Origin of the sequence: Variovorax xiamenensis, from assembly GCF_050916385.1 — a bacterium.
Lineage (GTDB): Bacteria > Pseudomonadota > Gammaproteobacteria > Burkholderiales > Burkholderiaceae_C > Variovorax.
On record NZ_CP139038.1, the window covers coordinates 3,102,663 to 3,996,000 of the forward strand.

Below are 893,338 nucleotides of genomic sequence, written 5' to 3' on the forward strand. Positions count from 1 at the left end.
ATCAAGGGCGAGGGCGATGCCCAGGCTGCCTCCGCCTACAGCGAAGCCTTCGGCCGCGACCCGCAGTTCGCGCAGTTCTACCGCAGCCTCGAGGCCTACAAGCAGAGCTTCAACAAGAAGAGCGACGTGATGGTGCTCGATCCGTCGTCGGACTTCTTCCGTGCCATGCACGGCTCGGGCTCGACCACCAACGCACCTCGCCGTTGATTGCTTTCGGCTGCAGCCGTCTTCAGGAGCCGTGAGCGCCGACACTTTCTGGAGCGCGCTCGCGCTCGTCCTGGTGATCGAAGGCATCCTGCCTTTCGTATCACCGGGAGGGTGGCGGCGCGGCTTCGGGCAGCTGATGCAGCTGCGCGACGGCCAGCTCCGTTTCTTCGGGCTTTGTAGCATCCTGCTGGGCCTGGTTCTGCTCTGGATCCTGGGCTAGGCCGGCCCGTCAATTGACGCCAGCGCGGGACCCGGCGTCCGCAGCCGGTAGAATCCCGTTTTAACCACGCCCCCGATCCCCATGTCCGCCTGGGTCCTCCCGGATCACATTGCCGATGTGCTGCCCTCCGAGGCGCGCCACATCGAAGAACTTCGACGTCAGCTGCTCGATACCGCCCGTGGCTACGGCTACGAGCTGGTGATGCCGCCGCTGCTCGAGCATCTCGAGTCGCTGCTCTCCGGCACCGGCGAGGCGCTCGACCTCCAGACTTTCAAGCTCGTCGACCAGCTTTCCGGCCGCAGCATGGGCCTTCGTGCCGACACCACCCCCCAGGTGGCGCGCATCGATGCCCACCTGCTGAACCGCGACGGCGTGGCCCGCCTGTGCTACTGCGGCCCGGTGCTCCACACCCGGCCCGACCGCCCGCATGCGACCCGCGAGCCCCTGCAGTTCGGCGCCGAGATCTACGGCCATGCCGGCCTCGAGGCCGACACCGAAACCCTCCTGCTGGCGCTCGACTGCCTCGATGCCGCCGGCCTGCGCGAGGGCGTGATCGTCGACCTGGCCGATGCCCGCATCGTGCGCGCCCTGTTCGCCGGCGTGCCGGTCGATGGCGCCACCCTGGCCCAGGTGCACGCCGCGCTGGCCGCCAAGGACGCGAGCGAGCTCGAATCGCTCACCAAGAACTTCCCCGCTGCCTCGCGCGACGGCCTGCGCGCACTGATCCAGCTCTACGGCGACGAGGCGGTGCTCGACGAAGCCGCCAAGGCCCTGAAGGGCACGCCGGCGGTCGGCGCTGCGCTGGCCGACCTGAAGCAGCTTGCCGCCGGCCTGAAGGGCGTGGCCGGCCGCCAGATCAGCTTCGACCTGGCCGACCTGCGCGGCTACGCCTACTACAGCGGCATGCGCTTCGGCATCTACGTGCCCGGCGCGGCCGACTCGCTGGTGCGCGGCGGCCGCTACGACGAAGTGGGCGCCGTGTTCGGCCGCAACCGTCCGGCCGTCGGCTTCAGCCTCGACGTGCGCGAACTGGTCGGCGTGCTGCCGGCCCGCCCGCTGCGCGCCGCCATCCGCGCGCCCTGGAGCGACGCGGCCGGCCTGCGTCAGGCCATTGCCCAATTGCGCAAGTCCGGTGAAACGGTAGTCTGCGTGCTGCCGGGCCATGGCAGCGAAATCGATGAATTCCACTGCGACCGCGAGCTTGTAGAGCAGGCCGGCCAGTGGAGTGTCCGAGCGATCTGATTTTTTGAAGTAATGGAACGAGCATGAGCGTAACCACCGGAAGAAACGTGGTCGTCGTCGGCACCCAGTGGGGCGACGAGGGCAAAGGCAAGCTGGTCGACTGGCTGACGGAAAGCGCCCAGGGCGTTGTCCGCTTCCAGGGCGGCCACAACGCGGGCCACACGCTGGTCATCAACGGTGTGAAAACCGCGTTGCACCTGATCCCGAGCGGCATCATGCGCCCCGGCGTCAAGTGCTACATCGGCAACGGCGTGGTGCTGTCGGCCGCCAAGCTGTTCGAGGAAATCGAAGGGCTTGAAAAGGCTGGCGTCGAGGTGCGTTCGCGCCTGCGCATCAGCGAGGCCTGCCCGCTGATCCTGCCGTTCCACGCCGCGCTGGACATCGCGCGCGAGGCCTACCGCGAAAAGGGCGGCATCGAGAAGATCGGCACCACCGGTCGCGGCATCGGCCCGGCCTACGAAGACAAGATCGCGCGCCGAGCGCTGCGCGTGCAGGACCTGAAGCACCCCGAGCGTTTCGCCGCCAAGCTGCGCGTGCTGCTCGAGCTGCACAACCACGTGCTGACCCAGGTGCTGGGCGCGCCGGCCATCGACTTCGACGAAGTCTTCAACGAGGCGATGAAGCACGCCGAGCTGCTCAAGCCCATGATGGCCGACGTCTCGCGCGAGCTGAACGACGCCAACCGCGACGGCGCCAACCTGCTGTTCGAAGGCGCCCAGGGCACGCTGCTCGACGTCGACCACGGCACCTATCCGTACGTCACCTCCAGCAACTGCGTGGCCGGCAACGCCGCCGCGGGTTCGGGCGTTGGCCCGGGCATGCTGCACTACATCCTGGGCATCACCAAGGCCTACTGCACGCGCGTCGGCGGCGGACCCTTCCCCACCGAACTCGACTGGGCCACTCCCGGCACCCCCGGCTACCACATGAGCACCGTGGGCGCCGAAAAGGGCGTGACCACCGGCCGCAGCCGCCGTTGCGGCTGGTTCGACGCCGCGCTGCTCAAGCGCTCGGCGCAGGTCAACGGCCTGTCGGGCCTGTGCATCACCAAGCTCGACGTGCTCGACGGCCTCGAGAAGCTGGAGCTGTGCACCGGCTACGAACTCGACGGCGAAACCACCGACATCCTGCCCATGGGCGCGGACGAGATCGAGCGCTGCACGCCGATCTATGAAACCCTCGAAGGCTGGAGCGAAAGCACCGTGGGCGTCACCCAGTACGACAAGCTGCCGATCAACGCGCGCCTCTACCTGCAGCGCATCGAGCAGGTCACCGGCGTGCCGATCCATATGGTGTCGACGAGCCCCGACCGCGACCACACCATCATGATGCGTCACCCCTACCTGGCCGACTGAACAAAGAGAGAGGAAAAGAAAACCCCATGTTGACCGAAGACGGCAAGCATCTCTACGTCAGCTACGACGAGTACCACAACCTGATCGAGAAGCTCGCGATCAAGGTGCACCAGTCGGGCTGGCAGTTCGACACCATCCTGTGCCTGGCGCGCGGCGGCATGCGCCCCGGCGACGTGCTCTCGCGCATCTTCGACAAGCCGCTGGCGATCATGTCGACCAGCTCGTACCGCGCCGACGCCGGCACGGTGCAGGGCCACCTCGACATCGCCCGCTACATCACCACGCCCAAGGGCGAGATCGCAGGCAAGGTGCTGCTGGTGGACGACCTGGCGGACTCGGGCCACACGCTGCACGCGGTGATGGACATGCTGCGCAACAACTACAAGCCGATCACCGAGCTGCGCAGCGCCGTGATCTGGACCAAGGCGCTGTCGACCTTCACGCCCGACTATTCGGTCGAGTACCTGGCGACCAACCCCTGGATTCACCAGCCCTTCGAGGGCTACGACTCGCTCGGCGCCGAGAAGCTGATCGAGAAGTGGTCGGTCTGACCTGACCCCGCCGGCGCCGGCCTATGCGGCGTCGGTGAACATCGCGGTGTAGCGCCGCTGCATTTCTTCCGGCGTCAGCTTCTCGATGCTGTGCCCCACGTTCCAGCGATGGCCGAAGGGGTCATGGAAGACGCCGGAGCGTTCCCCATAGAACTGGTCCTGCGGTGCCATGTCGAGCGTGGCGCCTGCAGCGATCGCGCGCGCCACCACCGCGTCGGCATCGTCCACGTGCAGGTGAAGCGAGACGGCGGTATTGCCCAGCGTCTTCGCGCTGAGGATGCCGAACTCGGCGAATTCCTCCGAGATCATCAGGATCGCTCCGTTGTGGAAGTCCAGCTCGGCATGGCCGATGCGGCCGCTCGGCTCGGTCAGCCGGAAGATCTCCTTCACCTCGAAGACCTTGCAATAGAACTCGATGGCTGCCTTGGCGTCGTGGACGCAGAGGTACGGAAACAGTTCGTGGATGGCCATGGCCTTGTTGTCCCTTCAGGTTGAGATGGGCGCAATTCTGGAACTCGCGACGCTTCGGGTCTTGAACGAATTTGACCTTGCCGGCGCGCAGCCCGGTCAGACCTCCACATGCCGTGAAGATGCAGGTGCCGCGCGCCGGTAGGCCTGCGGCGACATGCCGGCGATCGAGAGGAACTCTCGGTTGAAGTGGGCCTGGTCGCTGTAGCCGGCTTCCAGTGCCAGATCGACCCAGGTCCGTGTCGGATCCATCACGAACTGCCCCAGCACGCGATCGAAACGCAGCATGCGCGCGTACTGCTTGGGCGCGATGCCGGTCATGCCGCGGAACAGCTCGATGAAGCGGCGGTGGCTGTAGCCGCTTTGCTTCACCAGTTCGCGGATGGCAATGGCCTGCCCGTCGTCATCGGCGCTGTACAGGCTCGCCAGTGCCTGCGCGACCGCGGGGTGAAGGCCGTGCGCGACGCGGGCGGCCAGGCGTGCGCTCAGCAGGGCTTCGAGGATCGCCAACTGGTGCGCGAGCGAGTGCGCGCCGTGGATCTGTTCGAGCGCGAATCCCGCGTCCGGCCCCCAGAGCGCGTCGAGCGGCGTGTGGCATTCGGCCAATGCATCCTCGGGGGCTCCGAGCAGTGCCTGCGCCGCGCCCGGCAGCAGCATCGCGCCGACCGAACGCGTCTGGACCGACACGTCGCGCACAAAGAAAACGGAGCGGGCACCGCCCACCATCGCGTGGCCGACGGTGAAGCCATCCGCATCGGCTCCGCTCCTGAAAAGGCGCAGCGCAGGCCCGCCGAGCCGGAACACGAGGTGCATGCCGCCCGTCGGCAGCACATGCTCGCGTGCACCCGGGCGTTCGGCGGGCTTGCCCGCAGGCGCGGAAGCCCACATCAGCCGCACGAAAGGCCGCAGACGGGGGGAGGGGAGGCGTGTCAGCTGCATGCCGGGTCGGGCCGCGGGTTGTCGACTGCTGCGCTATCGGCCCGGTAGCCGTTCGAAGATGGCGGCGTGCTCGGGCAGGAGATGAAAGCCGTGCTTCTCCTGCGCCCAGAACACCATGTCCGGACCCTCGAAGACGGCTGGGTCGTCCAGCGTTCCCACCTTCACGATCAGGCCGCCTGGCGCCTTGGGCGAACGCGAGGCGACATGCACGCCGCATTCGGCGCAGAACTCTCGCTCCGGCGCATCGGCTGTTTCCGCACGGCTGAACCTGCGCGGCTCGCCGCGGGTGTAGCGGAAGGCATCCGCCTCCAGGCCGATGAACAGGTTGCCAGCGCCGCCCGAGACCTTCTGGCAGGTCCGGCAAAGGCAGAGCCCGCGCATCCGCATCGGCCCGTCGATCTCGAATCTCAATGCGCCGCAGAAGCAGCCGCCTGTCAGGATCATTCGCAGGTTCCAGGTTGGTTGCCGGATTCTGGCAAGGGCCCGGAGCATGCGCAAATCCGGGCCCGCAGGGCGATGTCCGCGTCGTTCGAAGAACCCGCCCGGGGCGGGCCCTGGATTCGATCCACTAGCATCTGCACATGAGCAAGCCTTCCACGACCCTGATCCACCATCCCTACGTTCCGCCCGCAACCTTCGCCGCGCCGCAGCCCGGCGTGTTCAAGGCGTCGACCGTGTTCTTCGCCGACGTGGCCGCCATGCGCGCGCGCGACTGGCGCACCAAGGCTGGCTACACCTACGGCCTGCACGGCACGCCCACCACATTCACGCTGGAGGAGCGCCTGGCCACGCTGGAAGGCGGCACCGAATGCCTGCTGGTGCCCAGCGGGCTGGCGGCCATCTCGCTGGTCTCGTTCGCCTTCCTGAAGACCGGCGACGAGGTGCTGATCCCCGACAACGCCTATGGCCCGAACAAGGCGCTGGCCACCGGCGAGCTGGCGAACTTCGGCATCACCCATCGCCTGTACGACGCGATGAACCCGGCCGACCTCGCGGCCAAGCTGTCGGATCGCACGCGGCTGGTGTGGGTGGAGGCGGCAGGCTCGGTGACCATGGAGTTCCCCGATCTGCCCGCGCTGGTCAACGTCTGCCGTGCGCGCGGCGTGATGACCGCGCTCGACAATACCTGGGGCGCGGGCCTGGCCTTCGCTCCCTTCGATTTCAACGGCAGCGGCCAGGGCGTCGACATCTCGGTGCACGCGCTCACCAAGTACCCCAGCGGCGGCGGCGACGTGCTCATGGGCAGCGTGACCACGCGCGACGAGCGCCTGCACCGCGCGCTCAAGCTCACGCACATGCGCATGGGCTTCGGCATCGGCGTGGGCGACGTCGAGACGCTGCTGCGCTCGCTGCCCAGCATCGCGCTGCGCTATGCGGCGCACGACCGCGCCGCGCGCGAGCTGGCCGGCTGGCTCAACGGCTGCGAGGAAATCGCACAGGTGCTGCACCCCGCACTCGAGGATTCGCCGGGCCACACCCACTGGCGTGCGCTGTGCGGAGAAACCAACCTTGCCGCCGGCCTGTTCTCGGTGGTCTTCGACGAGCGCTACAGCACCGAGCAGGTAGACCGCTTCTGCGACAGCCTGCAGCTGTTCCGCCTTGGTTATTCATGGGGCGGCCCGATCAGCCTCGTGGTGCCCTACGACATCGGCCTGATGCGCGACGCCAGCGTGGCGCGCTGGCCTTACAAGGGCACGCTCGTGCGTTTTTCCATCGGCCTCGAAGACGTGGAAGACCTGCGCGCCGACCTGCAGCAGGCGCTGGCGCGGATGTAAGAAATCGCATCCTGTCGCCTGCATTTGCCGCCTTGCGCGCGTCATGGGGTACCTCCTTGAGACTGCACCTTTATCGCTTACAGTAGGCCACGGCAGTCAGCCCGACTGCCAGGCTCAAGGAGAAGCAGTGGCAACACCCAACTACGGCTACGAAAAGCGACAGAAGGAGCTGGCCAAGAAGAAGAAGAGGGAAGACAAGCTCCGCGAAAAGGCGAACCGCAAGCTCAATCCAAGCAGCGACGGGTTGGCGCCTGGAGATCCCGAAACCGACGTGGCCTCGCTCGAACACGATCCGCCCACGGTGCCGGAGTTGCCCACCAAGAACGGCTGATCCGCTTCAGGTTCGCCGATCCATCAAGAAAGCCGCCGCGGGCCCGTGCCCGCGGCGGCTTTTTTCATTGCTTGGGCAGGAGCTTGCGCAGTTCGGCCCAGACGTTGTCGAGCAACTGCGGCTGCGCGGCCGCCGTCGGGTGGATGCGGTCGGCCTGGAAGAGCGAGAGCGCGTCGGGCGCGTCCGCCACGCCCTTGAGCAGGAAGGGCACGAGCGCCGACTTGGTCGCGCTAGCCACCTTGGAGAACACCGCCTCGAAGCGCCTCGTGTAGTCGCCGCCGTAGTTGGGCGGCACCTGGATGCCGACGATCAGCACCTTCGCGCCCGCGGCCTGGGCGGCCCTGGTGATCTGCATCAGGTTGCTTTCGGTGTCCGACAGGGGCAGCCCGCGCAGCGCATCGTTGGCGCCGAGTTCGAGCACCACCAGGCTGGGCTTGTGCTGCGCGAGCAGCGGCGCGAAGCGTGCGCGTCCGCCGGAGCTGGTGTCGCCGCTGATGCTGGCGTTGATCACGGTGGCCGCGACCTTCTGCTGCGCAAGCCTTTTCTCGAGCAAGGGTACCCAGCCTTCGCCGCGCTTGAGGCCGTACTCTGCGCTCAGCGAATCGCCGAGCACCAGGATCACCGGCTTGCCGGAAGCGGCGGAAGACGCCGCCTGGGCCTGCGCCGCGGTCGTCCACATAGCCGATATCCCCGCGCTGCCGAGCGCGGTGGTGGTCAAGATAAAGTCACGTCGATTCAAAACCAGAGCCTTTCCATGTCCCAACCCCCGTCTGATGCCATTGTCGCCGTCGAGCATGTCTTCAAGTCCGTCACCGATTCGACCGGCACGCTGGACATTCTGCAGGACATCGATTTCACCCTCGGCGCGCGGGAAACCGCCGCCATCGTCGGCGCCTCGGGTTCCGGCAAGAGCACGCTGCTGTCGATCATCGCGGGGCTGGATACGCCCACGCGCGGCACGGTGAAGCTCGCAGGGCAGGACATCTTCGCCATCGACGAGGACGAGCGCGCCGCCGTTCGCGCGCAGCGCGTGGGCTTCGTGTTCCAGAGCTTCCAGCTGCTTGGCAACCTGAGCGCGCTGGAGAACGTGATGCTCCCGCTGGAGCTGGCCAACCGCAAGGACGCGCGCAAGGCCGCCACCGAGATGCTCGGCCGCGTCGGCCTCGGCCAGCGGCTGGGCCATTACCCGAAGGTGCTCTCGGGCGGCGAGCAGCAGCGCGTGGCACTGGCCCGCGCCTTCGTCGTGCAGCCTGCGCTGCTGCTGGCCGACGAGCCCACCGGCAGCCTCGACTTCGCCACCGGCGAGCAGGTGATGCAGCTCATGTTCGACCTCAACCGCGAGCTGGGCACCACGCTCGTGCTCGTCACCCATGACCGTGGCATCGCGGCGCGTTGCGAACGACGTATCACCATCGAGGCCGGACGCGTCGCTCTTAATGAAAAAGTGGCTCTGGCGCCTGCCTGACAAGAGCAATAAGCTATTAAATGAATAGCAAGCCACATTCAAGGAGATGTTCATGGAGGAACTTCCGCCCGACGCTGTCCTGGCGCTGCAGCGGGGCCGGATGATCGAGGCCATCAAGATCGTGCGCGACCGCACGGGCATGGACCTCAAGTCGGCCAAGGAAGCCGTCGATCGTTTCGCCGATCGGCAGGAGGCGGGAGACGACGACAACAGCCACGGCACGGGCGGGCGCTGCGTGCCGGCGGCGGCAAGACAGGACCGCGGTTTCGCATCGATGCCTTCCACCGCCCTCGAGGCGCTGGCGCAGGGCAACAAGATCGAGGCCATACGCCTCACGCGCGAGGCCACCGGCTTGAGCCTGGCGGCGGCCAAGCGGCTGGTCGACAACCATGACGACCCGACCCTGGGCGGCTTCGGCCCCCTCACGCAGCACATGCCCCGCCGCCCGATGGATGCGCCGGGCCGCGTGCACAGCGCCGGCTACAAGTGGCTGCCGGCGCTGATCATCCTGCTGGCGGCGGTCATGGTCTGGCTGCTGTTCGGACAAAAGGTATAAGACAAACCGATGATCGTTCCCCAGTTCTGGGCCGAAGGCCGCATCCAGGAGCGCGTGGCCGGCAAGCAGGTCACCGTGCGCCGCTACGGATGGTCCGACGAGAGCCCCGTGGCCGCGCAGGCGCACGCCGACCAGCGCACCCGCGACGCCTTCGAGCGCATTGCCCACAAGGGCGAAAATCTCGAGCGCCGCGAGCGCAAGATGGCCTACAACGGCGCCGAGGGCGTGCCGATCCGCGAGGAAATCGTCGAGCGGCACGGCGACACCGTCGTCACGCGCAACACCTACGGCGCGCGCTGCCTCAACACGCCCGACGTGCTGTTCGTCGACATCGACTTCGAGGAGCCCCTGCGCGGCAGCGTATTCGGCTTTGCGCTGGTGCCGGCGCTGATCGCGGGCGTGGTCGGCGGCTGGGCCGCCAAGACCTGGCTGGGCGGGCTGATCGCGGGCATCGTGGTTTTCGTCGTGGCCTGGGTCATCGGCCAGCGCAAGAAGCGCGGCGAGCACAGCGGCAACCCAGCGCCCGAGAAGCGGGCCGCGGAGCGCATCGCGCGCTTCATGCAGCAGCATCCCGACTGGAACCTGCGCATCTACCGCACGCCGGCGGGTTTCCGGCTGCTGGCGATGCATGACGTGTTCAACCCCTCCGACACTGCCGTGGCCGACTGCTTCCATGCGCTGGGTGTGGACAAGGTCTACGCGCGGATGTGCCGCAACCAGAACTGCTTTCGCGCCCGCGTGAGCGCCAAGCCCTGGCGCGTCGGTATCGGCGACCACATGCGGCCCCGGCCGGGTGTGTGGCCGGTGTCGCCCGACAAGCTGCCCGCGCGCGACGCCTGGATCGCCCGCTACGAAAAGGCTGCGGAGGGCCACGCCGCCTGCCAGTACCTTGAGAGCGTGGGCAACGGCGCGAAGGTGCATCCGAGCGCGCTGGCGGTGCAGGAACTGCACGACGAGCGCACCCGAGCGCTCAGCGGCCTGCCGCTCGCCTGAGCACGCGTTCGGGGGGCGGCCGCGAGGGGGCAGGAGGGGCAGGGATAATCCACGGATGTCTTCCCCCAAAGTGATCTTCGGCTTCCATGCCGTGGGCGTGCGCCTCAAGACCGCGCCGAAATCGGTGCTCGAAGTCCTGTTCGATGCCAGCCGGCGCGATGCGCGCATGAAACAGTTCCTCGCGCGAGCACAGGAAACCGGTGTGCGCCTGATCGAGGCCGACGGTGCGCGGCTTTCCAAGCTCAGCGGCAGCCATGGCCACCAGGGCGTGGTGGCGCGGGTCGAGCCCGTGGCCCAGGTCCGCTCCCTCGACGAACTGCTCGAAGGCCTCGAAGAGGCCGGCACCGTGCCCCTGCTGCTGGTGCTCGACGGCGTGACCGATCCGCACAACCTCGGCGCCTGCCTGCGTGTGGCCGACGGTGCTGGCGCGCACGCGGTCATCGCCCCCAAGGACCATGCGGCCGGCATCAACGCCACCGTCGCCAAGGTGGCGAGCGGCGCGGCGGAGACGGTGCCGTACTTCATGGTCACCAACCTCGCGCGCACGCTGAACGAGCTCAAGGAGCGCAACATCTGGTGCGTGGGCACCAGCGACGACGCGCCGGGCACCATCTACCAGAGCGACTTCAAGCGGCCGCTGGCGCTGGTGCTGGGCGCGGAGGGCGAGGGCATGCGGCAGCTCACGCGCAAGACCTGCGACGAGCTGGTGAGCATCCCGATGGCCGGCGCGGTCGAGAGCCTCAACGTTTCTGTGGCCAGCGGCGTGTGCCTCTACGAGGCGATGCGGCAGCGCGGCGCCTAGCCCTTCGGCAGCGTTCCACCCTTGCGGTGGAAGTAGACGAGTTCCGCCACGCGCCGCATCTGGGGCGTGCCCAGCAGGCGGTTGAACATCCAGTCGTTCTGGAAGTGGTCGAAGGCCCAGCGCAGCGCGCGCTTGAGCCTGAAGCCAGGGTAGCCGCGAACGAACCACGTGGCCGGGTCTCCGGCCTCGCCGCGGATGAAGCGCGCGACTGCCTCTCCGGCACGCTCGCCATGCAGCAAGGCCGTGTGGATGCCGCCCGCCGTCACCGGCGACACCATGCCCGCCGCGTCGCCCACCAGCAGGGCCCGCTCGCGCGCCACCACCGGCAGAACGCCGCCGCAGGGGATCATTCCCGCGCGCACCGCGACCGGCGGTGCATCGCCGGGCGTGACCGCCGGCGCGATCTTGCGCAGCAGCGGATCCAGCTTCAGCGCGCCCGCGTCGCTGTGTCCCACGCGGCGCGCCAGCCCGATCTGGCTCACGCCCACGCCTTCGAGCGCCCATCCGATATAACCGGGCGCCAGCTTGCGGTCGATGAAGCAGTGCAGCAGATCGGGCTCCATCTTTGCGCCCTGATATTCGTGCTCCACACCGTAGAGGAAGCGCGTGTTGCGCGACAGACCCAGTGCCTTGGCGACGCGCGAGTGCGGGCCGTCGGCGCCGACGAGGTAGGTGGCCGTGATGCAGGGGCCTTGAGTCAGCGGCACTTCCCAGCGGCCATCAAGCCACAACGCCTGCTCGAACAGCGTACCCAGCCGCACGTCGACGCCGCAGGCGCGGGCCGAATCCACCATCCAGTCGAGCAGGGCAGGCGCGTCGGTGGCCCAGAACCAGTAGCCGGGCGCATGCAGGTCGACGTGGTGCATGTCGGGTGCATAGAGCCTCACGCCCTCGATGCGGCGCACCAGCGCGGGCGGCACCTCGGCCAGCCAGGGCACGCTGTCCACGGCGTCCTTGACGATGATGCCGGTGGTGTGCAGCTTGGCCCCGGCGGCGGTCTTCTTTTCCAGCACCATCACGCTGAGTCCCGCGAGCGCTGCGGCCCGGGCGCAGGCGAGTCCCGCGAAGCTCGCGCCGACGACGAGCAGGTCGACCTTGATATTGCCGATGCCGCTGCCGGCCGAGGAGGCCGGTGCGGGCGCCGCCGAAGAGGCGGAGGGAAGAAGCGGGGAAAAGAAGCTTGGAGATGTATGCATGGGGCCGCCGACTTGAAGCAATGCGCACCGCCTCTTGCGGTGCGCGCTGCGAAGTTAGCGACCCTCTGTGCGGCCGGCGTGAAGCCGGCGTGAACTCAGGACGGGTCCTTGCCGCGCGTGCGGCCCACCGCGCTGAAGATGCCGATGCCCAGCAGGATCACCGCGCCGATACCGATGTAGAGCGTGGGCACGCCGGCCACCGAGGCGCCCCAGGCGACGCCCGCCAGGAAAATCAGGAAACCGATCATGTAGAGCGCGAAAGACATCGTCGTTCCTCCGAAAGTCTGGATGCCTTGCAGTATTCCGGGCCCTGCCGGCCGCAGCACCGGTGCGCGCCGGATGTGCATGTGGGAGCTTGCCTACCCATCGGGTACGACGTTTTCGCGCTAGTTAGCTACTCTGGGCTCGCCACCAGCAGGTAGCGGCAGGCGCTACGGCCCAGCGCCTTGAAGACCAGCGGCCGGTCGACGCCGAAGTCGAGGCAGTCGCCCGGGGCGAGCTCGAAGCGCTCGTCGCCGTAATCCACCCGCAATTCGCCTTCGAGCATCCAGAGGCATTGCCGATACGGCTTGCCGCTCCAGCGCGGATAGTCGACCTGCGCCGAGCGCGGCAGCTCGATCTCGACCATCTCGACGCCACTGCCCGCCTGGCGCTCGGCGACCTGGCGCCTCAGGTAGCCGGCCTGCGGGTCGCGCCAGACCTCCTGTTCGGCGTGCGTGCGCAGCCGTTTCGGCTGTGCTTTCTCTTCCGTCAGTAACTGCGCCAGCGGCACCCCCAGCCCGGCCGCCAGCTTTCCCAGCAGCACGGCCGTGGGGCTGCTCTGGGCGCGCTCCACCTTGGAGATCATGGCCTTGCTCACGCCCGAGCGCTCGGCCAGGTCCGCGAGGCTCAGCCCCTGCGCCTGCCGCAGGGCCAGCAGCCGGGTGGCGATGAGCATGTCGATGTTCTGGCCCAAAGCGTCGGCAGGGGATGAATCGTTTCTCATATGAGATTATTATTCTCCTATATTGAACGAAATTCCAACGAGGCCCGAACGAGGAACCACACCATGCGTCTCATCTCCTGCACCGAAGAAGCCCACTCCGCCGCAATCCTGGCGATCCTCAACGAGGCCATCGTCACCTCCACGGCGCTCTACGACTACAAGCCGCGCACGCCCGAGAACATGGTCACGTGGTTCGCAACCAAGCGCGCCAACGGCTTCCCGGTGATCGGAGCCGAGGACGAAAGCGGCAAGCTGCTGGGCTTCGCGAGCTACGGCACCTTCCGCGCCTTTCCGGCCTACAAGTACACGGTGGAGCACTCGGTCTACGTGGACAGCGCGCATCGCGGCGCCGGGCTGGGCCGCACGCTGATGGAGGCGATCATCGAGGAGGCGGTGAAGCGCGACGTGCATGTGATGGTCGGCGCCATCGACGCCGCCAACGCCGGCAGCATCGCCCTGCACGAGCGACTGGGCTTCGAGCACTCGGGCACCGTGCGACAGGCCGGCTTCAAGTTCGGCCGCTGGCTCGACGTGGCCTTCTACCAGCGCATCCTTTCGACGCCGCTGAATCCGGTCGACGGCTAGTTCAGCGCGAAGAAGCGCATCACCACCTCGGCCGGGTGGCGCACGCCAGCCCCGGTGAACATGCGCTCGTTGATCCACTTCAAGGAGGCCGACGCGGTCTCGAAGCGCGGGCTGCAGCGGAAGTACACCTGCGAGGGATCGACCGGCTCGCCGCGCAGCAGCTTGCCCATCACCTCGGGCGAGGCGCTGCGCATGGCGCTGTTGTGCACGTAGATCAGGTCGCCCGCGTCGGTCTCCAGGCCGTAGCGTGCGTCGAGTTCCGAGAGCGTGTCGCTCACGATCAGCTGGAAGTCGCTGCCGCCCGGCAGCACGCGCGCCCGCCAGCCGTGGCCTATGGCCTCGCCGCCGACGATCGGCACCACGCGGCGCAGCCCTCGCGGGCCGTTGCCCAGCACCTGCGGCACGCCCACCTCGATGCGCAGGTCGGCGAAGTGCTCCAGCGTGGGCGCGGCGATGGAGTCGAACACGCTCATCAGGCTGCGGGCTTCGCGGTTTCGGCGCTGGCGCGGTCGAGCATCTCGATGGTGCCCGCGTCGAGCTTGAGCTGCGTCGCGACCACGAGCTCCTCGAGCTGCGCGATGGAAGTCGCGCTGGCAATGGGCGCCGTCACACCCGGGCGCGCGATCTGCCACGCGATGGCGACCTGGCCCGGCTTGGCGTTGTACTGCTGGGCCACCTTGTCGAGCGCGTCGAGGATGCGCAGGCCGCGCTCGTTGAGGTACTTCTTGGTGGTGTTGGCGCCGCGCGGGCTCTTGGCCGCATCGGCCTCGGTGCGGTACTTGCCCGTGAGGAAGCCGGCGGCCAGCGCGTAGAAGTTGATCACGCCCACCTCGCGCTTGACGCACAGCGGCTCCAGGGCGTCCTCGAACACGGCGCGGTCGTACAGGTTGTACAGCGGCTGCAGGCTCTCGTAGCGGGCGATGCCCAGGCGCTCCGACACGTCCAGCGCCTCGGCCAGGCGCGGCGCGGTGTAGTTCGATGCGCCGATGGCGCGCACCTTGCCTTCCTTGATCAGCTTGTCGAAGGCACCGAGCGATTCTTCCAGCGGGGTGTTGGCGTCGTCGTCATGCGACTGGTAGAGATCGATGTAGTCCGTCTGCAGGCGCTTGAGCGAGGCCTCGACGGCTTCGCGGATGTACTTGGGCGCAAGGCCCACCTTGCCTTCGCCCATCGGCTTGCCGACCTTGGTGGCCAGCACCACGCGGTTGCGCTTGCCACTCTGCTTGAGCCACTTGCCGATGATGGTCTCCGACTCGCCGCCGGTGTGACCCGGCACCCATGCCGAGTAGACGTCCGCGGTGTCGACGAAGTTGAAGCCCGCGTCCAGCCAAGCATCGAGCAGCTTGAACGAGGCCGCCTCGTCGACGGTCCAGCCGAACACGTTGCCGCCGAAGGCGAGCGGGGAAACCTGGAGGCCGGAGCGGCCGAGCGGGCGAAATTGCGACATGTCGATGTGTTCCTGGTTGATGGAATGAGAGGGATCAGACGAAGCCCGTGGCGCCCAGCACCGCGCCGGCCCCGAGCAGCCAGAGCAGGTGGATGCGAGTGCGCCAGACGATAAGCGCGGCGGCGCCGGTCAGCAGCCACAGGTGCCAGGCGGGCGCATTGCCGGCATGGTTTCCCGCCGCCAGCACCCAGCCGGTGGCGATCAGCAGGCCCACCACCACGGGCGCCATGCCCTGCTTGAAGGCGCGCACCTCGCGGCGCGTGCGGTTGCGGTGGCCCCAGCGGGTGGCGAAGTAGGTGAGGGTGGTGCTCGGCAGCATGATGCCCAGCATCGTGACCATCAGGCCGAAGAGGCCGAGCAGCCAGGCATGAGGCCCCGCGCCGATGCCGCCGCCGGCGTTGAGTCCCACGTTCCAGCCCATCAGCGCCACGAACAGCACGTTGGGCCCGGGCGCCGCCTGCGCGATGGCGACCGAGGAGCTGAACTGCGCATCGGTGAGCCACCCGTGCTGCGAGACGAGGTAGCGGTGCATGTCGGGCACCGTGGTGATGGCGCCGCTGATCGACAGCAGCGACAGCAGCATGTATTGCCCGAAGAGAGCCAGCCAGTCGTGCCACTGCATGGCGATGGTCATGGTGCGATCCTCTTCCAGGTCCAGATGCCGGCCACGCCGCCGACCACCAGCAGCACCCAGCCCAGCGGGATCTTCAGCACCGCGATGGCCACGAAGACCAGCGCCATGAAGACCAGGCAGGTCGTGAAGCCCAGCGGATGCTTGCGCAATTGCGGCACCAGCTTGATGCCCGTGGCGGCGATGAGCCCGCCCGACACCGCCCCCATGCCCCGCAACGCGGCCGCCACCTGAGGGTTGCCGGCATAGTGCGCGTAGAGCACGGCCAGCGCGAGGATCACCACCAGCGGAATGGTCAGCATGCCCGCCACCGCAGCGAGCGCGCCACGCAGCCCGAAGTAGCGGTCGCCGATCATCAGCGCGAGGTTGATCACGTTGGGCCCCGGCATCACTTGCGCCACGGCCCAGTCCTCGAGGAACTGCTCAGGCGTGAGCCACTTCTTCTTCTCGACCATCTCGCGCTGAACGATGGCGAGGACTCCGCCGAAGCCCTGCAGCGCGAGCCAGGTGAACGAAACAAAAAGGTCGCGAGGCGACTGCGGGTGGGCTGCGGGGGGAGACGGTTGCATGTCGAGCGATTATCGTAGGCATGCTTTCAAATCGCCGGGCGCCGCAGCGACAGCGCGGTACCGGGCCAACTCACGGGTTCACGGAGGACATTCCAGCATGGTCACCCAACTGCGCGCGCTTTTCGATCTCTGCCGCCGGGCCTTCAATTCGTGGTCGAACGACTATGCCCCGAGCATGGGCGCCGCACTGGCCTACTACACGGTGTTCTCGATCGCGCCGCTGCTGCTGATCGTCATCGCTGTGGCGGGCCTGGTCTTCGGGCAGGAGGCCGCGCGCGGCGAGATCTTCGCCCAGCTCTCGGGGCTGATGGGAGAGCAGGGCGCCGCGGCGGTGCAGGGCATGCTGAAGGCGGTCAACAAGCCGGCCGAGGGCATCGTCGCCACGGTGGTCGGCATCGGGCTGCTGGTGGTGGGCGCCACCACCGTCTTCGGCGAACTGCAGGACGCGCTCGACCGCATCTGGCGCGCGCCGGCCCGCACCAAGAACAAGGGCCTCTTCAACATGCTGCGCGTGCGGCTGCTGTCGTTCAGCATGATCATGGGCATCGGCTTCCTGCTCATGGTGTCGCTGGTGGCGAGCGCGGCGCTCGCGGCCCTGGGCAAGTGGTGGTCGCCGATGTTCGGCGCCTGGGAGACGACCGCGCAGGTCGTCAACTTCGTCTTCAGCTTCGCGATGGTGACGGTGATCTTCGCGATGATCTACAAGATCATGCCGCGCGCCAGGGTGCAGTGGCGCGACGTGTGGGTGGGCGCGGCGGTGACGGCGCTGCTCTTCACCGTGGGCAAGCACCTGATCGGCCTGTACATCGGCAAGAGCAGCGTGGCCTCGGGCTACGGGGCGGCGGGCTCGCTGGTGGTAGTGCTGGTGTGGGTGTACTACTCGGCGCAGATCTTCCTGCTGGGCGCGGAGTTCACCTGGGTCTACGCGCGCACCTACGGCTCGATGAAGGACACGAAGGGCATTGCAGAGCTGAACCCTTCGCCCACGCGCGAGGTGCCGCTGCCGCACAACGACGAGTGAGCGTCGCTGTCTTTCTGCTCAGCCGGCGAAGCCGCCTTCGTCCAGGAACTTCTGTTCTTCCCCCGTGCTGGTGCGCCCGAGCATCCTGTTGCGGTGCGGAAAGCGGCCGAAGCGCGCAACGATGTCGCGGTGCAGCACCGCATAGCGCTGGGTGTTGTCGTCGAGCACGGCGTTGAGTTCCACCGAGCGCTGCTGCTCGGCCAGCACCTCGGAGTGCATGAAGGGCAGGTAGAAGAAACGTTGCAGCACGGGCTCGCACTGCCGGTCGAAGCCCGCCTCGACTGCCTGCTTCGCCACGGCCAGTGCCTTGCCGTCGGTGGCCAGCATGTGCGGATTGCCGCGCCAGGCGTTGCGCGGGAACTGGTCGAGCAGCACCAGCAGGGCGAGCGCGCCCTGGGCATCGGCCATCCAGTGATCGAGTTCGCCACGGGCCGCGGCCTGGTGGGCGTCGGAGAAGCGGGCGATGAACTCGGCGTCGAAGGCATCGTTCTTGGCGAACCAGCGCTCGGGGCCGGCTTCGCTCCAGAAATCGACCACTTCGCGGGCCGCGGGGAGTGCGTCGGCAGGGGCTGTAGAGGCAGGAGAAGTCATCGACACATTCTCTTTCAGGTTGTGCGGGCTGGGCCAAGTCGGGGCGATGGCCGACAGGAAAGGGCCTGCGGAGCTGCCTATGCTGTGTTCGCCTTCATAACCAGGAGATAAAGCTCATGACCAAATATGGCGCTCTTTTGCGCGCGGCCCTTGTCGCCGGCGTTGCCGGTGCCGCTCTGGCAGGCTGCGGAATGATGTCGAAGTCGAACGTCGCGAGCTTCAGCGGCGCGATGAACGCGGCGAGCGAAGTCCCGCCGAACATGACGCGCGGCAGCGGCATGGCCGAGGCCTGGCTCGACCGCGACACCAACGTGCTCAAGTACAAGATCACCTACAGCGGCCTGAGCGGCCCGGCCACCATGGCGCACTTCCACGGCCCGGCTGCGGCTGGCGCCAATGCGGGCGTGGTGCTGCCCTTCGCCAACCCGGCGAGCCCGATCGAGGGCCAGGCCACGCTCACGCCGGCGCAGGCCGCGGACCTGTCGGCGGGCAAGTGGTACGCCAACATCCACACGGCCGCCAACCCTGGCGGCGAGATTCGCGGGCAGATGTTGCCGAAGATGTGACTTCGTTCCAGGGGCGCTGCCCCTGGATAAGTCCCTCGTCAGGTTGGCGTCTCGGGGCTGGTGTCAAATGAACGCATGACGACGACACCACCGAAGAAGAAAACCCGAACCCGTGCCGCCTCCACCGCTTCCAGCGCATCCAGGAAGCCCCTCGACCCCTTCGCCTCGCGCCGCGAGGACATGCGCACCGCCCGCAAGGCGCTGGTGCTGCAAGGCGGGGGCGCGCTCGGCGCCTATCAGGCCGGCGTGTACGCGGCGCTCAGCGAAACCGAGCTGCAGCCGCACTGGATCGCGGGCGTTTCCATCGGCGCCATCAATGCCGCGCTGATCGCGGGCAATGCGCAGGAGAACCGCGTCGACCGGCTGCGCGAGTTCTGGCACCTGGTGTCTTCCGGCCCCTCGCAGCGCCTGCCTTCGTGGCTGGGCGACCGGGCCACGCAGAACCAGTACAGCGCCACCATGGCCTCGCTGGTCGGCATCCCGGGCTTCTTCGAGCCGCGCTATTCGCCGGCTTTCCTGATGGGCGGCGCGGCGCCGCTTCTGAGCTACTACGACACCTCGCCGCTGAAGTCCACGCTGGAGCGCCTCGTCGACTTCGACCGCATCAACGCCTGCGAAGCGCGCTTCAGCGTGGGAGCGGTGAATGTGCGCACCGGCAATTCGGTGTACTTCGACAACACGCGCCAGCGCATCGGTCCCGAGCACATCATGGCCAGTGGCGCACTGCCGCCGGGCTTCGCGCCGGTGAGCATCGACGGCGACGACTACTGGGACGGCGGCATCGTGTCGAACACCCCGCTGCAGTACGTGCTCGACACGCACCCGCGCAACGAGCCGCTGGTGGTGCTGCAGGTCGACCTGTTCAATGCGCGCGGCGAGATGCCGCGCACCATGGCAGGCGTGATGGAGCGGCAGAAGGACATCACCTACTCGAGCCGCACGCGCATGAACACCGACGCGCTGGCCGCCAACATGAACCTGCAGCAGGCGATTGCCGACCTGATCTCCAAGCTGCCGGCCAGCCTGCGCAACGACCCGAGCGTGCACGAGGTGCAGTCGCAGCTCACGCACGAGCCCATCGACATCTTCCACCTGATCTACCGCGACAAGCCCTACGAACTGGAGTCGAAGGACTACGAGTTCTCGCGCGCCGCGGTGGAAGAGCACTGGGAGGCCGGTGCGCGCGACATGCGCGTGACGCTGGCCCACCCCGAGACGCTGCGCGCCGACGCGACGGTCAACGGCGTGACCACCTTCGACCTCGGCGAGCACGGTTCGGGGCGCGTCAAGCGGCCGGGGCTTTCGCGATGAGTTGCTGGGACCAAGGGCGATTCAGCCCCGGCTAAGAAACCAGCGCGAGACTGGGCCGTCACTTCACCGTTTCAGCTTCACCAGGAGGAAATGTTTGCATCATGAACATTGAAGACGTGCGACGAACGGCATTCGCGATGCCGCTGACCAGCCCCGCCTTTCCGCCAGGGCCTTACCGCTTCATCAGGCGCGAATTTCTCATCATCACGTACCGCACCGACATCGAGGCCCTGCGCGCCGTGGTGCCCGAGCCGCTCGAGGTTGTCGAGCCGCTGGTCAAGTACGAGTTCATCCGCATGCCCGATTCGACCGGCTTCGGCGACTACACCGAGTCGGGCCAGGTCATTCCGGTGCAGCTGCGCACCGACAAGGGCGTGGAGAAGGGCTCGTACGTGCATGCGATGTACCTGAACGACCATCCGCCCATAGCGGGCGGGCGCGAGCTCTGGGGCTTTCCGAAGAAGCTAGCCTCGCCGGTGCTCGACTACGAGACCGACGTGGTGGTCGGCACGCTCGACTACGGCAAGGTGCGCGTGGCCAAGGCCACGATGGGCTTCAAGCACCGCACGCTCGACCCGGCGCCCATTCTTGCGGGCATTGCGCAGCCGAACTTCCTGCTCAAGATCATTCCGCACGTCGACGGCACGGCGCGCATCTGCGAGCTGGTGCGCTATCACATGGTCGACGTGACGCTGCACGGCGCGTGGGGCGGGCCCGGCTCGCTCGAACTGCATCCGCACGCGCTGGCGCCGGTGGCCGACCTGCCCGTTCGCAAGGTCGAATCGGCGGTGCACTACATCGCGGACATGACGCTCGCGCTAGGCACCGTCGAGCACGACTATCTCGCCTGATTCTTGCTGGCGGCTTCGGGTCGCCGGCTTTCCAACCCCAACCCTCAAGGAACATCACTATGCAACTCAAGGACAAGGTCGCCTACATCACCGGCTCGGCCAGCGGCATCGGCAAGGAGATCGCCATCCTCTTCGCCCAGGAAGGCGCGAAGATCATCATTGCCGACCTCAACAAGGAAGCGGCTGACGCCACCGCGGCGGAACTCAAGGCCACGGGCGCGCAGGCCATCGGCGTGGGCGTCGACGTGACGAACGAAGACCAGGTCAACGCCTCTGTGGAAGAGGGCGCCGCTGCCTTCGGCGGCATCGACATCCTCATCAGCAACGCCGGCATCCAGATCGTGCACCCGGTCGAAGAATTCAGCTTCGCCGACTGGAAGAAGATGCTGGCCATCCACCTCGACGGCGCCTTCCTCACCACCAAGGCCTGCCTGAAGCACATGTACGCGCAGGGCCGTGGCGGCAGCGTGATCTACATGGGCTCGGTGCACTCCAAGGAAGCCTCGCTGCTGAAGGCGCCCTACGTGACGGCGAAGCACGGCCTCATCGGCCTTGCCAAGACGGTCGCTAAGGAAGGGGCCAAGCACGGCGTGCGCGCCAACGTGATCTGCCCGGGCTTCGTGCGCACGCCGCTCGTCGAGAAGCAGATTCCCGAGCAAGCGAAGACGCTGGGCATCACCGAGCAGGAAGTCATCAAGAACGTGATGCTGAAGGAGACGGTCGACGGTGAGTTCACCACCACGGAAGACGTGGCGCGCGTGGCGCTGCTGTTCGCGGGCTTCCCGACGAATGCGCTCACCGGCCAGTCGCTGGTGGTGAGCCACGGCTGGTTCATGCAATAACTGTTGCTCGCCCCCAGGCTGCGCGCACTTCGTGTCGCTTCGCCAACCCCCTACCGGGGGCAACACCTGCGGCCCGGCCAAGCCGGTTCCGCGGTGTTCCTTGCATTAGAGCTTCAGTTCCCAGGTCTCGCCCACGAGCGGGGTGCCGTAGCCCTCGTGCGGCTCGGAACCTGTGAGCTGGAAGCCGCGGCTGGCGTAGATGCCGCGCGCGGCCGTCAGGCAGCTGTTGGTCCACAGCACCATCTTCCGGTAGCCCTTCAGGCGCGCGAAGGCGATGCATTCGTCCACCAGCTTGCCGCCCAGCCCCAGCCCGCGTGCGGCGGGCGTGAGGATCAGCAGGCGCAGTTGCGCCACCGTGGCCGACTTGCGCACCACGAAGATCGAGCCCACCCGCTCGCCGTTGAGCTCGGCGATCCAGCAGCGCTCCCACTCGGGCTGGAACTTGAGCAGGAACTCGCCCGCGATGCCGGCCACCAGTGCCTCGAAGGTGCTGTTCCAGCCGTATTCGCGTGCGTAGATCTCGCCGTGCTGCTGCACGACCCAGCCGATGTCGCCGGGGCCGGGCTCCCGCAGGATGGCGGCCTGCGGCCTTGCCGGCGGCGCCTGGGGATCGAGTAGCGACTGCACCGTGCCCATGGCGTGCACCAGCTGCTGGCGCTGCGCCGGCGCGAGCGAGGCGAGCAGGGCGGCCGCCTCTTCGCGCGACTTCTGTTGCAACGGCGCGAATGCGGCATGGCCTGCCTCAGTCAGGCGCAGCACGCTCTGGCGCGCGTCGCGCGGATGGGGCTCGCGGACCAGCCAGCCCTCGTTCTCGAAACGGCGAAGGATGCGGCTCAGGTAGCCCGCGTCGAATCCGAGGTCGCGCCCGATCTCGCTGGCGACGGCCATCTCGCGGTGCGCCAGCTCGTACAGGACCCGCACGTCGGTCAGCGACATGGCGCTGCCCAAGTAGGGGTCGAGGGCGCCGATTCGGCGCGTGTAGAAGCGGTTGAACTGCCGGATCGCCTTGACGGCGGCGGTGTCGATGGGTGGCGAAGTCGTGGACATGGTTGCCATTGTCATTCAATTGTTTGACTTTGGCAATCAAATTGGCCGGTCATGAGTCCATGGGGAAAGTCCGGTCACAGCTCACGCAAGGCGACAGGCATGGTGGAAAACCCTAAAATCGAGGGTTGCCCACAACGGCGCTCCCACGGCGCTGTCAACTCCCACCGATGAACGCTCCCGTCGACGTCTCCTTTTTCGCGCGTGCCGCCAAGCCGCTGACCAGCTACCGCAAGTACTGGGCGGCCCGTTTCGGCACGGCGAAATTCCTGCCGACTACGCGCAAGGAGATGGAAGTGCTCGGCTGGGACAGCTGCGACATCATCGTCGTCACGGGCGACGCCTATGTCGACCATCCCAGCTTCGGCATGTCGGTCATCGGCCGCATGCTGGAGGCGCAGGGCTTCCGCGTGGGCATCATCGCGCAGCCCGACTGGCAGAGCGCCGAGCCCTTCATGGCGCTGGGCAAGCCGAACCTGTTCTTCGGCGTCACCGCCGGCAACATGGATTCGATGATCAACCGCTACACGGCCGACCGGAAGATCCGCAGCGACGATGCCTACACCCCCGGCGACGTCGGCGGCTCGCGCCCCGACCGCGCGGCCATCGTGTATTCGCAGCGCTGCAAGGAAGCCTGGAACGACGTGCCGATCATCCTCGGCGGCATCGAAGGCAGCCTGCGCCGCATCGCCCACTACGACTACTGGTCGGACAAGGTGCGCCGCTCCATCGTGGTCGACTCCAAGTGCGACCTGCTGCTGTACGGCAATGCCGAGCGCGCCATCGTCGAGATCGCGCACCGCCTGGCCGCCAAGGAGCCGGTGCAGCAGATCACCGACGTGCGCGGCACCGCCTTCGTGCGCCGCGAGACGCCGGAAGGCTGGTTCGAGATCGACTCCACCAGCGTCGACGAGCCCGGCCGCGTCGAGGCGCATGTCAATCCGTACCTGATGGTGTCCGACCAGGCCAAGGCCAACGGCGCCACCTGCGCGAAGGAAGACGAGGCCGAAGCCGTTGCCAAGGCTGCAGAAGCCGCTGGATCGGCCGCGGGCTCGGTGGTCAACCCCGCCATCAAGCCGCTGAACTTCCTGCCCAACCCCGCGCTGCATGGCAGGGGCAAGACCAAGGTGCCACCGCGCGAGCGTTCGGTGATCCGCCTGCCGGCCTACGAGCAGGTGCGCAGCGACCCGGTGCTCTATGCGCACGCCAACCGCGTGCTGCACCTGGAAACCAATCCCGGCAACGCCCGCGCGCTGGTGCAGGCGCACGGCGAGGGCACCACGGCGCGCGACGTGTGGATCAACCCGCCGCCCATTCCGCTCACCACGGCCGAGATGGACCACGTGTTCGACCTGCCGTACGCGCGCAGCCCGCATCCGCGCTACGCCGACGAGAACGGCAGCCACGACGGCGCGACCAAGATCCCCGCGTGGGAAATGATCCGCTTCAGCGTGAACATCATGCGCGGCTGCTTCGGCGGCTGCACCTTCTGCTCGATCACCGAGCACGAGGGCCGCATCATCCAGAGCCGCTCGGAAGATTCGATCATCAAGGAGGTCGAGGCCATCCGCGACTCGGTGAAGGGCTTCACCGGCACCATCTCCGACCTCGGCGGCCCCACGGCCAACATGTACCGCATCGGCTGCAAGTCGCCCGAGATCGAGGCCGCCTGCCGCAAGCCCAGCTGCGTGTACCCGGGCATCTGCCAGAACCTCAACACCAACCACGACCCGCTGATCAAGATCTACCGCCGGGCGCGTGCGTTGAAGGGCATCAAGAAGATCCTGATCGGCTCCGGCCTGCGCTACGACCTGGCGGTGCAGTCGCCCGAGTACGTGAAGGAACTGGTGCAGCACCACGTCGGCGGCTATCTCAAGATCGCGCCCGAGCACACCGAGCAGGGCCCGCTCACGAAGATGATGAAGCCCGGCATCGGCAGCTACGACAAGTTCAAACAGATGTTCGAGAAGTACTCGGCCGAGGCGGGCAAGAAGCAATACCTCATTCCGTACTTCATTGCAGCGCATCCGGGCACCAGCGACGAGGACATGATGAACCTCGCGATCTGGCTCAAGAAGAACGGCTTTCGCGCCGACCAGGTGCAGACTTTCTATCCGAGCCCGATGGCCACGGCCACGGCGATGTACCACTCCAACCGCAACCCGCTGCGCAAGATCACGCGCGAGAGCGAGACGGTGGACATCGTGCGCGGCGACAAGCGCCGCCGCCTGCACAAGGCCTTCCTGCGCTACCACGACGCCAACAACTGGCCGCTGCTGCGCGAGGCGCTCAAGAGCATGGGCCGCGCCGACCTGATCGGCAACGGCAAGCACCATCTCATTCCGACGTGGCAGCCGCTGACCGACGGCGGCTACACCAGTGCACGGCGCAAGAACTCGACGAGCGCGCCGGCCGTCGCCAAGTCGGCTCCGGTCAAGCTGGCGGCGGTGAAGCCCTCGAAGGGCCGCATCCTCACGCAGCACACCGGCCTGCCGCCGCGCGACAACGGCTCGGGCACAGGCTCGGCCGCGCGCAAGCCCGCCGGCCCCGTGCGCGGCAACATCCGCAAGCCGCGCTGAGCCAGCCGGCTCAAAGGGCCGGCAGTAGCTTGCCGACCCAGGCGCCCATGGCTGCCATGTGCGCCAGCACCGTGGCCCAGTAAGCCGCCATGAAGCTCGTCTTGCTCAGCTTGTGGCGAAAGAGCCGCTGCGCGAACCAGGCGCCCGGCCAGCCCCCGACCAGCGAGAGCAGGTGCAGCGTGTTTTCCGGCGTGCGCCGCCGGTCCGTTCCGGCCGCGTTCTTGTCGAAGCCGTAGATGAAGAAGGTCAGCAGGCTCAGCAGCAGCAACGCGCCGAGCGCGATCAGGGGAAGGCGCGCGGTCCACACGCCGTAGCCCAGCAATGCGGCGTATGCCGTGAGCAGGAGCGCCATCGGCAGCGAGGATGAGGAAGATCGTGCAGGTCCGCGGGTCGAACGACCGGACCGCCCGCGAGGCCGTGCCGCCTCGCGCGACGGCTGCGATTGCCGCCCGGCACCAGCCGCTTGCACCGACATCGCGCGAGGCCCTTTGCCTCCCACGTGGATCTCCTCGAAGCTCAGCTTCATGCCGACCTGCGGCGTCGTGCCCCGGTCGGCGAAGTCGCGCAGGTGCACGAACACGTCGGCGGAGATTTCGGGGCAGCGGATGAAGCCGAAGCCACGGTCCTTTTCCCATCGAACGAGCGTGCCCTGGCGTTTCATCGGCGGGATTCTCGCCGCTACGCGTACTGCATCTCCCCGTTGCCGAAGGACCAGTTTTCCTTCGCCACCTCGACGAGGTTGATGAACACGTCCTCGCGCCGGATGCCCAGCTGGCCGTGCAGGTCGTCGGCCACGCGCCTGTAGAAGGCCTTCTTCATCTCGGTCGTGCGCCCCTGGTTTAGGGTGATCTGGATCAGCACGAAGCCTGGCGAGTACTCGACGCCGAGGTAGCTTGCCGGATGCACCAGCTCGTGCGGGGCGTGCCGCGTGATGACCTGGAACTTGTCGTGTTCCGGCACGTTGATGGTGTCCCGCATGGCCTGGTAGACGAGATCGCCGATGGCGGGGCCCAGGGCTTCGGGGCTGTCGCTGGAAAGCTCGATCCGCACGAGTGGCATGTGCTGTTCCTCGAAAAAGTGTGGGGGCCTAAGATACGCCACATGGCCCATCGTCGTTCTCCTCCCTCCGTGACCCGCAGCTGACGCGCGCTTTTCGCGCCGCGCTCAGACCCGCAAGTGGTCGCCGCCGTTCGTGCCTCATTGGCCGGCCGGGGGCTCGGATGGTCACGCCTGCCCCTCGTTGCCGATCGTGGATCGACCGGCCATGGCGGGCGTCATGGAGAACTTTCAACAATGAACGCAAGAACGTCTGCCGCCCTGGCCTGGGGCGGCGTGCTGCTGGCTGGCGCCCTGTGGGGCGGCGGTGCGCTGGTCGCGCAATTCCTGATCGATGGCGGCATCGCGCCGCAGAGCCTGTCGCTGGCGCGCTTCGCGCTCGGGCTGCCGCTGCTGTGGTGGCTGCACTGGCGGGCGCCCGCCATGCCCGGTGCGGGCTGGGTGGATCTCACGCGCCGGGAGCGGCTGCAGATGCTGGCCACGGGTGCGGCGATGGCGCTCAACGTGAGCTGCTGGTTCGCCGGCATCGTGCACCTGGGCGCGGCGCTGCCGACCGTCATTTCGATCTGCTGCGCGCCGGTGATCGTCGCGCTGGTGTCGGTGCTGCGCGGCTACGAGCGCCTCGGCCCAAGGCTTGTCGCGGGCCTGCTGCTCGCCCTGGCGGGCGTCCTGCTGCTGGTGATGCCCGCCGGCGGCTGGGGCCCGCTGGCGCCCGGGCATGCGGCCGGCGTGGCCTGGTCGCTGGGCTCGGCCTTCTGCTACGCGATGGTGGTGCTGGGCAACGCGCGCATGCCGGCGCGGGTGCCGGCGGTCACGGCCTCGGCCTGGGGCATGACGGTGGCGGCGCTGTGCATGCTCGCGGTCGCGTGGCCTTCGGGCATCACCTGGCCGGCCGGAGGCGCGCAATGGCTGGGCGTGGGCTACACGGGCGTTGTGACGACCTCGGTGGCCTACCTGGCCTTCGCCTGGGGCGCACGGCGCCTGTCGCCGACGGCGGCGGTGGTCGGCACGCTGATCGAGCCGCTGGTGGCCGCATTGCTGGCCGCGGCGCTGTTCTCGCAGCCGATGACGCCGCGCCAGTGGGCCGGGGCCTTGCTGCTGGCCGGCGCGATGCTGCTTCTGGTGCGGCGCAGCAAGCCCGCGCAGTCCGACTGAAGCCCGGGGTGGGGCGCTCCGTTGTATGGTGTGGCCCCATGAGCAGTTCGCCCCACTCGCCGGCTTCGTGGTTGCGTATCCTGGCGGCAGCGCTGTCGCTTGCGGTTTCTTCGACGCAGGCGCTCGCGGCCGCGCCTGGAGAGAACTCTCCCGCGCAGGCGCTGCGCGCAGTTCACCAGCGCATGAGCGACAAGCTCGAGCGCAGCGGCTTCGGGCGGCCCGTGCAGCTCGATTCCATGGAAACGGCGGATGGCCTGCAGGGCGACGTCTACGCCGTGGTCGAGCATCCGTTGTCCGAGATCGGCTCCGCGCTCAAGGGCTCAGCCCATTGGTGCGAGGTGCTGACCCTGCATGTCAACAACCGTCGCTGCCGCACCGCCAGTGGCCCCCAGGGGCGCGAGATGCTCACGCTCTACGTGGTGCGCCGCTACGACAAGCCGATCGACCAGGCCTTCGAACTGCCTTTCGTCTACCGAGTCGCCAGCAGTTCGCCCGAGCACCTGCTGGTGGAGCTTTCCGCCGAGAGCGGCCCGCTGGGCACCAGCAACTACCGCGTGACGCTCGAGGCCGTGGCGCTCGACGAGCGCAAGAGCTTCCTGCACTTCAGCTACAGCTACGACCACAACACGATGGTGCGCCTGGGCACCATGGCGTACCTGGCGACATTCGGCAGCGACAAGGTGGGCTTCACAGTCATCGGCAAGACGCCCGAGGGCCAGCCCGACTACATCCGCGGCCTGCGCGGGCTGGTGGAGCGCAACGCGATGCGCTACTTCCTGACGCTCGACGCCTACCTAGCGGCCCCGGGGCCGGACCAGGCCGAGCGGCGCCAGCGGCGCTGGTTTGCGGCCGCCGAGCAGTACCCGCGCCAGCTGCACGAGATCGATCTCGACACCTACCTCGCGCTCAAGCGCGAAGACCGGCAGCGCGACGGCCCCGGCCGCTGAGCCGGATCAGTCGGCCAGCGTGAGCAGCGGCACGTCGCGCTCGCTGGCCATGGCTTCGAGTTCGGCGCGCGTGCGCGTCGCGATCCATGCGGCGAGTGCTTCGCGCGTGGCCGGTGCCAGCATGTCGCGCGAGGCGATCTGCGCCGCCGCGCAGAGCCGGTCCGCGAAATGCGGCTCCAGCGCGGCCACGGCCACCCGGCCGTCGGCGCAGGGGTAGACGCGATAGCCGGCATGCGCGCCGCCGACCGTGCCCGAAGGCTGCGTCAGGCCCCAGGTGCGCGGCAGCGCGAGCCAGTCGGCCGAGGCGTTCAGCGCCACTTCCAGGTACACGCCGCCCGCCTTGCGCGAGCGCAGCAGCATGGCCTTCAGCACCGCCTCGCTCGCGAGCAGGGCGCCGCCCATGTCGGCGTAGAGCGTGGGCGGCAACTCGGTGCCGGTGACGAGGCCGCTTTCGGCGAGGTAGGTCAGGTCGTGGCCCGGCTCCTCGGCGCGCTCGCCCGGCGCGCCGACGATGGCCACCTGCGACAGCGACGGATGGCGCGCCTGCAGCGTGGCCCAGTCGAGCTTGAGCTTGGCGAGCGCCGAGGGGCGGAACGATGTGAGGAGCACGTCGGTGGACGCAAGCTCGGCATGCAGCTGCTGCTGGCCGGCTTCGGACTTGAGATCGACGGTGCGGATCTCGATGCCCTCGTGCAGCGCGGCGTAGGCGGGGCGGTTGTAGAGCCCCATCGGATCGCCGGCCGGCGGCTCCAGCTTGAGGCAGGCGGCGCCCATGCGCCGGCAGCGCAGCAGCGCGGCGGGGCCGGGCAGGTTCAGCGCGAGGCTGAGGACGCGAACGCCCTCCAGCGGTGCGAAGGCATGGTCGTCGGCGGGGCTTGCTGCTGGGCTCGGCATCGGTGCTTGTCTCCGGAGAAATCGTTTCGCGCATTCTCGCCCGAGGGGCGGAGCCACTTCCCGCAAGCCGCGAAAGCGCCGCGCGCGTAGCATGCGCCGGTGGCGGCTGTTCCCTTTTCCTTCCTGCTGCCCCCTCATCCTCATCGACCAAGGAGACGAACCATGTTTGAAGCTTCCCTCATGAGCGGCCAGCGCATCCTGGTGACCGGCGGGGGCACCGGCCTCGGCCGCGCGATGGCCGAGCGCTTCCTTAGCCTCGGCGCCGACGTCGCCATCTGCGGCCGGCGCCAGTCGGTCTGCGAGGAAACGGCCGCCGAATGGCGCAAGCAGTTCCCGCAGCGGCGCATCGACACCTTCGGCGTGGACATCCGCATCGCCCAGCAGGTCGACGAGATGGTCGAGAGCCTTTTTCAGAGCGGCGGCCTCACCGGGCTGGTGAACAACGCCGCGGGCAACTTCGTCTCGCCCACGGAGGCCCTCTCGCCGCGCGCCTTCGACGCCATCGCCAACATCGTGTTCCATGGCAGCTTCTACGTGACGCAGGCGGTGGGCAAGCGCTGGGTGGCGCAGTCGAAGTCGGGCGAGTGGAAGCAGGGCGACGCCTTCCGCAGCGTGATGAGCATCATCGTCACCTGGGTCGACAACGGCAGCCCCTACGTCGTGCCCTCGGCCATGAGCAAGGCCGGCATCGAGGTCATGACCAAGTCGCTCGCGGTCGAGTGGGCACGCCACGGCATCCGCCTGAACGCCGTCGGCCCCGGCGAGATCCCGACCGAAGGCATGAGCAAGCGCCTGAACCCCGGCGAGGAGCCCGGCGCGCGCAGCAAGCAGAACAACCCGATGGCGCGCACCGGCCGCATGAGCGAGCTGCAGAACCTGGCTTCCTTCCTGATGGCGCCGGGCCAATGCGACTGGCTCACCGGCCAGAGCATCATGATGGACGGTGGCAACGCACTGGCCACCGGAGGCAACTTCTATGAGCTGCGCCAATGGAGCGACGCCGACTGGCTGGCTGCGCGCGAGCGCATCGAGGCGCAGAACCAGAAGGACAAGGCCCAGCGCTGAAGCTTCCCGGGCTGCCTACTTCTTCGGCGGCCTGGCCGCGTGAACGGTGACCAGCTTGTTCACCGGGCTCGACAGCACCAGCGAGGTCGTCACCGAGCCATCGACCGCCAGCGCGTCCACCACGCGCTCCAGGTCGGCCGGCTCGGCTATCGCGCAGCGCACGAAGAAGCAGTCTTCGCCGGTCACGCGGTCGGCGCTGAGCACCTCGGGCATGGACTCGAACAGTTTCAGGTACCTCGCGATGCCCGCATGCGTGGTGTCGATGCGGATGATGGCCTGCAGCCCCACGCCCAGCGCGCGCAGGTTGACGCGCGCGCCGTAGCCTTCAATGACGCCGGCTTCCTCGAGCTTGCGCACGCGCTCGCTCATGGCCGGCTGCGACAGGCCGATGCGCTTGCCGATGGCGGCCAGGCTCTGGCGCGCGTCGGTCTGCAGTGCTTCGATGATCAGGCGGTCTTTCTTGTCGATGTTCATGGGCGAAGGAAGTGGGGAGGGCGCGCGGCCGCCGATGGTTGATCGGTTTGCGGCCCCGATTTTCGATGGATTGCCATTCAGCGCCCGCGCCGGCGTCGGTAACGTGGGTGCCCGTCATCCAGTTCCAGGAGAACCCATCCAATGCAACTCGTCGGCATGCTCGACTCGCCCTACGTGCGGCGCACCGCCATCTCGCTGCGCCTGCTCGGCCTTTGCTTCGAGCACCGCTCGATCTCCGTCTTCAGCACCTTCGAGCAGTTCAGCGCCATCAACCCGGTGGTGAAGGCGCCCACGCTGGTCTGCGACGACGGTTCGGTGCTGATGGATTCGACGCTCATCATCGATCACGCACAGGCCTTGAGCGGGCGCAGCCTGGTGCCTGCGGACCCGGCGCGGCGGCTGCGCGACCTGCGCCTCACGGGGCTCGCGCTCGCGGCCTGCGAGAAGACCGTGCAGATCGTCTACGAGCGCAAGCTGCGCCCGGCCGAGAAGCTGCACCAGCCATGGATGGACCGCGTGCAAGGTCAGCTCGCCGCCGCGTACTCGGCGCTCGAGCGCGAACTGGCAGCCGAAGCTTTGCCGGCGAGCGAAGAAACGATGACGCAGGCCGGCGTCTCGACAGCCGTGGCCTGGGCCTTCACCCAGCTCCTGACGCCCCATGCGATTGCGCCGGGCGACTTCCCGGCGCTGGCCGCGTACTCCGCGCAGGCCGAGAGCCTGCCCGTGTTCGCCGGCGCGCCGATGGTCTGAGCGGAATCAGTCGACGATCTTCGCGCCGCGCTCGGCCAGCAGGCTGCGCAGCACCGAGCGGTGGCAGCGCGACTCCTCCTCGCAGTAGCAGCCCACCGAGAGCGATGCGCCGTGCGAGAGCGCGGCCAGCAGATCGAGGCTGCGGCTCGCATCGGGCTCGGCCATCTCGGCCTTGAACTTGCGCACGAAGGCATTCCACTGCGCGGGCGATTCCTCTTTCTGTGCTTCCTGCGCCTGCTTCATCGTCTCGACGGACGGCGCCAGGTTCGGGTACCAGACGTCGTACCAGTCCTGCGAGGCGAACTCGGTCTTCGGAACGCCGCGAGGCGGACGGCGCACGGTGCCGACGCGCAGGCCCTCGTCGGGGGCGCGCGGTGTGCCGAGGCGGACGATGCGGATGCTCATGGTGGGTTTCCCTTTTTCCCTGCTTGTTGTCTCAGGTGCCGACGATACCGCCGTCGCGCCGGCGTATCGCCAGCGTCGCGGAGCGCGGCCGGGCACTGCCCGGCTCGGAGCCGTCGGGCCAGGCGCTGTTGTGCTTCGTGTCGCCGTCGTCGCGCGCCTCGCCCGGATGCTGGATGTTGACGAAGAGCGTACGCCGGTCGGGCGTGACCACGCAGCCGGTGATCTCGCAGCCGTTGGGGCCGGTCAGGAAGCGCTTGATGCGGCCCGAGGCCGGGTCGGCGCACAGCATCTGGTTGTTGCCCAGCGAGGTGTAGGGCGGCTTGCCGATCACCTGGCCGCTCAGGTCGGTCTGGATCCAGAGCAGGCCACCGCGGTCGAAGTGAAGGCCGTCGGGGGCGCCGAACATGTCGGCACCGGCCGTGGGGTAGCGCGCGCCGCTGCCGGGCTGCGCCGGGTCGCCCGCGAGCGCGAAGTGGTCCCACGAGAAGCCAGTGGAGGCGGCGTCGCCCGCGTCCTCGCGCCAGCGCAGGATGCCGCCGAAGAGGTTGGCGGCGCGCGGGTTGGCCGCGTCGGGGCCGGGCTTGCCCGAGTCACCGCGCTGGCTGTTGTTGGTGAGCGTGACGTAGACCTCGCCGCTTTGCGGGTGGATGGCGATCCACTCGGGGCGATCCATCTTCGTGGCGCCGACGACGTCGCCCGCCAGTCGGGCGTGGATCAGCACCTCGGCCTGGTCAGCGAAGCCGTGCGCTGCGTCGAGGCCGTCGCGGCCGTGGGTGAGTTCGAGCCACTTTCCGCGTCCGCCTGCGTCGTAGCGCGCGGCGTAGAGGGTGCCTTCGTCGAGCAGATGCCGGTTGGCGGCGCGCGCGGCGGCGTCGTTGCCGGGGCGCACCCTGTCGCGGCTGACGAACTTGTAGATGTATTCGAAGCGCGAGTCGTCGCCCATGTAGACCACGAGGCGGCCGTCCTTCGCGACGGTGCAGGTGGCGCTTTCCTGGCGCTTGCGGCCCAGCGCGGTGCGCTTGACCGGCGTGGCCGTGGGGTCGAACGGGTCGATCTCGACCACCCAGCCGAAGCGGTGCGGCTCGTTCGGGTGGCGGCTGAGGTCGAAGCGCTCTTCGAAGCGCCAGTACTCGACCCACTGCGATCCGGCCACCGTGCCGTAGCGGCGCTGGGCCGGCGTGGCGTTGCGGGCCGCTTCCTTCGGGCCGCCGAAGTAGCCGTGGAAGTTCTCCTCGCAGGTGAGGTAGGTGCCCCACGGCGTGACGCCCATCGCGCAATTGGCGAAGGTGCCGAAGACCGCGTCGCCGGCCGGATTGGCAGCGGTGCGCATCAGCTGCGTGCCGGCGGCGGGGCCGGCGATGCGCATCGGCGTGTTGCCGTGCACGCGGCGCGCGAAGGGCGAGGGCAGCACCTGCTGCCAGCCCTTGTCGCCGCGCCGGATCTCGATCACCGAGACGCCCATGGCGTGCAGCGACTTGCGCACCTTCGCGGCGGTCCATTCCTTCACGCCGTCGGTGTGCAGCAACTGCTCGTCGGTGTATTCGTGGTTCATCACGAGCAGGCCGCGATCGCCGGCGGTATCGAGTGCGAAGAAGTGCATGCCGTCGTGATGCATGCCGGCCTGTGCGGCCTGGTCTTCGGCGCTGTTGCCGGCATCGGGCGCGAAGGACGGCATCCGGCCCGCGATGCCGGTGGGGGCGCCCCAGGGGTAGAGCAGCTGCCACTCGTACTCGGGCGGCACGACGACGCCATCGCGCAAAGAGGCCGGTACGCCGGTGAAGCCCAGTGCCTCGCCGGGTCGCGTGGGCGAGGGTGCCAGCGTCGAGGCACAGCCCTGTCCGAACAGCGCAACCACGGCGGCGGCTGAACCCGATTGAAGAAGAAAGTGACGGCGGTCCAGGGACATGACGGCGATGGCGGCGGTGTTGTGTTGGCGACAGCCGCCATCATCGCCTGTGGCCGTGCCCGGCGATACTGGCGCGGCAACCGCCCAGGAGACATCGAATGACCGACCGCATCGAATGGACCCGCCACGCCGACGGCGTCGTGGAACTGCAGCTCGCCCGCGCCGACAAGATGAACGCGCTCGACCCGGCGATGTTCGATGCGCTGATCGAGGCCGGCGAGGCGCTGCGCGACGACAAGGCAGCGCGCGCGGTGGTGATCTCGGGCCGCGGCAAGGCGTTCTGCGCGGGGCTCGACATGGCCTCGTTCGAGCGCATGCAGCAGCAGGGCGCGGGTTCCGGCATTCTGGGCGAGGGGGCAGCCGGGGCGGACCTGGTGGTGCGCACCCATGGCATCTCGAATGCCGCTCAGCAGGTGGCGATGGTCTGGCGCGAGGTGCCGGTGCCGGTCATTGCCGCGGTGCACGGCGTGGCCTTCGGCGGCGGCCTGCAGGTGGCGCTGGGGGCGGACGTCCGCATCGTCGCGCCCGACACGAAGCTGTCGGTGATGGAAATCAAGTGGGGCCTGGTGCCAGACATGGCCGGCATGGTGCTGATGCGCGAACTCGCTCGCAGCGACGTGGTGCGCGAGCTCACATTCACCGGGCGCATCTTCTCGGGCGAAGAGGCGCTGCGCATCGGCTTCGCCACCCGCGTCTCGGCCGATCCGCTCGCCGATGCGCTGCGGATGGCGCGCGAGATCGCACTCAAGAGCCCCGACGCGATCCGTGCCGGCAAGCGTCTGCTGAACGCGTCGCTCTCGCAGAGCGCTGCCGAACTGCTGCTGGCCGAGTCGGTGGAGCAGAAGGCGCTGATCGGCAGTCCGAACCAGGTCGAGGCCGTGAAGGCCAACATCGAGCGGCGCGCGCCGCGTTTCAGCACGCCCGCCTGATATCGATCCGCCGGGCTGCCGGTGCTGCAGCCCACCTCAAGCGCCCCATCGTTGCCGGGTGAACACGCGGCCGGGTAATCCCCCGGGCCGCCGGCGCTGTTCTTCGCGCACCCTGACAGCCCTGCGTCTTACGCGGGCCCGGTTACGCCTGCATCTGTCGTTCGGCAGCCCTTCAATCCGGGCTCGAACGGCCGAAAACAACACCAAACCCCATTTGGTGTATCTTTATGTAAGAATAAAGTGGTTGTTTTAGGGCGGGAGTCGTCGAGGATGGAGGCAATTTGTGTGCAGAAGGTCACGTCTCCCTCGCCGATAGCTCCGACGGAGGATGGCTCCAGACAGCGCACTCATTAACAATTGAAAGCTTTGCTTAGCGACGGCGATCCTGCATGTCGACGACCACGTTTTTTTGTAACCTCAGCGTGCCCATCCTGGTGGGCGAGGATCGCTACAAGTACATCCCCATAGTGGGAGTCTTCCGCAGCATTCCATTCGATCAAGTCGACGAATGGGTGATGCACCCCGACGGCCGGCCGCGCAGCGACCGCGAGCTGGCGGCCGAAGTTCTTGTCGAGATCCGCAAGCCACTCGGTTCGAGTGGACGCACCGCGCCGCACGCCTTCGACGTCGCGGACATCCTGCAGCTCGACCGGGCCGCGGCGATCGTCGTGTCCACCTTCCTGGCGGCGCTTCCGCGCGTCTGACGGCGTCGCGTCAACCGCTGCCGCCGTCTCGATCCTTCAGTCGCACCTGAAGAGCACGCCGCTGCCCGGCGTGGTCGGTGCATCGGCCTGCGTCAGGAACCGGATCGGGTTCCCGTCCTTGCGGCAATAGGCCTCCGCTTCCTGCTGGCTCGCCGCCCTGAAGACGCCGTCGTTGAGGCGCAGCACGCCGGTCTGTGGCGTCGCGCAACCGGCGATGACGAGAGCAAGAAGGGCGGGCAGCAATCGGCGCATGAGAAAGAAACGGGTCCGTTGGAGGACCCGTGACTTTAAGCGCTCCCCACCGCCCAGTAGAAAGTCGGCCTCGCCCCGTTGAGCAGGTGGTTGCCGACCACGCGCCCCTTGTAGATGGTCGGGTTATGCGATGCGAGCGTGCGCGCGTTGCGCCAGTGCCGGTCGAGCCGGCGGTCTTCCTGCAGCGCCGAGGCGCCGCCGACGTCGAAAAGCCGCGTGCCCGCCTGCAGCACCGCGTCGACGATGCCGGCCTGCGCCTTGGCGGTGTTCAGTTCCACTTCGAACAGCAGGCTCTCGGGCACGGCCTCGCCGCGTTGGCGGAAGCGATCGACTTCGCCCAGGCCGCGTGCCACCGCCTGCACGGTGGAAGCCGCGATGAAGGCCGTGCTCGCGAGCTGGCCGACGACCTGCTGCACCAGCGGGTCTTCGCGCGGCGTGTCGCCGCTGCCGTGGCTGTAGATGCGCTTGCGCGGCTGCACGAAGGCCACCGCGTCGCGCACGATGGCGCGCGCGATGCCCGCGAGCGTGGCCAGGTGCGTGAGCTGGAAGTGCGCGGTCAGCGGCGTGGGCTGGTCGCGCACGTACAGCAGCACGTTCTCGGGCTTCACGCGCACGTTGCGAAAGCGCGTGGTGCCCGACGCGCTCAGCCGCTGGCCGAAGCCGCGCCAGTCGTCCACGCGCTCCACGCCCTGCGCCTCGACCGGCACGAGGGCGATCACGCGGTCGCTGCTGCCGTCGTCGTTCAGGCGCTGGGCCGAGACCGAGATCCAGTCGGCGTACAGCGTGCCGGTGCTGTAGAACTTGTCGCCGTCGAGCCGCCATGCATCGCCGTCGCGCTTCAGCGTGGTCTGCAGCGTCTTGAGCGAGCCGTCGCCGAGCTCGGTGGTGGCATTGCCGAAGATCACACCCTCGGCCGCGAGACGCATCCACGGGCCGTGCAGGGCGGGGTCGATTTCCGCCAGCAGCCGTTCGATGAAGCCGAAGTGCGCGCGCAGGATCTGCGGCAGGTTGGAGTCGGCCTCGCCGAGTTCGATGAGCAGGTCGTAGAGCTGTTCCACCGAGCCGCCGAGGCCGCCATGCTCGACAGGCACGCGCAGGGCGCCGAAGCGCTCGGCGTTGAGCCAGGCCACGGGTTCGTAGGCGAGTTCGCGATCGTTCTCGCGCCGAGCCGCGTGTTCGGCGATGCGCTGGAAGACGGGCCTGAAGCGTGCGGCGAGTTGCTGCGCGGATGGCGCAATGAGGGGCGCCGCGGGGCGCGTCGGTGCTTGGATGGATTCCATGGAGGCGGGGCGGCCTCGAAGGGCGCCTGGAAAGAAGAAACAGCGTCCGACTGTCCCCCGCGGCGCGGCGCTTGTGAAATACGCTTTTCGAGTTTTCTTATGCCGCCAGCCAGCCTTCGGTGGCTGACGCCGCTAGCGCCTGCCGCGAGCGTCCACCGGCCAGATCGCGACCAGCGTGCCGCCTTCGACCACGTGGTACGCGTCGTGCAGGTTGACCGTCGGATCGCAGTGCGGAGTGACGAACTCCACCCGTGCGCCCAGCGTCGGCCTCGGTGCCGACGAACCCTGTGGCGGCATCAGCTTGCCGTGTTCGTCACCGAAGAAGGCATAGCGGCTCGCGGCATCCGCGCCCTTCGCCACCAGCGGCACGCCGCTGTCGGTGGAGAAGCACTTGGTGCCGCCGTCCACCGTCACCCAGTCGGCCGCATTCGTGCTGACCACCGCCGTCTGCACGAAGAGCGAAGTCTCGAAGGGCGAGGGTCGGTCGCCGTCGGCGAGCACACGTGAGTACTCGGCGTCCATGAAAACGTACGAGCCGGCCTGCAGCTCGGTGAAGGCGTTCTCCTGCGAATCGAGGTCGTGCGTGCCGGTGCCCGCGCCCGTGACGATGTCGAAGTTCAGGCCCTGGCGCCGCGCCGCCGCGACGATGCCCGCCACGGTCTCGCGCAGGCCGGCGGCCGCGGCGCTGCGCTCCTCGCGCGCCACGATGTGCTGCAGGTTGCCCGCGTACGACTGCAGGCCGCGCAGCCGCAGGCGCGGCTCGGCGGCAGCCAGCGCGGCCAGTTCGAGCACCTTGGCCTGCGTGGCGCAGCCGGTGCGGTTGTAGCCCGCGCCGTAGTCCACCAGCACGTCGAGCGGATGCGTGAGCTCGCTTGCGGCGCGCGCCAGGTCGGCAAGGTTCTGCGGGTTGTCGACCACCACCATCACGTCGCCCGGACGCGCCCGCTGCGCCAGCTTGACGAGCCGCGCGATCTTGCTCGGCGTGACCGCGGGCGAGGTGACGAGCACGCCCGGAATGCCGCCCTGGACCATCACCTCCGCCTCGCCCAGCGTGACGCAGCTCACACCGATGGCGCCCGCCGCCACCTGGCGGCGCGCGATCTCGACCGACTTGTGCGTCTTCACGTGCGGTCGCAGGTTCACGCCGCGCGCCTTGGCGAAGGCGGCCATGCGCTCGATGTTGCGCGTCAGCGCGGGCAGGTCGACCAGCAGGGCGGGCGTGTCGAGCAGATGGCGGCCGCCGGGAACGCCGATCAGCGGCGCGTTGACTTGCTGGTCCTGGAACATCGAAAGGAGCCTTTGCTGGATTGGTTGCGGGGTGATTGCGCGAGGGCGTGCCTGCTGCACGGGCAATGCACGGATGCTTGTGCTGTGAAATGATCGCATCGAAATGTTCGACCGATCCATCGTAGTTTCCCAAATGGCCGGCCCCCGATGAAAGCGCTCGACATCGAGGCCGTGCAGGCTTTCGTACACGTTGCCGACCTCAAGAGCTTCACCCGCGCGGCCGAGGCCATGGACAGTTCCCAGTCGGCCGTCAGCCTCAAGGTGAAGCGGCTCGAAGAGGCTCTGGCACGCCGGCTGCTCGAGCGCACGCCGCGCCTGGTGCGGCTGTCCGCCGAGGGCATGGCCTTCCTGCCGTCCGCGCGGCTGCTGCTTGCCGCGCACCATGGCGCGCTCGAATCCTTCGGCACGCAGCAGCGCCGGCTGGTGGTCGGCATCAGCCATCACATCGTCGGCGCAGAGCTGCCGCTGCTGTTGCGGCAGGTGAAGGACGCGGAGCCGAGGGTGGTGATGGAGGTGCGTGTCTCCACCTCGCGGGAGCTGCTCGATGCCTTCGACCGCGGCGCGATCGATGCGGTGGTCATTCTGCGGCACGACAGCCGCCGCCTCGATGGCGAGGTGCTGCTGCAGGAGCAGTTCGGCTGGATGGCCGCCCCCGATTTCACGCATCGCTCCGGCGAGCCGCTGCGCCTGGCCACGCAGGCCGAACCCTGCAGCGTGCGCAGCATGGCCGTGGCCGCGTTGGCCGAAGGCGGCGTGCCCTGGACCGAGGTGTTCGTGGGCGGCGGCGTGCTGACGGTGGGCGCGGCCGTTTCGGCGGGGCTGGCGGTGGCCGCGCTGGGGCGTCGCGTGGCGCCGCTCGGCACAGTCGACGTGGGGGCTGCGCTGGGCCTGCCTCCGCTGCCCTCGCGCGACGTGGTGATGCACGCCAGCGCGACCGATGCGCAGGCGCGCAGTGCGCTGCGCACGCTGGCCGCGGCGATCCGTTCGACCGCGGCGTAAGCGGCGGCATCTACCGGCTGGCAAGGCTGTGCATCACGGCGGCTGCGAGTGCCGCCGCTGCGCAGAGCAGGGCGCCGGTTACGCATACACCGGCGAGATGGGCCAGCCACATCTCCGAACGTTCCGAACGGCGAGGCGGCTTCACGCCAGAGCCCCGATTCCCGGCCTGGCGAGATGCAGCACCTCGTAGAGCGTGCTTCCATCCGTTGTCCCGGGTTCGTGTGCCGACAGGGTGAAGCGAACCAGCCGCCAGGCATCGAGGTCGAGTGCCGTCCAGACCGCGACGATGCCTGCTCCGGCGGCGCGTTGCCGGTTGGCCTCGACTTCCGCCGCGTGGAGCGCTGCGCGGTCGGCGCCGGCATCCAGCGCACGTTCTTCCCGCAGCAGCCACGTTGCCTTCCGCGCGTGGTCGGTGCCGGCGCGCGCATCCAGCGGCAGCCATGTTTCCACGCGTGGCCGGCCGAAGGAGTCGATCACGGCCTGGAAGCGATCTCCCATGAGAAAGCGTGTTGCCGCCGAAGCGTCGAGCCACAGGTACACCGACGCGTAGACATGCCCCGCAGCCCCGTGCCGGCCGCGTTCCCGCGAGACGAAGGCCTTGAAGGCCAGGCCCTCGGTGTCGTCCCACAGCGGCCCGCGCCGGGCGGCCCGCTCGCGGATGATCTGCATGTCGTAGTCGGCCGGAAGCCTGTGCGAGTACTGCATCGCGAACATCGGATAGCTCCTTGTGAATCCAGTTGAAAGAATGGGCTGGAAGGAGCTTGCGCGCGCGGCGGCCCGACTGGAAGGGGGCGTGCGATATAGCTGTGATGCGCCGGCGCAATGGTTCGGCGCCGCGCCGGATGCCGATGCCACGGAGGGCTGTGTCAGACGGGGTGCGACGGCCCGTGCTGCCCCGGCCGGCGCAGCGCCAGCCACCACAGCAGCGCGACATTGACCGACCAGCTCGCGGCGAGCATGAGCAGTGCGGTGTCGGCCACGCCGGGCGACAGGCCCAGCGTCAGCAGGCTCAGCGACCAGGGCAGCCCGCCGGCGATGGCGATGAGCAGGCTCACGTCGCTGTCGGGCGCGACCGCGCAGGCCAGGATGCAGACGACGCCGGTGACCGTGTAGGCCAGCGCGGCGACGCGCCATCCGGAGCGCGCGGGAGGACGTGAATTTGCAATCGGCATGTGCTGAGCATCGCCGATCCCGCGTTGTCGCGTGAAGGCCTTTTGGACGAAGGGATGTAGTGTTTTCGAGCAGTCGCGCACGAAGCCGAACGTTCATGTCCGCTTCTTGGGCCTGTCATTTGGGCGCGCCACCATGCGCGGCATGGCTGGTCAACTTATCTCCATCGCCCTGACCGTCGACCAACACGACGAGGGCGAATATTTCTGGGTGCTGCTGGAGTCGTTCGACAACTCGATGGAGTTCGAACCGCTGATGGAGGCGGCCAAGGGCTTCCACACCTATGCCGAAGCACTGCAGGCGGGCTATGTCGTGCTGAAGGGGCTCTCGGAAGACCTGAATGTCGGACCTCGGGAGGAGGCCGACGACACGATCGTCACAGAAGAAGAAAACGCCTTCGGCAACCTCCGCTGAACGGCTTCGGCGCGCCCGCCGAATGCCCGGCGGCTGTCAGCGGTGAGCGATTCCGGCTGACACGCGCCGGATATGGCTCCGACGAAATTGCGGCGAGCGGTCATCGATGTTGCGTGGCCAGCCCGTGAGAGGCGCCGCAACTCCCTCGACCGAACGACGACAAACGAGTCAGGGAGTTGGCATGGTCGAGTATTTCCGCGTGGGTCTTCCGTACATCCGAATGCGCTTCAAGGTGCCCGCCCGGCGCGGCGGCAGGGTCGAGCTCCAGGGAAGGTTCGGCGCCATCACGGGCGCCAGCGGCGAGTACCTGCTGGTCCGCTTCGATGGCGAGCCGGTGGCGTCCATCGTTCATCCGATCGAGTTGAACTATGTGGAGGCGGGGGAGGCTGTGGAGCCTCCTCGTGGACCGCACGACGACCCGAGGCCCGCTACCGGAGAGTAGGGGGCGCACTGTCTGCGTGGACGGTGCAGGGCGGTGGTATCGAGGGTAAATCCTCGCGATTTTTGTCTTCGGCAGGTCTATCTTGAATTTGTGACCAACTGCTGGAGACGATCATGTTGATGGTTACAAAAGTGGTGGCGGTCAGCGTGACTGCCCTCGTCGTCGGCGGCACTCCGTCGCCGGGCAGCGATCCTGCCGATCTTTCCCTCCTCGCAACCCCCATCGCAGCCGCACAGCCGAGCCCGAGCCCGGTGAGCCCTGCCTGCCCGAACGGGTGCAACGTCTGGCGGATGATCTACGACCGCCGCTGAGTCGATCGGCAATGCCGGCCCGCGATGGGCTGGTTAACAGTGGCCAAAGACTGTATATTCATCCAGTCTTTGGCTACGAGCCCGGATCGGTGCGTACCTGCGCGCCGGGGCGATGAACCATGAACCAGTTCGAGCTTTTCTTCCCGCGGGGCGCTGCTGCAGCAGCGGCAGCCGCCTTGCCCATTGCCTTGTCCCGCCAGCATGTTCCGGCGCCGTTGCCGCAGCCGTCCTTCCCGCGGGCGGAGCCTGACGAGCCATTCCGCTTCGAAGACGTCGAAGTCGAAGAGCGGGTGGCCTACACCGTCAGGCTTGCGGACTATTCGCACCCGGTGGCCGATGCCGTGAAGGTGGCGGAGCAGCGCTTCCGGCGCGAGATCGACCGGCAGCTCGGCGCCGACGTGATCGAGGCACTGCGGGCCTTCCAGAACGCGAGCGAGTCGAGCGAGAGCGACCTGTCTAAAGCAGAAATCGCGATGGCCAAGCGCTGGGCCAAGGCCTACGACGCGGCGCGCACCGCAGGCTTTCGCGACCTGGGCGACACGGACGAGGCGTTCTTCGACGTACGTCCGGTCTGAGCCGGGCGGCCGCTTCCCGGGCGGTAGCTGACGGCCGCGCCGGGTTGCTGCAGATCCGGTCGCAGATGTGTCAAAGTCGGCGAGGCGCTTCAGACCTCAATGCCTCGAAAGCAGATCTTGTTTCGTCGACCTTCCATCACCTTCCGGACCACGGCCTTCGTGGCCGTCGTCTGCCTCGCCCTCGTGGCGCTCGACTGCTGGAACAGCTGGCAGTCGCGAGCGGTCCAGCTCAAGCAGATGAGCGTTGCCACGTCAAACCTGGCGCGAGCGATGGCGCAGCAGGCGGACGACACGATCAAGGAGGCCGACACCGCGCTCATCGGCGTCGTCGAGCGTGTCGAGTACGACGGCACGGGGCCCGCTGCCGTCGAGCGGCTTCACAAGGTGCTCGCGATGCGGGTGGCCGAACTCCCGCAGCTCGACGCGATTCACGTCTACGACAAGGACGGCAACTGGGTCGTGAATTCGCGGCAGGTGCGGCCGCAGAACCTGAACAACGCCGAGCGCGAGTACTTCATCTTCCATCGCGAGCACGAAGACCGGGGGCCGCACATCGGCATACCGGTGAAGAGCCGCACCAACGGCAAGCTGCTCGTGCCCGTCTCGCGGCGCATCGACAACGCCGACGGCAGCTTCGGTGGCGTGGCGCTCGCGACCATCGACGTCGAGTTCTTCACCAGGTTCTACGACAGCCTCGACATCGGCCAGGCCGGTGCCGTTGCCCTCATCCTCGACACCGGAACGATGATGACGCGCCGGCCGTTCAGCGCCGAGATGGTCGGGCGGAACATGCTGGACACCGCGCTCTACCGCGCCTACAGGACCATGGGGCCGGTCGGGACGGCCGAGATCAAGTCGTCGCAGGACGGCATCACGCGCCTGAACAGCTTCCGGCGCCTTTCCAACTATCCGCTCTTCGTCGGAGCGGCGCTCTCCAAGGACGAGATCCTGGCCGAGTGGTGGAACGAGACGCTCTGGCACACCGGCGGCGTCATCCTGCTGGTCTCGATCGTCGGCTTCGTGGGCTGGCGGCTGGTCAGGCAGATGGAGCTGCAGAACAAGACCGAGGCCGAGCTGCGGCGCGCGCGCGACGCGCTGGAAAAGCTCAACAAGACCCTGAACACCCTCGCCATGGAAGATGGCCTCACGGGCCTGGCGAACCGCCGGCAGTTCGACGTGACGCTCGACAGCGAATTCAGTCGCGCCATGCGCGACGCCAGCACGCTGGCGCTGATACTGCTCGATGTCGACTGCTTCAAGCAGTACAACGACATCTACGGCCACACGGCCGGAGACGAGTGCCTGCAGACCATCGGCCGCACGATCTCCGAGCTCGCGGCCCGGCGCCCGGGTGACCTGGCCGCCCGCTACGGCGGAGAGGAGCTGGCCGTGCTGCTGCCCAACACCGACGTGGCGGCAGCTGCCGTTCTCGCGGAAAAGATCCGCAGCGCGGTGCGCGACCTGGAGATCGTGCACGCCGGCGCCCCCGACGGCTTCGTGACCCTGAGCGCAGGCGTGGAGGCCCTGAGCCCCGCCGACACCCGGCAACCGCCGAAGGAGCTGATCCAGGCCGCCGACAGGGCCCTCTACGCGGCCAAGATGGCCGGCCGCAACCGCGTCTGCACGGCCACGGACCGGACGACCGAGTGAACGGCAGCCGATACGCGCAAAGCGCATAAGCAAGCGCGATAAGCGGATTTCCCTGCGGACCGCATCCCGGGCAAGACTCGAAGGCCACCACAACACAGCCTTCTTTTCCGGATGCCCGGCATTCCCCACAAACCACCGCGCCCACCGCGCTCACTTCGCCTCGGCTTCTTCAGCCGCCTGCTCGACGACGCACCCGCTGCGGAGCGCTACCGCCTCGTCGCCGCCCAGATCGCCCACGCCGAGGCCTTCGGCTTCGATTCGGCCTGGGTGGCGCAGCACCACTTCCACGAGCACGAGGGCGGACTGCCTTCGCCCTTCGTCTTCCTGGCCTACGTGGCCTCGCGCACGCGGCGCATTCGCCTGGGCACCGGCATCGTCACGCTGCCGCTCGAAAACGCCGTGCGCGTGGCCGAGGACGCGATCGTGCTGGACCTGCTCTCGGGCGGCCGGCTCGAAGTGGGCGTTGGAACGGGCGGCACGCCCGAGTCCTTCGCGGCCTTCGGGCTGGACGGCAACGATCGTTCGGCACTTTTCGCGAAGCAGCTCGCCGCTGTGCGCTCGGCCTGGGCCGGGCGGCCGCTGGCGGGCGGCGACACGCTGTACCCCTCGGGCGAGCAACTGCTGGGCCGCATCTGGCAGGCGACGTTTTCGGTGAGCGGCGGCACGCGCGCAGGGGAGGCCGGCGACGGCCTGATGCTCTCGCGCACACAGCCGCGTCCGGAGCACGCACCGCATGCATCGCTCGCCGAGATCCAGAACCCGATCGTCGATGCCTACCTGGCCGCGCTGCCTCCGGGCCGCACGCCGCGCATCGTGGGTTCGCGCAGCGTGTTCGTGGCGGACACGCGCAAGGAAGCGCTGCGACTGGCCGACATCGGCCTGCGCCGCTCGGCGGCACGCTTCGCGGCCTCGGGGCAGGCCGGCCTGGCCGATCGCGCCGGACCCGATGCGCCGCTCGAAGAGCTGATCGCCGCCTACGACGTGCACGTCGGCTCGCCCGACGACGTGATCGCCTCGCTGCGCGCCGACAGCACGCTCGCGCGCGTGACCGACCTGGTCTGCCAGGTGCACTCCGTCGATCCGCCGCACGAGGCGATCCTGCGCTCCATCGAGCTGACCGCCACCGTGGTCGCGCCGGCCCTGGGCTGGACGAGCGGGGCGGGCGCGTCGGACCTTCGATCCCTTGCGCTTCTCTAGCCGCGCTCCTTCTTCCTTTCCTCTCTCTCCTTTCATGAACGCCATCGTCTCTTCTCCCACCGCACGCGCAGTGCCGGACGTCATCGACCGACTCGCCGGCATCGAGCCCGGCAGCCATCTCGATCGCATCCGTGCGCATCGCGAGCAGGCGCGAACCCATGCGCAGCAGAGCTACCTCGCGCTGTTCGCGCCGGCGCCGCCCGTGTTCGGCCATTTCGAAATTGCCGACCGGCTCGCTGTCGCGGCCTTCGTTGCGGGGCTGCACGGGCAGGTCGACGTGGCGCGCTTCTATGCCGATGCGCTCGCGGAGCAGGGCGCCCGCGCGGGCGTGAGCGAAGCCGTAGCCGCCGAGACGAAGCTCGGCGCGGCGCAGGGCCCCTACGGCCGCTATCCCGCCGGGCCGCTCAGCGCGGAGGATGCGAGCGGTCCTTCATACGCGGTGAGCGCTGCAGGGCGCGAGGTGCTTGGCGAACGGCTCTCGGCCGCGCTCGAGCATGCGCACCTGCTCGTCTTCCATCCGCGCGATTCGAGCGCCGCCGCGCTGCGGTTGCTGCTGGATGCAGGCTGGTCCAGCACCGAGATCGTGACGCTGTCGCAGCTCGTGGCCTTTCTCGCGTTCCAGATCCGCGTCGTCGCCGGCCTGCGGGCGCTGGCGCAGCGGCCCGTCACCCTTGTCGATTGAGCGAGCAGAGCGAGAAACATACATGAGCGCCGAATCCGTGCTGAACCACTCCGAGAACATTCATCCGAACGCCTTCACGCAGGCACAGCTCGAATGGCTGCCCTGGCTGGAGCCGCTGCCCGAGGCCGAGCTGACCGAGCGGCATTTCGAAGGCCTGGTGGACGCGTCGCGCGCGAAGTCGCCGTACTTCCGCCTGCTGGCGCGCGACCCCGACATCCTGGGCGCGCGCACGCGCACCGACAAAGACATCTTCTACAACCCCGAAGCCGGCCTGCCGCGCGCCGAGCGCGAACTCTCGGCCGCCGCGGCGTCGCGTTACAACGGCTGCATCTACTGCGCGTCGGTGCACGCGCGCTTCGCTTCGCATTTCTCGCAGCGCACGGACGACGTGCAGCGGCTGCTCGACGAGGGCGTGAAGGCCGACCTGGGCGAGCGCTGGAATGCGATCGTCGCGGCTTCGGTCGCGCTGTCGGCCACGCCGCCCACCTTCGGGCCCGAGCACGTGGCGCAACTGCGCACGCAGGGGCTCGACGATCTCGCCATAGCCGACGTCATCCATGGCGCGGCATTCTTCAACTGGGCGAACCGGCTGATGCTGTCGCTGGGAGAGCCGCAGGGGCCCGCGGCAGGCTGATCGCCGTCGTCTTCACGATAGCAGGTTCAGCAGCCAGCCGAGGAAGTGGCCGATGGCGATCAGTGCGGCCCACAGGGCGCGGAGTGCGTCGAGCAAATTCGGTGTCCTGCCGGCGGAACTGCTTTCGGGCTAGCGGGGGCCGAAGCCCGGCCCCGGCCCTCCATGGCCGCCGTGACCGAAGAGTGCACCCAGGAAGGCCGCGGCGATGATCCCGGTGGCGACGGCCACAAGAACGTACTGGCCATCGACATAGCGCCAGCCGTAGCCCTGCGGCGGCTCGTAGAGGCCCCGGGATTGCCAGTCGCTCACGACGTAGGCCTCGCCCTGGTAGCCGGGCGGCAGCGGCGAGCCGGGGGCCAGCGTCACGCGGGCGGCGGCCGGCGGCGGAGCGACCACGCAGCCGCCGAGTGCGGACGACACGGCAACGATGGCGGCCGTGGCGGCGGTGGTGAGTTTGCGGGTGGTGTATCGCATGCAGGTCTGGTTCCTTCCGATATTGAGGAAGCCCAGCCTATGGCGCCACTTGGGGAGAAATTGGGAGAGGGGGAAAGGACCGGCGGCGACGGGTTCATCGCCACCGGCTTCCTCGCTCAGCGCAGCACGGGGCCGGTCAGGACGCCCGGGCCGTCAGCCACTTGTCGGACGTCAGGGGTACGCCGACGATGCGGATCTCGCCGATGCTTCCCAGGAAGCCCGTCGACATGTTGCCGGCCCACTGCCCGCAGCCGATGGCGAGCTGCTGCGTCGGAGCCACGAACTGGATGCCCTGCATGTTCGTGTTGTTGCGCAGGACGGGCGCGCCCTCCACGTACATGGTGGTCGCATACGAGGCGGCAGGATCGTTGACTATGGCGACGTGCAGCCATTGGCCCGCCGAGACACCGCCCGACCAGCAGGTGAGGTTGGTCGCCTGGTTCACGGGAGCGACTTCCCACTGGAACTCCATCAGGTTCGAGAAGGCGAACATCAGCGCGCAGTCGCCATCGTCCGACGCGAAGCCGGGCAGGTTCGATCGCGCGCCCAGGCGGTACAGGATGCCCATCCAGCCGTTCCTGGTCGCGTCGAAGCCCGCGTCGATGTACACGAAGGCCTCGATGGTGTAGCCCTTGGGGAAGGTCTCCACGTTCAGCGCCGAAGCCTGGTCGGTCGTGAAGTAGGAGAACCTCGTCTTCGTGGCGTTCAGGAAGCGCAGGCTTCCGGGCGCGGCCGACAGCGGGTGATGGCTTTTCGACCAGACGAGGTCGCCGGATTGCCCTGCCCATGTGTTCACCGAGATCGGGTTCTTGCCTCCCGCGGAGATGTCCTGGATCTGCTGTCCCGGCTGATAGGGAAAGAGATCTCCCTCGGCCGCCGTGGCACTGAAGAAGCGCCAGTGGGCGAGCGTGTTGTCGACCTTCGGGTAGTCGTCTGGGCCCGACGGAAGGGCGGCCGCCTTCTGCGGAGGCTGGCTGTAGTTCGTCAGGATGAGCTTCTTTGCCGCGTCGGTCAGACTGCTGTCCGTCGTCCCGGCGGGCACGGAGAAGCCGGGACTGAAGGAGGAAAACCGCTGCACGAAGTCCATGTTCAGCGAAAACGACTGGTTCGAATCCGACAGCCAGGCGGCGTCGAACTCGTTGAGCGTCGCGGCGGGCTTCAGGGGCACCCACGGCGAGAACGAGCTGGCGACGATCTTCCTGTTGGTCAGGTCGAACTCGAACATGCGCATGAGGCCGTTGCCGCCCATGTAGGCCATCTGGTAGTCCACCACCATCAGGTGCACGTCGTTGCCGCGCGAGTTCTTCTTCGTGCTGATGCACGAGCCGTGGTAGTGGCCGCTGACCGCCATGAAGATCTGGTCGTTGTCCTTGATCAGCTTGTCCCACATGTAGTTCGAGTAGGCGGTGTCCGCCGCGGTCTTCCCGTCGCTGCCGATGCCGACCAGCTGGTGATTGACGAGGATGACGGGGACCGTCTTGTTGGCCTGGATGACCTGGTTGGCCCAGCTGATCGCGTCGTCCGAAGCCCGCCACGACATCGACAGCACGAGAAACCTGTTTCCCACGGCTTCGAAGACGTGGTACTCGTGAAAGCCCGACGAGTGCCTGCCTCCGAAGGTGGCCTGCTGCTTCGCACGGTCGGCGGGAAACACCTGCAGGTAGGGCTCGAACAGGCCCACGCGATGGCTGCCGCCGTCCTGGTAGCCGTCGTTGTTGGCGAAGCCCGTGACGCCTACGCCCCAGTCGGGGCCCCATTGCATGTCGGAGCCGATGGCGCCCACGTCATGGTTGCCCGCGCAGATGGAGTAGGGGCACTTGGCCGTCTCGAGCACCTGCATCGCCTGGCTCGCGAGCTCCCATTCCTTAGTGACCTTGCCGTTGCCGAGCTGGCCGTTGCCCACGAGGTCGGTGGAAGTGCTCCAGGGCGACGAACCCTCCGACGTGTAGTACCACGACTGGTCGACGATATCGCCCAGATGGATGGTGAACGGCATCTTCAGCTGCCCGGCATGCTGGGCAATCCATTGCGTCTGGCTCTTGAATGGGTTGTCGTATTTCGGGTCTATGCCCGAGTACAGCTTCTGGTAGAGCTCGCCCATCTTTTCAGATGCATAGCGCGGATAGAACTGGGTGTCCGGAAGCACCGAGATCGTGAAGCTCGAAGTCTTTTGGGACGCAGTGCCGGGACTTGCCGGCGGCGATGCATTGGCTGGCGATCCGCCTGACGCCGATCCATCCGTCGATGAGCCGCCCGTTCCCGCCAGCGGAAACGTGCCTGCACCGGAGCCGCCACCGCCGCACCCGGGCAGTGCGACTGCCATCCCGGTGACGGAGCCGGCCAGCATCAGCTTCAGCAACTCCCGGCGCCTGTTTTCCGGAACTGAAGCCAATTGATTCAGGCTGATATTTTCTTCGTTGAAGGAAGTCTGCTTTTTCATGGTATTTGAATTCAGGGTGCATCAAATTCTTTTTCCGGAATTGCGTGCAACTCCGGAAGGCGCAGACTTTATGGTCTGAATATGATGTTCTCGTGAATTTATTGCCGCGAAAAATGCAGGTATCGGGGGGCGATTGATTCGATAAATCAGGCAATCAATACTGAGATCGCCTGAAATTTCCGGGAGCGAATTAATTCTGACTCGGCACTGACCGGCGGGCTGCAATTATCGGTGCGGCGGCGCCGAAAGCTGCGTGGCCGCCGCAGCCGGCTTGGCTCGCCTGGCGATGTGGCAGGCAACCGCCGGGGCTGCCGTTGTCCCGTTTTGCTTTCAAAATTCTTTCAACCCGTATTGCTAATGCTCTTCTAATTCTGAAGTCAGCTTGCGGTCAGGTTGATTTGAATTGAAAAAAGAATGGATCGGATTTTGAGCGATTGACGGCCGATCGGGCGCTATTGACACACAAATGTCACCGGCTATTTCTACATTCCTCCTCGATCCGAGCTTTCGTAATGAGAAAGCAGCACGACCGGGTTTTTCTCGCAGGTTGCCCAAAACCATCAATAACTCACTGCCCCAAGATATATGACCATTTTCGACAGGAAAATTCTGCTCTCGTCCTTGACGACGGTCGCGGCCTGCGTGCTCGCCGCCTGCGGTGGCGGCGGAGGCGGAAGCAGCGGCTTCTTCCCCGTCACCACTCCGCCGACGAGCACGACGGGCGCTACGCCCACGACCTTCAGCGGCGTGGTCGCGGCCAGCGGCTACGTGCCGGGCAGCAGCACCGGCAATCCGACGCTGAAGGCCGGCTACTACCAGAAGGCAACCGTCTTCGTCGATGCCAACGGCAACGGCGTGCTCGACAGCGGCGAAGACTCGGCCGTGACCGACGCCAGCGGCAAGTTCACGCTGACCACCACCCAGGCCGGGCAACTGGTGGCCGACATCGGCACCTCGGCCATCAACACCGCGACCGGCGCGGCCGTGGCGAGCCATCTGGTCCTGCGCGCCTCGGCCGCCCAGATCGCCGACCAGGGCGCGGGCAAGATCGTCATCAGCCCGCTGTCGAGCGAAGCGCAGCGCCTGGTCGAAGCCAACGGCAGCAGCTACGCGGCCGAGAAGGCCAACCTCGTCGCCCGCCTCAACGGGCCGGCCTTCAACCTCGGCACGGCCGCGTTCACCGATCCGCTGGCAGACGTCAACGCCCTGAGCGGCGCCACCCAGTACGCGGCGCTCTTCGAAGACAACCAGCTGACCAACCGCTACACCTACGCGACGACCAAGCTCGACCGCAAGGACCTGTTCCCCGACAACCTGGCCGTTGCCGGCGGCGATCCGCGACTCGTCGGCCTGTCGGGCGTCACGATCACCAACAAGGACGGCACGGCCGTCACCCCCTCGGCGCCGACGCAGAAGCAGGCGCCCATCACCTTCGCGCAGGCGCAGCAGGCGGCCTTCAACGTGGAAGGCGTGCCGGCCTACGACAACATCTTCGTGGTCATCGAGGAGAACAAGTCGACCGACGTGATCGTGGGCAACTCGCGGGCCGTGAACATCAACTACATCCTGAACAAGTACAACCAGCTCAGCACGTATTACTCGACCGGCAACCCGTCCGAGCCGAACTACACCGCGCTGGGCGGCGGCGACGACTTCGGCATCACCGACGACAACTGGTTCGGCTGCGGCGCCGTCGCCGGCACGCCCTACGCCGTGACCGACGTCGCCTTCGCTGGCGGCACGGCCTCCGACGGCCAGCCGCTGCCTTCCCAGGGCAATCTGCCGCCGGCCGGCAGCGCCACTCGCGCCGGCTACAGCGCGGCCAGCACGACCTGCGGCGACGCCCCGACCGGCGGCACCGTGCACAACATCCCCGGCGCCAACCTGTTCTCGCTGATGTCGAAGACGGGCCGCACCATCCGCACCTACAGCGAGTCGATGAACCCGGGCCAGGACGTGCGCGCCGACAGTATCGCCGACACGGCCGTGACCGCCACCTACGACGCCGGCAGTCGCCTGAACGGCTTCACCAATCTCGACGGCTCCACGCCCAACCTCACCGGCACAGCCAACTTCGCGGTGGTGGGTGGCCTGTACAAGGTCAAGCACGGCCCGTCGATCGCCTACCAGGACGCGCGCAACCTGCCCGAGTTCGTGGCCACCAACCGCACCATCTTCGGCACGCAGTACCAGGAAGCGGACTGGCTCAAGTCCAAGGCCTATCCGGTGCCCAGCGGCTGGGTCTACGACCAGTTCAGCAAGGACCTGGCCACGGGCGACGTGGGCAACATCAACTTCATCGTTCCCGACCAGTGCGACGACATGCACGGCGTCGGCAGCGACACGAGCTGCGTGAGCAACAACAACGGCCAGGCCAACGGCGTCATGCGCGCCGACATCTACCTGGGCATGGTGGTCAAGAAGATCCAGAGCTCGGCGCTGTGGAACAACCCGCAAAAGCGCGTCGCGATCGTCGTGATGTACGACGAAGGCGAGGGCGGCAGCAACGGCTCGTGCTGCGGCTGGAACGCGGGCGGCAAGAACTCCGGCGCCGCGCCGGTGACCGTGGACGCGAGCGGCAAGGCCACGGCCACCACGCCGCCGGCCAACTACTCTTCCGGCAACTTCGGCCACGGCAACTCGATCTTCGGGATCATCAGCAACCAGCAGGACGTGGGCACGGCGAAGAAGCAGGTCGTGGACAGCGACTCCTACAGCCACTTCTCGTTCCTGCGCACGCTGCAGGACATGTTCCAGGTGGCCGACCCCGCCGTCGATGCGTCGTACCTGAACCGCGCCAAGTACACGGAGGCGTTCATCACGGCCAACATCACGGCGCTGCCGGAGTTCGCGGGCAGCGCGGACACGCACTTCGACTCGGTGCGACCGATCAACCACGCCTACGTGATCCCGGCCAACTACACGCAGAAGCTGTACGCGGCCGACATCGTCGGGCAGGTCGACACCCTCACGGGCAAGCTCGAAGGCCAGATCACGCCGCAGGTGGGGCCTGATGCGACCCAGAGCAGCGTCTGGGCGGTCAAGCAGTAGCAAGGCAAGTCGCGAGCCGGGGGCGGCGGAAAGCGATTTCCGCCGTCCTGCCGGCTCGCATTCCCATCCCGGTTTCAGGACGGGATAGAGCCGGGCGTTGTCCCGGCTTCCTCGATCCCGCAGGGCGAACCGGCAAGTCTGCGTGACACGGCCGCTCGCTCCCGCGGGTGCAACGGTGAATGATGAATCTGGCAATGGAAAAAGCGGTCCCGCTCGCCATGGCGCTCTCGGCAGTGCTCTGGTGTCTGGTGGCCTGTGAAGACAAGGGCGCTGCGACGACAGCAGGCAGCACTCCGCGCGCGCCGGCCCTGAGCCCGGCCGCCCAGGTCGGGCAACTGGCGTTCTTCGACAAGAACCTCTCGGGCGGCCGGAACATGTCGTGCGCGAGCTGCCATGACCCGCAATACGCCTACGGCCCGCCCAACAGCATCTCGGTGCAGCTGGGCTCCGACATCACGCAGGCCGGCGCGCGCGCCGTGCCTTCGCTGCGCTATCGCGAATCGACGCCCGCCTACGACGACAACGCGCCGAACCCCGACGGCGTGACTTCCAACTCGCCCGGCGGCGGCCTGATGTGGGATGGCCGCGCGTCGACCCTGGCGGCACAGGCCGCGATGCCGCTGCTGAACCCGGTCGAGATGAACAACAGCTCGAAGGAAGCGGTCGTGAACGCCGTGCGCAACGGCACCTATGCCGACTTGTTCAGGAAGGCCTTCGGCGCCGGTGTGTTCGACGACACCGACACCGCGTTCAGCGCCCTCGGCACGGCGATCCAGGCGCTGGAGACCGAGGACCTGAGCTTCCACCCGTACAGCAGCAAGTACGACCTCTACGTCTCCAACAAGGTAGGTGGTGCGCTGACGCCGGCCGAACGGCGCGGCGAAGTCCTGTTCCACAGCAGCGCCGTCGCCAACTGCTCGGGCTGCCACTACACCGGCGCCAACTTCAACGGCAACACCGGCCTGATGACCGACTTCACCTACCAGGCCCTCGGCGCGCCGCGCAACGACAGGTCGATTCCGAACAACCCCGACCCCATTCCGGCCAACGACGACCCGAAGTATTTCGACATGGGCCTGTGCGGCCCCTTCCGCACCGACCACATGCCCGCCACGCCGGACACGGCGAACCCGTACTGCGGCATGTTCAAGGTTCCGGTGCTGCGCAACGTGGCGTCGCGCGGCGTCTTCTTCCACAACGGCGTGTTCCATTCGCTGGAGCAGGTCGTCAACTTCTACAACACGCGTGACACCAACCCGGAGTACTGGTACCCCGCCAGGAGCGACGGCACCGGCACGCCGCAGGCGAACCCGCCCTGGGCGCTGCAGCCCACACACGTGTCCGGTGCGACCGTCGACAAGTACAACGACCTGCCGCAATCGCAGCAAGGCAGCCTCGACGAAGAGGTGCCGCTTGGCACGGGCGAGGGCGGCGACAAGACCCTGGCCAGCGGCACACGGCCGCGCGCGCCGGGCTCCCCGCCGGCCATGACGCCGCAGCAGATCGCCGACCTGGTCTGCTTCCTTGGCACGTTGAGCGACGGCTACCAGCCTTCCGCCAAGCCATCGACCTCTGACAGGTGCGCGAAGTGAAGAGCGATCGACGATCGATGCTCAGCGTCGGCGGCACCGTGGCGCTCGTGCTGATGCTGTTGGTCTCACTGACCGGTTGCGACAACGAGGAAGCCCGCTTCCCGAACCGCGACAACTTCACCGCGACGACCAACGACTACCTCGCGCAGCGCGGCCACGTATGCCTGGCCAAGTACGCCTGGCCGATCACGGTCGCGGCCGGATCGCACGAGCCCGATGCGCAGCAGATGCCGGTGCTGGAGAAGCTCGGGTTGGTGATCGGCAAGGATGTCGTCGCCGCACAGCCTCCGGCCCGCGAATACGCACTGACCGAGGCGGGGCGCAAGTACTACCTGCAGGTGCCCGTGGTGATACGCACGACGACGCAGACGATCACGCACCCGGCCGACTTCTGCGCGGCCACCCTGAGCCTGGATCGCCTGATCGGCTGGGACCCGCCTCAGACACGCGATGGCCGCACCGCGACCTCGCTGCTGTTCACATATCGCGTCGCGCCCGAGCCCTGGGCCGCGGCGCCCGAAGTGCTGCAAGCCTTCCCGCTGCTGGCACGCGCCATCCAGCGCGAGGGAACGATGCAGGTGCGCCTTGGCGTTCACCTGACGCGGCACGGCTGGGTTGCGGACGAGCTCGACGAGCACTGAGTCCGCGATCCGCAATGCCTGTCATCCAAGAAGACCAATCAGAACCCTCATGAATCTCCGTTTTGTCCGCCCGAGCCGGCGCACCCTGAATTCGCTCAAGACCCTGGCGGGCGTCGCCGCGATCTGCGCGCTCGCCGCCTGCAGCGCCGGTCGCGATACCGATGCCCCCACCGCCGAGAACCTCGCTACCCCGCTGGATGAATATCTGGCCCAGCGCGGCGACATCTGCCTGGCCATGTTCGACTGGCCGATCGATCTGACCGAAGCCGAGGCAGGCTCCGGCGCGCGCCATGCGATCCAGTTCCCGGTGATGGAGCAACTGGGCCTGATACAGAGCACCATCGTCGCCGCGCCGAAGAGCAGCGAGAACCCGGACGGCGCGGTCAAGCGGTTCGAGCTGACCGAGGCCGGCCGCAAGTTCTACAAGCCGCATCCGCACGCGAGCCACGGCACCGAGCACGCCAACGACTTCTGCGTGGCGCATCTCAAGCGCGAGAAGATCGTCGACGTGAAGGTCGACACCTCCGACGCGCGCCGGCCGCTGGCGGTGGTGAGCTACACCTACCAGGTCGAATCGGCGCCGTGGATGCAGAACGCCGACGCGCAGCGCGTGTTTCCGATGATCACGCGCATCATGAACGGCGCGGGCGGCCCGCTGCAGCTGCGACAGGGCTTCACGCGTGGCGACAAGGGCTGGGTCGCCCAGATGGGGCCGGTCTGATGCGCGGTGCACCACGTCGAATCCGCAGCAAGCGCGCATGAGCACCGTCGTCCGCTTCTCGCCCGACCTGGGCCGCTGGCTCACGCACAACCTCGACACCGGCCAGTTGCCGCAGGCGCTGGTGGCCACGATGCTGAGGCAGGGAATGAACGAGCGCACTGCGCATGCCATCGTCGCGGCGTTCGTCGATGCGCGGCAGCGGGGCGGATCGATGCCGGACGGCGTCGTCGAACTGCGGGACGAGGCTCCTTCAAGGCCGGTGGCGAGGCTCGCGCCGGGCACCCGAATCCTGGCGGCGGACCGCGAAATCGTCGTGCACTCGCGCAGCGAAGACCCGGTCTTCGCCGCGCTCGGCAATGTGGTCGACGCCGAGGAATGCAAGGCCATCATCGAGATAGCCCGGCCGCGCCTGAAGCCTTCCACCCTTGTCGACCCGATGAGCGGCCGCGACGTGGTGAGCGACAAGCGCGCAAGCTGGGGCATGTTCTTCCGCCTCGGCGAGAACGACCTCGTCGCCCGACTCGATCGGCGCCTCTCGGCGTTGATGAATCTGCCGCTGGAAAACGGCGAGGGACTGCAGGTGCTGCACTATCCGACAGGCGCGGGCAGCGAGCCTCACCATGACTACCTTGCACCTGCCAATGCGGCCAACCGCGAATCCATCGTGCGAAGCGGGCAGCGCGTGAGCACGCTGGTGACTTATCTCAACGATGTGCCTGAAGGCGGGCAGACTGTCTTTCCTCAGCTCGGCCTTGCGGTTTCGCCGATTCGCGGGAACGCCTGCTATTTCGAATATTGCGACGGGCGCGGTCGTGTCGATGCGCGATCGCTGCATGCGAGTGCGGCCGTGACCCGGGGGGAGAAGTGGGTCATGACGAAATGGATGCGGGAGCGGAGGTTCGTGGCGGCTGGTGAGGTCGCTTGATGGCGCTGCTGAATTGAGGTCGCCGGAGAACCGGGACTGGCCGAAAGAGAGCAGGCTACAGGCGGCCTGCGCGACGGCGCTTCCATATCAGCCCGTCCGCCAGATAGTGATGAAAGTTCAGGGTGAAGTGCGCAATGAGGATCGTCGGCAGCCCGAGCCACAGAAGACTTTCTCCAACGCGGCTGGCGGCCGTGTAGAGGAGCGCGCCGCATATCGCACATGCGATGAAGAAGGTCGCTGGTGGCCTTAGTTTCTCGACCAGCGATTTGCTGCCTGCCGCGGCGGCGCCCGATGCTTCGCCGCTTGTGATGCCTGTCGCGACGCCGGGTTGGCGCTGGCGATAGACGAACACCAGGTACTGGATGTTGTGCCAGACGTTGACCACCAGCCAACCCACGGTGATGTCGCTGATCAAGACGTAGCCGATCAGCGAGACCACCAGATGCGAAAGCACGAAGCTGTCGAAGGACGTATCCGCCTGCTGCGCTCGCCTGGTGTAGCCCAGGCACGCCAGCCAGCACAGTGAGCCGGCGATGGCTGTGATGCCAGCAGCGAAGGCCAGCTCCTGGGGCACGGGTGGCAGCCAGATGGGATAGCCCAGGAAGCTGCCGGGCGCCTGCGCGCCGCGGTGAAGGTATCCCCATGCGGGGAGCAGGTAGATCAGCAAGTAGGGCAGGTTGCGAAATGGCACCTGGGGCCTACGGTCGTGGCGCCTCGCGATGCCGTAGCTCTGGCGGGTGACATGGAAGGTCTGAAGCGCGAAATACAGCCCGAACAGCCCCGCCGCTTCATATGCGAGCGCAACGACCGTCAATCCCGCCAGGACCGCGACGGGCGCGACGACGATCAGGGCCCAGCGCAGGAGAGTGCGCGACGACATCGAGCCTATGCGCGTGTAGGTCGCGACGATATGGGGATTGGCCAGCAGCCAGATGTCGACGTAGAGCACGGCCAGCATCATGGGCGTGGACCACGAGGCGAGGGCCCCGGCCGCGAGCGCCGCGAACAGGTTGCCGAAGATGAGCCAATGCTCCTGGCGCACCGTAGCCATCGCGATGTTCCCTGGCAGAGGCTGCGCGTGAGCTGTCATGTCACGACAGGCGGAGTGGGCGCAGGCGGAGGTGATCCCAAGGGGGCTGGTTTGGGCGGAATCGAGAACACGGAGCGGGGCCGCAGATGGCGCTCGAGTTCGGTCCGCATGCTGTCGTATGCCGCATTCCGCGCGGCCGTGAACCTCGATTCGAGAGTCGCTCGGCTCAGGACCCCGGACAAGCCCGCCGGAGGAAGCGGTTGGTACGGGTTGTAGTTCTCCGTGAGCTCGCAGGGGTGGCAGTGCCCGTCGGCGTCGTACTGGTTGTGCAGCCTGATCTGGTAGACCACGCCGCCTTCCTTGGCCGGATCCACAGGAAAGCTGAAGGTCAGCGCGAGTTCGGGCGCTTTCGAAGTGACATCGTCCTCAACGGGTACGAAGCCGGCATTCCGATAGGCGCGAACGATGCTCTCCCTGAGGGCGGGCAAGCTGATGCCGACGAACGAATTGCCGAACAGGTTCTGTTCGCCTTCCCACTGCCGCTTGTAGTTGAAGCTGAACGACGGATCGAGATGCTCGCGCCCGGCGGACTCGATCGTGGCGTAGGCCTTGTCGATTGCCGGGACGAGTCGCGCGCTCATGTCGTACTGAGCCATCCATGGCAGCGCCTTGATCTCCTGCGCGTTCCTGACTTCGGCAAACCTCAGGAAACAGGGACTGCACTTTTTCCGGCCATCGAGCAGTTCGTCTGTGGACACGAGAACCACTGCGGCCGGCCGCGTCTTCGCATCGGCATCGAGCCTGAATTCGAAGACCGTCGACTTGCCTTTCTGCTCGTTTACGGCGACGAATGCGAAGCCCGACTTCTGGAAGGCCTGGCGCACCATCGACCTGAACTCCGAAGCGCTGATGTCCCGGTAGGCAGCGGCGGGGAAAGTGGGCCTTCCGACCTTGTAGCTCAGGTCCAGAACGCCGAGTGGCGGTTGAGCTCGCAGCCGGGGCTGCGGTGGCGCTTGGAGCTGCGTTTGAGGCTGGGGCAGTGGCTGAGCGAAAGCGGACAGGACCGCCAGCAGCAGGCATCCGCCAGCCCAGGCTCTGCGAATGCCGGAAGTAATCATCATGCGTGCTCCCTGTCAAAGCGTTGGTTTGCGTGTGTTCTTGAGTCACCGCAGCCAGCCGTTGGTTGCGATCTCCGGAGGGTGTGAATGCGTCATCGGCATCCATTCGACCGCCGGAGGTGGTGATGCGGTACCGGCGGAATGTAGCCGAAGGATGGCCGCGCCCGAACGCTTTCGCGAGGCGAGCCCTTTACCGAAGACCGGGGAGCAATCTCCAGGGAACACGATGTGCGTGGTCCGCAGAACCAGAAAATTCGGCCTGCAAATGCCTGCCTCAGGAGGGGGCGTCAGCGCGTTTGGAGCTAGGGGCTCGGCGCGTCGTTGGAGGGTTCGATGGATCGCCATCGTTTCCATGCTTCGACGATGTCCGACACGACCTGTGCTGTCGGACGGGTCGAATCGACCGTCATGTCGTAGCGGCAGAAATCATGCGTTCGCAGATGGAAACGCGCTTCGCCGGTTTGCCTGTCCTTGCGCATCCGCTCGCGACGTTCGAGTTCGTCGAGTGGGGCATGCACGCCCACCCAGAAGACCCGGTGAGAAGCAAGCAATCGCGACAAGGCATCGCTCCAATCGCGGGACTCGACGATGTGCTCGACAAGAAGCGGATTGCCTGCCTCCGCAAACGCTGCGATCGAGCGATGAAATCCGTCGAAAAAGCGCTCGCGCTCCACGTTATCGGGTACGAGGGAGCGAAAACCGGCGTCGGCCAATTGGTCGGAGGCGTAGTACCAGAAGCTCGGGAGTGCGGTACGCAGTGCGCGTGCGATGGTCGTCTTGCCAGCGCTTGATGTGCCGTTGAGAACGATGATGTCGGTCACAAGTGGCTCCTTGGATGGGTTGCACCCGCATTTGCCGGTGCTCTCGCATGCAAGCCAGTGAAAAGGAGAGCGGCAAGCTTCGCCTTTTCTTGTCTGGAACTGCTTGAGATGGGTGCTGGCCCCCGGAGGGGATTGAAGGCTAGGCTGCAGGCCGCGCCAGCGTTCGATTCTCTTTGCTGGCATGAGAAATGTTCCCCCGTTTGTTCCCCCGCTTTGAGTGTAATTGGTGCGAATGCATTTTCAGACGCGTGGCCGTTCTGAATGTGAGCGTCGGGGCCAAAGTGATCTACCGGCCATGCTCCAAGGCAGAGCCTCGATGCCTTCACCCGCATCTGTTGCAGTTGCTCGGCGGCACGGGTGAGGTTGGCCATTCAGAAGGTCGGCAGGTCTCGAAGTGTCTTGTTGGGGAGCTCGAAGGGCAGCGTTTCGATGCCTTCATCCCCGTTGGGCGCTACCACCACTCGCAGTCCTGGTCCAGGAAGAGCGCCCGGGAAGCTCAGAACCACGGTGTCGCCGCGTCGAAGACGATCGACAGCGTCAATCACAGGACGTTCAACCGGCTCGGCCTTGAAGACCGTCCCGCTTTTCACCACCTCCCCCATCAGCACATGCGTGATGTTGTCGTCGGCCCATCGAACCGCGGTCACGGCAAACGTCGTCATGTCGAGTTCCTGAAGTGAAAGGTCGTATTTTGAACCTCCTCGACACGTCGCCCGACCGCATGCTCGAATGAGATTCAGACGGTGCAAATACACCCCCAGCAGTCGGTCGACTATGCGCGCCAGCGCAACCTGGTAGTAGCCGTCACGCTCTCGAATCCCAGCAGCCGCCGGCGATGGGCAACTACCTGCCTGTCATTAATATCCGGGAGGCTCGCAATTGCAGCCGACAGCAAGATCGAATGGACCGAGGTGTCGCGATGACGCTAGTTGCCCAGATTCCAACGCTGCATGAAAAACCGAACAGCTTCGGAAATTTCGGCTTGGTAATTTGCTCCATTCCCGAACGTAAGCATCGTCCAGTTGCATCCACCTTCTTCGCTGCCCGGTGGGCGTCTGGTGGGCATCGGAACAGTGATCGTCTCACCGTCATCTACAACGCGTCTTGTGGCGTGCAGGCGTTCCGACACGCCATCTCTAATCTCTTCGGCTGTTTTCAATTGGCGGAGCATTTTCACCTCTTTGTTTGTATGGGCTGAAGTATGCCTACTCCGGCTTCAGCGCCTCCTTCGTTGCGGTGGCACCGGCCCGGGCCACCCGCTGCTCATCTTGCTCGGCTAATGATGGGAAAGTACGTCGGAAGACTGACTTTTCAAGCGCGCTTAAGAGCACCAGAATGCCCGGCTCGATAGGACATCGATGGGATCTGTCTTGCCTCGCACAACAATCCGATGGACAGCTGACGAAGTTTCCTTGCTGGAGGATATGCACGGGCGTGTCTGCGTGGAAGACATTGGATATCTACTGGAGCGCACGAGGGCATCAGTGGGGTGCAAGCGATACTCCCTTGGTCTTCGTGGTTCCCGTGGTGCTACGCGCAGCTGGACAGACGAAGAAGAGGCCTTCCTGGCGAAGAATCACCGAATCGTTGCCAATCAGCAGATTGCAGATCAACTCGGCAAGTCGAGAGAGGCCGTTCGGTACAAGATTAAGGATCTTCGTCTCTCTGGGCAGTCGGGCTCATTCCGGAAGTGGACTGAAGCTGAGGAGATGTATTTGCTGTGGGCTTGGCAGACGGACACACTGAGAGAAATTGCGGCAGCGCTGGGACGTACCGTTCCGGCAATCAGGGTTCGAGCGAGGTCTGAGTTGAGCGTGCAGCGGCCGCTGAGCTATTACGCCAGTCTTGGTCAGGACTATCGACTTCTTCCCGCCGAGGTGCGCGAACTACTCACCCTAAACCGCCAATTGAAGACAAGGCTTCGTGATGAAGAACATCGCCGATCTGCGCGCAGCGCTGTTCGCTGAGTTGGACACCTTGAATGGTGCGCCCTCGGACGCCGACATAGACCGCATACGCCTGAAATGCGCGCTGACCGATCGCATCATTGACTCCCTGCGCGTCGAGGTGCAACTGGCCGCGGTTATGCGCGGGGCGCTCGATGTGCCGTTCATCGAAAGCCAGTCCGGCGAGAGACGAAGCGACGGCAGTCCCTCGCAGCACGCGACAGACCTTGCGAGCATTCCAACGCTTTCGGCGATGGAGCGAGCGGCCCAGGTGCTTGGAGGTGGTCCATCGCCGGGCCACCCCTGGCGGCGGCGTATCCGTCATGATCAGGACTGATGGCATCAGACACTTCAATGGCTGCATCGATCTAACGCAGGCCTAAGGGGGGCAGAGCAATACGTCGTTAGGGTAAATCGTTACTTATTTCATTACAAAAAGTCTGCATTGCGCGGACTTTTTTCATTACAGTAAGTCCCATGACGAAAACCGAACGTGAAGCGCTGGCCAAGATGGGCCGCCCCCCGCTGCCAGAGGACGAACGCAAGGTGAATGGCTCGGTGCGCCTGACGCCTGAGCGGTGGGCCAAACTGCGCCGGCTCGGCAACGCTTGGCTATCGAAGGCGATCGACCGCGCGAAAGAGCCAACGCTGAAGGAATGACCGCCGCGGCTCAGGGCGGGGCCAACGGAGGTTCTCGTTGGCCGATCTGAGGCAAAAAAGCGAACGGCCAGGGTGGTGGAACACCCCAGCCGCTCTAACCGCAACGTGCAACCATTTGAAGGAACAGCACATCATGGCTACGAAGATTATCGGGCAAGGCACCGCCACGCCCAACAACCCGCCGTCGCGCCCTGCGGCACAGGTTCACGAACATGCGCTCGAGGTCTTAAATGAGCTTCGAGATGAGCAGGACAAGGCCTTCAGCATCGCGTTTGCAGGTACTCAATGCTGTGCAAAGGATGACGAAATCCTGCCGAGGAACATTTTCTCAGTGATTGAGGGCATGCTCGCCGATGGAAGGCTGATCGGTTCGCTGCGCGGTCTCATCAACGAACTCGCAGTGGCGGCCGGCAGCGACTACCTGGAGGGCCGGAGCAATGCCTAAGCGGACATCGACAAAGATCCAAGCGCCTTTCGCAGTCGGCAGTGCTGTCACGAACCGCGACGGATCGCCATGCCTTCTTGCCCGCAGTCTCCGAGAGCCATTCTGGGTCTGCGTTGACGGTGTGGTGGTTGCAGACTACGGTGACGACGAACGAGCGGCTGAGGCGCACTACGCGCCGTTGCGGCTCGCGTTCCGAAGACGCAAGGGCGGTCAACTGAGTCGATTCAGATAGACCTGTGAGCTTGCCGCGCCGGGTGGCACTGGCGTGACCCGTGCCGCGCCTGAGGGCGTGGCAGTAACTGAGGAGCTAAGGCTTAGCACAAGGCACATATGACTGACGATGACTTCCTCGCTCCGGCACCGGCCGCGAGTTCTCATGTTTACGTTTCCGAACCCGACTATGGTGGATGGGACTACCTGCGGCTACCCGACTGTGGTCGAGATCACTACAACCTCGAGGATGCGGCGCTGTTGGGAGCGCTCGATTCGTGGTCGTCTGATCGGATCCCAGAGTTTCCTTTGGGCGACTTCGGTTTTCAGGATGCTGATGAACCCGCCGTTCGGAAAGGGATCGCCCCCACGCAAGAGAGAGTTCTTGCAATGTTGCTTCGATCAATCGAGGGGGGACACCTACCGGCAGAGGTATTTGGGCGAGATATGGCCACTTCGCGGCCCCTGCCTGATCGCACCTTTGTCGATATCAAGGACCTGATCGAATGCCTGGAAAGCCACGGTCAACCTCCTGGCGACTACCTGAATCGAGTGTTGGAAGATTCTGCCGAAGCTCGCCAGTTTGATTCAGATAACAGGGCCGAAAGAAGAGCCCAATTTCGCCACGCTACGTACTCGTCAAGCGTAGCCTCTGCGCTCGATGACGTCACGGTGTTGCGAGCCGAGTTGCGCGCCAAGGACCTACACATTGCCCATCTGCAGAGTCAAATCTCCAGCGGCCGACCCGTTACCTCTAGTAGACCTCTTGGCAACAAGGAGCGAAACACCCTTCTCGCGATCATCGCTGTGCTGTGCAATGAAGCCAAGTTGGACTTCGCAAAGTCTTCGAAGACGGCAAATCTCATACAGGCTGCTGCTGCGCAGATAGGGGTCAGTCTTGGAGAAACAACGATCGAGAATAAGCTGAAAGAGATTCCTGATGCGCTGGCAACCCGCATGAAATAAGGAATCTTCGGGCATCTGCCTATTTCGATAGGCAATTGACCCCGAAATCGCCCTGTACTTTTTATCGTTCGCTCCTGCCGCGCCCTGCGGCGATACGGAGTGAACAGATGCATCAGTCGACATCCCAGAAGCTGCGCCCGAGCGTCGCCAGCAGCTTGTGCGGCGTCAGCAAGGCGACATTGCTTCGCTGGGAAAAAGAGCGGCCCGGCTTTCCAAAGCCGAGTCGACCGACCCCGCGCGTGACGCTCTACGACCGAGACAGGTTGCTTGCCTTCGTAGACACACTCGGGGGCACGACGGCAACAGGCCAGGAGGTGCCGCGGTGACCGCCGCTACATCCAAGCCGCGTGTCCCGGCGGCCCAGTCCATCGCGGCAGCGCAGATCCCGGATGCGCTCCTTCGTATCGAGGTTGTCAAGACCATTACCGGCCTGGGCGAGTCGACGATCCGAAGGAAGATGGCCACGGCCAACTTCCCCCAGCCAATCAAGGACGGCACCCGCTGCACGCGCTGGCGCGCGGGAGATGTGACGAGTTGGCTGCGCGAAAGGGCAGGTGCGGCATGAGCGCATCCTTCCAATGCACCGAGCTTCCGCTTGGGGTGAGCAGAAGCGAGTTCGACCGCTCTCTGGTTAACCAGCAGAGGGCGGAGATGGTGGCCGCATTCGCGCAAGCACGCGGTCAAGCTCTGCTGTCGCCTCGGGAGTGCTGCTGTTCCGAATGCCGGACGCGATGTGTCTCAACGGTATCGCTCCCAAAGGATCGGGAAACACTTCTGCAGTGGCTTCGAAGGAACTTGCGAGCTCTTCTTTCGTGGCGATCCCTTTCGCGTCGAGCACGTTGCATAGATGCACGACAGCAGCTTGGGTGCCCGAGATGAGCGAGACGATCGTGCGGAGCTGTTCTTCGGTCATGTCCGCCCTTTCCGGCGATGGTGGTGTAGGAGCTCCCATCGTATTGCGGAAACGGGCGGGCATTCCTGATGAGCAGCGTCTTGCCTCTGGCTCGAGCCTCTTGGAGGGCGCTCGCTGATGGCGCGTATCCGCACCACGAAGCCGGAGTTCTACACCTCGGAGCAGGTGATGAACTTGAGCATCTCCGCGCGCTTCGCATTCCAGGGGCTTTGGATCTTCTGCGATGACGGTGGCAACCACCCGGCCTCCGCGAAGACGCTGAAGGCAGAGGTCTTTCCGTCTGACGACCTGACCTCGACACAGGTACAGGCACTGGTGGACGAGATGCTCGAGCAGGGCCTGCTCGTGATCTACGAAGCCGGCGGCAAGCAGTACTGGCACGTCACCGGCTGGCAACGCCACCAGCGTATCGACAAGCCCAACTACAAGCATCCGAAATTCGGAGAGGCTTCACCATTGGCTACTGGACCGGTCTCGGAGGCCTCACCGAGTGCGCCGGCACCAGTCACTGACCTCTCGCCAAACTCTCCGGAACCTTTCGAAGAGTGTTCGTCGAATGCTCCCGGAACGTTCCACCCCGGAGTGGAAGGTATTGGAGTCGAAGGTATTGGAGTGGAAGGGAGTCGAGTCGAAGGTGCCGGAGACGATGCTTTCCGCCTCAGTGCTGACGCACCTCCGGCGGCACGCCCTGCAAAGCCTTCGAAGCCGAAAGCTGCTGAGCAGGAAAAACCCAAAACCGCCGACGTCTGGGAGGCCTACAGCTCGGCGTACGCAGCGCGCTATGGCGTCGGGCCGCTGCGCAACGCCAAGGTCAATGCCTTGCTCTCGCAGTTCCTGAGCAAGCTGCCGGTCGACGAGGCCCCTGCGGTCGCGGCGTTCTACGTCCGAAGCAACAACCAGTTCTACGTCGCAAAGGGGCACTCGGTCGGGATGCTTCTCGCCGACGCCGAGAAGTTGCGCACCGAGTGGGTGACGGGGCGCCAGACGACGGCTACCCAGGCGCGGCTGGCCGACCGCGCGCAGTCGAACTTCAACGCCTTCGCACCGCTGATTGCGGAAGCCAAGGCGAAGGAAGGCCGCCACCACGGCTTCGCTCACCGCAACTACGAAGGAGCGCCCGATGGCTCAATCCCCGAGTGATGCGCTGCGCCCGGACGAAGTGTGCCCTGAGCATGGGACCTACGACTATCGGGCCAACTGGATGCGGCGATGCGCACAGTGCGAGACTGCCGGCGATGCGTATCGAGCACGTGTGAAGCGCGAGGAATACCGCGACGAGTGCTTGCGGCATAGCGGCCTGTTCGGTTGGCCACTACGCGCCACGTTCGACAACTTCACCGCATCGCTGCCCGCCCAACTTGAAGCGGTGGCGGCTTGCCGCGCGCTGGTGGAGAAGAGCGAGGAGCGCGGCGACGTGCCCTGGTTGCTTGGGCCACCGGGAACCGGTAAGACGCATCTGGCCAGTGCGATGGTGAACTACGTCATCCGCGAGCGCGGCCTCTCGGCGGCCATCTACAGCGCCCGCGAGATCGTGAAGATGCTGCGCGCCAGTTGGGGCAACAAGCAAGCCGAGCAGACCGAGGAAGAGGTGCTCGATAGTCTCGCGTCCTTGGCCTTGCTCGTGATCGACGAGGTGGGCGTGGGCTTCGGCTCGGAGAGCGAGACGGTCCAGCTCTTCGATGTGATCGATCTGCGCTACCGGCTGGAGCGCCCGACAGCTCTCGTGTCGAACCTCACCTGGCTGGAGATCAAGGCCACGCTGGGCGAGCGGAGTTTTGACCGACTTCGCCAAGGTGCGCGCGTCGTGCCAATGACCTGGCCCAGCCACCGCGGGAGCCGTGCATGAGCGCGTGGTTCAGATCAGCTGTAGGGGATCACGATCTCGATCAGCTTGCCGTCGACACCTGGGCAGCTCAGGGTCACCCGTGTCGGCGGCGCGCCCCAGTCGTCGGTCAGCAGCTCGTGGATCAGGGCCTTGCCCTTCAAGCCCTCGTGCACCAGTCGGTCGTGTTTCGCCAGGATGGTCAGCGGCACGGTCCATTCCACGTAGCTGCCGTCAACCAGATTGGCCTCGACCTTCACGAGGCGTGTTTCGCTGTTCATGCAGTGACTGTAGCGCCGCGCATGACCCCGCGTCCGGACATCACCTCTTCTCGTCAAGCGCCAGTCGGCGCGCGCCATTCCGGCATGCCGGCACAACCAGGAAATCCAAATGGACACCGAAAAGACCATCCCCCTGCGCAAGCCCGTCACCCTGGGCGACATCGTCTACGACAAGCTGGAACTGCGGGAGCCCGTGGCCGGCGAGATCGAGAAAGCCTCGTCGACTGCCACATCGAGCATCGGCTCGGTCATCAACCTGATCTCCATCGTCGGCAAGGTGCCGCGCCGCGTGGCGGAAGGCTTGTGCCAGCGCGACTTCCAGGAGGCGGGCGATTTTTTGGACAGCTTCAGCAAGGCCGTCCCGACAACTGGCGAGACGTCGTTGCTGAGCTGACCAGGTTCTACGGCTGGGGCCCGCGCGACGCGTGGGGCCTGACGTGGAGCGAACTGCACTGGTGGAACAGCCAAGCCCAACGAATGATGAAGGAGGCCACACGTGGCTGACACTACGTTCAACATCCGGATCACTGCGGTCGACAAGGCCACGCAGGTGATCAACCGGGTCAATGACAGGATCGGCAAGGCCTTCCGACCCTACGAGCAGGCCAAGCGCTCGGCCGGCGCATTCTTCGATGCGCTAGGGAAGAACGATCTCGTCGCGAAGCCGCTGTGGGCGCTTCAGAAGATCGGCGCCGGCGTCACCAACCTCGGCGCGTCCTTCGGGATCGCAGAGAGCTCTGTGCTCGGCGGCACCGCGCGCATCGCCTCTTCGCTGGGGATGGTCGGGGGGCCGTTCGGCGCCTTTGCCGCGGGCACCGTAGTCGCCGGCGGTGCCGCGGCTGCGGTGGGCGTGAAGATGGGGCAGCTCGGCTTCGACATCGAACGCACGGCGCGAAGCCTGGGCATGTCGACAGAGCGCCTGCAGGAGTACCGCGGCGCGGCCAAGTTGGCAGGCCTGTCGACCGAAGCCATGGATTCGAGCTTGGGCTCGCTGGCCGCGACGCTGACGGATGCAGCGGCGGGCCGCAATCCGCAAGCCCAGGCGCTGCTCGACCAGTTCGGCATCAGCGTGAAGAAGACCAAGGACGGGGCCGTCGATGTCGATGACGCGCTGCGCCGCATCGCGAATAGTGTGGGGCGGTTGAAGGATCCGAACATGCAGCGCAAGGCCGTGGACATCCTCGGCCTGCAGGACACCCTCACCTTGCTGCGGGAGGGCGAGGGGGCCATGGTCTCGCTGATGGGCAAGGCGCGCCAACTCGGCTACGTCATGGGCGATGAGCTGGTCAAGCAGAACAAGAAGCAGGCCGACAGCTGGAACGAGACCAAGACCGCGGTCGACAGCATCGGCATCTCGCTGGGAAACATCATCGCGAAGTACGTCCAGCTCGATCGCGTCGCAGAGCAAGCGGACAAGTGGGCCCAGTCCGTTGCGAAGTCGGACGAGAAGAAGAAGGTCGAGAACGCCAAGATCGAGCAGGAGGCGAAGATCTTGCCCGGAGCGCGTCCGACGAATGCGGTGGGCGGCGTCCTCTACGACTGGTTCACTACCTTCTGGGGCGCGCCCACGCGGACGGCGAGCGCCCGGATAGCAACCGGCAAGATCACCGAGCCCGGCAGCGCGCCCGCTGCGGCGCCTTCGGCGGGCGGCAGTGGTGCTGGCACGGAAAGTCCTGCAGGTGCTGGGCGTGGCTTCATCCAACCCCGCGGCATCCGCAACAACAACCCTGGCAACCTGAACTACGCTGGCCAGGTCGGTGCCACGAAGGAGGGCGGCCCCGGTGGGCGTTTTGCGACCTTCGAGACACCCGAGCTCGGCATCACGGCGATGGCGAAGAACCTGATGGCGTACCAGGACAAGTACGCGATCAACACGGTGTCGAAGATCGTGAGCCGCTGGGCGCCTTCGAGCGATGGCAACAACGTGCCCGCCTACGTCGCCGCCGTGTCCAAGCAGACCGGTTTCAAGCCGGACGAGGCGCTCGATCTCAAGGACCCGAAGGTGCTGGCGCCGCTGATCTCGGCCATCACGAAGCACGAGAACGGCCAGAACCCGTACAGCCCTGAAATGATCGCGAAGGCCATTGCAGACGCCCTGAGCACCACCCGCAGCGGCAGCGACGGCAACTCGAAAGAGCCTATCCGGCTGGTGTTCGAAGGTCTGCCACGCGGCATGACGGTCAAGGCCGTACGGGGCCTGGGCCAATCGCCTGTCGGCATGAGCATGATGCCCGGAGGCCAGTCGTGAGCGCACCGGACGACCTCACCATCAAGCTCGACGGTATGGAGCTTTCGGGTTGGCAGGAGATTCGCGTGACCCGCGGTGTTGAGCGCCTTGTCAGCGACTTCGAGTTGGCGATGACCGAGCGCTTTCCCGGAACCGTGGATGTTGTCGCAAAACCTGGCCAGCCATGCGAGATCCTGCTGGGCGATGACCTGGTGCTGACCGGCTACGTGGACCGCTACATCCCGGAGTTCACCCCGACTGAGCACACGGTCCGGCTTGTCGGGCGGAGCAAGTGCCAGGACGTGGTGGACTGCGCAGCAGTGTGGCCCGGCTCGCAGTTGATGAACGGAACCGTGCTGACCATCGCGAAGACGCTGTGCGAGCCGTTCGGAATCTCGGTCAACGCGCTCGATGATGTGGGCGCTGTCATCCCGCAGACGAACCTGAATGTCGGCGACACGCCGTTCGACGTGCTTGAGCCGATGGCGCGCCTGCGCGGTTTGCTGATGTACGACGACCCACAAGGAAACATGGTGTTGTCGGGTGTCGGAAAGACCAAGGCTGCCAGCGGATTCGCCGAAGGCGAGAACGTCGAAGCAGCTGGCATTGCCTACACGATGGATCAACGCTTCTCCGACTACGGTGCTTTCCGCGTGAAGATGCTTGCGTTCGGCGACTCCGGCAACGAGGCGAACCTCATCACCGATGTTCAGGATCCGGGCGTGCCGCGGTATCGGCCCAAGTTTCTTGTCGCCGACACCAATGACGGTGGTTTCGATATCGCCATTCGACGCGCGAAGTGGGAGATGGTGCGTCGTGTCGGTCGGTCTGCCGCTGTGCACGTGATCGCGGACAGCTGGCGCGACTCCGAAGGAAAGCTCTGGACGCCCAACACCTTGGCAACGGTTGCGCTTCCGCGTCTGAAGTTGGAGCCAGTGACCTGGCTTCTCAGCGAGGTCTCCTTCATTCGCAACCCCGGTGGCACGCACGCGCACATCGTGCTGATGCACCCCGACTCGTTCATCCCACAGCCCTTCAACTACCAGCCGTTCCCGAACGATCTGGCCAAGGCGATCGAGGAGTCAAAGCGATGAACACACCGCAAACCACGGCGCTCGAGAAGATCTGGCGCCGGCTGCAGATGGCTCTCGGCGTTGGCCGCATCACCACGGGCAACGACAGTGGCCTCGTGCAGATGCACCAGGTGAAGCTGACCGGCAACGATGTGCGCGACAACACTGCGCGTGTCGTCGAGTACGGCTTCACGTCGATGCCGAAGCCGGGTTGCCAGGCATTGCTGATCTTCGTGGCGGGCGACCGCTCCAACGGCGTGATCGTCGGCACCAACGACGAGTCAGCGCGCCTCAAGAACCTGAAGCCGGGTGAGGTCGCGATCTATGACGACCAGGGGCAATCGATCTGGCTGAAGCGGACGGGCATCGAGGTCGACGGCGCCGGTCTACCCATCCTCTTCCACAACACGCCTTCGGTGACCATCCGGGCGGACAACTTCATCCGTTTCGAGACACCGCGCGTCGAGGCGACGCAGCTGCTGCAGTCGATGCAGATGACGATCGGTGGCGTGACCGGCGGCATCGGCCTGCCGATCGCCACGATGAACAACGGCACGATCAACTTCAACACCGTGACGTCCAACTACCAGAGCTGCACGACCACCTACACCGGCAGCACGATTACTTCGGACGGACATCGCATCGACCACACAGAGACGCACTCGGGTGTGCAGACGGGTCCGAACAACTCTGGGCCCTCTGTCTAAACCTCACCATCACCTAGAAGGGAATCTCCATGAAACAAGACTTCGCCAGATCTCCGTACGCGGTCACCTCCGATTTGCAGAAGGCGAGCACTGCGGTCTCGGAAGCCGCTGCCCTGTGCAAACGGCTCGACAACCAGCTCAGCCTCACTGCCTCGCAAATCAAAGTTCTCGAAACTGAAGTGGAGCAGCTCACTTCGGAGCGGGCGACTGCGGAAGCAGCCTTGGCGCTTGCCGACGGCGACGAAGTGAAGGCGCTGGACAAGGCGGCTCTTCGCTTGGATACCGACCTCGGTGCCAAGGAGCGCGAACTCCGTCGCTTGCGCGCGCGCATCGCTGCTCTCGAGGTGGAAGGACCGAAGCTCCACGAAGCCGTGCGCCTCCGCGCGCAGGAGTTGGATGTCGAACTGGGCCTGTGGAGCAACGCCGCGGCAGAAGCCCTCACACCTGAAGTTGAGGCGGCTGCAAAGCAACTGGCTGTGACCATCGAAAAGGCGCACGCCATTGGCGGGCCGACGATGCGCGACTTCACCGATGCGGCCTATGTTCCCCGTCCGAGCGGATTCATGCGCCAGCGGGTGAACGGCGGTTGGTACAACGCAGGCGCGAATCTTCTCGAGCCATCGCAAGGCTTGGGGCCCGAGGCCACGGAGATCCAGTCTCTGATCGCTCCCATCCGCCAAGCCGCTGTGAACGGGAAGGTCTACCCCGAATACGTGCCGTTGGCACGCAGGCCGGGCCCGTACGTTCGCAAGGGCGTCGAAGTACGTCAGGGCGGCACGCACGCACCCGCGGCAGATCCCGCACAGCAATGAAAAGCATGGAACGTCAGTCGTTGAGAAAAGGCGGCGGCCGAGGTTCCTGCTCGGGTCCCAGCCGGCGGTGGACGCCATGCAACACCGGCAGTCAACGTCGACCGCATTTGTTTCTCACCGGTGGTCGGTCGAGCGTTGGCCGCGTACTCCCCTGCGAGATGGGGAGACCCCTTGAATCCAATCTACGCACGAAGGAGTGCACATGACCGAATCCAGTAACCCCGGTGCAGGTGATTCGCCTGCAGAGGCCAAGACCGGCGCCTCTACCAATGCCGGTTCCGAGACTTCCGCATCGCTCCATCTCGCGCGCGTCGGATCTTTGCGCGTCGGCGAGCCGCTGGCATCGCCGGCGCCTGAAGTCGCGGCCCCGACCTCCGAAGAAACGAACTGAATAGAAGGGAGCTCGCATGTTCGCAATCGATGATCCCACCGCGGTAGCGGTCTTGCCGACCCCCGAGGCCGCCGGCACTCCTGGCTTCTTCACCGAAGGGAATCCGGCGCTTGGCCTGGCGGCCACCTATGTTCGTGCATCTTGGCTCAACGCGCTGCAGCAGGAGCTGCTGAACATCTGCGCCGCGGCCGGCATCACGCCCAGCAAGACCGCCTACAACCAGATCTTGCTTGCCATGCGGTCCAACGGGTTGATCTATGCGATCGACACCGGCACCGCGAACACCATGGCGGTGACGTTCACGCCGGCCGTGGCCGCTTTGACCGACGGCATGGTGTTGTGGGTCAAGGCGAAGTTCGCCAACACAGGCGCTACCACGCTGAACGTCAACGGGCTGGGCGCTACTCCTGTGGTGGGCGCTGCCCATTCCGCGCTGCAAGGTGGCGAGATCGTTGCCAACGGCCGGTGCATGGTGGTCTACAACAGCACGCTGTCCGCGTTCGTCCTCCTCGAGTGCACAGGTGCAGCGCTGCAGGTGGGGCCGGCCACGATGAGCCAGCACGCCATCCAGTTCGGCCAGGCAACCGGGCGCTGGATCAATCGGCAGATCATCACATCGAACGGCACCTATTCGGCTACGGCGGGAACCAATTTCCTCGATGTCACGGTTATCGCTGGTGGTGGGGGTGGTGGCGGAAATGCGCCAACGGGCGCCGGGCAAATGTCGGCGGGGGCCGGAGGCGGTGGAGGTGGGTGGGCGCGTCGGCGCCTCACCATTGCACAAGCCACTGGTCAGACCATGACTGTCGGGGCAGCAGGTGCTGGCGGCATTCTGGGTTCCGGGGCCGGTGGCAGTGGCGGCTCATCTTCGTTTGGCGCCCTGCTGTCGGCAACAGGCGGTGCTGGTGGATCGTTCGGTGTAGCGATCACGGCCAGCAATGTGACGTTCCAAGGCTCAGGCGGTGGCGGCATCGGTTCGACTGGCGACATCAATGGTGTCGGCGGCCTCGGGCGCTTCGCAACCTATTCGGCCGGTGGTGGCATCGGCGGAGATGGCGGCCTTTCCTATCTTGGCGCCGGCGCACCGTGGACATCTGGCACTAGCGGCGGGAACACCTCCAACACCAGGGGCTGCGGCGGCAGTGGTGGTGTTGTTCAAGGCAGCAATGCCACGGGCGCGCAGGGCGGCGCTGGCGGAGCCGGCCTCATCATCATCGACGAGTACGCATAAGGAGCGCACAACATGACAGATTACGCAAGGATTCAGACTGGCCTCGTGATGGAGGTGATTGCCGCCTACTTCACCACCGAGGCTGATCGGCCCAAGGCGCCCGAGCTCGAAGAGGGCGCCGAGCTCACCGAGGCGCAGATCGAGCAGCAGCGCCTTCACGAAGAGTTCAAGCCGGGTGAGGTCCCCATCGAGCGGCGCTTCACGCCAGAGATCCTCGCCACCTTGGTCGCGATCCCGGCGGGGGCAACGGTTGCGCAAGGCGACAGTTACGACGGGTCGGACTTCGGGCCGCCACCTCAACCGCCCGCACCTCCGCCGCCCACCGCCGCAGAGGTGCTCGCACAGCGCGACGCCTTGCTTTCCATCGCAGCGCTGCGCATCGCGCCTCTGCAGGACGCGACGGATCTCGATGACGCCACAGACGCCGAGAAGGCGGCCCTCACTGCCTGGAAACAGTATCGGGTGAAGCTCAATCGCATCGAGCAGCAGACCGGGTTCCCTGGCACCGTGCAGTGGCCCCAGGTGCCGGTCTGAGCGTTATCAGCACCTCGACCAGATCGGAATCCTGCAAGAGAAGGAGATTGTCAAAGTGAAATTCATCGCACTCAATTCGGCGCTGACCGCCGGACCCGGCAACATCGCAGCACACGTGGATGCTCCAGTCGACAGCGAGGTCTTCAGTCGCATGAAGTCGCTCGCAGCATCGCGTGGCTTCCCCGTATGGCTGGGCACCGCCGTCAACGGCTTGGTGACCGTCGAGCACTCGGATCGCCACGAAGGTGTCGTGACCAACGACATCCTGCTTCAGCTCGAGATGCTGTACGACGAAGCTGGCGAGCTCGTGGCCGCCGAATCCAAGGCTCGTGAGGACAAGCACGCCGCCCTGGTTCAGCGCGCCTCGGAAGCGAGCGGGCTGCCCGTCGACACGGTGGCGGCATAACCGTGGCGGCACCAAACAGAGGGCTGACCATGAAAAAACCGGCTTTCAGCTTCAAGGCCGCACTCAGCGCCGCAGCGCGCCGGCGCGGATCGACTGCGGACAAGGTGCTGTCGAGCTTTCGCTGGGCGCACCTGTTCGGCTTCGGCAAGAAGCCTGCTGCACCGCTGGCGTCGCCGGAACGCGCAGCAGCGCCCGCTCGGCCGCCTGCAGTGACGAAGGCGACATCCACCTCTCCCGTGTCTGCTGCGCGTCGGCCCGCCGATGAAGACGAGGAGATGCATGGATCGGGTGCAATGGCGGCCGCCCGCGATCGGGAACGTGCACGATGCGAAGCCATCGTCAATTGCGCCGCTGGGCTGAGAAGCCCAGCGCTGGCCAAGAGCATCGCGTTCACCAGCAGGATGACACGCAAGGAAGGGATTGCGCTGCTGGAGAACACGCCCGCCGCGGCAACCGTGGACAGTCGCAACCAGGCGCGTGCCGATCGCAACCCGCGCATTGGCGCCCACCCGGCCGCTCCACTGGTGGGCCAGACAGGCGCAACGCGGATGCATGGAGCGCTGGCAGCAGAGGCGGCACGGACACAGGGGCAAGTTCCTGCGCAGCCGCCCACCGCCGCAAAGTGAGGCTTCATGCGGGCTGCCGGCCGATGGCGTGCCATCTGCCCACCACCAGGGCACGCCCGCCGTCCGTGTGCCGCGTCGCGGCAAGGGGTGTCACTTTGGTCACCCCCTTGCGACTATCTTTGAGCGAGTCCCAAATCCACTCCCCCGACGAAATCGGGTTGGTTGCCAAGGTGCCCCCGCTCCGGGGGCGGCCTCGGAGGGCATTGGCGCCGGCGACCCTGCCCAGGGCATCAACGGGTCCTTCGGCCGGCCTAAGGAAATGCGGGCATTGCGCGCCGCGTTTCTCGACCGGCTCTGAGGTTCAAAAGAAGGTAACAGGTAACAAGGTAACGCCGCAGTCGGCGCTCAGGTAACAAGACGAGGTAACACATGACGAAGGAACTGATCACGCAGGCCGAGCACGCGCGGCGGTGCGGCGTGTCGCGCAAGTCCGTGACGATCTGGAAGGACCGCGGGCAGCTGGTCCTGGTCGGCAACCTGATCGACTTCGAAGCGTCGTACAAGGGCGAACGTTGGCACGCGTCGACGAAGAAGGTGTTCGCAGACGACGCCGAACAGGAAGCCGCTCGAGCATCGGTCGAGATTCCGGCCAATGTGCGCCGGCGCCAGGCCGACCCGGGTGCACCGGTCACACTGTCGCGTGGCGAGGTGGTGCGCCGCTTGCGGGCGTTGGACTGGACCCAGGTTTTCGATTGGTCGCATGATGCCCAGCGTGCGCGAGCGCTGGCCGCAGCGGCGGCTGTCGGGTTGCAGGCGGTCGAGTCGTCTGCCGACGACGATGGCCACTGGGGCGGTTTCCAGCTGCGCAACGTCGCCCTCATGGAGCGACACGGCGGTCTCTGCTTCGATGCGATCGCGGCCGGCTACGGCTTCGAACTGGAGGAAGGTGACGTGCTGGTCGAGAGCCGACACCGCTTAGACCATCCCGACGACGGTCCCGATGACATGGCTGACTCCATCACGATTCGCCTCGATCAGCTGCCACTGCTGGCCTATCCATTCGGCCCGACCCACCAGAAGCCGGCCAACTAGGTCGCGTAGTCCGCCGTCCTGGGCCTCCATCTGCAGGCGCTGCAGCTGCTCCGCGCGTACGCGGTCGGGGGAGGTGTCGAGGAGGTTCATACTGCCGCCTTCGAAAAGTGAGGATTGGGAAAATGAACGGATGGAAAACGCTGGTCTTGTGGTCTCTCAGCGCTGCGTTCATCGCGCTTGTGGCTGGCTGGTCGGCCGTCGTCAAATGGACGAGCGAGAACAGTGGACTGGCGTCCTGGGTACAGGCGGTGTTCTCGGTGCTGGCGATCTTGGCCAGCGCTGGGGTGGTGCTTTTGCAGCACCGACTCGAACTGAAGCGAGCTGACCAAGAGGCAGAGAAGCAGACGCGCCGCGCTGCCGTTGGGATCGTTGCGATGCTTCAATACATCGCAGCCCAGTTGGCCCGCACAAATTTGTTCGCGAACTTCCAGCTCGACCACGAAAAGAATCCAGTTTTTTACTGGGACCTTGCCCGCGAGTTTCAGACCTTGGCGGGAACTCTGGATAAGCTGCCCTTCGCCGATGTGGCCTTGCACGGCCAACTGGATACCTACTTGTGCCTGCGGCGCGCAGCGGACGAGTTGGCGCAGCTGTACTCGGTCGCTCCACAGCAAGGTGATGGCTTCTACCGGTTGAATCGGACCCGGCTTGAGGACCTTCGAAGAATCTGCTCCGACTTTCAGCTCAGCCTGGCCAAGGCAATTCAGACGCTGGACCCAGCCATGTACGAACAGCGCAAGGAAGAAATGTTGAGGCTGTAGCGTGGTCACGGCCGAGGCCGCGCCGCAGGAAAACTGGCAGACGATGCGTTCAGACACGTCGGGTCCTCCGAGCTACCATCCCCACATAACGAGGAGATGGACAATGCCTACAGTGGCCCCTGACTACTGCATTTTTTGGATACACCGTTGGTGGCCGTGGGCCGATCCGTGGTGGGCATGTATGCAGAAAGGTGAATGGTCCGCATGGGTTCAAGCCATCTTTTCTGTGGCTGCGATATTGGCCGCTATCGGCATTGCGCTTTGGCAGCGGAGAACGGAACAGGTTGCGGCACGTGCGACTGCTCGCGCGACAGTGATGGTCGTGGGAGCGGCCATAGATTCCAAGCTGCACATGTTGATCGCAACAGTCATGGCAGTAATTGATGAGCACTCCCATCCGAGTCGTCCCACGGCCGTCGAAAGGGGAGTGTTTGTGCAAACGCTCTTCGCTAAAGCCGAATTGCCGACAGAGGATCAGATGCTCTTGTTGGCAAGTGCAGTGCCCGCCGCGGCTGCAACAATGGCAAATGGGGTGGCTGCAATAAAGCGAGTTCTTGTCGGGCTTGATTTCGTTGTGTCGGCACCAACACTGACGACTCTTTCGGATACAGAGATCCTTGCGCACTACTTGGGTACTAAGAACAACCTGCACTCTGCACTGAATTATTTGAAAGCAGCGCGCGCAGAGATGCAGAAGTACGCGACGGCAGCCTAGATGACAAAGCCCACCCGCACCGCCAAGCAGTTGCAGCAGCTGCTGATAGAGCGCATCGAGGCGATCCCCGATCTGCGCGGCCAGTTTACCGACGTGCACCGCGGCGGCGTGGTGTGGGACGAACCGTGGGAGGCCGGCGAGCCGAACTGGACGGTTCGCGTCATGACCGACCGCGGCACGCACCGCGCCGACATCGCGAGGATCATCCGCACGCTGCAGGAGCAGTTCGACCTAGAGGATTGAGGGGAGTGATACTGTGCCGCTCAACTGCAGGAGAGCGTCTTGGAAACTGCGATCACCAACTTTCGATGGGAGAACAGCCAGCGCGCGCGAGGCGTCGTGTTTGATGCGACGAACGAGCATGGAACCGGCGAATTCCTTGTCGGCACTGAGTCCCTTGCGGACCTCGTGAAAGGTCACCAAATGAAGGAGAGCGACTATCTTGATGCATTCGAGTCGAACGCGCATGAAATCTCCGAAGCCGCAGGTCGCTACCTCGCCGCCCGTGCTGTTCCGCGGGGGCAGCTGACGGTGATTCAAATGGAAGACTTGCCATCCTTGCGCTAGCATCACGCGCTCTCCGAGAACAGGCTGAGCTGGAGCGGTGGCGCGGCAACCGTGTGCGGAGTGGCGAGCGCTCATCGTCGAAGGGGCGTATGGACAAGGACCATTGCAGTACCGACGTCAGACACGAGATCCTTCTTCGGCTGGCGCGCATCGAGACCACCCTCGTGCAGATCGTGCGCGTGCGTGGCCTGCGTCTCACACGCGCCGAGATGTGCGAGCGCCTGGGTGTCACGAGCCACACGATCACCTACCGCGTGCGCCGCGGTGAGATTCCGAGGCCCGGCGTCGACGGCAAGTGGCTGCTGTCCGAGGTTATTGAGTGAGAGGCGCGCGGCGATTGAGGGCTACGGCGAAGTTTATTCCGGCTACCTCAAAATCGTCTACGACACCGCGACATCAAGTCGCTTCCCCAGCGCGCTCAGCGCCTCCTGGATGCTGTCCACCTTGGTGGTGTGCTTCAGGTTCACGAGACGGTTCACCTCCTGCGCGCTGGTGCCCAACATCCGCGCGAGATCGGCTGGCCGAACCTTCTGCTGCACCATCTCGTTGAGCAGCAGCACCTTGGCCCAGAGGCTGGCCGGGAGCTCGACGAACTCCTCTCCCTTCTTCGGCTTGCGGGGCAGGGGAACTGCCCGCTTGTCGTCGAAGTAGAAGTCCAGCGCCGTGATCAGCGCGTCCTTGGCCATCTCCAGCGCTTCCTCGCGCGAGTCTCCCCCGGTCAGGGCCTCGGGGATCTCGGGGAACGAGGCCATGAAGCCTTTGCCGTCCGGCTCGATCTTCACTACGTATCGCATAGCTACCTCTCCATGGATGGACGGTTACCTGCCGCGCGCAGGTCCGAAAAAGCTCAAGTTAGCTTGCTTCTTCGGTTGTTCCGGTGTTGTGCCAGGAGGGGCGCCAAGCACTCTTTCGAATTCGCTCCGAGCCAATAGTATTCCGCCATCAGGTCGCCTGGCCGAGCGCATGCCGAGGCTCTTCAAGAACTTCTGTCGAGCACTTGCTTGCGTAAGCGGTGCGCAGATCACCGCTATCTCCTCATCGGTCACATAGATTGGCGGGAAGTTCATCTTGTCCTAGCCCTTACCCCGGCGGCCGTAGCCACTGTTCTCGGGCGGCAGGATGTCAGATTCGGGTCGCTCACGGGCCCAAATCTCAAGATCTTCAACCAGCCATGCCGTGCGCCCAGCACTGAGCTTGCGAGGTCTGGGAAGATCTCCGCGTGCCCTCAAGGCGTCGAGTGTGCTCTCAGAAATGGAGAGGAACGCTGCTGCGTCGGATCGTGCAAGAAATATTGGTCTGATGGAAACGATTGGTGAGCGTTCTTTGCGCATGGTCGCTCGAGTATCAGGGAGACTTGATGTAAAGCCGAGCGTCTGGTGGCGCAACGGTCGAACTGACATCATCACGGCACCATGCAATGCCCAGCCTGCAGCAGTGCCGAACAACGCGTCTTGCACACGCGCACCAGCGACTCCAAGATCACGCGCCTTCGCAACTGCGATGCCTGCGCCTACCGGTGGACGACTGTTGAGATCGATGCGCAGAAACTGAGCAGCCTGGAAAAGGCTGCTGCTGCGCTACGCGCTTTCGCTGCGGCTTGTAGAGATTTCGATGACTCCGCCTTCATACTTCAGAGAGAAGGGGACTTCGAATGCCGAAAGCCAAAGACACGGTCGTAGATCTGTTCGCAGCCGCTCTGCTGCGGACATTTGAGGAAATGAGCCGCGGCGAGCGTGAGTCAACGGCGGCGCGCAATCGAAAGGTGCCCGATTTGGTATTGCGCAGCACGAACGAGTCACGGTACCGGTGGGTGAGGTTGAGCAAGCACTGCGAGACCACCGGCGACACCCCCAACGCCGTGCACGCCCGCCGCCGTAAGCGGCTCTGGACCGACGGCGTGCAGTGCCGCAAGGGCCCGGACGGCAATCTCTACATCAATCCCGAGGAGTACAACAAGTGGATTGAAGCCGCTGGTCCAGGTGCAAAGGTTGGTCAGTCATGACGCTGCCCATGTTCCTCACGGACGCTGAGATCGTGGAGATCTGTGAGCCCTTGAAGTCTTCTGCAGCTCAGAAGCGCTTTCTCAGGTCACTGGGCGTTGTGGTCAACGAGAAGCCAAACGGGAAACCTCTCGTCGTGCGGTCCCATATTGAATGGGTGCTAAGCGGGCGCATCGGGCCGGCTGTCACCTTGCCTGGATTCGACCCGCGCAGTCAGCCGAACGTTGAGGGGTTGCTTGAGCATCTGAGCAAGCGAAAGCTCACTCGAAAGAAGAAGCAGGATTGAAGAGCCGCAGGCCGATGGGCTCACTTTTGAGCCCATCACGTCAAGACAGCTACGCCGCCTTGAACGCTAGGATCTTTGCGCCTTGGCGCAGCTCGTCGAGGTGGTTGGCCCACAGCTGCATCATCTTGCGGCGCTTCACCACGAACTCCGCTCGGTCATACGCGGCACCCAGCGGCCCGCTCTTGCCGTGTGCGAGCTGCGCTTCGATCACGTCGGGCTCGACGTCCATCTGCTCGACCATGATCGTGCGCGCCATCGCGCGGAAGCCGTGCGCTGTCATCTCGGTGTTGTCGAAGCCCATGCGGCGCAGCGCAGTGTTCACGGTGTTGTTGCTCATTGGCCGTTCGCCGGTTAGGAGACTGGGGAACGCGTACTGGCCGTGTCCCGTGAGCGGCTTCAGGTCTTCGAGGATCTGTACGGCCTGCGTGGGCAATGGCACCAGGTGCGGCCGGCCGTTGACTTTGGCCGCCTTCGTTCGCTTCATGTCAGCCGCTGGGATCGTCCACAGAGCCCTCTCGAGATCGACGTTCTCCCAGCGCATCTGGCGAATATTGCCGGGTCGCTGGAAGAGAAGGGCGGAGAGATTGAGCGCCGCGCGCGTGGCAGGCTGGCCTGCGTAGGCGGCGATAGCGCGCATGAGTTCGCCGGCCTTCACAGGCTCCAGCACGGCGGCCATGTGCTTCACCTGCACGGGCACGAGCGCCCCCTGCAGGTCGGGCGCCGGGTTGATGGTGCACCGGCCGGTGGCGATGCCATGGCGAAAGACCTGGCCGCACCACTGGCGCAGTGTGTGCGCTGTCTCGTGCGCGCCGCGGGCCTCAACGCGGCGCAGTACCTGGAGCAGCATCGGAGCCGTGATGATGGAGAGGGGCAGGCTGCCGAGCCAGGGGAAGGCGTCCTTCTCCATGATCGAGATCCACCGGTCGGCGTAGCGCGGACTCCAGGCCGAGCGCTTGGTCTTGTGATATTCGCGCGCCACAGCCTCAAAGCTGGCGTCTGTATCGACCTTGCGCTCGAGCTTCTCCAGTTGTCGGCGCTGTGCCGGGTCGATGCCTTGCTGCTGGATCTTGCGGGCATCGTCTCGACCGGTGCGCGCGGCTTTGAGCGTCACCTCGGGGTAGCTGCCTAGTGCCAGGCGCTTTTCCTTCCCGTCGAAGCGGTACTTCCAGAACCAACGCCTCGAGCCGCTTGGTTCGATCTGCAAGTAGAGGCCGCCGGAGTCGGCGAGGCGCAGTCGCAGCTTGTCGGTGGGGCAGATGGTCTTTTTGCAGGCGGTGTCGGTGAGCATGGGGGAACAAATTCGACGACAGAGGCCGAAACTGTACCCGTTCCCCCGTTTGTTCCCCCAAAATTGATGAATCTCACCGGTTCATCGTGAATGCTCGTGGAGCGAAAAGAGGGGCTTCTACAGGGGGAAAGTGGGTGCTCGTGGTGCCTTGTGGGGCTTCGTGGAGGACTGGATTGGCCTGCCCGGAGGGGATCGAACCCCCGACAACCTGCTTAGAAGGCAGGTGCTCTATCCAACTGAGCTACGGGCAGATTCCGGGCCGAAGAGAAGCCAGGAAAATCAATGACTTGAGCGCGATTGCTCTCAAGCGGCAGCGGCGGATTCTACCGAGTTCCGCGTCCTGATTCGCGGTGCGGGGCAGTTCCATGGCGAGCGTCGAGGCGCCAAACGAAAAAAGCACACAGCCGGTGGACGACTGTGTGCTCTTCGATTTTTGTGGTCGGGGCGAAAGGATTCGAACCTTCGACCCTCTGGTCCCAAACCAGATGCGCTACCAGGCTGCGCTACACCCCGACAAGCCTTCTATTCTAGCCCGGATAAAGGGGCCTTCAGCGTTTCTCGTATTGAGTCTTGCCAAAAAGGATCTCCCGCTCCTTGTCGCCGGTGATCGGCTGGCGCAGATCGGCCAGCACTTTCACGCCGCGCTGCACGGCCGGGCGTGCGGCGATGCCGTCGAACCAGTCCTTCAGACGGGGGAAGTCGGTGAGGGTGATGCCCTGGTTTTCCCAGCTGCGCAGCCACGGGAAGATGGCGATGTCGGCAATCGAGTAGCTCTTGCCGGCGATGAACTTGTTCTTCGACAGCTGCTTGTCGATCACGCCGTAGAGGCGCTTGGCTTCGTTGCTGTAGCGATCGATGGCATAGGCGATCTTCTCGGGGGCGTAGATGCGGAAATGATGCGCCTGGCCGAGCATGGGGCCGACGCCGCCCATCTGGAACATCAGCCACTGCAGCACGTCGTAGCGCTCACGGTCGCCGGTGGGCAGGAACTTGCCGGTCTTGCCCGCGAGGTAGACGAGGATGGCACCCGATTCGAAGAGCGAGATCGGCTTGCCGTCCGGACCGTCGGGGTCGGTGATGGCGGGGATCTTGTTGTTGGGGCTGATCTGCAGGAAATCGGGCGCGAACTGGTCGCCCTTGCCGATGTTCACGGGGTGCGCGTGATACGGCAGTCCGCACTCCTCCAGCATGATGTGAATCTTGTGGCCGTTCGGCGTGGGCCACGAATAGACCTCGATGGGCGATGCGGGCATGTTGTCTGGCACTCCGGTGATGAGATGTTTATGCGCGTTCGATGGGAGCCCGGCAGCATATACGTGCAAATTCAAGCGCGTGCCGGCGCGGGAATTCGCAATCTGGCTGGCGGAATTCCAGGAAATCTCAGCCGACTTGCTTCTCGTGCAGGTTGCACCACATCCAGCTTTCGCCGGGTTCGAGCGACCGGATGACGGGGTGGCCTTCGGCGTGCGAATGCCGCGTGGCGTGACGATTCTTAGACGAATCGCAGCAGCCGATGTGTCCGCAGTGCACGCACAGGCGCAGGTGGACCCAGGTGTCGCCGGTCTTCAAGCAGTCTTCGCAGCCACGCTGTTGCTGTGCGTGGGGCTGCGCGATATCGGTGGGAACGTGGTCGCAGGGTTTGATGGGCAAACTGGAGCTCCTTCTGGTTTGTGGTGGTTGGGCCGATGCGCGCTTCAGGCCACGGCCGAGGCCTGCGACAGGTGCTGGTGAATCAGCGCGACCGCCGCCGCGCCTTCGCCAATGGCGCCGCCCACGCGCTTGACCGAGCCGGAGCGCACATCGCCCACTGCGAACACGCCCGGCACGCTCGATTCGAGCGCAGCGGATGGCCGGGCCGGAAAGCCGCGGCTGGCGGCGTCCCCGGTCAACACGAAGCCGTGTTTGTCAACGGCCACGCCGCAGCCTTCGAGCCATGAGGTCTCCGGCTCCGCGCCCACGAAGAGAAAGATGTTGCGCGCCGCGCAGTCATGCTCGTTGCCAGAGGTATGACAGCGCCATGTCGCGCCCGTGAGACCTTCGTCGGAGCCGCCATGCAGCCGGACGAGCTCGGTGTGCGGCTGCAGTGAGATGTTCGGCGTCGCCTCGATCCGATCGATCAGATAGCGCGACATGCTCGCGGCAAGCGACGGCCCGCGCACCAGCACGTTGACCTTGGCCGCGTGGCGCGACAGGAAGACCGCAGCCTGGCCGGCCGAGTTGCCGCCGCCGACCAGCGCCACTTCCTGCTGCGCGCAGATCTTCGCCTCGATCGCCGATGCCCAGTACCAGACGCCGCGGCCCTCGAATTCGGCAAGGCGCGGGACCTCGGGGCGGCGATAGCGCGCACCGCTGGCGATGACCACCGTGCGCGCATGGATCGTGCGGCCGTCGGCCAGCGATATGGCGAGGCTTTCGAGCGAGTTCTCGCGCGAGCAGTCGAGCGAGACGACCTTGGCCGGAATGAGCATCTCGACGCCGAATTTCTGGGCCTGCACGAATGCGCGGCCCGCCAGCGCCTGCCCGGATATGCCGGTGGGAAAACCCAGGTAGTTCTCGATGCGCGCGCTGGCGCCGGCCTGGCCGCCGAATGCGCGGCAGTCGAGCACGATCACGCGCAGGCCTTCGGAGGCCGCGTACACCGCGGTCGCCAGGCCAGCGGGCCCGGCACCGACGACGGCCACGTCGTAGAGCTCGTTGCGCTCGGCCGTGTCGACCATGCCGAGGCAGCGCGCCAGCGCATCGTCGCTCGGGTTGACCAGTACCGAGCCGTCAGGGCATACCGCCAGCAGCTTACAGGCGCCGTACTGGTGGAGCAGCGCGGCGGCGTCAGGGTCCTGGGCTGCGTCGACCAGGTGATATGGATAGCCGTTGCGGCGCAGGAAGTTCTCGAGCCGCGCCATGTCGGGCGAATGCGGCTGGCCGATCAGGACCGGCCCGCTGGCGCCAGATTCGATCAGCGCCACGCGCCGCAGGATCAACGCGCGGGTGATGCGCTCGCCGAGGTCGGCTTCGGCCACCAGCAAGGCGCGAAGCTGCGCGGGCGATACCAGCAATGCTTCCACGTCTTCGTCGGCGTGGCCGTCGACGAGGGCAGGGCGGCCGCTCAACTGGCCGACTTCGGCAAGGAATTCGCCGGGCCCTTGCCGCACGATCGGCACTACATGACCCAGCCCGTCGCGTTGCGTGACAGCTACAACGCCTTTCAGCAGCACGAACATGCCGGGGCCGGTTTCGCCTGCGGTGAAGAGCCGGGTGCCGCGCGCGAACTGCTGCACGGTGCCAAAGCGCGCAATGCGCGCAATCTCCGTGTCACTGAGGACCGGGAAGGTCTGGTGGAGGCGGCTGGTGTCGGTGCCGTTGGCGGCGGTTGTGGCCATGAGTGGAACTCCATTTCGCGAATCCACCGCATTAGACGACGAAGCCGGCTCCAGCGGTTTGCAGGCGTTTCACGGGTGGCTTTGGGCTGTAACGGCGTCACGCGCCTGCAATGTTCCTGACATGCCCGCTTCATCGCATGTGCGGAGACTCCCTCGGCAGAAAGGGTTTCCCCATGAAAGAACTGCCCAACCCGACGTTTCCGCTTTCGCAGATCGGGCTCCGCGCGGCCTTGTGGCCCGCTCCTGCAACCAACGCTTCCCCGGTTGCCGCTCGTACGTCGGTGCCCCAGGCCCCCGCAGTCATCCTGCCGCAGGCCGTCGAGTCCAAGCAAGGCATCACCGTCGGCTGGGCCCGCCACGTCGACGACGTACGCGCTGCCCAGCGTCTTCGCTACGACGTGTTTGTTGGTGAAATGGGCGCCCGGGTTTCCTCGCCGCTGGCCGGCCACGACATCGACCTTTTCGACGACTTCTGCGAGCACCTTCTGGTGCGCGACGAGCTGACCCAGCAAGTCATCGGCACCTACCGCGTGCTCACGCCGGCTCAGGCCCGCCGGGTCGGCAGCACTTACAGCGATACTGAATTCGACCTCACCCGCCTGCGCGACCTGCGCGAGCGCATGGTGGAGCTCGGCCGCAGCTGCGTGCACCCCGATCACCGCCAGGGCGGCGTGATCCTTGCGCTCTGGGGGGCCCTGGCAGGGTTCATGCACCGCAACAAGCTGGACACGATGATCGGCTGCGCGAGCATTCCGATGTCACATAACGGTGTCACGAACGGCGACGCCGCCGCCAGCATCTGGCGCCAGGTTTCGGCCAAGCACATGGCGCCTATCCAGTATCAGGTGCAGCCCCGCCTGCCGCTGCCGGTCGAGCGCCTCGACAGCACGCTCGACGTGGAGCCCCCGGCGCTCATCAAGGGCTACCTGCGCCTGGGCGCAAAGGTGCTCGGTGCGCCCGCCTGGGACCCGGATTTCAACGCAGCCGACCTGCCGATGCTGATGCGCATCGACGACCTGCCGGCGCGTTACCGCAAGCACTTCCTGGGCGCATGAAGCCGGCGGCCGACCGGCCCGAAACCGGGCCGCTCGCTCCCTCATCTGGTGCCCTCGGCCAGCAATCCGCTGGATCCGAGGCGTCACCGAATAGTCATGGAACTGTCACAAGAGGGGCTGACACTGTCATATTTCAGCCTGTGTTTCCTCCTGTGTCGCCTGCTTCAGAATCAGTGTCCATGTCACCCGCCTCCGCAGACCCGTCCGTCGACATTGCGGCACCCGAGTTCACGTTGCTGGACCGCGATCACAGCATTCTTTCGTTCAACGAACGCGTGCTCGATTGGGCGCATCGCAAAGAAGTGCCCCTGATCGAGCGATTGCGTTACCTGTGCATCGTTTCGTCGAATCTCGACGAGTTCTTCGAGGTTCGCGCCGCGCCCCATCTGATCGCGGGCAGCGCCGGTGACCACAAGGGCACCTACACGGTCGAATCGTTCGAGCGCCTGGCGGAGGCTGCCCACAAGCTGGTGGCGCGCCAGTACGAGCTGTACAACGATGAGCTGATGCCGACTTTTGCGATGCACGGCATCCGCATCATTTCGCACGGCGAACGCAACCCGGCGCAGCGCAAATGGGTCAGCGAGTATTTCGAGCGCGAGGTGCGCCCGCTGCTGATTCCGGTCGGTCTCGATCCGGCGCATCCGTTTCCCCAGGTGGCCAACAAGTCGCTCAACTTCATCGTGAGGCTGGGGGGCAAAGATGCTTTCGGGCGTGAAAACCCGATCCAGATCGTCAAGCTGCCGCGTGTGTTGCCGCGCCTGATCAAGATGCCGGCCAAGGTTTCGGAGGGCAAGACGCTGTTCGTGGCGCTCTCCAGCGTGGTGCGTGCGCATCTGGGCAGCATGTTCCCTGGGCGAGAGGTCGGCGATTTCTCTCAGTTCCGCGTCACCCGGCATTCCGATCTTGCGGTGGACGAGGAAGACGTCAAAAACCTGCGCACTGCGCTGCGCCAGGGCCTGCAGCACCGCCACTATGGCCAGGCTGTGCGTCTCGAAGTTTCGGCGAGCTGTGCCGAATCGCTCGCGAGCTTCCTGCTGGCGCAGTTCAACCTGCCGCCCGAGGCGCTGTATCGCGTGCATGGCCCCGTCAACCTGGCCCGGCTCACGCAGTTGGCCGACCTGCTCGACGAGCCGCAGCTGCGTTTTCCGCCGTATCGCGCGTCCTATCCCGTCACCTTGTCGTCCAGCCAGTCGTTCTTCGAGCAACTGCAGCGAGGCGATGTGCTGATCCACCAGCCATTCGAGAGCTTCGAAGGCGTGCTGGCCTTTCTGCGCGAAGCGGTGCAAGACCCACAGGTGCTGGCGATCAAGCAGACCATCTACCGCACGGGCGCCGACTCGGAAATGATGGACCTGCTGCGCGAAGCCGTTCGCCGCGGCAAGGAAGTCACGGTGGTGGTGGAGCTGAAGGCTCGCTTCGACGAAGAAGCGAACATCAACTGGGCCGAGATGCTCGAGTCGATCGGCGCACAGGTGGTGTATGGCGTGGTGGGCCTCAAGACGCACGCGAAGATGCTGCTGGTAACGCGCCGCGAGGGCAAGCAGCTGCGCCGCTACGGCCATCTTTCCACGGGCAACTACAACCCGCGCACCGCCAGGCTCTACACCGACATCAGCCACCTCACGGCCGATCCGCTGCTGACAGCCGACATGGAAGCTGTCTTCGTGCACCTTGCGAGCCAGAGCCGCCTGCCGAAGCTCAATCGCATGTGGCTGGCACCTTTCGACCTGCACAAGAACGTCATCGCCCAGATCGATGCCTTGGGTCTGGCCGCCGCGGCCGGCCAGCCGACGCGCATTGTCGCCAAGATGAATGCACTGACCGACGACGAAATCATCGCCTCGCTGGTTCGCGCCGGGCAGAAGGGCGTGAAGATCGACCTGATCGTGCGCGGTGCGTGCACGCTGCCCGCGCAGGTGCCGGGCGTGACCGACAACATCCGGGTGCGCTCGGTGATCGGCCGCTTCCTGGAGCATTCGCGAGTCTTCTACTTCCGCAACGGCGAGGATGAGTCGCTGTACCTGTCGAGCGCCGACTGGATGAACCGCAACATGATGCGGCGTGTCGAACTCGCATGGCCGGTGACGGACCCCGGACTGCGCCAACGGCTGATCGACGAATGCCTGGTGGCCTATCTGCACGATGGCCGCGACGCCTGGGACCTGGGCGCGGACGGCACGTACATGCGGGTCAATCACGATACGCATTCGGGCGAAGCGGGTGCGTCGCCCGTCGTCGAGGCCCATGGTGCGCAGGCGGCGCTCATGAACCGCTATGCATCACGAGGGCATCTCAGAGATGCATCAAGCAACTGACGATCGAAAGACGATGACCATGGACTTGATCTTCTGGCGTCATGCCGAAGCCGAGGACTGGACCGAGGGGTGCGACGACATGCAGCGCTCGCTCACCGCACGTGGCGAGAAGCAGGCGAAGCGGATGGCCGCCTGGCTCGATCGCCAGTTGCCGGATGGCACGCGCATCATCTGCAGTCCGGCGCGGCGCTGCGAACAGACGGCGCTGGCGCTGGGCCGTAAATACAAGCTGCGTTCGGAGCTGGCCCCCGACACCACCGCCGAGGCGCTGCTCGGCGCGGCCGGCTGGCCCAATGGCAAGTCGGTGGTGCTGATGATCGGCCATCAGCCATCTGTAGGGCAGGCGATCTCGCTGCTGCTGGGCCTGAAGCAGGACAGCTGCCCGGTGCGCAAGGGGGCGTTGTGGTGGATTCGCACGCGCGAGCGCGATGGCGACGTGCAGACCGTCGTGGTGACGGTGCAGTCGCCGGAGCTGCTCTGACTGGATAACTAAGAAGGAAGGAGCGGCTGAGGCGGCCGCTCAGCAGCCGCTGAGCTCCACCCGCCAGTTGCTGGTCTTCTGCCAGGCCAGCACTTCTTCGCGCAGCAGATGCGCCGATTGCGGATATGCCTCGGCCCAGTCCGGCGCGCAGGCGATGGTGAAGGCCCGTGCACCCAGCGCCGCGAGGTGAAGCGCCTGCGGATCGGGGTCGCGCCGTGCGTGGCACAGGATCACTGCGAGCCGCAGCGACAGCAACTGCATCACGAAGGTTTCATCGTCCAGCGATGCCTCGAGCTTGCGAAGCTTGCCGCGCTGGCCGAGCACCAGTTGGCCCAACGCATGCAGTTCGTTGACTGCAAAGCCCGGCGCATCGGTGTTGTCGAGGATGTAGGCGCCGTGCTTGTGATAGTCGCTGTGCGATACCTGCGTGCCGATCTCATGGAGTTGCGCGGCCCACCCGAGCTTGCGCAGCGCGCGGCCGGCCCGGTTGGTGGTGCTGCCACCGCGTGCGGCGGGTGACAGCTGCACGAAAAGGGCAGCAGCGGTATCGCCCACACGCCGAGCCTGCTCCGGATCGACCGCGAATCGGTTGGCCAGCCGCCCCACGGTGGTGGTGCGCATGTCGGCAACACTCTCGTCGCGCTCCAGCAGCTCGTAGAGCACCCCGTGGCGCAGGGCCCCCTGGGCGACCTTCATCTCGTCGATGGAGAGCAGGTCGAACACCGCCCGCAGCACGCTCAGGCCGCCGCCGATCACGGCCTTGCGGTCTTCCCGCATGCCATCGATGCGCAGTTTGTCGGCGCTGCCGGCCTTGAGCAGCCGATCGAGCAGCCAGTCGAGCCCCTCGCGCGTGACGAGTCCGGGCTCGCCGCCGGCCGCGGCCAGCACATCGCCGACCGCGCCGATGGTGCCCGAGGCGCCGTAGGCTACGTCCCACTGGTCGCGCGTGTAGCTGCCGAGCGCATCGTCGAGCACGGCCTTGGCCGCGACTTCGGCGGCACGGAAGGCGGTCTGGGTGAAAAGGCCCTCTCCGAAGTGCTTCATCGACCAAGCGACGCTGCCGACGCGGTACGACTCCATGCGGTCGGCTTCCAGGGCGTGGCCGATGATCATTTCGGTGGAGCGCCCGCCGATGTCGACCACCAGCCGGCGTTCGCGGTCGGATGCGTCGTTGTGCGGCAGCATGTGCGCCACACCCTGGTAAATAAGACGGGCTTCTTCGCGCCCCGGGATCACGTCGATGCCGAACCCCAGAATGGTGCGTGCGCGCAACAGGAATTCTTCCCGGTTGCGTGCTTCGCGCAGGGTTTGCGTGGCCACGGCCCGCACCTGCGAGCGCTTGAAGCCTGCCAGGCGCTCTCCGAAGCGTGCGAGGGCGTCCCAACCGCGCTGCATCGCTTCGGTGGTGAGATTGCGCGCGCTGTCCAGGCCGTTGCCTTGGCGCACCGTCTCCTTGAGGTATTCGGTGCGGTGGATCTGGCCATGGTCGACCTGTCCGATTTCGAGCCGGAAACTGTTCGACCCCAGGTCGACTGCTGCGAGGCGGGTGCCGTTTTGCATGTGTTCTGAAAGAGAGGGCGGGGATTCTTTGTGTTTGATCGTAGCGCCGTGACAGGGCGCGCCGCCTCCCGAATCGCGCAGCGGCGAGGTTCGGAAGGCTAGGGGTGCCGAATGACGGTTGTGTGACAGCGTCACACGAAACACCGATGAAATAAAGGCATTTTCCCTCGATAGAGGGGTGTCACATCGATGTCACACAAGCTTTCTAGAGTCCGTCCCAAGCCCGAAAAGGGACTACTTCTTACTTCTAAAAGGAAGCTTCATGAAAACGACGTTCAAATTTGCAACAGCCGGTCTCGTGGCCGCGATGTTCTCCATTCCTGCCTTCGCACAAGATGTGACTGGCGCCGGCGCCAGCTTCCCGGCTCCGCTGTATGCCAAGTGGGCTTCCGACTTCAACAAGGCCACCGGCGTCAAGATCAACTACCAGTCGGTCGGCTCGGGCGCCGGCATCAAGCAGATCGAAGCCAAGACCGTCGACTTCGGCGCTTCGGATGCTCCCCTGAAGGACGACGAACTCCAGGCCAAGGGCCTGATGCAGTTCCCCACCGTCATCGGCGGCGTGATCCCCGTGGTCAACATCCAGGGCGTGAAGCCCGGCGAACTGAAGCTCAACGGCCAGGTTCTGGGCGACATCTACCTGGGCAAGATCACCAAGTGGAACGACCCCGCCATCAAGGCCCTGAACGGTTCGCTGAACCTGCCCGACGCTGCCATCGCACCGGTTCGCCGCGCCGACGGTTCGGGCACCAGCTTCCTGTTCACCAACTACCTGAGCAAGGTCAATGCCGAGTGGAAGTCCAAGGTCGGCGAAGGTACGGCCGTGAACTGGCCCACCGGCGCGGGTGGCAAGGGCAATGAAGGCGTTGCCGCCTTCGTGAACCGCCTGCCGAACTCCATCGGCTACGTCGAATACGCCTACGTCAAGCAGAACAAGATGACGTACGCCCAGATGCAGAACGCCGCCGGCACCTACGTGTCGCCCGACGACTCGGCATTCAAGGCCGCCGCCGCCGGCGCCGAGTGGAACAAGAGCTTCTACCAGGTGCTGACCAACCAGGCTGGCAAGGATGCATGGCCGATCACCGGCGCCACCTTCATCCTGATGCACAAGGTGCAGGACAAGCCCGCCAACGCGACCACCGTGCTCAAGTTCTTCGACTGGGCCTACAAGAGCGGTGACAAGACGGCCGACGAGCTCGACTACGTGCCGATGCCCGACGCCGTGAAGGCCACCATCGCGAAGGCATGGGGTGAGGTGAAGGACTCGTCGGGCAAGGCCGTCGCGTTCAAGTAAACCTACCCATCAGTCCAGGACGGCGCGCCCATGAGCAATTCTTCGCTCGAGGACGCGCCGCTTTCGTCTTTGCCGGAGCGACCAGTGTCATCCACCTTTCCTGCCGCCACCACCTCCCTCGACCTCGCGGCCGAGCGTGGTCGTGCCACCGCACCTCCGCCGCCTGTGAAGGCACCGCGCTCCGGCCCCATGGCCGACCGGCTGTTCGGCTGGGCCGCCAAGGGCGCCGCCTTGCTGACGCTCGCGATGCTTATCGGCATCCTGCTGTCGCTGGTTGCCGGCGCCTGGCCCGCCATCTCGAAATACGGCCTCGGCTTCCTCACGAGCAGCGTGTGGGACCCGGTCAAGGACGAGTACGGCGGCCTGGTGATGATCTACGGCACGCTGGCCACCTCGTTCATCGCACTGGTGATCGCGGTGCCGGTGAGCTTCGGCATTGCACTCTTCCTCACCGAACTTTCGCCCAGCTGGCTCAAGCGCCCGCTGGGTACGGCCATTGAACTGCTGGCGGCCGTGCCTTCCATCGTCTACGGCATGTGGGGCCTGCTGGTGTTCGGGCCGATCCTGTCGACCTGGGTGCAGCAGCCGCTGCAGAAGCTGCTTTCCGGCGTGCCGTACCTCGGCGCACTGGTGTCCGGTCCGCCCGTTGGCATCGGCATCCTGTCGGCCGGCATCATCCTCGCGATCATGATCATCCCGTTCATCGCCTCGGTGATGCGCGACGTGTTCGAGGTGACACCGCCGCTGCTGAAGGAGTCGGCGTACGGCCTCGGGTCCACCACCTGGGAAGTCGTCTCCAAGGTGGTGCTGCCCTACACCAAGGCTGGTGTGATCGGCGGCATCATGCTCGGCCTCGGCCGGGCGCTGGGTGAAACGATGGCGGTCACGTTCGTGATCGGCAACATGAACCAGCTCAACTCCCTTTCCGTGTTCGAGGCCGCGAACAGCATCACCTCGGCACTCGCCAACGAATTCGCCGAAGCCGGCGCGGGCCTGCACCAGGCCGCGCTGATGTACCTCGGCCTCGTGCTGTTCTTCATCACCTTCGTCGTGCTGTCGCTCTCCAAGATGCTGCTGGCCAAGATGAAGAAGAGCGAAGGAACCAAGTCGTGAGCACCGCTCAGAATCTTCTCGTGGCCAAGGCATTGGCCGAAACGCGCCAGGCCAAGTTCGCCGCGCGCAACCGCGTCAACAAGATCGCGCTCACGCTGTCGCTCGCCGCAATGGCCTTCGGCGTGTTCTGGCTGATCTGGATCCTCTGGGAAACCTTGCGCCAGGGCGTGGGTGGCCTCGCCATCGCCACGTTCACCCAGATGACGCCGCCGCCGAACGAGGCGGGCGGCATCGCGAACGCGATCTTCGGCTCGTTCGTGATGGTCATGCTGGCCACCTTCGTGGGCACGCCCATCGGCATCATGGCCGGCATCTACCTGGCCGAGTACAACCCCAAGGGCTGGCTCTCCTCCGTCACGCGCTTCGTCAACGACATCCTGCTGTCGGCGCCGTCGATCGTGATCGGCCTGTTCGTCTATGCCGTGGTGGTGGCCTACTTCAAGACCTTCTCCGGTCTGGCTGGTGCCATTGCACTCGCGCTGATCGTGATTCCGGTGGTGATCCGCACCACCGAGAACATGCTGCAGCTGGTGCCGCCGGGCCTGCGCGAAGCCGCCTATGCGCTGGGCACGCCGAAGTGGCGCGTCATCACCAACATCACGCTGCGCGCTGCCCGTGCCGGTGTGGTCACCGGTGTGCTGCTGGCCGTGGCGCGTATTGCCGGCGAGACCGCGCCGCTGCTCTTCACCGCGCTGAACAACCAGTTCTGGACCGCCGACGTGAGCCAGCCGATGGCCAGCCTGCCGGTCACGATCTTCAAGTTCGCAATGAGCCCGTACGAGAACTGGCAACAGCTGGCATGGGCCGGTGTGTTCCTGATCACGATTGCCGTGCTTGCCCTCAACATCCTGGCGCGGGTACTGACGCGCAACAAACATTGAACCCGGAAGAAGAAAACAACATGCCAAATACCGTCGCACAACCGTCGCGCTCGAAGATCTCGGTCAAGGACCTGAACTTCTACTACGGCAAGTTCCACGCGCTCAAGGGCATCAACCTCGAAATTCCCGAGAACAAGGTCACGGCCTTCATCGGCCCGTCGGGCTGCGGCAAGTCGACCCTGCTGCGTACCTTCAACCGCATGTTCGAGCTCTATCCGGAGCAGCGCGCCGAGGGCACCATCGCCCTCGACGGCGAGAACCTGCTCACCTCGAAGCAGGACGTGGCTCTCATCCGCGCCAAGGTCGGCATGGTGTTCCAGAAGCCCACGCCGTTCCCGATGTCGATCTACGACAACATCGCCTTCGGCGTGAAGCTGTTCGAGAACCTCTCGTCCAGCGAAATGGACGACCGTGTCGAGTGGGCCCTGAAGAAGGCCGCGCTGTGGACCGAAGTGCGCGACAAGCTGCAGCAAAGCGGCTCCGGCCTCTCCGGCGGCCAGCAGCAGCGTCTTTGCATCGCACGCGGCATCGCTATCAAGCCCGAAGTGCTGCTGCTCGACGAGCCCTGCTCGGCGCTGGACCCGATCTCGACCGCGAAGATCGAGGAGCTGATCGCCGAGCTCAAGAACGAATACACGGTGGTCATCGTCACGCACAACATGCAGCAGGCCGCCCGCTGCAGCGACTACACCGCCTACATGTATCTCGGCGACCTGATCGAGTTCGGCGCCACCGAACAGATGTTCTTCAAGCCGCAGCGCAAGGAGACCGAGGACTACATCACCGGCCGTTTCGGTTGAAGTCAAAGGAGACAACATGACCGAGAAACATCTCTCCAGCCAGTTCGACAGCGAGCTCAACGGCGTTTCGTCGCGCGTGATGGAGCTTGGCGGCATGGTCGAATCGCAGATCAACCAGGCCGTGTACGCGCTGCTGCAGTTCGATCCCGAAGCGGCCAACCGCGTGATGGAAACCGAGCACCGCGTCAACGCGATGGAAATCGACATCGACCGCGAGCTGTCGTCGATCATCGCGCGCCGCCAGCCGACCGCACGCGACCTGCGCCTGCTGATCGCCATCAGCAAGACCACCGCCAACCTCGAGCGCGTGGGCGACGAGGCCAACAAGATCGCGCGCATGGTCAAGTCGATCATCGAAAGCGGGGCGGCCCGGCAACTGCCGACCACCGAGCTGCGCATCGCAGCCGACCTGGCGGCAGGCCTGCTGCGCAAGGCGCTCGATGCCTTCGCCCGGCTCGATACCGCCGCGGCGCTGTCGATCCTGAAGGACGACGACCTGATCGACAAGGAATTCGACGGTTTCGTGCGCAAGCTGGTCACCTACATGATGGAAGACCCGCGCACGATCTCGGCCAGCCTGGATCTGCTGTTCCTGGCCAAGGCCATCGAACGTATCGGCGATCACGCGAAGAACATCGCCGAATTCATCATCTACATCGTCAAGGGTGCCGATGTGCGGCACACTTCGATGCAGGAAATCGAGTCCGCGCTGCAGTAACAACCGCGGCAAGACTCCAAAGAAAGCATGAAGAAACCCCGAGTCCTGATCGTCGAAGACGAGTCCTCGATCGCCGAGCTGATCGCCGTCAACCTGCGCCATAACGGCTTTGAGCCGATCTGGTCGGAAGATGGCGCCGCAGCCCAGCGTGAGATCGACGCCTTCCTGCCGGATCTGATCCTGCTCGACTGGATGTTGCCCGGCCAGAGCGGCCTGCAGCTCGCGCGCCAGTGGCGCAAGGACCCGCGCACCAAGGCCATCCCGATCCTGATGCTGACCGCGCGCGGCGACGAACCCGACAAGGTCGCCGGCCTCGATGCCGGCGCCGACGACTACATCACCAAGCCATTCTCGACCCAGGAAATGCTGGCCCGCATCCGCGCGGTGCTGCGCCGCCGGGCACCGGAAGTGGTCACGGAGCGTGTCGAAATCGGTGAGCTTGCCCTCGATACCTCCACGCATCGCGTGACCTGGCAGGGCGGTGCACTGAAGGTCGGGCCGACCGAATTCAAGCTTCTGGCCTACCTGATGCAGCATGCCGAGCGCGTGCACAGCCGTGCGCAGCTGCTCGACAAGGTGTGGGGTGACCACGTCTACATCGAGGAGCGCACGGTCGACGTGCACGTCAAGCGCCTGCGCGAATCGCTGGGTGCGGCGGCGCCGATGGTCGAAACCGTCCGCGGAGCGGGCTACCGCCTGACCGCTCAAGTCACGGTTTGACCGCTGTGGGCCCCATCGGCCGCGGGCGCGGATAATCGCCCGCCATGCCTTTTCGAATTGCTACCTTTTTAATAGCGTCCCTCGTCGTAGGAGTGGGCGCTATCGGCATTTTTGGCTGGAAATTCGGCTGGCTCGGTGCCTGGCTTGGCGCGGTGCTCTGGCTGGGATTGGACGCGTGGCGTGCCGACCGCCTGATGCGGGTGCTGCGCAACGATGCCGCTGGGCTGCCGTCGCGCGGGCCGGGCGTCTGGGGCGAGTTGTCGGAGCGCATCCGCAAGCTTCTGCGCGACCGCGAGCAGCAGACGCGGCAGGCCGAAGACCGCCTGCAGGAGTTCCTTGCGGCAATCCAGGCCTCGCCCAATGGCGTGGTGCTGCTCGACGAGCAGGGCCGCATCGAGTGGTGCAACCAGACGGCGGCCAGCCAGTTCGGCATCGATGCCGAGCGTGACCTGGCACAGCATCTTGCGAACCTCGTACGCGACCCCGCCTTCGTGGCGTACCTCGCATCCTGGAACTACAGCCGCGACGTGGTCATCGATGCCTCCGGGCTCGCCCATGGCCATCAGCGCAGCCATCCGGTGCGGTTGTCGGTGCAGGTGCATCCCTATGCCGGCAATCGCCGCATGCTGCTCACCCGTGACATCACCGCGCTCGAGCAGGCCGAGGCGATGCGACGCGATTTCGTGGCGAACGTATCGCACGAGATCCGCACGCCGCTCACGGTGCTGGCGGGCTTCGTCGAGACCCTGCAGAACCTGCCGCTCGATGCGGATGAGCGCACGCGATACCTGTCGCTGATGGGGCAGCAGTCGCACCGCATGGAAACGCTGGTGAACGACCTGCTGACCTTGTCGCGGCTTGAAGGCAGCGCGCCGCCTTCCGGCAGCCAGTGGATTCGCATTCGCGCGCTGTTTGCGCAGTGCGAAGACGAAGGGCGCGGCCTTTCAGGGCGCCTGACGCCTCAGGGGCACCGGCTGTCGTTCACCGTCGATGCCGAGTCGGAGGTTTCGGGCGCGCCTACCGAGTTGCAGAGCGCGATGTCGAACCTGCTGAGCAACGCCATCCGCTACACGCCCGGTGGTGGCGAGGTGGCCGTGAGCTGGCGGGTGCTGCCGGACGGGCGCGGCGAGTACGCCGTGAAAGATACCGGCCCGGGCATCGCCGCCGAGCACATTCCTCGGCTGACCGAGCGCTTCTATCGCATCGACCGCAGCCGCTCCCGAGAAACCGGGGGCACCGGGCTGGGGCTGGCGATCGTCAAGCACATCGCCCAGCGGCATGGTGCGGAACTGCGTATCGAGAGCACGGTGGGCAAGGGCTCCCGCTTCGCGCTGGTGTTTCCGGCGGCGCGCGTGCGCGAGGCACGTGTGATGGCCAAGCAGTAGGCCAACGGGGCCTTCGCCTTCGTTCGCTCTATCTTGCGCGCCGGCGCATCGTCCAGCGCAGCAGCGCGCCAAACAGCAGGGCCGTCAGGGCGAGTGCGGCGGCGCTCATGATCCAGAACGCCAGCGGCGATTGCATGGCGGCCCAGGGGCCGAGGCCACGGTAGGCGAGCAGATAGCTGCCACCCAGGCCCAGCCCCCACAGCATCGCGCAGTAGATCACCAGCGGTGCCAGCGTGACCCGATAACAGCGCAACACGAACACACAGAAGGTCTGCACGGCATCGGCGAAGTGATACAGCGCCACGGCAAGCAGCAGCGAGCCGGCCATCGCAATGACGGCCGGGTTGTCGGAGTACACGTTGGCCAGCTCGTTGCGCAGCACGGCCATGACCGCTGCATAGAAAAGCGCGCACAGGGCGGTCAGCTCGAAGCCCAGGCGGCAGGCATGACGCGCCCTGGCGGCATCGCCGGCGCCGAGCCAGAAACTCACACGGGCGCTGGTGGCAATGGCCAGCGACAGCGGCGTCATGTAAGCCACCGCCAGCAGGTTCGACGCGATCTGGTGCGCCGCTGCGGCGGCCGTGCCGAGCCGGGCGATGAACAGGGCCATCAGCGTGAACGAAGTGACTTCGACCAGCACCGCAAGGCCGCCCGGCACCCCGAGGCGCGCGAACTTGCGGATCTGCTGCCAGTCGGGAGCCTCGATACGTTTCCAGAGCCCGTAGTCGGCATAGAACGGCCGGTTGCGCAGCAGCCAGACGGCGCAGCCGAGCATGGTCCAGTTCACGCAAAGCGTGGCCCAGCCACAGCCCACGAGGCCCATGGCCGGCAGGCCCGCGCCACCAAAAGTGAACCAGATGGACAGCGGCAGCTTCACGACCAGCGAGCCCAACTGAAGCCACGTCACGAGCTGGGGCCTGCCCAGGCTCTGGTTGAGCGTGCTGAACAGGCGAAAGAGCAGGGCGGGCGCCAGCGCGAAGGCCAGCACGGCAAGGTAGGACTCGACTTCGCCGCGCATCTGCTCCGGCACCTGGGTCCATTGCAGGACAGACCCCGGCAGCAGAAGGATCGTCATGCCAACCACGATGGCGATGGCCGCGAGGTACAGCGATTGCCGCACCGAACGGCCCACCTCGTCACCGCGCCCGCCGCCGTGCAGTTCGGCCCAGATGGGCAGCAGCGCCTGCAGAACGCCCATCAGCGAGACGTAGACGCTGACGAAGACCGCGGCGCCAACCGACAGCGCTGCCAATGCCTGCTCGGAGTAGCGGCCGGCGATGATGGTGTCGGTCACGCCGAAGGCCATCACGGCCAGTTGGCCGACGAGCACCGTGCCCGCATGCCGCGCGATCAGAGCCCGTTCGCCCCTCACTGCGGCGTGATCTTCTCGTAGAGCAGGAGGTCGTCGGCTGGGCTGCTCGGGCGGCGCAGAGTGCCGGCGAAGCGCCACTGGTCGAAAGGAATGATGGTGTGCAGGCGCTCGATCGTGTCGGGGCTCACCAGCAGCCAAGGGCAGTCGGTACCCAGCAGCAGCGGCTGCACGTTAAAGTTGCCGTGATGGCGCAGCGCCGCGATGTGCGGACGGCTCAGCGCAAGCTCCGCAACGCAGCGCGGCTGGCCCACGCGCTCGGCCACGGCGCGGATCTGCGGCACGTAGCTGCGCGCGTAGTCGATGGGCGGCAGCCACAGGGTCATCAGCAGCATCCAGCACAGGGCCGTGCCGCCGGCCGGCAGTACCAGCGTCTTCCAGAGCGCGGCGCGGTGCCGTCCCGTGCGCCAGCGCACCAGCCAGCACCAGGCGATGGTCGCGGCCACGGCGAGCACCACCGCAATCGGCGAGAACTCGGGGACGAAGCCAGGCACCAGCCGCGCGACACTTGCCGCTGGCTTGGGCGGCACGCCGGTCTGCATGGCGATCCAGTAGATCCAGCCCAGCACGGCGAGGCCGCTGAAGAACAGCACGTTGAACCAGTCGATCAGCGCCGCGGCGCTGCGCCGAAAGGTGGGGAGGGCGAATGCTGCGAGCGTGGCGAAAGCGGGCAGCGCCAGCAGCAGCGAACGGTCGGAGTAGTCGGTGGTCCAGGTGGCGGCCAGTGGCACCAGCGCGAACCAGAAGGGCAGTGCGACATGGCGCGCCGTGAGCTGCCGCCGCCAGCGCCAGAGCGTCCAGATGGCGAGGGGCCAGACAGGCCAGGTGAACCAGACCAGCAGCTTGGCCTGGCTGCGCAAGTCACCCATCAGGGTGCTGCCGGCCACGGTGATCTTCCAGGTCGGCAGCTTCAGGCTGAACACGAGCACCGCCGCCAGGGCGGTGATGCCGATCATCGTGAGCAGCGCGCCGCGCGTGTAACCGGGCCCGTTGCTCTCGTCGTCGGCGAAATCCTCGCTGGCGGACTGCGCGGCGAGCCGGCGTTCGTAGGCGATGTAGAGAGCACCGCCGACGGCCAGCGCAAGCCCGACGGTGGGGGCGCCGCTCAGCGTGATGCCGATGGTGCCCACGGCCAGCGCGATCACGGGTCCGGCGCGGCGGTAGGGCAGCGCGGCCACACCATAGAAAAGATGCGAGGCGAAGAAGAGCTGGGCCAGCGCGGGCGTGGTCTCGTGGCCAAGTTGGGCAAGGCCGAGGCAGGCAATCAGCGCCAGCAGGCCTCCGTCCGCGATGGCTCGCGCGTAGTCGGTGGGCCGGGCTTCACCGCCGAAGGCAAAGGCCACGGGCTGGGCGCGCGCGGTGCGGGCCAGGTAGTACACGGCGTACCAGGTGGCCGTGAATGTGCCCCAGAGCAGGAATGCGAAAGCGACGCGAACGGCCAGGTCCGGGTTGATCCAGGAGGGGGCGATCTTGATGGCCAGGGCGCCGATCCAGTAGGGGACCAGGGCCGGGGTTTCGGGGCGCAGGCCCAGCAGCATCGGATCGAACCAGCGCGCGATGCCTTCGGTGCTGCGGGCCAGTTCGGCCATGTAGCCGAAGGCAGTGATGTCGGCACTCTTCCAGGGGCCCCGCCCGACCAGCCCCGGCAGCAGATAAGCTGCGCAGAGCAGGAGCAATGCGATGCGCGGCAGCCGGCGCACGGCGCTCTGGGCAACGATCGCGGGGGTGGGCTGGTTCAAGTGGTGGGAAGAGGCAGGATTCGGAAAGAAAAAGGGCAGCGCGGTAAACCGGGCTGCCCTCGACGCAAAAGCGCGTACCTTACTTCGAGGCGGCGCCGGTGGTCTTGCCGAAGCGGTTGCGGAACTTCTCGACGCGACCGCCCATGTTGTCGACCGACTTCTGCGTGCCGGTGTAGAACGGGTGCGATTCGCTCGTGGTGTCGAGCTTGAACAGCGGCAGTTCGCGGCCGTCGTCGGTCTTGCCCATTTCCTTGGTGTTCGCGCACGAACGGGTCACGAACTTGAAGCCGTTCGACATGTCGACGAACAGGACTTCGCGGTAATTCGGGTGGATGCCTTCTTTTGCCATGATGTTTCCTTTTGCGCTTTTGGAATCAATGCGCGGTCGATGCGAGAGCCACCAGCGTGCCAGCAATCTGACGCGCCACCCGGACTTGGAGAAGTCCTGGGAGCCGGACCAAGCTGTCCGGCCGCACTTTTCGCGGAGCCTGCGATTATCGCATACTGCCCCATTTGCGAGCAAACCAAGGCCCTCCCATGACCTCCAAACCCTTGCGCGCAGGCCTCGTCGGCTATGGTTTTGCCGGCCAGACCTTCCATGCGCCCGTGCTTTCGGCCGTTCCGGGGCTGGAACTGGCAGCGGTGGCGAGTTCGCAGCCGCACAAGGTCCACGCCGACTGGCCTGGTGTGGCCGTGGTGCCGGACCTGTCCGCGCTCTTGGCGCGCTCGGACATCGACCTGATCGTGGTTGCCACGCCCAACGCCCAGCACCACCCGGTCGCCAAGGCCGCGCTGGAAGCCGGCAAGCACGTCGTCGTGGACAAGCCGTTCACGCTCGATGTGACTGAGGCGAGGGAGCTCGAATTGTTGTCTGGGCGCAACAATCGTGTCCTGGCGGTCTACCAGAACCGGCGCTTCGATTCCGATTTCCTGACTCTCAAGGACGTTCTCGCTTCCGGCGAGTTGGGCCGCCCTGTGTACCTGGAGTCGCATTTCGACCGTTTCCGCCCCGAAGTGAAGGAGCGCTGGCGCGAGCAGGCCGTGCCCGGCTCGGGCCTCTGGGTGGACCTGGGCTCCCACCTGGTCGATCAGTCGGTACAGCTTTTCGGCCGACCCGACACGATCCAGCTCGACACCGCAGTCCTGCGTGACGGCGCCGTGGTCGAGGACTACTTCCATGCCGTGCTGCGCTACGAGGCCGGGCCGCATGCACCGCTGCGCGTGGTGCTGCATTCGACGACCCTGGCGGCCCATGCTGCGCCTCGCTACATCGTGCACGGCACGCGCGGAAGCTACGTGAAGCACGGCGTCGATACGCAGGAAGATGCGCTGCGCGCCGGGCAGCGGCCGCCCACCGAAGGGTGGGGCACCGATCCGCTGGACGGAGAACTCTTGCTGGCAGGGCCCGGCGGGATTTTCGTCAAGCGAAGCATCCCGACGCGAGCCGGCAACTACGTCGACTACTACGCCGCGGTTCGCGACGCCATCCTCGGCCATGGTCCCAATCCAGTGCCGCCCGAACAGGCTGTTGCGCTGATGGAGTTGCTCGACCTCGGTCGCCAGAGCGCTCTCGAGGGCCGTGCGATTCGCACATGAAAAATGCCCGCACGAGGCGGGCATTCATTCGTGGGGTGCCACAGATCCGGCTTCGCCGGTCAGTGGGCACCGCCCCCGGTAGGGGGGTGGCATAGCGACACGAAGTGCGCGCAGCCTGGGGGCGAGTAACAGTTACCCGCCGCGACGCATCATGTCGAAGAACTCGACATTGGTCTTCGTCGCCTTCATGTTCTTGAGCATCAGCTCCATTGACTCGATCTCGTCCATGTTGTACATGAGCTGACGCAGGATGCGGGTCTTCTGAAGGATCTCGGGTGCCAGCAGCAGCTCTTCGCGGCGGGTACCGCTGCGGTTGAGCTGGATCGAGGGGAACACGCGCTTTTCGTACAGGCGGCGGTCGAGGTGGATTTCGGAGTTGCCGGTGCCCTTGAACTCTTCGAAGATCACTTCGTCCATACGGCTGCCGGTGTCGATCAGCGCGGTGCCGATGATGGTCAGCGAGCCGCCTTCTTCTACGTTGCGCGCGGCGCCCAGGAAGCGCTTGGGACGCTGCAGCGCGTTGGAGTCGACACCGCCGGTCAGCACCTTGCCCGACGAGGGCACGACGTTGTTGTAGGCGCGGGCGAGGCGGGTGATCGAATCGAGCAGGATCACCACATCCTTCTTGAGCTCGACCAGGCGCTTGGCGCGCTCGATGACCATCTCGGCCACGTGCACGTGGCGCGCAGCGGGCTCGTCGAAGGTCGAGGCAATGACCTCGCCCTTCACCGTGCGCTGCATTTCGGTCACTTCTTCAGGGCGCTCGTCGACGAGCAGCACCATCATGTGGACGTCGGGATAGTTGGCGCTGATGGCGTGGGCGATGTGCTGCATCATCACCGTCTTGCCGCTCTTGGGCGGTGCCACGAGCAGGGCACGCTGGCCTTTGCCGATGGGCGCGATGATGTCGATGATGCGGCCCGTGATGTTCTCATCGCCCTTGATGCCGTCGCGCTCGAGCTTCATCTGCTCCTTGGGGAACAGCGGCGTCAGGTTCTCGAACATCACCTTGTGCTTGTTCTGCTCCGGCGGACCGTTGTTGACCTTGTCGAGCTTGGTCAGCGCGAAGTAACGTTCGCCGTCCTTGGGCGTGCGCACTTCGCCTTCGATCATGTCGCCGGTGTGCAGGTTGAAGCGGCGCACCTGGCTGGGCGAGATGTAGATGTCGTCCGTGCTGGCCGTGAAGCTGGTGTCGGGGCTGCGCAGGAAGCCGAAGCCGTCGGGCAGTATTTCGAGCACGCCGTCGGCGAAGACCTGTTCGCCGGCCTTCGCGCGCTTCTTGATGATCGCGAACATCAGCTCCTGCTTGCGCATGCGGCCGACGTTTTCGATCTCAAGCGCTTCAGCCTGCTTGAGGACTTCAGACACGTGGAGTGCCTTGAGTTCGTTTAAGTGCATGGAATGACCCCTCGCGGGGCAATCGAACTGGAAACGGGGGGAGGTTGAACGTGAAGCGAGAACTGCCTCACCAACCGGGGAACTCGAACCGGTTGCCTCTGGGTGAAAGGACCGGTGATCTGGAGGAGATTATGACAGGAAAAACGCGCCGGCCAACGCATTGCGCGCTGGCCGGTTGAAATGTCGCTTAGGCGAGTTGCTGGTCGATGAAGGCCGTGAGCTGGGCCTTGCTCATCGCGCCGACCTTGGTGGCGGCCAGCTGGCCGTCCTTGAACAGCATCAGCGTGGGGATACCGCGAATGCCGAACTTGGCGGGGATATCGCGGTTCTCGTCGACGTTGAGCTTGGCGATCTGCAGCTTGCCTTCGTATGCGGCCGACACTTCGTCCAGGATGGGGGCGATCATCTTGCAGGGGCCGCACCATTCGGCCCAGTAGTCGACCAGCACGGGCTGGCTGGACTTGAGCACGTCGGCCTCGAAGGAGGAATCGGAGATGTGTTTGATGAGTTCGCTGGCCATGTGTGAATCCTTGTGCGCAGAGAGTTTCGGTGCAGCTAAAGTGCTGGTCATTGTGACAGAAACCAAGGGGTGGCGTTCCGTGCGGAGACGCTATGGCGGCGATAGCCAAAGCCCTTGCGCGAAGCGCTCTCAACCCCCTCGATAGAACGAAATGAACGAAGGCCACCCCGTGCAGGCCCTGTGGTGCGATCCAGCCGACGGCGTCGTCGCGCGGATCGTCCGCGCGCTCGCCGAGCGCCAGCTGCATGCCGCCCGCACCGTGGTGCTGGTGCCGTACGCGCAGCTGATGGGCGTGGCGCGCGCCATGTGGGCGCGCTGCGGCAGCCCGGGCTTCGTGCCGCGCTTCGAAACCACCCACAACTGGGCTCGCAGTGCGGGAGGCTTCGTGCCGACGGGCTACGACATCGCCCACGACATGGCGCGCGATCTGGTCACGGCGCAGGCCCTGCTGTCGCAGGCGGGCTTCCATGCCGAGCGTTTTGCCCTGGCCGGCCGCGTCGTCGAACTGGCCTATCAGCTCGCGCCCCTGGCGGCCGCGGCAACGCCTGAAGCGCGGGGCGGCGAATGGGCCGAGCGCGCGGCGAGCGTGGCCGATGCGAGCAGCGAGTCGGAATGGTTTCGCATCGAAAGCGCGCTGATCCGCATCGCGGTGGCGTGGACCTCGACCTCGGGCTATGCCACCGACGTGCTGCAGCGCGAATCCACGCGTGCCCAGGTCGATGCGCTGATCGTGCTCGAGGGCTTCCAGGCCGATCCGCTCACCCAGTCGCTGTGCAAGCTGTGGGGCGAGCATGCCCTTCATGTTTCGCTCGTGCCTTCGGGGCCTCCCGCGCAGACCTGTGCCTCGCACGTCGCCCTGGACCCCGAGGACGAGGCCGAGCTGGCCGCCGCCTGCGTGCTGCGCCATCTCGCCGAAGGCCGTGCCCCCGTCGCCTTGGTGGCGACCGATCGCGCGCTCACCCGCCGCATCAGCGCCCAGCTGAGCGCACAGGGCGTCGTCACGCACGACGAAACAGGCTGGAAGCTCTCGACCACGCGCGCCGCCGCAACGCTGATGAGCGCGCTGCGCGCCTGCGCCCACGACGCCACCAGCGACCAGGTGCTCGAATGGCTCAAGAGCGGCGCCGACGGCGATTCGCCCATCGTCCAGTCGCTCGAAGCCCGCCTGCGTCAGGAGGCCATGCGCGACTGGTCGACCTGGTGCGCGCTGATGACCCGCAGCGAGAAGTCCAAGGACACCGCGTTGCTCGTCTTCACCGAAGCCATCGAGGCGCGCCGCGCCCCGATGGCCCGCTCGCGCCCCTTGGCCGAGTGGCTGCGCGCCCTGCGAGAACTGCTGGAGGCCAGCGGCCAGTGGACCCTGCTCGACGAAGACCTGGCCGGCGGCAAGGTGATCGGTGCGCTGTGGCTCGATGCTGGCGCCCATGGCGACGACGAGGACGAGTTCCCCGGCGGTCGCCACACCCTGGCCGAATTCACCGCCTGGGTCCGCGACGTGCTGGAAGACGCGAGCTTCGTGCCCCCCGCGGGCGACCAGGCCCCGCGCGTCGTCGTGCTGCCGCTCTACCAGCTGCTGGGCCGGTCCTTCGGCGCCGTGGTCGTCCCGGGCTGCGACGACCGTCGCCTGCCCGCGTCGCCCGAGCCGCCCGGCAACTGGAGCGCCGCGCAGCGCCTCGAACTGGGCCTGCCGTCGCGCGAAGCGCTCGAAGCGGCCCAGCGCGCAGCCTGGGCCGCAGCCTTGCACAACCCGTCGTGCGAACTGGTCTGGCGCCATTCCGACGCCAGCGGCGAGCCGGTGCGGCCGAGCCCGCTCGTTCAGGCGCTGCAGCTCGACCACGCGCTTCAGCCCTCGGCCGACCCGCGCACGCCGCGCGAGGTGGCCGTGAAGCCGACCGGATACCCGACGCCCTCGGGTGCGCTCCTGCCGCTGCAGAACATCTCCACCAGCGTCTACGAAGACCTGCGCCGCTGTCCCTACCGCTTCTTCGCATTGCGCCAACTGGGCCTGCGCAGCGCCGACGAACTCGATGCCGAGGTCGACAAGCGCGACTTCGGCAACTGGCTGCATGCCGTGCTCGGCCACTTCCACGAGGCGCTGGCCGAGGCCCCGACGCCGGACGCGCAGGAGCGCATCGCCCTCATCGAGGAGGCTGCCCGGCGCTCGACGCAGGAGCTGGGGCTGTCCGACGCCGAATTCCTGCCTTTCGCCGCCGCATGGCCCGCGGTGCGGGACGGCTATCTGGCCTGGCTGAGGGGGCACGAGGCTGCCGGCGCCGTCTTCGCCGAGTCCGAACCGTGGAAGGAGCAGTCGCTGGGCGATCTGCGCCTCATCGGCCGGCTCGACCGCATCGACCGCATGCCCGACGGCCAGGCTTTCGTGATCGACTACAAGACCGAGTCCGCCACCGTCAGCAAGGAGCGCGTGAAGGACCCCACCGAAGACACGCAGCTGGCTTTCTACGCCGCGCTTGTGGCCGACGACACCTTGCGCGCCGCCTACGTGAACGTGGGCGAGAAGGCCGCCGGCACGCAGACCGTCGAGCAGCCCGCCGTGGTCGAGGCGCGCGACGCGCTGGTGACCGGCATCATCGACGACTTCAGGCGCATCTCGCAGGGCGCGGCGCTGCCGCCGCTGGGCGAAGGCGCCGTCTGCGACTACTGCGCCGCGCGCGGCCTGTGCCGCAAGGACTTCTGGGACGAGGCGTCGCCGCCCCCGGGTGTCGAAGCCACCGGAGGCGATACACAATGAACGGCGCAGCCTACGAACACAACGGCCGGCACGTCATGCGCGAGGCCTTCTACATCGTGGCCTGCGATCCGCGCCGCTCGGTCGCGGTCGAGGCCTGCGCCGGCGCGGGCAAGACCTGGATGCTGGTCTCGCGCATCCTGCGAGCGCTGCTCGAGGAGGGCGATAGCGCCTGCGAGCCGCACGAGATCCTGGCCATCACCTTCACGAAGAAGGCCGCCGGCGAAATGCGCGAGCGGCTCGACCAGTGGCTGGAAGACTTCGCGCAGCGCCCGCCGGAAGAACTGGTCGCCCAGCTCGTGATGCGCGGCATGGAGCCCGCGGATGCATCCGTCGCTGTGCCACGGCTCAAGGGCCTCTACCGGCGCCTGCTCGAAGGGGGCAGGCCGGTGCAGTTCCGCACCTTCCACGCATGGTTCGCGGGCCTGCTGCGCAATGCGCCGCTCGCGGTGCTGCGCGAGCTGGGCCTGCCTTCGAACTACGAACTGCTCGAAGACGACGCCGAGGCGCGCGGCCACACGTGGCGGCCGTTCTTCGAGGCCGTCACTGCCAACAAGGAGGCGCTGGCCGACTACTACGCCGTCGTTGCCACGTACGGCCGCTCGCAGACGGCCAAGGCCCTGAGCGAGGCGCTGTCCAAGCGCGTCGAGTTCTCGCTGGCCGACGCCGAGAACGCGGTGCAGCATTTCAGCGCGCTCTACCCGGCGCTCGAAGGACTGGACGAGCCGACCGAGGCCCTGCGCGGCGAGCAGGTCCGCCGCCGCTGGCTCGACCGCGCCGCCGCGCTCGGCCGCGAGAGCAACAAGACGCCGCAGAAGGCGGCCGAAGCCATCATCGACGTGTTCGGCACGGGTGAGCCGGCCAGCGATGCGCTGGCTGCCGGGCTTGCCCACCTGCGCAAGAACTTCTTCGTCGCTACCGAAGATCGCCTCAACAAGAACCTGCAGAAGTTTCCCGCCGCGCAGGAGGCCGAAGCCGAGCTGCAGGTGCTGTGCGCCGCGCAGGCCCAGCATGCCGCGTGGCTCTACCAGCAGCGCATGACCCGTCTGACGCGCCTGCTGATCGCCGCCTTCGCCGACGTGAAGCGCGCCCACGGCTGGGTCGACATGAACGACGTGGAGCAGGCGGCCCAACTGCTGCTCGGCCAGTCGGCGCTTTCTGGCTGGGTGCAGGAGCGGCTCGACGCGCGTATCGCGCACCTGCTGATCGACGAATTCCAGGACACGAATCCGCTGCAGTGGCAGGCGCTGTACGGCTGGCTCAGCGCCTACACCGGCGCTCAGGGCCGCGCGCCCCGAGTCTTCATCGTGGGCGACCCGAAGCAGAGCATCTACCGCTTCCGCCGCGCGGAGCCGCAGGTGTTCATCGCCGCGAAGAAGTTCGTGCGCGAAGGCCTCGACGGCGAGCTGCTGAACTGCGACCACACGCACCGCAACGCACAGTCGGTGGTCGGGCTGGTCAACGCGGCGATGCTGGCTGCGCAGGAAGCCGGCGAATTCGACGGCTACCGCGCCCACACTACCGAGCGCCGCGACGATGGCGAGCTGCTCAGCCTGCCGGCCATCGACCGCGACGCGGTCGGCACCGACGCGGCTGAAGCCGCACCCGCCGACGACGGCATGCTGCACTGGCGCGACAGCCTCATCACGCCGCGGGTGCTGCCCGAGGAGCAACTGCTGCAGAAGGAATGCGAGCAGGCCGCGCGATGGGTGGCACAGCGCATCGCCGACGGCACGCAGCCCAGCCGCATCATGGTGCTGGCGCGCAGGCGCAGCCGGCTCTCGGCCATGCAGGACGCGCTGCGCCAGCGCCACATTCCCGTGCAGCAGCCCGAGAAGAACGATCTGCACGACGCGCCGGAGGTGCAGGACGTGGTCGCGCTGATCGACGCGCTGGTGTCGCCCGCGCACGATCTTTCGCTGGCCAGGGCGCTGAAGTCGCCGGTGTTCGGCATCGACGACGAGGCGCTGGTGCAACTCGCGCTGCGCCAGCGCGAGCGCGGCCCGGTGAGCTGGTTCGCGCTGATCCAGAAGGACGAGAGCCTGCCGCCGGTGCTGGTCGAGGCGGGCGTGCGGCTCAAGCGGTGGCAGCGCTGGCTGATGACGCTGCCGCCTCATGACGCGCTCGACGCGATCTTCCACGACGGCGACCTGCTTGCGAAGTTCGGCGCCGCAGTGCCGGCCGCCATGCGGCAGAGTGCGCTGGCCAACCTGCGCGGCGTGCTGTCGGCATCGCTCGACATCGACGGCGCGCGTTTCGCCACGCCATACGCACTGGTGCGCGCACTGCGCGCGGGCGGCGTGCGGGCTCCGACCGTGGCCGCGCCCGAGGCGGTGCAGCTGCTGACCGTGCACGGCGCCAAGGGGCTGGAGGCCGATACGGTGCTCATGCTTGATTGCGACGCCCCGCCGCCGCGCGCCCAGACCATGGGCGTGCTGGTCGAATGGAAGGGCAGCGACAGCGCGCCGACGCGCTTCGTGTTCCTCGCGAGCGAGAAGACGCCGCCGGCCTGTGCCGCCGCGCTTCTCGAGGAAGAACAGCGCGCGCGCCATCGCGAGGAACTCAATGGCCTGTACGTCGCCGTCACGCGGGCACGCGAGCGGCTGGTGCTGTCGTCGGTGAAGCCGGCGCGTGCCAACGAAGGCAGCTGGTGGTCGCGCCTGCAGCCGCTGTGCGAGCCGACCGAGGCCGACGAGCCGCTGGTCGCGCTGGCCACCGAAACCGGCGCCGCCAGCTTCGCGATGAAGCACATGCCGCAGGCGCCCGTGCCTGTCGAAGTGCCGTCTTCAAAGAAGGCGGCAGGCACCACCGTCGACGCGCGCGCAGCCGCCTTCGGGCAGGCCATGCACCGGTTGCTCGAATGGGCGGTGCCGGGCGAGCCGCTGTCCGCGGCGCATGTGCGCGCCGCCGCCCGCGAATTCCTGCTCGATGCGCAGCAGGCACGCGGTGCCGCCGCGCTGGCCCAGCGCATCCGCGCGGGGCAGGGCGCCTGGGTGTGGGACGATCGCAGGGTCGACTGGCATGGCAATGAAGTCACGCTGGTGCACGAAGGCGAGACCCTGCGCATCGACCGGCTGGTGCGCGAGCGCGACAGCGGTGTCTGGTGGGTGCTCGACTACAAATCCGCGGCGCGCCCCGAACGGGACGCCGCCCTGATCGCACAGATGCAGCGCTATCGCGCGGCAGTGCAACATGCCTATCCCGGTGCCGGCGTGCGTGTCGCGTTCCTCACCGGGCAGGGCGAACTGGTGAATCTCGAATGACTGTTTCCCCGACCGTCGCCGTCATCGGCGGCGGCCCCGCCGGCCTGATGGCGGCTGAAGTATTGAGCGCTTCCGGCGCGCAAGTGCATGTCTACGACGCGATGCCCTCGGTGGGCCGCAAGTTCCTGCTCGCCGGACGCGGCGGACTGAACCTCACGCACTCCGAGCCCTTCGACGCATTCATGAGCCGCTTCGGCGAACGCCGCGCGCAACTCGAGCCGATGCTCGCGCAGTTCGGGCCGCAACAGGTGCGCGAATGGGCGAGCGGGCTGGGCATCGAGACCTTCGTGGGGACTTCGGGGCGCGTGTTTCCGACCGACATGAAGGCCGCGCCGCTGCTGCGGGCCTGGTTGCACCGGCTGCGCGCGGCGGGCGTGCAGTTCCACATGCGGCATCGCTGGGTGGGCGGCGAGGCTTTCGATCCGGCGTCGTTGCGATTCGCTACGCCGGCTGGCGAAATCACGGCCAGTGCCGATGCCGTCGTGCTGGCGCTGGGTGGCGCAAGCTGGGCGCGGCTTGGTTCCGACGGTGCCTGGGCTCCCTGGCTGCAGGCGCGGCGCATCGACGTTGCACCATTGCAGCCTGCCAACTGCGGCTTCGACGGAGCAGGTTGGAGCGAGCATTTCTCCAGCCGCTTTGCGGGCCAGCCCTTCAAGTCGGTCGCGATCTCGTTCACAGACAGCCACGGACGGCAGTTCGCGCGCAAGGGCGAGTTCGTCGCGACCGCGACCGGCATCGAGGGCAGCCTGATCTACGCCGCGTCGGCCTTGTTGCGCGACGAGATCGCCGAAAAGGGAAGCGCGACGCTGCTGCTCGACCTGCTGCCCGACCGCAGCGCCGAGCAGGTGCTGGCTGCCGTCAAGCACCCGCGCGGCGCGCGTTCGCTCAGCAGCCACCTCAAGAGCAGGCTCGGCCTGGAGGGCATCAAGGCCGGCGTGCTGCACGAGGCACTGAGCCGCGAAGCGATGCACGACCCGGTGCAGCTGGCGGCGACGATCAAGGCCGTACCCCTGAAGCTCGTCGCGGCCCGGCCGATCGACGAGGCCATCAGCACGGCAGGCGGCGTGCGCTTCGAGGCGCTGGACGCACAGCTCATGTCGAAGGCGCTCTCTGGCGTGTTCGTGGCGGGGGAGATGCTCGATTGGGAGGCGCCGACTGGCGGCTACCTGCTGACGGCTTCGATGGCGAGCGGTGCGGCGGCAGCGCGCGGCGCGATCCGGCTGCTGGGCCCTTGAAGGCCTGACTTCGCGCCGGAGATTTTTTCGCTGGAGATTTGTTTTTGCGGGCCCCGTTTCATTTCGCATGGAATGAAACGAAACCGCTGAAGAGGTTGACGAGCCTTACCCCTGGCACTGACTACGCAGTTAGGGCTGCTTGGTTCCCCACCTGACCCGGTTGGCCACTTCACCATGCAGGGAGGCCCGTCAAAGCGCATTGTAACCCCTTGGGGAAGCCCGCACTCCCATGCGTGAGGTTCGCGGGACAGTGTCGCGCCTCCTTTTAGAATGCCCGCAATGTCTTATCTCGTGCTCGCCCGCAAGTTCCGCCCGAAAACCTTCGGTGAGATGGTCGGCCAGGGGCATGTGGTCCAGGCGCTCGAGAACGCGTTGACGACGCAGCGCCTGCACCATGCATACCTCTTCACCGGCACCCGGGGTGTCGGCAAGACCACGGTCTCGCGCATTCTTGCGAAGTCGCTCAATTGCCAGGGGCCGGACGGGCAGGGCGGCATCACGGCCACGCCGTGCGGTGTCTGCCAGGCCTGCCGCGACATCGACGCGGGCCGCTTCGTCGACTACACCGAGCTCGACGCGGCCTCCAACCGTGGCGTGGACGAAGTTCAGTCGCTGCTCGAGCAGGCGGTCTACAAGCCGGTTCAGGGGCGCTTCAAGGTCTTCATGATCGACGAAGTGCACATGCTGACCAACACCGCGTTCAACGCGATGCTGAAGACGCTCGAGGAGCCGCCCGAATACCTCAAGTTCGTGCTGGCCACGACCGACCCGCAGAAGGTGCCGGTCACGGTGCTGTCGCGCTGCCTGCAGTTCAACCTGCGGCCGATGGCGCCCGAGACGGTGCTCGAACACCTCACCGCCGTGCTCCAGACCGAGAGCGTGCCGGCCGAGCCGCAGGCACTGCGCCTGCTGGCGCGCGCTGCGCGCGGCTCGATGCGCGACGCGCTCTCGCTCACCGACCAGGCCATTGCATTCGGCAACGGCGAGCTGGTGGAAGCCGGCGTGCGCCAGATGCTCGGCAGCGTCGATCGTGGCCATGTGTTCCGCTTGATCGAGGCGCTGGCGCAAGGCGACGGCAAGACGGTGGTCGAGACGTCGGAGGCGCTGCGCGTCGATGGCATGTCCGCCGCTTCCACGCTGGAGGAAATGACGGCCGTGCTGCAGGCCATGGCGGTCTTGCAGGCAGTGCCTTCGCGTGCGGAAGCGGCTGATGCCGCCACCGACCCCGACGCCGCCGATACCGCGCGCCTCGCCGCGCTGATGCCGGCCGACGAAACCCAGTTGCTCTACAGCCTGTGCCTTCATGGGCGTGGCGAGCTGGGACTGGCACCCGACGAGTACGCCGCGCTGACCATGGTGCTGTTGCGGTTGCTGGCCTTCAAGCCTTCCAGCGCAGCCGCTTCGACGGTCTCCCCGGAAAAAAAAACTCTGAATGAAGCTGCGGCTGCGGCGCCGCAGGCTCCGGTGCACGCGGTTCCGCCTGCTCCGGCTCCCGCGCCAGTCGTTCGGCCGCCGGTCGAAGCGCCCGCTGCGGCTGTACGGGCTCCGGCTCCGGCACCTGTGGTTCAAGCCGCCGCGCCGGTTCCTGCAGGCCACCGCCTTGCCGTGGTCGACGAACCCCGGCAGGCCGAGCCTCGTCCCGACGGCGCCGGCGATGCCCCCGCCAAGGTCGTCGGCGTGCCGATCCGCGTGCAGCCGCCGCCGAGCGCGCGCGATACCCCGCGCCCTGACGAGCCCCGCAGCACCTTCACGCCGATTCCGACCAGCGAGGACGGCGACTTCTGGTACGCCACGGTCACGCAGCTGGTTGCTGCCGAGGCCATTACTGCACTGGCGCGCGAGCTCGCCCTGCAGTCGCAGCTGGTGGGCCGCGACACCGACCAGTGGCTGCTGCGCATCGAACGCGAGACGCTCAACCAGCCGTCCGCCCGCGAGAAGCTCACCGTCGCGCTCAACGGCGCGGGCCACAACGTCAAGCTCGCCATCGAGGTCGGCGGCGTGGTCGATAGCCCCGCGCGCCGCAACAAGCAGGCGGCCGACGAGCGCCAGCGCCTGGCCGAGGAAGCCATCATGAGCGACCCCGAGGTACAGGCGCTGATGCGCGATTTCGACGCGAAGATCGTCCCCGGCACGCTCAAGCCGGCCTGAGTTCGCGTCTCCCGTATCCTTCACCCACTTTCCAACCAGACAGATCAGGACCAACGATGTTCAACAAAGGACAACTGGCCGGCCTCATGAAGCAGGCACAGGCAATGCAGGACAACCTCAAGAAGGCCCAGGAAGAACTGGCCACCATCGAGGTCGAAGGCGAATCCGGCGCCGGCCTCGTCAAGGTCGTCATGACCTGCAAGCACGACGTCAAGCGCATCACCATCGACCCCAGCCTGCTGGCGGACGACAAGGACATGCTCGAAGACCTCGTGGCCGCGGCCTTCAACGCCGCCGTGCGCAAGGCAGAGGAAACCAGCGAGCAGAAGATGGGCAAGCTCACGGCCGGCATGCCCGGCCTGCCGCCCGGCATGAAGCTGCCGTTCTGAACGGGCGGCCCGGATAGATGGCAGACGCCAGTTCGCTCGACGCATTGGTCGATGCGCTTCGCCGCCTGCCCGGCGTCGGCGTCAAGTCGGCCTCGCGCATGGCGTTCCATCTGCTGCAGCACGACCGTGAGGGCGCGCAGCTGCTCGCGAGAGCCCTGCAACAGGCGGCCGGCCAGGTGCGGCATTGCGAGCGTTGCAACACCTTCACCGAGGCGCCGGTCTGCCACGTCTGCCTCGATGTGCGACGCGATCCGACCAAGCTCTGCGTGGTCGAGACGCCGGCCGACCAGGCCGCGCTCGAGCGCACCGGCGCGTTCCGCGGCTACTACTTCGTGCTGATGGGCAAGCTCAGTCCGCTCGACGGCATCGGGCCGAAGGACATCGGCCTGCAGAAGCTCTTCGACCGCGCGCGCGACGGCACGGTGAGCGAGGTCATCCTCGCCACCAACTTCACGGCCGAAGGCGAGGCCACCGCGCACGTGATCGGCGAGGCGCTGAAGCAGCGCGGCCTTACCGTGACGCGACTCGCGCGCGGCGTGCCGGCGGGCAGCGAGCTCGAATACGTCGATCTCGGCACCATCGCGCACGCCCTTGTGGATCGCAGATAGAAACCATGACTCTCTCGCTGCTCACGGTCGCCTACTGGTGCGTGCTGATCGCCTGCGTACTGCCGTATCTCGCGGCGTGGATCGCCAAGGCCGGCAGCTTCGGTCCGCGCGACAACCAGCATCCGCGCGAATGGGCCGCCAAACAAAGCGGCTGGCGCGCACGCGCCAACAGCGCGCAGGCCAACAGCTTCGAAGGCCTGCCGTTCTTCATCGGCGCGGTGATCATCGCGCACCAGCTCGGCGCGGCGCAGGCGCGTCTCGACATGCTCGCGGTGGCCTACGTGGTGCTGCGCGCGATCTATCTCGCGCTCTACATCAGGGGCATCGGAAGCGCGCGCAGCGCTGTCTGGGCACTCGCGTTTCTGGTCAATATCGCGATACTTTTTCTGGCTCGCTGAAGCCTTGGCGAAGGCTTCTCGGCGAGGCCTTCATGCTTACGTGAAAACCCGCACGGGATGACCCCGATGCAGTTGCCTGTTACGGCCCCTAAGCTCGATTCAGTTTCTTACGAATCACAGAGCCCATACGCAACAGTACGGGCAATAGTTCGGGCAATAGCTTCAGGCAAGTTTTCATGCTTCATCGCCGCACTCTCATTTCTGCTTCCGCCATCGCCGCCGCAACCATCGCGTTGCCGCGTGTCTTTGCGCAGCAGGCGAAGCTGGAGAAGACGAAGATCTCCATCGCGGTCGGCGGCAAGGCAGCGTTCTACTACCTGCCGCTCACCATCTCCGAGCAGCTCGGCTACTTCAAGGCCGAAGGGCTCGACGTGGAAATCTCCGACTTCGCCGGCGGCGCGCGTGCATTGCAAGCGGTGGTCGGCGGCTCGGCCGACGTGTGCTCGGGCGCCTATGAGCACACCATCAACCTGCAGGCCAAGAACCAGTTCTTCCAGGCCTTCGTGCTGCAGGGCCGCGCACCGCAGATCGCGGTGGGCGTGTCGACCAAGAACATGGCCGGCTACACCGGCATCCAGGATCTCAAGGGGAAGAAGATCGGCGTCTCGGCACCGGGTTCGTCGACCAACATGGTGGCCAACCTCGTGCTGTCGCGCGGCGGGCTCAAGGCCAGCGATGTGAGTTACATCGGCGTCGGCGTGGCTGCTGGTGCTCTCACCGCGCTGCGTTCGGGCCAGATCGACGCCATCAGCAACACCGACCCGGTGATGACGATGCTCGAGCAGAAGGGCGACGTGAAGATCATCAGCGACACGCGCACGCTCAAGGGCACGCAGCAGGTGTTCGGCGGCACGATGCCGGCGGCCTGCCTCTATGCGTCGTCCGATTTCGTCCAGAAGAATCCCAACACCTGTCAGGCGCTGGCGAATGCCATCGTGCACGGGCTGAAGTGGCTGCAGACCGCGGGGCCGGGTGACATCATCAAGACGGTGCCAGAGACCTACCTGCTCGGCGACCGCGCGCTGTACCTCGCTTCGTTCGACAAGGTGCGCGAGTCGATCGCCACCGACGGCCTCGTGCCCACCGACGGCCCCAAGACCGCGCTCAATGCGATCGCGAGCTTCGACACCACCGTGAAGGCCGACAAGATCGACCTCGCGAAAACCTACACCAACGATTTTGCAAGGCGCGCCAAGGACAGGTTCAAAGCCTGACCCCGCACGTCCCGCGACCCGGCTCAGGCCGGGTTTTTTCTGCCATGTCCGACCACGCACTCGAACTCCTCTCCATCAGCTGCACCTTTCTCTCGAAGGACGACCCCGGCCAGCGCTACACGGCGGTGGCCGACACCACGCTGCGGGTGAGGGCGGGGGAGTTCGTCTCGGTGGTCGGTCCCACGGGCTGCGGCAAGTCGACGCTGCTGAACGTGGGCGCGGGCCTGCTGGAGCCTTCCTCGGGCACGGTGAAGGTCTTCGGCCAGACGCTCTCGGGCATCAACGCGCGCGCCGGCTACATGTTCCAGTCGGAGGCGCTGATGCCGTGGCGCAGCGCCATCGACAACGTGATGGTGGGCCTGCAGTACCGTGGCGTGCCCGAGGCGCAGGCCCGCGAGCAGGCCGAGGCATGGCTCTCGCGAGTGGGCCTTTCTGGCTTCGGCGATCGCTATCCGCACCAGCTCTCGGGCGGCATGCGCAAGCGCGTGGCGCTGGCGCAGACGCTGGTGCTCGACCCCGACATCATCCTCATGGACGAGCCCTTCAGCGCACTCGACATCCAGACGCGCCAACTGATGGAGAACGAGGTGCTCGAGCTCTGGAGCGCCAAGAAGAAGGCAGTGCTCTTCATTACGCACGACCTCGACGAGGCGATCGCCATGAGCGACCGCGTGGTGGTGCTGTCGGCCGGACCGGCAACGCACCCTATCGGCGAGTTCGTCATCGACCTGCCGCGCCCGCGCGACGTGGCCGAGGTGCGCACGCAGCCGCGCTTCGTCGAGCTGCACACCCAGATCTGGGAGGTGCTGCGCGACGAGGTGCTCAAGGGTTACGCGCAACAACTCAGGAAGGCCGCGTGATGGCACGGCTCGGCCTGAACGAACGCAACGCGCGCTTCTGGCAACTGGCGCTGCTGGCGGTGATCCTGGTGGCGTGGCATGTCGCCTCGCGCAACCAGCAGATCGCCTTCTTCCTCGGCGAGCCGATCCAGGTGGCGGGCCGCATCTGGAGCTGGTTCCTGCCGTTCGAGATTCCGGCGAACACGCTCTTTCCCGAGGGGCTGAAGGGCAACGCCGACATCTACCAGCACCTGGGCACCACGCTGCTCGAGACGGTGCTGGCTTTCGGCATCGGCACCGTGCTGGGGCTGGCCTGCGGGCTCTGGCTGGCGCTCGCGCCCACGGCGAGCCTGATCCTCGACCCGTACATCAAGGCCGCCAACTCAATGCCGCGCGTGATCCTCGCGCCCATCTTCGCGCTGTGGTTCGGCCTGGGCATCTGGAGCAAGGTGGCGCTGGCTGTGACGCTGGTGTTCTTCATCGTGTTCTTCAACGTCTACCAGGGCGTGCGCGAGGTGAGCCCGGTGGTGCTGGCCAACGCGAAGATGCTGGGCGCCAACCAGCGGCAGCTGCTGCGCACGGTGTACCTGCCGAGCGCGACGAGCTGGGTGTTCTCCAGCCTGCACACGTCGGTGGGGCTGGCCTTCGTGGGCGCGGTGGTGGGCGAGTACCTGGGCTCGGCGCGCGGCGTGGGCTACCTGATCCTGCAGGCCGAGGGCACCTTCGACGTCAACACGGTGTTCGCGGGAATCGTGGTGCTCACGGCCTTCGCGCTGGCGCTGGACGGGATCGTCGGCGTCATCGAAAGGCGCCTGATGAAGTGGCAACCCAAGACCGGAGAGACCGAAAAGCTCTAGCGTTGCCCGTGCGATGATCGCGCGCGGCGCCGCAGGGCGCCGCAACGATTCATGGGGGTAAACGAACAATGAGCCACGACAACAACCACAAGCGGGCCACGACCCTGCGCTCGCGCAGCGAGGCGGCACGGGTCTCGAACGAAGAGCTTTTCTTCGACCTGGTCTACGCGTTCTCCGTCACGCAGCTTTCCCACTACCTGCTCGACCACCTCACGCTCCTCGGGGCGCTGCAGACGCTGGTGATGTGGTTCGCCGTCTGGCTGGGCTGGCAGTACACGGCCTGGACCACCAACTGGTTCAATCCCGGCACGCTGCGCATCCGCGGCGTGCTGTTCGCGATCATGCTGCTGGCGATGGTGATGGCCTCGGCGCTGCCCGGTGCCTTCGCCGAGCGCGGGCTTGTGTTCGCCCTGTGCTTCGTGGGCATACAGGCGGGGCGCACGCTGTGCATGCTGATCGCCATCGGCCCGAACGACCCGCTCACGCCCAACTTCCGCCGCCTGCTGGCGTGGAACTGCGTGGCCGGCGTGTTCTGGATCGCCGGCGGCCTGGCCGAGGGGCAGACGCGCCTCGCGCTGTGGTTCGGCGGCGTGCTGTGCGAGTACATCGCACCGATGATCGGCCTGCGCTTTCCGGGCCTGGGCCGCTCACTGACCAGCGACTGGACCATCGACGGCGGCCATCTGGCCGAGCGCTGCCAGCTCTTCGTGATCGTCGCGCTGGGCGAGTCGGTGCTGGCCACCGGCATCGCCTTCGGGCATCACGTCGAGTGGCACGGCATCGACCTGTTCGCGCTGCTCGTGGGCTTCGCGGGCAGCCTAGCGATGTGGTGGATGTACTTCGACACCAGCGCCAAGGAGGCGACGCACGTCATCGAGCATGCGAAGGACCCGGGCGGCATCGGCGCGAAGTTTCACTACACGCACGTGATCCTGGTGGCGGGCATCATCGTCTGCGCCGTGGCGGACGAACTGACGATCGGCGAGGGCTCGCACCATGCCGAGCTGAAGTACCTTGGGGCGCTGATCGGCGGACCGGCGATCTACCTGGCCGGCAACGCGCTCTTCAAGCGCGTGGTGCGCGGCTTCCTGCCGCAGTCTCATCTCTTCGGGCTGGGCTTTCTGGCCGTGCTCGCGATCTTCGCGTCGCACATGACGGTGCTGGTGGTGGGAACGCTCACCACCGTCATCATGATCGGCGTGGCCACGATGGAGGCCATCGTGCGCAGGAGGGCCCAGCACGCCGCGAAGGCTCACTGAGCCTTCGTTGGTTTGCGGTTTTTCAGCGCTTCAGCGCTTCTTCTTGGAGGGCGTGCCGCCGCGCTTCTCGCGCACGACCTGCTGCTTGCTGCTGGCAGGTACCTTGACGACACTGCCGGCGCCGCGCGGAGCTGCTGCCTTCGAAGGCGTGCCACCACGGCGAGCCGGGGCCGCTGCTGCATGCGAGGTTGCGCGGACGCCGCTGCCCGCGCGGGCAGCGACTGTCGCGCGCACGGGCAGGTACACCACCACGCTGTAGCCGCGCTTGAACGCGTGGTTCGGCTTCACGTCGTTCCACTCGGCCACGTTGGCGGGCTTGAGGTTGTAGCGGCGCGCGATGCTCGCCACGCTGTCGGCGCGGCCTGCCTTCACGGTCGTGCGGCGCGTGACGATTTCGGGCTGGAAGCTCAGGTGGCCGCCGTCGGCCACCACGGCAGCCACGTCTTCCTTCACGCGGGCGCCGCGCGGCACGATCAGCGTCGAGCCGGTCTTGATGAGCATCCGCGGCGGGATGTTGTTGATGGAGCGCAGGTCGTTCTCGCTCATGCCCGAGCGCTGGGCGGCGTCGGCCACCGTCATGGTGTTGGGCACGACCCAGGCGGTCCAGCTGGCGTACTGGCCCTGCGAGTAGGCGTCGAAGTTGCGCTGGAAGACGGCGGCGTTGTCCCACGGCAGCAGGATCTGCGGCGTGCCGGCGGCGATCAGCACCGGCTTGTGCGCGGCCGGGTTCAGCGCGCGGAAGTCCTCGAGGCGCACGTCGGCCAGCTTGGCTGCAAGCTCCACGTCGAGGTCGCGCGTGAGCGTGACGGTCTGGAAGTACGGGTGATTGGCGATCAGCGGCAGCTCGGTGTTGAAGGCCTGCGGATTCGCCACGATGTTCTTCACCGCCTGCAGCTTGGGCACGTACATGCGCGTCTCGGCGGGCATGGTGAGGTCGCTGTAGGTGGTGGGCAGGCCCAGGCGCTGGTTCTTGGCGATGGCGCGGCTCACGCTGCCTTCCCCCCAGTTGTAGGCGGCCAGCGCGAGCTGCCAGTCGCCGAACATGCCGTAGAGCTTCTGAAGGTAGTCGAGTGCTGCGCGGGTGGAGGCCACCACGTCGCGGCGGTCGTCGCGGAAGATGTTCTGCTTCAGGTCGAAGTCCGTGCCGGTGGCCGGCATGAACTGCCACATGCCCGCCGCGCGCGCGCTGGAAATGGCCTGCGGGTTGAACGCGCTCTCGATGTAGGGCAGCAGCGCCAGCTCGGTCGGCATGTTGCGCCGCTCGAGCTCCTCGACGATGTGGAAGATGTACTTGTTCGAGCGCTCCGTCATGCGCTGGATGTAGTCGGGCCTGCTGGCATACCACTGCTCGCGGTCGCGCACCAGGTCGTTGTCCAGGTTCTGCATCTTGAAGCCGCGGCGGATGCGGTCCCACATGTCGACCGGCGGGGCGAGCGTGACGACGCTCTGCGAATGGGCCTGGCCGCTGGCCAGCGGGGAGAGTGCGTCGCGCGGATAGACGGGGGCCGCGCTGCCGGCGACCCTGGAGCCGGTGCCGCCGGCCTGCGACGACGAGGAGGGGGAAGAAGAGGAGGAAGAAGCGCTGTTGTTGTTCGTGCCCGCGCAGCCCGCGAGCACCAGTGAACCTGCAAGGCAGGTGGCAGCAATCAGTTTCATCGGAAGTCGTTTTTCCATTGGCGCAGTGCGGCGAACACGTCGGCCTCGGCTGCATCGGCAGCCAGCTCGGCGTGGGCACGCACCGCTCGAAGGACAGTGGCTTCGCGGCTGCGAAGAAAGGGGTTGACCTGGCGTTCGATGGCCAGTTGCGACGGCAGCGTGGGCTGCCCCTTCGCGCGCAGGCTTTCGCAGCGCGCGTTGTAGTGAGTCAGCTCGGCGTTGGCCGGTTCCACCGCCTGCGCGAAACGCAGGTTAGAAAGTGTGTATTCGTGGGCGCAGCACACGCGCGTGTCGCCGGGCAATGCGGCGAGTGCGTCGAGCGAGGCCAGCATCTGCGCGGGCGTGCCCTCGAAGAGACGCCCGCAGCCGCCGGAGAAGAGCGTGTCGCCGCAAAAGAGCAGGGGAGCGTCTTCGCGCGAGGTTTGGGCGGCCGGCAGGAAGTACGCGATATGCCCGGCGGTATGGCCAGGCACGTCGATGACCTCGAAGCGCAGTCCGAGGGCCTCGGCGATGTCGCCTTGCGCCAGCGGCGTGAAGGGCTCGGGAATGCGCTCGCGCGCCGGGCCCCATACCTTGGCTCCGGTTGCCGCGTGCAGCGCGGCCACGCCTCCCGTGTGATCGGGGTGATGGTGCGTGACTAGAATCGCGGCCAGCTGCAGCTTGGCACGTGCCAGTGCGTCGAACACCGGCTGGGCATCGCCCGGATCCACCACGATGGCGTGGGACCCGTCGTGCAGCATCCAGATGTAGTTGTCAGCGAAGGCAGGCAGCGGAACAAGGGTCATGAGCGGTCAAATTATAGGTTTGCAGGATTGGTTCGCGACCCCCCCGGGGCGGTACCTGCTGGCTTGGGAGCAGGCCCAGTTCGATCAGGCGGTGGCCGATGTATTCGGCTATCACGCGCTGCAGCTGGGCGCCGCCGAGGTCGACGGCCTGCGCGCCAACCGCATGCCGCACCGCTGGCTGGCGCTGGACGACCCGGCCCGCGGGGGCAAGGCGACGCTGCTCACGGACTTTGCCGCCCTGCCGTTCGCGGCCAACAGCCTCGACCTGGTGGTGCTGCCGCACGCGCTCGAACTGAGCCCAGACCCTCACGCGACCCTGCGCGAGGTCGAGCGGGTGCTGGTGCCCGAGGGCCGGGTGGTGATCTGCGGGCTCAACCCGACCAGCCTCTGGGGCATGCGGCAACGCCGCGCGCACGTCTACCGCCGGCTCGGCATCGGCGATCTTTACCTGCCCGAAGGCGGGGAGTTCATCGGCTACTGGCGCATGCGCGACTGGCTGCGCCTGCTGAGCTTCGAGGTGGAGTCGGGCCGTTTCGGCATCTACCGGCCGGCCGTGCGCAGCGAGGCCTGGCTGGAGCGCCTGCGCTGGATGGACACTGTGGGCGAGCGCTGGTGGCCGATCTTCGGCGCGGCCTACTTCCTGGTCGCGGTGAAGCGGGTGCGCGGCATGCGCATGCTCAGTGCCGACTGGCGCCGTGCCGGTGCCCGCGCAACGGCGCCAGTGCCCATTGCAGGCAAGGTGCATCGCGACGGGGCTGGCAAGAATTGGAAAAAATGAAAGATCGGAATCGAATGAAGAAGAAGGAAATGTCAGCTTGAACGAAGTCGTGATCTACACCGATGGCGCATGCAAGGGTAATCCCGGCCCCGGTGGCTGGGGCGCGTGGCTCAAGTCGGGCGCCAGCGAGAAGGACCTGTTCGGCGGCGAACTCAACACCACCAACAACCGCATGGAGCTGACCGCCGTCATCGAAGGACTGGCCGCGCTCAAGCGGCCCTGCAAGGTGCTGCTGTACCTCGACAGCCAGTACGTGCGCAAGGGCATCACCGAATGGATCCGCGGCTGGAAGGCCAAGGGCTGGGTCACCGCCAGCAAGGAGCCGGTGAAGAACGTCGAGCTCTGGAAGCGGCTCGACAAGCTGGTCAACGAGGGCGGCCACCAGATCGAATGGCGCTGGGTCAAGGGCCACTCTGGCGACCCGGGCAATGAGCGCGCCGACATGCTCGCCAACAAGGGCGTGGACAAGGCCCTGGGCCGCATCTGATCGGTTGAGTCCTTCAAGGACACCGAGGAACCGGCTCCGCCGGGCCTCAGGTGTCGCCCCCGGCGAGGGGGTGGCGAAGCGACACGAAGTGCGCGAAGCCTGGGGGAGTGCTAAGTGTTCCCGTCGAACATCATCACGTCGACCTCTTCGCCGGGCGCGACGCTGCCCTGGTCATGGTGCAGCACCACGAGCCCGTTGGCTTCCAGCATCGAGCTCAGCACGCCCGAGCCCTGGTTGGCCGCCACGCAAACCTCCGGCAGCGCGCCGGGCACGTTCTTCACGAAACCGCGTTGATATTCGGTGCGGCCCGGCTTCTTGCGGATCGGGCCCGTGCTGCGCGCGCGCAGCATCGGCGGTGGCGCGGCGGCAGCCTCGTGGCAGCCCATCATGCGCAGCAGGGCCGGCCGCACGAAGGCCAGGAAGGTCACCATCACCGCCACCGGATTGCCCGGCAGGCCGAACAGCACGGCCGGTGGGTTCGACGAGGGCTCCTCGCGCGGGATCAGCCCGACCGCCAGCGGGCGGCCCGGCCGCATGGCCACGCGCCAGAAGGCCATGTCGCCCAGTTGCTGCATCACGGCGCGCGTGTGGTCGGCCGCACCCGCGCTCACGCCACCGCTGGTGACGATGGCATCGGCCTCGCGCGCCGCGCGTCGCAGCGTGGCGGCGAGCGTGGCCGGGTCGTCGCGCACGAGTCCGAGGTCGAGCACCTCGCAGCCCAGCCGCGTGAGCAGGCCGATCACGGTATAGCGGTTGCTGTCGTACACGGCGCCTTCGCGTGGCGCATCGCCCAGGCTCAGGATCTCGTCGCCGGTCGAGAAGCAGGCCACCCGCAGCCGCCGCAGCGCGGGCACGCCCGGCAGGCCGAGGCTCGCGACCATGCCGAGCGCCGCGGGCGAGAGGCGCTCGCCCTTGCGCAGCGCCGGCTGGCCCTTCATGAGGTCCTCGCCGGCGAAGCGGCGGTTGTCGCCGCGGCGCAGCACCCTCGCGGGGAAGCACACGCGATCGCCGTCGACCTTGCAGAACTCCTGCGGGATGACGGTGTCCAGGCCCGCCGGCATCATCGCGCCGGTCATGATGCGCACCGCATCGCCCGGCCCGAGCGCGCCGCGCCATGCGGATCCGGCCAGCGCCGTGCCCGCCACGCGCAGCGTGACGGAGGCGTCGATGGGTGCGTTGGCGGGCAGCACGGCGCCGTCGAAGGCGTAGCCGTCCATGGCGGAGTTGTCGTGCGGCGGCACGCTGATGGGCGAGACGATGTCCTCGGCCAGCACACGGCCGAGCGCTTCGGACAGCGAGACGCTCTCGCGCCGGGTGACGACGGCCGTGGCCGTCAGCTGCGAAAGAAAGGCGTGGACGGCCTCGACGCTCAGGTCGGCGTCGTCATGGCCCGCGAGGGCGGAAGCGAGTTCTGCGATGCGGCTCATCTCATCGGTTTTCGAGGGCGTGCAGTTCGGCCAGCGTGTTGGCGTTGAAGAACGCGTCGGGCGCGTCGCCGGGGCGGTCGAAGGGCACCTGCACCGCGCGGTGCTGCGCGATCCACGTGTGGACCTTGCGGCCGCCGGCCGTGGTGTAGCGAAGCAGGCTGTCGCGCAGGCCGGCGCGCAGCAGGCAGAAGACGGGCTGGGGGCGCAGCGCCGTGCCGCCGTCTTCGGAGGGCTCGGGCGCGACGGCCATGGCGATATCGGCCTGGCCGGCCACCGCGGCTTCGGCGAGGCGGGCGGCGAGATCGGGCGGGAAGAGGGGCGTGTCGCAGGGCACGGTCAGCAGCCAGGGCGTGGCGCAGTACTCCAGCCCGGTCAGGAAGCCCGCCAGCGGGCCGGGGTAGTCCGCGAGGCTGTCGGGCCACACTGGCGCGCCGAAGGCTTCGTATTCGGCGAGGTTGCGGTTGGCATTGACCATGAGCGTGCCGACCTGCGGCGCAAGCCGCCGCATCGCATGCAGCGCCAGCGGCGCGCCGTTGAACGGTTGCAGGCCCTTGTCGACGCCGCCCATGCGCGAACCGCGACCGCCGGCCAGCACAAGCCCCGTGATGTCGGCGGACGCGATGCTGGCGTGCGCGGGCATGGCGGGCGCCTGCCTCATCCGCCGATGTAGCTCATCTCGACGCGGCGCTGGCCCTTGGAGCCCGCGTCGCCGCTGCTGCTGTCGCCGTCGGGGCCGCGCAGGGAGCGCAGCTCGGAGTAGCGGTCGGCGCGGCCCTGCCAGATATGGCCGATGGCCGAGGCGATGTCTTCGTCGCTGGCGTTGCCGCGCAGCAGCGGGCGCAGGTCGTGGCCCGCGCTCGCGAAAAGGCACAGGTACAGCTTGCCCTCGGTGGACAGCCGCGCGCGGCTGCAGTCGTGGCAGAAGGCCTGGGTGACGCTGCTGATGACGCCGATCTCGCCGCCGCCGTCGGCGTACGCCCAGCGCCGGGCGGTTTCGCCGGGCGAGGTGGCTCCCAGCGGCACCAGCGGGAATTCGGCGTGGATGCGCGCGATGACCTCCGCCGACGGCAGCACTTCGTCCATGCGCCAGCCGTTGGTGGCGCCCACGTCCATGTATTCGATGAAGCGCAGCACCACCTTGCCGCCGTGGTGGGTGCGGAAGTAGCGCGCCATCGGCAGGATCTCCTGCTCGTTGGTGCCGCGCTTGACCACCATGTTGACCTTGACGGGCCCCAGGCCCGCGGCCAGCGCCGCGTCGATGCCGGCGAGCACGTCGGCCACCGGGAAGTCGACGTCGTTCATGTGGCGGAACACGGTGTCGTCGAGGCTGTCCAGGCTCACCGTCACGCGCTGCAGGCCGGCGGCGTGCAGCCGGGCGGCCTTGCGCGCGAGCAGCGAGCCGTTGGTGGTCAGCGTCAGCGCCAGCGGTTCGCCCGTGGGCGTGCGGATTTCGGCGAGCTGCTCGATCAGGCCCTCGATGTTCTTGCGCAGCAGCGGCTCGCCGCCGGTCAGCCGGATCTTGCGCACGCCGTGCGCGGCGAACAGCCGGGCCAGCCGCGTCATTTCCTCGAAGCTCAGCAGCGCGCTGTGCGGCAGGTACTTGTAGTCCTTGTCGAACACGTCCTTGGGCATGCAGTAGCTGCAGCGGAAGTTGCAGCGATCGGTCACGCTGATGCGCAGGTCGGTCAGGGGCCGGCCCAGCCGGTCGAGCAGCATGCCCGTGGCGGGCACGGCGACCTCTGGCACGGCCACGACGGGGCGTGCGCGGCCGATGCTGGAGATCGGAATGACGGTGCTGCTGCTGTTCTTCATGGCTTCGTGAGGCGGGGCCCGATTTTGCGCCAGGCCCCAAGGGCCTGCGGAACACAGGCTACTTGATCACCGCCGCATAAATCATGTCCCGGGTCAATGTTCTGCAATGTCGTGGCCTGAATTGCGTCGATTGGAGCACCGGCACCGCGAACATCCCGCCCTCATGGTTTCGTCTCCTGGCGCTATCCGCGGCAGAGCTTCAGGTTCGTGCGCGTGGCGCGGACCACCGGCAGGAAGATCTCGGCGTCGGCCGGCGGGTAGTTTTCCTTGATGCCGTCGTCGGTGCGGGCGGCGTCCTCGGCCAGCGGCTGCAGCGTCTTGAGGCAGGCGGCGCGGTCGTTGAGCTTGTACTGCGTGAGCGCGAGGTCGTTGCGCAGCCAGGCCTTGGTGATCCAGTCGAGCGTCCTGTCGCAGTCCGAGAGCACGGGCGAGAGGGTGGTCTGGGCGGCCGCGTAGTCCTTCGCGTCGTACTGGCGCTTGAAGGTCTTGCGCGAGCCGGCCACGGCCTTGTCGGTGCAGGAGGGGGCGGGGCGGATGTAGGCGCCCTCGAAATCGGCGCGCATGCCGCAGTAGCCGCGGCATTGGTCCGAGCCGTTGGTCGTGATCTGCACCTTGTCGGCATTGGCCGCGAAGTTCACCACGCACCCGGTGTCGTCGAGCTTGGCCTTGCCGCGCACGATGCTGCCGTCGAGGGCGCAGGTGTGGGCGTTGGCGCCGATGGTGGTGATATCGAAGTGCCCGTTCGGCTTGATGCGCAGCGAGCCGCTGCCGCCTTCGTAGATGTAGTCGCCGGCCGGCGGCGTGGCGGTCTCCGCGACGGCGAGGCCGGCGCCAAGGAGCAGTGCGAAGGGAAGAAGGATGGATCGTGCGAGCTTCATCGTTGGAGATCTCCCGGAAAACATGCTGCAGGGCAGTGTATCGATCGTTGCCGGAAGCTTCCGCGAATGGCCGATTTCCGCCATTCGAATCGACTATGTCTTGACGTAGACAATGAGAATTCCTATCATTTGAACGCCTGAATACGCAGCACGTCGACGACGCAAAGGGCTCTTCCAATCAAGGAGCTTCCCGACCGTGCCGCACACCCTCCCAGCCTTGCCCTATGCCTTCGATGCGCTCGAACCCCACATCGACGCGCAGACGATGGAAATCCACCATGGCAAGCACCACCAGACCTATGTGAACAACCTCAATGCGGCGCTGAAAGACACGCCGCACGAGGGAACGCCGGTCGAAGAGCTGATCGCCAGCCTCGAGCAACTGCCCGAGGCGCTGCGCGCGCCGGTGCGCAACAACGGCGGCGGCCATGCGAACCACACCCTGTTCTGGACCGTGATGGCCCCCGTCGGCCAGGGTGGCGGCGGGGTGCCCGCTGGTGCGCTGGCCAAGGCCATCGACGCCGACCTGGGTGGCTTCGATGCCTTCAAGGAGGCTTTCACCAAGGCCGCCCTCACGCGCTTCGGCAGCGGCTGGGCATGGCTGTCGGTGGGCCCCGGCGGCAAGCTCACGGTGGAGAGCAGCGGCAACCAGGACAGCCCGCTGATGCGCGGCATCGGCTCGGGCAACACGCCGATCCTCGGGCTCGACGTGTGGGAGCACGCCTACTACCTCAAGTACCAGAACCGCCGCCCCGAATACATCGCGGCTTTCTACAACGTCGTGAACTGGGCCGAAGTGGCCCGGCGCCACGCTGCCGCGACCGGCGGCTGAGGAGCAATCCATGAACGAGCCGCAGCAGGTGACGACGGCCGGCCGGCAGTCGAAACCGGCCCGCCCGATGCGCGAACGGGTCGGCTTCGCCATCGTCGCGGCAGGCGTGCTGGTGGGCACCCTGCAGTTCTGGCAGTTCGTGCGATCCGACCCGCTGGTGTGGAACGCCTTGCTCGGCGGTTCGGTCGCCGCGCTGGCTACCGCGCTCGGCACGCTGCCCGTGCTGTTCTCGCAGAAGCTTCCCGATCGGCTGCAGGACACGCTGTTCGGCTTCGGCGCGGGCGTGATGCTCGCGGCCAGCGCCTTCTCGCTGATCATTCCGGGCCTGGAAGCCGCGAAGAACGCCGGCACCTTCGGCGGCGGAAGCTGGGCCGCGGGTGGGGTGATCGGCTCCGCCATCCTGCTCGGCGGCATTGCCTTGATGGTGATGGACCGTGTGCTGCCGCACGAGCACTTCATCAAGGGCCGCGAAGGCAACGTTGCCAAGCAACTGCGCCGCACCTGGCTCTTCGTGTTCGCGATCGCGCTGCACAACGTGCCTGAGGGCCTGGCCATCGGCGTGGGCTACGCGGCCAACAACGGCCTGCGCGCCGACGCGCTGGCCACCGGCATCGCGATCCAGGACGTGCCCGAGGGGCTGGTGGTTGCGGTGGCGCTGCTGGCCGCCGGCTACAGCCGCGTGTTCGCGGTGCTGATCGGCATGCTCTCGGGGCTTGTGGAGCCGCTGGGCGCCGTGCTGGGCGCAGCCGTCGTCGGCCACTCGGCGATGCTGCTGCCCTGGGGGCTGGGCTTCGCGGCGGGCGCAATGCTCTTCGTGATCAGCCACGAGATCATTCCCGAGTCGCACCGCAAGGGGCACGAAGCTTTCGCCACCAGCGGGCTGATGATCGGCTTCGTGTTGATGATGCTGCTGGACACCGCGCTAGGCTGACGCGCCCCGCGCGGCATATCGGCATCAGCCGTGCTTGACGGCGACGGTTTTCAGTGTGGTGAAACCGTACAGGGCCTCGAAGCCCTTCTCCCGGCCATAGCCTGAAGACTTCACGCCGCCGAAGGGCAGCTCGACGCCGCCGCCGGCGCCGTAGTTGTTGATGAACACCTGTCCGCTCTTCACGCGCTTGGCCATGCGGAACTGGCGCGCGCCGTCTGCCGTCCACACGCCGGCCACCAGGCCAAAGTGCGTTGCGTTGGCCAGCGCCACGGCTTCGTCTTCATCGGCGAACTGCATCGCGGCCAGCACCGGGCCGAACACTTCTTCCTGCGCGAGGCGGTGGTCCACCGGAACGTCGCGCAGCAGGGTGGGGGCCTGGTAGAAGCCGGTCTCGGGCGCTTCCTCGACCACGATGCCCTGCGCCACCATCGGGATGCCGGCGTGCTGCGCGTCGCTCAGGAAGTCCCAAACGCGCTGCTGCTGCGTCTGGCGGATCAGCGGACCCACGTCGAGGTCCATGGCTGCGGGGCCCACGCGCAGGGCCTCGAAGGCATGGCCCAGGCGTTCGAGCAGCGGTTCGTAGATGTCGCGCTGGATCAGCACCCGCGAACCGGCCGAACAGGTCTGGCCGGCGTTCTGCACGATGGCGTTGATCACCACTGGAATGGCCGCGTCCAGGTCGGCATCCGCGAAGATGATCTGCGGGCTCTTGCCGCCCAGCTCCAGCGTGACGGGGCAATGCCGCTCGGCCGCCACCTGCTGGATCAGCGTGCCGATCTTCGGGCTGCCGGTGAAGCTGATGTGGTCGATGCCGGCATGCCGGGCGAGTGCGTCGCCCACCTCGTGGCCGTAGCCGGTCACGATGTTCAGCGCGCCGGCGGGAAAGCCGACCTCGGCCGCCAGCTGCGCCACGCGGATCAGCGAAAGGCAGGCGTCTTCCGCCGGCTTCACCACGCACACATTGCCCGCCGCCAGGGCGCCGCCCACGCTGCGCCCGAAGATCTGCATCGGGTAGTTCCAGGGAATGATGTGGCCGGTCACGCCGTGCGGCTCGCGCCAGGTGAAGACGCTGTAGCCGTCCTGGTATGGAATGGTCTCGCCGTGCAGCTTGTCGCAGGCGCCGGCGTAGAACTCGAAGTAGCGCACCAGCGCCACGGCGTCGGCGCGGGCCTGCTTGACGGGCTTGCCGCAGTCGCGCTGCTCGATCAGCGCGAGCTCGTCGACATGCTCGGCGATCTTCTGCGAGAGCTTGAAAAGCAGGCGGCCGCGGTCGGCGGCGCTGACCTTGTGCCAGACACCCTCGAAGCAGTCGCGCGCGGCGCGCACGGCGGAGTCGATGTCGGCGGCGTTGCTGCGCTGGATTTCGTCGAAGGGCTGGCCGTCGGAGGGGTCGATGACCGGCAGGGTGCGGCCGGAGGAGGACGGAACGTCCGCGTTGGCGATGTAGTTGAGCTGCATGGGGCTGGATTTTGCGCGATGCATGCGAAACCCGTGGTCAAGCGGCGGATGGCAACTCGATGCGCTGTCGTGAATATGGATACATCAGAAATGAATCCCTAAGTGTTAATTCTTTTGGAGGATTGAAAGGAATCGGGAAACTTGTGCAAAAAGTTCTTGTTTGCGTGTCTTGGCCGCCGCAAAGGAGTCGATACAACCGGATACGATAGCCGCCGGCCAAGCGCTTGGCCTCTCAAATCTTTGACAAAAACCGGATTGCTGGCCAGCCGCATCAGGAGTAGAGGGCGATGTGGCGAGGACTGGCTCCACTGAAAGGAAAACACTGTGGCGATACTCAATGGCACCGCCGGAAACGACACCTTGGTCGGTACGGACACGAGTGACATCATTCATGGAGGCGCTGGAAACGATTTCATCGACGGCGGTGCGGGTAACGACATTCTTTTCAGTGATGAAGGTGACGACGTCATCTGGGGCGGTCCTGGCAATGACATGATCACCGGCAACAACACCGGCGTCGTCATTGCAAGCTACAGCCTGGATCCCAAAGGCGTAACCGTGAATCTGCGTACGGGCATCGCAACCGACGGTTGGGGTGACCAGGACATGCTGTCGCAGATCTACGCGGTTGCTGGTTCGAACTTCAACGACACGCTTACGGCCGCCGGCGCCACGAGTTCGGTATTGCTGTCTGGCCTGGGCGGAGACGACAAGATTACTGGCGGCTGGGGCAACGATCTGCTGATGGGCGATGACGGCAACGACACGATCGATGGTGGCGACGGCATCTCCGGGTTCGGCAATTTCATTCACGGCAGCGTTTATCGCCTTTATCAGGCAGCGTTTGCACGTGAACCCGACGTTGGTGGGCTGCAAGGCTGGGTCGGCTCAATCAAGAGCGGAGCAAGCCTCAAGACGGTTGCCGCAGCTTTCGCTCAGTCCTCTGAGTTCCAGAATACTTATGCCGGACTGGACAACACTCAGTTCGTCACGCGCATGTACCAGAACGTCCTGGGGCGTGCCCCGGACGCTGGCGGACTCGCTTCCTGGCTCCGGTCACTCAACGCGGGTGCTGCACGCTCCGAGGTCTTGCTCGGGTTCTCCGAGTCGGGTGAGTTCAAGAACAACACTTCCCTTGATGTTGATGCGTTCATGACGTCGCGTTTCAGCGCCGACCATCAGGGCGAGGTCTATCGCCTCTACAAGGCAATCCTGAACCGCGAGCCAGATAGCGGTGGATTTGTCGGGTGGGTCAATTTGCTGGACACCGAAGCGACCAATATCCAGACGGTGGCGGACGGATTCATGAAGTCTTCGGAGTTCCAGAAGGTCTACGGCTCGCTGGACAACACCCAGTTCGCAACATTGCTCTACCGGAATGTGCTGGGCCGTGAGCCTGACCAAGGTGGCCTCGCAGGTTGGGTCGACGCCCTTAATCGCGGTGCGAACCGTGCGGACGTGGTGGTGGGTTTCTCGAGGTCGAACGAATTCATCACGAACACGGCGCCCGCTCACGCGAGCTACATGGCGAACAGGTTCGGAAGCTGGAGCGATGAACTGCAAGGCGGCACGGGGAACAATACCCTGATCGGGGGACGCGGCGCGGACACCTTCACGTTCGATTTTCGTAAACCTGGCAACGATCAGATCTACGGTCTCGAGAACGTCGATATCTTGCGATTCTCCGGATTCAGCTATGGCAGTACGGCAGACGTGCTGAGTCATATGACGCAGAACGGCCAGAACGTGATCTTTTCGGATGGCAGCCAGAGCATCACGTTCCATCACGCCACGCTGGCGCAGCTTTCGCAGACCACCATCCAGTTGACTGCATGACGGATAGCGCGCGGTTCTTCCGGCATTCATACCGAAAGACCGCGCTCGTATTGAAAAAAGAGTTTGGACGGTCTTGCAGCAAGAGGCAAACGGAAAAGAACGAACGAGCCGATTGCAGGTCTCGGGGGAGTTGATCGGTCCGGATTCGCCGGCTCACGCTGAGTCGGCGTCTTTTCCCGCGCGCCAAGGCTTCTCTGCCTTGCAGCCTGTGATTGCGTTCTTCTCCCTCGAGATGAGCATTCAGGCGTTGGGCCAGGCCATGGGGTGGCGGCCCGACAGCCCCATCCGGCTCGAGGATCTTCAGCGTGCGGCGCACCACCTGGGGCTGCGCTCGAAGAAGCTGGAGGTCGACATGCATCGGCCTCGCAAGTGGCTACTCCAAAGATCCCCGAGTGGTGCGGATGCGTTGGAAATCCCTTGTCTGATCGTCGGTCCCGACGGAGGTGTAGTCACCGTTGTGGCTCGTCGCGAAGTACGCCCTGCCGCGCCAACTCCTGGAGGGCAGTCCGGCGGACTGAAATCGCCGCAAGCCGTGCAGGAGCTGCTCCTGTGGATGCCTGAAAGCTCGGCGTTCAAATGGGTCTCGGCTGAAGTTCTGCTGCAGCAGCACGGCAGCAACGGAGTGCTTTCGACACTCCGGTTCCACCAGCCGTTGCGCCTCGGGCAGGCCGATGGAGGCCCGAAGAGGCGTTTCGGGTTGGGCTGGTTTGTCCCCATTCTCTGGCGCTACCGCAAGTCGCTGGGACAGGTGCTGCTCGGCGCATTTCTGCTGCAGCTGGTCGCGTTGGCCACTCCGCTCTTCAGCCAGGTCATCATCGACAAGGTGCTGATGCACAAGAGCCTTTCCACCCTGCATGTGCTCGGTATCGGGATGGCCGGACTGATCGTGTTCGAGGCAGTCACCAATACGCTGCGCGGCTACATGCTGGCGCATACGTCGGCGCGCCTGGATGCGGGGTTGTCGAGCGACCTTTTCCGGCATCTGATGAGCCTGCCTATCCATTACTTCGAGCAACGGCAGGCTGGCGACACGCTCGCGCGGACGCGCGAATTGGAAAACATTCGCGGATTCTTCACGGGCGGTGCTCTGACGACACTCGTCGACGGCTTGTTCATCTTCATTTTCATCGCGGTGATGCTGCTGTACAGCATCAAGCTCACGATCGTGACGCTCGTGGGCTTGCCGATCCTGGCCTTGGTTACCTTGGTAGCACAGCCGATTTTTGCGCGTGCGCTGCAGACCAAATTTGATCGCAGCGCCGAGGCCGGAAGCTTCATGGTCGAAAGCATCCACGGCATTCACACGCTGAAGAGCCTGGCGCTGGCGCCGATGTGGCAACGGAAGTGGGAGTTGCTTGCTGCCCGGCAGGTCGCCGCAGGATTCGATGTCAGCAAGCTGGGAAATGCTGCACAGAGCATTTCGCAGGCGGTGCAGCGCATGTTGACGCTGGCCGTGCTTTGGGTGGGCACGACCCTGGTGATGGACAACGCGCTCACCGTCGGCGCGTTGATCGCGTTCCAGATGCTTGCGGGACAGGTGCTGCAGCCCGTGTCGCGCCTCGTTGGTCTTTGGCAGAATTTTCAGCAGGTCAAGCTCTCGGTCGACCGCATGGGCGACCTCATGAATGCACAAGCGGAGCCCAGCAGTTCCAGTGCGCAGGCAATGCCATTGCTGAAGGGGCGAGTGGAGTTGCAGACGGTCTGCTTTCGTTACCAGGCAGAGGCCCCTCTTGTTCTGCGCGACGTCAGCATGATTCTCGAGCCAGGGGACGTAGTGGGCATCGTAGGGCGTTCGGGGTGCGGGAAGTCGACGCTGACCAAGCTCATCCAGCGGCTGTATGGCATGGAGGCTGGGCGGATACTGATCGATGGGCATGACATCGCACACGCCGATCCCCAGCAGCTCCGTCGCCAGATCGGTGTGGTTCTGCAGGACAGCTTCCTGTTCAGCGGCACGATTGCCGAGAACATCGCCGTGGCTCACCCGGGGTTGTCCTTCGATCGCATCGTTGTTGCGGCCCAGCAGGCTGGGGCGCATGAATTCATCAGCGCGTTGCCACAGGGTTACCAGACGCCGGTTGGCGAACGTGGCGCTCTTCTTTCGGGAGGTCAGCGCCAGCGCATCGCCATTGCGCGCGCTTTGACCGGTGACCCGCGGATCCTGATCCTCGACGAGGCGACCAGCGCACTGGATGTCGAAAGCGAGCAAGCCATCCAGGCCAATATGGCCCAGATCTGCAGGGGCCGCACGGTGATCATGATTGCCCATCGCCTTTCGACCTTGCGACACTGCAACCGCATCGTCGTGCTGGACGCCGGACGGGTGGTGGAGCAGGGACCGCTGCAAGAACTGGTAGCGCAGCAGGGCGAGTTCTCACGGCTTTGGGCAATGCAGCAACAGGAACCCGTACCCACGGCGCGAAGGACCCAGCCCTCCGCCTGGTCGGAGCGGCATGGAAGCTCAACGGAGGCCTCGCTGTGAGCAGCACGCTGACTTCCAGGGAGAAGGCCTTCCACAGCCCGACGCTCAGCATCGAGGAGACGCCGCCGGCCCCCTTTGCAAGTGGCCTGATGTGGGCCCTGGCTGCATTGCTGTTCGGTGCCATCGCCTGGGCCTGTATCGGTGAAATCGAGATAGTCGCTACGGCGCCCGGTCGCCTGATTCCCGACGGCCGGGTAAAGGTACTGCAGACGATCGAGCCGGCGCTCGTGCGTGCAATCCATGTCCGAGAGGGACAACGGGTGAAAGAGGGCGACCTCCTGATCGAGCTCGATCCCACCTTGTCCCAGGCAGATCTGTCCAGTAGCCAGCAGCGGTTGCAGCAGAACCAGCAGCAGTTGGCCCGGCTCATGGTGGAAATGAAGGGGCTGCATTTGCCCATGCCGCCGCCCGTCGCCGGCGGGGCCGGGCGAACGACGCCGTCGCTGACGTCCGATCAGTTCACGATCATTCAGGCTCGCGAGGCAGCTTTCGAAGCGAAGCTGGCGGAAGCCAGGGCATCGGTCGATGAGAAGACGAAGGCCCTCAAGGCAGCGGAGTCCACTCATACGAAGCTGCGCCTGAACCACGGTCTTGCCATGAAGCGCTATCAACAAAGCCTGGCGCTGGTCAAGGAGGGGTTCTTCAGCGAGGGCGAGCGGCTCAAGCAGGAGCAGGAAGTCGTGGGCCTGGAGCATGACCTGGCCGCCCAGAGCCAGACGCTGGCACAACTCGCGGCCGGGCTTCAGGAGGCGCGTTTTCGACAAGCCTCCGTCGAACAGGAGCGCAAGGTACAGGTTCTCGCCGAAGTGGAGCAGGCCAGCAGGGAGCGTGCGAGCCTTCAGGCTGAATTCGAGAAAGCCCAGCAGCTCAATGGCCTGAAGACCTTGCGCGCGCCGGTTTCCGGAGTGGTCCAGAGCATCGGGGTTGCCACGCTCGGTAGCGCGGTTGCGGCCAACCAGCCGCTTCTGACGATCGTTCCCGAAGATACCCCGCTGATCGCGGAGGTCCTGCTCAGCAACAACGACATTGGTTATGTGAGGCTCGGCCAAGCTGTGGAGGTAAAGCTCGACAGCTTTCCGTTCACTCAATACGGTTCAGTCGCGGGAACCGTCAAGTGGATCAGTGCGGATGCCGAATTCCAGAATCCCCAGGCGCTCGACAAACAGGTGGGCGCAAGCCCGCCTGGCTCGAGCAATCGCAACTTCGATGGTGGCAATTCGGAGCAACGAACGAACGGCCTTGCCTATCGCGTGCAGATTGCGCTCGCCGATCCCGACGCGAGTATCCGGATCAAGGGCCGTCCGCAAACGCTGCAGTCCGGCATGAGCTTGCAAGCCGATATCCAGACCGACAGGCGGCGCTTGATCCAACTGGTGTTGAACCCGCTCGAGAAGGGCTGGAACGAGGGCGTGCGCGTTCGATAGTGCAAGCAGTGAAAGTCCGCGCCGGTTGATCGGCGGTGAGCGGCAAGTCGCTATTTGGTTGCGGCCTTCGGCAACGCCTTCACCGCATTCAGCATCCGCTCCACATGCTTGTCCGGATTCAGGTTCTGGTAGTAGTACGCAACCTTGCCGTCCGGCGCGATCACGTACGACAGGCGATTGGCGAAGTCGGGCCGCGTTTGCATCAGGGCGTCGAAGCCCTGGATCACGGTCTTGCCCTCGTCGGACGCCACCGGGAAGCGGCTCTGGCAGGACTTGACCGAGAACTTCGACAGGGTACCTATGTCGTCCGCCGAAACGCCGATCACGCTGGCGCCCAGCGCGGCGAACTGGTCGATGGCTTCGGCGAAGGCGTGGGCCTCGATGGAGCAGTCGTTGGAGTCGGCCGCCGGGAAGAAATACACGACCACCGGGCCTTTGGCGAGCGCCTCGGCCAGCGAGTAGCGGAAGGTCTTGCCGCCGAGCGCGGCGTTGGCGGTGAACTTGGGGACCGGGTCGCCGATGTCGAGGGCGGCCCAGGCTGTATTCGTAAGAGCCGCAAAAAAGGCGAGGCAGGCGATGCGGTGGGGGAGCGAACGGGCCATGATGTAACTCCGCAGCGAAGTGAACCGAATTCTAGGCCGGAGCCCTCCCGAAAAGTGGAACCGAAGGGTTCTGAAACCGGCGCGGACCGGCCGGCGTACTGCAGGAACACAAGGGTAGAAAACCACAAGAAAACGACCTCATGGAAACATCATCATGAACGCCTGGCTCCAGTCATTTATGCGCATCGCGCTCGCGGGTGCCCTGATGGCGATGCTCGGCGCCTGCGGCTCGCTGCCGCCGGCGCGGGAGCGGCCCGCCGAATTCGCGGCCGCCGCCGATCCCGCCACCACGCTCGCCAGGATCGCCGCCGCTTCCACGCCGCCCGACGAGCATTCCGGATTCAGGCTGATGCCGCTGGGCGTGTATTCGCTCGACGCGCGCATCCAGCTCGCCCAGAGGGCGCAGCGCTCGCTGGTGGTGCAGTATTACCAGCTCGAGAACGACCCGGTCGGCCGGCTGCTGCTGCGCACGCTGCGCGAGGCGGCGATGCGCGGCGTGAAAGTGCGGGTGCTGGTGGACGACCTGTACACGGTCAAGAGCCAGCAGCTGCTGCTGGCGCTGTCGGAAACGCCCAATGTCGACGTGCGCCTGTTCAACCCGTTCTGCTGCGGGCGCAACGGCTTCCTGTCGCGCTTCGCGGCCTCGCCGTGGGAGATTCCGCGGCTCAACCACCGAATGCACAACAAGCTCTTCATCGCCGACGGCGTGATGGCGGTGGTTGGAGGACGCAACATCGCCGAGGAGTATTTCGTGTTGAGCGAAGCGCAGAACTTCATCGACATGGACGCGCTGGTGGTCGGCAAGGTGGTGCCGCAGCTCGAGTCGATCTTCGACGCCTACTGGAACAGCGAGCAGGTCTGGCCCATCGCCGACATCGTGACGGGCGAGGGCGGCCGCAAGCCGACCGGCGCCGATTTCGACAGCTGGGTGGGCATGGCCGCACCGGCGCCGAAGGTCGTGTTGCCTCCCTCGGACATCCTCGGCTACGGTCCGATCGCCGAGGAACTCGACGCCGGCCGCATGGGCCTGCTGTGGGGCGAGGCCCGCGCGATCGCCGATCCGCCGACCAAGCCCACGACCATGACGGCCGACGAGGCCATCGCCACCAGCGTCACGATGAAGGTCTGGGCGCTGTTCATGGATGCGAAGAGCGAGGTCGACCTGACCTCTCCCTACCTGGTGCCGGGCGAGCGCGGCATGGAGGCCTTCCAGGACCTCACGCGGCGCAAGGTGAAGCTCACGCTGCTGACAAACTCGCTGGCGGCCAACGACGAGCCGCTGGTGCACACCGGCTATGCGCGCTATCGCGAGCGGCTGCTGCAAAGCGGTGCCGACCTGTACGAGCTGAGTCCGCAGCGCACCAGCGCGGGCGAGCGCTTCGGCATGTTCGGCAAGTCGCTCGGGCGGCTGCATGCGAAGACGGCGGCCATCGACAAGACGCGCATCTTCATCGGCTCGATGAACCTCGATCCGCGCTCGGCCAGCCAGAACACCGAGATGGGGCTGGTGGTCGACAGCCCGCAGCTGGCGCGCGAGATGCTGCGCGTGATCAACATCAGCAAGCTGCAGAACTCCTACCGGCTGCGGCTGGCCAAGGACACCGGCACGCTGCAATGGCTGACCAACGACGGCGAGAAGGAGATGATCCTGACCTCGGAGCCGGAGTCGGGCTTCTTCCAGCGCTTCTACAACATGCTGATCGCGCCGATCGTCCCCGAGATGCTGTTGTAGCCTCGGGGGATGGCGCAGACCTTCACCTCGTTGTCCGCCCCGCAGGTCATGCTGTGGGGCCTGCTTTTCTTCGGCGGGATCTATCTTTGCTTCGGCGCCGCCACCTGGCTGTTGACGAAGCGCGTGCTGCCGGCGCTGGGCGTCGGGCGGGTGCTCGACCCGCGGCCGCTGCAGCCCGGGCAGCTTCGGCGCGAGCTCACGCAATCGGGCGTGTCGGTGCTGATCTTCGGGCTGGGCATGGTGTTTCCGTGGGGGCTGCTGCAGCTGGGCTGGGCGCGGCTCGATCCCGATGCGGGCTGGCGGCAGATCGTGGTGGAAATCATCGTGCTCGCGATCTGGAACGACGTGCATTTCTGGATCAACCACCGGCTGCTGCACACGCGCTGGCTGCGACGCTTCCACGGGCCGCACCACCGCTCGTTCGTGACCACGCCGTGGTCGACCTACAGCTTCCACCCGATCGAGGCGCTGATGCTTGGCAACGTGATCCTGCTGCCGATGGTGGTGCACGATTTCAGCTTCTGGTCGCTGGCGGCGGTGCCGGTGTTCAGCCTGTTCTTCAATTGCATCGGGCACTCGAACTACGACTTCTTCACCGGCGTGTCGTACAGCCACTGGTTCGCGGCGAGCCGCCGGCACCATCTGCATCACGCGGTGCACAACGGCAACTACGGCTTCCAGTTCACCTTCATGGACCGGCTGTTCGGTACGCGCGTGGCGGCTGACGCGGCCGACCCGGTTCTCCAGGCTTTCCGAAAGAAGCATGGCGCCACGGCCTGACACGGGCCGCCGCCTGCCTTTGCTGCGCCATTGGCGCGACTGGCAGAGCCTCGCCTACCTCGCCGCCTTGCCGGCGCTGGCGACGTGGCAGTGGTTCCATGGCTTCGACGTGCTGCTCTACGGGCTGATGCTGTTCCTGACGCTGGGCGTCGGCGTGATCCACCACAACCACGTGCACCTGCGAATGTGGCGCAGCCGGCGCCTGAACAGGCTCACCGATTTCTGGATCACGCTGCTGCAGGGCCACCCGACCTTCGTGTTCTGGCCCGCGCACGTGGCCAACCATCACCGACACCGGCACGGACCAAAGGACGTGGCGCGTACCTATCGCTTCGGTGGCGATACCAACCACCTCTGGGGATACCTGCTGCACCCGTTCCAGGCCGTGTGGGTGCTGATGCCGCTTTTCTTCGCATGGCTCGGGCGGCAGCGACGGCATCGCCGCGGGGCCTGGCGCTACTGCATGGCGCAGTACGCGGTGTGGCTGGCGAGCTGGACGGTGCTGCTGGCGATCGACTGGCGCAAGGCGCTGCTGTTCGTGATCGTGCCGCAGCTGCATGGCCTGCACTGGCTGCTGGCGACCAACTACCTGCAGCACGCGCATGCCGACGGCCGAAGGGCGCCTCGGGGGGCATCGCGCGATACCGCGGGTAGCCGTTTGAACTACGCCCGCAATTTCGAAGGGCTGGTGAACCCGTTGCTGTTCAACATCGGCCTGCACACCGCACACCACGAGAACCCGCATGCCCACTGGTCCGAGCTCACCCGCCTGCATCGCGCGCACTACCGCGCGCAGGTGGACCCCGTGCTCAACGAGGGCGGGCTGGTGCCGTACATGGTGCGCGTCTTCGTGCTGGGGGCCGTGTGGCCGCGTTTTCGCAGCCGCCCGCTGATGCCCCGCGATTCATCAACTCACTGAACCATGCCTGTCTCATTCCAACGCGTGTACCTAGAAAGCGCCGGCTACTTCATGCCGGGCGAGCCGATTCCCAACGACCGCATGGACGCGTACATCGCGCCGCTGAACCGCATGTCGGAGCGCATCAAGCGGCGCATCCTGGCGGAGAACGGCATCCTCACGCGGCACTACGCGATCGACGCCGAAGGCGTGACGCGGCACACCAATGCGCAACTGGCCGCGGGTGCGATCCGCGATTGCCTGCAGCGCGGCGGCGCGGAGCTGTCGCGGGTGTCGCTGCTGGCCAGCGGCTCGTCGGGTGGCGACACGCTGATGCCGGGCTTCGCCAACATGATCCAGGGCGAGCTGGCGGCGCAGCCCATGGAAACGCATTCGGTGCATGGCATCTGCGCCGCGGGCGTGTCGGCGATCCAGACGGCCGCGCAGGGCATCGAGCTGGGCGCGCATCGCTCGGCGATGGCGGTGGCCAGCGAGATGCCGTCGCGCCTCTTCAAGCGCTCGCGCTTCGCGGCGCGCGGCTACGAGACGGATTTCGACTCGCACTTCCTGCGCTGGATGCTGTCCGATGGCGCGGGGGCCTTGCTGCTGTCCGATGGCGCATCGGCCCTGGCGGGCTCGCCCGGCTTGCGCCTGAAGCTGAAATGGGTGCACCAGCGTGCCTTCTCGGGCGACTACCCGGTGTGCATGCAGCTGGGGCTCACCGAAGACCGCGCGCGCGGCCATCTCGACTTCGGCTCATGGGCCGAGGCCGAGGCTGCGGGTGCGCTGTCGCTGCGGCAGGACATCCGGCTGCTGCCGCACCTGTTCGACATCGGCATCCACGAATACGCGGGGCTGGTGCGCGACGGCTGGGTCGATCCGAAGCGGGTCGACCATTTCCTGTGCCACTACTCGTCGGAAAAATTCATCCCGGTGGTCGAGGACCTGATGGCCAAGGCCGATCTGTCGATCCCGCGCGAGCGCTGGTGGAGCAACCTGGCCTGGCGGGGCAACACCGGGGCGGCATCGATCCTCGTGATGCTGGCCGAGTTCCTGCACACCAAGGCGTTGAAGCCGGGTGAGCAGATCTTCTGCTACGTGCCGGAATCGGGGCGCTTCATGGCGGCGTACATGCTGCTCGAGGTGGAGGCGGCCGATGCGGCGCCCGTCGTGGCGGCGCCGCGCGCGGCGGCGGTTCCCGATGACGACCTCGTGATCGCGCCCCCGCACGACCCCGACGCCGCGCCCGAGGGCCTGGGCGCACTGCTGACCGAGCTGGCCGCCATCTGGCACGACTACCGTTCGCGCGTGTGGCGCACGCCGCTGATCCGACAGATCCGCGAGCGCCGCTTCGCCGTGCCCGACTACCTGAACTGGATGGAGCAATGGGTGCCGCAGGTGCGCGAGGGCAGCAAGTGGATGCGCGAAGGCGCTGCCTCGCTGAGCGAGCCGTACCAGATGCTGGCTTCGCTGATCGGCGTGCACGCGGGCGAGGAGCAGAACGACTTCAACATCCTCTTCAGCGACTACCGAAAGGCCGGCGGCACGGTGGAGAACATCGAGGAGCTGCGCCGAAACCCTGGCGGCGAGGCGCTCAATGCCTACCTGCACGGCCTGGCCGCTACGCGCGATCCGATCGGCCTGCTGGGGGCGATCTACATCATCGAGGGCACGGGGCAGCGCATCGTGCCGGCGCTGCTGCCGTTGCTCAAGGCCAGCCTGAAGCTGCCGCCGGATGCCTTCCGCTTCCTCGAATACCACGGCCACAACGACGAGAACCACCTGAGCCGCTGGCTCACCGCGGTCGAGATGGTTATGGCCGTGGAAGGGCAGGCGCGCGCCGCCGGCCAGATCGTCGAGACAGCGCGACACACGGCCGCGCTATACCTGATGCAGTTCCAACACATCACGCAGCGAATGCCCCATGGATCGAACGCCTGAATTCCTGAAGCAAGCCCACGACGAACGCGACCCCAGCCCATGGCTGGCGCTCTACCTCGACCAGAGCACGCCGCTGCCCGATGACGTCAAGGCCGCGTGGCTGGCCGATTCGAGCTCGGGCTCGCGGCAGTACCTGCTGCCGTTCCTGCGGCCGATCGCGCGGCTGACGATCATCCTGATCCAGATCGCCAAGGTTTTCGTGCCGCGCAACTGGTCGCATTCGATCCTGCTGCACCGGCTGCTGGCCTGGGGGCTGAAGCGCTTCGTGTCGCCGGAGGCGAACTGGCTGATCCTGCGGCACTTTCACCTGGGCTCGCAGATCCTGGGCTTCATCGGGCGGAATTCGCCGGCGCCGGTGGCAACCAACCCGCTGGAGCCGGCCGACATCGACGCGCTGAAGGACGAGATGTTCCTCAAGCACGACCTGAACCTCTTCAACTTCGTGATCCGGCTCAACACCGCGCTGCGCGACAAGGGGCTGGCACTGTGCAAGGCGGAGAAGGTCGATTTCTCGATGATCCGGGAGCCGGGGCTGCGGCTGGAGGACATGCCGCAGGGCAGGCTGAACTTCCTGGACCTGCAAAGCGCCATCGAGCTCTTCACGCCGCTCTACCAGCTGATGCTCACGGACAACGATTTCTGGCGCGCGGCCAACTCCCTGCAGCTGGACGAGACCATCGGCATCTACGCGGCGACGATCCTGAACGCGCCGGAGCACCTGATCCTGGTCAACAACAAGCACCCGCTGGTGCCGCTGTCGACCCTGCGGGCGGGGCACCGGCTGGTGATCCACGGGCTGTCCACCGAAATGCTTCACAGCCTGCTGCAGCGGATGCAGGCGGCGCAGCAAAAGGCCCGGAAAGCAGAAATGACCGGCCAACCGGAGGCAACCCTGTACGAGCAGCCACTTGCATAGGCGTATGCTGCCCCCAGATGGTGACCATGAACAGGACCGATAATCCGTCTCCCAAGGCCGATCTGGCGGTGACCCACGTGCTGGCGCAACTGCTGGAAAAGCTCGAGCACAGCGCCGTACCCGTGGGTGCAGCGCAGTACCGCTCCGTGGTCGAACACCTCGTGCACGAGTTCGAGGACGTCGGGCAGGGCGCCGAACTCGGTCGCCTGCTCGATGCCTATCCGGCCGCGGCCGAGGTGTACGAGAACCTCAACTACCAGCACGCCGGGCTTTGCCGCTCGGCGTTGGACGCTTCCCTGGCGGCCGAAATCAGCGCCCGGGAAGCCATTGCACGCGCGATGCGCCGTGCCGAACCGAACAGCAAGGACAAAACGCATGGCGAAGGGTGAAGTGAAGACGGCAGTGGTGGCGGACGGCCTGCGCTACAAGTCGAAGGCGCCGGGTTCGCCGTTCCGCGCCTCGGCCTCCTTCAGCGGCGCGACCATGTCGTGCTTCATGTGCGGCAAGCACCGCGTGCGCTCGCAGCTGCGCACCCGCCAGGTGCTGGGCAAGTCGCAGACCGTCTGCGCGCCTTCCTGCAAGGCGCTCGACGAAGCCCTCGAATAAGGGCTTTCTGCCTCTGGTACGGCCAAGTCCCGCTACCACATCACGGAGGCATTTAGGCGACATTTCCTCGTGCATAAGTCACGGAATGGCCTTCCACATTCCTGGTAATCGCTATACAGTTGGACACAAATGATGCATGTAATTGCATGTAATCAAAAGTTCTACTAGTAGCTGATTTCCAATGAATTGCTGCCACCCTGTCCACACCCCACGCGGGACACGGAATTCAACTTTCGCAAAGGGGTCCTGCCATGGCTAAGTCGCGCCACGTGGTCATGCAGGTGGTCAAGCGCTCCTCCGGCAGCGCTACGCACCACGTTGAATTCCTGATGGACGACAACTTCGCCGAGCGCCTGCGCCAGTTGCGCTCGCTGGTGCCGCCGCTGGGCAGCCTCAACAAGCAGCGCGACCTCGTCATCGACAAGGTGCGCGTGCGCCTGCCCAACGCCATCTGGCGCTCGGGCAACGAGATCGAGATGGACGGCGTGGACGGCTCCTGCATCGTCATCGCCGCCGAGGGCTCGTTCAACTGCGGCGGCAAGGACCGCAAGACGCGCGAGAAGCTCGTGACGTACAACTTCTCGATCGCGCGCCTGATCGAGCTGCATGCCGAGCGCCCGGAAGGCGAAACCCTCTACATCCGCGATGGCGTGTTCGCCAACGACGAACCGGCCGAATCGCCGGCCGGCCGCTGGGTCGCGTCGATGCACGAGCTGGAAGTGGTGATGCGGGTGCCGGATGCTCCGTCCGACTTCGACACCCTGCACGATCTGCAGATGCGCCCCGAGCACCAGCAGGCCGGTGGCAACACGACCACCCGCGCCACCTTCTTCTGAGCGATTGAGCGCGGTCCGACGCCGTCAGCGCGCGGCCGCCGCCTCGGGTGCCACGCCCACCGGCGTGTACTGCGCGCGGTTGTCCGCGAGCCAGCGTTCCGAGAGGCTGCTGTCCTGCTGCATCGGATGGAAGTCGGGGCGCAGGTAGCTGCGCCAGCCGGCCATGTTGCCGCGCAGCAGGCCCTTGCGGCTCAAGAGGATGCGCGCGGCGCTCTTCCAGGTCGACCATTTCCACAGTTGCTTCTCGTGGCGCAGGTTGTCGATGGTCTGGCGCATCAGGTCGCCCAGAAACATCATCGTGACGCGGCGGAACCAGCGGGTGCGCCATTCGTCGGAGCCGCCCGCGGCCTTGTAGATGTCGAAGGCCACGCTCTTGTGTTCGAGCTCTTCGGCGCTGTGCCACAGCCACATCGTGCGCAGCCGGGGCTCGGCGCCGTCGAGGATGCCGGGGTGGGCCAGCAGCCACTCGGCGAACATGGCCGTGAAATGCTCGGTGGCAGCCGTCACCGCCAGTGCGTGGCGCGGATCGGCGCCTTCCATCAGTTCCATGCGCTTGCTGGCGCGGGTCGTCCAGCGGTCGACCAGCCCCTGGTTCTCGAGATGGTTGTTGAAGAGCGAATGAATGCGCCGGTGCGTGGCTTCCTGTCCGATGAAGCCGCGCACGTCGGCCCGGTGCTGCTCCTGGACCTCGGGCGGCAGCGTGGCGACGGCGTCGCGTACCGCGTCGATGAAGAACTGTTCGCCGAAGGGAAAGCTCATCGACAGGGCGTTGAAGAAAGCGGTCGAGAATGCGTCGCCGCCGCACCAGTTGCGGGCAAAGGGCGGTTGCAGGTCGATCAGCAGGCGGCGTACAACGAGATCGGTCATGAAAACAAGCCTCGGAAAAAGCACTGATTGCGTGGAGCGGGATTGCTGGTACATCTTCGTACCGCGTGCCGCCATGTTGCAATTGTGAATTGGTACTGTCAAGTACCCGGGCGTAGGAAAATGTGTCGTCCATGAGCGAAACCATCGAAAAAGCAGCTCCGTCGTCCAAGTCTGCCGACGGCCCCGGAAGCGAGCACTACGCGCGCCTGTTGCAGGGCATGGCGCATGCCGTGGCGGCCAAGGGCTATGCGGAAACCACCATTGCCGACATCGTGCGCGAGGCCGCCGTGTCGCGCCGTACCTTCTACGAGCACTTCAGCACCAAGACCGAATGCCTGATCGCGCTCTATGAAACCGCCAGCCGGCTCGCGCTGCAGGCGGTGAGCGAGGCCTTCGACCCGGCACAGCCCTGGCACGCGCAGGTCGAGCAGGCCATGACGGCGTACTTCGACTACCTCGCCCAGGACCCGGTGCTGCTGCGCACGCTCTTCGTCGAGATCCTCGGCCTCGGCATGCCCGGCCTCGTGGTGCGCCGCAGGGTGAACGACGAGATCGCCAACTTCATCCAGGTCGCCATCAACAGCAGCGGCAACGGCGGCACGGAAGGCCCCGCGGTGCACCTCACGAGCGAGATGGCGATGACGGTGGTGGGCGGCATCAACGAACTCGTGCTGCAAGCCATCGAACAGAACCGCGCGGGCGACCTGCGCGAGCTGGTGGAGCCCGCCACGCGGCTGGTGCGCGCCGTGGCCGCCGAGAGCCGGGAGAGCCGGCGCTAGGCCTGCCTCGTCGGCGGCGTCGTGGCCACGAGCCGGAGCGTCAGCAGCCCCGCCAGCGTCAGCGACAGCAGCACGCCCAGATAGGGCAGCACGTCATGCAGCGGCGCGCCCATCTGGTTGAGCCGCAGCGAGGCCTGGATGCCTGCGGTGCTCGGAAAGAGCCAGCGCAGCGCCTGCAGGGGCTCGGGTAGCGCCTCGACAGGCCATGAGAAGCCCGATAGAAAAGCCATCGGCAGCGCCGTGAACAGCAGCACCTGCAAGGCGCGTTCTCGGTCGCGGAACCAGCAGCCCAGCAGCAGGCCCACCGTGCAGATCGCCGGCACATAGAACGCGAGCAGCACCAGAGCTCCCCACGGATTGCCGCCGCGCGGATAGTCCTGCAGGAAGAACACCCAGCCGAAGTAGAAAACGCCGCTGAGGAAGCCGAAGCCTGAAAGCGCCCCCAGCCGCCCCAGCCAGGCGCCCATCGAGGCCCGCAGCCGCCCGGCCTCGGCCCAGGTGCCGGCCAGCATCGCCACGCCCATCAGCAGCGTCTGCTGCAGGATCAGCAGGGCCACCGCCGGCACCACGTAGCTGCCGTAGCCCTCGGTCGGATTGAACAGCGCGACGAGCTGCGTGTTGAGCGGACTGCGGCTGCGCGCCGCCTGGATCGCGCTCTGGCCGCCGGCCTGCAGCTTGCGGATCTCCACGCCCGCCGACACCGTGCCCACGGCCTCCGAGAAGCCGTACAGCACGGCCTTGTTGAGCAGCGCATAGGCTCCGTTGCCCTCGATGGTGACCACCGCCGAAGTGCCGCGCAGCACGTTGCGCTTCAGGTCGGCCGGCAGCAGCGCATAGCCCTCGATCTCGCCGCGCCACAGCGCCTGCTGCGCCTCGCCCACGTCGCCCGTGACCATGCGCACGTCCAGCCGCGGATTGGCCAGCGCGAAGCGCGCGATCTGCCGCGACAGCGCGGTGTGATCCTGGTCGACCACTGCCACCGGCACGCGCGTCACGGCCTGCGTGCGGTAGGGCCACGGATAGAAAAAGCCGTAGATGATCGGGGCGAGCAGCATGATCAGCAGCACGCCCTTGTCGCGCAGCACGGCGAGCGCCGTCTCGCGCCATGCACTGCCGAAGCGAAGCGGCTCGGTATCGCTCATCGTCCACCCCAGCTCTCGGGCGCCCCGGCGGCACGCACCAGCGCCGCAGCGGTGACGGCGAGCAGCACGCCAGTGCCCAGCACCATCCACAGCGGCGTCGCCACCGAATAGACCACCGGCGCGCCCATCTGCAGCTGCTCCATCTGCACCCGGATGTAGTGCGTGTAGGGCAGCAGGTTGGCCCAGACCTGCGCCAGTAGCGGCATCGCGACCAGCGGAAAGCCCACGCCGCCGAACGCGAAGGCCGGCGCGGTGATGAAGCCCGTGGCCGAGAGGGCGGTACGCAGCGAGCGCGTAAGCCCCGCCACGAAGGCCCCCAGCGCGATCGACAGCGCCAGGAAGACCACCAGCGCGAACAGCGTCCACCCCAGCGACCCGACCGGGTGCCACCCACGTCCCGCCGTGATCCACAACATTGCCGCCAGAGCGACGGCCGAAAGGCTCGCGAACGGCAGCACCAGCTTGCCCGCCAGCGCGGCCAGCGCTTCGTGCCACCGCGGCGAGGCGCCCAGCCATCCGCCGATGCTGCGGTCGCGCAGTTCGCGGCCCACGGCCCATGCACCGGCCGTCATCGCGAGGATGTGCAGCAGCGCGGGAATCAGCGCGGCGCCCAGGAACTGCTCGTAGTCGGTCGATGTGTTGAAAAGCGCCACCATGCTGGCCTTGATCGGCTCCATGCTCACGCGCGCGGCCGTCATCGACTCGCCGCGCTTGTTGCGCACCGTGAGCTCGACCCCGCCCGAGACGGTGGCCACGGCGGTGCGCACGTCGCGCTGGATCAGGCTCGAATGCGTGCCGAGCTGTGCGTTGTGCAGCAGCACGACCTGGCCGACGCGGCCCTGCTTCACGTCGCGGCTCAGCTCGCGCGGCAGCTGTACCGCCGCGTCAACCGCGCCGCTGGTCAGTGCGCGCGCCATCTCGCCTTCGTCGCTGTAGCGCTGCGTCACGCGCAGGCCGGGCGTGGCGTCCAGGAAGCGCACCACCTGCCGCGAGAGCGAGGAGTGGTCCTGGTCGAGCACGCCGATCGGCAGCCGCTCGGGCAGGCCGGCCGAGAAGATCCACCAGATCAGGAACACCGCGAGCAGCGGCACCCACGAGATCATCGCGAGGTCCCACGGTCGCGTGCGCAGCAGCGCGAGCTCGCGCCTTGCGCTGGCGGTGGAGAAGCCGCGGAGGCTCATCGCGAACGGACTCAGTCCACCAGCACGCTCATGCCGGGCCGGGCGCCCTCGATGGGCTTCAGTGGCCGTGCGCGAACCTCGAAGGTGCGCACGTCGAAGCCGGTGCCGCCGCGCGTGGCGCGCCATGTCGCGAAGTCGGGCAGCACGGCGCTGTAGTAGACCTTGAAGCGGGCAGTGCGCTTGCCCTCGGGCAGCGCGGGCAGGTGCGCGTCGAACTCGTCGCCCAGCGCGAAGCGGGAGAGTCGGTCTTCTCGCACGTTCAGCACCACCCACTGGTCGCTCAGGTCGACCACCGTGACCACCGCCACGCCCTGCGGCGACAGCTCGCCGACCTTGGCCAGCACCTTGGCCACTTCGCCGCCGACCGGGCTGCGCAGCTCGGTCTCGGCCTTGGCGGCTTCGGCCTCGGCCACCACGCCGGCAACCTGACGTGCCTGCGCGCTGGCGGCGGCCTTGTCCTCGGGGCGGGCGCCGGTGCGCGCCATGTCGTACTGCGCCTTGGCCGCGATGGCGGCGTCGCGCGAAGCCTTCCAGTTGGCTTCGGCCTCGTCGCGCTTCTGGTCGGCCACCAGACCCTCGCGCGCCAGTCCGTCGACGCGGCGGAAAGAGGTCTGCGCGAGTTGCGCCGCGGTTTCCGCGCGCTGCCATTGCATGCGAGCCATCTCGACTTCCTGCGGGCGAGCTCCGTTCTGCGCCTTCTCGGCGACGGCCTGCGCGGCCTGCTCGGCGGCGGTGGCCTGCGCGAGCTTGGCGCGCACCTCGGGGCTGTCCATGCGCACCAGCACCGCGCCGGCCTGGATGCGGTCGCCTTCCTTCACCGGCACTTCGGCGATGCGCGCAGTCACCTTGCCGGCAACATCCGTCTCGCGTGCTTCCATCTGGCCCTGGAACACCTCGGGCGCAGGCCGCGATGCGCGCCAGAAACCCCAGACGAGCACCGCCAGCACGAGCAAAGCGGCGAGTATCGCGATCAGTTTTCGGGTCTTGGCACTCATCATCAATTCACCTTCACGTCGGCACGCGCGATGTAGTCGGAAAACCTGTCTGAAAGCCCCGCGCTCTCGAGCAGTTGCGCGAGCGCCTGCACGTAGTCGTTGGCGGCTTGCGCGCGTTCGGTCAGCACCTTGGCCTGGTTGGTTTCGGCGTCGATCAGGTCGAGCGTGGTGCTCGTGCCTTCGCGCAGCCCGGAGGTGCGCAGCTTCACGACCTCCTGCGCGAGTTCGACCGAAGCCTTCATTTCCAGATATTGGCGGCGCGCGTTCTCCAGCGCGCGCCAGTTGCGCTCCACCAGCAGCGAGATGTCGCTGCGCGCCTGCGCATCGGTGCGCTCGGCCTGCTCGACCTGCTTGAGCGACGCTGCCGAGAGCATGTCGCGGTCGACCGAGTCGTACAGCGTCCAGCGCACGCCGACGCCGGCCACCCAGTCGGCATTGCCGCTCTTGAGTTCGCGCGTGCCGAAGGCGATCACCTGCGGGCGGCGCAGCGCCTCTTCGCCTTCGTGCAACTGCTCGGCCTGCGACTTCTTGGCTGCGACCTTGCCCAGGCCGGGGTGGCGCGTGAGCGCGGAGTCGATGAAATAGCCCAGCGGCTCGATCGGCGTGCTGATGAGAAAGAGCGGCGTCTGTGGTGCCACGCTGCCGTCGGCACGCACGGTGCGGGCCAGGGCGACGGATGCAAGCGCCGCGTCGTTCTCGGCCTTGCGCGCGTTGCGGCGTGCCTCTTCGTACGCGGCGCTGGCCTGCAGCCGCTCGACGCGCGAGATCACGCCGGCCGCGAGCATCTTCTGCGCCGCCGAATCGTGCTGCGCGATGGTGCGCTCGGCCTGCAGGCGCAGGGCCGCCGCACGGCGTGCGAGCTGCGCGCCGAAGTAGCGCTGCACGAGCAGGGTGTCGACCTCGTGTCCGGCCTGCTCGGCGTCGGCCTGCGCCTCGCGCGTCTGGGCCGAGACGAAGCCGCGCACCGCATCGGTCGCGCCGCCGACGTAGAGCGGCCACACGGCCGAGATCGACGCGTTGGCGCCGGTGTCGTGGCGGTTGAGGGTGTAGCTGTTGGGCAACTGCGGAATCGGCACTCGCGCGATCACGCTCTGGATGGACGTCGGCAGAGACGAGCCCAGTTGCCCGAGCCGCTGGTTGAGCGGATCGAGGTCGAGGTTCAGGTTCGCGTTGTAGGCATAGGCCAGCCCCGAGACGCTGACCGACGGGCCGCCGAGCCTCTTGAGACCCTGGCTCTGCAGTTCCTTCGCATCGACGGCCGCGCGGGCGGCGGCCAGCTTGTCGGAGCGGTCGATCATGCGGGCGCGCGCCGCGTCGAAGCTCAGGGAGAGGGTGTCGTCGCTGGCGGCTTGCCCCTGGGCCTGCGCGAAAGCCGGGCCGCACAGCACGAGCAGCGCCGGCAGCAGGCGCGGCAGGAGGGGGCTTCTGGTGTGGCGGATTGGTGTCATCTTTTCAGGTGGCCTTGCGATGCAGCAAGGCATCCAGTTCCTGCTGGAGGATCACGGGGAACGCGGCCTGCACCGCGCCGGTGGCGAGGCCTCGGGCCTGCTCGAGCAACTGGGCGGTGCGCCCGGCGTCGATGGCGTCGCCGCTCAGCAGGCTTTCGGCCAGCGTGCGCAGCCAGTGGCGCGCCACGGTGCGCAGCGTGCGGACCATGGTTTCCTGCATGCCGATCGCTTCCTCCAGCGGCAGGCCGAGCGCGGCGAGCTGCTCGGCGATCTGGCCGAGCGCGGGGCTGAGCATCTGCACCTGGCCGTCCGGCAGCTCGCGCATGAGGCCGGCCTTGGTGGCGCGGGCGAGCAGGGCGGGCGTCATCTGGCCCTTCCACTTGGCGGCGAGCGCATCGGCCGAGACCACCACCGGCTCTTCTTCGGCGAAGAGGCTGCCCGAGACGGAGCGCGCCACCGCCACCAAGTCGCGCCATGCCGAGGCGGGCGCGCGGCCGAAGATGCGACGGATGGCTTCGATGCCGAAACCCTGGTCGCGCAGCTCGCGGATCAGCGCCAGCCGCTGAGCATGCTCGTCGCCGTACAGGCCGAGGCGGCCGCGCAGCCTCGGCGGCGGCAGCAGCCCGGCGGTGGTGTAGGCGCGGATGTTGCGCACCGTCACGCCGGTGCGCGCGGCCAGTTCCTCGACGGAGAGTTCCTGGGGGGCGTCGGTGACGGCTGGCGTATTCATGTGACGGATTGAATGTTACATCATCAATGTCACATGGAAGATTCAGACCTGGATCGTCGGCTTGTAGTCCGCCGGCGGCACTTCGTTCCATTTGCCGAAGAGAGCCATCAGCCCGACGGCCACCGCGCCCGAGAGCAGCACGGCCCCGCAGGCATGCGCCCAGCCGTTGTCGAAGGCGCCGAACATCACGGCGCGGAAGGCCTGCACCACCCAGCTGAAGGGCAGCCAGCCGTGCACGTCGCGGAAGAAGCCGGCCGAGAGCTCCACCGGCAGCACGCCGCCGCCGGCGGAAAGCTGCAGCGTCAGCAGCAGCACGGTGAGGATGCGGCCGAAGTCGCCGAACACGTGCAGGATCGCGAACAGCACTACCAGGAACACCAGCGAGGCCAGCACCATCGTCACCGCCAGCGCCGGCACGTCCGGCGCCTGCACTCGCAGCACGCCCACCAGCGTGGCCAGCACCAGTACCACCTGCAGCAGCACGATCAGCGCCGGCATGGTGATCTTGCCCAGCGTCTTCGCTAGCTTCGGATAGTGGCTGTGGTCCGACAGCACGATGCGGATGTTGAACAGGTAGCCGGCCATCACCGCGCCGATCCACAGCGCCACCGACACCATGTTGGGCACGAAGGCGCTGCCGTTGTTGGCCACCGGCGCCACCACCTCCACCTTGGGCTCGACCGAGTCCGCCAGCCCCGAGGCGCTGCCCTGGATGCGGGTGATCGAGGCGGGCAGGGCGGCCTCGATGGTGCGCACGCCGGTCGACAGGCGCTCCGCGCCCTGGGCGAGCTGCGCGCCGCCCTGCACGAACTCGTCCAGCTTCCGGTCCGAAGGCAGCTTGCCGGACATGGCGTGGATGCCGGCGCCGAGTGCCGTCATGCCGTCGGTGAGCTTGCCCACGCCACCGTCGAGGGCTGTCGCCCCGGTCGCCAGCTTGTGGTTGCCGTCCTGGGCCTTGGCCATGGCGGCCTGGGCCTGCTCGAGGCCGCCGCGCAGCTTGTCGGCGCCGCTTGCGAGTTCGCCCGCGCCCTTGGAGATGCGGTCGCCCACGAAGGGGATGTCGGCCGTGTCCTTCTGCATCCTGCGCGCGCCGTCGCCAAGCTGGCTGGCTCCGCCTTCGAGCTGGTCGAGCCCGTCGCCGATCTGGGCGAGCCCGCTGCCGAGTTCGCGCTGGCCCGCGGCAAGCTGCTGCGAACCGGCCTTGAGCGCGCGCAGGTCGGCATCGGCGGGCAGCTTCGACTCGATGGTGCGGATGCCGCCGTTGACCTGCTTGAACCCGCTGCCCACCTGCTGCGCGGCCGCGCTGTACTGGGCGGCACCGCTAGCCAGCGTCTGGCTGCCGTCGCGCAGCTCCAGCAGGGCCTGCTTGAGCTTGTCGAGACGCGCCTGCGAGCCGGAGGCCGCGTTCAGCACCAGGCCCCAGCGCTGCTCGTTGAGCATCTCGTTGACCTGGTGGCCCAGCTCGCCCGCGAAGCGCCGCGCCAGGCCGGCCGAGCTGTAGTTGTTGCCCTCGGAGGTGTAGACCACGATCTGCCCCGCGCCGCGCTGCGCGCCGGGCACTGCGTTGGCACTGAAGTCGGGCGGGATCAACAGTGCGAAGGCCAGCGTGCCGCGTCGCACCTCGGCGCGCGCGGCCTCGGTGTCGGTCATCGTGCGGAAGCCGAAGGCGCGCTTGTCGAGCAGGGTGTGCGTGAGCTCGTTACCGACGTTGACCGTGCGCGACATGTAGGTCACGCCCTGGTCCTGGTTGACGATGGCGGCGGGCAGGTCGGCCGTGTGGCCGGCCGGGTCCCACACGCTGGAGAGATAGATCAGCGCATAGATCGCCGGCACCACGCCGACCGCCACCACGGCCAGCAGGATGCGCGGAAAGCGCCGGACGATCGCCAGCTCGGCCCGGGCGATGGCCCAGGTGCCGGTGAACAGTGCGTGGAGGTATCGCATGGGGCCAGGAGTCTGCAGAAGCGCCATGACGGTGGAAACGCGCGGAGGAGCCTTCGATCAGCCCGGCTTTCGTTGCGCGGGGTCGTAGAAGAACTGCTCTTCGGCGATGCGGTCGCCTTCCCAGCGCTGCCAGGCGATTTCCTCCATGCGCATCCTGCCGCCACCCTTGAACGTGAACTCGAAGATCCAGTGGATCGCCACGTGGTCGCCGTTCACCAGCACCGGCCGCACGCAGGTGGAAACCACCGATTCGGTGCGGTCGAGCACGGCGGTCTCCTGCGCCACCAGCGTGCTGCGGCCGCGCCGCGGCTCGGCCTGGTTCTCGCGCATGGTGGCATCTTCGGTGTAGTAGTCCTCGATGGCCTTGGCATGCGCGCCGCCTTCGACGGCGGCGATGAATGATTCGAGTCGTTCGGGTGTGGGCATCTTTCAGTGATCCATGGCGCAACGCGCCTTCTGCGGCATACGAGGCTCAAGCGGATCGTGCGCGAGACACCGCGGAACCGGCTCTGCCGGGCCGCAGGTGTCGCCCCCGGCGAGGGGGGTGGCGAAGCGACACGAAGTGCGCGAAGCCTGGGGGAGTGTCATGTCAGGACTTTACTTTGACTTCGACGCGACGTGCCTCCGAGGGCGGGCCGTCGGCCTGGGACTGTTCGGGCTTCGCGAGCTCGATCTTGTCCTCGGGCGCGCCAGCAGCCTTGAGCGCATCGCTCACGGCCATCGCGCGCTGCTTGGCGAGCTCGGCGTTCTTCGCCGGGTCGCCGCTGGCGTCGTGGTAGCCGCTCACGAGCACGGTGCTGCCGCTCTGCACGGCCTTGATGACGTCGGCCAGCGCCTCCTTGGCGTTGGGCGCCACCTCAGCGCTGGCGCTCGCGAAGTAGAACTTCACGACGCCGTTCTCGACCTTCACTGCGGCGGCCTCGGCTGCCGATACCGCGCCAGAGGCGACTACCGCCGCAGGCGTCGAGGGTGCCATTGCAGCGGGGGCTGCGGGCGCGGTGGACGCCGGCGGCGTCTCGACCTTCGTCGGCACTGCCGCAGCCGCATCGCCCGCATGGAACTTCACCACCAGCGGCACGATGAGCAGCGCCACGATGTTGATGATCTTGATCAGCGGGTTCACGGCGGGGCCGGCTGTGTCCTTGTACGGGTCGCCCACGGTGTCGCCGGTGACGGCGGCCTTGTGCGTCTCGCTGCCCTTGCCGCCGAAGTGGCCGTCCTCGATGTACTTCTTGGCGTTGTCCCAGGCACCGCCGCCCGTGCACATGCTGATGGCGACGAAGAGACCCGTGACGATGGTGCCCATCAGCAGCCCGCCCAGCGCCTTCGGCCCAAGCACCAGGCCGACGATGATCGGCACCAGCACCGGCAGCAGCGAGGGGATCATCATTTCCTTGATGGCCGCGCCGGTCAGCATGCCCACGGCCTTGCCGTACTCGGGCTTGCCGGTGCCTTCCATGATGCCGGGGATGTCGCGGAACTGGCGGCGCACTTCCTCCACCACCGCACCGGCCGCGCGGCCCACGGCTTCCATGGCCATCGCGCCGAACAGGTAGGGAATCAGGCCGCCGATGAAGAGGCCGACGATCACCATCGGATCGCTCAGGTTGAAGCTGATCGCCTGGCCGAAGCTCTCCAGCTTGTGGGTGTAGTCGGCGAAGAGCACCAGCGAGGCCAGGCCCGCGGAGCCGATGGCGTAGCCCTTGGTCACGGCCTTGGTGGTGTTGCCGACTGCGTCCAGCGGGTCGGTCACGGCGCGCACGCTGTCGGGCAGCTCGCTCATCTCCGCGATGCCGCCGGCGTTGTCGGTGATGGGGCCGTAGGCGTCGAGCGCCACCACGATGCCGGCCATGCTCAGCATCGACGTGGCCGCCACCGCGATGCCGTAGAGGCCCGCCAGCGAATACGCGGCCAGGATCGCGATGCACACGAAGATCACCGGCCAGGCCGTCGAGCGCATCGACACGCCCAGGCCCGCGATGATGTTGGTGCCGTGGCCGGTGGTCGAAGCCTGCGCGATGTGCTGCACGGGCTTGTACTGCGTGCCGGTGTAGAACTCGGTGATCCACACCAGTGCAGCCGTGAGCGCCAGACCGACGAAGCAGGCGCCGAACAGCTTGAGCTGGCTGCCGCTGGCGGCGATGGCGTTGTCGGGAATCAGCCAGCTGGTGACGAACCAGAAGGCGATCAGCGACAGGATGCCCGACACAGCCAGCCCCTTGTAGAGCGCCGGCATCACGTTGACCATGCCCGGCGAGGCCTTCACGAAGAAGCAGCCGATGATCGACGCGATGATCGACACGCCGCCCAGCGCCAGCGGGTAGAGCACCGCGTTGGTCGGCGCCGCAGCCACCATCAGCGCGCCCAGCACCATGGTGGCGATGAGCGTCACCGCGTAGGTCTCGAACAGGTCGGCCGCCATGCCGGCGCAGTCGCCGACGTTGTCGCCCACGTTGTCGGCGATCACGGCGGGGTTGCGCGGGTCGTCCTCGGGGATGCCGGCCTCGACCTTGCCCACCAGGTCGGCGCCGACGTCGGCGCCCTTGGTGAAGATGCCGCCGCCCAGCCGCGCGAAGATCGAGATCAGCGAGGAGCCGAAGGCGAAGCCGATCAGCGGGTTCAGCGCGGCCGAGAGGCTGTGCCCCGCGGCCGGCGTGCCGCTGCCGATCAGCACCCAGTAGAAGGCCGACACGCCCAGCAGGCCCAGCCCCACCACCAGCATGCCGGTGATGGCGCCGCCACGGAACGCGACGTCGAGCGCCGGGCCGATGCCGTGCGTGGCCGCCTGTGCGGTGCGCACGTTGGCGCGCACCGAGACGTTCATGCCGATGAAGCCGCAGGCGCCCGAGAGCACCGCGCCCACGATGAAGCCGACGGCCGTGGTCAGGTCGAGGAACACGGCGATGAGGATGGCGAGCACGATGCCGACGATGGCGATGGTGCTGTACTGCTTGGCGAGGTAGGCGGAGGCACCGGCCTGGATGGCCGCCGCGATCTCCTGCATGCGGGCATTGCCTGCGTCCTTCGCGAGAATCCAACTTCGGGCCCAGAAACCGTAGGCCACGGCCACGAGACCGCAGACGATGGCCAGTATCAGGGGGGTGTTGCCGATCATGCTTTGCTTCTCCATTCGTTCGTTGTGACTAGTGGAGACGGACAGCACGGGCCCTTGCGTGCAACGCGTACGGGACCATGTTTTCCGCCGCGTTGCTTCCTCGAAGCTCACTGCACCGGAGGTGCGGAGCCGATTGGCCAACGGTTGCAATTTACAGGCAAAAACAGATGCGTGTGCGACCGGCCGGTGACACGGAAAGTAAACTCCGGGTTTGTCCCCATTCGTCTCATACTTTTCAACTACTCGAAAAACGTCATGTCCTTCGACAAAGTTTCCCCCGGCAAGAACCTGCCTGACGCCTTCAACGTCGTGATCGAAATCCCGATGAACGCCGATCCGATCAAGTACGAAGTGGACAAGGAATCGGGCGCGATCTTCGTGGACCGCTTCATGACGACGGCCATGTACTACCCCGCCAACTACGGCTACGTGCCGCAGACCCTGTCGGGCGACGGCGACCCGGTCGACGTGCTGGTGATCGCGCCGTACCCGCTGCTGCCGGGCGTGGTGGTGCCGTGCCGCCCCCTGGGCATCCTGATGATGGAAGACGAAGCCGGCGTCGACGGCAAGGTGCTCGCCGTGCCCACCGACAAGGTGCTGCCCATCTACAGCCACTGGAAGTCGGTGGACGACGTGAACCCGATGCGCCTGAAGGCCATCAGCCACTTCTTCGAGCACTACAAGGATCTCGAAGCAGGCAAGTGGGTCAAGGTGCTGGGCTGGGAGGGCATCGACTCGGCCAGGAAGGAAATCCTGGACGGCGTGGCCAACTACAAGAAGTAAGAAGCTCGGCTATTCGTTTTCAAAGGGCGAGCGGCGCGGGTCGCGCGCGAAGCTGCCGGTCAGCGACGGCGCGCAGCCCGGCCCGTCCGATACGTTGACGCGGTCGGCCTCGAACTGGAGCGTGCGGGTGCAGCCCCCGGCCTCTCGCACCACGAGGCGCCGCTGCCCGTCGAACACGTTCTTGCCCTGCAGCAGCATGTTGCCGCGCGGATCGGGGCAGACGTAGAGCTGGATTTCCAGCATGCCGCCCAACTCGGGCGTCACATCGAGGAAGCGGCCGTCCTTCGGGCACCGGCCCTCCACATAGCGCCCGATCCAGTTCAGCAGCGGGTGGCTCAGGTAGGTGATGCGCCGTTCGTAGTCCTGCTTGAGGCACTCGGTGTTGCCCTTGCATTCGCGGTTGCGCACCACGATCCAGTCGCGCTGGTCGCGCTTCAGCAGGGTGGGCCACTGGCCCGTGCCGGGCATCTCGACCTGCCGCTTGTAGAGCGCGGCCATGGCCTCGTCCTGCCGTGAGAGGCCGGGGTCGGCGCAGATCGCCTTCTCGGTGGCGTTTCCGGCCTTGGCGCAGTCGAAGCTGGCGGCCATGGCCCACGGGCCGGCGGTGACGAAGCAGAGCGCCGCGACGGCCCGGCGTGTGAGTGTCTGCATGCTGGGTTCTCCTCGAAGCCGATGCTAGGAGAGGCCCGGCGCGCCGTCGATGTGCCGAACGGTCAGGGGCGCTATGCCCTTGGACAGAGAGAAAGCCTGGGGCAGAGCAGGGATGTCAGCCGCGAACCGCTTCGCTGGCCAGCTGCATCCATTCGCGATTGACCGAGCGTGCGTGCGAATTCCAGTGGCGCGCTGCCTGCTGGAGCTCGTCCCACTGGCGCTGTGCGCCGGCAGTGTCGCCTTGCCGGGCGAGCCATGCGATGTAGCGGGCGCGTGCCTCGACGGTGTTGTAGCGGCTCAGTGCGTCCTCGAAGGCTGCGCGCGCTTCGGGCTGGCGGCCGTCGGCGGCGAGGGCGCGTGCGGTGAGAACGGCAACTTCGTCCTTGCGGTAGTCGTCGCGCGTGGAACGCAGTGTCTGCAGCGCCTGCAGGGCGTCGCGGCCGGATGTCGCTCCGCCTGCTGCGAGCAGGGCGCTGGCCAGGCCGAATTGCAGTTCCGGATCGGAGGCCAGCGGGCCCTTCAGCGCGTCGCGGTAGTGGCCGACGGCATCGGCGGCCTGGCCCTTGTCGAGCGCCGCCTTGGCGAGGCGCAGCTTGTTCTGCGCAGTGGGTGCGAGGTCGTAGGCCTCGGTGGCCGCGCGGTATTCGCGCTCGGGGTCGATGAAGCCGATGGCCGCGTTCGCCACCTTGCCGGCGGTGCGCTGCATGCGCGAGGCGGGCAGGTACTCGACCACGAAGTACACGATGCTGCCGAGCAGCGGGAAGCTGAAGAGGATGAGCAGCCAGTACATCTGCTTGCCGTGGCGCATGGCATGCACGGCGAAGAACAGCGCGATGAGGACGTGCAGGCCCAGTCCCAGGAATGGCATCGATTTCTCTCTGAGTTGTTGTGGATGTCGGGCGCTTTTATAGCAGTCCCGAATGGCACTCAGACTGACTTGAAGGGGCTGCGCTCGCCGAGGTGATCCATGTAGTTCTCGATGCCCGCGCCCTCGCGTTCGAGAAAGCGCTCGACCGCATCGGCGAACGACGGATGCGCCAGCCAGTGGGCGCTGGTGGTCTTCACCGGCATCAGCGCGCGCGCCATCTTGTGCTCGCCCTGTGCGCCGCCCTCGAAGCGCTGCGCGCCGTGCTCGATGCACCACGCCAGCGGCTGGTAGTAGCAGGCCTCGAAGTGCAGGCAATCGACACGCTCCAGCGCGCCCCAGTAGCGGCCGTAGGCCACCAGGGGCCTGTCGGGCTGCGTCGAGAGCGCGATCAGGCTGCTGGCCATGGGCTTGCCGTCGCGTTCGGCGATGAACAGCAGCCAGGCCTCGGGCATCGTGTCGGCCATGCGCCGGAAGAAGTCGCGCGTGAGGTAGGGTGGGTTGCCGTGCTCGCGGTAGGTGCGCTCGTAGCAGCGGTAGAAGAAGTCCCAGTCGGCCTTGCTGATGTCCGCCCCGCGCGACCAGCGAAAGCGCACACCGGCATCGGCCACCTTGCGGCGCTCCTGGCGGATCTTCTTGCGCTTGTCGTGGGAGAGGCTGGCGAGGAAGGCGTCGAAGTCGGCGTATTGCGCGTTCGTCCAATGGAACTGCACCGTGTTGCGCAGCATCAGGCCCGCTTCGGTGCAGGCGGCGATGTCCGCCTCGGCGCCGAACAGCAGGTGCAGCGACGACAGCTCCAGCTGCTTGCACAGCGCGACGAGCCCTTGCACCAGCAAAGTGCGGCTTTCGGCATCGCGCGCCAGCAGCCTTGCCCCGGGCACGGGCGTGAACGGCACCGCCACCACGGCCTTGGGGTAGTAGGCCAGCCCGTGCTGCTCGTAGGCATTGGCCCAGGCCCAGTCGAAGACGTATTCGCCATAGGAGTGGTCCTTGACGTACAGCGGGCACGCGGCCTGCAACTGCTCGCCATGCCAGAGCGTGACGAACTGCGGCATCCAGCCGTTGTCCGGCGTGGCGCTTCGGCTGTCGTTCAGGGCCGTGAGGTATTCGTGGCGCATGAAAGGCGACGGCTCGGCCTCGGCGGCCAGCAGCGCGTTCCATGCTTCCGGGCTCACGTCCGACGGAGACGGCAGAACCCGAATGACATAATCGTTCAAGCCTTTTTCTTCCTTCTGTATGACGCTCAAGCTCGCCATCGCGCAACTCAATTTTGTGGTGGGCGACCTCGCAGGCAACGCGAAAAAGATCGTCGATGCCGCGCGCGATGCCCATGCCCAGGGTGCGCGCCTCTTGCTGACGCCCGAACTCTCGATTGCCGGCTACGCGGCGGAGGACCTGTTCCTGCGCCCGGCGTTCACCGAAGCCTGTGATGATGCCGTGAAAGGCATCGCCGCCGCTCTGGCCGACCTCAAAGACATGATCGTGGTGGTGGGGCATCCGACCGGCGGCAGCCTGCGCAGCCGCTCGGTTGCGGTGCAGATGCGGCACAACGCGGCCAGCGTCATCAAGGAAGGCCGCATCCTCAAGACCTACGCCAAGCGCGAACTGCCCAACTACCAGGTGTTCGACGAGCGCCGCTACTTCACGCCGGGGCAGGGCACCTGCGTGTTCGAGGTGGAGGGCGTCTCGGTCGGCCTGCTGATCTGCGAGGACGCCTGGTTCGACCAGCCGGCCGAACTGGCGCGCGAGAGCGGTGCCGAGGTGCTGGCGGTGATCAATGCATCGCCGTATCACGTGGGCAAGGAAGGCGAGCGCGTCGCGCGCATGGCCGATCGGGCGCGTGCCGTGGGGCTGCCGCTGGTCTACGCGCATCTGGTGGGCGGCCAGGACGAGGTGGTGTTCGACGGTGCTTCGTTCGCGCTGCAGGCCGATGGGACCACTGCCATGCAGGCCGAGAGCTTCCGGGAGAAGCTGGTTTTCGCGGAGCTGGAGCGCAAGCCGCAGGGTGGCGTGGGTTTCGTGGCCGAGCCTGGTGCCATCGCTTCCCCGCGAGACGCCGAGGCCCAACTCTGGGACGCCCTCGTGCTCGGCGTGCGCGACTACATCGGCAAGAACGGCTTTCCAGGCGCCATCCTGGGGCTTTCGGGCGGCATCGATTCCGCGCTGGTGCTCGCCATCGCGGTCGATGCACTTGGCAAGGACAAGGTCCGCGCGGTGATGATGCCTTCGCCTTACACCGCCGACATCAGCTGGATCGACGCGTGCGACATGGCCGGCCGCCTGGGCGTGCGCTACGACGAGATTTCCATCAAGCACACCTTCGAGTCCTTCAAGGGCGCGCTGGTCGAGGAGTTCAAGGGCCGGCCCGAGGACACGGCCGAGGAAAACATCCAGGCCCGCATCCGCGGCACGCTGCTGATGGGGCTGTCGAACAAGTTCGGCTCCATCGTGCTCACCACCGGCAACAAGAGCGAAATGGCGACCGGCTACTGCACGCTGTACGGCGACATGGCTGGCGGCTTCGCGGTCATCAAGGATCTGCTCAAGACCACGGTGTTCGCGCTGGCGCGCTGGCGCAATGCCCACGATCCGTACGGCACGGGCACCGAGCCGATCCCCGAGCGGATCATCACGCGGCCTCCCAGCGCCGAACTGCGGCCCGACCAGACCGACCAGGACAGCCTCCCGCCCTACGACATCCTCGATGGAATCCTGGCACGCTACATGCAGGACGACGAGGGCATCGACGAGATCATTTCGGCCGGCTACGAGCCCGCGGTGGTCGAGCGGGTCGCGCGGCTGATCAAGATCAACGAATACAAGCGGCGCCAGGCGCCTGTAGGCATCCGGGTCACCCATCGAAGCTTCGGCAAGGATTGGCGTTACCCTATCACCAGCAAATTCAACGAAACCGCCGGAGCGCAAAAACCATGAAGCAGATCACCGCCATCGTCAAACCCTTCAAGCTCGAGGACGTGCGCGAGGCCTTGGCCGAAGTGGGCGTCACCGGCCTGACCGTGACCGAAGTCAAGGGCTTCGGCCGCCAGAAGGGGCATACCGAGCTTTACCGCGGCGCCGAGTACGTGGTCGACTTCCTGCCCAAGATGAAGGTCGAAGTGGTCGTCAACGAGGCAGACGTGGAGCGCTGCATCGAGGCCATCGTCAATTCGGCGCGCACCGGGAAGATCGGCGACGGGAAGATCTTCGTTACCGGCGTGGAGCGCATCGTGCGCATCCGTACCGGCGAAGAGAACGAGAACGCGGTTTAACTGGCTCGCCCCCAGGCTACGCGCACTTCGTGTCGCTTCGCCAACTTCCTTCCGGGGGCAACACCTGAGGGCCAGCAGAGCCGGTTCCTCGGTGTTTCTGGAATGACTTTCGGGCGTTGCCTGAGGGTCAGAGGTTTTCCGAGAGCCTGTCTTCGCGCGGATGAAGCGGCACTTCGGCGCGCAGCGCGGTGAGCAGTTCGGGCACTTCGGTGCCGGTGCGGATCAGGCTCATCTGCCAATCGCCCATGAAGCCCTCGCGCACGCTGTGCGCCAGGAAGGCGAGCAGGCCGTCGTAGTAGCCGGCGGTGTTGAGGATGCCGGTGGGCTTGTCGTGATAGCCGAGCTGGCGCCAGGTCCAGATCTCGAACAGTTCCTCGAAGGTGCCGATGCCGCCTGCCAGGGCGATGAAGGCATCGGCGCGCTCGCCCATCATGGCCTTGCGCTCGTGCATGGTGTCGACCACGTGCAGTTCGTCGCACAGGGGATTGGCCAGTTCCTTGTCGACCAGGGCCTTGGGGATGATGCCGACGACGCGGCCGCCGGCCTGACGGGTGGCCTCGGCCACCGTGCCCATCAGGCCGGTGCGGCCGCCACCGTAGACCAGCTGGCCGCGATGCTGGCCGATCCATCGGCCGACCGCCTGCGCGGCTTCAGTGAATTCAGGACGCTCGCCGGGGCGCGAGCCGCAATACACACAGATCGAAAATTCAGGAGTCATCCCGCCATCATGCCGCAGGCGGTGGGCCTTCTCATGACATGAAGCGCTGCCACAGCGCCGCTACCCAGATGCCGCCGCACAGCGTGAGCGAGAGCAGCACTGCGGCGCTGCCCATGTCCTTGGCGCGCTTGGAGAGGTCGTGCCACTCGGGGCCGATGCGGTCGATGGCTGCTTCCACGGCGGTGTTGAGCAACTCCACGATCATCACCAGGATGGCGCTGCCCGCGAGCAGCGCGACCTCGACCCAGCTGCGCCCAAGCCAGAAGGAGGCCGGGATCATGACGATCGACAGGATTGCTTCCTGGCGGAAGGCAGGCTCGCTCCAGCCGGCGCGCAGGCCGTGCAGCGAAATCAGCGTGGCATGCCAGACGCGCTCGAAGCCCTTACGGGCCTTCTGAGGGTTGACGGCGGGATCGGGAAGCTTCGGCACGGCACTCATCGGCGGCTCATCGGTTTGGAGGTGATGAGCCGTGTACCGGCCCAGGCGTCGTGCCAGAACTGGCGGTCGGGGTGAAAGCGAGCGAGCAGGGCCCAGATGGCGACCCAGCCGAAGATCAGCACGGTCGATTCGCCGCCTGAAAGCTTGAAGGGCGAGATGGCGGCCAGCGGCGGCAGGAACCAGACCCAGCTCAGCAGGTAGCGAGCGAGCGCCCGGCGCTGGCTGATGGGCTGGCCGTGCACGTCGACGATGCGGATGTTCCAGGTTTTCATGGCGAGGGTCTGGCCCTTGGTCCAGAACCAGACGAAGTACACGCCGAATACCACGAAAAGAAAAGCCTGGAAAAGGTGGCGCCGCGAATCCATCGCGTCGCGCATCTGGCCGAGCGTGCTGAAGAGCCAGCCCGAGACGAACACGACTGCGAACAGCAGCATGCCCTCGTAGAGCCAGCAGGCCATGCGGCGCCAGAGGCCGGGCACTATCGAAACGGGAGCGCTGGTTGCAGATGGGGTGGGCGAGGCGGGCTGGTCGGAGCCCGAGGCTTCGGGAGAGCTGGAAACCATCGAAGCCTTGCGGTCAGGGGGCAGAGGAGGACGGCTGCTCGGCTGCCGACGACGGTGCCGGCACCTGGGCTTCGGCGGGGACCGGAGGGGTCGTCGCGGCACTGGATGGGGCGGGCGCGGCCGGAACGACGGAAACCGTCGGTGTCGTCGCGACAGCGGCGCCTGCAGGAGCGCGCTCCGGCGGCGAGGCCACCAGCACGGTCGTGGCCGGCGCGGCACCGGGCGCGGATGGCGGAGCCAAGAGGATGCGAGGTGTGTGTTGCCCGCCAGGAGTGATGGCGGGCACGGGCACGAGCTTCTGCGACGAAACCGGGCGCACGGGAATCGCGGCGCCGCGCGGCTTCGGCGGAGCGCGTTCGGCGAGCTTGCGCTTTTCTTCCTCGCTCAGGGCTTGATACTGCTCCCACTTGACCTTGCGTTCATCGGCCGGAATGCGCTTGACCTCGGCGAAATTCAGGCGGGCCTGGGCGCGCTGCTGGTTGCTCAGGGCGGCCCATTCGATCATGCGGCTGTGCAGGGTGGACTGGTCGTCCGCCGACATGCTCTCGAAATTGCGCGAAAGCGCCAGCCACTTCTTCTTTTGCCCGACGTTCAGCGTGTTCCAGTGGACGTTCAGCGGCTTCAGCGCCTGCTGCTGCTCGGCCGTGAGCTCGCTCCAGAGCGGCTTGGTCGTGGAGACTGCCTTGGGGCTGGTGGCCGGCGCGGAACTGGTCGAGGCGGGACTTCCGGTCGCCTTCGAGGCTGCCTCGCCGTGAGGCTGGGCACAGGCAAGCGTCAGGCTGAAGGCCGTGACGGCAAACGCTCCCACCCAAATGACTGCGCCCGCCGGAAGCGGGCGCAACGGGCGGGGGCTGTTCGCGCTGGAAGTGGAACGGCGTCGCATTCGATCGATGAAGGTTCAGTCGGAGGCGTTTTCGGCCTTGAGGAATTGGGCAAAACCGGGGTCGGTATAGGCGGCGGGAGGGAGGTCGCCCGTCAGCAGCGCGGAATCCACTTCGGCCAGTTCGCTGGCGCGATCATCGTCCTGCATCACGCTGATGGTGATCAAGCCCGCAACGAGCGCGATCAGCGGCACCACGGATCCGATGCGGGTCCACCAGCCGCCACCCAGCGTGAGCGTATGGCCCGACTGCACCACCACGGGCGCGGTCCTCAATTGCGGAGCCTGCTTGCGCGCCGCCACGGCTTGTGCGCGCGCCACACGCAGCCGCTCGCTGATGTCGTGCGGCAACTCCCGGTTGCCGGCCGAAAGGCGGGCAGCCAGACGCTGGCCGAACTGGTCTTCGGCAACGGAGTTGATTGAGGTTGGAACCTTAGTGTTCATAGCGATATTCCCTTGGCCTTGAGCGCCTTGCTCAGAGCGTGGACGGCTCGCGAGCAATGGGTTTTGACGCTGCCCTCGGAGCAGCCCATCGCAGCGGCCGTCTCTGCGACGTCCATTTCCTCCCAGTAACGCATAAGGAAAGCCTCGCGTTGACGGCCCGGCAATGCTGCGATCTGCTCTTCGATCTCCTGGAAGATCTGGGCACGGCGGGTCGTGTCCTCGGCGCTCTCCGACTCCCTGGAGTCGGCCGGCGAGACGAAGTTCTCAAGCAGATCGAAATCTCCGTCCTCGTCGACGGATTCGAAATCGCTGAGGTTGGAGAACAGGGCGCGCCTGGTTTTCTGGCGGCGGAACCAGTCGAGCGTGCAGTTCGACAGGATGCGCTGGAACAGCATGGGCAGCTCGGCCGCGGGCTTGTCGCCATAGTGCTGGGCCAGCTTCATCATGCTGTCCTGCACGATATCGAGGGCCGCTTCTTCATCCCGCACGTGATAGACCGAGCGCTTGAAAGCGCGTCGTTCGACGCTTTTCAGGAAGTCGGAGAGTTCTTGTTCAGTGGCCAAGCGAGAGGGGGGCGCGCAGGGCGCGCCGCGTGGGAATGGGGTCTAGCGATCGCGTACGTTTACCGCCGCGGATTATGCCTTTGTAGCTTTACAAGGCGGCTGAAGCGAATCTGAACGCCCGGAAATGTCATAATCCGCCCTGCAAGTCAAAAGGCAAACGGGTCACGGTCCGGCGGAACATCAGTCCGCCCATGGCTTTGGCCTCAAGTCCTGGCGCGACCTCACAAGGGTTGGCAAGGGGCACCCAAGGTATTTCGTTCCCGAAATAAACAAAGGTTGATCATGGAAATCTCCAAGGCGGAAATCGTCTCCGCAGCCGCTGCGTCCGCTGGCGCAGGCAATTCGACTCAAGAACTCATGGGCGCCGAGGTGCTGGTCAAGGCACTGCAGGCCGAAGGCGTCCAGTACGTCTGGGGCTACCCGGGCGGCGCGGTTCTCTATATCTACGACGCGTTCTACAAGCAGGACACCATCCAGCACGTGCTGGTGCGCCACGAGCAGGCCGCCGTCCACGCAGCCGATGGATATGCGCGCGCAACCGGCGAAGTCGGCGTGGCGCTGGTCACTTCCGGTCCCGGCCTGACCAATGCGGTTACCGGCATCGCGACGGCGTACATGGACTCGATCCCGATGGTGATCATTTCGGGCCAGGTGCCGACGGCTGCCATCGGCCTCGATGCCTTCCAGGAGTGCGACACGGTCGGCATCACCCGTCCCATCGTCAAGCACAACTTCCTCGTCAAGGATCCGAAGGATCTGGCCATGACGATGAAGAAGGCCTTCCACATCGCACGCAGCGGCCGTCCGGGCCCCGTGGTGGTGGACGTGCCCAAGGACGTCTCGTTCAAGAAAATCCCGTACGCAGGCTATCCCGACAAGGTCGAGATGCGCTCGTACAACCCGGTGCGCAAGGGTCATGGCGGCCAGATCCGCAAGGCGCTGCAGCTCCTGCTGGCCGCCAAGCGTCCCTATATCTACACCGGCGGCGGCGTGCTGCTGGGCAACGCCTGCAATGAGCTGCGCACACTGGTCGACATGCTCGGCTATCCGGTCACCAACACGCTGATGGGCCTGGGCGCCTACCCGGCGAGCGACCGCAAGTTCCTGGGCATGCTGGGCATGCACGGCACCATCGAAGCCAACAACGCGATGCAGAACTGCGACGTGCTGCTGGCCGTGGGCGCGCGCTTCGACGACCGCGTGATCGGCAATCCCAAGCATTTCGCGCAGAACGAACGCAAGATCATCCACGTCGACATCGACCCGTCGAGCATTTCCAAGCGCGTGAAGGTCGACATCCCGATCGTCGGCGACGTGAAGGACGTGCTCACCGAACTGATCTCGATGATCCGCGAGAGCACCGCCAAGCCCGACGCCGGCGCGCTGGCCGACTGGTGGAAGACCATCGAATCCTGGCGCTCGCGCGACTGCCTGAAGTACGACCGCGGCAACAAGGACGTGATCAAGCCGCAGTACGTGGTCGAGACCCTCTGGAACATGACCAAGGACACCGACACGTACATCACGTCGGACGTCGGCCAGCACCAGATGTGGGCGGCCCAGTACTACCGCTTCGACGAGCCGCGCCGCTGGATCAACTCCGGTGGCCTGGGTACCATGGGCGTGGGCATTCCCTACGCCATGGGCATCAAGCTCGCGAAGCCCGATTCGGAAGTGTTCACCATCACCGGCGAAGGTTCGGTGCAGATGTGCATCCAGGAACTCTCCACCTGCCTGCAGTACAACACGCCGATCAAGATCTGTTCGCTCAACAATCGCTACCTGGGCATGGTTCGCCAGTGGCAGGAGATCGAATACTCCGGCCGCTACAGCCACAGCTACATGGATGCGCTGCCCAATTTCGTGAAGCTCGCCGAGGCCTACGGCCACGTCGGCATGCTGATCGAGCGTCCACAAGACGTGGAGCCGGCGCTGCGCGAGGCGCGCAAGCTCAAGGACCGCACGGTGTTCATGGACTTCCGTACCGATCCGACCGAAAACGTGTTCCCGATGGTGAAGGCCGGCATGGGCATCACCGAGATGCTGCTGGGTTCCGAAGATCTCTGACCGGATCGACGGAACGAACATTCGCTCAACTCTTTACTGACGAATCTATTGCCCGCCAAGCCCGCGCATTACCGTGCACGGGGGAGGGCCGCGAAAAGAGGAGTCACGCAAACATGAAACACATCATTGCAGTGCTGCTGGAAAACGAGCCGGGTGCTCTTTCCCGCGTGGTGGGCCTGTTCTCGGCCCGCGGCTACAACATCGAATCGCTCACGGTGGCGCCCACGGAGGACGCGAGCCTCTCGCGCATGACCATCGTCACGACCGGTTCGGACGACGTGATCGAGCAGATCACCAAGCACCTGAACCGGTTGATCGAAGTGGTGAAGGTCGTCGATCTCACTGAAGGCGCCTACACCGAGCGCGAGCTCATGATGGTGAAGGTGCGCGCGGTCGGCAAGGAACGCGAGGAGATGATGCGCATGGCGGAAATCTTCCGCGGCCGCATCATCGACGTGACCGACAAGAGCTACACCATCGAACTCACCGGCGACCACGGCAAGAACGACGCTTTCCTGGAAGCGATCGAACGTAGCGCTATCCTCGAGACTGTCCGCACCGGTGCCAGCGGCATCGGGCGCGGCGAGCGCATCCTGCGCGTTTAGGAGGGTGAAGGCGCCCTCAGTTCATACGTTCATCCACACATGAGGCAAGAGTGATGCGAGGTCTGCTCGGTTTCGACAGGATGGTGACTCCGGCGATCGTCCGGGTACTCTATTTTCTCGGCCTGCTGGGCGTGGTCGTGCTGGCGGTGGCCGCGCTGTACCAGCGGCAGTACCTGCCGGCCTTCACGGTCCTGATCTTCGGCACCATCGGCGTTCGCATCTACAGCGAGTTGCTCATCGTGCTGTTTCGCATCCACGACAGCCTCGTGTCCATCAACCAGCAGATGAAGGACCGGAATTCCTCCGGCCTTTGAGTGAAATGCATCCCGTACGGATGCTCGAGATTTTTTAGGAGAGATTCAAATGAAGGTTTACTACGACAAGGACGCTGACCTGAGCCTCATCAAGGGCAAGACGGTTGCAATCATCGGCTACGGCTCGCAAGGCCATGCGCACGCGCAGAACCTGAACGACAGCGGCGTGAAGGTCGTGGTCGGCCTGCGCAAGGGCGGTGCTTCCTGGCCCAAGGTCGAGAAGGCTGGCCTGAAGGTCGCCGAAGTGGCAGATGCCGTGAAGGCCGCCGACGTCGTGATGATCCTGCTGCCCGACGAGCAGATTGCCAACGTCTACAAGAACGACGTGGCTCCGAACATCAAGGAAGGCGCTTCGCTGGTCTTCGCGCACGGCTTCAACGTGCACTACGGCTTCGTTCAGCCGCGCGCCGACCTCGACGTGTGGATGGTCGCTCCCAAGGCCCCGGGCCACACCGTGCGCAGCACGTACACCCAGGGCGGCGGCGTGCCCCACCTCGTGGCCGTGCACCAGGACAAGACCGGCAAGGCGCGTGACCTCGCGCTGAGCTACGCCACCGCCAACGGCGGCGGCAAGGCCGGCATCATCGAGACCAACTTCCGCGAAGAAACCGAGACCGACCTGTTCGGCGAACAAGCGGTTCTGTGCGGCGGTACGGTCGAGCTGATCAAGGCTGGTTTCGAAACGCTGGTGGAAGCCGGCTACGCGCCCGAAATGGCGTACTTCGAATGCCTGCACGAGCTGAAGCTGATCGTCGACCTGATCTATGAAGGCGGCATCGCCAACATGAACTACTCGATCTCGAACAACGCCGAATACGGCGAGTACGTCACCGGCCCGCGCGTCGTGACCGAAGAGACCAAGAAGGTCATGAAGCAGGTGCTGAAGGACATCCAGACCGGCGAATACGCCAAGAGCTTCGTGCTGGAAAACGCCGCTGGCGCTCCCACGCTGATCAGCCGCCGCCGCCTGAATGCAGAGCACCAGATCGAAGTCGTCGGCGAAAAGCTGCGCGCGATGATGCCCTGGATCAAGAAGAACAAGCTGGTCGACCAGACCCGCAACTGATCTGCGATCCAGGAGGGCGCTTCGGCGCCCGTTTCCCGAGGGCCACCCGTTGCGGTGGCCCTTTTGTTTGAAAGAGGGCGACGCGGCCCCCTGAACTACACTGCGAACCATGCGATTCACAGATCAAGATGCTATCGAATGGATAGCTACCCATGCAGCAAGCACGAGGGATGGAGGCAAATTCGATGCATGACGATACGCTTCCCGACGATGTGCCGCCGCGCAAGCGCCGCAAGGGCATCTACATCCTGCCGAACCTGTTCACGCTGGCGGCGCTCTTCGGCGGCTTCTATTCGGTCGTGATGGCCATGAACGCGCGCTTCGACCTCGCGGCGCTCGGCGTGTTCGCCGCGATGATTCTCGACAGCCTCGATGGCCGCGTTGCGCGCATGACCAACACGCAGAGCGCGTTCGGCGAGCAGATGGATTCGCTGTCCGACATGGTGTCGTTCGGCGCGGCGCCGGCGCTCATCGCCTACGAATGGTCGCTCAAGGGATTGGGCCGCTGGGGCTGGATCGCTGCCTTCGTGTACTGCGCCTGCGCTGCGCTGCGGCTCGCGCGCTTTAATGTCAACACCGGTGTGGTCGATAAACGCTGGTTCCAGGGACTGCCGTCGCCCGCGGCCGCGGCGCTCGTGGCGGGCTTCATCTGGCTGGTGAACGAGTGGGGCAAGCGTGGCGGCGAGGTGCTGTACCTCTCGTGGACGCAGATCACCTGGGTGACCTTCGCCTTCACGCTCTACGCGGGGCTCACGATGGTCACCAATGCGCCGTTCTACAGCTTCAAGGACATCCAGATGAAGAAGAGCGTGCCTTTTGCGGTGATCGTTTTGATCGCGCTGGGCATCGCCGTCATCAACATCCATCCGCCGACGGTGCTGTTCGGTCTGTTCGTCATCTACGGTCTTAGCGGCTACGTGGTCTACGCCTGGCGTAAGGCCAAGGGCCAGCAGGCCAGCGTGATCAGCACCTCGACTGAGGAGCCCGACGAACGGGGCTTGCATAACTGACCGTGGCTTGTGCTACATTCGTCAGCCTCATGAACAAGATTTCGCTGCTGGCCCTACTAGCCCTCCCTCACGGGCGGAGACGGTAGCGCACGCGCAAATCCCTCATCACGGCCCGTTAGCACCAGCAACGGGCCGTTTGTTTTTGGGGTTGCTGGTCGATTGACAACCATCCACAGAGAAATCGACATGCTCAAGCAACCTCAAAGCAAATACCGCGCATTCGCCCCGATCGGCCTCAAGGACCGTACCTGGCCCGATGCCGTGCTGACCAAGGCGCCGATCTGGCTGTCGACCGACCTGCGCGATGGCAACCAGGCCCTGGTCGAACCCATGGACATCGCGCGCAAGATGCGCATGTTCGAGACCCTCGTGGCCATCGGCTTCAAGGAAATCGAAGTCGGCTTCCCTTCGGCATCGCAGATCGAATTCGATTTCGTGCGCAAGCTCATCGAGGAAGACCGCATTCCCGACGACGTGACTATCCAGGTGCTGACGCAGGCCCGCGACCATCTCATCGCTCGCACCTTCGAATCGCTGCAGGGCGCTCCGCGCGCCATCGTGCACCTCTACAACGCGGTGGCTCCCGTCATGCGCCGCGTGGTGCTCGGCATGGACGAGGACCAGATCGTCGAGCTCGCCAGCAGCCACGCCCGCATGTTCAACGAGTTCGCCGCCAAGCAGCCGAACACGCAGTGGACTTTCCAGTACTCGCCCGAGATGTTCTCCGGCACCGACGTCCACTTCTCGAAGCGCGTGGTCGATGCCGTGACCGAAGTCTGGGCGCCGACGCCCGAGCGCAAGTGCATCGTCAACCTGCCCACGACGGTCGAGCATTCCACGCCGAACATCTTCGCCGACATGATCGAGTGGATGCACCGCAACCTCGCGCGCCGCGACTCCATCGTGCTTTGTGTGCACCCGCACAATGACCGCGGCACCGGCACGGCGGCAGGCGAACTGGCCCTGATGGCCGGCGCCGAGCGCATCGAAGGCTGCCTCTTCGGCAACGGCGAGCGCACCGGTAACCTCGACCTCGTGAACGTCGCGCTCAACCTCTACACCCAGGGCGTCTCGCCGGAGCTCGACTTCTCGAACATCGACGAGATCCGCGCCACGGTCGAGCACTGCAACCAGATCCCGGTGCATCCGCGTCACCCGTACGTAGGCGACCTTGTCTACACGTCGTTCTCGGGCTCGCACCAGGATGCGATCAAGAAGGCTTTCGCCGCTCGCAAGGACGGCGACATCTGGGAGATTCCGTACCTCCCCATCGATCCGAAGGACGTCGGCCGCAGCTACGAGGCCGTGATCCGCGTGAACAGCCAATCTGGCAAGGGCGGCATGGCCTACCTGCTCGAGAGCGAGTACGGCATCGAGATGCCCCGCCGCCTGCAGATGGAGTTCATGCAGTCGGTACAGCGCGTGATGGACGTGGCCGGCAAGGAGCTCACGGCCGCCGACCTCTGGCAGCTGTTCGTGCGCGAATACGGGATCGACACTGTGCAATCGCTGCAGCAGCGCGTGATCAAGGAGGAAGGCGAGGGTGCCGACGCCTCCGTGGTCCTGCGTGGAGACCTGGCCTGGGACGGCGAAATCCGTGCCATCGAAGGCCGCGGAAACGGTCCCATCGACGCCTTCACCCAGGCGCTGAGCAAGGCCACCGGCCACACCGTGCGCGTGATGGACTATCACCAGCACGCCATCGGCGCGGGCGCCGACGCGAAGGCGGTGGCCTACCTGGAGCTGCGCGTGGACGAGAGCCAGACGCTTTTCGGCGTGGGCATGGACGCGAACGTGGTCACGGCTTCGCTGAAGGCGATCGTCTCGGGCGTGCAACGCGCGGGTGGCCGGGGCGCGCACAGCGCACAATCGGTGGTTGAAGTCGCCTGACGCTGAAGCGCTGGTCCGGTCCGGACGCGCAGGAAGGGCGCGTACGAAGGAGAACCACGATGACCGACCAGCTGATCATTTTCGACACCACCCTGCGCGACGGCGAGCAATCGCCGGGCGCCTCGATGACGCGCGACGAGAAGATGCGCATCGCCAAGCTGCTGGAGCGGCTGAAGGTCGACGTCATCGAGGCCGGTTTTCCAGCCAGCTCGAATGGCGATTTCGAGGCGGTGAAAGCGATTGCCAACGCGATCAAGGATTCGACGGTGTGCGGCCTTTCGCGTGCCAATGACCGCGACATCGGGCGCGCGGCCGAGGCCCTCAAGGGCGCGGCCCGCGGGCGGATCCACACCTTCATCGCCACTTCGCCGCTTCACATGGAAAAGAAGCTGCGCATGTCGCCCGACGAAGTCCATGAGCAGGCCAAGCTGGCCGTGCGCTTCGCCCGCAACCAGATTGGCGACGTGGAGTTCAGCCCCGAAGACGGCTACCGCAGCGACCCCGATTTTCTCTGCCGCGTGCTCGAAACCGTGATCAACGAGGGCGCCACCACCATCAACGTGCCCGACACCGTCGGCTATGCCATTCCCGAGCTCTACGGCAACTTCATCAAGATGCTGCGCGAGCGCATTCCCAACAGCGACAAGGCGATCTGGTCGGTGCATTGCCATAACGACCTGGGCATGGCCGTGGCCAACTCGCTGGCCGGCGTGAAGATCGGCGGCGCGCGCCAGGTGGAGTGCACCATCAACGGGCTGGGCGAGCGCGCGGGCAACTGCTCGCTCGAGGAAGTGGTCATGGCCGTGAAGACCCGAAAGGACTACTTCGGGCTCGACCTGCGCATCGATACCCAGCACATCGTGGCCGCAAGCCGCATGGTCAGCCAGACCACCGGCTTCGTGGTGCAGCCCAACAAGGCCGTGGTGGGCGCCAATGCTTTCGCGCATGCCTCGGGCATCCACCAGGACGGCGTGCTCAAGGCACGCGACACCTACGAGATCATGCGCGCGGAAGACGTGGGCTGGACCGCCAACAAGATCGTGCTGGGCAAGCTCAGCGGCCGCAATGCCTTCAAGCAGCGCCTGCAGGAGCTGGGCGTGGCCATGGAGAGCGAAGGCGAGATCAACGCCGCCTTCCTGCGCTTCAAGGAACTGGCCGACCGGAAGTCCGAGATTTTCGACGAGGACATCCTCGCGCTGGTCAGCGCGGAGGAGGTCTCGAACGTTGGTGAGCAGTTTGCTTTCGTCTCTCTCTCCCAGCACAGCGAAACCGGTGAGCGCCCCCAGGCGAAAATCGTATTCACCGTCCAGGGCAAGGAAGTCACCGGCGAATCCGACGGGAATGGCCCGGTGGATGCTTCCCTGAAGGCCATCGAGTCGCACGTCAAGAGCGGCGCCGAGATGGTTCTTTACTCTGTAAATGCCATCAGCGGCTCGACGGAAAGCCAGGGAGAAGTTACAGTCCGGTTACAAAATGCAGGGCGGGTGGTCAACGGTGTGGGCGCGGATCCCGACATCGTTGTCGCTTCGGCTAAGGCTTATTTGAGTGCGCTCAACAAGTTACAGAGCCAAGCTGAGAGAGTTGCGGCACAAGGTTAGGTTTTCGGGCGATCCTTGCTATTCGAATGAAGAAGAGGATGCAAGTAACTGATATTGCGTGTCTTTTTTGATTTCGATACACTGCGGTCCTCGTTTCTGCCGCTGGAGATTTATTAATGCCTGAAGCCCGCCTACGCCGAGTTTCCAGCCAGCGGTTCCTGCCCGCTTTCAAAGCCATCGCCGTTGCGCTCTGCGCCACGGCGTTTTTGCTGCCTGGCGCCCAGGCGGCGAAGAAGGAAAAGCCCGCAGCCGCCAAGACCACCGTCGCCTCCAAGAAGGCGAAGGGGCCTGTGCCGGTTGAAGTCAAGCGCAACGCCGCATCCTCCAAGACCGCCGTCGTCGCCAAGCGCGGTGGCCGTGCCGAAAAGGCCGAACGCGCCGAGAAGGTGGTTCGCGGCGGTCGCAACGTCGTGGCCACCATCCACAAGAAGAACGGCAAGACCGTGGTGGCCGTGCAGCGTCGCTCGGTGGTCCGCGTCGTCGAGGCGCCCCCGCGCCAGTCCTTCGGCCAGATGGCCGGCCTGCATGGAACCGAAGACGCTCTCGACCTGAAGTCGAGCGTCGCGCTGGTCATCGACCAGGATACCCACGAAGTCCTGTTCAGCAAGAACGACCACGCCGTGCTGCCGATCGCGTCGCTCACCAAGCTCATGACCGGCCTGCTCATCAGCGAAGCACATCTGCCGAACGACGAGCTCATCACCATCACCCAGGACGACGTTGATACCGAAAAGCGCAGCAGCTCGCGCCTGACGGTCGGCACCACGCTCTCGCGCGGCGAACTGCTGCACCTGGCGCTGATGTCGAGCGAGAACCGCGCCGCTCACGCGCTGGGCCGCACCTATCCGGGTGGCCTGACGACCTTCGTGAGCATCATGAACGCCAAGGCCAAGATGCTCGGCATGAAGGACACGCGCTACGTTGAGCCCACCGGCCTGTCGAGCCGCAACCAGTCGAGCGCGCAAGACCTGGCGCTGCTGGTCAATGCCGCCTACGCCGATGCCACGGTCCGCTCGCTGTCCACTTCGCCTGAATACCAGGTCGAAGTCGGCAACCGCGTGCTGCAGTTCAACACCACCAACCGCCTCGTGAAGAGCCCCGATTGGGAAATTGGCGTGCAGAAGACCGGCTACATCTCCGAAGCCGGCCAGTGCCTCGTGATGCAGGCGCGTGTGGCAGGCCGCAAGCTGATCATGGTGTTCCTGGATTCGGCCGGCAAGTTCAGCCGTATCGCCGATGCAGAGCGCGTTCGCCGCTGGGTGGAAGCCACCCATTCGGTCGGCTCGCCGGCAGCTTCGTCGCGCAACGCTGCTTACCAGGTGGCGGGCTGATCGACCGATCCGGCGTCCAGCTCCCCAACGAAAACAGGCCCTCATCGGGCCTGTTTTGTTTTGGGAAGCTGCTCCGGTTCAGACGCCAGCCGAAGGCGCAGAGCCACCTGAAGGCGAAGACGGCATGGCCGACATGCCTTCCTTGAACCCCAGCGCGCCCGAGATTTCGTTGGCCGTGGCCTGCAGCTTGGGCAGCCAGCCCTCGTCGAGCCGATCGGCTGGCGCGGAGATCGACAGGCCTGCCACCAGCTTGCCCTGGTCGTCGTAGATGCCGGCGGCCATGCAACGCACGCCCAGTTCCAGCTCTTCGTTGTCGCGGGCGATGCCGTACTGGCGGGCCTTCGACAGTTCACGCTCCAGCGCCGGCAGTTGCGTGATGCTGTTGCGCGTATGGCCTGCCAGGCCGGTGCGGGTGGCGTAGCTGCGCACGCGCTGCGGATCGTCCGCCGCCAGGAACAGCTTGCCGGTCGAGGTGAGGTGCAGGGCGGCGCGGCCGCCGATGGCGCGCACCACCTGCATGCCCGAGCGCTCGCTGTAGGAGCGCTCGATGTACACGATTTCGTCGCCCTGGCGCATGCTGAGGTTGACGGGTTGCTGCGTCAGCTTGTGCAGCTCGCGCATGGGGCCCAGGGCGGCATCGCGCACGTTGAGGCGGCCCTTGACCAGGTTGCCCAGTTCCAGCAGGCGCATGCCGAGCCGGTAGCTGCCGGCCTCGGGGCGGTCGACGAAACGGCCGACCGCCAGGTCGTTGAGGATGCGGTGCGTCGTCGACGGGTGGAGCCCCGTTTTTTCGCTGATCTCCTTCAGCGAAATGGCGTCCTCGCGCGATGCCAGGACGTCGATCAGCGCAAACATGCGCTCGATCACCTGGATCACGGGAACGGCGGGAATGTCGGATTGGTTTTTTCTCATGGCGCTCTGCGGTGATGACCGAGCGCCATTTTACCTTGTGAAATCGCCCGGCGCCTGCCAGCGGCCATCCAACAACACTTCATGAGGGGAAAAGCGCGCCTTGTAGTTCATCTTCGGGCTGTGTTCGATCCAGTACCCGAGGTAGACGTGCGGCAGCCCCAGCTTGCGGGCCTGCTCGATCTGCCAGAGCACGCTGTAGGTGCCGTAGCCGGCGCTCGAGTCGGGCTCGTAGAAGGTGTAGACGGCGGAAATGCCGTCGTTCAGCACGTCGAGGATCGACACCATCCTGAGCGCGCCCGCACTGCCGTCGGGCATCGTTTCACGAAACTCCACCAGGCGCGAGTTGACCCGGCTCTGCAGCAGGAACTGGGTGTACTGGTCGATGCTGTCGTGGTCCATGCCGCCGCCTGCGTGGCGGCCGTTCTGGTAGCGCAGGTAGAGCTGGTAGTGCTCCGGCATGAAGCAAAGCTTGAGCACGCGCGCCTGGAGCCCGGCATGTTGCTTGAGCGCGCGGCGCTGGCTGCGGGTGGGGCGGAAGGAGTTCGCCAGCACGCGCAGCGGGATGCAGGCCCGGCACCCGTCGCAGTACGGCCGGTAGGTGAACATGCCGCTGCGCCGGAAGCCGCTGAGCACCAGGTCGGAGTACGCGTCGTTATGGATCAGGTGGCTGGGCGTGGCCACTTGCGAGCGGGCTTGCCGGTCCGGCAGGTAGCTGCAGGGGTAGGGTGCAGTCGCGTAGAACTGCAGCGTGTGAAGCGGGAGGTCCTTGAGGTGCGTCACGTCGGTGAAGGAAGTCGCGCGGAAAGGAGTTCGGACCAGTATACGGGGTCGAATCGCCACCGTGGGCCCTCTTGCTGCCGTGCCCCTGCCACGTGCGCAACGAAGCGCTTGCGGGCCATTTCGCGGGCACCGAGGCTCGCGAGGTGGGCGGTGTTCTGCTGGCAGTCGATCATCCGCACGCCGAAGTGGCGGCACAGCGACACCAGCGCGGCCAGCGCGATCTTCGATGCGTCCGGCCGGCGGGTGAACATCGACTCGCCGAACACCGCGCGGCCCAGCGAAACGCAGTACAGGCCGCCCGCCAGTTCGCCGTCTATCCAGGTCTCGACGCTGTGGGCGTGGCCGGCAAGGTGCAAATCCGTATAGGCCTTCACCATGTCCGGCACGATCCAGGTGCCCGACTGGCCCTCCCGCGGCGAACTCGAGCAGGCCTTGATGACTGTCGCGAAATCATGGTCGATGCGCACTTCGCAACCAGGCGTCTCCACGAAGCGCGACAGTGTCTTGCGCAGCGAGCGGTGCAGCTTGAAGTCGGCCACCTGAAGCACCATGCGCGGGTCGGGGCTCCACCACAGGATCGGCTGGTCCTCGCTGAACCACGGGAAGACGCAGTTGCCATAGGCCTGCATCAGAGTATCGACGTCGAGGGCGCCACCGGCGGCCAGCAGGCCGGGCACCGGATCGGCCATGCCCCAGGCCGAGGCGGGGTCGGGCAGGGCATCTCCGGGTTCGAGCCAAGGCAGTTGTCGCATGGGCATAGGTATACACGGCTTCGCAAACACCAATCCAGTGGGCGAAAATCGCATGTCGCCGACATCGCCACCAGCGTTCGGCTCACACGCCACGGCACCACAAGACCCGCCGGAAACCCTATAGTGCACAGCTTGCATCCGCAGCACCCACGACCAGATCAGGCAGGCCCGAGCGCGCGCCGGGGATAAGTACAAGAGGACAACGTTGACCACTGAACCCAATCCCACCCGCTTCGGCAGCGGCCAGGCAGTGCGCCGCCTGGAAGACGAAAGCCTGCTGGCAGGCGCCGGACGCTACACCGACGACATCACGCTCCCCGAGCAGGCGCACCTCGTCTTCCTCCGATCCTCCTATCCGCACGCGCGCATCGTCTCCATCGACACCAGCGCCGCCGCCGCCATGCCCGGCGTGCTGCGCGTGATCACCGGTGCCGAAATGGTCGAGGCCGGCGTCAAGCCCCTGCCGGGCGCCGCGGGCTTCAAGCGCGCCGACGGCAGCGACAGCGCCAGCCCGCCGCGCCGCGCCATCGCCCACGAGCGCACCCGCTTCGTCGGCGAAGTGGTGGCCGCCGTGGTGGCCGACACGGTTCAGCAGGCGCGCGATGCCGCCGAAGCCATCATGGTCGACTACGAAGACCTGCCCATGGTGGTCGACCTCGCCAGTGCCACCTCCGACGGCGCGCCGCTGTTGTGCGAGGAAGCCACCGGCAACGTCTCCGCCGAGATGCGCCACGGCAACAGCGAAGCCGCCACGGCCGCCTTCGCCAAGGCCAGCCACGTGGTCGCGCTCGACGTGAACAACCAGCGCGTGGTCGCCCTGACCATCGAGCCGCGTTCCGTGCTTGCCGCGCGCGACGCCGAAACCGGCCGCCTCACGATCCGCATGAGCACGCAGATGCCCTCCGGCGTTCGCGACTCCATCTGCGCAGCCATCGGCCTGCCCAAGGAAAAAGTGCGCGTGGTGGTGGGCGACGTCGGCGGCGGTTTCGGCATGAAGACCGGCGCCTATCCCGAGGACATCGCTGTCGCCTTCGCTGCGCTGCAGGTGAACCGGCCTGTGAAGTGGGTGGCCGACCGCAGCGAAGAATTCCTATCGAGCGCGCACGGCCGCGACATCGAGGCGCGTGCCGAGATGGCGCTCGACGCCGACGGCAAGATCCTGGCCCTGCGCATCAAGACCCTGGCCAACGTCGGCGCCTATGCCACCGGCACCGGCGTCGCGATCCAGCTGCTGATCGGCCCCTGGGTGCAGACCAGCGTCTACGACATCCAGACCATCGACTTCCATTTCAAGGCGGTGCTCACCAACACCGCCCCAACCGGCGCCTACCGCGGCGCGGGGCGCCCCGAAGCCATCTTCACCATCGAGCGGCTCATGGACGAGGCCGCGCGCCAGACCGGCATCGATCGCATTGCGCTGCGCCGCCGCAACTTCATCCGCCCCGAGCAGATGCCGTACAAGAACCCGATGGCGCAGACCTACGACACCGGCAACTTCGAGTCGGTGATGGACCAGGCGCTCACGCTCGCCGACTGGCAGGGCTTCGAGACCCGCGCGGCCGAGTCGGCCGGCCGCGGCAAGCACCGTGGCCTGGGCATCGCCACCTTCCTCGAATGGACCGGCGGCAATGTGTTCGAGGAGCGCGTCACCGTCTCGGTGCAGGCCGACGGCGTGATCGAAGTGTTCTCGGCCGTCAATGCCATGGGGCAGGGCATCGCCACCTCGCTGGCCCAGCTTGCGGTGGATGCCTTCGGCGTGCCCATCGAGAAGGTGCGCGTCGTGCTCGGCGACACCGACCGCGGCGACGGCTTCGGCAGCGCCGGTTCGCGCTCGCTCTTCACCGGCGGCTCGGCCGTGCGCATCGGTGCCGAACGCACCATCGACAAGGCGCGCGAACTGGCCGCGCAGGAGTTCGAGGCCTCGCTCGACGACATCGTCTACAGCCGCGGCGTCTTCAACGTGGCCGGCACCGACCTCGAGCTCGATCTCTTCACCCTGGCGGCCAAGCAGCCGGGGCGCGAGATCTTCGTCGACTCCACCAGCACCGTTGCGGGCCCCACCTGGCCCAACGGCTGCCATATCTGCGAGATCGAGATCGATCCGCCTACCGGCGAAATCAGCGTGGTGGCCTACAGCTCGGTCAACGACGTGGGCCGCGTCATCAACCCGATGATCGTGCGCGGCCAGCTCGAAGGCGGCGCGGTTCAGGGCATCGGCCAGGCGCTGTACGAGCAGGTGGTGTATGACCACGAGACAGGCCAGCCCGTCACCGGCAGCCTGATGGACTACGCAGCCCCGCGCGCCGACATAGTCGACACCATGTTCAACATGGAGATGGACGAGTCGACGCCCTGCAAGAACAACCCGCTGGGCGTGAAGGGCGTGGGCGAGCTGGGCACCATCGGCGCCACGCCGGCCATCGTGAATGCGGTGGCCGATGCCTTCGCGCGCAACGGCCTCGCCACGCGCGCCCCCCGCCTGCACATGCCGCTGAGCCCTGCGCGTGTCTGGCAGGCGATGCAAACCGTCGATTGAGCAATCGTTTTCGTGGGGCAGAAAGGCGTCGGCCATGCTTGTCACCAACGAAGTTCAGACCGACGCGATCCGCATCGCGAGCTACCGCTGCGACGCGGGGCCCGACGCGCAACCCTTCACCGAACTGCACGAAGGCTACTCGGTCTCGTACGTGCGCAAGGGTAGCTTCGGCTACCGCACGCGCGGCAATGCCTATGAACTGGTCGCCGGCTCGGTGCTGGTCGGCTGCCCGGGCGACGAGTACATCTGCACGCACGACCACCATGTCTGCGGCGACGAGTGCCTGGCCTTCCATCTCTCGCCGGGCTTCGTCGACCTGATCGGCGGCGACAGCAAGACTTGGCGCACGGGCGGCGTGCCGCCGCTGGCCGAACTGGTGGTCATCGGCGAACTGGCCCAGGCCGCGGCCGACGGGCAGAGCGACGTCGGGCTGGACGAACTGGGCATGTGGTTCGCGAGCCGCTTCGTGGACGTCGTTTCCGGCAGGGCGAAGCCCAAGGTGCCTTCGTCGGCCATCTCGCGCGACCGTCGCCGCGCGGTCGATGCCGCGATGTGGATCGACGCCAATTCGCAGCACGACATCGGCCTGGACGGCGCCGCGGCCGAAGCCGGCCTGAGCTCCTTTCACTTCCTGCGACTCTTCTCGCAGGTGCTGGGCGTCACGCCGCACCAGTACCTCGTGCGCTCGCGGCTGCGCCATGCCGCGCGCCTGCTGGCCGACGACGACAGCCGGCCCGTGACCGATGTGGCGCTGGACGTGGGCTTTGCCGATCTCAGCAACTTCGTGCGCACCTTCCATCGCGCGGCGGGCGTGTCGCCGGGGGGCTTTCGCAAGGCGGCGAAGGGCGACCGCAAGATTCTCCAAGAACGCATCGCGGCGCTCTTCGATGATGGACTCCTGATCAACGCATCGAGCAGGAAGCCATCATGTACGACCACATCGGACTGAAAGTCAAAGACCTCGCCGCGAGCCGCCGCTTCTACGAAGCCGCGCTCGCACCGCTCGGCCATGTGCCGGGCCCGCACGACGACAGCTATGCCGGCATCGGCCCGGCCGGCGAACCGGCGCTGTGGCTCTATGCCGCCAAGGGCGCGAAAGGCCCGGGCACCCACATCGCATTCCGGGCGCCGAACCACGAGGCCGTGGCCGCCTTCCACAAGGCCGGGCTGAAAGCGGGCGGAACCGACAACGGCGGCGCGGGCCCGAGGCCGGACTACAGCCCGACCTACTACGCCGCCTTCCTCATCGACCCCGACGGCAACAACGTCGAGGCGGTCTGTCCCTGAAGCGAGGTTCGACGCCATGGCCACCGTCTACAAGGAATTCATCGTCGAAGCGGATGCGGCCCAAGTCTGGGACGCGCTGCGCGACTTCAACGCGGTGCACACGCGGCTCGCGCCGGGCTTTCTCACGGCCTGCACGATCGATGCCGAAGGCGCGCGCATCCTGACCTTCGCCAACGGCCTTGTCGCGCGCGAGGTGCTGGTCGGCATCGACGATGCCCATCGCCGGCTGGCCTACACCGTCACCGGCGGGCAAGCGAAGCATCACCACGCGACGGCGCAGGTGTTCGAGGAGGGCGAAGGTCGCTCGCGCTTCGTCTGGATCACCGACGTGCTGCCGGATGCGATGGCGGCCTACATCGGGCCGATGATGGAGCAGGGCGGGGCGGCCATGAAGGCCGCGCTCGAAGGTCGCCCTGTTCCGGCCGCGGCCTAGAAGTCTTCGAGCGGCAGCCCGACGTAGTTCTCCGCCAGCGCGGTGGAGGCTGCGGTCGAGTGCACGAGGTAGTCGAGCTCGGCTTCCTGGATCTTCTGGCCGAAGGCGCCCGTCTCCGGAAAGCGGTGCATCAGCGAGGTGAACCACCACGAGAAGCGCTCGGCCTTCCAGACGCGGCGCAGGCACAAGTCGGAATAGCGGTCGAGCGCCGAGGCCGACTTCTCGCCGTAGTAGATCTCGAATGCGCGCGAGAGATACCCCACGTCCGCGGTGGCGAGGTTCAGTCCCTTGGCCCCCGTCGGCGGCACGATGTGCGCCGCGTCGCCCGCCAGGAACAGCGAGCCGAAGCGCATCGGCTCGGCGACGAAGCTGCGCAGCGGCGCGATGCTTTTCTCCAGCGAAGGCCCGGTCACCAGCCGCTCGCGCGCCTCGGGGTCGAGGCGGGCGCGAAGCTCGTTCCAGAAGGCCTCGTCGCTCCAGTTCTCCACGCGCTCCTCGGTCGGCACCTGCACGTAATAGCGGCTGCGCGTGGCGCTGCGCATGCTGCACAGCGCGAAGCCGCGCTCGGTGTTGGCGTAGATCAGTTCATGCGACACCGGCGGCACGTCTGCCAGCACGCCGAGCCAGCCGAAGGGGTAGATCTTCTCGTAGGTCTGGATCGCGTCGGCCGGCACGCTTGCGCGGCTCACGCCGTGGTAGCCGTCGCAGCCGGCGATGAAGTCGCATTCGATCTCGTGCGTCTGGCCGTCCTTCTCGTAGCGCACGCGCGGCTTGCCCGACTGGAAGTCGTGCAGGCTCACGTTCGCCGCGCTGTAGATGGTGGCGAGGCCCTCGGCCGCGCGGGCTTCCATCAGGTCGCGCGTCACTTCGGTCTGGCCGTACACCGTCACCTGCTTGCCGCCCGTGAGGCCGTGCATGTCGATGCGGTGGCGCGCGCCCTTGAAGAGCAGCTCGATGCCTTCGTGCGGCAGGCCCTCGGCCTTGGCGCGGGCGTCGACGCCGGCACGCGCCAGCAGGTCCATCGTGACCTGCTCCAGCACGCCGGCGCGGATGCGGCCGAGCACGTAGTCGCCGCTCTGGCGTTCGACGATGACGTTGTCGATGCCTGCCTTGTACAGAAGCTGCCCGAGCAGCAGGCCGGCGGGGCCGGCTCCGATGATGGCGACCTGGGTGCGCATGTTCGTGTCTCCGAGATGGTTTCGTGGAGCGTAGGGCGCACGGGGTCTTCCGTGGAGGCCGCTCGCGCGGCTGTGTGCGATCATGCGAATGCGTGCGCGATCATCGCGCAACACTTCCACGGACGACGAACCACACCGCCGAATGAGCATCGCCAAGGCCGACTTCATCGAGGGCATCGCCAAGGGAATGGCGGTGCTCGAAAGCTTCGACACCGAGCGCCAGCGCCTGAACGCCACGCTGGCCGCCGAGCGCGCCGGTCTCACGCGCGCCGCGGCCCGCCGGCACCTGCTGACGCTGGCCCACCTGGGCTACCTGGAGACCGACGGCAGCTACTTCTGGATGGCGCCGAAGGTGCTGCGCTTCTCGGGCAGCTATCTCGCGTCCTCGCGCCTGCCGCGCGCGCTGCAGCCCACGCTTAACAGGCTGGCGGCGCAGACCGGCGAATCGTTCTCGGCCGTGGTGCTCGACGGGGAAGAGGTGGTCATCGTCGCGCGCAGCGGCAGCTACGGCACGCCGACGCGCGTACTGGCCTACGGCCTGCACCTGGGCGCACGGTTGCCGGCGCATGCAACTTCCACCGGCCGCGTGCTGCTGGCCGCGATGGCGCCGACGCAGTTCACGCAATGGCTCAAGGGCCGGCATCTGGCACGGCTCACGCCCCGCACAGTGACGCAGGCGCGTGGCCTGCGGCAGCTGATCGCCCGCGCGCGCAAGGACGACTACTGCTTTGCGAGCGAAGAACACGAGCTGGGCGTGCAGGCCCTGGCCGTGCCGCTGCGCGACATGCAGGGCCACACTGTGGCCGCGCTCAACGTGGTGCTCTCGGGCACGCGCTACCAGGAAGAGGCCCTGCAGCGCGAGATGCTGCCGCTGCTCTTTGAAGCTGCACGAGAAGTCCGATCGCTTCTCTGATCTGAACTTTGGCCGCGGCCCGCGCCTCGAATCCCCGAAACGGACACAACCATGCGACTCCTCCTCCTCGAAGACGACGTGATGATCGGCGAAGCGGTGCTCGACCTGCTGCGCGCCGAGCAGTACGCGGTGGACTGGGTGAAAGACGGCGAGGCCGCCGAATCGGCCCTGCGCACCCAGCAATACGACCTGGTGATGCTCGACCTCGGCGTGCCCCGGCGCGACGGGCTCGAGGTGTTGCGCAACCTGCGCGCCCGCAAGCAGCGCATGCCGGTGCTGATCGCCACCGCGCGCGACTCGGTGCAGCAGCGCATCGAGGGCCTCGACGCCGGCGCCGACGACTACGTGCTCAAGCCCTATGACCTCGACGAGCTGCTGGCCCGCATCCGCGCCTTGCTGCGCCGTGCGGCGGGGCGCGCCGAGCCGGTGTACGAGCACATGGGCGTGAGCATCAACCCGGCCACGCGCGAGGTTACGGTGGCCGGCCAGCCGGTGGTGCTGTCGGCGCGCGAATGGGCCGTGCTGGAGCCCTTGCTGGCGCGGCCGGGCATGGTGCTGTCGCGCGCACAGCTCGAGGAGAAGCTCTACAGCTGGAAGGACGAGATCAGCAGCAACGCGGTCGAGGTGTACGTGCACGGGCTGCGCAAGAAGCTCGGCGCGGAACTGATCCGCAACGTTCGCGGTGTCGGCTACATGGTGCCGAAGATATGAGGAGGCTGACCGGCTCCCTGCGCGCGCGCCTGCTGTGGTTCCTGCTGGCCGCCATCGTGCTGGCCGCGGGCGCGCAGGCGCTGGTGGCCTACCGCACGGTGCTCGCGGAGGCCGACGACATCTTCGACTACCACATGCAGCAGATGGCGCTGTCGCTGCGCGCGGGCCTGCCGCCGAGCGCAGCGGTGGGCGGGCTGGGCGCGGCCGAGCAGAACTTCGATTTCGTCGTGCAGGTGTGGACGGCAGACGGCGTACGCATCTTCGAATCCGCCGAGCAGGCCGCGCTGCCGCAGCTCGCGGTGCTGGGCTTTGCCGACGTGAACGCGCGCGGCACCACTTACCGCGTGTTCTCGATGCAGACGCGCGGTCTGGTGATCCAGGTGGCGCAGGACATGGCGGCGCGGCGCCACATGGCCGGCACGCTGGCCTTGCGCACCATCGCGCCGGTCGCGTTGATGGCGCCATTGCTGATGCTGGTCGTGTGGTGGGTCGTGAGCCAGTCGCTCGCGCCGGTGGCTCGGGTGCGCAGGCAGGTGGCGTCGCGCCAGGCGGACGACCTTTCACCGGTGAGCGAGGAGAACCTGCCCGAGGAGGTGCGCCCGCTGGTGCAGGAGCTCAACCTGCTCTTCGACCGCGTGCGCCATGCCTTCGATGCGCAGAAGCACTTCGTCGCCGATGCCGCGCACGAGCTGCGTTCGCCGCTGGCTGCCCTGAAGCTGCAGGTGCAAGGCCTGCAGCGCGCGCCCGACGATGCTTCGCGCGAACTTGCCGTGAGCCGGCTGGTGGCGGGCATCGACCGCGCGACGCGGCTGGTCGAGCAGATGCTGGCGCTGGCCCGGCACGAGGCCAGCCTGGCGGCCGGCGCCAAGCCGGAGCCGGTCGACCTGGCCGAGGTGGCGCGGCTCGCGGTGTCCGACGCCGTGGCGGCCGCGCAGGCGAGGGGCATCGACATCGGCATCGCTCACGCCGACGAGGCCGTGGTCAACGGCCAGTCTGAAGCATTGCGCATGCTGCTGCGCAACCTGCTGGAGAACGCGATCAAGTACACGCCCGTCGAGGGCCGCGTCGACATCGGCATCTCCCGCCAGGGCGACGCCGCCGAACTCACAGTGGACGACAGCGGACCGGGCCTGCCGCCCGACGAGCGCGAGCGGGTGCTCGACCGCTTCTACCGCTCGGGCGAATCGCAGGCGCCGGGCAGCGGCCTGGGCCTGGCCATCGTCAAGTCGATCGCCGACCTGCATGGTGCGACCGTGGCGCTCGACCAGTCGCCCAGCCTCGGCGGCCTGCGCGTGCTGGTGCGCTTTCCGGCGCGCGCCTGAGCCTGTTCCGGCAGCGCCGCGCCGTTTAAGCGGCGCTTAAGTCAGACCCGCGACATTCCTTTCATCGTTTTGCGTCCATACGCCCAGAAAGGAACCGACAAATGAACACACGTCTGACTTCGCCCCGTGCCCTGGCCATCGCCCTGGCAAGCGCGGGCGTGATCGGTGCCGTCGGCGCCGGCGCCTACACCAGCGCCCGCGCCGTGGGCGCGCCGACCACCAATGCCGTCGCCACCGCGCCCGCGGCCATGGTCACGCTGCCCGACTTCTCGACCATCACCTCGCGCGACGGCCCGGCCGTGGTCAACATCAGCGTGACCGGCACGATGAAGGCCTCCGACGACGAAGCAGCCGCCGAGATCCAGGGCATCGATCCCGACGATCCGATGTTCCAGTTCTTCCGCCGCTTCCAGGGCCAGATGAACCCGCGCGGCCAGCAACAGCAGCAGCGCGAGGTGCCGGTGCGCGCGCAGGGCTCGGGCTTCATCGTCGACCCCAGCGGCGTCATCATCACCAACGCCCACGTCGTGAAGGACGCGAAGGAAGTCACCGTCAAGCTCACCGACCGCCGCGAGTACCGCGCGAAGGTGCTGGGCGCCGACGCCAAGACCGACATTGCGGTGCTCAAGATCGACGCGAAGAACCTGCCCGTGCTCGCGCTGGGCAACACCAAGGACCTGAAGGTCGGCGAATGGGTACTGGCCATCGGCTCGCCCTTCGGCTTCGAGAACACCGTGACGGCCGGCGTGGTGAGCGCCAAGGGCCGCTCGCTGCCCGACGACAGCTACGTGCCCTTCATCCAGACCGACGTGGCGGTGAACCCCGGCAACTCCGGCGGCCCGCTGCTCAACACGCGCGGCGAAGTGGTCGGCATCAACTCGCAGATCTACAGCCGCAGCGGCGGCTACCAGGGCGTGTCGTTCGCGATCCCGATCGACGTGGCGATCCAGGTGAAGGACCAGATCGTCGCGACCGGCAAGGCGCAACATGCACGCCTGGGCATCGCGGTGCAGGAAGTGAACCAGGCCTTTGCCGATTCGTTCAAGCTCGACAAGCCTGAAGGCGCGCTGGTCTCGAACATCGAGAAGGGCGGCCCCGGCGACAAGGCCGGCCTGAAGGCGGGCGACGTGATCCGCAAGGTCGATGGCCAGCCCATCGTGTCCTCGGGCGACCTGCCCGCGGTGATCGGCCAGCAGATGCCCGGCAAGAAGGTCACGCTCGAGGTGTGGCGCCAGGGCGAACGCCAGGAGCTGCAGGCCAAGCTCGGCGACGCGAGCGACAAGCCGGCCAAGGTCGCGAAGGCCGATGCCGACGTGGGCCAGGGCAAGCTGGGGCTGGCGCTGCGCCCGCTGCAGCCACAGGAAAAGCGCGAGGCCTCCGTCGACAACGGACTGCTGATCGAAGACGCGGCCGGCCCCTCGGCCCAAGCCGGCGTGCAGGCGGGCGACGTGCTGCTGGCCATCAACGGCACGCCTGCGCAGAGCGTGGAGCAGGTGCGCGAAGTGGTGGCGAAGGCCAGCAACAAGTCGGTGGCTCTGCTGATCCAGCGTGGCGAAGACAAGATCTTCGTGCCGGTCCGCATCGGCTGATCCCGCCTTCAGACAGGCATGACGTCGCCAGCCCAGGGCCTCTCGGCGCACATTCTGCCCACGTCGGCCACCATGATCGGCGTGTGCATGACGGTGATGTCCATCGGGCACCTCGGGCCGCGCGACGACATGCGGCTCTTGATCGACCGCCTGCTCGCAGTGGATGCGCTGGTCTTCCTGGCCAGCGCGCTGCTGTCTTTCATCTCGATGCGCTCGCGCAGGTCGGGCGCGCGGTTGGAGGCCTGGGGCGAGATGGTCTTCATCGCAGGCCTGGGCCTGCTGGCGCTGGGAGCCGTGACGCTGGCTTTCGCCTTGCGCTGAACGGGCCGTGCTTCAGGCCGGCGCGCAGGGCCAGTCGAGCTGCATGCGCGTGCCGCCGGCCGTCGCGTTCACTGTCTCGATCTGCAGCCGCGCGCCGATGGACTGGGCGCGTGCGCGCATGTTGGCGATGCCGTGCCCCGTGCGTCCGCCGTTCGCGGGCGCCGAAGGCAGGCCACGCCCGTTGTCGGTGAGCATGATGCGCACCAGCGTGGGCGTTTCTTCCCCGTGCCAGCTCGCGTGCATCACGATGCGCGTGGCGCCCGCGTGCTTCAGCACGTTGGTGAAGGCTTCTAGCAGGATGCGCTGCAGCTGCAGGGCCGCCTGCGCGGCGAAGGGCTCCAGCTGCGGAATTACTTCCACGTCCCACACCAGCTCGATGCCGGCCGCGTCGAGCCGCGGCTGCAGCCGGTAGCGCAGCGTGGCCAGCACGGTGGCCAGGTCGTCGTGCGTGGGCTGCAGCGAGTCGACAGCCATGCGCATCTCGTCGAGCGCGAGCTTCACGTGCTCCTCGATCACCGTGCGGTCGGGCCTGGCCTGCGTCACCACGTTGAGCAGGCCCACAAGCTGCGATCCCACGCCGTCGTGGATCTCCCGCATGATGCGCTGGCGCTCCAGCAGCACGGCCTGTTCCTGCTGCTGCTGGCGCACGGTCTCGAAGGCGCCGCGCAGCTGGTCCTCGCGCTCGGCCACGCGGGCGGCGAGGTTGGCGTTGAGCGCGCGGTAGTCGGCCACGGTACGGCTGTAGCGCTCGACCACTAGGCCCGCCAGGATCATCACGAAGAAGAACATCGCGTGCGCCGTCAGCGTGTAGTAGGCGCCGCCGAAGAGGCCCATGCGCACCAGCAGCAGGTCGTGCGCGCCGGCCAGGATGGCCAGCGTGCCCGCGGCCATCAGCACGCCCGCGATGCGCCGCCGGTCCACCAGCGCCCCGTACACCACGTAGGGCAGGCAGATGATGCTGATGCACTGCAGGATGACGAGGCCGCCGGTCCACAGCAGCGGCTGCGCGAAGGCGAAGGAGGCGCAGGCCAGCGTGACCGACAGCGCGAGCGCGGCATAGATCGAGCGCACCAGCCACGGCGGATTGCGCTCCAGCACCAGCAGCACGAAGCGCGCGATCAGCCCGATGTGGCAGGCATAGCAGACCGCCACGATGGCGCCCCACAGTGGCCAGGGAACCGCCACGTCGGGCCACACGCGGTCGAGGTTGCGCGCCACGCCCGACAGCGCGGCGAGCGCGAAGCAGCCATAGAGCGCGTCGCGCTGGCGCAGCCAGAGCCCGCCGGCGATGCCGCCCATCAGCAGCAGGCTCACGGCGTAGACGATGGCCGAGGTGTTGCGCCAGTTCTGCCGCGCACGGTAGACCGCCGCCAGCGAGGCCTCCGGGCCGTAGTGGATGCTGGCCAGCCCCGCGCCGCGCTGTCGCTGGATGGTGGTGCGCACGACCAGCGATTGCGGCTGGCCGTGCTGGTGCAGCACGGCCGGCACCGGCACCAGCAGGTTGCTCTTGGAGGCGTCGTAGTTCGGCACGCCCAGGGTGCCGTAGCTGGCCACCAGGGCGTCGTTGAACGAGATCGCCACCTGGTTGCCCGCGCCCGAGAGCAGCAGGGCCGCGGGCTTGCCGGCCGGCACCGCGCTGGCCGGCAGCTCGATGCGGTAGGTCGCCTTGCCGCCGCGGCCGGGGAACTCGTGATCCCAGCGGAAGGGGAGCTCCACCCGGCGCGTCTGCATCGGCAGGCCGTCGGGTTCGAGCACTGCTTCGGCCGAGGGAACGTCGAAGGCGTCGGGTGCTTCCGCGGCGTCGGCGCGAGGGGCCGCCGACGCCAGGACGAGCCACAGGCACAGGGCGGCGAGCAGCAGGCGGCAGAGGCCGCCGGCGGTCACGCTAGGGAAGCCAGCCGAGGTTGCGGGCCTCGAACACAGCTTCCGATTTGTTGTGCACATCCAGCTTGCCGTAGATATTGCGGATATGGGTTTGGACAGTCGAGGCCGAGACTCCCATCTGCACTCCGACTTCGACATAGGTGAAACCACGAGAGACCAGGTCGAGCACCTCGAACTCGCGAGGCGACAGGCGCTCGGGCACGACCGTCGCGGCGCCGGCCGCCTTGGCCGCGGACTGCTCCTTGGGCGCGCCGCCCGAATGCGCCTGCCAGCGGCGCAGCAGCTTGCGCGCGATCACCGGCGACATCGGCGAGCCGCCGGCGCGCAAGTGGCGGATGTGGGTGGCGAGGTCGGCCTCGGTGCCGTCCTTCAGCAGGTAGCCGCTGGCGCCGGCCTCGAAGGCCTGGACCATGTTGGCCTCGTCTCCGAAGATCGACAGCACCATCACCGCGCAGGCCGGCTGCATGTTGCGGCACTGGCTGATCACCTGGAGGCCGGGGCGGTCGGGCAGGCCGAGATCGACAAGCAGCACGTCGACCGGGTTGTCGACCAGCCAGCGCAGGATGTCGCTGGCGTTGGAGGCGCTGTAGGCCAGGCTCAGGGAGGGGTCTGCATCGACCACGCGCGAGATGCGTTCGCGCATGCCGGTGTCGTCTTCGACGAGGGCGACCTGTGTTTCCGCGGTCATGCGTGGACCGGGCCCGGAAAGAAGCTGCATGCGCTCATGCATGACGTGGTGACGAGGCGCATGGGGAGAAAGGCCTGGGTTGCTGATGTCGCAGAGGGTAGGGGGAGGCCCGTTTGCTGCCTATCCTATATACGGGGGAGGCGGCCTACCGCTTTCGGTGGCCTATCGGGTATGCACGGGATGCGTACGGGATGCGGCCTTGCCGAGCCGCCCAGCCACGAGCGAGAGATGTTCCACCAATTCCGGCGGCGACTCGACCTCGAAGTCGTGCGGCAGGCAGCCGAGCCACACGGCCAGCGCGTCGAGCGAATTGGCCGCGGTGGCGATGCGCGTGGCGCCGTCGCCAACGGCCTGCGGCGTGCCGCCGACCCAGCCGAGGTAGGGCTCCAGGGCCTTGACGGGCGCATGCACCACGATCTGCGCATGGTGCAGGTAGGGCGACACCTTCAGCGCATGCTCCATGTAGGCCGCCACGTCACCGTGCGGCAGGCGGCGCGGCGTGAAGCGCTCGCCGGTGGGCATGGGCTCGACGATGCGGTCGAGGCGGAACGTGCGCCAGTCCTCGCGCGCCACGTCCCACGCCAGCAGGTACCAGCGCCGGCCCGTCTGCACCACGCGATGTGGTTGCGCCGTGCGCTCTGTGACGGCGTCGTGGTGATCGCGGTAGCCGAAGCGCAGCTCGAGCCGGTCGGTGCAGGCTTCGGCGAGGAAGGACACGGCCTTCAGGCGCACGGGCGACTTGTCGTGCATCACCGGCACCACCGAGGAGCGGACGCTGTCGAGCCGGCGGCGCAGGCGGGGCGGCATCAGCTGCTCGAGCTTGGCCAGCGCGCGCATGGAGGCGTTCTCGATGTCGCCCGAGGCGCCGACGGGGTTGCCGAGGCCGAGCGCGACGGCGATGGCTTCCTCGTCTTCCAGCAGCAGTGGAGGCAGGGCCGTGCCCGCGCCCAGCCGGTAGCCGCCGGCCACGCCCGAGGTGGAGTCGACCGTGTAGCCCAGGCTGCGCAGGCGGTCGACGTCGCGGCGCAGGGTGCGCTCGGTGATCTCGAGCCGGCCGGCTAGGTCGGCACCCGTCCAGGAGCGTTGTGCCTGGAACAGGGAAAGAAGCCGGATCAGGCGTGCGGAAGCGGACAGCATGGGCGCATCATGCCTGCAATCGAGGACAGGATCTGTCCGCAATGGGGCGTAATCTCGAGGCTTCTCTCAACCACCTCCGCACCGCGGAACACAGGACACCGACCCATGAAGAAGACGTACAACGGCAGCTGCCATTGCGGCAAGGTCCGCTTCCAGGCCCTCATCGACCTCGCCGAGGGCACGGGCAAGTGCAATTGCTCGATCTGCACCAAGACCCGCGCGTGGGGCGCGATCGTGAAGCCGGAGGCGTTCACGCTGCTGTCGGGGGATGAGGATCTGTCGCTGTACCAGTTCAACTCGCACAGCACCGAATGGCTTTTCTGCAGGAGTTGCGGCGTGCGCTCGTTCGGGCGCGGCAACGTGCCGGAGATCGGTGGCGCCTACGTGAGCGTCGCGGTGAACTGCCTGGACGACGTGACGCTGGAGGAACTGTCGACGGCACCCGTCCGGTACATGGACGGGCGCAACAACAACTGGTTCGAGGCGCCGGCCGAGACGCGCTACCTCTGAGCGAGGCGGGTCGGGCCGCGCGCCTGTTGCCGGCCTTACTTGCGGCGGCGGGTTGCGGGCGCCGCGCCGGGCGCCGAGGTCTGCGAGGGAGCGGCGCCGCCGTCCACGCCGAGACGGCCGCCGCCGCCGAGGCCCTGGCCGCGAACCGTCTGCGCCTTGTAGTTGCGCAGCGAGCGGACCATCTGGTTGAAGGCGTCCATGAAGGCCGCGGCAATCACCTTGCCCTGCGGCGTGCGGGTGTAGCCACCGATGCCGCCGGCGGCGGAGAGGCCGCCAAGGCCGGCGAAGCCCGCGAAGTCGGTCTTGGAGGCGCTGCCTTCGGCGGCCGCGACCTGCACGCCCGAGCGGTTGTCGATCAGGGTCAGGAGCGCGCTGGCTTCCTTGGTCTGCAGGCTCGCGCCGAGGTTGGCGATGGCGCGGCCGCGGCCGCCACCCACCAGGCCGCCGAGTGCACCGCCGATGCCGCCGGCGTCGCTGTTGCTGAAGACGATCTCGGGCGACAGGCCGTAGTCGGAGGCCACCATCTGGCCGCGGCCGAAGTTGCTGCCGCCGCGCATTTCGCCCGACTGCATCAGCGCGCGTTCACGCGTCATCGCGTTCATGCCGGCGGCGCTGCGCTCGACCACCACGAAGCAGTTCGACTGCTGCACCAGCAGGCGCAGCAGGTTGGCCGTGGGAGGCAGCTTGTATTCGCCGGTGAGGATGGTGTACCAGCCGGCGTTCACGTTCTCGATCAGCGAGACCGTGCCCAGCGGCGAATCGCAGCGCTCGAGCTGGCTGCTTTCGCCGGAGGTCGCGGCGCCGGCGGCACTGCCGGTGGCCACGGTCTTGGCCGACTGGCTGCCCATTTGCATGTCCATGGTCTGGCAGCCCGAAAGGGCCAGCAGGCCGGCGAGTGCGCTTGCGAGAGAGAGTTTAGAAAAAGCCATGTCCCGATCTGTCAAGTGAAAAGAATGCGGCGCCCGTTGCGGACGTCACTTGTCAAGATCGAAGATGGATCTGCCTTGGCCTGTACGACCTCCCGATTCGACGCGCCGCCGGCGACCGCGCGACGATACGACCCGAGAATCCGGCACACCAGTGCCGAAAGTCATGTGCATTCACGCGTGGCCCGGTCGTTCGTTTTTCACCGCGCGGGGTGGTGTCTCGACCGGAGTCCGAAGTGGGGGAGGTGCGGGCCGCGGCAGGCCGTGTCCTCGATCGCCCCGGCCGCGACGTCGGGCAGGCGCGCTGCGCTTGGGGACGGGCGGGAGGAGCGGGGCGATTCTATTACTCTGGATACTTTTCGGAACATGCCGAAACAACCGCCGTGTCCGTGCGGCAGGCGCCGGAGGGAAAAGGCCGCGGGAGCGCTGTCCCGAAAGTTACAGTCGGGCCTTCACTTCGAGGAGTTTCAGATGGCAACCAAGAAGAACATCGTTGGAGAAGCAGCCGCGGAACTGACCCGCCAGCAGGTGCAGCAGGCCCTGGCGATTGCAGGCGCTTCGAACTTCAGCGGTGCGGCCGACCCGGCTTTCGTCGGGTCTATCCTGGTGGCCCTGGCGGTCAACACGAGCTCCGTGAGCGCGACCATCGACAGCGCCAAGGACCGCACCAACGCGGTGATCAAGCACTGAGCGACATGCTCGCTCGACGTCAGCGCGTGTAGTCGCCGCTGGCCTCGGGCTGAAAGAGCACCGCCACCACGCGCGCCGAGCGCTCGACGCCGTTGGGCATCCGCCAGCGGGCGAGCGCACCGGTCTTCACGCCCAGCAGGCCGATGCCGACCGGCGACAGCACCGAGACGAAGCCGGCGCCCGGCTGCGAGTCGCCGGGGTAGCAGAGGGTGATCTGCTGTCGTTCGTTCGTCACCGGGTCTTCGATCTCGACCTGGGAGTTCATCGTCACGAGGTCGGAAGGGATCTCGCGCGACGGCAGCACGTCCGCCGCGTCGAGCAGCTCGGCCAGCGCGGGCGGGGGCTGGTGGTCCGCCAGTTTTTCCAGGCGGACGAAGTCGAGTTCGGTGAGCGTGCGCTCCCCGTGAATGGTTGCGAGCATGAATGAAGCACTCCAGTTGAATGCGGCGCCGTTTCCTTCCTTGAATGAATGAGGGAAGGAACGAAGAACAGCGTCGCGGCCGCGCGGCGGGTGCCCGGCGGTCAATGGTTCGCGCATCAAGAAGAAGGGTAGCGGACCGCCGGGCTCAGGAAAGTGCGGAGGTGCGTCGGTAGGCCGCCATGGTCGCCGCCGTGGTCGCGACATCGCCGGCACGCGCTGCGTCGAGCGCAGCGTGTTTGCGGGAGTGGAACGAACGGGCCATGGGCGCGAGTGTAGGGATGCACCATGGGACCATCAAGCAAAGGCCTCACGTGCCCTGCCGGTAAGCGCGACGCGGACAGCACAATCCACCAATGCGGACCTTTCTTCTCTACGTCGCGACGGCGCTCGCGGAAATCGTCGGTTGCTACCTGCCGTATCTCTGGCTCAAGCAGGATCGCTCCGCATGGCTGCTGGTGCCCGCGGCAATCAGCCTCGCCCTGTTCGCGTGGCTGCTCACGCTGCACGAGACGGCTGCGGGGCGCGTCTATGCCGCGTACGGCGGCGTGTACATCGGCGTCGCGATCGCGTGGCTCTGGGCGGTGGACGGCATCAGGCCGACGGCGTGGGACGTGGCGGGTGTTGCGGTGTGCCTCGCTGGCATGGGGCTCATCGCGTTCCAGCCGCGCTAGCCTTGCTCATGACGCGCTCGTGCGTCGGATGGGAATCAGCAGATCGGTGCGCAGCTCGGCCTGCGAGACCTGCCTCGGCGAATTCAGATAGTGCTCCAGCGTGGGCCGGTCGTCCGGCTCGTAGCCACTTGCGGGCAGCCATCGGATGTAGAGGGCGCGCACGGCAGCGTTGATCTGCGAGTAGGGGCCGGCCAGGCGATGCGCTGCGTAGCAGCCGCCGGGGAGGTCGATCATCTCGACCTCGGCGATGTCCGGCCAGGGATCGGGGGAGTCGACCGCGGCGTAGTACCGGAAGCCGACGCTGCCCTCGGGCTCGCCGAAGGAGGCGCCCCAACGGTCCGAGATGCGGGCCGTGCCTGCATGCTGGCGCAGCCGCCGATGGGTGTGCGGAATGGTCGAGAACGGCCCCTGGTGTCGCAAGGCGCGCAGCCTTCGCGTCGGGTACTCGACGATCCGCACGGCCGGTGCGGCGATGCTCTCATCGGGTTGCGGCGGCGCATCGACATCGAGGATCGCCCGAACCATCTTCTGCTGGAAGGCGCGCGGCGACTGCCCGGTGAACTGGCCGAAGGCGCGAGTGAAGGCTTGCGGGCTTTCGTAGCCCACCGCCAGCGCGACCTGCGTGATGCTCTGGTCGCCGGCTTCAAGCAATCGGGTGGCGAGTGCCAGACGCACACGGCGGACCGTGGCGGCCACCGTTTCCCCGGCCACGCTCGCGTAGACACGGTGGAAGTGGAAGGGCGAGAAGTGCGCGAGCCGGGCGAGGTCTTCGAGTCGGTGCTCGGCCATCGGGTCGGCAACGATCGCCGCGACGGCGCGCGCCACGCGGGCGCGGTAGTCCTGCTCGATGCGTCGGCTGCTTTCCATGCGCGCGAGTGTGCGCCTTTCATGCGAAGGGCACTTAGCCGACTTTGCTCACATCGCCTGACAGCCGACCAAAGAAAAAGCCCGCTGTCCGGAAAGACAGCGGGCTCTTCAGAGGCCTTGCGGCTTGATGGTGGCTCCTCGACCTGGGCTCGAACCAGGGACCTACGGATTAACAGTCCGGCGCTCTACCGACTGAGCTATCGAGGAACAAGCCTTAAATTATATGCAATGGATTTGCCGTTCCTGGCCGTTCGACTGCATTTTTTGCATCGATGCGACGATTGATCGCAACAAACCCCGAACGCCACCGCAAATGAAATGCCCCGCTACTTTGCGAGTAGCGGGGCATCCAGAGGCCTTGCGGCTTTTTAGTGGCTCCTCGACCTGGGCTCGAACCAGGGACCTACGGATTAACAGTCCGGCGCTCTACCGACTGAGCTATCGAGGAACAAGCCTTAGATTATAGCGTTATTTTTCGCCACTTCCCGACTGCACATTCAAAGTGCGACGGTCAGGCCAAGGCGCAGCGTGCGCGGCGCACCGGGGAGCAGGTAGACATGCCCGAACTGATAGGGCGATTCCTTCCAGTAGCGGCGGTCGAACAGGTTGTCGACCGACAGCGTCCAGCTCGCGTTCGCACCGCGCAGCTTCGTGTCGTAGCGCAGCACCGCATCCACGCGCGTCCATGAAGGCAGTGTGATCGAGCCATCGGGCAGCACGTTGCGGCGGCCCTCGTACGAGAGCTGGCCCGCCACCTCGAGGCCCGGCACCGACGCGAAGCGATAGGCCGTCTGCGCGCGCAGCACCTGCTTCGGCACATTGGTGGGCGACTGTCCATTGAGCGCCGGATTCGCCGTGCTGCCGCGCCGCTTGGCATCGATCAGCGTCACGCCGCCGCCGATGCGCCACGGACCCTGGCTCCATTGCGCGCCGGCCTCGAGGCCGCGATGCACCGCCTTGCCGTCGTTGCGCACCTCGCACAAGCCGCTGCACAGGTCCATGTTGGTCAGCGGCCGCGAGATGTCGAACCACGCGAGCTGCCAGTTGAAGGCGTCGTTGCCGCCCTTGATGCCGAGCTCCCATTGTCGCGAGCGCAGTGCGGGCAATGCCTGTCCGGCGTTGCTGTATTGCGAGATCCTGTTCGGCACCACCTGAGACTCGACACCACGGCCCCAGCTCGCGTAGGCCAGAAGCCCCGGCTGGATGGCGTAGCTGGCCGCGATCCAGGGCGTGGTCACGCTCTGCTTGTAGCCCGTCGGATTCGAGCCGTCGTTGCCGATGCTGCTGCGGTCCAGTCGCGTGTGGCGCGCGCCGAGCCAGGTGGTGAAGCGGTCGTTCCAGCGGATCGCGTCCTGCACCGAGAACTCGGTCGAGCGTTCGTCCCGGTTGGTCTGCGGTGTGGTGGCGTCGGGGGCCGGTGGCACGATGGCCGTGCCCCAGATGTTGCCGGTGCCCGCGTAGTTGTAGGCCTGGTTGTCGAAGCGATTGCGCACGCGGCTCTGCAGCAGGCCGAAGCCGAGCTCGTGCCGAACGCTGCCCGTCGTCACGTTGCCCTTGAGGTTGATGCTGCCCGCCGTCTGCGTGCGGCGCTCGTTCTCGCTGCGGAAGTCGTAGACGTCGAAGGTGCCGTCGGAGCAGTAGCGGTCGTAGTTGCCCTCGGCGCCGCAGCCGAAGGCGTAGGCCAGGCGGTCGTCGGTCTTCAGGCGCTGCTGGCCGATCTGCGCGCTCCAGCGCCAGTCGGCGTTCAGCGCCTGGCTGAAGCGCACCGTGCCCGTCAGCGCCTTGAACACCGAAGGCTGCGACCACGGCTGGTTGTTGAGGTTCATGCGCGGATCGACCGGCGCTGGCAACACGCTGCCCAGCAGGCTGTAGCCGTTCTGGCTCGGCTGCGTCTTGCGGCTCTGCTCGATCTCGAACTCCAGCACCGAGTCGCGCGTGATGCGCCAGTCGGCCGCGAGCGAGAACAGGTTGCGGTTGCCGTCGAGGTTGTGCGTCAGCGGCTTGAGGTTTTCGCTCGCCACGTTGAGCCGGTAGCCGAACTGGCGGTTCTCGCCGAAGCGCCCGCCAAGGTCGACGGCGCCGAGCACGCTGCCGCGGCTCGTGGTCTCGATGCGCACCGTGCGCAGGTCCTGCTCGGTGGGCCGCTTCACGACATAGTTGACCAGCCCGCCCGGCGCGCTGGTTCCGGCCTGTATGCCGCTGGTGCCGCGCAGGATCTCGACGCGTTCCTTGTTGTCGAGCGGAATCGAGGTCTCCGCACTGATCGGCAGGCCTTCGCGCCGGTAGTTGAAGCGGTTGTCGAGCACGAAGCCGCGCACCGTGAGGTAGTCCCAGTAGCCTGCCGAGTTGTACGCGTCGGTCACCGATGAGTCGAACTGCGTGAGGTCGGCTAGCCGGCGCGCGCCGCTGGCCTGCAGCTGCTGGCTGTCGATTACCGTGGCTGAGATCGGCAGCTCGCGCAGCGGCACGTCGCCGAAGCCGCTCACGTCGGCCTGCGGTGCGGCCGTGCCCTCGCTGACGGTGATTTCCGGCAGCGCGGATTGCTGTTGCGCATGCGCGGCACACGTCGCGCCGAAGAGAACAACGGCCAGGGCACGCGAGACGGGCGAGAGCCGATGCCGGCTGGAGGAGAGGGAAGGGAACTCGGTCTTTTTCATTCTGTTCATTTGCCGGCGACGGCGCCATCGATGGCAGTGATCCATTGCGCGGCCGTGGCCTCGGGGTCATCGGCCGCGACCAGCGCGCGCACCACGGCGACGGAGCCCACGCCCGTGGCCAGCACCTCCGGCAGCCGCACCGCGTCGATGCCGCCGATGCCGACCTGCGGATAGCCGCGCAGCAGCCGCGCATAGGCGCCGAGCCGCGCTACGCCCTGCGGCGCTGTCGCCATCTTCTTGAGCGTGGTCGGGTACACGGCGCCCATGGCGATGTAGCTCGGGCTCACCTTGTCGGCGCGAACCATCTCCGCATAGCCGTGCGTGCTGACGCCCAGGCGCAGGCCGGAGGCGCGCAGTTGCGCCAGTTCATCCGGCGAGAGCGCGTCGAGGTCTTCCTGGCCGAGATGGATGCCATAGGCGCCGGCCGCGATGGCGACCCGCCAGTGATCGTTGATGAAGAGCAGCGCGCCGGTACCTTGCACCGCCTCGACGGCCGCCTGCACCTCGCGCTCGACGGCCGCGCTGTCGTCCGACTTGAAGCGCAGCTGCACCGTCGGCACGCCCGCGCGCGCCATGCGGCCTACCCATTGCGCATCGGGCAGCACGGCATAGAGGCCCAACCGTTCGCGGCAAGGCGGAAACGCGTCGTCGCGAGCGGCAGGAGGAAAGGGGCGCATGCCGAAGTCTTCGGGCGCGTCGGGCCACAGGGCGGCATCGAAGCTGCTCAGGCGTTGCGTCTGGGCGCGCCAGGCATGCGCCAGGCATTCGGCGTCGATCTCGATGAAGCCGAGCGCGGAGCAGGCTCGCTTGGCGCCGCGGTACACGGGGTCGTCCGAGGAAAAGCTCGGTGCGCTCACGGGCGCGGACGTGATGGCACCGAAGCGCAATCCGTGCGCCGCGACGATGGCCTGCGCGACGGCGCTGGAATCGAGTGCCGTGCTCATGATTCGTGATGCCAGAAAGGCGTGCCCAGCACCGGCGTGCTGGGCTGCGCTGCCTCTTGCGCGGCCATGGCGCCGGCGCGGTGTGCGCTGCGCCCGGCCTGAACCGCGTCGGCAAAGGCGCCGGCCATCGCGACCGGGTCCTGCGCCAGCGCGACGGCCGTGTTCAGCAGCACGCCGTCGTATCCCCACTCCATCACCTGGCAGGCATGCGAGGGCAGGCCCAGGCCCGCGTCCACCAGCATCGGCACCTTCAGCCGGTCGCGCAGCACCTGCAGCGCGTATGGGTTGACCGGCCCGCGGCCGGTACCGATGGGCGCGGCCCAAGGCATCACCGCCTGGCAACCGACATCGACCAGCCGCTGGCACAGCACCAGGTCCTCGGTGCAGTAGGGCAGCACCTTGAAGCCTTCGCGGATCAGCTGCGACGCCGCATCGACCAGGTTCAGCGTGTCGGGCTGCAGCGTGTAGTCGTCGCCGATCAGCTCCAGCTTGATCCACGGCGTGTCGAACAGCTCGCGCGCCATCTGCGCGGTGGCGACCACCTCCTGCACGCTGTGGCAGCCGGCGGTGTTGGGCAGCACCGGCACGGCGAGCTTGCGCAGGAGCTCCCAGAAGCCGTTGCCGAGCTCGCTGTTGCCCGAACCCTGACTGGCCGTCTGCCGGCGCAGCGAGGCGGTCAGCATCGCGGGCTTCGCACGCTTGACGGCGGCTTCCAGCAGGTCGGGCGAGGGATAGCGCGCGGTGCCCAGCAGCAGCCGGCTGTGGAAGGTCTCGCCGTAGAGCACCAATGGGTCGTTCGTGGTCGTCATTTCTCTTGTCTCCTTCGTTCAGCCGCCCGTCACGGGGCGGATCACCTCGACGCGGTCTTCGGGTTGCAGCGTGCGCGCGGCGTACGCCGAGCGCGGCACGAATTCGCGGTTCACGGCCACCGCGAAGGGCGGCGTGGCTTCCAGCGCGGCCAGCGCGTCGGTCAGCGTCGCCTGGTCGGGCAGGGTGAAGGGCTTGTCGTTGATCAGGATGTTCATCGTCATGTGTCGGAGATCTCCATGCCGAAGCTCTCTGCAAGCGGCGAGTGGCCCTGCGAGAGCAGCTCCATCGCGGCGTCGAGCATCGCGGGCGCGATCATGAAACCGTGCCGGTAGAGCCCGTTGATCTGCAGCACGCGCGGCTGCGGCAGGCGCAGGGCAGGGAGGTTGTCGGGCAGCGTGGGCCGGCACTGCGTCGCGATCTCGACGATGCGCGCCTCGGCGAAGCCGCTGTGCACGGCATACGCGGCGCTCAGCAGTTCGAGCGTGGAGCGCACGCTGGCCGGCGACATGTCGTCCGACTCGATCTCGGTCGCGCCGATCACGAACAGGTTGCCGGGCTTGGGGGCGATGTAGAGCGGGTAGCGCGGATGCACGAGGCGGGTGGGGCGCTGCAGCGTGACTTCGGGCGCATGCACGCGGATCACCTCGCCGCGCACGCCGCGCAGTGCATTCCACTGGGGACGGGCACCGAGGCCGCGGCAGTCGATCACCCAGTCGGGCTGGCCGTTCGTGCCGGGCGAGAAGTCCGCAGGCGCACGCGGCGATTGCCAGTGAAGCGTGACGCGAGGGCTGGCCTCGAGCGTGGCGAGCAGCGATGCCAGCAGCGCGCGGTTGTCGAGCTGACCTTCGCCCGGAAGGAAAAGGCCTTGCGCGAAGCGCTGTCCCAAAGAGGGCTCCAGCGTGGCGATCGCACGCGCGTCGATGGATTGCATCGGCTCCAACTCGGGCACCTGCTGGCCCGTGTTCGCGAGCACGCGCGCGAGCCGCGCCGCCTCCGCGGCGTCCTGTCGATGCCAGAGCACCAGCGTGCCTTCGCGCTGGAAGAACACGGGCTGCGCCAGCGGCGCGAGCAGGCTCGGCCAGCGCGACAGCGCATGCTGCCCCATGCGCACCACCGACACCGGTGCCACTGCCGATTCGGCCAGCGGCGCGAGCATGGCGGCGGCCACGCGCGCCGCCGCGCCTTCGGCCTCGCGGCTGCCAGCCTCGAACAGGTCGACCTTGCAGCCAGCCCGCGCCAGCGTGACGGCAAGCAGCCGTCCCATGAGACCGGCACCGAGGATCGCGACAGAGTCGAAAGGAAGGCTCATGCAGAGGCTCCTTCGCGTCGCCGATAATTTTCGGCATGACCCAAGGCATCACCCAAGAGCCCACCCAGCGCTACGCACGCGTGCTTTCCATCGCCGGTTCCGACAGCGGCGGCGGCGCCGGCATCCAGGCCGATCTCAAGACCTTCGCCGCCCTGGGCTGCTACGGCATGACGGCCATCACCGCGCTCACCGCACAGAACACGCTGGGCGTCTCGGGCATCCACGGGGTGCCGTCCGACTTCCTCAAGGCGCAGATCCAGGCCGTGGTCGAAGACATCGGCGTCGACGCCGTCAAGCTCGGCATGCTGCATGCGCCCGAGGTGGTCGAGGTGGTGGCCTGGGCCATCGACCGCTACCAGCTGAAGAACGTGGTGCTCGACCCCGTGATGGTCGCCACCAGCGGCGACCGCCTGATCGCGGCCGAGACGGTGCAGGTGCTGGTGCGAGAGCTGTTCCCGCGTGCCGTGGTCGTCACGCCCAATCTCGACGAAGCGGCCTTGCTGGTCGGCCATGCCATCGAAGGCATCGATGCGCTCGACGGCGCTGCCGACGAACTGCTTGCGCTCGGCGCGAAGGCCGTGCTGCTCAAGGGCGGCCACCTGCCGGGCAACGAAGTGGTCGATGTGCTGCTGCAGGCCAGTGGCGAGCGCACGCGGCTGGCTTCCGCCCGCATAGAGAGCCGCAACCTGCACGGCACGGGCTGCACGCTGTCGTCCGCCATTGCCGCGCACCTCGCATTGGGCGCGACGCTGCCCGAAGCGGTCGAACGGGCGCGCGCCTACATCCTCGGCGCGATGGCCGCGGGTGCGAACGTGAAGATCGGCGCGGGTCATGGCCCCCTCAACCACGGCTTTGCGCCAGTGCCGACGCACCGCGTTGCGCTGAAGGCCGGCTGAGCCAGGCGAGCACGAAGGTCGCGGCCAGCGTCGGCAGCGCGGAGCCGAATTGCGGCGCCCACTTCGCGAGCGCGTGGTAGGCCGCGATGCCCGCGACCCAGATCAGCGCCGCGCCGAAGTCGATCTTGCGCCGCGCGCCTTGCGGCGACACCGCCTCGCCGCTGCCGAGCCGGCCGATGATCACGCCGTACAGTGGCACGAACACCGAACTCAACAGCAGCAGGAAGGGCTCCAGCGTGTGCATCGGCAGCACCAGAGCCAGTGCGATGCACAGCGCCGCAAGCAACAGCCCCCAACGCTTCACGCTCCAGCGCGGCAGCAGGCTGTGCGTGGAGACCGAGCCCGAGTAGACGTCGCCATACGCGTTGTCGAGCTCGTCGATCAGGATCAGTCCCAGCGCCACGAGGCCGCCCTGTGCCAGCAGCAGCGCGGTGACGAGGCCCGTGCCCGGCTCGGCCACGCTCACCACCATCACGCCCAGCGCGTAGCACCAGACGTTCGCCACCGCATAGCCGATCCATGTACCGCCGAACGCGCCGCCGAGCCCGCCAGTGCTGCGCTTGCCGTGCCGAGCGTAATCGGCGACCAGCGGCAGCCACGACACCGGCATCGCGATCACCAGGTCGAGCGCGCTGAACATGCCCATCGTGCCGTCGCCCGGGCGTGCCCAGAAGGCATCCAGCCCCTTGGCCTGCAACTGCGTCGCGAACTGCCACGTGAGCCAGAGCAGCGAAAGCACCACCAGCGGGAGGCCGAAACGGCTCACGAAGCGCCGCACCAGCTTCACCATCGAGCCCGCGAGCAGTGCCAGCAGCACCGCGCCCCACAGCAGCGTGGTCAGCACGCCGCCCCAGAAGTCGCCCAGTGCCGGGCCCACGATCGTCTGGCCGATGGCCTGGGTGCCTTCGCGCATCACGACGAGCTCGAAAGTGGTCCAGCCCACCAGCTGCACGATGTTGAGCAGCACCGGCAGCCGCGCGAAGGCGCTGCCGTAGGTGGCATGCATCAGGCCTGCGCTCGCCAGGCCGCTCTGGCAGCCCAACCGTGCCGTCCAGGCCAGCAGGCCCGTGCCGATGCATGAGCCGAGCACGATCGCAATCGCCGCGTCGCGCGTGCCCACCGCCGGCACGAGATAGGCTCCGATCTGCATCACCAGCAGGCCCACGCCGAGGCTGAACCAGAGCGAGGCGTGGTCGTGCCAGCCAAATACTCGCTGCGAGGCGGAAAGCGGCGTCAGCGCTTCGTTGGAGACGGCTGCGCTGCCGGCGCTGTCGTTGTTGTCATGTGCCATCCGTTTGCTCCAGTGCAAAAGGTTTGGCAGGTGGGCGAGGCCCCAGTGGCGCGGCTTTCACGCGAGAAGGCGTGAGAGGCCACCGGACCAGCTTCCCTGCGCGAGGATTACCTCAATCAGGTTCAAAGGGACTTTCTCAGCGAAGCCGTGAAACCGGCTCAGCACCCCTAGCGAGCGGAAATTTTACGCTTTCTGCGGCCAGAGCCCATTAGCGAGAACTTTTTGAGCCCGGACGTGTGGTTCGCGCCTCATCTTCTTCTTGAGTGTTGCAGTGCAGCACTGCACTCCGAAGAAGAACCGCGGGAACCCACGCGGATGTGTTGCGAATGTTCCCGTATTGACAGGAAAGTACGCGTTTAGGAAGTCCATCATGCAGAATACGCGGCACCAACGATGGGCGGCATGATCGCTTTGGCGCATGAAGAGTCACCGTCGACAAGAATTTTCACAATGAATGTGAGGGGTGCGGAATGGGAGAGCCTATCTGGAGGGTGAGCCTGGCGTTGCTGACGGCTGCGTTGGTCTCTTGTGGGGGCAGCGGAGGAGGTTCCGCCGACTTGACTGGTGGCTCGTCGCTGTCCTCGCCGCCGACCAGTGCTCTTGCCACGAATCAGGGCACAAATTCGAAGGCGGACCCTCAGTCCGAAGGACTGGGGATTGCTCAAGCAGACTCGCAGGGGGGAATTGCCGCCCTGCAAACGCGAGGCGCAGACGTCGCCGCGGTGTTCGAGCAGACGATGCGTGGCGGTGATGCGCGGCCCTACGCAACGTTGGACACCAGTGGCTTCGGTATTCCCAGAACCATGGTGTACGACGCAGTCCATGGCGATATCTACGCCTCATACTCAAGCACTTTTTGGGCAGTCGGACTGAGCGCCATTGTTCGGTTTCGCTCGGATGGCGTCTCCTGGTCGAGTTCCTCGCTTTCGATTCCCGGCTTGCGTGACATTGCATTGGCACCGGATTCAAGCGTTCTGGCCGCAACCGATGCCAGCAATCACGTTCATCTGATTGACCTGGCCACTTTCAGCGTGAAGAGCAGCCACTTGTCTACCTTTGGTGTCGGGGACGAAGGTAACGTCACGGAAGGGAGCCTTGCCATCACCAAAGATGGCAAGCTATGGATGCCAACGGGCGGTACGACATGGCATGGCCTGGGATTCTTCGACCTGAAGACTCTCAAGTTCTCGGAGCCACTGCCCAGTTGTTGCCACGGGGGGCCCTTCCTGGCAGTGTCTCGTGACGGTGCACGACTGATGGTGGCCCCGTCGGCCTCCATCTCGCCCGCACCAGCCATGCTCTACATGGATGCGGAAGATGGGATCTTCCGGACAAACCCGATCGGACTGACCTTCTTCTATTACCTGACGAGTGTGAGCGACAACGGAAATCGCTTCCTCATGGGGGGTGACGCGGTCTACGACAAGGCATTCGGAACAGTGGGCAGGTTGCCTCAGCCCTCGACCGGTATCAGGGCCGCTCAGTTGTCTGCGGACGGGCGTCGCGCGTACGTTCTGGAATATGCCGTTGAACCTGGCTCTTCGGCATTGCCCATTGTTCGAGCCTTCGATACAAGCATGAAGGCTGGCACACAACTCACGCTGCCGGAGATCGGAAGCTTCACCTTGCCTGAAGTGCCTGGCTGCCAGAGCGCCAGTTATCCCGACTACGAGTGCTATCGCCCGCGAACGCGTGTGACTCCCGATGGCAAGAATCTGCTGATCCTCGGTAGCAAGAAGCTGGTCGTGGCCCCCATTCCCCTCGCACTACGCTCCTTCAGGCCGGCGCCTGCAATGTGATCATCGCGTGCTTGGTTGTCGAAGGCAATCTTCGACAACGAAAGTGCGGTTGCCATTGCCCGTGAGGTCTTGACCGGCATTGCTGATGCGGTCGCCGGCAGCGGGCAAGAATCGCTGTCGCGATAGCGCATCTGGCAGCGCTACGAGGGATTCAAGAATGAAAGAATATTTCCGGCGTACGGGTCGGATGGATGTGTCGTCCGAGCCTCCGCAGCACACCCGCCTGCGGCGCTTCAGGGTCGACGTAGGCACCATCATCTGCGCCGTCGCGCTGGTGCAATCGCTGCTGCTCGTGGCTTTCGGCTACTGGGCGGCCGAGAAGCTGGTGTCGAAGGTGGGCACGGGCGCGCACAAGATCAACCACGACCGCGTGGAGGACAACGTGCTCGCCTTCCTTGCCAAGACGGAAGGCGTCATCCGCTCCATAGCGGATTCGCCCAGCGTCCATGTCTGCGGCGAGGACGGCGAGCAGACCGCCGAGATGCTCTGGACCATGCTGGAGCAGACCCCCGAGCTCGACAGCATCAACGTGGCCACCGACCATGGCCATGTGCTGATGGCGGTGCGCTACCCGGTGCCAGCCATTCGGCAGGTACTGCGCGGGCCCGAGTTCAGTACCGAGACCTGGCACTACAAGGATTCGCCCGATCTGGAGGGCGGCGATGCGAAGCAGCGCTTCGCGACGACCTCGATCTCGGCCTACCGCAGCGACTTCGATCCCGAGAAGCGCACCTGGTATGTGGAGGCCATGAAGGCGAAGGGCCCCGTGTGGACCCAGCCCTTCCTGATGAGTGATGCGCAGGAACTCGCCATCGGCCATGCACGGCCGGCCGGGCGCGTCGACGACGAAGGCCACAAGCGCGGGCTCGTGGTCGACGCCAACGTGTCGCTGGGCCATCTGTCGAGGCTGATGCGCGTCTCCGGCGCGCTGGGCAGCGGCGAGAGCGCGCTGCTCAGTTCCGACCACCACGTGATCGCGCGCAGCGACCACCCTGAGCCGGCGCGCAAGCTGGAGTCGCCCGAAAGCGGCGTGCTCGGCGCCATCCACGCGCACATGCTCGCGGCCAGCACTGCTGGCGGCGCCGACGACATGGCCTTCTCCATCGAGCACGAGGGGCGCCGCTACCTCGTGCAGACCTCGCACCTGCCGCACACCCGCTGGCAGCTCGTGAGCTGGGAGCCCGAGGACCTGCTGCTCGGCGGCCTGCAGCGCTCGGTGCTCTGGTCGCTGCTGCTGACGGTGAGCTTTCTCGGGCTGGCGCTGTTCATTTCGCTGCGACTGTCGAAGCTGGTGACCGGGCCCATCGAGAACCTCTCGCGCGTCGCGCGCCGCATCGGGCGGCTGGAGCTCGACAACCTGCCGATCGAACCCAGTCGGGTGCTGGAGATTCAGCACCTCAACCAGGCGCTGGACGAGTCGGCGCGCAGCCTCAAGGCCTTCAGCAAGTTCGTGCCGGTGGACATCATCCGGCAGCTCGTGGCCGAAGGGCACGCGCTGGGGCCCAGCGGCTCGCCGCGCCGCATCACCGCGATGTTCACCGACGTCGAAGGCTTCACCAGCATCTCGGAGTCGATGCCGGCCGATGTGCTCGTGAGGCAATTGACCGAGTACTTCAACCTCGCCGCCGGCATCTTCGCGCGGCATGGCGGCGTGATCGACAAGTTCATGGGTGACGGCATCATGGTGCTGTGGGGCGCACCCACGGAGCTCGAAGACGCGGAGTACCGCGCGTGCTTGGCGGCGCTCGAGCTGCATGCCGAGATGAACGCGCTCAACGACAAATGGCGCGCCGAGGGCCTACAGGAATTCCGTACGCGCGTGGGCATCCACACCGGCCACGTGATCGCGGGCGTGCTCGGCTCGAGCGACCGCCTGTCGTACACCGCCATCGGCGACGCGATCAACGCGGCGAGCCGCATCGAGGGCGCCAACAAGGAACTGGGCACGCGCACGCTGATTTCCGAGTCCACCTTCGAAGGGCTGGGCGGCCGGCTCGCCACGCGCCGCATCGAGGAGTTGGCCGAGCTGCGCGGCCGGCAGACGCGCATGGTGCTGTACGAGCTGCTACAGGTCGAGCACCAGCCGGGCTGAGCGGGCCCGCGAGCAGCAGGGCAGGAACTGGTCGTTGGCGGCCTGTTCCTCGGGCGTGAGGTAGAGGTCGCGATGCTCGACTTCACCCTCGAGCAGGCGCGTGAGGCAGGTGCCGCACACGCCCTGCGCGCAAGACACCGGGATGTCGATGCCTTCGGCCGCCAGCGCGTCCACGACGCTCAGCGAGGCCGGCACGCGCACCACGCGGCCGGAGCTGCGCAGTTCGACTTCGAACTCGTCCTGCGGGCCGGTCGTCAGCGCGACGCCGGAGAAGTACTCGAAGTGCACCTGTGCATCCGGCCATTGCAGTTCGCGCGCGGTGGCTCGCACTGCGTCCAGAAAGCCTTGCGGACCGCACACATAGATGTGCCTGCCGGGCGCCGGAGGTCCGATGGTCGCGGCCAGGTCGAGCCGTTGGGCCGGCGGGCCATCGTCGTGGTGGAAGAACACCTTGTCCGCGAACGCACTTGCCTCCAGCCGCCGCCGGTACGGCGCCCGTGCAGCGGTGCGGCTGCAGCAATGCAGCGCGAAGCCTGCGCCCAGCGTCGCCAGCCGCGTGGCCATCGACAGCAGCGGCGTCACGCCGATGCCGCCGGCCAGCAGCAGGCTGTGCGCTGCGCCTTCGTCTAGCGGAAAGTGATTGCGCGGCGGGCTGATGTTCAGCACCGCGCCCTCGTGCACCGCGTCGTGCATCGCAAGGGAACCGCCGCGCGAGGCGGCGTCGCGCAGCACGCCGATCTCGTAGTGCCCGTCCTGCGCCGGAAGGTTGCACAGCGAATACTGGCGCACCAGTCCGCCGGGCAGCGCCACGTCGATGTGCGCGCCGGGCGCGAAGGCCGGCAGCGGGGCGCCGTCGGCCGAAACCAGCCTGAAGCCGGCCACGCCTTCGGCCTCGACCGTCTTGCGCTCCACCCGCACGGCGATGGTCCGGCCCCCGCCCGCCGCGACTGCGCTCATTCGCGCACGAGGAAGTTGCCGGCGTCGAAATGCACGGGCGGCGTCGCGGGGTCGAAGCTCACGCCGGCCGGGTCGCGGCCTTCGCGCACCGCGTCGAGCTGGCGCTGCAGCAGCCGGCGCAGCATGACGATGCCGCGGTCCGAGCTGGCCAGGTGCTCTTCCGAATGCGCGGTGATCGCACCCTGGCTCACCTGTGCCTCGTAGTCGCCCGGGAAGGCGCGGTGCTCGGCCTCGGTCAGTTCTTCCCACAGCTTGCCGTTCAGCCGCGAGCGCACGCGGGCTAGGTCGCCGGGCGTCTTCACGCGGCCCACGGTGTAGATGCGGAAGCTGTGGTCGTCGATGGGAAGCACCCAGCCGATGGATTCCACTCGGCCATAGGCTGCCACGCGGGGGTTCGGCACCACGCGCAGCGTGGGCAGCACCGGGCCGGCCACGCGGCGGAAGGTGCTGCCGTCCTCTGTCTTGCGGATCGAGATGATCTTCACGCCGGTCTCGGTGCTCTCGAAGGTCACGTCGGGCATCTGGCCCATCAGCGCGACGAACTGCGTGCCGCTGAAGCTGCCGTGCAGCACGGGCACGTGGAAGGGGTCGGCCACGTTCTCGTAGTGCTGAAGCCAGTTGCACGGAATGACCTGCGGACCGCCGCCGCCGATGCTGTTGCCGTCGGCCTCGAGCGTTTCGCCTTCGTCCAGCGTCTCCAGGCAGTCGTAGCGCGGCAGCACGGGCTTCTTCTCTGCCGGGCCGAGGTAGGCCCAGATCAGGCCGTACTGCTCCTGCACCGGATACCAGGGCTGGCGCACGCGGCCGCGGCTGCGCGCGCCGCCATCGGGCTCGCAGGGCTGGTCGACGCAGTGGCCCTGCACGTCGAACATCCAGCCGTGGTAGCAGCAGCGGATGCCTTCATCCTCGACGCGCCCGTAGTAGAGCGAGGCGCCCCGGTGCGCGCAGCGCCAGTGCACCAGGCCCGGACGGCCCTTCTTGTCGCGGAAGAGGATCAGGTCTTCGCCCAGCACGCGCACCTGGCGCGGTGTGTCGGCGGCATCGGCGGCCAGGCCGATGGGGTGCCAGTAGCGGCGCAGCAGTTCGCCCATGGGCGTGCCGGCGCCGACCTCGGTCAGCTCTGGCTTGTGGCTCGGCGGCTTGCGGCCGTAGGCGGTGCCGGTATCGAAGGCGATCGGCTGCCATTCGGTGGGGGATGCGGATGCGACGGTGCTCATTCGGGAGTGACTCCTGCGGCCTTGATCAGGTCCGCGACACGGGGAAAGTCGGCCTTGTAGCTGGCCCTGAACTCGGCGGGCGTGCTGCCCAGCGGCTCGAATCCGAAGCCGGCCAGGCGCTCCTGGATGTCGGGCATCTTCGTGATCTCGCGCAGCGCGCTCGACCATTCGTCGAGCACGGGCTGAGGTGTCTTTGCCGGCGCGTACACGCCGATCCAGCTGTCGAGGTCGAAGCCCGCGAAGCCCTGCTCGGTGAAGGTGGGCACGTTGGGCATCGAGCGCACGCGCTGGCGGCCGGTGATGCCCAGCACCTTGATGCGGCCGGCCTGCGCGAGGCCGCGCGCGGTCGACGGGTTGGCCCAGGCCACGCCCAGCGCCTCGCCGAACATGTCGTTGTGCGCGGCGGCCTCGGCCTTGTAGGGCACGTGGACCAGGTCCAGGCCGTTCTGCCTCGCCAGCAGCTCGCCGAACAGGTGCGCGTTGGAGCCGTTGCCCCAGGTTCCGTACGAGATGCCGGGGTGCGCCTTGGCATAGGCCACGAATTCGCGCACGTTCGAGAACGGCGCCGAGGCGCGCGCGATCAGCATCGGGCCGCCGGTGGCCAGCTGCGAAAGCGGCTCGAAGTCCTTCACCGGGTCGTAGGGCAGCTTCGGCTGCAGCACCACGTTGTTGATGTGCGTGAGCGGCAGCGTGAGCAGCACGGTGTAGCCGTCGGGCGCTGCCTTGGCGACGGTGTCTGCGGCAATGGTGCCGCTCGCGCCGGGCCTGGCCTCGACGATCACCGGCTGGTTCCAGCGGGCCTTGAGCTTCTCGGCGTAGACGCGGGCGATGGTGTCCATCGGGCCGCCGCCGGAGCCGAACGGGATGATGCGCACCACGCGGTTGGGAAAGTGCGGGGCCTGCGCGAAGGCGGGCAGGGCGAGTGCCGCGAGGCCGGCGCCGAGTGTGCCGAGCGCGCGGCGGCGGGTGGTCCCGCCCGGCGGCGAGGGTCTGAACCGATTCATCGTGTGTCTCCAGTCGTGATGTACTTGTGCGCTCGACGATACGGACAGCCCGCCCCATGGGCAATTCGAAGCTTTGAATATGAGATATGGCCCAACGTGATATCCGCAGCCTCGACGTCGGCATGCTGCGGACCTTCGATGCGCTGATGCGCGAGCGCAGCGTGTCGCGCGCGGCGACCCGCCTTTTCCTGAGCCAGCCCGCGGTGAGCGCCTCGCTCAATCGCCTTCGCGACACCTTCGGCGACCCGCTCTTCACCCGCACCGCTCACGGCGTGGAGCCCACGGCGCGCGCGCAGGCGCTGGCGGGGCAGGTGGAGCGCGTGCTGGCCGACCTGTCGGCGATGCTGGAGCCCGGCGAGGGTTTCGACCCGGCGGCCTCGCAGCGCATCTTCCGCATCTCGGGCGGCGACTACGCCAGCCACCTGCTGCTGCCGAGGCTGGCCAACGAGCTGGTGGCGAACGGCTCGCGCATCCGCATCTACTGGGAGACCAGCTCCTTCCTCACGCTGACCGAGCGCCTGCGCAAGGGCGACTTCGACATCGCCGTGCTGCCGCGGCTGCAGCCGCCGAGCGACTGCGAATCGGAACTGCTGTACGAAGACCGCTACGTGGTCGCGGTGCGGCTGGGCCACCCGACGATGACGCAGCAGGCCACGCTCGATGCCTTCTGCGAGGCTCCGCACGTGTTCCTGGGCTACGGCAGCTCGGCGCTGGACGATCTCATCGACCAGGTGCTGGCGCGGCTGGGGCGCACGCGCACCATGAGCGTGGCGATGACCAGCTTCGGGCAGATCGTCGATCTGCTGGCGCAGACCGATCACGTTGCCGTGATGCCGCTGCGCGTGGCGGAGCGCTTTCGCCACCTGCTGGCGGTGCACCCGCTGCCTTTCGAGCTGCAGGGCTACCGCTCGGTGGTGTGCTGGAACCGGCGCTCCAACTCCGACGCCGGCGTGCTGTGGCTGAAGGACGCGCTGCTGCGCATCGGGCGCGACGCGCCGGCCGAAGGCGCCGCTACCGGGCCCTGACCCGGCGCGCGAAGGCTTCGAGCCCGTCGATGGTGATCTGGATGTGCCGCTCGAAGCTGCTGTCCAGCGGCACCGTCGTGCCGTTGTCCCAGCGCAGGATGAAGGCCTTGTTGGCCAGTTGCGTCAGGTTGCGCGTGAGCACCGGATGGTCGAGCGGGCGGATCGTGTGCACGCGCTCGCGCAGCTCCTCGGCCCAGGCCTGGGTGTTGTCGGCGGGCAAGGGCGAGAACTCCATCGTCAGGAAGCCCAGCATCGCTGCCACCACGCAGTTGTAGGCCTCCAGCAGCGGCTCTCCCTCGAAGCCGGCTTCGGTGAGCGCGGCCAGCACGCCTTCGACCAGCTCCATCGGCAGGCTGCCGTTCGATACCAGCTGCGCGCCCAGCAGCTGCGCCACGTTCGGATGTCGCCGCACGGCGGCCCGGCAGCGCCGGAACAGCTCGGCGATCCAGTCCTTCCAGATGAGCTTGCCAGGCGGCGGCGCAACCTCGGCCATGACGAGCGCGGCCACCTCGGCCAGCAGCGCCTCGCGCGTGCTCACGTGCCAGTGCACCGTGGCCGGGTAGACGTCGAGCCGCGCCGCGACCTCGCGCATGCTGAAGGCGCCGAGGCCGAATTCGTCGATCTGCGCCAATGCTTCCTCGGCGATGCGCTGCTTCGTCAGGCCTGCGCCGCCGGCAGGGCGGCCGGCCGTGCGCGGCTTCTGGGGTTTGGAGGGCGAGGGCTTCGTCATGGTTGCAGCCATTGTGCGGCAGTCGGGTTGACTGTATAAATAAAATAAATTGAGCATCGATCAATAAATCGCGCTGCAAGAGACGGGCGCATCACCTCCGAAGGACATCGCCATGGCCCGCACAGACATCGATCAAGCCCTCGCAGCAGCGCACCGGCGCTTCACCGAAAGCAACCCCGCCAGCTTCCGCCAGTTCGAGGAACAGGCGCGCTACATGCCCGGTGCCAACAGCCGCTCGGTGCTGTTCTACGCGCCGTTCCCGCTGACCATCGCACGAGGCGAGGGCGCCACGCTGTGGGACGCCGACGGCCATCGCTATACCGACTTCATCGCGGAGTACACGGCCGGCGTCTACGGCCACTCGGCACCGGAGATCCGCGAAGCCGTCGCCGAGGCGATGAAGGGCGGCATCAACCTCACGGGCCACAACCTGCTCGAAGGACGGCTGGCAAGACTCATCTGCGAGCGCTTCCCGCAGATCGAGCAGCTTCGCTTCACCAACTCGGGCACCGAGGCGAACCTGATGGCTCTCACCGCGGCGCTGCACTTCACTGGCCGCCGCAAGATCGTCGTGTTCTCGGGCGGCTATCACGGCGGCGTGCTGGGCTTCGGCGCCAAGCCGTCGCCGACGACGGTGCCCTTCGACTTCCTCGTGCTGCCCTACAACGACACGCAGACGGCACGCGAGCAGATCGAGCGGCACGGCCCCGAGATCGCCGCCATCCTGCTGGAGCCGATGCAGGGCGCCAGCGGCTGCATTCCGGGTCGCCTGGAGTTCCTGCAGGCGCTGCGCGAATCGGCCACGCGGGTCGGTGCGCTGCTGATCTTCGACGAGGTGATGACTTCGCGCCTGGCGCCGAACGGGCTGGCGAACAAGCTGGGCGTCCGTTCCGACCTGACCACGCTGGGCAAGTACATCGGCGGCGGCATGTCCTTTGGCGCCTTCGGCGGCCGAGCCGACGTGATGGCGCTGTTCGACCCGCGCACCGGGCCGCTGGCCCATTCGGGCACCTTCAACAACAACGTGCTGACGATGGCGGCCGGGCACGCCGGGCTCACGAAGCTGTTCACGCCGGAGGCGGCTGGTGCACTGGCCGACAGGGGCGATGCGATGCGGAAGCGGCTCAACGCGCTATGCGCCGGTGAGGGCGTCGCGATGCAGTTCACCGGCATCGGCTCGTTGATGAACGCGCATTTCGTGGGCGGCGAGGTGCGCAGCACCGACGACCTGGCATCGGTCGATGCCCGCCTGCGCCAGTTGCTCTTCTTCCATCTGCTGAGCGAGGGCATCTACACCTCGCCGCGCGGCTTCGTGGTGCTGTCGCTGCCGCTGACCGATGCGGACATAGACCGCTACGTGGCCGCCATCGGCAGCTTCATCGGCGAATACAGGGAGCTGCTGCCCCACGCCCAAGGCTAGCTGGTCAGCGGGAGCCGGCCACGCCCAGCAGCTCGTGCAGGCGGGTGCTGGTGGTCGTGTACTGCAGTGGCACGGCCTTGCCGGGGAACACGATGGCCGTGGCACCCCAGGCGGCCAGCGTGGCCTCGTGGAAGCCGCAGACGATGAGCTTCTTCTTGCCCGGGTAGGTGTTGATGTCGCCCACCGCGAACACGCCGCGTTCGCGGGTTTCGTACTTCTCGGTGTCGACCGGCACCTGCTTGCGCTCCAGCTCCAGGCCCCAGTCGGCGATGGGGCCGAGGCGCGGCGAGATGCCCAGGCAGGCGACCAGCGCGTCCAGCGGCAGGTCGACGGTGGTCGCGTCAGGCGTGGCGATCAGCAGTTGCTTCCCATCGAAGGCCGTGGGCTGGCCGACCTTGAAGGCCAGCTTGCCGGCGGCCACGAGGGCGCGCATGGCCGTGACGCTCGCTTCCTCGGCCTGGAAGCCGTCGCGCCGGTGCACCAGCGTGACCTGCTTCGCGATGGCCGTGAGCGCAATGGCGGTTTCGAGCGCGATGTCGTCGCCACCATTGACCACGACCGCCTGCCCGGCAAAGCGGTCCAGCGAATCGGGGTGATAGAAGAGCGAGCTGCCCTCGAACTGCGCGATGCCCTCGATGGCAATGCGCTTGGGCACGAAGGCACCGACGCCGGCCGCGATGAACACGGTCTTTGCGAGGAATGCCTTGCCTGCCGACGTGGTCAGCAGCAGCCGCCCATCGGCCTCGCGAGCCAGGGTGGAAACCTGCTCGCCGAAGTGGAATTGCGGCTTGAACGGCGCCACCTGCTGCAGCAGCGACTGCGCCAGGTCGCGCCCGCTGGTCACGGGCGTGCCGGGAATGTCGTAGATGGGCTTGTCGCCATACAGCGCCACGCACTGGCCGCCTGCGGCGGGCAGTGCATCGACGATGTGGCAGGAGATTTCGAGCAGGCCCAGCTGGAAGGCCTGGAACAGCCCCACGGGGCCGGCGCCGACGATCAGGGCGTCGGTCTCGATCGGAAGCGCGGCGGGGGCGGCGGGCTGGTTCAGCGCACCAGCTCCCCGATCTTGTCCGTCTTGTCCTTCCACTCCTCGGCGTCGGGCAGGGCGGGCTTGCGCTTGGTGATGCTCTTCCAGCCGTCGGCCTGGGCCAGCTCGGCGTTGATCTTGATGAAGGCGATCTGGTTGGCCGGCAGGTCTTCCTCGGCGTAGATCGCGTTGACCGGGCACTCGGGGATGCAGACCGCGCAGTCGATGCATTCGTCCGGGTCGATCACCAGCATGTTGGGACCTTCGCGGAAGCAGTCGACGGGGCAAACGTCCACGCAGTCGGTGTATTTGCAACGGATGCAGGCTTCGGAGACGACGTGGGTCATTTGTCTTTTAACGTCAGGGTGATGTCGGGGGAAACCCGGGATTTTAGGCCTTTGCGGCGGAGGGCTGCACGAGCACGGCAGCGGCGGTCTTGTGGGAGGCCGTATCGACCAGCACCAGCGAGCCCAGCGCACGCGATTGCGTGAAGGGCAGCACGGCCAGCGGCTGCTGCAGCGCGAGCACCACGTCGCCGATGGCGTTGGCCTCGATCTGCATTGCCGGCTCCGATTCGAGCGTCGTGATGTTCACGCGATCGACGATGCGCGCCACCTTGGCCTTCACCCAGCGGTGGCCCTGCAGCGCCCAGTACACGCGGCCCGCGACCAGCGGCTCGTCGTCGAGCCAGGCCACGGTGGCGGTGATCTCGCGCACCGGCTCGAAGGCGCTGGGCGCCAGCAGCCAGTCGCCACGCGACACGTCGACCTCGCGGTCCAGCACGATGCCGGCGCTGTGGCCGGCATGCACCGCCTTGGGCTGGCGCGTGTGGCTCAGCACCTGGGCGACCGTGGCGGTCTGGTTGCTCGGCAGCACGGTCACGCGCTGGCCCGGCTCCACGTGGCCCGAGGCGACGCGGCCCCAGAACACGCGGCGGCCCTGCGAGGTGTCGGCCGACGACGAGAACTTCTCGACCCACTGCACCGGGAAGGCGAAGGGCACGGCCTCGTCCTGCGCCGTCACGGGCAGGTCTTCGAGCAGCTCGAGCAGGCTGGGGCCTTCGTAGCCGACCCAGTCGGCATGGCGCGTGGCCACGTTCCAGCCCTTGAGCGCGGAGATCGGCACGATGGCCGCCACCTGCACGCCCGCCGCCTCGGCAAAGGCGTTCAGCGCGGTCGAGATGCGCTCGAAGGCCAGGCCGGCATCGGCGATGGCGTCGAGCTTGTTCACCGCGAACACGATCGACTGCACGCGCAGCAGGTGCGTGAGCAGCGTGTGGCGGCGCGTCTGCGGCAGCAGCTCGCGCTTGACCACGGTGCCGTCTTCCACCTCGGCGGCCCAGGCCAGCTTGGTCGCGTCGACCAGCACCACGGCGGCGTCGGCGGCCGAGGCGGCCGTGACCATGTTGCGCGTGTACTGCTCATGGCCCGGCGCATCGCCGATGATGAACTTGCGCTTGGCGGTCGAGAAGTAGCGGTAGGCCACGTCGATGGTGATGCCCTGTTCGCGCTCGGCCGAGAGACCGTCGGTCAGCAGGGCCAGGTCGGTCTCTCCGCCGCGCTGCACGCCGGCCAGCTGGTCCTGCAGCACCGTCTTGCTGTCGACCAGCAGGCGGCCGATGAGCGTGCTCTTGCCGTCGTCGACCGAGCCGCAGGTGATGAAGCGCAGGGCGGTGCCGGTGTCGCCGTGGACGTCGTTGGTCACAGGGGTAGCAATCGTCGCGCTCATCAGAAATAACCGTCTTTCTTTCGTTTTTCCATGGATGCTTCGGACGTCATGTCGTCCATCCGCGTGGCACCGCGCTCGCTCACGTCGACCGACAGCGTCTCGAGCACCACGTCGCTCGCGTCTGCCGCCAGGCTTTCCACCGGGCAGGTGGTGGTGATGTCGCCCACGGTGCGGAAGCGCACGTCGCGCACCTGCACCGTCTCGCCGTCGCGCGGCGGGGTGAGATCGGTCACCGGCACCAGCAGGCCGCGGCGCTCCACCACTTCGCGCTTGTGCGTGTAGTAGATCGAGGGCAGGCCGACTTCCTCGCGGGCGATGTACTGCCACACGTCGAGCTCGGTCCAGTTCGAGATCGGGAACACGCGGAAATGCTCGCCGGGGGCCAGGCGGGTGTTGAACAGCGTCCACAGCTCGGGGCGCTGGTCCTTGGGCTGCCACTGGCCGAAGCTGTCGCGGTGCGAAAAGATGCGTTCCTTGGCGCGCGCCTTTTCCTCGTCGCGGCGGGCGCCGCCGATCAGCGCGTCGAAGCGGAATTCCTCGATCGCCTCCAGCAGCGTCACCGACTGGTGCGCGTTGCGCGACTCGCCCGGGTGGGCCAGGCGCACGGTGCCGCGCTTCATCGAGTCTTCCACGCTGCGCACGATGAGTTCGGCGCCCAGTTCCTTCGCGCGCTGGTCGCGGTAGGCCGTCACTTCGGGGAAGTTGTGGCCGGTGTCGATCATCAGCAGCGGGTAGGGAATGCGGCCGACGCCGAACGCCTTTTCCGCGCACTTCAGCAGCACCAGCGAGTCCTTGCCGCCCGAGAACAGCAGGGTGGGGCGCTCGAAGGCGGCCGCCACTTCGCGCAGGATGAAGATGGTTTCTTCCTCCAGCGCATCGAGGTGCGTGTTGGACAGGTGCGCGGGCGGCAGCAGCAGATCGGTTTCGGTACGGGCGTTCATCGGAGGATGGGGTGCTGGATGCGGTTGGTCGAGGCGATGCAGGCGCTCAGTGCGCGAGATGCAGTCCGCACTCGCGGTTGTCTTCGCCCTTGGTCGGGTCGACGTAGTCGAAGTTGTTGGGCAGGCCGTGCTTCACGCAGTACTCGTGCAGATCCTTGGACGACCAGTGCAGCAGCGGCGCGACCTTGATCAGGCCGTCGGGATTCACGCTGACCGGGTCCATCTGCGCACGCACGGCCGTGTCGGTAGCCCGCAGCGCGGTGAACCAGACCTTGGGCGCCGTCTCGCGCAGCGCGCGGGCGAACGGCTCCAGCTTCACTTCTTCGGTGAAGGCCGCATGGCGCGGATCGTCGAGCGCCGGCGTCGGGCCTTCCACGGCTTCACGGTGCGCGCGCGAGCGGCGCGGGAGGTAGATGTGCAGGTCCAGGCCCAGCTGCTTCGTCACCTCGTCGGCGAAGCGGTAGGTGGCTTCGGTGTTGTAGCCGTTGTCCATCCAGATCACCGGCACGTCGCGCTTCACGCGCGTGACCATGTGCAGGATCACGGCCTCGAAGGGCCGGAAGTTCGTGGTGACGATAGCGGGCTGGCCCAGGCCGAGAGCCCAGTCCACCAGGCCTTCCGAATTGCGGCCGAGTTCTGCGTTGATGCGTTCGAGGTCGATGCTCATCTCTGGTGCTTCCACGCGTCTCAGTTGCCGGCCGCGAAGTGCGGCGCGGTCTTCACCGCATCGCCCTGGTAGAAGGCGGCGAAGCGGTCGAACTGGCGCTGCGCGTCGGAGGCGTCCACGCCTTCCTTGAGCACGGCGCTCGAGAAGCCGGTGCGTTCCATTTGCACGAGCTGGTCGATCAGCACGTCGCCGGTGGCGCGGATGTCGCCCTTGAAGCCCAGGCGGCGGCGCAGCAGGAAGGCCTGGCTGTAGGCGCGGCCGTCGGTGAACTTCGGAAAGTTCAGGTCGATGCGCTCGATGTCTTCCAGGCACACCTCGATGGCAAGCGGGTCGGCGTCGTTGGCCAGCTGCAGCACCTTCGGGTCGCCGTCGTCGATGTGTTCTTCGGCGGAAAGAATGTTCAAAGTCTTGTTCATGCTGCTTCCTCCACCTTGAAACGCGCACCGTTGGCGGCGGCCTTGAACGGGTCGTGGCCCACGCGGCGCAGCGTGTCGATGAAGTTCTCGCCGGTTTCGCGGGTGTCGCGGTAGGTGGTCAGCACGGCCTCGATCACGCCGGGCACTTCTGCCGCCGAGAACGAGGGGCCGACCACCTTGCCGGCCTGCGGCGCGCCGCTGAGCGCGGAGCCGTCGGAGCCGCCGAGGGTCACCTGGTACCACTCCTTGCCGTCCTTGTCGACGCCGAGGATGCCGATGTGGCCGCTGTGGTGGTGGCCGCACGAGTTGATGCAGCCGCTGATGTGCAGGTCGATCTCGCCGATGTCGTCGAGCTCGTCCAGGTCCTGGTAGCGCTCGGTGATGGCTTCGGCGACGGGAATGGAGCGTGCGTTGGCCAGCGCGCAGAAGTCGCCGCCGGGGCAGGCAATCATGTCCGTCAGCAGGTGCACGTTGGCGCTGGCGAAGCCGGCGGCGCGGGCGGCGAGCCACAGCGCGTGCAGGTCTTCGGCATGCACCCAGGGCAGCACCACGTTCTGGTCGTGCGTTACGCGCGCTTCGCCGGCCGAGAAGCGGTCGGCCAGTTCGGCGAGCGTGTCGAGCTGGTCGGCCGATGCGTCGCCAGGCGCCTGCTTCAGGCGCTTGAACGAGAGCGTCACGGCGCGCAGCGCCGGGTTCTTGTGCGGCGCCACGTTGCGCGCCAGCCAGCGGGCGAACTGCACGTCGTCGGCGGCGTGGTGGCGCAGTTCGGCGTCGGTCTTCTCGGCGCTCTGCAGCACGCGGGTGGCCAGCGTGGGCGGCACGAAGGAGGCGGCCACGCGGTCGTACTCTTCCTGCGAGATGGTGTGCGGCGCGCCGTCGTGCTCGAGGATCTGCTTGTACTCGGCCTCGACGTCGTCGATGTAGCGCTGGCCCTCGGCCTTCACCAGGATCTTGATGCGCGCCTTGTAGATGTTGTCGCGGCGGCCGTAGCGGTTGTAGACGCGGATCACGGCCTCGAGGTAGTTCATGATCTGCTGCCACGGCAGGAACTCGCGCAGCACGGTGCCCACGATGGGGGTGCGGCCCATGCCGCCGCCCACCTGCACGCGGAAGCCGGTCTGGCCGGCTTCGTTCTTCACGATGTGCAGGCCCACGTCGTGCCAGCCGGTGGCGGCGCGGTCTTCGGTGGCGCCGGTGATGGCGATCTTGAACTTGCGCGGCAGGAACGCGAACTCGGGATGCAGCGTGCTCCACTGGCGCATGATTTCTGCGTAGGGGCGCGGATCGGCGATCTCGTCGACGGCGATGCCGGCACGCTCGTCGCTCGTGATGTTGCGAATGCAGTTGCCGCTGGTCTGGATGCCGTGCATGTCGACCGAAGCCAGCAGGTCCATCACGTCGGCCGACTTGGCCAGCGGAATCCAGTTGTACTGGACGTTCTGGCGGGTCGAGAAATGGGCGTAGTGGGTGGGCAGCTTGTGGCTGCCGAGCAGGCCTTGCGTCTCGATGGCCTTCTTGTAGACCTCGGCCTCGGGCTCGTCGTATTCACGCGCGATGCGCGCCAGCACGCGCAGCTGGCGGCTCGACAGTTCGCCGTAGGGCACGGCCACGCGCAGCATCGGCGCGTAGCGCTGCACATACCAGCCGTTTTGCAGGCGCAGGGGGCGGAACTCGTCTTCGGCGAGCTTGCCCTTCTGCCAGCGTTCGAGCTGGTCGCGGAACTGGGCAGCCCGTTGGTGGACGAACTGGCGGTCGAATTCTGTGTATTGGTACATCGTGCGTGTGTCTTGAGGAAGTGCGGTGCCGCGCGCGTAGCGGGGCACCCCAGCAAGAAGGCGCGATTGTCCAAGCGCTCCTTATGGAACCAAACTATTTTTTGGTTCGCGCTTTATGCGGATAAGCTTATTCGCCAGTATCCATGCGGGTTTCCGGACGGTTTGATGCTTATTCCGGATAAGGACGGGCAGGGCGGAAGCGCAGCGCCCGGCCATGCCGGCGCACGCGGGCCGGCTGGATTTTCATGAAGGCCCGGCCTGCGGGCGGCGCGCCTCAGCGCAGCATCGTCGACATCGCCGAGCAGCAGTTCAGCATGCGCACGGCCGCTTCCACCGTCGGGGCGGTGAATCGCAGGGTGACGCCGTCGACGCGCTCGAAGTCCGGCCACTGGCAGAACAGGTCGGCCAGGGCGGAGGTCTGGGCGCGCAGCGTCACCGTCTGCGGGCCTTCGAAGACCAGCGGCTTCGCGCCCGCGCGCGCCGCCAGTGCTTCTTCCACGCCGGCGCGGATCGCCCGGCGCGACTGCTCCGGCGACAGCGAGATGCCGCTGGTGCAGCCCGTGGCCTTCTTGGTCTCGACGAAGGTCGCGTGCGGGAAGAGCGGGCGGTTCTCGGCGATGAATACGTCGTCGCCGCTGGCCATCACCACGGGCGCGCCGTATTCGCCGGCCAGGGCGCCGTAGAGCCCGGCCTCGCCCAGTTCCTGCCCGCCGAGCGAGATGCCGGCGAAGGCAAAGCTGTTGATCGTGTGCGCCAGGATGCCGCGCCCCTGTGCGCGCGAGTGGTAGCCCACCATGCAGACGGCGTCCACGCCTTGTTCCACGCCCGCCACCATGCTCAGGTAGCGCGGCTTGCCCTGCACCACGAGGGCGCGTGCGTCGAGCACGTCGGGCAGCATGTTGCGAAAACCACCGTGCGAGTCGTTCACCAGCACCTCGGTGGCGCCCGCGTCGAAGGCGCCGGCGATGGCCGCGTTGGCCTCTTGCGTCATCAGCAGCCGCGCGCGCTCGTACTCGGGGTTGCCCGCGCGCACCTGCTCGGATTGATAGACGCCGGCGACGCCTTCGATGTCGGTGGAGATCAGGACTTTCATTGGAGGCTCGCGTTCAGGCGTGGGTTGAGAAGAGGGCGGAGGCGGGCAGCACGTCGGCCAGCGCGGCGCGGTGGTTGCCATCGCGTCCGGTGACTGGCGTTGCGCGCCACAGCGCGTGGATGATCGCCTGCTCGGTGCTGTCGGCCGCGGCCTGGAAGAGGCCGTCGAGCAGGCCGTCGTGCAGCATGGCCACGGTGGGCATCGGCCGCTCGACGCTGTCGGGCACGGTGTAGGCGGTGGAAAAGGCCAGCACGATGTCGCCGCTGCCGTGCCCGAAGACCGAGCCCGTGCGGGCCAGCCCGGCACCGGCGCGCAGCGCGAGGCGGCGCAACTGGCGCGCGTCGAGCGGCGCGTCGGTTGCCACCACGATGATGATCGAGCCCTTCTCGGCCTCGTTCACCGCCGGAAGGCTGCGTTCGGCCTGCAGCGCGGCGAGCCGGTCGCCCACCGCATGGCCGGCCAGCAGCAGCTGCGGCTGGCGTCCGTAGTTCGCCAGCACCAGCGTGCCCACCGTGTGGCACAGGCCTTCGCGCGCCGACACGCGCCGCGAGGCACTGCCGATGCCGCCCTTGAGCTGGAAGCTCGACATGCCGCGCCCCGCGCCGACTGAGCCCTGCTCGAAATCGGCTCCGGCATCGGCCAGCGCGTGCAGGTAGTCGGCCTCGCTCACGGCCATGCGCTGGATGTCGTTGAGAAAGCCGTCGTTGCACTCGAACACCAGCGGGTTCACCGTGGGCAGCGTCCGTCCGGTCTCGGGGTTGTCGGCCACGCAGCGCCGGATCTGCGCCGTGGCCACAGTGCCGACCGAGAAGGTGTTGGTCAGCGCGATGGGCGTTTCGAGCACGCCGAGCTCCTCCACCTGCACCAGCCCCACGCTCTTGCCGAAGCCGTTGAGCACCACGGCGGCCGCCGGCACCTTGTCGCGGAACGGGTCTCCCGCGTGGGGGCGCACCACGGTCACGCCCGTCTGCACGGGACCGTCATTGAGCGTGCGATGGCCCACGGTGACGCCCGCGACGTCGGTGATGGCGTTGCGTTCGCCCTGGAGCAGGTTGCCGATGAAGGGAAGAGGGGCTTGCTGCTTGCTGGAAGACATGAAGGAGGAGAACCGGGATTACTGGCGGTCGATTTTCGGATCGAGCGCGTCGCGCAGTGCATCGCCCAGCAGGTTGAAGGCGAGCACGGTGAAGAAGATGGCCAGGCTGGGGAACAGCGCCACGTGCGGCGAGGTCACCATGTCGGCGCGGGCCTCGCTGAGCATCGCGCCCCATTCGGGCGTCGGCGGCTGCGCGCCCATGCCCAGGAACGAGAGGCTGGCGGCCGTGATGATCGAGGTGCCCACGCGCATCGAGAAATACACCACGATCGACGAGATGGTGCCCGGCAGGATGTGCCGCACGATGATGGTCCAGTCGGAGGCGCCGATGCTGCGCTCGGCCTCGATGTATGTCTGCTGCTTGAGCACCAGCGTGTTGCCGCGCACGAGCCGCGCGAAGGCCGGCACGCTGAACACCGACACAGCCACCACCACATTGGTCATGCTGCTGCCCAGGATGGCCACCACGCCCAGCGCCAGCAGGATGCCGGGGAAGGCGAAGAGCACGTCCGAGATGCGCATCACGATGCGGTCCCACCAGCCTTCGTAGTAGCCCGCCAGCAGGCCGAAGGCCGTGCCGATGATGCCGCCCAGCACCACCGACAGGAAGCCCGCCATCAGCGAGATGCGCGCGCCCATCAGGATGCGGCTGAAGATGTCGCGCCCCAGCGGATCGACGCCGAACCAGTGCGTGGCCGAGGGGCCGGTGTTCAGCATGTCGTAGTCGAAGAAGTTCTCCGGATCGAAAGGCACGATCCACGGCGCGAACACCGCGACGAACACCAGCAGCAGCACGAAGGCCGCGGCGGCGATGCCCACCGGCTGCTTCTTGAAGCGGCGCCAGCACTCGCCCCAGGGCGTGCGGACCTTGCCGGCGGTTTGAACGGCCACGACCGGTGGCGTGGCGGTAGCGATGGATTCGGCAGGCACGCCGGAAGCTTGTTGCGTCATGGCTGCTTGCTCACTTGTATCGGATGGTCGGGTTGATGTAGCCGTACAGCACATCGACCACCAGGTTGATCAGGATGAATTCGAGCGAGAACAGCAGCACCAGCGTCTGGATGACGGGGTAGTCGCGCATCTGCACGGCATCGACCAGCAGGCGGCCGAGGCCGGGCCAGTTGAACACCGCCTCCACCAGGATCGAGCCGCCCAGCAGGAAGCCGAACTGCAGGCCCATCATCGTCACCACCGGAATGAGCGCGTTGCGCAGGCAGTGCTTGATGATCACGGCGCGCTCGCGCACGCCCTTGGCGCGCGCGGTGCGCACGAAGTCTTCCTGGATCACCTCGACGAAGGAGGCCCGCGTGAAGCGCGCCATCACGGCCGCCACGGCCGCGCCCAGCGTGATCGAGGGCAGGATGTAGTGCTTCCAGCTGCTGGCGCCCACCGTGGGCAGCCATCCGAGCTGGACCGAGAAGATCTGCATCAGCAGCATGCCGAGTGCGAATGCGGGAAACGAGATGCCCGACACGGCGAGCGTCATGCCCAGCCGGTCCGGCCATTTGTTGCGGTACACGGCGGAAACGATGCCGATGCCCATGCCGAAGATCACCGCCCACACCATGCTGGTGATGGTCAGCATCACCGTCGGGAAGAAGCGCTCGCCGATCTCGGTCGCCACCGGCCGCCGCGTGCGGATGGAGGTGCCGAAGTCGCCCTGCAGCATGTGGGTGAAGAAGTTCACGAACTGCTGCGGCAGCGGCTTGTCGAGCCCGAGCTCCGCGCGGACCATGGCCACGGTCTGCTCGTCGGCATCCTGGCCGGCGGCAAGTCGCGCCGGATCGCCGGGCAGCATGTGGACGAACAGGAACACCAGCACCGCCACGATGAGCAGCGTGGGGATCAGGCCCAACAGTCGTTTGAGGAAGTAATTCAGCATGGGGTGCGGTTGCCGCGGGCGGGCGATGGCGGCATGCCACCGCCCGCCGGGCAGTCAGTCAGGAAACGAAAGGCCGGGATCAGTTCGACACTGCAATGGCGTCGATGTTGATGTTGCCGTCAGGCATCACGAACACGCCCGAGAGACGCTTGGCGTGCGCCGACAGGTTCTGCTCGGTGATCATCGGCACGCGCGGCAGGTCCTTGCGGATCTCTTCCTGCGCGGTCTTGTACAGCGCCGCGCGTTCCTTCTCATCCGTGGTCACCAGCGCCTTGGCCAGCGAGCTGTCGACCACCTCGCTCTTGTAGAACGACATGTTGTTCAGCTTGGGCGCCCAGGCTTCCGAGGCGAACAGCGGGCGCAGGCCCCAGTCGGCTTCGCCGGTCGACGACGACCAGCCGGTGTAGTACATGCGGACCTTGGCCGTCTTCGGATCGGGCCATGCATCCACCTGCTCGGTGCGCTGGCCCACTTCGAGCGCCTGCACCTGCAGCTTGATGCCGATCTGCGCGAGCTGCTGCTGCACGAACTGGATCGTCTTCTGCGAGGTCGTGTTGTTGTAGGCGCTCCACAGCACCGACTCGAAGCCGTCGGGGTAGCCGGCTTCCTTCATCAGCTCCTTGGCCTTCTTCACGTCGTAGGGAATCGGCGCCATCTTCTCGGCGTACTTCACGCCCTGGGGCAGCACGCCCTGCGCGGGGAAGGCATAGCCGCCGAAGGCGACCTTGGCCAGCGCTTCCTTGTTGATGGCGTAGCCGATGGCTTCGCGCACCTTCGGGTTGTCGTAGGGCTTCTGCAGCATGTTGAACGCCAGGAAGCGCGTGATGATCGACGGAGTCGCCACCACTTCGAGCTTGTCGCTCTTCTTCAGCAGGTCGGCCTGCTCATAGGGAATGGGGAAGGCGAAATCGGCCTCGCCGGTCTGCAGCATCGCGGCGCGCGTGTTGTTCTCGAGCACCGGCTTCCACGAGACGTTGTCGACCTTCGGGAAGCCCTTCTTCCAGTAGCCGTCGAACTTCTTGGCCTTGACCGCTTCGGTCTGCTTCCACTCGACGAACTCGAAGGGGCCCGTGCCCACGGGGTGGAAGGCGATGTCCTTGTTGCCCCACTTCTTCAGCGCGGTGGGCGAGATCATGGCGGCCGATGCGTGGGCCAGCGAGTTGATGAAGGGGCCGAAGGGCTCCTTCAGCGTGATGCGCACGGTGCTGGGGTTCACCACGTCGACCTTGCTCACGCGGTTGAACTGGTTGTAGCGCAGCAGCTTGTTGTCCTGGTTCAGCACGCGGTCGAGCGTGAACTTCACGGCCTCGGCGTTGAAGTCGGTGCCGTCGTGGAACTTCACGCCGGTGCGCAGCTTGATGGTGTAGACCAGGCCGTCCTTCGACACCTCGTAGCCCTCGGCCAGCACGTTCTGCACCTTCAGGTCCTTGTCGAACTGGAACAGGCCTTCATAGAAGGTCTTGGTCACGGCCGTGGTGATGGTGGTGTTGGTGTTGTACGGGTCCAGCGTCTCCGGCTGGTAGCCGATCGACAGCACCACGTCTTTCGCGGCCAGTGCCGTGCCCGAGGCGGCCAGCGCGGCCAGGCCCAGCAGTGCGGATGCCCATCGCAGGGAGGAAGAAGCTTGTTGCGTCATGGAAGAACTCCAGTCGGTTCGTGGAAAAAGCAGGAGGGCCTGCGGGTTGAGAAAAACGGAAAACCTGTTCGATGAATCAGAACGCGCCGCCGATGGCGTGCCGCGCGACGAAGTGGCCCGGCGCGACCTGCACCAGCGGCGGCACCACGGGCTCGTCGCCAACGGCGCGGATCGGGCTCGGGATCTCGCCTTCGAGCAGCGCGCGCGGCTTGTGGCGGCGCGACGGGTCGGCCACCGGCACCGCGGCCATCAGCTTGCGGGTGTAGGGATGCTGCGGCGCCTCGAACACCGCGCGGCGCGGGCCGATCTCGACGATCTGGCCCAGGTACATCACGGCCACGCGGTGGCTGATGCGCTCCACCACCGCCATGTCGTGCGAGATGAAGAGGAAGGCCACGCCCAGCTCGCGCTGCAGGTCGAGCATCAGGTTGACGATCTGCGCCTGGATCGACACGTCCAGCGCCGACACCGATTCGTCGGCCACCACCACCTTGGGGTTGAGCGCGAGCGCGCGCGCGATGGCGATGCGCTGGCGCTGGCCGCCGGAGAACTCGTGCGGATAGCGCTGTGCCGCCTCGGGCGGCAGGCCCACCTTCTGCAGCAGCCAGTCGACGCGCTGCTGCGCCTCGGCGCCACTGGCCATCTTGTGGATCAGGAGCGGCTCCATGATCGAGAAGCCCACCGTCACGCGCGGATCGAGCGAGGCGAACGGGTCCTGGAAGATGAACTGGATGTTGCGGCGCAGCGCCTGCAGCTCGCGCGTGGGCAGCTCGCGGATGTTCTTGCCGCCGAACTCGATGGCGCCGCTCTGGCTCTCGACCAGGCGCAGCAGCGAGCGGCCGGTGGTCGACTTGCCGCAGCCCGATTCGCCCACCAGCGCCAGCGTCTCGCCGGGGTGCAGGTCGAAGCTGATCTTTTCCACCGCATGCACGCGGCGCTTGACACGGCCGAAGAGGCCGCTGCGCACGTCGAAGCGGGTGACGAGGTCGCGCACGCGCAGGATGGGGCCCGCGTCGGCGCGCACCGTGTCCTGCGGCGTCACGTGGTCGCATGGCGCCATCTCGGCGCTGGCCTCGGTGCGCAGCAGTTCGAACTTGGCCGGCAGGTCGGTACCCTGCATGGCGCCCAGCTTGGGCACGGCCGACAGCAGCGCGCGGGTGTAGGGGTGCTGCGGCGACGCGAAGACGTTGTCGGAGACGCCTTCTTCCACCTTGTCGCCGCGATACATCACCAGCACGCGGTCGGCGATCTCGGCCACCACGCCCATGTCGTGCGTGATGAAGAGCACGCCCATGCGCATCTCCTTCTGCAGCTCGCGGATGAGCTGGAGGATCTGCGCCTGGATGGTCACGTCGAGCGCGGTGGTCGGTTCGTCGGCGATCAGCAGCTGCGGCTTGCACGACAGCGCCATCGCGATCATCACGCGCTGGCGCATGCCGCCCGACAGCTGGTGCGGGAAGCGGTCGAGCACGTTGCGCGCTTCGGGAATGCGCACAAGCTCCAGCATGCGCAGCGCCTCGGCGCGCGCGGCCGCGTCGCTCTTGCCCTGGTGGATGCGGATGGCCTCGGCGATCTGGTCGCCGGCGGTGAACACCGGGTTCAGCGACGTCATCGGCTCCTGGAAGATCATCGCGATGTCCGCGCCGCGGATGTTGCGCATGGCGGCGTCGCGCGCCTGTGCGAGGTCGAGCACCTCGCCGTTGCGGCGGCGAAACGCCATGCTCCCGCCGAGGATGCGGCCGCCGCCGTGCTCCACGAGGCGCATCAGCGCCAGCGAGGTCACCGACTTGCCCGAACCCGATTCGCCCACCACCGCGAGCGTTTCGCCGTGGTCGACGTGAAAGGACAGCTTCTTCACGGCATCGACCGTGCGCTCGGAAGTCGAGAAGCGAACGGTGAGGTCGTCGACGGCGAGAACGCGGCCGTCCGGCAGGGCGAGGGCAGGGGTGGACATGGGAGTGCGAGAAAAAGAGGGTGCGAGCGAGCGTGTGTGCCGTCTCAGGCGAAGATGGCCGTGAGGGGCGCTTCGTTGCCGCGCGCGTGGCCGCGGTACATGCCTTCGGAGTTGAAGGCCAGGCTCAGGTTGCCGTGGCGGTCCACGGCGATCAGCCCGCCGGAGCCGCCGATGGCCGGCAGCGACTGCTGCACCACCGCGTGCGTGGCGGCTTCGAGCGTCGCGCCGCCGTAGGCCATGCGCGCGCACACGTCGTAGGCGGCGGCGACGCGGATGAACATCTCGCCGCTGCCGGTGCAAGACACGGCGGCCGTGCGGTCGTCGGCATAGGTGCCGGCGCCGATGAGCGGCGAATCGCCGATGCGGCCGACGCGCTTGTTGGTCATGCCGCCGGTGGAGGTGGCCGCGGCCAGGTGGCCGTGCATGTCGAGCGCGACCGCGCCGACGGTGCCGAACTTCTTGTCCTCGTCGAGCGGGGACGAACCTGTCGCCGCCATCGTCGCGCCCTCGTGATCGGTCACGACACGGCCGGTGCCGCGCACGCGGTAGAGCTGCTGGCGACGAGCCTCGGTGGAGAAGAACGAAGGCTCGACCATCTCCAGCCCGCGTTCGCGCGCGAACACCTCGGCACCGGCACCGGCCAGCAGCACGTGGGCGCCATCTTCGAGCACCGCACGCGCGGCGCGCACCGGGCGGCGGATGTGGCACACGCCTGCAACCGCGCCGGCGGCGAGCGTGGCGCCGTCCATCACGGCGGCATCGAGCTCATGGGTTTCGTCGTGCGTGAACACCGCGCCGTGGCCGGCGTTGAAGAGCGGGCAGTCCTCGAGCATCTCGACCGCGAGGCAGGCGGCGTCGAGCGCGGATGCGCCCTTGAGCAGCATCGCCTGCGCGGCGGCCACGATGCTCTTCAACGCGTCGTGATAGGCCTGCGCCTGTTCCGCGCTCGTCGTCGCGGCGCTGATGGTGCCGGCGCCGCCGTGGATGGCGATCACGGGCACGTGGGTCTGGGTCATCGGGAGGCTTTCTTCTTTCTCTTGCCGGCGCCGTTCGCGGCGGAGGCATCTGTCGTCTTGTCTTGCTGGCGGGCGCTCGTGTCGAGCCCGTTGATGCGGGGCAGCCCGTTGGCACCGTGCAGCCATGGCCGCACCGCATGCAGGATGCGGCCGGCCGACTGCACCGGGTCGGGCGCGCGCAGCGACACCGCGCTGGTCAGCGCCTCGATCAGCGCGAGCACGCTGGTCTCGCAGTTCGGGCGGTAGCTGGTCTCGGTCTGGCAGAAGAGCGCCACGTCGGCCAGCGGCGCCAGCGGCGAACTGGGCCGGTCGGTGAGGGCGATCACCGCGCAACCCTGGCTGCGCGCGATCTGCGCGAGCGCGATGGTGTCCGTGAGGTAGCGCGGAAAGGTCAGGCCGATGAACACGTCCTGCGGCCCCGCGTGCATCAGCGTGCGCGCGGCGTGCGTGACGCCGCTGACGCCTGCCAGCAGCCGCACGTCGCTGCAGCTGCCGTCCAGCCCGTGCTGCAGCAGGCCCGCGAGCCACGCGCTCGCGCCGAAGCCGCCGATGTAGACCGAGCGCGCCTTGCCGATGCGCTCCACCGCGGCTTCGCAGGCGGCGTAGTCCAGCGTCTGGCGCGTGGCGTCGATGTTGCGGCGGCTCTCGTCGAGCGCGGTTGCGAACACCTCGGCCACAGTGGTCGGCCGCTCCAGGTTGCCGCGCAGGCGCTCCACCGGCGCCACCAGCGGCTCGAAGCCGCGCACGAGCTCGGCGCGGAAGGTGGCGTAGCCGTCGAAGTCCAGCGCACGCGCGAAGCGGTTGGCCGTGGCCACCGACACGCCCACCACCGCAGCCAGTTCGTCGATGGGCAGCGTGGCGACCTGCAACGGGTGCTCCAGCACGTAGTCGGCCACCTGCCGATGCGATCGCGACAGCCGCGGCAATGCCTGCGCGATGCGCTGGGCCACGGTGGTGCCTGGGGAGTCGAAAGTGGTGCTCATGGAGGGTGCGATGCGCCCGAAAGTGTGCGTTTTTTGAAAACCAGTTTACAAATATAAGTCAGACAAGAAAATTTTCTGTCATTTTTGATCATGATCGCAAGTAGCGGGCCAGGGAGAAAGGGGCTTTGAAGATGGCGGGCGTGCGCCGTTTCACTCGCGGAAGGCCTGTGCTGGCGCTTCGCGGAGGAGCTTCTAGGGATTTCCCCTAATGTCGCGGGATTGCGCCTGCAGAAGCGCGGGCCGACGGATGACCGGCGCCTTGCGCCGTCGCGCTACGAGAGGAAATATTCGAGTACTTCGTCGCCCGCGGCGTCGACAGCGCCGGTGGGCTTCCAGCCCAGATGCCGGTAGAACCCGTACGACCGGACCTCGGGGTCGGATGAGCAGCCGAGAAAGAGCCTGCTGAATCCCAGGGCCCTGAACTCGTCGACCATCAGATCCAGCAGGCGCTTGCCGAGGCCCATTCCCTCGAAGGCGGGCAAGAGCGCCAGCACCACGATTTCGCCTGTATCGCGGTCGCCGAAGCAATAGCCGGCGAGCTTGCCGTCCACGGTGCCGACATGACCCGGCAGTGAACCGTCGGCGATGCCAGCACTCCAGCTTTCGAGCGTGATTCCGAGGGCTGCAAGCTGATCGGCCGTGAAGGCGTTCTCCCTGGTTCTGCCTCGCAAGTCGATGCAGTCCGGCGTATCCGCGGGCACTGCCTTGCGAAAGACGATGTTCACGCCGCCGTCTTCTGCATGAACACGCTCAGCGGGTCATCCGGGTAGCTCCCGAACGGCCCGCGCCGCGCGTAGCCTGCGCGTTTGTAGAACGACAGCGCTTCCGGCTGGCTCACGCCCGTTTCCAGCCTGAACATCGCGCAGCCACGCGCCATCGCTTCGCCTTCAAGAAAGCCCAGCACTTTCGCCGCGACACCTTGCCCGCGGTTCTCGGGCCGCACATACATGCGCTTGAGCTCGCCGAACTCCGGCTCCATCACGATGGCGCCGCAGCCGACGGCCGTGCCTTCGCCGTCGCGGGCCACCGCGAACAGCACGTTCGCGGCGGACAGCGCGGCGATGTCGATGCCGTAGTGGCACTCGGGCGGATACAGCGGCTTCTGATAGGCATCGAGGTCGTCGATGAGCTGGATGACGTCGGGCTGGGCGGGGCTTTCGAGGGAGATTCGCATCGGGCGATGTTATCCAGCCGAGGGGCGGTTGATCGGGAGAGCGGGTCGAAAGAAAACCCGCCGAAGCGGGTTGGGTGCAAGGGTCAGCGGCTGGTTTGCAGTGTCTTCAGGCGACGTTCCGCTTCACCAGGCGGAATTTTTCCTTCCGCCTCGAGTTTTTTGAGCCGTCGCTCATCGGCTCGGTATAGCGCATCCTTCAGGGACTTCATCTTGCGCTCCCTGCAAGGGTCGCATTCGTAGAAGCCCGCGGGACTTGCCGTAATTTTCATTCCGGCGTCGTACTCCGCAGTGGTGATTCGCCCGGTGGGCTCAATGCCCATGGCCAGGATCCTTCCGTTCTTGAACGTGACAAGAGCGCTTCCCTTGCATCCGGTGGTGTCCGTGTTTTCAGGGGCGTAGGCATTCCATGAAACCTTGCGCATGTGCCGCAAGGCGTAGCGGACGTCTTCCTCCGTCAGTACGACGTCGTCGCAAGCCAGGAAATCCTTGTCTTCCCAGGCAGTGCTGCCTGAAGGGTTCGTGACTTCCACTTTCTGCACATAGGCAATGGGATATCGCCTGTCGGCGGCACGCGCCGGGACGGTTGCAGTTGCTGTTACCAACGCCATCGAAAAGATGCCGGCCCAGTTCATGGCGCGAGAGCAGGGGCGTGTCGCGTTCAATGGCCGGCTCGCAATGCTCTTAGCCGGCGCTCGGCCTCGCCGGGGGGAATCTTTCCCTCGGCCTCTGCTTTCCTGAGCCGTCGTTCATCGGCTCGATCCAGTGCATCCTTCAGAAGATCCATTTTGCGGTCCTTGCAGGGCGCACATTCGTAGAAGCTGCCCGGTGTCGAGGTGGGCTCAAGTCTGGCGTCCGCTTCAAAGGTATTGATCCGCCCCGTAGGTTCGATCCCGATGACGATGATCTTTCCGTTCTTGAAGGTGACCGATGCGCCGCCGGCGCACCCCGTTCTTTCCGTGTTCTCGCTGAAGTAGGACTTCCGCGAAACTCTGCGCATGTGCTGCAGCGCATAGCGCACGTCTTCCTCGGTGAGGATGACGTCGGAGCAGTCCAGGAAGCTCTTGTCTTCCCAAGCAGATCCGCTGGATGGTTCGATGATTTCGATCTTCCGTACGGAGTTGAGTGGGTATCGCTTGTCGGCGGCGTGCACCTGTCCGGTTGCCATTGCGGCCGCCAGCGACATCAAGAGGATGTTGACTTTGTTCATGGTGTGCGAACAGGAAGCGTCCAGTTCGCACCTTCTGCCTCTGTCTTGTTCTTGCTGCTGACTACAGGGTGGCGAAAGACTTCACTCGTCGCGATCTGCATTGAATTCTCAAGTACGAGAACGAGCCACGAGAGTGACTGGTTCTGTGCCGCCGTTGGCGTGGGGAAGACGGCTATCTCTCCTCGTAGTTCCTCCGGGGTCAATTCCAGCTGCCGAGTCGTTGGCCTGAACCCTTCCGGCATCTTTGCTCTGCCAACCATCTCGATTCCGATGGCTTGCATGTTGCCTGGATAGCGCTCATGGGGTGCTTTGCGCATTTCAATGCGATGAATCGTCGTGGCTCCAGCCTTTGCCGGAAAGTCGCGCGGAGCGCATTTGCCTGTTATCAGGCATCTCGCCTTCAACGGCCCCACATGATTCGTCCTCTGATAAATCGCAGCCGTCTGATAAATCGTCCCATCCTTGTCGATGAGAAAGTGCGCTCCGTTCGCCTTGGGGTTCCTGTAGCTGTTCAATGAAGATGTCAGCGTATCGGCATCTGTCTGATGCACGACGATGCCTGTGATAGCCCCGACCCGTTTGCCTCGTTCGATCTGCGGACTGCGCGCATGCCTGACGCGCGCGTGACTGATCATTCCGTGTTTGTCGATTTCGACAAGCATGGGTTTTCCTCCCTGAAGAATTTATTGGTTGTCTGCTCTCTGAAAGGCCTGGTCTTGCGCATCGAACTCGCCGCAAGACCACGACCTCGCGGCGCATGCTACGGAGCTAAAAAGAGAGTTCTGTGGCGGCTTTGTCAACCATCGTTGCCTGCCCCGCAAAGCCCATCCGCAGGCAAGGTTCAACGCTCCGCCCAACAATGGCCGCGCGGCTCGTCCGCTTCCTTTTTCTTTTCCGAATTCCTCAAGCACCAAGGAGTACAACTTTGGAATACCGTCATCTGGGCAAATCCGGCCTCAAGGTCCCCGTGTTGAGTTTTGGCACCGGCACCTTCGGCGGCAAGGGCGAGTTCTTCAGCGCGTGGGGCAGCACCGACGTGGCCGAGGCGCGCAAGCTCATCGACATCTGTCTCGAGGCCGGCGTGAACATGTTCGACAGCGCCGACATCTACTCGGACGGCGCGGCCGAGTCGGTGCTCGGCGAGGCCATCAAGGGGCGGCCGCGCGAAAAGCTGCTGATCTCCACCAAGGCCACCTTCCGCAGCGGCGAGGGGCCGAACGAGGTGGGCTCGTCGCGCCACCACCTCGTTCAGGCCGTCGACGGCGCGCTCAAGCGCCTGGGCACCGACTACATCGACCTGTTTCAGTTGCACGGCTTCGATGCCAGCACGCCGGTGGAAGAAACGCTGGGCACGCTCGACGACCTGGTGCGCGCCGGCAAGCTGCGCTACATCGGTGTGTCGAACTTCTCGGGCTGGCACCTGATGAAGTCGCTGGCCGTGTCGGAGCGCCACGGGCTCGCGCGCTACGTCGCGAACCAGGCCTACTACTCGCTGGTCGGCCGCGACTACGAATGGGAGCTGATGCCGCTGGGCATCGACCAGGGCGTGGGCGCCGTGGTGTGGAGCCCGCTGGGCTGGGGCCGGCTCACGGGCAAGATCCGCCGCGGCCAGCCGCTGCCCGCCAACAGCCGCCTGCACGCGACGGCCGACATGGGCCCGCCGGTGCCCGACGAGCTGCTGTACCGCGTGGTCGATGCGCTCGAAAAGGTCGGCGCCGAAGTCGGCAAGACGGTGCCGCAGGTGGCGCTCAACTGGCTGCTGCAGCGCCCCACGGTGTCCAGCGTGGTGATCGGTGCGCGCGACGAGGCGCAACTGAGGCAGAACCTCGGCGCGGTGGGCTGGAACCTCACGCCCGCGCAGGTCGCCGAGCTCGACGCGGCCAGCGCGACGACGCGGGCGTACCCCTACTGGCACCAGCAGGGCTTCCTCGAGCGCAACCCGAATCCGGTCTAGGTTTCTTTGTTCTTTTCCTAGGCCGGCGTCAGCCCGAGCACCCAGCGCTTGAAGTCTTCCAGCGCCCCGGAGGCCGGCCGGCCTTCGGGGTACGCGAAGTAGTAGCCCTGGCGCACGTCGAGGTGCCGGTCCACCGGAATCACGAGCTCGCCGGTGCGCAGCTCGTGCTCGATCAGGATGCGTGGCGCCAGGCCCACGCCCATGCCGGCCGCAGTGGCCGCCACCACCATGGTGAAGAGCTCGTAGCGCGGTCCGCGCGATGCGTGCACGGTGTACTCCCAGCCTTGCTGCGCGTACCAGTCGCGCCACGCATGGGCGCGCGTGCTCAGGTGCACATGGCGGCACTGCTCGAAGCCGGCTTCGTCCCACGGCCCGTGCGCGTCGCGAAAAGCGGGGCTGCAGATGGGCACCATCTCGCCTTCGGAAAAGATCAGCCCGCCGCGCGTGTTCGGCCAGAACTGGTCGCCGAAGTAGATGGCCGCGTCGTAGGCGTTCTCCTGGAATGAAAACGGCTGCGAGCGCGCGGACAGGTTCACCGTGATGTTCGGATGCAGCCGGCTGAACTCCGGCAGCCGCGGTATGAGCCACTGGGTGGCGAAGGTGGGCACCACGGCCAGCTCCAGCACGAAGCCCATCTCGTGGCCGGCGCTGATCTCCAGCGTGTCGCGGCGGATCTGGTCGAGGTGGCGGCGGATGCGCGCCGCGTACTCCCGGCCCGTGTCTGTGAGCGTGAGGCGGCGGCGCACGCGCGAGAACAGCGGCACGCCGAGGCGCTGCTCCAGCATGGCCACCTGTCGGCCGACGGCGCTCTGGGTGAGCGCCAGTTCGCTCGCCGCGCGGGTGAAGCTGCCCAGCCGCGCAGAAGCCTCGAAGGCCTGCAGCGCGCCGAGGTTGGGAATGTCTTTTCTCATCGATCGATAGCCAGCAGTTGTCTCGTTGCCGGTGCCGAAGCACCTGTCGTGCCTGGGGCGGTGTCCTTCCCTGCATGCACAACGTTGTGAGTTTTTAGCGTTTGTTCCGTGTCCGCCCGCGACTCTATTCTGCGTGCCGACCCCTGCCAACGATACGAGGAGACTTCCGATGATTGTTTCGCGCACCCGTCGCAATGCCATGGGCATCGCACTGGCTTCCGTCCTGGGGCTGCCCGCCGCCGCGTTCGCGCAGGCGGCGGAGCAGACCGTCACCATCGGCCACGCGGGCCCGCTCACAGGCGGCGCGGCCCACTGGGGCAAGGACAACGACAACGGCGCGAGGCTCGCGGTCGAAGACCTGAACAGGCAGGGCCTGGTCATCGGTGGCAGGAAGATCAGGTTCGTGCTGCAGTCCGAGGACGACCAGGCCGACCCCAAGCAGGCCATGGTGGTCGCCAACAAGCTCACCGACATGGGCGTGAAGGGCATCCTGGGCCACTTCAACTCGGGCGCGGCCATCCCGGCCTCGGCCGTCTACAGCCGGGCCGGCGTGCCCGACGTGTCCACCGCCACCAACCCGAGCTTCACGAAGCAGGGCTACGACAACGTGTTCCGCATCCTCGCGAGCGACGAAGACGTGGGCATGGCCATCGCCAGCTACACGGTGAAGGACCTGAAGGCGAAGAACATCGCGGTGATCGACGACCGCACCGCCTACGGCCAGGGCGCCGCCGAGGTGTTCACGCGCGGGGTGAAGGCGCTGGGCGGCAACATCGTGGCGCAGGAGTACGGCAGCGACAAGGCCACCGACTTCATGGCCATCCTCACCACCATCAAGAGCAGGCAGCCCGACGTGGTGTTCTACGGTGGCATGGATGCGCAGGGTGGCCTCATCGCGCGGCAGATGAAGCAGCTCGGCATCACGGCCAAGCTGCTGGGCACCGACGGCCTTTGCACCGACGAGGTCGCGAAGATCAGCGGCGGCGCGGTCGACGGGCTGCTGTACTGCACGCGCGGCGGCAAGGAAGTCGAGAAGACCTCGAAGGGCGCCGAGTTCGAGCAGCGCTACAAGGCCCGCTACGGCACCGAAGTGCTGACCTACGCACCGTACCTCTACGACGCGATGATGGCGCTGGCCGCCGGCATGCGCGCGGCCAACTCGGTCGAGCCGCAGGCCTACCTGCCCGCGATGCGCAAGGTGAAGTTCGACGGCGTCACCGGCACCATCAGCTTCGACGGCAAGGGCAACCTGCAGAAGCCCGACTTCACCGTCTTCACCTACAAGGACGGCAAGCGCGTGCGCGTGGCGGGCTCCTGAGAGGGCCGCCCGCATGCGGACACTCGATGCCGCTCAGACCGCCGCTGCGCTGCCTTACGGCGCGCTGGTCGAGGCGCTGCTGCAAATGTTCGAGCGTGAACGGCGAGGCGAAGCGCATGCCTCGCCCCGCACCAGCGTGCCGCTCGCCGAAGGCGGCGTCATGCTGCTGATGCCGGCTGCCGACCTGCGCTACGCCGCGCTGAAGACGGTGACGGTGCACGCCGCCAATGCACAGCGCGGCCTGCCGGTGGTGCAGGGGGACGTCACGCTGATGGATGCGGCCACCGGCACGCGGCTGCTTGCGATGGACGGCAACGTGCTCACCGCGCGGCGCACCGCGGCACTGTCGCTGGCCGGGGCGGCAAGGGCAGGGCGCACGGGCGCGCAGCGCATGTTGCTCATCGGAGCCGGCGTGCAGGCTCGCGCGCATGCCGAGGCCTTCGCGCAGGTGTGGGGCGTGCGGCACATGAAGATCCATGCGCGAACGCTGGAGCATGCCGAGGCGCTGGCGCAACACATGCGCTCGCAGGGTGTCGATGCCGAAGCGGTTGCCGATCCCGCTGCCGAGGCGGAAGAAGCCGACCTGATCGTCGCCGCGACCAACTCGCAGGAGCCCGTGGTCCCGTCGCGACCGAGGCCGGACGCCATCATCGTCGCCGTGGGCGCCTATCGCGCCGACATGGCCGAAGTGCCGCCCGAGCTGGTGCGCCGCTGCGCGGTGTTTGTGGATACGCTGGAGGGCGCGCGCGGCGAGGCGGGCGACCTGATCCGCGCGGGGGTCGATTGGGCCGCCGTGCAGGCGTTTCGCGATGCATCGCCGGCGCCGCCGGGCCGGCCGGTGCTGGTCAAGACGGTGGGGCATGCGCTCTGGGATCTCGCGGCGGCGCAACTGGCCCATGAAGGGCAAGAATGAAGGCTGACAGCAGCAGCAACGACAAGGAAGGCATTTCATGCGCCGTGTGGTGATCATCGGCGGCGGGGCCATCGGTTCCGCCATCGGCTATTTCCTGACCAACGATCCCGGCGGAGAGCGGTTCGATGTCACGGTGGTCGAGCGCGACTTCTCTTACCGGCAGGCGTCCTCGGCGCTGTCGGCCAGCTCGATCCGCCAGCAGTTCTCCACCGCCATCAACATCCGGATGTCGCTCTACGGCATCGACTTCTTCCGCAACCTCGGCCAGACGCTGCGCGTGGGCGACGACGTGCCCGACATCGGCCTCGTCGAGCCCGGCTACCTCTACCTGGCCTCGCAGGCCGGCGTCGATGTGCTGCGCGAGAACCACGCGATGCAGAAGGCGCACGCGGTGGACGTGACGCTGCTCACGCCCGAAGAGCTGAAGGCGCGCTTCCCCTGGATGTCGACGCAGGGTATCGAGCTTGCCTCGCTGGGCCTCTCGGGCGAAGGCTGGTACGACGGCTATAGCCTGCTGCAGGCCTTCCGAAAGAAGGCGGTTTCTCAGGGCGTGCGCTACGTGCAGGCGCATGCCACTGGCCTGCGTCGAAACGGGCGCATGGTGACGGGCGTGCAGCTCGACAGCGGCGAGACGCTGGAGGCCGACGTGGTCGCCAACGCCGCGGGTGCATGGGCCGCGAAGGTGGCGCAATGGGCCGGCATCGACCTGCCGGTGCGCGGGCGCCGCCGCAGCGTGTTCAGCTTCTCGTGTCCCGAGGCGTTGCCCGGCTGCCCGCTGGTGATCGACACCTCCGGCATCTGGCTGCGCCCGGAAGGCCGCCAGTTCATCTGCGGCTTCGCGCCGCCGGAAGAGCAGGACCACGACGACGCGCCGCTCGAAGTCGAGTACGAGGCCTTCGACAGCTTCATCTGGCCCTCGCTGGCCGAGCGCGTGCCCGCCTTCGAGGCCATCCGCATGACCGGCGCATGGGCCGGCTACTACGAGATGAACGTGTTCGACCACAACGCCATCCTCGGCCTGCACCCGGACTGCGACAACCTCCACTTCGCCAACGGCTTCTCGGGCCACGGGCTGCAGCAATGCCCGGCGGCGGGGCGCGGCTTGGCGGAGCTGATCCGCTTCGGCGAATACCGCAGCCTCGACCTCTCGCCGGTGTCGTTCGCGCGAATCCTCGAGAACAGGCCGCTGCTCGAGAAGAACGTGATCTAGCTGGACCTGGCCCGGCTCTCGCGTCAGGGCGTCGCCAGCGCCGTGAACGGCCCCTGCTGGCCCAGCGCCGACTGGCCCTCGTTGAGCACCGCGACCAGCCTGCCGTAGAAGAACGGAAGGCCGAAGTCGATGGCGCTGCTGCCGGAGCTTGCAACGGCGATGTTGTCGACGGCCACGACGCCCGGATTGCTCGTGAAAAGCGACTGGGCGCTCGCGATGGCGAAGCTCTGGCTCAGCGCCGCTCCCGTTGCGGCGGTGAAGCTGGCGCTCAGGTCCAGCGTGCTCGATGGGCAGTAGAAGCCCGCAAAATTGCCGCTCTTCGGGCACTGGGCGATCGTGGAATCGTTGAGAAAGAGGAAGTTCGATCCGCTGTCCAGAAAGCTGTCGGGGAAGCTCGAGTTCTTGTAGGTGACCGCAAGGCGGAGCGTGCGCGCATCGGTCTTCAGCACGGTGGCCCCGCTCATCGCGTTGTTGGCCTGCGTGGCGACGCCGAAATAGAGTGTGCCGACGGTCACTCCTTGTCCCGCCGAGGAAATCGCCGGCAGGCCGAGCACGACGCCGTTGTTGTCCTGCGCGAAGTTCGCCACGACGTTCTGCGCCTGCATCGGAACCGGCACCGCCGTGCCCTGGCACTGTCCGCCCGAGGGGCAGGCGTAGTAGGTGGCCGCGACGGCCTTCTGCGCGCAGGCGGTGCCGCAGTCCTGCAGGAAGGAGGCGACGCCGATGATGCCGTTCGTTCCGAGGTCGGCGGGCGTGTTCTCCGCATCGAGCGTGCCGTTGTCCGAGCATGCGCCGGGCACGATGCCGGAGGACGGGTCTCCGATGATCTGCAGCGGCTGCGAGGTCGCGGACTTCGGCCCCAGCGTGATGTCGGCGAGCCGCATCGTTCCCCATGTGTAGCCGTCGAGGAACTGCTCGCATGCATTCAGCGGCACGCTGTTCACCGTCTCCTGCGGCAGGGCCGCCAGCATCGACGAATTCAGCGCCGCGGCGGCGATGCGCACGCCCGTGGAGCCGGTGTCGACCAGCACGTTGTCGATGATCTGGCAGGTGCCGGTTGCCGGGGCGCAAAGCTTCACGCTGACCTGGGGAAGATTGACGCCGCTCGAATCCGTGCCGCGCGACACCGTGAGCGACATCGAGTTCGGCGAGCTTGCGGCGGGCGCCGCCGTCGTGTCCGGCGTGGAGGTCGAGGCCGGCGCCGCGCTGGTCGTGGCGGGCAGCAGCCCGATCGGCAGGGCGCCGCCGCCCCCGCCGCCCCCGCCGCCACCACAGGCTGCGAGGCCCAGAAGGCCTGCGGCGCACACCGCCGCGCGAATCAGGTTCATGGCGCCGGCTGCACGCCGGTTGCCTGCTTGTCGTGGTTCCATGGGCACGTTGGGTACTGCAAGAGGAATTGGGGGCGAGGCGGTCAGGAGCCTTGCGGGATGGTCAGCGTGTCCGGATCGACCCCGGCGGGCAGCAGCCCCGGCAGCCAGGCAACGCCCGTCGACGAGCGCTGGTGCGAGGAGGCGTGGACCGCGAAGGTCTCGTCCGCCTGGGTGGTCGTGGCGTGGGAGCCCCTGCCCATCTGCCGCTGCGCGCGTGCATTGCTGGACATCTGCCGTGCGTAATTCGTGCCCAGCAGGACCGACAGTTCGGGCCGATGGGAGCCGCGCCAGGCCACCGCGAACACGGCGCCGTCGGCCGTCAGGTATTCGCGCTGGATCAGCCCGTCGGGCAGCGTGACTTCCCGAGTGCTCCAGTTGGGAGCGGATTCCGCGGTGGCAGTGCCGGTCGCCTGATTGGCGGCCTTGCGCGACCCGATGGAGATGCGTTGACTGGCTGCCAGCGTGGGCGCGCCGCCCAGCTCCGCAAATGCGGAAGGCGCCGCGAACACGGTCGCCGCAAGCGCCAGGCCCGCCAGCACTGCAGGCCTTCCGCCGCCGCGCGCATCGCACTCTCGTGACCTACGTTCCATTCAGGTTTCCTTTCCATCCCGACCGCGCGCAGATTACTGCCGGCTCGCGTCGGCCAGATAAAGACCCGGCGCGCCACATTGGCTGGCACGCCAAGTCGGCCAGCGATCAGGTTGGCGGTGTTAACGAGTGAACGGGGAGGGCGTACGATGCCCGCCAGAGAGGTGCCCGGCATGACTGAACAAACACTGATCGACACCGCCCGCGCGCTCGTCGCCGGCGACAAGGGCCTGCTCGCGATGGACGAGAGCAACGCCACCTGCAACAAGCGCTTCGTCGCGCTCGGCATTCCGCAGACGGAGGCCGCGCGGCGCGACTGGCGCGAGCTGATCGTTACCGCGCCGGGGTTGGCCGACAGCATCGGCGGCGCGATCCTGTTCGACGAGACGATCCGGCAGAAGACGAATGCGGGCCAGCCCTTTGCGAAGGCGCTGGTCGACGTCGGGATCATCCCCGGCATCAAGGTCGACACGGGCGCCAAGCCGCTGGCCGGCCATCCCGGCGAGACCGTCACCGAAGGGCTCGACGGCCTGCGCGAGCGCCTGGCCGAATACGCAGCGATGGGCGCGCGCTTCGCCAAGTGGCGCGGCGTGATCGCCATCGGCGATGGCCTGCCGACGCGCGCATGCATCCGCGTCAACGCACATGCCCTCGCACGCTACGCGGCGCTGTGCCAGGAAGCCGGGCTGGTGCCCATCGTCGAGCCAGAGGTGCTGATGGATGGCGATCATTCGCTCGCGCGCTGCGCCGAGGTCACCGAGGAAGTGCTGCACCGGACCTTCGCCGAGCTTCGCGCGCAGGGCGTGCTGCTCGAAGGCATGCTGCTGAAGCCGAACATGGTGCTGCCGGGGCTGAAGGCTCCCGTGCAGGACTCCGTCGAGGCGGTGGCCGAGGCCACGATGCGGTGCCTGCTGCGCACCGTGCCGGCTGCGGTGCCCGGCGTGGCCTTTCTCTCGGGCGGGCAGCCGGCGCGGCTGGCTTCGGCCCGCCTAAACGAGATGAACGCCCGCTTCAGGTCGAGCCTGCCATGGGCACTGACCTTCTCGTTCTCCCGCGCGGTGCAACAGCCCGCGCTCGATGCATGGAACGGCGAGGCGGCCAACGTGGCCGTCGCGCAGAAGGCGCTGGTGCAGCGGACCCGGGCCAACCGCGCCGCGCGCCGCGGCGAATACAAGGAAGAGGCATAGAACCGAGCATGACGACTCCCCAGGACCTGTACCGCCAGAAGCTGGCGTCTCCCGCCGATGCCGTGCGCCAGGTGCGCGACGGCGACATGATCATCGTGCCCACCGGCGTGGGCGAGCCGCCGACGCTGCTCACGGCGCTGTCGGAGCAGCGGCGCGATTTCCGCGACGTGAAGGTCGCGCAGATCCTCGCGATGCGCAAGTACGCCTACATCGACCCGGAAACCATCGAGCATGTGCGCCACGTCGCGCTGTTCTTCGGCGGCGCAACCCGCGCGGGTGGGCAGGAGGGCTGGATCGACTTCCTGCCGAACTACTTCTCCGAGATCCCGGCGCAGATCGAGCGCGGACAGATCCCGGCCGAGGTGGTCTTCAGCATGGCCTCGCCGATGGATGCGCACGGCTACTTCTCGCTGAGCCTAGGCGCCGACTACACCATGGCCGCCGTCGCGAAGGCCCGTGCCGTGGTGCTGGAGGTGAACCCGAACGTGCCCTTCGCGTACGGGGCCTGCCACGTGCACGTTTCGCAGGTGGCCACGCTGGTGGAGAACGAGGCACCGGTGATGGAGGTCGGCCTGCCGAAGATCGGCGTGGTGCAGGAAGCCATCGGCAAGTACGTGGCCGACCTGATCGACGACGGCTCGACCCTGCAGATCGGCTACGGCGGCATTCCCGATGCGGTGGTGATGCAGCTCACGCACAAGCGGGACCTTGGCATCCACACCGAGATGATCGGCGACGGCATTCTCAAGCTGGTGGAGAGCGGCGCGGTCACCAACCGCCGCAAGAACTACCTGCCGGGCAAGTCGGTCGCGACCTTCGCGCTCGGATCGGAGAAGCTCTACCGCTTCATGGACCGCAACCCGGCGCTCGAGATGCACCCGGTGAACTTCACCAACGACCCGGCGCTGGCGGGGCTGAACGACAACCTCGTCGCCATCAACGCGACCATGCAGATCGACCTGCTGGGGCAGTGCGGCTCGGAGAGCCTGGGGCATGCACCGTACTCGGGCACGGGCGGGCAGTCGGACTTCGTGCGCGCCGCCAACCGCTCGCGCGGCGGCAAGGCCTTCATCGTGCTGCCCTCGACGGCCAAGGGCGACACCATCTCGCGCATCGTGCCCTCGCTGTCGCGGGGCACGCACGTGAGCACGAGCAAGAACGACATCAACTACGTGGTCACCGAGTACGGCGTGGCGCAGCTGCGCGGCAAGTCGGCGAAGCAGCGGGCGCGCGAACTCATCGGCATCGCGCACCCGGCCTTCAGGGCGGAGCTGACCGAGCAGGCGAAGCGGCTGAAGCTGCTCTGAACCGCGTTCAGCCCGACTTGGCCGCCTTCACCAGCGAGGGCGTGGCCTTGTAGCTTTCGGGGAAGAGCTTCTTCAGGTCGTCGATCTTCGGCATGTCGTTGATCGCGATGTAGGGCTGGCTCGGATGCAGCGTCAGGTAGTCCTGGTGATAGTCCTCGGCCGCGTAGAAGGGCTTGGACATCTCGACCGTGGTGGCCAGCGGCTTGCCGAAGGTCTTCGCTTGGTTGAGCTGCGCGATGTACGCGTTGGCGATGCGGGCCTGCTCGGCGTTCTCGGCGAATACGGTGGAGCGGTACTGCGTGCCGGTGTCCGGGCCCTGGCGGTTGAGCTCGGTGGGGTCGTGCGCCACCGAGAAGTAGATCTGCAGCAGCTTGCCGTAGCTGACCTGCTGCGGGTCGTAGGTGATGCGCACCGACTCGGCATGGCCCGTTCGACCCGAGCCGACTTCGTCGTAGCGCGCGGTCTTCGCCTCGCCGCCTGCATAGCCCGAGACGGCGTTGCTCACGCCTTTGACGCGCTGGAACACGCCCTGCACGCCCCAGAAACAGCCGCCGGCGAAGACGGCGGTTTCGGTCTTCGCGGTGGGCGGCGCCACCAGGTCGGCGGTCGGCGCGGGCACGCGGCGCGCGGTTTCGGCGAACGACGGCACCGCGTGCCAGACCAGTGCGGCGGCAGCCAGCGTGCCTGCGGTGAGTGCGAGGGATTTCATGGGGATTCCTTGGGGAAACGGGATTGGCGGCGGCCGGCTGATCGGCCAACGCGACATTGACGCCGAATCTTCCGGACGTCAATGGCGCTTGCGAGGTGCCTTGGCTGCTTACTTCTTCATCTCGTCCTTGCCCATGGCGTCCTTCTTCATGGCGTCCTTGGACATGGAGTCTTTCGCCATCGAGTCCTTCTTCATGCCGTCCTTCGACATGGAATCCTTGGCCATCGAGTCCTTCTTCATCCCGTCCTTGGACATCGAGTCCTTGGCCATGCCGTCCTTCGCCATTTCGTCCGCGGCGAAAGCCGAGGCGCCGGCGAAAGCCATGCAGGTGGCGAGCACGGTTGCGGTGAGCTTGTTCATTTGAAGTTTTCCTGAGTGAGTTGAGGTTGAGTTTTCAATGTCGGCTCGGTCCCCGGGGAACTCCGCCTTTCGCTTTCTTCGGCAGTCGAGCGGCTTGGGCGGCCCCTCAGCTCCCTCCGAACCAGTTGTAGCCCTGGTCTTCCCAGTAGCCACCGGAATAGGTATTGGTGACGAACATCGCCTTGATGTGCTTCGGGTTCTTGTAGCCAAGCTTGGTCGGCATGCGCAGCTTCATCGGAAAGCCGTACTTCGGCGGCAGCGGCTGGCCGTCGTAGGTCAGCGTCAGCAGCGTCTGCGGGTGCAGAGCGGTGGGCATGTCGATGCTGGTGTAGTAGTCGTCGGCGCACTTGAAGCCGACGTACTTGGCCGTGAGGTCGGCGCCGATGTGGCGCAGGAAGTCGGCAAAGCGCACGCCGCCCCACTTGCCGATGGCGCTCCAGCCTTCCACGCAGATGTGGCGCGTGATCTGGTCCTGCTGCGGCATGGCGCGCAGCTCGGCCAGCGTCCAGGCGTGCTTGTCGGCCACCATGCCGGTCACTTCCAGCTTGTAGCTGGCTTCGTCCACCTCGCGGACCTCGTCCTCGCCGTAGTAGGCGTTGAACGGAAAGGGGCGCGTGATCTCCGCCTCGGTGTAGGTCGGAGCGAGCTGCGTCGGGCTGAAGATCAGGCCCTGCACCTTGTCGTTGAGGCGCGAGATCTTCGTGAGCGCGGCTTCCACCTGCGCGTTGTCGCTGATGCTGCAGCCGGTGAGCAGCGAAAGGCCGCCGAGGGTGAGCGAGCGCCGCAGGAACACGCGGCGCGAGGGCTCGTCGAGCTTCTTCGAGATCAGGCCGCGGGCTTCGTGCAGCACGGCCTCGCCGTCGATGCCGTTCAGGGTGGGGGCTTTGAAGATTTTCATCAGGCTTTGGGCGTGCCGCCGCGGATCATGGTGAGGAGCGTGCGGGGCACCAGGGCCACCATCACGAGGTGCACGACGACGAAGGCGACGATGGCGGCCATGCCGAAGAAGTGCACGCGGCGGGCCGACTCGTAGCCGCCCATCAGCTCGCGCAGCACCGGGAACTGCACCGACTTCCACAGCACCAGGCCCGAAAGCACGATCACGATCAGGTCGAGCATCACGAACAGGTAGGCCAGCTTCTGCACGCTGTTGTAGTGGCGCGGGTCGGCGTGCGAGAGCCTGCCCTTGAGCGCGGCCAGCGCGTCGCGCAGGACGCCGGCGGGCGTGAGCGGAAAGAACTTCGCGACCAGCCTGCCGGTGGCGACGTTCATGAACAGGTAGAAGAGGCCGTTGAACACCAGCAGCCACATCGCCGCGAAGTGCCACTGCAGCGCGCCGCCGAGCCAGCCGCCGAGCGTGACCACGGTCGGGATGCTGAACGGGAAGAAGGGCGATGCGTCGTAGATGCGCCAGCCGCTCGTCACCAGGATCACCACGGCCAGCGCGTTGAGCCAGTGCGAGATGCGCATCCACAGCGGGTGTACCGGGCCGGCATCGGCCGGTGCGGTGAGGGGAGCGATGGCTGTCGTGCTGTTCATGGGGCGGATTGTTGGGCGCACCCCATGGCCGATTCATCACGCAAAGTTCAATTAATCGTGATAACTCGGCCGGCCGGATCGCGGGACAATGTCGCCACCATGGACACTGCCAAGCGCGTGCTGATCGTCGAGGATGACGCCCATATTGCCGAACTGCTGCGCATGCACCTGCGCGACGAGGGCTATGCCATCGAGCACGCCGCCGACGGCCACGCGGGCCTTCGCGAGCTGGAGCGCGGCAACTGGGACGCGCTGGTGCTCGACCTGATGCTGCCCGGCATCGACGGCCTCGAAATCTGCCGCCGCGCCCGCGCGATGGCGCGCTACACGCCGATCATCATCATCAGCGCGCGCTCCAGCGAGGTGCACCGCATCCTCGGGCTGGAGCTCGGCGCCGACGACTACCTGGCCAAGCCCTTCTCGGTGCTGGAGCTGGTGGCGCGCGTGAAGGCTCTTTTGCGGCGCACCGACGCGATGGCGCGCAACGCGCGCATGGAGTCGGGCAGCCTCACGCTGGGCAACCTCGACATCGAGCCGCTGGCGCGCGAGGTGCGGGTCGACGGCAAGCCGGTGGAGCTCACGCCGCGCGAATTCGACCTGCTGTATTTCTTCGCTCGCAATCCCGGCAAGGTGTTCTCGCGGCTCGACCTGCTCAACCAGGTCTGGGGCTACCAGCACGACGGCTACGAGCACACCGTCAACACGCACATCAACCGGCTGCGCACCAAGGTGGAGGCCGATCCGACACAGCCCCGGCGCATCCTCACGGTGTGGGGGCGCGGCTACAAGCTCTCGGCCACCGGCAGCGCGGAGGAGGCCGCATGACGATGGCCTGGGCCACGCTCTCGCGGCGGCTGTCGGCCGTGTTCGCGGTGCTGCTGCTGGTGTGCTGCGGCGCCTCGGTGTGGCTGCAGGTGCGCTCCAACGGCATGCACGAGCAGGAGGTCATCCAGCGCCTTTCGAGCGGGCTGGCGGCGCACATCGCCGGAAACTCCGAACTCATGAAGCCCGGCGGGCTCGACCAGGCCGCGGTGAAAGACCTGTTCGACAAGCTGATGGCCGTCAACCCGAGCGTAGAGGTCTACCTGCTCGGGCTGGACGGCCGCATCGAGGCGCAGGCCGCGCCGCCGGGGCACCTGAAGCGCGACAGGGTCGACCTGGGGCCGATCCGCAAGCTGCTGTCGGGCGCGCCGCTGCCCATCGCGGGGGACGATCCGCGCAGTCCGAGCGGCTCCAAGGTGTTCAGCGTCGCGCCGCTGCAGATGGGCGGGCGCGACGCCGGCTATGTCTACGTGGTGCTGCAGGGCGAAGACCACGACGCACTGGTCGCCAACGTGGCGGCCGACAACGTGCTGCGCACCACGCTGTGGACGATGGGCCTGGTGTCGCTGCTCGGGCTGCTGGCGGGGCTGGCGGCATTCCGGCTCATCACGCGGCCGCTGCGCGAGCTCACAGCGGCGGTGAAGCGCTTCGAGAGCGAAGGCATCGCATCGCTCGAAGGCGAGGCGCCCACGCTGGAGCGGCTTTCCCGCGGCAGCGACGAGATAGCGCAACTGGGCCAGGCCTTCGCGCAGATGACGCGCCGCATCGCCGAGCAATGGCGCGAGCTCACGCTGCAGGACCAGCAGCGCCGCGAGCTCTTCGCGAACATCTCGCACGACCTGCGCACGCCGCTGACCTCGCTGCACGGCTATCTCGAGACGCTGCTGCTCAAGGCCGGCACGCTCAGCGATGAAGAGCGCCGGCGCTATCTCGAGATTGCCCTCGGCCAGAGCCGCAAGGTCGGCCGCCTCGCGCAGGAGGTGTTCGAGCTGGCGCGGCTCGAATACGGCGTGGTCAAGCCCGAGAAGGAAAACTTCGCGCTGGCCGACCTGGTGCAGGACGTGTTCCAGAAGTTCGAGCTGGCCGCCGAGGCAAGGCACCAGCGCCTGAAGCCCGACATCGCGCCCGGCCTGCCGGTGGTGTCGGCCGACCTCGGCATGATCGAGCGCGTGCTGACCAACCTGCTGGACAACGCCATCCGCCATACGCCCGAGGGCGGCGAGATCGTGGTGCAGTTGCGCGCCGAGAACGCCGGCGTGACGGTGCAGGTGAGCGACACGGGGCCGGGCATTCCGGGCGAGCTGCAGAAGGCGCTCTTCATGCGCCCCGTGTTCATGAGCGGTTCGCGCGCGGACGGCGCGGCAAGCAGCGGCGGGCTGGGCCTGGTGATCGTCAAGCGCATCCTGCAACTGCACGGCAGTGACATCAGGCTGGTGCAGCAGGCGGACAAGGGGGCGGTGTTCCGCTTCCAGCTGGGCGGCGCCGCGGGGATCTGAGGGAGCGCGTCAGAACGGCGGCCCCACGTGCCGCTCCAGCCGTTGCGTCAGGCCCCGCAGATCGAAGCCTTGGGAGGCGATCGACTTCGGCACGATGTGATAGAGCCGAGGCATCGGGTAGATCAGCACGAAGCGGTCGTTCTGGCGCCACTTGAGCACGTTCTCCCACACCACCGTGCCATCGCCGTGCGGCGACGCGAGGCGCAGGCCGGTCTCCAGCAGTTCCGCCTGGAATTCCGCCTGCATCGCCTTGTACTTGCGGTAGTGCCGGCGCGCCATGGCGGGCGTGAGCAGGCGCGTGGCCAGCAGCACGATGGCCATGCCGACCATGCCTCCCACCGCGGCCGGCCAGAGCGCCGGGCCGCCGATCAGGGCGCCGAGCAGGAGCAGCACGCCGATGGCCGCCAGCAACGCCCAGCGCAGCGGCGTTGGCCGGGCGAACAGCTTCATCGCGTCGGCGTAGTCGTCTTCGGAGATTCTGAATGTCGCGATCATGGAAGGAGCCGGAGGTTTGCCTGCAGGTGAGCGTGGATGCTACAAGAGCAACGCGACCCAACTCCAGGAGACAAAAGACCATGCCCGCCTTCGAAACCGTGCTGATCGACAAGGACCCGCAGCATCCGCGCATCGCGCGCCTCGTGCTCAACCGGCCCGGGAAACTCAATGCCATCGGCGAGACCACGCCCGCCGAGATACGCCGCGCTGTGGAATGGGCCGAGGCCGACGACGAGGTGCACGTGATCGTTGTCGAAGGCGCGGGCCGCGCGTTCTGCGCCGGCTACGACCTCGGGGACTACGCCGAGGGGCACGGACATGAAGGGCAGGGCGACCACCCCTGCCGCCAGGAGAAGACACCCTGGGACCCGATGCTCGACTACGCCGCCATGAAGCGCAACACCGACGACTTCATGGCCCTGTGGCGCAGCCGCAAGCCCACCATCGCCAAGGTGCACGGCTACGCGGTGGCCGGCGGCAGCGACATCGCTCTGTGCTGCGACCTGCTGACCATGGCCGACGATGCGCGCATCGGCTACATGCCCACTCGCGTGTGGGGCTGCCCGACCACCGCGATGTGGACCTACCGCCTCGGCGCCATGCGCGCCAAGCAGCTCATGTTCACCGGCGACACCATTCCCGGCACGCAGGCGGCCGAATGGGGCCTCGCGAGCTTCTCGGTGCCGGCCGACCAGCTCGACGGGGCCACGACGAAGCTTGCGCTGCGTATCGCCGGCGTGCCGAGCTCGCATCTCATGATGCACAAGCTCGTCGTCAACCAGGTCTGGCATTCGATGGGCCTGGAGCAAAGCCAGATGTTCGCCACCGTGTTCGACGGCATCACGCGCCACAACCCCGAGGGCATGTGGTTCAGGCGACAGGCGGAGGCCGAAGGCTTCAAGAGCGCGGTGCAGTGGCGCGACAGCGGCCGGCCTATTCCCGAGGGCGACGAGGCCCGCGCGCTCATTGCCGAACTCGAAGCGAAGCTGGCCGCGCGCGGCTGAGCGGCGCGGCATGTGTGGCCGGTCGCATGTCACGCGACCGACACGTCCTCCTCCGATGATCCGGCGCGCCCGTTGCCAGGCGACCAAAACACGAAGAAGCCGGCGACGGATGCATTCGCATCGACAGACAAGAGGGAGGAATCTCAATGCAATCGTTCATCTTTTCCAGGACGACGCTGGCGGCTTGCGCCTGCGCGTTCATCGCCGCCTGTGGCGGCGGCAGCGGTGGCGGCACGCCGCTGCTGCCCATCGCGCCGGTGTCACCGCCGCCGGCACCGGCTCCCGCGCCGGCTCCTGCACCGGCGCCCGCTGCCGTGGAACCCGCACCGGTTCTCGTCATCGGCCATCGCGGCGCCTCGGCTGCGCGCCCCGAGCACACGCTGGCCGCGTACCAGCAGGCCATCGACGACGGCGCCGACTTCATCGAGCCCGACCTGGTGCCCACCAAGGACGGCGAACTCGTCGCCCGCCACGAGAACGCCATCGCCGTCGTGGACGCCTCGGGCAACGTGATCGAGGCCACCACCAACGTGGCCGACGTGCCGAAGTTCGCCAGCCGCAAGACCACCAAGATCGTCGACGGTACTTCGATCACCGGCTGGTTCACCGAGGATTTCACGCTGGCCGAGCTCAAGGAGCTGAAGGCCCGCGAGCGCATTCCGAAGCTGCGCCCGGCCAACGTCTCGTACAACGACCAGTTCCAGGTGCCCACGCTCGACGAGGTGATCCAGCTCGCCAAGTCGCAATCGGTGGCCAAGGGCCGCGTGATCGGCGTCTATCCCGAGACCAAGCACCCGACCTACTTCCGCTCCATCGGCCTGCCGCTGGAGAAGAAGCTGATCGACACGCTGCAGAAGCACGACATGAACAAGGCCGACGCGCCCGTGTTCGTGCAGTCCTTCGAGACCGGCAACCTGAAGGACATCCGCCTGAAGAGCCCGGTGAGGATCATCCAGCTCGTCTACTCGGCGGGTGCGCCCTACGACCTCCAGGTTCTGGGCGACAAGCGGACCTATGCCGACCTCAAGAAGCCCGAAGGCCTGGCCGAGATCGCGACCTACGCGCAGGGCATCGGCGCGGACAAGGCGAGCGTGATCCCGGTGGCCGACGGCAAGCTCGGTGCGCCCACCACGCTGGTGAAGGACGCGCACGACAAGAAGCTGCAGGTCCACGTCTGGACCTTCCGGCCCGAGAACAACTTCCTGCCCGACAGCCTCAGGAAGGACCCGAAGACCGATCTCGTCGCGTACGGCGACACGGCGGGCGAGATCAAGGCCTTCCTCGATGCGGGCATCGACGGCCTCTTCGCCGACAGCCCGGCGACGGCGGTGCCGGCGGTCAAGGCATACCGCGCGGCTCGCACGCGGTAGAAGGTGCCGGAACGCGCCGCTCAGCCCTCGCGGCGCGTGACGACCACCGTGGCCTCGAGGCCTTCGTAGGCCTCGGCGTCGCCGAACCAACTGCCCGAGATCGGCGCCGCCAGCGAAGGGTCGCGCGCGACGCCGACTCGGATCAGCTGGCCGCTGCCCATGAGGTTGTTGGTGGGGTCGAAGGCCAGCCAGCCCACGCCCGGCAGGTAGGCCTGCAGCCAGGCATGGGTGGTGCCGGCGCCGGTCATCGAACCCGGTTCGCCCTGGGCCTGCGCGGCGGCGTCCAGCGCCGCGTCGTAGAGATAGCCCGAGACGAAGCGGGTCGCGATGCCCAGCCTGCGCGTGGCTTCCATCATCAGCAGCGCGTAGTCCCGGCAGCTGCCGCTGCCCAGCGCCAGCGTCTCCAGCGGCGTCTGCGTGCCTTCCTCGTCGCGCGCCTTGTACTCGAAGCTCTGGCCGATGTGCGCGTTCATGCGCGTGAGCACGTCGCGCGTGCTGTTGGGCTGGTCGGTGTGAAGGAACTGGTGGGCCCAGCGGATAAGCGTGCCCTGTTCGTCGTCGTTGTGATGCGGGCGCAGGTAGTGCTCGAGGTCGAGGCGCTCCTGCACCGAGTAGGCGAAGGGCAGGAACTCGGCGGACGGGTCGAGCGTGAACAGGTCGCGCTGCGAGGGCGGCACGTGCTCGATGGTGAAGGAGCACACGATGCGCAGCTCGGTGGCTTCGCCCAGCGGCTGCACCAGCGCGACGGAGTTGGAATACGGGTCCTGGATGAGCCGCGTGTTCGCCTCCGGGCTCACCTGCAGGTCGGTGGCCAGCACGCGCAGGTCGTGGCTGTCGCGCGGGCGGAACATCACCCGGTGCAGCCCGAAGCTGACCGGCTTGTTGTAGCGGTAGACGGTGGTGTGCCTGATGTCGTACTGGGTGGCCATGCGCCGCATTCTCGTGCTTCCGCGCGGCAAAAGTGTGGAACGCGGCCGTGCTCTTGCCGCAGAATCGGCGCCCGCCCCGTCATCCAGGAGATCCGGCCCGCCATGTACTCCGCCACCTTCATCTTCGCCAGCAAGCAGTTCGACGACGAGTTCCACCGCCTCGACCAGACCATCGCCGCGGCCGCCAAGTCGCTGCCCGGCTACCTGGGCGAGGAAACGTGGGAAAACCCCGGCAATGGGCTCGTGTCGAACGTCTACTACTGGGACTCGCTCGACAGCCTGCAGGCGCTGATCCGCCACCCCGTGCACCAGCAGGCCAAGGCGGCGCAGTCGAACTGGCTCGACGGCTACAAGGTCGTGATCTCCGAGGTGCTACGCACCTACGGTGACAGCCGCATCGACCACATGCTGGCGCCCGCGGTGCAGAGCGCCGGATAGGCAGGTAGCCCATGCCCGAAGCCTTCGGCCTCGTCCAGGTGCTCGGCGGGCTGGCGATCGGCGTCTTCTCGGGCGCCGTGGGTGGCCTGCTCGGCGTGAGCCCCGGCGGCGCGCTGGTGCCGGCGCTGGCGCTGATGCCCGGGCTGGGGCAGCACGAGGCGCAGGCCGTCTCGCTCGCGGCGCAACTGGTGCCGACCAGCCTTGCGGGCTTTCTGCGCTACCGGGTGTCGGGGCATGGTGCGTCTTGGCGCACGGTTGCCTGGATCTCGCTCGGTTTCCTGGCCGGAGCCTGGCTCGGCGCCCGAGGCGCCAGCCACGTGGCCGACGCGACGCTGCGCTGGATGTTCGTCGGCTACCTGCTGGTGCTGGCGACGCTGGTCGTGCTGAAGTCGCCCGCGAAGGCCGATGGCGCCGCGGAGTTGGCGCTGGAGCCGCGCGGCACGGCCGTGGCTCCGGCGGTGGTGGGCGTGGTGGCCGGCGCATCGTCGGGCCTGCTGGGCATCGGCGGCGGGCTGGCCATCACCGCGCTGCTGACGGTGGCGCTTCACTACTCGCAGCATCGCGCGCAGGCAGTGAGCCTTGCGGTGAACGCATTGCCGCTCGCGCTGCCGGCGGTGCTCGTCTATGCGAGCGTGGCGAACGGGCTGCCGTGGGTGTTGCTGGGCTTCGTCGTGCTGGGGCTGTGGATCGGCACCGCAGCGGGCGCGCGGCTCGCGACGCGGCTGGACGAGCGCGCTCTGCGCAAATACTTCTTCGTGCTGGTGATCTGCATGGCGCTGCTGATGGCGTATCGCGCCGCGGGCTCGGCAGGCTGATCAGAGCCGCTGCGTGCCGAGTGCCTTGGCCAGCGCGGCCGGCAGGGGCAACGGCTCGGCGTGCCATTGCGCGGCCAGCAGTTCGGCGCACAGGGCAGCGAAGCTCAGGCCCCGCGAGCCCAGCGCGGTGCAGGCCCAGAGGCCGGGGGCCTCGGGGGCTACAGGGCCGACGAGCGGACGCCGGTCGCCGGATGCGCACCGGACGCCGACCCAGGCCTGGCTCTCGCCGCGCTCGAAGACAGCGGCCAGCACTTCGGCTGCCGCAGGATGCAGGCGCATGAGGCGCTCGCGGTTCGCCGTGCTGTCCGCCTCTGTGGGATCGAGACTGGTGCTGTCGCGGTCGAAGGTGGCGCCGGCCAGCCAGATCGGAGCTTCGCCGCGTTCGCCCGGCACGTGGGCGACCAGATGGCCGTCGCCGTTGATGGGCGTGGAGGGCAGGGCGTCGCTGTCGTCGTGGGGCATGGGACCCCAGGCGACTTGTCCGCGCACGGGCTGCAAGGGGAGCGCGGGCGCGAAGCGGCCCGACTCGAAGCCGGCGCAGACGACGACGCGGTCCGCTTCGGCCAGCAGCCCGCCCGCCGGATCGAACAGCTGCCAGCCGCCTTCCGCGCGCCGTTCGAGCCGCGCCACCTGGCAACCGCCACGGAACTCGATGCCGGGCTGGCGCAGCCATGCTGCAACCAGCCGATGCGGCTTTACCCAGGTCGCACGCGCGTGCCAGATCGCGGGGGAGTCGACGGGCAGGCCGGCAGCCGCCAGCCGATCGGCGCCGGCCGGCCACGATTCGTTGGGCCCCTGGTCGCTCCAGCCGGCGGGCACGCGGACATCGCCATCGGGCCGGCGCTCCAGCACGCCGCTGGCGCGCCAGTCGCGTCCTTCTTCCAGCAGCCGCGCAAGTTCGGTCCAGGTGGCGCGGATGCCGGCGCGCGTGAGCCGCGAGAGCAGGGCGTCGTCGGGCGACACATGCGGCGCCAGCATGCCCACCGGAAGCCCCGAGGCGCCGGAGGCGGGCCAGTCGGCCGCGTCGAGCACCGTCACCTGCCAGCCGCGCCGAGCGAGGCTGGCGGCCACGGCGGCACCCGCGAGGCCCGCGCCCACGACGGCGCAGCGGCCGGGCGTTTCGATGCGTTCCGGCGCGGGTTCGCGGCGGCGTACCGTCCAGGCGGGTGCGAAGGTGCCGCGCAGGCAGTCGCGCTTCGGCGGCAGGCCCGGGCTCTTCTCGACGGCGAAGCCCTGCCGGGCCAGCGCATCGCGGATCGCCCGCGCGATCGTCCATGTGGCGATGCGCGTGCCCTGGCGTGCAAAGCGCGAGACGGCCTTGAGCGTGTCGTCCGACCACATGGCCGGGTTCTGCTGCGGGCTGAAGCCGTCGAGGAAGATACTGTCGGCCTCGAAGCGCTGGGCGCGCAGCATGGGCTGCACGTCGCCCACGCACAGGGTGAGCAGCACTCGGCCCTCGTCGAAGGCCAGCCGGTGGAAGCCCGGCAGCAGGCCGTTCCATTGCGCGGCCAGTTCGCGTGCGAGCGAGGCCAGTTCGGGGTAGGCCTCGGCGCCGCGAATGACGTCGTCGGCCGAGACGGGGTGCGCCTCGATCGAGACGAAGTGCAGCATCCGCGGCCGCGCCGGATCGGCGCGCCAGGCCTGCCAGGTTGTCAGGAAATTGAGGCCGAGGCCGAATCCGGTTTCGAGAATCCGCCATTGCGGCTGCCCGGCCCAGCCTTCCGGCAGGCCGCAGCCGCCCAGGAACACATGGCGCGACTGCGCCAGTGCCCCGGTTTCGGTGTGATAGATGTCGTCGAAGCGCTCGCTTCGCGGAACGCCGTCGGCGCGCCAGGCGACGGGCTCGGCGGCCAAGACGGGCTCAGTTCGTGGGGGGAACGTAGCCCTGGGCCACGTCGGCGCCTTCGCCGAAGAAGTGCTTTTCCATCTGCCGCGCCAGGTACTGGCGGGCGCGCAGATCGGCCAGGTTCAGCCGGTTTTCGTTGACCAGCATGGTCTGCTGCTTGAGCCAGGCGGCCCAGGCTTCCTTGCTGACGTTTTCCCAGAGGCGCTTGCCCAGTTCGCCTGGATAGGGCGGGAAGTCGAGACCTTCGGCCTCTTTGCCGAGCTTGATGCACTGAACCATGCGTGCCATTTCGATTGCCTTTTGTACGGGAAAAGTGGGGGAGACGGGGCGGAAGCGGCTGCTTAGTTGATTTGGCTATTTAGAACTGAAAACTTGGTCGTTCCAGTTTCTATATGTCGTATTGAGAATACGCAGCTTCATCGATATGCCTTTTCAGAGCAAGACACCATGAGCCTTCGCCGCGACTTTATCAAGCTTTCCCTGGGTGCCGGCGTGGCCGGTGCCATGGCCCTTTCGGCGTTGCCGACGTTCGCCCAGGGCGGCGCGGCCGCCAAGGGCCCCGTGACGCTGCTGAACGTGTCCTACGACCCGACGCGCGAGCTCTACGTGGACTACAACCAGGCCTTCGCCAAGTACTGGAAGGGCAAGACCGGGCAGGACGTGACGATCAAGCAGTCGCACGGCGGCTCGGGCAAGCAGGCCCGCTCGATCATCGACGGCATCGATGCCGACGTGGCCACTCTGGCGCTGGGCGGCGACGTCGATGCGCTGGTCACGCACGGCGGCCTCGTCAAGGCCGACTGGCAGAAGCGCCTGCCGCACAACTCCGCTCCCTACACCTCGACCATCGTGTTCCTGGTGAAAAAGGGCAACCCCAAGGGCCTGAAGGACTGGGACGACCTGGTCAAGCCCGGCGTGCAGGTGATCACGCCCAACCCCAAGACCTCGGGCGGCGCCCGCTGGAACTACCTGGCCGCGTGGGAATTCGCCAAGCGCAAGTACGGCGGCGATGCGAAGGCCAAGGAATACATCGGCAACCTGTTCAAGAACGTGCCCGTGCTCGACACCGGCGCGCGCGGCGCGACCATCACCTTCGTGCAGCGCGGCGTGGGCGACGTGCTGCTGGCCTGGGAGAACGAAGCCTTCCTGGCGCTGAAGGAATTCGGCCCCGAGAAGTTCGAGATCGTGGTGCCGTCGATTTCCATCTTGGCCGAGCCCAGCGTGTCGGTGGTCGACAAGGTCGTCGACAAGAAGGGCACGCGCGAGGTGGCCGAGGAGTACCTGAAGTACCTGTACTCCGACGAAGGCCAGGACATCGCGGGCCGCAACTTCTACCGCCCGACCTCGGAGAAGGCCAAGGCCAAGTACGACAAGCAGTTTCCCAAGCTGACGCTGGTGACCATCGACCAGGCCTTCGGCGGCTGGGCGAAGGCAGACAAGGAGCACTTCGCCGACGGCGGCTCCTTCGACCAGATCTATACGGCCAAGCAGAAGTAAGCCAGTCCGCTGTCGAGCCGGCAGTGCAGGGTGCCCGCATCGCGGGCGCCGTGGCCCGGCTCGTCCTGAATTCCTGAAGAAAACAGAAAGCCTCCCCGTGTCCGTTCTCCTGATTGCCGGCAGCCCCACGGCCCCGTCCCGCTCTACCGCCTTGCTCGACGCGGTGGGCGAGAGGCTGGCCCAGCGCCATGCGCGGATCGAGCGGCTCGCCGTTCGCGAACTGCCGGCACAGGCGCTGCTGCTGGCCGAGTGGAACCATCCGGCCATCGAGCGCGCCATCGCCCAGGTGGCAGCGGCGCGCGTGATCGTGGTGGCCACGCCGGTCTACAAGGCGGCCTACAGCGGCCTGCTCAAGGTCTTTCTCGATCTGCTCTCGCAGAACGCGCTCAAGGGCAAGACGGTGCTGCCGCTGGCCACTGGCGGCAGCCCGCACCACATGCTCGCGCTCGACTACGCGCTGCGGCCCGTGCTGCAGTCGCTTTCGGCGCGCCACATCCTTCCTGGCGTGTACGCCAGCGAATCGCAGATCGCGCTGACGCCCGAGAACGCCTACCAGGTGCACAACGACCTGGCCGAACGACTCAACGAGGCCGTCGAGGTGCTGGCCACCGAGGGCCTGAAGCTGCCTGCCACGCACGGCTTCGAGCCGGTGCCTTTCTCCCGCGTGCGATGTAGCGTCTGACGAGCGGGTTCTTCAACGAACCCGGCTCCCTCCAGACCCATCCCCGTCCTCTTTTTCGAAACCGCCTGTGTGCGGCGAGGGGATGGCTTTGCCTGAAGTTTTTGCAGACCAAGGAATCCACGCATGAACCCCGTCGCAACCGAAGACTCCGTGCTCGAGGTGCCACCGCGCTCCTTCTGGCGCGGCCTGCGCGATCTGCTGATCAGCGCCGTCGTGGTCAGCGCCATCGCGCTGATCGTCAGTTTCATCTCCGCCGCCTCGGCCCACGCCCAGGGCAACCGAGGCAAGGGCGAATTGCGCATCGGCTACCAGAAGTCGGCCAGCCTGTTCGTCCTGCAGAAGGCGCAAGGCACCCTTGAGAAAAAGCTCGCGCCACTCGGCTTCGGCGTGAAGTGGGTCGAGTTTCCGGCCGGCCCGCAGCTGCTCGAAGGCCTGAACGTCGGCGCGGTCGACGTCGGCTATGTCGGCGAGGCGCCGCCCATCTTCGCGCAGGCCGCGGGCGCGAAGTTCGTCTACTTCGGCTACGACCCTGCCGCGCCGCGCGCCGAGGCCATCCTGGTCACGAAGGATTCGCCCATCAAGTCGGTTGCCGACCTGAAGGGCAGGAAGGTCGCGCTCAACAAGGGCAGCAACGTGCACTACCTGCTCGTGAAGCAGCTCGAGAAGAACGGCCTGAAGCTCTCCGACATCCAGCCCGTCTACCTCGCGCCCGCCGACGGCCGTGCCGCCTTCGAGAGCAGGAACGTCGATGCATGGGTGATCTGGGATCCGTTCCAGGCCGCGGCCGAGAAGGCAACCGGCGCGCGCGTGCTGGCCGACGGCACGCCTGAGGTGGTGAACAACTACCAGTACTACCTGGGCGAGCGCGGCTTCGTGAAGAACAACCCGAAGGTCATCGACGCGCTGTTCGCCGATTCGGTGGAGCAGGGCATCTGGCTCAAGAAGAACCTGCGACAGGCCGCCGAGCTCATCGCTCCGCTGCAGGGCCTGCCGGTCGACGTGGTCGAGCTGGCGCTGCGCCGCTACGAGTTCAACGTGAAGCCGATCACCCCGGCCGTCGCGGCCGACCAGCAAAAGATCGCCGACACCTTCTTCGCACTGAAGCTCATTCCCAAGCCCATCAAGGTCAGCGACGCCGTTGTCACGGCGCAGCCCTGAGGCTTTCAACGAATCGGATCGTTCCGCACAACCATGACACGCATCTCCATTCCCCGCCGCCGCCTGATCCAGGGCGCGGCCGCGGCCATCGCGCTGCCGGCCTCGTTCGCCGGACTTGCGCAGGTGCCCGCACGCCAGTTCCGCATCGGCCACCAGAAGGGCTACCTCACGCTGCTCAAGGGCCGCGGCACGCTCGAGAAGCGCCTGGCGCCGCTGGGCGTGAGCGTGAAGTGGACCGAGTTCACCGCCGGCCCCGTGCAGCTCGAGGCGCTGAACGTCGGCTCCATCGACTTCGGCGACGTGGGCGAGGCTCCGCCCATCTTCGCGCAGGCCGCCGGCGCGCCGCTGGCCTATGTGGGCGCGACCGTGCCGCGTCCGCAGTCCGAGGCGGTGCTGGTGCCCAAGGGCTCCGCCATCAAGACGGTGGCAGAGCTCAAGGGCAAGAAGATCGCGCTCAACAAGGGCTCGAACGTCCACTACTTCATCGTCAAGCTGTTCGAGAAGCACGGCCTCGCGTTCGCCGACCTGAACCTGGTCTACCTGCCGCCCGCCGATGCGCGCGCCGCCTTCGAGAAGGGCTCGGTCGATGCATGGGTGATCTGGGACCCCTTCCTTGCCGCGGCCGAAAAATCGCTCGATGCGCGCGTGCTGGCCGACGCCACGGGCGTGGTCGGCAACCGCGCCTACTACTTCTCCTCGCTCGACTACGTGGCGAAGAACTCCGACGTGCTTGCCATCGCGATCGAGGAGCTCAACAAGGTCGACGTCTGGGGCTCCGCCAACGAGGGCGACCTGGCCGGCGAGCTGGCCACGCTCTGGGGCCTGCCCAAGCCCGTGGCTGAGCTGTCGGTGAATCGCTCGGCCTACGGCACGGCGCCGATCACCAAGGCCATCCTGGCCGAGCAGCAGAAGATCGCGGACACCTTCTTCGAGCTCAAGCTGATCCCGAAGAAGATCAACGTGCTCGAAGCCGCCGGCGCCGGAGTTGCCTGATGCAGATCTTCTGGTTCCTCCCCACGCACGGCGACGCCCGCTACCTCGGCACCAGCGAGGGCGCGCGCCCCATCGACCTGGCATACCTGCAGCAGATCGCGGGCGCGGCCGACAACCTCGGCTACGAAGGCGTGCTGATTCCGACGGGCCGCTCGTGCGAAGACCCCTGGGTGATCGCTTCGAGCCTGATCGGCGCGACGAAGAAGCTCAAGTTCCTGGTGGCGGTTCGCCCCGGGCTGCACCAGCCCAGCCTGGCCGCGCGCATGGCTGCGACATTCGACCGGCTCTCGGGCGGGCGCCTGCTCGTGAACCTGGTGACGGGCGGCGACCAGGCCGAGCTCGAGGGCGACGGCGTGTACCTCGACCATGCTGCGCGCTACGAGCAGTCGGCCGAATTCATCCGCATCTGGCGCGAGATCATCGCGCGCAGCCATGACGGGCAGGCCTTCGACTACGAGGGCAAGCACCTGAGCGTGAAGGGCGCGAAGCTGCTGTACCCGCCGGTGCAGAAGCCGTATCCGCCCGTGTGGTTCGGCGGCTCTTCGGCCGCCGCGCACGATCTCGCTGCCGAGCAGGTCGACGCGTACCTCACCTGGGGCGAACCGCCCGCGGAAGTCGCGAAGAAGATCGCAGACGTGCGGGCGCGCGCGGAACGCAATGGCCGCAAGGTCGAGTTCGGCATTCGCCTGCACGTGATCGTGCGCGAGACCGAAGACGCTGCGTGGAAGGCCGCAGAGGAACTCATCAGCCGCGTGGACGACGAAACCGTGATCCGCGCGCAGGCCGCCTTCGCGCGCATGGACTCCGAAGGACAGCGTCGCATGGCCGCGCTGCATGCGGGCGGTGCCAAGCGCTCGCGCGCCGAACTCGAGATCGCGCCGAACCTCTGGGCCGGCGTGGGCCTGGTGCGCGGCGGTGCGGGCACGGCGCTGGTCGGCGACCCGAAGACGGTCGCGGCGCGCATCGAGGAATACGCGGCGCTCGGGCTCGACAAGTTCATTCTCTCGGGCTACCCGCATCTGGAGGAGGCCTACCGCTTCGCCGAGCTGGTGTTCCCGCTGCTCTCGCGCAAGGCGAAGACGCAGCTGGCCGGCGGCTCGCTGAGCGGCCCTTTCGGCGAGGTCGTCGCCAATCTCGACGCGCCTTCGCGCCTCGTTTCCCAAAGCTGAAGGATCGCCATGACTGAACAGGTTCAGGAACTGCCGGCGGTCGTGCCGGCCGAGGAGGCGGGCAACAGCGCGTTCAAGGCCTTCGCCATCAACGTGGCGAAGCGGCTGGTGCCGTGGCTGGTGCCGGTGGGGCTCATCGTCTTCTGGCAGATCGCGTCGTCGCTGGGCTGGCTCAGCACGCGTGTGCTGCCCGCGCCCATCGACGTGGTCAAGGCTGCATGGAATCTCACCGTGTCCGGCGAGCTGTGGACGCACGTGAAGGTCAGCGCGGGCCGTGCGCTCGCGGGGCTGGCCATCGGCGGCGGGGCGGGGCTGGTGCTGGGCCTGCTCACGGGCTCGGTGAAGTTCTTCGAGACGCTGCTCGACTCCACCATCCAGATGGTGCGCAACATTCCGGCGCTGGCGCTGATTCCGCTGGTGATTCTGTGGTTCGGCATCGACGAGTCGGCCAAGCTGTTTCTGATCTCGGTGTCGGTGTTCTTTCCGATCTACCTGAACACCTTCCACGGCATCCGCAACGTCGATCCGCAGCTCATCGAGATGGGCCGCACCTACGGCCTCTCGCGCTGGCAGCTGTACCGCGAGGTGATCCTGCCGGGGGCCCTGTCGTCGATCCTGGTGGGGCTGCGCTTCTCGCTGGGCCTGATGTGGGTGATCCTGATCGTGGCCGAGACCATCTCGGCGCAGGCCGGCATCGGCTATCTCACGATGAATGCCCGCGAGTTCCTGCAGACCGACATCGTGCTGGTGGGCATCCTGCTGTATGCGCTGCTCGGCAAGCTGGCCGACCTGTTCGCACGCGGGCTGGAGCAATGGTGGCTGCGCTGGCACCCCGGCTACCAGAAGAAGGCGAAGTGAGGGCAGGGGAATGACGCACTCTTCGTCTACATCGATCTCCCGCCGCACCGCCATCGCGACGCTCGCCGCGCTCGGCTCGGGCGCCGTGCTCGCGCAGGGCGTGGCCAGCCGGCCCGCCACCGTGCGCCTCGGCTACCAGAAGTCGTCGACGCTCATCGCGGTGCTGAAGGCACAGGGCGCGCTCGAGAAGCAGCTCGCGCCGCTGAACGTCGCGCTCAGCTGGCACGAGTTCACCAGCGGCCTGCCGCTGCTGGAGGCGCTGAACCTCGACAACCTCGACATCAGCGCCGACGTGGCCGACACGGTGCCCGTGTTCGCGCAGGCGGCCGGTGCCGACCTGACCTTTCTCGCCCAGGAGGCGCCTTCACCCTCGGCGCAGGCCATCGTGGTGCGCGAGGACTCGCCTATCAAGTCCGTGGTCGATCTCAAGGGAAAGAAGGTCGGCTTCGCGAAGGCGGCCGGCGCGCATTACCTGCTGATCGCCGCGCTCGACAAGGCCGGCCTGTCGTTCAAGGACATCGAGCCCGCGTACCTCACGCCGGCCGACGGCCGTGCCGCATTCGAGAAGGGGGCCATCGACGCCTGGGTGGTGTGGGACCCGTTCCTCGCCGCCGCCCAGCGCCAGTCGAAGGTGCGCGTGCTGGCCGACGGCGCGGGCATCGCGTCGTACCAGCGCTACTACCTCGCGAGCAGCAAGTTCGCGAAGGCGCGGCCCGACGTGCTGCGTGTGGTCTACGCCGAACTGGAGAAGACCGGCAAGTGGGTCAAGCAGAACCCGAAGGAGGCGGCCACGCTGCTGTCGCCTGTGTGGGGGCTGGACGCCGCGACCATCGAGCAGGCCAACGCCCGCCGCAGCTACGCGGTGCGGCCGGTGGTGCCGGATGGGCTGGGCGAGCAGCAGCGCATCGCCGACGCCTTCCTCGCCGAGAAGCTGCTGCCAAGAAAAATCGATGCGCTGAACGTGGCGCTGTTCAAGCCGGGAGCCTGAAGAAAATCATGAGTGCCGTACTGAAAGACATCCAGCCCCAGGCCCAGCCGCAAGCCATTGCCGGCGGCGTACGCCTCGAGGCGCGCAACCTGCACAAGCGCTACGGCGCGCGAGAGGTGCTGCGCAACACCCGCCTGACCATCGAGCCGGGCCAGTTCATCGCCATCGTCGGGCGAAGCGGCTGCGGCAAGAGCACGCTGCTGCGGCTCATCGCGGGCCTCGAGGAGCCGAGCTCCGGCGGTCTCTACACCGACGGCAAGGCCGTGAACGGCCTGCACGACGATACCCGCATCATGTTCCAGGAGGCGCGCCTCTTGCCATGGCGGCGCGTGCTCGACAACGTGACGCTGGGCCTGCCGAGCGACGCCAAGGCGCGCGGCAAGGAAGTGCTGGCGCAGGTCGGCCTGGCCGACCGCGAGAACGAATGGCCGGCGCGCCTGTCGGGCGGCCAGCGCCAGCGCGTGGCATTGGCGCGCGCGCTGGTGCACCACCCGCGCCTGCTGCTGCTCGACGAGCCGCTGGGCGCCCTCGACGCGCTCACGCGCATCGAGATGCATCGCCTCATCGAGAACCTGTGGCAGCGCCATCGCTTCACCGCACTGCTGGTGACGCACGACGTGCAGGAAGCCGTGGCGCTCGCCGACCGCGTGATCCTGATCGAGGACGGCCGTATCGCCCTCGACGAGAACATCGCGCTGGCCCGCCCGCGCTCGCAGGGCGACCCGGCGTTCGCCGCGATTGAAAAACGAATCCTCGACAGGGTGCTGCAGAAGTCCGGAGAGACCGAAGCGGAGAGCACCGACGCCAGCTGGCTCGCAACCCCGGCGCATGCATTGCGCTGGGCGATCTGACGAGCCTCTTCATCCATCAGCCCATTTGAAAGGCAGTCGCATGTCGCAGAACTGGAAATTCGAAACACTGTCGGTGCACGCCGGCTATTCGCCCGACCCGACCACCCGCGCCGTGGCGCCGCCGATCTACCAGACGGTCGCCTATGCCTTCGACAGCGCCCAGCACGGCGCCGACCTGTTCGACCTGAAGGTGCCGGGCAACATCTACACCCGCATCAACAACCCGACGCAGGACGTGCTGGAGCAGCGCGTGGCCGCGCTCGAAGGCGGCATCGCGGCGCTGGCGCTGGCTTCGGGCCAGGCGGCCGTGACCTACGCGATCCAGACCATCGCCGAGGCCGGCGACAACATCGTCAGCAGCACTGCGCTCTACGGCGGCACCTACAACCTGTTCGCCCACACGCTGCCGCAGTTCGGCATCACCACCCGCTTCGCGGACCACCGCGATCCGTCCAGCTTCGAGAAGCTGTTCGACGAGCGGACCAAGGCGGTGTTCGTCGAGTCGCTTGGCAACCCGGCCGGCAACGTGACCGACATCGCGGCCATCGCCGAGATCGCGCACCGCAACGGCGTGCCACTGATCGTCGACAACACCGTGCCTTCGCCCTACCTGAGCCGGCCCATCGAGCACGGTGCCGACATCGTGGTGCACTCGCTCACCAAGTACCTGGGCGGCCACGGCACCAGCATCGGCGGCGCGATCGTCGATTCGGGCAAGTTCCCCTGGGCGGAGCACAAGCAGCGCTTCAAGCGCCTGAACGAGCCCGACGTGAGCTACCACGGCGTGGTCTACACCGACGCGCTGGGCCCGGCCGCCTACATCGGCCGTGCGCGCGTGGTGCCTCTGCGCAACACGGGCGCGGCCATCTCGCCGTTCAACGCCTTCCTGATCCTGCAGGGCATCGAGACCCTCGCGCTGCGCGTGGACCGCATCAGCGACAACGCGCTGCGCGTGGCCCAGCACCTGAAGACGCACAAGGCGGTGAAGTGGGTCAACTACGCGGCGCTCGAAGACCACCCCGACCACGCGCTCGCGAAGAAGTACCTGGGCGGCAAGGCCAGCGGCGTGCTGACCTTCGGCATCGGCTCGGGTCGAGAGGGCGGGGCGAAGTTCCTCGATGCGCTCAAGCTCTTCACCCGCCTCGTGAACATCGGCGACGTGCGCTCGCTGGCCACGCACCCGGCATCGACCACGCACCGGCAGCTGTCGCCCGAGGAACTGGCCCGCGCCGGCGTCACCGAGGACACGGTGCGCCTGTCGGTCGGCATCGAGCACATCGACGACCTGATCGCCGACCTCGACCAGGCGCTCGCCACTGCGTCGAACTGAAGAGAGGCTTTTGCAAGAACCATGACCACACTGCAAGCCATTCCCGAAGCCGCACTGGACCAGCTGTTCCGCAAGGCCCGCACCGTGCACGCCTTCAAGCCTGTGCCCGTGACCGACGAGGTCATCCACAAGCTCTATGACCTCCTGAAGTGGGGCCCGACCGCCTACAACGCCCAGCCGGCGCGCTACGTGTTCGTGCGCAGCGAGGAGGCCAAGGCGAAGCTGAAGCCGGCCGTGTCCGCGGGCAACACCGCGCAGACGCTGGCTGCCGGAGTCACTGTGATCGTGGCTCACGACACGCGCTTCTACGAGCACCTGCCGAGCCTGTTCCCGGCCTACGACGCCAAGCCCTTCTTCGAGAAGAGCGCCGAAGCCGCGCAGGCCACGGCCTTTCGCAACAGCAGCCTGCAGGGCGCCTACCTGATCCTCGCGGCGCGGGCACTCGGCCTCGACGCCGGCCCGCAGTCGGGTTTCAACGCGGACCTGGTCGACAAGGCCTTCTTCCCCGACGGACGCTACCGCGCGAACTTCCTCGTCAACCTCGGCGTGGCCGACCACGCCGGCACCTTCGAGCGGGGCCCGAGGCTCGCGTTCGACGACGTCGCAGAGATCGTCTGATCGGCGTCTGCTGTGCTTTTTCTCAACGAATTCCCTCAACCTGAAAGAGAACCCATCATGTCCATCCAAGCCATCAACGTGCGCAACCAGTTCAAGGGCAAGGTCCGCGAAATCATCCGCGGCGACGTCGTCTCCGAAGTCGACGTCGAAACCGCCTGGGGCATCGTCACCTCGGTCATCACCACGCGCTCTGTCGACGAGCTGCAACTGAAGGTGGGCTCCGACGTGGTCGCGCTTGTGAAGTCGACCGAGGTTTCGATCGCGAAGCTCTGACGGACCCTCGGGCATCTGCGACGACCCGGCGCCGTGATGGCGTCGGGTTTTTTCTTTTCTGGCGCCCGTGTTTTCAGTGGTTTACAGGGCACGAATTCATCGACTGTGCTTAATTTTGGAAATCGATCGAATCTTTTAAAGACTTGAATCTCCTTTGAAGTCGTCGCCATAGCATGCGCCGCGAAGTCGTGTTCCGCACATCGATGCGGGTCACGAATTCGCGAATGCATTCAATCAAACACTTCAGGGAGGAACCGCATGCTCGTTGAAATTGACGAACATGGAATGATCAGCCACGCGCGGGTGAGACATGCCCGCAGTCTGCAGATCGAGCGAGGGAAGAGGGCTGGAGCGATTACCGGCATCGTGGTGCACCAGACAGATGCCGATACTTCGGCGTCTTCATTGAACAGCTACAGGCGGCCGAAGGCGAACGGGGCGCACTTTCTCATCGACAAGGATGGGACGATCTATCAGACGGCGGCGATTTATCAGAGGACGAATCATGTGGGGCCGTTGCAGGCGAGGTGTCTGGTAATGAAAACGTGCAAACCAAAGGATTTCGGGAAAGTGGGAGTGGAAGGAATACATCGGATTGAAATGCAAAAATCACCCGGTGACCGCTACCCAGGAAACATGGAGGCAATCGGGATCGAGATGGTCGGCAGGGCCAGGTTGCCGGTGGGATTCAAGCCGCCTGAACGAGATGCAAAGTTGTCCCTCGAGAAATTACGCGGCAGGCATGGCATATACGACGCCCCGACCGCGGCACAGAATCAATCACTGTCGTGGCTTGTTCGTGTGCTTCAAGGCTCGACGAAGTTGGCCGCGAGTGAAGTATTTCGTCATCCTGTCGTCAGCTACAAAAACCTGACGGAGGCCCAGGGCGCGAACTGGAATTTGCAGGTCCCGATGCCATGAAGAGAGTCTCCATCTATCAAGCCACTGCAGCAGTGTTCGCTGCGATAACTGCGATTTCGGCTCAGGCCGCGGACAGGCGATATCCCGTTGCCTATGTAAAGAAGATTGAGATCAACGAGCCTTCAGGTCGAACGGTGTGGGAGAACAAGGACTTCTTGGACTGTGACGATGTTGTCCTGACAGAGGAGGACGTCCGCTATGCATTGCTGCATATGCGCAGGGTTTCGTGGAATGCCTATGACCCAGAGAAAACCGAGACAACGGGATGTGAGGGCGGAGCGCTGATCACGTTCAAGAACGAAAGAATCCTCGCCATCGGCATTGAACCCAATGGACGAACTCTCGCTCTTGAGTACGATGCAAAGATGAAGCTCACGGGTAGTCCGACGAGCTTCTACGAATGCAGCCCTTGTCGGGATCGCAAGATGGCCTTTCTGAAAGACGCGCTCTACCGCGCGGATGAGCGAAGGCTCAAGAAGCTGGTCGCGGAAGGGCAACTCTCCGCCAGCGAAGCGGAGCTCCGGTTGAAGAGGGCACGAGACGAGCGCGACAAGCCCTGACAGGCCAACCTGACCCGAGAACCCGCTACGGCGGGTTTTCTTTTGTCAGTTTCCCGTGGGAGGTCTGCTTAATCGGCCCACGCATTAGAAACTGCAAACACCTTCCTTCCACCCCCAACAGGCGCCTCGCAGAATCTTCCGGACCCCCTAAAAAAGGACCTCCGATGAGCGCCATTCTTTCTTCCGCAGCTCCCGCGCAGGACGCGCAGGGCCATGAACTCGACATCGTCCGCCAGGCCGGCCACATCGGCGCGGAGGTGCGTGGCGTGCGCCTCTCCGGCGCGCTGCAGCCCGAAGTATTCGGCGCCATCAAGGCTGCGCTGCTCAAGCACAAGGTGCTCTTCTTCCGCGGCCAGCAGCACCTCGACGATGCCCAGCAGGAAGCCTTCGGTCGCCTGTGGGGCGAACTGGTGCCGCACCCGACCGTGCCTTCGAAGGACGGCACGCGGCTGCTGGAGCTCGACTCGCGCCATGGCGGCCGCGCCAATTCATGGCACACCGACGTGACCTTCGAGGTGGCCTATCCGCAGGTGTCGATCCTGCGCGCGGTGGTGATCCCGGCCTATGGCGGTGACACGGTCTGGGCCAACACGGTGGCGGCCTACGAGGGCCTGCCGGACGACCTCAAGGCGCTGGCCGATCGGCTGCGCGCCATCCATGGAAACGACTACGACTATGCGGCCTCGCGCTCGCCCTCCGATCTCGACGAGGAGGGCACCAGGCGCTACAGGAGCGTTTTCACACGCCGCCTGCTGGAGGCCGAGCATCCGGTGGTGCGCGTGCACCCCGAGACCGGCGAGCGCAGCCTGGTGCTGGGCCACTTCGTGAAGCGGCTGGCGGGCCATTCGACGCAGGACTCAGGCCATCTGTTGAGCGTGCTGCAAAGCCATGTGCACCGCCTCGAGAACACGGTGCGCTGGCGCTGGACGCAGGGCGACGTGGCAATCTGGGACAACCGGGCCACGCAGCACTACGCGATCAACGACTACGGCGACCAGCACCGCTTGGTGCGCCGCGTGACCATCGCCGGCGACGTGCCGTATGGCGTGGACGGCACCAGGAGTGTAGACCTGACCGCCCCGGCCGTGCGCGCCGCGGAGGCCGCCGCAGAGGCTGCCTGAGCCCGTCTTCTATAGATCGGATGGTTGTTAGGAATCGACTTTTCAGTTGTTTGAGCTTCGGCACCAGACTCCTACAGTGATGGTTATCGCCACCAAGGCGTATCCAACGCACAACAGGAGCCTCACAGCATGTCAGTGGAAGTTGAAGAAGAAGTCATCGCCTTGCCCGAAGCACTCGAACAGGCGCGCGCCAAGGCCGCCGAGAGCAATCTGCCCTACGCCGGCGGCGTTGCGCCCGAGGCCGCATGGGCGCTGGTGCAGGGCGGCCACGCCGTTCTGGTCGACGTGCGTTCCGGCGAAGAGCGCAAGTTCGTGGGCCATGTGCCTGGCAGCCAGCACGTGGCCTGGGCCACTGGCACAGCGCTCACGCGCAATCCGCGCTTCGTGCGCGAACTCGAGGCAAAGCTGGCGAAGGACGGCGGCAAGGAAGCCGTCGTGCTCCTGCTGTGCCGCAGCGGCAAGCGCTCAGCGCTCGCGGCCGAGGCGGCCGCCAAGGCCGGCTTCACGAGTGTCTTCAACGTGCTCGAAGGCTTCGAAGGCGAGATCGATGCGCAGCAGCATCGCGGCGGCTCCGACGGCTGGCGCTTCCACGGGCTGCCCTGGGTGCAGGACTGACTTCCCGCTCCGCGCACGCACACATACACACACAACATTTCTCAGGCAGGAACCAACATGGCCCATTTCGAGGTGAGCGACATCGTGCGCGCGCTGCACGGCGTGCGCGACGAATGGCGCGATTCGCAGCGTCGTTCGCGAGAGCCCGGTGCGCGCGAATTTCCTTCGCGCGACGCGCTCGCGCAGATCGTCGAGTCGCTCAAGGGCGCGCTCTTTCCGATGCGGCTCGGGCCGCCCGACCTGCGCCACGAGAGCGAAGACTTCTACGTAGGCCACACGCTCGATTCGGCTCTGCAGGCGCTGCTGGTGCAGGCCCGGCTGGAGCTGAACTTCAACGCGCGCCATGAGCCGCGCTCCGCGAGCGAAATCGACGACACCGCCACTGAAGCCGTTCGCCGCTTCGCGAATGCGTTGCCTGGCCTTCGCCGCCTGCTCGACAGCGACGTGCTCGCGGCCTACCAGGGCGACCCGGCCGCGCGCAGCGTCGACGAGGTGCTGCTGTGCTATCCGGGCGTGCTCGCGATGATCCACCACCGCCTCGCGCACGAGCTCTACGGGCTCGGGCTGCCGCTGCTGGCGCGCATCGTGGCCGAGCTCGCGCATGCGCAGACGGGCATCGACATTCACCCGGGCGCGAAGATCGACGCGGGCTTCTTCATCGACCATGGCACGGGCGTCGTGATCGGCGAGACGGCCGTCATCGGCAAGCGCGTGCGGCTCTACCAGGCGGTCACGCTGGGGGCAAAGCGCTTTCCGACGGATACAGAAGGCAACCTGCAGAAGGGCCTGCCGCGCCATCCGGTGGTGGAGGACGACGTGGTCATCTATGCCGGCGCGACCATCCTCGGGCGCGTCACGCTCGGCAGGGGCGCCGTCATCGGCGGCAACGTGTGGATCATCGACGACGTGCCTCCGGGCGCGAGCGTCACGCAGGCCAGCCTGCAGAACGCACCGAAGGCAGGTGGCGTATGAAGGCGTTCGTCGAAGACTTCGGCGTGACCATCCGCCAGCTGCGGGAAGACAAGGGCTGGTCGCAGGAAGAACTGGCCGAGCGTTCCGATCTCAACCGCTCCTACGTGGGCGAGATCGAGCGCGGCCGGGTCATCCCGTCGATCGTCACAGCGCAGAAGCTGGCCACCGCGCTGGGCATCAACATGGTCGGCCTGCTCATGCGTTGCGAGCAGCTGGAGCAATCGCGTCTTGCGCGACGGATCAACTTGGCGGCTATAGCCTGTTGAGGGAAAACCCGTGGCCGCCGGACACTGGCGGCCACTTTTTTCTCAACCATGGAGCCCTGATTCATGAGCGCAACAGTTGGTGGTACCACCGCCCTTGGCGACAACGCCGCAAGACAGCTGGCCAATGCCACCAAGACAGTCCCCCAACTCGAGACCATCAGCCCGCGCTGGCTGACGCACCTGCTGCAATGGGTGCCGGTGGAGGCGGGCATCTACCGCGTCAACAAGGTCAGGAATCCGGAAGCGATCAAGGTCACCTGCACCTCGCGCGAAGAAGAAAACCAGCTGCCGCGCACCTTCGTCGACTACGAAGAGAACCCGCGCGAGCACTACCTCAATGCCGTGAGCACCGTGCTCGATGTGCACACCCGCATCTCCGACCTCTACAGCAGCCCGCACGACCAGATCAAGGAGCAGCTGCGCCTGACGATCGAGACGATCAAGGAGAACCAGGAGAGCGAGCTCATCAACAACCCCGACTACGGCCTGCTGGCGCAGGTGAGCGAGGAGCAGCGCATCTTCCCGCTGACCGGCGCGCCCACGCCCGACGACCTCGACGAGCTGCTGACCAAGGTGTGGAAGGAGCCCGCCTTCTTCCTCACGCACCCACTGGCCATTGCTGCCTTCGGCCGGGAGGCCACGCGCCGCGGCACGCCGCCGCCGACGGTGAGCCTCTTCGGCTCGCAGTTCATCACATGGCGCGGCATTCCGCTGATTCCGTCGAACAAGGTGCCGGTGGCCGACGGCAAGAGCAAGATCCTGCTGCTGCGCGTGGGCGACAAGCGCCAGGGCGTTGTGGGCCTCTTTCAGCCCGGCCTGTCGGGTGAGCAGGGCCCGGGGCTGTCGGTGCGCTTCATGGGCATCAACAACCATGCAATCGCGTCTTACCTGATCTCGCTGTACTGCTCGCTCGCGGTGCTGACCACCGACGCGCTGGCGGTGCTCGACGACGTCGAGATCGGCAAGTACCACGACTATCCCGACACCTACAAGTAAGCCGCTGTGAGCAGCAGTACTCCATCGATTCCGGGCGACGCGCCGTTCGATCCGGCGGTTCTCGCGCGCATGGCCAGCGCCATATTCTCCGCACTGCCGGGCACGCCGCCCGATTCGGTGCCCGGCGTGGCGAACGGGCTGGTGCCGGGCGCGCAGTTTCCGGCCAATGTCGCGCCCGCGGGCTCGCCGCTCGCGAGCCCGGCCGGCTTCGGGCCCAGCGTGCCGGGTACGCCGTTTCCGCAGGGGCAGGTCCCGGGCGCCAACCTGGTGCCGGCATCGCCCACGCAGGTGCCTTCGCTCGCGAACCGCGCGCCGGCATTGGTGCCGCATGCGGTGGCAGGCAACGGTGTGCCCGACAGCGTGCTCTCCGTCGCGCCGGCCTTCGAGCCGCGCTCCGGCGGCACGGTGCAGGGCGTGCCGCAGCCGAATGCGGCCGTCGTGCCTCAGGCAGTGGCCTCGTCGTTCTACTTCCTGGACAACGGCTACGGCCATCCGTCGGCCGGTGCGACCGAGGGCATCGCGATCCACGATCCGTTCGCGGGCCTCGCGCTGCCGCCGGTGGCTGCGCCCGTTCCGTCGCAAGGCGCACCGACGCCCCCCGCCGGGCGCGACGCGCAGTTCTACTTCGTCGACGCGGTGCGGCTGCCCAATGGCTTCGTCACGCCGGCAAAGCCCGATCCGCGCGGCCCCGGCGCCGTGCCGCTGGCCGGCAGCGGCCAGCATCCGCCGTTCGACATCCAGGCCGTGCGGCGCGACTTCCCGATCCTCCAGGAGCGCGTGAACGGCAGGCAACTGGTGTGGTTCGACAACGCCGCGACCACGCACAAGCCGCATTCGGTCATCGACCGCATCTCGTATTTCTACGAGCACGAGAACTCGAACATCCACCGCGCGGCGCATGAACTTGCCGCGCGCGCGACCGACGCCTACGAAGGCGCCCGCGAGCGCGTGCGCAGGTTCATCAATGCGCCGGAAGTCGAAGAAGTGATCTTCGTGCGCGGCACCACGGAGGCCATCAATCTCGTGGCCAAGAGCTGGGGTGGCCAGCACGTGGGCGAGGGCGACGAGATCGTCGTGTCGAACCTCGAGCATCACGCCAACATCGTGCCCTGGCAGCAGCTCGCCGCCGCCAAGGGCGCGAAGCTGCGCGTGATCCCGGTGGACGACTCGGGCCAGGTGCTGCTCGACGAATACCGCAAGCTGCTGAACGACCGCACGAAGATCGTCGCCGTCACGCAGGTCTCGAACGCGCTGGGCACGGTGGTGCCGGTGAAGGAGATCGTCGAGCTGGCGCACCGCGCGGGCGCGAAGGCTTTGGTCGACGGCGCGCAGTCGGTCTCGCACATGCGGGTGGACGTGCAGGACATCGGCGCCGACTTCTTCGTCTTCTCCGGCCACAAGGTGTTCGGCCCGACCGGCATCGGCGTGGTGTGGGGCAAGCGTGAAGTGCTGGAAGACATGCCCCCGTGGCAGGGCGGCGGCAACATGATTGCCGACGTGACCTTCGAGAAGACGGTGTTCCAGCCGATCCCGAACAAGTTCGAGGCGGGCACCGGCAACATCGCCGACGCAGTGGGGCTGGGTGCCGCCATCGACTACGTCAACAAGGTCGGCATCGAGAACATCGCTCGCTACGAGCACGACCTGCTCGTGTACGGCATGGCGCAGCTCGGCGCGATCCCGGGTGTGCGGCTGATCGGCACGGCGGCCGACAAGGCCAGCGTGATGTCCTTCGTGCTCGACGGCTACACCACCGAGGAGGTGGGGCAGGCGCTGAACGAGGAGGGCATTGCGGTGCGCACGGGTCACCATTGCGCGCAGCCGATCCTGCGCCGCTTCGGTGTCGAGACCACGGTGCGGCCCTCGCTGGCGTTCTACAACACCTTCGACGAAGTCGACCGGCTGGTGGCTGTGGTGCGTCGGCTGGCGTCGCAGCGCCGCGCGGGCTGAAACCGGGCTGGTGCAGTCAGTGCTTCGGCGCGAGGTGGCGGTCGAAGAAGGCCGTCACCTCGGCGTTGAATGCCTTGTGAAAGGCCGCGCGGTCGAAGCCGGGCGCGTCGCGGCAGATCTCTACATTGGCGTCGAGTTGCACCTGCGAGCACGGCGCGAGAAAGCCGAAGTGCCCGGCTTTCTCCGCCACATGCCATTCGGGCGCCGCGGGCAGGTTGCGGCGGACCGCGGCCACGCTTTCCGGCGTGACGCCGTCGCCGCCGTAGGCGGAAGCCCAGAGCTCGATCGGAATCGTCACGTTCTTCAGGCCTTGCGCGTCGAAAAGCATGCTGAGCGGGTCGGCGATTACCGCCGCCTTGATGCGGGCGTCGTGCACGAGCGGAGTGGCAAGCAGTTCCTGGAATCTCTGCTTCATCCATCCGCACTCCGCGCTTTCCGGCGCCTTTGCGCAAGGGGACGAGGGCAGCGGCGGCAGCCGTTCGAAGTCCGGTCGCGCGCCGGCGAGCACCAGGCCCGTGTAGCCGCCTCGCGAGAAACCGTAGAAGCCGATCTGGTCGGCCGCGATGCGGTCGTGCGCGGGCCACTGCTGGAGCATGTGGTCGATCAGCCGCTTGATGTCGGCGGTGCGCGTCGCGAGCGCCGAGATCCTGTCGTTCGGTCCGCCGCGAATCTGGAAGTTGTCCTCCGTATGGCTGATGGCCGCGACGATGAAGCCCGCGTCGGCGAGCGCCTGCGCGGTGTCGTAGTGGCCGAGGAAGGAGCCGCCGTAGCCATGCGAGATCACGATCAGCGGCAGATGGGCGCCTCCTGGCGGGAGCGGGCAGTCCCGCACTCCCTGGATCGTGGTGCGGCCGAGCTTGATCTCGCCTGCGGGTGCGGCGCAGGGCGTCCACACGGCACCCTGCATCGCCGGGCCTTCGCGGTCGGCAGGTATCTCCATGTTGCTGAAGCCGGCGGCATGGGCGAACGTCGCCGAGAGGCAAGCGGCGGCGAGGCAGAAGGAGTTCAGAAGATGGAAGAGGCGCATTCGCCCAGTGTGCGGCTCCAGCCCGTGGGCCGCTTAGCAGACTTTGCGGTCTTCGCAGGCCGCCGCGCTATGCTTGCGATTGTTAACACTGTTGCCTGTCTTCGCATGTCCCTGTCCCAAGCTTCTTCTTCCGTGTCCCAGGGGGCCGACGAGTCCTGCGACGTGCTGGTCGTCGGCGGCGGTCCCGCCGGGTCGACCATCGCCGCGCTACTGGCACGGCAGGGCCGCAAGGTGGTGCTGCTGGAGAAGGCGCATCACCCGCGCTTTCACATCGGCGAATCGCTGCTGCCCGCGAATGTGGAGCTGTTCGAGAAGCTCGGCGTGCGCGACCAGGTCGAGAAGATCGGCATGCCGAAGTTCGGCATCGAATTCGTCTCGCCCGAGCACGAGCACCGCAGCTATGTGGAATTCGGCGAGGGGCTGGACAAGTCGCTCGACTCCGCCTGGCAGGTGCGCCGCTCGGAGCTCGACGAGCTTCTGTTCCGCAACGCGGCCACCACCGGTGCGCAGGCCATCGAAGGCTGCAAGGTGCGCGACGTGGACTTCGACGCCGAAGGCGCCACGGTCAAGGCCGAGATGGACGACGGCGCGCGCCGCAGTTGGCGCGCCCGCTTCGTGGTCGATGCCACCGGCCGCGACACGCTGCTGGCCAACAAATTCCGCTGCAAGGAAAAGAACCCCGACCACAACAGCACCGCGCTCTTCGGCCACTTCACCAATGCAGAGCGACTGGAGGGCAAGAAGGAAGGCAACATCAGCATCTGCTGGTTTCCGCACGGCTGGTTCTGGTTCATTCCGCTGGCCGACGGCACCACCAGCGTGGGCGCCGTGTGCTGGCCGTACTACCTGAAGACGCGCGACAAGCCGCTCAAGGAGTTCTTCTACGACACCATCGCGACCTGCCCCGTGCTGGTGGACCGCCTGAAGAACGCCACGCTGGTCGACGACGCGGTGCACGCCACCGGCAATTTCTCGTACTCCAGCACGCACGCCACGGGCGACCGCTACCTGATGCTGGGCGACGCCTTCACCTTCATCGACCCGATGTTCTCCTCGGGCGTGTACCTCGCCATGCACAGCGCCTTCGACGGTGCTGAACTGGTGGCGATGGCGCTCGACAAGCCGGCCGGACTGGCCGCGGCGCGCAAGGGCTTCGAGGCCATGATGCGCAAGGGACCGCGCGAATACTCGTGGTTCATCTACCGCGTGACCAACCCGACCATCCGCGACATGTTCATGCATCCGGGCAACCCGTTCCGCGTGAAGGAAGGGCTGATGACGCTGCTGGCCGGCGACATCTACCGCGGCACGCCGATGCGCGGGCCCGTCGGCATGTTCAAGGTGCTGTACTACCTCATCTCCATCGGCAACATGCGTCGCACCTGGGAAGGCTGGAAGCGGCACCGCTTCAACATCCGCGACATGGGGATGCTGAAGGGCGAGACCATCCTCAAGTCGGACTGAGCGCCGATTGGGCCAGCGCCACCGCGTGCGCGGTGCCCGGCTCGGGGCTGCTGAGCACGTCGATGCCGATGCCTGCGAGTGCCTTGGCCACGGGGGCCATCGAGGCCTGGGCCAGCACGATGACGTCCGCCTCGCCCGCCGCCGCGCGGATCGAGGAGGCCACCGTCTCGATGTAGCGCGGGATGTCTCCGGCCTCGAAATGCGGCCATGCTTCCTCGACGAGCAGCGTGGCCGGCTGCACCTCGACACCGGCGCCTTGCGCTGCGGAAAGGATCAGAGCGTGCGTCGGCGCCAGCGTGCTTTCGAGCGCCGCGACGATCAGCACGCGCGGCCCGGTGCGCACCGCGCGGTCGGCCATGGCCCGGTCTATGCGCAGTGCGTTGAACGCATCGCCCGTGGGCGTGCGTTCGGCAATGGCGCCGATGGTCGAGCAGGTGCACACCACCACAGGCGTGCCGCCCGAGGCGGCTTCGCGCATGGCCGCGTGAACGCGGGCGACGAGCCCGGCGTCTTCGACGCCGATGACGCGTGCATCGGCCAGCAACTCTTCGCGCACCACATGCCGCACGCGCAGCGCGGGTGCGATCTCGCGCACCAGCCGCTCGAAGGTCGGCACATGCGCCTGTGCCGTGTGCAGGAAGGCCAGCTCCTCCTTCATGGCTGCGTCAGGCCGCGGCGGCAGCTTCGCTGGCGCGGCGTGCCTCGTAGGCCTTGAGGTGGACGTAGGCGGTACGCAGCACCGTGGGCACGGCCGCGCTGCCCGGGGCGGCGCGGCCCAGCAGGTCGCCGACGATGTGATCGGCTTCCACGGCCGCGCCGCGCGCCATGTCCTTGTACATCGACGCGGTCATCGGCGAGCCGGCGGCCGTGATGATGGCGCGGCCGCGCTGCACGGCGGCAGGACGCGGGGCGAAGCCGTTGTGGGTGGCGATGGCGCAGCACTCGTCGAAGATGGAGAGCGCCACGTCCTGTCCGCCGGCGGCCACGATGTCGCCGATGGAGGCGTGCATCAGGCTCGTGAGGCCGGCCGCCGAGGCGATGAAGACCCATTTTTCCCACATGTCCTGCGCGATGTTCTCGCTGGCGGTGGCGTCGAACTTCGCACCGGCGAACTGCGCCGCGATGGCATCGACGCGCGCCGAGCGGCCGCCCGCGCGTTCGCCGAAGCTCAGGCCGTGCATGTCGTTGAGGTGCAGCACGCGGCCTTCGTCGTCGAGGGTGGCGGAGATCATGCAAAGACCGCCCAGCACGCGTTCGCTGCCGAAGCGTTCGGCGAGTCGGTCGATGTGGCTCATGCCGTTGAGCAGGGGGAGGATCACGGTGTCGGGGCCGACGGCCGGCGCGAACGAGTCCATCGTCGAGTCGAGGTCGTAGGCCTTGCTGCCGACCACGATCACGTCATAGGGGCCGTCGATGTCGTCCGCGAGAACGTGCCGGGGCGAGGGGAGTTGCAGGTTGCCGAAGGGGCTCTGCACCACCAGCCCGGTCTTCGCGAGCTGTGCCGCGCGGCGCGGGCGAAGCAGGAAGGTGACGTCGCGTCCCGCCTCCAGCAGACGGCCGCCGAAATAACCACCGAGTGCGCCGGCACCCACCACCAGAAATCTCATCGCGCTTCGCTCCTGTATCCGACAGTGAAAAAAGATCGGCAGCGATGATGCCCGGGATCGACGGCGCGTGCTTCAGGCCTGTGCCTTCTCCAGCAGCCGCCGGCGGGCAAAGGGCGAGAGGTCGAGCGCGCTCTCGCGGCCCAGCACATGATCCGCGATGGCGTCGCCCAGCCCGGCCGAGTGCTTGAAGCCGTGGCCCGAACAGGCCGAGACGACGAGCAGGTTGGGCATGCCGTCGAGCGCGTCGATCACGAAGCGGCGATCGGGCGTCACGGTGTACATGCAGGCGCGGGCCTTCACGGCGCGGCCGTCGATCTGCGGGAAGCGGCCGGCCACGCGTTCGCGGTACATGGCGGCGCTTTCTTCCGCGCTCACGCTGCGGTCGATGGTGTCGGGCGTGGTGGCGGCGACGTACTGTTCTGTCGCGACCTTGAGCGCGGGCTGCGACGCATCGGAGGCCGGGAAGCCGTACATGTAGTCTTCCGGCCCGTCGCCGAACATCCAGATGAAGATGGGGAAGCGCCCGGGCGCGAAGTCGGCGGTGGCGCTGCCGGTGTCGAACCAGTGCATCACTTGGCGGTGCACGGAGAAATCGGCCTGCCAGTCGGCCCGGGCCTGCGCGCCCAGGAAGGCCGGCAGCCACGCGCCGGCCGCGACCACGACGCGATCGGCCGTGAAGCTCGCGGTGGCGGTGCGCACGCGCAGCGTGTCGCCGTTGCCCACGGGCTCGACGGCCTCCACGCGCTCGCCGGTGCGCGTCTGCGCGCCCGAGGCGTGTGCCACGGCGAGCTGCGCGCCAATGGCGTCCTCGGGCCGCACGAAGCCGGCCTCGTGCTCGAAGTAGCCGATCTCGTCGCCCTGCAGCTTGAACTGCGGAAAGCGCGCGCGGATGCCGGCCGCGTCGAGCACTTCGTGCGCGATGCCGAAGCGCTCGGCGCAGGCGATGGTGCGGCGCACGAAGTCGGACTTGCCGTGGTGCTCGGCGACGCGGTCGCGCGGCGCGAGGATCAGGCCGCCGGTGGTGGTCATGAGCGGCTTGCCGGTGCGCGCCTCGAGCTCGCGCCAGATGGCGTGCGAGCGTTGTACGAAGGGCACGTATTCGTCGCCTTCGCCGACGGCCAGGCGTGTGATGCGGGAGTCGCCGTGCGAGGAGCCCTGGTCGTGCGGCGGCGAGAACTGGTCGATGCCCAGCACGCGCGCGCCGCGCTGCGAGAGCTGGTAGAGCGTGGCGGCGCCGAGCGCGCCGAGGCCGACGACGATGACGTCGTAGTGGGAGGATGGCTGAATCACTGATGCGTCCTGCGCTTCGATGAGGTTGGAGGAGCACAACATCTTGCCGCCGTTCGCCCGGGGCCGCATGAACTTTTCCAGAAAAGGTCTTGGGCGCTTCGCATAATCGCGTTCGTCATTTCCGACCCCTCATCAAAGGAGCTTCACCCATGGCCCAGACCCGCATCGCCGTCATCGTCGGCAGCCTGCGCAAGGATTCCTACAACCACAAGCTGGCCCTCGCGCTGGCGCACCTCGCGCCCTCGGACTTCACTTTCGAAACCCTGCGCATCGACGACCTGCCGCTGTACAACCAGGACGACGACGGCAACCAGGCTGCTTCCGTGAAGCGCCTGAAGACCGAGATCGCGGCGGCCGACGGCCTGCTGTTCGTTACGCCCGAATACAACCGTTCGATTCCCGGCGTGCTGAAGAACGCCATCGACCATGCCTCGCGCCCCTATGGCCAGAGCGCCTGGGCCGGCAAGCCGGCCGGCGTGGTCGGCATCTCGGTCGGCGCCATCGGCACCGCGCTGGCGCAGCAGCACCTGCGCAACATCCTGGCGTATCTCGACGTGCCGACGATGGGCGCGCCCGAAGTGTTCCTGCAGGCCAAGGACGACCTGTTCGACGACAAGGGCCACGTCGGTAACGAAGGCTCGAAGAAGTTCCTGCAGGGCTGGATGGACAAGTACGTGGCCTGGGTGAAGAGCCACTCGGCCTGATCGAACCCGGTTCGACCCGGACGTAAAAAAGCCGCCCGAGGGCGGCTTTTTTGTTTGCGCTGGAGCGCGTTCAGGCTGCGATCGCTGCGTCGCGCTGGTTCGCGGCTTCGGCCGTCGCCACCAGGATGTCGGCGCGGGCCGATGCCAGGGCGCTGTTGCGGGCTTCGTCGCCCATCGCCACGCCCTCGGCGCGCACGATGCGCACGTCGGTGATGCCGAAGAAGCCGAAGACTGCCTTGAGGTAGCTCTCCTGGTGTTCCATGGCCTGGCCGCCTTCGCTGGTCGAATAGACGCCGCCGCGGCTGGAGGCCACGATGATGGTCTTGCCGCCGGCCAGGCCCACGGGGCCCTTGTCGGTGTACTTGAAGGTGCGGCCGACCTGGCCGAGGCGGTCGATCCAGGCCTTCAGCTGGGTCGGGATCGAGAAGTTGTAGAACGGCGTGCCGATCACGACCACGTCCGAGGCCAGGAACTGGCTCACGAGCTTTTCGGACAGGGCGTTCTCGCGCACCTGGGCTTCGGTCGGCTGGGCCTGCACGCCGATCTTGATGCCCAGTGCGTCGGCACCGAAGTGCGAGGGGGCGTCCACGGCCAGGTCGAGGTATTCGACGGCGGTGTCGGGATGGGCGGCGCGCCAGGCGGTCACGACTTCGGCCGAGAGCAGGCGCGAGGTCGAGTTGGTGCCGAGGATGCTGGAGTCGATGTGGAGCAGCTTCATTTCAATCAATCACTTTCTGTGTTGGCTGTCGGCGCTCAATGTGGCCGGCGGATGTGAGAATTCTATTTTTCGACCGAGTGGATGATAAGTAGCCAAAATTTGCCTACATCGTTCCATTTGCAGGACAATAAGTGCCATGCAAGACCTCAACGACATGGTTTTCTTCGCCGAAGTGGCCGAGCGCGGCGGCTTCGCGGCTGCCAGCCGGGCAATGGGCATTCCCAAGTCGCGCCTCTCCCGCCGCGTGGCGGAACTGGAAGAGCGCCTGGGCGTGCAGCTCATGCAGCGCAGCACCCGGCGGCTGTCGCTCACGCCGGCCGGCGAGATCTACCTCCGGCACGCCTCTGCCATGCGCGACGCGGCGCAGGCGGCGGCCGAGGCGGTGGCCCAGGTGCAGACCGAGCCCAGCGGGCTGGTGCGGCTGAGCTGCCCCGTCACCATCGCGCACAGCGGGCTGGCGCAACTCATGCCGGTGTTCATGGAGCGCTACCCGGCGGTGCGCATCGACATGAAGGTGATCAACCGGCCGGTCGACCTGATCGAGGAGGGCATCGACATCGCCCTGCGGGTGCGTCCCGCCATCGAGGACAGCACGGTGCTGGTGGCCAAGACCTTCGGCTACAGCCGCGGCGTGCTGGTGGCGAGCCCGGCGCTGGTGGCGCGGCATGGCCCGGTGCAGACGGTGGCCGACCTGGCGAAGCTGCCCACGGCGGCCATGTCGGTCAATGGTGAAGGGCGCAGCGACTGGCGGCTGGAAGGCCCGAATGGCGAGAGCCTCGTCCACTCGCACACGCCCTTGTACGTGGCGGACGACCTCGCCACGCTGCAGTTCGGCGCGCTGGGCGGCATCGGCGCGACCATGCTGCCCGACTACATGTGCCGCGCCGACGTGGAGGCCGGCCGTCTGGTGCGGCTGCTGCCGGGCTGGGGGCCGCCGCCGGTGGTGGCCCACATGGTGTTTCCGGCGCGGCGGGCGCTGGTGCCGGCGGTGCGCAAGCTGATCGACTTCCTGATGGAGCACCTGCAGAGCGCGGACATGCGGATGTTCTAGGCGCGAAAGGGCGCCAAATCGGGGTCAGGTCGGCTCGTTATGCGGAAAACGTCATATCCAAACAAGCAGATATTCGTTTGGCATTGAAGCAAGGGTTCGCACAATCCGGGACTCCCATCCAATCCAGGAGCGACCATGGCTACTCTGCGTCTCGGCGACACCGCCCCCAATTTCACCCAGGATTCGAGCGAAGGCCCCATCGACTTCTACCAGTGGGCCGGCGATTCGTGGGTCGTGTTCTTCTCGCACCCCGCCGACTTCACGCCCGTGTGCACCACCGAACTCGGCAAGACCGCGGCGCTGTCGGGCGAATTCGCCAAGCGCGGCGTGAAGCCTATCGCGCTGAGCGTCGACCCGGCCACCAAGCACAAGGAATGGATCGGCGACATCAACGACACGCAGAACACCACGGTCAACTTCCCCATCATCGCGGACGCCGACCGCAAGGTGGCCGACCTGTACGACCTGATCCACCCGAACGCCTCGGCCACGGCCACTGTCCGCAGCGTGTTCATCATCGACCCGAAGAAGGTGGTCCGCACCACCATCACCTACCCGGCGTCCACCGGCCGCAACTTCGACGAGATCCTGCGCGTCATCGACTCGCTGCAGCTCACCGACAGCCACAAGGTCGCCACGCCCGTGAACTGGAAGGACGGCGACGACGTGGTCATCATCCCGGCCATCCAGGACCCGGCCGAACTGGCGGAGCGCTTCCCCAAGGGCTTCAAGGCCGTGCGCCCGTACCTGCGCATCACGCCGCAGCCGAACAAGTAAGCGGGCAGGGCGGCTTGGTCATGCAGACGCGTGTTGTCATCGTGCCGGGTTGGCGCGACTCCGGGCCCGGCCACTGGCAGAGCCTGTGGGAGGAGCGCATTCCGGGCGCGGCGCGCGTGGTGCAGGACGACTGGGCCTCGCCCAAGCGCGAAGCCTGGGTCTCGACGCTGGCCAAGCTGGTGCTGGAGGGCGACAGCCCGGTGGTGATCGCGGCGCACAGCCTGGGCTGCATCGCCACGGCGCACCTGCCGCCCGAGGCCGCGGCCCGCATCCAGGGCGCGCTGCTGGTGGCTCCGGCCGACCCCGAGCGCCGTGCCGTGCTCTCCGACTTCGCGCCCGTGCCGTACGCCGCGCTGCCTTACCGCAGCATCGTGGTGGCCAGCAGCAACGATCCGTACTGCCCGATCCGTCTTGCCGGCGCGTATTCGCGTGCCTGGGGCAGCGAGTTCGTGCGGATGCAGAATGCGGGCCACATCAATATCGATTCGGGGCACGGGGACTGGCCGCTGGGCCTTGCCTTGCTCCAGTCGCTGACCGACGAGCCCGCCGCATGGTCGGCGGGCCGTGAATTTTCAGAAAACCTGGCAACCACATGACTTCCAGAATCAAGACCTTCGTCGCCGTGCTCGCGCTGGCGTCCTCCGCACTCGCCGGCAGCACCGCCTTCGCCCAGGGCACCGGGCTGCTGAACGCCTCCTACGACGTGGCCCGCGAGTTCTACAAGGACTACAACGCGGCCTTCGTAGCGCACTACAAGAAGGCCACCGGCAAGGACGTGAAGATCGACCAGTCGCACGGCGGCTCCAGCGCGCAGGCCCGCGCGGTGGCGGACGGCCTCGACGCCGACGTGGTCACGATGAACACCTCCACCGATATCGATTTCCTCGCCAATGCCGGCGTGGTCGCGAAGGACTGGAACAAGAAATTCCCCGAGAACGCATCGCCGACCACGTCGACCATGCTGTTCCTCGTGCGCAACGGCAACCCCAAGGGCATCAAGGACTGGGACGACCTGGTCAAGCCCGGCGTGCAGGTCGTGATCGTCAACCCCAAGACCGGCGGCAACGGCCGCTACGCCTATCTGGCCGCCTGGGGCTACATCAAGAAGAAGGGCGGCACCGACGCCCAGGCCGCCGAGTTCGTCGGCAAGCTGTTCAAGAACGTGCCCGTGCTGGCACGCGGCGGCCGCGATGCGACCACCGCCTTCCTGCAGCGCAACATCGGCGACGCGCTGATCACCTTCGAATCGGAAGTGGTCTCCATCGACCGCGAATTCGGCACCGGCAAGGTCGACTCGGTCTACCCGTCGATCAGCATCGTTGCCGAGAACCCGGTGGCCGTGGTCGAGCGCACCGTCGCCAAGAAGGGCACCGGCGAACTCGCCAAGGCGTATCTCGACTGGCTGTATTCCGAAGAGGCCCAGGAGATCGCCGCCAAGCACGCGCTGCGTCCGCGTTCGCAGACGGTGCTCAAGAAGTACGCCTCGACCTTCAAGCCGCTGCAGCTCTTCACGGTCCAGGAGCTGTTCGGCAGCCTCGGCGAAGCGCAGAAGGTGCACTTCAACGACGGCGGCCAGTTCGACAAGTTGTACACGCCCGGCGGCAAGTGAAGCACACCCCCAGTCTTCGCGCACTTCGTGTCGCTTCGCCAACCCCCTTGCAGGGGGCAACACCTGCGGCCCGGCAAAGCCGGTTCCGCGGTGTTCCACGAAGTGACCAGCGCTTTAACAACGGACCGTTCTCATCATGAGTGGTGTGACTTCTTCGGCGCTCCCGTCCGCGGGAGCGCCTTTTTCGCGTGCCAACCGGGCAGGGGGCGCCAAGCGCGTGCTGCCGGGTTTCCACATCACGCTGGGCTTCTCGATCCTGTATCTGAGCCTGATCGTGCTGATCCCTCTGTCGGCGCTGGTCTTCAAGACCTTCACGCTGAGCTGGGAGCAGTTCTGGGTGGCCGTGACCGCGCCGCGCGTGATGGCCTCGTACCGGCTGACCTTCGGCGCCTCGCTGATCGCTGCCATCGTGAACGCGGTGTTCGGCCTGCTGGTGGCCTGGGTGCTGGTGCGCTACAAGTTTCCGGGCAAGCGCATCGTCGACGCGCTGGTCGACCTGCCGTTCGCGCTGCCCACGGCCGTGGCCGGCATTTCGCTGACCGCGCTGCTCGCGGGCAATGGCTGGATCGGCCAACTGCTGGAGCCGCACGGCATCAAGCTGGCCTTCACGCCGGCGGGCGTGGTGATCGCGCTGATCTTCATCGGGCTGCCCTTCGTGGTGCGCACGGTGCAGCCAGTGCTGGAAGATGCCGAGAAGGAACTGGAAGAAGCCGCGACCTCGCTGGGCGCGACGCGGCTGCAGACCTTCACCAAGGTGATCTTCCCGTCCATCGCGCCAGCGCTGCTGACCGGTTTTGCCATGGCCTTCGCACGCGCCATCGGCGAGTACGGCTCGGTGATCTTCATCGCCGGCAACATGCCCATGATCTCGGAGATCACGCCGCTCATCATCATCGGCAAGCTGGAGCAGTACGACTACGCGGGCGCCACGGCGGTCGCGCTGGTGATGCTGGTCATTTCCTTCTTGCTGCTGCTGGTCATCAACGGCCTGCAGGCATGGCAACGTCGCCGTTCGGGAAGCTGACATGAGTGCCCCTTCCAAAGTCGTTCGCCGCGCGCAGGCCGGCACCACCGAAGCCGCCTGGGTGCGCTGGCTGCTGATCGGCCTCGCGCTCGGCTTCATGTTCCTGTTCCTCGTGCTGCCGCTGGCCGCCGTGGCGACCGAGGCGCTGCGCAAGGGCGTCACCGCGTACATCGATGCGCTGAAGGAGCCTGACGCATGGAGCGCGATCCGCCTCACGCTGATCACGGCCGCCATCGCCGTGCCGATGAACCTGGTGTTCGGCGTGGCCGGCGCCTGGGCCATCGCCAAGTTCGAGTTCCGCGGCAAGGCGCTGCTCACCACGCTGGTCGACCTGCCGTTCGCGGTGTCGCCGGTGGTGGCGGGCCTGATCTACGTGCTGGTGTTCGGCGCGCAGGGCTGGCTGGGGCCGTGGCTTTCGGAGCACGACATCAAGATCATCTTCGCCGTGCCCGGCATCGTGCTGGCGACCGTGTTCGTGACTTTCCCGTTCATCGCGCGCGAGCTCGTGCCGCTGATGCAGGCGCAGGGCACCGACGAGGAGCAGGCCGCCATCGTGCTCGGCGCGACGGGTTGGCAGACCTTCTGGCGCGTGACGCTGCCCAACATCAAGTGGGGCCTGCTGTACGGCGTGATCCTGTGCAATGCGCGCGCCATGGGAGAGTTCGGTGCGGTATCGGTGGTGTCGGGCCACATCCGCGGCCAGACCAACACCATGCCGCTGCACGTGGAAGTGCTCTACAACGAATACCAGTCAGTGGCCGCCTTCGCGGTGGCTTCGCTGCTGGCGATCCTGGCGCTGGTCACGCTGGTGATCAAGTCGGTCATCGAGTGGCGCCATGAGCGCGAGATGAAAGCCATTGCCGAGCTGCCCCCGGAACGGCCTCCTGAAACCACGGCGGCCTGAGCCTGAGAGAGAAGAAATCATGAGCATCGAAATCCGCAACATCAGCAAGCAGTTCGGCGACTTCCGCGCGCTGCGCGACGTGAACCTCGACGTCGATTCGGGCGAACTGGTCGCGCTGCTCGGCCCCTCGGGCTGCGGCAAGACCACGCTGCTGCGCATCATCGCGGGGCTGGAGACGGCCGACACCGGCAGCATCCTGTTCTCGGGCGAGGACACCACCGACGTGCACGTGCGCGAGCGGCAGGTGGGCTTCGTGTTCCAGCACTACGCGCTGTTCCGTCACATGACGGTGTTCGAGAACGTGGCCTTCGGCCTGCGCGTGAAGCCGCGCAAGGAGCGCCCGAGCGACGCGCAGATCAGGCAGAAGGTGACCGACCTGCTCAAGCTGGTGCAGCTCGACTGGCTGGCCGACCGCTATCCGTCGCAGCTCTCGGGCGGGCAGCGCCAGCGGATCGCGCTGGCCCGCGCGCTGGCGGTGGAGCCCAAGGTGTTGCTGCTCGACGAACCTTTCGGCGCGCTCGACGCCAAGGTGCGCAAGGAACTGCGACGCTGGCTGCGCCGGCTGCACGACGAGCTGCACGTCACCTCCATCTTCGTCACGCACGACCAGGAAGAGGCACTCGAGGTGGCCGACCGTGTGGTGGTCATCAACAAGGGGCAGATCGAGCAGGTCGGCTCGCCGCAGGAAGTGTGGGACCAGCCCGCGAGCCCGTTCGTCTACGGCTTCCTGGGCGACGTGAACCTGTTCCACGGCCGTGCCGACAACGGCGCGGTGCAGCTGGACGGCATGCGCCTCGAATCTCCCGAACACAGCGGCGCGCGCGATGCCAAGGCCCGTGCCTACGTGCGCCCGCATGACATCGACGTGACACGCTACGTGAACGGTGCCTCGGGCATCGTCGCCACGCTGTCGCGAGCGATCGTCGTCGGACCCATCGCGCGGCTGGAACTTGAGCCCACGGAATCGAATCCAGATAATCCGGGCTCCGGAACCATCATCGAAGCGCAACTCCCTGCGCAACAGTTCCGCGATCTGGGCTTGAAGGAGGGCGACACCGTCGTCGCCAATCCGCGCAAGGCCAGAGTGTTCGTAGAAGAAGATTGGGTATCTCCTTGATCGATTGGTACTTCGGCGCGCCGCGCCGCGCGTTTGGGCTGATCTGCCTTGCCTGCGTTCTGATGCTGGCTTTCGGGCTCTACCTGCAGCACGTGGTCGGGCTCGAACCCTGTCCGATGTGCATCGTGCAGCGCTATGCGCTGGTGCTGGTGGCGATCTTCACCGGGCTGGCCGGAGCGTTCCGCAACGTGGGGCTGCGGGTCGTGGGCGGCGTGCTGGCGCTGCTGGCCGCGCTGGGTGGCGCCTATACGGCGGCCTCGCAGAGCTGGCTGCAGTGGTATCCGCCCGAAGTCGTTTCCTGCGGGCGCGATCTCTACGGAATGATCGAGACCTTCCCGCTGAAGCGAGCTCTGCCGATGATCTTCCGCGGCGGCGGCGACTGCTCGAAGATCGACTGGTCGCTATTCGGCCTGACGTTGGCGAACTGGTCGTTCATCGCGTTCGTCGTTCTCTCGCTGCTGCTGATCACGCTTCTCGTGCGCTCGCGCCGCGCACGCTGAAACGGCGGCACAAAAGAAAACGCCGCCCGTCCGGGCGGCGTGTCGAGGAAGCCGGATCTTCCTCAGTTGAACCAGCCCTGGCCGGAGAAGCCGCAAGCCATTTCTTCCAGCAGGCTGCGCCAGTACCAGCGGCTCGAGCAGCTGTTGACCATGGCGGTGTTCACGGGCTGAGCCATTTCGGGCTTGGCGGCCGGCGCAACGAGGCTCAGCAGGTCTTGCTGGGCCGAGACTTCTTCCATCCTGGTCTTCGAAGCGGGCGTGCCGACGCTGGCGACGATGCCCGTCGGCTGCAGCATGTCGCTGTCCTGCGGCGTGTGGGCCGCGCTCGCTGCGCCGCTGAAAGCCAGCAGCGTCGCAATTGCACCGGCCAGGGCCGCATTGCGCAGCAGCGTGTTCGACTGTTTGAATTTCATGGTCGTTTCCCCTTAATTGAATGCGTCGAAAAAGAGATGCCCCGGCCGCGAAAAAGATATTCGCGGGCCATTGGCATCTGCTGTCGTGGGCGGCTTGCAATGCGCTGCCCAATTGCGAATGTAGGAGTGCAATTGGCCTGTACACAGTGCCTAAAGTCACGATCTGGCCGGGGCGTGAATCGTGGCGCATCTCCTTGTAAGAGGATGGTGTCAATACTCGGTGCGGGTCTTTAAAAGTCCTTCAGCAAACGCAGCTAGGATTGTGTGAAACCCTGCGGAACTTCTTTTCCGGTGCTGAATTCTTCGAGGGAAACAACCCGCCTTCAGCCTCCCTTCATTTTTTTCCCTTTGCATGCCCAATAACCCACCCCGGCGATCGCGCAAATACCTGATCGGCATTGCCGTTTTCATCGTGCTGGCCGTCATTGCTTCTTCGCTGCTGAGCCCGGCGAAGAAGAGCGAATACCTCACCGCCACGGTGCAGCGCACCGACCTGGAAAACGCCGTGCTCGCCACCGGCGTGCTGCAGGCGCTCAAGCAGGTCGAGGTGGGCGCGCAGGTGAGCGGCCAGCTCAAGTCGCTGAAGGTGGTGCTCGGGCAGACGGTGAAGAAGGGCGACTGGCTCGCCGAGATCGACCCCGTCATCTCGCAGAACACCTTCGCGCAGGAGCAGGCCAAGCTCGACAACCTGCAGGCGCAGAAGCTCGCGAAGGAAGTGCGCGTCAAGCAGGCGCAGCTCACCTGGGCGCGGCAGCAGGAGATGCTCGCGCAGGACGCTGCCGCCAGACAGGACATGGAAAGCGCCGACGCCGAATTGCGCGCGCTGCGCGCCGACGCGGTGTCGCTCGAAGCGCAGATCCGCCAGCAGAAGCTGGCCGTGGCCTCGGCGCAGCAGAACCTCTCGTACACGCGCATCGTCGCGCCCATCGACGGCGACGTGGTTTCCATCAGCACGCTCGAAGGCCAGACCGTGGTCGCCGCCTTCCAGGTGCCCACGCTGATGAAGCTGGCCGACCTGTCGACCATGACCGTCAAGGCGCAGGTGTCCGAGGCCGACGTGGTGCGCGTGAAGCCCGGCCAGCCGGTGTACTTCACCATCCTCGGCGACCCCGACAAGCGCTACCACGGCACGCTGCGCGCGGTGCAGCCTTCGCCCGAGAAGATCAACAACGCCGTGTTCTTCAACGCGCTCTTCGACGTGCCCAACCCCGACCGCACGCTGCGCGTGGACATGACGGCGCAGGTCGCCATCCTGCTGGGCGAGGCGAAGCAGGCGCTGACCGTGCCGCTGACCGCGCTGGGCGCACGCGACAAGGACGGCCGCCAGGAGGTGCGCGTGCTCAAGGCCGACCAGACCGTGGAAACGCGCAAGGTGCGCGTCGGCATCTCCAACAACTTCCAGGCCCAGGTGCTCGAAGGGCTGAAAGAGGGCGACAACGTCATCACGGGCGACGCCTCGGCGGTGACCGAGCGCGGCGAAGGTGGCGACAACAACGGCAACGGCGGCGGACGGGGCAAGCGCTGATGACGCAGGAGCCCAAGACGCCACTGCTGACCTTGCGCGGCATCGGCCGCAGCTTTCCTTCGGGCGAGCAGGAAGTGCAGGTGCTGAAGGACGTCAACCTCGACATCGGCAACGGTGAGATGCTGGCCATCGTCGGCGCCTCGGGTTCCGGCAAGTCGACGCTGATGAACATCCTCGGCTGCCTCGACAGGCCGAGCACCGGCACCTACACCGTCTCGGGCCAGGACGTGGGCGCGCTCGACAGCGACGCGCTCGCCGAGCTCCGGCGCGAGCACTTCGGCTTCATCTTCCAGCGCTACCACCTGATGCAGCACCTGACGGCCGCCGGCAACGTCGAGGTGCCTGCCGTATATGCCGGCACCGACGGCCAGGCCCGCGACTCGCGCGCGCGCCAACTGCTCGCGCGGCTGGGGCTGGGCGACCGTACCGAGCACCGGCCCAGCCAGCTCTCGGGCGGCCAGCAGCAACGCGTGAGCATCGCACGCGCGCTGATGAACGGCGGGCAGGTGATCCTGGCCGATGAACCCACCGGCGCGCTCGACAGCCGCAGCGGCCAGGAGGTGATCGGCATCCTGCGCGAGCTCCACGCGCAGGGGCACACGATCATCATCGTGACGCACGACATGCAGGTGGCGAGCTGCACCGAGCGCATCATCGAGATCGCCGACGGCGTGATCGTGGGCGACAGGCCCAACGTGCCGACCGTGGCAGCGCCAGCGCAGGCGGCTGCGCAAGCAGACACCGCGGCCCCCACGGCGATGACGAAGCCCAGGCTGGGCATCGCGCGCTTCAGCACCGGCTGGGCCCGCTTCGCCGAAGCCTTCCGCATGGCCTGGCGCTCGATGATGGCGCATCGCATGCGCACGGCGCTCACCATGCTGGGCATCGTCATCGGCATCACTTCGGTGGTGTCGATCGCGGCCATCGGGGAGGGCGCCAAGCGCTACGTGCTGTCGGACATCCGCGCCATCGGCACCAACACGCTCGACGTGTATCCGGGCCGCGACTTCGGCGACGACAAGGCCACGAGCATCCGCACGCTCATACCTTCGGACCTCGACGCCATCGCGGTGCAGCCCTACGTGCACAGCGTGACGCCCACCACTTCGCGCAGCCTGCGCCTGCGCTATCGCAGCGTGGACATCAACGGCACGGTGAACGGCGTGAGCGACAGCTTCTTCCGAGTGCGCGACATGCAGATGGCCAGCGGCGCGGCCTTCACCGCCTCCGACGTGCGCCACCAGTCGCAGGTGGTGGTGATCGACCAGAACACGAAGCGCAAGCTGTTTCCCGACGGCACCGAGCCGGTGGGCAAGATCATCCTGGTGGGCAGCCTGCCGTGCACGGTGATCGGCGTGGCACAGGAGAAGAAGACGGTGTTCGGCGACGGCAACAAGTCGCTCAACATCTGGCTGCCCTACAGCACCGGCGCGAGCCGTCTCTTCGGGCAGCAGCACTTCGACAACATCACGGTGCGCATCCGCGACGACCAGCCGACCAAGGCGGCGGAAGACAGCATCGTCAAGCTGCTCACGCTGCGCCACGGCACCAAGGATTTCTTCACCTTCAACATGGACAGCATCGTCAAGACGGCGGAGCGCACCAGCCAGTCGCTCACGCTGCTGCTGTCGCTCATCGCGGTGATCTCGCTGGTGGTGGGCGGCATCGGCGTGATGAACATCATGCTGGTGTCGGTGACCGAGCGCACGCGCGAGATCGGCATCCGCATGGCGGTGGGCGCGCGCCAGAGCGACGTGCTGCAGCAGTTCCTGACCGAGGCGGTGCTGGTGTGCCTGGTGGGCGGCCTGATCGGCGTGACACTCTCTTACGGCATCAGCTTCCTGTTTTCGCTTCTCGTCAAGCAATGGCAAATGATCTTTTCAATCGGCGCCGTTATCTCGGCGTTTCTCTGCGCGTCGCTGATCGGCGTGCTGTTCGGCTACCTGCCGGCGCGCAATGCCGCGCGGCTGGACCCCATCGAGGCGCTGGCTCGTGAGTAAGGCGCGTCTTCTTCCGTCGGCCATGGCGGCGGCCGTGTTGTTGATGCTCGGCGGGTGCACCCTTTTCAAGCCGGAGCAGCGTGCGCAGCGCCCGCTGGAGATTCCGCAGGGCTGGCAGCAGTCGGCCGACCCGGGCAGCGCGGCCGAGATGCTGTCCTCCGGCTGGTGGAAGGCTTTCAACGATCCGCAGCTCGACCAGTTGATCGACAACGCGCTGCGCACCAACAACAACCTCGCCGTGGCCGGCATCCGCGTGCAGCGCGCGCAGCTGCAGGCCGGCCTCGCGAACACGAACCTCACGCCGAGCGTGGTCGGCCAGGCCAACACCAGCCGCAGCTACGACCTGAAGCACGGCGGCGTGGCCGGCTCCGCGTCGAGCTCGCTGGTGACGCTGAGCTACGAGCTCGACCTGTGGGGCCGGCTCTCCGCAGTGCGAAGCGCCGCCGACTGGGAGCTGAAGGCCACCGAGTCCGACCGCCAGGCGGCCGCGCTGGCCTTGATCGGCACCACGGCCGGCGCCTACTGGCAGACCGGCTACCTGAACCAGCGCATCGCGCTGAGCGAGGCGGGCATGGAAGACGGCCGACGCATCCTCGCGCTGGCACGTGTGAAGTACGCAGCGGGGGCGGTGTCGGGGCTGGATGTGGCGCAGGCCGGCCAGAACCTCGCGACACAGGAGGCCGCGCACACGCAACTGCTGCAGCAGCGCGTGGAGGCGCGCAACGCGCTGGCGATCATCTTCGACCAGCCGCCGGAGCAGATGGCGGCCGAGCCGACGCAGTTGCCGGACGGCGCCTTGCCCGTCATCGATGCCGGCGTGCCTGCGAGCCTGCTGGGCCGCCGCCCCGACCTGCGCGCCGCCGAGCAGCGGCTGCGCAGCGCACTGGCCAACGTCGACGCCACGCGCACCGGCTTCTATCCGGCGCTGAGCCTGACCGGCACGCTGGGCACGACGAGCACCGCGCTCGGCGAGCTGCTGAAGAACCCCGTGGCCACACTGGGCGCGGGGCTGACGCTGCCGTTCCTGCAATGGAACACCGCGCGCCTGACCGTGGCGGTGTCGCAGACGCAGTACGAAGAGGCGGTTGTGGGCTTCAGGCAGTCGCTCTACACGGCGCTGTCCGAGGTCGAGAACGCGTTGTCGTCGCGCACGCAACTGCGCGCCGAGAGCGAAAGCCTGGCGCTGGCGCTTCAGGAGGCACAGCGGGCCGAGCGGCTGTCGGAAGTGCGCTACCGCGCCGGGGCGACCGCGCTGCAGCCGGTGCTCGATGCGAAGGACCGGCGCCGTACGGCGGAGGTGTCACTGGCGCAGAACCGGCTGAACCAGCTCAACGCGACGATGACGCTCTACAAGGCGCTGGGCGGCGCGGCCGTCCCGCTCTAGCTGTGCAGCTTGCCGGCCAGGTCAGTCCTGGAACGGCGGCTTCTTCGCCAGCTTGCGCAGCAGCAGCAGCGGCAGGCGCAGCACGAACTCGACCATCAGCCGCGCATGCATCCAGGTGAGCAGCACGTTGTCGCGGCCGTAGCGGAAGTGCGAAACGCCGCCTTCCTCGGCCGTCAGGTATTTCACCGGCGCGTCGATGTTCACCGGCTTGACCCCGCGCCATGCCAGCCGCACGACGGCCTCGGTGTCGAAGTCGAAGCGGCGCATCCAGGGCTGGCGCGCCATCACCTCGATCAGGTCGGCGACCGGATACACGCGAAAGCCGTAGAGCGAATCGCCGACGCCCGCGAACAGGGTCTCGAGCTGCGTCCAGCCGTTCGACACGCGCCGTCCGCGCACGCGCAGCAGCGGCGCGCTGGCGTCGAACACCGGGCGGCCGAGCACCATGGTTTCGGGGCGCCGCAGCGAGGAGTTCATGAAGGCGGGGATCAGGTCCGCCGGATGCTGGCCGTCGGAGTCCATCGTCAGCGCGTGGGTGAAGCCGGCTTCCTTCGCGGCGCGCAGGCCGTGCAGCACGGCCGAGCCCTTGCCCTGATTCTGCGGCAGCACCCACACGCGCAGGCCCGGATCGCCCTCGGCCATCTGCTGCAGTCGCTCGCCGGTGCCGTCGTCGCTGCCGTCGATCACCACCCATACCGGGTTCCACTGCGCGCGCGCGGCGGTGACCGTGGAGAACAGGCGCTCGCCGGTGTTGTAGCTCGGGATCAGGACAAGGTGTGTGCGCGAGGCGTCTGGCATTCGGGGGACGCGTCGGTGGCGCGCTGCTCCATGTTTTGTCGGAAGTATTGTTCGAGTTCGGCCTGCAGCACGTCGCTGTCCTGCGTGGGCGCGAAGCGCTTGCCCAGCCGCAGCCTGAAGACGATGGGCAGCGGCGGCACGCGCCACAGCGGCCAGCCCTTGGCGAGGTAGGGCGAGTCGGTGTCGATGAAAACCGTTTGAATGGGCGCCTGTGCCAGCTTGGCGATCAGCGTGGTGCCGGGACGGAAGGGGTTGAGCGGCGGCGTCACCGTGCGCGTGCCCTCGGGGAAGATCACCAGTTGGCCGCCGTTGCGCAGGTCGTTCACCGCCAGGCGCACCATGGTGCGGGCCGACTTGTTGCTGATGTAGCGCGCCAGCCGGGCACCCGCGCCCAGGAAGATGTTGCCCATGAGGTCGGCCTTCATGATGCAGGCGCTGCGCGGCAGCCGGGCCACCAGCAGCAGCGCGTCGAGCATGGTCGGGTGGTTGGCCACGAAGATCACGCCGGGCTCGTTGCGCATCGGGTCGAGGCAGGTGGCGTCGATGCGCATCATGCCGGTCACCGAGGCCAGCCACCAGAACATGCGGTAGGCGAAGGCGATGGTCATGCGGCCCAGTGCGCGTGCGGGTGCCGCCGGCATCACCGGGTGGATGAGCATGGCGAAGACGTTCCAGACCAGGGAGATCAGGCCGAGGAACAGCAGCAGCGCGTAGAGCATCAGCGCGAGCGGAATCGACGTGAGAAATCTCAGCACGCGAGTCATTGAATCGGTCAATCGCAAGGGAGGACGGGACGGCCGGGCGAGCGCCGGTCAGGCCCGCAACTGCCCCGCGGCGACGGCATGGGCCTCGATTTCGACCAGCAGGTCGCTGCGGCAGATGTCAGCCTCGAGGTACACGGCGTGGCGGGCCATCGGCGCGTCGGCGCCGAGCGCGCTCTCGATGATGGCGCGCACGGTGTCGGTGTCCGACGGGTGCCGCACGTAGACCACGCAGTCGAGCCCCGCCAGCGAGAACTTCGCGCTCCAGCGTTCGTTGGCGGCGGCAATCACCGCCTCCAGGTTGCGCAGGGTCTCGCGGGTCTGTTCCTGCACGTCGCCGTGGTGCACGGTCTCGTGGCCGACGATGCTCGCGGTGCCGGAGATGAAGAGGGCGGTGTTGCCGTCGCCGATGTCCGCCAGCGCGGCGCGGGAGAAGGTCGGCGAGCGCGGCCCGTAGGTTTCGGGATAGCGGTAGGCCGAGACCTGCCGCGGGTTCTCGACCGGCACCGGGGCCTGCTGCCCGGCCAGGAAGCGGATCGACAGCGCGCCCTGGTGGATGCCCAGCGCGCACGCTGCCGGCGCGCCTTCGAAGGCGGCGCGTCCGGCTTCGAGGAAGGCTTCCTGACGGCCCAGGTTGAACTGGCGGTAGCGCTCCAGGCCGCCGCCGTCGGCGTTGATCTGCGGCAGGTAGTTCCAGATGCGCTGCAGGTGCGGCGTGCCGGCCTGGTCGAGCGTCTTGAAGAGGTCGCGGTAGGCGCGGTGCGCCAGTTCGGCCAGCCCCTGCTTTTCGGCGGATTCGTCGAGATCGATGGCGCCGAGCAGCCAGTGTCCGTCGGTGCGCCAGCGCGCGATGCCGGTGGTGCCCGACTTGATGCGGGCACCATCCACGTGCCACACGTCGGCCATCGCGCCGCTGGAAGAGAGCACGCGCGCGTTGACGGTCGGCATCCAGGCCACGCCGTGCGGCGTGCCGTAGCCGAGCGCCGCGAAGGGCGCCTTGCCGTCGGCGGCCAGCGCCAGGCTGGCCGGCATCGAAAGGCGCTCGACGCGCAGATGGGAAGTAGAGGTTTCGTCCTGAGCTCGCACTGTCAGCTGGCCTCGACGGTGTGTTCTGGTTTGATGGCGGTGTAGGAGGAGAAAACGCCGAGGCTCGCATGCCGGCGGACGTCGCGGAAGCCCGCGTCGGCCAGCGCCTGCATCACCCTTTCGGGAGGAATGCAGGCCTCGATCGTGTCCCAGTAGTAGCGCCACAGTTCGGAGGTGTTGCGCTGGCGGCCGACCACGCGGGCGATCAGCGGCACCACGGCGCGCATGTAGCCCTTGAGCAGCGCGGTAGCGGCGCGGCCCTCGGGCTTGGTGATTTCTAGTACTGCCACGCGCCCGCCGGGGCGCAGCACGCGGTGGAATTCGCTGAAGGCGGCCGCCACGTCGCTGATGTGGCGCATGGCGTAGCCCATGCTCACGAAGTCGCTGCTGGCGTCGGGCCGGGGCAGGGCCTCGGCCACGCCGCGCACCAGCTGGACGCCGGGCAGCCTGACCTGGCTCATCATGCCCGGGCTCGGGTCGACGCCCACGAGCTGGCCCATCGAGCCGATGAGCTTCAGCGCCTCGCGTGCGACCAGCCCGGTGCCGATGCCCACGTCCAGCACCCGCATGCCCGCGCTGAGCCCGGCCTGCTGCAGTGCGGCACGGCGATACGAAGGGCCGGTGCCCAGGGCAAGCACGCTCTCGATGCGGTTGTAGTCCGCGGCCGTGCTGTCGAAGATGCGCAGCAGGAACGCCTGATGCTCCGCCTCGGTGCTGTAGTACAGCGGCAAAGGTGCGTGCGGCGGCAGGGTGTCGGGATTCCCGGGCCCGACGGAAGGCGATGGCGTCATCGAACAATTATCACCAAAAGCATTGGACCGAATTCCGGGCCCCCGCCACCGGCGTTGTGCGCGCCGGACAGTAAACTCGGGGCCTGCTCGGATTGACACAGAAACACAGGACTGCGAGATAGAAAGCCATGGCCGGACATAGCAAGTGGGCGAATATTCAGCACCGGAAGGGCCGCCAGGACGAAAAGCGGGGCAAGCTCTGGACCCGCGCCATCAGAGAAATCACGGTGGCCGCCCGCGCAGGCGGCGCCGACCTGGGTGCCAACCCCCGGCTGCGGCTGGCGGTTGAGAAGGCCAAGGCGGTCAACCTGCCCATCGACACCATCAAGCGCAACATCGACAAGGCCACGGGCAACCTCGAAGGCGTCAATTACGAAGAAATTCGTTACGAAGGGTACGGCATCGGCGGCGCGGCGATCATCGTCGACACCATGACCGACAACCGCGTGCGCACCGTGGCCGAAGTGCGCCACGCCTTTTCCAAGCACGGCGGCAACATGGGCACCGAAGGCTCGGTGGCCTTCCAGTTCAAGCACTGCGGCCAGATCATCTTTGCGCCGGGCACGAGTGAAGACAAGGTGATGGAAGTGGCCCTCGAGGCTGGCGCGGAAGACGTCGTCACCGACGACGACGGCGCCATCGAGGTGATCACCGCCGTGACCGACTTCGAGGCCGTGAAGAACGCGCTCGAGGCCGCCGGCCTGAAGCCCGACGCGGCCGAAGTCACCATGCGTGCCGAAAACACCGTGGACGTGACCGGCGAGGACGCCGCAAGAATGCAGAAGCTGCTCGACGTGCTCGAGGACCTGGACGACGTGCAAGACGTGTATCACAACGCTTCGCTGTCCGAGTGAGCAGCCGCGCCGAATGAATGTTTGTTGAATCACAGCGAGAAATGAAGGCCCGCGAATGAAGGTACTGGTAATTGGGGGAGGGGGCCGCGAACACGCTCTGGCATGGCGCCTGGCGCAGGCCGCACGGGTGAGCCGCGTGTACGTGGCGCCGGGCAACGGCGGCACGGCGAGCGACGAGCGCTACGACTGCATCGACATCACCGAGCCCGCCGCGCTGCGCGAGTGGGCCATCAAGGAAAAGATTGCGCTGACCGTGGTCGGCCCCGAGGCGCCGCTGGCGGCCGGCGTGGTCGACGAGTTCCGCGCGCACGGCCTGCGCATCTTCGGCCCCACGCAGGCGGCCGCGCAGCTCGAGAGCTCGAAGGCCTTCTCCAAGGCCTTCATGAAGCGTCACAAGATCCCGACGGCCGAGTACGAGGCGTTCACCGACGCCGCGGCCGCGCACGCCTACATCGACGCCAAGGGCGCTCCGATCGTCGTCAAGGCAGACGGCCTTGCGGCGGGCAAGGGCGTGGTGGTGGCCATGACCGCGCAGGAAGCGCACGAGGCTGTCGACTTCATGCTGGTCGACAACAAGTTCGGCGTGTCGCACAACGAGGGCGGCGCGCGCGTCGTCATCGAGGAGTTCCTGCAGGGCGAGGAAGCCAGCTTCATCGTGCTGTGCGACGGCAAGAACGTGACCGCGCTGGCCACCAGCCAGGATCACAAGCGCCTGCTCGACAACGACGAAGGCCCCAACACCGGCGGCATGGGCGCGTATTCGCCCGCGCCCGTGGTCACGGCCGAGGTGCACGCGCGCGCCATGCGCGAGATCATCCTGCCGACCATCCGCGGCATGGAAAAGGACGGCATCCCGTACACCGGCTTCCTGTACGCCGGGCTCATGATCGACGCGGCCGGCCATCCGAAGACGCTCGAGTTCAACTGCCGCATGGGCGACCCAGAGACGCAGCCGATCATGATGCGTCTCAAGTCCGACCTGTTCGAGGTGTTCTGGCACGCCACCGACGGCACGCTCGACCAGGTCGAGCTGCAGTGGGACCGCCGCGTGGCGATGGGCGTGGTCATGGCCGCGCACGGCTATCCGCTTTCGCCGCGCAAGGGCGACCGCATCACCGGCATTCCGGCCGAAGCGCCCGACGCGGTGGTGTTCCACGCCGGCACCACGCTCGACAACGGCGAGCTCAAGACCAGCGGCGGCCGCGTGCTGTGCGTGACGGTGCTGGCCGACAGCGTGAAGCAGGCGCAGCAGCGGGCCTACGAGGTCGCGGCGCGCGTCAGCTTCGATGGCGCGCAATACCGCAAGGACATCGGCTTCCGCGCGGTGCACGCGCGCAACCCTCACGGCTCCTGATGCAGCAGACCAATCCGGCGGCCGTCGGCGAATACCTGCGCGGGCTGCAGCATTCGATCATCGCGGCGGTCGAGAAGGCCGATGGCGGCACCTGCGTGCGCGATGCCTGGCAGAAGGCGCCCGGCGAGCCGCTGCAGGGCAATGGCCTGACCTGCATCCTCGAAGGCGGTGAACTCTTCGAGCGCGCGGGCTGCGGCTTCTCGCAGGTGCGCGGTCCGAAGCTGCCGCCCTCGGCCACGCAGAACCGCCCCGAGCTCGCGGGCGCGCCGTTCGAGGCGATGGGCGTGTCACTGGTGTTCCACCCGCGCAATCCGTACGTACCCATCGTGCACATGAACGTGCGCATGCTGGCCGCGCTTCCCGAAGGCGGCGAGCCGGTCTGCTGGTTCGGCGGCGGCATGGACCTCACGCCGTGCTATGGCTTCGAGGAGGACGCGGTGCACTTCCACACCGTGTGCCGCGATTCGCTCGCCGCTTTCGGCGACGACAAGTACCCGCGCTTCAAGACATGGTGCGACGAGTATTTCTTCCTGAAGCACCGCAACGAGCAGCGCGGCATCGGCGGCATCTTCTTCGACGATTTCTCCGAAGGCGGCTTCGAGAACGGCTTCGCGATGATCCGTTCCGTGGGCGACGGCTTCCTGCCGGCCTACCTGCCGATCGTCGAGCGCCGCCGCGCCACGCCTTACACCGAGCGCGAACGCAACTTCCAGCTCTACCGGCGCGGCCGGTACGTGGAGTTCAACCTCGTGTGGGACCGCGGCACGCACTTCGGCCTGCAGTCGGGCGGACGCACGGAGTCGATCCTGCTGTCGATGCCGCCACTGGCAGGCTGGGCCTACCAGCAGCAGCCCGAGCCCGGCAGCCCCGAAGCCGCGCTGTACAGCGACTTCATCGTCCGACGCGACTGGCTGTGAACCCTTCTTCCGGCAAGGCACCGCGCCGCATCGGCGTTTTCGGCGGCGCGTTCGATCCGCCGCACAACGCCCATGTGGCACTTGCCCAGGCCGCGATGGCGCAACTCGACCTGGACGAGTTGCACGTGATTCCCACCGGCCAGGCCTGGCACAAGAGCAGGGCGCTCACGCCGAAGGAAGACCGGCTCGCCATGGCCCGGCTGGCCTTTGGCGACCTGAAGGGCACCGTCGTCGTCGACAGCCGCGAAGTGCTGCGCGACGGCCCGACCTACACGCTCGACACCCTGCACGAACTGCAGCGCGAGCAGCCCGGCGCGCAGCTGGTGCTGATCATGGGCGCTGACCAGGCCAGCGCGCTGCCGACCTGGCACGGCTGGCAGGATATACTCGGCATTGCTATTGTTTCTGTAGCGTATCGCGCACTATCGACGGGTGACACTGCCCGTTTTGATCCGAAAACGCTTCCCGGCCTCCCGGCTGGCGCGCATTTCGAGGCGCTCGAATTGCCTCCCATGGACATCAGTGCCACCGAGATCCGGCGGCGCGCAGTGCTCGGCGTGGACATTTCCTCGCTGGTTCCGCCCACGGTTGCACGCTATATTGACCAACACCACCTCTACCGCCCTGCCTGATGACCACTGAAGCCGCCGCAAAGAAAGACACCCAGAAACTCCAGCGAGCCATCATCGATGGCCTCGAAGACGTCAAGGCGCAGGACATCCAGGTATTCGACACGGAGCATCTCTCGCCGCTGTTCGAGCGCGTGATCGTCGCCTCCGGCACATCCAACCGCCAGACGAAGGCGCTGGCCGCCAGCGTGCGCGACGCGGTGCGCGAAGCCGGCTTCGCCAAGCCGCGCGTGGAGGGTGAGGACAACGGCGAGTGGATCATCGTGGACTGCGGCTCGGCCGTGGCGCACATCATGCAGCCCGCCATCCGCCAGTACTACCACCTCGAAGAGATCTGGGGCGACAAGCCCGTGCGCGCCAAGCTCGGCGGCACCAAGCCCGCGGTGGCCACTGCCTCGAAGGTCGGCGCCGAGGAGAAGAAGGCTGCCGCCAAGGCGCCGACGCTGCGCCGCTCGAGCGCCGCCAAGACCGCGATCCGCGCGGCCGAGCAGGAAGCCAAGGCTGCTAAGGCCCCCGCCAAGAAGACAGCAGCGAAGACGGCTGCGAAGAAGGCTCCCGCCAAGAAGGCCGCAACCACCACCGCGCGCGTGCCGGTCAAGGTCGTGGGCAAGCCCGCCGCCAAGAAGCCCGCGGCGAAGAAGACGACGGCCGCCAGGAAGGCGCCAGCCCGCCGCGCATGAAGCTGCTGGTGGTCGCCGTCGGGCAGCGCATGCCCGATTGGGCACAGACTGCCTGGGACGATTACGCCAAGCGCTTCCCGCCCGAGCTCAAGCTCGAGTTGCGCGCCGTCAAGACCGAGCCGCGCGGTTCCAAGACGCTGGAAACCCTCTACGCCGCCGAGCGCGAGCGCATCGAAGGCGCCATTGCGCGCGGCATGCGCATCGTCGTGCTCGACGAGCGCGGCACGGCGCTGACCACCAAGGCGCTCGCCGCCCGTCTGCAGACCTGGCAGGGCGAGGGCGATGACGTCGCCCTGGTCATCGGCGGGCCCGATGGGCTCGACCCGGCCTTCAAGGCCGCGGCCCACGAACGCATCCGGCTGTCCGACCTGACGCTGCCGCACGCGATGGCGCGCGTGCTGCTGGTCGAGCAGCTGTACCGGGCGTGGTCGGTCAACGCAGGCCATCCCTACCACCGCGAATGACAGGCACCGACGGGCAGGTGGCGTTGCTCGAGCAAAGGGGCCATGCGCTGGTGCCGGCGCTGCTGCCGCCTGGGCTGCTCGATGCGACCGCGCAGTCGCTCGACCATTGGCTGGGGCAGGCTGCAGGCAGCCGCAATCTCCTGGCCCACCAGCCGTGCGGCGACATGGCCATCCATCTGAAGGCGCGGCTGTCCGGCATGGGCCTGCTCGATGCGACGTCGGTGGCCGTGCAATGCACGCTCTTCGACAAGACCGCCGACAAGAACTGGCTGGTCGCGCTCCATCAGGACACATCGATCCCCGCCTCGGGTGCCGGCATGCCCTCCGTCATCAAGGAAGGCGAGCCGTATGTGCAGCCTCCGATCGACGTGCTGCAGTCGCTGCTCGCGGTGCGGGTGCATCTGGACGGCTGTGGTGCCGATGCGGGACCGCTGCGCGTCGTGCCGGGCAGCCACCGTGCCGGCCGACTGGACGGCGACGAGGCCCAGGCCTTGCGCGAAGCCCATGGCGAAACGGTCTGCACGGCAGTGCGCGGCGACGCCTTGCTGATGCGCCCCTTGCTGCTGCACGCCTCGTCGCGCGCGAAGTCGCCGGCGCGCCGGCGCGTTCTTCACTTTCTGTTCGGACCGCCGAGCCTGCCGCACGGACTGGTCTGGAACCACACGGTGGCTGGCGCATAGATGGCGCCATGCCCACAGGAGCTTCGAACCTTGCCGGATTTCATCTACCTCGCCTCGCAGAGCCCGCGCCGCGCCCAGTTGCTCGGCCAGCTCGGCGTTCGCCATGAACTGTTGCTGGCCGATGCCGACGAAGACGCCGAATCACTGGAAGCCGTGCTGCCCAACGAAGCGCCGGCCACCTACGTGCAGCGCGTCACGGGCCTGAAGCTCGACGCTGCCGTGGCCCGGATGCGCAAACGCGGCCTGGCGGATGCGCCCGTGCTCTGCGCCGACACCACGGTCGCGCTCGGCCGCACCATCCTCGGCAAGCCGGAAGACGAAAAAGACGCGGCGCGCATGCTGCGCGTGCTTTCGGGCACCACGCACCGCGTTCTGACCGCCGTGGCGCTGCATCACCGTGGACGCAGCCACGCCGCGCTCAGCGTGTCGCGGGTTCGCTTCGCCGACATCACCAAGTCGCAGATCGCCCGCTATGCCGAAAGCGGCGAGCCGCTGGGCAAGGCCGGCGCCTATGCCATCCAGGGTGCGGCGGCGGCGTTCGTCGAGCACATCAGCGGGTCCTATTCGGGCATCATGGGACTCCCCATGTTCGAGACGGCAGGGCTGCTTCGAACCGCCGGTTTCAAAACCTGAGAATTCCATGCAAGACATCCTGATCAACTGGTCTCCGCAGGAGACCCGCGTGGCGCTGATCGAGCACGGTGCGGTGCAGGAACTGCACGTCGAACGCACGCTGGAGCGCGGGCTGGTCGGCAACATCTACCTGGGCAAGGTGTCGCGCGTGCTGCCCGGCATGCAGTCGGCCTTCATCGACATCGGCCTGGAGCGCACGGCGTTCCTGCACGTGGCCGACATCGTCGCGCCGTTCACGCCGGGCTCGCGGCCCAGCGCGCCTGCACCCGAGCGCGACCACCGCAACGGCGGACCGATGGTGCCCATCGAGAAGCAGGTGTTCGAGGGGCAGTCGCTGCTGGTGCAGGTCATCAAGGACCCCATCGGCACCAAGGGCGCGCGGCTTTCGACGCAGATCAGCATCGCCGGTCGGCTGCTGGTGTTCCTGCCGCAGGACAACCACATCGGCGTGTCGCAGAAGATCCCGTCGGACCAGCGGGAGTCGCTGCGCAACCGGATGCTCGCGCTCATCGAGGCTGCCGCGGCTGCCGACAGTGGCGGCGTGGTGCCGGCCAATACGGGCGGCTTCATCCTGCGCACCAACGGCGAAGACTCCAGTGACGCCGAGCTCGCCGAAGACATCGCCTACCTGCGCAAGACCTGGTCGCGCATCCGCGAGGCCTCGATGCGCATGCCGCAGATGTCGCTGCTGCACCAGGACCTGAGCCTGCTTCAGCGCGTGCTGCGCGACATGACCGGCGAGGAGACCCAGACCATCCGCATCGACTCGCGCGAGCAGTTTGAGCTGCTGCTGAAGTTCGGCCTCGAATTCATGCCCAAGGCCGCAGGCAAGCTGCAGCACTACAAGGGCGAGCGGCCGATCTTCGACCTGTATTCGGTCGATGAGGAAATCGCGAAGGCGCTGGGCCGGCGCGTCGATCTCAAGTCGGGCGGCTATCTCGTGGTCGACCAGACCGAGGCGCTGACCACCGTGGACGTGAACACCGGCGGCTTCGTGGGTGCGCGCAACTTCGACGACACCATCTTCAAGACCAACCTGGAGGCGGCGCAAGCCATTGCTCGCCAGCTGCGGTTGCGCAACCTGGGCGGAATCATCATCGTCGACTTCATCGACATGGGCCGCGACGACCACCGCGAGCAGGTGCTGGCCGAATTCCGCAAGCAACTCGCGCGCGATCGCGTGAAGACCATGGCGGGCGGCTTCTCGCAACTCGGGCTGGTGGAAATGACGCGCAAGCGCACGCGCGAATCGCTGGCGCACATGCTGTGCGAGCCCTGCATCGCCTGTGGCGGGCAGGGCATCGTGAAGACCGCGCGCAGCGTGGCCTACGACGTGATGCGCGAGATTCTTCGCGAGGCGCGGCAGTTCACGCCGCGCGAGTTCCGCATCGTGTCGTCGCCTCAGGTGATCGAGCTGTTCCTCGACGAGGAAAGCCAGCATCTGGCGGGCCTGAGCGATTTCATCGGCAAGCCGATCTCGCTGCAAGCCGAACCGGCGATCGGGCAGGGGCAGTACGACATCGTGCTGCTCTGAGGCAGCACCGGTCGGTCAAAGCGTCGGATCCTGTCCCGGCGGGGCGCTGCGCACTGCCAGCGTCTGCAGCCGCGCGTAGAGACCGTCGAGCGCCATGAGCTGCTCGTGGCTGCCTTGTTCGGCGATGCGGCCTTGCTCCATCACGATGATGCGGTCGGCGTGCTGGATGGTCGAGAGGCGGTGCGCCACGATGAGCGTGGTGCGGTTCTGCATCAGGCGCTGAAGCGCATCCTGCACCAGCCGTTCCGATTCGGTGTCGAGGGCCGACGTGGCCTCGTCGAGCAGCAGCACGGGCGCGTTCTTGTAGAGCGCACGGGCAATGGCGAGGCGCTGGCGCTGGCCGCCCGAGAGCTGCGTGGCGTTGTGGCCCAGCACGGTGTCGATGCCCTGGGGCAGGTTCTCGACGTGCGAGCTCAGGTTGGCTGCCGCTATGCACTCCAGCACGCGCTCGCGGTCGATCTCGGAGCCCAGCGCCACATTGGCGGCCAGCGTCTCGTTGAGCATGACCACGTCCTGGCTCACCATCGCGAACTGGGCGCGCAGGCTCTGGAGCTGCCATTCGCTGGTGTCGTGCCCGTCGAGCAGCACCTGGCCGCCGCTGGGTTGCACGAAGCGGGGCAGCAGGTTGACCAGCGTGGTCTTGCCCGAACCCGAGGGGCCGACGAAGGCCACCACCTGGCCGGGCTCGATGGTCAGGCTCACGCCGTCGAGCGCGCGCTGCTCGTCGTCACCGCGGTAGCTGACCCGCACGTTGCGCAGCTCGATGCGGCCCTGGGCATGTTCGAGGCTGAAGCTGCCTTGCGATTCGGGCGCCACTTCGTCGATGAGGATCAGCCCGCGTTCCAGTGCGGCGAGGCCGCGCGTGATCGGGCCGGCCACCTCGGCGAGGCGGCGAATGGGGGCGATCAGCATCAGCATGGCCGTGATGTAGGCAACGAAGCCGCCCACGGTGAAGCCCTGCTTGCCGCTTTGCCAGAGCGCGATCATCACCACCACCGAGAGCGCCAGCGAAGCCATCATCTGCGTGAGCGGCGTGGTGGCCGCCTGCGCGATGGTCGACTTCACGGCCAGCCGGTTCAGGCGCTGGCTCAGCTGTTCGAAGCGGCGGCCCTGCGCGCCTTCAGCGCCGTGCAGCCGCACCACGCGGTGGGCGAGCACGTTTTCCTCGACCACGTAGGCCAGCTCGTCGGTGGCCTGCTGGCCTTGCTGGGTCAGGCGGTAGAGCCGCTTGGAGAACACCTTCATGATCCAGGAGATGCTGGGCACCAGGAAGGCGACGATCAGGGTGAGCTTCCAGTTCAGGTAGACCAGATAGCCCAGCAGCGCGACCAGCGTGAAGCCGTCGCGCGAAAGTCCGAGCAGCGCCTGCACCAGGAGCATCGCGCCGGTCTGCACTTCATAGACGACCGTGTTCGAAAGAGCGCTGGCCGACTGTCGGGCGAACAGTGCGAGTTCGGCGCCGAGCAGCCGTTCGAACAGCACGCGCCGCAGTTTCTGCATGCCTTCGTTGGCGATGCGCGAGAGTGCGTACTGGGAAATGAACTGGGCGATGCCGCGCACCGCGAAGAGCAGCAGCACGGCGGCGGGCACGAACCACAGCGGCATCTGGCCACGGGTGAAGCCACGGTCGAGCAGGGGCTTGAGCAGCGCGGCCATCAGCGGCTCGGTGATGGCTGCCAGCAGCGCTCCGCTCAGTCCGAGAGCCCACCACTGGCGGGAGCCGCCAAACCAGGTCATGAGTCGCGCCAGGCGGCGCATCAGGGGAGGGCGCGCGTTCTCGGCGCCGGGGGATGGTTGCATGGCCGCGGATTTTACGGGTGGGCCTGTGCAGGCTTGCTGCCGGGGCGTCTGTAGGACCATGCCGATGGATAAACGTTTTGTGACGGCAGCCTCTGGCCAGTGTGTAACATGTGGCCCGTTGAAGCCGGGGAGAACTTTTTCACCCCGAAACCTCTCCGAACCGCATGAACAAGCCGTTGCCAGCTCCAATTCCAACTCCTTCTTCATCGCTATTTGCACGCCGCACCGTCATTGCGGCCCTTGCTGCCACTCCCATGATTCCTGCTCTGGCCCAGTTCCGGGTCGAGGTTTCCGGCGTGGGGCTCACGCAGTTGCCGATCGCGCTCGTTCCATTCAAGGGGCAGGAATCCTCCCCGCAGAAGATCTCCGACATCGTGCAGGCCGACCTGGAGCGCAGCGGCCAGTTCCGCGGCGTCGATGCCTCGGGACAGGCGCTCGACGAGGCATCGCGCCCCGATCTTTCCCTGTGGCGCCAGCGCACCGCCGATTCGCTCGTGGCGGGCAGCGTCACTCGGCTGGCCGACGGCCGCTTCGACGTGCGCTTCCGCCTGTGGGACGTCGTGAAGGGCCAGGACCTGGGCGGCCAGAGCTACACCGTGCCCCAGGGCGACCTGCGCCTTGCATCGCACCGCATCGCCGACTACGTGTACGAGAAGCTGACCGGTGAAAAGGGCATCTTCTCGACCCGCATCGCCTACGTCACCAAGGCGGGCAGCCGCTACTCGCTGTGGGTGGCCGACGCCGACGGCGAGAACGCCCAGGCCGCGCTCGCCAGCCCCGAACCCATCATCTCGCCGTGCTGGTCGTCCAACGGACAGCAGCTCGCGTACGTGTCCTTCGAGTCGCGCAAGCCGGTCGTGTACGTGCACAACGTGGCCACCGGCCAGCGTCGCCTGCTCGCCAACTTCAAGGGCTCCAACAGCGCCCCGGCGTGGGCGCCCGACGGCAACTCGCTGGCCGTCACGCTCAGCCGCGATGGCGGCTCGCAGCTCTTCTCCATTCCGGCCAGCGGCGGCGAACCGCGCCGCCTGACCCAGAGCTCCAGCATCGACACCGAACCGGTGTACTCGGCCGACGGCGGCACGATCTACTTCGTGAGCGACCGCGGCGGCGCGCCCCAGATCTACAAGATGAGCGCCGGCGGCGGCAGCCCGACGCGGGTGACCTTCAGCGGCACCTACAACATCTCTCCGTCTGTCAGCGGCGATGGCCGGTGGTTGGCCTACATCTCGCGAGTGGGCGGCGCCTTCAAACTCCATGTGATGGAGTTGGCAACCGGCAACGTCAGCGCGATCACCGACACCTCCGCGGACGAAAGTCCGAGTTTTGCTCCGAATAGCAAGCTGATCGTCTATGCAACGCAGCTGCAGGGCCGCGAAGCCCTGATGACGACCACGCTCGATGGAAAAATAAAGGCACGACTGGCGGGGCAGGCGGGAGACATCAGGGAACCGGACTGGGGTCCGTTCCAGAAGCAATGACCAAGGTTTATTTGAGGAGTTTGAAAAAATGTTGAAACGTACGCTCTATTCGCTGGCCATCGTGGCTCTCATCGCCGGTTGCTCGTCGGGCACCAAGCTCAACGAAACGCCGGTGACCGACCGTTCCGGCACGGCTGGCGGCCAGCAGGGCGCCAGCACCGTGGCACCTGTCACCATCGATCCGACCGCGGGCACCGCGCAAGGTCCGGTGGGCGTCGAGCGCATCGTCTATTTCGACTACGACAGCTACACGGTCAAGCCCGAGTTCCAGTCGCTGATCGACGGCCATGCCAGGTTCCTCAAGGCCAACCCGCAACGCCGCATCTCGATCGAAGGCCACACCGACGAGCGCGGCGGCCGCGAGTACAACCTGGCCCTCGGCCAGAAGCGTTCCGAAGCCGTGCGTCGCGCGCTGACCCTGCTGGGCGTGAACGACAACCAGATCGAGGCCGTGAGCTTCGGCAAGGAAAAGCCTGCTGCCACGGGCTCCGGTGAAGAAGTCTGGGCGCAGAACCGCCGCGCCGAAATCCGCTACACCCGGTGATGCCACGCGTCATGCTGAGAGGCGCGGCGCTGGCCGCCGCCTTGCTTTGCGTCTCGGCGGCGTCGCAGGCCGCGCTCTTCGAGGATGACGAGGCTCGCCGCGCCATCCTCGACCTGCGCCAGCGCGTCGAGGCCATGCGCCAGCAGACCGACCAGCGGCTCACCGACGAGAACGGCCAGTTGCGCCGCAGCCTGCTCGACCTGCAGAACCAGATCGAGCAGATGCGCGGTGACCTGGCGCGCATGACCGGCCAGAACGAGCAGCTCACGCGCACGCTGAGCGAAATGCAGTCGCGCCAGACCACCATCGACGACAAGCTCAAGCAGAGCGAGCCCTCGAAGGTGTCGGTGGACGGCCGCGAGTTCAATGCCGATCCCAAGGAAAAGGCCGACTTCGAAGCCGCCCTCGGCGTGTTCCGCTCGGGCCAGTTCGCGCAGGCGCAGACCGCGTTCGCCGAATTCGTCAAGCGCTACCCGCAAAGCGGCTACAACGCCTCGGCGCTGTTCTGGCTGGGCAATGCGCAGTACGCCACGCGCAACTACAACGAGGCCATCGCGAACTTCCGCTCCATGCTCTCGCTCGCGCCCGACCATGCCAAGGCCCCCGAGGCCGTGCTGTCGATCGCGAACTGCCAGATCGAGCTGAAGGACACGCGCGCCGCGCGCCGTACGCTGGAAGACCTGACCAAGGCCTACCCGCAGTCCGAAGCCGCACAGGCCGGCCGCGAACGTCTCTCGCGGCTGCGCTGATGCGGGCGGAGCATTCCGCTTGAGCACCATCATCGCCAACGCGTCCATCACCACTCCTCCTCCAGCCGCCGCGGATGTCGTCACCGACACCGCGGCGCCTGACTTTGCGCGCCGCTTCGGCGGCCTCGAGCGCCTGTACGGCGTGGCCGGCGCCGCGCGCATCCGCAACGCGCATGTGCTGGTCGTCGGCATCGGCGGCGTGGGCTCTTGGGCCGTCGAGGCGCTGGCGCGCAGCGGAGTGGGGCGGCTGACCATGATCGACCTCGACCATGTGTCGGAGTCGAACATCAACCGCCAGATCCACGCGCTCGACGCGACCGTGGGGCAGGCCAAGGTCGAGGCCATGCGCGATCGCATCGCGCAGATCAACCCTGAGTGCAAGGTGCAGGCCATCGACGACTTCGTCGAGCCCGGCAACTGGCTTTCGCTGCTCGAGGCTGCGCAGGCCGCGAACGGACCGGCAACCGCCGTCGTCGACGCCTGCGACCAGGTGAAAGCCAAGGTGGCCATGGCGGCTTGGGCGCGCGCGTCGCGCGCTTCGTTCGTCACGGTGGGCGCGGCTGGCGGCAAGCGGCAGGCGCACAAGGTCGACATCGAGGACCTGTCGCTCGTCACGCACGATCCGCTGCTGGCCCAGCTGCGCCAGCGCCTGCGAAAGGAGCATGGCGCCCCGCGCGAGGGCCGCAAGATCGGTGTCTCCTGCGTCTTCAGCCGCGAGAGCGTGGCCCCGCCGGATGCCTCCTGTGCCATTGAAAGCGGCGACGGAACGCTCAACTGCCACGGCTACGGATCGGTGGTCAGCGTGACCGCGACTTTCGGTCAATGTGCGGCGGGTTGGGTTCTGGACAGAATCGCGTCCAACGTCGCGCTATAATCTTTGGCTTTGCCGGATATCACTTCCGGTAAAAAGCAAAAAATGGTTCCGGGACGTTAGCTCAGTTGGTAGAGCAGCGGACTTTTAATCCGTTGGTCACTGGTTCGAATCCAGTACGTCCTACCAGACCCTCTTCAAGATCCTCATTTGCTTCAGCCAATTGAGGATTTTTTATTGGCTGAAGGAAAAGGCGAGTTGCTTGACTTGCTATCCATCAGCCGCAACATGTGCTCACGGCCGCTGTTGAGGACACCCCAACCTGAACTGCCTGTCCCGCGTTCGATGCCGCTCCGCGCGCTGCCAATCCTGCGTGTACATGCCTTGCGGCTGCCTCCCCAGCGCATCGAGCCACTTGATGCGCTCCGCAAGCTCGCTGCACTCGGCATCCATTCCTCGATCGACGTTCTGCGCCACCTGCCGTTCGTATTCCTGCTGTTGCGCGGCGACGACCGCGTTGTTCCGTCGCGATGCCTCTCGCTCCTGCAGGCTCATTCCATCGGCGATGTTCACGTCGCGCCGCAGCCTGACCGTGGTGGCGCGCGAACCTTCGGGGCATGGCCCGTCGGAGTACGCGGCCTTGCCGGAAGGCATGAGGCACTTTGTCACCTCGAAGGTGTCCGGCGCGGTGGCGTTTGGCTGGGAAGCCGGGGGAGAGGGCGGCACCGAAGGTGCAGGGCGGATGCTTGCCGACGGTGGCGCAGTGGGTGACGGCATCGTCGCAGGGCGACCGGTGCGCTGGGTCAGAAGCCACTCTGCAGCCAGATAGAACACGAACACCACGAGCACGGCCACCACCAGCCACAAGGCCAGCCGCCGCTCCGGCCTGGGCTGTCGCAAGCTCTGCTCCCAGGCTGCCATCGCCTCCCGGCGTTCGCGCATCGGGTCATGTTCGTCGTCGGTGCTCATGGACGCGTAGTATCTGCGGCGACCGCCATGGCCATGCTGGCTTCAGTAGCCGCAATAACCCTGACGAGAGAAAAAGCCCGCCATGGATTCATGACGGGCTTTTTCTTTCGTGCGATCCCTCCGGTTCTGGCGCCTACGCAATCAGCCTCTCAGTCTCCACATCGAAGAAAACCACCTTCGCCAGATCGACAGAAAACCGGGCCCGAGCACCAGCCGACAGCGCCACATCCGGCGGCAGCCGCGCCGTGAAGTCATGCCCGTCGATGTCCAGCAGCACCAGCGTGTCAGCCCCAGTCGGCTCGACCACCTGTACGCGCGCTTCCAGGTGGCACTGCGAGGGCCCAGGCGCCGAGTCCGGCGCGGCGAGGTTCACTGCCTCGGCACGCAGCCCGACGATGACATCCCGCCCGGTGCAGACCTCCTTCGGCACGACAGACATCACCTCCGCCGGCAGGTCGATCGCCGTCGCACCGACACCGCCATCCGCCGCAACGAGCCGCAGCTCCCCATGCCGCTCGTTCGCCATCCGCATCTTCAGCAGATTCATCCGCGGCGAGCCCATGAAGCTCGCCACGAAGGTATTCGCCGGCCGGTTGTAGACCTCGTGCGGCGTGCCCAGTTGCTGCAGCACGCCGCCCTTCATCACCGCAATGCGCGTGGCCAGCGTCATGGCCTCGATCTGGTCGTGCGTGACGTAGACGATGGTGGCGCTGAGCCGCTGGTGCAGCTTCTTGATCTCGGTGCGCATGTCCAGCCTGAGCTGCGCGTCGAGGTTCGACAGCGGCTCGTCGAACAGGTAGAGCTGCGGCTCGCGCGCCAGCGCACGCCCGATGGCCACGCGCTGGCGCTGGCCGCCCGAGAGCTGGCGCGGCTTGCGGTCCATCAGGTGGCCGATCTGCAGCAGCTCTCCTACCTTCTTCACGCGTTCGGCGCGCGTGGCCTTGTCGACCTTGCGCATCTCCAGCGGAAACTCGATGTTCTTCGCCACCGTCATGTTCGGGTAGAGCGCGTACGACTGGAACACCATCGAGATGTTGCGCTCGGCCGGTGCTGCGTGCGTGATGTCGCCGCCATTGAGCTGCAGCCGGCCTTCGGTGGGCTCTTCCAGCCCCGCGATGATGTTCATCAGCGTGCTCTTGCCGCAGCCCGAGGGGCCGACGAGCACGAGGAATTCACCGTCTTCGAGCGCGATGGAGATGTCGTGCAGGATGTGTACAGGGCCGAAGCTCTTGCGGATGCCAATCAAGTCCAGGGATGCCATTCACTACCTAACAAATAAGCTAACTGACTAGCCTTTGACCGAGCCGGCCATGAGGCCGCGCACGAAGTACTTGCCGGAAACCAGATACACGATGAGCGTCGGCAGCGCCGCGATGAAGGCGCCCGCGAAATGCACGTTGTATTCCTTCACACCTGTGGAGCTGTTGACGAGGTTGTTGAGCGCCACGGTGATCGGGAACGAGCTGTAGTCGCTGAACGAAGCCCCGAACAGGAACTCGTTCCAGATGTTGGTGAATTGCCAGATCACCGTCACCACGATGATCGGCGTGCTGTTGGGCAGCAGGATGCGCCACAGCACGCCGAAGAAGCCCGCGCCGTCCATGCGCGCCGAGCGCACCAGCTCCTGCGGAAACGCGGCGTAGTAGTTGCGGAAGAAGAGGGTGGTGAAGCCGATGCCGTACACCGTGTTGACGAACACCAGCCCCGTCACCGTGCCAGCGATGCCCAGCAGGCCCAGCGTCTTGGCCATCGGGATCAGCACGATCTGGAACGGGATGAACACCGAGAACAGCATCGCCGCGAACAGCAGGTGCGCGCCGCGCACCCTGAACTGCGTGAGGATGTAGCCGTTCACCGCGCCGATCAGCGTCGACAGCACCACGCCCGGCACCACCAGCAGGAACGAGTTGATGAAGTAGGGCTTGAGCCCCGTGGGCTGCACGCCGATCTGCGCGGTGCTCCAGGCGGCGCGCCAGGGCGCGAGGGTCCAGTCGACCGGCAGTGTCATCAGGTTGCCGTTGCGGATCTCCTCCAGCGGCTTCAGCGAGTTGACGACCATCACGTACACCGGCATCAGGAACACCAGCGCCATCACGGCCAGCAGCGCGTAGAGCGCAAGGCGCAGGCTTCGCTCAGCCATTGTTCTTCGCTCCCCGCATCTCGCGCAGCAGGTAGGGCACCACCACGACGCTGATCGCCAGCAGCATCAGCACCGAGCTCGCCGCGCCCACGGCCATCTCGTTGCGCGCGAAGGTGTACTGGTACATGAAGACCGAGGGCAGCCAGGTCGAGCGGCCCGGGCCGCCGTTGGTCAGCGCAATGACCAGGTCGTAGGACTTGATCGCCATGTGCGCCAGGATCACGAAGGCCGAGACGAACACCGGCCCCAGCTGCGGGATCACGATGCGCACGTAGATCTGCCAGGTGCGCGCGCCGTCGACGCGCGCGGCGCTGATCTGCTCGCTGTCCACGCCGCGCAGGCCGGCCAGGAACATCGCCATCACGAAGCCGGAGGTCTGCCACACGGCGGCGATGACCACGCAGTAGATGGCCATGTCGCCGTCCTTGATCCAGCCGAAGGAGAAGCTGCTCCAGCCAAGGCTCTGCAGCGTGTGCTCCAGGCCCACGCCAGGGTCGAGCAGCCATTTCCAGGCCGTGCCGGTGACGATCAGCGAGAGCGCCATCGGGTACAGGAAGACGGAGCGCAGCACGCCCTCGGCGCGGATCTTCTGGTCGATCAGGATCGCCAGCGCCAGCCCCAGCACCATCGCGATGACGATGTAGAGGCCGGCGAACACCGCGAGGTTGTGCAGCGACACCTCCCAGTTCTCCAGTCCGAGCAGCCGTTCGTAGTTCGCCGTGCCCGCCCACTCGGCGGTGGGCAGCATGGTCGACGCCGTGAACGACAGGTACACCGTGAACATGATGTACCCGTACACGCAGACCAGCACGAGCAGGGCGCTGGGGCTCAGCAGGAGCCGGGGGAGCAGGTTGTTGCGAGCTTTCAAGAGCGGAAAGGATCAGTTCTTTGCCGCCGATGCCAGCGCCGCAACAGCCTTCTTGTCGTCGAGCTGCCCGTTGAAGTGCCGCGTGATCACGTCGTAGAACGCGTTCTTGATCGAAGCCGGCACAGCGTGCCCGTGCGCCATCGAACCCACCAGCGTGTTGCCCTGGCTGGCCTCGGCCACGTCCTTGATGGCCTTCTTGCCGCAGGCGTCGAAGGCTGTGTCGGGCACGTCGGTGCGCGCGGGCGCGGAGCCCTTCACCACGTTGAAGGCCGACTGGAAGCCCGGCTCCATGATCGCGGCGGCCAGCTTCTGCTGCGCGGCTTCCTTGTCGGCGTCCTTCATCTTGAACATCACGAACTGGTCGGTGTTGAAGGTGACCACGCCCTGCGTGCCGGGAAAGCGGAAGCAGGCGAAGTCCTTGCCCGGCATTTGCTTGGCGTTGACGAACTCGCCCTTGGCCCAGTCGCCCATCACCTGGAAGCCGGCCTTGCCGCCGATCACCATGCCCGAGGCCACGTTCCAGTCGCGGCCCGAGAAGTCCTTGTCGACCAGCTTGCGCAGCTGGCTCATGCGCTGGAACACCTTCTCCGTGGTGGGCGAGGCGATGGTCTTGCCGTCGAGCTCGATGAAGACCTTGCGGTAGTAGTCGATGCCGCCGGTCGAGAGCGCCACGCTCTCGAACAGCGTCGCGTCCTGCCACGGCTGGCCGCCGTGCGCGATGGCGATGAAGCCAGCCTTCTGCACCTTCTCCGCGGCGGCGATGAACTCGTCCCAGGTCTTCGGCTCGGCCGTCACGCCGGCCTTGGCCAGCACTGCCTGGTTGGCCCACACCCAGTTGGTCGAATGGATGTTGACGGGTGCGGCGATCCACTTGCCGTTGAACTTCGAGAACTTCTGCAGCGCGGGCGGCACCACCTTGTCCCAGCCGCCTTTCTGGGCGAGCGCGTTGAGGTCGGCCACCACGCCCTGCTTGCCCCAGTCGAGGATGTCGAAGCCCAGCATCTGCGAGGCGGTGGGCGGGTTGCCCGAGGTCACGCGCGCCCGAAGCGCCGTCATGGCGGCTTCGCCGCTGCCGCCGGCCACGGGCATGTCGTTCCACTTGACGCCTTGCTTCTCGAGATTGCCCTTGAGCACGTTGAGCGCGCCGGCTTCGCCGCCGGAAGTCCACCAGTGCAGGACTTCGACGCTTTGCTGTTGTTGGGCCACGGCGGCGCCGCTTCCCATGGCGAGGCAGAGGGCGGCTACGGTGAATCGGGTCGAGGTTTTCATGTGCTTGTCTCTTCTGGCCGTTGCGGCCGATATGTTCGATGCCGGAGCCGGCGGCAGTTTAGGCAGCCCCTTCGGGGCCGCGCGCTGTGATTTCCCGGACGAAACACAGCGTTGCGAGCGCAACAAGAACGCCGCCAGGAGTGCGTGAGGGATCGCCATTTGCCCCGTCACTCCCACCAGGCTTCCATCTGGATGCCGAAGACGGTGGCGCTGCGTCGGCCGTTGGCGCCGAAGGTGCCTGCGTTGGCGTCGGCCGCGGCCTTGTTCCAGCTCGCGCGCGTGGCGTAGATGCGGAATTCGGGCCGCGTCCAGAAGTCGGTGTTGGGCGAGAAGGCCACGGCGATCGTGCCCTTGTTGAGCGTCTGCTTCGGCTGGCCGTCGGTGCTGCGGCGCGTCGTGCCCAGTTCGGCCAGCAGCTTGGTGTACTTGGCGATGCCGTACGACACGCGCCCGCCCAGCGTGAAGTCGCGCGTCTCGGGGCCGTCGTCGGGGCGCGTGGTCTGGTAGCCGATCAGCGTCTGACCGCCGAAGCGGCCGATCTGGAAGTCCATCGAATCGAGGATGCGCCGCTGCTTCGCGCCGGCCTGCGGTGTGATCACCGTGCGCTCCACCAGCGGCGCGAAGAAGAAGCTGTCCGACTGTCCGATGCCCGCCGGCAGCAGGAAGCCGGTGGTCGTCGTGCTGTTGTCCAGGTTGTAGAACTTGCCGCTGAGCGACGAATGCCCGTTGGAGGCCTGCGCGATGAAGATGTTGTTCAGCCCCGGCGTCAGGAAGTTCTTCTGCACGTGCATCAGCCCCAGCGCGCCGCCGTCCTTGCCCTTGGCGAAATTGCCCGAGATCAGTCCGCCCGTGATGGTGAGCTTGCCGTCGGGGTTGGTCGGGATGTCGCGCCACTGCACGTTGATGCGCTTGGCGTTGTTGGGGTTGCCGCTCTTGTTGTCGACCGAGTCGGTGGTGTGCACCGCCACGTTCAGCCGCCCGAGGCCGCCCAGCGGAATGTCGTCGATGCCGGCGCCGTAGTTGTCGCCGTCTTCCACCACCCACTTGTCGACGATGTGCACGTCCTGCACGCGGTGGTAGCGCTGGCCGGCCCACAGCGTGGCGCTGTTGCCGAAGATGCCGCTCAGCGAGAAGTACGCCTGTGCCGTGCCGCTCTTGCCGTTGTAGATCGTGGGCATGTAGAACACGCCCCACTTGATGCCGTCGCCGAGGTCGAAGCGCTTGCCGATGCCGAACTCGAGGTAGTTGTCGCCCTCGTTGCCCAGGCGGTACTTCTGCAGGTCGCCGCCGAGCGAATAGCCGCCCTTGGGCTTGCCGTTGCCGGCGCTGTAGAAGCCACCGCGGCCGTAGCCCCAGAACTCCAGGCCGGTCGCGTCGTTGACCTTCTTGACGAAGTCCTTGGTCGGGTCGGACTTCACCTCGGCCTCGGGTGGTGCATCCGTCGGCATGTCCGCCGACTGGGCATGCGCCAGTCCGTGCAGGCCTGCGAGCAGCACGACGGCCGCGGCGGTGATTCGGTTCAGCTTGGGTTTCACGGGGAGTCTCCTTGGTCAGGGTGGTTGTTGTGAAGGCGTGAAGGCGTGAAAGAGGAGGAAGAAAAAGCCGTCCGCCCGCTCCAGGCAAAAGCGGTCCCGCACCGGTCGAAGCCGGTGATGTCGCGTTCGCACGCGTTCGGACGGAAGGGGGGAGAAAGGGGCGCGGGGCGCGCTATCGCTTCATCGGGCGACAGGCAGGGCGTGCGCAGAGCACGCGGTGTTCGTGATGAAAGAAGGGACGCACAGCGACATGGCGAGAAAGCCCGCGTTCAGGCATTCGCCGGTCGTGCATGCAGGTCGCTGCCATGTGCTGTGTCTCCTCTTGTTGTGCTGCGTGAACCGTGTCTCTCGTTGTCGGAAGGCCGGCCTCCCGAGGGGGCCCGACGTGTGACGGCACGCAGTGTAGGAGCGGGGTTTCGCGCGGCGATCTTGTGATTTCCCGGACGAAACACAGCGTTGGCAGCGCAAAAAACGCCGGGGTGAAGGGCCTCGGCGCAGCGGGGGAGAGAGCCTCAGCCGCTCGTGCTGGCCCGCACGATCAGCTCGACGGGCAGGGTGTTGAGCCGGGGCATCGAGGTGCCCTGCAGAACGAGTTCGACACCGAAGCGGCCGAGCTCCTGCCGGTCCACGCGCAAGGTCGTGATCGGCGGATCGGCCTGTGCAGCGGCAAGGGTGTCGTCGAAGCCGACGATGGCGATGTCGCCCGGCACCGAGAGGCCCGCCTGCCTGCAGGTCCGAAGCGCGGCGAGGGCCGCCGCGTCGTTGTACGCGAACACCGCGTCGGGAGGACGGCGCAGCCGCAGCAGCTGCTGCATCGCGGCCGACGCGCCCAGGTCGTGCAGCTGCCCGGTGGGCGCCACCACCTCCAGCTCGGGGTCGGCGAGGATGCCGGCCTCGAACAGCGCGCGGCGGTAGCCCTGCGCGCGCTCCAGGATGCTCACGTGCGCCAGCGAGCCCGCGATGTACGCGACGCGCTTGCGGCCGATGTCCAGCAGGTGGCGCGTGGCCATGTAGCCGCCCACCGCGTTGTCGGGGTTCACGGAAGGAAGGTCGCCCTGCGAGAAGTCGATGAGCGCGATCGGCAGGTCGAGGCCCGACACCATGTCGAGCACTTCGCTCTCGAAGTAGCCGGCCGCGAGGATCATGTCGGGCTCGTGCATGCGAAGCTGCTCGCGGATGGGGTCTGTGGGCCCGCAGGTCAGCAGCGTGGGCACGATGCCGAACCTGCGGCACGCCTCCTCGACGCCATGCAGCACGTCGGAGAAGAAGGGGTTGGTCGAGAAGTGGCTGTGCTGCCTGTGCACCATGAAGGCCAGCTGCTTGGCCTTGGCGCCGCGCAGGCGCGCGGCGTTGTAGCCGATGTCGCGGGCCACCTGGCGGATCATGCGGCGCGTCTCGTCGGAGAGGCCGCGCTGGTTCTTCAATGCGCGCGATACGGTGCTGATGGAGACGCCGGAGGCCTCGGCCACATCGCGGATGGTTACGGGCATGTAGCTCCTTGGGGATGAACTGTCTCGGTGAGGAAGGGCGCCATTTTGAGGTTGTCGCCGCGGCGTTGTCGAGGCACTGCTGCACGCGCGAGGCTCCAGCCCGAAAGGGGAAGCGCGCTGATTTGTTTCCCTGCCAACGCCGTGTTTCGTTCGGGAAATCACAAGACCGCCGCGGCGCAGGCCGTACCTACACTGCGGCCGTCCGGCGCTCCGACCGTGAGCGATGTATAGACAACCAGGGAGACAGACAACATGGAAAAGAAGCTCTCATGCGGCGCGAGCCTGGCCGCGAGTTTGATCGGTGCGTCGCTGCTTTGGGGCTGCGGCGGTGGTGGCTCGGGCGGCTTCTCGATGCCGCTGCCCACGGCGACAGGCGGGGCGGCCACGACCCCTGCGGCCGCGAGCGGTTCCGACCCCGGCACCGTCGCCTCGGGCACGAACCCGGCTCCCGATGCTGGCACCTCGACGCAGCCCGTGCCGGTGCAGGAAAAACGCGTCGACATCCCGCTCACGCAGTACGTCAACCTGTTCGTCGGAACGAAGATCTCCGACACCGGCAGCGGCCACTCCGGCAATGTCAATCCCGGTGCGCAGACACCCTTCGGCATGGTGAGCTTCGGGCCCGACACGCGCGGCAGCGGCTCGCCCTGGGGCTACGGCTCGGGCGGCTACTACGACACCGACAACGCCATCCGCTACTTCAGCATGACCCACCTCAACGGTCCGGGCTGCAGGGGGCAGGGCGCGGTGGCGATCCTGCCGAACAGCGTCAAGGGCGGCATTCCTTCCGGCGGTGTTTCCTATGCCAAGGCGAACCAGTCCGCGAAGCCCGGCTACTACAAGGTGAAGTTCGACAACGGCATCACCAGCGAACTCACAGCGACCACGCGGACGGGCATGGCCCGGATCGGCTACGCGGACAAGGACAAGGCCTTTCTCGTCATCGACTCGGCGCGTAACAACCCCAACCAGAACGGCGTGCCCTATAGCGGCCTGACCGACATTGCGCTGGCTGCCGACCTCAAGTCGGTGTCGGGAACCTCGGTCGCCAACGAGTTCTGCGGCGGCACGTGGAAGCAGCCCGTGTACTACTACGCGACCTTCGACAAGCCGCTGAAGGCCGGCTCGGCCATCTCGGGCAAGGCAGCGCAGCTGCAGTTCGACCTGAAGGACAACGATCTCTCGGTGCAGCTCAGGGTCGGCATCTCCTCGGTGAGCGTCGCGAACGCGAAGGCGAACCTCGAGGCCGAGAACCTCGATGCCTCCTTCGACACCGTCAAGGTCACGGCCGACAGCAACTGGAACAGCCGGCTCAACGTCGTGCAGCTCGATCTCGCGAAGCCGGGAGAAGTCGACAAGCTCGACGCGGGCAAGAAGGACGACGCGACCACCCAGCTCACGAAGTTCTACACCGCGCTCTACCGCGTCTACAGCGGCCCGACTGTCTACAGCGACGTCAACGGCGACTACCGCAGCATGAAGCAGGCGGACCTCTCGCAATCGAACAACGTGCTGCCGACCCGGGCGACCGAGAACGTCGCGAGCTACAAGTTCAAGCTCGACGGCAAGGACGCCGGCTACAAGACGCACTACAGCGGCTTCTCGATGTGGGACACCTACCGCAGCCAGGCCCAGCTGCTGGCCATGATCGCGCCCGACGAGGCCAGCGACATGATGCAGTCGCTGGTGGCCGACGCGCAGCAGTGCGGCGCTTTCCCGCACTGGGTGGACGGCAGCGAGGACACCACGCCGATGAACGGCGACCACGCGCCCACCGTCGTCGCCGGCTCCTACATCTTCGGCGCGCGCAAGTTCGACCTCGACACCGCGCGCAAGTACATGCTGCAGGCCGTCACCAACCCCAAGGGCCAATGCAACGACAAGTTCTCCATCGGCAAGCCCGGCGACAGCCTGGCCGACTACATGAGCCTCGGCTGGATTCCCTCCGACAGGGGCTACGACAACCCCTCGTCGACCACGCTGGAGGCCATCACCACCGACCGCTCCGTCGGCGCCTTCCTCGATGCGCTGCCCGCCACCAGGGCCACGGACAAGAGCGTGATCGACACGGTATTCAAGCGCGCGGGCAACTGGCAGAACATCTTCGACGACAGCAGCAAGACGCTGAAGTCGAAGACCGCCGCGGGCGACTGGACCGATGGCGTCTTCCATGAATCGACCGAGGCCAACTACCTGTGGACCTTCGCGTACGACTGGACCCTTCTTGCGCAGAAGCTCGGAGGCCGGAAGGGCACGCTCGAGCGGCTCGCCAGCCTGTTCTCGCTCGACGCGGTCGACCCGCTCAACGGCACCGAGCCCAGCGGCCAGGACCTGAACGGCGGCGAGAGCTCCGACGGCTACTACATCGGCAACGAGCCCGCGTTCCAGACACCGTGGGCCTACAACTGGATCGGCTCGGCCAAGTACGCGCAGTACATCATCCCGGTCATCCTGCGAAAGAACTTCAGCCTCGGCTCGGGCGGCTTGCCGGGCAACGACGACATGGGCGCGACCTCGGGCTGGTTCGTGTGGGCATCGATGGGCCTGTACCCCGTGATCCCGTCGGCGCCGGGGCTGGCCGTGTCCACGCCGCAGTTCTCGGGCATGACCCTCTGGCTGGGCAACGGAAAGAAGCTGCGCATCGAGGCCGACCGGCAGGCGCTGGTCGATAACGTGCGCTACATCGGCGAGATGAAGCTCAACGGCACGACCTACGCGGGCTCATGGCTGCCGCTCGACAGAATCAAGGACGGCGGAACGCTTTCCTTCAAGCTGTCGACGACGCCCACCGACTGGGCTTCCGATCCGTCGCTCACGCCGCCCTCGGGCCCCGCCGCGGACTACAGCAAGACAACCGCCGCGGGTGCGATGTGAGCGGCCCGGCAAGGTGCGCGGGCAGGGCTGCCCAGGCTGCCGCATGGCTCGTCGCGGCTGCCTTGTGGGGCTGTGGCGGTGGCTCCGGCGGGGGCTTCTCGATGCCGCTGCCTCAGGGCGGTGGAGCGCCGGCCGGCCAGCAGCCGGTCGCGGACGGCGGCACGGGAGCGCCGCCTGTCGGCGACACCACCGGCAACACCGGCACCACCGGTGGCGCCACGGGCACAGTTGCCGAAGCCCGTGCGAAGCAAGACCTCGCGAACTACGTCAACACCTTGCGTGGCTCGCACTCCAACGCCTACATCTACGACGGCTACTCGCGCGGCAACACCTTTCCGGCCACGGCGATGCCCTTCGGCTTCACCATGTGGTCGCCCGTCAATCGCATCGACCCCGATGACCAGAGCTCCGGCTGGAGCAATACCAAGCCCTACGACGGCTACATGGGCAACGACTTCTTCTACACCTTCTTCGAGGACGAGAACGACACCAAGCCGCTGGACCGCATCTTCGCCTTCGCGGCCGTCCACGAGGCCAGCCCGTGGATGGGCAACCGGCAGTCGGTGCAGTTCATGCCGGTCACCAGGACCGATGGCGCGGGCAAGCCGATGCTGGACAAAGCATCGCGCGGTGAGAAGTTCAGCCACCGCAACGAGGTTGCCCACGCGCACTACTACAGCGTGACCTTCGACAGCGGCACCCGCACCGAGATCACGCCCACCGACCACGCCGCGTACTTCCGCTTCACCGCCGGTGCGAACCAGCCTTCGCTGGCCGTGGTGTTCGACGTCTTCAAGGGTGTGTCGGGCTCTCTTGGCGTCGATGCGGCCAACGGCGTGGTGTCGGGCTACACCGACCAGGGCTCGCCGCGCATGTACTTCTACGCGGTGGCCGATGCGCCGGTGAAGGCCTCGGGCGCGGCTTCGTTTCCGACATGGCTGAGCTTCGACACCGCCTCCGCAGGCAGGCAGGCGGTGGGCCTGAAGGTCGGAACCTCCTTCATCAGCGTGGAGCAGGCCAAGGCCAACCTCGCGCAGGAGATCGGCTCCAAGTCCTTCGACGACGTGCTGGCCGCGGTCAAGGACGCCTGGAACGAGAAGCTCAACACCATCCAGGTCGAGGGCGCGACGGAGAACCAGAAGACCATCCTGTACTCCAACATGTACCGGGCCTTCCTGTACCCCAACTCGGCATGGGAGAACGTGAACGGCACGCCCTCGTACCTGAACCCGTACGTGAGCCCGATGACGGTGCGCGCGGGCAAGCTGTGGGTCAACAACGGCTTCTGGGACACCTACCGCACCACCTGGCCGCTGTACACGCTGCTGCTGCCGCAGCAGACCGGCGAGATGCTCGACGGTTTCGTCAACGGCTACAAGGACGGCGGCTGGACCACGCGCTGGGCCAGCCCGGGCTACGCCGACATGATGGTGGGCACCAATTCCGACATCATCCTTGCCGACGCCTACCTGAAGGGCGTGCGCAACTTCGACTTCAACGCCGCCTACGACTCGATGCTGAAGAACGCGTCCGTCTACAGCGCCAGCAGCGACCGCGGCCGCAAGGGCATGGAGAAGACGCCGTTCTACGGCTACTCCACGGTCTACGACGAGTCGGTGTCGTGGTCGCTCGAGGGCTACCTGAACGACTTCGGCGTGAGCCAGATGGCGAAAGCGCTGGGCAAGGCCGACGACGCCGCGTACTTCGCCAACAGCGCGACCGGCTACGCCAACATCTTCGACGGCACCTCGACAGGAGCCTGGGCCGGCGGCTGGTTCCGCCAGAAGAGCACCGGCGGTGCCTTCGGCGGCGGCGCGCCGAACCCCATGGCCTGGTACTACGGCTACACCGAGGGCAACGCCTGGACCTACGCCTTCGCGACGCCGCAGGACGGCCGCGGCCTGGCCAACCTCTACGGAGGGCGCGCCGCACTCAAGGCCAAGCTCGACGCCTTCTTTACGACGAAGCCCGGCCTCGGCTACGACGGCACCGACCCGAACGGATCGCACACCGGCATCAAGCCCGAGATCAAGTCGGCCTACGACGTCGATGCGCTCGCGGGCGTCGGCCAGTACCAGCACTCCAACCAGCCGGTGCACCACACCATCTACATGTACAGCCACGCGGGAAGCCCGTCCTCGGGCCAGAAGTACCTGCGCGACGTGATGGACAAGCTCTACTTCTCCGGCTTCGACAAGGACGGCAACCCGACCGGCGACGGCTACATGGGCGACGAGGACAACGGGGAGATGTCGGCCTGGTATGTGCTCAGTGCCATGGGCTTCTATCCGGCTTCCACCGGGCGGCCCGAGTACACGATCGGCGCGCCTTACTTCCCGAAGATGAGCGTGCTGGTGCGCAACGCGAAGGGCGAAGCACGGGCCATCACCATCACCGCGCCCGGCGTGAGCAGCACCAACCGCTACGTGCAGGGCCTGAAGCTCAACGGCGCGAGCATCACGCGCACCTACCTGGCGCACGCCGAGCTGGTGGAGGGCGTGACGCTGGAGTTCCAGATGGGGCCGAACCCGTCGTCATGGGGCACGGGCGAGGACGACGCGCCTTCGTCGGTCACGCAGGGCACGGGCAAGCCGTCGCCGCTGCAGTCGCTGCTGCCGACTTCCGCCTTCACCACGACTGCAAGCAACGCCACGGGGCTGAAGGACCTGAACGACAGGACTTCGCTCACGGAATGGAGCAGCGGCACTTCAGGCACCGCATGGATCCAGGGCAGCACCGCGACAACGGCGCGCACGGTGGCGATCTACACGCTCACCTCCAGCAACAAGACCGGGCAGGACCCGGCCGGCTGGACTCTGAAGGGGTCGAACGACGGTATCAACTGGACCACGCTCGACAGTCGCCAGGGCGAAGTTTTCGCCTGGCGCCGCCAGGTGCGGCCCTTCGTCGTGAAGACGCCGGGAGCCTATTCGAGCTACCGGCTGGAGATCGCGGGGAGCGGGGCGGTCAGCCTCTCGGAATTCGAGCTGCTGGCCGCGCCGCTGAACTGAAGACCCGGGCCGCTCAGGCCTCGGGTGCCACGCTGCCCGGAAGCGCCGCAGGCTTGGAGGCATCGGTTGCGTCTGTGCCTTCCTCCTTCTGGTGCCGCGCCGCGATGAACAGATACATCGCCGGCACCACGAAGAGCGTGAACAGCGTGCCGATGGACAGTCCGCTGAAGATCACGATGCCCATCGCCTTGCGGCCCGCTGCGCCGGCGCCCGAGGCGATCACCAGCGGCAGCACGCCGAAGACCATGGCGGCGGTCGTCATCAGGATCGGGCGCAGACGCGTGCCGGCGGCTTCCACGATGGCGTCGAGCTTGCTCAGGCCCTGCTTCTGCAGACGGTTGGCCACCTCGACGATCAGGATGCCGTGCTTGCTGATCAGGCCCATCAGCGTCACCAGGCCCACCTGCGTGTAGATGTTCATCGAGGCGAAGCCCCAGAAGATGAAGATCATCGCGCCGAAGAGGGCCAGCGGCACCGACACCAGGATCACCACCGGGTCGCGGAAGCTCTCGAACTGCGCCGCCAGCGCCAGGAAGACGATGATCAGCGCGAAGACGAAGGTGATGGCGAAGTTGCCCGACTCCTGCACGAACTGGCGCGACTGGCCCGAGTAGTCGACCGTGTAGCCACTGGGCGCCAGCTGCTGCACCACGCCGCGCAGGTACTCCAGCGTCTCGCCCTGCGTGCCGCTGGGCACGCCCTGGATGGTCACGGAGTTGAGCTGCTGGAAGTGGTTCACCGTCTCGGGCTGCACGCTGTACTTCAGGCTCGCGACCGTGCTCGCCGGCACCACGCCGTTGGGCGTCTTGATGTAGAAGTTCAGCACGTCCGACGGGTTCAGCCGGTCGACCTGCTGCACCTGCGGGATCACCTTGTAGGAGCGGCCCGAGATGGAGAAGTAGTTGACGTACGCGCCGCCCAGCGCCGCGCCCATCGCGTTGCCCACGTCCTGCTGCGTGATGCCCAGGGTGGCGATCTTGTCGCGGTCGACCACCACGGAGGCCTGCGGCAGGTCGATCTTCAGGTCGGCGTCGATGTAGTAGAACTTCCCGTCGGCGCGCGCCTTGTCCATGATCTGCTGGGCGAGGGCGTTCAGGTTCTCGAAGGGCTCGGTCGTCTTGATGACGAACTGCACCGGCAGGCCCGAGGCACCCGGCAGCGCCGGGAACTGGAAGGCCACCACCTTCGCGCCGGCAATGCCGTTCCAGCGCTTCTGCAGGTCGGTCTGGATGTCGTGCGCGCTGCGCGTGCGCTGGTCCCAGGGCTTGAGCAGCACGCCCGCGATGCCCGCGTTGGTGCTGGGCACGCCGGTCAGCTGGAAGAGCTGCGCGTATTCGGGCGTGTCGTGCGCGATCTTGAAGATCTGGTCTGCATACGTCTGCATCTGGTTGATGGTGGCCGTGGGCGCGCCCACCACCTGCGACAGCACGATGCCCTGGTCTTCCTCGGGGGCGAGCTCCGACTTCGACATCTTGAACATCACGAACAAGAGCGCCACCAGGATCGCGCCCATGACGATCATCACCGGCCAGGTCTTCAGCACGCCGCGCAATATCAGCTGGTAGCGGTGGTGCACGCGCTCGAAGACGTGCTCGATCTTCATCGCGAACTTGCCGCTGTCCTGCTCTGGCTTGAAGAAGCGCGAGCACATCATCGGCGACAGCGTGAGCGCCACGATGCCCGAGACCACCACCGAGCCCGCGAGCGTGAAGGCGAACTCGGTGAAGAGCGAGCCGGTGAGGCCGCCCTGGAAGCCGATGGGCACGTACACCGCCACCAGCACCACCGTCATCGCCAGGATGGGCCCGCCCAGCTCGCGCGCCGCAAGCAGCGAGGCCTGCATGGGCGACTTGCCCTCGCGCATGTGCCGGTCGACGTTCTCCACCACGATGATCGCGTCGTCAACCACGAGGCCGATGGCAAGCACCAGCGCCAGCAGCGTGAGCAGGTTGATCGAGTAGCCCAGCGCCAGCATGATGAAGAAGGTACCGATCAGCGACAGCGGCATTGCGATCACCGGCACCACCACCGCGCGCAGGCTGCCCAGGAAGAGGTAGATCACCACCGTCACGATGACCAGCGCTTCCACCAGCGTCTTGATCACTTCGCTGATCGAGGTGTTGATGAAGTCCGTCGAGTCGTAGACGATCTTTCCGGTCAGGCCCGTGGGCAGTTGCGCCTGGATGTCCGGGAACACGGTGCGCACCTGCTTGGCCACGTCGAGGATGTTGGCCTCGGGCGCGACCTTGATGCCGATGAACACCGAGCGCACGCCGTTGAAGGCGACGTTGAAGTCGTAGTTCTCCGAGCCCAGCGTCACGTTGGCCACGTCCTGCAGCCGCACGATGGCGCCGTTGCTGCTCTTGACCGAAAGCTGCTTGAACTCGTCCACGCTGTGCAGCGAGGTGCCGGCCGTGAGCGGCACGCTCACCATCTGGCCCTTGCTCTGGCCCACGGCCGCGAGGTAGTTGTTGGCCGCCAGCGCCGCGCTCACGTCGGTGGCGGTCACGCCGTAGGCGGCCATCTTCTGCGCGTCGAGCCAGGCCCGCAGCGCGAAGGTGCGCGCGCCGAGGATTTCAGCGGTCTGCACGCCCGGAATGGCGTTGAGCTTGGGCTGCACCACGCGCACCAGGAAGTCGGTCACGTTGTTGTTGGGCAGCGTGTCGCTGTAGAAGCCGATGTACATCGCGTCGGTGGTCTGGCCCGTGGCCACCGTCAGCACCGGTTGCTGCGCCTGCGGCGGCAGCTGGTTGCGCACCGAGTTCACCTGCGTGTTGATCTCGGTCAGCGCGCGGTTGGAGTCGTAGTTCAGCCGCAGCGTGGCGGTGATGGTCGACACGCCCAGGCTGCTGGACGACGACAGGTAGTCGATGCCCTGTGCCTGCGACACGGCGGCCTCCAGCGGCTGCGTGATGAAGCCCGCGACCGTGGCCGCGTCCGCGCCGTAGTAGGCGGTGGTGATGGTGACCACGCCGTTCTCGGTCTTGGGGTACTGGTTGACCGGCAGGCCGGCCAGCGCGCGCAGCCCGAGCACCACGATCAGCAGGCTCACCACCATCGCCAGCACCGGCCGGCGGATGAAGATGTCTGTGAAGTTCATGCGGGCGACCTCACTTTTCCTGCGGCGTCGGCGCCGGGTTGTTGGCGGGCTGGACGCTGTTGTCCACCACCACCGGCGTGCCGTTCTTCAGCTTGTTCTGTCCGCTGCTCACCACCACCTGGCCGGCCGTGAGGCCCTTGACGATGGCGATCTGGTCGCCGCGCGTGGCACCGGTCTCCACGAAGACCTGCTGCGCGACGAGCTGCCTGGTACCCGAGGGATTGGCCGGCTGGGCGGGAGCACCTGCACCCGCTGCACCTTCCTTCGGCGGCTCGGCTTCCTTCACCACGTACACGGTCGAGCCGTACGGGTTGTAGGTGACGGCGGTGGAGGGCAGCGTGAGCTGTTCCTGCACGCCGCCCACGTCGATCTTCACGTTGGCGAACATGCCGGGCAGCAGGATCTGCTTCGGGTTCGAGATGGTGGCCTCGACCTGCACGTTGCGCGTGGCGGCGTCCACCTTCGGGCTGATCGCGTTGATCTTGCCGCTGAAGGCCTGGCCCGGGAAGGTGTCGACCGACAGGTTCACCACCTGGCCCACCGCCAGACCCGCGAGCTGCTGCTGCGGCAGCGCGAAGTCGACGTAGATCGGGTCCAGCGTCTGCAGCGTGACCAGCTTGTCGCCGGCGTTCACGTACTGGCCCGGGTTGAGCGTGGTGATGCCCAGGCGGCCGGAGAAGGGCGCGCGGATCGACTTCTTGGCCACCACGGCGGCCTGCTGCTCGACCTGCGCGCGCTTGGCCTTCAGGTCGTTGGTGTCGGCGTCGATCTGCGCCTGGCTCACGGCCTGCACCGCGAGCTGCGCCTGGTCGCGCTTGAGCACGATGGCGGCCTGCGCGGCGGCGGCCTCGGCCGAGTGCAGCAGGGCGATGTCGGAGTCGGCATTGAGCTCGACCAGCAGCGTGCCGGCCTTCACGTCCTGCCCCGACTTGAAGTGCACCGAGCGCACCAGTCCGGCCACTTCGGTGCTGAGGTCGGCGCCGCGCACCGGGTTCAGCGTGCCGACGGCGGTGAACTGCGACTGCCACTGCAGCTTCTGCACCTCGGCCGTCGACACCGTCTGCGGCGAGGGCTTGGGCACGGCCGCGATCAGCGCGCGGATCTGCATGAACTTGCCGAACGCGAGCACGGCGACCAGCAGCAGTACGCAGCCGATCATGATGATCATTCTTCGGGTCATAAATTGGCTTTTCTTGGAGTTATGAAGTGTTCGGGGCCGCTCAGTTCTGCGGTGCTGCGGCCTGTTGTGCTGGTTGCTGCGCCGGCTGTCCCGGCGCGATGGCCGCGTCGGCCAATGCGCCGCGGTTCCACCAGCCGCCGCCCAGCGCCTGGAAGAGGGCGGCCGTGTCGGCATAGCGCGCGGCCTGTGCCTGCGCCAGCGCGGTGTGCGTCTGCAGCCAGGCCTGTTGCGCGGTGAGCAGCGTCACGTAGCTCACCGCGCCGGCGCGGAACTGCGCGGTCGACAGGTCGAGCGACTGCCTCGCGAGCGACTCGGCCGTGGCCTGGGCCTGCAGCGTCGCGGCGTCGAGTTCGAGCGCGCGCAGCGCGTCGGCCACGTTCTGGAATGCGCCCAGCACGGTGTTGCGGTACTGCGCCGCCGCCGAGTCGTAGGCCGCGACCGCCGCGCGCTGCTGCGCACGCAGCGCGCCGCCGTTGAAGATCGGCTGCGTGAGCCCGGCGCCGATGTTCCACAGCGTGGTCGGTCCGGTGAACAGGTCTCGCGCGCGCAGGGAGGTGTTGCCGTAGCTGGCGCTCAGCTGGACCTGCGGATAGAGATTCGCCGTGGCCACGCCGACCGCCGCGCTGGCCTGGTGCAGCTGGGCTTCACTGGCGCGCACGTCGGGCCGCTGGCGCGCGAGCTCGGAGGGCAGCGACAGCGGCAGCTCCTGCGGCAGAGAGAGGCTGGCGAGGTCGAATTCGGGCAGGCCTTCTTCCGAGGGCAGCCGGCCCGCGAACACCGCGAGCTGGTGGCGCGTCTGCGCGAGCGACTTCTCGAGAGGCGGTATTGCTGCCTGCGTCTGCGCGACCTGCGTGCGCTGCTGCAGCACGATCGACTTCGGGATCGCGCCGGTGTCGAACTGCTTTTCGATCACGCCCAACTGCTCGCGCTGCGCCTGCAGCACCTCGCGCGTGGCCTGCAGTTGCCCGCGCAGCGCGGCTTCGCGGATGGCGGTCGTGACGAGGTTCGATGTGAGCGTGAGGTAGGTCGCTTCGACCTGGTAGCGCTGCGCTTCCACGGCGGCCTGCGCGCCTTCGATCTGCCGGCGCGATCCGCCGAACACGTCGAGGTTGTAGCTGACGTTGACCGATGCGTTGTACAGCGTGAGCAACTGGCCGCCCGGCACCTGCGTGCTGACCTCCGAGGCCCGCTCGCGCTGCGCGCCCAACTGAGCCGTGACCTGCGGCCACAGCAGGTTGCCCGACTTGGCGTCGTAGGTGGCCTCGGCCTGCCGCAGCGCGGCCTGTGCTGACGCCAGCGTGGGGCTTTGGGCGAGCGAGGCGCGGATCAGGCGGTCGAGCGGTTCGGAGCGGAACACCTCCCACCACTGGGCGGGGATGTCGCGGCCGGGCAGCAACTCCTGGGACTGGCCGGCGGCCACCTCGGCCTTCACGGTGCGCGCCGGCATCGGCGCGGGCGTGTAGTCGGCACTGTTGGCAGCGGCCGGCAGGTCGGGCGTCTTGAAGTCCGGTCCGACCGCGCAGCCGCTCAACAGCAGCAGTACGGCGCCGAGCACGGCGCCCTGAACGGGCCACCCCGGCCGCGGGCGCGCAGGCGCAGCGCGCGACGACGAACCGGGGTGATCCTCCAACGCATTGTTTTCTTGATTTGGCATGGGGCAGCGGTTGTACACCCGGAACGCCCGGGCTGCCTGACTTTCCTGAAGTCTCGTGGCCGCCGCCCCACGCGGCGAGGCGGTTGCGACGAAATTGGTATTACACGGCGCGAAACGCATGAACGGGGTGCGAAATGCGCAGGCCTGCGGCACGTCGTCTTTTCTTTCGCCACCGCCGAATCTGTTCCATGAGGGCTCCCGTACTGAGGACAGCCGCCGCCATTTCGCAGCGGTCGTTCATTCAACCAGGAGCATCCACATGCAACGCAAACTTCATCGCATCGCCGCCGTTTCCCTCGCCATCGCACTGTCCGCCGGAGCGGTCTCGGCCCTTGCGGCTTCGGTTATGGTGGGCGGTGCGCCGATGCTGCCGACCAAGGACATCATCGACAACGCAGTCAATTCGAAGGACCACACCACGCTCGTTGCAGCAGTCAAGGCAGCGGGCCTCGTCGACACCCTCAAGGGCCCGGGTCCGTTCACCGTGTTCGCTCCGACCAACGAAGCCTTCGCCGCATTGCCGGCCGGCACCGTCGACACCCTGCTCAAGCCCGAGAGCAAGGACGCCCTGACCGGCGTGCTGACCTACCACGTGGTGGCGGGCAAGCTCGATGCGGCCGCGCTGAAGAAGGAAATCAAGGCCGGCAAGGGCTCGGCCGAACTGAAGACCGTTGCCGGCGGCGTGCTCGTGGCCAAGGAGAAGGGCGGGAAGATCACCGTCACCGACGAAAAGGGCGGCACGGCCACGGTGACGATTCCCAACGTCTACCAGTCGAACGGCGTGATCCACGTGGTCAACAAGGTGCTGCTGCCCAAGTAAGCCGTCAGGGGCGGTGCCCCTTTTAGAAATACCGTGGAACCGGCTTTGCCGGGCCACCGGTATTGCCCCGGGGCGGCGAAGTGGCACGGAGTGCGCGAAGCCTGCGGGGCGAGGCGAGCAACAGGCAAAAAAAAGCCCGCACAAGGCGGGCTTGAAGGTGACCTGCTGGAGGAGGGAGGATCAGAGGATGCAGGCCACAGGGAGAGCCATGAATATCGCCTCTGAACCTGCACGCAACCTGACCTCGCTGAAATCCTGTTCCAGGCTAATTCCTGGCTCATTTTTCTTCTTCCGGCCTTTGCCGATCAATCAAACGTTTGATCGATGAATCGACCAGCCGGTTGGTCGGTCGATCGATCAGGCAATCAATCAGTCTTCGTCTTCCCACTTGCCGACGACGGTGCCCAGCACGGTGAACGGTGTGCGCACCGGCTCGTGATTCGGGTTCAACGGCAGCAGCCAGCGGCGGCCGTCGTCCTGCTTGAACACCTTGAAGGTGACCTCGTCGCTGTCGTCGAGCTTCGCGATGATGCGTTCGCCGTCGTCGGGCTTGCGCAGCGCGGTGTCGACGAACACGATGCAGCCGGGCGGGTAGCTCTTCAGCAGGCCGCTGGCCGAGGTCATGCTGTCTCCGCGCACGCGCAGCGCGTAGCTCTGCAGGCTGTGGTGGGCGATGCAGGGAATCCAGCGCTCGGCGTGCGGCTGCTGCGAGATCTCGTGGCTGTCCCAGTTGGCGGCGTCCGCCCAGGAAATGAGCGGCACGGTGCCGGGCGTGCGCGGGTTGAAGCTGGGAATCGACGGCGGCGTGTGCATCACCCGGTAGGGGCCCGGCGGCTCGTTGGCCCGGTCGCGGGCCTGGCGGATCTGGTCTTCGTCCCAGGGAGCGGGGCCGTCGCCGGTATCGAGCCAGTTCGGATCGGCGCGGTAGGCACGCGCCAGGGCCAGCACGCTCATGGAGCGGGTGACGTCTCCACGTTCGATCTTGGAAATGCTGGATTGCTTGACGCCCGAGACCGCTTCGGCCTGCTTCTGCGTCATCTTGGCGAATTTGCGCGCGGCCAGGGCGCGTTTGGCAATGCTGTCCATCGGATGGGGATTTAAGCCCAAACGAATATTCAACCCAAACTCTAGAATAGTTAAAAAAGGGAGGAAAGCATGAAGCCACGGGAGTTGGTCATGGCGCTGCGGGCCATGGGCCTCACGCAGAAGCAGATCGAACAGAGAACGGGCATTCCGCAGCCGACAGTCAGCAAGATCGGCCTCGGGCGGGTGGCCGATGTGATGTCGCGGCACTACGTCGCGCTGGTCGCAGCTTACGAGCAACGCGTGAAGGAAGAAGCCCTGAAGCCCGGACCGGAGGCCTTTCGCCAGCCGGCAAGAAAACGATGAGCGCGCGGTGCGCCGACCATTGCCGCCGGGCATCCGGCTCGACCGCGCGCTGTGCGTGCTGCTGGCGCTGCTGTCCCTCGCGGGGCTGGTCTTCGGGCTGACTCGGGCGCATCCGGCCATCGCGGGCGGCGGCTGCTTCGGGCTGGTGTGCGCGGCGTGGGCGGCGCAGGTGCTGTTCGACCGCGAGGCGCTCAGGCGCTCGCGTGCGGTTCGGGCGGCGCGAGAGCGAGGGTGGTACTGACGCGCACGCAGTCCTTGATGTGCTGCTCGCCCAGGGCGCGCAGCGCCGCGTAGCCGAGCGCGGCCGACACCATCTGGCCGGCGATGGGCACGTACTTGGTCGCCTGCTTGGCGGTGAGGCGCACGCCGGCGTGCTTCGCGAGCCGGATCAGCAGGTCGCGCGTGACCAGCTTTCCGACCAGCAGCGCACCCACCGTGGTCGCGGCCTTCTGGATGCGCTCGCGCTGGTGCGGCGCGAGCTTCTCGACTTGCGTGACCGAGAGGCCGAATTCCGCGCTGATCTGCGGCACCAGCCGGGAGAGCAGCGCGGCGTCGGCCATCCAGTCGAGGCCGGGCAGGGGAACCGCGCTGGCCGCCGCGGCCATCAGCGCCTTGCGGCTGATGAGGCGGCGGCTGCGGTGAATGGCGGCGATGAGCTTTTCGTCACCCCGGGCCAGTTCGATGGTTGACGGCATCCGGTGACTCCCCTTTTGCTTGGCGTTGCAGTTCAGGCCGCCAGGGCTTCCAGCTGGTCCGAGAGGGCCAGCCAGCGCTCCTCGAGGCGGCCGATTTCGTCGCTGAGCGCCTTCAGCCGCTTGCCGGCCTCGGCGATCTCGGCCGGCGGCAGCGGCTGGGCAAGGCGCGCCTCCAGCTCGGTGCGCTCGGTGCCGGCCTTGGCCAGGCGTTCGTCGATCTGGGCGATCTCGCGCTTGATCGGCTTGGCCTGGTCGCTGCGCTGCTGGCGTTCCTGGGCGTCCTGCTTGCGTTGCTGCGGGGCGGCTGCGGGAGCGGCCGCCGGAGCCGCGGCGGCCTCGGCTTCGCGCACCGCCACCTTGGCCTCCTCGCGCAGGCGCTTGGATTCGTCTAGCAGGTAGCGCTGGTAGTCGTCGAGGTCGCCGTCGAAGTCGCCGACCACGCCGCGGCCCACCAGCCAGAATTCGTCGCACACCGAGCGCAGCAGCGCGCGGTCGTGGCTCACGAGCATCAGCGTGCCTTCGAACTCGTTGAGCGCCACGGCCAGCGCCTCGCGGGTGGCGAGGTCGAGGTGGTTGGTCGGCTCGTCGAGCAGCAGCAGGTTGGGGCGCTGCCACACCATCATCGCGAGCACGAGGCGGGCCTTCTCGCCGCCGCTCATGGTGCCCACGGGCTGCTTGACCATGTCGCCGCTGAAGTTGAAGCTGCCCAGGTAGCCGCGCAGGGCCTGCTCGCCGCTGGGCTCCTTGGCGTTGCCGCCGAGCTCGCGTGCCAGCCGCACCATGTGCTCCAGCGGATTGCTCTCGGGGTGCAGCACGTCGAGTTCCTGCTGCGCGAAGTAGCCGATGTTCAGGCCCTTGCCCTCGGTGACCTGGCCCGCCAGCGCGCCCATCTCGCGCGCGATGGTCTTCACCAGCGTCGACTTGCCCTGGCCATTGGCGCCCAGGATGCCGATGCGCTGCCCCGCCAGCACCGAGCGGTTGACGCCGCGCAGGATGGTCTTGGGCTCATCGTCTTCGACGACGTAGCCGAAGCTCGCGTTGCTGATCGACAGCATCGGGTTCGGGATGTTGCCCGGCTCCTTGAACTCGAAGCTGAAATCAGCCTCGGCCAGCAGCGGCGCCACGCGCTCCATGCGCTCCAGCGCCTTGACCCGGCTCTGCGCCTGCTTGGCCTTGCTGGCCTTGGCCTTGAAGCGGTCGATGAACTTCTGCAGGTGGGCGATCTTGTCCTGCTGCTTGGCGAAGGCCTGCTGCTGCTGCTCCATCTGCAGCGCGCGCATGTCCTCGAACTTGCTGTAGTTGCCGCCGTAGCGCGTGAGCTGGGCGTTGGCGATGTGCAGGGTGACGTCGGTCACGGCATCGAGGAACTCGCGGTCGTGGCTGATGACGATCATGGTGCCCGGGTACTTCTGCAGCCAGGCTTCGAGCCACACCAGCGCGTCCAGGTCCAGGTGGTTGGTGGGTTCGTCGAGCAGCAGCAGGTCGCTCGGGCACATCAGCGCGCGGGCCAGCTGCAGGCGCATGCGCCAGCCGCCCGAGAAGCTGTTGACGGGCGCGTCGAGCTCGTGCGTCTTGAAGCCCAGGCCGAGGATGAGGGCCTGGGCGCGCGGCACGGCGTCGTGCTCGCCGGCGTCGGCCAGGTCGGTGTAGGCGTGGGCCAGCTCCATGCCGATGTCGGCGTCGTCCGGGTTCTCGGCGTAGGCGGCCTCGATGGCGGCCAGCTTCTCGCGCAGCTCGGTCAGGCGGGTGTCGCCGCCCACCACGAAGTCGGTGGCCGAATCCTCGGTTTCGGGCATGTTCTGCGCCACCTGGGCCATGCGCCACTGCTTCGGAATGGAGAAATCGCCGCCGTCTTCGTGCAGCGAGCCGTTGAGCAGGGCGAACAGGGTCGACTTGCCGGCGCCGTTGCGGCCCACCAGCCCGACCTTCTCGCCGGGGTTGAGGGTGACGGTGGCGCCGTCGAGCAGGACCTTGGCGCTGCGGCGAAGAATGACGTTCTTGAGAGTGATCATGAAAGAGGAACCGTAGGGGAGATTATCCCGCCCGGCCCTTCGGGCCCCGGAAAAAGGGGCAAAGGCGCGGGGAATTGCGCAGGAAGGCGCGGGAAATGGCCCGGTGAATGGGGTTTCGCAGCCAATGGCTGCGGGAAAGCGGCTGAAGGGGCTGGGGCGGGCGCAGCTAACGCGCGCCGGCGCCGGCCACCAGGGCGTCGCGCGTCACCAGCAGGACCTGGTCCTCGCCCGCCGAGGTTTCGAGCCAGAAGACTTCGAGCTGCGGGAAGGCCGCCTCGAAGTATTCGCGCTCGTTGCCGATCTCCAGCACCAGCACCGCACGCTCGCTCATTCGCGAGGGCGCATCGGCGAACAGCTGGCGCACGAAATCCATGCCGTCGGTGCCGCCGGCCAGCGCAAGCTCGGGCTCGGCGCGGTATTCGGCGGGCAGGGCGGCCATGCTGGCGCTGTTCACGTAGGGCGGGTTGCACAGCACGAGGTCGTACGGACCGGGCAGGTTCTTCAGCCCATCGGACTCGACCAGCCTGACGCGCGCATCCAGCTCGTGGCGGGTGACGTTGATGGCCGCGACCTCCAGGGCCTCGACCGACAGGTCGGCCGCGTCCACCGTCACTTCCGGGTAGGTGAGCGCCGCCAGCACCGCGAGGCTGCCGTTGCCGGTGCACAGGTCGAGCACGCGCTGCGTGTGTTCGCCCAGCCAGTAGTCGATGGTCCCGTCGGCGATCAGCTCGGCGATGAAGCTGCGCGGCACGATGGCGCGTTCGTCCACGTAGAAGGGCACGCCCTGCAGCCAGGCTTCCTTCGTGAGGTAGGCGGCGGGCTTGCGCGTCGAGATACGTTCGTCGATGAGCGCGGCCACCTTGCCGGCGTCCGCAGGCGAGACGGGCTTGTCGGCCACGCCGTCGAGGTCGTCCAGTGGCAGCTTCAGGCGCCACAAGACCAGCCAGGCGGCCTCGTCGAAGGCGTTGGCGGTGCCATGGCCGAAGGCCACGCCGGCTTCTTCCAGCCGCTTCGCGCCCGACTCGATGAGTTCGATGACGGTGCTCATCCGGCGAGCGCGACGTCCAGCCGCCTGATGGTGCGCAGGTAGAGGTTCTTCAGCGTCTCGATCTCGGCCACGTCGATGTGCTCGTCGATCTTGTGGATGCTGGCGTTCACCGGGCCCAGCTCGACCACCTGCCTGCAGATCTTGGCGATGAAGCGCGCGTCGCTGGTGCCGCCGCTGGTCGACAGCTCGGTCTCGATGCCGGTCTCTTCGCGGATCGCGTCCTGCACGGCAGTGACCAGTTCGCCCGGCGTGGTCAAAAAGGGCAGGCCGCCGATGGTCCAGGCGAGCGTGTAGTCGACCTTGTGCGCGTCGAGCACGGCGTGCACGCGCTGCTGCAGCGACTCGGGCGTGGATTCGGTCGAGAAGCGGAAGTTGAAGTCGATCACCGCGCTGCCCGGAATAACGTTGCTCGCGCCGGTGCCCGAATGGAAATTGCTGATCTGCCAGCTGGTCGGCTGGAAGTACGGGTTGCTCGCCCCGTCCCAGCCGCCGGCGGCGTTGATGGCAACCAGCTCGGCCAGCGCGGGCGCCACCGCGTGCACCGGGTTCTTCGCCAGGTGCGGATAGGCGATGTGGCCCTGCACGCCCTTGACCGTGAGCTTGCCGCTCATGGTGCCGCGGCGGCCGTTCTTGATCATGTCGCCGCAGCGCTCCACCGCGGTGGGCTCGCCGACGATGCAGTAGTCGATGGTTTCGCCGCGCGCGGCCAGCGCATTGCAGACGACCACGGTGCCATCGACGCCGGGGCCCTCCTCATCGCTCGTGAGCAGCAGGGCCAGAGTGAGCTTCGGATCGGGCTGCTCCTGCAGGAAGTCTTCGATGGAGGTGACGAAGGCCGCGACCGAGGTCTTCATGTCGCAGGCGCCGCGGCCGTAGAGCTTGCCGTCGCGGTGCGTGGGCGTGAAAGGGTGGCTGGTCCACTGCTCGACGGGGCCGGTGGGCACCACGTCCGTGTGGCCGGCGAACACCAGCGTCTTCGTGGCGGCCTTGGCGTCCGCGGGACGGCGCACTGCCCACAGGTTGGTCACCCGGAAGTCGGCCGGGCCGCTCTCGATGGTCTCCAGCGTGAAGCCCAGTTTCGCCAGCCGCTCGCCGAGGATCTGCTGGCAGCCCGCGTCGTCGGGGGTGACGGAAGGGCGCGAGATGAGTTGTTCGGCGAGCTGGAGCGTACGGGACATCGGGAAAAGGCTGGGTTCAGAACTTCACGTCTAGCGTGATGTCGGTGAAAGTGGGTTCGTCGACCTGGTCGGTCAGGTTGCGGTCGTCGACCTGCTGCTTGGGCGCCGCGCGGTTCTGCAGGCGCCACATGAGGTTGGTGGGGGAGTCGGCCTGCGACAGGCCTTCTTCGCGGGTCACGCGCTCCTCGGTGATGAGGCGGGCGATGTCTTCCTCGAAGGTCTGCGAGCCTTCGGCCATCGACTTTTCCATGGCCTCCTTCACACCGGAGAAGTCGCCCTTCTCGATCAGTTCGGCCACCAGCGCGGTGTTGAGCATGACCTCGAGCGCCGGCACGCGGGCGCCGGTCGGCGTGCGCAGCAGGCGCTGCGAAACGATGGCGCGCAGCGCGCCGCCCAGGTCGCCCAGCAGGGTGGGGCGCACCTCGACGGGGTAGAAGCTCAGGATGCGGTTCAGCGCGCGGTAGCTGTTGTTGGCGTGCAGCGTGGCCACGCACAGGTGGCCCGACTGCGCATAGGCGATGGCGGCGGACATGGTGTCGCGGTCGCGGATTTCGCCGATCTGGATCACGTCGGGTGCCTGGCGCAGCGCGTTCTTCAGCGCCGTCTGCAGCGAGGTGGTGTCGCTGCCCACGTCGCGCTGGTTCACCACCGACTTCTTGTTGGTGTAGGTGAACTCGATCGGCTCCTCGACCGTGAGAATGTGGCCGCTGGCGTGCTCGTTGCGGTAGTCGAGCATCGAGGCCAGCGTGGTGGTCTTGCCCGCGCCGGTGGCGCCGACCATCAGGATCAGCCCGCGGCGTTCCATGATGAGCGTCTTCAGGATGTCGGGCAGGTTCAGCTCGGCGAAGCTCGGAATGGTGGAGGCGATGTGCCGCACCACCACCGCGTAGGTGCCGCGCTGGCGCATGGCGCTCACGCGGTAGTTGCCGGTGTCTTCGAGGTGCACGGCCATGTTGAGCTCGCCCGTGCTTTCCAGCTCCTGGATGCGCGCGGCGGGCACCACCTCGGACAGCAGCGCCAGCGGCGCCGTGGGCGGCAGCACCTGCGCGTTGACGGGCAGGCAGATGCCGTTGATGCGGATCAGCACCGGCGAGTGGGCCGAGAGATAGATGTCGGATGCCTTGCGCTCGGCCATCAGACGAAGAAGCCGTTCCATCATGTTCATCGGTCTCTCTCCTCGGGTGCTGTTGTTTTCTCTGGGACTCTGAAGAAAACCGGCCCCGGAAGAGGGGCCGGCGGGGAGTTATCAGTCGCGCAGGAGGTCGTTCAGACTGGTCTTCGAGCGAGTCTGCGCGTCGACCGTCTTCACGATGATCGCGGCGTAGGTGCTGTAGTCCTGGCCCGACTTGGTCTTCTTGGGCAGGTTGCCGCTGATGACCACGCTGCCGCTCGGAACGCGGCCGTAGGAGATCTCGCCGGTGTCGCGGTTGAAGATCGGGGTGCTCTGGCCGATGTACACGCCCATGCCGAGCACGGAGTTCTCTTCGACGATCACGCCTTCCACGACTTCGGAGCGCGCGCCGATGAAGCAGTTGTCCTCGATGATGGTCGGGTTGGCCTGCAGGGGCTCGAGCACGCCGCCCAGGCCCACGCCGCCCGACAGGTGCACGTTGGCACCGACCTGCGCGCACGAACCCACGGTGGCCCAGGTGTCGACCATGGAGCCTTCGCCCACGTAGGCGCCGATGTTCACGTACGAGGGCATCAGGATCGCGCCCTTGGCGATGAAGCTGCCGCGGCGGGCCACGGCCGGCGGCACGATGCGCACGCCCGAGTCCTTCAACTCGTTGGCCGACAGGTGCGAGAACTTGGTGGGCACCTTGTCGTAGAAGCCGAGCGAGCCGGCCTGCATCTGCTCGTTGTCCTTGAGGCGGAACGACAGAAGCACGGCCTTCTTGATCCACTGGTGCACGGTCCACTTGCCCACGCCTTCGCGGGTGGCCACGCGCAGCTTGCCGTTGTTGAGTTCGGTGATGACGTGCTCGACGGCGTCGCGCACTTCGGCCGGCGAGGCGGCGACCGAGATGTTGGCGCGGTCTTCCCACGCGGCGTCGATGATTTGTTGCAGTTGCTGGGTCATGGAGAGTCTCGGGTGAAAAATGGGAGCAGGAAAGCGAAGCGGATCAGCGGCGGGCGTCCTTGCAGAAGCGCACGATGCGCTGTGCGGCCTCCACGCATTCGGCCGTTTCGGCCACAAGCGCCATGCGGATGCGGCCCCGGCCGGGATTCGTGCTGTGCGCGCCGTAAGTCGTCTCGCGCGCCAGATAGCTCCCCGGCAGAACCGTCACATTGTATTGAGCGTAAAGGGCACGGGCGAAGGCTTCGTCGTCGCCAGCCCACACTTCGGGCACGCCGGCCCACAGGTAGAAACTGGCGTCAGGCAGTCGCACGTCGAGCACCGGCTCCAGCAGCGGCGTGACAGCCGCGAACTTGGCGCGGTACTGGGCGCGGTTGTCGACCACGTGCGACTCGTCGCCCCAGGCGGCGATGCTGGCCGCGGCCACGGCGCCGCTCATGGCGCTGCCGTGGTAGGTGCGATAGAGCAGGAATTTCCTGATGATGGCCGCGTCGCCCGCCACGAAGCCGCTGCGCAGGCCGGGCACATTGCTGCGCTTGGACAGCGATGTCAGCGCGATCAGGTTGCGGAAGTCGGGCCGGCCGAGCTTCACCGAGGCTTCGAGGCCGCTGAGCGGGGGCTCGTCGCGGAAGTAGATCTCGCTGTAGCACTCGTCGGCGGCGATCACGAAGCCGTGGCGGTCGGAAAGCGCGAAGAGCTTCTTCCACTCGTCCAGCGCCATCACCGCGCCGGTCGGGTTGCCCGGCGAGCACACGAAAACCAGCTGCGTGCGGGCCCAGACATCATCGGGCACGCTGTCCCAGTCGACCGCGAAGTTGCGCGAGGGCACGCTGGGCACGTAGTACGGCTCGGCACCGGCGAGCAGGGCCGCGCCTTCGTAGATCTGATAGAACGGATTGGGCGACAGCACCACCGGCTGCGGCGAGGCGGTCGGGTCGACCACCGTCTGGGCCAGCGAGAACAGCGCCTCGCGCGAGCCGTTGACGGGCAGCACCTGCGTGGCAGGGTCGAGGGCGAGGCTGTAGCGGGTCTTGAGCCAGTCGGTGAAGGCGGTGCGCAGCTTCAGCTCGCCGGCGGTGGCGGGGTAGGCGGCCAGCGCGCCGAGGCTGGCGCTCAGCGCGTCCTTGATGAAACCCGGCGTGGCGTGCTTGGGTTCGCCGATGCCCAGGCTGATAGCCGGGAACTCGGGGTTGGGCGTGACGCCCGCGAACAGCTGCTTCAGCCGTTCGAAGGGGTAGGGTTGCAACCGGGAAAGCAGGGGATTCATGGCCGGGATTATCGGTGACAGGCGTTACCGCTCCCGGCGAAGCGGCTACTCGCGGCGGCCGGCTGCAGGGGGGCGGAACAGGGGACCGTCAGGCCGCGCTGCGGCGATAGAAGGCCAGCGAGCCGGCCAGCGCCAGCAGCATGCCGCCGCAGGCGCGGTCGATCCAGCGCGTGGCAGAGATGGTCAAGAGCCGGATCGCACGGGCGCCGACGAAGGCGTAGGCCAGCATCACGGCCATGTCCAAGCCCGCGAAGATCAGCGCGATGACGATGTACTGGGGCGCCTGCGCGGCAGCCGGGTCGATGAACTGCGGCAGCAGCGCCGAGCAGAAGATGTAGCCCTTGGGGTTGGTCACGGCCACGAGGAAGGACTTGAAGAAGATCCGCCGGCTCTCGCCAGCCGTGGCCGACGGCGCCGCGTCGGCGGCCGGCAGGTGGAAGCCGCCCTTGGAGCGCAGCATGCGCAGGCCCAGCCAGGCCAGATAGATGGCGCCCACCCATTTCAGCATCGAGAACCAGAACTCCGACGCCGCCAGCAGCGCGCCCAGGCCGAGCGCCACCGCGCCGACCAGCACGAAATCCGACAGCACGGCACCCAGCATGCCCGGCAGCGCGCGGCGCACGCCATGGCGCGAGCCGTTGCTGAGCGCCAGCAGCACAGTCGGCCCGGGCGTGGCGATGGCGGCGAAGGCTACGATGGCGAAAAGCAGGGCGGTTGCGAGCGTCATCGGGGCAGTCTCCTAGGTGTGTGATTTCCGGGGCCGGGACTAGATCTTCTTGACCAGCACCTGGCTCTTGCGGTCCCAGTTGTACTTGCGCTTGCGCGCCTCGGGCAGCCACTCGGGGTTGACCTGCTGGAAGCCGCGCTTGAGGAACCAGTGCATGGTGCGCGTGGTGAGCACGAAGATGCTGTCCAGGCCGATGGCCTTGGCGCGGTGCTCGATGTGCTTGAGGATGCGCTCGCCGTCGCCCTGCGACTGCGATTGCGGCGACACCGTGAGCGCGGCCATCTCGGCGGTGCGCGCCTCGGGGTAGGGGTAGAGCGCCGCGCAGCCGAAAATCACGCCGTCGTGCTCGACCACCGTGTACTGGTGGATATCGCGCTCGATCTCGGTGCGGTCGCGCTTGACCAGCGTGCCGTCGCGCTCGAAGGGCTCGATCAGCTGCAGGATGCCGCCGATGTCGTCCACGGAGGCCTCGCGCAGGCTTTCGAGCTTCTCGTCGATCACCATCGTGCCGACGCCGTCGTGCACGTAGATTTCGAGCAGCAGCGAGCCGTCGAGGGCAAAGGGCAGGATGTGGTTGCGCTCCACGCCTGCCTTGCAGGCCTTCACGCAGTGCTGCAGGTAGAAGGCGGTGTCGGTCGGTTTCTGCGGCGGCGGCAGAGAGGCCAGGAGCTTCTCTGCGGCGTCCAGCGGCAGCTCGGTGTCGATGGGGTTGTCTTCGCTCTCGGGCAGTTCGCTGTCGATGCGGATGCCGGGAGTCTCGGTCAGGAAGATCAGCTTGTCGGCCTGCAGCGAGATTGCGACGCTGGTGGCGACTTCTTCCATCGTCAGGTTGAAGGCCTCGCCCGTGGGCGAGAAGCCGAAGGGCGACATCAGCACCATGGCGCCGAAGTCCAGCGTACGGCGGATGCCGGCCGCGTCCACCTTGCGAACCAGGCCCGAATGCTTGAAGTCCACCCCGTCGACCACGCCGACCGGGCGCGCGGTGATGAAGTTGCCCGAGATCACTCGCACCGTGGAGCCCGCCATGGGGGTGTTCGGCAGGCCCTGGCTGAAGGCGGCCTCGATCTCGTAGCGCAGCTGGCCGGCGGCTTCCTGGGCGGAGTCGAGCGCCACCTCGTCGGTGATGCGGATGCCGTGCGAATACTTCGCCTCGTGCCCCTTGGCCGCGAGCTGCTCGTTGACCTGCGGGCGGAAGCCGTGCACCAGCACGATCTTCACGCCCATGCTCTGGATCAGCGCCAGGTCCTGCGCGATGTTCTGCAGCTTGCCCGCCGCGATCGCCTCGCCGGCGAGCCCGACCACGAAAGTCTTACCGCGGTGCGTGTGGATGTAGGGCGCGACCGAGCGGAACCAGGGCACGAAAGTGAAATTGAAGACGGTGGACATGGGGCGTGATTGTGCATTCATGAAGGGGCATTTGCCTGACTCGGCCCGACTCGCCCGAGCCGGGCCGGATCAGGCGATCGCGCGCAGCACGCGGGCCGCGCTCGCGGGAACGGAGCCGCCGCCGCTGGAGGGCGGCGGTGGCAGCGGCAGCCCCGCATGATTCGCGCGGAAGCCCGCCAGCAGCGCCGCATAGGCGTCGGTGGCCGCGCTGGCGGCACCCGAGGCCGGATCGGGCAGCCCGAGCATCGCGGCCAGCTCGGCCGGCGCGATGGAGCCATCGCGCAGCAGCGCGTCGACCACCGTCATCAGCGCCGGCGTGTGGGCCTCGAGCAGCGCCAGCGCGCGCTCGTGCTCCTGCGCCAGCAGTGCCTCGATCTCGGGGTTGGTCGCGTCGACATCGGTGTTGACGTTGTCGTTCGGGTCGTTCGCCACGTCGGTGCGGCTCAGGCGCGTGCCGAAGGCGAAGTGGCGCACGTACTGCGCGGCGTAGGCCGTCGCCTGCATGAAGTCCTGCGTGGCGCCAGAGGTGCAGGCCTGCTCGCCGAACACCAGCTGCTCGGCGGCGCGGCCCGCGAGGCTCACGCAGATGCGGTCGCGCAGGTTCTCCTTCGACCAGGCCTTGCGCTGCTCGTAGCTGTTGTAGCCGCCCTCGAACGAGGCCACGTTGATCTTGATCTCCTGCGGCGCGCGGCCGAAAAGCAGGCCGTAGGCCACGCCGTGTCCGGCCTCGTGCACGGCGAGCAGGGCGCGGAAGTCCTCGCTCGAGCGCTGCTTGAGGCGGTTCAGCTCCAGTGCCACCGGAAACTGGCGGCGCGCCTTGCGGTACTTCGCCGTGATGGCCGACACGCCCGCGTCCAGCGAGAGCCACACGGGCTCGCTGCCGTTGGCGCCTTGCTCCAGCGCCCACAGCGCGGCGTTGACCAGCGTTGCGCTCAGGATCGCGTGGATCGACGAGAACAGCGGGCGCGTGCCCTGCGCCGGGAATACGGCGTTGGCGTAGATCTGCTCGTACACGCTCGCGTCGAGCACGAAGCGCACGCCGGAGCTTTCCTGGATCTCGGCCACGTAGCGGTCGCAGATCGACAGGATCAGGCGCACATAGGTCGCGCGGTTGAACGAGGGGTAGATCACGTGGTTGTTGCCAAGGCGTGCGATCTGCTCGGGGCGAAAGCGCTCGGCCAGAGCCTTCTTCACGTCGATGACGGAGAGCTTCTTCGTCAGCGCGTGGAAGATGTCGGCGTCGGTATCGCAGTCCTCTACGCGCTGCGCCGTCTCGGCGTACATCTCGTCGAGGTTGCCCGAGACGAACACAAGCAGCTTGCTGTAGTCGGTTTCCCAGCTCTGCTGGGTGTCGCGGAAGGCGCGCAGGCGCGCGTGCACCTCGGCGGGCTTCCACGCCATGATCTGCAGCAGGGTCTCGGAGAGCTTCAGGCAGCGCTTCACCTCGCGCGCCTCCCAGGGCGACAGGTGCAGCTTGCGCTTCTTTTCTTCCTTCTTGTTCTTGTCGTTGCCGTCGCGGTCCTGCGTGTATTCGGCGTACGCGAGCGAGGACTCGATCTCGCCGAGCATCGAGAGCGCGGGCGGCAGGCGACCGTCGGACAGCAGAGCCCACACGTCCTGGTAGCGCTCGACCTTGGCGTCGCTGCCGTTGCCCTCCACGGTGCGGAAACGCTGGAACTCGTCCAGCACCAGGATGCCGGGCATGCCCTCGGCGATGCCCGACTCGGCCAGCATGGCCGAGATGGAGCCGCGGCTGTGATAGCCCGAGCCATGGCTGAAGCCGTCCATCTGCACTTCGATGAAGCGGTCGTAGAAGCCCAGGTGCTGCGCGAGCCTGCGCACCAGCTGCGTCTTGCCGGTGCCGGTGAGGCCCCAGAGGCACACGATGACGGGGCGGCTGATGAGCTGCGGCAGCACATACCAGGCGCGAAGCGAATCGATCACGCGATCGATGATGTCGTCGATGCCGAAGAGCTCGGTCTTCAGCGCTTCGGCGACGGTTTGCAGATGGCGAGTGCGTTCGGCGAGCTCGGCATGCAGTTGGGAACGGATGTCTTTGGACATGATCTGGTTTTTCTTTTTCTTCGGCTCCTGGAGCCGTTCATACAGGTACACAGGTACGAAAAGGCCGCCGCTCCTTCGGCATGAAGGAGTCGGCAGTCGGGACGCTGTGGGTGTCGGTTGCGGCGCTTCTGTCTTCGAAGCGCGCGAACAATGCGCGAAGCTTCGGTCAGGCAGGACGAGGCAACTTGACCCGCCCGTGCGCACTGGGCGCACGGCTTGCGCAGCGACGGCGCAAGGTGACGGGGGCAAGGCGATAGGACATGGACGCGATCGTAGTGGCGGTTTGCAATTGAGTAAAGACTATTTACGGATCGTGTTGCAACCAAACCGCGCGATGTGGATGCCGTGCAACAGGCGCGGTGCGCGCCGATAATCGGCGGTTTGCCTGCCGCGCCGGCCCGACGACTGCTTTCCCTTGACGACCACGACACCGCTCCGCATCGAATTCCCCGAATCGCTTCCTGTATCGAGCAGGCGCGACGAGATCATGGCCGCCATCTCGGCGCACCAGGTCGTGATCGTCTGCGGCGAGACGGGCTCGGGCAAGACCACGCAACTGCCGAAGATCGCCCTCGCGCTGGGCCGCGGCAAGCTCAATGCCGAGCCGGGCAAGGGCCGGCTCATCGGCCACACGCAGCCGCGCCGCATCGCCGCTAGCTCGGTGGCCAAGCGCATCGCGGAAGAGCTGAAGACGCCGCTGGGCGACGTGGTCGGCTTCAAGGTCCGCTTCCAGGACCGCCTCTCGCGCGACGCCTCCGTCAAGCTGATGACCGACGGCATCCTGCTGGCCGAGACGCAGACCGATCCGCTGCTGAAGGCCTACGACACGCTCATCATCGACGAGGCCCACGAGCGCTCGCTGAACATCGACTTCCTGCTGGGCTACCTGCGCGAGATCCTGCCGCGGCGGCCCGACCTGAAGGTGATCGTCACCTCGGCCACCATCGATGCCGACCGCTTCGCGCAGCACTTCGCCTCGGCGAAAGGGCCGGCACCCACCATCTTCGTCTCGGGCCGCACCTACCCGGTCGAGCAGCGCTATCGCCCCTTCGAGGAATCGCGCGAGCACGACCTGAACGACGCCATCGCCGACGCTGTAGACGAGCTCTGGCGCGATCCGCACAACGCGGGCGACATCCTCGTCTTCCTGCCCGGCGAGCGCGAGATCCGAGAGGCGGCCGACCATCTGCGCCGCCACCTGAGCCACCAGCCGCTGCTGCGCAGCGCCGAAGTGCTGCCGCTTTTCGCACGGCTCTCGGGCCCCGAGCAGGACCGTATCTTCGACGGCCACTCGGGCCGCCGCATCGTGCTGGCAACCAACGTGGCCGAGACCTCGCTCACGGTGCCGGGCATCCGCTACGTGATCGATACCGGCACGGCCCGTGTCAAGCGCTACAGCTTCCGCAGCAAGGTCGAGCAGTTGCTGGTCGAGCCGATCAGCCAGGCGGCCGCCAACCAGCGCGCGGGCCGCTGCGGGCGCGTGGCGAACGGCATCTGCATCCGGCTCTACGACGAGAAGGATTTCGAGGGGCGCCCGCGCTTCACCGACCCTGAAATCCTTCGCTCCTCGCTGGCGGGCGTGATCCTGCGCATGAAGTCGCTGCGCCTGGGCGATGTGGCACGCTTCCCGTTCCTGGAGGCACCGTCGCCGCGCGCCATCGCCGACGGCTACCAGCTGCTCAACGAGCTGGGCGCGGTCGACGACGCCAACGAGCTCACGCACACCGGCGCCGAGTTGTCGAAGCTGCCACTGGACCCGCGCGTGGGCCGAATGATTCTCGAAGCCCGCTCGCGCAGCGCGCTCGAAGAAGTGCTCATCATCGCCTCGGCCCTCAGCGTGCAGGACGTGCGCGACCGCCCGATGGACGCGCAGCAGCAGGCCGACCAGGCGCACTCGAAGTTCGACGACGAGAAGAGCGAGTTCAGCGGCTACCTGCGGCTGTGGAAGTGGATCGCCGACGCGCGCGGCGGCCACGGAGACACCCACAAGCTCAGCAACCGGCAGTACGAGCAACTGCTGCGGCAGAACTTCATCAACATCCGCCGCGTGCGCGAATGGCGCGACATCCATTCGCAGCTGCTCACCGTGGTCACCGAGCACAAGTGGCGCATCAACGCGGAGCCCGCGGGCTACGAGGCGCTGCACATGTCGATGCTGTCCGGACTGCTGGGCAACATCGGCTGGAAGCTGGAGGACGACGAGGCCTACCTCGGTGCCCGCGGCATCAAGTTCTACCGGCACCCCGGCGCCCACCTGAAGAAGAAGCCCGGGCGCTGGATCGTCGCGGCCGAGCTGGTCGAGACCACGCGGCTCTTCGGGCGCGGCATCGCCAACATCGAGCCGCAGTGGCTCGAACAGGTGGCGGGGCACCTGCTGAAGAAGCAGCTGCTCGATCCGCATTGGGAGAAGAAGGGCGCGCAGGTTTCGGCGCTGGAGCGCGCGACGCTTTATGGGCTCGTGGTGTACAGCGGCCGGCGCGTGGACTTCACGCGTGTCGACCCCGTTGCCGCGCGCGAGATCTTCATCCGCGAGGCGCTGGTCGGTGGCCAGTGGGAATGCCGGTTCCCGTTCCTTCAGGCCAACCGCAAGCTGGTGCGCGAGGTCGAGGGCCTGGAGCACAAGTCGCGCCGGCAGGACGTGCTGGTCGACGACGAGCTGATCTTCGCCTTCTACGACGCGCAGTTGCCCGCGGACGTGGCCAGCGGCACCAGCTTCGAGAACTGGTACCGCCAGGCCTCGAAGGAACAGCCGCGGCTGCTGTTCCTGACGCGCGACGAGCTCATGCGCCACCAGGCGGCAGGCATCACCACGCAGTCGTTCCCGCCGACGCTGCGGCTGGGCGGCGTCGATTGCGCCGCGAGCTACCTGCATGAGCCCGGCGACGCGAAGGACGGCCTCACCGTCAGCGTGCCGCTCTTCGTGCTCAACCAGGTGAGCGAGGAACGCTGCGAGTGGCTGGTGACCGGCATGCTCAAGGACAAGATCCAGGCGCTGCTCAAGAGCCTGCCGCAGCGCCCGCGTTCGCGGCTGGTGCCGCTGCCCGAGTCGGCCTCGAAGCTGGCGGAAGAGCTGTCGGTGCCCGAACTCTTCGGCACCGGCTCGCTGACCGACGTGCTGCTCAAGCGCGTGCGCGACATGACCAGCATCGACGTCAAGCGCGCGGACTTCAAGCTCGACATGCTGGCGCCGCACCTGTTCATGAACCTGCGCGTGGTCGACGAGCATGGCCGGCAGCTGGGCATGGGGCGCAACCTCGGTGCACTGAAGGCCGAACTAGGGGCCCAGGCGCGCGGAGCCTTCCAGGCGCTGGCCGGCTTGAACGTCAAGGCCTCGCCCGAGAAGAAGGCGGCCACCGCATCGGACGATCGCTCGAAGGAGTCCTCAGCGAAGGCACCGGAAGCCCCCGCGGCCGCCGCGCTGCCGGCCGGCCAGCGTTACACGGCGTGGACCTTCGGCGAACTGCCCGAACTGATGGAAGTGCGTCGCGGTTCGCAGTCGCTGATCGGCTTTCCGGCGCTGCGCGACGAAGGCGACGCCGTGACCATCGAGGTGTTCGACGAGCCCGCCGTGGCCGCCGCGAAGCATCGCGCCGGCCTGCGCCGCCTGTTCGCGCTGCAGCTCAAGGACGCGCTCAAGTACCTCGAGAAGAACATTCCCGACCTGCAGAAGATGTCGGTGGCCTACATGCCGCTGGGCACTTCGGAAGAGCTGCGCACGCAGATCATCGACGTGGCGATCGACCGGGCCTTCCTGCAGGAGCCGCTGCCGACCGACGAGTTCGCATTCAAGCGCAGGCTGGAGGAAGGCCGCGGCCGCCTTACGCTGATCGCCAACGAAGTGGCGCGGCTCGCATCGACCATCCTTGTCGAGTACGCGGCTGCCGCGCGCAAGATCAAGGACACCAAGATCCAGCCCGATGCCGTGCAGGATGCTGCCCAGCAGCTGCAGCGCCTCGTCGGCAAGCGCTTCATCGCCGATGCGCCGTGGACGCAGCTGCAGCATTTCGCGCGCTACCTGAAGGCGATCGTGCTGCGGCTCGACAAGCTGCGCGCCGACGCCGCGCGCGACGCGAGCAAGCTCGCCGAGCTGAAACCCCAGGATCAGCGCTACTGGCGACTGGTGGCCGAGCGCAAGGGCGTGGTGGACGAGCGCATGCTCGAATTCCGCTGGCTGCTGGAGGAACTGCGCGTGAGCTTCTTCGCACAGGAACTGCGCACGCCGCAGCCGGTGAGCGTGAAGCGGCTGGACAAGGCCTGGGCTCAGCTGCAGGCCTGATTGCGGGTTGCCGGACGGCAGGACGAAGAAAAGCCCGCTCGCGCGGGCTTCTCCTTTTTCATATTCGGGGCACCGTGGCCGCAAGGCTTATATGCGCCCCATGAGCACGAGGATCACCACGATCAGCACGACCAGGCCAAGCCCGCCGCTGGGCCCGTAGCCCCAGGCGCGGCTGTAGCCCCAGCTTGGCAATGCGCCGATCAGCAGCAGGATCAGGACGATCAGCAGAATGAACGAGAGCGACATGTTTGTCTCCAGGGCGTTGTTGCGATGAGCTTTCATGCTCGCCCCGTCGAGTCGCGCGAGGGGCCGGAGGGTAGCCCCTCCGGTGGTCAGGCAACGTCCTACCGGGGGCGTCGGCGCTTTGCCGGTGCGCTCGCAGGCACGAAGAGCAGCCCCGCCGTCACCAGCAGGAAAACCAGGCCCAGCCCGCCGGTGATGACTGCGCCGCCCCACAGCGAGAAGAAGCCGTCGAGCCGGGCGTCCTGCGGGTTCCGCGGATCGAAGAAGACGTTCACCGTTTCGCCGACTTCATAGGCCGGCGGGCTGCTGCTACTCGACGGCGCGAACTCGATGATCTCGCCCGAAGGCGCCTTGAAGCGCACCAGCGGCTTCCAGGTGCCAGATTCGTGGCGCTCGGAACTCTCGACATACAGCAGCCGCATCACCTCGCCCTGCGTGCGGCTGGCCGATGCGATGAAGGAGGTCGTGTTGTGGTGCAGCAGCCATGCGACGCCGCACAGAACCACGGCCACCGCACCGAAAACGAGCCTCAGGATCGCGATGGGGCTGGTGTTCTTCATTCGGGTAATGGCTTTCCCAGCAGCGCCGCGGTGACGATGGCGCAGAGGCCGGACAGCATGGTGCACGCGACGAGGAAGGCGATGGCGCCCAGGGATGCGAGGAGCGCCTTGGCGAAGGGGCGGGTGCGCAAGAAGTAGATCGGGACGCCCAGCAGCGGAAAGAGGCCGGCCACCAGCGCCGAGCGCCCCGGCGGCAGCACGCCGCGTTCCAGTCCGTCGGCCCGGCACCACGTGTAGCAGAGGGCGCCGATCAGCAGGGCGTGGGCCACGTCGACCGCCGAGTAAGACTTGCCCGCCGCCTGCGGCACGATCGGCGAGAGCACGCCCGCCACGACGAACGAGAGCGCCAGTGCCAGAAGCACCCGGCGCGGCCTGTTCATCGTGATGGCCATCCGGTTGCGCAGCGTGCGGCTCTCAGAGCCGCGCGAGGCGGTCCAGCGCGGCCAGCAGCGTCTCGTCCTTCTTGGCGAAGCAGAAGCGCACCACGCGCTGGTCGAAGCCGTTGCCGTAGAAGGCCGACAGCGGAATGGCGGCCACGCCGATCTCGCGCGTGAGCCACAGGCAGAACTCTGCTTCCGAGAGATCGCTCACCGCAGAGATGTCGACGCACTGGAAGTAGCTGCCTTCGCTGCGCAGCAGCCTGAAACGGGTCTTCTCGGCCAGGCCCGCGGCGAACAGGTCGCGCTTGCGCTGGTAGAAGGCCGGCAATTCGAGGTAGGGCTTCGGCTCGGCCATGTACTGCGCCAGCGCGTGCTGCATCGGCGTGTTCACGGTGAACACGTTGAACTGATGCACCTTGCGGAACTCGGCCATCAGCGGTGCCGGCGCGGCCACGTAGCCGACCTTCCAGCCGGTGACGTGATAGGTCTTGCCGAAGCTGCTGACGATGAAGCTGCGAGCGGCCAGCCCCGGAAAGCGCGCCACGCTCTCGTGGCGGGCGCCGTCGAACACCATGTGCTCGTAGACCTCGTCGCTGATCACGAACACGTCGGTGGGCGTGAGCAACTCTTCCAGCTGACGTATCTCGGCTTCGGTCCAGACCGTGGCGCTCGGGTTATGCGGCGTGTTGATGATGATGGCGCGCGTGCGCGGCGTGAGCGCGGCGGCGATCTTGCCGAAGTCGGGACGGAAGGTGCCGGGCACGAGCGGCACGCGCACCACGCTGCCGCCGGCCAGTTCGATGTTGGGCACGTAGCTGTCGTAGCAGGGCTCCAGCACGATCACCTCGTCGCCCGGACGCACCACGGCGAGGATGGCCGTGATGATCGCCTGCGTGGCGCCCGCGGTGACGGTGATTTCCGTGGCCGAGCTGTAGCTGTGGCCGTACTGCGCCGAGATCTTGGCCGCGATGGCTTCGCGCAGCGCCGGGATGCCGGGCATCGGCGGGTACTGGTTGTGGCCCGCGGCCATGGCGGCCGTCACGTCCTCGAGCAGCTTCGGGTCGCAGTTGAAGTCCGGGAAGCCCTGGCCCAGGTTGACCGCGTTCTTCTCGGCCGCGAGGGTCGACATGACCGTGAAGATGGTTGTGCCGACGGAAGGCAGCTTGGTGCCGACTTCGGGTGTACGTGGGGACGTGCTCATAGCTCGTAATCTTGTTGGTGGCCGCTGAGGGCCTTGGCGATCAGGTTGCGGTCGAGGCGGTCGGAGAGCAGCTCGGCAAACTTGAACACGAAGTTGCGCAGGTAGGCGCTGCGCTTGAAGGCGACGCGGGCGATATTCTGGCCGAACACATGGCCCATCGGGCGCACCACGAGGTCGGCGTTCGACTCGTCGCGCACCGCCATCTCGGCCACGATGCCCACGCCCAGCCCGAGGCGTACGTAGGTCTTGATCACGTCGGAGTCGATGGCCTCGAGCGCGATGCGCGGCGTGAGCTTCTTCTGCGCGAAGGCGTGGTCGATGCGCGTGCGACCGGTGAACGACGGGTGGTAGGTGATGATCGGCTCGCTCGCCAGGTCTTCCAGCGAAATGCGCTCCTTGGAGGCCAGCGGGTGGTCCTTGGGCAGCACCAGCACGTGCTGCCATTCGTAGCAGGGCAGGGTCACCAGTTCGGCGTAGCCGTCGAGCGACTCGGTGGCGATGCCGATCTCGGCGATCTCGTCGATCACCATGCGCGCCACCTGGTCGGGCGAGCCCTGGTGCAGGCTCACGTTGACCTTGGGGTAGGCCTCGCGCAGGTTGGCCACGGGCACCGGCAGCACATAGCGCGCCTGGGTGTGGGTGGTGGCGATGGAGAGGGTGCCGCTGTCCTGCGCGCTGAACTGCTCGCCGATGCGCTTGAGGTTGCCCACCTCGCGCATGATCAGCTCGATGCTGGCGATGACGTGCTGGCCCGGTTCGGTGACGCGCTTCAGCCGCTTGCCATGGCGCGCGAAGATCTCGACGCCCAGTTCTTCCTCGAGTTCGATGATGGCCTTGGAAACCCCGGGCTGGGAGGTGTGTAGCGCCTTGGCCGCCTCGGTGAGGTTCAGGTTGCGCCGCACGGCTTCCTGAACAAACTTGAACTGATGCAGATTCATATCAAATTCCGTCTTATTGCGGAATTCATTATGCCTTCGGAATCTATCGAAATTGCCGAATGTTCAAGATTTGACCGCAATCCTGGCCAGGAGATCGACCAGTTCGGGCTCTTCGCCCACGATCCGGGCCAGCGAGAAGCCGATGGCGGGCCAACGCTGGCGCAGCGTCTCGACCTGATTCGGCAGGTCTTCGCGGGCGTGCTTGCCCATGCCGAGGAAGAGCGGAACGATGCGAATGGCGGTGGCGCCGCCGGCAATGAGCGCCTCGGCGGCCGTGGGCAGGTCGGGCGCGGCCAGCTCCATGTAGGCGCAGGTCACGCGGGCATCGGGATCGTTGCCACGCACCTGTTCGGCGACGGCCTCGATGGGCTGGCGCCAGCGCTCGTCGCGCGAGCCGTGCGCCAGCAGGACGATGCCCTGCGCGGTCATCGTCGCAGCACCAGCCAGCTGAAGGCCGTGAGCGACATCACCGAGTAGATCAGCCCCGGCGCTGCCGCAGTGAGCCATGGAGACCAGTTGCTGAGGTTGCCGAGATAGCCGAACACGTTGTTCAGCAGGAAGAAGCTGATGCCGATCATCACGCCGCCGAACACGTAGGTGGTGATGCCCGACTGGCGGAAATGCAGGTACGCGAAGGGCAGGGCGAGCACCACCATCACCAGGCACGACAGCGGATAGAACACCTTGCGCCAGAACTCGATCTCGTAGCGCTGCGCGGTCTGGCCGTTGGCGTCCAGGTGGCGGATGTAGTCGAACAGGTCGATCGTGCTCATCCGGTCGGGGCGCAGCAGCGCGACCGACACCATCTCGCCGGTCAGCGAGGTCGGCCAGTTCAGCTGCGGGATCTTGGTGGTGACGATGTGCGCCTGCTCGGACGAGCTGCGCGTGTCGTACTTCTGCTCCTCGACGCCGGTGAGCATCCAGTGGCCATCGTTGCCGATGGTGGCCGAGGCCGCGACGATCTGGGTCTTGATGTAGCCGCTCTCGTCGAACTCGAAGATGCGCGGGCTCTTCAGCGCGCCCTTGCGGTCGATGGCCAGCACGTTCACCGCGTAGGAGACGTTGTCGCGCTTCTCCTTGAGCCATGCGCCCGTGTTGCCGGCCAGCGAGTAGGTGCCCTGGTACCTGGCCTTGAGCAACTGGCCTGTGCGTTCGGAGACAGGGGCGATGTAGTCGCCGATGGCGAAGGTCAGCACGACGAAGCCGATGCCCATGAGCAGCAGCGTGCGCAGCGCACGCCAGGGGCCCAGCCCGCTGGTGCGCAGGATGGTGTACTCGGAGCTCTGCGCCAGCCGGGCCATCACGAAGATCGAGCCGATCAGCACCGTGATCGGCAGCAGCTCGTACAGGTGGCTCGGCACCAGCAGGGTCACGTAGAGCAGTGCCTGGGCGGGCCCGTAGTTCAGGCTGTCGGGCTTGCCGATGGACTGCAGCTCGTCGACGAAGTCGAAGAAGAAGAAGAGGCTCAGGAAGCCGAGCGTCACGAATGCGACGGCCTTCAGTACCTCGACGTAGATCAGGCGTCTTATCGTTTTCACGTGGGTTCGATCCTGGCAGCGGAAGGCGCGACGATGGCGGCGGAGGACTGGTTCTGCCCGATCCGTCGGCCCCAGTTGTTCTGGCGGGCGCCGAGCCACGCCAGGTTGATCAGCAGCACGCCGCCGTGCAGCAGAAGCATGAAGCCGCCCATGCCGTACTTGCCCGAGCTGATCCAGCTCTGCCCCAGGTTGAGCATGTTGTAGTAGACGACGAAGGCGAAGAGCGCGAGCAGCAGGTTGCCGCTGCGGCCCACGCGGGGATTGCCGCTGGACACGTTCAGCGCCAGCAGCACGAAGTTGACGGCCGCCAGCAGCATGCCGATGCGCCAGGCCAGCTCGCCCCGGCTCGGCGCGGTGGCATCAGTCAGCAGCGACAGGGTGGTGCGGGCACGCGGGGGCGTCGCGTCACCCGTCAGGCCGGAGCTCCCGCCGGCACGGGTGCCGTAGGTCTTGAATTCGCTGATCTTCAGGCCGGTGTTGGCCATCGGCTGCTCCAGCCGCTGGCCGTTGTTGAGCAGCAGGTAGCGCGAATCGCCGATGTTCTCGATGCTGCCGCTGCGCGCCGAGGTGGTGATCTGCATGTTGCGCTCGACCGACCAGATGAAGACGTTGGTGGCCTTGGAGTTGTCGGGCGTCTCCTTGTCGATGAAGAACACGCGCACCCGGCCGGCGGATTCGCGGAACTCGCCCGGCGCCACGCGCTCGATGTCGCTGCGCTGTTCGTACTGCTTGCGCATGCCGATGGTCTGCGAGTTGGCCCACGGCCAGCCCACCAGCGCCATCACGGCGATCAGGATCAGCACCGGCCAGGCGAAGCGGAACAGCGGCTTGACGAAGTCGGCCATGCCGCGGCCGCTGGAGAACCAGATGACCATTTCGCTGTCGCGGTACATGCGCGACAGGGTGCCGACGATGGCGATGAACAGGCTCAGACTCAGGATGGTCGGCATGTAGCCGAGCACCGTGTAGGTCATGACCAGGAACACCTCCTGCGGATTCACACTGCCCTTGGACGCGAGCCCGAGGGTGCGGATGAGCATCATGGTCATCACGATGGTGACCAGTACCACGAGGGTCGCTCCGAAGCTGCGGGACAGCTCCTTGCGTAGGGAAGAATGGAATAACATCGTTCGAGGAAAAAAAGGATTATGGACTTTCAACTCAAGACCCTCACCGTCGCCCAGGCCGCAGCCGAGAAATCCGATGTCCTGATCGTGCTCGTCGGCAGCGCTCCCATCACCTCCAAAGACCCGCTTTCCGTGCTCGCCGCCAGTGCCCGCAAGGCTGGCGACCTGCCCGACAAGGCCGGCAAGCTGCTCGGCCTCTACCGTCCGGAAGACGTCGTGGCGGGCCGCGTGGTGCTCGCCGCCATCGGCGACGGCAAGCCGGCCGCGGCGCGCAGCGGGGTCGTGGCGGCGGTCAATTCCGCCAAGGTCCAGGCGCCCGCGCCCAAGCGGGTGACCGTGGTGTTCGCGCAGCCCGCGGACGCAGCGGCGGTGGCCGCAGCCGTCACCGCGGCGGCCGACGCCAGCTACGTCTACACCACCACCAAGTCGAAGGCCGAACCCCGCAGCATCCGGCAACTGACCGTCGGCGTGGCCGATGCCGGGGCGGTTTCCGCGGCGTTCGACGAGGCCCGCGCCACCGTCCGGGGCATCGAGCTGGCCAAGGAATGGGGCAACCGGCCGGCCAACCACGCCACGCCCACGCTGCTGGGCGAGGCCGCCAAGGAACTGGCGAAGCTGCCGAACATCAAGTGCGAGGTGCTGGGGCCGAAGGAGGTCGAGAAGCTCGGCATGGGCTCTTTCGCCGCTGTGGCGCAGGGCTCGGCGGAGCCGCTGCGCTTCATCGTGCTGCGCTACCACGGCGCGCCCAAGAGCCAGGCGCCCGTGGTGCTGGTCGGCAAGGGAATCACCTTCGATACCGGCGGCGTCTCGCTCAAGCCGGCTGCCGAGATGGACGAGATGAAGTTCGACATGTGCGGCGCGGCCAGCGTGCTGGGCACCTTCCGCGCGCTGGGCGACATCCAGCCCGCCATCAACGTCGTCGGCCTCATCCCCTCGTGCGAGAACATGAACGACGGCCGCGCCGTGAAGCCGGGCGACGTGGTGACCAGCATGAGCGGCCAGACCATCGAGGTGCTCAACACCGACGCCGAAGGCCGGCTCATCCTGTGCGACGCGCTGACCTATGCCAAGCGCTTCGAACCCGCCGCCGTGATCGACATCGCCACGCTGACGGGCGCCTGCGTGATCGCCCTGGGCGGCGTGCGCAGCGGCCTGTTCGCCAGCGACGACACGCTGGCCGCGGCGCTCGAAGCCGCCGGAGAAGCCTCGCAGGACCGCTGCTGGCGCATGCCGCTGGACGACGACTACGCCGAAGGCCTGAAGAGCAACTTCGCCGACGTGGCCAACATCGCCGGCCGCGCGGGCGGCGCCATCACCGCTGCCAAGTTCCTGCAGCGCTTCACCAGCGAGTTCGCCTGGGCGCACCTGGACATCGCCGGCACCGCCTGGAAGAGCGGGGCGGCCAAGGGCTCGACCGGCCGGCCGGTGGGCCTGCTGGTCTCCTACCTGACGAACCGCGCGGGCAGCGTCGACGGCGCCAAGGCGAAGTCCGGCAAGAAGGCCAAGGCAGCAGCAGCCCCGGCTGGAAAGGCCCGGACCGAGAAGTGACGGAAATCGGCTTTCACTACAACGCGCGCGACAAGCTGAACTACGCCTGCCGGCTGGTTCGCAAGGCCGTGAACACGCGCGGCCTGCGCGTGGTGGTGGTGGGCGATGTGCGCTCGCTCGACGCGGTGGATGCCGCGCTCTGGCAGCTGTCGCCGGTGGACTTCGTCGCGCATTGCCGCGACGACGCCCCGGCCCACGTGGTCGCTCGCTCGCCCGTGGTGCTGTCGGCGCAAGGGGCCGATGCAGCCTCGCTGCCGCACCGCGAGATGCTGGTGAACCTGGGCCTCGAAGTGCCCGCGGGCTTCGAGCGCTACGAACGCATGATCGACATCGTGAGCGACGAGGCCAACGACCGGCAGGTCGGTCGTGCCCGCTGGCGCCACTATGCCGATCGTGGCTACACCATCCAGCCGCACGACTTCGCAAAGAGTTCCTGACATGGCCAGCACGCTGCGTACTCCACCCCGGTTCGTTCCCACGCTGACCACGGTGCTCGACGTTCCGGCGGAGCCCGCGAGCCCCGAGCCGCAGGCCGCGCCGGTGCCTCAGCCCGACCCGGTGAACTCGATGGCGTTGCCGCCCGCTGCGCAGCTTTCGCAGGCGGAAATCGTCAGTCTCGAAGAGCAGTTGCTGCACCGCGTCCTGCAGCGCGTCGACCTCTCGCTGGAAGAGCGTTTGAGCGACACCGTGTCAGCTGCCGTTCAGCATCAGCTCGATGCGATGGTGCCCCGTTTGCGCAATGAAATAGAGGCCGTTTTGCGCGCGCTCGTGATCGAGGCGATGGCCGCGGAACTCAGCGAAAACACCGGGTCTACGCCAGCTTCCGGACCCTGAATACTGGGCTAAACTGCGCCGCAGGTCGGAAGGGCGTGAGGGTGCCGCTGGTCTGCGGCGCGAAACTTGCGAGGTCTGCGCGCCCGGATCACACGACCGGTTTGTTTATTCTTTTCATCCAAGTTCTGGAGGTTCCCATGCAATTGAAATGGACTGCGGTCGCACTGGCTGCAATCACGCTCGTGGCTTGCGGCAAGAAGGAAGAAGCTGCTGCTCCCGCTGCAGCGCCCGCGCCAACGGCCGCGGCCCCGGCTGCTGCACCTGCACCCGCACCTGCCGGAGACACCCTGGTCGTCAAGATCGGCCACGTGGCACCTACCAGCGGCCCCATCGCCCACCTCGGCAAGGACAACGAGTTCGGCGCCAAGATGGCCATCGAGGACCTGAATGCAAAGGGCATCAAGATCGGTGACAAGGTCGCCAAGTTCGAGCTGGTTCCCGAAGACGACGCAGGCGACCCGAAGCAGGGCACGGCCGTCGCACAGAAGCTCGTGGACGAAAAGGTCAATGGCGTGGTCGGTCACCTGAACTCGGGCACCACCATCCCCGCCTCCAAGCTGTACAGCGACGCAGGCATTCCGCAGATCTCGCCTTCGGCCACCAACCCGAAGTACACCCGCCAGGGCTTCAAGACCACCTTCCGCGTCGTGGCTGACGACACGCAGCTCGGCGGCACGCTGGGCAAGTACGCAGTCGAAACGCTCAAGGGCAAGAACATCGCCGTGATCGACGACCGCACCGCCTACGGCCAGGGCGTCGCCGAGGAATTCGAGAAGTCGGCCAAGGCTGCCGGCGCCACCATCGTGGGCCACGAATTCACCACCGACAAGTCGACCGACTTCAACGCCATCCTGACCAAGCTGAAGGCCGCCAAGCCCGACGTGCTGTTCTTTGGCGGCATGGACGCCGTGGGCGGCCCGATGCTCAAGCAGGTCAAGCAACTCGGCCTGAACGTCAAGTTCATGGGCGGCGACGGCCTGTGCACCGGCGAACTGCCGAAGCTGGCTGGCGATGCCATCGGCGAAGACATGGTGGTGTGCGCTGAAGCCGGCGGCGTGGACGGCGACTTCAAGCAGCCGCTGGAAGACTTCAAGGCCAAGTTCAAGACCAAGAACGGCGTGGACGTGCAGATCTATGCACCGTACGTGTACGACGCGGTCAACGTGCTGGCCGAAGCCATGGTGAAGGCCGGTTCGTCCGACCCCGCCAAGTACCTGCCCGAAGTCGGCAAGGTGCAGTACAAGGGCGTGACCGGCCCGATCGCCTTCGACGAGAAGGGCGACATCAAGAACGGTGCCCTGACGCTGTACACCTACAAGGGTGGTGCGCGTACGCAGATCGCCGTGGTGCGCTGATTCGCTTCAGCCGAAAACAAAAAAGGGCCTTCGGGCCCTTTTTTCATTGGCGCTCAGATCGATAGATCAGAGCGGCGCCAGGCCCGATGGCCGGTTCGCGTTGCAGTATTCGATGAAGGCGTCGAGGTCGCGCGACTTGTCGAACACCGCATCGGCGCCAAGGGCAGTGCAGCGCGCCCGGATGTCGGCCGTCACGTAGTTACTGAGCACCACCACCCGCTGGCTGGGCTTGCGCTCCCTGGCGCCGCCGAGCACGCCGAGGCCGGAGCCTTCCTTCAGGAACAGGTCGACGATGAGAAGCTGCCAGTCGTCGGGATGCGCGGCGAGCCAGGCAAGGGCTTCCGTCTCGGTTTCGGCGTAGCCGACCACACGGCCGTTGACCAAATCCTCAAGGGCCGGGACCAGGTTGTCCCTGATGGTCTTGTTGTCCTCGACGAGGAACGTGATGAGGGCCATGCCGTGGTTTCGCTTTGAGAACGAATAGCGTAGCGTGCCTGGCGCTGCCTCCGCGTAGGAGAAGGGATACGGACGTGGTGCGCAGCGCGGTCAGTCCGAGCTCTCGGATCGGATCTTCGCCTTGAGCTTCTTGGCCAAGGCCTGGCTCTCGTCGCGTTCGGCCGTCACCTCGAGCCGCTTCTCGATTTCCTCGCTCAGAGCGGCATTCACCTCGGCGAGCTTCTCGGCGGACTTGGCCAGCTTTTCCTCCAGCTGGCTGGTGTGCTCGATCGCCTGTGCCACTTCGCCGACCTGCACATCGTCGGGCAGTTCCTGCTCGAGCACCGTGTTGACCACGGCGAGGTTGTCCGATGCCCGCTGCACATCGGCAGCCACCTGCTCGCTCTTTTCGAGGGTGTGATCCAGCGTTGTCGTGCCACGCGGTGGGCTTTTCGGTTTTCCGGCCATCGGGATTCCTTTGAGGGCTTGGAAGATATAGAACCTTTGGATCGTAGCGCCAGACGCGAGGGCCCGGGCGGCCGTGTTCGGTTGTTGCAAAGCAACGCATTGCCTTTCAAGTCGAAGGCGACCCGGACGGGCAGCGGAAACAGAAAAGCCCAGGTGCTTGTGGCAACCTGGGCTTCTTGTTTCTCTGGCGGAGCAGGCGGGATTCGAACCCGCGGAGGGCTATTAACCCTCACACGCTTTCCAGGCGTGCGACTTAAACCGCTCATCCACCGCTCCGAAGCCCACGATTGTAGCAGTCAGTTCAGCCCTGATTTGCCTGACCTTGCACCGAAGATTTGCCGGCCTGCACCATCCGCATCGCCGACGCGATGAGCGTGGCGGTTTCGGTCATGTTGCTGGGCACGATCAGCGTGGTCTTGGAGTCGGCCGCGACCTTGCCGTAGGCGTCGACGGCGCGCTCGGCCACCTTGAGCTGCACGGCCTGCTCGCCGCCGGGCTGGCGGATGGCTGCTGCCACGCGCTCGATGGCGTCCGCCGTCGCCGTGGCCACTGCCGTGATGGCTGCGGCCTCGCCCTGGGCGTTGTTGATCTGCGCCTGCTTCTCGCCCTCGGAACGGGCAATGAAGGCCTCGCGCTCGCCGGTGGCGATGTTGATCTGCTCCTGGCGGCGGCCTTCGGAGGCCGCGATCAGCGCGCGCTTCTCGCGTTCGGCGGTGATCTGGCGCTGCATCGCCTGCAGGATTTCCTTCGGCGGGGTCAGGTCCTTGATTTCATAGCGCAGCACCTTCACGCCCCAGTTCAGCGCCGCCTCGTCGATCGCCGCCACCACCTGGGCATTGATCACGTCGCGCTCCTCGAAGGTCTTGTCGAGCTCCAGCTTGCCGATCACGCTGCGCAGGGAGGTCTGCGCGAGCTGCGTCACGGCCACGATGTAGTTCGACGAGCCGTAGCTGGCGCGCATCGGGTCGGTCACCTGGAAGTACAGGATGCCGTCGACCTGCAGCTGCGTGTTGTCGCGCGTGATGCAGATCTGGCTCGGCACGTCGAGCGGGATTTCCTTCAGGCTGTGCTTGTAGGCCACCCGGTCGATGAACGGGATCAGGAAGTTGGGGCCGGGCGTCATCGTGCCGTGGTACTTGCCCAGCCGCTCGCGGATCCAGGCGTTCTGCTGCGGCACGAACTTGACCGACTGGCTGATGAAGATGATCGCGATGACCAGGATGATGAGGGGTACCGAGAATTCCATGGTGCGCTTCCTTTTCCGAGTTCTACGTACAGACTGACTAAACCTTGTCGACCACCAGCCGGCTGCCGACCACCTCGACCACGCGGTGCTCGCCGGTGGAGGGCGTGCGGCCGGCGCGCTGGACCACCGTCCATTGCGCGCCCCGGTAGCGCACGGTTGCCGTGCCATCGGCGTTCCATGCGTCGACCTGGACGCTTTCGCCGATGTCGAGATTCACGTCGCGGTTGGCTTCGGTGGGCGGGGCAGGGGGGCGCCTGCGCTGGATCGAGTACCAGACCAGCACGGCCCCCACGCCGATGACCGCTGCCACGATCAGCTGGGTGACGGTGCCGAAGCCCAGGTGGGCCGAGATCGCCGCGGCCGCGAAGCCGGCCGCCAGCAGCAGGAGATAGACGGTGCCCGAGAGCAGCTCTACCACGATGGCCGCCCCCGCGATCAGCCACCAGACAGTGGAATTTGCCATGTCGACTCCTCTTTTTGCTTGTTCGATGCGCGCCATTCTGCGGCATCCGCTCCAAGCGCTTGCCCAACGTAGGGATACTGGGCCGGGAAGGGCAAAAGCAACCTTGTCCGACAGCACCGGATGGCTTGCGCGAAGCTGACCGGATTCGTCATCCGAATTCCGTACACTTCGCGCCTCGCCACATTGCCTGTGTGTTTCTCCCAGTCAGCCTGTCCGGAGCCCCGCTCATGAAATTCCGCTTTCCCATCGTCATCATCGACGAGGACTTCCGCTCCGAAAACACTTCGGGCCTCGGCATCCGCGCGCTCGCGCAGGCCATCGAGACGGAGGGCTTCGAGGTGCTGGGCGTCACCAGCTACGGCGACCTGAGCCAGTTCGCCCAGCAGCAAAGCCGCGCCAGCGCCTTCATCCTGTCGATCGACGACGAGGAGTTCACCATCGGCCCCGACCTCGATCCGGCCGTGCTGAACCTGCGCAACTTCATCGGCGAAGTCCGGCGCAAGAACGCCGACGTGCCGATCTACATCTACGGCGAGACCAAGACCTCGCGCCACCTGCCGAACGACATCCTGCGCGAGCTGCACGGCTTCATCCACATGTTCGAGGACACCCCCGAATTCGTGGCGCGCCACATCATCCGCGAGGCCAAGAGCTACCTCGAGAGTGTGCAGCCGCCGTTCTTCAAGGCGCTGATCGACTACGCAGAAGACGGCTCCTATTCGTGGCACTGCCCGGGTCACTCGGGCGGCGTGGCGTTCCTCAAGAGCCCCGTGGGCCAGATGTTCCACCAGTTCTTCGGCGAGAACATGCTGCGCGCCGACGTCTGCAACGCGGTGGAAGAACTGGGCCAGCTGCTCGACCACACCGGCCCGGTGGCGGCCAGCGAGCGCAACGCGGCGCGAATCTTCAACGCCGACCACTGCTTCTTCGTGACCAACGGCACCAGCACCAGCAACAAGATGGTGTGGCACCACACGGTGGCCCCGGGTGACGTCGTGGTGGTCGACCGCAACTGCCACAAGTCGATCCTGCACGCGATCATCATGACCGGCGCCATTCCGGTGTTCATGAAGCCCACGCGCAACCACTTCGGCATCATCGGCCCCATTCCGAAGAGCGAGTTCGAGCAGAGCGCCATCAAGGCCAAGATCAAGGCCAACCCGCTGCTGGCTGACGTGGATGCCGACAAGGTCAAGCCGCGCGTGATGACGCTCACGCAGTCGACCTACGACGGTGTGATCTACAACACCGAGACCATCAAGAACATGCTCGACGGCTACGTCGACACGCTGCACTTCGACGAGGCATGGCTGCCGCACGCGGCCTTCCACCCGTTCTACGGCGCCTACCACGCGATGGGCAAGCGCCGCGTGCGGCCGAAGGAATCGCTGGTGTTCGCCACGCAATCCACGCACAAGCTGCTGGCCGGCATCAGCCAGGCCAGCCACGTGCTGGTGCAGGATTCGCAGAACCGCCAGCTCGACCGCGACCTCTTCAACGAGGCCTACCTGATGCACTCGTCGACCAGCCCGCAGTACGCGATCATCGCGAGCTGCGACGTGGCCGCCGCCATGATGGAGCCGCCCGGCGGCACCGCGCTGGTGGAGGAGAGCATCCTCGAGGCGCTGGACTTCCGCCGTGCCATGCGCAAGGTCGAGGAGGAGTTCGGCAAGGACGAGTGGTGGTTCAAGGTCTGGGGTCCCGAGAAGCTCGTCGAAGAGGGCATCGGCCGTGCCGAAGACTGGATCATGCATGGCGAGAAGAATGGCCAGCCGAAGACCGGAAAGGGCAAGAACTCGCAGCGCAACTGGCACGGCTTCGGCGAACTGGCCGACGGCTTCAACATGCTCGACCCGATCAAGTCGACCATCGTCACGCCGGGCCTCGACCTCGAGGGCAACTTCGCCGAGACCGGCATCCCGGCCAGCGTGGTGACCAAGTTCCTCGCCGAGCATGGCGTGATCGTGGAGAAGACGGGCCTCTACAGCTTCTTCATCATGTTCACCATCGGCATCACCAAGGGCCGCTGGAACACGCTGCTGACGGCGCTGCAGCAGTTCAAGGACGACTACGCGCGCAACCAGCCGATGTGGCGCATCCTGCCCGAGTTCTGCCAGCAGCACCCCGGCTACGAGCGCCTGGGCCTGCGCGACCTGTGCCACCACATCCACCAGCTGTACGCGCGCTACGACGTGGCCCGCCTCACGACCGAGATGTACCTGAGCGACCTGACGCCGGCCATGAAGCCCAGCGACGCCTTCGCACACATCGCGCACCGCAAGACCGAGCGCGTGGAAATCGACGACCTCGAAGGCCGCATCACCACCAGCCTGATCACGCCGTACCCGCCGGGTATTCCGCTGCTGATCCCGGGCGAGGTGTTCAACAAGAAGATCGTCGACTACCTCAAGTTCTCGCGCGAGTTCAACACGCAGTGCCCGGGCTTCGAGACCGACATCCACGGCCTCGTGGCGCGCGTCGACGAAACGGGCCGCAAGCGCTACTACGCGGACTGCGTCAAGGAAGCGAAGTAACGGGCAGCAGAAGCGGGCTGGGGGCCGGACCACCGGCCGGCCACTCAGCCCTCGCGCACCCGCATGAAGCGCGCGAAGCGGGGCAGGCCCTTGGCCGTGGTGCCGTTGTATCGGTAGGTCACCCAACTGCCGATGGCGGGCGGGTTCTCCCGCTGCGCATCGGTGAAGCCCGTACCCAGCCTGAAGCGCTTGCCGTCGGGCGTCTCGACCACCAGCGCGCCGAGCCTGGCGCTGTGCCTGCCCTTGCCGGGCACGTGCTCGATCACCCGGGCTTCGGCGTCCTCGTAGGGCTTGACCTTCAGCAGGTCGTTGCTGCGCTCGCCCTTGTAGAGCGAAGCGCCGCGGTGGAGCATCAGGCCTTCGCCACCCATCTTCACCGTCTTGTCGAGCAATGCCTGCAGCGCCTCGTGCGTGGTCGCGCGCTCCTGCGGCACCGGCACCACCCACGGCGCATCGGTGATGGGCAGCAGTTTGCGCAGGGCTGCGAGCCGCGTCGTGAAGTCGCCGGGCTGGGCGGGCAGGTCGAACGCCATGAAGCGCATCTCGTGCCACGCGATGTCGTTGGGCGTCTGGTTGCGCGCCGTCGACACCGCGTGCGAGAACCGGCCCCGGCCGGCCCAGAGTTCGCCGTCGAGCGGCTGCTTCGGCAGCGCGGCGGTGAACCACGCCGGGGCGACGATCCGTTCGCCGCCGCGCGTCCATAGTTGCCGGCCGTCCCAGTAGGCGCGCACGCCGTCGTACTTCTCGCTGACCCAGTAGTCCGCCAGCGACATGCCGCGGCGGTACGTCTCGGCCAGCATCAGCGACGGCGCGGGCTCGCGCGCGAGTGCCGCCGGCGCGATGGCCAGGCCGAAAACGGCGAGCAGCAGGGAACGGCGGTTCAGCACGTTGCTATGAAATGAATAGCGAAAAAAGGCCGCTTGAGCGGCCCTGTCGTCATGGGGGCCGGCGGGTTACTCGGCCATTCCGCCGACCACGTTGCTGAAGCCGCCGTCCACGTAGGTGATCTCGGCGGTCACGCCGCTGGCCAGGTCGCTCAGCAGGAAGGCGGCCACGTTGCCGACTTCCTCGATGGTCACGTTGCGGCGGATCGGCGACGCGTCGGCCACGGCCGCCAGCATCTTGCCGAAGCCCTTGATGCCGCTGGCAGCCAGCGTCTTGATCGGGCCGGCGCTGATGCCGTTGACGCGCATGCCCTTCGGGCCGAGCGAGGCGGCCGTGTAGCGCACAGAGGCTTCGAGCGAGGCCTTCGCCAGGCCCATGGTGTTGTAGTTGGGCAGGGCGCGTTCGGCGCCCAGGTAGGTCAGCGTGAGCAGGGCCGACTTGTCGTTGAGGTAGGGCAGGGCCGCCTTGGCCATGGCCGGGAAGCTGTATGCACTGATGTCGTGCGCGACCTTGAAGCCCTCGCGCGAGAGCCCGTCCAGGAAGTCGCCCGCGATGGCCTCGCGCGGCGCGAAGCCGATGCTGTGCACGAAGCCGTCGAACCTGGGCCAGGCCTGGGCGAGGTCGGCGAAGAGCTTGTCGATCTGCGCATCGTCGCTCACGTCGCAATCGAAAATCAGCTTCGAGCCGAAGTCTGCGGCATATTCGGTGATACGGTCCTTGAATCGCTCGCCGACATAGCTGAAGGCGAGCTCCGCGCCCTGGTCGTGACAGGCCTTGGCAATGCCATAAGCAATGGAGCGATTGCTCAGTACACCGGTGATCAGCAGTTTCTTGCCCGAAAGAAAGCCCATGAGGTTGCCTTGTGAAAATCTTGGGCAGAATTCTCGCATGCGGTTTCTCCGGGTCTGGTGGTTGTTGGTGTGTGCGGCTCCCGCTTGGGCTGTGCATGGTTACGCGCTCTGGGATGATCTCAAGTACCCCCCCGGCTTCAAGGCGTTCGACTACGTCGATCCGGCCGCGCCCAAGGGGGGCGAGCTGAGGTTGGTGAGCAGCCTGCGTGTATCCACCTTCGACAAGTACAACCCCTTCACCATCAAAGGCACTGCGCCGGCCTACCTCGACAACCTGATGTTCGACACGCTGCTGGCCGGCGCGATGGACGAGACAGGATCGGGCTACGGCCTGCTGGCCGAAGACGTGACCGTGGCCCCCGATCGCCGCAGCGTCACTTTCCGGCTGCGGCCCGAGGCGAAGTTCCACAACGGCATGCCGGTCGAGGCGGCCGACGTGAAGTACACCTACGAAACGCTCATCGGTCCCTATACCTCGCCGAGCTACAAGACGCTTTTGCAGGAAGTGGACGGTGCGGACGTGGTCGATGCACGCACCATCCGCTTCCGCTTCAAGACCATCAATCGCGAGCTGCCGCTGATCGTCGGCGCTCTGCCTGTCTTCAGCCGTGCCTGGGGCGTAGAGAACGGGAAGGCCAAGCCCTTCGACCAGGTCGTGATGGACATTCCAATCGGCAGCGGCGCCTACAAGATCGGGCCGGTGCGCTTCGGCAAGGACATCACCTACGTGCGCGATCCCAACTACTGGGGACGCGACCTGCCAGTCAACCGCGGCTCGCACAATTTCGACCGGATCACCGTCAAGATCTACAAGGACAACGCCGCCCGTCTCGAAGCCCTGAAGGCCGGTGAGTTCGACATGATGAGCTTCTATTCGGCGGGAGACTGGGCGCGCCGGGTCTATGGCAGGCGCTTCAGCAGCGGCGAGCTGGTCAAGCGGGAGTTTCCGCACAAGAAGCCAGCGGGCTTTCAGAGTTACGTGCTCAACACCCGGCGGGACAAGCTCAGCGACCCGCGCGTGCGCGAGGCGCTCGGGCTGGCCCTCGACTACGAGTGGATGAACCGGCAGATGTTCTACAACGGCTATCCACGCGTGAAGGATCTGTTCGGTAACACCGACTGCGAGGCACAGGGGTTGCCGTCGCCCCAAGAAAAGGCGTTGCTGGAGCCTTGGCGCGGCAAGATTCCCGATGCCAGCTTCGGTCCGATGTACACGCCGCCTGTCACCGAGGGCGAAGGCCATTCGCTGCGAAACAACCTCCGTCACGCACGAGACCTGCTGAAGCAGGCCGGGTGGGAGTATCGCGACGGTGCGCTGCGCAATGCCAAAGGCGAGGCGATGGCGCTCGAATACCTGGACAGCAAGGAAGGTGGCGTGCGCACCGTATCGCCGTGGGTTCGCAACCTCGAGAAGCTGGGCATCAAGCTCAACTTCGTCACTGCCGACTTCGCGCTCTACCAGGAACGGCTCGACCGCTTCGACTTCGACATCACGACCATCAATTTCCAGGGCACCAACAACCCGGGCCAGCAGCTGCTCGAGATCTTCGGGAGCAAGGCGGCCAAGACGGAGAGCTCGGGCAACTTCATGGGCGTGTCGACGCCAGCCGTCGACGCGCTGCTCAAGGACATCGTCGACGCCGATACCAAGGCCGAACTGATCCCGGCCTGCAAGGCGCTCGACCGGGTGATCATGCACAGCCACTACCTGATTCCCCAGTGGACGTTGACTTCGCACCGCATCGTCTACAACGACTGGCGGCTGGTGTTCAAGTCGCCCATGCCGCCCTACGCGGGTGGCGAGGATTGGGTCATGAGTACTTGGTGGGCCAGGATGCCTCCGCGCAAGCCCTAGAAGCATCAGAGAAAAAGCGAAAAGAAGGAAACGGCCGTGCTCTCCTATGTCCTCAAGCGCCTGCTGCTGTTCGTACCGACGCTGCTCGGCGTGCTGCTGGTGACCTTCCTCGTGATCCAGTTCGTGCCCGGCGGGCCGGTCGAGCAATACCTTGCCGAGGCCAAGACCGCTGGGCGTGGCGGCGGGGGCTTCGAATCGGGTGGCGGCAGCTACCGCGGCAACCAGGGCGTGGATCCGAAGCGGCTGGAGCAGATCAAGGCGCTCTATGGCTTCGACAAGCCACCGCACGAGCGGCTCTTCCTCATGCTCGGGCAGTTCGCGCGCTTCGACCTGGGCAAGAGCTTCTTCCAGAACAAGGACGTCTGGACCCTGATCCTGGAGAAGCTGCCCGTATCGATCAGCCTGGGCTTGTGGACTTTTCTCATCAGCTACGGCGTGGCGGTGCCATTGGGAGTTGCGAAGGCGGTCAGGGCTGGTACGCGCTTCGATCTGATCAGCACCCTAATCGTGCTCATCGGCTATGCCATTCCGGGCTTCGTGCTCGGGGTGGCGCTGCTGGTAGTGTTTGGCGGACACCTGCAGTGGTTTCCGCTGCGGGGGCTGACCTCGGCCGACTGGGACGAGCTCGGCTGGGGCGCCCGGATCGTCGACTATCTCTGGCATATCACCTTGCCGGTGACCGCCATGGTGCTCGGCAGCTTCGCGGTGACGGCCATGCTCACGAAGAACGCGTTCCTGGAAGAGATCCGCAAGCAATACGTGCTTACCGCGCGTGCCAAGGGGTTGGGCGAGAAGCAGGTGCTCTGGAAGCACGTGTTCCGCAACGCGCTGATCCCGATCATCACGGGCCTGCCTTCGGCGTTCATCGGCGCGTTCTTTGCGGGCTCGCTGCTGATCGAGACGCTGTTCTCCCTCGATGGCCTGGGCCTGCTGGGCTATGAAAGCGTGATCCGCCGGGACTACCCCGTCGTGCTCGGCACGTTGTTCCTCTTTACGCTGATCGGCTTGTTCGCCAAGCTGATTTCCGATCTCTGTTACGTCCTGGTGGATCCGCGTGTCAAGTTCGACTGATGGCGCCATTGTTGGCGCTGGCGAGGCGCCCAGGGCTGAGATTGCAGCCAAGCCTACCCATACCTCGCCGGGACAGCGCGCCTGGCTGCGCTTCAAGCGCAATCGGCTCGGCTTCTGGAGTCTGGTGATCTTCGCCACGATGGTGGTTCTGAGCCTCTTTGCGGAAGTTCTATCGACCGACAAGCCGCTGGTCCTGCGTTATGAGGGCCGCACCTATTTCCCGGTGCTGCGCGACTATTCCGAGAAGACCTTCGGGGGCGACTTCGAAACGCCGGCCGACTACCTCGACCCGTTCATCAAGGATCGCATCACCCAGGGCGACAACTGGGCGATCTACGCGCTCAATCCGTACGGCCCCAAGACGCTGAACTACTTCGCGAAATCGCCCAGCCCCGCCGCGCCGAGTTGGGACAACCTGCTGGGCACGGACGATCGGGGCCGCGATCTGCTGGCCCAGCTGATCTACGGGTTTCGCGTAAGCGTACTTTTCGGCTTGGCGCTCACTGCCATCGGTACGGTGCTGGGCGTTGCTGCGGGGGCAGTGCAGGGCTATTTCGCGGGCAGGATCGACCTCGCATTCCAGCGCTTCATCGAAATATGGGGGTCGATGCCGGAGCTCTACCTGCTGATCATCTTCAGTGCCATCTTTGCGCCCAGTGTTGCGCTGCTGCTCATCCTGCTGAGCCTGTTCGGCTGGATGGGCCTGGCCGACTACGTGCGCGCCGAGTTCCTGCGCAACCGACAGATGGACTACGTGCGCGCAGCCCGCGCCCTGGGCGTAGGCAATCTGCAGATCATGTGGCGCCACATCCTGCCCAACAGCATGGTGCCTGTCGTCACCTTCCTGCCGTTCCGGATGAGCGCGGCCATCCTGGCGCTGACTTCGCTCGATTTCCTGGGGCTGGGCGTGCCGCCGGGTACGCCATCGCTCGGCGAGTTGCTCGGCCAGGGCAAGGCCAACATCGACGCCTGGTGGATCTCGATCTCCACTTTCGGCGTGCTGGTCGTCACGCTCATGCTGCTGACCTTCATGGGCGACGCCCTGCGCGACGCGCTCGATCCGCGGAAGGCCGACAAGTGATGAGCACCGTACCCAGTCAATCCTTGCTCGACGTGAAGAACCTGCGCGTCGCTTTCGGCGGCAAGGAGGTCGTGCACGGCATCGACTTCCAGATGGCCGCCGGCGAAAAGCTCGCGCTCGTCGGCGAATCGGGCTCGGGCAAGACCGTCACCGCGCTGTCGCTGCTGCGGCTGGTGCAGAACGCCGATCTTTCCGGTGCGGCCCGGCTTTTCGGCAACGGCCAGAGCGGGCAGAAGCAGCAGGGGCCGCGCGACCTGCTGTCGATTCCCGAGCGCGAGCTGCGCGGCATCCGGGGCAAGGAGATCGCGATGATCTTCCAGGAGCCGATGACTGCGCTGAACGCGCTCTACACCGTCGGTGACCAGATCGCCGAGGTGCTCGAACTGCACGAGGGGCTGTCGAAGCGCTCTGCGCAGGCGGCTGCCGTTCAGCTGCTGGCCGACACCGGCATTCCAGAGCCGGCACGGCGGGCGAGGGCGTTTCCGCACCAGCTCTCGGGCGGGCAGCGCCAGCGGGCGATGATCGCCATGGCGCTCGCCTGCAAGCCGCGCCTGCTGCTGGCCGATGAGCCGACCACCGCGCTCGACGTGACCGTGCGCGCGCAGATCCTCGACCTGCTGGCCGACCTGCAGCACAAGCACGGCATGGCGGTGCTGCTCATCACGCACGACCTGAACCTGGTCCGGCGCTTCGCCGACCGCGTGGTGGTCATGGAAAGCGGCCACATCGTCGAGCACGGCGCGGTGGCGTCGGTGTTCGAGGCGCCGCAGCATCCCTACACGCGCAAGCTGATCGACAGCCATCCGGAGCGCGATGTCGCGGCGGTGGCGGCGGGTTCCGGCGCGGCGCCGTTGATAGAGGCCAAGGCCTTGCGCGTGAGCTATCCGGTGCCCAAGCCGGGCTTTGCAGGCTGGTTCGGCAAGGGCGAGTTCGTGGCGGTGCAGGGGGCCGATTTCCGCATCGCGCCCGGCGAGACATTGGGCGTGGTCGGCGAGTCGGGCTCGGGCAAGTCGACGCTCGCGTTGGCGGCGCTCGGGCTGCTGAAGCACCAGGGTGCGCTGAAGGTGGCGGGCAAGGGCTGGGCGGTCGATCGCGCCTCCGATCTGGGCCTGCGTCGGGTGATGCAGGTGGTGTTCCAGGACCCGTTCTCGTCGCTCTCGCCGCGCATGACGGTGGAGCAGATCGTGGGCGAGGGGCTGCGCGTGCATGCGCCGGAGCTCGGCGTGGAGGCACGGCGGACGCGCGCGCTGGCCGCTCTGGCCGACGTGGGGTTGACGGAGACGCAGTTTCCGTCGCTGCTCGAGCGCTATCCGCACGAGTTCTCGGGCGGGCAGCGGCAGCGGCTGGCGATCGCCCGGGCGCTGATCGTCGATCCGCAGCTGCTGGTGCTCGACGAGCCCACCAGCGCGCTCGACGTCACGATCCAGAAGCAGGTGCTGGGACTGCTGCAGCGGCTGCAGCGCGAGCGAGGCCTGGGCTACCTGCTGATCACGCACGACGTGGAGGTGATCCGCGCGATGGCGCACAACGTCATCGTGATGAAGGACGGGGCCATCCTCGAGACCGGGCCGGTCGAGCGTGTGCTCGATGCGCCCGAGCACCCCTATACGAAGAAGCTGGTGGCTGCGGCGCTGCTGGAATAAGACGGAGACTGCAAGAAAGATGTCGGAAATCGGACGCGACCGGCGCGGCGCCTGGCGCGCGGCGCTGGCCTGCATGGTCACCCTCGCGGTGGCGATGGGCCTGGGGCGCTTTGCCTTCACGCCGATGCTGCCCATCATGCTGCATGAGGGAAAGCTGGAGTTGGCGGCGGGCGGATTGCTGGCTTCGCTCAACTACCTGGGCTACTTCCTCGGGGCGGTGAGTTGCGCGGCGATCGGAATCAAGGCGTCGAGCATGGTGCGGGGCGGGCTGCTGGCCACGGCGGCGCTGCTGGTCGGCATGGGGCTGCTGCACAGCTTCACGAGCTGGGGCGTGCTGCGCACGGCGGCGGGCGTGATGAGCGCCTGGGTCTTCGTCTTCGCCTCGGGCTGGGGGCTGCGCCGGCTGGCAGAGACGAACGCGCCGGCGCTGGCCGGGGTGATCTACACCGGGCCGGGAATCGGTATCGCCATGACGGGGCTGCTGGGCGGCGCTTTGGGGCGGTGGGGCTCGGAGGCTGGCTGGATCGGCCTGGGCGTTCTCGCGCTGGTGCTGATCGCGGTGATATGGAAGGTGTTCGACGATGGCGAACTGGCGAAGGCCGGCGGTACCGCGGCTCCGGCGCCTGCTGCCGCGGCGCGCGTCGCTGGACCGGACGACCGCAGCGATGCGATCTGGCTTGTCGCGCTCTACGGGCTGGCGGGATTCGGCTACATCATCACCGCCACGTTCCTGCCGGTGATCGCCCGGCAGGCGCTTCCGGGGTCGTCCTGGCCGGATTTCTTCTGGCCGCTGTTCGGGGTGGCCATCATTCCCGGTGCGTTGATCGGAGCCCGCGCTCCGACGCATTGGGACAACCGGCTGCTGCTGGCGGTCGCCTACGCTTTGCAGGCGCTGGGCGTCGTGCTGTCGGTGGCGTGGCCGAGCATTGCCGGATTCGCTCTCGGCAGCCTGCTGCTGGGCATGCCATTCACCGCCATCACTCTTTTCGCGATGCGGGATGCGCGTCGGCTCAGGGGCAATGCTGCAGCGGGGCTGATTGGCTATGCGACGGCTTCCTACGGGGTGGGGCAGATCGTCGGGCCGCTGTTTGCTGCTCCGTTGGCCCAGCGGACCGGGTCTTTCCAATTGCCGCTGCTGGTTGCGGCAGCGGCATTGGCGCTCGGGGCAGTGCTTTTTGCGTTCGTCTGGTTCAAATCGCGCCGCGCGGCCGTGCCGGCGCCGCAATAGCGCGTTCCGGCACCCAAAGGCCCTTCATTAATTGCACAAATAGCATATAATTCGAGGCTCACGACCAAACGGGCGGGTACCAACCGCCCGTTTTTTTTGGTCCATCCATTCCAGGCATTCATTCATGGCTATCTGGCATCCGTGGCGGGCGGATGGCAGGGCCGGGCATTTAAAAGGCGCTTTCGAACACGTGGCATTGCAGCAAATAGTGGAACAAACCGTGGCCGGCCTCGGCTACGACCTGGTCGAGATCGAGCGTTCGGCCGGGGGACTGCTGCGCGTGACGATTGATTTGCCCTGGGAAGCCCCCACCTCCGAAGCTGCGGCCGCTGGCCTGCCGGAACCTTTCGTCACGGTCGAGGACTGCGAAAAGGTGACGCGCCAGCTGCAATTCGCGCTCGAGGTCGACGGCGTCGATTACAAGCGGCTCGAGGTGTCCTCGCCGGGTATTGACCGCCCGCTGCGCAATGAGCAGGATTTCGAACGTTTCGCGGGCGAGGTGATCGACATCACGCTCAAGGCGCCAATGGGCGCCGCGGCGGCTGGCCAGGTGGCGGCCAACCGCAAGAAATTTCGCGGCACGCTGGAGCGGGCCGCACAGGTAGAGGGCGCCGGCGCCCCGGGCTGGCAGATCGTCTGGAGTGATGCGCCGGAGCCCAAGCCGGGTCAAAAAGTGAGCAAGAAGCGCGCGCCAGCCACGCTGCAGGCGCTCGGCTTCGTGCTGGACGAGCTGCGCGAGGCGCGGCTCGCGCCAATTGTGGATTTCAAGGGCCGCAAGGCCAAAACCCAGCCGGGTTTTTCGGATATTGACGACGGAACGCAGGTTCCGGACTGACCAGAGGAGTGGTGGCATGAATCGCGAAATGTTGATGTTGGTGGATGCGATCTCGCGCGAGAAGAACGTCGAGCGCGACGTGGTCTTCGGCGCGGTCGAGTCCGCGCTGGCGCAGGCCACCAAGAAGCTCCATCAGGGCGATGTGGACATCCGCGTCTCGGTCGATCGCGACAGCGGCGATTACGAAACCTTCCGCCGCTGGCACGTCGTGCCTGACGAGGCCGGCCTGCAGCTGCCCGACCAGGAAATCCTGCTCTTCGAAGCCAAGGAAGAAATGCCCGACATCGAGGTCGGCGAGTACATCGAGGAAGCTGTCGACTCCGTGCCCATCGGCCGCATCGGCGCCATGGCCGCGAAGCAGGTCATCCTGCAGAAGATCCGCGACGCAGAACGCGAGATGCTGCTCAACGACTTCATGTCGCGCGGCGACAAGATCTTCGTGGGCACCGTCAAGCGCCTGGACAAGGGCGACATCATCGTCGAGGCCGGTCGCGTCGAAGGCCGCCTGCGCCGCAGCGAGATGATCGCCAAGGAAAACCTGCGCAACGGCGACCGCGTGCGCGCCATGATCATGGAAGTCGACCTGACGCTGCGCGGCGCGCCGATCATCCTGTCGCGCTCGGCTCCCGAGTTCATGATCGAGCTGTTCCGCCAGGAAGTGCCCGAGATCGAGCAGGGCCTGCTCGAAATCAAGAGCTGCGCCCGCGACCCCGGTTCGCGCGCCAAGATCGCAGTGCTCTCGCACGACAAACGTGTCGACCCGATCGGCACCTGCGTCGGCGTGCGCGGCACGCGCGTCAACGCCGTGACGAACGAGCTCGCCGGCGAGCGCGTGGACATCGTCCTATGGAGCGAAGACCCCGCCCAGTTCGTGATCGGTGCGCTGGCTCCGGCCAACGTGTCGTCGATCGTGGTCGACGAGGAAAAGCACGCCATGGACGTGGTGGTCGACGAGGAAAACCTCGCCATCGCCATCGGCCGCGGCGGCCAGAACGTGCGCCTGGCTTCCGACCTCACCGGCTGGAAGATCAACATCATGGACGCCAACGAGTCGGCCCAGAAGCAGGCGAGCGAAACCGACGCCAGCCGCAAGCTGTTCATGGAGAAGCTCGACGTCGACGAGGAAATCGCCGATATCCTCATTTCGGAAGGCTTCAACAGCCTCGAGGAAGTGGCCTATGTGCCGATCTCCGAAATGCTGGAGATCGAGGCCTTCGACGAAGACACCATCAACGAGCTGCGCGCCCGTGCCAAGGATGCGCTGCTGACCATGGAAATCGCCAAGGAAGAAGGCGTCGAGACGCAGTCCGCGGTGTCGCAGGACCTGCGCGACCTCGAGGGCCTGGACCCCGAGCTGATTCCCAAGCTGCACGAAGCGGGCGTGAATACCCGTGACGACCTTGCCGACCTCGCGGTCGATGAACTCACCGAGATCACCGGCCAGAGCGCCGATGACGCCAAAGCCCTCATCTTGAAGGCCCGCGAACACTGGTTCGCCGGCCAAGAGTGATGGTCATGGAGGCACGAAACCAATATGTCCAGTACCACTGTCGCCGAGTTCGCGAACGAGCTCAAGAAGACTCCCGAAACCTTGCTTGACCAGCTCAAGAGCGCAGGCGTGCCCAAGGCGGCCGTCACCGATGCACTCACCGAGGCAGACAAGCAGCGCCTGCTCGGCCACCTGAAGGCCAGCCACGGCACTGTCGAGCCCGAGCGCAAGAAGATCACGCTGACCAAGAAGTCGACCAGCGAGATCAAGCAGGCCGACTCCACCGGTCGCGCCCGCACCATCCAGGTCGAGGTGCGCAAGAAGCGCACCTTCATCCAGCGCGATGACGGCCACCTGGCCGCGGCCTCCGAGCCGGCGCAAGCCGCTGTCGAGGCGCCCGCCGCGGCTCCGGCTGCACCCCGGATCGACGAGGCCGAACTGGCCCGCCGCGAGGAAGAAGCGCGCCGCCAGGCCGAGCTGATCCGTCGCCAGGAAGAAGAGCTGGCCGAAAAGCGCCGCCAGCGCGAGGAAGCTGAAGCCCGCGAGCGCGAGCAGGCCGAGAAGGCTGAAAAGGCCGAGCAGGAAGCCGCGCGCGCCGCCGCCGAGGCAGCGGAGAAGAAGGCTGCCGCCGCGGCAGCCGCTGCCGCCGCCGCAAAGCCGGCTGCTGCTCCCGCGCCCGCCGTGGCCGCGGCAGCTGCCGAGCAGAAGGAAAAAGAGAAGGCGGAAGCCGACAGCAGCAAGCTCGCCGCACAAGCCGCCGCTGCCCAGGCCAAGGAAGACGCGAAGGCCAAGGCCGCAGCCGAATCGAAGGCCCGCGCCGACGAGGAAGCCGCGCGCGCCCGCGATCTGGACGAACGCCGCCGCAAGGCCCTGGCGGAAGCCGAGGCCATCCGCGCCATGATGAACGCACCGGCCCGCGTGCTGGTGCCGCACAAGGCGCCCGAGAAGCCGCAAGCCGAGAAGGCCGGCGTCAAGGGCACGCTGCACAAGCCTACCGCTCCGGCGGCACGCGCGGGCGCACCTGCGGCTCCTGGTGCCGCAGCAGCACCCGCTGCGCCCGGCGCCGGCAAGGAAGTCAAGTCCGCGAAGCTCTCGTCGAGCTGGGCTGGCGATCCTGCCAAGAAGAAGGAAATCAAGACCCGCGGCGACGCCAGCGGTGGCGTCGGCCGGGGCAACTGGCGCGGTGGTCCGCGCGGCCGCCGTGGCAACGACCGTGGAGGCCATGAAGAGCAGCACGTGCCGGCCGCACCGGTCGAGGCACGCGTTCTCGAAGTGCATGTGCCCGAAACCATCACGGTGGCCGAACTGGCCCACAAGATGGCCGTCAAGGCGCAGGAAGTCATCAAGCAGCTGATGAAGCTGGGCCAGATGGCGACCATCAACCAGTCGCTCGACCAGGACACCGCGATGATCCTGGTGGAGGAAATGGGCCACAACGCGGTGGTTGCCGCGCTGGACGATCCCGAAGCCTTCACCGACGAGGACGTGTCGGCGCAGATCGCCGAGGCGCTGCCGCGCGCTCCGGTCGTGACCGTCATGGGTCACGTCGACCACGGCAAGACCTCGCTGCTGGACTACATCCGCCGCGCCAAGGTCGCCGCGGGCGAAGCCGGCGGCATCACGCAGCACATCGGTGCCTACCATGTGGAAACCGAGCGCGGCATGGTGTCGTTCCTCGATACCCCGGGTCACGAGGCCTTCACGGCCATGCGTGCCCGCGGTGCGCAGGCTACCGACATCGTGATCCTGGTGGTGGCGGCCGACGACGGCGTCATGCCCCAGACCAAGGAAGCAATCAAGCACGCGAAGGCGGCTGGTGTGCCGATCGTGGTTGCGATCAACAAGATCGACAAGCCCGATGCCAACCTGGACCGCGTGAAGCAGGAACTGGTGGCGGAAGAGGTCGTGCCCGAAGAGTACGGCGGCGACGTTCCGTTCGTCGGCGTGTCAGCCAAGACCGGCCAGGGCATCGACGACCTGCTCGAGCAGGTGCTGCTGCAGGCCGAAGTGCTGGAACTCAAGGCGCCAGTGGATGCCGCCGCCAAGGGCCTGGTCATCGAAGCCCAGCTCGACAAGGGCCGCGGCCCGGTCGCGACCGTGCTGGTGCAGTCCGGCACGCTCAAGACCGGCGACGTGGTGCTGGCCGGCTCGACCTATGGCCGCGTTCGCGCCATGCTGGACGAAGACGGCCGCGCGACCAAGTCCGCGGGTCCGTCGATTCCGGTCGAGATCCAGGGCCTGACCGAAGTGCCGCAGGCCGGCGACGAGTTCATGGTGATGGGCGACGAGCGCCGTGCGCGCGAAATCGCCACCTACCGTGCCGGCAAGTTCCGCAACACCAAGCTGGCGAAGGCCCAGGCCGCGAACCTGCAGAACATGTTCACCGACCTGTCGGCGGGCGAAGTTCAGACGCTGCGCATCATCATCAAGGCCGACGTGCAGGGCTCGCAGGAAGCGCTGGCCCAGTCGCTGCTCAAGCTGGCGACGGACGAGGTCAAGGTGCAGGTGGTCTACGCCGGCGTGGGCGGCATCAGCGAAAGCGACGTCAACCTCGCCATCGCCTCGAAGGCGGTCGTGATCGGCTTCAACGTGCGTGCCGATGCCGGTGCGCGCAAGCTGGCCGAGAACAACGGCGTGCAGCTGAACTACTACAGCATCATTTACGACGCCGTGGACGAGATCAAGGTCGCGATGTCGGGCATGCTGGCGCCGGAGCGCCGCGAGGAAATCATCGGCTCGGCCGAGATCCGCACGGTGTTCGTGGCCTCGAAGATCGGTACGGTCGCGGGTTCGTACATCACCTCGGGTTCGGTCAACCGCAGCGCGCATTTCCGCCTGCTGCGCGACAACGTGGTGATCTACACCGGCGAGATCGACTCGCTCAAGCGTCTGAAGGACGATGTGCGCGAAGTCCGCGAAGGTTTCGAGTGCGGTATCAAGCTCAAGAACTTCAACGACATCAAAGAGGGCGACCAGCTCGAGTTCTTCGAAATCAAGGAGATCGCGCGTACGCTGTAAGAAGCGTACGGAGCACCGCTGTCCATGCCCAAGAAGAAAGCAGCCACGCCCAACCGCGCCTTCAAGGTCGCCGACCAGATCCAGCGTGATCTGACGGAGTTGATCGCGCGCGAGTTGAAGGACCCGCGCGTGGGCATGGTCACGCTCCAGGCCGTCGAGGTCACGCCCGACTATGCGCATGCGAAGGTCTTCTTCAGCCTGCTGACGGGCGACGTGGCCGAGACGACCGAGGCGCTGAACCAGGCCGCGGGTTTCCTGCGCAACGGCCTGTTCAAGCGCCTGCACATCCACACCGTGCCCACGTTGCACTTCGTGTTCGACCGCACCACCGAGCGTGCGGCCGACATGAACGCGCTCATCGCACAAGCCGTCGCTTCGCGCTCGAAAGACGACTAGCCATGAACGCGCCACGCACAAGGGTGCAGCGGCGCCCTGTGCATGGGGTGTTGTTGCTCGACAAGCCGCTGGGGTTCTCCAGCAACCAGGCCTTGCAGAAGGCCAAGTGGTTGCTGCGCGCCGAAAAGGCGGGCCACACCGGCACGCTCGATCCGCTGGCCACCGGCGTCCTGCCGCTTTGCTTCGGCGCCGCCACCAAGTTCAGCCAGCTCCACCTGGATGCCGACAAGACCTACGAGGCCACGGCCCGCCTGGGCGTGAAGACGGCCACCGGCGATGCCGAGGGCGAGGTGATTTCCGAGCGACCTGTGCAAGTCACGCCTGAAGACCTGGCGCGCGTCGAGGCGCAGTTCACCGGCCCGATCCGCCAGATCCCTCCGATGCACAGCGCGCTCAAGAAGGACGGCAAGGCCCTGTACGAGTACGCGCGGGAAGGCGTGGAGGTCGAACGGGCTCCGCGCGACGTGGTGATCCACAAGCTCGAAGTCCGCGCGATCGGCGAAGACACCATCCGCATCCTTGCCTCCGTGAGCAAGGGCACCTACATCCGCACCCTCGGCGAGGACATCGGCGAGGCGCTCGGCTGCGGCGCGCACCTGACCTCGCTGCGTCGCATCGCCACCGGCGGCTTCGTCGAGGCGCAGTGCGTCACGATCGAGGCTCTGGAGGCCATGGACGAGGAAGCGCGCCTGGCGCGGCTGCTGCCGGCCGAGGCGCTCGTGGGCGGCCACAGCCGCGTCACGCTGGGCACGGAAGATGCGGCACGCTTTCTTTCGGGCCTGCGCCGCCGCGGTGCCTGGGCCGATGCCGACGAGGTGGCCGTGTTCGGCACCGAGCCGCAGGCGTTCCTGGGCACGGCCCATGTGACTGCCGGCGAACTGATTCCGGGGCGCTTGCTGAACCCCATCGAAATCCAGCAAATTCTTTTGAACGCACAACAGACCGAAGCGACACCATGAGTACCAAGCAAATCCGCAATATCGCCATCATTGCCCACGTTGACCATGGCAAGACCACGATGGTCGACCAGTTGCTGCGCCAGTCGGGCACCTTCGCCGAGCACGAGAAGGTGGTCGACACCGTGATGGACAACAACGCCATCGAAAAGGAACGCGGCATCACCATCCTGGCCAAGAACTGCGCCGTGAGCTGGAAGGGCACCCACATCAACATCGTCGACACCCCCGGCCACGCGGACTTCGGCGGCGAGGTGGAGCGCGCGCTCTCGATGGTCGACGGCGTGCTGCTGCTCATCGACGCCCAGGAAGGCCCGATGCCGCAGACCCGCTTCGTGACCAAGAAGGCGCTGGCGCTGGGCCTGAAGCCCATCGTCGTGGTGAACAAGGTCGACAAGCCGGGCGCCAACCCCGACAAGGTCGTCAACGCCGCCTTCGACCTGTTCGACAAGCTCGGCGCGACCGACGAACAGCTCGACTTCCCGGTGGTGTACGCCTCGGGCATCAACGGCTGGTCCTCGATGGAAGAGGGCGCGCAGGGCGAGCAGTGGGGCCCCGACATGTCGGCCCTGTTCGACACCATCCTGAAGCACGTGCCCTCGCAGAAGGGTGACCCGGCCGCGCCGCTGCAGCTGCAGATTTCGGCGCTCGACTTCTCGACCTTCGTCGGCCGCATCGGCGTGGGCCGCATCAGCCAGGGCACGCTCAAGCCCATGATGGACGTGCTGGTCATGGAAGGTCCGGACGGCAAGACCATCAAGGGCCGCGTGAACCAGGTGCTGACCTTCCAGGGCCTGGACCGCGTGCAGGCCACGGAAGCCGGCCCGGGCGAGATCGTGCTGATCAACGGCATTGCCGACGTCGGCATCGGCGTCACCATCACCGACCCGGCCAACCCGGCACCGCTGCCGATGCTGAAGGTCGACGAGCCGACGCTGACGATGAACTTCTGCGTCAACACCAGCCCGCTGGCCGGCCGCGAAGGCAAGTTCGTCACCAGCCGCCAGATCTGGGACCGCCTGCAGAAGGAACTGCAGCACAACGTCGCGCTGCGCGTGAACGAGACCAGCGAGGAAGGCGTGTTCGAAGTGATGGGCCGTGGTGAACTGCACCTGACCATCCTGCTGGAGAACATGCGCCGCGAAGGCTACGAAATGGCCGTGTCGAAGCCGCGCGTGGTGTTCCGCGAAATCAATGGCGAGCGCCACGAGCCCATCGAGCTCGTGACGGCCGACATCGAGGAAGGCCACCAGGGCGGCGTGATGCAGGCTCTGGGCGAGCGCAAGGGCGAGCTCGTCAACATGGAACCGGACGGTCGTGGCCGCGTGCGCCTCGAATACCGCATTCCGGCGCGCGGCCTGATCGGCTTCACGAACGAATTCCTGAACCTGACGCGCGGCTCGGGCCTCATCAGCAACATCTTCGACAGCTACGAGCCGCACAAGGGCGACATCGGCGGCCGCAAGAACGGCGTGCTGATCTCCATGGACGACGGTGAAATCTTCACCTACGCCCTGGGCAAGCTGGACGACCGCGGCCGCATGTTCGTGAAGGCGAACGATCCGGTGTACGAGGGCATGATCGTCGGCATCCACAGCCGCGACAACGACCTGGTGGTGAACGCCACGCGTACCAAGCAGCTCACGAACTTCCGCGTGTCGGGCAAGGAAGACGCGATCAAGATCACGCCTCCGATCGAACTCACGCTCGAATACGGCGTGGAATTCATCGAGGACGACGAGCTGGTCGAGATCACGCCCAAGAGCGTGCGCCTGCGCAAGCGCTTCCTGAAGGAGCACGAGCGCAAGCGCGCCAGCCGCGACCTGATGCAGAGCTGATCGACCGACTGCTCGCACACACGGCAGCAGCGTTCCTTCTTCTCTCTCATGCGCCTGACGCACGGCGGCGCCGTCTGGCTGATGGTCGTCGTGACCCTGATGTGGGGCACGGCGGGCGTCGTCACGCGGCACCTGGCGCAGGCGCACAGCTTCGAGATCACCTTCTGGCGCAGCCTCTTCACGACGCTGGCGCTGCTGGTGATCTTGCCGCTTTGGCGCGGGCGCGCCGTGTTCTCCCAGCTGCGCCGCGGCGGGCGTGAACTCTGGATCTCGGGCGTCTGCTGGGCCGTGATGTTCACGGCCTTCATGGTCGCGCTCACGCTGGCCTCGACGGCCAGCGTGCTCGTCACCATGTCGCTCGGGCCGCTGTTCACCGCGCTGGCGGCGCGCTTCTTCATCGGGCACAGGTTGCCCGCGCGCACCTGGCTGGCCATCGTGGTCGCCGGAGCGGGCATCGGCTGGATGTATGGCACCCAGTTGATGGACGGGGGCGGGGGTTCGATGGCCGGCACGCTGCTCGCGCTTTGCGTGCCGCTGGCCGGCGCCGCGAACTGGACCGTGGTCCAGCACGCCCAGGCCAAGGGGCACCGCATCGACCTGGTGCCGGCGGTGCTCATCGGCGCGGTGATCACGGCGCTCTTCACGCTGCCCTTTGCTTGGCCGTTCCAGGCCGGCGCGCACGATCTGGGGCTGCTGGCTTTCCTGGGTGTCTTCCAGCTCGCCATTCCGTGCGTGCTCTCGGTGCTGTGCGCCCAGGTGCTGAAGGCGCCCGAAGTCGCGCTGCTGGCCTTGCTGGAGGTGATCTTCGGCATCGCGCTGGCCTGGATCGGCGCAGGCGAACGACCCGCGCCAAGCGTACTGGCCGGTGGCACGCTGGTGATCGGCGCCCTTGTCTTCAACGAGCTCCTGGCGTTACGCGGACGGCGCACCACGGTCGCCGACACCGCGGTGCCGGGCGCGCACTGATTTTTTCCGCTACTGCTGCAGGCTTGGGCTGGGCACGCCGATGCCGGCCATGCGCGCTTCGAGCACCTTGCGCATGAAGGTCTGCGCGAAGTCGTCGCCCACGCGCCAACTACCGTTGTCGTTTTCCACGAAGGTGAATTCGCCCCGGACCGGCAGCGAGCTGTCGCCGCCCGAAAGAGCACCCATGAGGCTGTCGTTGTATTCGACGACCAGCGGGCAGGCGTGGCCCGTGCCATCTTCCAGCTTGCGGCAGGGGCCGGTGGGTTCGATCTCCGCGATCTCGCGCGAGCGGTTCGGGTCCTTGCGCACCAGGCCGGAATCGGTGCGCGGGCGCATGCGTGCGGCCGAGGCCATCCGCGCTGAGCCGAGCGGCGCCGCGCCTTCGCGAAAGGCCTTTTCCATCGCCTCGCGACCGATGGGCTCGGCGTTGTAGAGCGGCCTGCCGTCGGCGTCGAGGTTGCCGAAGCGGGCCTCGACGATGGCGACGTCCGCGCCGCGCACCACCATGTCGTCGCCCTTCGGTTCCGTCGGGCCGATGGTGTAGGCCATCGGTTCCTTGCTGTCGCCCTGCGTCATGACCGCCATGCAGCCGCGCACGCGTTCCGGCCTGAGGTAGCCGACCTCGCGCAAGCTGCCGACGGTGGGCGTCTCGATCACGGCGCCCCCGTTGGGGTCGAGGTGGCGCATGCGCACGTCCATGCTCACGCGGCGCATCAGGCTGTCGAGCGTCTTGCGCGTGGAGGCGGCATCGCAGGCAGGCACGCTGGCCGGGGCGAAGGCATACCAGCCGAGCCCGCCGCCTATGACTGCCACGGCAACCGCGAACTTCAGCGCGCCGATGCGGCTGCTGCGTTTCGTGCGTGCCTGCCACGCCTTGACGGCCTGCTCGTCGGCCTCGATGAGCGCCTGCGCCCCGGCCACGATGCGCGCGCGTTCGATGGCCGTGGCAAAGGCCGGCTCGGCCGCGACCTGGGCGCGCAGGGCGTCGAAGCGCTCCTTTTCGAGCGGGCCCTCGGTGGCCAGCCATGCCAGCGCGGCGACGGGCGCGGCGGGTACGGTACCGACAACGGGCGTTTCCACGAGCGCCATGTCGCGCGTCTCGGCGTCGATCAGGGCGTCCTTGTAGAGCGATCCGATGGCTTCGTGCGTGATGCCCTGTTCCCCCAGCTCGAAGAGGTCGTCGGCGTCGATGGAGGTGTCCGTGGCGTCGTCCCAGTGCGGGGCATCTTCATCGATTCGGTCGACCGCGGCGTGCTGCTCCTCCTCGGTGATGAGGCCGCGCACGCGCATCCATGCCAGCGCGTGGGCCGGGCCCGGCAGCGGGGGAAGGGCGGCGGCCTCGGGGTGGGCGAGCACGGCGTCGTGCTGCGCATCGCTGATCAGGCCCTGGCTCAGCAGGGCCCGGAACGCATCCGGATTGGCGTCAGGAGTCATGCGGGGATTCTGCCGTGGGTGGCGCCTGCCCCGCACCGGGGAAACCGGCAAGAAAAAAACGCCGGCGAGGGCCGGCGTTTTCGAATCGGATCCGCGGGAGGGGATCAGGGACGGGCGATCTTCCAGGAGCCGTTCGCGAAGCCGTCGCCGGTCTTGTCGCCGGGCTTGGCGTCCTTGGCCCAGTAGTACAGCGGCCAGCCCTTGTAGGCCCACTGGCGCTTGCCGTCTTCACGAATGATGATGGTGTAGCCGCCGATGGGCTTGGCGGTCTCGGCCACGGCCAGCGGGGGCCAGTTGGTGGCGCATTGGCCGTTGCAGGCGGAGGTGCCGGCACCGGCGGTGTCCTTGGTGAAGGTGTACAGCGTCATTCCGTTCGGCCCGACCAGCACGCCATCGGCGGTGCGGGTGGGCGTGTCGGGTGCGCTTGCGGTCTTGTTGGACATGCTGCCGCAGCCGGCAAGCAGGGCCGCCGCGAGGATCGAGGCGCTGAGCAATTTCATGCAGTTTCTCCTTCGGTTGAAAAATCGCGAAAACAAGCCGGCGACCGGGCGCCGGACAGGACGAGTGCGCGAGCCGGCAGTTTATGCGGTCGTTAAGACAAATCGCGGTAGGCGAGCGTCGCGAGTTTGAGCAAAAGGTCGCGCGGAAGCTTGCCGGCGATGGCATAGCCGAAGCCCTGGTCCACCCAGTAGAAGCTCGGCACGGGGCCTTCGGTGGCGAAGCGGAAGGCGGTTTCGTTGGCGGAAGGGGCCGTCGGCTGGGCACCGGCTGTGCGTGCGTCGAGGGTGCCGACATAGAGGGTCACCCGCTCGCCGGCGGCGTCCTCGAACATGAACTGGGCCCGTGCGCCGGTCTCGCCGGGCAGCAGGCGGCCGCCGACCAGCGTGTAGCCCTGGCTGGAGAGATCGGGCACCTTCAGGGGCCGGTCCAGGCGCCTGGAGAGCCACTGGACCAGGTGCTGCTGCTCGGATGCGGCCACTTCGACAGGGTGCCTCTTCTCGGGTGCATAGACGGCGTGCGCCACCGAGGCGTCGTGCACGAATTCGCGCACCGCCGGTGCCCGGGCCAGCTGCGCTCCGGCGCGCGGAGCGGACCACTGGGCCCATTGCGCATTCCCGAGCCAGCCGGCGGCAAAGGCGACCAGCAGACCTGCGGCCAATCCGCCCCAGCGCATCCAGGAGCCCCCTTGCTGCCGCGCTCGCCGGGTCTGATGGCGATCGAGCGCGCCCATCAGCGGCGAGGGGATCGGGGCGTCGAGCAAGTCGCCGTGCAGCCGGCGCAGGGCATCGCGCTGTGCATGCCAGGCCGCGACCTTGGCGGCTACGGCCGGGTCGCGCGCGATCGCGTCCTCGACTGCATCGTGGCGATCGGGGGCCAGTTGGCCGTCGACCCAGGCGTGAAGCTCGTCGTCGGTAGGGGGCGGGGCGGGGCGGTTCATGATCGTGCGGCGGCGGGTTTCTTCACTTGAGGCGGCGCAGGCCGGGGCGTGCCGGGGCCGATGCGCCGTCCATCAGCTCCTGCAGCCGGGCGCGGGCGCGCGACAGGCGCGACATCACGGTGCCGGCGGGAATATCGAGCACCTTGGCCACTTCGGCGTACGACAGGTCCTCGAGCGTCACCAGCAGCAGGACGGCGCGCTGCTCCTCGGGCAACTGCATCAGGCAGCGCTGCAGGTCGAGTCCCGTGCCTTGGTCGCGACCGGGATCGGCCAGGCCCTGCACCTCGTGCGCAACGTCGTCGAGCGGCACCACGGCATGGGGCGGCGGCGTACGGCGCACCTGGCTCGCGAAGATGTTGTGCATGACGGTGAAGAGCCAGGCGCGCAGGTCGCTGCCCACTACCCACAGGCGCCACTTGCCGCAGGCGCGCTCCAGCGTGTCCTGCACCAGGTCGTCGGCCGCCCAGGCATTGCCCGTGAGCGCCCGCGCATAGCGGCGCAGGCTCGGGATGTGCTCGACCAGCAGGCGGGCGTCCATGGGCTGTGGGCTATGTGGGGGCTGCCGGCCGCTCAGGGCTTGGCGGTCTTCCAGGTTCCGTTGACGCCGTCGCCGGTCTTGTCGCCGGGCTTGGCGTCCTTGACCCAGTAGTACAGCGGCCAGCCCTTGGCGGCCCATTGCTTCTTGCCGTCGTCGCGGGTGACGATGGTGAAGTCGCCGCTGGGCTTGTCGCCATCGGCGGCCATGAAGGGCGGCCAGTTGGTGGCGCAGTTGCCGTTGCAGACCGACTTGCCGTTGCCGGCCGTGTCCTTGTCGAAGGTGTAGAGCGTCATGCCGTTCGGGCCGACGAGCGCGCCGTCGGCGGGCTTGGGCTGGGCGAAGGCGGGGAGCGCGAGGACGGTGCTCAGGAGAACGGCGGAAACTGTGCGAAACGATGTGCGAAAAGGCGACATGGAAAAACTCCTTGTGTTTGGCGACACCGGTGTTCCGGTGACAACCGCACAAACGCCCGTGGACGGCCTTTTATTCCGTCGCCCCGCAAAAAAAGTTCAGCGGTTGCGGCTCTTCATTGCGCGCTCGACCTCGCGCTTGCCTTCGCGGTCCTTGATGGTGTCGCGCTTGTCGTGCTCGGCCTTGCCCTTGGCGAGCGCGATTTCGCACTTCACCTTGCCGGCCTTCCAGTGCAGGTTGAGCGGCACCAGCGTGTAGCCTTTTTGCTCGACCTTGCCAATCAGGCGGCGGATCTCGTCTTTCTTCAGCAGCAGCTTCTTGGTGCGGATCGAATCGGGGTTGACGTGGGTGGAAGCGCTCTTGAGCGGGTTGATCTGGCAGCCCAGCACGAAGAGCTCGCCGTTGCGGATCACGACGTAGCCGTCGGTGAGCTGCACCTTGCCTTCGCGCAGGGATTTGACTTCCCAGCCTTCCAGGACCATGCCGGCCTCGAAGCGCTCTTCGAAGAAATAGTTGTACGCAGCCTTCTTGTTGTCGGCGATGCGGGAGGAGGTATCTTGTTTTTTGGTGGCCATGACTCGGAAATATGGGGGCTGCATGGCTTCAATACAATCCGTCGCGCACGCTGTGCCGATTCTATGAAAACAGTCAACAAGTCCGTCCTCATCTGGTACAGCGCCGAAGAGATGTATGCGCTCGTCACCGACGTGGCCAAGTATCCGCAGTTTCTTCCGTGGTGCGATAAGTCGCGCGTCATCGAGGAGGACGAGGCCGGCATGACGGCCGAAGTCGGCCTGGCGTTCGCCGGCCTGCACCAGAGTTTCACCACCCGCAACACCCATGTCGCGGGGCGCGAGGTGCAGCTGAAGCTGGTCGACGGCCCGTTCTCCAACCTCGACGGCAAGTGGAAATTCACGCCCGTGGGAGAAGAGGGCGAACGCGCCTGCCGCGTCGAGCTGCACCTGAGCTACGGCTTCAACAACTTCGCCCTGCAGGCGCTCGTGGGCCCCGTGTTCGACACCATCGCATCCAGCCTGGTCGAAGCCTTCGTCAAGCGCGCCGAGCAGGTCTACGGCTCGCCCTGATTCCGTCGATGCCCATCGAGGTCACGCTGAGTTGCTCGCCCGCGCCGCGCGAGGTGTTCGAGCAGGTGCTGCGCCTGCCGCCCGATTCCACGCTGGCCGATGCGGTGCGGGGCAGCGATCTTTCGCAGCGATTTCCGGATCTGGATTGGCGCCACGCCATGACGCCGGGCATCTGGGGCAAGGCTGTCGAGTGGGATCAGGCCTTGAAGGACGGCGACCGCATCGAACTGTGTCGCCCCCTGGCAGTGGACCCCAAGGTGGCGCGCCGGGAGCGCTTCCAGCGCCAGGGCTCGAAGGGAACCGGCCTGTTCGCAAACCGCCGCAAAGGCGGCAAGGCCGGCTACTGACGACCGCTACTTGCAGTCGCTGTTGATCACGTCCTGAATGCGCTTCTGCTCGGCGGCGCGGGCGGCGTCGTCCATGATCTCGCGCTCGCCCTTGGCATTGACCTTCGCGAGGCGGATGCCGCTGTCGACCGTGGCCTTGCTCTGGCGGGCGAGGGCGCAGTTGTCGGCCTTGGCCTTTGCCACCTTGGCTTCTTCGGCAGCCTGCTTGGCCTTCTGCTCGGCTTCGGCCTTCTTGGTCTTTTCCTCGAGTTCCTTGTCTACGCCCGTGGGCTTGGGCGCGGCCGCGGCCTTCGGCGCAGCGGCAGGGGCGTCGGCGGCGCCTTCCGCCGGGGGCGGCGCGTCGACGTTCGGGTTCGCGGTGGACCGCGCCGCCGGCGGCGGGCCTACGCGGCGCAGGATGTTCTTCTCGGGCACGTCGGGCGGCGGAGCCTGGTCGCTGTAGACCTTCTTGCCGTTCTTGTCGAGCCATTGCCATTGAGCGCTCGCCGACAGCGGCAGCGCAACGACACATCCCAGTACCAGCCAGTGCACGAATTTCATCCCCGAAGTTTAGCCGGGCCTTACTTTTTGCAACATCCGGGTTGGGTGGTTTTGCAACGATCGCCAATTGCCCGCGCCGGCAAACCCATTGGCGGCCTCGTTACAATCCGTCTTTTGGAGCTTCACCCATGCGCCTTCTCGGCAAAGCGCTCACCTTCGACGACGTGTTGTTGGTGCCAGCGTTCTCCCAGGTCCTGCCCAAGGACACCTCCCTCGCCACCAAGTTCTCCCGCAACATCACGCTGAACCTGCCGCTCGTCTCTGCGGCCATGGACACCGTGACCGAAGCCCGCCTCGCGATCGCCATCGCGCAGGAAGGCGGCATCGGGATCGTGCACAAGAACCTCACCGCGCAGCAGCAGGCCGCAGAAGTGGCCCGGGTGAAGCGCTACGAATCGGGCGTGCTGCGCGATCCGGTGGTGATCACGCCTACGCACTCGGTGCGCCAGGTGATGGCGCTGTCGGACCAGCTCGGCATCTCGGGCTTCCCGGTGGTCGACGCCGGCAAGGTGGTCGGCATCGTCACCGGCCGCGACCTTCGCTTCGAGAACCGCTACGACGTGCCCGTCAGCGAGATCATGACGCGCCGCGAGAAGCTCATCACCGTGCCCGACGGCACCACGCTGGCCGAGGCCAAGGCGCTGCTGAACAAGCACAAGCTCGAGCGCCTGCTCGTCATCAACGGCGACTGGGAGCTCAAGGGCCTCATCACCGTCAAGGACATCACCAAGCAGACCAGCTTCCCCAACGCCGCACGCGACGCCAACGGCCGCCTGCGCGTGGGCGCGGCTGTCGGCGTGGGCGACGGCACCGAGGAGCGCGTCGAGGCGCTCGTGAAGGCCGGCGTCGACGCCATCGTGGTCGACACCGCCCACGGCCACAGCGCCGGCGTGATCGAGCGCGTGCGCTGGGTCAAGAAGAACTACCCGCAGGTCGACGTGATCGGCGGCAACATCGCCACCGGCGACGCAGCGCGCGCGCTGGCCGACGCCGGCGCCGACGCGGTCAAGGTCGGCATCGGCCCCGGCTCCATCTGCACCACCCGCATCGTGGCCGGCGTGGGCGTGCCGCAGATCATGGCGGTCGACAGCGTCGCCACCGCGCTGCAGGGCACGGGCATTCCGCTGATCTCCGACGGCGGCGTGCGCTACTCGGGCGACATCGCCAAGGCCATCGCGGCCGGCGCCAGCACCGTCATGATGGGCAGCATGTTCGCCGGCACCGAAGAGGCGCCGGGCGAAATCGTGCTGTACCAGGGCCGCAGCTACAAGAGCTACCGCGGCATGGGCTCCATCGGCGCGATGCAGCAGGGCAGCGCCGACCGGTACTTCCAGGAGTCGACCACCGGCAACCCCAACACCGACAAGCTCGTGCCCGAAGGCATCGAAGGCCGCGTGCCCTACAAGGGCTCGATCGTCTCCATCGTCTACCAGATGGCCGGCGGCGTGCGCGCCAGCATGGGCTACTGCGGCTGCGCGACCATCGAGGACATGCAGAACAAGGCCGAGTTCGTCGAGATCACCACGGCCGGCATCCGTGAGAGCCACGTCCACGACGTGCAGATCACGAAGGAAGCGCCGAACTACCGCGCTGAATAAGCCCAATCTGGCCAGACCTTGAAAATCGGGCCAGACTGGGTTTAAAATTTGGGCCAGATTCAAATTTTCTGGCCCAAATGCAATCCATCGGCATCGCCGAAGCCAAGAACAACTTCTCCGCCCTGATCGACTCGGTCGAAAAGGGCGAGGAGGTTCGCATCACCCGCCACGGCAAGGAAGTCGTGCGCATGCTGCCGGTGCGCCGCAAGCCGGTCATCACCGACGAGCAGATCGAGCGCGAACTGGGCCAGATCGACGCGCTCCACGCCGCCATCCAGCCCGGCCCGCAGCCGCGCGCCCTGCTTGACGAGGGGCGCCAACAATGACCGCCTTCGTCATGGATGCCTCGGTCACGGCCGCCTGGCTGCTTCCAGACATGGCCAGCGAGCACACCCGCAGGCTCTACGCCGCCATACGCCGCGACGAGGTCGAGCCGCAAGCGCCCAACGCCTGGCAATGGGAGTGCGCCAACATCCTCGCCAACGGCGTGCGCAGCGGCCGCATTCCATCGTCCGCCGTCGAAGGGCTGTGGAGCGTGCTCGATGCCATCCGCCATCGCGTCGAGCTGCACGAGCTCGCGCCGGCGCAGCACAAGGCCGTGCTCGCCGTTGCCATCGACGCCGGCGTATCTCTCTACGACGCGGGCTATCTCTGGCTCGCCAAGTCGCTCAATCTCCCGCTCGCCACCTTCGACGAGCAACTCATCCGGGCTGCACCCCAGGCGGGAGTGAAGCTGCTCGACATTTCAACGCTCTGAGTCCTTTCGCCATGCAACACGACAAGATCCTCATCCTCGATTTCGGCTCGCAGGTCACGCAGCTCATCGCACGCCGCGTGCGCGAAGCTCATGTGCTGAGCGAAGTGCATCCCTGCGACGTCACCGACGAATGGGTGCGCGAGTACGCGGCCGACGGCCACCTGAAGGGCGTGATCCTCTCCGGCAGCCACGCCAGCGTGTACGAAGAGACCACGGACAAGGCCCCGCAGGCCGTGTTCGACCTCGGCGTGCCGGTGCTCGGCATCTGCTACGGCATGCAGACCATGGCCCACCAGCTCGGCGGCAAGGTCGAGGGCGGTCACAAGCGCGAATTCGGTTTCGCGGCCGTTCGCGCCCACGGCCACACCGCGCTGCTGAAGGACATCGCCGACTTCACCACCCCCGAAGGCCACGGCATGCTCAACGTGTGGATGAGCCACGGCGACAAGGTCACTGAACTGCCGCCGGGCTTCAAGCTCATGGCCAGCACCGACAGCTGCCCCATCGCCGGCATGGCCGACGAGGCGCGCCGCTACTACGCGGTGCAGTTCCACCCCGAAGTCACGCACACGACGCAGGGCAAGGCGATCCTCGAACGCTTCGTGCTCGGCATCTGCGGCGCGAAGCCCGACTGGGTCATGCGCGACCACATCGCCGAAGCCGTCGAGAAGATCCGCGAGCAGGTGGGCGATGAAGAAGTCATCCTGGGCCTTTCGGGCGGCGTCGATTCGAGCGTGGCCGCCGCGCTCATCCACCGCGCCATCGGCGACCAGCTGACCTGCGTGTTCGTCGACCACGGCCTGCTGCGCCTGAATGAAGGCGACATGGTCATGGAAATGTTCGAAGGCAAGCTGCACGCGAAGGTGATCCGCGTCGACGCCAGCGACCTGTTCCTCGGCAAGCTCGCCGGCGTGAGCGACCCCGAAGCCAAGCGCAAGATCATCGGCGGCGAGTTCGTCACCGTGTTCAAGCAGGAGGCCGCCAAGCTCAAGGCGGGCGGGGGAGGCCACAAGGGCGCGACCTTTCTGGCGCAGGGCACCATCTATCCCGACGTCATCGAGTCGGGCGGCGCCAAGAGCAAGAAGGCCGTCACCATCAAGAGTCACCACAACGTGGGTGGCCTGCCCGAGCAGCTGGGCCTCAAGCTGCTGGAGCCGCTGCGCGACCTGTTCAAGGACGAAGTGCGCGAACTGGGCGTGGCGCTCGGCCTGCCACCCGAGATGGTGTATCGCCACCCGTTCCCCGGCCCGGGCCTGGGCGTGCGCATCCTCGGCGAAGTGAAGAAGGAATACGCCGACCTGCTGCGCCGCGCCGACGCGATCTTCATCGAGGAGCTGCGCAACTTCACCGACGAGGCCACCGGCAAGACCTGGTACGACCTCACGAGCCAGGCCTTCACCGTGTTCCTGCCGGTGAAGAGCGTGGGCGTGATGGGCGACGGCCGCACCTACGACTACGTGGTGGCGCTGCGCGCCGTGCAGACCAGCGACTTCATGACCGCCGACTGGGCCGAGCTGCCGTATGCGCTGCTGAAGAAGGTGTCGGGCCGCATCATCAACGAAGTGCGCGGCATCAACCGCGTGACCTACGACGTTTCGAGCAAGCCGCCGGCGACGATCGAGTGGGAGTGACGCACCAGGCAACGCGGCCCCGCTGATGCGAGGCCGCGTCGATGAGTTCTCAGAAGGAAGAGGCGGCGCTCAGAAGTTCGCCTTCAAACCCACGGTCACCATCCCACCCTTCGCCTGCTTCGACAGTTTGCCGAAGTAGTCGTAGTCCGCGGTGACCGACAGGTTCTGCGTCACGCGGTACTCGGCGCCGAAGCCGGCCATCATGCCGGTCGAGCTGCCCGAGATGCGCTGGCTGGGCAGTGCCCAGTTGTTGTCGCCGGAGACGCGTCCGCGCGCGATGCCGAGGCGGCCGTTGAGCGCGAAGGATTCGCCCAGCGGCAGGCGGGCGGTGGCGGCCGCGTAGAAGACCTGGCCGGTGCCCGACTGCAGGCGCGAGTAGGCGCCGTTCGAACTCCACTGGCTCACGCGGCCGAGGCGCGCATAGCCGGCTTCCACCCCGAAGGTCTCGGTGAAGCGATAACCGCCGTACAGCTTGTAGGCCGTGCCGCTCTTGCTGCTCTTCTCGCCGCCCCACGGCACGGGCACGCGGTTGGAGGACGAGAGGCTGTAGCTCGAGCGGCCGATGGCGCCGCCCACGTAGATTCCGGAGTCCTGGTTCGCTCCGGCGGCGCTCGCTGCCATGGAGGCGGTGCCGAGCAGAAGGGCTGCTGCGAGGACGGTGCAGGCTTGCGTTTTCGTCAAGATGAAATTCCTGGTTGGATGGTTGATTGAATCGATCCGACAGGTGGCTGCCGCGCGTTGATTGCTGCGGTGCCACCGGCGTGCGACGATTCTCGAAACGCAGCCTGAAGGAGTGCTTGGCGCTTGCTGAAGAGCAGATGAAGAGCCCATGCCATGGGCGATGATCGAGGCATGTCAGATCAGCTTCTTCTTCCAGGCATCGAGCCTCCACCCAAACCCTTGCCGCGCCCTCGCAGCAAGGTGCGTCCCAAGGCTCCGCCCCCCGAACACTCTCTCTTCTTCGCCATTCTTCCGGGGCCGCAGGATGCCGCCTCCATCGCCGCGCTGGGCGAGCGCATGAACTCGCAACACGCACTGAAAGGAACACTGGTCGCGGCGCATCGCCTGCACGTCACGCTCTTCGATCTGGGTGACTACGCCGAGGTGCCGGCTGACAAGGTCGCGCTGGCCTCGAAGGCCGCCGCGTCGGTACCGGCCCCGGCATTCGACATCGTCTTCGAGAAGGCGATGAGCTATGCCAAGGGCGCGCTCGCGCTGTGCTCCGACGATGACGAAGGCGTCTCCGCACTCAAGGCCTTCAGGCAGCGCTTGGGCGAGGCATTGGCCGATGCGGGTCTGAAGCCCGCGCGATCCTTCACGCCGCACATGACGCTGGCCTACGCACGGCGCAAGCTGGAAAGGCACGGGCTCGAAGAAGCCGTCCGATGGTCCGCAGGCTCGCTGGTACTCATCGACAGCCACGTGGGCGAGGGCGTGCACGAAGTGCTGGGCCGCTGGCCCGAGGCAGCCTGACGTGGCCTGAAATGGCGTCGTGCGCTCTGTTCTGCCTCGCATCGGCGCCTTCTGTATCTGTTTCACCGCGCAGGCGCTGACGACAATGACACTCCCTTTCACGGAAACGACATGACAGCAGAAAAGACCCGGGACCAGATCGCCGACCAGATTGCCGCCGAACTGGGCCACAGCTTCGACGGCGAGATCATTGCCGGAGGCCACTACGTGCCGCTGGTGCGCGATGGCCGCACGGTCTACCTCAGCGGCCAGGTGCCGCGCGTGGGGACCACGGTGGTGGTCACCGGTCGCGTGGGCGATGCGGTGTCGCTCGACAAGGCACGCGAGGGCGCGCAGATCTGCGCATTGCGCAGCCTCGCGCTGTTGCGGCGCGCGCTTGGCTCGCTCGACGCGGTGGAGAAGGTGCTGCGCGTCGGCGTGTTCGTGCAGTGCACGGCCGATTTCACGCAGCAGAGCGAAGTGGCCGATGCCGCCTCCGATCTGCTGCACCGCGTCTTCGGCGAGGCCGGCGTGCATGTGCGCACGGCGGTCGGCGTCTATGCGCTGCCGAAGAACGCGACCGTCGAAGTCGAGATGACGGTCGCCGCGAAGCAGAACATCGGCTAGCGCGGCGCGAGGCTCAGAATGTCCCGCGCCAGCTGCGCGATCGTCAGCGGCGCGCAGCCTTCGGCGTTGTTGCTCACGGTAACGAAGGCGTTCTGGCCCGCGCGGGTGGTGCCGGCAATCACCTTGGCGAGCGCGGCGCGCGTCTCCGGATCGGGGTCGACGATCTTGTCGAAGGGGCCGTAGAGCTTTTCCGCGTCTTCGTAGCCGAAACGGCCGTGGCGCCGGTGCAGGTTCCATCGGCACACCAGCGGCCCGGGCCACATGGCGCGCAGCATCGGCAGCTGGTCTTCGATCGGCGGCATCTTGGCGTGCAGGCCCATGCAGAAGGTGGCGCCCACGCTGCGCAGCATTTCGGCAAAGGCGGGGTTCAGCAGCTGCGGGTCGCGCACCTCGACGGCGATCACCGCGTCGGGTGCCGTCGACCTGATGTCGGGCAGCGATTCGAGCATCGCCGCGATGCGCGCGAGTAGGGCGGGCTGGTCGGCCAGGATGTGCCCCGGGATCGGGCTCAGCTGGAACACCAGCACGCCGATGCGATGACCCAGCCCTTCGAGCGCGGGCAGCACGAATTCCTGCCGTGCGATCTCGCTGCTGAGGAACACGGGGTTGGCCTGCATGCCGCGGCCGCTTTCATCGCGCACCGTCGCGTCGGTCACTAGGCTCGGCGCCTTCACCATGAAGCGGAAGTCGTCGGGCACCATGCTCGCGTAGCGGGCGTACTGGCTGGCGGTGAGGGCGCGGTAGAAGTTGCGGTCCACGCTCACCGTGCGGAAGAGCGGATGCTTCGCGAGCGCGGAGAGGCCGTTCTTCGAGAGCACGGTCTCGGCGTACTCGCCGTCCCAGACCAGGTTCGCCCAGCCAGGGTAGCTCCATGACGAGGTGCCGAGCCGCAGGCTGGGCGGCAATGCAGCCGCCAGTTCGACCAGCTCCGGGGCGGTGGGCGCGGGCTCGACCGTGGCGGTGCGCGGCTTCTTCTTCGAGGCGGGCTCGGCGGGCGGCGGCGCTGCTGCCGGTGCGCCCTCGGGGCGCGGAAGATCGGGAAAGAGGGAGTCCTGTACGTCGGCCATGGCTGGTGCCGCATTTTCGGCCAAGCGGAAGGCCGCTTCGCCGTGCCGGGCACAATCCGCGCCATGAAACAGTGGTTGCGCGCGCAAGGTGGATGGTGGCTGGCATGGCTGGCGCTCACCGCCGTGGGCGCCGTGTGGATCGCGCGCGCCGAGCTGGCGCAGATGCAGCAGGACTTCGAGACCGACGTGCGCATCGCCCACCGTCTCATGAGCCAGCAGATGGTGCAGTACGACGCCGTGCTGGCCACCCTCGCGCTGCTGGAGCCCAGCACGGGCGCGGACCATCCCGAGCAGCGCCTGCCTTCCGTGTACTCGTCGATCCTGCGCGTGCAGCGGCGCGATCGCGACCAGTCCTGGCCCGACAGCGCGCGCGCCGGCGCACTCGACGCCGCCGAAGCACGCTCGCGCAGCCTGCAGCGCGCCGAGCTGGCAACGCTCGACCTGACCCATGGCCGCTACACGCTGGTGATCGGCGCCACGCCTTTCAGCTATGCGCTCGACATCGACCTCGCCGGCTCCGTGCCGTGGCGCGACTGGCCGATGAACCCGCAGCGCAGCCCGGTGCGGCTGAGCCTGCAGCGCGACGGCCAGCAGCTGGTGCTGCAACCCGGTGCCCTGTCCGCGAGCCCGGAGAGCGGATGGCGCTTCGCCCTGAGCAAGGCGCTGGCATCGCCGAGCCAGCCTTTCGATCTCGTGGCCGAGCGGCAGGTGGGCTGGGGCGAGCTGCCGTGGCGCGCCGTCGCCGGCTGGGCGCTGGCCATGGCCGTGCTGCTGGCGGGCCTGTGGGCCGCGCAGCGCCAGCGCGTGGCGCGGCGGCGGGCCGAGGAGCTGTTGCGGCTCGGGCAGGTCGCGCGGCTCAATGCGCTGGGCGAACTGTCGGCCGGCCTCGCGCACGAACTCAACCAGCCGCTGACGGCGGTGCTGGCCAACGCCCAGGCCGCTCGCCGCCTGCTCGACGACGAGCCGCCCGACCTGGCCACCGCACGCGACGCGATGGGGCAGGCGGTCGAGCAGGCACGCCGCGCGGCCGGCGTGGTGGGGCGCCTGCGCCGCGTGATCGAGCGGCCCGAAGCCGGCGGCGATACCCGGCCGCTGGTGCTGCAGGAAGTCGTGCGCAGCGCCATGCACCTGCTGGCGCCCGAGTTCGCGAAGCACGACGTCGCCGCGCAGTTCGACGCCACGGCGCAGGCCCCGGTGCGCGTGCAGGCCGAGGCGGTGGCGCTGGAGCAGATCGTGCACAACCTGCTGATGAACGCGCTGCAGGCCCTGGAACTCGTGCCGGCGGCCGAGCGGCGCCTCGTCGTGTCCGTCGGCCGCAACGGGCAGGAAGGCGTGCTGACCGTGACCGACAACGGACGCGGCATTGCCCCCGAAGCCCTGCCGCGCCTCTTCGAACCTTTCTTCAGCACGCGCGAGGGCGGGCTGGGCCTCGGCCTGAGCCTCAGCGAGACGCTGGCCGGCGGCATGGGCGGCAGCCTGAGCGCGGCCAACGCCTCGCCGCGCGGCGCGCGCTTCACCTTGCTGCTGCCCCTCGTCGCACCTTCGCCGTGAACACCCCGAACACCCGTCCGCATCCGCCGCAGTCCCCGCTGGTCCACCTGATCGACGACGACCAGGCGGTGCGCGACGGCCTCTCGCTGCTGATCGGCACGGTCGGGCTGCGCGTGCAGGCGTGGGCCGATCCGCAGGCCTTCATCGACGGCTTCGACCGTGCGAGTGTCGGCGCCATCGTGCTGGACGTGCGCATGCCCGGTATCAGCGGGCTCACGGTGCTCGACCGGCTGGTGGCGCAGGGCGTCGACCAGCCGGTGATCATGCTGACAGGCCACGGCACCGTCGAGATGTGCCGCCGCGCCTTCAAGGCCGGCGCGGCCGAGTTCCTCGAGAAGCCGGTGGACGACGAGCAACTGCTCGAGGCGCTTCAGCAGGCGGTGCGCCAGCATGTGCGATCGCGCGAACGCTCGCAGGCCGACAACGCGGCGCGCGAGCGGGTGGCGCAGCTGTCGGAGCGCGAGCGCGAGGTGCTGGCCTTCATCGTGCAGGGGCTCACCAACAAGGAGATCGCGCGCACGCTCGCGCTGTCGCCGCGCACGGTCGAGACGCACCGCGCCAACCTGTTCGCCAAGCTCGACTGCGATTCGCTCGCGCAGCTGATCCGGCGCTATGCGGTGCTGGTGGACGGGAAGGGCGCTCCGTAGAACTACGGAGCGCCGGGCGTAGCCGTACGAATGGCCCGCGAGGCCGGCGTTTTCTACAGTGGCGCAGCCGTCGGCGAGGGCCGGCGCAACAACCCGCATCCACTGGAGATCACGAACAATGCAATCCATCATTCGCCTCGGCGGCGTCGCCGTCCTGCTCGCAGCCTCCTTCGCCCAGGCCCAGGCCCAGACGCCCGCACCGGCCGTGCGCACCGAAAAGAACATCTCGCTCGCGCTGGCCAACCAGATCGCCGCAGAAGCAGTGGCCGCCTGCGCCGCCAACGGCTACAACGTGGCCGCCACCGTGGTCGACCGCGCCGGCACCGTGCGTGCCGTGCAGCGCGCCGACAACGCCGGCCCGCACACGCTGGCATCGAGCGAGCGCAAGGCATGGACCTCGGCTTCGGCCAAGAGCCCCACGCAGGCCATGATGGAAGGCGCGCAGAAGAACCCTGGCGCCGCCAACCTGGTCTACCTGCCGGGCTTCCTGCTGCTGGGCGGCGGCGTGCCGGTCAAGTCGGGCAATGAAGTGATCGGCGCGGTCGGCGTGGGCGGTGCGCCCGGCGGCCACCTCGACGAGCAGTGCGCCAACGCGGCGCTCGAGAAGGTCAAGGGCCAGCTCTGATGACCGGGCGCGGTATCTGGTCGGGCCTGCTGGCGGTCGCGCTCGGGCTGGGCGTGCCGGCCGGTGCGCTTGCCCAGGTGCCGCCGCTGGCGGCCGAGGTGCTGGCCTTCGAAGGGCTGCACCAGGCCGCCTGGCATGGCGACCTGCAGAAGCTGAAGGCGCTGGTCGCTTCCGGCGCGAATCTCGATGCGCGCGATGCGCGCGGACGCACGCCGCTGCACGTCGCCACCTTCGCGCGGCAGCGCGAGGCGATCAGGCTGCTGGCCAAGGCCGGCGCCGACCTCGACCTGCTGGAGGACGACCGCTACGACGCCGTCACCATCGCATCGGTGGCCGACGACGCGGCCACGCTCTCCGTGCTGCTGTCGCTCGGGGCCAAGCCGGGGCAGATCACGAGCCGCTACGACGGCACGGCGCTCATCGCCGCCGCGCACCTCGGGCACGACGAAGTGGTGCGCAGGCTGATCGCCGCGGGTGCCCCGCTGGACCACGTCAACAACCTGCACTGGACGGCGGTGATCGAGTCCATCGTGCTCGGCGACGGCGGCCCGCGCCACCAGCGCACGCTGGCCGCACTGGTCGATGCCGGCGCCAACCTCAAGCTGACCGACCGACAGGGCAACACGCCGCTGCAACTGGCGAAGGCGCGCGGATACACCGCGATGGCGAAGCTGTTGGAGGCGCCGCGGGCTACAGCAAAGTAGGCAGCTCGGGGAGAATGGGGCCTCGCCGCGAGGCGCCACGAGGAAATCGCCCCATGTACATGCCCCCGCAGTTCAATGCCAAGGACCCGGCCATCGCGCTGGAGCTGATGCGCTCGCATCCCTTCGCGAGCCTGATCTCGAACGACGACGACGGACTGCCGTACGTCACGCACCTGCCGTTGGTCGCCGAGCAGCGCGCGGGCGACGAACTGGTGCTGTGGGGGCACTGCGCCAAGCCGAATCCGCACTGGCGCTACCTGCAGGCCAGGCCGCGGGCAGTGGTCACCTTTCTGGGGCCGCATTCGTACCTGTCGCCCTCCGTCTATCCCGACCTGGCCCGCGTGCCCACGTGGAACTACCTGGCCGTGCACTGCACCGTCGAGGCGCGGCTGATCGAGGAGCCGGCGGACAAGGACGCGCTGCTCAAGAAGCTGATCCACGACCACGAGCCCACCTATGCGCAGCAATGGCGCGACCTGGGCGAGGAGTTCCAGCTCAAGATGCTGGCCGGCATCACCGGCTTCGAGCTGCGCGTGACGGCACTGCAATGCAAGATCAAGCTCAACCAGCATCGCCGTGAATCGCATGCCGCGATGCACGCCGTGTACAGCGCGGGCACGCCCGACGAACAGGCGCTCGCCGTGTGGATGGGCCGCCTGGGCATGAATGCCGGGGCTCCCGTGGCGGAGGGCAGCTGAGATGCGCGGATTGGGCCTTATCGGCCTCGTGCTGGTGCTCGTGATCGTCGGGCTGGTCGCGAAGAAGCAATTGGCCGGCGTGGCCGCTTCCACGCAACCGGCAGTGCCCGGTGTCGCGTCGCCGGCTGCCGGCGACGCGCGCATGAATCCGCAGCAGGTGCAGCAGCAGGTCAAGGAGGCGCTGGACGCCGCCGCGAAGACACGCCAGATGCCCGATGACAACTGAGCCGACCCCGTCGCCTTCACCCGCCGCGAACGACGACGCCCACTGGATGGCGCTCGCGCTCGCCGAAGCCCGGCTTGCCGCGGAGGCCGGCGAGGTGCCGGTGGGCGCGGTGCTGGTGAAGGATGGGCAGCTGATCGCGACGGGGCGCAACACGCCCGTTGCGCACCACGATCCCAGCGCGCATGCCGAGATCAATGCGCTGCGTGCGGGAGCGCTGGCGCTAGGCAACTATCGGCTCGACGGCTGCGAGCTGTTCGTCACGCTGGAGCCGTGCGCGATGTGCTCTGGGGCAATGCTGCATTCGCGCCTCGCGCGCGTGGTGTATGGCGCGGCCGATCCGAAGACCGGCGCGGCCGGCTCGGTGCTCGACCTTTTTGCCGAGCCCCGGCTGAACCATCGCACGCTGGTCGAGGGCGGGGTACTGGCGCAAGAGTGCGCCGCGGTGCTGCAGGCCTTCTTCCAGCAGCGCCGGAATGCGGCGCGCGCGCAAGCCGAGCCGTTGCGCGACGACGCGCTGCGCACACCGACCGAGCGCTTCGAAGCACTGGCCGACTACGACTTCGACCCGCACTACGTTCAAGACCTGCCCGGCCTGCATGGCTGGCGCATGCACTACATCGACGAAGGTGCCGGCGATGCAGCCTGCTGCCTCTGCCTGCACGGGCCCGGCGAATGGGGCTACTTCTTCAGGCATCTCGCGGGCCAGCCCGGACTGCACACGCTCGTGCCCGACCTGATCGGCTTCGGCAAGAGCGACAAGCCGAAGCGCGAGGCGGTGCATCGTCTCGAGTGGCATCGCGATGTGCTGCTCGAATGGCTGGCTCGCGTGCGGCCTGACTCGGTGCCGATGGCGCTCGTGCACAGCGAGGCAGCTTCCGGGCTTGCCGCGTTGCTCCAGGCGGCCGCGCCCGGTCGCTTCGCGGTGGCTTTCGTTGCGCCGGAAGGCAACGAGCACATCGGGAGTGCGTGGCGGGCGCCTTATCCCGACCGGGGCTTCGAAGCTGCGCTGCGTGCACTCGGCCCTGTCGCCACGTCCTCGGGACCGACGCCGCAGCAGGCACGAACGCTCGTGCCGCAAGTGAGAAACGCAATGGGATACTCGAACGCGTGACCAAACACATCTACATCTATTCCCCCTCCAGCGCGGTCCGCGACAAGGCCGCTTTCCGGCGCGGCGTGAAGCGGCTCAAGGCGCTGGGCCATGAAGTCGAAGTCGACGATGCGGCACTCTCGGTGCACCAGCGTTTCGCGGGCGACGACGCCACGCGGCTCGCGGCGATCTCGCGCGCTGCGGCCAGCGGCGCGGACGTGGCACTCATCGCGCGCGGCGGCTACGGGCTCACGCGCATCCTCGATGCCGTTCCGTACAAGGCGCTGGCCAAGGCGATCGAGAAGGGCACGGAGTTCGTCGGCTGCAGCGATTTCACCGCGCTGCAGAACGCGCTGCTGGTCAAGACCGGCGCGGTGACCTGGTCGGGCCCCGCCGTCGGCGAAGACTTCGGCGCCGAGGGCGGCCCCGACGACATCATGGAAGCCTGCTTCGACGACCTGCTGACGGGGCAGGGCGAAGGCACCGGCTGGCGCATGCCGGCGCGCGATGTCGACCTGAAGTTCAAGCCCGTGCAGGACGCCGTTCTGTGGGGCGGCAATCTCTGCGTGCTCACCAGCCTGCTCGGCACGCCGTACTTCCCTGCCGTGGAGAAGGGCGTGCTTTTCATCGAAGACGTCAACGAACACCCGTACCGCATCGAACGCATGCTCGACCAGCTGAAGATGGCCGGCGTGCTGGCGCGTCAGCGGGCCATCGTCTTCGGGCAGTTCACAGGCATCCGCAAGGTGCCGGGCTACGACCGCGGATTCGGCCTGAGCACCGTGATCGACCGGTTGCGCGTCTCGCTCAAGGTGCCGGTGCTTGCGGGCCTGCCATTCGGCCATGTGCAAACAAAGGTGTTATTGCCCGTGGGGGCGAAGGTGTCGATGGCCGCTGAAGGGCGTGATATTTTTCTCGTTTGGGGTCACCGACACGCACACGCGCATGACGACCATCATGGACATGACCATCATCACGCCCATTGATTCGGACACAAAGAGAATAAAACGTTAAAAATGAAAACGGCCCCGAGGGGCCGTCGCAGTTTCAGGTGTTCTTGGTAAAGCGTTGATGCGCGCGAGGCCCCATCGAGCCAGGCAATCCGCCTTTGAACATGCTGTTGATGGTTTTCATCTGCCGGCGCGCCGCGGTTTCACCGTCGATGGCGCTCAGCGCGATCATCACGTCCTGCCGCAGGTACCAGAGTGCCTCGACATCGGCCGCAAAACGCACCCGTTGGCTGACGCGCTGGACCGAGTGACCGCCATGGCCCTGGAGCACCGACAGCATCGCGGTACGGATGCGCCCCAGCTGGTTCTCCGTCGCTTGACGGGATCCGGTGCCGGGTACGTTCAGCAGACGAAGAAGACGGCGAAGGAACATGAGACGGGCAATAGGTTGCCGGAAGCGGGAACGGCCGCTACCTTAAGCCTGAGTTAACCATTCCACAAGATGTGAAACGTTGTTTCTTGTTTGTAAACAACACGCTTTACTTATCGTTTTCACCAGTAATTGAATTTTGTTTTCCAAAGTACTACAAGCTGATGAATGACTCTGTTTGCATCTGCCTTGTCACCAGTGGCGCATACCCGAGAGATCAACAAGAAGGGCATGCAAGCTGCATATTCCATGCGTGAACGGGTGCATATATGCAGCACCGGCGGCACGGGAATACAGAGAACCCTGGGCATTTACAACCATCGGTAGAAATCGAGAAGAGCAAAACAGTATGGGTGTCAATTCCACAGTCGTATTCGCGGACTTGACGGGGAGCACGAGGGTCTTCGAGGCCATGGGGAACGCACGGGCCACGGAGACCGTGACCCGGCTGACGCAGTGGATCGGCGGCGTGTGCCAGGCGCACGGCGGTCGCGTGGTGAAGTCGCTCGGAGACGGCGTCTTCGCCATCTTCACGAGCGGCGCGGCGGCCACGCATGCGGTCGTCGAATTGCAGCGCTATCACCAGAAGCGGCTGCTTGCATGGCCTGCGCCTTTGCGCATGGCGTTGCAGATCGGCGTGGCCAGCGGCGAGGTGGTCGAGGTCGAGGGCGACTGCTATGGCGACGCCGTCAACCTCGCATCACGATTGAGCGACCTGGCCGGCCCTGGCCAGATCTGGGTGACCGCCGCGGTCATCTCCCAATTGCGCGAAGGGGCGGTGCAGCATCGCGACCTCGGTCTCATCAACATCCGTGGGCGCAGCGAGATGTCGGTCGTGCACCGCATCGACTGGCAGGAAGACGTGACGTCGTTCCTCACCGTGCCCGCCGCGCTCGCACCCTTGCGCATGCCCGATTCCTCGTTCGGGCAGATCGAGCTGGCGTGGCTCGACGTGCGCTCGATGTTCCGCACTGAAGAGCTGCCGATCCACCTGGGCCGCGTCGACGACGCGCAGTTCGTGGTCAACGACCCTCGCGTCTCGCGGCTGCACGCGCGCATCGAACTGCGGCAGGGCAGTTGCGTGCTGATCGACGTCAGCACCTATGGCACCTGGGTGCGCTTCCATGGCAACGACGGGCCCAGCACCGAGATAGCCCTGCGGCGCGAAGAGTGCGTGCTGCATGGCCGCGGCGAAATCGGCCTGGGCGCGCCGCTCAGCGATTTCAGCGCGCCGACCATCGCCTTCAACACGAGCAGTGGCGACGTGATGCTGTCGCGACGCGAAATCGCGCGCTGAGCACCACACGGCACTGCCCGTGGCGGTGACGTTTGGCTACCATGCTTGCATGCAATCGGGTGCACCGCGGTCACGCGTGGGGCGTTGCGTATCCACTCGGGCGTTGTCCGCCCCAGGCCTGGAGCGACTGTGAACTTCAAACCTCAATCTTCTGTTTTCAAGCTGGCGGCCATCGGTGCCGTCATGGCCGGCGCGCTGCTGGCGGCGGGAGCCGCGAACGCGCGCGGAAGCTGGTCGGTGCAGATCGGCACCCCCGGCTACGTGGTCGGCGGCTATCCGGCGCCGTACTACGCGCCGCCACCGGTCTACAGCTATCCGGCACCCATCTATTACGAACCGCCGCCGCCGGTCTACTACCGGCCGCCGCCCCCGGTGTACTACCGCCCGGCGCCCATCTACACCCCGCCGCCCGGTCGCATCTACTACGGTCCCGGCTATCCCTATCGCCCGCCGAACGGCTGGGATGACGAGCGCGATTGACACTGTCACCTGAATGTTTTCTGAAGCATTGGCATGCCCTCTGGCATGCCAATTTTGTTTCAAGGAGTGACTAAAAAGTCACATTGGCACACATTTTTGTGGTGACCTGACCCATCTTGGACACTTGCCCTGCCGTTTTTTACAGGGCATGCCGCTTGCCTTGATCGCTCCAACAGGCGTCGATACGCCGCAGGAGCGAGGATCATGCTGGAACAGTTGGAGGCCGGGCGCGCAAGACCGGCCGACGAGTTGGCGTACGTCGCGGAGACAGCGGCCGTCGAAGACAAGGCGATGCCGGATGGCTCGCGTCCCCTGAAGGCCGCAGCCGTGTTTTCCATCGCGGCGGCACTGGCCGCGTGCGGTGGTGGCGGCGGAGGCGGGGGCGGTGCAGGGGGCTTCGGCTTTCCCGTCGGCGGCAACCCTCCCGGCGCCAACCCGGGCGTGACGCCAGACACCGGCCCTTATCACTACCCTCAGGCGCAGAACGACGCGGAAGCCGCGCGCTTCCTGCTGCAGGCCCAGTTCTCCGCCTCCGACGACGAAATCGCCGCCGTGCGCGCCAAGGGCTACCTGCCGTGGCTCAGCGAGCAGCTCGGCGCGGCGCGCCAGCCCTCCGCCTGGGAGTGGGTCAACAGCAAGCCTTACGAGACAGTCAACGCCGATGCCATGATCTGGCGCCAGCTGATGACGGCCGCCGACCCGGTGCGCAAGCGCATGGCACTGGCGCTCAGCGAGATCTTCGTGGTCTCCGGCACCGAGATCGGATCGAGCTGGCCCACGGCCATGATGTCCCAGTACTGGGACATGCTCGCCAACGGCGTCACGAGCAACTTCCGCCAGCTGCTGGAAGACGTGACGCTGAACCCCGCGATGGGCTTCTATCTCAACACCCGCGACAACCGAAAGGAAGACGCCTCCGGCCGCCAGCCCGACGAGAACTACGCGCGCGAGGTCATGCAGCTCATGACCATCGGCCTGTACCAGCTCGAGAGCGACGGTACGGTGAAGACCGGCGCCGACGGCCAGCCCATCGAGACCTACGTGCAGAACGACGTGACCAATCTCGCGCGCGTCTTCACCGGCTACGACCTCGACATCCGTTCGGCGGAACGCAATGCCTTCACTCCGCCCGGAGCCGGCTACACGATCGAGACCAACGCCTGGACCACGCGTCCCATGGCCTACAAGGCTTCCAACCACTCTATGCTGGAGGCGCGCTTCCTCGGCGCCAGCGTGCCCGCCGGCACGCCCGGCCCGGCGGCGCTGAAGATCGCGCTGGACACGCTCTTCAACCATCCGAACGTCGCTCCCTTCATCGGCCGGCAGCTGATCCAGCGGCTGGTCACCAGCAACCCCAGCCCCGCCTACGTGAAGCGCGTGGCCGGCATCTTCGCCAACAACGGCGCTGGCGTGCGCGGCGACATGAAGAGCGTGTTCGCCGCCGTGCTGCTCGACGACGAGGCACGCGGCCCCGCCGGTCTTTCCGACCCGAACTTCGGCCACCTGCGCGAGCCGATGCTGCGGCTCGTGCAATGGGGCCGCACCTTCGGCATCGGCTCGGCGTCGGACAAATGGGATATCGGCAACACCTCCGATCCGAGCCAGTACCTGGGCCAGTGCCCGCTGCGCTCGCCCTCGGTGTTCAACTTCTTCCGGCCCGGCTATGTGCCGCCCTCGACCGCCATCGCCAGCAACAAGCTGGTGGCGCCCGAGTTCCAGCTGGTCAACGAGACCAGCGTGGGCGGCTATCTCAACTTCATGCAGGGCATCCTGCAGAACGGCTTCAGCAGCAAGGACGTGATCGCCACTTACACGGCCGAGAAGGCGTTGGTGAACGACCCCGCCGCACTGGTGCGCCGACTCAACCTGCTGCTCACCGGCAACCAGCTCTCGGCCGCCACGGTCGCGCTGATCACCGACGCGCTGAGCAAGGCCCCGCTGGTGAACCCCACGACCGACGCTCGCAGGCTCGACCTCATTTGCGCCGGCGTGCTGCTGGTGATGGGCTCGCCCGAGTACCTCGTGCAGAAATGAAGAAGAAAGAAGCCGGAGCGACCCGAACATGTACCTGATCGATCCTGCCCGCCACACGCGCCGCGCCTTCCTGCGCCGCTCGGGCCAACTCGCGCTGGCCGGCACCGCGATGCCGTTCGCGCTCAATCTCGCCGCCATGGGCGAGGCCGCGGCCCAAGCCGCGCCGAGTGACGACTACAAGGCGCTGGTTTGCGTCTTCCTCTTCGGCGGCAACGACTACGCCAACACGCTCGTCAACTACGACACCGGCAGCTACACCAAGTACAGCACCATCCGCGGCGCCATCTCGCTGCCGTACGACGCTGCGCTTGCGGCCACCGAGCTCAAGCCCGCCGTCTCGCTCGCCAACGGCCGCAAGTACGCGCTGAACCCGGCGATGACCAAGCTCACCACGCTGTTCGACGAAGGCAAGATGGCCGTGCAGCTCAACGTGGGCCCGCTCATCAAGCCGCTCACGCGCGCGCAGTTCAACGGCACGAACCGCAAAGACTTCCCGATCCCGCCCAAGCTGTTCTCGCACAACGACCAGCAGTCGATCTGGCAGTCGTCCTCGCCCGAAGGTTCCACCATCGGCTGGGGCGGCAACCTAGGCGACCTGATGCTCAGCGGGCAGCGCAATGCGTCGCTCTTCACCTGCATCTCGGTGGCGGGCAACGCGGTGTTTCTTTCAGGCGACGAGGCGCTGCAGTACCAGGTCGGCACGCGCGGCGCGGTGCGCATCAATAGCGTGAGTTCGGCCACAGGCAACGTCTACGGTTCCTCGGCGGTCAAGGCTGCCATGCAGCAGTTGGCGCAGCAAGGGCGCAGCCATACGCTAGAGAACGAATACAACAAGGTCACGCTGCGCGCGGTAGAGGCGGAAGGCAAGATCACCACTGCCATCCTGCCCGACGACCTGAGCGGCAACTTTCCCACCAACAACAATCTGGCCGACCAGCTCAAGATGGTGGCGCGCCTGATCCGCGGCCGCACCTCGCTGGGGGTGAAGCGGCAGGTGTTCTTCGTTTCTATGGGCGGCTACGACCTGCACGACGATCTCGACACCAAGCAGGGGCCTTTGATGCAGCGCCTGTCCGACGCCATGAGCGCGTTCCAGCGACAGATGGAAACCCTTGGCGTTTCCGACAAGGTCACGGCCTTCACCGCCTCCGACTTCGGCCGCACGCTGTCGAGCAACGGCAACGGTTCCGACCACGGCTGGGGCAGCCATCACTTCGTAGTGGGTGGCGCGGTCAAGGGCAACGCTCTCTACGGTACGCCGCCGCCCGTGAGCGTGGGCAACACCTCGGCCGACGACGACCAGTGGCACGTGGGCCAGGGCCGCCTGCTGCCCACCACCTCGGTCGACCAGTACGCGGCGACGCTGGCCAAGTGGTTCGGCGTGCCCGATTCGGACCTCAACGGCATCCTGCCGAACCTGAAGAACTTCAACAACATCACAGCGCCGAGCGGCATCAGCTACCCGCGCGACATGGGGTTCATGAAATGAATGCAATGACCAGCATGAGCAGCATGGCCGGCATGAGCGCCATCGGCGGCCTCAACGGCATGGAGGGCGGGGCCAGCGTGAACTTCAGCGCCGAACCGCCCGCGGAGATGCACGCTCCCGAGCGCAGCAGCGGCAGCAAGGGCGTGACGCACGTGCGCCCCTTCACCAGCGTGGAGGCGGCCATCGCGGCCGTGGAGTCGCTGGACCGCGACCTCAAGAAGTTCGAACTCGCGGTGGCCGACAGCCTGCAGGACTACCTCGGCGTGCAGATGGCGCAGATCACCGACTGCGCGCTGGCCCGTGGCTGGGAGCCGGTCAGCTTCATGCAGCGGGACGGCTTCCGCGTCTACCGCTACGAGGCCATGCCCGCCTACAAGGGGCGCCGCAAGAAGCGCTGAGCCCGCTGCAAAGCCCCGGAGCGCTCCCGTTCAGGGCTGCGCGAGGATGCGCTCCAGCTTCTCGATGTCGACCGGCTTCTGCAGGTGATGGTCGAAGAGCCCCTCGGCCGAGCGGCCGCCCGCGTCCTGTGCCGAGAAGCCCGAGATCGCGACCAGCAGCTTCGGCGTGCCTGCGGCTGTGCTCTCGCGCAGCCGCCGCGCCACCTCGCTGCCGGGAAGATCGGGCAGGCTGAGGTCGATCAATGCGGCGTCGAAGCTCCCGGCGGCGGCCGCGTCCAGCGCCTGCTGCGCCGTGTAGGTGCACTGCGCGGTGTGGTCGTGCAGGCTCAGCAGCTCCTGCAGCAGGTCGGCCGAGGCCTTGTTGTCGTCGACGATCAGCACGTTCACTGGGGGGTCTTCTTTCCGTCAGGTTGGGCGTCGGTTGAATCGGGAAGTATGGCGGGGGCCTGCAGCGGCAGTTCGACCACGAAACGCGACCCTTCGCCCGGTGCGCTTTCCACGCCGATGCGCCCGCCGTGCAGGTCCACGATCTTGCGGGTGATGAAGAGCCCGAGGCCCAGTCCGGCCGCGTGCTTGCGGCTGTCGTCGGTGCGCTCGAACTGCTCGAAGATGCGGGCCTGGTCCTCGGGCGCGATGCCGATGCCCTGGTCGCGCACGGCCACCTGGGCCGATTTTCCGAGCTGCTGCACCACCATCTCGACCGGCTTGCCGCCACCGTAGCGCAGCGCGTTGGTCAGCAGGTTGGTCAGCACCTGTTCGATGCGGAACTCGTCCCAGGCACCGTGCAATTCGGCCGGCGCGGCCAGCGTGATGACCGTGCCCGCGGCCTCGGCCTGCTGGCGCAGGTTTTCCACCACCGCGTGCGCGAGCGCCGAGAGATCGGTCGGCTGGGGCTTGATGGAGAGCGCGTCGCGCCGCATGCGCGTCACGTCGAGCATGTCGTCGATCAGCCGCACCATGGCGCGGATCTGCCGCTGGTCGCGCTCGATCATCGCGGGCAGGCGCTCGGGCGAGAAGCTGTCGAGCTTGCCCTTGGAAAGATGCAGCTGCCGCAGCTGCGCCTCGAGGTAGAGCGTGTTGAGCGGCGTGCGCAGCTCGTGAGACACCATCGACATGAAGTCGTCGCGCATGCGCACTGCGTGCTCAAGTTCGTGCTGCGTCTGCTGCAGCTGCTGCACCAGTTCTTCCTGCTTCTTGTGCGCGGCGGCGAGCGAATCCATCTCATGGCGCAGCGCCTTGCGGTGCTGGTAGAGGTCGACGAACACGTTCACCTTGCTGACCACCGCGTGCGGATCGAGCGGCTTGTGCAGGAAGTCGACCGCGCCGCTCTCGTAGCCCTGGAAGGCGTAGTTCAGCTCGCGGCCCGCGGCGCTCACGAAGATGATCGGGATGTGCCGCGTGCGCTCTGTGCCGCGCATCAGCTCGGCCAGCTCGAAGCCGTTCATGCCGGGCATCTGCACGTCGACGATGGCGAGCGCGAATTCGTGCTCCAGCAGCAGTGCCAGCGCGGCATCGGCCGAGCCCGCGCGGTACGCGGTGCGGCCCGGCGCACGGATCAGCGCCTCCAGCGCGAGCAGGTTTTCCGGCAGGTCGTCCACGAGCAGCAGCTTGCTTTCGATGTCAATGTTCATGGACGGCCTCCAGTTGGAGCAGCAGGTTGCGCAGTTCGCGCAGGGGGAGCACGTAGTCGGGCATATGACGCGCGATGGCGGCCTGGGGCATGGTGGGAATCTGGGCTTCCTTCGGTTCCTGGACGGCGGTGAGCCCGCCGGCCAGATGGATGCGTTGCAGGCCTTGCGCGCCGTCGTCGTTCGCGCCGGTCAGCAGAAAGCCGGCGAGGGCGGGGCCGTAGGCGTCGGCGGCGGAGCCCATCAGCACGTCGATGGACGGGCGCGAGAACAGCACGGGCGGCTCGCAGCTCAGCGAGAAGACGCGCTCGCGCTCGATCGACAGGTGATAGCCCGGCGGCGCGAAGTACAGGCAGCCGGCCGAAAGCGGCATCTTGTCGTTGGCCTCCTGCACGGGGATCGGCAGGCGCTGCGCGAAGATCTCGGCGAGGTGGCTCTCGTGCTCCTCGGGCAGGTGCAGCACCACCGCCATCGGGATGTGCCAACCGGCGGGCAGGTCCTGCAGAAGAATGGACAGCGCGTCGATGCCGCCGGCCGAGGCACCCAGCACCACGGCGTCCACGCGCTTGCGGACAGGGGAACGCAGGTGGCGTTTCGTCTGGCCCGTCATGTGGCTTTCTTGCGGTAGATGCGCTCGGCTCGTGCGTGCGCTTCGAAGCGGTCCGCGTAGCCCGAGAAGTCGATGCTCTCCTTCGAACCCAGCCCGAGAAAGCCGCGATGCGACAGCGACTCGTGGAACAGGCCCAGCGCGCGGTCCTGCAGCTCGCGGTTGAAGTAGATCAGCACGTTGCGGCACGACACGAACTGCGTCTCCGCGAACACGCTGTCGGTTGCGAGGCTGTGGTCGGCGAAGATCACGTCGGCGCACAGCGAGGGGTCGAAGCGCGCGGCCTCGTAAGCCGCGGTGTAGTAGTCGGAAAACTCGCTGCGCCCGCCCGCGCGCTGGTAGTTGGTGGTGTAGCCGCGAATGGCCTCCAGCGGGAAGATGCCCTGCCTGGCCTTCTCGAGCGAGGCAGGGTTGATGTCGGTGGCGTAGATCTGCGTGCGCGCGAGCAGGCCTTCCTCGCGCAGCAGGATGGCCAGCGAGAACACTTCCTCGCCGGTGCTGCAGCCCGCCACCCAGACCTTGACCGAAGGGTAGGTGTGCAGGATAGGCACCACGTGCTGCCGCAAGGCCAGGAAGTACGACGGGTCGCGGAACATCTCGCTCACCGGGATCGTCAGGAACTGCAGCAGCCGCCCGAAGAGGGCCGGGTCGCGCAGCACGCGCTCCTGCAGCGCCGAGATGTTCGGCAGCCCGAGCTGGTCGAGCGCGTGCAGCACGCGGCGCTTCTGCGAGGCCACGGTGTAGTTGCGGAAGTCGTAGCTGTACTTGAGGTAGATCGCCTCCATCAGCAGGCGCAGCTCGATCTCGGTGTCGCTCAGCGGATGCAGCGGCGCCACGCCGGAGCCGCCCTTGGAAGAAGAGCCTTGGCGCGTGGTCACAGCCGCTCCATCTTCGGCATCCACACGCGCAGCAGAGAGAACAGGCGCTCCAGGTCCACCGGCTTGGCGAGGTAGTCGTTGGCGCCGGCGGCCAGGCATTGCTCGCGGTCGTCCTTGGTGGCCTTGGCGGTGATGGCGATCACCGGCATGTCCGCGAAGCGCGGGTCGCCGCGCAGGCGTCGCGTGGCTTCCAGGCCGTCCATCTCCGGCATCATCACGTCCATCAGCACGAGATCGATCTCGCTGACCTGGTCGAGCCGCTCCAGCGCCTCACGGCCGTTGCGGCCGATCTCGACGATGGCGCCGCGCTGCTCCAGCGCGCTGGTCAGCGCGAAGATGTTGCGCACGTCGTCGTCCACCAGCAGGATGGTGCGGCCCTCGAAGATCCGGTCGCGCCCGCGCGCCGTCTTCAGCATGCCCTGGCGCTCGCTCGAAAGCTCGGCCTCCACCTTGTGCAGGAACAGCGTCACCTCGTCGAGCAGGCGCTCCGGCGAGCGGGCGCCCTTGATGATGATCGAGCGCGAGTAGCGCTGCAGCTCCGTCTCCTCGTCGCGCGTGAGGTTGCGCCCGGTGTAGACGATGACCGGCGGGAACGACACGATCTCCTCCGCGGCCATGGCCTTCAGCAGCTCGCTGCCCTGCATGTCGGGCAGCTTCAGGTCGGTGATCATGCAGTCGAAAACGCGGGTGCGCAGCAGCTCCAGCGCCTCTTCGCCGGAACCGACGGCGACGATCTCGATGTCGTCGTCGCCGATCAGCTTGATGACGCTCTCGCGCTGCAGCTCGTCGTCTTCCACCAGCAGCACGACCTTGACCTTCTGCGTGAGCTTTTCCTCCAGGCGGCCGAACACCTTCATCAGCTCGTCGCGGGTGGCGGGCTTCAGCGCATAGCCGACGGCGCCCATCTGCAGCGCCGCGCCCTGCGCACTCTCGGCGGCCGACACCACGTGGATCGGAATGTGCCGCGTGTGCGGCGAATCCTTCAGCCGCTGCAGCAGGTCGAGACCGGTGCTGTCGGGCAGGCGCATGTCCAGCAGGATCGCGTCGGGCAGGAACTGCGTGGCCAGTTCGAAGCCGTCGGCTGCGCCGTGCGCGACCAGGCAGCGGTAGCCCAGTTCGTGCGCCAGGTCGTAGAGGATGTGCGCGAACTGCGGCTCGTCCTCGATCACCAGCACGCGGCGCACCTGGTCGCGCGGAAGGCTGCGGTCGTCGGCGAACTGCGGCGCGGGCACCGGGGCAGGGGGCCTGGGGGCCAGGGCGGGCTGTGCATGGGCCGGCGAGTGAGCGGCCCGGGGCGTGTAGACGGCCGGCGGCTTCTGCTGCTGCTGATGGTCCGGCGAAGCCTGCGGCGCCTGCGCCGGCAGCTGCAGCGTGAAGGTACTGCCCTGGCCCGGCGTGCTGTCGACGGTGAGCGTGCCGCCCAGCAGCTGCGTGAGGTCGCGCGAGATCGACAAACCAAGCCCGGTGCCGCCGTAGCGTCGGCTGGTGGTGCCGTCGGCCTGCCGGAAGGCTTCGAAGATCAGCTCGTGTTGCTGCGGATCAATGCCGATGCCAGAGTCGGACACCGCAAAGGCCGCGCCGCCATCGGCCGCGGGCGATATGACCAGCGTCACCTCGCCGCTGTCGGTGAACTTGATCGCGTTCGACAGCAGGTTCTTCAGGATCTGCTCCACCCGCTGCCGGTCGGTGAGCAGCGATGCCGGTGCGTCGGGCCGCACCTCGAGCCTGAAGCCCAGGTTCTTCTGCATGGCCAGCGGGCCGAAGGTGCTTTCCAGGCTGTGGGCCAGCTTGACCAGAGGCACGTCTTCCGGCACCACTTCGAGCTTGCCGGCCTCGACCTTCGCGATGTCGAGGATGTCGTTGATCAGCACCAGCAGGTCGTTGCCCGATGAATAGATCGACTCGGCGAACTTCACCTGCTCGCCCGTCAGGTTGCCCTGCGGGTTGTCGCCCAGCAGCTTGGCGAGGATGAGCGCGCTGTTGAGCGGCGTGCGCAGCTCGTGCGACATGTTGGCGAGGAATTCCGACTTGTAGCGGCTGGCGCGCTGCAGCTCGTCGGCGCGGTCTTCCAGGTCGCGCTGCACGCGGCGCAGCGCGGTGTTGCGCTGGTCGAGCGCCTCGGTGCGCTCGGAAAGCTGGCTGTTGGTCTGCTCCAGCTCGGCCTGCTGGTTCTCCAGCATGGCCTGCGAGGCGCGCAGCGCGCGCGACTGTTCTTCCAGTTCCTCGTTGGCGGTGCGCAGCTCTTCCTGCTGCACCTGCAGTTCCTCGTTGAGCTGCTGTGTCTCGGCCAGCACGTCCTGCAGCTGCTCGCGGTAGCGCGCCGCCGCCAGCGAGGTGCCGATGTCGTCGGACACCATTTCGACGAGCTGGCTGCCGCGCTCGTCCAGCGCACCGGGCAGGCCGAGCTCGACCACGCCATTGACCATGCCGCTGCTCGCCACCGGCACCAGCAGCACCGCCTTCGGCGCCATCTCGCCCAGGCCGGAGTTGACCTTCAGGTAGTCGGCGTCGATGGGGTCGATCAGCATGCGCCGGTTCTCGGCGGCCGCCTGGCCCACCAGGCTTTCGGTGGGCGAGAAGACCTGCGGCGTGGCTTCCGAGGCGCTGGAGAAGCCGTAGCTCGCCGCGCGGCGCAGCGGGCCGTGGCGCTCACGCACGTAGATGGCGCCGACCGACGTGCCGAGGTGGCGGGAGAAGAACGAGAGGATCTTGCGGCCCATGTCCGGCGCGCTGAGTTCGCCGACCAGATCGCCCACCAGCTCGGTCTGCGCGCCGCGCAGCCAGGCCTCGTGCGCCAGCCGGTCTGCGTGGGCGGCCTGCTCCTGGAGCACGACGTCGTAGCTCTCGGACAGCCGCACCAGTTGCCGGCGCCCGAAGTAGGCCACCAGCCCCGTGAAGCTCAGGGTGAACAGCAGGAACAGCCCGACCACCCACCACGCGGTGCGGTTGGCCTCGTTGTTGCGCTGGAAGCGCAGCGCCTGCTCGGTTTCCATGAAGGCGGTGAACTCGGCGCGCATGCTGTCGGTCAGCCGCTTGCCCCGGCCCAGGCGCACCACCATCTGGGCGTCCTCTCCCTTGCGGTGCGTCGCGATCAGCTCGGCGGCGTAGTCGTTCCAGCTGGTCTGGATGGAGGCGATGCGGTCGAGGCGCTCGACCTGCTGGCGGTTGTCCGACACCAGTTCGCGCAGCGCGGCCGTGTCGGCTTTGACGCGGGGCAGGGCGCTCTGGTAGGGCTCCAGGAAGCTCTCGTCACCGGTGATCAGGAAGCCGCGCATGCCGGTTTCCATGTCGATGCTCTGGCGCTGCAGTTCGCTGGCGGCACGCGTGACGCGGTCGGTGTGCTCGACCCAGCCGATGGTCGACAGCAGGAACAGGATCAGCCCGACGAACACCACGGCCCCGAACAGACCGCCGATCAGGGGAAGCTTGATGTTGCGGCTCAGCAGCCGCTCGAAGTCGTCGGGGTCGATCGCGGTGGGGGTTTTCGTCATCGGTGCTATTTGTAAGCAAAACTTGTGAAGTCTGGCCGATAAATGCGCATGACCCTGTCGGAAAACATCCCGACAGGCGTCATGGCAGGGGTGGAGGGGCGGGGTGCCTCGTTATACTGTAATTTCATACAGTAAACGCCAGATGGGCTCCGAACCCTTCATTCCGCAAGACACGGCTCCCGTCGTTGCCAGGCACGTAGTGTCCGTCAAGGCCCTGTGCGCCTTCGGCGCGAAGGCGGGCGACCTCGACCTGCGCTTCGTGCCCGCGCCCAGCGCGCTCGAAGGCATGGCCGGGCACGCGCTGGTGCAGCACCGGCGCGGGGGCGACTACGAATGCGAAGTCGGCCTCGAAGCCACCAGCGGCGCCGTGCATGTGCGCGGCCGTGCCGACGGCTATGAATTCCACCGGGCCCGGGTGGAGGAAATCAAGACCTTCCGGGGCGACTTCGACGCCATCCGCGGCAACCACCGCGCGCTGCACTGGGCGCAGGCCCGCACCTACGGCTGGATGCTGTGCGAGCGCGACGGCCACGACGAGATGGTCGTCGCGCTGGTCTATCTCGATCTCGCCACCGGCGACGAGACCGTGCTCGAGGAGCATCACACCCGCGAGGCCCTGCGCGAACACTTCGAACTGCTGTGCGGCCGCTACGCCACCTGGGCTGCGAGCGAAGCCGGGCACCGCGCCGCGCTCGACGGCACGCTGGCCGCGCTCGCGTTTCCGTACGGCAGCTTCCGCGCCGGCCAGCGCGAACTGGCGGAGTCGGTCTATCGCGCAGGGGCCGGCGGGCGCTGCCTCATGGCGCAGGCGCCCACCGGCATCGGCAAGACGCTGGCCACCATCTTCCCGCTGCTGAAGGCGCGTGCGGCCCGCAAGATCGACAAGCTGTTCTTCCTCACCGCCAAAACCTCGGGCCGGCCCGTGGCGCTCGATGCGCTGCGCGTGCTCGACAAGGGACGCGGCCAGGGCAGGTTGCGCGTGCTCGAACTCGCGGCCCGCGAGAAAGTCTGCGAATACCCCGACCGTGCCTGCCACGGCGACGCATGCCCACTTGCGAGGGGCTTCTACGACCGCCTGCCCGCGGCGCGCGAGCAGGCGGCGCAGGTGGCCTGGCTCGACCGCGAGGCGCTGCGCGACATCGGTCTCGCGCACGAGGTCTGCCCCTATTTCCTTGCGCAGGAAATGGCGCACTGGGCCGATGCCGTCGTCGGCGACTACAACTACTACTTCGACAGCAGCGCCTTTCTCTACGCCACCATGCGCGAGTCCGACTGGCGCGCCGGCGTGCTGGTCGACGAGGCCCACAACCTGCTCGAACGCGCGCGCGGCATGTACACGGCCGAACTCGACGGCGGCGCGCTCGAGGAAGCCCACCGCATGGCGCCCGCGGTGCTGCGCGGCCCGCTCGCGCGGGTGTTCCGCGAATGGGACACGGTGCAGCAGTCGCAGCAGGCCGACTACGAAACCGCCGACGAGATCCCCGAGCGCTTCCTGCGCACGCTGCAGGCGGCCAACACAGCCATGGCCGAGCATTTCGCCGCCACGCCCGATGCCTCGCAGGGACCGCTGCAGCGCTTCTTCTTCGACGCGTTGCACTTCGCGCGGCTGGCCGAAGCCTTCGGCGACCACTCGGTGTTCGAGCGCACGCTGGGTGCCACGCAGCAGGCGCGCCGCCTGGCCATCCGCAACCTCGTGCCGGCGCCGTTCCTGCAGAGCCGCTTCGCGGAGGCGGCGTCGGTCACCTGCTTCTCGGGCACGCTGTCGCCCTTCGAGTTCTACCGCGACGCCCTCGGCCTGCCTGAGGACGCTGCGCTGCTCGACGTGGCCTCGCCGTTTCACAGCGCACAACTGCGCGTCGAAGTGGCCATGGACGTGTCGACCCGATTTCGCGACCGCGCGGGCTCGCTGCGCGAGGTGACGGACATCATCGGCGCTCAGTTCGAGCGCCTGCCCGGCAACTACCTGGCTTTCTTCAGCAGCTTCGACTACCTCGAGAAGGCCTGCGCCGCCTTTGCCCTGCGGCACCCCGGCGTGCCCGTGTGGACGCAGACGCGCGGCATGCGCGAGGCCGACCGCCAGGGCTTCGTCGCGCGCTTCGAGGAGGGCGGGCAGGGCATCGGCTTCGCGGTGCTGGGCGGCGCCTTCGGCGAGGGCATCGACCTGCCGGGCAGCCGGCTGATCGGCGCCTTCGTGGCCAGCCTGGGCCTGCCGCAGTACAACGAACTCAACGAGATCACGCGCGAGCGCATGCAGGCGCGTTTCGGCAAGGGCTACGAGTACACGTATCTCTACCCGGGCCTGCAGAAGGTGGTGCAGGCAGCCGGCCGCGTGATTCGCACCGAGGAAGACCGGGGCGTGCTGCACCTGCTCGACGACCGGTTCGCGCGCGCGGAGATCCGTGAGCTGCTGCCGCGCTGGTGGCAGGTGCGGCTGGCGAGGGGTGAAGGCGATGCGCTTCGGTAGGCCGAATTCAGCGCGAATGGAGCGCAATTGCAAACAATTGAGTGTTCGCGCACCGCTTGCGGAAATTCATTCGAGAGGGAATCCGGATTTAAATGACGAATTGAATTGTTATCTTTTTGAGCGATTTTGGGCCCAATTAAGATTGGAAAGGAAATTCACGCAAGGGAGGAAAATTTCCATGAAACCAGATCGCTCGATTGAACAAGCAGTGGCCAAGGAGAAATCGCGCAGGCAATTCCTGCAAACGGGAGCACAAACGGCAACGGCGCTATTGGGAGCTTCAGTAGTTGCGGGATGCGGAGGGGGAGGTTCAGGCAGCCACGTCAATAGCGCGAATTTTCTGCCTGCCGCGACAAATCCGGCCACGGAAAATTCGCCTGCAGCCGCGACGGCGCCACAGGCATCTCCGCCGTCCTTGGCAAAGAACCCCGTCATTCATTCCTTTTCTCCGGCCCTCGCAATACGAGGAAACGTAATTGTCATCACGGGCGCCGAATTCGATTCGAATGCCTCCGTCAGCTTCGGCGGGGTGCCTGCGACGAAGCTCAGCGTCGACTCCGCGAGCCAGATTTCAGCAACCGTGCCCGCGTCGGCCAGGACCGGCGAGATCTCCGTCCGGACGGCGGGAGGAACGGCGCGATCCGGCACGCAGTTGGTGGTGTCGCATGCCCCCAAGTCGGCGGACGGCTACAAGCTCGCATGGCACGACGAGTTCGAAGGCAGTACCGTCGATCGCGCCAAGTGGAGCTTGAGCACCAATGTGCGCGACGACGCATTCCAGACGGTCGAGGCCGTGAAGGTCGAAAACAGCGTCCTGAAGATCTCGACCTACACGGACCCCTCGACCGGCAGGCACCACACGGGGTGGCTGGTCACGAGAGGGCTCTTCGAATTCTGCTTCGGGTACATCGAAGCCAGCGTGCGTTTCGCCACCAGGCCGGGACAGTGGGGAGCTGTCTGGTTGATGTCCCAGGCCAACAAGGCTGCAGAGCCTCCGAACCCGGCCGCGGGCGTGGAGGTGGACATCATCGAGCACCGGGCAGTTTCGAAGGACAACGCAGCGGACATCAGCAACGGGTTCTCGAGCGCGGTGCACTGGAACGGCTACGAAGACGGAAAGACGATCTCCCGGGGCAGCGGCCCGCAGCGGCTGCCGGAAAAGCAGTCGTTCTCGAGCTGGCACACGGTGGGGGTGCTCTGGACGTCGGAGGGATACCAGTTCTACCTCGACGGCGCGGAGACGCCGTACGCGACCATCAAGGAAGGCATTTCCCTCAGCGACGAATACATCAAGCTCACCTGCGAGATCAAGAACGGCGGCTGGGCGGGCCTCATTCCGCCCGGCGGCTACGGCCCGCTGGGCGCCGACGCCAATGCGACCATGGAAGTCGACTGGGTTCGCGTGTGGCGACCGTAGCGGCCTGACAGCGAAAAGACAGACCAGATGACGCGCGCCACCCGACGTCTCGAACATGCAGGCCAACCCGATCTGTTCGGCGAGGCGCCGGTGGCCGCGATCGAGGGACTGCGCTATGAAAGCGGGTTCCTGTCGCGGGAGGAAGAGGCCGGGCTGCTGCGCATCGTGCAGGCCCTGCCGCTCAAGGAGATGCGCTACAAGGAATACACGGCGCGCCGCCGCGGCACCAGCTTCGGCGGCAGCTACGACTTCGACATCAACCGCCTGAAGCCCGGTGCGCCGCTGCCCGAGACGCTGCATCCGCTGCGGGCAAAGGCGGCCGAGTGGGCCGGCATTGCGCCCGAAGACCTCACGCACATGCTGGTCGCCGAGTACCGGCCCGGCACGCCGCTGGGTTGGCACCGCGACGTGCCCGACTTCGAGGACATCATCGGCGTCTCGCTGAACAACGACGCGGTGATGCAGTTCAGGCCCTACGTGCCGGGCGCGCCGGCTTCGGGGCCGGCCACGCTCGAGTTCCTGATCGAGCCGCGCTCGGTGTACCTGCTGCGCGGGCCGGCGCGGTGGGCCTGGCAGCATGCGATTGCGCCCACCGAGGCGCTGCGTTACTCCATCACCCTGCGTACGCGGGCTCGGCGTGCCCGATCTGTCTTCTCCGGGGCACGAACGGCGGCGCGGCCGCCGACAGATCGCTGATCCAGGCTTCCCACGCCGCTTGGCGCTGTTATGGATCGCCGCACAACAGCGCGGAAGCATGGAAATTCACCCGCCGTTCAGGCCGCCGCAGCCATGCTCCTGCATTCGGTCTCGCACTGCCGGCAGGCTTCGGCGCAGCGCTGGCAGTGGTCCACGTCGTGCTTGCCGCATTCGGCGGCGCAGCGCTGGCAGATTTCGGCGCACATGCCGCAAGCGACCACGATGTTCTCGCCGCCGCGCGCCATCACGGCGGCGGTGAAGGCACAGGCCGCGGCGCAGTCCGTGTCGAGCGCGATGCAGCGCGCCATGCCGCCCCGGCCTTCGGCAAGGCAGGCGGCTGCGCAGCGGTTGCATGCCAGCGCACAGGCGTTGCACGCTGCGATGCAGCGGTCCATCGCCTCGCTGGTGTTGAGCGCGGCGGTCATCGCGAGCCACCGCCGCGGCGGGCCTGCAGCTGGTTGCTTCCGCCGACATGGCTTTCGCGGTCGCTGCGGCTTTCCGGCGTACGGCGCGGCTCGTTCCTGGGAGTGGCTGGCTGATTGCCGGCCTTGTTGTGCTGCGTGGGCAGGCTGTCGTGCTCGTCGGTGGTGACGGCGTCGGGGTTCTGATGCGGGGTCTGCTTCGGGGATGTCATGGGGCGGGACTCCTTCGGTGAGCTGAAGAACGGGTCGGACGGGTCGGACAGGTGCGACCTCCAGTTCTTTCTCCGGCGTCCCTTGCGGCATGCATGTGGGAATGGACCGACCCCGCGCGTCGTCCATGGGGCAGGCAGGGGAGAGGGCTCCCCTGGCTCCTCAGGTGCCTTGGTTGGCTTAGTTGCCCTTCGCGGCGCTCACCGACACGCCCCACATCCGCGGCTTGCCTTCCCACACCGCGAAGCCGCTCACGCGCTTGCGCACGGCCCATGCGTCGAGGCCGTTGAAGAGCATCACCATCGGCACCTGCTGGATCATGAGCGCGTGGATCTGGTCGAACAGCGCCTGGCGCTTCTTCGGGTCGGACTCGGCAAAGCTCTCGTCGATCAGCTTCAGCGCCTGCGGGTCTTCCCACACCTTGCGCGCCTGCTTGTCCTTCGGGCCCGAGAACTGCTCGTAGCTCAGGGCCGGGTCGAGGCGCGAGGAATAGCTGAACGAGCTCATCTGGTAGTTGCCGCTGTTGTAGCGGTCGAGCTGCGTGGCCCATTCGAGCACCTCGATCTGCGCGTTGATGCCCACCGACTGCATCATGGCCTGCGCCAGCACCGCCACCGTGTAGCTGGGCACGTGGGCGCGCTTGTTGGTCTGGATGGTGATCTTCTCGCCCTTGTAGCCGGCCTCGCGCAGCAGCTTCGCGGCCTGCGCCGGGTCGTAGTGCCAGCCTTTCTTCTGCGCGGCGCTGTAGAAGGCCGAGCCCTTGTGGATGGCCGAGTTGTTGGGCGAGCCCAGGCCTTCGGAAGCGGCCGCCACGATCTGCTCGATGTCCAGCGAGGCCGCGATGGCCTGGCGCAGCTTCTGGTTCTTCAGCAGCGGGTCGCGCGTCTGGATCAGCAGCACGTTCTTGATCGCCTCGGGCGGAGCCTGCACCGCGAGGTTGCGGTCGTTCTTCATTTCCTGCGCGTCGCTCGACGTGATCTGGCCCGCGTCGATGGCGCCCGACTTCAGGCCCGCCGCCGCCGTGGCCGCGTCGGGCACGACGAGGAACTTCACCGAGTCCACCAGCGGCGCCTTCAGTCCCACGTAGCCGTCCGATTTCGTCGCACCCGGCGTGGAGGTGTAGCCCTTGAAGGCCGTCACCGTCACGTACTCGCCGCGCTTCCATTCGCCGAACTTGAAGGGGCCGGTGCCCACCGGCTTGTCCCAGCTGCCGTCGGCCTTCACCGAGCTCTTGTGCAGGATGGCGGTCATGCCGCAGTCGGTGCGCGCGAGCGTGTCGAGGAACACGGCCGAGGGCTTGTTGATCTTCATCACGAAGGTGCTGTCGTCGGGCGTTGCCGTCTCGACCACCTTCAGGCCGTTGCGGCCGTCGTACTCGCTGGTGCAGCGCCAGTCGGTCTTCGGGTCCATGTAGCGCTTCCAGTTCCAGGCCACATCTGCCGAGGTCAGCGGGGCGTCGTTGTGGAACTTCACGCCCTTGCGCAGCTTGAAGGTGTAGGTCAGGCCGTCCTTCGAAACGTCGACCGACTGCGCCAGCAGCGGGCCCACGCTGCCGTCCATGCGGTAGCCGACCAGCCCCTCGACCATGTTGAGTACCACGCCGTCGGTGGTGTTGTCGCGGTTCACGCCGGGGTTGGTGGAGCGGATGTCGGCGGGCTGCGCCACGGTGATGCTGGTCTGCGCGAAGGCGCCCGATCCTGCGGCGAGGCAGGCGGCGGCGATGGCGGCGTGGCGAAAGTTGAAGAAGCGGGACATGAGGAACTCCTGCGGTGCAATCAAGAAAGGAAATCAGGCGAAGGCCGGCGTCTCGGCCCCGAAGCGCCAGCGCAGCCGCACGCCGCCGCCGGCGGTCGGCTCCAGCGCCGGAATGGCCGACAGCAGCTTGCGCGTGTAGTCCTGCTGCGGCGCGTCGAACACCGCATCGCGCGGGCCCTGCTCGACGATGCGGCCATCCTGCATCACGATCACGCGGTCGGCCACCTGTTCGACCACGCCGAGGTCATGGCTGATGAAGAGGCAAGAGAAGCCGTGGCGCTTCTGCAGCTCGGCGAACAGCTTCAGCACCTGCGCGCGCACCGTCACGTCGAGCGCCGACACCGGCTCGTCGGCGATGACGAAGCTCGGCCGCCGCACGATGGCGCGCGCGATGGCCACGCGCTGACGCTGTCCGCCCGAGAGTTCGTGCGCGTAGCGCTGCGCGAAGCCCGTGCCCAGGCCCACTTCGTCGAGCACCTCCTGCACGCGGCGGGCCTTGTCGGACGCCGACATGCCCTTGACCAGCCGCAGCCCTTCGCCCACGAGCTGGCCGATGGTCATGCGCGGATCGAGCGAGGCGTACGGGTCCTGGAACACCATCTGGCACTGCAGCCGGTAGTCGGACCAGCCGGCGTCGGAGCGCAGGATGGGCCGGCCGTTGAAGAGGATCTCGCCGCCGCTGGGCTTGAGCAGCCCGGCGATGGTGCGCCCCAGCGTGGTCTTGCCCGAACCCGAGCCGCCGACCACCGCGACCACCTCGCGCGGCCGCACCACCAGGTCGATGCCGTGCAGCGCGCGCTTCGGCGTCGCCTTGGCGAACAGGCGGCGATGCCCGGCGTAGTCGACGACGAGGTTGCGCACCTCGACCACCGGCGCCTCCTGCGTCGCCTCGCGTGCGGGCAGTCGGCGCGGCATGGCCTGCAGCAGTTCGCGGGTGTACTCGTGCTTGGGCCGTTCGAGCATCTCGTCGGTGCGGCCGGTTTCCTTCACTTCGCCGTGGCGCATCACGACCATGCGCTGGGTGAAGCGGGCCACCATCGGCAGGTCGTGGCTGATCATCAGCACGGCGGTGTTGTGTTCGCGCGTAAGGCCGACCATCAGCTCCAGCACGTCGCGCTGCACCACGGCGTCGAGCGCGGTGGTGGGCTCGTCGGCGATGAGCAGCGCGGGCTCCAGCAGCATCACCGACGCGAGCATCATCCGCTGGCGCATGCCGCCCGAGAACTCGTGCGGCCACGCGTCGAGCGCGCCCTTGGGGTCGCGGATGCCGACGCGCGCCAGCATGTCGGGAATGCGCTCCTGCCGCGCGGCCGGAGACAGGTTGCGCCGGTGCAGCGCGAGCGCTTCGCCGAGCTGCCTGCCGATGGTCATCGACGGGTTCAGCGAGGTCATGGGCTCCTGGAACACCATGCCCACGCGCGCGCCGCGCAGTTCGCGAAGCCGCGCCGGCTTCGCCAGCGCCAGGTCTTCGCCCTCGAACAGGATGCGCCCGGCGGTGCGCACCAGCGGCGGCGGCGTGAGGCCCATGATGGCGCGCGCGGCCTGCGTCTTGCCACTGCCCGATTCGCCGACGATGCCGACCATCTCGCCCGGCGCGATGTCGAAGGACACGTTGCGCACGATCTCGCGACCGCCGATGCCGACGGCCAGCGTCAGACCTTCCACGCTGACCAGTGGTGTTGCCTGGGAACTCATTGGACGCCCTTCATGCGCGGATCGAGCCAGTCGCGCACAGCGTCGCCCAGCAGGTTGATGCCCAGCAGCGTCAGCGCGATGCACAGGCCCGGAAGAATCGAGAGATAGCTGGCCTGCGCCATGAACGGGCGGGCCGACGCCAGCATGTTGCCCCAGGTGGGCGCCGGCGGCGGCACGCCCAGCCCGAGGAAGGACAGCGCGCTCTCGGCCAGGATCACCCAGCCGAACATCGACGTGGCGAGCACCGTGAGCGGTGCGGTGCAGTTGGGCAGCACGTGGCGCACCATGGTGTAGAGCTCGGAGTTGCCCAGCACGCGCGAGGATTCGATGAACTCCTTCTCGCGCAGCGACAGCACCGTGCCGCGCACGATGCGCGTCACCGAGGGCGTGTAGGCCAGCCCCAGCGCCAGCACGATGCCGTACTGGTTCGCGCCCACCACAGCGAGCAGGCCCAGCGCCAGCAGCAGGCCCGGGAAGGCCAGCAGCGCATTGTTGAAAGCCATCACGATGCGGTCGGTCCAGCCGCGCAGGAAGCCCGTCAGCACGCCGACGATGCTACCCACGACGATGGCGAAGCCCACCGTCAGCACGCCGATCCACACGCTGGTGGCGGCGCCGGCCATCAGGCGCGAGAGCTCGTCGCGGCCGAACTCGTCGGTGCCCAGCAGGTAGGCGCCGCCGGGCAGCTTCAGGCGCGAGCCGAAGTTGATGCGCAGCGGATCGTGCGGCGTCCACACGAGGCTCAGGAGCGCCGCCGCCACGATCAGGCCGACGACGGCGATGCCCACCAGGGCATTCAGGGGAATGCGCTTCTTGCGCTTCATCGTTGTCATTCGACGGCAACTCTCGGGTCGAAGAAGGGGTAGCAAAGGTCGATCACGAGGTTCACCACCACGTAGATCACCGCCACGAAGAGCAGGCAGCCCTGGATCACCGGGTAGTCGCGCGCGAAGATCGCGTCGACCAGCAGCCGGCCCAGGCCGGGAATGGTGAACACCGTTTCCACCACCGCGATGCCGCCGAGCAGGTTGCCCAGCACCAGCCCGATGAGCGTCCAGGTCGGGCCGAAGGCGTTGCGGAAGGCATGGCGCATCAGCACCGCGCGCTCCGACAGGCCCTTGGCGCGCGCATGGGTGATGTAGTCCAGCCGCAGCACCTCGAGCGTGCTGGCGCGCGCCATGCGCATCAGCACGCCGATCTCGTGCAGGAACAGCGTGAGGATCGGCAGCACCAGGTAGAGCAGGCCGTTCTTCCAGTCTTCGGAAATGCCGACGTAGCCCACCACCGGCAGCCAGCCCAGCTTCAAACCGAACAGCAGGAGCAGCAGCAGGCCGAGCCAGAAGGTCGGAATGGACACCAGCAGCGTCGCCGCGCCCACCAGCAGCAGGTCGGGCGCGCGGTTCTGCTTCCAGGCGGCGATCATGCCCGCGGGTACCGCCACCATCGCGGCCAGCAGCACGGCCACCAGCACGATGCGGCCGCTGATGAGAAAGCGGTCGGTCACGAGCGAGAGCACGTCCTGCCCGGTGTTGATGGACGTGCCCAGGTCGCCCTGCAGCACGTGGCCGAACCAGATGCCGAACTGCGCCGGCACGGAGCGGTCGAGGCCGAGGCGCTCGCGCAGCTCGGCCAGGCTGGCGGGGGTGGCGAGGTCGCCCAGCAGCAGCTGCGCGGGGTCGCCGGGAATCAACCGTATCAGCACGAACACCGACACCGCCACGATGAGCAGCGTGGGGATCGCCATCGCGATGCGGGAGGCTGCGAAGCGGAACATGAAGCCGTCTTCCTTTCGGCGCTCGGCGTCAGGCCGCCTGCGGCACCGCCGCCGGCTCGCGCAGCGCGTGGAGGGCGTCGGCCAGGAAGTCCTGCACGCAGTCGACGCAGGCCAGGCCGTTGTGGGGCACGTTGTCGAGCAGGTCGAAGCGGACCTTCACGCCGGCCGCCTCGAAGGAGCGGCGCAGCGTGTCCAGCCGCTCGGGCCGGGTGCGGCCGGCGTCGTTGGCGCCGGGCATGTAGTGCTTGCCGCCTTCGCGGTGCGTGATCTCCCAGGTCTCGATGTCGGCCTTGCCGGCGACCATGTGCACGGGCAGGGCGCGCAGCGCTTCGAGGTTCATCGGCTTGCCGAAGCGTGCCTCGAAGTCGGCGGTGCCGACCCACCAGCCGTGCGTGGGGTCGATCTGCGTCACCGAGCCCGGCGCGCCGATGGACACGGCCCACAGCCGATCGGGATGCAGCATCGCGAAGCGGTTGGCGAACTGGCCGCCGCCCGAATAGCCGAAGAGCGCGAAGCGCTCGAAGTCGCAGCCGAACTTCTCGCCCACCTCGGCCACCATGTCGAGCAGCACGCGGTCGTAGTGGATGTCGGCTTCCACCAGGTGCTTGAAGCCGTCGCGGTTGCCGTCGCCGCGCACGCCGGCCGGGAACAGCGGGCACAGCACGATGCAGTCGTTCCACCGGGCGAAGCCGGCGAAGGCCTCGCGATAGTTGACGAAGGCGCGGCCGGTGCCGTGCATCACCACCACCAGCTGCATCGGCCGGGTGCCGGGCCTGCCGATGTGCTCGGGCACGTAGGTGCAGTACGAAAAGCGCGGGTCGCTGCGCGAGGCGTAGATGGTGCCGTGGCCCAGGTCGTAGATGGCGCGGGCGCGCTGGTCGGCAAAGGCGGTGGGGGCTTCGGGGGGCGTGTTGCGAGTCATGGGTGCGGGTCGCTCAGAGCGTGTATTCCTGGAAATTGCGGGCTTCGTAGGGCTTGCGCGCCACCCACATCACGCGGTTGGCCGCGTCCATGAGCGTGGTGGCGACAGTGGCCGAGATGCTGCTGAAGTCGGCCGGCTTCGGAGTGCGCAGCACACCGTCGGGCTTGCCGAACTCGTCGGCCAGCGCGGCCTTGACGTGGCTCCAGTCGATGCGGTCTCCGGCGCGGCGCAGGGCGTTTTCCACGCGGTGCTGGCGGTAGATGCTGTCGGGCCGCTGCGGCAGGCCGGGGTCGCGCAGCTTGACGATGGCCGCGGGCGACATCCAGTGGTTGGCGTGCACCAGCAGGTCGTTCTCGGGCAGGGTCCAGAAGATCTCGCCGGGCGAGGTCTCCAGGCTGATGCCCGAGCCGTCGTTGCCGGTGGACTGGGCCAGGATCATGTTGTTGGCGCAGTAGCGCTTGGAGGCCCAGATGGTCTTCATCGCCTGCGCGAGGTTTGCGGCCTCCAGCACGCGGCGGCGCAGCAGCACGAGCGGCACGCCGGCGCCTTTCTGGAAGTCTTCGTTGCAGGTCAGCGAATTGCCGGTGAGCGACACGCCGTTGCTGTTGAAGCCGTGACGCGCCAGCGCGCCGGCTTCGGTGAAGGTGAGCATGTCGGGGCCGCCGGCGTTGCGGATGCGCAGCACGATGCCCGTGTCCACGCATTCCTGGCGCCAGTCCCAGTTGTGGGCGTGCATCAGCCGGCCGGTGGCCGAGCGCGCGGGCAGCACGACGAGGCCGGTGCAGTCGCCGTCTTCCGACGAGGCTGCGTCCGCCGCGGGCTCGGGGGAGCGCTTCATGTCGGCATAGCCGAAGAGCATCTCGGTGCGGCAGTTGATCATCACGATGTCTTCGAGCGGCACGCCCGCGCCTTCGGCGATGCCGCGCATCTCCTCCAGGTAGCTCGCGTCGTAGCCCTCGATCAGCGGGAGCATCGACTGCGCCAGCTGGCGGATGGTGGCGTCGTCCAAGCCGCGGCGACCGAGTTGTGCGCGGTAGAGCGCGATACCGCCGGCCACGCGTTCGGGCACCGCGCGGCCGTGCTGCAGGCCGCGCTCGTGCGGCGTGCCGGAAACATCGACGAGGGGAAAGTATTGAGGGGCTGTCATGGAGTGCTTGTTTCTGGGGTGAGCCTGTCATCCGCCTGCCGTCTGAAGGCGCTAAGGCGGTGACTTCGGCACGCATTGTTTTGCAAGCACAGGAAAAAATAAATTTAAAAAATATTTAGAATTAATAAAGAAATACTTTCTCTTTCGTCCGTGCACACCCTGGCATGAGCAGCATCCGATTCCTCCGCACCTTCGTCGCCGCTGCCCGTGGCGGCTCTTTCGCTGCAGCGGCCGACCAGGTCGCGCTCACCCAGGCAGCCGTGGGCCAGCAGATGCGCGCGCTCGAGGCGGAGCTGAAGAAGACACTGTTCGACAAGACAGGCCGCACCATGGTGCTGAGCCCCGCGGGGCACCTGCTGCTGCCGCGCGCAGAGGAACTGCTCGCGCAGTACGAGTCCATGCGCCGCGACCTGCAGGATCAGCGGCAGATCGCGGGCACCATCAAGCTCGGCTCGCTGATCACCGCCATGGGCTTGCTGTCGAGCACGCTGGCGCAGCTCAAGTCGCTGCATCCGAACCTCGAAGTCGAGCTGCGCGTGCGCGAGCAGACGCAGCTGATGCAGGACGTGGTGAGCGGAGAGCTCGACGCGGCCGTGGTCGTCGAGCGCCAATGGCCCGAAGCGCCGGGCCTGCTCTGGACGCCGTGCTACGACGAAACACTCACCGTGCTCGCCAACTCCAGCATCGCCTCGCCCGACGCGAGCATCGCGACCCTGTTCGCGACACAGCCCTTCATCCGCTTCGACCGTCGCACGCCCACCGGTGCGCGCATCGACCGCATCCTGCGGCGGCTGCAACTGGTGCCCAAGGAGTTTCTGGAACTCAACTCGCTGCTGGCCATTGCCGAGCTGGTGCGCAAGAACGTCGGCTTCAGCATGGTGCCGTTGCTGAAGAACTTCGACTGGGAAAGCGATCCGGCGCTGAGCGTGTTGCAACTGCCCGGCAGGCCGGTGGCGCGGCGCGTGGGCATGCTGGAGAACGGGCGGCGCAGCCACATCACCGGCGTGGTCCGCGAAGAGATGCTGGCGCACCTGCGGCGCATGAAGCCGGGCTCCTGACACGCAGTTGACAGCGCGACGACGGAAAACACTGACGCACGTCGCGCGCCTCTTCTTACCCACGGCGCACATGCCGCGCCCAGCATGAAAGCTCCTCAATCAACACTGCAGGAGCACCACATGCCAAGAGGCGACAAGTCGTCCTACACGGACAAGCAGAAGCGACAGGCCGAGCACATCGAGAAAGGCTACGAGCATCGCGGCGTGGGCAAGGGTGAGGCGGAGCGCCGCGCCTGGGCCACGGTGAACGCCGAGACCGGCGGCGGCAAGAAGAGCGGTGGTGGTCGCGGCAAGGCCGAGAACCACGGACCTTCGCGCAAGGGCGGAAGGCTGGGCGGTGCTGCTGCGGCACACCGCACGGCCGCCGAGCGGTCGGCCTCCGCGAAGAAGGCCGCTGCCACGCGCAAGCGCAATGCCGAGAAGCGCGGCTGAACGCAACGGAGGCACACGATGCACATCATTCTGGGAGCGACCGGCCACGTCGGCTCGGCGCTGGCGCAAGCCTTGCTCGAACGCAGCGAGCCGGTCACGGTGGTCACGCGCGATGCGCGCAAGGCCGAGGCACTTCGTACCAAGGGCGCGCACGTCGCACAGGTCGACGTGTTCGACACGCACGCGCTGCACCGCGTGTTCATGGGTGGAAAGCGCGTCTTCGTGCTGAATCCGCCTGCGCCGCCGTCTTCGGACACGGTGGCCGAGGAGCACAGGAGCGTGCGCGCCATCGTTTCGGCGCTCGAAGGCTGCAAGCTCGAGAAGATCGTCGCCGAATCGGCCTACGGCGCGCAGCCCGGCGAAGGCATCGGCGACCTCAGCGTGCTGTACGACCTGGAACAGGCGCTCGCCGCCGGCCCGGTACCGTTCAGCGCTTTGCGCGCCGCCTACTACATGAGCAACTGGGACGCCTCGCTGGAAAGCGCGCGCAAGGAGGGCAAGCTCTACAGCATGTTCCCCGCCGACTTCGTGCTGCCGATGGTGGCGCCGCACGACCTTGGCCAGTACGCCGCCAAGCTGATGCTCGGCCCGGCCGAATCCTCGGGGCCGCACCATGTCGAAGGACCCGAGCGCTATTCGCCGGGCGATGTGGCGCAGGCTTTCTCGGAAGCGCTCGGAAAGCCGGTCGAAGTCGTCGCGACGCCGCGCGAGCAACTCGAGCAGGTTTACGGAAGGTTGGGCTTCTCCGATGCCGCCGCGAAGTCGTACGCCACGATGACGCGAGCCACGATGGACCAGCACTACGAGCCGGCCGAAAAGCCGGTGCGAGGGGCGATCTCGCTGCGCGAGTACATCGGCGGGCTGGTCAACAAGAGCTCGGGTTGAAGCCACAGCCCACGAGGGCTGCTGAAACCCGCCACGATGCATGTCCGAAATTCGCGCGCTGCGCCGCTTGCCCCCGAAAACCGGACATTCGTGACCTGTTTCTGGCGCCAGCCGGACAACTTGCGTTTTCCCGCCACGCGTCCGAGAAGACGAGAAGCCGGCTTGTTCCGCGACGTTGCTCCCAATGCGGGCGCTACGCCGTGGAACGTCGCTGAACACTCCGTCATTTCACACGCCGAAGGGCCGTTTGCCGCCCCCTGAACGCGTCGATACGATCCCGCGCCTTGCCCTCACGAAAGGACTGCGCGGGTGCCTGCTACGACTGCTTTTTCCTCATCTTCCAACGCCGATCTGCAGCAGCGCAGCCGGCGCCACGTCTGGCATCCGTGCACGCAGAGCATCCGGCTCGAAGCGGTGCCGCCGCTGCCCATCGCGCGCGGCGAGGGCGTGTGGCTCTTCGACCAGGAAGGCCGGCGCTACATGGACGCCACCAGCTCGTGGTGGGTCAATCTCTTCGGGCATGCGCATCCGGCGATCAACGACGCACTGAAACAGCAGCTAGACACGCTGTCGCACGTGATGCTGGCCGGCTGCACGCACGCGCCCGCGGTGGAACTGGCCGAGCGGCTGTCCGCGCTCACGGGGCATGCGCTCGGGCATTGCTTCTACGCCTCGGACGGCGCCTCGGCGGTGGAGATCGCGCTGAAGATGAGCTTTCATTTCTGGCGTAACGCGGGCCGCGGCGACAAGCGGCGCTTCGTGGCGCTGAAACAGGGCTACCACGGCGAAACGCTGGGCGCGCTGCATGTGACCGACGTGCCGGTGTTCCGCGACGCCTATGCGCCGTTGCTCGTCAACGCGCACCTCGTTGCCTCGCCCGATGCGCGCAATGCGCTGCCCGGTGAGGACGCTGCCGACGTCGCACGCCGCGCCGCCGCTGAGCTCGAAGCGCTGCTGGCCGAACAGCACGACACCATCGCCGCCGTGATCGTCGAGCCGCTGGTGCAGTGCGCCACCGGCATGGCGATGCACGACCCCGAGTACCTGCGGCTTGCGCGTGCTCTCTGCGACCGCTACGAAGTCCACCTCATCGCCGACGAGATCGCGGTGGGCTGCGGGCGCACCGGCAGCTTCTTCGCCTGCGAGCAGGCAGGCATCTGGCCCGACTTCCTTTGCCTGTCGAAGGGCATCAGCGGCGGCTACCTGCCGCTGGCGCTGGTGATGGCGCGCGACGCCATCCACGACGCCTTCATCGACGACGATGCGGCGCGCAGCTTCCTGCATTCGCATTCGTACACCGGCAATGCGCTGGCCTGCCGCGCGGCGCTCGCGACGCTGGAGCTGTTCGAAGCCGAAGACGCCTTGCAGCGCAACCGGGGCAGGGCGGAGCGCCTGCTGCGTCGCCTGAGTGAAGGCCTCGAAGGCCGCGCAGTCGGGCACCTGCGGCAGCGCGGAATGATCACCGCCTTCGACGTGCGCGAACCCGGTGCCCGCTTCGCCGAGCGTTTCCATCTCGCCGCACGCGCGCAGGGGCTGTTGATGCGGCCCATCGGCAACACCGTGTACCTGATGCCGCCCTACGCGATAGGCGACGACGAGATCGACCTGCTGGTCGACGGCACGCTGGCCACGCTGGACGCCGTCATGGCCATGAACCCGAAGAAGGAAGGAGCCCGCGATGTCGCGCTTGCTTGACCGCCTGCAGGAAGAGATCGACGCGCTCGATGCCATGTCGCTGCGTCGCAGGAGGCAGATCGCCGAAACCGCCTGCGCACCGCGGCAGACGCTGACGCTGGCCGGCGGCAGCACGCCGCGCAACATGCTCTGCTTCAGCAGTAACGACTACCTCGGCCTCGCGGCCCATCCCGCGCTGGCGAAGGCGTGGGCCGAAGGCGCCGCGCTGTACGGCACGGGCAGCGGCGGCTCGCACCTGATCCTCGGGCATTCGCGAGCGCATGCGGCACTCGAAGAGCAGCTTGCCGACTGGATGTCTCCGTTCATTCCGGAGGCGCGCAGCCTCTTCTTCTGCACCGGCTACATGGCCAACCTCGCGGTGCTGTCGGCGCTCGGCGGGGCGGACGCAGTCATCTTCTCGGAAGAGCTCAACCATGCTTCTCTCATCGATGGCGCAAGGCTGGCCAAGGCGCGCGTCGAGCGCTATCCGCATTGCGACGTGGCGGCGCTCGACGCGCAGCTCGCCGCATGCGACGCGCCGGTGAAGCTCATCGTGAGCGACGCAGTGTTCAGCATGGACGGCAACATCGCTCCGGTGGCAGCGCTGCTCGCGCTGGCGGAAAAGCGCGATGCCTGGCTGGTGATCGACGATGCGCACGGCTTCGGCGTACTGGGCGAGACCGGGCGAGGCGTGCCCGAAGCACTCGGGCTGAATTCGCAGCGGCTGGTGCTGGTCGGCACGCTGGGCAAGGCGGCTGGCGTGTCGGGTGCCTTCGTGGCAGCGCATCGAACCGTCATCGACTACCTGGTGCAGCGCGCGCGGCCCTACATCTTCACCACGGCCGCGCCGCCGGCAGTGGCGCATGCGCTGCTTGCGAGCCTGGCGCTGATCGGGGGCGAGGAGGGCGCGCTACGCCGTGCACGGCTGCAGGAGCGCATCGTGCAACTGCGCCGGGACTTGACGGCGGTGCTGCCAGCCGATGGCAGCGCCTGGCTGCCGGAGTCGCCCACCGCGATCCAGCCGCTGATCCTGGGCGACAACGTGCGCGCGATGCAGGCCATGGCGAAGCTCGATGCGCACGGCCTGCGCGTCGGCGCGATCCGTCCGCCCACCGTGCCCGCCGGAACGGCGCGGCTGCGCATCGCGCTGTCGGCCAGCCATACCGAGGCCGATGTCGCACGCCTCACGGAAGCACTGGGAGAGGCCCTTGCCGGCCAGCCGCTGATGGAGGCCGCATGACGCAGCCGCCGCGCCGCTGGTTCGTGACCGGCACCGACACCGGCATCGGAAAGACGCTGGTCAGCAGCGCCATGCTGAGCCTGCTGGCCGGCTCGGGCCTGCGCGCGGTAGGCATGAAGCCGGTGGCGGCGGGGCTGGAAGAAATCGACGGCGAATGGCGCAACGAGGACGTGGAACAGCTGCGCGCCGCCGGCAACGTCGATGCCCCGCTGGCGCTGCGTTGCCAGTACCTGCTGCGCGCGCCGATGTCGCCGCACCTCGCGGCGCGGCAGGAAGACGTGCGCATCGAGCTGCAGCCGATGCTCTCGGCGTTCGACGAGCTTTCGGCGCGTGCCGATGCCGTGGTGGTGGAAGGCGTGGGCGGCTTCTGCGTGCCGTTTGGCGACGACCTCGACAGTGCCGACCTGGCAGTTGCGCTGGGCCTGCCGGTGATCCTGGTGGTCGGCCTGCGGCTGGGCTGCCTCAACCATGCGCTGCTGAGCGCCGAGGCCATTCGCGCACGAGGCCTGGTGCTGGCGGGCTGGGTGGCGAGCATGGTCGATCCGTCGATGCTCGCGCCGCAGGCCAACCTGCAGACGCTGCGCGCGCGGCTCGGCGCGCCCCTGCTCGGCATAGTGCCGCACCTGGAGCGGCCCGATGCGGCCGGCGCGGCCCGCCACATCGACCTGCGCGCGCTGCGGGCGACGGCGGCGCATGCCGCGCGTCGCCCAATGCCGGAGACACCGGAGACGCCGGAGACACCGGAGATGAGGGCCTCAGCCGCGGCGGCCTGACTCTTCCAGCCGCTTGCCGCGCACGCCGCCCTGGCGCTCGAGCATCCAGCCGGGGTACTCGGCCGGCAGCGCGCTCACCTTGTCCAGCGTGGCGAGCTCGTCGGCCGTGAGCTTGATGGCGGTGGCGGCGATGTTGTCGTCCAGCTGCTCGGTGCGCTTGGCGCCGATGATCACGCTGGTCACCACCTGCTGGTGCAGCAGCCATGCCAGCGCGATCTGCGCGACCGACACGCCGCGCGCTTCCGCCAGGCCGCGCATCACGTCGATGCAGTCGTAGGCGCGCTCGACGTTCACCGGCGGAAAGTCGAAGCTGGTGCGGCGGCTGCCTTTCTCCGCTTCGGTGTTGCGGCCGTACTTGCCGCTCAGCAGGCCGCCCGCCAGCGGGCTCCACACCATCAGGCCGACGCTCTCGCTGCGCAGCAGCGGCACCAGCTCGCGCTCCAGGTCGCGCCCGGCGATGGTGTAGTAGGCCTGCAGCGACTCGAAGCGCGCCAGCTTGTCGCGCTCGGCGATGCCCAGCGCCTTGGCGATCTGCCATGCCGCCCAGTTCGAAACGCCGACGTAACGCACGTGGCCCTGGCGCACCAGGTTGTCGAGCGCGTGCACGGTTTCCTCGATGGGCGTGACCGGGTCGAAACCGTGGATCTGGTACAGGTCGATGTGGTCCAGCTGCAGGCGCTGCAGGCTGGCCTTCACGCCGTCCATGATGTGAAAACGCGAGGCGCCGGCGGAGTTGACGCCCTTGCTGCCGGTTTCGCCCAGCACCTTGGTGGCCAGCACGAAGCTGTCGCGCGGCACCTTGAGGTTCTTCAGCGCCTGGCCGGTGATGACTTCGGACTGGCCTTCGGAATACACGTCCGCCGTGTCGATGAAGTTGATGCCGGCGTCCAGCGAGCGGCCGATCAGCCCTTCGGCCTCGGATTGCTGCAGGTTGCCGATCTGGCCCCAGATGCCGGAGGAGCCGCCGAAAGTCATGGTGCCGAGGCACAGTTCGGAAACGAAAAGGCCTGTGCGGCCGAATTTGCGGTACTGCATGGAGAAGTGTTCCTTTGCGATGGAGGCGTCCGTGCCCGGTCCGGCAGATGCCGAAGGAGCGCGGAAGGCCTGAAAAAGTATCCCGCCGCGGCCCGGCCGCCGACGCGCGCGTTCCTGCAAAGGTCTTGCCTATTTCTCCAGACCTCCCCCGCGGCGCGTGCGAAGCGGGGAGAGCGGCGCTAAGCTCCGATCCGCTCATTCCTCCAGGGGGCAATCCGCCCCTGCCTGCCGGTTCCTGCCGGCCCCATCGTGACAAGGTGCCCGAACATGTCCGACGAAACACCCGAAATCGCAGCCGCCATCGCCCAGCCGATGCCGCTGGAACCCGAACTCGACGACGCCCGCAAGGAACTGGTGGCGCTCATCGAGCACATCACCCGAGGCCAGGAGGGCACGGTGGTCACGGCCGTGCCCGGCCTGCAGGTGTTCTGCATCCGCAAGCCCGAAGGGCCCAAGCACGGCTTCGCGTCCCCGGCGCTGGGGCTCATCGCGCAGGGCTCCAAGCGCATCATCGTGGGCGACGACATCTACGTGTACGACCCGATGCACTACCTCGTGACCTCGGTCGACCTGCCGGTGTGCGGCCAGGTCTGCGTGACGAGCGAGAGCGAGCCCTACCTGGGCGTTCGGCTGGAGCTGGCCCTCGACGAGATCGGCGACCTCATCGGCGACGAGAAGCTGCCCGCCAAGGCCAACGCGCCGGCTTCGCGCGGCATGTACGTCAACCGCATCGCCATGCCCGTGCTGGAGCCGGTGCTGCGCCTGCTGCGGCTGCTCGACACGCCGGAGGACGTGCCCATCGTGGCGCCGCTCATCAAGCGCGAGATCATGTACCGGCTGCTGGTCAACGGCGAGGGCGCGCGGCTGCGGCAGATCGCGCTGCAGGACAGCCACACGCAGCGCATCACCAAGGCCATCAGCGCGCTGCGCATGAACTACGCCCAGTCGCTGCGGGTGGAAGACATGGCGCGCGCGGTGCACATGAGCGTGTCGTCGTTCCACCATCACTTCAAGGCCGTCACCGCGATGAGCCCGCTGCAGTACCAGAAGCAACTGCGGCTGCAGGAGGCGCGGCGGCAGATGCTGATCGCCGGCGCCGACGTGGCGAGCGCGGCGCACAGCGTGGGCTACGAAAGCACTTCGCAGTTCGCGCGCGAGTACGGCCGCATGTTCGGCGCGCCGCCGCTGCGCGACAAGCGCCGCTGGCTGGGCGAGGCCGGCAACGACGCGATGGGCGCGGCATCGATGGAAGCAGCCTGAAAGGCAGGTACTGCAACTCGGCCCCTTCTAGCACTTGCCGCGATTTCTTGCGCTGACGTGCCCATGCACGTTCCACGGAACTTCGTTATTGTTTTGCCCGCTGCAGCGACTCACCCGTCCGGACGGGAGAACTCAACAACACGGAGAAATGCATGCTTTGGGAAAAGAAGCTGGCGCAGTGGAGCGCCGCGGTCCGCGAACGCGCCAACCTGCCGGCGCGGCTCACGCTGTGGGATGGTCAGTCGTTCGACTTCGGTACCTTCAGCGGGCCCGCAGTCACGCTGCACGTGAAGTCGCCGGCCGCGCTGTCGCTGATGCTGCAGCCCACGCTCGACAACCTGGGTGAGGCCTACGTCAAGAGCAAGATCGACATCGAGGGCAAGCTCAGCGACGTGATCGACATCGCCTACGGCCTGGCCAGGACCTCGATCGACAAGCCGGGCAGCGCGCTGCAGAACATGGCGCGCTACTTCACTCACACGAAATCGTCGGACAAGAAGTCCGTCCAGTACCACTACGACGTCTCGAACGAGTTCTACCGGCTCTGGCTCGATCCGAACATGGTGTATTCGTGCGCCTATTTCGAGAACGGCGACGAAGACCTCGCCACCGCGCAACTGAAGAAGATAGACCACATCCTCACCAAGATCGAACTCAAGCCTGGCCAGACCTTGCTGGACATCGGCTGCGGCTGGGGCGCGCTGGTGATCCGCGCGGCGCAGAAGTTCGGCGCGCGCTGCGTGGGCGTGACGCTTTCGCAGAACCAGTTCGACCTCGCGACCGAGCGCGTGAAGGCCGCCGGCCTGGAAGACCGCATCGAGATCCGCCTGCAGGACTACCGCGACGTGAGCGGCCAGTTCGACCGCATCACCAGCGTCGGCATGTTCGAGCACGTGGGCCGCAAGAACCTGCCCGAGTACTTCAAGCGCGTGCAGCAACTGCTGGCCGATGACGGCGTGGTAATGAACCACGGCATCACCTCGTCCGACCCCGAGGGCGGCGGCGTGTCGTACGGCGGCGGCGACTTCATCGACCGCTACGTGTTCCCCAATGGCGAGCTGCCGCACATCAGCCTCGCGCTGCAGGCCATGCAGCAGGGCGGTCTCGAAGCCTTCGACGTGGAGAACCTGCGGCGCCACTACGCGCAGACGCTGCGCTGCTGGAGCGACGCCTACGAGGCCAACAGCGAGAAGGCGCGCGCGCTCGTCGACGAAGAGAAGTTCCGCATCTGGCGCGTGTACCTCGCGGGCTGCGCCTATGCCTTCGAGAACGACGACGTGGCCATCTACCAGATCGTCGGGCGCAAGGCGGGCAGGGCGGCGAAGACGCTGCCCTGGTCGCGCCGCTACATCTACGACGGTACCTCGGCGCTGGCCTGAGCTTCAGGCGACGACGCCGGCCTCGATCAGGCTGCGCGCGCAGTCGACCACCGTGGCCTTCGCGGGGCGCGGCGCCCAGCCGAGCACCCGCTGCGCCTTCGCCGAGCTGAAGCTCAGCTTGCGGCCCAGCAGCGGCGTGACGTTGTGCAGCGCCTTGTCGAACACCGCGGCAAGGCGCAGCACGAAGTCGGGCAAGGTACGCGTCGGCACCTTGCGCGCCTTTTCGCCGAGCTGGCTGCGCAGTTCGCCCGCGATGTCGGCCATCCACATGAAATCGCGGATCGCAACGAAGCGCTGGCCCGCGGCCTCGGGCGCCGTCATGGCGCGGATGTGCAGGTCGGCCAGGTCGCGCACGTCGACGATGCTGAAGCCGATGCGCGGGTTGCCCGGCAGCTTGCCGCCGAGGATGCGACCGATCACCAGCACCGAACCGAGGTTCTGCGAGCCCATCACCGGACCGAACACCGCGCCGGGCAGCACGGTGGAGAGCGTCGTTCTGCCGCTGTGGTCCTTCATGAAGTCCCAGGCCGCGCGCTCGGCGATGGCCTTGGACATCCGGTAGGCGTTGGTCTTGCCGGTGTCGTTCAGGTCGGTCCAGACGTTCTCGTCGGCCACGGCTCCTTCGTTGCTGCGCGAGGGCGTGGCGGCGGCGAGCGACGAGGTCATCACCACGCGTTTCACGCCGGCATGGGTCGCGGCGCGCAGCACGCGCAAGGTGCCGTCACGTGCTGGTGCCAGCAGCGCGTCGGCGCCGGAAGGCGAGTCGTTGCCCAGCGGAGAGGCCACGTGCAGTACGTAGTCGCAGCCGGCGACGGCCGTGTCCCAGCCGCTGTCGCTGGTGAGATCAGCAACATGGAAGCTCAGGCGGTCGTCGGTGCCGGCAACGACGGACGAGACGCTGGCGCGCACGCCGGCCTCCTTCGAAAGGCTGCGAACGGTGGTGCGCACGGTGTAGCCGCGCCGCAGGAGCTCGGCGATGCACCAGCCAGCAACGAAGCCGGTGCCGCCGGTGACGAGAACGGTGGATGAATGAGGCAGGGGCAATGGATTCATTGGTCGTGTTCTTCCTTGGCCCTGACTCTAGGTTTCCGGAATCAAACGATGAATGCGCTCCAGTGCGCTTTTTTTGCGCGATAGTCCGGAAATGAGCGCAGACCCCTTCTCCGAAATCATCCGGCTGACGAAGGCGCAGACCGTCGTCTCGGCCGTGTTCTCGATGGGCGGTCCGTGGTCCGTCCGCTTTCCGGCCTTCGACTACATCAAGTTCTTCGCAGTGGTGAAGGGCGTGTGCTGGTTCACGCCCGAGGGCGAACAGGAGCCCCTGCGGGTGGAGGCCGGCGACGTGGTGCTGTTCTCGCAGTGCAGGCCATTCGTGATTGCGAGCGATCCGGCGCTGCAGCCCGTGGCGGCGGCGAGCCTGCTGACCGGCGGCTTCAGCGGCATCGCGCGCTTCGGTGAAGGCGAGGACCACGTCCAGATCGGCGGAAAGATCAGGCTCGACCCGCACGCCGGTGCGCTGCTGGCGGACATGCTGCCGCCGTGGATTCACGCGCGGGCCTCGTCGCCGCAGGCTCCAGTGCTGCAATGGCTGCTCGACCAGATCGTGCGCGAGCGCGAAGGCGAGCTGCCCGGTGCCGGCGTCGCCTCGGCCCAGCTCGCGCAACTGATGTTCGTGCAGCTGCTGCGCGCGCACATGGCGCAATCGCAACCCGAGACGCTGCCCGCCGGCTGGCTGCGCGCGCTCGGCGATTCGCGCATCGCACCTGCGCTGAGGCTGATGCACGGCGAGCCGGCCAGGGCCTGGCAGCTCGAAGAACTGGCACATGCGGTCGCCATGTCGCGCACCACCTTCGCCACGCGCTTCAAGGCCGCGGCCGGCGTGCCGCCGCTGACCTACCTGCACAACTGGCGCATGCGCCTGGCCGAGCAGGGCCTGCGCGAAGGCACAACGCCGCTGCTCGCGCTGGGCCTGTCGTTGGGCTACGCCTCGGAGAGCGCGTTCAGCAATGCCTTCAAGCGCAGCATCGGCGTGTCGCCCAAGCGCTATCGCGATGCCGCAAGGGCCGAATCGAAGGGCCTGCCGGAGGCCAGTCTCAGCCCGGCCTGAGGAACGAGCCTCGCCCGAGAGCCCGAGCGGGGGACAGGGGCTCATGCCGTCTATAGCATGCACGGCTCATGACCTCCACGACCCAAAGAACAACAAGCCGCCCACTGGTCATCGCCTCGATCATGGCCTCCATGGCGATGGTGGCGATAGAAGCCACCATCGTTTCCACCGTGATGCCGCAGATCGCCTCCGAGCTGGGCGGGCTGCATCTCTACAGCTGGGTGTTCGCCTCCTTCCTGCTGGCGCAGACCGCGATGACGGTGGTGTTCGGCAAGCTCTCCGACCTGTACGGCCGCAAGCCCATCATGTTCGTGGGCATCGCGGTCTTCGTCATCGGCTCTGTGCTTGCGGGCTTCTCGTGGTCGATGCCGGCCATGATCTGCTTCCGGCTCATCCAGGGCATCGGCGCGGGCGCGATCCAGCCGGTGTCGCTCACCATCGTGGGCGATCTCTATCCGGTGCGCGAGCGCGGCAAGGTTCAGGGCTGGCTCGCGAGCGTGTGGGCGGTGTCGGCGGTGGTCGGGCCGATGATCGGCGCGCTCATCGTGCAGAAGCTCTCGTGGGCGTGGATCTTCTGGGTCAACGTGCCCATCGGGCTGGCCGCGGCGGCGGGCTTCTGGCTCTTCCTGCACGAAGCGCCCACGGTGCGGCGCTCGTCCATCGACATGGTGGGCGCGGTGCTCTTCACCATCGGCATCGCGGCACTGATGATCTCGCTCACCGAATTCGGCGTGGGCAACTCGGGCGTGGCGCTGGCGTGGGCCGGGCTCTTCGTGGTCACGCTGGTGCTTTTCATCGCGCAGGAGCGCCGCGCGGCCGACCCGATGGTGTCGCTGCGCCTGTGGGGCGCGCGCATGATCGCCACCGTCAACGGCGCGGCCATGCTCGCCGGCATGGTGCTGATCGGCATCACCACCTTCCTGCCGATGTACGTGCAGGTGGTGCTGGAGCGCTCCTCGGTCACGGCCGGCCTCACGCTCACGATGGTGATGCTGGGCTGGCCCATCGGCGCGACGCTGACTTCGCGCACCTTCCATCGCATCGGCCTGTGGCGCATGGTGGTGACCGGCGCGACGCTGATCCCGGTGGGCACTTCGACCTTCGTGCTGCTGGGAACGGGCAGTTCGCCCGTGCTGCCCGCCGTGGGCTCTTTCATCATCGGACTGGGCATGGGCGTGATGAGCCTGAGTTCGCTCATCCTGATCCAGGAGGGCGTCGATCTCGCGCAGCGTGGCGTCGCCACGGCCTCGAACGTGTTCTCGCGCAACCTCGGCAGCGCGTTGGGCGCAGCCTTCTTCGGCGCTGTGTTCAATTTCGGGCTCACGCACGGCGACGGCCGGCCGATGTTCAGCGACGAGCAGCTGCGCATGCTGCTGCAGGGCGTGCACGGCTCGGTCGCGGGCGACGCTGGCATCCGGCTTGCTCTGGGTGGCTCGCTGCATCTCACCTTCGTGATGATGCTGGTCGTGAGCCTGGGCGTGATCGCGCTGGCGCTGCTGCTGCCCAGGGAAGGGCTGGTGGAGAACCGTGCCGTGGCTGCCGGAGAAGCCGCCCCGAAGTAGCCCGCTTCAGGAGGCTTGCAGCGGCTTCTTCATGAGCGCCAGGTAGAAGCCGGGCGCGTAGTCGTCGATGCGGGCGAATTCCTCGTAGCCATGCTTCAGGTAGAAGCCGGGGGCCTGCCATTCGAAGGTGTCGAGCTTCGCATTCGTCGCGCCCAGCGCGATGGCCTGCCGCTCGGCTTCGGCAAGAAGGCGGCTGCCGAGGCCCGCGCCCCGTGCGTCTTCTTCCACGAAAAGCACCTCGATGTTGAGCCAGTACAGGAAGACGAAGCCTCGCAGCCCGCCCAGCAGGCGGCCGTTTGCGTCCCTTGCATCGAGCCGGATGTATTCCTGCTTCGGGTACTCGCCGACGAACCCGTAGTTGTAGTGCCTCAGCTTGAGGCCCAGTTCGCCGGAGCGCAGCTGTTCTTCGGTAGGGGGCGTGAGGGTGATGTCGTTCATGGTCGGTCCTGCCTCTGTTCGGGAGAGGCGGCATTCTGCCCGCGCACGCACAAGCCGCATATCGATGCGCGCTTTCCTTCTTTGTGCGCAGCGGCAGCCGTTGATACGGTCTCGCTCTTTGCATTGCGAGGCAATCGACCATGGGCGCGAGAGATTTCGAGCGGCATCTTCTTTCAGGAGCAGACGGCTCCGCCAGGCACGAGGCCGACGTTCTGGTGATCGGCGGCGGCCCGGCCGGCGCATGGGCCGCCGTGAGCGCCGCCGCGCAGGGCGCGCGTGTGCTGCTCGCCGACAAGGGCTTCTGCGGCACCTCGGGCGCGACCGCGCCTTCGGGCACCGGCCTGTGGCACGTGTCGCCCGAGGGCAAGGCGCGCGAAGAGGCCAAGGCCAGCCGGTTCGCGATGGGCGGCCACCTCGCCGAGCACGCCTGGATGGACCGCGTGCTCGAGCAGACCTGGGCCAATGTCGAACGGCTCAAGGACTGGGGCTACCCCTTTCCCGCCGACGACCAGGGCGCGCTGCGCTGCACCTCGCTGCAGGGCCCCGAATACATGCGCCTGATGCGCAAGCGGGTGAAGGAATCGGGCGCGCGCATCCTCGACCACAGCCCCGCGCTCGAGCTGCTGGTGGACGAGCATGGCACCGTCTGCGGCGCCACCGGCGTGAACCGCCAGACGGGCGAGAGCTGGGTGGCGCGCACCGGCGCGGTGGTGATCGCCACCGGCGGCTGCGCCTTCTTGAGCCGCGCGCTGGGCTGCAACGTGCTCACGGGCGACGGCCAGCTGATGGCGGCCGAAGTGGGCGCGGCGCTCTCGGGCATGGAGTTCTCGAACGCCTACGGGCTCGGGCCCGCGTTCTCTTCGGTCACCAAGTCGCTGTTCTACAACTGGGCGACCTTCTACACGGCCGACGGCGTGGCGATCGAGGGCGCGGGTTCCTCGAAAGGGCGCGGCGTGATCGCGCAGACGCTGCAGTCGCAGCCGGTGTTCGCATGCCTCGACCGCGCCGATGCGCAGATCCGCGCGTGGATGCGCACCGCGCAGCCCAACTTCTTCGTGTCGTTCGACCGGCAGGGCATCGACCCGTTCACGCAGCACTTCCCGGTGACCCTGCGGCTCGAAGGCACGGTGCGCGGCACCGGTGGGCTGCATCTTGTGGACGACAGTTGCGCGACCTCAGTGCCCGGGCTCTATGCAGCGGGCGACGCCGCGACGCGCGAGCTGATCTGCGGCGGCTTCACGGGCGGCGGCAGCCACAACGCGGCCTGGGCGCTGTCCTCGGGTTTCTGGGCCGGCGCGGGCGCGGCGGCCTTCGGGCGCGATGCGCGTGCCCGGTCATCGCAGCGCACCGTCTTGCGTGCAGGGGGCGTGGCGCTCTCGTCGCGCGGGGCCACGGCTTTCGACAGCCAGGAAGTGGTCCGCGCCGTGCAGGCAGAAGTCTTCCCCTACGAGCGCAACTGGTTCCGCGAAGGCGACGCGCTGCGCGATTCGCTCTCGCGGCTCGATGCCCTCTGGGAACGCCTGCGCACAAGCGCGCCGGCGGCCACAGCGACGGAAGCCGTGCGCGCGCGCGAGGCCGCAGCCATGCTCGCCACCTCGCGCTGGATGTACCGCAGCGCCTTGCAGCGTACCGAGACGCGCGGCATGCACCGCCGGCGCGAGCACGGCAAGCTCGATCCGTCGCAGCGCCACCGGCTGCTCAGCGGCGGGCTCGACGAGGTCTGGGTGCAGCGGCATGCGGTAAGGGAAGAGGTGAGCGCGTGATCGAAGTCATCAGCGCCGAACGCTGCACCGCCTGCAACATCTGCGTGAACGCCTGCCCGACCAACGTGTTCGAGGCGGTGGAGGGCGGCCCGCCTCGCATCGCGCGGCAGGACGACTGCCAGACCTGCTTCATGTGCGAGCTGTACTGCCCCGAGGACGCGCTCTACGTCGCGCCCATCGCCGACCGCAGCGCCACGTCCGAGGAGCGCGATGCAGCCGCCGCGGCCCTGATGGGCAGCTACCGCAGCGCCGTCGGCTGGGGCCGCGGCCGGCAATCGACCGCATCGGCCGACGCGAGCTTCGAGCTGCTGCGGCGCGCGCACTGAATCTGTTTTTCTTCTCCAGAGTTTTTCGATGTCCGATCTTCCGAGCCGCCGCCGTCTGTTGCGCGGAGCCGTTGCAGCCGCTGCCGCAAGCAGCTTGCCAGTCTTTTCATTTGCGCAGGGCAGCGGCCAGGTGCTGCGCTTGGGCTACATCGGCCCCGGCAAGAAGCCCGCCAACGCCACCGGCTGGGCGCTGCGGCAGGGCCATCTGCTGCGCGAGCTGGCGCCGCTCGGCTTCAAGGAAGTGACGACGCGCAATTTCCCGAACGGGCCCGACCTCAACGAGGCCTTTCTCTCGGGTGCGCTCGACGTCGGCATCTACGGCGACACGCCCGCCGTGGTCGCGCGTTCGCGCGGGCTCGACGGGCAGCTCATCGGCTTCGACGCGGTGGGCATGAACGTGTGGCTGCTCACGCCGCGCAACGGCGTGCGCAGCGTGAAGGAGCTCGAAGGCAAGTCGATCGGCGTTGCGCGCGGCTCCTACATGCACCGCTACGTGCTGGGGCTGCTGCGCGAAAACGGGCTGCAGAAGTCCGTGAAGGTGATCCACATGTTCCCGCGCGACGGCGAGGCGGCGCTCGACCAGGGCTCGATCGCGGCCTTCGCGGCGCAGATCGACGTGGGGCCGCTGCTGGCCTCGCGCGGCTATCCGGTGATCGACGAGGCCGAGAAGCATCCGACGCTGCGCGGCACATCGGTGATCGTCGCGTCGGGCAAGGTGCTGGCTGCAGCACCCGGGCTGCCCGCGGCGTGGACGCGCGCCCGGCGCGCCGCGCTGCAGGAGATCCATCGCAACAGCGCCGACTACTACGCCTTCCACTCGGAGGTGAGCGGCTTTCCGCTGGAGATCGTGAAGGTCTCGCATCCGCTGTCGCACTTTCCCGAGGCTGCGTATCCCGCCGAAGGGCTGGCGCTGCTCGACGAGGTGAAGAAGTTCCTGCTCGCCGAGAACCTCGTGAGCCGCGATTTCGCGCTGGCCGAATGGCGCGCCTCGCAGGCCTGAGGCGCTCCCTCGTTGCTCAGGTTGCTCAGGAGTGGCAGACGAAGCCGTCCTTGAGCAGCGTGATCTCGAACTGCAGGTTGCCCGCGCGCGCGCCGCGCGCCTGTGCCAGCGTGCCGTCGGCGCGCCACTGGCGCAGCGCGGCGGCCAGGTAGTCGCGCGAAGCTGCGTCGCCCTGCGGCAGGCGGATGGCCGCGTCGGCCGGCGGGCGCAGGCCGCTCGCCAGCGGCTTGTAGAAGCGCCACTCCTCGTTCTTCAACAGCCGCTCCAGCACTTCCGCATCTTCCGCCAGCGCGGTGCATTCGCCCGCCATGAAGGCCGACACTGCGTGCACGGAAGATGGGTAGCTGTGCGGCTGCGCGCCGTAGCGCAGGGAGACCGCGCCGGCATAGCCCGAGCCTTCGCCCACGCAGACCGATGCGCCGCGCAGCGCTTCGGCATCCTGCACGCGGCCCTTGCGCAGTGCGACCACCAGGCCGCTGCCGGTGTCGTAGCTGCCGGGGGCTGAGTCGATGCCCTTTGGCGCCGGAGTTGCGGGCACGCCCGCGACCAGCAGGTCGACGCGGCCCTCGCGCAATGCGGTCTCCTGCGCTGCGGCATCCAGCCCCACGAGTTCGAGCTTGAGATTCAGCGAGCGGGCCAGCTCGCGCGCCAGCGTGGCGTCGAAGCCATCGGGCTCCGGCGGCGTGGGCGCCTCGGGAGGCGCCGGGCGCGGGTAGCGCCGCACACCGACGACCAGCGTGCCGCGCTCGATGGCCCTGGCCAGCACCGGCCCCTTGGGGAGTTCGCCGAGACGGCTGCCCGAAGAAGCCCACGACGCGCCCAGCCCGGCGAGCGCGGCCGCCGCGACCAGGGATGCACCTGCAAGAGCGAGCCGGCGATGACGCGAAGCAGGGGAGACGGGTTCACTCATCGAGGCTCAGCCCCCGCCGCCAGCGCAGCAGCCGCCGCTCCAGCAGCGCAAGAAGGTAGTTGAGCAGCAGCCCCAGCGTCGCCAGCAGCAGGATGCCCGCGTACATGGTCGGTATCTGGAAGGTCTCCTGCGAGTTCAGCGTGAGAAAGCCCAGCCCCGAGTGCGCGCCGATCATCTCGGCCGCCACCAGCGCCGTGATGCTGTAGGCGCCCGCCAGCCGCACGCCCGTGAAGATCGAGGGAAGCGAAGCCGGCAGCACCACCTTGAAGAAGACGAAGCGGCGCGACGCGCCCATCGACAGCGCCGAGTTCACCAGCAGCCGGTCGACCTGCTTCACGCCGCCCACCGTGCTCAGCAGCACCGGCCAGAACGAGGCCCAGAAGATGATCGCCACCTTCGACAGCTCGCCGATGCCCAGGAACAGGATGAACACTGGGAACAGCGCGAAGGCCGATGTCTGGCGAAACAGCTGCAGCACAGGATCGATGATGGCCGCGAGCCGGCTGAATCCGCCCACGAGCAGGCCGAGCGCCACACCGGCCACGCTCGCGAGCACCAGCCCCCAGAGCGAGCGCTGCAGGCTGGCGGCGACGTGCTTCCAGAGCTGGCCGTTGTCCAGCAACTGCACGATGCTCGCGAGCACGGCCGAAGGCGGGCTCAGGTAGGCGTCGCTCACGATGCCCAGGCGAGGCAGGGCCTCCCACAGCGCCAGGAACAGCACGATGCCGATGCCGCGCTCGGCCAGCCGAGCGAGGCCGCGCACGAACCTGAAGAACCGGCCCGGGGAGCGAACCACGGGCGCGTCGAGCACCGCGCTCATGACACCACTCCTTCGAGCGAGCGGGGCCGCAGGCCGATCTGCACTTCGTCCTTCAGCACTTCCCACGCACGCTGGCGCAGCGCGGCGAACTCGGCCGAATGGCGCAATTCCGCAGAGCGGGGACGTGCGAGCGGGATGTCGATGATGTCCTTGATGCGGCCGGGCCGCTGCGTCATCACCGCCACGCGGTCCGACAGGTACACGGCCTCTTCCAGGCTGTGCGTGATGAACACGATGGTCTTGCGGTGCTGCTCCCAGATGCGCAGCAGCTCGCCCTGCAGCACCTCGCGCGTCTGCGCGTCGAGGGCGGCGAAGGGTTCGTCCATCAGCAGCACGTCGGGCTCGTAGGCCAGGGAGCGGGCGATGGCCACGCGCTGCTTCATGCCGCCAGAAATCTCGTGCGGATAGCGCTCGCCGAAGCCCTGCAGGCCCACGAGCTCCAGGTATTCCTGCGCGGTGCGGCGACGCGCGGACCTGGCCACGCCCCGGATGTCCAGGCCCACCGCGATGTTGTCGAGCACCGTGAGCCACGGAAAGAGCGCATAGCCCTGGAACACCACGCCCTGGTTGCGGTTGATGCCCGAAAGCGTCCGGCCGTCGATGGCGATGCGCCCGCCGGTGCGCTCGGTGAGCCCGGCCAGGATGCCGAGGAAGGTCGATTTGCCGCAACCCGAGGGGCCGAGCACCGAGAGGAACTCGCCTTCGCGCACGTCGAGGTCGAAGCCCTCGAGCACGCGCACCCGGTCGCTCGCGCCACGCGCCGCGTAGTCCATCCGCACGTCGCGGGCGGAGATCTTGATGCTCATCGCCGTCTCGCCCCGTTCAGGTCTTCGTGGCGAACGGGTTGAACTCGTTCGTGTACACGTCCTTCACCGACACCTTGCCGGCGGCCAGCTTGCCCTCGGACTGCAGGATGTCGATGTAGTACTGGATCGGCGGCTCCGTCACCACCAGGTCGTCGACATAGGCATAGCGGTCGACGTTCTTCAGCTCCATGTTGATGCGCTTGGCCACCAGCTTGCGGGCTTCCTCGGTGTTGGCGTTGACCCAGTTGCCGGCCTTGGCCAGCGCCGCGACCACGTCGCGCACGGCTTCGGGGTGCTGGCGGATGAACTGGCCATGCGCGCTGTAGGGCGCCATGCCGCCCAGGCCGCCGTCGAGGTCGTAGTCGCTCCACAGGCGCACCAGCGAGTCGGCGTTGTCGGCGCGGCCGGAGAAGGGCGCGTGGATGATCGCCAGGTCGGTGTTGCGCGTCACCAGCGTCTGCTCGGCCTGCTCGTCGGGAATGACGACGAAGTTGATCTTGTTCACGTCCACGCCATGCTGGCGCAGGTACTTCTTGGTGACGAACTCGGCGCAGGCGCCGAAGCTGTTGAAGCCGATGGTCTTGCCTTCGAGGTCCTTCGGCTCGCGGATGCCCGAGTCCTTGCGAACGAAGTACTTCATGTGCGGCGCTTCCTGCAGCGTCTTGCCGCCCGCGGCCACCACCTTCAGGTCGGCGCCCGAGGCGATGGCGGAGATCACCAGCGGCACCATGCGGCTGCCGAAGTCGATCTCGCCCGTGCCCACCAGCGGAATGATCTGCGGCGCGGCGATCTTGCCGACGTAGTCGGGCCGGGTGTTCGTGCCCTCGAAGTAGCCGAGCTCGTCGGCCAGGTAGATGAGGTCGAAGGAGGGGTTGTTCGGGTACTTGAACGCGACCTTCTCGCCCGTCTTCTTCACCACGGCCGGCGCACCGCCGGCGGACGCGGTCTTGCCCTCGTCGCGCGAGCAGCCAGCAAGCAGCAGGCCGCCGAAGCTGCCTGCGGCGCCCAGCGAAGCGAAGGTCTTGAGCGCACGGCGGCGCGAGGGCAGGGGAAGGGAAGAGGGCTCGTTGGACATGAGGCGCGGCCCCGGCGGGGCGGTCGGAAAGTTGGCCAGCCGCCGATGCTAGGAATCGGCGCGTGCCCGGCCAACGAAGAAAACCGCGCATGCATATGCGGCGACGGATAAGTGCGACAGCCGCATGGAAATGCTTGCCGCGCGCCGCATGCGGGGGCATCCTCGAAGGCTCTTTCCTCTCCCGTTTCCCTTCATCCACCGTCAGGACAAGACATACAAATGACCTACCACGCCGACTCCAGGCGCTACGACGCCATTCCCTACCGCCGCGTCGGCCGCAGCGGGCTCGTGCTGCCCGCCATCTCGCTGGGGCTCTGGCACAACTTCGGGGACACCACATCCATCGCCACGCAGCGCCAGCTGTTGCGCACGGCCTTCGACCTGGGCATCAACCACTTCGACCTCGCCAACAACTACGGCCCGCCGTACGGCAGCGCAGAGACCAACTTCGGCCGGCTGCTGCGCGAAGACTTCAAGCCCTACCGCGACGAGCTCATCATCTCCAGCAAGGCCGGCTGGGACATGTGGCCGGGGCCGTACGGCAAGGGCGGCGGCTCGCGCAAATACGTGCTCGCGAGCCTCGACCAGAGCCTGCAGCGCCTGGGCCTGGACTACGTCGACATCTTCTATTCGCACCGCTTCGACCCCGAGACGCCGCTGGAGGAAACCGCTTCCGCGCTGGCCCAGGCCGTGCAGCAGGGCAAGGCGCTGTACATCGGCATTTCTTCCTACTCCGCTGGCAAGACGCGCGAGATCGCCGCGCTGCTGCGCGAGTGGAAGGTGCCGCTGCTCATTCACCAGCCGGCCTACAACCTGTTCAACCGCTGGATCGAGAAGGACCTGCTGAACGCCACCGACGAGCTCGGCGCGGGCGTCATCGCCTTCACGCCGCTGGCGCAAGGTCTCCTGACCGACAAGTACCTCAGCGGCATCCCGGCCGATGCGCGCATCAACCGGCCCGGCGGCAGCTCGCTGAAGCAGGAGCACCTGTCGGACGCCAACATCGAGCGCGCCCGCGAGCTCAACAAGATCGCGCGCCGCCGCGGCCAGTCGCTGGCCCAGCTCGCGCTCACGTGGACGCTGCGCGATCCGCGCGTCAGCTCGGCGCTGATCGGCGCGAGCCGGCCCGAGCAGATCGTCGACAACGTGGCGGCGCTGTCGCATGCGCCGCTGAGCGCCGAAGAGCTGGCCGAGATCGACAAGTACGCGGTGGAGGGCGGCGTGAACCTCTGGGAGAAGCCCTCGACGGACTTCGCCTGAGCCCCTGCGCAGGTCATCCGCTCATCACGGATCGCATCAGGTAACTTGGAATCCGTCTTTGGCAAAGACGGATGCGCTTTGCAGAATCGGCGCGAGCATTCATCCGATTCATTGCCATGCAACTGCGCACCCACTATGTTTCCCCGGCCGCCCAGGCGCGGCATGTCCTGGCCCTCACGGCGAAAGCCTGGCGCATTCCGCCGGCTTCGCCGCATGCGCTGGCTCGCCGCGCGCCATACGGCTATGTGCCGGTGCGGGCGCTGCGGCGGCTGCATGCGGCCGCGATGTTGAGCCTGCTGCCGCATTCGTGGTGAACTCGGCGCCAGGACATTGAACCTGGAGATGGCCGAGCATGCTGATCGTTCTGGGTGGCCTGCCGGGCAGCGGCAAGACCACCATCGCGCGGGAGATCGCCGCGCTCCTGCCTTGCGCGTACCTGCGCATCGACACCATCGAGCAGGCGCTGCGCTCGGCCGGCGTCCCCGCCGGTGAGATCGGGCCGGCAGGCTACATCGTGGCCTACGGGCTGGCCCGTTCCAATCTTTCGCTCGGGCAGGCGGTGCTGGCCGACTGCGTGAATCCCTTGGCCGTTACGCGCGAGGCCTGGCGGGCCGTTGCGGCAGAGGCCTCTTCATCCATCGTCGAAGTCGAGATCGTGTGCTCCGACGCCGCCGAGCACAGGCGCCGCGTGGAGCAGCGAAGCATCGACATACCCGGGCTCGTGCCGCCCACATGGGAAGCCGTACAGCGGCACGACTACGAGCCATGGAGCGGACCGCACCTTGTCGTCGACACGGCGGTGCTGAGCGCGTCCGAGGCCGCGCAGGCCATTCTTTCCCACACGCACGACTGAGCATTCAGCAGATATCGATATAGGAATTCAGCGCAAGCGGCGCGCGCAATGCCCAAGAGAATTCGCAGCAATTCTTTCTTCAAGGGCGTCATCCGCCGCACACCGTGTCCTATTCGCTGTCCCTGCTCGACAAGAGCCTGATCCCGGAAGGCGCCGACGCCGCACAGGCGTTCCAGCACACCATCGCACTTGCACAGGCAGCGGAGCGGCTGGGCTACCGGCGCTACTGGCTCGCGGAGCATCACGGCAACAGGAACTACGCAGGGTCCGCGCCCGAGGTGCTTGCCGCGCACGTGCTTGCCAAGACGTCACGCATCCGCGTGGGCACCGGTGGCGTCATGCTCCAGCACTACAGTCCTTTCAAGGTGGCCGAGACTTTCCGCGTGCTGGCCTCGCTGGCGCCGGGGCGCGTGGACATCGGCATCGGCAAGGCGCCCGGTGGCCTGCCGCTGACGAGCAAGGCGCTGCAGTGGCTGCACGATCCGGCGAAGAGCAGGAGCGAGGACTTCGGCGTGCGGCTCTCCGAACTCGACGCCTTCCTGCAGGACGGCATCGCCTCCGGACACGCGTTGGCCGGTGCGGTGGCCACGCCCAATCCGCCGCAGTTGCCGCAGCGCGTGCTGCTCGGCGGCAGTCCTGAGAGCGCGGTGCTTGCGGCTCGCCTGGGCTGGCAGTTCGCCTATGCGGGGCACTTCAACGGCGATCCGGTGAATCTCGCGCAGTCCGTCGAGGCCTATCGCGCGGAGACCGGGCGCGCGCCGCTGCTCGCGCTCTTCGCCTTCGCGGCCGAGACGAGCGAAAAAGCCGCGGAGCTTGTCGGCGCGCTGCGCAGCTTCCGCGTGCATCTGCCCACCGGCCAGAGCGTGAACCTGCCCAGCCTCGAAGCCGCCGCCGAGTTCGCGCGGCAGGCCGGCGTGAGCGACTACCGGACCGAGGAACGCCGCCCCCACGTGATCGCCGGCACCGGCGAGGAGGTCCGCGATGCGCTCGACGCGCTGAGCGAGCGCCATGGCATCGAGGAGTTCGTCATCGACATCCCGGTAGCCGCCTTCGCGGAGCGCCGCGCGTCGGTCGAGCTGCTGGCCGCGGCGCGCGAAGCGGCATCCGTCGCGGCCTGAGCCTTCTTTTCTTTCCTTCCTTTCCGAATACCAGCAGAGAGCGATCGTCATGAGCAAGAACAATGACAACAACAGCATCAGGTTCGGCGTCATGCTGCAAGGCGCCGGCAGCCACATGAACTCCTGGAAGCACCCGGGCGGGCCGGCCGATGCCAGCGTCAACCTCGGCTTCTTCGTTCGCACCGCGCAGAAGGCCGAAGCCGCGGGCATCGCTTTCGCGTTCGTGGCGGACGGGCTCTACATCAACGAGAAGTCGATCCCGCACTTCCTCAACCGCTTCGAGCCGATCTCGATCCTGTCGGCGCTCGCCACCGTGACCTCGAAGATCGGCCTTGCCGGTACCGTCTCCAGCTCGTACAGCGATCCGTTCACCGTGGCCCGCCAGTTCGCTTCGCTCGATCTCATCAGCGGCGGCCGGGCCGGCTGGAACGTGGTGACGACGCCGCTGGAAGGCAGTGCCAAGAACTACAGCCGCGCGCACCCCGAGCACGCCTTGCGCTACGAAATCGCCGACGAGTACCTTGCGGTGACGCAGGGCCTGTGGGACAGCTGGGACGACGACGCCTTCGTGCGCGATCGCGAGAGCGGCCGCTTCTTCGACCGAGACAAGCTGCACACGCTCGACCACAAGGGACGCTTCTTCGAGGTGTCGGGTCCGCTGAACATCCAGCGCTCGCCCCAGGGCCAGCCGGTGATCTTCCAGGCCGGCTCTTCGGATGCGGGCATCGGGCTCGCGGGCAAGTACGCCGACGCGGTGTTCACGCACTCGCCTTCGCTCGAGGACACGCGCGGCTTCCTGCGGCAGGTGAAGGCCAGCGCAGTCGCGCAAGGCCGGCAGGCCGACGACGTGAAGATCTTTCCCGGCATCGGCCCCGTGGTCGCCGCCACCGAGGAAGAGGCCGAAGCCAAGTACCGTGCCATTCGAGAGTTGCTGACGGTGGAGGAGGCGCTGGCCTATCTCGGCCGCTTCTTCGACCACCACGACTTCAGCCAGTATCCGCTGGACGCGCCGTTTCCCGAGCTGGGCGAGCTCGGCCGCAACAGCTTCCGCTCGACCACCGACCGCATCAAGGCCAACGCGAAGGCCAAGGGCCAGACGCTGCGCGAGGTGGCGCTCGAAGTGGCCACGCCGCGCACGCAGTTCGTGGGCACCGGCGAGCGCATCGCCGACGAGATCATCCGCTGGGTGGACGAGGGCGCGGCCGACGGCTTCATCCTCGGATTCCCGGTGCTGGGCCAAGGCCTGGACGACTTCATCGAGTTCGTGATTCCGGCGCTGGAGGCGCGCGGGCGCTACCAGCGCGAGCTGCCCGGGCAGACGCTGCGCGACCACCTGGGCCTGCCGCGCAAGGCGAGCCGCCATGCGGCGCAGGAGGCCCTGGAGGCCGCACTCGCACCGCGGAAGGCCGCCTGATGGGCGCCGCTCTGCCGCGCCCGGCAGTCAAGGACATCCATCGCGTCGAATCCGCCATCGCCGGCTACGGCGACGAATTCATCGCGCTTCGGAGGGACATCCACAGGCACCCCGAGCTGTCGTTCAGGGAGCACCGTACCTCGGCCCTGGTGGCCGAGCGGCTCGCGCAGTGGGGCTACGAGGTCACGACCGGCATCGCCGGTACCGGCGTGGTGGGCACGCTGCGGCGCGGCCCCGGCAGGAGCCTGGGCATTCGCGCCGACATGGACGCGTTGCCCATCCAGGAGAAGACGGGCCTTGCCTACGCCAGCACCAACACCGGCGTGATGCATGCCTGCGGCCATGACGGCCACACGGCGATCCTGCTCGCGGCGGCGCGCTTCCTGGCGGAGTCGGGCGAGTTCCGCGGCACGCTGCACCTGATCTTCCAGCCCGCCGAGGAGCTGGGCGCGGGCGCGAAGCGGATGATCGACGAGGGCCTGTTCGTGCGCTTCCCGTGTGATGCGGTCTTCGGCCTGCACAACTGGCCCTGCGTGGGCGAGGGGCACGTCGGCTGCGTCTCGGGGCCGGCGATGGCGGCCATCGACCAGGCGATCATCACCGTGCGCGGCAAGGGCGGCCATGGCGCGCAGCCGCAGGAGACGGTCGATCCGGTGGTGGCCAGCGCGCACCTGATCACCGCGCTGCAGACGGTGGTGGCGCGCAACGTCGATCCTCTCGACATGGGCGTGGTGACCGTGGGCTCCATCCACGGCGGCGAGGCATCCAACGTGATTCCGGGCAGCGTGGAGCTCAAGCTCACGGCGCGCTCCTTCAAACCCGAGGTGCGGGCACTTCTCGCACGGCGCATTCCCGCGCTGGCCAAGGCACAGGCAGAAAGCTTCGGCGCGCAGGCCGAGGTGGACTACCGGCCCGGCTTCCCGCCCGTCATCAACCACGAAGCCGAGACGGCCTTCGCCCGCGAGGTGGCGCTTGACACCTTCGGGCCCGGCCTGGTCGACGCTGCCTTCCGCCCACGCACGGCCAGCGAGGACTTCGCCTTCATGCTGCAGGCGCGCCCCGGCAGCTACGTGTTCTTCGGCAACGGCGACAGCGCCTCGCTGCACAGCCCGCTCTACGACTTCAACGACGCGATCCTCGCGCCCGCGGCCATTTACTGGGTGCGGCTGGCGGAGCGCTTCCTTTCCGGCAATGGCAACGCAGCCGCCGCACAAGAACAACGCAAGGAGCCCACCCGATGAGCGAACAGTTCCTCTACACCACGCCGCTCGATCCGCGCGCGAAGCCGCTGATCGAGGGGCTGACCTTCGAGTACGACAGCCGCTATGGCGACGTGATGCGAGAGCCGGGCCAGCCGCGCGAGATCGACCGCTATCCGGCCGAGGTGTTCGCGCCGGCGCAGGGCGGCAACTTCGTGCTGCTGCTGCGCGACGGCGTGGCCATCGGCGGTGGCGCGTTCATGCGCCACGACGAGCGCACGGCCGAACTCAAGCGGGTGTGGACGCATGCGAGCCTGCGGCGGCAAGGGCTGGCCAGCAAGGTGCTCGCCGAACTGGAGGCGCAGGTGCTGCGCCAGGGCTACGAGCGCATCTACCTGACGACCGGATTCCGCCAGCCCGAGGCCGTGGGCCTGTACCTGGGCCACGGCTACACGGCGCTCTTCGATCCGCCCATCGACCCCGAGACGCCGCGCAAGCTGCCTTTCGAGAAGCATCTGGGCACCGCCGGGTGCCATCAGGGCCGCGCAGCCGGGCAGCACCTTGCCGGAGCGGCGCTGCAATGAACACGACCGTTCTCGACGCCGGCGCCGAGCCGCGAAGCCCCGCGCCGGTGCGCGTGCCGCAGCCGCAGCGCTCCCCGGTGCCCGCGGCGGCACCGGCCAACGGCGACTACTCGCATTTCCGCATCGTGCCGGCCCGGTACCCGGCACGCACGGCCGGCACCATCTTCGCGGTGCTGGTCATCGGCATCGTGCTTCATTCGACGCTCACCAACCCGCGCTGGGGCTGGGGCGTGTTCGCCCAGTGGTTCTTCGCCGAGCCGGTGCTGCAGGGGCTGGGCCGCACGCTGCTGCTGACGGCGCTGGGCGCGCTGCTCGGCTTCTTCTTCGGCACCGCGCTCGCGCTGGCGCGGGTATCGCGCTCGCCGCTGCTGGCGCGGCTGGCATGGGTGTTCACCTGGCTCTTCCGCTCGGTGCCGGTGATCGTTCTGCTGCTGATCATCAACAACCTCGGCTACCTCTACGAGACGGTGACGCTGGGCATACCGGGCACCGACGTCACTTTCTTCTCGTACCCGACCACGCAGCTCATCAGCCCCTTCGTGGCGGCGCTGCTGGGCCTCACATTGAACCAGGCGGCCTTCGCCTCTGAGATCGTGCGCGGCGGCATTCTTTCGGTGGAGCAGGGGCAGCTGGAGGCGGCCGCGGCGCTGGGCCTGTCCCGCGGGCGGCAGTCGTTTCGCATCGTGCTGCCGCAGGCGATGCGGACCATCCTGCCGACGGCCTTCAACGACATCATCGGGCTCGCGAAGGGCACGTCGAACCTCTACATCCTGGCGCTGCCGGAGCTGTTCTACACGATCCAGATCATCTACAGGCGCAACCTGGAAGTGATTCCGCTGCTGATGGTGGCCACCGTGTGGTACCTCATCATCCTCACGGTGCTGTCGGTGGTGCAGCACTACGTGGAGCGGCATTTCTCGCGCGGTGCGCTGCGCAATCCGCCGAGCTCGTGGCTGGGCGGCGTGGTGCGCGGGCTGTGGCGCACGAAGCCGGTGCAGGTGCAGGTGCCCGCGACCGAGCCCGCCGCCGTCGTATCCGCGCAGGTGCCGCGCTGGACCGATCCGCTCACGCAGGGCGGCGAGGTCAGGATCCACGGCGTCTCGAAGAGCTTCGGCGCGCTCAAGGTGCTCGACGACGTGACGCTGACCGTCGGACGGGGCAGCGTGACGGTGATCCTCGGCCAGTCGGGTTCGGGCAAGTCGACGCTGCTGCGCGCCATCAACCACCTGGAGCGCGTGGACGACGGGTTCATTTCCATCGACGGCGAGCTCATCGGCTACCGGCGCGACGAGGACACCCTCTACGAGCTGCGCGAGCGGGAAATCCTGAAGCGCCGCGTCGACGTGGGCATGGTGTTCCAGAACTTCAACCTGTTCCCGCACCTCACGGTGCTGGAGAACATCGTCGAGGCGCCGATCTCGGTGCGCGGCATTTCCCGGCCCAAGGCCGAGGCGCTGGCTTCCGAACTGCTGGTGCGCGTGGGCCTGGGCGACAAGACGCACGCCTACCCCAGGCAGCTCTCCGGCGGCCAGCAGCAGCGCGTGGCCATCGCCCGTGCGCTGGCGCTCAAGCCGAAGGTGCTGCTGTTCGACGAGCCCACGTCGGCGCTCGACCCCGAGCTGGTGGGCGAGGTGCTGGCCGTCATCAAGGAGCTGGCGCGCTCGGGCACCACGCTGCTGATCGTCACGCACGAGATCGGCTTCGCGCGCGAGGTGGCCGACAACATCGTCTTCATGGAGCGCGGCCGCATCCTGGAGACAGGCTCGCCCGACAAGGTCTTCAACGCGCCGGAGCATCCGCGCACTGCCGAGTTCCTGGCCAAGGTTCTCTGACTTTTTCTTCCTTCACTGCATCGATCTTCATGACCCATCGACGAAACATCCTGTCCGTTGTCCTTGCCGCGCTGCTGGCGCCGCTGGCCGCATCGGCCCAGCTCGCTCCCGACCTGAGCCCCGAGCAGCCCGGCCGCCCGCGCGCGCAGAAGATCGACGAGGCCGTCCGGCTCGCGAAGGACTTCAAGTTCCAGAAGGAAGGCGTGCTCGTCGTCGGCACCACCACCGGCCGCCTGCCGTTCGCCGCCTATGCGACCGACACGAAAACGCCGGTGGGCAACGCTCCCGACATCGCACAGCTGGTGGCCGACAGCCTCGGGCGCAAGCTGGAGCTGGTCTCAACCGCCTGGGCCGACTGGCCGCTGGGCCTGCAGTCGGGCAAGTTCGACCTGGTGGTATCGAACGTGACCGTGACCGAGGAACGCAAGGAGAAGTTCGACTTCTCGACCTACCGCAACGACCAGCTCGGCATCTACGTGAAGTCCGACAGCAAGCTGGGCGCGATCGAGGAGCCGAAGGACATCGCCGGCCTGAAGGTGATCGTTTCTGCCAGCACCAACCAGGAGCAGATTCTCCTGCGCTGGAACAAGCAGAACGTGGTCGCGGGGCTGAAGCCGGTGGAGATTCAGTACTACGACGACGATGTGGTGCAGCGCCTGGCGCTGCAGTCGGGCCGCGCCGATGCGTACCTGGGCCCGAACGCCATCGCAGCCTACGAGGCGCGCGACGGCAAGACCAGGCTCGCGGGTCTGTTCTCGGGCGGCTGGCCGCTGAACGCCGAGATCGCCGTCACCTCGCGCAAGGGCTCGGGCATTGCCGAAGCCGTGACGCTGGCGCTCAACACGCAGATCAGGAACGGCAACTACGCCAAGGCGCTGTCGCGCTGGAACCTGGAGTCGGAGGCCATCGCGGCCTCGCGCACCAACCCGCCGGGCCTGCCGAAGAACTGATGGCCATGAACTTCTTCAAGCACACGTCCATGGCCCGAGGCCTCGTCGTCGCATTCGCGCTCGTGGCGGGGGCGGCGGGCGCGGCCCATGCCGCCGACAAGTTCGACTTCAGCCCCGAGCAGAAGGGCCGCCTGCGCGGCCAGAAAGACGCCGAGGCGGTCAACGCGATTCCGCCGAGCTTCAAGTTCGTGAAGGAAGGCGTGCTGACCATCGGCATCGCGCCGTTCGCGCCGCCGATCTCGACCTATGCAACCGACGCGAAGACGGTCGTCGGCTTCGACCCCGACTTCGCGCTGCTCGTCGCCGACGCGCTGGGCCTGAAGCTGGAGCTGCAGCCCATCGCCTGGGCCGACTGGCCGCTGGGCCTGAGCTCGGGCAAGTACGACGCCGTGATCTCCAACGTGGGCGTGACCGAGCAGCGCAAGGAGAAGTTCGACTTCTCCACCTATCGCCTCGGGCTGCACGGCTTCTACGTGAAGACGGACAGCGCCATCAAGTCGATCAGGGAGCCGAAGGACGTCGCGGGCCTGAAGCTGACTACGGGCGCCGGCACCAACCAGGAACGCATCCTGCTCGAGTGGAACCGGCAGAACGTCGCGGCGGGCCTGAAGCCTGTCGAGATCCAGTACTACGACGACGATGTGACGCGCACGCTGGCGGTGGTCACCAGGCGGGTCGATGCCAACTTCAATCCCAACGCGCCGCAGGCCTACGAGGCGGCGAAGAACGGGCAGATCAGGCTGGTGGGCACCGTCAACGCGGGCTGGCCGCTGAAGTCGGATGTGGCCATTGCCACGCGCAAGGGCAGCGGGCTCGCGGTGGCGCTGACCACCGCGACCAACAACCTCATTCGCAACGGCACTTACGGCCGCGCGCTCGCGCGCTGGAGCCTGGCGGAAGAAGCGCTGCAGAAGTCGGAAACGAACCCGCCCGGCCTGCCGAAGTTCGCGCCGTGAGCAGCAGCATCCGCCATCTCGCGTTCCTGACGCCGGGCAACTACGCCGAGGCCGATCCGCTCGCCGGCCTCGAAGCCGCGCTGAAGCTCTTCGAGTTCGGCGAGAAGCACGGCTTCGACAGCGCCTGGGTGCGGCAACGTCACCTGGAGCGCGGTGTGTCGTCGGCCGCGACCTTCCTTGCCGCCGCGACGCAGCGCACGCGCCGCATCGAGCTGGGTGCGGCGGTGATCCAGATGGGTTACGAGAACCCGTTCCGCCTTGCCGAAGACCTGGCCACGGTCGACGTGCTGTCGCGCGGCAGGCTGCAGGTGGGCCTGAGCGCCGGCGCGCCGCTGCACGGCGCCTTGCTGGGCAACCGTTTCCACGACGCGGCGCCGAACACCGTCGACTACAGCCACAAGCGCGTGGGGCGGCTCAAGGCCAATCTCGAAGACACGCTGCTCGGCGACGAGGAGACTTTCGTCGAGTCGGCCGGCGGTCGCGTGCGGCCGCGCGTGCAGCCGTATGCGCCGGGCCTCATCGGCCGGCTCTGGTACGGCGGCGGCTCGCTGCGTTCGGTCGAGTGGGCGGGCCGCAACGGATTCAACCTGCTGCTGGGCAACGTTCTCTCGGGCGAGACCACCGACGACTTCCTGCAAGCGCAGCTGGGTCTCGTCGAGCGCTACAAGGCCAGCGAAACCGATGCGCATAGGGGCAGGGTAGCGCTTGGCCGCGTGATCGTGCCGCTCGATGGCGCGGATGCCGCCACCCGCAAGCGCTATCGCGAATTCGCGGCAGGCCGCGTCGAACGAACGCTGGCGCCGCAAGGCGAGCGGCGCACCCTGTTCGCGAGCGACCTCGTCGGCACCTCCGACGAGATCCTGGAGCGCCTGCGCCGTGACCCGGTGCTGCCGCTGGTGAGCGAGCTGCGGGTGGAGCTGCCCTACAACTTCGGCAGCGAGGACTACGAACAGATATTGACCGACCTGTCCCGCCGCATCGCGCCGGAACTCGGTTGGCGCGCGCTTTGAACGGCAGGAGGAAAAGAGGAGAGAGAAAGAGCAGGAGTTGAGTTCGAGGTGAGTCGGAGTCGGGTTGCGTTTTCCGCAGTTCGACGGACGACTTTGGGCGGGCCTTCGGGCCCGCTTTTTTTTCTTCAGCTCCGCGTCGTCGATGCGCCCAGGAGGAAGTCGGTGACCTCGTCCGAGAACACATAGCGCCGCCCGCCGATGAGCACGCTGTCCGGGCTTTCGGGGTCCGGCTGCGCGCCAGGCATGCCATGCGCCACCAGCGCTTCGGCGCAGCCCAGCCAGTCGCCTTCCCCGTCGGGCTCATTGCACGAAGCCCAGGAAAGGCCGCCGCACGCGTTGTCGCCGAAGCCGTGTCGCTCCTGCCAGCTTGCGCCGTGCTCGAGCAGGAAGCGCACGAGCGCGGCGTCGCCCCGGAACACGGCCTTGTTGAGCGCCGAGGCGTCCCAGTCGCCGCCGCGGGTTGCGATGGGCCAGCCCAGTTCGACCATCAGCTTCACCGCGTCGGCGCATCCTTGCGCGGCGAGTTCGGGCAGCAGGCGCAACTGCGCTTCGGAAAGCGATCCCACGATGCCGGGATGTGCCGACTGGATGCTACGGGCAATGGCTTCATCGCCCCGTGCGCAGGCGGCGATGAAGGCCTCGTCCACCGGAAGAGGTGCGTCGCCCGCGGCCTGTTGCAGGAGGCCGGCGACCTCGGGCAGGCCAAAGCGCAGGGCGGCGATGTATGCGCTCGTGCCCTCGGCCGTGGTGGCCGAGGGATCGGCACCCGCTTCCAGCAACGCCTGGATGTGCGCGGGCGACTTGCGGCGGCGGATGGCCCACAGCAGCAGGGAGCCCCAGTCGCTCGTGGGCGGGCCCATGGGCGGCTCGTTGGCATTGCCGCCGTGCGCGAGCAGCAGGCGCAGCGCCTCGACGTCGTCGAGGTCGAGCACGCGGTAGAGCGCGTTCGTGCCCGCGACGCGCGCGCCGGCCTCGAGCAGCAGCCTCGTGCAGGCGGGGTTCTCCAGCGAGTGGTAGAGCGATTCGCCGTCGTTGGGGTCGGCGCCGGCGTCCAGCAGCAACCTGGTGAGTACTGGATCGCGGTTCTGCCCGGCGGCGCCGTAGAGCGCGGACAGCCGTTCGTCTTCGGCGGGCGCATCGAGCGATGCCGGCGGCCAGCGGTTGCCCACCGATTGATCGGGGTCCGCGCCTGCATCGAGCAGCAGCTTCGCGCAGTCGCGCAGGCGTTGCTGGTAGTCAGGCAACTGCAGCAGTCCCGAATGAGTCACCGCGACGAGCGGCGGGAGTGCGAGCGGGCCTCCAGCGCGATTCACCCAGCCCGGATCGCGCTCGATGGCCTGACGGATCGGCGCTTCGTTGCCCATCGCGCAGGCGAGGACGGGGTCGTCGCCCGGCAGGTCGGGGCTTTCCTCGAGCAGGCGCAGGGCCAGTGCAGGCCGCGCGCGGTTCGTGCCTCCGGCGATGTCGCCCGCATAGACGAGGCGCAGCCATTGCAGGACGGCCCTTGCCGGGTCGTCCGTCTGCGAGCGGCGCGCGAGAACGAAGCCCTGCAGGTCGGCCCACGACTGGAATCCGTACTCGCGCGCGATGCACGACTGGGCATCGTGCAGGCGCAGGCCCATGGCCGCGATCGCGGCGTCGCTCTTGCCGGCGGCGGCCGGCAGGGCCTCGCGGAAGCGCGTGGTGGCGGTGGGATCGTTGCTTCGGTAGAGAGCAAGCAGCTCCTTGGCTTGCTTCTTCAGGTGGCCCAGGTCGGGCCGGGCGGGCATGCGCTTCATGTGTACCTCCGTGCATCGGGCGCCGTCGGCCCGCAAATCCGGCTGCACAAAAGGCGTATGGATCGGCAAATGAAGGCAAGTGGGTTCAACCCTTCCCGCGGGCCCGGGCGCGGCTTGCACCGCGGCGGCGATGTTAGGGCACCAGCCGCGCGAAGGTCAATGAATGGAGCGGATAGAGGCGAAGCGGCTAAAGTGGCACGCTGCTGCCTGCCAGCGTCTCGCACATCCACCCTCCGGACGGACACCCGACACCATGCTGCCCAGATTCCTCAAGCGGCTCGCCGCGCGCCTTGCCAGCCCGGCGCCCACACCCGAACCGCCCGCGAAGGGCGGACCGGCATCGACATTGAAGAAGGGCGACGTGCTGGCATACCGCGACGGGAACGCATGGCGGGCCGTCTGGGTTCTCGAAGTCGACCCGTGGCCCGATGGCACATCGGTTGCCCACTGCCTGAGCTACCAGCCGCTGGCCGAGCGGCCCACGGTCGAATCGCTGCGGCAGGCGGAGGTGCTGATATGGCACGCGCCCATCGACGCGGACGGCGTGAGCAGGGGCAGCGAGCTCATCGGCAACCGGCAGCCCACTGAAGAAGACCTGATCGGCTTTGCCGAGTACCTGAAGCTCACCGACTTTCCGAGATACCTGGACGCGATGGGCAAGGACGGCCACGAGATCGTTCGCCAGGCCAACGCGCACTACCTGCGCGGAAACGAGCTCTGCGAACAGGGCCGGAAGGAAGAAGGCATTGCCGAGTACGACGCGGCCGTGGAGCTCTTTCCGCTCTTCTTCGAGGCCATCGACAACCGGGCCTTCACCCGCATGGAGCTCGGCAACTTCCGCGAGGCGCTGGACGACTTCGAGCAGTCGCTGCAGGTGAACCCCGAGGGAGAAGCCGCCTTCTTCTCGAAGGGCGAATGCCTCATGCGGCTGGGCGAGCTCGCGGCGGCGGAGGCCATCTTCACCGAGGGCAAGGAGCGCTTTCCGGCGAAGAAGGCGCTCTTCGGCGAGTTCCTGGGGCGCGTGCGGGCTCAGCAGCGCTCCGGGAACAACAGGTAGGTCGATCAGCGCGGCGCCGTCGCGGCCTCGGGGCGCAGCTGCTCCCTGAGGATGCGCCGGATCTCCAGGATCGCCAGCGGGTTCTCCTGCACGCTGTGCGCCGACGGAATCACGAGTTCCGACGCCGCGCCGTCGAGGTGTGCGCTGGCGTAGGGCACGATGCCGTCGCTCGACAGCGCCTGCGCCACGCCGGGCGTGTCGTTGCCGATGATCGAGTGGAAGCGCACGCGCGGATTCATCGGCAGGCCCGACGACAGCCGCACGAACGGGTCGCGGTCGCTGAGGTTGTCGATGCTGTTCGGAATGCGCAGCGTGCCCTGGTCCTGCCGCGCGGGCGCGATGCGGATCAGCTCTCGCGAGATGTCGCTCAGCTGCCCGAGCATGGCCACCGGCAGCGTGATGAGGTTGGCCACCCAGCGCGAGACGCGGTTGTTGGCGAAGTCGGTGCCACGGTGCGGCGAGGCGATGAAGATCGCGTCGCTCACCTGCGGCAGCGGCTCGAAGCGCAGGTAGGGCGCGAGCTTTTCCTCCATGCGCCGCTGTTGCGCGCCCTGCATGGGGTAGCTGGCGAGCAGCGCGTCCCAGAGCTTGTCTTCCGATGACGACACCATCAGCCGCGACAGCACGCCGCCCATGCTGTGGCCGATCAGCGTGATGTTGTTCGAGGCCACCGCCTTGCCCGAGGGATCGAAATGCGCGAGCGTCTGCGTCACGGCTTCGCGTATCGCGAAGTTGTTGATCGGCAGCGGTGCGTTGGTGGGGTAGTAGACCTGCCAGATCTGGTAGCGGCGGCGCAGCGTCTCGTCGCCCAGCACCTCGTTGGCCACGTTGATCCATGCCTCGGGGCTGCTTGCCAGCCCGTGCAGCATGATGACCGTGCGCCGGTTCGGGTCGTAGGGCTGCATCAGGTAGATGCGCGGCTGCGTGAGTCCCTCGCGGCCGCCGAAGAGGCTGCGCAGCGCCTGCAGCGCGAAGTCGGAGCGCGCGAGCCAGAGGCCATAGCCGGAGGTGAAGTTGGCGGCCAGCGGCACTTCCTGCCCGGCGAGCTGCACGTTGGCGGTGCGGTACGGGTCGTAGGCCGCGATGCGCAGCGTGCGGGTGCCCAGCACTTCGCCGAGGCTGGCGCCGTCGAAGAGCAGCAGCGCGGTGACTGCGGGGAAGGGCATCTCGCGGTACGGCGGGCGAGGCTGCTGCTTGCCGGCCGGGTCGGCCTGTTGTCGTGGCGGTTCGTCGTCCGTGCGCTTGTTGCTCGCAGCTACCAACTCGGCGCCGAAGCCGTCGCGCCGGTAGGTGTTGCGCAGGCCGGAGAAGGTCAGGGACGCGGCGGGAATCAGCTCGTCGGGCAAGGGCGTGTCGGAGGGCAGGCGCAGGCCCGACACGTCGGTCTCGATGCGCCAGTTGCCTACCTTCGGCATCTCGGGCTGGAGGCCGCCGCGCGAGCCGTTGCGCTGGATGTCCTGGTACAGGCCGGTAATGGCCTGCTGCACCGCGTAGTTGTAGTAGTCGCGCACCTGCGTCTGCCGGTCCTCGAAGGCGCGATCGCGCGGCTTGCGGGCGGTGAAGAACAGGTAGGCGTAGGCATGGCGCGCGGTTTCGAACCAGGCCTCGATGGCGGCGGCGTCGCTTGCGGCTCCGCCTTTCTCCGCCGCGAGCGCCACTTGCAGCCAGACCTCCGACAGCGCGGAAAGGCGCTGTTCGTCGCTCAGGCCCGAGGAGTCGGCCAGTGCGTTGCGGCAGGCCTGACCGTCCTTGCGGCACAAGTCGGCATCGGAGCCGATCACGCGGAGCACTTCCTGCGCGGAGGTGCTGAGCCTGCCGGTGGTGAGCACGTCGCCACGGCGCTGGGCAAGGTACTCGGACGGGGAGATCGAGCCGACCGTCACGCCGGCGCAGCCGGCCAGCAGCGCGGCGGCGCAGGCGAGCGCGGGCAGGGAAGCGAGAAGGCGCAGCGCGCGTTTCATTTCGTCGCTCCGGCGGAGGGCGCAACGCCCGGCAGGCCCTGACGGATCGCCTGCGAGAAGTCGGCGGCGGGTGTCTTGTCGGCGGCGATGGCGCGATCGGTGATGCGCCCGGCCGCGCGCAGCGCTTCCATGCTGTAGCCGGGCGCGAGGCCGCCCACGTCGAAGAGGTAGTCGGGCAGGTAGCCCGAGGCGAGTAGCCGCCAGTCCATCGGCAGGCCGGGCACGATGCGCTTGGCCAGGGCGTACACGATGGTGGTGCAGTTGGCGGTGAGCGTGTTGTAGAAGCTGGGCTCGCGCACCAGCGCGGCGCCTTCGCCGAGGTACGCGAGGAACAGCGAGCGCATCTCGGGTTTAGGCAGGCTCACCCGGTACATGTGGACGTCCTCGCCGCGCACGTTGGTGCGCACGCGCAGGATGTCGTGCTCGTCGGCTGCGATCAGGCTGTTCTCGAACTGCCTGAAGAAGCCGCCGATGGACGAGAAAGTCTCGCCGCGCTCCTTGCGGATCTCGATGGAGAAGGTGACGAACTGGCCGTCGTCGAAGCCGAAGGACACCAGCGTATGAGCGATGGCGGGGCCCATCCAGTAGGAGAGCGACACGTCGACCGTGCGCAGGCGGCCGAGGTCGTACTGCCGCGTTTCCCAGCGCTGGGTGTAGTCGGTGTCGCTGCGCCATTCGAAGTTGCGCACGTTGTCCAGCGTCACCACGCTGCCGTCGATGTGCGAGTGCAGCTGGCGCGAAACGTCGTCGGCCCACACGCGGTTCTGCGAAGGCAGGATGGTGCTCCACCAGCCCAGCAGCAATGCGAAGCCGATGGCGTAGGAGAGCAGGGCGCGCGCGGCCCGCCCGCGCCACAGCAGCGCGATGGCCACCAGGCCGAACACGGCCCACAGCACGCCCGCGCCGATCTTCACGGCGGCCGGCCCGGGAAACTGGTACCAGAGCGCGAGGCAGGCCCACAGCGAGCTCAGCAGCATTGCCAGCGTCAGCGCGAAGCGGCCCAGGAAGCGCAGGATCGTGCGGATCATTTGCAGCGCGCCGCTTCTAGCCGTAGACGCTCAGCGAGGCCAGGATGCGCGTGAAGTACGCGTCCGCGAGGCTGGTCGCGGCCTTGGCGTCGCGCGCTTCGAGCGCGTCGACGATGGCCGTGAGTTCGCGCAGCGTCTGCTCGCGCACCACGGCGCCGACGGGGCCGTTGAGATTCGAGCGGCCGTCGTACTGCACCGCGCGGCGGTCGGCCACGACCGCGTCGAACACCTGCATCAGGAAGCGGTTGCGCGTGGCACGGAAGATCGCCTGGTGCACGCCGTAGATGCCTTCCTTGAACTGCAGCCACTGGTCGGCGTCGCGCACCACGGCGAGGTGATGGCGCATGAGGGCGAAGTCCTCGGCGTCGGCGCGCTGGGCCGAGAGCGCCATCATGGCCGGCTCGAAGAGCAGCCGGCCCTCTAGGATCTCGGTGTAGGTCGGCACGTCGCGATGATGCGCCGCCACGGGCAGGTCGGACTCGCTCAGCAGCTGCATCAGGCCTTCGGCGAGGAAGGTGCCGCTGCCGACCTTGCGCTCCAGCAGGCCCTGCGCGCTCATCATGGCCAGCGCATGGCGCACCGTGCTGCGCGATGTCTTGAACTGCTCCGACAGGTCACGCTCGTTGGGCAGCTTGTCGCCCGGCTTGAGCACGCCGTCGCGGATCGACTGGAGGATGGCCCGGTAGACCTTCGAGGCGGTCGCCTTGTCCTGCGCGGCGATGCGGCCCGACAGATCCGTGACCTCGATCAGCGGCTGGAGCGGCTGCGGCACGGGCTTTGCATTCATGGTTGGATAGTTCGCCAAAATGGTTGACCAATCGCAATTAACAATCTTAGAATGAATTCATTACGCAGTCACATAAGGCTGCGCTGCATGGCTCAGGATTGGTTGACCAATCCTTCCGAATCCGTTGATTTTCGTCGAAAGGATGACCGGGTGCTGCCCTCCAGCGGCGCCGCGGTGATGTGTTCTCAATGACCCTGGATTCCAACACGGCGCCGGTGGCCACCGGCCAAGGCGCCGCGCGCAGCCCCGAGGAGCGTCTTGCCGCCCTCGGCCTGAAGCTCCCGCCGCCTCCGGCACCCGTTGCCAACTTCGTCGCATGGCGCCGCAGCGGGCATCTGCTTTATCTCTCGGGCCAGGGCCCGCTCGAAGCCGACGGCCACCTGCACGTGGGCCGCGTCGGCGAGGAGGTGAGCATCGAGGCTGCCTACGAACATGCCCGCCTGACCGGCCTGAACCTGCTGGCCGTCGCCAAGGCCGCGCTCGGCGAGCTCGGGCGCGTGCGCAGCGTGGTGAAGCTGCTGGCCTTCGTGAACGCGGCGCCTGGCTTCGCCTTCCACCCGAAGGTCATCAACGGCTGCTCCGACCTGTTCGTCGAGGTGTTCGGCGACGAAGTGGGGCGCGGCGCGCGCTCGGCCATCGGCGCGGGCTCGCTGCCGGGGCACCAGACCGTCGAGGTCGAGGCCATCCTGGAAGTGGACTGACGATGGCCTACCAGTTCCAGTTCGAGGCGCTCGCGCCCTATGCCGGGCAACTGGCCGAAGGCCTGCTGCACACGCTGGGCTATGCCGCGTCGAGCATCGTGCTGGGCATGGCGATCGGCGTGGCGGGCTCGCTGGCGCTGGTCTATGGCAACAAGCCATTGCGCGGCGCGACGCGGGTGTACGTGGAGTTCTTCCGCAACACGCCGGCGCTGGTGCAGCTCTTTCTCATCTACTTCGGCCTGCCCAACCTGGGCATCCGGCTGGAGGCACCCGTTGCCGGCGTGATCTCGCTCGCGCTTTATTGCGGCGCCTACATGGTCGAGGTGTTCCGCTCGGGGCTGATGTCGGTGCCGCGCGGTCTTTCGGAAGCCGGCGCCGCGCTCGGGCTGAGGCCGCGCCAGGTGCTGGTGCACGTGCTGTTCGTGCCTGCGCTGCGCAACGTGTTCCCGTCGCTGGCCAGCCAGATGGTGCTCACGCTGATCGGCACCAGCCTCATTTCGCAGATCGGCGTGGAAGACATCTTCCACGCGGGCAGCTTCATCGACTCGCGCACCTTCCGCAGCTTCGAGGTGTACGTGGTGATCTGCGCGATGTACTTCGTCACTGTGCAGGCGCTGCGCGTGCTGCTGGGCTTCGTGCAGCGCAGGCTGTTCGGCAAGGAGGGCCGCTGAGATGCGCGGACTTTCCATTGCCGATCTCTGGCTGATCCTCGGCGCCATCCGCTGGACCGCCGCGCTCGCCGTCACGGCCTTCGCCATCGGCGCCGTCATCGGCCTCGGCGTGGCGGTGGCGCGAACCTCGCGTCTGACGTGGCTGCGCGTGCTGGCGCGCGTCTACGTCGAGCTGGTGCAGGGCACGCCGCTGCTGGGTGTTCTCTTTCTCCTGTACTTCGGCGTGCCGATGCTGCTGGGCATCGAGATCAATGCCTTCACGGCCGCGGCCGCCGCGTTCTCGCTGTCGGCGGGCGCCTTCCTCGGCGACATCTGGCGCGGGGCCATCGAGTCGGTGCCCAAGGGCCAGTGGGAGGCCGCTTCCTGCGTGGGCCTGCGCCGCTGGCATGTCATGCGGCACGTGGTGTGGCCGCAGGCCTTTCGCGTGGCGCTGGGGCCCACGGTGAGCTACCTGGTGCAGCTCATCAAGAACACCTCGCTCGCGGCGCTCGTCGGGCTGGTCGAACTCACGCGTTCGGGCCAGATCGTGGCGGGCTCGACGCTGGCGCACCTGCCTGTCTTCTGCGGCGTGGCCCTGTGCTACTTCGCCATCTGCTATCCGCTGGCTCGCCTGGCACTCTCTCTGGAAGGACGCATGAATGCCGCTCGTGCTCATTGATTCGGTCGAAAAGCACTTTGGCGACAACCATGTGCTGCGGGGCGTGTCCACCGAGGTCGCCAAGGGCGACATCGTGGCGCTCGTCGGGCGCAGCGGCTCGGGCAAGAGCACGCTGCTGCGCTGCGTGAACGGGCTGGAGACCATCAGCGCGGGCCGCATCGTGGTCGACGGCGTCGACGTGCAGTCGCCCGACACCGATCTGGCCTTGCTGCGCCGCCGCGTGGGCATGGTGTTCCAGAGCTTCAACCTGTTTCCGCACCTGTCGGCCGCGGCCAACGTGACGCTGGCGCCCGTGCTCACGAAGAAGATCGACAAGGGCCAGGCCCGCGACCTTGCCCAGCGCATGCTGGAGCGCGTGGGCCTGGGCCACAAGCTCGACGCCATGCCCTCGCAGCTCTCGGGCGGCCAGCAGCAGCGCGTGGCCATCGCGCGGGCGCTGGCGATGTCGCCGCAGCTCATGCTGTTCGACGAGGCCACCTCCGCGCTCGACCCCGAGCTGGTCGGCGAGGTGCTGCGCGTGATGGAAGACCTCGCCCGCGACGGCATGACCATGATGGTCGTCACGCACGAGATGGCCTTCGCGCGCCGCGTGGCCTCCGAGGTGCTCTTCATGAACCAGGGGCGCATCTGGGAGCGGGGCACGCCCGAGCGCATGTTCGGCAGCCCGCAGACCCCCGAGTTCCAGCAGTTCGTGCAGTCCGTCGTCTGATTCTTCATTTCTCTCCCTTCGTCGTCCCTTCGTCTCAAGGAGCTTCCATGTTCAAACTCAAAACCCTGTTCGCCGCCGCGCTGGTCTGCGCAGCACCTCTGCTCGCGCACGCCGACAAGCTCGCCGACATCAAGGCCAAGGGCGCGATCCGCATCGCCACCACCATCGACGCCGCGCCCTGGGGCTTCACCGACTCGGCAGGCAAGCCCACCGGCCTCGACGTGGAGCTCGCCGAGAACGTGGCCAAGGCCATGGGCGTGAAGCTCGAGCTGCAGCAGGTGACCGGCGCCAACCGCATTCCGTACCTGCTGTCGAACAAGGTCGACGTGGTGATCGCCGCGCTGGGCAGCTCGCCCGAGCGCGCCAAGCAGGTCGCCTTCTCGAAGCCGTATGCGGCCGTGTACCTCGGCGTGTACGGCGGCAAGGGCACGCCGAAGTTCGCCAAGGTGGCCGACCTCGCGGGCCAGACCGTGGCGGTGCCCAAGGGCTCCACGCCCGACCTGTCGCTGAGCGAGCTCGCGCCCGGCGCCAAGCTGATCCGCCTGGAAGACACGGCTTCCACCATCTCGGCCTTCCTGTCGGGCCAGGCGCCGCTGTTCGCCGAGAACAACTTCATCGCCCAGAAGGTGGCCGACGAGAACCCGGCCAAGGGCATCGAGATGAAGTCGCTGATCCGCATCAGCCCCGCCTACATGGCCGTGCAGCCGGGCGAGACCGCGCTGCTGGCCGAGATGAACAAAATCATCGACGCCAAGGCCGCCGACGGCAGCCTCGCCGCCCTGCGCCTGAAGTGGTTCAAGGACGAGCAGAAAGAAGTGAAGTGAGCCAGCCGCGTCCCTCCACCGTTTTCACGGACATCGACTGGGCGAAGCCCGGCAAGCAGGTCGGCCACGCGTGGCTGCCGTATTCGGGGCATGACGACGCCTGGGGCGCGGTGGCGCTGCCCCTGGCGGTCATCGGCAACGGCGACGGCCCGACGGTGCTGGTCACCGGTGCGATCCACGGCGACGAGTACGAAGGCCCGATCGTCATCAACGAGCTGATCCGCACGCTCGAGCCGGCGCAGGTGAAGGGCTGCCTGATCCTGATGCCCGCGGCCAACGCCCCGGCGATGCGCGCGGCATCGCGCGTGAGCCCGCTCGACGGCAAGAACCTGGCGCGCGTGTTCCCGGGCAACCCCTTCGGCACGCCGACGGAGCAGATCGCCGCCTTCATCCACGACGTGCTGTTCCCGAAGTGCGACGCGTACGTCGACCTTCACGCGGGCGGCAGCTCGCTCTTCATCGAGGAGAGCGCGCAGGTCGTCGTCACGCCGACGCTGGCGCCCGAAGTGCGCGAGCGCGCGGAAGACATGGCGCGCTGGTTCGGCGCGAAGTTCACCGTCATCACCGACAACATGGGCGATCCGCGCACCAGCTGCGGCGCGGCCGCGCACCTGGGCCTGGCCGCCATTGCGGCGGAGATGGGCGAGAACGGCAGCGTTTCGCCCAAAGGCGTGAAGCGCACGCGCGAATGCCTGTCGCGCGTGCTGGCACGGCTGGGCGTGGTGCCGGGCACGCTGCCCGATGCGCCGCCAGCCAGCCGCCGAGTGCGCATCGTGCCGAACGGCGGCAACCTGCTGTCGCCGGGCGACGGCTACTTCGAGCCGCTGCACGAGCTGGGCGATACGGTGAAGGCCGGCGAACTGGCCGGCTATCTGCACCTGCTGCACGAGCCGGCACAGGTGCCGCGCGAGGTGCGCTTCTCCAAGGGCGGAACGGTGTATTCGCAGCGCACCTTCGGCGTCGTGAAGCAGGGCAACAACCTCTGCGTGCTGGTCGAGGACGAGGCATGAGCGGACAAGACGCGATGCAACCCATCGGCCTCGACGACTACCGCGCGGCGCATGAGCGCGTGAAGCCCTACATCCGCCGCACGCCGCTGGTCGAAGCCCATCCCTGGGTACCCGGCGGCGCGGCGCAGGTGCGCTTCAAGGCCGAGTGCCAGCAGGTCACAGGCTCCTTCAAGGCGCGAGGCGCCTTCAATCGCGTGCTGAACCTGCCCGAGGAAGTGCGGCGCCAGGGGCTGGCCACCGCTTCGGGCGGCAATTTCGGCGCGGCGGTGGCCTACGTCGGCAAGACGCTGGGCCTGCCGGCCAATGTGTTCGTGATGAACACCAGCACGCCGATCACCCGCGCCCGCATCGAAAGCCACGGCGCCAAGCTCACGGTGCACGGCGATTTCTGGGACCAGAGCTGGGACGCCGCGGGCGCCAACGTGGCCGAGCACGGCGGCGCGCTGCTGCATCCGTACGCCGACCGCGACGTGGTGATCGGGCAGGGCACGACCGCGCTGGAGATCATCGACGAGTGGCCCGAGGTCGAGACGCTGGTGGTTTCCATCGGCGGCGGCGGCCTGCTCGCGGGCATCGCGCAGGCGGCCAAGCTGCTCAAGCCGTCGATCCGCGTGATCGGCGTCGAGGCCGCGGGTTGCCCCACGCTGTACACCTGCCGCAAGGAAGGCCGCATCGTGAAGCTGGAGAACGTGAAGACGCGCGTGCCCATCCTGGCCGCGCGCTCGACCGAACCCTTGAACTTCGAGCTGATCGAGAAGTACGTCGACGAGATCGTGCTGGTCGACGAGGCGGTCATCGAGGACTCGGCGCGCTCGGCCTGGCAGCACGCCGGCCTGGCCATCGAGCTCGGCGCGGCCACCGCGCTGGCGGCGGTGAGCCACCGCTGCTTCGAGCGGCGCGACGACGAGAAGATCGCCGTGGTGCTGTGCGGCAGCGGCAGCGACGGGATGCCGAAGGCCTGAGGACGCTGGGGCAGGGCGCTCAGAGCATGTAGGTCACGAGCTTGAAGTCCGGGTCTTCCGGGAAGGACTTCACCGTGAACCCAAGCCGGCGCACCAGCTTCAGCATGTCGGGGTTGTTGGCCAGCACCAGCCCGTCCATCTCGGCGAGGCCCTTGTCGCGGGCCACGTCGATGATGCTTTCCATCAGCCGCGAGCCGATGCCCTTGCCGCTGAACTCGTCGGCAACCACGAGCGAGAACTCGCAACTGGTCTGGTCGGGGTTGGTGACGTAGCGCGACACGCCCACGATGCGCTCGCTCTCGAGCACGGTGCCTTCGGGCGACACGCTGCGCTCCATCACCACCGCCACCAGCGCCATCTCGCGGTCGTAGTCGATCAGCGTGAAGCGCGAGAGCATCGACGGCGGCAGCTCGTGGAAGCGCGAGACGAAGCGGAACCAGCGGCTCTCGGGCGACAGGCCCTGCACCAGCGCCTGCAGCATCTGCGCGTCGTTGGGGTGCACCGGCCGCACGATGTAGGTTCCTCCACCGGGCAGCGGCCACTCGCGCCGGTAGCGCGCGGGGTACGGCATGATGGCCAGGTGCTGGTAGCCGTTGACCGCGTTGCCCACATGGGCCGCCACCGCCTGCGTGCTGCTGCCGACCACGATGCGCGCATCGACCGAGATGGCGCCGTTCTCGTCCACGATGATGGGGTTGATGTCCATCTCGCGCAGCTCGGGCAGCTCGCACACCATTTCCGACACGCGCAGCAGCAGGTCTTCCAGCGCCTCCATGTCCACCGCGTTCGCGCCGCGCCATTCGCCTAGCGTCTCGGCCACGCGCGAGCGCTCGATGAGCCGGTGCGCCAGGAACTGGTTGAGCGGCGGCAGCTCCATGGCGCGGTCGTTCATCAGCTCGATCATGGTGCCGCCCGCGCCGAACACGATGACGGGGCCGAAGGGCTCGTCGGTGACCATGCCCACGTAGATCTCGCGGCCGCGCCGTGCACGCACCATCTTCTGCACGGTCACGCCGTTGATGCGCGCCTCGGGCGCGAGGCGGGCGACGCGCTCCATCATCTCGACGTAGGTGTCGCGCGCGGCGGTGCCGTTGAGCACGTTGAGCGCCACGCCTTCCACGTCGGACTTGTGCGGGATGTCGGGCGAGTCGATCTTCAGCGCCACCGGAAAGCCCAGCTGCGTCGCGATCATCATCGCCTCGCTGGCACTGCGCGCGAGCAGCGTGCGCGTGATCGGGATGTGGAAGGACGACAGCAGCGACTTCGACTCCATCTCCGTCAGCACATGGCGCCGCTCGGCCAGCACGCTTTCGATGAGGAGGCGCGCGCCCTCGATGTCGGGCTTGGCCAGCGCCGACAGCGGCGGCGGCGTCTGCTGCAGCAGCTGCTGGTTCTGATAGAAGGCCGCGATGTTGCCGAAGGCGCCCACGGCCGCCTCGGGCGTGCGAAAGCTCGGGATGGTCGCATCGGCCAGCACCGAGCGCGCCTTGCCAACCGACGAATCGCCCATCCAGCAGGCCAGCAGCGGCTTGTTCATCGGCCGGGGAATGTCGGCCAGCGCCTTCGCGGTGGCGGCCGCATCGATGCCGGGCTTGGGCGAGAAGATGGCGAGCACGCCGTCGACCTGGCTGTCGGCCGAGGCTGCGTCGATGGCTGCGCGGTAGTGCGCGGGCTGTGCTTCTTCGGAAAGATCGATCAGGTCGGCCAGCGAGGCGAGCGGGGGCAGGGTGGGCTGCAGCACCCTTTGCGCGGGGGCGGAGAGCTTGCCGAGGTCGAGCCCGATCTCGTTGATCCAGTCGGCCGCCAGCACGCCAGGCCCGCCGCCGTTGGTGACCACAGCCAGCCGCTTGCCCACCGGCCGGTAGCGCGAGGCCAGGCATTTGGCGGCGGAGAACAGCTCGACGAAGGAGCGCACGCGAACCGCGCCCGCGCGGCGCAACGCGGCATCGAACACGTCGTCGCTGCCCACGATGGCCGCGCTGTGCGTCTGCGCGGCTTCGTTGCCCGCCGGCTTGCGTCCGGCCTTGAGCACCACCACCGGCTTGGCATGCGAGGCCGAGCGCAGTGCGCTCATGAAGCGGCGCGCGTCGGCAATGCCTTCGAGGTACACGATGATGCTGTGCGTGGCCTGGTCATTGGCGAGGAAGTCGAGCACCTGTGGAATGTCGACCGAGGTGTGCGGCCCCAGCGAGACCACGCTGGAAAAGCCCACGCCGTTCTGCCGTGCCCAGTCGAGCATCGACGCCGTGAGCGCGCCCGATTGCGCCACCAGCGCGAGCGGCCCGCTGCCGGCCAGCGGACCGGCCACGCTGGCGTTGAGATGCAGCAGCGGCCGCTGGAAGCCCAGCGAGTTCGGCCCCAGCAGGTGCACGCCCTCGCGGCGCGCGATCTTGCGCCACTGCGCTGCCTGCTCGGCCCCGATGCCGCTCGAAAGAACGACCGCTGCCTTGCAGCCGATGCGCCCGGCAATCTCGAGCGCTGCCGCCACGTCGCCCGGTGCCAGCGCGATCAGGGCGAGGTCGGCGTGGGTCTGTGCGAGCTCTTCGAGCGTGCCCTTGGTGCGCACGTCCAGGAAGCGCAGCGTGCCGTCGAAGCGCTGGGCGCGGAAGGCCTCGCGCAGCGTGTGGCCGGCCGGTGTCTGTCCGCCCGGGCCGTCGGCATTGCCGACGAAGGCGACGATGGAGGCGGGCGCGAAGAGCGGGGTCAGGAAATGCTTGTCCATGACCCCCGAGTCTGCACCGTTCCGTGCCTTTCGGGGACGGCGGGACGGAGCTTTGGCGGAGTGTTGACCTAAGTCATGACGTGGTCAGCGCGCATGGCTATATTCAAGCTTCCATGCAAAAACGTATAGGCGTGATATTCGTCTCCCGACGAAATTCATTGCGCAGCATCCTGGCCGAAGCGTGCCTCACGCACCTGGACCCGAAGCGGTTCTCGGCATCTTCCTGCGGCCAGCCCGGGCAGGTCGCCCGCGAATTCCATCCCGCTGCCATCGCCGCGCTCAGGAGCGCGAGCATCCCCTTGCCAGACCGGCAGCCGCGAGCCTGGGACGAACTCGCGCGCCCCAGCGCCCCCGTGGCGGATTTCGTGATCACGCTGGACGAAGCCACCGAGCCGCGCCAGCCCTCATGGCCCGGCCAGCCCGACGCGGCGCTATGGGCCTACCCCGACGTGGCGGGCGGCACCGACCCCGACAGGATCGCGCACGACGCGGTCCAGACGCTGTTCTCGCTGCGCCGCCGGCTCGAACTGCTGGTGAGCCTGCCGATGCAGGGGGCGGACCGGTCGGCCGTGCGGTCCGACGTACGCGACCTGGGGTACATGCGCTAATCGTCCGGCAAGCAAGCCGGAACGGGTTCACTCCAGCGTGAACCCGATCTTCAGCGTCACCTGCCAATGCGCCACCTTGCCGTCGACCACGTGTCCGCGCGTCTCGGTGACGTTGAACCACTGGATGTTGCGCACCGTCTCGTGCGCCTTGGCGATGGCGGTCTGCACTGCGTCCTCGATGCCGGTCGGCGAAGAGCCCGTGAGTTCCAGTGTTTTGTAGACGTGGCTGGACATGGTCTGTCTCCTTCAGGGTTGATGAACTGACTCGATGGATAGCAAGAGCCCGGGAAAAACATCGTAGTCCCGTTGCGGTCTGCGATGTCAGTGGACGTACCCGCCCTTGACGAAGCGCACCGGCTCGGCGTCCATGCGTGCGATGAGGGCACCAAGGCCGTCGGGCGGCAATGGCCGCGTGCCGGGCTTCGCAGACGGCTGCTGCTCGGTGCGGCAAAGAAGGTCGTCATCGCTCCAGGCACTCTTGCCGGGTTCGCCCCGTGCGCGCAGCCAGCCGTCGCGGTCCACGATGAACTGGGTGCCCGCAAGCTGGGTGGTCGCGGCGATCAGCGAGAAGGCGGCCCACGCAGCGGGCGAGGTGGCGATGCAGTCGCCGGATTGCGCTGCCGCTTCCGACGCCTGCGGAGCGAGCACTACCGTGACGAGGCGTGGATCGTCGGGAGGCGGCAACGTTGCAGGGCCAAGGTCCGACGCAACGATGCGCAGGCGCTGGCCGCGCCAGCTGGAAAGGCTGCGCGGCGGCTTGTTGCCGCATTGCACCGTCACCTCGGGCGGCGCGACGGGCTGCGTCCACAGTCCGGTCGCGCGCAGGCTTTCTCCCGCGCCCTGAGCCTTCATGAAGTCGATCAACGCCCAGGCGTCCGCATCGCTGAGCGTGGTACCGAAACCGGGCATGGTCCGGGCTCCCCGGCGGTCGCGCATGCCGTTCATCACATGCCACAGCACGTCGCCATCGGCGCGGCGCCACAGCAGCGGGCCGCCCAGGTCGGGCGGCCACACGGCCTGGGTTGACGCGAGCGGCCCGTGGCCCCGGCCGTCGGCACCATGGCAGGCGACGCATTGCGCTGCATACAGGGTGCGCCCGCGCACGATGCTGTCGGCGGTGAAGCCCGTGGGCGATGCGTGGAAGCTGGTCGGATACGCAGGCACCAGCACCACGTTGGCTTCGGGCCATGGCGCCAGTGCCACCAGCAGCGCAGCCGCAGCGGCCAGCCACACGCGGCGCCGGCGCCAGAACAAGGCGAGCAGCACGACCAGCAGCGCCACGGCAAGCGCGACGAGCGTGAGCCCGAGCCGCCGGGCCTGGCCCAGGTCGATCAGCAGGTTTTCGCCCGACAGCCGGTGCGCCCATGGCCACGCCGGCTGCCCGTGCGATTGCCCGGCCAGCCCGAGCGCATCGAGCAGGCGAAGAAGCCACAACTGCGCGCCTTGCAGCAGGCCGATCAGCAGGTTGAGCCAGCCGGCCTCGGGCGGACCGCTCATCTCTTCAGCTCACCACGTCGCGTCGAGTCCCAGGTGCCTGAGCGCCTCGTGCCGCAGCTCGGCCAGCTTCGGATCGCCACGATGGCGCGGGTAGGGCAGGTCGACCACCAGCTCCGCCGCGATGCGCGCGGGCCGGTCGCTCAGCACGATCACGCGGTTGGCGAGAAAGAGCGCCTCTTCCACGTCGTGCGTCACCAGCAGCGCCGAGAAACCTGCGCGCTGCCAGAGATTGACCAGCTCGCTCTGCATCGCGATGCGCGTGAGCGAATCGAGCTTGCCCAGCGGCTCGTCGAGCACCAGCAGTTGCGGATCGTTGACCAGCGCACGCGCCAGCGCCACGCGCTGCGCCATGCCGCCGGAAAGATGGTGCGGAAAGGCCTTCGCGAACTCCGTCAGTCCCACGAGTTTGAGTGCCTCGTCGACGCGGGCGCGCTGCTCCTTCAGCACGCCGCGCGCCTGCAGGCCCAGCGCCACGTTGTCCCACACGCTGCGCCACGGGTAGAGCGTCGGGTCCTGGAACACGACGATGCGCGACGGATCGGGCCGTGTGATGGCCTCGCCGTTCTGCGTGATGGTGCCGGTGGTCGCGGGTTCGAGCCCGGCCACCAGCCGCAGCAGCGTCGACTTGCCGCAGCCGCTGGGCCCCAGGAGCGCGACGAACTCGCCCGGGCGCACCTGCAGGTCGATGCCGTCCAGCACCTGCAGCACGCCACCGGACACCTCGAACCAGTGGCTGACGCAGCGTATGTCGATGTGGGCGCCGGCGCTGGCGGCGGGTGAGGGCGCGGGAGGAAGCGCCGTGGTTGTCGTCGTCGTCACCATTTCACGGTCCCCTTCTGCCACGACAGCACGCGGTCGCGAATCCTGAACAGCAGCGTGATGAGGCCCGAGCACAGCGCCGCCATCACCAGCAGCGCCGCGTACATGTTGGCGTAGGCGGCCCAGCCCTGGGCCCATTGCAGATACCAGCCCAGCCCGGCCTTCACGCCCATCATCTCGGCCGTGATGAGCACCGAGAACGAGGCGCCCAGGCCCATGAAGAGGCCCACGAACACCTGCGGCAGCGCCGCCGGGATCGCCACGCGAAACACCAGGAAGCGCTCCGAGGCGCCCAGCGTGCGCGCCACGTCGTAATAGCTCTTGTGCACCGAGGCCACGCCCGACCAGGTGAGCACCGCCACCGGGAAGAAGGTGGCCAGGCCCACGAGGAACACGGCCGCCGAATAGCTCGAAGGCGCGAAGAAGAAGGCCAGCGGCAGCAGCGCCGACGCGGGCACCGGCCCCAGGAAACGCAGCAGCGGATGCACCCAGTACCCCGCGATGCGCGACCAGCCGATGGCCACGCCGGTGCCGAAGCCGACCAGTGCGCCGAGCACGAAGCCATTGGCCAGCAGGCGCAGCGAATGCACGGTCGACAGGCCCAGCCGCTGCCAGTCTTCGTGCACCACGTCGATCAGGCTCTGCGGCGGTGCGAAGAAGGGCGAGGGCAGCACGCCGAGCTTGGCGGTGGACACCTCCCACAGCGCCAGGCCCACGGCCAGCGCGACCAGCCACTGCCCGGCGGGACGCAGGGTACGCACCAGCCTGCCCGCGCGGCTGCCCAGCAGCGAGACAGCCAGGAGCAGCGCGGCAACCACCAGCGTGGCAATGCCGAATTCGCGGGTGAAGGCCCAGTCGTTGAAGCCGACTTCCTTGTTCGGCCACAGCAGCGTGAGCAGGCCCAGCGCGACCCATGCGAGTGCGGCGAGCAGGCCCGTGGGCCAGAGGCCGGAGGGCGCGGCAGGGCGTTGCGGCACGGCTTGCGAGGCGGCCGGAGCCTTGGCAGCCCGGGGTGCCGGGGAATGCGCTGCGCCCTGCAATCCGAGCGGCGCGTCGAGGATCTGTTCGGCCGTGCTCATGCCAGGACGTCCAGCGATACGTGGTTGGCGAAGCGGACCACGTCGGTGCTCTTCTTCAGGATGCCGGCGTTGCGGAAGTCGGCTGCGAAGGCTTCGACCTCGTTGCGCAGCGCCTTGCCGGCCGGGTGGTGCTTGTAGGTGAGCTCGGCCAGCAGCTTCTGCAGGTCTTCGAGCGGCACCTTGGGCGCGTACTTCGAGTAGATGCGCGCGGCCTCGTTCGGGTTCTCGGAAACGTAGTCGGAGGCCTGCGCAAGGGCGCGCACCACGGCCGCCGCGCGCGGCTTGTCGTTGCGCGCCAGCTCGCCGCGCGCACCGACGATGCAGCACAGCCGCTCGGCGTATTCGCCCTTGGCGCTGTTGGCGATCTCGGTGAAGACGCCCGGATTGCGCTTCTCGATGAGGAACACGTTCGGGTCGCCATCGGCGATCGCCTGGATCTCGCCCTTCTTCACCGCAACATCGAGCAGGTCGGCCGGGTAGACGCGCCAGTCGACGTCCTTCTCGATGTCGATTCCCTTCTTCGCGAGGTGGATGGCGTAGAACTGCCTGGCAGGGCTGTTCTGGTCCGACACGCCGATGGTCTTGCCCTTCAGGCTCGCGATGTCGGTCGTCACGCCCGAGGCCTTGGCGCCCACCAGCCGCAGGCATCCGCCGTGCACGCTGCCCACCACCTTCACGTCGAAGCCCGCTTCCAGCGGCTTCACCCAGCGATGGATCAGGCCCACGCCCAGGTCGGCCTTGCCGGTGGCCAGCGCCTCCAGCATCTGGTCGGAAGAGCCTGCCCAGTTGAGCAGCTCGACGTCGAGCCCGTTCTTCTCGAAGAAGCCGCGCTCCAGCGCCACGGGTACCGGTGCGAGGCAGAAGCCCGCCTGGCTCCACGCGAAGGTGAGCTTTCGCGGCTGCGAATTCGCGATGGTGGCGAACAGGCCGCCGGAGCCCACCACGGCCGCGGCCGCGCCGGCCTGCAGCACGCTGCGCCGCGAGGGCGGCAAGTGATCGAGAGCAAAGGTCATCGCAGGCTTCTCCTCCGGAAAATACGAAGCTGCGAGTGTTGGCGCGGCATGCCGGCGCGGCCAACGAAGGAATGCGGCTATGGATATGCGCGCAGCTACTTTCCCTTGACTCCCCTGTTGCCGAAGCTCTCGGCGAGGAATTCGACGACGGCCTGCACGCGCGCCGTGCGGCCCTTTCGGCTGGGCACCAGCAGCGTGACCGGCGCGCTGTCGAACTGCCAGTCGGCCAGCACGCGCACCAGCGTGCCGCGCGCCACGGCATCGGCCGCATCCCATTCGGAGCGAAGCACCAGGCCCATGCCTTGCTCGGCCCACTGGCGGGCCACGCCGCCGTCGTTGGTGACGTAGGCGGGCGAGATGCGCAGGGTCTCGCGCCTGCCTCTGGAGGCCGCTGCCCGGCCCGCGGGGCGCAGGTGCCAGAGCGTCACGTCCTCGTCGTTCTCGCGGATGCTGATGCAGTCGTGCTGCAGCACGTCACGCGGCACGAGGGGCGTGCCGCGCTGGCGCAGGTAATCGGGGCTGGCGCACAGCCAGCGCTCGTTGGCGCTCAGTGTGCGCGCCACCCACGACGAATCGCGCACCGTGCCGATGTGGATCACCGCGTCGGCGTCGTGCCGGTCGGGCCACGGGGTCTCGCGCAAGTCGAGCTGCACGCCCAGCCCCGGATGCAGCCTCGCGAAGCGCGCGAGCATCGGGGCGATGTATTGCCGACCGAAGCCGAAGGGCGCGGCGATGCGCAGCGTGCCGGTGAGCCGCCTGTCGTCGCGCTGCATCGATTCGCGCAGCCCCTCGATCTGCCCGAGCAGCGCGGCCGCCTCGCGCGCGAAGCGCTCGCCCTCGGGCGTGAGGCTCAGCTTGCGCGCTGTGCGTGTGGCGAGTGAAAGGCCCAGCGCCGCTTCGAGCTTGCGCAGCCGCATCGAGAGGGCTGGCGGCGTCACGTCGAGCGCCCGCGCCGCCGCGCTCAGCGATGGCTCGCGCAGCAGGGCGGCGGCCAATTGCATGTCCTCGATCTGGATCGTCGTCATTAACTTGTGCTTAACGATTGATGACTCTGCATTGAAGCACAGGCATGACTTCGGAACGTAAAGTCGTTGCCCATGCAATCCTCCAACGCCTATCCGCGCGCAGTGCTGTTCGACCTGCTCACCGCGCTGCTCGACTCCTGGACAGTCTGGAACGCCGCCGCCGGCTCCGAGGAGCAAGGCCGCGTGTGGCGCGCCGAGTACCTGCGGCTGACCTACGGCTGCGGCGCCTACGTGCCCTACGAGCAACTCGTGAAAGAAGCCGCACGCAACACCGGCATGGCCGACTCCGCCTCCGACGCGCTCGAAGCGCAATGGGACACGCTGCCCGCATGGGACGGTGCGCGCGAACTGCTGCTGGCGTTGAAGCCGCACTGCCGCCTTGCCGTGGTCACCAATTGCTCGAAGCGGCTCGGCCATCGCGCCGCGGCGCGGCTGGGCATCGACTGGGACGTGGTCGTCACTTCCGAGGAGGCCGGTTTCTACAAGCCCGATCCGCGCCCGTACCGCATGGCGCTCGACCGGCTGGGCGTGAAGGCGGAAGAGGCCGCCTTCGTCGCGGGCTCGGGCTACGACATGTTCGGCACGTCGGCGGTCGGCTTGCGCACTTACTGGCACAACCGGGTCGGGCTGGCGCTGCCGCAGGGGGCGCCGTCGCCCGAGCTGCAAGCGGCCGCACTCGATGCCGCTCTGCCATGGCTGCAATCCTTCGGCAAATGAAAGCCCGCACATGAACTACACCCTCGCCACCATCGACACCCCCGCGGCCCTCATCGAGCGCACGCGTATGCAGCGCAACATCGCGCGCATGCAGCAGCACATGAACGAACTCGGCGTGCGTTTTCGTCCGCACGTGAAGACCAGCAAGTGCATCGAAGTCGCCAAGGCGCAGCGAGACGCGGGAGCCCAGGGCATCACCGTCTCCACGCTGAAGGAGGCCGAGCAGTTCTTCGCGGAAGGCTTCACCGACATCCTCTACGCCGTCGGCATGGCCCCGCACCGGCTGCCGCATGCGCTGGAACTGCGCCGTCGCGGCTGCGCGCTGAGCATCCTCACCGACAGCGTGGCTTCGGCACGCGCGATCGCCGAGTTCGGCCGCGCGAACGGCGAGGCCTTCGACGTGCTGATCGAAGTCGACACCGACGGCCACCGCAGCGGCATCAAGCCCGACGAAGACGCGCTGCTCGAAGTCGGCCGCGTGCTGCACGAAGGCGGCATGCGCCTCGGCGGCGTGATGACCCATGCGGGTTCCAGCTATGAGCTCGACACGCCCGAGGCCCTGAAGGCGATGGCCGAGCAGGAGCGCTCAGGCTGCGTGCACGCGGCGCAGCGGCTGCGCGAGGCTGGCCTGCCGTGCCATGTGGTCAGCGTCGGCTCCACGCCTACCGCGCTGGCCGCCGGGGTGCTTGAAGGCGTGACCGAGGTGCGCGCCGGCGTCTACGTGTTCTTCGACCTCGTGATGCGCAACATCGGCGTGTGCAGCGAAGACGACATCGCCCTGAGCGTGCTCACCACAGTGATCGGCCACCAGGCCGAAAAGGGCTGGGCCATCGTCGATGCCGGCTGGATGGCGATGAGCCGCGACCGGGGTACGCAGAAGCAGAAGCGGGACTTCGGATATGGACAGGTCTGCGATGTCGACGGCAGGGTGCTGGGCGGCTATGTGCTCAGCGGGGCGAATCAGGAGCACGGCATTCTTTCGCGCGAAGGCGAGCCGGATACGGGGATCGTGGAGAGATTTCCTGTGGGGACGAGGCTGCGCGTCCTGCCGAATCATGCTTGTGCGACGGGGGCGCAGTTTCCGGAATATCAAGCGTTGTCGGACGATGGTTCGTTGCGCGCCTGGGGACGTTTTCACGGCTGGTGAGGCAGGCAAGCCGAACGCAGGGCGTCGCTATACTGCGCCGGTCATGTCAAAAAAAGGCGTGATCGGGATTGGACTCCCGTTGAAACCGCTGCGACGCAAGCCGCAGTCACCCCGCATGGTCTGCGGCTTTGTCGTTCGTGCTTCCATTTTTGGCGGCTCGACGGGCGGGCGCGAGCCCGGCCGGTTTCACGCAAGTGGTTTCCCGGTAGTCCAACCCGTCGAGCCGCCGCCCCCGCCTGGACTCGGGTGCGTCGGTTTCAGCAAACCGAAACCCTTGGAGCCCATTCATGGCCGAATCTGCCAGCGCGTCTGCGCACGTCTCTCCACCTCCCGGATCTCCCGAAACCACCAGCGCTCAATCGCTCGCCCTGCAGGCATGTGATGACATCGACAGCCTTCACGAGGTGCAGCATGCGTTTGCAGGCCTTGAAAAACTGCTCGTTCCGCAGGGGGTGAACGACTCCGAGGAGGTCTACCCGACCCGCACTGAACTCAGTGCGCTGATGCGAACGATCAACAACGATCTGCGGCAGCGGCTCGAGGCGGCCGGGAGCACGGTTCGGCTGTTGCGCGCTGCAGTGGGCGAGGACGCGTGAGCACGCTGGGAGCCTCCATGGAGGCTCTCAGAAAGACTGCTCCTCGACCACCCGCCGTACCGTGCGCAAGGCGCTGCGCAAACCTTCCAATCCGACAGAGCCCAGCGCCAGCCGCAACGCATGCGGCACATGCTTCGATGTAGCAAAAGGCTCGGCCGTAGACACCGAAATCCCTTCGCGCATCAGCGCCGCCGCGACCAGATCGGCGCGGGTCTCCTCCGGCAGCGGCAGCCAGACGAAGTAGGACGACGGATGGCGCACGCATCGCATGCCGGCGAGCACTTCGCCGACGATGGCCTGCCGTGCCGCCGCATCCTTCCGCTTCTCGGATTCGAGGCGCTCGACCGTCCCGTCTTCCAGCCACGCGCAGGCAATGGCGGTGGTCACGCCCGGCGTACACCAGGTCGTGGCCCGGATCGCACGCTCCAGCTTTGGCACCCATGCATCAGGCGCGGCGACGAAGCCGACACGCAGCCCGGTCGCGACGTTTTTCGAGAGACCCGAGACGTACACCGTCGTCTCGGGCGCCAGCGTGGCGAGAGGCGGCGGCGGGTCGTCGGCGAGAAACGCATAGGCAGCGTCCTCGATGATGAGGAGACCGTGCCGTCGGGCAATGGCTGCCAGGCGCTTTCGGCGACTCATGCCCGTCACCCAGCCGAGCGGGTTGTGCATGGTCGGCATGGCGTAGATGGCCCGCACGCGGCGGCGCGCACATAGGCGCTCCAGCGCATCGAGGTCGGGCCCTTGGCCGGCGGCGGGCAGTGGAGCGAGCTCCAGCCTGTGCGCCTCGGCCAGCACCTTGAACCCGGGGTAGGTGAGGGCATCGACAGCGACCACGTCGCCGGGCTGCAGCAGCGCCATGGCAGTCACCGCCAGTCCGTGCTGCGCGCCGTCGACGATCAGCACATTCGACGGCTCCACTTTCAGCCTCCGTGACGCGAGGTGCCGCGCGAAGCATGCGCGCTCGTGCATTCGCCCGCCGTGCGGTGCGTAGCGCAGCATCGCATCGAGCTCGCCGCCGGCCGCGAGTTGCCGCAGCGCGCCGCGCAGCAACTCGGCCTGTCCGGGCAGCGCGGGGTAGTTGAAGTTCAGGTCGACCAGATCCGCCGGCAGGGCACGTTGCTCGGCCCCGGGGCCCATGCGCAGCGAGGCCTCGCGCACGAAGGTGCCGCGGCCGACTTCGCCGCTGACGAGGCCCATGGCCTCCAGTTCGGCGTAGACGCGCGATGCGGTGACCAGCGCCAGCCCGTGGCGCTCGGCGAGCTTGCGGTGCGTGGGCAGGCGGGTGCCGGGCTTCAGGCGGCCTTCGCGGATTTGGGCTGCGAGTTCGTCCACCAGTTGCTTGTAGCGGGCTTCGGCCATCGTTCATCCGATGTATGCATGACAATTTTTTGATTGTATTGATCGGCGCTCCTACGATGGCCTCGTCCCATCCGCCCACGACAACGATCACGACGCCATGCACATCGCCATCCTCACCTTCGAAGGCTTCAATGAACTCGACTCGCTCATTGCGCTCGGCGTTCTCAACCGTATCAAGAAGCCCGGCTGGCGCGTGAGCATCTGCTGCCCCACGCCGGAGGTCACGTCGATGAACGGCGTCACCATCCGGGCGCAATCGCTGCTGGAAGAGGCTCGCTCCGCCGATGCCGTGGTCGTCGGCAGCGGGGTGCAGACGCGGGAGGTGGTGGCCAGCCCGGAGCTGATGGGGCGGCTGTCGCTCGATCCGGCCCGCCAGCTGATCGCGGCGCAATGCTCCGGCACCCTGGTGCTGGCCAGGCTCGGCCTCGTCGAGGGCGTGCCGGCCTGCACCGACCTGACGACCAGGCCCTGGGTGCAGGAGGCCGGCGTGGAGGTGCTGAACCAGCCCTTCTTCGCGCGCGGCAACGTCGCCACCGCGGGCGGCTGCTTCGCCTCGCCGTACCTGGCCGGCTGGATCATCGCCCGCACCGAAGGCGTGGAGGCCGCGGCGGACGCGCTGCACTACGTCGCGCCGGTGGGCGAGAAGGAAGCCTACGTGGCCAACGCGATGAAGAACATCACGCCGTATCTGCCGCGATGAGGTCCTGCGTAGCCGCCGGTGCAGGCGCGCAGCGCCCGTAGGTGTCGTCGAAGCGCACGATGTCGTCCTCGCCCAGGTAGCCGCCGGTCTGCACCTCGATCACCTCGAGCACCGTCTTGCCGGGGTTCTCCAGCCGGTGGATAGCGCCCGAGGGCAGGTAGATCGACTCGTTCTCGTGCACCAGCCTGACCTCGCCATCGCAGGTAGCCAGCGCCGTTCCCTTCACCACCACCCAGTGCTCGGCACGATGGTGATGCATCTGCAGCGACAGACGCGCGCCGGGCTTGACCGTCAGGCGCTTGACCTGGAAGCGTTCGCCCAGGTCGATGCTGTCGTAGGCCCCCCACGGCCGCACCACGCGGCGATGCTCGGTAGCCTCGGCGCAACCCTCCAGCGAGAGCTTGCGCACAACGTCCGCAACCTGTTCGGCGCAGCCCGCGCCAGCCACCAGCACGGCATCGGGCGTGTCCACGATGATCAGGTCCTGCGTGCCCAGTGCCACCACCGGCCGGTGCGGCGCATGCACGAAGGTGTTGCGCGAGTTGAGCGCGCTGGCCTTGCCACTGAGACGGTTGCCGGCGTCGTCCGCCGGATGCAGGCTCGCGACCGCGTTCCAGCTGCCGACGTCGCTCCAAAGTCCTTCGAACTTCACGACCGCGATCTGCCGATGTTTCTCGAGCACGGCGTAGTCGATGCTGTCGGCGCGGCATTGTTCGAAGGCCGCGCGGTCCAGCCGCACGAAGCTGCCGTCGCGGGTTGCCTGGGCGGTAGCCTCTTCGCAGGATTGGAGGATGTCGCCCGCGTGCTCGCGCAGCGCGGCGATCAGCGTGCGTGCCTGCACGAGGAAGATGCCGGCGTTCCAGCTGTAGCCGCCGTGCAGGATCAGCATCTCGGCCACCGCCGCCGTCGGCTTCTCGACGAAGCGCGCCACGGCCTGGCTGTGTCCGTCGGCCAGGGGTTCAGCGGCCTCGATGTAGCCGTAGGCCGTGCTCGGAAAGCTCGGCACCACGCCGAAGGTGACGATCCTGCCGGCCAACGCTGCGTCGATGCCGGCATGCACGGTGCGGGCGAAGAGGACGGCGTCGGGAATGTGGTGGTCCGAGGGCGCGAACAGCAGCAGGTCGTCCGGCTCGGCCATCAGCGCGGCCGATGCCATCGCGGCCGCGGTGTTGCGCGCCACCGGCTCCAGAATCTGCCGGCCCGTGGCGCCGGCGTTCTCCACCGTTTCCTTCACCAGGAAGCGGTGGTCTTCCGAGGCGATGCAGGTGATGTCCGCATTCAGCAGCGCAAGGCGCTCCAGCGTGAGCTGCAGCAGGCTCTTTCCGCCGACCAGCGGCGCGAACTGCTTTGGCAGGGCCTTGCGCGACAGCGGCCACAGTCGCGTGCCGCTGCCGCCGCACAGGACCACGGGATGGATGGGGAGAGCGGTGTTCATGATCGATCGCCAGCGTTGGGTTTGTGTCGGTTGACGGTTGGCCGTCCTGCTTCGGTTCGGTTCAGATCAGCCCGGAATAGGCCGCGTAGCTCACGGCCTGCGCGCGCGAATGCACGTGCAACTTCTTGTAGATGTTCTTGATGTGGGCGTTGACGGTCTGCCCCGAGATGCCCAGCCTGGTGCCGATTTCCTCGGTGACATGGCCGCGCGCCACAAAGCGCAGGATTTCGCACTCGCGCGCCGTCAGGGTCGTCTCGCGCGGCAGGGGCTCGGCAACCGGAGGCAGCGAGCCCACGGGCCGATGGCTCAGCCGTGAGAGAAGCCTGCGCGCCAGCCGGGGCGTGATGGCCGCGCCGCCGTTGACCACCTGCAGCACCGCCTGCGCGAAGCTCTGCAGCCACGCGTCCTTCAGCAGGTAGCCGGTGGCGCCCAGCTCGAAGGCGTGCAGCACGTGCGCCTCGTCCTCCAGCGCGGTGATCACGATGATCTCCACGGAGCGGTGGTGCTCGCGCGTTTCCTGGATCAGGTCGAAGCCGGTGCCGTCGCCCAGCCGCAGATCGACCATCAGCACGTCGAAGTCGTGCGTGGCCAGCAGCCGCCGGCCGTCGCGCAGGCTGCCGGCCTGGCCTTCGAGCTGTATGCGCAGGTCCGAGAGCAGCTCCTGGGCGATCACGCGGCGCATGAATTCGTCGTCGTCCACGAGCAGCACGCGCACGGGCGCGTCTTCCTGCCCGGTCAGGAAGCCGGGCCACAGTGGCGTGGCGGGTGCGCAGATGGCCGGCGGATACCCCGACTGGCCGGCGCCCTGCTCACCGATGGAGGATGAAGCGTTTTCAGACATGGGTGTGCCCCAGGTTGGAGTTGATGTTGGTGCCTGTGTTGTTGTTCTGGAAGAGCGCGGCGCCCGGGCCGAGGGCGGGCGCCGGGTCGTCGAAGCCGTGCGGGTTCGCGGACTGCCAGCGCCAGCTGTCTGCGCACATCTGGTCGAGATCGCGGCGCGCGCGCCAGCCGAGGGTGCGCCAAGCGCCGCGCGCGTCGGCCCAGTAGGCCGGCGCATCCCCGGGGCGGCGCGGCCCGATGCGCAGCGCGATGCGCCGGCCGCTCGCGCGCTCGAAGGCCGAGACCACTTCCAGCACCGAGGCGCCGTGGCCGGTACCGAGGTTGGTCATCAGGATGCCCGGCTTGCGCGCCGCATGGCGCAGCGCCGCCACGTGGCCCTCGGCCACGTCCATCACGTGCACGTAGTCGCGCACGCCGGTGCCGTCGGCGGTGTCGTAGTCGGCACCGTGCACGACCAGGCAGTCGCGCTCGCCGGCCGCGACCTGCGTGATGTAGGGCATCAGGTTGTTGGGTGGCCCATTCGGCAGTTCGCCGAGAAGTCCGCTCTCGTGCGCGCCCACCGGGTTGAAGTAGCGCAGGCAGGCGATGCCCCAGCGCGCATCGGAGCGCGAAAGGTCGGCCAGCATGCTCTCCACCATCGACTTGGTCCGGCCATACGGGTTGACGGCGCCGTGCGGCGCGCTCTCGGCAATGGGCGAGGGCTGCGAGTCGCCGTACACCGTGGCCGACGAGGAGAACACCAGCGTGCGCACCCCCGCGCGGCCCATGGCCTGCGCCAGCGCCAGGCTGCCTGCCAGGTTGACGTCGTAGTAGCCCAGCGGATCGGCCACCGATTCGCCGACCGCCTTCAGCCCCGCCAGGTGCACCACCGCCCGGATGTCGTGCGTCGCGAACACGCGGTCGAGCGCCGCCGCGTCGCGCACGTCCGCGCGCACCAGCGCGGGCTCGATGCCGGTGATGCACGCCACCCGCTTCAGCGAGCGCGCATCGCTGTTGACCAGCGTGTCGAGCACCACCGGCTGGTATCCCGCCGCGATCAGCGCCACGCAGGTGTGGCTGCCGATGAAGCCTGCGCCGCCTGTCACGAGGATCCTGGGTGCGGGCATGGTGGTGTTCCTGGTGGCGGGCGGCTCGTCAGGCGGCCACGCAGCGCTGCAGTTCCTCTTCGAGGCGCTGCAGGATCACGTTGCGGTCCAGCTCGGCTTCGGCGAAGCGGCGGCCGATCGAACCCATCAGCTCGCGCGTCGCGGGCGACATCGAGAGCTGCTCGATGGCATCGGCCAGCGCGGCGGCGTCGCCGGGCTCGACCACCACGCCACGGCCCCACACGGCTTCGCTGAGCGCCGTGCCGGTATGCGCGGTCACGATCACCGCGCGTCCGCTTGCCAGCATGCCGCCCAGCTTCGAGGGCATGACCAGGTCGGCGGCATCGGCGCGCTGGGGCAGCACGTGGATGTCCGCCATGCCCAGCAGCTCGTTGAAGCGCTCGGCGGGCTGCAGGTCGAGAAAGTGCACGTTGCCCAGCCGTACGCAGGCGTTCATCAGCGAGGCGCGGCTCGGGCCGTTGCCGCAGAACACGAAGTGGATGTCGTGCGAGCACACGAGCAGCCGCGCCGCCTCGGCCAGCAGCTCGATGCCCTGCTTGCTGCCGAGGCTGCCGGCATAGAGCACCACCACCGCATCGGCCGGAATGCCCAGCTCCGCCCGGTAGCCCTGCACGGATGCGCCGCTGGCCAGCGACGGGCGCGCGACCGGCCGGATGGCTTCCACATCCACCCAGTTCGGAAACAGCACCAGCCGCGATTCGTCCACGCCTTTTTCGAGTGCCTTGGCGCGCATCGCGGTGGAGATGGTCGACACCCGGTCGAACCTGCGCATCAGCCAGCGCTCGGCGGCCAGCGCGAAGCGCCGCACCCGCTCGCCGCGCAGCCAGCCCAGGCCGAAGGCGGCGTCCACCTCGTAGTCCTGGATGTGCAGCCACGACCTCACGCGCAGCAGCTTGGCAAGGCACAGCGCGGCCGGCGCGCAGGACACGGGCGGCTCCACCACGAACACCACGTCGGGCCGCCAGAACAGCTGCGCCAGGAGCAGCGGAATGCTCGACAGCGTGAACGAAAGCAGATGCCCGATGCGCCCGAGCGCGCGCGGCTGCGATGGCACCCAGGTGGGCGCCCGCCAGACCGTCACGCCGTTCCACACGGCCTTGCGGTAGGCCCACGCCGAATACCCCTGGAACACCGACCACTGCGGAAAGAAGGGCGGCGACGCGATCACCCGCACCTCGTGCCCGCGCGCCTGCAGCCACTCGGCCATCTCGCCCGAGTACTTGCCGATGCCGGCCAGCTCGGGCGCGAAGTTCATCGAGTAGACGAGGATCTTCACGATGCCCGCCTCCGCGCCAGCAGGCGCACGATGGGGAAGAAGCCGAAGTGCAGGCGCATGCGCGTCTCGCACAGCACGAAGTCGGTTACGCAGGCGATGAAGAAGACGTAGTGCGGCTTGCCCGGAAAGAGCGCCGCCACCGCCGCGTAGGAGGCCAGCCGCAGCGCGACTTCGAGCAGCGCCCACTTGCCGAGCGAACTCATCGACGTCTTCAGCGACAGCACCATCTCGTGGTGGATCGTGTAGGTGCGCAACAGGAAATAGGGCGCGATGCACAGGAAGATGGAGCGCGCCTCGTTGCCCAGCTTGAGCAGCGGAGCCGCCACCGAGATGAGCGCGGCCAGCCCGACGAAGAGGCCGCAGCCCAGCAGGAAGGAATGCCTCGCGAGCCGCAGCTTCGCCGCGGTGAAGTTGCCGGCCTCGGTTTCCAGCATCGCGGGCGTCTTGGTCACCAGGAAGGCCTGCACGAACTGCGAGGGCGCCTCGGCCAGCAGGAAGGCGAGCTTGAAGGCGCCCACGTAGCTCAGCGGCATGAAGTAGGCCACGATGAGCAGGTCCGACTTGCGCAGCAGGAACATGAGCAGCGAATACACCGTCGCCCCGGCCTGCGACGCCATCGGAAGCGCGGCGCGTCCGGCCGGCGGTGCCGCTCCATTGGCCGGCAGGCCCACGGCCAGGCACACCACCACGACGGCGATCAGGTTGATGAGCAGCAGGTGCGCCACGCCCAGGTCGAAATGCACCGCCACGCACAGGCTCACGACCCCGACCAGGACGGTCGAGCGGATGCCGGCTTCCAGGTTGAGCAGCCCCGCATGGCCCAGCCCCCGGCTGAACGAAAGACGCAGGCTGTTGAACGCGAACACCGCCAGCGTGACCACCAGGATGGCGAAAGGCGCATCGCCCACCGGCAGGCGCTGCACCGTGAGGATCACCGTTGCGAGCACCGTCGCCAGCGGCAGGCCGATGGCCAGCGTGCGCACAACGTCGCCGCGCGTCACGCCCGGCGGCATCGAGGCCGCATTGCGCGAGAACAGCAGCGAGCTGCCCAGGGTGGCGACCACCAGAGCCACTTCCATCACCGACTGGTAGATCGAGTACTCGCCGAAGCGCGCCGGCGGAATGCTCGCCGCCATCAGGAAGATGGCGAGGAAGCCCGACAGGTACACATACAGCCGCGAAGCGAGCGCGCCCAGCCCCGACAGCCATGCCATGCGCGCACCGGGCAGCGGGAGTGGCAGGCTGAAGTGCTTCATGGCGTCGGCTCGCTCCAGGCTCATTTGCCCGCCGGCACGCGGTCCACCCGGCGGGTGTCGAAGAGCCGGCGCGCGAAGGCGCCGACGCGGAACGCGTTGTTCCGGGCCCGGCGGGCCATCTGCAGCGCGTAGGTCACGGCCGCCATGGTCAGCATGTGGCCGCGCAGCGCGTAGGGCATGGCCATCTTGGCGCTGCCCTGGAAATGCAGCGCCACCACGCGCGTGAGCTCGCCCGAGGCGCTCGTCAGCCAGGCCTTGCCGTCGCGGTAGGCGACGCGCTTGGCGCCGCCGAGCACCTTGAACTCTCCGCGATGGAGGTTGTGCATGCCGTTGATGTTGTGGTCGACCACCGTGCCTTCGAGCACCCGGTTGATGGGCTCGTCGTTGCCCGTGGCGTGCGCCCAGAGGTAGAGCAGCGTCATGTCCGACACGCCGCCGCGCACGCCCCGCGCGGCGAAGCGCGCCGAGATCTCGCGCAGCTTCCTGCGGCCCGAGGGCGTGGCGTAGGTGTCGAGCACCCAGGCCACGAAGCGGCGCAGGCCGTTCGATGTCCAGTAGCTCACGTGCGGCGAGATCTGGCAGGGGTTCCAGCCGTCGGCGGACTGCATGCTGGAGCCCGAGAAATCGGCCTTTCCCGCGAGCCGCCGGATGTGCTCCCCGGCGCCCTGGAAGAGAAGCACGTCGCTGTCGACCAGCACGAAGTCGCGCACGTCGGGGTTTGATTCCAGAAAACGCGCAAGAAGAAAGTAGCGCCGGAAGCAGATCTTCTCGAACTCCGGCGGGTTGCTCGACAGGTGCACGTAGGACCGGCAGAAGCGCTCGTAGGCCGGGCCCGCGTCGGTGTCCGAGAGCACGAGGAGCGGCTCGCCGGCCAGCGCCGCCGATTCGCGGCACAGCGCGAGGGTCTTGTTCTGTCGGTCTTCCACGACGATGAATGGCAGGGGCGGGTTCATGGTGGTTGAGTGAGGGTTGATGAGGTGTGACAGCGATGGTTGGATTCAGGGCCTGGCCGTGGCGGTGACGCTCTTGATGAGCGCCACGTGTGCGGGAACGAAACGGCCTGCCGCGTCGATGGGCATGTCCAGCGTGAAGAGGCCGCGAGCGGCGGCGGCTTCGGCGATCCAGCTACGAAGCTGCGAGGCAGTGAACCGCGCTGGCGCCTCGCGGCCCCACGAGGCGGTCAGCGGCGTCAGCACATGGAGCACCAGCTCCGAAGGCGGGCCTGCCAGGTGCGCCGGCGGCTGCATGTATTCGCCGGCCATCAGGTTCTGGCAGGGAGCCGACTTGGCGCTGAAGCGCTCCGCGCCTTCGCCTGCGTTGAAGGCCAGCCAGCGGTTGGCCGCGCCGGCGCGCGTAGCGCTGCAGAACATTTCCCATCCGGCAGGCGTGATGCCCTTGGTGTTGTAGGTGCCGTCGAACCACCAGCCGCTTGCGAGCGCACCGTATCGCTCCGACCAGTCGCGGATCACGCTGGACCACGCCGCGATGAAGCGCGCGGGCGGTGGCTCCTGCTCGGACACGTCGCCCAGGCATTGCATCAGCGCGCGGTCGGACTGCGGCGCGCGAAACGGCAGGTACAGGATCAGCGCGATGCCCCGGGCTCGCAGCGCCCGACCGATTTCCAGCGGAAGATCGCGCGGCGGGCGGTTGGCGGCGCTGGCGGGGCACAGCACTTCGAGCGCGGCGTTGGGCGCGATGTACTGGCCGCTGTTCTGCCCCAGCGTCAGGATCAGGTGCGAGGCGCGCATGTCCGCGAGCGCGTTCGCGAAGGCTTCGACGTCGAAGCGCCTGATCTCGCCGATGGATTGCTTGTCGGGCAGGTAATGCACCATCACGCCGAAGCCCGGCATCGGCGCGGCAGCGGCAGCGGGCTGGGCGTGGCTTGCCAGCGGCCATGCCGCCGCCAGCAACAACAGCTTCGCGAACAGGCGTACGACGGAGACAGGCAACCTCGTCATGGCAAGGCCCTCGCGAGCGATGGCGCACCGCGCTTGACGCTGAGATAGCGCCGCGCGACGTTGGCGGGCGCGCAGGTGCCGGCATGAACCCACGCCGGGCGCACGTGTTCGTGGTGCGCCAGGTATTGCGCGAGCTGCTCCGGCTCGTCGCCGTCGCTGCCCACGAAGAAGGCGTAGTCCGAGAACAGCTCGCGGTGCACCGGAATGTCCGACAGCAGCAGCGGCACGCCCAGCGTCGCCGCCTCGGCCGCCGAGAGGTTGAAGCCCTCGAAGGTGGACAGCGAGATGAACGCGGTGGCGCTCTGGTAAAGCCGCAGCAGCTCGTCGCGCGGCACCAGCCCGCGGTGGCGCACGCAGTCGCGCACCTCGGGTGCCAGCGCGGACACCATGCGTCCGACTTCGGCGGCGCCGTTGCCGGTGATGTCCAGGAAGTCGACCAGCCCGGCGGCCTTCATTCGCTCGAAGAGCGCGAGGATGCCGGCGAAGTTCTTGTGCGGGTAGTAGTGATAGGCGGCGATCAGGTAGCGCTCGCCGGTCGCGGCGGCAGGCGCCGTCGCGCCGCGTGGCGCATCCACCGGGTTGAAGATCACGCTCGAATGCGCGCAGCGGCCGAAGTGGCGCTCGAAGTCGCGCTGGCTGCTGCGGCTGATGAAAACCACGTCCGCCGCGCTGCGCGCCGCGCGCCACAGGTTCCAGTCGAGAAAGAGCCGCTTGCCGCGCCCGAAGTACTGCGGATAGGCCTTGTATTGCAGGTCGTGGACGATGACGACCGAGTCGCGATGCCGCCCCAGCAGCGTCAGCGGCAGGTAGTAGTTGGGAAACATCGAGAACAGCTGCTCGCCCGTGAGCAGCGTGCGCAGCCGGTGGAAGTTGTAGAGCAGCGTGTCGAGCACGAAGCGGCTGATCTTCAGCCGCTGCGCCAGCGCGAAGAGGCGCGGATGCCGCTCGCTCACGGGCACCACCCGGTCATCGGGAGACTGCCGCATGTGGCGCAGCAGCACCTCCGACACGTTGAGCACGCCACCGGCCGCCTTGTTGAGGCGCACGGTGTCGTAGTAGAGGTAGGTGGCCATGGGTTCCTTCTTTTCAGGCGCTCGGCAGGTGCCGCCGCACCACGCGCGTCATCGCGCGGCGGTTGCGGGAGCTCAGCGAGCCCGCGATGAAGGCGGCGATCAGGCCCGAGGCGGCGAACGGCCCCCAGCCCAGGATCGGGCCGCGCATGAACGGCACATAGGCCGCCAGCAGCACCAGCGCCGAGAGGTACGAGGCCGACACCGGGCGGTCCGGAGAGACGGCGCGGTCGGCCATCCGGAACCCGGCCGAGATCGCGAAGCCGAAGAGCGCCGGCCCCGCCATGCCGAAGTCGAAGTACGCCGTGGTGAAAGGCGGCAGCGAAAGATTGCTCTGCGAGAAGTTGCCAAGAATGGCCGACCAGCCCAGCGGGTCGAAATCGGGAAACATCTTCAGGCTGCGCGGCAGGAAGAACGAGAAGGCCGACAGCAGGTAGCGGCCCCAGCCGAGGTCGGGAATGGGCGCGCGCTCCAGGATGCCCGCGACAACGAACATCGCGTCGAAGTCCTGGCTGAACGGAAATGTCCTCAGCTCCTCGCCCCAGAAGCTGCCGCGCGAAACCAGGTTCAGCAGCGGCCCCAGCCCTGCGATCGAGCCGAAGATCAGCCCGCCCAGCAGCCAGCGCCGGCTGCGCGCCAGCGCATGGATGAGCAGCGGCAGCAGCCCGATCAGCAATATCTGCCGCGCCGTGTTCACCGGGTTGGCCGCGAGCGCAGCCAGCGCGAACGCCAGGCCCGCTGCGCCCCACGACCACAGCGTGCGATGCCGCGCCGCGTGGATGGCCAGCGCCACGAAGCACATCAGCACCATCAGCTTGGGCAGCGTGGAATAGAAGATGAAGTCGATCGCCATGTTGCTCTCTTCGCTGCCCAGGCCCGCGATGCCGCGCGCCACGAAGTTGAGCTCCGGCTTGACCAGCAGCGCAGCGAAGGCGAACACCGCGCAGCCCAGCAACAGCAGCTGGGCATGGACCAGGCCGACCAGCCGGCTGTCGCGGCGGGCCATCGCGTCGGCGGGCGTATCGCGCTCCCCGAGACGGGCGGCTTCAACCCCCGCCATGTAGAGCAGCAGCAGCATCAGCGCCTGCGTGTGCGACTCGGCACGCATGACGCCCGCGTCCCAGAACTCCACGTCGTGCGAGATCTGCATCGCCGGCGCGATCGAGAAGTAGGTGAGGATCGTCGCGTAGTGGATCAGCAGGAACACGCTGCCGCCCGCAGGCCCCAGCATCGCAAGCTGCACCAGCGACAGCACGAACACCGCCGCGTAGCCCCACGCCGGATCGACCAGGCCGCACAGCGCGGCGCAGACGATGCCGGACCAGAAGGTGAGGGGGCGCATGGCGGGCCTGCCGTGGATGGAGCGCTCGGCGGCTCAGGCGTGGACGTGCGCCGGAGTCGAGGCCGGGTCGACTTCCTCGACCGGCCGGATCGCCCGCTGGTAGTCGGCGTAGGTGCGCCGCAGCCCTTCGGCCAGCGGCACGGTCGCGTGCCAGCCGAGGCTGTTGGCGCGCGAGACGTCCAGCAGCTTCCTGGGCGCGCCGTCGGGCTGCGCGAGGTCGTAGCGGATGGTGCCGGTGTAGCCCACCACGTCGCGGATCAGCTCGGTGAGCTCGGCGATCGACACGTCCTCGCCGGTACCGAGGTTGATGTGGCCGCGCATCGCGTCGGTCTGCCGGTCGTATTCGGCGCGCGACAGGTTCATCACCGCGAGGCAGCCTTCGACCATGTCGTCGACATACAGGAACTCGCGCCGCGCGCGCCCGCTGCCCCAGATCAGCACGCTGGGCGAGTTGCCGATCTTCGCCAGGTGGAAGCGCTGGATCAGCGCCGGCACCACGTGGCTGTTCTCGATGTGGTAGTTGTCGCCGGGGCCGTACAGGTTGGTCGGCATCACGCTGCGGTAGTCGATGCCGTGCGTGGCGCCGTACTGGCGGTTGTAGCTCTCGCACAGCTTGAGCCCGGCGATCTTGGCGATGGCGTAGGGCTCGTTGGTCGGCTCGAGCTTGCCGTTGAGCAGGTACTCCTCGCGGATCGGCTGCTCGGCCATGCGCGGGTAGATGCAGCTGGAGCCGAGGAACAGCAGCCGCTTCACGCCCGATACGAAGGCCTGGTGCGTCACGTTGGTGGCGATGGCCAGGTTCTCGTAGATGAACTGGGCCGGATAGGTCATGTTGGCGTGGATGCCGCCGACCCTGGCCGCGGCCAGGTAGACCTGGTCGATCTGCTCCGTCGCGAAGAAGCGGGCCACGGCCGCCTGGTCGAGGAGGTCGAGTTCGGCATGGGTTCGCGTCACCACGTCGTGGCCCAGTTCGCTCAGGCGCCGTGCCGTCGCTTGACCCACCATGCCGCGATGACCTGCAACAAAGATTCGCATATGAGCTTTCGGTGAAGTGGTTGAGTTGGAAGGGGACGAAACCGGTGCCTGGCGATGGACGCGGCCGTTGCCGCTAGCGCGACCCGCGCGCGCCAGTGACCACGCCGAAGGTCTTCAGCAGGATCACGAAGTCCCGCCACAGCGACAGGTGAGCGACGTATTCCGCGTCCATCGCGGCGCGGCGGCGGTAGCTGATCTCGTTGCGGCCGCTGATCTGCCACAGGCCCGTGATGCCCGGGCGCACGGCGCAGTAGTGGTCCCAGTAGTCGCCGTACAGGTCCTTCTGCGCGAACATGCAGGGCCGCGGGCCGACCATGCTCATGTCGCCCTTGAGCACGTTCCAGAACTGCGGGAACTCGTCGATGCTGTACTTGCGCAGGAAGGCGCCGAAGCGGGTGATGCGCGGGTCGTCCTGCAGCTTCTGGTAGACGGCCCATTCGCGCCGCGCGGCCTCGTTCTGGCGCAGGTGGCGCGCCAACACCGCGTCGGCGTTGGCCACCATCGAGCGGAACTTGTAAAACTTGAAGACGCGCCCGCCCTTGCCGTAGCGCGGCTGCATGTATATGGCCGGTCCGCCCGACGTGTAGAGCACGCCCAGCCAGATCAGCAGGTAGGCCCAGCCGAAGAAGAGGAAGAAGGAACCGGCCATCAGGATGTCGGCCGCGCGCTTGGCGCGGCGCAGCCAGGGCGCGCCGCCCAGCGGCATGTAGGGCGCCGTGTTGGCGGCTGTGCCGAGTCCCGGGTTGCCGGGGCCGTGGCCCGTGGATGAGGTGGATCTCAGTGTGTTCATGATCCGGCGTGCTCCGGTTCGATGCGCTTGGGCATCACGGTGTCGGCCGTGTCCAGCTCGTACGAAGGCTCGCGGCGGGGCGTGGGGGCGGGTGGGGCATAGCCGTAGTAGCCATAGCCGTAGCTGCGGTTGCGGCGCTGCGTGGTGTCCACCGCGTTGAACACCACGCCGTGGAAGGCGGCCCCCACGTGGGCCAGCCGCTTGCTGCTTTCGAGCAGCTCGCCCATCTCGCTGTTGTCGGCGCGTGCCACCAGCAGCACGGTGCCCATGCTCGGCGCCATGGCGGCGGTTTCGGAGGCCAGCAGGGTGGGGGGCGCGTCGATCACCACCACGTCGTAGCGCGCCGAAAGCATCGACAGCGCGTGCGCGAAGGTGTCGCTGGTCATCAGGCCGGCCGGGTCCGGGTGCGGCGTGCCGGCGGACATCACGTCCAGGTAGGGCAGCACGTGGTGATGGATGGCGTGCTCCAGCGACACCGCGCCGGTGATGGCGTCGGCCAGGCCGTCCTTGCGCTGCAGGCCGAACTCCTCGCTCAGGGTGCCGCGGCGCAGGTCGCCGTCGATCAGCAGCACCCGCTTGCCCGACACAGCCAGCAGCGTGGCGAAGTTGGACGACACGAAGGTCTTGCCCGCGCCGGCCGTGGCGCTCGAAATCAGTATCCGGTTGTTGGGCGCGCCCATCATCACGAACTTGAGCGCGGTGCGCAGTCGGCGCAGGCCCTCCAGCGCCGGGTCTTCCATGTGCAGCGCCGCCAGCACCTTGATGCCGGGCTTGCCCTTGCGCGTCGCGCGGTCGAGCAGGCGCTGCTGCGGGCTCAGCGGGATGCTGCTGTACACGTTCAGCCCGGTGATGGCCTCGATGTGGTCGGGGCTCTCGATGGAGCGCTTCAGGTTCTTGCGCGCCAGCGCCGCGGCGCCGCCGGCGAAGAGGCCGCCCGCCAGCGCCAGCGCGATCACGATGAGCGACTTCGGCCGCACCGGCTTCTCGGCCACCAGCGCCTGGTCGAGCACGCGCACGTTGGCCACCTTGCCTTCCTTGGCCAGCCGCATCTGCAGCGAGCTGTTGAGCAGCGTCGCATAGAGCTCGGTGTTGACCTTGATGTCGCGCTGCATGCGCACCGTGTTCTGCTGCAGCATCGGCATGCGGCGGATGCGCCCGTCGACCGAGCCCAGCTCCTTCTTGAGCGAGGCGATCTGCGCGTCCAGCGTCTGCACCATCGGGTGCTCGTTGGTGAAGCGGCCCACCAGGTCCAGGCGCTTCTGCTTGGCGTCGAGCAGCTTGGCCTGCAGGTCGACGTTCTGCGTCAGGGCGTTGCGGGCCTCGTCGTCCAGGCTGATGGTGCCGTTCTGGTTGCGGTACTGGTTGTAGGCGTCCTCGGACTGCTCCAGCTGCTGCTTGAACTTGGGCAGCTCCGTGCCCAGGAAGCTCAGGGCGCGCTCGGCCTGCACCGTCTTCTGCTCGATGTTCTGGCGCACGTACAGCCCGGCGATCTCGTTGAGCACGCCGGCGAGCTGGTTGCGGTTCTCGGCCTGCAGACTGATGTCCATCACGCCCGACTGCTTGCCTTTCTCGACCACGCGCAGGTCGCGCTGCAGGCCCAGCAGCGTCAGCTGCTTCGAGTAGCGCACAAGCTCGAAGGCGCCGCCGGGGCGGGCCTCGAAGGAGCCCACCAGCAGGTGCAGGTTGCCGCCGGGCACGGTGGCGTCCAGCGGCGTGCCGACGGTGCCGTGCAGGGGCGACTCCAGCCCCGGGTTGGTCAGCGTGTAGTTGCCCTCGGTGCCGGCGACCAGCTTGAACTTCTTGCCCTCGAAGGCCGGCGGCACGTCCATCTGCGCGACGGTGATTTCCTCTGTGCCCGAGACGTAGTTGCCGTACCCGAACACGCCCGGCGTCGAAAGCCGGCTCGAATGCCGTGCCAGGAACTCGCCCACCACCGGGATGTAGAGCGGCCTGGCGCCGATGTAGAGCCGTGTGTTCTCCATCGCCTGGCCCAGCACCATGCGCGAGCGCAGGATCTCCGTCTCGCCGGCGGTCGGCGTCTTCACGTTGATCGCGCCGCCGCCGTTGGCATCGCCCGGAAAATTGCCGCCCGAGCGGTCCGGGTCTTCCACCTGGATCAGGATGTTGGCCTCGTACACGCGGGTGCCGAAGAGGGCGTAGCCCACGCCCGCGAGCAGGGCCAGCGTCGCGATGCCGGCGATCAGCCAGCGGTTGTCGATCAGGATGTCGAGGTATTCGTGGAACCGCGACTCCCGGGGCCATGCGGTGGTTTCGAGCACCGTCGCCGGAGTGCCCGCGGGGGCGGGAAGCGACGCTTGCCAGTGCGCGTTCATGAGGGTCACCTTTGCTTCGGCTTTGCTGTCCGGACGGCTGCGGCGCCTAGCGGCGGGCGGTGTCGCGGGCGAGGTTGACGACCTGGGCGGCCGGGAGGATCAGGCTGAACACCCGGCTCCAGCTCACCAGCGGCACGCGGTCGACGTACACCACGTCGCGCGGCTGCAGCTCGAAGCGGTCGGCCAGCGCGAGCGCCACCGGGTTCTTCGCGTTGAGATTGAAGACCTGCTGCACGTCGAGGTTGTCGGGCGAGTTGCGCACCACGTAGATCTGGCCCGGGTCGGAGGTCGCCAGGTCGGGGCCGCCCGCGTCGCCCAGCGCCTCGTTCAGGCTCAGCCGGCCGTTGTTGCGCATCTGCAGCGCCGACGGCGCCCGCACTTCGCCCATCACGTAGACGCGGTTGTCCTCGCGGGTGCCGACGTTCACGATGTCGCCGTTGCGCAGCGGAATGCTGTTGGGGTCGGCGCCCAGCGCCTGCAGCATCGGCAGGTTGATCACCGTCGACACGCCGCCGCGCGTGAGCGTGACGTGCGCGCGGTCGCCGGCCTGGGTGAAGCTGCCCGCGCGGCTGATGGCCTCCGACAGCGTCATCGGCACATCGGTGAAGATCTGCAGCCCCGGCGTGCGCACCTCTCCCTGCACGTAGGCGCGCTGGCTGCGGAACGACTGGATGCGCACCGTCACCTGCGGGTCCTTGATGAAGGCCTTGATCCGTTGGGCGATCAGCTCCGACGCGCCGCTTTCCGTCAGGCCCTGCACCTTGGTGCGCCCGATGTACGGGAAGAAGATCTCGCCCTTGGTGTCGACGATGAAGCCGGGCGCGACGGTCACGCCGGTCGGGTCCGACTGCTGCGCGATCACCGCGCCGGCGTTCGGCAGCAGCTCGGGGTGGTCGTACACGATGATGCCGACCACATCGCCCGGCCCGATGGTGTAGACCGGTGCCGCCGTGAACAGGCGCTTGACGTTGTCGGGCACTGCGGCGGGTCGCTGCGCGATCTGCGAGCGGATCAGGTCGGGCGTGATCGGAATGATCTTTCCGCTGTCGGCGGAAGCCGTGCTGTCGCCCGTGGTGCGGGTGAAGCCAAGCGGCTCCACCTTGCCGAAGCCCGGCGCGCAGCCCGCGAGTGCCACCAGCCCGATCGACACCAGCATCGCCAGGCCGAGCCATCGCAGCCGGGCCTGCGCCTGCGTACGGGCCAGCACTGCGAGCGGTTGCGTGCCGCATGGTTGTGTCGCTGGATCGTGGCGTTGCATGGTGATCTCCTTGACTGCTGGTTGTGACGGTGGTGCAAGGCGTGAACGAATGAATGAATGGATGAGCGGCAAGCCCTTGTCAGAGCGCCGCCCAGGTGGTCATGGCCGGCTCGGCGGTGGCCGGCGCGCGGCTGCTGTCCTGGCTGCGCCGTTCGGTGCTGCCGCCCAGGCAGCGCTCGGCGACCCAGCCACCCACGCTGCGCAGGAACAGCTGCTGTCCCTTCTCGGTGCAGACGGTGTGGTCGACCTCGCCGATGAACTCGTACTGGAGCCCTTGCGCGTAGGGCTTGCGGGCGAAGGCGCCCAGCTGGTCGCGGCCACGGTCGCAGACGTGCAGCGAGCCCGAATACAGCACCTGCACCGCGACATTGCGTTCGACCAGGCGCTGCAAAGCGGCGTCGAACCAGATCGCGTTGGCCTCGGGCGCGCGCCTTTCCGCGAAGAAGCCCGGCATGGGCGTCGTCGAGTGGCTGCGCAGGAAGCGGCGCTGCAGCCAGCGCCTGGCCTTGCCCGGGAAGGACGGATGCGCGGGCGCGGCCAGCGCGCGGCGCAGATTGCGCTCGAGCCGCGCGCGCAGCTCGGGAAATGCGAAGCCGTCGAAGAGCGACAGCGCCACCACGCGCCTGTCGGCCAGCGCGGCCGACATGGCGTGCTCCACGCCCGAGCACATGCCCACGATCACGAACTGCCGCGCGCCCAGGGTGCGCTCGGCGGCATCCATGGCGGCCTTCAGGCTGTGCACTGCGCGAATCTGCAGGTCGGGCGAGGTGGACAGCGGGTCGCTGTCGCCGACGCCGCCCAGGTCGAAGCGCAGGCTGCCCACGCCGCGCGCGGCCAGCTGGTGCGCCAGCTTCACGTTGATGCGGCGCGGCCCGACGCGGTGGTTCGCGCCCATGTTGAACATGAGGCAGGCAGTGCCGCCCGACGCCGGCCGCGCGGGCACCGTGAGCATGCCCATCAGCGCATCGCCGGGGCCGAACAGCAGCGGCACCTGCGTGCTCGTGGCCATGGTCGTTGTCGTCGCGTCATTCATGAAGAGCCCCTTGGAGGCGGTTGAGCGCATCGGCCGGGACCATTGCGCTGTTGGGATAGGGGTCGGAGGTCCAGTCGAGCTGGTGGCTGAAGTACGCGAGGCGCACCGGCATGTGGCGCGACTGCTGGTCGGCCGCCCACTGGGCGGTGCGCTCGTCGTCGGGTTCGGCCAGCACCAGCGTGTCGTGCAGGGCCGTGAGCGGCAGCGATTCGGGCACCAGCGCCGCAAGCTGCGCGCGCAGCGCGGGCGAGAGCAGGGTGCCCAGCGCTTCCTCGGGCATCGTCTCGGGCTCCTGCAGGAGGCTGCGGCGCCACGCCAGGTCGGGAATGCAGAAGGTGGTGTCGATGGCGGCCACGTGCTGCTCGCGCAGCAGCCGCGCGTAGCTGCGCCCGTCGATCACCGGCTCCCACAGCACCAGCCGCACCGGGTCGCAGCGTCCGCCGCGCGCCGCCAGCACGGCCACCGTGGCGCCGAGCCGCGCGCCGATCCACACGATGGAGGCGCCGGGCGCGCGCCGACGCAGCTCTTCGTGCGCCGAGCACAGGTCGCGGCGCCAGCCGTCGAGCTCGCCCTCGATCTCCTCGCCCGGCGAATCGCCCGAGCCGTAGAAGTCGAAGCGCAGCGTGGCGATGCCCGAGCGCGAGAGCCGCTCGGCCAGCACCTTGAAGAAGCGATGGGTGCGCAGGCCCTCCTGCCCGAAGGGCGGGCACAGCAGCACGGCGGTGTCGGCGCCGGCGCGGTCTTCCTCGGCGGGATGGAACACGCCGAAGACCTGCCGCGAGGCCGGCCCGAACATGAGCGGCTTCATGTGGCTCATGCGTGCGCCTCCAGCAAACGCCCCGAGTGGCCGGAGTGGCCGGCACGCGCCTCGGTCTGGCGCCATTCGGCAATGGAGCCCACGCAGTCCATCCGCTCGGGCGCCGGCGCAAGCAGCAGCCACAGGATGCGGCCGGCCACCGCGAGCTCCACGCTGCGGCAATCCGGCTCCAGCCCCACCTCGAAGCTTTGCGACGACACCAGCAGGCCCACGCCGATGGCCTTGAGGCAGGCTTCCTTGCGGGTCCAGCAGGTCAAAAAGGCCCGGTCGCGCTCGTGCACGGGCAGGGCGGCCAGAGCTTCCTGCTCGCGATGCGTGAAGTGCTCGGCCGCGAGCACCGCCGCGTCCGGCACCGGGCGCAGCAGCTCGATGTCGGCGCCCAGCGGGCCGCGCCCGCCGATGGCGATCAGCGCCAGCCCCTGACTGTGGCTCAGCGAGAACTGCGTGCGCGCATGCCCCGTGAGGGAAGGCTTGCCGAAGGAGCCCTTCGACAGGTGCAGCTCGGCATGCTCCAGGCCGGTGTACTCGCTCAGCGCCTGCCGCAGCGCGAGGTGCGAGGCCACGTAGCGCTGACGGTCCAGCGGCGAGTGGAAGGCGGCGGCGCGCACGCGTTCCTCTTCCGAAAGAACCTGCTCCGACGGAAGGCTGGCGAACCTGTCCAGGTCGACGTACAGGCACAGCGGCACGTCGATGGAAAGCGGCTGGGGAGAACTGCCATTCATGTTCATGTTCCTCACCCCTTGCGCAGCCAGCCGCCGAGGGCGCCGAGCAGCCCGCCGCGCTGCTGGTGCTGCTGCGCATGCGCGGCCGTGCCGGCGGTCAGTTCGGCGAGATCGGAGGGCACGCCCTCGGCCGCGCCGCGCGGCGACGCGGCGATCTGCCCCAGGTTCTCGAACAGGTAGCGGCGCGGCTCCACGCGATGGCCCAGCGTCTGCGCCGCCTGCTGCACGGCGCGCAGCACCAGCAGCGAGTCGCCGCCCAGGTCGAAGAAGTTGTCGCCGGCGCGAATCTCTGCAACGTCGATGCCGATCACCTCGGCCCAGATGCGGGCGAGCTGCGCCTGCTCGGGCTCGAGCTGGCTCTGCTTCGCCTTGCTTGCGTTGCCGTTGGGCAGGCTGTCCGGGCCGGCCTTGCTCGCGTCGCCCGCGGCCAGCTTGCGAAGGTAGGCCGCGCTGGTCGAGGTTTCGGTGTCGGCGATGCGCTCCAGAGTGGCGCCGGGCTCGTCGGCCACGCGGCGCAGCACTTCGAGGTAGCGCTCGCGCAGCTGGGCGCCGGTCTCGCGCAGGTAGACGTCGGCGTTGTAGATGAGCGCGCCTTCCAGGCCGTGCGGCTTGTCCATCAGCCACACGCCGATGTCGTCGGTGGCGCCGTGCTGCATCACGTGCACCTGGCGGGTCTGCAGGCTGCCGACGGAGCGGGCGCGTTCGCGCGCGTCCTGGAACGAGAACATCGACTGGTAGGGCCCGGAGGTCTTGATCTGCCCCGCGTAGCCCGGCTCGGCCATCAGGCGCTCGAAGGGCACCTGCTGGTTGTTCATCATCGACAGCAGCTCCTGCTTCACGTAGCGCATGAAGACCGGCAGCGTGAGCGAGCGGTCGACGCTGAGCGAGACCGGCAGCACGTTGTTGAAGAAGCCCATGACGTCTTCCGTCTCGGCCTGCTGGCGCCCGCGCACCGGGTTGGCGATGACGATGGCGTCGTTGCCGGTCACCTGGGCCATGGTCAGCGCGTACACGCCGAAGGTCAGCATGCTCAGCGTCACGTCCATGTCGCGCGCGATCTCGCGCAGCCGCTGGGTGCTCTGCAGGTCGATGTGGATCCAGTGCGCGCCGCCCTGGCCGCTCTTGCCGGCGCGCCGGGGCATGTCGGTCACCGGCGGACGGACCGCCTTCGCGCCTTCGAGGCGGCCGCGCCAGAAGGCGAGCTGCTCCTCGCAGGCGGGCCCGGTCAGCCACTTCTCCAGCCACTCGGCGTAGTCGCCCTGGGTGGTGAAGAGCGCGGGCAGGTTGTGCGGGCGGCCGCGCTCGGCGGCGTCGTACAGCGCCGACAGCTCGCGCTGCATCAGGTCGAAGGACCAGCCGTCCCAGATCAGATGGTGCGGAACGAACAGGAACACATGCTCGTTGTCGTCCAGCCTGAACAGCGTGGCGTGCATCATCGGCGCGCTGTGGATGTCGATGGGCCGGTCGGCCAGCTCCTGCATGCGCTCGGCCAGCTCGGCCTCGCGCTGGTCGGCGGGCAGGCTGCGCAGGTCGACCAGCGGCAGCGTGAATTCCGCTGACTCCGAAATCACCTGTACCGGCTTGCCGGTGCCCGCGTCGATGCCGATGTGGGTGCGCAGCGAGGGCTGGCGGCGGATGATCTCGCGCCACACGTTCTCGAAGCGCGCGGCGTCGAGCTGCCCCGTGAGCCGCTGCGCCGAGGGCGCGTTGTAGACCGAGCGGCCCGGGTGCAGCTGCTCCATGAAGCGGATGCGCTCCTGTGCCATCGTCAGCGGCGCGGTGGTGCGCCCGATGCTGCGGCCGATGGGCGCCTGCAGCCCCACGCCCGCGCCCTGCAGTGCCTGGATGGCAGCGGCCAGCTTTTCGGCCGTGGGCGACTCGAAGAGCGAGCGCAGCGGCAGCGTCACCTGGAACTCGCGGCTCAGCAGCGTGGTGAGCCGCGCGGCCAGCAGCGAGTGGCCGCCCATGGTGAAGAAGTCGTCGTGCATGTCCAGGCCGGGCAGGCTCAGCACCTTCTCCATCAGCGCGAGCACCTTGCGCTCGTGCTCGTTGCTCGGGCCGGCGCCGCGGCGCACCTCGTCGCGGGCCACGGCCTGCGGGGGCGGCAGCGAGACGCGGTCGATCTTTCCGTTGGCCAGCTTGGGCAGCACGTCCATCGTCACAACGTGCTGGGGCAGCATGAAGGCCGGCAGGTGCTTGCGCAGGTGCACCATCAGGGTCTCGAGATCGAAGCCGGCGCCCTGTTTGAGCGCGAGGTACGCCACCAGGCGCACGTCGCCGGGGTTGTCCTCGCGGGCCACGACCACGGCGCGCGAGACGCCGGGCACCTCGCAGCAGCGCACCTCGATCTCGCCGGGCTCGATGCGGTAGCCGCGCACCTTCACCTGGAAGTCGAGCCGCCCGAGGTGGTCGAGCAGGCCGTCGTTGCGCCAGCGGCCGCGGTCGCCCGAGCGGTACATCTTCATCGGCGTACCGAAGATGCGCACGGTGACGAAGCGCTCCGCGGTCAGCTCTGGGCGGTCGAGGTAGCCGAGCGAAACGCCTTCGCCCGCAATGCAGATCTCGCCCGGCACGCCGATGGGGCAGGGCTGCAGGTCGGCGTCGAGAATCCAGATCTCGGTGTTGTCCACCGGCCTGCCGATGGAAACGCCACGCGAGGCGATTTCCTCGGGGCGCACATGCCAGGCGGTGGAATACACGGTGGTCTCGGTCGGGCCGTAGCCGTTCCACAGGCCTTCCATGCGCTCGCACAGCGCCAACGCCATGCTCGGGCGCAGCGCCTCGCCGCCGGTCCAGCCGCGGAAGCCGGGCGCACCGCCGGCCCACTGGGCATCGAGCAGCAACTGCCACATGCCGGGCGTGGCCTGCAGCAGGGTGATTTGCTCCTCGTCGAGCGTGCGCGACAGGCGGTTGCCGTCCATCGCGACCTCGCGCTTCACCATCACCAGCTCGGCGCCCGCGGCCAGGGGCAGCAGCAGGTCGGGCACGGCCATGTCGAAGGACAGGGTGGTGACCGCGGCGATCCGGTCGTCGGGCCCGATGCCCGACTCGCGCTGCATCCACTGCAGCAGGTGCGCCACGCCCCTGTGATGGGCGATCACGCCCTTGGGCAGACCGGTCGAGCCCGAGGTGTAGATCACGTACGAGGCATCTTCCGGCCCGGGGTCGTCCGTGCTCGGCGGCAGAGGCTCGCCGGAGAGCTGCCGCCAGCTGTCGCAGTCGATCTCGAAGATGCGCGTGGCCGCGTCGGCGCGCCAGTCGCGCGGAGCGACCGCGATGTCCGACGAGGTCAGCATCAGGCTCAGGCTGGCGTCGGTGGCGTAGTGGTCGAGGCGCGCCTGCGGGAACGCGGTGTCCAGCGGCACATAGGATGCGCCCGCCTTGAGCACGCCCAGCATCGCGATCACCATCTCCAGGCTGCGCTCCAGGCACAGGCCCACGCGCTGGCCACGGCCCACGCCGCGTTCGCGCAGGGCGCGCGCCAGCCGGTTGGAAAGCGCATCGAGCTCGGCGTAGCTGCAGCTCCTGGCGCCGTCGCGCACGGCGGGGCGGTCGGGCTGCTTCGGCACGCGCGCGACGAACCCGGCATGCGCCAGCGGCGCGCCGATCAGCGGAACGCGCGCCGGCTGCAGCGCGAGCAGGGCGTGCGCTGCTTCGGCCGAAAGCACCTCGAGCCGGCCGACGGTTTCGTCGGGCTTGTGCGAGCCCGACTGCAGCACGCACTCGAACATGTCGAGCCAGCGCTGCACGCTCACCTCGTCGAAGAGGTCGGTGTTGTACTGGGCCTCCACCACAAGGCCGCCGTCGAGCGGGCGCAGGTTCACGAACAGCTCGAAGTTCTCGTAGCGGCGGGCGATGGTGTCCTGCACCACGTCGAGCGTGGTGAAGGCCTGCGCGCTGCTCGCCACGTCGGGGTCGACGTTGAAGGCCACGCTCACCAGCGGCAGCCGGCTCGGGTCGCGCTCCAGCGAGAGCTGGCCCAGCAGCGCACCGTACGTGAGCGCCTGGTGGTCGAAGGCGTCGAGCACGGCGGTGTTGCACTCGTCCATCAGCGCGTCGAAGCGCATGCCGGCGTGCGCCGCGATGCGCAGCGGCAGCAGGTTCACGCAGTGGCCGACCAGTCCTGGCATGTCGTGCGCGAGCTGGCCCGAGGCCGGAATGCCGACCACGATGTCGTCCTGCCCCGAGAGGCGGTGCAGGGTGGCGACGAAGCCGCTGAGCAGGCCGGTGAACAGGCTGACGCCGGCCCTGGTGCTGGCCGAGCGCACGGCGCCGACCAGGCGCTTGTCGAGCGCGCGCTCGGCGCGCAGCGAATTGAAGGTGCGCGCGGCCGGGCGCGGACGGTCCATCGGAAGATCGAGCACCGGCAGCGGGCTGCCGGGGAAGCGGCCCAGCCAGTAGTCGATGTGCGCCTGCATGTCCGGATGCGCGGCCGCCGCGGCTTCCTCGGCCGCGAAGTCCGAGAACAAGGGGGCGGCCTTGAGCCTGAGTCCGTTGCCGGTTTCCTCGGCGTACAGATGGCCCAGCTGCTCGGTGATGACGGCCCACGACCATCCGTCGCAGACCACGTGATGCGCCGACATCACGAGTTCGTGCTCGGCCTCGTCGAGGCGGTAGAGCGCGGCCCTGAAGAGCGGGCCGTGCTCAAGCTGAAAGGGCGTGCACACGGCCTCGTCGTGCGCGTCGCGCAGCGCCAGCGCGCGGGCGTCGGGCTCGAGGCCGGCGAGGTCGTGCTCCGTCATCGGGTTGCCGCCCGGGTGGCTCACCAGCATGCAGGTGCCGTCGGGCGAGATGGTGGAGCGCAGCGCCTGGTGGCGCGCGAGCAGCCGCTCCATGGCGCGGGCGAGGGCCGTGCGGTCGAGCTCGCCGCGCAGCCGCAGCACGACCGATTCGTTGTAGGCCATGGAGGCCTCGGTGCCCAGCGTTGCGCCGAGCCAGACTTCGCGCTGCGATTCCGTGGTCGGAATGATGCACTCGACGGCGCCACCGTTCGCGGTGGGCTTGAGAACGGCGTTCATGCTGCAACCTTTCCGTTGACGAGGTGGTGGCTGGTGGAGTCCGCGTCGGGCACGTACCAGAAGGGCTGGCCGTCGATGTCGCGGGCCAGCACGGAGCCTTCTTCGGCCGGCTTGTGCAGCTCGAACCCGGTGATGGGCACGGCACGGCGCGGCAGGAAGCCGGATTCCTGCATCTCGGCGACCGACTCCTTGAAGGCGCGCTGGATGAAGGCGATGTCCTCGGCGCTGTGCGCGCTGGTGAGGAAGCACGGGAAGTTGTCCAGGATGTGGACGCCGCGGCTGCGCATCATGGCGAACAGCAGGTCCTGCAGCGGGTGGTCTTCGAGCCAGCTCACGCGCCACAGCGACCCGAAGTGGCGCACCTCGATGGGCGCGCCGACTTCCTTGCACCAGGCCGACAGCTCGGCGGCCATGGCGGTGGTGCTGGCGTTGAGCCCGGACTGCAGCGCGGGCCCGGCTTCCTTCAGATGCGCGAGCGAGGCCTTCGCCGCCGCGAGCGCGAGCGGGTGGCGCACGAAAGTGCCGGCGAAATAGGTCACGCCCACGCCCGGGATCGAGTCGTCGCCGTACCGCCAGGCGCCGCCGTCGAGCGCGTCCATGAACTCGCGCTTGCCGGCGATCACGCCCACGGGGAAGCCGCCGCCGATCACCTTGCCGTAGGTGGCCAGGTCGGCGCGCACGCCGAAGAGTTCCTGCGCGCCGCCCAGCGCGGTGCGAAAACCGGTGATGACCTCGTCGAAGATCAGGCAGCAGCCGCTCTTGGCGGTGATCTCGCGCACCTCGTGCAGGAACTCGCGCGGCTGAAAGTCGGGGCGGCGGCTCTGCACCGGCTCGGCCAGCACCGCGGCGAGGTCGTCGGCGTTCTCGCGGATGAATTCCAGCGCCTCGGGCGTGCCGTAGTCGAGCACGCGGATGTCGCCGAACATGCCGCTCATCACGCCCGGTGCTGCCGACAGGCCCTTGCCGCCCTTGCCGGCGCGCACCAGCACCTCGTCGAAGGTGCCGTGGTAGGAGCCGGTGAACACCACCACCGTGCTGCGGCCGGTGACGGTGCGCGCGATGCGCAGCGCCGCCATCACGGCCTCGGAGCCGGTGTTGCACAGGCCCGCGCGGTCGTTGCCGGTGAGCTCGCAGACCAGCGCCGTCACCTCGGCGGCCAGCGGGTGCTGCGGGCCGATCTCGTAGCCGGCGTCGAGCTGGCGGCGCACCGCGTCGAGCACGAAGTCGGGCTGCCAGCCGAACATGTTCATGCCGAAGCCGTTGAGCGCGTCGACATACTCGTTGCCGTCGAGATCCCACATCTTCGAGCCCTTGGAGCGCTCGATGACGATCTGGTAGGTGATCTCCTTCGTGAGCGGCCGGAAGCCGTTGACCACGCGCGGATCGGCCATGTGCGAGCGGTTGGCCTCGGTGAACTCCTTGCTCTTGCGCGTGCGCTCCACGTAGCGGCGGATGAAGGCCGCGAGCCGTGCCTTCTGCCGGCCGCTGGGCTCGGCGGTGCGCTGGGTGTGGATGCGGGCGATGGCGCCGAAGGCCTTGCTCACGTCGTAGCGCACGGGTTGGGCGGGCTCCTCGGCGGCGACTGGAGAGGCAGGCGTTGCCGGAGCCGTCGGAGCCGCCATCGCGGGCGCGGCCTGGGCCGGCATCACCGGCTGCAGCGTCACCAGCGGCGCGGCAGAAACGGCGGACGCGGCACCCGACAGCAGCGCGAGCTGCTGCCGCATCAATTCCATCTGTTGCGAAATCAGCTGCGGCAGCTGGGCCTCGCCCATGACGGCACTGCCCTGCATCGGCATGTAGACGGGCATGGCCACAGGCACCGGCTGCTGCGGCGCCACCCGCGATACGGAGACCGCGGTTTCTGCTGGCGCGACTGCCGCAGCGGCAACCGGCGCGGGTGCAGCCTCGGGCGGCAGGCTTTCGCGCAGGAAGGCAGAGAGCGCGTCGAAGCTGCGATAGCTTTCCATCAGCTGGCGGAAGCTGACGTTGACCTTGAAGTGCTTCTTGATCTGCGTGGCCGCCTGCGTCAGCGTGAGTGAGTCCAGGCCCAGCTCGCTGAAGGGCGACTGTCCCTCGGCCTGCGCCATGTCGAGGCCGGAGATGTCCTCGAACAGGGTGCGAAGGCGCGTGTCGATGGCGGACGCTGATGAAGAAGCGGGAGGTGAAAGAGGCGAGGGCGAAGCGGCGGTCACGATCGGCTCCAGGGCAATGGGTGGGACGACAACGGCAGCTGCGACAACGGGCGCAGCCACGGCGGATGGGGCAACGGGAGAAGCGATGGCAGGCGCGGCTGCCGGGGCGATGTCGACCCAGCAGCGCTTGCGTTCGAATGGCGTGGTGGGCAGGCGCACGCGCTGTGCGCCGGCACGCGAGATCAGGCGCGAGAGCTCGACCTCGGCGCCGCAGGTCCACAGGCGCGCGAGCGCCAGGCGCAGGGTGCGGGCCTCGTCGTTGCTGCTGCCGGGTTCCACATGCAGCAGCGACACGACACTGCCGACGCCCGCGCCGTGCTGGCGCACCAGCGTGGCGAGCATGTTGCGCGGGCCGGCTTCGACGAAGAGCGGATTCGCCACCTGCGCCATCGCGCTGCGCACCGCCGGCGAGAAGCGCACCGTGCCGCGCAGGTGCCGGGCCCAGTAGCCGGGGCTGGTCGCATCGGCGTCTTCGAGCGGCTGGCCGGTGAGCGTCGAGAAGATCGGAATCTGCGGCGCGCGCAGCGCCACCTTGGCGACCAGTGCCTCGAATGGCGCGACGGCCGCGTCCATCATGGACGAGTGGAAGGCGTGCGAGGTCTGCAGCGGGCGGCTCGGAATGCCGTCGGCCTCCAGGGCGGCCTGCAGCGCCGCGATGTCCTCGAAGGGGCCGGCTGCCACGCAGGCCGTGGGACCGTTCTCGGCGGCGAGCGAAAGGCGCGGGCCGAGCCGGGTTGCGAGGTCGGCCGCGCCGAGGCGCACCGACAGCATCGCGCCCGGGGGCTGGACCTGCATCAGCGCGCCGCGGCGTGCCACCAGCCGGGCGGCATCTTCCAGCCGCATCACGCCCGCGATCACGGCGGCGACGAATTCGCCGACGCTGTGGCCGATCAGCGCGTGCGGTCGCGCACCGAGTGCCAGGAGCCGCCGGGCCAGCGCGTATTCGAGCGTGAAGATCGCGGGCTGCGTCGCCGCGGTGGGCACGAGTGCCTGCGGGTCGTCGGAGAACATGCGCTCGCGCAGGTCGAAATCGGTGGCGCCGGCGAAGGCGGCCATGCAGTCGTCGAAGGCCGCCGCGAACACCGGGTCGTTCGCGTGCAGGTTGCGGCCCATGCCGGCGTACTGCGCGCCCTGTCCGGGAAACATCAGCACGAGCTGCTGCGCGCGCGAGGCGGCGCGGCCGCTGGTGCCGCGGGCGGAGCCGGCGTCGCGCAGCGCCACGATGGCTTCCGCTGCGTTGCCGGCCACCACGGCGCGGCGGAAGGCGTGCGCCTTGCGACCGGCCGCGAGGGTGTGGGCCACATCGGCGAGCGGCACTTCGGCATGGGCTTCGAGATGCGCGGCGAGCTGGCCGACGGCAACGGCAAGCGCCGCTTCGGAGCGCGCCGACAGCAGCAGCACCTGGTCGCCCACGGCCGGCGGCGAGGCTGGCCGCGGCGGCGCTTCCTCGACGACGACATGCGCGTTGGTGCCGCCGACGCCGAAAGAGCTGACGCCGGCGCGGCGCGGTTGCGCGGCACGCGGCCACGCCTGCAGGCTCGCGGTGACGTAGAAGGGCGTGCGCGCGAAATCGATCGCCGGGTTCGGCGCGCTGAAATGCACGGTCGGCGGAATCTGCCCGTGATGCAGCGCGAGCGCGGTCTTGATGAGCCCCGCCGCGCCCGCCGCCGTGACCATGTGGCCCACGTTGCTCTTGAGCGAGCCGAGCGTGCAGTAGCCCAGTGCGTCGGTGTGCTCGGCATAGGCGCAGGCCAGCGCCTCGACTTCCACCGGGTCGCCCATCGGCGTGGCGGTGCCGTGCGCCTCGACGTAGGAGATGCTGCGCGCGTCCACGTCGGCGGCCGCCAGCGCGGCGCGGATCACCGCCGCCTGGCCGTCCACGCTGGGCGCGGTGAAGCTGGCCTTGGCGCCGCCGTCGTTGTTCACGCAGGCGCTGCGCAGCACGGCGTAGATGGTGTCGCCGTCGGCCTGCGCGTCGGCCAGCCGCTTGAGCAGCACCACGGCCGCGCCGTCGCTGAAGACGGTGCCCCGGGCCTGCGCGTCGAAGCTGCGCGTGTGGCCGTCGGGCGAGAGCATCGAGCCCTCGTTGTAGAGATAGCCGCTGCGCGGCGGGCAGGTGACCGACGCGCCGCCCGCCAGCGCCATGTAGCACTGGCCCGTGCGCAGCGCATGGAAGGCATGGGCCACCGCCACCAGCGAGGTCGAGCAGGCGGTGTGCACGCTGACGGCCGGGCCCGTGAGGTTGAGCCGATTCGCCACCCGCGTGGTGATGTAGTCCTTCTCGTTGGCCAGCATCACCTGGAACTCGCCCACCGGCTCCACCAGGTCGGGCCGCGTGCTCACGTGGCGCTGGAAGTAGCTGGCGTTGTACATGCCGGCGTACACGCCGACCGGGCCCGGCGCGGCGTCGGGCACGTAGCCGGCGCGCTCCAGGGCTTCCCAGCAGATCTCGAGGAACACGCGCTGCTGCGGGTCCATGAGCTGCGCTTCCTTCGGGCCGATGCCGAAGAAGGCAGCGTCGAAGTCCTCGATGCCGTCGATCACGCCGCGTGCGCGCACGTAGGCCGGATCGCTGCGCAGGGCCTCGGAGACGCCCGCGTCGAGCATCGCGTCGTCGAAGAAGCTGATGGTGTCGCGCCCTGCGACGAGGTTGTCCCAGAACTGCTCCACGTCGGCCGCACCCGGAAAGCGCCCGGCGGTGGCGATCAGCGCGACGGCGTCTTGAAGAGCGTCGCGGGAAGGGGTGGCCGCTGCGTCCGGTCGATCCTTGAAACCGTCCGCAGCGGCCGTGGCGGACTGTTCGTCCGCCGGCTGCATCCGCGCACCCATTGCTTTTGGCGTGGGATTGCGGAAGAAAAGATTGGCCGACAGCGGCACCGCCGAGTCCTGCCGCAGGTCGGCCAGCACCTGCAGCACCAGCAGCGAATCGCCGCCGAGGTCGAAGAAGTTGTCGTTGCGCCCGACCTTCGAGATGCGCAGCACGCGCGCGAAGGCGTCGCACACGCGCTGCTCGGCGGCGTCGCGGGCTTCCTCGAAGGGCTGGGCGAGTTCGGGGCGCTCGCCGGCGGGGTCGGGCAGCGCCCTGCGGTCGAGCTTGCCGTTGGGCGTGACGGGCAGTTGCGCGAGCCACACCTGCGCGGTGGGCACCATCGCGGCGGGCAGGCGCGCGGCGAGATGGGCGCGCAGGGCCTCCCAGGAGAGCTTTTCTTCTCCAGAGCGCGAAACAAGATAGGCCACGAGCCGCAGCTGCCCGCTCTCGTCGGGCCGCGCGACCACGGCGCAGGACTGCACCGCCGGGTGCGCGAGGATCGCCGCTTCGACTTCGCCCGTCTCGATGCGGTGGCCGTGGATCTTCACCTGGCCGTCGCGGCGGCCGATGAATTCGATGGTGCCGTCGGGCAGCCAGCGCGCGAGGTCGCCGGTGCGGTAGAGCCGGTCGCCGGGCTTGCCGAAGGGATCGGGCACGAAGCGCTCGGCGCCGAGCTCCGGCTGGCGCAGATAGCCGCGTGCCAGGCCGTGGCCGCCGATGCACAGCTCGCCCACGAAGCCGCTCGGCAGCAGCGCCATCGACGGGCTCAGCACGCGCAGCACGGTGCTCCTGATGGGGCGGCCGAGCGGAATGGAGCGCAGGTCGTCGGCCAGCGGCAGCGCGATGCGGTGCGTGGCCGCGAAGGTGGTGCATTCGGTCGGGCCGTAGCCGTTGCTCAGCACGAGCCCGGGCAGGGCGGCGAGCGCGCGGCGCACGTGTGGCACCGAGAGCGCCTCTCCGCCGGTGAACAGATGGCTCAGGCCGGCGAGGTGCGCCGGGTCGTCGTCGATCACCGCGTTGAAGAGCGCGGCCGTGAGCCAGGCGGTGTGCACGCCGTGGCGCTCGATGGTGCGCGCCAGGCCCGCGCCGGTGGGCACGCGCTCGTCATGGACGACGCAGCAGCCGCCGTTGAGCAGCGGGCCCCAGATTTCGAGCGTGGCGGCGTCGAAGCCCAGGGGCGCCGCATGCAGCATGGTCAGGCCGGGCGCGAGCGAAACGTAGTCGACGTCGACCACCAGCCTAAGGATCGAGCGATGGCAGATCTCGATGCCCTTGGGCGTACCCGTCGAGCCCGAGGTGTACATGACGTAGGCCACCGATTCGGCGTCGATGGCCGGTGGATTCCATGAACTCCGGTTCTGTTTGTCTGCGTGCTCTTCGAGCAGCAAAACACCGTGATGGGCGGGAACGAGGTGGCGGTGCTCCTGCGTCGCGAGCACGCGGTGCGCGCCGGCTTCCGCGAGCATGTAGGCGATGCGTTCGGGCGGGTAGTCGGTAGGCACCGGCACGTAGGCGGCGCCGGCCTTGAGGATGCCGAGTTGGGCGACGATGGCCGCCATCGAGCGGTCGAGCAGCATGCCGACGCTGTCGCCGGCCTGCACGCCCAGGCTCTGGAGACGCTGCGCGAGATCGCCGGAGCGGCGGTCGAGCTCGCCGTAGCTCATCCGTTCGTCGCCTTGTGCAAGGGCGATGGCGTCGGGCGCCGCCGCGACCTGGCGGGCGAACATGGCGGGCACGGTAAGGGCCGGGTCCACCGGTGCGAGGGCGGTATTCCAGGCATCGAGCTGATCGGCGCGGTCGGCTTGCGGCTGCGTGTGGATGTCGCCCAGGGCGGCGTCCGGGCGCTCGAGAAGATCCTGGGCGGTGCTTTCGAGGGCGGCGAGCAGCCGGTCGATTGCCGTGGAGCTCATCAGGCTTGCGGTCGCATCTATATGAAGAGATGCGGAGGCCGCGTCGAAGCGCAGGCGCAGCGGTGCATCGGCGTCTTCTTCCGACGCTTCGCGCAGCCAGAACGAATCGGCTGGTGCCTCGCCCCGTGTTGCTTGCGAGGCGGCGCGGCGGCTCGAGTCCAGTTCGGCAAGCCAGGTGCTCGCGGGGCTGGCCGCATCGAAGGCGACGGTGATCGGATCGCAGCCCGCTTCGCGCAGCACCGGCCGCGGGTTTCCGAGCCAGCGCGATTGCAGCAGCAGCCATGCGCCGGCGAAGAGGGTGTCGGGCAACTGGCCGTTGCTGGCGAGGCAGTGCGCCCAGTTCAGGGCAACGTGGGGCGCAAGCGTCGCCGAAGCAGCGAGGCGGCCGGCAGGGTCGTTCGAATTGGATCGCGGCACGAACAGGTCCGCCAGAGAGAGCTCCGGAGTGCCTTGGCTTGTCTGCGAAACAGTTTGAATTTCCACGTAAATATCCCGAAAGAAATACGGCGAAAGCAATCGGGCGAATGGAAAATCCATTCGCCTAATTGAAAGAACAGGAGAGGGCCTGTGCCTTTTTCGTGTCTTCATCCTAGGGTGTTTGCCATGGACGAGGTGCGCACTTAAGGCCTAAGTTACAACTGGATAAAGTTATTTCTAAAACGTACTACCCGAACCGTCCAGTACGAGGTAACTGATGCGCCGTCTGGAGTGAAAAGGGCGTCGACCAGTCCCCTCCAGCCGCCTGCCAGGTGGGGTTGAAGCGGGGTACACCAGGGGAGATTCAGAGGGAGACAGCGAAGAAAGAGCCTGGATGACGGCTTCGCAGGCGGTACACGCGATGGCCCTCGATGCGCCAGCGAACCATGCGGAAACTGCACCGGAAAAGTCGTCGAAAAATGAAACATCCTCCCGGAGCCGTCTGTTATTAATTGGCAGAGGCTGTAACCGTATAAAAAATATTCAAACAAAATCTGAAAATAGAGAAATGCCCGGGAGATGCAATGAGGTCGCTGAATATGATTTTCAGGAGCAGGTAAAAATCCGGCGACATCCTATTACCCGATGTAGTTCTCATGTGTCGCCGGCGCCGTCTCGAATGAATTCCCGCGAGCCAATTCGGCTGTATTGCGAAGACCGGCGGGCGGGCCCGGCACCCAGCGAAAAGACCTGAAGCCGCCGGAACGCGCGGCGACTGCTGTTAGCCTTCCCGGATTCTTCGAGCGCGCCCCTGGGGCACCCGGGAGCGCGAGATTCAGGTTGTCCAGGAAGGAATCCGGTGGTGGTTGTGACAGGAAGGAACTGGCGCGCGGGCGTTGTGCTGGCCGCTGCATTGGTGGTGGCGGCATGCTCCACGTCTCCCAAGGTGCCAGTGGCGGGGCCGGGCGAATACGTCGTCCAGCCGGGCGACACGCTCTATCGCATCGCGTCGAAGTCCGGCCGTTCGCCGGGCGACATCGCACGCTGGAACAACCTGCAGGACCCCGACAAGCTGGAAGCCGGACAGGTGCTGCGCGTGGTTCCGCCGGGTGGCGCCGCTTCGTCGGAGCCGCCGCCGAGCCGTGAGCGCCCCGAGCGCGCGGAGCGTCCGGAACGAGCCAGGCCGCCCCGTGCTTCGGCACCGGAGCCGGTCGCGCCGCCCGCATCGCGGCGCAGCGACTGGACCTGGCCCGCGCAGGGCCAGGTGATCGCCGGCTTCAACGGCACCAGCAGCAAGGGCATCGACATCGGCGGCAGCCTCGGCGACCCCGTGGCGTCCATCGGCGCCGGCAAGGTGGCGGTGACCGAAACCCTGCGCGGCTACGGCAGCGTGGTGATGGTCGACCACGGAGGCTCCTACATGTCGGTCTATACCAATCTGCGCACGGTGCAGGTCAAGCAGGGCCAGCAGGTGAAGCAGGGCCAGAAGATCGCCGAGATCGGCAGCGCCGACGGCGGCCGCGCAAAGCTGCACTTCGAGATCCGCTACCGCGGCAACGCCGTCGATCCGCGCCAGTACCTGCCCGCGAGGTAAGTCCGGCCGAAAGGCGTGCCCCTCGGGCGAACGGCATCCCCCGAATTGGCGATACCGCAGCGCCCGCGAAGTGCGCAGACTCCCGCGCTGAATCTTCGAAAAAGGGGCGGCAATGGAACTCGTGCATTGGGTGTTCGTCATTCTTGGCATCGCGCTGGCCTTGACCATGCAGTGGCTGCTCCTTGCCCCGTTCAGCCTCGAATGGCGGCCGCTGCGCGAGCAGATCGCCGAGCAGGTCACCCAGTCGGCCGCGCTGCTGCAGGAGTGCTCGGCCGCGGCCGACTCCAAGGCCTAGCCCGCCCGCGCCCCCTTCACGCCCCGCACGGGGCCGATCGCGCAGGACGACCATGCGCGCCCTCTAAGATGCTCGCTGTTCAGAAATGACCAGAGTGATGCAGACGCGGTAGGCAAAGGGAGGGCCACGACGCATGATTTCTTTGCTCCACACCGCGGACTGGCAGATCGGCCGCGTTTTCTCGCAATTCGAGCCCGACGATGCCTCGGCACTCTTCGAGGCGCGCTTCAAGGTGGTCGAGCGGCTGGCCGCCATCGCCACCGAGCGCAAGGTCGACGCCGTGCTGGTCGCGGGCGACGTGTTCGACCTGCAGACCGTGTCGGACAAGACCATCCGGCGCATGTTCAACGCCATGCAGGGCTTCAACGGGCCCTGGCTGCTGATTCCGGGCAATCACGATTCGGCGCTGAGCGAATCGGTCTGGAGCAGGGCGCAGCGGCTGGGCGCCATCTCGACGAACATCGTCTGCTGCCTGGAGCCCAGGCCGCATACCGTGGCGGGCAAGTTCACGCTGCTGCCCGCGCCGCTCACCCAGCGCCATACCTATGGCGACCTCACCGAATGGTTCGCGACCGCCGAACCCGATGAAGCGGGCCTGCCCCGCATCGGCCTCGCGCACGGCAGCGTGCAGGGCATTCTTTCGGAAGACATCGACTCGACCAACCCCATCGCCGCCGGCCGCGCCGCGCAGGCCCGGCTCGACTACCTCGCGCTCGGCGACTGGCACGGCACCCGGCGGATCGACGAGCGCACCTGGTACGCCGGCACGCCCGAGACCGACCGCTTCAAGGCCAACGATTCGGGGCAGGCATTGCTCGTCAGCATCGCCGGCACTGGCGCAGTGCCGGTGGTCGAGCCCATCCGCACAGGCCAGTTCGACTGGCAGCAGTGGGAGCCGCGGCTCGCTGTGCCCTCCGACATCGACGAGCTGGTGCAGAGGCTCGAGCAGATCGGCGGCCGCGACGTGCTGCAGCTGCGCGCCCAGGGCACCTGCGACCTTGCCAGCCACAACCGGCTGAACGCCGCCCTCGACGCCGCCCGTGCCCGCGCCCGCGCGCTGGTGTGGGAAGGCGAGGCGCTGCGGCTGGAGCCCACCGAAGACGACATCCAGGCGCTGCACGCCGACGGCTTCGTCGGCGAGGCATTGCAGGCACTGCGCGAGCAACAGGGCGGCGCCGAGGCCGAACTGGCCCGCGACGCGCTGCTCACGCTGGCGCGCATCCTCGGCGCGCAGCAGGGTGCTTCCTCGCCGGCAGGAGCCGCCGCATGAAGCTGCAGCGCCTTCGCATCGAGAACTTCAAGCTCTTTCGCGCGCCGCTCGAAATCGACGGCCTGACGGACGGGCTCAATCTTTTCGCCGCCCCCAACGAGTCGGGCAAGTCGACCGTTGCCGAAGCGATACGCGCCGCTTTCTTCGAGAGGCATCGTTCCAGCGCCGTCGAATACCTGCGGCCCTGGGGCGAGAGCTCGGCCACGCCGATGGTCGAAGTCGACTTCGAACTCGACGGCAAGCCCTACAGGCTCACCAAGGCCTTTCTCGGCAAGAAGCGCTGCGAACTGGTGATCGACGGCCGGGCCATGGACGGCGCCGTGGCCGAAGACCACCTCGCGGCGCTGCTGGGTTTCCGGTTTCCGGGCAAGGGCGCGAGCACGCCCGAGCACATGGGCATTCCGGGGCTGCTGTGGATCAAGCAGGGCACCTCGCACGACATCGCCAGCGCGGTGGGCTTCGCCAGCGACCATCTGCGCAACGCGCTCGGCGAATCGCTGGGCGAACTGGCTTCCAGCAACGGCGACGCGGTGCTCAAGGCGGTGGAAGCCGAGCGCAACGAGCTGCTGACGCCAGCCGCCGGAACGCCGCGGGGCGCCTTCGCGGACGCCCTCAAGCTGCGCACCGAACTCGAAGCCGAGCTCGAACGGCTGCACGCCGACATCGAGTCGTACCAGTCGGGCGTCGATCGCCTGGCAGCCCTGCGCCGCGACCATCAGCGCGACGAAGCCGCGCAACCGTGGGCGGCATTGCGCGAGCAGCTCGTCGTCGCGCAGCAGCGGCTAGACGAAGCCCGGGGGCTGGACGAGAAGAAGACCGCACAGGAAGCCGCGCTCAGGCAGATCGCGGCGCAGGTGAATTCATGGCGCACCCAGCTCCAGGCGATGGAGCGCGAAGAAGGCTCGCTCGCCCATCGGGAGACGAACCTGCAGAGAACGCAACAAGCCTTGGCCAAGGCGCTCGGCGAACTGCAGGCCTGGGAGCCTCGCCATGCGGCCGCAATGAAGGCCGACGCCGAGGCACGCGAAAACCTCCGCCTGGCGCGACAGGCCGCGTCGCGCATCGCTCAGGAGAAAACCGTCGAGAGCCTCACAGAGCAGCTCGCCACGCTCTCGCAGAGCCACGAGAAGGCGAAGGCCGAACAGGAAAAGGTCACGCGCCTGCAAGCCGAGGCACAGGCACTCGCGGTGCCGGAAAGCGACCTCAAGCGGCTGCGCCACTGCGCAGACGCGCTTCGCACGGCGCAGGCCAGGCTGGACGCGGTGGCCACGGCCTTGGAGTTCGAGCTGCAGCCCAGCGCAAAGGTGCGCGTGGCCGGCATCGAGCTGTCGGGCTCGACGCGCCAGACCGTTATCGCCCGCACCGACATCGAGATAGAAGGCGTGGGCCGCATCAGCGTGCTGCCGGGCGGCACCGACCTCGAAAGCCTCGCCATCGAGCGCGACCGCGCACGGGACGAACTCGCCGCATTGCTGCAAAACCTGCGCGCCGAAAGCGTCGCCGCCGTCGAAGAGCGCGCCCGGCAACAGGTGCTGCGCAAGGGCGAAGCCGGCGCCGCCGAAGCCGTGCTGGCGGCACTGGCCCCCAAGGGACTCGGCGCCCTTGCCGCCGATGTGGCGACGCGCGAAGCCCGCCTTGCGGAAGCCCGGCAGGTGCTGCAGGCCATGCCATCCGCACCGGCCGCAGGCATGGCCGTGCCCTCGGCCGAATCGGAAGAAGCCACCGCGCGCGCCGCGCTGGAGGCTGCCTCCGTCGCGCTCAACGAAGCGAAGGTGGCCGCCGGCAATGCACGCGAACAGGTGAAGGCCGCCGAAGACGAACTCGCCGCCGTCAAGGCCACGCTGGACGACCCTGCACGCGCCGGCCGGAAGACCGAGGCCGGCGGCGCGCTCACCGATGCGCTGGCGCAGCAGTCGGCCATCCAGGACAAGGTCGCGGAACTGTCCCGGCGGCTGCAGACCGTCAACCTGCCGGTGCTCGCGCAGGACGTGGAGCGGCTGGAGCGCAGCGCGAGGCAGGCCGAGACCGCGCACAGCCAGCGCGCCAACGAGATCACCCGGCTCGAAGTCGAGCTCGAAACCAAGGGCGCGCTCGGCCAGGAAGAAACCGCCTCGGAGAAACAGCGCGAACTCGAACACGCCGCGCGCCGCTGCGCCGAACTCGAACGGCGGGCGAGGGCGCTCGACCATCTGCTGAAGCTGCTGCGCGAAAAGCGCTCGGCCCTGGCGCGTCGGCTGCGCGCGCCGCTGCAGAAGCATCTCGACCACTATCTGCAGATTCTTTTCCCCGGCGCGCAGATCGAGGTCGGCGACGACCTTTCGCCGGGCCGCATCACGCGGCAGGGCCTGCGCGGCGCGCAAAGCGGCGAGTTCGAGGAGCTCAGCGTGGGCGCGCGGGAACAGATGGGCGTGGTCGCCCGGCTGGCCTACGCGGACCTGCTGAAGGAAGCGAACAAGCCGACGCTGCTCATCCTCGACGACGCGCTGGTCAACACCGACGAGGAGCGGCTGCGGCAGATGAAGCGGGTGCTGTACGACGCGGCGCAGCGGCACCAGATATTGATCTTCAGCTGCCACCCCGAGGCGTGGCGTGACCTGGGCGTGGTGGCGCGAAGCATTCCCTGAGCCGTTCGTCCTCCCTGTTTTTGGCGGCTCGAGGTGCGGGCGCAAGCCCGGCCGGTTTCATGCAAGTGGTTTCCCGGTAGGCCAACTCGTCGAGCCGCCGCCCCGTTTGAACTCGGGCAGGTTGATGCGAAGCATCCCCCCAGAGCCGTTGGGGCGCTGTTCGCGTGGCTATACTGCGCCGGTCGCGTCAAACAAGGGCGCGATCGGGCTTGGACTCCCGTGCAATTGCTGCGACGCAAACCGCAATCACCTGGAGGCCATTCATGGCTGCATCCGCTCGCGCATCCGCGCGCGCCTCTTCCCCTTCCGAATCTTCCGTCTCGCAGAGCGCCGAGCAGCTTGCACTGCAGTTGTGCGACGACATCGGCAACCTTCAGCCGATGCAGCGCGCGTACGCGTGCCTCGAAAAGCTCATCGTCCAGCAAGGGGTGAGCGATACGCAGGAGGTGTATCCGAGCCGCGCCGAGCTCGCTGCGCTGGTCGGCGTGGTCAACGAGGAACTGCAGCGGCGCATCGACGCGGCCGATGCCACGGCGCAATCGCTGCGCTACGGCCTGGGAAGGAGCGGCACGCCGTGAACGTGTTCGCCGGCTACTTGTTCGCCGGCACGAAGAACAGATATTCGCCGCGCCCCAACTCGGGCGTGATCGTGTAGCCCGCGCACAGGTCTTCCGTGCACTGGATGACGATCACGCGCGGCCAGATCGTCGCCGAGGTGGGATAGCCCGGCAGGTACTGCGGCACATGCCACACGCCGAGGGCGCCCACCGGTAGCGCGTTCTCGGTGCCGCGCGCGTTCTGCAGGCCGCTGCCCATGTTCATGCGCTCTACGCGCAGCGTGGGCTGCACGGCCGCGGTCGCCGCCGAAGCTGCCGCGCAGCAGGCCGCCAGCCAGAGGAGGAGTACGGTCCTGGTCATTTGGCGCTCCGTGCGGTCATTGCGCGGCGGGGGCCGCGCGCGGTGCGGTCGCGATGTCGTCGGCGCGCTGGTCGAGCATGCGCGACGCTGCCTTGATGGATGCGACTTCGCCCGGATCCATCGGCGTGACCGTGGCGCTGACGACGGGCATCGTGATCACGCCGGCGGATTCTTCGGGAGCGGCCGCAGCCTGCTGCTGTTGCTGCACTACGGGCACGGCCTCCGCAATGGGGGCGGGTGGTAGCGGCAGCGGTGCCGGAGCAGCCGCGGGAATGACTGCGACGGGCTGCGGAGCCACCGGTACAGGTGCGGGCGCTGGGGCCGGTGCAGGCGTCGCTGCGGCCAACGGACGCGGCGGCGAGGCGGCCGCGCCGCTTGCCGATGCCTGCGGCCCGTAGGCCGAGACGCGCTCTTCCGCCGTCATCGACTGCGGGCACTTGGTGCCGGTCATCTCCAGCGCGGCCATGGCGGCGGGGTCCATGCAGTCCATGGCGAGCGAGGCTGCCTTCATGCCCTTGTTCCAGAGCTCGCGGCTCATCTTCAGGCGCTTGCAGTGCTCGTCCGTCCAGGTGGTGCCGAAGCTCAGGCCCACGCCCGGGCCGTTCGCGCTGGCGCTGGTGCTGCCCATGCAGGTGTCGTTGCTCGTCGTCAGGTTGGGACCGTTGACCGACGGCACGTTCTTGATCGTGTAGCTGCCGCGGTAGTCGACGGTGTTCGTCGTCGCGCCGGTGTTGTTGACGTTCTGGTTGCTGGTCATCGTCGACTGGGTGGACACGCTCGCCGGACTCGAAAACGTCACCGACTGGCTGTTGCCCTGGGCCGACGTGGTGGCCGAACTCGACGACCCGTTGTTCGCACCCGTGTTGGTGTTGGTCTGTTGAGCGACGGCTACTGCTGAGACGGCCAGCAGTGAAAGAAAAATCAGCTTCTTCATTTTTCGACTCCTTTGAGGACCGGGGAGAGGGCGTTTTCCGCCGCTCTCCCCACTTCCAGTTTCAGCAACCGGTTGGCGCGAGGTTCAGGGAGCCGATGCGGTCGAGCTCGCCCCGGCCGTGCCGCTGGTGCCGCCACCGTTGGTGAATCCGCCTGCATTGCCCCATGCGAAGTTGGTGACGCCGAAGGAGCCGCCGGTGGAGCCTGCATTGGCCGAGGTGCTCGTGCCGTTGATGGGCCCGTTGATCGCGCCGGACGAGGCGTTGTAGCCGGAGGTCGTGGTCGAGGTGCGGGTCACCAGGGCGATGCCGCCGCCGGGGCCCGCGGCCGTGGCTGCCGTGTTGTTCGTGGTGGACGCGGCGGTACCGCCGGCGCTGCCGCTCACGTGCGTCGAGCCGCCAGCCGAATAGTTGGCGCTGCCTGCCGAGGTCGCATTGGCGGAAGCGTTGGCGCCACCGACGGCCGCGCCGTTGCCGGTTGTCACGGCCATGCTGGTCACGCGGCCGGTGCTCGTTGCCGAGCCGCCAGCCGATGCGCCGCCCACCGCGAAGCCCGGCACGGCGAATGCGCTGCCCGAAGCGTTGGCGTTGGCTGCCGAGCTCGACGTGGCCGAGTTGTAGCTCAGCGCGCTGCCCGTGCCGGAGCTGGCGGCGGTCGATCCGGCGGAGCTGGAGGAACCGGTCGTGGTGGATGTTGCGGCGACCGCGGTGCTGCCTACCGTTGCCGAAGCGACGCTGCCGACCAGGACCACGGCGATGGCGATGAGAGTCTTCTTCATGATGCTTCCTCGAGTGATGTGGAACAAACCCGATCGCCGGACCACCCGGCCATCAGCTGACGGTCTGTGACGCGGAATGAAGGGGCTGCGTGACGACCGGAGTGCAGTTTCTGCGTCGGGGAAGCATCGAAAAATGCCTTGTGCAAGGTACTGCGAGGCTATGGCGAAAGGCATGGCCGGCAGCTTCTCGGGCATGACGGAAAAAGGCGTCGGCCACACGGTGGAAGCAAGCGGAATCGCGGTCTGCGGAAGGCCTGTCAGGCTGCTCGAAACCAGATGCAACCGAGGTAATCGAATCTGCGCGGCACGCCGGCGCACGATCGCGCCCACGCTCGGAAAAGCCGCCGCACCGCGCGCCGCCGCAGTCGTGCCGGGCGGGGGTAGGGCATCGATCACCTGTCCGTTCGGCCGTCTGTCCGATGTCACGCCACGCCCAGGGCGCTTTGTCCTGCCCGCCGGCCCGTGCGCCCGGGGGATTTGACTCCCCAACAAAAGGGCGCCGCGCTCATGTGCGGAAACGGGCCGATTCCTACAGTCATCCCCAAGGCCAAACGCCGAAGCCGGAGCCCGAGCCGGGCAAGAGGCGGCCAGGGCCCGTCACGACAACCACAGGGGATACGCATGGAACTGCTCGTAGTGCTGCCGACGACCTTCATGAACCTGCTGCGCGAAGACGCCGGCATGTCGTTCATGGAGTTCGCGCTCATCGGATCGCTGGTGATGGTCGTGTGCCTGCTCCTGCTGCTAGCCATCCGGCGCAGTGCCTGAACCCGTGGAGACCGTCATGCAGGAACTCGACGCCGTTCTCGAACTGCTGGCCATGCTGGCCACCGACGTGCGCATGCTCGCGCTCCTGGCGCTGCTTGTCGTGGCGGCCGTGAGCGACTGGCGCTCCTACCGCATTCCCAACTGGCTGACCTTCGGCGGCGCGCTCTTCGCGCTGGTCTACGGCACGCTGGCCGCGCGCACGCCGGTTGCGGGAGCCGCCAGCGCATTCGGCGGGCTGGGCGTCGGCTTCGCCGCGATGGTGCCGTTCTACGTGATCGGAATCATGGGCGCCGGCGACGTGAAGCTGATGGCCATGGCCGGCGCCTTCATCGGGCCGGAGCAGACGCTGATGGCGGTGCTCTTCACCTTCATTGCCGGCGGCGTGGCGGCCATGGCCTTCGCCATCCACCGCCGCCGCGTCAGCCACATGCTGGCCAACGTCAAGGACGCCGCCCAGGGCGTGATGTTCTCGGGCATCGCAGGCATTCGCCCTTCGGGACGCATAGACGCGAGCCTGTCGATCGGAAAGCTGCCCTACGGCATCTGCATCGCGGCGGGCACGGCGATCGAGGTGCTCGCACACCAGCTGGGCTACGTCTAGGCCCTTCGACATCTCTTCGTTTCACTCCACCACTTTTTCCATTTCATCTGCGACGGAGGTTCACATGAAGAACATCAAGGCGATCGGGCTGATCCTTCTGGCCCTGCTGACCGGGCTGGCGGCCGCCGTCTACGCGGCGGGGTGGATCTCCAAACAGGGCGGCATCGCGTCCAACAAGGTCGTGGTGGCGGCGGTCGACATCGAGCTGGGCAGCCGCGTCAACCCGCAGATGCTCACCACGGTCGACTGGCCCAGCGGCTCGGTGCCGAGCGGCTCGTTCAGCGACATCAAGGCGCTGGACGACCGCGTGGTGAAGGTCGGCGTGCTGCGCGGCGAGGCGATCATGGAAGGCAAGCTGGCGCCGGTGGGCACGCAGGGCGGGCTCTCGGCGGTGATCGCGAGCGGCAAGCGGGCCATGACGGTGCGCGTCAACGACGTGGTGGGCGTGGCGGGCTTCGCGCTGCCGGGCAACTACGTCGACGTGATGGTCAACGCCCAGCAGGACAAGGGCCGCGGCGAAGAGGCGCTGCAGATCAGCAAGACCGTGCTCGAGAAGGTGCTGGTGCTTGCCGTGGCGCAGGAAGCCAACCGCGACGACACCAAGCCGAAGGTCGTGAGCGCCGTGACGCTCGAGCTCTCGCTCGAGGACTCCGAGAAGCTCGACCTGGCCCGCAGCGTGGGCACCCTGTCCCTGGTGCTTCGCAACCAGATGGACAAGACCACGGTGGCCACAGACGGCATCACCAAGGGCCAGCTCTTCGGCGCGAAGGAACTCGTGCAGGTCGCCACAGCGCCTGCCCCGGCACCGGCCCGTCCGCGTGCCCATCGCCCGGGCCCTGCCGCGACGCCTGCTTCCCAGTGCGTGGAAATCATCCAGCACGCGGGCAGCTCGCTGACCTGTTTCTGAACCAGTTCGACATTCGACAGGAGGAACACCAAGTGCGCCATATCCCCACAACACTCGCCAGCCTGCTGGCGGCCTTCGCGACATTGGCGGCCCCCGCCATGGGCGCCGAGGTCGCGGCAACCGCCTCGGCCGCGGGCGCCATGCCCGCAGCATCCACCGCCGCCACGACGCAAGCCGCGGCGGCAGGCAGCAGCAGTGCAGCAGCCGCTGCCGGCGGCAGCCGGCGCTGCACAGCCATCATTCCCGACGACCAGCCGACCCAGGCCGTGCTGGGCAAGTCGGTGGTCATTCCTCTGAAGGCGCGCGTCGTGCGCATCGTGGTCAGCGGCCAGCCGCCGAGCAGGGCGCCCGTGCCGGCAGCCGCGGCCGCCGCCGTGCCCGCGGGCATGCAGCCCGCGGCGGCACCGGCCGCCAATGCGAACGCCGGCGACGGCATCGCGGACGTCGACGTGACGCTGCTGAGCCCGACCGACCTGTTCTTCCGGGGCCGCCAGGCGGGCTCGATGAACGTGGTGCTGCAAAGCGCCGACGGCACCTGCTACATCAAGGACGTGGTCGTCACCATCGACCCGATGGCCCTGCAGTCCAAGCTGGCAGAGCTGATGCCGGAAGAGCGCCGCATCCAGGTGCGAAGCGCCGAGAAATCCATCGTGCTCACCGGCGAGATCAGCGACGCCCTCAAGCTCGACGACGTGATGAGCCTGGCCTCGGCCTACGGCGCGGACGGCAAGAAGGTCGTGAACCTGCTGCGCGTGGCGACGCCGCAGCAGGTGATGCTCGAAGTGAAGATCGCCGAGGTCAGCAAGACGCTGCTCGACCGGCTGGGCGCGGGCATCAACATTTCGCGCACGAGCAGCGGCGGGTTGAACACCTCCTCGCTGGTCTCGAATTTCCTGAGCGGCGGCGGCGGCCTGGTGCAGGCGCTGCGCATCGGCCGCGGCACGCTGACCATCGATGGCCAGAAGGACGACGGGCTCGTGCGCATCCTCGCGGAGCCCAACATCATGGCCATCAGCGGCCAGCAGGCCAGCTTCCTGTCGGGCGGCAAGATCTTCATTCCGGTGGCGCAGAACGCCGCCGGCGGCGGTGGAACGAACATCACGCTGGAAGAGAAGGAGTTCGGCATCGGGGTCAAGTTCACCCCCACCGTGCTCAACGGCAGCCGGGTCAACCTGAAGATGGTGTCCGAGGTGTCCGACCTGTCGCAGACCGGCTCGCCGTTCACGACGGTCGGGGGCGTCACCGCCGTGCTGCCGTCGCTCACGGTGCGGCGCGCCGACACCACCGTGCAGCTCAACGACGGACAGAGCTTCGTCATCGCCGGCCTCATCAAGGCCAACGTGACGGAATCGATCAAGCGCTTTCCGGGGCTGGGCGAGGTGCCGGTGATGGGCGCGCTCTTCCGCAGCACCGAGTTCCAGAACGAGCAGACCGAGCTGATGTTCGTCATCACGCCGCGCCTGGTGAAGCCGCTTGCCGAATCGCCGCGGGTGCCGACTGACAACCACGTCGTTCCCAGCCGCGCCGAGGTCTATCTCAACGGAGCCCTCGAGAGCTCCACCCCGGCCCCGGCCGCCCCCGCCAGCGAAACCAAGTGAGGAGCACCGCCATGTTCATCATCAGAACGACCACCGTCGCGCTCGTGTGCCTCCTGGGTGCCAGCTGCTCGCACGTGACGCCCAACTACGACGCGCGCTTCGGCGACGCGGTGCGCGACGCCAAAAGGAAGATGACGATCAACCCCGACGCGGGCAAGAGCGACGACCCCGCCGCCGGCATGGACGGTCGCGCCGCGCGCGAGGCGATGAACCAGTACCACGAGTCGTACAAGACGCCGCCACCGGCGGTCAACGTCATCAACATCGGCGGCGGTATCGGTAGCCAGAGCGCCGGCGGCTCCGGAAAGTGACAACCCGCGTCTCGCGGATTCGTTCCACACCAGTCTTCACATGGAAAGGAGACCGCCACGAATCGCACTGAACCTTCTTCTTTACCCCCTCCCATTTTTCAAATCTGATTTCCGACTGTTCAAACCTTGAAAGGAAAGAACCATGAAAAACTTTCTCCAGACCATCGGTCAATCGACACGCAACCTCATGCGCGACGATGAAGGCGCCCAGGTCGTCGAGTACGCACTGATCATCGCGGTCGTCTCGATCGCACTGGTCGTTGCCCTGAAGGGACTCACTGCCAACGGCGGCGGCTTCTCGACCTTCATCACCCACGTGAGCAACTGTCTCACCGGGACGTCCTGCCCGTAAGGCAGCTCGGTAGCGGGGCGGTCAAGTGCGGTTGCAATCCGATGTCCGCTTCCGCTGTGAACTTCAACAAGGAAGCAAGGTATTCACCATGTTCAAGTCATTCCTGCAGGACGAAAGCGGCGCTCAAGTGGTGGAGTACGCATTGATCATCGCTGTCGTCTCCATCGCGCTGATCGTTGCGTTGAAGGTGCTCACCGACAACGGTGGCAGCTTCTCGACCTTCATCACTCATGTGAGCAACTGTCTCACCGGGACGTCCTGCCCGTAAGCAGATCGAGACGGGATGGGCCGGATTGCTCCACGGCACCGGCCCGCCGTGTCCGAAGTCCACCTACACGAAAGCGAGGTTCTCATCATGTTCAAGTCATTCCTGAGGGACGATCGCGGTGCTCAGGTGGTCGAGTACGCGCTGATCATCGCCGTCATCTCGATCGTGCTGGTGATCGCGCTGCAGCCGCTGGCGAACAACGGCAGCATCGACGCGTTGATCACCCGCGTCACCAACTGCCTCGGCGGCTCGGGCTGCTCCTGAGCCTGCTGCGCCAGACGCCATCACACTGCATGAGGCCGAACATGCAAGTCCGCCGCACTCAACATCATCGCCAGCGTGGAGCGATGATCCTTACCGCTTCGCTGCTCCTTCTGTTCCTGCTGGGCTTCATGGGCATCGCGCTCGACTTCGGCCATCTGTTCGTGGTCAAGACCGAACTGCAGACCGCCGTGGACAGCTGCGCGCTGGCGGCGGCACGCGAACTCGACAAACAGGGCTCCGCCATCACGCGAGCCAGGAGTGCCGGCCAGACTGCCGGCAACGCGAACCGGGTCAACATGCAGTCGTCCACCTGGAGCGGGCAGGGCCAGATTGTCGCTGCCGATATCACGTTCCGCGATGCGTCGTATGCGTCGACGGTCGATCCCGCCGTGGCGGTGTACGCACAGTGCGCGCACACCCAGCCCAACATCAAGATGTGGCTATTGCAGGCCATGGGGGCCTTCTCGGGCGACACCGCCGGCAATCCGTCCACGCGCAGCGTCGCCGCGAGCGCGGTCGCCACTCGTGCCAGTGCGCAGAGCGCATGTCCCATTCCCGTTGCGGCAAAGCCCAAGGCCGGCGGCACGGCGCCGAACTACGGTTTCGCCGTCGGCGAATGGGTGACACTCATCATGGCGCAGAACGCGGCCACGGGCGGGCAGATCGGCTGGGCCAATCTCGACGGCAGCAACAGCGCGTCCGAAACCGAGGCCGAGCTCAACGGCCGATGCGGCGCCAAGGTGGGCGACACGATCGGCACCCCGGGCGTACAGACATCCGTGGCTGACGTGTGGAACCAGCGCTTCGGCATCTACAAGAACAGCGGCGACCCGAGCACCGGGCGGCCTGACTACACAGGCTACGCCTACACCTCTCTCAACTGGCCCGCCCAGTTCAACGCCTACACCGGAGCGCCCGGCGCCGGAGCACCCGCGAGTGCCCAGAACTTCGTGACCAAGCGCGCGGCCTTTGCGTCGTGCGACGACACCGGCACCAAGCTCACCGGCGCGAACAGCTGCGAATCGATCACCGGACTGTCGCTCAACAGCTTCAAGAAGGTGGCCGCGCCAGGCAACGTTGCCGGAGGTCACATGCAATACGGCATGGACCGCCGCTTCGTCACCGTGCCGGTCGTCGATGGCGGAAACCGCGTGATCGACTACCTCTGCATGCTGATGCTGCAGCCGCTGAGCATTCCGATGACGAACACGCAGCTGGAATTCCTCGGCAATGCCGGTGCCGCCGGCAGCCCGTGCACCACCAGCGGGCTGGCGGGTGGAACGGCGGGCCCGCTGGTTCCGGTTCTCGTGAGGTAAGGGGAAAGGAGCGCGCGCCATGAAGCAGCAATCTCGTCGCATTCAGCAAGGTGTGGCATTGGTGGAACTGGCACTGATCATTCCTTTCTTGCTGGTGCTGACCTTCATCACCACCGAGTTCGGCCGCGCGATGTACGAGTACAACGCGGTGGTCAAGTCGACCCGCGATGCGGTGCGCTATCTGTCGGTGCAGACGCCGGGTACGAACATCACGCAGGCTCGCAACCTGGTTGTATACGGCAACACCGCCGGCACCGGCTCGCCGCTGGCGCGCGGGCTGAGCCTGTCGAACGTGCCGGCCGGCACCTGCTGCACATGGCAGTCGGCGGGCGCGAACCCGATCATCACCACGGTCACCGTGCGCGTCACCGGCTACTCCTTCCATTCGATGTTTCCTTCGGTGATGGGCGTGGCCTTCGCCAATGCCAACGGCAACATCGCCTTCAGCGACATCACGGCCAGCATGAGGGCGCCATCATGAAAAGCAGCAATGCGCATCGCAATGGTGGCGCGACCACGGTCGAGTTCGCGCTGGGGCTGATCATCTTCCTGATGTTCACGCTGGGCATCGTGGACTTCGCACGCATGCTCTTCACCTGGAACGCGGCCCAGGAGGCCACGCGCGCCGGAGCCAGGTACGCGGTGGTGTGCGACGACACGAACCAGCAGGCACTGGTGCTCGCGCGCATGAAGGCGCTGCTGCCGCAGATCAGCACCGTGTCGGTGGCGTGGTCGCCTTCGGGCTGCACGGCCGCGACCTGCCAGGGTGTGACGGTGAGCATCACCGGGCTGAACTACCAGTGGATCTCGCCCATCGCGGGCGCAACCGCGCCGCTGATTGCTATGCCGGGCTTTTCCACCTACCTGCCGCGCGAGGTCATGCGCAAGGACCCGAACAGCGCGGCGATCTGTTCCTAGCCATCCAGCCATCCAGCCATCCAACGCAACGGGCACGACCATGAAGATCTCCATCATTTCCCCCAATGCCAACCACCTGCAGGACATGCGCAAGGTGCTGGAGGCGCGCTCGCACACCGTGTCGCTGTTCGAAGGCGGCAAGAGCCGGATGCAGTGGGTCGTCGACAAGGCGGCGCCGGATCTGCTGCTGGTCGACGGCATGTGCTGCGACCCGCAGGAGCTCAGCCTGGTCGAGAAGCTCACGCTGCAGCATCCGTCGATCGCGGTGGTGCTGCTTTGTGCGATGCAGACACCGGAGTTCCTGATCCACGCGATGCGCGCCGGCGTGCGCGAGGTGCTGCCGTCGCCCGCCGACACGGCCGCGCTGGAAGCCGCCGTCGAGCGCATCGCGCACAAGATGGCCGGCACGCAGGCGCGTGCGCCGGGGCAGGTCGTGGCCTTCATGCCCTGCAAGGGCGGCAGCGGATCGACCTTCCTGGCGACCAACATCGCGCACCAGCTCTCGAAGGAGCGTTCGGTGCTGCTGGTCGACCTGAACCTGCAGTTCGGCGATGCGCTGTCGTACGTGAGCGACCTGCGGCCCACATCGACGATGGCGGACGTGGCCCGCGACATCGGCCGGCTCGACGCCTCGCTGCTCGGCGCCAGCGTGGTGAAGGTGTCGCCGACATTCAGCATCCTTCCGGCGCCCGAGGACATTTCCCGCGCGATGGACGTGAAGGCCGAGCACATCGACGCGATCCTGCACGTCGCGCTGGGCATGTACGACTTCGTGCTCTTCGACCTCGGGACGCGCATCGACACGCTCGCGATCCGCGTGCTGGACCGCGCCGACCGCATCTTTCCGGTGCTGCAGCCCAGCCTGCCGCACATCCGCAACGTGACACGGCTCATGCATGTCTTCAAGTCGCTGGGCTACCAGCCCGGCAAGGTCGAGCTGCTGGTCAACCGCAGCGTGGGCGGCGGGGAGATCGGGCTTTCGGACATGCGCCGCTCGCTGGTGGGCGCGACGCTCACGATCGTGCCCGACGGCGGCAAGGACGTGGATGCGTCCATCAACCGGGGCGTGCCGCTGGCGGAGATGTCGCGCAACGGCGCGCTCGCGAAGAAGCTGGCCGACATCGCGCACACGCTCAGCCCGCGGCAGGAGACGGAGCCAGGCTTCATCGGGCGGCTCTTCCGCCGCGCCTGAAGAGGCACTGGACGGGCACCGGACAGGCAGTCATTTCATTCAACAGCAAGGCAGGTCCCCATGTCATTCAGAGAACAGCTCAACGCCGTCGAAACCGATGCCGCCGCGCGACCCGTGGGGCAGGCCGCCGAGCAGGCCGTGTCGCCCTTCGCCTCGGATGCCTACAAGTTGCTGAAGGAGCGCATGCACCTGAAGCTGCTCGAGCGCTTCGATCTCGCGGCGCTCGAAACCCTGAAGCCCGACGTGCTGCGCCAGGAAATCTCGACCATGACCACGCGGCTGCTGCAGGAGGAGCCCGAGGCGCTCAACGACATCGAGCGGCGCACGCTCATCCGCGACATCCAGCACGAAATGCTCGGCTTCGGGCCCATCGAGCTGCTGATGGCTGACCCGTCGGTCTCGGACATCCTGGTGAACTCGCACGAGAGGATCTACGTGGAGCGCCGGGGCCGGCTGGAGCTGACCAACGTCAGCTTCACCGACGAGAAGCACCTGCTGCGCATCATCGACAAGATCGTCTCGCTGGTGGGTCGGCGCATCGACGAGTCGAGCCCGATGGTCGACGCGCGGCTGCCCGACGGCTCGCGCGTCAACGCGGTCATCGCGCCGGTGGCGCTGGACGGGCCGATGATGTCGATCCGGCGTTTCGCGAAGATTCCGCTGCGCATGGAGAACCTGGTGAACGAGCTCAAGACGCTGACGCCGCAGATGGCGCAGATGCTCGAGGGCCTGGCCCAGGCGAAGGTCAACATGCTCATCTCGGGCGGCACGGGCGCCGGCAAGACCACGCTGCTCAACATCCTCTCGGGGTTCATTCCGCCGAGCGAACGCATCATCACCATCGAGGACGCGGCCGAGCTGCAGCTGCAGCAGCCGCACGTGGCGCGCATGGAGACGCGGCCGATGAACATCGAGGGCAAGGGCGAGATCACGCAGCGCGCGCTGGTGCGCAACGCGCTGCGGATGCGGCCCGACCGCATCGTGATCGGCGAGGTGCGCGGCGCCGAGGCGGTCGACATGCTGCAGGCCATGAACACCGGCCACGAAGGCTCGCTTACCACCATCCACGCCAACACGCCGCGCGATGCGCTGGCGCGGCTGGAGAACATGATCGGCATGGCCAACCTGAACCTGCCGCACCGCACGGTGCGACAGCAGATCGCGTCGGCCATCACCGTGATCGTGCAGGTGCTGCGGCTGGTGGACGGAAGGCGCAAGGTCACCAGCATCCAGGAGATCACCGGCATGGAAGGCGAGGTGGTCACCATGCAGGAAATCTTCAACTTCCACCAGACCGGCATGGGCCCTGACGGCCAGGTGCGCGGGCATTTCCATGCGACGGGCGTCAGGCCGAAGTTCGCGGAGCGGCTGCATGCCTACGGCGTGGACCTGCCCGACACGATCTTCGACCCGACCAAGAATTACGAATGACCTGACCAGGCAAGGAACAGGAGGCCGCCATGCTCAACAACCTGGGGGGCAACACCCTCATCACCGTCACCGTGCTGGTGTTCGTGACCGTGCTGCTCATGCTCGAAGGGCTCTACATGCTGTGGCGCTCCTACAAGGGGCCCGAGGCACGCAAGATCGAGAAGAGGCTGCAGGCGTTTTCGGCCGCGGTCGACCGCACGCCGCAGGCCCACCTGGCCAAGGAGCGCATGCTCAGCGAGGTGCCCTGGATGCAGCGCCTGCTGCTGACACTGCCGCGGGCGCACCGGCTGGACCGCTTCATCCTCCAGGCCGGTCTGGACTGGACGGTTTCCAGCTTCCTGCTGATTTCCTGCGTTCTGGGCGTGCTCGGCTTCTTCGCCGTGACGCTGGCGGCACAGCAGTCGCTGCTGCCGGCGCTCGTCGTCGGCGCGTGTGTGGCGATGCTGCCGATGCTTTACCTGCAAAGCCAGCGCAGCCGCCGGCTGACCAGAATGGAAAAGCAGCTCCCCGAGGCGCTGGACCTGGTGACGCGTGCGCTGCGTGCCGGGCATTCCTTCGCCAGCGGCGTGCAGATGATCGGGGACGAAATGGCGGAACCGATCGCCGGCGAGTTCCGCATGGTCGCCGACGAGGTGAATTTCGGCGTCTCGCTGCAGCAGGCCCTGACCAATCTCAGCGAGCGCGTGCCGCTGACGGACCTGCGCTACTTCGTGGTGTCGGTGCTGATCCAGCGCGATTCGGGCGGCAACCTGACGGAGGTGCTGGGCAACCTCAGCCGGCTGATCCGCGAGCGCCTCAAGCTGCTCGCTCGGGTGCGGGTGTTGTCCTCGGAAGGGCGACTGTCGGCCTGGATCCTCGGGCTGATGCCGTTCGCGCTGGCGGCGCTCATGAACGTCTTCAACCCGGAATTCATGTCGCCGCTCTGGACCGACCCGATCGGGCAGATGGTGCTCAAGTACATGCTGGTGCTGATGCTCGTGGGCATCGTGCTGCTGTGGAAGATCGTGAAGATCCGCGTCTGAAGGAGAAGAGCCATGACCATGCTGTTTCCCATCCTCGTTTTCGTGGCTGTGTCGCTGGCAATCCTCGGAATGGCCGTCTGGCTGTCCCCGACCCGCACCGAGCAGCGCCTGCAGGCGGTAGCAATGCCGGCGGGCAAGTCGGCCTGGACCGAGAAGGCCGTCAAGATCGTCGGGCCATTCGCGCAGCTTTCGTCGCCCACCAACGATGCCGAGCTGTCGCCGCTGCGCGTGCGCTTCCTGAACGCAGGCATCCGCCATCCGGACGCCTACCTCGTGTACTTCGGCATGAAGACGCTGCTGCCGTTGGGCCTTGCCGCGCTGACGTACGTCGGACTCAGGGCGACGGGCGCGGCCGAAGACAGCACGGTGATGCTGCTGTGGCTCGCCGTGGCGGCACTGGCCGGCTGCTACCTGCCCAACCTGGTGCTGCGCCTGATGATCCGCTCGCGCCGTCGGGAGATCTTCGAGAACTTTCCGGACGCCGCCGACCTGATGCTCGTCTGCGTGGAAGCCGGGCTCGGGCTGGATGCCGGGCTGGTCAAGGTCACTGAGGAAATCCAGGTCAAGAGCGCCGCGCTGGCGCAGGAGCTGCACTGGACCAACCTGGAGATGCGCGCCGGCGCCACGCGCGAGAAGTCGCTGCGCAACCTGGCGCTGCGCACGGGCGTGGAGGAGATCGGCACCTTCGCGACCATGTTGACCCAGGCGGACCGCTTCGGCACCAGCATCGGCGAATCGCTGCGGGTGTTCTCCGAGGACCTGCGCCACAAGCGCCACGTGCGCGCCGAGGAGCTGGCGGCCAAGGTGCCCACCAAGATGCTGCTGCCGCTGGTGCTGTGCATCTTCCCGTGCATTTCACTGGTGATCCTGACGCCGGCGGCTATCCGCATCATCCGGATGATCATGCCGATGCTCAACGGGACCTGAGCGCTTTCGCCAGCTGATTAAAAAGCCCTGTGCGCCGTCTCCGGCGCACAGGGCTTTTGGCTTTCCTCTTTTCTTCAGTGTGCGGCAGCGTCGAGCTGGTGCTTCACCGCATAGATGTACAGCTCGAGGCGGTTGCCCACGCCGAGCTTCTGGTAGATCGACGTGAGGTGGTTGCGCAGCGTGTGCTCGGTGACGAAGAGCTTCGCGGCCAGCGCCTTGTTCGATGCGCCGCTGCCGGTTACCACGGTGTGGATGATCTCGCGCTCCTTGTGCGTCAGGCTGGACTGCCTGACGACTTCCGGATCGATCTTCGGCTGCTTCTTCACGGCCGTCAGCTCGTAGAAGACGCGGCCGATGGATTGCGCGTCGATGCAGAGCTCGCCGTTGTGGACGCGCTCGATGGCATCGATCACCTGCTGCGCGGGTGCGTCCTTGCGCATCACGCCGCGTGCGCCCTGCAGCACGGCGAGGTCGAGCGTGCGCTGTTCGCGTTCACCCGTGAGCACCATGACGCGCGACACCTCGTTGGACACCAGCCTGGGCAGGATGTCGAGGGCGCTGTGGCCGTCGAGGTCCAGGTCGAGCACGATGACGTCGGGCGCGAGGCTTTCCGAGGTCGCCACGGCGTCTTCGCAGCAGCAGGCCGTGCCGACCACCTTCATGCGCGGATGCTCCCCGTCGATCAGCCTGGACAGGCCCCAGAGCATGGTCTGGTGATCGTCCACGAGCAGGACGCCGATGGGGTGGGTGGCTGGTTGCATGGTTGGCTCCTTGACTTGGCTTGGGCTTGTGTTTCTTTCGTGCAGTGCTTGCTGCCTGGGGTGTTGTCGTCGTTCTTTCTCAGATCGGGATTTCCACCAGCACGGCGGTGCCGCCGCTCTCGCACTGGCGGACCTGCGCGCGCCCGCCGAGGGCCGCGGCGCGTTCGGTGATGGAGTGGGGCCGAAAGCGTGTGAAGCTGTCTTCGCAGGCCTCGTTCTCGATGCGCACGTGCAGCCGGCCGTTCCTGCAGGCCAGGCGCACGCTGCCGCGGCGCGCCTGGGTGTGCTTGCAGATGTTGTTGAGGCCTTCGCCCACGAGCTGCAGCACTTCGGCACTCATCCGGTCGTCCAGGTGCAGCGGGCCGTCGACGGCGACGGCGATGTCGATGCCGTAGAGGCCCTTGATGCGCGCGGCCTGGCGATGCAGCTGCGGCAGCACGAGGCCGTCGGAGCTGTTGGTGCCTTGCCTGACTTCGCCGGCAAAGCGGCGCAGGTCGGCGATGACGCCGTCGGCCATGCCCGCGAGCTTCTCGAGGTCTTCGCTCAGCGGGTTGTCGGCGGTGGCCTTCTTGCGCAGCGCGCACAGGCCCATGCGCAGGCCGATGTACGGCTGCACGGCCGTGTCGTGCAGGTCGAGCGCGAACTTCAGGCGCTCCGCCGTGGCGGCCTCGGAGGCCATGCGGTCGAGCACCTCGATGGTTTCGATGATCGGGAAGATCTGTTCCATGAGGTGCGTGAGGAAGAGGGCGTCCGACTTGTTGAAGAGCCCGTCGCGCGACGACACGAAGACGCGGCCTTCGCCCAGCCGCATCGGCAGCGGGGCGCTGATGAAGGCGCGCGCCTCCAGCATCGCCGTGAGGGCTTCGCAGCGCTGGGCGCCTTCCTCGTCCTCGATGCGCCATCCGCGCGCGCCGGCTTCGAAGACGTGGCTCTGGGCGTACAGCCGGTTCAGGGGCCAGGGCAGGCGGTTGCACAGCACTGTGTGGTCCGCCGGCAGCGCCATGAGCGGGGATTCGGCGATGCGGCCGATGGTCTCGACGCTGACGTGCTCGCAGGCGTCGTTCTTGCGCAGCGTGCGCAGGATCCAGTTGCCGGTGGAGGTGTCGCGCGTCAGCAGGATGCAGTGGCTGGCCCGGAAGAAGGCCAGCGTTCTTTCCATCGTGCGGGCGATGGTGCGGCCGGCGCCGAAGCGCGGATTCGACAGCTGGCTGACGTCGCCCAGCAGGGCGAGGCGGCGCTGCAGGCCCAGCTTGGAGCCGCCCCAGTGCACGATCATGTGCCCGAGCGCCAGCAGGAAGGTGCTGCGCATCAGCAGCTGGGGTGCGTCGTAGCCGGTGCGCGTGGCGAGGCCGCAGGCAGCGAAGGAGGCGACCGACGCGACCGTCACGCGCGCGCCTTCCTCGAAGCCCCAGCGGAAGGCCGAGGTGAGGATCGCGAAGAAGTAGAAGAGGAAGAAAAGGCTCTGTACGCCGTCGGTCACGAAGAGGATGAGCGTGAACCACAGCACGTCGGACCAGTGGATGACCTTGCCCTTGAAATACGGGCTGCCCATTCGCGTGCATGCGTACACCAGCAGGCTGTGCAGCACATAGCCGCAGAAGGCCAGCCAGACGGCGCCGTGGACGTGTTCGCGGTGGTCCCCTGCGTCAACGACGACCGCCAGCAGCGCCGATACCGAAAGCACCAGCCGCATGCGCGACACCATGAGCGCATCCGCGGCGACGCTGGTGTCGGCGTCGGGAGTGGCGGCGGTGTGGGCCAGCATGGAGAACAGTCCCGGGCGCGAGGTGCATCACGCGGCGCGGGCCGCGGGGCGGCTGCTGCGGGCGAAATCGAGCGGTGTCATTTTGGAATTCACTCCTCGCGCCTGAAAGGGATGTATGTGAAGGTTTCACATTACTACTTTGGTAGTCAAAATCAATGAGGCCGCAGGCGTATCGCAAGTTTGTGACCTTTGTTTCATTTAGTTGCATTTGTGTCCGCCGGGGGTGTTTTCAACTGGCTGTCGAGGAGGGCTGACCAGTGCGGCGGTGGAGGGCCCGCCAGTTGCGGGTACCCGTTCAGTGCAAAACGGCGGAACCTCGTTCCAGGATTTCAGGCCCGGCGCTCGACCAGCGCGGTACGCCCCAGCGGGGTGACCCGAAGGACGACCGCCTGCCTGAATTTCTGCGGGTTCTGCCTGGCCCGGCAGGGCGAGGGCAGGGTGGCTTCCACCATGCCCGCCGCGTTCAGCACCGCGACGGAGTTGATCTCCTCCGGGTCGTCGATGCGCAGCGGGAAGACCGAGTGTCCGATCTTGCGCAGGTAGTCCAGGGGCATGACGGGCCACTTCTGGTCCTCGAGCGCGATCGCGGCGCCACCGTCTCGCAGGCTGGCGATTTCCGCGTGTCCTTCTTCCGTGATCGCGAACACCACCGCGCTCTCGTACTGCTGATAGCCGAAGTGGTCAAGGTGGAACTCGGCCTCGACCAGTCCCGTGGCCATCAGGACCGAGGCGTGCCTGATGTCCGGTTCAGCCGTGAGCGTGACCGGAAGCTTCTCGTGCAGAAGCCGGAGGAGGAGAGTGAGCGGCATACATGCTCCCGTCTGCACCGTTGGTGCACATCGAGCATTGGGAAAGAACTGCGGGCGGGTGCCCGCATCGCAGCGCCCATCCCGGATGCCGCCCCCGGACGTGTAACAGCGTTACCGCGGGCGGAACGCCGCGGAAACACGATTTCCGTTCGTCAAGAGGTTGCTGTGGCATAGGAGCTTTAAATGTGACTTTTTCACACTAGTCATTTAGTTGTACTCCTGCCACTTGACCTTGTCGAGAAGTTATTTCGTGAAAAATTTCTCGTTTTCAGGGCGAAAACGTGACGTGCTGCGCGATCAGCACGCCGTCGACCACCCGGTCGCCCACGACCGTGACTTTCTGGCCGTTGCGCAGGTCGGAAATGGTCCCGTTCTCGAAGACGGCTCCGCTGGCGTCCACGGGCTGGCCGCGCACCCTGAAGCTGGCGGGAGGATTGAACCCGCCGATGGCGCCGATCACGGTGAAGGAGGCCGGCCCGCCCGTACCCGGCACATTGCGGACGCGCAGCTTCTTCACCACCAGCACGCCGCCCGACATGAACCCGTCGACCTCGACCTTCACGCCGTTGCCGAGCGAGCCCGCGGGCCCGCCGTTGATCTGCGCGTTGGTCGCGTCGACCGGCGTGCCCAGCACCTTGAACGAGCCGCGCGAGACGAAGTCGGTGATGACGCCAGCCAGCTGGACCGCGACGCCGTCGTTCGTCGGAATGGCGTACCAGCCCTGGACCTTGGTGGCCGCGAGCACGCCGCCGACCGGCGCCGCGGTGCCCCGGGCCCGCACGACGATGCCATTGGCGAGCGACGACGCGTCCAGCCCCGTGAAGGCCGCCGCGCTGTAGTCGACCGTCAGCTGGCCCAGCGTGAAGCTCTTGCGCGCCTTGTCGAGGTTCTGCACCGCGCCCGTGGCCAGCGGATCGGTCAGGGAAGGCGCGATCTGGATGCGCGTCGCGCGCAGCGTGCCTGGCGCGCCGGGCAGGCCCCAGACCTGGATGACGTTGCCTGCCTTGACGTCCGAAAGGCCGTTGGCATCGGCCCAGACGGTGGCCGAATCGACGCTGACGCCGATGCCCATCACGACGAAGGTGCCGCCAGGAACATCGACGTTCGACGCCGCACCCCTCAACTCGGCCGCAGACACGACCTGGTTGGCGATGCCGCTGCTGAAGTTGGCGTCGACCTTGCCGGCCACGCGCGCGCTCATGCCGATCTGCAGCTCCGTCGCGTCTTCGATCGTGAAGGTGGCGCTGTCGGTGTCGTAGCGCAGCCCGTTGAGGATGATGCTGCCCAGGCCGTCCGCCGCGCCGATGCCGGCCGCGTCCGCGGTCACGCCGGTGCCGCCGGAACCCACGCCGGAGCCGTCGGTGTTGCTGTTGCCGGCGGTGCTCGTGCCTCCACCGGTGTCGCCGCTCGTGCCGCCCGCGCTGCCTGTACCGCCCGTGCCACCAGTGCCAGAGCTTGTGCCTGTGCCGCTGCCCGCATCCCCGGTAGTGCCGGTTCCCGATCCTCCGGTGCCCGTATTCCCCGAGCCTGTTCCAGTACCGGTTCCCGTGCCGGTGGAGTCGCCTCCCGTGCCTGCCGCCGTCGACGTGCCGCCCGTGCCCAGCCCGAGGCCCGAAATCGAACCGCTGCCACCACCACCTCCGCCCCCGCCGCACGACAGCAGCAGGGCCATGAAGCTGGCGGACATGAGGCCGAGCAGGAGTCGGCGAGGCGTCTTCATCGTGCTCATGGCTTGGGCTCGCTTTCTGAAGGAGGCGGCGCTGGCGCCCGCTCGGCCCGTTCGTCTTCGTAGTACGTGTAGATGCCGACCCGGATGCGTGCCTTCGCACCGGCGGGGGCCTCCTCGACCGCCCGCGACATCTCCTGCGCCAGTTCGTGATGCAGCACCGTCCAGCGCTCGCGCACGAGCCGCTGGATCTGCTCGCATTCCGCAAGCGTGAGCCCGCGCGCGTACACCGCGCGCTCGAGCATCCTGGGCTCCTCGCCCAGCGTGTTGGCGACGGCCGACAGCAGATGGTCCCGCCCGTTGTCGCCCAGGAAGGCCAGCATCGACTGCAGGTCTTCCACCGGTACGAAACCATCCGTCGTGAGTTCGACCACGCCCTTGTCCTCGTCCTCGCTCACCATGTTCAGCCGCACCAGCTCGTCGAGGATGGTGCGGTGATGCACGTTGCCGCGGCTGCTCATGCGCGCGACGGCCTCGAAGGAGGGGGCGTCGTGGCCCGCGGTGATGGGAAGGCGCCGGTAGGCGTCATCCTGCGTCAGCATCTGCAGCCACAACGTGAATGTCTTGGCCGCTGCCGACAGTTCGGTGTGGGGCAGGGGATCGGTAGTTGCCCTGACCTTGGCCGTCACCGCCTTGCGATTGAGGCCGGTCGTCACCGAAAGCTGGCTCAGGTTGGGGTTCGGCACGCCCTGCTTGCGCCAGCTGCGCTGGGCTTCCTCGATCAGCAGGTCGCGAAGCAGTTCTTCGAGGTGCGGATGCTTGACCCCCATGGCGAGCGCAAGCCTGACCACCGGCCGGAGAATCCGGGCGCAGGCAGCAAGGGTCCAGTCCAGCCGGTGTTCCATGAAGTCGATCGGTATTCCTGAAACTGCGGGTCAAAGAGGAGGCAACGGCACAGCTCGCCAGTTGCGATCTGTTTTCAATTGTCCTGCGCAACAGTATGAATGTGAATGCTTTGGACTACTACTGGTCGATCGGTGGGTGTAAAGAAGCAACATGGCCATTCAGGCGCCCGGCGCCGACGTGGCCACGGGGTCGTGCTGCAGCCGCGTCGGCAGCCTGTCGTCGAGCCAGTCCATGCGCCAGGCCAGCAGCGCCACGGCGCCCACGATGCAGGCGGCGGCCAGCGCGCCCGCAAGGCCATGCCGTTCGCGATAGGGATCGGGAGCAATGCGTTTCGCGCCCGGAGGCACGCGCGCGGTCTGCGACAGCATGCCCCCGAGCCGCACGCTCACCTTCATGCGGCCGTTGATGGCCCATCCGCTCGCATCGAGGATCGGCCCCAGGCTGCGCTGGCGAAGCTTCAGCCAGGCGATCAGCATGCTGGGCCCCGAGATCGCGATGACGATGCCGGCCAGCGCCACCGGTATCCACTGCCCCAGGTCGATGAACTTGCCGAAGATGCCGACCAGCACGGCGCTGATGCTGCCCAACGCCACCCCGATCGCGGCCACGGTGCCCACGTCGATGCGGCTGCCGGCCGGCGGCACGCCCGGCCGGGCCGGTGGCTTCGCGGCATCCGCGCCCGCAGCCTGGTCCGCCGTGGCGACCCGGCCTGCCAGCGACTGCAGCGCGCCCTGCGAACCGGCCTCGCTGGCCGCGGCCCGCTTGGCGACCTGCTCCTCGATCAGGCGCACGAACTTCTTGTAGGGCGCAAAGAAGGCCTGCGCGACGCTCGTGGGGTTCTCGATCAGCTTGGTGATGGTGGCGTCCCAGTCGCGGCCCTGGCGGTCGTAGAACACGCCGTTGCGCCCCACGAAGAGAAAGTCGACGTCGCCCGCGGTGAAGGCCGCGACGATGCTCATCTTCTGCCCCTGGCGCGTGCAGTCGCAGTACGCGAGGCAGGTCTTGGCCAGGCCCGCCAGCGTGGCGTGCCGGGCGGTGTCCTGCACCTGCACCGTGAGCTCGCAGCTGCGTCCGTCGAGGTAGAGCGTGCCGGCCTGGAAGATGGCGCCTTCGCGCTGGTAGAAGGCCTTGAACGACACGAAGTTGTGCAGCAGCACCAGCAGGTCGCGCTGCAGGCGCAGCAGCTTCTCCAGGTCGACCAGCAGCTTGTTGTGCTGCTCGGCCGCCTCGTCCTCGGCAATGAGCGCGAGGAGGGCGTCGTGCGTCGAAAGCAGCGCGTCAATGCGGTCGCGCGACAGGCCGGCGAGCGCATTGGCCGGACGCGATGCGATCCACGCCTCGCAGGGCGCGAGCTGGTGGCGCAGCGATTGCCATTGCTCTTCCTCCAGCGCGTCGCGCTCGCCGAGCAGCGGCGCGACCGTGTCGCGCGCGAACACGGCCATCGCATCGGCCCAGGCCGGGTTCAGGCTCGTGCCGCGCAAGGGCAGCGAGCGGCTGGGCGTGATTGGCGCCAGCGGCAGTTCGGCGATGGGCTGCGCGCCCACGTCCAGCGTGTGACCCGAAAGCGCGTCGTAGGCCTCGGGCGAAGGATTGAGCGCCGCCACCGCCTGCACGTCATAGGCGGCGACGCGGCAGCGCGCGAAGAAATCGTCGATCTTGGCCGCTACCGCACGAAGCGCCTCGGTGGCGGCCAGCGTGCGGTCGCCCAGCGGCAGCAACACTTCCTCGTGGCTCTCGGCGTGCGCGTACCAGTCGCGCATCGCCTTCGCGTCGGCCATGAAGGCTTCGGCGCGCGCGCGATCGAGGCCGGGTTTCTTCTCGTGGCGGTCGGGCGTGCTGCCGTGGGTGCGCATTGCTTCCCCGATGGTCGCGCGCAGCGCTTCGTCGGAGGCGGTGTCGGGCGTGACCACGCCGTCGCCGTTGAAGCGCATGGCCGCCAGCCATTCGCTGCGGTCGGAGATGTCGGCGAGCGTCAGCGTGTTCGAGTCTTTCTTGCCGAGCAGGTCGAGGATGCGCCGGCCTTCCTTCGCGAGGTCGGCGCCCGCGGCGCCCTTGTCGTCGAGGTCGTCCAGCGACAGCGTGCCGCCGCCCTCGAGCAGCGCGTCGGCGCTGCGCAGCCGTTCGCAGGCCCACCGGCAGGCCGCGATGACTTCCGGCGGGCGCACCCGGCCGTCGCCGTCGGTGTCGATCAGGTCGAGCGTGCGCGAGTCGAAATCGATGCCGCGCGTGGGGCAGGCGAGCGCAACCCACAACTTCTGGTCGAGCTCGGCGATGTGCGCGATGTCCTGGCCGCTGCGAAACACCACCTGGTCGAGGCCACCGGCGCGGATGAACATCCATCGGTGCGGCGTCGACGCGGGAGATGGTGCGCTGGTGCCGGGGACGCCGGCGGGAACTGTGATGGTGGGGGTGGGAGCGGTCGTCGTCACTGGGCTGGCATTCCTGCGGCTTGGAGCGTGTGCATGCAAGGAAAAATGCAAGGCGGCACGCGATGTCTTCGTCTGCGAGCAGACTAGATCGCACGGCCCGCAAGCCTTGAGGACAGACGGCGCGCGGCCATGTCGGCCTATGCCGACACCGCGCGGCTCGCAGCGCATTCGGGGTATGGCAAATGTCCTGCACCCGCCGTCGTCCGCGGATGGCGGCGCGGCTGTCGCGAACACCGAAGACTCGGTGCACGCACAGAGCCCGAGGAGCCATCCATGTCGCAGAAGCCGAATCCCGCCAGGCAATCCACCAAGCGTGAAGAGCCCGAAGTCACCCAGGAAGAGTCCGTGCCCAGCGATGGTCGTGACATCGAGGGCGAGGAGCTGATGAAGCAGGTGACCAACAGGAAGCTCCACGACAAGGGCGAAGCCGAGCACAAGACGCCCGAGAAGGCCGACGCGCCCCCCGATCCCGAAAAGCAACGCGGCAAGCAGGACTCGCACTGAACCGGTGGCCGCGATGAGTTCCCGGCCCGCAGCCGGCCCGACCACATGGCAGCGCTGCCGGCGATGGGCGCTGCCGCTGCTGGGCGTGGCCGTGCTGGCCCTGCTGTTGTCGCACGTGAACAAGGTCGACTGGGCTGGCGCCTGGCATGCGCTGCATCGTTATTCGCCATGGCTGCTGCTCGCCGTGCTCGGCCTCGCCACCGCCAGCCATGCGCTCTACGGCTGCTTCGACCTGATCGGCAGGCGCCACCTGCGCCACCGGCTTTCTTACGGGCGCACCTGGGCCATCGCGGTCACGAGCTATGCGTTCAACCTCAATCTCGGGTCGCTGGTCGGCGGCATCGGGATGCGTGCGCGCCTCTATGCGCGTGCCGGGCTCGACGAAGCCACCGTCGCCCAGATCGTCGGCCTCAGCCTCGCGACCAACTGGCTCGGCTACGGGCTGCTGGCCGGCGGCCTGTTCGCGGCCGGCGTCATCGAGCCGCCGAGGCAGGCGCACATCGGGCAGGGCGCTCTTCGCACGCTGGGCCTGGCGATGATCCTGCTGGCGCTGGGCTACGTGGTGGCATGCGCCGTCTCTCGCAGGCGCGAATGGGTGATCAGGGGCAGGCGCATTCGCCTGCCGGGCGCGCGCATCGCGGCGACGCAGCTGGTGCTTTCCGCGACGAACTGGGCGCTGATGGGCGCAGCCATGTACCTGCTGCTGGGCCGGCAGGTGCCGTACGCGACCACCTTGAGCGTGCTGCTCGCGGCATCCATCGTGGGCGTGCTCACGCCCATCCCGGCCGGCCTTGGCGTGCTGGAGGCGGTGTACCTCGCCTTGCTGTCGGGCACGGTGAAGCAGGGCGCGCTGATGGGGGCCGTGCTCGCGTACCGCGCGCTGTACTACCTCGTTCCGCTGGCTGGCGGGTTGGTGCTGTACCTGCTGCTGGAGCGCTGTGCGCCCGTTCACGACTCGCAGGAGGGCGCAACGCCTTCGCTCGAAGCAAGCGTCGCGTCCGTGTGAGGCCGCTCTTCACCAGGCCGCTTCGCCGCCCAGCAAGGCCCGCCGGGCCAGCAGGAAGGTCGCGGCATTCCAGCTCTGACCCGCCATGCCCATGGGCGCCAGCGTGCGGCCGTGAAACCATTCGGTGAAGCGCCAGTCGTCGAGCGCATTGGCTTCGGCGAGCCGCACGAGTGCGGACCAGGCCATGTCGCCGGCACCCAGCTTCGCGAGCGCCATCACCCAGAAGCCGCCCACGAAGGGCCAGATGCCGCCGTTGTGGTACTGGTGCACGATGTTCTGCCTGTGGCGCCCCATGTAGGCCCGCCACAGGTCGTGCTGTCGCGGCAGCGGGTGCAGCACCACACGCACCGGATACGGCTCGCCCGCATGCGCTCGCTCGATGGTGTCCACGATGCGGCGTGCCATGTCCGCGTCCGCCAGCCCGCTCTGCACGGCCAGCACGTTGCCGAACACGTCGCCCTCGTCGCCGACCACGGCCAGGTTGACGAAGCTCAAGTACATCCCTGGGTCGCGCCTGCCGCGTCGCGCGTAGTGCCTCAGCAGCCGCGCGCGGTGGTATTCGGGCAGGTCGCGCTGGAAGGGATTGAACAGGTGGTTGAAGTGGTACTGCGTCGCCTCCGCGTGGTCCAGCGCGAAGCGGCGCTTGACCTCGTACCAGAGCGCGTTGGTGTAGAGCACATAGCCTGACCTGGGCATGATGTCGGCCCAGTCGCTGGCCTCGTTCTGCTGCAGCAGCCGGAAGTGCTGGTGTTCCTGCGCGAGCAGCCATTGCACCGCCCGGCCCGTTTCTCTTTCCCAGTGCGCGGGGCCGACCTGCCCATGGCGGCGCACGTGGTCCACGGCGATCAGCCACCACAGGGTTGCATCGATGCAGCCCAGGTACCAGAAGTCGGCGTCCCGGCCTTCCGGGTCCACGTATTTCGGAATCTGCCCGTTGGCCGCCTGCTGCGCAGCGAGCGCATCGAGGCTCGCCACCGCGCCTTGCTCCAGCGCGGGCACGCCGCTGCCGCACATCGCCATCACGCATATCGCGGCGTCGCGACCGAAGATGCGCGTGTAGCGGCGGGCTTCGGCAGCCTCCGTCCGGGCGGCCGCGAGGATGCCGTGCGGCGTGAGATTGCGTTCCAGAAGTTCGAGCGAAGCCTGCGAACAGCTTTCGATCAGCGCGAGCGCGGAGGCATCGAGGTCGGTCATGGGTTCCATCGTGGCTTGGGGCACTCCTTTTTAGCAATCGCCGGCGCGCCCGGCTGTAGGCCTGGTCCTGCCTGCCGGCCATTGGCCCAGGCTTCCGCCGATACGGGCAGCTCTCCGACAAGGCGAATGGGCGCAGACCGTAACCACGGCACCTGCGGCGCTCGCAAATTGGCTCAGGTCAGGCGAGAACGCGCAAGCAGCCGGGGTCGGTCCTCGATGCGCCGTGTTCCGCTGGTCTTCAACGAAGGAGCGCCGGTGCCGTCGAACGAACAACGCCAGAGCGGGCGAGACGCCTACCTTTTCCGCGAGGGAACCCATTCCCGGCTGTACGACCTGCTGGGCTGCCATCCGGACACGGAGGGCGGCGCCAGGTTCGCGGTCTGGGCGCCGAACGCGGAATCGGTCTCGGTGGTCGGCGACTGGAACTACTGGTCCGGCGACGCCGATCCGCTTCAGTCCGACTCCGAGAGCACCGGCATCTGGAGCGGCCATGTCCCGAATGCCGCGATCGGCCAGACCTACAAGTACCGCATCCGCTCGCGCCACGGCGGCTACACGGTCGACAAGGCAGACCCTGTCGCCTTCGCCGCCGAGCTGCCGCCCGCCACGGCCTCGCGCATCTGCGAGCTTTCGTACCAATGGGGCGACGGGGAATGGATGGCGCAGCGCGCCCCGCGCAATGCGCTCGATGCGCCGATGTCGGTCTACGAGGTGCATCTGGGCTCCTGGCGCCGCGAAGACGGCCACTTCCTCGGCTACCGCGAGATCGCGCACCGCCTCGCGGCCTACGCGAACGAGATGGGCTTCACGCACGTGGAGCTGATGCCCGTGACCGAGCATCCCTTCTACGGTTCGTGGGGCTACCAGACCACCGGCTACTTCGCGCCCACCGCGCGCTTCGGCTCGCCGCAGGACTTCATGTACCTCGTCGACCACCTGCACCAGCAGGGCATCGGCGTGCTGCTCGACTGGGTGCCGTCGCACTTTCCGACCGACGAGCACGGGCTCGCGTACTTCGACGGAACGCATCTCTACGAACATGCCGACCCGCGCCAGGGCTTCCACCCGGAGTGGAACTCGAGCATCTTCAACTACGGCCGTCCCGAGGTGCGCAGCTTTCTCGTGTCGTCGGGCCTCTTCTGGCTCGACCTGTACCACGTCGACGGCCTGCGGGTGGACGCGGTGGCGTCGATGCTCTACCTCGACTACGCGCGCGGCCATGGCGGCTGGGTTCCCAACCGCCACGGCGGCCGCGAGAACCTGGAGGCCATCGACTTCCTCCAGACCCTGAACCGCGCCGTCTACCGCGAGCATCCCGACACGCTCACCGTGGCCGAGGAGTCGACTGCCTGGCCGCGCGTTTCGCGCCCCACCGACATGGATGGCCTGGGCTTCGGCGAGAAATGGAACATGGGCTGGATGCACGACACGCTCGCCTACATGAAGGAAGAGCCGGTGCACCGCAAGTACCACCACCACAAGCTGACCTTCTCGCTGGTGTATGCCTTCCACGAGAACTTCGTGCTGCCGTTCTCGCACGACGAGGTGGTGCACGGCAAGGGCTCGTTGCTGGGCAAGATGCCCGGCGACAACTGGCAGCAGTTCGCCAACCTGCGCGCGCTGTACGGCTTCATGTGGGCGCATCCGGGCAAGAAGCTGCTGTTCATGGGCGGCGAGTTCGGCCAGCGCCGCGAGTGGACGCACGACGGCGAGCTCGAATGGTGGGTGTGCGGGCTCGAAGGCCACGCCGGGCTGCAGCGCCTGGTGGCGCAGCTCAACCGCGTCTATCGCGCATCGCCGGCGCTGCACCGGCTCGACTTTTCTTCCGCGGGCTTCGAGTGGCTGGCGGCCGACGAGGCCGACCTGAGCGTGCTCGCCTTCCTGCGCAAGGCCGGCGACGGCAGCCCGCCGCTGCTGGCCGTGAGCAACATGACCCCGGTGCCGCGCACCAACTACCTGCTGGGCGTGCCGCTGGGCGGGCGCTGGTGCGAGGTGATCAACACCGATGCCACCGAGTTCGGCGGCTCGGGCTGGGGCAATTTCGGGGGCGTCGAGGCGGCGCCCGTGGGTTCCCACGGACGCAGGCAATCGGTGTGCCTCACCTTGCCGCCGCTGTCCACGCTGATCCTGGAGCACCGGCCCTCATGAAGAACATTTTCTCGACCCGGCACGCTGCCACCGCGAGCAGCAGCCCCGAGGCTGACGCAGGGCACGGCGATGTCCGTGCGGTCATCGACGCGGTCCTGCCCAGCATCGACAACGGCCGGTTCGCCGCCAAGTGCGTGGCCGGCGAACGCGTGACGGTGCACGCCCATTGCTTCACCGATGGCCACGACGTGCTGCGCGTGCAGCTGTGCTGGCGCGCGCAGGAGCAGGCCGAGTTCCGCGAAGTGCCGATGAAGCCGCTGGGCAACGACGTGTGGGAGGCCGGCTTCTCGCCGCCGTCGGCGGGCCGCTATGTGTACACCGCCGTCGCCTGGGTCGACCCCTTCGAATCCTGGCGCCACGAGATGACGCGGCGCGTGGAGCTGGCCGACGTGCGCGTGGCGGCGCAGGTCGGTGCGCTGGAGATCGCCGCGGCCGCCACGCGGGCGCAGGGGGATGACCGCACCGTCCTCCAGCGCTGGGCCACGGAGCTCGATGCGAACGCCGCCAATCCAGGGGCCGATCTCGCCGCCCTGAAGGCGCTCGCGCTGGACGACGAATACGCCGTCCTTGCGCGGCGCCATCCAGACCGCCGTCACGCGGTGCGCCATCCGGTCGAGATGCCGCTTGTGGCGGAGCGCGAGCGTGCGCGCTTCAGCACCTGGTACGAACTCTTCCCGCGCTCGACGGGTACCGAGCCCGGCGTGCACGGCACCTTCAGGGACGTCGAGGCGCGGCTGCCGGCCATCGCGGAAATGGGCTTCGACGTGCTGTACTTTCCGCCGATACACCCCGTGGGCCGCGTGCAGCGCAAGGGCCCCAACAACTCGCTGGAGGCCGGCCCCGGCGACGTGGGCAGCCCGTGGGCCATCGGCGCGGAGGAGGGCGGGCACAAGTCGATCCTGCCCGCGCTGGGCACCGAGGAAGACTTCCGGCGCCTGCTCGCGCGCGCCTCGGAGCACGGCCTGGAGATCGCGCTCGACATCGCCTTCCAGTGCGCGCCCGACCACCCCTACGTGAAGGCGCATCCCGACTGGTTCCGCTGGCGGCCCGACGGCACGGTGCAGTATGCCGAGAACCCGCCGAAGAAGTACCAGGACATCTATCCCTTCAACTTCGAGTGCGAGAGCTGGCGCGCGCTGTGGGCCGAGCTCAGGAGCGTGATCGACCACTGGGTCGGGCAGGGCGTTCGCATCTTCCGCGTGGACAACCCGCACACCAAGGCCTTCCCGTTCTGGGAGTGGGCCATCGGCGAGGTGAAGCGCGAGCACCCCGACGCGATCTTCCTCGCCGAGGCCTTCACGCGGCCGAAGGTGATGCACCGGCTGGCGAAGCTGGGCTTCTCGCAGTCGTACACCTACTTCACCTGGCGAACCACGAAGGAAGAGCTGCAGGATTACTTCACCGAGCTGTCGACCGAGCCCGGCATCGACTACTTCCGGCCCAACGTCTGGCCCAACACGCCGGACATCCTGCACGAGCAGCTGCAGTCGGGCGAGCCGGCCGTGTTCATGTCGCGGCTGGTGCTGGCCGCCACGCTTTCGGCCAACTACGGCATCTACGGGCCGGCCTACGAACTGCGCGAGCACCTGCCGCGCAGCCCCGGCAGCGAGGAATACCTGGATTCCGAAAAATATCAGCTGCGCCACTGGAACCACGACGACCCCGCGAGCCTCGCGCCCTTCATCGCGCGGGTGAACCGCATCCGCCACGAGAACCCGGCCCTGCAGTGGGACCGCACGCTGCGCTTCCTGCACATCGACAACCCGCAGCTGATGGCCTATGCGAAGAGCTCGGCCGACGGCGCCAACGTGGTGGTGACGGTGGTCAACCTCGACCCGCACAACGTGCAGGAAGGCTGGGTGGGCCTGGAGCCCGCCAGCGTCGGCGTGAGCCCGCCCTCGCGTGCCTTCCAGATGCACGACCTGCTCAGCGGGCAGCGCTTTCTCTGGCAGGGCGACTGGCACTACGTGCGGCTCGATCCGCGCAGCGTGCCCGCCCACATCTTCGTGGTCCGCAGGCGCCATGGCGACGAGCGCGACTTCGACTACTTCCTGTGAGGTCGCACGCCCATGAATGCACCCGTCTCCCACATCGCGCTAGAGACCGTCGAGATCGACAACAGCGACGATCCGCTGTGGTATCGCGACGCGGTGATCTACCAGCTCAACGTCAAGGCCTTCTTCGACTCCAACAACGACGGCATGGGCGACTTCAAGGGCGTCACCGCCAAGCTCGACTACGTGAAAGAGCTGGGCGTCAACACCATCTGGCTGATGCCGTTCTATCCCTCGCCGTTGCGCGACGACGGCTACGACATCTCCGAATACGAGGACGTGCACCCGCAGTACGGCACGCTGGACGACTTCCGCGAGATGTTGGCCGAGGCGCACAAGCGCGGCCTGCGGGTGATCACGGAGCTGGTCATCAACCACACCTCCAGCGACCACCCGTGGTTCAAGGCCGCGCGGCTCGCGCCGCCCGGTTCGCCCGAGCGCAACTTCTACGTGTGGAGCGACACCGACCAGATCTACCAGGGCACGCGGATCATCTTCACCGACACCGAGACCTCCAACTGGACCTGGGACCCGATCGCCAAGCAGTACTACTGGCACCGCTTCTTCAGCCACCAGCCCGACTTGAACTTCGACAACCCGGCGGTGATGGAGGCCATCTTCAAGACCATGCGCTTCTGGCTCGACATGGGCGTTGACGGCTTCCGGCTCGACGCCATTCCCTACCTGGTGGAGCGCGACGGCACCAGCAACGAGAACCTGCCCGAGACGCATGCGGTGATCAAGCGGCTGCGCGCGGCCATCGACGCGCAGTACAAGAACCGCTTCCTGCTGGCCGAGGCCAACATGTGGCCGGAAGACGTGCGCGAGTATTTCGGCGATGGCGACGAATGCCACATGGCCTATCACTTCCCGCTGATGCCGCGCATGTACATGGCCATCGCGCAGGAGGACCGGCACCCGATCGTCGAGATCATGGCGCAGACGCCCGACATTCCCGAGGGCTGCCAGTGGGCCATCTTCCTGCGCAACCACGACGAGCTCACGCTGGAGATGGTGACCAGCAAGGAGCGCGACTACATGTACACCATGTACGCGGCCGACATGCGAGCCCGCATCAACCTGGGCATCCGCAGGCGGCTGGCGCCGCTGATGGAGAACGACCTCGACCGCGTGAAGCTCATGAACGGCATGCTGCTGTCGATGCCGGGCTCGCCCATCATCTATTACGGCGACGAGATCGGCATGGGCGACAACGTGTTCGTGGGCGACCGCAACGGCGTGCGCACGCCGATGCAATGGAACCCCGACCGCAACGCCGGTTTCTCGCGCGCCGACCCGCAGCGCCTGTACCTGCAGCCGATCATGGACCCGCTGTACGGCTACGAGGCGCTCAACGTGGAAACGCAGGCGCGCGACAGCAGCTCACTCCTGAACTGGACCAAGCGCATGCTGGCCGTGCGCAAGACCAGCCATGCCTTCGGCCGCGGACGGCGCCGCTTTCTCAAGCCCGGCAACCGCAAGATCCTCGCGTACCTGAGCGAGTACGACAGCGACGTGATCCTCACGGTGTTCAACCTCTCGCGCGCGGCGCAGCCGGTGGAGCTCGACCTGTCGGAGTTCAAGGGCTTCGTGCCCATCGAGATGCTGGGGCGCGCGCCGTTCCCGCCCATCGGCGAGCTGCCGTACCTGCTCACGCTCGCCTCGTACGGCTTCTACTGGTTCAAGCTCACGGCCGAGGCCGATGCGCCGAGCTGGCACCAGGAGGGCGTGGCGCTGCAGGAATGGCCCACGCTGGTGCTCTTCGACGGCTGGACCAGCTTCTTCCGCGACCGCGTGATGCCGTGGCGCATCGGCATGTCGGAGCGCATGCGCAACCAGTTCGAACTGGAGACGCTGCCGCGCCACATCGAGATCCAGCGTTGGTATGCCTCCAAGGGCACGACCATCCAGCGCGCCCGGCTGGCCGACCACGCCGTGTGGGAGGTGAACGGCCTGAGCTGGATGCTGCCGCTGCTCGAACTCGACGGCCCGCCCGGCGGTGCCACCTACTTCATGCCGCTCGCGCTGGCCTGGGAGGAGCGCGACGAGGAGCGCATGGCCGGCGTGGCACAAGCCGCGCTCGCCAAGGTGCGCCAGCAGGCGCAGGTCGGACTGATGGGCGATGCCTTCTACGACGAGGCCTTCTGCCGCGAGCTGGTGCGAAGCATCGGCCGGGGCGGGGAGCTGGCGACGGCGAACGGCAGGCTGGTCTTCAGGCCGACGGCCGCCTTCGCCGAGACCGGGGTGGACATCGACGCGCTGCCCTTCGGACGACCGAGCGGCGTGAGCAGCAACACGGTCGTGACGCTGGGCGAGACGCTCTTCCTGAAGGGCTACCGCCATCTGCACGAAGGCATCAACCCCGAGCTGGAGATGGGCCGCTTTCTCACCGAGGTGGCGCGCTATCCGCACTGCGTGCCGGTGCTCGGCGCGCTGGAATACATGGCGGCCGACGGCCGCACGATGACGCTCGCGATGGTGCAGCGCTACGTGGCCAACCAGGGCGACGGCTGGGACTACACGCTGGGCTACCTGGAACGCTTCCTGCGCGACGTGGCCACGTCCGACGGCGAGGTGCCGGAAGTGGCCGCGGTGCACGGCGGCTTCCTCGCCCTGATGGCCACGCTGGGCCGGCGCACCGCCGAGCTGCACGAGGCGCTCGCCACGCGAACGGGTGCAGCGGCCTTCGACCCCGAACCGCTCACCGCGTCCGACGCCACCGGCTTCAAGGCGCGCGCGGCGACAGACGCGGCCGCCACGCTGGAAATGCTGCGCGAGCGCTTCGAGCTCCTGCCTCCAGCCGCCCAGGCCGATGCGCGCACGCTGCTGGACGCCGGCGCCGCGCTGCGCGCCGGCATCGAGGCGAAGCGCCCGGCCGAAGGCGGCGGCATCAGGAGCCGCTACCACGGCGACTACCACCTCGGCCAGGTGCTGGTGAAGGACAACGACTTCGTCATCATCGACTTCGAGGGCGAGCCCGCGCGCAGCTTCGAGGAGCGCCGTATGAAGGGTTCGCCGCTGCGCGACGTGGCGGGCATGCTGCGTTCCTTCAATTACGCGCGCTGGTCGGCGCTGCGCCGCGTGGCGCAGAGCCCGCAGGAGGCCGAGCGCCTCGCCGGCCCGGCCATCGCCTGGGAGCGGGCCACGCGCGAAGCCTTCCTGGCCGGCTACGGCCTGGCGATGGACGGCGAGCTTCTCTCGCTCTTCGAGCTGGAGAAGGCCCTCTACGAGCTGCGCTACGAGCTCGGCAACCGCCTCGACTGGGTGCAGGTTCCGCTGCACGGCGTGCTCGCGCTGGTCCAGCCGGGGCGCAGCTGATGCCGTCGCCGACCTGCCGCGAACCCCTGGCCAACCTCAAGCGAACCTAGCGAAATCAAGGGAAGTCCCACCATGGAAAACTTCGGCATTCACCTGGAGCCGCTGCGCGCCATCCTCTACCAGGTCGGCGCCTTCATTCCGCGGCTGCTGGTCGCGCTGGTGGTCGTGCTCGTCGGCTGGCTCGTGGCCAAGGCGGCGCGCTTCGCGGTGACGAAGGCACTGCGCGCCGTCAACTTCAACGTGCTGACCGAACGCGCCGGCCTCGACAACTTCCTGCGCCAGGGCGGCCTGGCGGGCGACACGAGCAGCCTGTTCGGCATCCTGGCCTACTGGCTGGTGATCCTGGCGTCGCTGCTCATCGCCTTCAACGGCATGGGGCTGAGCTACATCGCGGACCTGCTGGGGCGCATCGTCTGGTTCGTGCCCAACGTGTTCGTGGCGCTGCTGGTGCTGGCCTTCGGCTCCTACTTCGCGCGCTTCGTCGGCGATGCGGTGGCCAGCTACTTCCGCGGCGTGAAGATGCAGGACGCGGCGCTGTTCGCCAAGGCCGCGCAGTATGCGGTGATGGTCTTCGTGATCCTGATCGCGCTCGACCAGGTCAAGGTGGGCGGCGACATCGTGCGCGAGAGCTTCCTGGTGATCCTCGCGGGCGCGGTCTTCGCGCTGGCCCTGGCTTTCGGGCTCGCGGGCAAGGACTGGGCGAAATCCTGCATCGAGCGCTGGTGGCCGAAGGAGGCCAGGGACGCCAGGGTGCCGTCGCCCATGCCCGCGCCGCCACCGCCGCCTTCGCCCCCGGCCGTCACTGGCGCGGGCCCGTACTCGCGCCACGACAACGACCGCCCGCCGCGCTGACCGCGACGCTCTTTCGCACTGCTCCAACCCCGCCATCGGATGACATCCAAAAACGCCAATCCCTCGATCACGGCCGTCTGGCCCGGCCGCCCCTATCCGCGCGGCGCCATCTGGGACGGGGAGGGCGTCAATTTCGCGCTCTTCTCGCAGCATGCCGAGAAGGTCGAGCTGTGCCTGTTCGACGACCGGGGCCGCCAGGAGCTGCAGCGCATTCCGATGCGCGACCGCACCGACGGCGTATGGCACTGCTACCTGCCCGAGGCGCGCCCCGGCCAGGCCTACGGCTACCGGGTGCACGGCCCCTACAAGCCGGAGGAGGGCCACCGCTTCAACGGCCACAAGCTGCTGCTCGACCCGTATGCGAAAGACCTGGTTGGCGAGCTGCGCTGGGGCGACGCGCTCTACGGCTACACGGTCGGCAGCAAGCGCGAGGACCTGTCCTTCGACCGCCGCGACAGCGCGCCGCTCATGCCCAAGGGCCGCGTGCTCGAAACCGCCTTCACCTGGGGCGACGACCGCCGCCCCATGATCCCGTGGCAGGACATGGTGATCTGCGAGATGCACGTGCGCGGCTTCACGATGACGCATCCCGACGTGCCGCCCGCGCTGCGCGGCACCTATGCGGCGCTGGGCTGCGCGCCGGTGGTCGACTACCTGAAGCGCCTGGGCATCACCACCGTCGAGCTGCTGCCGGTGCACGGCTTCCTCAACGACCGCCACCTCTCGGAGCGCGGTCTGCGCAACTACTGGGGCTACAACACGCTGGCCTTCTTCGCGCCTGAAACACGCTACAGCGCCTCAGGCAAGGTGAAGGAGTTCAAGACCATGGTGAAGACGCTGCACTCGGCGGGCATCGAGGTGATCCTCGACGTGGTCTACAACCACACTTGCGAGGGCAACCAGCTCGGGCCCACGCTCTCGATGCGCGGCGTGGACAACGCCTCCTACTACATCGTCAACGCCGAGAACCGCCGCTACTACGACGACTTCACCGGCTGCGGCAACACCGTCAACCTCGAGCATCCGCACGCGCTGCAGCTGGTGATGGATTCGCTGCGCTACTGGGCCGAGGAGATGCACGTGGACGGCTTCCGCTTCGACCTGGCCTCGGCGCTCGCGCGCGAGTCGGGCAAGGTGGAAAACCTCGGCGGCTTCTTCGACGCCATCGGCCAGGACCCGACGCTCAACCGAGTGAAGCTCATCGCCGAGCCGTGGGACCTGGGGCACGGCGGCTACCAGGTGGGCAATTTCCCGCCGGGCTGGGCTGAATGGAACGACCGCTACCGCGACGGCCTGCGCGGCTTCTGGAAGGGCGATGGCGGACTTGTCGGCGAATTGGCCCGGCGCGTCACCGGCTCGGAAGACCTCTACGGCTGGTCGGGCAAGCGGCCCACCGCCAGCATCAACTTCGTCACTGCGCACGATGGCTTCACGCTGCACGACCTCGTCTCGTACAACGACAAGCACAACGAAGCCAACGGCGAGGACAACCGCGACGGCAGCAGCAACAACATCTCGTGGAACTGCGGCGCCGAGGGCCCGACCGACGACGCGGAAGTGCTGGCGCTGCGCGAGCGCCAGAAACGCAACCTGCTGGCCACGCTGCTGCTGTCGCAGGGCGTGCCCATGCTGCTTGCAGGCGACGAACGCGGCCACACGCAGCAGGGCAACAACAACGTCTACTGCCAGGACAACGAACTCGGCTGGCTCGACTGGACGCCCACGCCCGAGCGGCTCGCGCTGGTGACCTTCGTCGAGCGGATGGTGGCCCTGCGACGGGCGCATCCCTCGCTGCGGCGCCGCACCTTCTTCGCGGGCCGGCCCGCCGAGGCCGAGACAGTGACCGACGTGCACTGGCTCAGGCCCGACGGCGCCGAGATGCGGCCCGAGGACTGGAACGACGCCAACGCGCGCTGCATCGCGATGTACATCCCCGGTGGCGGCATCGTCGACCGGGGGCCGCGCGGCGAGGCGCAGCTCGACGACGACTTCATCGTGCTGCTCAACGCCCATCACGACGAGATCGCCTTCACGCTTCCCGCCGCGCAGCACGGCGCCTGGCGGCTGCTGGTCGATACCGCGAACACAGCGCCGCCGCTGACCACCGAGGACGCTGCCGCGCACGCGCCGGCGTGGAGCGAAGCCGCCTATCCGCTGCAATACCGCTCGCTCGTGGTACTGAGCCGGCCGGACGTTCGACCATGAGCACCTACGCACACCGCATGCCTTTCGGCGCCACCGCGCAGGCGCAAGGCGTCGACTTCGCCCTCTGGGCGCCTTCGGCCGATGCCGTCGTGCTGGAGCACCGCGCCGCCACCGGTGAGGCCGCCGTCGAATTGCCGATGGAGCGCGACACGCAGGGCTGGCACAGGCTGTCGGTGCCGCAGGCGGGGCAGGGCGACAGCTACCGCTACCTGCTGCCGGACGGCACCCGCGTGCCCGACCCGGCATCGCGCTTCAACCCCGAAGACGTGCACGGCCCGAGCATGGTGGTCGATCCGCGCAGCTTCCAGTGGTCCGACGATGCATGGCGCGGCCGGCCGTGGGAGGAAGTGGTGGTCTACGAGCTTCACGTCGGCACTTTCACCGACGAAGGTACCTTCAGGGCCGCGCGACAGCGGCTGGAGGAACTCGTCGAGCTCGGCATCACAGCGGTCGAGCTCATGCCGCTCGCCGACTTTCCGGGGCGCCGCAACTGGGGCTACGACGGCGTGCTGCCGTTCGCGCCCGACGCCTCGTACGGCACGCCCGACGATCTCAAGGCGCTGGTCGATGCGGCGCATTCGCTGGGCCTGATGGTGCTGCTGGACGTGGTCTACAACCACTTCGGCCCGGAGGGCAACTACCTGCACGCGTACTGCCCCGAATTCTTCAACCAGGGGCACAAGACGCCCTGGGGCCCGGCCATCAACTTCGACGGCCCGACGTCGCGCACGGTGCGCGACTTCTTCGTCCACAACGCCTGCTACTGGATCGAGGAATTCCGTTTCGACGGACTGCGCATGGACGCGATCCACGCCATCCACGACGAGACGAGGCCGCATATCGTGCACGAGATCCGCCAGGCGCTGGACGCGGGGCCGGCCCGGGGGCGCCACGTGCACCTGGTCCTGGAGAACGACACCAACCAGGCTTCGATGCTGATGCGCGACGGCCGCGGCATTCCGGTGGCGGGCACCGCGCAGTGGAACGACGACCTGCATCACGCCGTGCACGTGCTGGCCACCGGCGAGCGCGACGGCTACTACACCGACTACGCCGCCGACCCGGTCGCCAGCTTCGCCTGCGCGCTGGCGGAAGGCTTCATCTACCAGGGGCAGCCCTCGGCCTTCCGGAATAGCGAGCGCCGGGGCGAGCCGAGCACGCGTCTGCCGCCACAGGCCTTCGTGTCCTTCCTGCAGACGCACGACCAGGTCGGCAACCGCGCCTTCGGCGAACGCATCCATGCGCTCGGCGATCCGGTGCTGGTGCGCGCCGCCATGGCCTGCCTGCTGCTGTCGCCGCACGTGCCGATGCTCTTCATGGGCGACGAGTTCGCGGCCTCCACGCCGTTCCTGTACTTCTGCGATTTCGGTCCGGAGCTCGCGACCGCCGTCGCCAAGGGGCGGCGCGCGGAGTTCGGCGGTTTCGCCGCATTCGCCGACGAGGCGGCGCGCGCCCGCATTCCCGATCCGAACGCCGAATCGACCTTCCTCGAATCGAAGCTGCGCTGGCGCGAGCGCGGCACGCGGGTGCACTTCGAGCGGCTGTGCGAAGTGCGCAAGCTGCTCGAACTGCGGCACCGCCTGATCGTGCCGCGGCTTGCCGGCATGTCCGCCGCCGGCGTCTACCGCTGCGAGAACGGCACGCTGCAGGTGACGTGGGACCTCGGCTCGGGCGCCGGGCTGCACCTGCTGGCGCATTTCGGCGAGCAGCCCGTAGCTGGCCTGCCGTTGCCGCCCGGCGAGGTCGTGATCCACAGCGAGGGCCTGACGGCCCGCGAAGGCTCAGCGCGCCTCGAGCGCGGCGCCGTGCATGTGACGCTGGAGGATCCGCCGGGTGTCGGATGAAGAAAAAAAGCGGCAGCCGCAGGCCGGCGTCACCGATGCGCTCGCCCGGCTGTGCGAGCACCACGGCATCGCCACCAGCTACATCGACGCCTTCGGACTGCGCCGGGAAGCCAGCGCGCGCAGCCTGATCGCGCTGCTGGCCGAGTTCGGCGTGCGGCTCGGCGATGCGGCCGATGCCGGCCCCGCGCTGGAAGCAGCGCTCCGCGCGAACCGGGCCGAGGCGCTGCCGGCAGTGCTGGTCGTGCAATTGCCGACGGCTTCGTGGTCGGTGCGGTTGCGGCTCGCGCCGTCGATCGGGCGTGTGCGCTGGCAGGTGAGCGACGAGCGCGGGAGCGTGCTGGAAGGCGAGGGCGACGTCGGTAGCGAGGAAGTGGCGCCCGGCGAGCGCATGCTGCAACTGCCCTTCGAGCCCGAAGCCGGTTACCACCGGCTGCGCGTCGAAGGCCTGCCCGGAGAGACGCTGGTGCTGGCCGCCCCGCAGCGCTGCTACAGGCCACCCGCGGTGCAGGACGGAGGCCGCGTGTGGGGCGTGGCCGTGCAGCTCTATGGCCTGCGTTCGCCGCGCAACTGGGGCATCGGCGACTTCGGCGACCTGGAAGAGCTTGCCGTGCGAATGGCCGGGCAGGGCGCCGACCTCATCGGCCTCAACCCGCTGCATGCGCTCTTTCCGGGCACGCCGGAGCATGCGAGCCCATACAGCCCCTCGTCGCGCCAGCAGCTCAACGTGCTCTATATCGATGTCGAGGCGGTCGAAGGCTTCCCGGACTGCGCGTCCGCGCGCGAGCGGGTGGGCTCGCCGGATTTCCAGCAGCGCCTTGCCATGCTGCGCACCGCGCCGCTCGTCGACTACACCGGCGTGGCCGCGGCGAAGCTGGAAGTGCTCGAACTGCTGTTCGCCCACTTCTGCGAGCGCCATTTCCCACAGCAGGGACAGCCCGACGAGACGGGCAGGGCGTTCATGGACTTCGTCGCGAGGCGCGGAGAGGCACTGCACCGGCATGCGGTGTTCGAGGCGCTGCGGGCGCACTTTCTTTCCACTGACAATGGCTCGGGTGACTGGCATTCATGGCCGGGGCCGTGGCGCGATCCGGATTCCGCGGAGGTGGCCGCGTTCGCGCGGGTGCATGCGCGGCGCGTGCGCTTTCATCAGTACCTGCAATGGATTGCCGAGCGGCAGCTGTCGCATGTCGCGGCGCGTTGCCGTGCCCTCGGCATGGGCGTGGGCCTCTACGCGGACCTGGCGGTGTCGGTCGATCATGCGGGCTCCGATGCCTGGTCTTTCCAGGATGGTTTTGCCGATGGCGCGAGCATCGGTGCGCCACCCGACGAGTTCAACCCGGCCGGCCAGCGCTGGGGACTGCCGCCGCTGAAGCCCGGCCATCTGCGTGCCGATGGCTATCGCTCCTTCATCGAGACGCTGCGCGCCGGCATGCGCGGCGCCGGCGCCCTGCGCATCGACCATGCGATGGGACTCATGCGCCTGTTCTGGATTCCGCCGGAGCGCGGCGCGGCGGAGGGGGTTTACGTCTACTACCCGCTGGAAGAGATGCTCGCCATCGTCGCGATCGAAAGCCATCGCCAGCGCTGCATGGTGGTGGGCGAGGACCTCGGCACGGTCGAGGACGTGGTGCGGGAAGGGCTGGCGCGGGCTGACGTGCTCTCGTACCGCCTGCTCTATTTCGAACGCCGGCACGGCGGCGGCTTCAAGGCTCCCGCCGAGTACCCGCCGGCTGCGCTGGTCGCCGTCAGCACGCACGATCTGGCGACCTTCGCGGGCTGGTGGACGGCCGCCGACCTGCGCGAGCGACTTGCGCTGGGCCTGTTTCCCGATCCGGCCGTGTTCGACGTGCAACTGGCGGACCGCATGCGCGAGCGCGTCGAGCTGATGCAGTCGATGCAGCACGAAGGCCTGCTGTCGCGCGAGGAAATAGCGGAGGCGGCCGGACTCGCGATGCCTTCGGAGCGCCTGGCGGAGGCCGCGCATGCCTTTCTCGCGAAAACGCCGTCGGCGCTGATGATGGTGCAGCTGGAGGACATCGCCGGCATGGTCGAGCAGGCCAACATGCCGGGCACGGTCGACGAGCATCCCAACTGGCGCCGCAAGCTGCCGCACGCGCTCGCGGCGCTGGCGCAGGGCGATCGCATGCATGGACTGGCCGAGGCGCTGCGCGCCGCGCGGCCGCGACGCGCGAATACCGCCGGGCACGACGCTCCGGCCGGCCTGCAGGCACACATTCCACGCGCGACCTACAGGCTGCAGTTCCACAAGGGCTTCGGCTTCGAGGATGCGATCCGCGTGCTGCCGTATCTCGCGAAGCTGGGCGTGAGCCATGTCTATTGCTCTCCGATCCAGCGTGCGCGCCCCGGCAGCATGCACGGCTACGACGTGGTCGCGCATGCAGAGATCAACCCTGAACTCGGGGGCGCGGAGGGCTTCGCGCGCTTTGTCGATGCGCTGAAGGCCAACGGGCTGGGCCAGCTGCTGGACATGGTGCCCAACCACATGGGAGTGTTCGGCGCCGACAACGCATGGTGGATGGACGTGCTGGAGAACGGCCCGGCCTCGCTCTTCGCGCAGCACTTCGACATCGACTGGCAGCCGCTGAACGCCGAGCTCGCGGGCAAGGTGCTGCTGCCGGTGCTGGGCGGGCACTATGGCGAGGCGCTGGATGGCGGCGAGCTGGTCCTGTGCTTCGAGGAAACGGCCGGCAGCTTCGCCATCCGCTATTTCGAGCATCGCTTTCCGCTGGCGCCGGAGAGCTATCCGGCGATGCTGGAGCGTGCGCTCGTCCGGCTTGGCGAGGCCGATGCGTCGGGCCGGCTTGCGAGCATTTCGACGGCTTTCGGCCGCCTGCCGGGGCGCGGCGTGGCGTCCGTGCGCGAGCAGGCCGAACGCGTGCGCGACAAGGAATTGCTCAAGGCGCGGCTCGCTGAACTGGCCCGAAGCCAGGCGGCCGTGGCGCACGCGATCGGTGCTGCTGTGGCGGAGTTCAACCTGGCGTCGGCGGAAGCCCGCGACGCGCTGCATGGGCTGATCGAGGCGCAGGCCTATCGGCTCGCGCACTGGCGTGTGGCGGCCGACGAGATCAACTACCGCCGCTTCTTCGACATCAACGACCTCGCGGGCGTGCGCATGGAGCGCGACGAAGTGTTCGAGGCCACGCAGTCGTTCGCGCTCGACCTTGCCGCTTCGGGCGTGGTGGACGGGTTGCGCATCGACCATCCGGATGGGCTCTACGACCCGGCGGACTACTTCCGCAAGCTGCAGGAAGGCTATGCGCGTCGCGCCGGGCTGGTGCTGCCGACTCACGATGCACAAGGCCGACCCGCGCGGCCGCTCTACGTGGTGGCCGAGAAGATCGCGGCGGCGCACGAGGAGGTGCCTGACAGCTGGCATGTGCACGGCACTACGGGCTACCGTTTCGCGAATGTGGCCAACGGCGTGCTGGTCGACACGGCCGGCAGGAATCGTGTGCTGCATGCCTGGCGGCGCTTCACCGGCGAGACGCAAGACTTCGCCTCGATCTGCCGCGAGGGCCGGCGCGAGGTGATGCGCAATGCGCTGTCTTCGGAGCTGAATGTGCTGTCCGGCGAGCTGCTTCGCATCGCCCGGGCCGACCGCGGCACGCGCGACTACACGCTCAATGCCCTGCGCCGAGCCTTGGCCGGCGTTTGCGCGTGCATGACGGTCTACCGAACGTACATCGTCGATGGCCCGTCGGCGCAGGACGGACGCTTCATCGACGAGGCCGTGGCGGAAGCTGCCCGGCGCAGCGGCGAGGCCGACCTGTCGGTGTTCGACTTCGTGCGGAGCGCGCTGCGTGGGGAAGCAGCCGCAGGGGCATCGTCCGCGCTTGCGGAGCGGGTGCGCCGCTTCGCGATGCGCTTCCAGCAGTTCAGCGCGCCGGTGGCGGCCAAGGGTGTCGAGGACACGGCCTTCTATCGCTACTTTCCGCTCAGTTCGCTCAATGAAGTGGGCGGGGAGCCGGATCTGTTCGGCATCGAGGTCGAGCAGTTCCACGCGCTTTCCGCCGACCGCGCGCTGCGCTGGCCGCATACCATGCTGGCGACATCGACGCATGACAACAAGCGCTCGGAAGACGTTCGCAACCGGATCGACGTGCTTTCGGAGATGCCCGACGAGTGGATGCGCGCGCTGGCGCGTTGGCACGGCAAGTGCCGTGGCACTCGCGCGCAACTGCCTGGCGGCGAGGCGCCATCGCGCGCCGATGAGTACCTGCTGTATCAGACGCTGCTGGGCACGTTGCCGCCAGGCGGGCTCGGTGTCGACGAGCTGCCGGCTTATACGGAGCGGATCTGTCAGTACATGCGCAAGGCCGCGCGCGAAGCCAAGGTGCACACGCGCTGGACCCAGCCCGATGAAGACTATGAATCGGCGGTGGAGCATTTCGTGCGGGAGATCCTGGCTCCCGCCGAAGACGGGGAGGAGGGCGCGTGCCTGGGGGATATCCGGCAGCTCTCGGACCGGCTGGCGACGATCGGCGCCTGGAACAGCCTGACGCTCACGTTGCTGAAATACGGGTCGCCGGGAGTGCCGGATCTCTATCAGGGCAGCGAGCTGGTCGCGCTGAGCCTCGTGGACCCGGACAACCGTCGGCCGGTGGACTATGTGCTGCGCCAGCGGCTGCTCGACGAACTGCACGCGATGGCTGGCGAAGGCGATGTAGCGGCGCGGGCCGCAGCGATGGCGGCGTCGCCGCACGATGGTCGGGCGAAGCTCTGGTTCATCTGGCGTCTGCTGTCCCTGCGACGGGAGCAGCCGCTGCTGTTTCGCGATGGGAGCTACGAGCCGCTGGTGGTCGAAGGGCCGCTGTCACGGCATGTCGTGGCGTTTGCGCGGCGACATGGCGACCAGACGGTGCTGGTTGTTGCGGGACGTCTGTTCGCCGCCATTTCGCGCCACGACGCGGACGCTGCCACAGCGCCGATGCTTCCGGAGCCAGCGAAATGGGCCGACACGACGATCCGCCTGCCGACTGGACTGGCTGCAGGCACGTTTCGCAACTTGCTGGCCAGGGAAGTCGTCTCCACAGCAGGCGATGCTGACCGTCTGCGCCTGAGCGACGCCTTCGCCCGGATGCCATGGGCTGCATTGGTCCCCAACGGCAGCTTCCGAGCAGTTGGCTGAATCCAGGCCGAGTTTCAGCTCAGCCTTCGGTTTCGTCGCTTGAAAGCGCGGCGAGCTTGGCGGCCAGCGCCTCGCGCTCGGGCTCGAACAGCAAGGGCAGGTGCCGCCACGAGTCGTAGAGCGTGGCCAGCCAGCAGCAGTAGCCGCCGTCGGGCCGGTGGGCTTCCAGGCGTTCGAAGCAGCGGTGGATGTCGAGCGCATGCGCTGGCTCGTCCTGGCCGATCCACGCCAGCGCCTGGATGGCGGCGTTGGTGGCCCAGTCGCCCGGGCCGAACAGCACCGACAGCAGCAACTCGCGGCGGCGCGAGCCTTCCCAGCCTTCGTCGACCTGCGCCAGCACCTGCGCGGCCACCAGTTGCACGCGTGGCAACCAGGCCAACGCGGGCGTGCCAGGTGGCAGCGCCGGCGGATGCACCATGCAGGCCAGCACGTCGAGCGACCGGTCTTCGCCCGAGGCGGGGCCGAGCGCCAGCGCGACGTGGCTCGCGGCGGCCCAGTTGGCAGTAGGGCGGTACGGCGCGCGGGCCAGTTGGGCGATGCGCTCCTGCACGTGCGGCGCCGGTGCGGGCAGGGCCGCTCGGCCCTCGGTGCCGGTGTAGCTCCAGAGCGGGTAGGCCACGGGCGCGACCGGTTCGCGCGGATCGGGTTGCGGGATGTTTTCGAACTTCATCTCCAATTCGGTCGGCGTCCCGGCCGCGGCGAATTCGAGCGCGAAGGCCAGCGCGTTCGACGGGGCCTCCAGCGACGACACGGCCATGGAAATGCGGTTCGGCTTCTGCGGCTCCTGCTGGTCTGCGGCGGACTGCGGCGGCTTGCTCAGCAGTTTGTCCCGCAGCTGCCGCAACACGTTGGCGCTGGCGTCTTCCGGCTCGGATACGGCTGCGAAAGTGTCGACCCAGAGCCGCCGGGCCCGCTCGTTCCCGGCCTTCGCCGCCTCGAGCAGGTGATCGCTCCATGCCCGGTCCCGCGTGAGCTTCCATTGGCAAAGCCAGGAAGAGGGCTGCGCCCAGGCATGGCCGGCCTCGCGGGCGAGCACCTGCTCGTACCAGCCCAGCGCGGCCTGCCAGTCTTCGCTCTCGAGCCAGCCGTCGCCCGCTTCGAGGAAGGTGCTCAGCGTGTCGGGGTCGTGCGCAATGGCACGACGGAACGCGGCCTCGGCTTCGGGCATGCGGCGCTGCTGCCGCAGCACGAGGCCGATGGCGGTCGCGACATGCCAGTCGGGCGCTTCGGCCACCGGGCCCGCCACCTGCAGCGCCTCGTCGAAGCGTCCTGCGCGTCGCAGCAGGCCGATGTGCAGCATCCGCCACGCGGCCTGCATGTCCTCGGGCGGGGTGAGGCGCCCTAGCACCTGCGACCAGCGCTGCATCGCCTGCAGCCTGCGCGCGCTGGCCAGCCGCGCCTCGGAGGAAGTCTCGATCAGCGCCTTGGCCAGCCGCAGTTGCGACGCGGGCGACATCGATTCGAGCGCGCCTTCAGGCTCGACCCATCCGAGCACCCAGGCGTCGAGGTATTTCGCATCGGGCGCCGCCTGCATGACCGCGACGATCAACTCCACAGCCTCCTCGAGCCGGCCTTCGCGTTGCAACAGCCAGGCGCGCAGTGCCTCGGTGCTGGCATAGCGTTCTTCCGCCTCGGGCAGCAGCGTGCCGACCGGATCGGCGCCGCCACGGGCCGCGTACTGCTGCGCCAGCGCTAGCCATGGCGCACGGCCCGGGTCCAGCTTGAGCAGGTTGGCGAGGTGCTCGGCACCGTGCGCAAGGTTCTCGCCGCCATCGAGTTCGCCCTGGGCGATGAAGAGCTCGAACTCGGCGGTGCCGGTTCGGAATTCGGCCGCAGGCTTCTTGTCGGATTCGTGTGCGGCGTGCGGAGCGATCTCATCCGTTCCGGTCGTTCGATTCCTGAACAGGCGCTTCCACCATGACATAGCCATTCCTCCCGGTTGTGTCGTTTGTGTTCCGTGCATTGTCCGTGTGGCGGAGCAGGCCTCTTCGCCAATGCGCACACTTTTAATTTAACATAATGCACATTGTATGAAATATGAAGGCGACGCAGCGAACGCGCTCACCCCGAGAATCAGCATCGAATCCACCCAGACTCCCGCCCATGTCAAACGCCAGACTGCCTTCCTTCAGATTCCTGATCGGCTTCGAAGCAGCCGCCCGTCTGGGAAGCTATTCGCGTGCGGCTGACGAACTCAGCATTTCCCAGTCCGCGGTCAGCCATCAGATCGCGCAACTCGAGGAGCAAGTCGGCCAGCCGTTGTTCCGTCGCAAAGGCCGCGGCGTCGAGTTGACCGTCTCCGGGCGCCTGTTGCTCGACAGCGTGGGCAAGTCGCTCGACCAGATCCGCAGCGGGCTGAGCCGCATCGAGACCTACATGGACGACAGCCTCGTCACGCTGGTTTGTCCAGCACCGATCGTCAAGGGCTGGCTGCAACCGCGCGTCGACATGCTGCTGCAGGAGCATCCGGCGCTCTGTCCGATCATCTCGATCGACGAAACCGCGCGCTACATCGACGAGATGGACGTCGACATCGCCATCACCCGCGAGCCGCTCAAGCAGCGCGGCGTGCTCGAAATGCCGTTGTTCGAAGACGAACTCATCGCAGTCGCGCACGCAAACCAGGTCGACCAGGCCGCAGGATTGCTGTGCCTCGAAACCGATCTCACGAGCGACCACATCGGCCCCTTCATCCGCGAGCACTTCGGCAAGCTGCGCAAGCGTGCCATCTACGACGACCAGCGACTCCTGCTCGACGCCGCCTTGCGCGGCCACGGCGTTGCGCTCGTGTCCCGGCTGCTGGCCGACGAAGCCCTGCACACCGGCCAGCTGCGGCAACTCATCGAGTACCCGAGCCTGCCGCTCGGTACGCTCTGGATCTCACGCACCGAAGGCGAACCGCGCCTGCCTCTGGTCCGGGAGGTTTTCGACAGCTTGCTGCGCTACGCCACGGCTTGAGAGGCAATTCATGAGTTGAATTGGCTAATCAGTTCAGAAAAGATCAATTTTCCAAATGAGTAAAGGTCAACAGAATCCGGGGCTCAGTAGTAACCCTTGATTTTCATGACAACTCGACGTGCCCTGATGGGCCTTGGCAGCCTCGGACTGATGAGCGGAATCCTTAGCGCATGTGGCGGCGGCGGTGGCGGCAACGGCTCCCAGGCCCTTTTCCCCATGCCAGCCCCTTTTCCCACGCCCTCCTCGAACGCCCCCTCGCCTTCCCCGCAACCTGCCGACGGCTGGCGGATGCCCGATGAAAGCGCGCCTCACCGCGCCGTCTGGATGGCTTTCGCGGCTCGCGAATCCGTGTGGACCGCGCCCATGCGTCAGCCGGTGCAGCAGGCCCTGGCCCGCATCGCCAACGCGATCAGCGTCTACGAACCCGTGAAGATGCTGGTGGGTGCGGAAGATTTCGCCACCGCCCGGCAGCTCTGCGGCTCCAACGTGCAGCTCATCCAGCACGAGATCGACGACCTCTGGATGCGCGATACAGGCTGCGTCTTCGTGCGCAATGCCCGTGGCGAGCGCGCCGCGGTGAGCTTCAATTTCAACGGCTGGGGCAACAAGCAGCCGCACGCCCGCGACGCCACCGTGGCTGCGCGCATGGCCGAACTGAGCGGAGTGCCGCTGCTGCGCAGCAAGCTGGTCATGGAAGGCGGCGGCATCGAGGTCGACGGCGAAGGCACGGCCATCATCACCGAGAGCTGCGTGCTCAACGCCAACCGCAATCCGGGCGTCAGCAAGGCCGACGCTGAAGTCGAGCTCAAGCGACTGCTGGGCCTGGAAAAGATCATCTGGCTGCCGGGCGTCGTCAATCGCGACATCACGGACGGCCATACCGACTTCTACGCCCGCTTCATCAAGCCGGGCGTGATCGTCGCGGCGCTGGAAAACGACGACACCTCGTTCGACCACAAGGTGACACGGCGCCACCTGGAACTGCTGCGCGCAGCCACCGACGCACGCGGCCGCGCCCTGCAGATCGTGGTGCTGGAAACGCCGGGCAAGGTGCGCCCGGAGTTCGCACGCAAGGACTTCGCCGCCGGCTACGTGAATTTCCTGATCACCGACAAGGCACTTTTCCTGCCCGAATTCGGCGATGCTGTCGCCGACCAGGCCGCCCGCAACGCGCTGGCTGCCCAGTTGCCCAGCCACCAGATCGTGCAGCTGAACATCGACGCCATCGCCGCGGGCGGCGGCGGCATTCATTGCACGACGCAGCAGGAACCCGCCTAGGACACCGACATGCGCTCCACGCTCCCTACCCTGACCCGCCGCCGCCTGCTGGGCGGTCTGAGCCTCGCGCCGCTGGGCCTGGCCGTGCCGTCGATGGCGGCAGGGGCCGAGTCCTGGCACATGCCCGACGAGGGCGAGCCGCACCGTGCCACCTGGATGTCCTTCGGCCCCAACGAGGAAGTCTGGGGACGCAGCCTGCTGAAGCCGGTGCGCGAGCACCTGGCGCTCATCGCGCGCACCATCGCGGCTTTCGAGCCGGTACGCATGCTGGTGAACGAGGAAGACCACGACCTCGCCGCTCGCCTGTGCGGCAACCGGGTGCAATTCGAAGTGCAGCCGGTCGACGACCTCTGGATGCGCGATACCGGGCCCGTGTTCGTGCGCGGCGCCTCTGGCCAGTGGGCCGGGGTCGACTTCAACTTCAACGGCTGGGGTCGCAAGCAGGAGCACGAGGCCGACGCCGAGGTCGCCGAGTACGTGACGGGCGCGGCCGGGGTGCAGCGACTGCGTACCAAGCTCGTGCTGGAGGGCGGCGGCATCGAGGTCGATGGACAAGGCACGGCCATCATCACCGAGAGCTGCGTGCTCAACGCCAACCGCAACCCCGGCCTGGGCAAGGAGGCCTTCGAGGCCGAGCTGAAGCGGCTGCTGGGCCTGCGCAAGATCATCTGGCTGCCGGGCATCGCGGGGCGCGACATCACCGACGGCCACACCGATTTCTATGCGCGCTTCGCCTCGCCCGGCGTCGTGGTCGCCGGCCTCGACGAAGACCCCGATTCCTACGACCGGGCCGTGACCCGCCGGCACCTGGAAATCCTGAAGCAGGCCACCGACGCCCGCGGCCAGCGGCTGCGCGTGGAAGTGCTCAAGGGGCCGGAATCGGTCCGCCGGAAGCTCGAAACGCCCGAGTTCGCCGCGGGCTACATCAATTTCTACGTGTGCAACGGCGCGGTGATCGCGCCGCAGTTCGGCGACTCGCGGGCCGACGGCAATGCCCGTTCGCTGCTGCGCGAGCTGTTCCCGCGCCGCGAGGTGGTTCAACTCGACATCGACGCGATCGCCGCGGGCGGCGGCGGCATCCACTGCACGACGCAGCAGCAGCCGCGCTGAAGGACGCTCTCAGCGTCCTACCACTTGCCGTCCTTCGGTATCGCCTTGGCCGCGTTGGCCTTCGCATTGGCGGCCGCGGCGATCATCGACGCGGCTTCCGAGCGGTTCGCCTTGTTCGCGAAGTCGACCGCGGTCATGCCCAGCTGGTTCTTCATGGTGGTGTCCGCGCCCTCTTCCAGCAGCAGCTTCACGGCGTCGTTGGAGCCGTACATGGCCGCCATCATCAGCGGCGTGCTGCCGTTGGGCGACTGCGCATCGATGAAGGCGAAGTTCTCGAGCAACGTCTTCATGATCGCGATCTGGCCGCTGGTGGCCGCGTAGTGCAGCGGCGTCCAGCCGGTCTTGTTGACGGCAGCGTCACGCTTGAGCAACTGGGCGACCACATCCTGCTGGCCCTTGATCGCGGCCAGCATCAGCGGGGTTTCGTCCTTCGGGCTGGCGATGTCCACGTCGGTCTGCGGCGCATCGATCAGCACCTTGACCACCTTCGGCGACGGCTCGCGCAGCGCGATCAGCAGGCCCGTCTGGCCATGTTCGTCGCGCGTGTTGGGGTCGAAACCGCGCTGGATCAGGTTGCTGACACCGCTGGCGTTGTCGCCGCGCACGGCCCGGAAAAAGTCTTCGAACGAACCGGCATGTGCTGCAAAAGATGCAGCAATGACAATGAGATAGATCGACTTCTTGAAGTAATTTTTCATGATTTGACTTCCCTGAACAATGCTTCGAAATTGTCGCTCGTGACCCGGGCGACGGCCTCTACGGGCATCTTCCTGAGCTCGGCGATCTGCTGCGCCACGTAGGGCACGTACGACGGGTTGTTGGTCTTGCCGCGATACGGCACCGGCGCGAGGTACGGGCTGTCGGTCTCGATCAGCATGCGGTCGAGCGGCACGAAGGCGGCCACGTCGCGCAGGTCCTGTGCCTTCTTGAAGGTCAGGATGCCGGAGAACGAGATGTAGAAACCCAGGTCGAGCGCGGCACGCGCCACCTCGGCGGTCTCGGTGAAGCAATGGAAAACGCCGCCGGCCGCGCCGGGCGAGGCGTCTTCGCCCTCCTCCTTGAGGATCGCCAGCGTGTCCGCCGAGGCTTCGCGGGTGTGGATGATCAGCGGCTTGCGGGTCTGGCGGGCTGCGCGGATGTGCACGCGGAAGCGGTCGCGCTGCCATTCCAGGTCGGAGATGCTGCGGCCGCCCTTTCGCTCTTCCATCTGGTAATAGTCGAGGCCGGTTTCGCCGATGGCGACCACGCGCGGCCGAGCGGAAAGGCTCACCAGGTCTTCGACCGTGGGCTCGGCGATGTCCTCGTTGTCGGGGTGCACGCCCACGCTGGCCCAGAAGTTGTCGTAGCTGGCGGCAAGGGCCTGCACTTCGTCGAATTCCTCGAGCTTGGTGCAGATGCAGAGTGCCCGGTCGACCTGCGCGGCGGCCATGGCGGCGCGGATCTGCGGCATCTGGCCCGCGAATTCGGGAAACGTGAGGTGGCAGTGGGAGTCTGTGAACATCGGAAATGGTGGGGTGCGCGGCGCTTGTCCTTGTCTGGCCCTGGCCCGGGCTGTCGGGCCTTGTATGGGAGGGTGGCGCCGTCGAACGAGTTCCGCGTCACGAGGACGACGAAAAACTCAGATGGTTTGCGTGGGCCGGTCGGAGGCCATCGAGCCGCCGAGCGCCGCCTCGATGCGTGCCTTCAGCTGGCGCGATTTCTCGTCGGAAGGAAAACGGATGCCGACGCCCGGAGCCCGGTTGCCCGCGGCACGCGACGGCGTGATCCAGGCCACCTTGCCGGCCACCGGGTAACGCTGCGGGTCTTCCGGCAACGTGAGGAGCACATAGACGTCGTCGCCCAGCCGGTATTCGCGCGTGGTCGGAATGAAGATGCCACCCTCGGCGAACAGCGGAATGTAGGCCGCGTACAGCGCGCCCTTTTCCTTGATCGCGAGCTGGATGACGCTCGGCCGGGCGGGTGTGGGAGATGCTGCGGGCGCAGCGGATGCGGCAGGTTGGTTCATGGGCGACGAGCGGCAGAGTTTAGGGTGGTTCGCGCTTCGCTCACAAGCGCTTCGAGCATGAGGCCCGCATTGAACGGGTGTTCCGCGGTTCTCGCGGCGCCTGCGAGAGACTTCGACCAGCGCGCGAGCGCCAGCCTGGACGGCGCCGCCGGCAGGTCGGCGGCATCGAAGAAACGTGGCGCGGCGCCGTTGCCGACAGCCATCAGGTCGTGGCAGAGCTTCTGCAGGGCACCGACGGCTTGCGCGGGTGCGTGATCGGCAAGCGCGCCGACATCGCCGCGCACCATCGCCTTGGGCAGCAGCGCCCAGGCCTTCGGCGACTGCCCCGAGCGCGCAAGCTTCAGTGCATCGGTGGGCCGGCCGCCGGCGGCACGCAGCAGCGCGCCGGCATCGGCGGCAGGAATATCCTGCGCGGCAAGCCAGGCCTCGGCTTCGGCGGTCTCGGGCCAGGGCAGCGTGAAGCCCAGGCAGCGGCTGCGGATGGTCGGAAGCAACTGCCAGGCGGCCTCGCTGGCGAGCACGAAGCGCACGTCGCCCACAGGCTCCTCGAGCGTCTTCAGCAGCGCGTTGGCCGTGATCGTGTTCATGCGCTCGGCCGGATACACCAGCACCACCTTGCCGCGCCCGCGCGCGCTGGTGCGCTGGGCGAAGCCGACCGCGTCGCGCATCGCCTCGACGCGGATCTCGCGGCTGGGCTTGCGCTTCTTGTCGTCGATCTCGGCCTGGGCCTTCTCGTCGAGCGGCCAGCTCAGTTCGTGCATGGCGATCTCGGGCATCAGCACGCAAAGGTCGGCATGCGTGCGCACCTCGATGGAATGGCAGCTCGGGCAATTGCCGCAGGCGACGCCCTCCTGCGTGGGCTGTTCGCACAGCCAGGCGGAGGCAAGGGCCAGCGCCAGTTCGTATTGGCCGATGCCGGACGGGCCTTGCAGCAGCCAGGCGTGGCCGCGCTGGCGCAGCAGTTCGGTCAGTGGCCTGCGCAGCCAGGGAGAGAGTACCTCGGCGCTCATCTGGCGCCTCCGCCCGCCAGTACGCCGCGCGCCGTCAGCTCGGATTCGATCTGCTGCCAGACCTGCTCGCGCGTCTGGCTGGCGTCGATGCGCACGAAGCGCTGCGCGTCGGCGCTCGCGCGGTCCGCATAGCCCTGTGCCACGCGGCGGAAGAACTCGACCGGCTGGGCTTCGAACTTGTCGGGCACACGAGCTCCGGCCAGCCGCTGCGCTGCGATTTCGGGAGCCAGGTCGAACCAGAGCGTGATGCTCGGCTGCAAAAGCTTGGGGGTGCCCGCCTGCGCCTGGACCCATTGCTCGAGCGTCGACAGAACGGCGCTGTCGAAGCTGCGCCCCGCGCCCTGGTAAGCGAAGGTGGCATCGGTGAACCGGTCGCACAGCACCACGTCCCCGCGCGCCAGGGCCGGCTCGATGACCTGCGCGATGTGATCGCGACGGGCCGCGAACACTAGTAGCGATTCGGTCAGCGGATCCATCGGCTTTTCGAGGATCAGCCCGCGCAGCGTTTCGGCCAGCGGCGTGCCGCCCGGCTCGCGCGTGCGCACCACCGTGCGGCCCTGAGCCTTGAACAGCGCCTCCAGCGCGTCGAGGTGGCTGGACTTGCCGGCGCCATCGATGCCTTCGAGCGTCAGGAACAGGCCGTTGTCACTCATTGGGTCGCCGCCTTCTGTTTGTTGGAGTCGCCGCCACCACGCTGGTAGCGGTTGACCGCGCGGTTGTGGTCGTCGAGCGAGCTGCTGAACTGGCTGGTGCCATCGCCGCGGGACACGAAATACAGCGATTTGCTTTGCGCCGGCTGCACCGCGGCCAGCAGCGCCGCCTTGCCGGGCATGGAGATCGGCGTGGGCGGCAGGCCGCCGCGCGTGTAGGTGTTCCAGGGCGTGTCGGTCTGCAGGTCTTTCTTGCGCAGGTTGCCGTCGAAGGCGGTGCCCATGCCGTAGATGACGGTCGGGTCGGTCTGCAGGGGCATGCCGATGCGCAGGCGGTTGACGAACACGGCCGCGATCTCGGCACGGTCGTTGGCCTTTCCTGTCTCCTTTTCGACAATGCTTGCCAGAATAAGCGCCTCATCGGCCGATTTCAGCGGCAAGTCGGAGGCGCGGGCGGCCCAGGCTGCTTCCAGCTTCTTGTCCATGGCGCGCATTGCGCGCTGCAGCAGCGCGACGTCGGTCGAGCCCTTCGAATAGGTATACGTGTCCGGGAAGAAGCGCCCTTCCGGGTGCAGGCCCGGCTTGCCCAGCCTGGCCATGAGCGCCTCGTCGGTCATGCCGACGCTCTCTGGCTTGAGCTGGTCGGCCTTGGCGAGCGCGGCGCGCACCTGGCGGATGTTCCAGCCCTCGACCAGCACCACGCTGCGCGTGGCCTCCTCGCCGCGCACCAGGATGTTGAGCAGCAGCTTGGGCGTGACGCCGCGCTCCAGCTCGTAGCTGCCGGCGCGCATCTGGCGGTCCTGGCCCGAGACGCGGAACCACAGGTAGAGCAGCTGCGGCTGCACGTCGACACCCGTGTCGGCCACGGCCTGGGCGATGCCGCGCGGCGTGGTGCCGGGCTCGACCGACAGGTCGACGCTGGGCGCCGGCAGCCTGAGCGGCTGGTGCACCCACCAGAGGCCGGCGCCGCCGAGCGCGAGCGCGGCCAGGGCGGCGAGCAGGAAAAGCGTGAGGAAGAAGCTGCGCACGAGTCCGATGTGGGGATGACGGAGAAAAAGACGGAGGCGTCGGATAGGAAAACGGTGCCCTTGCGAACCGCAGGGCTGGAGCCCCTGCCGCCCCGAAGGAACAGGCCCGGCCATGATAATTCAGCGATGACCACTGTCGTTCTCAATGGGGTGACCGCCCTCTCCCACCTCGGCGTGATCCGTGCCGAAGGCCCCGACGCCGCCAGTTTTCTCCACGGCCAGCTCACACAGGACTTCTCCCTGCTCGGTGCCTCCGATGCCCGCCTCGCCGCGCTGTGCACCGCCAAGGGCCGTGTGATCGCAAGTTTCATCGGCATCAAGCCGCAACCCGACCTGATCCTGCTGGTGTGCAGCCGCGACATCCTGGCCGCCACGCTCAAGCGCTTGTCGATGTATGTGCTTCGCGCCAAGGCCAAGCTGACCGACGCCACTGAGCAATACGCGCTGTACGGCCTGGCCGGCACAGCCCTGACTGCCAATGGCCTCGACGCTGCCGCCGCGCCCGGCAAGCGCACCGCCATCGGCGACGAAGTCAGCGCCGTGTCGCTGTACCCGGCGGACGGCGTGCCGCGCGCTCTTTGGATCGCGCCGGCCGGCCATGCCGCCCCGGCAGGTCCCACGCTCGACGACAACCTCTGGCAGTGGAGCGAAGTGCGCAGCGGCATCGTGACGCTGACCACGCCCGTCATCGAGGCCTTCGTGCCGCAGATGATCAATTACGAGTCCGTGGGCGGCGTGAACTTCAAGAAGGGCTGCTACCCCGGCCAGGAAGTGGTCGCGCGAAGCCAGTTCCGCGGCACGCTGAAGCGCCGCACGTACCTCGTTCAGGCCGATGCGCCGGTTTCCGTCGGCCAGGAAGTCTTCGCCGCCGGCGACGCTGAGCAGCCCGTGGGCACGGTGGCGCAGGCCGCGCCGGCACCCGATGGCGGTTGGTCCGCGCTGATCTCCATGCAGATCGCCGCACTGGAGGCCGGTGGCCTGCACGCGGGCACGGCCGACGGCCCCGCGCTCACTGTCGAGCCGCTGCCCTACCCGCTGCTCGAAGACATCTGAGCCCGCGCACCCCTTACCCCCAACGCCCCTGTAAGCGGGTGTTCGGCGCTATCGAACAGATGGCGCCATTTTTTTTTTTTGCGCGTTTTCTAACCCCGTTGGCGTTGCCGAGCCGTAGAAGCCGGCACCGATCAACTCCGGCAAGGAAGACACACCATGAAGCGCAGACTCTTCTCCACCGCCCTGGCCCTGAGCGCCGTGGCTTCGTTCTCGGCCTGCGCGCAGACCTCGGAACGACCTTATGTTCCCTCCACGCCGTCCAGCCGCATCGGCTCGCTGATGCAGATCAGCGTGGTCGATCGCGGCACCGGCGCCGAGCTGCCGATCTACCGCCATCGCGGCGAATACTGGGTGGCCGGCCGACCCGGCGCGCGCTACGCCATCCGGGCACGCAACGCGATGGGCGAACGCATCATGGCCGTGATGTCCGTCGACGGCGTCAACGTGGTCACCGGCGAGACCGCGGGCGTCGGGCAGAACGGCTACGTGTTCAGTGGCCGCGAGCGCAGCGACATCACCGGCTGGCGCAAGAGCGACTCGCAGATCGCGGCCTTCGAGTTCGCGGCGGCCGGCAACTCCTACGCAAGCCGTACCGGCCGGCCCGATGACGTGGGCGTGATCGGCGTCGCGATGTTCCGCGAGCGCATGCCCGAGCCGCCTCCTCCGCCCGTCACTCCTTTCCCGCGCCGCGACGAATATGGCGGATATGGTGCTGAACGCGAGCGCCGCAGCGAATCGTCGTCGTACCAGGGCGATGCGCGGGCAAAGGCCGGTGCAGCCGACAGCGCCGCGCCCGCTGCGGCCGCCGAATCCTCCGGAAATCTGGCCCGGCAATCCGCACCCAGCCCGAGCCTGGGCACTGCTCACGGCCGCCGCGAGACTTCATACGTCGGCAAGACGACTTTCGAGCGCGCGCAGTCGTCGCCCGACGAGGTCGTGCGCATCCGCTACGACAGCCGCGAGAACCTCGTCGCCGCCGGTGTGATCCCGGTGCCGCCCCCTCCCCGCTGGCCGCGCCCGGCAGGCCCGTCGCCATTCCCGGGCTCAGACCCGGGCTACGTGCCGGACCCGCCCAGCCGCTACTGAGAGGAAGAAGAAAGAAGGGACCGGCGCATCTCGATATGCGGGATGCCGGCCTCCTCGAAGCCTTCGCCGTGCGGCACATAGCCCAGCCGCACGTAGAAGCGCTCGGCGCTGCGCTGGGCGTTCAGCGCGACCACGTTGGCACCGCGTTCCCTGGCGGCGTCTTCCAGAACCTGCATCACCGCGGCGCCGTGGCCGCCGCTGCGCAGGTTGCGATGCACGGCCACGCGGCCGATGTGCGAGATGCCGTTCTCTGCCGGCAGCAGGCGCGCCGTGGCGATGACCTGCCCGAGCCGGTTGCGCGCCACCGCATGCAGCACCACGGCGTCCTGCTCGTCCCACTCCAGCGACTCGGGAATGTTCTGCTCGTCGATGAACACCGCGCGCCGCAGCGCGCCGGCGCCCTCGCCCAGCGTGGCCCAGTCGCCCGTCTCGATGGTGCGCATGGCCTCCCCGGCCTCGTAGCCCAGCAGCACCTCGCGCAGCGCCGGCGGCACCGGCTTCGAGGTCTGCGTAGCCGGATCGGCGAACACATAGACCAGCTCGCAGCCGACCAGGAACTGGTCCTGCCGGAACAGCCCGCCTTCGAACACGATCGACGAATTGCCGATGCGCACGCAGCGCATGCCCACGTCGAGCACGTCGTCGATGCGCGCCGAGGCCCGGAAGTCGACCGTCGCCTTGCGCACGTACAGGTCGCCGCCTATCGCATGCATCGACTCCTCGTACGGCAGCGCCAGCGCGCGCCAGTAGTCCGCGATGGCGGTGTCGAAGTACATCAGGTAGTGCGCGTTGAAGACGATCTTCTGCATGTCGACTTCGGCCCAGCGTACGCGCAGGCGGTGGAAAAAGCGGAAATCGCTACGTTGCATTCATGTCTCCGGAATAGTTGGTGGAATCGAAGGATGGAAATGGATTGCGGCAATCGGAAGCGCCCAGGGCTCAGGCCGGCGAGGCCGGGCCCAGGGCAAGCAGGGTCTTTTGTACCGCACGGCCTTTGCCGCCGAGCTTGAGCTCTTTCAGTAGCCCCAGCGTGGTCGGGTGCAGCGAGCGTTGCGAGCTCAGTGCGATCTCGAGCAGCAGCTCCATCAGCGCGGCGAGGTCCTTGGGTGGATTTTCGACGTCCGCCGCGAGCATCTCGCAGAGAAGGTCGAAGACCGGTGCGGCCAGTCGGGCATCGGCGCGCACCGCCGACTGCAGGCTCTTTCCGTAGCGCTTGGCCATCGCGAGCGATGAAGCCAGCAGCGCGCGCATCTGCGCCCCCAGCGCCGGCACGTCGAGCCGCGCTTCGGCGTGGGCATGCACGAGCGCATCGACGGCAAGCGCCGTCTGACCGGGCTCCTTGCCCGCAAGAGCCAGTGCCAGCAACAGCACCGCCATCGGCTGCGAGGCGGTGACGGGCACCGTGGGATCGAGCAGCGGCACGAGGTAGGCGCGGTTCTGCCACTGCGCCTCCCACCAGTCGAGGTTGTTGCCGATCTCGCGGCAGCCGGCCGCGAAGAAGCTCTCCAGCGACGACGGCAGCACCGTGGCTGCGTAGCGCAGCAGGGCTTCGTCGTAGTCACCCTCGATGCCTGCGCGGCGCACTGCGACTAGCGCGTGTGGCGTGTCCTGATGTACCGCAATGGACGCCAGCAGGAAGTCGTGATGAACGTAGGTCTTGCCGTCGTAGGTGGAGCTTCGTGAACTCACCGACCATGTGTAGCGGGCTGCGCTCGCGCCGTCGGGGCCGACGTCGCCCAGGGCCGCCAGCACGCGCGGATCGTCTCCGCCCGGGTGTCGGATGCGCGCAGCCGCCACGAACAGGGCCTCCTGCGCCTGATCGGCCTTGGCCGGAATGACGATGCCGTCCTCGCCGAGCGCATGGCGCAACGCCCGCACCAGAGGAACGTCGGCTAGCCGTCGGGCCTTCTCCTGCACGACCGCAGCGCCTTGCCCCTGCACCGGGGCCAGCCGCAGCAGCCCTCTCACCTGCTCTCCCAGGCTCGGTTCCGCGCCGCGCGCCTGATACGCCGCAATGCGCTCGATGAACACCGCCGCATCGATGAAACCCCGCGCATGCGTGGCCGACGACAACGGTGCAAGGCCCCAACCTTTTTCGGCCTGATTGACGAGATCGTCGATACGCAAGGCCAGGAACTCGTCGGCCCGCGGCTTTTGCAAGCCGAGCCGGCGCGGATCGTCGCGCAGGTCGGGCAGGCGCTCCCCGCTCGTGACGAAGACCAGCAACCGCGCCAGCCGGGCCGGCACCTCGCTGCGCAGCAGCTTGCGGGCTCGCTTGACCACGGGTGCGCACTGCTTTCCCAGCGCTTCCGGCAACGGCGCCATGCGCACCAGCGCCTCGACGACGCGCTCCAGCTCATCGATGTCGTTGGAGTTCTCGAACACGAAGGCGATCCGTTCGACCAACTCGGCAGGCTCGGTGATCGGCACGAGCGCGCGGCTGGCGTCGAGCGGATCCATCGGGCCGTCTCCCGTAGCTTCTGCCGGAGTCTGCTCGACGACCGCCGGCACCATGGCGAGCGCAGAGGCATCCCCGAGCAGCGCCGCGAGCGCCGGCCGGTTGACCGCCGCCACGCTGTCGACATACGCCGCCAGCTCACCGCGCGCCGAATCGTCCACGCCCCAGCCCTTGAGCCGCTCGACGATCTTCTTCTGCAGGTCGGTCGCCTCGTGCACCAGCCCGCACAGCACCACCGCCGAGGCTTCGTGCGCCAGCGAGGGCTCGCGCTTGACTGCGGCCTCCGCCAGCTTCAGCGCTGCCTCGACCTGCGACTTGGCACTGGCATGGAACGCCGGGCGCAGCGCCGCCAGCAGCGATGCTCCGTCGACGTGCCCCGCCGCCTGCAGTGTTTTCAACGCGCCGAGCGCCAGCGCGACGGTCGGCGGAATACGGCTCTGGCACAGGCCGAGGTAGCGCGCGGCAAACGGCGCCATCTCGTCGGCGTCGGGCGTCAGCGTCTCGTGAAAGCGAGAGAACCAGCCCGCGCGGAACTGGGGCCAGTCTTTCTCCAGCGTGCCCAGCGTCTTATCGAGCAACTGCGCGCGTGTGAATTCGCCCCGCGCCACGCCGTCCATGAAGATGTACGACCAGGAGTTCTTCGGCGAGTGGTTGTACTTGTCGACCGCTGAAAGGTTGTGCTCGCCGGTGCCTTCCACGTCGAACAGGCGGAGCACGGCCTGGTACAGGCCGGGGTCGCGCTCGAAATGCTGGTCCATGGTGGTCAGGCGGGAAAGCGCACGCGGCAGGGCCATGAGGCCGATGGCGTAGTCATCGCTCCGCGGCCGGTCGATCAGCCCCGCCGCGACGAGGTTCTGCACCGGCATGATGTGGGCCGCGAAGGCTCGTAGCCCCGCCTCGGCTGCCTGCTGCAGCGTGGCGCGCCAGCCGACGGCATCGATGCCGAAGCGCTTGCACAGCGCCAAGACGGTTTCCTGGTCGAGCGCGACCCGCAGGCTCGCATGGTCGAGCAAGGCCTTGGGCTCCATGCACACGACCACGGCTGCCTGCAGCGCGCGGTACTGCGCGGCCTGGGCCTCTCCGCCCCACTGGCGTGCGTACGGGCTGCCCTGCCAGTGGCTCGATCGCATGATCTGGCCCATCTTCTCGAGCGATTCGCCGCAAGCCTTGCGACCGGCGGCGGGCATGGCCTCCAGGCTCGCGAGCGCCGCCTCGAAGTCGCCTTGGTATACCGCCTGCTCCAGCGCGCCCTCCGGCACGAATGCCGGCAGTTCCTCTGCATTTCTCACTGTCCGCCTTCCACCGCGAAGGCCGTCGCCTCCACCGCCAATACATGCTTGCAGGGGCCGCGCTCGCCCTGGTGCTTGGCATACCAGGGACAAGTGCAGCGCAGCTCCCCATCGATCTCCCGAACGCTGTACGCAGTGCCCGAGCTGTTCACCTGCGCCTCGACCGGGCTGGTCTTGGCGATGGTGACGGCGCCGCGCGCCATGAGCTCGCGCGCATCGGCCAGGCGCGGGTGCATGTCCTCGACCGAAGACAGGTCGAACGGCAGCACACGGTGAAAGTAGCGGCGCTCGACCACGTCGAAGCCCACCAGGCCGGAAGCACCGAGGATGCGCAGGCAGTCTTCCACGCTCGCCTCGGCGATGTCCAGCGTAAGCGCCAGCGCCGGTGCGTCGATCAGTGCCTGCCAGTTCAGCTGCGCCCGCACCTGCGAAACCGCGCGTTCGTCGTCCATGCGCATCAGCGCGCGCAGTGCCTGTCCCTCGCCCGAGAAGCCGCGCCAGGGCTCGGCGCTGAGCGCCAACGTGAGCCGCGCGCCCGGAAAATCCAGCACCCATGCGCTGGCCTGCTGTGCTTCGTCGGCATGCACGGCAAGGCTCCGAGCCTTGGGCAACAGGGCTTCGAGCACGCGCAGCCGGCTGGTGTCGGTCACGCGCACGCCTTGCGGGTGCGGGCGGGTCGTGGTGAAGGGACCTTTCGGCGACGGCACCACCCACAGCGGCGTGCGGCTGGTGGATGCCTTGGGCAGCGTGCGGAGGAAGCGCAATGCCTCCAGTCCCTTGAGTTCGAAGCGGTGCCGCATGCCGGCCAGGTACGACTGCACCTCGACCATGCCGCGCAGCCAGCGCAGCGGCAGCGCCACCTTGCGCTCGACCACCTCGCTGTCGCCAGATTGCAGCGTCAGCGCATCGCGCCCGACCGAGAGCGCAAGCCCGTCGGCGTCACGAAGCCGGGCCAGCGCGGCGCGCATCGGGGCATTGAAATCGACGTTCGTCGTGCCCTTGCCCACCACCTGCCCGTCATAGGAGTCGGGCAGCAGGTCCACGCGCACATAGCAGCTGCAGCATGAGGAAAAGCCCTCGAAGCGCAGCAGCTCGCCGCCGGCCGTGACCACCGGATCGGCCAGCGCGATGGCGCGCGCGACGCTGTTGGCGGGCGTGAAGAAGCGCGAGCCGACCACCAGGTGCACGGCACTCAGCAACTCGGCGCACAGCCGGGGCTGCAGCAGCCGGCCCTCGAAGAAATGCGGATGCGCCGCGCCGCCATCGGCCTGCGGGCTGGAGGTCGCGAGACTCAGCCGCGGGCCCGACGGCTCCGCCAGCGCAGCCGATGCGTGCGCGTACCGGTAGGCATGCGCGACTGCGCTCAAGGCTGCAAGGCCTCCCGCAGGGCCCGGGCCGCGTCGTCCTGCGCCTGCAGCGCTTCGGGAATGGCGCGGCCCATCTTGATGAATTCGTGAATCACGCCGCGGTAGATCTCCAGATCGACCGGCACGCCCGCCGCGCGCAGCTTGTCGGCGTACGCGATGCCTTCGTCTACCACCGGATCGCACTCGGCCAGCCCGATCCAGGCCGGCGCCACGCCGTCGACGTCATCAGCCAGCAGCGGCGCGAAGCGCCAGTCGTCGCGGTCGGCCGGCGTGTTGACGTACTGCGAGAAGAAGAAATCGATCATCGCCTTGGTCAGCAGCGGCCCGTCGACATGGCGCAGGTGCGAGGCGGTGTCCTGGTGCGCCGTGGTGCCGGGGTAGATCAGCATCTGCAGCGAAAGCGGCAGGCCCGCGTCGCGCGCGAGGATCGCGCACACGGCTGCGAGCGTGCCGCCCGCGCTGTCGCCGCCCACGGCCAGCCTCGACGGGTCGAGGCCGAGGCTCGCGCCTTCCTTCGCGATGAACTGGAAGGCGTCCCACGCATCGTTCGACGCGGTCGGAAACTTGTGCGCGGGCGCCAGCCGGTAATCGATGGACACCACCGCGCAACCGCTCTTCGCGCTCAGCACGCGGCACAGCGTGTCGTGCGTGCGGATGTTGCCGACGGTGAAGCCGCCGCCGTGGAAGTAGATGAGCACCGGCAGCACGGCCGATGAAGGCGCGTACAGCCGCACGGGAATCGCATATCCGTCGCGCGCCGCGATGGTGAGGTCTTCGATGCGCGCCAGTTCAGGCTTGGGCACTTCGAGCACGCCGGCACCTTTTTCGTAGGAGGCTTTCGCCTCGTCGGGCGTCTGCCGGTCCAGCGGAGGATGGCCTGCGCGTGCCATGCGTTCGACCACGCTGGCCATCTTCGGCGTGAGCCGCGTGCCGGACGGTGTTCCGGGCGCGACAGCGGCAAGGGTTTCTTTCGTGTGCAAGACTGATCGCTCTTGTTAGATTTGGCTGGTCGGCAATCGTACTGCCCCGGGCTCCCCGAGGCCTTCATCCCATGGCACTCATCCAATACCTCACACAGATCCAGTTCGAGTTCGGCGCGATCAAGCTGCTGTCGGCCGAATGCGCGCGCATCGGCATCAACCGTCCGCTCATCGTCACCGACGCGGGCGTGCGCGCGGCCGGCGTGCTGCAGAAGGCGCTCGACGCCATCGCCGACCTGGAAGTCTCGGTGTTCGACCAGACTCCTTCCAACCCGACCGAAGCCTCGGTGCGCGCGGCCGTGGAGCTCTATCGCAGCGGCCGCTGCGACGGCCTCATTGCGGTGGGCGGCGGCTCCGCCATCGACTGCGCCAAGGGTGTCGCCATCGCGGCCACGCACGAGGGCCCGCTCAAGACCTACGCGACCATCGAGGGCGGCTCACCGCGCATCACCGACCGCGCGGTGCCGCTGATCGCGGTGCCCACCACCAGCGGCACCGGCAGCGAAGTGGCGCGAGGCGCGATCGTCATCGTCGACGACCATCGCAAGCTCGGCTTTCACAGCTGGTTCCTGATGCCCAAGGCCGCCATCTGCGACCCCGAGCTCACGCTCGGCCTGCCGCCCCGGCTCACGGCCGCCACCGGCATGGACGCCATCGCGCACTGCATGGAGACCTTCATGTCGGCCGCGTTCAATCCGCCGGCCGACGGCATCGGGCTCGACGGACTGGAGCGCGCATGGGGTCACATCGAACGCGCGACCAAGGATGGCAGCGACCGCGAAGCGCGCCTGAACCTCATGAGCGCGTCGATGCAGGGCGCCATGGCCTTCCAGAAGGGGCTGGGCTGCGTGCACTCGCTGAGCCACAGCCTGGGCGGCGTCGATCCGCGCCTGCATCACGGCACGCTCAACGCCCTCTTCCTGCCCGCGGTGATCCATTTCAATTCGGGTGCCGAGTCGGTGCAGAAGGAGCAGCGCCTGCAGCGCATGGCGCAGGCCATGCACCTCGATTCGGCCGGTGACCTCGGCGATGCGATCCGCGACATGAACGCCCGCCTCGGCCTGCCCAAGGGCCTGGCCGAAGTGGGCGTCACGCCCGCGATGTTCGAGCAGATCATCGACGGCGCCATGGCCGACCACTGCCACAAGACCAACCCGCGCCTGGCCACGCGCGACGACTACAGGGCCATGCTCGAAGCCTCGATGTAAGGCTCGCGTAAGAGGCCTGTAAGGGCTTCTTCTACACATTGTTTCAGTGACCGTTCCGAGGGGTGTTTCAGAGGGAAAAGTAGCTCTCTGGCACCCCTCGCGTCATTTATGTGACATAAGGGATTTCTAGACTGTCACCGAAGGTTTCCCAGCCGCGGAAACCCAAGGGTCAGGGAAGTTCCGAATGCAGCGCACCGTCCAAGTTCACACCGTCCTGAGCGCAGAACAGCTCAAATTCCGCTCGATGCGGGGACAGGAGGGACTCTCCCGGCTTTTCGAGTTCGAGGTGGACATGGTCAGCAGCAGCTTCAGCCTCGACCTGAAGCAATTGCTCGGCACTTCGCTCACGCTGGAACTGGCCGACGAAGGCGGCCCGCGCTTCCTCAACGGCACCGTGGTGCGCTTCGAGCTCGTGGGCCGCGCCAACGAAACCGGCCGCCACTACATCTACCGCGCGCTCGTGCAGCCATGGCTTTGGTATCTCACGCGCACCACCGACTGCCGCATCTTCCAGAACAAGAGCGTGCCCGAGGTGCTCGACGAAGTGCTGGGCAAGTACGGCTTCCAGTTCGAGAAGCGCCTCACGGGCAGCTACACCGCCCAGGAATACTGCGTGCAGTACCAGGAAAGCGACTTCGCCTTCGTAAGCCGCCTCATGGAGCACGAAGGCATCGCCTATCACTTCGAGCACAGCAACGGCTCGCACCTGCTGGTGCTGGCCGACGATTCGGGCAGCTACAAGCCGCTGCCAGGCCACGCCAGCATCGCCTACCGTCCGCGCGACCGCGTGGTCAATGCACTTGAGCCCTGCATCGACCAGTGGCGCGTGACCGAGCAGATCACCTCCGGCCGCGTGATGCTCGACGACTTCGACTTCAGGAAGTCGCGCGCCTCGCTGCAAAGCGTGCAGCAAGACCCCAAGCCGCACGAGCACTCGACCTACGAGGTCTACGAATGGCTCGGCGGCTACACCGAGCACCAGCAGGGCGACGCCTACGCCAGGATCCGCCTGCAGGAGCTGCAGTGCGCGCACGAGCTGGCATCGGGCCACACCAACGTGGTGGGCATGGCGCCGGGCTACCTGTTCCAGATGACGCACTGCCCGCGCGAATCGGACAACCGCGAATACCTCGTCACCGAGACCCGCTACGACCTGCAGGAGCCCGAGTACTCCACCGGCGGCAGCAGCGAATCGGTGTGCGAGTTCGACTTCACCGTGCTGCCCTCCTCCGTGGCCTATCGCCCCGCGCGCAAGACGCCGCGCCCGCGCACCAACGGGCCGCAGACCGCCACCGTGGTCGGCCCCGAGGAAATCTGGACCGACCGCTTCGGCCGCGTGAAGCTGCAGTTCCGCTGGGACCGCTATGGCCAGTCGAACGAGAACAGCTCCTGCTGGGTGCGCGTGTCCAGCAGCTGGGCCGGCGCCAACTACGGCACCATGCACATGCCGCGCGTGGGCCAGGAAGTGATCGTCGATTTCATCGGCGGCGAGCCCGACCGCCCCATCATCACCGGCCGCGTCTACAACAGCGACCAGATGCCGCCGTGGGAGCTTCCCGCCAATGCCACGGCCAGCGGCATCCTCACGCGATCCAGCTCCGGTGGCGCAGCCAACCAGGCCAACATGCTTCGCTTCGAGGACCGCACGGGCGCCGAGCAGATCCTGCTGCATGCAGAGCGCAACCTCGACGTGGAAGTGGAAGCCGACGAGACCCACACCACCGACGGCACCCGCACCACGCTCATCAAGGGCCACGAGTCGGCCACGTACCAGGACGGCGAGACGCGCGACATCACCGCCGGCGCCAAGGAAACCATCACCGGCGGCGACACCCGCAGCGTGACCGGAGGCTTCACCGAGACCGTGACCGGCGGCGTGAACCAGACCATCTCGGGCGGCAAGACCCGCATGCTCAGCGGCGGGCTGAACGACACCATCACGGGCGGCGTCGAGCTCGCCATCACCGGCGGCTTCCACGGCACCATCGACGGCAAGGAAATCCGCTTCGTCAGCGACGGGCGCAACGACACCATCAACACGTCGAACGACGTGCTGGTCAACGGCCCCTCGACCACGACGGTCACCGGCCCGACGGTGCATACCTCGCCGGATGTGACGTTCAACACGACGAACCACATCCACAACACGACGCAGCACGTCATCAACACGACGATCTACAACACCACGTCGACCACCTACAACAACCTGACCAACAACTACACGAACAACTCGGTCAGCTACACCAACAACTACTCCAAGAGCAGCGACTGGAGGTGGTTCCGCCTGGGCGGCACCGGCCTGAACATGGACGTGTCGGGCATTTCGCTGGGCGTGCTGGCCGTGCGCTCGATGGCCATGGGCGTGCAGGCGCAGGCCATCGGCGTGAAGCTGGAGGCTGTGGGCGCGGAGTGGAAGAACAAGGCCATGTCGCTGGGCGATGCCGGGGCGCTCATCCAGCTCGTGGGCACGGAGATCAAGACAGGCGGCCTGCGCGCCGGCATCCAGGCGCTCAAGGTCCTGCTCTGAGGCGTGGACAGCGTGCTCGAGATCGTTCTGTGGGGAGTGTTCGGCATCGTCAGCCTGGGCGTGATCGCGCTCGCCGCAATCGTGCTCGCGGTGGCGCTGATGAGCCATCGCGCCTATTCCGAGGAAAGCCGGCTGTGGCAGCAGTTGCAGGCCGACGGGCGTCCGCTGCAGGGCGTCGCGGTTTCCCTGGTTCGCGCGCCCAGCGGCTACTCCCGGCGCGGCCCCGTCGGGCAGCGCATGACCGCCGTGCAACTGGGCGTTGCCTACGTCGATGCCGCCGGCATCGAACAGCAGGCCACCCTGCGCACGCTCATCGACGAGGACCTGCTGGCCCATTTCTCCGCGGGCCGGCCCGACATTCATCTGCTGCAGGATCCGCAGGACCCCTTGCGACTGGCCATCGACCGCAGGCACACCCCGCTGGTGATCCGCGGCGCAAGGCACTGATCCCGCTGTGAAGACCATCAAACCCCTGCGCCTGAGCGTCCTGACACGGCCCTTCCTGCGTGGGCAAAGCCAGCGTTTGGCCATCACCGTGATCGGCATGCACACCCTCGGCGAAGGGGGCGTGCTGCTGCCGGAGACGGAGCTCTGGAAGACCGTCTCCGCCGAACTGGGAAACCAGTCCGCGATCGATCTCGGCATTCCCAAGCTGCGGCCCGAGTTCCTGGTGAGCGGCCAGGCCTACACCTGCCACCAGCAGGACAAGACACGCTGCGCGGTCGACCTGCGCGTCGGCGGCCTGCGGCGCCAGTTCCTCGTTTCGGGCGACCGCTACTGGCTGGATGGCCGCGCCACCGAGCCGCAGGCGTTCGACACCATGCGCCTGGACTGGCGGCACGCGTTTGGCGGCCCCGGCTTTGCCGCCAACCCCGCGGGCATCGGGTACGCACCCGAGATGGTCAATGGCCTGCTGGTGCAGCGGCTTCCCAACGTCGAACGCCCAGGCGACGGCATGGACCGCCCCGACCGGCGGCCGGCCCCGGCCTGCCCGGGTGCGATGGATGTCGATCTGCCCGAGCGCCTGAAGCTGCTGGGAACGGACTACGGCGACCAGTGGCGCGAGACGCTCTACCCCGGCTTTGCGCGCGACATGGACTGGCAGTTCTTCAACAGCGCGGCCCCCGAACAACGCTGGAACGACGAACTGTCCATCCCCGCGGCTGCGCCCTACGAGATCTGGAACATGCACCCGGAGCACGCGGTGCTGCGCGGACGGCTTCCGGACCTGCGGCCTCGCGGTTTCGTGGCGAGAAAGTCCGCGCAGCCCCTTGCGCTCGAAGAGGTGCCGCTGCGGCTGACGACCGCCTGGTTCTTCCCGCATGTGGCGCAGGTCATGCTGATCTTTCACGGCGAGACGCTCATCCTCGAGGACGACGCCGCCGACATCACGCATGTCATGCCGGCGATGGAGGCAGCGGACAGCCCGCCGCGCCCCCTCTCCCACTACGAGAAGGTCTTCGAGAACCGCTGCAACCTCGAGAAAGGCGCGATCCATGCGCTCCTCGACGAAGAACTGCTGCCGGCCTCGGCCATCGGCCCCTGGCTGGACCGGATCGACGCGCGCGAATCGATCCTCGCAAGGAACATCAAGGACAAGGGCGATCGCCTGCGCGCCGAACTGACGGCGCGCGGCCTGGAGGCCGGCCACAAGGCGCGCCATTTCCGTGAAAGGCCCCTGCCGAAGCCTTTCGACAAGATGCCCACGTTGGCCGAACTTCCCGAGTTCATCGACAAGACACGCGCCTACCAGCGCGAACAGGAACGCAAGCTGGAGGAAGCCAGGCAGGAGGTCGCGAAGGCGGCGCGGGACAACGCATCCGAATCGCGCAAGGCGGGCTTCGACAGCGGCCGGATCATCGAGGAAAGCCAGAACGCGCAGCTCAAGGGCCCGCCGAAGTTCGAAGCCGAGGCGATCCTCCAGGGGCTGGCCGGCATCGCCGCTGCCACGGGTACCCCAGCCATGAGCGCTGCCGAGCATGCCGAGCTGAAGGCCGTCGGGCAGCGGGGCCAGAAGGACATGCTGACGCTCTACCGCATGGGCGCCCACCACCAGGCCGCTGCCGACCCGATGGCCGCCGAACAGAATGCGCAGGCGCGCGAACGCGTGCTCGCCGCCATGGCCGCGGACCGCGATCTGTCCGCCATGGACCTGACCGGCTGCGATCTGTCGGGCCTCGATCTGCGGGGTGCACGCATGCACCAGACCCTGCTCGAAGGCGCGCGCCTCCAGGGCACCCGCCTGGATGGCGCCGACTTGAGCCAATCGGTGCTGGTGCGCGCCGACCTGCGCCAGGCATCCTTGACGGACTGCAACCTCGAGCGCGCCAACCTCAGCCTCGCCCTCTGCGAGAACACCAACTTCGCGCAGGCCCGCTTCGAGCGCACGCAGATGGAAAAGCTGCGCCTCGACCGCTGCTGTCTCGACGAAGCGAAATGGAGCCACCTGCTGCTGCAGGGGATCGAGCTCGCGGATTGCAGCCTGCGGCGCGCCGACCTGAGCTACCTGAGCATGGCCGAACACTGCCGGCTGACGCGCTGCGACTTCGGCGAGGCGCGCCTGGAAAAGGTGCTGTTCGTGCAGGCCGAATTCGAGTCGGTTGATTTTTCCGGCGCGGTCATCGAAGCCTGCAGCTGGGTCCACACCCCGCTGCATAAGGGCACCCGGTTCCGGCATGCCTTGCTCAAGACGACCAGCTTCGTCGGCACTACGGATCTTCGCGAGGCCGACTTCGAGGACGCCACGCTGGTGCACTGCACCTTGCGCGAGCTGCCGCTCGACGGCGCGAACTTCAGGCGGGCCACGCTCGACACCTGCGATTTCTCCTCCGCGTCGCTCAAGGGCGCGGACCTGCGCGCGGCGGCTGCGCCCGACAGCCTTTTCATCCGCGCCGATTTCACGCGAGCCTCCCTGCGGCTCGCCAATCTCATGAATGCCAACCTCCAGAAAGCCTGCCTGGTCGATGCCGACCTGGGCGAGGCCAACCTGTTCCGCGCCGATGTCGCCCAGGTTCTCATCAGCCACGGCACGATCACCCTGGGTGCCCACATCGACCAGATGAAGACACTGCCCCGGCGCGCCGAGGCGGGCAGCGCGTGAACGCCGAGACGCTGGCAGCCCAGGTCCGCAACGGTGAGCCGATCCGCGAGAAGGACTTCAGCAACATGGACATGAGAGGCATCGACCTGCGCGGCGGCGTGTTCAGCGAATGCAGCTTCCGGGGCGTACAGGCCGATGCCGCGCTCCTGGGGGAATCCCTCTTCGAGAAATGCCGCTTCGACCAGGCGCAGCTGCCAGCGGCCGAACTCACGCGCGCCGCCTTCCACGAGTGCAGCCTGCAGGATGCGGTGCTGGACGCGGCCTCCATGCCGCATTCGGTGTTCAGCAGCTGCACCCTGCCGGGCGTTCGATTCGATGGGGCCTTCATGGACCAGGCGAACTTCCATCAAAGCAAGCTGCTCGACGCCCGCCTGGACCGCGTCAGCCTCGAAAAGGCCGTGTTCTCCGAGTGCGACCTGACCGGGGTGTCCTTCGACGAGGTGGCCTTCTCGTCGACCATCTTCTTTCGCGCAACGCTCACAGGCACGCGCTACGCCGGAGCCAGCTTCACCAACGCGATCTTCAGCGAGGCGGACCTCGCGGGGCAGGACTTCTCCGGGCAGCAGTTTCACCTCTGCCAGTTCATCGATGCGGTGCTGACGGCGTGCCGGTTCCACGATGCGCGCCTCACGCAGTGCAACTTCAAGGGCGCCGACCTGCGCAACGCGGTGCTGGCGGGGGCGCAGGCCATGCAGTGCCTGTTTCCCGAGGCCGACCTGCGTGGCGTCGATGCGCGGCGCGGTCACTTCCAGAACAGCATCTGGGTCGACGCCCATCTCGACGGCGCGGACTTCTCGCAGGCGCAGCTCGAGCAAGGCGTCTTCCATCGCGCGCACTGCGGGCAGACGACATTCGCCGGCAGCCGCCTGGACTACGCCGATTTTTCCTATGCCTCGCTGGTCCAGGCCGACTTCCGCGACGCCGCTTTCCTGCGCACCGTGTTTCATCGCGCCGACCTGGACGGTGCCAGGTTCAGCAACCGCCTGGGTACGCTGGACCGGGATCCTGCGCTGCACGAAGCCGAGAAGGTGGCGCTGCAGCAGCCCGAGCGCGCATCCCGCCTGGACCGCGACATCCATGGCCGCCGCCCCAAGAAAGATTAAGCCCATGACCTCAGCCCGGAACACCAACCGGACCACGGCTGGCGAGACGATCGCCACCGCAAGCGATGCAACGCAAGGCGTGCTGGATCCGCTGATGCAGCGCCCTTCGCATGCAGGCCGCGCGGACTCCGGCACGCGGATCGCCACGGTGATCGCCAGCGACGGTGACCTCTGGTTCGAAGTCGATCTCGACGACGGCCAGGGATCGCTGCGCTGCCGCCGCGTCGCCAGCTGCCTGCTGCTGCCCTCGCCGGGCGATACGGTGCTGGTCACCTCGACCCGCCAGGGCGACAGCTTCGTCATCGCGGTGGTCGCCCAGGCCGACCCGCGACAGGCGACGCTGGCCGTGGACGGCGACCTGACGCTGGTGTCGCGCTCGGGTGGCATCCGCGCGCGCAGCGCTGGCCCGATGGCGCTGGAATCGGACACGTCGATCGCCATGCAGTCGCCCGAGTGGCGCGCTCAGGCCCGGCAAGCCCATTGCGAGATCGGTGAGATGGACTACCAGGGCGGCCACATCCGCTTCAGCGTGCTGGTGTCGCGCTTCGTCGGCCGCGCCTGCGAGGTGGTGCTGGACCGCTTCAACCTGCTCACCCGCTCGAGCTTCCGCCTGACCGAAGAGGTGGAACAGGTGCGTGCCGGCCAGCTCGACATCGAGGCCGAGCAGACCCTGCGCCTGCATTCGAAGAACACGCTGCTGACCAGCAAGGGGCTGGTCAAGGTCGATGCCGAGCAGATCCATATGGGCTGACCCGAAGGAGCCGTTGCCATGTTTGCCAATGCACAGATGATGGGCGTTGACCTCGCCTTCCCCGATGTCTGCAAGACGCCGCCGGCGCTGCCGATTCCCTACCCCAACTTCGCGCTGGGGCCGACCGCCATCCCCAACGCCTGGAACATCCTCTACGGCGGCACGCCCGCGCACAACCTGGCGACCACCACGCCCATCACCAACGGCGATAACGCCGGGGTGCTGATGGGCGTGGTCTCGCAGACGGTGATGGGCCCCTCGCGCCACATCACCGGCGCGTTCACCGTGCTGTTGAAGGGCACGCCTTGCACGCGCATGACCAGCCTGTCGGTGCAGAACCGCTGCAACATCATCGGCATGCGGATCGTGCCGAGCCAGTTCAAGGTGCTGGTGCTGGCGCCCTGATTCCTGGCGCCGGGGGCGTAGCCGGCCTCAGGGGCTGGCGATGCACTTCCAGGCGCTCAGGGCCTGGTTCGACGGGATCTCGCCCGTCGCGTTTCTTGCGAGCGACGGCGCGCCGACGCGGGCCTGATCGTCGTGCACCCAGTTGTCGAGGTCAGCCACCGCATTCCAGGCCAGCTGCAGCGGCGTCAGGCCAATCCGCCTGAGCAGCGTATTGGTGTTGTAGAAGCCGTGGCTGTAGTCCTCGATGAAATAGGCGCGAACCGAAGCCTTGATGTCGCCCGAGCTCACCTTTCCGCCCGAGGGCAAGGCAGCCAGCTTGCCGACGAACTCGCCCGCCTGCGTGCAGGGCACCAGGAAGTCGGAAGTGCCCTGGTAGATGATGATCTTCTTGCCTTTCGTGCCCGCCTTCCTCTGGCTCGCCGCCGCGTCGAAGAACGGAAGAAGTTCGCGGGGCTGCACGTTCCAGACGGGCGCGAGCACGTCGAGCAGCCTGTTGTAGCCGTCGTAGTCCGCACCGGACTCGATGGCCACGTCCGCCAGGTGCCGCGAGACGGCGCCCAGCCCGTCGCTCAAGGTCTGCTGCGACACCTCCTGGCCGAAGAGGCTGGTGATCATCGCCGAGGCGCCGCCCCAGTTGACCACCCAGTCGTTGACCACTGCCGGTACCTCGATGCTCTTGAGCAAATTGGTCTCGTCCACGGGTGGCGCTCCGGCGACGATGCCGTCGTAGGCGTCGGGCCAGTTCGCCATGGCCTTCAGCGCCTGCCTGCCGCCGGTGGAAATGCCGACGAAATATGTGTCGGTGGGCCTGGTTCCCGTGAGCTTCTTCAGAAGGTACAGCCCGACGTCCAGCGATTTCTTGATGGAGTCCTGCCCGAAGTTCTTCACCATTTCCTGCTTCGCAACGTCGCCGAGCTTCCTGCCGGGCTGCACGAAATCGGGATTGAACGACTTGCCCGAATCGCCGGCGCCCGCGTCGCTGAGGATCACGGCGTAATTCGACAGCGCAATTCCCTGCAGCGAAGGCGAATACTGGAGATTGGTCTGGATGCCATTGGCGACCACGTCGGTCTTCCACGCAAATCCGCCGCCGCCGAGCTGCACGAATTTGCCATTCCATTGGGCCGGCACATAGATCTGGAAATTGATGTCGGGCACGCGGTAGCTCGGGTCCTTCACGGCCGGATCGATTCCGCCCGGAGAAGTCGGCTGGATCGTTCCCTTCACCAGGCAATAGGCCGGCAGCGCGAGCCAGACCTGCTCGACGGAGCTGACCGTGAAGCCGCCCGTCTTCGGCGAAGGAAATCGGGTGCCGCGGAAATCATTCAGCACCGCATCGCCGTATTGCGCGCCGTTGAGCTGGTTGGAGCAGGTTCGGATGAGGGTGCTGGAAATGTCATTGGCCGCATGGGCCGATGAAATGAACGCTCCGCAGGCAGCAGCCAGGAGCATTGGCCGAAGCAGCCGCCCCGACCACCGCATTCCATGAAAGCCGGAAATCTTCGTCTTGTTCAAGATTTGTCTCCAGGGTATCGAGTTGGATTTCACAAACCCATCGCTTCTTCGAATTCAGCGTGGATGGACCCGTGCCTTCTTTTGAGGCACTGAAATTCTCGATTGCCCTGCAATGGGCCGCACTATCCGTGCAGCGCCATCCGAATGACCTTCCGGACACCCGGAGCACGTCTTGAAAGACCGATTTACCTTTAAAGCACTACTTGCCCTGCTGTTCGGCTCGCTATTCCGCTTTCACGCCCGCGGTACGGATGACCTTTCCCCATTTCGCCGTCTCGGCGGTGATGAACGCATCGAATTCCTCCGGCGTGCTGCCCGCCGGAATCGTGCCCATCGCATCCAGTTTGGCGCGCGTGTCGTCGCTCTTGATGATGCGCGCCACTTCTTCCGACATGCGCCTGACGATGTCGCGCGGCGTGCCCGCCGGCGCCAGCATGCCGGCCCAGGTGCTGCCGGTGAAACCCGCGAAGCCCTGCTCGATGAAGGTCGGCACCTCGGGCGCAGCGGCCAGGCGCTTGTCGCCCGCCACGCCGATCAACCGCACCTTGCTGGCCTTGGCCTGGTTGATGAGGCCCGTGGGCGCATCGAAGAAGAGCTGGATCTGCCCGCCCATCAGGTCGGTCAGCGCCGGCACCGCGCCCCGGTACGGGATGTGGATCATGTAGGTCTGCGTCAGCGACTTCCACAGCTCGGTGGTCAGGTGCGCGGCCGAGCCGTTGCCCGACGAGCCGAAGCTCACCTTGCCCGGATTGGCGCGCGCATAGTCGATGAGCTCGCGCGCCGTCTTGAAAGGCGCATCGACATTCACCGCCGCCAGCAGCGGCGAAACGCCCATCAGCGAAACGCCGGTCAGGTCCTTGTGCGGGTCGTAGGGCAGCTTCGGGTACAGCGTGGTGTTGGCCGCATAGGCCGCGATCACGACACCGAAGGTCGTGCCATCCGGCGGCGCCTTCGCGATCGCATCGACGCCGATCAGGCTGTTGGCGCCGGGCTTGTTGTCGATCAGAACCGGCTGCCCGAGCTTCGTCTGCAGCCCGATCTGCACCAGCCGCGCCATCTGGTCGGTGAACCCGCCGGGCGTGTAGGGCACGACGATGCGGATCGGCTTGCTGGGCCAAGTGCTCTGCGCGAACGCCGGCAAGGCGAGGCTTGCGGCTGCGGTGGCGAAGGTGAACCGGCGGCGGGACAGCGTGGCTTGGGGCATGACGGCGGGGACCCTTTCGTTGCTTCGGGGGAATGAACGGATCGGGTCATTCTCGAAGCGCCTTGGGCCGGCCCGGTCAGGGTTTGCCCGGCACCGCCAGAGGCAACCTCATGTCGAACCGCGCCCCTCCCCCGCTCTCGTTCGCCGCCTCGATCCGCCCTCCGTGCGCATGCACCACTGCCTGCGAGAGCGCCAGCCCGAGCCCGAGGCCCGGGGTCTTCTCGTCCGAGCGCGCCGTGGCGCCGCGGTAGAAGCGTTCGAACAGGTGCGGCATTTCGTCGCCGCGTATGCCGGGGCCGCTGTCGGCCACGCTGATGACGGCCTCGTTCGCCTCCGCGTCTGCCCGCAGGCCCACGCGCACGGTGGTGCCGGGTGGCGAGAACTTCAGGGCGTTGTCGAGCAGGTTGGCCAGCGCGAGGCTGGCCGCGCCGCGGGCGACGCGCGCGGCGACCGGCGGGGCCTCGTCAAGCGACAAGGCAAGGCGGCGCTCTCGTGCCAGAGGCTCGAGCCGCCTCAGGGCCTCTTCCGCGAGCTGGTTCAGCGACACCGTTTCCACGGCGTCGCGCTCCTGGCCGGCATCGAGGCGGGCCAGCACGAGCAGTTCCTCGACCAGCAGCGTGAGCGACTCGACCTCCTCCAGCGAGGAGCGCAGCGTTTCCACATACGCGGCCGGCTCGCGCGGCCTGCGCAATGCCAGTTCGAGCTCTGTGCGCAGGCGCGACAGCGGCGAGCGCAGCTCGTGCGAAGCATCGGCCGTGAAGCGTCGCTGCGCCTCCATGCCCTGCTCGATGCGCCCGAGCATGTCGTTGAGGGTGTCCACCAGCCGGCCGATCTCGTCCCTGGTTCCGGAGTGCGGCAGCCTTTCGCCCAGGTTCGCATCGCCGATGCGATGCGCCTGCCGCACCACGTCGTCGATGGCGCCGAAAGCGCGCCGGGTGATGAGCGCACCGGCCGCCCCCAGCGCCAGCAGCAGCGCGCCGCCGAGGATGATGAAGAGCGCGCTGGCCATGGCCACGGTGCGGTTCACGTCGTCCAGCGAGCCGGCCACCTGCACCGCGAGTTGCGAGCTGCGGCCCGGCACGGGCACCGAGACCATGCGCGTGGGTTCCTCGCCGTAGCCGTCGAGCGTTTCGAACACGGTTTCGCCCGCGGCCAGCCGCTCGCGCAGCGCAGGCGGAATGGGCAGCTGCGCCTCGCCGAGGTTGCTGCTGCGCGCCAGCACGCGGCCGTCGGCGTCGACGATCTGCACCAGCCTGTCGAGCCGCACGAACGACGGCGCGCCGGGGCCTGGCGGCGCCTCATGCACGATGACGGTATCGCCCTCGCCGGCGGACAGCAGCATGCCCATCTCGGTCTCGGCCAGCGCCAGCAGCGCGGCGTCGAGCTCGCGGTGCACGTTGCGCGAGAACACGAGGTAGGAGCCGAAGGCCGCGACCGCCATCACCACCACGATCACGCTGACGTGCGCCAGCGCCAGCCGCTTGCGAAAACTAAGCATGCGCGACGGTTCCCGCGCCGGCGTTGTCGTCCGCCAGCGCCAGCCTGAAGCCGCGTCCGCGCACGGTCTGTATCAGCGGCACGGCCGGCGGCGCATCGACCTTGCGGCGCAGGTTGCTGATGTGCACGTCGATCAGGTTGTCGATGGAGATCAGGTCGTCCTTCCAAACCTGCTCTGCCAGGCGCGAGCGGCTGACCACCTCGCCGGCGTGGCGCAGCAATATCTGCAGGATCGCGAACTCCTTGTGGGTCAGTTCGAGCACGGTGCTGCCGCGCAGCACGCGCTGGCTCAGCGGGTCGAGGCTCAGGTCGGCCAGCGAGAGCACCACCGGCCTCACCAACTCGGAGCGGCGCAGCAGCGCGCGCACGCGGGCCAGCAGCTCGTCGAAGGCGAAGGGCTTGGTCAGGTAGTCGTCGGCGCCGGTGTTGAGGCCGGCCACGCGGTCGCTCAGCGCGTCGCGGGCGGTGAGCATGAGCACGGGCGTCTTGCAGCCGCGCTGGCGCAGGTCGCGGCACATGGTGAGGCCGTCCTTTCCGGGCAGCATCCAGTCGAGCACGATCAGGTCGTAGGCGACGACGAAGGCCTCCTCGTCGCCCTCCTCGGCCGTGTGCACCACGTCGACCACGAAGCCCTCTTCCTGCAGGCCCCTGGCCAGCAGCCGGGCGGCCTTGCGGTCGTCCTCGATCAGCAGAATTCTCATGGCGCGGATCATGCCGCGTGTTCCTGACTGCCGGCCACCGAGGCCCACCGAAGGCCGCCGGAAAAGCCGATCCTGAAGAGAACTTCAGGATTTCTTGGGAGCTTCTTCAGGCACGTTTTCTTACGCTCTCCGCAGGAGACGGGAGCGGATCGAGGGCATGGGAAGGCGTCCCGTGCACGGCGCGCCCGTCCCGCGACATCCGTATCGCGATGAAGAAGAAATCCCTCTACCAAATGACTCCCGCGCGCATCGTCTTCGGCGTGATGACCTGCGCGGCCCTGTGCGTCGATTCGTTCGACAGCACCGCCCATGCCGCCACCACGGTGGCCGCCGCCCCTGCGCCGATGCTCGTGCGCCAGGGCAACCGCCTCAGCGTGCCCGCCGGCTCGCCGCTGCGCGATCGGCTGCTGGTCGCAACGGTCGGCCAGGACACGCTGCCGCACGAGGTGAGCCTGCCCGCCACGGTGGAAGCCAACCCGGCCAACACCGCCAACATCCTCCCGCCGCTGACCGGCAGGCTGCTCGAGCTGAAGGTGCGCCTGGGCGACACCGTCAGGCGCGGCCAGGTGCTCGCGACGATGAGCTCGCCCGACCTCGCGCAGGCCGTGGCCGACGCGCAGAAGGCCCGCGACGCGCTCGACCTCGCGCAGCGCGCTCTGGTGCGGGCGCGCGGCGTGAACGAGGCCGGCTCCAACGCCGCCAAGGACGTGGAAGCGGCCCAGAGCGCAGTCGCCCAGCAGACCGCCGAACTGCGCCGCAGCGAGGCGCGCCTGCGCAGCCTCGGCGCGGAAGGCGGCGGCGCACAGGCCGGCCAGGTGCTGAAGATCGTCGCGCCCACGTCCGGCACGGTCACGGCACTGAACGCTGCGGCCGGCGCGAACCTGAACGACGCCAACGCGGCGCTGATGACGGTGTCGAACCTCGATTCGGTCTGGGTCACGGTCAACGTGCCCGAGGGCGTCGTCGGCACGGTCGCGCCGGGTCAGAACGTGGTGGTCACGCTGGCCGCCTATCCCGGCCGCAGCTTCAGCGGCAAGGTGGCCTTCGTGAGCGCGGTGCTCGACGCGGACACGCGCCGTGCCCGCGCGCGCATCGTGTTCGCCAACCCCGACGGGATCTTCAAGCCCAACATGTACGCCACAGCCGTGCTGGGCGTGCCGCAGGGTTCGCAGCCGCAGGTGCCGTCATCGGCACTGCTGATGAACAACGACGGCGTGAGCGTCTTCGTCGAAGCCGAGCCCTGGACCTTCGTGCGGCGCACGGTGGAACTGGGGCGTGAAGACGGCGACAAGGTCCGTATCCGCAGTGGCCTGGCCGCGGGCGAGCGCGTGGTGGTCCGTGGTGGTGTGCTGCTGAATGATTAATCTCATCATCACCCAGTTCTTCCGCCGCAGGCACCTGGCCTGGGCGATGTCGGTGGCGCTCGTGCTGTTCGGCGCGTGGTCGTGGACGCAGATGACCGTGGAGGCGTACCCCGACCTCGGCGACGTGGACGTGCAGGTGACCACGCAGGTCAACGGCCTGGCCGCCGAGGAAATCGAGCAGCAGATCACCACGCCACTGGAGCGCGCGCTGAGCAACACGCCGGGGCTGGCCTCGATCCGCTCGAGCAGCACCTTCGGGCTGTCGCTCATCACGCTGACCTTCAAGGACGGCACCGACGACTACTTCGCGCGCCAGCGCGTGACCGAGCGCATCGGCCAGGTCAGCCTGCCCTCGGGCGCGCAGCCCGGCCTGGGCCCGGTGGCAGGGCCGGCCGGCGAGATCTACCGCTACACGCTGGAGTCGGACACGAAGAACCTGATGGAGCTGTCGGAGCTGCAGCGCTGGAAGGTGATTCCCGCGCTCAAGCAGGTGGCCGGCGTGGTGGACATCAACAACTTCGGCGGCTTCACGCGCGAGTTCCAGCTCGAACTCGATCCGGCGCGCCTGCAGAAGTATGGGCTGGTGCTCAGCGACGTGGTCACGGCCATCAACAACAACAGCGCCAACGCGGGCGGCGGGCGCATCGCGCGCGGCGACCAGAGCTACGTGGTGCGCGGCATCGGCCAGATCCGCACGCTGGACGACCTGGGCACGGTGGTGGTGTCGCAGAGCAACGGCTCGCCAGTGCAGGTGCGCGACCTCGGGCGGCTGCAGTTCGGCCACCAGGAGCGCGGCGGCATCCTCGGCAAGGACACGAACCCGGACACCATCGAGGGCATCGTGCTGATGCTCAAGTACGAGAACCCCTCGCGCGTGCTGGAAGGCGTGCACAGGAAGATCGACGAGCTGCAGGCCGAGCTCGCGCCCATGGGCGTGAAGATCGTGCCCTACATCGACCGCGACGACCTGGTGAAGCTCACCGTCGACAAGGTGACGCACACGGTACTCGAGGGCATGGCGCTGGTGTGCTTCGTGCTCATTCTTTTCCTGGGCAGCCCGCGCAGCGCGGTGGTGGCGGCGGTGGCCATTCCGATGTCGCTGGTGACGGTGTTCATCGTGATGCACTTCACCCGCATGCCGGCCAACCTGTTCTCGCTGGGCGCGATCGACTTCGGCATCATCGTGGACGGCGCCATCGTGGTGATGGAGGCCATCCTGCGGCGGCGCGAAGAAGAGCCGCACGCCACGCTCACCGAGGGCAACATCCTCGAGACGGTGAGCCATGTGTCGGGGCCGATCTTCTTCGCCACGCTGATCATCATCACGGCGTACTTTCCGCTCTTCGCCTTCGAGCGGGCCGAGGGCAAGCTCTTCAAGCCGATGGCCTTCACGGTGGGCTACGCGCTGGTGGGCGCCCTGCTCTGCGCGCTGACGCTCATTCCGAGCCTGGCCTACGTGGCGCTGCGCAAGCCGAGCAAGCCCTTCGTCAACAAGCCGCTGGTTTGGCTCACGGGCGCGTACCGGCGGGTGCTGGCGCGGCTGCTGGAGGTGCCGGCCATCGCCTACGGACTGAGCGTGGCGGCGCTGGCCGCGGTGGTGGTGCTGGGCTCCACGGCCGGGCGCGAGTTCTTGCCCGACATCGACGAAGGGGCGCTCTGGCTGCAGGTGCAGTTGCCCTCGGGCCTGTCGCTGGACAAGGCCAGCGAGATGGCCACCGAGCTGCGGCACGTGCTGCTCGAATACCCGGAGGTGTCGTACGTGGTGACCCAGCTCGGCCGCAACGACGACGGCACCGACCCGTGGACGCCCTCGCACATGGAGGTGCCGGTGGGCCTCAAGCCGTACAGCGAGTGGCCGGCCGGCGTGAAGAAGGCCGACTTCGTGCGCACCCTGACCGAGCGCTTCGCGCGCATGCCGGGCTTCGACGTGGGCATCAGCCAGCCCATCATCGACGGCGTGAACGACGCCGTGGGCGGCGCGCACAGCCCGCTGGTGCTGCGCATCTACGGCGACGACCTGAAGGAAAGCCGGCGCATCGGCAACCAGATCGTCGAACTGCTGGGCACGGTGCGTGGCACGGCCTCGGCGTCGCTCTTCCAGGAGCCGCCGATTCCGCAGGTGGTGATCCAGCTCAACCGCGAGGCGGCGGCGCGCTTCGGCGTCAACGCGAACGACGTGGCCAGCCTGATCCAGACCGGCATCGGCGGCGCGCCGGTCATCACGGTGTACTCGGGCAACCGCACCTACAACGTGTCGGTGAAGATGCCCAAGAGCGCCAAGGGCAACACCGAGGCCATCGGCTCGCTGCTGCTCAACAGTTCCAGCGGCGCCAAGGTGCCGCTGTCGCAGGTGGCCGACATCCGGCTGCAGACCGGCGAAAGCACCATCTCGCACGAGATGAACGAGCGCCAGATCACGGTGCGCGTGGACAACCGCGACCGCGACCTCGCCTCCTACCTCGACGAGGCACGCGATCGCATAGCGAAGGAAGTGAAGTTCGACCCGGCGAAGACCCGCCTGCAGTGGGCCGGCCAGTTCGAGAACCAGCAGCGCGCGCAGGCCCGCCTGGGCGTGTCGCTGGCCATCGTGGTCAGCATCATGGCGGTGCTGCTGTTCTTCCAGTTCGGAAAGATCCGGCAGGTGGCGCTGATCCTCGGCGTGGTGCCGATGGCCACGCTGGGCGGGCTTATCGCGGTGCATGTGGCGGGCGAAACGCTCAACGTGGCAACGGCCGTGGGCTTCATTGCGCTGTTCGGCGTGTCGATCCAGAACGGGATCATCATGGTCGCGAACTTCCGGCGCGTGCGCGGCGAGGGGCTGGAGCTGCAGGCCTCGGTGCTCGAAGGCGCGGCCGAACGGCTGCGGCCGGTGCTGATGACGGCCACGGTGGCCTCGGTCGGCATGCTGCCGGCGGCGCTGGCCACCGGCGTGGGCACCGACGTGCAGCGCGGGCTGGCCACGGTGGTGGTCGGCGGACTGGTGGTGTCGACGCTGCTGACGCTCTTCATCCTGCCCACGCTCTACTTCGCGATGGAACGCGTCTTCGAACGCAAGGGCTGGGGCACGCGCTCGCGGCGCGACCGATAGATAGACAGGCCGGCACGAAAGCAGAAGAACCAATGACGACAAAGAAGACAAACCCGGCAACGCCCGTGGCCGCCGGCATCGTGCTGACGATGCTGCTGGCCGGCTGCGCGGTCGGCCCCGACTACAAGCGCCCGCCGCTGGACCTGCCCTCGCAGTACACGCCCGCGCCACCCGCGAGCAAGGAAGGCGAAGGCGTGCCGCTGGCGCACCTGTCGCCCGAACTCGACGTGCCGGCCCAGTGGTGGCAGGCCTTTCGCAGCGAACCGCTGAACGCGCTGGTGACGCAGAGCCTCGCCGGCAACCCGACCATCGAGGCCGCCGACGCCGCCCTGCGCGCGGCGCAGGAGAACGAAGCCGCCGACCGCGCCGCCTTCTGGCCCACCGTGGCGCTGGGCTACTCGCCCACGCGGCAGCGCGTGGCCAGTGCGGTGGCGAGCCCGGTGTCGTCCAACGCGAGCCTGTACACGCTGCACACGGCGCAGGTGACGGTGTCGTACACGCCCGACGTGTTCGGCGCCACCCGCAGGCAGGTGGAAGGCGCGCAGGCACAGACCGAGCAGCAGCGCTTCCAGAGCGTGGCCGCGAAGCTCACGCTGAGCAGCAACGTGGTGGCCGCGGCCATCACCGAAGCCTCGCTTCGCGCGCAGCAGCGCGCCACGCAGACCATCATCGCGGGGCAGAAGGAAGTGCTCCAGGCCTATCGCAAGCAGCTGGCGCTCGGCCAGGTGGCGTCGGCCGACGTCGATGCACAGGAGGCCGCGCTGGCAGCCACCGAAGCCACGCTGCCGCCGCTGGAAAAACAGCTCGCCCAGCAGCGCAACCTGCTGGCCACGCTGGCAGGTCGCTATCCGGGCCAGGGCGTGGAGGCTCGCTTCGATCTCGACGCGCTGCAACTGCCGACCGAGCTGCCGCTGACGCTGCCATCCACCCTGGTCGAGCATCGTCCCGACGTGCGCGCGGCCGAAGCGCAACTGCAGGCCGCCAGCGCCGCCATCGGCGTGGCCGTCGCGGCCCGGCTGCCGAACGTGACGCTGGGCGCGAACTCGTACGGCTCGTCGGCCTACAAGCTGTCGGACCTGTTCAAGGCTTCTTCGCTCTTCTGGACCGTGGCCGGCAGCGTGACGCAGCCCATCTTCGACGGCGGCGCGCTGAAGCATCGCGAAGCCGCGGCACGGGCCTCGTTCGACGAGGCGGCGGCGCAGTACCGCGCGACGGTGCTGGCTGCCTTCCAGGACGTGGCCAACACGCTCGAAGCCATCGATGCCGACACGCGCGCGCTGCAGGCCGCCGTGAAGGCCGAGCGCACGGCTTCGCAGAGCCTGGCGCGCACGCAGGCGCAGGTGCGGCTGGGCGATGCCAGCGCGCTGTCGCTGCGCGTCGCCCAGCAGGTACAGCAGCAGGCGCTGCTGAATCTCGTGCAGGCCCGGGCGCTGCGGCTGACCGACGCGGCCGCCCTCTTCCAGGCGCTCGGCGGCGGCTGGTGGAATGCGCCGCAAGCTGCCATCGTCTCGTCTTCTTCCAATCTCCCCACATCGTTCCCGACCTCGCCATGAACATCATCCGCCACGACATGGGCCCCCGCTTCAGCGAGATGGTGACCGTCGACCTGGGCGCCGCGCGCCTGCTGTACCTCTCGGGCCAGGTGGCCGAGAACCCGTCGCTCGACATCACCGGGCAGATGCGCGAGATCCTGCGCCACATCGACCGCCTGCTCGCCACGCAGGGCGCGACCAAGGAAAACCTGGTGAGCGTGACGATCTACCTGCGCACCGTCGGCGACTACGCCGCCATGAACTCGGTGTGGGACGAATGGGTGCCCGCCGGCCACACGCCGGCGCGCGCCACGGTGGGGGCGAAGCTGATCGACTCCGAGTACCGCGTCGAGATCCAGGCCACTGCCGCGATCGGGCCGGCGCCGTGAAGCAGATGCGGCGCGCAGCCATCCTGTGGGCGTTGGCGCTGGGCGGCTGCTCGGCCTTCGACGCGCATTCCTTCGACCGATCCGCTGGCTGGCGGGCCGCGCAGGTCGTCAGCGTGGGGAAGATGGGCGAACTGGCCGCCACGGCCGATCGCGATTGCGGCGCTGACGGCGCGGATCGCGGCGCCGCGGCGCCCTATGCCGTCGTGCGCTATCGCAACGGCGGCGTGCACACGCGCTCGATCGGCACCGGGCATTGGCCGGCGGGCGCATCGCTCAAGGTCGGCGATGCAGTGGAAGTGAACGTCCTCGACTGCGCGGCACCTCTGGCATTGGCCGCGCCGGCGAATCAGAGAGGCAGCAACTCCGGCACGCCGTCGCGCTGAAGCCAGCCTTCGAACTCGTCGGAAAGCCGCCGCGCCTCGCGCGTGGCACGGCCCCATGCGCCGATGCGCGCCTGCGCGTCGTTAGCGAAGTGGATGAAGTCTTTGCGGTCGGGCAGCTTGCCGTTGGGCAGCGTCCGCACCCATTCGGGATCGGGCGCGAGCACCACCATGCGGTCGAGGAAGCCGCTGGCCTTGTGACGCCAGCGCAGGCCCTTGTCGAGCCAGCCGGGCACAACCGCCTGCTGGAAGTGCGGGTACAGCACGATGCCGTCGTCGGCGGGCTGGTAGTTCAGGTGCAGGTGGTAGTCGGTGATGCCGCCGTCCCAGTAGGCGCCGCGCGGTGCGCCGGGAATGTCGTGCACCGCCGCCAGCAGGAACGGAATGGAGCACGAGGCCTGCAGCACCATGTTGAAGTTGGCTTCGCTCAGCGCGTGCTGGCGCGTGCGGAAGTCGCGCGTGGCGAAAGGCAATGCAGCTCCGGGCGTGGAGAACACGCAGCGTTCGAGCCACGCGCCCAGGCTCTTGCGGTGCAGGCTGTTGGTGGCGAAGGCGCCGAGGTAGCCCACCGGCGTGCGCGCCCTGCCCTCGCGACCGAGGATGTGGCGCCCGCGCGATGTCACTACGTGCAGGCGGTAGCGCGGATGGCTCAGCACCTCGCCGATGCGCCCGCCGTAGAAGGCTTCGAGGCTCTCGGCGAAGCGCTCGCTGAGCTGGCGCGGGCTCAGCCGCTTCTGCCCCGGCGGCACTTCGAACTGCTGGTGCACGTAGTCGTGCTCGAAGCGCTCGAAGGCGGCATCGGAATCGGCCAGGCATGCCGTGGAAAGCCGCCAGGCGCCGATGGACGCGCCCACCAGGTGCACCTGCTGGCTCGACTGCGGCAGCCAGCGGCCGAAGATGAAGCGGTCGAGCGGCCCGAGGATCAGGCCTTTCGGCCCGCCGGCGGCGCCGGGAATGGTGCGCACGTCCTGCGGGCGCAGGCCGTGCTGCTCGATGTGCTTGCGGGCCGCGGGGCCGGCGTAGATGCGCAGGGCTTTCATCGTCATGCCGGTCGCGTCAGCAAGAACCGTGCGGCACGGCTTACTTGCGCAGCCCCTGCAGCTTGGCGAAGGCGTTGGCCATCTGGCCCGAGGGCTGCGGCGAGCTGTCGCGGCGGCCGTGCTGCTGCTGCCCGCGGCCGGCGCCCTCGAAGCGGTTGTCGCGCGGGCCGTCGCGGCGCGCCGGAGCGGCGTCGAGCTTCATCGACAGGCCGATGCGCTTGCGCGCCACGTCCACTTCCATCACCTTGACCTTGACGATGTCGCCGGTCTTGACGACCTCGCGCGCGTCGTTCACGAACTTGTGGCTCAGCTGGCTCACATGGACCAGGCCGTCCTGGTGCACGCCGAGGTCGACGAAGGCGCCGAACTGGGCCACGTTGCTCACGGTGCCCTCGAGCACCATGCCCTCCTTCAAGTCGGCGATGTCTTCCACGCCGTCGTTGAAGCGCGCCACCTTGAAGTCGGGGCGCGGGTCGCGGCCGGGCTTCTCGAGTTCGCCCAGGATGTCCTTGACGGTGATGACGCCGAACTTCTCGTTGGCGAACAGCTCGGGCTTCAGCGTCTTGAGCATGTCGGCACGGCCCATCAACTCGGCGATGGGCTTGCCGGTCTTCACGATGATCTGCTCGACCAGCGGATAGGTCTCGGGGTGCACGCCGGTGATGTCCAGCGGATCGGCGCCGCCGCGGATGCGCAGGAAGCCCGCGCTCTGCTCGAAGGCCTTGGGGCCGAAGCCGGTCACGTCCAGCAACTGCTTGCGGGTGGAGAACGCGCCGTTGGCTTCGCGCCAACGCACCACCGCCTTCGCGACGCTCGAAGACAGGCCCGACACGCGGCTGAGCAGCGGCACGCTGGCGGTGTTGAGGTCGACGCCCACCGAGTTCACGCAGTCTTCCACCACGGCCTGCAGGGTGCGGGCGAGTTCGCTCTGGTTCACGTCGTGCTGGTACTGGCCCACGCCGATGCTCTTGGGGTCGATCTTCACGAGCTCTGCCAGCGGGTCTTGCAGGCGTCGCGCGATGGAGGCGGCGCCGCGCAGGCTCACGTCCACGTCGGGCATTTCCTGCGAGGCGAATTCGCTGGCGGAATACACCGAGGCGCCGGCCTCGCTCACCACCACCTTGTCGACCTTCAGCTCGGGCGCGCCGGCCTGCGCGGCCATCTTGGCCAGCAGCTTGATGAGGTCGGCGGCCAGCTTGTCGGTCTCGCGGCTGGCGGTGCCGTTGCCGATGGCGATCAGGTTCACGCCGTGCTTGGCGCACAGCTTGCCCAGCGTGTGCAGCGAGCCTTCCCAATCCTTGCGCGGCTCGTGCGGGAACACGGTGGCCGTTTCGACCAGCTTGCCGGTCGAATCGACCACGGCCACCTTCACGCCGGTGCGGATGCCCGGGTCCAGGCCCATCACGACGCGCGGGCCGGCGGGCGCCGCCAGCAGCAGGTCGCGCAGGTTGTCGGCGAACACCTTGATGGCGACCTTTTCCGCGTCTTCGCGCAGGCGGGTGAAGAGGTCGCGCTCGGTGGAAAGCGCGAGCTTGACGCGCCAGGTCCAGGCCACGCACTTGCGGATCAGGTCGTCCGACAGGCGGGCCGAATGGCTCCAGCCCAGGTGCAGCGCGATGCGGCCTTCGGCGATGCTGGGCTTGCCCGGCTCGGGCTCCACGGGCAGCACCAGCTTGGCGTCGAGTATCTCGAGCGCGCGACCGCGGAACACGGCCAGCGCACGGTGCGAAGGCACGCGGCCGATGGGCTCGTCGTACTCGAAGTAGTCGCGGAACTTGGCGACGTCGGCGTTGTTCTCGTCCTTGCCGGCCATCAGGTTGGAACGCAGCAGGCCTTCGTTCCAGAGCCATTCGCGCAGGCTCTGCACCAGCGCGGCGTCTTCGGCCCAGCGCTCGGAAAGGATGTCGCGCACGCCGTCGAGCACGAAAGGCACGGTGGAGAAGTCGGGGCCCGGCTTGCCGTCGTCGAGCGTGGTGGCGGGCTGCAGGAAGGCCTTGGCTTCCATGGCGGGGTCGAGCGTGGGGTCGGCCAGCAGCTTGTCGGCCAGCGGCTCGATGCCGAATTCGCGGGCGATCTGGCCCTTGGTGCGGCGCTTCTGCTTGAACGGCAGGTAGAGGTCTTCCAGCTCCTGCTTGGTGGGCGCCAGCTCGACGGCGGCACGCAGTTCGGGGGTCAGCTTGCCCTGCTCGTCGATGGCCTTGAGCACGGCCACGCGGCGGTCTTCGAGTTCGCGCAGGTAGGAAAGACGCGCTTCGAGTTCGCGCAGCTGGGTGTCGTCGAGGCCATCGGTGGCTTCCTTACGGTAGCGGGCGATGAATGGAACCGTGGCGCCTCCGTCGAGCAGTTCGACGGCGGCCTTCACCTGGTTCTCGCCGACCTTGATCTCGACGGCGAGCTGGCGAATGATTTTCTGCATGTCTTGAGCGCGTCCCTGGCAAAGCGCGGGAGTTTGCCATAGGCGGGGACGGCATCCGCCCCCGGCGGCCCGGCCGGCGTGTTACAGCATGCTTTCGGGTTTGGAGCCGGTACCGGACGACGACTGCGCGGCCGCCGCCGTCGCATCGCAGGGCACCACCAGCCGCACGCACAGGCCGTGCGGTGCCATGGGGCCGATGTCGAGCTCCGCACCGATCGCCTCGGCGCGCGAATGCATGCTGCGTAGTCCCTTGCCCAGGTGGCCTGCGGGGCCCGATCCGCTCGGGGCGCCAACCGGCACGCCCAGCCCCCTGCCGTTGTCGCGCACTTCGAGCACCATCGCCCTGCCCTGGTCGTGCGGCGCGACGCGCAGTTCGACGCGGCTTGCGCGCGAGTGCCGCAAGGCGTTCGACAAGGCTTCCTGCGCCACGCGGCAGACCTGCGACGCCGTCTCCGCCGGCATAGGGAAAGTCTCGGATTCGCCCGAGACGCTCCAGTCGAAGGCGACGCCCATGCGCTCGAACGCGGGCCTCAGGCGGTAGCGCAGATGGCCCAGCCGCTCGACGACGGTGCTGTCGCCCTGGTCGTCCAGGTCGTCCACCGTCATCTGCAGTTCGAGCAGGCAGGCCTGCAATGCCATAGAGAGGCTGTCGGGGCCGGCCGATTTCGGGTCCTGGCTGGCCAGCAGCGCCACCAGCCGCGAGCCGACGCCGTCGTGCAGGTCGTTGGCGATGCGGCGGCGCTCCGCCATCACCGCCTCGGCCTGGCGAAAGCGCGCGGCGCGGCGCTGCGAGACGTACCAGATGCCCAGGACCATGCCCAGCACCAGCACGTTGACCACCTGCAGGGCCCAGAAGGCGAATGGCATGTCGTTCGCCATGACGGTGATCGCCGATCCGGCCCGCAGCGCCTGGGCGGCGACGGGGCTCAGGTGCAGCGCGCCCGCGAGCGCTGCCCATGCCAGCAGCCGCCGGCGCGAGACATGCGGACGCAGCCATGCAAGCAGCACGCACCAGGAGCCGATCGACAACCACACGAACTGGTCTTCCAGAAAATGCGGAAGCTGAAGGACCTGCGGCGCGAGCATGGCATGGCCTACAGGAGTCCCCGATGGGAGGCGAAGCTCACGGCCTGCGCGCGGGTATGGGCGTGCAGCTTGCGGTAGATGTTCTTGACGTGCGCGTTAACCGTCTGGGCACTGATGGTGAGCTGCAAGGCGATCTCTTCGGTTACGTAGCCCGTCGCTACAAGTCGCAACACTTCGCGCTCCCTTGCGGATAACGTCGCCTTGCTGTCCGGCGGGCGCACCGGGTTCACATTCGAGCGCTTGTGATCGAGGTGAACGAGCAGCCGGCGGGCCAGCCGCGGGGTGATGGCGGCACCGCCATTGACCACCTGAAGCACTGCCTGCGCATAGCTCTGGAACCACGCGTTCTTGACCAGGTAGCCGGAGGCGCCGAGCTCGAAGGCATGCAGCACCTGGGGTTCGTCCTCGAGGGCGGAAATGACGATGATCTCGGCCGCGCTGCGATGCCGCTTGGCCTCCTCGATCAGCTCGAATCCGCTGCCGTCTCCGAGGCGGATGTCGACCATCAGCACGTCGAACTCGTGCTGCATGAGCAGGCGTCGTCCTTCGCGCAGGGTGCCAGCCTGTCCCTCGAGCTGGATGCGCAGATCGCCCAGCAATTCCTGCGCGATGACGCGGCGCACGAAGGGGTCGTCGTCGACCAGAAGAACGCGCACTGGCTTGGTCTGCTGCCCGGTCAGGAAGTCGGGCCACGGGAGGGTATCGGCGGACGGAGAAAGGAGTCCGCCGAACTGGCCAGGGTTGTTGTATTTCCTAGCCGAGCTACCTGAATCTGTCAACGAAATGTCGAGATCGCTTTCCATTTCAGCCCCTTTGTGACAACTAGTCCATCTTGTTCGTTTCCAAAAGTTAATTCATTTCTACTCAGAAATTGAGTTTCATCTTTTTTGATTACTTTGGTTGCATCCTGTTGCGATTGACTACCCGTGTCAAGCAAAAGTAGTAATTTCCCCTTCAAGCATCGCATGTAATACCGGTTCGCTGCCCCATGGAAAACGCGTGCCGGGCATGTCTTTCGCCATAGCCTCGCTCTACCCAGCCGGGGGCTTTCCTGCCGGCTCGCAGGCGCCGGGACGGCCTTCTGGAGGGGCACGTGGCCATTCGAATCCGGGTCGCTGACCGTCAGCTGATGGCCGAAATCCCGCCGGCCGGCCTGCCTTGCCTTACCCTCGCGCGATGACATTCCTCGCGCGCCTCTTGCGCGTACTGCGTGCCCTGCTCCGCGCCATAGGCACCGCGCTCGTCGTTCCGCTGCTGCTCTTCGAAGAGTGGGGCTGGGAACCGCTCGCCGCGCTCGCGGCGCGGCTCTCCCGCCTTCCTTTCTGGGCGGCGCTCGAAGCCAGGCTGCGAGCGCTGCCGCCGTGGGGAGCGCTGCTGGCCTTCTTCGTGCCGGTGCTGTTGCTGCTGCCGGTGAAGGTGCTGGCGCTCTTTCTCTTCAGCCGCGGCCATGCCGCGACTGCCCTCACGGTGCTGGTGCTGGCCAAGCTGGTGGGCACGGCCATCGTGGCGCGGATCTTCCAGCTGGTCGAAGGGCCGCTGATGCGCATTCCGTGGTTCGCACGCTGGTATCCGCGCTGGAAGGCCTGGAAGGACCGCGTGCTCGAGTTCGTTCGCCAGAGCCGGCCCTGGCGGGTGGTGCGGGCGCTCAACAGGCGCGTGGCTCGCGGTTGGCGACGGTTCCGGGAGAGCTGAAGTTATTTTTACCCGGGTGTATTGCTGGTCTTATTTAACCCGGATAATATTCGAGTGATGAATCTGACCACGGAAAACCGCCGCGCCCTCGTCCGCCAATACAAGGAGAACCCGCGCCCCGCCGGCGTCTACGCGATCCGCAACCAGCTGAGCGGCCGCATCTACGTTGGCGGCAGCCTCGACGTCGAAGGCGCGATGAACCGCGCTCGCTTCGAGCTGAACATGCATTCCCACCGCAGCAAGGCGCTCGTACAGGACTGGATCGCGCACGGCGCGGGCCATTTCAGCTTCGAGGTGGTCGATCGCGTCAAGGAGCGCAAGGACCCGGACTTCGATCGCAAGGCCGAACTCGAAAAGCTTCTTTCGCTCTGGCAGGAAGAGCTTCAATGCTTCGGCGCGAACGGCTACAACACACCCTGAGCGCGCACGCGACGCGTGACGTCGAGATGACGCGCACCAAAGCGCGGCAGCGAGTAGATTACGCACCTCGTTTCGCTTGGTACCCCCAGGAACAAACACCCGAATGTCTTCTGACACCCCAACAACCACCCTGACCGTGTTCTTCGGCTTTCAGCGCGTCGCACAGGGCGGCAAGGCCGAAGTGCTCGAACAGCTGCGCCGCCGCGACGACCCCGGGCCTTATCTCGTGTTCGACGACCAGACCGGCACCCAGCTCGACCTCGACATGCGCGAGCTTCCGCCCGAGTTGCGCTACCCCGAGGCCGAGCCGCATCGCGACGACGCGCCGCGCGGCGTGGGCCGCCCCAAGCTCGGCGTGGTCGCGCGCGAAGTCACGCTGCTGCCGCGTCACTGGGACTGGCTCGGCCGCCAGCCCGGCGGCGCCTCGGTCGCGCTGCGCAAGCTCGTCGAAGATGCGCGCCGCGTGAATGCCGAGCGCGACACCGTGCGCGCGGCGCAGGAGGCGGCCTACCGCTTCATGACCGCCATCGCGGGCAACCTGCCCGGCTTCGAGGAGGCCACGCGCGCGCTCTTCGCCGGCGAGGAGCAACGCTTCGCCAACCTGATCGAACCCTGGCCCGCCGACGTGCGCGCCCATCTGCAGAAACTGTCGGCCGCCGGCTGGAACCATCAATGAGAACAACAACCGAGACGACCGGCACCGGCAGCAGCGCCGGCGCCGGCCAGAGCGGCCTGCAGGGCGTGCCCGTGGCGCCCGTCAACGCGCCGCGGCCCCTGTGGAAGGTCTTCCTCTTCTTCCTCGCGCCGATGTTGCTCAGCAACATCCTCCAGTCGCTCTCCGGCACGCTCAACAACGTGTACGTCGGCCAGATGCTGGGCGTCGGCGCGCTCGCGGCGGTGTCGAGCTTCTTCCCGGTGATGTTCTTCTTCATCGCCTTCATCATCGGCCTGGGCGCCGGCGCCTCGGTGCTCATCGGCCAGGCATGGGGGGCGCGCGACGTCGCCAAGGCCAAGGCCGTGGCGGGCACGACGCTCACCGTCGGCGTACTGATGGGGCTGGTGATCGCCCTCTTCGGCGGCGCATTCACCACGCCGATGCTGGCCGCGCTGGGCACGCCGCCCGACGTGCTGGCCGACTCCACGCGCTATGCACGCATCATGCTGATCGCGATGCCGGGCGTGTTCATGTTCCTGCTGGCCACAGCGATGCTGCGCGGCGTGGGCGACACCGTCACGCCGCTGCTCACGCTGCTGATCTCCACGCTGATCGGCCTGGTGGTCACGCCCGCGCTCATCCGCGGCTGGGGCGGGCTGCCGCAGCTCGGCGTGGCCAGCGGCGCATGGGCTTCGGTGCTGTCCTTCGCGGTGTCGACGATCTGGCTGGGCTTCCGACTGCGCCAGCGCAAGAGCCCGCTCGCGCCCGACGCGGAGTTCATGCGCAACCTGCGCATCCAGCCGCAGTTGCTGAAGGCCGTGCTGCGCATCGGCGTGCCCACGGGCGTGCAGATGATCGTGGTGGCGCTGGCCGAGGTGGTGCTGCTGTCGATGGTCAACGGCTTCGGCTCGAACGCCACGGCGGCCTACGGCGCCGTGAACCAGGTGGTGGCCTATGTGCAGTTCCCGGCGATCTCGATCGCGATCACGGCGTCGATCCTGGGCGCACAGGCCATCGGTGCGGGCCGCGCCAACAGGCTCGGCGCGATCGCGAAGACGGCGCTATTGATGAACCTGGTGCTGACCGGCGGACTGGTGCTGCTGGGCTACCTGTTCTCACGGCCGCTGATGGGCTTCTTCATCACCAGCGCGCCGGTGATCGAGATTGCGCAGACGCTGCTGCACATCATGCTGTGGAGCCTGGTGGTCTTCGGCATGGCCTCGGCGCTGTCGGGGATCATGCGCGCCAGCGGCTCGGTGCTGGTGCCTACGCTGATCTCCATCTTCTGCATCCTGGGCGTTGAGGTGCCGGTGGCCTGGGTCATGAGCCACCGCATCGGGCTCGACGGGGTCTGGGTAGCCTACCCGGTGACCTTCGGCGCGATGCTGCTGCTGCAGACCGCCTACTACCAGCTGGTGTGGCGCAAGAAGGCGATCCACCGGCTGGTGTAGCCGCCGCGTCGCCTACTACTTGCCGTCGAAGGCGCGCTGCGCCTCGGCGAGGTCGAGCTTGACCATCTTCATCATGGCCTGCATCGCGCGGTTGGCCTTGGCTTCGTCCTTGTCCTGGAACATGCGGATCATGGCCGTGGGCGCGACCTGCCAAGACACGCCGAAACGATCGGTGAGCCAGCCGCACTGCACCGGCTGGCCGCCGCCTTCGAGCAGCCTGTCCCAGTAGTAGTCGACCTCGGCCTGCGTCTCGCAGGGCACGAACATCGAGATGGCCGGGTTGAACTTGTACTCCGGGCCGCCGTTGAGAACCATGAACTTCTGCCCGTCGAGCTCGAAGGTCGCGGTGAGCAGCGAGCCCTTGCGGCTGGGGTTGCTGTCGCCCCAGAGCAGCGTGTCGGTCACGCGCGAGTTCGGAAAGATGCTGCTGTAGAACTTCAGCGCTTCTTCGCCGTTGGTATCGAACCAGAGACAGGGAATGATCTTCTGCATGGAGACTTCCTTTGCTTTAAAGATGAACCTTGAGGTTCAGTATCGAAGCGTCCGCCATCCCCTGTCAACCCGTGCAAGGCCTGTCAGTGGGAAGTTGTCAGGCGATGCCGTAGAAGCCCTGGTCGGAACGCACGCCGGCCTTCTTCGTGAACTCGACCGGATCGAAGCCTTCTTCCGCGAACTTCTTCTTGACGAATTCGGTGGCGGAGGCCACGGCCTGCGCATCGGCCCACTCGACGAGCGTCAGCACATTGAACTCGCTGCCGCCGCCGGTCTGGTCGAGCACATGGGCGCGCAGGCAACCCGGCAAGCTGCGCAGCGTCTGCTGGATGCGCTGCATCTGCGCGATGAAGGCCGCGCGTGCTTCGGCAGGCACGACGAATTTGTCGACGCGAAAGACAGGAGCGGATGCGGCGGCGATGGTGCTGTTCGACATGGGAATGTGTTCCTCGATGAAAAGAAGATGCGCACAGGACCTGCGCGCCGGGGCGAATTCTCAAACCTCAACTAAAGTTGAGGTCAAGAGCTTTTCGAATCCGCCGCTTCACTTTTCACTTTCTTTTTTCCCCGATGAACGACGCACTGCAGAAAGCCGGCATCTCCCCCACGCTCACCGTCGGCGAAGTCGCGCAGCGCAGCGGCGTCTCGGTGTCCACGCTGCATTACTACGAGGCTCAAGGGCTCATCGGCAGCACCCGCACCGCCGGCAACCAGCGGCGCTATCCGCGCACGGTGCTGCGGCGCGTGGCTTTTGTCCGGGTGGCGCAACGGGTGGGCATTTCGCTTGCGGATATCGGCCGGGCGCTGGCCACCCTGCCATCGGGCGCGGCGCCGACCCGCGAGGACTGGGCCAGGCTCTCCGCCTCCTGGCGCGCCGAGCTGGACGAGCGCATGGCCCAGTTGCAGAAGCTGCGCGACACGCTCGACGACTGCATCGGCTGCGGCTGCCTCTCCATCGACCGCTGCAAGCTGCGCAACCCCCTCGACAGGCTCGGCGCCGAGGGCCAGGGGCCGTTGCGCCTGCTGGTGAAGCGCGGCGGCTAGAAGCCGTAGAGCGCGGCGGGGTTGTCCACCAGGATGCGGCGGCGCGTGTCGTCGCTGCTTGCCCAGTCGAACAGCAGGTCGTAGAGCGGCGCGCTTTCCGGCCTCGGGCTGCGCCCCGGATGCGGCCAGTTGCTGGCCCAGAGGCAGCGCTCGGGAAATTTCTCGGCCAGCGTGCGCGCCAGCAGGCTCACATCGTCGTAGCCGGGCGCGCCTGTCTTCGAGGTTTCGTAGGGCGCCGAGAGCTTGATCCACACCCGCCCCGAATCGAGTACGCGCAGCAGCGACTGGAACGACGGATGCTCCGGCGCGACCGGCTCCAGGAACTTGCCGTTGTGGTCCAACACCAGCCTGCACTTCAGGCGCTTGAGCACCGTCTCGTGCTCGGGCATGGTGCGGCCGTCGAGCTGCAGGTTGACCATCCAGTCGACGTTGGACAGCCTCGCCGCCATCGGCTCCAGCGACTCCCAGCCCAGCACGCCGCCGATCATCATGTAGCGCACGCCGCGCATGCCGCCCGCGTGCAGGCGCTCGATCTCGGCATCAGCCACGTCGGGCGCCACCAGCGCGATGCCGCGCGCCGCGCTGCCGAACTGGCCCAGCGCATCGAGCGTGCAGCTATTGTCGAAACCGTAGCCCGTGGGCTGCACGACCACGGCACGGTCGATGCCCAACGGCAGCTGCACCTCTTCGCGGTAGGCCGACACGGGCGAATGCGGCGGCACCCACGCGACGTTCGGAATCAGCGCAAAGCGGTCTTCGTAGATGTGCACGTGGCAGTCGCAGGCGCCGGCATAGCGCGTGTTCCGGGTGGGTTCCATGGGATACCTGAAAAAGAGGAAGGTGTAAGAAGGGTCAGGGGCGCACGCCGAAGGCCTGCCGCCAGCGATGAGCCTCGGCTGCGTTGACCGCCCCCTTGGGCGCCCTGCCCTGGAAGATCTCCGCCAGTTGCGACACGGTCTCCATGGCCTGGTGCTCCACGGCCGGCGGCGTGAGCCCGCCGATGTGCGGCGTCGCTATCACGCGCGGATGCGCGGCCACGCGCGGCGACGGCATCTGGTCGGGTGCGCGGCCCACATCCACCGCGCAACCCGCAATCACGCCGGCATCGAGCGCGGCGAGCAGCGCGTCTTCATCCACGAGATTGCCGCGCGAGGCATTGATGAAGAAGGCATGCGGCTGCATCGCGGCGAAGGCCTTGGCGCTCATCATGTTCTCGGTCGCCTCCGTGGCCGCCGCGAGGCAGACCACGAAGTCCGACCGGGCCAGCAGCGCATCGAGGCCCACCTGTTCGAACTCGGCCCGGCCGGTCTCGGCGTACGGGTCGTGCACGACGATGCGCATGCCCAGCGCCAGCGCGACGTCGCACAGGTAGCGGCTGATCTGCCCGTAGCCGATCACGCCCAGCGTGCTGCCGCGCAGTTCGCGGCCCATCGCCGGCACAACGGCGCGCCCCGCGTGATAGCCCTCGGCCGAGGCGCTGATGTGGCGGCCGAGGTCGATCATCACGCCCACGATCCACTCCGAGACCGAGGGGATGAACCCCGCGCTAGCCTGCGTCACCAGCACGCCGTGGCGGCTGGCCGAGGCCAGGTCGATGTTGCGGATGTCGATGGCGCAGCGCACGAAGGCCTTGAGCCGCGGCAGCGCCGCGAACAGCGCCTCGTCGCCCGCGGTCTGGCGATAGGAAATGATCGCGTCGCAGTCTTGCGCGAGCTCGGCAAGTTCGCGCGACGAAAGATCGGTGTCGGTGGGGTTGAAGCGCACCTGCGCGATGGCCCGCAGGGCTGCGGTGGCGCGGTCGCCGAAGTAGTTGGCGAGCTTGCTCTGCGGATGGCTGACGAAAACCGTGGTCATGAAGAAAAGAAAGGGAAAAGACTCTTGCTCGGACAAAGACTGACTGGCTAGCCGCGCGGCGGCACGACCGAATCGCGCGCCACCAGCGTGGGCGCGAAGATGAACTCCTGCGTGGCGATCGACGGGTCCGACAGCCGGCTCATCACCCGCTCGACCATCACCTGCGCCATCTCGGGCACAGGCACGCGCACCGAGGTCATGGCCGGATGCATGAGCGTGGAAAGAAACACGTTGTCGATGCCGACCACCGACACGTCCTGCGGCACCTCCAGGCCCGCGTCGCGAAAGCCCGCCATCAGGCCGAAGGCCAGCAGGTCGTTCACGCCGATCACGCCGGTCGGGCGCTTCCTCGACTTCGCCAGCAGCCCCGCCTGCATGCGGCCCAGCTCGCTCATCATCGAATCGCCGTACTCGTCGACCGGCAGGCCTTCGACGACCTGCGCGCTGCCTTCCAGGCCCGCGCTCTTCGCGGCCGCCAGGAAGCCGGCGATCTTCTCGCTTCGACTCATGGTGCGCCCCGATGGCGTGACGAAGGCCAACCGGCGGTGCCCCAGGTCGATCAGGTGCTGCGTGGCGATGCGCGAGGACTCGAAGCTGTCGACCGTCACGTGGTCGATGACAGAGGCCGCGTTTGGCTCGGCGCGCCGGTCGTAGCTCACCACCACCAGCCCGCGCTCGGCCGCCGCCTCGACGTGCTGTTCGTCGACCAGCGAGGAGATGATGATCACGCCGCGCACGCCATGCGCCATCAGGTCCTCGAAGAAGTGCGCCTCCCTGGCGGCATCGCGGTAGGTGTTGCCGATCATGATGCGAAAGCCGTAGCGTTCCTGCGCCAGCGTCTCGATCTCGCGGGCGATGAAGCCGTACATCGGGTTGGCCATCGAGGGCACCAGCAGGCCGATGAGCGGCGTGTGCCCGGTCTTGAGCTGGCGCGCCGAGGTGTTGGGCCGGTACTTCAGCTCGCGGATGGCCTTCTCGACGCGCGCCAGCGTCTCCTTGGCCATGCGGTCGCTGCGGCCGTTCAAGACGTTCGACACGGTGCTGGTCGACACCCCTGCCCTCTGGGCCACATCGCTGATTCTGCTCACGGAATCCTTCCTCTTGTCTCTGGTTTCTTCGTCTGTGTTCCTGCTCGCCGGCCCGTCACATCCCCATGCGTAGCGGCAGCCAGGTGGAGAACGCCGGCACCAACACCAGCACCACGAGGGTAGCGAACAGGACCACAAGATATTTCATCATCGGCCGGGCCACGTCCTTTACCTGCGTGCCGGTGATGGCGCAGGTGGCGAACAGCCCCAGCCCGACCGGCGGTGCGAACAGCCCGAAGCCCATGGCGATCACCATCACCGTGCCGAAGTGCAGCGGGTTGACGCCCAGCTGCGAGGCGATGGGCGTGAGCAGCGGCCCGAAGATGATGAGGGCCGGCGCACCCTCGAGGATGGCGCCGAACACGATCATGATGAGCACCGACAGCAGTACGAACATCGTGCTGCCGTACGAGTGCGCGAAGCCGATCATGAATTCCGACAGGTACTGCGGAATCTGCTGGATCGTGAGCGCGAACGACAGGCTCGACGCCGCCGCCACGATGAAAAGAATGCCGCCCGCCATCGACGCCGAGCGTACGAAAAGCCGCGCCACCGTCTTCACCGTGAGTTCGCGAAAGGCCAGCCAGCCCGCCACCAGCGCATAGACCACCGCGAAGGAAGACACCTCGGTCGAGGTCGCGACGCCCGAGGTGACGCCCTTGCCGATCATGGCCACCATCACCAGCGCCACCAGGGCGCCGCCGAGCAGGCGGAGCATGGGCGTGCGCTTGTCGAAGGCTTCGTCGGGGTCGATCTTGGTGCCCACGTAGATCGTCACGGCGGCCAGCGACACCGCCAGCACCACGGCCGGGATCAGCCCCGCCATGAAGAGCCCCGCGATCGAGATGTTGGCCACGAAGCCCATGATGATCATGTTGATGCAGGGCGGAATGGTCTCCGCCATCACCGCCGTGCAGGCCAGCAGGCCGGCGGTCTCGTTCGGGTCCTGCCGGGTCTTGCGCACCGCCGGCATGATGATGCCGCCCACCGCCGCGATGTCTGCCAGCTTGGAGCCCGACACGCCCGAGAAGAAGGCCGTGGCCGTGATGGTGATGAGCCCCAGCCCGCCGCGCAGCCGCCCGAACATGCGCAGCAGCAGTTCGATGAGCCGCGACGACATGCCGTTGGACTCCATCAGCAGCCCCGCCAGCACGAAGAACGGAATGGCCAGCAGCACGTAGTGGTCGGTGCCCGCCATCACCTGCTGCGAATACACGAGCATCGGCAGCGAGGGATCGGCCATGAAGAACACCAGCGACGACAGCGCGAGCACGAAGGCGATCGGCATGCCCAGCGCCATGCCGCCGAGAAAGCCGGCGGTGAGCAGCGCCCAGGGCGGAATCGCGTACGCGCTCATCAGCGTGTTCCAGCCCACCACCGCGGCGGTGATCGCCAGAGCGATGCCCAGCGTGGACCACACCACGCGCCGCGGCCCGTTGACCGCATTGGCCAGCCCGAAGAGCGTCATGAACAGGCTGCCGATGACCACCGGATAGACGTAGATCCACTGCGGCAGGCCGATGGACGTGGTCATGTTGTACGAGTCGAGCAGCAGCTCGCACGACGAGGCGAAAAGGCTCGCCGACACCCCCACGATGATCCAGCTTCCGAGCTGGATCAGCGCCGGCTGCCAGCGCGCCGGCAGCATGCCGCGGAACAGGTCCACGCCCACGTGCTGGCTGCGCGCCAGTACCGTGGCCGCGCCGAAGAACACCTGGACCACCATCAGCGCGCGCGCCACCTCTTCCGCCCAGTCGAAGGGGTCGTGCAGGAAGTAGCGGAAGACAACCGAGACGAACACGACCACCACGTCGACGGCCAGCACCACGCCGGCCACGTACTCGGTCATGCGCATCAGCCAGGCCAGCCAGCGCCCCGAGGCGTGGCTGACGTCGAAGCCCAGCGCGGGCTGCTGTTGATGATGCGGCTGCGGCTGCATGGGCAGGGAGATGCTCGACATGTCCGCTCAGGCCCGCGACGAGTTGATCATGGCGAACAGCGGCCCGGTCTCCGGGTACTGTTTGGCGAAGCCGGCCCAGAGCTTCGCCTCCATCTCCTTGCGGACCTGGTCGCGCTCGCCCTTGGCCATCGGCGTGAAGGTGATGCCGAGCTTCTTGAGCTCTTCCATCACCTGCTGCGTGCGCTCGTTGCCGATCTGGCGCTGCTGCAGCGTGGAATCGGCCGCCGCCTTCAGGAAGGCCGGGCGCAGCGCGGCGGGCACGCGGTCCATGGCGCGCCTGCCGGCCACGCAGACCATGGGGCTGAACAGGTGCTCCGTCATCCAGCAGTGCTTGACCACCTCGTTGAGCTTGTTGGCCAGCACCGTGCCGGCGTCGTGCTCGAAACCGTCGACCACGCCGGTCTGCGCCGCCATGTAGAGCTCGCCGAACGAGATCGGCGTGGGGATCGCGCCCATGATCTTGAAGGTCTCGATGAAGGCCGGCGTGGGCAGCACGCGCAGCTTGACGTTCTTCACGTCGGCCAGCCCCTTCACCGGCTGCTTGGTGTAGACGTTGCGCGCGCCGTAGTGGGCGCCCCAGGTGATGATCTGGCAGCCGGTGCTCTTCACCAGCATCTCGTTGAGCTTCGGCCCCACGCCCGCTTCCACGGCGCGCGCCACGTGCTCGTAGCTGTCGAACAGGTAGCCCAGGTCGAGCATGCCGAGCTGCGGCGTCACGGTGGCCCAGATCGACGAGCCGGTGAGCATCATGTCGATCGAGCCCACCTTCACCTGCTGCACCACGTCGCTTTCCTTGCCGAGCTGGTTGTTCGGAAAGTAGTCGATGCGGATCTGCTCGCCCACCGCCTTCTTGAGGTTCGCCTGCATCAGCTGCGCCCAGGCGAAGTGCGAGGAGTTCAGGTCGGCCACGTGGGACGACGACAGGCGCAGCGCCACCGTCTTTTCCTGTGCGAAGGCATGGCGCGAGAAGCCCGCCGTGGCCGCGGCGAGCGACAGGACGGAGGTCGAGCGGACGAACCGGCGGCGTGAAAGCGAGGTCATTTCTTGTCTCCTGGATAGGTGATCGGGTCGTCTGCCCGTTTTTGTGGAACGATTTACTGTATCGATACACAAGAATGTCGGCAACGCGGTTCCGGTAGGTGTTTTCCTTCGTAAACGAGGTAAAGACGGCCCTGTCGCGCGGGCAGAATCAAAAAATCACAGGACACCCCATGACCACCACCTCATCGACACCCGACGCCGCCCGCGCCTACGCCGTTGAGATGCATGGCGACCAGAAATACGGTGTTCATCCGTACGTGCATCACCTGGATGCCGTGGCCGCCCTGCTCCAACCCTACGGCGACAGGGCCCGCGTCGTCGGCTACCTGCACGACGTGGTCGAGGACACGGCCGCCACGGTGGCCGACGTGCGTTCGCGCTTCGGGGAACTGGTCGCTGCCTGCGTCGCGCTGCTGACCGATGCGCCCGGCGCCAACCGCAAGGAGCGCAAGGCCAAGACCTATGCGGCGCTCGCGCAGGTCGAGGGCGACGAGGAACTTGCGCTGCTGGTGAAGGCCGCAGACCGGTTGGCCAACGTGCGTGCCTGCGTGGCCGACGGCCACCGTCCGCTGTGGGACACGTACCACGGCGAGCATCCGACCTTCAGGGCCGCCGCATTCAGGGCTGGCCAATGCGATCCGCTGTGGGCCGAGCTCGATACCCTGCTCTCTCCCGCTCACGCCCCTTCTTCCTAGCCGGTGCGCCGGTTCGAGAACTCCATCACCCCGTCCGCCACCGCGCCGAAGCGCAGGCTCAGTAGGTCGCGCGCGTAGTTCTGGTACACGCGCCACGGCGCGCGCGAACCCTGCTTGGGAAACCTGTTGATCGAGCGCTGCACGTAGCCCGACGAAAAATCGAGCCAGGGTTCGGGCGCCAGCGCCGGGTCGGTGTTGCGCGGCGTGCATTGGCTCCAGCCGTGCTTTTCCATGTGGTTGAGCACCCGGCAGACGTAGGCGCAGGTCAGGTCGCTCCTGAGCGTCCACGACGCGTTCGTGTAGCCGAAGGACGAGGCCAGGTTGGGCACGTCGCTGAACATCAGGCCCTTGTAGTTGAAGGTCGCGGCGGGCTCCAGGCGACGGCCGTCCACTTCCACCTGGACGCCGCCGAGCACCTCCAGCTCGAGCCCGGTCGCGGTGACGACGATGTCGGCCTCGAGCTCCGCGCCCGACTTCAGCCTGATGCCGCGCGGCGTGAAGCTGTCGACCTGGTCCGTGACCATCGAGGCCCGCCCCGCGTTGATGGCCGCGAACAGGTCGCCGTCGGGCACCAGGCACAGTCGCTGGTCCCACGGGTTGTAGCGCGGCGTGAAATGCGTGGCGACGTCGTAGTCGGGGCCCAGGGCCTGCCGCACGCCACCCAGGATCATCTTCTTCGCGAACTCGGGCTTGCGCCGCGCGAGGCGGAAGAAATACATCGACAGCAGCACGTTCTTCCAGCGCGTGAGGCCGTAGGCCAGCCCGGGCGGGAACACGCCGCGCAGCCTGTGCGCGATCGGGTCCTGCGCCGGGCGCGCGACGACGTAGGTGGGAGAGCGCTGCAGCAGCGTCACGTGGCCGGCGGTCTTCGCCATCGCGGGCACCAGCGTCATCGCGGTGGCGCCGCTGCCGATCACGACCACGCGCTTTCCGCTGTAGTCCAGGTCCTCGGGCCAGTGCTGCGGATGCACCACCCGGCCCGTGTAGTCGCCGATGCCTGCGAATTCGGGCGTGTAGCCCGCGTCGTACCTGTAGTAGCCGGCGCACAGGAAGAGAAAGTTGCAGCGCAGGCGCAGCGGAAGCCGCTCGGGGCCGCGTTCCACGTCCACGCTCCAGCAGGCATCGGGCGTCGACCACGATGCGCGCACCACGCGATGGCTGAAGCGGATCCTGCGGTCGATGCCGTGCTGCGCCGCCGTCTCGCGCAGGTAGTTCAGGATCGATGGGCCGTCGGCGATCGACTTCGCCTGCGTCCACGGCCGGAACGAGTAGCCCAGCGTGTACATGTCCGAGTCCGAGCGCACACCCGGATAGCGGAACAGGTCCCACGTGCCGCCGCTGCGCTCGCGCCCTTCCAGGATCGCGTAGCTGCGCCCCGGGCAGCGCGTCTGCAGGTGGTAGCCGGCGCCTATGCCGGAGAGGCCCGCGCCGACGATCAGCACATCGAAGTGCTGCTGCTCCTCGCTTTCGTCCTGCATCCGTTGTCTCCTTTCATGCCTTCCCGTCCGGCTCCTGGTCAGCGGGAGCGCTGCGGATCATCAGCCAGGCGCTCGCCGCGCTCAGCACCGCCAGCGCCGCGCTCGACAGCATCACCCAGCGAAAGCCCGCGACGAAGGATTCGGCGACCGCCCGCTTGACCGCCGCCGCGGTGGCTGCATCTGCCCCCGGCGGCACGGACGCGCCCGCCAGCTTGCTGCGTTCGCCTTCGAGAAACGCCGTCAGCTGCGCCGACGCGCCCATCTCGCGCAGGTGATCGGCGATTGCCGCATCGAAGGCCCAGGCCATGAGCGCGCCGAACACCGCGATCGCCAACACCGCCGCCGCGCGCGACACCGCGTTGTTCACGCCCGAAGCCACGCCCGCCAGCTCTTCACCCACGGCGTTCATCACCGTGGTGGTGAGCGGCGCCACCGTTACCGTCATGCCGAAGCCCAGCACCACCACGGCCGGCAGGAAGCCGCTCCAGTAGCTCGCGCCCACGCCCGGCAGCGCGAACAGGGCGAAGCCCACGGCGGCGATAGAAGGCCCGACGACCAGCGGCATTCGCGGCCCGAAGCGGTCGACCAGCTGGCCGGCCCACCCGGAGAGCGCGAACATGATGAAGATGAAGGGCAGCAATGCCGCCCCGGCCACCGTGGCCGAGTAGCCCTGCACCTGGATCAGGTTGAGCGGAAAGAAATACAGGCTGCCGCCCAGCGCCGCGTACAGCAGCAGCGTCAGCAGGTTCGCGCCGCTGAAATTGCCGATGCGCAGCAGCTCCAGCGGCAGCATCGGCGTGCGCACCTTGCGCTCTGCAACGAAGAAGGCCGCGCTGCCCAGCACGCCGATGGCAAGCGCTGAGAGCACGGCCACCGAACCCCAGCCCTGCGTCGGCGCCTCGATGAAGGCGTAGACGATGCCCCCGAGCCCCGCCGTCGCCAGCAGCGCGCCCCACAGGTCGAGCCCGCCGCTGGCGGAAGCGCCTCGGCTCTCCGGCACGTGGCGCCACACGATCCACAGCACCAGCAGCGCCATCGGCACGTTGATGAGGAAAGCCCAGGTCCACGAGAAATGATCGACCAGGAAGCCGCCGAGCACCGGCCCCACCGCCGCGGTGATGCCGCTGAAGCCCGACCACGTGCCGATGGCCTTGCCGCGCTCCTTCTCCGGAAAGGCCGCGCTGATGAGCGCAAGGCTGCCCGGCACCAGCAGCGCACCGCCGACGCCCTGCACCGCCCGCGCCGCGATGAGCTGCTGCACGTTGCCCGCCAGCGCGCAGGCCACCGAAGACAACGCGAAGATGCCGACGCCGATCGCAAACATGCGCCGCCGGCCGTAGTGGTCGCCCAGCGCTCCGCCCACCAGCAGCAGCGCCGCCAGCAGCAAGGCGTACGACTCCACAACCCATTGCGCCTGGAAAGCCGTGGCGTGCAGGTCGGCCTGGATGGCCGGCAGCGCCACGTTGACCACCGTGCCGTCGATGAAGGCCATGCTCGAGCCCACGATGGCCGCCGCCAGCACCCATGGCCGGGCGGCTTCAGGGCATCCGGTCTCCGCGCCCTCTCCCACCCGGGAGCCATGAAGAATCAGCGTCTCGTCGCAGGGCGCCTTGCCGATCTGTGCCATGGGGTCTCCTTGTCATGGGATTCCTGCCAGTCTTGCTCCTTCCGCACGCGGCAGCGGAAGGCGGGATGGGAGCTACGGCTCCATCATGCGGCGCAACCCGTCGCCGCCGGGTTCGCGCGCGCCGCGCTCACGCTGCGCGCCATCGCGGCCGCGGCGGCGGCGGTCACGCGCTGCGCGCCCTGTGCCACCGCATCCATTCCGCTGCCCACGGCTTCGCCCAGGTTCAGCTGGCAGACCAGTGTGCGCGCCTCGTCGGAGCGCCGCAGCGTCCAGCTGAAGCTCGCATCCACGCGCCCGCCGTCGACCGCGTCGAATTGCCTGAGCTGCACCGCGATGCGCCACACCGGCTGCGAACTCTGCCTGCCGCCCTTGGTCACGTCGAGCGCGCCGAGCCGCCCGGCGATGCCGCTGGCCAGCGCGTCGCGCAGCTCGTTCTCGAAGGACGAGGCCCAGCGATGCTGCTCCAGCACCTCGACCTGCACGCTGCCGTTGGGCTGCCGCACCACCATCTGCGGCCGAGCCAGTCGCTCGGGAACGGCCACCGGCGCCAGCTCGATGTAGATCGGCGCGGCGCCGCCGGGCGTCGTCGAAGGCGTGGCGTCGGCCGCAGCCACCGGGCTCGCCAGCGTGTAGTAGTTGTCGGGCTTGCTGGCGCAGCCCGCGAGCATGGCCAGCAGTGCCGCTGTCGCGGCCACGGATGCGATGTGGTTCTTCTTCATTTCTTGCCGTCGTCCGGTTTGCCGCGCAGCAGCGACTCTGGGTGGCGCTCGAGGTAGTCGGTCAGCACGCGCACCGAGCCGGCGGCGCGCGTGAGCTCCTGCAGCGTCTGGCGCATGTCCTGCTGCAGCGGCGAGTCGTCGGCCAGCGTGCGCTCGGCCGTGTTCACGGTCTTGCGCACGTCCTTCATGGCTGCGGCCAGCTCGGGCGTCACGTCGTTGTTGATGCGCTTCACCGTCTGCTCTGTGGCCGTGAGCGTCCTGTTGAGCGAGGCGAGCGTGGTGCGAAGGTCGCCCGCGATCTGCTCGTAGGGCACCTTGTTGAGCTTGGTCGCGATTTCCTGCACCTGCGACTGGATCTCGTCGAGGCTGTTGGGCACGGTGGGCAGCTCGATCGGGCTCTTCGCCAGGTCGATCTTCGCGGGCGGCGCCTTCGGGAAGAAGTCGAGCGCCACGTAGACCTGGCCGGTCAGCAGGTTGCCGTTGCGCAGCTGGGCGCGCAGGCCCTTCTCGGCCAGGAAGCGCAGCCGCTCCTGCTGGGTGGAGCGCGACTCGGTGCCGCTCTCGCCCGCGCGGCGGCGCAGGCGGTCGGGGTAGACCTGCACCAGCACCGGCATGCGGAACTCGCGCTCGGCGCGGTCGAACTCCACGCCGATCGACTTCACCTCGCCGATCACCACGCCGCGGAAGTCGACCGGCGCGCCCGGCGTCAGGCCGCGCAGCGACTGGTTGAAGTACATCAGCAGTGTCTGCGAAGGCCCGTCGGGCTCCTTCATGGCCGCGGACTCGTCCTGCGCCAGCGCGAAGGAGGCGTTCTCCTTGGCCGTCGGCCCCATCGCGTCGTCGGGCGCCTGGAAGGCGATGCCGCCGAGCAGGATGGTCGCCAGCGACTGCGTGCGCAGCGTGAAGCCACTGGCGCTGAGCTGCGCGTCGATGCCGCTGGCCTGCCAGAAGCGCGTGTTCATGCCGACGAACTTGTCGTACGGCGCATTGACGAAGACGCGCAGCGTCACGCCCCGCCCGTCGCCGTCGAGCTCGTAGGCGGCCACCTGCCCGACCTTGATGCGCCGGAAGTACACGGGCGAGCCCACGTCGAGCGAACCCACGTCGTTGGCGCGCAGCAGGAACTGCTTGCCGGAGTCGTCGCGCGTGACGGTGGGCGGGGTTTCGAGCCCGGTGAATTCACCGGCCGTTTCCTTCGACACGCCCGGATCGGCGCCGATGTAGGCCCCCGACAGAAGCGTGTTGAGCCCCGAGATGCCCGAGGTGTCCAGCCGCGGGCGCACCACCCAGAAGCGCGAGTCGGAGGCGGTGAAGCTGTCGGCTTCCTTGTTGAACTGCACCAGCACGCGCACGTGCGAGCGGTCGCGCGCCAGCCGCAGGCTGGTGACCAGGCCGATCTGCACGTCCTTGTACTTGACGGCGGTCTTGCCGGCCTCCAGGCCCTCGGCGGTCTTGAAGGTCAGCACCACCTCGGGGCCGCGCTCCATGATGATGCGAGCCACGAGCGTGATGCCGACCAGCGCCGCCACGATCGGGATCAGCCAGATCAGCGACGGCAGCCATTCGCGCCGGCGCACCACGCGCGGCCTGGGCAAGGGCGACTGGTCGGGCTGGCCGGACGGCGCCGGTCTGTCCTGGGGTCGGTCTTCTTCACTCATGCTGGTTTCTCGTCCCTGTTTCCATGTGTCTGTGCACCTTCCTCGTTGTCGCGCAGGATGGCCTGCTCTTCCCTGCTGTCCCAGGTGAGCTTCGGATCGAAGCTCAACGAGGCCAGCATCGTCAGCACCACCACCGAGCCGAAGGCCGCGATGCCCACGCCCGCGGTGATGACCGCGAAGCCCTGGATCTGCACCAGCCCCGTCAGCAGCGACACCACGAACACGTCGAGCATCGACCAGCGGCCGATGATCTCGATGATGTGATAGAGCCTGGCCCGCTCGCGCCGCCGCCAGGTGCTGCCGCGCTGCGCCAGCACCACGAGCAGCAGCAGCACCGCCAGCTTGAACAGCGGCACCAGGAAACTCGCGATGAAGACGATGGCCGCCAGCCCGTAGGCGCCCGACACCCAGAAGTAGATCACCCCGCTCAGGATGGTGTCGTTCTGCGTGCCGAAGAGCGTGCGCGTGATCATCACCGGCAGCAGGTTCGCCGGTATGTACATCATGCAGGCCGCGATCAGGAAGGCCCAGGTGAGCTTCAGGCTCTGCGGCTTGCGCGTGTGCAGGTGGGTGCCGCAGCGGCCGCAGGCATCGCCTTCCTCGGCGTTCTTCCAGACGGCGCCGCAATGCCGGCAGGCCATGAAGCCCATCGAGGCGGCGGTGGGAACCTGGGCGTCCTCGTCGTGCTCGTGGTGCTGATCGCCGGAGGCCGCGAGGCTCCCGAGGCGCTGCCGGAGACGGCCCAGCGGCTTCATGCCGATGCCTCGCCTTTCTCTTCATTCTTCGGCCGGAACGCCATGCCCCAGAACGCGCCCGGATCGAACGACAGCACCGCCGTCAGCATCACCGTGAGCGCCATGAAGGCCCACAGCGCCGGCCCTGGCACCACGCTCGCCATGCTGGAGAGCTTGACGATGGCCACCAGCACACCGAGCAGGAACACTTCGATCATTCCCCAGGGCCGAAGCGACTGCATCGCCCGCACCAGCAGCGCGAAGCCCACGGGCCGGTGCTCCCGGCTCAGCGGAATGAGCAGGTAGGCCAGGATGCAAAGCTGCAGGAAGGGAAAGAGGATGGTCGTGGCCAGCACCAGCAGCGCCACCAGCGACATGCCTTCGGCGCTCAGCGCCACCACGGCTCCGGCCAGGGTGGTCTGGCTGCGCAGGCCCTGGAGCTCGATCTCGACGATGGGAAACAGGTTCGCGATGGCGAACATGATGAGGCAGGCCACCGTCAGCGGAAGGATGCGGCGCTCCTGCTCGCCCGGGTGCCGGTCGAGCTCCGTGCCGCAGCGCGGGCAATGCGCCACGTCGCGCGGCTTCAGCGGCGTGCGGCTGTAGACCGCATCGCAACCCGGGCAAACCACGGTTTCAGGTACTTCCGTCATGGGTGAGTACCCTAACTCATTCAGCCGCCGTGGCTTGTCGTCTTGAGCCGCAGGCTGCTGAAAACCGCCGCCACCGCGGCAAAACTGGCGGCCAGGACCAGGGCCACCACCGGCCCGTGGCCCCCGTGCGGGCTCCAGATGCTGAAGACGCCCGCCAGCACCACGGCGCCCAGCGTCTGCCCGGTGAGCCGGGCCGTGCCCAGCATGCCGCTGGCCGCACCACTGCGGTGCGCGGGCGGCGAAGTCACGATGGTGTGGTTGTTCGGCGACTGGAACAGCCCGAAGCCCAGCCCGCACAGCGCCATGCGCCAGGCGATGTCGGCATTGCCCGGATGCGCCGGCAGCGCCGCCAGCAGCGCCAGGCCCGTGGCCAGCAGGCCCAGCCCGATGCCGCCCAGCAGCCCGTCGGGGTAGCGGCCGATCAGCCGCCCCGCGATGGGCGCCATCACCACGATGGCCAGCGGCCAGGCCGTGATGAGCAGCCCCGCCTCGATGTGGCTGCGGCCGTACACGTCCAGCAGCAGGAAAGGCAACGCGATGTAGGCCAGCATCTGCGCGCAGAACGCCGCCACCGAAGTGCTCATCGACAGCGCGAAAACCGGAATGCGCAGCAGGTCGATGGGAAAGAGCGGCACCGCTTCCCGGCGCTGGCGCCGCAGGTAGATGAAGCCGACTGCCACGCCGGCCAGCAGGATGCCCCAGGCCGAGGCCTGCGAGCCGCCCGCGCCCTGCACTGCCCCTTCGCGCACGCCGAGCCGGTCCACGCCCAGGAACACCAGCGAGAACATCAGCACGTTCAGCGCCACGTCCACCGGCGAGAAGCGCAGGCCCGCGGCCGGCGGCACGCGGTTGAAAGGCAGCGCCTTCATGCCCAGCGCGAAAGTGATGATGCCCAGCGGCACGTTGATGGCGAAGAGCCAGGGCCACGAGGCCACCGAGAGGATGGCCGCCGCCACCGACGGTCCCGCCACCGACGAGGTGGCCACCACCAGCGAGTTGATCGCCATGCCCTTGCCCAGCTGCGTCGACGGATACGTGAGCCGCACCAGCGCCGCGTTCACGCTCATGATGCCGGCCGCGCCCAGCCCCTGGAACGCGCGCGCCGCGATCAGCGTGCCCAGCGAGTTGGCGAAGGTGGCGGCCAGCGACGACAGCGTGAACACCGCCATTCCGACCAGGTAGACGCGCCGGTAGCCCACGAGGTCGCCCAGCGAGGCCAGCGGCAGCAGCATCACCAGCGTGGCGATCTGGTACGCGTTGACCACCCAGATCGACTGCGAGGGACTGGCGTTGAGCTCGCGCGCAATGCCCGGCAGCGCGAGGTTGACGATGGTGCCGTCGAGCACCGCCACGATCAGCCCGAGGATGATGACCAGCATCGCCCAGCCGCGCTCCGGCTGCGCCAGCCCGTCCATGGGCCTTGGCGCCGTGTTGCCGCCGCCGTTGTTGTTGTCTTCGGCCGCCGGGAGCGCGGCGCCTGCGCGTACCGTGTTCATCAGGCTTGCTGCGTCCTTCCTGTCTTTGCTGTCTTGCCCGTGGGCTCCGAGCGCACGCCACCCAGCGTGAGCCAGGTCAGCACCAGCGCGATGAGCGCGCCGCCGGCCATGCCCGCCACCATCGGCAGCGGACGGCCGTCGGTGAAGAGGCCCACCACCGCCATCGCCAGTGCGCCCGTGAGCATCTGCAGCGTGCCCAGCAGCGCCGAGGCGGTGCCCGCGATGGCGCCGTGCATCTCGAGCGCGAGCACGCCGGTCGTCGGAATCACCAGCCCCATGAAGCCCGAGGCGATGAAGTACAGGACGATCAGCACCCAGATGCTGTCGCCGCCCATGGCGAAGTAGGCGAACATCGCGACCATCGCCGCGCCGCAGCACACCACGCCGAACTTGACGAGCTTGACCAGCCCGTAGCGCTCGCCCAGCGCACCGGTGAACTGCGAGGCGCCGATGAAGGCGGCGGCGTTCACGCCGAAGGCCACGCTGTAGAGCGCGGGCGAGAGACCGTAGTGGTCGATCATCACGAAGGACGAGTTCGCCAGGTACGTGAAGAAACCCGCCATCGCGAAGCTGCCGATGAACACCAGCCCGAGGTAGTGCGAATCGCGCAGCAGCAGCCAGTAGGCCGAGAGCGCGCTACCGAGGCTGCTCTCGACGCGCTCCGAGGCCGGGCGGGTTTCGTCGAGCAGCTTGACCATCATGGCCAGTCCGGCCACCGCGGCCACGGTCACGGCCCAGAACACGCCGCGCCAGCCGGAAAAGGAGATGACGGCGCTGCCCGCGAGCGGCGCGAGGATCGGCGACACGCTGAACACCAGCATCAGCAGCGACATGAGCCGCGCCGCGTCGGTGCCGGTGTGCAGGTCGCGCACCACCGCACGCGGAATCGCCATGCCGGCCGCGGCGCCCAGGCCCTGGATAAAGCGCAGCACGATCAGCGTCTGGATGTCGGTCGCCAGCGCGCAGCCCACGCTGGCCAGCGCGAACAGCAGCAGCCCCGCGTACAGCGGCGGCTTGCGGCCCACCATGTCGGAGATCGGCCCGTACAGCAGCTGCCCCGCGCCGAGCGAAAGGAAGAAGGCCGTGAGGCTCATCTGCACCGCGCCGATGTCGGCGTGCAGGCTCTGTCCGATGGCGGGCAGCGCCGGCAGGTACATGTCGATGGCGAATGGCCCGATGGCCGAGAGCAGGCCCAGCAGCAGGGCCATCTTGAAGAAGGGGGAAGAACGCATTGCAGCGATTGTCGCGAAGCGCGGCAATCGCTGCAGGCGTGGGGTCTGTGCCCGGCGCGCGGCCTGCCCTTGCTAATTCCCGGCAAAGAATCGAGCTGGCGAAGCGCTGTAGAACACAGCGCGGATGAGCTGTTTCGTCTTACTGCCTCACTGCTGCCTGGCCCTGCGGCGGCTTGCCCACGGGCCAGAACACCAGCGCGCGCAGCTCGATGCTGCGCCGTGGCGGCGCTTCCTGCGAGCCGGTCGGGTCTTCGAAGGCGGTGTGCGCGGTGTAGCGCGCCACGCCCTGCTCCAGCGAGTCGTAGATCTTCAGCAGCAGTACCTCGTCGGGCCGAAGCCGCGGAAACCAGTACCACTGGTGTTCCGGGTTCCAGGTGAAGGAGTAGGTCTCGCCCACCTTGTCGGGATAGACCAGGTCGCTGGGCACCAGGTCGTTCGGCGAGATGGATCGCGCATCGCACAGCGCGAGCGGCAGGCGCTCCACGGTGGCCAGCGGACGCCACAGATTGATGATCGCGAAGCGGTTCTTCAGCCGCTCCTCGGCTTCTTCGGGCGGCAGGTGGTCGCGCACGCGGCGTGGCGCGGAGACGGAGGTCTGGTCGTTATGCACGCGGCGAACCGGCTCGCGCAGTTCGGCCGTGCGGCGCGAGCCCTGCGCGCTGTCGCGCAACGTGTGGTCGAACACCACGACCTTCTCGGCACCCGTCACGTCGCGCAGCAGCGCCTCGGATTCGCGGTAGTAGATGTCGCGGATCGCCGCGTCCTGCGAGAAGTCGGCGAGCACGCTGCGGTGCGAGATCTGCGTGAAGCCGCTGCGGTCGAGCGTCAGCTCGTTCAACGCCACCAGCGGGCGGCCGTCGCGGATCGCCACGCGGCGCGTCTCCAGTTCGCCGGTCACCCAGGGCGTGCCGGGCGGCGGCTCGAACGTGTAGCTCACGGGGCGGCCCTGGCCCGCCTTCAGGTAGTTGAGCTCGGCCTCCACCGAAGGCAGGTTGGCGGCCAGCATCTGTCCATTGGACCCAGCGCTCATGCGATGTGACTCCTCGAAACGGTTCGTCGACGAATGGGCACAGAGGCTATACCCGCCCCCCCACGCGCGGAACGATGCAAAGGAGATAACCATATTCGGCGGCAGGTGGAGTCCTGTCGCGCTTGACGCAGCGCCCGGCTTCACTGCATGCGCCGCGCCCGCTACGCTATCGGCTTCCCGGACGGTTCATAACAACTCACAGCATTCGTCATCCAGGAGAAGATTGTCCATGGCCCTTGCCCGCACGGTTCACGCCGACCTCTTGCGCGTGTTCGTTCTCACACTCGTGTCGCTGTTCGCCATTCCGGCGGCCACGCTCGCCTTCACCGAGTACGCGCTGCGCTCGCAGGACGCCGAGTTCCTGCAGGCGATGGAACAGCGCATTGCCCGCGACACCCGCCTGACGCAGGCCGAGAAAGCCGAGGCGACCGGCTTCTACCGCAGCCACCAGCTCTCCAAGGCCTGCGACGCCACCGCGCCCGAGGACCGGAACTTCCACGACAAGGTGTGCAGCCCCTATTCGATGCAGTGGCAGTTCCACTGGGCCGATCGCGCCGCCATCTGGACCATCGTGCTCGGCGCCGCGCTGCTCGCCGCGGCACTGGTGCTGGGCGCGCTGGCCTTCGCCAACCGGGGCCTGCGCTACGCCAGTTTCGTCGCGGGCTGGCGGCTCATGACGGTATCGAGCGCCATCGAGGTCGTGCTGCAGAGCGCGATGCTGGTGTGGCTGTCTTTCTGGCTCACGGCGTATTTCTGGCACAGCTACTACGTCAAGCTGATCGCGCTGGCGGGCATCGCGGCCGGCGCGGCGGTGTTCTACGCGATCTATACGCTGTTCAAGAAGCTGCCCTCGGGCAACGAGATCGAGGGCGAGCTGGTTTCGCAGGCCGACGCGCCGCGCCTATGGGAACGCATCCGCCAGCTCGCCGCCCGCGTGAAGACGACGCCGCCCGACCAGATCGTGGCCGGCATCGACACCAACTTCTTCGTGACCGAGGCCCCCTGCGAGGTCAAGGGCCGCCCCCTGCAGGGCCGCACGCTCTTCGTGAGCCTGCCGTTGCTGCGCGTGCTCGACCAGACCGAGGCCGATGCGGTGCTCGCGCACGAACTCGCCCACCTGGGCGGCGGCGACACCCGCAGCAGCGCTGCGCTCGGCCCCAAGCTGCTGCAGTTCGACCAATACACCTGGAAGATGCGAAGCGGCGGCCTGACCATCGTGGCGCACTACCTGCTGCGCCTGTACCGCATGATCTTCGCCTTCGCGCTGGCACGCGACAGCCGCGAACGCGAATACAAGGCCGACCGCGTAGCCGCAGGGCTCACCACGCCGCACGCCATCGTGCAGTCGCTCATCAAGATCTCGGCCTATGCGAGCTATCGCAACGACGTGGAACAGAAGCTCTTCGACCAGGACCGCGAGCACGACGGCGCGCTCGGCATCGCCCGCTTCGTCGCCGACGGCCTGCCGCCGTACGCCAGTTCGCCGGCCTTCATCGAGGCGATGAAGACGGCCGGCGTGCCGCATCCCTACGACAGCCATCCGCCACTGCTGGAACGCATGCGCAACGTCGGCCACCACGTGCCCGAGAGCGCCTACGGCGGCATCGTCGCGACCGCGCCGCAGGCCTCGTGGGCCGATGAGATCGAGACCGCCGACGCCATCGAGCAGCGCCTGTGGAGCGAGTACGAGCAGCGCTTCGTGCAGAACCACGAGCTGAGCCTGGCCTACCGCTACGAGCCCGCGACCGAGGAAGAGCGTGCCGTGGTGCTGCGCCACTTTCCGCCCGTGGGCTTCGCGTTGAAGAACGGCGAGCGCATCGACATCAGCTACGAGGGCATGCACCCCAGTGCCGACGGCGGCTCGACCATCCCGTGGGACGAGGTCAAGAGCCTGACCTACAAGGACAGCAGCTTCGGCGACACCCTCATCGTCACCCACTTCGACAAGGGCATGCTGGGCGCGCGCACCACCAAGGTGAAGCTCGCGGGCCTGGGCAAGCAGAAAGAGAACTTCAAGGGCGTCGTCGGCCATTACTGGCGGCGCCACCAGATCATGAGGGCGCAGCAGCAGCCGAAGCAGGCGGCGGCGCCCGGGCAGGCTTGATACAGGTACGCCAGGATGTCATTCCAGGTACTGCGATCAGTGAGGTTTTTCAAGCCCACCCCGCCAACAACTGTCATCTGAATGTTGCATCGAACGTTCTACAAGAGCGCCCGTTCAACGACGCAATTCCTCGATCGATGCCTTTGCTTAGAAAGAACCTCATGAAGACCAAGCATTTCATCCTCTCCAGCATCCTCGCGTTCGCCGGCCTCGCCGTGCTGGCACCGAGCATCGCCTCCGCCGCGCCCCCGCATCACCCCAAGAAGCACAAGGTGTGCAAGTGGGACGCGCGTCATCACCACCGCGTTTGCCACTGGGTGCGTTGATCGGCCGGTCCGGTACACGGACCCAAGAAAAAAAGCCCGCTGACGCGGGCTTTTTCTTTTTGCGGCTCAGTACAGCGTTGCCCGCTGCCGCGCCGGCAGCTCGCGGTCGTAGGTTTCGCCATCGAATGCCGCTTCGGTCAGCGCCGACAGGATGGCCCCGGGTGTCGGCACCTCGCGCTTCGCATCCGCCGGCAGCGGCGCCCACAGCTTCGAGCGCTGGATCGCCCTGGCGCACTGGAAGAACACCGTCTCCACCGTCACGCGGATCACGCACTGCGGCGGCTTGCCTTCCATGGCGAAGCGTTCGAGCAGCGCCGGCTCGACCGTGATGTGCGCCCTGCCGTTCACCCGAAGCGTCTCGCCCACGCCGGGAATCAGGAACAGCAGCCCCACGCGCGGGTCGGCCACGATGTTGCGCAGGCTATCGATGCGGTTGTTGCCGCGCCGCTCGGGCATGAGCAGCGTCTTCTCGTCCTGCACCGCGACGAAGCCCGGCGGGTCGCCGCGCGGCGATGCATCCAGGCCGCCCGGCCCGATGGTCGCGAGCACCGCGAAGGGCGAGGCGGCGATCAGCGCCTGGTAGCTCGGGTGCAGGTACGGCACCTCCTTCTTGAGCGACGCCTCGCCGGGCAGCCCGAACAGAGCCTCGAGCTGGGCGATGGTTTCGATGGCATGGGGAGTCGTCATGTGCTTTCCTGCTGGATGTTGGTCGATTGTGGCGATGCGTTCCAGCCGCAGGCCAGCGCAGCCAGCGCCAGCAGCAAGGCGGCCACGCCGTAGATCCATGGCGGCGAGGCGACCGGCAGCAGCAGGCCCGCGATCAGCGGCCCGGCGCCGGCGCCGATGTCGCGCCACACCGAGCGCGCCGCCAGCGCCTGCACGCGCTCAGGCCCCGGCGTGCGGCGGGCCACGATTGGCGGCAGCAGCGGCAGCTGCAGGGCACGCAGCACCACGATCAGCGCCGCGCAGCTCCAGAGCCAGCCGAGCCCGAAGCCCACGAGCGCAATCGCGGTGACGAGCGACAGGCTCACCAGCAGTCGCTCCGCGCCGAAATGCTCGGCCATGCGCCCGCCCACCGGGCTCAGCAATATCTCCGCGAGATAGCGCAGCGCCATCAGCACGCCGGCCACGATCACGGCGCCACCCGGCAGCAGGTCCTTGCCGAGGTACGAGAGGCCGACGATGAAGAGCCCGTCGAGCGCCAGCCCTTCCATGAACGACCAGCCGTCGAGGCTGTTGGGCAGCTTGAAGCGCTTCACCGGCTTGGCCACCGGATGCGGTGCCGCCGGCAGCCGCCGCGTGACGAAGCACGCCAGCAGCGAGAACACCGCGAGGATGCCGAAGATCGCGCGCGGCCCCGTCCAGTGCGCCAGCAGCGCGCCCAGCGGCAGCGCGAGCACCGGCCCCATCGCGATGAAGGCGCGCGATCGGCCGTTGCGCCGCGCGGCCCCCACCGGGTCGGCCGTGGCCAGCGCCTGCGTCGACAGGTTCAGCGCCGCGAAGCACAGGCCCCACATCAGCCGCAGAGGCAGCAGCGCCCAGAAGCCCGAGAGCGTGGCGTAGCCCAGCCCGCACACCGCGGCCGCCGCCACCGCGATCGTGCAGGTCAGCCGGTCGCCGTTGCGGGCATAGAAGCGGGCCACGAAGCCGTAGCCTGCGATCCGCACCAGCCGGTTGGCCGCGAGCAGCATGCCAGCCTCGGCGAGCGTCACGCCGAACTGGCTGGCGTACATCGGCAGCAGCAGGTAGAGCACCACGTCGGCAGGCAGCGAGAGGCCCAGGGCCATCGCCGCATGGCGGGAGTTCAGGTCCGTGGGGGAAGTCTGGGGAGCGGGTGCGGTGCGTGACATCGAGCCTCGATGGTGCGCCGCCACATGCCTTGCCGACAAACGACATTAACGACCGCCATGCGTGAGAAAATCGCACGCATGCCGCTTCGTGAGCCTCCCCTGAACGCCGTGCGCGCCTTCGCCGCCGCGGCACGCCACCTCAGCTTCACGCGCGCGGCGCTCGAACTGCACGTCACGCACAGCGCGGTGAGCCGGCAGATCAAGAGCCTCGAGGAGTTCCTCGGCGTCGCGCTGTTCGAGCGGCGCATCCGGCAGGTCGCACTGACCGCCGAGGGCCAGCAGTTCTTCGCCGAGGTGCAGCCCGCGCTCGCGCAGATCGGTGCCGCTGCGCGCGCACTGCAGGCACAGGGGCCCGCGCGCGCGGTGCGGATCAACGTGCGGCCCTCCTTCGCGGTGCGCTGGCTCATTCCGCGCCTGCCCTCTTTTGTCGAGCGCTTTCCCGAGATCGAGCCGCAGGTCGTCACCAGCACCGTGATGCCCGAGGAGGCCGTCGGCAGCTTCGACATAGCGGTACGCCGTGGCCTCGAAGGCTGGCCGTCCTCGATGGAGGTGCAGCCCTTTCTCGAAGACGAGGTGCTGGTGGTCGGCGCGCCGGCGCTCTTCAGGACGCATCCGCTGCCCGACCTGCGCGCCCTCGCCTCGCACGTGCTGCTGTCGGCTCGCACGCGCAAGGACGACTGGGACGCCTGGAAGAAGCAGGTCGGCGCGCCACGCGCACGGCCCGCGGGCCGCCTGCAGTTCGATCACCTGCACTTCGTGCTGCAGGCCGCGGTCGACGGACTGGGCATCGCCCTGGCGCCGACCTCGCTGGTGTCGCACGACCTCGCCTCGGGCCGCCTGCAGTCGCCGCTGCCCGCGCTGCGCATGACGCTGGAGCGCTACTACTACGGCCTCGCGCCCGATGCCGCGCCGGAGGCTTCATACGTGGCCGAGTGGTTCGAGGAGATGCAGGCCCAGGCCGCCTGACCGGACCACTCGCGGCAGATCTTCGCGCGTCCGGAAACGGCCAGCCGCGAAGGCCCTCCGCCAGCACGATGAGGGCATGACTCGAACATCCCTCCCCCGCTCCTTCCAGAACCTCGCGTGGTCCAACCTCGCCGCGCAGTCCGCCGAACAACTGAGCCTCGCGGCCGTTCCGCTGGTGGCCGTGCTCGCTCTCGGCGCCGGCCCCGGCGAGATCGGCTTTGTCGCGGCCGTCCAGACGCTGCCCTTTCTTTTGGTCTCGATGCCCATGGGCCTGCTCGCGGACCGCATGTCGCGTCGGCGGCTGATGGTCTGGGCCGAGGGGTTGCGGGCGATGTCGCTGCTCGTGCTGCTGGCGATGGTGTTCGCCTCGAAGCTCAGCATCGGCTGGCTGGCCGTGCTCGGTTTCCTGGGTGCCGTGGGTACCGTGGGCTTCAGCGTCGCGGCGCCCGCGCTGGTGCCGGCGCTCGTGCCGAGAGAAGCATTGGCCACGGCCAACGGGCGGCTGGAACTGGCGCGCAGCGCGGCATTCACCGCCGGGCCGGCACTTGCGGGCGCGCTCGTGGCCTGGGCCGGTGCGTCGGCGGCATTCGTCCTGGCCGCGGTACTTTCGGCGGCTGCCGTGGCATTGCTGCTGCGCCTGAGCGAGGCTCCGCGCGAGCCTTCCGCTGGCCGGCATCCGCTGCTCGAAGTGCGCGACGGCGCGCGCTTCGTCTGGCAACACGAGATGCTGCGCCCGATGCTGATGACCGGCGCTGTCTTCAACATCTCCTGGTTCGTGCTTCAGGCGGGATACGTGCCCTATGCCGTGCGGGTGCTCGGCCTCGGTGCGCAGGCGGTGGGCTTCACGCTGGCGATGTACGGCGCGGGCATGGTCGTGGGCGCGCTGCTCACACCGCGCGTGGTGGCTCGCCTGCCGTTCGGCCGCGCGATACAGGTCGGCCCCTCGGTCGCCGTGCTGGCCGCGGCTGCGATGGCTGCCACGCTCGTCGTGCCGACCGCAACGCTGGCGGCGCTTTCGTTCTTCCTGTTCGGCGCGGGGCCGATGGTCTGGGTCATCACGTCGACCACGCTGCGCCAGAGCGTGACGGCCGCAACGATGCTGGGCCGGGTGTCGGCCGTGTTCCTCACGATCAACGCGGGTGCACGGCCCATCGGCGCCGCGCTGGGCGGCATGGTCGGCGCAGCATGGGGCGAACCGGCCTGCCTGTTGCTGGCGCTCGCGGGGTTCGGGCTGCAGGCGGCGATCATCTTCGCGTCGCGCATCGCGACGCTGCACCGGCTGCCGGTGCCTGCAATCTAGAAAAGCGAAGCCATCCCGTTGGGCCGCGCATCCTCGATGTCGAGCATGCGCAGCTTCGTCAGCGCGCCGCCGCCCGCCGAGAAGCCGCCCGGCTTGTTGCCAGCCGCCAGCACGCGATGGCACGGCACCACGGGCGCGAACGGGTTGTGGCCCATGGCCTGGCCGACGGCGCGAGAAAGGCCCTTGTCGCCCAGTTCCTCGGCGATCTCGCCGTAGGTGCGGGTCTGGCCAGGCGGAATGCGCCGTGCGATCGCGTAGATGCGCTGGTGGAATTCGGACACGCCGCTCATGTCGAGCTCGATGTGGCTCAGGTCGTCATGCACGCCACGCAGCAGGCCCTGGATGGCGTCGATGGCGCGCTGCGCCCTCTCGTCCGGCGGGCCTTCGTGCAACTCCGGAAAGCGCTGCCGCATGCGCGCTCGCGTGGCGGGTTCGCCGTTGTCTGCGGGCAGTTGCACGCCGACAAGGCCGTGCGGCCCCCACGCCAATGCGCACATGCCGATGGAAGTCTCGAACAAGGCAAAGCCGCTCATCACGATGTCTCCCGTTGCAGCGAATGCTGGCGCGACGCGAGCACCGCGCCCAGCCAGAGGGCCATGGACGAAGCGACCAGCCCGCGCGCCAGTCCGCCCGGGCCGTCGGAGATCCAGCCCGTCACCGTGGGCCCGACGATCTGCCCCAGCGCGAAGATGATGGTGAACGCGCTGATGCCATGGGCCCAGCGCGACGGCGGCAGGTTGTGGCGCACCAGCGCGGTGGTCGATGCCACCACCGACAGGAACACCGCGCCGAAGAGCACGCCCGAGATCAGCGTCACCGGCGCGGACGAACTCAGCACCGGCAGCAGCGTTGCCACGCCGAGCAAACCATTGAGCAACGCCTGCGGCTGCCCGCCGCGATACCGGTCGAGCAGACCGGCCCACAGCCGCGAGGAGGCCACGCAGGCGATGCCCAGCAGGGAATAGAACAGCGTGACGAAGCCGGCACTGGCGCCCTGCTCTCTCAGCAGCGCGATCACGAAAGTCATGTAGCCGATGTAGCCCATGCCGAACAACGCATAGCCCGCAAGCGCCCAGCCGAAGCGGTGCAGCGCGACCGGCGCCGCCGAGCCCTGTGCAGCGGCAGGCGCTGCGGGCGCGGCTGGCTGCTCCGGCATCGCGCGGCCCGCCCAGGCCAGCAGGCAGGTCGCGGCCACGCTGGCAATCGCCAGTGCCCACCATGCCCAGGCCCATCCGTGAGGCACGCCGGCCGCGGCGCGCAGCACCTGCGGCACGAGCAGTGCCGACAGCAGGATGCCGAAGCCGGTGCCACCGTAGTAGATGCCGAGAAGCAGGCCGCCTCGCGCCGAACCCGCCTCGCTGAGCCGGGCCGCGAGCAGCCCGCCCGCCACGAACACCCAGGCGCTGGCGATGCCGGCCAGCAGGCGCTGCAGCAGCAATGCAGACGCATCGGTGACGAAGCCGCTGCCCGCCATGAACACGCTGGCCAGCACCGCGCCGAACACCAGCAGCCGCGTCGCGCCGAAGCGCCGCATCAGCGCCGGCGTACCCAGTGCACCGACAAGGTAGCCGACTGCGTTGGCCGTGTTCATGCCGCCTGCCAGCGCATAGCTCCAGCCCAGGTCGGAACGCATCGGCGGCAGCAGCAGCGCGTACGCGAAGCGCGTGATACCCAGCGAAACCGCCGCGCCCATCGACAGCGCGAAGGCAAGCCGCAGCGTGGGCTGGACGGAGATGGGGGTTGGGGAAGCGAGCGTCGTCGGCATTGGTGTGGCGGGCGGCAGGCGGGCCTATTCTGCGGCAGCTGCCGCCGGCCTGCAGGCGCCGCCCGCTCAACCCGCTTCGGGCACCGGGTCTGTATGCAGCAGATGCCGCTCCAGCAGCACCGCCACGTGCACCGCCTCGCGCTGAGCGCCGTCGCCGATCTGGTGGCGGCAGCTGGTGCCGTCGGCCACCACGATGGCGCCGGGCTTCGCCCGGATGGCCGGCAGCAGGCTTGCCTCGGCCATCTTCATCGACACCTCGAAGTGGCTGGCTTCGTAGCCGAAGCTGCCGGCCATGCCGCAGCACGAGCTTTCGATGAGCTCGGGTTGCGCACCTGGAATGAGCTTGAGCACTTCCATCACCGGGCTCACCGCGCCGAAGGCCTTCTGGTGGCAGTGGCCGTGCAGCAGGATCGGCGCCTCGGCAGGTTTCAGCGGCAGCTCGAAGCGCCCCTGCTTGAGTTCGCGCGCGATGAATTCCTCGAACAACAGCGCGTGCTTGGCGACCAGCTCGGCCTTCTCGCCGAAGCCCATCACCAGCGCCTCGTCGCGCAGCGTGAGCAGGCACGAAGGCTCCAGCCCGACGATGGGCACTCCAGCGCGCGCCAGCGGCACCAGCGCATCGATCAACGCCTCGGCCTTCTTCTTCGCCTCGTCGACCATGCCGCTGGCCAGGAAGGTGCGGCCGCAGCAATGGTGCCCGCCGCTCTTCTCGACCGTGTGCAGTACGTAGCCGGCCGCCTGCAGCACGCGCGCGGCGGCGAATGCGTTCTCGCTCTCGAAGGTGCCGTTGAAGGTGTCGACGAAGAGCACCGCCGCCTTGCCGCCGCGCCGTGCGATCGACAACGCCACGTCGCGCTCGACGAACAGGCCGGGCTCGTTGGCCTTGCCGCGCCAGAAGGTGTCGCCGCGCCATTCGGGCAGCGAGCGCTTCGCGGAAAAGCCCAGCAGCTTCTCGCCCAGCCATGCGGCGCCGGGCACGCTGTTGCGCAGGTTCAGCAGCCAGGGAAAGCGGCTGGCCTTGTGGGCGTAGTCGGGCAGGTTCGCCACCAGCTTGTCTTTGAACGTGTGGCCGTGGCGCTTCTTGTAGTGGTCGAGGAACTCGACCTTCATCTTCGCCATGTCCACGCCCGTTGGACAGTCGCGCTTGCAGCCCTTGCAGCCCACGCACAGGTCCATGGTCTCGTGCATGGCCTCGCTCGTGAAGGCATCGGGGCCCAGCTGGCCCGACAGCGCCAGGCGCAGCGTGTTGGCGCGGCCGCGCGTGAGGTGCTGCTCGTCGCGCGTCACGCGGTAGCTGGGGCACATGGTGCCGGCGTCGAACTTGCGGCAGTGGCCGTTGTTGTTGCACATCTCCACGGCCTTGGCGAGGCCGCCCGTGCTGTCGCCGCCGGTGCCGGGCGCGGTGGTCACCTCGGTCACGGGATCGGCGTCGACGTTCCAGGCCGACCAGTCGAGCACGGGCTTGAGTTCGATGCGTCGGTACGGCTTCGGCGCGGTGGGCGGCGCGAAACGGAACAGCGCACCGTCGTCCATGCTCGGCGGATCGATGATCTTGCCGGGGTTGAACAGGCCGATGGGGTCGAGCTTGCGCTTGATGGCGCGAAAGGCCTCGTTGATGGCCGGGCCGAACTGCCATTCGATCCATTCGCCACGGCACAGCCCGTCGCCGTGCTCGCCGCTGAACGCGCCCTTGTACTTGCGCACCAGCTCGCTCGCCTCTTCCGCGATGGCGCGCATCTTGGCGGCACCGTCCACTCGCATGTCGAGGATCGGCCGCACGTGCAGCGTGCCGACCGAGGCATGCGCGTACCAGGTGCCGCGGCTGCCATGCTTCGCGAACACTTCGGTCAGCGCGTCGGTGTACTCGGCCAGGTGCTCGAGCGGCACGGCGCAGTCCTCGATGAAGCTCACGGGCTTTCCGTCGCCCTTGAGGCTCATCATGATGTTGAGGCCGGCCTTGCGCACTTCCCAGAGGTTCTTCTGCCGCGCCTCGTCAGGCATCTCGACCACGCTGCCGGGCAGGCCGAGGTCGCCCATCAGTTCGACGAGCTGCTTCAGTTGCGGCAGCAGCGAAGCCTTGTCGGCACCTGAGAACTCCACCAGCAGGATGGCCGCCGGCTTGCCGATCAGCGCGGTCTCGACGGTCGGCTTGAAGGCCGGGTTGGCCAGGCTCAGCTCGATCATCGTGCGGTCGACCAGCTCCACCGCCGTGGGCCCGAGCTTCACGATGTGCTGGGCCGAATCCATGGCGGCATGGAAGGTCGGGAAGTTGACGATGCCCAGCACCTTCGCGCGCGGCAGCGGCGCGAGCTTGAGCTTCAGGCTACGGGTGTAGGCCAGCGTGCCCTCGGAGCCGATCAGCAGGTGAGCGAGGTTCACGCTGCCGTCGGCCGTGTAGGGCCGCTCGCTCTGGTTGTCGAAGATGTCGAGGTTGTAGCCCGCCACGCGGCGCATGACCTTGGGCCAGTGCTCGGCCATCGCCTCGCGGTGCTGCCGCGCGAGGCTGCGCACGAACTGCGCGATGCCCGCCGCGCGCACGCCCAGCGAGCCGACGGTGCCGAATTCGACGAGTTCGCCGTTCGACAGCCATGCGCTCGCGCCCAGCACGTTGTGCACCATGTTCCCGTAGGCGATGGAGCGCGAGCCGCAGGAGTTGTTGCCCGCCATGCCGCCCAGCGTGGCCTGCGCGCTGGTCGACACGTCCACCGGATACCAGAGGCCATGCGGCTTGAGCTGCGCGTTGAGGTGGTCGAGCACCAGGCCGGGTTCGACCGTTGCGGTGCCCTCCTCCACGTTCACGTCGAGCACGCGGCGGAAATGCTTGCTGTTGTCGATCACCAGCGCCGCGCCCGTGGTCTGCCCGCACTGGCTGGTGCCGCCGCCGCGCGCGAGCACCGGCACCTTCAGGTCGCGGGCGATGTCGATGGCGGTGGCGATGTCGCGTTCGTTCGTGGGCACGAAGGCGCCGACGGGCGTGATCTGGTAGATCGACGCGTCGGTGGCGTAGCGTCCGCGCGAGGCGTCGTCGAACAGCACTTCGCCTTGCGTTTCGGCGCGCAGGCGGCGGCCGAGCTGCTCGCAGGATTCGTTGGGCGGAAGAACGGTTCCGGCTGGCTGCATGTGGCTGGCGGGATCGATGCGCATGTGTTTTCTTGGTGACGTTCAGTTCAATCAGCTCGACTTGGCCGAGGGATAGATCTCGCCGGCGCGCAGCAGCTCCAGCACGGTGTCGCGCTTGCGCAGCACGTGCGAGACGAGCACCTTGCGCATGGCCTCGGCGTCGCGCCTTGCGAGCGCGTCGATCATCTGCTCGTGCTCCTCGACGGCGTGCTTCCACTTCGCCTCGTTCTGGTTGGTGCGAAAGCGCAGCGACTGCACGCGCGCGTTGATGGAGCGGTAGGTGTTCGACAGCACCGGGTTCGCTGCCGCGTCGTTGATGGCCGTGTGGATGCGCGCGTTGAGCCTGTAGTAGCCCGAGAGATCGCGCCGCGAGAAGCAGGCCAGCATCTCGTAGTGCAGCGCGCGCACCTCGGCGAGTTCCTCGTCGGTGATGCGCCTGGCGGCGAGCTCGCCCGACATGCCCTCGAGCATGGCCAGCACCTCGAAGGTGTTGAGCACGTCGGCCTCGGTGAGCTTCACCGCGACCGCGCCCCGGTTGGGCAGCAGGTCGACCAGACCTTCAGCCGCAAGCAGCTTGATGGCCTCGCGCAGCGGCGTGCGCGACACGTTCAGCTGCAGGCACAGCTCGCGCTCGTTGAGCTTGGCGCCGGGCGCGATGAGCCCTTCGACCAGCATGGTGCGCAGGCGCGCCGCCACCTGGTCGTGCAGTGCGAGCCTGGAGATTTCGATGATTTCGGCTGTCATGATTTTTCCCTTGAATGCATTTTGAATGCAAAAAAGATGACCAACAAGCCAGAGTCGTCAGGGTAAACCATCAAGCAAAAATGCATTTTGAATGCAAAACTGAATGCGAAAGGAGAGTTCATGCTGCAACTCGACATCCACCCCACCGGCCGTCACTTCCTCCAGATTCCCGGTCCCAGCCCGGTGCCCGACCGCATCCTGCGGGCCATGAGCCTGCCCACCATCGACCATCGCGGCCCCGAGTTCGGCACGCTGGGCCTGAAGGTGCTAGGCGGCATCCGGCAGATCTTCAAGACGAAGCACCCGGTCGCGATCTACCCAGCTTCGGGCACCGGCGCCTGGGAAGCCGCGCTCGCCAACACGCTGAGCCCCGGCGACCACGTGCTCATGTACGAGACCGGCCACTTCGCCTCGCTGTGGCAGAAGATGGCCACGCGCCTCGGCCTTTCTACCGAATTCCTCGCATGGCAAGGCGCGGATGCGCAGTTGCCGGATGCGCCGAGCTGGCGCCGCGGCGTGCAGGCCGACCTCATCGAGGCCCGCCTGCGCAAGGACACCGAGAAGAAGATCAAGGCCGTGTGCGTGGTGCACAACGAGACCTCCACCGGCGTCACCTCCGACATCGCCTCGGTGCGCAAGGCCATCGACGCGGCGGGCCACCCCGCCCTGCTGATGGTCGACAGCATCTCGGGCCTCGCCAGCGCCGACTACCGCCATGACGAATGGGGCGTGGACGTGTGCGTCAGCGGCTCGCAGAAGGGCCTGATGCTGCCGCCCGGCATCAGCTTCAACGCGCTCTCGCCGCGCGCGCTCGAAGTCTCGAAGACCGCGAAGCTGCCCAAGGCCTTCTGGGCCTGGGACGAGATCGTCGAGATGAACAAGGACGGCTACTGGCCCTACACGCCCAACACCAACCTGCTCTACGGCCTCTCGGAGTCGCTGGACATGATCCTCGGCGAGGGCCTGGACAACGTGTTCGCGCGCCACCAGCGCTGGGCCGCCGGCGTGCGCGCCGCCGTCAACGCCTGGGGCCTGCCGATCCAGTGCGCCGACCCGGCCGTTTACTCGCCCGTGCTCACGGGCGTGATCACGCCCGAGGGCGTGGACGCCGACGCGCTGCGCCGGCTCATTCACCAGCGCTTCGATCTTTCGCTCGGCACCGGCCTGGGCAAGCTCAAGGGCCGCATGTTCCGCATGGGCCACCTGGGCGACAGCAACGACCTGACGCTGGTGGCCATGGTCGCCGGCGTCGAGATGGGCATGAAGCTCGCCGGCATCAGGCTCGCCGGCAGCGGCGTGCAGGCCGCGATGGACCATTTCTCGAACCACACGGCTCCGGCCGCGCTGCAGAAGGCCGCATAGACAGCCACGCGGCGCCACCGGCGCTGCGCAGGTATACGGCGCGGCGGCGCGCATCGGATTTCCCACCCACGACGGAGACAAGGAAGATGCAGAGACGTTCGTTGATCCAGGCCGCGGGCGCCGCGGCCGCCACGCTGGGCGTGCCCCGGCTCTTCGCGCAGGAATGGCCCACGGGGCCGGTGCGCATCGTGGTCGGCTTTCCGCCCGGCGGCGGCACCGACGCGCTGGCCCGCGTGGTCGCCCAGAAGCTCACCACCATGTGGGGCCAGCAGGTGATCGTCGAGAACAAGGGCGGCGTGGCCGGCGTGCTCGCGGCCGACTACGTGGCGCAGCAGCCCAGCGACGGCAGCACGCTGCTGATGGCCCACATCAACAGCCACGCGCTCGCGCCCAGCCTGCAGCCCAAGCTGCGCTACAACGTCGAGCGCGACTTCGTTCCGATCGTGCTGGTGGGCGTCACGCCCAACCTGCTGATCGCCAACCCGGCGCAGAAGGCGCTGTCAGTGAAGGACATCGTGGCCGCCTGCAAGGCCGCGCCCGGCACGCTGAGCTTCGGCTCAGCCGGCGCGGGCTCGGCGCAGCACCTGGCGCTGGAAATGTTCAAGCTGCAGGGCGGCGTCGATGCGCTGCACGTGCCCTACAAGGGCAGCGGCCCGCTGCTGGCCGACCTGATGGGCGGGCAGATCCAGTACAGCTTCGAGACCATGACCGCCGCCACGCCCCACGTGAAGAACGGCCGCGTGCTCGCCGTGGCGCAGACGCGCACCAAGCGCGCCAAGGGCCATCCCAACGTGCCGACGATGCAGGAGCAAGGCTTCCAGGGCTTCGAGGCCACCACCTGGTACGGCCTGGCCGGACCGGGCAAGCTGCCCGCCTCCATCGCGCAGAAGGTGAATCGCGACGTGAACACGGTGCTGGCGATGCCCGACGTGCAGGAGCGGCTGGACACCTACGGCGCGGAAGACGGCGGCGGTTCGCAGGACAAGTTCAGGCAGTTCATCAGCACCGAGATCGCGAAGTGGGCGAAGGTGGTGAAGGACGGCAACGTGCACGTGGAAACCTGAAGAGCCTGGCTCACCCCCAGGCTTCGCGCACTTCGTGTCGCTACGCCAACCCCCTTCCGGAGGCAACACCTGAGGCCCGGCAAAGCCGGTTCTTCCGTGTTCCCGGAGGGATCGCCATCACCAGCCAGGTTTTTGCTGAGAAGATCGGGAAGATGACTCCATCCCAGACCGCCCTTACCGACGCGCTCGTGGCCGCGCGCCGCGGCAACCGCACCCTCGACGCCACGCCCTGGCTCGACACCCTCGAAACCGGGGTGCAGGCCTATGAAGTGCAGGACGCCGTCGCGGCCGCGCTCGGCTGGTTCGACGGCCAGCCCGTGCCCCGCGCATGGAAGTCGGGCGGCGGCTCGCGCACCGCGACGCTTACGCATGCGCCGCTGCCGCCTGCAGGCGTGCGGCAGAGTCCGGCTGATTTCAGCGACCTCGTGTTCCACACGCCCGGCATCGAGGCCGAGATCGCACTGCGGCTCGGTCAGGACGTGACGCCCGCGCAGGCCGCGAAGCTCGATCACGAGAACGCCGCCGCGCTCATCGACGCGATGGCGGTTTCCGTCGAGATCGTCGATGCCCGCTGGCAGGACCTGCCCTCCACGCCCGCACTGCTGCGTCTTGCCGACTCGCAGGTGCATGGCGCGCTCGTGATCGGCGAATGGAAGCCCTATGCCGCGGTCGACTGGGCCTCGCAGCGCTGCGAGACGAAGATCGGCGATGCCGAAGTCGTGGTGCGCGAAGGCACGCATCCGCTGGCCGACCCGGCGTGGCTGCTGCCGATCTGGCTGCGCCACATCACGCGCAATGGCCAGACGGCGCCGGCCGGCACCGTCGTCACCACCGGCTCGTGGGTCGGTGTGCTGCCCTGCCGGCGCGGCGATCAGGTAACGGCGGAGTTTCCCGGCATCGGCGCGGTCCGCTTGAGCGTGTAGCGCCCGCCTCCCACGCCCGAGCAGGCCACCAGGAAGTCGAGCACCGCCCGCACCCGCGCGGGCAGCGTGCCCGCCTTGCCGATGTAGACCGCGTGGATCGGCTCCACCTCGGCCGGGTTGAACTCTTCCAGCAGAGGCACCAGCCGCCCCGCGTCGATGTCGTGCTGTATGTGGTACAGCGACAGCCGCGCCACGCCCGCCCCCGCGATGGCCAGCTGGCGCAGCGTTTCGCCATCGCCCGCGCGCACCGGTCCGGCCACCGGCAGCCACTGCATGCGGCCGTCCACGCGCAGCGGCCAGTCGGGCGTGTTGCGCCGGTAGCTCCAGCCCAGGCGGTTGTGCGCTTCCAGCTCCTGCGGCGTGCGCGGCGTGCCGTATTTCTCCAGGTAGGCCGGCGCCGCGACGATGGACTGGCTGGTCTCGCCAAGCCGTCGCGCCACGAGGTCGGAGGCCGGCAGCTGCCCCCAGCGGATCGCGATGTCGGCGCGCTCGTCCATCAGGTCGACGATGCGGTCGGTCAGCGCGATGTCGAGCGTGATCTGCGGATGCATCTCCAGCAGCCGTGGCACCAGCGGCACCAGCTTGTGGTGGCCGAACGAGACGCTGGCGTTGATGCTCACGCGCCCGCGCGGCGCGGCTCCGGCCGCGGCGCAGCGCTCGGCCTCGTCCATGTCGGCCAGCACGCGCAGGCTGCGCTCGTAGAACTCGGTGCCCTCGGGCGTGAGCTGCAGCTTGCGCGTGGAGCGGTGCACCAGCTGGATGCCCAGGCGCAGCTCGAGCCGCGCCACCAGCTTGCTCACTGCCGAGGGCGTCATGCCCAGCAGGCGCGCGGCGGCCGAGAAACCACCCGACTCCACCACCTGCACGAAGGCTTCCATCTCGCCGGAGCGGTTGACGTCGATGCGCGGCATGGTTCTTCCTTCAATCTGTGAGTTCAACTCACAAGTCTGTGTACCGGCGGCATTCTAGTCATCGAGGGCTTTCGTCCGCACAGTACAGGGCATCATGCCAATCGCCCTACTTGCCCTCACCGCCGGTGCCTTCGGAATAGGCACCACCGAGTTCGTCATCATGGGCCTGCTGATGCAGGTCTCGGCGGACCTCCACGTCTCCATCACGGCCGCCGGCCTGCTGATCTCGGGCTACGCGCTCGGGGTCGCGGTGGGCGCTCCCGTGCTCACCATCGCCACCCGCAAGCTGCCGCGCAAGACCGTGCTGCTCGCGCTGATGGCGATCTTCACGCTCGGCAACCTCGCCTGTGCCCTGGCGCCCAACTACGAGATGCTGATGGCCGCGCGCGTCATCACCTCGCTGGCGCACGGCACCTTCTTCGGAGTCGGCTCGGTGGTCGCCACCGGGCTGGTGGCGCCTGAGCGCCGTGCGTCGGCCATCGCGATCATGTTCACCGGCCTGACCGCCGCCACGCTGCTCGGCGTGCCGGCCGGCGCGTGGCTGGGGCTGCATTTCGGCTGGCGCTCGACCTTCTGGGCCGTGACGCTGATCGGCGTGCTGGCCTTCGCGGTGCTCTCGGTGTTCGTCCCCCGCGTCAAGAACGCGGCCAAGCCCGCGCCGCTGCGCGAGGAACTCGCCGTGCTGGCCCGTCCGCAGGTGCTGCTCGGCCTGGCGATGACGGTGCTCGGCTTCGCCGGCGTGTTCGTGGTCTACACCTACATCCAGCCGCTGCTCACGCAGGTCACCGGCCTGTCGGAGTCGGCGGTGTCGCCGATCCTGCTGGTGTTCGGCGGCGGCCTCGCCGTCGGCAACCTGCTCGGCGGCAAGCTGGCCGACCGGGCGCCGATGGCCGCCGTGTTCGGCACGCTGGTGGCGCTGGCGGTGGTGCTCGGCGCGATGCAGTTCACCATCGGCACGCCATTCACGGCGGTGGTGTTCGTCGGGCTGCTCGGAATCGCTTCCTTCGCCACGGTGGCGCCGATGCAGCTGCGGGTGCTCGAAAAGGCATCCGGCGCGGGCCAGAACCTGGCATCGAGCCTGAACATCGCTGCCTTCAACCTCGGCAACGCGCTCGGCGCCTGGGTCGGAGGCGTGGTGATCGACCATGGTCCGGGGCTGCGCGCGCTGGGCTGGGTGGCCGCGCTGCTCACGCTGGTCGGCCTGGTCATCGCGCTGTGGAGCCGTGCACTCGACCGGCGCGAGCCGCGCGACGCGCTGGCGGATTGCGCCTCGGCACAGGCCTGAGTCTTTTCCTCCGGGGCGGGGTGCAGAATCGGACCGCCCCATGCCCCGCACGCCCCTTCACATCCGCCCCGCCATCGCCGCCGACGCTCCCGCGCTGGCGGCGTTGTCCATCCAGGTCTGGCTCGGCACCTATGCCACCGAAGGCGTGAACGATCTGCTCGCGCGCTACGTGCTCGACGAGTTCACGCCGGCCGCTTTCGACGCGTGGATGGCCGATGCCGACACCGCCCTGCTGGTCGCCGAAAGCGGGGGCCACATCGCCGGCTATGCCCGCCTGCACTTCGGCGCACCGCAGGAGCTCTTCCCAGAAGCCAGCACCGAGCTGTGCACGCTCTACGTGCAGGAGCCTTTCACCCGCTTGGGCACAGGCTCGGCCCTGCTGCACGAAGCCCTCGCCACCGTGCGCGGCCGCACGGGCAGCGGCGCCCTGTGGCTCACGGTCAACGTCCGGAACCGGCGCGCATGTGCCTTCTACGAGAAGCACGGTTTCATCCGCAAGGGCACGGCCTGGTTCACCCTGGGCGAAGGCCGCCACGAGAACCACGTGCTGGGCGTCTCCTGACCAGAGTCTGGAGCGCCCTCCGCCCCAGGGTCAGTGCTCGAGCCGCGTCGGCGAATCGCTGCTGTGCGACCCGCCGGACTGCATGAAGAAAGCGAACCGGTCGCGCCCCGCGGCCTTGGCGTTGTAGAGCGCGACGTCCGCCCGCGCCAGCAGTTCCTCGGCGGTGGCCGACGAGCCGGTCGCGCGGTGGAAGGCGATGCCGATGCTGGTCGTGACATCGACGCGCTGGCCGTCCACCACGAAGGGCGGCGTGTGAACGCGGTCCACGATCTTTTCCGCCACCACGGCCGCCGCCTCCGGCGTGCCCAGCCCCTCCAGCACCAGCACGAATTCGTCGCCGGCCAGCCGCGCGACCATGTCGGTGCCGCGCACGCAGCCCTGCAGCCGCCGCGCGTATTCGGAAAGCACCGCGTCGCCGACCGCGTGGCCCATGGTGTCGTTGATGGCCTTGAAATGGTCGATGTCCAGGAACATCAGGGCCATCGCATGGCCGGTAAGCTGGCTGCGCAGCACCGCGTCGGGCAGGTATTCGTTGAAGGCCAGCCGGTTGGGCAGGCCGGTGAGCGTGTCCAGCCGCGCCAGCTCGATGAGCTTGTGCTCCACCACCTTCAGCGCCGTGATGTCCAGCGCCAGCGAGAAGATGCCGTGCGTCACGCCGTCGGTGCGAACGTCGGGCACGTAGATGACCTGCGTGATGCGCTCGACGCCTCCGCGCTGCATGCGCGCCTCGAACTCCACGTGCTCGCCGGCCAGCGCCCGCGCGAGCATCGGCTGGCGCGAGACGTACACCTCGCGGCCCGACACTTCCTGCACGTGGCGCCCCAGCAGCTGGGCCGGATCGAGCCCGAGCCATTCGCGGCTGGTGGCATTGGCGAAGGTGATCTTCTCCTCGCGGTCGATGTAGGTGATGAGCGCCGGCATGTTGTCGGTGATGGCGCGCAGGCGCAGTTCGCTCTCGGCCTGGCGCAGCTCGGCTTCCTTCAACGCCGTGATGTTGAAGGACATCAGGTAGAAGCCAACCACTTCGCCGCGCAGGTTCTTGTCGGGAATGAGGTTGACCTGGAAGTAGCCCTGTCGGCCATGCAGGGGCGCGCGCACCGGAAAGCGCACCTTCTTTCCCGAGAACATGACCGGAAGGTACGGTTTGAGCTGCGAATAGATCGTGCGGCCCAGCGCCGAGCGCAGGGTCGTGCCCTGCAGCGGCACCTTCTCGCCCAGGCCGGCCATCTGCCGCGCCCGGATGTTGGCGAACAGGCAGTTCTGCTGGCGGTCGAAATAACCGACCAGCGCCGGAATGCTGTCGGTCACGTCGCGCAGGCGCGTTTCCTGTTCGCTCAGCGCGCGGCGGATGTTGACTTCCTCGGTGATGTCGAAAGTCATCGAGAACACGCCGCACACCCTGCCCTCGGCGTCGATGTCGGGGATGTAGTGGGCCTTGAAGGTGCGGTCGCCGATGCCCAGCGCCGGGTCGCCCGATTTCTCCAGGATCACCGTCTCGCCGGCCAGCGCGCGCATGAAGTGCGGCTCCACGAGCGCGAAATCGGCCGGGCCGCGCACCTCCGGCATCAGGCGGCCGACCAGCGGCCCGTTGCCGGCGTGCAGCGCCCGCACGTGGGCATTGACGAAGGTGTAGCGCAGCGACGCATCGACGTGCGACACCATCGCCGGAATGCTGTCCGCGATGATGCGCACCTGCGCCTCGCTGTGCGCCAGGCTGCGCTCGATGGCGTGCCGCTGCTCCATCAGCTCGTCGAAGGTGCGCGCCAGGTCGCCGATCTCGTCGGAGGCGTAGGTGCGCCGCGCCACGGGCGTCTCGTCGTCTATCGCGGTGGGGGCCTGCTGGGTGAACTGCATGTGCCGGTGCAGGTCCGCGAGCGGGGTCAGCTGCCGGCGCACCACCGCCAGGGTCAGGGCGCCGGCGCACAGCGCGAGCGCGAAGGCCCCGATCCAGGCCCCGCGCTCGATGGCGTCGATGCTCGCGAAGGCCTCGCGGCGCGGGTACATGGCGCCGACGATCCAGTTCGCCTGCACCATGCGGTCGAAGGCGTAGAGGCTTGGCACCCCGGCTTCGTTGACGCCCTCGCTGGAGCCCTGGAAGCCGGCCATCGCGCGCAGGATCTGGGCGTCCCCGCCGCCACCGTTCGCCTGGACGTGGTTCAGGATGCGCGAGGCGTTCGGATGGTCGACCACGATACCGTCCACCGTGGTCACGAACAGGTAGCCGGTCTTGCCGAACTTCACGTCGGCGAGCGTGCCCAGCACGCTGCGGTCCTTGAGGTTGAGGGCGCCGGAGATCACGAAGCGCACCTGTCCCGTGCTGTCGAACACCGGCTCGGTGATGGCCACCTGAGCCAGCCCGTTGAGCCGGTTGCGGTACGGCTCGGACACCAGCCCGCTCCTGGAGGCGACCGTCTGCTGGAAGTAGGCCCGGTCCTTGACGTTCACCTTGCCGATGGCCTGCGCGCCGTTCAGGTTGGCCACCAGGTTGCCTTCCATGTCGAGGAAAGCGACGTTGTCGAAGGCCTGGCGCAGGGCGACGTGTTTCTCGACGAAGGTCTGCAGCGCCGCCGTGCCCTGGAAATCCTGCGCTTCGACGCTGCCGCTGAAGGTCTGCAAGAGGATGCGGCGACTGCCGAATTTCTGGTCGATGGCGTCGGCGATGGCGTCAACCCGCGCGAATTCCTCGGCCGCGATCGAGGCGCGCATGCTGCTCTTGACCAGGTGCAGGGCAAAGGTGGCGATCGCGAAGGTGGCCATCAGGACCACCGCCGCCACGCCCAGGCTCAGGCGTGTGTGCAATCCGAACCGGAATTTCGAGGGACCTGTTTGATTCATTGAACTTGCTCGGGCCGGTACGTTGCCGGCTGGGTATCTCCCGCCTGAGTATCGGCGGGTTCGGGCCGCGGCGGAAGATGCCGGGTATACGCGGCGCGGGCGCTCCCGGATTCATCCCATCTGCGCAAGCACGTCGCGTACCCGGTCCAGCGACGGATCGATGTCCGCCTCGCCGATGGCGCCGAAACCCAGCATCAGCCCCTGGCGAGGGGGCGAAAAGTGGAAGAACGGCGCCAGTGGGTACAGCCCCACGTCGACACGGCGCGCCAGCCGCACGAGCTGGTCGATGTCGATCCTGTCCCCCGCTCCGTGCCTGCAAAGCGCCGCCATGTGGATTCCGGCCGAGACCGGCACCAGCTCGAACCAGGGCGAAAGATCCTGCTCGAAGCGCCGCACGATGCGCTCCCGGCGTTGCGCATAGGCCGCATGGCAGCGCCTGATGTGCCTGTTGAGGTCGCCGTCGGCGATGAATTTCGCGAGCGCAGATTGCGCTGGCGTCGCGGTGTGGCAGTCGGTCAGGTACTTGGCCGTGGCGGCGGCCTCCAGCACGTCGGGCGGCGCGATCAGGTAGCCCAGCCGCAGATCCGGGGCCAGCGTCTTGGAAAAGGTACCGACGAAGACCACGCGGCCGCTCGCGTCCATGCTCTGCAGCGAATCGGCCGGGCGGCCCTCGTAGCGGAATTCGCTGTCGTAGTCGTCCTCGATCACGATGGCGCCCAGCTCGTCGGCCCGCTTCAGCAGGGCCTTGCGGCGCTCTTCGCTCATCGGCATGCCCAGCGGGAACTGGTGTGCCGGCGTCACGTAGATCAGCCGCGTGCCATCGGGAATGCGCTCGACCACAAGCCCTTCGCCGTCGACCGGCACGCCCACCACCTTCGCACCCTGCCCGGCCAGCAGCAGCCGGGCCGGCGGATAGCCCGGCTCTTCCATTGCGACCGTGCTCCCCGGCTCGACCAGCACCCGGGCGATCAGGTCCAGCGCCTGCTGCGCACCGTTGGTGACGAGGATGTCGGCGGCGGCGCAGCGCACGCCCCTCGAGAATCTCGCGTGCCGCGCGATGGCGTCGCGCAGCTCGTGCAGGCCCTCGGACTCGCCGTACAGCCCGCGCGACCGGGCGCCCTGCCGCAGCGCATGCAGCATGCAGCGGCGCCAGTCCGCGTGCGGAAAGAGATCGCGCGCCGGCGCGCCGCCGATGTATTCGTAGCACGCGCTCCCCGCGGGCGCGGGATGCCGCAGCGGGGTGCTCATGCCGCGCCAGTGCTCGAGCATGGCGCCTCCCGCCAGTGCGCGCGCAGCCGTCGTTCCCGGCTTGCGCACGGCGCCGCCGGCCACGAAGGTGCCGCTGCCGACGCGGCCGGTGAGCAGCTTCTCGTAGCTCAGGCGCGCATAGGCCTCCGACACCGTCTTGCGCGACAGGCCCAGTTGCTGCGCGAGCAGCCGGGAAGGCGGCAGCTTCTCGCCCGCGGCGAGCCGGCCGCTGCGGATGGCCTCCTTCAGCTGCCGGTACAGCTGGCCGGCCAGGTCCTTGTCGCCTTCGATGACGACGTGCAACTCCATCGGATTGGTCTCCTGCGAATGCCCCGGATTGGCCGCCTGCGGCAGCGCCCCTCGCTCCTAGCATCGAGGCTGGATTGAACCATTACCCATGAAGAAGGAACCCGCGCCATGCAATCCCGCCTCGATTTCTACAAGGCCTCTCCCGACGCGCTCAAGGCGCTGATCGCTTTCGAAGTGGCCATCGGCAAGCTGGGCCTGGAGCCGAAGCTGCTCGACCTGGTCAAGCTGCGCGCCTCGCAGATCAACGGCTGCGCCTACTGCATCGACCTGCACACCGCCGACCTGCGCAAGGCCGGCGAAACCGAGCGCCGCCTGGCCACGGTGTGCGTGTGGCACGAGACGCCCTTTTTCACCGAACGCGAGCGCGCCGCGCTGGCCTGGACCGAGGCGGTGACGCAGGTGTCGCTCACCCACGCGCCCGACGAGGCCTACGAAGCGCTGGCCGCCCAGTTCGGCGAGGCCGAGCGCGTCAACCTCACGATGGCGATCAACGCCATCAACAGCTGGAACCGGCTGTCGATCGGCTTCCGCAAGCAGCTGGCGGACTGATCGCCGGATCAGGCCTTCACGACGCGCGCGCTGGCGGTGGAGCGCGCCACGATGCGCCCATCGGCGTCGCTCAGCTGGGCTTCGAGGAACGAGATCGTCCTGCCCCGCTGCACGACACGGCCCTCGCCGTACAGCAGACCGGGCCTGGCGACGGCCAGGAAGGACACGCTGAGGTCGATGGTGACGGAGTAAGTTTCCTCGCCGTTCAGCACCCACAGCGCCGGCCCCATCGTGTCGTCGAGCATCGCGACCAGGATGCCGCCCTGCACCGCGCCCGCGGGGTTGAGGAACGCATCGGTCGCCACGAAGCTCAGGCGGATCGAGCCCCTGGCCTTGTCGAAGGCCAGCACGCGCTGGCTGAAGAGTTCGGCGGTCGGTGGACGGGGGAAACGCTCCAGCCAGGGGTCGTCGGGCACCATTTTTCGCTCCGGAAGTGGAGCGGAAAATCCTAGGCGGTGGCTGCTGACAGCGTGGTGTCAGCAGTGGCTGCGCGAGGCTCGAGCAGTTCGTCGACGAGCCCATCGACCCGCTGCTCCGCACGCCGGATCGACTGCGCAAGCTGCTCGCCGCCGAACTCGTCGGACTCCACCGCCGCCTCGAACACGTCGGTGATGCCGATGTAGCCCAGGGCCGAGCGCACGCTGTTCTCGGTGTGGTTGAGATGTGCGATGCGCCCGCCCGCGTCGTAGCCGTGGTCGCCGCGCGCGCCGAGCAGCACGACGCGCTTGCCCGCGTCCGCCAGCATCGGCCAGTACGGCACCGCGCCGCGCGAGCGGTCGAAGCCGAAGGTGCGGCCCACGCGCACGATGTTGTCGATCCAGGCCTTGAACTGCGCGGGCACGCTGAAGTTGTACATGGGCAGGCCCACCACGATCAGGTCGGCCGCGACGAGCTGGTCGACCAGCCGGTCGCTCTCGGCAAGCGCCTCGGCCATCCACGGCTCGCGCGCGGCGGGCGGCGTAAAGGCGGCGTGGATCCAGCGCCCGTTGACGTGCGCCGGCGGCTGCTGGCCCACGTCGAGGTAGTCGACGCGGTCGCCGGGACGGGCCTCGAGCCAGCGCCCGACGAAGCGCGCGGAAAGGCGGCGGGTGTGCGAGCCGTGCAGGTCGGTGTCGGAGCGGCCCGGACGGGCGCTGGCGTCGATGTGGAGGATGTTCATGGTCGCGTTGGTCATGGATGAGATTCCTTCTTTCGTCTTGCACTGCCAGAATGGAGCACAGGCCTTGAATCTATGAGCTGGGCCATTGCTTCACAAACGATCATTTCTCCACGCATGAACGAGATTGGCTCACCTGTACGCATTCCGCGCCGGCTGCCGCCGCTGCTCTCGCTGCGCGCCTTCGAGGCCGCGGCCGCGCACCTGAGCTTCCAACGGGCGGCGCAGGAGCTTTCGGTGACGCCCTCGGCCATCAGCCACCAGGTGCGCGCACTCGAGGACACGCTGGGGCAGCCGCTCTTTCGCCGGCTCACGCGGCAGCTCGCGTTGACGCCGGCCGGGCAGCGGCTCTTCGACGACCTGCGCACGGGTTTCGACCTGCTGGAGGCCGGCGTCGACAAGCTGCGCCGCCCCGCCGCCTCGCAGGCCGTGACCCTGAGCACCAACACCGCCTTCGCCGCGCGCTGGGTGCTGCCGCGCATGGACGCGTTCCGCAAGGCCTGCCCCGGCGTCGAACTGCGGCTGCATGCGAGCGACACGCTGGTCGACCTGGCGCGCGGCGAGGCCGACATCGCCGTGCGCTCGGGCAACGGCAACTGGCCGGGGCTGGTGTCGCGCGAACTGATGCCCGAACGCTATGCGCCGCTGTGCAGCCCCATGCTGGGCCTGAAACAGGCCGCGGACCTGCCGAAGCACCGGCTGATCCATTGCGACTGGCAGCCGCAGGCGCTCGCGCCCGCCGTGTGGCCGCGCTGGTTCCGCGAAGCCGGCATCGCGCCGCCGAGGGGACGCGCGATGAAGGCGTCGGGCCTGTCGTTCTCCGACGAGACGCACGCGATGCTGGCGGCGCTCGCCGGTCACGGCGTGGCGCTGCTGAGCCTCACGCTGTCGGCCGAGGAGCTTCGCAGCGGCGCGCTGGTGCAGCCTTTCGGGCCGGCCCTCGATACGGGCAGCTACTTCCTGGCGGTCGCGAACGGCAGGGAGGACGAGCCGGCGATACGCGCCGTGTGGGAGTGGATCGCGTCGCAGGCCCCGACAGGCTGAGCGGAATCTGAAGATCGCGCTTGCAGCCTGTTACCTCTTTCGCGCAGACTCCGGCAACAACTACGCGAGGAGCCCCCCATGAAGAGGTTTGCCGGCGTGCCCGTTGCCATTGCGACGGGCGCGCTTCTTGTAATTGTTTTGACCTCATGTGGAGGCGGCGGCGGGGGCGGTGGTGGAGGCGGAGGAATCGGCATAGGGCTCGGCACCGGCGGGACCACGCCGCCGACCACGAGCACACCGGAGCTGCCGGCGCGCGACGCCCTCATCGCCCGCGCCAGGAGCTACGAACTCAACACGCCGTATGTGCCGCCGCCGGGCGATCCGCTGGAGCACAACACCTCGGGCTTCGCCAAGGCGATGTGCTCCGCAGCCTTCATCACCGGCCTCGACCCTGCCGTTGCGGCAGAAAGCGTGGGCTACTTCACCGGCCCTTATGCCCAGCGCAAGAAGGTCGGCACGCCGGTGGTCGACCGCGCGAAGAAGGAAGTCCGCATCGCCATTCCCAACGGCCCGACGCTGACGGCGCGCTACTACGGCTCGCAGGGCTGCATCACGCTGCCGCCCGGCAGGGACGACGTGTTCTTCACGCCGGTCGCCGTCAAGAGCGCCCTGCCCGACCCGTCGACACAGGCGTGGCCCATGGGCGACGTCATGCCCGGCGGCACACCGCCCGGCATCGACACCACGAAGGTGGGCCAGGCGGTGGACGCGGCCTTCGAGCTGCCCGGGGCCTACACCGCGGCTTTCGTGGTCACGCACAAGGGGCGCGTCGTCGGCGAGCGCTACATGAACGGCATCACGTCGAGCACGCCGCTGGAGTCGTGGTCGATGGGCAAGAGCGTGACCGCGACCATGCTGGGCGTGCTCATGAAACAGGGCGTGTACAGCCTCGACCAGCCGGCGCCCATTCCGGAATGGCAGGGAGCCGACGACAAGCGCAAGGAAATCAAGATCCAGGACATCCTGCACATGTCGAGCGGCCTGCGCATCAAGGCGCCGGACGACCCGGACTTCGACCCGAACGGCACCTACCCCGACCACGTCTACTTCTACACGGGCCGCATCAACATCTTCAACTACGCCGCCACGCGGCCGCAGCAGTGGCCGCCGAACACCATCGGCCGCTACCGCAACACCGACCCGGTGCTGGCGAACTACCTGATCCGGCTGGCGGTGGAGAAACGCGGCGAGGAATATCTTTCGTTCCCGCAGCGAAACCTGTTCGACAAGATCGGCATCCGCACGATGACGCTGGAGACCGACCCGTACGGCAACTTCATGGGACAGGGCTACGACTTCATGTCGGCGCGCGACTGGGCGCGGCTGGCCAATCTGTACCTGCAGGACGGCGTGTGGAACGGCGAGCGCCTCCTGCCCGAGGGCTTCGTCAAGTTCGTGAGCACGCTGGCACCGGCATGGGCCGCCGACAAGCGCCCGATCTACGGCGGCTTCTTCTGGCTCAACGGCACCAGCGCCTGGCCGGTGCCGACCTCGGCCTACTACATGCTGGGCGCGGGCGGGCAGGTGGTGCTGATCGTTCCCTCGCACGACCTCGTGGTGGTGCGGCTGGGTTTCGACAAGGGCGAAGGCTCGTCGGTCGCGAGCCTGCGCAAGGCGCTGACGCTGCTGATGCAGGCGGTGCCCGCGTCGTAGTGAGGCGGCAATCGTGAAATGAAGGAAGGCCTCCCGAGGGGAGGCCTGCACTGCCGGGCGCCGGGCCCTCCTTCAGCACGTTCAGCGCGACTTGCTCAGGAGTGTCTGCACGACATAGCCGTCGCGATACACGACCTCGATGGCGCCGTTGACCTGGTCGGAGGCGTGCGCGGTCACGAACTTGTCCTCGGTCACTCGATAGACCACCATCGTGCAGGACGAGTGCTTGCTCAAAGTGCGGGCCACGCCTGTGGCCTGCCGTAGGGTGGGGTATGTCTCCATGGGGGGCGCCTCCGCTTCTGTCTGATGTCGCCACAAATGTTAACCCTTTGGTACTCAAATATTCCTAAGGGTATTTTCCGAGCGCCAACAGTGCCGATTTTCCTCAGCCCGTGCACTTGAGGAACCGCGGCACCTGCCCAGCCGCAGCGGCGGCGCGCCCGGCGGGCTGCAGCGCCTGCGGCGCGCTTACTACACTGCCTTCCGATGAACCGCCCCGCTCCACCGCAGCACGAACTGATCTCCTTCTTCCGCGGCAACAGCGGCGACAGGCTCCACAGCCGGAGCGTGAGCGAAGTGGTGCTGTCAGGCTCGGTGGACGTGCCCATGCCTCCCGCGCGCCTTCTCGCAGATTGGGAGCGGGAGATCTCGTCGCAACTCGCCCTGGAGCCAGGAGACGTGGAGGCGCTGCCTCTTGCACGGGCCCGCGCGCGCTGGCCCGACTACAGGCGCTGCGTTCAGGCGGTGGCCGACTGGACGCACGCGCAGGGCCTCCCCGGCGTGCTCGCTTCCAGCGACATCGCGCTCATGGCCTGCCGTGGCGCGAAGTACCACCACGACGGCATGCAGTACGGCTTCGCAGCCTTCTGCAATCTCTTCATGAGCGAGGACAAGGGGCTGGACCTGCACTTTCCCTTCGCGGATCGCCGCATTCCGCTGAAGCGCGGCACTGTGGTGATCTTCGACACAGGCCAGCCTCACGCGGTGATCCGGCGCGGCGGCAGCGGCTTCGACGCGGCCGATTTCGCGGACGGCACGGACTGCAACCAGGTTTTCCTGACCTGGGAGCTTCCCATCGAGGACGCCGAAGTGGCGCGCGCATTGGGCATCGATTTCGACATCGCCTCCCGGGCCGCGACGCAGCCCGATGAAGAGTCGCTCGTGCTGGACGGCGAGCCGGCCGTCGTGTGCCCGGATTCGGGCCGGTGGCTTCGCACCGGTTGATTGATCGATCGCGCTCAGCGCCCCGGCGAAGCAGAACCGGCCGCGAGCTCTCCCAGGCATTCCCTGACCGCCTGCAGCGGAGTCTTCTCGTGGCAGCGCGCCACGGCCTCGCGTGCGACGGCTTCGCTCAGGCGCCGCTCCCGCGCGGCCTCGACCTGCAGTTCGACGATCCACTTCATCAGCACCGCCAGCACGATCAGCAGGCCGATCGATGCGGCGATGAAGGTCACCCTCCAGCTCCCGATGCGAAAAAAGGAGGAGGAGGAGGAGGCGCCGGACTTGCCGGCCATGTGTTCTTCCTGAAAGGCCATTTATCGCGGGAGGTCCGGAAAGACCCACATGCTCAGGCCGAGGATCAGGCCGATCCCCAGCAGCACGATAGCTGCCGTCGTGAACATCGATGCCGCGACGATGCTCTGCACGAAGACGGCCATCAGCACGAAACCCACGGCCGCAACGAAGCACAGCACCACCGGCAACAAGGCCCTGAAGGCCGCGCCGCGCCCGGGCACGCAGGGTTGTTCGTCGGGGCTGCTATCGCGCAGGAACGGGGTGCGCATGAATGGCCTCCTCTTCGCAAGATGTCGTTTTGCCTGTCGGGGACTGAAGAAGGAAGGCGGGCGGCTTGGGCAACCTTTACTGACCTTCATCAAAGAAAGTGAATGGAGGGTATGGAAAACACTCGGCCGGGCTAAGGGATTACTGCGCGGACATTGCGCATGAGAAGAGGCCCGGCGAACAAAGCTCGCGCACCTGAGCAATAGTTGACAACCCCTGAACAGCGCGCCGGGCACGGTTACGCCATGCATGTTTCCGGCGCAGCGCGGCCCGGCACCATGGACTTAGAGCTTTCTCATCAACCGCAAAGGTCGAAGATCGCTTCCATCAGCAGTTGATAGCCGCTCCAGAACAGCCAGTGATCGCCGCATTGCGTGAACGGTCCGGCCACCGCTGGAGCCGCAAGGGCCAGCGACGAAAGGATCGCGGCCACGACACCGGCCTTGATTGCTGTTGCTCGCTTCATGATTTCCCCCCTCAGTAGTGCTTTTTGAACGCAGGGCATTCCGCGCCTGCAACCCGGGACGGCTCATGCGCCCCGGCCCGATGAGCTGCGTGGACAACTCATCGGGCGGACTCTAGAAGTGCGGGTCCCCAGGCACCAGTGCCGAAAGTCACTGCACGAAAAGTCAGTCGCCCGCACCTGGCGGCTGCAGTCCCCTCACCCACTCGAACACCGCCGCCACGGCCGGCTCCGCGCGCCGGGCTTCCGGGCAGACGAGGTGAAACGGCAGGCCCGGCAGCTCGGGGCCGAAAGGCTGCACGAGGTTGCCCGCGCGCAACTCGTCCGCGATCAGCGCAAGGCTCATCAGCGCGACGCCCTGTCCCTGCAGCGCGGCGGACACGGTGTGCGTCTCGTCCGAGAAGACCGGCCCGGCCGACACGTCGAGGCCGGGCACCTGCGCCTCCTGCTGCCATGCGGCCCATGTGCCTGGCTGGCTCTTGCTGCTCGGCACCGAGAAGTGCAGCAGCGTGTGGCGCGCCAGGTCGTTGCGGCGCCGCAGCTTCAGCGCGGGGCTGCATGCCGGTGCGAAGACGTTGTCGAACAGCTTCTGCGACACCATGCCCGGCCACTGCCCGCGCCCGTAGCGGATCGCGATGTCGGCCGTGACGCCATCCAGCGCCACCGCGTCGTGCGATGCATGGATGCGCAGGTCCAGCCGTGGATGCAGCGCGCGCAGTGCGCTCACGCGCGGCAGCAGCCATCGCGCCGCGACGGCCGGCGTGGTCGACAGCGTGATGGCGGTCCGCTCCGGCGGCGCGCGCAACCGCGCGACCGCATTCGCCATCGCATTGAACGACTCGCCGAGCACCGCCTGCAGCTCCCTGCCCTGCGGCGTGAGCACCAGTTGCCTCGGCTGGCGGATGAAGAGCGGTACGCCCAGCGAATCCTCGAGCTGGCGCACCTGGTGGCTGATGGCCGTGGGCGTTACCGACAGCTCGTTGGCCGCGAGCTTGGCGCTGCAATGCCGCGCGGCGGCCTCGAAGGCGCGCAGCGCCGCCAGCGGAGGGAGTTGGCGAAGGTTGGCCATGGATGGATGAATTTATTTTTCAGCAGCGCAAAGAAATCGTCGTTTGTCGCCCTGAAGGTGCATAGATAAATTTCGATCCATGCCAGGCAGACAGCTGAATTCTCTTCATCCAACCCTTCATGTCAAAGAGGACCGCATCATGACCACACTGCTCCACATCGACGCCAGCGCCCGCCCCGGCCGTTCGGGCACCCACGTTCACGGCTCGCATTCGCGCCGGCTCAGCCATCACTTCGTGACGACATGGCGCGCTGTGCGGCCCGACGATGAAGTGATCTATCGCGACATTGGCGCCACGCCGCCCGGCAACGTCACCGGCGAATGGATCGCATCGGGCTACACGCCCGCCGAACAGCGCGAGCCGTGGATGCACGCTGTGCTCGCGGAGAGCGATGCGCTCATCGCCGAGATCCGCCGCGCCGACGTGCTGGTGATCGGCGTGCCCATGTACAACTTCGGCATGCCCGCGCCGCTGAAGTCGTGGATCGACAACATCGTGCGCATCGGCTCGACCTTCGACTTCGACCGCAGCCGCGAGAACCCGTACGTGCCGCTGCTGGCCGAACGCAACCGCCGCACGGTGCTGCTCACCTCATGCGGCAGCAGCGGCTACGGACCCGGCGGATTCCAGGCGCACATGGACTTGCTCACGCCCGGCATCACTGCGCCGCTGTCGCTGCTGGGCCTCAATGAAGTGCACAGCGTGGCCATCGAGCACGCGGAAGACCATGGCGACCTGCTCGACCGCTCCATCGCCAGCGCGCTCGCCCGTGTCGAAGCACTGGTGAGCGAACTGCAGGCCACATGATCGGGAGACACTGCAATAGTCGTGTCGTCGCCACGACTTTTCGACAAGATGTTGCACGCCTCATGTGCGCGTGATTTGATCCATTGCACGCGCCAGGGAGTTCCAGAAGAAGAAAACGGGACGAAAGAGAGGTCGCGATGGGACGACTCGAGCACCGGCTGCGCACGCGCGCAGCCCCGGCTTTTCTGCTGGCGGCAGCCGCAGTCGCGGCGATGTCCGCTGCCCATGCGGCGGACGGCACGATCTACTTCACGGGCGAGATCGTCGCCGCTCCCTACACGGTCAGCGCCGCGCCGGCCACGATGGGCACGCGCACCGGCAAGGCGGGCAACGCGAGCGAACTGATCTTCCAGCGCCAATACATCGACCGCCCGAGCGCCAACGTGCGCATCGACACGCGTGGTGGCCAGCCGCTGGAGTTCGCCTTCATCGACGCGCAAGGCCAACATCACACGCTGAACCCGAAGAGCGCGCATGCCATCGGACAGGACGGCGGCACGCTGTCGATCCGTGACGCCACGATGCGCACGACGGCCGCACTGGTGACCGTCAGCTACAACTGAAAAGGGGCGGCTGCCCCTTTTTCTTCTTCGGTTGTCGTCAGGCCGAGCGCAGTTGCTCGCGCAGCTTCTGCCCGATCTCGGGCCGTTCGAGGAACGGGTCGGCTGGATTGGTGATGGAGACGATGTTCTCCATGCGGCTGCGCACATTGCCCAGCGCCTTCGGATGGCTGAACACGTAGAACTGGTTGTCGCTGATGGCTTCGAACACCTTGGCCGCCACTTCGGCCGCCGTGATCTTGCCGCTGCTCACCGCCTTGTTGCTCATGGCCTGACCGATCAACTGGCTCTTGGTGAGCTCGTTTTCCTTCGGCGCGTTCGGGCGGTTGCGCTCGCTGCTCGTGATGCCCGTGGGCACGAAGTACGGGCACAGCAGGCTCGCGCCGATCTGGTCGGTGACGAGGTTCAGGTCCTGGTACATCGTCTCGGTGAGGCTCACCACGGCCGCCTTCGCCGCGTTGTAGATGCCCATGTTCGGTGGCGTGAGCAGGCCGGCCATGCTGGCCGTGTTGGTCACGTGGCCGCGATAGGACGGGTCTTTCGCCGCGGCCTCCAGCATCATCGGCACGAACAGGCGCACACCGTGGATCACGCCCCACAGGTCCACGCCCAGCACCCATTCCCAGTCGGAAACCGTGTTCTCCCACACCAGACCGCCGGCGCCCACGCCAGCGTTGTTGAACACGAAATGCGGCGCGCCGAAGCGCTCCTTCACGGCGGCGGCCAATGCTTCCATCTGGGCCGCGTCCGACACGTCGACCTTGCGCGCCAGCACCTGCGCGCCGGCGGCTTCCATCTCCGCCTTGGCCTTGTCGAGCGCGTCCTGCTGCACGTCGACCAGCACGAGGTTCATGCCGCGGGCGGCGCCGATGCGCGCGCACTCCAGGCCGAAGCCCGAACCAGCGCCGGTGAGAACGGCGGTCTTGCCCTTGAAGTCCTGAATCATTGGGTGCTTTCCTTTGGTTGTCTCTGCGCCGTCTATTGGACCGCTTCGCGCGGAGATCGACTGTCGTTCGCGTGACGCGAGTCAGCCCTCGGCCTTTTTCAGCACATACCCGATGCGCGGGAAATGCACATGCACCGTCCCCGTGCGCTCGCCGCCGCGCTCCAGCGTGTAGTGCGTGCGCGTGGCGGCGATCAGCGTGCCGGGCGTTTCTTCGAGGCCAAAGCTCTCGGCGCGGATGGTGACCGCGCTGCCCAGCGGAATGCCGTGGTCGTCCTGGAAGGTGCTGTCGGTCAGCAGCGAATGCGGCGTCGAGGCCTTGGCCACGGCAATGGCTTCCTCGCTCGTGAACTTCTCCGGTTCGCCATGGCCGATGGCCGCCATGCGGTCCATCCAGTCGACCACCGCGGGCGTGAGGTCGAGGATGGTGCGGACCGACTCGATGCGCCGCGTGTACCAGAGCGGGTGATAGGCCGAGAAGTCGGCGATGCTGGGCACCTCGCCGAGCAGATAAGGCTTCTCGTCGAGCATGTCCGACAGGCGGCGCAGGTACGACTTGTAGGCGCTGGTGGCGTCGGCCGGGCGCAGGCGGGTCATGTTGCCCGCGCTCATCTTGCCGCGGTCTTCGCCGAAAGCCTTCGCGGCTTCGGGCGGCGCCTTGGCGAACACCTCGGCCGCGCCCCTGGGCTGCAGGTTCCAGGCCATGGCGGCCCAGAACAGCGTGGTGTCGGCCCACTGCGCGAGGATGCGCGACATGCCCTTCTCAGGCTCCGGATAGAGCGTGGGCTCGGGCCGCAGGTGCTCGAGCACGTCGGCGATGAGCGCGCTGTCGCAGTAGATGTCGGCGCCGATCTGCAGGAAGGGAGTCTTGCGGTAGCCGCCGGTGAGCACCTCCACATCGGGCTTGGGCATGATCGGCGGGATGAAGACCGACTTCCACGGCAGCTTCTTGGCGCCGAGTATCAGGCGCACCTTCTCCGAGAACGGCGAGGTGAGGTAGTGATGGAGGATCAGGTCGGCCATGGTGTTTCCCGTGGGGTTGTCGTTGTGATGCTTCAGCGCGGCTGTGCGCGCTGGACGATGGAGTCGAAATCGGTGCCTGCCCCCAGCGTACCGAAGGCATTGCCCCAGTCGCCGCCCAGGCGCGACGCGCAGAACGCGCTGGCGACCGCCGATGGCGCAGTCTGCACGAGCAGCGCAGCCTGCACGGCCAGTGCGACATCCTGCGCAAGGCGACGGGCCTCGGCTTCGGAAGCCATTGCCTCGATGCGCGCCGGCAGCGCATCGGCCAGGCGGTCGAGCGCGGCGTGCTGTCCGCGCGCGGGGGCCAGTTCCTTTTCGAGCGCAGCCACTGCGTCTCCCTTGCGCAGGCCGCGCAGCAGGTCGAGCGCCATGATGTTGCCCGCGCCTTCCCAGATGGAGTTGAGCGGCATCTCGCGGTAGATGCGGGCCATGATGCCTTCGCCGCCCTCTTCCACGTAGCCGTTGCCGCCGAGGCACTCCATGGCTTCCTGCGCGAACGCGCTGCCGCGCTTGCAGATCCAGAACTTGGCGACCGGCGTGAGCAGGCGCGCCATCAGGCGCTCATGTTCGTCGGACTGGTTGTCGAAAGCCCGCGCCAGGCGGATGGCGAGCGCGGTGGCGGCCTCGCTCTCCAGTGCGAGGTCGGCAAGCACGTTCTTCATCAATGGCTGGTCGATCAGCGGCTTGCCGAAGGCCATGCGCTGCGTGGCGTGATTGAGCGCGATGGCCAGCGATTGGCGCATGAGCCCGCTGGTGCCCAGCGCGCAGTCGAGCCGCGTCATCGTGCCCATCTCGAGGATCTGCGGAATGCCCCGGCCCTCCTCGCCCACCAGCCACGCCGTTGCGCCGTGGAACTCGACCTCGGAGCTCGCATTGGCCTTGTTGCCCAGCTTGTCCTTCAGCCGCTGGATGCGGATGGCATTGCGCGAGCCGTCAGGCAGCACGCGCGGCAGGAAGAAGCACGAGAGCCCGGCGGGCGCCTGCGCCAGCACCAGGAAGGCATCGCACATTGGCGCCGAAAAGAACCACTTGTGGCCGGTGATGGCGTAGCGCTCGCCCCAGGCGTCGCTACCGCCGTCGCGCAATGCCTGGGTGGTGTTGGCCCGCACGTCGGAGCCCCCCTGCTTCTCGGTCATGCCCATGCCCATGGTCACGCCGGGCTTGTCGCTGAAGGGCTTGAGTGCCGGGTCGTACCAGAGGCTGCCGAGCTTCGGGCCCCAGTCGGCATACACGCCGGCATTGCCACGAAGCGCGGGCGTGACCGCGTAGGTCATCGAGATGGGGCAAAGGATCGACGGCTCCAGCTCGGTGAAGAGCATGAAGCCCGCCGCGCGCAGCACGTGCGGCGAGGCCGACGTGCCGGTCCACGGCGTGCCGTGCAGGCCCGCGCCCACGGCGGCAGCCATGAGCGCGTGGTAGCTCGGATGGAACTCCACCTCGTCGATGCGCCGCCCGAAGCGGTCGTGCGTATGCAGCTCCGGCGTGTGGATGTTGGCGAGCCGCGCATGCGCCTGCATGCCGGCCGAGCCGAGGGTGGCGCCCAGTTCGTGCAGCTGCGTAGTCTGCAGCGCGGGCGCATTGAACTTCAGCGCATCGCGCAGGGGCCGGTTGGTGTCGAAGAGGTTGTAGTCCACCAGCGGCGTGGGCTGGTTGAAGACCTCGTGTGTCGTGTCCATGGCCGGCCTCCTTGCCGTGCGTTCAGTTCATCGGTGCATGCATCAGATGAGCTTGACGAGTTGCTTGCCGAAGTTGCGGCCCTTCAACAGGCCCAGGAAGGCCTCTGGCGCCGACTCGATGCCCTGCGCGATCGACTCGCGCGGCTTGAGCTTGCCCGTGCCCACCAGCGTGCCCAGCTCGGTCAGCGCCTCGGGCCACACTTCCATGTGCTCGCTGACGATGAAGCCTTCGATCTTCATGCGGTTGATGAGGATCAGCGCCGGGTTCGCAAGCGGCAGCGGCTGGCCGTCGTAGCCCGCGATCATTCCGCACAGCGCCACGCGGGCGAAGGCGTTGGCGCGCAGCAGCACCGCGTCGAAGATGTAGCCGCCGACGTTCTCGAAGTAGCCGTCGATGCCGTTCGGGCAGGCTTCCTTCAGCGCCGCGCTCATCGACTTGACGTCGGGGTGCAGGCGATAGTCGATGCAGGCGTCGAAGCCCAGTTCGTCGGTCACGTACTTGCACTTCTCAGCGCCGCCGGCAATGCCGATCACGCGGCAGCCGCGCGCCTTGGCCAGCGCGCCGAAGGCGCTGCCGACCGCGCCGCTGGCGGCCGTGATGACCACGGTTTCACCGGCCTTGGGCGCGATGATCTTCACGAGGCCGTACCAGGCGGTAACGCCGGGCATGCCGACCGCGCCCAGGTAGTGCGACAGCGGCACGTGCGTGGTGTCGACCTTCTTCAGCGCGCCGGGCTGCGAGGCATCGACCACGCTGTATTCCTGCCAGCCGCCGAAGCCGACAACCTTGTCGCCCACGGCGTACTTGGGGTGCTTGCTCTCGACCACTTCGCCCACCGTGCCGCCCTGCATGGTCTGGCCCAGCGGTTGCGGCTGCGCGTAGCTCTTGGAGTCGTTCATGCGGCCGCGCATGTAGGGGTCGAGACTCATGTAGTGATGGCGCACCAGGACCTGGTTGTCCTTGAGCGCGGGGGTCTCGGCGGTGACGAGCTTGAAGTTGCCGGCAACGGCTTCGCCGTCGGGGCGGTTGTCGAGGTGGATCTGCTTGTTGGTGGGCATGAAAGGCTCCGGGGAAATTGGGTCGATTCGCTCGATCGGGTCAGTCGGTCGACGGCGGGCGCATCTCGTTGGCGCTGGCCGGGCCGGTCGGCAGCCGGCGCTTCACGTACTTGAAGGTGCCGGTGGCATGGGCGCACACGCGCTCCTGCTCGTCGTAGATTCTGGCCTCGGTGAAAGCCAGCGTCGCCGTCCTGTGAATGAGCGTGCCGCGCGCGTGCAGCGGGCCGACCGAGGGCTGCATGAAGCTGGTCTTCATCTCGATGGTGACCACGCCCATCTCGGGCGCGATGCTGCGCGCGGCAGCCGCCATGGTGATGTCCAGCAGCGTCATGCAGGCGCCGCCGTGCGTCACGTCGAAGGTGTTCAAGTGCTCGGGCTTGGCGGTGTACTCGATTTCAGATTCGCCGTTCTCGAACTTCGTCAGCTCGAAGCCGAGATGGCGCGCGAACGGGATGCGGCTCGTGTACGAGCGGAAATTGATGTCGTCGGATTCAGGGGTTGTCATTTCGATTCTTCATGCGGCGCCGAGCACCACGCTCACGCCGCCGTCCACCGCCATCCACTGGCCGGTGACGTGCTTGCCGGCATCGCTCGCGAACAGCAGCGTCAGGCCCTTCAGGTCTTCCTCGTCGCCCAGACGGCCCAGAGGCGCCTGCGCGGCCATCTTCTCCTCACCCAGCGACTTGATGAGGCCGGCGGCCATCTTCGTCATGAAGAAGCCCGGGCAGATGGCGTTCACGTTGATGTTGTACTTGCCCCATTCGGCGGCCAGCGTGCGGGTGAAGCCGATGACGGCGGTCTTGGAGGTGTTGTAGGCCAGGGTCTGCATCTCGGGCGGGTTGCCGTTGAGGCCGGCGATGGAGGCGATGTTGATGATGCGCCCCGACTTCTTCGGGATCATGTAGCCGTTGGCGATCTGCTGCGACAGGATGAAGTAGCCGCGCACGTTGAGGTTCATCACCTTGTCCCAGGCCTCGACCGGGTGGCTCTCGGCCGGCGAACCCCAGCTGGCGCCCGCGTTGTTCACGAGGATGTCGACCGCGCCCATGCGCTGCAGCGTCTCGTCGGCCAGGCGGCGGGTGTCTTCTTCCTTCGAGCAGTCGGCGGCGATCCAGCGCGCGTCGATGCCGGCGGCCTGCAGCTCGGCGGCAGCCTGCTCCAGGTCGTCGGCCTTGCGCGAACTCAGCATGATCTTCGCGCCGGCCTCGCCCAGCGCATGCGCCATCTGCAGGCCCAGGCCGCGCGAGCCGCCGGTGACGAGGGCTGTCTTGCCCGTGAGGTCGAAGAGTTTCTGGACGGTGCGTGCGGTCATGGGTTGTCTCCGGGGTTCGGGTTTTGGTTCAGATCTCGTAGTCCATGCACTGGCGGGCTTCTCTGACCGCGCCGATGAATGGCTTCAGGGCCACATGCTGCGGATGGTCCGCATAGGCCGCGAGCGCGGCGGCGTCGGTGAATTCCGAGTACAGGACCAAGTCGTAGGTGGCTTCCAGCCCGGGCTGGGCAATGGCCACCTCGAAGCGCAGCGTGCCGGGCGACAGCTTCGCGCAGGCATCGAGCAGCGCCTTGGCCTTGAGCAGGTTGGTCGCCTTGTCGGCGCCCTCGGCGTGTTCCTTGAACTTCCACATCACGATGTGCTTGAGCATGGCGGGCCTCGTTATTTGCTTGCGGGAGTGTTGGGCAGGCGCGAGCGCACGTAGATCAGCACGAAGCCGACCAGCGCCACGATGCCGCCGGGCACGGCGATGGTCCAGCCCAGCGAGGCGTCGGTGCGGCCGGTGGCGATGCCCAGGATCACGAGGAACAGGCCGCCGTAGATCAGGATCCAGATCCACTTCTCGAGCCGCGCATGCGGCTTCGGCGGCTTGGCGGCGGGGGTGTTGTTTGGGGGGGCGTTCGGCGAATCGGTAGTGGCCATCAGAAGGCGTCCTCGGGCAAAGCTGTACAGGTCGGGTCGCGGGTTTCGACCACGTTGAGCCATGCGCCGATTTTCGGCAGCTCGTAGTGGAAGAAATAGTCCGTGGCGCCGATCTTGCCAGCTGTTACCGCCCTCGCCTTTTCCGCATCGGTTTCCAGGGCCCGACGAGCGACGTCGAGCCAGATCCAGGCCAGCACCGTGTGGCCGAATGCCTGCATGTACGGCACCGCGTTGGCCAGCGCGTCGGCCGGGTCGCCGGTGGACCAGGCTGCCTCGGTGGCGCTGCCGATGCGCTGCAGCGCGGCGCCCAGCGCCTTGGCGTGGGCCGCCAGCGCCGGCACCTTGGCCGCGCCGGCGATGGTGCCGGTCATGCGCGCAGCCAGCAGCTGCAGGCCGCGGCCCTTCTCCATCAGCACCTTGCGGCCCAGCAGGTCGGCCGCCTGGATGCCATGGGTGCCCTCGTGGATCATGTTCAGGCGGTTGTCGCGCCAGTACTGCTCCACCGGGAAATCGCGCGTGTAGCCGTAGCCGCCGTGCACCTGGATGGCCAGCGAATTGGCTTCCAGGCACCACTCGCTGGGCCAGCTCTTGGCGATGGGCGTGAGCACCTCCAGCAGCAGGCGCGCGTCGTCGGCGGCCTGCGCGTCGCCGGTCTTCTGCTCGTCGACCAGGCGGGCGCAGTACAGCTCCAGCGCCAGCGCGCCCTCGCAATACGCCTTCTGCGCCAGCAGCATGCGGCGCACGTCGGCGTGCTCGATGATGCGCACCTGCGGCGCGGCCGAATCCTTGGCGACGGCCGCGCCAGCGGCATCGGGCTTCTTCACCAGCCGGCCCTGCGGGCGGCTCTTCGCGTACTCGAGCGAGGCGTGGTAGCCGGCCATGCCGAGCATGGTGGCGGCCGTGCCGACGCCGATGCGTGCCTCGTTCATCATGTGGAACATGCAGTGCAGGCCCTTGCCGGGCTCGCCGACCAGGTAGCCCACCGCACCGGCCTTGCCGTCGACCGGGTACCTGCCCTCGCCGAAGTTCAGCAGCGTGTTGGTGGTGCCGCGCCAGCCCAGCTTGTGGTTCAGGCCCGCGAGCGCCACGTCGTTGCGCTGGCCGGTGAGCTCGCCCTTGGTGTCCACCATGCGCTTGGGCACGATGAACAGCGAAATGCCGCGCGTGCCGGGCACCAGCTTGCCGTTCTCGTCGGGGATCTTGGCCAGCACGATGTGCACGATGTTCTCGGTCAGCTCGTGGTCGCCGGCCGAGATCCACATCTTGTTGCCCGTCAGGCGATAGCGCGGGCCCAGCGGGTCGTTCCGGAAGTCGTCGCCGTCGGGCACGGCGCGCGTGGCCACGTCGCTCAGCGAGGAGCCGGCCTGCGGCTCGGACAGGCACATGGTGCCGGCCCAACGGCCCGAGAACTCGTTCTTGGCGAAGACCTCCTTCTGCATCTCGGTGCCGTGCACCATCAGCAGGTTGGCGTTGCCGCTGGTGAGCATGTTCGAGCCGATGCTCACCGAGGCCATTGCGAAGAAGCTGTTGGCCGCCGCCTGCAGCGTGTAGGGCAGCTGCATGCCGCCGATGTCGTAGTCCTGCGCTGCGCTCATCATTCCCGACTCGACGAAGGCCTTGTGCGCGTCATGCGTGGCCTGCGGCAGCACGACCTTCTCGCCGTCGAAATGCGGCTCCTGCGTGTCCACCGTGCGGTTGAACGGCGCGTACTTCTCGCGCGCGATGCGCTCGCAGGTGTCGAGCACCGCGTCGAAGGTTTCGCGCGAATGATCGGAGAAGCGCTCGCGCTGGTTGAGCGACTCGGCGTCGAGCCAGTCGTAGAGCAGGAAGTCGAGGGTGGGACGCAGGCTCATGGTGTTTTCCAGAGGGGAGCGGGATCGGACAGCCGAACGCAGAAGGGGGACAAAAGAAGCGCAAAAGTCGCAGAGAAAAACCAATGGAATTCTGGTTTCTCTTCTGCGACTTCTGCGTAACCTCCGCGACTTCGGCGTTCGGAAGTCCGGATTCAGCGGCTCAGGTAGAAGCTCAGAGCACCTCGAAGACGCCCGCGGCGCCCATGCCGCCGCCGATGCACATCGTGACCACGACCTTCTTCGCGCCACGGCGCTTGCCTTCGATGAGCGCGTGGCCCGTGAGGCGCTGGCCGCTCACGCCGTAGGGGTGGCCCACGGCGATGGCGCCGCCGTTCACGTTCAGGCGGTCGCCCGGAATGCCCAGCTTGTCGCGGCAGTAGATCACCTGCACGGCGAAGGCTTCGTTAAGTTCCCACAGGTCGATGTCGTTGACCGTCAGGCCCAGGCGCTTGAGCACCTTCGGAATGGCGAAGACCGGGCCGATGCCCATCTCGTCGGGCTCGCAGCCGGCCACGGCGAAGCCGAGGAAACGGCCCAGGGGCTTCAGGCCCTTCTGCTCGGCGTACTTCTCGTCGACCACCACGCAGGCGCCGCCGCCGTCGGAGAACTGGCTGGCATTGCCGGCCGAGATCACGCCGCCGGGGATGGCCGGGCGGATGCCGCTGATGCCTTCCTTGGTGGTGCCGGGACGGATGCCTTCGTCGTTCTCGACGGTGACTTCCTTGGTGCGCAGGCCCATCACGGGGTCGGCCACGCCGGCCAGCACGGTGATGGGAGCGATCTCGGCCTTGAAGAGGCCGGCTTCCAGCGCGGCGGTGGCGCGCTGCTGGCTTTGCGCGCCGTATTCGTCCATGGCGTCACGGCCGATGTTGTAGCGCTTGGCGACCTGCTCGGCCGTCTGCAGCATGTTCCAGTAGATCTCGGGCTTGTGCTTCACGAGCCACGGATCGGCCAGCATGTGCTTGTTGGCTTCGTTCTGCACGCACGAGATGCTCTCGACGCCGCCGGCCACGTAGACCTCGCCCTCGCCCGCGATGATGCGCTGGGCGGCGGTGGCAATGGTCTGCAGGCCCGAGGAGCAGAAGCGGTTGATCGTCATGCCCGAGGTGGTGATCGGCAGGCCGGCGCGCAGCGCGATCTGGCGAGCGATGTTCGAGCCGGTGGCACCTTCGGGCGTTGCGCAGCCCATGATGACGTCGTCGACCGAGGCAGGGTCGATGCCGGCGCGCTGCACCGCGTGCTGCACGGCGTGGCCGCCGAGCGTGGCGCCGTGCGTCATGTTGAAGGCACCCTTCCAGCTCTTCGCGAGCGGCGTGCGGGCAGTGGAAACGATGACGGCGCTGGTCATGGTGAGGTCCTTTGACTTTGAAGCAGTTGGAAGGGAAAAGAGATGGCTGTTGTTGTTGCCGTCATTGCGCCGGAGCAGCGTTGGCGTTGCTCAGGAGCTGGCGGTAGAAGCCGATCATCTCGCCGTAGTTCGAGATGGCCAGGCGTTCGTTGTTGCCGTGGAAGCGCGCCAGGTCTTCGTTCTTCATGCGAAACGGCGAGAAGCGGAAGACGGCGTCGCTCACGATGCTGAAGTGGCGCGAGTCGGTCGCGGCGGTCATGAGGCCGGGAGCCACCACCGCGTCGGGGAAGCTCTGGCGCACGGCCTGCTGGATCGCGCGGTAGCCGGTGCTGTCGGTCGGCGACACCGGCGACGGCTCGGAGTTGCCCGGGTAGGCCTTGATCTTGATGTCGTCGTTGCCCAGCGCCTTGCGCAGGTGCGCCTCGGTGCTGGCGATGGTGTCGCCCGGCAGGATGCGGAAGTTGACGGCGGCCTCGGCGCGCCCGGGCAGCACGTTGTCCTTGTTGCCTGCGCGAACGATGGTCAGCGCGGTGGTGGTGCGCAGCATGGCGTTGCTGCTCGGGCTCTTCTCGAGCTGGCCGCGCACCAGCGGCTCGGTGAGCCACAGGTTCGAAAGCATCACGCGGTTGACGCCGCTCATCTCGGGCGCGAGCGCACCGAACATCTGGCCCGCCACGCCCTTGATGCCGCCGGGCATCGGGTTGGCCTCGAGGCGCGCCAACGCGGCGCTCATGCTGCCGATGGCGCTGTGCTGCGGCGGCATCGACGAATGGCCGGGAGCGGTGTCGAGCGACAGGAAGAAGGTCGCATAGCCCTTCTCCGCCAGGCCGATGAGCGCGGCCGGCCTGCTCAGGCCCGGCAGCACGCCGTCGAGCACCAGGAGGCCTTCGTCGAGCACCCAGTCGAGGCGCACGTTGCGCGACTTGAGCAGTTCGGCGATGGGCAGCGCGCCACGCAGGCCGCTCACCTCCTCGTCGTCGCCCATCACGAGGTAGACGGTCTGCCTCGGCTTGAAGCCGCTGCCGATGAGAAGCTCGATGGCTTCCATCTGCGCGAACAGGTTGCTCTTGTTGTCGAGCGTGCCGCGGCCCCAGATGAAGCCGTCCTTGATCTCGCCGGCGAAGGGATCGACCGTCCAGGCTTTCTCGGTGCCTGGCGCGATGGGCACCATGTCCTGGTGCGCCATCAGCGCGACGGGCTTGGCCTTCGGGTCGGTACCGGTCCAGGTGTAGAGCAGCGCCTTGTTGCCCACCACTTCCTTCTTCAGGGTGGCGTGCACTTTCGGAAACTGCTGCTCGAGGAATGCGTGCAGCTTGTCGAACTCGGCCGCGTTGGCGGCCGGGTCGTCCATGCCCGACACCGTGCGGAACGTGATCGCCGTGGACAGCCGCTTCGCGGCCGCCTGCAGGTCGATGTCCAGCTTGGGCGCGGGCGCCACCGCCAGCTGCTGCGACGGCGTGGTCCAGGTCTTGACCGCCACGGCGGCCGCCAGCAGCACGATCGCCAGCAGCAGCCCGAGGAAGATGCGTTTCAACATTGGCGGTCTTGATCCCGGTTCAGGTTCTGCCTGGTCGATATCAGCCGAAGGACTTGCCTTCGGCCACCAGCTTCTGGATCAGCGGCGCGGGCTGCCAGAACTCGGCGTCGTCGCGCGGGTTCTTCGCGAAGCGCTTCATCGTCTCGGCCACGTTGTACAGGCCGACCTGCGACGCGTAGTGCATCGGGCCACCGCGATAGATCGGGAAGCCGTAGCCGGTGAGGTACACCATGTCGATGTCGCCCGACTTCGAGGCGATGCCGTCTTCGAGGATGTGCGCGCCTTCGTTGACCAGCGCGTACACCAGGCGCTGAACGATTTCCTCATCGGAAATCTTGCGCGGCGTGATGCCCAGTTCCTTGCGATGGTCCTCGATCATCTTGTTGACGAGTTCGGACGGAATGGCGTCGCGCTTGCCGGCCTGGTAGTCGTACCACCCTGCCCCGGTCTTCTGGCCGAAGCGGCCCAGCTCGCAGAGCTTGTCGGCCGTGCGGCTGTACTTCATGTCGGCGCGTTCGACGGCGCGGCGCTTGCGGATCGCCCAGCCGATGTCGTTGCCGGCCAGGTCGCCCATGCGGAACGGGCCCATGGCGAAGCCGAACTTCTCGATGGCCTTGTCGACCTGCTGCGGCGTCGCGCCTTCATCCAGCAGGAAGCCGGCCTGGCGGCTGTACTGCTCGATCATGCGGTTGCCGATGAAGCCGTCGCACACGCCAGAGACCACGGCCGTCTTCTTGATCTTCTTGCCGATGGCCATGACCGTAGCCAGCACGTCCTTGGCGGTGGCCTTGCCGCGCACCACTTCGAGCAGCTTCATCACGTTGGCGGGGCTGAAGAAGTGCATGCCGACCACGTCCTGCGGACGCTCGGTGAACGATGCGATCTTGTCGACGTCCAGCGTGGAGGTGTTCGAGGCCAGGATCGCGCCCTTCCTGGCGACGCGGTCGAGTTCCTTGAACACTTTTTCCTTCACGCCGATTTCCTCGAACACGGCCTCGATGATGAGGTCTGCGTCCTTCAGGTCGTCGTAGCTCAGCGTGGTGCTCAGCAGCGCCATGCGCTGCTCGTACTTGTCCTGCTTCAGCTTGCCCTTCTTGACCTGGGCTTCGTAGTTCTTCTTGATGGTGGCGACGCCGCGGTCCAGCGCCTCCTGCTTCATCTCGAGGATCTTGACGGGAATGCCCGCATTCAGGAAGTTCATCGAGATGCCGCCGCCCATGGTGCCGGCGCCGATCACGCCGACCGACTTGATCTCGCGCTTGGGCGTGTCTTCGGGCACGTCGGGAATCTTGCTCGCGGCGCGCTCGGCCATGAACAGGTGGCGCAGCGCCAGCGATTCGGGCGTGAACATCAGCGCGGTGAACAGGCGGCGCTCCTCGGCCATGCCTTCGTCGAACTTCAGCTTCGTCGCGGCCTGCACGGCGTCGATGCACTTCAGCGGCGCGGGGTAGTTCTTCGACATGCCGCCGACCATGTTCTTCGCGAACTGGAAGTAGGCGTCGCCCTGGGGGTGCTTGCACGGCAGGTTGCGCACCAGCGGCAGGGCCTCGCCCGTCTTGCCGGCCACGCCCTTGGCGAAATCCATTGCTTCCTCGAACACCGACTCGGCCGATGCAGCCAGCTTGTCGAACAGCTTCTGGCCGGGCAGGCTCGCGAGCAGTTCGCTCTTCACGGGCTCGCCGCTCACGATCATGTTGAGGGCGGTTTCCACGCCGATCACGCGCGGCAGGCGCTGCGTGCCGCCTGCGCCGGGCAGCAGGCCCAGCTTGACTTCGGGCAGCGCGACGCTGGTGCCGGGAGCGGCCACGCGGTAGTGGCAGCCCAGGGCCAGCTCGAGGCCGCCGCCCATGCACACCGAGTGGATGGCAGCGACGATGGGCTTCGGGGAGGCTTCGAGCGCAAGGATCACGCTCAGCAGGTTGGGCTCCTGCAGCGCCTTGGGCGTGCCGAACTCCTTGATGTCCGCGCCGCCCGAGAACGCCTTGCCGGCGCCGGTGATGACGATGGCCTTGACGGCGTCGTCGGCATTGGCCTTGGACAGGCCGTCGGTGATGCCGATGCGCGTCGAGAAACCGAGACCGTTGACCGGAGGGTTGGTCAGTGTGATCACGGCGATATCGCCGAGCACTTTGTATTCAGCCGTCATGCTGCGTTCCTTGGTGTGTGAAGAAAAAGAAGAAAAAGCACGAGTGTTCTTTTTCGGGGGATTCTAGGCGTTTCGCGAGGCCAAACAATGGCACGCAGTCGCTGTAGAGACAAGGCCCTCCCTGAGGAGGACGGACTTTCGGGGAACACCGCGGAACCGGCTTTGCCGGGCCGCAGGTGTTGCCCCCTGCAAGGGGGTTGGCGCAGCGACACGAAGTGCGCGAAGCCTGGGGGTTTGCCTAGACTTCCAACCACTCCTTGCGAGTGGTGGCGTCGGCCCTGAGGCTGTCCGGCGTGCCGTCGAACACGATGCTGCCGTGGCCCATCACGAGCGCGCGGTCCGAGATCTGCATCGCGATGGTGAGCTTCTGCTCGATCAGCAGCACCGAGATGCCCTTGTCCTTGAGCGTGCGCAGGTACTGCCCCACCAGCTCGACGATCTTGGGCGCAAGGCCCTCGGTGGGCTCGTCGATGATGATGAGGTCGGGGTCGCCCATCAGCGTGCGGCACAGCGTGAGCATCTGCTGCTCGCCGCCCGAGAGCACGCCGGCCTCGGTGTGCTGGCGCTCCTTCAGGCGCGGGAACATGCCGTACATGTCGTCGAACGACCAGCGGCTGCCCTTGCCCGAGCCCTTCTGCCCCAGCAGCAGGTTCTGGTGCACCGTGAGCTTGGGGAAGATGTCGCGGTTCTCGGGCACGTAGCCGATGCCGAAATGCGCGATCTCGTAGGCCTTGCGGCGCAGGATGTCCTGCCCCTTCCAGTGCAGGCCGCCCTCGGCATGCACCAGGCCCATGATCGCCTTGGCGGTGGTCGAGCGGCCCGAGCCGTTGCGGCCCAGCAGTGCCACGATCTCGCCCGGCTGCACGTCGAAGGAAACGCCATGCAGCACATGGCTCTTGCCGTAGTAGGCGTGGATGTCTTGAAGCTTCAGCATGTCAGTGTCCCGCCCCTTGCGCATCGGCAACGGCCGAGCCGAGGTATGCCTCCTGCACCCGCGCATTGGCGCGAACGGCAGCCGGCGTGTCGAAGGCGATCACTTCGCCGTACACCACCACGGCGATCTTGTCGGCCAGCCCGAAGACCACGCCCATGTCGTGCTCCACCGTCAGCAGCGTCTTGCCCACGGTCACGTGCTTGATGAGCGAGATGAAGTGCGATGTCTCCGTCTTGCTCATGCCGGCCGTGGGTTCGTCCAGCAGGATCACGCTGGCACCGCCCGCGATGGTCACGCCGATCTCCAGCGCGCGCTGCTCGGCGTAGGTGAGGTTCACCGCGTGCACGTCGCGCTTCTTCTCCAGGCCGATCTGCCTGATGAGCTCCTCGGTGCGCTCGTTGGCGTCGTCCAGGTTCGAGAGAAAGCGCAGGAATGTGTACTTGTAGCCCAGGCTCCACAGCACGCCGCAGCGCAGGTTCTCGAAGACGGTGAGCTTCGGGAAGATGTTGGTGATCTGGAAGCTGCGCGACAGCCCCATGCGGTTGATCTCGTACGGCTTCATGCCGTCGATGCGCTGGCCGTTGAGGAGCACCTCGCCGCTGCTGGGCGTGAGCCGCCCGCTGATCAGGTTGAACAGCGTCGACTTGCCCGCGCCGTTCGGCCCGATGATGGCGATGCGCTCGCCGGCCGTCACGGCCAGGTCGACGCCGCGGATGATGTCGGTCTTGCCGAAGCTCTTGCGCAGGTTCTTGAGTTCGAGTGAATAGGTCATGCCGTCTCCCGCCGCTTGATCTCGGCTTCGATTTCTTCCTGTGCATGGCCCCAGACCTTCGCGAAGCGCCGGCGCACCACCTCGAACACGCCCAGGCCCACCGCGAACAGCGCCACCGCGACGACCCAGCTCGTAGCCGAGGAGGTGTCGAGCTGCAGGCCCGCGAAAGGCACCACCGGTCCGAGCGCGGCATTGAGCTGCATGTGATAGATCATCTCGACGATGGCCGCCGCGCCCGCGAGCATGATGGCCGCGCCGACGAACAGGCCCACGTACAGCAGGTAGAAGCGCTTGATCTTTCCGAACAGCGCCACGCGCACGTTCATCATGATCAGGCTGGCCACGCCGCCCGGCGCGAACATCACCATCAGCAGGAACACCAGGCCCACGTAGAGCAGCCAGGCCTTGCTGAGCTCCGACAGCAGCACCAGCGCGAACACCAGCAGCGCCGCACCGATGATCGGCCCGAAGAAGAAGGTCGCGCCGCCGAGGAAGGTGAACAGCAGGTAGCTGCCCGAGCGCAGCCCGTTGAGGCTGTCGGCCGCGTTCACGATCTCGAAGTTGATGGCCGCCAGGCCGCCGCCGATGCCCGCGAAGAAGCCCGCGATGATGAAGGCGTAATAGCGCACGCGCTGCGTGTTGTAGCCGATGAACTCCACGCGCTCCGGGTTGTCGCGCACCGCGTTCAGCATGCGCCCGAGCGGCGTGCCGGTGAAGGCGAACATCAGCCCGGTGCAGATGAAGCAGTAGACGGCGATCAGGTAATACACCTGGCTCTGCGGACCGAAGTTGAGCCCGAAGAACGAAGCGCCGTACACGCGGTTGGTGGTGATGCCGCCCTCGCCGCCGAAGAAGCTCGGGAACATCAGCGCCATTGCGGCGACCAGCTCGCCCAGGCCCAGCGTGATCATCGCGAAGGTGGTGCCCGACTTCTTGGTCGACACGTAGCCGAACACCACGGCGAAGAACATGCCGCCGAGGCCGCCCACGAGCGGAATCAGCACCAGCGGAATCGGCAGCTTGCCGGCGCCGGCCAGGTTCATCGCGTGGATCGCGATGAACGAGCCCAGGCCCACGTACACCGCGTGCCCGAAGCTGAGCATGCCGCCCTGCCCCAGCAGCATGTTGTAGCTCAGGCAGATGATGATGAGATAGCCGATCTGCGACAGCATGGTCAGCGCCAGGCTGCTGGTGAAGATCATCGGCGCCACGATGAGCAGCAGCGCGAAGAAGGACCAGATCAGGATGCGGCCGATGTTCAGCGGCTTGAAGCGGTAGTACTGCGTCTGCGCCTTGCGGGCCGAGGCATTCGATGTGGTTGTGGTGGTTGCGGTATTCATGGCGTCAGTCCTCCCGCGTTCCGAGAAGACCCTTGGGCCTGAAGATGAGGATCAGCACCAGGAACAGGTACGGCAGGATGGGCGCCACCTGCGAGATGGTCAGCTTGAGCAACTCGTAGCCGAAGGTCTGGTCGGTCACCGCGACGCCGAAGGCCTGCAGGCCGGTAGCCAGCGACTGGTCCATGGCCACGGCGAAGGTCTGCACCACGCCGATGATCAGCGAGGCCAGGAAGGCTCCGGCCAGCGAGCCCATGCCGCCGACAACCACCACCACGAAGATGATGGAGCCGACAGAGGCGGCCATGGCCGGTTCGGTCACGTAGGTGTTGCCGCCGACCACGCCCGCGAGGCCCGCGAGCGCGGCACCGCCGCCGAACACCAGCATGAACACGCGCGGCACGTTGTGGCCCAGCGCCTCGACCATTTCGGGATGCTTCAGCGCCGCCTGGATGACCAGGCCGATGCGCGTGCGCGTGAGCAGCAGCCAGACCGACACCAGCATCAGCACCGCCACCAGCATGATGAAGGAGCGCGACTTGGGGAACTGCGTGCCGTAGAGCGTGAAGAGCGGCCCCTGCAGCGCCGACGGCAGGCCGTACGGCACCGTGGAGCGGCCCCACACCAGCTGCACGACTTCGAGGATCAGGTACGAAAGACCGAAGGTCACCAGCAGCTCGGGCACGTGGCCGAACTTGTGGACGCGGCGCAGGCAGTAGCGCTCGAAGGCCGCGCCCAGCGCGAACACCAGCACCGGCGCGATGAACAGCGCCGGCCAGAAGCCGACGATGCCCGACAGCGTGTATGCGAAGTACGCGCCCAGCATGTAGAAGCTCGCATGCGCGAAGTTGAGCACGCCCATCATGCTGAAGATCAGCGTGAGGCCGGAGCTCAGCATGAACAACAGCAAGCCGTAGCTCACGCCGTTGAGCAGCGAGATGACGAAGAATTCGACGTTCATCGGTCTTTCGTGTCAGGTGGAAAAAGAAAAAGGCCCGAGTGTTGAAGTCGGGCCTCGACCTGTCAGGCAGCGGCGGCGATCAGGAGGCGCCGCCGGGCCGCTTCATCTGGCACGAGGTGGGCGTACTGGCCACGTAGGCGTCGTAGTACTTCACCGGGGCCAGCGTGTAGCCGGTGTTCTCCGGGCTGTAGGGGTACTTGGCGCTGGCCTTCTCCCACTTGGCGATGTACAGGCCCTGCTGTGCCTGGTGGTCGGTCTTGCGCAGTTCGATCTCGCCGTTGAAGCTCTTGAACTTCATGCCTTCCATGGCGGCCGCCACCTTGACGGGGTCGGTCGACTTGGTCTTCACGAAGGCCTCGGTCAGCGCCTGGAACACGGTGTAGACGTCGGTGGTGTAGAGGTCGTCGTTGAACTTCTTCTTGAAGTCCTCGGCGTACTTCTGCATGTCGCCGCCCATGTTGTAGTGGGCATAGCCGACTTGGTAGACCTTGCCGTCGGAAGCCGCGCCCATGGCGGTCGGCGTGCCGGTGGTCACGGCGTAGTAGGTGTAGAACTTGACGTTCAGGCCCGAGTCGTTGGCCGCCTTGATGAGCAACGCGAGGTCGGAGCCCCAGTTGCCGGTGATGACGGTGTCCGCGCCCGAGGCCTTGATCTTGGCCACGTACGGCGCGAAGTCGCGCACCTGGGCCAGCGGATGCAGGTCGTCGCCGACGATCTGCACGTCGGGGCGCTTGGTCTTGAGGTTTTCCTTGGCGAACTTCGAGACCTGCTGGCCGTGAGCGTAGTTCTGGTTGAGCAGGTAGACCTTCTTGATCTCCGGCTGGTCTTTCATGTAGGTGGTCAGCGCTTCCATCTTCATCGACGTGTCGGCGTCGAAGCGGTACTGCCAGTAGCTGCACTTGCTGTTGGTCAGGTCGGGGTCGACGGCCGCGTAGTTCAGGTACAGCGCTTCCTTGCCCGGATTGCGCGCGTTGTTCTTCTCGAGCGCGTCGATGATGGCGAGCGCCGGGCCGGAGCCGTTGCCCTGCACGATGTAGCGCGCGCCCTGGTCGAGAGCCGAGCGCAGTGCGCTGGTGGTCTCCTGCGGGCTGAGCTTGTTGTCGATGCCGATGATCTCGAACTTCACGCCTGCCGCATTCTTCTTGTTGAATTCTTCGGCAAAGAACTGGAAGGTCTTGAGCTGGTTCGTCCCGACCGCGGCCATGAGGCCCGACAGCGGGTCGAGCCATGCGATCTTGACGGTTTCACCCTTCTGGGCAAAGGCACCGGTGGCGGTGGCAGCGATGACGGCTGCTGCGGCGATTTTCAGAGCGAACTTCAATCTATTTCTCCTGGTCAAACCGATTCAAAACGCCGCACGAGAGTACAAGCGTTTGCAGCCCCTCCCCTCAGGGAATGCCCGTAAGAGGGGTGCCGCAAAGGCCCGTTTCTATCGCGCATGCGACACCGCGTTTCTCCAATTTGCTACCCGCCGGTAGACAGCTGCTACCAACGGGTAGGAAACGCGTTCACAAAGACGCCTAGGGGCGCTTCATCTGGCACGACGTGGGCGTGCTCGCCACGTACGATTCGAAGTACTTCACGGGAACGTTGGTGTAGCCGGTGTTCTCCGCGTCATAGGGATACTTGGCGCTGGCCTTCTCCCAGCGCGAGATGTACAGGCCCTGCTGCAACTGGTGGTCGGCCTTGCGCACCTCGACCTCGCCGTTGAAGCTCTTGATCTTCATGCCCTCCAGCGCGGCAGCCACCTTCACCGGGTCGGTCGACTTGGTCTTGGCGAAGGCCGCGTCGAGCAGCGCGAACACGTGATAGATCGACGCCTGCGTGAGGTCGTCGTTCATGCGTTTCTTGTAGCCCGCGAGCAGCTGCTGGATCTCGCCGCCCATGTTGTAGTGGGCATAGGCCACGGTGTAGACCTTGCCGTCCGAGGTGGCGCCCATGGCCGTCGGCGTGCCGGCGCCCGGCGCGTAGTAGGTCAGGAACTTGACATTCAGGCCCGAGTCGTTGGCGGCCTTGATGAGCAGCGACAGGTCGGAGCCCCAGTTGCCGGTGATGACGGTGTCGGCACCCGAAGCCTTGATCTTCGCGATGTAGGGAGAGAAGTCGCGCACCTGCGCGAGCGGGTGCAGGTCGTCGCCCACGATCTGGATGTCGGGGCGCTTGACCTTCAGGTCTTCCTTCGCGAACTTCGACACCTGCACGCCGTGCGCATAGTTCTGGCCGAGGATGTAGACCTTCTTGATGTCGGGCTGGTCCTTCATCCAGGTGGTCAGCGCCTCCATCTTCATCGAGGTGTCGGCGTCGACCCGGAAGTGCCAGTAGCTGCACTTGCTGTTGGTCAGGTCGGGGTCGACCGCCGCGTAGTTCATGTACAGCAGCTCCTTGCCCGGATTGCGCGCGTTGTTCTTCTCGACGGCGTCGATGATCGCGAGCGCGGGGCCGGAACCGTTGCCCTGCATGATGTAGCGCGCGCCCTGGTCCTGCGCGGAACGCAGTGCCGCGGTGGTCTCCTGCGGGCTGAGCTTGTTGTCGAGCGCGATGATCTCGAACTTCACGCCCGACTGGTTCTTCTTGTTGAACTCTTCAGCAAGGAATTGCGTGGTCTTGAGCTGGTTGGTGCCGACCGCGGCCATCAGGCCCGACAGCGGGTCGAGCCAGGCGATCTTGACGGTCTCACCCTTTTGAGCGAACGCGGCGGTGGCACCTGCCAGCATTGCACAGACAGCTACTGACTTGATAGCAAATTGCATGAAGAGTCTCCAGTGTGAAAGGCGGACTGCCAGCGTACAAGCGCCCTTTTTTTCGCCGCACAGGGATTGCCCGGAAGGCAAGCCGCCGAGGCGGCTTTGCTATCGCGTGCGCGACAGTGCGGGTGGGCTTTTGAATCGTCGTTTCAGAGTCCGGGCAGCTTGTAGTCCTTGAGCAGTTCGCGCAGCCTGGTTTTCAGGATCTTTCCGGTGGCACCGATCGGGATCGCCTCGACGAACACCACGTCGTCCGGGATCTGCCACTTCGCGGTCTTGCCCTCGTAGAACTTCAGCAGTTCCTCGCGCGTGACCTCGGCGTTGGGCTTCTTCACGACCGCGATGATCGGCCGCTCATCCCACTTCGGATGGAACACGCCGATGCATGCAGCCATGGCCACGGCCGGATGCGCGACGGCGATGTTCTCGATGTCGATGGAGCTGATCCACTCGCCGCCGGACTTGATCACGTCCTTGCTGCGGTCGGTGATCTGCAGGTAGCCCTCGGCGTCGATGGTGGCCACGTCGCCAGTGGGGAACCAGCCGCGGTTGCGCTCGTCGGGAATGAGCGGATCGCCGCCCTCGCCCTTGAAGTATTCCTTGACGATCCACGGGCCCTTGACCAGCAGGTCGCCGTAGGCCTTGCCGTCCCACGGCAGCTCCTTGCCGTCGCCGTCGATGATCTTCATGTCGACGCCGAAGATGGCGCGGCCCTGCTTCATGCGGATCTGCAGCTGCGCATCGGCCGGCAGCGACAGATGCTTGTTCTTGAGCGTGCACAGCGTGCCCAGCGGGCTCATCTCGGTCATGCCCCAGGCATGCAGCACCTCGACGTTGTAGAGGTCCTGGAACGCCTTGATCATGGCCGGCGGGCAGGCCGAGCCGCCGATCACCGTGCGGTTGAGCTTGCTGAACTTCAGGCCGCCGGCCTGCATGTGGCCCAGCAGCATCTGCCAGACGGTGGGCACGCCGGCGGCGAAGGTCACGCCCTCCGCCTCGATCAGGTCGTAGACCGACTTGCCGTCCAGCGCCGGGCCGGGGAACACCAGCTTGCAGCCCACCAGTGCCGCCGAGTACGGAATGCCCCAGGCGTTGACGTGGAACATCGGCACCACCGGCAGCACCGAGTCGCGCGCCGACAGGTGCATCACGTCGGGCAGCGCGGCCGCGTACGCGTGCAGCAGCGTCGAGCGGTGGCTGTAGAGCGCGGCCTTGGGGTTGCCCGTGGTGCCGCTCGTGTAGCACATGCTCGAAGCCGAGTTCTCGTCGAAGGTGGGCCACTCGTACTCGGTGGACTGCGTGCCCATCCAGCTTTCGTAGCTCACGAGGTTGGGCACGCCGCTGTCGGCGGGGAGCTTGTCTGCATCACACAGTGCAACCCATTTCCGGATCGTGGGACAGCGCGCGTGCACGGCCTGCACAAGCGGCAGGAACGTGAGGTCGAAGCACAGGATCTGGTCTTCGGCATGGTTGGCGATCCACGCGATCTGGTCGGGGTGCAGGCGCGGGTTGATGGTGTGCAGCACGCGGCCGCTGCCGCTCACGCCGTAGTAGAGCTCCAGGTGGCGATAGCCGTTCCAGGCCAGGGTGGCGATGCGGTCGCTGAACAGCAGCTGCTCGCCATCCAACGCGTTGGCCACCTGCCTGGCGCGCGATGCGATGTCGCCCCAGGTGCAGCGGTGGATATCGCCTTCGACGCGGCGCGACACGATCTCGCCGTCGCCGTTGTGGCGCTCGGCGAACTCGATCAGCGACGAGATCAAAAGCGGTTGGTCTTGCATCAAACCCAGCATCTACGGACTCCTATGTGAAATGACTTCTTCAAAGCTTGGGGACAACGGATTCACGCAAGCTTCGGCCATTTCCACAATGACACAAACCCGCACTGCACGATTGAACGAAGCGGCTCAAGTAGGAGCCCTCGGACCGGTGCCCGCCGGCACCGTCACCACGTTGGTGCGGCATGGCTGGCGCAAGGTCTTGCCGCAGTCCGGCAGCGCGGCGGCATGCGGGTACGGCACATACCCCAGCACGATGCTCGACGCGTTGGCGGCCTGATGCCACAGCGTGTTGGTCGAAGGCGTCTTGTCGTTGCCGAACAGCCAGAAGCCGGTCTGCGAAGGCGAGTCCACCGTCACCCGGATGCTGGAGCCGGCGCGGAAGACATGAGCGAACTTCTGGATCTCGATGCGCACCAGGTTGGGTTGCCCCGGCAGCAGCGCCGCCTCCTTCGGTTGCGTGAAGTCGCCGAAGGGACGCAGCTCGGTGGAGCGGCTGTCGTCCAGCGCACGCTTGGAGGCGCGCAGCCAGCCGCGCTGCACGAACATCTCCATGCCGTCGGGCCGCACTTCCGACACGGTGACCTGCAGGTCGGTGCTGTCCGCCGTGGCGCTCAGGTAAAGGTCGGCCGAACCTTCCCCGTAGAAGCTCAGGTCCTCAGGCAAGGCGGCGGTGGTGAAGACGAGCTGGCCGTCCTTCTCCGCGTCGGCCACGGCCTGCCAGCCTTCGGCGGCCGGGTTGTTCACCACCGGGCTCTTCGCCGGATACCTGTAGTCGGACGAGGCGGCACCGCTCGTCGGCTTCGCATCGCCGAGCACCCCGCCCGGCTGCATCCACAGGCGCATCGGCTTGACCTTGACCGGCAGGCGGTCGAACTCGGCCACGGCCGTCTGCTTGAGCTTCGCGGCCCCGTTCACTGCCTTCTGGTCGGTCTGCTGCATCTCCTGCAGCAGGCGCACGTGCGGCTCCTTCTCGAAGCCGTTGTCCTCGCCCTTCACGAAATGGGCCAGGAAGCGCTTCAGCGTGCCGTCGATGTAGTCGGAGGTGACGTTGGTGTGGTGGTCGCCGTTGGAGCTGATGAGCCACATCTTCCCGGGCGCCATGGTGTCTTCGTAGTAGCCCGAGCGCGGGCCGATCTGCTCGTCCTGCCACGACTGGGTGCCCAGCGCGGGAATGTCGATCTTGCCGGTCTCGTAGAACGCGCTGCGCTTCACGTAGAGGCCGTCGGCATACGGGTTCTCGAGCCACTTGGTCAGGTCGAGATCGGGCCGCTTGATCTTCTCGATGTTGTCGGCCACGGTCTTCGCGCACTCCGTGTCGCCGTCGAGCTTGGCGGCCAGCGCCGCCGCGCGGTTCCAGGTGGCCGGGAAGCCGCCCCACCACTGCGAGGGAAAGCCGATGTTCTTGATGCCGCCCGGGTAGCCCACGTCGCGGTACGGATCGGTCACGTTCTTGCTGGGCGTGATCGCCAGCAGGCCCTTGGGGCGGTGCGCGGCCACCCAGAGCTGGTTGTAGCCCGAGTACGAATAGCCGACCATGCCGATCCTGCCGTTCGACCACGGCTGCTTGCCAGCCCATTCGATCGCGAAGGCGCCAGCCGCGCCGGTGCTGGCGTCGAAGACCTGGTCTTCACCGCTGGAGCAACCCGTGCCCGGCACGTTCAGCCCCATGACTGCATAGCCCTCGTTCACCCAGAGCTGGCCGATGTTCGGGGCCGAGCCCGAGCTGTAGCCGTCGTACTCGACCAGCAGCGGAAAGGTGCCCTTGCCGCCGTCGGGCAGCAGCAGCGAGTAGCGCATCCTGTTGCCGTCGGGCAGCGTGATGTAGCCCCACTTGCGGACCACGCCCGTCTCGGGCGTGGCCGGTGGCTGTGCCGGCGGCGTTTCGGCGGCCGGCGGGAAAAAGGTGAAGCCGCCGCCCGACGAGCCGCCGCCGCACGCGGCGACGCCCGCTACCGTGGCAAGCAGCGACGCGGCGATACGCCATCGCGGGAAATCTCTGAAAGTCCTCATTGATCCGTCTCCGTTATCGTTTTGATTGATGTCCGATGCCATGCGTTGCCCAGGCGCGATTCGGGGCGATGCGGCCGCCCCCGAGTCAGGGCGCCACGGTGATCTTGGTGGCGGTGGGCGTGGCGTCGAGCAGCAGTTGCGACGGCCACGGGGCCCAGGTCGCGCCCAACTCGGCGGTGTTCGGGTCGCCCGTGCGCATGAATGCACCCACGCTGGCCATGACGGCGTTCGACAGCGCCAGCCGCCCCTTCTCGTTGGCCTTGCCACGCATCGCGTTCGACAGCACCGACGGGCCGAAATTGCCGAACACGAAAGGCAGGTCGAAGGCATGCGCCGCGCCGTACACGTCGTTCCACGGCGAGGCTTCCTGCGCCCAGTCGAGGCGGTAGTGCCAGACGTTCGACTGGCGCGTCTTCATCGTGTTGAGCAGGTTGTCGCGGTTGGCCTCGAACAGACCCTTGGTGATGAGCGCGGTGGCCGCGTTGTAGCCGGTGCCCGGCTTGTCTACCGGAAGGTAGAACGGGTCGATGATGTCTTCCACCTTGAGCGTGGGCGCGGCATCGGGGTCGAAGTTGAACATCATCGAGAAGCGCTGGGCGTCGGAGACGATCCAGCCCGACTTGGGGAAGCCGATGGTTCCCAGCAGCGACGCGAAGAGCTTGCCCTCGTCGCGCATGTTGCCCGAGAGCATCGGGACCTTCACGTACTGGTCGGCTGCGATGGCGCCGATGGGGTCGGTCGGGATGACCGTGCCGTCGGGAATGGGGCCGACAGAGCCGAGGCCGGCGGCAACCACGGTGGTCAGCATCTTGCCGCCGTCCTGCGCGCGCAGGTATTCGGCAATCTGCGCCGGCGTGCGGCCGGCGATGTAGGCCTTGGCGGCCGTCGCGTCGGCGGCGGTGCCGTCGGCGACGAGCAGCTTTTCGAGGATGCCCTCGCCCTGCGCCAGCGAGGCCGAGGCCGGCGACAGCGAAGGAAGCGTGCCCGGCGGCAGGTTGCTCGCGAGCGAGATCCCGCCGCTCATCTCGAAGGCCTTGTGGAAGAGGCCCTTGGCCATCGGCGAGGTCATCACCGACAGCAGGTTGGTGGCGCCGGCCGACTCGCCCGAGAGCGTGACGTTGCCTGGGTCGCCCCCGAAGTTGGCGACGTTGTCGCGGATGAAGCGAAGCGCCGCCATGTTGTCAAGGAGCGCGAAGTTGCCGGAGTCTTCGCCCTCGCTGCCGCCCGGACGCAGCTGCGGCACGTTCAGGAAGCCCAGGATGCCGAGGCGGTAGCTGGCGGTGATGACCACCGCATTAGCGGCCTTGGCCAGCGCGGCGCCGTCGTACAGCGGATCGGCCGTGTAGCCCGAGATGTTGCTGCCGCCATGGATGAAGAGCAGCACCGGCAGGTTCTTGTCCGTCGTGGCCGGGCGCCAGATGTTGACGAACAGGCAGTCCTCGCTGCCGCTCGGCTTGCCCAGCATGGTGCCGATGGTCTCGTCATAGGTGTTGTTGGCGCCGGGGCTGAAGATGCGGCCGATCTGCAGGCAGGCGTTGCCGAACTTCGTGGCCTGGCGGATGCCGCTCCAGGGCTCGGGCGCCGCCGGCGCACGCCAGCGCAGCGCGCCGACCGGCGGCTTGGCGAACGGAATGCCCTTCCAGAACCAGGTGCCCGACTTGGCGCTGTCGTCCACGCCCTCGACCTTGCCGGCGGCGGTCTGGCGGACCATCGGGCCGTCGGCCGCGGGCGGCGCCGGCGAGGGAGCCGGAGCGGGCGGTGGCGCGCTCGGCAGGAAGGCGAAGCCGGACGAACCGGACGAGCCGCCGCCGCAGGCCGAAAGAGCCGCCAGGGCGGCCGTGGCCATCACCAGGGCAGCGGCCCTGGCCGTTGCCGTCTTGCTTGCTGCTGCCGCACCCTGGTTGCGCGCGGTTGTCTCTGTCTTCATGTTTTTTGTCTCCACACCGGGTTAATCGGAATTCCTGGCCTGGCGCGCGGCGCCCATACTCCGGGCCGCCGAACACGCAAAAAAATTCTAGAAACCGGCACCGTTTTCATCGCTATCGCAACAAAGCCAAACGAATGACTTCAGGAGCCTCCATGCCGCTGCGCCAGCGCGGCACCCAGCGCCGGGCGGGCTGCATGCCGCAGCCGGGGCTGCGCACCAGCTCGGCCGCATGGCTGGAAGGCGTCCTGTCGATGTTCGAGGCCGAGGGGCTGGACGTGCCCTCGCTGCTACGGGAGGCCGGCTTCGACCCCGATTCGCTGCACCGGCAGAACGCGCGCGTCCCGGTGGACGAGATCTCCGTGCTCTGGCAGTTCGCTGTGGCCCGCGCCGGCCGCCCCACGCTGGGCCTGCACCGCGACCTGGCCTCCACCCACAGCAAGCTGGGCACCGTGGGGCATGCGATGTCGTGCAGCTCCAGCCTCGAATCGGCTCTCGTGCGGCTGACCCGCTACATGGCCGTGATCTCGGATGCGACGGCCTTCTCTCTGCAGCCCGATCCGCGCGGCTGCTGGATGGTGATGCGCCATACGGGCGGCAGCCTGCCCATTCCGCGCCAGCGCGTCGAATACGCCCTGCTGACCGTGCTCATGCAATGCCAGTGGCTCACGCGCCGCGACCTGCAGCCGCTGGCCATGGAATTCGTCTACCCCGCGCCCGCCGACGACCGGCTGCACCGGGAAGCCTTCGGCTGCGAGATCCGCTTCAACGCGGAAGCCAACCGCCTGCTGCTGTCGGCCGCCGACATGGCGACGCCGCTGCCCACCTTCCACGAAGTGCTCGGCGAAATGCAGGAGCACCTGCTGGACGACCAGCTGAACCTGCTGGGCCAGACCACCACCAGCACGCTCGTGTGCGCCGAGATCGCGCGCCGGCTGCAGTACGGCGAACCGCGCCGGCAGGACGTGGCCTCCGGCCTGGGGCTGGCCGAGCGCACGCTGCAGCGGCGGCTGCAGGAAGAGTCGGTGTCGTTCCAGTCGCTGCTCGACCGCACCCGCCGCGAACTGGCGAAGCAGTACCTGGCCGAAGACCGCCACACGCTGACCGACGTGGCCGACATGCTGGGCTTCGTCGACACGAGCAACTTCTTCCGCGCCTGCAAGCGCTGGTTCGGCGTGCCGCCGGCGCAGTACCGGGCACGCATCTGGGACGCGCCCGCCGCCCTCGCGGCCTGACCCTTCTAGAGACCCGATGGCCCGTCCGGCCAGGGGTTACGCGCCGTGCCGGACAATCCGGGCATGAGCTTGCTTGCTGAAGACACCGAGGCCGCAGACCTGGGCCTGCGCTGGAAACCGGGCTTCGCCGCCCTGGGACCGGCCTTCCTCACCGAACTGCGCCCCACGCCCCTGCCCGATCCCTACTGGGTAGGCCGCAGCGAAGCCGTCGCCCGCGAACTCGGGCTGCCGGCCGGCTGGCACGAATCGGACGCCACGCTGGCCGCCTTGACCGGCAGCCTGCCCGTTTCCGGCGCCCGCCCCTTCGCCACCGTGTACAGCGGCCACCAGTTCGGCGTGTGGGCCGGCCAGCTCGGCGACGGACGCGCCATCATGCTCGGCGAGACCGAAGGCGGGCTCGAAGTGCAACTGAAGGGCGCGGGGCGCACGCCCTACTCGCGCGGCGGCGACGGCCGCGCGGTGCTGCGCTCCAGCATCCGCGAATTTCTCTGCAGCGAGGCGATGCACGGCCTCGGCATCCCGACCACCCGCGCTCTGTGCGTGACCGGCTCCGACGCGCCCATATACCGCGAGGAAATCGAAAGCGGCGCCGTCGTCGCCCGCGTGGCGCCGAGCTTCGTGCGCTTCGGCCACTTCGAGCACTTCGCGGCCAACCAGCGCGAAGACGAACTGCGCGCGCTGGCCGACTACGTCATCGACCGCTACTACCCGGCCTGCCGCACCACGGAACGCTTCGGCGGCAACGCCTATGCGGCGTTCCTGGAAGCCGTGAGCGAGCGCACCGCCGCCCTGCTGGCGCAATGGCAGGCCGTGGGCTTCTGCCACGGCGTGATGAACACGGACAACATGAGCATCCTCGGGCTCACCATCGACTACGGCCCGTTCCAGTTCCTCGACGGCTTCGACCCGCGCCACATCTGCAACCACAGCGATACAAACGGGCGCTACGCCTTCAACCAGCAGCCCAACGTGGCCTACTGGAACCTGTTCTGCCTCGCCCAGGCGCTGCTGCCGCTGATCGGCGACCAGGAAGTCGCGGTGGCCGCGCTGGAGTCGTACAAGACGGTGTTCCCGAACGAGTTCGAGGCCCGCATGCGCGCCAAGCTGGGCCTGGCCGGGCCCGCCGAAGGCGACCGGCCGCTGATCGAAGGCGTGCTCAAGCTGCTGGCCGCGGGCAAGGTCGATTACACGATCTTCTGGCGCCGGCTCTCGAACTACATGGCCGACGGCAACCTGGAGCCGGTGCGCGACCTGTTCCTGGACCGCGCGGGCTTCGACGCCTGGCTGCTATTGTTTTCGGAGCGCCATGCCGATAGAGGCCGCAAGGAAGCCGCCGAACTGATGCGCCGCTCCAACCCGAAGTTCGTGCTGCGGAACCACCTGGGCCAGCAAGCCATCGAAGCAAGCCGGAAAAAGGACCACGCGGCTGTGGCAACCTTGCTGGCCGTGCTCGAGACCCCATTTGAAGAACACCCCGACGCCGACGCACTCGCCGGTTTCCCGCCCGACTGGGCTTCCACGATCGAAATCAGCTGCTCATCATGACCACTCCCGTACAGAAAACCGACGCCGAATGGAAAGCCCTGCTCGCTGAAAAAGGCGCCGAGCCCGCGGCCTTCGAGGTGACGCGCCACGCGGCCACCGAGCGCCCCTTCACCGGCAAGTACGAAGCGCACTGGGACGACGGCACCTACCACTGCATCTGCTGCGGCGCCAAGCTGTTCGAGTCATCGACCAAGTTCGATGCCGGCTGCGGCTGGCCCAGCTTCTCGGAAGAAGCCGTGCCCGGCGCCATCCGCAACATCATCGACCGCTCGCACGGCATGGTGCGCACCGAGAACGTCTGCGCGAACTGTGGCGCCCACCTGGGCCACGTGTTCCCCGACGGCCCCACCGAAACCGGCCTGCGCTACTGCATGAATTCGGCCTCGCTCGACTTCCAGAAGAAGTAAATAAGCCAGCCAGCAAACAAAGAGCTCAATGAAACTGCTCCTCGACTTCTTCCCGATCCTGCTTTTCTTCGTTGCCTACAAGCTGGGCGACATCTACACCGCCACCGGCGTGCTGATGGCCGCCACGGTGGTGCAGATGGCGATCATCTACGCCACCGAGCGCAAGCTGCAGGCGATGCAGAAGGCCACGCTGGTGCTGATCCTGCTGTTCGGCACGCTCACGCTGGCGCTGCACGACGACCGCTTCATCAAGTGGAAGCCGACGGTGCTGTACGGCGCGATGGCGCTGGCGCTTGCGGTGGCCCTGTGGGCGCTGAAGAAGAACTTCCTCAAGATGCTGCTGGGCTCGCAGCTGGAGTTGCCCGACCGCATCTGGGGGCGGCTCAACGTGGCGTGGATCGGCTATTGCGTCTTCATGGCCGTCATCAACGGCTACGTGGCGGCGTACTTCACGACCGAGGCCTGGGTCAACTTCAAGCTCTGGGGCTACGTGTTCCCCATCGTCTTCCTGGTGGCGCAGGGCCTGTACATCGCGCCGCACCTGAAGAACGAAGAAGACAAGCCCGCGGCATGACGACGAACGCGGCAGCACTGCTTCCCACCGCCGCCGACCTCGAGGCGGCACTGCGCCAGGCGCTTTCGCCGAGCAGGCTCGAAGTGATCGACGAGAGCGCGGCCCACGCGGGCCATGCCGGCGCCAACGCCGAGGGCCGTGGCACCCATTTCCGGGTGCGCATCGCCTCCCCCTTGTTCGACGGAAAGCCTCGCGTGGCGCGGCATCGGCTTGTGTATGATGCCCTCCAGGTTTTTATCGCACAGGGTCTGCACGCCATCGCCATCGAGGTGCTCTGAGTCAGTCGTCCAACGGACCGAACGCCGCGCTTGCACCGGCCGCTGCTCCCCTTCCCCCTCCTTTTTCCTCCAATTCCTGCTTTCTTCCCCGCGCCTTTTCCTACACGCGCATTTCCTTCCCAGCTCGATATTCATTCCATGAAAAAACACATCATGCAGGCCGTCGCGGCCGCAGTGCTGCTCGGTGCCACGTCCATGTCGGCTCTGGCGCAGAACGCAGCCATCGTGAACGGCAAGCCGGTACCCAAGGCCCGCATGGACGTTCTGGCCCAGCAGCTGGCAGCCGCAGGCCGCCCGGTGACGTCTGAAATGCAAGGCCAGCTGCGCGAGGAAATCGTGGCGCGCGAAGTGTTCATGCAGGAAGCCCAGAAGCAGGGCCTGGACGCCAGCGAGGACTACAAGAACCAGCTCGAGCTCGCCCGCCAGGCCATCCTGATCCGCGCGCTGTTCGAGAACTACCGCAAGACCAATCCGGTCTCGGACGCCGACGTGAAGGCCGAGTACGACAAGTTCGTCGCGGCCAACGGCGGCAAGGAATACAAGGCCCGCCACATCCTGGTCGAAACCGAAGACCAGGCCAAGAAGATCATGGCCGACCTGAAGAAGGGCGCCAAGTTCGAAGACATCGCCAAGAAGCAGAGCAAGGACCCGGGTTCGGGCGCCAACGGCGGCGACCTCGACTGGGCCAACCCCGCGAGCTTCGTGCCCGAGTTCTCGGAAGCGATGATCAAGCTCAAGAAGGGCGAGACCACTCCCGCTCCGATCAAGACCCAGTTCGGCTGGCACATCATCCGCGTCGACGACATCCGCCAGGCTCAGCTGCCGAAGCTGGAAGAAGTGAAGCCGCAGATCACGCAGCAGCTGCAGCAGCAGCGCCTGCAGAAGTACCAGGAAGACCTGCGCGCCAAGGCCAAGGTCGAGTAATCGATCCGAGCAAGAAAAAAGCGGCCCTCGAGGCCGCTTTTTTTATTGCTGTCCGTTCGCGTTCGCGAAGCCTTGCCGGCTTCGCGAACGCTCGGGCCAGGGGTCAGCCCGTCAGCCCACCCAGCGGCGCGCGTTGCGCCAGATCTGCATCCAGGGGCTCAGTTCGCTCCTCTCGCCCGAGGTCCAGCTCATCTGGATGTTGCGGAACACGCGCTCCGGATGCGGCATCACCGCGGTGAAGCGGCCGTCCGGCGTGGTCACCGAAGTCAGGCCGCCCGCGCTGCCGTTCGGGTTGAACGGGTACTGCTCGGTGGCCTTGCCGTGGTTGTCCACGAAGCGCATCGCGCCGATGGCCCTGGCCGCGTCGCCGCGGTGCTTGAAGTTGGCATAGCCCTCGCCGTGCGCCACCGCGATCGGCAGGCGGCTGCCGGCCATGCCGGCGAAGAAGATGCTGGGCGATTCGAGCACTTCGACCATCGACAGGCGCGCCTCGAAGCGTTCGCTCTGGTTGGTGGTGAAGCGCGGCCAGGCTTCGGCGCCCGGAATGATGTCGGCCAGCTCGGCGAACATCTGGCAGCCGTTGCACACGCCCAGGCCGAAGGTGTCGGCGCGGCCGAAGAAGGTCTTGAACTGCTCTGCCAGCTTCGGGTTGAAGGTGATGCTGCGCGCCCAGCCGATGCCGGCGCCCAGCGTGTCGCCGTAGCTGAAGCCGCCGCAGGCGACCACGCCCTTGAAGCTGGCGAGGTCCGCCCTGCCCGACTGCAGGTCGGTCATGTGGACGTCGAAGGCCTCGAATCCGGCTTCGGTGAAGGCATAGGCCATCTCGACGTGCGAGTTGACGCCCTGCTCGCGCAGGATCGCGACCTTGGGGCGCGACTGCAGGATGGCCGGAGCGGCAGGCTGTGCGTTCGGCAGGAACACATGCATGCCCGGATCGGCCGGATCGCCGGCTGCCGCGTGTTCGGCATCGGCGCAGGCCGGGTTGTCGCGCTCGCGGGCGATCTTCCAGCTGACCGAGTCCCACACCTGCTGCAGGTCGTGCAGGCTGGCGCTGAACACGGCCTTGGCGTCGCGCCAGACTTCGATCTTGCCCTTGCCCGCATCCATCGGCGAGCTGGCAGGACGCGTCTTGCCGACGAAGTGGCTGTGCGTGCTCAGGCCATGGGCGCGCAGCACCTGCATGACGTCGTTGCGCTCGGCGGTGCGCACCTGCAGCACCATGCCCAGTTCTTCGTTGAACAGCGCCTTGAGCGTGAGCTCTTCGCGGCGCGCGCTGACCTGCTGCGCCCAGTTCTTGGCGTCGCCGGTTTCCATGCGGCTGTCGGAGATGCCGTCGCCTTCGGTGACGAGCATGTCGACGTTCAGCGCCACGCCGACGTGGCCGGCAAAGGCCATCTCGCAGGCGGTGGCGAACAGGCCGCCATCGCTGCGATCGTGCATCGCGAGGATCTTGCCGTCGGCGCGCAGCGCGTTCACGGCATTGACCAGCGCCACGAGCTGCGCCGGGTCGTCGAGATCGGGCACGGCATCGCCGCTCTGGCCGAGCGTCTGCGCCAGGATGCTGCCGGCCATGCGGTGCTTGCCCTGGCCCAGGTCGATCAGCACCAGCGTGGTGTCGGCTTCTTCTGCATCGAGCTGCGGCGTGAGCGTGCCACGCACGTCGGGCAGCGTGGCGAAGGCGCTGACGATCAGGCTCACGGGAGACGTGACCTTCTTTGCTTCCGCGCCGTCCTTCCACTGGGTGCGCATCGACAGGGAATCCTTGCCGACGGGAATCGACACGCCCAGCGCCGGGCACAGCTCCAGGCCCACGGCCTTGACGGTCTCGTACAGCGCGGCATCTTCGCCGGGCTCGCCGCAGGCGGCCATCCAGTTGGCCGACAGCTTGACGCGCGAGAGTTCGATGGGCGCGGCCAGCAGGTTGGTGATGGCCTCGGCCACCGCCATGCGCCCCGAAGCCGGCGCGTCGAGCGCGGCCAGCGGCGTGCGCTCGCCCATGCTCATGGCCTCGCCGGCGAAGCCCTTGTAGTCGGCCAGAGTCACGGCGCAATCGGCCACCGGCACCTGCCACGGGCCGACCATCTGGTCGCGGTGGCTCAGGCCGCCCACGGTGCGGTCGCCGATGGTGACGAGGAAGCGCTTCGACGCCACGGTCGGGTTCGCGAGCACGTCGATGGCGGCCTTCTGCAGGTCGACGCCGGTGAGGTCCAGCGGCTTGAAGCTGCGCGCCACGGTCTTCACGTCGCGGTGCATCTTCGGCGGCTTGCCGAGCAGCACGTCCATGGGCATGTCGACGGGCTGCACGGCGGCGCCTTCATCGGCCACCAGCAACTGGCGCTCCTCGGTGGCAACGCCGACCACCGAGAACGGGCAGCGCTCGCGCTCGCAGAAGGCCTTGAACTGCTCTAGCGATTCGGGCGCGATGGCCAGCACGTAGCGTTCCTGGCTCTCGTTGCACCAGATTTCCTTCGGCGCCATGCCCGACTCCTCGAGCGGCACGGCGCGCAGGTCGAAATGCGCGCCGCGGCCGGCGTCGTTGGTGAGCTCGGGGAAGGCGTTGCTCAGGCCGCCCGCGCCCACGTCGTGGATCGCGAGGATCGGGTTGGCCGCGCCCTGCTGCCAGCAGTGGTTGATGACCTCCTGCGCGCGGCGCTCGATTTCGGGGTTGCCGCGCTGCACCGAGTCGAAGTCGAGCTCGGCCGCGTTGGCGCCGGTGGCCATCGAGCTGGCGGCGCTGCCGCCCATGCCGATGCGCATGCCGGGGCCGCCGAGCTGGATCAGCAGCGAGCCGGCCGGGAACTGGATCTTCCTGGTCTGGGTGGCATCGATGCTGCCCAGGCCGCCCGCGATCATGATGGGCTTGTGGTAGCCGCGCTGCACGGTGTCGACATCGCTCGCCACCGTCTGCTCGTATTCGCGGAAGTAGCCCAGCAGGTTGGGACGGCCGAATTCGTTGTTGAACGCGGCGCCGCCCAGCGGGCCCTCGGTCATGATCTGCAGCGGGCTGGCGATGTGCTCGGGCTTGCCGTAGCTGCCCTCTTCCGGCCACAGTTTCGAGACGGTGAAGCCGGTCAGGCCGGCCTTGGGCTTCGAACCACGGCCGGTGGCGCCTTCGTCGCGGATCTCGCCACCCGCGCCGGTGGAGGCGCCAGGGAACGGAGAGATGGCGGTCGGGTGGTTGTGCGTTTCGACCTTCATGAGCACATGGCTCAGGGCGCTATCTTTTTGATAGCTCTGCGAGCCGTTGGCCGGAATGAAGCGCTCGACGGTCGTGCCTTCCATCACCGAGGCGTTGTCGGCGTAGGCCACCACCGTGTGCTGCGGGTTCTTCTTCTCGGTGTTGCGGATCATCGAGAACAGGCTCTGCGGCTGGGCCTGCCCGTCGATGGTGAAGTTGGCGTTGAAGATCTTGTGGCGGCAGTGCTCGCTGTTGGCCTGCGCGAACATCATGAGTTCGACGTCGCTGGGGTTGCGGCCCAGGCGGGTGAAGGCGTCCACCAGGTAGTCGATCTCGTCCTCGGCCAGCGCCAGGCCGAAACCGGTGTTGGCCGCCACCAGCGCGGCGCGGCCGCCGCCCTGCACGTCGACCTGCGCCATCGGCTGGGCCGGAAGTTCGCTGAACAGGCTGGCCGCCTGCTCGACGGTGGCCAGCACCGATTCGGTCATGCGGTCGTGCAGCGGGCCGGCCGCGGCGGCCAGGGCGTCGCCCTCGAGCACGGGGGCCTTGCCGATCAGCGGGGCCTTGAGCTTCAGGTGGTACTGGGTGACGCGCTCGACGCGGCGCAGCGCCAGGCCGCAGTTGTGGGCGATGTCGGTCGCCTTGGAGGCCCAGGGCGACACGGTGCCCAGGCGCGGGGTGACGACCACCGAGGTGCCAGCCTTGGCCGGCGCCTCGAAGGGCTCGCCATAGGTCAGGAGTGCGGCGAAGCGCTCACGGCCCGCCTGGTCGAGCGCCGAGTCGGTCACCACGAGATGCACGAAACGGGCCGAAATGCCCTCGATGCGCGGCTCGACGGCCTGCAGCTTCGGCAGCAGCTGGCGTGCGCGGAATTCGCTGAGTGCGCTGCCGCCCTCGAACATGGTTACGACAGGAAGGGCTTGAGGTGCGGGCTGCGTCACGGTCGATGGGGCCTCGGGGGCCACGTTGGGAATCAAGGAATCGAGGCTGATGACCGCTGACTGGGGTCATCCGCGTTAACCCGGGATTTTAGCCGGGCCAATGGGATAATTCGGGGCATGAGCATTAACTACAAAGACGCTGCAGGCATCGAAGCCATGCGGGTCGCCTGCCGCCTGGCCTCCGAGGTGCTGGACTACCTCACTCCCCTCATCAAGCCCGGCATCACGACCAACGATGTCGACCGGCTGGCCGCCGAGTACATGGTCAAGCAGGGCACCACCTCCGCCACGGTGGGCTACATGGGCGCGAGCAGCGTCCCGTTCCCGAAGTCGCTGTGCACCTCGGTGAACCACGTGGTGTGCCACGGCATCCCCAATGACAAGCCCCTGAAGAAGGGCGACATCATGAATGTCGACGTCACCGTCATCAAGGACGGCTGGTTCGGCGACAACAGCCGCATGTACGTGATCGGCGACGCATCCATCGCCGCCAAGCGCCTGTGCAGCATCACCTTCGAGGCCATGTGGCACGGCATCCTGCAGGTGCGCCCCGGCGCGCACCTGGGCGACGTGGGCCACGCGATCCAGAAGTTCGCCGAGGGCCAGGGCTTCTCGGTGGTGCGCGAGTTCTGCGGCCACGGCGTGGGCCAGCGCTTCCACGAAGAGCCCCAGGTGCTGCACTACGGCCGCCCGGGCACCATGGAAGAACTCAAGCCCGGCATGATCTTCACCATCGAGCCGATGATCAACGCCGGCAAGCGCGACGTGAAGGAAGACTTCAAGGGCGGCCAGTACGACGGCTGGACCATCGTCACGCGCGACCACTCGCTGTCGGCCCAATGGGAGCACACTGTGCTCGTCACCGAGACCGGCTACGAGGTGCTGACGCTGTCGGCCGGCAGCCCACCGCTGCCCTCCTTCGTCACCGCCACCAAGACCTGACGCGGCAACGCGTTCCCCGCCCGTGATCGAAGCAGCCAACATCGACGTGGCGACGCTGCGCGAAGCCTATCGCGCGAAGAAGCTCGCCCTCTTCGACACCCTGCGCTTCGCGCGCGCCCCCACGCGCAGCGTGCACACGGTGCTGCGCCAGCTCTCGGCGCTGGCCGACGAGACGCTGTGCACCCTGTGGCGCGAGGCCGGCTTCGGCGACTCGCTCACGCTGGCGGCCGTGGGCGGCTTCGGGCGCGGCGAGCTGTTCCCGTATTCCGACGTCGACGTGCTACTGCTGCTGCCGCCCGAGGACGAGGCAGGCTGCATCGAGCCGGCCCGCATCGAGGCCTTCATCGGCCATTGCTGGGACGCGGGCCTCGAGATCGGCTCCAGCGTGCGCACTGTGGAAGAGTGCCTGGCCGAGGCCGAGAAAGACGTCACCGTCCAGACCTCGCTGCTCGAGGCACGCCTGATCACCGGCGACAAGAAGCTCTTCACCGCCTTCCGCCGCCGCTTCTCGCGCGCCATCGATCCGCAGGCATTCTTCGTGGCCAAGTCGCAGGAAATGCGGCACCGCCACCAGAAGTTCGACAACACGCCCTACGCGCTCGAACCCAACTGCAAGGAATCGCCTGGCGGCCTGCGCGACCTGCAGACCATCCTCTGGATGACCAAGGCCGCGGGCTACGGCAACCGCTGGGACGACCTGGCCAAGAACGGCCTGGCCACCTCCTTCGAGGCGCAGCAGATCAAGCGCAACGAGGCCCTGCTCTCGCTCATTCGTGCCCGCCTGCACGTGATCGCGAACCGGCGCGAAGACCGGCTGGTGTTCGACCTGCAGACCGCCGTGGCCGCCAGCTTCGGCTACGAAAGCGAATCGCAGCGCAAGTCGAGCGAGGCGCTGATGCGGCGCTACTACTGGGCCGCCAAGGCGGTGTCGCAGCTCAACCAGATCCTGCTGCTCAACATTTCCGAGCGGCTGCAGCCCAGCGACGAGCAGCACACGCCCATCAACGAGCGCTTCTACGAGCGCGCCGGCCTGATCGAGATCGCCAGCGACGACCTCTACGAGCGCGAGCCGCACGCGGTGCTCGAGACCTTCCTGCTCTACCAGAAGACCATCGGCGTGAAGGGCCTGTCGGCGCGCACGCTGCGCGCGCTCTACAACGCGCGCCACGTGATGGACAGCAAGTTCCGCAACGACCCGGTCAACCATCAGACCTTCATGCGGATCGTGCTGCAGCCCTACGGCATCACGCACGCCTTCAGGCTGATGAACCAGACCTCGGTGCTCGGGCGCTACCTGCGGGTGTTCCGCAGCATCGTGGGGCAGATGCAGCACGACCTGTTCCACGTCTACACCGTGGACCAGCACATCCTGATGGTGCTGCGCAACGTGCGGCGCTTCTTCATCGCAGAGCACGCGCACGAGTACCCGTTCTGCTCGCAGCTGGCGGCCGGCTGGGACAAGCCCTGGATACTGTACGTGGCCGCCCTCTTCCACGACATCGCCAAGGGCCGCGGCGGCGACCACTCCACGCTGGGCGCGCGCGACGTGCAGCGCTTCTGCAAGCAGCACGGCATCGCCCGCGAAGACGCGAAGCTCATCGAATTCCTGGTCGCCGAGCACCTGGTGATGAGCCAGGTCGCCCAGAAGCAGGACCTGAGCGACCCCGAGGTGATCGGCGCCTTCGCCAAGCGCGTGGGCAACGAGCGCTACCTGACCGCGCTCTACCTGCTGACCGTGGCCGACATCCGGGGCACCTCGCCGCGCGTGTGGAATGCCTGGAAGGGCAAGCTGCTCGAGGACCTGTACCGCTACACCCTGCGGGCGCTGGGCGGCCGCATGCCCGACCCGGACGCCGAGGTCGAGTCGCGCAAGCGCGAGGCGCTGGTGCAGCTCGCCCTGCACGCCCAGCGCTTCGAGGCGCACAAGGCCCTGTGGGACACGCTCGACGTGGGCTACTTCATGCGCCACGACGCCACCGAGATCGCCTGGCACGCCAAGCAGCTCTCGCGCTTCGTGCCGCCGCCGAACGTGCCGATCGACCCGAAGGCGCCGCCCATCGTGCGCGCGCACCTGTCGCCGGTGGGCGAAGGCCTGCAGGTGGTGGTCTACACGCCCGACCAGCCCGACCTGTTCGCGCGCATCTGCGGCTATTTCGACCAGGCTTCCTTCAGCATCCTGGACGCCAAGGTGCACACCACGAGCAATGGCTACGCGCTCGACACCTTCCAGGTGGTGACTACCTTCCTGCCGGACCACTACCGCGACCTGATCAGCATGGTCGAGTCGGGCCTGGCGCAGACGCTCACCGAGGCCGGTGCCCTGCCCCCGCCCAGCATGGGCCGGGTGTCGCGCCGGGTGCGCAGCTTTCCGATCAAGCCGCGCATCAGCCTGCTGCCGGACGACAAGGCGCAGCGCTGGCTGCTCAGCATCTCGGCCAGCGACCGCGCCGGCCTGCTGTATTCGGTGGCCCGGGTGCTGGCGCGCCACCACCTGAACCTGCAGCTCGCCAAGGTCACGACGCTGGGCGAGCGGGTGGAAGACACCTTCCTCATCAGCGGCCCCGAACTGCAGGGGCAGAAGACGCAGCTGGCCATCGAAACCGAATTGATGGAAGCACTGGCATCCTGAAGTACCGGGAGCCCTCAAAATGTCGGCCATGGAATTCCTGATCGAACAGCTATCCGAATCGGTCTCCTCTGCCAAGACGCTGGAAGACCTCGCCCGCCCGATGCTCGAGATGCTCGAGGCGGCAACCGGCCTGGAATCGGCCTACCTCACGATCATCGAGCCCGAAAAGGCCCGCCAGCACATCCTCTTCGCCCACAACACGAGCGAGCTGACCATTCCCGAAGGGGCCTACGTGCCCTGGGCCGACACGCTGTGCCGCCATGCTCTGGAAGAAAACCGCATCTACGCCGACGATGCCGGCGGCTGCTGGGGCGACGCCGACGCCGCCCTCGAGCTGGGCATCCAGTCCTGCGCCAGCGCGCCGGTCAGGCTCGACGACGGCAACCTCCATGGCGCGCTGTGCGTCGCCAGCGCGAAGCAGATTCCGCTGCCGGCCATCGCCGAGCCGGTATTGCGCCTGTTCGCCAAACTGATCAGCCAGCAGGTGGAACGCGAACAGATGATCGCCAAGCTCGACAAGGCCGGCATCGAGCTATCGACCAATGCCGCGACCGACGCCCTCACCGGCCTGCCGAACCGCCGCGCCCTCGTCGACGCGCTGCAGCGCATGCTCGCGCAAGGCGCGCGCAGCGCCCAGAGCGTGCTGGTCGGCTTCATCGACATGGACGACTTCAAGAAGATCAACGACGCGCACGGCCACGGGGTCGGCGACGAGTTCCTGGCGGCCATGGCGAAACAGCTGTCGGGCTGCGTGCGCGCGAGCGACATGCTGGCGCGCTTCGGTTCCGACGAGTTCGTGGTGATCGGCCTGGGCCCCGGCCTCGGCGAATCGCCGCGCACCGGCGCCATGGCGCTGGGCGACCGGCTGGCGGAGAACACCATGGGCGAGCTGCGGCTCAAGAACATGACGATCGACTACCCGGGCGCCAGTGTGGGCGTGGTGGCGGTCGACCCGCGCACCACCTCCGCCGAGGAAGCCCTGCGGCAGGCCGATGCCGCCATGTACGCGGTCAAGCACAGCCGCCGCAACATGCCCCATCACGCCGGCGAAGCCATTTCGGACTGAGCCGCCGGGCGGGCGCCCCCGCTGCGGCGCCCGAGCTCGTCCCCGATCAGGCGGGACCGCAGCTCCCCAAAAAAAATCTGAATCCGATCGCCCCTGCGCGGCGTACAGGCTCGTTGCCCGACAAGGGCTGGGGCCCAGGTCGTCCCCGAATTCATACAGTCGGGCACCTCAAAGGCAGTCCTTTCGTACTAATTAGTTCACATTTATTGTCAATGGTTAACTGATCCAAGAGAATGCCTCGGCATGGAAACTGGTGCGACGTTTATTGACTATTACGAAAAGAAATCCTGCAGCGCGCAATGGTTGGAATTCAACCGCGGCATGGCCGCCGAGTTGAGCGCCGGATTGCCTCCGGAGGACCTGAGGCAGCTTTTCTTTCGCATCGGCCAGCGTCTCGCGCATGCCCTGCCGATCGCGCCCTGCCGCACGCTCGGTGAACTGCAGGACCAGTTCAACGCCCGCTGGGACGGTATCGACTGGGGCTTCGCCGTGCTGAACGAAGAGGCCGACGGCGTCGCCATCACCCATGCCTGCAGCCCGGTCGCCGCCGCCTTCGGGCCCGAATCGACCGACTGGAGCGTCGGTTTCTTCGAGGGCGCCTACCAGACCTGGTTCGAGGCGCAGCACATGCCCCCGACGCTGCGCGTGCACGCATTGCAGCAGCCCGCGGCCGAGCCTGGCCCGCGCATCGACCTGCGGCTTTCGAAGGTGAGCGCATGAGCTCGGAAGAACACATGCCCGAAGACATTGCCGGCCTGTTCGGCAAGTTCGGCGGCAACGGCAACGGCTACAGGGAGTTCGCGGCACCCGACGCCGAGGCGCCGCGCGTGTGGCCGCTGCTGTCGGGCGAGAAGATCGCCCACTCGCCGGCAGTTGCCGCGCCGTCGCCTGCTCCGGTGCCAGCTCCTGTGCCCGCATCCGTTCCGGTCGGCGCCGCAACACCGGCACCCGCGTCCTCGTTCGCACGGGCTCCCGTTCCCGCCGTGGCCCCGCTCCCTGTCTTCGCGCCCCCGCCGGTCGCCACGTTCGCGCCCGAGCCTTCGCCCGCTCCGGCCGCTCCGGTGATGCCTTCGGCCGGCGTCGGCCCCGGCTCGGATTCCGCGCCGACGCCGCTGGAGCAACTGTTTGCGCGCCTGGACGCGCCGCAAAGGCCGGCCGCGGCGCCGGGCCCCATGTCACGCTGGCGAAGGCCGACGTGACGATGGTTGTCATCCCCGTCATCTCCTCCAAGGGCGGCGTCGGCAAGACGACGATTGCCGCCAACCTCTGCACCGCACTCGCGCAGTGTGGCCGGCAGGTGCTGGCCATCGACCTCGATCCGCAGAACGCGCTGCGCTTCCACATCGCCAACGAGCCTCAGGCCTGTGACAGCGGCCTTGTCGAGGCCGCCACCGGCCTGATGCCGTGGGCCCGCGCGATCCGCCCCGCGCACGGCGGCGTCATGCTGCTGCCCTTCGGCGAAGTCGACGACGAGCGCCAGATCGCCTTCGAACAGCAACTGGCGCGCGCCCCCGGCTGGCTGGGCGACACCCTGGCGCGCTTCGGCCTGCCCGCGGACACGCTGGTGGTGCTCGACACCCCGCCCGGCCCCTCCGTCTACCTGCAGCAGGCGCTGCGCGCGGCCAGCTTCGGCGTGGTCGCGGTGCTGGCCGATGCCGGCTCCTTCGCCACCCTGCCGATCGTCGAGCGCATGCTCGACAAGTACGCCCGCCCGCGCGCCGGCTACCTCGGCACCGGCTACGTGGTGAACCAGATCGACCCGGGCAAGCGGCTCAACCACGACGTCTTCGAGCTGCTGCGCCAGCGGCTGCGTCCCGAACTGCTGGGCATGCTGCACCTCGACCAGGCCGTGCCCGAGGCGCTGGCCTCGGCCGCGCCGGTGCAGCGCTACGCGCCCATGAGCCAGGCGACGCAGGACATCGACTCCTGCGCCGAGCGCCTGCTCGAACGCATCGACACCGCGCGCCAAGCGGCGTCCTTTCCCTCCCTGCGGACCACGGAAACGAACCGATGAAACACGCCCAGTCCGCCGCCCCGGCGCAGCCGGCGCCCAAGCCCGCCCCCGCGATCCTGCGGCTGCTGCCGGTGCGCATCCTCGGCTGGATCGTCGCGCTCACGATGCTGCCGGCGCTGATCATCGCGCCCATGACCTTCGAGCAGCAGATCGTGCTGTCGGTGGGCATCTTCGCGGCGGCACTCGTCACCAACCGCTTCCGCGGCCGCTTCGCCAGCCTGGTCCTGATCTTCCTGTCCGTGGTCGTGTCCTCGCGCTACACCTACTGGCGCGTGACCGAGACCATGTTCATGGACAACCCGCTCGACTTCGTGCTGGGCGTGGGCCTGCTGATGGCCGAGCTCTACGCCTTCGTCGTGCTGCTGCTGGGCTACGTGCAGACCGCCTGGCCGCTGGAGCGCAAGCCGGTGCCGCTGCCCGAGAACCCGGCCGAGTGGCCCACCATCGACCTGTTCATTCCGACCTACAACGAGTCGCTGTCGGTGGTGCGCTCCACGGTGCTGGCCGCGCAGCTGATCGACTGGCCGCGCGACAAGATCAAGATCTTCGTGCTCGACGACGGCCGGCGCGAGGAATTCCGCGTGTTCTGCGAGCAGGTCGGCGTGACCCACGTCACGCGCGACAACAACCGCCACGCCAAGGCCGGCAACATCAACGCCGCGCTGAAGAACACCACAGGCGAGTTCGTCGCGATCTTCGACTGCGACCACATTCCCACGCGCTCCTTCATGCAGATCGCCATGGGCTGGTTCGGGCGCGATCCCAAGCTGGGCATGGTCCAGCTGCCTCACTACTTCTTCTCGGCCGACCCCTTCGAGCGCAACCTCGACACCTTCGGCACGGTGCCCAACGAGGGCGAGCTTTTCTACGGCCTGATCCAGGACGGCAACGACCTCTGGAACGCCACCTTCTTCTGCGGCTCCTGCGCGGTGCTGCGCCGGAACATCGTGGAAGAAGTCGGCGGCATCGCGGTCGAGACCGTGACCGAGGACGCCCACACCGCCCTGAAGATGCACCGCCTCGGCTACAACACCGCCTACCTGGCCCTGCCGCAGGCCGCGGGCCTGGCCACCGAGAGCCTCTCGGGCCACGTGGGCCAGCGCATCCGCTGGGCGCGCGGCATGGCGCAGATCTTCCGCATCGACAACCCGCTCTTCGGGCGCGGGCTGCACTGGGCGCAGCGCCTGTGCTACGTGAACGCGATGCTGCACTTCCTGTACGGGCTGCCGCGGCTCATCTACCTGACGGCGCCGCTGGCCTACCTGTACTTCGGCGCGAGCGTGATCCACGCATCGGCGTCGATGATCTTCGCGTTCGCGCTGCCGCACATCCTGCACGCCAACCTGACCAACAGCCGCATCCAGGGGCGCTTTCGCTACCTGCTGTGGAACGAGGTCTACGAAGCGGTGCTGGCCTGGTACATCTTCCGTCCGACGCTGGTGGCGCTCATCAACCCCAAGCTGGGCAGCTTCAACGTGACGGCCAAGGGCGGCCTGATCCAGGAAGAGTATTTCGACAGCAGCATCGCCAAGGCCAGCCTGGTGCTGCTGGCGCTGAACTTCGTGGGCGTGTGCCTCGGCGTGTGGCGCCTGACCTGGGTCGACTCGCAGCACATCGCCACCGTGTGGCTGAACCTGGCCTGGACGGTCTACAACCTGATGATCCTGGGCGCCTGCGTGGCCGCGGCCAACGAGTCGCGCCAACTGCGCGGATCGCATCGTGTGGAACTCAGCCTGCCGGCCACGCTGTACTTTCCGGACGGCCGCTCCCTGCGCTGCAACACCTTCGATTTCTCCAGCGGCGGCCTGGGCCTCGAGCTGCCCGAGGACATGAAGCTCGACCTGGAAACCCCCGTCGAGGTGGCGCTGTACCGCAACGACCAGGAATCGCGCTTCGCCTCCACCGTGCGCTTCAGCAACGGCAAGCGCCTGGGCCTGAGCTTCGTGCCGATGAGCTTCGCGCAGGAGCGCGCGCTGGTGCAGTGCACCACCGCCCGCGCCGACATCTGGGCCGCGCGCTGGGGCAACCACCCGCGCGTGCCGATCCACCGCGTGCTCGGCCACATCATCAGCATCAGCGGCACGGGCTTCCGAGACATGTTCAGCCATTACTACCGTGCGGCCGCCTCGCGGCTGCGTCCTGCCAAAGCGAAGGAATCCACGTGACGAACCACGTGACGCCCACCCAGCGCGCGCATCGCCGCGCCGAGCCTCCCGTCAACGCGGCATCGCCCTCGTTCGCCTCCCGCGCCGTGGCGCTTGCCGTGGCCCTGGCCGCGACCGGCGCCGCGTTCGCCCAGCCCCGGCCGGCCGAGCCGCAGGCTGCGGCGGCGGCACCTCAGGCACCGACTGCCCCCATCGCTGCGGCTGCTCCTGCCGGCGGCGCGGTACGCGAACTCAACCTCACGCAGCTGGGCATCGACTACGCGGTGCAGCTGCGCGGCATCAGCGGCACGGTCGGCATCCCGTTCAACGTGCGCGCCGACGAACTGGTGACGGCCGCATCGTTCAAGCTGAACTACGCCTACTCGCCATCGCTGATTCCGGAGCTTTCGCACCTGAAGGTCACGGTGAACGACGTGCTGGTGGCCACGCTGCCGGTGCCCACCGCAGGCGCGGGCCGGCCGCAGACGGCCGACATTCCGATCGACCGGCGCCTGATCACCGAATTCAACCGCATCAACGTCGAGCTGATCGGCCACTACACCCGCGAGTGCGAGGACCCCGCGCACACCAGCCTGTGGGCGCGCATCGACGCCACCAGCTCGCTGAAGCTGACGGTGGCGCCGCTGAAGCTGGTCAACGACCTGGCGGCGCTGCCGCAGCCCTTCTTCGACCGCCGCGACGTGCGCCGCGCGCGCATTCCCTTCGTGTTCGGCACGGCTGCCTCGGGCCCGGTACTGGAGGCCGCGGGCGTGGTGTCGTCGTGGTTCGGCGCACTGGCCGACTATCGCGGCGCGACCTTCCCGGTGTCGGCGGGCGACCTGCCCACGGGCCACGCCGTGGTGTTCGTCACGCCGGAATCGAGCATTCCGGGCCTCACGCTGCCGGCGATCCGCGGACCGGGCCTGGCGATCGTCGACAACCCGCGCGACGCCAACGGCAAGCTGCTGCTGGTGATGGGCAGCACGCCCGCCGACCTGCGCACCGCCGCGGCCGCGCTGGCGCTCAACGCCAAGGCATTCGCGGGCGCGACCGCCTCGATCACCGCCTTCCAGGAGCCGCCCGCGCGCAAGCCCTACGACGCGCCGCGCTGGGTGCCCAGCGACCGTCCGCTTCAGCTGGGCGAGCTGGCTTCGGCGGCCGACCTGTCGGTGACGGGCTACAACCCCGACGTGGTCCGCGTGAACCTGCAGCTGCCGCCCGACCTCTTCACCTGGCGCAGCCGCGGCATTCCGCTCGATCTGCAGTACCGCTACACGCCGCGCGTGCGGCCCGACCAGTCGACGCTGAACGTCAACGTCAACGAGAACTTCGTGGGCGGGCTGCCGCTGCGCTCGGCCAACCCGGCCGGCGACCGCTGGTGGAACCCGCTGGCCGTGAAGCTGATGCCCGACGGCACGCTCGCCGAGCGCAAGGAAGTGATCCTGCCGCCGCTGGCCATGGGCCCGCGCAGCCAGCTGCGGCTGCACTACTACTTCGAGCCCGTGGGCGGGCGCTGCGTGCCGCAGCTGGACAACGTGCGCGGTTCCATCGACCCGACCTCGAAGATCGACGTGTCGGGCTTCCCGCACTTCATCGCGATGCCCGAGCTCGCCGCCTATGCCAACGGCGGCTTCCCGTTCTCGCGCATGGCCGACCTGTCGGAAACCGCCGTCATCCTGCCGGACCAGCCCGCCGGCAGCGACACCGAAACCTTCCTCGGCCTGCTCGGCCAGATCGGCCGCACCACCGGCTACCCAGCGCTGCGCGTGAAGGTGGGCCGCTCGGCCGAGGCGACCCAATGGGCTGATAAAGACCTGCTGGTGATCGGCAACCTGCAGAACCAGCCCCTCTTCACCCAGTGGGCCGACAGGATGCCGCTCAAGCGCAACGGCAACGCGCCCGAGTTGAAGCTCAACAGCTGGATCGACAACGCCATCGACTTCGTGATCGGCGCGCGCACCCGCGAAGACCTGCCGGGCTCGATGCAGATCTCGGTGAGCGCCGACGGCCGCGACGCGGTGCTGGCGGGCTTCGAGTCGCCGCTGCGCAGCGGCCGCAGCGTGGTCGCGGCCATCACCAACAGCGAGTCGAAGGACGCGCTGCTCAACGCGCTGATGACGCCCGACCTGCTCAAGAGCGTGCAGGGCAGCATGACCATCGTGCGCGACACGCAGGTCAACAGCGTGCTCGGCGAAGACACCTATTACGTCGGCCGCCTGCCGCCCATCGCCTGGGTGCAGTGGCATCTCTCGCGCAGCCCGCTGATGCTGGCCGGGCTGGTGATCGTGCTGGCGCTGCTGGGCGCGGCCGTGTCGTACGCGGGCCTGCAACTGCGCGCGCGCCGCCGGCTGGCGGTGAAGGCCAAGGGCAAGTAAGGAACTCATGCGACGTTCAATCACAGCGCCCCCACCCGACCGGCTCGCGAGCCGGCGCGCCCTGCTGGGCGCGGCCGGGCTGGCTCTGGCGCTGCCCCGGCTGGCCGTAGCCGCGCAGGCTGCCCCTCCTTCTGCCGCTGCAGCTGCTCCGGCGCCTGCACCTGCCTGCCATCCGGCCACCGACTGGGCGGCCTTCGCCGCGCGCCACATCCAGCCCGACGGCCGGGTGATCGACTTCAACACGCCGCAGCAGCAATCGACTTCCGAAGGCCAGTCGTACGCGATGTTCTTCTCGCTGGTCCACAACGACCGCGCGACCTTCGCGCGCGTGCTGGCCTGGGCCGAAGCCAACCTCGCGGGCGGCAGCCTCGCCAAGCAGTTGCCTGCGTGGCAGTGGGGCCGCAAGCCTGCGGGCGGCTGGGGCGTGCTCGACGCCAACGCCGCGTCCGACGCCGACCTGTGGATCGCCTACGCGCTGATGGAAGGCGGCCGGCTCTGGAACGACGCCGGCTATCGCGCGCTCGGCCGCGAAGTGCTGGCGCTCGCCGTGCGCGAAGAAATCATCAACGTGCCGGGTCTCGGCCGCATGTTGCTGCCCTGGCCCAAGTCGGTGGCGAGCGGCCCGCTGTGGCGCCTCAACCCGAGCTATGCGCCGCTGCAGCTGCTGCGCTACTTCCAGCAGGCCGATCCGTCCGGCCCCTGGGGCGAGGTCATCGACAACACGCTGCGCATGTTCGGCGCCGTCACGCCCAAGGGCTTCGCGCCCGACTGGTGCGCGTGGTCGCAGGATTCGCGCTCCTTCGTGGCCGATCCGCAGAAGGGCACCACCGGCAGCTACGACGCCATCCGCGTCTACCTGTGGGCGGGCATGCTTTCCGAGCGCGACCCGGCGCGCAAGATGCTGCTGCTGAACCTGCGCGGCCCGCGCCAGGCGCTGGCCGAGAACCACTCGGTGCCCGAGTACGTCGACACCGTGACGGGCCAGGTCCGCGGCATGGCGCCCCTCGGTTTTTCAGGCGCGATGCTGCCCTACCTCAAGGCGCTGGACGCCACCGACGCGCTGGCCGACCAGGTCGCCCGCGTGCCCGGCGGCCGCGCGGCGCCTCCCGCCCCCAATGCAACGACGCCGCCCGTGGCGCCCTTGCCGTACTACGAGCAGTGCCTGTTGCTTTTCGGCCAGGCATGGCTGGACGGCCGTTATGAATTCGGCCGCAACGGCCAGCTGCAAACCTCATGGAGAACGCTATGCCGTCCCAATCGACCGGCCTGAAGCCGCAGGCGCTTCCGCGCGGCATCGCCCCCGGCTCGCGTCCTTTCTCGCGTTCCTTTTCGCTGTCGCCGCAATCGCGGCAATGGACGGCCTGCCTCGGCATGCTCGTGGCGCTGTGCGCCGCCAACCCCGCCCATGCGCAGGCCGATGCCAGCGCGGCGCTGATCGAGCAAGGCAACTACTGGCAGGCCCAGGGCCGCGCCGACCTCGCCGAAGAAAGCTGGAAGAAGCTGCTGAGCGTGCAGCCCCAGTCGACCGACGCGATGTACGGCATGGCGCAGGTCGAACTCTCGCGTGGCAACTCCGAGGCGGCGCGCAGCTGGATCGCCCGCCTGCGCACCGCGAACCCGAACGACAGCCGCCTCGCGCGCCTGCAGCAGCAGTCGCAGCAGCCCGCCGGCGCGCAGAGCACGCTGCAGCGCGCCCGCGCCGCAGCACGCGCCGGCCGCGCCGCCGAGGCGGTGGAGCTGTACCGCAGCCAGTTCGACAACCGGCCGCCGCCCGAGGCGCTGGCCCTGGAGTACTACCAGGTGCTGGCCAGCACGCCGCAAGGCGCGGATGAGGGCCGCCGAGGCCTCGAACAGCTGGTGAAGGACCATCCCGAGAACGCGAACTACAAGCTCGCGCTGGCGCAGCAGAAGACCTACAGCGAATCGACGCGCCGGGCCGGCATCCGCGAGCTGGTCGAACTGACGAAGCAGCCCGCCGTGGCCGGCGCAGCGCGTTCCGCGTGGCGCCAGGCGCTGATCTGGCTCGACGCGCGCCAGCCCGACGTTCCGCTCTACCAGGAATACCTGAGCAACAACCAGACCGACGCCGCGGTGGCCGCGCGCCTGGAAAGCCTCACCACCGCCAAGGCGGCCACGGCCAACACGCCCGACGTGCCCGTGGGCGAAGGCTTCAAGGCACTCGACCGGGGCGACGCAGGCACCGCCGAGCAACGCTTCCAGCAGGCGCTGCGCCTGAAGGCGGACGACGCCGAGGCGCTGGGCGGGCTCGGCCTCGTGCGCATGCGCCAGGAGCGCTTCGCCGAGGCGCAGGAGCTGCTGGAGCGCGCGGTGCGCGGCGGCGGCAGCAAATGGAATTCGGCACTGCAGAGCGCCAACTACTGGGTGCTGGTCGGACAGGCCCGCGCCGCCCAGGGCAAGAACGACCTGCGCGGCGCGCAGTCGCTCTACGAGCGCGCCGTGCGCATCGATCCGCGCGAGCCCGTGGGCCAGAACGCGCTGGCCGACCTGCGCGCCGCGGCGGGCGACTACGCGCAGGCCGAACAGGGCTACAAGCGCGTGCTCGAAAGCCGTCCGCAGAACACGCAGGCGCTGCGCGGGCTGATCTCCATCTACGGCCAGACCGGCCGCGCCGACGAGGCGCTGGCCCTGTCGCGCCGCCTCACGCCCGAGCAGGCCACGCAACTGGGCGGCTTGCGCGACATCCAGGTCGAGCAGGCGCGCAACCGCGCCCGCCAGCAGGCCGACGCCGGCGACACGGCCGGCGCGCAGCGCACGCTCGAGGACGCGATGCTCGCCGCGCCCGACAGTCCCTGGGTGCGGCTGGACCTCGCCAACCTCTATCGCAAGCGCGGCATGGTGTCCGAAGCGCGCGGCGTGATGGAAGGGTTGCTGATGTCGCAGCCCGACATGCCCGACGCGCTGTACGCCAGCGCCCTGCTCGCCTCCGAGACCGGCGACGCGGCCGCGGGCATCCAGTACCTCGAGCGCATTCCCGCCGGCTCGCGCACGCGCGACATGGCCGCGCTGCAGCGCCGGCTGTGGGCGCAGTCGCAGGCGGCGCGCGCCCTTGCGCTGGCGCGCCAGGGCCAGATGGATGCCGCGCGCGGCGTGCTCGCGCAGACCGAGTCGGCGCTGAGCACCGACATGCCGGCCGAACTCTGGGGCCAGCTCGCGGGCGCCTATGCCGAAATCGGCGACGCGCCGCGCGCCCTGGCCATGAGCCGCCAGCTGCTCGCGCGCACGCCCACGCCGAGCACCGGCGACCGGTTGCTGTATGCCTCGGTGCTGCTCAAGACCAAGCAGGACATCGAGCTGTCGGCCGTGCTGCGCCAGCTGGCCGCGACCAACATGACGGCAAGCCAGCGCGCCGACTTCGACAACCTGCGCATCGCCTTCGCGCTGCGCCAGACGGATTCGCTGCGCGAAGCCGGCAACCTCGAGGCCGCCTACAACGCGATGGCACCGGTGCTCGCAGAGCGCCCCGACGATCCACAGGCGCTGGCCGCGCTGGCGCGCCTGTATTCGGCGGCGCGCGACGAAGGCCAGGCTCTCGCGCTGTACCAGCGAGTGCTGCAGCGCAACCCGACCGATCTCGACACGCTGCTCGCCGCTGCCGCCAGTGCCAGCGCGCAGCGTGACCACAGCTCGGCCGAGAGCTACGTGATGGCCGCGCTCAAGCAGGCTCCCGACCAGTCGCGCGTGCTCGCGGCGGCCGGGCGTGTCTACCGCAACGCGGGCGAGAGCCGCAAGGCCGAGCAGTACCTGCGCGCGGCGGTCGAGGCCGAGCGGCAGGTGGCGTCGGGCGGCTTCGCCCCCGGCGGCGTGGCCGCGCCCGTGCCCGCGGCCAATCCCTTCGCCGGCATGACTGGCGGCGCGCCCAGTGCGGCCGTGCCTGCCACTTATCCGGCAGCCAACGGAAACCCGTTCGCCCAGGCCCGCATGCAGCCGGCGTCCTATCAGGCACAGGCGTATCCGGCACAGGCGGGCTACCCGGTCGCACAGGCTTATCCGGCGGCGGGCCAAGCCCAGCCTTATCCGGCCTACCCGGTGGCCGGCGCACCGAACGCCTATCCGCCCGGAGCGCTGCCCTGGAACTCCGGCGCGCCGGCGTCGAATGCCAAGGGCCGCTCGACGGCAGCCAAGCCGTCGTCGACGCGCACCGCGCGCAACGCCGCCGCGAACCCGAACAACGTGCCACAGGCCTCGGCCTACATCGCGCAGCCGGTGCAGGCCCTGCCGCAGTACCCGGTGCCCGGCACGCAGCAGGTCGCGCCGGTCTACATTCCGCCGGCGCAACAGCCCGGCGGCTATCCGGCGCCCGCCTATCCGCAGGCCAATGCGGCCTATGCGCAGGCCAACACGCCGCGCGCGGAAACCGGCTGGAACGCACCGCCGCGCGCCGCGCCGGCGAACAGCACGCTGGCTGCCGAGCTGCAGGACCTCGAATCGCAGCGCGCCGTGAGCCTCACGGCAGGCACCGTGTATCGCAACCGCGCGGGCGAGGCGGGCCTCAGCCGGCTCTCTGACTTCCAGCTGCCGATACAGGCGCGCTTCCCCGTGGGCGAAGGCAAGATCGTCGTGGGCGTGACGCCCACCGTGCTCGATGCCGGCACCCCCGCGAGCGACTACGCCACCGGCAGCCGCTTCGGCGGCGGCCCCAGCGCGGCCCTCAATGCGCTGCGCACCGGCGCCTCGGCCGGCCAGCAGAATGCGGCCGGCGTCGGACTGAACGTGGGCTACGAAGGCAAGAACATCGACGCCGGCATCGGCACCACGCCGCTGGGCTTTCCCACCACCAACGTGGTCGGCAACGTGACCTTCAAGGGCAGCATCGGCGACTCGTGGAACTACAAGGCCGACATCTCCCGCCGCGCGGTGACCGACAGCGTGCTGTCCTTCGCAGGCGCCAAGGACGAGCGCACCAACGAGCGCTGGGGCGGTGTGGTCGCCACCGGCGTGCGCGGCGACATCGGCTACGACGACGGCACCTACGGCGTGTACAGCTACCTCGCGGCCCACGGCATCACCGGCAGGAACGTGCAGAGCAACTCGCGCGTGGAGACCGGCGGCGGCGCCTACCTGCACCTGCTCAACAGCCCAAACTCCAAGCTCACGCTGGGCATGAACATCGGCCTGATGGGCTACGAGAAGAACCTGAGCTACTACACCTTCGGGCAAGGCGGCTACTTCAGCCCGCAGAGCTTCGTGAGCGTGGCCTTCCCGGTCGACTGGAGCGGGCGCAGCGACCGGCTCTCGTGGCGGCTGAACGCCTCGCTGGGCGTGCAGTCGTTCACGCAGAAGTCGTCGCCCTACTTCCCGACGGACCCGTCGCGCAATGGCGCCGCGTCGAGCGCGGCCTACCAGGCACTGGCGCTGGGACTGAGCAGCTCGAGCTACAACAACATGTACGCGAGCAGCTCGAAGACCGGCCTGGCCTACAACCTGGCCGCGGTGGTGGAGTACCAGCTCGCGCCGAAGATGTTCCTCGGCGGGGCGCTGGGCTTCAACAACGCGCAGAACTACCGGCAGTTCACCGGCAGCGTCTACCTGCGCTATGTGTTCGGCGGCTCCAGCAGCATCGGCGTGCCCGGCTACGGCACCGGAAGCGGCACCACGCTGAACCCGATGACCTCGCCCTATACGCCGCTGCTCTGATCCGGGAGGCCCAGGGTGGGCCACCCGTCGCGCCCCCACAGCGGCGCGCGTTCGTACTGCTCCACCCAATGGGCGACGTCCTTGGCCGCCATCGGCTTGCCGATGCCGTAGCCCTGGCCCAGGGTGCAGCCCATGGCCAGCAGCGCCTCGCCCTGCTTCACCGTCTCGACGCCCTCTGCCACGGCCGTGAGACCCAGCGCGTGGAGCAGCGCGATGATGCCCTGCACGATGGCCCGGTCCTGGCTGTTGTCGATCATGCCGCGCACGAAGGACTGGTCGATCTTCACTGTCGACACCGGCAGTTGCCGCAGGTAGGTGAGCGATGAATAGCCGGTGCCGAAGTCGTCGATGGTGACGCCGACGCCGAGCATCTTGCACGCCTCGACGAACAAGGCGACGTTCGCGAACTGGCTGATCGCGGTGGTCTCGAGGATCTCGAGCTCCAGCATGCCCTCGCCCTGCTTCGGGAACTGCGCGAGGTGCCGGGCGAGGCGCTCGACGAAGTCCCAGCGCATCATGTGGCGCGGCGCCACGTTCACGCTCACCGAGATCTGCAGGCCCGCGAGGCGCCACTGATGCGCCTGCCACAGCGCGGTGGCGATGGCCCAGTCGCCGACCTGCTCGACCAGCGCGTCGTCTTCGATCAGCGGCACGAACTGCGCGGGCGGCATCAGGCCGCGCTCGGGGTGCTGCCAGCGGATCAGCGCCTCGACGCCGACGACCACGCCGCGCAGCATGTCGACCTTGGGCTGGTAAACGAGGAAGAACTCGCCCTGCAGCAGCCCTTCCTGTATGCGCTGGCGCTCGCGCACCACCTGCTCGTCGGCGCGTGCCTGCGGGGCGTCGAAGTAGTGCACCTTGCCGTCGGCGGCGCGCTTGGCGAAGAAGGCCGCGTGCTGCGCCTGGCGCAGCGCCGTCTCGGGGGGCGGGCCGTTGCTGTCGAGCAGCATGGCGCCGATGCTCGCGTCGATGCTGGCGGTCTGGCCGCGCCATTCCCAGGGCTCGGCGAGCGCGGTCTGGATGCGTTCCAGCACCTGGGCGCACTGCGAGGTGCCGAGGCCGGCGAACAGGGCCGCGAACTCGTCGCCGCCCACGCGCGCCATCACGCTTTCGCGCGGCAGCTCGGCCTTGATGCGGCGGGCCGCTTCCTCGAGGGCCGCATTGCCCGCGACCATTCCGAGGCGCGAGTTCAGCTCGGCGAAACGGTCGACGTCGATGTAGCAGACCGCGGCGAGCCGCTTGCCGGCCCGGGCCCAGTCGGCCATCAGCGGACGCAGCACCTCATCCGGCGGGAGGCGGGCCGATCCGTCGTAGTAGGACGGCAACGAGACAGTGGGTTGCTGGTTCGACAAAAGACTGGGGCTCCGGAAGTCGCGGACTATTGTTCTCCCAATTCGAACTGATCCACCCTTTGTGGCGAAGATTTGTTACCGGTACGTGTTTACACCACAACACCTTCGTATACAACGCGATGCCGGCCTGGCGCCCCGGCCTATCCGCAGTACGCGCCGACCACGCGGCCGGTAGGCTCGACCTGCACGTTGAGCCGCATCATGTCCTGCGCCGGGTCGGCCGTATCGGTGGCCAGCACAGTGCGAGCCATCCTTGCCCCGGCGCGCTGGCGCATTTCCTCCAGCAGCTGCGGGGTGATGCGCAGGCCCAGTCCGAAGCGCACGGATGGTGCCTGGCATGTCTCGGGTGGCGTGACGAAGCTCGGTGGCTCGGGCACTTCCGAGGTCAGGGGGCGGTCGGCGGGAGGCGACTGGCAGCCGGCCAGCGCGAGGCAAAGGCCCAGGGCCACCATGGCGAGCGGGTATCGACCGTTCGTGATGCGCATCTTTCTTGCTCCTTCTTCAAGCTGTGCGAAAGCTTATTCAACTCCGGGGACGGTCCTGTGGCACAGGTTAAGCCAGCAGGCGTCGAAGCATCAACTAAATCACGCGGGTGCCCGCTGGCGTCGCATTCGAGGGGTATGCTGAAACCGGCGCGCGCAGTCCATTGCAGTCAAGGCCCCTCGGGCCCAAACCCATGACACAACACCCTGCCACGGTTTTCCTGGTCGACGTCGACAACACCCTGCTCGACAACGACCGCTTCCTTTCCGATCTCCACGAGCGCCTCGAGCAGGCCTTCGGCGCCGAGCGCGCCGGCCGCTACTGGACAGGCTTCGAGCAATTGCGCGACGAGCTCGGCTATGTCGACTACCTCGGTGCGCTGCAGCGATTTCGCGCCGGCGCAAGCCGTGGCGACATGAGCGAGCAGCAGTTGCTGCGGATGTCGACGTTCCTGCTCGACTACCCCTTCGCGGACAGGCTCTACCCCGGCGCGACCGAAACGTTGAAGCACCTGCGCCGCCATGGCCCCACGGTGATCCTTTCGGACGGCGACGTGGTCTTCCAGCCGCGCAAGGTGCAGCGCTCGGGCCTGTGGGACGCCACCGAGGGCCGCGTGCTGATCTACGTGCACAAGGAGCAGATGCTCGACCTCGTCGAGCAGCTCCATCCCGCGCGGCACTACGTGATGGTCGACGACAAGCTGCGCATCCTCTCGGCCATGAAAGCCATCTGGGGACCGCGTCTTACAACTGTCTTCGTGCGGCAAGGGCACTATGCCCTCGACGCCGAGGCCAACGCCGCCTACGCACCCGCCGACATCACCGTCGAGCGCATCTCGGATCTCATCAACTTCGACTTCCCATCGACATGAGCCAAGCAAGCAACCCTCTCGCGGGAAAGCCCGCCCCCATCGAACTGCTGGTCGACGTGCCGCGCCTCGTCTCGGCCTACTACACCGGCCGGCCCGACCCCGCGGTGCCCGCGCAGCGCGTGGCCTTCGGCACCTCGGGGCATCGCGGTTCCTCCTTCGACGACGCATTCAACGAGTGGCACGTACTCGCGATCAGCCAGGCCATCTGCGACTACCGCAGGCAGAAAGGCATCGACGGCCCGCTCTTCCTCGGCATCGACACGCACGCGCTCTCTACGCCGGCCTTCGGCAGCGCGGTCGAGGTGCTGGCGGCCAACGGCGTCGAGCTGATGATCTCGAAGGACGACGAGTACACGCCGACGCCGGCCGTGTCGCACGCCATCCTGGTCTACAACCGCGGCCGCACGACGGGCCTTGCCGACGGCATCGTCATCACGCCCTCGCACAACCCGCCCGAGAGCGGCGGCTTCAAGTACAACCCGCCCAACGGCGGCCCGGCCGGCACCGACATCACCTCGGCCGTCGAGGCCGCGGCCAACCGGATGCTGGCGAACGGCCTCGAAGGCGTGAAGCGCATGCCGCTCGCGCAGGCGCTGCGCGCATCGACCACGCACCGCCACGACTACCTGAACACCTACGTCGAAGACCTAGCGCATGTACTCGACATGGACGCGATACGCGACGTGAACCTCGACCTCGGCGTCGACCCGCTGGGCGGCGCCGGCGTGCGTTACTGGCCCGCGATCGCCGAGCGCTACAAGCTCAAGCGCCTGAACGTGCTCAGCCGCGAGGTCGACCCGACCTTCCGCTTCATGTCGCTCGACTGGGACGGCCGCATCCGCATGGACCCTTCGTCGCCCGACGCGATGAACAAGCTGATCGGCCTGAAGGACCGCTTCGGCATCGCCTTCGCCTGCGACACCGACCACGACCGCCACGGCATCGTCGCGGGCAGCACGGGGCTGATGCAGCCCAACAGCTACCTCGCGGTGATGATCGACTACCTCTACACGCACCGCCCGCAGTGGCCGGCGCTTGCCGCCGTCGGCAAGACGGTGGTGAGCAGCCAGATGATCGACCGCGTCGCCAACCGGCTCGGGCGCAGGCTGCACGAGGTGCCGGTGGGCTTCAAGTGGTTCGTCGACGGGCTGGTCGATGCCTCGCTGGCCTTCGGCGGCGAGGAAAGCGCGGGCGCGACCTTCCTGAGCAAGGACGGCTCGGTGTGGACCACCGACAAGGACGGCATGGTGCCCGCCCTGCTCTCCGCCGAGATCGCCGCGCGCACCGGGCGCGACCCCGGCGAGCGCTACGCCGAGCTGACGCAGGCGCTGGGCAAGCCGGTGTCCGACCGCGTGGACGCGCCGGCCACGGTCGAGCAGAAGAAGCGGCTGTCGAGCCTGTCGCCGCAGCAGATCCGCTCGACCGAGCTTGCCGGCGACAGGATCGTCGAGGTGCTGAGCCACGCGCCGGGCAACGGCGCGGCCATCGGCGGCGTGAAGGTGGTGACGGCCAACGGCTGGTTCGCGGCGCGGCCCTCGGGAACGGAGAACATCTACAAGATCTACGGCGAGAGCTTCAAGGGCGAGGAGCATCTCGCGCGCATCCTCGAGGAGGCGCAGCACGTGGTGGACGGGGCGCTCTCGGGGGCCTGAGACGGCGCAGCATGCAGACGCTGGTGCTGCGATTGAACCCGGGCGACGACCTGCGCGTGTCGCTCGATTCGGCTTTGAAGCAAGGCGATGCCGAGGCAGCTTTCGTCGTGTCCGGCATCGGCAGCCTGAGTGGAGCGAGCATCCGGTTCGCCGGCGCGCAGTTGCCCGAGCGCATCGAGGGCGACCTGGAGATCCTCACGCTGGCGGGCAGCCTGTCGCCCGACGGGTCGCATCTGCACGTCAGCGTGTCGGACGCCTCGGGCCGCGTGTTCGGCGGGCATATGGCGCCGGGGTGCATCGTGCGGACCACGGCGGAGATCCTCGTCGCCGTGCTGCGCGACTGGCGATTCGCGCGAACGCACGATCCGCTCACCGGCTATGCCGAACTGAGCCCGCGCCGGAAGCCCTGAAGCTCAGCCCTCCAGCGACTCCACGCGCAGCGTCGTGACCGGCCCCGCCACCTCGGCGCGACCTTGGAGGGCATGCACCGCGAGATCGAGTGCGCCCTGCTCCACCGGCCCGGTCAGCACCAGCACCTGCGGCCCCATGCCGGGCCGCTCGGCCGCCAGCGCGACCTGTCGCACCGGGATCTTGCGCTCCGCAAGACTGGCCGCGATTGCCTGGATCTGGTTGACCGCTTGTACAGGCACGCGCAGGTAGTGCGAGGTGTGCACGGCAGCACGAGGCAGCACGGCGAGCGCATTCGTCGCATGCGCATGGACGCCGAGATGCGGCACATGCTGCGCGGCGTGGACGCCGTCGAGTCGCGCCACGTCCACCAGATCGGCAATCACGGCGGAAGCGGTCTGCTCCGATCCTGCACCCGCGCCGTAGTACATCGTGAGACCGGCCGCGTCGCTCTTGACCATGACGGCGTTCATCGAGCCGTTCACCTGGGCCATCAGGTGCGCGGCGGGCACGAGCACCGGCTGCACGCGCAACTCGACCCCTGCGGCCTGCCGGCGCGCCACGCCCAGCAGCTTGATGCGATAGCCGAGCTGCTCGGCGCAGGTCACGTCCACGCCCTGCAGCGCGGTGATGCCTTCCACCTGCGCATCGGCAAAGCGCAGCGGCATGCCGAATGCGTTGGCGGCCAGCAGGGTCAGCTTGTGGGCGGCGTCGATGCCTTCGATGTCGAAGCTCGGGTCGGCCTCCGCATAGCCGAGCGCCTGGGCCTGCGCGAGCGCCGCAGCGAAGTCCAGGCCTTCGTCGCGCATCTTGCTCAGGATGAAGTTGGTGGTGCCGTTGATGATGCCGGCCACCCATTCGATGCGGTTGGCGGCAAGCCCTTCGCGCAACGCCTTGATGATGGGGATGCTGACGGCCACCGCGCCCTCGTAGGCCACGATCACGCCCTTTTCCCGCGCGGCGGCGAAGATCTCCGAGCCATGCACGGCCAGCAGCGCCTTGTTGGCCGTGACCACGTGCTTGCCGTGCGCGATGGCAGCCAGCACCCAGTCGCGCGCCGGGCCGGTGCCGCCGGCCACTTCCACCACCACGTCGACGTCGGGATGCGTGGCGACCTGCATCGCGTCGGCCGTCAGCGAAACGCTGTCTCCCACGATGGCGGCGGCGCGCTCCAGGTTGCGCGCGGCGACCATCACCAACTCGATGGACCTGCCGGCCCGCGCGGCGATGTCGGCCCGGTTGCGCGCGAGCACGCGGAAGGTGCCCGAGCCCACGGTGCCGATGCCGATCATTCCCACGCGCAAGGTACGAATGGCCGCCGGGCGGTGGTGCAAGGGCTCTAGGGATTCAACGGGATCGCGGTACATGGACATCTCCTGACGAAAAAACAAAACCCAGCTGCCAGAGCTGGGTTCATTCGTTCGGGGAGAGAGCGATACACCAGGTGGCTGCCGGAACGGCCACCTGCGCGTGCTCAGGTGGCCGCGGTGGTAATGGTGGTAATCATTCGGGCAACGACCATCGCCTGCGCGGAGGCAGGCGGCATCATCCGGCCCATGAGGGCTGCGGTGGATGCGAAGGGGAAGCGTTGGCTCGACATGAAGCCCCGGAGTGTACAGGAGCCGGGCGGCGACACGGTCAGGGCGAGGCTGAGAGCCGCTTTTCGAGCCACACGCTGTAGCGCGAGAGCCCGAAGCACAGCACCCAGTACACCGCCGCGACGAAGAGATAGCCCTCGAGGTAGAACGGCCGCCACGTCGGGTCGCCGCCGAGCGCGAGCCCTAGGGCGCCGGTCAGCTCGAACAGGCCGACCACGGTGACGAGCGAGGTGTCCTTCAGCGTGCCCACCACGTTGTTCGTGAGCGCGGGCACGACGAGCCGCAGCGCCTGCGGCAGCACGATGTCGCGCTGCACCGGCCAGCGGCCGAAGCCCAGCGCCATTGCCACTTCGGTCTGGCCGCGCGGCACGGCCTGCAGGCCGCCGCGGATGATTTCCGCGAGGTACGCCGCCACGAAGAGCGCCAAGCCTGCGAGCACGCGCACCAGCACGTCGGGTTGCCACCCGGCGGGCCACAGCAGCGGCAGCAGGAACGAGGCCATGAACAGCACCGAGATCAGCGGCACGCCGCGCACCAGCTCGATGTAGCTCGCACTCAGCGTGCGAACCACGGGCCAGTCCGATCGGCGCCCCAGCGCCAGCAGCAGGGCCAGCGGAAATGCCAGCGCCAGCCCCACCACCGCGAGCCCGATCGTCAGCGGCAGGCCGCCCCAGCGGCTGGTCGGCACCGAACTCAGGCCCGGCACGCCGCCACGCATCAGCAGCACGAAGAGCAGCAACGCCACGATCCACAGGGGCACCAGCCACCAGCGCCAGCTGCGCGGCCAGGCGCTGAGCATCGTCACCGCGGACAGCACGACGACCGCGATGGCCGGACGCCATTGCTCCTCGTACGGGAAGCGCCCGAACAGCATCGGCCGCCACTTCTCGGCCACCACGCCCCAGCACGCGCCATGCTGCACGGCGCGACAGGCTTCGGCATCGGGCCGGAACACGGCATGCACGATGCCCCACTCGACGATGTGGAAGCCGATCCACGCGAGCAGCGCCAGCAGCAGCAGCGTCGCCAGCGCGCGCATCGGCGAACCCCAGAGTTCGCTGCGCCACGCGATGGGCCCTTGCGCGGCATTCCTCATCGCCAGCCTCGCAATGCGACGCGCGCGTTATAGCGGTTCATGCCGAAGGAGATCAGCAGCGACAGCATCAGGTAGACAGCCATGATGATCGCGATGCACTCGAAAGCCCGGCCGTTCGAGCCGATGGTGGTGTTGGCCACCGACACCAGCTCCGGATAACCCACCGCCACCGCCAGCGACGAGTTCTTGGTGAGGCTCAGGATCTGGTTGGTGAGCGAAGGCACGATCACCCGCAGCGCCTGCGGCAGCACGACGATGCGCAACTGCTGCACCGGCGAAAGCCCCAGCGCCTGCCCCGCCAGCACCTGCCCTTGTGACACCGACAGGATGCCCGCGCGCACGATCTCGGCCACGAAGGCCGCCGAATAGAAGCTCAGGCCGGCGACGATGGTCACGTACTCCGGGCTCAGCGCCGCGCCGCCGCTCACGCCGAAGTCACCGCGCTCGGGAAGCTCGAAGTGCAGGCCGCCCTCGCCCATGATCGGCCATGGCACGCTGAGCCCGCCCTTGCTGAGCCACACGCCCGGAAGCAGATGCACGGGCTCCGTCGGATCGGGCAGCAGGTTGGCCATCGCGAAGGCCAGCATCAGCAACTGCACCAGCAGCGGCACGTTGCGCACCAGCTCGACATACGCGGTGCAGATGCCGCGCAGCAGCACGTGCGGGGCCAGTCGGCCGATGCCGATGAGCGTGCCCAGCACCACCGAGAAGATGGCCGCGGGCACCGCAGCACGCACCGTGTTGATCAGCCCCGCGAGGAATGCACGCCAGAACGGCTGGCTGGCATCGAAATCGAGCCAGCCTTCGCTGATGGAAAAGCCCGTGGGCTCGGTCAGGAAGTCAAAGCCCGAGCGCACGCCCCGGGCACGCAGCACTTCGAGCGCATGGTGCACCACCCAAACAGCGCCGGCCGCCACGGCCAGCACCAGCAGGGCCTGGACGGCCCATGCCAGCCAGACCCCGCGGCGCGAGGTCCTGCCGTTCATCGAACCGGAGGTGCGTAGATCAGGCCGCCCTTGCTCCAGAGATTGTTGGAGCCGCGCGGCAACTTCAGGACCGACTTGGGTCCGACATTGCGCTCGAAGATCTCGCCGTAGTTGCCCACTGCCTTGATGGCGCGGAACGACCAGTCCTTATCGAGGCCCAGCAGCTTGCCCAGGTCTTCACCGCTGCCGAGCAGACGCTGCTGCGCCGGGTCCTTGCTGTTGGCCTTGAGCTCGTCGGCGTTGGCCTGCGTGACGCCGAATTCCTCGGCCTCGATGAGCGCGTTGGGCACCCACTTGGCGATGGCGAACCACTCGTCGTCGCCGCGGCGCACCAGGGGCGCCAGCGGCTCCTTGGAGATCAGCTCGGGCAGGATGATGTAGTCGTCGGGGTTGGTCGCTTCCTTGTTGCGCAGGCCGGCAAGCGCCGAGGCGTCGGTCGTGAAGGCCTGGCAACGGCCCGAGAAGAAGGCCTTGAACGAGGCTTCGAAGCTCTCGAACACCACCGTCTTGACGGGGATGCCCTGCGCGCGGAAGTAGTCCGACACGTTCTTCTCGTTGGTGGTGCCCGACTGGGTGCAGATGGTGGCGTTCTTGAGCTGCTTGGCGCTCGTCACCTTGAGCTTCTTGGGCACCAGGAAGCCCTGGCCGTCGTAGTAGGTGATGGTGGTGAAGTTGAAGCCCAGCGAGGCGTCGCGCGTGAGCGTCCAGGTGGTGTTGCGCGCCAGGATGTCGATCTCGCCGGCTTGCAGGGCCGAGAAGCGCTGCTGCGAGTTGAGGGGCACGAAGTCGACCTTCTTGCCGTCGCCGAGCACGGCCGCCGCGATGGCGCGGCAGGTGTCGACGTCGAGGCCCGACCAGTTGCCCTGCGTGTCGGGTGCCGAGAAGCCGGCCACGCCGTTGGTCACGCCGCACTTGACGGTGCCCCGCTGCTTGACCGCATCGAGCGTCTTGCCGGCGAAGGCCGGTGCGGCAAAGGCCAGGGCAGCAAGGCAGGCGCCTGCGAGCAACGCCGGCCGGAATGGTTTGTTCATCATTGGTGTTCTCCTCAACAACGGTAAGCAAAAGGCAGTGTACGGGCCGACGCCGGACTCTGCCAAAGAACTCCGGGTTGGATGCATATGCGCCGCGGCATGCGCGTACGGGGCTGGATCGACAGGCCCCGGGTTCACTACCATACGGCCCTTCAATAACCAATCACTGGGAATCCACACAATGGTCAAATCCGACGACACCGGCAAGTTCATCCTGCGCGTTTCGCTTGGCGTGCTGATCCTGCTGCATGGCATCGCCAAGCTGCAAGGCGGCGTCGGCTTCATCTCGGGCATGCTGGCCCAGCATGGGCTGCCGGGCGCGCTGGCCTATCTGGTCTACATCGGGGAGGTGGTGGCGCCAGTGCTGCTGATCATCGGGCTCTACACGCGTCCCGCAGCCTGGATCGTGGCGATCAACATGCTGGTGGCATTCGCGCTGGTCCACATGAAGGACCTGACCTCGCTCGGCAAGCAAGGCGGCTGGGCGCTGGAGCTGCAGGGCATGTTCCTGTTCGCGGCGATCGCCCTCGCCTTCATGGGCGGCGGCCGCTTCGCGCTGAGCAGCAAATACAACTGAGCTCCGACCGAGCCGGCCGGCTCAGTCGTCGTCGGCCGCATCGAGGCCTGGGAACAGGACCTCGGTGTAGCCGAAGCGCGAGAAATCGCGCACCCGCATCGGGTAGAGCTTGCCCAGCAGGTGATCGACTTCATGCTGCACCACGCGCGCATGAAAGCCGGTGGCAACCCGGTCGATCGGGTCGCCATACGGGTCGAAGCCGGTATAGCGGATGCTGGCGAAGCGCGGCACCACGCCGCGCAGGCCCGGCACCGACAGGCACCCTTCCCAGCCCTCTTCCTCCTCGACGCCCAAGGGCGTGATGACGGGATTCAACAGCACCGTGCGCGGCACCGGCGGCGCGTCGGGATAGCGCGGATTCACGACGTCGGTGCCGAAGATCACGAGCTGCTGGTCGACGCCGATCTGCGGCGCCGCCAGGCCGGCGCCATTGACCGCATGCATGGTCTCGAACATGTCGCGCACCAGCATGTGCAGCTCGTCGGTGTCGAAGGCGGCGACCGGCTGCGCGATGCGCAGCAGCCGTGGGTCGCCCATTTTCAGGATTTCGCGGATGGCCATGGCGGGATTATCGCGATGGCCTCAGATCTCCAGTGCCCGAAGGGAATCAGGGAGGGCTCTGGGTCTTGGAGTCGGGCGAGGTCCACAGGCGCGCGTTGCCGCGCGGCGGGGTCGGAATGGAGCCAGGACCGCCACCGGTAATGGGCGGACGGGGCGGCACCACCACCGGCGGAGCTACCGGCCGGCCACCGCCACCCCAGACGGGCGGACGGGCCGGATAGCCCGGGCGATCGTAGTAGGGCCTGTCGTAGTAGCGCGGACGACGCTCGTAATAGCCGCCCCCGTTGATGTAGACCGGTGCGGGCACGACCACGGGTGCCGGTTCGCTGTAGTAGGGTCCCGACGAATAGCCCCCGCCGTAATAGGGGTCGGCGGGTACGCCCACGCAGCCCGACAGCAGCACGACGCCGCCGACAGCGGCACAGGCACCGAGAACTCGAATTTTTTTCATGAGGGACTCTCCTTGTGGCCTTCAGTTAGCTTTCAACGTCAGGTTGTAGACCCTGTTGACTGCGCTCGGATGAAGTCGCGTAACGGCCGGTAAAGCATCCGACCGCCGTCTATGCCCGATCGTTCCCCGGCCAATGCCTGTTCAGGCCGCCGGAACGCCGTTGGCGAGGATCTCCAGCATACGCGCCTCGTCGATGATCTCGACGCCGTTTTCCCGCGCCTTGTCGAGCTTGCTCCCGGCCTCTTCGCCGGCCACGAGGTAATGGGTCTTCTTGCTGACGGAGCCGGACACCTTCGCGCCGGCCGCCTCCAATTTATCCTTCGCTTCGTCGCGGCTCAGCGTAGGAAGGGTGCCGGTGATGACGAAGGTCAGGCCCGCCAGCGGCTTCGGTGCCCTGGCCGCCGGTTCGCCCTCTTCCCAAGTCAGGCCGCAGGCGCGCAGCTGTTCGACCACCTCGCGGTTGTGCGGCTGGTCGAAGAAGGTGCGCAGGCTCTGCGCCACCACCGGGCCGACATCGTTCACTTCGAGCAGCTGCTCCTCGGTCGCGTCCATGATCGAGTCGAGCTTGCCGAAGTGCTTGGACAGGTCCTTCGCGGTGCTCTCGCCCACGTGGCGTATGCCCAGGCCGAACAGGAAGCGCGGCAGCGTGGTCTTCTTCGAGGCCTCCAGCGCATCGACGAGGTTCTTCGCCGACTTCTCCGCCATGCGATCCAGCCCCGCCAGCGTGGTGAAGCCCAGCTTGTACAGATCGGGCAAGGTGCGGATCAGGTTCGAATCGACGAGCTGCTCGACCAGCTTGTCGCCCAGCCCGTCGACATCCACCGCGCGTCGCGCCGCGAAGTGCAGGATGGCCTCCTTGCGTTGCGCCGCGCAGAACAGGCCGCCGGTGCAACGGTAGTCGACCTCGCCCTCCTCCCGCACGGCCTCAGAGCCGCACACGGGGCACTTGTGCGGCATGGTGAAGATCTCGCCGCGCTGGTCCTCGGGCTTTGCCAGGCTGTCCGGCGCCACGCCGACCACTTCGGGAATCACGTCGCCCGCGCGGCGCACGATCACCGTGTCGCCCACGCGCACGTCCTTGCGGCGCGCCTCGTCCTCGTTGTGCAGCGTGGCATTGGTCACCGTCACGCCGCCGACGAACACGGGGGCCAGCTTGGCCACCGGCGTGAGCTTGCCGGTGCGCCCGACCTGGATCTCGATGCCGACCACCTCGGTCAGTTGCTCCTGCGCCGGGTACTTGTGCGCCACGGCCCAGCGCGGTTCGCGTGAGACGAAACCCAGTTGCCGCTGCAGCTCGATGCTGTCGACCTTGTAGACCACGCCGTCGATGTCATAGGGCAAGGCGTCGCGCTGTCGGCCGATGTTCTCGTGGAACGCTATGAGTTCGATAGCACCAGTGGCCCGTGCGGTCTGCGTCGCCACCGGGAATCCCCACTCGTGGAACTGCTGCAGCCAGTCGAACTGCGTAGGCCAGTCGGGCCCGCCTTCGGCCACCGGCGTGACCTCGCCCAGCCCGTAGGCGAAGAAGCTCAGCGGCCGCGCCGCGGCAATCGCCGGATCGAGCTGGCGCACGGCGCCGGCCGCTGCATTGCGCGGATTGACGAACACCTTCTCGTTCTTCAGCCCGTCCGCGATCTTCTGCCGCTGGCGCTCGTTGAGCGCGTCGAAGTCCGCGCGCTTCATGTAGACCTCGCCGCGCACTTCGACCACGGGCGGCGCCTTGCCGTTGAGACGCAACGGAATCTCGCGCACCGTGCGGATGTTCTGCGTGACCTCCTCGCCCACCTCGCCGTCGCCGCGCGTCGCGGCCTGCACCAGCACGCCGTTCTCGTAGCGCAGGTTCATGGCAAGGCCATCGAACTTCAGCTCGCAGACGTAGCTGACCTGCGGGCCGTCCTCGGCAAGGCCCAGTTCCCTGCGCACGCGAGCGTCGAAGGCGCTCGCGCCGCCGGGCGTGATGTCGGTCTCGGTGCGGATCGACAGCATCGGCACCTTGTGGCGCACCTTGACGAAGCCGTCGAGCACCTTGCCGCCGACGCGCTGCGTCGGCGAGTCGGGGGTGCGCAGGTCGGGAAACTCGGTCTCGATGGCCTGCAGGCGCTGGAACAGCTTGTCGTACTCCGCGTCCGGCAACTCGGGCGTGTCGAGCACGTAGTAGAGATGGGCGTGCCTGTGGAGCTGTTCGCTCAGTGCGGCGGCTTCGCGTGCGGCTTCGTCGCGCGTCGTCATGGGTGTCTCCCGAGGAATCGGAGTTAGCTGAAAAGCCGCCGCGCCAGCGGAGAACCCGCCGCGAGATCGCGCCCGTCGAGCGTGTCGTAGAGCTGTTCGAGGTCGGCGCCGATCACGTCCATGGTCTCGTCGCGCAGCAGCTGGCCGTCGCTGTCGGTGACCACGCCGTCCATCTCGCGCGCCAGCGTGGCGGCGGCTTCGCGCATGCGGCGGAACGGTTCTTCGGAGCGATCGACCTGGGGTACGTCGAGGCTCAGGCTGAGTTCGCGAATCGCCGACTGGGCCGGGTCGTCGGCCAGCGCGGCCTGCGTGTCGAAAGACAACCCGAGCACCGGCGGCAGGCCAGCCTCGCTGGTCGGCAGCACCATGCGCCCGGGGATGATGCCGGCCACGAAGCCCAGCCGCGCGGCGTTCTGCTGCACATAGCCCGGGCTCCAGGCCGCATGCAGCGCGCGCAGCACGAAGCCCAGTTGCGCGTCGTGCGCGCTGGCGAACTGGTCGAGCTCGCGGGCGCGCGCCACTTCGTCGAGCATCTCTGGAAACTCCGGCGCACCATTGACGGCATCGGCAAAGGCCTGGGCCTTGACCACGAACTCGGAGTATTCGATCTCGTTGAGCGCGCCGGTGCGGTTGGCGAGCTGCACGCCGACCTGGAAGGCGCTGTAGCGCTGGCCGGGCACGGGCGGCTCCCACTGGCCGGTGTGTTCGTTCAGGCCTTCGATGGCCACCGGCTTGCTGCCCGCGCGGCGGGTGGGCGGCATGGCGGCGATGGCGGCATCGCCCGAGGCCAGGCCATCGAGCGAGATCGGCGCGATCACGTCGATCAGCGGGTCGAGTCCGCCGCGCCGTTCGGCGGTGGGCACGGGCACGCCGCTGGGCGCCGGGAGGTCGGGGTCGAAGAGCGGCTCATGCCGGTCGGCGCCCTGCACCTTGTTCGGATCGGCATTCAGCACCGGCTCCACGCCGTCGCCGCCCGCCGCCAGCGCGCGCTCGGCCTCGTCGAGCGCGACGTCGACCGCATCGGGTTGCCGGGGCGCGTTGCGGCGCGACATCATGGCCTCGTAGCCGATGACGGCCGCGAGAACGAGGCCGCCGAAGATTGCCAGGGCGAGTGTGAGATTGCTCATGGATCGTTGCCGCCCTGCTTATGCGGCTTCGACCATCGAAACAGCCGACTCCATGTCGACCGCCACGATGCGCGAGACGCCCTGCTCCTGCATCGTCACGCCGATCAGCTGTTCGGCCATTTCCATGGCGATCTTGTTGTGGCTGATGAAGAGGAACTGGGTTTCGCGGCTCATGGCGGAGACGAGTTTGGCATAGCGCTCGGTGTTGGCGTCGTCCAGCGGCGCGTCCACTTCGTCGAGCAAACAGAAAGGCGCCGGGTTCAGCTGGAAGATGGCGAACACGAGCGCGATGGCCGTGAGCGCCTTCTCGCCGCCCGACAGCAGGTGGATGGTCTGGTTCTTCTTGCCCGGGGGCTGCGCCATCACCTGCACGCCGGAGTCGAGGATCTCGTCGCCGGTCATCATGAGCTTGGCATTGCCGCCGCCGAACAGCTCCGGGAACATCCGGCTGAAGTGCTCGTTGACGATCTTGAAGGTGCCGCCGAGCAGGTCGCGCGTCTCGGCGTCGATCTTGCGGATGGCGTCTTCCAGCGTGCCGATGGCTTCGTTCAGGTCGGCCGACTGGGCGTCGAGGAAGGTCTTGCGCTCGCTCGCGATAGCGAGTTCGTCCAGCGCCGCCAGGTTCACCGCACCGAGCGCGACCACCTCGCGGTTGAGGCGGTCGATTTCGCTCTGCAGCCCGGTGAGCTTCACCTTGTCGTTCTCGATCGACTGCTCGACGGCCTCGAGGTCGGCGCCGGCGTCGTCCAGCAGCTGCTGGTATTGCTCGACGCCCAGGCGCGCGGCCTGTTCCTTCAGCTGGAACTCGGTGATTCGCTGACGCAGCGGGTCGAGCTCGCGCTCGAGCTGCAGACGGCGCTCGTCGCTGGCACGCAGCTTGAGCGTGAGGTCGTCGTACTGGCTGCGGGCCGAGCCCAGCGCGGCTTCGCGCTCCAGCTTGAGCGACAGCGCGTCCTGCAGGCCGGCCTGCGCGGCGGCGTCGGACAGGCGGCTCAGTTCGGCGCGCGCGCGCTCGTCTTCGTCGGTCAGCGCCACGGTCTGCTGGGCCGAGGTTTCGATGGAGCGGTTGAGTTCGGCGCGGCGCGCTTCGAGCGTGCGCTGCGAGAAGGTGGCCTCCTGCGCCTGGCGCTCGAGGCTGCGGTGCTGCTCGCGGCTCGCGGCCAGCGCGCGGCCGGCCTCGATCACGCGCTCGTCGAGCTCGGCGTGGCGCTCCTGGCTGTCGGCCAGTTGCATGTCGAGTTCCTCGAAGCGGCCCTCGGCGGCAATGCGCCTCTCTTGCAGCTCTTCGAGTTGTGCGTCGACTTCGCCGATGTCGGCGGCCAGTTGCTGGCTGCGGGCACGGGTCTGCTCGGCGAGCTGCGTCATGCGCAGCGTCTCGACCTGCAGTTCGTGCGCACGCGACTGGGTTTCGGCGGCTTCGCGCCGTGCAGTCACGAGGCGCGAGGCGGCGTCGGCATAGGCGGCTTCGGCGCGGACCAGCGCGGTGCGCGCTTCCTCGGTGATGAGCGTCTGGGCGCGCAGCTGGCGCTCCAGGTTTTCCATTTCCTGCTGGCGGGCCAGCAGGCCGGCCTGTTCGGAATCGGGCGCATAGAAGTTCACGCTGTGCGACGACACGGCATGGCCGCTCTGCACGTAGATGACTTCGCCGGGCTGCAGCGAGCCGCGCTGGGCCAGGGCTTCCTCGAAGCTCGCGGCGGTGTAGCAGCCGTGCAGCCAGTCGCTGAGCAGCGCCTGCTGCCCGGCGTCGTTCAGGCGCAGCAGGCTCGACAGGCGCGGCAGCGCGGCCGAGCCTTCGGGCGCGCCGGCGGCCGGCGGGCTGTAGAAAGCCAGCTTGGCGGGCGGCGCGTCGTTGCCGAAGGCGCGGACCATTTCGAGGCGGCTGACTTCGAGCGCGCCCAGGCGCTCGCGCAGCGCGGCTTCGAGCGCGTTCTCCCAGCCCTGCTCGACGTGGATGCGGCTCCACAGGCCCTGCAGGCCATCGAGGCCGTGCTTGGCGAGCCATGGGGCCAGCTTGCCGTCGGTCTTGACCTTTTCCTGCAGCGCGCGCAGCGCTTCGAGGCGGGCCGAGAACTCGGCGTGACGTGCGCCCTCGGTGTTGACGGCCAGCTGCTTCGCGCGGCGGTCGTCGTCGAGTTGCGGCACGGCCTCCTGCAGCTCCTGCAGGCGCGCGTCGGCTTCGCTCGCGGCCTCCTGCGCCATGGCGTGCTGCTCCTGCATGTCGAGCAGGCGGGCTTCGTCGGGTGCGGCCAGCGCGTTCTGGTCAGTGCGCAGGCGTTCGCTGCGCTGCGCGAGCTGGCGGCTTTGTTCTTCGATGTTGCGCTGGTCGGCGGCCAGCACCTGGATCTGCTGCTGCACCTGCGACACCGTCGTGCGCTGGGCATTGGCCTCGTCCTGGGCACGCTGCACCGCCTCCTCGAGATCGGGCATGCGCGCGTCGTGTTCCTCGAGCTGTGCGGCCAGCATGATGGCCTGCTCCTCGGCATCGACACCCGCGCCGGCCAGGGTCTCGATCTCGGCTTCGGCTTCCTCGCGGCGGCGGCCCCACTGGCCCATCTGCTCGCGCAGCTGGATGAGGCGCTGCTCGACGCGCTGGCGGCCTTCGACCACAAAGCGGATCTCGCCCTCGAGCCTGCCGACTTCGGCGCTGGCCTCATAGAGCTTGCCCTGCGCCTGGTTGACCTGGTCGCCCGCTCCGTAGTGCGCCTGTCGCACGGTCTCGAGCTCGGCCTCGATGTGGCGCAGGTCTGCCGTGCGCGACTCGAGGTCGTTGATGGCGCGCTCGGAATCGGCCTTGATCTTCGCCTGGTCGGCGTTGCTCTCGCCGCGCTTCAGGAACCACAGCTGGTGCTGCTTCTTCGTGGCGTCGCCCTGCAGGGCGTTGTAGCGCGCGGCCACCTCGGCCTGCTTCTCGAGCTTCTCGAGGTTGGCGTTGAGTTCGCGCAGGATGTCCTCGACCCGCGTGAGGTTCTCGCGCGTGTCGCCAAGACGGTTCTCGGTTTCGCGGCGGCGCTCCTTGTACTTGGAGACGCCCGCGGCCTCCTCGAGGAAGAGGCGCAGCTCCTCGGGCTTGGACTCGATGATCCGGCTGATCGTGCCCTGGCCGATGATGGCGTAGGCGCGGGGGCCGAGGCCGGTGCCCAGGAACACGTCCTGCACGTCGCGGCGGCGCACAGGCTGGTTGTTGATGTAGTAGCTGCTGGTGCCGTCGCGGGTGAGCACGCGGCGCACGGCGATTTCGCCGAACTGGTTCCACTGGCCGCCGGCACGGTGGTCGGCGTTGTCGAACACCAGTTCCACGCTCGAGCGGCTGGCCTGCTTGCGGGTGGTCGTGCCGTTGAAGATCACGTCCTGCATCGATTCGCCGCGCAGCTCCGAAGCCCGCGACTCGCCGAGCACCCAGCGCACGGCATCCATGATGTTCGACTTGCCGCATCCGTTGGGCCCGACAACGCCCACCAGTTGGCCCGGCAGCATGAAGTTGGTGGGTTCGGCGAACGACTTGAAGCCCGATAGCTTGATGGAATTAAGACGCACGACTTGTCGGCCTGCCTTGGCTGTACCGCCAAGGTATTGATTTGTAAGGAAAATTGCACGGGCCCGCAGCTTGCAGCAGGCCGCCGCCCCAGCCGTGGATGATAACGTCAGGGCATGCACGATTCCCCGGTTTCCCCCCTCGCCGCACGATGGGCCTGCCTCCTGGCGGGCATGGCCGTCGCGCTGGGCACGGCAGGCTGTTCGTCGATGCGCGACACCCAGCGCGCCGAGCCCTACACCAACCAGGAATGGCTGCAGTCCGGCGCCAACCGCATCGCCAACCTGTCGCTGCGGGACAACCTGCAATCGGTGCGACGGGTGCAGAGCACGCTCTACAAGCGCAATCCGCGCGAATGGCGCAAGTCGGCGCCCAGCGTGGACGAAGCCACCCAGCGCGCGTGGGACGCCGTCCTCAAGGGACCGCCGCTGCCCGAGCTCAAGGGTGCCAGCGGCATCGACGCCATCCGCATGGCCTTCGACACCACGCCGCAGGGCTACCAGGGCGACCGCGTGGCAGCGCTGGTCTATGGCTGGGCCACCATGCTCAAGCAGGCCAACGGCGACACCTGGGACCAGACCATGCTCGACGGCATCAATGCCGAGAACAGCTTCAGGGCCGCGCGCAACTTCGAAATTTCGCTGTGGCTCATCTCCTCCAAGACCGGCCCCGACGGCCAGCCGCTGCTGCTGGCCACCGAGATCAGCGACCGCGGCCGCAACCTCGTGGCCGACCGTGAACTCTCGAAGGTGGTGGCGCGGCTCGACCTGCTGGCCGCGCAGGCCGACGAGAAATACCGCCGAGCCGCGCTCGACTTCGGCCAGAACTGGGTGATGGGGGTGGTCATGCCGCTGTTCACGCTGGTACCCAAGTGAGCCCACCGGGCGCGCCTCTTGCTGCAAGCCGTTACGCGATCGCAAGAGGCGACGAATCGAAGGAGAAAGCCGGCCCCTAGAATCATCCGGCCCTCCCCCTCCTCAACCCATTCGAGGCAGCAGCAACTCATGAGCTCCATCAATTTCATCGGCGGCGAAAAAGGCGGTGTAGGCAAGTCGGTCACCGCGCGGGTGCTGGCCCAGTACTTCATCGACCATAGCCGGCCCTTCACCGGCTTCGACACCGACCGTTCCCACAGCTCGTTCACCCGCTTCTACGAAGGCTTCGCGTCTCCGGTGGTGGTCGACAGCTTCGAAGGGCTCGACACGGTCGTCAACGGCTTCGAGACCAACCCGCAGCAGAGCGTGATCGTCGACCTCGCCGCGCAGACGCTGGCGCCGCTGGCGCGCTGGATCAAGGAATCCGACCTGTTCGACGTGTTCGCCGAGATCGGCGTCACCGTCAACTTCTGGCACGTGCTGGATGACGGCAAGGACTCGACCGACCTGCTCGGCACGCTGATCGACACCTTCGGCAACCGGCCCAACTACATCGTGGTGCAGAACTACGGGCGCGGCAGCGACTTCGGCATGCTGCTGGGCTCGCAGTCGCTCTCGAAGGCCACCGCGAACGGCGCCCGCGTGATCGCCCTGCCCCGGCTGCACGACGCGAGCATGCGCAAGATCGACGCGCAGAACACCAGCTTCTGGAAGGCCGTGAACGACCGCGACGGTCCGCATGCGCTGGGGCTGCTGGAGCGTCAGCGCGTGAAGTCGTGGCTGGCCACGGCCTACGCGGCCTTCGACACGCTGCCCCTTTGAGCCTTCATCCGGTCGGCCGGGGCTGCGGGCGCTCGGCCTGACCGTGCATTCCAGAAAAACAGAAAGTGGGAGATTGATCTTGGACATACACGTCAACCGCAACGGCCAGGCCTTCGGCCCCTACGCGGAGAGCGAAGCCAGGTCGCTGTACGCCCGGGGAAACATCGCCCCGACGGACATGGTCTGGCACGAAGGCATGGCCGAATGGCAGACGGCCCTGCAACTGTTCGGGGAGCGCACGGCGCAGTCCGCGCCGCCTCCCGTTGCGCCGCCGCCACTTTTCCCGTCCCATCAGGTGCCCCCGGTGCCGGGCTATGCCGCGCCGCCGTCCTCTTACGGACAGCAATCGCCGGTGTCGCAGGGAAACCTGCCACCGAAGCTGCACTGGGCGCTGGTCCTGCTTTTCACGGTCCTGACCTTTGGCATCTTCGCCATCGTCTGGCCGTTTTTCCATTCCACCTGGGTGCGCCGCAACATCGATCCCCGTTCCAATGCGACCCTCTACCTGGCCGGCAATGTCGCCCTGGCGGTCATCGGGAATGTGATGGATGCTTCGGGCTCCGAAGGCATCCGTGGGATGGGCGGACTGCTGCAGATCCTCGCGTGCGTGCTCTTCTATTGCGGGTACTACTCGATGCGGCGTTCGATGCTCGACCACTACAACAGCGTCGAATCGATCGGGCTGCGGCTGTCCGGCGCCATGACCTTCTTCTTCAGCATCCTCTACCTGCAGTACCACATGACGCGGATCGCCAGGTGGAAGCAGACCGGGCACATCGTCCCGCAATAGCTGGCGTTCGGGCGCCGCGGCGCCCGAAAACCGCTCAGATCATCCCGCCGTTGATCGAGATCACCTGCCCCGTGATGTAGCCGGCTTCCTCGCTCGCCAGGAACGAAGCCAGAGCGGCCACTTCCTGCGGCGTTCCGGCCCGCTTCACCGGCACCATCTGGTTGATGACGGCGGGGTCGAACACCGCGTCCGCCATCGGCGACGAGATGATCCCCGGCGCGATCGCATTCACCGTGACGCCGCGCGATGCCACTTCGAGCGACAGCGCCTTGGTCGCGCTGTTCAGCGCACCCTTGGCCGCCGCGTAGTTGACCTGCCCCCGATTGCCCGCGATCGCGGCCACTGACGAGATGTTCAGGACGCGTCCCCACCGCGTGCGCATCATCGGCAGCAGCAGGGGCTGCGTGACGCGGAAGAAGCCGTTGAGCGACACATCGATCACCTTGTGCCACTGCTCGGCGCGCATGCCGGGCAGCACGGCGTCGTCGTGCACGCCCGCGTTGTTGACGAGGATCTGCACCGGCCCGCCTTCGAGGATGCGCGCACATGCCGCAGCGGCGGCATCGTCGCTGCACAGGTCGAAGACATGGCATTCGGCCTTGCCGCCCGCAGCCGTGATCGATGCGGCCAGTTGCTCGACCGCCTCGGGCCGCGAATTGGCGTGCAGCAGCACGGTGGCGCCGTCTCGCGCCAGGCGCTCGGCCATGGCGGCGCCCAGCGCGCCGCTGGCGCCGGTGATCAGTGCGCGTTTTCCTTCGAGACTCATGGCGTTGCCGTGCTTTCTGCTGCTGTTGCCAGCGGGGTGTTCAGGACCACCACGGCACGGCCTTCGGCCAGCATGCGGCCGTCTTCGGCCTTCACCGTGAATTCATAGAGGATCTGCCGGTCGTCGCCCGACAGGCGCCGGGCCCCGACCTGCAAGGCACCGGCCACGTCGTCCAGCCGCGCCACCGCCAGCTTCACGTTGCGCGCGCTCGCGAGAAAACCGGCCGACGGCGCGCTGCCCTCCTCGGCCAGCAGGCCTCCGTGCAGGGCCATGGCCTGCGCGGCGTATTCGATGGCGTTCGGCGCCAGCAGCCCGCTTTCGGTGCGCAGCGGGTTGTCTGCCTGCGCATGGGTCGTGGTGCTGCAGCGGATGGATTCGGCGTCCCAGTCTTCGAGCCGCTCCAGCAGGCACATGCTGCCGCTGTGCGGAATGCGCAGGGCGATGCCCGCGCGGTCCAGCGTCTGCGGCGCGGTCAAGCAGCCGGCTCCAGGTCGGCCACGAGCAGCACATTGGCGAAGGGCGTGCCTTCGCTCATCGGAATGCTGTGTACGCGAAAGCCCAGGCGATCCAGCAGCGCCGTCCATTCGGCCAGCGGCCGGCCCCAGGTCGGCGAGACCTTGTGGCCGCGGATGCGCGTGACCGTACGGTCCACCCACTGGCTGATCGCGAAGCCGCGGCGGCTCGACGCATCGCCGATGCGCAGCAGCAGCCGCGCCTGCGGGTTGCCGCCACGGCGCAGCGCATCGCGCACGCGCAGCAGCACGCCTTCCTGCGCTTCGAGGTTCACGTAGTGCAGCACGTCGAGGATCACGACGAGGTCGCAGTCCGGCAAGTCGGCCGTGCACATGTCGGCGCAGACCAGCCGCGGCGCCGGCTGCAGATGGCCGATGGAAGCCTCGGCGCGCGCAACGTCCTTGGGCATGAGCTCGATGCCGGTGTAGTCGGCGCCGTCGGGCGTGGCGAGCCACGACGAAGGCCAGCGGCCCTGCTTCTGCATCGCGCTCATCGAGGCCAGCAGGCTCGCAAAGAGGCCCTGGCCGCAGCCGATGTCGACCACGCGGTGATGCTGCGCGCCGAAGAGCCCGCGCTCCAGCAGCCCGCGGAACACCGGATCGCGCCCGAGCTTGCCGCGCGCGAAGTGCCAGGCGAAGCTGCCGCTCTTCTTGTAGGGAATGGTCGCGGCCTCGTGCAGCTCGCGCCAGGCGGTCTCGGTCGACGACGAGGGCGACATCACCGCGCTCATGGCTTCATTCCTTCCGGCAGGGTCACGGAGCGCAGTTCGTGGGCGCGCAGTCGTTCGAGCAACAAGGGCAATACCTCCAGCAAAACAGGTTGACCCGCGGCGGTGCGCGCGGCATTGCCGTCGTGCAGCAACAGGATGTCGCGCGCCTGCAGGTTGCGGCTCAGGCGCGCCATCACCTTGGCGGCGTCGCCCTCGCGCGTGTCGAAGCCGCGCCGCGTCCAGCTCACGAGCGAGAGGCCGAGGCGGTGCAGCACGGGCTCCAGGAACGGGTTGCGCAGGCCGGCCGGCGCGCGGAAACAGGTGGGGCGCTGGCCAGTGACGTCGGTAATGATGTCCTGCGCCCGCGCGATCTCGGCGGCGAAACCGCGCGGACCGAGAAAGGAGAAGTTGTGCCGGTGCCGCGCCGTGTGGTTCTGGATGCTGTGGCCGCGCGCGACGATCTCGCGCGCCAGCGCGGGCTGCGCCAGCACCCGTTCGGCAATGCAGAAGAAGGTGGCGCGCTGGCCGTGCGCATCCAGCAGGTCGAGCACGCGTGGCGTGACTTCGGGCTCAGGGCCGTCGTCGATGGTGACGGCCACTTCGCGGCGCGCCGCTGCCGCTTCGGGCAGGCGGGTCACGTTGGGGCCCAGCAGGCTGCTGCGCGGCGTGAGGCCGGCGCCGGTGATCAGCGCGTGGTTCAGCACGATCGCGCCCACGGCCCACGGCAAGGCTCCCGGCACCAGCACGCCCGCGCCGATGGCCGCGACATGCCACGCCGCGCTGGCGCGGATGGCCGGCGGCCAGGGCCAGGATTCGGTAGGCGCGGAAACGGAAGACATGGGTCCGGATTTTCCCCTCATGCGCCGCGCGAGGCCTTCGAAGGCCCCACGCTTCGTGCGAATGCAGCCGACAGCAGCAGCGCCAGCAGCGCCCCCGGCGCGACCACCCGGCCGATGGACGACAGCGCCGGAATGTCCGAGATCGCGATCAGCCCGAACGACACCACGGTCGTCAGGTTGGCCAGCATCAGCGAGGCCAGCGTGTCTTCGTCCGCCCGCCCGGTGGTGCGCAGCTGGTCGAAGAACAGCGCGTAGTTCGAGCCCACCGCCACGATCAGCAGCAGCCCCACCAGGTGCAGGATGCCGAGCGCCGCCTGCAGCACGGCCATGCCGCCCAGCGTGAGCACTACCGCGAAAAGCAGCGGCTGGCAGACTGCCAGCAGCCGGCGCCACGAACGCAGGTAGATGCCGAGCAGCACCACGACGGCCAGCGCGCCGAGCAGCACCTGCACGAAAGCTTCATGCAGATAGCGCTGGTAGAGGCTCGCGAGTTCGCGCCCGACGTCGACCACCTGCACCTCCGGCAGCCCCGCCAGCGCCGCTTCGAGGCGGCCCTGGTCGAACTTCGCGCCGGGGTGCAGCACCACCAGCGTGCCCCAGCCGCCGCCGGGCCGCTCGTACATGAGCGTGTTCAGGATGGGGCCTAGCGGCCCGTCGGCCAGTGCGGCGCGCTGCACCCGCGGCAGCTTGCGGGCAGCCTCCACGTCGGCCAGGAAGGGTTCCAGCCGCGACGCCGGCAGCGGCAGGCCCTTGGTCGCCTGGGCCAGGTTGGCGCGCAGGGTTTCGGCATCGGGCAGGCCCGCGATGCGCGCCGTCTGCACCTCCAGGCTCGGCAGCACGCGGGTGACTGTCTCGTAGCCCACCAGCTCGCCGCTGTCGACCAGCGCGTCCAGCCGCGCGGCGGCAGCCTCGGTGTGGCGCAGCGCGGCCTGCTCGTCGTCGCCGTAGGCAACCACCAGCACGCCGCCGTCGCTCGCGCCGATGTCGTTGCGCAGCATCTCGTCGAGTTGCTGGGAGGCCTTCGGGACCGGGCTCATGGCGCCGAGGTCGGCACGCCACAGATGACCGCCCTGCCACAGCACAAGCGCCAGCGCGGCCACGCCCAGCGCGGCCAGCGGCCAGCGCAGGCGCGGCAGGCCGCGCACCAGCGCGCCGGCCAGCTGCGCCATGTAGCGGCGCATGCCCATGCCGGTGGCGCCATCGGGAGCCAGCACCGGCAGCACGTAGCGCGTGGCCAGCGCGGCCGAGACCAGGCCGGCGATGGAGAACACGCCTAGTTGCGCCAGCCCCGGAAAGCCCGAGAACACCAGCGCCGCGAAGCCGCACACCGAGGTCAGCAGCCCCAGCCGCACGGTGGGCCAGTTCAGGTCGCGCCAGCGCTGCCAGCCAGTGCCGGCCACCGCGCCCGCCCCGACCTGCCGCGCCTGTATCAGGTAGTAGATGGCGTAGTCGACTGTTTCCCCGATCAGCGTGCTGCCGAATCCCAGCGTGAGGCCGTGCACCGAGCCGAAAACCAGGCTCACGCTCGCGGTGCCGATCACCACGCCCGTGGCCACCGGCAGGAATGCGATGACCAGCGCGCGCGGCGAGGCGAAAGCCAGCAGCAGCAACCCGCCCATGACGATGCCGCCCACCACCGCGAGGTGGATCGCCTCGGTCTTGATCTTGTCGCGGCTCATCACCGAGAACACCGGCGGGCCGCTCAGCAGCAGCTTGGGGGCTTCGGCGCCCATGCTGCGTACAGCGGCCTCGTAGGCGGCGTGCACGCGGGCGATGGCGATGGCCTGCGCGTCGAGGTCGCTGCCGGCGGCGCGCGTGGTGGCGATCATCAGCGCGCGCGGCGCGGTGCGAGACATCCATACGCCGTCCTCGCTGCGCGGCGAGCTGGCGGGCACCAGTTCCATCGCGATGCGTTGCGTCTCGCCAGTCGGATCGCGGTCGAGGAAAGGCTTGATCACGTTGCCGGCCGGCGTGCCCAGCATCGACAGGGTTTCGTTGATGGCGTCGCGCAAACCCTCGACGGTGAAGTGCCCCGGGGTCACCCCGGGCGAGAGCTGGTAGCGGTGCTCGAACACCCAGGTTCCGCTGTCGCTCCAGTCGCTGACGTCGCCGTTCTGCACCAGCTCGAAGAGCTTGCTCTGGCGCATTTCCTTCGCCACCGCGCGCGACACCGCCGCCCGCTGCTCCACGCTGCCGCCTTCGATGCCCAGCATCAGCGTGCGCGAGGCAACGCCGCTTTGCAGTTGCTCGATCAGAACGCGCTGGCGCACGTCGGGGCTCTTGGGCAAGAAGGCCGAGAGGTCGGCGCCGATCTGCGTGCGCGCGATGACCACCACGCCGCACAACACCACCAGCAGCCATGCCAGCAGCACGACCGCCCTGCGCCGCCAGCCCGGCGGGCCGCCCGCCTGCTGCACCTGCATCACGGCGTGGTGCGTCCGGGAGCGCCGGCCGGCGCGGGCGCGGCGGTGGCCGCCCCTGGCGTGATGTTCATGACGGAACGGTCGCCGCCGACGAATTCCATCTCCAGCCCCAGCACGTCGCTCGCGCGGCCGCTGATGCGCATGCTGCGCACCTGCGCGGCGAGGCGGCTGTCCAGCGGCGCGAGGTCGAGCGTCCATTTGGCGGGCGAGCCCGACACGGTGCTGCGGAAATAGCGCTGCAGCGTGGCGCCGTCGCCCGTGAGCGTGCCGCGCATGGCTTCGACCAGGCCGAGCAACTCGGGCATGCTGTCGAGCGCCAGCGTGCGGTTGCGCCCGCCGCGCGAGAGCGTCAGCGTGTTGCCCTCGACCGCCATCGTCTCGACGCGCGGCGACAGCGTGCGGCGCACCAGCTTGTCGGGGGCGTCGAAGCTCAGCGTGCCGCTGGCGTCGAGCGGGCCTTCGAGGCCGTGCACGAAACGCTGCTCGGTGAAGCGGGCCTCCCCGCTCTTCTGTTTGGCCAGCAGCGTCATCAGCTCGGACAGGTCGAACGCGGCAGCCCAGGCCGGCACGGCACAGAAGGCCAGTGCGAGCATGAATGCCCTGCAAAGGCGGTCAAGCCGCATCTTCGAGCCAGAAATCATGGAAATTGAACCAGTTGTAGGGGTACGCACGGCACATCGCCTCCAGGCGTGCCACGTAGGCTTCGACGGCCGCGCGGATGCGCTGCTCGCGCTCCGCGGGGCTCGCGGCCCGCTCGCCGAAGTCGGCCAGCGGGTCGAAGCGGACATCGTAGCGGGCGCCACCGTCGTAGAGACCCGCCATGAAGAACACCTTGCGGCGCAGCAGCGCGGCCAGGCGGAAGGGGCCGTCGTTGAAGACGGCGGGCTGCCCCAGGAACGGCAGCACGATGTTGTTGCCGCGCTGGTGCGCGGGCTGGTCCTCGCCGCCCGGCAGCGTGCGGTCGGCCAGCATGCCGCCCAGGCCGCCGCCGTCGAGCCAGTCGCGCAGCTCGAGCATCGAGTGCGGCCGGCCCAGCGCGATGACGTGCGGGCGCAGTTCGGGCACCGCGATGGCGTTGAGGATGCCCGTGATGCGCTGTGCGTTGTCCGGATACATCAGCATCGCCAGGCGCATGTGACGCTGGTGCGTCTGCTGCTTGCAGGCGCCCAGCGCCTCGAAGCTGCCGACGTGGGCGCCGAGCAGGAAGGCGCCCCGCCCGTTCGCCAGCTCGGCGTCGAGCGGCTCGTTGCCCTCGATCCTGACCTTGAACAGGTCCAGGCGCCCGCGCAGGAAATACACGCGGTCGAGCACCGTCGACGCGAAGGCATGCAGCAGGCGAAAGCCGTCGACCCAGCCGGCCTTCGGCCCGATGGCCCGGAACAGGTAGCGCTTGATGTGCCGGCGCTGCGCCGGCGCGAACAGCAGGAAATACAGGGCGATCGGCGGCAGCAGCAGACGCGTGACGTGGCGGCCGAACACCAGCGCCATCATCACGATGAAGCGCAGCGCGAGCATGTTGCTGCGCTCGGGCGCGTGGGCCCAGGCGCCGCTCTCGCCCTTCGGTTCCGCCTGCCCGTTGCGGGCCGCCTCGTTCACGGCGCGCGCCTCGACGTCGGTGTGCTTCATCAGGCCGACTCTTGCACGCCCGTCCAGCGGCCGGTGACAGCCACCACGCCGTCGCAGCGAACGTCGAATCGCACGCCGCGGGCAGCGCCGGCCTCGGGATTCAGCTCGATGGAAAGCACGGCGCCGGGCCGCACGGGCGCCAGGAACTTGGCCGCCGCCAGCGTGGGATGGTCGCCCAGCCGCGCCACCAGCGCCGGCACGCGGCGGATGGCTTCCATAACCTCCGCCAGCACCAGCGCCCCCGGCAGCAGCGGCTGGCCCGGGAAATGGCCGGCGAACACGGGGTGGTCGGCCGGCACCGCATGAGCCATCTGCACCGGCGTGTCGTCTTCCGCCAGCTGCGCCAGCGCGAATTCGCGCAGCGCCCGCACGGTGAGCTTGCCGGTGCCCTCGCGCGGGAAGGACTTCACCTGCACCACGCGGCGCGGCACGAATACGGCTTCCAGCCGCTGGCGCAGCGCCGCGATGATCTCGCCGGCCGAGAGCTTGGGCGCGACCACGAAGGCCACAGGCCGCACTACGCCGTCGGCCACCTCGTCGGGCAGCCAGAAGGCGCCGTCGTCCACGCCCGGAATGCTGTTGAGATGGAAGTTCAGGTGCGCCAGCGAGCTGCGCCGGCCCGCCACGTGGATCAGGTCGTTGGCGCGGCCGAAGAGGCGAAAGCGCCGGTCGTCCAGGAGTTCGAGCACGTCGGCCATGGGCGTGGGCTCGGGCATGAAGTCGCCGCTGAAGATGAAGCGCTCGGGGCCGCCGTCGGCCGAGGGCTCGGCGTGCACGCGGATCTCGCCGAAGGTCTCCCAGATCTCGTTGTCGGTGGTGCGGCGCGTGGCGACCTGGCCCGACTCGGTGCTTCCGTAGATCTCGAGCAGCACACCGCCCATTGCCTGCTCGGCCTGCAGCGCGAGCTGCGGCGACAGCGGCGCGGTGGCCGACAGGATCAGATCGACCTGCGGCAGCTCGATGCCCGAGAGCAGCAGCGTCTTGAGGTGGAACGGCGTGGTCACCAGCGCACGCGGGCGCGGCACCGAGGCCAGCGTCTTCGCAACGTCGGCCGGGAAGAACGGCCGGCCGCTCTCGAAGGCCGCGCCGCCCAGCATGGCCAGCAGCACCGACGACTCCAGCCCGTAGCTGTGCTGCACCGGCACGGTGGCGACCAGCGTCAGGCCTTCGAGCGTGGGGCGCTCCAGCACCCGGCAAAGGCGCTTGACGGCCACTGCCACGTCGCCCACCAGCGTGCGCCAGGTCTTTGCGTGCGGCTGGGGCACGCCGGTGGAGCCGGAAGTGAGCAGGCTGGCCGCGTGCATGGCGGCGTGGATGTCCGGCACTCCCGCGCTTCCTGCGTCGCCCGCGGGGCCGGCAAGCCCTTCGACCGGCAGGCGCTGCATGCCCGGCGTCTGCAGCTTCAGGTCGTCAGTGAGCGCGAAAAGGGGCGAGTCGCTGGATTCGAGCAGGCGCGAGAGCGTGTCGGGCCGCGCGTCGGGCGGCAGCATGCTGGCGTGGCCGCGCACCAGAGCCGCGCCCAGGCTCACCGCGAAGGCATAGCGGTCGGCGCAGAGATTGACGGCGGCGCCCTCGGCCGGAAGCATGGGCGCGAAGCGGGCCACGTCGGCCAGGAACTGGCGCGTGCTCACGGGCTCGCCGGCGCGCCATGCGAGAGGAGCGTCGAGGTCGCGGTTCGCGAGCAGCGGGAGGAAGCGGATGTCGTCTGTCGTCACGCGGGCGGGGCCTGTGTGGGCCTGTGTCATTGGCCGCCGGGGCTGGTGTCCACCGACGAAGTGCCATAGAACGCGCGCACCGCGTCCACGAGGCGCGTGCGTTCGAATTCGGGATGCAGCCGGTAGCGCACCAGGTGTTCGCCCACGAAAAGCAGCGTCACCATCACGGGCGACAGCACATTGGCGAACAGCGACCAGTCGGAGAACGGCCGTGTCAGGTAGATGATGATCGAGGCCACCACCATCACCGCGAAGAAGCCGGTCCAGATGCGCGTGAGCTGCGTGGTGTAGGACAGCATGTGGCCGCGCAGCGGATGCACGCGCTGCGCGAACTGCGTGATCAGCGGCAGGCCCTTGCCGCGCAGCGTGGAGCCGAACCAGCCGCACAGCGCGCCGTTGATGGCCACGTGCTGCATCACGTAGAGCCGGTTGGGGTCGCCCGCCTCACCCAGGAAGACGAGCGAGAAGCCGCCGATGCCGACCGCCGCGGCAATGGCAACGCCCCAGCGGCCGAACCAGCTGCCGGCCAGGCCCATGGCGGCGAGCCAGAGCGGGCCGAGCAGCACCACCACCGCCCACGGCTGCGTTGCGTGGAACAGCGTCATCCAGTGGGAGAGGCCGGCATATGCGACCCCCACCACCAGCAGGAGCGCTATTCGCCATCGGGACATGGGATCAGGTGGCGACGCGATGCTGCGCGACGTGAGCCGCGAGCGTGCGCAGCGACTGGAAGATCTGCTGGTTGCGTTCGTCGTCCGAACGCAGCTGGAAACCATAGCGGCGCGAGACTTCGAGCGCGACTTCGAGGATGTCGATCGAGTCGAGGCCGAGACCTTCGCCGTACAGCGGCTCGGTCGGCACGATGTCCTCGGGGGCGACTTCGAGATTGAGCGCGTTCACGAGCAGCACGGCCAGCTCTTTTTCGATCGGCGACTGTTCGGAGGCATCGCCGTTGGCGGGAATGGGGGGCTGGGCAGTCGATGACAAAAAAACCTCCTAAAACTTTTTCCTGAACCACCGTGCGGGCCGTGGATTATAGGAGTGCCGCTTGATTAGACTGCCCGCTTCGATACGACCCGGAGCGCCCCATGGCCGACCCACTTCTGATCGCACGGCACGACACCATCGAGTGCAGCCTCCTCCCCGGCCTGGCCAACCGCCACGGCCTCATCACCGGCGCCACCGGTACCGGCAAGACCGTCACGCTGCAGACCATCGCCGAGAAGCTCTCCTCCATCGGCGTGCCGGTGTTCATGGCCGACGTCAAGGGCGACCTGACCGGCATCAGCCAGAAAGGCACCATCGGCGGCAAGCTGGCCGCCACCCTGAAGGAACGCGGCATCGACCTGCCCGAGCCCTCGGCCTGCCCCGTCACGCTGTGGGACGTGTTCGGCGAACAGGGCCACCCGGTGCGCGCCACCATCTCCGACATGGGCCCGCTGCTGCTGGGCCGCATGCTCGACGTCAACGAAACCCAGGCCGGCGTGCTGAACCTGGTGTTCAAGATCGCCGACGACAACGGCCTGCTGCTGCTCGACCTGAAGGACCTGCGCGCGATGCTGCAGTACGTGGGCGAGAACGCAAGCCAGTTCACGACCCAGTACGGCAACATCAGCGCCGCCAGCGTGGGCGCCATCCAGCGCGGACTGCTGCAGATCGAGACCCAGGGCGGCGAGAAATTCTTCGGCGAGCCGATGCTCAACATCGCCGACTTCATGCAGACCGTGGGCGGCAAGGGCGTGGTCAACATCCTCGCAGCCGACAAGCTCATGAATTCGCCGCGCCTGTACGCCACCTTCCTGCTGTGGATGCTGTCGGAGCTGTTCGAGCAGCTGCCCGAAGTCGGCGACCCCGATCAGCCCAAGCTGGCCTTCTTCTTCGACGAGGCGCACCTGCTGTTCAACGAGGCGCCCAAGGCGCTGGTGGAGCGCATCGAGCTCGTCGTGCGGCTGGTGCGCTCCAAGGGCGTCGGCGTGTATTTCGTTACCCAGAACCCGCTGGACATTCCCGATTCGGTGCTGGCCCAGCTCGGCAACCGCGTGCAGCACGCGCTGCGCGCCTTCACCCCGCGCGACCAGAAGGCCGTGAAGGCAGCCGCCAGCACCATGCGCCAGAAGCCGGGCCTGGACATCGAGACCGCCATCACCGAGCTCGCGGTCGGCGAGGCGCTGGTGAGCCTGCTCGACGAAAAGGGCCGTCCCAGCGTGACCGAGCGCGTGTTCGTGCTGCCGCCGGCCAGCCAGCTCGGCCCGATCACGCCCGAGCAGCGCAAGGCGCTGATCGACGGCTCGCTGGTCGCGGGCATCTACGAGAAATCGGTGGACCGCGAATCGGCCTACGAAAAGCTCAAGGGCCGCGCCGAAAGCGCGCCCGACGCCCCTGCCGTCGCAGCACCAGGCGCCAAGGGCACGGCCGAGTCCTCGGGCTCCGGCATGGGCGGCATGCTCAACGACATGCTCTTCGGCACCACCGGCCCGCGCGGCGCGAAGCACGACGGGCTGGTGCAGACCATGGCCAAGTCGGCAGTGCGCACCATGGGCACCTCGGTGGGCAAGGAGATCCTGCGCGGCGTGCTGGGCGGGATCTTCGGCAGCAAGAAGCGCTGACCGAAGGACGAAACGGCCCCGTCTACCAGCGCAGCAGGCGGGGCCCGAGCAGCGCGCCCACCAGCACGGGCACCGCAATACCGCTCACGTACCAGACGGCGAGGAACGGCGCGGTCAGTTCCATGCAGTGCAGCGCATAGACCGAAGCGCCCACGCCTCCGGCCAGCGCCCCGGCCGCGGCGCCGGCGAGCGCGGGCCGCGTGGGCGCCATGCCCCTCAGCGCCACCAGCGCGGCCGCGAACACCGGCAGCGCCATCAACCCGATGCTCATGGCGCAGATGCGCCATGACTGCCCCATCAGCGCAGGCATGCGCTCGTCGGCCGGCATGGTGAACCAGGCGATCACGGCCAGCATCCACACCCCGAACACCGGCAGCACCGCGCCCATCCAGGCGTGCCGTGGCTTCACGCCCGGCCGGGCGAGCCGTTCGGCGGCCACGAAGCCGGCGGCCGCGATGCACAGCGGAAACAGCACCTTGACCCAGAACATCGGCCAGAACATGGCCTGCACGATGTCGTGCCGCACGCCGTAGCCGGCGAACAGGATCGCCAGCGAGAACGGCAACCCCAGCGCCACGGCCAGCCAGACGCGCGAGCTGGCGCGGCGGCGCGGCACGGCCACTTCGCCGTTGGCCAGCATCGAGACCAGGTCGTCGGTCTTCATGCCGCGGCTCCCCACGCATTTCCGAAGCGGGCGGCCAGCGCCTTCAGGCCCCGGTGGATGCCGACCTTCACGGCCGATTCCGACATGCCCGTCAGGCTCGCGGTCTCGGCCACCGAGAGGCCTTCGATCTTGACGTGCACGATCGGCAGGCGCTGGCGATCCGGCAGGGTCTCGAGCAGGCCGCCGAGGTCGCGCTTCGCGTCGCTGGCCTCCTCGGCCGATTCGGCGAACACGGCCAGGTCGTCGTCCAGCGGGTCATGCAGGTCTTCGCGGGCCGACTTGGCGCGCAGCAGGTCGATCATCTTGTAGCGCGCGATGGCATGCACCCAGGCCGTCAGCGGCTGGTCGCTCTGGTAGGTGTGGCGCTGGTTGTGCATGGCGAGCAGGCATTCCTGGACGAGGTCTTCCACTTCATCGGGCCAGCCGAAAAGGCGCTTGCCCAGAAAGGCGCGCAGGTGCGCGCTCAGCTGCTGCAGGAAGTCGCGGTAGGCCCTCGCGTCGCCATCGAGGCCGCGAAGGAACAGGCCGCGCAGCGCCGCTTCCACGTCGCCCGGGTTCTTCCTGCTGCCTACGGTGTTTCGTTCCATCGGGCTGGCTGGTTACAGCCTTGTCGAAAAAGTTCCGGTGGATTGTGCCGGGGCCGGGGGCCCCAACGCTGCGTCAAGGGTGCTTCAGAGCTGTTTCAGGCACTGCTGGATGATCGGGCCGCTGCGCGCCCTGATCTTCTCCACGTCCTGCAGGTCGGCCACCGAGGTGTCCTTCATGACGCCGTCGGCCGCGCAGGTGCACAGCTTCTTGAGATCTTCCTCCGACCTGCTCCCGCGCTCGCCGGCGCTCTTGACGCAGCTGCCGATGAAGCTCTCCCGGAAGCTGGTCTTGAAGGCCGCGTCGAAGCCTTCGGAGAAACCCTCCTTGGCCTTGTCGCAGGCAGTCAGGCCCAGCAGGCCCAGGGCGAGAAATACACAGGGAAGCACGCGCATCGTTTTTCCTCCATCAGGGGCGCAAGAATGTTGCGGGTCCGGTCCGTCCGTGCGCATTGTTCACCATCCGCGCGCCGGCGAATCCCCTTGCTTGCCAGCCGCCCGAGTGATCGGTACATTGCATTTTTTGAGGGCCACCAATGTCTGCTGACAGCACAACGATCCCTTCCATCCCCGGCGGCGCCACGCCCCTCCCCCCACTCCACCCCTCGACGTCGACCGGCCACATCCGGCTGACTTCGCACGCCGGCGGCTTCGGCGCGCTGCCCATCCATTGGGGTGCGGCCACGGCGACCGAGCGAGGGCCGGTGGTCGGCACCACCACCAAGCGGGCGCACCGCAACGTGATCGGCACGCACAGCGGCTCCTACAGCGTCTATCGCGCGCTCGCGGTGGCGGCCGGAGCACTGAAGCGCGAGCACAAGGCAGACCTCACCAACACCGCGCCCACCGACACGATCGGCCCCTACCCGCAGTGGAGCGAGCCGGGCCGCATCGTGTCGCTCGACCCGTGGGGCGCCCAGGTGGCCGAGGTGTTCGCCACCGAACTGGCGGCGGGCTACGACATCCGCCCGACCATCGCGATCACCAAGGCGCACGTGATCCTGCCCGAGGTGATCGAGGCGCTGCAGAAGGGCCGCCTCAAGGCCGACGGCAAGTTCCTCACCGCCGGCGGCGCCGCGATGGTGACCAAGGCCGCCATCGAGCCGGTTTGGTACCTGCCCGAGGTGGCGCGCCGCTTCGGCTGCTCGGAAACCGACCTGCGCCGCACGCTCTTCGAGGAAACCGGCGGCATGTACCCCGAGCTGGTCACGCGCTCCGACCTCGAGGTGTTCCTGCCGCCCATCGGCGGGCAGACGCTCTACATCTTCGGCAACCCGCGCGACCTGGCCAACCCCGAGGTGGAACTCACGGCGCGCATCCACGACGAGTGCAACGGCTCGGACGTTTTCGGTTCCGACATCTGCACCTGCCGGCCCTATCTCACGCACGCCATCGAGGAATGCATCCAGGGCGCGCAGCGCGGCGGCGTGGGCCTCATCGCCTACTCGCGCAAGGAAGGCCGGGCGCTGGGCGAAGTGACCAAGTTCCTGGTCTACAACGCACGCAAGCGCCAGGTGGGCGGCGACACGGCCGACCAGTATTTCGCGCGCACCGAATGCGTGGCCGGCGTGCAGGACATGCGCTTCCAGGAACTGATGCCGGACGTCTTCCACTGGCTCGGCATCAGGAAGATCCATCGGCTCGTGTCGATGAGCAACCTGAAGTTCGACGCGATCACCGGCTCGGGCATCGAGATCGGCGAGCGCGTGAACATTCCCGACGAACTGATCCCGGCGGACGCCCGCGTCGAGATGGACGCCAAGATGGCGGCGGGCTATTTCACGCCCGGACCGGTGCCGGACGCCGAGGAACTCAAGAAGGCCAAGGGCCGGGGACTGACCGAATGAGCAGCAACAGCAACAACAACCGCGAAGACCCGAACCTGCCCGTGGACGGCTCCGGCAGCCTGCCGCCCGGTGGCGCGGGCAAGGTCGATCCATCCATCGAATTCACCGCCGACACCGCCCACCCGGCAGGCGCGGCCACGCTGCTGCGCACCACCGCCGCCATCCGCCAGCGCGCGAACGCCCTGCTGGCGCGCGCCCGGCGCGGCGAATCGCAGTGGTTCCGCATCGGCGGCGACGACGCGCTCGAGGACGCGGCGCGCAACGTGGCCGAGGTCACGCGCGAGCGCTACCCATGGGACACCATCCCGTATCACAGCCGCTGGCGCCATTTCGAGGCCGGCGGCGTGAACCGGGTCGAGGAGCTCGACAGGCTGCTCGGCAAGGTCGATGCGCGCCAGCGCGCCAGCGCGCACATCGACCTCGTGCTGGTGAGCGTGCTGCTCGATGCCGGCGCCGGCCCCGGCTGGCACTACACCGAATCGGCCACCGGCCAGCGCTTCACGCGCTCCGAGGGGCTGGGCGTGGCGAGCTTCCACGCGTTCACGAGCGGGCTCTTCTCGTCCAACCCCGACCGGCCCTTCCAGGTCGACGCGGCCGGCCTGCGCGGCCTGGTCACCGAGCGGCTGGGCGACGCCTTCCAGGTGAGCGAGGTCAATCCGCTGGTCGGCCTCGCGGGCCGCGCGGTGCTGCTGCGCAGGCTCGGCGAGGCCATGAGCGAGCAGCCAGAGACCTTCGGCGACGAGGGCCGCCCTGCCGGCATGTTCGACGCCCTGGTGGCCCCCTTCGGCGCCGCCACGCCGCCCACCGCCGAGATCACGGCGCACCAGATCCTGTCGCTGCTGCTGGAGACGCTCTCGCGCATCTGGCCGGCGGCCAACGCGGTCGACAGCATCGCGGCCGACGGCAGCGACAGCGCGGGCGGCATCGGCTCGGGCGACCCGGCGCTGGCGCTGGGCGACTGCTGGCGCCACGGCGCCGTGCGCGGCCCGGGCCTCACCAACGGCTGGATGCCCTTCCACAAGCTCTCGCAGTGGCTCACGTATTCGCTGCTCGAGCCCTTCGAGTGGGCCGGAGTGAAGGTGCGCCACCTCGACGCGCTCACGGCCCTGCCCGAGTACCGCAACGGCGGCCTGTTGATCGACAGCGGCGTGATCGTCCCGAAGGATCCGGCCTTCCTCACCCGCACCTGGAAGGTGGGCGACGAATTCATCGTCGAATGGCGCGCGCTCACGGTGGCGCTGCTCGACGAGGTTGCGCCGCGCGTGCGCAAGGTGCTCGACCGCACCGAGGAAGAGCTGCCGCTGGCCTGCGTGCTCGAAGGCGGCACATGGGCCGCCGGCCGTGCTCTGGCACAACGCTTGCGTGACGGTGCGCCGCCTCTGCTGATCGAGAGCGACGGCACTGTCTTTTAGACTCGGGTGTTCCCCGTCTTCCAGCAACGCCTCAAAGAATTCCAATGAGCAGCAACGTCCACCTCCTCGACCACCCCCTCATCCAGCACAAGCTGACGCTGATGCGCCGCAAGGACGCGTCCACCAACAGCTTCCGCCGGCTCCTCAACGAAATCAGCATGCTGATGGCCTATGAGGTCACGCGCGACATGCCGATGCAGGACATCGAGGTCGAGACCCCGCTGGAGACCATGCAGGCCAAGGTCATCGACGGCAAGAAGCTGGTGCTGGTTTCCATCCTGCGCGCCGGCACGGGCATCCTGGACGGCATGCTCACCGTGGTGCCGGGCGCGCGTGTCGGCCACATCGGCCTGTACCGCGACCCCAAGACGCTGACGGCCGTCGAGTACTACTTCAAGATGCCCGGCGAGATGGAGAACCGCGACGTGATCGTGGTCGACCCGATGCTGGCCACGGGCAACTCGGCCGTGGCGGCGGTCGAGCGGCTGAAGGAACTCAACCCCAAGTCGATCAAGTTCGTCTGCCTGCTGACCTGCCCCGAGGGCGTCGCGACGATGCAGAAGGCGCACCCCGACGTGGCGATCTACACCGCCGCGATCGACCGCGAGCTGAACAGCCACGGGTACATCCTTCCCGGCCTGGGCGACGCGGGCGACCGGATCTTCGGGACGAAGTAAGGCTCGCCCCCCAGGCTGCGCGCACTTCGTGTCGCTTCGCCCACCCCCCTACCGGGGGGCAACACCTGAGGCCCGGCAAAGCCGGTTCCTCGGTGTTTCTGGAATGGGACACAGGCGGTTTTTGGGGCCGTGCCCTGGTCGGGCACGAGGATTGCAGCGCTAGTTCTTTCATTACCAATCGAATCGAGGAGAAGTACCGTGACCGCACGCCGTCAATTGATCATCCGTTCCGTCGCCGTTGCCGCAGCGCTCGCTGCGGTGGGCACCCCGGGCCTTGCGCTCGCGCAGGCCAAGCTGAAGGTGGCGGCGGTCTACACCGTGCCTTTCGAGCAGCAATGGGTGGGCCGCATCCACAAGGCACTGAAGGCGGCGGAGGCGCGCGGTGAGATCGAGTACAAGGCCACGGAGAACGTGAGCAATGCCGACTACGAGCGCGTGATGCGCGAGTACGCCACCGGCGGCAACCAGCTGATCCTGGGCGAGGTGTTCGGCGTGGAGGCGGCGGCGCGCAAGGTGGCGAAGGACTTTCCGAAGGTGGCCTTCCTGATGGGCTCGTCGCTCAAGCCCCAGGCGCCCAACTTCAGCGTGTTCGACAACTACATCCAGGAGCCCGCCTACCTCAGCGGCATGGTGGCCGGCGGCATGACGAAGAGCAACCGCATCGGCATGGTCGGGGGCTTCCCGATTCCGGAGGTCAACCGGCTGATGAACGCCTTCATGGCAGGCGCCAAGGAAACGAACCCGAAGGTGGAGTTCAGCGTGAGCTTCATCAACAGCTGGTTCGATCCGCCGAAGGCCAAGGAAGCCGCCTTCGCCATGATCGACAAGGGCGCCGACGTGATGTACGCGGAGCGCTTCGGCGTCTCCGACGCCGCCAAGGAAAAGGGCAAGCTCGCCATCGGCAACGTGATCGACACCCAGAGCCAGTACCCCGACACGGTGGTGGCCTCGGCGCTGTGGAACTTCGAGCCGGCCGCCGACCGCGCGATCAAGCTGGTGAAGGAAGGCAAGTTCGCTGCCGAAGACTACGGGCAGTACGCGCAGATGAAGCACAAGGGCTCCGAGCTCGCGCCGCTGGGTACCTTCGAGAAGAAGGTGCCGGCCGACATCGTCGCCAAGGTGAAGGCCAAGCAGGCCGACATCCTCTCGGGCAAGTTCACCGTGAAGGTGGACGACTCGCAGCCCAAGTCGACGGCGAAGTGAGGATGCCGATGACGACGACGATCCGCTGGCGCTCCGTTCTCGCTGCCGGTGCGCTGGCCTTCGGCCTGAGCGGCTGCGTGGGTGTCTACAAGGGCGGCGCCGTCGCCATCAACAGCAGCACCCGGCTCGACGACACGCCGCGCATCGCGGTGCTCTCGGCCTTCGAGCCGGAGCTCAAGCTGCTGCTGACGCGCCTGCAGGGCCCGGTGAAGCACAGCGTGAACGGGGTGGAGTTCACCACCGGCACGCTGGAAGGCAAGCCGGTCGTGCTGTTCCTCTCGGGCATCAGCATGACGAACGCGACGATGAACACGCAGCTGGTGCTCAACCGCTTCCGCGTGACGAACATCGTGTTCAGCGGCATCGCGGGCGGCGTGAACCCGTCGCTGCACGTGGGCGACGTCACCGTGCCGGCGCAGTGGGGCCAGTATCTCGAAGTGCTGATGGCGCGCGAGACCTCGCCCGGCAAGTACGTTGCGCCGCCCTTCATCACCGACGCCACGCTGCCCAACTTCGGGATGATGTTCCCGCGCCCGGTAGAGGTGCGCTCGGCGGCGCGCCCCGAGATCCAGCGCAAGTTCTGGTTCGAGGCCGATCCGAAGATGCTCGAGGTGGCGCGCAGCATCCGCAACGTCGACCTCGCCAACTGCAGCGCCGGCAAGTGCCTGCCGCGCAAGCCCCAACTGGTGGTGGGCGGCAACGGCGTCTCGGGCCAGGCCTTCATGGACAACAAGGCCTACCGCGAATACACCTACAAGACCTTCCAGGCCAACGTGCTCGACATGGAGACCGCCGCCGTGGGCATGGTCGCCTACAGCAACGGCGTGCCCTTCATCGCCTTCCGCTCGCTCAGCGACCTCGCGGGCGGCGGCGACGGCGAGAACGAGATGGGCACCTTCATGGGCATCGCGGCGGACAACTCCGCCAAGGTCATGCTGGCCTTCCTGGCCGCATGGAAGTGACGGCGCCTTCGTCTCCGCTCCCCTCCGAGGAGGGAGCAAGGGCCACCGTTCTCCGCCTTCAGGGCATCACCAAGCGCTTCGGCAGCCTCGTCGCCAACGACGCTGTCTCGCTCGACCTGAAGTCGGGCGAGGTGCTGGCACTGCTCGGCGAGAACGGCGCTGGCAAGTCCACGCTGATGTCCATTCTTTTCGGCCACTACGTCGCCGACGAGGGCGGCATCGAGGTCTTCGGCGCGCCGCTGCCGCCGGGCAACCCCAGGGCGGCGCTGGCCGCGGGCGTGGGCATGGTGCACCAGCACTTCACGCTGGCCGACAACCTCAGCGTGCTCGACAACGTGATGATGGGCACCGAGCCGCTGTGGCGCCCGGTGTCCAGCCGTACGGCCGCGCGCGAGCGGCTGCTCGACGTGGCCCGGCGCTTCGGGCTGCCGGTGCAGCCTGACGCGCTCGTGGGAAGCCTGTCGGTCGGCGAGCGCCAGCGGGTGGAAATCCTCAAGGCGCTGTATCGCGGCGCGCGAATCCTGATCCTCGACGAGCCGACCGCCGTGCTCACGCCGCAGGAAAGCGAGGCGCTCTTCGCCACGCTTGCGCAGATGGTGGCGCAGGGCCTGTCGGTGATCTTCATCAGCCACAAGCTCGACGAGGTGCTGCGCGTGTCGCACCGCATCGCCGTGCTGCGCGGCGGCAAACTCGTGGCCGAGGCCCGCACCGCCGACACCACGCAGGCACAGCTTGCGCTATGGATGGTCGGGCATGCGGTCGAGGCGCCGCAGCGCCGCCCCGCCAGGTCGGTGGGCGACGCGGTCTGCGTGCTCGACCACGTGAGCACCGCGGCCTCCGCCAAGGGCGACGGGCGCGACCGGCTGCGCGAGGTGTCCCTGACGCTGCGCGCCGGGGAAATCACCGCCATCGCGGGCGTCTCCGGCAATGGCCAGGTGGCGCTGGCCGAGCTGCTGTGCGGCACGCGCCGCGCCAGTTCGGGCACGGCGCAGCTCATGGGCCGTGCATTGCCGCCCTCGCCTGCCCGGCTGGTGCAGCGCGGCGTCGCGCGCATACCGGAAGACCGGCATGCGGTCGGCGTGGTCGGCGACCTGCCGGTGTGGGAGAACGCGGTGTCCGAACGTCTGCGCAGTCCGGTGTTCTCGCGCTGGTCGTGGATCGTGAAGCGCGCCGCCGCCCGGCTCCATGCGCGGCGCATCGAGAAGGCCTTCGACGTGCGCGGCGCCGGCCTGATGGCTCCGGCACGCTCGCTCTCGGGCGGGAACATGCAGAAGCTGATCCTCGGCCGCGCCCTGCTCTCGCCCGAGCAGCCGGAACCGGCGAAGGGCAACGAGCAGGACAGGAAGTATCCGAACCGCGCGCCGCGCCTGATCGTCGCGCACCAGCCCACCTGGGGCCTGGACATCGGCGCCGTCGCCTATGTGCAGCAGCAGCTGATCGCTGCGCGCGACGCCGGCGCGGCCGTGCTGGTGATTTCCGACGACCTCGACGAAGTGCTCGCGCTCGGCGACCGCGTGGCGGTGATGCACGGCGGCCACCTGGGCGAAGCACGCCCGGCGGCGGCATGGACGCGCGAGGCCATCGGGCTGGCGATGGCCGGCGCGGCATCGGCATCCCAGGCCGACAAGGGAGCCTCGTCATGATGCGGCTCGAACGACGCCACGAGACCTCGCGCACGGCGCTGGTGCTCGCGCCCATCGGCGCGATCGTCTTCACCATGGCGATCAGCGCGCTGCTGGTGCTGTGGGCCGGCGCGCCGGTCGGCCGCACCTACGCGCTGCTGCTGCAGGGCGGCTTCGGCTCTGTGTTCGCATGGAGCGAGACGCTGACGCGCGTGATCCCGCTGATCCTCACCGGGCTGGCGGCCACGGTCGCCTTCAAGGCGCGGCTCTTCAACATCGGCGCCGAGGGCCAGCTCTATGCCGGCGCACTGGCTGCGGTGGCGGTGGGCGGCATGCATGGCGGCACCGGCTTCGAGCTGTCGCCGTGGCTGCTCTTCCCGCTGATGATGCTTGCCGCAGCCATTGCCGGCGCGCTGATGCTGCTGGGCCCGGCGCTCATGAAGAACAGGCTGGGCGTGGACGAGGTCGTGACCACGCTGCTGATCAACTTCATCGTGCTGCTCGGCGTGTCGGCCCTGCTCGACGGGCCGATGAAGGACCCGACCGCGATGGGCTGGCCGCAGAGCGTATCGCTGCAGTCCGACCTGGAGCTGGGCAAGCTCATCGCGCAGACGCGGGTGCACACCGGCCTGCTCTGGGCCGTGTCGCTCGCGGTGATGGTGTGGGCGATCTTCAAGTACACGGTGCTCGGCTTCGACATCCGCGCCGTGGGTGCGAACGCGCGCGCTGCCGCCTTTGCCGGCGTGCCGGTGACGCGCACGGTGGTGATGGTGGCGCTGCTCTCGGGCGCGCTGGCAGGCCTTGCCGGCGCCATCGAGGTGGCGGGTCGCACAAGCTACGTCACGCTCGACATGTCGCCGGGCTATGGCTACACCGGCATCGTGATCGCGATGCTGGCGGGGCTGCACCCGCTGGGCGTGATCGCCGCGGCAGTGTTCGTGGCGGGCGTGCTGGTGGGCGCCGACACCATGAGCCGCGCGGTGGGCGTGCCGACGTACATCGCCGACGTGATCGTCGCGGCCTCGCTGATCGCGGTGCTGGTCGCGACGCTGCTCACGCAGTACCAGATCAAGCTGAAGAAGTAGATGAGCGACCTCCTCGACATCCTCGCCAATGCATCCTTCTGGGTCGCGGTGCTGCGCATCGCCACGCCGCTCGTGCTGGGCACGCTCGGCGTGCTGCTGTGCGAACGCGCGGGCGTGCTCAACCTCGGCATAGAAGGGATCATGGTCGCGGGCGCCTTCACCGGCTGGCTCGCGGTGTACGCCGGTGCGCCGCTGTGGGTGGGCGTGGCCGTGGCCGCGCTCGCGGGCATGGTTTTCGGGCTGCTGCATGCGTTCCTGACCGTCGGGCTGGCGCTCTCGCAGCACGTCTCGGGGCTGGGCATCACGCTGCTGGCGACCGCGCTGAGCTACTTCGGCTACCGCGTGAGCTTTCCGAAGGTGAATACGCCGCCGACCATCACGCCCTTCGCGCCGATGGACTGGCTGCCCATCCCCATCCTCAATGCGCAGACCGCGCTCACGCTGTTCGCGCTGCTGCTGGTGCCGGTGGTCGGCTGGGTGCTGTATCGCACGCCGCTGGGCCTCGCGCTTCGCATGGCCGGCGAGAACCCGCAGGCGGCCGAGAGCCAGGGCGTGTCGGTCGCGGCCACGCGCACCGGCGCCATCGTCGCCGGCTCGGCGCTGATGGGCATGGCGGGCTCCTTTCTCACGCTGTCGGCCTTCAACGCCTTCTTCTTCAACATGGTGAACGGCCGTGGGTGGATCTGCGTGGCGCTGGTGGTGTTCGCCTCCTGGCGGCCGGGCAAGGCCCTGCTGGGCGCGCTGCTGTTCGCCTTCTTCGACGCGCTGCAGCTGCGGCTGCAACAATCCGGCGACGCCGTGCTGCCCTACCAGCTCTACCTGATGCTGCCCTACCTGCTGTCGATCCTGGCGCTGGTGCTGGTGGCGCGCAAGGCGAGCTACCCGCAAGCACTGATGAAACCGTACCGCAAGGGGGAACGCTGATGACCACGAGGACCGCCACCGCCGCGCGAGGCGCACTGCTCGCGGCATTGCTGGCATTGCTGGGATCGGGCGGCAACGGCGCCCACGCACTGGGCATGAACTACGGCTACGAAGCCTTCAGCACGGCCGACGCGGTGACCTGGGTGCAGATGTGCGGCACCTGGGGCAAGGACCACCAAGGCACCTACCGCGTGGTGCACGCCGAGCAGTACGCGCAGTCGTTCCTCTACGTGCAATGGATGAGCCGCGACGCCAACGGCAGCCTGCGCGCCGACCACACGGTGGCTATCGACGAACTCGACAACGACCATGCGGAAATCTCGTTGTCCGACCTCACCTGCCGCGCCACGCCGCGCGGCATCGTCGTCACCGCGAAGGCCGACTCGGGGCACGACGAGAAGCTGCGCCGCGTGACCATCGAGGTCGGGCCGGCACCGGGGCAATACCGGTTCCGGGCGCAGAACACGCGCTGAAGCGCCGGCATCCGGGCGATGAGGTGAACGCGGAGCTCCATCTGGACACGACGAACGGCCGTCTCTCGGCGGCCGGGATCGTGGCCGGCATCGACACCCGCGCCGACAGCCTGCCGCCCTCCTTCGCGCAGACGGCCCAGACCGTGCAAGTCGAGGGCCGGTTCGTCGATTGCGTGTTCGCCCGCGCGACCACGACAACCGGCGACATGACCGTTCAGCTGGAATTGCGCTTCGAGGAACTGCTGCTGGTCAGCTGCTTCCTCAGTCTCACGACACTCGAGTTGCGCAAGCTCGAGGACGCCGACTTCTACGGCAGCGTCGACCAGCGGTGCCGTTTCCACGAGCGCTGGCTGGCCTCCATGGGCGTTTCCGGCACCTCGGCCACATTCCCATGGGGCAGCACCGGCGTCGCCCGCGACCGCAGCGACAACGTGTACATCTACATCCACAACCGGAACAACCGCTGGGCTCTCCGATAGCCTCGCGAGGAACAAGAAAAGGCCGCCACGATGCTCGACCTCCTCATCACCAACGCCACCCTCCCCGACGGCCGCACCGGCATGTCGGTCGCCGTGCAGGACGGGTGCATCGCCGAAGTCACGCAGGGCCTCGATGCGCCTGCTCACGAAAAGCTGGACGCGCAGGGCCTGCTGCTCTCGCCCCACTTCGTCGACCCGCACTTCCACATGGACGCCACGCTGAGCTACGGCCTGCCGCGCGTCAACCAGAGCGGCACGCTGCTCGAAGGCATCGCGCTATGGGGCGAGCTGAAGCCGCTGCTGACGGCCGATGCGCTCATCGAGCGCGCGCTGGCCTATTGCGACTGGGCAGTGGCCAAGGGGCTGCTGGCCGTGCGCTCCCACGTCGACACCAGCGACCCGAGCCTGCTCGCGGTCGATGCGCTGCTGGAGGTGAAGCGAAAGGTCGCGCCCTACCTGAACCTGCAGCTGGTCGCCTTTCCGCAGGACGGCGTGCTGCGCTCGCCAGGCGGCGTCGAAAACCTGGAGCGCGCCCTCGACAAGGGTGTGGACGTGGTCGGCGGCATCCCGCACTTCGAGCGCACCATGGCCGAGGGCGCGGCGAGCGTGAAGCTGCTGTGCGAGATCGCCGCGGCGCGCGGCAAGCTGGTCGACATGCATTGCGACGAGTCGGACGACCCGCTCTCGCGCCACATCGAGACGCTGGCCTTCGAGACCCAGCGCCTGGCGCTGCAGGGCCGTGTGACGGGCTCGCACTGCACCTCGATGCACTCGATGGACAACTACTACGTGAGCAAGCTGCTGCCGCTGATCGCGCAGAGCGGCGTGTCGGTGGTGTCCAACCCGCTGATCAACATCACCCTGCAGGGCCGCCACGACACCTACCCCAAGCGCCGCGGCATGACGCGCGTGCCGGAGCTCATGGCGGCCGGCGTGAACGTCGCCTTCGGCCACGACTGCGTGATGGACCCCTGGTACGGCATGGGCTCGGGCGACATGCTCGAGGTGGCGCACATGGGCCTGCACGTGGCGCAGATGACGAGCCAGGACGGCATCCGCCAATGCTTCGAGGCGGTGACGACGAATGCCGCGCGCGTGATGCACCTGGAGAACTACGGCCTCCAGGCCGGCTGCGACGCGAGCTTCGTGCTGCTGCAGGCGCGCGATCCGGTCGAGGCGATCCGGCTGCGCGCCGCTCGGCTCAAGGTGTTCCGCAAGGGACGTCTGCTGGCGGAAACGCCGCCCGCCACGGCCAGCCTGCATCTCGCGGGCCGCGGCGCGTCGACGAGCTGGATGGCTCCGAAGCACGCCGGTTGAGCGCAACGGTCAGCCCGCCGAAAGGGCTGCGGCGCGAAAATCCCGAACCGCATCGGTTCACCGGGAGCCCACTCATGAAGCGTCTTGCTCGAATCTGCATGGCATGGCTGCTCATGCTGGCGCTTTCGCCGGCCATGGCGCAGCAGACGCCCGACGGGGTGCGCCTGCTCGCGGACCAGCCCTACGGCTCCGACGCGCGGCAGCGCATGGACGTCTACCTGCCGCCGAACGCGCAAGGCGCGCCGGTGCTGGTGATGGTCCACGGCGGCGCGTGGATGTTCGGCGACAAGGCCGCCGCGTCGGTGGTGAATCAGAAGGTCGCGCACTGGGTGCGTGACCAGGGCTTCATCCTCGTGTCGGTGGGCTATCGCTTCGTGCCGCAGGCCGACGTGATGCAGCAGGCGCAGGACGTCGCGCGTGCGGTGGCCACAGCGCAGGCGAGCGCGCCCTCGTGGGGCGGCGACGCTGGCCATTTCGTCCTCATGGGCCATTCGGCCGGTGCGCACCTCGTCGCGCTGCTCAGTGCCTCGCCCGACATCGCGCGGCAGCAAGGCGCCAGGCCATGGCTGGGCGCCGTGGCGCTCGACAGTGCCGCGCTGGACACCGCGGCGCTGATGCGGCGTCGCCACATGCCTTTCTACGACCGCGTCTTCGGCAGCGACCCCGCCTACTGGCGCACCGTGTCGCCCACCGACGCGCTCGCGCGCGGTGCGCCGCCGATGCTGCTGGTGTGTTCCACCCAGCGCCGCGACGGCTCGTGCTCGCAGGCCCGGGAGTTCGCGGCGCGGATCGCCGCCACCGGCAGCCGCGCCGAAGTGGTGCCGCAAGACCTGTCGCACGCGCAGATCAACGCCGAGCTGGGGCTTCCGGGCGCCTACACGGCGGCGGTGGATGCGTTCATCCGGTCGCTGCCCTTGCGCGGCGCGCCGGGCCGGAGCTAGGCGGCGGCGTCCTGCTGCCGAGGCTGCGGCGCCAGTTGCCGCGCGAGTTCGGACAGGGCCTCGCCCACCGGGCGTTCGATCTTCAGCGAAAGCAGCGGGTCGGCCCGCGTGCGGCCGAGATTCACCGCCGCCACGGGCTTGCCGGCCGCGGCCGCCGCCTGCACGAAGCGGAAGCCCGAATACACCATCAGCGACGAGCCGGCCACGAGCACCGCGTCGGCCTCTTCCAGCGCCGCGAAGGCGGCCGTGACGCGCTCCTTCGGCACGCTCTCGCCGAAGAACACCACGTCGGGCTTGAGCAGGCCGCCGCAGTGCGGGCAGGCGGGCACGTCGAAGGTGGAGAAATCGCGGCCTTCGAGGTCGGCGTCGCCGTCCGGCGCGGCGCGGGCTTCCAGTTCGGCCCAGCGCGGGTTGCGCCGGCGCAGTTCGAGCTGCAGATCGGAGCGCGGCGTGCGCCGCTCGCAACCCATGCAGCGCACGGTGTCGATGCGGCCATGCAGGTCGATGGCGCCCCGGCTGCCGGCGGCCTCGTGCAGGCCGTCGACATTCTGCGTGAGCAGCAGGCCCACGCGGCCCGCCTCTTCCAGCCGTGCCAGCGCGCGATGCGCCTGCCCCGGACGGGCGCCGGCCATGGTCGGCCAGCCGATCAGGCTGCGTGCCCAGTAGCGCTTGCGCGTGGACTCCTCGCCCATGAAGGCCTGGTAGGTGACGGGCGATGGGCGCTTCCATTCGCCGTCGACGTCCCGGTAGTCGGGAATGCCCGATTCGGTGCTGCACCCGGCGCCGGTGAGCACGAAGAGCTTGCGGTGGCGCGTGGCGAAGTCGGCTAGCGCGGCGGAATTGGCGTCCATCCGGGGAGCATACGTGGCCGCGCCGCAAGCCGCGCGGCTGCGGGAAATGGCCTGCGGCAAAGCCGGACGGCAGCCATTGCGCCCCGAACCGGCCCTTTCTACGATGCCCGAATCACCTCACCAGGAGTTCGCATGAAAGTCCAAGGCGCCTGCCACTGCGGCGAGATCACGTATGAAGCCGAGGTCGATCCGGACAAGGTCGGACTTTGCAACTGCTCCGATTGCCAGGTTCTCTCGGGCACGGCCTACCGCGTGTCGGTGACGGTGCCGGCCTCCGGCTTCCACCTGCTGAGCGGCATGCCCAGGACCTACGTGAAGACGGTCGACAGCGGCGCGCGCCGGCGGCAGAGCTTCTGCGGAACCTGCGGCACGCCGATCCATGCGAGTGCCGACACCGACGCGCCACCCAGCTATTCGCTTCGCATCGGTCCCCTGGCGCAGCGTGCCCTGCTGCCTCCTCGCCGGCGGATCTAGTGCCGCTCGGCGCTGGCGTGGTCGCAAGACCTGAGCGGGTTGCCGGCCGTCGAAACGCAGCCGGTGTGAAAGCCGGCCTGCCCGCTCCCGATCAGGATGCGGGCGCTTCGAGGTCGCACCACATGTGGACCTTCGCGAGCAACGCGTCGTCGACGGCGATTGCCAGCGGCTCGACGCCGAAGACACGGAAGCCGCAGTCTTCATAGAGCTTCCGTGCCGCCTCGTTGCCTTCGGTGACCGTGAGCTGCACCAGCCGCAGGCCGCCATGCGCGCGTGCGTGGTCGAGCAAGGCCAGCACCAGCCGGCGGCCGAAACCGGCACGGCGCGCCGACGCCTTCACCGACATGCCGAACAGCGTGGCCTTGTGGCTCGTTCGCTGCCGCGTCTCGAAGCTCAGGCCGGCCGCGCCGACCAGTGCGCCGTCATCATCGAATGCGCCGTAGACCACGCTTTCGCTGTTCGCTCCACCGTCTGCGGCGCCGAGGCGCTGCATCCACCAACTCAGCGGCAAGGCGGCGCGCTCTTCCAAAGTGGAAGTGAAGGCGCTGGGATGCGTGGCGTAGGCATCGAGCATCACAGCGCGATAGGCCTCGGCATCGGCCGCGCTCAGGCGGCGTACGAGGCTGCGATCTCGCGGCAAAGCTTCAGAAACGGACACAGACGGCCTGCCTCTCCTGCAGCACGGCCTCCTGCGCGAAGCGCTGGCGGTAGGCGCCGACGATGGCGGTGATGGCCGCGTCGTCCTTCTCGCTGCGCGCATGCACCAGCACGACCAGCTTGGAGCGCTCGCGCACCACCTCGCCCGACACGCCGCGCCACTGACCCGCCGCATCGATCACAGTCAGGCCCTGCGGGAAGGCCGGCGTCACGGTGCCGTCCAGGAAGGCAGTCCACTCGGCGTCCGACACCTGGCCACCCGAGGGGATGGCGCGGCCGAAATAGAGCGTGTCGCGCTCGAAGGTCTCGAAGCCGCTGCCGCAGGCCCTGCCGGCGCCGCCGGAGCCCGGTGGCGGCAAGGTGCCGCAGCCGGCCAGGGCCAGGGCCGCCGCTGCGACGGCCAGCGCGGCGCGTAGAGGAGACAAAGTGGCCGACGTCGTCATGCGAACACCTCCTTGCATCGTTTTCAGCCCGGCAGAAGAACCAGCGGCGCGGGCTGACCCTCGGCGGGCGGCTGGCCGCGGTCGAGCAGCCGCCAGCCGGGATTCCAGCGCGAAAGGCGGTTTTCGGCAACGGCCTCCTCGAGCATCGACTGGGCCTCTTGCGGGCGCTGCCAGTCGAGCGCCAGCGTGCGCAGGTCCCAGTCCCACCAGGGGCAGGCGCGGATGCGCTCGGCGAGCGCGTCGGGAAAGCGCTGGCGGATGACCCGCGCCGGCACGCCGCCCACGACGGTGAAAGGCGCCACGTCGCGCGTGACGATCGCGCCCGCGCCGATCACCGCGCCGTCTCCGATGGTGATGCCGCTCTTGAGGCTGACGCGCGAGCCGATCCACACGTCGTTGCCGATGGTCACCGGCGAATGCGACGGAAACTGGCCGACCGACTGGTGCCGGTACGGCTCGGGAAAATTCGGCGCGTAGGCCAGCATGTGCGTGGTGAACCAGTCGGCGGGATGGTCCGACAGGGTCTGCACGCCGTCGCCGATGGAGCAATAGCGCCCGATGCGCACGTCGACGAGCAGCGTGCCGGGCGAGATGCTCGAATAGGCGCCCACGGAGCAGCCGCCATGCAGCTGCGCCGAGTGCCAGATGCGCACCGGTGTCTCGAAGCGGAACGGCATCGGCAGCAGGCAACTCTCCGACAGGAAGAGCCCGTAGCCTTCGAGCCCCTTCGAGAGTTCGGCGTTGATCGTCAGGCTCATGGCTGTGCGCTCGGGTGGTGGGTCAGGCCTCGGGCGCGATGGCCTCGGCGTATTCGTAGAGCGCGCCGAGGATTTCCTCTCCGCGCTCGTCGGCGTTCTCGGAGAGCGCGTCGACCTCGCTGAAGAGCATTTCGATGGTGCGCGCCCCGCCCTCGCCCTTGAAGAGCCTGGCCACGCGCAGGGCTTCCCATCGCTCGGTCTCGTCCTCGTTCAGCAGTTCGGGCCAGTTACGCGCGCGATAGCGGAAGAGGATCTCGTCGAGCCGGCCATCGTCGAAGCCGGTGCGATCCTTCGCCAGCTCCTCGGGCGAGAGGCCGCGCAGCTGGTTCAGCCGGCGCCGGTCGGCGTTGCCGACGAAGCCACCGTAGAGGTCTTCGTCGACGTCGGGCGTGGCCTCCTTGGGCCGGGCGTAGACCTGCGACCAGATGGCGCTCATGTCGGGCAGGTCGCGCGCGATGGCTGCGTGGCGCATCGCCGCCTCGAGATCGACGCCCCAGCGCTCGGCCATCGGCGCCGCGAGCGTGCGCAGGTTGCCAACCACCATCGGCGACTTGTTGAGATGCACGCCCTTGATCGGCAGGCGCACCACGCCCTCGGGCAGGTCGGCCGTGCGGGTGAAGAGGCGCAGGCGCAGCGTCTCGACATCGACGTCGCGCAGTTCGCTGGGGTCATGGGCCAGGTCCCAGGCCAGCAGCTCGTTCTTGTTGGTGGGGTGGCTCGCCAGCGGCCACATCACGGCCAGGCAGCCGCGCTCGACCGGGAACATGCCCGAGACGTGCAGGAAGGGCTTGGCGGTCTCGCGCGTCGCGGGCAGGCCGAGTTCGGTGGCGACACGGTCCTTCTTGTGGAGGCCGAGTGCGAAGTCGAACAGCTTGGGCTGCTTGTCGCGGATGAGGCGGGCCAACGCGATGGTGGCGCGCACGTCCGACAAGGCATCGTGCGCCGACTCATGCAGCAGGCCGTTGGCGCGCGCCAGGTCTTCGAGCTTGAAGCTGGGTTTGCCGTCTTCCTTCTTCGGCCACTCGATGCCGTCCGGGCGCAGCGCATACGTGAGGCGCACCACGTCGAGCAGGTCCCAGCGGCCGCAGTCGTTCTGCCATTCGCGCGCGTACGGGTCGATCAGGTTGCGCCAGAACAGGAAGCGCGTGACCTCGTCGTCGAAGCGGATGGTGTTGTAGCCCACACCGATGGTGCCGGGCTGCGAGAAAGCCTTCTCGATCTGGGCGGCGAACTCGTGTTCGGGAATGCCGCGCTCCAGGCACACCTGCGGCGTGATGCCGGTGATGAGGCAGGCCTCGGGACTGGGCAGGTAGTCCGGCGCGGGCTTGCAGTAGATCATCAGCGGCTCGCCGACCTCGTTGAGCTCGGCATCGGTGCGGATGGCCGCGAACTGCGAAGGACGATCGCGACGGGGCACCGCGCCGAAGGTTTCGTAGTCGTGCCAGAGAAAGGTGTGGTTCATTCAGAGCAAGGGTGAAAACAGGCGTGCGATCGCGTCGCCGAGGCGGCGCCAGAAACCCTGGCGCCGGTTGCCGCGCACCGCGCCGGAGCTGTGCAGGTCGGTCTCGAACTGCGCCGCCAGCGGCCGGGTCAGCTCGGGGCCATAGACCACCGCGCAGACCTCGAAGTTGAGGCGGAAGCTGCGGTTGTCGAAATTGGCGGTGCCGATCATCGCGCAATGGTCGTCGACCACCAGGGTCTTGGAATGGAGCATGCGCGCCTTGTACTCCCACACCTTCACGCCGGCGGCGATGAGTTCGTCGAAGTACGAGCGCGCGGCGGCGCTCACGATGGCCGAGTCGCTGCGGCGCGGCACCAGCAGGCGCACGTCGACGCCGCGCAGCGCGGCACTCGTCAGCGCCATCAGCGCGGGCTCGCCGGGCACGAAGTACGGCGTGGTGAGCCAGGCGCGGTGCGTGGCCGAATGGATGGCCTCGACGTGCATGCGATGGATGGCCTCCATGGGGCTGTCGGGGCCGCTGGTGACGATCTGCACGGGAATGTCGCCTGCCTCCAGCTGCGGCAGCATGGCGTTCAGGGCATCGTCCATGCCGCGCGGGTCTTCGCCGGTGGCGTAGGTCCAGTCTTCGAGGAAGGTGGTCTGCAGCCAGCGAACAGCGCTGCCTTCGATGCGCAGGTGCACGTCGTGATACGCGTCGGGATTGGTGCGCTTGTCTTCCTCGTCGGTGATGTTCACGCCACCCGTGAAGCCGATGCGGCCGTCGCACACCACGATCTTGCGGTGGGTGCGGTAGTTGGTCACCGGGCGCAGGCGGCGGCCGATCTTGGTGTCGTGGAACAGCGCCACCTCGACGCCCGCCTCCAGCATGGGCGCCATGAACCTGCGGCCGATGCGCTTGGAGCCCAGCGCATCGATCAGCAGGCGCACCGTGATGCCCTCTTTCGCGCGCTCGATCAGCAGGTCGCGCAGCGCGGTGCCGATGCGGTCGGGCTCGAAGATGTAGTACTCGAGGTGGATGTGGTTCTGCGCGGCGCGCACCGCGTCGAAGATCGCGTCGAAGGTGCGCGCGCCGCCGGAGAGCAGCTCGACGTCGAGCGCGCTGGAAACAGGCAGCCCGCAGGTGGCCGTGCCCAGCTTGGCCATCTGCTGCAGCGCAGGCGGGGCGTTCTGCGCGGCGTCGCGCAGCCGCGCCACATCGGCCTGGGCGAAGGCACTGGCGCGGCTTCGCAGGCGCTTCAGGCGTTGCTTCTTCAGCCGCTGCGGCCCGAGGAAGTAGTAGACGACAAAGCCCGCGAACGGCAGCAGCGCCAGCGAGAGGATCCAGCTCATCGTCGACACCGGCGCGCGCTTCTGCATCACGATCCAGACCGACAACACCGCGATGTAGCCGCTCCACGCGAGGGAGAGGCCGGTTTTCCATTCGTGGCTGAGTTCGGGGAGGATCAAGGCGAGAGGCGGCTGGGGCGGCTGTGACGGTGATTCGATATGGGCGGGCCCAAAGAAAAAGGCCGGTAGCGATGCTACCGGCCTTTGGCTTCATTTCAGGAACCGCAAGGGATCAGCCTGCCGCTGCTTCCTCGGCTTCGGGCTTGGACTTGCCCTCCTTCTTCGGAAGCGGCTGGATGTCGAGCAGCACTTCGTCCTTGTCATCGAGGTCGACTTCGAGGCGGCCACCGTCGGTCAGGCGACCGAACAGCAACTCGTCGGCCAGTGCACGACGGATCGTGTCCTGGATCAGGCGCTGCATCGGACGTGCGCCCATCAGCGGATCGAAGCCCTTCTTCGCCAGGTGCTTGCGCAGCTTGTCGCTGAAGGTGACTTCCACCTTCTTCTCGCTGAGCTGGGTTTCCAGCTGCAGCAGGAACTTGTCGACAACGCGCAGGATGACCTGTTCGTCGAGCGCCTTGAAGTTGACGATGGCGTCCAGCCGGTTGCGGAATTCGGGCGAGAACAGGCGCTTGATGTCGCCCATTTCGTCGCCCGCCTGGCGCGGGTTGGTGAAGCCGATGGTCGCCTTGTTCATGGTCTCGGCGCCCGCGTTCGTCGTCATGATGATGATGACGTTGCGGAAGTCGGCCTTGCGTCCGTTGTTGTCGGTCAGCGTGCCATGGTCCATGACCTGCAGCAGCACGTTGAAGATGTCCGGGTGCGCCTTCTCGATTTCGTCGAGCAGCAGCACCGCGTGCGGCTTCTTCGTGACAGCCTCGGTCAGCAGGCCACCCTGGTCGAAACCGACGTAGCCCGGGGGCGCGCCGATCAGGCGGCTCACCGCGTGACGCTCCATGTACTCCGACATGTCGAAACGGATCAGCTCGATGCCCATGATGTAGGCGAGCTGCTTCGCCGCTTCGGTCTTGCCGACGCCCGTGGGGCCGGAGAACAGGAACGAGCCGATCGGCTTGTCGCCCTTGCCGAGGCCCGAACGCGCCATCTTGACCGCGGAGGCCAGCACTTCGAGTGCCTTGTCCTGGCCGAACACCACGCTCTTGAGGTCGCGCTCGATGGTCTGCAGCTTGCTGCGGTCGTCGTTGCTGACGTTGGCCGGGGGAATGCGCGCGATCTTCGCGACGATTTCCTCGACTTCGGTCTTGCTGATGGTCTTCTTGCGCTTGCTCGGCGGCAGGATGCGCTGGGCGGCGCCGGCTTCGTCGATGACGTCGATGGCCTTGTCGGGCAGGTGACGGTCATTGATGTACTTGGCGCTGAGCTCGGCCGCGGCCTGCAGGGCCGCCACGGCGTACTTCACGCCATGGTGTTCCTCGAAGCGCGACTTCAGGCCCTTCAGGATGTCGACGGTTTCCTGCACCGAAGGCTCGACCACGTCGACCTTCTGGAAACGACGCGACAGGGCCGCGTCTTTTTCGAAGATGCCTCGGTATTCCGTGAAGGTGGTCGCGCCGATGCACTTGAGCTGGCCGCTGGAGAGCGCCGGCTTGAGCAGGTTCGAAGCGTCGAGCGTGCCGCCCGAGGCAGCGCCCGCACCGATCAGGGTGTGGATCTCGTCGATGAAGAGGATGGCGTTCGGCTTGTCCTTCAGCGACTTGAGCACGCCCTTCAGGCGCTGTTCGAAATCGCCGCGGTACTTGGTGCCGGCCAGCAACGCGCCCATGTCGAGCGAGAACACGTTCGACTCGGCCAGGATCTCGGGCACGTCGCCCTGCGTGATGCGCCACGCGAGGCCCTCGGCGATGGCGGTCTTGCCCACGCCGGCCTCACCGACCAGCAGCGGGTTGTTCTTGCGCCGGCGGCACAGGATCTGGATGACGCGCTCGACCTCGTACTCGCGGCCGATCAGCGGATCGATCTTGCCGTCCTTGGCCATCTGGTTGAGGTTCTGCGTGAACTGCTCGAGCGGCGAAGCCTTCTCGTTGCGTTCGCCGCCGCCCTCTTCGCCTTCGCCCGAGGGAGCTTCGCCACTGCCCTTGACGGCTTCAGGCGGATCGCTCTTCTTGATGCCGTGGGCGATGAAGTTGACCACGTCGAGGCGGGTGACGCCCTGCTGGTGCAGGTAGTACACGGCGTGCGAGTCCTTCTCGCCGAAGATCGCGACCAGCACGTTGGCGCCGGTGACTTCCTTCTTGCCGTTGCCGGTGGACTGCACATGCATGATGGCGCGCTGGATCACGCGCTGGAAACCCAGGGTGGGCTGGGTGTCTACATCGTCGGTACCCGCCACCTGGGGCGTGTTGTCCTTGATGAAGTTGGTGAGCGACGCCCGCAGGTCGTCGACGTTGGCCGAGCAGGCGCGCAGAACTTCCGCGGCGCTCGGGTTGTCCAGCAAAGCGAGCAGCAGATGTTCCACGGTGATGAACTCGTGGCGTTGCTGCCGGGCCTCGACGAAGGCCATGTGCAAGCTGACTTCCAGTTCCTGGGCAATCATGTGATTTCCTTTTGCCTTGCTGTAAATAAGTTCTCAGATGGGTTGGAGCTTGCGCAATTCAACTGGTTCATGCAACAGGTTCACTGACGCACTGCAGTGGATGCCCCGCCTGCTGGGCGGCTTCCATTACCTGGTTGACCTTGGTGGCGGCCATGTCGCGGGAATAGACCCCACAGACGCCCCGGCCATCGAGGTGGATCTTGAGCATGATCTGGGTCGCGGTTTCGCGGTCCTTGCTGAAATATTCCTGCAGCACGACGATCACGAACTCCATTGGCGTGTAGTCGTCGTTCAGCATCACCACCTGGTACATCTGGGGCGGCGCGGTTTTCTGCGGCCGGCGCTCCAGGACGACCGAATCTCCGTCATCTCCGGCCGGCTTCTGGGCCGGCGGAGTACTGGGAGTTTTTGGAATTCTCGTTGCCATGAAAATCATTCTATAGAGCGTGCAAGCGCCGTGCCGAGCAAAAAAACGTGGTGGCGCCTATCCGACAATTCAAGGGGTTTGCGGCGGTTGCGACAGTATTTCCACAGAGGTGCGCCGGCGAGGAGTTTTAGGCAAAAAAGCCGGTGAAACCCCGATTGAAGAAGCAATAAAAAGCCCTTGAATTCCTTCCGGAAGTTCAAGGGCTCGTCATGCCGTCGCCACGCCGCCGGGCGTTGCGGCGCGCAGCAATTACATGTTGTCGATCATGACCTGACCGAAGCCCGAGCAGCTCACCTGCGTCGCGCCGTCCATCAGGCGAGCGAAGTCGTACGTGACCTTCTTGCTGGCGATCGACTTTTCCATCGAGCTGATGATCAGGTCGGCGGCTTCCTTCCAGCCCATGTGGCGCAGCATCATTTCGGCGGAGAGGATCTCGGAACCAGGGTTCACGTAGTCCTTGCCTGCGTACTTGGGGGCCGTGCCGTGGGTCGCCTCGAACATGGCAACGGTATCGCTCAGGTTCGCGCCGGGGGCGATGCCGATGCCGCCGACCTGCGCGGCCAGGGCGTCGGACACATAGTCGCCATTGAGGTTGAGCGTGGCGATCACGCTGTACTCTGCGGGACGCAGCAGGATCTGTTGCAGGAACGCATCGGCGATGCTGTCCTTGACGGTAATTTCCTTGCCGGTCCTCGGGTTCTTGAACTTCATCCACGGACCGCCGTCGATCAGCTCGGCGCCGAATTCCTTGGCGGCCAGGCCGTAGCCCCAGTCACGGAAGCCACCTTCGGTGAACTTCATGATGTTGCCCTTGTGCACCAGGGTAACGCTGGGCTTGTCGTTGTCGATCGCGTACTGCAGCGCCTTGCGCACGAGACGCTCCGTGCCTTCCCTGGACACTGGCTTGACGCCGATGCCCGAGGTATTGGGAAAGCGGATCTTCTTGACGCCCATTTCGTCCTGCAGGAACTTGATGAGCTTCCTGGCCTTGTCGCTCTCGGCTTCGAATTCGATGCCTGCATAGATGTCTTCCGAGTTCTCGCGGAAGATCACCATGTTGGTCTTGTGCGGCTCGCGCACCGGGCTCGGAACGCCCTCGAAATACTGGATCGGACGCAGGCACACGTAGAGATCGAGTTCCTGGCGCAGCGCGACGTTCAGCGAACGGATGCCGCCGCCGACGGGCGTGGTCAGCGGACCCTTGATGGAAACCACGTAGTCGCGCACGGCGTGCAGCGTTTCCTCGGGAAGCCAGACGTCGGGGCCATAGACCTTGGTCGACTTCTCGCCAGCGTAGACCTCCATCCAGTGGATCTTCTTCTTGCCGCCGTAGGCCTTGGCAACCGCAGCGTCCACCACTTTCAGCATCACCGGCGTGATGTCCAGGCCGGTTCCGTCGCCCTCGATGAAAGGGATGATCGGTTGGTCAGGCACATTGAGCGAGTTGTCGGCGTTGACCGTGATCTTCTGGCCTTCGGTCGGGACTTTGATGTGCTGATAACTGGTCATGAGGGGGAGCGGCTCCGGGATTGACGTACTTTTGACAACTGTCAGCGAATTCAGACACGGCACGTATTCAGCTGTACAGCCGGCGAACAAATCGCTGTACATTTTAGACGCAACCCATCAGCAAGCGTTTGTCAACCGACGGGCCAATGGCCTCGTTAGTGGCTGACCTTCTGCTCGCCGGGAGGCGTTTCCAACCAATTCTCGATAGAGGAATCATCAATGAGCAAAATTCTCGCAGTCATGATCGCTGGCCTGTTCGCCGCTGGCGCCTACGCCCAGAACCCGGCCGGCACGACGCCCGAGCAAGGCAACGCCACCAATAGCAAGTCGCAGCAGCGCGCCGAAACCAAGAAGGCCGCCAAGCCCGCTGGCCAGGTCAAGGGCCCGGCTGGCGACGAAGCCAAGACCCCCGAAGGCGGCGCCATCGGTGCCGACAAGGCTGCTGCCTCTGGCGAGAAGCGTGCTGAAACCCGCGACCAGCGTCGTCGCAACAAGGACGGCAGCGTCAAGCGCAAGTCGACCCAAGGCGGCACCCCGAAGTAATTCGGCCGGCCCCATAAAAGAAGCGCTCTTCGGAGCGCTTTTTTTTCGCCTGCATCGGTCTCCTTGCTGTCAACCGCGCAGAACGGCCTTCGTTGAATGTCTACCTTCCGCAGGGAGGGCAATCCAGATCAACGAATTTCAAAGGATATGTTCATGAACAAGCTGCTCGCAGCCCTGGTCGCCGGTCTCTTCGCCGTCGGCGCTTTCGCTCAACAAGCCGAACCCACCACGGCTGCTCCCGCACCCGCTGCCAAGGCTGCCAAGCACGCTTCCGCCAAGAAGCACGCAGCCAAGAAGCACAAGGTTCGCCACGTGGCCAAGGCCCACACGGCCGCTGCCAAGAAGGTGTAAGCTTCCACGCTCACCGGCAATGCCCGCATCAGCGGGCATTTTTGTTTGTATTTTTTAATCCAGGCCGGGCCCTGGCCCCGCCCTGAAAGAGTCGTCCGATGCTCAAGCGTCTCGCCGCCCTGCTCCTGGTGTCCGCATCGTTCATGATGCCGGCGCATGCCCAGCAGCAACCCCAGACCGAACTGCCGCGCACGCAACTGTCGGTTGGCCTGTACAAGATCGACGCGCAGGTCGCGCAAACCCCTCTTCAACGTGAAATCGGCCTGATGTTCCGCAAGGAAATGCCCCAGGCCGAAGGCATGATCTTCGTGTTCGAGCAGCCCGCCACGCAGTGCTTCTGGATGCGCAACACGATCCTGCCGCTGACCGCCGCATTCGTCGCCGACGATGGCCGCATCGTCAACCTGGCCGACATGCAGCCGATGACCGAGAACACGCATTGCTCGCAGGAGCCGGTGCGCTACGTGCTCGAGATGAATCAGGGCTGGTTCGCCAAGAAGAACATCAAGAAGGGTGCCAAGCTCGGCGGCGAGCTGTTCGCAGCCGGCAAGCGCTGAACATCCACCGTCTATAGCCAACAAAAAAGCCGACCATGGGTCGGCTTTTTTGTTGAACGAATCCGGGATCAGCCGAAGTTCTTGGCGGCGAAGTCCCAGTTGACCAGCTTGGCCAGGAAGGTCTCGACGAACTTCGGGCGCAGGTTGCGGTAGTCGATGTAGTAGGCGTGCTCCCAGACGTCCACCGTCAGCAGCGCGGTGTCGGCGGTGGTCAGCGGCGTGCCGGCGGCGCCCGTGTTCACGATGTCCACCGAGCCGTCGGCCTTCTTCACCAGCCAAGTCCAACCCGAGCCGAAGTTGCCCACGGCCGACTTCACGAACGCTTCCTTGAAGGCGTCGTAGCTGCCCCACTTGGCTTCGATGGCCTTGGCCAGCGCGCCGGTGGGAGCGCCGCCGCCTTGGGGCTTCATGCAGCTCCAGAAGAAGGTGTGGTTCCAGATCTGGGCGGCGTTGTTGTAGATGCCGCCGCTGGACTTCTTGACGATCTCCTCGAGCGTCATCGACTCGAATTCGGTGCCCTTCTGCAGGTTGTTGAGGTTCACCACGTAGGCGTTGTGGTGCTTGCCGTAGTGGTACTCGAGGGTTTCCTTCGAATACTCGGGCGCCAGCGCGTCCAGGGCGTACGGCAGGGGTGGGAGCACATGTTCCATGGTTTTTTCTCGTGGGTTGGTTGTGGGAATGAAGGATTCTAGGAAGTAATTATTGAGGTGACGTCGGACGTGTTCCCGTCGCGCCGCCCGGCGTGACGGTCAGGTCGACTTCGCCATCGGCGAGACGCGCCTTCACCGCATCGCCAGGCGCAAGTTGCGTTGCGCTGACGATCGCATGACCGTCTGTATCGGTCAGCCACGCATAGCCGCGTTGCAAGACCAGTGCCGGATCGAGCAACCGCATGCGCAAGGCCACGCGCTCCAGCCGATCGCGCCGCTGCACCACCGCGCGCCCGAGCTTCTGAGGAAAGTCGGCCGCAATCAAACGCGGCGCCTGCGTCAGGCGCTCCCTCCTGGCCAGCACCGTATAGCGAAGGCGCTGCGCATGGTGCGCCAGACGCAACTGCTGGCGCGTCACAAGACCCGAAGGGCGGCCGAGGCGCCCCGCCGCCTGGTCCAGGCGCTGCCCGAGCACGTCGAGACGCGCGCCCAGCGCATCGCCCAGCCGCTCGTCGATGAGGTCGAGCGCGCCCAGCCACACATCGCGTGGCGCACTCACCAGTTCCGCAGCGGCTGTGGGCGTGGGAGCACGCAGGTCGGCGCAGAAGTCGGCGATGGTGAAGTCGGTTTCGTGCCCTACGCCGCTGACCAGCGGCACCGGACTGCGCACGATGGTGCGCGCCAGCGTCTCGTCGTTGAAGGCCCAGAGGTCTTCGATGGAGCCGCCGCCGCGCACCAGAAGGATCACGTCGACGGCAGGCGTGAGCTCATAAAGCGACAGCAGCGCCCGCACCAGTTCGCCTGGTGCGTTGGCCCCCTGCACGGCGGCCGGGGCAAGTACAACCGGAATATGCGGAACGCGCCTTCGCAGTGCCGTAACCACGTCGTGCAACGCGGCCGCCCCGAGCGAAGTGACGATGCCGATCGAGCGCGGCATGGTCGGCAGCGCCCGCTTGCGTGCCGGATCGAACAGGCCCTCGGCCTCCAGGCGCGCCTTGCGCTGCAGGAACTGTTCGAACAAAGCGCCCTGCCCGGCCCGTCGCAGGCTCTCGACCACCAGCTGCAGATCGCCGCGAGGCTCGTAGACGGCGAGGCGCCCGCGCACCTCCACCTGGTCGCCATCGCGCGGCGAAAAATCGAGCAGGCTGGCGGCCCGGCGGAACATCGCGCAGCGCAGCTGGCCGGATTCGTCCTTGAGCGCGAAGTAACAATGTCCGCTCGAGGCGCGCGAAAAACCGGAAATCTCGCCGCGCACGGACACCGGGTTGAAACGCGCGTCGAGCGCGTCCGCCACCGCGCGGCACAAGGCGCCGACAGCCCACACGCGCGGCCCTGGCGCGGAATTCGGTTCACGCAAGTTCACAAAGTGCACGCTCGGCCGGATGCCACTCTTCCACAACGGGCGGCACGATCCCGGCTTTCAGCCCTCGGGGCGAGACAGGCGCACGGTTTCTCGTGCAACCTGTTGATTTCATTGAAAAAAGTGCTGCTCAAAATTCAGTCGATCCAGCGAAAAGGCCGTCCCATGCGGGTCCGGACGCGTTGCGCAGCGGGTTAATCACAAAGTTATCCACAGAATCTGTGCGTCCTTGCTGACACAAAAACAAGGCGCGTGACGATGGTGGGCTCAGTGGATAATCGCCGCGCATTTGCAGTCTACGGGCCGGAGGATTTTCTTGTTTTCCATCATAGTTGCCGCGGGTTGGCCGATCTGGCCCTTGCTCGCTTGTTCGGTCATTGCGCTCGCGCTGGTTATAGAACGTTTCACGAGTCTCAAGACCGTGAGGGTACTGCCGCCGAAGCTGCTCGACGAAACCATCACCGCGTCGCACGGAGCCATTCCCGGCCCGGATGTCGTGACCAAACTCGAACGCAACTCGATGCTCGGCCAGGTGCTGGCCGCCGGCCTGCGCGCGCTGAACGCCAATCCGCGCTGCACCGAAGACGACCTGCGCGCCGCCATGGAGGCCTCGGGCCGTACCGTGGCGCACAAGCTCGAACGCTACCTGCCGGCGCTGGCCACCATCGCATCCGCCGCCCCGCTGCTGGGGCTCCTGGGCACCGTGATCGGCATGATCGAAATCTTCGGCTCACAGTCGCCGGGCAGCGGCGCGGTGGGTTCGGGCAACCCGGCGCAACTGGCGCACGGCATCTCGATCGCGCTCTACAACACCGCCTTCGGCCTGATCGTCGCCATTCCGACGCTGATCTTCTGGCGCTATTTCCGCAGCCGGGTCGACGAGTACCTGCTGAATCTCGAACTCTCCGGCGAGCGCTTCGCCCGTCATCTCAACGCCCTGCGCAAATGAGCCGCGCCCGCATGCAGTTCCGCCACGGCGCGCGCGACGAGCCGGAGATCAACCTGATCCCGTTCATCGACGTGCTGCTGGTGATCCTGATCTTCCTGATGCTGTCGACCACCTACAGCAAGTTCACCGAGATGCAACTGCGGCTGCCCACGGCGGACGTCGATGCGCAGCGCGACTATCCGAAGGAAGTGATCGTCGCGGTGTCGGCCGACGGCCGATATTCGGTCAACAAGAACGCGGTGGCCGACCGCAGCGTGGAAAGCGTGACGGCTGCCCTGGCCGCCGCGGCCACCGGCGGCAAGGACAGCGTGGTGATCATCAGCGCCGACGCGACCAGCCCGCACCAGGCCGTGGTGACGGTGATGGAAGCCGCGCGTCGAGCCGGCCTGATGCAGATCACCTTCGCGGCCCAGTCGACGGCGCAAGCCGGGCACTGAGTGCCTTCAGATAGCGGCAGCAACGTCGGCAATACGGGTTCGCGCCTGCAGGACGCCTGGCTGCATCGCGGCCTCCTGGCCTGCCTGCTGTGGCCGCTGTCGCTCGTCTATGCCGCGCTGTTCGCGGTGCGCGGCCTGCTCTATCGCTTGGGATGGCTGAAGACCGAGCGCGTGCGCGTGCCGGTGATCGTGGTCGGCAACGTGATCGCGGGTGGTGCCGGCAAGACGCCGGTCGTGATGGCCGTCGTGCGGCATCTTCAAGCACGGGGAATTCGGGTAGGCGTGGTGTCGCGCGGCTACGGTCGCCGCACCGATGATTGCCGCGAAGTGCTCGGCGACAGCGATCCGCGCGACGTGGGCGACGAGCCCGCGCTGATTCACCATGCCACCGGAGCGCCGGTTTTCGTGGCGCGCCGGCGCATCGACGCCGCGCGCGCACTGCTCGAGCGGCACCCGGCCACGCAGGTCATCGTCAGCGACGACGGATTGCAGCATCTGGCGCTCGGTCGCGACATCGAGATCTGCGTGTTCGACGACCGGGGCATCGGCAACGGCTGGCGACTGCCCGCGGGCCCGCTGCGCGAAGCCTGGCCGCGACGCTGCGACCTGGTGCTGCACAGTGGATCGCGGCCGGCTTTCGCGCAGGGCCATACTGCCACCCGGACCCTTGCGGACAACGCCTTGGGCAACGACGGAAGACGCGTACCGTTGGTCTCATTGGCGGGCCGCCCCTTGACCGCATTGGCGGCGATTGCACGACCCGAAGCCTTCTTCGAGATGCTCCGCGCCCGCGGCCTGACGCTCGCCGACACCATCGCGCTGCCCGATCACTTCGATTTCGAGAGCTGGCAACGCCCATCCGGCACGGACAAGACCCTCGTCTGCACCGAAAAGGACGCCGTCAAGCTCTGGCGCAAGGCTCCCGACGCCCTGGCCGTGCCGCTGGAGTTCACGCCGTCCGCGGAATTCTTCGCCGCGCTCGACGCAAAGCTATCATCGCTCGATGGATACCAAGCTGCTTGAATTGCTCGTCTGCCCCGTCACCAAGGGGCCGCTGACCTGGAACCCCGAGAAGCAGGAGTTGTGCTCGCGCAGCGCCCGTCTGGCGTATCCGGTGCGCGACGGCATTCCGGTACTGCTCGAGAACGAGGCACGCACGCTCTCCGACGAAGAGCTCGGGCTGTGAGCTTCACCGTTCTGGTTCCGGCGCGGCTGGCCTCGACCCGCCTTCCCAACAAACCCCTGGCCGACATCGCCGGCGTGCCCATGGTGGTGCGCGTGGCGCAGCGGGCCAGCGAATCCGGCGCGGCGCGCGTGGTAGTCGCCGGCGACGATCCATCCATCGTCGAGGCCTGCAAGGCGCATGGCGTCGAGGTCGTCCTGACGCGCCAGGATCATCCCAGCGGCACCGACCGGCTGGCCGAAGCCTGCGAACAGCTTGGCCTCGATGGCGACGACATCGTCGTCAACGTTCAGGGCGACGAGCCGCTGATCGACCCGGCACTGATCGATGCCGTGGCTTCCACGCTGGCCACGCACGCCGAAGCGGCAATGAGCACCGCGGCCCACGAGATCGACTCGGTCGCCGACTTCATGAACCCCAACGTGGTGAAGGTCGTGCTCGACGCGCAGGGCAACGCGATGTATTTCAGCCGCGCGCCGATCCCTTGGTGGCGCGACGGCTCCGCCAGCGGCGCGGCACCTGCCGTGCTGGCTGCCGCCCCCGCCCCTCTGCGCCACATCGGAATCTACGGTTACCGCGCCGGCTTCGTGCGTCGCTTTCCCTCGCTGCCCCCGGCGCCCGTCGAGGCGACGGAGGCGCTCGAACAGCTGCGCGCCCTGTGGCACGGCCATCGCATCGCGGTGCATGTGAGCCACGTCGCACCGGGCCCCGGCATCGATACGCCCGAGGACCTGGCGCGCGTGTGCGCGGTCTTCGCGACCGCCGGAGCCTGAGCCCGGGCGTCTCCCCGGCTACAGGCAGCGGGATTTCCCCGAGGGCACGCATGCTATCCTCGAAGCAACTCCGCCCAGCCCAGCCATGGGGCCGATGCTCGGCGCGACACAAAATCTAAGAACCGTCCGAGGACACCATGAGACTAATTTTGCTGGGCGCGCCCGGGGCGGGCAAAGGCACGCAAGCGGCCTTCATTTGCCAGAAATACAGCATTCCCCAGATTTCGACCGGCGACATGCTGCGTGCAGCCGTCAAGGCAGGCACGCCGCTCGGACTGCAGGCCAAGGCCGTCATGGACGCCGGCGCCCTAGTCAGCGACGACCTGATCATCAATCTCGTGAAGGAGCGCATTGCGCAGCCCGATTGCGCCAGCGGCTTCCTGTTCGACGGCTTCCCCCGCACCATTCCCCAGGCCGACGCCATGAAGGCAGCCGGCGTCAAGCTCGACTACGTGCTCGAGATCGACGTGCCCTTCGGCGACATCATCGAGCGCATGAGCGGCCGCCGCTCGCACCCGGCTTCGGGCCGCACCTATCACGTGAAGTTCAACCCGCCCAAGGTGGAAGGCAAGGACGACGTGACCGGCGAGGACCTGATCCAGCGCGAGGACGACAAGGAAGAAACCGTTCGCAAACGGCTCGACGTGTACAGCCAGCAGACGCGTCCGCTGGTCGACTACTACTCGGCCTGGGCCAAGGCCGATCCGGTCGCCGCGCCCAAGTACCGCGCCATCAAGGGTGTGGGCACTGTTGATGAGATCACGCAGCGTGCATTGGCTGCACTGAGCAGCTGACGACCCGACGCCCCGATCAACCGCCCCTTCGACAGGGGCGGTTTTGTTTTCACCCCAGCAGTTCCAGCACCAGCGCGATGCGCGCCTTCACGGGCGTCAGTGCGCCTGCATCGCGAAGCAGGTCGCCGGCCTTCGGCAGGATGCGCCCGCTCGAGCAGCGCGTGGCGCGGAGCACGGCGATCCCGGCTTTCTGCGCCTTGAGCGCTGCGGCCTCCAGCGCGTGATGCAGCGTGCCGTTGCCGGTGGTCGCAAGCACCAGTCCGCGCACCGGGTCTTCCCCGCCTGCCTGAAGCAGCGCATCGATCACAGCGCCGCTGGCGCCGGCATGGCTCATCACGATCTCGACCCGAGGCCATTGCACTTCAACCGTCTCGAAGAGCTTTGCTACCGGCAGGGCCCCGCCCTGCGGCCACGAACGAACGAGGCGAACCTCGCCCTCCTCCACGTAGCCCACGGGCCCCGCATCACCTGACGCGAAGGCATCGAGCCGATAGGTGTGAACCTTCTGGATGTCGACGCCGGCATGAATCGCCCCGGCGCACACCACCGTGACACCGCGCGCGCCCTGCGTCACGGCGACGCTGATCGCGTCGCGCACGTTCTGCGGCCCGTCCGGCGACAGCGCGCTGGCAGGTCGCATCGCACAAGTCAGCACGACAGGCTTCGACGGCACCAGCACCGAGTGCAGGAAGAACGCGGTTTCCTCGATCGTGTCGGTGCCGTGCGTGATCACCACGCCCGCCACGTCGGCCTGTGCCAGCCAGTGCGCACAGCGTCGGGCCAGTTGTTGCCAGATGTCGAAGGACATGTCCTTGCTGTCGACCTGCGCGACCTGCTCGGCTTCCAGCATCACGCCTTCGGGCGCCTCGATGCCGCCCAGCAGGTCGGCCACGCCCACCTGCGCGGCGGTGTAGCCGATGTTGTCGTCACTGCTGGCCGCACGGCCCGCAATGGTGCCGCCGGTGCCGAGGACCACCACGCGGCGCGGCAGTTCGGACAAAGAGGAATTGACCATGTCTTGTCAACTTCTAAAAACTGGTTAAAAATACAGGCACTGGATATCCAACCAGTGCCGCAAGGAACCACACATGCAGTTCGCCGTGAAGCTTACAGCCCGCCAGCAGCAGATCCTGGACCTGATCCAGAGCGCCATCGCACGCACCGGTGCGCCACCCACGCGCGCCGAAATCGCCAACGAGCTCGGGTTCAAGTCGGCCAATGCCGCCGAAGAGCACCTGCAGGCGCTGGCGCGCAAGGGCGTCATCGAACTTGTCAGCGGTACTTCCCGCGGCATCCGCCTCAAGGGCGACGCGCTGCGCTCGCTCAACGAAACGCGCCATCGCGAAGGCGGCCAGTTCTCCCTCTCCCTGCCCGGCATGGCCCAGCTGGCGCTGCCGCTCATCGGTCGCGTTGCAGCCGGCTCGCCCATCCTGGCGCAAGAACACGTCGACCAGACCTACTACGTCGAGAACACGCTGTTCCAGCGCCAGCCCGACTACCTGCTCAAAGTGCGCGGCATGTCGATGCGCGACGCCGGCATCATGGACGGCGACCTGCTTGCCGTGCAGGCCACCAAGGAAGCGCGCAACGGCCAGATCGTGGTCGCCCGGCTCGGCGACGAGGTGACCGTCAAGCGCCTGAAGCGCAACAAGCAGGTCATCGAGCTGCATGCCGAGAACCCCGACTACCCGACCATCATCGTGCAGCCGGGCGAGCCTTTCGAAATCGAAGGCCTCGCTGTCGGCCTCATCCGGAACACCATGCTGATGTAGGCCCGAGCAGCCTGCTTTCCACAGCACCCATCCGGCAGTGACAGGTGGCGGGCGTATGGCGAAGAGTCGCCATCACCCTGTCGCGGCCGATTCAAGAAATCCTGCCTGTGTTCAACCTCATACTTTCTTGGAGTTCACATGGGAATCGCCCTCCTCGCCATCGCCGACATCTGGATGCCGCTGCAATCGCTGGCCAACCGCCTGATGCCGGCACGCCGTGCGCATCGTGGCCACCTCGACGCCGAGTCCTCGGCAGGACTGCGCTACGTGGCAGTGCGCCCCGCTTGTACCGCCCGTTCAGGCGGTGTCGCGCCTTCTGAAACAGCCGCTGCACCGGCGCGCCCTCTGCGCGTGGTCCGGGTGGTCGACGGCAAGGGCCAGCAGCGCAGTGCCAACCGCGTAGTCATCTCCGGCCGCATGGCCGACGTCTGCGCCGAACTCGACCGCCTGGCCGCGCTGGAAGCCGCGGAAACCATGGCCACGGCCCCGCGCTCCACACGCCTGCATTGAGCCCGAACTGGGTCCGAAACCGCCCTGCAAGCGGGCGCAGGGCGGGTATCCAAACGTTCGCCGGCGCGACATTCCAATGCTGCGAGGCACAATGGCGTGCCATGAACATTGTGATCCTCGACGATTACCAGGACGCCGTGCGCAAGCTGCGCTGCGCTTCGAAGCTGGATGCATACGCGGCCAAGGTCTATACCAACACGGTGAAAGGCATTGGCCAGTTGTCAGTTCGCCTCAAGGACGCCGACGTGATCGTGCTGATCCGCGAGCGCACCCAGATCTCGCGCCAGCTCATCGAGAAGCTGCCGAAGCTCAAGCTCATATCCCAGACCGGGCGCGTCGCTGGACACATCGACGTGGCAGCCTGCACCGAGCGCGGCGTGGCCGTGGCAGAGGGCTCCGGCTCTCCGCAGGCGCCTGCCGAGCTCACCTGGGCGCTCATCATGGCCGCCATGCGCCGGCTGCCGCAGTACATCAGCAATCTCAAGCATGGCGCCTGGCAGCAGTCGGGGCTCAAGTCGGCCTCGATGCCGCCCAACTTCGGCATCGGCTCGGTGCTCAAGGGCAAGACGCTGTGCATCTGGGGCTACGGCCGCATCGGCCAACTGGTCGCGCGCTATGGGCAGGCCTTCGGCATGCAGGTCGTGATCTGGGGCCGTGAGGCCAGCTGCGCCAAGGCGCGCTCCGACGGCTTCCAGGTTGCGCAGAACCGCCACGAGTTCTTCGCCGCCGCCGACGTGCTGTCGGTGCACCTGCGGCTCAACGAGGAAACCAACGGCCTCATCACGCTGGAAGACCTCTCGCGCATGAAGCCGACAGCCCTGTTCGTGAACACCTCGCGCGCCGAGCTGGTCGAGGCCGACGCACTGCTCGCCGCCCTCAACCGCGGCCGCCCCGGACTCGCGGCCGTCGACGTGTTCGAGAGCGAGCCGCCGCTGCAAGGCCACGCGCTGCTGCGCCTGGAGAACTGCATCTGCACGCCGCACATCGGCTACGTCGAGCAGGAAAGCTACGAGAGCTACTTCGGCCAGGCCTTCGACAATGTCGTGAGCTACATCAACGGCAATCCCACGAACATCGTGAATCCCGGCGCGCTGCAGGTCCGCCGGTGAGCCGGCCGGCGCCACAGAGAGCGCTCTGGGCGCTGCTTGCCGGCAATTTCGTGATCGGCACGGGCGTGATGGTCGTGCCCGGCACGCTCAACGAGATCAGCGCTTCTCTCTCCGTCACCGCAGCCACCGCGGGACAGCTCATCACCGCCGCAGCAGCGGTGATGTGCATTGGCGCACCGTTGCTGGCTGCAGCCGTCGCTGGCTGGGACCGCCGGCAGCTTCTCGCCCTCACCCTGCTCTGGTACGCCGCCGGCCATGTTCTCTGCGCTCTGATGCCGAGCTTCGCCGCCCTGCTGCCGGTGCGCATGCTCACGGTGATCGCGCCGGCCATCTTCACGCCACAGGCTGCCGCCTGCGCAGGCCTGCTCGTGCCGCCCGAGCATCGCGGACGTGCCGTCACCTTCGTCTTTCTCGGCTGGTCGATGGCCTCCGTGCTCGGCCTGCCCATCGGTGCGCTGATCGGTGGGCACCTGGGCTGGCGCATGGCCTTCGTGGCCATTGCGGCGCTCAGTGTCGCAAGCGCGACAGCGGTCTGGCTCACCTTGCCGAATGGCATCCGCCCCGCCGCGCTGACCGCCGCAGCCTGGTCGCGCGTGCTGCGCAGCCCGGTGCTGATGGGCATCGTCTCGGTCACGGCGCTGCAGGGCGCCGGCCAGTTCGTGCTGTTCAGCTACTTCGGCCCGATCCTCAAGCAGAGCTTCGGCGCCGACGCCACCACGCTGAGCGCGATGTGGGCACTGTTCGGTGCCTGCGGACTGGTCGGCAACATGGTGGTCAGCCGGTACATCGACCGCGTGGGCGCCGGCCGCATGGTGCTGATCACGACGGTGCTGATCGCCGCGAGCCTGCTGCTGTGGCCGCTGGCTTCCACCTTGGCCTGGCTTGCGGTGGTGCTCGTGCCATGGGGCCTGGGCTGCTTCGCCACCAATTCGGCCCAGCAGGCCCGTCTGGTGGGCCTGGCGCCCACGCTCGCGCCGGGCTCGGTGGCGCTCAACAGCTCCGGCATCTACACCGGGCAGGCCGTGGGCGCGGCGCTGGGCGGCTGGCTGCTCGCCAACGACGCCAGTGCATGGATGAGCTGGGTCGGCCTCGGCCTGGTGCTGGTCGCCATCTCGCTGAGCATGGCCATCGACCGCAGCCGCCGTGCGCCCTGAAAGCGCGCCCCCGCGTAAAACCCGTCACGCCCCATCCGCGCGGGACTGCAAAATCGGAGTCTTCGACAGCAACGGCAGCATCCGCGGGTGCTGCTCCCGCGTCGACGCCTGCGTGGCAGGCCCGGATACCACCCAACCAGTGAAAATCTCCAGCAAATGACAGTGAACTACTCCCGAATCGGCGTCGTCGGCGCCGGAGCCATGGGCCGCGGCATCGCGCAGATCGCCGCACAGGCGGGCAGCGAAGTGCTGCTGCTCGACAGCTTCGCGGGCGCCGCCGAGCGCGGCCGCGAGGCTCTCTCGGCCCAATGGAACAAGCTGCACGAGAAGAACAAGATCGATGCCGCCACGCGCGATGCGTACATCGCCCGCGTGAAGGCGGTCGATTCGATCCAGGCACTGGCGGGCTGCGATCTGGTGGTCGAGGCCATCGTCGAAGACCTGGAAGTCAAGCGCAAGCTCTTCCGCGAGCTCGAGGGCGTGGTGGCCGAGACCGCCACGCTGGTCACCAATACTTCCTCCCTCTCGGTGACGGCCATCGCGGCCGGGCTCAAGCACCCCGAACGCATTGCCGGCTTCCACTTCTTCAACCCTGTGCCGCTGATGAAGGTGGTCGAGGTAGTCGCGGGCTTCAAGACCGCGCCCGAGGTCTGCAAGCAGCTTGCGGGCTACGCCACGCAGATGGGCCACAGCGCCGTACAGGCACAGGACACGCCCGGCTTCATCGTCAACCACGCGGGCCGCGGCTACGGTACCGAGGCGCTGCGCATCGTGGGCGAAGGCGTGGCCGACTTCGCGACCGTCGACCGCATCCTCAAGGACCAGGCCGGCTTCCGGCTCGGCCCCTTCGAGCTGCTGGACCTGACGGCGCTCGACGTGTCGCACCCGGTGATGGAGTCGATCTACCACCAGTACTTCGAGGAGCCGCGCTTCCGCCCCAGCGTCATCACCGCGCAGCGCCTGGCCGCCGGTGCACTGGGCCGCAAGACCAACGAAGGCTTCTACCGCTACAACGACGGCGTGATGCAGCAGGTGCCCGAGGCGCCCGCGCCGCTGGTCGAGGGCACGCCCTCGGTTTGGGTGTCGCCGCGTGCCGCACGCCGCGCCGAGCTGCTGCGCCTCGTGAACACGCTGGGCGCGCAGATCGACAGCGGCGCCACTGCCGCGCCGCATTCGCTGATCCTGGTCGCACCGCTCGGCTTCGACGTGACCACTGTGGCCGCCGTCGAGCGCCTGGACGCCACGCGCACCGTCGGCATCGACATGATGATCGACGACGCCGCCACCAAGCGCCGCGTGCTCGCCACCAACCCGGCCACGCGCCGCGACATCCGCGACGCGGCACACGCCCTCTTCGCACGCGACGGCAAGGCCGTGAGCGTGATCCGCGACAGCGGCGGCTTCGTCACTCAGCGCGTGATCGGCACCATCGTCAACATCGCCGCCGACATGTGCCAGCAGCGCGTGTGCACGCCGGCCGACCTCGAGACCGCCGTGCAGCTGGGCCTGGGCTACCCGCGCGGCCCGCTCGCCATGGGCAACCTCTACGGCCCGACCAACATGCTCGAGGTGCTGTTCAACCTGCAGACGGTGTACGGCGACCCGCGCTATCGCCCGAGCCCGTGGCTGCGCCGCCGCGGCGCGCTGGGCCTGAGCCTGCTGCACGAAGAAGAATGACGACGGAATAAGCGACGGACACCATCCATGAGCACCGCAGAACTCAAGAGCACGAGCGAGGGCAGCACCATGGTGCTGACGATCGCCAATCCATCCCAGCGTAATGCGCTGGGCCCCGAGATCTACGCCGCGGGCATCGAGGCGCTGAACAAGGCCGAGAACAGCGCGGAAATCCGCAGCGTCGTCATCGTGGGCGAAGGCTCATGGTTCTGCGCCGGCGGCTCGCTGCAGCGCCTGCTGGCCAACCGCCAGCTCGACCGCTCGGTGCAGGCCGAGAGCATCGAGGGCCTGCACAACTGGATCGACTCGATCCGTACCTTTCCCAAGCCGGTCATCGCTGCCGTCGAAGGCGCGGCGGCAGGCGCGGGCTTCTCGCTCGCGCTGGCCTGCGACTTCGTGGTGTCGGCGCGCGACGCGGTCTTCGCGGCCTCGTACAGCAACGTTGCGCTGTCGCCCGACGGCGGCCTGAGCTGGCACCTGGGGCGCCAACTGCCGCGCCAGCTCGCGAGCGAATGGCTGATGAACGGCGAGCGCATCGCCGCGCCGCGCCTGCACGCGCTGGGCCTGGTCAACGAACTCACCGAAAGCGGCCAGGCGCTCGCGGGCGCGTTGGCGCTGGCGGGCCGACTCAACGCGCGTGCACCGAATTCGCTGGCCAGCATCAAGGAGCTGCTGAGCGAGGCCCAAAGTGCCACGCTGGCCTCGCAGCTTTCGCAGGAGCGCGACCACTTCGTGCGCAACCTGCACCATGCGAACGCGGGCATCGGCATCGCCGCGTTCCTCGAGAAGAAGCCGCCGCAGTACGAGTAGCCCAGTAACCGAGCAGCGCCCGACGGCGTCGCTCCCGTGACACCCACCAGCTTTCCAGTCGCCGAGAGGACAGACCAATGGACGACCCCATTCTTACCATCGAAGAACGTGAAGCGATCAACAGTGGTCGCTGGTTTTCTTCCCTTTCTCCATCGCTGCGGCACGACATCCTCCGATGCGCCTTCGTCAAACGCTACAAGGACGGCGACCTGATCGCCGCCCGCGGCGATCCGCCCGAACACTGGATTGCCTGTGCCAAGGGCGCGGTGCGCGTGAGCTCGACGGCCGTCTCGGGCAAGCAGGTGACGCTGACCTACGTGGAGCCGGGCATCTGGTTCGGCGACGTGGCGATGTTCGACGGGGACCGTCGCACGCACGACACCTACTCGCATGGCGACACCACCATCCTGTGCGTGGCGCGCGCCGACTTCCAGAAGATCCTGGCCTCGCACGTGGAGCTGTACGAGGCGCTGATGCGGCTGCAGGCGCGCCGCATCCGCACGCTCTTCGGGCTGGTGGAAGACCTCAACACCCTGCCGCTGCGCGCGCGGCTGGCCAAGCAGCTCATTCACCTCGTGCGCAGCTACGGCGTGCCGAACCTGGAAGACGGCAGCCAGATGCGCATCGGCCTGCAGCTGGCGCAGGAAGAACTGGCGCAACTGCTGGGCGCCTCGCGCCAGCGGGTCAACCAGGAGCTGAAGACCATGGAGCGCGAGGGCACCATCCGCATCGAGCCGGGCGGCCTCGTGGTGCTCGACCGCTCGGCGCTGATGCGCGTCTCGGAAGCTGAAAGCTAGAACGACAACTACAACGACAAACCCAGGCAGACAAGACATACCGACATGAGCCAGGACTTCTCCTCCTTCATCGGCACCCGTGCCGTCTCGCAACAGCACGCCTTCGACGTCGACGCGCTCGCGGCCTGGCTCGGGAAGAACCTCGACGGCTTCAAGGGCCCGCTGACGGTCGAGATGTTCAAGGGCGGCCAGTCGAACCCGACCTACAAGCTGGTCACGCCCACGCAGAGCTACGTGATGCGCGCCAAGCCGGGCCCCGTCGCGAAGCTGCTGCCTTCCGCCCATGCGGTGGAGCGCGAGTTCAAGGTGATGAGCGGACTGGCCGGCACCGACGTGCCGGTGCCGCGCATGTACTGCCTGTGCGAGGACGAGAGCGTCATCGGCCGAGCCTTCTACGTCATGGAGTTCATGCAGGGCCGCGTGCTGTGGGACCAGTCGCTGCCCGGCATGAGCAACGCCGAGCGCGACGCCCACTACGACGAGATGAACCGCGTGATCGCCGCGCTGCACACGGTCGACTTCGCCGCCCGCGGCCTGGCCGACTACGGCAAGCCCGGCAACTACTTCGAGCGGCAGATCGGCCGCTGGAGCAAGCAGTACAAGGCCTCGGCCGACGGCGCCGGTGAGCTCTCGCAACCCATCGATGCCATGGAGCGGCTGATCGACTGGCTGCCCGCGCACATGCCCGCTAGCGCGCGCGACGAGAGCAAGGTGTCGATCGTCCACGGCGACTATCGCCTCGACAACGTGATGTTCCATGCCACCGAGCCGCGCATCATCGCGGTGCTCGACTGGGAGCTTTCCACGCTGGGCCACCCGCTGGCCGACTTCAGCTACCACTGCATGTCCTGGCACATGCCGCCGAGTACCGGGCGCGGCATCGGCGGCGTCGATGTCGCCTCGCTGGGCATCCCCACCGAGAGCGAATACATCCGCCGCTACTGCGAGCGCACCCGCATCAGCACGCCCGAGGCGCTCGCGCCCGACTGGAACTTCTACCAGGCCTACAACCTGTTCCGCATGGCCGCGATCCTGCAAGGCATTGCCAAGCGGGTCGAGGCCGGAACCGCGTCGAGCGAGCAAGCCGTGGCTTCGGCCCGCGGCGCCCGCCCCATGGCCGAAATGGCCTGGCAGTTTGCCCAAAAGGCATAAGCCGCCCCACCCCACCAGGAGACGAAGATGGATTTCGAATACTCGGCCAAGACCAAAGACCTGCAGAAACGCGTCCAGGCGTTCATGGACGACCACATCTATCCGGCCGAAGCCGAGTACAGCGCCGAGCTGGCCGCGAACACGGCCGCCGGCAAGCGCTGGAGCGCGCTCAAGACGGTCGAGAAGCTCAAGGAAAAGGCCAAGGCCCAGGGCCTGTGGAACCTGTTCCTGCCGGTCGACAGCGCCGCGGCATCGGGCTACGACGGCGCCGGCCTGACCAACCAGGAGTACGCGCCGCTGGCCGAGATCATGGGCCGGGTGCCATGGGCATCGGAGGCCTTCAACTGCTCGGCGCCCGACACCGGCAACATGGAGACCATCGCGCGCTACGGCTCTGAAGAGATCAAGGCACGCTGGCTCAAGCCGCTGCTCGAAGGCCAGATCCGCTCGGCCTTCGCCATGACCGAACCCGAAGTGGCTTCGAGCGACGCCACCAACATCTCCACGCGCATCGAGCGCCAGGGCGACGAGTACGTCATAAACGGCCACAAGTGGTGGATTTCGGGTGCGGCCGATCCGCGCTGCGCGGTCTTCATCACCATGGGCAAGAGCGACCCCGAGGCGCCGCGCCACTCGCAGCAGAGCATGATCGTGGTGCCGGCCGACGCCAAGGGCATCCGCATCGTGCGCCCGCTGAACGTGATGGGCTATGACGACGCGCCGCACGGCCACGTCGAGATGTACTTCGAGAACGTGCGCGTGCCAGCCAGCAACATGCTGCTGGGCGAAGGCCGCGGTTTCGAGATCGCCCAGGGCCGCCTCGGCCCCGGCCGTATCCACCACTGCATGCGCCTGATCGGCCTGGCCGAGCGCGCGCTGGAGCTGATGTGCAAGCGCGCCTCCTCGCGCGTCGCCTTCGGCAAGACCGTGGCTTCGCAGACCGTGACGCAGGAGCGCATCGCCGAAGCTCGCTGCAAGATCGACATGGCCCGCCTGCTCACGCTGAAGGCTGCGTGGCTGATGGACGTGGCCGGCAACAAGGTCGCGAAGAACGAGATCGCCATGATCAAGGTCGTCGCGCCCTCGATGGCCTGCCAGGTGATCGACTGGGCCATGCAGGTCCACGGCGGTGGCGGCATGTGCGACGACTTCCCGCTGGCTGCCGCCTATGCCGGCGCGCGCACGCTGCGCTTCGCGGACGGTCCGGACGAAGTGCACCGCAATGCGATCGCCAAGTGGGAGCTGGGCAAGTACGCGCCGGGCAAGGCCGACGCTGAAATGCCGGTGACGCGTTTCTGATCCACCCGTTTCGACGACTCCTCTTCAGGTTGAAGAGGGTCGACGAACAAAGGGCCGGCGGCGAACGATTCGCCCCGGCCCTTTTTCTTTGGTCCCTTGTCCTCAGAGTTTCTTCTGCAGGAAGACGGCTGTGCCGAATGCCGGGTCGAGCTGGTAGCCCGCGAAGCCCTCGCGCTCGTAGGCGCGCAGCGCGGGCATGTTGCCCGACAACACCTCGAGCGTGAGCTTGCACGCCCCGCGCCTGTGGGCCTCTTCCTCGACCCGCGCGAACATCTTCTGCGCCACGCGCTGCCCGCGATGGCTGGACAGCACCACCACGTCGTGCACGTTCACCAATGGCCTTGCAGCGAAGGTCGAGAAGCCCTCGATGCAGTTGATGAGCCCCACAGGCTGGCCGCCGTCGTACGCCAGCACGCTGAAGGCCTGGGGACGCGCTGCCAGCGCCGCTGGCAGGCTTTCTCGTACAGAGGCGTCCAGCGGCTTGCCGCCGCCGGCCGGGTCGCTGGCATAGGCATCGAGAAGGCCGACCAGCGCGGCCGCGTGGGCGGCGTTGCGATAGTCGGCGATGAAGACTTCGATCTGCGCCGAGGCCGCCGTCATTGCGCTGGCTCCAGCGTAGCTGCGAGGCGCCTGGCGCAGGACTCGGCCTGCTTCGCGTCGCGGGCCTCGACCATCACGCGCACCAGCGGCTCGGTGCCGCTCGCGCGGATCAGCACACGGCCGGAATCGCCGAGTTCGGCCTCGATGCGCGTGGTTTCGCTGGCCAGCGCCTTGTTGGCCTTCCAGTCCTGATCGGGCGAGATGCGCACGTTGATCAGCGTCTGCGGGAACAGCGCGACGCCTTCGAGCAACTGCGCCACCGTCTTGCCGCTGCGCACGCAGGCCTGCAGCACCTGCAGCGCACTCACGATGCCGTCGCCGGTGGTATGGCGGTCGAGCGCCAGCAGGTGGCCGGAGCCCTCGCCGCCCAGCAGCCAGCCGCGCTTGTCGAGTTCCTCGAGCACGTAGCGGTCGCCGACCTTGGCGCGCACGAACTCGATGCCCTGCTTGCGCAAGGCCATCTCGACGGCCTTGTTGGTCATGAGCGTGCCGACCACGCCCACCGGCTTGTCGCCGCGCGCGATGCGTTCGGACACCATGAGGTAGAGCAGTTCGTCGCCGTTGAAGAGGCGCCCGCTGGCATCGACCAGCTGCAGTCGGTCGGCGTCGCCGTCGAGGGCGATGCCGTAGTCGGCCTTCTGCGCTGTCACCGCGGCGATCAGCGCCTCGGGATGCGTGGCGCCGAAGCCCTTGTTGATGTTCAGCCCGTCGGGCGAGACACCGATGCTGGTCACTTCCGCGCCCAGCTCGTGGAACACGTTGGGGGCCACCTGGTAGGCCGCGCCGTGTGCTGCGTCGACCACCAGCTTCATGTCGCGCAGCGTCAGATCGTTGGCGAAGGTGCTCTTGCAGAACTCGATGTAGCGGCCCGGCGCGTCGTTGAGGCGGCGGGCCTTGCCAAGGTTGGCGGAATCGACCCACACCGGGTCTTCCTCTAGCGCGGCCTCGACAGCCAGCTCCCAGGCATCGTCGAGTTTGGTGCCCTGGGCGCTGAAGAACTTGATGCCATTGTCGGGATAGGCGTTGTGGCTCGCGCTGATCACCACGCCGAGGCTGGCTCGCTGGGCGCGCGTGAGGTAGGCGACGCCGGGCGTCGGCAGCGGGCCGAGCAGCACGACATCGACGCCGGCCGAGTTGAAGCCCGATTCGAGGGCGGATTCGAGCATGTAGCCCGAGATGCGCGTGTCCTTGCCGATCAGCACCGTGGGGCGCGACTGTGTCCTCTTGAGCACGCGGCCCACAGCGTGCGCGAGGCGAAGAACGAAATCGGGCGTGATGGGTGCCTGGCCGACGGTGCCGCGGATGCCGTCGGTGCCGAAATACTTGCGGGTCATGTTGATCCTGTCTGCTCTTGTGTTTGTTGTTATGACTCTTGCGCCTTCATGGCACGCCATACGGCGAGTGCGGCAACCGTGTCGCGCACGTCGTGCACTCGCACCACGGCCGCTCCCCTGTCCACCGCCAGCACAGCGGCCGCAACGCTGGGCACGATGCGTTCGCCCGCAGTCTCGATACCGGTGACCGCGCCTATCGACGACTTGCGCGACCAGCCCAGCAGCAGCGGATAGCCACCGGCGAGCAATTCGCGCTGACGCGCGAGCAAGGCGAAATTCTGTGCCACGGTCTTGCCGAAGCCCACGCCCGGGTCGAGGGTGATGCGTGAAGGATCAACGCCAAGCGCACGCAGAAGCTGCGCCTGCTCCTGAAGAAAGAAGAGCACTTCCGGAACGATGTCTCCCGACATCGGCGCAGCCTGCATGGTCTGGGGATCGCGATGCATGTGCATCAGGCAGACGCCACACGAGGGATGTGCCGCGACGGCTTCGCGCGCGCCGGGCTGGCGCAACGCCCAGATGTCGTTGACGATATCCGCGCCCAGGTCGAGCACAGCACGCATGACTTCGGGCTTGTAGGTGTCGATGGAGATCGGCGCGTTCAGCTTCACCGCCTCGCGCACCACGGGCACCACGCGCGCCAGTTCGGCTTCGAGCGGCACGGCCGGGCTGCCGGGGCGGGTCGATTCGCCCCCGATGTCGAGGATGCCGGCCCCCTCCTTCAGCAGCTGCTCGCAGTGCCGAAGGGCCGCCTCGGTGGAGGCATGGGCGCCGCCGTCGGAAAAGGAATCGGGCGTGACGTTGACGATGCCCATCACGCGCGGCTGCGCGAGGTCGATGCGGAAACGGGAGGTCTGCCAGAAGGCGGCGGCCGGGTGTCCGCCATCGAAAACGGGGCCAGAGGCCCCGTTTTGGTTTGACGCCAGGCTCGCGCTCACGCTGCGTTGGGAGCCGGGTCGGTCGTCACGGCCGGCGTGCCGCCGCTGCCGCCACCGCTGCCCGAGGGCGGAACGCGCGGCGTCCAGTCCTTCGGAGGACGGGGTGCGCGGCCTGCCATGATGTCGTCGAGCTGCTCGGTGTCGATGGTTTCCCATTCGAGCAGCGCCTTGGCCATGGCATGCATCTTGTCGCTGTTCTCTTCGATGAGGTGGCGCGCCAGGGCGTACTGCTCGTCGATGATGCGGCGGACTTCCGAGTCGACCTTTTCCATGGTCTGCTCGCTCATGTTCGTGGTCTTGGTGACCGAGCGGCCCAGGAACACTTCGCCTTCGTTCTCGGCGTAGACCATCGGGCCGAGCGCATCGCTCATGCCGTACTTCATGACCATGTCGCGCGCCAGGTTGGTGGCACGCTCGAAGTCGTTGCTGGCGCCGGTGGTCATCTGGTGCATGAACACTTCCTCGGCGATGCGGCCGCCGAACAGCATGCTGATCTGGTTCAGCATGTACTCGCGGTCGTAGCTGTAGCGGTCCTGCGCCGGCAGGCTCATGGTCACGCCGAGGGCGCGGCCGCGAGGAATGATCGTGACCTTGTGGACCGGGTCGCACTTGGGCAGCAGCTTGCCGATGAGGGCGTGGCCGGACTCGTGGTAGGCCGTGTTGCGGCGTTCTTCCTCGGGCATGACCATGCTCTTGCGCTCGGGGCCCATGAAGATCTTGTCCTTGGCCTTCTCGAAGTCCTGCATCTCGACCACGCGCGCATTGCGGCGGGCAGCCATCAGGGCGGCTTCGTTGCAGAGGTTGGCCAGGTCGGCGCCGGACATGCCGGGCGTGCCGCGGGCGATCACGCTCGGGTTCACGTCCTGGCCCAGCGGGACCTTGCGCATGTGCACGCCGAGGATCTGCTCGCGGCCGCGGATGTCCGGCAGCGTCACGTAGACCTGGCGGTCGAAACGGCCGGGGCGCAGCAGTGCGGCGTCCAGGATGTCCGGGCGGTTGGTGGCAGCCACCACGATCACGCCGAGGTTGGTTTCGAAGCCGTCCATCTCGACCAGCATCTGGTTGAGCGTCTGCTCGCGTTCGTCATTGCCGCCACCGAGGCCGGCGCCACGCTGACGGCCCACCGCGTCGATTTCGTCGATGAAGATGATGCAGGGAGCGTTCTTCTTGGCGTTCTCGAACATGTCGCGGACACGGGCAGCGCCCACGCCGACGAACATTTCGACGAAGTCGGAACCGGAGATCGAGAAGAAAGGCACCTTGGCTTCGCCGGCGATCGACTTGGCCAGCAGCGTCTTGCCGGTGCCCGGAGGGCCGACCAGCAGCAGGCCGCGCGGAATGCGGCCACCGAGCTTCTGGAAGCGCTGCGGGTCCTTCAGGAAGTCGACCACTTCACGGACTTCTTCCTTGGCCTCGTCGCAGCCAGCGACATCGGCGAAAGTGACCGTGTTGTTGTTCTCGTCCATCATGCGGGCTTTACTCTTGCCGAAGCTGAACGCCCCGCCTTTACCGCCGCCCTGCATCTGGCGCATGAAGTAGATCCAGACGCCGATCAGCAGCAGCATCGGGCCCCAGCTGACCAGCAGCGTCATGAGCAGCGAGCTCTCTTCGCGCGGCTTGACGTCGAACTTGACGTTGTGGTCGATCAGGTCGCCCACGAGCCCGCGGTCGAGGACCGTGGCGGTCGTGCGGATCTTGCGATCGTCGTTGGTGACGGCGACGATCTCGCCGCCGGCGGCGCCTTCAGGAATGACGGCGCTCTTGATCTGGTTGTTGCGGACCTGGTCCAGAAACTCGGAGTAGCTGACTGTCCCCGAGCCGACGCCGCCGCGGGTGTCGAACTGCTTGAAGACAGTGAACAACACCATGGCGATGACGAGCCATACGGCAACTTTGGAAAACCACTGATTGTTCAAACGAAGCTCCAGGCTAAAGCGCGTGACAGATGAATGAAAAAACGCGCTGTGGGTACGCAATTGCGCCCCATTTTAGGCTTTTCAAGCTGCGAAAAGCGGGCATTTCCCTAATGCGGCCATAGCCTGACGTGGGTTTGTGCCGCCAAGGCTGTTGCTCGGCACGGTATCAAGGCGTATCCGAAGCCTTCAGGCCCACCCCGACCAGGAAAGTCTCGGCCGATTTGTCCCGCGACGCCTTGGGCTTGAAGGGCTTCACGACGCGGAAATTCGCCTTGAAGAGCTTCACCAGCTCGTCGTAGCCGCCGCCATGGAAAACCTTGGCCACCAGCGCGCCCTCGGGCTTCAGGTGGTTCTGGGCGAAGTCGATGGCGAGCTCGATCAGGTGCGACACGCGGGCGGCATCGGCCGAATGGATGCCCGACAGGTTGGGCGCCATGTCCGAAACCACAAGATCGGCCTTGCGGCCGGCCAGCACGCCCAGCAGCTGCTGCAGCAGTTCGTCTTCGCGGAAATCCCCCTGCAGGAAGGTCACGCCCTCGATGGGCTCCATCGGCAGCAGGTCGAGCGAAACGATGGTGCCGTTCAGCTCGCCGGCCGCGGCGCCGCCGGGCGACATGCGCCGGCGCAGGTACTGGCTCCAGGCGCCCGGGGCGGAGCCGAGGTCCACCACCAGCTGGCCCGGCTTGACCAGGCCCAGAGATTCATCGATTTCCTTGAGTTTGTAGGCGGCGCGCGCCCGATAGCCCTCCTTCGTGGCGAGCTTCACATAGGGGTCGTTGATATGGTCGTGCAGCCACGCCTTGTTGACTTTCTTGCTTTTGGCTTTGGTGCTCATGGGGGTCTTCGTGTACGGGTCGATAATACGGGGATGCCCGCCATTCAACTTACCCCTGCCGAGCGCAAGGTGCATCGCGCCGAAGCTCACCACCTGGATCCGATCGTCATGGTCGGTGGAGACGGGCTCACCCCTGCCGTGAAGAAGGAAGCCGACGCGGCGCTCAAGGCCCACGGCCTGATCAAGATCCGCGTCTTCTCCGACGACCGCCTGGCCCGCGACGCCATGCTGCGCGAGCTTGCCGAAGAACTCGACGCCGCCCCGATCCAGCACATCGGCAAGCTGCTGGTGCTGTGGCGCCCCAAGGTCCAGAAGGAGCGCGTGGTCGATGAAGACCGCATGCCCGGCCCGCGCGACGTGAAGATCGTCAAGTACAGCAAGCGCGGCGGCCAGCGCCCTGAAATCAAGACCCTGCGCGTGCTCGGCAACCAGCGCCTCACCCCTGGCGGCACCATCAAGCGCGCCAAGGCGAAGCGGCCGCTGTCGGTCAAGAAGCGCAATCAGGCGGATTGAGCCTGGTGGCAGCGGCCGAAGGCGCCCAGCGCCACATTCTCTGCATGAAATGGGGTACGAAATACGGCCCCGAATACGTCAACCGGCTCTACGCGATGGTCCGCCGCAATCTCAGCGGCGACTTCAAGTTCGTGTGCCTGACCGACGACGGCAACGGTGTGCGCCCCGAGGTGACCTGCCTGCCGATCCCGCCGCTCAACCTGCACTTGGCCCCCGGCCAGCGCGACGGCGCCTGGAAGAAGCTCACCACCTTCGAGCAGGACCTGCACGGCCTGCGCGGCCCCGCCCTCTTCCTCGACCTCGACGTGGTCGTCGTGGGCAGCCTGGACGCCTTCTTCGAGCAGCCAGGCGAGTTCCTGATCATTCACGACTACGACCGCCCCTGGCGGCGCGGCCGGATCACGGGCAACTCCTCGGTCTACCGCTTCGAGCTCGGCGCCCATGCCGACGTGCTGGCGTACTTCCGCGCCAACATGGACAAGGTCCAGGCCGAGTACCGCAACGAACAAACCTACCTGTCGGACGTGCTCCACAAGCAGGGCAAGCTGGCCTACTGGCCCGATGGCTGGTGCCCGAGCTTCAAGTACCACGGCATCCCGACCTGGCCGACCAATTACTGGGAAGAGCCCTTCGTGCCGGAGGGCGCCCGCATCATGGTGTTCCATGGCGAGTGCAACCCGCCGGACGCGCTGGCAGGCCGCCGCAATCGGGCCTTCCGGTTCATCAAGCCGGCGCGCTGGGTCGCGAAATACTGGAAAGAGTAGGAAGCGACAGGCAGAAAAGCAAAAGGCGGCCCGGGCCGCCTTTTTTCTTGCTCTGTCTTCGCTTCACTTCAGCCTGCCGTGCGGGCCCCCACGCGCCACAGCACCACGCCGGCGCACAGCCACTGCACGAAGTACATCCCGGTGCCCATGGCATGCCACAGCTTGAGGTTCTCGCGCGCCACGATGCGCGGCGCCACCGCATACTGCTGCAGCAGCGCCAGCAGCAGCGCGCCCAGGATGAAGAAGATGGTCGTCATCGCCGGCCCGCTCATGCGCTCGTCGGCCTTCGACCTGAAATGGATCAGCAGGATCACCCCGCAGGCGATGGCGATCCAGCTCTGCGCCTCGAACAGCTGCGCCGCGAAATTGCCTGCCACCGACGGGTTGCCCAGCTTCGCGAAGAGCATGGGCACGACGAGAAAGCCGATCGTCGTCAGGCTGCCCCACCAGAAGGCAGCCAGCATCAGCGCAATACGGTCCTTCAGGTCCTTCATGCTGCGCGGCGCGATCAGAGGTAGCTGACCGCCACGATCTCGTAGCGCTTCAGGCCGCCGGGCGTCTGCACCTCGGCGGTGTCGCCCTCTTCCTTGCCGATGAGCGCGCGTGCGATCGGGCTGGACACGTTGATCAGGCCCTGCTTCAGGTCGGCCTCGTCCTCGCCCACGATCTGGTACTTGACGGCGTCGCCGCTGTTTTCTTCCTCGAGCTCCACGGTGGAGCCGAACACCACCTTGCCGCCGGCATCGAGCTCGCTGGGGTCGATCACCTGCGAGGCGGAGAGCTTGCCCTCGATTTCAAGGATGCGGCCTTCGATGAAGCCCTGGCGGTCCTTGGCGGATTCGTACTCGGCGTTTTCGCTGATGTCGCCCTGCGCGCGCGCCTCGGCGATCGCATTGATGACAGCAGGACGGTCCACCGACTTGAGCCGGCGCAGTTCTTCGCGCAGCTTCTCCGCGCCGCGCTTGGTGATGGGGATGGTCGCCATATCTAGTTCTCCATAAAGCGAAACCGCCGAACGCTGCCGTTCGGCGGTCGATGGGGGACGGCGCTCAGACGAGCGTCCGTCCAGTCAGCCGGCTCAGGATGGCGAGCGGGCTCGAAGCGGGATTGTATTGCTTGGAAGCGTCCAGGTGGAGGGTCTGTTCGAGCATGTACTGACCCGCCATCACGGCGTGCGAAGTCTGGTCGGAGAAGCACACCCACACCGAGCCTGGCGGAAACTTGGCGGTTTCCTGCGGCGAACTCTCCTGATAAGCCATGTCCGACTTCATGCCGTCGTGCAGCTGCAGCATGAGGTGGTCGTATTCGCTGCGGAACGACTTGGTCACGTGCAGTGCCTGCAGCAGCTTGGCCTGCCAGCGCGAGTACGGCTTGGCACGCGGCAGGAAGCGCTTGGCGATGTCCTCGAAAGGCTCGCCCACACGCCACACGCGCGGCGCGCCGTCGGGGTTCACGTTGGTGAAGACGCGCAGGATGCGCTCACCGTAGTTCGGCCGCGACGGGAATGCATCCACGTGCAAGCGCCGGTCGTCGGCGCGCCACGACTGCACGCGCGTCTCGACCTGCGCCGGACGGTAGCTGGTGGGCGCCAGACGCAAGGCCGGCGCGTAGTGCGGCAGCAGCCCGTGGATGAGTTGCGTGGCCTGCGCCCTGAAGCGCCCCACCATCGCGGCCGCGGTGCGCTGCACCGTCTCGTCGCCCACGGCGCCCTTGAGCTTGCCGTTGGCATCGAGGCTGATGTTGCGCACTTCCGGCGACAGCAGGCTGGGCGTGAGCAGGCTGCGTTCTTCGGGCAGCAGCTCGAAACCCAGGCGCGGGAAGTACAGCACCTTGCCCGCCTCCAGCTCCGCGATCCACGCCTCGTTGGGCGTGGCCGCGTTCCAGTCGGCCAGGCCGAGTTCGACGAGCTGCGTTTCCATGGCTGTGACGCTCAGGCCGTGGCCAGTTGCGCGTGCATTTCCTGCACCGAGATCACGCCGAGCTCGTCCATGAAGCCCATGCCCTCGACCGCGGCTTCTGCGCCGAAGATCGTGGTGAAGGTGGTCACGCGAGCCTGCAGGGCCGAGGTGCGGATCTGGCGCGAATCGGTGATGGCGTTGCGGCGCTCTTCCACCGTGTTGATGACCAGCGCAATCTCGTTGTTCTTGATCATGTCCACGATGTGCGGGCGGCCTTCGGTCACCTTGTTCACCGTCGCGCACTCGATGCCCGCGGCGTTGATGGCGGCAGCCGTGCCCTTGGTGGCGATCAGCTCGAAGCCAAGCTTGGCCAGGCCGCGTGCCACCTCGACGGCGCGCGCCTTGTCGTTGTTCTTCACCGAGATGAAGACCTTGCCCGACTTCGGCAGGTGCGTGCCCGCGCCCAGTTGCGACTTCACGAAGGCTTCGCCGAAGGTCTTGCCCACTCCCATCACCTCGCCGGTCGACTTCATCTCGGGGCCGAGGATGGTGTCCACACCCGGGAACTTGACGAACGGGAACACGGCTTCCTTCACGCTGAAGTACGGCGGCGTCACTTCCTTCGTGATGCCCTGCGACTTCAGCGACTGGCCAGCCATGCAGCGTGCAGCCACCTTGGCGAGCTGGATGCCGGTGGCCTTGCTCACGTAGGGCACCGTGCGCGACGCACGCGGGTTCACTTCGAGCACGTAGATGACGTCCTTGCCGTCCTTCTGCTGGATGGCGAACTGCACGTTCATCAGGCCGACCACGTTCAGCGCTGCCGCCATCGCAGCGCTCTGGCGCTTCAGCTCGGTCACCGTCTCGGCGCTCAGGCTGTAGGGCGGCAGCGAGCAGGCGGAGTCGCCCGAGTGCACGCCAGCCTGTTCGATGTGCTCCATCACGCCGCCGATGAGGGTCTGGCCCTCGGCGTCGCGCAGGCAGTCGACGTCGCATTCGACGGCGTCATTCAGGAAGCGGTCGAGCAGCACCGGCGAGTCGTTGCTGACCTTGACGGCTTCGCGCATGTAGCGCTCGAGGTCGCGCTGCTCGTGCACGATTTCCATCGCGCGGCCGCCCAGCACGTAGCTCGGGCGCACCACCAGCGGGTAACCCAGCTCGGTGGCCTTCTCGAGGGCCTCGGCCTCTGTGCGCGCGGTGGCGTTCGGCGGCTGCAGCAGCTTGAGTTCATGCAGCAGCTTCTGGAAGCGCTCGCGGTCTTCGGCCGCGTCGATCATGTCGGGCGAGGTGCCGATGATCGGCACTCCGTTGGCCTCGAGGTCGAGCGCGAGCTTCAGCGGCGTCTGGCCGCCGTACTGCACGATCACGCCCAGCGGCTTCTCGCGGTCGACGATCTCGAGCACGTCCTCGAGCGTCAGCGGCTCGAAGTACAGGCGGTCGGACGTGTCGTAGTCGGTCGACACGGTCTCGGGGTTGCAGTTGACCATGATGGTCTCGTAGCCGTCCTCGCGCATGGCGAGCGCGGCGTGCACGCAGCAGTAGTCGAACTCGATGCCCTGGCCGATGCGGTTGGGACCGCCGCCGAGCACCATGATCTTCTTCTTGTCGCTCGGGTCGGCCTCGCACTCGTCTTCATAGGTCGAGTACATGTAGGCCGTGTTGGTGGCGAACTCGGCCGCGCAGGTGTCCACGCGCTTGTAGACCGGGCGCACGCCCAGGGCACGGCGCTTCTCGCGGATGGCCGTGTCGGTGGTGCGCAGTTGCTTGGCCAGGCGGCGGTCGGAGAAGCCCTTCTGCTTCAGCAGGCGCAGCGTGGCGGCGTCGATGTCGTCGAGCGACTTGGTTTCCAGCTCGAGCTCGATCTTCACGATCTCCTCGATCTGCACCAGGAACCACGGGTCGATCTTCGTGAGCGCGAACACTTCATCGACGCTCATGCCCTGGGCGAAGGCATCGCCCACGTACCAGATGCGCTCGGGGCCGGGCTCGCCCAGTTCCTTCTCGAGCACTTCGCGGTCCTGCGTCTTCTCGTTCATGCCGTCGACGCCGACTTCGAGGCCGCGCAGCGCCTTCTGGAACGATTCCTGGAAGGTGCGGCCCATGGCCATCACCTCGCCCACCGACTTCATCTGCGTGGTGAGGCGCGAATCGGCCTGCGGGAATTTTTCGAAGGCGAAACGCGGGATCTTGGTGACCACGTAGTCGATCGAGGGCTCGAACGACGCCGGCGTGGCGCCGCCGGTGATCTCGTTGCGCAGCTCGTCGAGCGTGTAGCCCACGGCCAGCTTGGCCGCGACCTTGGCGATCGGGAAGCCCGTGGCCTTGGAGGCCAGAGCCGACGAACGCGACACGCGCGGGTTCATCTCGATGACGACCATGCGGCCGTCCTTCGGGTTGATCGAGAACTGCACGTTCGAGCCGCCGGTGTCGACGCCGATCTCGCGCAGCACGGCCAGCGAGGCGTTGCGCAGGATCTGGTATTCCTTGTCAGAGAGCGTCTGGGCCGGTGCCACGGTGATCGAGTCGCCGGTGTGCACGCCCATCGGGTCGAGGTTTTCGATCGAGCAGACGATGATGCAGTTGTCGGCCTTGTCGCGCACGACTTCCATCTCGTACTCCTTCCAGCCGAGCAGCGATTCTTCGATCAGCAGCTCGTTGGTGGGCGAGGCTTCGATGCCTCGCTTGCAGATGGTCTCGAACTCTTCCGGGTTGTAGGCAATGCCGCCGCCGGTACCGCCGAGCGTGAAGCTGGGGCGGATCACGGTCGGGAAGCCGACGTTCTTCTGCACCGCCCAGGCCTCGTCCATCGAGTGCGCGATGCCGGAGCGGGCCGAGCCCAGTCCGATCTTGGTCATCGCGTCCTTGAACTTCAGGCGGTCTTCGGCCTTGTCGATGGCCTCGGGCGTGGCGCCGATCAGCTCGACGGGCTTGTTGGTGGCTGCGCCCGTGTACTTGTCGAGCACGCCGTTGCGCCAGAGGTCGAGCGCGCAGTTCAGCGCGGTCTGGCCGCCCATGGTCGGCAGGATCGCGTCGGGGCGTTCCTTGGCGATGATCTTCTCGACCGTCTGCCAGGTGATGGGCTCGATGTAGGTGACGTCGGCCGTGGCCGGGTCGGTCATGATCGTCGCGGGGTTGCTGTTGATCAGGATGACCTTGTAGCCCTCTTCGCGCAGCGCCTTGCAGGCCTGCACGCCGGAGTAGTCGAACTCGCAGGCCTGGCCGATGATGATCGGGCCGGCGCCGATGATGAGGATCGATTTGAGGTCTGTGCGCTTAGGCATTCTCTTTCTCCGTCTTTTCCGTCTTGTTCTTTTCCATGAGTGCCGTGAAGCGATCGAACAGGTAGCCGATATCGTGCGGGCCCGGCGAGGCTTCGGGGTGGCCCTGGAAGCAGAATGCGGGCTTGTCGGTGCGCGCCAGGCCCTGCAGCGTGTTGTCGAACAGGCTGATGTGGGTGGGACGCAGGTTGGCCGGCAGCGACTTCTCGTCGACCGCGAAGCCGTGGTTCTGGCTGGTGATGCTCACGCGGCCGTTGTCCAGGTCCTTCACCGGATGGTTCGCGCCGTGGTGGCCGAACTTCATCTTGAAGGTCTTGGCGCCGGAGGCCAGCGCCATGATCTGGTGGCCCAGGCAGATGCCGAAGGTGGGAATGCCGGTCTCGATCAGTTCCTTGACGGCGCTGATGGCGTAGTCGCAGGGCTCCGGGTCGCCGGGGCCGTTGGCCAGGAAGATGCCATCGGGTTTCAGCTTGAGCACGTCGGCCGCGGGCGTCTGTGCCGGCACCACGGTGATGCGCGCGCCGCGCTGGGCGATCATGCGCAGGATGTTCTTCTTGACGCCGTAGTCGAAGGCGACGACGTGGAACTTCGGCGTGATCTGCACGCCGTAGCCAGAACCCAGCTTCCACTCGGTCTCGGTCCATTCGTAGGTCTGCTTGACCGACACGACCTTGGCGAGGTCGAGGCCCGACATGCTCGGCGCGGCCTTGGCGGAGGCGATGGCCTTGTCGATCAGCGCCTGCGTCACGGTCTCGCCCGCGGCCAGGCCCAGGATGCAGCCGTTCTGCGCGCCGTTGGTGCGCAGGTGGCGGGTGAGCTTGCGGGTATCGATGTTCGCGATGGCCACGGTGTTGCCGGACACGAGGTACTCGGTCAGCGTGGCGGTCTTGCGGAAGTTGGAGGCGACGAGGGGCAGGTCCTTGATGATCAGGCCCGCGGCATGGATCTTGTCGGCTTCGATGTCCTCGCCGTTGACGCCGTAGTTGCCGATGTGCGGATACGTGAGGGTCACGATCTGCTGGCAGTAGCTCGGGTCGGTGAGGATTTCCTGGTAGCCGGTCATGGCGGTGTTGAACACCACTTCACCGGTCGTGGAGCCGGCGGCTCCGATCGAGTTGCCGAGAAAGACCGTGCCGTCTGCGAGCGCCAGGATGGCGGGCGGGAAACTTCCCTTGAGAGACAAAAGCACTGGGTTCTCCGGATGGTTACGGTCGCCCGGAGCCTCAGGCGCGATGCCTGGGGACTGCTGCTTAAGGGGAGGATGGCGTTGTAGGCGGCCGGGCGACGCTGATTTGCGAGTAAGCCCCCGATTGTAGCTCGGACTGGATGTGTTATCCGGCCTGCAGGGCTGCTCCGCTCGCATGCAGGCAGATCGCGGCGGCCGCGGCCACGTTGAGCGACTCCTCCCCACCCGGCTGCGCGATGCGGATGTGACGGGAAGCCCGGGCTTCCAGCGCCGCCGACACCCCCTGCCCTTCGTGTCCCATCAGCCAGGCGCATGGATGCGGCAATTCAGCCTTGTGCAGCCATTCGCCGCGATGCGAACTGGTCGCCACCAACGGCATGTTCAGCCCGTCGAGCACCTCGGCGTCCACGCCTTCGATCAGCCGCAGGCCGAAGTGCGCCCCCATGCCGGCGCGCAGCACCTTGGGCGCCCACAACGCAGCGGTGCCCTTGAGCGCGATCACCTGGGTGAAGCCGAAGGCGGCTGCGCTGCGCAGGATGGAACCGGCATTGCCGGCATCCTGGAGGCGGTCGAGCACGACGCTGGGTGCGTCGGGCAGCAATTCGGGGCGGGTGGGCAAGTCGAGCACAAAGCCCATCGGCGCAGGCGATTCAAGGCCGCTGACGTCGCGCAGCAGGTTGTCGGCGACGACTACGGTTTTGATAGCACCGATCGACCACTCGGCCGGCGCCTTCGGCCAGAAAGACTCCGAAAACACGGCAACGGCAGGCTTGACGCCCCGCGCCAGGGCCGCTCGGCACAGGTGATCGCCCTCGAGCCAGATCCGGCCGAGCTTGCGATAGGCACCCGGATCCTGCGCGAGCTTGCGCAGGTCCTTGAGCAGCGGGTTGTCGCGCGAGCTGATGTGGCTGGCGCCGGTGTCGGAGGTCATCGCTGAAAGATTCAGGGCGCGGCGCGAAGCTCGGAGCGCACAGCTTCGACGGCGCCGATGGCCATTGCGGCCTGCCCGGCGTCAGCCGGCAGCACCACGTTCAGGGTGCCTCCAGTGCGCGCAAGCGCCGCGGCCACCGGGCTGAAGGACTTCCGGTGGTGCACGCAGGCGCCGTGGCGCTGCAGTGCCTCCAGGTGCTCCGGCGTGCCGTAGCCCTTGTGGCCGGCAAAGCCGTAGTGCGGAAACTCGACATGAAGCTGCTCGCAGAGCCGGTCGCGATGCACCTTCGCCAGGATCGACGCGGCGGAAATCGCCTTGACCCGCGCGTCCCCCTTCACGATGGCTTCGGCCAGCACGTCGAGCGTGGGCAGGCGATTGCCATCGACCAGCACTTTCACCGGCTTGAGCCGCAGCCCCTCCACCGCCCTGCGCATCGCAAGCATCGTCGCCTGCAGGATGTTGTGAGTGTCGATTTCTTCGACGGTGGCCTGCGCGATGGAGCAGCACAGCGCCTTCGCCAGGATCTGGTCGTGCAGGCGCTCGCGTTGCAGGGCGGTCAGCGTCTTGGAATCTGCGAGGCCGCGAATGGGCCGGAGGTCGTCGAGGATCACGGCCGCAGCCACCACGGGCCCGGCCAAGGGGCCACGCCCCGCCTCGTCGACGCCCGCGATCAGGCCGGGTGCGTCCCACACCAGCGGGGCCTGCTCAGCCTTCAAGAACTTTCTGGATCGCATCGGCGCAAAGTGTGGGCGTGTCGCGCTGCAATTGCACATGCAGCTCTGAAAATCTTTGTTGCAGCGCCTGCGTCTTTTCCGGCGCGTCCAGCCAGGCCAGCGTGGCCTGGGCCAGCGCCTGCGGCGTGGCGGCCTCCTGCAGCAGTTCGGGCACGACGAAGTCGCGGCACAGGATGTTGGGCAACCCCACCCAAGGCTGCAGCTGCTTGCGCCGCATGAGGCGCCACGAGAGCGCGTTCATGTTGTAGGCGATGACCATCGGCCGCTTGAACAGCGCGGCCTCCAGCGTGGCGGTGCCGCTGGCGATCAGCGTGGCGTCGCAGGCGGCCAGCACGGCGTGCGACTGGCCGTCGATCAGCCTGACGCGGCCGGCCATGCCGCTGGCCTGGAGCAAGGCTTCGACCTCGGCGCGCAGGCCCGGGATGATGGGAGCGATGAACTGAAGCTCCGGCCGCGTCTTCTGCATCAGCGCAGCGGCGGCAAAGAAGCGGGCCGCCAGGTAGCGGATCTCCGAACGGCGGCTGCCCGGGAGCAACGCAACGACCGGCGCATCGGCCGCCAGTCCGAGCGCGGCACGCGCACCGGCCCGGTCAGGCACCATCGGAATCACGTTGGCGACGGGATGCCCGACATAGCTCGCGGCCACGCCCTGCTCCGCCAGCAAGGCCGGCTCGAACGGGAAGATGCACAGCACATGGTCGGCCGCCGCCCGAATCTTCTCGATGCGTTCGGGCCGCCAGGCCCAGATCGACGGGCAGACGAAATGCACCGTCTTCATGCCCTGGCTGCGCAGGCCGGCTTCGAGATCGAGGTTGAAATCGGGCGCATCGACGCCGATGAAAAGCTGGGGCCGTTCCTGCAGCAGCCGCGCCTTCAGCTGGCGGCGGATGCCGGCGATTTCCGCATAGTGACGCAGCACCTCGATGTAGCCGCGCACTGCGAGCTTTTCCTGGGGCCACCAGCTCTGGAAGCCATGGGCCAGCATTCGAGGACCGCCGATGCCTGCGGTCTGGAGATCGGGCCAGCGCGCCAGCAGGCCGTCGAGCAGCAGGCCCGCGAGCAGGTCGCCGGACGCTTCGCCCGCGACCAGCGCGAAGCGTCGCTGTCCGTCGTTCTGCATCGCCGTCACTTCAGCGCGCGATACCGCGCGTGGAGTTGGCGAGGAAGGCTTCCATCAGCGCGACGTCGCCGGCGGCTTCCGGCATTTCGGTCGCCAGCGCGGCGATGCCGGCGCGCGCCTCTTCGAGTGTCTTGCCCTGGCGGTACAGAAGGCGGTGCATCTGCTTCACCGCCGCAAGCCGCTCGGCGGAGAAATCGCGCCGGCGCAGGCCGACGATGTTGAAGCCGCGCACGGCCAGCGGATTGCCGTCGACCAGCATGAAAGGAGGCACGTCTTGCGTCACAGCGCTCGCGAAGCCGACCATGGCATGCGCGCCGACAGAGACGAACTGGTGGATGCCCGTGAGCCCGCCGACCGTGACCCAGTCGGCCAGGTGCACATGCCCGGCCAGCGTGGTGTTGTTGGCCAGCGTGGTGTGGTCGTCCACGCGGCAGTCATGGGCGATGTGCGTGTACGCCATGATCCAGTTGTCGTTGCCGACACGGGTGACGCCACCTGCCCCGGGCACGCCGAGGTTGAAGGTGCAGAACTCACGGATCACGTTGCGGTCGCCGATGACGAGCTCGGTCGGCTCGCCGGCGTATTTCTTATCCTGCGGAATGGCGCCGAGCGACGAGAACTGGAAGATCCTGTTGTCGCGCCCGATGGTCGTGCGTCCCTCGATCACGCAGTGCGCGCCGATGGTGGTACCCGCGCCGATCCGCACATGCGGACCGATGACGGTATAGGGCCCGACCGACACCGAGGCGTCGAGTTGTGCCTGGGGGTCGACGATGGCTGTCGAATGAACCTGGGTCATGCCTTGTGAAGATGCAACTGGCCGCGGCCGATCAGTTGATCTGGCGCATGGCGCACATCAGCGTCGCCTCGCAGGCGAGTTCGCTGCCCACCAGGGCCCGACCCTTGAACTTGGAAATGCCCGCCTTCATGCGCTCGATCTCGACCTCGAGCGTGAGCTGGTCGCCCGGCTCCACGGGGCGCTTGAAGCGGGCGCCGTCGATGGCGGCGAAGTAATAGACGGTGTTGTCGTCCGGGACGATGTCGAGCGAGTGGAACGACAGCAGCGCCGCGGCCTGGGCCATGGCTTCGAGCATGAGCACGCCCGGCATCACCGGACGGTGCGGGAAGTGGCCGTTGAAGAAGGGCTCGTTCATCGTCACGTTCTTGAGCGCCGTGATGCGCTTGCCCTTTTCCATGTCCAGCACGCGGTCCACCAGCAGGAATGGGTAGCGGTGAGGCAGCAGCTTGAGGATTTGATGGATATCGAGCGTCGTCGTCATGATTTTCTGGTCCTGCATCGTCGTCATTTTTTCGAGGGAGCCTTCTCCAGCGCCTTCAGTCGTTCGCGCAGGCTGTGCAACTGCTTGAGCGTTGCCGCATTCTTTTCCCAGCTCGCATTGTCATCGATGGGAAACATACCGGTGTATTGGCCGGCCTTGTGGATGGAACGGGTGACCACGGTCGCGGCCGACACGTGCACGCCGTCGGCGACCGTCAGGTGACCCAGCACGATGGCGCCGCCGCCGAAAGTGCAGTTCGCGCCGATGTTGGCACTGCCGGCCACGCCGACGCAGCCCGCCATGGCGGTGTTCTTGCCGACCCGCACGTTGTGGCCGATCTGGATCAGGTTGTCGAGCTTCACGCCGTCTTCGATCACGGTGTCGTCGAGCGCGCCGCGGTCGATGCAGGTGTTGGCGCCGATCTCGACGTCATTGCCGATGCGCACCGCCCCCAGCTGCTCGATCTTGATCCAGCGCCCTTCGTGCGGGGCCAGTCCGAAGCCATCGGCACCGATGACCGCGCCGGGGTGCAGCAGGCAGCGCTCGCCGACGATGCAGTCCTCGCTGACCGTCACGCGCGACTTCAGCACAGTGCCTGCGCCGACGCGGGCGCCCCGCTCCACCACGCACAGCGCGCCGATGCGCGCCGTGGCGTCGACCTGGGCTTCGGGGTGGATCACCGCGCTGGGATGGATGCGGTCGGCCTCCGGACGCGCGTGATGCGCCTTCCAGAGCTGCGTGAGACGGGCGAAGTACAGGTACGGATCAGGCGTGAGGATGTACGCGCCGCGTGCCGCAGCCGCCTCGCGCATGGCGGGCGACACGATCACGCAGGCAGCCTTCGAAGCCGCCAGTTCCTGCTGGTATTTGGGATGGCTCAGGAAGCTGAGCGCATCGGGCTGTGCATTCTGGAGCGGAGCAAGCCGCTCGATGGACAGCGCCGCATCGCCATGAAGCTCGCCCCCGAGGGCGTCAACAATGGCTCCGAGCTGCAGTGACACGCCGGTTCGCGGCGTTACTTGCCGGCCGCAGGCGCAGGAGAAGCGACAGACGCGTTCAGCGCCTTAATCACCTTGTCGGTGATGTCGTGCTTCGGATTGATGTAGATCGCTTCCTGCAGGATGGCGTCGTACTTCTCGGCCTCGGCCACCTGCTTCACCACGCGGTTGGCGCGCTCGTAGACCTGCTGGAGCTCTTCGTTCTTGCGCGCGTTCAGGTCTTCCTGGAACTCACGGCGCTTGCGCTGGAAGTCTCGGTCCTGGTCGACCAGGGCGCGCTGGCGGGCGACGCGCTGGGACTCGGACAGGGTAGGCGCCTCGCGCTCGAACTTTTCAGAAGCGGCCTTCAGGGCGTCGCCCTGCGCGGTCAGGTCTTTCTCGCGCTTCAGGAACTCCGCCTCGAGCTTTGCCTGGGCGGTCTTGGCCGGCTGCGCTTCACGCAGCACGCGGTCCGGGTTCACGAAACCGATGCGAAAGGTTTCCTGCGCCTGGGCGGGTGCCGTGGCAAGCGCGAAAGCGGGAATCAACAACGCGCCGGCCGCGGCGCGAATCAAATGCTTCATTTAGAAAGACGTTCCGATCTGGAATTGGAGGCGCTGAATTCTATCCTTCGGGATATAGCCTGCCGTGAACGGTTGCCCCACTTCCTTCTGGGACTTGATCGGGAAGGCGTAGGCAAGGCGCAGCGGGCCCAGCGGCGAGATCCAGCTGACGCCCAGGCCGACCGATGCGCGCAGCTTCTTCTCGGCCTTCCATTGCTCGTCGGACACGCCGGCGGCACGCGTGCCGAAGACGTTACCGACGTCGAAGAAGCCGTACAGACGCAGCGTGCGGTCATTGCCGGCGCCCGGGAACGGAGTGCTCAGCTCGGCATTGAAGATCGCCTTCTTCGTGCCGCCGATGGCCGCGCCCTCGCTCTGGAGGAACAGCGGCGCGTCACGCGGACCCAGCGAGTTCTGCTCGAAGCCACGCACCGAGCCCAGGCCACCCGCGTAGAAGTTCTTGAAGATCGGGTAGACCTTGTTGCCGAACGCCTTGGCGTAGCCGACTTCACCGTTGATCGAGAAGGTGTACTGCTTGTTGATCGCGAAGAATTGCTGGTACTGGTAGTTCGTCTTGACGTACTTCATGTCACCAGCGGCGCCCACTTCGAGGTTGGCGCGCTGCAGGCGACCGGTGGTCGGGATCAGCGCGCTGTCGCGGCTGTCGCGGCCCCAACCGACGCTCAGCGGAACGCCCCAGACACTCTTCTGGTCGCAACTCATCACCAGCAGGCCGGTAGCGTCCTTCTTGCACTGGAAGTAATTGAGATACGACGGCGGCGTGTACAGGCCGGAGAATGCGGTCGAGCTGTTCGGGTCGAACGCATAACGCTCGATGCCGACGCCGAAGAAGACGGTATCGACCTCGCTGAACGGCACGCCGAAGCGGACCGAAGCACCCTGGTTCACCAGCTTGTAGTCGCCATCGGTGGACGTCTGGTACGGACGCGTCGTGGTGTGGTAGATGCTGAACGTGCGCGAGATGCCGTCCGCCGTGAAGTACGGGTCGGTGGCCGTCAGCGACAGCGTGCGGTTGTACTTGCTGGTGTTGACCTGCACGCCCAGGAAGTTGCCCGAGCCGAACACGTTTTCCTGCGAGATGCCGAAGGTCAGCGCGACCTTTTCAGCGCTCGAATAACCGGCGCCGAGCTGCAGGCTGCCGGTGGGCTTTTCGGTCACGTTGACGGTCAGGTCCACCTGGTCGGGCGAGCCGGGCACTTCCTGCGTGTCGACATTCACCTCGGTGAAGAAACCCAGGCGGTCCACGCGGTCGCGCGAGAGCTTGATCTTGTCGCCGTCGTACCAGGACGCTTCGTACTGGCGGAACTCGCGGCGGATGACTTCGTCGCGGGTCTTGTTGTTGCCGCCCACAGAAACGCGGCGCACGTACACGCGGCGCGAGGGCTCGGCCTGCAGGGTGAGGGCCACGCGGTTGTTGACGCGGTCGATCTCGGGACGCGCCTGCACGCGTGCGAACGCATAGCCGAAGGTGCCGAAATAGTCGTTGAAGGCCTTGGTGGTCTCGGTGACCTGCTCGCCGTTGTAGGGCTCGCCCGGCTTGATGGTGATGAGGGACTTGAACTCGTCGTCGCGGCCGAGGTAGTTGCCATCGAGCTTGACGCTCGACACCACGAACTTCTCGCCTTCGGTGATGTTCACCGTCACCGTCAGGTCCTTGCGGTCCGGCGAGATGGCGACCTGCGTCGAGTCGATGCGGAACTCGAGGTAACCGCGCGTGATGTAGTACGAGCGCAGGGTCTCGAGGTCGGCGTTGAGCTTGGCGCGCGAATACTGGTTCGACTTCGTGTACCAGCTCATGAAGCCGCCGCTGTCCTGGTCGAACAGGCTCAGCAGCGTGGATTCGCTGAAGGCCTTGTTGCCCACCACGTGCACTTCACGGATGCGGGCGGATTCGCCTTCGGTCACGGTGAAAGTCAGATTGACCCGGTTGCGCTCGATGGGCGTGACGGTGGTCACGACCTGCGCGTTGTAGAGGCTGCGGCTCACGTACTGGCGCTTGAGCTCCTGCTCCGCGCGGTCGGCCAGCGCCTTGTCATAGGGGCGACCATCGGTCAGGCCCACTTCGCGCAGCGCCTTCTGCAGCGCGGCCTTGTCGAATTCCTTGGTGCCGACGAAATCGACATCGGCGATGGTCGGTCGCTCTTCGACGATGACCACCAGCACGTTGCCGTTCACGTCGATGCGCACATCCTTGAACAACCCCAGATCGAACAGCGCACGGATGGCGGCAGACCCGCGCTCGTCGCTGTAGGTATCGCCCACGCGCAGCGGCAGCGACGCGAAGACCGTACCGGCCTCGACGCGTTGCAGACCCTCGACGCGGATGTCGCGCACCGTGAAGGGTTCGACGGCCCAGGCGGCCGTAGCCGCAAGCGCACTGGCAACCACCGCGACAACGCTACGCAGGCGAAAGCGACTGAAGTTTTTGTTCATCTGTGAATTGAGCCGGCACGGAAAGGGCCGGCAGAAAGTTAACCAAAGAGCCGCGTGACGTCGTTGAAGAGTGCGACCGACATCATGACCAGCAGCAGGGCCACACCCCCGCGCTGAAGCCGTTCCATCCAGGCGTCAGAGACGCTCTTGCCGGTCAGGCCCTCCCAAAGATAATACATCAGGTGTCCTCCATCGAGGACCGGCAGCGGCATGAGATTGAGGACCCCGAGGCTCACGCTGATGAGCGCCAGGAAGACCAGGTACTGGGTGAAACCGAGGCTTGCGGACTTGCCGGCGTAGTCGGCAATCGTCAACGGACCGCTGAGATTCTTGATCGACGCCTCGCCGATGACCATCTTGCCCATCATGCGCACGGTCAACGCGGACACCTCCCAGGTGCGCACCACGCCGCGCCAGACGCCATCGACCACGCCCTGGCGCACGGTCACCATTTCGGGCGGTGCGCCAACGTAGGCGCCCACGCGCCCCACCTTGACGCCGCCCTCTTCCCGCACCTCGGGCTTCACGTCGATGGTGAGCGGCCGGCCGCCGCGCTCGATCTGCCATGCCTGCGTGCGCGGCTGGTCCCCGTCGACCGACGCCCGGATCGCTTCTCGCAGCTGCTGGCCGTCGATGATCGCCGTGCTGCCGATGGTGCGCACCACGTCGCCATTGAGCAGGCCCGCCGCCTCGGCCGCGCTGCCCTTCATGACTTCGCCGATTTCGGGTCGCGTGAGGGGCGCCAGCACACCGATCTTGCGGAACATCTGCGGATCGGCGTCCTTGGTCTCCATGCGGCTCAGCGGCAGCACCAGCTCGCGTGCGGGCCGGCCGCCCTCGCCTGCGATTTCGAGCGTCAGGTCGCGTCCATCGAGCGCGCCGCGCGTCATGCGCCAGCGCAGATCCTCGAAGGACTGGACCGGCGTCAGTTCGCCGTCGAAACCAGCCCGCGTGATGTGTTCGCCGCCCTTCAGTCCCGCCAATTCGGCAAGGGAGGCGGCCACCGGCCGTGCCAGCGTTGCGACCGGCTCCTGCACGCCGATCCAGTTGACCGCCGTGTAGAGCACCACCGCCAGCAGCAGATTGGCGATCGGGCCCGCGGCCACGATGGCCGCCCGCGAACGCAGGGGCTGGGTATTGAAGGCTCGATGCCGCTCCTCGGGTGCCACGGGGCCTTCGCGCTCATCGAGCATCTTGACGTAGCCGCCGAAGGGGAATGCGCCGATGACGAACTCGGTCTGCTGGCCCGGATGCTGGCGCTTCGGCTGCCATCGGAACAACGCCTTGCCGAAGCCGACGGAGAAGCGCTCCACCTTGACGCCACAAGCCACCGCGACGCGGTAGTGGCCGTATTCGTGCACCGCGATCAGGACACCGAGCGCAACGACAAAGGCTATGACAGTCAGCAGCATCGGAGTCCTTGCTTTTCGGGAGGGGCGTCAGTCAGATTGGAGCGTCAGGCAGCGAAACGCAGTGCCGCGGCATTGGCTGCCGCCCTGGCGCTGGCATCGATCGCCAGCAGGTCGGCCAGCGATGCCGGCTTGGAGGGAGCGACCCTTTCCAAAGTTTCCATGTTGACTGCATGTATGCAATCGAAACGCAGGCGGCGGTTAAGGAATGCTTCAACTGCGACCTCGTTGGCGGCATTGAGCACCGCCGTCGTGCCCGGCGCGGCGCGCAGCGCATGCCATGCCAAGCCCAGGCCGGGAAAGAGCGCCGCATCGGGCGATTCGAAGGTCAGCGAGCCCATCTGGCGGAAGTCGAGCCGCGCGGCGCCACTCTCGATGCGCTCGGGCCAGGCCAGGCCCACCGCGATCGGCACCCGCATGTCGGGCGTACCGAGCTGGGCGATGACCGACGCATCGGTGAACTGCACCATCGAGTGCACCACGCTCTGCGGATGGATGACCACCTCGATCCGGTCGGGCGAGACGCCGAACAGATGACGAGCCTCGATCACCTCGAGCGCCTTGTTCATCATCGTGGCCGAGTCGACCGAGATCTTGCGGCCCATGACCCAGTTCGGATGGGCACAGGCCTGCTCGGGCGTCACCGCGCCCAGCGTTTCCGGCGCACGGGTGCGGAAAGGACCGCCCGAGGCAGTCAGGATGATCTTGTCGATGCGCCGGTCCCAGGTGGACGGATCCTCGGGCAGCGACTGGAAGATGGCGGAATGCTCGCTGTCGATGGGCAGCAGCGTCGCCCCGCCCTCGCGCACGGTGCGCATGAAGAGCTCGCCGCCGACGACGAGCGCCTCCTTGTTGGCCAGCAGCAGCCGCTTGCCGGCGCGCGCGGCGGCCAGGCACGGCCCCAGGCCCGCGGCACCGACGATGGCAGCCATGACGGAATCGGTCTCGTCATGGGATGCTATCGTTTCGAGAGCATCGTCACCCATCAGCACGACAGTCTTCAGGCCGTTCTGCTGGAGCTTTTCGGCCAGCATCGCGGCATGCGGCGCACTGGCCATCACGGCGAACTTCGGGGAGAACTGAGCGCACTGCGCCAGCAGTTCGTCGACCTTGGTGGCCGCGGAAAGCGCGAACACCTCGAAACGCTCGGGGTGGCGCGAAATGACGTCGAGCGTGCTCACGCCGACCGAACCGGTCGAGCCGAGCACCGTGACACGTTGTCTTCTGGGTGAATTCACAGGAAAGCCAGCATCATGGCAATAGGAAGCGCCGGCAAGAGGGCATCCACGCGGTCGAGGACGCCGCCGTGACCGGGCAGCAGCCTGCTGCTGTCCTTGGCGCCGGCACTGCGCTTGATGAGAGATTCGACGAGGTCGCCCACGACACTCATGGCCGAGAGGAACAACGCGGCCAGCAGCAGCAGCCACCAGCCCCGCTCGCTGAGACGGGTATACAGGCTGGCCACCGTAGCGCCAGCGGCCTTGTCGGCCCAGACCCAGGCGAAGGCCAGCACCACCACGCCGATCATGCCGCCCCACACGCCTTCCCAGCTCTTGCCGGGGCTGATCGAGGGAGCGAGCTTGTTGCGGGTGAACTTGAGACCGAAGGCTCGACCGGCGAAATAGGCGAACACGTCGGCCACCCACACCAGCACGAGGATCGACAGCAGGAAGTTGATGCCGATCATGCGCGCCTGCACCGCCGCGAGCCAGGCCACCCACAGCGCCAGCAGCCCGCCGACCAGCCGCAGCCCGCGCGGGATGCGCGGCCAGCCGGGCACCGCCACGCGCAGCAGCGCCGCGCCGCCCAGCACCCAGGCCGCGCTGGCCAGGGTCCACATCAGGACAAGCGGCTGCTCCAGCAACCCGAGCCACCAGGAGAGCGCGCACAGCACGATCGTCTCCGCACCCAGGAAAAGCGACAGCCCCTGGCCGTAGCCGTTCAGGCGCCCCCATTCCCAGGCCGCGGCGCCGATCAGCACCAGCATGACGCAGCCGAACGGGATGTAGTTTGGGTAGAACAGCGCCGGCAGCAGGATCGCGAGGAGCACGATCGCCGTGATGATGCGTTGCTTGAGCATGCGGAGGCTGCCGGGCTGTCAGGCCGCGGCGGGAGAAGAGACTTGCGCCGAGGTCTGGCCGAAACGCCGCTCGCGGCCCTGGAACGCGGCAATTGCCTCGTCCAGCGCTGCCTCGTCGAACTCGGGCCACAGCTTGTCGCTGAAGAAAAGCTCGGCGTAGGCACTCTGCCAGAGCAGGAAGTTGGACAGCCGCTGCTCGCCGCCGGTGCGAATAAACAGGTCGGGATCGGGCACGTGGGCCAGGGCCATGGCGCGATCGAGGCTGAGCTCGGTGATGGCTTCGCCCTGTGCCGCGAGCTTCGCGGCGGCCTGCGCGATGTCCCAGCGGCCGCCGTAGTTGAAGCAGACGTTGAGCACCAGCCGGGTGTTGTGCGCCGTGGCGGCCTCGGCATCGAGCAGGCCGTTCACCATCTTGGGCGACAGGCCCGCGCGTTCGCCGACGAAATGAAGCCGCACGCCGTCGGCGCTGAGCTTGGGCACCTCGCGTGCGAGCGCGCCGACCATCAGCTCCATGAGCCCGGAAACCTCCTCGACGGGACGGTTCCAGTTCTCCGACGAGAAAGCGAACACGGTGAGCACGCCCACGCCGCGTTCGACGCAGGCCTTGACGCAGCGACGAAGCGATTCGACGCCCTGCTTGTGCCCCGCGATGCGGGGAAGAAAGCGCCGCGTGGCCCAGCGGCCGTTGCCGTCCATGACGATGGCAACGTGGTGGGGAATGTGCGGCGCTGAAGAGGCCATGGCAGGCCTCAAACGGCCATGATCTCCGCTTCCTTGGCCGCGACCAGGCGGTCGATTTCCGCGATGTGGCGGTCGGTGACCTTCTGGATCTCGGCTTCGGCGCGCTTCTGGTCGTCTTCCGACGCCAGCTTTTCCTTGACCAGCTTCTTGACCGACTCGTTCGCGTCGCGGCGCAGGTTGCGCGTCGCGATCTTGGCGCTTTCGCCTTCGTTGCGAACCAGCTTGGTCATTTCCTTGCGGCGCTCTTCGCTCATGGCGGGCAGCGGCACGCGGATCAGGTCACCCATCGAGGCGGGGTTCAGGCCCAGGTCGCTTTCGCGGATGGCCTTCTCGATCTTGGCGCCCATGCCCTTTTCCCAGGGCTGGACGCTGATGGTGCGCGAATCGAGCACCGACACGTTGGCCACCTGGCTCAACGGCACTTGCGAGCCGTAGTACTCGACGTGGACGGAGTCGAGCAGCGCGGAATTGGCGCGGCCCGTACGGATCTTGGTGAGGTTGTTCTGGAATGCGGCGAGCGACTGGTTCATCTTCGCGTCGGTCGCATTGCGGATGTCTGCAATGGTCATCTCAAATACTCCTAGGCATGCACCAGCGTGCCTTCGTCCTCGCCCATGACGACGCGCTTGAGCGCGCCATTCTTGAAGATCGAGAACACCTTGATCGGCAGCTTCTGGTCGCGGCACAGCGCAAAGGCCGTGGCGTCCATGATGCCGAGATTCTTCGCGATCGCCTCGTCGAAGGTCAGCGTGGCGTAGCGCGTTGCGTCGGGATTGGTCTTGGGGTCTGCGGTATAGACGCCATCGACCTTGGTCGCCTTGAGCACCAGCTCGGCACCGATCTCGGCACCGCGCAGCGCGGCGGCCGTATCGGTGGTGAAGAACGGATTGCCCGTGCCGGCAGCGAACACAACGACCTTGCCCTCTTCGAGGTACTGCAGGGCCTTGGGGCGCACATAGGGCTCGACCACCTGCTCGATGGCGATGGCGGACATCACGCGGGCCACGAGGCCCTGCTTGTCCATCGCATCGGCCAGGGCCAGCGAATTCATGACCGTGGCCAGCATGCCCATGTAGTCGGCAGTGGCGCGGTCCATGCCGACCGAACCGCCCGCGACGCCGCGGAAGATGTTGCCGCCGCCGATCACGACCGCCACCTCGACGCCCATGTTCACGACCTCGGCAACCTCCTGCACCATGCGCACGATGGTCGCGCGGTTGATGCCGAAGGCATCGTCGCCCATCAATGCCTCTCCCGACAGCTTCAACAAGATTCGCTTGTGGGCTGGGCGGGCATCAGACATGGGCAATTTCCTTTGGTTTGGGCGAGACGAGTGTAAAACGTGGCGATGAAAAAACGACGGCGCGCGCGAACGCACCGTCGTTGGAGCCGTAAAGGCTTAAGCGGCAGCCTTGGCTGCGGCGACTTGCGCAGCGACTTCTGCGGCGAAGTCGTCAACTTTCTTCTCAATGCCTTCACCCACCACGTACAGGGTGAAGCCCTTGATCGTGGTGTTGACGGCCTTGAGCATCTGTTCGACGGTCTGCTTGTCGTTCTTCACGAACGGCTGGTTGTGCAGCGAGACTTCCTTGAGGAACTTCTGCACGCCGCCTTCGATGCGCTTGGCAACGATGTCGGCCGGTTGCGGCTTCTTGCCTTCGGCTTCGGCCGTCTTGCGGTCTTCTTCCGCCTTGCCTGCAGCCACGGCGCGCTCTTTCTCGATCAGCTCGGCAGGCACGTCCGAAGCGGCAACCGACACGGGCTTCATGGCGGCGATGTGCATCGCGACGTCCTTGGCGGCGGTGTCGTCACCTTCGAACTCGACCATCACGCCGATGCGCGTGCCGTGCAGGTACGAAGCCAGCTTGCCGTTGCCGGCGAAGCGCTTGAAGCGGCGGAAGCTCATGTTCTCGCCGATCTTGCCGATCAGGCCCTTGCGCACGTCCTCGAGCGTGGGGCCGAAGCCGTCCTGTTCGTAGGCCAGGGCGCCCAGTGCGGCGATGTCGGCCGGATTCTTCTCGGCGACCAGCTTGGCAGCGGCGTTGACCAGGGCCAGGAAGCTGTCGTTCTTCGAGACGAAGTCGGTTTCGCAGTTGACTTCGATCATGGCACCGGTGTCACCGGCAACGTACGCAGCCACCACGCCTTCGGCGGTGATGCGGCTCGAAGCCTTGCCAGCCTTGTTGCCGAGCTTGATGCGCAGCAGCTCTTCGGCCTTTTCCATGTTGCCGTCGGCCTCGGTCAGGGCCTTCTTGCATTCCATCATCGGTGCGTCGGTCTTCGCGCGCAGTTCGCCGACCATGCTTGCGGTGATTGCAGCCATTTTGTATCTCCGTGAATTCAAAAAATCAGGTTAAAAAAAAGGGGCACCAAAGCCCCTTCTTCAGGCTCGCGAGCGCGCCAATCAGGCCGAGGCGCCCTCTTCGACTTCGACGAATTCGTCATTGCCTTCGGCGATGGCCTTGACCACGTCGCCGGTGGCGCTGTTACGGCCTTCGATGATCGCATCGGCGATGCCGCGGGCATACAGCGTGACAGCCTTCGACGAGTCGTCGTTGCCGGGGATCACGTAGTCGATGCCTTCGGGCGAGTGGTTGGAGTCCACCACGCCGATCAGCGGAATGCCGAGCTTCTTGGCTTCGGCCACGGCGATCTTGTGGAAGCCCACGTCGATCACGAAGATGGCGTCGGGCAGAGCAGCCATGTCCTGGATGCCGCCGATGTCCTTCTCGAGCTTCTCGATTTCGCGCGTGAAGGTCAGCTGCTCCTTCTTGCTCAGGCTGTCGAGGCCGGCTTCCTGCTGGGCCTTCATGTCCTTCAGACGCTTGATCGAGGTCTTGACGGTCTTGAAGTTGGTCAGCATGCCGCCGAGCCAGCGGGTGTCGACGAAGGGCACGCCGGCACGGCGGGCTTCCGCCGCCACGATTTCACGGGCCTGGCGCTTCGTGCCGACCATCAGGATCGTGCCGCGGTTGGCGGTGAGTTGCTTGGCGTACTTCATCGCGTCCTGGAACATCGGGAGCGACTTTTCCAGGTTGATGATGTGGATCTTGTTGCGATGGCCGAAGATGTACGGAGCCATCTTGGGGTTCCAGAAGCGGGTTTGGTGACCGAAATGGACGCCGGCTTCCAGCATTTCGCGCATGGTGGTGGACATTGAAATTACTCCAAAGGTTGGGTCTAAAATCCAGCCCGTTTTGCGCTCTTTGAATCGAGTCACAACACCTTGATTGGGCCGGTTTGCGGATGTGTCTGGCTGGATGCAACGGGAGCCGTTGCCCGACCAGCGAAACCCAAAGAGTATAGCACGGCCGCCGCCCCTACCCTGAACCCGAGCCGTCCCAGCGGCACCCGCAGCTCCCCATGAACGACCTTCACGCCACCCGTCTCAACCTTCTGGCAGGTGGCACCGATGTACGCACCAAAATGGAGCGCGCCATCGACATCTCCAGGTCCGCGGCCTGCGCCCACGTCTTCACCCGCACGATGTTCGACGAGGCCAGTCTGGCCGTCGCCGCGTCGGACCCCGCCAGCCGGCTGGCCGGCCTGGCCTTCACCGCGAAAGACCTTTTCGACGTCGAGGGTCAGGCAACTCCTGCCGGCTCCGCGGTCCTGGCCCATGCCCCTGCCGCCACGGCCGATGCCCCCGCAGTGGCCCGACTGCGCGCCGCCGGCGGCGTGCTGACCGGCCGTACCAACATGACGGAATTCGCCTTTTCGGGCGTCGGCGTCAATCCGCATCACGGAACGCCTGCCAACGTCAGCGACGCGGCGGTGCCGCGCATTCCTGGAGGCTCCTCGTCCGGAGCGGCGATTTCGGTGGCCAGCGGGGCTGCCTTCATCGGCCTGGGCTCCGACACCGGCGGCTCGATCCGCATTCCGGCGGCGCTCAACGGCATCGTGGGCTTCAAGAACACGGCCCGGCTGACTCCCACCGCCGGCGCGCTGCCACTCTCGACCACCCTGGACACCGCCTGCGCCATGACCCGCTCTGTGCGCGACGCCATCACCGCGCACGAGATCCTCTCCGCCCGCCGCGTGACAGCCGGCAACGCCCCACTGGCCGCCTACAGGCTCGCGGTGGTGAAGAACGTGTTCTTCGACGGTATCGAACCCGCGGTGGCCACCGCCTTCGAGCGCTCGCTGAAGGCGCTGCGCGCCGCCGGCGCCCGCATCGTGGAAATCGAACTGCCCGAACTCGCCGAGCTTGGTGCCATCAACGCCACCGGCGGTTTCTCCGCCGCCGAGTCGTACGCCTGGCACCGCCTGCTGCTGGAACGCAGCGGCGCGGGCTACGACCCGCGCGTGGCCCAGCGCATCCTGCGCGGCGCCACGATGAAGGCGCACGAATACATCGACCTGATCCACGCCCGCCGCGACTGGATCGCCCGCGTCGAAACCGCGCTTGCGCCCTTCGACGCCGTGCTGTCGCCGACCGTGCCGATCACCGCGCCGTCCATCGCCAGCGTGGCGCCGGGCGCCGAGCGCGACGAAGAATTCTTCCGCATCAATGCGCTGCTCCTGCGCAACCCGTCGATCGTCAACATGCTAGACGGCTGCGCCATCTCGCTGCCCTGCCACGACCCCGGCGAACTGCCGGTTGGCCTGATGCTGTGGCACGCGGCGCTGCACGACGACGCCGTACTTGCGGTGGCGCTCCAGACCGAGCGCGCGCTGCAAGAATAACGGCCGACGGCGCCCACGCACCCGCGGGCGCCAGCCATCTCTCTCATCCTGAACACTCAATGAAAATCGCGATCGTGGGCGCCGGCATCATCGGCGTCACCACCGCCTGGGAACTGGTTTCCGACGGCCATGAAGTGACCGTCTTCGAGCGCCGCGGCGCCGCCGCCGAGGAAGCCAGCTTCGCCAACGCCGGCGTGGTCGCTCCCGGATACGTCACGCCATGGGCCGGCCCCGGCATGCGCGGCAAGGTGCTGCGCTCCCTGCTGTCTTCTCACGGCGCCATCAAGCTGCGCTGGCCGCTGGGCTCGCGCGACCTGGGCTGGCTCTCTCGCTGGCAGAAGGCCTGCAAGCTCGACACCTACCTGGCCAACCGCGCCCGCATGCAGCGACTGGCCTTCTACAGCCGCAACCGGCTGCACGAAGTGACCGAGGCACGCGAGCTCAGCTACGAGCGCAGCGACGGCTACCTGGTGCTGCTGCGCTCCAAGCGCGAGAAGAAGCTGGTGCAGCCCGGGCTCGACGTGCTGCGCGCGGCCGGCAGCGTCTTCAAGGAAATCGACGCCGACGAGGCGCGGCTGGTCGAGCCCGCGCTCAACCCCGACACCCCGCTGGCAGGCGCCATCCACCTGCCCGAGGACGAAGTGGCCAACTGCCGCCAGTTCGCTCTGCTGCTCAAGTGGGAGGCCGAATCGTTCGGCGCGCAGTTCCATTTCAACTGCGACATCGCACCGCTGAGCCGCGCGGCCCCCACTTCGCTGTCGCTGGCTAGCGGCTCCGACCCTGTGCGCTACGACGCCGTCGTGGTGTGCGCCGGACTGGAATCGGCCGCACTGCTACGCCCTTTGGGCCTGCGCATTCCGATGGCGCCGGTCTATGGCCATTCGGTGAGCGCGCCGATCCGCGAGCCGCTCAATGCACCGCGCAGCGCTGTGATGGACGAGCGATTCAAGGTCGCCATCTCCCGGCTGGGTCAGCGCGTGCGCGTGGCCGGCAGCGCCGAGATCGGCGGCTCGCTGGACACGATGAATCCCGCCGCGGTGCAAACGCTTTACAAGGTGCTTCACGACTGGTTCCCGGGGGCCGCCACGCTGCAGTCCGGCATCCAGCAGTGGAAAGGCGCCCGGCCGATGCTGCCCGACGGTCCGCCGGTGCTGGGCGCCAGCGGCATTCCCGGCGTGTGGCTCAACCTCGGCCATGGCTCGAGCGGCTGGGCGCTTTCGTGCGGCAGCGCGCGCGTGGTGAGCGACCTGATCGCCGGACGCGAGCCGGGCATCGACCTCGAGGGGCTCGGGGTCGAACGGCTCAGTCTCTAGGCCCCCACCGGCGCAAGGCCTCGGGGCTTGCCGGCTGCTCGACGGGCAATTCGGACTTCGGTGGAGGCCGAAGCCTGCCGGCGATCCACCCCAGCACACCGGGGCAGATCAGGGCGAAGAAGATGAGGCACAGCGCAGCGATCCCCAGCAGCGCCAGCCGCGTCAGGCCGGAAGTCGCCTCGGCCGGCAGGTCGAACCAGCGGATCACGCTGATGCCGAAACCAACATTGGCGGCCCAGGCCACGTCCCGCAGCGGTATCCAGCGCTTCAACTCGGCCAGCAGGAAGACGCCCCACACGGCGCACAGCAGGCCCAGCACCCATCCGAATCCTGCAATCCACGCCATCGTCGCGGCAAGGAGGGAAACAAGCGCCGCAAGAAGCAGGACGAGCAGCCAACCGACGCTCTTGAAGTTCATCCCCGGATGATAGGGAGAGAGGCCGGCGGCACAATGCGCCGATGTATCGCATCACCTCCGCCACAGCAGCCGATCTGTTCGACATCGCCGCCACGCGTCGCATCGAGCAGGCCGCGTCGGCCGCCCTGCCCACCCACACGCTGATGCGGCGTGCAGGCCTCGCGGTGGCGCGGCTCGCGATGGCGCTCGCGCCGCACGCGCGGACGATCTGGGTGGCCTGCGGGCCGGGGAACAATGGTGGAGACGGCTTCGAGGCTGCGGCTCAGTTGCGGCATCGGGGATTCTTTCCGGTGGTCACGTTTGTCGGCGACGAGGGCAAGTTGCCGCCGGATGCCAAGGCATCGCTGCAGCGGGCCCGCGATGCTGGCGTCACCTTTGCGGCGACGCCGCCCTTGGCCTACGAGCTGGCGATCGACGCGCTGCTCGGCATCGGCTCGTCACGACCGCCCGAAGGCGCAATGGCCGACTGGCTGACGAAGATGCGCACCAGCGGCAAACCCGTGCTGTGCGTCGACGTTCCATCGGGCCTCGACGCGGATACCGGCGCGCTGTCTCGAGGCGCGGACCCGGATCAGGCTTCGGACCTCCGCACCTGTCTCACCTTTCTCACCCTGAAGCCCGGCCTTTTCACCGCGCACGGCCGTGACGCGGCTGGCACGGTCTGGTTCGACGACCTGGGCTGCAGTGCCTTCAAGGATCAGCCGGCCGCACGGCTCGCCGGAGCGCCCGATGCGCAGCCGCGCAACCACGCCTCGCACAAAGGCAGCTACGGCGACGTGGCGGTGATCGGCGGCGCCTCGGGCATGGCAGGTGCCGCCCTGCTCGCCGGCTCGGCGGCACTGCATGGCGGCGCGGGACGCGTGTTCGTCGGATTGCTCGACCCGAGTGCATCTCCCGTCGACACATCGCAACCCGAACTCATGCTGCGCGATGCGCGGACGCTCGATCTCTCGAGCATGACGGCAGTTTGCGGTTGCGGCGGAGGAGATGCCGTGGGCGAACTGCTGCCCCACGTGCTTTCGACTGCGGCAGCCTTGGTGCTGGATGCCGACGCACTGAATGCCATCGCGGCCGACGGCACGCTGCAAGCCCAACTGGCATCACGCGGGGGAAATGGGTTGCCCACGGTAGTCACGCCACATCCGCTCGAAGCGGCGCGCCTCCTGGGTCGCTCGGTCGAAGAAGTCCAGGCCGACAGGCTGGCCGCGGCCCGCGAACTCGCCGCGCGTTTCGGCGTGGTGGCCGTGCTCAAGGGCTCCGGCACCGTCATTGCCGGCGCTGCAGAAGCCCTGCCGGTTATCAACCTGACCGGCAACGCCCGCCTTGCAACCGCCGGAACCGGCGACGTGCTGGCCGGAATGATCGGCGCGGCATTGGCCGCGGGCCGGCCAGCCTTCGAGGCGGCACGCGAAGCCGTCTGGCTGCACGGCCACATCGCCGACACCTGGCCGGCCGGCGCGGCCCCGCTCACGGCAGGCACGCTCGCCCGCCGCGCGCCGGCCTGACAGGCGCCAGCCTGGTTAGCCGCGCCCGACGAAGGGCATCTTCGTCGCCATGATGGTGTGGAACAGCACGTTGGCTTCCAGCGGCAGGTTCGCCATGTAGAGCACCGACTGGCCGACGATCTTGACGTCGATCAGCGGCTCGATGGCGAGCTCGCCGTTGGCCTGCGGCACGCCCTTGGCCATACGCGCGGCCAGCTCGGTCATGGCGTTGCCCACATCCACCTGTCCGACGGCGATGTCGTACTTGCGGCCGTCGAGCGAAGCGGTCTTGGTGAGCCCTTCCACAGCGTGCTTGGTCGCCGTGTAGGCGGCCGAGTTCGGCCGCGGTGCAGTCGCCGAGATGGAGCCGTTGTTGATGATGCGGCCGCCCATCGGCGTCTGCGCCTTCATCGTGCGGAAGGCCTGCTGGATGCAGAAGAACATGCCGGTCAGGTTGATGTCGACCACACCCTGCCACTGCTCTGGCGTCCAGTCCTCGAACGGACCCGGCGGGTTGCCCACGCCGGCGTTGTTGAACAGCAGGTCGACGCGGCCGAAGCGCTCGACGGTGGCGGCGAACAGGGCCTGCACCGAGGCCGCATTCGACACGTCGGTCGGAACGGCGAAGGCGCGCGCGCCCGCCCCCGACTCTTCCGCCACCTGCTCCAGCGGCTCCAGGCGGCGGCCCGCCAGCGCCACGCTCCAGCCGTCGCCCAGCAGCGCCAGTGCGGCGGCGCGGCCGATGCCCGAACCGGCGCCCGTGACGATGGCGATACGGCCCTTGTTTTCTTCAGCGCTCATGCTGTCTGTCTCTTTCTTTTCGGTTTGTCGATGGTTCGTTCGTTCGATGGCGCGAGGCCCGGTCAGCGGCGCGGCTTGCGCCCCTTGCCCTTCATCTTGCTGGCGGCTTTTTTCACCGCCGACTTGAAGGCCTGCATCGCGGACTGTGCCCCGGCCGTGGCCGAGCTGGGCCGCTCCGCGCGCGGCTCGGCCTTGCCGGCTTCCGCCTTGTGACGCGTGCTGCGCTTGGCCGAGGCCTTGACCGGCACGCCGGATGATGCGGAGCCCTTGTCCTTCATGGCACGGGCGGTCAGTTCTTCGCCTTCGCGCACGAGGCGGAAGTCGATCTTGCGGCCGTCGAGGTCGACGCGGCTCACCTGCACCCGAACCCGCGTGCCGATGGCATAGCGGATGCCGGTGCGTTCGCCGCGCAGTTCCTGGCGCATCTCGTCGAACTTGAAGTACTCGCCGCCGAGCTCGGTGATGTGCACCAGCCCCTCGACGTACATCGCATCGAGCGTGACGAAGATGCCGAAGGTGGTGGCCGCCGTGACCACGCCTCCGTACTCCTCGCCCAGATGCTCGCGCATGTACTTGCACTTGAGCCAGGCCTCGACGTCGCGGCTGGCCTCGTCGGCACGGCGCTCGTTGGCGCTGCAGTGCAGGCCAGCGGCCTCCCATGCCATGACTTCCTTGCTGGGCGCGACGGTGGTCTTCTGCGGCTTGGCCGTGGGCGCCTTCACGCGCGATGCCAAGCGCTTGGCCAGCTTCGCATGTGCCTCGCCGGGGGTGGGCAGCATCGGCAGCTGGTAGCGCGTCTTGCCGAGGATCGCCTTGATCACGCGATGCACCAACAGGTCGGGGTAGCGCCGGATCGGGCTCGTGAAGTGCGTGTAGGCCTCGTAGGCCAGGCCAAAGTGGCCGCTGTTGATCGGCGTATAGATCGCTTGCTGCATCGAGCGCAGCAGCATGGTGTGGATCTGCTGTGCGTCGGGACGGTCCTTGGTGGCTTCGGCGATCGCCTGGAACTCGCCCGGCCGGGGGTCGTCGGTGATGCTCAAGCCGACGCCCATGGCCTTGAGGTAGCCGCGCAGGATTTCTTTTTTCTCCGGCGTCGGGCCTTCATGCACGCGGTACAGGCCCGGGTGCTTGCCTTCGGCGATGAAGTCGGCGCTGCAGACGTTGGCGGCGAGCATCGCCTCCTCGATCAGGCGGTGCGCCTCGTTGCGCGTGCGCGGCACGATTTTTTCGATGCGGCCGGCGTCGTCGCAGATGATCTGCGTCTCGGTGGTTTCGAAGTCGACGGCGCCGCGCTTGCCGCGCTGCTTGAGCAGCGCCTTGTAGACATCGGCGAGGTTCAGCAGATCCTTGACGCGGTCCTTGCGCTTCGCAGCCTCGGGGCCGCGCGTGTTGCCGAGGATGGCGGCCACCTCGGTGTACGTGAAGCGCGCGTGGCTGAACATCACGGCCGGATAGAACTGATAGGCGTAGATCTCGCCGTCGGCAGCGACCAGCATGTCGCACACCATGCACAGGCGCTCAACCTCGGGGTTGAGCGAGCACAGGCCGTTCGACAGCTTCTCGGGCAGCATCGGAATTACGCGGCGCGGGAAGTACACGCTGGTGGCGCGGTCGTAGGCGTCGATGTCGATCGGAGAGCCGGTCTGCACATAGGCGCTGACGTCGGCAATGGCCACCAGCAGGCGCCAGCCCTTGCCACGGCCCACCTTCGCAGGCTCGCAGTAGACGGCATCGTCGAAGTCGCGCGCGTCTTCGCCGTCGATGGTGACGAGCGGGATGTCGGTGAGGTCGACGCGGCCTTTCTTGTCGGCGGGGCGGACCTTCTCGGGCAATGCCTTGGCCGCTGCCAGGCACTCCGCGGAAAACTCATGTGGCACACCGTACTTGCGCACGGCGATCTCGATCTCCATGCCGGGGTCGTCGATCTCGCCCAGCACTTCCTTCACACGGCCCACGGGCTGGCCGAACAGGGCCGGCGGCTCGGTGAGTTGCACGACCACGACCTGTCCCACCTTCGCGGGACCGGTTGCGCCCTTGGGAATCAGGACGTCCTGGCCGTAGCGCTTGTCTTCCGGCGCAACGAGCCAGATGCCGCCTTCGTGCAACAGGCGGCCAATGATGGGCTGCTCGGGGCGCTCGACGATTTCCACCACGCGCCCCTCGGGGCGGCCGCGGCGGTCCTGGCGCACGATGCGCGCCTTGACGCGGTCCTTGTGCAGCACCGCGCGCATTTCATTCGGGGGCAGATAGATGTCTGCTTCGCCGTCGTCGCGCTGCACGAAGCCGTGCCCGTCGCGATGTCCTTGAACAGTTCCTTCGATTTCATCCAGCAGGCCGCTGGAAGTAACGTTATTTTTGATATGATCTCCTTCTTTCCTGAAATTCAAAACGCAGTTGCTTCTGCAGCTACGTGGGCCCAGATGGCGGAATTGGTAGACGCACTAGTTTCAGGTACTAGCGAGTAACATCGTGGAGGTTCGAGTCCTCTTCTGGGCACCAAGTTTAAACAGACCTTTACCAGGTCATTCGATTCAAGCCACCGGTTTCCGGTGGCTTTTTTCATTGCCGATCGAATCCGCATCGAACGGCCAGCTTGGTCGAAGCACGAACCAAGTCGACGCAAAAAATTCTGCACACACCCTGCATCAGCGAAATAGCCGCAGCAAATTGTGTATACTCGCAGTCTTTGCTGAAAAGCAGAGAAAGCCCAGATGGCGGAATTGGTAGACGCACTAGTTTCAGGTACTAGCGAGTAACATCGTGGAGGTTCGAGTCCTCTTCTGGGCACCAAGTCAAAGCCGACCCTTACTAGGTCATCCGAATCAAGCCACCGGTCTCCGGTGGCTTTTTTCATGGTCGCTTGAATCCGCATCAAACGGGTAGCGCGATCAGGTCGTGGCCCTCGGCACCCACGATGCGCGCGCGGGTGAACTCACCCACCTTCAGCGTCTTGCTGATCTTCTCGGGCGGCAGCAGACGAACCGTGCCGTCGATCTCCGGCGCATCGGCGTACGTGCGCCCCACCCCGCCCTTGCGACCCATGGCAGGCGCGGAGTCAACCAGCACCTGCATCGTCGAACCAATGCGCTTTTGCAGCTTGGCAATCGACACGGCTTCAGCCACTTCCATGAAGCGCGCCCGGCGCGCTTCGCGCTCCGGCTCGGGCAGCATGCCGGGAATGTCGTTCGCTGTAGCCCCCTCGACCGGGCTGTAGGCAAAGCAGCCGGCACGATCGATCTCGGCCTCGCGGATGAAGTCAAGCAGATGCTCGAACTCCTGCTCCGTCTCACCGGGGAAGCCAGCAATGAAGGTGCTGCGGATCACGAGTTCCGGGCACACCTCGCGCCAACGCGCCAGCCGCTCCAGATTCTTCTCGCCGCTTGCCGGGCGCTTCATGCGCTTCAGCACATCCGGATGGCTGTGCTGCAAGGGCACGTCGAGGTACGGCAGCACCTGCCCGCTCGCCATCAGCGGAATGATCTCGTCGACACTCGGATACGGATAGACGTAATGCAGGCGAACCCACGCGCCATACGGCTCGGCGATTTCGCCCAGCGTACGCACCAGCTCGAGCATGCGCGTCTTGACCGGCTTGCCATCCCAGAACCCGGTGCGGTACTTCACGTCGACGCCATAGGCCGAGGTGTCCTGGCTGATCACCAGCAGTTCTTTCACGCCGCCTTCGAACAAGGCCTTGGCCTCGCTCAGGACATCGCCGACCGGCCTCGACACGAGGTCGCCGCGCATCGAGGGAATGATGCAGAAGGTGCAGCGATGGTTGCAGCCCTCGCTGATCTTCAGGTAGGCATAGTGCCGTGGCGTCAGCTTGAGGCCGGCAACGCCGAAGGTGTTGGGCACGAGGTCGATGAAAGGGTCGTGCGGCTTCGGCAGATTGGCGTGCACCGCATCCATAACCTCCTGCGTGGCATGCGGACCAGTCACGGCCAGCACGCTCGGGTGCATCTGGCGCACCAGATTTCCGCCCTGGTCGCCAGTCTTGGCTCCGAGGCAACCGGTGACGATCACGCGGCCGTTCTCGGCCAGCGCTTCGCCGATGGTGTCGAGGCTTTCCTTCACGGCATCGTCGATGAAGCCGCAGGTGTTGACGATCACCAGATCGGCGCCTTCGAAAGTCTTTGCGGTTTGATAGCCCTCGGCACTCAGCTGGGTCAGGATCAATTCGGAATCGGTAAGGGCCTTGGGGCAGCCCAGGCTCACGAACCCGACCTTGGGGGCGGTCGGGGTGGCCGTACGTTCGGGGGAGGCAACTTCGCTCATATGCCTCTATTGTCCCAGCTATCGGTGACAGCGGGGCATGCGCCTGTCAGCGCCCTTTTCCGGTCGCCGGCACCCCGCTCAGGAACGCTTGATGCCAAAGGCCCCCAGCACCTGCTCGGTGTTCTTCTGCATCTGCTCCTGCATCTGCAGGAAGACGTTCTTCGATTGCTCGACATAGCTGCCCATCAGTCCCTGCAGCATCGGTGATTGCATGGTCATGAAGCGCGACCACATCTCGGGTGTCAGGCCCTCGGCCTTCTCGGCGAGTTGAGCCTGCACTTCAGTCATGGCCTGGATGTTCTTCTCGAGATACGGCCCCATGTAGCCCTGCATCGCCTGGCCATAAAAACGGATGATGTTGGCCAGCACCTGCTCGGTGAACATCGGCGCGCCGCCCGCTTCTTCTTCGAGAATGATCTGCAGCAGGATGCTGCGCGTGAGGTCGTCGCCGGTCTTGGCATCGCGCACCACGAACTGGGCATTCTGGATGACCAGCTGCTTCACCTCGGTCAGCGTGATGTACGTGGATGTCTCGGTGTCGTAGAGCCTTCGGTTCGGGTACTTCTTGATCACACGCTGTACCGGCTTGACCCCGGACTTCTTGCTCTGCACTGCGGACTCCTTCACATGGACGCCCATGTCGTCGGATGATTCTAGGGAGCGGTTTTGCTGCGCCGCGACAAGGTTTACCCTGACCGGACCGGGCACTTTCCTCAATCCGGCGATGTCGCGTACTCCGCGCCGCAGATATGGCAGGCCGCAACCTCCGGCCGCTCTTCATCGGCTTCACGGAATCGCAGCGGCGTCTTGTGACCGTAGACCACCCAGCAACGCGGGCAGTGCTCTTGTCCGACGGTCGGCAGATAGGCACGGGCACGCTGCTCGGCGCGCTCTTCGGTCAGAGGCATGCCCTGGCGTTGGGCGCGCACCACTTCGCGCGCAGCCATGGTGTCGGTGCGCCCGCTTGCGTAATCATTGATGCCGTAGACAGCACGCGCAAACTCGATGGGAGCCTGCTTGAGCAATGCGGCCAGGCGCTTGTCGGCATGAGCCCGATCAACCAGCGTTGATCGCGTATTCATCGGATCGCTTATCAAGAAAAATGGAATGTAGTTGCAGAGCGACCAAGGTAGCACAAGAACATGGCCAAGGTCTTTGCCTGCATCACCACAAGGGACGATATGTACACCGGAGAACCCGGTGCATGATCTGTTCGACTGATCCGGTGGTTGGCCGGGGTTGAAACAGAAATTGGTAGGCGCGATTGGACTCGAACCAACGACCCCCACCATGTCAAGGTGGTGCTCTAACCAGCTGAGCTACGCGCCTAAGGATGTGTCCGAGAAGCAGCTATTGTAGCAGGAGAAATCACGTTTTTCAGCGACGACGTGCAGATCGCACACCAATAACTGCAGTGACCAGTCCAAGTACCTGCGTGAGCCGCGCGGCATCGGCGATTTCAACAGTGAACGTCATCCACGCCGTGCCCTTGATCGACTGCGTCTGCACGCCGATCACATTCATCTTCTCGCGCGCGAACACATCGGAGATATCGCGCAGCAGGCCCTGACGGTCGGCCGCCTCGACGGCCACGTCCACTGCGTACACGGGCGCGTCGGCGCCCTTCTTCGCAACGCCCCACTCCACGTCGATGACGCGCTCGCCATCCTTCGCGGCCATCGTGCGGAAGTTGCTGCAATCGCTGCGATGCACGCTGACGCCGTGGCCGCGCGTGACGAAGCCGCGAATGGCATCGGGCGGCGCAGGCTTGCAGCACTTGGCGAGTTGCGTCATCAGCGAAGACACGCCCACCACGAGCACGCCACCCTTGCCGGACTTCTCGCTGCCGCGCGCCTTCTTGATGAGCACGCCGTCGTCGGGCCCAGGCGCGGGCTCCGGCGGCCTCAGCAGCGTCTCGATGTTGCGCAGCGAGAACTCGTCCTTGCCCACCACTTCGAACAGATGGTCCGCCGACTTGAAGCCGAGCTGCGAAGCCAGGTCTTCGAGCCGCACGGCCGTCTTGCCTTCACGCTGCAACAGCTTCTCGACCGCCTCGCGTCCACGCGCAACGGTCTCGTGCGTGATCTGCGCGTTGAACCAGGCACGCACCTTCGCGCGCGCACGATGGCTGGCCAGATAGCCAAGCTCCGCATTGAGCCAGTCGCGCGACGGCCCGCCTTCCTTGGCCGCGATGATCTCCACCGTCTGCCCGTTCGACAGCGGCGTGTTCAGCGGCACCATTGCGCCGTCGACACGCGCCCCACGACAGCGATGGCCCAGCGTGGTGTGCACGGTGTAGGCAAAGTCGACCGGCGTAGCGCCCTGCGGCAACTCGACGATCGCCGCATCCGGCGTCAGCACATAGATGCGGTCGTCGAAGAGCCCCTGCCCCTGCAGGCCGCCCGAGAGATCGCGCTCCCACGCCAGCAGTTGCCGCAGCACCGCGATCTTCGCGTCGTACTCGCCACTGGCCCACACGCCCGCGTAGCCCTTGTGGCCCGCTTCCTTGTAGGCCCAGTGCGCCGCCACGCCATGCTCGGCGTGGTCGTGCATTTCCTCGGTGCGGATCTGGATCTCGATCGGCTTGCCTGCCTTGCCGTCCACCAACTCGCGCACTACGGTGTGCAGCGACTGATATCCATTGGGCTTGGGCCGCGCGATGTAGTCGTCGAATTCCTCGTCGATCGGCTGGAAATGCGAGTGCACCCAGGCCAGCGCCGCGTAGCAGTCCTTCACATCAGGCACCACCACGCGCAGCGCGAGGATGTCGAAGACCTGCGCGAAGTCGAGCGACTTGCCGCGCATCTTCTTGACGATGCTGTAGATGTTCTTGGGACGCCCCTGCACCGTGGCCTTGACGCCCTCGGCCTGCAACTCGCTCTCCAGCTTCGAGCGCAACTGCTCAACGTGCCCTTCGCGCTCGATGCGCTTCTCGTCGAGCAGGCGCGCGATCAGCTTGTAGGTTTCGGGCTCGAGGAAGCGGAACGAGAGGTCTTCGATCTCCCACTTCACCTGCCAGATGCCCAGCCGGTTGGCCAGCGGCGCAAACACCTGCAGCGACTCGCGCGCCACGCCTTCGGGCGCGGGCCGCTTGCTGGCGGCCGCATGCCGCAGCGTCTGCAGGCGCGACGCCAGCCGCAGCATCACCACGCGCAGGTCGCGCGAGAACGCCAGCAGCATCTTGCGCACGTTCTCGGTCTGAGCGCCGGCGCCTTCCGCATGGTGTCCCTGCGAGGCCGAACGGGCCTGCTCCTGCACGCGCACCAGCTTGGTTGTCTCGACAGCGAGCGCCGCGAAGTTGTCGCCGAAGACCTTGGCGATCACCTCCTGCGGGCGGTTCAGGTGCTGGCACGAATAGACCAGGTAGCTCGCCGCCTGCATCGCTTCGGAGCCGCCCATCTTCGCGACGATGGCGGCCACCGCGTCGGCGTGCGCCAGCGTGTTCTCGCCCGTGTCGAGCTCCTCGTCGGCGATCAGCGGCTCGGCGAAGGCGCGCGCTCGCGCCAGCATGTTCTCCATGACCGGCGTGCGTTCGGCCGTTGCCGCGGACAGCGGGTAGTCGACCATGACCGCGTCGGACGCGGTTGCCGTCTGGAGACTCGAAGAATCGCGCTTCACGCTTCGCTCACTCAATCAATTCAATCGGTCGCTGGAGGTCAGTCGAAAAGAAATCCGGTGACGACAGCGATCTGCGCGGGGTCGACAAAGGTCGGGGCATGGCCCACGCCGTCGAACTCGACCAGGGTTGCATGCGGGCCGCGCTGCGTCATGGCCAGCGCCGTTTCGCGCGACAAGAGATCCGACACGGCGCCGCGCGTCAGAAGCGTGCGCGCCTCGATGGCGTCGTACAGGCTCCACATGATCGCGCCGCCTTGTGCTGCTGCCTCGGGCGTGATCGCACGAAGGGCAACACCGATCGCCGGGTCGTAGTGAAGCAGCCAGGCGCCCTCTTCGCCACCAGCCTCCGCCTCGACTTTCGCCGAGCCATCGGCCGTGCGCTGCGAGGCCGGCACCACCATGTGCCGTGACAACGCCAGCCACTGGTCCGGCGTGTGAGGGCCGAAAGTGGTCGACAGCGCCCACATGGCATCGGCCGCAGCCTGCACGCTCGCGAAGCTGCCGTTCTTCCCTACATAGGCACCAATGCGCTGCAGCGCGACCGGCTCGATCGTCGGACCGACGTCGTTCGCCACGAAGCGGCGAATGGGACGCGCCAGCGACAGCTCCTTGTGGCCTGCCAGCACGAAGCCGATCAGCCCGCCCATGCTGGTGCCCAGGTAGTCGAGCGTGCCGATCGCCTGCTCGCGATGCAGTTGCGCGATCAGCGCAACCATATCGGCCGCGTAGACCGGCACCTGATAAAGAGAAGGGTCGCGCAGCCAATCACTGCGCCCGCGGCCCGCGACATCCGGGCAGACCACGCGAACATCGCCGCCCGCGCGCTCCACGATGGCCTGGGCCAGCAGGTCGAAATCGCGGCCCTGCCGGGTCAGCCCGTGCACGCAGATCACGACATGCGCGCTGCGCGCGTCGCCCCATTGCCAATAGGCCATGCGGTGGCCGCCCTGGGCGTCATCGCACGCCACGTAATGAAGCGTCGGTTCGATCATGGAAACGATGGTGTCCTGGTGCGGATAATTGTCTCGTCGCATCCTAATTCATCCGGAGATTGATCTTCATGCTCAAAGGCAAAACCGCGCTTGTCACGGGGTCCACCAGTGGCATTGGCCTCGCCATCGCCAAGTCCCTCGCCCAGCAGGGCGCAAACATCGTGCTCAACGGCTTCGGCGATTCCGCAGCCCCGAAGGCCGAGGTCGAAGCGCTCGGCGTGCGCGCCGAGTACCACGGCGCCGACATGAGCAAGCCCGAACAGATCGAGGACATGATGAAGTTCGCCGCGTCGAAGTTCGGCCGCGTCGACATCCTGGTGAACAACGCCGGCATCCAGCATGTCGCCAAGGTGGAAGACTTCCCCACCGAACGTTGGGACGCGATCATCGCGATCAACCTCACCAGCGCCTTCCACACCACGCGCCTGGCGATCCCCGCGATGCGCGAGGCGAACTGGGGCCGGGTCATCAACATCGCGTCGGCACACGGCCTCGTGGCGTCGGCGCAGAAGTCGGCCTATGTGGCGGCCAAGCACGGTGTCGTCGGCCTGACCAAGGCAGTCGCGCTCGAAACCGCAACCACCGGCGTCACCGTCAATGCGATCTGCCCCGGCTGGGTGCTGACCGCGCTGGTGCAGAAGCAGATCGACGACCGCGCGGCGCGCGAAGGCATCACGGTCGCGCAGGCACAGAACGACCTGCTGGGCGAAAAGCAGCCTTCGCTGCAATTCACCACCGTCGAGCAGCTGGGCGGCCTGGCCGTCTTCCTGTGCTCGTCGGCGGCCGACCAGGTCCGGGGCCAGGCCTGGGCCATGGACGGCGGCTGGACTGCCCAGTAGAGGGTAGCCCGCCGGTACGGGCTCCTCTTATATAAGCTTTATTTGAGCTGTACGGAGCCCGAGACGGTCACCATCACGGCGGTCTTGCCGGCCTCGACCGGCACCGCCGAATCCGCCGACGAGAACGACTTCGCCTGCACCGCCATCATGCGCGGGCGGATCGGGCCGTTGTCGTTCGCGTTCACCGATACCTCGCGCAGCGTGTAGCCACCGAAGCCGAAGCCCTTGGCCAACTCGTTGGCCTTCTGCTTGAAGTTGTCGATGGCGATGTTCTGCGCCTCGGTCTCGGTCTTGGCGCGCTGCTCGCGGCTCAGGCCGAACCCGACGTTGCCCACGCTGAGCGTGGTGATGCGCCCTGCCGTCTGGGTGATGCGCGGGAAGTCGCGGCCTTCGAGCACCAGCTCGGTCGAGCCCTGCCAGCCGTTGATCTTGCCGTCCTTGGTGTAGCGCGGCGACAGGCTGAAGTTGCCGGTGCGCACATCGAGCTGGCCCGTCTGCGCGTTCTTCTTCGCCTCTGCCAGCGCGGCGTCGAGCGCGGCCTTCAGTTGGGTCTGCACGGTGGCGGCATCGGCCGCGTCGCGCGTGGTCACGAGGGTCATGCTCAGCATGTCCTGCTGGACTTCGACCGTGCCCGATGCCGTCAGCTGCAGCACGTTCTGGGGGGCCGGCGCGGCGGCGTTCTGGGCCAGTGCGGTGCCGGCGGCAGCCAGGGCGGCGCAGGCCGCGAGCAGTTTGATCTTTTTCTTCATGGCGAAGTACTCCCAGTGTTGGTATGAAAAGACAGGCCGACGAGCCTGCACCGGCAGGCCGGACGCCTTCGCGCAGATCAGCGGCGCTGGCTGCGCGGCGCGAGCGGCAATACGCTTGCCGCGGCCGGCGGCACCGGCACGATGCGCTCGGCCGGCTGCGATTCTGCCGAATTGAGCAAAGCACCCGTCGAAGGCGGGGTCCATTGGCCGCGAACCTGCTGGCGCAGCTCGAACAGCTCGGCGGGCGTCAGGCGCCTCCCGGCAATGGCTTCTCCGCGGCGCATGTCCTCGCGCTGCGCGGCCCTGTGGGCCGCCACGGCATCCCGGACTTCGTTGCGGCGCGCTTCGCCAACCCTGAAGAAGTCGCCAGACACCGCCAGCGACGGGCCGCAGGCGAAAACGAGGATGAACGGCAGTGCGGGAAAAGGACGTCTCATTGAGGCGAAAGTCATCGGGAAACGCGACTTTGCCACCTCCCGGCTAACGTCGGATGACCAGACCGCGAGCGTCCGCAAGTTTTGTAACTTAGTGTCAAACCATAAGCAAATCCGGCTCAACCGACCCGCAACGCCTTCAGAATCGGCCCTGTTACAAATTCGACGTTGTAGAAATGACTCAAGTTCCCGCTCGCACCGACAAGATCGTGATCGTCGACGACGACGCCCGCATCCGCGACCTGCTGCGCCGCTACCTGACGCAGGAAGGCTTCGAAGTGATCGTGGCCGAGGACGGCAAGGCGCTCAACCGCATCCTGTTGCGCGACACGGTCGACCTGATCGTGCTCGACCTGATGATGCCCGGCGAGGACGGCCTGTCCGTCTGCCGCCGCCTGCGTGCCGCCAACGACCGCACGCCGATCATCATGCTCACCGCCAAGGGTGAGGACGTGGACCGCATCGTCGGTCTCGAAGTCGGCGCCGACGACTATCTCGGCAAGCCCTTCAACCCCCGCGAACTGCTCGCCCGCGTGCACGCCGTTCTGCGCCGCCGTCCGCCGCTGGAAGCGCCGGGCGCCCCCTCCACCGAGAACGAGACCGTCACCTTCGGCCCGTTCGCCTTCGACCTCGGCTCGCGCACCCTGAAGAAGGATGGCGAAGAACTCTCGCTGACCACCGGCGAGTTCGCCATGCTGAAGGCGCTGGTGCGCCATCCGCGCCAGCCGCTGTCGCGCGAAAAGCTGGCCCAGCTCGCGCGCGGCCGCGAGTTCGAGCCCTTCGACCGCAGCCTGGACGTCCAGATCTCGCGCCTGCGCAAGCTGGTCGAGTCCGACGCCGCTGCGCCCCGCTACATCCAGACCGTCTGGGGCGTGGGCTACGTCTTCGTGCCGGACGGCACGGCCTGACGCCACGTTGAAAGGTGGCCGTCGGCCAACCCCCCGGACCAGGCGTCGCCCAGGAGGACGGCGCGCAGGTCACGATGCCGAGCCCGCTCGAGGCGAGCGCGCAACGTGACCGCCGCCCCGGCCTCAAGCTGGGCTTCAGCCTTTTCTGGCGCACCTTCTTCCTGCTCGCACTGCTGCTGATCGGCTGTACGGTCGCCTGGCTGCAGACTTTCCGCTCGCTCGAATACGAGCCGCGCGCCATCCAGACGGCGCACCAGATCGCCTCGCTCGTGAATCTCACGCGCGCGGCGCTGGTGTATTCCGACGCCATCACGCGCGTGTCGCTGATCAAGACGCTGGCCGACCAGGAAGGCGTGCGCATCCTGCCGCGCGAGCCCAACGACCGCTTCCAGCCCTACACCAGCGGCGCGCTCGACCTGCGCGTGACCGAGGAGCTGATCGACCAGCTCGGCGAAGGCACCACGGTGGCCAGCCGCGTGAACGACGAGGCCGGCCTGTGGATCGGCTTCACCATCGAGAGCGACACCTACTGGCTGCTGCTCGACCCCACGCGCTTCAGCCGCGTGGGCGGGCGCACCTGGCTGGTGTGGCTCAGCACGGCCATGGCGCTGTCTCTGGCAGGTGCGGCGCTGATCACGCGGCTCATCAACCTGCCGCTCAAGCAGCTGTCGCGCGCAACCATGCAGGTGCGCGAGGGCGAGTACGAGGCTCACCGCCTCGACGAGCGCGCCCGCACCAACGAGATCCGCGCGGTCAACATCGGCTTCAACCGCATGGCGGACCAGCTCGCCAAGATCGAGCAAGACCGCGCCATCATGCTGGCCGGCATTTCGCACGACCTGCGAACGCCCCTGGCCCGGCTGCGGCTGGAAACCGAGATGAGCGTGGCCGACGAGGACGCGCGCGACCACATGGCCGCCGACATCGCCCAGCTCGACGCGATCATCGACAAGTTCCTCGACTACGCCCGGCCCGACCATGTCGACCCCAAGCCGGTGCTGCTGCGCGACGTGGTCGATGCCTGCACCTACGCCGTGCAGGACTACGAGGAGATGAACATCAAGGTCGAGGTGCCGCCGGACCTGCGCGTGATGGGCGACGAGGTCGAGCTCACGCGCGTCATCTCCAACCTGGTCGAGAACGCACGCCGCTACGGCAAGACGCCCGCCACCGGCGTTGCAGACGTGACGATCCAGGCGCAAGCCAACAACGACGCGGTGCTCATCAAGGTGCGCGACCATGGCGCGGGCGTCGAGCCCGCCCTGCTCGCGCAGCTGACCAAGCCCTTCTTCCGCGGCGACGCGGCCCGCACCTCGGCCGCCGGCGCGGGGCTGGGCCTGTCGATCGTGGCGAAGAACATCGAACGCATGGGCGGCACCTTCGCGCTGACCAGTACGCCGGGCCGCGGCCTGGCAGCGCATATCCGCATGCCGCGCGCGATGCCGGCGGGCGTGGTCAGGCCCGGGGAACCACAAGGCGGCGGCAAGAAGCCCGCCTGACCCGGTAAAGCTCGGGCGGGCGGACCCGATCCAGCGTCAGCGGTGCAGCAGCACGGCCGCGCGAGCTTCCATCGCGCGGCCCTCTCCCACCGGCCCGAGCTTCTCGGCCGTCTTTGCCTTCACGTTGACCTGTTCCAAAGCCACACCCAGCGTGTCGGCGATGCGCTGGCACATCAGCGGAATGTGCGGCGCGAGCTTGGGCGCCTGCGCGATCACTGTGCTGTCGACGTTGCCGATCTCCCAGCCCGCCGCGCGCACCCGGCGCGCCGCTTCGGCCAGCAGCACCGCCGAATCGGCGCCGCGAAACTGCGGATCGGTGTCCGGAAAGTGCCGGCCGATGTCGCCAAGCCCCGCGCCGCCCAGCAGCGCGTCGGTGATGGCGTGCAGCAGCACATCGGCATCCGAATGTCCCAGCAGCCCGGTGGTGTGCGGCACCTCGACGCCGCCCAGGATCAGCTTGCGCCCCGCCACCAGCTGGTGGACGTCCCAGCCCTCGCCGATGCGGATGTTGAAAGACACGCCTGTCATGCCAGCCCCTTCCTGCGGCCCAGCAGGACCGCCTCGGCCAGAGCGAAGTCCTCGGGAAAGGTCACCTTGAAGTTCTGCGCGCTGCCGGGCACCAGCAGCGGCGAAAGGCCGACGGCCTCGATGGCGCTGGCCTCGTCGGTCACGGCGTCTCCGGTGCGCTCCAGCGCGTCGAGCAGCATGCCGATGCGGAACATCTGCGGCGTCTGCGCCAGCCACTTGTCGGCGCGCGGCAGGGTCTGGGCCACGCGGCTCTCGGCGGTGGACGACTTCAGCGTGTCCGCCAGCCGCTGCGCCAGCAGGCCGCCGACGGCGTCGTGCTCGCAGGCGGCGATCAGGGCCTCGATCTGGCTGGAGGTGACGAGGCAGCGCGCCGCGTCGTGCACCAGCACCCAGTCGTGTGCGCCGGCCCCCTTCTGCCGCAGGGCCACCAGGCCGTTGCGCACCGTGGCCGCGCGGGTCACGCCGCCCACGCGCAGCAGGTATTCGTTCTCCGAGGGGAATCGCGGCAGCACCGCATCCACGTCCCGGTCGTCCGGCGACACCACCAGCGCCAGCCCGGCGAAGCGCCCCGCCAGTGCGCGGAAGGCCTCCAGGGTGTGGGCCACCATCGGCAGGCCGGCCAGGCGCCGGTACTGCTTGGGCTGCGTGGACTGCGCATGCCCCGCGCGGTGGCCGGAGCCGGCGCACGGGATCAGCACGAAGAGTCGGGAAGAGGACATGAGGGCCCTGCGTCGGCTGCGGCCGACAAGCGGATAAAGGGCCGCCATTCTAGAATTGCCCGTTACGCACACCCCTCGCCAGCCGGCGCGGGGTGTTGTGCATTTCCATCAAGCGTTCCATGGACCTCCCCCACCTCACGGCGGGCAAGCGATTCACGCTGCCGCGTCCCCCGTTGTCGGCCGATGCACTGCTGCTGGCGCAGCTGGCCATGCGCGAGAAGGCCGCCGGGCGCGCCACCGCGATGTTCACGGCCGACGCCAACGACGCCCAGCGCCTGATCGACGAGATCGCCTTCTTCGCCCCCGACCTGCGCTGCGCCCTGTTTCCCGACTGGGAGACGCTGCCCTACGACAGCTTCTCGCCCCACCAGGACCTGATCAGCGAGCGCCTGGCCACCCTCTGGCGCATCAGCCAGAAGGAAGCCGACGTGGTGCTGGTGCCCGCCACCACCGCCCTCTACCGGCTGGCGCCGCCCTCCTTCCTGGCCGGCTACACCTTCCACTTCAAGGCAAAGCAGAAGCTGGAGGAGTCCAAGCTCAAGGCCCAGCTCACGCTGGCCGGCTACACCCACGTGACGCAGGTGGTGAGCCCCGGCGAATACGCGGTGCGCGGCGGCCTGATCGATCTGTTCCCGATGGGCTCGCTCGTGCCCTTCCGCGTCGACCTGTTCGACGACGAGATCGACACCATCCGCACCTTCGACCCCGACACCCAGCGCAGCCTCTACCCCGTGCCCGAGGTGCGGCTGCTGCCGGGGCGCGAGTTCCCGATGGACGACGACGCGCGCGGGCGCTTCCGCGGCCGCTGGCGCGAGCTGCTCGAGGGTGATCCGACCAAGAGCCGCATCTACAAGGACATGGGCAACGGCGTGGCCACCGCCGGCATCGAGTACTACCTGCCGCTGTTCTTCGACGAGACGGCCACGGTGTTCGACTACCTTGGCGCCGACGCCACCGTGGTGCTGCACGGCGACCTCGAGCCTGCGTTCCAGCACTTCTGGCAGGACGCCAACGAGCGCTACCGCCTGGTGCGCGGCGACCCCGAGCGCCCTGCCTTGCCGCCCGAGGCGCTGTTCCTGAACGCCGAGCAGTTCTACCAGCGCGCCAAGCCTCACGCGCAGCTCGCCATCCGTGGCGACGTGGCCACCGATGCGCCCTACGCCGAGTTCGACAGGCTGCCGCCCTTCGCCGTCGTACGCGGCGCAGAAGACCCGCTGGTCGGCCTGAAGGCGCACATCGCGAAGACGCCGCACCGCGTGCTGCTGATCGCCGAGAGCGACGGCCGCCGCGAAAGCCTGCTCGACTTCCTGCGCGCCAGCGGCGTGAATCCGCCGGCCTTCGACTCGCTGGCGGAGTTCGAGGCTTCCACCGACGAGAAGACCGGCATCGCCACCGCCGCGCTGGCATCGGGCTTCGCATGGCGCGAGCAAGGCATCGACTTCGTCACCGAGACCGAGCTGTTCGCCACCGCGCCCACCACGCGCCGGCGCAACAAGAAGCAGGAGCAGGTCAGCGACGTCGAGGCGCTCATCAAGGACCTGTCGGAGCTCAACGTGGGCGACCCGGTCGTCCACTCGGCGCACGGCATCGGCCGCTACCGCGGCCTGATCCACATGGACCTGGGCCAGGGCAACGGCCCTGACGGCAAGCCCCTGCTGCAGGAAATGCTGCACCTGGAGTACGCCGACAAGGCCACGCTCTATGTGCCGGTCTCGCAGCTGCACCAGATCAGCCGCTACACAGGCGTCAGCGCCGACGAGGCCCCGCTGCACAAGCTGGGCTCCGGCCAGTGGGAAAAGGCCAAGCGCAAGGCCGCCGAGCAGGTGCGCGACTCCGCCGCCGAGCTGCTCAACATCTACGCCCGCCGGGCGGCCCGCGAAGGCCATGCCTTCCGCTACTCGCCGGCCGACTACGAGGTGTTCGCCAACGACTTCGGCTTCCAGGAAACCGCCGACCAGAAGGCCGCGATCCATGCCGTGGTGCAGGACATGATCTCGCCCCAGCCCATGGACCGCCTCGTGTGCGGCGACGTGGGCTTCGGCAAGACCGAGGTGGCCCTGCGCGCCGCCTTCATCGCCGTCACCGGCGGCAAGCAGGTGGCCTTCCTCGCGCCCACCACGCTGCTGGCCGAGCAGCACTACCAGACGCTGGTGGACCGCTTCGCCAAGTGGCCGGTGAAGGTGGCCGAGATGAGCCGCTTCCGCTCGGCCAAGGAAGTGACGGCCGCCGCCAAGGGACTGGCCGACGGCCAGGTCGACATCGTGGTCGGTACGCACAAGCTGCTCTCGCAGTCGGTCAAGTTCAAGAACCTGGGCCTGCTCATCATCGACGAGGAGCACCGCTTCGGCGTGCGCCACAAGGAGGCGATGAAGGCCATGCGCGCCGAGGTCGACGTGCTCACCCTCACCGCCACACCGATTCCGCGCACGCTGGGCATGGCGCTCGAAGGCCTGCGCGACCTGAGCGTGATCGCCACCGCGCCGCAGCGGCGCCTGGCCATCAAGACCTTCGTGCGCAACGAAGGCACCGGCGTGATCCGCGAAGCCGTGCTGCGCGAGCTGAAGCGCGGCGGGCAGGTCTACTTCCTGCACAACGAGGTCGAGACCATCGAGAACCGCCGCCAGAAGCTGGAAGAGATACTGCCCGAGGCCCGCATCGCCGTGGCCCACGGCCAGATGCCCGAGCGCGAGCTGGAGCGCGTGATGCGCGACTTCGTGGCGCAGCGCTACAACCTTCTGCTGTGCTCGACCATCATCGAGACCGGCATCGACGTGCCGACCGCCAACACCATCGTGATGAGCCGCGCCGACAAGTTCGGCCTGGCGCAGCTGCACCAGCTGCGCGGCCGCGTCGGCCGTTCGCACCACCAGGCGTACGCCTACCTCATGGTGCCCGACACCGAGGGCCTGACCAAGCAGGCCGCGCAGCGGCTGGACGCCATCCAGCAGATGGAAGAGCTGGGCTCCGGCTTCTACCTCGCCATGCACGACCTGGAGATCCGCGGCACCGGCGAGGTGCTGGGCGAGAACCAGAGCGGCAACATGATGGAGATTGGCTTCCAGCTCTACAACGAGATGTTGAGCGAGGCCGTTCGTGCGCTCAAGGCCGGGCAGGAGCCCGACCTGCTCTCGCCGCTGTCGGTCACGACCGAGATCAACCTGCACGCCCCTGCCCTGCTGCCCGACGACTACTGCGGCGACGTGCACCTGCGCCTGTCGTTCTACAAGAAGCTGGCCACGGCGAAGACGCCCGACCAGATCGACACGCTGCTTGAGGAAATCGTCGACCGCTTCGGCAAGCTGCCGCCGCAGGCGCAGACGCTGATCGACACCCACCGCCTGCGCGTGCTCGCGCGGCCCTACGGCGTGGTGAAGGTCGACGCTGCGCCGGGCATCATCAACATCACCTTCAAGAAAGATCCGCCGGTGGATGGCATGGCCATCATCCAGCTGATCCAGAAGAACAGGCACATCAAGCTCGCCGGCAACGAAAAGCTGCGCATCGAGCGCGAGCTGAAGGAACCCAAGGACCGGGCCCAGATGGTGCGCGACGTGCTGCGCAGCCTGGGCCAACCCACCGTCAAGGAAAACGCCCCCGCATGAGCGCCACTCAAGAAATCTCCCCCGGCCTGGTCATCCAGCGCGTGAAGCCGCCGCTGAAGCTGGCCGACTTCAAGCTGATCGCCTTCGACATGGACTCGACGCTGATCAACATCGAATGCATCGACGAGATCGCCGATGCTGTCGGCAAGAAGGCGGAGGTGGCTGCGATCACCGAAGCCACCATGCGCGGCGAGATCAAGGACTTCAAGGAAAGCCTGCGCCGCCGCGTGGCGCTGCTGAAAGGCGTGCCGGTCGAGGCGCTGCAGCAGGTGTACGACCAGCGCCTGAAGCTCAACCCCGGCGCGAGCGAACTGGTGGCCGCGTGCAAGGCGGCCGGCCTCAAGGTGCTGCTGGTGTCGGGCGGCTTCACCTTCTTCGCCAACCGCGTGAAGGACCGCCTGGGCATCGACTTCGCGCGCTCCAACCTGCTCGACGAGGCCGACGGCAAGCTCACCGGCGAGGTCGTCACACAGAGCTGGGGCGACATCTGCGACGGCGCCGAGAAGCGCCGCACGCTGCTGGAGGTGGCCTCGCTGATGGGCATCTCGCCGCTGGAGACCATCGCCGTGGGCGACGGCGCCAACGACCTGCCGATGATGGGCGAGGCCGGCCTCTCGGTGGCCTATCACGCCAAGCCGAAGGTGCGCGAACAGGCCCTGGTGGCCATCAACGAAGGCGGCCTCGACCGCGTGCTGGAAATCCTGAAATGACCGACACCGCCCCGCTCTATCGTGCCGATGCGCTGGTTTCGTACGCTGACGCCCTGCTGCAGAAGGCCGGCCTTGTTGCGCCCAAGGCCGCAGTGGTCGCGCGCACGCTGGTCGAAGGCGACCTGCTGGGCCACGACACGCACGGCCTCGCGCTGCTGGCGGGGTATGTCAAGGAACTCGAATCCGGCGGCATGACGCGCGACGGCGCGCCCGAAGTGCTGTCCGACCGCCCCGCCGCCGTGCTGTGGGACGGCAGGCGCCTGCCCGGCCCCTGGCTCATGGACCAGGGCATGAGCCTGCTGGTGCCGCGCGCCCGCGAGCTGGGCACGGCTTCGCTGGTCATCCGACGCAGCCACCACATCGCCTGCCTCGCCGTCTACATGCTGCGTGCGCTGCAGGAAGACATGCTGATGCTTCTGGCCTGTTCCGACCCCAACACCGCCAGCGTCGCGCCCTTCGGCGGCACACAGGCGGTGTTCACGCCGAATCCGCTGGCCATGGGTTTTCCGCTGTCGCAGGGCGGCGTGATGGTCGACATCTCGGCCTCCATCACCACCAACGGCATGAGCAACCGCAAGCGCGCGGCCGGCGAGACCTTCGCCGAGGAATGGCTGATCGATGCCACCGGCAAGCCCACGAACAATCCGCAGGTGCTGTTCGACCAGCCGCCCGGCACGCTGCTGCCCGTGGGCGGCCTGAGCCATGGCCACAAGGGCTACGGCATGGCGCTGCTGGTTGAAACGCTCACGGCCGGCCTCGCGGGCCACGGCCGGGCCGATGCGCCAGAGGGCTGGGGCGCGACGGTGCACATCACGCTGCACGACCTGAACGCCTTCGGCGGCAAGGAAGCCTTCCTGCGCCAGATGGACCATGTGGCGGCGAAGTGCCGCGGCAACGTGCCCGTCGACCCGGCAAAGCCTGTGCGGCTGCCGGGCGAAGGCGGGTTGAAGCGTCGGGAAGTTCAGTCGAACGACGGGGTGCGGCTGCACCCGTCGATTGCGCGCTCGCTGCAGGATGCGGAGCAGCGCCACGGCCTGCGGCTGGCGCAGGCGCTGGCCTGAGCTAGGCTCAGTCCTCTGCGTCGGGCGACGCCGCTGCTTCGCCAGCGGGGCGTGCCTTGCGCTTGGCCGGCTTGGCCAGGATCTCGATGTAGAACTGCTTGCCGCCCTCTTTCGCCACGCCGTCGATCAGGCCGGTGATGGCGGAGAGGTGGATGACTGCTGCCGATTCCTGCGATGCGCCGAAGCGGCAGTCGAAGTCCCAGTAGTCAGTGCCCTCTGGCAGTTCGCGGCGCCGTTCGCGCTTGATGTACTTGCGGATCTCGTGCTTGATGGCTTCGAGTAGACGGTCGGGGTGCTTGCCCTCGACCTGAAGCTGGAAGGTTTTTCTCATGGGTGATCCTAACCCGCTGTGTACAGTCGCTTCATTCGACGGACAACAAGACAGGTAACGACATGGCGCGCGCAAACGACTGGGCAAGTAAGGTGATGGCATTGATCAACGGTGGCAATCCCACCGCGGCCATCGCGCAGATCAAGGTCGCGCCCTCGGTCAAGGACCTGAAGGCGCTGCAGACCATCATGACGCTCTCGAAAATGAAAGGCCGCTATCCGAACGTGGATGCGGCCATTTCAGACAACCTGGACCTGCTTGCAGCCCCCAGGCTGCACCGGTCCCCCTGACCCTGAGGCTTACAGCGCCTGCCCGAGGCGCTTGACGCCCTCTTCGATCTTCGCCACGTCGGCCGTCGCGAAGCTCAGGCGCAGCGTGGCCACGTCGGGCTTCTCGGCGAAGAAAGGCGCGCCGGGCACGAAGGCCACGAGCTTCTCGATAGCGCGCTTCGCCAGTTCGTTCGCATCGGCCAGCTTGCCGTTGGCGCCCGTCAGGCGGGCCCAGAAGAACAGGCCGCCGTTGGGCTGGGTGAAGCTCACCGCGTCGCCCAGCTCGCGCTTGAGGGCCGCGCCCATCGCCTGCGCGCGCTGGCCGTACACCTCGCGCACATGCGCCAGCGTGGCCGGCATGCGGCCGCTCTTGAGGTATTGCGCGGCCGTCGCCTGCGAGAAGGTGCTGGTGTGGGCGTCGCTGAACTGCTTGCACATGGTGGCCTTGGCCAGCAGTTCGGGCGGGGCGATCATCCAGCCGATGCGCAGGCCGGGGCTCAGCACCTTGCTGAGGCTGCCGCAGTGCGCGAGCAGTTCGCGGCTGCCGGGCACTTCCTTGCTCAGCGACATGATCGAGGGCGGCGGGGCCTCGCCGAAGTAGAGGTCGCCGTAGGGGTCGTCCTCGACGATCAGCGTCTGGTACTTCACGGCCAGCTCCAGCACCTTCTTGCGGCGCTCCAGGCTCAGCATGGCGCCGCTGGGGTTGCCGAAGGTGGGAATCAGGTACACGAACCTGGGCTTGTGCTCGGCGATGAGCTTCTCGAGTTCATCGGTCTTCACGCCGTTGGCGTCGATGGGCGCGCTGATGAGCTGGGCGCCATAGAGACGGAAGCACTGGATGGTGGCCAGGAAGGTCGGGCCCTCGACGATCACCTTGTCGCCGGGCGAGATCATGGTCTTGCCCAGCAGGTCCAGCGCCTGCTGGCTGCCGGTGGTGACGATCAGGCCGCTGGGCTCGACGTCGACGCCCTTGGTCTTCATGAACGAGCTGAGCTGGCTGCGCAGGGGCTCGTAGCCCTCGGTGGCGCCGTACTGCAACGCGCCTCCGGGTTCCTCGGCAAGCGCCTTCTGGCTCGCCTCCTTGAGGCCTTCGACGTCGAACATGGCGCTGTCGGGGAAGCCGCCCGCGAAGCTGATGATGCCGGGCTTGCCCAGCAGCTTGAAGAGTTCGCGGATGGCGGAGGTCTCGACGTTGTCGAGGCGGGAGGCGAATTGCATGGTCAAGTCTCTCTTTCTGGGGTGGCATTGTCGCCAAAGCGCGGGCAATAAAGCTGCGTAAGGCTATCTGCTTTCGACGATATATTGCGCCTGCCGCCTTTGCCGCCGCCTTGGCTGCGGCCTCTCCCGAGTCCCGTGACGAGCCCCATGAAAAAAGACAACATCCCCCTCTTCTTCGCCACCCTGCAGGCAGCCAACCCCGAGCCCGAGACCGAGCTGGAGTACAGCACCCCCTTCGAACTGCTGGCCGCCGTATTGCTGTCGGCGCAGGCCACCGACGTGGGCGTCAACAAGGCCACCCGCAAGCTCTTTCCGGTGGCGAACACGCCGCAGGCCATCCTGGACCTCGGCGTCGAGGGGCTGGAGGAATACATCAAGACCATCGGCCTGTACCGCAGCAAGGCCAAGCACCTCGTCGAGGCCTGCCGCATGCTGGTGGAGCAGCACGGCGGCGAGGTGCCGCGCACCCGCGCCGAGCTGGAGGCGCTGCCGGGCGTCGGCCGCAAGACGGCGAACGTGGTGCTCAACGTGGCTTTCGGCGAAGCGACGATCGCGGTCGACACCCACATCTTCCGCGTGGGCAACCGTACCGGGCTCGCGCCCGGCAAGACCCCGCTGGAAGTGGAACTGAAGCTCGAGAAACGCGTCCCTCTGGAGTACCGTCTTCATGCGCATCACTGGCTGATCCTGCATGGCCGCTACATCTGCGTGGCGCGCAAGCCGCGGTGCTGGGAGTGCGCGGTGGCGACCTTCTGCGCCTACAAGCCCAAGACGCCCGCGCCGAAGACGGCCTGAGAGACCAAGGCAAGAGAACAGAAGAGAGAAAACGACAACGGATGACAAGAAGCAAGACCAAATCGACGAACACCCGCACGCTGCTGGGCACGGCCCTGCTGTCCGCGCTGATTCCGGCCACGGCATGGTCGCAGCAGGGCGGCACGCAGCTTCCCAACTACATCGGGCAGTACACGGGCCGCTGGTCGGCCAACTGCGCGGACAACTCGGCCGCCGCGCTGCAGGTTCGCCAGGATTCGCTGATCGCCGAAAGCGGCAAGCGCCGCGTGGTCACCCGTGAGCCGCAGACGGTCCACAGCCTCTTCGGCAACAGCCCGCCACCCGCGGGCTTCGACGTGGCGCTGGTGGGCGACACCGGCAAGGCCGGCGCGCTGACCTTTCTCGTCTTCCGCAGCTCGCGCGGCCAGTACATCACGCTGGACACCGACAAGCCCCTGGCCGGCCAGCTCGGCCCCGAGATGATGAAGCTGCGCTACTGGCGCTGCAACGGCGCCGCCCGCGCGCTGCCTCCTCCCGCCGAACCGGCCGCCAAGGTGCCGCCCCCGCCCACCGGAAGCCCCGCAGCGCTGGCGCAGGGCCCCGCCATGCAGAAAGCCTGGCGCGCCGCCCTGGGCACGCGCGAGAACGAGCGCTGGCTGGTGCGCCGCGAGGGTCCGGCGCCCGAGCCGCAGTGGGTGACGATCGACGGCACGCGCTACCTGCTGCACGCCTTCTGCAAGCCGCACGACTGCTACGACAACAACGCCATCGCGCTCTACGACCAGGGCTCCGGGCGCATCTACGGCCTGGTGCAGCGCAACGGCACCAACCGCCTGCTGGGCACGCCGCCCGCGGCGCTCGCGCCCCAGCTCGACAAGCTGTGGCGCGAGCAGTGGCGCAAATCGAATTGAGCGAACTGAGCGAACTGAACGCCCTCCTGCCCCCGCTCAGGCCAGCTTGAACATGCGCACGGCGTGCACCAGCCCCGCCGCCTGGTCGTTCATCGACTGCGCGGCGGCCGAAGCTTCTTCGACCAGCGCGGCGTTCTGCTGCGTCGTGCGGTCCATCTGCTTGATGGCGTCGTTGACCTGACCGATGCCGGCGGCCTGCTCCTGGCTGGCCGCGGTGATCTCCGCCATGATGTCCGTCACGCGCCGCACGCTGCCCACGATTTCCTCCATGGTCTTGCCGGCCTCGTTGACCAGCGTGCTGCCCGCCTCGACCTCGTCCACCGAATCGCCGATCAGCGTCTTGATTTCCTTGGCCGCCGCGGCCGAGCGCTGGGCCAGGCTTCGCACTTCCGAAGCGACCACCGCGAACCCGCGCCCTTGCTCCCCGGCACGGGCTGCCTCCACCGCCGCGTTCAGCGCGAGGATGTTGGTCTGGAACGAGATGCCGTCGATCACGCCGATGATCTCCACCACCTTCCTCGACGAGGCGTTGATGGACGCCATCTTCTCCACCACTTGATCGACCACCGCGCCGCCGCGCGAAGCCACCTGCGAGGCCGAGTCGGCGAGCTGGTTGGCCAGCCGCGCGTTGTCGGCGTTCTGCCTGACAGTGCCGGTGAGCTCCTGCATGGCGGCCGCCGTCTGCTCCAGCGAACTGGCCTGCGCCTCGGTGCGCGACGACAGGTCGCGGTTGCCCGAGGCGATCTGGCCCGACGCCGAGGCGATGGAATCGGTGCCGTCGCGCACCTGCCCCACCACCTTGGCGAGCTCGTCGTTCATCGAGCGCAGCGCGCGCATCAGCATGCCCGACTCCGAGGCGTCCGCCACCTCGATGCGCGCCGTCAGGTCGCCCGAAGCCACCTGCTGCGCCACCGTCACCGCCTGGCCCAGCGGGCGCGTGATGGAGCGCGTCATGCGAAATGCCAGCAGCAGCCCGCCGGCCAGCGAGGCGCAGCTGATCCCCAGGATCATCCACTTGGCGCGCTGATAGGCGGCCTGGGTCGAGGCCGTGCTCTCGTCGGCGCTCTTCTTCAGCATCGCCTGGAACGCCGAGACATGCGCCAGCACCTGGTTCAGGAGCGGCATGCACTCCTGCGTCAGCACCTTCACGGCCGCGTCGGTCTGGCGCGATGTGGCGAGCCCGACGACGTTCTTCGCGATGGGCAGGTACTGCGCCTCGAGCGCGCGGAGCTTCTCGAGCATCCTGCGTTCCTCGGGGGTCGCGGCGTCCGGCGCGGCCATCACCGAGGCCAGGTTCTGCAGGCCACCGTCGATCTCGCGCTGCGAGCTGCCGACCAGGTCGATGTCGCCCTTCTGCGCCGCTGCGTCCGTCACCAGTGCCAGGTTGCGCGCCGCGATGGCCCGCTTGCCGATGGCGGACTGCACGTTGTTCAGTTCGTCGAGCTTGCGCGCCCCGACCTCTGTCGCGAAGGCGACGCTCTCGGACAGATGCGCCATCTCGCGCAGGCCGATGCCGGTGATGACAAGCTGCAACAGCAGCAACAGCGCAAAACCCAGCCCGAGGCGGGCTCCGATCCTGAGATTCGAAAGATCGAACATGAGGCTTTCTCCAGTCTTGTTGTGGGGCTCCCCTGCGTCATCGGCAGCGCCACCGCACGCCACCCCACCCCCGAAGGGTGGGGAGGGGCAAACCCTCGAATATGGGATCCGATCCGCATGCCGGATGACTCAGAATCCGCACGGATGCAACCCGCCCCAATCTCCGGTACGCCAGCGCTGCGCACGCGAAGCCGCCGCCTGCTGGTCCGTCAAGGCCTGCTCGACAGGCTCGACGGACCGGACGGCCGCCGTTGCGTGGTGCTGCGCGCCCCCGCCGGCTTCGGCAAGAGCTCGCTGCTGCTCACCTGGCAGCGCGAACTGGTCTCGGCGGATGCCGGCATCGCCTGGCTCAGGCTCGCCGATCTTCCCGACGGCGACCTGCATTTCATGACCGGCCTGATGACGGCCCTGGCCGCCATCGACTCCGCCATTCCCAGGCAGGCGATGGCGCATGCCGTCCCCGACGCCCTGGCGATGGAGCGACTGGTCATCGCGCTGGTGCGCGGCATCGCGGCGCATGGCCGCCGGGTCGTGCTGATCGTGGACGACGTGCAGCGCGCACAGAGCGGCAACGTGCTGCACGCGCTGCAGCTGCTCGTCGAGTACGCGCCGTCCAACCTGCTGTGCGTCTTCGCCAGCCAGGACGAGCTGCCGATGACGCTGGCGCACGCCCCCGCCTCGAAGACGGTGCTGGAGCTGCGCAACGACGACCTGCGCTTCAGCCTGCCGGAGTCGATCGACTACCTCGGCATGCGCCTGCCCCAACTCGACGAGCGCGCCGCCGCGACCATCCACCGGCTGACCGAGGGCTGGCCGGCCCTGCTGCGGCTGGCCAGCGCCGACGTGCGCCGCCGGCGCGGGGTGCAGTCGCCCCTCGTTCACGGCGTGCCCGACCCGGAGCCGTTCGCCGCGTACTTCCACGCGCACGTCTTCCCGCGCCTGTCGGAAACGCAGCTGCGCCTGCTCACCTGCTGCGCCGCCACCACCCGCTTCAGCGCGCCGCTGTGCGCCGACCTGGTGGGCGACGGCTACACCCCGGCCCTGTGCGCCGAGCTGCTGGAACCGCTGGTGCACGAGGGCCTGCTGTCGCTCGTGCAGGAAACATCCGATCCGCCCGGCCACGAGCGCTGGTGGCACATGCACCCGCTGCTGCGCAGCGTGCTGCTGGTGCGCTTCGCGGGCTGGCCCGAAGCCGCCCGCCTGAAGGTGCACGCCACGGCCTGCCACTCGTTCGCCACCCGCGACATGCACCACCAGGCCGTGCGGCATGCGCTGGCGGCAAACAACCACCAGACGGCGGCCCGGCTGGCCGAGCGCGGCGCGGCGGCGCTCTTCACCCGGGGCAAGATGAGCGAAGTGATCGCGCTGATGCGGCAGCTCGACCCCCGGTCGATCGGTGACAACGCCGTTCTCGGCCTGTGGATGGGCTGGGTCGAGCTGGCCGACTACCGGCTCGACGACTGCGCCCGCAGCATCGAGCGGCTGCGCGGCAGGCCCGGCGCCCTCGACCCGGTCATGCGCTACCGGCTGACGCTGCTGGACTGCCTGTTCGCCATCCGCAACGACGACAACGACACGCTCTCGCGGCTGCTGCCCGAGCTGATGGCTCCGCCCCGCTCGGCCGACGAATTCGCGCTGGCAGGCCGGCGCAACGTGCTGACCTGGCTGCACCTGCATCGCGGCGAATTCGAGGAAGCACGGCGCATCCAGCGCGACGAGCCGACGCCCCGCATCGACGGCGAGGCCGTGGCCGGCACCCTGTTCGGGTCGCTGGTGGGCCAGTGCCTGGTCGGCCTGTCGTACGCCGTCGAGGGCCAGATGCACCGGGCGGAGCGCATCTACCGCCAGGTGCTGGCCGAGGCGCAGGAGCGCGGCGCGCGCTGCGCCGAGGCCGCCCGACTGACCGCGCAACTGCTGGTGGAAGTGCTGTACGAGCAGCAGGGCCCGGTGATGGCCGCGCGCTTCATGCAGGAACAGCTGGGCACGCATGACGGCCTCATTCCCGACACCACCCTGCGCATGATCATCGTGGCGAACCGCGCCCAGCAGGCCGCCGGCCGGCAGCGCGAGGCGCTCGAGCATCTGGCGCAGGCCGGCTGCTTCCTGCGGCGCTTCGGCATGGACCGCGCGCTGGCCTGCGTGCTGCTGGAGCAGCTCGGCATCCAGCTCGCGAACGACGACGCCGACGCCGCGCAGGCGTCGATGCAGGAGCTGGAAGCGCTGCATGCCCGGCACCCATCCGACGGTTCCGGCACCCTGCGGCGCATCGCCGACGTGGTGGAGCGCGCGCGCATCCGCATGGCGATGCACGACAACGGCGACCTGCCGTCCGCGCTGGAGAGGCTGGAGAAGCTTTCGCAGCACTACGAACAGCTCGGGCAGGTCGCCCTCGTCGCCACCCTGCAGCTCCAGGCAGCCGAGGTCGAGCGCAGGCTCGGGCGCGCCGAGGCGTCCAGGACGCGCGTGTGCGCGGCGCTGCGCCTGGGCCACAAGCTGGGGCTGCTGCAGACCCTGCTGGGCGCGCACGACAACGCCCTGCCGCTGATCCGCACGGCCGCCTCCATACCCAACCTCGACCCGGTGCTGGGCTTCTTCATCGAGCGCATCGAGGCGCTGGCCCGATCGCAGCACGACGCGCGCTCCGAGCTTCCGCCGGTGGCGCGCTTTCGCGACGACCGCCGGCTGACGCGGCTGCTCACGTTGCGCGAGGCCGAGATCGCCGAACTGCTGCTGCAGTCGCTGCCCAACAAGAAGATCGCGCTCACGCTCGGCCTGTCGCTCGACACGGTCAAGTGGCACCTCAAGAACATCTACATGAAGCTCGACGCCCATGGGCGCAGCGCGGTCGCCGAGCGCATGCGGCAGGAGCTGGAGCGCGACGACGGCGGCAGCCGCAAGTAGCGGCCGGAGGCCCCGGCCGCGCCTGTCCGGTCAGGGCGGATTGTCGAAAACCAGCCAATCGCCGAACGGCATCTCGCCGGACGGCCAGTCGCCCGCCACAGCCGGGCAGCGAACGCCGCGCCGCAGCAGCGTCACCGCGCGCAGCACGCCCGCGTGCGTGACCCAGAGCGTGTCGCGCCGCTGCGCCTGCCATTCGTCGTGCGCCTCGGCAATGCGCGACATGAAGGCGCGCACGCTCTCGCCATGCATGCCGGCACGCAGGTCGGCGAAATCGGCGGTCCAGGCGTCGAAGTCGGCGCGCGGAATGTCGGCCCATGGCCGGCCTTCCCAGGCGCCGAAATCCATCTCGGCCAGCCGTGCGTCCCGCTGCACCGCGAGGTCCGGGCGCAACGCGGCGATGGCTTCGGCCAGCGCAACGCAGCGCCTCAACGGGGAACTGCACAGCACGATGCCCGGCGGCAGCAACGGTGCGATGCGCCGGGCGGCGGCCAGCGTCGCGTCCGCATGTGCTTCGAGGTCCGTCGCCCCGTAGCAGAGACCGGGTTCGGCCACCACCGGAGCGTGGCGCTGGAGCCAGAGCGTGCTCATGCCTTCCACGCCAGCGCGAGGTAGATGGCGAGCTCGCAGACCTGCTGGGTCGCCCCGAGCCCGTCGCCGGTGAAGCCCTGCAGCCTTCGCATGAAGAGCCGCGCCATCCAGCCCGCGGCCAGCACGGCCGCGAGCACCGCCGCGCCGACGTGCATCGCGTCGTGCGCCTGAAGCAGCAGCGCCACCGCGGGCACCGTCCACGCGATGGCGATGAGCAGCGCGCCGGGGCTGATCGCGTCCGCCAGCGGCTTGGCCTTGCTCGCGCCGCTGTCGCCCACGTAGGGCAGCCAGCGAATCAGGAACAGCGGCATCAGCCGCGACAGCACATGCGCGCCGACGATGGCGATGGCCACCGCCTGCAGCCCGCGCCCCGCCAGCGCGGCGAGCAGCGCGAACTTGAGGCCCAGCGCCAGCACCAGCGCCACCGCGCCGAACGCGCCGATGCGCGAGTCCTTCATGATCTCCAGCGCCCGCTCGCGGTTGGCCGAACCGCCCAGGCCGTCGGCCACGTCGGCCAGCCCGTCCTCGTGGAAGGCGCCGGTCAGCATCACGGTGGCGACGGTGCTCAGCAAGGCGGCGGCCAGCGCGCCCGCGACGCCCGGCAGCCCCCAGGCCACGCCCGCGAACACCAGCGCCGCCACCCCGCCCACCAGCCAGCCGATGCCCGGCAGATGCGCCGCGCTCGCGCGCAGCATCTGCGGGCTGAAGCCGACCCACTCGGCCAGCGCGCCCGTCACCGGCACCCGGGTGAAGAACTGCAGCGCGAGCAGGAAATGGCGGACGCCGCTCATCGGAGCACCTTCGCGCTCCGCACCGCGGCGCGAGCTTGCCTGGGGCGGCCCGGCGCGGCGCTCATGCGTCCTTGCGCGACACGCCGGCCGATTCGAAGCTCGCCATCTCGCGCAGGATGCGGCAGGCGGATTCGAGCAGCGGCCACGCCAGCGCGCCGCCCGAGCCCTCGCCCAGGCGCAGGTCGAGCTGCAGCAGCGGGTCGAGCCCCAGCCGCTCCAGCAGCAGCGCGTGCCCCGGCTCGGCCGAGCGGTGCGCGGCCACGCAGCGCTGAGAGACGTGCGGCTGCAGCGCCTGCGCCACCAGCACCGCCGCGCTGGCGATGTAGCCGTCGACCACGATCACCCGACGCTCGCTGGCCGCCTGCAGCACCGCGCCCACCAGCGTCGCCAGCTCGAAGCCGCCGAACGCCGCCAATGCCTCCAGCGGCACCGTCGCGCCGGCGTGCAGCGCGAGCACCTGCCGCAGCACTTCGCGCTTGCGGGCCAGGCCGGCCGCGTCGAGGCCGGTGCCGATGCCGATGCAGGCCTCGATGTCCAGCCCGCCCAGCCGCGACAGCAGCAGCGCGGCCGACGAGCTGTTGCCGATGCCCATCTCGCCGAGCAGCAGCGCATTGCCAGGCAGCGCCTTCACGACCTCGCGCCCGTTGGTTATCGCCTGGGCGCACTGTGCGGCGCTCATCGCCGGCCCCTCGGAAGCATCGGCCGTGCCGGCGGCGATGCGGCGCGACACCAGCCCCGGGCGAGGCTGGAAGTCCTTCCTCACGCCGCAGTCGACCACGGTGAGCGCCAGGCCGTGCTGGCGCGCGAGCACGCTCACGGCGGCGCCGCCGGCCAGGAAGTTCTCGACCATCTGCCAGGTCACTTCGCTCGGATACGCCGAGACGCCGCGTGCCGCCAGCCCGTGGTCGCCGGCGCAGACCAGCATCTGCGGGGCCTCGAGCACCGGGTTTTCGATGCCGAGGATGCTGCCGATGCGCAGCGCCAGCGCCTCCAGCCGGCCCAGCGCGCCGAGCGGCTTGGTCTTGTTGTCGAGCGCTCCCTGCAGGCGGGCGGCGAGCGCGGCGTCGGAAATGTCGGTAATGGTGGGAACGAAGTCGGTCATGCAATCAGTCCGGCGAGCACGCCGGCGTCGAAGTGGGTGTCGATGAAATCGGCCAGGCCGTCGAAGGTGGACTCCAGCGTGGGCGCGGAAGTGCCGAAGAGCGCGTGCAGCGCGCCCGGGTCCTCGAACAGGCCGTGAAGATAGATGCCGAGCACGTTGCCGCGCGCGTTCTGCCAGGCCAGCCCGTCGGGCATCACCGCGCGGCCGTCGTGCGCCAGTTGCGGGTGCTCGGCGGTCTGGCCGTGATGGATCTCGTAGCCGCCGACCGCCACGCCCGACAACGGGCTCCAGATGCCGGCCAGTTCGCCGAAGCCCGCCGTGCGATGCCGCACCGTCTTCTCGCGCTCGAACACCGTCACCAGCGGCAGCAGGCCCAGCCCCGGCGCATTGCCGTCGATGCCGTGCGGATCGACCAGCGCCTCGCCCAGCATCTGCAGTCCGCCGCAGATACCCAGCACCGCGCCGCCGCGTTCGGCGTGGGCGGCCAAGGCGCTGTCCAGACCCTGGGCGCGCAGCCAGGCCAGGTCGCCGCTGGTGTGCTTGGAGCCGGGCAGCACGATCCAGTCGGCGCCGGCCACGTCGGCCGGGGTTCTGGCCCAGACCAGCCGCACGCCCGGCACGTTCTTGAGCGCCTGGAATTCGTCGAGGTTGCTGATGCGCGGGTACGCGACCACCGCCACCGTCCGCGTGACGGCCCCGCTGGAACGACTGCGGTCGTCGAAGACGCCGTCTTCCTCGGGCAGGCCGTGCTGCCACCACATGGGCAGCGTCGCCACCGTGGGCACGCCGGTCAGCTCCTGCAGCTGCTGCGGGGCCGGTGCGAGCAGCGAAGCGTCGCCACGGAACTTGTTGAGCACAAAGCCGCGCAGCAGCGCCCTGTCTGCCTCGGGCAGCAGCGCCCAGGTGCCGTAGAGGTGGGCGAAGGCGCCGCCGCGGTCGATGTCGGTCGCCAGCAGGCAGCGCGCCTGCGCGTGGCGGGCAATGCGCATGTTGACGATGTCGCTGGCCATCAGGTTGATCTCGGCCGGCGAGCCGGCGCCCTCGATCACGACCACGTCGTTTTCGGCTCGCAGCTCGTCCAGCGCGGCAGAAATCTCGGGCCACGCGCGCTCGCTGCGGCCGCGCCAGGGCAAGGCAGAGAGCGCCTCGCTCACCTGCCCCATCAGCACCACCTGGCTGTGGGTGTCGCGCTCGGGCTTGAGCAGCAGCGGGTTCATGCGGACGTCGGGCCGCGCGTTGGCCGCCAGGGCCTGGAAATACTGGGCGCTGCCGATCTCGCCGCCATCGACCACGCGGGCGTTGTTGCTCATGTTCTGCGCCTTGAAGGGCGCCACCTTCAGGCCCCGGCGGGCATACCAGCGGCACAGCGCGGTGGCCAGCCAGCTCTTGCCGGCGCCGCTGGTGGTGCCCAGGACCATGACGCAGCGCGCCGGTCCGCTATTCGCCTTTGAACTCATCGGCGGATTGTCGTTGAGCGCCGCGCCCGTCCGACAGGCGCCGGCCGGAGGCAAGGAATTGCGACATCTTTCACGCCTCGACGCCGTAAATCCGGCTGGTGAATCCAGATGGCGTTCTCCTGCGTACACCCGAAGTCACGCATCGAGAACCGCACCGCACCCAGGAAACCATGCCAGCCTTGAACGATTTGGCGCTGACCGTCGAGGAGCCCGAGCCCGGCCAGTTCTTCTGGACCCTGCTCGAGGCCCATCACGGCGACGAAGCCTCCGAAACCCTGGACTACCGTGTCTACCGGAAGGCGGCCCGGCCGCAGGGGAGCTATTCCAACGCCATGGCCATGGGCGCGCTGGAGCTGCAAAAAATAAGCGCCGCCGCGAACCCCGCCGGCGAAACCGGCTGAGCCCGCGACGGCGCAAGACCGCCTTGCGGCGTTCAGGCTGTCAATTTCTTAGTGAAGCGGCGATTCAGCGCGCGGCCACCGTGGTCTGCGCGGCACCGGCCGCCGCCACGGGCGCCGGCACATCCCAGCCCCCGCCGATGGCGCGGATCAGCCCCACGGCCGCCTGGTACTGGGCCGACTTCACCTGCAGCGCCTGGCGACGGTTGCGCAGCTCGCTGCGGCGCGCGTCGAGCAGGTCGAGCTGGCTGATGTAGCCGTTGCGGTAGCGCGTGTCCGACAGGCTGGTCGCGCGGGCCGCCGAGGTGACGGCCTGCGCCTGCACCACCGACTGCTCCTGCAGCGTGCGGATGGCCGCCAGCTGGTCTTCCACCTCCTGGAAGGCCACCAGAACCTGCGTGCGGTAGCTGGCGAGCGCGCCGTCGAGCTGGGCGTTGGCGCCCTGCACGCCGGCCTCGCGGCGGCCGCCGTCGAAGATCGGCAGCGACAGCAGCGCGCCCACGCCCCACGAGCGGGCCGACCACTTGAAGAGGTCGCCGATCTCGGGCGATGCGTAGCCGGCGGCACCGGTCAGCGAGATGTCGGGGAACCAGGCAGCCTGCGCAACGCCCACGCGGGCCTGCGCGGCCAGCACTGCGCTCTGCGCGGCCGACACGTCGGGCCGGCGCGTGAGCACCGTGGCGGGCACGCCGGGCGGAATGCTCGGCAGCACGGTCGACCAATCGGCGGAGCGCAGGCCGAAGCTGGAGGCCGAATCGCCCACCAGCACCGCGAGCGCATGCTCGACCTGCGCGCGCTGGCGGTCGAGCGCCAGCGCGTCCGACTCGGTGGACGACACCTCGGTCTGCACGCGCGCCACGTCGAGCTCGGCGATGTCGCCGGCCTGCTCGCGGCGCTGCGACAGGCGCAGCGTGTCGCGGTAGGCCTCGACCTGCTCGCGCACCAGCACGCGTTCCGCGTCGAGCGCGCGAAGCTGCAGGTAGGTCTGCGCCACTTCGGCCTGCACCGCCAGGCGCGTGCTCTGCAGCAGCGCCTCGCGGCCGGCCGCGTCGAGCTTGGCCGCGTTGCTCGCGCCCGAGAGGCGGCCGAACAGGTCGACCTCGTACGAGAAGGTGGCGCCGATGTTGGTCATCGTGGCCGGACGCGTGCTGGCGGTGGCCTTGTCCAGGCCCGCGCCGCGGTTGGCTCCGGCGCCCAGGCCGATCTGCGGCAGGCGGTCGGCGTTGGCGCTGCGCGCCAGCGCGCGGGCCTCGGCCAGCCGTGCGGCCGCGGCCTGGATGTTGCCGTTGTCGACGTCGGCCTTCTCGACCAGCGTGTTGAGCACCGGGTCGTTGAACGCCAGCCACCAGGCGCCGCGCGGTTGCGCCTCGGCGGGCGTGGCACGCGTGAAGCCGGCGGGCGGCGTGACGCCCTGTTGCGGCTGCTCCTTGCCCTGCTCCTTGAACTGGGCGGTGGTCTGGATCTCGGGCAGGCCCGAGGGCACGGTGGCACAGCCGGCCAGCACCAGGGCGGCCATCAGCGGCAGCAAGGCGGTGCGAACGGGCTTCACCAGGGGTTGTACTGAGAATTTCATGATCAGCTTTCTGCTTTCTTCTTCCCGATCAGTCAGTCGTGCGAGCCGTGCGAGGGACGCGGCGAGGCAGGCACCGGGTGCAGCCCGCCACCGCCGGCGCCGCCATGCGAAGCCGGGGTTGCCGGATGGTCGGCCGACACGAAGTCGTCGCCGTGCGGCACTTCGCCGTGCAGCTTCAGCGGCCGGTTGCCCGCAAGGCGGCGCAGCAGCACGTAGAACACCGGCGTGAGGAACAGGCCGAAGGCCGTCACGCCGATCATCCCGGCGAACACCGCCACGCCCATGGCCTTGCGCATCTCCGAGCCCGCGCCGGTGGACAGCACGAGGGGCAGCACGCCCATCACGAAGGCCAGCGAGGTCATGAGAATCGGGCGCAGGCGCAGGCGGCTCGCTTCGATGGCGGCCTGCACGGGCGTGCGGCCGGCGAATTCGAGCTCCCGGGCGAACTCCACGATCAGAATCGCGTTCTTCGCACTCAGCCCCACAAGCACTATCAGCCCGATCTGCGTGAAGACGTTGTTGTCGCCTCCGGAGATCCACACGCCGGTCATCGCGGCCAGGATGCCCATCGGCACGATCAGGATGATCGCGATCGGCAGGGTCAGGCTCTCGTACTGCGCGGCCAGCACCAGGAACACCAGCAGGATGGCCAGCGGGAACACCAGGAAGGCGGAGTTGCCGGCCAGGATCTCCTGGTAGGTCAGCTCGGTCCACTCGAAGCTCACGCCCTTGGGCAGCGTCTCGGCAGCGATCTTCACGATCGCGTCCTGCGCCTGGCCCGACGAGTAGCCCGGTGCCGGGCCGCCGTTGATGTCGGCGGCGAGGTAGCCGTTGTAGCGCATGGCACGTTCCGGGCCGAAGGTCGAATTCACCTTCATCAGCGCGGCCAGCGGCACCATCTCGCCCGAGGTCGAGCGCACCTTCAGCAGGCCCACGTCTTCGGCACGGGCGCGGTAAGGCGCATCGGCCTGGACGCGCACGGAGTACGTGCGGCCGAACTTGTTGAAGTCGTTCGCGTACAGGCTACCGAGGTAGATCTGCATGGTGTCGAAGATGTCCGTCACCGGCACGCCGAGCTGGCGCGCCTTGGTGCGGTCGATGTCGGCGTACAGCTGCGGCACGTTGACCTGCCAGCTCGTGAACATGCCGGCCAGCTCGGGCGCCTGCTGTGCCTTGGCCATGAAGGCCTTCACCGCCGCGTCCATCTGGTCGTAGCCCACCGAGCCGCGGTCTTCCAGCTGCAGCTTGAAGCCGCCCGTGGTGCCCAGGCCCGCCACCGGCGGCGGCGGGAACATCACGATGAATGCGTCCTGGATGCTCGAGAACGCGCCGTTCAGTTGGCCAGCCACCGCGCCGCCGCTCTGGTCGGGGCGCTTGCGCTGGTCGAATGGCTTGAGCGTGGCGAACACGATGCCCGAGTTCGAGCTGTTGGTGAAGCCGTTGATCGACAGGCCCGGGAAGGCGATGGCGTCTTCCACGTTCGGGTTCTTCTTCATGATCTCGCCCATGCGCTGGATCACCTCGTCGGTGCGGTCCAGGGTGGCGCCGTCGGGCAGTTGCGCAAAACCGATCAGGTATTGCTTGTCCTGCGCCGGCACGAAGCCGCCGGGCACCGCCTTGAAGAGGCCGAAGGTCACCGCGATGAGCGCGACGTAGATCCCCAGCATCAGCGCCTTGCGCGAGATCACGCGCTTGACGCCGCCGCTGTAGGCCTCGGAGCCGCGATGGAAGAAGCGGTTGAAGCCGCGAAACAGCCAGCCGAAGACGCGGTCCATGCCGCGCGTCAGCGCGTCCTTGGGCTCGTCGTGGCCGCGCAGCAGCAAGGCGGCGAGCGCGGGCGACAGCGTCAGCGAGTTGATGGCCGAGATCACCGTCGAGATCGCGATGGTCACCGCGAACTGGCGGTAGAACTGGCCCGTCAGGCCGCTGATGAAGGCCAGCGGCACGAACACGGCCACCAGCACCAGCGCGATGGCGATGATCGGGCCCGACACCTCGCGCATTGCGCGGTAGGTGGCTTCACGCGGCGTGAGCCCCGCCTCGATGTTGCGCTCGACGTTCTCCACCACCACGATGGCGTCGTCCACCACGATGCCGATCGCCAGCACCAGCCCGAACAGGCTCAGCGCGTTGATCGAGAAACCGAGGATGTGCAGCACCGCGAAGGTACCGATCACCGACACCGGCACGGCCAGCAGCGGGATGATGGAAGCGCGCCAGGTCTGCAGGAACAGGATCACGACCAGCACCACCAGCATGATGGCTTCGAGCAGCGTGTGGATCACCGACTCGATCGATGCGCGCACGAACTGCGTCGGGTCGTAGGCGATGCGGTATTCCAGGCCCTCGGGCATGTTCTTGTTGAGCTCTTCCATCGTCTTGCGGACGTTGGCGGAGATGTCGAGCGCGTTGGAGCCCGGCGCCTGGAACACGCCCATGCCGACGGCCGGGTCGTTGTTCAGCAGCGAACGCAGCGAGTAGTCGGCGGCGCCCATCTCGAGGCGGCCGATGTCGCGAAGACGCGTGACGGCGCCGTCGGTGCCGCTCTTGACAATGATGTCGCCGAACTCCTCCTCGCTCTGCAGGCGGCCCTGCGCATTGATCGACAGCTGCATGTCCACGCCCGACAGGCCCGGCGAAGCGCCGACCACGCCGGCCGCGGCCTGCACGTTCTGGCCGCGGATGGCAGCGACCACGTCGGAAGCCGACAGGCCGCGCTGCGCGACCTTCTGCGGGTCGAGCCACACGCGCATGGAGTAGTCGCCACCGCCGAAGATCTGGACCTGGCCCACGCCTTCGATGCGCGCCAGCGGGTCCTTCACGTTCAGCACCGCGTAGTTGCGCAGGTAGTTGATGTCGTAGCGGTTGTTCGGCGAGACGAGGTGGACCACCATCGTCAGGTCGGGGGCGCTCTTGACGGTCGTGATGCCGAGCCGGCGCACTTCCTCGGGCAGGCGCGGCTCGGCTTGCGAGACGCGGTTCTGCACGAGCTGCTGCGCCTTGTCAGGATCGGTGCCCAGGCGGAAGGTGACGGTGAGCGTCAGCACGCCGTCGGTGGTCGCCTGGCTGCCCATGTAGAGCATGCCTTCGACGCCGTTGATCTGCTCCTCGAGCGGCGTTGCCACCGTCTCGGCGATCACTTTCGGGTTGGCACCGGGGTACTGGGCGCGCACCACCACCGAGGGCGGCGCGACTTCCGGGTACTCCGAGATCGGCAGACCGCGCAACGCGATCAGGCCCGCTATCAGCATCAACAGCGACAGCACGCCGGCAAAGATCGGCCGGTCGATGAAGAATTTTGAGAGATTCATGTTCGTTTACTCCACCGCGTCGTGCGCGGTCCACGCCGCATGCAGGCACGCGGCATCCAAGTGGCTCCCATTTCAGGAACACCGCGGAACCGGCTTTGCCGGGCCGCTGGTGTTGCCCCCGTGAGGGGGTTGGCGGCTACACGAAGTGAGCCAGCCTGGGGGTGGTTCAAGATTTGGCGGCCTCTGCCACGCGTTCCGGTTGTTGTTGCTTGGGGTCGGCCTTGGCGTCCATCGTCACTTGCTGCGGCGCCACCAGCGCACCCGGGCGGACGTGCTGCAGGCCGTTGACGATCACGCGGTCACCCGCCTTCAGGCCCTTGCTCACGACGCGCAGGCCGTTGATGGAAGCGCCCAGCGTCACTTCGCGATAGGTGGCCTTGCTGTCCTCGCCCACGACCATCACGAACTTCTTGTTCTGGTCGGTGCCGATGGCGCGCTCGCTCACCAGCAGCGCGGTGTCGTTGCGGGCCTGGCCCATGCGGATGCGGGCGAACTGGCCGGGGATGAGAGCGCCGTCCTTGTTGTCGAACGAGGCACGCACGCGCACCGTGCCGCTGCGGGCGTCGACCTGGTTGTCGATCAGCTGCAGCTTGCCGGTGAAGGGCGTGCCTTCGAGGCCGGCGGTGCCCATCTGCACGGGAATGCTCTCGATCTGGCCGCGGGCGCTGGAGCCGCTGGGCAGGTCTTTCAGCGCGCGGGTGATGACCTGTTCGTCGGCGTCGAAGCTCGCATAGATCGGGCTCACCGACACCAGCGTGGTCAGCACCGGAGCGCCCGGACCGGCCGCCACCAGGTTGCCCACCGTCACCTCGATGCGGCCGATGCGGCCCGAGACCGGGGCACGCACCTGGGTGTAGCCCAGGTTCAGGCGCGCCGACTGCAGCGAGGCTTGCGCGGCGCGCAGGTTGGCTTCGGCTTCACGGCCGGCGTTCACGCGCTCGTCGTATTCGCGCTGGGCGATGGCCTTGTCGTCCCACAGGCGCTTGGCGCGCTCCTGCTCGCTGCGGCTGAAGGACTGGCGGGCCTGCGCGGAAGCAACCTGCGCTTCGGCGCGCTCGACCTCGGCCGCGTACGGCGCGGGGTCGATGGTGACCAGCAGGTCGCCCTGCTTCACCAGGGCGCCTTCGCGGAAGTGCACCGCCTGCACCGCGCCCGCCACACGGGAACGCACATCGACGCGCTGGACGGCTTCGAGCCGGCCCGAGAACTCGTCCCAGGCGTTGATCTCGCTCGACGCCACCGTGGCGACCGACACCGGCGTGGCCTGCGGCGCGGCCGGGGTGTTGTTGGCTTCGGCCTTGAAGCTGTACATGCCCACCACCGCCGCGGCCACGGCCAGCAGCGCGGTGAGGCCGGTCACGGCAGGCCAGAGGCCCTTGCGGGCGGCGGAAGACAGCTTTTTCTCGTTGTTCGACATGATGATGAGTCCTTCTCGATGACTTTGGGATGCAACAGGCCACCCCGGCGCTTTTGGCACCAGGAGGCGGATTTCAGGGAAAAAGAGGCCCCGGCACGCTGCCGCGCTGGCAGCGTGTCGATCAGGCAGCCGGTGACGGCCGGGTACTAGCTGGGGTGATCAGCCGCCGCGGGAGGCGGCGTGGTCGCGCTGAAGAATTCGCGGAAGTGCTGCTGCACCGAGGCCTCGCAGGCCACACAGCCCGTGTTCTCGGTGTCGTACAGCGCCTTCGGCCAGTTGGCGGCACTGGGCAGCACGCTGCTCGTGACCTCGATGCCGGCGGCGCGAAGGCGGCTGGCGAAAGTCATGGCCTCGTCGTGCATCGCGTCGTCGGCGCCTACCAGCACAAGTGCAGGCGCCAGCGAGGACAGCCGCAGCGAACCGCTGGGCACCGCGTAGGGGTGCATGGCGTTCGAGGGGCAGCTCAGGTACTTCTCCCAGCCGCTGGCCCAGCGGCATTCGGCCGCGTCGTTGGTGGCGTTGCGCAGCGAGGCGGTGCCGGCGCAGGGGTCGAGCATGGGCGACAGCAGGATCTGGCCTGCCAGCGGCGGATGGGCCCGGTCACGGGCGATCAGCGCCACCGCGGCCGCCAGGTTGCCGCCGGCTTCCTCGCCGGCCAGGTACACCTGGGAGCCCTTGCCGCCGAGCTTGGTGCGCTGCTTGTAGAGCCATTCGAGCGCGGCATAGCCCACTTCGATGGGTTCCGGGAACGGCGACTGCGGCGCCAGCGGATAGGCCAGCGAAACCACCACCGCGCCTGCTCCGGCCAGGAGACGGGCCACGTTGCGGCCGTTGTCCAGGCCGCCGCAGACGAAGGTGCCGCCATGGAAATGCAGCACCAGCGGCGCCACGTCGCCCTTGGCACGCTGGCCGTACACGCGGGCACCGACCGGTTCGCGGCCGGGCAGCTCGATCAGCAGATCGGCTTCCACGCCTTGTGCCGCAGCGCGGGCGGCAGCTTCGGCAGAACGGGACGATGGAACGGGTGACATTGGCGACCTCGGGATTTGGGCGATGGTTGAAATATAAGTCGCCCGCTGTATCCATAAACAGGCGGGCCAACCCCACTCTGTTTCCAAACCGACAACAATCACGACAACTCATCGCAACAGTCGCGCCTGCCGGAGGGAATTGCCTGCTTGTGTGAGAATCCGCCTCCCCCGGTGTGGGCCGGGTACCCAGAACAGGCATTCGATGGATCAAATCCAGGCCATGCGGATCTTCGTCCGCGTCGTGGAAGCCGGCACCTTCACCCGGGCAGCGGACTCGCTGGCCCTCCCCAAGGGCACGGTCACCAAGCAGATTCAGGCGCTCGAATCGCGCCTGCGCGTGAAGCTGCTCAACCGCACCACGCGCCGCGTCACGGTCACGCCCGACGGCGCCGCCTACTTCGAGCGGGCGGCACGCCTGCTCAACGACTTCGACGACATGGAAGCCAGCATGACGAATGCGCAGGCCAACCCCACGGGGCGGCTGCGCATCGACGTCGGCACATCGGTGGCCCGGCTCATCATCCTGCCCGCGCTGGCCTCCTTCTGCGACCGCTATCCCGACATCCAGGTCGACCTCGGCGTGAGCGACCGCACCGTCGACCTCATCAGCGACAACGTCGACTGCGTGATCCGCGCGGGCGAGCTCAGCGACCAGTCGCTGGTCGCGCGGCGCATCGGCACGCTGGATTTCGTCACCGTGGCGTCACCGGCCTATGTAAAGCGCTACGGCATGCCGCAGCACCCGAACGACATCGAGAAGCGCCACCACGTGGTCAGCTATTTCTCGGGCACCACGCGGCGCGTGTATCCGCACGAGTTCAAGAAGGGCGACGAGGAGATCGAGCTGAACGGCCCCTACCGCGTGTCGGTGAACGAGAGCAACGCGCACATCACGGCGGTGCTCGGCGGCTTCGGCATCTCGCAGTGCATCACCTTCATGGCCGAGCCGCTGATCGAGAGCGGCGAGCTGATCGAGCTGCTGCCCGACTGGCACCGCGACCCGCTGCCCATCCACGTCGTGTATCCGCCCAACCGCCACCTGAGCGCCAAGGTGCGCGCCTTCGTGGACTGGGCCGCCGAGCTGTTCGCCAAGAACCCGAGGCTCCAGCGGCGCTGATCGCGCGGCACTGCAACAAACAATTCACGCCGGCGCCCTAAATTCTGGCCGGCCGATGCCGTTAATCAGTTCGGCCCGATACCGGAAAGCCGCACTGGTTTCCGGTTCCACGCGCGTATCGCAACTTCGATGAAGTGAAGGCCGCCGCAAGGCCCGGGAGGGGCCCCGGCACGCGCCCGCAAGAACATACACACCGGCACAAGCCCATGGATACAGACGAGTCGAACGCCGAGGCCGAAGCGCCCGACCAGACGCATGCACCGCGAGACGAGCACGCAAGCGAATTCGGCCGCCGCACGCCGGCGGAGGTCGGCGTTCATCTGCGCAACCTCGCCAGCCGCCGCGACAACCTCACCGTGCAGTACGCGGGCGGCCATCTCGTGACGCAGCTCCTCGACGTGGACATGCGCGCCCGCACCTTCGTCTTCGACTGGGGCGCATCGCCCGAGCAGAACCAGGGCCTGCTGGCCGCGCCGCGCTGCCATTTCGAGGCCCAGCAGGACGGCGTGCGCATCGAGTTCTCCATCGCCTCGCCGCGCGAGACCCGCTACGAAGGGCTGCCCGCATTCGAGGCCGACTTTCCCGAGGTGCTGCTCTACCTGCAGCGCCGCGAGTACTTCCGCGTCGACGCGCCCATCGCCGATTCGTACACCTGCACGGGCAACCTGCCCAAGGGCGAGGCGTTCTCCTTCGAAGTGCAGGACCTGTCGCTCGGCGGCGTCGGCCTTCGCACCCGCGACGAGCGCGCGGCAGCGCTGCCGCTGGGCACGTACCTCCGGGGCTGCGAGCTGTCGCTCGGCACGCTCGGCCGGCTCACGCTCGACATGGAGCTGGTGTCGCTGCGCCCTACGGTGCAGCCCAACGGCACGCTGCGCTACCAGTTGGGCTTCCGCTTCCTGGCGCTGCCGCCTGGTGCGGAAACCGCTCTGCAGCGCCTGGTCACGCGGCTCGAAATGAAGAGCCGCTCGCTGGTCGGCTGAGGCCTTCGGTCAGCGGGCCGGAGCCGGTCAGAACACTGGCTCGCAGCGCACCTCGGTCTTCACCGAATTGGCGATGAAGCACTCCTCGTGCGCCCGGTGATGCATCTGCTCGATCTGCTCGCGCGTCGGCAGGTTCTCGCCCGAAAAGCTCACCTCGGGCCGCAGCGTGACCACCGTCATCGCCATCTTGCCGTCGGCGTTCTTCTCCATCACGCCCGTGGCCGCATCGAAGTACCGGTCGACGACGAACTTGCGCTTCACCGCCATCGTGAGGAACCACAGCATGTGGCAATTGGACAGCGAGGCCACGAACATCTCTTCCGGATCGACCGCCGACGCATCGGACATGGGCAGCGGCACCACGTGCGGCGAGGAAGACGCGGCCACTTCGGCGCCGCCATCGAAGCGCAGCGAATGCCGCCTGCTGTAGGTGTTTGCGAGAAAGTCCTGCTCGCCACGAAGCCAGAGGACTTCCGCTGTGTACTGGGCCATGAAGTTCTTCTCCGGCTCGGTTTGCGGGAGTGCGATTCTGCGCCAGGCCGGGCTGCGAGACCTTCAGCGGTCGAGATCGATCCGGTAGCGGTACTTGGTCAGGCTGCCCTGGCTCGGCAGCGTGATGAAGGTCTCGATCAGCACGCCGCCGTTGGCCTCGATCACCTTCTGCGACGGAAGGTTGCTCGGGCTGGTCGTGATCTCCACGCGACCGAGCCCCTCCCCCGCCGCGAGCTTCAGCATCGCGCCCAGGGCCTGCGTCGCGTAGCCCTTGCGCTGCTTCCAGGGCACGACGTTGTAGCCGATGTGGCCCAGGCAGTAGAGCGGCAAGGCGTCGGTGCCGGGCTGCCAGCGCAGGTCGATGCTGCCGCAGAACTCGCCGTCCCACATCCAGCACTTGTAGCCCGGCAGGCGGCGCACCTTGGAGCCGTCGGGCATGACGATGCGCCCGCCCTTCGCTTCGCGGTCGACCAGGCTCGCGAGGAAGCGATCGGCATTGGCCTTGATGGCGGCGCGCTCCTCCGCGCCCGATTCGGGCCGTGTCTCGTCGCGCGCCCAGCCGCGGTTGAGCGCCGACACGTAGCTGGGCAGGTAGGCCTTCGAGGGCCAGACCAGCTCCATCGGGCGCGACGCCGGCGCGGGCTTCGCCATCCTGCCTAGGCCCCCATCAGCTTGACGATGAGCGGCACCAGCAGCGCCGTCGCGATGCCGTTCAGCCCCATGGCCAGCGCCGAGAACGCGCCCGCCGTCTCGTTCACCTGGATGGCACGCGCCGTGCCGATGCCATGCGCCGCCATGCCGACCGCGAAGCCGCGCACCGCCGGCTCCCTGATGCGCAGCAGGTTCAGCAGGCCGGTGGCCATGATCGCGCCCGAAATGCCCGCGACGGCCGCGGCCACCGCCGCCAGCGAAGGCAGCCCGCCGATCTTCTCGGCCACGCCCATCGCGATGGGCATGGTGGCCGACTTGGGCGCGAGCGACATCATCAGCTCGTGCGAGCCGCCCAGCACCCAGGCGATGCCCACGGCCGAGACGATGGCCGCGACCGATCCCACGATCAGCGCCACGCCGATGGGCAGCCACAGCCGCCGCAGCCGGTCGATCTGGCCGTACAGCGGCACGGCCAGCGCCACGGTGGCGGGGCCGATCAGGAAGTGCACGAACTTCGCGCCCTCGAAATACGTGTCGTAGGGCGTGCGCGTGAGCAGCAGCACCGAGACGATGACGATCACCGAGATCAGCACCGGGTTGACCACCGGGTTGCGCCCGCTGCGCGTGTGCAGCCACAGCGCGCCCAGGTAGGCCAGCAGCGTGAGCGACAGCCACAGCAGCGGCGACTGGGCCAGGAACACCCAGATCTCGAAGAGCTTCGCGGGCGCGGTCATCTATTGGGCGTCCTTGCCGGTGATGCGGATCATCCAGCGGAAGGTGAGCGCCGTGACCGTCATGGTGAAGGCGGCACCCACGATGCCGGCCGCGAGAAACGGCAGCCACTCTCGCCCTACCCGCTCGAAATGCAGCATCACGCCGGTCACCGCCGGAATGAACAGCAGCATCAGGTTGCGCAGCAGATGGCCCGAGGTGTCGGTCAGCACCTGCGGCACGCTGCCGCGCACCAGCAGGCCGATGAACAGGAACACCATGCCGATCAGCGGGCCGGGAATGGGCAGCCCCAGCCACTGCACGAGCAGTTCGCCGGCGAGCTGGCAGAGAAAGAGCGTGGTGATGGCGTAGAGCATCTTTTGTTCTGATCTTCTTCAGTCAGGTGTGGGGGTGTATGCGTTCAGGCGGCGCTTGTCCAGGCATCTTTCAGCGCCTGCTGGCTGGCGGGCGGGAGCACGCCCATGCGCACGTGGCCCGGCGGGCCGAAAGAAGCGCAGTCGCGCAGCTTGATGCCTTCGGCGCGCAGGCGCTTCAGCAGGCCGGCGAAATCGGCGCCGCCGGGTTTGGCGACATGGAAGTTCGCATCCGAAGGCCAGACTTGCCAGCCCATCTCGCCGCACAAGGCCGCCTGCGAAGCCTTCCACTCACGCAGGGTGACAAGGCTCTCGCTCAGCCACTGCTGCACGCCGGGCCGCGGCCAGGCCGAGAGCATCGCGACGCCATCCGCGCCCACCGGCCAAGAGGCCGCGAGGCGCAGCAGCGCGCGCACCGCGTCCGGCGCATCTGTCGGCGCGATCGCGTAGGCCGCGCGCACGCCCGTCATGCCGAGCGACTTGTTGGGCGACCACATCTGCCAGACGCGGTCCAGCTGCCGCTGGTTCAGCGCGAGGCGCCCCTCCAGCCGCAGCGGCTCGTAGGCACGGTCGAGCACGCAGGGCACGCCCGCCGGCAGAGCATCGATGGTTTCGCCGATACCCTGCTGCGCCTGGCCCAGCGGCGCCGAGGGGTCGCAGCACCAGGCCAGCCTCGGCCGCCGTGCCGCATGGGGCGCGCGCACCACCTGCAGCCCGAGCGCCCTCGCGCTCGCTGCATAGTCGCCATAGGACATGGGCGGCAGCACGACCTCGCCATGGCCGCCCCGGTCTTCGAGCGCCACCCAGGTGGTGATGCGCCGGATGAATTCGCTGGCCCCCGCCGCGAGCACGATGCGCCACGCCTCCACGCCATGCATGGCCGCGAGCTGCTCGCGCAGCGCCGTGTAGGCCGGATCGGGATAGCGGGAGGCATCAGCGGCTCGCACCAGCTCCATCGCCTCGGGGCACGGGCCGCAGGCGTTGGCGTTGGTGGAAAAGTCGTGTACGGCGGCGCCGAGCGCGTCCGGGCCGCCATGGGTGAACAAGGGATCGAAGTCGGTCATGGAACGAAGAACAGCGCCGCGGCCGCCAGCACCAGAACACAGCCCGCCAGCAACAGCACGCCGCGCTCCCCGAGTTGCGCGGCACGGCCGGTGTCCGCCGAAGTCGGTGCGGTGCCCTCGGCATTCAGCGCATACACGCCCGGTTTCGCCAGCCGCACGCCCAGCAGCAGCGCCATCGCAGCCATCGGCCAGCCGCTGTTGGGCGACGGCGTGCGGCGTGCCTCGAAGGCAAGGCCACCCGGCCAGCGCCATGCGGCCAACGCGAGCAGCACGACAGTGATGCGCGCCGGAATCCACGAAAGCACGTCGTCCGCGCGGGCGGCCCATTTGCCGAACCAGGTCCAGTCGCGGCCGTTGCGCTCACCGCGATAGCCCCACATCGCATCGGCAGTGTTGGCGAAACGGTAGAGCGCCGCGCCCGGCAGGCCCAGCAGCGCGAACCAGAAGACGGGGGCCACGAATGAGTCGTTGAGGTTTTCCGCGAGCGATTCGATGGCGCTTTCGCGCACCTCACGCTCGCTGAGCTGCGTGACGTCACGGCTCACCAGCCGCGCAAGCTGCTGGCGCCCTGCGTCGAGCGAAACGCCCAACGCCGCCTCGACCGCGAGCACCTCGTCGCGCAGCATGCGCCAGGCGAAGAGCGGCTTGAGCAGCAGGCCCAGCAACAGCGCCAGGGCCCACGCCGGCAGGTACAGCATCGCGAGCGTCTGCAAGGCCATGGCGACACTCCAGACGCACGCCGCACCCACGATCCACACCAGCGCGCCGGTGAAGAACATCGGCAGGTCCACCGGTTTCGCCTGATGCGCGCGCGGCGCGATGCTGGACCCGATCCCGAGATAGCGCCCCATCCACACGACGGGGTGCAGCGGCGCGGGCGGCTCGCCCAGCCAGCGGTCGATGGCCAGCGCGATCCACAGCGCGGCGGCGAAGGCGATGACGTATTCGGAACTCGGCAAGGGCATGGGAGCCGCCATTCTCGCGAATCAGGCGCTCGCCCTGCCCCGGCGCCATTGCACCAGCGCGCCGGATGCAAGGAGAAGTGCGGCGCCCAGCGCCATCCAGAGCCGCAGAACGGTGGCTTCGCCGGCCTCGGGCGATGGCGCCTGCGAAGGCGTCGGCTCCAGCTTCAGGCCGCTGACGGGCTGCAGGCCATCCGGTGCGGGAACGGGTTCGGACGCGGGTGCAGCAGCCGGTGTGGTCGTCTGCACGACAACGGGCGCGACAGCCGGCCCCGGCCTGGACGAAGGCTGCGCTGGCGAGAGCTGCGCCTGCACGAAGCGCTGCACGCCCTCGTTGCGCTCGCGCAGCCCCGTCGCCCGCACCGCCTCCGCGTATGCCTGTGCCAGCTCGCGCCGGGTGGCGGCATCGGGTTTCCAGTAGTTCAACCGCACCGCGTCAAGCATCCGCTCCAGCGTCTGCGCGAAGGCCGCGCGGTTGTCGCCTTCGAGCCATTCGCGAGTGCCCAACCTGTACCGGTCGCGCACGTACACGTCGTGCAGCGACTGCCACTGGTCCTGCCGCACGGCGGCCGGCGCCGTGACCTGCCAGCCCCAGAGGAACTGCGCGGTCTTCAGCACCTGCAACGTGCCGCTGTAGCCCTCGGCCTTCTGCGCCTCGATCCACTGCGGATGCAGATAGCGCGTCTGCATCTCGCGCGCGATGGCGCCTGCGGCCGTGTCGGTGCGCACGTCGGTGCCGTCGCGCAGGTTCTGCACGTACAGCGTCGGGTCCTTGCCGGTGAGATGTCGCACCGCCTGCGCGATGCCGCCGAGATACTGGAACGGGTCGTCGTTGGTCAGCACGCCGTACAGGTTGGAGCTGCGCGCCATCAGCGCCGCATCGACCTGCGCGAGGTTGCCCGCGTAAGCGCCCGGCCGCACGGCGCCGTCGAGGCCCTTGCCGTAGGCGTGGCCCATGCGGTCCATGTAGAGCTGCGCCATCTGCGCATCGCCGCCACCGCGCTGCTGGTTCTTCCAGACGTCGCTCGCGAGCGCGGCTTCTTCCAGCCCGGCTCCGTAGCTGCCCTGCTCGTTCGAGAACACACGGGCGGTCGACCAGCGCTGCGCCTCGCTCGCCGTCGCGCCTTCAGCACCCAGCCTGCGTGCCATCGCCTCGCTGTGCCGGGCCACGGCGTTGCCGGGCTCGCGCAGGGCGGCCACCTGCTGCACCGCCTCGTCGAGCCAGCGCATCACGGCCGGGAACTGGTCGCGGTAGGAGCCGGTGACGCTGACCAGCACATCGATGCGCGGCCGCTTCAGCTCAGCGGCGGGAATGATCTCGATACCCGCCATGCGCCCGCCCTCGTCCCAGCGCGGCTTCACGCCCAAGGCGTAGAAAGCCTGGCTCTCCAGCACTCCCTGGTGGCGCGAAGCCTCGCCGGCCCAGAGGGTGAAGGCGATCTTCTCGGGCGTCTTGCCGGCATGGGCCTTGGCATGTTGCGCGATCCACGCATCCATCGCGGCTACGCCCGTCTCCCAGGCTGTGCGGGTGGGCACGCGGCTCGGGTCGAAGCCGTAGAGGTTGCGCCCTGTCGGCAGGCTGTCGGGGTTGCGCACCGGGTCGCCGCCGTAGCTGGACTTCAGGTAGCGGCCGTCGAGCGCGGTCAGCAGGCCCTCGATTTCCTCGTTGTGCGCGAGCACATCGTCGAGCCTGCGGGCGCGCCCTGCCAGCTCCAGCAGCTTCTCCCGGTCGGCCGGAGTCCTGCCCATCGCGCTCGCGGCCTGCCCGTCGGTCAACGCCTGTTCCACCCAACGCGCGGGGCGCGAGCCAGCGACATTCTTCGCGTCGATCAGGAAGGCCTCGTCGATGTCCTCGCCGAGTGCCTCGACCAACGGCTTGCCGAGTATCTGCAGGATGGTCATGCGCCGCCGTTGCGCATCCGGCGCCTGCCCGAAGGTGGCGAGGCCCAGCGGCTGCGCGGTCTGCGCGAGCTCGTCGAGGTACGGATGCAGCACGGCGATGAAACCGGCGAAGTCGGCGCGGATGCGCGCGGGCGTCCAGCCCAGGTCGCGGTCGTAGCGGTGCTCAGCGAACTCGGCCGTGAGCTGCCTTTCCAGAGCGGCCTTCACGGGGCCGGGCGACAGCGTCTCCCACTCGTGCATGCGCTCGTGCATCTCCTGCACGCCGGGACGAAAGCCCGCCGGCGCGAACATCGGCGTCGAATGGCTCACCATGGTTGCGCGCCCGCGCCGCTTGGCGGTAGTGGCTTCGCCCAGGTTGTCCATGATGTACGGGTACACGTTGGGCAGGTCGCCCAGCGCGAGCAGCGGATCGTCCTGTACCGAGAGCCCGCGCTCCTTGCCCGCCGACCACTCGACCGTGCCGTGCGTGCCGACGTGCACCACGGCGCTGGCACCGAAGCGCGTGCGCAGCCAGAGATAGGTGGCGAGGTAGCCGTGGCTCAGTGGAACGGCCGAGCGGTGGTAGACCTGCTCGGCCTTGCCGGCCACCTGCGTGCCGGGCTCGAAGCGCGGCGGCTGGCGCAGCACGACCACGTTGCCGAAGCGCACGCGCGGGATCACGAAGGCCCGCTCGCCCGCCACGGGGCGCAGCATGGTCGACGTCTCGGGCGGGCCCCAGTAGCTCTCGATGCGCCGCTGCGTCTCTTGCGGCAGCGCGCGGAACCACGCGAGGTAGGCCTGCAGCGGCATCGTGTCGGCAAGGCCCTTGTCGAGCAGCGACTGCAGCTCGTCGCCCTGGCCCGTCGGGTAGTAGGCGCGCATCGTCGCCTGCACCTGTGCGATGAGCGCGTCGGTGCCCGGCAACTCGGTGCCGTAGCCGGCCGACTTCATCGCCGCCAGCATGTTGTTCACGCTGCGCGGCACGTTGAGGAAGGAGGCGCCGAAGTTGGCCTCGCCTGGCGGGTAGTTGTAGACCAGCATCGCAACGTGCCGGTCGGCCGGCGGCGTGCGTTGGAGCCGCAGCAGCGCGGCGGCCTTGGCTGCCACGGCGTCGATCTGGGCGGGCAGCGGCTGCAGCGTGCCGGTGGCCGCATCGCGGGCGCTCACGAGCATCGGGTCGGTCATGCCGGCCAGCTCGCTCGGGCTGTAGTAGGAGGCGATTTCGGTCTGCGCGAGGCCGTCCCTGCTCCGCGCCCATTGATCGGCGTCCATCGCCAGCGAGGGCAGCGTCTGCAGCACCGGCACGCCGATGCGCTCCAGCTCGGCCTTGCGCTCGTTCGGGCTGAAGACCAGCGAGGCATTGACGATGACATCAGCCACGCGGCGTTCGCCATCGTGCGTCATGCGAAAGAACAGGTCTTTCTGCTGGCGCGGGCCGTAGAAGGCATAGGCGCGCAGGCCGCGCCGTTCGAGCGAGGCGATCAGCGCGTCGAGCCAGCCGGTGTCTTCGCCGGCCACGGTGGCGCTGTTGATCGCGATGGCGACGGTGCCGCTGCCCGCCAGTCCTTCGACGGCCGGGACGCCGGTCTCGATGCGCGGCCATGCAGGGTGATAGAGGCCGGCCAGCGGCATCGGCACGGGATCGGGCAGGCCATCGGCCTTGCCGGGCTGCGCCATCGCCTTCATCGCGGCGCCCAGGTTGGCCGCGCCCGGAAAGCGCCAGTACTCGCGCAACCGCTGCGCCCACGCTGCATCGACGCCGCGCTCCGCCGCGAGCGGCGCAGCGGTCGAAGCCTGCCCCTTGGCAACCAGCGCGAACTCGCCGACCAGCACATACGGCACGCTACCGCGCGAGATCGCGTCGCCGAAGTGCGCGGCCGCCGCCTGCGCGACGCTGATGTGCGGCGCATCGACGACCAGCAGGCTCGCGCCTTCCAGCGCCCCCGCCAATGTCTCGGGCGAATCCTTCGATGCCGACACCACCTGCAAGGGCAGGCCCGCTTCGCGCGCGGCCGCCTGCAGTCGCACAACCCTTGCCGGCGATACGAGCGAAGTGCTCAGCACCACGACCCGCCCGCCCGCGGGCTGGGCCTGCGCCGGTGCGACGAACCCCAGCACCGCCAGCAGCCAGAAAAGGAAGACCCGCGTCACTTCCCGCCCGGACCCGGACCGGCCGGCACCGCGTCCGCCGGCACGTAGACCATCGTCCCGTCCTTCAGCCGCCAGGCGGTGCCGGCCTTCTCGCCGTCACCCTGCCCGGTCGCGCCGCTGGCCTTGAAGCGCGTGATCTTGCGGCCCTCGCGGGTCACGATCTCCATGTTCGGCTGACCCTCGTTGCGGATGATCGTCACCTTGTCCTGCGCGAAGGGATTCATCGGGTTGTTGATGACCGCGATCATCAGCATGCCGATCACCACCATGAACACGTCGATCAGGTTGATGGTGGAGAGCACCGGATCGTCGTCGTCGCTGTCCAGGCTGCTCAGTATCGAAAACTGGCGCCGGCTGCTCATGAGAGGCGGTCCCTCGCATCGAGCACCGTCACCAGCTCGCGCATGAGCCAGCGACGGCGCACGGTGTAGACCACGAAGGTGATCGAGGCCGAGGCCAGTGCCACGATCACGCTCGCGAAGGCGGGTGCCAGGCTCTGCGCCACGCCCTGCGATTCGCCCGAGGCCACGGCCACCAGGGCCGGGCCCATCGGGATCATGGTGGCGATCAGCCCCAGCATCGGCGCCACGCGGCTGCACAGGCGCACGCCTTCGAGCTGCTTGAGCACGACCAGCTCCATCTGCTCCTGGCTGGCCTGCGCATGCTGCTGCAGCACCAGCGCGCGAGACGGGTCGCGGCGCCGCTGGATGTACTCGATGCCGAAGGCGCCCAGGCAGTACACGGCATAGACGAAGGACAGCAGCACGCCCAGCGTCACCGGCCAGAGAAAAAGCCGCGCAAGCTCGAAGAGAACGGAGTCGAAGGCCAGCATCAGATGGGCTCCACGGTGGACGGATGGTCGAAGAGGTCCGAAGGCCGGCCCCAGCCTTCGTCGAACACCAGCGACGCGAGCGGCTCGCGCTTCGCCCAGCATTCGCGCTGCAGCATCGGCTCTTCATAGAAATCGGCCACGGGGCCCAGGCACAGCAAGGCGATGGGTTCCGCGCCATCGGGCAGGCCCAGCAGCGCAGCCACCTCGGCCGGATCGAACAACGACACCCAGCCCATGCCCAGCCCCTCGGCGCGCGCCGCCAGCCAGATGTTCTGGATGGCGCAGGAGGCCGATGCCAGGTCCATCTGCGGCAGGGTGCGTCGGCCGAACACGTGCTTCTCGCGACCGTCGGCCAGCGTCACCGCCAGCAGCTCGGCGGCGTCGAGCAGGCCCTGCACCTTCAGGCGCATGAACTCGTCCTCACGTTCGCCGAGGGCGCGGGCGGTCAGCACGCGTTCCTGCTCGACGATGCGATGCAACTGATGCCGAAGCGCCTCGCCACGGATGCGGATGAATCGCCACGGCTGCATGAAGCCCACGCTGGGCGCGTGGTGCGCAGCGTCGAGCAGCCGGCGCAGCACTTCGGGCTCGACGCTGCCGCCCGCGAAGTGCCGCATGTCGCGCCGCTCGTGGATGGCGCGATACACCGCCCTCGCCTCGCCGGCCTCGAACGCGTGTGCCATGAATTCCTCTTCAGTCCTCGATGCCGCGCTGCGCGGGAATGCCGGCCTTGAAGGCGTGCTTCACCAGCGTCATCTCGGTCACGGTGTCGGCCAGCTCGATGATCTCGGGCGGGCAGCGCCGGCCGGTGAGCGCCACGTGCACGTGCTTCGGCCGCGCACGCAGGGTCTCGAGCACGCCCTCGAGCGGCAGCCAGCCGTAGATCAGCGGATAGGTGATCTCGTCGAGCACCACGAGGAAGAACTCGCCAGACAGGATCGCCGCCTTCGCCTTTTCCCAGCCGTCGCGCGCGAGCTGGCCCGAACGCTCCAGATCCTGGCTCTTCCAGCTGAAGCCGTCGCCCAGCCCTTCGATCGGAATGCCGATCTGCTCGAACATGCGGTGCTCGCCGAAGCGCGCGGTCGGCACTTTCATGAACTGGTAGATCTTCACGGCCTTGCCACGGCCGTGCGCACGCAGCGCGAGGCCGAAGGCGGCCGTGCTCTTGCCCTTGCCGTCGCCGGTGTTGACGATGACGATGCCGCGGCGCTCGCCCTCGGGCTTTTCGTAGGGCTTTTCGCTGGGGGGAGTTTCGATCTGCATGGAGAGATGTCCTGTGTTTTTTGGTGTGGCCGCGCGGCTACTTCGGCAGCGCGATCCACTGCTCCGCCACGCGGTGCACGCGGATGCGGTGGTCGAAGACCTGCTCCAGCGCGGCATGGGTGGCCGCGTCGTCGCAGGTGCCGTGATGGATGACGCGGCCCTGGTTCATCACGACCAGTTCGTCGGCTGCCAGCGCCATCGGCAGTTCGTGCAGCACGCTGACCACGGTGCGGCCTTTGGCCACGAGCGCGCGGACGATCTGCATCCAGTCGGCCTGGTGCGGCGGGTCGAGGTTGGCAAGCGGCTCGTCCATCAGCAGCACCTCGGCCTCCACCGCGAGCGCGCGTGCCAGCAGCACGCGCTGGCGTTCGCCTCCCGAGAGCTGGCCCAGCGGACGGTCGCGCCAGTCCCAGGCCTGGGTGCTGCGCAATGCGCGCTCCACCGCCTCTCGGTCGGCCTCGCCGGGCGTGGCCAGCCAGCGCTGGTGCGGCAGGCGGCCGAGCATGGCGACGTCGTAGACCATCAGGTCGTCCGCGCTTCCCTCGCCCGTGCCGCTCTGGCCGAGCCAGGAAAGACGCCGGGCACGCACGCGAGCGGGCACCTTGTCCTGCGCCTCGCCCAGCAGCAGCACTTCGCCGCGATGCGCGAGCAGCCCGGCCAGCGCCTTGAGCAGCGTCGACTTGCCCGCGCCATTCGGGCCGACGATGCTGGTCCAGCGCGCGGCCGGCAGCTTCAGGTCGATGCCGTGCAGCACTTCGGCGGTGCCGAGCGTGGCGCTCAGGCGGCGCGCCTCGAGTGCGGCGGGCGTGTCGTTGCGGCTCATGCCACGCCTCCGCGCGCGCTGCGCCGGTGCATCAGCCACAGCAGGTAGCTGCCGCCCAGCACGGCCGTGAGCACGCCCACCGGAAGTTCCTGCGGCGCGATCAGCCAGCGCGCCAGCAGGTCGGCCGCCATCAGCAGCAGCCCGCCCATCAGCGCCGACAGCACGATCAGCCGCGCATGCGTGGTCTTGACGACCGAGCGCACCAGGTGCGGCGCCGCCAGGCCGACGAAGGCGATGAGCCCGGTCTGGGCTACTGCCGCGCCGGTGGCCAGTGCGAGCACCACGACCAGCGCCGCGCGCATCGCGCCAAGCGGCAGGCCGAGGCTGCGCGCGGTGGCCTCGCCGAGCGCGAGCCCGTCGAGCACCGGCGCCAGCGCCCAGCCCGCCAGCAGGCAGGCCGCGCCGACCATGGCCATCACCGCACAGGCGCTCCAGCCGACGAGGCCGGTGCTACCGAGGATGAAGCCCTGTATGGCCTGCAGGATGTCCGCCGAGGCGATGGTGATGAGGTCTTTCGCCGCGCCGAGCACCACACCCACGATCACGCCGGCCAGCAGCAGCCGCAGCGTCTGCTGCACGCCGCGCGCCAGCATCAGCGTGAGCATCACGGCCAGCACCGCGCCCAGGAAGGCCGCGCCGGTGAGCCCGAGCCGCATCACCCACTGCGTGCTCGCGGCCGAGCCGCCGAACATCAGCAGCGCCACCGCCACGCCCAGCGATGCGCCCGAGGCGCTGCCCAGCAGGTACGGATCGGCCAGCGGATTGCGAAAGAGCCCCTGCGCCACCGCGCCGGCCAGGCCCAGCAGCCCGCCTGCAAGCCAGGCGCCGAGCGTGCGCGGCAGGCGGATGTCCCACACGATCTGCAGCGCCACCGGGTCGTGGCGCGCCGCGATGAGGCTCTCGAAACCGGTGCTGCCGATGCCCAGGCCCAGCAGCATCAGCGCCGCGCCCAGCACCAGCAGGCCGGCGCCGAGCAGCAGCACGCGGCGCAGGTGGGCCGTGTGCCTGACGGCCGTCGCGCTCATCGACGCCCCCCCTTTTCCGTGAGGCACTGCGCCATCAGCCGGGCGGCCTCGTCCATGCGCGGGCCCGGACGCACGAGCACGTCGGACTGCTCCGCGCTGAAGCGGCAGACACGCCCCTCGCGCACCGCGCGGATGCCGCCCCAGCCGGGTCGCTGCTCCAGCCCCTGGGCGCTGCGCACGCTGACCATGATGAGGTCGGGATTCGCGCGCACCACGTACTCGGGGTTGAGCTTGGGAAACGGACCGAGCGAAGCCGGCACGATGTTCTTCACGCCCAGCCGCGCGAGCGTTTCGCCGATGAACGACGACTCGCCCGCCGCATACGGCGCGCTGTTGACTTCGAAATACACGCGCATGCCCTTCGCGGTCGCCGGCACCGACTGCGCGGCGGCCGACACGCTGGCGTCGATCACGCGCCAGACCTTCGGCGCCTCGTGCGTGCCCAGCACCTGGTCGAGCTTGTCGAGCACGCGGCGCACGTCGGCATGGCTCTTGGGTTCGAGCACCAGCACCTTCATGCCAAGCGCCTCCAGCCGCTGGGTGACGCGGGAGGACTTTGCCAGCAGCACCGCGTCGGGCTTGAGCGCGACGATGGCTTCCACGTTCGGGTCGATGCCCCCGCCGAGCTGCGGCAGCGCCTTCACCTGCTCGGGCGAGTTGGAGTACCGGTCAACGCCCACCAGCCGGTCGCAGGCGCCGAGCGCGCAGACCGATTCGGTGAGCGAAGGCAGCAGCGAGACGATGCGCTGAGGCGGCTGCGGCAGGCTCACCGAAACGCCGCGCTCGTCGACCACGTCGAGCGCATGCGCGGCGAGTGCGAAAAGGCTCAGCCCAAGTGCCGCCAGAGGCGCGCGGATCTTCTTCAAGTTCATGCGGCGGGTGTCTTCAGGCTCAGCGGCAGGCCGGCCGCCATCAGCGTGACGCGGGCGCAGGCGGCGGCCACGTCCTGGTTGAGCCGGCCGAGCGCGTCGACGAAGGCACGCGTCTCGCGGCCCAGCGGAATCACGCCCAGCCCGATCTCGTTGCCCACCAGCACCACCGGCCCGGACGCGTCGCGCAGCGCGACCAGCAGCATCGCGATGTGCGTCGCCGGGGTGCGCGTCACGGGCCGGGCGTCTTCGGAGGGCATCGGCATCAGCAGGTTGGTGAGCCACATCGTGAGGCAGTCGACCACCACCAGCGTCTCGGGCGAGCTCTGCGTGACGATGGCGCGCGCGAGCTCGACGGGCTCCTCGATGGTGCGCATGCCGGGCACGCGCCCGGCACGGTCGGCCTGGTGGCGCACGATGCGCTCCTGCATCTCGTCGTCGTAGGCCTGCGCGGTCGCGATCAGCACGGCGCGGTGCGTGCGGGCGTCGGCCGCGAGCCAGTCGATGGCGCGCTGTTCGGCGCGGCGCGACTTGCCGCTCTTCTGGCCGCCGAGGATGAACTCGTGCACCACGGTCTCAGGCTTGGTCGAATGCGGCATGGCTCTCCAACTCGATGGGCATGGCGCCGAAAAGGCGGGCCGTGGCTTGCGGACTGGAAGCGAACCACGCATGGAAATAGCTCGCGCGCACCGGGCCGTGCACGTAGAGCGCCTCGCCGGCGCGCGCCCCCACGGCCTGCGTCGCGCCGGGACGGGCCGTGCGGGCGGCCGGCTCCAGCGGCGTCTCGCAGCTCGAATAGTGGAAGGTGTGACCGCGCAGGACATGGCTGCCGATCGCGAGCTGCTGCGGGCCGAGGCCGGCCAGCCGCTTCTGCATGGTCACGCGGCCGGGCAGCAGGCCCCAGAGGCGGTGGACCTGTTCATTGTCCTGCAGGGCCAGCTCGTCGAAGAGCGCCATCATTCCGCCGCACTCGGCCCAGATCGGCTTGCCGGACGCGGCATGCGCGGCGAGCGATTCGCGCATCGGCGCGCAGGCGGACAGGGCCTGCGCGTGCAGCTCGGGGTAGCCGCCGGGCAGCCAGACGGCGTCGCAGGACGGCAAGGCTTCTCCCGCAAGAGGCGAAAAGAAGCTCAGCCTGGCGCCCAGCGCGGTGAGCACATCGAGATTCGCGGGGTAGATGAACGAGAACGCCGCATCGCGCGCGATGGCAATCGTGCGGCTGGCCAGCAATGGCGGCACGGCTTGCGTCTCGTCGGATGCAGGAGCCTCGAAGCGCACCTGCGGCAGCTCGCCGACGGGCATCCGGCCCAGCGGCGTGTCGGCCAGCACGTCGGCGGCCGCGTCCAGCCGGGCCATCGCATCGCCGAGCTCGGTGGCCGCCACGAGACCCAGATGCCGCTCGGGCAGCACGAAGCGGGCATCGCGCGGTAAGGCGCCGAGCCATTGCGAGGGGTCGCGCAACGCCTCCTGCAGCATGGCGCCGTGCCGTTCGCTCGCCACGCGGTTCGCCAGCACGCCAGCCCACGGCAGGCCGGCGCGGAAATTCTGCAAGCCATAGGCCAGCGCCCCGAAGGTGCCAGCCATGGCGTGCGCGTCGATCACCGCCAGCACCGGCAGGCCGAAGCGCTGTGCCAGGTCGGCGGCGCTGGGCGTGCCGTCGAAGAGGCCCATCACGCCTTCGACGACCAGCAGGTCGCACTCCACTGCCGCCGCGTGCAGGCGCGCGCGGCAGTCGGCCTCGCCGGTCATCCAGAGGTCCAGCGAATGCACCGGCGCGCCGGTGGCCAGCGCCAGCCAGTGCGGATCGAGGAAGTCGGGGCCGCACTTGAAGGCGCGCACGCGGCGGCCCTGGCGTGCATGCAGCCGGGCCAGCGCGGCCGCGACCGTGGTCTTGCCCTGCCCCGAGGCCGGGGCTGCCACCAGCACGGCGGCGCACGAGGCCGCAGCGGCACCGGCGGTACCGCCCGGCTGGGAGGATTGGCTGCTTAGTGAGGCGTCCACTTGAGACCGACGTAGGCGGTGCGGCCGGCATTGGCGTACAGCCGCGCGAACTGGTAGTCCTTGTTGCCCACATTGTCGACGCGCGCGACCAGGTTGATGTCGCGCGTGATCTGGGTGGTGGCCGACAGGTTCAGCACCGTGTAGCCGCCCAGCTTCACGCCGTTGGCCGCATCGTCGTAGCGGCGGCTGGAGGTCTGCACCTCGGCACCCAGCGTCCAGCCGGCGATGCGCCAGTCTGCGCCCATGGTGGCGTGGCGCTGCGCGCGTCGCGCGAGCAGGTTGTGGGTGGCAAGGTCGCGCGGGTCCTGGAAGTCGAAGGAGCCGCGCAGCGTGACGTCGCCGATGCGATGGCTGCCCGAGAGCGTGACACCTTGGTAGCGCGCGCGGGCCGTGCTCGCGTAGCAACCGATGGAAGAAACGCAGCCCTTGGCCGAGCTGTCGAACACGATCAGGTTCTGCACGCGGTTGGCGTAGGCCACGATGCCCAACTGCGTCGCGCCCTCGGTGTACTGCAGGCCCAGCTCGAGGTTGCGGCTCGACTCGGGCTTGAGCGTGGCCAGCCCGTATTCGCTGAAACGCTGGTACAGCGTGGGCACGCGGAAGGCGGTGCCGGCCGATGCGGTGAAGCGCAGCGATGGCGTGATGGCGTAGCCATAGGCCGCGCTGCCGGTGGTCTTGCCGCCGAACTCGCTGTCCTTGTCGTGGCGCACATGCAGCTGCAGCGAGTGCGGGCCCTGCACGAAACTGTAGCCGAGCGAAATCGCGTCCTGCGAGCGGTCGCGCGACAGCAGCTTCGAGGTGGTGGTGGGCGCGTTCTGCAGGGCGTCCTCGCGGCGCTCCAGCGTGGCGGTCACGAGGTGCGGGCCGAAGCGGAATTCGTTCTGGAACAGGTAGCCGCGCAGCTTCGTCTCGGTGCGATAGAACGAAGGCTGCGTCTTGTAGACCGACTGCGAGTCGGTCACCTGCACGCGGGTGCTGTAGACGTTGTTCCACTTGGCCGACCAGGTCAGGCCGGCGGTCTGCAGCGTGTTGCTCGAAATGTCGTTGGCGAACAGGATCGGCAGCTTGGTCTTGGACGGCACGGTGGTGTCGTAGCCGGCCTTGACGGCGCTGGACAGCAGCGTCGCCTCGATGCGCTGGTCGGGCGTGATCTGGTAGCCCAGCTTCACGTTGCCCGAGGTGCTGTTGTAGCCGTCGCGGTCGGGGCTGGTGAAGCCGTCCTTGGTCACGTTGCGCTTGCTCACGGGCTGCACGTTGTAGCCCTTGCTTTCTTCATGCGCGACGCCGAACGAATAGTCGAAGAGGCCCGACTTGCCGCTCACGCCGCCTTCGATCCTGCGCAGCCCCTTGCTGCCGAAGCCGATGCCCGCGTAGGGCGACACGCCCTCTTCGCCGCGCCGGGTGAAGAGCTGGATCACGCCGCCCACGGCGTCGGAGCCGTACACCGCGGCGGCCGGGCCGCGCAGCACCTCGATGCGGTCGATCTGCGAGAGCGGAATGCCTTCCCAGCCGGCGCCACCGGTCGATTGCGAGTCGATGCGCGCGCCGTCGAGGTACACGGCGGTGAAGCGTGTCTCGGCACCGCGGATGAAGAGACTGGTGGTGTTGCCCACGCCGCCCGAGCGCGAGATCTCGATGCCGGGCAGGCGCGAGAGCAGGTCGGCCACGCCGGTCGCGCCGCTGCGCTCGATGGCGTTGCTGTCGACGATGGAGACGTCTCCCACGAGCTCGGACAGCGCCTGCGGCGTGCGGTTGGCCGTGACCACGGTCTCGCGCAGGGTGGAAGCCTCCTGCGCATGGGCCAGGCCGCCGAAGGCGGAAACCAGCGCCAGCGGCAGGCAGGCGTGGCGGAAACGGCGCGCAGGAGCGCGGCCGCGGAAAGAGCAAACGTGGGAAATCATGAATCAAGCGAACGAACGTCAATACCCCTGGCCGGCCTCCCCGCCAGCGCCTGGGCGCAATGGCCGCGCACGCATTCATGTTCGACGCATGCGGCAGCCGCCTTGTTGGCCGGTATCCGGGCTGGCAGAACGGCTCCTTTCCGCCTTCCCAGACGCCTGTTTCAGGGCGTCCAGTGGCTTCGATGGAAAGGAGTTGGCGCCTTGCGGCGCCGTCTGCTTGACCGTTGCGGGGGCAGCGCAGGCGGCTTCGGCCCTGGTCCGACACGATGAGGTCGGCGGCTTCCACTCCTGCTTCCCGTTGAACTGCGCCGTGCGAACCACGGCGCGAGCACCAACGCCCGGAATTCTATGTCCTGCCATGCGCCGCTTAAGTCGAAAGTTGCGGCGCCGCTAATATCGAAGGCCATATGCGGCCCGCCTCGATCTTCCTGAATCTGCGTTCGGCGCTGCAGCGCCTCTTCGGTGTCTCGGGCTGGCAGTCGATGCTGCTGTGGTCGATCGTGGCCGGGCTGCTCGGCACGCTGGCGACCGAACTGTTCCGCGCCGCGCTGCTGGCCTTCGAGCACCTGGTGCTCGGGCCGGGCGAAGGGCTCGTTGCGATGGCCAGGCACCTGCCGTGGTGGGCGCGCATCGCCTGCCCCACGCTGGGCGGGCTGGTGGCGGGGCTGCTGCTGGTGCTCGCGAAGCGCGTGGCCGAGCGCAGCGCCACGTCGGACTACATGGAAGCCATCGTGCTCGGCGACGGGCGCATTCCGGTGGCACAGACGCTGGCGCGCAGCGCGTCGTCGCTGGTGAGCATCGGCACCGGCGGCTCGATCGGGCGCGAGGGCTCGATGGTGCAGCTGGCGGCGCTGGCCTCGTCGCTGCTCGGGCGGGTGTTCCGCTTTCCGACGGAACGGCTGCGGCTGCTGGTGGCCTGCGGCGCGGCGGCGGGCCTCACTGCCGCCTACAACGCACCCATCGCCGGAGCCTTCTTCGTCGCGGAGATCGTGCTGGGCTCCATCGCGATGGAGAGCGTGGGGCCGATCATCATCGCCTCGGTGGTCGCCAACGTCGCGATGCGGGCGCTGCCGGGCTACCAGCCGCCCTACAGGATGCCGCCGTTTCCGGAAATCCACGGCACCGAGGTCGTGCTGTTCTGCGTGCTCGGCGTGCTGCTGGGCTTCGCGGCGGTCGGGTTCCTGCGCGCATTGCAGGGCAGCCGGGCGCTCTTCTCGCGGCTGCCGCTCGCACTGCCCTGGCGGCTGGCGCTTGGCGGGCTCATCATGGGCGCATTGTCGGTGCCGATGCCGGAGGTCTGGGGCAACGGCTACAGCGTGGTCAATTCGGTGCTGCACACGCCATGGGCATGGACGCTGATCGCGATGGTGCTGCTCGCCAAGGCGGTCGCCACGATGGCCACGGCCGGCTCGGGCGCGGTGGGCGGCGTGTTCACGCCGGCGCTCTTCTTCGGCTGCATGATCGGCGCGCTGTTCGGCCAGGGCGTGCAGGCGCTGTGGCCGGCGGCGAGCTCGGCGCCCTTCGCCTACGCGATCGTCGGCATGGGAGCCTTCCTGGCGGGCGCGACGCAGGCACCGCTCATGGCCATCCTGATGATCTTCGAGATGACGCTGAGCTACCAGGTCATGCTGCCGCTGATGGCCGCGAGCGTCATCGCGTACTTCGTCGCGCGCTCGGCCAACGCGGGCTCGATGTACGAGATCACGCTGCACCGCAACGCGCAGCGCGACGACCAGATGCGCCTGCGCGGGCTGCACATGCGCGACCTGGTGCAGCCGGCCGAAACGGTGGTCGGGCCCCAGGCGGACCGCGAGGCCATGAGCAAGCTCTTCCTGCAGTACCCCGTGAAGTACCTGTACGTGGTGGACGCGGACAACCGCTATCTCGGCGTGGTGCCGCTTTCTTCGCTCGGTACGGCGCCGCAGGAGACGACGGCCGGCGCCCTGCTCTCGCAGGCGATCCTGCCGGTCACCGCCGATACCGGCCTTGGCGAGGCGCTGCAGCGCTTCCTCGACCATCTGGGCGAGCGGCTGCCGGTGATCGAAAGCGCCGCCAACCCCGTGCTGCTGGGCGTGGTCGCCAAGAGCGCGCTGCTGGCCACCTACGTGCGGCTGAGCGAGGCCTGAAAAGACCCCGGAGGGTTTGATCGGCAGGCTGCAAAGCCGCAGAATCCCAGCCACGCCGGGCAGCGCGTCCGGCCTCGGCGGGACCGCCTCCCCGGGAAACTACAATCGCCAACCATGCCCGCCTCCAGCCCCATCGATCAGATCGCCGAGCGCGTCGAACGACTGCTCGTGCGTCACGAAGAGGTGCAGCGCACCAACGCGCTGCTGCAGGAACAGGTCGATGCGCTCACGCGCGAACGCGACGCCTTGAAGTCGCGGCTCGTCGCGGCCCGCACGCGCCTCGATGCCCTGCTCGAACGGTTGCCGGCTGAACCACCTTCCGAAGATTCCCCCGCATGAAGCAGATTGAAGTACAGATCATGGGACAGAGCTATCTGCTCGGCTGTCCCGATGGCGGCGAGGCGCAGTTGCGCGAAGCCGTCGACCGCGTGGATGCCGCCATGTGCAAGATCCGCGACGCGGGAAAAGTCAAGGCCCGCGACCGCATCGCGGTGCTGGCATCGCTGAACCTGGCATTCGACCTCGCGGCGCAACAGGCCGCTACGGCCTCTACAGCCTCTGCGCCCTCCACACCCGCTCCGACGGCAGTACCCGATACCACGGAGACCGACCCCAAGGCCGCCCAACTCATTCAAAGACTCGATCAGGCCCTGGCGGGCGATGGACATTTGCTCTGAACGGGTTCCCCGGCCGCGGGACGGAGCGTAAAATCCGATCTGTCTGCGGTGCGCGTTGGGCTTTATATGTCCTTGTTCCAATGCTCTACGGAGCCGGGCTTGGTAAATCGCTCGACGGGTGTGATCATCTCGCGTCAGATGAACCCGAAGTCTTGCTGCCCTCGCCCACCTGAACCCCGGTTCAGGATGCGAGTCCGGCGCCCACTTGCAGACACCTAATTCCGCCACGGCCCCCTGCACACACTGCTCGGGGCCGTTGCTTTTTGCGATACAGAATTTCCGTGAACGTCTCCAGCCTGCTCGACCCCATCCTCATCGCCGAACTCGCCGCCCTGGGGCTCGGCACCGGTTTCCTCGCAGGCCTGCTGGGCATCGGCGGCGGCATGCTGATGGTGCCCTTCATCACGATCATCATGGGCCACCGCGGCGCGCCAGCCGACCTGTCGGTGAAGATGGCCATCGCGACCTCGATGGCGACCATCATCTTCACCTCGGTGTCGAGCGTGCGCGCGCACCACAAGCGCGGCGCGGTGCGCTGGGAGATCGTGCGGCGGCTCGCGCCCGGCATCGTCATCGGCAGCCTGGTGGGCAGCCTGGGTGTGTTCTCGCTGCTCAAGGGCACGGCGCTGGCGATCTTCTTCGCGCTCTTCGTGGGCTTCTCGGCCACGCAGATGTTCCTCGACAAGAAGCCCGCCCCCACGCGGCAGATGCCGGGCACGGGCGGCCAGCTCGCGGCGGGCGGCGCCATCGGTTTCATCTCGGGCCTCGTGGGCGCCGGCGGCGGCTTCATCAGCGTGCCGTTCATGACGTGGTGCAACATCTCCATCCACAACGCGGTGGCCACCAGCGCGGCGCTGGGCTTTCCGATCGCGGTGGCGAACGTGCTGGGCTATGCGGTCAGCGGCCAGTCGGTGCAGGGCCTGCCCGCGGGCTCCTTCGGCTACATCTGGTTGCCCGCGCTGGCGGTGATCGCCCTGTGCAGCGTGGTCACCGCGCCGCTGGGCGCGAAGGCTGCGCACAACCTGCCGGTGAAGAAGCTCAAGCGCGTGTTCGCGAGCATCCTCTACATGCTGGCTGCCTACATGCTCTGGAAGGGCCTGCGCGGCTGATCCCCGCACGTTGATTCCTGGAAGGCGCAAAGCCCTTCGGCACGAGGTGCGACTCGTTGCCGCTCGCGCGACCCGCGCCGTATAACGGCGCCATGAAAATCCTCATCGCAGTAGACGGCAGTGCCTACACGCAGAAGGCGCTGGCTTATCTTGTGGCCAACCGCGCCATGTTCGTGGACGGCCACGAGCTCGTGATCGTGCATGTGTGCACCGGCATCTCGGGTCACGTCACGCGTCACCTCAGCAAGGAGATCGTCTCCGAGTACTACGCCGAGGAAAGCGCCAAGGTGATCGAGCCCGTGAAGGCGCAACTCGCCGCGCAGGGCATCGCGAACTACACGATCGACGCGCGCCACGGCCACATCGCCGAGGAAATCCTCAAGTCGGCGGCCGCAGCGCAGGCCGGGCTGATCGTGCTCGGCACGCATGGCCACGGCATCCTGGGCCGCGCGCTGATGGGCTCGGTCGCCACCAAGGTGATCGCCGAGACGAACACCACGGTGCTGCTGGTTCAGTAAGCCCGTCCGCTACTGCGTGCGCTGCTGCCGCCATTCGCGCGGCGAGCAGCCGAAGCGCTCCCTGAACGCGCGGCTGAAATGCGCCGCGTCGTTGAATCCCCGGCCATAGGCGATGTCGGCCACCGGGCGGCCCGCGAGGCGCGGCTCCAGCAGGTCGCGGCTGCATGCCTCGAGCCTGCGCTCCCAGATGTATTGCGACGGCGTGAGCGGCTCGCTCCTGAACGCGCGATGGATGTGGCTCACCGACACGCCCAGCCCAGCAGCCAGCGTGCTCACCGACAGCGATGGGTCCGCGAGCTGCTCGTCGATGCGCCGCTTCACGCGCGCCAGGTGATACGCCGCGAGGTTGCTGATCGATGGTGCGCTCGCGGCCGGCAGTGTCTGCAGCCCGGCCACCAGGATGTTCTGCACGCCGTTGGCCACCGCCAGGGCTGAGGCCGGCTGCAGCGTGTCGATGTCCTCGCGCAGCGTGCGGATCATGCCCAGCAGCAGATGCCCCGCGCCCTCGCGGCCCGAAACGGTGGTGGCCGTCAGCGCCTCGGTGTCGCGCAGTTCGCTGCGCAGGCGCTCGCCGGGCAGCTTTAGCACGATCTGCTCGAACGACTCGTCGAACAGCAACTGATACGGCCGCGTGCTGTCGTACAGCGCGAAGTCTCCTGCCGACAGCACCGCGTCGCGTCCATCCTGCCGCACCACGCCGCGGCCGCGCGCCTGGATGCTCACGAGGAAGTAGTCGTCGCTCGAATGCGAGATATGCCCCGGCGTGCGCATCACCTTCTGCGGGCTCGATGTGACGACCGACACGTCGAGCCCCGGCAGCGTGTGCTGGCGGATGCTTCCCTCGAAATCGCCCGGATCGCCCTCGCACACCGGGTCGCAACCCAGCTGCACGTAGACGTTGCAGATCATGTCGGTCCAGTAGGCGAGCCGCTGGTCGCGCGGGACGGCGTCGGTGCTGAGCAGCTGGGTCATCGGAAGTCCTCGGAAAGCCAGGGCGACGAACAGGAGAAGTGTGTGCAACGCTGGAACAAGAACGCCGCCAAACCGGGTCAAGGCGTTCCGGCGGCGCGAATCTACGCTTCAAGCAACCCGCATGCCACAGCGCAAACCCGGTGCCTGCGGCGGACGTCCCGTTACTTTCATTGCATCTGGAGAACCTTCATGCCGACCACCGTCCATCCCAAGCTGCGCGTTGCCGCAGTGCAGGCCGCCCCCGTGTTCCTCGACCTCGACGGCACCATCGACAAGACCATCGACCTCATGGCGCAAGCCGCGAAACAGGGCGTGAAGCTCATCGCCTTTCCCGAGACCTGGGTGCCCGGCTACCCGTGGTGGATCTGGCTCGACTCGCCGGCCTGGGGCATGCAGTTCGTGCAGCGCTACCACGACAACTCGCTGGTTGTCGGCTCGGCCGAGTTCGACCGCATCCGCGATGCTGCGCGCAGGCTGGGCATCTGGGTGTCGCTGGGCTACAGCGAAAAGGCTGCCGGCAGCCTCTACATCGCGCAGGCGCTCATCGACGACCAGGGCCGCACGGTGCAGACGCGGCGCAAGCTCAAGCCCACGCACGTGGAGCGCACGGTGTTCGGCGAAGGCGACGGCTCCGACCTCGCCGTGGTCGAGACGCCGCTGGGCAACATCGGCTCTCTCTCGTGCTGGGAGCACCTGCAGCCGCTGAGCAAGTACGCGATGTATTCGCAGAACGAGCAGATCCACTGCGGTGCATGGCCGAGCTTCTCGCTCTACCGGGGCGCAGCCTACGCGCTGGGCCCCGAGGTCAACAACGCGGCGAGCCAGGTGTATGCGGCCGAGGGCCAGTGCTTCGTGATCGCGCCCTGCGCCACCGTGTCGAAGGCCATGAGCGAGCTGATGTGCACCGATGCCGGCAAGCAGCAGATGCTGCGCACCGGCGGCGGCTACGCGCGCATCTACGCGCCCGACGGTTCGCCGCTGGGAACGCCGCTTGCGGAAGACGAGGAAGGCCTGGTCGTCGCCGACATCGACCTCGGCATGATCTCGCTCGCCAAGGCAGCTGCCGACCCCAGCGGCCACTACTCGCGGCCCGACGTCACGCAGCTGCTGCTCAACAAAACGCGCCGCGAGCCCGTCGTGGTGCAGCAGTCGCCATCGCCCTTGCCTTCGCCGGAACCCGAGAGCAGCGCGACCGAGCCGGTCGCGGCCTGAACCACCGGAGGCACGCCATGGAATCCGCCATCGCCGAGCACCTGAAGTGCCCCCGCACGCGGCACCGCCGCGTGGAAGACGACTACGTGCCGCCCTACCCCGTATGGTCGGCCCGCGCCCCGGTTTCGGTGAAGCAGGTCGTGATGGGCTTCTTCGGCGTGCAGTCGCGCGGCCCCGAGATGCAGGGCCGCGCCTGCGCCGCGCTGATGAAGATCGCGCGCGACTTCGCCCTGCCCGACGGCCCCGGCCATCACGACCTGACGCACTACGTCGACGCGCAAGGCTTCGACAACATGGTCGCCATCGCCTACTGGAGCGACCCTGTCGCGTACGCCCGCTGGTGCGCAACGCCGGCGGTCGACGCCTGGTGGCGCTCCGACGAGCGGCTCACGGAGGGCCTCGGCTACTTCCGCGAGATCGCCTCGCCGCGCGTCGAGCACTTCGAGACCATGTTCAATACGCCCGACCGTTTCGAGGGCGTGGGCGTGGTGATGGGCAGCGTCAGCGGCGAGCTGCAGGAGCACGGCTACTGGGGCTCGATGCGCGACCGCATTCCGCTGTCGCAGACCGATGCGATGGCGCCCTCGGGCACGCGCGCAGTGATCGCGGGCACGCCGGCTCCGGGTCAGCGCGTGCGCATCGCGGGGCACGAGAACATCGCGATGATCCGCTCCGGCCAGGAGTGGAGCGACACCACCGGCCAGGAACGCAAGCTCTACCTGGAAGACATGGAGCCCGTGCTGCGCGAAGGCATGGACTTCCTGCGCGACCAGGGCCTGCCCATCGGCTGCTACAGCAACCGCTACATGCGCTACCTGGACGCGCAAGGCTCGCCGCTGCAGAAGTCGTTCGGCCTGAGCTGGTGGCGTTCGCTGGCCGACATGGAGCGCTGGGCCGAGTCGCACCCGACGCACGTCGCGATCTTCGGCAGCTTCATGCGCTACGTGCAGGCGCTGAACTTCCAGCTGCAGCTGCGCGTGTACCACGAGGTGTCGGTGCTCAAGGCCGACGAGCAGAGCTACGAGTACGTCAACTGCCACGCGGGCAGCGGGCTGATGAACGGACTCGTGCCCTCCTCGGCCTGACCCGGCTCAGGCCGCGAACAGACCCTTGTGCTCGGTGCGCAGCAGCGCCTTCTGCACCTTGCCCATGGCGTTGCGCGGCAGTTCCGGCACCACGAAGCAGCGCTTGGGAATCTTGAAGTTGGCGAGCTTCGACTTCAGCTCCGCCACGATGGCGTCGCCGTCGAGCGCGGCGCCCGCCTTGGGGATGACGATGGCCACGCCCACCTCGCCGAAGTCGGGGTGCGGCACGCCGACCACGGCGCTCTCGGCCACGCCGGCCATCTCGTTGATGTAGCCCTCGATCTCGGCGGGGTACACGTTGTAGCCCCCGCTGATGATCAGGTCCTTGCTGCGCCCGACGATGGTGATGTAGCCGCGGCCGTCGATCTTGCCGACGTCGCCGGTCTTGAAGAAGCCGTCGGCGGTGAACTCCTCCTTCGTCTTCTCGGGCATGCGCCAGTAGCCCGCGAACACGTTGGGGCCGCTGACCTCGATGTTGCCGATCTCGTCGGTGGTGCAGTCACGGCCGCTGTCGTCGCGCACGCGCAGCTGCACGCCAGGCAGCGCGAAGCCGACGGTGCCGCCACGGCGCTCGCCCTGCTCCGGCTTGTAGGGGTTGGAGGTGAGCATCACCGTCTCGCTCATGCCGTAGCGCTCCAGAATCGTGTGACCGGTGCGCTCGCGCCATTCGTCGAAGGTCTCGATGAGCAGCGGCGCCGAGCCCGCGACGAACAGGCGCATGTTGCGCACCGCCTCGCGCGTGAGGCCCGGCTCGGCCAGGAGCCGCACGTACAGCGTGGGCACGCCCATGAACACCGTGGCCTCGGGCAGCTTCTGCGCGACGCGCTGCGGATCGAACTTCGCGAACCACAGGATCTTGCTGCCGTTGAGCAGCGCGCCATGCAGCGCGACGAACAGGCCGTGAACGTGGAAGATGGGCAGCGCGTGGATCAGCACGTCGCCGTCGGTCCAGCCCCAGTAGTCCTTCAGCACCTCGGCGTTCGACAGCAGGTTGCCGTGCGTGAGCATCGCGCCCTTGCTGCGGCCGGTGGTGCCGCTGGTGTAGAGGATGGCGGCCATGTCGTCGGCCTTGCGCTGCGCCGGCACGTGCTGGTCGCTGCACTGGGCGGCCACGTCGAGCAGCGTTCCGGTGCGGTCGTCGTCCAGCGTGAAGACGTGCTTCGTGCCTGCCGCGGTGGCAATGGGCGCGACCCACGACGCATTGCGGCTGGTGCACACCACCACGGCCGGCTCTGCGTTGCCGATGAAGTACTCGATCTCGGCGCTCTGGTAGGCGGTGTTCAGCGGCAGGAACACATAGCCGGCACGCAGCGTGGCGAGATACAGCAGCATCGCCTCGACCGACTTCTCGACCTGCACCGCGATGCGCGCGCCCTTCTCCAGCTTCAGCGCGTCGAGCAGGTTGGCGATCATGGCGCTGGCGCGTTCGACGTCGCGCCAGGAATAGAACAGGCCGTTGTCGGTTTCGACGGCGATGCCGTCGAGGTCGGCGGGAAAGGCCGCGCGCAGGGCGGCGAACAGGTTGGCGTTGGCGGTCTTCTTCATTCGGACGATTGCTTGCTTGGCTTCAGAAATTCGGAGTGCGCTTGGCGAGAAAGGCGGCTATACCCTCGCGGTGTTCCGCAGAATCGGCGTAATCGTAGGCCGTGGCCAGCAGGCCGTGGGCCGAGGGAGCGCCGGCGCGCAGCTCGGCAAAGGTGGCCTTGTGCAGGCGCGCGGCCTGCGGCGAGAGTACGGCAATGCGCGCGGCGTGCGACTGCGCTGCGAGCGCCACCTCGTTGTCGGGCAGCACCTGCAGCAGGAAGCCCGCGTCGTACAGGCGCTGCGCGCCGTGCACGCCGGCCGCCAGCAGCATGTCGCGCGCGAGCACGTCGCCGATGGCGCCATGCACAAGTGCGGCTTCGCGCGGCGCCATCGGGAAACCGAGCTTCGCGATGGGCGCGCCGAACTTCGCGGAAGCGCCGGCCAGGCGGATGTCGCAGCAGCTGGCGATCTCGATGCCCGCACCCATGCAGGCGCCTTCGATCTGCGCGACCAGCGGCAGCGAGCAGTCGAGCATGGCCTGCAGCGCGGCCCAGACCTCGTTCTCGTGAAATTCGCGCAGGCTGGGCTCTTCGAAGCGGAACGACGGGTACTCGGAAATGTCGCCGCCCGCGCAGAAGGCGCCGCCCTCGCCGCGCACGACCACGCAGCGCAAGGCGCTGTCGCCTTCGCTGCGCAAGCCGTCGAACACGGCGCGCAACTCGCGCCACATGGCGCGCGTCATGGCATTGAGGCGCCCCGCGTTCGACAGCGTGACGACCGCGACGGCGCCGTCGCGGCGCAGGGAGATGGAGCTTTCCGTCGTCATTCGAGCTTGGCGCCCGACGCCTTCACCACCGCGGCCCAGCGCTTGATCTCGGCATTCACGAAGCTGCCGTAGGCGGTGGTGGTGAGGTTCGGGATCTCGGAACCGTTCTGGGCCCAGATGCCCTTCAAGTCATCGGTGGCCAGCGCCTTCTTCATGTCGTCGATGGCGCGCGTCTGCGTGTCGGCCGGCGTGCCCTTGGGCGCCCACAGGCCGTACCAGGTGGTCACGGTGTACTCGGGCAGGCCCACCTCGGCGGCGCAGGGCACGTCGGGAAAGGCGGGGTTGCGCTTGGTGCCGGCCACCATCAGCGCCTTGATGCGGCCGCTCTTGATGTGCTGCGCCGAAGAGCCCAGGCCGTCGAACATCAGGTCGACATTGCCCGAGATCAGGTCGGACAGCGCCGGGCCCGCGCCGCGGTACGGAATGTGCGTGATGAAGGTGCCGGTCTGGATCTTGAAGAGCTCGCCCGCCAGGTGGTGCGAGGTGCCCGAGCCGGCCGAGCCGTAGTTGAACTTGCCGGGGTTGCGCTTCACCAGCGCGATGAATTCCTGGATGGTGTTGGCCTGCACCCGCTTGGGGTTGATGACCACCACCTGCGGCACGTTGGCCAGCAGCATCAGCGGCGCGAAGTCCTTCTCGATGTCGTAGTCGAGCTTCGGGTAGATGGACGGCGCGATCGCGTGGTGCACCGCGCCCATGAAGAGCGTGTAGCCGTCGGCCGGCGCCTTGGCGGCGATGCTGGCGCCCAGCGTGCCCCCTGCCCCGCCGCGGTTGTCGATGACCAGCGTCTGCCCCGCGACGCGCGAGAACTGCCCCGAGAGCGGCCGCGCGAATGCGTCCGTGCCGCCACCGGCCGGGAACGGCACGATCATGGTCACGGGCTTCGTCGGCCAGCCCTGCTGGGCCCGCGCGGCGCCGCACAGAACGGCCGCCCCGGCGGCGGCCACGCGCAGTACGTCGCGGCGCTGAAAGCTTGGATTCATTTGTCTCATCTCCTGTGTGTCGTTGTGGATCTTGCCGCCCCGTGCGGCTGCCGGCCATCGGTGCACCGGCTCTTTGCTCTGCTTCGACTTCCTCTTTGACGGACTTCAGCCTTTTTTGAAATACAGGCTCTCGACGTCTCCCGATACTGCCACCTTGCCCTCGGCAAGCCAGGTGCGATGCTTGTCCAGGCGCTTGAGGTCATAGAGGTAGTTGACCATGAGCCCGTAGGACTGCTTGTGCCCCTTGGGCGACGGATCGCCCGCCCAGTTCAGGCGCTCGACGCGCGCTCCGTTGCCCAGGTGGAAGCGCGCCACCGGGTCGGCCGGCGTGCCGTCGACCAATGCACGGCCCAGATATTCGGCGGCCGCCTGAAGCAGCCATTGCCGCAGCGGCGATTTCGCGTCGAAGGTGGCGGCCGCGTCCACCGCCGCGAGCAGGCGCTCGGCGGTCGGCGGCAGCGAGCCGACGAGACGGCCGATCTCGGCCTCGCGCTTCTCGAGGCGCGGCAGCAGGTCGGCAGCGTTCTTCGCGAGCCAGGTGCGGAAACCCGGGATCGGCGAGAGCGTGGCGAAGGTCTTCAGGCGCGGCAGCTCGTCCTGCAGCGTCTCGACCACGCGCTTGATGAGCGAGTCGCCGAAACTCACGCCGCGCAGGCCGTTCTGCGTGTTGCTGATCGAATAGAAGATGGCGGTGGTGGCCCGGGCGGCGGGTACCGGCACGGCAGCCTCGTCGAGCAACGGCGTGATGCCCGCGCTGATGCGGTCGACCAGCGCCACCTCGACGAAGATCAGCGGCTCGTTGGGCAGGCGCGGATGGAAGAAGCCGTAGCAGCGGCGATCGCTGTCGTCGAGCCGGTTCTTCACGTCGGACCAGCTCTTGATGTCGTGCACCGCCTCGTAGCGGATGAGCTTCTCGATCAGCGAGGCCGGCGAATCCCAGTCGATGCGGCGCAGCTCGAGGAAGGCGACGTCGAACCAGGTGGAGAAGAGCTGCTCGAGCTCGGCGTCGAGCGCGAGCAAGCGCTTGTCGGCCTTCAGGCACGGCAGCAGGTCGGCGCGCAGGTCCACCAGAAAGCGCATGCCCTCGGGCTCGACAGCGAAGCGCTGCAGCAGGCGCATGCGCGGCGACACCAGCGCGCGGCGCAAGCGCAGCTCGGCCTGTCCTTCGTCGGGCGTGCCGACGGCTGCCTGGTGCTGGTCGCGGGCGGCCTTGAGCTTTTGCGCATCGGCTGCGAAATGCTCGCTCATGAGCGACCAGTAGTCGCGGCGCTCGTCGGCCGTGGCGGCGCGGTAGGCGTCGGCGATGGCATGCGCGCGGCGGCCGCCCTCGACCTCGCTCACGCGCGGGTCGATTACGGCCTGGAGGTCGGTGAGCACGCGGCGTAGCGCGCGCGGCGACAGGGCCTCGTCGGCCTTGCGCAGCGTGGCCTGCAGGCGCTCGGCTGTCGTGCGCGCACTGGGCTTGGGCGCATTCTTCGGCGCGCTCTTCGCCGCGCCTTCCGGTGCCACCGGCACCTTCGACTTCTCGCCAGAACGCAGTCGCGCCTGGAACCATTCGGTCGCACTCATCGGGGCACTCCAATGCTTGAGGGGGTTGTCACGACATCACCCTGGATTTCTGCTGGCGCGCGACCTCGCGCAGCGCCTCGCGCTGCCGGGTCAGGTGCGTGCGCATGGCGGCGTCGGCACCTTCGCTGTCTCGAGCCTTGAGCGCCGCGAACACGGCCAGGTGCTCCGACAGGCTCTGCTCGAGCCGCCCCGGCGCATGCAGCTGCTGCAGGCGGGCGAGCTTGAGGATCTTGCGCAGGTCGCCGATCACCTGCGCCAGCCACTTGTTGTCGGCCAGCTTGATGATCGCCTCGTGGATGATGTGATTGGTCGCGTAGTAGTCGTTGATGCGCTTCGCCTTCGCGTGGCGCACCAGCCGCTCGTGCAGCGCGTCGAGCTCCTGCAGTTCGGCGTCGCTGGCGTTGCGGGCGGCCTCGTAGGCGCAGCGGCCTTCGAGCAGAGCGATGACGGGAAAGATTTCGTCGAGGTCACGCTCGGTCACCTCGTTGACGAAGCAGCCGCGGCGCGGCTCGTGCCGCAGCAGGCCTTCGGCGGTGAGCACCTTGAGCGCCTCTCGCAGCGGCGTGCGCGAGATGGAAAGCCGCTCGCACAGGGCGATTTCATCGACGAAGCTGCCGGGGGCCAGCGAACCGTCGAAGATCTGCTCGCGCAGCGTGGCGGCGACTTCGTCGTGCAGGGAGTTGGGGACCAGGCGCATGGATCAGGACCGCATAATTTCCTGTAATTACGCGTAATTCTGAGCCTGCATCCGGTCCGATGCAAGTGCCGCGCATCGAATGCGCGGCTGGTAGTTACCCTGAAAACTTAGGGCTCAACGAGCCCTCCGAAGGCTCAGGCGCGGGCGGTGGCTGTCTTGCCGCCGGTGCGGCCGAACCAGAACCACAGCGCGATGCCAGCGACGACCATCGGGATGCTGAGCCACTGCCCCTGGCTCAGGTCGAGCGCGCGCAGGCCCAGGAAGTCGTCGGGTTCGCGGAAGTACTCCGCCACGAAGCGCAGCACGCCGTAGCCGATCAGGAATACCGCGGCCACCTGCCCCTGCTTGCGCTCCTTGCGCGCATAGAGCCACATCACGACGAAGAGCAGCAGCCCCTCGAGCAGGAACTGGTAGACCTGCGAAGGATGGCGCGGCAGCATCGAACCGCTTTGCGGAAACACCATGCCCCAGGGCAGGTCGGGGCTGCTGAAGCGCCCCCACAGCTCGCCGTTGATGAAGTTGCCCACGCGGCCGGCCGCGAGGCCCGTCGGCACGCAGGGTGCTACGAAGTCCATCACCTGCCAGAAAGGACGCTTGCGCGAGTGCGAGAACCACACCATCGCGCCGATCACGCCGAGCAGCCCGCCATGGAAGCTCATGCCGCCCTGCCACACGTAGAGGATCTCGAGCGGATGCGTGAGATAGAACTCGGGCTTGTAGAACAGGCAGTAGCCCAGCCGCCCGCCGACGATGACGCCCATCACGCCGAGGAAAAGAATGTCCTCGATGTCCCGGCGCTGCCACACGCCAGCCCCCACCAGTGTGCGGAAGGGCTCGTGCCGCAGGCGGCGCGTGCCGAGGAAATAGAACAGCGCGAACGCGGCCAGGTAGGTCAGGCCGTACCAGTGGATGGCCACCGGCCCGATTTGCAGGGCGATGGGGTCGATATGCGGATACATGAGCATCCGCGGATTGTGCCCCGGCCCGATGTCACGGCCGGGTCGGGGCTTTTCGGGCCCGCTCAGGCGTGAATCAGCGCCCGAACTTCCACCAGACGAGCCCCGCCACCCCGGCCGGCACCGCGAAGATCAGCAGGAAGATCGGCAGCTCCTCGGCCACCGAGTACCCCGCCTTGATCACGCCCACGGCCATGTTGATGCCCGCGCCGACGAACCACGCCGGAATGAACCACCTGGCCGCCACGGCCAGCGCCGCCGAAGAGCCGTCGCCCAAAAGGCGCCCTGCCAGCAGGAACACCGCCAGCAGCACGAAGCCGCCGCCCATCACCATGATCGTGTGCATGTCGTTCGTCCTCCTCGCGGCATCTTGCCGGATCTGCACGCGGGTCAGCGCGTCGTGTAGCC

Annotated in this window: 841 protein-coding genes, 9 tRNA genes, 1 other RNA gene and 2 riboswitches (2 of these 853 only partly in view); of the genes, 423 read left to right on the plus strand and 428 right to left on the minus strand. The window is 67.5% G+C overall.

The annotated features are described in order from the left end of the window. The 5 genes from hflC to SFB74_RS13980 all read left to right on the plus strand — a co-directional run. Positions 1-207: the 3' portion of a protease modulator HflC gene (hflC, locus tag SFB74_RS13960; RefSeq protein WP_432731387.1), read on the plus strand. Its footprint begins 693 nt before the window's first position; 207 of the gene's 900 nt are visible here — the last part of the coding sequence; its start codon lies off the left edge, out of view; it ends in the stop codon at positions 205-207. Positions 208-238: 31 nt separating this feature from the next. After that, complete coding sequence (locus tag SFB74_RS13965) at positions 239-427, plus strand: DUF2065 domain-containing protein (RefSeq protein WP_214681626.1); 189 nt, start codon at positions 239-241, stop codon at positions 425-427. Positions 428-508: 81 nt separating this feature from the next. After that, positions 509-1,669 (plus strand): ATP phosphoribosyltransferase regulatory subunit, encoded by a 1,161-nt coding sequence (locus SFB74_RS13970; RefSeq protein ID WP_432731388.1) that lies wholly within the window; start codon positions 509-511, stop codon positions 1,667-1,669. Between the two features lie 23 nt (positions 1,670-1,692). After that, entirely contained in the window at positions 1,693-3,024 is a 1,332-nt protein-coding gene (locus SFB74_RS13975) for an adenylosuccinate synthase (RefSeq protein ID WP_093201541.1), read from the plus strand. Between the two features lie 26 nt (positions 3,025-3,050). Next, on the plus strand, positions 3,051-3,575 hold the full coding sequence (locus SFB74_RS13980) for a phosphoribosyltransferase (RefSeq protein ID WP_126018851.1): 525 nt from the start codon (positions 3,051-3,053) through the stop codon (positions 3,573-3,575). A gap of 21 nt (positions 3,576-3,596) precedes the next feature. Here SFB74_RS13980 and SFB74_RS13985 read toward each other — a convergent pair whose 3' ends face one another. The 3 genes from SFB74_RS13985 to SFB74_RS13995 all read right to left on the minus strand — a co-directional run bounded on the left by SFB74_RS13985 (position 3,597) and on the right by SFB74_RS13995 (position 5,474). Beyond that, positions 3,597-4,046, minus strand: coding sequence for a VOC family protein (locus SFB74_RS13985; protein WP_432731389.1), 450 nt, complete (start codon positions 4,044-4,046; stop codon positions 3,597-3,599). Positions 4,047-4,142: 96 nt separating this feature from the next. Further along, positions 4,143-4,982 (minus strand): helix-turn-helix domain-containing protein, encoded by an 840-nt coding sequence (locus SFB74_RS13990; protein WP_432731390.1) that lies wholly within the window; start codon positions 4,980-4,982, stop codon positions 4,143-4,145. Between the two features lie 33 nt (positions 4,983-5,015). Beyond that, the gene (locus SFB74_RS13995; protein ID WP_432731391.1) at positions 5,016-5,474 is read right to left on the minus strand and encodes a GFA family protein; all 459 of its coding nucleotides are present in this window, start codon (positions 5,472-5,474) and stop codon (positions 5,016-5,018) included. Positions 5,475-5,563: 89 nt separating this feature from the next. Here SFB74_RS13995 and SFB74_RS14000 point away from each other — a divergent pair, with 89 nt between their 5' ends. Then, positions 5,564-6,757: a PLP-dependent transferase gene (locus tag SFB74_RS14000; RefSeq protein WP_432731392.1), complete on the plus strand. Its 1,194-nt coding sequence runs from the start codon at positions 5,564-5,566 to the stop codon at positions 6,755-6,757. 127 nt (positions 6,758-6,884) lie between these two features. Beyond that, complete coding sequence (locus tag SFB74_RS14005) at positions 6,885-7,088, plus strand: hypothetical protein (protein WP_432731393.1); 204 nt, start codon at positions 6,885-6,887, stop codon at positions 7,086-7,088. A 64-nt stretch (positions 7,089-7,152) separates the two neighbouring features. Here SFB74_RS14005 and SFB74_RS14010 read toward each other — a convergent pair whose 3' ends face one another. Next, positions 7,153-7,767 carry an arylesterase gene (locus SFB74_RS14010; RefSeq protein ID WP_432731394.1) on the minus strand — a complete coding sequence of 205 codons (615 nt, stop codon included), beginning with the start codon at positions 7,765-7,767 and terminating at the stop codon, positions 7,153-7,155. Between the two features lie 75 nt (positions 7,768-7,842). Here SFB74_RS14010 and SFB74_RS14015 point away from each other — a divergent pair, with 75 nt between their 5' ends. From SFB74_RS14015 to rlmB, 4 genes are read left to right on the plus strand one after another with little or no spacing between them, the layout of a single operon-like run. Continuing rightward, on the plus strand, positions 7,843-8,553 hold the full coding sequence (locus tag SFB74_RS14015; protein WP_176668919.1) for an ABC transporter ATP-binding protein: 711 nt from the start codon (positions 7,843-7,845) through the stop codon (positions 8,551-8,553). A 52-nt stretch (positions 8,554-8,605) separates the two neighbouring features. Further along, complete coding sequence (locus tag SFB74_RS14020; protein ID WP_432731395.1) at positions 8,606-9,109, plus strand: hypothetical protein; 504 nt, start codon at positions 8,606-8,608, stop codon at positions 9,107-9,109. A 9-nt stretch (positions 9,110-9,118) separates the two neighbouring features. Then, a complete protein-coding gene (locus SFB74_RS14025; RefSeq protein WP_432731396.1) occupies positions 9,119-10,102 on the plus strand; it encodes a hypothetical protein in 984 nt (327 codons plus the stop codon). A gap of 55 nt (positions 10,103-10,157) precedes the next feature. Next, on the plus strand, positions 10,158-10,904 hold the full coding sequence (rlmB, locus tag SFB74_RS14030) for a 23S rRNA (guanosine(2251)-2'-O)-methyltransferase RlmB (protein ID WP_432731397.1): 747 nt from the start codon (positions 10,158-10,160) through the stop codon (positions 10,902-10,904). Here rlmB and SFB74_RS14035 read toward each other — a convergent pair. From SFB74_RS14035 to SFB74_RS14045, 3 genes are all read right to left on the minus strand, one after another. Continuing rightward, entirely contained in the window at positions 10,901-12,100 is a 1,200-nt protein-coding gene (locus SFB74_RS14035) for an NAD(P)/FAD-dependent oxidoreductase (RefSeq protein WP_432731398.1), read from the minus strand. The genes rlmB and SFB74_RS14035 overlap by 4 nt on opposite strands. 95 nt (positions 12,101-12,195) lie before the next feature. Then, positions 12,196-12,366 (minus strand): hypothetical protein, encoded by a 171-nt coding sequence (locus SFB74_RS14040; protein WP_019653095.1) that lies wholly within the window; start codon positions 12,364-12,366, stop codon positions 12,196-12,198. A 128-nt stretch (positions 12,367-12,494) separates the two neighbouring features. Next, entirely contained in the window at positions 12,495-13,085 is a 591-nt protein-coding gene (locus tag SFB74_RS14045) for a helix-turn-helix domain-containing protein (RefSeq protein ID WP_432731399.1), read from the minus strand. 63 nt (positions 13,086-13,148) lie between these two features. Between SFB74_RS14045 and SFB74_RS14050 the strand changes: the two genes are divergently transcribed. After that, positions 13,149-13,670, plus strand: coding sequence for a GNAT family N-acetyltransferase (locus SFB74_RS14050; protein ID WP_432731400.1), 522 nt, complete (start codon positions 13,149-13,151; stop codon positions 13,668-13,670). Here the strand turns inward: SFB74_RS14050 and SFB74_RS14055 are convergent. Genes SFB74_RS14055 through SFB74_RS14070 form a run of 4 tightly spaced genes read right to left on the minus strand, consistent with a single transcriptional unit; the run spans position 13,667 to position 16,317 of the window. Then, positions 13,667-14,143 carry a DUF3237 domain-containing protein gene (locus SFB74_RS14055; protein WP_432731401.1) on the minus strand — a complete coding sequence of 159 codons (477 nt, stop codon included), beginning with the start codon at positions 14,141-14,143 and terminating at the stop codon, positions 13,667-13,669. The two genes, SFB74_RS14050 and SFB74_RS14055, sit on opposite strands and share 4 nt — an antisense overlap. Further along, positions 14,143-15,117 carry an aldo/keto reductase gene (locus SFB74_RS14060; protein ID WP_432731402.1) on the minus strand — a complete coding sequence of 325 codons (975 nt, stop codon included), beginning with the start codon at positions 15,115-15,117 and terminating at the stop codon, positions 14,143-14,145. The genes SFB74_RS14055 and SFB74_RS14060 overlap by 1 nt, the downstream gene beginning before the upstream one ends. A gap of 34 nt (positions 15,118-15,151) precedes the next feature. After that, complete coding sequence (locus SFB74_RS14065; protein WP_432731403.1) at positions 15,152-15,751, minus strand: chromate transporter; 600 nt, start codon at positions 15,749-15,751, stop codon at positions 15,152-15,154. Beyond that, a complete protein-coding gene (locus SFB74_RS14070) occupies positions 15,748-16,317 on the minus strand; it encodes a chromate transporter (protein WP_432731404.1) in 570 nt (189 codons plus the stop codon). Before SFB74_RS14070 ends, SFB74_RS14065 begins: the two co-directional genes overlap by 4 nt. A 97-nt stretch (positions 16,318-16,414) precedes the next feature. Between SFB74_RS14070 and SFB74_RS14075 the strand changes: the two genes are divergently transcribed. Next, positions 16,415-17,338, plus strand: coding sequence for a YihY/virulence factor BrkB family protein (locus SFB74_RS14075; RefSeq protein WP_432731405.1), 924 nt, complete (start codon positions 16,415-16,417; stop codon positions 17,336-17,338). A gap of 18 nt (positions 17,339-17,356) precedes the next feature. Here SFB74_RS14075 and SFB74_RS14080 read toward each other — a convergent pair whose 3' ends face one another. Then, positions 17,357-17,929 (minus strand): DUF924 family protein, encoded by a 573-nt coding sequence (locus SFB74_RS14080; RefSeq protein WP_432731406.1) that lies wholly within the window; start codon positions 17,927-17,929, stop codon positions 17,357-17,359. Positions 17,930-18,045: 116 nt separating this feature from the next. Here SFB74_RS14080 and SFB74_RS14085 point away from each other — a divergent pair, with 116 nt between their 5' ends. From SFB74_RS14085 to SFB74_RS14100, 4 genes are all read left to right on the plus strand, one after another. Beyond that, a complete protein-coding gene (locus SFB74_RS14085; protein ID WP_432731407.1) occupies positions 18,046-18,495 on the plus strand; it encodes a CHRD domain-containing protein in 450 nt (149 codons plus the stop codon). Between the two features lie 180 nt (positions 18,496-18,675). Next, entirely contained in the window at positions 18,676-19,806 is a 1,131-nt protein-coding gene (locus SFB74_RS14090) for a patatin-like phospholipase family protein (RefSeq protein ID WP_432731935.1), read from the plus strand. A gap of 101 nt (positions 19,807-19,907) precedes the next feature. Next, on the plus strand, positions 19,908-20,657 hold the full coding sequence (locus tag SFB74_RS14095) for an acetoacetate decarboxylase (RefSeq protein WP_432731408.1): 750 nt from the start codon (positions 19,908-19,910) through the stop codon (positions 20,655-20,657). Between the two features lie 59 nt (positions 20,658-20,716). Beyond that, positions 20,717-21,499 carry a 3-hydroxybutyrate dehydrogenase gene (locus SFB74_RS14100; RefSeq protein ID WP_019653083.1) on the plus strand — a complete coding sequence of 261 codons (783 nt, stop codon included), beginning with the start codon at positions 20,717-20,719 and terminating at the stop codon, positions 21,497-21,499. Positions 21,500-21,604: 105 nt separating this feature from the next. Here the strand turns inward: SFB74_RS14100 and SFB74_RS14105 are convergent, their stop codons facing one another. After that, the gene (locus tag SFB74_RS14105) at positions 21,605-22,546 is read right to left on the minus strand and encodes a bifunctional helix-turn-helix transcriptional regulator/GNAT family N-acetyltransferase (protein ID WP_240652036.1); all 942 of its coding nucleotides are present in this window, start codon (positions 22,544-22,546) and stop codon (positions 21,605-21,607) included. 167 nt (positions 22,547-22,713) lie between these two features. On the opposite strand from SFB74_RS14105, the gene SFB74_RS14110 reads away from it, so the two are divergent. Continuing rightward, entirely contained in the window at positions 22,714-25,122 is a 2,409-nt protein-coding gene (locus SFB74_RS14110; protein ID WP_432731409.1) for a YgiQ family radical SAM protein, read from the plus strand. A 10-nt stretch (positions 25,123-25,132) separates the two neighbouring features. On the opposite strand, the gene SFB74_RS14115 is transcribed toward SFB74_RS14110, so the two are convergent. Together SFB74_RS14115 and SFB74_RS14120 are read right to left on the minus strand one after the other, a co-directional pair. Further along, positions 25,133-25,783, minus strand: a complete 651-nt coding sequence (locus tag SFB74_RS14115; protein WP_432731410.1) for a DUF1294 domain-containing protein — start codon at positions 25,781-25,783, stop codon at positions 25,133-25,135. Positions 25,784-25,800: 17 nt separating this feature from the next. After that, complete coding sequence (locus SFB74_RS14120; protein WP_432731411.1) at positions 25,801-26,181, minus strand: tautomerase family protein; 381 nt, start codon at positions 26,179-26,181, stop codon at positions 25,801-25,803. A 234-nt stretch (positions 26,182-26,415) separates the two neighbouring features. Here SFB74_RS14120 and SFB74_RS14125 point away from each other — a divergent pair, with 234 nt between their 5' ends. Together SFB74_RS14125 and SFB74_RS14130 are read left to right on the plus strand one after the other, a co-directional pair. After that, positions 26,416-27,333, plus strand: coding sequence for a DMT family transporter (locus SFB74_RS14125; protein ID WP_432731412.1), 918 nt, complete (start codon positions 26,416-26,418; stop codon positions 27,331-27,333). 38 nt (positions 27,334-27,371) lie between these two features. After that, positions 27,372-28,280, plus strand: coding sequence for a hypothetical protein (locus SFB74_RS14130; protein ID WP_432731413.1), 909 nt, complete (start codon positions 27,372-27,374; stop codon positions 28,278-28,280). 6 nt (positions 28,281-28,286) lie between these two features. Here the strand turns inward: SFB74_RS14130 and SFB74_RS14135 are convergent, their stop codons facing one another. Beyond that, on the minus strand, positions 28,287-29,174 hold the full coding sequence (locus SFB74_RS14135) for a CoA transferase (RefSeq protein ID WP_432731414.1): 888 nt from the start codon (positions 29,172-29,174) through the stop codon (positions 28,287-28,289). Positions 29,175-29,336: 162 nt separating this feature from the next. Here SFB74_RS14135 and SFB74_RS14140 point away from each other — a divergent pair, with 162 nt between their 5' ends. Further along, the gene (locus tag SFB74_RS14140; protein WP_432731415.1) at positions 29,337-30,239 is read left to right on the plus strand and encodes an SDR family oxidoreductase; all 903 of its coding nucleotides are present in this window, start codon (positions 29,337-29,339) and stop codon (positions 30,237-30,239) included. A gap of 15 nt (positions 30,240-30,254) precedes the next feature. Here the strand turns inward: SFB74_RS14140 and SFB74_RS14145 are convergent, their stop codons facing one another. Continuing rightward, positions 30,255-30,713, minus strand: a complete 459-nt coding sequence (locus tag SFB74_RS14145) for an Lrp/AsnC family transcriptional regulator (RefSeq protein ID WP_432731416.1) — start codon at positions 30,711-30,713, stop codon at positions 30,255-30,257. Between the two features lie 141 nt (positions 30,714-30,854). On the opposite strand from SFB74_RS14145, the gene SFB74_RS14150 reads away from it, so the two are divergent. Continuing rightward, entirely contained in the window at positions 30,855-31,463 is a 609-nt protein-coding gene (locus SFB74_RS14150; RefSeq protein WP_432731417.1) for a glutathione S-transferase, read from the plus strand. 6 nt (positions 31,464-31,469) lie between these two features. Here SFB74_RS14150 and SFB74_RS14155 read toward each other — a convergent pair whose 3' ends face one another. Together SFB74_RS14155 and SFB74_RS14160 are read right to left on the minus strand one after the other, a co-directional pair. Beyond that, the gene (locus SFB74_RS14155) at positions 31,470-31,868 is read right to left on the minus strand and encodes a DUF488 domain-containing protein (RefSeq protein ID WP_432731418.1); all 399 of its coding nucleotides are present in this window, start codon (positions 31,866-31,868) and stop codon (positions 31,470-31,472) included. Positions 31,869-31,899: 31 nt separating this feature from the next. Continuing rightward, positions 31,900-33,774: a PhoX family protein gene (locus SFB74_RS14160; RefSeq protein ID WP_432731419.1), complete on the minus strand. Its 1,875-nt coding sequence runs from the start codon at positions 33,772-33,774 to the stop codon at positions 31,900-31,902. A 98-nt stretch (positions 33,775-33,872) separates the two neighbouring features. Between SFB74_RS14160 and SFB74_RS14165 the strand changes: the two genes are divergently transcribed. Together SFB74_RS14165 and SFB74_RS14170 are read left to right on the plus strand one after the other, a co-directional pair. Continuing rightward, the gene (locus tag SFB74_RS14165) at positions 33,873-34,703 is read left to right on the plus strand and encodes a crotonase/enoyl-CoA hydratase family protein (RefSeq protein WP_432731420.1); all 831 of its coding nucleotides are present in this window, start codon (positions 33,873-33,875) and stop codon (positions 34,701-34,703) included. A 389-nt stretch (positions 34,704-35,092) separates the two neighbouring features. Continuing rightward, entirely contained in the window at positions 35,093-35,407 is a 315-nt protein-coding gene (locus SFB74_RS14170; RefSeq protein ID WP_093201457.1) for a hypothetical protein, read from the plus strand. Positions 35,408-35,443: 36 nt separating this feature from the next. Here the strand turns inward: SFB74_RS14170 and SFB74_RS14175 are convergent, their stop codons facing one another. The 3 genes from SFB74_RS14175 to SFB74_RS14185 all read right to left on the minus strand — a co-directional run bounded on the left by SFB74_RS14175 (position 35,444) and on the right by SFB74_RS14185 (position 38,226). Continuing rightward, positions 35,444-35,659 carry a hypothetical protein gene (locus tag SFB74_RS14175; RefSeq protein ID WP_432731421.1) on the minus strand — a complete coding sequence of 72 codons (216 nt, stop codon included), beginning with the start codon at positions 35,657-35,659 and terminating at the stop codon, positions 35,444-35,446. 35 nt (positions 35,660-35,694) lie between these two features. After that, entirely contained in the window at positions 35,695-36,939 is a 1,245-nt protein-coding gene (locus SFB74_RS14180) for an acyl-CoA dehydrogenase family protein (protein ID WP_432731422.1), read from the minus strand. A 132-nt stretch (positions 36,940-37,071) separates the two neighbouring features. Further along, positions 37,072-38,226, minus strand: coding sequence for a DSD1 family PLP-dependent enzyme (locus SFB74_RS14185; RefSeq protein ID WP_432731423.1), 1,155 nt, complete (start codon positions 38,224-38,226; stop codon positions 37,072-37,074). A 147-nt stretch (positions 38,227-38,373) separates the two neighbouring features. Between SFB74_RS14185 and SFB74_RS14190 the strand changes: the two genes are divergently transcribed. Next, complete coding sequence (locus tag SFB74_RS14190) at positions 38,374-39,225, plus strand: LysR family transcriptional regulator (protein WP_432731424.1); 852 nt, start codon at positions 38,374-38,376, stop codon at positions 39,223-39,225. A gap of 141 nt (positions 39,226-39,366) precedes the next feature. Here SFB74_RS14190 and SFB74_RS14195 read toward each other — a convergent pair whose 3' ends face one another. Next, the gene (locus tag SFB74_RS14195) at positions 39,367-39,939 is read right to left on the minus strand and encodes a DUF4865 family protein (RefSeq protein ID WP_432731425.1); all 573 of its coding nucleotides are present in this window, start codon (positions 39,937-39,939) and stop codon (positions 39,367-39,369) included. 152 nt (positions 39,940-40,091) lie between these two features. After that, on the minus strand, positions 40,092-40,397 hold the full coding sequence (locus tag SFB74_RS14200; RefSeq protein ID WP_432731426.1) for a hypothetical protein: 306 nt from the start codon (positions 40,395-40,397) through the stop codon (positions 40,092-40,094). Between the two features lie 133 nt (positions 40,398-40,530). Between SFB74_RS14200 and SFB74_RS14205 the strand changes: the two genes are divergently transcribed. The 8 genes from SFB74_RS14205 to SFB74_RS14240 all read left to right on the plus strand — a co-directional run bounded on the left by SFB74_RS14205 (position 40,531) and on the right by SFB74_RS14240 (position 46,300). Further along, complete coding sequence (locus tag SFB74_RS14205; protein WP_432731427.1) at positions 40,531-40,809, plus strand: hypothetical protein; 279 nt, start codon at positions 40,531-40,533, stop codon at positions 40,807-40,809. Positions 40,810-40,990: 181 nt separating this feature from the next. After that, positions 40,991-41,251 (plus strand): hypothetical protein, encoded by a 261-nt coding sequence (locus SFB74_RS14210; RefSeq protein ID WP_432731428.1) that lies wholly within the window; start codon positions 40,991-40,993, stop codon positions 41,249-41,251. 113 nt (positions 41,252-41,364) lie between these two features. Next, on the plus strand, positions 41,365-41,562 hold the full coding sequence (locus SFB74_RS14215) for a hypothetical protein (RefSeq protein WP_432731429.1): 198 nt from the start codon (positions 41,365-41,367) through the stop codon (positions 41,560-41,562). Between the two features lie 119 nt (positions 41,563-41,681). Next, the gene (locus SFB74_RS14220) at positions 41,682-42,137 is read left to right on the plus strand and encodes a hypothetical protein (protein WP_432731430.1); all 456 of its coding nucleotides are present in this window, start codon (positions 41,682-41,684) and stop codon (positions 42,135-42,137) included. A 117-nt stretch (positions 42,138-42,254) separates the two neighbouring features. Further along, entirely contained in the window at positions 42,255-43,787 is a 1,533-nt protein-coding gene (locus SFB74_RS14225; protein WP_432731431.1) for a diguanylate cyclase domain-containing protein, read from the plus strand. A 111-nt stretch (positions 43,788-43,898) separates the two neighbouring features. After that, positions 43,899-44,984, plus strand: a complete 1,086-nt coding sequence (locus SFB74_RS14230; protein WP_432731432.1) for a putative FMN-dependent luciferase-like monooxygenase — start codon at positions 43,899-43,901, stop codon at positions 44,982-44,984. 34 nt (positions 44,985-45,018) lie between these two features. Further along, positions 45,019-45,666, plus strand: a complete 648-nt coding sequence (locus tag SFB74_RS14235) for a CMD domain protein (RefSeq protein ID WP_432731433.1) — start codon at positions 45,019-45,021, stop codon at positions 45,664-45,666. Positions 45,667-45,688: 22 nt separating this feature from the next. Then, positions 45,689-46,300 carry an alkylhydroperoxidase domain protein gene (locus tag SFB74_RS14240; RefSeq protein WP_432731434.1) on the plus strand — a complete coding sequence of 204 codons (612 nt, stop codon included), beginning with the start codon at positions 45,689-45,691 and terminating at the stop codon, positions 46,298-46,300. Between the two features lie 129 nt (positions 46,301-46,429). Here the strand turns inward: SFB74_RS14240 and SFB74_RS14245 are convergent, their stop codons facing one another. Both SFB74_RS14245 and SFB74_RS14250 read right to left on the minus strand, forming a co-directional pair. After that, entirely contained in the window at positions 46,430-46,774 is a 345-nt protein-coding gene (locus tag SFB74_RS14245; RefSeq protein ID WP_432731435.1) for an RcnB family protein, read from the minus strand. A gap of 136 nt (positions 46,775-46,910) precedes the next feature. Continuing rightward, complete coding sequence (locus tag SFB74_RS14250) at positions 46,911-48,920, minus strand: LamG-like jellyroll fold domain-containing protein (RefSeq protein WP_432731436.1); 2,010 nt, start codon at positions 48,918-48,920, stop codon at positions 46,911-46,913. Positions 48,921-48,927: 7 nt separating this feature from the next. Between SFB74_RS14250 and SFB74_RS14255 the strand changes: the two genes are divergently transcribed. From SFB74_RS14255 to SFB74_RS14280, 6 genes are all read left to right on the plus strand, one after another. Beyond that, positions 48,928-49,170 (plus strand): hypothetical protein, encoded by a 243-nt coding sequence (locus SFB74_RS14255; RefSeq protein WP_432731437.1) that lies wholly within the window; start codon positions 48,928-48,930, stop codon positions 49,168-49,170. Positions 49,171-49,799: 629 nt separating this feature from the next. Further along, positions 49,800-52,265, plus strand: a complete 2,466-nt coding sequence (locus SFB74_RS14260; protein WP_432731438.1) for an alkaline phosphatase family protein — start codon at positions 49,800-49,802, stop codon at positions 52,263-52,265. A gap of 194 nt (positions 52,266-52,459) precedes the next feature. Further along, positions 52,460-53,857 carry a cytochrome-c peroxidase gene (locus SFB74_RS14265; protein ID WP_432731439.1) on the plus strand — a complete coding sequence of 466 codons (1,398 nt, stop codon included), beginning with the start codon at positions 52,460-52,462 and terminating at the stop codon, positions 53,855-53,857. Between the two features lie 17 nt (positions 53,858-53,874). Next, positions 53,875-54,498: a hypothetical protein gene (locus SFB74_RS14270; protein WP_432731440.1), complete on the plus strand. Its 624-nt coding sequence runs from the start codon at positions 53,875-53,877 to the stop codon at positions 54,496-54,498. Between the two features lie 49 nt (positions 54,499-54,547). Continuing rightward, the gene (locus SFB74_RS14275) at positions 54,548-55,219 is read left to right on the plus strand and encodes a hypothetical protein (RefSeq protein ID WP_432731441.1); all 672 of its coding nucleotides are present in this window, start codon (positions 54,548-54,550) and stop codon (positions 55,217-55,219) included. A 37-nt stretch (positions 55,220-55,256) separates the two neighbouring features. Continuing rightward, positions 55,257-56,144 carry a 2OG-Fe(II) oxygenase gene (locus SFB74_RS14280; RefSeq protein WP_432731442.1) on the plus strand — a complete coding sequence of 296 codons (888 nt, stop codon included), beginning with the start codon at positions 55,257-55,259 and terminating at the stop codon, positions 56,142-56,144. A 55-nt stretch (positions 56,145-56,199) separates the two neighbouring features. Here the strand turns inward: SFB74_RS14280 and SFB74_RS14285 are convergent, their stop codons facing one another. From SFB74_RS14285 to SFB74_RS14300, 4 genes are all read right to left on the minus strand, one after another. Continuing rightward, entirely contained in the window at positions 56,200-57,195 is a 996-nt protein-coding gene (locus SFB74_RS14285) for a hypothetical protein (protein ID WP_432731443.1), read from the minus strand. Positions 57,196-57,230: 35 nt separating this feature from the next. Next, positions 57,231-58,295 (minus strand): hypothetical protein, encoded by a 1,065-nt coding sequence (locus SFB74_RS14290; protein WP_432731444.1) that lies wholly within the window; start codon positions 58,293-58,295, stop codon positions 57,231-57,233. Between the two features lie 299 nt (positions 58,296-58,594). Next, positions 58,595-59,113: a chloramphenicol phosphotransferase CPT family protein gene (locus tag SFB74_RS14295; RefSeq protein ID WP_432731445.1), complete on the minus strand. Its 519-nt coding sequence runs from the start codon at positions 59,111-59,113 to the stop codon at positions 58,595-58,597. A 371-nt stretch (positions 59,114-59,484) separates the two neighbouring features. Beyond that, positions 59,485-59,775: a hypothetical protein gene (locus SFB74_RS14300; RefSeq protein WP_432731446.1), complete on the minus strand. Its 291-nt coding sequence runs from the start codon at positions 59,773-59,775 to the stop codon at positions 59,485-59,487. A 173-nt stretch (positions 59,776-59,948) separates the two neighbouring features. Between SFB74_RS14300 and SFB74_RS14305 the strand changes: the two genes are divergently transcribed. The 6 genes from SFB74_RS14305 to SFB74_RS14330 all read left to right on the plus strand — a co-directional run bounded on the left by SFB74_RS14305 (position 59,949) and on the right by SFB74_RS14330 (position 63,905). Then, positions 59,949-60,311, plus strand: a complete 363-nt coding sequence (locus SFB74_RS14305; RefSeq protein ID WP_432731447.1) for a hypothetical protein — start codon at positions 59,949-59,951, stop codon at positions 60,309-60,311. 728 nt (positions 60,312-61,039) lie between these two features. Beyond that, a complete protein-coding gene (locus SFB74_RS14310) occupies positions 61,040-61,396 on the plus strand; it encodes a hypothetical protein (RefSeq protein ID WP_432731448.1) in 357 nt (118 codons plus the stop codon). Between the two features lie 140 nt (positions 61,397-61,536). Continuing rightward, positions 61,537-61,719 carry a hypothetical protein gene (locus tag SFB74_RS14315; RefSeq protein WP_184602914.1) on the plus strand — a complete coding sequence of 61 codons (183 nt, stop codon included), beginning with the start codon at positions 61,537-61,539 and terminating at the stop codon, positions 61,717-61,719. A gap of 133 nt (positions 61,720-61,852) precedes the next feature. After that, complete coding sequence (locus SFB74_RS14320) at positions 61,853-62,164, plus strand: hypothetical protein (RefSeq protein ID WP_432731449.1); 312 nt, start codon at positions 61,853-61,855, stop codon at positions 62,162-62,164. Between the two features lie 330 nt (positions 62,165-62,494). After that, on the plus strand, positions 62,495-63,340 hold the full coding sequence (locus tag SFB74_RS14325; protein WP_432731450.1) for a hypothetical protein: 846 nt from the start codon (positions 62,495-62,497) through the stop codon (positions 63,338-63,340). 322 nt (positions 63,341-63,662) lie between these two features. Further along, the gene (locus SFB74_RS14330; protein ID WP_432731451.1) at positions 63,663-63,905 is read left to right on the plus strand and encodes a helix-turn-helix transcriptional regulator; all 243 of its coding nucleotides are present in this window, start codon (positions 63,663-63,665) and stop codon (positions 63,903-63,905) included. Positions 63,906-63,971: 66 nt separating this feature from the next. On the opposite strand, the gene SFB74_RS14335 is transcribed toward SFB74_RS14330, so the two are convergent. Then, positions 63,972-64,253, minus strand: a complete 282-nt coding sequence (locus SFB74_RS14335) for a hypothetical protein (RefSeq protein ID WP_432731452.1) — start codon at positions 64,251-64,253, stop codon at positions 63,972-63,974. A gap of 117 nt (positions 64,254-64,370) precedes the next feature. On the opposite strand from SFB74_RS14335, the gene SFB74_RS14340 reads away from it, so the two are divergent. Both SFB74_RS14340 and SFB74_RS14345 read left to right on the plus strand, forming a co-directional pair. Beyond that, complete coding sequence (locus SFB74_RS14340; RefSeq protein WP_432731453.1) at positions 64,371-65,393, plus strand: hypothetical protein; 1,023 nt, start codon at positions 64,371-64,373, stop codon at positions 65,391-65,393. Further along, positions 65,374-66,099, plus strand: coding sequence for an ATP-binding protein (locus tag SFB74_RS14345; protein WP_432731455.1), 726 nt, complete (start codon positions 65,374-65,376; stop codon positions 66,097-66,099). The genes SFB74_RS14340 and SFB74_RS14345 overlap by 20 nt, the downstream gene beginning before the upstream one ends. 14 nt (positions 66,100-66,113) lie before the next feature. On the opposite strand, the gene SFB74_RS14350 is transcribed toward SFB74_RS14345, so the two are convergent. Beyond that, the gene (locus SFB74_RS14350; protein ID WP_432731456.1) at positions 66,114-66,356 is read right to left on the minus strand and encodes a hypothetical protein; all 243 of its coding nucleotides are present in this window, start codon (positions 66,354-66,356) and stop codon (positions 66,114-66,116) included. A 109-nt stretch (positions 66,357-66,465) separates the two neighbouring features. On the opposite strand from SFB74_RS14350, the gene SFB74_RS14355 reads away from it, so the two are divergent. The 16 genes from SFB74_RS14355 (at position 66,466) to SFB74_RS14430 (ending at position 77,761) form a co-directional block, all read left to right on the plus strand. Next, positions 66,466-66,750 carry a phage tail assembly protein gene (locus SFB74_RS14355; RefSeq protein WP_432731457.1) on the plus strand — a complete coding sequence of 95 codons (285 nt, stop codon included), beginning with the start codon at positions 66,466-66,468 and terminating at the stop codon, positions 66,748-66,750. Between the two features lie 102 nt (positions 66,751-66,852). Further along, the gene (locus SFB74_RS14360) at positions 66,853-68,604 is read left to right on the plus strand and encodes a hypothetical protein (RefSeq protein ID WP_432731458.1); all 1,752 of its coding nucleotides are present in this window, start codon (positions 66,853-66,855) and stop codon (positions 68,602-68,604) included. Continuing rightward, positions 68,601-69,677 (plus strand): phage baseplate assembly protein, encoded by a 1,077-nt coding sequence (locus SFB74_RS14365; RefSeq protein ID WP_432731459.1) that lies wholly within the window; start codon positions 68,601-68,603, stop codon positions 69,675-69,677. Before SFB74_RS14360 ends, SFB74_RS14365 begins: the two co-directional genes overlap by 4 nt. Next, positions 69,674-70,363 (plus strand): phage baseplate assembly protein V, encoded by a 690-nt coding sequence (locus SFB74_RS14370; RefSeq protein ID WP_432731460.1) that lies wholly within the window; start codon positions 69,674-69,676, stop codon positions 70,361-70,363. Before SFB74_RS14365 ends, SFB74_RS14370 begins: the two co-directional genes overlap by 4 nt. Positions 70,364-70,392: 29 nt before the next feature. Continuing rightward, positions 70,393-71,175 carry a hypothetical protein gene (locus tag SFB74_RS14375; RefSeq protein WP_432731461.1) on the plus strand — a complete coding sequence of 261 codons (783 nt, stop codon included), beginning with the start codon at positions 70,393-70,395 and terminating at the stop codon, positions 71,173-71,175. Positions 71,176-71,377: 202 nt separating this feature from the next. Next, on the plus strand, positions 71,378-71,566 hold the full coding sequence (locus SFB74_RS14380) for a hypothetical protein (RefSeq protein ID WP_432731462.1): 189 nt from the start codon (positions 71,378-71,380) through the stop codon (positions 71,564-71,566). Positions 71,567-71,582: 16 nt separating this feature from the next. Continuing rightward, a complete protein-coding gene (locus SFB74_RS14385) occupies positions 71,583-72,797 on the plus strand; it encodes a hypothetical protein (RefSeq protein WP_432731463.1) in 1,215 nt (404 codons plus the stop codon). 12 nt (positions 72,798-72,809) lie between these two features. Further along, positions 72,810-73,331, plus strand: coding sequence for a tail fiber assembly protein (locus SFB74_RS14390; protein ID WP_432731464.1), 522 nt, complete (start codon positions 72,810-72,812; stop codon positions 73,329-73,331). Positions 73,332-73,386: 55 nt separating this feature from the next. Beyond that, a complete protein-coding gene (locus SFB74_RS14395; protein WP_432731465.1) occupies positions 73,387-73,737 on the plus strand; it encodes a hypothetical protein in 351 nt (116 codons plus the stop codon). A 29-nt stretch (positions 73,738-73,766) separates the two neighbouring features. Further along, on the plus strand, positions 73,767-74,363 hold the full coding sequence (locus SFB74_RS14400) for a hypothetical protein (protein WP_432731466.1): 597 nt from the start codon (positions 73,767-73,769) through the stop codon (positions 74,361-74,363). A 369-nt stretch (positions 74,364-74,732) separates the two neighbouring features. Then, complete coding sequence (locus SFB74_RS14405) at positions 74,733-75,395, plus strand: hypothetical protein (RefSeq protein WP_432731467.1); 663 nt, start codon at positions 74,733-74,735, stop codon at positions 75,393-75,395. A gap of 122 nt (positions 75,396-75,517) precedes the next feature. Next, complete coding sequence (locus SFB74_RS14410) at positions 75,518-76,156, plus strand: hypothetical protein (protein ID WP_432731468.1); 639 nt, start codon at positions 75,518-75,520, stop codon at positions 76,154-76,156. A 103-nt stretch (positions 76,157-76,259) separates the two neighbouring features. Then, positions 76,260-76,871: a hypothetical protein gene (locus SFB74_RS14415; protein WP_432731469.1), complete on the plus strand. Its 612-nt coding sequence runs from the start codon at positions 76,260-76,262 to the stop codon at positions 76,869-76,871. Then, positions 76,872-77,114 carry a hypothetical protein gene (locus SFB74_RS14420; RefSeq protein WP_432731470.1) on the plus strand — a complete coding sequence of 81 codons (243 nt, stop codon included), beginning with the start codon at positions 76,872-76,874 and terminating at the stop codon, positions 77,112-77,114. It abuts the gene before it with no gap. 39 nt (positions 77,115-77,153) lie between these two features. Beyond that, positions 77,154-77,438, plus strand: coding sequence for a DUF1488 family protein (locus SFB74_RS14425; protein ID WP_432731471.1), 285 nt, complete (start codon positions 77,154-77,156; stop codon positions 77,436-77,438). An 89-nt stretch (positions 77,439-77,527) separates the two neighbouring features. Then, positions 77,528-77,761 carry a hypothetical protein gene (locus SFB74_RS14430; RefSeq protein ID WP_432731472.1) on the plus strand — a complete coding sequence of 78 codons (234 nt, stop codon included), beginning with the start codon at positions 77,528-77,530 and terminating at the stop codon, positions 77,759-77,761. Positions 77,762-77,818: 57 nt separating this feature from the next. On the opposite strand, the gene SFB74_RS14435 is transcribed toward SFB74_RS14430, so the two are convergent. Beyond that, positions 77,819-78,232, minus strand: coding sequence for a type II toxin-antitoxin system HicB family antitoxin (locus tag SFB74_RS14435; protein ID WP_432731473.1), 414 nt, complete (start codon positions 78,230-78,232; stop codon positions 77,819-77,821). A 618-nt stretch (positions 78,233-78,850) separates the two neighbouring features. Between SFB74_RS14435 and SFB74_RS14440 the strand changes: the two genes are divergently transcribed. Genes SFB74_RS14440 through SFB74_RS14450 form a run of 3 tightly spaced genes read left to right on the plus strand, consistent with a single transcriptional unit; the run spans position 78,851 to position 79,724 of the window. Next, entirely contained in the window at positions 78,851-79,117 is a 267-nt protein-coding gene (locus tag SFB74_RS14440) for a hypothetical protein (protein WP_432731474.1), read from the plus strand. After that, a complete protein-coding gene (locus SFB74_RS14445) occupies positions 79,090-79,440 on the plus strand; it encodes a hypothetical protein (protein ID WP_432731475.1) in 351 nt (116 codons plus the stop codon). The genes SFB74_RS14440 and SFB74_RS14445 overlap by 28 nt, the downstream gene beginning before the upstream one ends. Further along, complete coding sequence (locus SFB74_RS14450) at positions 79,437-79,724, plus strand: DUF4224 domain-containing protein (protein ID WP_432731476.1); 288 nt, start codon at positions 79,437-79,439, stop codon at positions 79,722-79,724. The genes SFB74_RS14445 and SFB74_RS14450 overlap by 4 nt, the downstream gene beginning before the upstream one ends. A 49-nt stretch (positions 79,725-79,773) precedes the next feature. Here the strand turns inward: SFB74_RS14450 and SFB74_RS14455 are convergent, their stop codons facing one another. From SFB74_RS14455 to SFB74_RS14480, 6 genes are all read right to left on the minus strand, one after another. Beyond that, entirely contained in the window at positions 79,774-81,012 is a 1,239-nt protein-coding gene (locus SFB74_RS14455; RefSeq protein WP_432731477.1) for a tyrosine-type recombinase/integrase, read from the minus strand. A 174-nt stretch (positions 81,013-81,186) separates the two neighbouring features. Continuing rightward, positions 81,187-81,263: transfer RNA gene (locus SFB74_RS14460), tRNA-Arg, on the minus strand. Between the two features lie 185 nt (positions 81,264-81,448). Next, positions 81,449-81,525: transfer RNA gene (locus tag SFB74_RS14465), tRNA-Pro, on the minus strand. Between the two features lie 35 nt (positions 81,526-81,560). After that, on the minus strand, positions 81,561-82,265 hold the full coding sequence (locus tag SFB74_RS14470; RefSeq protein WP_432731478.1) for a glutathione binding-like protein: 705 nt from the start codon (positions 82,263-82,265) through the stop codon (positions 81,561-81,563). Between the two features lie 127 nt (positions 82,266-82,392). Next, positions 82,393-82,662, minus strand: a complete 270-nt coding sequence (locus SFB74_RS14475) for a UBP-type zinc finger domain-containing protein (RefSeq protein WP_432731479.1) — start codon at positions 82,660-82,662, stop codon at positions 82,393-82,395. A gap of 44 nt (positions 82,663-82,706) precedes the next feature. Next, positions 82,707-84,389: an FAD-dependent oxidoreductase gene (locus tag SFB74_RS14480; protein WP_432731480.1), complete on the minus strand. Its 1,683-nt coding sequence runs from the start codon at positions 84,387-84,389 to the stop codon at positions 82,707-82,709. A gap of 173 nt (positions 84,390-84,562) precedes the next feature. On the opposite strand from SFB74_RS14480, the gene SFB74_RS14485 reads away from it, so the two are divergent. From SFB74_RS14485 to SFB74_RS14495, 3 genes are read left to right on the plus strand one after another with little or no spacing between them, the layout of a single operon-like run. Next, positions 84,563-85,444, plus strand: a complete 882-nt coding sequence (locus SFB74_RS14485) for a GNAT family N-acetyltransferase (RefSeq protein WP_432731481.1) — start codon at positions 84,563-84,565, stop codon at positions 85,442-85,444. Beyond that, positions 85,441-87,762, plus strand: coding sequence for a polyphosphate kinase 1 (gene ppk1 / locus SFB74_RS14490; protein ID WP_432731482.1), 2,322 nt, complete (start codon positions 85,441-85,443; stop codon positions 87,760-87,762). Before SFB74_RS14485 ends, ppk1 begins: the two co-directional genes overlap by 4 nt. A 19-nt stretch (positions 87,763-87,781) precedes the next feature. Beyond that, positions 87,782-88,243, plus strand: coding sequence for a SixA phosphatase family protein (locus SFB74_RS14495; RefSeq protein ID WP_171022539.1), 462 nt, complete (start codon positions 87,782-87,784; stop codon positions 88,241-88,243). Positions 88,244-88,282: 39 nt separating this feature from the next. On the opposite strand, the gene SFB74_RS14500 is transcribed toward SFB74_RS14495, so the two are convergent. Beyond that, positions 88,283-89,803 (minus strand): exopolyphosphatase, encoded by a 1,521-nt coding sequence (locus SFB74_RS14500; protein WP_432731483.1) that lies wholly within the window; start codon positions 89,801-89,803, stop codon positions 88,283-88,285. 262 nt (positions 89,804-90,065) lie between these two features. Between SFB74_RS14500 and pstS the strand changes: the two genes are divergently transcribed. From pstS to phoR, 7 genes are read left to right on the plus strand one after another with little or no spacing between them, the layout of a single operon-like run. After that, a complete protein-coding gene (gene pstS, locus SFB74_RS14505; protein ID WP_432731484.1) occupies positions 90,066-91,100 on the plus strand; it encodes a phosphate ABC transporter substrate-binding protein PstS in 1,035 nt (344 codons plus the stop codon). Between the two features lie 30 nt (positions 91,101-91,130). Beyond that, on the plus strand, positions 91,131-92,213 hold the full coding sequence (gene pstC / locus SFB74_RS14510; protein ID WP_432731485.1) for a phosphate ABC transporter permease subunit PstC: 1,083 nt from the start codon (positions 91,131-91,133) through the stop codon (positions 92,211-92,213). Next, positions 92,210-93,094, plus strand: coding sequence for a phosphate ABC transporter permease PstA (pstA, locus tag SFB74_RS14515; protein ID WP_432731486.1), 885 nt, complete (start codon positions 92,210-92,212; stop codon positions 93,092-93,094). The genes pstC and pstA overlap by 4 nt, the downstream gene beginning before the upstream one ends. 20 nt (positions 93,095-93,114) lie before the next feature. Then, positions 93,115-93,894, plus strand: coding sequence for a phosphate ABC transporter ATP-binding protein PstB (pstB, locus tag SFB74_RS14520; RefSeq protein WP_432731487.1), 780 nt, complete (start codon positions 93,115-93,117; stop codon positions 93,892-93,894). Between the two features lie 16 nt (positions 93,895-93,910). Beyond that, entirely contained in the window at positions 93,911-94,612 is a 702-nt protein-coding gene (gene phoU, locus SFB74_RS14525) for a phosphate signaling complex protein PhoU (protein WP_184638458.1), read from the plus strand. Between the two features lie 27 nt (positions 94,613-94,639). After that, positions 94,640-95,332, plus strand: coding sequence for a phosphate regulon transcriptional regulator PhoB (gene phoB, locus SFB74_RS14530; protein WP_007836652.1), 693 nt, complete (start codon positions 94,640-94,642; stop codon positions 95,330-95,332). 44 nt (positions 95,333-95,376) lie between these two features. Further along, entirely contained in the window at positions 95,377-96,717 is a 1,341-nt protein-coding gene (phoR, locus tag SFB74_RS14535; RefSeq protein WP_432731488.1) for a phosphate regulon sensor histidine kinase PhoR, read from the plus strand. Positions 96,718-96,745: 28 nt separating this feature from the next. Here the strand turns inward: phoR and SFB74_RS14540 are convergent, their stop codons facing one another. From SFB74_RS14540 to SFB74_RS14550, 3 genes are all read right to left on the minus strand, one after another. Next, positions 96,746-98,089, minus strand: a complete 1,344-nt coding sequence (locus SFB74_RS14540; RefSeq protein WP_432731489.1) for an MATE family efflux transporter — start codon at positions 98,087-98,089, stop codon at positions 96,746-96,748. After that, positions 98,086-99,825: a hypothetical protein gene (locus SFB74_RS14545; RefSeq protein ID WP_432731490.1), complete on the minus strand. Its 1,740-nt coding sequence runs from the start codon at positions 99,823-99,825 to the stop codon at positions 98,086-98,088. The genes SFB74_RS14540 and SFB74_RS14545 overlap by 4 nt, the downstream gene beginning before the upstream one ends. A gap of 79 nt (positions 99,826-99,904) precedes the next feature. Beyond that, complete coding sequence (locus tag SFB74_RS14550; RefSeq protein WP_019653042.1) at positions 99,905-100,174, minus strand: type B 50S ribosomal protein L31; 270 nt, start codon at positions 100,172-100,174, stop codon at positions 99,905-99,907. 188 nt (positions 100,175-100,362) lie between these two features. Between SFB74_RS14550 and SFB74_RS14555 the strand changes: the two genes are divergently transcribed. Continuing rightward, complete coding sequence (locus SFB74_RS14555) at positions 100,363-101,421, plus strand: oxidoreductase (protein ID WP_432731491.1); 1,059 nt, start codon at positions 100,363-100,365, stop codon at positions 101,419-101,421. Positions 101,422-101,553: 132 nt separating this feature from the next. Here the strand turns inward: SFB74_RS14555 and rho are convergent, their stop codons facing one another. Both rho and trxA read right to left on the minus strand, forming a co-directional pair. Then, complete coding sequence (rho, locus tag SFB74_RS14560; protein WP_126019051.1) at positions 101,554-102,819, minus strand: transcription termination factor Rho; 1,266 nt, start codon at positions 102,817-102,819, stop codon at positions 101,554-101,556. Between the two features lie 187 nt (positions 102,820-103,006). After that, positions 103,007-103,339, minus strand: a complete 333-nt coding sequence (trxA, locus tag SFB74_RS14565; protein ID WP_093431992.1) for a thioredoxin TrxA — start codon at positions 103,337-103,339, stop codon at positions 103,007-103,009. Between the two features lie 151 nt (positions 103,340-103,490). Between trxA and SFB74_RS14570 the strand changes: the two genes are divergently transcribed. From SFB74_RS14570 to SFB74_RS14580, 3 genes are read left to right on the plus strand one after another with little or no spacing between them, the layout of a single operon-like run. Further along, a complete protein-coding gene (locus SFB74_RS14570; RefSeq protein WP_432731492.1) occupies positions 103,491-106,088 on the plus strand; it encodes a PD-(D/E)XK nuclease family protein in 2,598 nt (865 codons plus the stop codon). Further along, positions 106,085-109,348, plus strand: a complete 3,264-nt coding sequence (locus SFB74_RS14575) for a UvrD-helicase domain-containing protein (RefSeq protein ID WP_432731493.1) — start codon at positions 106,085-106,087, stop codon at positions 109,346-109,348. Before SFB74_RS14570 ends, SFB74_RS14575 begins: the two co-directional genes overlap by 4 nt. Further along, positions 109,345-110,583 (plus strand): TIGR03862 family flavoprotein, encoded by a 1,239-nt coding sequence (locus tag SFB74_RS14580; RefSeq protein ID WP_432731494.1) that lies wholly within the window; start codon positions 109,345-109,347, stop codon positions 110,581-110,583. The genes SFB74_RS14575 and SFB74_RS14580 overlap by 4 nt, the downstream gene beginning before the upstream one ends. A gap of 94 nt (positions 110,584-110,677) precedes the next feature. On the opposite strand, the gene ffs is transcribed toward SFB74_RS14580, so the two are convergent. Continuing rightward, an RNA gene (gene ffs, locus SFB74_RS14585) (signal recognition particle sRNA small type) lies at positions 110,678-110,774 on the minus strand. 88 nt (positions 110,775-110,862) lie between these two features. Here ffs and dnaX point away from each other — a divergent pair. The 8 genes from dnaX (at position 110,863) to SFB74_RS14625 (ending at position 118,295) form a co-directional block, all read left to right on the plus strand. Then, positions 110,863-112,731, plus strand: coding sequence for a DNA polymerase III subunit gamma/tau (dnaX, locus tag SFB74_RS14590; RefSeq protein ID WP_432731495.1), 1,869 nt, complete (start codon positions 110,863-110,865; stop codon positions 112,729-112,731). 56 nt (positions 112,732-112,787) lie between these two features. After that, complete coding sequence (locus tag SFB74_RS14595) at positions 112,788-113,120, plus strand: YbaB/EbfC family nucleoid-associated protein (RefSeq protein ID WP_012747441.1); 333 nt, start codon at positions 112,788-112,790, stop codon at positions 113,118-113,120. A gap of 17 nt (positions 113,121-113,137) precedes the next feature. Further along, positions 113,138-113,728 (plus strand): recombination mediator RecR, encoded by a 591-nt coding sequence (gene recR / locus SFB74_RS14600; RefSeq protein WP_432731496.1) that lies wholly within the window; start codon positions 113,138-113,140, stop codon positions 113,726-113,728. 5 nt (positions 113,729-113,733) lie between these two features. Beyond that, a complete protein-coding gene (locus tag SFB74_RS14605) occupies positions 113,734-114,126 on the plus strand; it encodes an MAPEG family protein (protein WP_432731497.1) in 393 nt (130 codons plus the stop codon). 176 nt (positions 114,127-114,302) lie between these two features. Further along, on the plus strand, positions 114,303-115,340 hold the full coding sequence (locus tag SFB74_RS14610) for an ABC transporter substrate-binding protein (protein ID WP_432731498.1): 1,038 nt from the start codon (positions 114,303-114,305) through the stop codon (positions 115,338-115,340). 44 nt (positions 115,341-115,384) lie between these two features. Beyond that, entirely contained in the window at positions 115,385-116,200 is an 816-nt protein-coding gene (locus tag SFB74_RS14615; RefSeq protein WP_432731499.1) for an ABC transporter ATP-binding protein, read from the plus strand. Further along, positions 116,200-117,036 carry an ABC transporter permease gene (locus tag SFB74_RS14620; protein ID WP_432731500.1) on the plus strand — a complete coding sequence of 279 codons (837 nt, stop codon included), beginning with the start codon at positions 116,200-116,202 and terminating at the stop codon, positions 117,034-117,036. The genes SFB74_RS14615 and SFB74_RS14620 overlap by 1 nt, the downstream gene beginning before the upstream one ends. A 68-nt stretch (positions 117,037-117,104) precedes the next feature. Then, entirely contained in the window at positions 117,105-118,295 is a 1,191-nt protein-coding gene (locus SFB74_RS14625; RefSeq protein WP_432731501.1) for a low temperature requirement protein A, read from the plus strand. 30 nt (positions 118,296-118,325) lie between these two features. Here SFB74_RS14625 and SFB74_RS14630 read toward each other — a convergent pair whose 3' ends face one another. Together SFB74_RS14630 and gloB are read right to left on the minus strand one after the other, a co-directional pair. Next, entirely contained in the window at positions 118,326-119,951 is a 1,626-nt protein-coding gene (locus SFB74_RS14630; RefSeq protein WP_432731502.1) for a transglycosylase SLT domain-containing protein, read from the minus strand. Further along, on the minus strand, positions 119,948-120,736 hold the full coding sequence (gloB, locus tag SFB74_RS14635; RefSeq protein WP_432731503.1) for a hydroxyacylglutathione hydrolase: 789 nt from the start codon (positions 120,734-120,736) through the stop codon (positions 119,948-119,950). The genes SFB74_RS14630 and gloB overlap by 4 nt, the downstream gene beginning before the upstream one ends. A gap of 19 nt (positions 120,737-120,755) precedes the next feature. Here gloB and SFB74_RS14640 point away from each other — a divergent pair, with 19 nt between their 5' ends. Beyond that, positions 120,756-121,514, plus strand: a complete 759-nt coding sequence (locus SFB74_RS14640; protein ID WP_432731936.1) for a class I SAM-dependent methyltransferase — start codon at positions 120,756-120,758, stop codon at positions 121,512-121,514. A gap of 37 nt (positions 121,515-121,551) precedes the next feature. Further along, positions 121,552-122,001, plus strand: a complete 450-nt coding sequence (gene rnhA, locus SFB74_RS14645) for a ribonuclease HI (RefSeq protein WP_432731504.1) — start codon at positions 121,552-121,554, stop codon at positions 121,999-122,001. Between the two features lie 110 nt (positions 122,002-122,111). Here rnhA and moeA read toward each other — a convergent pair whose 3' ends face one another. From moeA to SFB74_RS14665, 4 genes are all read right to left on the minus strand, one after another. Then, entirely contained in the window at positions 122,112-123,428 is a 1,317-nt protein-coding gene (gene moeA, locus SFB74_RS14650) for a molybdopterin molybdotransferase MoeA (RefSeq protein WP_432731505.1), read from the minus strand. A 1-nt stretch (position 123,429) separates the two neighbouring features. Then, entirely contained in the window at positions 123,430-124,068 is a 639-nt protein-coding gene (gene mobA, locus SFB74_RS14655; RefSeq protein WP_432731506.1) for a molybdenum cofactor guanylyltransferase MobA, read from the minus strand. 14 nt (positions 124,069-124,082) lie between these two features. Beyond that, a complete protein-coding gene (moaA, locus tag SFB74_RS14660) occupies positions 124,083-125,240 on the minus strand; it encodes a GTP 3',8-cyclase MoaA (protein WP_432731507.1) in 1,158 nt (385 codons plus the stop codon). A gap of 182 nt (positions 125,241-125,422) precedes the next feature. Next, complete coding sequence (locus SFB74_RS14665) at positions 125,423-126,118, minus strand: hypothetical protein (RefSeq protein WP_432731508.1); 696 nt, start codon at positions 126,116-126,118, stop codon at positions 125,423-125,425. A gap of 196 nt (positions 126,119-126,314) precedes the next feature. On the opposite strand from SFB74_RS14665, the gene SFB74_RS14670 reads away from it, so the two are divergent. Next, positions 126,315-126,950 carry a superoxide dismutase gene (locus SFB74_RS14670; RefSeq protein WP_432731509.1) on the plus strand — a complete coding sequence of 212 codons (636 nt, stop codon included), beginning with the start codon at positions 126,315-126,317 and terminating at the stop codon, positions 126,948-126,950. Between the two features lie 10 nt (positions 126,951-126,960). Then, a complete protein-coding gene (locus SFB74_RS14675) occupies positions 126,961-127,881 on the plus strand; it encodes a ZIP family metal transporter (RefSeq protein ID WP_432731511.1) in 921 nt (306 codons plus the stop codon). A gap of 24 nt (positions 127,882-127,905) precedes the next feature. Here the strand turns inward: SFB74_RS14675 and SFB74_RS14680 are convergent, their stop codons facing one another. Beyond that, positions 127,906-129,339 (minus strand): aldehyde dehydrogenase family protein, encoded by a 1,434-nt coding sequence (locus SFB74_RS14680; protein WP_432731512.1) that lies wholly within the window; start codon positions 129,337-129,339, stop codon positions 127,906-127,908. 324 nt (positions 129,340-129,663) lie between these two features. Here SFB74_RS14680 and SFB74_RS14685 point away from each other — a divergent pair, with 324 nt between their 5' ends. The 3 genes from SFB74_RS14685 (at position 129,664) to SFB74_RS14695 (ending at position 135,081) form a co-directional block, all read left to right on the plus strand. After that, positions 129,664-131,175: a DUF4214 domain-containing protein gene (locus SFB74_RS14685; protein WP_432731513.1), complete on the plus strand. Its 1,512-nt coding sequence runs from the start codon at positions 129,664-129,666 to the stop codon at positions 131,173-131,175. A 73-nt stretch (positions 131,176-131,248) separates the two neighbouring features. Next, positions 131,249-133,657, plus strand: a complete 2,409-nt coding sequence (locus SFB74_RS14690; RefSeq protein ID WP_432731514.1) for a peptidase domain-containing ABC transporter — start codon at positions 131,249-131,251, stop codon at positions 133,655-133,657. After that, positions 133,654-135,081 (plus strand): HlyD family type I secretion periplasmic adaptor subunit, encoded by a 1,428-nt coding sequence (locus SFB74_RS14695; RefSeq protein ID WP_432731515.1) that lies wholly within the window; start codon positions 133,654-133,656, stop codon positions 135,079-135,081. The genes SFB74_RS14690 and SFB74_RS14695 overlap by 4 nt, the downstream gene beginning before the upstream one ends. Before the next feature lie 50 nt (positions 135,082-135,131). Here SFB74_RS14695 and SFB74_RS14700 read toward each other — a convergent pair whose 3' ends face one another. Further along, complete coding sequence (locus tag SFB74_RS14700) at positions 135,132-135,683, minus strand: peroxiredoxin (protein ID WP_432731516.1); 552 nt, start codon at positions 135,681-135,683, stop codon at positions 135,132-135,134. Positions 135,684-135,837: 154 nt separating this feature from the next. On the opposite strand from SFB74_RS14700, the gene SFB74_RS14705 reads away from it, so the two are divergent. The 8 genes from SFB74_RS14705 to SFB74_RS14740 all read left to right on the plus strand — a co-directional run bounded on the left by SFB74_RS14705 (position 135,838) and on the right by SFB74_RS14740 (position 143,392). After that, entirely contained in the window at positions 135,838-137,415 is a 1,578-nt protein-coding gene (locus SFB74_RS14705) for a phospholipase D family protein (protein ID WP_432731517.1), read from the plus strand. 9 nt (positions 137,416-137,424) lie between these two features. Continuing rightward, entirely contained in the window at positions 137,425-138,195 is a 771-nt protein-coding gene (locus SFB74_RS14710) for a sterol desaturase family protein (RefSeq protein WP_432731518.1), read from the plus strand. Beyond that, positions 138,179-139,114, plus strand: coding sequence for a fatty acid desaturase family protein (locus tag SFB74_RS14715; RefSeq protein WP_432731519.1), 936 nt, complete (start codon positions 138,179-138,181; stop codon positions 139,112-139,114). Before SFB74_RS14710 ends, SFB74_RS14715 begins: the two co-directional genes overlap by 17 nt. A 3-nt stretch (positions 139,115-139,117) precedes the next feature. Beyond that, positions 139,118-141,034, plus strand: a complete 1,917-nt coding sequence (locus SFB74_RS14720; protein ID WP_432731520.1) for an iron-containing redox enzyme family protein — start codon at positions 139,118-139,120, stop codon at positions 141,032-141,034. Beyond that, complete coding sequence (locus SFB74_RS14725) at positions 141,018-141,950, plus strand: DUF6999 family protein (RefSeq protein WP_432731521.1); 933 nt, start codon at positions 141,018-141,020, stop codon at positions 141,948-141,950. The genes SFB74_RS14720 and SFB74_RS14725 overlap by 17 nt, the downstream gene beginning before the upstream one ends. A 26-nt stretch (positions 141,951-141,976) precedes the next feature. After that, the gene (locus SFB74_RS14730) at positions 141,977-142,339 is read left to right on the plus strand and encodes a hypothetical protein (RefSeq protein WP_432731522.1); all 363 of its coding nucleotides are present in this window, start codon (positions 141,977-141,979) and stop codon (positions 142,337-142,339) included. Further along, on the plus strand, positions 142,326-142,556 hold the full coding sequence (locus tag SFB74_RS14735; RefSeq protein WP_019653008.1) for a hypothetical protein: 231 nt from the start codon (positions 142,326-142,328) through the stop codon (positions 142,554-142,556). The genes SFB74_RS14730 and SFB74_RS14735 overlap by 14 nt, the downstream gene beginning before the upstream one ends. A gap of 251 nt (positions 142,557-142,807) precedes the next feature. Next, positions 142,808-143,392, plus strand: a complete 585-nt coding sequence (locus SFB74_RS14740) for a hypothetical protein (RefSeq protein WP_432731524.1) — start codon at positions 142,808-142,810, stop codon at positions 143,390-143,392. Between the two features lie 24 nt (positions 143,393-143,416). On the opposite strand, the gene SFB74_RS14745 is transcribed toward SFB74_RS14740, so the two are convergent. Then, positions 143,417-144,259, minus strand: coding sequence for a metal-dependent hydrolase (locus SFB74_RS14745; protein ID WP_432731525.1), 843 nt, complete (start codon positions 144,257-144,259; stop codon positions 143,417-143,419). Between the two features lie 131 nt (positions 144,260-144,390). On the opposite strand from SFB74_RS14745, the gene SFB74_RS14750 reads away from it, so the two are divergent. Then, complete coding sequence (locus tag SFB74_RS14750; RefSeq protein WP_432731526.1) at positions 144,391-145,038, plus strand: TetR/AcrR family transcriptional regulator; 648 nt, start codon at positions 144,391-144,393, stop codon at positions 145,036-145,038. On the opposite strand, the gene SFB74_RS14755 is transcribed toward SFB74_RS14750, so the two are convergent. From SFB74_RS14755 to SFB74_RS14790, 8 genes are all read right to left on the minus strand, one after another. After that, positions 145,035-146,180, minus strand: a complete 1,146-nt coding sequence (locus SFB74_RS14755; protein WP_432731527.1) for an ABC transporter permease — start codon at positions 146,178-146,180, stop codon at positions 145,035-145,037. The genes SFB74_RS14750 and SFB74_RS14755 overlap by 4 nt on opposite strands. After that, positions 146,177-147,361 (minus strand): ABC transporter permease, encoded by a 1,185-nt coding sequence (locus SFB74_RS14760; protein ID WP_432731528.1) that lies wholly within the window; start codon positions 147,359-147,361, stop codon positions 146,177-146,179. The genes SFB74_RS14755 and SFB74_RS14760 overlap by 4 nt, the downstream gene beginning before the upstream one ends. Positions 147,362-147,372: 11 nt before the next feature. Further along, positions 147,373-148,359, minus strand: a complete 987-nt coding sequence (locus tag SFB74_RS14765; RefSeq protein ID WP_432731529.1) for an HlyD family secretion protein — start codon at positions 148,357-148,359, stop codon at positions 147,373-147,375. Next, positions 148,359-149,804 carry a TolC family protein gene (locus SFB74_RS14770; protein WP_432731530.1) on the minus strand — a complete coding sequence of 482 codons (1,446 nt, stop codon included), beginning with the start codon at positions 149,802-149,804 and terminating at the stop codon, positions 148,359-148,361. Before SFB74_RS14770 ends, SFB74_RS14765 begins: the two co-directional genes overlap by 1 nt. 4 nt (positions 149,805-149,808) lie before the next feature. Continuing rightward, positions 149,809-150,534 (minus strand): MerR family transcriptional regulator, encoded by a 726-nt coding sequence (locus tag SFB74_RS14775; RefSeq protein ID WP_432731531.1) that lies wholly within the window; start codon positions 150,532-150,534, stop codon positions 149,809-149,811. Positions 150,535-150,576: 42 nt separating this feature from the next. Further along, a complete protein-coding gene (locus tag SFB74_RS14780) occupies positions 150,577-152,478 on the minus strand; it encodes a YhgE/Pip domain-containing protein (RefSeq protein ID WP_432731532.1) in 1,902 nt (633 codons plus the stop codon). A 57-nt stretch (positions 152,479-152,535) separates the two neighbouring features. Beyond that, positions 152,536-152,904, minus strand: coding sequence for a nuclear transport factor 2 family protein (locus SFB74_RS14785; protein WP_432731533.1), 369 nt, complete (start codon positions 152,902-152,904; stop codon positions 152,536-152,538). Positions 152,905-153,067: 163 nt separating this feature from the next. Then, a complete protein-coding gene (locus SFB74_RS14790; protein ID WP_432731534.1) occupies positions 153,068-155,593 on the minus strand; it encodes a sodium-translocating pyrophosphatase in 2,526 nt (841 codons plus the stop codon). A 255-nt stretch (positions 155,594-155,848) separates the two neighbouring features. Between SFB74_RS14790 and ppa the strand changes: the two genes are divergently transcribed. Continuing rightward, a complete protein-coding gene (gene ppa / locus SFB74_RS14795) occupies positions 155,849-156,376 on the plus strand; it encodes an inorganic diphosphatase (protein WP_126019134.1) in 528 nt (175 codons plus the stop codon). Between the two features lie 9 nt (positions 156,377-156,385). On the opposite strand, the gene SFB74_RS14800 is transcribed toward ppa, so the two are convergent. The 3 genes from SFB74_RS14800 to SFB74_RS14810 all read right to left on the minus strand — a co-directional run bounded on the left by SFB74_RS14800 (position 156,386) and on the right by SFB74_RS14810 (position 159,109). Beyond that, on the minus strand, positions 156,386-157,027 hold the full coding sequence (locus SFB74_RS14800; RefSeq protein ID WP_432731535.1) for a lysozyme inhibitor LprI family protein: 642 nt from the start codon (positions 157,025-157,027) through the stop codon (positions 156,386-156,388). 115 nt (positions 157,028-157,142) lie between these two features. Further along, positions 157,143-157,895, minus strand: coding sequence for a hypothetical protein (locus SFB74_RS14805; RefSeq protein WP_432731536.1), 753 nt, complete (start codon positions 157,893-157,895; stop codon positions 157,143-157,145). 59 nt (positions 157,896-157,954) lie between these two features. Continuing rightward, complete coding sequence (locus tag SFB74_RS14810) at positions 157,955-159,109, minus strand: GNAT family N-acetyltransferase (protein WP_432731537.1); 1,155 nt, start codon at positions 159,107-159,109, stop codon at positions 157,955-157,957. 19 nt (positions 159,110-159,128) lie between these two features. Here SFB74_RS14810 and SFB74_RS14815 point away from each other — a divergent pair, with 19 nt between their 5' ends. Both SFB74_RS14815 and SFB74_RS14820 read left to right on the plus strand, forming a co-directional pair. After that, on the plus strand, positions 159,129-160,826 hold the full coding sequence (locus SFB74_RS14815) for an NAD+ synthase (protein ID WP_432731538.1): 1,698 nt from the start codon (positions 159,129-159,131) through the stop codon (positions 160,824-160,826). Then, the gene (locus SFB74_RS14820) at positions 160,823-161,161 is read left to right on the plus strand and encodes a P-II family nitrogen regulator (protein ID WP_056518066.1); all 339 of its coding nucleotides are present in this window, start codon (positions 160,823-160,825) and stop codon (positions 161,159-161,161) included. Before SFB74_RS14815 ends, SFB74_RS14820 begins: the two co-directional genes overlap by 4 nt. A 127-nt stretch (positions 161,162-161,288) precedes the next feature. Here SFB74_RS14820 and SFB74_RS14825 read toward each other — a convergent pair whose 3' ends face one another. From SFB74_RS14825 to SFB74_RS14850, 6 genes are read right to left on the minus strand one after another with little or no spacing between them, the layout of a single operon-like run. Next, positions 161,289-161,879, minus strand: coding sequence for a TIGR00730 family Rossman fold protein (locus SFB74_RS14825; RefSeq protein ID WP_432731540.1), 591 nt, complete (start codon positions 161,877-161,879; stop codon positions 161,289-161,291). A gap of 31 nt (positions 161,880-161,910) precedes the next feature. Continuing rightward, positions 161,911-162,318, minus strand: coding sequence for a diacylglycerol kinase (locus SFB74_RS14830; RefSeq protein ID WP_432731541.1), 408 nt, complete (start codon positions 162,316-162,318; stop codon positions 161,911-161,913). Next, entirely contained in the window at positions 162,315-162,881 is a 567-nt protein-coding gene (locus SFB74_RS14835) for an RDD family protein (RefSeq protein WP_432731542.1), read from the minus strand. Before SFB74_RS14835 ends, SFB74_RS14830 begins: the two co-directional genes overlap by 4 nt. A 13-nt stretch (positions 162,882-162,894) precedes the next feature. Next, positions 162,895-163,764, minus strand: a complete 870-nt coding sequence (locus SFB74_RS14840) for a DUF3106 domain-containing protein (RefSeq protein WP_432731543.1) — start codon at positions 163,762-163,764, stop codon at positions 162,895-162,897. A gap of 15 nt (positions 163,765-163,779) precedes the next feature. Beyond that, positions 163,780-164,205 carry a DUF3619 family protein gene (locus tag SFB74_RS14845; protein WP_432731544.1) on the minus strand — a complete coding sequence of 142 codons (426 nt, stop codon included), beginning with the start codon at positions 164,203-164,205 and terminating at the stop codon, positions 163,780-163,782. Beyond that, positions 164,202-164,768 carry an RNA polymerase sigma factor gene (locus tag SFB74_RS14850; protein WP_432731545.1) on the minus strand — a complete coding sequence of 189 codons (567 nt, stop codon included), beginning with the start codon at positions 164,766-164,768 and terminating at the stop codon, positions 164,202-164,204. Before SFB74_RS14850 ends, SFB74_RS14845 begins: the two co-directional genes overlap by 4 nt. 282 nt (positions 164,769-165,050) lie before the next feature. Between SFB74_RS14850 and SFB74_RS14855 the strand changes: the two genes are divergently transcribed. The 8 genes from SFB74_RS14855 to SFB74_RS14890 all read left to right on the plus strand — a co-directional run bounded on the left by SFB74_RS14855 (position 165,051) and on the right by SFB74_RS14890 (position 174,649). After that, positions 165,051-166,835 carry an acetolactate synthase 3 catalytic subunit gene (locus SFB74_RS14855; protein ID WP_126019157.1) on the plus strand — a complete coding sequence of 595 codons (1,785 nt, stop codon included), beginning with the start codon at positions 165,051-165,053 and terminating at the stop codon, positions 166,833-166,835. Between the two features lie 113 nt (positions 166,836-166,948). Further along, the gene (ilvN, locus tag SFB74_RS14860) at positions 166,949-167,440 is read left to right on the plus strand and encodes an acetolactate synthase small subunit (RefSeq protein ID WP_007834236.1); all 492 of its coding nucleotides are present in this window, start codon (positions 166,949-166,951) and stop codon (positions 167,438-167,440) included. Between the two features lie 53 nt (positions 167,441-167,493). After that, entirely contained in the window at positions 167,494-167,754 is a 261-nt protein-coding gene (locus SFB74_RS14865; protein ID WP_432731546.1) for a DUF4282 domain-containing protein, read from the plus strand. Positions 167,755-167,803: 49 nt separating this feature from the next. Continuing rightward, positions 167,804-168,820: a ketol-acid reductoisomerase gene (gene ilvC, locus SFB74_RS14870; protein ID WP_081266312.1), complete on the plus strand. Its 1,017-nt coding sequence runs from the start codon at positions 167,804-167,806 to the stop codon at positions 168,818-168,820. Positions 168,821-169,005: 185 nt separating this feature from the next. Further along, on the plus strand, positions 169,006-169,830 hold the full coding sequence (gene pssA, locus SFB74_RS14875) for a CDP-diacylglycerol--serine O-phosphatidyltransferase (protein ID WP_432731547.1): 825 nt from the start codon (positions 169,006-169,008) through the stop codon (positions 169,828-169,830). A gap of 186 nt (positions 169,831-170,016) precedes the next feature. Beyond that, entirely contained in the window at positions 170,017-171,720 is a 1,704-nt protein-coding gene (leuA, locus tag SFB74_RS14880) for a 2-isopropylmalate synthase (RefSeq protein WP_432731548.1), read from the plus strand. Between the two features lie 59 nt (positions 171,721-171,779). Continuing rightward, positions 171,780-173,318 (plus strand): 2-isopropylmalate synthase, encoded by a 1,539-nt coding sequence (locus tag SFB74_RS14885; protein ID WP_432731549.1) that lies wholly within the window; start codon positions 171,780-171,782, stop codon positions 173,316-173,318. 116 nt (positions 173,319-173,434) lie between these two features. Continuing rightward, positions 173,435-174,649 (plus strand): serine hydrolase, encoded by a 1,215-nt coding sequence (locus SFB74_RS14890; protein WP_432731550.1) that lies wholly within the window; start codon positions 173,435-173,437, stop codon positions 174,647-174,649. A 78-nt stretch (positions 174,650-174,727) separates the two neighbouring features. On the opposite strand, the gene SFB74_RS14895 is transcribed toward SFB74_RS14890, so the two are convergent. The 3 genes from SFB74_RS14895 to aat are packed head-to-tail and all read right to left on the minus strand — an operon-like array spanning position 174,728 to position 177,093. Next, positions 174,728-175,561 carry an IclR family transcriptional regulator gene (locus SFB74_RS14895; protein WP_432731551.1) on the minus strand — a complete coding sequence of 278 codons (834 nt, stop codon included), beginning with the start codon at positions 175,559-175,561 and terminating at the stop codon, positions 174,728-174,730. 30 nt (positions 175,562-175,591) lie between these two features. Then, a complete protein-coding gene (locus SFB74_RS14900; RefSeq protein ID WP_432731552.1) occupies positions 175,592-176,341 on the minus strand; it encodes an arginyltransferase in 750 nt (249 codons plus the stop codon). Next, positions 176,338-177,093, minus strand: a complete 756-nt coding sequence (gene aat, locus SFB74_RS14905; protein ID WP_432731553.1) for a leucyl/phenylalanyl-tRNA--protein transferase — start codon at positions 177,091-177,093, stop codon at positions 176,338-176,340. The genes SFB74_RS14900 and aat overlap by 4 nt, the downstream gene beginning before the upstream one ends. Before the next feature lie 205 nt (positions 177,094-177,298). Between aat and SFB74_RS14910 the strand changes: the two genes are divergently transcribed. From SFB74_RS14910 to SFB74_RS14925, 4 genes are read left to right on the plus strand one after another with little or no spacing between them, the layout of a single operon-like run. Beyond that, positions 177,299-179,629 carry a xanthine dehydrogenase family protein molybdopterin-binding subunit gene (locus SFB74_RS14910; RefSeq protein WP_432731554.1) on the plus strand — a complete coding sequence of 777 codons (2,331 nt, stop codon included), beginning with the start codon at positions 177,299-177,301 and terminating at the stop codon, positions 179,627-179,629. A 34-nt stretch (positions 179,630-179,663) separates the two neighbouring features. Beyond that, positions 179,664-180,578: a helix-turn-helix domain-containing protein gene (locus SFB74_RS14915; protein WP_432731555.1), complete on the plus strand. Its 915-nt coding sequence runs from the start codon at positions 179,664-179,666 to the stop codon at positions 180,576-180,578. Continuing rightward, positions 180,557-180,916 (plus strand): VOC family protein, encoded by a 360-nt coding sequence (locus SFB74_RS14920; protein ID WP_432731556.1) that lies wholly within the window; start codon positions 180,557-180,559, stop codon positions 180,914-180,916. Before SFB74_RS14915 ends, SFB74_RS14920 begins: the two co-directional genes overlap by 22 nt. Positions 180,917-180,932: 16 nt before the next feature. After that, positions 180,933-181,349, plus strand: coding sequence for an SRPBCC family protein (locus SFB74_RS14925; RefSeq protein ID WP_432731557.1), 417 nt, complete (start codon positions 180,933-180,935; stop codon positions 181,347-181,349). Here SFB74_RS14925 and pobA read toward each other — a convergent pair. Continuing rightward, complete coding sequence (pobA, locus tag SFB74_RS14930) at positions 181,346-182,527, minus strand: 4-hydroxybenzoate 3-monooxygenase (protein WP_432731558.1); 1,182 nt, start codon at positions 182,525-182,527, stop codon at positions 181,346-181,348. The genes SFB74_RS14925 and pobA overlap by 4 nt on opposite strands. 142 nt (positions 182,528-182,669) lie before the next feature. Between pobA and SFB74_RS14935 the strand changes: the two genes are divergently transcribed. From SFB74_RS14935 to SFB74_RS14955, 5 genes are all read left to right on the plus strand, one after another. Then, positions 182,670-183,440: an IclR family transcriptional regulator domain-containing protein gene (locus SFB74_RS14935; RefSeq protein WP_432731560.1), complete on the plus strand. Its 771-nt coding sequence runs from the start codon at positions 182,670-182,672 to the stop codon at positions 183,438-183,440. A gap of 51 nt (positions 183,441-183,491) precedes the next feature. Beyond that, on the plus strand, positions 183,492-184,151 hold the full coding sequence (locus SFB74_RS14940; RefSeq protein WP_093302621.1) for a response regulator: 660 nt from the start codon (positions 183,492-183,494) through the stop codon (positions 184,149-184,151). Further along, positions 184,148-185,473 (plus strand): ATP-binding protein, encoded by a 1,326-nt coding sequence (locus SFB74_RS14945; RefSeq protein WP_432731561.1) that lies wholly within the window; start codon positions 184,148-184,150, stop codon positions 185,471-185,473. The genes SFB74_RS14940 and SFB74_RS14945 overlap by 4 nt, the downstream gene beginning before the upstream one ends. A 101-nt stretch (positions 185,474-185,574) precedes the next feature. Continuing rightward, positions 185,575-187,062, plus strand: coding sequence for a DegQ family serine endoprotease (locus tag SFB74_RS14950; RefSeq protein ID WP_432731562.1), 1,488 nt, complete (start codon positions 185,575-185,577; stop codon positions 187,060-187,062). 18 nt (positions 187,063-187,080) lie between these two features. After that, entirely contained in the window at positions 187,081-187,383 is a 303-nt protein-coding gene (locus SFB74_RS14955) for a hypothetical protein (protein ID WP_432731563.1), read from the plus strand. A gap of 12 nt (positions 187,384-187,395) precedes the next feature. Here the strand turns inward: SFB74_RS14955 and SFB74_RS14960 are convergent, their stop codons facing one another. From SFB74_RS14960 to SFB74_RS14970, 3 genes are all read right to left on the minus strand, one after another. Beyond that, positions 187,396-189,267, minus strand: coding sequence for a sensor histidine kinase (locus tag SFB74_RS14960; RefSeq protein WP_432731564.1), 1,872 nt, complete (start codon positions 189,265-189,267; stop codon positions 187,396-187,398). 1 nt (position 189,268) lies between these two features. After that, positions 189,269-189,955: a response regulator transcription factor gene (locus SFB74_RS14965; protein WP_093195478.1), complete on the minus strand. Its 687-nt coding sequence runs from the start codon at positions 189,953-189,955 to the stop codon at positions 189,269-189,271. A gap of 162 nt (positions 189,956-190,117) precedes the next feature. Next, entirely contained in the window at positions 190,118-191,092 is a 975-nt protein-coding gene (locus SFB74_RS14970) for a helix-turn-helix transcriptional regulator (RefSeq protein WP_432731565.1), read from the minus strand. 105 nt (positions 191,093-191,197) lie between these two features. On the opposite strand from SFB74_RS14970, the gene SFB74_RS14975 reads away from it, so the two are divergent. Then, the gene (locus SFB74_RS14975) at positions 191,198-191,602 is read left to right on the plus strand and encodes a GFA family protein (RefSeq protein WP_432731566.1); all 405 of its coding nucleotides are present in this window, start codon (positions 191,198-191,200) and stop codon (positions 191,600-191,602) included. A gap of 35 nt (positions 191,603-191,637) precedes the next feature. On the opposite strand, the gene SFB74_RS14980 is transcribed toward SFB74_RS14975, so the two are convergent. Next, entirely contained in the window at positions 191,638-192,531 is an 894-nt protein-coding gene (locus SFB74_RS14980) for a CsgG/HfaB family protein (RefSeq protein ID WP_432731567.1), read from the minus strand. A gap of 468 nt (positions 192,532-192,999) precedes the next feature. Here SFB74_RS14980 and SFB74_RS14985 point away from each other — a divergent pair, with 468 nt between their 5' ends. Beyond that, a complete protein-coding gene (locus SFB74_RS14985) occupies positions 193,000-193,218 on the plus strand; it encodes a hypothetical protein (protein ID WP_432731568.1) in 219 nt (72 codons plus the stop codon). A 19-nt stretch (positions 193,219-193,237) separates the two neighbouring features. On the opposite strand, the gene SFB74_RS14990 is transcribed toward SFB74_RS14985, so the two are convergent. After that, positions 193,238-193,639, minus strand: coding sequence for a GreA/GreB family elongation factor (locus SFB74_RS14990; protein WP_432731569.1), 402 nt, complete (start codon positions 193,637-193,639; stop codon positions 193,238-193,240). 353 nt (positions 193,640-193,992) lie between these two features. Between SFB74_RS14990 and SFB74_RS14995 the strand changes: the two genes are divergently transcribed. Continuing rightward, positions 193,993-194,310 carry a YnfA family protein gene (locus SFB74_RS14995; RefSeq protein WP_432731570.1) on the plus strand — a complete coding sequence of 106 codons (318 nt, stop codon included), beginning with the start codon at positions 193,993-193,995 and terminating at the stop codon, positions 194,308-194,310. 6 nt (positions 194,311-194,316) lie between these two features. On the opposite strand, the gene SFB74_RS15000 is transcribed toward SFB74_RS14995, so the two are convergent. From SFB74_RS15000 to SFB74_RS15035, 8 genes are all read right to left on the minus strand, one after another. Beyond that, entirely contained in the window at positions 194,317-195,177 is an 861-nt protein-coding gene (locus SFB74_RS15000) for an AraC family transcriptional regulator (RefSeq protein ID WP_432731571.1), read from the minus strand. Positions 195,178-195,308: 131 nt separating this feature from the next. Further along, positions 195,309-195,384, minus strand: a tRNA-Asn gene (locus SFB74_RS15005). A gap of 165 nt (positions 195,385-195,549) precedes the next feature. Beyond that, positions 195,550-195,625 (minus strand) — tRNA-Asn (locus SFB74_RS15010). Between the two features lie 49 nt (positions 195,626-195,674). Next, positions 195,675-197,834 (minus strand): TonB-dependent siderophore receptor, encoded by a 2,160-nt coding sequence (locus SFB74_RS15015; protein WP_432731572.1) that lies wholly within the window; start codon positions 197,832-197,834, stop codon positions 195,675-195,677. Positions 197,835-197,839: 5 nt separating this feature from the next. After that, positions 197,840-198,778, minus strand: coding sequence for a thiamine phosphate synthase (thiE, locus tag SFB74_RS15020; RefSeq protein WP_432731573.1), 939 nt, complete (start codon positions 198,776-198,778; stop codon positions 197,840-197,842). After that, positions 198,775-199,587, minus strand: a complete 813-nt coding sequence (locus SFB74_RS15025) for a thiazole synthase (RefSeq protein ID WP_432731575.1) — start codon at positions 199,585-199,587, stop codon at positions 198,775-198,777. Before SFB74_RS15025 ends, thiE begins: the two co-directional genes overlap by 4 nt. Before the next feature lie 18 nt (positions 199,588-199,605). Beyond that, the gene (thiS, locus tag SFB74_RS15030; protein WP_432731576.1) at positions 199,606-199,809 is read right to left on the minus strand and encodes a sulfur carrier protein ThiS; all 204 of its coding nucleotides are present in this window, start codon (positions 199,807-199,809) and stop codon (positions 199,606-199,608) included. Next, the gene (locus tag SFB74_RS15035) at positions 199,806-200,897 is read right to left on the minus strand and encodes an FAD-dependent oxidoreductase (RefSeq protein WP_432731577.1); all 1,092 of its coding nucleotides are present in this window, start codon (positions 200,895-200,897) and stop codon (positions 199,806-199,808) included. The genes thiS and SFB74_RS15035 overlap by 4 nt, the downstream gene beginning before the upstream one ends. A gap of 35 nt (positions 200,898-200,932) precedes the next feature. Between SFB74_RS15035 and thiD the strand changes: the two genes are divergently transcribed. Next, positions 200,933-201,793: a bifunctional hydroxymethylpyrimidine kinase/phosphomethylpyrimidine kinase gene (gene thiD, locus SFB74_RS15040; RefSeq protein ID WP_432731578.1), complete on the plus strand. Its 861-nt coding sequence runs from the start codon at positions 200,933-200,935 to the stop codon at positions 201,791-201,793. Here thiD and SFB74_RS15045 read toward each other — a convergent pair. Further along, entirely contained in the window at positions 201,738-203,084 is a 1,347-nt protein-coding gene (locus tag SFB74_RS15045; RefSeq protein ID WP_432731580.1) for a purine-cytosine permease family protein, read from the minus strand. The two genes, thiD and SFB74_RS15045, sit on opposite strands and share 56 nt — an antisense overlap. A 76-nt stretch (positions 203,085-203,160) precedes the next feature. Continuing rightward, positions 203,161-203,263, minus strand: a riboswitch (TPP riboswitch). Positions 203,264-203,641: 378 nt separating this feature from the next. Between SFB74_RS15045 and SFB74_RS15050 the strand changes: the two genes are divergently transcribed. Together SFB74_RS15050 and SFB74_RS15055 are read left to right on the plus strand one after the other, a co-directional pair. Next, entirely contained in the window at positions 203,642-204,883 is a 1,242-nt protein-coding gene (locus SFB74_RS15050) for a hypothetical protein (protein ID WP_432731582.1), read from the plus strand. Positions 204,884-205,040: 157 nt separating this feature from the next. Further along, positions 205,041-206,975: an adenylate/guanylate cyclase domain-containing protein gene (locus SFB74_RS15055; protein WP_432731584.1), complete on the plus strand. Its 1,935-nt coding sequence runs from the start codon at positions 205,041-205,043 to the stop codon at positions 206,973-206,975. Here the strand turns inward: SFB74_RS15055 and SFB74_RS15060 are convergent. From SFB74_RS15060 to SFB74_RS15070, 3 genes are read right to left on the minus strand one after another with little or no spacing between them, the layout of a single operon-like run. Next, positions 206,949-207,932, minus strand: coding sequence for a PDR/VanB family oxidoreductase (locus SFB74_RS15060; RefSeq protein ID WP_432731585.1), 984 nt, complete (start codon positions 207,930-207,932; stop codon positions 206,949-206,951). The genes SFB74_RS15055 and SFB74_RS15060 overlap by 27 nt on opposite strands. Then, positions 207,929-209,149 carry a Rieske 2Fe-2S domain-containing protein gene (locus SFB74_RS15065; protein ID WP_432731586.1) on the minus strand — a complete coding sequence of 407 codons (1,221 nt, stop codon included), beginning with the start codon at positions 209,147-209,149 and terminating at the stop codon, positions 207,929-207,931. The genes SFB74_RS15060 and SFB74_RS15065 overlap by 4 nt, the downstream gene beginning before the upstream one ends. Next, positions 209,146-210,153 (minus strand): Bug family tripartite tricarboxylate transporter substrate binding protein, encoded by a 1,008-nt coding sequence (locus SFB74_RS15070; protein WP_432731587.1) that lies wholly within the window; start codon positions 210,151-210,153, stop codon positions 209,146-209,148. The genes SFB74_RS15065 and SFB74_RS15070 overlap by 4 nt, the downstream gene beginning before the upstream one ends. A gap of 86 nt (positions 210,154-210,239) precedes the next feature. Between SFB74_RS15070 and SFB74_RS15075 the strand changes: the two genes are divergently transcribed. After that, a complete protein-coding gene (locus SFB74_RS15075) occupies positions 210,240-211,178 on the plus strand; it encodes a LysR family transcriptional regulator (protein ID WP_432731588.1) in 939 nt (312 codons plus the stop codon). Here SFB74_RS15075 and SFB74_RS15080 read toward each other — a convergent pair. Further along, positions 211,165-211,908, minus strand: a complete 744-nt coding sequence (locus SFB74_RS15080) for a TetR/AcrR family transcriptional regulator (protein ID WP_432731589.1) — start codon at positions 211,906-211,908, stop codon at positions 211,165-211,167. The genes SFB74_RS15075 and SFB74_RS15080 overlap by 14 nt on opposite strands. 112 nt (positions 211,909-212,020) lie before the next feature. Between SFB74_RS15080 and SFB74_RS15085 the strand changes: the two genes are divergently transcribed. After that, positions 212,021-213,328, plus strand: a complete 1,308-nt coding sequence (locus SFB74_RS15085; RefSeq protein WP_432731590.1) for an aspartate aminotransferase family protein — start codon at positions 212,021-212,023, stop codon at positions 213,326-213,328. Positions 213,329-213,332: 4 nt separating this feature from the next. On the opposite strand, the gene SFB74_RS15090 is transcribed toward SFB74_RS15085, so the two are convergent. From SFB74_RS15090 to SFB74_RS15185, 20 genes are all read right to left on the minus strand, one after another. Next, positions 213,333-214,415, minus strand: coding sequence for an NAD(P)/FAD-dependent oxidoreductase (locus SFB74_RS15090; RefSeq protein WP_432731591.1), 1,083 nt, complete (start codon positions 214,413-214,415; stop codon positions 213,333-213,335). Continuing rightward, positions 214,373-214,702, minus strand: coding sequence for a ferredoxin FdxA (gene fdxA / locus SFB74_RS15095; RefSeq protein ID WP_126019243.1), 330 nt, complete (start codon positions 214,700-214,702; stop codon positions 214,373-214,375). Before fdxA ends, SFB74_RS15090 begins: the two co-directional genes overlap by 43 nt. A 43-nt stretch (positions 214,703-214,745) precedes the next feature. Further along, positions 214,746-216,083 carry a sulfate adenylyltransferase subunit 1 gene (locus SFB74_RS15100; RefSeq protein WP_432731592.1) on the minus strand — a complete coding sequence of 446 codons (1,338 nt, stop codon included), beginning with the start codon at positions 216,081-216,083 and terminating at the stop codon, positions 214,746-214,748. Beyond that, positions 216,083-217,024 (minus strand): sulfate adenylyltransferase subunit CysD, encoded by a 942-nt coding sequence (cysD, locus tag SFB74_RS15105; protein WP_093302669.1) that lies wholly within the window; start codon positions 217,022-217,024, stop codon positions 216,083-216,085. Before cysD ends, SFB74_RS15100 begins: the two co-directional genes overlap by 1 nt. Before the next feature lie 46 nt (positions 217,025-217,070). Further along, positions 217,071-217,691: a phosphoadenosine phosphosulfate reductase family protein gene (locus SFB74_RS15110; protein WP_093302672.1), complete on the minus strand. Its 621-nt coding sequence runs from the start codon at positions 217,689-217,691 to the stop codon at positions 217,071-217,073. A 20-nt stretch (positions 217,692-217,711) separates the two neighbouring features. Continuing rightward, a complete protein-coding gene (locus SFB74_RS15115) occupies positions 217,712-218,107 on the minus strand; it encodes a DUF934 domain-containing protein (protein WP_432731593.1) in 396 nt (131 codons plus the stop codon). Further along, positions 218,104-219,882, minus strand: a complete 1,779-nt coding sequence (locus SFB74_RS15120) for a nitrite/sulfite reductase (RefSeq protein ID WP_432731594.1) — start codon at positions 219,880-219,882, stop codon at positions 218,104-218,106. The genes SFB74_RS15115 and SFB74_RS15120 overlap by 4 nt, the downstream gene beginning before the upstream one ends. A 274-nt stretch (positions 219,883-220,156) precedes the next feature. Further along, complete coding sequence (locus SFB74_RS15125) at positions 220,157-220,975, minus strand: M55 family metallopeptidase (protein WP_432731595.1); 819 nt, start codon at positions 220,973-220,975, stop codon at positions 220,157-220,159. Positions 220,976-220,988: 13 nt separating this feature from the next. Next, positions 220,989-222,071, minus strand: coding sequence for a P1 family peptidase (locus tag SFB74_RS15130; RefSeq protein ID WP_432731596.1), 1,083 nt, complete (start codon positions 222,069-222,071; stop codon positions 220,989-220,991). Positions 222,072-222,089: 18 nt separating this feature from the next. Beyond that, positions 222,090-223,022, minus strand: coding sequence for a glutathione ABC transporter permease GsiD (gene gsiD / locus SFB74_RS15135; RefSeq protein ID WP_432731597.1), 933 nt, complete (start codon positions 223,020-223,022; stop codon positions 222,090-222,092). Between the two features lie 10 nt (positions 223,023-223,032). Beyond that, positions 223,033-223,953: a glutathione ABC transporter permease GsiC gene (gsiC, locus tag SFB74_RS15140; RefSeq protein ID WP_432731598.1), complete on the minus strand. Its 921-nt coding sequence runs from the start codon at positions 223,951-223,953 to the stop codon at positions 223,033-223,035. Between the two features lie 79 nt (positions 223,954-224,032). After that, a complete protein-coding gene (gene gsiB, locus SFB74_RS15145) occupies positions 224,033-225,589 on the minus strand; it encodes a glutathione ABC transporter substrate-binding protein GsiB (RefSeq protein WP_432731599.1) in 1,557 nt (518 codons plus the stop codon). Positions 225,590-225,665: 76 nt separating this feature from the next. Beyond that, positions 225,666-227,543 (minus strand): dipeptide ABC transporter ATP-binding protein, encoded by a 1,878-nt coding sequence (locus SFB74_RS15150; protein WP_432731600.1) that lies wholly within the window; start codon positions 227,541-227,543, stop codon positions 225,666-225,668. A gap of 44 nt (positions 227,544-227,587) precedes the next feature. Next, positions 227,588-228,559, minus strand: a complete 972-nt coding sequence (locus tag SFB74_RS15155; RefSeq protein ID WP_432731601.1) for an isoaspartyl peptidase/L-asparaginase family protein — start codon at positions 228,557-228,559, stop codon at positions 227,588-227,590. After that, complete coding sequence (locus SFB74_RS15160) at positions 228,556-229,542, minus strand: MurR/RpiR family transcriptional regulator (RefSeq protein ID WP_432731602.1); 987 nt, start codon at positions 229,540-229,542, stop codon at positions 228,556-228,558. The genes SFB74_RS15155 and SFB74_RS15160 overlap by 4 nt, the downstream gene beginning before the upstream one ends. 272 nt (positions 229,543-229,814) lie before the next feature. Continuing rightward, complete coding sequence (locus SFB74_RS15165; protein ID WP_432731603.1) at positions 229,815-230,267, minus strand: GNAT family N-acetyltransferase; 453 nt, start codon at positions 230,265-230,267, stop codon at positions 229,815-229,817. Continuing rightward, a complete protein-coding gene (locus tag SFB74_RS15170) occupies positions 230,264-230,716 on the minus strand; it encodes a GNAT family N-acetyltransferase (protein WP_432731604.1) in 453 nt (150 codons plus the stop codon). The genes SFB74_RS15165 and SFB74_RS15170 overlap by 4 nt, the downstream gene beginning before the upstream one ends. Positions 230,717-230,799: 83 nt before the next feature. Continuing rightward, a complete protein-coding gene (locus SFB74_RS15175) occupies positions 230,800-231,348 on the minus strand; it encodes a hypothetical protein (protein WP_432731605.1) in 549 nt (182 codons plus the stop codon). Between the two features lie 26 nt (positions 231,349-231,374). Beyond that, a complete protein-coding gene (locus SFB74_RS15180; RefSeq protein WP_432731606.1) occupies positions 231,375-231,923 on the minus strand; it encodes a hypothetical protein in 549 nt (182 codons plus the stop codon). Then, positions 231,920-232,585 (minus strand): peptidoglycan recognition protein family protein, encoded by a 666-nt coding sequence (locus tag SFB74_RS15185; protein WP_432731607.1) that lies wholly within the window; start codon positions 232,583-232,585, stop codon positions 231,920-231,922. Before SFB74_RS15185 ends, SFB74_RS15180 begins: the two co-directional genes overlap by 4 nt. Positions 232,586-232,848: 263 nt before the next feature. Here SFB74_RS15185 and SFB74_RS15190 point away from each other — a divergent pair, with 263 nt between their 5' ends. After that, the gene (locus SFB74_RS15190; RefSeq protein ID WP_432731608.1) at positions 232,849-233,877 is read left to right on the plus strand and encodes an aldo/keto reductase; all 1,029 of its coding nucleotides are present in this window, start codon (positions 232,849-232,851) and stop codon (positions 233,875-233,877) included. A 17-nt stretch (positions 233,878-233,894) separates the two neighbouring features. Here SFB74_RS15190 and SFB74_RS15195 read toward each other — a convergent pair whose 3' ends face one another. Continuing rightward, complete coding sequence (locus SFB74_RS15195; protein WP_432731609.1) at positions 233,895-234,788, minus strand: LysR substrate-binding domain-containing protein; 894 nt, start codon at positions 234,786-234,788, stop codon at positions 233,895-233,897. Between the two features lie 199 nt (positions 234,789-234,987). Between SFB74_RS15195 and SFB74_RS15200 the strand changes: the two genes are divergently transcribed. From SFB74_RS15200 to SFB74_RS15210, 3 genes are read left to right on the plus strand one after another with little or no spacing between them, the layout of a single operon-like run. Further along, entirely contained in the window at positions 234,988-236,106 is a 1,119-nt protein-coding gene (locus SFB74_RS15200) for a branched-chain amino acid ABC transporter substrate-binding protein (RefSeq protein ID WP_432731937.1), read from the plus strand. A 13-nt stretch (positions 236,107-236,119) separates the two neighbouring features. Then, the gene (locus SFB74_RS15205) at positions 236,120-237,019 is read left to right on the plus strand and encodes a delta(1)-pyrroline-2-carboxylate reductase family protein (protein WP_432731610.1); all 900 of its coding nucleotides are present in this window, start codon (positions 236,120-236,122) and stop codon (positions 237,017-237,019) included. A gap of 37 nt (positions 237,020-237,056) precedes the next feature. Beyond that, positions 237,057-238,229, plus strand: a complete 1,173-nt coding sequence (locus SFB74_RS15210) for an NAD(P)/FAD-dependent oxidoreductase (protein WP_432731611.1) — start codon at positions 237,057-237,059, stop codon at positions 238,227-238,229. A 23-nt stretch (positions 238,230-238,252) separates the two neighbouring features. On the opposite strand, the gene SFB74_RS15215 is transcribed toward SFB74_RS15210, so the two are convergent. Beyond that, positions 238,253-239,557, minus strand: a complete 1,305-nt coding sequence (locus SFB74_RS15215) for a DUF3443 family protein (RefSeq protein ID WP_432731612.1) — start codon at positions 239,555-239,557, stop codon at positions 238,253-238,255. 83 nt (positions 239,558-239,640) lie between these two features. Further along, complete coding sequence (locus SFB74_RS15220) at positions 239,641-240,189, minus strand: DUF2844 domain-containing protein (RefSeq protein WP_432731613.1); 549 nt, start codon at positions 240,187-240,189, stop codon at positions 239,641-239,643. A 171-nt stretch (positions 240,190-240,360) separates the two neighbouring features. Here SFB74_RS15220 and SFB74_RS15225 point away from each other — a divergent pair, with 171 nt between their 5' ends. Together SFB74_RS15225 and SFB74_RS15230 are read left to right on the plus strand one after the other, a co-directional pair. Next, positions 240,361-241,374 (plus strand): class I fructose-bisphosphate aldolase, encoded by a 1,014-nt coding sequence (locus tag SFB74_RS15225; RefSeq protein WP_432731614.1) that lies wholly within the window; start codon positions 240,361-240,363, stop codon positions 241,372-241,374. Positions 241,375-241,382: 8 nt separating this feature from the next. Next, positions 241,383-242,681, plus strand: a complete 1,299-nt coding sequence (locus tag SFB74_RS15230; protein ID WP_432731616.1) for an acetyl-CoA hydrolase/transferase family protein — start codon at positions 241,383-241,385, stop codon at positions 242,679-242,681. 7 nt (positions 242,682-242,688) lie between these two features. Here the strand turns inward: SFB74_RS15230 and msrA are convergent, their stop codons facing one another. The 4 genes from msrA to SFB74_RS15250 form a co-directional block, all read right to left on the minus strand. After that, a complete protein-coding gene (gene msrA, locus SFB74_RS15235) occupies positions 242,689-243,390 on the minus strand; it encodes a peptide-methionine (S)-S-oxide reductase MsrA (RefSeq protein ID WP_432731617.1) in 702 nt (233 codons plus the stop codon). A gap of 108 nt (positions 243,391-243,498) precedes the next feature. Beyond that, complete coding sequence (locus tag SFB74_RS15240) at positions 243,499-243,750, minus strand: pentapeptide MXKDX repeat protein (RefSeq protein WP_432731618.1); 252 nt, start codon at positions 243,748-243,750, stop codon at positions 243,499-243,501. 106 nt (positions 243,751-243,856) lie between these two features. Continuing rightward, positions 243,857-244,648, minus strand: a complete 792-nt coding sequence (locus SFB74_RS15245; protein WP_432731620.1) for a molybdopterin-binding protein — start codon at positions 244,646-244,648, stop codon at positions 243,857-243,859. Continuing rightward, positions 244,648-245,289: a cytochrome b/b6 domain-containing protein gene (locus SFB74_RS15250; protein WP_432731621.1), complete on the minus strand. Its 642-nt coding sequence runs from the start codon at positions 245,287-245,289 to the stop codon at positions 244,648-244,650. Before SFB74_RS15250 ends, SFB74_RS15245 begins: the two co-directional genes overlap by 1 nt. Positions 245,290-245,388: 99 nt before the next feature. On the opposite strand from SFB74_RS15250, the gene SFB74_RS15255 reads away from it, so the two are divergent. Together SFB74_RS15255 and SFB74_RS15260 are read left to right on the plus strand one after the other, a co-directional pair. Continuing rightward, on the plus strand, positions 245,389-246,114 hold the full coding sequence (locus tag SFB74_RS15255; protein WP_432731622.1) for a response regulator transcription factor: 726 nt from the start codon (positions 245,389-245,391) through the stop codon (positions 246,112-246,114). Continuing rightward, on the plus strand, positions 246,111-247,607 hold the full coding sequence (locus SFB74_RS15260) for an ATP-binding protein (protein ID WP_432731623.1): 1,497 nt from the start codon (positions 246,111-246,113) through the stop codon (positions 247,605-247,607). The genes SFB74_RS15255 and SFB74_RS15260 overlap by 4 nt, the downstream gene beginning before the upstream one ends. Positions 247,608-247,616: 9 nt before the next feature. Here SFB74_RS15260 and SFB74_RS15265 read toward each other — a convergent pair whose 3' ends face one another. Continuing rightward, positions 247,617-248,102 (minus strand): YcxB family protein, encoded by a 486-nt coding sequence (locus SFB74_RS15265; protein ID WP_432731624.1) that lies wholly within the window; start codon positions 248,100-248,102, stop codon positions 247,617-247,619. A gap of 80 nt (positions 248,103-248,182) precedes the next feature. Between SFB74_RS15265 and SFB74_RS15270 the strand changes: the two genes are divergently transcribed. Together SFB74_RS15270 and SFB74_RS15275 are read left to right on the plus strand one after the other, a co-directional pair. Then, entirely contained in the window at positions 248,183-249,106 is a 924-nt protein-coding gene (locus SFB74_RS15270) for a crotonase/enoyl-CoA hydratase family protein (protein WP_432731625.1), read from the plus strand. A 146-nt stretch (positions 249,107-249,252) separates the two neighbouring features. Next, a complete protein-coding gene (locus SFB74_RS15275; protein WP_432731626.1) occupies positions 249,253-250,476 on the plus strand; it encodes a glycerophosphodiester phosphodiesterase in 1,224 nt (407 codons plus the stop codon). Between the two features lie 20 nt (positions 250,477-250,496). Here the strand turns inward: SFB74_RS15275 and SFB74_RS15280 are convergent, their stop codons facing one another. After that, entirely contained in the window at positions 250,497-251,405 is a 909-nt protein-coding gene (locus SFB74_RS15280) for a transglutaminase family protein (RefSeq protein WP_432731627.1), read from the minus strand. A 102-nt stretch (positions 251,406-251,507) separates the two neighbouring features. On the opposite strand from SFB74_RS15280, the gene SFB74_RS15285 reads away from it, so the two are divergent. Further along, positions 251,508-251,843 carry an antibiotic biosynthesis monooxygenase family protein gene (locus SFB74_RS15285; protein ID WP_432731628.1) on the plus strand — a complete coding sequence of 112 codons (336 nt, stop codon included), beginning with the start codon at positions 251,508-251,510 and terminating at the stop codon, positions 251,841-251,843. An 11-nt stretch (positions 251,844-251,854) separates the two neighbouring features. After that, positions 251,855-252,658: a sulfite exporter TauE/SafE family protein gene (locus SFB74_RS15290; protein WP_432731630.1), complete on the plus strand. Its 804-nt coding sequence runs from the start codon at positions 251,855-251,857 to the stop codon at positions 252,656-252,658. Here SFB74_RS15290 and mnmC read toward each other — a convergent pair whose 3' ends face one another. Further along, positions 252,659-254,512 (minus strand): FAD-dependent 5-carboxymethylaminomethyl-2-thiouridine(34) oxidoreductase MnmC, encoded by a 1,854-nt coding sequence (gene mnmC / locus SFB74_RS15295; RefSeq protein ID WP_432731631.1) that lies wholly within the window; start codon positions 254,510-254,512, stop codon positions 252,659-252,661. Between the two features lie 7 nt (positions 254,513-254,519). Further along, positions 254,520-254,792, minus strand: a complete 273-nt coding sequence (locus tag SFB74_RS15300) for an oxidative damage protection protein (RefSeq protein ID WP_125950739.1) — start codon at positions 254,790-254,792, stop codon at positions 254,520-254,522. Between the two features lie 159 nt (positions 254,793-254,951). On the opposite strand from SFB74_RS15300, the gene SFB74_RS15305 reads away from it, so the two are divergent. From SFB74_RS15305 to SFB74_RS15395, 19 genes are all read left to right on the plus strand, one after another. Next, complete coding sequence (locus SFB74_RS15305; RefSeq protein ID WP_432731632.1) at positions 254,952-256,001, plus strand: sulfate ABC transporter substrate-binding protein; 1,050 nt, start codon at positions 254,952-254,954, stop codon at positions 255,999-256,001. A gap of 97 nt (positions 256,002-256,098) precedes the next feature. Next, positions 256,099-256,683, plus strand: coding sequence for an NADPH-dependent FMN reductase (ssuE, locus tag SFB74_RS15310; RefSeq protein ID WP_019652906.1), 585 nt, complete (start codon positions 256,099-256,101; stop codon positions 256,681-256,683). Between the two features lie 123 nt (positions 256,684-256,806). After that, positions 256,807-257,841 carry a sulfonate ABC transporter substrate-binding protein gene (locus tag SFB74_RS15315; RefSeq protein WP_432731633.1) on the plus strand — a complete coding sequence of 345 codons (1,035 nt, stop codon included), beginning with the start codon at positions 256,807-256,809 and terminating at the stop codon, positions 257,839-257,841. A gap of 33 nt (positions 257,842-257,874) precedes the next feature. Further along, entirely contained in the window at positions 257,875-258,834 is a 960-nt protein-coding gene (locus SFB74_RS15320; protein WP_432731634.1) for a sulfonate ABC transporter substrate-binding protein, read from the plus strand. Continuing rightward, positions 258,834-260,003: an FMNH2-dependent alkanesulfonate monooxygenase gene (ssuD, locus tag SFB74_RS15325; protein ID WP_432731635.1), complete on the plus strand. Its 1,170-nt coding sequence runs from the start codon at positions 258,834-258,836 to the stop codon at positions 260,001-260,003. The genes SFB74_RS15320 and ssuD overlap by 1 nt, the downstream gene beginning before the upstream one ends. Positions 260,004-260,012: 9 nt before the next feature. After that, entirely contained in the window at positions 260,013-260,861 is an 849-nt protein-coding gene (gene ssuC / locus SFB74_RS15330) for an aliphatic sulfonate ABC transporter permease SsuC (protein WP_432731636.1), read from the plus strand. Between the two features lie 10 nt (positions 260,862-260,871). Beyond that, positions 260,872-261,849: an aliphatic sulfonate ABC transporter substrate-binding protein gene (locus SFB74_RS15335; protein ID WP_432731637.1), complete on the plus strand. Its 978-nt coding sequence runs from the start codon at positions 260,872-260,874 to the stop codon at positions 261,847-261,849. An 8-nt stretch (positions 261,850-261,857) separates the two neighbouring features. After that, complete coding sequence (locus SFB74_RS15340; RefSeq protein ID WP_432731638.1) at positions 261,858-262,700, plus strand: ATP-binding cassette domain-containing protein; 843 nt, start codon at positions 261,858-261,860, stop codon at positions 262,698-262,700. A 40-nt stretch (positions 262,701-262,740) separates the two neighbouring features. Further along, positions 262,741-264,030 carry an O-acetylhomoserine aminocarboxypropyltransferase/cysteine synthase family protein gene (locus SFB74_RS15345; RefSeq protein ID WP_432731639.1) on the plus strand — a complete coding sequence of 430 codons (1,290 nt, stop codon included), beginning with the start codon at positions 262,741-262,743 and terminating at the stop codon, positions 264,028-264,030. Positions 264,031-264,051: 21 nt separating this feature from the next. Continuing rightward, complete coding sequence (locus SFB74_RS15350; RefSeq protein ID WP_093195403.1) at positions 264,052-264,648, plus strand: malonic semialdehyde reductase; 597 nt, start codon at positions 264,052-264,054, stop codon at positions 264,646-264,648. Between the two features lie 57 nt (positions 264,649-264,705). Next, positions 264,706-264,921: a TOBE domain-containing protein gene (locus tag SFB74_RS15355; protein ID WP_007829250.1), complete on the plus strand. Its 216-nt coding sequence runs from the start codon at positions 264,706-264,708 to the stop codon at positions 264,919-264,921. 258 nt (positions 264,922-265,179) lie between these two features. Next, positions 265,180-265,842, plus strand: a complete 663-nt coding sequence (locus SFB74_RS15360) for a peptidoglycan recognition protein family protein (RefSeq protein WP_432731640.1) — start codon at positions 265,180-265,182, stop codon at positions 265,840-265,842. Then, entirely contained in the window at positions 265,839-266,402 is a 564-nt protein-coding gene (locus SFB74_RS15365) for a hypothetical protein (RefSeq protein WP_432731641.1), read from the plus strand. The genes SFB74_RS15360 and SFB74_RS15365 overlap by 4 nt, the downstream gene beginning before the upstream one ends. 164 nt (positions 266,403-266,566) lie before the next feature. Beyond that, positions 266,567-267,523, plus strand: a complete 957-nt coding sequence (locus SFB74_RS15370) for a TauD/TfdA dioxygenase family protein (RefSeq protein WP_432731642.1) — start codon at positions 266,567-266,569, stop codon at positions 267,521-267,523. 129 nt (positions 267,524-267,652) lie between these two features. Then, the gene (locus SFB74_RS15375) at positions 267,653-268,138 is read left to right on the plus strand and encodes a rhodanese-like domain-containing protein (protein WP_432731643.1); all 486 of its coding nucleotides are present in this window, start codon (positions 267,653-267,655) and stop codon (positions 268,136-268,138) included. Positions 268,139-268,195: 57 nt separating this feature from the next. Next, positions 268,196-269,110 (plus strand): serine O-acetyltransferase EpsC, encoded by a 915-nt coding sequence (gene epsC / locus SFB74_RS15380; protein ID WP_432731644.1) that lies wholly within the window; start codon positions 268,196-268,198, stop codon positions 269,108-269,110. After that, complete coding sequence (locus SFB74_RS15385; protein ID WP_418131785.1) at positions 269,107-269,376, plus strand: helix-turn-helix domain-containing protein; 270 nt, start codon at positions 269,107-269,109, stop codon at positions 269,374-269,376. Before epsC ends, SFB74_RS15385 begins: the two co-directional genes overlap by 4 nt. 63 nt (positions 269,377-269,439) lie before the next feature. Beyond that, positions 269,440-270,372, plus strand: coding sequence for a family 2A encapsulin nanocompartment shell protein (locus SFB74_RS15390; protein ID WP_432731645.1), 933 nt, complete (start codon positions 269,440-269,442; stop codon positions 270,370-270,372). A 69-nt stretch (positions 270,373-270,441) separates the two neighbouring features. Continuing rightward, complete coding sequence (locus tag SFB74_RS15395) at positions 270,442-272,322, plus strand: family 2A encapsulin nanocompartment cargo protein cysteine desulfurase (protein WP_432731938.1); 1,881 nt, start codon at positions 270,442-270,444, stop codon at positions 272,320-272,322. Between the two features lie 16 nt (positions 272,323-272,338). Here the strand turns inward: SFB74_RS15395 and SFB74_RS15400 are convergent, their stop codons facing one another. Next, positions 272,339-273,349, minus strand: coding sequence for an alpha/beta hydrolase family protein (locus tag SFB74_RS15400; RefSeq protein WP_432731646.1), 1,011 nt, complete (start codon positions 273,347-273,349; stop codon positions 272,339-272,341). Positions 273,350-273,454: 105 nt separating this feature from the next. On the opposite strand from SFB74_RS15400, the gene SFB74_RS15405 reads away from it, so the two are divergent. Next, complete coding sequence (locus tag SFB74_RS15405; RefSeq protein ID WP_432731647.1) at positions 273,455-274,813, plus strand: NAD(P)/FAD-dependent oxidoreductase; 1,359 nt, start codon at positions 273,455-273,457, stop codon at positions 274,811-274,813. On the opposite strand, the gene SFB74_RS15410 is transcribed toward SFB74_RS15405, so the two are convergent. The 3 genes from SFB74_RS15410 to solA all read right to left on the minus strand — a co-directional run bounded on the left by SFB74_RS15410 (position 274,800) and on the right by solA (position 277,710). Then, complete coding sequence (locus SFB74_RS15410) at positions 274,800-275,471, minus strand: Asp/Glu/hydantoin racemase (protein ID WP_432731648.1); 672 nt, start codon at positions 275,469-275,471, stop codon at positions 274,800-274,802. The genes SFB74_RS15405 and SFB74_RS15410 overlap by 14 nt on opposite strands. Positions 275,472-275,478: 7 nt before the next feature. Continuing rightward, entirely contained in the window at positions 275,479-276,420 is a 942-nt protein-coding gene (gene panE, locus SFB74_RS15415) for a 2-dehydropantoate 2-reductase (RefSeq protein ID WP_432731649.1), read from the minus strand. Between the two features lie 72 nt (positions 276,421-276,492). Continuing rightward, positions 276,493-277,710, minus strand: a complete 1,218-nt coding sequence (gene solA / locus SFB74_RS15420) for an N-methyl-L-tryptophan oxidase (RefSeq protein ID WP_432731650.1) — start codon at positions 277,708-277,710, stop codon at positions 276,493-276,495. 149 nt (positions 277,711-277,859) lie between these two features. On the opposite strand from solA, the gene SFB74_RS15425 reads away from it, so the two are divergent. Beyond that, entirely contained in the window at positions 277,860-278,414 is a 555-nt protein-coding gene (locus SFB74_RS15425) for an NADPH-dependent FMN reductase (RefSeq protein WP_432731651.1), read from the plus strand. Between the two features lie 70 nt (positions 278,415-278,484). Here SFB74_RS15425 and SFB74_RS15430 read toward each other — a convergent pair whose 3' ends face one another. Next, complete coding sequence (locus SFB74_RS15430) at positions 278,485-279,132, minus strand: FMN-dependent NADH-azoreductase (protein ID WP_125950764.1); 648 nt, start codon at positions 279,130-279,132, stop codon at positions 278,485-278,487. Between the two features lie 136 nt (positions 279,133-279,268). Between SFB74_RS15430 and SFB74_RS15435 the strand changes: the two genes are divergently transcribed. From SFB74_RS15435 to SFB74_RS15470, 8 genes are all read left to right on the plus strand, one after another. Continuing rightward, positions 279,269-280,183 (plus strand): LysR family transcriptional regulator, encoded by a 915-nt coding sequence (locus SFB74_RS15435; protein ID WP_432731653.1) that lies wholly within the window; start codon positions 279,269-279,271, stop codon positions 280,181-280,183. Between the two features lie 135 nt (positions 280,184-280,318). Further along, a complete protein-coding gene (locus SFB74_RS15440; RefSeq protein WP_432731654.1) occupies positions 280,319-280,960 on the plus strand; it encodes a peroxiredoxin in 642 nt (213 codons plus the stop codon). A gap of 20 nt (positions 280,961-280,980) precedes the next feature. Beyond that, on the plus strand, positions 280,981-281,556 hold the full coding sequence (locus SFB74_RS15445; protein WP_432731655.1) for an RBBP9/YdeN family alpha/beta hydrolase: 576 nt from the start codon (positions 280,981-280,983) through the stop codon (positions 281,554-281,556). Continuing rightward, entirely contained in the window at positions 281,553-282,569 is a 1,017-nt protein-coding gene (locus SFB74_RS15450; RefSeq protein ID WP_432731657.1) for a sulfate ABC transporter substrate-binding protein, read from the plus strand. Before SFB74_RS15445 ends, SFB74_RS15450 begins: the two co-directional genes overlap by 4 nt. Positions 282,570-282,705: 136 nt before the next feature. Then, entirely contained in the window at positions 282,706-283,593 is an 888-nt protein-coding gene (cysT, locus tag SFB74_RS15455) for a sulfate ABC transporter permease subunit CysT (protein WP_432731659.1), read from the plus strand. 1 nt (position 283,594) lies between these two features. Continuing rightward, positions 283,595-284,497: a sulfate ABC transporter permease subunit CysW gene (cysW, locus tag SFB74_RS15460; RefSeq protein ID WP_432731660.1), complete on the plus strand. Its 903-nt coding sequence runs from the start codon at positions 283,595-283,597 to the stop codon at positions 284,495-284,497. Positions 284,498-284,516: 19 nt separating this feature from the next. Continuing rightward, complete coding sequence (locus tag SFB74_RS15465; protein WP_432731661.1) at positions 284,517-285,614, plus strand: sulfate/molybdate ABC transporter ATP-binding protein; 1,098 nt, start codon at positions 284,517-284,519, stop codon at positions 285,612-285,614. Continuing rightward, positions 285,611-286,114: a disulfide bond formation protein B gene (locus SFB74_RS15470; protein ID WP_432731663.1), complete on the plus strand. Its 504-nt coding sequence runs from the start codon at positions 285,611-285,613 to the stop codon at positions 286,112-286,114. The genes SFB74_RS15465 and SFB74_RS15470 overlap by 4 nt, the downstream gene beginning before the upstream one ends. A gap of 62 nt (positions 286,115-286,176) precedes the next feature. Here SFB74_RS15470 and SFB74_RS15475 read toward each other — a convergent pair whose 3' ends face one another. Beyond that, positions 286,177-286,527, minus strand: coding sequence for a hypothetical protein (locus tag SFB74_RS15475; protein WP_432731664.1), 351 nt, complete (start codon positions 286,525-286,527; stop codon positions 286,177-286,179). 352 nt (positions 286,528-286,879) lie between these two features. Here SFB74_RS15475 and macA point away from each other — a divergent pair, with 352 nt between their 5' ends. Genes macA through SFB74_RS15490 form a run of 3 tightly spaced genes read left to right on the plus strand, consistent with a single transcriptional unit; the run spans position 286,880 to position 291,436 of the window. After that, positions 286,880-288,052, plus strand: a complete 1,173-nt coding sequence (gene macA, locus SFB74_RS15480; RefSeq protein WP_432731665.1) for a macrolide transporter subunit MacA — start codon at positions 286,880-286,882, stop codon at positions 288,050-288,052. Then, the gene (gene macB, locus SFB74_RS15485) at positions 288,052-290,052 is read left to right on the plus strand and encodes a macrolide ABC transporter ATP-binding protein/permease MacB (protein ID WP_432731666.1); all 2,001 of its coding nucleotides are present in this window, start codon (positions 288,052-288,054) and stop codon (positions 290,050-290,052) included. The genes macA and macB overlap by 1 nt, the downstream gene beginning before the upstream one ends. 22 nt (positions 290,053-290,074) lie before the next feature. After that, the gene (locus SFB74_RS15490; RefSeq protein ID WP_432731939.1) at positions 290,075-291,436 is read left to right on the plus strand and encodes an efflux transporter outer membrane subunit; all 1,362 of its coding nucleotides are present in this window, start codon (positions 290,075-290,077) and stop codon (positions 291,434-291,436) included. 21 nt (positions 291,437-291,457) lie between these two features. Here the strand turns inward: SFB74_RS15490 and SFB74_RS15495 are convergent, their stop codons facing one another. The 4 genes from SFB74_RS15495 to SFB74_RS15510 are packed head-to-tail and all read right to left on the minus strand — an operon-like array spanning position 291,458 to position 294,872. After that, the gene (locus SFB74_RS15495; protein ID WP_432731667.1) at positions 291,458-292,234 is read right to left on the minus strand and encodes a glycosyltransferase family 2 protein; all 777 of its coding nucleotides are present in this window, start codon (positions 292,232-292,234) and stop codon (positions 291,458-291,460) included. Next, positions 292,201-292,998 (minus strand): lysophospholipid acyltransferase family protein, encoded by a 798-nt coding sequence (locus tag SFB74_RS15500; RefSeq protein WP_432731670.1) that lies wholly within the window; start codon positions 292,996-292,998, stop codon positions 292,201-292,203. Before SFB74_RS15500 ends, SFB74_RS15495 begins: the two co-directional genes overlap by 34 nt. A 48-nt stretch (positions 292,999-293,046) precedes the next feature. Then, a complete protein-coding gene (locus SFB74_RS15505; RefSeq protein WP_432731672.1) occupies positions 293,047-294,027 on the minus strand; it encodes a Rid family hydrolase in 981 nt (326 codons plus the stop codon). A 56-nt stretch (positions 294,028-294,083) separates the two neighbouring features. Beyond that, the gene (locus SFB74_RS15510) at positions 294,084-294,872 is read right to left on the minus strand and encodes a class I SAM-dependent methyltransferase (RefSeq protein WP_432731673.1); all 789 of its coding nucleotides are present in this window, start codon (positions 294,870-294,872) and stop codon (positions 294,084-294,086) included. Positions 294,873-295,000: 128 nt separating this feature from the next. Between SFB74_RS15510 and SFB74_RS15515 the strand changes: the two genes are divergently transcribed. Genes SFB74_RS15515 through rng form a run of 9 tightly spaced genes read left to right on the plus strand, consistent with a single transcriptional unit; the run spans position 295,001 to position 302,617 of the window. After that, on the plus strand, positions 295,001-295,726 hold the full coding sequence (locus SFB74_RS15515; RefSeq protein ID WP_125950781.1) for a YebC/PmpR family DNA-binding transcriptional regulator: 726 nt from the start codon (positions 295,001-295,003) through the stop codon (positions 295,724-295,726). 55 nt (positions 295,727-295,781) lie between these two features. Then, positions 295,782-297,080 carry a phosphoribosylamine--glycine ligase gene (gene purD / locus SFB74_RS15520; protein WP_432731674.1) on the plus strand — a complete coding sequence of 433 codons (1,299 nt, stop codon included), beginning with the start codon at positions 295,782-295,784 and terminating at the stop codon, positions 297,078-297,080. Continuing rightward, entirely contained in the window at positions 297,080-297,997 is a 918-nt protein-coding gene (hemF, locus tag SFB74_RS15525; protein ID WP_432731675.1) for an oxygen-dependent coproporphyrinogen oxidase, read from the plus strand. The genes purD and hemF overlap by 1 nt, the downstream gene beginning before the upstream one ends. Continuing rightward, positions 297,994-298,629 (plus strand): nicotinate (nicotinamide) nucleotide adenylyltransferase, encoded by a 636-nt coding sequence (gene nadD / locus SFB74_RS15530; protein WP_432731676.1) that lies wholly within the window; start codon positions 297,994-297,996, stop codon positions 298,627-298,629. The genes hemF and nadD overlap by 4 nt, the downstream gene beginning before the upstream one ends. Continuing rightward, positions 298,629-299,306 carry a ribosome silencing factor gene (gene rsfS, locus SFB74_RS15535; RefSeq protein WP_432731677.1) on the plus strand — a complete coding sequence of 226 codons (678 nt, stop codon included), beginning with the start codon at positions 298,629-298,631 and terminating at the stop codon, positions 299,304-299,306. Before nadD ends, rsfS begins: the two co-directional genes overlap by 1 nt. Further along, on the plus strand, positions 299,303-299,770 hold the full coding sequence (gene rlmH, locus SFB74_RS15540) for a 23S rRNA (pseudouridine(1915)-N(3))-methyltransferase RlmH (RefSeq protein WP_070060813.1): 468 nt from the start codon (positions 299,303-299,305) through the stop codon (positions 299,768-299,770). The genes rsfS and rlmH overlap by 4 nt, the downstream gene beginning before the upstream one ends. Beyond that, on the plus strand, positions 299,767-300,450 hold the full coding sequence (locus tag SFB74_RS15545) for a phytanoyl-CoA dioxygenase family protein (RefSeq protein WP_432731678.1): 684 nt from the start codon (positions 299,767-299,769) through the stop codon (positions 300,448-300,450). Before rlmH ends, SFB74_RS15545 begins: the two co-directional genes overlap by 4 nt. A 30-nt stretch (positions 300,451-300,480) precedes the next feature. After that, on the plus strand, positions 300,481-301,083 hold the full coding sequence (locus SFB74_RS15550; protein ID WP_432731679.1) for a Maf family protein: 603 nt from the start codon (positions 300,481-300,483) through the stop codon (positions 301,081-301,083). A gap of 7 nt (positions 301,084-301,090) precedes the next feature. Then, positions 301,091-302,617, plus strand: coding sequence for a ribonuclease G (gene rng / locus SFB74_RS15555; RefSeq protein ID WP_432731680.1), 1,527 nt, complete (start codon positions 301,091-301,093; stop codon positions 302,615-302,617). A 15-nt stretch (positions 302,618-302,632) separates the two neighbouring features. Here rng and msbA read toward each other — a convergent pair whose 3' ends face one another. Next, positions 302,633-304,417: a lipid A export permease/ATP-binding protein MsbA gene (msbA, locus tag SFB74_RS15560; RefSeq protein ID WP_432731682.1), complete on the minus strand. Its 1,785-nt coding sequence runs from the start codon at positions 304,415-304,417 to the stop codon at positions 302,633-302,635. 254 nt (positions 304,418-304,671) lie between these two features. Between msbA and tolB the strand changes: the two genes are divergently transcribed. From tolB to SFB74_RS15585, 5 genes are all read left to right on the plus strand, one after another. Then, positions 304,672-305,898 carry a Tol-Pal system beta propeller repeat protein TolB gene (gene tolB, locus SFB74_RS15565; RefSeq protein WP_432731683.1) on the plus strand — a complete coding sequence of 409 codons (1,227 nt, stop codon included), beginning with the start codon at positions 304,672-304,674 and terminating at the stop codon, positions 305,896-305,898. Positions 305,899-305,926: 28 nt separating this feature from the next. Next, complete coding sequence (gene pal, locus SFB74_RS15570; RefSeq protein ID WP_432731684.1) at positions 305,927-306,442, plus strand: peptidoglycan-associated lipoprotein Pal; 516 nt, start codon at positions 305,927-305,929, stop codon at positions 306,440-306,442. Further along, positions 306,442-307,191 carry a tol-pal system protein YbgF gene (gene ybgF, locus SFB74_RS15575; RefSeq protein WP_093195363.1) on the plus strand — a complete coding sequence of 250 codons (750 nt, stop codon included), beginning with the start codon at positions 306,442-306,444 and terminating at the stop codon, positions 307,189-307,191. The genes pal and ybgF overlap by 1 nt, the downstream gene beginning before the upstream one ends. Before the next feature lie 46 nt (positions 307,192-307,237). After that, entirely contained in the window at positions 307,238-308,065 is an 828-nt protein-coding gene (locus tag SFB74_RS15580; protein ID WP_432731940.1) for a tRNA threonylcarbamoyladenosine dehydratase, read from the plus strand. A gap of 50 nt (positions 308,066-308,115) precedes the next feature. After that, a tRNA-Lys gene (locus tag SFB74_RS15585) sits at positions 308,116-308,191 on the plus strand. A gap of 105 nt (positions 308,192-308,296) precedes the next feature. On the opposite strand, the gene SFB74_RS15590 is transcribed toward SFB74_RS15585, so the two are convergent. The 7 genes from SFB74_RS15590 to SFB74_RS15620 all read right to left on the minus strand — a co-directional run bounded on the left by SFB74_RS15590 (position 308,297) and on the right by SFB74_RS15620 (position 316,273). Continuing rightward, positions 308,297-308,971: a hypothetical protein gene (locus SFB74_RS15590; RefSeq protein ID WP_432731685.1), complete on the minus strand. Its 675-nt coding sequence runs from the start codon at positions 308,969-308,971 to the stop codon at positions 308,297-308,299. Positions 308,972-309,104: 133 nt separating this feature from the next. Further along, a complete protein-coding gene (locus SFB74_RS15595; RefSeq protein ID WP_432731686.1) occupies positions 309,105-310,232 on the minus strand; it encodes an ABC transporter ATP-binding protein in 1,128 nt (375 codons plus the stop codon). 27 nt (positions 310,233-310,259) lie between these two features. Continuing rightward, positions 310,260-311,111, minus strand: coding sequence for a carbohydrate ABC transporter permease (locus SFB74_RS15600; protein WP_432731688.1), 852 nt, complete (start codon positions 311,109-311,111; stop codon positions 310,260-310,262). Then, entirely contained in the window at positions 311,104-311,979 is an 876-nt protein-coding gene (locus SFB74_RS15605) for a carbohydrate ABC transporter permease (RefSeq protein ID WP_432731689.1), read from the minus strand. Before SFB74_RS15605 ends, SFB74_RS15600 begins: the two co-directional genes overlap by 8 nt. A gap of 12 nt (positions 311,980-311,991) precedes the next feature. Continuing rightward, positions 311,992-313,248 carry an ABC transporter substrate-binding protein gene (locus tag SFB74_RS15610; RefSeq protein ID WP_432731690.1) on the minus strand — a complete coding sequence of 419 codons (1,257 nt, stop codon included), beginning with the start codon at positions 313,246-313,248 and terminating at the stop codon, positions 311,992-311,994. A 167-nt stretch (positions 313,249-313,415) separates the two neighbouring features. Further along, complete coding sequence (locus tag SFB74_RS15615) at positions 313,416-314,783, minus strand: carbohydrate porin (protein ID WP_432731691.1); 1,368 nt, start codon at positions 314,781-314,783, stop codon at positions 313,416-313,418. A 512-nt stretch (positions 314,784-315,295) separates the two neighbouring features. After that, positions 315,296-316,273, minus strand: coding sequence for a LacI family DNA-binding transcriptional regulator (locus tag SFB74_RS15620; protein WP_432731692.1), 978 nt, complete (start codon positions 316,271-316,273; stop codon positions 315,296-315,298). A 252-nt stretch (positions 316,274-316,525) separates the two neighbouring features. Here SFB74_RS15620 and SFB74_RS15625 point away from each other — a divergent pair, with 252 nt between their 5' ends. Together SFB74_RS15625 and SFB74_RS15630 are read left to right on the plus strand one after the other, a co-directional pair. After that, the gene (locus tag SFB74_RS15625) at positions 316,526-319,147 is read left to right on the plus strand and encodes a GH92 family glycosyl hydrolase (protein WP_432731693.1); all 2,622 of its coding nucleotides are present in this window, start codon (positions 316,526-316,528) and stop codon (positions 319,145-319,147) included. Between the two features lie 101 nt (positions 319,148-319,248). Further along, positions 319,249-322,158, plus strand: a complete 2,910-nt coding sequence (locus SFB74_RS15630; protein ID WP_432731694.1) for a GH92 family glycosyl hydrolase — start codon at positions 319,249-319,251, stop codon at positions 322,156-322,158. 13 nt (positions 322,159-322,171) lie between these two features. Here SFB74_RS15630 and SFB74_RS15635 read toward each other — a convergent pair whose 3' ends face one another. From SFB74_RS15635 to SFB74_RS15645, 3 genes are read right to left on the minus strand one after another with little or no spacing between them, the layout of a single operon-like run. Then, positions 322,172-325,258: an efflux RND transporter permease subunit gene (locus SFB74_RS15635; protein WP_432731695.1), complete on the minus strand. Its 3,087-nt coding sequence runs from the start codon at positions 325,256-325,258 to the stop codon at positions 322,172-322,174. 10 nt (positions 325,259-325,268) lie between these two features. After that, positions 325,269-326,438, minus strand: a complete 1,170-nt coding sequence (locus SFB74_RS15640) for an efflux RND transporter periplasmic adaptor subunit (RefSeq protein WP_432731696.1) — start codon at positions 326,436-326,438, stop codon at positions 325,269-325,271. Positions 326,439-326,478: 40 nt separating this feature from the next. Then, on the minus strand, positions 326,479-327,993 hold the full coding sequence (locus SFB74_RS15645) for an efflux transporter outer membrane subunit (protein WP_432731697.1): 1,515 nt from the start codon (positions 327,991-327,993) through the stop codon (positions 326,479-326,481). Positions 327,994-328,351: 358 nt separating this feature from the next. Between SFB74_RS15645 and SFB74_RS15650 the strand changes: the two genes are divergently transcribed. After that, positions 328,352-328,912 carry a fasciclin domain-containing protein gene (locus SFB74_RS15650; protein ID WP_432731698.1) on the plus strand — a complete coding sequence of 187 codons (561 nt, stop codon included), beginning with the start codon at positions 328,352-328,354 and terminating at the stop codon, positions 328,910-328,912. 369 nt (positions 328,913-329,281) lie between these two features. Here SFB74_RS15650 and SFB74_RS15655 read toward each other — a convergent pair whose 3' ends face one another. Beyond that, positions 329,282-329,998: a helix-turn-helix domain-containing protein gene (locus SFB74_RS15655; protein ID WP_432731699.1), complete on the minus strand. Its 717-nt coding sequence runs from the start codon at positions 329,996-329,998 to the stop codon at positions 329,282-329,284. Between the two features lie 90 nt (positions 329,999-330,088). Between SFB74_RS15655 and SFB74_RS15660 the strand changes: the two genes are divergently transcribed. Together SFB74_RS15660 and SFB74_RS15665 are read left to right on the plus strand one after the other, a co-directional pair. Then, complete coding sequence (locus tag SFB74_RS15660) at positions 330,089-330,301, plus strand: transcriptional regulator (protein ID WP_432731700.1); 213 nt, start codon at positions 330,089-330,091, stop codon at positions 330,299-330,301. 7 nt (positions 330,302-330,308) lie between these two features. Next, positions 330,309-330,542 carry a hypothetical protein gene (locus tag SFB74_RS15665; RefSeq protein ID WP_432731701.1) on the plus strand — a complete coding sequence of 78 codons (234 nt, stop codon included), beginning with the start codon at positions 330,309-330,311 and terminating at the stop codon, positions 330,540-330,542. On the opposite strand, the gene SFB74_RS15670 is transcribed toward SFB74_RS15665, so the two are convergent. The 11 genes from SFB74_RS15670 to SFB74_RS15720 form a co-directional block, all read right to left on the minus strand. Continuing rightward, a complete protein-coding gene (locus SFB74_RS15670; protein WP_432731702.1) occupies positions 330,493-330,996 on the minus strand; it encodes a hypothetical protein in 504 nt (167 codons plus the stop codon). The two genes, SFB74_RS15665 and SFB74_RS15670, sit on opposite strands and share 50 nt — an antisense overlap. Positions 330,997-331,028: 32 nt before the next feature. Further along, the gene (locus tag SFB74_RS15675) at positions 331,029-333,008 is read right to left on the minus strand and encodes an ABC-F family ATP-binding cassette domain-containing protein (RefSeq protein ID WP_432731703.1); all 1,980 of its coding nucleotides are present in this window, start codon (positions 333,006-333,008) and stop codon (positions 331,029-331,031) included. 166 nt (positions 333,009-333,174) lie between these two features. Next, positions 333,175-334,056, minus strand: a complete 882-nt coding sequence (gene prmB / locus SFB74_RS15680; RefSeq protein ID WP_432731704.1) for a 50S ribosomal protein L3 N(5)-glutamine methyltransferase — start codon at positions 334,054-334,056, stop codon at positions 333,175-333,177. Continuing rightward, a complete protein-coding gene (gene dapE / locus SFB74_RS15685) occupies positions 334,053-335,234 on the minus strand; it encodes a succinyl-diaminopimelate desuccinylase (RefSeq protein ID WP_432731705.1) in 1,182 nt (393 codons plus the stop codon). Before dapE ends, prmB begins: the two co-directional genes overlap by 4 nt. A 16-nt stretch (positions 335,235-335,250) precedes the next feature. Beyond that, positions 335,251-336,399, minus strand: a complete 1,149-nt coding sequence (locus SFB74_RS15690) for a PilT/PilU family type 4a pilus ATPase (protein ID WP_432731706.1) — start codon at positions 336,397-336,399, stop codon at positions 335,251-335,253. Positions 336,400-336,480: 81 nt separating this feature from the next. Beyond that, positions 336,481-337,314, minus strand: coding sequence for a 2,3,4,5-tetrahydropyridine-2,6-dicarboxylate N-succinyltransferase (gene dapD, locus SFB74_RS15695; protein ID WP_125950812.1), 834 nt, complete (start codon positions 337,312-337,314; stop codon positions 336,481-336,483). A gap of 43 nt (positions 337,315-337,357) precedes the next feature. After that, positions 337,358-338,578: a succinyldiaminopimelate transaminase gene (gene dapC / locus SFB74_RS15700; RefSeq protein WP_432731707.1), complete on the minus strand. Its 1,221-nt coding sequence runs from the start codon at positions 338,576-338,578 to the stop codon at positions 337,358-337,360. An 88-nt stretch (positions 338,579-338,666) separates the two neighbouring features. Next, the gene (locus SFB74_RS15705; protein WP_432731708.1) at positions 338,667-339,305 is read right to left on the minus strand and encodes a LysE family translocator; all 639 of its coding nucleotides are present in this window, start codon (positions 339,303-339,305) and stop codon (positions 338,667-338,669) included. 39 nt (positions 339,306-339,344) lie between these two features. After that, a complete protein-coding gene (gene argA, locus SFB74_RS15710; protein WP_432731709.1) occupies positions 339,345-340,691 on the minus strand; it encodes an amino-acid N-acetyltransferase in 1,347 nt (448 codons plus the stop codon). 69 nt (positions 340,692-340,760) lie between these two features. Next, on the minus strand, positions 340,761-342,755 hold the full coding sequence (locus tag SFB74_RS15715; protein WP_432731710.1) for an AAA family ATPase: 1,995 nt from the start codon (positions 342,753-342,755) through the stop codon (positions 340,761-340,763). Positions 342,756-343,055: 300 nt separating this feature from the next. Continuing rightward, positions 343,056-343,253 carry a hypothetical protein gene (locus SFB74_RS15720; RefSeq protein WP_432731711.1) on the minus strand — a complete coding sequence of 66 codons (198 nt, stop codon included), beginning with the start codon at positions 343,251-343,253 and terminating at the stop codon, positions 343,056-343,058. Here SFB74_RS15720 and hrpA point away from each other — a divergent pair. Next, positions 343,243-347,031 (plus strand): ATP-dependent RNA helicase HrpA, encoded by a 3,789-nt coding sequence (gene hrpA, locus SFB74_RS15725; protein ID WP_432731712.1) that lies wholly within the window; start codon positions 343,243-343,245, stop codon positions 347,029-347,031. The genes SFB74_RS15720 and hrpA overlap by 11 nt on opposite strands. Before the next feature lie 87 nt (positions 347,032-347,118). On the opposite strand, the gene SFB74_RS15730 is transcribed toward hrpA, so the two are convergent. The 8 genes from SFB74_RS15730 to lptF all read right to left on the minus strand — a co-directional run bounded on the left by SFB74_RS15730 (position 347,119) and on the right by lptF (position 353,018). Then, the gene (locus SFB74_RS15730) at positions 347,119-347,277 is read right to left on the minus strand and encodes a DUF3309 family protein (protein WP_093195340.1); all 159 of its coding nucleotides are present in this window, start codon (positions 347,275-347,277) and stop codon (positions 347,119-347,121) included. A 98-nt stretch (positions 347,278-347,375) separates the two neighbouring features. Beyond that, a complete protein-coding gene (locus tag SFB74_RS15735; RefSeq protein WP_432731713.1) occupies positions 347,376-347,834 on the minus strand; it encodes a DUF3592 domain-containing protein in 459 nt (152 codons plus the stop codon). Next, entirely contained in the window at positions 347,831-348,226 is a 396-nt protein-coding gene (locus SFB74_RS15740; RefSeq protein WP_432731714.1) for a rard protein, read from the minus strand. Before SFB74_RS15740 ends, SFB74_RS15735 begins: the two co-directional genes overlap by 4 nt. A 22-nt stretch (positions 348,227-348,248) precedes the next feature. Next, positions 348,249-349,415: a pyridoxal phosphate-dependent aminotransferase gene (locus tag SFB74_RS15745; RefSeq protein WP_432731715.1), complete on the minus strand. Its 1,167-nt coding sequence runs from the start codon at positions 349,413-349,415 to the stop codon at positions 348,249-348,251. After that, entirely contained in the window at positions 349,412-350,353 is a 942-nt protein-coding gene (locus tag SFB74_RS15750; RefSeq protein WP_093195336.1) for a CysB family HTH-type transcriptional regulator, read from the minus strand. The genes SFB74_RS15745 and SFB74_RS15750 overlap by 4 nt, the downstream gene beginning before the upstream one ends. A 63-nt stretch (positions 350,354-350,416) precedes the next feature. Further along, the gene (locus SFB74_RS15755) at positions 350,417-350,782 is read right to left on the minus strand and encodes a sirohydrochlorin chelatase (protein ID WP_432731716.1); all 366 of its coding nucleotides are present in this window, start codon (positions 350,780-350,782) and stop codon (positions 350,417-350,419) included. Continuing rightward, positions 350,779-351,891 carry an LPS export ABC transporter permease LptG gene (gene lptG / locus SFB74_RS15760; protein WP_432731717.1) on the minus strand — a complete coding sequence of 371 codons (1,113 nt, stop codon included), beginning with the start codon at positions 351,889-351,891 and terminating at the stop codon, positions 350,779-350,781. Before lptG ends, SFB74_RS15755 begins: the two co-directional genes overlap by 4 nt. Continuing rightward, positions 351,888-353,018, minus strand: a complete 1,131-nt coding sequence (gene lptF / locus SFB74_RS15765) for an LPS export ABC transporter permease LptF (protein WP_432731718.1) — start codon at positions 353,016-353,018, stop codon at positions 351,888-351,890. Before lptF ends, lptG begins: the two co-directional genes overlap by 4 nt. A 21-nt stretch (positions 353,019-353,039) precedes the next feature. Here lptF and SFB74_RS15770 point away from each other — a divergent pair, with 21 nt between their 5' ends. The 4 genes from SFB74_RS15770 to SFB74_RS15785 all read left to right on the plus strand — a co-directional run bounded on the left by SFB74_RS15770 (position 353,040) and on the right by SFB74_RS15785 (position 356,755). After that, positions 353,040-354,566, plus strand: a complete 1,527-nt coding sequence (locus SFB74_RS15770) for a leucyl aminopeptidase (protein ID WP_432731719.1) — start codon at positions 353,040-353,042, stop codon at positions 354,564-354,566. Beyond that, on the plus strand, positions 354,563-355,003 hold the full coding sequence (locus SFB74_RS15775) for a DNA polymerase III subunit chi (RefSeq protein WP_432731720.1): 441 nt from the start codon (positions 354,563-354,565) through the stop codon (positions 355,001-355,003). The genes SFB74_RS15770 and SFB74_RS15775 overlap by 4 nt, the downstream gene beginning before the upstream one ends. Before the next feature lies 1 nt (position 355,004). Then, entirely contained in the window at positions 355,005-355,400 is a 396-nt protein-coding gene (locus SFB74_RS15780) for a hypothetical protein (protein ID WP_432731721.1), read from the plus strand. A 137-nt stretch (positions 355,401-355,537) separates the two neighbouring features. Further along, the gene (locus tag SFB74_RS15785; protein WP_126019500.1) at positions 355,538-356,755 is read left to right on the plus strand and encodes a branched-chain amino acid ABC transporter substrate-binding protein; all 1,218 of its coding nucleotides are present in this window, start codon (positions 355,538-355,540) and stop codon (positions 356,753-356,755) included. A gap of 66 nt (positions 356,756-356,821) precedes the next feature. On the opposite strand, the gene SFB74_RS15790 is transcribed toward SFB74_RS15785, so the two are convergent. From SFB74_RS15790 to SFB74_RS15810, 5 genes are all read right to left on the minus strand, one after another. Further along, positions 356,822-357,211, minus strand: coding sequence for a response regulator (locus tag SFB74_RS15790; protein ID WP_432731722.1), 390 nt, complete (start codon positions 357,209-357,211; stop codon positions 356,822-356,824). 90 nt (positions 357,212-357,301) lie between these two features. Further along, complete coding sequence (locus SFB74_RS15795; RefSeq protein ID WP_432731723.1) at positions 357,302-357,658, minus strand: hypothetical protein; 357 nt, start codon at positions 357,656-357,658, stop codon at positions 357,302-357,304. 185 nt (positions 357,659-357,843) lie between these two features. Then, a tRNA-Ser gene (locus tag SFB74_RS15800) sits at positions 357,844-357,934 on the minus strand. Between the two features lie 25 nt (positions 357,935-357,959). After that, positions 357,960-358,904: an SPFH domain-containing protein gene (locus tag SFB74_RS15805; protein WP_093195326.1), complete on the minus strand. Its 945-nt coding sequence runs from the start codon at positions 358,902-358,904 to the stop codon at positions 357,960-357,962. A 37-nt stretch (positions 358,905-358,941) separates the two neighbouring features. Continuing rightward, positions 358,942-359,367 (minus strand): NfeD family protein, encoded by a 426-nt coding sequence (locus tag SFB74_RS15810; protein ID WP_432731724.1) that lies wholly within the window; start codon positions 359,365-359,367, stop codon positions 358,942-358,944. A gap of 227 nt (positions 359,368-359,594) precedes the next feature. Between SFB74_RS15810 and SFB74_RS15815 the strand changes: the two genes are divergently transcribed. After that, entirely contained in the window at positions 359,595-361,901 is a 2,307-nt protein-coding gene (locus tag SFB74_RS15815; protein WP_432731725.1) for an Orn/Lys/Arg decarboxylase N-terminal domain-containing protein, read from the plus strand. 44 nt (positions 361,902-361,945) lie between these two features. On the opposite strand, the gene SFB74_RS15820 is transcribed toward SFB74_RS15815, so the two are convergent. Then, positions 361,946-362,788 (minus strand): DNA ligase, encoded by an 843-nt coding sequence (locus SFB74_RS15820; protein ID WP_432731726.1) that lies wholly within the window; start codon positions 362,786-362,788, stop codon positions 361,946-361,948. A 66-nt stretch (positions 362,789-362,854) separates the two neighbouring features. Beyond that, entirely contained in the window at positions 362,855-363,637 is a 783-nt protein-coding gene (fabI, locus tag SFB74_RS15825; protein ID WP_432731727.1) for an enoyl-ACP reductase FabI, read from the minus strand. Positions 363,638-363,674: 37 nt separating this feature from the next. Between fabI and SFB74_RS15830 the strand changes: the two genes are divergently transcribed. The 12 genes from SFB74_RS15830 to SFB74_RS15885 all read left to right on the plus strand — a co-directional run bounded on the left by SFB74_RS15830 (position 363,675) and on the right by SFB74_RS15885 (position 380,013). Continuing rightward, a complete protein-coding gene (locus SFB74_RS15830; protein ID WP_432731728.1) occupies positions 363,675-365,492 on the plus strand; it encodes an extracellular solute-binding protein in 1,818 nt (605 codons plus the stop codon). A 36-nt stretch (positions 365,493-365,528) separates the two neighbouring features. Further along, positions 365,529-366,563: a microcin C ABC transporter permease YejB gene (locus tag SFB74_RS15835; RefSeq protein ID WP_432731729.1), complete on the plus strand. Its 1,035-nt coding sequence runs from the start codon at positions 365,529-365,531 to the stop codon at positions 366,561-366,563. A gap of 7 nt (positions 366,564-366,570) precedes the next feature. After that, entirely contained in the window at positions 366,571-367,644 is a 1,074-nt protein-coding gene (locus SFB74_RS15840; RefSeq protein WP_432731941.1) for an ABC transporter permease, read from the plus strand. Continuing rightward, a complete protein-coding gene (locus SFB74_RS15845) occupies positions 367,644-369,287 on the plus strand; it encodes an ABC transporter ATP-binding protein (protein WP_432731731.1) in 1,644 nt (547 codons plus the stop codon). Before SFB74_RS15840 ends, SFB74_RS15845 begins: the two co-directional genes overlap by 1 nt. A gap of 19 nt (positions 369,288-369,306) precedes the next feature. Continuing rightward, the gene (locus SFB74_RS15850) at positions 369,307-370,515 is read left to right on the plus strand and encodes a YbfB/YjiJ family MFS transporter (protein WP_432731732.1); all 1,209 of its coding nucleotides are present in this window, start codon (positions 369,307-369,309) and stop codon (positions 370,513-370,515) included. Between the two features lie 190 nt (positions 370,516-370,705). Beyond that, positions 370,706-371,350, plus strand: coding sequence for a ribosome maturation factor RimP (gene rimP, locus SFB74_RS15855; protein ID WP_432731942.1), 645 nt, complete (start codon positions 370,706-370,708; stop codon positions 371,348-371,350). 16 nt (positions 371,351-371,366) lie between these two features. Further along, entirely contained in the window at positions 371,367-372,860 is a 1,494-nt protein-coding gene (gene nusA / locus SFB74_RS15860) for a transcription termination factor NusA (protein ID WP_126181716.1), read from the plus strand. A 24-nt stretch (positions 372,861-372,884) separates the two neighbouring features. Beyond that, positions 372,885-375,857: a translation initiation factor IF-2 gene (gene infB, locus SFB74_RS15865; protein ID WP_432731733.1), complete on the plus strand. Its 2,973-nt coding sequence runs from the start codon at positions 372,885-372,887 to the stop codon at positions 375,855-375,857. A gap of 24 nt (positions 375,858-375,881) precedes the next feature. Next, positions 375,882-376,253: a 30S ribosome-binding factor RbfA gene (rbfA, locus tag SFB74_RS15870; protein ID WP_395315990.1), complete on the plus strand. Its 372-nt coding sequence runs from the start codon at positions 375,882-375,884 to the stop codon at positions 376,251-376,253. A gap of 2 nt (positions 376,254-376,255) precedes the next feature. Further along, positions 376,256-377,212: a tRNA pseudouridine(55) synthase TruB gene (gene truB / locus SFB74_RS15875; protein ID WP_432731734.1), complete on the plus strand. Its 957-nt coding sequence runs from the start codon at positions 376,256-376,258 to the stop codon at positions 377,210-377,212. Continuing rightward, positions 377,209-379,047: a translational GTPase TypA gene (gene typA, locus SFB74_RS15880; RefSeq protein WP_432731735.1), complete on the plus strand. Its 1,839-nt coding sequence runs from the start codon at positions 377,209-377,211 to the stop codon at positions 379,045-379,047. The genes truB and typA overlap by 4 nt, the downstream gene beginning before the upstream one ends. A 48-nt stretch (positions 379,048-379,095) precedes the next feature. Continuing rightward, a complete protein-coding gene (locus SFB74_RS15885) occupies positions 379,096-380,013 on the plus strand; it encodes a DMT family transporter (protein ID WP_432731736.1) in 918 nt (305 codons plus the stop codon). A gap of 9 nt (positions 380,014-380,022) precedes the next feature. On the opposite strand, the gene SFB74_RS15890 is transcribed toward SFB74_RS15885, so the two are convergent. From SFB74_RS15890 to smpB, 6 genes are all read right to left on the minus strand, one after another. Continuing rightward, positions 380,023-381,447: a hypothetical protein gene (locus SFB74_RS15890; protein WP_432731737.1), complete on the minus strand. Its 1,425-nt coding sequence runs from the start codon at positions 381,445-381,447 to the stop codon at positions 380,023-380,025. A gap of 104 nt (positions 381,448-381,551) precedes the next feature. Then, a complete protein-coding gene (locus SFB74_RS15895) occupies positions 381,552-381,947 on the minus strand; it encodes a COG4315 family predicted lipoprotein (RefSeq protein WP_432731738.1) in 396 nt (131 codons plus the stop codon). 92 nt (positions 381,948-382,039) lie between these two features. Further along, a complete protein-coding gene (locus SFB74_RS15900; protein WP_432731739.1) occupies positions 382,040-382,885 on the minus strand; it encodes an anti-sigma factor family protein in 846 nt (281 codons plus the stop codon). 22 nt (positions 382,886-382,907) lie between these two features. Continuing rightward, a complete protein-coding gene (locus tag SFB74_RS15905) occupies positions 382,908-383,423 on the minus strand; it encodes an RNA polymerase sigma factor (protein ID WP_432731740.1) in 516 nt (171 codons plus the stop codon). A 32-nt stretch (positions 383,424-383,455) separates the two neighbouring features. Continuing rightward, complete coding sequence (locus SFB74_RS15910) at positions 383,456-383,836, minus strand: COG4315 family predicted lipoprotein (RefSeq protein WP_432731742.1); 381 nt, start codon at positions 383,834-383,836, stop codon at positions 383,456-383,458. A gap of 96 nt (positions 383,837-383,932) precedes the next feature. Beyond that, on the minus strand, positions 383,933-384,409 hold the full coding sequence (gene smpB / locus SFB74_RS15915; protein ID WP_125950853.1) for an SsrA-binding protein SmpB: 477 nt from the start codon (positions 384,407-384,409) through the stop codon (positions 383,933-383,935). 63 nt (positions 384,410-384,472) lie between these two features. Here smpB and SFB74_RS15920 point away from each other — a divergent pair, with 63 nt between their 5' ends. Further along, entirely contained in the window at positions 384,473-384,919 is a 447-nt protein-coding gene (locus SFB74_RS15920) for a type II toxin-antitoxin system RatA family toxin (protein WP_432731744.1), read from the plus strand. Between the two features lie 8 nt (positions 384,920-384,927). Next, positions 384,928-385,266 carry an RnfH family protein gene (locus tag SFB74_RS15925; protein ID WP_432731745.1) on the plus strand — a complete coding sequence of 113 codons (339 nt, stop codon included), beginning with the start codon at positions 384,928-384,930 and terminating at the stop codon, positions 385,264-385,266. A gap of 6 nt (positions 385,267-385,272) precedes the next feature. Here the strand turns inward: SFB74_RS15925 and SFB74_RS15930 are convergent, their stop codons facing one another. Then, positions 385,273-385,806 (minus strand): DUF4124 domain-containing protein, encoded by a 534-nt coding sequence (locus SFB74_RS15930; protein ID WP_432731746.1) that lies wholly within the window; start codon positions 385,804-385,806, stop codon positions 385,273-385,275. A 128-nt stretch (positions 385,807-385,934) separates the two neighbouring features. Between SFB74_RS15930 and guaB the strand changes: the two genes are divergently transcribed. From guaB to guaA, 4 genes are all read left to right on the plus strand, one after another. Further along, positions 385,935-387,404, plus strand: a complete 1,470-nt coding sequence (gene guaB, locus SFB74_RS15935) for an IMP dehydrogenase (RefSeq protein ID WP_432731747.1) — start codon at positions 385,935-385,937, stop codon at positions 387,402-387,404. A gap of 77 nt (positions 387,405-387,481) precedes the next feature. Further along, complete coding sequence (locus SFB74_RS15940) at positions 387,482-387,730, plus strand: type II toxin-antitoxin system Phd/YefM family antitoxin (protein ID WP_432731748.1); 249 nt, start codon at positions 387,482-387,484, stop codon at positions 387,728-387,730. Continuing rightward, positions 387,727-388,161, plus strand: coding sequence for a type II toxin-antitoxin system VapC family toxin (locus SFB74_RS15945; protein WP_432731749.1), 435 nt, complete (start codon positions 387,727-387,729; stop codon positions 388,159-388,161). Before SFB74_RS15940 ends, SFB74_RS15945 begins: the two co-directional genes overlap by 4 nt. Positions 388,162-388,172: 11 nt before the next feature. Beyond that, positions 388,173-389,792, plus strand: a complete 1,620-nt coding sequence (gene guaA / locus SFB74_RS15950) for a glutamine-hydrolyzing GMP synthase (RefSeq protein ID WP_432731750.1) — start codon at positions 388,173-388,175, stop codon at positions 389,790-389,792. 69 nt (positions 389,793-389,861) lie between these two features. Here guaA and SFB74_RS15955 read toward each other — a convergent pair whose 3' ends face one another. Then, entirely contained in the window at positions 389,862-390,473 is a 612-nt protein-coding gene (locus tag SFB74_RS15955; RefSeq protein WP_432731751.1) for an outer membrane beta-barrel protein, read from the minus strand. Positions 390,474-390,692: 219 nt separating this feature from the next. Here SFB74_RS15955 and SFB74_RS15960 point away from each other — a divergent pair, with 219 nt between their 5' ends. Beyond that, positions 390,693-391,265 carry a 2'-5' RNA ligase family protein gene (locus tag SFB74_RS15960; RefSeq protein WP_432731752.1) on the plus strand — a complete coding sequence of 191 codons (573 nt, stop codon included), beginning with the start codon at positions 390,693-390,695 and terminating at the stop codon, positions 391,263-391,265. Between the two features lie 111 nt (positions 391,266-391,376). After that, positions 391,377-391,871: a RidA family protein gene (locus SFB74_RS15965; protein WP_432731753.1), complete on the plus strand. Its 495-nt coding sequence runs from the start codon at positions 391,377-391,379 to the stop codon at positions 391,869-391,871. On the opposite strand, the gene SFB74_RS15970 is transcribed toward SFB74_RS15965, so the two are convergent. Next, positions 391,868-392,938: a DUF72 domain-containing protein gene (locus SFB74_RS15970; RefSeq protein ID WP_432731754.1), complete on the minus strand. Its 1,071-nt coding sequence runs from the start codon at positions 392,936-392,938 to the stop codon at positions 391,868-391,870. The two genes, SFB74_RS15965 and SFB74_RS15970, sit on opposite strands and share 4 nt — an antisense overlap. A gap of 63 nt (positions 392,939-393,001) precedes the next feature. Between SFB74_RS15970 and SFB74_RS15975 the strand changes: the two genes are divergently transcribed. The 8 genes from SFB74_RS15975 to SFB74_RS16010 all read left to right on the plus strand — a co-directional run bounded on the left by SFB74_RS15975 (position 393,002) and on the right by SFB74_RS16010 (position 399,465). Further along, complete coding sequence (locus tag SFB74_RS15975) at positions 393,002-394,489, plus strand: sensor histidine kinase (protein WP_432731755.1); 1,488 nt, start codon at positions 393,002-393,004, stop codon at positions 394,487-394,489. Further along, entirely contained in the window at positions 394,486-395,136 is a 651-nt protein-coding gene (locus SFB74_RS15980) for a response regulator transcription factor (protein WP_432731756.1), read from the plus strand. Before SFB74_RS15975 ends, SFB74_RS15980 begins: the two co-directional genes overlap by 4 nt. Before the next feature lie 118 nt (positions 395,137-395,254). After that, entirely contained in the window at positions 395,255-395,761 is a 507-nt protein-coding gene (locus SFB74_RS15985) for a GlcG/HbpS family heme-binding protein (RefSeq protein WP_432731757.1), read from the plus strand. Next, positions 395,761-396,465 carry an ankyrin repeat domain-containing protein gene (locus SFB74_RS15990; protein WP_432731758.1) on the plus strand — a complete coding sequence of 235 codons (705 nt, stop codon included), beginning with the start codon at positions 395,761-395,763 and terminating at the stop codon, positions 396,463-396,465. The genes SFB74_RS15985 and SFB74_RS15990 overlap by 1 nt, the downstream gene beginning before the upstream one ends. Positions 396,466-396,518: 53 nt before the next feature. After that, positions 396,519-397,163, plus strand: coding sequence for an FMN-binding negative transcriptional regulator (locus SFB74_RS15995; RefSeq protein ID WP_432731759.1), 645 nt, complete (start codon positions 396,519-396,521; stop codon positions 397,161-397,163). 1 nt (position 397,164) lies between these two features. After that, a complete protein-coding gene (locus tag SFB74_RS16000; protein ID WP_432731760.1) occupies positions 397,165-397,389 on the plus strand; it encodes a hypothetical protein in 225 nt (74 codons plus the stop codon). Further along, positions 397,379-398,500 carry a tRNA adenosine(34) deaminase TadA gene (gene tadA / locus SFB74_RS16005; protein ID WP_432731761.1) on the plus strand — a complete coding sequence of 374 codons (1,122 nt, stop codon included), beginning with the start codon at positions 397,379-397,381 and terminating at the stop codon, positions 398,498-398,500. Before SFB74_RS16000 ends, tadA begins: the two co-directional genes overlap by 11 nt. Next, on the plus strand, positions 398,497-399,465 hold the full coding sequence (locus SFB74_RS16010; RefSeq protein ID WP_432731762.1) for an LD-carboxypeptidase: 969 nt from the start codon (positions 398,497-398,499) through the stop codon (positions 399,463-399,465). Before tadA ends, SFB74_RS16010 begins: the two co-directional genes overlap by 4 nt. A gap of 61 nt (positions 399,466-399,526) precedes the next feature. Here the strand turns inward: SFB74_RS16010 and SFB74_RS16015 are convergent, their stop codons facing one another. Then, positions 399,527-399,862: a hypothetical protein gene (locus tag SFB74_RS16015; protein ID WP_432731763.1), complete on the minus strand. Its 336-nt coding sequence runs from the start codon at positions 399,860-399,862 to the stop codon at positions 399,527-399,529. A gap of 346 nt (positions 399,863-400,208) precedes the next feature. Here SFB74_RS16015 and SFB74_RS16020 point away from each other — a divergent pair, with 346 nt between their 5' ends. The 5 genes from SFB74_RS16020 (at position 400,209) to SFB74_RS16040 (ending at position 405,557) form a co-directional block, all read left to right on the plus strand. Beyond that, a complete protein-coding gene (locus SFB74_RS16020) occupies positions 400,209-401,156 on the plus strand; it encodes an adenylate/guanylate cyclase domain-containing protein (RefSeq protein ID WP_432731764.1) in 948 nt (315 codons plus the stop codon). 129 nt (positions 401,157-401,285) lie between these two features. After that, a complete protein-coding gene (locus SFB74_RS16025) occupies positions 401,286-401,636 on the plus strand; it encodes a hypothetical protein (protein ID WP_432731765.1) in 351 nt (116 codons plus the stop codon). 204 nt (positions 401,637-401,840) lie between these two features. Beyond that, positions 401,841-403,670 (plus strand): DUF1800 domain-containing protein, encoded by a 1,830-nt coding sequence (locus SFB74_RS16030; protein WP_432731766.1) that lies wholly within the window; start codon positions 401,841-401,843, stop codon positions 403,668-403,670. Positions 403,671-403,698: 28 nt separating this feature from the next. Beyond that, entirely contained in the window at positions 403,699-405,159 is a 1,461-nt protein-coding gene (locus SFB74_RS16035; RefSeq protein WP_432731767.1) for a DUF1501 domain-containing protein, read from the plus strand. A gap of 5 nt (positions 405,160-405,164) precedes the next feature. After that, positions 405,165-405,557, plus strand: coding sequence for a hypothetical protein (locus SFB74_RS16040; protein WP_432731768.1), 393 nt, complete (start codon positions 405,165-405,167; stop codon positions 405,555-405,557). 30 nt (positions 405,558-405,587) lie between these two features. Here SFB74_RS16040 and SFB74_RS16045 read toward each other — a convergent pair whose 3' ends face one another. The 5 genes from SFB74_RS16045 to SFB74_RS16065 all read right to left on the minus strand — a co-directional run bounded on the left by SFB74_RS16045 (position 405,588) and on the right by SFB74_RS16065 (position 412,161). Continuing rightward, positions 405,588-405,944: a response regulator gene (locus SFB74_RS16045; RefSeq protein WP_432731769.1), complete on the minus strand. Its 357-nt coding sequence runs from the start codon at positions 405,942-405,944 to the stop codon at positions 405,588-405,590. Then, complete coding sequence (locus tag SFB74_RS16050) at positions 405,941-407,188, minus strand: hybrid sensor histidine kinase/response regulator (protein WP_432731770.1); 1,248 nt, start codon at positions 407,186-407,188, stop codon at positions 405,941-405,943. The genes SFB74_RS16045 and SFB74_RS16050 overlap by 4 nt, the downstream gene beginning before the upstream one ends. Next, a complete protein-coding gene (locus SFB74_RS16055; protein WP_432731771.1) occupies positions 407,178-407,795 on the minus strand; it encodes a chemotaxis protein CheB in 618 nt (205 codons plus the stop codon). The genes SFB74_RS16050 and SFB74_RS16055 overlap by 11 nt, the downstream gene beginning before the upstream one ends. Next, positions 407,792-408,577 carry a CheR family methyltransferase gene (locus SFB74_RS16060; RefSeq protein ID WP_432731943.1) on the minus strand — a complete coding sequence of 262 codons (786 nt, stop codon included), beginning with the start codon at positions 408,575-408,577 and terminating at the stop codon, positions 407,792-407,794. The genes SFB74_RS16055 and SFB74_RS16060 overlap by 4 nt, the downstream gene beginning before the upstream one ends. Positions 408,578-408,666: 89 nt before the next feature. Further along, positions 408,667-412,161: a response regulator gene (locus tag SFB74_RS16065; RefSeq protein WP_432731773.1), complete on the minus strand. Its 3,495-nt coding sequence runs from the start codon at positions 412,159-412,161 to the stop codon at positions 408,667-408,669. 142 nt (positions 412,162-412,303) lie between these two features. Here SFB74_RS16065 and SFB74_RS16070 point away from each other — a divergent pair, with 142 nt between their 5' ends. From SFB74_RS16070 to SFB74_RS16080, 3 genes are all read left to right on the plus strand, one after another. After that, positions 412,304-414,625 carry a helicase C-terminal domain-containing protein gene (locus SFB74_RS16070; protein ID WP_432731774.1) on the plus strand — a complete coding sequence of 774 codons (2,322 nt, stop codon included), beginning with the start codon at positions 412,304-412,306 and terminating at the stop codon, positions 414,623-414,625. Between the two features lie 178 nt (positions 414,626-414,803). Beyond that, positions 414,804-416,042: a family 16 glycosylhydrolase gene (locus SFB74_RS16075; protein WP_432731776.1), complete on the plus strand. Its 1,239-nt coding sequence runs from the start codon at positions 414,804-414,806 to the stop codon at positions 416,040-416,042. 27 nt (positions 416,043-416,069) lie between these two features. After that, the gene (locus tag SFB74_RS16080) at positions 416,070-416,738 is read left to right on the plus strand and encodes an alpha-ketoglutarate-dependent dioxygenase AlkB (RefSeq protein WP_432731777.1); all 669 of its coding nucleotides are present in this window, start codon (positions 416,070-416,072) and stop codon (positions 416,736-416,738) included. A 77-nt stretch (positions 416,739-416,815) separates the two neighbouring features. On the opposite strand, the gene SFB74_RS16085 is transcribed toward SFB74_RS16080, so the two are convergent. From SFB74_RS16085 to SFB74_RS16120, 8 genes are all read right to left on the minus strand, one after another. Continuing rightward, positions 416,816-417,163, minus strand: a complete 348-nt coding sequence (locus SFB74_RS16085; RefSeq protein ID WP_432731778.1) for a four-helix bundle copper-binding protein — start codon at positions 417,161-417,163, stop codon at positions 416,816-416,818. Beyond that, positions 417,160-417,372 carry a hypothetical protein gene (locus SFB74_RS16090; protein WP_432731779.1) on the minus strand — a complete coding sequence of 71 codons (213 nt, stop codon included), beginning with the start codon at positions 417,370-417,372 and terminating at the stop codon, positions 417,160-417,162. Before SFB74_RS16090 ends, SFB74_RS16085 begins: the two co-directional genes overlap by 4 nt. A gap of 178 nt (positions 417,373-417,550) precedes the next feature. Further along, on the minus strand, positions 417,551-419,125 hold the full coding sequence (locus SFB74_RS16095) for an ABC transporter substrate-binding protein (protein ID WP_432731780.1): 1,575 nt from the start codon (positions 419,123-419,125) through the stop codon (positions 417,551-417,553). A 33-nt stretch (positions 419,126-419,158) separates the two neighbouring features. Continuing rightward, positions 419,159-420,820, minus strand: coding sequence for an ABC transporter ATP-binding protein (locus tag SFB74_RS16100; protein WP_432731781.1), 1,662 nt, complete (start codon positions 420,818-420,820; stop codon positions 419,159-419,161). Then, the gene (locus tag SFB74_RS16105) at positions 420,817-421,644 is read right to left on the minus strand and encodes an ABC transporter permease (RefSeq protein ID WP_432731782.1); all 828 of its coding nucleotides are present in this window, start codon (positions 421,642-421,644) and stop codon (positions 420,817-420,819) included. Before SFB74_RS16105 ends, SFB74_RS16100 begins: the two co-directional genes overlap by 4 nt. A gap of 5 nt (positions 421,645-421,649) precedes the next feature. Next, on the minus strand, positions 421,650-422,594 hold the full coding sequence (locus SFB74_RS16110) for an ABC transporter permease (protein WP_432731783.1): 945 nt from the start codon (positions 422,592-422,594) through the stop codon (positions 421,650-421,652). Positions 422,595-422,622: 28 nt separating this feature from the next. Beyond that, a complete protein-coding gene (locus SFB74_RS16115) occupies positions 422,623-423,516 on the minus strand; it encodes a hydrolase (protein WP_432731784.1) in 894 nt (297 codons plus the stop codon). 13 nt (positions 423,517-423,529) lie between these two features. Further along, a complete protein-coding gene (locus SFB74_RS16120; protein WP_432731785.1) occupies positions 423,530-424,663 on the minus strand; it encodes a C45 family autoproteolytic acyltransferase/hydolase in 1,134 nt (377 codons plus the stop codon). Positions 424,664-424,827: 164 nt separating this feature from the next. On the opposite strand from SFB74_RS16120, the gene SFB74_RS16125 reads away from it, so the two are divergent. The 6 genes from SFB74_RS16125 to bioD all read left to right on the plus strand — a co-directional run bounded on the left by SFB74_RS16125 (position 424,828) and on the right by bioD (position 430,725). Continuing rightward, on the plus strand, positions 424,828-425,721 hold the full coding sequence (locus tag SFB74_RS16125; RefSeq protein WP_093195258.1) for a LysR substrate-binding domain-containing protein: 894 nt from the start codon (positions 424,828-424,830) through the stop codon (positions 425,719-425,721). A gap of 120 nt (positions 425,722-425,841) precedes the next feature. Further along, positions 425,842-426,153 carry a plasmid stabilization protein gene (locus SFB74_RS16130; RefSeq protein WP_432731786.1) on the plus strand — a complete coding sequence of 104 codons (312 nt, stop codon included), beginning with the start codon at positions 425,842-425,844 and terminating at the stop codon, positions 426,151-426,153. An 18-nt stretch (positions 426,154-426,171) separates the two neighbouring features. Further along, a complete protein-coding gene (locus SFB74_RS16135; RefSeq protein ID WP_432731787.1) occupies positions 426,172-427,038 on the plus strand; it encodes an NmrA family NAD(P)-binding protein in 867 nt (288 codons plus the stop codon). Positions 427,039-427,347: 309 nt separating this feature from the next. Then, entirely contained in the window at positions 427,348-428,733 is a 1,386-nt protein-coding gene (bioA, locus tag SFB74_RS16140; protein WP_432731788.1) for an adenosylmethionine--8-amino-7-oxononanoate transaminase, read from the plus strand. Continuing rightward, a complete protein-coding gene (bioF, locus tag SFB74_RS16145) occupies positions 428,717-429,952 on the plus strand; it encodes an 8-amino-7-oxononanoate synthase (RefSeq protein ID WP_432731789.1) in 1,236 nt (411 codons plus the stop codon). Before bioA ends, bioF begins: the two co-directional genes overlap by 17 nt. Then, entirely contained in the window at positions 429,949-430,725 is a 777-nt protein-coding gene (bioD, locus tag SFB74_RS16150) for a dethiobiotin synthase (protein ID WP_432731790.1), read from the plus strand. The genes bioF and bioD overlap by 4 nt, the downstream gene beginning before the upstream one ends. On the opposite strand, the gene SFB74_RS16155 is transcribed toward bioD, so the two are convergent. Then, positions 430,708-431,760: an aldo/keto reductase gene (locus tag SFB74_RS16155; RefSeq protein WP_432731791.1), complete on the minus strand. Its 1,053-nt coding sequence runs from the start codon at positions 431,758-431,760 to the stop codon at positions 430,708-430,710. The genes bioD and SFB74_RS16155 overlap by 18 nt on opposite strands. 267 nt (positions 431,761-432,027) lie before the next feature. Between SFB74_RS16155 and SFB74_RS16160 the strand changes: the two genes are divergently transcribed. Continuing rightward, positions 432,028-433,020 carry an AraC family transcriptional regulator gene (locus SFB74_RS16160; protein WP_093195251.1) on the plus strand — a complete coding sequence of 331 codons (993 nt, stop codon included), beginning with the start codon at positions 432,028-432,030 and terminating at the stop codon, positions 433,018-433,020. Between the two features lie 152 nt (positions 433,021-433,172). Further along, positions 433,173-434,399, plus strand: coding sequence for a class I SAM-dependent methyltransferase (locus SFB74_RS16165; RefSeq protein ID WP_432731792.1), 1,227 nt, complete (start codon positions 433,173-433,175; stop codon positions 434,397-434,399). 3 nt (positions 434,400-434,402) lie between these two features. On the opposite strand, the gene SFB74_RS16170 is transcribed toward SFB74_RS16165, so the two are convergent. Beyond that, a complete protein-coding gene (locus SFB74_RS16170; protein ID WP_432731793.1) occupies positions 434,403-435,452 on the minus strand; it encodes an NAD-dependent epimerase/dehydratase family protein in 1,050 nt (349 codons plus the stop codon). A gap of 91 nt (positions 435,453-435,543) precedes the next feature. On the opposite strand from SFB74_RS16170, the gene SFB74_RS16175 reads away from it, so the two are divergent. Beyond that, on the plus strand, positions 435,544-436,506 hold the full coding sequence (locus SFB74_RS16175; RefSeq protein ID WP_432731794.1) for a cupin domain-containing protein: 963 nt from the start codon (positions 435,544-435,546) through the stop codon (positions 436,504-436,506). Positions 436,507-436,574: 68 nt separating this feature from the next. Next, on the plus strand, positions 436,575-438,068 hold the full coding sequence (locus SFB74_RS16180; RefSeq protein WP_432731795.1) for an MFS transporter: 1,494 nt from the start codon (positions 436,575-436,577) through the stop codon (positions 438,066-438,068). 6 nt (positions 438,069-438,074) lie between these two features. Here the strand turns inward: SFB74_RS16180 and SFB74_RS16185 are convergent, their stop codons facing one another. After that, positions 438,075-438,506, minus strand: a complete 432-nt coding sequence (locus SFB74_RS16185; RefSeq protein ID WP_432731796.1) for a GNAT family N-acetyltransferase — start codon at positions 438,504-438,506, stop codon at positions 438,075-438,077. A 140-nt stretch (positions 438,507-438,646) separates the two neighbouring features. On the opposite strand from SFB74_RS16185, the gene SFB74_RS16190 reads away from it, so the two are divergent. From SFB74_RS16190 to SFB74_RS16200, 3 genes are all read left to right on the plus strand, one after another. Continuing rightward, positions 438,647-440,269, plus strand: coding sequence for an FAD-dependent oxidoreductase (locus SFB74_RS16190; RefSeq protein WP_432731797.1), 1,623 nt, complete (start codon positions 438,647-438,649; stop codon positions 440,267-440,269). Continuing rightward, positions 440,266-440,595, plus strand: coding sequence for a 4Fe-4S binding protein (locus SFB74_RS16195; RefSeq protein ID WP_432731798.1), 330 nt, complete (start codon positions 440,266-440,268; stop codon positions 440,593-440,595). The genes SFB74_RS16190 and SFB74_RS16195 overlap by 4 nt, the downstream gene beginning before the upstream one ends. A 94-nt stretch (positions 440,596-440,689) precedes the next feature. Continuing rightward, complete coding sequence (locus SFB74_RS16200) at positions 440,690-441,595, plus strand: ABC transporter substrate-binding protein (RefSeq protein ID WP_432731799.1); 906 nt, start codon at positions 440,690-440,692, stop codon at positions 441,593-441,595. 25 nt (positions 441,596-441,620) lie between these two features. Here the strand turns inward: SFB74_RS16200 and SFB74_RS16205 are convergent, their stop codons facing one another. The 4 genes from SFB74_RS16205 to SFB74_RS16220 are packed head-to-tail and all read right to left on the minus strand — an operon-like array spanning position 441,621 to position 445,206. Further along, positions 441,621-442,505: a substrate-binding periplasmic protein gene (locus SFB74_RS16205; RefSeq protein ID WP_432731800.1), complete on the minus strand. Its 885-nt coding sequence runs from the start codon at positions 442,503-442,505 to the stop codon at positions 441,621-441,623. After that, positions 442,498-443,325, minus strand: coding sequence for an ABC transporter permease (locus SFB74_RS16210; protein WP_432731801.1), 828 nt, complete (start codon positions 443,323-443,325; stop codon positions 442,498-442,500). The genes SFB74_RS16205 and SFB74_RS16210 overlap by 8 nt, the downstream gene beginning before the upstream one ends. After that, positions 443,322-444,131, minus strand: coding sequence for an ABC transporter ATP-binding protein (locus SFB74_RS16215; protein WP_432731802.1), 810 nt, complete (start codon positions 444,129-444,131; stop codon positions 443,322-443,324). The genes SFB74_RS16210 and SFB74_RS16215 overlap by 4 nt, the downstream gene beginning before the upstream one ends. Before the next feature lie 16 nt (positions 444,132-444,147). Then, positions 444,148-445,206 carry an ABC transporter substrate-binding protein gene (locus tag SFB74_RS16220; protein WP_432731803.1) on the minus strand — a complete coding sequence of 353 codons (1,059 nt, stop codon included), beginning with the start codon at positions 445,204-445,206 and terminating at the stop codon, positions 444,148-444,150. Positions 445,207-445,425: 219 nt separating this feature from the next. Here SFB74_RS16220 and mgrA point away from each other — a divergent pair, with 219 nt between their 5' ends. The 11 genes from mgrA (at position 445,426) to SFB74_RS16275 (ending at position 456,382) form a co-directional block, all read left to right on the plus strand. Beyond that, a complete protein-coding gene (gene mgrA / locus SFB74_RS16225) occupies positions 445,426-446,466 on the plus strand; it encodes an L-glyceraldehyde 3-phosphate reductase (protein WP_432731804.1) in 1,041 nt (346 codons plus the stop codon). A 116-nt stretch (positions 446,467-446,582) separates the two neighbouring features. Then, the gene (locus SFB74_RS16230; protein WP_432731805.1) at positions 446,583-446,780 is read left to right on the plus strand and encodes a hypothetical protein; all 198 of its coding nucleotides are present in this window, start codon (positions 446,583-446,585) and stop codon (positions 446,778-446,780) included. Between the two features lie 38 nt (positions 446,781-446,818). Next, the gene (locus SFB74_RS16235) at positions 446,819-447,319 is read left to right on the plus strand and encodes an AAA family ATPase (RefSeq protein ID WP_432731806.1); all 501 of its coding nucleotides are present in this window, start codon (positions 446,819-446,821) and stop codon (positions 447,317-447,319) included. 104 nt (positions 447,320-447,423) lie between these two features. Continuing rightward, positions 447,424-448,437 carry an LLM class flavin-dependent oxidoreductase gene (locus SFB74_RS16240; protein ID WP_432731807.1) on the plus strand — a complete coding sequence of 338 codons (1,014 nt, stop codon included), beginning with the start codon at positions 447,424-447,426 and terminating at the stop codon, positions 448,435-448,437. A gap of 49 nt (positions 448,438-448,486) precedes the next feature. Continuing rightward, positions 448,487-449,851: an LLM class flavin-dependent oxidoreductase gene (locus SFB74_RS16245; protein WP_432731808.1), complete on the plus strand. Its 1,365-nt coding sequence runs from the start codon at positions 448,487-448,489 to the stop codon at positions 449,849-449,851. Then, a complete protein-coding gene (locus SFB74_RS16250) occupies positions 449,851-451,092 on the plus strand; it encodes a M20 aminoacylase family protein (protein WP_432731809.1) in 1,242 nt (413 codons plus the stop codon). Before SFB74_RS16245 ends, SFB74_RS16250 begins: the two co-directional genes overlap by 1 nt. Beyond that, positions 451,089-451,634, plus strand: a complete 546-nt coding sequence (locus tag SFB74_RS16255; RefSeq protein ID WP_432731810.1) for a GNAT family N-acetyltransferase — start codon at positions 451,089-451,091, stop codon at positions 451,632-451,634. The genes SFB74_RS16250 and SFB74_RS16255 overlap by 4 nt, the downstream gene beginning before the upstream one ends. After that, positions 451,631-453,466: an amino acid ABC transporter permease/ATP-binding protein gene (locus SFB74_RS16260; RefSeq protein ID WP_432731811.1), complete on the plus strand. Its 1,836-nt coding sequence runs from the start codon at positions 451,631-451,633 to the stop codon at positions 453,464-453,466. Before SFB74_RS16255 ends, SFB74_RS16260 begins: the two co-directional genes overlap by 4 nt. 29 nt (positions 453,467-453,495) lie before the next feature. After that, positions 453,496-454,416, plus strand: a complete 921-nt coding sequence (locus tag SFB74_RS16265; RefSeq protein WP_432731812.1) for an ABC transporter substrate-binding protein — start codon at positions 453,496-453,498, stop codon at positions 454,414-454,416. Beyond that, positions 454,416-455,372 (plus strand): ABC transporter substrate-binding protein, encoded by a 957-nt coding sequence (locus tag SFB74_RS16270; RefSeq protein WP_432731813.1) that lies wholly within the window; start codon positions 454,416-454,418, stop codon positions 455,370-455,372. The genes SFB74_RS16265 and SFB74_RS16270 overlap by 1 nt, the downstream gene beginning before the upstream one ends. Next, entirely contained in the window at positions 455,369-456,382 is a 1,014-nt protein-coding gene (locus tag SFB74_RS16275; RefSeq protein ID WP_432731814.1) for an LLM class flavin-dependent oxidoreductase, read from the plus strand. The genes SFB74_RS16270 and SFB74_RS16275 overlap by 4 nt, the downstream gene beginning before the upstream one ends. A 125-nt stretch (positions 456,383-456,507) precedes the next feature. Here the strand turns inward: SFB74_RS16275 and SFB74_RS16280 are convergent, their stop codons facing one another. Further along, the gene (locus SFB74_RS16280; protein WP_432731815.1) at positions 456,508-458,160 is read right to left on the minus strand and encodes a hypothetical protein; all 1,653 of its coding nucleotides are present in this window, start codon (positions 458,158-458,160) and stop codon (positions 456,508-456,510) included. Positions 458,161-458,413: 253 nt separating this feature from the next. Here SFB74_RS16280 and SFB74_RS16285 point away from each other — a divergent pair, with 253 nt between their 5' ends. Beyond that, on the plus strand, positions 458,414-459,217 hold the full coding sequence (locus SFB74_RS16285; RefSeq protein ID WP_432731816.1) for a tetratricopeptide repeat protein: 804 nt from the start codon (positions 458,414-458,416) through the stop codon (positions 459,215-459,217). A 5-nt stretch (positions 459,218-459,222) separates the two neighbouring features. Here the strand turns inward: SFB74_RS16285 and SFB74_RS16290 are convergent, their stop codons facing one another. The 3 genes from SFB74_RS16290 to SFB74_RS16300 are packed head-to-tail and all read right to left on the minus strand — an operon-like array spanning position 459,223 to position 462,993. Beyond that, positions 459,223-461,178, minus strand: coding sequence for an esterase/lipase family protein (locus SFB74_RS16290; RefSeq protein ID WP_432731817.1), 1,956 nt, complete (start codon positions 461,176-461,178; stop codon positions 459,223-459,225). Next, positions 461,175-462,206, minus strand: a complete 1,032-nt coding sequence (locus SFB74_RS16295) for an Lnb N-terminal periplasmic domain-containing protein (protein WP_432731818.1) — start codon at positions 462,204-462,206, stop codon at positions 461,175-461,177. The genes SFB74_RS16290 and SFB74_RS16295 overlap by 4 nt, the downstream gene beginning before the upstream one ends. 16 nt (positions 462,207-462,222) lie before the next feature. Then, positions 462,223-462,993 carry a FadR/GntR family transcriptional regulator gene (locus tag SFB74_RS16300; protein WP_240652014.1) on the minus strand — a complete coding sequence of 257 codons (771 nt, stop codon included), beginning with the start codon at positions 462,991-462,993 and terminating at the stop codon, positions 462,223-462,225. Between the two features lie 188 nt (positions 462,994-463,181). Here SFB74_RS16300 and SFB74_RS16305 point away from each other — a divergent pair, with 188 nt between their 5' ends. The 7 genes from SFB74_RS16305 to SFB74_RS16335 are packed head-to-tail and all read left to right on the plus strand — an operon-like array spanning position 463,182 to position 468,528. Beyond that, positions 463,182-463,694 carry a RidA family protein gene (locus SFB74_RS16305; protein ID WP_432731819.1) on the plus strand — a complete coding sequence of 171 codons (513 nt, stop codon included), beginning with the start codon at positions 463,182-463,184 and terminating at the stop codon, positions 463,692-463,694. Between the two features lie 2 nt (positions 463,695-463,696). After that, on the plus strand, positions 463,697-464,365 hold the full coding sequence (locus SFB74_RS16310; protein WP_432731820.1) for an amino acid ABC transporter permease: 669 nt from the start codon (positions 463,697-463,699) through the stop codon (positions 464,363-464,365). Between the two features lies 1 nt (position 464,366). Next, positions 464,367-465,023, plus strand: a complete 657-nt coding sequence (locus SFB74_RS16315; protein WP_432731821.1) for an amino acid ABC transporter permease — start codon at positions 464,367-464,369, stop codon at positions 465,021-465,023. Further along, positions 465,004-465,732, plus strand: a complete 729-nt coding sequence (locus SFB74_RS16320) for an amino acid ABC transporter ATP-binding protein (RefSeq protein WP_432731822.1) — start codon at positions 465,004-465,006, stop codon at positions 465,730-465,732. The genes SFB74_RS16315 and SFB74_RS16320 overlap by 20 nt, the downstream gene beginning before the upstream one ends. Positions 465,733-465,779: 47 nt before the next feature. Next, positions 465,780-466,556, plus strand: coding sequence for a transporter substrate-binding domain-containing protein (locus tag SFB74_RS16325; protein ID WP_432731823.1), 777 nt, complete (start codon positions 465,780-465,782; stop codon positions 466,554-466,556). Further along, on the plus strand, positions 466,553-467,566 hold the full coding sequence (locus tag SFB74_RS16330) for a succinylglutamate desuccinylase/aspartoacylase family protein (protein ID WP_432731824.1): 1,014 nt from the start codon (positions 466,553-466,555) through the stop codon (positions 467,564-467,566). Before SFB74_RS16325 ends, SFB74_RS16330 begins: the two co-directional genes overlap by 4 nt. Beyond that, on the plus strand, positions 467,563-468,528 hold the full coding sequence (locus tag SFB74_RS16335) for a threonine ammonia-lyase (protein WP_432731825.1): 966 nt from the start codon (positions 467,563-467,565) through the stop codon (positions 468,526-468,528). The genes SFB74_RS16330 and SFB74_RS16335 overlap by 4 nt, the downstream gene beginning before the upstream one ends. A 19-nt stretch (positions 468,529-468,547) precedes the next feature. On the opposite strand, the gene SFB74_RS16340 is transcribed toward SFB74_RS16335, so the two are convergent. Continuing rightward, complete coding sequence (locus SFB74_RS16340) at positions 468,548-471,250, minus strand: GNAT family N-acetyltransferase (RefSeq protein WP_432731826.1); 2,703 nt, start codon at positions 471,248-471,250, stop codon at positions 468,548-468,550. Between the two features lie 113 nt (positions 471,251-471,363). Between SFB74_RS16340 and SFB74_RS16345 the strand changes: the two genes are divergently transcribed. Next, on the plus strand, positions 471,364-471,858 hold the full coding sequence (locus tag SFB74_RS16345; RefSeq protein WP_432731827.1) for a protein tyrosine phosphatase: 495 nt from the start codon (positions 471,364-471,366) through the stop codon (positions 471,856-471,858). Between the two features lie 27 nt (positions 471,859-471,885). Here the strand turns inward: SFB74_RS16345 and SFB74_RS16350 are convergent, their stop codons facing one another. The 6 genes from SFB74_RS16350 to SFB74_RS16375 all read right to left on the minus strand — a co-directional run bounded on the left by SFB74_RS16350 (position 471,886) and on the right by SFB74_RS16375 (position 477,291). Next, positions 471,886-472,092: a dodecin gene (locus SFB74_RS16350; RefSeq protein WP_432731829.1), complete on the minus strand. Its 207-nt coding sequence runs from the start codon at positions 472,090-472,092 to the stop codon at positions 471,886-471,888. A gap of 87 nt (positions 472,093-472,179) precedes the next feature. Further along, complete coding sequence (locus SFB74_RS16355; RefSeq protein ID WP_432731830.1) at positions 472,180-473,355, minus strand: c-type cytochrome; 1,176 nt, start codon at positions 473,353-473,355, stop codon at positions 472,180-472,182. Between the two features lie 9 nt (positions 473,356-473,364). Next, complete coding sequence (locus SFB74_RS16360) at positions 473,365-474,177, minus strand: ABC transporter ATP-binding protein (protein WP_432731831.1); 813 nt, start codon at positions 474,175-474,177, stop codon at positions 473,365-473,367. Next, positions 474,171-475,253, minus strand: a complete 1,083-nt coding sequence (locus SFB74_RS16365; RefSeq protein ID WP_432731832.1) for an ABC transporter permease — start codon at positions 475,251-475,253, stop codon at positions 474,171-474,173. Before SFB74_RS16365 ends, SFB74_RS16360 begins: the two co-directional genes overlap by 7 nt. Then, positions 475,250-476,266: an ABC transporter substrate-binding protein gene (locus SFB74_RS16370; protein ID WP_432731833.1), complete on the minus strand. Its 1,017-nt coding sequence runs from the start codon at positions 476,264-476,266 to the stop codon at positions 475,250-475,252. The genes SFB74_RS16365 and SFB74_RS16370 overlap by 4 nt, the downstream gene beginning before the upstream one ends. Positions 476,267-476,361: 95 nt before the next feature. Then, positions 476,362-477,291 (minus strand): LysR family transcriptional regulator, encoded by a 930-nt coding sequence (locus tag SFB74_RS16375; RefSeq protein WP_432731834.1) that lies wholly within the window; start codon positions 477,289-477,291, stop codon positions 476,362-476,364. 72 nt (positions 477,292-477,363) lie between these two features. Here SFB74_RS16375 and SFB74_RS16380 point away from each other — a divergent pair, with 72 nt between their 5' ends. The 3 genes from SFB74_RS16380 to SFB74_RS16390 all read left to right on the plus strand — a co-directional run bounded on the left by SFB74_RS16380 (position 477,364) and on the right by SFB74_RS16390 (position 479,751). Then, positions 477,364-478,008 (plus strand): HAD family hydrolase, encoded by a 645-nt coding sequence (locus SFB74_RS16380; RefSeq protein WP_432731835.1) that lies wholly within the window; start codon positions 477,364-477,366, stop codon positions 478,006-478,008. Between the two features lie 10 nt (positions 478,009-478,018). Next, on the plus strand, positions 478,019-479,155 hold the full coding sequence (locus SFB74_RS16385) for a DSD1 family PLP-dependent enzyme (RefSeq protein WP_432731836.1): 1,137 nt from the start codon (positions 478,019-478,021) through the stop codon (positions 479,153-479,155). 287 nt (positions 479,156-479,442) lie between these two features. After that, complete coding sequence (locus tag SFB74_RS16390; protein WP_432731837.1) at positions 479,443-479,751, plus strand: hypothetical protein; 309 nt, start codon at positions 479,443-479,445, stop codon at positions 479,749-479,751. 27 nt (positions 479,752-479,778) lie between these two features. On the opposite strand, the gene SFB74_RS16395 is transcribed toward SFB74_RS16390, so the two are convergent. Next, positions 479,779-481,113 carry a PLP-dependent aminotransferase family protein gene (locus SFB74_RS16395; RefSeq protein ID WP_432731838.1) on the minus strand — a complete coding sequence of 445 codons (1,335 nt, stop codon included), beginning with the start codon at positions 481,111-481,113 and terminating at the stop codon, positions 479,779-479,781. Positions 481,114-481,210: 97 nt separating this feature from the next. Here SFB74_RS16395 and SFB74_RS16400 point away from each other — a divergent pair, with 97 nt between their 5' ends. Beyond that, entirely contained in the window at positions 481,211-481,813 is a 603-nt protein-coding gene (locus tag SFB74_RS16400; RefSeq protein ID WP_432731839.1) for a DJ-1/PfpI family protein, read from the plus strand. Here the strand turns inward: SFB74_RS16400 and SFB74_RS16405 are convergent. The 18 genes from SFB74_RS16405 to SFB74_RS16490 form a co-directional block, all read right to left on the minus strand. Next, a complete protein-coding gene (locus tag SFB74_RS16405; protein ID WP_432731840.1) occupies positions 481,791-483,248 on the minus strand; it encodes a mannose-1-phosphate guanylyltransferase/mannose-6-phosphate isomerase in 1,458 nt (485 codons plus the stop codon). The two genes, SFB74_RS16400 and SFB74_RS16405, sit on opposite strands and share 23 nt — an antisense overlap. Positions 483,249-483,309: 61 nt before the next feature. Next, positions 483,310-484,089, minus strand: a complete 780-nt coding sequence (locus SFB74_RS16410) for a LuxR C-terminal-related transcriptional regulator (protein ID WP_432731841.1) — start codon at positions 484,087-484,089, stop codon at positions 483,310-483,312. After that, the gene (galE, locus tag SFB74_RS16415; RefSeq protein WP_432731842.1) at positions 484,082-485,194 is read right to left on the minus strand and encodes a UDP-glucose 4-epimerase GalE; all 1,113 of its coding nucleotides are present in this window, start codon (positions 485,192-485,194) and stop codon (positions 484,082-484,084) included. The genes SFB74_RS16410 and galE overlap by 8 nt, the downstream gene beginning before the upstream one ends. Positions 485,195-485,222: 28 nt before the next feature. Further along, entirely contained in the window at positions 485,223-486,470 is a 1,248-nt protein-coding gene (locus tag SFB74_RS16420) for a glycosyltransferase WbuB (RefSeq protein ID WP_432731844.1), read from the minus strand. Continuing rightward, entirely contained in the window at positions 486,467-487,726 is a 1,260-nt protein-coding gene (locus SFB74_RS16425) for a polysaccharide biosynthesis protein (protein WP_432731845.1), read from the minus strand. Before SFB74_RS16425 ends, SFB74_RS16420 begins: the two co-directional genes overlap by 4 nt. Positions 487,727-487,746: 20 nt before the next feature. Continuing rightward, the gene (locus SFB74_RS16430) at positions 487,747-488,679 is read right to left on the minus strand and encodes a hypothetical protein (protein ID WP_432731846.1); all 933 of its coding nucleotides are present in this window, start codon (positions 488,677-488,679) and stop codon (positions 487,747-487,749) included. Positions 488,680-488,724: 45 nt separating this feature from the next. Continuing rightward, complete coding sequence (locus SFB74_RS16435; protein WP_432731848.1) at positions 488,725-489,684, minus strand: hypothetical protein; 960 nt, start codon at positions 489,682-489,684, stop codon at positions 488,725-488,727. After that, the gene (locus SFB74_RS16440) at positions 489,681-490,757 is read right to left on the minus strand and encodes a glycosyltransferase (protein WP_432731849.1); all 1,077 of its coding nucleotides are present in this window, start codon (positions 490,755-490,757) and stop codon (positions 489,681-489,683) included. The genes SFB74_RS16435 and SFB74_RS16440 overlap by 4 nt, the downstream gene beginning before the upstream one ends. A 13-nt stretch (positions 490,758-490,770) precedes the next feature. Further along, positions 490,771-492,096, minus strand: a complete 1,326-nt coding sequence (locus SFB74_RS16445; protein ID WP_432731850.1) for a hypothetical protein — start codon at positions 492,094-492,096, stop codon at positions 490,771-490,773. A 33-nt stretch (positions 492,097-492,129) separates the two neighbouring features. Then, positions 492,130-493,101 carry a GDP-L-fucose synthase family protein gene (locus tag SFB74_RS16450; protein WP_432731851.1) on the minus strand — a complete coding sequence of 324 codons (972 nt, stop codon included), beginning with the start codon at positions 493,099-493,101 and terminating at the stop codon, positions 492,130-492,132. Positions 493,102-493,204: 103 nt separating this feature from the next. After that, entirely contained in the window at positions 493,205-493,921 is a 717-nt protein-coding gene (locus SFB74_RS16455; RefSeq protein WP_432731852.1) for a sugar transferase, read from the minus strand. Further along, on the minus strand, positions 493,918-496,254 hold the full coding sequence (locus tag SFB74_RS16460; protein ID WP_432731853.1) for a polysaccharide biosynthesis tyrosine autokinase: 2,337 nt from the start codon (positions 496,252-496,254) through the stop codon (positions 493,918-493,920). The genes SFB74_RS16455 and SFB74_RS16460 overlap by 4 nt, the downstream gene beginning before the upstream one ends. A 46-nt stretch (positions 496,255-496,300) precedes the next feature. Next, positions 496,301-497,512, minus strand: a complete 1,212-nt coding sequence (locus SFB74_RS16465) for a polysaccharide biosynthesis/export family protein (protein ID WP_432731854.1) — start codon at positions 497,510-497,512, stop codon at positions 496,301-496,303. A gap of 79 nt (positions 497,513-497,591) precedes the next feature. Continuing rightward, positions 497,592-498,521 carry an alpha/beta fold hydrolase gene (locus SFB74_RS16470; protein ID WP_432731855.1) on the minus strand — a complete coding sequence of 310 codons (930 nt, stop codon included), beginning with the start codon at positions 498,519-498,521 and terminating at the stop codon, positions 497,592-497,594. Between the two features lie 16 nt (positions 498,522-498,537). Further along, positions 498,538-499,362, minus strand: a complete 825-nt coding sequence (locus tag SFB74_RS16475) for a serine aminopeptidase domain-containing protein (RefSeq protein ID WP_432725244.1) — start codon at positions 499,360-499,362, stop codon at positions 498,538-498,540. Continuing rightward, positions 499,359-500,084 (minus strand): 4'-phosphopantetheinyl transferase family protein, encoded by a 726-nt coding sequence (locus SFB74_RS16480; RefSeq protein ID WP_432725245.1) that lies wholly within the window; start codon positions 500,082-500,084, stop codon positions 499,359-499,361. The genes SFB74_RS16475 and SFB74_RS16480 overlap by 4 nt, the downstream gene beginning before the upstream one ends. A gap of 11 nt (positions 500,085-500,095) precedes the next feature. Then, positions 500,096-505,102, minus strand: a complete 5,007-nt coding sequence (locus SFB74_RS16485; RefSeq protein WP_432725246.1) for an amino acid adenylation domain-containing protein — start codon at positions 505,100-505,102, stop codon at positions 500,096-500,098. Next, positions 505,099-512,550: an amino acid adenylation domain-containing protein gene (locus tag SFB74_RS16490; protein WP_432725247.1), complete on the minus strand. Its 7,452-nt coding sequence runs from the start codon at positions 512,548-512,550 to the stop codon at positions 505,099-505,101. The genes SFB74_RS16485 and SFB74_RS16490 overlap by 4 nt, the downstream gene beginning before the upstream one ends. Before the next feature lie 742 nt (positions 512,551-513,292). Here SFB74_RS16490 and SFB74_RS16495 point away from each other — a divergent pair. From SFB74_RS16495 to SFB74_RS16515, 5 genes are all read left to right on the plus strand, one after another. Beyond that, positions 513,293-514,024, plus strand: a complete 732-nt coding sequence (locus SFB74_RS16495; protein ID WP_432725248.1) for a peptidoglycan DD-metalloendopeptidase family protein — start codon at positions 513,293-513,295, stop codon at positions 514,022-514,024. Between the two features lie 112 nt (positions 514,025-514,136). Then, positions 514,137-514,319, plus strand: coding sequence for a hypothetical protein (locus SFB74_RS16500; RefSeq protein WP_432725249.1), 183 nt, complete (start codon positions 514,137-514,139; stop codon positions 514,317-514,319). A gap of 133 nt (positions 514,320-514,452) precedes the next feature. Then, positions 514,453-515,589, plus strand: a complete 1,137-nt coding sequence (locus SFB74_RS16505) for a metallophosphoesterase family protein (protein WP_432725250.1) — start codon at positions 514,453-514,455, stop codon at positions 515,587-515,589. Further along, positions 515,586-518,213, plus strand: a complete 2,628-nt coding sequence (locus SFB74_RS16510) for an AAA family ATPase (RefSeq protein ID WP_432725251.1) — start codon at positions 515,586-515,588, stop codon at positions 518,211-518,213. Before SFB74_RS16505 ends, SFB74_RS16510 begins: the two co-directional genes overlap by 4 nt. Positions 518,214-518,476: 263 nt before the next feature. Beyond that, a complete protein-coding gene (locus tag SFB74_RS16515; RefSeq protein ID WP_432725253.1) occupies positions 518,477-518,791 on the plus strand; it encodes a hypothetical protein in 315 nt (104 codons plus the stop codon). Between the two features lie 13 nt (positions 518,792-518,804). On the opposite strand, the gene SFB74_RS16520 is transcribed toward SFB74_RS16515, so the two are convergent. The 3 genes from SFB74_RS16520 to SFB74_RS16530 all read right to left on the minus strand — a co-directional run bounded on the left by SFB74_RS16520 (position 518,805) and on the right by SFB74_RS16530 (position 520,842). After that, positions 518,805-519,131 (minus strand): hypothetical protein, encoded by a 327-nt coding sequence (locus SFB74_RS16520; protein WP_432725254.1) that lies wholly within the window; start codon positions 519,129-519,131, stop codon positions 518,805-518,807. Between the two features lie 16 nt (positions 519,132-519,147). Further along, positions 519,148-520,065: a hypothetical protein gene (locus SFB74_RS16525; protein ID WP_432725256.1), complete on the minus strand. Its 918-nt coding sequence runs from the start codon at positions 520,063-520,065 to the stop codon at positions 519,148-519,150. 84 nt (positions 520,066-520,149) lie between these two features. Further along, a complete protein-coding gene (locus SFB74_RS16530) occupies positions 520,150-520,842 on the minus strand; it encodes a hypothetical protein (protein ID WP_432725258.1) in 693 nt (230 codons plus the stop codon). Positions 520,843-521,463: 621 nt separating this feature from the next. Between SFB74_RS16530 and SFB74_RS16535 the strand changes: the two genes are divergently transcribed. The 15 genes from SFB74_RS16535 (at position 521,464) to SFB74_RS16605 (ending at position 532,717) form a co-directional block, all read left to right on the plus strand. After that, a complete protein-coding gene (locus SFB74_RS16535) occupies positions 521,464-521,610 on the plus strand; it encodes a hypothetical protein (protein WP_432725259.1) in 147 nt (48 codons plus the stop codon). Between the two features lie 16 nt (positions 521,611-521,626). Next, positions 521,627-522,211, plus strand: coding sequence for an A24 family peptidase (locus SFB74_RS16540; protein ID WP_432725260.1), 585 nt, complete (start codon positions 521,627-521,629; stop codon positions 522,209-522,211). 64 nt (positions 522,212-522,275) lie between these two features. Then, complete coding sequence (gene cpaB / locus SFB74_RS16545) at positions 522,276-523,118, plus strand: Flp pilus assembly protein CpaB (protein WP_432725261.1); 843 nt, start codon at positions 522,276-522,278, stop codon at positions 523,116-523,118. Positions 523,119-523,216: 98 nt separating this feature from the next. Further along, on the plus strand, positions 523,217-524,716 hold the full coding sequence (locus SFB74_RS16550; RefSeq protein ID WP_432731944.1) for a type II and III secretion system protein family protein: 1,500 nt from the start codon (positions 523,217-523,219) through the stop codon (positions 524,714-524,716). An 11-nt stretch (positions 524,717-524,727) separates the two neighbouring features. Continuing rightward, complete coding sequence (locus SFB74_RS16555) at positions 524,728-525,027, plus strand: hypothetical protein (protein WP_432725262.1); 300 nt, start codon at positions 524,728-524,730, stop codon at positions 525,025-525,027. A 142-nt stretch (positions 525,028-525,169) separates the two neighbouring features. Further along, entirely contained in the window at positions 525,170-525,379 is a 210-nt protein-coding gene (locus SFB74_RS16560) for a Flp family type IVb pilin (protein WP_432725263.1), read from the plus strand. 88 nt (positions 525,380-525,467) lie between these two features. Beyond that, on the plus strand, positions 525,468-525,647 hold the full coding sequence (locus SFB74_RS16565; protein ID WP_432725264.1) for a Flp family type IVb pilin: 180 nt from the start codon (positions 525,468-525,470) through the stop codon (positions 525,645-525,647). A gap of 87 nt (positions 525,648-525,734) precedes the next feature. Beyond that, complete coding sequence (locus SFB74_RS16570) at positions 525,735-525,911, plus strand: Flp family type IVb pilin (RefSeq protein ID WP_432725265.1); 177 nt, start codon at positions 525,735-525,737, stop codon at positions 525,909-525,911. An 83-nt stretch (positions 525,912-525,994) separates the two neighbouring features. Continuing rightward, positions 525,995-527,227, plus strand: a complete 1,233-nt coding sequence (locus SFB74_RS16575; protein ID WP_432725266.1) for a pilus assembly protein TadG-related protein — start codon at positions 525,995-525,997, stop codon at positions 527,225-527,227. Positions 527,228-527,246: 19 nt separating this feature from the next. Beyond that, entirely contained in the window at positions 527,247-527,708 is a 462-nt protein-coding gene (locus SFB74_RS16580; protein ID WP_432725267.1) for a TadE/TadG family type IV pilus assembly protein, read from the plus strand. Continuing rightward, the gene (locus tag SFB74_RS16585; RefSeq protein WP_432725268.1) at positions 527,705-528,145 is read left to right on the plus strand and encodes a TadE family protein; all 441 of its coding nucleotides are present in this window, start codon (positions 527,705-527,707) and stop codon (positions 528,143-528,145) included. Before SFB74_RS16580 ends, SFB74_RS16585 begins: the two co-directional genes overlap by 4 nt. 40 nt (positions 528,146-528,185) lie before the next feature. Then, complete coding sequence (locus tag SFB74_RS16590; RefSeq protein ID WP_432725270.1) at positions 528,186-529,337, plus strand: AAA family ATPase; 1,152 nt, start codon at positions 528,186-528,188, stop codon at positions 529,335-529,337. Positions 529,338-529,397: 60 nt separating this feature from the next. Beyond that, positions 529,398-530,768 (plus strand): CpaF family protein, encoded by a 1,371-nt coding sequence (locus SFB74_RS16595; RefSeq protein ID WP_432725271.1) that lies wholly within the window; start codon positions 529,398-529,400, stop codon positions 530,766-530,768. A gap of 29 nt (positions 530,769-530,797) precedes the next feature. Beyond that, the gene (locus SFB74_RS16600) at positions 530,798-531,790 is read left to right on the plus strand and encodes a type II secretion system F family protein (RefSeq protein WP_432725273.1); all 993 of its coding nucleotides are present in this window, start codon (positions 530,798-530,800) and stop codon (positions 531,788-531,790) included. A gap of 12 nt (positions 531,791-531,802) precedes the next feature. Further along, entirely contained in the window at positions 531,803-532,717 is a 915-nt protein-coding gene (locus tag SFB74_RS16605; protein ID WP_432725274.1) for a type II secretion system F family protein, read from the plus strand. 74 nt (positions 532,718-532,791) lie between these two features. Here the strand turns inward: SFB74_RS16605 and SFB74_RS16610 are convergent, their stop codons facing one another. The 6 genes from SFB74_RS16610 to SFB74_RS16635 form a co-directional block, all read right to left on the minus strand. Beyond that, positions 532,792-533,478 (minus strand): response regulator, encoded by a 687-nt coding sequence (locus tag SFB74_RS16610; protein WP_432725275.1) that lies wholly within the window; start codon positions 533,476-533,478, stop codon positions 532,792-532,794. Positions 533,479-533,557: 79 nt separating this feature from the next. Continuing rightward, positions 533,558-535,243, minus strand: coding sequence for a sensor histidine kinase (locus tag SFB74_RS16615; protein ID WP_432725276.1), 1,686 nt, complete (start codon positions 535,241-535,243; stop codon positions 533,558-533,560). 329 nt (positions 535,244-535,572) lie between these two features. After that, positions 535,573-536,052, minus strand: a complete 480-nt coding sequence (locus SFB74_RS16620; RefSeq protein ID WP_432725277.1) for a hypothetical protein — start codon at positions 536,050-536,052, stop codon at positions 535,573-535,575. Positions 536,053-536,320: 268 nt separating this feature from the next. Then, the gene (locus SFB74_RS16625; RefSeq protein ID WP_432725279.1) at positions 536,321-537,781 is read right to left on the minus strand and encodes a DUF5666 domain-containing protein; all 1,461 of its coding nucleotides are present in this window, start codon (positions 537,779-537,781) and stop codon (positions 536,321-536,323) included. Beyond that, positions 537,778-538,623: a DUF6502 family protein gene (locus SFB74_RS16630; RefSeq protein ID WP_432725280.1), complete on the minus strand. Its 846-nt coding sequence runs from the start codon at positions 538,621-538,623 to the stop codon at positions 537,778-537,780. The genes SFB74_RS16625 and SFB74_RS16630 overlap by 4 nt, the downstream gene beginning before the upstream one ends. A gap of 159 nt (positions 538,624-538,782) precedes the next feature. Further along, complete coding sequence (locus SFB74_RS16635) at positions 538,783-540,960, minus strand: hypothetical protein (RefSeq protein WP_432731945.1); 2,178 nt, start codon at positions 540,958-540,960, stop codon at positions 538,783-538,785. A 366-nt stretch (positions 540,961-541,326) separates the two neighbouring features. Between SFB74_RS16635 and SFB74_RS16640 the strand changes: the two genes are divergently transcribed. Next, on the plus strand, positions 541,327-541,557 hold the full coding sequence (locus tag SFB74_RS16640; RefSeq protein ID WP_432725281.1) for a hypothetical protein: 231 nt from the start codon (positions 541,327-541,329) through the stop codon (positions 541,555-541,557). Positions 541,558-541,570: 13 nt separating this feature from the next. Continuing rightward, a complete protein-coding gene (locus SFB74_RS16645; RefSeq protein ID WP_432725282.1) occupies positions 541,571-542,563 on the plus strand; it encodes a lysylphosphatidylglycerol synthase domain-containing protein in 993 nt (330 codons plus the stop codon). Between the two features lie 9 nt (positions 542,564-542,572). On the opposite strand, the gene SFB74_RS16650 is transcribed toward SFB74_RS16645, so the two are convergent. Further along, positions 542,573-543,757: a glycoside hydrolase 100 family protein gene (locus tag SFB74_RS16650; RefSeq protein WP_432731946.1), complete on the minus strand. Its 1,185-nt coding sequence runs from the start codon at positions 543,755-543,757 to the stop codon at positions 542,573-542,575. Positions 543,758-543,973: 216 nt separating this feature from the next. On the opposite strand from SFB74_RS16650, the gene glgB reads away from it, so the two are divergent. From glgB to SFB74_RS16685, 7 genes are all read left to right on the plus strand, one after another. Continuing rightward, positions 543,974-545,905, plus strand: a complete 1,932-nt coding sequence (gene glgB / locus SFB74_RS16655; protein WP_432725283.1) for a 1,4-alpha-glucan branching protein GlgB — start codon at positions 543,974-543,976, stop codon at positions 545,903-545,905. Next, entirely contained in the window at positions 545,902-547,962 is a 2,061-nt protein-coding gene (locus tag SFB74_RS16660) for an alpha-1,4-glucan--maltose-1-phosphate maltosyltransferase (RefSeq protein ID WP_432725284.1), read from the plus strand. The genes glgB and SFB74_RS16660 overlap by 4 nt, the downstream gene beginning before the upstream one ends. 12 nt (positions 547,963-547,974) lie before the next feature. After that, the gene (gene treS / locus SFB74_RS16665; RefSeq protein WP_432725285.1) at positions 547,975-551,277 is read left to right on the plus strand and encodes a maltose alpha-D-glucosyltransferase; all 3,303 of its coding nucleotides are present in this window, start codon (positions 547,975-547,977) and stop codon (positions 551,275-551,277) included. A 72-nt stretch (positions 551,278-551,349) separates the two neighbouring features. Further along, complete coding sequence (locus SFB74_RS16670; protein WP_432725286.1) at positions 551,350-552,129, plus strand: mechanosensitive ion channel family protein; 780 nt, start codon at positions 551,350-551,352, stop codon at positions 552,127-552,129. A 39-nt stretch (positions 552,130-552,168) separates the two neighbouring features. Further along, complete coding sequence (gene glgX, locus SFB74_RS16675; RefSeq protein ID WP_432725288.1) at positions 552,169-554,334, plus strand: glycogen debranching protein GlgX; 2,166 nt, start codon at positions 552,169-552,171, stop codon at positions 554,332-554,334. Continuing rightward, the gene (treZ, locus tag SFB74_RS16680) at positions 554,331-556,178 is read left to right on the plus strand and encodes a malto-oligosyltrehalose trehalohydrolase (RefSeq protein WP_432725289.1); all 1,848 of its coding nucleotides are present in this window, start codon (positions 554,331-554,333) and stop codon (positions 556,176-556,178) included. The genes glgX and treZ overlap by 4 nt, the downstream gene beginning before the upstream one ends. Then, a complete protein-coding gene (locus tag SFB74_RS16685) occupies positions 556,168-561,327 on the plus strand; it encodes a malto-oligosyltrehalose synthase (RefSeq protein WP_432725290.1) in 5,160 nt (1,719 codons plus the stop codon). The genes treZ and SFB74_RS16685 overlap by 11 nt, the downstream gene beginning before the upstream one ends. Positions 561,328-561,346: 19 nt before the next feature. On the opposite strand, the gene SFB74_RS16690 is transcribed toward SFB74_RS16685, so the two are convergent. Further along, positions 561,347-563,251, minus strand: coding sequence for a hypothetical protein (locus tag SFB74_RS16690; RefSeq protein WP_432725291.1), 1,905 nt, complete (start codon positions 563,249-563,251; stop codon positions 561,347-561,349). Between the two features lie 179 nt (positions 563,252-563,430). Between SFB74_RS16690 and SFB74_RS16695 the strand changes: the two genes are divergently transcribed. From SFB74_RS16695 to SFB74_RS16705, 3 genes are all read left to right on the plus strand, one after another. After that, a complete protein-coding gene (locus tag SFB74_RS16695) occupies positions 563,431-564,285 on the plus strand; it encodes a LysR family transcriptional regulator (protein ID WP_432725293.1) in 855 nt (284 codons plus the stop codon). A 216-nt stretch (positions 564,286-564,501) separates the two neighbouring features. Further along, on the plus strand, positions 564,502-565,563 hold the full coding sequence (locus tag SFB74_RS16700) for an agmatine deiminase family protein (RefSeq protein ID WP_432725294.1): 1,062 nt from the start codon (positions 564,502-564,504) through the stop codon (positions 565,561-565,563). A gap of 93 nt (positions 565,564-565,656) precedes the next feature. Further along, positions 565,657-566,673, plus strand: a complete 1,017-nt coding sequence (locus SFB74_RS16705) for an agmatine deiminase family protein (protein WP_432731947.1) — start codon at positions 565,657-565,659, stop codon at positions 566,671-566,673. A gap of 17 nt (positions 566,674-566,690) precedes the next feature. On the opposite strand, the gene SFB74_RS16710 is transcribed toward SFB74_RS16705, so the two are convergent. From SFB74_RS16710 to mltG, 6 genes are all read right to left on the minus strand, one after another. Beyond that, the gene (locus SFB74_RS16710) at positions 566,691-567,371 is read right to left on the minus strand and encodes an ankyrin repeat domain-containing protein (RefSeq protein WP_432725295.1); all 681 of its coding nucleotides are present in this window, start codon (positions 567,369-567,371) and stop codon (positions 566,691-566,693) included. Continuing rightward, positions 567,368-568,174, minus strand: coding sequence for a TatD family hydrolase (locus tag SFB74_RS16715; RefSeq protein ID WP_432725297.1), 807 nt, complete (start codon positions 568,172-568,174; stop codon positions 567,368-567,370). The genes SFB74_RS16710 and SFB74_RS16715 overlap by 4 nt, the downstream gene beginning before the upstream one ends. A 117-nt stretch (positions 568,175-568,291) precedes the next feature. Then, positions 568,292-568,678, minus strand: coding sequence for a PilZ domain-containing protein (locus SFB74_RS16720; protein WP_432725298.1), 387 nt, complete (start codon positions 568,676-568,678; stop codon positions 568,292-568,294). Next, positions 568,675-569,688, minus strand: a complete 1,014-nt coding sequence (locus tag SFB74_RS16725) for a DNA polymerase III subunit delta' (RefSeq protein WP_432725299.1) — start codon at positions 569,686-569,688, stop codon at positions 568,675-568,677. Before SFB74_RS16725 ends, SFB74_RS16720 begins: the two co-directional genes overlap by 4 nt. Beyond that, positions 569,685-570,341 (minus strand): dTMP kinase, encoded by a 657-nt coding sequence (tmk, locus tag SFB74_RS16730; protein ID WP_432725300.1) that lies wholly within the window; start codon positions 570,339-570,341, stop codon positions 569,685-569,687. The genes SFB74_RS16725 and tmk overlap by 4 nt, the downstream gene beginning before the upstream one ends. Continuing rightward, on the minus strand, positions 570,338-571,366 hold the full coding sequence (gene mltG / locus SFB74_RS16735) for an endolytic transglycosylase MltG (RefSeq protein ID WP_432725301.1): 1,029 nt from the start codon (positions 571,364-571,366) through the stop codon (positions 570,338-570,340). Before mltG ends, tmk begins: the two co-directional genes overlap by 4 nt. Before the next feature lie 126 nt (positions 571,367-571,492). Here mltG and SFB74_RS16740 point away from each other — a divergent pair, with 126 nt between their 5' ends. After that, entirely contained in the window at positions 571,493-572,419 is a 927-nt protein-coding gene (locus SFB74_RS16740; RefSeq protein ID WP_432725303.1) for a YgfZ/GcvT domain-containing protein, read from the plus strand. A 156-nt stretch (positions 572,420-572,575) separates the two neighbouring features. After that, positions 572,576-573,505, plus strand: a complete 930-nt coding sequence (locus SFB74_RS16745; protein ID WP_432725304.1) for a hypothetical protein — start codon at positions 572,576-572,578, stop codon at positions 573,503-573,505. On the opposite strand, the gene SFB74_RS16750 is transcribed toward SFB74_RS16745, so the two are convergent. The 4 genes from SFB74_RS16750 to SFB74_RS16765 all read right to left on the minus strand — a co-directional run bounded on the left by SFB74_RS16750 (position 573,499) and on the right by SFB74_RS16765 (position 579,530). Further along, positions 573,499-574,374 carry a YbgC/FadM family acyl-CoA thioesterase gene (locus tag SFB74_RS16750; RefSeq protein ID WP_432725305.1) on the minus strand — a complete coding sequence of 292 codons (876 nt, stop codon included), beginning with the start codon at positions 574,372-574,374 and terminating at the stop codon, positions 573,499-573,501. The two genes, SFB74_RS16745 and SFB74_RS16750, sit on opposite strands and share 7 nt — an antisense overlap. A 70-nt stretch (positions 574,375-574,444) precedes the next feature. Beyond that, positions 574,445-577,252 carry a DUF6493 family protein gene (locus SFB74_RS16755; RefSeq protein ID WP_432725306.1) on the minus strand — a complete coding sequence of 936 codons (2,808 nt, stop codon included), beginning with the start codon at positions 577,250-577,252 and terminating at the stop codon, positions 574,445-574,447. Next, complete coding sequence (locus SFB74_RS16760) at positions 577,249-578,619, minus strand: SWIM zinc finger family protein (RefSeq protein WP_432725308.1); 1,371 nt, start codon at positions 578,617-578,619, stop codon at positions 577,249-577,251. Before SFB74_RS16760 ends, SFB74_RS16755 begins: the two co-directional genes overlap by 4 nt. Next, positions 578,616-579,530, minus strand: a complete 915-nt coding sequence (locus SFB74_RS16765) for an alpha/beta hydrolase (RefSeq protein ID WP_432731948.1) — start codon at positions 579,528-579,530, stop codon at positions 578,616-578,618. Before SFB74_RS16765 ends, SFB74_RS16760 begins: the two co-directional genes overlap by 4 nt. 140 nt (positions 579,531-579,670) lie before the next feature. Between SFB74_RS16765 and SFB74_RS16770 the strand changes: the two genes are divergently transcribed. The 7 genes from SFB74_RS16770 (at position 579,671) to SFB74_RS16800 (ending at position 588,693) form a co-directional block, all read left to right on the plus strand. Next, a complete protein-coding gene (locus SFB74_RS16770; protein WP_432725309.1) occupies positions 579,671-580,807 on the plus strand; it encodes an iron-containing alcohol dehydrogenase in 1,137 nt (378 codons plus the stop codon). A gap of 184 nt (positions 580,808-580,991) precedes the next feature. Next, entirely contained in the window at positions 580,992-583,334 is a 2,343-nt protein-coding gene (locus SFB74_RS16775) for a type VI secretion system Vgr family protein (RefSeq protein WP_432725311.1), read from the plus strand. 12 nt (positions 583,335-583,346) lie between these two features. Continuing rightward, a complete protein-coding gene (locus tag SFB74_RS16780) occupies positions 583,347-583,781 on the plus strand; it encodes a hypothetical protein (RefSeq protein ID WP_432725312.1) in 435 nt (144 codons plus the stop codon). A 7-nt stretch (positions 583,782-583,788) separates the two neighbouring features. After that, positions 583,789-586,434, plus strand: coding sequence for a DUF2169 family type VI secretion system accessory protein (locus SFB74_RS16785; protein ID WP_432725313.1), 2,646 nt, complete (start codon positions 583,789-583,791; stop codon positions 586,432-586,434). Then, complete coding sequence (locus SFB74_RS16790) at positions 586,431-587,537, plus strand: pentapeptide repeat-containing protein (RefSeq protein WP_432725314.1); 1,107 nt, start codon at positions 586,431-586,433, stop codon at positions 587,535-587,537. Before SFB74_RS16785 ends, SFB74_RS16790 begins: the two co-directional genes overlap by 4 nt. A 4-nt stretch (positions 587,538-587,541) precedes the next feature. Then, on the plus strand, positions 587,542-588,288 hold the full coding sequence (locus tag SFB74_RS16795) for a DUF3540 domain-containing protein (RefSeq protein WP_432725316.1): 747 nt from the start codon (positions 587,542-587,544) through the stop codon (positions 588,286-588,288). Between the two features lie 18 nt (positions 588,289-588,306). Next, positions 588,307-588,693 (plus strand): DUF4150 domain-containing protein, encoded by a 387-nt coding sequence (locus SFB74_RS16800; protein WP_093195101.1) that lies wholly within the window; start codon positions 588,307-588,309, stop codon positions 588,691-588,693. A gap of 27 nt (positions 588,694-588,720) precedes the next feature. On the opposite strand, the gene SFB74_RS16805 is transcribed toward SFB74_RS16800, so the two are convergent. The 4 genes from SFB74_RS16805 to SFB74_RS16820 form a co-directional block, all read right to left on the minus strand. Further along, on the minus strand, positions 588,721-590,145 hold the full coding sequence (locus tag SFB74_RS16805) for a tannase/feruloyl esterase family alpha/beta hydrolase (protein ID WP_432725317.1): 1,425 nt from the start codon (positions 590,143-590,145) through the stop codon (positions 588,721-588,723). 286 nt (positions 590,146-590,431) lie between these two features. Further along, a complete protein-coding gene (locus SFB74_RS16810) occupies positions 590,432-591,412 on the minus strand; it encodes a tripartite tricarboxylate transporter substrate binding protein (protein WP_432725318.1) in 981 nt (326 codons plus the stop codon). Between the two features lie 76 nt (positions 591,413-591,488). Further along, positions 591,489-592,910 (minus strand): sensor histidine kinase, encoded by a 1,422-nt coding sequence (locus SFB74_RS16815; RefSeq protein ID WP_432725319.1) that lies wholly within the window; start codon positions 592,908-592,910, stop codon positions 591,489-591,491. Next, on the minus strand, positions 592,903-593,610 hold the full coding sequence (locus SFB74_RS16820; RefSeq protein WP_432725321.1) for a response regulator transcription factor: 708 nt from the start codon (positions 593,608-593,610) through the stop codon (positions 592,903-592,905). The genes SFB74_RS16815 and SFB74_RS16820 overlap by 8 nt, the downstream gene beginning before the upstream one ends. 209 nt (positions 593,611-593,819) lie before the next feature. Here SFB74_RS16820 and SFB74_RS16825 point away from each other — a divergent pair, with 209 nt between their 5' ends. From SFB74_RS16825 to SFB74_RS16845, 5 genes are read left to right on the plus strand one after another with little or no spacing between them, the layout of a single operon-like run. Beyond that, complete coding sequence (locus SFB74_RS16825) at positions 593,820-594,974, plus strand: efflux RND transporter periplasmic adaptor subunit (protein ID WP_432725323.1); 1,155 nt, start codon at positions 593,820-593,822, stop codon at positions 594,972-594,974. After that, positions 594,967-598,062 carry an efflux RND transporter permease subunit gene (locus tag SFB74_RS16830; RefSeq protein ID WP_432725324.1) on the plus strand — a complete coding sequence of 1,032 codons (3,096 nt, stop codon included), beginning with the start codon at positions 594,967-594,969 and terminating at the stop codon, positions 598,060-598,062. Before SFB74_RS16825 ends, SFB74_RS16830 begins: the two co-directional genes overlap by 8 nt. A gap of 32 nt (positions 598,063-598,094) precedes the next feature. Beyond that, entirely contained in the window at positions 598,095-599,615 is a 1,521-nt protein-coding gene (locus SFB74_RS16835) for an efflux transporter outer membrane subunit (protein WP_432725326.1), read from the plus strand. Then, a complete protein-coding gene (locus SFB74_RS16840) occupies positions 599,612-599,983 on the plus strand; it encodes a RidA family protein (RefSeq protein WP_432725328.1) in 372 nt (123 codons plus the stop codon). The genes SFB74_RS16835 and SFB74_RS16840 overlap by 4 nt, the downstream gene beginning before the upstream one ends. A gap of 5 nt (positions 599,984-599,988) precedes the next feature. Continuing rightward, positions 599,989-600,366: a hypothetical protein gene (locus tag SFB74_RS16845; protein WP_432731949.1), complete on the plus strand. Its 378-nt coding sequence runs from the start codon at positions 599,989-599,991 to the stop codon at positions 600,364-600,366. Here the strand turns inward: SFB74_RS16845 and SFB74_RS16850 are convergent. From SFB74_RS16850 to SFB74_RS16865, 4 genes are all read right to left on the minus strand, one after another. After that, on the minus strand, positions 600,330-601,403 hold the full coding sequence (locus SFB74_RS16850; RefSeq protein WP_432731950.1) for a phospholipase: 1,074 nt from the start codon (positions 601,401-601,403) through the stop codon (positions 600,330-600,332). The genes SFB74_RS16845 and SFB74_RS16850 overlap by 37 nt on opposite strands. 40 nt (positions 601,404-601,443) lie before the next feature. Further along, a complete protein-coding gene (locus SFB74_RS16855; protein WP_432725329.1) occupies positions 601,444-603,819 on the minus strand; it encodes a Tex family protein in 2,376 nt (791 codons plus the stop codon). Positions 603,820-603,900: 81 nt separating this feature from the next. Next, positions 603,901-604,854, minus strand: a complete 954-nt coding sequence (locus SFB74_RS16860; protein WP_432725330.1) for a sensor histidine kinase — start codon at positions 604,852-604,854, stop codon at positions 603,901-603,903. A gap of 59 nt (positions 604,855-604,913) precedes the next feature. After that, on the minus strand, positions 604,914-605,708 hold the full coding sequence (locus SFB74_RS16865) for a LuxR C-terminal-related transcriptional regulator (protein WP_432725331.1): 795 nt from the start codon (positions 605,706-605,708) through the stop codon (positions 604,914-604,916). A gap of 373 nt (positions 605,709-606,081) precedes the next feature. On the opposite strand from SFB74_RS16865, the gene SFB74_RS16870 reads away from it, so the two are divergent. The 4 genes from SFB74_RS16870 to SFB74_RS16885 all read left to right on the plus strand — a co-directional run bounded on the left by SFB74_RS16870 (position 606,082) and on the right by SFB74_RS16885 (position 609,123). Next, positions 606,082-606,597, plus strand: coding sequence for a hypothetical protein (locus SFB74_RS16870; protein ID WP_432725333.1), 516 nt, complete (start codon positions 606,082-606,084; stop codon positions 606,595-606,597). A 57-nt stretch (positions 606,598-606,654) separates the two neighbouring features. Then, positions 606,655-607,017 carry a GIY-YIG nuclease family protein gene (locus tag SFB74_RS16875; RefSeq protein ID WP_432725335.1) on the plus strand — a complete coding sequence of 121 codons (363 nt, stop codon included), beginning with the start codon at positions 606,655-606,657 and terminating at the stop codon, positions 607,015-607,017. A gap of 103 nt (positions 607,018-607,120) precedes the next feature. Then, on the plus strand, positions 607,121-607,693 hold the full coding sequence (locus tag SFB74_RS16880) for a DUF2239 family protein (protein WP_432725337.1): 573 nt from the start codon (positions 607,121-607,123) through the stop codon (positions 607,691-607,693). Then, entirely contained in the window at positions 607,690-609,123 is a 1,434-nt protein-coding gene (locus SFB74_RS16885; protein WP_432725339.1) for an MATE family efflux transporter, read from the plus strand. Before SFB74_RS16880 ends, SFB74_RS16885 begins: the two co-directional genes overlap by 4 nt. Positions 609,124-609,138: 15 nt before the next feature. Here SFB74_RS16885 and SFB74_RS16890 read toward each other — a convergent pair whose 3' ends face one another. Next, positions 609,139-609,615, minus strand: a complete 477-nt coding sequence (locus tag SFB74_RS16890; RefSeq protein ID WP_432725341.1) for a VOC family protein — start codon at positions 609,613-609,615, stop codon at positions 609,139-609,141. A gap of 97 nt (positions 609,616-609,712) precedes the next feature. Continuing rightward, positions 609,713-610,051, minus strand: coding sequence for an antibiotic biosynthesis monooxygenase (locus tag SFB74_RS16895; RefSeq protein WP_432725343.1), 339 nt, complete (start codon positions 610,049-610,051; stop codon positions 609,713-609,715). A 134-nt stretch (positions 610,052-610,185) separates the two neighbouring features. Here SFB74_RS16895 and soxR point away from each other — a divergent pair, with 134 nt between their 5' ends. Further along, positions 610,186-610,659: a redox-sensitive transcriptional activator SoxR gene (gene soxR / locus SFB74_RS16900; protein WP_432725345.1), complete on the plus strand. Its 474-nt coding sequence runs from the start codon at positions 610,186-610,188 to the stop codon at positions 610,657-610,659. Here the strand turns inward: soxR and SFB74_RS16905 are convergent. Genes SFB74_RS16905 through SFB74_RS16925 form a run of 5 tightly spaced genes read right to left on the minus strand, consistent with a single transcriptional unit; the run spans position 610,656 to position 616,602 of the window. Continuing rightward, a complete protein-coding gene (locus SFB74_RS16905; RefSeq protein WP_432725347.1) occupies positions 610,656-611,477 on the minus strand; it encodes an amidohydrolase family protein in 822 nt (273 codons plus the stop codon). The two genes, soxR and SFB74_RS16905, sit on opposite strands and share 4 nt — an antisense overlap. Before the next feature lie 34 nt (positions 611,478-611,511). Continuing rightward, positions 611,512-612,513 (minus strand): NAD(P)-dependent oxidoreductase, encoded by a 1,002-nt coding sequence (locus SFB74_RS16910; RefSeq protein WP_432725348.1) that lies wholly within the window; start codon positions 612,511-612,513, stop codon positions 611,512-611,514. A gap of 47 nt (positions 612,514-612,560) precedes the next feature. Beyond that, on the minus strand, positions 612,561-613,601 hold the full coding sequence (locus SFB74_RS16915) for a LacI family DNA-binding transcriptional regulator (protein WP_432725350.1): 1,041 nt from the start codon (positions 613,599-613,601) through the stop codon (positions 612,561-612,563). Between the two features lie 55 nt (positions 613,602-613,656). Continuing rightward, positions 613,657-615,561 carry a TRAP transporter large permease subunit gene (locus SFB74_RS16920; protein WP_432725352.1) on the minus strand — a complete coding sequence of 635 codons (1,905 nt, stop codon included), beginning with the start codon at positions 615,559-615,561 and terminating at the stop codon, positions 613,657-613,659. A 6-nt stretch (positions 615,562-615,567) separates the two neighbouring features. Then, positions 615,568-616,602, minus strand: coding sequence for a TRAP transporter substrate-binding protein (locus tag SFB74_RS16925; RefSeq protein WP_432725353.1), 1,035 nt, complete (start codon positions 616,600-616,602; stop codon positions 615,568-615,570). A gap of 170 nt (positions 616,603-616,772) precedes the next feature. Between SFB74_RS16925 and SFB74_RS16930 the strand changes: the two genes are divergently transcribed. After that, on the plus strand, positions 616,773-617,297 hold the full coding sequence (locus SFB74_RS16930) for an HD domain-containing protein (RefSeq protein WP_432725354.1): 525 nt from the start codon (positions 616,773-616,775) through the stop codon (positions 617,295-617,297). Here the strand turns inward: SFB74_RS16930 and SFB74_RS16935 are convergent. The 9 genes from SFB74_RS16935 to SFB74_RS16975 form a co-directional block, all read right to left on the minus strand. Then, entirely contained in the window at positions 617,294-618,775 is a 1,482-nt protein-coding gene (locus SFB74_RS16935; RefSeq protein WP_432725355.1) for a flavin-containing monooxygenase, read from the minus strand. The two genes, SFB74_RS16930 and SFB74_RS16935, sit on opposite strands and share 4 nt — an antisense overlap. Before the next feature lie 13 nt (positions 618,776-618,788). Beyond that, a complete protein-coding gene (locus SFB74_RS16940) occupies positions 618,789-620,402 on the minus strand; it encodes an MFS transporter (RefSeq protein WP_432725357.1) in 1,614 nt (537 codons plus the stop codon). Positions 620,403-620,485: 83 nt separating this feature from the next. After that, entirely contained in the window at positions 620,486-621,121 is a 636-nt protein-coding gene (locus tag SFB74_RS16945; RefSeq protein WP_432725359.1) for a PqiC family protein, read from the minus strand. Next, the gene (locus SFB74_RS16950; RefSeq protein ID WP_432725361.1) at positions 621,118-622,779 is read right to left on the minus strand and encodes an intermembrane transport protein PqiB; all 1,662 of its coding nucleotides are present in this window, start codon (positions 622,777-622,779) and stop codon (positions 621,118-621,120) included. The genes SFB74_RS16945 and SFB74_RS16950 overlap by 4 nt, the downstream gene beginning before the upstream one ends. Then, positions 622,776-623,534: a paraquat-inducible protein A gene (locus SFB74_RS16955; protein WP_432725363.1), complete on the minus strand. Its 759-nt coding sequence runs from the start codon at positions 623,532-623,534 to the stop codon at positions 622,776-622,778. The genes SFB74_RS16950 and SFB74_RS16955 overlap by 4 nt, the downstream gene beginning before the upstream one ends. Next, positions 623,531-624,166, minus strand: coding sequence for a paraquat-inducible protein A (locus tag SFB74_RS16960; RefSeq protein ID WP_432725365.1), 636 nt, complete (start codon positions 624,164-624,166; stop codon positions 623,531-623,533). Before SFB74_RS16960 ends, SFB74_RS16955 begins: the two co-directional genes overlap by 4 nt. A gap of 20 nt (positions 624,167-624,186) precedes the next feature. After that, positions 624,187-625,662 (minus strand): MFS transporter, encoded by a 1,476-nt coding sequence (locus SFB74_RS16965; protein ID WP_432725366.1) that lies wholly within the window; start codon positions 625,660-625,662, stop codon positions 624,187-624,189. After that, positions 625,662-626,894, minus strand: a complete 1,233-nt coding sequence (locus SFB74_RS16970) for a multidrug effflux MFS transporter (protein ID WP_432725368.1) — start codon at positions 626,892-626,894, stop codon at positions 625,662-625,664. Before SFB74_RS16970 ends, SFB74_RS16965 begins: the two co-directional genes overlap by 1 nt. Before the next feature lie 139 nt (positions 626,895-627,033). Beyond that, the gene (locus SFB74_RS16975) at positions 627,034-627,924 is read right to left on the minus strand and encodes a CmcJ/NvfI family oxidoreductase (RefSeq protein WP_432725370.1); all 891 of its coding nucleotides are present in this window, start codon (positions 627,922-627,924) and stop codon (positions 627,034-627,036) included. A 229-nt stretch (positions 627,925-628,153) separates the two neighbouring features. Between SFB74_RS16975 and SFB74_RS16980 the strand changes: the two genes are divergently transcribed. Together SFB74_RS16980 and SFB74_RS16985 are read left to right on the plus strand one after the other, a co-directional pair. Next, positions 628,154-630,028 carry a M48 family metallopeptidase gene (locus tag SFB74_RS16980; RefSeq protein WP_432725371.1) on the plus strand — a complete coding sequence of 625 codons (1,875 nt, stop codon included), beginning with the start codon at positions 628,154-628,156 and terminating at the stop codon, positions 630,026-630,028. Between the two features lie 161 nt (positions 630,029-630,189). Continuing rightward, positions 630,190-630,354: an HHHH-motif protein gene (locus tag SFB74_RS16985; protein ID WP_126468559.1), complete on the plus strand. Its 165-nt coding sequence runs from the start codon at positions 630,190-630,192 to the stop codon at positions 630,352-630,354. Between the two features lie 66 nt (positions 630,355-630,420). Here SFB74_RS16985 and SFB74_RS16990 read toward each other — a convergent pair whose 3' ends face one another. Continuing rightward, the gene (locus SFB74_RS16990) at positions 630,421-631,041 is read right to left on the minus strand and encodes a pyridoxamine 5'-phosphate oxidase family protein (RefSeq protein WP_432725373.1); all 621 of its coding nucleotides are present in this window, start codon (positions 631,039-631,041) and stop codon (positions 630,421-630,423) included. Further along, positions 631,038-632,204: an MFS transporter gene (locus SFB74_RS16995; protein ID WP_432725374.1), complete on the minus strand. Its 1,167-nt coding sequence runs from the start codon at positions 632,202-632,204 to the stop codon at positions 631,038-631,040. The genes SFB74_RS16990 and SFB74_RS16995 overlap by 4 nt, the downstream gene beginning before the upstream one ends. A gap of 78 nt (positions 632,205-632,282) precedes the next feature. On the opposite strand from SFB74_RS16995, the gene SFB74_RS17000 reads away from it, so the two are divergent. Further along, positions 632,283-633,170, plus strand: a complete 888-nt coding sequence (locus SFB74_RS17000; protein ID WP_432731951.1) for a LysR substrate-binding domain-containing protein — start codon at positions 632,283-632,285, stop codon at positions 633,168-633,170. Positions 633,171-633,246: 76 nt separating this feature from the next. Continuing rightward, positions 633,247-634,470, plus strand: coding sequence for an MFS transporter (locus SFB74_RS17005; protein ID WP_432725376.1), 1,224 nt, complete (start codon positions 633,247-633,249; stop codon positions 634,468-634,470). On the opposite strand, the gene SFB74_RS17010 is transcribed toward SFB74_RS17005, so the two are convergent. The 4 genes from SFB74_RS17010 to SFB74_RS17025 all read right to left on the minus strand — a co-directional run bounded on the left by SFB74_RS17010 (position 634,467) and on the right by SFB74_RS17025 (position 640,099). Further along, positions 634,467-635,003: a methylated-DNA--[protein]-cysteine S-methyltransferase gene (locus tag SFB74_RS17010; protein ID WP_432725378.1), complete on the minus strand. Its 537-nt coding sequence runs from the start codon at positions 635,001-635,003 to the stop codon at positions 634,467-634,469. The two genes, SFB74_RS17005 and SFB74_RS17010, sit on opposite strands and share 4 nt — an antisense overlap. After that, entirely contained in the window at positions 635,003-636,235 is a 1,233-nt protein-coding gene (locus SFB74_RS17015; protein WP_432725379.1) for a YbfB/YjiJ family MFS transporter, read from the minus strand. The genes SFB74_RS17010 and SFB74_RS17015 overlap by 1 nt, the downstream gene beginning before the upstream one ends. Positions 636,236-636,301: 66 nt before the next feature. Beyond that, complete coding sequence (locus tag SFB74_RS17020) at positions 636,302-639,379, minus strand: FAD-binding and (Fe-S)-binding domain-containing protein (RefSeq protein ID WP_432725381.1); 3,078 nt, start codon at positions 639,377-639,379, stop codon at positions 636,302-636,304. A gap of 27 nt (positions 639,380-639,406) precedes the next feature. Continuing rightward, a complete protein-coding gene (locus SFB74_RS17025) occupies positions 639,407-640,099 on the minus strand; it encodes a GntR family transcriptional regulator (protein ID WP_093195058.1) in 693 nt (230 codons plus the stop codon). A 120-nt stretch (positions 640,100-640,219) separates the two neighbouring features. On the opposite strand from SFB74_RS17025, the gene SFB74_RS17030 reads away from it, so the two are divergent. The 3 genes from SFB74_RS17030 to SFB74_RS17040 all read left to right on the plus strand — a co-directional run bounded on the left by SFB74_RS17030 (position 640,220) and on the right by SFB74_RS17040 (position 643,448). Next, positions 640,220-641,461, plus strand: coding sequence for a pyridoxal-phosphate-dependent aminotransferase family protein (locus tag SFB74_RS17030; protein WP_432725384.1), 1,242 nt, complete (start codon positions 640,220-640,222; stop codon positions 641,459-641,461). 86 nt (positions 641,462-641,547) lie between these two features. Further along, positions 641,548-642,525 (plus strand): Bug family tripartite tricarboxylate transporter substrate binding protein, encoded by a 978-nt coding sequence (locus SFB74_RS17035; protein ID WP_126020094.1) that lies wholly within the window; start codon positions 641,548-641,550, stop codon positions 642,523-642,525. Positions 642,526-642,677: 152 nt separating this feature from the next. Next, positions 642,678-643,448 (plus strand): fumarylacetoacetate hydrolase family protein, encoded by a 771-nt coding sequence (locus SFB74_RS17040; protein WP_432725386.1) that lies wholly within the window; start codon positions 642,678-642,680, stop codon positions 643,446-643,448. Here SFB74_RS17040 and SFB74_RS17045 read toward each other — a convergent pair. Then, positions 643,397-644,359: a LysR substrate-binding domain-containing protein gene (locus SFB74_RS17045; protein ID WP_432725388.1), complete on the minus strand. Its 963-nt coding sequence runs from the start codon at positions 644,357-644,359 to the stop codon at positions 643,397-643,399. The two genes, SFB74_RS17040 and SFB74_RS17045, sit on opposite strands and share 52 nt — an antisense overlap. A 94-nt stretch (positions 644,360-644,453) precedes the next feature. Between SFB74_RS17045 and SFB74_RS17050 the strand changes: the two genes are divergently transcribed. Beyond that, positions 644,454-645,644, plus strand: coding sequence for an MFS transporter (locus SFB74_RS17050; protein ID WP_432725390.1), 1,191 nt, complete (start codon positions 644,454-644,456; stop codon positions 645,642-645,644). A gap of 40 nt (positions 645,645-645,684) precedes the next feature. Next, entirely contained in the window at positions 645,685-646,206 is a 522-nt protein-coding gene (locus SFB74_RS17055; RefSeq protein ID WP_432725391.1) for a GNAT family N-acetyltransferase, read from the plus strand. A 30-nt stretch (positions 646,207-646,236) separates the two neighbouring features. Here the strand turns inward: SFB74_RS17055 and SFB74_RS17060 are convergent, their stop codons facing one another. Next, positions 646,237-649,005, minus strand: a complete 2,769-nt coding sequence (locus tag SFB74_RS17060) for a diguanylate cyclase domain-containing protein (protein WP_432725393.1) — start codon at positions 649,003-649,005, stop codon at positions 646,237-646,239. Positions 649,006-649,152: 147 nt separating this feature from the next. Beyond that, entirely contained in the window at positions 649,153-650,598 is a 1,446-nt protein-coding gene (locus SFB74_RS17065; protein ID WP_432725394.1) for a PLP-dependent aminotransferase family protein, read from the minus strand. A gap of 108 nt (positions 650,599-650,706) precedes the next feature. Between SFB74_RS17065 and SFB74_RS17070 the strand changes: the two genes are divergently transcribed. Next, positions 650,707-651,147: a carboxymuconolactone decarboxylase family protein gene (locus SFB74_RS17070; RefSeq protein ID WP_432725395.1), complete on the plus strand. Its 441-nt coding sequence runs from the start codon at positions 650,707-650,709 to the stop codon at positions 651,145-651,147. A gap of 8 nt (positions 651,148-651,155) precedes the next feature. Here SFB74_RS17070 and SFB74_RS17075 read toward each other — a convergent pair whose 3' ends face one another. Next, a complete protein-coding gene (locus SFB74_RS17075) occupies positions 651,156-651,566 on the minus strand; it encodes a PaaI family thioesterase (protein WP_432725396.1) in 411 nt (136 codons plus the stop codon). A 29-nt stretch (positions 651,567-651,595) separates the two neighbouring features. Beyond that, entirely contained in the window at positions 651,596-652,321 is a 726-nt protein-coding gene (locus tag SFB74_RS17080) for an FMN-dependent NADH-azoreductase (protein WP_432725397.1), read from the minus strand. A gap of 99 nt (positions 652,322-652,420) precedes the next feature. Here SFB74_RS17080 and SFB74_RS17085 point away from each other — a divergent pair, with 99 nt between their 5' ends. Further along, positions 652,421-653,347, plus strand: a complete 927-nt coding sequence (locus tag SFB74_RS17085) for a LysR substrate-binding domain-containing protein (protein WP_432725398.1) — start codon at positions 652,421-652,423, stop codon at positions 653,345-653,347. A gap of 78 nt (positions 653,348-653,425) precedes the next feature. Next, positions 653,426-655,000: a serine hydrolase domain-containing protein gene (locus SFB74_RS17090; RefSeq protein WP_432725400.1), complete on the plus strand. Its 1,575-nt coding sequence runs from the start codon at positions 653,426-653,428 to the stop codon at positions 654,998-655,000. Between the two features lie 81 nt (positions 655,001-655,081). Here SFB74_RS17090 and SFB74_RS17095 read toward each other — a convergent pair whose 3' ends face one another. After that, a complete protein-coding gene (locus SFB74_RS17095) occupies positions 655,082-655,282 on the minus strand; it encodes a hypothetical protein (RefSeq protein WP_432725401.1) in 201 nt (66 codons plus the stop codon). Between the two features lie 204 nt (positions 655,283-655,486). Here SFB74_RS17095 and SFB74_RS17100 point away from each other — a divergent pair, with 204 nt between their 5' ends. Then, positions 655,487-656,224: a hypothetical protein gene (locus tag SFB74_RS17100; RefSeq protein WP_432725402.1), complete on the plus strand. Its 738-nt coding sequence runs from the start codon at positions 655,487-655,489 to the stop codon at positions 656,222-656,224. A gap of 14 nt (positions 656,225-656,238) precedes the next feature. On the opposite strand, the gene SFB74_RS17105 is transcribed toward SFB74_RS17100, so the two are convergent. From SFB74_RS17105 to SFB74_RS17120, 4 genes are all read right to left on the minus strand, one after another. Next, the gene (locus SFB74_RS17105; RefSeq protein WP_432725403.1) at positions 656,239-656,514 is read right to left on the minus strand and encodes a hypothetical protein; all 276 of its coding nucleotides are present in this window, start codon (positions 656,512-656,514) and stop codon (positions 656,239-656,241) included. A gap of 21 nt (positions 656,515-656,535) precedes the next feature. Continuing rightward, entirely contained in the window at positions 656,536-656,784 is a 249-nt protein-coding gene (locus tag SFB74_RS17110; protein WP_432725405.1) for a hypothetical protein, read from the minus strand. A gap of 296 nt (positions 656,785-657,080) precedes the next feature. Continuing rightward, the gene (locus tag SFB74_RS17115; RefSeq protein WP_432725407.1) at positions 657,081-657,248 is read right to left on the minus strand and encodes a hypothetical protein; all 168 of its coding nucleotides are present in this window, start codon (positions 657,246-657,248) and stop codon (positions 657,081-657,083) included. Positions 657,249-657,411: 163 nt separating this feature from the next. Then, positions 657,412-658,314 carry a LysR substrate-binding domain-containing protein gene (locus SFB74_RS17120; RefSeq protein ID WP_432725409.1) on the minus strand — a complete coding sequence of 301 codons (903 nt, stop codon included), beginning with the start codon at positions 658,312-658,314 and terminating at the stop codon, positions 657,412-657,414. 139 nt (positions 658,315-658,453) lie between these two features. Here SFB74_RS17120 and SFB74_RS17125 point away from each other — a divergent pair, with 139 nt between their 5' ends. Beyond that, positions 658,454-659,122 (plus strand): FMN-dependent NADH-azoreductase, encoded by a 669-nt coding sequence (locus tag SFB74_RS17125; protein ID WP_432725411.1) that lies wholly within the window; start codon positions 658,454-658,456, stop codon positions 659,120-659,122. A 137-nt stretch (positions 659,123-659,259) separates the two neighbouring features. Then, the gene (locus tag SFB74_RS17130) at positions 659,260-659,685 is read left to right on the plus strand and encodes a hypothetical protein (protein ID WP_432725413.1); all 426 of its coding nucleotides are present in this window, start codon (positions 659,260-659,262) and stop codon (positions 659,683-659,685) included. Positions 659,686-659,722: 37 nt separating this feature from the next. Here SFB74_RS17130 and SFB74_RS17135 read toward each other — a convergent pair whose 3' ends face one another. From SFB74_RS17135 to SFB74_RS17235, 21 genes are all read right to left on the minus strand, one after another. Beyond that, positions 659,723-660,628, minus strand: coding sequence for an SDR family oxidoreductase (locus tag SFB74_RS17135; RefSeq protein WP_432725415.1), 906 nt, complete (start codon positions 660,626-660,628; stop codon positions 659,723-659,725). 81 nt (positions 660,629-660,709) lie between these two features. Then, positions 660,710-661,648, minus strand: a complete 939-nt coding sequence (locus SFB74_RS17140) for a glutathione S-transferase family protein (RefSeq protein ID WP_432725417.1) — start codon at positions 661,646-661,648, stop codon at positions 660,710-660,712. Between the two features lie 32 nt (positions 661,649-661,680). Then, positions 661,681-663,324 carry an isovaleryl-CoA dehydrogenase gene (locus SFB74_RS17145; RefSeq protein ID WP_432725419.1) on the minus strand — a complete coding sequence of 548 codons (1,644 nt, stop codon included), beginning with the start codon at positions 663,322-663,324 and terminating at the stop codon, positions 661,681-661,683. 42 nt (positions 663,325-663,366) lie between these two features. Beyond that, on the minus strand, positions 663,367-664,383 hold the full coding sequence (locus tag SFB74_RS17150) for an NADP-dependent oxidoreductase (RefSeq protein ID WP_432725421.1): 1,017 nt from the start codon (positions 664,381-664,383) through the stop codon (positions 663,367-663,369). A gap of 40 nt (positions 664,384-664,423) precedes the next feature. Continuing rightward, positions 664,424-664,888 carry a PaaI family thioesterase gene (locus SFB74_RS17155; protein ID WP_093306838.1) on the minus strand — a complete coding sequence of 155 codons (465 nt, stop codon included), beginning with the start codon at positions 664,886-664,888 and terminating at the stop codon, positions 664,424-664,426. Between the two features lie 9 nt (positions 664,889-664,897). Beyond that, positions 664,898-665,695 (minus strand): SDR family oxidoreductase, encoded by a 798-nt coding sequence (locus tag SFB74_RS17160; protein ID WP_432725422.1) that lies wholly within the window; start codon positions 665,693-665,695, stop codon positions 664,898-664,900. 28 nt (positions 665,696-665,723) lie between these two features. After that, a complete protein-coding gene (locus SFB74_RS17165) occupies positions 665,724-666,026 on the minus strand; it encodes a Dabb family protein (RefSeq protein WP_093306839.1) in 303 nt (100 codons plus the stop codon). 11 nt (positions 666,027-666,037) lie between these two features. After that, positions 666,038-666,298, minus strand: a complete 261-nt coding sequence (locus SFB74_RS17170; protein WP_432725424.1) for a hypothetical protein — start codon at positions 666,296-666,298, stop codon at positions 666,038-666,040. Next, the gene (locus SFB74_RS17175) at positions 666,298-668,151 is read right to left on the minus strand and encodes an acyl-CoA dehydrogenase (RefSeq protein WP_432725425.1); all 1,854 of its coding nucleotides are present in this window, start codon (positions 668,149-668,151) and stop codon (positions 666,298-666,300) included. Before SFB74_RS17175 ends, SFB74_RS17170 begins: the two co-directional genes overlap by 1 nt. Positions 668,152-668,323: 172 nt before the next feature. After that, the gene (locus SFB74_RS17180; RefSeq protein WP_093195026.1) at positions 668,324-669,499 is read right to left on the minus strand and encodes an acetyl-CoA C-acyltransferase; all 1,176 of its coding nucleotides are present in this window, start codon (positions 669,497-669,499) and stop codon (positions 668,324-668,326) included. Between the two features lie 61 nt (positions 669,500-669,560). Next, positions 669,561-671,036: a M20 family peptidase gene (locus SFB74_RS17185; RefSeq protein WP_432725426.1), complete on the minus strand. Its 1,476-nt coding sequence runs from the start codon at positions 671,034-671,036 to the stop codon at positions 669,561-669,563. Between the two features lie 40 nt (positions 671,037-671,076). Continuing rightward, positions 671,077-673,182 carry a 3-hydroxyacyl-CoA dehydrogenase NAD-binding domain-containing protein gene (locus tag SFB74_RS17190; protein WP_432725427.1) on the minus strand — a complete coding sequence of 702 codons (2,106 nt, stop codon included), beginning with the start codon at positions 673,180-673,182 and terminating at the stop codon, positions 671,077-671,079. Positions 673,183-673,420: 238 nt separating this feature from the next. After that, on the minus strand, positions 673,421-674,116 hold the full coding sequence (locus SFB74_RS17195; protein ID WP_432725428.1) for an ABC transporter ATP-binding protein: 696 nt from the start codon (positions 674,114-674,116) through the stop codon (positions 673,421-673,423). A 1-nt stretch (position 674,117) separates the two neighbouring features. After that, positions 674,118-674,888, minus strand: coding sequence for an ABC transporter ATP-binding protein (locus tag SFB74_RS17200; RefSeq protein ID WP_432725429.1), 771 nt, complete (start codon positions 674,886-674,888; stop codon positions 674,118-674,120). Then, positions 674,885-676,228, minus strand: a complete 1,344-nt coding sequence (locus tag SFB74_RS17205) for a branched-chain amino acid ABC transporter permease (protein ID WP_432725430.1) — start codon at positions 676,226-676,228, stop codon at positions 674,885-674,887. The genes SFB74_RS17200 and SFB74_RS17205 overlap by 4 nt, the downstream gene beginning before the upstream one ends. Positions 676,229-676,232: 4 nt before the next feature. Next, positions 676,233-677,186, minus strand: a complete 954-nt coding sequence (locus SFB74_RS17210; protein WP_432725431.1) for a branched-chain amino acid ABC transporter permease — start codon at positions 677,184-677,186, stop codon at positions 676,233-676,235. 79 nt (positions 677,187-677,265) lie between these two features. Further along, positions 677,266-678,507 carry a branched-chain amino acid ABC transporter substrate-binding protein gene (locus tag SFB74_RS17215; RefSeq protein ID WP_432725432.1) on the minus strand — a complete coding sequence of 414 codons (1,242 nt, stop codon included), beginning with the start codon at positions 678,505-678,507 and terminating at the stop codon, positions 677,266-677,268. A gap of 199 nt (positions 678,508-678,706) precedes the next feature. After that, a complete protein-coding gene (locus tag SFB74_RS17220) occupies positions 678,707-679,936 on the minus strand; it encodes a branched-chain amino acid ABC transporter substrate-binding protein (protein WP_432725434.1) in 1,230 nt (409 codons plus the stop codon). Positions 679,937-680,079: 143 nt separating this feature from the next. Beyond that, on the minus strand, positions 680,080-681,723 hold the full coding sequence (locus tag SFB74_RS17225; RefSeq protein WP_432725435.1) for a 3-(methylthio)propionyl-CoA ligase: 1,644 nt from the start codon (positions 681,721-681,723) through the stop codon (positions 680,080-680,082). Positions 681,724-681,837: 114 nt separating this feature from the next. Then, positions 681,838-683,721: a CocE/NonD family hydrolase gene (locus SFB74_RS17230; RefSeq protein WP_432725436.1), complete on the minus strand. Its 1,884-nt coding sequence runs from the start codon at positions 683,719-683,721 to the stop codon at positions 681,838-681,840. An 85-nt stretch (positions 683,722-683,806) separates the two neighbouring features. Continuing rightward, positions 683,807-685,567 (minus strand): carboxylesterase/lipase family protein, encoded by a 1,761-nt coding sequence (locus SFB74_RS17235; RefSeq protein ID WP_432731952.1) that lies wholly within the window; start codon positions 685,565-685,567, stop codon positions 683,807-683,809. Positions 685,568-685,800: 233 nt separating this feature from the next. Here SFB74_RS17235 and SFB74_RS17240 point away from each other — a divergent pair, with 233 nt between their 5' ends. The 6 genes from SFB74_RS17240 (at position 685,801) to SFB74_RS17265 (ending at position 690,608) form a co-directional block, all read left to right on the plus strand. Next, entirely contained in the window at positions 685,801-686,880 is a 1,080-nt protein-coding gene (locus tag SFB74_RS17240) for an AraC family transcriptional regulator (RefSeq protein ID WP_432731953.1), read from the plus strand. A 63-nt stretch (positions 686,881-686,943) separates the two neighbouring features. After that, positions 686,944-688,425: a protein adenylyltransferase SelO gene (locus SFB74_RS17245; RefSeq protein WP_432725437.1), complete on the plus strand. Its 1,482-nt coding sequence runs from the start codon at positions 686,944-686,946 to the stop codon at positions 688,423-688,425. Next, positions 688,422-688,832 (plus strand): peptide-methionine (R)-S-oxide reductase MsrB, encoded by a 411-nt coding sequence (gene msrB / locus SFB74_RS17250; protein WP_432725438.1) that lies wholly within the window; start codon positions 688,422-688,424, stop codon positions 688,830-688,832. Before SFB74_RS17245 ends, msrB begins: the two co-directional genes overlap by 4 nt. A 28-nt stretch (positions 688,833-688,860) precedes the next feature. Next, the gene (locus tag SFB74_RS17255; protein ID WP_432725439.1) at positions 688,861-689,406 is read left to right on the plus strand and encodes a septation protein A; all 546 of its coding nucleotides are present in this window, start codon (positions 688,861-688,863) and stop codon (positions 689,404-689,406) included. Then, positions 689,403-689,684 (plus strand): BolA family protein, encoded by a 282-nt coding sequence (locus SFB74_RS17260; protein WP_432725440.1) that lies wholly within the window; start codon positions 689,403-689,405, stop codon positions 689,682-689,684. Before SFB74_RS17255 ends, SFB74_RS17260 begins: the two co-directional genes overlap by 4 nt. Positions 689,685-689,822: 138 nt before the next feature. Further along, the gene (locus SFB74_RS17265; RefSeq protein ID WP_432725441.1) at positions 689,823-690,608 is read left to right on the plus strand and encodes a peptidylprolyl isomerase; all 786 of its coding nucleotides are present in this window, start codon (positions 689,823-689,825) and stop codon (positions 690,606-690,608) included. 111 nt (positions 690,609-690,719) lie between these two features. Here the strand turns inward: SFB74_RS17265 and purL are convergent, their stop codons facing one another. Then, a complete protein-coding gene (purL, locus tag SFB74_RS17270; RefSeq protein ID WP_432731954.1) occupies positions 690,720-694,688 on the minus strand; it encodes a phosphoribosylformylglycinamidine synthase in 3,969 nt (1,322 codons plus the stop codon). Between the two features lie 156 nt (positions 694,689-694,844). On the opposite strand from purL, the gene map reads away from it, so the two are divergent. From map to SFB74_RS17320, 10 genes are all read left to right on the plus strand, one after another. Continuing rightward, positions 694,845-695,669, plus strand: a complete 825-nt coding sequence (gene map, locus SFB74_RS17275) for a type I methionyl aminopeptidase (RefSeq protein ID WP_432725442.1) — start codon at positions 694,845-694,847, stop codon at positions 695,667-695,669. Between the two features lie 22 nt (positions 695,670-695,691). Further along, a complete protein-coding gene (locus SFB74_RS17280; RefSeq protein ID WP_432725443.1) occupies positions 695,692-698,298 on the plus strand; it encodes a [protein-PII] uridylyltransferase in 2,607 nt (868 codons plus the stop codon). 28 nt (positions 698,299-698,326) lie between these two features. Beyond that, entirely contained in the window at positions 698,327-699,364 is a 1,038-nt protein-coding gene (locus SFB74_RS17285; protein WP_432725444.1) for a sensor domain-containing diguanylate cyclase, read from the plus strand. A gap of 321 nt (positions 699,365-699,685) precedes the next feature. Next, entirely contained in the window at positions 699,686-700,084 is a 399-nt protein-coding gene (bcsD, locus tag SFB74_RS17290; protein WP_432725445.1) for a cellulose biosynthesis protein BcsD, read from the plus strand. Further along, on the plus strand, positions 700,081-700,563 hold the full coding sequence (locus SFB74_RS17295) for a hypothetical protein (protein ID WP_432725446.1): 483 nt from the start codon (positions 700,081-700,083) through the stop codon (positions 700,561-700,563). The genes bcsD and SFB74_RS17295 overlap by 4 nt, the downstream gene beginning before the upstream one ends. A 2-nt stretch (positions 700,564-700,565) precedes the next feature. After that, complete coding sequence (gene bcsQ / locus SFB74_RS17300) at positions 700,566-701,378, plus strand: cellulose biosynthesis protein BcsQ (RefSeq protein ID WP_432725447.1); 813 nt, start codon at positions 700,566-700,568, stop codon at positions 701,376-701,378. Next, on the plus strand, positions 701,375-703,543 hold the full coding sequence (gene bcsA, locus SFB74_RS17305) for a UDP-forming cellulose synthase catalytic subunit (protein WP_432725448.1): 2,169 nt from the start codon (positions 701,375-701,377) through the stop codon (positions 703,541-703,543). Before bcsQ ends, bcsA begins: the two co-directional genes overlap by 4 nt. Beyond that, on the plus strand, positions 703,540-705,897 hold the full coding sequence (gene bcsB / locus SFB74_RS17310; protein ID WP_432725449.1) for a cellulose biosynthesis cyclic di-GMP-binding regulatory protein BcsB: 2,358 nt from the start codon (positions 703,540-703,542) through the stop codon (positions 705,895-705,897). Before bcsA ends, bcsB begins: the two co-directional genes overlap by 4 nt. A gap of 7 nt (positions 705,898-705,904) precedes the next feature. Further along, a complete protein-coding gene (bcsZ, locus tag SFB74_RS17315) occupies positions 705,905-707,167 on the plus strand; it encodes a cellulose synthase complex periplasmic endoglucanase BcsZ (protein WP_432725450.1) in 1,263 nt (420 codons plus the stop codon). Beyond that, positions 707,143-711,552 (plus strand): cellulose synthase subunit BcsC-related outer membrane protein, encoded by a 4,410-nt coding sequence (locus SFB74_RS17320; protein WP_432725451.1) that lies wholly within the window; start codon positions 707,143-707,145, stop codon positions 711,550-711,552. The genes bcsZ and SFB74_RS17320 overlap by 25 nt, the downstream gene beginning before the upstream one ends. Here SFB74_RS17320 and SFB74_RS17325 read toward each other — a convergent pair. Together SFB74_RS17325 and SFB74_RS17330 are read right to left on the minus strand one after the other, a co-directional pair. Further along, positions 711,534-712,904 (minus strand): putative bifunctional diguanylate cyclase/phosphodiesterase, encoded by a 1,371-nt coding sequence (locus tag SFB74_RS17325; protein WP_432725453.1) that lies wholly within the window; start codon positions 712,902-712,904, stop codon positions 711,534-711,536. The two genes, SFB74_RS17320 and SFB74_RS17325, sit on opposite strands and share 19 nt — an antisense overlap. 140 nt (positions 712,905-713,044) lie before the next feature. Continuing rightward, positions 713,045-713,389, minus strand: coding sequence for a hypothetical protein (locus SFB74_RS17330; RefSeq protein WP_432725454.1), 345 nt, complete (start codon positions 713,387-713,389; stop codon positions 713,045-713,047). Positions 713,390-713,580: 191 nt separating this feature from the next. Between SFB74_RS17330 and SFB74_RS17335 the strand changes: the two genes are divergently transcribed. The 3 genes from SFB74_RS17335 to SFB74_RS17345 are packed head-to-tail and all read left to right on the plus strand — an operon-like array spanning position 713,581 to position 716,320. Then, entirely contained in the window at positions 713,581-714,258 is a 678-nt protein-coding gene (locus SFB74_RS17335; RefSeq protein ID WP_432725455.1) for an HAD family hydrolase, read from the plus strand. Beyond that, entirely contained in the window at positions 714,255-715,910 is a 1,656-nt protein-coding gene (gene pgm, locus SFB74_RS17340) for a phosphoglucomutase (alpha-D-glucose-1,6-bisphosphate-dependent) (RefSeq protein WP_432725456.1), read from the plus strand. The genes SFB74_RS17335 and pgm overlap by 4 nt, the downstream gene beginning before the upstream one ends. Positions 715,911-715,921: 11 nt before the next feature. Then, positions 715,922-716,320, plus strand: coding sequence for a PPC domain-containing DNA-binding protein (locus SFB74_RS17345; RefSeq protein ID WP_432725457.1), 399 nt, complete (start codon positions 715,922-715,924; stop codon positions 716,318-716,320). A 3-nt stretch (positions 716,321-716,323) separates the two neighbouring features. Here the strand turns inward: SFB74_RS17345 and SFB74_RS17350 are convergent, their stop codons facing one another. The 4 genes from SFB74_RS17350 to SFB74_RS17365 all read right to left on the minus strand — a co-directional run bounded on the left by SFB74_RS17350 (position 716,324) and on the right by SFB74_RS17365 (position 721,029). Beyond that, positions 716,324-717,685: a homoserine dehydrogenase gene (locus SFB74_RS17350; protein ID WP_432725458.1), complete on the minus strand. Its 1,362-nt coding sequence runs from the start codon at positions 717,683-717,685 to the stop codon at positions 716,324-716,326. Positions 717,686-717,956: 271 nt separating this feature from the next. Continuing rightward, positions 717,957-719,012: an amino acid ABC transporter permease gene (locus SFB74_RS17355; protein WP_432725459.1), complete on the minus strand. Its 1,056-nt coding sequence runs from the start codon at positions 719,010-719,012 to the stop codon at positions 717,957-717,959. Continuing rightward, on the minus strand, positions 719,009-719,998 hold the full coding sequence (locus tag SFB74_RS17360; RefSeq protein ID WP_432725460.1) for an amino acid ABC transporter permease: 990 nt from the start codon (positions 719,996-719,998) through the stop codon (positions 719,009-719,011). Before SFB74_RS17360 ends, SFB74_RS17355 begins: the two co-directional genes overlap by 4 nt. Continuing rightward, positions 719,995-721,029 (minus strand): amino acid ABC transporter substrate-binding protein, encoded by a 1,035-nt coding sequence (locus tag SFB74_RS17365; protein WP_432731955.1) that lies wholly within the window; start codon positions 721,027-721,029, stop codon positions 719,995-719,997. The genes SFB74_RS17360 and SFB74_RS17365 overlap by 4 nt, the downstream gene beginning before the upstream one ends. Positions 721,030-721,210: 181 nt before the next feature. Between SFB74_RS17365 and SFB74_RS17370 the strand changes: the two genes are divergently transcribed. Continuing rightward, positions 721,211-721,606, plus strand: a complete 396-nt coding sequence (locus tag SFB74_RS17370) for a DoxX family protein (RefSeq protein WP_432725461.1) — start codon at positions 721,211-721,213, stop codon at positions 721,604-721,606. A 21-nt stretch (positions 721,607-721,627) separates the two neighbouring features. Here SFB74_RS17370 and def read toward each other — a convergent pair whose 3' ends face one another. From def to smc, 5 genes are all read right to left on the minus strand, one after another. Continuing rightward, entirely contained in the window at positions 721,628-722,167 is a 540-nt protein-coding gene (gene def, locus SFB74_RS17375; protein WP_432725462.1) for a peptide deformylase, read from the minus strand. Positions 722,168-722,213: 46 nt separating this feature from the next. After that, positions 722,214-722,618 (minus strand): hypothetical protein, encoded by a 405-nt coding sequence (locus SFB74_RS17380; RefSeq protein ID WP_432725463.1) that lies wholly within the window; start codon positions 722,616-722,618, stop codon positions 722,214-722,216. 141 nt (positions 722,619-722,759) lie between these two features. Further along, positions 722,760-724,847 (minus strand): NAD-dependent DNA ligase LigA, encoded by a 2,088-nt coding sequence (gene ligA / locus SFB74_RS17385; protein WP_432725464.1) that lies wholly within the window; start codon positions 724,845-724,847, stop codon positions 722,760-722,762. Positions 724,848-724,870: 23 nt separating this feature from the next. Next, positions 724,871-725,974 (minus strand): cell division protein ZipA C-terminal FtsZ-binding domain-containing protein, encoded by a 1,104-nt coding sequence (locus SFB74_RS17390; RefSeq protein WP_432725465.1) that lies wholly within the window; start codon positions 725,972-725,974, stop codon positions 724,871-724,873. An 18-nt stretch (positions 725,975-725,992) separates the two neighbouring features. Beyond that, entirely contained in the window at positions 725,993-729,508 is a 3,516-nt protein-coding gene (gene smc, locus SFB74_RS17395) for a chromosome segregation protein SMC (RefSeq protein WP_432725466.1), read from the minus strand. A gap of 114 nt (positions 729,509-729,622) precedes the next feature. Between smc and SFB74_RS17400 the strand changes: the two genes are divergently transcribed. From SFB74_RS17400 to SFB74_RS17410, 3 genes are all read left to right on the plus strand, one after another. Further along, positions 729,623-730,381 carry a hypothetical protein gene (locus SFB74_RS17400; RefSeq protein WP_432725467.1) on the plus strand — a complete coding sequence of 253 codons (759 nt, stop codon included), beginning with the start codon at positions 729,623-729,625 and terminating at the stop codon, positions 730,379-730,381. Between the two features lie 129 nt (positions 730,382-730,510). Further along, entirely contained in the window at positions 730,511-731,203 is a 693-nt protein-coding gene (locus SFB74_RS17405; protein ID WP_126020235.1) for a mobilization protein, read from the plus strand. Positions 731,204-731,282: 79 nt separating this feature from the next. After that, positions 731,283-731,993, plus strand: coding sequence for a DUF4339 domain-containing protein (locus tag SFB74_RS17410; protein ID WP_432725469.1), 711 nt, complete (start codon positions 731,283-731,285; stop codon positions 731,991-731,993). Between the two features lie 34 nt (positions 731,994-732,027). Here the strand turns inward: SFB74_RS17410 and fabG are convergent, their stop codons facing one another. From fabG to SFB74_RS17460, 10 genes are read right to left on the minus strand one after another with little or no spacing between them, the layout of a single operon-like run. Continuing rightward, positions 732,028-732,759, minus strand: a complete 732-nt coding sequence (fabG, locus tag SFB74_RS17415; protein ID WP_432725470.1) for a 3-oxoacyl-ACP reductase FabG — start codon at positions 732,757-732,759, stop codon at positions 732,028-732,030. Next, positions 732,756-733,235, minus strand: a complete 480-nt coding sequence (locus SFB74_RS17420) for a hydroxymyristoyl-ACP dehydratase (RefSeq protein ID WP_432725471.1) — start codon at positions 733,233-733,235, stop codon at positions 732,756-732,758. Before SFB74_RS17420 ends, fabG begins: the two co-directional genes overlap by 4 nt. Then, positions 733,232-734,002, minus strand: a complete 771-nt coding sequence (locus SFB74_RS17425) for a class I SAM-dependent methyltransferase (protein WP_432725472.1) — start codon at positions 734,000-734,002, stop codon at positions 733,232-733,234. Before SFB74_RS17425 ends, SFB74_RS17420 begins: the two co-directional genes overlap by 4 nt. Then, positions 733,999-734,820 (minus strand): polysaccharide deacetylase family protein, encoded by an 822-nt coding sequence (locus tag SFB74_RS17430; RefSeq protein ID WP_432725473.1) that lies wholly within the window; start codon positions 734,818-734,820, stop codon positions 733,999-734,001. The genes SFB74_RS17425 and SFB74_RS17430 overlap by 4 nt, the downstream gene beginning before the upstream one ends. A 17-nt stretch (positions 734,821-734,837) precedes the next feature. Continuing rightward, the gene (locus SFB74_RS17435) at positions 734,838-737,243 is read right to left on the minus strand and encodes an MMPL family transporter (protein WP_432731956.1); all 2,406 of its coding nucleotides are present in this window, start codon (positions 737,241-737,243) and stop codon (positions 734,838-734,840) included. Beyond that, positions 737,243-737,866, minus strand: coding sequence for a LolA-related protein (locus SFB74_RS17440; protein WP_432731957.1), 624 nt, complete (start codon positions 737,864-737,866; stop codon positions 737,243-737,245). Before SFB74_RS17440 ends, SFB74_RS17435 begins: the two co-directional genes overlap by 1 nt. After that, on the minus strand, positions 737,856-738,869 hold the full coding sequence (locus SFB74_RS17445) for an acyl-CoA synthetase (RefSeq protein ID WP_432725474.1): 1,014 nt from the start codon (positions 738,867-738,869) through the stop codon (positions 737,856-737,858). The genes SFB74_RS17440 and SFB74_RS17445 overlap by 11 nt, the downstream gene beginning before the upstream one ends. Further along, on the minus strand, positions 738,869-740,584 hold the full coding sequence (locus tag SFB74_RS17450) for an AMP-binding protein (protein ID WP_432725476.1): 1,716 nt from the start codon (positions 740,582-740,584) through the stop codon (positions 738,869-738,871). Before SFB74_RS17450 ends, SFB74_RS17445 begins: the two co-directional genes overlap by 1 nt. Positions 740,585-740,610: 26 nt before the next feature. Continuing rightward, positions 740,611-741,255, minus strand: a complete 645-nt coding sequence (locus SFB74_RS17455; RefSeq protein WP_432725477.1) for a hypothetical protein — start codon at positions 741,253-741,255, stop codon at positions 740,611-740,613. A 4-nt stretch (positions 741,256-741,259) separates the two neighbouring features. Beyond that, positions 741,260-741,571 carry a phosphopantetheine-binding protein gene (locus tag SFB74_RS17460; RefSeq protein ID WP_093194980.1) on the minus strand — a complete coding sequence of 104 codons (312 nt, stop codon included), beginning with the start codon at positions 741,569-741,571 and terminating at the stop codon, positions 741,260-741,262. Between the two features lie 101 nt (positions 741,572-741,672). Between SFB74_RS17460 and SFB74_RS17465 the strand changes: the two genes are divergently transcribed. Beyond that, a complete protein-coding gene (locus tag SFB74_RS17465) occupies positions 741,673-743,190 on the plus strand; it encodes a helicase HerA-like domain-containing protein (RefSeq protein ID WP_432725478.1) in 1,518 nt (505 codons plus the stop codon). A gap of 22 nt (positions 743,191-743,212) precedes the next feature. Here the strand turns inward: SFB74_RS17465 and SFB74_RS17470 are convergent, their stop codons facing one another. The 3 genes from SFB74_RS17470 to SFB74_RS17480 form a co-directional block, all read right to left on the minus strand. Continuing rightward, on the minus strand, positions 743,213-743,854 hold the full coding sequence (locus SFB74_RS17470; protein WP_432725479.1) for an NrsF family protein: 642 nt from the start codon (positions 743,852-743,854) through the stop codon (positions 743,213-743,215). After that, on the minus strand, positions 743,851-744,441 hold the full coding sequence (locus SFB74_RS17475; RefSeq protein ID WP_432725480.1) for a sigma-70 family RNA polymerase sigma factor: 591 nt from the start codon (positions 744,439-744,441) through the stop codon (positions 743,851-743,853). The genes SFB74_RS17470 and SFB74_RS17475 overlap by 4 nt, the downstream gene beginning before the upstream one ends. 84 nt (positions 744,442-744,525) lie before the next feature. Further along, the gene (locus SFB74_RS17480; protein ID WP_432725481.1) at positions 744,526-744,834 is read right to left on the minus strand and encodes a hypothetical protein; all 309 of its coding nucleotides are present in this window, start codon (positions 744,832-744,834) and stop codon (positions 744,526-744,528) included. A gap of 140 nt (positions 744,835-744,974) precedes the next feature. Between SFB74_RS17480 and SFB74_RS17485 the strand changes: the two genes are divergently transcribed. From SFB74_RS17485 to SFB74_RS17540, 12 genes are all read left to right on the plus strand, one after another. Next, positions 744,975-746,285 carry a GTP cyclohydrolase II gene (locus tag SFB74_RS17485; protein WP_432725482.1) on the plus strand — a complete coding sequence of 437 codons (1,311 nt, stop codon included), beginning with the start codon at positions 744,975-744,977 and terminating at the stop codon, positions 746,283-746,285. Beyond that, complete coding sequence (locus SFB74_RS17490; protein WP_432725484.1) at positions 746,282-747,697, plus strand: URC4/urg3 family protein; 1,416 nt, start codon at positions 746,282-746,284, stop codon at positions 747,695-747,697. The genes SFB74_RS17485 and SFB74_RS17490 overlap by 4 nt, the downstream gene beginning before the upstream one ends. 44 nt (positions 747,698-747,741) lie before the next feature. Next, positions 747,742-748,374: a uracil phosphoribosyltransferase gene (upp, locus tag SFB74_RS17495; protein WP_093194973.1), complete on the plus strand. Its 633-nt coding sequence runs from the start codon at positions 747,742-747,744 to the stop codon at positions 748,372-748,374. Between the two features lie 198 nt (positions 748,375-748,572). Then, positions 748,573-749,577 (plus strand): BMP family protein, encoded by a 1,005-nt coding sequence (locus tag SFB74_RS17500; RefSeq protein ID WP_432725485.1) that lies wholly within the window; start codon positions 748,573-748,575, stop codon positions 749,575-749,577. An 8-nt stretch (positions 749,578-749,585) separates the two neighbouring features. Then, positions 749,586-750,539 carry a 5'-methylthioadenosine/S-adenosylhomocysteine nucleosidase gene (locus SFB74_RS17505; RefSeq protein ID WP_432725486.1) on the plus strand — a complete coding sequence of 318 codons (954 nt, stop codon included), beginning with the start codon at positions 749,586-749,588 and terminating at the stop codon, positions 750,537-750,539. Further along, complete coding sequence (locus SFB74_RS17510; RefSeq protein ID WP_432725487.1) at positions 750,530-752,182, plus strand: ABC transporter ATP-binding protein; 1,653 nt, start codon at positions 750,530-750,532, stop codon at positions 752,180-752,182. The genes SFB74_RS17505 and SFB74_RS17510 overlap by 10 nt, the downstream gene beginning before the upstream one ends. Beyond that, a complete protein-coding gene (locus tag SFB74_RS17515) occupies positions 752,182-753,246 on the plus strand; it encodes an ABC transporter permease (protein ID WP_432731958.1) in 1,065 nt (354 codons plus the stop codon). The genes SFB74_RS17510 and SFB74_RS17515 overlap by 1 nt, the downstream gene beginning before the upstream one ends. Further along, the gene (locus SFB74_RS17520; RefSeq protein WP_432725488.1) at positions 753,247-754,170 is read left to right on the plus strand and encodes an ABC transporter permease; all 924 of its coding nucleotides are present in this window, start codon (positions 753,247-753,249) and stop codon (positions 754,168-754,170) included. After that, a complete protein-coding gene (locus SFB74_RS17525; RefSeq protein WP_432725490.1) occupies positions 754,170-754,643 on the plus strand; it encodes a hypothetical protein in 474 nt (157 codons plus the stop codon). Before SFB74_RS17520 ends, SFB74_RS17525 begins: the two co-directional genes overlap by 1 nt. Before the next feature lie 23 nt (positions 754,644-754,666). Further along, positions 754,667-755,122 (plus strand): hypothetical protein, encoded by a 456-nt coding sequence (locus SFB74_RS17530; RefSeq protein ID WP_432725491.1) that lies wholly within the window; start codon positions 754,667-754,669, stop codon positions 755,120-755,122. Between the two features lie 30 nt (positions 755,123-755,152). Next, positions 755,153-756,439, plus strand: coding sequence for an amidohydrolase family protein (locus SFB74_RS17535; protein ID WP_432725492.1), 1,287 nt, complete (start codon positions 755,153-755,155; stop codon positions 756,437-756,439). 74 nt (positions 756,440-756,513) lie between these two features. Next, positions 756,514-757,380 (plus strand): alpha/beta hydrolase, encoded by an 867-nt coding sequence (locus SFB74_RS17540; protein ID WP_432725493.1) that lies wholly within the window; start codon positions 756,514-756,516, stop codon positions 757,378-757,380. On the opposite strand, the gene SFB74_RS17545 is transcribed toward SFB74_RS17540, so the two are convergent. Continuing rightward, positions 757,377-758,231, minus strand: coding sequence for an NAD-dependent protein deacetylase (locus SFB74_RS17545; protein WP_432725494.1), 855 nt, complete (start codon positions 758,229-758,231; stop codon positions 757,377-757,379). The genes SFB74_RS17540 and SFB74_RS17545 overlap by 4 nt on opposite strands. A gap of 132 nt (positions 758,232-758,363) precedes the next feature. On the opposite strand from SFB74_RS17545, the gene SFB74_RS17550 reads away from it, so the two are divergent. Continuing rightward, complete coding sequence (locus SFB74_RS17550; protein WP_432725495.1) at positions 758,364-758,705, plus strand: GFA family protein; 342 nt, start codon at positions 758,364-758,366, stop codon at positions 758,703-758,705. Positions 758,706-758,796: 91 nt separating this feature from the next. On the opposite strand, the gene SFB74_RS17555 is transcribed toward SFB74_RS17550, so the two are convergent. The 8 genes from SFB74_RS17555 to icd form a co-directional block, all read right to left on the minus strand. Then, positions 758,797-759,345 (minus strand): GNAT family N-acetyltransferase, encoded by a 549-nt coding sequence (locus tag SFB74_RS17555; RefSeq protein WP_432725496.1) that lies wholly within the window; start codon positions 759,343-759,345, stop codon positions 758,797-758,799. 4 nt (positions 759,346-759,349) lie between these two features. After that, positions 759,350-759,805 (minus strand): DUF3574 domain-containing protein, encoded by a 456-nt coding sequence (locus SFB74_RS17560; RefSeq protein ID WP_432725497.1) that lies wholly within the window; start codon positions 759,803-759,805, stop codon positions 759,350-759,352. Between the two features lie 23 nt (positions 759,806-759,828). Next, positions 759,829-760,563, minus strand: a complete 735-nt coding sequence (locus SFB74_RS17565; RefSeq protein ID WP_432725498.1) for a CatB-related O-acetyltransferase — start codon at positions 760,561-760,563, stop codon at positions 759,829-759,831. A 22-nt stretch (positions 760,564-760,585) separates the two neighbouring features. Next, positions 760,586-762,025 carry an exodeoxyribonuclease I gene (sbcB, locus tag SFB74_RS17570; RefSeq protein ID WP_432725499.1) on the minus strand — a complete coding sequence of 480 codons (1,440 nt, stop codon included), beginning with the start codon at positions 762,023-762,025 and terminating at the stop codon, positions 760,586-760,588. Then, positions 762,026-763,471 (minus strand): cardiolipin synthase, encoded by a 1,446-nt coding sequence (cls, locus tag SFB74_RS17575; protein WP_432725500.1) that lies wholly within the window; start codon positions 763,469-763,471, stop codon positions 762,026-762,028. Between the two features lie 112 nt (positions 763,472-763,583). Next, positions 763,584-765,905, minus strand: coding sequence for an ATP-dependent Clp protease ATP-binding subunit ClpA (clpA, locus tag SFB74_RS17580; RefSeq protein WP_093194958.1), 2,322 nt, complete (start codon positions 765,903-765,905; stop codon positions 763,584-763,586). 67 nt (positions 765,906-765,972) lie between these two features. Next, positions 765,973-766,332 (minus strand): ATP-dependent Clp protease adapter ClpS, encoded by a 360-nt coding sequence (clpS, locus tag SFB74_RS17585; RefSeq protein ID WP_042674481.1) that lies wholly within the window; start codon positions 766,330-766,332, stop codon positions 765,973-765,975. A 249-nt stretch (positions 766,333-766,581) separates the two neighbouring features. After that, a complete protein-coding gene (icd, locus tag SFB74_RS17590) occupies positions 766,582-767,841 on the minus strand; it encodes an NADP-dependent isocitrate dehydrogenase (RefSeq protein ID WP_432725501.1) in 1,260 nt (419 codons plus the stop codon). Between the two features lie 219 nt (positions 767,842-768,060). On the opposite strand from icd, the gene SFB74_RS17595 reads away from it, so the two are divergent. The 3 genes from SFB74_RS17595 to SFB74_RS17605 all read left to right on the plus strand — a co-directional run bounded on the left by SFB74_RS17595 (position 768,061) and on the right by SFB74_RS17605 (position 769,292). Beyond that, on the plus strand, positions 768,061-768,384 hold the full coding sequence (locus SFB74_RS17595) for a cell envelope biogenesis protein TolA (protein WP_093194956.1): 324 nt from the start codon (positions 768,061-768,063) through the stop codon (positions 768,382-768,384). A 153-nt stretch (positions 768,385-768,537) separates the two neighbouring features. Beyond that, positions 768,538-768,735: a hypothetical protein gene (locus tag SFB74_RS17600; protein WP_301512367.1), complete on the plus strand. Its 198-nt coding sequence runs from the start codon at positions 768,538-768,540 to the stop codon at positions 768,733-768,735. A 98-nt stretch (positions 768,736-768,833) separates the two neighbouring features. After that, complete coding sequence (locus SFB74_RS17605; protein ID WP_432725502.1) at positions 768,834-769,292, plus strand: DUF192 domain-containing protein; 459 nt, start codon at positions 768,834-768,836, stop codon at positions 769,290-769,292. A gap of 68 nt (positions 769,293-769,360) precedes the next feature. Here the strand turns inward: SFB74_RS17605 and SFB74_RS17610 are convergent, their stop codons facing one another. Together SFB74_RS17610 and xseA are read right to left on the minus strand one after the other, a co-directional pair. Next, complete coding sequence (locus SFB74_RS17610; RefSeq protein WP_432725503.1) at positions 769,361-769,942, minus strand: superoxide dismutase; 582 nt, start codon at positions 769,940-769,942, stop codon at positions 769,361-769,363. A gap of 49 nt (positions 769,943-769,991) precedes the next feature. Next, on the minus strand, positions 769,992-771,305 hold the full coding sequence (xseA, locus tag SFB74_RS17615; protein ID WP_432725505.1) for an exodeoxyribonuclease VII large subunit: 1,314 nt from the start codon (positions 771,303-771,305) through the stop codon (positions 769,992-769,994). 313 nt (positions 771,306-771,618) lie between these two features. On the opposite strand from xseA, the gene SFB74_RS17620 reads away from it, so the two are divergent. From SFB74_RS17620 to adk, 6 genes are all read left to right on the plus strand, one after another. Next, the gene (locus tag SFB74_RS17620) at positions 771,619-772,251 is read left to right on the plus strand and encodes a MotA/TolQ/ExbB proton channel family protein (protein ID WP_093202257.1); all 633 of its coding nucleotides are present in this window, start codon (positions 771,619-771,621) and stop codon (positions 772,249-772,251) included. An 11-nt stretch (positions 772,252-772,262) separates the two neighbouring features. After that, a complete protein-coding gene (locus SFB74_RS17625) occupies positions 772,263-772,688 on the plus strand; it encodes an ExbD/TolR family protein (RefSeq protein ID WP_432731959.1) in 426 nt (141 codons plus the stop codon). Next, positions 772,689-773,711 (plus strand): tetraacyldisaccharide 4'-kinase, encoded by a 1,023-nt coding sequence (lpxK, locus tag SFB74_RS17630; protein WP_432725507.1) that lies wholly within the window; start codon positions 772,689-772,691, stop codon positions 773,709-773,711. Continuing rightward, positions 773,692-773,874, plus strand: a complete 183-nt coding sequence (locus tag SFB74_RS17635; protein WP_007836935.1) for a Trm112 family protein — start codon at positions 773,692-773,694, stop codon at positions 773,872-773,874. The genes lpxK and SFB74_RS17635 overlap by 20 nt, the downstream gene beginning before the upstream one ends. After that, positions 773,871-774,644: a 3-deoxy-manno-octulosonate cytidylyltransferase gene (gene kdsB, locus SFB74_RS17640; protein ID WP_432725508.1), complete on the plus strand. Its 774-nt coding sequence runs from the start codon at positions 773,871-773,873 to the stop codon at positions 774,642-774,644. Before SFB74_RS17635 ends, kdsB begins: the two co-directional genes overlap by 4 nt. A gap of 137 nt (positions 774,645-774,781) precedes the next feature. Then, on the plus strand, positions 774,782-775,438 hold the full coding sequence (gene adk / locus SFB74_RS17645; RefSeq protein WP_432725509.1) for an adenylate kinase: 657 nt from the start codon (positions 774,782-774,784) through the stop codon (positions 775,436-775,438). Positions 775,439-775,487: 49 nt separating this feature from the next. On the opposite strand, the gene SFB74_RS17650 is transcribed toward adk, so the two are convergent. Continuing rightward, on the minus strand, positions 775,488-776,453 hold the full coding sequence (locus tag SFB74_RS17650) for an asparaginase (RefSeq protein ID WP_432725511.1): 966 nt from the start codon (positions 776,451-776,453) through the stop codon (positions 775,488-775,490). Between the two features lie 73 nt (positions 776,454-776,526). On the opposite strand from SFB74_RS17650, the gene lexA reads away from it, so the two are divergent. From lexA to SFB74_RS17695, 9 genes are all read left to right on the plus strand, one after another. Further along, entirely contained in the window at positions 776,527-777,210 is a 684-nt protein-coding gene (gene lexA, locus SFB74_RS17655; RefSeq protein ID WP_013541704.1) for a transcriptional repressor LexA, read from the plus strand. Positions 777,211-777,348: 138 nt separating this feature from the next. After that, complete coding sequence (locus SFB74_RS17660) at positions 777,349-777,720, plus strand: hypothetical protein (RefSeq protein WP_432725513.1); 372 nt, start codon at positions 777,349-777,351, stop codon at positions 777,718-777,720. A 101-nt stretch (positions 777,721-777,821) separates the two neighbouring features. After that, positions 777,822-778,829, plus strand: coding sequence for a D-2-hydroxyacid dehydrogenase family protein (locus SFB74_RS17665; RefSeq protein ID WP_093202278.1), 1,008 nt, complete (start codon positions 777,822-777,824; stop codon positions 778,827-778,829). Beyond that, positions 778,826-779,983: an MFS transporter gene (locus tag SFB74_RS17670; protein WP_432725514.1), complete on the plus strand. Its 1,158-nt coding sequence runs from the start codon at positions 778,826-778,828 to the stop codon at positions 779,981-779,983. Before SFB74_RS17665 ends, SFB74_RS17670 begins: the two co-directional genes overlap by 4 nt. 156 nt (positions 779,984-780,139) lie before the next feature. Beyond that, the gene (locus tag SFB74_RS17675; protein ID WP_432725515.1) at positions 780,140-781,660 is read left to right on the plus strand and encodes a 3-hydroxyacyl-CoA dehydrogenase; all 1,521 of its coding nucleotides are present in this window, start codon (positions 780,140-780,142) and stop codon (positions 781,658-781,660) included. A 27-nt stretch (positions 781,661-781,687) separates the two neighbouring features. Beyond that, positions 781,688-782,470 (plus strand): oxepin-CoA hydrolase, alternative type, encoded by a 783-nt coding sequence (locus tag SFB74_RS17680; protein ID WP_432725516.1) that lies wholly within the window; start codon positions 781,688-781,690, stop codon positions 782,468-782,470. A 77-nt stretch (positions 782,471-782,547) separates the two neighbouring features. After that, the gene (locus SFB74_RS17685) at positions 782,548-783,267 is read left to right on the plus strand and encodes a Crp/Fnr family transcriptional regulator (protein WP_093202289.1); all 720 of its coding nucleotides are present in this window, start codon (positions 782,548-782,550) and stop codon (positions 783,265-783,267) included. Positions 783,268-783,312: 45 nt separating this feature from the next. After that, positions 783,313-784,419, plus strand: coding sequence for a phosphotransferase (locus SFB74_RS17690; RefSeq protein WP_432725518.1), 1,107 nt, complete (start codon positions 783,313-783,315; stop codon positions 784,417-784,419). Positions 784,420-784,446: 27 nt separating this feature from the next. Next, positions 784,447-785,718: an acyl-CoA dehydrogenase family protein gene (locus SFB74_RS17695; RefSeq protein WP_432725519.1), complete on the plus strand. Its 1,272-nt coding sequence runs from the start codon at positions 784,447-784,449 to the stop codon at positions 785,716-785,718. Positions 785,719-785,820: 102 nt separating this feature from the next. Here SFB74_RS17695 and SFB74_RS17700 read toward each other — a convergent pair whose 3' ends face one another. The 5 genes from SFB74_RS17700 to SFB74_RS17720 form a co-directional block, all read right to left on the minus strand. Beyond that, positions 785,821-786,318, minus strand: a complete 498-nt coding sequence (locus SFB74_RS17700; protein WP_432725520.1) for a GNAT family N-acetyltransferase — start codon at positions 786,316-786,318, stop codon at positions 785,821-785,823. After that, complete coding sequence (gene glmM / locus SFB74_RS17705) at positions 786,315-787,652, minus strand: phosphoglucosamine mutase (RefSeq protein ID WP_432725522.1); 1,338 nt, start codon at positions 787,650-787,652, stop codon at positions 786,315-786,317. The genes SFB74_RS17700 and glmM overlap by 4 nt, the downstream gene beginning before the upstream one ends. Before the next feature lie 29 nt (positions 787,653-787,681). Beyond that, positions 787,682-788,467, minus strand: a complete 786-nt coding sequence (gene folP, locus SFB74_RS17710) for a dihydropteroate synthase (RefSeq protein WP_432731960.1) — start codon at positions 788,465-788,467, stop codon at positions 787,682-787,684. A gap of 119 nt (positions 788,468-788,586) precedes the next feature. Then, the gene (gene ftsH, locus SFB74_RS17715; RefSeq protein ID WP_432725523.1) at positions 788,587-790,506 is read right to left on the minus strand and encodes an ATP-dependent zinc metalloprotease FtsH; all 1,920 of its coding nucleotides are present in this window, start codon (positions 790,504-790,506) and stop codon (positions 788,587-788,589) included. Between the two features lie 166 nt (positions 790,507-790,672). Beyond that, on the minus strand, positions 790,673-791,341 hold the full coding sequence (locus SFB74_RS17720) for an RlmE family RNA methyltransferase (RefSeq protein WP_432725524.1): 669 nt from the start codon (positions 791,339-791,341) through the stop codon (positions 790,673-790,675). Positions 791,342-791,374: 33 nt separating this feature from the next. On the opposite strand from SFB74_RS17720, the gene SFB74_RS17725 reads away from it, so the two are divergent. Together SFB74_RS17725 and SFB74_RS17730 are read left to right on the plus strand one after the other, a co-directional pair. After that, the gene (locus SFB74_RS17725) at positions 791,375-791,854 is read left to right on the plus strand and encodes a YhbY family RNA-binding protein (protein ID WP_432725525.1); all 480 of its coding nucleotides are present in this window, start codon (positions 791,375-791,377) and stop codon (positions 791,852-791,854) included. A 44-nt stretch (positions 791,855-791,898) separates the two neighbouring features. Next, on the plus strand, positions 791,899-792,618 hold the full coding sequence (locus SFB74_RS17730) for a glycosyltransferase (protein WP_432725526.1): 720 nt from the start codon (positions 791,899-791,901) through the stop codon (positions 792,616-792,618). A 68-nt stretch (positions 792,619-792,686) separates the two neighbouring features. Here the strand turns inward: SFB74_RS17730 and SFB74_RS17735 are convergent, their stop codons facing one another. The 21 genes from SFB74_RS17735 to rpsB form a co-directional block, all read right to left on the minus strand. After that, positions 792,687-793,112, minus strand: coding sequence for a DUF4149 domain-containing protein (locus SFB74_RS17735; protein ID WP_432725527.1), 426 nt, complete (start codon positions 793,110-793,112; stop codon positions 792,687-792,689). A gap of 14 nt (positions 793,113-793,126) precedes the next feature. Continuing rightward, positions 793,127-793,603, minus strand: coding sequence for a transcription elongation factor GreA (greA, locus tag SFB74_RS17740; protein ID WP_432725528.1), 477 nt, complete (start codon positions 793,601-793,603; stop codon positions 793,127-793,129). 64 nt (positions 793,604-793,667) lie between these two features. Further along, positions 793,668-794,537 (minus strand): Kdo hydroxylase family protein, encoded by an 870-nt coding sequence (locus SFB74_RS17745; RefSeq protein WP_432725530.1) that lies wholly within the window; start codon positions 794,535-794,537, stop codon positions 793,668-793,670. 11 nt (positions 794,538-794,548) lie between these two features. Beyond that, positions 794,549-797,797, minus strand: a complete 3,249-nt coding sequence (gene carB, locus SFB74_RS17750) for a carbamoyl-phosphate synthase large subunit (RefSeq protein ID WP_126468480.1) — start codon at positions 797,795-797,797, stop codon at positions 794,549-794,551. After that, a complete protein-coding gene (gene carA, locus SFB74_RS17755) occupies positions 797,790-798,983 on the minus strand; it encodes a glutamine-hydrolyzing carbamoyl-phosphate synthase small subunit (protein ID WP_432725532.1) in 1,194 nt (397 codons plus the stop codon). Before carA ends, carB begins: the two co-directional genes overlap by 8 nt. 142 nt (positions 798,984-799,125) lie before the next feature. Continuing rightward, positions 799,126-799,911: a TrmH family RNA methyltransferase gene (locus SFB74_RS17760; RefSeq protein ID WP_432725534.1), complete on the minus strand. Its 786-nt coding sequence runs from the start codon at positions 799,909-799,911 to the stop codon at positions 799,126-799,128. Between the two features lie 11 nt (positions 799,912-799,922). Then, on the minus strand, positions 799,923-800,645 hold the full coding sequence (gene rnhB / locus SFB74_RS17765) for a ribonuclease HII (RefSeq protein WP_432725536.1): 723 nt from the start codon (positions 800,643-800,645) through the stop codon (positions 799,923-799,925). Further along, on the minus strand, positions 800,617-801,765 hold the full coding sequence (gene lpxB, locus SFB74_RS17770; protein ID WP_432725538.1) for a lipid-A-disaccharide synthase: 1,149 nt from the start codon (positions 801,763-801,765) through the stop codon (positions 800,617-800,619). The genes rnhB and lpxB overlap by 29 nt, the downstream gene beginning before the upstream one ends. 10 nt (positions 801,766-801,775) lie before the next feature. After that, positions 801,776-802,564 carry an acyl-ACP--UDP-N-acetylglucosamine O-acyltransferase gene (lpxA, locus tag SFB74_RS17775; RefSeq protein WP_432725540.1) on the minus strand — a complete coding sequence of 263 codons (789 nt, stop codon included), beginning with the start codon at positions 802,562-802,564 and terminating at the stop codon, positions 801,776-801,778. A gap of 31 nt (positions 802,565-802,595) precedes the next feature. Further along, positions 802,596-803,045, minus strand: a complete 450-nt coding sequence (fabZ, locus tag SFB74_RS17780) for a 3-hydroxyacyl-ACP dehydratase FabZ (protein WP_021007523.1) — start codon at positions 803,043-803,045, stop codon at positions 802,596-802,598. Between the two features lie 23 nt (positions 803,046-803,068). Next, a complete protein-coding gene (lpxD, locus tag SFB74_RS17785) occupies positions 803,069-804,046 on the minus strand; it encodes a UDP-3-O-(3-hydroxymyristoyl)glucosamine N-acyltransferase (RefSeq protein WP_432725542.1) in 978 nt (325 codons plus the stop codon). Between the two features lie 14 nt (positions 804,047-804,060). Further along, a complete protein-coding gene (locus SFB74_RS17790; RefSeq protein WP_432725544.1) occupies positions 804,061-804,606 on the minus strand; it encodes an OmpH family outer membrane protein in 546 nt (181 codons plus the stop codon). After that, positions 804,607-807,039, minus strand: a complete 2,433-nt coding sequence (gene bamA, locus SFB74_RS17795) for an outer membrane protein assembly factor BamA (protein WP_432725546.1) — start codon at positions 807,037-807,039, stop codon at positions 804,607-804,609. It lies immediately after the preceding gene. Between the two features lie 38 nt (positions 807,040-807,077). Next, complete coding sequence (gene rseP, locus SFB74_RS17800) at positions 807,078-808,451, minus strand: RIP metalloprotease RseP (protein ID WP_432725548.1); 1,374 nt, start codon at positions 808,449-808,451, stop codon at positions 807,078-807,080. Positions 808,452-808,495: 44 nt separating this feature from the next. Then, positions 808,496-809,686: a 1-deoxy-D-xylulose-5-phosphate reductoisomerase gene (gene ispC, locus SFB74_RS17805; protein WP_432725550.1), complete on the minus strand. Its 1,191-nt coding sequence runs from the start codon at positions 809,684-809,686 to the stop codon at positions 808,496-808,498. After that, the gene (locus SFB74_RS17810) at positions 809,683-810,528 is read right to left on the minus strand and encodes a phosphatidate cytidylyltransferase (RefSeq protein WP_432725552.1); all 846 of its coding nucleotides are present in this window, start codon (positions 810,526-810,528) and stop codon (positions 809,683-809,685) included. The genes ispC and SFB74_RS17810 overlap by 4 nt, the downstream gene beginning before the upstream one ends. Positions 810,529-810,546: 18 nt before the next feature. Beyond that, positions 810,547-811,269, minus strand: coding sequence for a polyprenyl diphosphate synthase (uppS, locus tag SFB74_RS17815; RefSeq protein ID WP_432725553.1), 723 nt, complete (start codon positions 811,267-811,269; stop codon positions 810,547-810,549). A gap of 8 nt (positions 811,270-811,277) precedes the next feature. Continuing rightward, positions 811,278-811,838, minus strand: a complete 561-nt coding sequence (gene frr, locus SFB74_RS17820; protein ID WP_093202347.1) for a ribosome recycling factor — start codon at positions 811,836-811,838, stop codon at positions 811,278-811,280. 11 nt (positions 811,839-811,849) lie between these two features. Continuing rightward, positions 811,850-812,572, minus strand: coding sequence for a UMP kinase (pyrH, locus tag SFB74_RS17825; RefSeq protein WP_093202350.1), 723 nt, complete (start codon positions 812,570-812,572; stop codon positions 811,850-811,852). Between the two features lie 96 nt (positions 812,573-812,668). Beyond that, positions 812,669-813,592, minus strand: a complete 924-nt coding sequence (gene tsf / locus SFB74_RS17830; protein WP_432725555.1) for a translation elongation factor Ts — start codon at positions 813,590-813,592, stop codon at positions 812,669-812,671. An 81-nt stretch (positions 813,593-813,673) separates the two neighbouring features. Further along, positions 813,674-814,426 (minus strand): 30S ribosomal protein S2, encoded by a 753-nt coding sequence (gene rpsB, locus SFB74_RS17835; RefSeq protein ID WP_093202355.1) that lies wholly within the window; start codon positions 814,424-814,426, stop codon positions 813,674-813,676. Positions 814,427-814,632: 206 nt separating this feature from the next. On the opposite strand from rpsB, the gene SFB74_RS17840 reads away from it, so the two are divergent. Both SFB74_RS17840 and SFB74_RS17845 read left to right on the plus strand, forming a co-directional pair. Then, the gene (locus SFB74_RS17840; RefSeq protein ID WP_432725557.1) at positions 814,633-815,955 is read left to right on the plus strand and encodes an amidase; all 1,323 of its coding nucleotides are present in this window, start codon (positions 814,633-814,635) and stop codon (positions 815,953-815,955) included. A 59-nt stretch (positions 815,956-816,014) separates the two neighbouring features. Continuing rightward, positions 816,015-817,268: a D-amino acid dehydrogenase gene (locus tag SFB74_RS17845; protein WP_432725558.1), complete on the plus strand. Its 1,254-nt coding sequence runs from the start codon at positions 816,015-816,017 to the stop codon at positions 817,266-817,268. Here SFB74_RS17845 and SFB74_RS17850 read toward each other — a convergent pair. Next, on the minus strand, positions 817,258-817,686 hold the full coding sequence (locus tag SFB74_RS17850) for a hypothetical protein (RefSeq protein WP_432725559.1): 429 nt from the start codon (positions 817,684-817,686) through the stop codon (positions 817,258-817,260). The genes SFB74_RS17845 and SFB74_RS17850 overlap by 11 nt on opposite strands. Positions 817,687-817,727: 41 nt before the next feature. On the opposite strand from SFB74_RS17850, the gene SFB74_RS17855 reads away from it, so the two are divergent. Continuing rightward, positions 817,728-819,191: an NAD(P)H-hydrate dehydratase gene (locus tag SFB74_RS17855; RefSeq protein ID WP_432725560.1), complete on the plus strand. Its 1,464-nt coding sequence runs from the start codon at positions 817,728-817,730 to the stop codon at positions 819,189-819,191. A 15-nt stretch (positions 819,192-819,206) separates the two neighbouring features. Here SFB74_RS17855 and SFB74_RS17860 read toward each other — a convergent pair whose 3' ends face one another. Continuing rightward, a complete protein-coding gene (locus tag SFB74_RS17860) occupies positions 819,207-819,971 on the minus strand; it encodes an SDR family oxidoreductase (protein WP_432725561.1) in 765 nt (254 codons plus the stop codon). Between the two features lie 62 nt (positions 819,972-820,033). Beyond that, on the minus strand, positions 820,034-822,304 hold the full coding sequence (gene rnr / locus SFB74_RS17865; protein WP_432731961.1) for a ribonuclease R: 2,271 nt from the start codon (positions 822,302-822,304) through the stop codon (positions 820,034-820,036). An 81-nt stretch (positions 822,305-822,385) separates the two neighbouring features. Here rnr and SFB74_RS17870 point away from each other — a divergent pair. Both SFB74_RS17870 and SFB74_RS17875 read left to right on the plus strand, forming a co-directional pair. After that, positions 822,386-822,470, plus strand: a tRNA-Leu gene (locus SFB74_RS17870). Positions 822,471-822,676: 206 nt separating this feature from the next. After that, a tRNA-Leu gene (locus SFB74_RS17875) sits at positions 822,677-822,761 on the plus strand. Positions 822,762-822,842: 81 nt separating this feature from the next. Here SFB74_RS17875 and rimO read toward each other — a convergent pair. From rimO to SFB74_RS17905, 6 genes are all read right to left on the minus strand, one after another. Next, entirely contained in the window at positions 822,843-824,249 is a 1,407-nt protein-coding gene (gene rimO, locus SFB74_RS17880) for a 30S ribosomal protein S12 methylthiotransferase RimO (protein WP_432725563.1), read from the minus strand. A 78-nt stretch (positions 824,250-824,327) separates the two neighbouring features. After that, on the minus strand, positions 824,328-824,888 hold the full coding sequence (gene phaR, locus SFB74_RS17885) for a polyhydroxyalkanoate synthesis repressor PhaR (protein ID WP_432725564.1): 561 nt from the start codon (positions 824,886-824,888) through the stop codon (positions 824,328-824,330). 74 nt (positions 824,889-824,962) lie between these two features. Beyond that, entirely contained in the window at positions 824,963-825,331 is a 369-nt protein-coding gene (locus SFB74_RS17890; protein WP_432725565.1) for a hypothetical protein, read from the minus strand. A 170-nt stretch (positions 825,332-825,501) separates the two neighbouring features. After that, positions 825,502-825,578, minus strand: a tRNA-Val gene (locus SFB74_RS17895). A gap of 48 nt (positions 825,579-825,626) precedes the next feature. Further along, positions 825,627-827,816 (minus strand): RelA/SpoT family protein, encoded by a 2,190-nt coding sequence (locus SFB74_RS17900; RefSeq protein WP_432731962.1) that lies wholly within the window; start codon positions 827,814-827,816, stop codon positions 825,627-825,629. Between the two features lie 89 nt (positions 827,817-827,905). Continuing rightward, positions 827,906-828,901, minus strand: coding sequence for an alpha/beta fold hydrolase (locus SFB74_RS17905; protein WP_432725567.1), 996 nt, complete (start codon positions 828,899-828,901; stop codon positions 827,906-827,908). A 26-nt stretch (positions 828,902-828,927) separates the two neighbouring features. Between SFB74_RS17905 and SFB74_RS17910 the strand changes: the two genes are divergently transcribed. Beyond that, the gene (locus SFB74_RS17910; RefSeq protein WP_432725568.1) at positions 828,928-829,698 is read left to right on the plus strand and encodes a 3-hydroxybutyrate dehydrogenase; all 771 of its coding nucleotides are present in this window, start codon (positions 828,928-828,930) and stop codon (positions 829,696-829,698) included. A gap of 38 nt (positions 829,699-829,736) precedes the next feature. On the opposite strand, the gene SFB74_RS17915 is transcribed toward SFB74_RS17910, so the two are convergent. Further along, positions 829,737-830,447, minus strand: coding sequence for an SIMPL domain-containing protein (locus SFB74_RS17915; RefSeq protein WP_432725569.1), 711 nt, complete (start codon positions 830,445-830,447; stop codon positions 829,737-829,739). A gap of 77 nt (positions 830,448-830,524) precedes the next feature. Beyond that, positions 830,525-830,884 carry a hypothetical protein gene (locus SFB74_RS17920; RefSeq protein ID WP_432725570.1) on the minus strand — a complete coding sequence of 120 codons (360 nt, stop codon included), beginning with the start codon at positions 830,882-830,884 and terminating at the stop codon, positions 830,525-830,527. Positions 830,885-831,057: 173 nt separating this feature from the next. Between SFB74_RS17920 and ompR the strand changes: the two genes are divergently transcribed. Continuing rightward, complete coding sequence (gene ompR / locus SFB74_RS17925) at positions 831,058-831,789, plus strand: osmolarity response regulator transcription factor OmpR (protein WP_007837017.1); 732 nt, start codon at positions 831,058-831,060, stop codon at positions 831,787-831,789. Positions 831,790-831,863: 74 nt separating this feature from the next. Next, positions 831,864-833,288: an ATP-binding protein gene (locus tag SFB74_RS17930; protein WP_432725572.1), complete on the plus strand. Its 1,425-nt coding sequence runs from the start codon at positions 831,864-831,866 to the stop codon at positions 833,286-833,288. Positions 833,289-833,324: 36 nt separating this feature from the next. On the opposite strand, the gene ispF is transcribed toward SFB74_RS17930, so the two are convergent. Together ispF and ispD are read right to left on the minus strand one after the other, a co-directional pair. Further along, on the minus strand, positions 833,325-833,816 hold the full coding sequence (gene ispF / locus SFB74_RS17935) for a 2-C-methyl-D-erythritol 2,4-cyclodiphosphate synthase (RefSeq protein WP_432725573.1): 492 nt from the start codon (positions 833,814-833,816) through the stop codon (positions 833,325-833,327). Then, complete coding sequence (gene ispD, locus SFB74_RS17940) at positions 833,813-834,535, minus strand: 2-C-methyl-D-erythritol 4-phosphate cytidylyltransferase (RefSeq protein ID WP_432725574.1); 723 nt, start codon at positions 834,533-834,535, stop codon at positions 833,813-833,815. The genes ispF and ispD overlap by 4 nt, the downstream gene beginning before the upstream one ends. A 119-nt stretch (positions 834,536-834,654) precedes the next feature. Here ispD and mfd point away from each other — a divergent pair, with 119 nt between their 5' ends. Genes mfd through SFB74_RS17955 form a run of 3 tightly spaced genes read left to right on the plus strand, consistent with a single transcriptional unit; the run spans position 834,655 to position 839,908 of the window. After that, positions 834,655-838,137 carry a transcription-repair coupling factor gene (gene mfd / locus SFB74_RS17945; protein ID WP_432725575.1) on the plus strand — a complete coding sequence of 1,161 codons (3,483 nt, stop codon included), beginning with the start codon at positions 834,655-834,657 and terminating at the stop codon, positions 838,135-838,137. Further along, positions 838,134-838,847, plus strand: coding sequence for a phosphoserine phosphatase SerB (serB, locus tag SFB74_RS17950; RefSeq protein ID WP_432725576.1), 714 nt, complete (start codon positions 838,134-838,136; stop codon positions 838,845-838,847). The genes mfd and serB overlap by 4 nt, the downstream gene beginning before the upstream one ends. Beyond that, the gene (locus tag SFB74_RS17955) at positions 838,844-839,908 is read left to right on the plus strand and encodes an Ldh family oxidoreductase (protein WP_432725577.1); all 1,065 of its coding nucleotides are present in this window, start codon (positions 838,844-838,846) and stop codon (positions 839,906-839,908) included. Before serB ends, SFB74_RS17955 begins: the two co-directional genes overlap by 4 nt. Positions 839,909-839,915: 7 nt before the next feature. Here the strand turns inward: SFB74_RS17955 and SFB74_RS17960 are convergent, their stop codons facing one another. Continuing rightward, positions 839,916-840,239, minus strand: a complete 324-nt coding sequence (locus SFB74_RS17960; protein WP_432725578.1) for a DUF6172 family protein — start codon at positions 840,237-840,239, stop codon at positions 839,916-839,918. Positions 840,240-840,301: 62 nt separating this feature from the next. Between SFB74_RS17960 and SFB74_RS17965 the strand changes: the two genes are divergently transcribed. Further along, positions 840,302-840,529 carry a hypothetical protein gene (locus tag SFB74_RS17965; RefSeq protein WP_093202405.1) on the plus strand — a complete coding sequence of 76 codons (228 nt, stop codon included), beginning with the start codon at positions 840,302-840,304 and terminating at the stop codon, positions 840,527-840,529. A 9-nt stretch (positions 840,530-840,538) separates the two neighbouring features. Here SFB74_RS17965 and SFB74_RS17970 read toward each other — a convergent pair whose 3' ends face one another. Next, a complete protein-coding gene (locus tag SFB74_RS17970; RefSeq protein WP_432725580.1) occupies positions 840,539-841,726 on the minus strand; it encodes a PLP-dependent aminotransferase family protein in 1,188 nt (395 codons plus the stop codon). A gap of 147 nt (positions 841,727-841,873) precedes the next feature. Between SFB74_RS17970 and nth the strand changes: the two genes are divergently transcribed. Both nth and SFB74_RS17980 read left to right on the plus strand, forming a co-directional pair. Next, entirely contained in the window at positions 841,874-842,521 is a 648-nt protein-coding gene (gene nth / locus SFB74_RS17975) for an endonuclease III (RefSeq protein ID WP_432725581.1), read from the plus strand. Between the two features lie 41 nt (positions 842,522-842,562). Then, a complete protein-coding gene (locus SFB74_RS17980) occupies positions 842,563-843,411 on the plus strand; it encodes an Ivy family c-type lysozyme inhibitor (protein ID WP_432725582.1) in 849 nt (282 codons plus the stop codon). 36 nt (positions 843,412-843,447) lie between these two features. Here SFB74_RS17980 and SFB74_RS17985 read toward each other — a convergent pair whose 3' ends face one another. Next, positions 843,448-845,010, minus strand: a complete 1,563-nt coding sequence (locus SFB74_RS17985) for a methyl-accepting chemotaxis protein (RefSeq protein ID WP_432725584.1) — start codon at positions 845,008-845,010, stop codon at positions 843,448-843,450. A 144-nt stretch (positions 845,011-845,154) separates the two neighbouring features. Here SFB74_RS17985 and SFB74_RS17990 point away from each other — a divergent pair, with 144 nt between their 5' ends. Next, complete coding sequence (locus tag SFB74_RS17990) at positions 845,155-847,911, plus strand: LuxR C-terminal-related transcriptional regulator (RefSeq protein WP_432725585.1); 2,757 nt, start codon at positions 845,155-845,157, stop codon at positions 847,909-847,911. A 30-nt stretch (positions 847,912-847,941) separates the two neighbouring features. Here the strand turns inward: SFB74_RS17990 and SFB74_RS17995 are convergent, their stop codons facing one another. From SFB74_RS17995 to SFB74_RS18010, 4 genes are all read right to left on the minus strand, one after another. Further along, positions 847,942-848,499, minus strand: coding sequence for a histidine phosphatase family protein (locus tag SFB74_RS17995; protein WP_432725586.1), 558 nt, complete (start codon positions 848,497-848,499; stop codon positions 847,942-847,944). Next, a complete protein-coding gene (locus SFB74_RS18000) occupies positions 848,496-849,290 on the minus strand; it encodes an adenosylcobinamide-GDP ribazoletransferase (protein ID WP_432725587.1) in 795 nt (264 codons plus the stop codon). Before SFB74_RS18000 ends, SFB74_RS17995 begins: the two co-directional genes overlap by 4 nt. A gap of 61 nt (positions 849,291-849,351) precedes the next feature. Then, positions 849,352-850,392 (minus strand): nicotinate-nucleotide--dimethylbenzimidazole phosphoribosyltransferase, encoded by a 1,041-nt coding sequence (gene cobT / locus SFB74_RS18005; protein ID WP_432725588.1) that lies wholly within the window; start codon positions 850,390-850,392, stop codon positions 849,352-849,354. Next, positions 850,389-851,849 carry a cobyric acid synthase gene (locus SFB74_RS18010; RefSeq protein WP_432725589.1) on the minus strand — a complete coding sequence of 487 codons (1,461 nt, stop codon included), beginning with the start codon at positions 851,847-851,849 and terminating at the stop codon, positions 850,389-850,391. The genes cobT and SFB74_RS18010 overlap by 4 nt, the downstream gene beginning before the upstream one ends. A 170-nt stretch (positions 851,850-852,019) precedes the next feature. Here SFB74_RS18010 and SFB74_RS18015 point away from each other — a divergent pair, with 170 nt between their 5' ends. Beyond that, positions 852,020-852,250, plus strand: coding sequence for a hypothetical protein (locus SFB74_RS18015; protein WP_432725590.1), 231 nt, complete (start codon positions 852,020-852,022; stop codon positions 852,248-852,250). Positions 852,251-852,314: 64 nt separating this feature from the next. Here the strand turns inward: SFB74_RS18015 and SFB74_RS18020 are convergent, their stop codons facing one another. From SFB74_RS18020 to SFB74_RS18035, 4 genes are all read right to left on the minus strand, one after another. Further along, complete coding sequence (locus SFB74_RS18020; RefSeq protein ID WP_432725591.1) at positions 852,315-853,820, minus strand: efflux transporter outer membrane subunit; 1,506 nt, start codon at positions 853,818-853,820, stop codon at positions 852,315-852,317. 32 nt (positions 853,821-853,852) lie between these two features. Beyond that, positions 853,853-857,131, minus strand: coding sequence for an efflux RND transporter permease subunit (locus tag SFB74_RS18025; RefSeq protein ID WP_432725592.1), 3,279 nt, complete (start codon positions 857,129-857,131; stop codon positions 853,853-853,855). Positions 857,132-857,297: 166 nt separating this feature from the next. Next, positions 857,298-858,548 carry an efflux RND transporter periplasmic adaptor subunit gene (locus SFB74_RS18030; RefSeq protein WP_432725593.1) on the minus strand — a complete coding sequence of 417 codons (1,251 nt, stop codon included), beginning with the start codon at positions 858,546-858,548 and terminating at the stop codon, positions 857,298-857,300. Positions 858,549-858,694: 146 nt separating this feature from the next. Next, positions 858,695-859,579, minus strand: coding sequence for an alpha/beta hydrolase (locus SFB74_RS18035; protein ID WP_432725594.1), 885 nt, complete (start codon positions 859,577-859,579; stop codon positions 858,695-858,697). A 202-nt stretch (positions 859,580-859,781) separates the two neighbouring features. Between SFB74_RS18035 and SFB74_RS18040 the strand changes: the two genes are divergently transcribed. Together SFB74_RS18040 and SFB74_RS18045 are read left to right on the plus strand one after the other, a co-directional pair. Further along, a complete protein-coding gene (locus SFB74_RS18040; protein ID WP_432725595.1) occupies positions 859,782-860,696 on the plus strand; it encodes a LysR family transcriptional regulator in 915 nt (304 codons plus the stop codon). Between the two features lie 206 nt (positions 860,697-860,902). Continuing rightward, complete coding sequence (locus SFB74_RS18045; RefSeq protein WP_432725596.1) at positions 860,903-861,676, plus strand: flagellar brake protein; 774 nt, start codon at positions 860,903-860,905, stop codon at positions 861,674-861,676. A gap of 27 nt (positions 861,677-861,703) precedes the next feature. Here SFB74_RS18045 and SFB74_RS18050 read toward each other — a convergent pair whose 3' ends face one another. The 17 genes from SFB74_RS18050 to SFB74_RS18130 all read right to left on the minus strand — a co-directional run bounded on the left by SFB74_RS18050 (position 861,704) and on the right by SFB74_RS18130 (position 878,676). After that, positions 861,704-862,168, minus strand: a complete 465-nt coding sequence (locus tag SFB74_RS18050) for an OsmC family protein (RefSeq protein ID WP_432725597.1) — start codon at positions 862,166-862,168, stop codon at positions 861,704-861,706. A gap of 63 nt (positions 862,169-862,231) precedes the next feature. After that, entirely contained in the window at positions 862,232-862,819 is a 588-nt protein-coding gene (locus SFB74_RS18055; protein ID WP_432725598.1) for a GNAT family N-acetyltransferase, read from the minus strand. 5 nt (positions 862,820-862,824) lie between these two features. After that, entirely contained in the window at positions 862,825-863,553 is a 729-nt protein-coding gene (locus tag SFB74_RS18060; RefSeq protein WP_432725599.1) for an LrgB family protein, read from the minus strand. Further along, positions 863,554-863,907 carry a CidA/LrgA family protein gene (locus SFB74_RS18065; protein ID WP_176664332.1) on the minus strand — a complete coding sequence of 118 codons (354 nt, stop codon included), beginning with the start codon at positions 863,905-863,907 and terminating at the stop codon, positions 863,554-863,556. It lies immediately after the preceding gene. 44 nt (positions 863,908-863,951) lie between these two features. Beyond that, positions 863,952-864,968 carry an aminotransferase class I/II-fold pyridoxal phosphate-dependent enzyme gene (locus SFB74_RS18070; RefSeq protein ID WP_432725600.1) on the minus strand — a complete coding sequence of 339 codons (1,017 nt, stop codon included), beginning with the start codon at positions 864,966-864,968 and terminating at the stop codon, positions 863,952-863,954. Beyond that, entirely contained in the window at positions 864,965-865,933 is a 969-nt protein-coding gene (gene cbiB, locus SFB74_RS18075; RefSeq protein WP_432725601.1) for an adenosylcobinamide-phosphate synthase CbiB, read from the minus strand. Before cbiB ends, SFB74_RS18070 begins: the two co-directional genes overlap by 4 nt. A 21-nt stretch (positions 865,934-865,954) precedes the next feature. After that, on the minus strand, positions 865,955-869,962 hold the full coding sequence (gene cobN, locus SFB74_RS18080) for a cobaltochelatase subunit CobN (protein WP_432725602.1): 4,008 nt from the start codon (positions 869,960-869,962) through the stop codon (positions 865,955-865,957). Continuing rightward, a complete protein-coding gene (locus SFB74_RS18085; protein WP_093306327.1) occupies positions 869,959-870,324 on the minus strand; it encodes a DUF2149 domain-containing protein in 366 nt (121 codons plus the stop codon). The genes cobN and SFB74_RS18085 overlap by 4 nt, the downstream gene beginning before the upstream one ends. Further along, positions 870,321-870,794, minus strand: a complete 474-nt coding sequence (locus SFB74_RS18090; RefSeq protein ID WP_432725604.1) for a MotA/TolQ/ExbB proton channel family protein — start codon at positions 870,792-870,794, stop codon at positions 870,321-870,323. The genes SFB74_RS18085 and SFB74_RS18090 overlap by 4 nt, the downstream gene beginning before the upstream one ends. Continuing rightward, a complete protein-coding gene (bluB, locus tag SFB74_RS18095) occupies positions 870,794-871,477 on the minus strand; it encodes a 5,6-dimethylbenzimidazole synthase (protein WP_432725605.1) in 684 nt (227 codons plus the stop codon). Before bluB ends, SFB74_RS18090 begins: the two co-directional genes overlap by 1 nt. Positions 871,478-871,487: 10 nt before the next feature. After that, the gene (gene cobO, locus SFB74_RS18100; RefSeq protein WP_019652373.1) at positions 871,488-872,057 is read right to left on the minus strand and encodes a cob(I)yrinic acid a,c-diamide adenosyltransferase; all 570 of its coding nucleotides are present in this window, start codon (positions 872,055-872,057) and stop codon (positions 871,488-871,490) included. A 37-nt stretch (positions 872,058-872,094) separates the two neighbouring features. Then, positions 872,095-872,880 carry an ABC transporter ATP-binding protein gene (locus tag SFB74_RS18105; protein WP_432725606.1) on the minus strand — a complete coding sequence of 262 codons (786 nt, stop codon included), beginning with the start codon at positions 872,878-872,880 and terminating at the stop codon, positions 872,095-872,097. Continuing rightward, positions 872,877-873,905: a FecCD family ABC transporter permease gene (locus tag SFB74_RS18110; protein WP_432725608.1), complete on the minus strand. Its 1,029-nt coding sequence runs from the start codon at positions 873,903-873,905 to the stop codon at positions 872,877-872,879. The genes SFB74_RS18105 and SFB74_RS18110 overlap by 4 nt, the downstream gene beginning before the upstream one ends. Continuing rightward, complete coding sequence (locus SFB74_RS18115) at positions 873,902-874,777, minus strand: ABC transporter substrate-binding protein (RefSeq protein WP_432725609.1); 876 nt, start codon at positions 874,775-874,777, stop codon at positions 873,902-873,904. Before SFB74_RS18115 ends, SFB74_RS18110 begins: the two co-directional genes overlap by 4 nt. Then, positions 874,774-875,373 carry a bifunctional adenosylcobinamide kinase/adenosylcobinamide-phosphate guanylyltransferase gene (locus tag SFB74_RS18120; RefSeq protein WP_432725610.1) on the minus strand — a complete coding sequence of 200 codons (600 nt, stop codon included), beginning with the start codon at positions 875,371-875,373 and terminating at the stop codon, positions 874,774-874,776. The genes SFB74_RS18115 and SFB74_RS18120 overlap by 4 nt, the downstream gene beginning before the upstream one ends. Continuing rightward, on the minus strand, positions 875,351-876,775 hold the full coding sequence (locus SFB74_RS18125) for a cobyrinate a,c-diamide synthase (RefSeq protein ID WP_432725611.1): 1,425 nt from the start codon (positions 876,773-876,775) through the stop codon (positions 875,351-875,353). The genes SFB74_RS18120 and SFB74_RS18125 overlap by 23 nt, the downstream gene beginning before the upstream one ends. Further along, a complete protein-coding gene (locus SFB74_RS18130) occupies positions 876,760-878,676 on the minus strand; it encodes a TonB-dependent receptor domain-containing protein (RefSeq protein WP_432725613.1) in 1,917 nt (638 codons plus the stop codon). The genes SFB74_RS18125 and SFB74_RS18130 overlap by 16 nt, the downstream gene beginning before the upstream one ends. 90 nt (positions 878,677-878,766) lie before the next feature. Beyond that, a riboswitch (cobalamin riboswitch) is annotated at positions 878,767-879,027 on the minus strand. A gap of 56 nt (positions 879,028-879,083) precedes the next feature. Here SFB74_RS18130 and SFB74_RS18135 point away from each other — a divergent pair. From SFB74_RS18135 to SFB74_RS18155, 5 genes are all read left to right on the plus strand, one after another. Next, the gene (locus SFB74_RS18135; protein ID WP_432725615.1) at positions 879,084-880,802 is read left to right on the plus strand and encodes a ClcB-like voltage-gated chloride channel protein; all 1,719 of its coding nucleotides are present in this window, start codon (positions 879,084-879,086) and stop codon (positions 880,800-880,802) included. 114 nt (positions 880,803-880,916) lie between these two features. Beyond that, positions 880,917-881,141: a hypothetical protein gene (locus SFB74_RS18140; protein ID WP_019652365.1), complete on the plus strand. Its 225-nt coding sequence runs from the start codon at positions 880,917-880,919 to the stop codon at positions 881,139-881,141. Beyond that, on the plus strand, positions 881,138-881,479 hold the full coding sequence (locus tag SFB74_RS18145) for a cell division protein ZapA (protein WP_432725617.1): 342 nt from the start codon (positions 881,138-881,140) through the stop codon (positions 881,477-881,479). The genes SFB74_RS18140 and SFB74_RS18145 overlap by 4 nt, the downstream gene beginning before the upstream one ends. Before the next feature lie 281 nt (positions 881,480-881,760). Then, positions 881,761-882,588, plus strand: a complete 828-nt coding sequence (locus SFB74_RS18150) for a sulfite exporter TauE/SafE family protein (RefSeq protein ID WP_432725618.1) — start codon at positions 881,761-881,763, stop codon at positions 882,586-882,588. A gap of 92 nt (positions 882,589-882,680) precedes the next feature. Then, positions 882,681-883,106 (plus strand): universal stress protein, encoded by a 426-nt coding sequence (locus tag SFB74_RS18155; RefSeq protein WP_432725619.1) that lies wholly within the window; start codon positions 882,681-882,683, stop codon positions 883,104-883,106. Positions 883,107-883,115: 9 nt separating this feature from the next. On the opposite strand, the gene SFB74_RS18160 is transcribed toward SFB74_RS18155, so the two are convergent. After that, complete coding sequence (locus tag SFB74_RS18160) at positions 883,116-884,078, minus strand: helix-turn-helix domain-containing protein (protein WP_432725620.1); 963 nt, start codon at positions 884,076-884,078, stop codon at positions 883,116-883,118. A gap of 189 nt (positions 884,079-884,267) precedes the next feature. Between SFB74_RS18160 and SFB74_RS18165 the strand changes: the two genes are divergently transcribed. Next, positions 884,268-885,290 carry a carbon-nitrogen hydrolase family protein gene (locus SFB74_RS18165; protein WP_432725621.1) on the plus strand — a complete coding sequence of 341 codons (1,023 nt, stop codon included), beginning with the start codon at positions 884,268-884,270 and terminating at the stop codon, positions 885,288-885,290. Between the two features lie 17 nt (positions 885,291-885,307). Then, a complete protein-coding gene (locus tag SFB74_RS18170) occupies positions 885,308-886,375 on the plus strand; it encodes a phenylacetaldoxime dehydratase family protein (protein ID WP_432725622.1) in 1,068 nt (355 codons plus the stop codon). Between the two features lie 6 nt (positions 886,376-886,381). Here SFB74_RS18170 and SFB74_RS18175 read toward each other — a convergent pair whose 3' ends face one another. The 8 genes from SFB74_RS18175 to SFB74_RS18210 form a co-directional block, all read right to left on the minus strand. Further along, the gene (locus SFB74_RS18175; protein WP_432725624.1) at positions 886,382-887,920 is read right to left on the minus strand and encodes a malonate--CoA ligase; all 1,539 of its coding nucleotides are present in this window, start codon (positions 887,918-887,920) and stop codon (positions 886,382-886,384) included. 22 nt (positions 887,921-887,942) lie between these two features. Beyond that, positions 887,943-888,725 (minus strand): enoyl-CoA hydratase/isomerase family protein, encoded by a 783-nt coding sequence (locus tag SFB74_RS18180; protein WP_432725625.1) that lies wholly within the window; start codon positions 888,723-888,725, stop codon positions 887,943-887,945. Next, a complete protein-coding gene (locus SFB74_RS18185) occupies positions 888,722-889,708 on the minus strand; it encodes a Bug family tripartite tricarboxylate transporter substrate binding protein (RefSeq protein ID WP_093202509.1) in 987 nt (328 codons plus the stop codon). Before SFB74_RS18185 ends, SFB74_RS18180 begins: the two co-directional genes overlap by 4 nt. Before the next feature lie 105 nt (positions 889,709-889,813). After that, entirely contained in the window at positions 889,814-891,277 is a 1,464-nt protein-coding gene (locus SFB74_RS18190; protein ID WP_432725627.1) for a malonyl-CoA decarboxylase, read from the minus strand. 28 nt (positions 891,278-891,305) lie between these two features. Then, complete coding sequence (locus tag SFB74_RS18195) at positions 891,306-891,974, minus strand: GntR family transcriptional regulator (protein ID WP_093202514.1); 669 nt, start codon at positions 891,972-891,974, stop codon at positions 891,306-891,308. Positions 891,975-892,108: 134 nt separating this feature from the next. Beyond that, positions 892,109-892,939, minus strand: a complete 831-nt coding sequence (lgt, locus tag SFB74_RS18200; RefSeq protein WP_432725628.1) for a prolipoprotein diacylglyceryl transferase — start codon at positions 892,937-892,939, stop codon at positions 892,109-892,111. A 67-nt stretch (positions 892,940-893,006) separates the two neighbouring features. After that, positions 893,007-893,276 (minus strand): hypothetical protein, encoded by a 270-nt coding sequence (locus SFB74_RS18205; RefSeq protein ID WP_432725629.1) that lies wholly within the window; start codon positions 893,274-893,276, stop codon positions 893,007-893,009. 44 nt (positions 893,277-893,320) lie between these two features. Continuing rightward, positions 893,321-893,338, minus strand: the 3' portion of a protein-coding gene (locus tag SFB74_RS18210; RefSeq protein WP_432725630.1) for an SDR family oxidoreductase. It continues 756 nt past the right edge of the window; only the last 18 of its 774 coding nucleotides appear in the window; its start codon lies beyond the right edge, outside the window — the gene reads right to left on this strand; it ends in the stop codon at positions 893,321-893,323.

Bases quoted from the DNA above. Each gene is read 5' to 3' on its own strand.
- SFB74_RS13970 (WP_432731388.1), top strand. From the start codon at position 509: ATGTCCGCCTGGGTCCTCCCGGATCACATTGCCGATGTGCTGCCCTCC.
- SFB74_RS13975 (WP_093201541.1), top strand. From the start codon at position 1,693: ATGAGCGTAACCACCGGAAGAAACGTGGTCGTCGTCGGCACCCAGTGG.
- SFB74_RS13980 (WP_126018851.1), top strand. From the start codon at position 3,051: ATGTTGACCGAAGACGGCAAGCATCTCTACGTCAGCTACGACGAGTAC.
- SFB74_RS13985 (WP_432731389.1), bottom strand. From the start codon at position 4,046: ATGGCCATCCACGAACTGTTTCCGTACCTCTGCGTCCACGACGCCAAG.
- SFB74_RS13990 (WP_432731390.1), bottom strand. From the start codon at position 4,982: ATGCAGCTGACACGCCTCCCCTCCCCCCGTCTGCGGCCTTTCGTGCGG.
- SFB74_RS13995 (WP_432731391.1), bottom strand. From the start codon at position 5,474: ATGCTCCGGGCCCTTGCCAGAATCCGGCAACCAACCTGGAACCTGCGA.
- SFB74_RS14000 (WP_432731392.1), top strand. From the start codon at position 5,564: ATGAGCAAGCCTTCCACGACCCTGATCCACCATCCCTACGTTCCGCCC.
- SFB74_RS14010 (WP_432731394.1), bottom strand. From the start codon at position 7,767: ATGTGGACGACCGCGGCGCAGGCCCAGGCGGCGTCTTCCGCCGCTTCC.
- SFB74_RS14015 (WP_176668919.1), top strand. From the start codon at position 7,843: ATGTCCCAACCCCCGTCTGATGCCATTGTCGCCGTCGAGCATGTCTTC.
- SFB74_RS14020 (WP_432731395.1), top strand. From the start codon at position 8,606: ATGGAGGAACTTCCGCCCGACGCTGTCCTGGCGCTGCAGCGGGGCCGG.
- SFB74_RS14025 (WP_432731396.1), top strand. From the start codon at position 9,119: ATGATCGTTCCCCAGTTCTGGGCCGAAGGCCGCATCCAGGAGCGCGTG.
- rlmB (WP_432731397.1), top strand. From the start codon at position 10,158: ATGTCTTCCCCCAAAGTGATCTTCGGCTTCCATGCCGTGGGCGTGCGC.
- SFB74_RS14035 (WP_432731398.1), bottom strand. From the start codon at position 12,100: ATGCATACATCTCCAAGCTTCTTTTCCCCGCTTCTTCCCTCCGCCTCT.
- SFB74_RS14040 (WP_019653095.1), bottom strand. From the start codon at position 12,366: ATGTCTTTCGCGCTCTACATGATCGGTTTCCTGATTTTCCTGGCGGGC.
- SFB74_RS14045 (WP_432731399.1), bottom strand. From the start codon at position 13,085: ATGAGAAACGATTCATCCCCTGCCGACGCTTTGGGCCAGAACATCGAC.
- SFB74_RS14050 (WP_432731400.1), top strand. From the start codon at position 13,149: ATGCGTCTCATCTCCTGCACCGAAGAAGCCCACTCCGCCGCAATCCTG.
- SFB74_RS14055 (WP_432731401.1), bottom strand. From the start codon at position 14,143: ATGAGCGTGTTCGACTCCATCGCCGCGCCCACGCTGGAGCACTTCGCC.
- SFB74_RS14060 (WP_432731402.1), bottom strand. From the start codon at position 15,117: ATGTCGCAATTTCGCCCGCTCGGCCGCTCCGGCCTCCAGGTTTCCCCG.
- SFB74_RS14065 (WP_432731403.1), bottom strand. From the start codon at position 15,751: ATGACCATCGCCATGCAGTGGCACGACTGGCTGGCTCTCTTCGGGCAA.
- SFB74_RS14070 (WP_432731404.1), bottom strand. From the start codon at position 16,317: ATGCAACCGTCTCCCCCCGCAGCCCACCCGCAGTCGCCTCGCGACCTT.
- SFB74_RS14075 (WP_432731405.1), top strand. From the start codon at position 16,415: ATGGTCACCCAACTGCGCGCGCTTTTCGATCTCTGCCGCCGGGCCTTC.
- SFB74_RS14080 (WP_432731406.1), bottom strand. From the start codon at position 17,929: ATGACTTCTCCTGCCTCTACAGCCCCTGCCGACGCACTCCCCGCGGCC.
- SFB74_RS14085 (WP_432731407.1), top strand. From the start codon at position 18,046: ATGACCAAATATGGCGCTCTTTTGCGCGCGGCCCTTGTCGCCGGCGTT.
- SFB74_RS14090 (WP_432731935.1), top strand. From the start codon at position 18,676: ATGCGCACCGCCCGCAAGGCGCTGGTGCTGCAAGGCGGGGGCGCGCTC.
- SFB74_RS14095 (WP_432731408.1), top strand. From the start codon at position 19,908: ATGAACATTGAAGACGTGCGACGAACGGCATTCGCGATGCCGCTGACC.
- SFB74_RS14100 (WP_019653083.1), top strand. From the start codon at position 20,717: ATGCAACTCAAGGACAAGGTCGCCTACATCACCGGCTCGGCCAGCGGC.
- SFB74_RS14105 (WP_240652036.1), bottom strand. From the start codon at position 22,546: ATGTCCACGACTTCGCCACCCATCGACACCGCCGCCGTCAAGGCGATC.
- SFB74_RS14110 (WP_432731409.1), top strand. From the start codon at position 22,714: ATGAACGCTCCCGTCGACGTCTCCTTTTTCGCGCGTGCCGCCAAGCCG.
- SFB74_RS14115 (WP_432731410.1), bottom strand. From the start codon at position 25,783: ATGAAACGCCAGGGCACGCTCGTTCGATGGGAAAAGGACCGTGGCTTC.
- SFB74_RS14120 (WP_432731411.1), bottom strand. From the start codon at position 26,181: ATGCCACTCGTGCGGATCGAGCTTTCCAGCGACAGCCCCGAAGCCCTG.
- SFB74_RS14125 (WP_432731412.1), top strand. From the start codon at position 26,416: ATGAACGCAAGAACGTCTGCCGCCCTGGCCTGGGGCGGCGTGCTGCTG.
- SFB74_RS14130 (WP_432731413.1), top strand. From the start codon at position 27,372: ATGAGCAGTTCGCCCCACTCGCCGGCTTCGTGGTTGCGTATCCTGGCG.
- SFB74_RS14135 (WP_432731414.1), bottom strand. From the start codon at position 29,174: ATGCCGAGCCCAGCAGCAAGCCCCGCCGACGACCATGCCTTCGCACCG.
- SFB74_RS14140 (WP_432731415.1), top strand. From the start codon at position 29,337: ATGTTTGAAGCTTCCCTCATGAGCGGCCAGCGCATCCTGGTGACCGGC.
- SFB74_RS14145 (WP_432731416.1), bottom strand. From the start codon at position 30,713: ATGAACATCGACAAGAAAGACCGCCTGATCATCGAAGCACTGCAGACC.
- SFB74_RS14150 (WP_432731417.1), top strand. From the start codon at position 30,855: ATGCAACTCGTCGGCATGCTCGACTCGCCCTACGTGCGGCGCACCGCC.
- SFB74_RS14155 (WP_432731418.1), bottom strand. From the start codon at position 31,868: ATGAGCATCCGCATCGTCCGCCTCGGCACACCGCGCGCCCCCGACGAG.
- SFB74_RS14160 (WP_432731419.1), bottom strand. From the start codon at position 33,774: ATGTCCCTGGACCGCCGTCACTTTCTTCTTCAATCGGGTTCAGCCGCC.
- SFB74_RS14165 (WP_432731420.1), top strand. From the start codon at position 33,873: ATGACCGACCGCATCGAATGGACCCGCCACGCCGACGGCGTCGTGGAA.
- SFB74_RS14170 (WP_093201457.1), top strand. From the start codon at position 35,093: ATGTCGACGACCACGTTTTTTTGTAACCTCAGCGTGCCCATCCTGGTG.
- SFB74_RS14175 (WP_432731421.1), bottom strand. From the start codon at position 35,659: ATGCGCCGATTGCTGCCCGCCCTTCTTGCTCTCGTCATCGCCGGTTGC.
- SFB74_RS14180 (WP_432731422.1), bottom strand. From the start codon at position 36,939: ATGGAATCCATCCAAGCACCGACGCGCCCCGCGGCGCCCCTCATTGCG.
- SFB74_RS14185 (WP_432731423.1), bottom strand. From the start codon at position 38,226: ATGTTCCAGGACCAGCAAGTCAACGCGCCGCTGATCGGCGTTCCCGGC.
- SFB74_RS14190 (WP_432731424.1), top strand. From the start codon at position 38,374: ATGAAAGCGCTCGACATCGAGGCCGTGCAGGCTTTCGTACACGTTGCC.
- SFB74_RS14195 (WP_432731425.1), bottom strand. From the start codon at position 39,939: ATGTTCGCGATGCAGTACTCGCACAGGCTTCCGGCCGACTACGACATG.
- SFB74_RS14200 (WP_432731426.1), bottom strand. From the start codon at position 40,397: ATGCCGATTGCAAATTCACGTCCTCCCGCGCGCTCCGGATGGCGCGTC.
- SFB74_RS14205 (WP_432731427.1), top strand. From the start codon at position 40,531: ATGCGCGGCATGGCTGGTCAACTTATCTCCATCGCCCTGACCGTCGAC.
- SFB74_RS14210 (WP_432731428.1), top strand. From the start codon at position 40,991: ATGGTCGAGTATTTCCGCGTGGGTCTTCCGTACATCCGAATGCGCTTC.
- SFB74_RS14215 (WP_432731429.1), top strand. From the start codon at position 41,365: ATGTTGATGGTTACAAAAGTGGTGGCGGTCAGCGTGACTGCCCTCGTC.
- SFB74_RS14220 (WP_432731430.1), top strand. From the start codon at position 41,682: ATGAACCAGTTCGAGCTTTTCTTCCCGCGGGGCGCTGCTGCAGCAGCG.
- SFB74_RS14230 (WP_432731432.1), top strand. From the start codon at position 43,899: ATGCCCGGCATTCCCCACAAACCACCGCGCCCACCGCGCTCACTTCGC.
- SFB74_RS14235 (WP_432731433.1), top strand. From the start codon at position 45,019: ATGAACGCCATCGTCTCTTCTCCCACCGCACGCGCAGTGCCGGACGTC.
- SFB74_RS14240 (WP_432731434.1), top strand. From the start codon at position 45,689: ATGAGCGCCGAATCCGTGCTGAACCACTCCGAGAACATTCATCCGAAC.
- SFB74_RS14245 (WP_432731435.1), bottom strand. From the start codon at position 46,774: ATGCGATACACCACCCGCAAACTCACCACCGCCGCCACGGCCGCCATC.
- SFB74_RS14260 (WP_432731438.1), top strand. From the start codon at position 49,800: ATGACCATTTTCGACAGGAAAATTCTGCTCTCGTCCTTGACGACGGTC.
- SFB74_RS14265 (WP_432731439.1), top strand. From the start codon at position 52,460: ATGGAAAAAGCGGTCCCGCTCGCCATGGCGCTCTCGGCAGTGCTCTGG.
- SFB74_RS14270 (WP_432731440.1), top strand. From the start codon at position 53,875: ATGCTCAGCGTCGGCGGCACCGTGGCGCTCGTGCTGATGCTGTTGGTC.
- SFB74_RS14275 (WP_432731441.1), top strand. From the start codon at position 54,548: ATGAATCTCCGTTTTGTCCGCCCGAGCCGGCGCACCCTGAATTCGCTC.
- SFB74_RS14280 (WP_432731442.1), top strand. From the start codon at position 55,257: ATGAGCACCGTCGTCCGCTTCTCGCCCGACCTGGGCCGCTGGCTCACG.
- SFB74_RS14285 (WP_432731443.1), bottom strand. From the start codon at position 57,195: ATGGCTACGGTGCGCCAGGAGCATTGGCTCATCTTCGGCAACCTGTTC.
- SFB74_RS14290 (WP_432731444.1), bottom strand. From the start codon at position 58,295: ATGATGATTACTTCCGGCATTCGCAGAGCCTGGGCTGGCGGATGCCTG.
- SFB74_RS14300 (WP_432731446.1), bottom strand. From the start codon at position 59,775: ATGACGACGTTTGCCGTGACCGCGGTTCGATGGGCCGACGACAACATC.
- SFB74_RS14305 (WP_432731447.1), top strand. From the start codon at position 59,949: ATGGGCAACTACCTGCCTGTCATTAATATCCGGGAGGCTCGCAATTGC.
- SFB74_RS14310 (WP_432731448.1), top strand. From the start codon at position 61,040: ATGAAGAACATCGCCGATCTGCGCGCAGCGCTGTTCGCTGAGTTGGAC.
- SFB74_RS14315 (WP_184602914.1), top strand. From the start codon at position 61,537: ATGACGAAAACCGAACGTGAAGCGCTGGCCAAGATGGGCCGCCCCCCG.
- SFB74_RS14320 (WP_432731449.1), top strand. From the start codon at position 61,853: ATGGCTACGAAGATTATCGGGCAAGGCACCGCCACGCCCAACAACCCG.
- SFB74_RS14325 (WP_432731450.1), top strand. From the start codon at position 62,495: ATGACTGACGATGACTTCCTCGCTCCGGCACCGGCCGCGAGTTCTCAT.
- SFB74_RS14335 (WP_432731452.1), bottom strand. From the start codon at position 64,253: ATGACCGAAGAACAGCTCCGCACGATCGTCTCGCTCATCTCGGGCACC.
- SFB74_RS14340 (WP_432731453.1), top strand. From the start codon at position 64,371: ATGGCGCGTATCCGCACCACGAAGCCGGAGTTCTACACCTCGGAGCAG.
- SFB74_RS14345 (WP_432731455.1), top strand. From the start codon at position 65,374: ATGGCTCAATCCCCGAGTGATGCGCTGCGCCCGGACGAAGTGTGCCCT.
- SFB74_RS14350 (WP_432731456.1), bottom strand. From the start codon at position 66,356: ATGAACAGCGAAACACGCCTCGTGAAGGTCGAGGCCAATCTGGTTGAC.
- SFB74_RS14355 (WP_432731457.1), top strand. From the start codon at position 66,466: ATGGACACCGAAAAGACCATCCCCCTGCGCAAGCCCGTCACCCTGGGC.
- SFB74_RS14370 (WP_432731460.1), top strand. From the start codon at position 69,674: ATGAACACACCGCAAACCACGGCGCTCGAGAAGATCTGGCGCCGGCTG.
- SFB74_RS14375 (WP_432731461.1), top strand. From the start codon at position 70,393: ATGAAACAAGACTTCGCCAGATCTCCGTACGCGGTCACCTCCGATTTG.
- SFB74_RS14380 (WP_432731462.1), top strand. From the start codon at position 71,378: ATGACCGAATCCAGTAACCCCGGTGCAGGTGATTCGCCTGCAGAGGCC.
- SFB74_RS14385 (WP_432731463.1), top strand. From the start codon at position 71,583: ATGTTCGCAATCGATGATCCCACCGCGGTAGCGGTCTTGCCGACCCCC.
- SFB74_RS14390 (WP_432731464.1), top strand. From the start codon at position 72,810: ATGACAGATTACGCAAGGATTCAGACTGGCCTCGTGATGGAGGTGATT.
- SFB74_RS14400 (WP_432731466.1), top strand. From the start codon at position 73,767: ATGAAAAAACCGGCTTTCAGCTTCAAGGCCGCACTCAGCGCCGCAGCG.
- SFB74_RS14405 (WP_432731467.1), top strand. From the start codon at position 74,733: ATGACGAAGGAACTGATCACGCAGGCCGAGCACGCGCGGCGGTGCGGC.
- SFB74_RS14410 (WP_432731468.1), top strand. From the start codon at position 75,518: ATGAACGGATGGAAAACGCTGGTCTTGTGGTCTCTCAGCGCTGCGTTC.
- SFB74_RS14415 (WP_432731469.1), top strand. From the start codon at position 76,260: ATGCCTACAGTGGCCCCTGACTACTGCATTTTTTGGATACACCGTTGG.
- SFB74_RS14420 (WP_432731470.1), top strand. From the start codon at position 76,872: ATGACAAAGCCCACCCGCACCGCCAAGCAGTTGCAGCAGCTGCTGATA.
- SFB74_RS14430 (WP_432731472.1), top strand. From the start codon at position 77,528: ATGGACAAGGACCATTGCAGTACCGACGTCAGACACGAGATCCTTCTT.
- SFB74_RS14435 (WP_432731473.1), bottom strand. From the start codon at position 78,232: ATGCGATACGTAGTGAAGATCGAGCCGGACGGCAAAGGCTTCATGGCC.
- SFB74_RS14440 (WP_432731474.1), top strand. From the start codon at position 78,851: ATGCAATGCCCAGCCTGCAGCAGTGCCGAACAACGCGTCTTGCACACG.
- SFB74_RS14445 (WP_432731475.1), top strand. From the start codon at position 79,090: ATGCCGAAAGCCAAAGACACGGTCGTAGATCTGTTCGCAGCCGCTCTG.
- SFB74_RS14450 (WP_432731476.1), top strand. From the start codon at position 79,437: ATGACGCTGCCCATGTTCCTCACGGACGCTGAGATCGTGGAGATCTGT.
- SFB74_RS14455 (WP_432731477.1), bottom strand. From the start codon at position 81,012: ATGCTCACCGACACCGCCTGCAAAAAGACCATCTGCCCCACCGACAAG.
- SFB74_RS14470 (WP_432731478.1), bottom strand. From the start codon at position 82,265: ATGCCCGCATCGCCCATCGAGGTCTATTCGTGGCCCACGCCGAACGGC.
- SFB74_RS14480 (WP_432731480.1), bottom strand. From the start codon at position 84,389: ATGGCCACAACCGCCGCCAACGGCACCGACACCAGCCGCCTCCACCAG.
- SFB74_RS14485 (WP_432731481.1), top strand. From the start codon at position 84,563: ATGAAAGAACTGCCCAACCCGACGTTTCCGCTTTCGCAGATCGGGCTC.
- ppk1 (WP_432731482.1), top strand. From the start codon at position 85,441: ATGAAGCCGGCGGCCGACCGGCCCGAAACCGGGCCGCTCGCTCCCTCA.
- SFB74_RS14495 (WP_171022539.1), top strand. From the start codon at position 87,782: ATGGACTTGATCTTCTGGCGTCATGCCGAAGCCGAGGACTGGACCGAG.
- SFB74_RS14500 (WP_432731483.1), bottom strand. From the start codon at position 89,803: ATGCAAAACGGCACCCGCCTCGCAGCAGTCGACCTGGGGTCGAACAGT.
- pstS (WP_432731484.1), top strand. From the start codon at position 90,066: ATGAAAACGACGTTCAAATTTGCAACAGCCGGTCTCGTGGCCGCGATG.
- pstC (WP_432731485.1), top strand. From the start codon at position 91,131: ATGAGCAATTCTTCGCTCGAGGACGCGCCGCTTTCGTCTTTGCCGGAG.
- pstB (WP_432731487.1), top strand. From the start codon at position 93,115: ATGCCAAATACCGTCGCACAACCGTCGCGCTCGAAGATCTCGGTCAAG.
- phoU (WP_184638458.1), top strand. From the start codon at position 93,911: ATGACCGAGAAACATCTCTCCAGCCAGTTCGACAGCGAGCTCAACGGC.
- phoB (WP_007836652.1), top strand. From the start codon at position 94,640: ATGAAGAAACCCCGAGTCCTGATCGTCGAAGACGAGTCCTCGATCGCC.
- phoR (WP_432731488.1), top strand. From the start codon at position 95,377: ATGCCTTTTCGAATTGCTACCTTTTTAATAGCGTCCCTCGTCGTAGGA.
- SFB74_RS14550 (WP_019653042.1), bottom strand. From the start codon at position 100,174: ATGGCAAAAGAAGGCATCCACCCGAATTACCGCGAAGTCCTGTTCGTC.
- SFB74_RS14555 (WP_432731491.1), top strand. From the start codon at position 100,363: ATGACCTCCAAACCCTTGCGCGCAGGCCTCGTCGGCTATGGTTTTGCC.
- rho (WP_126019051.1), bottom strand. From the start codon at position 102,819: ATGCACTTAAACGAACTCAAGGCACTCCACGTGTCTGAAGTCCTCAAG.
- trxA (WP_093431992.1), bottom strand. From the start codon at position 103,339: ATGGCCAGCGAACTCATCAAACACATCTCCGATTCCTCCTTCGAGGCC.
- SFB74_RS14570 (WP_432731492.1), top strand. From the start codon at position 103,491: ATGAACGAAGGCCACCCCGTGCAGGCCCTGTGGTGCGATCCAGCCGAC.
- SFB74_RS14575 (WP_432731493.1), top strand. From the start codon at position 106,085: ATGAACGGCGCAGCCTACGAACACAACGGCCGGCACGTCATGCGCGAG.
- SFB74_RS14580 (WP_432731494.1), top strand. From the start codon at position 109,345: ATGACTGTTTCCCCGACCGTCGCCGTCATCGGCGGCGGCCCCGCCGGC.
- dnaX (WP_432731495.1), top strand. From the start codon at position 110,863: ATGTCTTATCTCGTGCTCGCCCGCAAGTTCCGCCCGAAAACCTTCGGT.
- SFB74_RS14595 (WP_012747441.1), top strand. From the start codon at position 112,788: ATGTTCAACAAAGGACAACTGGCCGGCCTCATGAAGCAGGCACAGGCA.
- recR (WP_432731496.1), top strand. From the start codon at position 113,138: ATGGCAGACGCCAGTTCGCTCGACGCATTGGTCGATGCGCTTCGCCGC.
- SFB74_RS14605 (WP_432731497.1), top strand. From the start codon at position 113,734: ATGACTCTCTCGCTGCTCACGGTCGCCTACTGGTGCGTGCTGATCGCC.
- SFB74_RS14610 (WP_432731498.1), top strand. From the start codon at position 114,303: ATGCTTCATCGCCGCACTCTCATTTCTGCTTCCGCCATCGCCGCCGCA.
- SFB74_RS14615 (WP_432731499.1), top strand. From the start codon at position 115,385: ATGTCCGACCACGCACTCGAACTCCTCTCCATCAGCTGCACCTTTCTC.
- SFB74_RS14620 (WP_432731500.1), top strand. From the start codon at position 116,200: ATGGCACGGCTCGGCCTGAACGAACGCAACGCGCGCTTCTGGCAACTG.
- SFB74_RS14625 (WP_432731501.1), top strand. From the start codon at position 117,105: ATGAGCCACGACAACAACCACAAGCGGGCCACGACCCTGCGCTCGCGC.
- SFB74_RS14630 (WP_432731502.1), bottom strand. From the start codon at position 119,951: ATGAAACTGATTGCTGCCACCTGCCTTGCAGGTTCACTGGTGCTCGCG.
- gloB (WP_432731503.1), bottom strand. From the start codon at position 120,736: ATGACCCTTGTTCCGCTGCCTGCCTTCGCTGACAACTACATCTGGATG.
- moeA (WP_432731505.1), bottom strand. From the start codon at position 123,428: ATGAGCCGCATCGCAGAACTCGCTTCCGCCCTCGCGGGCCATGACGAC.
- mobA (WP_432731506.1), bottom strand. From the start codon at position 124,068: ATGCCCGCGCACGCCAGCATCGCGTCCGCCGACATCACGGGGCTTGTG.
- moaA (WP_432731507.1), bottom strand. From the start codon at position 125,240: ATGAAGAACAGCAGCAGCACCGTCATTCCGATCTCCAGCATCGGCCGC.
- SFB74_RS14665 (WP_432731508.1), bottom strand. From the start codon at position 126,118: ATGAAGCTCGCACGATCCATCCTTCTTCCCTTCGCACTGCTCCTTGGC.
- SFB74_RS14675 (WP_432731511.1), top strand. From the start codon at position 126,961: ATGAACGAGCCGCAGCAGGTGACGACGGCCGGCCGGCAGTCGAAACCG.
- SFB74_RS14680 (WP_432731512.1), bottom strand. From the start codon at position 129,339: ATGCAGCTCAACTACATCGCCAACGCGGACGTTCCGTCCTCCTCCGGC.
- SFB74_RS14700 (WP_432731516.1), bottom strand. From the start codon at position 135,683: ATGGCCCGTTCGCTCCCCCACCGCATCGCCTGCCTCGCCTTTTTTGCG.
- SFB74_RS14705 (WP_432731517.1), top strand. From the start codon at position 135,838: ATGAACGCCTGGCTCCAGTCATTTATGCGCATCGCGCTCGCGGGTGCC.
- SFB74_RS14710 (WP_432731518.1), top strand. From the start codon at position 137,425: ATGGCGCAGACCTTCACCTCGTTGTCCGCCCCGCAGGTCATGCTGTGG.
- SFB74_RS14715 (WP_432731519.1), top strand. From the start codon at position 138,179: ATGGCGCCACGGCCTGACACGGGCCGCCGCCTGCCTTTGCTGCGCCAT.
- SFB74_RS14720 (WP_432731520.1), top strand. From the start codon at position 139,118: ATGCCTGTCTCATTCCAACGCGTGTACCTAGAAAGCGCCGGCTACTTC.
- SFB74_RS14725 (WP_432731521.1), top strand. From the start codon at position 141,018: ATGGATCGAACGCCTGAATTCCTGAAGCAAGCCCACGACGAACGCGAC.
- SFB74_RS14730 (WP_432731522.1), top strand. From the start codon at position 141,977: ATGAACAGGACCGATAATCCGTCTCCCAAGGCCGATCTGGCGGTGACC.
- SFB74_RS14735 (WP_019653008.1), top strand. From the start codon at position 142,326: ATGGCGAAGGGTGAAGTGAAGACGGCAGTGGTGGCGGACGGCCTGCGC.
- SFB74_RS14740 (WP_432731524.1), top strand. From the start codon at position 142,808: ATGGCTAAGTCGCGCCACGTGGTCATGCAGGTGGTCAAGCGCTCCTCC.
- SFB74_RS14745 (WP_432731525.1), bottom strand. From the start codon at position 144,259: ATGACCGATCTCGTTGTACGCCGCCTGCTGATCGACCTGCAACCGCCC.
- SFB74_RS14750 (WP_432731526.1), top strand. From the start codon at position 144,391: ATGAGCGAAACCATCGAAAAAGCAGCTCCGTCGTCCAAGTCTGCCGAC.
- SFB74_RS14755 (WP_432731527.1), bottom strand. From the start codon at position 146,180: ATGAGCGATACCGAGCCGCTTCGCTTCGGCAGTGCATGGCGCGAGACG.
- SFB74_RS14760 (WP_432731528.1), bottom strand. From the start codon at position 147,361: ATGAGCCTCCGCGGCTTCTCCACCGCCAGCGCAAGGCGCGAGCTCGCG.
- SFB74_RS14765 (WP_432731529.1), bottom strand. From the start codon at position 148,359: ATGATGAGTGCCAAGACCCGAAAACTGATCGCGATACTCGCCGCTTTG.
- SFB74_RS14770 (WP_432731530.1), bottom strand. From the start codon at position 149,804: ATGACACCAATCCGCCACACCAGAAGCCCCCTCCTGCCGCGCCTGCTG.
- SFB74_RS14775 (WP_432731531.1), bottom strand. From the start codon at position 150,534: ATGAATACGCCAGCCGTCACCGACGCCCCCCAGGAACTCTCCGTCGAG.
- SFB74_RS14780 (WP_432731532.1), bottom strand. From the start codon at position 152,478: ATGCGATACCTCCACGCACTGTTCACCGGCACCTGGGCCATCGCCCGG.
- SFB74_RS14785 (WP_432731533.1), bottom strand. From the start codon at position 152,904: ATGCCCACACCCGAACGACTCGAATCATTCATCGCCGCCGTCGAAGGC.
- SFB74_RS14790 (WP_432731534.1), bottom strand. From the start codon at position 155,593: ATGATCGGCAACACCCCCCTGATACTGGCCATCGTCTGCGGTCTCGTG.
- ppa (WP_126019134.1), top strand. From the start codon at position 155,849: ATGTCCTTCGACAAAGTTTCCCCCGGCAAGAACCTGCCTGACGCCTTC.
- SFB74_RS14800 (WP_432731535.1), bottom strand. From the start codon at position 157,027: ATGCAGACACTCACACGCCGGGCCGTCGCGGCGCTCTGCTTCGTCACC.
- SFB74_RS14805 (WP_432731536.1), bottom strand. From the start codon at position 157,895: ATGCCATTCCTGGGACTGGGCCTGCACGTCCTCATCGCGCTGTTCTTC.
- SFB74_RS14815 (WP_432731538.1), top strand. From the start codon at position 159,129: ATGACGCTCAAGCTCGCCATCGCGCAACTCAATTTTGTGGTGGGCGAC.
- SFB74_RS14820 (WP_056518066.1), top strand. From the start codon at position 160,823: ATGAAGCAGATCACCGCCATCGTCAAACCCTTCAAGCTCGAGGACGTG.
- SFB74_RS14825 (WP_432731540.1), bottom strand. From the start codon at position 161,879: ATGACTCCTGAATTTTCGATCTGTGTGTATTGCGGCTCGCGCCCCGGC.
- SFB74_RS14830 (WP_432731541.1), bottom strand. From the start codon at position 162,318: ATGAGTGCCGTGCCGAAGCTTCCCGATCCCGCCGTCAACCCTCAGAAG.
- SFB74_RS14835 (WP_432731542.1), bottom strand. From the start codon at position 162,881: ATGGTTTCCAGCTCTCCCGAAGCCTCGGGCTCCGACCAGCCCGCCTCG.
- SFB74_RS14840 (WP_432731543.1), bottom strand. From the start codon at position 163,764: ATGCGACGCCGTTCCACTTCCAGCGCGAACAGCCCCCGCCCGTTGCGC.
- SFB74_RS14845 (WP_432731544.1), bottom strand. From the start codon at position 164,205: ATGAACACTAAGGTTCCAACCTCAATCAACTCCGTTGCCGAAGACCAG.
- SFB74_RS14855 (WP_126019157.1), top strand. From the start codon at position 165,051: ATGGAAATCTCCAAGGCGGAAATCGTCTCCGCAGCCGCTGCGTCCGCT.
- ilvN (WP_007834236.1), top strand. From the start codon at position 166,949: ATGAAACACATCATTGCAGTGCTGCTGGAAAACGAGCCGGGTGCTCTT.
- SFB74_RS14865 (WP_432731546.1), top strand. From the start codon at position 167,494: ATGCGAGGTCTGCTCGGTTTCGACAGGATGGTGACTCCGGCGATCGTC.
- ilvC (WP_081266312.1), top strand. From the start codon at position 167,804: ATGAAGGTTTACTACGACAAGGACGCTGACCTGAGCCTCATCAAGGGC.
- pssA (WP_432731547.1), top strand. From the start codon at position 169,006: ATGCATGACGATACGCTTCCCGACGATGTGCCGCCGCGCAAGCGCCGC.
- leuA (WP_432731548.1), top strand. From the start codon at position 170,017: ATGCTCAAGCAACCTCAAAGCAAATACCGCGCATTCGCCCCGATCGGC.
- SFB74_RS14885 (WP_432731549.1), top strand. From the start codon at position 171,780: ATGACCGACCAGCTGATCATTTTCGACACCACCCTGCGCGACGGCGAG.
- SFB74_RS14890 (WP_432731550.1), top strand. From the start codon at position 173,435: ATGCCTGAAGCCCGCCTACGCCGAGTTTCCAGCCAGCGGTTCCTGCCC.
- SFB74_RS14895 (WP_432731551.1), bottom strand. From the start codon at position 175,561: ATGAGAAAAAACCAATCCGACATTCCCGCCGTTCCCGTGATCCAGGTG.
- aat (WP_432731553.1), bottom strand. From the start codon at position 177,093: ATGCGACAACTGCCTTGGCTCGAACCCGGAGATGCCCTGCCCGACCCC.
- SFB74_RS14915 (WP_432731555.1), top strand. From the start codon at position 179,664: ATGCTTGTCACCAACGAAGTTCAGACCGACGCGATCCGCATCGCGAGC.
- SFB74_RS14920 (WP_432731556.1), top strand. From the start codon at position 180,557: ATGTACGACCACATCGGACTGAAAGTCAAAGACCTCGCCGCGAGCCGC.
- SFB74_RS14925 (WP_432731557.1), top strand. From the start codon at position 180,933: ATGGCCACCGTCTACAAGGAATTCATCGTCGAAGCGGATGCGGCCCAA.
- pobA (WP_432731558.1), bottom strand. From the start codon at position 182,527: ATGCGCACCCAGGTCGCCATCATCGGAGCCGGCCCCGCCGGCCTGCTG.
- SFB74_RS14935 (WP_432731560.1), top strand. From the start codon at position 182,670: ATGAGCATCGCCAAGGCCGACTTCATCGAGGGCATCGCCAAGGGAATG.
- SFB74_RS14940 (WP_093302621.1), top strand. From the start codon at position 183,492: ATGCGACTCCTCCTCCTCGAAGACGACGTGATGATCGGCGAAGCGGTG.
- SFB74_RS14945 (WP_432731561.1), top strand. From the start codon at position 184,148: ATGAGGAGGCTGACCGGCTCCCTGCGCGCGCGCCTGCTGTGGTTCCTG.
- SFB74_RS14950 (WP_432731562.1), top strand. From the start codon at position 185,575: ATGAACACACGTCTGACTTCGCCCCGTGCCCTGGCCATCGCCCTGGCA.
- SFB74_RS14955 (WP_432731563.1), top strand. From the start codon at position 187,081: ATGACGTCGCCAGCCCAGGGCCTCTCGGCGCACATTCTGCCCACGTCG.
- SFB74_RS14965 (WP_093195478.1), bottom strand. From the start codon at position 189,955: ATGACCGCGGAAACACAGGTCGCCCTCGTCGAAGACGACACCGGCATG.
- SFB74_RS14970 (WP_432731565.1), bottom strand. From the start codon at position 191,092: ATGCTGTCCGCTTCCGCACGCCTGATCCGGCTTCTTTCCCTGTTCCAG.
- SFB74_RS14975 (WP_432731566.1), top strand. From the start codon at position 191,198: ATGAAGAAGACGTACAACGGCAGCTGCCATTGCGGCAAGGTCCGCTTC.
- SFB74_RS14980 (WP_432731567.1), bottom strand. From the start codon at position 192,531: ATGGCTTTTTCTAAACTCTCTCTCGCAAGCGCACTCGCCGGCCTGCTG.
- SFB74_RS14985 (WP_432731568.1), top strand. From the start codon at position 193,000: ATGGCAACCAAGAAGAACATCGTTGGAGAAGCAGCCGCGGAACTGACC.
- SFB74_RS14990 (WP_432731569.1), bottom strand. From the start codon at position 193,639: ATGCTCGCAACCATTCACGGGGAGCGCACGCTCACCGAACTCGACTTC.
- SFB74_RS14995 (WP_432731570.1), top strand. From the start codon at position 193,993: ATGCGGACCTTTCTTCTCTACGTCGCGACGGCGCTCGCGGAAATCGTC.
- SFB74_RS15000 (WP_432731571.1), bottom strand. From the start codon at position 195,177: ATGGAAAGCAGCCGACGCATCGAGCAGGACTACCGCGCCCGCGTGGCG.
- SFB74_RS15015 (WP_432731572.1), bottom strand. From the start codon at position 197,834: ATGAAAAAGACCGAGTTCCCTTCCCTCTCCTCCAGCCGGCATCGGCTC.
- thiE (WP_432731573.1), bottom strand. From the start codon at position 198,778: ATGAGCACGGCACTCGATTCCAGCGCCGTCGCGCAGGCCATCGTCGCG.
- SFB74_RS15025 (WP_432731575.1), bottom strand. From the start codon at position 199,587: ATGACGACCACGAACGACCCATTGGTGCTCTACGGCGAGACCTTCCAC.
- thiS (WP_432731576.1), bottom strand. From the start codon at position 199,809: ATGACGATGAACATCCTGATCAACGACAAGCCCTTCACCCTGCCCGAC.
- SFB74_RS15035 (WP_432731577.1), bottom strand. From the start codon at position 200,897: ATGAGCCTTCCTTTCGACTCTGTCGCGATCCTCGGTGCCGGTCTCATG.
- thiD (WP_432731578.1), top strand. From the start codon at position 200,933: ATGACCCAAGGCATCACCCAAGAGCCCACCCAGCGCTACGCACGCGTG.
- SFB74_RS15045 (WP_432731580.1), bottom strand. From the start codon at position 203,084: ATGGCACATGACAACAACGACAGCGCCGGCAGCGCAGCCGTCTCCAAC.
- SFB74_RS15055 (WP_432731584.1), top strand. From the start codon at position 205,041: ATGAAAGAATATTTCCGGCGTACGGGTCGGATGGATGTGTCGTCCGAG.
- SFB74_RS15060 (WP_432731585.1), bottom strand. From the start codon at position 207,932: ATGAGCGCAGTCGCGGCGGGCGGGGGCCGGACCATCGCCGTGCGGGTG.
- SFB74_RS15065 (WP_432731586.1), bottom strand. From the start codon at position 209,149: ATGAGCACCGTCGCATCCGCATCCCCCACCGAATGGCAGCCGATCGCC.
- SFB74_RS15070 (WP_432731587.1), bottom strand. From the start codon at position 210,153: ATGAATCGGTTCAGACCCTCGCCGCCGGGCGGGACCACCCGCCGCCGC.
- SFB74_RS15075 (WP_432731588.1), top strand. From the start codon at position 210,240: ATGGCCCAACGTGATATCCGCAGCCTCGACGTCGGCATGCTGCGGACC.
- SFB74_RS15080 (WP_432731589.1), bottom strand. From the start codon at position 211,908: ATGACGAAGCCCTCGCCCTCCAAACCCCAGAAGCCGCGCACGGCCGGC.
- SFB74_RS15085 (WP_432731590.1), top strand. From the start codon at position 212,021: ATGGCCCGCACAGACATCGATCAAGCCCTCGCAGCAGCGCACCGGCGC.
- fdxA (WP_126019243.1), bottom strand. From the start codon at position 214,702: ATGACCCACGTCGTCTCCGAAGCCTGCATCCGTTGCAAATACACCGAC.
- SFB74_RS15100 (WP_432731592.1), bottom strand. From the start codon at position 216,083: ATGAGCGCGACGATTGCTACCCCTGTGACCAACGACGTCCACGGCGAC.
- cysD (WP_093302669.1), bottom strand. From the start codon at position 217,024: ATGAACGCCCGTACCGAAACCGATCTGCTGCTGCCGCCCGCGCACCTG.
- SFB74_RS15110 (WP_093302672.1), bottom strand. From the start codon at position 217,691: ATGAGCATCGACCTCGAACGCATCAACGCAGAACTCGGCCGCAATTCG.
- SFB74_RS15115 (WP_432731593.1), bottom strand. From the start codon at position 218,107: ATGAACAAGACTTTGAACATTCTTTCCGCCGAAGAACACATCGACGAC.
- SFB74_RS15120 (WP_432731594.1), bottom strand. From the start codon at position 219,882: ATGTACCAATACACAGAATTCGACCGCCAGTTCGTCCACCAACGGGCT.
- SFB74_RS15125 (WP_432731595.1), bottom strand. From the start codon at position 220,975: ATGAAAGTCCTGATCTCCACCGACATCGAAGGCGTCGCCGGCGTCTAT.
- SFB74_RS15130 (WP_432731596.1), bottom strand. From the start codon at position 222,071: ATGTCTTCCAGCAAGCAGCAAGCCCCTCTTCCCTTCATCGGCAACCTG.
- gsiD (WP_432731597.1), bottom strand. From the start codon at position 223,022: ATGACGCAACAAGCTTCCGGCGTGCCTGCCGAATCCATCGCTACCGCC.
- gsiC (WP_432731598.1), bottom strand. From the start codon at position 223,953: ATGCTGAATTACTTCCTCAAACGACTGTTGGGCCTGATCCCCACGCTG.
- gsiB (WP_432731599.1), bottom strand. From the start codon at position 225,589: ATGACGCAACAAGCTTCTTCCTCCCTGCGATGGGCATCCGCACTGCTG.
- SFB74_RS15150 (WP_432731600.1), bottom strand. From the start codon at position 227,543: ATGTCCACCCCTGCCCTCGCCCTGCCGGACGGCCGCGTTCTCGCCGTC.
- SFB74_RS15155 (WP_432731601.1), bottom strand. From the start codon at position 228,559: ATGACCCAGACCCACGTGCCCGTGATCGCCATCCACGGCGGCGCCGGC.
- SFB74_RS15160 (WP_432731602.1), bottom strand. From the start codon at position 229,542: ATGAGCACCACTTTCGACTCCCCAGGCACCACCGTGGCCCAGCGCATC.
- SFB74_RS15170 (WP_432731604.1), bottom strand. From the start codon at position 230,716: ATGCGAATCTCCCTCGAAAGCCCCGCCCAGCCCGACGTCATCCAGCTC.
- SFB74_RS15175 (WP_432731605.1), bottom strand. From the start codon at position 231,348: ATGAACTGGGCCGGCATCTTTTCGATGGCGTTGGTAACAGCAACTGCA.
- SFB74_RS15180 (WP_432731606.1), bottom strand. From the start codon at position 231,923: ATGAACAAAGTCAACATCCTCTTGATGTCGCTGGCGGCCGCAATGGCA.
- SFB74_RS15185 (WP_432731607.1), bottom strand. From the start codon at position 232,585: ATGCTTGTCGAAATCGACAAACACGGAATGATCAGTCACGCGCGCGTC.
- SFB74_RS15195 (WP_432731609.1), bottom strand. From the start codon at position 234,788: ATGAGAAAAGACATTCCCAACCTCGGCGCGCTGCAGGCCTTCGAGGCT.
- SFB74_RS15200 (WP_432731937.1), top strand. From the start codon at position 234,988: ATGGGCATCGCACTGGCTTCCGTCCTGGGGCTGCCCGCCGCCGCGTTC.
- SFB74_RS15205 (WP_432731610.1), top strand. From the start codon at position 236,120: ATGCGGACACTCGATGCCGCTCAGACCGCCGCTGCGCTGCCTTACGGC.
- SFB74_RS15210 (WP_432731611.1), top strand. From the start codon at position 237,057: ATGCGCCGTGTGGTGATCATCGGCGGCGGGGCCATCGGTTCCGCCATC.
- SFB74_RS15215 (WP_432731612.1), bottom strand. From the start codon at position 239,557: ATGAACCTGATTCGCGCGGCGGTGTGCGCCGCAGGCCTTCTGGGCCTC.
- SFB74_RS15220 (WP_432731613.1), bottom strand. From the start codon at position 240,189: ATGGAACGTAGGTCACGAGAGTGCGATGCGCGCGGCGGCGGAAGGCCT.
- SFB74_RS15225 (WP_432731614.1), top strand. From the start codon at position 240,361: ATGACTGAACAAACACTGATCGACACCGCCCGCGCGCTCGTCGCCGGC.
- SFB74_RS15230 (WP_432731616.1), top strand. From the start codon at position 241,383: ATGACGACTCCCCAGGACCTGTACCGCCAGAAGCTGGCGTCTCCCGCC.
- msrA (WP_432731617.1), bottom strand. From the start codon at position 243,390: ATGAAATCCCTCGCACTCACCGCAGGCACGCTGGCTGCCGCCGCACTG.
- SFB74_RS15240 (WP_432731618.1), bottom strand. From the start codon at position 243,750: ATGAACAAGCTCACCGCAACCGTGCTCGCCACCTGCATGGCTTTCGCC.
- SFB74_RS15245 (WP_432731620.1), bottom strand. From the start codon at position 244,648: ATGAAAATCTTCAAAGCCCCCACCCTGAACGGCATCGACGGCGAGGCC.
- SFB74_RS15250 (WP_432731621.1), bottom strand. From the start codon at position 245,289: ATGAACAGCACGACAGCCATCGCTCCCCTCACCGCACCGGCCGATGCC.
- SFB74_RS15255 (WP_432731622.1), top strand. From the start codon at position 245,389: ATGGACACTGCCAAGCGCGTGCTGATCGTCGAGGATGACGCCCATATT.
- SFB74_RS15260 (WP_432731623.1), top strand. From the start codon at position 246,111: ATGACGATGGCCTGGGCCACGCTCTCGCGGCGGCTGTCGGCCGTGTTC.
- SFB74_RS15265 (WP_432731624.1), bottom strand. From the start codon at position 248,102: ATGATCGCGACATTCAGAATCTCCGAAGACGACTACGCCGACGCGATG.
- SFB74_RS15270 (WP_432731625.1), top strand. From the start codon at position 248,183: ATGCCCGCCTTCGAAACCGTGCTGATCGACAAGGACCCGCAGCATCCG.
- SFB74_RS15275 (WP_432731626.1), top strand. From the start codon at position 249,253: ATGCAATCGTTCATCTTTTCCAGGACGACGCTGGCGGCTTGCGCCTGC.
- SFB74_RS15280 (WP_432731627.1), bottom strand. From the start codon at position 251,405: ATGGCCACCCAGTACGACATCAGGCACACCACCGTCTACCGCTACAAC.
- SFB74_RS15285 (WP_432731628.1), top strand. From the start codon at position 251,508: ATGTACTCCGCCACCTTCATCTTCGCCAGCAAGCAGTTCGACGACGAG.
- SFB74_RS15290 (WP_432731630.1), top strand. From the start codon at position 251,855: ATGCCCGAAGCCTTCGGCCTCGTCCAGGTGCTCGGCGGGCTGGCGATC.
- SFB74_RS15300 (WP_125950739.1), bottom strand. From the start codon at position 254,792: ATGGCACGCATGGTTCAGTGCATCAAGCTCGGCAAAGAGGCCGAAGGT.
- SFB74_RS15305 (WP_432731632.1), top strand. From the start codon at position 254,952: ATGAGCCTTCGCCGCGACTTTATCAAGCTTTCCCTGGGTGCCGGCGTG.
- SFB74_RS15315 (WP_432731633.1), top strand. From the start codon at position 256,807: ATGAACCCCGTCGCAACCGAAGACTCCGTGCTCGAGGTGCCACCGCGC.
- SFB74_RS15320 (WP_432731634.1), top strand. From the start codon at position 257,875: ATGACACGCATCTCCATTCCCCGCCGCCGCCTGATCCAGGGCGCGGCC.
- ssuD (WP_432731635.1), top strand. From the start codon at position 258,834: ATGCAGATCTTCTGGTTCCTCCCCACGCACGGCGACGCCCGCTACCTC.
- ssuC (WP_432731636.1), top strand. From the start codon at position 260,013: ATGACTGAACAGGTTCAGGAACTGCCGGCGGTCGTGCCGGCCGAGGAG.
- SFB74_RS15335 (WP_432731637.1), top strand. From the start codon at position 260,872: ATGACGCACTCTTCGTCTACATCGATCTCCCGCCGCACCGCCATCGCG.
- SFB74_RS15340 (WP_432731638.1), top strand. From the start codon at position 261,858: ATGAGTGCCGTACTGAAAGACATCCAGCCCCAGGCCCAGCCGCAAGCC.
- SFB74_RS15345 (WP_432731639.1), top strand. From the start codon at position 262,741: ATGTCGCAGAACTGGAAATTCGAAACACTGTCGGTGCACGCCGGCTAT.
- SFB74_RS15350 (WP_093195403.1), top strand. From the start codon at position 264,052: ATGACCACACTGCAAGCCATTCCCGAAGCCGCACTGGACCAGCTGTTC.
- SFB74_RS15355 (WP_007829250.1), top strand. From the start codon at position 264,706: ATGTCCATCCAAGCCATCAACGTGCGCAACCAGTTCAAGGGCAAGGTC.
- SFB74_RS15360 (WP_432731640.1), top strand. From the start codon at position 265,180: ATGCTCGTTGAAATTGACGAACATGGAATGATCAGCCACGCGCGGGTG.
- SFB74_RS15365 (WP_432731641.1), top strand. From the start codon at position 265,839: ATGAAGAGAGTCTCCATCTATCAAGCCACTGCAGCAGTGTTCGCTGCG.
- SFB74_RS15370 (WP_432731642.1), top strand. From the start codon at position 266,567: ATGAGCGCCATTCTTTCTTCCGCAGCTCCCGCGCAGGACGCGCAGGGC.
- SFB74_RS15375 (WP_432731643.1), top strand. From the start codon at position 267,653: ATGTCAGTGGAAGTTGAAGAAGAAGTCATCGCCTTGCCCGAAGCACTC.
- epsC (WP_432731644.1), top strand. From the start codon at position 268,196: ATGGCCCATTTCGAGGTGAGCGACATCGTGCGCGCGCTGCACGGCGTG.
- SFB74_RS15385 (WP_418131785.1), top strand. From the start codon at position 269,107: ATGAAGGCGTTCGTCGAAGACTTCGGCGTGACCATCCGCCAGCTGCGG.
- SFB74_RS15390 (WP_432731645.1), top strand. From the start codon at position 269,440: ATGAGCGCAACAGTTGGTGGTACCACCGCCCTTGGCGACAACGCCGCA.
- SFB74_RS15395 (WP_432731938.1), top strand. From the start codon at position 270,442: ATGGCCAGCGCCATATTCTCCGCACTGCCGGGCACGCCGCCCGATTCG.
- SFB74_RS15400 (WP_432731646.1), bottom strand. From the start codon at position 273,349: ATGCGCCTCTTCCATCTTCTGAACTCCTTCTGCCTCGCCGCCGCTTGC.
- SFB74_RS15405 (WP_432731647.1), top strand. From the start codon at position 273,455: ATGTCCCTGTCCCAAGCTTCTTCTTCCGTGTCCCAGGGGGCCGACGAG.
- SFB74_RS15410 (WP_432731648.1), bottom strand. From the start codon at position 275,471: ATGAAGGAGGAGCTGGCCTTCCTGCACACGGCACAGGCGCATGTGCCG.
- panE (WP_432731649.1), bottom strand. From the start codon at position 276,420: ATGAGATTTCTGGTGGTGGGTGCCGGCGCACTCGGTGGTTATTTCGGC.
- SFB74_RS15425 (WP_432731651.1), top strand. From the start codon at position 277,860: ATGGCCCAGACCCGCATCGCCGTCATCGTCGGCAGCCTGCGCAAGGAT.
- SFB74_RS15430 (WP_125950764.1), bottom strand. From the start codon at position 279,132: ATGAAGCTGCTCCACATCGACTCCAGCATCCTCGGCACCAACTCGACC.
- SFB74_RS15435 (WP_432731653.1), top strand. From the start codon at position 279,269: ATGCAAGACCTCAACGACATGGTTTTCTTCGCCGAAGTGGCCGAGCGC.
- SFB74_RS15440 (WP_432731654.1), top strand. From the start codon at position 280,319: ATGGCTACTCTGCGTCTCGGCGACACCGCCCCCAATTTCACCCAGGAT.
- SFB74_RS15445 (WP_432731655.1), top strand. From the start codon at position 280,981: ATGCAGACGCGTGTTGTCATCGTGCCGGGTTGGCGCGACTCCGGGCCC.
- SFB74_RS15450 (WP_432731657.1), top strand. From the start codon at position 281,553: ATGACTTCCAGAATCAAGACCTTCGTCGCCGTGCTCGCGCTGGCGTCC.
- cysT (WP_432731659.1), top strand. From the start codon at position 282,706: ATGAGTGGTGTGACTTCTTCGGCGCTCCCGTCCGCGGGAGCGCCTTTT.
- cysW (WP_432731660.1), top strand. From the start codon at position 283,595: ATGAGTGCCCCTTCCAAAGTCGTTCGCCGCGCGCAGGCCGGCACCACC.
- SFB74_RS15465 (WP_432731661.1), top strand. From the start codon at position 284,517: ATGAGCATCGAAATCCGCAACATCAGCAAGCAGTTCGGCGACTTCCGC.
- SFB74_RS15475 (WP_432731664.1), bottom strand. From the start codon at position 286,527: ATGAAATTCAAACAGTCGAACACGCTGCTGCGCAATGCGGCCCTGGCC.
- macA (WP_432731665.1), top strand. From the start codon at position 286,880: ATGCCCAATAACCCACCCCGGCGATCGCGCAAATACCTGATCGGCATT.
- macB (WP_432731666.1), top strand. From the start codon at position 288,052: ATGACGCAGGAGCCCAAGACGCCACTGCTGACCTTGCGCGGCATCGGC.
- SFB74_RS15490 (WP_432731939.1), top strand. From the start codon at position 290,075: ATGGCGGCGGCCGTGTTGTTGATGCTCGGCGGGTGCACCCTTTTCAAG.
- SFB74_RS15495 (WP_432731667.1), bottom strand. From the start codon at position 292,234: ATGCCAGACGCCTCGCGCACACACCTTGTCCTGATCCCGAGCTACAAC.
- SFB74_RS15500 (WP_432731670.1), bottom strand. From the start codon at position 292,998: ATGACTCGCGTGCTGAGATTTCTCACGTCGATTCCGCTCGCGCTGATG.
- SFB74_RS15505 (WP_432731672.1), bottom strand. From the start codon at position 294,027: ATGCCGGCCAGCCTGGCGCTGGCCGCCGACGGCAAGGCGCCCTTCGCG.
- SFB74_RS15510 (WP_432731673.1), bottom strand. From the start codon at position 294,872: ATGACGCCATCGCCTTCCGTCGGGCCCGGGAATCCCGACACCCTGCCG.
- SFB74_RS15515 (WP_125950781.1), top strand. From the start codon at position 295,001: ATGGCCGGACATAGCAAGTGGGCGAATATTCAGCACCGGAAGGGCCGC.
- purD (WP_432731674.1), top strand. From the start codon at position 295,782: ATGAAGGTACTGGTAATTGGGGGAGGGGGCCGCGAACACGCTCTGGCA.
- hemF (WP_432731675.1), top strand. From the start codon at position 297,080: ATGCAGCAGACCAATCCGGCGGCCGTCGGCGAATACCTGCGCGGGCTG.
- rsfS (WP_432731677.1), top strand. From the start codon at position 298,629: ATGACCACTGAAGCCGCCGCAAAGAAAGACACCCAGAAACTCCAGCGA.
- rlmH (WP_070060813.1), top strand. From the start codon at position 299,303: ATGAAGCTGCTGGTGGTCGCCGTCGGGCAGCGCATGCCCGATTGGGCA.
- SFB74_RS15545 (WP_432731678.1), top strand. From the start codon at position 299,767: ATGACAGGCACCGACGGGCAGGTGGCGTTGCTCGAGCAAAGGGGCCAT.
- rng (WP_432731680.1), top strand. From the start codon at position 301,091: ATGCAAGACATCCTGATCAACTGGTCTCCGCAGGAGACCCGCGTGGCG.
- msbA (WP_432731682.1), bottom strand. From the start codon at position 304,417: ATGCAACCATCCCCCGGCGCCGAGAACGCGCGCCCTCCCCTGATGCGC.
- tolB (WP_432731683.1), top strand. From the start codon at position 304,672: ATGATTCCTGCTCTGGCCCAGTTCCGGGTCGAGGTTTCCGGCGTGGGG.
- pal (WP_432731684.1), top strand. From the start codon at position 305,927: ATGTTGAAACGTACGCTCTATTCGCTGGCCATCGTGGCTCTCATCGCC.
- ybgF (WP_093195363.1), top strand. From the start codon at position 306,442: ATGCCACGCGTCATGCTGAGAGGCGCGGCGCTGGCCGCCGCCTTGCTT.
- SFB74_RS15590 (WP_432731685.1), bottom strand. From the start codon at position 308,971: ATGAGCACCGACGACGAACATGACCCGATGCGCGAACGCCGGGAGGCG.
- SFB74_RS15595 (WP_432731686.1), bottom strand. From the start codon at position 310,232: ATGGCATCCCTGGACTTGATTGGCATCCGCAAGAGCTTCGGCCCTGTA.
- SFB74_RS15600 (WP_432731688.1), bottom strand. From the start codon at position 311,111: ATGGCTGAGCGAAGCCTGCGCCTTGCGCTCTACGCGCTGCTGGCCGTG.
- SFB74_RS15610 (WP_432731690.1), bottom strand. From the start codon at position 313,248: ATGAAAACCTCGACCCGATTCACCGTAGCCGCCCTCTGCCTCGCCATG.
- SFB74_RS15620 (WP_432731692.1), bottom strand. From the start codon at position 316,273: ATGCCCGTAACCATCCGCGATGTGGCCGAGGCCTCCGGCGTCTCCATC.
- SFB74_RS15625 (WP_432731693.1), top strand. From the start codon at position 316,526: ATGGAAAAGAAGCTCTCATGCGGCGCGAGCCTGGCCGCGAGTTTGATC.
- SFB74_RS15630 (WP_432731694.1), top strand. From the start codon at position 319,249: ATGCCGCTGCCTCAGGGCGGTGGAGCGCCGGCCGGCCAGCAGCCGGTC.
- SFB74_RS15635 (WP_432731695.1), bottom strand. From the start codon at position 325,258: ATGAACTTCACAGACATCTTCATCCGCCGGCCGGTGCTGGCGATGGTG.
- SFB74_RS15640 (WP_432731696.1), bottom strand. From the start codon at position 326,438: ATGACCCGAAGAATGATCATCATGATCGGCTGCGTACTGCTGCTGGTC.
- SFB74_RS15650 (WP_432731698.1), top strand. From the start codon at position 328,352: ATGCAACGCAAACTTCATCGCATCGCCGCCGTTTCCCTCGCCATCGCA.
- SFB74_RS15655 (WP_432731699.1), bottom strand. From the start codon at position 329,998: ATGGACAGCATTGCCAAACGCGCCCTGGCCGCGCGCAAATTCGCCAAG.
- SFB74_RS15660 (WP_432731700.1), top strand. From the start codon at position 330,089: ATGGCGCTGCGGGCCATGGGCCTCACGCAGAAGCAGATCGAACAGAGA.
- SFB74_RS15670 (WP_432731702.1), bottom strand. From the start codon at position 330,996: ATGCCGTCAACCATCGAACTGGCCCGGGGTGACGAAAAGCTCATCGCC.
- SFB74_RS15675 (WP_432731703.1), bottom strand. From the start codon at position 333,008: ATGATCACTCTCAAGAACGTCATTCTTCGCCGCAGCGCCAAGGTCCTG.
- prmB (WP_432731704.1), bottom strand. From the start codon at position 334,056: ATGAGCACCGTCATCGAACTCATCGAGTCGGGCGCGAAGCGGCTGGAA.
- dapE (WP_432731705.1), bottom strand. From the start codon at position 335,234: ATGTCCCGTACGCTCCAGCTCGCCGAACAACTCATCTCGCGCCCTTCC.
- SFB74_RS15690 (WP_432731706.1), bottom strand. From the start codon at position 336,399: ATGAACATGATGGAACGGCTTCTTCGTCTGATGGCCGAGCGCAAGGCA.
- dapD (WP_125950812.1), bottom strand. From the start codon at position 337,314: ATGACCCAGCAACTGCAACAAATCATCGACGCCGCGTGGGAAGACCGC.
- dapC (WP_432731707.1), bottom strand. From the start codon at position 338,578: ATGAATCCCCTGCTTTCCCGGTTGCAACCCTACCCCTTCGAACGGCTG.
- SFB74_RS15705 (WP_432731708.1), bottom strand. From the start codon at position 339,305: ATGACGCTCGCAACCGCCCTGCTTTTCGCCATCGTAGCCTTCGCCGCC.
- argA (WP_432731709.1), bottom strand. From the start codon at position 340,691: ATGTCCACCGTCTTCAATTTCACTTTCGTGCCCTGGTTCCGCTCGGTC.
- SFB74_RS15715 (WP_432731710.1), bottom strand. From the start codon at position 342,755: ATGTCCAAAGACATCCGTTCCCAACTGCATGCCGAGCTCGCCGAACGC.
- hrpA (WP_432731712.1), top strand. From the start codon at position 343,243: ATGGCCGCCATCTCGGCGCACCAGGTCGTGATCGTCTGCGGCGAGACG.
- SFB74_RS15720 (WP_432731711.1), bottom strand. From the start codon at position 343,253: ATGGCGGCCATGATCTCGTCGCGCCTGCTCGATACAGGAAGCGATTCG.
- SFB74_RS15730 (WP_093195340.1), bottom strand. From the start codon at position 347,277: ATGTCGCTCTCGTTCATTCTGCTGATCGTCCTGATCCTGCTGCTGATC.
- SFB74_RS15735 (WP_432731713.1), bottom strand. From the start codon at position 347,834: ATGAAGAACACCAGCCCCATCGCGATCCTGAGGCTCGTTTTCGGTGCG.
- SFB74_RS15740 (WP_432731714.1), bottom strand. From the start codon at position 348,226: ATGGCCATCACGATGAACAGGCCGCGCCGGGTGCTTCTGGCACTGGCG.
- SFB74_RS15745 (WP_432731715.1), bottom strand. From the start codon at position 349,415: ATGAGCACGTCCCCACGTACACCCGAAGTCGGCACCAAGCTGCCTTCC.
- SFB74_RS15750 (WP_093195336.1), bottom strand. From the start codon at position 350,353: ATGAATCTGCATCAGTTCAAGTTTGTTCAGGAAGCCGTGCGGCGCAAC.
- SFB74_RS15755 (WP_432731716.1), bottom strand. From the start codon at position 350,782: ATGACCGCGCAGGGCATCGTCCTGCTGGCGCACGGCTCGCGCGACGAG.
- lptF (WP_432731718.1), bottom strand. From the start codon at position 353,018: ATGTTATTCCATTCTTCCCTACGCAAGGAGCTGTCCCGCAGCTTCGGA.
- SFB74_RS15770 (WP_432731719.1), top strand. From the start codon at position 353,040: ATGGACTTTCAACTCAAGACCCTCACCGTCGCCCAGGCCGCAGCCGAG.
- SFB74_RS15780 (WP_432731721.1), top strand. From the start codon at position 355,005: ATGGCCAGCACGCTGCGTACTCCACCCCGGTTCGTTCCCACGCTGACC.
- SFB74_RS15785 (WP_126019500.1), top strand. From the start codon at position 355,538: ATGCAATTGAAATGGACTGCGGTCGCACTGGCTGCAATCACGCTCGTG.
- SFB74_RS15790 (WP_432731722.1), bottom strand. From the start codon at position 357,211: ATGGCCCTCATCACGTTCCTCGTCGAGGACAACAAGACCATCAGGGAC.
- SFB74_RS15795 (WP_432731723.1), bottom strand. From the start codon at position 357,658: ATGGCCGGAAAACCGAAAAGCCCACCGCGTGGCACGACAACGCTGGAT.
- SFB74_RS15805 (WP_093195326.1), bottom strand. From the start codon at position 358,904: ATGGAATTCTCGGTACCCCTCATCATCCTGGTCATCGCGATCATCTTC.
- SFB74_RS15810 (WP_432731724.1), bottom strand. From the start codon at position 359,367: ATGGCAAATTCCACTGTCTGGTGGCTGATCGCGGGGGCGGCCATCGTG.
- SFB74_RS15815 (WP_432731725.1), top strand. From the start codon at position 359,595: ATGAAATTCCGCTTTCCCATCGTCATCATCGACGAGGACTTCCGCTCC.
- fabI (WP_432731727.1), bottom strand. From the start codon at position 363,637: ATGGGCTTTCTTTCGGGCAAGAAACTGCTGATCACCGGTGTACTGAGC.
- SFB74_RS15830 (WP_432731728.1), top strand. From the start codon at position 363,675: ATGCGGTTTCTCCGGGTCTGGTGGTTGTTGGTGTGTGCGGCTCCCGCT.
- SFB74_RS15845 (WP_432731731.1), top strand. From the start codon at position 367,644: ATGAGCACCGTACCCAGTCAATCCTTGCTCGACGTGAAGAACCTGCGC.
- SFB74_RS15850 (WP_432731732.1), top strand. From the start codon at position 369,307: ATGTCGGAAATCGGACGCGACCGGCGCGGCGCCTGGCGCGCGGCGCTG.
- nusA (WP_126181716.1), top strand. From the start codon at position 371,367: ATGAATCGCGAAATGTTGATGTTGGTGGATGCGATCTCGCGCGAGAAG.
- infB (WP_432731733.1), top strand. From the start codon at position 372,885: ATGTCCAGTACCACTGTCGCCGAGTTCGCGAACGAGCTCAAGAAGACT.
- rbfA (WP_395315990.1), top strand. From the start codon at position 375,882: ATGCCCAAGAAGAAAGCAGCCACGCCCAACCGCGCCTTCAAGGTCGCC.
- truB (WP_432731734.1), top strand. From the start codon at position 376,256: ATGAACGCGCCACGCACAAGGGTGCAGCGGCGCCCTGTGCATGGGGTG.
- typA (WP_432731735.1), top strand. From the start codon at position 377,209: ATGAGTACCAAGCAAATCCGCAATATCGCCATCATTGCCCACGTTGAC.
- SFB74_RS15885 (WP_432731736.1), top strand. From the start codon at position 379,096: ATGCGCCTGACGCACGGCGGCGCCGTCTGGCTGATGGTCGTCGTGACC.
- SFB74_RS15890 (WP_432731737.1), bottom strand. From the start codon at position 381,447: ATGACTCCTGACGCCAATCCGGATGCGTTCCGGGCCCTGCTGAGCCAG.
- SFB74_RS15895 (WP_432731738.1), bottom strand. From the start codon at position 381,947: ATGAAATTGCTCAGCGCCTCGATCCTCGCGGCGGCCCTGCTTGCCGGC.
- SFB74_RS15900 (WP_432731739.1), bottom strand. From the start codon at position 382,885: ATGAACCGCCCCGCCCCGCCCCCTACCGACGACGAGCTTCACGCCTGG.
- SFB74_RS15905 (WP_432731740.1), bottom strand. From the start codon at position 383,423: ATGGACGCCCGCCTGCTGGTCGAGCACATCCCGAGCCTGCGCCGCTAT.
- SFB74_RS15910 (WP_432731742.1), bottom strand. From the start codon at position 383,836: ATGTCGCCTTTTCGCACATCGTTTCGCACAGTTTCCGCCGTTCTCCTG.
- smpB (WP_125950853.1), bottom strand. From the start codon at position 384,409: ATGGCCACCAAAAAACAAGATACCTCCTCCCGCATCGCCGACAACAAG.
- SFB74_RS15920 (WP_432731744.1), top strand. From the start codon at position 384,473: ATGAAAACAGTCAACAAGTCCGTCCTCATCTGGTACAGCGCCGAAGAG.
- SFB74_RS15925 (WP_432731745.1), top strand. From the start codon at position 384,928: ATGCCCATCGAGGTCACGCTGAGTTGCTCGCCCGCGCCGCGCGAGGTG.
- SFB74_RS15930 (WP_432731746.1), bottom strand. From the start codon at position 385,806: ATGAAATTCGTGCACTGGCTGGTACTGGGATGTGTCGTTGCGCTGCCG.
- guaB (WP_432731747.1), top strand. From the start codon at position 385,935: ATGCGCCTTCTCGGCAAAGCGCTCACCTTCGACGACGTGTTGTTGGTG.
- SFB74_RS15940 (WP_432731748.1), top strand. From the start codon at position 387,482: ATGCAATCCATCGGCATCGCCGAAGCCAAGAACAACTTCTCCGCCCTG.
- SFB74_RS15945 (WP_432731749.1), top strand. From the start codon at position 387,727: ATGACCGCCTTCGTCATGGATGCCTCGGTCACGGCCGCCTGGCTGCTT.
- guaA (WP_432731750.1), top strand. From the start codon at position 388,173: ATGCAACACGACAAGATCCTCATCCTCGATTTCGGCTCGCAGGTCACG.
- SFB74_RS15965 (WP_432731753.1), top strand. From the start codon at position 391,377: ATGACAGCAGAAAAGACCCGGGACCAGATCGCCGACCAGATTGCCGCC.
- SFB74_RS15970 (WP_432731754.1), bottom strand. From the start codon at position 392,938: ATGGCCGACGTACAGGACTCCCTCTTTCCCGATCTTCCGCGCCCCGAG.
- SFB74_RS15975 (WP_432731755.1), top strand. From the start codon at position 393,002: ATGAAACAGTGGTTGCGCGCGCAAGGTGGATGGTGGCTGGCATGGCTG.
- SFB74_RS15985 (WP_432731757.1), top strand. From the start codon at position 395,255: ATGCAATCCATCATTCGCCTCGGCGGCGTCGCCGTCCTGCTCGCAGCC.
- SFB74_RS15990 (WP_432731758.1), top strand. From the start codon at position 395,761: ATGACCGGGCGCGGTATCTGGTCGGGCCTGCTGGCGGTCGCGCTCGGG.
- SFB74_RS15995 (WP_432731759.1), top strand. From the start codon at position 396,519: ATGTACATGCCCCCGCAGTTCAATGCCAAGGACCCGGCCATCGCGCTG.
- SFB74_RS16000 (WP_432731760.1), top strand. From the start codon at position 397,165: ATGCGCGGATTGGGCCTTATCGGCCTCGTGCTGGTGCTCGTGATCGTC.
- tadA (WP_432731761.1), top strand. From the start codon at position 397,379: ATGACAACTGAGCCGACCCCGTCGCCTTCACCCGCCGCGAACGACGAC.
- SFB74_RS16015 (WP_432731763.1), bottom strand. From the start codon at position 399,862: ATGTTCCTTCGCCGTCTTCTTCGTCTGCTGAACGTACCCGGCACCGGA.
- SFB74_RS16020 (WP_432731764.1), top strand. From the start codon at position 400,209: ATGGGTGTCAATTCCACAGTCGTATTCGCGGACTTGACGGGGAGCACG.
- SFB74_RS16030 (WP_432731766.1), top strand. From the start codon at position 401,841: ATGCTGGAACAGTTGGAGGCCGGGCGCGCAAGACCGGCCGACGAGTTG.
- SFB74_RS16035 (WP_432731767.1), top strand. From the start codon at position 403,699: ATGTACCTGATCGATCCTGCCCGCCACACGCGCCGCGCCTTCCTGCGC.
- SFB74_RS16040 (WP_432731768.1), top strand. From the start codon at position 405,165: ATGACCAGCATGAGCAGCATGGCCGGCATGAGCGCCATCGGCGGCCTC.
- SFB74_RS16050 (WP_432731770.1), bottom strand. From the start codon at position 407,188: ATGAACATTGACATCGAAAGCAAGCTGCTGCTCGTGGACGACCTGCCG.
- SFB74_RS16055 (WP_432731771.1), bottom strand. From the start codon at position 407,795: ATGACGGGCCAGACGAAACGCCACCTGCGTTCCCCTGTCCGCAAGCGC.
- SFB74_RS16060 (WP_432731943.1), bottom strand. From the start codon at position 408,577: ATGGAGGCGATCTACCTCAAGTACAGCTACGACTTCCGCAACTACACC.
- SFB74_RS16065 (WP_432731773.1), bottom strand. From the start codon at position 412,161: ATGACGAAAACCCCCACCGCGATCGACCCCGACGACTTCGAGCGGCTG.
- SFB74_RS16070 (WP_432731774.1), top strand. From the start codon at position 412,304: ATGGGCTCCGAACCCTTCATTCCGCAAGACACGGCTCCCGTCGTTGCC.
- SFB74_RS16075 (WP_432731776.1), top strand. From the start codon at position 414,804: ATGAAACCAGATCGCTCGATTGAACAAGCAGTGGCCAAGGAGAAATCG.
- SFB74_RS16080 (WP_432731777.1), top strand. From the start codon at position 416,070: ATGACGCGCGCCACCCGACGTCTCGAACATGCAGGCCAACCCGATCTG.
- SFB74_RS16085 (WP_432731778.1), bottom strand. From the start codon at position 417,163: ATGACCGCCGCGCTCAACACCAGCGAGGCGATGGACCGCTGCATCGCA.
- SFB74_RS16090 (WP_432731779.1), bottom strand. From the start codon at position 417,372: ATGACATCCCCGAAGCAGACCCCGCATCAGAACCCCGACGCCGTCACC.
- SFB74_RS16095 (WP_432731780.1), bottom strand. From the start codon at position 419,125: ATGTCCCGCTTCTTCAACTTTCGCCACGCCGCCATCGCCGCCGCCTGC.
- SFB74_RS16100 (WP_432731781.1), bottom strand. From the start codon at position 420,820: ATGAGTTCCCAGGCAACACCACTGGTCAGCGTGGAAGGTCTGACGCTG.
- SFB74_RS16105 (WP_432731782.1), bottom strand. From the start codon at position 421,644: ATGAAGCGCAAGAAGCGCATTCCCCTGAATGCCCTGGTGGGCATCGCC.
- SFB74_RS16110 (WP_432731783.1), bottom strand. From the start codon at position 422,594: ATGTTCCGCTTCGCAGCCTCCCGCATCGCGATGGCGATCCCCACGCTG.
- SFB74_RS16115 (WP_432731784.1), bottom strand. From the start codon at position 423,516: ATGACTCGCAACACGCCCCCCGAAGCCCCCACCGCCTTTGCCGACCAG.
- SFB74_RS16120 (WP_432731785.1), bottom strand. From the start codon at position 424,663: ATGACAGCCCCTCAATACTTTCCCCTCGTCGATGTTTCCGGCACGCCG.
- SFB74_RS16125 (WP_093195258.1), top strand. From the start codon at position 424,828: ATGAGCAGCATCCGATTCCTCCGCACCTTCGTCGCCGCTGCCCGTGGC.
- SFB74_RS16130 (WP_432731786.1), top strand. From the start codon at position 425,842: ATGCCAAGAGGCGACAAGTCGTCCTACACGGACAAGCAGAAGCGACAG.
- SFB74_RS16135 (WP_432731787.1), top strand. From the start codon at position 426,172: ATGCACATCATTCTGGGAGCGACCGGCCACGTCGGCTCGGCGCTGGCG.
- bioF (WP_432731789.1), top strand. From the start codon at position 428,717: ATGTCGCGCTTGCTTGACCGCCTGCAGGAAGAGATCGACGCGCTCGAT.
- bioD (WP_432731790.1), top strand. From the start codon at position 429,949: ATGACGCAGCCGCCGCGCCGCTGGTTCGTGACCGGCACCGACACCGGC.
- SFB74_RS16155 (WP_432731791.1), bottom strand. From the start codon at position 431,760: ATGCAGTACCGCAAATTCGGCCGCACAGGCCTTTTCGTTTCCGAACTG.
- SFB74_RS16160 (WP_093195251.1), top strand. From the start codon at position 432,028: ATGTCCGACGAAACACCCGAAATCGCAGCCGCCATCGCCCAGCCGATG.
- SFB74_RS16165 (WP_432731792.1), top strand. From the start codon at position 433,173: ATGCTTTGGGAAAAGAAGCTGGCGCAGTGGAGCGCCGCGGTCCGCGAA.
- SFB74_RS16170 (WP_432731793.1), bottom strand. From the start codon at position 435,452: ATGAATCCATTGCCCCTGCCTCATTCATCCACCGTTCTCGTCACCGGC.
- SFB74_RS16175 (WP_432731794.1), top strand. From the start codon at position 435,544: ATGAGCGCAGACCCCTTCTCCGAAATCATCCGGCTGACGAAGGCGCAG.
- SFB74_RS16180 (WP_432731795.1), top strand. From the start codon at position 436,575: ATGACCTCCACGACCCAAAGAACAACAAGCCGCCCACTGGTCATCGCC.
- SFB74_RS16185 (WP_432731796.1), bottom strand. From the start codon at position 438,506: ATGAACGACATCACCCTCACGCCCCCTACCGAAGAACAGCTGCGCTCC.
- SFB74_RS16190 (WP_432731797.1), top strand. From the start codon at position 438,647: ATGGGCGCGAGAGATTTCGAGCGGCATCTTCTTTCAGGAGCAGACGGC.
- SFB74_RS16205 (WP_432731800.1), bottom strand. From the start codon at position 442,505: ATGAGTGAACCCGTCTCCCCTGCTTCGCGTCATCGCCGGCTCGCTCTT.
- SFB74_RS16210 (WP_432731801.1), bottom strand. From the start codon at position 443,325: ATGAGCGCGGTGCTCGACGCGCCCGTGGTTCGCTCCCCGGGCCGGTTC.
- SFB74_RS16215 (WP_432731802.1), bottom strand. From the start codon at position 444,131: ATGAGCATCAAGATCTCCGCCCGCGACGTGCGGATGGACTACGCGGCG.
- SFB74_RS16220 (WP_432731803.1), bottom strand. From the start codon at position 445,206: ATGTCCAACGAGCCCTCTTCCCTTCCCCTGCCCTCGCGCCGCCGTGCG.
- mgrA (WP_432731804.1), top strand. From the start codon at position 445,426: ATGACCTACCACGCCGACTCCAGGCGCTACGACGCCATTCCCTACCGC.
- SFB74_RS16230 (WP_432731805.1), top strand. From the start codon at position 446,583: ATGCAACTGCGCACCCACTATGTTTCCCCGGCCGCCCAGGCGCGGCAT.
- SFB74_RS16235 (WP_432731806.1), top strand. From the start codon at position 446,819: ATGCTGATCGTTCTGGGTGGCCTGCCGGGCAGCGGCAAGACCACCATC.
- SFB74_RS16245 (WP_432731808.1), top strand. From the start codon at position 448,487: ATGAGCAAGAACAATGACAACAACAGCATCAGGTTCGGCGTCATGCTG.
- SFB74_RS16250 (WP_432731809.1), top strand. From the start codon at position 449,851: ATGGGCGCCGCTCTGCCGCGCCCGGCAGTCAAGGACATCCATCGCGTC.
- SFB74_RS16255 (WP_432731810.1), top strand. From the start codon at position 451,089: ATGAGCGAACAGTTCCTCTACACCACGCCGCTCGATCCGCGCGCGAAG.
- SFB74_RS16260 (WP_432731811.1), top strand. From the start codon at position 451,631: ATGAACACGACCGTTCTCGACGCCGGCGCCGAGCCGCGAAGCCCCGCG.
- SFB74_RS16265 (WP_432731812.1), top strand. From the start codon at position 453,496: ATGACCCATCGACGAAACATCCTGTCCGTTGTCCTTGCCGCGCTGCTG.
- SFB74_RS16270 (WP_432731813.1), top strand. From the start codon at position 454,416: ATGGCCATGAACTTCTTCAAGCACACGTCCATGGCCCGAGGCCTCGTC.
- SFB74_RS16280 (WP_432731815.1), bottom strand. From the start codon at position 458,160: ATGAAGCGCATGCCCGCCCGGCCCGACCTGGGCCACCTGAAGAAGCAA.
- SFB74_RS16285 (WP_432731816.1), top strand. From the start codon at position 458,414: ATGCTGCCCAGATTCCTCAAGCGGCTCGCCGCGCGCCTTGCCAGCCCG.
- SFB74_RS16290 (WP_432731817.1), bottom strand. From the start codon at position 461,178: ATGAAACGCGCGCTGCGCCTTCTCGCTTCCCTGCCCGCGCTCGCCTGC.
- SFB74_RS16295 (WP_432731818.1), bottom strand. From the start codon at position 462,206: ATGATCCGCACGATCCTGCGCTTCCTGGGCCGCTTCGCGCTGACGCTG.
- SFB74_RS16300 (WP_240652014.1), bottom strand. From the start codon at position 462,993: ATGAATGCAAAGCCCGTGCCGCAGCCGCTCCAGCCGCTGATCGAGGTC.
- SFB74_RS16305 (WP_432731819.1), top strand. From the start codon at position 463,182: ATGACCCTGGATTCCAACACGGCGCCGGTGGCCACCGGCCAAGGCGCC.
- SFB74_RS16310 (WP_432731820.1), top strand. From the start codon at position 463,697: ATGGCCTACCAGTTCCAGTTCGAGGCGCTCGCGCCCTATGCCGGGCAA.
- SFB74_RS16315 (WP_432731821.1), top strand. From the start codon at position 464,367: ATGCGCGGACTTTCCATTGCCGATCTCTGGCTGATCCTCGGCGCCATC.
- SFB74_RS16320 (WP_432731822.1), top strand. From the start codon at position 465,004: ATGCCGCTCGTGCTCATTGATTCGGTCGAAAAGCACTTTGGCGACAAC.
- SFB74_RS16325 (WP_432731823.1), top strand. From the start codon at position 465,780: ATGTTCAAACTCAAAACCCTGTTCGCCGCCGCGCTGGTCTGCGCAGCA.
- SFB74_RS16335 (WP_432731825.1), top strand. From the start codon at position 467,563: ATGAGCGGACAAGACGCGATGCAACCCATCGGCCTCGACGACTACCGC.
- SFB74_RS16340 (WP_432731826.1), bottom strand. From the start codon at position 471,250: ATGGACAAGCATTTCCTGACCCCGCTCTTCGCGCCCGCCTCCATCGTC.
- SFB74_RS16345 (WP_432731827.1), top strand. From the start codon at position 471,364: ATGCAAAAACGTATAGGCGTGATATTCGTCTCCCGACGAAATTCATTG.
- SFB74_RS16350 (WP_432731829.1), bottom strand. From the start codon at position 472,092: ATGTCCAGCCACGTCTACAAAACACTGGAACTCACGGGCTCTTCGCCG.
- SFB74_RS16355 (WP_432731830.1), bottom strand. From the start codon at position 473,355: ATGAGCGGTCCGCCCGAGGCCGGCTGGCTCAACCTGCTGATCGGCCTG.
- SFB74_RS16360 (WP_432731831.1), bottom strand. From the start codon at position 474,177: ATGGTGACGACGACGACAACCACGGCGCTTCCTCCCGCGCCCTCACCC.
- SFB74_RS16365 (WP_432731832.1), bottom strand. From the start codon at position 475,253: ATGAGCACGGCCGAACAGATCCTCGACGCGCCGCTCGGATTGCAGGGC.
- SFB74_RS16370 (WP_432731833.1), bottom strand. From the start codon at position 476,266: ATGACCTTTGCTCTCGATCACTTGCCGCCCTCGCGGCGCAGCGTGCTG.
- SFB74_RS16375 (WP_432731834.1), bottom strand. From the start codon at position 477,291: ATGACGACGATCCAGATCGAGGACATGCAATTGGCCGCCGCCCTGCTG.
- SFB74_RS16380 (WP_432731835.1), top strand. From the start codon at position 477,364: ATGCAATCCTCCAACGCCTATCCGCGCGCAGTGCTGTTCGACCTGCTC.
- SFB74_RS16385 (WP_432731836.1), top strand. From the start codon at position 478,019: ATGAACTACACCCTCGCCACCATCGACACCCCCGCGGCCCTCATCGAG.
- SFB74_RS16390 (WP_432731837.1), top strand. From the start codon at position 479,443: ATGGCCGAATCTGCCAGCGCGTCTGCGCACGTCTCTCCACCTCCCGGA.
- SFB74_RS16395 (WP_432731838.1), bottom strand. From the start codon at position 481,113: ATGGCCGAAGCCCGCTACAAGCAACTGGTGGACGAACTCGCAGCCCAA.
- SFB74_RS16400 (WP_432731839.1), top strand. From the start codon at position 481,211: ATGCACATCGCCATCCTCACCTTCGAAGGCTTCAATGAACTCGACTCG.
- SFB74_RS16405 (WP_432731840.1), bottom strand. From the start codon at position 483,248: ATGAACACCGCTCTCCCCATCCATCCCGTGGTCCTGTGCGGCGGCAGC.
- SFB74_RS16410 (WP_432731841.1), bottom strand. From the start codon at position 484,089: ATGTCTGAAAACGCTTCATCCTCCATCGGTGAGCAGGGCGCCGGCCAG.
- galE (WP_432731842.1), bottom strand. From the start codon at position 485,194: ATGCCCGCACCCAGGATCCTCGTGACAGGCGGCGCAGGCTTCATCGGC.
- SFB74_RS16425 (WP_432731845.1), bottom strand. From the start codon at position 487,726: ATGAAGCACTTCAGCCTGCCACTCCCGCTGCCCGGTGCGCGCATGGCA.
- SFB74_RS16430 (WP_432731846.1), bottom strand. From the start codon at position 488,679: ATGAACCCGCCCCTGCCATTCATCGTCGTGGAAGACCGACAGAACAAG.
- SFB74_RS16435 (WP_432731848.1), bottom strand. From the start codon at position 489,684: ATGACGAGGTTGCCTGTCTCCGTCGTACGCCTGTTCGCGAAGCTGTTG.
- SFB74_RS16440 (WP_432731849.1), bottom strand. From the start codon at position 490,757: ATGGCCACCTACCTCTACTACGACACCGTGCGCCTCAACAAGGCGGCC.
- SFB74_RS16445 (WP_432731850.1), bottom strand. From the start codon at position 492,096: ATGCGCCCCCTCACCTTCTGGTCCGGCATCGTCTGCGCCGCGCTGTGC.
- SFB74_RS16450 (WP_432731851.1), bottom strand. From the start codon at position 493,101: ATGGTGGGTCAAGCGACGGCACGGCGCCTGAGCGAACTGGGCCACGAC.
- SFB74_RS16455 (WP_432731852.1), bottom strand. From the start codon at position 493,921: ATGAACACACTGAGATCCACCTCATCCACGGGCCACGGCCCCGGCAAC.
- SFB74_RS16460 (WP_432731853.1), bottom strand. From the start codon at position 496,254: ATGAACGCGCACTGGCAAGCGTCGCTTCCCGCCCCCGCGGGCACTCCG.
- SFB74_RS16465 (WP_432731854.1), bottom strand. From the start codon at position 497,512: ATGCAACGCCACGATCCAGCGACACAACCATGCGGCACGCAACCGCTC.
- SFB74_RS16470 (WP_432731855.1), bottom strand. From the start codon at position 498,521: ATGGCCACGAGCACGCAGGTGCCGCTGCTGTTCGGCCCCGGCGATGCG.
- SFB74_RS16475 (WP_432725244.1), bottom strand. From the start codon at position 499,362: ATGAGCCACATGAAGCCGCTCATGTTCGGGCCGGCCTCGCGGCAGGTC.
- SFB74_RS16480 (WP_432725245.1), bottom strand. From the start codon at position 500,084: ATGAATGGCAGTTCTCCCCAGCCGCTTTCCATCGACGTGCCGCTGTGC.
- SFB74_RS16485 (WP_432725246.1), bottom strand. From the start codon at position 505,102: ATGAACGCCGTTCTCAAGCCCACCGCGAACGGTGGCGCCGTCGAGTGC.
- SFB74_RS16490 (WP_432725247.1), bottom strand. From the start codon at position 512,550: ATGGATTTTCCATTCGCCCGATTGCTTTCGCCGTATTTCTTTCGGGAT.
- SFB74_RS16500 (WP_432725249.1), top strand. From the start codon at position 514,137: ATGGAACTCGTGCATTGGGTGTTCGTCATTCTTGGCATCGCGCTGGCC.
- SFB74_RS16505 (WP_432725250.1), top strand. From the start codon at position 514,453: ATGATTTCTTTGCTCCACACCGCGGACTGGCAGATCGGCCGCGTTTTC.
- SFB74_RS16510 (WP_432725251.1), top strand. From the start codon at position 515,586: ATGAAGCTGCAGCGCCTTCGCATCGAGAACTTCAAGCTCTTTCGCGCG.
- SFB74_RS16515 (WP_432725253.1), top strand. From the start codon at position 518,477: ATGGCTGCATCCGCTCGCGCATCCGCGCGCGCCTCTTCCCCTTCCGAA.
- SFB74_RS16520 (WP_432725254.1), bottom strand. From the start codon at position 519,131: ATGACCAGGACCGTACTCCTCCTCTGGCTGGCGGCCTGCTGCGCGGCA.
- SFB74_RS16525 (WP_432725256.1), bottom strand. From the start codon at position 520,065: ATGAAGAAGCTGATTTTTCTTTCACTGCTGGCCGTCTCAGCAGTAGCC.
- SFB74_RS16530 (WP_432725258.1), bottom strand. From the start codon at position 520,842: ATGAAGAAGACTCTCATCGCCATCGCCGTGGTCCTGGTCGGCAGCGTC.
- SFB74_RS16535 (WP_432725259.1), top strand. From the start codon at position 521,464: ATGGAACTGCTCGTAGTGCTGCCGACGACCTTCATGAACCTGCTGCGC.
- SFB74_RS16540 (WP_432725260.1), top strand. From the start codon at position 521,627: ATGCAGGAACTCGACGCCGTTCTCGAACTGCTGGCCATGCTGGCCACC.
- cpaB (WP_432725261.1), top strand. From the start codon at position 522,276: ATGAAGAACATCAAGGCGATCGGGCTGATCCTTCTGGCCCTGCTGACC.
- SFB74_RS16550 (WP_432731944.1), top strand. From the start codon at position 523,217: ATGGGCGCCGAGGTCGCGGCAACCGCCTCGGCCGCGGGCGCCATGCCC.
- SFB74_RS16555 (WP_432725262.1), top strand. From the start codon at position 524,728: ATGTTCATCATCAGAACGACCACCGTCGCGCTCGTGTGCCTCCTGGGT.
- SFB74_RS16560 (WP_432725263.1), top strand. From the start codon at position 525,170: ATGAAAAACTTTCTCCAGACCATCGGTCAATCGACACGCAACCTCATG.
- SFB74_RS16565 (WP_432725264.1), top strand. From the start codon at position 525,468: ATGTTCAAGTCATTCCTGCAGGACGAAAGCGGCGCTCAAGTGGTGGAG.
- SFB74_RS16570 (WP_432725265.1), top strand. From the start codon at position 525,735: ATGTTCAAGTCATTCCTGAGGGACGATCGCGGTGCTCAGGTGGTCGAG.
- SFB74_RS16575 (WP_432725266.1), top strand. From the start codon at position 525,995: ATGATCCTTACCGCTTCGCTGCTCCTTCTGTTCCTGCTGGGCTTCATG.
- SFB74_RS16580 (WP_432725267.1), top strand. From the start codon at position 527,247: ATGAAGCAGCAATCTCGTCGCATTCAGCAAGGTGTGGCATTGGTGGAA.
- SFB74_RS16585 (WP_432725268.1), top strand. From the start codon at position 527,705: ATGAAAAGCAGCAATGCGCATCGCAATGGTGGCGCGACCACGGTCGAG.
- SFB74_RS16590 (WP_432725270.1), top strand. From the start codon at position 528,186: ATGAAGATCTCCATCATTTCCCCCAATGCCAACCACCTGCAGGACATG.
- SFB74_RS16595 (WP_432725271.1), top strand. From the start codon at position 529,398: ATGTCATTCAGAGAACAGCTCAACGCCGTCGAAACCGATGCCGCCGCG.
- SFB74_RS16600 (WP_432725273.1), top strand. From the start codon at position 530,798: ATGCTCAACAACCTGGGGGGCAACACCCTCATCACCGTCACCGTGCTG.
- SFB74_RS16605 (WP_432725274.1), top strand. From the start codon at position 531,803: ATGACCATGCTGTTTCCCATCCTCGTTTTCGTGGCTGTGTCGCTGGCA.
- SFB74_RS16610 (WP_432725275.1), bottom strand. From the start codon at position 533,478: ATGCAACCAGCCACCCACCCCATCGGCGTCCTGCTCGTGGACGATCAC.
- SFB74_RS16615 (WP_432725276.1), bottom strand. From the start codon at position 535,243: ATGCTGGCCCACACCGCCGCCACTCCCGACGCCGACACCAGCGTCGCC.
- SFB74_RS16620 (WP_432725277.1), bottom strand. From the start codon at position 536,052: ATGCCGCTCACTCTCCTCCTCCGGCTTCTGCACGAGAAGCTTCCGGTC.
- SFB74_RS16625 (WP_432725279.1), bottom strand. From the start codon at position 537,781: ATGAGCACGATGAAGACGCCTCGCCGACTCCTGCTCGGCCTCATGTCC.
- SFB74_RS16630 (WP_432725280.1), bottom strand. From the start codon at position 538,623: ATGGAACACCGGCTGGACTGGACCCTTGCTGCCTGCGCCCGGATTCTC.
- SFB74_RS16635 (WP_432731945.1), bottom strand. From the start codon at position 540,960: ATGTTCATCCGCGCCGGTGGCCTCGACCAGGTGGTGTTTCGCAGCGGC.
- SFB74_RS16640 (WP_432725281.1), top strand. From the start codon at position 541,327: ATGTCGCAGAAGCCGAATCCCGCCAGGCAATCCACCAAGCGTGAAGAG.
- SFB74_RS16645 (WP_432725282.1), top strand. From the start codon at position 541,571: ATGAGTTCCCGGCCCGCAGCCGGCCCGACCACATGGCAGCGCTGCCGG.
- SFB74_RS16650 (WP_432731946.1), bottom strand. From the start codon at position 543,757: ATGACCGACCTCGATGCCTCCGCGCTCGCGCTGATCGAAAGCTGTTCG.
- glgB (WP_432725283.1), top strand. From the start codon at position 543,974: ATGCGCCGTGTTCCGCTGGTCTTCAACGAAGGAGCGCCGGTGCCGTCG.
- SFB74_RS16660 (WP_432725284.1), top strand. From the start codon at position 545,902: ATGAAGAACATTTTCTCGACCCGGCACGCTGCCACCGCGAGCAGCAGC.
- treS (WP_432725285.1), top strand. From the start codon at position 547,975: ATGAATGCACCCGTCTCCCACATCGCGCTAGAGACCGTCGAGATCGAC.
- SFB74_RS16670 (WP_432725286.1), top strand. From the start codon at position 551,350: ATGGAAAACTTCGGCATTCACCTGGAGCCGCTGCGCGCCATCCTCTAC.
- glgX (WP_432725288.1), top strand. From the start codon at position 552,169: ATGACATCCAAAAACGCCAATCCCTCGATCACGGCCGTCTGGCCCGGC.
- treZ (WP_432725289.1), top strand. From the start codon at position 554,331: ATGAGCACCTACGCACACCGCATGCCTTTCGGCGCCACCGCGCAGGCG.
- SFB74_RS16690 (WP_432725291.1), bottom strand. From the start codon at position 563,251: ATGTCATGGTGGAAGCGCCTGTTCAGGAATCGAACGACCGGAACGGAT.
- SFB74_RS16695 (WP_432725293.1), top strand. From the start codon at position 563,431: ATGTCAAACGCCAGACTGCCTTCCTTCAGATTCCTGATCGGCTTCGAA.
- SFB74_RS16700 (WP_432725294.1), top strand. From the start codon at position 564,502: ATGCCAGCCCCTTTTCCCACGCCCTCCTCGAACGCCCCCTCGCCTTCC.
- SFB74_RS16705 (WP_432731947.1), top strand. From the start codon at position 565,657: ATGGCGGCAGGGGCCGAGTCCTGGCACATGCCCGACGAGGGCGAGCCG.
- SFB74_RS16710 (WP_432725295.1), bottom strand. From the start codon at position 567,371: ATGAAAAATTACTTCAAGAAGTCGATCTATCTCATTGTCATTGCTGCA.
- SFB74_RS16715 (WP_432725297.1), bottom strand. From the start codon at position 568,174: ATGTTCACAGACTCCCACTGCCACCTCACGTTTCCCGAATTCGCGGGC.
- SFB74_RS16720 (WP_432725298.1), bottom strand. From the start codon at position 568,678: ATGAACCAACCTGCCGCATCCGCTGCGCCCGCAGCATCTCCCACACCC.
- SFB74_RS16725 (WP_432725299.1), bottom strand. From the start codon at position 569,688: ATGAGCGCCGAGGTACTCTCTCCCTGGCTGCGCAGGCCACTGACCGAA.
- tmk (WP_432725300.1), bottom strand. From the start codon at position 570,341: ATGAGTGACAACGGCCTGTTCCTGACGCTCGAAGGCATCGATGGCGCC.
- SFB74_RS16740 (WP_432725303.1), top strand. From the start codon at position 571,493: ATGACCACTGTCGTTCTCAATGGGGTGACCGCCCTCTCCCACCTCGGC.
- SFB74_RS16745 (WP_432725304.1), top strand. From the start codon at position 572,576: ATGAAGCGCAGACTCTTCTCCACCGCCCTGGCCCTGAGCGCCGTGGCT.
- SFB74_RS16750 (WP_432725305.1), bottom strand. From the start codon at position 574,374: ATGCAACGTAGCGATTTCCGCTTTTTCCACCGCCTGCGCGTACGCTGG.
- SFB74_RS16765 (WP_432731948.1), bottom strand. From the start codon at position 579,530: ATGGCCAGCGTGGTCGAACGCATGGCACGCGCAGGCCATCCTCCGCTG.
- SFB74_RS16770 (WP_432725309.1), top strand. From the start codon at position 579,671: ATGGCACTCATCCAATACCTCACACAGATCCAGTTCGAGTTCGGCGCG.
- SFB74_RS16775 (WP_432725311.1), top strand. From the start codon at position 580,992: ATGCAGCGCACCGTCCAAGTTCACACCGTCCTGAGCGCAGAACAGCTC.
- SFB74_RS16795 (WP_432725316.1), top strand. From the start codon at position 587,542: ATGACCTCAGCCCGGAACACCAACCGGACCACGGCTGGCGAGACGATC.
- SFB74_RS16800 (WP_093195101.1), top strand. From the start codon at position 588,307: ATGTTTGCCAATGCACAGATGATGGGCGTTGACCTCGCCTTCCCCGAT.
- SFB74_RS16805 (WP_432725317.1), bottom strand. From the start codon at position 590,145: ATGCTCCTGGCTGCTGCCTGCGGAGCGTTCATTTCATCGGCCCATGCG.
- SFB74_RS16810 (WP_432725318.1), bottom strand. From the start codon at position 591,412: ATGCCCCAAGCCACGCTGTCCCGCCGCCGGTTCACCTTCGCCACCGCA.
- SFB74_RS16815 (WP_432725319.1), bottom strand. From the start codon at position 592,910: ATGCTTAGTTTTCGCAAGCGGCTGGCGCTGGCGCACGTCAGCGTGATC.
- SFB74_RS16820 (WP_432725321.1), bottom strand. From the start codon at position 593,610: ATGAGAATTCTGCTGATCGAGGACGACCGCAAGGCCGCCCGGCTGCTG.
- SFB74_RS16825 (WP_432725323.1), top strand. From the start codon at position 593,820: ATGAAGAAGAAATCCCTCTACCAAATGACTCCCGCGCGCATCGTCTTC.
- SFB74_RS16830 (WP_432725324.1), top strand. From the start codon at position 594,967: ATGATTAATCTCATCATCACCCAGTTCTTCCGCCGCAGGCACCTGGCC.
- SFB74_RS16835 (WP_432725326.1), top strand. From the start codon at position 598,095: ATGACGACAAAGAAGACAAACCCGGCAACGCCCGTGGCCGCCGGCATC.
- SFB74_RS16840 (WP_432725328.1), top strand. From the start codon at position 599,612: ATGAACATCATCCGCCACGACATGGGCCCCCGCTTCAGCGAGATGGTG.
- SFB74_RS16845 (WP_432731949.1), top strand. From the start codon at position 599,989: ATGCGGCGCGCAGCCATCCTGTGGGCGTTGGCGCTGGGCGGCTGCTCG.
- SFB74_RS16850 (WP_432731950.1), bottom strand. From the start codon at position 601,403: ATGAAAGCCCTGCGCATCTACGCCGGCCCCGCGGCCCGCAAGCACATC.
- SFB74_RS16855 (WP_432725329.1), bottom strand. From the start codon at position 603,819: ATGCAGAAAATCATTCGCCAGCTCGCCGTCGAGATCAAGGTCGGCGAG.
- SFB74_RS16865 (WP_432725331.1), bottom strand. From the start codon at position 605,708: ATGGAAAGCGATCTCGACATTTCGTTGACAGATTCAGGTAGCTCGGCT.
- SFB74_RS16870 (WP_432725333.1), top strand. From the start codon at position 606,082: ATGACATTCCTCGCGCGCCTCTTGCGCGTACTGCGTGCCCTGCTCCGC.
- SFB74_RS16875 (WP_432725335.1), top strand. From the start codon at position 606,655: ATGAATCTGACCACGGAAAACCGCCGCGCCCTCGTCCGCCAATACAAG.
- SFB74_RS16880 (WP_432725337.1), top strand. From the start codon at position 607,121: ATGTCTTCTGACACCCCAACAACCACCCTGACCGTGTTCTTCGGCTTT.
- SFB74_RS16885 (WP_432725339.1), top strand. From the start codon at position 607,690: ATGAGAACAACAACCGAGACGACCGGCACCGGCAGCAGCGCCGGCGCC.
- SFB74_RS16890 (WP_432725341.1), bottom strand. From the start codon at position 609,615: ATGCAGAAGATCATTCCCTGTCTCTGGTTCGATACCAACGGCGAAGAA.
- SFB74_RS16895 (WP_432725343.1), bottom strand. From the start codon at position 610,051: ATGTCGAACAGCACCATCGCCGCCGCATCCGCTCCTGTCTTTCGCGTC.
- soxR (WP_432725345.1), top strand. From the start codon at position 610,186: ATGAACGACGCACTGCAGAAAGCCGGCATCTCCCCCACGCTCACCGTC.
- SFB74_RS16905 (WP_432725347.1), bottom strand. From the start codon at position 611,477: ATGGAACCCACCCGGAACACGCGCTATGCCGGCGCCTGCGACTGCCAC.
- SFB74_RS16910 (WP_432725348.1), bottom strand. From the start codon at position 612,513: ATGACCACGGTTTTCGTCAGCCATCCGCAGAGCAAGCTCGCCAACTAC.
- SFB74_RS16920 (WP_432725352.1), bottom strand. From the start codon at position 615,561: ATGTCGAGCATCTCCCTGCCCATGCAGCCGCAGCCGCATCATCAACAG.
- SFB74_RS16925 (WP_432725353.1), bottom strand. From the start codon at position 616,602: ATGACCTCGCTTTCACGCCGCCGGTTCGTCCGCTCGACCTCCGTCCTG.
- SFB74_RS16930 (WP_432725354.1), top strand. From the start codon at position 616,773: ATGACCACCACCTCATCGACACCCGACGCCGCCCGCGCCTACGCCGTT.
- SFB74_RS16935 (WP_432725355.1), bottom strand. From the start codon at position 618,775: ATGCAGGACGAAAGCGAGGAGCAGCAGCACTTCGATGTGCTGATCGTC.
- SFB74_RS16940 (WP_432725357.1), bottom strand. From the start codon at position 620,402: ATGGCACAGATCGGCAAGGCGCCCTGCGACGAGACGCTGATTCTTCAT.
- SFB74_RS16945 (WP_432725359.1), bottom strand. From the start codon at position 621,121: ATGAAGAAGAACCACATCGCATCCGTGGCCGCGACAGCGGCACTGCTG.
- SFB74_RS16950 (WP_432725361.1), bottom strand. From the start codon at position 622,779: ATGAGTGAAGAAGACCGACCCCAGGACAGACCGGCGCCGTCCGGCCAG.
- SFB74_RS16955 (WP_432725363.1), bottom strand. From the start codon at position 623,534: ATGAAGCCGCTGGGCCGTCTCCGGCAGCGCCTCGGGAGCCTCGCGGCC.
- SFB74_RS16960 (WP_432725365.1), bottom strand. From the start codon at position 624,166: ATGACGGAAGTACCTGAAACCGTGGTTTGCCCGGGTTGCGATGCGGTC.
- SFB74_RS16965 (WP_432725366.1), bottom strand. From the start codon at position 625,662: ATGAACACGGTACGCGCAGGCGCCGCGCTCCCGGCGGCCGAAGACAAC.
- SFB74_RS16970 (WP_432725368.1), bottom strand. From the start codon at position 626,894: ATGCGTTCTTCCCCCTTCTTCAAGATGGCCCTGCTGCTGGGCCTGCTC.
- SFB74_RS16975 (WP_432725370.1), bottom strand. From the start codon at position 627,924: ATGAGCGCTGGGTCCAATGGACAGATGCTGGCCGCCAACCTGCCTTCG.
- SFB74_RS16980 (WP_432725371.1), top strand. From the start codon at position 628,154: ATGGCCCTTGCCCGCACGGTTCACGCCGACCTCTTGCGCGTGTTCGTT.
- SFB74_RS16985 (WP_126468559.1), top strand. From the start codon at position 630,190: ATGAAGACCAAGCATTTCATCCTCTCCAGCATCCTCGCGTTCGCCGGC.
- SFB74_RS16990 (WP_432725373.1), bottom strand. From the start codon at position 631,041: ATGACGACTCCCCATGCCATCGAAACCATCGCCCAGCTCGAGGCTCTG.
- SFB74_RS16995 (WP_432725374.1), bottom strand. From the start codon at position 632,204: ATGTCACGCACCGCACCCGCTCCCCAGACTTCCCCCACGGACCTGAAC.
- SFB74_RS17000 (WP_432731951.1), top strand. From the start codon at position 632,283: ATGCCGCTTCGTGAGCCTCCCCTGAACGCCGTGCGCGCCTTCGCCGCC.
- SFB74_RS17005 (WP_432725376.1), top strand. From the start codon at position 633,247: ATGACTCGAACATCCCTCCCCCGCTCCTTCCAGAACCTCGCGTGGTCC.
- SFB74_RS17010 (WP_432725378.1), bottom strand. From the start codon at position 635,003: ATGAGCGGCTTTGCCTTGTTCGAGACTTCCATCGGCATGTGCGCATTG.
- SFB74_RS17015 (WP_432725379.1), bottom strand. From the start codon at position 636,235: ATGCCGACGACGCTCGCTTCCCCAACCCCCATCTCCGTCCAGCCCACG.
- SFB74_RS17020 (WP_432725381.1), bottom strand. From the start codon at position 639,379: ATGCGCATCGATCCCGCCAGCCACATGCAGCCAGCCGGAACCGTTCTT.
- SFB74_RS17025 (WP_093195058.1), bottom strand. From the start codon at position 640,099: ATGACAGCCGAAATCATCGAAATCTCCAGGCTCGCACTGCACGACCAG.
- SFB74_RS17030 (WP_432725384.1), top strand. From the start codon at position 640,220: ATGCTGCAACTCGACATCCACCCCACCGGCCGTCACTTCCTCCAGATT.
- SFB74_RS17035 (WP_126020094.1), top strand. From the start codon at position 641,548: ATGCAGAGACGTTCGTTGATCCAGGCCGCGGGCGCCGCGGCCGCCACG.
- SFB74_RS17040 (WP_432725386.1), top strand. From the start codon at position 642,678: ATGACTCCATCCCAGACCGCCCTTACCGACGCGCTCGTGGCCGCGCGC.
- SFB74_RS17045 (WP_432725388.1), bottom strand. From the start codon at position 644,359: ATGCCGCGCATCGACGTCAACCGCTCCGGCGAGATGGAAGCCTTCGTG.
- SFB74_RS17050 (WP_432725390.1), top strand. From the start codon at position 644,454: ATGCCAATCGCCCTACTTGCCCTCACCGCCGGTGCCTTCGGAATAGGC.
- SFB74_RS17055 (WP_432725391.1), top strand. From the start codon at position 645,685: ATGCCCCGCACGCCCCTTCACATCCGCCCCGCCATCGCCGCCGACGCT.
- SFB74_RS17065 (WP_432725394.1), bottom strand. From the start codon at position 650,598: ATGGAGTTGCACGTCGTCATCGAAGGCGACAAGGACCTGGCCGGCCAG.
- SFB74_RS17070 (WP_432725395.1), top strand. From the start codon at position 650,707: ATGCAATCCCGCCTCGATTTCTACAAGGCCTCTCCCGACGCGCTCAAG.
- SFB74_RS17075 (WP_432725396.1), bottom strand. From the start codon at position 651,566: ATGGTGCCCGACGACCCCTGGCTGGAGCGTTTCCCCCGTCCACCGACC.
- SFB74_RS17080 (WP_432725397.1), bottom strand. From the start codon at position 652,321: ATGACCAACGCGACCATGAACATCCTCCACATCGACGCCAGCGCCCGT.
- SFB74_RS17085 (WP_432725398.1), top strand. From the start codon at position 652,421: ATGAACGAGATTGGCTCACCTGTACGCATTCCGCGCCGGCTGCCGCCG.
- SFB74_RS17090 (WP_432725400.1), top strand. From the start codon at position 653,426: ATGAAGAGGTTTGCCGGCGTGCCCGTTGCCATTGCGACGGGCGCGCTT.
- SFB74_RS17095 (WP_432725401.1), bottom strand. From the start codon at position 655,282: ATGGAGACATACCCCACCCTACGGCAGGCCACAGGCGTGGCCCGCACT.
- SFB74_RS17100 (WP_432725402.1), top strand. From the start codon at position 655,487: ATGAACCGCCCCGCTCCACCGCAGCACGAACTGATCTCCTTCTTCCGC.
- SFB74_RS17105 (WP_432725403.1), bottom strand. From the start codon at position 656,514: ATGGCCGGCAAGTCCGGCGCCTCCTCCTCCTCCTCCTTTTTTCGCATC.
- SFB74_RS17110 (WP_432725405.1), bottom strand. From the start codon at position 656,784: ATGCGCACCCCGTTCCTGCGCGATAGCAGCCCCGACGAACAACCCTGC.
- SFB74_RS17115 (WP_432725407.1), bottom strand. From the start codon at position 657,248: ATGAAGCGAGCAACAGCAATCAAGGCCGGTGTCGTGGCCGCGATCCTT.
- SFB74_RS17120 (WP_432725409.1), bottom strand. From the start codon at position 658,314: ATGGCCAACCTTCGCCAACTCCCTCCGCTGGCGGCGCTGCGCGCCTTC.
- SFB74_RS17125 (WP_432725411.1), top strand. From the start codon at position 658,454: ATGACCACACTGCTCCACATCGACGCCAGCGCCCGCCCCGGCCGTTCG.
- SFB74_RS17130 (WP_432725413.1), top strand. From the start codon at position 659,260: ATGGGACGACTCGAGCACCGGCTGCGCACGCGCGCAGCCCCGGCTTTT.
- SFB74_RS17135 (WP_432725415.1), bottom strand. From the start codon at position 660,628: ATGATTCAGGACTTCAAGGGCAAGACCGCCGTTCTCACCGGCGCTGGT.
- SFB74_RS17140 (WP_432725417.1), bottom strand. From the start codon at position 661,648: ATGGCCGACCTGATCCTCCATCACTACCTCACCTCGCCGTTCTCGGAG.
- SFB74_RS17145 (WP_432725419.1), bottom strand. From the start codon at position 663,324: ATGGACACGACACACGAGGTCTTCAACCAGCCCACGCCGCTGGTGGAC.
- SFB74_RS17150 (WP_432725421.1), bottom strand. From the start codon at position 664,383: ATGCCCACCAACAAGCAGATCCACCTCGACAACCGCCCCGACGGCGAA.
- SFB74_RS17155 (WP_093306838.1), bottom strand. From the start codon at position 664,888: ATGACAACCCCTGAATCCGACGACATCAATTTCCGCTCGTACACGAGC.
- SFB74_RS17160 (WP_432725422.1), bottom strand. From the start codon at position 665,695: ATGACCGCACGCACCGTCCAGAAACTCTTCGACCTCACGGGCAAGACA.
- SFB74_RS17165 (WP_093306839.1), bottom strand. From the start codon at position 666,026: ATGCTCAAGCACATCGTGATGTGGAAGTTCAAGGAACACGCCGAGGGC.
- SFB74_RS17170 (WP_432725424.1), bottom strand. From the start codon at position 666,298: ATGGCCACTACCGATTCGCCGAACGCCCCCCCAAACAACACCCCCGCC.
- SFB74_RS17175 (WP_432725425.1), bottom strand. From the start codon at position 668,151: ATGAGCCTGCGTCCCACCCTCGACTTCCTGCTCTACGACTGGCTCGAC.
- SFB74_RS17180 (WP_093195026.1), bottom strand. From the start codon at position 669,499: ATGACCAGCGCCGTCATCGTTTCCACTGCCCGCACGCCGCTCGCGAAG.
- SFB74_RS17185 (WP_432725426.1), bottom strand. From the start codon at position 671,036: ATGTTGAAACGCATCTTCCTCGGGCTGCTGCTGGCGATCGTGCTGCTG.
- SFB74_RS17190 (WP_432725427.1), bottom strand. From the start codon at position 673,182: ATGACGGCTGAATACAAAGTGCTCGGCGATATCGCCGTGATCACACTG.
- SFB74_RS17195 (WP_432725428.1), bottom strand. From the start codon at position 674,116: ATGCTGAAGCTTCAAGACATCCACGCCTACTACGGCAAGAGCCATGTG.
- SFB74_RS17200 (WP_432725429.1), bottom strand. From the start codon at position 674,888: ATGACCTATTCACTCGAACTCAAGAACCTGCGCAAGAGCTTCGGCAAG.
- SFB74_RS17205 (WP_432725430.1), bottom strand. From the start codon at position 676,228: ATGAATACCGCAACCACCACAACCACATCGAATGCCTCGGCCCGCAAG.
- SFB74_RS17210 (WP_432725431.1), bottom strand. From the start codon at position 677,186: ATGAACGTCGAATTCTTCGTCATCTCGCTGCTCAACGGCGTGAGCTAC.
- SFB74_RS17220 (WP_432725434.1), bottom strand. From the start codon at position 679,936: ATGCAATTTGCTATCAAGTCAGTAGCTGTCTGTGCAATGCTGGCAGGT.
- SFB74_RS17225 (WP_432725435.1), bottom strand. From the start codon at position 681,723: ATGCTGGGTTTGATGCAAGACCAACCGCTTTTGATCTCGTCGCTGATC.
- SFB74_RS17230 (WP_432725436.1), bottom strand. From the start codon at position 683,721: ATGAGGACTTTCAGAGATTTCCCGCGATGGCGTATCGCCGCGTCGCTG.
- SFB74_RS17235 (WP_432731952.1), bottom strand. From the start codon at position 685,567: ATGGCCACGGCCGCCCTGGCGGCTCTTTCGGCCTGCGGCGGCGGCTCG.
- SFB74_RS17240 (WP_432731953.1), top strand. From the start codon at position 685,801: ATGCCGCTGCGCCAGCGCGGCACCCAGCGCCGGGCGGGCTGCATGCCG.
- SFB74_RS17245 (WP_432725437.1), top strand. From the start codon at position 686,944: ATGAGCTTGCTTGCTGAAGACACCGAGGCCGCAGACCTGGGCCTGCGC.
- msrB (WP_432725438.1), top strand. From the start codon at position 688,422: ATGACCACTCCCGTACAGAAAACCGACGCCGAATGGAAAGCCCTGCTC.
- SFB74_RS17255 (WP_432725439.1), top strand. From the start codon at position 688,861: ATGAAACTGCTCCTCGACTTCTTCCCGATCCTGCTTTTCTTCGTTGCC.
- SFB74_RS17260 (WP_432725440.1), top strand. From the start codon at position 689,403: ATGACGACGAACGCGGCAGCACTGCTTCCCACCGCCGCCGACCTCGAG.
- SFB74_RS17265 (WP_432725441.1), top strand. From the start codon at position 689,823: ATGAAAAAACACATCATGCAGGCCGTCGCGGCCGCAGTGCTGCTCGGT.
- purL (WP_432731954.1), bottom strand. From the start codon at position 694,688: ATGTTCGAGGGCGGCAGCGCACTCAGCGAATTCCGCGCACGCCAGCTG.
- map (WP_432725442.1), top strand. From the start codon at position 694,845: ATGAGCATTAACTACAAAGACGCTGCAGGCATCGAAGCCATGCGGGTC.
- SFB74_RS17285 (WP_432725444.1), top strand. From the start codon at position 698,327: ATGGAATTCCTGATCGAACAGCTATCCGAATCGGTCTCCTCTGCCAAG.
- bcsD (WP_432725445.1), top strand. From the start codon at position 699,686: ATGGCCGCCGAGTTGAGCGCCGGATTGCCTCCGGAGGACCTGAGGCAG.
- SFB74_RS17295 (WP_432725446.1), top strand. From the start codon at position 700,081: ATGAGCTCGGAAGAACACATGCCCGAAGACATTGCCGGCCTGTTCGGC.
- bcsQ (WP_432725447.1), top strand. From the start codon at position 700,566: ATGGTTGTCATCCCCGTCATCTCCTCCAAGGGCGGCGTCGGCAAGACG.
- bcsA (WP_432725448.1), top strand. From the start codon at position 701,375: ATGAAACACGCCCAGTCCGCCGCCCCGGCGCAGCCGGCGCCCAAGCCC.
- bcsZ (WP_432725450.1), top strand. From the start codon at position 705,905: ATGCGACGTTCAATCACAGCGCCCCCACCCGACCGGCTCGCGAGCCGG.
- SFB74_RS17320 (WP_432725451.1), top strand. From the start codon at position 707,143: ATGCCGTCCCAATCGACCGGCCTGAAGCCGCAGGCGCTTCCGCGCGGC.
- SFB74_RS17330 (WP_432725454.1), bottom strand. From the start codon at position 713,389: ATGCGCATCACGAACGGTCGATACCCGCTCGCCATGGTGGCCCTGGGC.
- SFB74_RS17335 (WP_432725455.1), top strand. From the start codon at position 713,581: ATGACACAACACCCTGCCACGGTTTTCCTGGTCGACGTCGACAACACC.
- pgm (WP_432725456.1), top strand. From the start codon at position 714,255: ATGAGCCAAGCAAGCAACCCTCTCGCGGGAAAGCCCGCCCCCATCGAA.
- SFB74_RS17345 (WP_432725457.1), top strand. From the start codon at position 715,922: ATGCAGACGCTGGTGCTGCGATTGAACCCGGGCGACGACCTGCGCGTG.
- SFB74_RS17350 (WP_432725458.1), bottom strand. From the start codon at position 717,685: ATGTACCGCGATCCCGTTGAATCCCTAGAGCCCTTGCACCACCGCCCG.
- SFB74_RS17355 (WP_432725459.1), bottom strand. From the start codon at position 719,012: ATGAGGAATGCCGCGCAAGGGCCCATCGCGTGGCGCAGCGAACTCTGG.
- SFB74_RS17360 (WP_432725460.1), bottom strand. From the start codon at position 719,998: ATGAACGGCAGGACCTCGCGCCGCGGGGTCTGGCTGGCATGGGCCGTC.
- SFB74_RS17365 (WP_432731955.1), bottom strand. From the start codon at position 721,029: ATGAACAAACCATTCCGGCCGGCGTTGCTCGCAGGCGCCTGCCTTGCT.
- SFB74_RS17370 (WP_432725461.1), top strand. From the start codon at position 721,211: ATGGTCAAATCCGACGACACCGGCAAGTTCATCCTGCGCGTTTCGCTT.
- def (WP_432725462.1), bottom strand. From the start codon at position 722,167: ATGGCCATCCGCGAAATCCTGAAAATGGGCGACCCACGGCTGCTGCGC.
- SFB74_RS17380 (WP_432725463.1), bottom strand. From the start codon at position 722,618: ATGAAAAAAATTCGAGTTCTCGGTGCCTGTGCCGCTGTCGGCGGCGTC.
- ligA (WP_432725464.1), bottom strand. From the start codon at position 724,847: ATGACGACGCGCGACGAAGCCGCACGCGAAGCCGCCGCACTGAGCGAA.
- SFB74_RS17390 (WP_432725465.1), bottom strand. From the start codon at position 725,974: ATGAGCAATCTCACACTCGCCCTGGCAATCTTCGGCGGCCTCGTTCTC.
- SFB74_RS17400 (WP_432725467.1), top strand. From the start codon at position 729,623: ATGCACGATTCCCCGGTTTCCCCCCTCGCCGCACGATGGGCCTGCCTC.
- SFB74_RS17405 (WP_126020235.1), top strand. From the start codon at position 730,511: ATGAGCTCCATCAATTTCATCGGCGGCGAAAAAGGCGGTGTAGGCAAG.
- fabG (WP_432725470.1), bottom strand. From the start codon at position 732,759: ATGAGTCTCGAAGGAAAACGCGCACTGATCACCGGCGCCAGCGGCGCG.
- SFB74_RS17425 (WP_432725472.1), bottom strand. From the start codon at position 734,002: ATGAGCGCGGTGATGTCGCCCTCGTCGTCGACCGAGACCGCCTGGCGC.
- SFB74_RS17430 (WP_432725473.1), bottom strand. From the start codon at position 734,820: ATGTCTTCCGTTTCCGCGCCTACCGAATCCTGGCCCTGGCCGCCGGCC.
- SFB74_RS17435 (WP_432731956.1), bottom strand. From the start codon at position 737,243: ATGCAGGTGCAGCAGGCGGGCGGCCCGCCGGGCTGGCGGCGCAGGGCG.
- SFB74_RS17440 (WP_432731957.1), bottom strand. From the start codon at position 737,866: ATGCGGCTTGACCGCCTTTGCAGGGCATTCATGCTCGCACTGGCCTTC.
- SFB74_RS17445 (WP_432725474.1), bottom strand. From the start codon at position 738,869: ATGAAGCACACCGACGTCGAGGCGCGCGCCGTGAACGAGGCGGCCCGC.
- SFB74_RS17455 (WP_432725477.1), bottom strand. From the start codon at position 741,255: ATGTCCCGATGGCGAATAGCGCTCCTGCTGGTGGTGGGGGTCGCATAT.
- SFB74_RS17465 (WP_432725478.1), top strand. From the start codon at position 741,673: ATGGCCGACCCACTTCTGATCGCACGGCACGACACCATCGAGTGCAGC.
- SFB74_RS17470 (WP_432725479.1), bottom strand. From the start codon at position 743,854: ATGAAGACCGACGACCTGGTCTCGATGCTGGCCAACGGCGAAGTGGCC.
- SFB74_RS17475 (WP_432725480.1), bottom strand. From the start codon at position 744,441: ATGGAACGAAACACCGTAGGCAGCAGGAAGAACCCGGGCGACGTGGAA.
- SFB74_RS17480 (WP_432725481.1), bottom strand. From the start codon at position 744,834: ATGCGCGTGCTTCCCTGTGTATTTCTCGCCCTGGGCCTGCTGGGCCTG.
- SFB74_RS17485 (WP_432725482.1), top strand. From the start codon at position 744,975: ATGTCTGCTGACAGCACAACGATCCCTTCCATCCCCGGCGGCGCCACG.
- SFB74_RS17490 (WP_432725484.1), top strand. From the start codon at position 746,282: ATGAGCAGCAACAGCAACAACAACCGCGAAGACCCGAACCTGCCCGTG.
- upp (WP_093194973.1), top strand. From the start codon at position 747,742: ATGAGCAGCAACGTCCACCTCCTCGACCACCCCCTCATCCAGCACAAG.
- SFB74_RS17505 (WP_432725486.1), top strand. From the start codon at position 749,586: ATGACGACGACGATCCGCTGGCGCTCCGTTCTCGCTGCCGGTGCGCTG.
- SFB74_RS17510 (WP_432725487.1), top strand. From the start codon at position 750,530: ATGGAAGTGACGGCGCCTTCGTCTCCGCTCCCCTCCGAGGAGGGAGCA.
- SFB74_RS17515 (WP_432731958.1), top strand. From the start codon at position 752,182: ATGCGGCTCGAACGACGCCACGAGACCTCGCGCACGGCGCTGGTGCTC.
- SFB74_RS17520 (WP_432725488.1), top strand. From the start codon at position 753,247: ATGAGCGACCTCCTCGACATCCTCGCCAATGCATCCTTCTGGGTCGCG.
- SFB74_RS17525 (WP_432725490.1), top strand. From the start codon at position 754,170: ATGACCACGAGGACCGCCACCGCCGCGCGAGGCGCACTGCTCGCGGCA.
- SFB74_RS17535 (WP_432725492.1), top strand. From the start codon at position 755,153: ATGCTCGACCTCCTCATCACCAACGCCACCCTCCCCGACGGCCGCACC.
- SFB74_RS17540 (WP_432725493.1), top strand. From the start codon at position 756,514: ATGAAGCGTCTTGCTCGAATCTGCATGGCATGGCTGCTCATGCTGGCG.
- SFB74_RS17545 (WP_432725494.1), bottom strand. From the start codon at position 758,231: ATGGACGCCAATTCCGCCGCGCTAGCCGACTTCGCCACGCGCCACCGC.
- SFB74_RS17550 (WP_432725495.1), top strand. From the start codon at position 758,364: ATGAAAGTCCAAGGCGCCTGCCACTGCGGCGAGATCACGTATGAAGCC.
- SFB74_RS17560 (WP_432725497.1), bottom strand. From the start codon at position 759,805: ATGACGACGTCGGCCACTTTGTCTCCTCTACGCGCCGCGCTGGCCGTC.
- SFB74_RS17565 (WP_432725498.1), bottom strand. From the start codon at position 760,563: ATGAGCCTGACGATCAACGCCGAACTCTCGAAGGGGCTCGAAGGCTAC.
- sbcB (WP_432725499.1), bottom strand. From the start codon at position 762,025: ATGAACCACACCTTTCTCTGGCACGACTACGAAACCTTCGGCGCGGTG.
- clpA (WP_093194958.1), bottom strand. From the start codon at position 765,905: ATGATTGCCCAGGAACTGGAAGTCAGCTTGCACATGGCCTTCGTCGAG.
- clpS (WP_042674481.1), bottom strand. From the start codon at position 766,332: ATGGCAACGAGAATTCCAAAAACTCCCAGTACTCCGCCGGCCCAGAAG.
- icd (WP_432725501.1), bottom strand. From the start codon at position 767,841: ATGACCAGTTATCAGCACATCAAAGTCCCGACCGAAGGCCAGAAGATC.
- SFB74_RS17595 (WP_093194956.1), top strand. From the start codon at position 768,061: ATGAGCAAAATTCTCGCAGTCATGATCGCTGGCCTGTTCGCCGCTGGC.
- SFB74_RS17600 (WP_301512367.1), top strand. From the start codon at position 768,538: ATGAACAAGCTGCTCGCAGCCCTGGTCGCCGGTCTCTTCGCCGTCGGC.
- SFB74_RS17605 (WP_432725502.1), top strand. From the start codon at position 768,834: ATGCTCAAGCGTCTCGCCGCCCTGCTCCTGGTGTCCGCATCGTTCATG.
- SFB74_RS17610 (WP_432725503.1), bottom strand. From the start codon at position 769,942: ATGGAACATGTGCTCCCACCCCTGCCGTACGCCCTGGACGCGCTGGCG.
- SFB74_RS17625 (WP_432731959.1), top strand. From the start codon at position 772,263: ATGCAGTTCCGCCACGGCGCGCGCGACGAGCCGGAGATCAACCTGATC.
- SFB74_RS17635 (WP_007836935.1), top strand. From the start codon at position 773,692: ATGGATACCAAGCTGCTTGAATTGCTCGTCTGCCCCGTCACCAAGGGG.
- adk (WP_432725509.1), top strand. From the start codon at position 774,782: ATGAGACTAATTTTGCTGGGCGCGCCCGGGGCGGGCAAAGGCACGCAA.
- SFB74_RS17650 (WP_432725511.1), bottom strand. From the start codon at position 776,453: ATGGTCAATTCCTCTTTGTCCGAACTGCCGCGCCGCGTGGTGGTCCTC.
- lexA (WP_013541704.1), top strand. From the start codon at position 776,527: ATGCAGTTCGCCGTGAAGCTTACAGCCCGCCAGCAGCAGATCCTGGAC.
- SFB74_RS17660 (WP_432725513.1), top strand. From the start codon at position 777,349: ATGGGAATCGCCCTCCTCGCCATCGCCGACATCTGGATGCCGCTGCAA.
- SFB74_RS17665 (WP_093202278.1), top strand. From the start codon at position 777,822: ATGAACATTGTGATCCTCGACGATTACCAGGACGCCGTGCGCAAGCTG.
- SFB74_RS17675 (WP_432725515.1), top strand. From the start codon at position 780,140: ATGACAGTGAACTACTCCCGAATCGGCGTCGTCGGCGCCGGAGCCATG.
- SFB74_RS17680 (WP_432725516.1), top strand. From the start codon at position 781,688: ATGAGCACCGCAGAACTCAAGAGCACGAGCGAGGGCAGCACCATGGTG.
- SFB74_RS17685 (WP_093202289.1), top strand. From the start codon at position 782,548: ATGGACGACCCCATTCTTACCATCGAAGAACGTGAAGCGATCAACAGT.
- SFB74_RS17690 (WP_432725518.1), top strand. From the start codon at position 783,313: ATGAGCCAGGACTTCTCCTCCTTCATCGGCACCCGTGCCGTCTCGCAA.
- SFB74_RS17695 (WP_432725519.1), top strand. From the start codon at position 784,447: ATGGATTTCGAATACTCGGCCAAGACCAAAGACCTGCAGAAACGCGTC.
- SFB74_RS17700 (WP_432725520.1), bottom strand. From the start codon at position 786,318: ATGACGGCGGCCTCGGCGCAGATCGAAGTCTTCATCGCCGACTATCGC.
- glmM (WP_432725522.1), bottom strand. From the start codon at position 787,652: ATGACCCGCAAGTATTTCGGCACCGACGGCATCCGCGGCACCGTCGGC.
- folP (WP_432731960.1), bottom strand. From the start codon at position 788,467: ATGGGCATCGTCAACGTCACGCCCGATTCCTTTTCCGACGGCGGCGCC.
- SFB74_RS17720 (WP_432725524.1), bottom strand. From the start codon at position 791,341: ATGAGCACCAAAGCCAAAAGCAAGAAAGTCAACAAGGCGTGGCTGCAC.
- SFB74_RS17725 (WP_432725525.1), top strand. From the start codon at position 791,375: ATGCCCGCCATTCAACTTACCCCTGCCGAGCGCAAGGTGCATCGCGCC.
- SFB74_RS17730 (WP_432725526.1), top strand. From the start codon at position 791,899: ATGAAATGGGGTACGAAATACGGCCCCGAATACGTCAACCGGCTCTAC.
- SFB74_RS17735 (WP_432725527.1), bottom strand. From the start codon at position 793,112: ATGAAGGACCTGAAGGACCGTATTGCGCTGATGCTGGCTGCCTTCTGG.
- greA (WP_432725528.1), bottom strand. From the start codon at position 793,603: ATGGCGACCATCCCCATCACCAAGCGCGGCGCGGAGAAGCTGCGCGAA.
- SFB74_RS17745 (WP_432725530.1), bottom strand. From the start codon at position 794,537: ATGGAAACGCAGCTCGTCGAACTCGGCCTGGCCGACTGGAACGCGGCC.
- carB (WP_126468480.1), bottom strand. From the start codon at position 797,797: ATGCCTAAGCGCACAGACCTCAAATCGATCCTCATCATCGGCGCCGGC.
- SFB74_RS17760 (WP_432725534.1), bottom strand. From the start codon at position 799,911: ATGACCTCCGACACCGGCGCCAGCCACATCAGCTCGCGCGACAACCCG.
- rnhB (WP_432725536.1), bottom strand. From the start codon at position 800,645: ATGCGATCCAGAAAGTTCTTGAAGGCTGAGCAGGCCCCGCTGGTGTGG.
- lpxB (WP_432725538.1), bottom strand. From the start codon at position 801,765: ATGCAGAACGACGGACAGCGACGCTTCGCGCTGGTCGCGGGCGAAGCG.
- lpxA (WP_432725540.1), bottom strand. From the start codon at position 802,564: ATGACCCAGGTTCATTCGACAGCCATCGTCGACCCCCAGGCACAACTC.
- fabZ (WP_021007523.1), bottom strand. From the start codon at position 803,045: ATGACGACGACGCTCGATATCCATCAAATCCTCAAGCTGCTGCCTCAC.
- SFB74_RS17790 (WP_432725544.1), bottom strand. From the start codon at position 804,606: ATGAAGCATTTGATTCGCGCCGCGGCCGGCGCGTTGTTGATTCCCGCT.
- bamA (WP_432725546.1), bottom strand. From the start codon at position 807,039: ATGAACAAAAACTTCAGTCGCTTTCGCCTGCGTAGCGTTGTCGCGGTG.
- rseP (WP_432725548.1), bottom strand. From the start codon at position 808,451: ATGCTGCTGACTGTCATAGCCTTTGTCGTTGCGCTCGGTGTCCTGATC.
- SFB74_RS17810 (WP_432725552.1), bottom strand. From the start codon at position 810,528: ATGCTCAAGCAACGCATCATCACGGCGATCGTGCTCCTCGCGATCCTG.
- uppS (WP_432725553.1), bottom strand. From the start codon at position 811,269: ATGGCCTCTTCAGCGCCGCACATTCCCCACCACGTTGCCATCGTCATG.
- frr (WP_093202347.1), bottom strand. From the start codon at position 811,838: ATGACCATTGCAGACATCCGCAATGCGACCGACGCGAAGATGAACCAG.
- pyrH (WP_093202350.1), bottom strand. From the start codon at position 812,572: ATGTCTGATGCCCGCCCAGCCCACAAGCGAATCTTGTTGAAGCTGTCG.
- tsf (WP_432725555.1), bottom strand. From the start codon at position 813,592: ATGGCTGCAATCACCGCAAGCATGGTCGGCGAACTGCGCGCGAAGACC.
- rpsB (WP_093202355.1), bottom strand. From the start codon at position 814,426: ATGTCCACCACCATGCGCGAAATGCTGGAAGCCGGCGTCCATTTCGGT.
- SFB74_RS17840 (WP_432725557.1), top strand. From the start codon at position 814,633: ATGAACGACCTTCACGCCACCCGTCTCAACCTTCTGGCAGGTGGCACC.
- SFB74_RS17845 (WP_432725558.1), top strand. From the start codon at position 816,015: ATGAAAATCGCGATCGTGGGCGCCGGCATCATCGGCGTCACCACCGCC.
- SFB74_RS17850 (WP_432725559.1), bottom strand. From the start codon at position 817,686: ATGAACTTCAAGAGCGTCGGTTGGCTGCTCGTCCTGCTTCTTGCGGCG.
- SFB74_RS17855 (WP_432725560.1), top strand. From the start codon at position 817,728: ATGTATCGCATCACCTCCGCCACAGCAGCCGATCTGTTCGACATCGCC.
- SFB74_RS17860 (WP_432725561.1), bottom strand. From the start codon at position 819,971: ATGAGCGCTGAAGAAAACAAGGGCCGTATCGCCATCGTCACGGGCGCC.
- rimO (WP_432725563.1), bottom strand. From the start codon at position 824,249: ATGAGCGAAGTTGCCTCCCCCGAACGTACGGCCACCCCGACCGCCCCC.
- phaR (WP_432725564.1), bottom strand. From the start codon at position 824,888: ATGGGCGTCCATGTGAAGGAGTCCGCAGTGCAGAGCAAGAAGTCCGGG.
- SFB74_RS17890 (WP_432725565.1), bottom strand. From the start codon at position 825,331: ATGAATACGCGATCAACGCTGGTTGATCGGGCTCATGCCGACAAGCGC.
- SFB74_RS17900 (WP_432731962.1), bottom strand. From the start codon at position 827,816: ATGGTCGACTACCCGCTGTCCGCGGCAACGGCCGAACGCACGCCGGTC.
- SFB74_RS17905 (WP_432725567.1), bottom strand. From the start codon at position 828,901: ATGCGACGAGACAATTATCCGCACCAGGACACCATCGTTTCCATGATC.
- SFB74_RS17910 (WP_432725568.1), top strand. From the start codon at position 828,928: ATGCTCAAAGGCAAAACCGCGCTTGTCACGGGGTCCACCAGTGGCATT.
- SFB74_RS17915 (WP_432725569.1), bottom strand. From the start codon at position 830,447: ATGAAGAAAAAGATCAAACTGCTCGCGGCCTGCGCCGCCCTGGCTGCC.
- SFB74_RS17920 (WP_432725570.1), bottom strand. From the start codon at position 830,884: ATGAGACGTCCTTTTCCCGCACTGCCGTTCATCCTCGTTTTCGCCTGC.
- ompR (WP_007837017.1), top strand. From the start codon at position 831,058: ATGACTCAAGTTCCCGCTCGCACCGACAAGATCGTGATCGTCGACGAC.
- SFB74_RS17930 (WP_432725572.1), top strand. From the start codon at position 831,864: ATGCCGAGCCCGCTCGAGGCGAGCGCGCAACGTGACCGCCGCCCCGGC.
- ispF (WP_432725573.1), bottom strand. From the start codon at position 833,816: ATGACAGGCGTGTCTTTCAACATCCGCATCGGCGAGGGCTGGGACGTC.
- ispD (WP_432725574.1), bottom strand. From the start codon at position 834,535: ATGTCCTCTTCCCGACTCTTCGTGCTGATCCCGTGCGCCGGCTCCGGC.
- mfd (WP_432725575.1), top strand. From the start codon at position 834,655: ATGGACCTCCCCCACCTCACGGCGGGCAAGCGATTCACGCTGCCGCGT.
- serB (WP_432725576.1), top strand. From the start codon at position 838,134: ATGAGCGCCACTCAAGAAATCTCCCCCGGCCTGGTCATCCAGCGCGTG.
- SFB74_RS17955 (WP_432725577.1), top strand. From the start codon at position 838,844: ATGACCGACACCGCCCCGCTCTATCGTGCCGATGCGCTGGTTTCGTAC.
- SFB74_RS17960 (WP_432725578.1), bottom strand. From the start codon at position 840,239: ATGAGAAAAACCTTCCAGCTTCAGGTCGAGGGCAAGCACCCCGACCGT.
- SFB74_RS17965 (WP_093202405.1), top strand. From the start codon at position 840,302: ATGGCGCGCGCAAACGACTGGGCAAGTAAGGTGATGGCATTGATCAAC.
- SFB74_RS17970 (WP_432725580.1), bottom strand. From the start codon at position 841,726: ATGCAATTCGCCTCCCGCCTCGACAACGTCGAGACCTCCGCCATCCGC.
- nth (WP_432725581.1), top strand. From the start codon at position 841,874: ATGAAAAAAGACAACATCCCCCTCTTCTTCGCCACCCTGCAGGCAGCC.
- SFB74_RS17980 (WP_432725582.1), top strand. From the start codon at position 842,563: ATGACAAGAAGCAAGACCAAATCGACGAACACCCGCACGCTGCTGGGC.
- SFB74_RS17985 (WP_432725584.1), bottom strand. From the start codon at position 845,010: ATGTTCGATCTTTCGAATCTCAGGATCGGAGCCCGCCTCGGGCTGGGT.
- SFB74_RS17990 (WP_432725585.1), top strand. From the start codon at position 845,155: ATGCAACCCGCCCCAATCTCCGGTACGCCAGCGCTGCGCACGCGAAGC.
- SFB74_RS17995 (WP_432725586.1), bottom strand. From the start codon at position 848,499: ATGAGCACGCTCTGGCTCCAGCGCCACGCTCCGGTGGTGGCCGAACCC.
- SFB74_RS18000 (WP_432725587.1), bottom strand. From the start codon at position 849,290: ATGAGCGGCGTCCGCCATTTCCTGCTCGCGCTGCAGTTCTTCACCCGG.
- cobT (WP_432725588.1), bottom strand. From the start codon at position 850,392: ATGACCGACTTCGTTCCCACCATTACCGACATTTCCGACGCCGCGCTC.
- SFB74_RS18010 (WP_432725589.1), bottom strand. From the start codon at position 851,849: ATGAGTTCAAAGGCGAATAGCGGACCGGCGCGCTGCGTCATGGTCCTG.
- SFB74_RS18015 (WP_432725590.1), top strand. From the start codon at position 852,020: ATGCCAGCCTTGAACGATTTGGCGCTGACCGTCGAGGAGCCCGAGCCC.
- SFB74_RS18020 (WP_432725591.1), bottom strand. From the start codon at position 853,820: ATGAAATTCTCAGTACAACCCCTGGTGAAGCCCGTTCGCACCGCCTTG.
- SFB74_RS18025 (WP_432725592.1), bottom strand. From the start codon at position 857,131: ATGAATCTCTCAAAATTCTTCATCGACCGGCCGATCTTTGCCGGCGTG.
- SFB74_RS18030 (WP_432725593.1), bottom strand. From the start codon at position 858,548: ATGTCGAACAACGAGAAAAAGCTGTCTTCCGCCGCCCGCAAGGGCCTC.
- SFB74_RS18035 (WP_432725594.1), bottom strand. From the start codon at position 859,579: ATGTCACCCGTTCCATCGTCCCGTTCTGCCGAAGCTGCCGCCCGCGCT.
- SFB74_RS18040 (WP_432725595.1), top strand. From the start codon at position 859,782: ATGGATCAAATCCAGGCCATGCGGATCTTCGTCCGCGTCGTGGAAGCC.
- SFB74_RS18045 (WP_432725596.1), top strand. From the start codon at position 860,903: ATGGATACAGACGAGTCGAACGCCGAGGCCGAAGCGCCCGACCAGACG.
- SFB74_RS18050 (WP_432725597.1), bottom strand. From the start codon at position 862,168: ATGGCCCAGTACACAGCGGAAGTCCTCTGGCTTCGTGGCGAGCAGGAC.
- SFB74_RS18055 (WP_432725598.1), bottom strand. From the start codon at position 862,819: ATGGCGAAGCCCGCGCCGGCGTCGCGCCCGATGGAGCTGGTCTGGCCC.
- SFB74_RS18060 (WP_432725599.1), bottom strand. From the start codon at position 863,553: ATGACCGCGCCCGCGAAGCTCTTCGAGATCTGGGTGTTCCTGGCCCAG.
- SFB74_RS18065 (WP_176664332.1), bottom strand. From the start codon at position 863,907: ATGCTCTACGCCATCACCACGCTCTTTCTCTGCCAGCTCGCCGGCGAA.
- SFB74_RS18070 (WP_432725600.1), bottom strand. From the start codon at position 864,968: ATGACCGACTTCGATCCCTTGTTCACCCATGGCGGCCCGGACGCGCTC.
- cbiB (WP_432725601.1), bottom strand. From the start codon at position 865,933: ATGCCCTTGCCGAGTTCCGAATACGTCATCGCCTTCGCCGCCGCGCTG.
- SFB74_RS18085 (WP_093306327.1), bottom strand. From the start codon at position 870,324: ATGAGCAGCCGGCGCCAGTTTTCGATACTGAGCAGCCTGGACAGCGAC.
- SFB74_RS18090 (WP_432725604.1), bottom strand. From the start codon at position 870,794: ATGCTGGCCTTCGACTCCGTTCTCTTCGAGCTTGCGCGGCTTTTTCTC.
- bluB (WP_432725605.1), bottom strand. From the start codon at position 871,477: ATGGCACACGCGTTCGAGGCCGGCGAGGCGAGGGCGGTGTATCGCGCC.
- cobO (WP_019652373.1), bottom strand. From the start codon at position 872,057: ATGCAGATCGAAACTCCCCCCAGCGAAAAGCCCTACGAAAAGCCCGAG.
- SFB74_RS18105 (WP_432725606.1), bottom strand. From the start codon at position 872,880: ATGAGCCGCAACGACACGCCCGCCGCACTCGAGGCGCGCCGCCTGAGC.
- SFB74_RS18110 (WP_432725608.1), bottom strand. From the start codon at position 873,905: ATGAGCGCGACGGCCGTCAGGCACACGGCCCACCTGCGCCGCGTGCTG.
- SFB74_RS18115 (WP_432725609.1), bottom strand. From the start codon at position 874,777: ATGAACTTGAAGAAGATCCGCGCGCCTCTGGCGGCACTTGGGCTGAGC.
- SFB74_RS18120 (WP_432725610.1), bottom strand. From the start codon at position 875,373: ATGCCGCATTCGACCAAGCCTGAGACCGTGGTGCACGAGTTCATCCTC.
- SFB74_RS18130 (WP_432725613.1), bottom strand. From the start codon at position 878,676: ATGATTTCCCACGTTTGCTCTTTCCGCGGCCGCGCTCCTGCGCGCCGT.
- SFB74_RS18135 (WP_432725615.1), top strand. From the start codon at position 879,084: ATGCGGCCCGCCTCGATCTTCCTGAATCTGCGTTCGGCGCTGCAGCGC.
- SFB74_RS18140 (WP_019652365.1), top strand. From the start codon at position 880,917: ATGCCCGCCTCCAGCCCCATCGATCAGATCGCCGAGCGCGTCGAACGA.
- SFB74_RS18145 (WP_432725617.1), top strand. From the start codon at position 881,138: ATGAAGCAGATTGAAGTACAGATCATGGGACAGAGCTATCTGCTCGGC.
- SFB74_RS18155 (WP_432725619.1), top strand. From the start codon at position 882,681: ATGAAAATCCTCATCGCAGTAGACGGCAGTGCCTACACGCAGAAGGCG.
- SFB74_RS18160 (WP_432725620.1), bottom strand. From the start codon at position 884,078: ATGACCCAGCTGCTCAGCACCGACGCCGTCCCGCGCGACCAGCGGCTC.
- SFB74_RS18165 (WP_432725621.1), top strand. From the start codon at position 884,268: ATGCCGACCACCGTCCATCCCAAGCTGCGCGTTGCCGCAGTGCAGGCC.
- SFB74_RS18170 (WP_432725622.1), top strand. From the start codon at position 885,308: ATGGAATCCGCCATCGCCGAGCACCTGAAGTGCCCCCGCACGCGGCAC.
- SFB74_RS18175 (WP_432725624.1), bottom strand. From the start codon at position 887,920: ATGAAGAAGACCGCCAACGCCAACCTGTTCGCCGCCCTGCGCGCGGCC.
- SFB74_RS18180 (WP_432725625.1), bottom strand. From the start codon at position 888,725: ATGACGACGGAAAGCTCCATCTCCCTGCGCCGCGACGGCGCCGTCGCG.
- SFB74_RS18185 (WP_093202509.1), bottom strand. From the start codon at position 889,708: ATGAATCCAAGCTTTCAGCGCCGCGACGTACTGCGCGTGGCCGCCGCC.
- SFB74_RS18190 (WP_432725627.1), bottom strand. From the start codon at position 891,277: ATGAGTGCGACCGAATGGTTCCAGGCGCGACTGCGTTCTGGCGAGAAG.
- SFB74_RS18195 (WP_093202514.1), bottom strand. From the start codon at position 891,974: ATGCGCCTGGTCCCCAACTCCCTGCACGACGAAGTCGCCGCCACGCTG.
- lgt (WP_432725628.1), bottom strand. From the start codon at position 892,939: ATGCTCATGTATCCGCATATCGACCCCATCGCCCTGCAAATCGGGCCG.
- SFB74_RS18205 (WP_432725629.1), bottom strand. From the start codon at position 893,276: ATGCACACGATCATGGTGATGGGCGGCGGCTTCGTGCTGCTGGCGGTG.